The sequence below is a fragment of the Citrobacter freundii ATCC 8090 = MTCC 1658 = NBRC 12681 genome (genome assembly GCF_011064845.1).
GTDB classification, from domain to species: domain Bacteria; phylum Pseudomonadota; class Gammaproteobacteria; order Enterobacterales; family Enterobacteriaceae; genus Citrobacter; species Citrobacter freundii.
The window spans coordinates 1,317,227-2,239,972 of record NZ_CP049015.1; the positions used below are offsets into that span (position 1 = coordinate 1,317,227).

Genomic DNA, 922,746 nt, shown 5'->3' on the forward strand with positions numbered 1-922,746 from the left:
AGCGCAGCATCATTGCCAAGTATCAAAATCATGATTACCTGAACAGACCGGCTGATAAACGAAAACTTAGTGAGTTTATTGCGCTTTGGTGGCAGTTAATCGGACGGAATAAGAACTACGCAAACCGCAGGCTTAGTGCTGTTAACTGCATTTGCCAGGATATGGGGGATCCCATGATTTACCAGATTGATGCGCGGTGTCTTATTGACTACCGGGCATACAGACTGGAGCAGGGGATTAAGGCTTCAACGATAAATCATGATCTGTTTGCTCTTAGTGGCGTGTTTAAAGCTATGGCTGAAATTGATGAGTTTCACGGTGAAAATCCGGTAACAGCAATTTCAGCACTGAAAGAGCCTAAAACGGAAATGTCGTATTTCACTGAGTCGGAAGTAAACCGGTTGTTATCCCTGTGCTCTGGTGATTACTACCGTATTGCCGTTCTGCTACTTGCCACTGGTGCTCGGTGGGGGGAGGCCTACCAGCTTAAGGCTGAAAACATTGTCGGTAACAGGGTGATGTTTACGATCACTAAAAATGGAGATCGGAGAGTGGTTCCCATATCTGACGACATTGCAAAAATAGTGAAGCATCGGGAGTCAGGAAGGTTGTTCCGCGTGAGCTATAAAACCTTTCGTCTGCGCATGAAGGAAGCAAAGCCCAATCTTCCAGATGGGCAAGCTGCGCACGCGCTACGTCATACGTTCGCTACGCACTTCATGATCAAGGGCGGAAATATTATCGCGTTACAACGTATTCTTGGTCATTCCGACATATCACAGACAATGACTTACGCTCACTTCGCGCCGGACTATTTATTGGACGCTGTGAGTTACAATCCCCTCAGTGGAATGTCCACATTATGTCCACACTCTGGAGGCAATGCAGGGGTTTTGAGGGTTAGTTGAGTCTGTAATATACTGAATTAGCGCAGTGCCTTGCGGTGCTGCGCAGGTTGAAAACCTCCCAGCAAGGGGAAGGTCAAGGGTGTTTTTAGAAAAGATGAAAAAAGGGGCGAAGGGGAAAAAACGGGAACGTCACCTCAGAGCGTTCCCGGTCTGTTATTGATTGAGAACGATAAGCGGCGTTCGATGCTCCGGTTCATTTATGACCGTGAGATCGGCACCGTACAGCGCGTTCAGCGCCCGTTGCTTCAGGACATCCTGCGGATACCCGTTATCAACAATCCTGCCGCGTTCCATCAATACCACGCGGTCGGCATAACGCGCTGCGAGGTTGAGATCGTGCAGGACGCAGCAGACGCTAAACTGCCGTTCACGCACCAGGCGACGCAGCAGACGAAAAAGGTGCTGCTGGTGGTGAATATCCAGGGCGGAGGTAGGTTCATCGAGAAATAACCATTTGGGCCGAGGCTCGGGCTCCCAAAGCTGAACCAGCAGACGTGCCAGCTGTACCCGCTGTTGTTCTCCTCCCGACAGATGCCGATAATCACGCGCGGCCAGCGCCTGGCAGTCGCACAACGTCATGATGTGTTCCGTTTCATCGCCCGTATTGCGCGTGCGATACGGATGCCTGCCCATGCGAATAACCTCCTGCACGCTAAACGGGAAGGCCATATGACTGTTCTGGCGCATCACCGCACGGGTTTTTGCCAGCTCGGTGATTGACCATTCGTTCAGCGGCTTGCCGAATAAGCTACAGCGCCCACTGTGAGGTTGCAGATAACCCGTAAGCTGGCGTAGCAGCGTTGATTTCCCGGCGCCATTCGGGCCAAGAATCGCGATAATCTCTCCTTCAGGTAGCGTCAGGGAAACATCGTCGGTCAATCGTCTGCCCTGAATGTGGTAAACCAGATTTTCAGCAACGATCATGACACCCTCCGGCTACGCAGTATTAACCACAGAAAATACGGTCCTCCGATCAGGCTGGTTAACAGACCAACGGGCATTTCGGCAGGCTGCACCAGAGTGCGGGCCAGCGTATCGGCAATCAGGAGTAGACAGGCGCCCGCCAGCGTCGAGCAGGGAATCAACCAGCGATGATCGGCGCCGGTAGTCATTCTGATCAGATGTGGGATCACCAGGCCAATAAAACCAATTACGCCGCTGACGGAAACGGCAGCACCAACCAGTAGCGAGCTGAGCAACAGTAACTGCTGGCGCTTACGTTTGACGTTCACGCCGAGGTAATGCGCCTCTTCATCACCCAATTGCAGCAAATTAAGCGTGCCCGCCATACAGACGGTGACAGCAATGGCTGGAAGAACAAAGGTACTGGCAACCAGCAGCGTTGGCCACTGGGCCTGGCCGAGATTGCCCATCATCCACAGCGTAAGTTGACGTAGCTGTTGCTCATCGCCCACATAGCTCAGTACGCCAATAGCCGAACCGCACAAAGCATTGATAGCGATACCGGCTAACAGCAGTTGCATCATTCCGCCGTGGCTATGACGCTGGCTTATCAGGAAAATAATCGTGCAGACCACCATGCTGCCTGCGACGGCAAAAATCATCTGCTCATACAGCACCAGCACCACGGGAAACGAAAAGGGGATAACTATCGCGATACCGACCATCAGCGCGGAGCCGCTACTGACACCAAGCAGGCCAGGATCGGCCATCGGATTGCGAAAAAGCCCCTGCATAATGACCCCTGCCGTTGCCAGCGCAGCGCCTACCAGAACGGCCAGCAACACACGGGGCAAGCGGATGTTCAACCAGATGTCACGGTATTCGTCGTTGAACAGCGCGCTGAAGCTAATGTTCAGCGCCCCCTGGCTGGCTCCGAAGAGCATCAGAGCGACCAACAACAGAGAAAGACCCGTCAGAATGCTGACGGAAGAAAGCGAGTCCTTAAGCACGCAACGCTCCATAACGTCTTTGCGGCGCGAAGTTCCCGCGCCGCGAGGGGTTTACGCGGGTTTCAGTCCTGGCTCAACCAAACTGTAAATCTGGTTATTGAGTGACGGGGCTGTAGCCAGTTCGTGAATGTGCCTTGCAACATCTGCACGCATCACAAAACCATGGCACTCCTCGGCCTGTATCCGTTGCGCCTGACCTGTGGCTGCACCGTTCAGCAAACCGCCGGGGCGGAGAATGGCGTAGTCCAGTTGACTGGTTTGTAGCCAGCTTTCAGCCAACGATTTTTCGCGTACCGCCTGACCAAATGCGGCCCTGGCGCGTGGGGACAAAAAGGGCCAACTGTCGCCACAGCCAAGCGAAGTCACCAGAATCATGCGTTTGATCTCCGCTTTTTCTGCTTCATCAATGACGGTTCTGTGCGCCAGATAATCCTGGGCACCGCCCATGGAGGAGATCACCGTGGCATGTTGACCCGCTGCGCGACAGGCACAGGCGGTGACCTGGCTGTCGCAGGCGTCGCCAATGAAGACCTGCACACCTTTTTCCTGCAACCCGGCAGCGACCTGCGCGTTGCGAACGACGGCAATCACCGGACGTTGTTCCGCCAGTGCGAGTGCCAGTGTTTTCGCGCCGACGCCGCTACCACCTGCACCAAAAATGAGCCATGGAGCCATCAGGCATGTTCCTTTAAGGATGAAGACAGCGCGTGAAAGGCGCTGACCTGGTCGGCCAGTAGCTGACGATGCTCATCCCGACCGAGGAAAATTTTGAACATAGTGCTACCCGCCTGGTTAAAGAAGAGAATGGACGCGGTGTCCATGCCCATAAATTTGCGTTCAATCAGGGCGATATGTGTGCAGTTTTCTGCCTTGATATGACCGGTCATGCCTTTTTTGCCGCGCAGGTTGAAGTAACCGTGGCGGTGGAATCCTGAAGGTAATTCACCCGTGAATTCCAGTATGACATCAGCAGTATGGACCAGGGTGGTGACTTTGCCCCATTCGCTGACGGTTTCCCAGACGGTATCAAATTGATCGCCGGAAACCAGCGTCGGGGAGGGGAGGTTTTTCACCACCTCCAGCAGCGTGGTGTTGTACTGGGCTGCGATAGCTTCCAGCGTACCGTCCGGCTCAGTTTTCAAAAAATCCTGTAAAGAGACATGGCTCATACTTCACTCCTTTTATGGTTGCTCTACCGCAATGCGCGGCGCGTTAAGTGCCTGAATCAGTTCATCAAGAGACTGCAAAATATTGCTCGCCCAAAAACGCCCTTCATTGGTCAGGCGTACACAGGTGCTGGCATCTCGCGTCAGTCCTGCGTGATGCCACTGGGTCAGTAGCGGGGTCAGTTTTTGTGCATGAGGTGTCAGTTCATCCAGCGGGACGCGGGCCGTTTCAATACCGGCCTGGAGGGTGTGTCGCCACTGGAAACCACGCTCGGCGGTGCGCATCATCATCATGAGCGGTTTTTTTCCGGCGGCGATGGATTCATGCCATGTGGTCAGATTGCGCTCGACCATCCAGGAATAGCCATTGACTGACCCTCCTGCGCCAGAGCCGAATGCCAGACAGTCTGCGCCCTGTTTAATCAGCAGGTTGTACAGATTGCGTTCCCGTGTGGTGCGCGCCCAGTGGCTGTTGCTGATGCAGCGCCAGCCCGCGCTGTCCATAAAATCGCAGCCCTGAAGATAGAGGTCGCGACGTTCGGCAGGAGAGGGAACCGTTGTGCGCCCGGTTTCAACCGCTTTGCCAAGCGGTGTATTAGGGAGCAGGTTCAGAGCATAAAGATCTACGCCGTCGAGGCCGATGTCGCGGGCAATCGCCAGATCCTCGCTCCACACCTTTGCGTCCTGTCCTGGCAGACCAAACAGCAGATCGCAGACCACGGCGGCTCGATCCCGTTTTACCAACCCCTGCATAAAGGCCATCGCGGTCGGGCCGTCCGAAGTGCGCGCCATTTTCTTGCGGATCCGGCTGTTAAATGACTGAATGCCGATCGAAAATCGATTGGCGCCAGCGTCAAGGCAGGCATCTATTCGCGCATCGTCAAAATTGAGTACCCGCCCCTCAATGGTGATTTCGCAGTCCGGCGCCAGCGGTAGCTTGTCACGTAGTGCGGTGATGATTCTGGCCAGATCCCGTGCCGACAGCGCAGACGGTGTACCGCCGCCAAAATAGACGGCGTGAATCGGGGCCGACTGATGCAATGCGCTATCGGCTTCCATCTCTATTTCGCGTAATAGCGCGTTGGTGTAGCGGGCGCAGTGATCCTCTTCAAAGCGGTTTTGATAAAAACCGCAGAAAGTACAATGTGTTGCGCAGAAAGGGATATGCAAGTACACCAACCGTTTCCGCGGTGGGGTTGGCTGGCTGATGACCTCCTGCCAGGTTTGTGACAATAGCTCTTTGGCAACCGGGATCGCCCCACGCCAGGGCATCGTGGCGCGGCGATCCTTAAATGGCTGACTTCCCTCGAGCGCAAAATGCGCGGTGAGATCCAGCGAGTGTTCAGTTTTCATTGTTCTTTATAAATCCAGTTAGTGAGGCCAGAATTGCTGGTGCAGGGCTTCAACCGCATCGGCGACGCGCGGCCCCATACCCAGAATCAGCGCCTGGTCAATCGCCACAATGCGCTGGTTTTTCCAGGCCGCAGTGTGGGTAATCCCGGCAATCGCGCTCAGACGAGCCAGACCGCCATCCACCATTTGCGACGTCACCACGATCACCTCTGGGTTGGCGGCGATCAGCGATTCCGCGCTGTAGCTTTTATACTGCGCATGGGTGGCGACATTTTGTGCGCCTGCGAGGGTCATAATGGCATCGGCAACGCTGCCTTTTCCGGCGACCTGTGGCGCGCTGCCGCCAGCGGAGAGAATGAACATGGCTTTGACCGGCGCGTTTTTCGCTGCCACGTTGTGCTGAACGCGATCCAGACGTTGACGTATGCGATCGATCAACGTCTCACCTTGTTCGGGAATGCGCAGGGTTTGAGCCAGTTCCCGAATGTTGGCGTACATCTGTTCGACGGTGGCCGGTACGCGCGGCAACGTCACGACGTTAACTTTTTGCGCCCGCAACTGATCCAACACGATTTGAGGGCCAGCATCCTGCCAGGTGATAAAGCTGTCCGGATGCAGCGATAAAATGCCCTCGCTGCTTAACTGCTTCCAGTAGCCGATATGCGGGAGTGCGGCAGTTTCGGGTGGATACGAGGTGGTTTCATCAACGCCGACCACCCGGTTGCCGATGCCCATGGCGTATATTAGTTCGCTAAGAGAGCCGCCCGCCACCACCAGGCGGTCGGCGGACTGGGCACTGAAAACGCAGGCGAGGCTCAGTAAGCCAATCAAGAGTTTTTTCATCGTCAGAAATTCCACGCAAAGCCAACGGCGGCATTGAAACCAGCGTCTGGAATAGATTCATGCGCGGTTCTGTAACGCTTGTCGGTCAGGTTGTTGAGCGCGAGGTTGACCTGATACTGATCCTGCGGACCGAACTCGGTGTTGAATGCAAGGTTAAGCGTGGCCCAGCCTGGGTAGTTGATTTCCGTGGTGCCGGTATTATCTTTGGCGCTGGACGCCGCGCGGATAAAGACATCGGACGTCAGGTTAGCGGCGTTCATCAACCAGGTATGTTTCAGGCCGACGCGCCCGGTCAGAGTGGGTTCGCCGGTATCCCAGGTTTTAAGGGTATTGCCTTCGTACTGACGGCGAATGAAATTACCGCTCAGGTAAGGTGAAACTGCCCAGCCGTTGTATTCTGCGGTGAGTTCCATGCCCCAGGTTTTGGCCCGATCGATGTTGTCGTAGTAGTAATAGCCGCCCCGTGAAGAGGTGGTATTACCGCTGCATACGGGTTGACCTGAACAGGCCAGGCTGGCGATATAGTCTTTGGCTTCGGAGTAATAAATGGCGCCGTCAATCAGCCACATATTCCCTTTATACCGTGCACCCAGCTCATAGTTATTCGAGTGTTCCGCCTTCAGGTTTGGATTGCCGTAGGTTACGCTGCCGCCTGCGGACGTCTGCATAAACAGCTGAGTCAGCGTGGGGAAGACATAGCCCTGGGCATATGCAGCCCGGAGTTCAAGATCTTTAAAACCGGAATAGCGTAGGCTGGTTGAGGTCACCAGTTCATCATCGTGAACGGAATTTCCTCCGGTGGATTGCCAGGTGCTGCCGCTGCTTTGCAGGGTTTGCGTATCGTTGCGCTTGAGCTTCGAAGACAGCCAGTACTGGCGTGCGCCTACGGTCCACGTCCAGTCATCGGCAAAGCGCCAGTCGTTTTGCGCGAACAATGAGGTGTTGCTTTGCTCCGCTTCGTTGTATGACAGGGTACGTGTTTGCGTATCGAAGAAGCCGGTAGCTGCGGTCTGGCGCGTACTGCCGTCCGTGTCCTGTTTTATTTTGTCATGCTGATATTGAGTGCCAATCACCAGCTCGTTGTTAGCAGGCAGGGAGAAGTTGCTCTGTAGCGTTACCCCTTGGGTATACTGTTTGTCGTTGGTATTGGTCTGATTGCTGACCGTCAGCGCTTTAATCATCGGGCTGGGGATAACCTGGGTCGTTTTGACCCGGTTTTCAAATTTGCGCTCTATTGTCTGGCTGTATGCGTCAACATGGATGTTCTTCAGGTAATCCCCATCGGCCGCGTAGTCGTAGAAAAGACCGATTTTCTCGCGTTCCAGCTTAGGTATTTTGACGCTAAAGTCGTCGAACTGGCCCTCTGGATCGTCAAACCAGGTTTGAGTAGACAGTTTGTAACGATCGAGGGAGAGCCCAATTTTGTGGCGATCGAAGTTGTAACCCAGCCATACGCCCTGGCCATTATTACGGAAGTTGGTGTTGGGCAATCTTCCGTCAGGCGTATCGCGGTCCCCCTGGTCGGAATAGCTGCCATTGATGCGGTAGTCAAAGTTTCCGATGCTGCCCCGGGCCGCTGCCGACTCTTCCCATCCTGCCGTTGCGGAGTTATAAACAGCCTTAACGCTGCCGCCGAGAGGCTTATCACCGCCTTTTTTGGTAATAAAGTTTACGACACCGCCAATCGCCTGCGAACCGTAGAGGACAGAATAGGGGCCTTTGACCACTTCAATCCGTTCCAGCGCGGATTCGTCAATCAGCAAACCGGCTCCGTAGTTTTGTCCGGCACGTTGGTAACTGACGACCTGGCCGTCGATCAAAATCAGCACCCGCGAAGACGCTTCGCCACGGATACGAATTTGTTTCCGCCCTGCGAGGGCGTTATCGGTGACTTCGACGCCGGGAATATCTTGTAAATCATCAGCAATAGAAACGCTGGTGGAGTTTTGCAGCGTCTGGCGATCGATAACCTGTATGGTTGCCGGGCTATCCCAAAGGCTACTTTCTGTGCGGTTAGCCGTGACGATAACCGTGTCTTCGTCGGACGTAGAAGCGTGTGTTGGAGAGGTGGCGGCAAAAGCGGCGCCGGACATGCATAATGTCAGGGCTGAAAGAATAAATGGCCTTTGGTTATTCCGTGGCAACATAAGAGAACCTTTATTGAATGTAAATGATCATCATTATCATTCGCGTTTATATATAAAATTGTTTCCCTTTGTTCAAGATGAAAGATGTAGAACCAATATATCTTTTGATTTGAGTCAATTTCGTGCAGTCATTAAATGCATAAATGTGATCTGAATCGGATATAACAATGTGAATTAAAAGGATTTGTGCATTGCGGTGAGGGTGGAAAATGTGCAGGGTTCTCGGGTCAATCATTAGGATAATCTGGGCTATAATGGGCTCAGTACCAACAAGATCCGCGGGGGAAATGTGAATATTAGCGATGTTGCGAAAAGAACCGGTTTGACCAGCAAAGCGATACGCTTTTATGAAGAAAAAGGCTTAGTGACGCCGCCGCTGCGTAGCGAAAATGGCTATCGCACATACAACCAACAGCATCTGAATGAACTTACGCTGCTGCGCCAGGCACGCCAGGTGGGTTTTAATCTCGAAGAGTGCGGCGAACTGGTGAATCTGTTTAACGATCCGGCGCGTCATAGCGCAGATGTGAAAAAGCGTACCTTAGAAAAGGTCGCGGACATTGAGAGGCATATCAGCGAGCTGCAGGCCATGCGCTTGCATTTGCTGGCACTGGCGGAGAGTTGCCCTGGCGATGACAGCGCCGAATGCCCGATCATTGATAACCTCTCCGGCTGCTGCCACCATAAAGCGAAGGCTTAACGGCGAGGGGGATTAAGCATAAATACCACCGTCCCGCGGTACCACGGGGATTTCTCAAGCTGCGCTTCAGCCTGCGGGTCCCGGCTACCGTTTTGCACCAGCCCCAGCTTAAACGGAATGCGCAGACGACTGAGTGCGGGCAGATACGCCTGATAATTCGTTACCGTATGACGGCCCTGATAGCTCTGGACCACCAGTTCATCGACCGCCAGCGCATTCAGCGTGGCGACGTCGCCCGTTTTTGCCCAATCCAGCAGTCCAGTCACGCCAAGTGCAAACTCGGCCGGTAACTGTTGGCGTAATTGCTGCAGAAAGCGGGCGTAATCGGCAAGCTGATGGGTCGCCGCGTCAAAATCAACCTGCAGGCCGAGCACATGATTCCCGGCGGTCTGCCAGCGTTGCATCAATCTTATGATGCGAGCCGGGATCGCCTCCGGTACGTCGAGCGTGGTAAAGCGCACGGTCAGCCAGATCGAGGGAAAAGACAGGCGGCTGACCGGCAGCCCGAGACGCTGGAAAACCACGTTACCCGAACGAACCAGCACCTCACCCTGATGCAGATAGACCGTTTGCGCGTCTTTCAGTTCGTCACTGGCCTTCACGCCGGACCACAGCCAGAAGGCCGGATGCTCACGGGCGGCGACGATATCCGCCGCCTGCGGCTGGCCTGTCAGCAGCGCGGTTACCAGTAGTATTTGAGTTTTTGCGCCCACGGACTTCCCGGATACTGCGTTTTCAGTTGGGTGAACCAGCCTTTACGCTGCAGTTTATCCACTTCCTCACCGCCGCACTCGTTAGAGCCTGACGGCGCATAGCACATGATGGCGCGATACAGCGCGAAGCTCTTGTCTTCAACCTCTGCTTTCGGCGAAGTGATCACCTGCTGATAGTAGCGTTGCCTGTCGAACTGACCGAACGGCTCCTTGCGCGATATTGCTGATTCAAGAACGTCGTTGCCAGCACTGTTTTTCCACAAATCGACGTGGGTTTGCGTGGTGCGGAAGAATTCGCCTAAGCAGTTCAGCGCGTGGGCATCATCCGCTTTTTTGCTCAATACCGTTACCGTTTCATTGAGGCTGCGACAGGTGTAACCGCGCTCGGCAGCGTCGCCGTTCCAGTCGAAAATACTCAGATTAACGTCATCAAACGCGTCGCCAATAACCGGCGGAGTAATGGCGCTGGCCAGTTTTCTGTCATTCAACCAGTCGCCAAAGCGGTTTTCGGTAAGATCGCGTACCAGCAGCGTATGCAGGGCGATGGTACGCTCTTCATTGTTAGGTCCATGGATGGCCTGCTGGCGCAGCAGTTCAGGCGAGGCCTGTGTTTTCAGTATCTGCGAGCGAAAACGCAGGTTGGTTACTGCGCTTTCTGGGGCAAATACCGCCGCCACGTCGCCGCTATAAACCAGCGTTGCGGCGAGCTTAGCCTGTACATACTGCTGCTGTTCGTTGTCCTGGCTGAGTTTTAGCAACTGCAGCCAGAAATCACGCGCCGCGCTCCAGTTCTTCTGGCCCATCAGCGCTTCGCCGTACAGCACTTGTTCGCTGAAGGCGAGGGTATCGTGAATGGCGAGTTTCTGCGCTGGCGTAACTGCCTGAATAATCGCCGCGTAGTTCTCCGTCGCCAGCCACAGATTCAGTTGCAGATCGCGCCATAGCGGCAGTTTTTGGCTCTGCTCAAACACCGGTTTGCTGGCATCGAGCTGCGCCTGGGTCAGCGTGGGTTTACTGTTGTTATCCAGACGCAGCGCGCGCAGCAGTTCGATATAGCTGACAAGCGGCGCATCGGGGAATGCTTCCACCACGGACTGTTCGTAGAACGCCATACCGTAGACATTATCGTATTCGATGACTATTTCTCGCAGTTGCCGAGCGTCAGCCGACTGCTGGAGCGTCTGCTCATACAACCCGGCCAGCTGCGGCCACGCCTGTAAATACCAGTTGATGCGACGCAGCATACCGCGCGCGGAGTCGGCATACAGGCCTTGCGGGTAACGTTGCAGATAGGCTTGCGCCTGCGTCTGAGCCTGAGTCGCGTCCTCGCGGTTAATTTTTGCAATATCAAAATCGCCGTATTCGCCCACGCTGTTCTGGCTGCTCTTGTTCAACGCCGCACGCATCAGCATGTATTGCGCGGTCTCTGCCAGCCACGGGCGCTCACTTTTGGCAAGCTGAGTGAAATCCCGTTCGGCGCTGGCATAATCACCGGCATAGAAACTGGCAGCTGCGGCCAGATAATTTTTATAGGACTGAGCCGGTGAATCAGCCGGGAGGGTGGCAAGTGAAGACTCAATTTGCTCGCGGGTTGCCCCGGATAGCAGCCCCGTACGCGCCTGGGCTAAGGCCTGGCGCTGTTCCGCCGTTAACGTCGAGTCGGCCAGCAGTGCGGCAAAAAATGCGCTGACACTCTCGGTGTTATTCGAAACATGACGGTTCTCAAGCTCAGCGTCGTTGACGTTTATTTCGTCTGCGCTAATGTTCAGTTCGGCCATCTGTCGGGAGAGTGGGCTGTCTGCGGCGGATGCCGGAGCAGCGGCTGGCTGCGAGGTTGCCTCATCCCATTGCGGGTGATAGGCAAAATAGAAATCCCGGGAGCGGGTGATATCCGCTGGCATTGATTGCACCGGCAGAGCAAATGATTTTTCCTGGCTCAGCAGCCGCAGCAGGTTGTCGCGACTGTCGTTTTCAGGGTTGAAGGTCGGCGTGCCTTTCAGCAGGCAGCTGTCGTCGCTCCATTTGCAGTCTTCCATATCGAAAGAGGCGAATGCCTGCGGGGCGGCGGTCAGTAATGTGCAAAGGGCAAAGGCAAGGGGTGTCTTCCTGACCATAGTCTTATTTCCTGTCTTTTTAGTGTGATACCGCTTTAATAATCAGGGTTATCCCTTCAACGGCAATGACTTCAACCTGCGTTCCGGCGCTCAAATCGTCGCTGGCGCTAACGGGCCATGAGCTATCGCCGACGCGCATGTGTCCGCGACCATTGACCAGGGCGGTTTCCAGAATAAATCGTCGGCCAACCAGCTGCTGTCCGCGCTGGTTAAGATGGCTGTCGGCGGGTTTCTGCTCCTGAACGCGCCTTGCCAGCCATTTCCACCACAGCCACGCCGCCAGCAGGGTGAGGACGGCGAACATTGCCCCCTGCCACGCCCAGTCTAGCGGAACGAGCCAGACGACCAGACCGGTAATCACCGCTGCCACGCCGCTCCACAGCAGATAGCCGTTGCCGCCCAGCATCTCGGCGGCGAGTAGCAAACCGCCGAGGCTGAGCCAGAAGATGTGCGGGTGCACCAGAATCATCGCTATCATGATTTTTTCCGCTCGCTGGCGCTGTCCTTAACCAGTTCGGCGATCCCGGCAATAGAGCCCATCAGGCTGCTGGCATCCAGCGGCATCATCACCACTTTGCTGTTATTCGACGAGCCGATATGCTGCAGCGCTTCGGTGTATTTCTGTGCCACGAAGTAGTTCACTGCCTGAATATCCCCAGCAGCAATGGCCTCAGACACCATCTGCGTTGCGCGAGCTTCGGCTTCTGCTGAACGTTCACGCGCTTCAGCCTGTAAAAACGCGGACTGGCGTTCACCTTCCGCTTTAAGGATCTTCGACTGTTTCTCACCTTCGGCCTTGACGATTTCTGCCTGACGGATCCCCTCGGCCTCAAGAATGTAGGCACGCTTGGTACGTTCGGCTTTCATCTGCGCGTTCATCGCGTCGATAAGTTCTGCCGGAGGACGCACGTCGCGGATCTCGATACGGGTGATTTTGATGCCCCAGGGATTCGTGGCTTCATCAACAATATGCAGCAGGCGCGTGTTGATGTTGTCGCGTTGGGAAAGCATTTCATCGAGTTCCATCGAACCGAGAACGGTACGAATGTTGGTCATGGTCAGGTTGATAATCGCCAGTTCCAGGTTGCTGACTTCATAGGCCGCTTTCGGCGCGTCGATCACCTGAATAAAGCACACGGCATCAATTGCGACGTTGGCGTTATCTTTGGAGATGACTTCCTGAGAAGGGATATCAAGCACCTGTTCCATCATGTTGATCTTACGACCAATGCGGTCCATGAACGGCACAACAAGGCTTAAACCCGGTTGCAGGGTTTTGGTGTAACGGCCAAAACGCTCTACCGTCCACTGATATCCCTGCGGGACGATTTTGACGCCAGCGCCGACGATCACCAGCGCGACAAAAATAAGAATAGGAATAAAAATGAGCATTGATGAAACCTCCTGTTGTGCTGTCCTTTACTGCCTCATTAATCAAATTATACCCGATTTATCAAGGTGGGCTCCCTTATAATAAATTACAGGGATAGACTGTCTGCACGAAAGATGTAAAAAAGGAATGGGTAATGGAAGAAAGCAGTATTTTGCTTCAGTTAAAAAATGTCGCATGGCAGGCAGGTGAGACGCAGGTTCTCAATAACATCTGTTTTGATCTCCGCGCCGGAGAATTTAAGTTGATTACCGGCCAGTCCGGCTGTGGGAAAAGTACGTTACTCAAGATTGTGGCGTCATTAATGAGTCCGACTGCCGGTGAAATTCTCTTTGAAGGCAAGGAGATCAATACCCTCAAGCCGGAAACGTATCGCCAGCAGGTCTCCTATTGTGCGCAAACGCCTGCTTTGTTTGGTGACACCGTTTACGACAACCTCATTTTCCCCTGGCAAATCCGTAACAAACGTCCGGAGCCGGATGCGTTTCTGAGCGATCTGGCCCGTTTTGATCTCCCCGAGACGATCCTCAGAAAAAGCATCAATGAGCTGTCCGGTGGCGAGAAGCAGCGCGTCTCGCTAATTCGTAATTTGCAGTTTCTGCCCAAAATTCTGCTGCTTGATGAAATCACCAGCGCGCTGGATGAGGCTAATAAACGTAATGTGAACGAATTAATTCACCACTATGTTCGCGATAAGAATATTGCGGTGCTGTGGGTGACGCACGACAAAGATGAAATTACGCATGCGGATAATGTCATAACCCTTCAACCGCACGCCGGAGAAATGCAGGAAGCACGCAATGAACGAGCATAATATTACCAATGAGTCCCTGGCATTAGCGATGATGCTGGTGGTGGTGGCGATCCTGATTAGCCACAAAGAAAAACTGGCGCTGGAGAAAGATATTCTCTGGAGCGTTTGCCGGGCAGTGGTTCAGCTGATTATCGTCGGCTATGTGCTGAAATATATTTTTGGCGTTAACCACAGTATTCTGACCTTACTGATGGTGCTGTTTATCTGCTTTAACGCGGCTTATAACGCACAAAAGCGCAGTAAATATATTGATAAAGCTTTCCTCTCGTCGTTTATCGCTATCACGGTGGGGGCGGGGCTAACGCTGGCGGTGCTGGTTTTGTCTGGCTCTATCGAGTTCACGCCGATGCAGGTCATCCCGATCTCCGGCATGATTGCAGGCAATGCGATGGTGGCAGTGGGGCTGTGTTACAACAATCTGGGACAGCGGTTTAACAGCGAACAGCAGCAAATTCAGGAAAAACTTAGCCTCGGCGCGACGCCGAAAGTGGCCTCTGCGCCGCTGATTCGCGACAGCATTCGCGCCTCGTTGATCCCAACGATCGACTCTGCAAAAACGGTAGGGCTGGTGAGTTTACCGGGGATGATGTCCGGGTTGATCTTCGCGGGTATTGATCCAGTAAAAGCGATTAAGTATCAGATTATGGTGACGTTTATGCTGCTTTCTACCGCCAGCCTGTCGACCATTATTGCCTGCTACCTGACTTATCGGAAGTTCTATAATTCGCGCCACCAATTAGTCGTAACGCATTTGAAGAAGACGTGATGTGATGCCGGAGGGATCGGTATTGGTAGAATTTGTATGCCCGATAAGCGCAAGCGCCATCGGGCAAAATCAAACGGATTAGTACAACAGTGCGTACAGTTGGCGGCGGTATTTTGAGGCCAGCGCATCGCCGGTTCCGAGTGCGGCAAGGATCTCCTGGAAGGTCTTACGTGCCTGACCGTCGGCAGCAGTGAGATCTTTCTTCAGGTGGCTGAACAGCAGTTCCAGTGATTCCTCGTTACGTCCGACCTGATGTAACTGGATGGCTAGTTGAGTTGCCAGCGCCGCATCCTGCGGATTGCTGGCGACTTGCTGCTGCAGCTGTTGGATTTCCGGCGTATCCGCCGCCTGCTTCAGCAGTTCTATCTGCGCCACCAGTCCCTGATAGCGGGTATCCTGATCCTGCAACGGAATGGTTTTCAGCACCGCTTCGGCATCGTCAGAACGATTGAGGGCGATTTGCGTTTCCGCCAGCAGCAGGCCAATTTCGCTGCTCTGGTTGGAGATCTGCCAGGCTTCTTTCAGCAGCGGCAGTGCATCCGCGTGATTACCGGCTTCGATGAATTCGATAGCCTGACGCGCTTTCAGCTCTTCTTCGCTCGGCAACACTTTTTCCAGCAGTGCGCGGATAACCTCTTCCGGCTGCGGGCCCTGGAATCCGTCCACTGGCTGACCGTTCTGAAACATATAAACCGTAGGGATGGCGCGCAGGCCAAACTGAGAAGCGATCATCTGCTCGGCGTCGCAGTCGAGCTTGGCGAGAATAAACTGACCGTTGTACTGGGCGGCAAGGCTCTCCAGTACCGGCGTCAATTGCAGGCAGTGCTGGCTGCGCTCAGACCAAAAATAGAACAGGACCGGCGTGGTCATCGACTGTTCAAGGGTCTGCTGCAGGTTCGATTCGTTAATGTTAACAATATTCTGTGTGGACATGGAGTTACTCTCTTTTGTCGATTTCTTGTTACATGGGGGCTGACGCGCGTGCTTCAACTCAACCCTGTAAAATTTTGTCCATTATGCGGCCTGGCAACAGGCGTTTAAGTAGCATCACTGCCCAGGTCACCAGCGTAACCGGATAACGTAGCTTTGGTTTATCGCTCTCAAATGCATGACGTACTTTGGCGACAACCGCTTCTGGTCCCAGCGTAAAACGCGCGGCAATGCCGGGGTTTTCCACGGGAGCATCGCTCTGGGTCTGGTTGACGTTTTCGGTAAAGCGGGTACGGATGGGGCCGGGCTCAATCAGGCTGACCTTAATGCCGCTGTGGCGCAGTTCCATACGCAGCGCGTCGGACCAGGCTTCCAGCGCATATTTGCTGGCGGCATAGGCGCCGCGTCCCGGCGTTGAGATCAATCCCATCACCGATGAAGTCATCACGATACGTCCTTCGCCGTGAGGGAGCATAGCGGGCAACAGGCGCATGGTAAGCTGATGTGCGCCAAAGAAGTTGGCGGAAAATTGCTGTTCCATCTGTTCACGGCTGATGGTGGGCAGGGGACCATAGACACCGTATCCGGCGTTGTTAAAGATCCCATATAAACGATTATCGGTCAGGGCGATCACTTCATCGGCGGCACGATCCACGCTTTCGGGTGAATCCAGATCCAGCAATACGCCAGTGAATCCCATACTGTTCATACGCGCGACATCGTCAGGTTTGCGACAGCCTGCCAGAATTTGAAAACCCTGGCGCTTTAGTTCAAGCGCGCTTTCCAGACCGATTCCGCTGGAACATCCTGTTATTAAGACCGATTTTTGCATAACTTTACCTGTCAGGATCTCCGTTGTTTTATGAGTCGTGATTTACTAGAGGGGTGAGATGTTGCGCCATCCAGTCGGCAATAAACGGCTGAGCGTCACGGTTAGGATGAATACCATCATCCTGCATCCACTGGGGTTTCAGATAAACCTCTTCCATAAAAAATGGCAGCAGAGGAATATCAAACTCTTTGGCGAGCTTTGGATAAATCGCGCTAAAGGTTTCATTATAACGGCGACCATAGTTTGCTGGCAGACGAATTTGCATCAGCAGCGGTTCGGCATTTGCCGCTTTCACATCCTGCAGAATCGTGCGCAGGGTTTGTTCGGTTTGCGCAGGCGCAAAGCCGCGCAGGCCATCGTTACCGCCAAGTTCGACCAGCACCCAGCGCGGCTGGTGCTGCTTGAGTAATGCAGGCAGACGGGCCAGACCTTGCTGCGAGGTGTCGCCGCTAATGCTGGCATTCACCACTGGCGTTTTGGTTTGCCATTTATCATTAAGTAGCGCAGGCCACGCGGCGCTGGCGGACATACGGTATCCGGCGCTCAGGCTGTCACCCAGAATTAATAACGTGTCCGCAGCGGCGGCGCGGAAAGTTAACAGGACCAGGAACAGGAAAGGCCAATGCCAGCGGAAAACATTGTTGAAGTTCATCATCTTAAGAAATCCGTCGGTCAGGGTGATCAAGAGCTATCCATCCTTACCGGAGTTGAACTGGTTGTCAAACGCGCCGAGACCATTGCGTTGATTGGCGAGTCGGGATCGGGGAAATCCACGCTGCTGGCGATCCTCGCCGGGCTGGACGATGGCTCCAGCGGTGAAGTCAGCCTGGTGGGGCAGGCGCTGCACACTATGGACGAAGAAGCCCGGGCGCAGCTGCGGGCGCGGCACGTGGGTTTTGTCTTCCAGTCATTCATGTTAATTCCAACCCTCAACGCGCTGGAAAACGTCGAACTACCCGCGCTGCTACGCGGCGAAAATAGCGGAAAAAGTCGTGACGGGGCAAAAACGCTGCTGGAGCAACTGGGGTTGGGAAAACGTCTTGATCATCTTCCGGCCCAGCTTTCCGGCGGGGAGCAGCAACGCGTAGCGCTGGCACGGGCGTTTAACGGACGCCCTGACGTGCTGTTTGCCGATGAACCAACGGGCAATCTGGACCGCCAGACCGGAGACAAAATCGCCGACCTGCTGTTTTCTCTGAACCGGGAACACGGTACCACCCTGATTCTGGTGACCCATGACCCGCAGCTGGCGGCGCGTTGCGATAGGCGTTTACGCCTGGTGAACGGACAGTTGCAGGAGGAGGCATGATTGCACGCTGGTTCTGGCGCGAATGGCGCTCGCCTTCATTACTGATTGTCTGGCTGGCGTTAAGCCTGGCGGTGGCCTGTGTACTGGCGCTTGGCAATATCAGCGATCGCATGGAAAAAGGGTTGAGCCAGCAAAGTCGTGAGTTTATGGCGGGCGATCGGTCGCTGCAAAGTTCGCGCGCCGTACCGAAAGCGTGGATTGACGAGGCGCGACAGCGTGGTCTGAAGGTGGGTGAACAGCTCACCTTTGCCACCATGACCTTTGCCCGGGATACGCCGCAACTGGCGAACGTCAAAGCAGTGGATGATGTGTATCCGATGTACGGCACGCTGCAAACCAATCCGCCGGGGCTGAAACCGCAGCCGGGCTCAGTGCTGTTGGCCCCGCGTCTGATGGCGCTACTCAACTTAAAAATCGGTGATTCCATCGACGTTGGCGATGCCACCCTGCGCATCGCCGGAGAAGTGGTGCAGGAACCGGATTCCGGTTTTAATCCCTTCCAGATAGCGCCGCGCCTGATGATGAACATGGCGGATGTCGAAAAAACGGCGGCGGTCCAGCCGGGAAGCCGTGTGACCTGGCGCTATAAATTTGGCGGTACGCCACAGCAACTGGAAGCCTATGAAAAATGGCTGCTTCCGCAGTTAAAGCCGGAACAGCGTTGGTATGGGCTGGAGCAGGATGAAGGGGCGTTGGGGAAATCACTGGAGCGTTCGCAACAGTTCCTGCTGCTGTCGGCACTGTTAACGCTACTGCTGGCGGTTGCTGCCGTTGCCGTGGCGATGAATCATTACTGTCGCAGTCGTTACGATTTGGTGGCGATATTAAAAACGCTCGGCGCGGGCAGGGCGCAACTGCGCAAGCTGATTATCGGCCAGTGGCTGATGGTGCTGACGCTTTCTGGCGTGACCGGCGGGCTGTTCGGGCTGTTATTTGAGCGGGTGCTGGTTGTATTACTGAAGCCAGTTCTGCCCGGTGAGCTGCCGCCCGCCAGCCTGTGGCCGTGGCTGTGGGCACTCGGTACGATGACCGTCATTTCTCTGCTGGTGGGGCTACGCCCTTATCGCTTGCTGCTGGCGACGCAGCCGCTGCGGGTACTGCGTCGCGACGTGGTGGCAAACGTCTGGCCGCTTAAGGTCTATCTGCCCGTAGCAACGATAGTTGTGGTTGCGCTGCTGGCCGGATTGATGGGCGGAAGTATGCTGCTGTGGGCGGTACTGGCCGGGGCGGTGGTGCTGGCGCTGCTGTGCGGCGTGTTGGGCTGGATGTTGCTTAACCTGCTGCGTGGTCTGACGCTGACCTCGCTGCCGCTGCGTTTGGCGGTCAGCCGGCTGTTGCGCCAGCCGTGGTCAACGCTGAGCCAGCTGTCGGCATTTTCGCTGTCCTTTATGCTGCTGGCGCTGTTGCTGGTGCTGCGCGGCGATCTCCTCGATCGCTGGCAGCAGCAAATGCCGCCGGAAAGTCCAAACTATTTTCTGATCAACATTGCCACCGAGCAGGTGGCTCCGCTGAAGGTTTTCCTTGCTGAGCATCAGGTGATCCCTGAGTCGTTCTACCCGATAGTGCGGGCGCGTCTGACGGCGATCAATGAGAAATCGACCGAAGGCAATCAGGATGAAGCGCTGAACCGCGAGCTTAATCTGACCTGGCAGGATACCCGCCCGGATCATAACCCGATCGTTGCCGGGAGCTGGCCGCCAAAAGCGGGCGAAGTGTCGATGGAAGAGGGGCTGACGAAACGGCTGAACGTTAAGCTTGGCGATCGGGTGACCTTTATGGGGGATACCCAGGATTTCAGCGCCACGGTCAGCAGTCTGCGCAAAGTGGACTGGGAAAGCCTGCGACCAAACTTTTTCTTTATCTTCCCTTCCGGCGCGCTGGATGCTCAGCCACAAAGCTGGTTAACCAGCTTTCGCTGGGAGAACGGCAACGGCATGCTGACGCAGCTTAACCGCGAATTCCCGACTATCAGCCTGCTGGATATTGGCGCTATTCTCAAACAGGTGAGTCAGGTGCTGGAGCAGGTGAGCCGCGCGCTGGAGGTGATGGTAGTGCTGGTCACCGCTTGCGGTATGTTGCTGCTATTGGCGCAGGTGCAGGTCGGGATGCGTCAGCGTCATCAGGAACTGGTGGTCTGGCGCACGCTGGGCGCGGGCAAGAAGCTGCTGCGTACCACGCTGTGGTGCGAGTTCGCCATGCTCGGGATGGTCGCCGGACTGGTGGCGGCCATCGGGGCGGAAACTGCGCTGGCGGTGCTGCAAACCCGCGTGTTTGATTTCCCCTGGGAGCCAGACTGGCGGCTGTGGGTTGTGTTGCCGCTTTGTGGGGCATTGCTGCTCTCTCTCTGTGGCGGATGGCTCGGTTCACGTCTTTTTAAAGGCAAAGCGCTGTTCCGTCAGTTCAGCAGTTAATTCATATTCGTGATGATTACGCACCGGTTTTTTTAAATCGGTGCTTTTTTTTATCTATGTAGCACAAAATGATAACTCATTGATATTTAACAGCACAGAACAATAAAAACCCGACAACACTAGTGTATTAATAAACGTTAATATTTGTATGCTGAATAATTGGCAGGCTATCTATCAAGGTACAAATAATGACTATAAAAAAAACGGCGCTGGCGGTATCGATCGGCGCAGCAGTGGCATTAACGACTTTCGCCTCCCAGGCGGAAATCACGGTCCTGAAACAAGATCCGCAGGCGGGCAACCCGCTGAGCCGTCTTAATTTCACCGTCGGCGGGAGTATTCGTCCGCAGTTCCAGAATATGGCCGGTGACGATGGTAAGAATGGCTACAAACGTAATGGCTTCGACGGTGGAACGCGTTTCCGCTTCGCTGCTGACTACTATCTGTTTGATGACATCAGTTGGGTGAGCTATTACGAGCTGGGCGTTAACTTCCCGGCGATGTTCAACTGGGACAATCACTATGCTAACGGCGCCAACGATACTACGCGTCGTATGCTGTACACCGGTCTGAAGAGCGCGACCTGGGGTACGCTGACCTTCGGTCAACAGAACAGCATTTACTATGATGTGGTGGGCGCGAAAACGGATATCTGGGACTACGACATGATCGGCCAGGCGCCAGGTAACGGTATCAATGGCGACTACGACGGTTCCTATCGTACACGTAAGTCACTGAAGTATAAAAATACGGTAGGCGATGTTGATCTTTACGCGTCTTATCTGTTCAGCGATGACTACAACCCGAACAACGGTTTGCGCTACAAACGTAAAGGCGGCGGCTCCCTGGGTGTGGATTATCACATCACCGATGACCTGACCTGGGGTACGGCGTGGAACTACACCCGCGCGGAAATGCGTGGCAACACCAGCAAAACCTACGATCAAAACATCGTCGGTACTGCGCTGAGCTGGAAACCGGACAACTGGACTTTCTCGCTGGGCGGCGGTTGGTATCAAAACTTCATGACAACCAAAAAAGTCTCTGTTAATGACTATTTTGCCGGTGACGCCTGGGGTCTGGAATACTTTGCGGGATATACCTTCCCGGTTGGCCAGTATGCGCTGAAATCCGTGCAGCCATACTTTATGGGCGATCGTATTGAATACGTGAATGGCCGTAACTACCTGCGTACCGACAACGGTGTGGGTATCAGCTTCCAGCTGGATTACGGTTTCCGTGTGGATTACGAACACGTCTTCACCTCCAGCACCGACAATCTGGGCGACATGAACCTGGTGCGTCTGCGTTACGACTTCTAATCGAACGCCTGCCGCCCGATGCGCTTGCGCTTATCGGGCCTACGAGAGCAGGGGGATCGCGTTATTTGTAGGCCGGATAAGGCACTTGTGCCGACATCCGGCTTTTTCATGCCTTCTCACATTTAAAAACACACTCTGCAACATCATGAAATAATTTCAAGGACAGCAGGTTGTGATCTGTGTCATGTTAACAATCAGCCTGTTAACAGGCCAACAAGAACAACGCCGCAAGAACGGCGTGAGACATGACACCACAACGTTAAAATGGAGAGATTATGGGATTGCGTCAGAGTTTACGCGTCGCGACCGGGGCGCTGTTACTGGCCTGTGGATTACAATTTGCTCATGCGAACAGTGATCCGCACACCATCGTATTTGGCGTCGCACCTGGGCCGTACGGCGATATGGTAAAACAAGCCATTGCCCCTACGCTGAAAGAGAAAGGCTATAAGGTAGTAGTACGCGAATTCAGCGACTACGTGCAGCCTAACATGGCGCTCTCCAATGGCAGCATCGATGCTAACCTGTTCCAGCATTCACTCTACTTTGACAAATTCACCGCCGATAAAGGCCTGAAACTGAGCAAGCTGATTGTGGTCCCGACGGCCGGGATGGGTTTTTACTCACATAAAATCAAAAGCCTGGATGAATTGAAAAAAGGGGATGTGATCACGCTTTCCAACGATCCCACCAACCTGGCTCGCGGTCTGCGTTTCCTGCAGTCTATTGGCCTTATCACCATCAAAGATAACATCGATCCAACTAAAGCCTCCGAGCGCGATATTGCCAGCAACCCGAAAGGGCTGGTGTTTAAACCGCTGGAAGCGGCACAGCTGCCGCGTACGCTGGACGGTGTGACCGGTGCGCTGGTCAACGGCAACTTTGCCGTAGCGGCAAAACTGGATCTCGCCAGCGCCATCAAGCAGGAACACCTGGACGAAAATCTGAAAAATATCATCGCGGTACGCAGTGAAGATGCGGATAAACCATTTGCGAAAGATATTGTCGAGGCGGTGAAATCTCCGGCGTATCGTGCGGTGATCGACGATCCGCAAAATATCTACAGCGCCTTCCAGAAACCGGAATGGATGTCGGTAGCCCAATAATCGCTGCGCACAAGGGTTAACAGGGGCAGCGATGACTGCCCTTTTCGCATTTCTGAGGTGGCTATGATTGAGATTGAGAAAGTTTGCGTGGATTTTAGCGCAGGCCGTGGAGCATCAACCCGGGCGGTTGATGACGTTAGCTTGCGCATTGGCGCAGGTGAGATATTTGGCATTGTCGGGACCAGCGGCGCGGGAAAAAGTACGCTGCTGCGCACCCTGAACGCCTTAACGCGTCCGAGCCAGGGAAGCGTTAAGGTGAACGGCGTAGAAATTTCCGCACTGGAAGGCGCGCATCTACGTAAAGCCCGTCAGCGTATCGGGATGATTTTTCAACATTTTAATCTGATGCATACCCGTACCGTGGCGCAAAACGTCGCCTTTAGCCTGAAGGCTGCCGGATGGGAACGCAGTAAAATTGGCCCGCGCGTGAGCGAAATTCTGTCGCTGGTGGGGCTGTCAGACAAGGCGAACCGCTTTCCGGTTCAGCTCAGCGGTGGGCAAAAGCAGCGTGTGGGTATTGCCCGCGCAATTGCCAATCACCCGGATGTGCTGCTGTGTGATGAACCCACTTCCGCGCTGGATCTCGAAACCTCGGCCACGATTCTGGCGTTGCTTAAGCAGATCAACCAACAGTTGGGGATCACGATCGTGCTGATCACCCATGAGATGAACGTAATCAAATCGATTTGCGATCGCGTGGCGGTGATGTCCGGTGGCAAGGTGGTGGAGTCTGGTGAGGTGTTTGATGTTTTTGCTCACCCGCAGCACGCTTTCACTCAGCAACTGGTGTCGCATACCCTCAATCTGACGCTACCTGAGCGTCTGCGCCAGCATCTGCCCGGCCAGTTGCTGAAAATTCTTTTTATCGGCGATTCGGCAGAACAGCCGGTGTTGTCAGAAGTGGCGGTTAAATTTGGCGTGGCGGTGAACATTCTGCACGGCAAAATTGAATATATCGGCGAACGTGCGCTGGGGATTCTGGTGGTGCAACTGACCGCGCCGCATAACCCTTCTGCGGTGGATGTCGCCGTGGAACATATTCGTCAACGTACTGCACAGGTGGAGGTGATTCGTGGATGATTTATTGCCTGATTTGACGCTGGCGTTTAATGAAACCTTCCAGATGCTGAGCATCTCTACGCTGTTGGCGATTATTGGCGGTCTGCCGCTCGGTTTTCTTATTTTCGTTACCGACCGGCATTTATTCTGGCAGAACCGTTTTGTGTATCTGCTCAGCTCCGTGCTGGTGAATATTATCCGCTCGGTGCCGTTTGTGATCCTGCTGGTTCTGTTGTTGCCGCTAACCCAGTTTTTGCTCGGCAATACCATTGGACCCATCGCGGCATCGGTCCCACTTTCGGTAGCAGCAATTGCTTTCTATGCCCGTCTGGTTGATAGCGCGCTACGTGAAGTCGATAAAGGCATTATCGAGGCGGCGGAAGCGTTTGGCGCCAGCCCGATGCGCATCATCTGCACCGTTCTGTTACCGGAGGCGAGCGCGGGTCTGCTGCGTGGGCTGACGATAACGCTGGTGAGTCTGATCGGTTACTCCGCAATGGCCGGTATCGTTGGCGGCGGTGGAGTCGGCGACCTGGCGATTCGCTTTGGTTATTACCGCTACGAAACCCAGGTCATGATCGTCACCGTGGTGGCGCTGATTATTCTGGTGCAGGTCGTTCAGGTGCTGGGCGACTGGTTGGCGAAACGCGCAGACAAGCGCGACAGACATTGATTACTGTACGCTAAGCCAGTCAGCCACCTCCTGCCATGAGCCGCGAAAGACGATTTTCGCGGCTTTCTTTTCCAGCTGATAGCGATACATCGGGTCGTAATACTCGTTGAGCAACGGCACCAGCCAGCCCATATGCGCGTCGGTGCTGCCCGTTGCCTGCTGTTCGCGCAGAGCCACGTCGAGCAGGGTGGTCAGCTCGGCAAAACGTTGCAAACCCAGACGACGGCGGATAGCAAACAGACCGTGGTGCAGATACTCGCTGTACTCCTGCCAGCCCTGACTCTCGCCATAAGCGTGAGTGAAATCGTGGTGCATGCGCACAAAATACTCTTCGCGCAGTCGCTCCAGCCGTAGCTCAAAAGGATCGTCCACCACCGCAATAGCAGCCTGGCTCATGCGTTCGCGCAAACATTCGGGCAGATGATTAGCGCCGATCATGCGGCCTTCGTCTTCAAGTACCCACAGACGCAGATCCTGACGGCTGTCGGTTTTCAGCATTTCGACCGCCAGCAGGTTTTCAAAGCTTGCCTGGCTCAGCTGCGGCTCAACGGTGCGACCAAACGAGGAACCGCGATGGTGCGCCAGACCTTCGAGATCCACACCGTTTGGCTGCTGTTGCACTAGCTGCGTTTTACCGTTCCCGGTACAGCCGCCTATTAAGACGATCGGTTTTTGTACCAGCTCTTCAGTCAGTTGAATCGCCGCCTGACGCAATGCTTTATAACCGCCTTGTATTAGCGGGTAGTCAGTACCGGACTCGTGCAGCCATTGCTGCACAATGTGCGAACGCTGGCCGCCGCGCGCGCAGCATAAGTAGCCCGCAGGATTTTGACGACAGGCATTCAGCCAGGCCTTCATGCGTTGCTGGCGAGTCTCGCCACAGACCAGTTGATGGCCGAGCGCGAGGGCGGCCTCAGGCCCCTGACGTTTGTAACAGGTACCCACGGCAGCACGTTCGTCATCGTTCATTAAGGGAAGGTTTATTGCGCCCGGCATGGCGCCCTGCTGAAATTCGACGGGGGCGCGTACATCGATTAAAGGCGTACCAGCGAGCAGAATTGCGCGATAGTCCTGTACTGTTTGTGTGTCTTGCATAGTAAAAAACGAAACCTCAAATCATCCTGCGTACCATTTTACGCGTCAAATGAGAGGATGACTTGATTTTCAATCGCGTGAGTTGTTGAAAATTGCTAAAAACCCGGCAATTTCAGGCTTTCGCTGGGTAAACAGCGTCACGATATCTTCAACGGCCTTACCCGCGCCGAACTTATGCCAGGCAAGGCTTAAGGGGGAAGGAGGACGCATAGTGGGGATGATATTGCTGACCAGATGCCCGCTATCCAGTAAAGGTTGGCATATCGGTTGCGGAACGAATCCAATGCCCACTCCTGCAAGATGCGCTGCGAGCTTGGTTTCCATGTCCGGTACGATGATCTCTTTTTGACCGGGAAGGCGCCACGCGACACGTTTGCTCAGCGTCCGCGCGCTGTCCTCAATGTTAATCGCCGGAAAACGGCGCAGTTGGGCTTCTGTTAATGGACCGCTCGCGTCTGCCAGCGGATGATCTGCTGACATAACAAATCGCCACTGAACAGAACCCAAAGGATCGAGGGTAAAGGTGTTGGCCATCGGTTCCGTGCCGGTAACGCCGATAGCCAACGAGAATCCTTCATACAAGAGTGAATCCCACACGCCCATATAAATTTGCCGGGAAAAGTGAAACTGAGTAAAGGGATAGCGCGCGTTAAGCCAGGATAACAGACGAGCGACGGCTTCAGGGCTGTACAGTAGGTTGTTAACCACAATATTCACCTGGCGCTCTACGCCGTCGTTCACTTGCTGCAATTCGCTGGGCATGCTGTCCAGCCAGGCGAGCCAGTCTTTTGCCTGTGAAAGAAGGTGAGACCCTGCGGCGGTTAACGTCACGCTTCGGGTTGTACGAAAAAACAGCGCGACACCGGTGTTTTCTTCCAGAAGCTTAATACGATAGCTGATCGTGGCCGTGGTTTTACACAAGCGCTCCGCCGCCCTGGAGAAACTCCCCGTTTCGGCGACGCCGATAAAGGTACGCAGTGTTTCCGGGTCAAACATCGTCAGCTACTCCCTTAATGATCTTCTACAAGCATGATTTCTTTTTCTCTGATTTATAAGTATTTTTGCATAATGGCCTTGTTCAAATTGTGGTCTAAATCTAGTTTTGGAAAATTTTTCCAATTTTTGTGTTGATGTTAAATCACGAAGGTTTTAGATTGCATGGTATTGAAGCCGCTATGTGTTCTGGTCGCGGTTCAACGGAATTCAGTTACAAGGAAATAATGATGAAACTTGAGGTCTTACCGTTAAATCAGCACACGTTCAGCGCCTATGGTGATGTCATTGAGACGCATAAACGTGATTTTTTTCATATCAATGATGGGCTTGTTGAGCGTTATCACGATCTGGCCAATGTGGAGATCCTTAATCAGGATCGCACCCTCATCAGTATCAATCGCGCGCAACCGGCAGCAATGCCAATTGTTGTGCATGAGCTGGAGCGCCACCCGTTAGGCACCCAGGCATTTATGCCAATGAATGGCGAAGCGTTTGTGGTGATTGTCGCACTCGGTGAGGACAAACCTGACCTTTCCACCTTAAAAGCCTTTATCACCAATGGCCAACAAGGCGTGAATTATCATCGAAATGTCTGGCATCACCCGCTGTTTGCCTGGCAAACCGTCACCGATTTTCTGACGGTCGATCGCGGTGGCAGCGATAATTGTGATGTTGAAAGTATCCCGACGCATGAGCTCTGTTTTGCGTGACGCTTTCGGCCTTCTTGCTTAATATGCGCATATTGTTCATTGTTTATGCTCATATTTTGGGCCGGAGTAAACGTAGTGGAGACGGAAGTAAGACGGCGCGGCAGGCCTGGACAGGCGGAGCCGGTTGCGCAGAAAGGCGCTCAGGCGCTTGAGAGAGGCATTGCGATTTTGCAGTACCTCGAAAGAAGTGGAGGCAGTTCGTCAGTGAGCGATATTTCCGCCAGTCTGGATTTGCCGCTCTCTACGACCTTTCGCTTGTTGAAGGTTTTACAGGGTGCTGATTTTGTCTATCAGGACAGCCAGTTAGGCTGGTGGCACATCGGTTTAGGCGTATTTAACGTGGGCTCCGCGTATATTCATAATCGCGACGTCCTGTCGGTAGCCGGACCGTTTATGCACCGATTAATGCTGCTGTCAGGCGAAACGGTTAATGTCGCGATTCGCAATGGCACCGAAGCGGTGTTGATTGGTCAGAAGGAGTGCAAATCGATGGTCAGAATGTGCGCACCTTTAGGCAGTCGTATGCCGTTACATGCTTCCGGTGCGGGAAAAGCGCTGCTTTATCCGTTGATGGAAGAAGAGTTAATGGACATCGTCGTGAAAACGGGGTTACAGCAGTTTACGCCGAACACGTTGGTGGATTTTCCTACTCTGCTGCGCAATCTGGAACTGGCGCGTGACAATGGTTATATCGTCGATCACGAAGAGCATGTTATTGGTTTGAATTGCATCGCATCAGCTATCTATGACGATGCAGGCAGTGTCGTTGCTGCCATCTCTATTTCGGGGCCCGCATCCAGACTGACAGAAGATCGTTTTATCAGTCAGGGGGAGCTGGTACGGGATACTGCACGAGATATCAGTACGGCGCTGGGTTTAAAAGCCCCCGTAGCTTAAGTCGCAACCCGCTCAGAGGAGCGGGACTTTTTTGGATTTTTTCAAAGTTGGAAAATTTTTCCAATAAATAGAGGTAGAAAGAAAATGGCAAAAATGAGAGCCGTTGACGCGGCAATGTATGTGCTGGAAAAAGAAGGCATCACCACCGCATTTGGGGTTCCGGGGGCGGCAATTAACCCGTTCTATTCCGCAATGCGTAAGCACGGAGGCATCCGTCACATTCTGGCTCGTCACGTTGAAGGCGCTTCCCATATGGCGGAAGGCTATACGCGTGCGACGGCAGGAAACATTGGCGTCTGCCTTGGCACCTCTGGCCCGGCAGGCACTGACATGATCACTGCGCTGTATTCCGCTTCTGCCGATTCTATTCCTATTTTATGCATCACCGGCCAGGCGCCTCGCGCTCGCCTGCATAAGGAAGATTTTCAGGCTGTTGATATTGAATCTATTGCCAAACCGGTCAGTAAAATGGCGGTAACGGTGCGTGAAGCCGCGCTGCTTCCCCGGGTTTTGCAGCAGGCATTTCATGTCATGCGCTCTGGTCGTCCTGGTCCGGTATTGATCGATTTGCCTTTTGATATTCAGGTTGAAGAAATCGAATTCGATCCAGACATGTATGAACCGCTGCCCGTCTACAAGCCTGCGGCCAGCCGCAAACAGATTGAGAAAGCGCTGGAGATGCTGATTCAGGCTGAGCGCCCGGTCATCGTGGCTGGGGGCGGGGTGATTAATGCTGATGCCAGCGAACTGCTGCAACGCTTTGCTGAATTAACCCACGTACCGGTAATTCCTACGCTGATGGGCTGGGGATGCATCCCGGACGATCATGAGTTAATGGCCGGAATGGTGGGGTTGCAAACGGCGCATCGTTACGGCAACGCCACGCTGCTGGCCTCCGATATGGTGTTCGGTATTGGTAACCGTTTTGCTAACCGACACACCGGCTCCGTCGCGAAATATACCGAAGGTCGCAAGATCATTCACATCGATATTGAGCCGACGCAAATTGGCCGCGTCCTGTGTCCGGATTTAGGTATCGTTTCGGATGCCAAAGCCGCGCTGACTTTGTTGATTGACGTTGCTCTGGAGATGCAAAAAGCCGGCCGTTTACCTTGCCGGAATACCTGGGTTGATGAATGTCAGCAGCGTAAGCGGACGCTCCTGCGTAAAACCCACTTCGACAATGTCCCGGTTAAACCGCAGCGTGTGTATGAAGAGATGAATAAAGCCTTTGGCCGTGATGTCTGCTACGTCACGACTATTGGCTTATCGCAAATTGCCGCCGCGCAAATGCTGCACGTATTTAAAGATCGTCACTGGATCAACTGTGGTCAGGCAGGCCCACTGGGCTGGACGCTGCCGGCGGCATTAGGGGTTTGTGTGGCCGATCCGGCGCGTAATGTTGTTGGGATTTCCGGTGATTTTGACTTCCAGTTTCTGATCGAAGAGTTGGCGGTGGGCGCGCAGTTCAACATTCCTTACATCCATGTACTGGTCAACAACGCCTATCTCGGCCTGATTCGCCAGTCGCAACGCGCTTTTGATATGGATTACTGCGTCCAACTGGCGTTCGAAAACATTAACTCCAGCGAAGTAAACGGCTATGGCGTCGATCACGTCAAAGTGGCAGAAGGACTCGGCTGTAAAGCCATCCGCGTATTTAAACCTGAAGATCTTGCTCCGGCTTTTGAACAAGCCAAAGCACTGATGGCGCAGTACCGCGTGCCGGTTGTGGTCGAAGTGATCCTTGAGCGCGTGACCAACATCTCTATGGGCAGCGAGCTGGATAATGTCACCGAGTTTGAAGAGATTGCCGACGGTGCGATGGATGCGCCAACCGAAACCTGTTTTATGAAATACGAATAGAAGGGGTGACAGATGTTACGTTTCTCAGCCAATCTTTCCATGCTGTTTCTGGAATACAGTTTTCTTGAACGCTTCGATAAAGCGGCACAATCGGGGTTTCGTGGCGTAGAGTTTATGTTTCCCTACGATTACGACATTGATGTATTAAAGGAAAAACTGCAGACCAATCAGCTGGAGCATACGCTGCACAATCTCCCGGCAGGAGACTGGGCAGCGGGTGAACGCGGTATCGCCTGTATTCCGGGTCGCGAAGAAGAATTTCGCGATGGTGTCGCGGCAGCTGTTCGCTATGCGAAAGGGCTCGGTAATAAGAAGATCAATTGCCTGGTGGGTAAAACACCTGCGGGTTTTTCTGCCGAACAGATCCAGCAGACGCTGGTGGAAAACCTGCGCTATGCGGCAAATATGTTGGCGAAAGAAGATATTTTATTGCTGATTGAGCCGATCAACCATTTTGATATTCCTGGATTTCATCTCACCGGGACCCAGCAGGCGCTGGCTTTAATCGATAGCGTCGGTAGCAATAATATCAAGATACAGTACGATATTTACCATATGCAGCGTATGGAAGGGGAATTAACCCAGACCATGACCACATGGGCAAATAAAATAGGTCATTTGCAAATTGCCGATAACCCTCGTCGCGGAGAGCCGGGGACCGGTGAAATTAATTATGACTTTATTTTTAAGTTTATCGATAAATCAGGTTATGACGGATGGGTTGGCTGTGAATATAAACCACTGACCACCACCGAAGCGGGATTATCGTGGATTAATCAATATCGATAATTTGTAAGGAATTTCAGGCATCGCCATTTTTTCCACTTTGCTGGAAGGGGATGGTGTTGCCTGAATTCGGCAAAACCGACAGAAATATAAGAGGTTAAAAATGAAACTGGGATTTATTGGCCTGGGTATTATGGGTTCGCCAATGGCTGTCAATCTGGCTCGCGCCGGACATCAATTACATGTCACGACCATTGGTCCGGTTGCGGACGAATTGCTGTCATTGGGGGCCGTTAATGTTGAAACTGCGCGTCAGGTAACTGATTTTGCAGACATCATATTCATAATGGTTCCTGACACGCCGCAGGTAGAAGAAGTGCTTTTTGGCGAACAGGGTTGTGCCAAAACCGTATTGCAGGGAAAAACCATTGTCGATATGAGTTCTATCTCTCCTATCGAAACTAAACGTTTTGCGAAACAGGTTAATGAATTGGGCGGGGATTATCTCGATGCGCCCGTCTCTGGCGGGGAAATTGGCGCTCGCGAAGGTACCTTGTCCATTATGGTTGGCGGTGAGCCAGATGTATTTGCACGGGTCAAACCGCTGTTTGATATTTTGGGTAAAAACATCACGCTGGTCGGCGGTAATGGTGATGGTCAAACCTGTAAGGTGGCAAACCAAATTATCGTTGCCTTAAATATTGAAGCGGTTTCAGAGGCATTAGTCTTTGCTTCGAAAGCTGGCGCGGATCCTGTTCGTGTACGTCAGGCATTAATGGGCGGATTTGCCTCTTCCCGTATTCTGGAGGTTCATGGCGAGCGGATGATCAAGCGCACATTTGAGCCTGGTTTCAAAATTGCATTGCATCAAAAAGATCTCAATCTTGCATTACAAAGCGCCAAGGCACTGTCATTGAATTTGCCTAATACGGCAACCTGTCAGGAGTTATTTAATACCTGTGCCGCGAATGGAGGGAGCCAGTTGGATCACTCGGCTATGGTTCAGGCGTTGGAATTAATGGCAAATCATAAATTGTCATGATCATTGGTATCGCTGCAATTACTGCAGCGATACATTTTAATCAGACACACTTTGGAAAGGTGCATGTCATGAGTGAAAAGAAAACATCCGGTATTGAATACTGGAAGAAGATTGTCGTCGTAATGAGTCTGGGCTGGGTGGCAATATGGATATATCGCACCGTGCTCACGCCTATTTATCCTGAGATCCAGGCATCGCTGGGCAATGTCAGCAATGCTGAAATAGGTGCTATCGCCAGTTTCTATTTCTTCGCCTATTGCAGTATGCAAATTCCCTGTGGAATTCTGGTTGATAAGTTTGGCCAGAAAATTATGCTGATGTGTGGGTTTACGCTGTTTATTATTGGTACGCTGAGTATTGCAAAAGCCACTGGGCTGGTGATGATTTATGCGGGTTCGCTAATGGCGGGCGCGGGCTGCGCCTCGTTCTTTAGTTCTGCGTATTCACTCTCTTCGGCAAATGTCCCACAGGCTCGTCGGGCACTGGCTAACGCCATTATTAATAGCGGCTCAGCAATTGGGATGGGAATCGGGTTAATCGGTTCCAGCGTGCTGGTAAAAAGCATGAGCATGGCCTGGCAAAATGTGTTGTTCCTGGTTGCTGCTATTCTGGTGGTGATGCTGTGCGTATTCACTCTGGTTATCCGTGGTAAGGTAAAAAATGAAGTACCTGCTGCAGACCAGAAAATTCAAACGGTAACGGCGTCAGAAGAAAAGAGTCCGCCGCTGTTTTCAGGTCTGTTATGTAGCGTGTACTTCCTCTACTTCTGTACCTGCTATGGCTATTACCTGATCGTGACCTGGCTTCCGTCTTATCTGCAGACCGAAAGAGGATTTGATGGCGGCGCAATTGGGGTGGCCTCGGCGCTAGTCGCCGTGGTGGGTGTCCCGGGCGCATTGTTCTTTAGTCATCTGTCCGATAAGTTTCGCAACAGCAAAGTCAAAGTCATTCTTGGTCTGGAAATTATGGCCGCCGCAATGCTGGTATTTACGGTGCTATCGCCGAATACCACTATGCTGATGGTCAGCCTGACTCTGTACGGTTTACTGGGCAAAATGGCGGTCGATCCGATTCTGATCTCCTTTGTTTCTGAGCAAGCGTCGTCAAAAACGTTGGGCAGAGCATTTAGCCTGTTTAACTTCTTTGGCATGAGCTCAGCGGTTATTGCGCCAACATTAACCGGATTTATTTCTGATTTGACTGGTTCTAAAGAAATAAGCTTTGTGATCTCCGCTTGTCTGGTTGTTACCGGAACGCTTATTTTTGCGGCTGTTACGTTATATAAAAAGAAAGCAACGACAGTCATTGCTTCAGCATAAAAACATAATTAAAACTATTTAACTTATTTCTTTATTGTTTTTGTTCCGCATAGCTAAACCCATTACAACGTTATCCGATACGTGACAAGAGGGATTTATGGAACATCAAAGAGATCTATACCAACAACGTGGTTATAGTGACGATTTATTACCAAAAACGGCCGAGCAACGAAACTGGAAAACATTCAACTATTTTACATTATGGATGGGTTCTGTGCATAACGTACCTAATTACGTTATGGTTGGCGGATTCTTTATTCTTGGGCTTTCTACATTCAGCATTATGCTGGCTATTATTATTAGTGCATTGTTTATTGCGTTAGTTATGGTAATGAACGGTGCAGCCGGAAGTAAATACGGCGTACCTTTTGCCATGATTTTGCGGGGCTCGTATGGTGTCCGTGGAGCGCTATTCCCAGGATTATTAAGAGGGGGGATTGCCGCAATCATGTGGTTCGGTCTACAGTGTTACGCCGGATCGCTGGCCTTTCTTATTTTGATTGGCAAGATATGGCCAGGGTTTTTAACGTTGGGCGGTGACTTTACCTTATTGGGACTTTCTCTGCCGGGGCTGATAACATTTCTTATTTTTTGGCTCATTAACGTCGGTATTGGTTTTGGTGGTGGTAAGGTATTAAATAAATTTACCGCAATCCTCAACCCCTGTATTTATATTGTATTCGGCGGGATGGCTATCTGGGCGATATCACTGGTAGGAATTGGACCGATTCTGGACTACATTCCTGGTGGTGTACAAAAGGCGGGCAACAGCGGATTCCTGTTCCTGGTAGTGATTAATGCAGTCGTTGCAGTATGGGCCGCTCCGGCGGTGAGCGCATCCGACTTCACGCAAAATGCCCACTCATTTCGTGAACAAGCGTTGGGTCAGACGCTGGGGCTAATTGTCGCATACGTGCTATTTGCCATTGCCAGCGTGTGTATTATCGCCGGAGCCAGCATTCATTATGGCATGGATACGTGGAATGTTCTGGATATCGTCCAGCGTTGGGACAGCTTATTTGCTTCGTTTTTTGCGGTACTGGTTATTTTGATGACGACAATCTCTACGAATGCCACTGGTAATATTATTCCGGCTGGTTATCAGATTGCCGCTATTGCACCTACTAAATTAACGTATAAAAATGGTGTATTGATTGCCAGTATTATTAGTTTGCTGATTTGCCCGTGGAAGTTAATGGAAAATCAGAGCAGTATTTATCTGTTTCTGGATATCATTGGTGGGATGCTTGGTCCCGTTATTGGCGTTATGTTAGCGCATTATTTTGTCGTGATGCGCGGTAAAATTAATCTTGATGAATTATATACCGCCAGCGGTGATTACCAATATTATGAAAACGGATTTAATCTGACCGCCTTCTCCGTAACGTTAGTGGCAGTCATTCTTTCACTGGGGGGTAAATTTATTCCTCTCCTCGAACCGTTATCGCGAGTGTCGTGGTTTGTTGGCGTTATTGTCGCATTTATCGCCTATGCCTTGCTGAAGAAAAGAACGGTTGCTGAATCAGCCGGAGCGCAAAAAGCCACAGGGCAGATGTGATGAAATCAGTAAGCGCTTATTTAAGCGTGAGTTATTTATAAAAATTATCTGTATCCATACAAGGAGTTCGTTATGTCTTTTGATTTAATTATTAAGAACGGTACTGTTATTTTAGAAAATGAAGCTCGCATTGTTGATATTGCCGTCCAGGCTGGAAAAATCGCCGCCATTGGCGAGAATCTGGGGGAGGCGAAGCAGGTTATGGATGCGACGGGTCTGGTGGTTTCACCCGGCATGGTTGATGCGCATACCCATATCTCTGAGCCAGGTCGTACCCATTGGGAAGGGTATGAGACGGGGACGCGTGCCGCGGCAAAAGGCGGTATCACCACGATGATCGAAATGCCCCTCAACCAGCTGCCAGCAACGGTGGATCGTGAAACCATCGAACTGAAATTTGATGCGGCCAAAGGCAAGTTGACCATTGATGCCGCGCAGCTTGGCGGTCTGGTTTCTTACAACCTCGATCGTTTGCACGAACTGGATGACGTCGGTGTCGTTGGTTTTAAATGTTTTGTTGCCACCTGCGGTGACCGTGGTATCGATAATGATTTCCGCGACGTGAACGACTGGCAGTTCTACAAAGGCGCGCAGAAGCTGGCGGAAATGAATCAGACGGTACTGGTGCATTGCGAAAACGCGCTCATCTGTGACGAGCTTGGCGAGGAAGCTAAACGCGAAGGTCGCGTCACGGCGCATGACTATGTGGCCTCACGCCCGGTGTTTACCGAAGTGGAAGCGATTCGTCGCGTACTGTATCTGGCGAAAGTTGCTGGTTGTCGCCTGCATGTCTGCCATATCAGCAGTCCGGAAGGCGTGGAAGAAGTAACCCGCGCCCGTCAGGAAGGTCAAGATGTGACCTGCGAATCTTGCCCGCATTATTTCGTGCTGGATACCGATCAGTTTGAAGAGATTGGCACCCTGGCGAAATGTTCTCCACCGATCCGCGATCTGCAAAATCAGCAAGGTATGTGGGAAAAGCTGTTTAACGGTGAAATTGACTGCCTGGTTTCCGACCACTCTCCATGCCCGCCGGAAATGAAGGCCGGCAATATCATGCAGGCGTGGGGCGGCATCGCCGGACTGCAGAACTGCATGGACGTTATGTTTGATGAAGCCGTGCAAAAACGCGGTATGTCGTTGCCGCTGTTCGCGAAATTGATGGCAACCAATGCCGCCGATATTTTTGGTCTGAAGCAGAAGGGACGTATCGCCCCGGGTAAAGACGCCGACTTCGTCTTTATTCAACCTGACAGCAAATACGTTCTGAAGAACGAAGACCTGGAATATCGCCATAAAGTCAGCCCGTATGTAGGCCGTACAATTGGCGCGCGCATTACGAAAACCATTCTGCGTGGTGATGTTATTTATGACATTGAGCAGGGTTTCCCGGTATCGCCTAAAGGTCAATTTATCCTTAAACATCAACAATAATGTGATGTGAATTAATGCCCGTCATGTTGGCGGGCATTCTCTATTTTAAGGTATGAATATGCTTCCTGTTATTAACCGCGAAAGTTTGTTGTCCGGCTTTCAGTGGTTTTTCTTTATTTTTTGTAACACGGTCGTGGTCCCGCCAACGCTGGTTTCTGCTTTTCGTCTTCCTGTCAGCAATCTGCTAATGCTCACGCAGTACGCTTTTTTAACAACGTCGCTGGCCTGTCTGGCGCAGGTAATTTGTGGCCACCGCCGCGCCATTATGGAAGGGCCCACCGGTTTATGGTGGGGAACCATTCTGACGATTACCCTGGCTGAGGCATCACGTGGGACACCGCTCAATGATATTGCTACCAGCCTGTCCGTTGGCATTGTGATTTCCGCTGTACTGACGATGATTATCGGCTTTAGCGGCTTAGGGCATCGATTAGCCCGGTTTTTTACCCCAACAGTGATGGTTTTTTTTATGCTGCTGCTCGGTGCGCAGCTGACCACCATCTTTTTTAAGGGCATGTTGGGATTGCCCTTTGGTATTGCGGATACCAGCGTCAAAATTCAACTGGCTCCCTTTAGTCTGGCCGTTGCCGTGATGTGCTTCATCCTTGCGATGATCATCTTTTTACCACAGCGGATCTCGCGCTATGCCCTGTTGGTGGGGGCGATAGTGGGATGGGGGCTTTGGCGATTGTGTTTTCCATCAATGACCTTGCCGGCTGGTGATTCAAGTTGGCAATGGTTTCCACTAGGTAGCCACGGCAAACTGTTACCGGGCATTATTTTGACGGCCGTGATCACTGGTCTGGTGAATGTCAGTAATACCTATGGGGCAGTGCGCGGCACGGACGTCTTTTATGCGCAGCAAGGCTCCAGCAGTTCGCGTTATCGCCGCAGTTTTATTATTTCCGGTTTTATGACGTTGGTGACAGTCCCTTTTGCCGTTATTCCATTTTCACCTTTTGTCTCTTCTATTGGCTTGTTAACACAGACCGGCGACAGCTCGCGAAAATCATTTATTTGCGGCAGTGTATTATGTTTATTCGTGGCGATAGTGACGCCGTTAACCCGCTTATTTTGCGCTATTCCGCTGGCGATCAGCAGTGCCGTGATGCTGGTTTCTTATCTTCCGCTACTCTATTCCGGCCTGGTTTTTAGCCAACAAATCACATTTACCGCACGCAATATTTATCGACTGGCGCTCCCGCTATTTGTCGGCATTTTTTTGATGGGGTTGCCTCCAGTTTATTTACAAGATCTTCCGCTGACGATTCGGCCATTACTGAGCAATGGTTTGTTGGTGGGAATTTTACTGGCGGTGCTTATGGAAAATCTCATTCCATGGGAACGCATTAAATAACATGATGAAAAAGGATTGATGATGAAAATTGTAATTGCGCCAGATTCATTTAAAGAGAGCTTAAGCGCTGACCAATGCTGCAAGGCAATTAAAGCTGGATTTTCAGCCATATTCCCGGATGCAGAATATATTTGTTTGCCGGTTGCTGATGGCGGAGAGGGAACTGTAGATGCAATGGTGGCGGCGACAGGCGGAAAAGTTATCTCTGTGGAAGTCTGCGGGCCGATGGGGGAACAGGTTATGGGATTTTATGGCCTGACCGGGGATGGTAAGACCGCAATTATTGAAATGGCGGCGGCGAGTGGGCTGATGCTGGTCGAACCGCAGGCGCGCAATCCACTGCTGGCCTCAAGTTACGGCACTGGTGAACTGATTCGCCATGCGCTGGATACCGGTATTCGTCATATTATTCTTGGTATTGGCGGGAGTGCGACGGTTGATGGCGGTATGGGGATGGCCCAGGCGCTTGGCGTTCGTTTTCTGGATGCGCAAGGTGCGCCATTAAGCGCTGGGGGCGGGAGTTTGTCTCGCCTTGCGCGCATCGACCTGCAACACTGCGATCCGCGGCTGAAAGCGTGTCGCATTGACGTCGCCTGTGACGTTGATAATCCGCTGGTTGGCCCGCGCGGCGCGGCAAGAGTATTCGGCCCGCAGAAAGGGGCGACGGCGGAAATGGTTGAGAGGCTGGAAGAAGGGTTGCTCAACTATGCCCATGTGCTGCAAACGCTGACCGGCGAGGATGTTGCTCAGGTGGCGGGCGGCGGAGCGGCTGGAGGAATGGGGATTGCTGCGTTTATCTTCCTGCAGGCCAGCATGAAACCCGGGATCGAGATTGTGCTGCAGGCTGTACAGCTGGAGCAGGCAATCCAGGACGCGGCGCTGGTTATTACCGGCGAAGGGCGTATTGATTCGCAAACGGTCGGTGGCAAAGCGCCAATCGGTGTCGCGTCGGTAGCCATGCGGCATCATGTTCCCGTGATCGGCATCGCCGGGGTGTTGGGCGAAGGCGTAGAGGTGGTTCACGATCATGGTATCGATGCGGTGTTCAGTATTCTGCCGCGACTCGCGCCGTTAGCAGAAGTGCTGACAAACGGCGAAACCAATCTCTATCACTGTGCGCGTAATATCGCTTGTGCGATGAAATTGGGTCAGGTGGTGGCTCAGCGTTAAGCATAAAAAAAGCCACGGTATACACCGTGGCAAAACCCAACATAGCTAAATAAAAAAAGTATCAGGAGGGCTATACGCTGTTAGATCTCAACATCCCGGTTGCAATCTTTGGAATAGATGTAGCTGAATGCTTCGCCACGACCCACGCCGTATCCGGCCTGCAGGGAATAAGCTCCCATAAAGATGTAGTCGCCTTTTTTCACCGGGATCCACTGATTGTCGAGGTTATAAACGCCCTGGCCTGAAAGAATATACGCCCCGTGTTCCTGGACGTGCGTTTCGATATAACCGTGGCTAGCGCCCGGCTCGAACGACAGAATGTGCATATTCATATCGAAGCCCAATTCTTTAGGCAGGAAATCCAGCAGGATCACGTCATCCATGCCTTCATAATGAATACGTTCTAACTGGTTGGTGTTACCGGAAACCAGCCACGGCGAATGACCTGCTACTGGCGTATAACGACGTTTGTATAAAAACAGCTGGCTGTCTTCAGCCTGGGCATTACTAAAGGTGAGCAGCTCGCCGGGCGGGCAATAAAGGTATCCACCCTGAGTTAAAGCGAATGTTTTACCCTCTGCTTTTGCTTCAATTTTGCCGGAGATAACATAGACGAACGTTTCAACGCCTTCGCCGCCGAAACCGCTCTGGTTACCACCGCTTTGGTGAACCGTTACCAGATAATCAACAAACGACGCGCCTAGTTTCGGCGTTGAGAGGATGGTGACGTCACAGTTTTCAAAACCCGGAATGATGTTTTTAACCAGTCCGTCCGGGGTTAGCAGGGCGAAGTTACCGTGTTTTACAATTGCGCGATTAGCCAGTAAATCATCGCGATAACCCGTAACGTTATTCAGATATCCCATGGGTGACTCCTTATTTCTGCCAGGCAAGTTGATGAAGCATTAATGCCAGAGTTTTGACCCCTTCGGCAAGGTCGTTAATGTTTGTGCGTTCAGCGGGGTTGTGGCTGATACCGTTAATGCTGGGAATGAAAATCATGCAGGTCGGTACGCGAGGCGCGAAAATTTGCGCATCATGGCCCGCGCCGCTGTGCATCACACGGTAGTTCAGCTGTTCTTTTTCACACAGTTCGGTAAGGGTGGAGACCAGTTTACTGTCCATCGGGACCGGCGTTTCATCCATCCACAAATCGATATCAATACCGATATCCATTTCATCGCAGATGGCGCGCATGTCGTTTTCCAGTTGCTGAGTAAAATCACGTAATACATCGGCATCGGTATGACGGCAATCGATCGTGAAGGTCGTTTTTCCTGGCACCACGTTGACGGTGTTCGGCTGCGGCTCGACCTTACCAAAGGTCAGTACCAGAGGATCGCCATGTTTTTTGGCTTTCTCGATAGACTGGCTGCAGATGCGACTGAAAGCGTAAACGGTATCGCGACGGTAGCTCAGCGGCGTTGTACCCGCATGGTTGGATTCGCCGTTCAGCGTTACCGTGTAGCGACGTTGTCCGACAATCGCGCTGACGACGCCTATCGACTGGCCATTGCTTTCAAGCACGCAACCTTGTTCGATGTGTAATTCAACGAAGGCTTTGATGTCATTACGGGCATGAAGTGGTTCTGCGGGGAGGGTAAAGCCGCAGGCGTTCATTGCGTCAACAAAACGGGTGCCTTTCGCGTCCTGGATGTTACGGACGTCATCGGGATTGGCCAGCCCAAAAATGTTTTTGCTGCCCCAGAAGACATACGGGAAGCGGCTGCCTTCTTCTTCTGCCATCGAGACCACTTCGACCGTTTTCAGCGGTGCGCCGTAGGTGGTCTTAAGCCAGTCAATTGCTAACCACGCCGCCAGCGCGCCAAACTGGCCGTCAAGATTGCCGCCGTTGACGACGGTATCAATATGCGAGCCGCTTAAAATGACTTGTTCCGGGGATTCACTCCCGCGCAGGCGACCGTATAAATTACCTACTTCATCAAAGCGTGTTTCCAGGCCGCTGACATCCATACGCTTTTTAAATTGTTGTTGTGTTTCAAGCCATTCTGGCGAATACAGCAGGCGCGTCATCCCACCGGATGGATCTGCGCCAAAGGAAGAGAGCCAGGGAAGGGTTTCTTCTATTGCGTGACGAAAATGATTAATCATATGAAATTCCTGTTTCAATAATTATTGCGCAAAGGGGTTCTTTGTTTCGTATGACTTGATATAGAGAGCATCGGAAATCAGGTATTGATAAATATCATCAACAATGTCAATGCCATGAACGGCGGCATTACGTTGATTAATATCTTGATCCTGTCCGGGGTAATAAACCTGTTTAAAACCAGGCGCAGGAGTAACGGCATTCAACTCTTGCATGGTTTGACTGAGATGCTGACGAAATAATTGGCTGGAGGAGAAAAACTCGGGGTTAATCACCAAATGCAGTTGGCCTAAATTACGTCCAGCATGGAGATCTTCATACATAGAACTGACCTGACGACCAAACGGTAATCCCAGTAGAATCCCGGATAACACATCGATCATCATCATCAGACCATAGCCTTTCGGCCCGGCAGCGGGAAGCAACGCATTAACCGTAAAAGGATCGGTGGTCGGCGCGCCATTTTTATCGACAGCCCAGGTATCGGGGATTAGTTCATTGCGTGAGCGGGCATCCAGAACTTTGCCCCAGGCCTGCACCGTCGTCGCCATATCGAAGGTCATGATATCGTCGCCAGCCCCCGGCGCTGCGAAGGCTAACGGATTGGTTCCGTAGTAAATTTCTGCGCCGCCGAACGGTACGACCATCGGATCGGACTGGCAGACAGAGAGTCCAATCAGGCCTGCGCGGGCGGCTTGCTGCACAAAGTAAGAAATGGCTCCGCTGTGCCCCATTCGGCTAATGCCGACAACGGCGACGCCATTTTTTTCAGCAATTTCAATTGCATGCTCCATACCCATTTTTGCTGCGACTTGCCCGGCGGCATTATCGGCATGCAAAATCGCTGTGCAGGGACCGGTATCTTCAAAACGAAATGTGGGTTCGCGGTTGGTGCCGCCTTTTGAAATGCGCTCGGCATAGTATTCAACGCGTACAGCGCCATGAGAATGAATGCCTCTGGCATCGGCATAAACCAATACCTCGGCAACCGTTGCGGCGTGCTCACGTTTTAGTCCGGCCTTGCAAAGCTTATTCTCGATAAGCTGGTGGAGTGTTTCCCGACTGATTTTCATCTGTCTTCCTTTTTAACGACGGTGTGAAGCATGACTGCCGTTAACATACCGGGAAAATAAATCTAATATGTGATCCAGACAGGCAAAAAAATATAGTTAGAATTTATTTGATAATCAGCATTGGTTTGCCTTTTCTTTTTAAATAAATAATGTCGTTAGAAAATAACATGTAATCCTTAGGTGGTTATTAAAATTCTTTTGCTAATAAATCGTATGTGATATCAGTCACTCTATTTGCTATGCCAGATATATACCTTGAGTTCCACATTAACACTACTCGTGCAATTGCCATGGGTGCAATTATTAAGGGGTTGTTATGATCCACGCCTTTATTAAAAAAGGGTGTTTTCAGGACTCTGTCAGTTTAATGATTATTTCACGCAAGCTGAGTGAGTCCGAAAATGTAGACGATGTATCGGTGATGATGGGAACGCCAGCGAATAAATCATTGCTGGAAACAACCGGATTCTGGCATGACGATTTTAATCAGGCGACGCCGAATGATATTTGCGTGGCGATTCGTACTGAAGCGGCGGATGAAAGTATTACCCAGGCTATTTTGCAGCAACTGGATGAGTCGTTGCAGCAGTTGGCGCAGGCAACCGGGGGGAGCCAAACGCTATTGCAGGTCAGGCGCTGGGAAAGCGCGTGTCAGAAATTGCCTGAAGCGAATATGACGTTAATTTCTGTAGCGGGCGAATACGCGGCTGAACTGGCGAACCAGGCGCTGGATCGCAACCTGAACGTCATGATGTTCTCCGACAACGTCACGCTGGAAGATGAAATCAATCTGAAGCGGCGTGCACAAGATAAAGGCCTGCTGGTGATGGGACCCGATTGCGGAACCGCCATGATCGCTGGTACGCCGCTGGCATTTGCCAACGTGATGCCGGAAGGCAACATTGGCGTCATAGGCGCCTCAGGCACAGGGATCCAGGAGCTGTGTTCACAGATAGCACTGGCCGGGGAAGGCATCACTCACGCCATTGGTCTAGGTGGACGCGACCTGAGCGCTGAGGTGGGAGGAATTAGCGCACTTACCGCGCTGGATATGCTCGGCGCGGATGATAAAAGTCAGGTGTTGGCTTTTGTGTCTAAACCACCTGCGGAAGCCGTTCGCCAGCGGATTGTCACGGCGATGAAAGCCACGGGTAAACCCGTTGTGGCCCTGTTTTTAGGTTACACCAGCGCAGCGACCCGCGATGAGAACGTCTGGTTTGCCTCGACGCTGGATGATGCGGCCCGTCTCGCCTGTTTACTGGCACGCGTCACGGCGCGACGTAGCGCGCTTTCTGCCACGGGGGACGGCCTTATTCGGGGGCTCTATACCGGAGGAACGCTGGCTGCCGAAGCGGCGGGTCTGCTGGCCGCAAACCTTAATGTTGCAGCGGATGCACAACATCATCACGGCATGATGTTGGATGCCGCCGGGCATCAGATTATCGACCTCGGGGATGATTTTTACACCGTCGGGCGTCCGCATCCGATGATCGACCCTGCGTTACGCAATCAGCTTATTACGGACCTCGGCTCTCAGCCGCAGGTGCGGGTGTTATTGGTCGACGTCGTGATTGGTTACGGGGCGACGGCAGATCCAGCTGCATCACTGGTTGAGGCCTGGCAAAAGGCATGCGCTGTGCGTGACATCGACCAACCGCTGTTTGCGATCGCCACGGTGACCGGTACAGAACGCGATCCGCAGTGTCGTTCACTGCAAATCGCCACGCTGGAAGATGCCGGTATCGCCGTGGTGAGTTCACTGCCTGAGGCTACCTTGCTTGCCGCCGAACTGATTCGCCCATCTCAACCTTTATCTCATCAATCCTCACCTTCGCTACTGGAAAAAGTGGCGGTCATTAATGCCGGGTTACGCAGTTTTGCACTGGATTTACAGGCGGCAGAAAAGCCTGTGGTGCATTACCAGTGGGCGCCTGTCGCTGGCGGTAACAAAAAACTGGCTCGTTTATTAGAACGTTTGCAATAAGGGGTTCCAATGTTTACATCAGTGGCACAAGCCAATACTGCAGTAATCGAACAAATTCGTCGCGCGCGCCCGCACTGGCTGGATGTGCAACCCGCGTTCTCGTTAATCAGTGAACTTAATGAAGGAAAAACGCTGCTTCATGCGGGACCGCCAATGCGCTGGCAAGAGATGACCGGCCCGATGAAAGGGGCCTGCATTGGTGCGTGCCTGTTTGAAGGGTGGGCCAATGACGAAATGAGCGCGCTGGCATTACTGGAGCAGGGGAAAGTCAATTTTGTACCTTGCCATCACGTTAATGCCGTGGGGCCAATGGGCGGGATCACTTCTGCCAGCATGCCGATGTTGGTGGTGGAAAACATTACTGAAGGGAACCGCGCGTACTGCAATCTCAACGAAGGCATTGGCAAGGTGATGCGCTTCGGTGCGTACGGCGAGGATGTCCAGCAGCGCTTACGCTGGATGCGCGATGTTCTGATGCCGGTCTTAAGCGCCGCATTGGGGACGCTGGAACAGGGTATTGATCTGACCGCCATGATGGCACAGGGCATTACGATGGGCGACGAGTTCCATCAGCGCAACATTGCCTCTTCAGCCCTGCTGATGCGTACGCTGGCACCGCAAATTGCCCGTCTACAACATGATAAGCAGCAGATTGCTGAAGTGATGGATTTCCTCAGCGTAACCGACCAGTTCTTCCTCAACCTTGCGATGGCTTACTGTAAAGCGGCGATGGACGCCGGAGCGATGGTGCGTTCTGGCAGTATTGTGACGGCGATGACCCGTAATGGCGACATGTTCGGAATTAGGGTGAGTGGACTTGGCGATCGCTGGTTTACCGCACCGGTTAACACCCCGCAGGGACTGTTCTTTACTGGTTTTTCGCAGGAACAGGCTAACCCTGATATGGGTGATAGCGCCATCACCGAAACGTTTGGCATTGGCGGAGCAGCGATGATCGCCGCACCAGGCGTCACGCGTTTTGTCGGGGCTGGTGGAATGGAAGCGGCGAAATCTGTGTCCGAGGAGATGGCGGAAATCTATCTGGAGCGCAATATGCAGTTGCAGATCCCTGGCTGGGATTTCCAGGGGGCTTGTCTGGGACTCGATATTCGCCGCGTGGTCGAAACGGGGATTACGCCACTGATCAATACCGGTATTGCGCATAAAGAGGCCGGTATTGGTCAGATTGGCGCGGGAACCGTCCGTGCGCCGTTGGCCTGTTTTGAGCTGGCTCTCGAAGCGCTGGCTGAAAGCATGGGCATTAGCTAAAAGAGGCACGCATGATGATCATCCATCCTTTGCTGGCCAGCCAACAGTCCCCGGATTTCCGCCAGTCCTGGCAATTGTCTGGCGTCTGGCGACGCGCGATTAATCTCGTGGCCGAAGGGGGCGCACTGTTGACGTTGCACCGCCAGGGGAGCGGCTTTAGCCCGGCAGGATGGGTGATCCGTACGCATGATTTTGATGCGCTGCGTGCGGTGTTACGTGGAAACGAATCTCCTCAGGCTGTCCCTGGTGGGATCCAACTGGGGCCATTTTTACTGTGCCAGCCGCATCGCCGCTGTTCGTTGAGAATCACTTCCCGGCCACATTCCCCGCGCCTTGCACCTGCCTGGATGGATCGCGGTGAGGAAACGGGATTGTTCGGGCCGTTAATGTTGGCGGCAAACCTGCCTTTGTGCCCCGAACTACGCCAGTTCCGTCACTGCTTTTTCTCGGCGCTTGCGGGGTTGTCGACAGACTGGCGACAGTGGTTAGGCAAGGGGCCCGGGCTAACGCCCAGCCATGATGACACGTTGACCGGCATGCTGCTGGCAGCCTGGTATTTCGGTGCGCTGAATAAGGTTTCCGGCCAACATTTCTTTGCTGCTTCCGGCAACCTTGAACAGGCGACGACCGTGGTTAGCGTGAGCTACTTGCGTTACGCGGCTGCAGGTTACTTCGCTTCACCTTTACTCCACTTTACCCATGCATTGCGTCGTCAGGAAAGACTGGATGCGGCGATTCATTCGCTGCTGGCGCTTGGGCATACCTCCGGCGCAGACACTTTGTTGGGTTTCTGGATTGGACAACAAATCATAGAAGGATAGGGAATGAAAACGCTGGTTGTTGCTCTCGGTGGCAACGCATTATTGCAGCGCGGCGAGGCGCTGACTGCAGAAAATCAATACCGTAATATTGCCAGCGCCGTACCCGCCCTGGCGCGTCTGGCGCGCACATATCGCCTGGCTATTGTCCATGGCAATGGGCCGCAGGTTGGCCTGCTTTCGTTACAGAATCTCGCCTGGAAGGAGGTCGAGCCTTATCCATTAGATGTGCTGGTGGCCGAGACGCAGGGCATGATTGGTTATATGTTGGCCCAGAGCCTGACCGCTGAACCGGAAATGCCGCCAGTGACCACAGTGTTGACACGAATTGTTGTCTCAGAAGACGATCCTGCGTTTATGGCACCGGAAAAATTTATTGGTCCGGTCTATTCGCCAGAAGAACAAACGCAGCTGGAAGCGACCTACGGCTGGCATATGAAGCGTGACGGCAAATACCTGCGGCGCGTTGTCGCTTCGCCAGAACCTCGCCAGATCGTTGAAAGTGACGCCATTAAGCTCTTACTCAAGGAAGGGCATGTGGTGATTTGCAGCGGGGGTGGCGGTGTCCCGGTTACTGGCGAAGGATTAGGGTCTGAAGCGGTCATTGATAAGGACCTGGCGGCGGCGTTGCTGGCTGAACAGATTGATGCCGATGGTCTGGTTATTTTGACCGATGCTGATGCGGTCTATGAAAACTGGGGAACGCCGGAACAGCGCGCGATTCGTCAGGCCTCTCCGGATGAACTGGCGCCGTTTGCTAAAGCAGATGGTTCGATGGGACCAAAGGTCACCGCTGTCAGTGGATATGTGAAACGCCGTGGGAAACCAGCATGGATTGGCGCGCTGTCACGCATTGAAGATACGCTGGCGGGAAATGCTGGAACCTGTATCCGTCTGTAAAAAAACGGGGCGTGTGTATACCCGCCCCGCGTCTTCTTATTTCAGCTTTGACTGCGCCCAGATAATACCGCTGGCATATTCCGGCGGCAGCAGGGGGATAAGCGCTTCCAGTGTCGCGCTAAGGCGCGCGGTATCGCTGTCGCTCAGGTTCAGGTGACCCACCTTACGCCCTTCACGCACTTCTTTGTCATACCAGTGCAGGTGTACCAGCGGTAGCTTCAGCCAGTCGTAGTTCAGGTCGCTACCAATCAGGTTTACCATCACCGAAGGATTATTCACCACCGGCGTAGGTAACGGCAGGTTGGTAATGGCGCGCAGGTGCAGCTCAAACTGGCTGATGCTGGCGCCGTTTTGCGTCCAGTGTCCGCTATTGTGCACGCGCGGAGCCAGTTCGTTGATCAGCAGACCTTCCGGGGTGATGAAACACTCCATCGCCATCACGCCGACATAGCCCAGCTCCTGCATGATGGCGGAGAGCATCGCTTCAGCCTGTGCCTGCTGTCTGGCGTTAGCCTGCGGGAACACCACGCTGGTGCGCAGAATGCCGTCCTGATGCAGGTTATGAGTCAGCGGATAGAAAACGGTGCTGCCGTCATGCGCCCGAGCGCCAACCAGTGAGACTTCGCCAGAGAAGTTGATTCCCCGCTCGACGATGCACTCGCCATAGCAATCATCCGGCAGTTGTGCGGTTTCATTTGCGCGCAAACGCCACTGCCCACGACCGTCGTAGCCGCCGACGCGACGCTTGACGATCGCCAGCTCGCCGAGTTTGTCGAATACCGCAGACCATTCGCTTTTATCTGCCAGCAGTTGCCACGGCGCAGTCGCCAGACCGAGCTTGTCAAAAAGCTGCTTTTGCGTCAGACGGTCGGCAATAATCGGGAAGACGTCGCGGTTAACAAATGCCGGGTGGCGCGCCAGTTCGCGGGTGAGTGCCGTTTCCGGCCAGCGCTCAATCTCAGCGGTGATCACGCTTTGCTGAAAAGGGACAGCAGCCGGTTCAGCGTCCAGCCCGACGGGCCAGACCGCAATGCCCAGCGGCTCGCCGGCCTGACGCAGCATGCGTCCTAGCTGACCGTTACCGAGTACGCAGACCTGCTTCATGCCGCACCTCGCGGGTCCGGGTTTTCCAGCACTTCATCGGTTTGTGCTTTGCGCCAGTCGTCCAGACGCTGGTGTAATGCTTTGTCGTGTGTAGCCAGAATTTGCGCTGCCAGTAGGGCCGCATTGGCCGCACCCGCTTTGCCGATCGCCAGTGTTCCAACGGGAATACCGCGAGGCATTTGAACAATGGAGTAGAGGCTATCTACGCCGCTCAACGCTGCGCTTTGCACCGGAACGCCGAGAACTGGCACCAGCGTTTTCGCCGCAATCATGCCAGGCAAATGCGCTGCGCCACCGGCTCCGGCAATAATCACCTGATAACCGTTCTCTTCAGCGCTTTCGGCGAAGCTGAACAATTTGTCTGGGGTGCGGTGGGCGGAGACGACTTCAACATGATGCGGAACGTCCAGGATTTCGAAGATTTCGGCGGCGAACTGCATGGTAGCCCAGTCGCTTTTGGACCCCATCACGATGGCGACACGCGCCGGATTATTGCGGGAAGACATGCGTCTGAAAACTCCTGTGGTGCACTACACTCGACTTTTGAGGCCACAGAGAATAGCATAATTAACCTTCAAGGAAAACGATTGCGCGCTTTACACTTCACTCTTCAAGCTGCCTCTTTGTTGGCTGCATCTGCTCACCCTAGTCACTTACTTTTGTAAGCTCCCGGGGACTCACAGATTTGCCGCCTCGATGCAACTCGAATTGTTTTGTGTAAAGAGGAGCTGGATATCTGCAGAATTAAAACGGAAACGCGATTAGCTCAACGTCGCTGGGCGTGACTTTCACCATTGAGCCTTCGGTATGCCATGCGCCTAATACCACGCGGAAAGCGGGTTGCTCATTGGCCGTGAGTTCGTGGACAGCCGGACGGTGTGTATGTCCGTGAATTAACCACTGGACCTGATGTTTTTCCATCTCGTTAATCACGGCCTGCGGATTCACATCCATGATTTCCAGCGATTTACTGCTGTTGGCGGCTTTACTGTTGGCGCGCATTTTTGCGGCAATGCGCTGGCGAACAAACAGGGGCAGGGCGAGAAACAGCTTCTGTAGCCAGGGTTGATGTACTTTGGCGCGAAACGCCTGATAGCCTGCGTCGTCGGTGCATAAAGTGTCGCCATGCATGATCAGCACCTTGCGGCCATACAGATCGAGCACTTTTTCTTCGGGAAGCAAGGTCATGCCGCTCGCACGGGCAAAACGTTTGCCGAGCAGAAAATCACGGTTGCCGTGAATAAAAAAGCAGGGGACGCCGGAATCTGCCAGCGTTTTTATCGCTGCGGCCATTTCATGATGCAGCGGATTCGGGTCGTCATCGCCAATCCAGGCTTCAAACAGGTCGCCGAGAATGTATAGCGCATCGGCCTTGCGCGCATCGCCGGCTAAAAAACGCAGAAAACCGGCGGTGATCGCCGGTTCTTCTGTGCAGAGATGAAGATCTGCAATAAACAGTGTCGCCACGATTACTCGCTGACGGTCACGTTTTCGATGATAACGTCTTCTTTTGGCACATCCTGGTGCATACCGCTGCGACCGGTGGAAACGCCTTTGATTTTATCAACCACGTCCATGCCTTCAACAACTTCAGCGAACACGCAGTAACCCCAACCCTGCATGCTTTCACCGGAGAAGTTCAGGAAGTCGTTGTCAGCAACGTTGATGAAGAACTGTGCGGTTGCGGAGTGCGGAGCCTGAGTACGCGCCATTGCCAGCGTACCACGGGTGTTTTTCAGACCGTTGTTCGCTTCGTTTTTGATCGCTTCTTTCGTGGCTTTTTGCTTCATGCCTGGCTCGAAACCGCCGCCCTGGATCATGAAACCGTTAATAACACGGTGGAAAATGGTGTTGTTGTAAAAACCTTCGCGGCAGTAGTCCAGGAAGTTTTTAACTGTTTCAGGCGCTTTATCATCAAACGTTTTGATTACGATATCGCCGTGATTAGTGTGGAAAGTAACCATTTTTGCATCCTGTTCCGATAGATTGGTGCTTCGACCCCGTCAGGGGTCAGAGTTAGGGGTGTGTTATAGCATAACCGCAAGCTGTGATCACCTCGCAAAGTGTGCTGCTTCCGGTCTAAATTATGGGTATTATACAGACTTTACTATCCACACACGTCTACACGGAATCTTCGATGTTAAAAATCTTTAATACACTGACGCGCCAAAAAGAGGAATTCAAACCTATTCATGCCGGGGAAGTCGGCATGTACGTGTGTGGTATTACCGTTTACGATCTCTGTCATATTGGCCACGGACGTACCTTTGTTTCTTTCGACGTCGTCGCGCGCTACCTGCGTTTCCTCGGCTATAAGCTGAAGTATGTACGCAACATTACCGATATTGATGACAAAATCATCAAGCGCGCGAATGAAAACGGTGAAAGCTTTGTCGCATTGGTCGACAGAATGATCGCGGAAATGCATAGCGATTTCGATGCGCTGAATATTCTGCGCCCGGATCTGGAGCCGCGCGCTACGCACCATATCGCTGAAATTATCGAAATCACTGAGCAGCTGATGGCCAAAGGTCACGCTTACGTTGCTGATAACGGCGACGTGATGTTCGACGTGCCGACTGACCCGAACTACGGTCAGCTGTCACGCCAGGATCTGGATCAGCTGCAGGCGGGTGCTCGCGTTGACGTGGTTGATGTGAAGCGTAACCCGATGGACTTCGTGCTGTGGAAAATGTCCAAAGAAGGCGAGCCGAGCTGGCCGTCTCCATGGGGCGCTGGTCGTCCGGGCTGGCACATCGAATGTTCGGCGATGAACTGCAAACAACTGGGTAACCATTTCGATATTCACGGCGGCGGTTCGGACCTGATGTTCCCGCACCATGAAAACGAAATCGCGCAGTCCACCTGTGCGCATGACGGTGAGTACGTTAATTACTGGATGCACTCCGGGATGGTGATGGTTGACCGCGAGAAAATGTCTAAATCGCTGGGCAACTTCTTTACCGTGCGCGATGTGCTGAAATACTACGACGCCGAAACCATTCGCTACTTCCTGATGTCGGGTCACTATCGTAGCCAGCTCAACTACAGCGAAGAGAACCTGAAACAGGCGCGTTCTGCGCTGGAGCGTCTGTACACTGCACTGCGCGGTACCGACAAATCCGTTGCCCCTGCGGGTGGCGAGGCCTTTGAAGCACGTTTCATTGAAGCGATGGACGATGACTTCAACACGCCGGAAGCTTACTCCGTGCTGTTTGATATGGCGCGTGAAGTTAACCGCCTGAAGGGTGAAGATATGGCGGCGGCTAACGGTATGGCTGCGCATCTGCGCAAGCTCTCCAGCGTGCTGGGACTGCTGGAACAGGATCCGGAAGCGTTCCTGCAAAGCGGGGCGCAGGCGGATGACGGTGAAGTTGCTGAAATTGAAGCGTTAATCCAACAGCGTCTGGATGCGCGTAAAGCGAAAGACTGGGCGGCGGCTGATGCCGCGCGTGACCGTCTCAATGAGATGGGCATCGTGCTGGAAGACGGCCCGCAGGGCACCACCTGGCGTCGTAAGTAACTCTCTATATTGCCGGATGGCGGCTTACGCCTTATCCGGCCTACGATGGAATGATCGGTAGGCCTGATAAGCGTAGCGCCATCAGGCACTATTAATGACGTTTGTACCACCACAGCACACCCATCATCATAACGGCCGGCAGCCATACCCACATCAACTCCGAAGTTATTACCTGATGCCCATACGGTGTGGCGTAGCGTGATAGCGCAAACGGGGCGACTTTAATCACCTGCCACGGTGCAAAGAAGCGTTCATCCGACCACGGCCACAGCCAGCCGACGCCTTTGCCGCCTGTCGTAACGGAATCCAGCAGACTGTGTGACAGCAGTGAAACCGTCAGGAATAGCCAGCAGCGAATCAATCCCGCCTTAAACCATCGTCGGCCAATCAATACGCAGAGCAGCGGTACCACGAAGGCGAACAGCAGTGAGTGGGTAAATCCCCGGTGGCCAAACACATTGCCATAGGCGACACCGAACTTAAATGACAACACATCGGCATCTGGCAGCATAGCCAGAACGACGCCAGCAAACAGTAATCGTGGGGGGATGACTTTAAGTCCGAGACCTAACCCTAAACAGAGCGGAACGGCTGCGTGGGTAACAATAGTGGGCATGATGATCGCTTCGTGTGGAAAAACAACATGCTAACAGTTCACTGTGAAGCGGGGATGAAGTCATTATCTGAAAACGAGAGGGAGAAGTGGCCGGATACGGTGTTTACCTCATCCGGCACTTAGGGTCATGCCACGACGCTAATGCTGTGACCTTCAAAGCTCACGGTCTGTCCGGCAACGATTTTGCAGCGTTTACGCGTTTCAACAACACCATCGACCTTCACTAACCCTTCGCCAATAGCAATTTTTGCCTGGGCGCCGCTTTCGCTCCAGCCTTCCAGCTTCAGCAGATCGCAGAGTTCAACATGTGGGTGTTTACCCAGTGAAAATGTGGCCATCTTAAACGTCCTTTACATCATGATATTCAACACACGCCTGCAGCGTGTTTTCGATAAGTGTGGCGACCGTCATTGGGCCTACGCCGCCGGGGACCGGCGTGATATATGACGCGCGTGCGGCAGCATCTTCAAAGACCACATCGCCAACAACCTTACCATTCTCCAGACGGTTGATGCCGACATCAATCACAATCGCACCTTCTTTGATCCACTCGCCAGGAATAAAGCCCGGTTTACCGACGGCAACAATTAGCAGGTCAGCATGCTCAACGTGGCGACGCAGATCTTTGGTGAAGCGATGGGTGACGGTGGTGGTGCAGCCAGCCAGCAGCAGTTCCATGCTCATTGGGCGACCGACGATGTTTGAAGCGCCAATGACGACCGCATTCAGGCCGTAGGTGTCGATGTTGTAACGCTCAAGCAGGGTCACGATACCGCGCGGGGTACAAGGACGCAGGCGCGGCGCACGCTGACACAGGCGACCGACGTTATACGGATGAAAACCGTCAACGTCTTTATCCGGTGCAATACGCTCCAGCACTTTAACGTTGTCGATACCGGCAGGTAACGGCAGCTGTACCAGAATACCGTCAATGGTGGTATCTGCATTGAGCGTATCGATCAGCTCAAGAAGCTCCGCCTCGCTCGTGGTTTCGGGCAGGTCATAGGAGCGGGAGACGAACCCCACTTCGTCGCAGGCTTTGCGTTTACTCGCGACGTAAATTTGCGAAGCCGGATTGCTGCCTACCAGCACAACAGCCAGGCCTGGGGCGCGTAATCCAGCCGCTAAACGCGCCTGAACTTTTTGAGCAACCTCAGAGCGCACCTGCTGCGCAATCGTTTTACCGTCAATAATCTTTGCTGCCATCAGAGAGAGGATTCCGTCTGTTACGTTAAATCGAAGGGGATGCCACTATTTTGTCAGAAGCGGGACGTGCTGTCAGTTTTCGTTTGCGTTTTTATGTGCGCCAGGGCCGTCACGGGCTGCAAATGGTGTCAGCACAAAGGCTGAAGCCTTACGAATAAATAGTAAGCATGCTAATTAAAATTAACGTGAATGAAACATCTCATCACCCTGGGTTCTTTATGGGTAATGCTTCATAAACCAGACTGTTACGTACTATTACGGCGGCATTTAGGTAATATTAACCAAGACTTTTCTTAGATCCCATTAAGAATTAGCCAGGGCTATTAAAAGGATTTGCAGGTATTTTTCATTAATTGAAATGTTTAATTTATCGCTGTGACGAATAGTCATATTCGCGAAGGATAATTAGTAAATCAAATACTCAGGAGAGTCGGGGTAAAAGGTTAGCTAATTCTCTTGCGATATATATCTTTACAGGATGCAGAGATAATTAGCCTGACATTTAATGTCGATAATGAAAACGGATCCCGCAGGATGCTGGAGCCGGATGTGTGTAATTCAAGGGAAATCCATGAAACGTAAATTAATGACCTCTTCTGTTATTGCCAGCCTGATGTTAGTCGCAGGTGCTGCGGTTGCAGCCGATCCGGTAAGCGTGAGCGGCGGTACTGTGCATTTTGAAGGTGAACTGGTCAATGCAGCCTGTGCAGTCAGTACTCAGTCATCCGATCAGGTTGTTACCTTAGGCCAGTATCGTACTGCCAGTTTTGCCGCAGTAGGTGATACAACGGCACAAATTCCGTTCTCCATCGTGCTGAACGACTGTGACCCGAAAGTTGCCGCAACCGCAGCTGTGGCTTTCTCTGGTCAATCCGATATTACCAACAACAACCTGCTGGCTGTCACTTCTGCAGATAACGGTACCACTGCCAGCGGTGTCGGGATTGAAATTCTGGACAATACGTCCACCGCGCTGAAGCCAGATGGTGCCACCTTCTCTACCGCTCAGGCTCTGGTAGAAGGGACCAACACCCTGCGTTTCTCTGCGCGTTACAAAGCCACTGCCACCAGCGCTACGCCGGGTCAGGCAAATGCCGACGCGACGTTCATCATGAAGTACGAATAAGCCGTTTTGATTTGCGCAAGGATGACGTTCGCCTCACTGGATGAGGCAATTTCCGGGGATGATGAAGGATGCGGCAGATGATAGGGAAAGGCGTGGCGCTGGCGGGAATGCTGTGCGTACTGCCTGTGTTTGCACATACGGTAATACTGGAAAGTGGGCGCCTTCACTTACGGGGGCAGCTCGTCAATGGTGCCTGCACGGTCGCTACTGACAGCCAAAATTTGCGGGTGCAAATGGGGCAGTATCGCACCAATGCTTTCTCTGGGACGGGGAGCTTTGCCTCTACCAGCGTGCCGTTTTCACTGCGCTTAACGTCATGCAGCTCCGATGTTTATGACCACGTTGGGATTGCGTTTGCAGGCGTGACGCCAGCGGAAGATCCGCAGGTTTTCCTTGCCAGTGGAGATGCGTCTGCGGCTTCGGGGATCGGCCTGGAGTTATTTGACCAGCGCCAACGGCAAATTATTCCGAACGCGCTGCCGCTTCATTATGCGCCGATTATAACGCAAGAGATGACGTTTCATTTCACTGCTCGTTATCGGGCTGTCTCGGAAAATATAACGCCGGGAACGCTTCGTTCAGACGTGTGGTTTACGTTGGTTTATCCCTGATTTATTTCCCAACGATAATCACACCAAAGGTATTTGTAGCTATGTTTAATTATCTAAAATCAGGTTTTATCCTTTTACTGTTCTTATTTCCTGTTGCCAGTGTTCAGGCTGCCGGAGGCATTGCATTAGGCGCTACCCGTGTTATTTATCCAGCCGATGCCAAACAAACGTCACTGTCTATTAGCAATAGTGATACCAAAGAACGTTACCTGGTCAATTCATGGATTGAGAATAGCGCAGGTGTTAAAGAAAAATCGTTTGTGGTTACACCTCCGTTGTTTGTCAGCGAGCCCAAAAGCGAAAACACGTTGCGTATTATCTATGCAGGTGTTCCGTTGCCCAAAGATCGTGAGTCGCTGTTCTGGATGAACGTAAAAGCCATTCCGTCAGTCAATAAAAACAGCCTTGAGGGCAAAAACGTTCTGCAACTGGCGATTCTGTCCCGCATCAAGCTTTTCGTCCGTCCGAATAATTTGCCGCAAATCCCGGAAGATGCCCCGGGGATGCTGACGTTTTCCCGTTCAGGCAACCACCTGAAAATTAACAATCCGTCAGCGTATTACGTCACGTTGGTCAATCTCAACGTGGGGAAAACGAAGGTCGATAACGTGATGGTTGCACCGAAAAGTGATGCGCAGGTTCTGTTGCCAACAGGCGTGCAGGGCAACGTTACGTTCCAGACGGTCAATGATTATGGCGCTGTGACCCCGGCCCAAACGGTTAGCGTGCGTTGAGATAACGATGAATAAGACAACGTATTTTCCTGGCCTGTTACCGGGGGTTACGCCACCGCTGGCGGGGGTGGCGTTGTCCACGCTGGCGGCGCTCTTTCCCTCTTTAAGCCATGGTGAAAGCTATTTTAATCCGGCCTTTTTATCTGCGGATACGGCAACCGTGGCGGATTTATCACGTTTTGAAAAAGGTAATCACCAGCCTGAAGGTGTTTATCGCGTGGATATCTGGCGCAACGATGAGTTTGTGGCTACTCAGGATATTCGTTTTACGACCAGCGCGGGAAAATCCGGGGAGAAGTCCGGTGGGCTGATGCCGTGCTTTGGGCTCGACTGGGTGAAGCGCCTTGGCGTCAATATCGCCGCGTTTCCGGCACTCAGTAAGGATGCGAACGATACCTGCATCAATCTACCAGAGGCGATTCCAGGCAGCGAGATTGCGTTTGATTTTTCTACCCTGCGACTAAACGTCAGCCTGCCGCAGGCGTCGATGTTAAACAGCGCGCGTGGCTATATTCCACCGGAAGAGTGGGATGAAGGCATCCCGGCTGCGCTGGTTAACTACAGTTTCACCGGCAGCCGCGGGAGTGATACGGACAGCTATTTCTTAAGTATGCTCAGTGGCCTGAACTATGGCCCCTGGCGCTTGAGAAATAACGGCGCATGGAGCTATTCCAAAGGTGACGGATATCACTCACAAAGCTGGAAAAACATCGGCACATGGCTTCAGCGCGCGATTATCCCGCTGAAGGGCGAGCTGGTGATGGGTGACAGCAACACCGGCAACGACGTTTTTGACAGCGTCGGATTTCGCGGGGCGCGGCTCTATTCCTCAGACAGTATGTATCCCGACAGCTTACAGGGTTACGCGCCTACCGTTCGCGGTATTGCGCGAACAGCGGCAAAGCTAACCATTCGTCAGAATGGCTATGTGATTTATCAAAGCTATGTTTCACCGGGCGCTTTCTCGATAACCGATCTCAACCCGACGTCATCCAGCGGTGACCTTGAGGTGACGGTGGACGAAAAGGACGGCAGCCAACAGCGCTATACGGTGCCGTACTCCACGGTTCCCTTGTTACAACGAGAAGGGCGTTTCAAATATGACGTGGTCGCAGGGGATTTTCGCAGCGGCAATAGCCAACAATCTTCTCCATTCTTTTTCCAGGGAACATTAATTGCTGGGTTACCAGAAGGCTACACCGCTTACGGCGGTACGCAGTTGGCCTCACGCTACACGGCGGTGGTTTTAGGCACCGGCCGAAACCTGGGGGACTGGGGGGCGGTTTCTGTCGATCTGACCCATGCCCGCAGCCAACTGGCGGATGACAGTACGCACCAGGGGCAGTCATTGCGTTTTCTATATGCGAAATCGCTGAACAATTTTGGCACCAACTTTCAGTTGTTGGGATATCGCTACTCTACGCGTGGTTTCTATACCCTCGACGATGTGGCGTATCGCAGTATGGAAGGCTATGAGTACGAATACGACAGCGAGGGCAATCGCCACGATGTGCCCGATGTGAAGAGTTACCACAACCTGAGCTACAGCAAAAAGGGCCGTTTCCAGATAAACATTTCGCAGAATCTGGGGGATTACGGATCGCTGTATGTCTCGGGTAGTCAGCAAACGTACTGGAATACCTCAGACACCAATACCTGGTATCAACTGGGCTATGCCAGCGGCTGGCAAGGTATTAGCTATTCACTCTCCTGGTCGTGGAATGAATCGGTTGGCATCTCCGACACCGACCGTATTGTCGCGTTCAATATGTCAATACCGTTCAGCCTGCTGAGCGGACGGCGCTACTCGCGAGATAGCGCCTTCGATCGCACCTACGCCACCTTTAATGCTAACCGTAATAGCAATGGACAAAACAGTTGGCAGAGCGGGATCGGCGGTACGTTGCTGGATGGACGCAACCTGAGCTACAGCGTGAATCAGGGGCACAGCAGCACCAATGGCTACAGCGGAAACGCCAGTGCCAACTGGCAGGCGGCCTATGGCACGCTGGGCGTGGGATACAACTACGATCGCGATCAGCATGACTACAACTGGCAACTCTCTGGCGGCGTGGTAGGGCATGCGGATGGCATTACGCTCAGTCAGCCTCTGGGTGATACCAACGTGCTGATTAAAGCGCCTGGCGCACAGGGTGTGCGGATAGAAAACCAGACCGGCGTTCAAACCGACTGGCGTGGATACGCGGTGATGCCGTATGCCACCGTCTATCGCTATAACCGTGTCGCGTTAGACACCAATTCCATGAACAACAATACCGATGTGGAAAATAACGTCAGCAGCGTAGTACCAACGCAAGGGGCGCTGGTGCGAGCTGCGTTTGATACACGAATCGGTGTGCGGGCGCTGATTACCGCCAAACATGCCGGTAAACCCGTGCCGTTTGGCTCTATTGTGCGGGAAAACACCAGTGGCGTGACCAGTATGGTGGGCGAAGACGGGCAAATTTATCTCAGTGGTCTGCCGCTAAAAGGCGAGTTGCTGATCCAATGGGGGGAAGGCGCAAACGCTCGCTGCGTGGCGCGCTATGCCTTGCCTGAGGAGAGTCTGAAACAGGCGGTGACGCTCACGAACGTGACGTGCGAATCTCCAACGGCACGACAGGAATAATACGATGAAAAGACAAACGGGTTTGTTACTGGGAAGCGCTTTACTGCTGATGGCACATTCGTCATGGGCGACGGTCTGCCATAACTCGAATGGCACGCCAACGGATGTTTTTTACGATTTGTCGAATGTCTTTAACAGCAGCAACAACCAGCCGGGACAGGTTGTAACGTTACCGGAAAAATCGGGCTGGATTGGCGTGAATGCCACCTGTCCGGCCGGAACGTCGGTGAATTACACCTACCGAAGCTATGTCACTGAACTTCCGGTGCAAAGTACCGAGGGCGGTTTTCAGTATCTGAAGCTCAATGACTACCTGCTGGGAGCCATGAGCATCACCGACAGCTATGCCGGGTTGTTTTATCCTCCGCGTAATTATATCCGCATGGGGACTCACCCCAACGTATCGAAACAGCAGCCTTTTGGCGTAATGGATTCAAAGCTGGTGTTTAAACTCAAAGTGATCCGCTCGTTTATTAACATGGTTCCGATTCCGCGGCAGACGATGTTCAGCGTCTATGTCACGACCAGTACCGGAGATGCGCTAAGCACGCCGGTGTACACTATCAGCTACAGCGGTAAGGTGGAGGTTCCACAAAACTGTGAGGTGAACGCCGGGCAGATTGTTGAGTTTGATTTTGGCGATATCGGCGCATCGTTGTTTAGCAAGGCGGGGGCAGGAAACCGGCCCGAAGGCATTAATCCGCAGACAAAAACCGTGGCGATAAAATGCACCAACGTCGCCGCACAGGCCTACTTGACCATGCGTGTAGAGGCTGAGAAAGCCACCGGAAAAATGATGGTTTCTGACAACCCGGATTTAGGTTTTATCGTCGCCGATAGCAGTGGTAACCCGCTGACGCCTAACAATTTGTCCAGCAATATCCCATTTCAATTGGATGATAACGCCGCAGCCAGGGTCGGTATTCGGGCATGGCCGGTCAGCGTGACGGGGAATAAACCTACCGAAGGGCCTTTTACGGCTCGTGGTTATCTGCGAGTGGATTATGACTAACAAGCAAACGCCATTCGCAGGGGCGCTTCTGGCGATGGTGTCCCTGCTAACATTCAGTTCGTTGGGCCATGCCTCCTCGTCGCTGGGGGAAATCAATATTGAGCTGCGTGGCAACGTGGTGGACTTTACCTGTGCGGTGATTGCCAGCGACAGCAATAAGTCGGTGGAGTTGGGGACCTGGCCGACAAAGCAGCTTCAGACCAGCGGAGATACCACTCAACCGGTCGCGTTTACGCTGAAGCTTGAAGGTTGCCCGCCGGGATCCGCATCGATAACGTTTTCCGGTACTCCGGCTCCGGGCACGACGCTGTTGGCGCTTGATGATGCGGTCATGGCACAAAAGGTGGCGATTGAACTGCACGACAGCGATCGTACGCGATTACCGCTCGAACAGGCGAGCCAGGCCGTGGGGATTGATGAGAACGGCAATGCCACGCTGACCTTTTTCGCCAACTATATCGCGTTAGCCGATGGAGTTCAGCCTGGCGTCGCCAGGGCTGATGCCACGTTTATGATTAACTATAACTAATCAATAAGCTGATAAAATGCTCCCGAACGACATCTCGCCGGGAGTGTTATTACATTAACTCATGCATTTTTGCATAATCGATCAGCTCAACGATGGTGTGCAACCCGAGCTTGGAGTAGATATTCGCCTTGTGAGCGCTAATCGTTTTATTGCTGAGTAACAACTGTTCAGCAATTTCCTTATTGGACAGACCGTTTGCCAGATAACGCAAAACCGTAACCTCGCGGTTAGAGAGCGGCATGTCATTCAGCACACCTTTTTGTGCGTTTATATTGTTAATGAAATTAAGGGTGTCCGACGGGAAAAAAGAATATCCCGATAAAATCATTTTTACTGCATTGTAGATATCATTGAGATCCTTTCGTTTACTGACAAAACCATTTGCACCGGCCCGGATAGCACGCCCGGCATAAAAAGACTCCGATTTGGAAGAGAGAAACAGCACCCGAGTTTTCTCCTGCAGAGACTTTATTCTCTTGAGTAATGTAAATCCATCCGAACCAGGTAGTTCAATATCCAGGATGACAAGATCGACCGGGTATGTGCGCAGGTGTTCTATTGCCGTACGGCTGTCGTCGGTTTTCAATACTACCTGAATATTACTGTTTTTCTCGAGTAGTACTTCTATCGACATTCTGACAATAGGGTGTTCGTCCATAATGATAACGGATGCTGGTTTCATTGTTGTATGCCTCAAACTGTTTGCGTATCTTGCGAATTTGATAAAACATCAGGCGTTATAATATTGTCAAATAGCCAAGAATTGTTCTGCGGGAAAACCGAATAAATATTATTTCATCCTTGTTTATTCGGTTGTTCTTCTGCAGAACAATGAATTTGTGGAAAATCCATTTCACACCGGGAAAACTAACAATTAATCAGGAAACTGTGGGGATTATACCTGCTCTGTTCTTTCGGAAAAGACTTACAACATCCCGGTTGTTAATGTCAGTTAGGATATTCTGAAAGATCCAGATGTGTTAATGACTATTGGTATTATTTATCTGCAGTTCGAATTATGGCAGATTGAAAATTTTTTTTAAATAGTAAAAACGATACAATAAACCAATTGTTTAGGTTTTGTTAAGGCTGCAATTAGGCTTTTTTATATTGAAATGCACAGAATCAGTAAGGTTAAGTGTGACAGTGGCACCAGGCATAATACCAGGAATAGTTGTAAATATTAAATATTTGTAAAAATTAGATCTTTTTTCTTATTCAAGAATAAGTAGTTTCCTAAAAAATCTTATCGCACATAGGGTTATGGTGTTAAATTAAATGAAGAGAGGTAACGTTGAGGCGGTGTATCAGATGCAAAAAGCGTTGTCTGCTGGGTAACCCCAGGCGCGTAATCAATTGGTTCAGGCGATAGATGATACGGTGGTAAGGTTGTGTTTGTAACAATGCAATCTTTTTTAAGGAGTTACCTTGTAAAAGTAAGGCAATCATCTCCCAATCGAGCTGATTTATGCGTCTGGAATGAATATAGTCAGGAACCGGCGATAATAAGGCGTGACGCACCTCCGGAAGGCGTAAATTGCGTGATAGGATATAAAATGGACCGGATAGTGAAATAAAGGTAGTCAGGTCTTCATCACGACTTGAAAGCATTATGAAGATCTGGATGTCATTACGCTGCTTAATTAGCTGGCGCAAACGTTCAAGTATATCGAAATAGGGGAGTGTTAAGCTTTCTATGTCAATCACTAACTGGCTAATTACTGGTTCTTGCATGCTGGGTAAGGCCGACTCAACGCTCTGGAAGACCGCCGTACGTGTGCCTGAGAATAAATGTCGACTTAACGCATAGGCCAGGTAGTAGTCTGTTGTAATTATCGCCTGAGATATAGTGTCGTCCGGTAATGTGTATTCGAGTTTTTGCGCCAGATACTCGAGCCGGTCAAATACTTGTGAGGTACAGTGGGGATATTGCCAGGTACAGTTAGTGTTTCGTATGCGGCGATAGCGGTCCCGGCGTTTTGCGCTGTGCATCCTTTTCCATTCCATTTCTGTTGCGGCAGGTCTGGATAAATTGCTGACTATAAACATCCCTGACCCAAATTTTTGCCAGCGTAAAGGTCAATGTCCTTGTGCCGTTGGGTTTCAGTACTTCAACAATCATCAGACTGGCAATTGCGTATCCCATCAGAATAATCTGCCGGAAGTTTTCTGATGTCTTACTCAATGCCCAAAAGATCGTTTTATCCAGTTCAACCTCTCTCTGATATTAGATAAAATATTACCGGGTGTGTCTTTCTGTTACCCCGGAAATAGTATGGCTGGATTATTCTGGCAGTCTGCGGATAGGTACAGTAGGAGTCGATACTTAATCGAGGATGAGATATTTCTCAATAAAAATTAGGCAGAGATACCCCGTCTAATTTTGTAGAAAATTCAGATGGGCGCGGATGTATCTTAAGAATTGCTGATCGTTTTTCACATGCAGCTTTTTCATTATGCCGCGGCGGGTCGCTTTGGCTTGAAGATCGCTTATTGAGAGTAGGTGAGCCGTTTCGGCTAAGGTATATCCGCTGGCGAGAAACATTAAGAACTTGCGTTCGTCGACAGAAAAGTTGCGGGTAGTGCAGTAATGGCAGATAGTTGCAGGCACGTTGTTGCGCAGCGCACGTTTTTGCAGGATGGGGACTAATTTTTTAGTCATTTCCTCAACGTCATCTTCCCGATAGATCAGCGGCAACATGTACAGGCAGGGCCGGAACATCAGCTTATCTTTATCGTTTCTGTTGCAGATGACAACCCGGTGTTGGCGGCGGGTATGGATCGGAATCTGATAGCAATCGGCGCTGAGCCAATCTTCATCCAGGGAGATAAACGCGATGTCAGCGCGATCGATATTCTCGACAGGTAAAAAGCAGATCTCCTGATGCCACTGATTTGCCAGATGGGAGATGATGATTTTCAGTCCATGTTCGAAGTGACTGTTTTCTTCCTTGATGGCGATACTTAACATTAAAGAGTTCCTGAACCACTGGAGGGGTAAGGGAATGTTAAGCAAAATCATAAATATTCTAAATACATGTATCCTTAAATCTGGCGTTTCGTGGGCTGAGTTGTTACCAGGTGATTTCCTGGATACCCTTGAACAAGCAGAAAAAATCAACATTCGTACACTTCGCCAGCAACTGAAATAAAAGGCATTGACTCAGCAGGCGCTGACCGTATAATTCACGCGTTTCATCTGCATGAAGTAATTACTTCGCAATGCGCCCTTAGCTCAGTTGGATAGAGCAACGGCCTTCTAAGCCGTAGGTCGTAGGTTCGAATCCTACAGGGCGTACCATTCAAAGTTAGTCCCTATGCTCAGCTTCAACGTACCGTTACGCGCGGGACGGTTTTTCTGCTTCCAGCCAATGTTCTACCTCATAAAGACTTTGTTGGATCTCCTCTCTGAGTGAAAAATCACCCAACGGCTGCTGTTCAAGTGCTGCACACATCGTACTGGCTGAGTGCATTCCCATGCTGGCGCAGCTGCTTTTGAGCTGATGCGCCAGACGTTTTATCTGCTCGCGCTCATTTAAATCTCGCGCCGTGTCAATTTCATCTAATAAAGGAAGGGTGTGTTGCTTAAAGAGCGCTAACCATTCGTGCACCTTTTGCCATCCCATGACCTGGATATCCCCAGCCAATTGCTGAAAATCTAACCGTTTGTTGTCATTGTCTGATGCAAGCGGGAGAGACTCGTTGGCGTGCAGATAATGCGTAATAAGTCGACTGAGTTCATCCCGGGGAACCGGTTTTTGAATAATGCCGAGAAACAGGGTGCTGGTTCTTTGGTTTAGCGTTTCGTCGATGACGTGTGCGCTAAAGCCGATCAGGTTAAGTGCCGGATAGTCGTGGGCTAACTGCTGCGCCAGCGTGATCCCGTCGATATCAGGAAGATCGAAATCAACCAGAGCAGCATTAAAGCTGGCATCTTCCCGCAACAGGCTTAACGCCTCCTCGGCACAGTCGACAGCGGTGACCTGTGCGCCATTGAGAGTGAGCATTTCTGTGCTGATGCGCTGCGTAAGGGGATTATCCTCGATAAGCAATAAGCGTAAGCCCTGTAACGATATGGAGCGTTGTGCGGGTTTAATGACGGGCATCGTGGTTGCCCGCAATGGCAGACGCAGCTGAAAACAACTCCCGACGCCGGGTGTGCTGGTAACGCTTAGTTCTCCCTGCATTGCCTTGGCGAGACTGGCGCTGATGGTGAGTCCGAGCCCGGTTCCTCCGCGTTTACCGCTTACCTGAACGAACGGCTGAAAAATATCGTGCTGACGGGCAGGGTCAATTCCGCATCCTGTATCCTCAACCTCAACATACCAGTCCTGATCTTCACGCCGACTACGCAGGATAATGTGTCCTCGATCGGTAAAGCGTAGTGCGTTGTTTAATAAGTTAGTAATGATTTGCCGGATACGGCGCGGATCGCCACGCAGGGAAGCGGGAACGTCATCGGCAAAATCCGCAACCAGCACGACCGGGCGACCGCTAACGCGGCTGTTCATGAGTTGAAGCGTACTTTCCAGCAAGGGTTTGGGTTCAAAAGGCTCATCGCCTATCGCCACATTCTTTCCACCGGCTTCGATGGCGGAATAGTCGAGGATATCGTTGAGGATGGTCAGTAGAGACTCGCCCGAGTCGGTGATTGCGCGTAGATTTTCCCGATGCTGTGCCAGGGCGGGATTGTCTGAGAGCAACTGCGCAGTGCCGAGGATACCATACAACGGAGTGCGTATTTCATGACTCATGGCGGCAAGAAACGCCGATTTTGCCTGGTTAGCTTTTTCAGCTTCTGCACGGGCCTGCCGGTGTTCAGATACCATAGAATGCAGCTCGGCGGTGCGAGCTTTAACCTGTGCGGCCAGATGTTTGCGATGGTTATTGAGGGCGTGAACGCTACTGCGAAAGGCATCCATCAACCGCCCGATGGTATCCAGCTCGCGAACGCCTGCGGTTTCCGGAAAGGGGGAGTCAATATCCCCCTCAAGTAGACGCTGCAACGCCTGGGTTTGCTGTGCCAGTGGGCGTGTGACTGAGCGATAAACCACACGCCAAAGTATAAGAATCAGCAAACATAATGACACGCCACCTAACAGCAGCAGCAAGTGTTGCCCGCGCTGGCTGGCCTGTTTGAGATGCGCCAGTCCGCTTTGATTGCGTTGGCCGATGATTTCCACCAACTGGCTGACTTCGCTACTGAAACGGGTAAATTGTTCGATATTATTCTGCGATAAGATCTGCAATTGGGTCGTGATGTCATTATCCTGGCGATACAGGGACAGCAGCTCAATATAACGGCTAATCGTATTGACGGTGTCGGCCACCTGAGTGCGCACCACTGGATCTTCAATACGTATTTGTCGGCGGTGAAGCACTCTGACGGCGGCATTCAACTGGCTTTCCAGCGCAGCCAGGTTATTCTGCGCCTGGTTATTCCCCAGATTCATCACCATTTGCTGCACGCGTAGCGCGCTCAGGCGCAGCTCATTCATCTGGTTATAATATTCCAGATCGATATCGATGAGCCTGTCCAACGCGTGTTCAGCCGCTTGCCCCTGATGACTCTCAATTAAATCATAAATGCTTGCCTGCGTGGCGCCCGCCGAGGTAGCTGCATTGCTGGCCTGGCCGCGCGCCATTTCGGCAACGTCAGCGGTGGCCTCAATAATTTGCTGGCTAAGTTGTTGCTGTTGAGCGCGTAATTTCAGGCGTTCGCCAACCATCTCCCCCTGATGGCTTAACGACTGGGCGATCTCTTTTTCCTGTTGTTCTATGGCCGAAGTATCAAAGCCCTGTTCACGAAGAGTTTTGAGTAATGTGGTTATTTTCAGACTCTGGGCGGTTAGCATTCTCCCCTGAGCCAGCCACATATTTTCATTGTCTGCGGTGGTCAGATTTTGTGCGGAAAACAGTTCCCAGGCACTGGCCTCGCTGAGCTGGCGCGCCATATCCATGGTTGGAATTAGCGCCTGGGTATTGGCCTGCTCAACCTGGCTGACAAAACGCAGGTTATACCAGCCTGTCAGCGTACTGATAAGAGTCAGTGCCGCCATCAGCGCAAAGCCTATCCACAGTCGTTTGGTCAGAGATAAATTCACTGTCTGGTCGCCACAGATTAAAAAGGTTGAGTCCAAAAGAGGAAAGCAACTAGGATAAAGCCTTATCAATGTTGAGGCTATCATGCGCGTATTGGTTTTCCTGCTTATCACACTTTTTCCCGGCTTAAGTCACGCGGCCGGGTCTGCACTGCTGCGCTGGCAGGATACCCGGCAGTCAGTCTCGGTGCCGCTGACGGACGTTACTGCAAGCAAAGTCTGGAAACTGTGCGCGTTGTATCCCAGCCTGAAGGATTCTTACTGGCTTTCAGTGAATTACGGCATGCTTGAGGCGGCAAAAAAATATGGAGTAAGCCTGAAGGTGTTTGAGGCGGGAGGGTATCGTCAGTTCACCACGCAAAAAACACAAATCGCTCAGTGCCAGCAATGGGGCGCGGATGCCATTTTATTGGGCAGCAGCACAACGACTTTTCCGGATTTGCAGGCGCAGGTTGGTACGTTGCCGGTCATTGAGGTAGTGAATGCGATACACGATCCGACGGTGAAAGCACGGGTCGGAGTTCCATGGTTCCAGATGGGTTACCAGCCAGGCCACTATCTGGTTAAGTGGAGCGCGGGAAAACCGTTAAAGGTCTTATTATTGCCCGGACCTGATGACGCCGGAGGCAGCCGCGAAATGGTGGCAGGATTCCGTCAGGCGATTGCCGGTAGTCAGGTGCACATCGTGGATGTGGCGTTGGGGGATAATGATATTGAAGTTCAGCGCAACCTGTTACAAGAGATGCTTGAACGTCACCCGGATGTCGATGTGGTTGCCGGTACAGCAATTGCTGCGGAGGCAGCGATGGGAGAGAAGCGGAATCAGGGGACGCCGCTAACCGTTGTCTCTTTTTACCTGTCGCATCAGGTTTATCGCGGACTTAAACGCGAAAGAATCATTATGGCTGCCAGCGATCAAATGGTCTGGCAAGGTGAACTGGCGATTCAACAGGCTATCAGAGTATTACAAGGGCAACCGGTGCGGGAAAATATCAGTCCGCCGATCCTGGTGCTCACCCCGAAAAATGCCGACAGCCAGCATGTTCAGCGCTCACTTTCTCCTGGCGGGTTCCGTCCGGTTTATCTGTATCAGTACACGTCGGCTGCTAAAAAATAACCTTCGCCGTGCTGCGTCACCAGTAAATCAGCCCGTAGCTTATGGCGCAAACGGCGGATCAATACATCCACGGTGCGTAAGTCTGGATTGTCTACCCGTCGTGCCGAAAGCATACGCAGTAAACGTTCGCGGCTGAGAATTTCCCCCGGATTGGTGACAAAGGCGACCAGCATTTCATACTCGGCGCGGGTGAGTTTGATCGTCTCATCGCCCAACTCCAGGGTATGCCGGGAGACATTCAGACAGTATCCGGCAAACTGATAGCAGTTATCTTTGGTCTCCGGCTGTGCCTGGCGGGCAAGATCGATACGCCAGAGCAAATTTTTAACCCGAACCACCAGTTCACGTAGCTCCAGCGGCTTAGTGACATAATCATCAGCGCCCATTTCCAGGCCAACGATCCGGTCAATTTGATCGCTACGACCCGTCACCAGAATGATCCCTACCGTTGAGCGTTCGCGCAGGGCACGGGTCAGCATTAAGCCATTTTCGTCCGGGAGATTGATATCCAACAGAATAAGATCGACAGGATGTTGTGACATGATTTCACGTAGGCCTGTAGCGCTGGCGGTGACCGAGACGTGGTAACCCTCCTGTTCAAAGTATGCCTGTAACCTCGCCTGGGTGACGGGTTCATCTTCAACAATTACAATGTGATGCGACATCCTGATGGCGTGCTCTTTCTGTTCATATCTGTTCACATTGTGCCGTAAGTCATTCATCCTGACCAGTGTTGCTGTTCACATTTGAGAAATAAGATCCTCTGTAACTAAACCATAAAATTACAGGGGCTATTATGCGGAAACTATGGAGGGCGCTGCTCAGACCGAGCGCACGTTGGTCAGTGTTGGCGCTGGTCGTTATCGGGATTGTGGTCGGTATTGCGCTGATCGTCTTGCCGCACGTTGGTATTAAATTAACCAGTTCTACCGAGTTTTGCGTGAGCTGCCACAGTATGCAGCCGGTTTACGAAGAATATAAACAGTCTGCGCATTTTCAGAATGCCTCCGGGGTACGCGCAGAATGTCATGACTGCCACATTCCATCCGATATTCCAGGCATGGTGAAACGTAAGCTGGAGGCCAGCAACGATATTTACCAAACCTTTGTTGCCCACTCTATTGATACTCCAGAGAAATTCGAAGCCAAACGCGCTGAGCTGGCGGAGCGCGAATGGACGCGAATGAAGGAGAACAACTCCGCGACCTGTCGTTCTTGTCATGACTATGATGCGATGGACCACGCTAAACAGCATCCTGAAGCTGCGCGCCAGATGAAGATTGCGGCCAAGGACAACCAATCCTGTATCGACTGCCATAAAGGAATCGCCCACCAGCTTCCCGATATGAGTAGCGGTTTCCGTAAGCAGTTTGACCAGTTACGCGCCAATGCAAACGACGATGGCGAGACGCTCTACTCTCTGGACATCAAACCTATTTATGCCGCCAAAGGTGATAAAGAACCTGCAGGCTCACTGCTGCCCGCTTCTGAAGTGAAAGTGTTAAAGCGTGACGGTGACTGGCTGCAAATTGAAATTGTGGGCTGGACCGAGAGTAATGGGCGTCAGCGCGTGTTGGCGCAACTGCCGGGCAAGCGCATTTTTGTGGCTTCCATTCGTGGCGACATCCAGCAGCACGTGAAGACGCTGGAGCAAACCACCGTTGCGGAAACGAATACACCATGGAGTAAATTGCAGGCCACCGCCTGGATGCAGAAGGGCGATATGGTCAACGACATCAAACCTATCTGGGCTTATGCCGACTCGCTCTATAACGGAACCTGTAACCAATGCCACGGCGCGCCAGAGAAAGAACACTTTGATGCTAACGGTTGGATTGGCACGTTGAACGGCATGATTGGCTTTACCAGTCTAGATAAACGTGAAGAACGTACCTTACTGAAATATTTGCAGATGAATGCCTCTGACACTACGGATAAGCCGCATGGCGATAAGGGAGAAAGCAATGAAAAATAACGATCTCTTTCAGGCATCTCGCCGACGTTTTCTAATGCAGTTGGGGGGCTTGACCGTAGCTGGTATGTTAGGGCCTTCGCTGCTCACGCCGCGTAGCGCCAACGCCGCAGAAGTCCAGGGCACTGGCGTCAAAGAGGGGATTCTGACCGGTTCTCACTGGGGGGCTATCCGTGCCACCGTGGTTGATGGTTGTTTTATTGAGGCCAAACCGTTTGAGCATGATAAATACCCGTCAAAAATGATCGCCGGACTCCCGGATCACGTACACGGTGGGGCGCGTATTCGCTATCCGATGGTCCGCGTGGACTGGTTGCGTAAGCGCCATCAGAGCGATACCACTCAGCGCGGAGATAACCGTTTTGTACGCGTTTCGTGGGATGAAGCGCTGGACTTCTTCTACCAGGAGCTGGAACGCATTCAGAAGACCTATGGTCCGAGCGCGCTGCTGACTGCCAGCGGCTGGCAATCGACCGGGATGTTCCACAATGCTTCCGGGATGCTGGCACGTGCCATTGCGCTGCATGGCAACAGCGTGAGTACCGGGGGAGACTATTCCACCGGCGCCGCTCAGGTCATTCTGCCGCGCGTGGTAGGGTCAATGGAGGTATATGAACAGCAGACCTCCTGGCCGCTGGTACTAGAAAACAGCAAAACCATTGTGCTGTGGGGTTCCGACCTGATTAAAAACCAGCAGGCGAACTGGTGGTGTCCGGATCATGATGTCTACGAATACTACGAGCAACTGAAGGATAAAGTGGCGCGGGGTGAGATTTCGGTCATCAGCGTTGACCCGGTCGTCACCTCAACGCATGACTATCTGGGCCGCGACAAGGTTAAGCACATCGCCGTGAACCCGCAGGCTGATGTGCCGCTACAGCTGGCGTTGGCACACACGTTGTATACCGAGAAGCTCTACGATAAGCATTTCCTCGATAACTACTGCGTTGGGTTTGAGCAATTTCTGCCTTATCTGCTGGGCGAAAGTGACGGACAGCCTAAAGATGCCCAGTGGGCGGAAAAAATCTGCGGAATTGATGCAGATACGATTCGTGAACTGGCGCGGCAGATGGCGGGCGGCAGAACGCAAATTATTGCCGGCTGGTGCGTCCAGCGTATGCAGCATGGGGAACAGTGGGCGTGGATGATCGTGGTGCTGGCCTCGATGCTCGGTCAAATCGGTTTACCCGGCGGCGGCTTTGGCTTTGGCTGGCATTACAACGGTGCGGGCACCCCGGGGCGTAAAGGGATTATCCTGAGCGGTTTTTCTGGCTCCACCACCGTACCTCCTGTGCATGACAGCACCGATTATAAGGGCTACAGCAGTACTATTCCGATCGCGCGTTTTATCGATGCGATTCTGGAGCCGGGCAAAAACATTAACTGGAACGGCAAAACCGTTAAGTTACCGCCGTTGAAGATGTGTGTTTTTGCCGGGACCAACCCTTTCCATCGTCACCAGCAGATTAATCGCATTATTGAGGGATGGCGTAAGCTGGAAACCGTCATCGCCATCGATAATCAGTGGACGTCGACCTGTCGATTCGCCGACATCGTATTGCCGGCGACGACCCAGTTTGAACGTAACGATCTTGACCAATATGGCAACCACTCCAACCGCGGAATTATCGCCATGAAGCAGTTGGTGCAGCCGCAGTTTGAAGCGCGTAATGATTTCGATATTTTCCGCGATCTTTGCCGCCGCTTTAACCGTGAAGAAGCGTTCACTGAAGGGCTGGATGAGATGGGATGGTTGAAGCGCATCTGGCAGGAAGGAAGCCAGCAAGGGAAGGGACGCGGTGTTCATCTTCCGGCCTTCGACGTTTTCTGGAATCAGCAAGAGTACGTTGAATTCGAACATCCGCAGATGTTTGTTCGTCATCAGGCCTTCCGCGAAGATCCCGACCTTGAACCGTTGGGGACGCCAAGCGGTTTGATCGAGATATATTCGAAAACCATTGCCGATATGCAATATGACGATTGCCAGGGGCATCCGATGTGGTTCGAGAAAATCGAACGTTCACACGGTGGGCCAGGGTCGCAACGTTGGCCGCTGCATCTGCAATCCGTCCACCCGGATTTCCGTCTGCATTCACAGCTCTGCGAGTCCGAAGCGTTGCGTAAGCATTACGCGGTAGGTGGCAAAGAGCCGGTGTTTATTAACCCACAGGATGCCAACGCCAGGGGCATTCGCAACGGCGATATAGTTCGTGTATTTAACGCGCGTGGACAAGTGCTGGCCGGGGCGGTTGTCTCCGATCTCTACTCGCCGGGCGTGGCGCGCATCCATGAAGGTGCCTGGTACGACCCTGATAACGGTGGAGAAACCGGAGCGCTGTGTAAATACGGCAATCCGAACGTGTTAACGATAGATATCGGCACGTCTCAGCTGGCGCAGGCAACCAGCGCCCATACTACGCTGGTGGAAATTGAGAAGTATACCGGCAAGGTGGATAACGTGACGGCATTCAGTGGCCCGATAAAAATGGTGGCGCAGTGTGAATATGTCCCGGCTGAGCAGGTGAAGTCATGATGAAAGACACCTCCCTGACAAAAGAACAAATGGCCTGCGTGTACGCCTGGCTGGCGCAGTTATTTTCCCGGGAGCGTGACGATGAAAGCCTGGGGCTTTTGCAGTCCAGCGAAATGGCTGAGTGGTTCGCGGTGCTCAAAGGCGAGCCGCTGCTTGAGGCGCAGGTCCTTCTGCTGGAGGCGAAAATTGCCGCGCTCAAGGTGCGGGAAGACGCTACCCTGGAACTGGCGGCTGATTTTTGCAGCCTGTTCCTGATGTCGGATAAACATGCGGCGTTCCCCTATGCATCGGCTCATCTTGAAGGAGGGCCAAACTATGGGGTCATTAAACAACTATTATCTGATGCGGGCATGCAGGTAAGCGATACGTTTAGCGAGTCAGCCGATCATCTGGCAATTTTTATCGAACTGCTGAGCCATCTGCATTTTTCCCTGGCAGAGGCAGGACCGCGTCATCAGCAGGTTGATGCGTTGCGCAGAGAAACGCTGGCAGGGCTGTTACGCTGGTTGCCGGAGTTCACCACTAAATGCTGTCGGTATGATGACTTTGGTTTTTACGGCGCGCTAAGTCAGCTGTTGCTGGCTTTGGTCAGACTGGATAATCAGCGCTGAGAGCAGCACATCCGGTGGTAATGAATCTGTTGCCTCCGTCGTATTGCTACGTTCACCTTATGTTTTTCACTTCTCTGAAACGATACTGTCTGTGAACGTGTTAAGGGTACTATCGCCGTACCCTTAACAATCCCGGCTCCCGGCGGGAAAATTGTTGCTGCGCAATACTCTCCGCTTATTCCTTCAGGCTACCGGGCCGGGCGCGAGGCAACATCCCTGTAAAACGCGCCCTGAACCCGCATCCCTGCGGGGTCTCCCGGCCTTACGGAAACACGTCGGCAATTTTCAGCCGGACCAGTCCACACTTGACCTCCTGCGCTTTGATTTGAAAATCGCTGAACAGCAAAACAGATTTAACTGGAAATTAGGGCGTTGAAGCGATGACCTCGCTATGGTTGTTCCACTCCCAGTTATTTCCATGGTCTTTCATCTTCGTGAACTGAATGGCATTAGCACATTCGCTCCCGTTTTAACCCTATCACCGTACAACCAGCACCGGACATTTCGCGTGGCGTACCACGGCTGCTGCCGTTGAACCCAGCAGATAAGTGCTAAAACCGGGTTTATGTGAGGCGATGACAATAAGCTCGGCGTCTACTGATTCCGCCAGTTTGAGGATCTGATCCTTTGGCGGGCCGTAAACGACATGAGTTTGACTCCTGCCTGCAGGAATATTGAACTGCTTAATAATCTCTTCGAGTTTTTCGCTGGCCTTGGCCTGCAGACCACTTCTGTCCGGGAATTCGGTAGAGTAGGCCAGCCCCAGCGAGGCATAGAACGGAACGGTAGGAATAACGGCTAAAAAGTGAACCTTCGCGGTTTTGGCATGCGCCTGAACCTGTGGAACTACATGGCGAGTCAAATCGGTTTCAGAGATATCAATGGGCACCAGAATTGAGCGATACATATTCACTACCTCCTGTTTGTTTACCTCTACTCTGAGTGTAGCGAAAGTTGTCTTTGTATAATAAGTGACCAGATCAAGGTTACGTGCATAAATGTGCGTCAATGAAATGTGTGTGTCGCATGTCTGGCCGTATATGTATATGTGAGCAAAATTGTAAGACAGATATCTTCATTAATACGTGTAATCAAAAAACAGAAAAGGGTTCTTTTTTATGTGTTTTCATTATATATTTAATTATATAACGTTTGTCACCAAAGGATTAATTTCAACAGTTTTTAATCGTTATCAAACTTTTATTCTGATGTTTGTGTGATTAATAGTTAATCAAACTTTATGTTTGGTTTAAAATTCTAATTTTAAACGAAATTTGATATTTACATTTCGTTCTCATTAATTATGCGAGCCCCTTCAAACTTACCTATTGGCTGATTCTTATTTCTCTCTTCGCTTGATGAATATCAATAAGTAGCTGCTTTAGTATATTTATTGTCTACCTCTAAAAGGGTATTCGTCTGATGGAAATATAAGATGAGAAAAATAAATAAAACTATCATATGGACGATGCTGCTGTGCATTGTTCTTGGTGCAGTTATTGTTTTGGCAGGGCAATGGACATTGCACAAAACCTCGAGCACGGAATTTTGTTTGTCGTGCCATACGATGCAGGCACCTTACGAGGAATATACCGGCTCGGTTCACTTCCAGAATCAGAAAGGCATTCGTGCAGAGTGCGCGGACTGTCATATCCCGGAGGGCGGGCTGGATTATCTGGTGGCTAAGCTGCGGGCCTCAAAAGATGTTTATCACCAGTTCATAACCAAAAAAATCGATACCCCGGAAAAATTTGAAGAACATCGTCTGGAGATGGCGCAAACCGTCTGGGCACAGCTCAAGGCGAGTGATTCTGCGACCTGCCGTAGCTGCCACAGTATGGACGCCATGGATCTTGCTGCACAAAGCGCGGATGCCCAGAAGATGCACAAAATGGGCATCGCGGAAAAGCAAACCTGTATTGATTGCCATAAAGGCGTCGCCCATTTCCCACCTGAAATAAAAATGGATGACAGTGCGCTTAAAGGGCTTGAAGCGCAGTCAGCCTCTACTCCAGCCTCGGCAACTGAGCTTTATGCCGTAAGCAATACCGCGCTTGGCGATCTGGGAACTGTTTACCCGGCAACAAAAATGCAGGTTCTGAAAACAACGGACAACGCGCGACTGGTCGAGATTCGCGGTAGCCAGATGCAGGGAAGTGAACAGGTTATTTACTACGCAGCAGGGCAGCGTTTGATTCTTGCCAGCCTGAGTGAAAAAGGTCAGCAGTCGCTGAAGATCCTCTCCGACTGGAAAAAAGATGACTACGGCAATGCGTGGCGAGATGTCGTGCTGCAGGGCGAATGGAGCGGTTCCGCTCTCGCCAGCCGCGAACCCATGTGGGATTACGCACGCAAACTCGACAATGTGTACTGCGCGGGTTGTCATGCGCCAATTCCGGCGAATCATTTCACGCTCAACGCCTGGCCTTCTGTGGCAAAAGGGATGGGTGCTCGTACCAATATCAGTGAAAATGAACTGGATATCCTGAGCCGTTACTTCCAGTACAACGCGAAAGACATGAACAAATAAGCGATAAATCAGGAGAAATCATGAAACTCACAAGACGTGACTTTATCAAGACGGCTGGCGCGGCAACCGGGACAATGGCGATTTCTTCGGTGATCCCAATGCCGGCCTGGGCCGAAGGCCAGAATGGCGGGGCAATCCTGACGGCAGCACGTTGGGGTGCGGTATACGTGGAAGTAAAAGACGGCAAAGTGGTTTCCTCAAAAGGTGCGTTGCCGAAAACGGTGCCGAACTCATTACAGCAAACCGCGCCGGATCAGGTTCATACCAATATCCGCGTTAAGTATCCGATGGTGCGCAAAAGCTATCTGGAAAACCCGGGTAAAGCGGATGGTAAACGTGGTAACGATCCTTTCGTGCGTGTGAGTTGGGAACAAGCGCTGAAGCTCATTCACGAGCAGCATAGCCGGATCCGTAGCAGCTATGGCCCGTCCTCAATATTTGCCGGTTCCTATGGCTGGCGCTCCAGCGGCGTTCTGCATAAGGCGCAAACCCTACTGCAACGCTATATGAGCATGGCCGGTGGCTACGCCGGTCATACCGGAGATTATTCAACCGGGGCCGCGCAGGTGATCATGCCTTACGTTGTGGGATCGGTTGAAGTCTATGAGCAGCAAACCACCTGGCCGATGGTGCTAGAGCACAGTCAGGTCGTGGTGCTGTGGGGGATGAACCCGCTCAATACCCTCAAAATTGCCTGGAGCAGCACGGATGAACAGGGGATTGAATACTTTAATCTGCTGAAAAAATCAGGGAAAAGCGTCATCGCCATCGATCCGATGCGTTCTGAAACCATCGAGTTCTTTGGTGATAATGCGACCTGGATTGCGCCACATATGGGGACCGATGTGGCGATGATGTTAGGGATCGCCCACACGCTGGTGAAGAAAAATCTTCACGACAAAGCCTTCCTGGAAAAATACACCACCGGATATCCGCAGTTTGAAGAGTACCTGCTCGGCAAGAGCGACAAAATTGAGAAAACCGCCGAGTGGGCATCTGGCGTGTGTGGCGTGCCTGCTGAGCAACTGGAAAAGCTGGCGGAAATTTTCTCCAGCAACAAAACCATGCTCATGGCAGGCTGGGGGATTCAGCGTCAGCAATACGGTGAGCAAAAACACTGGATGCTGGTGACTCTGGCGGCGATGCTGGGGCAAATTGGTACCGAAGGCGGTGGTTTCGGGTTCTCTTATCACTATTCTAACGGCGGTAACCCAACACGCACCGGTGGGGTATTGCCAGCAATTTCCGCCAAAATTGAGGGGGGATCATCTGCGGGCAACGACTGGGCGGTTTCTGATGCGGTGACCAGCCTGCCGGTAGCGCGAATTGTCGAGGCGCTGGAAAACCCAGGCGGCAAATATCAGCATAACGGTAAAGAGCAAACCTTCCCGGATATCAAAATGGTCTGGTGGGCGGGTGGCGCTAACTTTACCCATCATCAGGATACCAACCGCTTAATCAAAGCCTGGCAGAAGCCTGAACTGGTTGTCATCTCTGAGTGTTACTGGACCGCAGCGGCCAAACACGCCGATATTGTTCTGCCAATCACCACCTCGTTTGAGCGTAACGATCTGACCATGACCGGTGATTACAGTAACCAGCATCTGGTGCCTATGAAGCAGGTCATCGCGCCGCAGTTTGAAGCGCGTAGTGATTTTGACGTATTTGCCGATCTGGCTGAGATGCTCAAGCCGGGTGGTAAGGCGGTCTACACCGAAGGCAAAGACGAAATGGCGTGGCTGAAGCAGTTCTATGACGTTGCGCAAAAAGCCGCCCGCGCCCAGCGTGTCGCCATGCCTCAGTTCAACGCGTTCTGGCAGCAGAATAAACTGATCGAAATGCGTGAGAATGAAAAGAATAACAAATATGTGCGCTACGCGGATTTCCGCAGCGATCCGGTGATGAATGCGCTGGGAACGCCGAGCGGCAAGATAGAAATCTACTCGAAAACGATTGAAGGCTATCAGTATAAAGACTGTCCGCCGCATGCGTCCTGGATTGAACCGGATGAATGGAAAGGAACTGCGGATAAAGATCAGCTGCAGCTACTGACGGCGCACCCGGCACATCGTCTGCATAGCCAGCTGAACTACGCGTCGCTGCGTAAAGAATACGCGATTGCCAATCGTGAACCGGTGACGATTCATCCGGATGACGCGAAAGCCAGAGGGATTGCCGAGGGCGATCTGGTTCGTGTATGGAATGCTCGCGGACAGGTTCTGGTGGGGGCGCACGTCAGCGACGGTATCAAACCGGGAATCATCTGTATCCATGAAGGCGCATGGCCGGATATTGAAAACGGTATCTGTAAAAATGGCGGCGCGAACGTGCTGACGGCGGATATCCCAACCTCACGGCTGGCGAATGGCTGTGCGGGGAATACCAGCCTGGTATATGCAGAAAAATTCACCGGTGAAGCGCCAAAACTCACCGTCTTTGATGAGCCAGCAATTGTCACCATGTAATGATGATGGCTGATAAACGGGGGCCGTAAGGCTCCCGTTTTTTATTACTGTTTGGGCAACGTTTTACTGTTGTTACTCAGCCAGCTCAATCACATCTCCCGTTGCCGGTGCGTCAGTTCCCGGAAGCCACAATCGCCCCCACGAACCGGTACAATGACAGCCGAGCAGTTTTTCGGGTTGCAGTTGCTTAATAAATTGTCGGGTCCGCCATAGCTTAGCGGGGGAGGCAGCACGTAAATGAAACCCACCGATCAGGGCATAAATTTGGTTAACCCCTGTGATTTTCTGGCAATGGCGTACGATGTTCTCTATTCCCCGATGCCCGCAACCAGTAATGATGACTAACCCGCGTTCAGATTTATAGATCAACACGCCTTCGTCACTGATGTAATCTGGTTGGAGTGTTTTTTCGCTAATCACACCATAGGATTGTGGCGTGGGGACGCTAATTTCCCCGGACCACAAAAAGCGATTGCTGATAGCCAGCGGCTCGCGGGTGTATTCCATGATGAATCGAGAGTAGTTGTTATCACGCGAGAGTTTTTTAAGTTTTCGTGGTGTTCCCGCAACAGTAACTGAGGCGTATCGTTCACAGGCTATTTGGGGATGGCAAATGATACGGCTGTTATCCGCAAGCCACGGCACGCCGCCGCAGTGATCGTAATGGCCGTGCGACAGCACCACGGCGGTTAAGTGCGTCAGGTCCACGCCCATTTGTGCAGCGTTATGCATGAAGCTGCCATCCGGCCCGGTATCAAACAATATTGTGGTCGTTTCATCCTGAACTAACAGACTTAATCCAGGCTTTGCCAGTAATGTTTTTCCAGCGCCAGCAGCACGTCGGTTTTCAAGCAGCACCGTGAGGGTCAAAGCCATGTCTGACTCCAGTATTAAAACGGCATACTGTAATGCATGGCTGTTGAGGGTGCTGTGATCGCAGCGCTCTTTAGCGGTATCTGTTATTCACGCACAATTTTGCCAGCGTTTCCTGCATCGCTGTCATTCCAGCTACCGCGACCATTTGTTTTAATGGTGTAAGTGGCATAACCGACGCGGAAGGTCATCGTATCCTTATAGGTATTTACGTCACGCACTTCCTTACCATTGACGTAAACGCCGGAATCTTCGACGTGAATATCAACGCTGCGTTGACCATTGGCAAATTTGGCCACGTAATTTCCGCTGAATTTGCCATCAATACCCGCATTATCGTGGTTATCCCGGCCTGTGGTATTTTGCTGCTCTTCACCATGGCGATGATGACGATTTTGCTGGCTGTTATCGCTCTCGATAAAGCCATGATCGTGGTTCCACTGATAGGATTTGTTCACATCACAACCATTGAGTTCGCTCATTTGCGTACAACCTGAACGTTCATATTTTTTCTGCATTGCCGGGGTAATTGCATATGCCGTTGTGGCCGTTGTCAGACCAAGGACCAGGAGGGTTAGCAGACGTTTATTCATTTTTCACTCACTATCATCATTAAGTTTATTTATAGGAACACGAGCTTTTTGGCTGTCATTTTTACGACGATGGCAGTCTCCCATTAAATATTAACGACGCATACCAGGGGGAATCCTAATTTATAATTAGGGTGAGGTGATAAATGTTGTGATACGCAACATAATAAGTAGTTGATTTACGATTTTCACACAATCTGAATAAAGACTTAAAAGGTTTTTACTTTTTAATGGGAGATTTAATGAATTATTAATATTGACATTAACGATGAACAAGGATGCAGGCTTGTATATAAACAGGCCTGCACGGGGAGAGTAGTCCACAATATTCAAACTTAGCGTATTTATGGATATTGTCGTCAATACAGCTCGTCTTTACCCTTGAGTTGAGATCTGTGCGCGGTGCTGCTCGGCCTGTATCTCATGAGCAAATGAATGGCCGTTATTTACTGATTGGTGAACAACCATTGCTTTTTCATGTTCATTCATTTGTGAAAATGATTGCGCATTGGTTGGTGTTGACGATGAATTATTTGCCTGCGAGGCATGTGCCTGCGCCATTTGTTGATGTGCAGAGGCATCACTGTTATTCATCATTTCATGAGCCATTGCGGCCTGTTGATGCACTTTAGGTGTTTCTGCCGCATTAACGCCAACTGAAATAAAAAACGCGATAGCTAAAAAAGAGGACATCTTATTCATCATATTTCTCCTGTTTGGGTTTACGGAAGAAAGTATAATTAATGGGGACTGTCAGTGGCGTGACAGGATTATGACGGTTGTGTCAGAGAATAGGTGATGACAGGTATAAGCGTCATCACCATAAATTACATCGCGTGCTTGGGAAGCGTCAGAATAAAGCGAGTGACATAAGGATCGGAAGTTACCGAGACTTTTCCGTGATGGGCAATCACAATCGATTTCACAATCGCCAGACCAATACCGCTGCCTTCGCCTTTACGCTGCCGTGAAGGGTCCACGCGATAAAAGCGGTCAAAGAGTCGCGGAAGATGTTGCGGGGGAATGGGGGGGCCGGGATTCTCAACGACTATCTGGACCAGACCATCCGCCTCTTTCACCCGCACGGTTACCGACTCACCTTTTGGCGTATAGCGCATGGCATTTGACAGCAGGTTACTCATTGCCCGGCGTAACATTAATGGGTCGCCTGAAACCCAGCATGCGCGTCCTTCAAACCGTAAACCAACCTCACGCTCCTCTGCCCAGGCTTCGAAAAAGTCGAACACTTTACCGACCTCATCAGCCAGATTGAGCGCTTTTTTTTCTGGGATCAGCTGATTGTTATCTGCCTGCGCCAGAAACAGCATATCACTCACCATTTTCGACATACGGCCAAACTCTTCGAGATTGGAATACAGCACATCTTCCAGTTCTTTTTGGGTGCGGGTCTGGCTGAGCGCAATTTCCGTTTGGGTGACGAGGTTAGTTATTGGCGTGCGGATCTCATGGGCAATATCCGCCGAGAAGTTCGACTGACGTTTAAATACGTCCTCGATGCGTTCGAGCATGTGATTAAACGAACTAACCAGTTGTTCCAGTTCAATAGGCACAGCCTGCGGATCGAGACGGACATCGAGATCTTTCGAGGTGATATTTTGGATGCGACGACTAACATTACGGATCGGTTCATGGCCTTTGTATACGGCGAACAGCACGATAAAAACAATCATGATGCTAATCAACGAAGCCGTCATAATTAACTTGTTTTTCAGATCGTTAATATAGTGCAGGTGAAAATCGATCGATAACGCCAGATACAGCGTATATGCTGGTTTTCCATCGGCAAGCTTTCCTACTGGCAGACGAATCATTCGCCAGTTAGACGATGTTTTCTGTCCGTGGATATGTCTGGAGGTTTGCAGTGTAGGGCCTGAGATAATAAAAACGTCGCTGGCATGAGCATTTTTATCCGGCCTTGCGCTGGCGATAAATTGCCGAAGATCCGGCGCATTGGGCGAATGAAAAATGGCCTTCTGGTTGCTATCTACCAGAGAAATAATGACGTTCGAGTAACCCGCCACCACATTTTTTAGCGTTTCCAGTCGGCGTGATTCTGGCTCGTTAGGTTGGTTAATAATCCGCTCCAGCGTGGTGCTAATCTCTTGTAAATCATTGATGTCCTGCTCGGCGAAGTGGACTTTCACGGAGTGGATCATTATCCATGCAAAGGCGAAAAATGACGCAATTGTCGCCAGACTGATAAAAAAGGTTAGTCGTGTCGCCAGTGAAAAAGGGCGCCGCCATCGTTTACTGGCCATCAGGAACCTCAAGCATATATCCCACGCCGCGCACGGTCTGAATCAGTTTCGGCTCATAATCGTTATCAATTTTGGCGCGCAGACGCTTAACGGCGACATCGATGGCATTAGTATCGCTGTCAAAATTCATATCCCAGACCTGGGAGGCGATCAGCGAGCGGGGTAAAACTTCCCCCTGATGGCGCAGGAAAAACTCAAGCAGCGTAAACTCTTTGCTGGTCAGAGTGATGCGCGTACCGCTGCGGTTAACTTTTCTGCTGACCAGATCGACCATTAAATCCGCGACCTGAAACTGGCTTTCGACAATCACCGCCGCGCCTCGACGCAACAGCGTTCTGACCCGTGCCAGCAGTTCGGCGAAGGCAAACGGTTTAACCAGGTAATCATCAGCACCCAATTCCAGACCTTTAACCCGATGTTCAATGGTACCCAGTGCGGTGAGGAGAAGAATGGGCATTCCTTTGTTGGCGGAACGCAGCATCCGCACGATATCCCAGCCGTTTACATCCGGCAGCATGATGTCGAGTATGAGCAGGTCGTAATCGCCGGTCATCGCCAGGTGATACCCGTTCAGGCCGTTATCCGCTAAATCCACGACAAAACCCGCTTCCGTCAGGCCTTTTGTCAGATATTCACCGGTTTTTTTCTCATCTTCGACTATCAAAACCTTCATCGCATTCTCCTTCACGCACGGGTTGTGCGGACTTTCAATTCTAGGGAAGCGGGATCGGATAGCAATCGGTTATTGGGAAAATGACAGTTTTGTCATTTTCCTGTCACCGGTTAAACAGAGTCACTTTAGTTAAAGTACAGCACTATAAATTCCTACACATTTTAGGGACATCAGTCCGGTCAGGACGAGAAGAACTATGAGCAAATTTAAGCTTCTTACTCTCAGCGCTATATTCGTGCTCGCCGGTTGTTCATTGGCGCCGGACTATCAGCGCCCGGCTTTGCCGGTGCCGCAGCAATTTTCTTTAAAACAGAATGCCCTGGTACCGGCTCCAGGTGAATATCAGGACACGGGCTGGCGGAGCTTCTTCGTTGACTCCCAGGTAAAGGCGCTGATTGGCGAGGCATTGGTTAATAACCGCGATTTACGTATGGCTGTGCTAAAAGTTCAGGAAGCGAGAGCGCAATATGGCGTCACGGACGCTGACCGCTACCCGCAACTCACGGCAGGCTCCAGTGGTACATACAGCGGTAAATTAAAAGGTGATAGCAGCACCGAACGTGAATTCGAAGCTGGACTCAATCTTAGTTTCGACCTGGATTTCTTTGGGCGGCTAAAAAATATGAGTGAAGCTGAGCGACAGAATTTCTTTGCCAGCGAAGAAGCGCGTCGGGCGGTGCACATCTCATTAATCTCCAACGTGTCGCAAAGTTATTTTAATCAGCGTCTGGCTTACGCGCAGTTGCAAGTTGCTGAAGAAACGCTGCAAAACTACCAGCGCTCTTACGCTTTTGTAGAGAAGCAACTGGTAACCGGTAGCACCAACGTACTGGCGTTGGAACAAGCGCGCGGTGTGATCGAAAGTACGCGTAGCGAAATTGCCAAGCGTAAAGGTGATCTGGCGCAGGCCAATAACGCGCTGCAGTTGTTGCTGGGTACATACGGGAAATTACCCGATGACCACGCGCGCAGCCGTGGGGATATTAAACCGGTAACGCTGCCGCCATCGCTCTCGTCGCAAATACTGTTGCAGCGCCCGGATATTATGGAAGCTGAGCACGGATTATTGGCGGCAAATGCCAATATCGGTGCTGCGCGGGCGGCATTTTTTCCGTCTATAACGTTAACCAGTTCCGTGTCCAGTAGCAGCAGCGATCTTTCCAGTTTATTTAATGCCGCCAGCGGCATGTGGAATTTTGTCCCCAAAATAGATATTCCAATATTTAACGCCGGACGTAATCAGTCCAATCTCGACCTGGCAGAAATTCGCCAGCAACAGTCGGTAGTGAATTACGAACAAAAAATTCAGAACGCGTTTAAAGAAGTGGCGGATGCACTGGTGTTGCGCCAAAGCATTGCCGATCAAATTAGCGGGCAGCAGCGTTATCTGGATTCATTGCAAATCACACTACAACGCGCCAGAGCGCTTTATCAGAATGGTGCAGTTAGCTATATCGAAGTATTAGACGCAGAACGTTCTTTATTCGCTACGCGGCAATCGCTGCTCGATCTTAATTACGCCCAACAGGTTAATGAAATTAAGCTGTTTGCTGCCTTAGGCGGCGGTTGGGTGGAGTAATCCTTAATATTAACCTTTCAGGAGCATCAATTATGAATACGACCGCCAAAGCTGTGCTGTTTAGTCTTTTCTCTATGATCATGTTTAACGCTCAGGCCAATGAGCATCAGCATGGTGAGATGATGAATATGCAGCCAGCGGCTCAACAGGAACAACTCATTAGCGCTACCGGGGTGATTGAAGCTGTTGATATGGGAAGTAAAAAGATTACGATCAAGCATGATCCTATTCCTGCGGTGAACTGGCCAGCCATGACGATGCGTTTTACACGGGTTGCCGATACGAAGGCTGATGATATTAAGCCAGGCGATAAGGTCGCGTTTACGTTTGTTCAGCAGGGAAATCTCTCTGTGTTACGCGATATTCACATCAGTAAATAACGTTCTCGTTGGTCTCTTTTATTCTTGCCCGGGTTTTTGCGAACGCGGGTGAGACTATCGCGCAATGGAAATCACTATGGCGTCTTTAAATATTAAAAATACCGCGCTTATTCTTGCTGGCATGATTGCCGGTGGGGTTATTTCTGTCGGTATTTATACTTATTATTCATCCGCAAAAGCAACGGCTGAAACCGGGCAGGCTTCGCCAAAAGAAGCCAGAAAAGTGTTGTTCTGGTACGACCCCATGTACCCAAACACGCGTTTTGATAAACCGGGTAAATCGCCATTTATGGATATGGATCTGATCCCGAAATATGCCGATGAAGAGACCGCGAACGCGTCATCACCAGGCGTGCGCATCGATCCTACACAGACCCAGAACTTGGGGCTGAAAACAGAGCCAGTGCGTCGTGGACCACTGCACTACGCGCAAACTTTCCCGGCCAACGTTAGTTATAACGAATACCAGTTTGTTATTGTCCAGGCACGCTCAGCGGGCTTTATCGAGAAGGTTTACCCACTGACCGTGGGGGACAAAATTAAGCAAGGCGCGCCGCTGATCGACCTGACTATCCCCGATTGGGTTGAGGCGCAGAGCGAATATTTATTGCTGCGAGAAACTGGCGGCAGCGCGACGCAGGTGGAAGGAATTCTGGAGAGATTACGTCTGGCTGGAATGCCTGAAGCGGATATTCAGCGTTTAAAATCGACGCGTAAAATTCAGACCCGCTTTACCCTGAAAGCGCCTATTGATGGGGTGATCACCGCATTCGATTTGCGTACTGGTATGAACATTTCCAAAGACAATGTGGTCGCGAAAATTCAGGGTATGGACCCGGTATGGGTCAGCGCGTCGGTCCCGGAATCTATCGCCTGGCTGATTAAAGATGCCTCGCAATTTACCATCACCGTGCCCGCCTGGCCGGATAAGCCTTTCACCATCAGCAAATGGAGTATCTTACCCAGCGTTGATGCTACCACGCGTACGCTCCAGCTCCGTTTACAGGTCGATAATCCTGACGAGGCGCTCAAGCCCGGGATGAATGCTTACCTGCAACTGAAAACACAAAGCGAGCCAATGCTGCTGATCCCGTCTAAAGCGCTAATTGATACGGGTACCGAGCAGCGGGTAATCACCGTTGATAACGAAGGCCGATTTGTGCCGAAACAGGTTGCGGTATTCCATGAATCTCAAGGACTGACGGCTATCCGCTCCGGCCTGACCGAAGGCGAAAAAGTGGTTTCCAGCGGTCTGTTCCTGATTGATTCCGAAGCGAATATCTCTGGCGCACTGGACCGTATGCGCGCCCAGAACAGTAAGACGCAAGACGCAGCCGCCATGCCAGCCCAGGCTACCCATTCACACTGAGGATATGATAAATGATTGAATGGATTATCCGCCGCTCGGTGGCAAACCGTTTTCTGGTGATGATGGGGGCGCTGTTTCTCAGTATTTGGGGAACCTGGACCATCATCAATACCCCGGTTGATGCGCTGCCCGATCTCTCTGATGTTCAGGTGATCGTCAAAACCAGCTATCCGGGTCAGGCGCCGCAAATTGTTGAAAATCAGGTGACCTACCCGCTGACCACCACCATGCTGTCGGTACCGGGCGCGAAAACTGTGCGTGGTTTCTCGCAGTTTGGTGATTCCTACGTGTACGTCATTTTCGAAGATGGTACCGATCCTTACTGGGCGCGCTCGCGCGTACTGGAGTACCTCAACCAGGTTCAGGGAAAATTGCCGGCTGGCGTTAGCGCGGAAATGGGACCGGACGCCACGGGTGTCGGCTGGATATTTGAGTACGCGCTGGTGGATCGCAGCGGGAAACACGATCTGGCGGAATTACGTTCTCTTCAGGACTGGTTTTTAAAGTATGAGTTAAAAACGATTCCCAACGTGGCGGAAGTCGCCTCGGTAGGCGGCGTGGTTAAACAGTATCAGGTCGTTATTGATCCGATGAAGCTGACGCAATATGGCATCAGTCTGGCGGACGTGAAATCAGCGCTGGATACGTCGAATCAGGAAGCGGGCGGCTCATCTGTTGAGATGGCTGAAGCGGAATATATGGTCCGCGCCAGTGGATATCTGCAAACGCTCGATGATTTCAATAACATCGTCCTGAAAACAGGGGCCGACGGTGTACCTGTTTACCTGCGCGATGTGGCGCGCGTACAGATTGGGCCGGAAATGCGCCGTGGGATCGCCGAACTGAATGGCGAAGGCGAAGTGGCGGGCGGGGTGGTTATTCTGCGGTCCGGTAAAAATGCGCGTGAGGTGATCTCCGCGGTTAAAGCCAAGCTCGATACGCTGAAAAGTAGCCTGCCGGAAGGCGTAGAAATAGTTACAACATACGATCGCAGTCAGCTCATTGACCGCGCCATTGATAACCTGAGCTACAAGCTGCTGGAAGAGTTTATCGTTGTTGCGCTGGTGTGTGCATTGTTCCTGTGGCATCTGCGTTCTGCGCTGGTGGCGATTATTTCCCTGCCGCTGGGGCTGTGTATCGCGTTCATCGTGATGCATTTCCAGGGGCTGAACGCCAATATCATGTCGCTGGGGGGCATTGCCATTGCCGTCGGGGCGATGGTCGATGCCGCCATCGTGATGATTGAAAACGCCCATAAGCGGCTGGAAGAGTGGGGGCATCAGCATCCGCATGAAAAGCTGGATAACGCAACGCGCTGGAAGGTCATTACTGACGCCTCGGTAGAAGTCGGCCCGGCATTGTTCATCAGCCTGCTGATTATCACATTGTCGTTTATCCCTATTTTCACGCTTGAGGGGCAAGAGGGGCGACTGTTCGGGCCGCTGGCGTTCACCAAAACGTATGCCATGGCAGGTGCGGCGTTTCTGGCCATCGTGGTTATTCCAATCCTGATGGGATTCTGGATCCGCGGAAAAATACCTGCAGAAAGCAGCAACCCGCTTAACCGTTTCCTGATCCGTATTTACCATCCGCTATTGCTGAAGGTATTGCACTGGCCCAAGACCACCATTCTGGTGGCGGTGCTTTCAATACTGACGGTTATCTACCCGCTGAATAAAGTCGGTGGTGAATTCCTACCGCAGATTAACGAAGGTGACCTGCTGTATATGCCTTCGACATTGCCGGGGATCTCAGCGGCACAGGCAGCGGACATGCTGCAAAAAACCGACAAGCTGATCATGACCGTTCCGGAAGTGGCGCGCGTGTTTGGTAAAACCGGTAAGGCAGAAACCGCAACAGACTCTGCACCGCTGGAAATGGTTGAAACGACGATCCAACTGAAGCCGCAGGACCAGTGGCGTCCGGGGATGACGATGGACAAAATCATTGCCGAGCTCGATAAAACCGTACGCTTGCCGGGACTGGCGAATCTGTGGGTTCCGCCGATTCGTAACCGTATCGACATGCTCTCTACGGGGATCAAAAGCCCAATTGGCATTAAGGTGTCAGGTAACGTTCTGGCAGATATCGACGCCACGGCGGAGCAAATTGAAGAGGTGGCCAGAACCGTGCCGGGCGTCTCTTCGGCGCTGGCTGAGCGCCTGGTCGGGGGGCGCTATATCAATGTGGATATTAATCGGGAGAAAGCGGCCCGGTACGGAATGACCGTCGGCGCGGTGCAACTGTTTGTCACCTCTGCGGTCGGAGGCGCAATGGTCGGCGAAACGGTGGAAGGGATTGCACGTTATCCGATTAACCTTCGCTATGCGCAGAGCTATCGTGATAGCCCGGAAGCGCTGCGTAATCTGCCCATTCTGACGCCCATGAAACAGCAAATCACGCTGGCGGATGTCGCCGACGTGACGGTGGTTTCGGGGCCTTCGATGCTGAAAACCGAAGATGCGCGACCAACCAGCTGGATTTACATCGACGCCCGCGATCGTGACATGGTCTCAGTGGTGAACGATCTGAAAAAAGCGATCGCTGAAAACGTACAGTTAAAGCCGGGGACCAGCGTGGCGTTTTCCGGGCAGTTCGAGCTGCTTGAGCGCGCCAGTCATAAGCTCAAACTGATGGTGCCGATGACGCTGATGATAATCTTCGTTCTGCTTTATCTGGCCTTCCGTCGCTTTGGTGAAGCGCTGCTGATTATCACCAGTGTGCCTTTTGCGCTGGTGGGCGGCATCTGGTTCCTTTACTGGATGGGGTTCCATATGTCGGTTGCAACCGGAACCGGATTTATCGCCCTGGCAGGTGTTGCTGCGGAGTTTGGCGTGGTGATGCTGATGTACTTGCGCCACGCTATTGAAGCCGAACCTGCGTTGGAAAATCCGCAAACCTTTACGGCGGATAAGCTGGATGAAGCGTTATATCACGGTGCTGTGCTGCGCGTGCGCCCGAAAGCGATGACCGTGGCGGTGATTATTGCAGGTCTGTTACCTATATTGTGGGGGACGGGAGCTGGCTCAGAAGTCATGAGCCGCATAGCCGCGCCGATGATTGGCGGCATGATCACCGCACCATTGCTCTCTCTGTTCATTATTCCGGCCGCTTATAAGCTGATGTGGCTGCACAGGCATCGCCACCAAAAGTAATGCCCTGAAGCGCTCGTCTGCCTCGGTTTTACTGCCGAAGCAGGCGTTGCGTTATACCGTCAACGCTTTCACGCGTTTGCGGTACTCGCCCGGCGTGCAGCCAAATTCCCGTAAAAAGACTTTATGAAACGACGATTCGCTGGCGTAACCCACCGACTCGGCAATAACGATTAACGGCTGTGTACCGCGCGATAGCATCTGGGCGGCGAACTGCAGGCGCAGCGCGGTTAACACCGCCAGCGGCGTGGAGTTTGATACTTCACGGAATAGCTGTGCGAAGCTGGCCCGCGACATATGTGCACGTTTTGCCAGTTCTTCGACGGTCCAGGCAAAAGCCGGTGACTCCAGCATCATGAATACAACGGCTCCAAGCCTGGGGTGCAGCAGTAAATTCAGCACATTTTTAGCGGGTGTCGACTGGGCGAGCCACTCGCGAACGGTTAACGCGAACAGCGTAGCGCATTGCTGGCTGCAAACGATGCTGGAGCCAGGCAGGTCGTTGATGTATTCCTCCTGCATTAGCGTAATCATGGCCTTCAGCCAATGGCTGACGGGGCTGTTCTCCTCAGGCGCCAGTAATAATACTTCCGGAAGCGCGGTTAAAAAATAGCGTGAAGATGCCTGTAATCGCAGGCTCCCGCAGACAATATGCGTTTGTTCTTCCCCTGTCTGGCACAGACGATGCGCGGAGTTTTGCGGCAGAATGACTATTGTTCCAGGGCGTAATGTGGAAGATGTTCCGTCAGGCATATCCAGTTGAGCGAATCCCTGGGTTACCGTATGCCAGCGAATAACGGACAGTTCACCCGCCGCATGCGGTAGTTGCCAGTCCCTGCTCAACAGGCAGTTTTGATCAATCGAGCCCTGCGGGTCGTTAAGCATAAGTAATCGGCTAAGTGCGTCCATGAAGACTCCTGGGCAGTTTTTGCTAATGCTAATTGAGATGAAAACAATGCTATTACACATAATTTTATTAATAATTTTATGGTATTAGTTTAATTACTCAATAAGTTGAGTGGAAGGGGAAGAGTGGTTTTTTAGACGATCTGACAGTAATTGGCGCGTTATGGATACATTGTTCGTGCATCGCTAAACCTATAATTCAGTTCAACAAACGAACAGTGACATGGCGGAGAGACAGCATGAATCAGTATCAGGCGATTGTTATCGGATTTGGTAAAGCGGGTAAAACGCTGGCGGCAACACTGGCCAAAACGGGTTGGCGGGTAGCGATTATTGAACAGTCAAACACCATGTATGGTGGGACATGCATCAATATCGGCTGCATTCCCACCAAAACCCTGGTACACGATGCTGAACTTCAGCATGACTTTGCCGCAGCGATGCAGCGCAAGACCTCCGTTGTCAGTTTTCTGCGCGATAAAAACTTCCACAATCTTGCCGATCTGGAAAACGTGGATGTGATTGAAGGTCGTGCTGAATTCATTGATAACCATACAGTGCGGGTCGTACAGCCAACAGGTGAGGTTGAACTGAGCGGCGAGAAAATCTTTATTAATACTGGCGCCCAGTCAACGATTCCGAACGTTGAGGGATTAACCACGACGCCTGGCGTATTTGACAGCACCGGGTTGTTGAATTTGACGCAACGTCCCGAGCGTCTGGGCATTTTGGGCGGTGGGTATATCGGCGTTGAATTCGCATCGATGTTTGCCAACTTTGGTAGCAAAGTCACTATTTATGAAGCAGCTCCGCAGTTTTTGCCTCGTGAAGACCGGGATATTGCTGACACTATCGCCAACATTTTACGCGACCAGGGCGTTGAGCTGATCCTCAATGCCAACGTGCAATCGGTCTCCTCTCACGATAGTGCAGTACAGTTGCACATGCCGGAAGGTACCCAGACGGTGGATGTGCTGCTGGTGGCATCGGGTCGCAAACCGGCGACTGAAAATCTGCAGCTGCAGAATGCGGGTGTAGATGTAAATGACCGTGGTGCCATTATTGTAAATAAATATCTACGTACCTCGGCAGATAACATATGGGCAATGGGCGATGTCACTGGTGGATTACAGTTTACCTATATCTCGCTGGATGACTTCCGTATTGTGCGCGACAACCTGCTAGGCGAGGGGGTACGTAACACGGGTGATCGTCAAAATGTACCATATTCCGTCTTTATGACGCCGCCGCTTTCCCGCGTCGGAATGACTGAAGAACAGGCTCGTGCCAGCGGTGCGGCGGTGCAGATCGTGACGTTGCCGGTAGCGGCTATCCCGCGTGCGCGGGTGATGAATGATACCCGTGGCGTACTTAAAGCGGTGGTGGATAGCGAAACGAAACAAATATTAGGTGTGTCGCTGCTGTGCGTGGATTCTCATGAAATGATTAATATCATCAAGACGGTTATGGATGCGGGGTTACCTTATACCACATTGCGTGACCAAATATTTACCCATCCAAGCATGAGCGAATCACTAAACGATCTCTTTTCGCTCATTAAATAATAATAGCGTAGTCTACATATTTGCCCCACCCGTGTGGGGCTTTTTTATTTGTTTTTATATTTCCTGATACTAATTGACAGTTATTTTGGCGTTACGGATGAAATAAAATAAAGTGACATGTTTTATTATATTTCCACTGAAATAACTTGTTAATGGGAATAGAAATGAACATGTTTAAAACTACGTTACTAATGACTGCATTACTGACTGCTCCGGTGACATTTTCCGTGTTAGCGCAAACCGAGGTTGCCCACGTGAGCGTATCGACTGTGTCTGGCACTCCTTCCGTGGTGGAAGATGCCATTGCGAAACTGGCACAGGAAAAGAAAGCGACTTCCTGGAAAATTACCTCAATGCGCATTGATAGCAGCACTCACGCAACGGCAATTTTGTACAAGTGAGGAGAGCCGGAATGGAAAAATATCTTCGTATATTGGGCAAAGGTGATAGGGTTGGATTAACCTTGATTCGCCTGAGTATCGCGATTGTTTTTATCTGGATTGGGTTATTAAAATTTGTACCTTACGAAGCCGACAGCATTACGCCGTTTGTCGCCAATAGTCCGGTAATGTCATTTTTTTATGAGCATCCAGAAGAATACAAACAACATTTAACCCACGAAGGTGAATTCAAACCGCAGGCTCGTGAATGGCAGACGGCGAATAACACGTATACGTTCTCAAATGGCCTGGGCGTAGTCGAAGTTCTTATCGCTTTGCTGGTGCTGGCTAATCCTGTTAGCCGTTGGCTGGGATTAATTGGCGGCGTTCTGGCATTTGCCACACCAATTGTAACTTTATCATTTTTAATAACCACACCAGAAGCATGGGTGATGCCGCTGGGTGATTTACACCACGGATTTCCGTACTTGTCAGGTGCTGGACGGTTGGTGTTAAAAGATACGTTAATGTTGGCGGGAGCGGTGATGATCATCGCGGATTCTTCCCGATCAATTATTAAGCAAAAGTATTGAATTTTTAACGTTGTACCCTCTGCAAGACAGTAAGCCACTATAGTTCGATTCGGTAATTACCGGGCCAGCAGGACGCTGGCCTTTTTTTCTGCCCTAAGGGAAATTTATGTTATACATGAAATACAATGATTCGCTTTGCCACAATAACCAGTCGGACTTATATTACTGATTAATAATATAGTTACGTAAGCATCTTCTTTCTTCTTTCGATAGCGCACCAGTTCGCATATTGCGTAGTTCCTCCATCAAAATCCATTCATTTTTCTCTGTTTTTTTCTGTGCAATTCTTGCTATTTGTTATCTCAAAATGACACTTTAAAAAAAATTGTTATGCACTTTTGTTATAATTAATCAACACGTTCGCATGGTTTTAGGCATGACTTCAGCTAGAATTAACTTTGATTAAATGTTTTTACGTATCAATAAATGGCTAAAGATAGTTAAAAACTTAATTTTTAACCAACTGTTCGACATGGAATCCACTATGGTAATTAAGCACCAGGGGTGGATGCTGATCTCGCGTTTTGTGAGTAACCAAACGCGAGACATATCTTAAATATGGAAATAAGGGTTTTAGAATGAGCTTTGGATTAGCAAAGGAAGATAAGTTTGAAATCATAGCTACCCTTCGTGAAGAGCTGCACAAGAAAACGAAACTGGAAGTGTTATGTGAAAACAGTAGCGTTATCACGCAGTTAGAGAAGGTTGATTTCGAGCGGTTTGTTATCTCCTGGCACGAAGACATTGCTCCTGAAAAGGTCCAATACTTTATCCTGCACAGCGAAAGCGGGATTGTGAAATTTAGTGCCAGATTCGAGCAAACCCCATCAGCAGGTGCAGAAGTAGGATTATCCTACCTCATACCGGATTTGATTTTCTTTGCCCAGCAGAGACAAAATCAGCGTTTTTCCTTCATGAAGGGGTATGACTTTTTCTGTTTTGGTCGTTACAAAAATGGAGAAAACTACTCTTTCAAGATTAAAAATATCTCGCAGGGTGGTTGTGCGTTAATCGTTAAAGATGTAAACGCCCGTTTTCTTTATAAAGATGCGGTGATTAAAAATGCATCTCTGGATTTCGATACATTTGGCAGTTTACAACTGGACTTAAAAGTGATCGATGTCGTCCTGATCAATGAGTTTGATGAGGATAACCAGTTGTATTCCTGTCATCAGATCTCGTGTGAGTTTGATTTTAAAAATCGTCGTGAAGAAACTGAAGTCGAGAAAATTATTATTAAATTTTTAATGAGTAACAAGATTAGAAGCTTATAAGGAACGGTGAACAGGATGTTGATGTGTGGCAGTGATAATTTTGTGGGCAATGGTATGTTTGCCTACCTCACCAGCAAACATGTACCGATACAAACATTCCAGTTTGAGGATATGTTGCATCAGTCATCATTATGCCAGCATCAAACCATGGTTTTTAATATCATCGATAATGAACATGCGTGTTCGGACATTGTTCAGTTTTTGAATAAAAACCGATTCAAATTTTATAATAACGTCGTGGTGATTGTTGCTGATAGTTTGGTGGCGAAATTATGCGTAGAGTTATTATATGTCGAAAAAATAATAGTTTTGACTGAAAAATCTTCATTGCGTGATTTTGGTCAATTGGCGACATTATCAGTCGGGAAATGGAACCCCCGACTGTATCGTTCGCAGAAAAGATTAACCGAAAGAGAGCAGCAGATCCTGAACTTACTGGTAAGTGGTTATACAGCCAAAGAAATTTCTGAGTTAGTTAGCCTGAACTATAAAACGATTCAGGCACATAAGATGAGAGTCGTCGCCAAGCTTGGCCTGACCAATACCTCTGATTTAAATAAGTTAATTGTCAGATTTACCCATCGTATGTCTTTTTTACCCTAACCTGACCATTCTTTTCTGATGTAATACACCTAATAGTAGATACAATTCGGGAGTGATTTTGACTGGTTTTTAATGTTATGATTTGTAGAGGGAGAGGGGAATGTTTAATTCCAGTGAGGTGCTAACCGCGCTTGAAAAGGCTTTGAATACCAGTCAACTTTATATGGTTTATCAGCCTATTTTCAATTTACATGCCCAGCGTATAAGCGGATTTGAAGCATTAATGCGTTGGAATAGTCCTCAGATGGGTATGATCTCTCCCGATGTTTTTATTACGTTACTGGAAGATAGCGGCAATATTATTTCAATTGAAGATATGGTTACTCACTCTCCGTGGGATGTTGCAACTTCCTGGCCTGACCCCATTGTATTATCCGTCAATATTTCCGCGCTTGAATTCTGCGATCCTCTGTTACCCCAACGCGTCAGACAAAATCTTACCACCTCCGGATTGCCGGTCCATCGATGCCAAATAGAGGTCACCGAAACGTCACCGCTGTACGACAGTCAGATTGCGGCTAAAAATATGACGGAATTAAAGGCGATAGGGGTCAAGCTTGCGCTTGATGATTTTGGAACCGGTCATGCTAATCTTAATTACCTGTTGAAATACCCTTTTGATACCTTAAAAATTGATAAAGAATTTGTCACTGGCATTGAACCCGACACCCGATCGACAAAGATTGTTGAGGGTATTATTTCACTGGCGCATAATTTTGGTATCGAAGTTCTTGCCGAAGGGGTGGAAACCCAGTCCCAGCTGGACCGGTTGATGCAGATTGGTTGTGACAAAATTCAAGGCTTTTTCATTTCGCCCCCGGTGCAGGCACAAGAGATCCCTTCACTCTTAGCGCAATATAATCGTTAATCCTTCCGTATTTACGTTTCCCAATCCCTTGATTGTTCCACGTTGCTGGTAAGTCTGTAGGCCTGATACGCGTCGCGCATCAGCCACCCCTGTAATACTATAAGCAAAAAAAAGCCCCCTGCTAAACAGGAGGCTGGCGAGTTTATGTCAGCTTAGAACGATTTCTTAAAGCCGATAGAGGCATTGACCGGCGCTTCGATCTGCGACTTACTGCCGCCGTTGCTGAATTGCGTACCCAGCTCACCGTAGACCTGCAGGTTTCTGTCGATAGACCATGACAGGCCGGCTGCAACTTCAGTGCTGGAGTACTGCTGTGAAGATTCCAGCGTAGTGGTGGCTACCGCATTGCTAAAGTGCGTTTTGTCTTTTGAACCCAGACCCTGCCAGACGTTAACCCTGCCGTACGGCTGGAATTTGCCATGGTTGGTGTCATAGTCAGCGACCAGACGCACGCCCAGACGCGCGGTAAAGGAGTCTGCGGTATCCATTTTCACTTTCGTTGGGGTCACACCATCCAGTGTGCTGTTATCAAAGTCGCTGTACTGGTAGATCAACTGAGCCTGAGGCTCCAGACTCCATGCGCTGGCGCCTAAACGGAACGATTTACCCACCTCTGTCGACGCCGTCAGCGTGTTGCCTCTGACGGTATACGAGCCATTGTTACCGGTCGCCGTCAGGCGGGATTTATGGTTACCGTACTGCAGGACGTTATCAACATACATACCGTCACCCGAGAACCAGGTCGCATAGCCACCGACGTAAAATGCGTTGTCGTCGATGTTACCGCCTTTGCCATCGCTGCCTGTCTTCGTGCCTTTCACGTTGCTGTCGATATCAAGGATGCTGGTATACATCCCGGCTTTCCAGCTTTCGTTAGCATACATATCAACGCCGACCTGGATACCCATGGTATGGGAGCTGGTTTGCGTACCGGCAGCATCATCCAGTTTGGTTTTACCGGAGTAGCCAATCATTCTTGCCCAGGCGCGATTGTCTTCATCAATGCCCGGTTTAACCTCGTCCCCCATACGTTGGTGCATGTTACCTAACAGGCTAATATCACCCTGACGTACTACGCTGGCGAGGCCAGAATACAGCATGGTTTCTGGACGGTATTCACTTCTCAGATACCAGTTTTCACCCTGGCCCTGAGCATTACCCGCATGTAGTTGGTACTCAAACGCACCTGCAGCCATACGATCGGCGGCAAGATGGAAGGCATCCCGTGAGGTTTGCGCGGTTGTGGTTGCGCCATTGAGCGCAGTCACCACTTCGATACCATCCCCAATGGTCGGCGCGCCAAGACCAGAACCATCGACATCCAGCAGTGTGCTACCGCTGGCTTTACCGCCATCGATAATCAGACGGTCGGCAATGCCTGCTCCGCTACCATTCTGGATAGCTGCCATGTTGATAGTCCCTTTTTCGCCGGTGTAATCCCCTTTGACGGTTAAGGTTGTGCCAGTCTGCTGACCGATGAGCGAGACATCGCCACCGTTGCTCAGGCCCGCTACCGTCTGGTTATAGCCCTGCGTGTTCAACGTGGTGTCTGCGACTACATAGTGGTGTGATGCGCTACTCAGGGTGTTGGTATTACCCGCTTGCAGCACGCCGTTGGCGATCAACGTAGCGCCGCTGTAGCTGTTTTCACCTTGCAGCTCGGTAATGCCGCTACCGGTCTGATGCAGCTGGCCTTTACCACTGATATTGCCGGTCAGCGCCAGGGTATCGCCACGATTGACGTTGAGTACGCCGTTATCAATGATATCCCCCTGAATGCTGCCAATATCACCGCCGTTACCCAGTTGTAAAACACCTTGTTCGATGGTGGTGCCACCGGTGTAGGTGTTATCCAGCGTCAGGGTGAGGGAGCCTTTACCGGTTTTGGTCAGTTGACCGTTACCTTCGACTTCCGTCAGCAGAGAAACGTCATGCCCGTTGGTGTCGAATGTCCCGCCGCCGGATTCCAGCGTCACCTGACGGGCAGTATCAAACGCTTCGCCATACTTCAGCGTACCGCCATTAAAGGTAATTCCCGTATCTGCCGCACCCAGGTTGGTATCACCCGCCACCTGCAGCGTCCCTGAGGTGATGGTGGTGCCACCGCTGTAAGTATTGTCGCCGGTGAGAATCAGCGTACCGAGATCGCCTTTATTCAGGCCGCCGGTACCACGGATAACGCTGTCGATAGTGGCGGTGTAACTGGCGCCGTCTACTGTGCCATCGCCGACACGAATCAGGGTGTTTGCCGTGTTGGTGGTAATGGCTTCTCCGCCCACACGATAACCATCGGTGGCGAACTGCGCGCCGCTGATGATGACATCGCCTTTGCTGTTATCGACGGTTACGTTGCCCGCTTCACCCTGGAAGACGGCGAATGCGGCATCGGTAAACGGTGCGTTCAACGCGCCTTCTGGCGTCGATTCATCGGTGGTCCAGTTGTCGTTACCCTGGCTGGATTGCCAGATACCGTCGCCGCCGTTAATGACGCCGTTATTTTTCAGCTCGCCATTCTCACCGCCGGTGCCGTCCCAGAAGCGCAGCGTCAGTCCGGCGTGGTTGACCAGGTTGACCTGATTTTTCACCGATGTCTGCACGTACAGGCTGTCAGCTGCTTCCGGTGCGTTAGCAATATCCATCACATTGTTGGTCAATGTGCCGGTGTAGTTGATGACGCGGTAAACGCCCACATCAAAGCTTCCGCCTGGTGAGGTTTCAATGTTGAGCTTACCGTCGAGCGTCAGATCGCCATTTACGTCAATCAAGTCGTTGAAGGCACCGCCCGGGGTATAAGCCTGACCAAACTGATAATCCAGTTGGGCGTTATCACTGAGCGTCAGAGAACCGGTAGTCAGTTTACCCACACTGTTGATAGCTGCACCTGCGGTAATATGCGCGTCGTCCAGCACATCAACAGCGCCGCCGATAATACCGTTACCGCCGAGCGTTGCCCCGGATTTCACCGTCACCTGGCCAGTAGCCGCAGACTGATTACCGTTGACCAGCAGCACGCCTTCATTGACGTCCGTGGTGCCGGTGTAAGTGTTATCGCCGGTCAGCGTCAACGTACCGTCACCGATTTTTACCAGGCTGCCGTCGTTGCCGCTGATAATACCGCTGATGGTGTCATCAAGATGCAGATTACCCAGCGACAGTTCTTTATTGCCCAGTTCGACATTACCCGCGCCGGACAACGAGCCGATAGACGTTGCGCTGTCGACTGCGCTGATATCGACCTTACCGCCCACCAGGTTTTTAACGACGGTGTTCTCTGCCATCGCATAGTCAGCAAAGGTCATCAGTCCGCTGTTATTCACGGTGGCATTGCCCCCGCTGGCATTTTCTTCCAGCGCCAGGGTACTGTCTTTTGACACGTTAACCGTCGCGTTGCCCGCACTGGCGTTGTTGGTTAACACCGCTTTCGCCGTGCCCGTCAGGTTCAGCATTGCGCTTGCGGCGGTGACGTTATCCGCCAGCGTTAACAGGCTGTCGGCGATGTTCATAGTCAGGGATTTCAGGCTGGTATCTGTCCCGCTGACATTGAGCGTCGCACCCTTATTGACGTTCACGGTGCTGCTTTCATTACTGCCAAAGGCTCCGGTTTTGCTGACGTTGACCGTCACATTGTTGGCGTTTCCGGTACCGGCAATTTCAGTGTCGCCTTTGTAGCTGTTTGCACGGTCGAGCGACAAGGTGCTGCCCGCATCACTAGAGCTGCTGGTGACTTTCAGTTTACCCTCGCCGGTAATCTCACCGGTTGGCGTGAAGTGGTGCGAATTAAGGTCAAACACCGCAGCATTCTCATTCGCTCCCAGCTCAATGGTGCGATTGCTGGTCAGGTCCGCGCCCAGTTGCAGCGTTGAACCGTTATTGATGGCCAGGTCAGTTCCGCTCTGGCCGAGATTGCTGTCGGAGGAGATCTGCAACGTGCCGCCATCAATGCGCGTGCCGCCGCGATACTCGTTGTCACCGCTGAGGATCAGACGGCCAAGGTCGGTTTTCACCAGCGTCAGCTTGTCAGCAGTACTGGCCTCGCGGATAACGGACTCAATGGTCGCGGTATAATTTTGCCCCGCGCCACCGGCGCCAACGCGCACCAGCAGTTCGCCAGTCCCCGGCGTCTGGCCTGCGTGGGTCGCGTTTTCCGTGGTGGCATACGCGTTAAGCGCATCGCCTTTAACGACATAGCCATCGGCATCAAACTGTGCTCCGGAGAAGTTAATTTCTCCCGCGGCGTTATCCACGGTAACGGTACCGCCTTTGGTGGTGAAGACGGCGAAGGACTTCTGTGCCCAAGGGGCGTTACCCTCACCGGTTGCGGTGGTCCAGTTGTTATCACCCTGACTGCCGATTGCCATCCATTTGCCATCGCCACCGTCAATTTTGCTGTCGCCTTCAATGCCGGACGCGCCGTGGCTCTGATTAACGGTTGCGCCGTCCCAGAACTGCAGGGTAACGCCGTTGGCATTCACCAGGTTGACCTGTTTGTCGATGGAGGTCTGAACAAAAATATTGCTCTTATCCTGGCTATTCGGTATCGCGCCTAATTCCAGCGTCTGGTTATCCAGCGTGCCACCGTAGTTATAGATACGGTACACGCCCGGTCCGAAGTTACCACCCTGTGAAGTGGTGACGTCCAGAGTCCCGTCCAGTTGCAGATCGCCTGCGACGTTAATCAGATCGTTTAGCGCGCCGCCTGGCGTATAGGCTTGACCCAGTTCGAAAGCGGAGGTCGTTTTGCTGCCAAGCTGCAGATTACCGTTAATGGATAACGTACCCGCACCGCCGTCACCGGCGCTGAGGGTAGAGGCATCGTTCATCAGCACGTCGCCGCCGATCACCCCGTTACCCCCCAGCGTCGCCGTACCGCTTACTTTGGTCACACCCGTCGCGGCACTCTGATTCCCTTTCACCAGTAGCGTACCGCTGGTGACGGTCGTGTCGCCGGTATAGGTGTTATTGCCCGTCAGGCGAGTAATACCGTTACCAATCTGCTGTAACGCACCGATCCCGGAGATTACGCCGCCAAGCAGCACATCATTGGCCCGATTAATCGCCAGTACGCCATTGTCGATGATGTCAGACACGGCGTTGACTCCGCCTGTATTTCCGCCGTCACCCAACTGCAGCGTACCGGTTTGATCAATAGTGGTAGAGCCGGTATAGGTGTTGTTGGCGGTAAAGACAGTGGTGCCGCCCGCCGCGCGTTCAAACTTCCCATCACCGCTGATGACGCCGTTATAGATCTGCGCAGCCGCCGTATCGCCCTGCGTGTCAAAGATGACCCGGCTGCCTGCACCCTGAGTCGTCACATTGTAGTCAGCGATGGTCGCGGCAGTGCTGGTGGACTCGCCGTGATCGCCGGTACGCAGCGTTGCGCCATTGGTAACCGCAATGGTTTTACTTGCCAGTTGCAGACGATCGACGATGCGCATATCTGCACTTGAACCGCTAATGGTCAGTGAGTCCCAACCCGTGCCGATGTTGGTACCGGTGGTCAGGTTATCGCTGCTCAGGCTGCCAATTTTCGCACTGTTACCGTGTGTATTGGTGAAGGTGAGGGCGTTGCCACTGCCGGCTTCGGTAGTGATATGGCGCGTTTTATCCAGCGTCACATTGCCGATGTTGGCTTTATTGTTGCCGCCGGTTCCGGCGAAATTCACCTCGCCCGCAAAGGTTCCGCTTTGCCAGTTAAAGGTGTCCTTGCCTTCTCCGGTGTTGATGACGCCACTGGTGATACCCTGGCTGATATCAATGGTGTCATTGCCCTTGCCAGATTGAATCGCCACTGCTGTATCGTTGATAGCCTGAAGGGTACCGGTATTGGTGATTTTTTTATTGCTGTCACCGCTGGCATCAATAACGGGTGCGGTGGTGCTGGCAGAGATAATTTTTCCGCTATTGGCTATTGCGCTAACATTTTTAGCGATGATTGCAGAACCACCTGCGCTGTCGTAGACGTTGATATTGGCATTGGTGGTGACCTTACCGTCCGTATTGGCGCGAATACCGCTGCCTTCGCTGTTATGCACCTCAACGGTATAGCCTTTGCCGATGGTCAGATTGCCTGTCACTGCGTCACCATTGCGCTGCTCAAAGGCGAAGCCGGTACCTTTACCGTTAACGTTCAGAATGTTATTCAGGCCATCTTTCATGTTTAACGCGACGCTGGTACGGATCCCCGGACCGTCGTTGGCATTGATAGTGACATCGTTGAGTGTGATATCGGTATTGTTGGCGTCGTTTTGAATGCCAGCACCAGTACCTTCGGCGCTAATAATCACCCCTTTGGCAGCCAGCTTACCGGCTCCTGTATCAAGACGAATACCATCGGCCGAACCATTAGTCGTGATGGCATCACCGGCATTACCGGTAATACTCAGGCTGGCACCGTTGGTCAGCAGAACCCCTGCGGTTCCATCATCAACTTGAATCTGACCCAATTTTTTAATCTGTGCGTTCGAACCCGAAGCTTGTACGCCAATGCCGTTACTCACATGTAAGGCAGCGGTCGCGTTATTGGTTAAACTCCCGCCTTGTTGCACGTTAACACCAATGCTGTCGGTGCTGGCAAGATCGATAATTGCCTGGGTATCGAGGATCAGGCTGCCCTGGTTCCTTGCCACATAGGCAATAACCTTGTTGCCGCTGGCTTCTGAAGTGATTTTTGCGTTTGAAGTGAGGATGGTCGGAGTGGCGCTACCTTCTGCGTTGCCATTCAACTGATGAGCCTGACCGTCCACTACCCCGGCAATGGTTCTTTCACCGGTTAAATTGATGGTGGTTTTATCGCTGATGTTACCTGTGGCACCGCCTTCAATCAGCAGCGCGGCGGAGTCGGTGCCCTGCACGGTGAACGTGGCTTCGCCGGTATCCACACTACTGCCTGTGCCCGTCGCTAATACGCCAACGGACTGTTCGCCGCTTAAGGTCAGGTCAAGGTTTGAGCTGGGCTGACCGTCAGGAGTGGTGGTGTTACCGGCCAGCATTGCACCATTGGCAATACGGAAAATGGTGGTGCGATCTTGCCCGTTGTCATTCATTACCGCCTGACCAATATTCGCAGTTGCGCCTTTACCATACAGGTAATAGCCAATCTGATCGGTGCTGTTGAATGCCGGGCTACTCAGACTGTCGACGTTAGCGACGGCGTTATCACGCACGTGTACGCCGATGTTCCCGGCTTTGTTTAGCGTGATGTTGGAATAGACGTTGACCACTGCCTTTCCATCTTTGCCACCTTCAGCCCAGACGGCATAGTTACGGTTACCGACACTACCTTCACCATCAACTACGATAGAGCCTGAAGCGCTGGTCGTGGCTTCGGCATTTTTGTTAGTTGCGCTGACGTGGATGCCGACGTTGTTGGTGCCGTTGACGTTAATCTTGCCGTCGTTGCGAATTTCCTGATTATTTTCCGCGCCGCTGTCACGCACGGTGATACCGTAGTTCCTGCTACTCCCCGCGCTGGAATCGCCATTGATCACGATATTACCGGTATTGATGACGTTGCCGGTCGCGTTACCAATCAGCATACCCGCGGCGTTACGTACGCCGGTTCCCAGCGTGATAAGGCCGTTGTTAATCACCTCTTTGGCGCTCTTGGTCATGATCCCGGCGCTCAGACTTGAACCGCCTGACATGGTGACATCTTTAGACGGATCACTTGCGTTACGGCCAAGATAAATAGAGGCACCTGCGCTGTTGGTAAAGGTGGCGTTGTCGGCGACTTCTACGCCATAGGCGATGCCGCTGCCGTAGGATGCACCGTTTTTGCGCCCGTCCACGACGTTGATATCGCCGTTGTTGACCCCTTGAGCATTGTCAGACAGTTGCATACCAATGGCCAGCGTCAGCTCGCCAGCGGGTTTGTCCTTACTCCAGGGATCGGCGGCAGAAGCGGTGCCGAAGTTATCGGTGGTGATCGCCTGGTTGATGGTACCTTCGTTGGTGATTTGACTGGCGCCTTGCCCCTGCATACCAAATGCGCCATAGCTGTTGACGTTTTGGTTGCCGTCTTTATCAATAAACAGCCCGGAGTTGATGATCCCGTTGTTGGTTGCCGTCGCGTCTTTTGCCAGCATGCCAATCGCCAGGCTTTGCCCGGTAGACGTGCGTAATGCGTTCAGCTCACCAAGGTTAGTGATAACCCCACCATTAATGGCTTTCATCACGCCATTAATACTGCCGTCAACGGCAATAATCGCGTCTTTGTTCAAGGTGCCGGAGGTGCCTGCGCCGTTGGCATAGATGGCATGTAACTCACCACGGCCAGCGGTCGCGTTGTTGGTATGTGACAAACCGTCGGTCCAGACGTCGTAATCCCAGCTGAGTATGTCAGCTGGCTTACCGGAGGTGAGCAGATTTTCAATCAGCTCGGCGTACTTTGTTTGTGCTGCGGTGACGGTTGTGACTTCCTCCGCATCTATCCACAGCTGGATTTGGCTGACTTTTTCACCATCAGGGTTTTGTGCCGCGTCGTCGCTTTTGCCCAACAGCCAGTCATTGAATTCGGCCAGTTCTTGTGTGTTGGTAATGGTAAATGTGCGCTCCCCGGTTTCGACGACCTTGCCATCCTCGTCATAGCCATAGGTCATCAGCGAAAATTCATCGCCAAACACGGAGGTTTGCGCTGAACCGGTGAACGTTTTTTCAGGGATCACCGGGGCTGCGTTAAATTTTATATAGTTATCTGACTGCCAGTTCACCTGGCTTGCAGTACCTTGCGCTTCCAGCAGCGAGGAATCTTTTGCCAGCAATTCGATGGTATTGGCTTTGTCACGCACATTGAGGGTGTCGTCGCCAATATTCAGATTCGCAATGGAGCCATTTGTCGCCAGGGCGATACCAAATTGCTTATAGATTTCTGATTTCTGAGCATCAAAGGTGTTTAATACCGCATCGCCGACTTGCGCTTCGGTAAGAAAACCATTTAACTCATTGGTATCAAAGACTTTGATGGTTGTTTTTTCGCCGGGAAACGCCGGATCGTTGATATCAAATTCTGTGCTCTGCGAAGGCGTCGACGACTGGTTGTAAGTCAAGTATTCCGCCAGTTCTTCAGAGTTGGTAATGGTTTTTACGCTCTGGTCAGGGCTGGTTGCCAGCAGGGTGATTTTGCCGCTTTCCAGCAGTTCCCGGATAGTGGTTGATTCAACAACGCCGCTTTGACCCGGGCTAAATGTTGGGATTGCACCACTGATATTCAGTGCCTGACCGGTGGTGTTATCTTCATATAAGAAGCCGTAGTCGTGGATACCCTCATAAACCCCAGCGGAAATACCTGTCTTGAAGTCTTCATGAATATCGTGTTCACCCGTTGCGGTAATCTGGGCTGCAGAAGCCAGCAATGAAGCACCGCTTAATGCGCCAGCTGCCAGTACGGCGACAGTTTTACGCGAGCTGCTTTTTTTCTTTCCTTTCGTTAATTCAGAAACGACCACCCAGATACCGAGCGCCGCGTTCCAAATAATGCTGTAAACTTTGTTCATATATAACCCTTGTCTACATTCCTGTTATGTATGTGTTAATACGTTGAGTTGTTGGCTATGGTTGGCACGCGGATGTGCTACCCGGTAATGGATTTTGGAAATAGGGTTTCCTTCCGTGCGATGCGGAATTAAAAAAGCGATCCGGAAGAAAACCTCTTTAAATAATAACCGTGATAATTGTCCTTAAATAAGTCAGTTACGGCTGGCTATAGTGGGAAATGGTGTACTTGAGCCGGGTGTTATTTTTGCCGAGTTTTCTGGCAATATTGCTTTTGTACGCCCCGATGGTTTTTTCACTTTTTTGTGATGCCCCGGCGATTTGTGTCAGTGACCATCCTCGGGCAAGCATCATCATTACGTTAAATTCGTTAGCTGTAATTTTTGTGTGTAGTTCTTTGATACTTTGTTGTTTTTTGTTTTGCGTGATACGTGTGACGGTCTGTAATAGCTGATCAAGGCTGGTGTCTTGATCGAGAAATTGCATGTTCTTCCCGCAAACGGTTTGAAAAATGGCAAAGGTAGCTTCATCTGCCAAAACAATAATTTTGGTGACAGGTCGCAAAGCCATGTTGCGGATAATCCTGGCATATTTTAAAAAATCTGATTTGTCAGGATTAATGATGATGCAATCCGTTTCATAAGGGAGCATTTTGACAGCAGAAAGTGTCTGGGAGGAGTAGTACGTGATATCAATAAATAATGATGAGCCACGTAGGATTTCTCGCATGCCTAGCCAAGGGTAAATTGAGTCACCCAAAAAAATAGCTTTTGACATAACGATCTCCTTGAAATTTTGGTGCAAGCAGTCGCCTCTTTTTTTAGGTTAAAAAAGAGTTTCTTGCGACGCGTGAAATGTTAATTAAATCTCGTATAACGTTCTGTGCTGTGAACGTATCCTTATTAATTCCAGATCAAACAGAAATTCTCTGTATTAATTAGAATCATTAACTATCCTTAAAGTGGATATTACACTTTGTTAAAATTTAAGATAAATCGTTTATTTCAGCTCTGCGTAAATGATTGATAGATTTCGCTTATGGATCGGGATAATAATAAGAAGGAGGTTTGTATAAAGGCAGTGTATTCCTAGGGTTAAAGAAAGGTATTTATATGTAATGGCTTTAATTTCAATAAGATACTCATTTTTCTTCATGGGATTAATTGAGGATAGGAGAATTCTTAATCCTGGCCAGGACGCAGGAAGTGGAAGGTTAGGAGAAGAGGGAAATATTGCCGAATTTACACCTATCGGCTAAAAATAGGATTATTCCAGATGATATTACTGCGTTAAAGCAAGTGATTAGTGTTTTATCCTTTTTTGGTCTTTTTGTGCCTAATGTTGAAATCTGGCTTGCAGGTGTCATTTTGTCTTAATGCGCTAGCGATAGCGCTTAGCCCGCCAACAGCTCCTGCTCAACCTGTTGCACCTGTTGTTCCAGCGTATTGCGGATTTCCGTAAGCGCCCGTTGTTGATCGGAGAAGTAGGCCTCTTTATCTGTCACGGAGGTGGCAAGCCGCCAGGCGTTCTCCGCTTCCAGTTCGGTAATCTCTTTCAGCAGCGCGTTAATGTGTTCTCTGAGCTGTTGTATTTTGCTGCGTAAATGCTGCAAATCGTTCAATCGGTCACTCGCCATCATCGGTTCGAGGCCGCTTTGCAATTGAGTTAGTAGCGCCCGGACGGCGGCAAGATCGGCATTTTGGCGTGCCTGGTTAAGCTGCACCATCATCTGATGCGCTTTCTCTTTCAGATCATCGGCTACCACGTCCGGGTGGCAAAGACGGCTGGCCTGACGCCACAGGCGTTTTAGCTCATTACGTTCATCAGAGGAAAGCCGCTGGTCACGACTAAAACGATGCTGCGCATCCTGCTGCTGCTCCTGATATTCATCATATTCATGGCTGGCCTCTTCCTGTGCCTGACGGGTTGCGCTGTCGTCCTGGCGAGAAAAGTCGTTTTCCAACTCACGAATCTCCGCCAGAAGGGCGGTAATCAGTTCCGTTTGTTGCTGAATACGTTGGCGTGTTTCCACCGATTCGCGCGAATCTGAATTCTGGTTCATCCAGTGCTGCTTGAGCCTTGCCAGTTGATCAACAGCCTGGGAAATATAGTGCTGGCAGGATTGATAGTCTTTTTCCCGGCGTTTTCGCTCCGCTTCCTGTTTGCGCTGGGCGCTGGCGGCGAGCTGTTTACGCAGTTCGAGAATGCGGCTCATCAGCGGTCCAAGACGAAGGTGATACAGATCGTTGAAATCATCGAGGATTTGAATGCGCGTGTTGCGCTTATCGATCAGGTCACGCAGCTGTGTTTCGAGCGCTTTGAGTTCCAGCTTACTGGCGGCAATGGCTGGATCCTGCCACGTAGAGACTGCCCGTTGAGATTGCAGCCAGGCCGAGATTTCACGCAGGGCATCACTAAAGCGTCGTTCTTCGATCGCCTGCACAATGGTGCCTGGCACGACGGATAACGGCTCATTTTTAAGATGCGCCACCTGCTGGAAAATAATTTCCTCATCTTCCAGTTCAATAGCGCTTTTGACGATTTCCAGTCGTTTGATGATCTTATTCATGACAGTCGTTGCCTGGCCTGACTCAAAAACGAGTGGCTGAAGTACAACAGGTTCACCCGTTTGAAAATGTTAGAAAAACAGTAAAGCGCATTCTGTGGCCTGTCATGCCTTTTCGTCCAGAATAATTCACCGTAATTATGAACAAACGCAATGCTACAGGCACGGCAGGTCCTTATTGCGCCTTGCGACAACCAGGTTGAAATGTTAAAAGAAGCCCCTTCAATAAAAACGACACAGGGGAAGGGCGTGAAAAACGCGTCAACTGCATCTGACACCAGCGTGTCTGATGCCGCGTCAACAAATGAGCCGACGCTTCAACGAGGGTTGCAAAACCGCCATATTCAGTTAATTGCACTGGGCGGTGCAATTGGTACGGGCCTGTTTTTGGGCATTGGCCCGGCTATTCAGATGGCGGGACCTGCGGTGTTACTGGGTTACGGTGTGGCCGGGATCATCGCTTTTTTGATCATGCGTCAACTGGGCGAAATGGTAGTGGAAGAACCCGTTTCCGGATCCTTTGCCCACTTTGCCTATAAATACTGGGGACCGTTCGCGGGTTTTCTGTCCGGTTGGAACTACTGGGTGATGTTTGTGCTGGTCGGTATGGCGGAACTGACAGCGGCCGGGATCTATATGCAGTACTGGCTGCCCGATGTCCCGACCTGGATTTGGGCCGCGGCATTCTTCGTGATCATCAACGCCGTCAATCTGGTCAACGTACGTCTGTATGGCGAAACGGAATTCTGGTTCGCACTGATTAAAGTGCTGGCCATTATCGGCATGATAGGTTTTGGCGTGTGGATGCTGTTTTCCGGTAACGGCGGGGAACATGCAAGCATCGATAACCTGTGGCGTTACAACGGCTTTTTTGCTACCGGCTGGAACGGATTAATTCTGTCGCTGGCAGTGATTATGTTCTCCTTTGGCGGGCTGGAGCTTATCGGGATTACCGCCGCGGAAGCGCAGGATCCGCAGAAAAGCATTCCAAAGGCGGTAAACCAGGTGGTGTACCGTATTCTGCTGTTTTACATCGGTTCTCTGGTGGTGCTGTTGGCGCTATACCCGTGGGTGGAAGTGAAATCCAACAGCAGCCCGTTTGTGATGATATTCCATAATCTTGATAGCAACGTGGTGGCTTCTGCGCTGAACTTTGTCATCCTGGTGGCTTCGCTGTCGGTGTATAACAGTGGCGTCTACTCTAACAGTCGTATGCTATTTGGTCTCTCGGTTCAGGGGAACGCGCCGAAGTTCTTAACCCGCGTCAGCCGTCGCGGCGTACCGGTGAATTCACTGATCCTTTCCGGTGCTATTACGTCGCTGGTGGTACTGATCAACTATGTGCTGCCGCAAAAGGCCTTTAGCCTGCTGATGGCGCTGGTGGTGGCGACGCTGCTGCTGAACTGGATTATGATCTGCCTGGCACATCTGCGATTCCGGGCGGCGATGCGTCGCAAGGGACGTGACACGCAGTTTAAAGCGCTGCTGTATCCAGCAGGGAACTACCTGTGTATTGCTTTCCTTGGCATGATCCTGGTGCTGATGTGTACGATGGATGAGATGCGCCTGTCAGCTATCCTGCTGCCAGTGTGGATCATTTTCTTGTTTGTGGCCTTCAAACTGCTGCGTCGTAAGTCCCGCTAAGTTTCTACCTATCTTGTTGCTACCGATCCCATCGTCAGGATGGGATCGGATCCTCCCTCAACGTTTATCGTGACCGTTCTCGCAATTTTGCTTTTGCTGACAGGATCTTTATTTTGTAATCGATTACTTTTCTATTGAATCTATTTTGTAATCGATTACTTTTTAAGGGTGGGGCAAAAATGGTGTCAACAACCGAAAGTAGTGGAAAACAGAGCGTACAGTACCGGCTGCTGGTGCCCCGGCTGTCGCTAATGATGTTCTTACAGTTCTTTATCTGGGGAAGTTGGTCCGTCACGCTGGGGCTGGTGATGAGCCAGCACAACATGTCACTATTGATTGGGGATGCGTTTTCAGCCGGGCCCATTGCTTCTATTCTGTCGCCGTTCGTCTTAGGGATGCTGGTAGATCGCTTCTTTGCCTCGCAAAAGGTGATGGCAGTGATGCACCTTGCTGGTGCGGCAATCCTGTGGTTTGTTCCGCAGGCATTGGTGGCGCAAAACGGCGCGCTGTTGATTGGTCTGCTGTTTGGCTACACGTTGTGCTATATGCCAACTCTGGCGCTTACTAACAACATTGCTTTTCATAGCCTGTCGGATAAGGACAAAACCTTCCCGGTGGTGCGGGTGTTTGGCACCATTGGCTGGATTGTTGCGGGGATCTTTATCGGTGTAACCGGAATTTCAGACACCACCGGCATCTTTACGCTGGCGGCGATTATCTCTGTGATTCTGGCACTCTACAGCCTGACGCTGCCCAACACACCAGCACCGGCGAAAGGACTGCCGGTAAAAGTTCGCGATCTGTTTTGTGCGGATGCTTTCGCCTTACTCAAGGTTCGTCACTTTTTTGTTTTCTCACTCTGCGCGACGCTCATCTCTGTGCCGTTGGGAACCTATTACGCATATACCGCGTCGTTTCTTGCTGATGCGGGCGTTGGCGACGTCAGTACGGCGATGTCATTTGGTCAGATGTCTGAAATTTTCTTCATGCTGGTAATCCCTTTCCTGTTCAGACGCCTGGGCGTGAAATACATGCTGTTAATCGGGATGTGCGCCTGGTTCGTGCGTTATGCCTTCTTTGCCCTCGGCATCAGCGAAGAGGGCAGATTCCTGCTGTATCTCGGCATTCTGCTGCACGGCGTGTGTTACGACTTCTTCTTCGTGGTCGGCTTTATTTACACCGATCGTATCGCCGGGGAAAAAGTAAAAGGTCAGGCGCAAAGCATGATCGTCATGTTTACCTATGGGATCGGGATGCTGCTGGGCTCGCAAATTTCAGGCGCACTTTACAACCGGCTGGTGGCGGGGCAAACCGTGCCTCAGGCATGGACCACATTCTGGTGGATCCCGGCAGTAGCTGCCGCAGTCATTGCCGTGATTTTCCTTTTCTCTTTCAAGTATGACGATAAAGAGCAGGCGTAATTTTTAGGAGGGGTTATGAAAACCATCAAAGGGCCTGGCATTTTTCTGGCGCAATTTATCGGGGAACGCCCGCCATTTAACACCCTGGAAGGCGTGGCAAAATGGGCAGCGGAGCTGGGCTATAAGGCATTACAAGTCCCGTGTAATCACAAGTCGCTGTTTGATGTCGAACAAGCTGCTGTAAGTCAGGCCTATTGTGATGATATTCGCGGGATGCTGGCCGGGCATGGGTTAGTGATTAGCGAATTATCGACCCATCTTGAAGGTCAACTGGTTGCAGTCCATCCGGCTTATGATGACGCTTTTGACGGATTTGCTCCGCCATCTGTACGCGCTAATCCGCAGGCCAGACAGGCGTGGGCCATCGAAACCTTACACCAGGCCGCTGCGGCTTCGCAAAGACTGGGGCTGACTGCGCATGCCACGTTTTCAGGTTCGCTCGCCTGGCCTTTCTTTTATCCATGGCCACCGCATAATCGTCAGCGTTTTGAAGAGGCCTTTCTGGAGCTGGCGCGGCGCTGGAGACCGATTCTCGATCGCTTTGATCATCATGGGGTGGATGTTTGCTTTGAGATCCATCCCGGCGAAGATCTGCACGATGGCGTGACGTTTGAGCGTTTTCTGGCGCTGGTTGATAATCATCCTCGCTGCAACATTCTCTATGATCCTAGCCATCTGTTATTGCAGCAGATGAATTATCTTGGATTTATCGATGTTTACCATTCCCGCATTAAAGCGTTTCACGTCAAGGACGCTGAGTACCACGCCAGTAGCCGTAGCGGTGCCTATGGCGGTTACCAGCCGTGGCTCGATCGTGCCGGGCGTTTCCGTTCCCTGGGGGACGGGCAGGTCGATTTCAAAACGATCTTCAGCAAGCTCACACAATATGATTTCCCTGGCTGGGCGGTGCTGGAATGGGAGTGTTGCCTGAAAGACGCGCAAACCGGGGCGCGTGAGGGGAGTGATTTTATACGCCGCCATATTATTCCGGTTTCTGCACGCGCATTTGATGATTTCGCCGCTGGCGATGAGGTACGCAAATGATACAGGTTGGCATTATTGGTAGCGGATTTATTGGACCTGCACATATTGAGGCATTGCGTCGACTCGGCGGTGTGAACGTGGTGGCGCTCTGTGATAGCTCGCTGGCGGTTGCCCAGGAACGTGCAGATGCTCTTCATATTCCTCATGCGTATGGCAGCGTTGAGGCGCTGCTGGCGCATCCCGGACTGCAGGTAGTGCATAACTGTACGCCGAATTATCTGCATGCCGACATCAATCGGCAGATTTTACGCGCGGGCCTGCATGTGTTTTCAGAAAAGCCGCTGTGTATGACGCCGGATGAGGCTCGTGAACTGGAAAGGCTGGCACAGCAGGTGGGAGTGGTGCACGGCGTGAGCTTTGTCTATCGTCAGTTTGCAATGGTGCAGCAGGCGGCCAGTATGGTCAGAAGCGGCAGCGTAGGCCGTCTGTTTGCCGTTCAGGGGAGCTATTTGCAGGACTGGATGCTGCTGGAGACTGACTACAACTGGCGGGTCGATGCTGTACAGGGCGGCAATTCGCGGGCGATAGCGGATATCGGTTCACACTGGTGTGACACGGTGCAATTCGTGACTGGAAAACGTATTGTCGAGGTGATGGCAGATTTGGCTATCGTCTGGCCGGTACGTAAAGCCAGCATTGCCAGTAACGCTACGTTTGGTCAGCAAATGGCTGATGTGCAATTTGAGGATAAAGCGGTTACGACGGAAGATCGTGGATCGGTGCTGGTACGTTTTGATGATGGCAGTAAAGGCTGCTTTAGCGTTTCGCAGGTGAGTGCAGGGCGCAAGAATCACCTGAGCTTTGAAATTAACGGTAGCCAGTGTTCACTGCACTGGGATCAGGAAACGCCGCAACAGCTTTGGGTTGGGCACCGTCAGCAGGCGAACCAGATCCTGACGGATGACCCTGGATTGATGAATGCGGATGTTGCTGCCAGTGCGCACTTTCCTGGCGGGCATATTGAGGGCTGGCCGGATGCGTTCAAGAATATGATGCAGCAGTTTTATCAGGCGGTGTCGGCAGGCAAAATGCCCGCGACGGCGGAGCGTCGATTTGCGTCATTTTCTGATGGCGCGGATGTGATGTATGTCATTGATGCAATTATAAAAAGCCATCAGCAGCAGCGTTGGATATCAGTACAGCGCTAAACACGCATCCGGTTCGCCAGGCGGCGATTTTATGGTAGCCTCAACGCAAAGCGTAAACCGCAGGATGTGTTGTCGTTATGTCTATTCAAAAAATCGCTCAGCTTGCCGGTGTGTCAGTGGCGACGGTATCGCGTGTGCTGAATCACAGCGATACCGTCAAAGCCAAAAATCGCGAGCGCGTGCTACAGGCTATTAAAGAAAGCAATTATCAGCCCAACCTGCTGGCGCGTCAGTTGCGTACGGCACGTAGTTCGATGATTCTGGTAATGGTTTCCAACATTGCCAACCCTTTTTGTGCAGAGGTTGTTAAAGGTATTGAAGAGGAGGCGGAGAAGAATGGCTATCGCATTTTGCTGTGTAATTCCGGCTCGGATACAGCCCGCTCAAAATCGGCGTTGAAGTTGCTGTCGGGGAAAATCGTCGATGGCATTATCACCATGGATGCATTCTCAAAATTACCGGAACTGACTACGCTGATTGGCGACGCGCCCTGGGTTCAGTGTGCGGAATACGCTGATAAAGGTGCGGTTTCCTGCGTCGGGATTAACGATGTTGACGCTGCACAGTCGGTAATATCTCACCTGGTGGAAAAGGGCTACCAACGCATTGCCTTAATCAACCATGATCTAAGTTATAAATACGCCCGGTTACGCGAACGCGGCTATAAAGCGGCGCTACATGCGCTGTCGCTTGAATATCAGGCCGTGGAATACGCCAGTGAATTAAGTTCCAGCGCAGGAATTGCGGCGATGAAAACATTCCTTGCCGCAGAGGTGAAACCCGACGCGGTGTTTGCCGTATCGGACACGTTAGCCGCTGGTGCGATGCGAGCTATTTTCGATGCCGGATTACAGATCCCGCAGGATATCGCCGTCGTTGGATTCGACGGTACGGAACTGGCAGAAATGGTTTCCCCTCAGCTTTCGACCATTGAGCAGCCCTCGCGGGATATAGGCCGCAAAGCGGTAGGATTGCTGCTGAATAAAATAGAAAATCCTGACGCGCAGACGGAAAGGGTGATGATGGACTGGCGCTATATTTCACGCGCCAGTACCTGAGCGTTATCGCTGAAACGCGCCAGACAGTGCGCGAATATCGTTTCCGGTAGGCGACTGATGAATGCGCAGGCCAAACTCTTCGACCACGGCAAAGATATGGTCGAAGATATCAGCCTGAATACTTTCATATTCCAGCCAGACCACCGTATTGGTAAAAGCATAAATTTCGATTGGTAATCCGTGATCGTCTGGCGCAAGCTGGCGCACCATTAACGTCATATCTTTGCGAATACGCGGGTGATGACGCAAATATTCGTTCAGATAAGCGCGGAAGGTGCCAATATTGGTCATTTGGCGGTGATTCAATACCGATTCAGGCGCATCTAATTGCTGATTCCACGCGTCGATTTCCTGGTGACGCGTGGTCAAATACGGTTTCAGCAGGTGTGCTTTATGCAGTCGCTGACGCTCATCCTCATCAAGAAAATGGATGCTGGTGGCATCAATGCTGATGCTGCGTTTAATTCTCCGACCGCCTGAAGCCGACATTCCGCTCCAGTTTTTAAAAGAGTCTGATACCAGTGACCAGGTGGGGATCGTGGTGATGGTGTTATCCCAGTTGCGTACTTTGACGGTGGTTAAACCAATATCGATAACAGCACCGTCTGCACCGTATTTCGGCATTTCCAGCCAGTCGCCAAGCTTAAGCATGTCGTTGGCCGAGAGCTGTATTCCGGCCACCAGACCGAGAATCGGGTCTTTAAATACCAGCATTAGCACGGCTGCCATGGCACCCAGGCCGCTTATCAGTATTGCCGGCGATTGACCTATCAGCAGGGAAATCATCAGGATCCCGACCAGGATGGCGGCGATCAGTTTAATACCCTGAAATATACCTTTTAAGGGTAATTGGGATGCGGCTGGGAGCTTTTGTGACAGGTTAAGAATAACGTCCAGCAGAGAAAACAGGGACAGCAGGGCGTACATCATGATCCACAGCTGTGCGCAAGTCACTAATATATCGGCCGCTTCACTGCCTTTTTGTAGCCAGAGCGTGGCCTGTATATTGACGATGATACCTTGCAGCGTAAACGCCAGGCGGTGGAATAATTTGTTCTGCGTGATAATTTGCAACCACAGACGGGAACTGGTGCTGGCGCGTTTTTCAAATGCGCGTAATACCACCCAGTGCAAAATAACGTGAACAATAATGGCGGTGATAAAAATAATGCCAAAAATCATCACCAGCGAAGTGGTGTGATTTATTTCAATGCCGAGTTCTTCTACCTGAGATATCAATTCCTGCATAACGTCTCCTTAATAAACAGCGGTCTATGATGACCGCTGTGCGGAGCTTATGCAAATGCGGGGACTAGACTTCCGTCAGCGTTGTTTCCAGCGGCAGGCGGGATTTCGGCAGCGCGGCGTTGAAATCTTCTACGCTGTGATGACCCACCGGGACCACCACTACGCTGGTGAAACCTTTTTCTTTCAGACCAAACTCTGCATCCATCACCGCCGCATCAAAGCCTTCGATCGGCACTGCATCCAGACCCATTGCTGCAACGCCCAGCAGGAAGTTACCAACGTTCAGGTACACCTGTTTTGCCATCCAGTGGTTGTCATCTTTCAGTTCTTTGCGATGCATATCAGCAAAGAAGGTACGACCTTTGTGGTTTGCAGCTTTAGCTTCAGGGGTGGCGAAGCGGCCATCGCTCTCTTCCTGATCCACCACGCGCTCCAGCCACGCGTCGTCCATCGCCGTTTTGGCGCAGAACACTACTACGTGGGAAGCATCCAGCATTTTACGTTCGTTGAACACAAAGCCGCCGGCTGCGGATTTGGCCACACGCGCTTTACCTTCATCAGTACTGGCAACGATAAAATGCCATGGCTGAGAGTTGGTGCTGGATGGGCTAAACTGCAGCAGCGTTTTTAATTTTTCGGCCTGCTCAGCGGTCAGTTTTTTAGTCGGATCGAATGCCTTAGTGGAGTAACGTTTTAAGGCGACAGAAACAATATCCATAACTACTCCTGGTGGTTTTTTATACCCTGCGGGTACGTTTTGTTTCAGCAGGGTACAGGGTTAGCAGGAAAAAGATAAGACAGGAAAATGCAAAAACACTTATCGGGGTTAACGATAAATCAGTCTGGACGCAGGCGTTTTTGATCCCGCTTCGGCAAGCCGTCAACGACGCGGTGCCAGGAATCATTCACCAGCTCTGCCAGTAATGACTCGGTAATGTCGTCGCCCGGATAGACCGAGATCCAGTGCTTTTTATTCATGTGATAGCCGGGTTTAATGCTGGGGTAGATCTGCTGGTTTAACAGTGATTTTTGCGGGTCTGATTTCAGGTTAACCAGCGGGCGTCCGCGTAGCTCTGAGACCAGCATAAAAATTTTTCCGCCAACCTTGAAAACATCGTATTCCGGGCCGAATGGCCAGCAGTGTTCGGTAAAAGGCAGTTCGAGCGCAAGGCGTTTCGCACAGGTATGCAGTGTCTGGCCGTCCATTATTGTTCCTCGCGGGTTAGTGCGCGCCACATCGCTTCAAATCCCATCGATATGTATTCCTTGGCCCGGGCAGAGTCGCGGGCTGCGAACTCCATGGTGGTTTCCGCCAAAGAGAGAAAAAGGCCATCGCCGAAAGCTCGATATTCGTCAGACATAAACTCAGGTCGCACGGAGCGATGACAAAGATCGCGCAGTTCCGGGAACATATCGTCGGCCTGCTGTTCTGTTTCTTTGCTGATTTTCTCGCTAACGGCTAACTGGCGAATCGTGCGATGCCCACAGGTATGGTTCAGGCCCCAGCTAATGTAGCTGTTCCAGATATAGTGAGTCATGGTTTTGGCATCGGTCACGGAGCGATCCAGATTTGCCATCATCGACTGACAGAGATCGTGCTTTAAAAAGAGGTAAAGCTCGTTGATTAAATCATCTTTGGTCGCGAAATAGCGAAACAACGTTCCCTCCGCAACACCTGCATTGCGGGCAATTACGGCGGTAGACGCCGCAATACCTGATTGTGCAAATGCTGTGGTTGCAGCTTCCAGTAATGCCAATTTTTTGTCTTCACTCTTCGGACGAGCCACTACACTTTACCCTTAAGTTGTAAAAAGCATGATTGAATCACGGCCTTTGCAGCACCGCAACGGTGAATGTCAAAGATTGAAAATCATCTTGACGGCGAACTTTCGATTTCTATAATGAGTGCTTACTCACTCATAATCAAGAGTCAGTCACGCAAACCAGCGGAAAGGGGGCGTGTTTAAGGTCAGGATATGAAGCGTCTCACAGTTTGTGTGGTTGTTATTATGCTCATTGGCGCAGCTGCAAGTTTACCGTTTTTACTCAATGCCGGGTTTGGTCAGGCACCGAAAGGGGCACAGCTGAGTCAGGTTGAACAGTCACCGCACTATCGTGATGGACAGTTTCATAACCAGGTACCAACACCGGGCTATACCGGCAACAAAAGTATGCTGGCTGCCTGGTGGGAGTTTTTGGTCGCTAAGCGCGAAAATGCGCGGCCAGCACATCCGTTGCCATTGGTGGCGACCGATCTCGCCGGGTTATCTCCAGAGCAGGACACGCTTGTCTGGCTGGGTCACTCTTCGTGGTATTTGCAGCTGGCGGGTCAACGTATCCTGATCGATCCCGTGTTTAGCAACTATGCCGCACCGCTTTCATTCCTGAACAAAGCCTTTGCCGGTGATTATCCGTGGTCCGCACAGACGATGCCGGAGATCGATCTGCTCATTATCTCGCACGATCACTATGACCATCTGGATCTCGCCACGATCAAGGCGTTAATGCCGAAAATTAAGCGGGTGATTACGCCGCTTGGCGTAGGGTCACATCTGCGTTATTGGGGAATGCGCGGCGAGATAATCGACGAGATGGACTGGAATCAATCCATCAGAGTAACGGATTCGCTGATCGTTCATGCGTTGCCAGCCCGTCATTTTTCGGGGAGAGGCATCAAGCGCAATCAGACGCTATGGGCGAGTTTCATGTTTGAAACGCCGGAGCAGAACGTTTATTACAGCGGCGATTCCGGCTATGGACCGCATTTTAAAGCCATCGGCGAGCAGTTTGGCTCGGTTGATTTGGCGATTATGGAGAACGGCCAGTATGACCATGACTGGAAGTTTATTCACATGATGCCGGAAGAGACGGCACAGGCTGCGGTCGATCTGCATGCGAAAGCCGTTCTACCAGGGCATGCAGGTCGTTTCGTTCTGGCGAAACATACCTGGGATGATCCTTACAAACGACTGGCGCTTGCCAGCCGTCGTTACGATTACCGATTGCTGACGCCAATGCTGGGTGAACCGGTAATACTGTCCGCACCGGACCAACTGTTTACGGCCTGGTGGCAACAGGTGACTCAATGAATACAGGGGAGAGCATGATGACGATTTCTGCTCAGGTAATTGATACGATTGTTGAATGGATTGATGATAATTTGAATCAACCATTGCGCATTGATGATATTGCACGCCATGCGGGATATTCAAAATGGCACCTGCAGCGTCTTTTTATGCAGTATAAAGGCGAAAGCCTCGGGCGTTACATTCGGGAACGCAAGCTGCTACTGGCCGCGCGCGATCTACGCGATACCGACCAGAAAGTGTACGACATCTGTTTGAAATACGGATTCGATTCGCAGCAGACCTTTACGCGTATTTTCACCCGTACGTTCAGCCAGCCGCCGGGCGCTTATCGCAAAGAAAATCATAGCCGAACGCATTAACAGCTAAGGGTTCTCGCGGGCCTAATCCGCCAGCGAGAACCAGCGCCGCCATATGAAGCGCAAAACGAAATACTCAATCACCCCCAGCAGTAAAAACCACAGACAAAACAGCAAAGTATAAAACTGGTTGAGATCCATCAAATGAAAGGTGGCCACGAATTTTTGCGCCAGTACCAGGCCAACTGATGGGGCGGGCAGCAGCAGACAGGACAAAAATGCCAGCAACAGGATCCCGGCGGCGGTCATCAGTGATTCAAGCGGGTGTTTCATGGTATTGTTAAACTTGAGTTAAAAAGCCATTGTCCGGGATCTCTGTGGGCAACGCAAACGCCACGTTTACAGCCCGGCCCAAATCTCACAATGTTTTTTCACCAGACCACTCAGTGACCCGCCTTCGGCGACGAAGTCACGCATGTTTTGTGCTTCATCATGATCATTTTTAACCTGCAGGTGTATAGCTTCAATCGCGCTGGCCGCGCCCACTTTATCCGCAGAGACCGCAACATTCTCCAGTAGTCGCAATGTGTCATCTGACAAGCGACAACCGTCGCCGGTATTGACGTCGGTGATGATTCCCGCCATACCAAAGCGACAGGCCTGAAAACGATTGAATTTATACAACAGGTAATCACGCTCCTGGTGCTTGAACGGCCGTTTGGTGAGTAACCAGTGGGCGGTAGCCTGAATAAGCCCTGCCATATTGACCGCATGATCAAGGGTCAGTGGCGTATCCATTACCCGAACCTCTACCGTGCCAAAGTGCGGGCTGGGACGGATATCCCAGTGTAAATCTTTAATACTATCAATCATGCTGGTGTAAGCCAGTCGACGGAATAGCCCCTCGAATTCCTGCCAGTTATTCACCCATGGCATCGGGCCATTATCGGGAAATCCGGAGAATATATTCAGTCGCGCGCAGGCAAACCGCGTGTCGGACGTCTGCATATAAGGTGAAGCGGCAGAGAGCGCAATAAAATGCGGAACAAATCGCGACAGGCCGTGCAGAAGGTATATGGCATCGTCGCCGTTTGCGCAGCCGATATGCACATGCTGGCCAAATACCGTCGCCTGCTGAATAAGATAACCGAAATTTTCCAGGTTACGCCGATAGCGTTCGTCATCGCAGACTTCCTGACGTTGCCATTTTTGAAATGGATGCGTACCCCCGCCACAAATGGCGAGGTGCTGCTCTGCAGCAACCCGCGTGATTATCTGCTGCATGGCGGATAATTCAGCACTCGCCTGGTCGATATTGCGACAAACTCCGGTCGCCATCTCCAGCATACTTTCCGTGATATCGTGCTTGACTTCTCCGGCGGTAAGCAGCGGCTTTACGGCGTCAATCAGCCGGGAAGAATCCTGGCTCAGGTCGTAGCCTGGAGGATTGACCACCTGCATTTCCAGTTCAATGCCTAACGTGAAAGGGTCAGAAACATGAAAATCGGGAAGTGGCATAAGACTCTCTTCAGCGTTGATTTTTAATCAGTATAGAAGGGCGGCTGATTTTCTGTTCGTTGTCAGATATTCCCTGGTGACGCTTTGAAGGTGAAATAGCTGGTGTTATAACTATTTTTTACTTCGCAACTGGGGTTGAATCGTGCCGGAAATAAATCTTTATGGGCAGACCGTCGGCGATGTTGTGCCGGACTGGAATGGCGCTGCCGTACTGCCACGGGAAACGCTTGTCGGTCAATATTGTCGACTGGTTCCTCTGGATGCCGACAGCCATGCCGCCGATCTGTTTGATGCCTACGCGCAGGCACCGGACGATCGCGACTGGACCTGGCTTGCAAGCTCTCGCCCCACAAGCGTTGAGGCTGCAGCTTGTTGGGTTGAGGGGAAATCCACTGATGCCTCTCTGGTTCCCTATGCCGTCATTGAGCAGCGTTTCGGACGTGCCGTCGGACTGGTGTGTTTTATGGCGATCGAACGAGAGCACGGTTCGGTCGAAATTGGTCATGTGACCTGGTCACCGCGCATGAAAAATACGGTACTTGGCACCGAAAGCATCTGGCTGCTGCTGCGCCAGGCGTTTGCGTTGGGTTATCGTCGCGTGGAGTGGAAATGCGATTCTTTGAACACCGCTTCTCGACGGGCAGCGGAGCGCCTTGGGTTTATCTTCGAAGGACGCTTTCGCCAGAAGATTGTGCGCAAGGGTCGCAATCGCGACAGCGACTGGTTATCGATGATTGACGGCGAATGGCCCCAGTGTGATGCCGTGTTACAGCGCTGGCTGGCGGCGGAGAACTTTGATGAACACGGGCGGCAACGCCGGTCAATGGCGGACTTTGTTACAAAGTCGCTTCACACAGAGTAATGATGTTTTCATCATGCTGAAACCAGCGAACATTAACTTCCTGTCCGGCGAGGTTTTGCGAAAATGACGGGGTGATTTGCACCGTTAAGTGTGTCGCTGTGAGTGCAACTATTTTGGCGCTGGCAAAACCCGGCAGCTCTGATGCCTGCGCGGAAAATGTTTTATACACGCTCTCTTTGGCGGAAAATGCCAAGGTTAAGGCGAGCGGAAAGGGAACCAAACTGAACTGTAAAAGCCGTTGTTCACAGTTATCGATAATGCCGCCAGTCAGATCAACTGCGGTTTGTGGTGTAAAAATAGCTTCTATATCCAGTCCGACGGGATGCGTCGATACCACCGCCAGCGCAGTTGACGTACTGTGGCTGATGCTGCCAAACAACTTTTGTGGCCACAGCGGTTGTCGCTGCCCGCCGATGCCAGGCACAGTTTTGATACCGTATTCACGTAATGCATGTACTGCGGCAATACGCCCCGCTAAGTGCTCAGCTTTACGCTTACGCCCACAGGATTGAAGCTGAGTATGGTGGGGGAGCCAGAGCAGGTCGTGCTCATGGAAGCTGTCGGGATCGAACTCGACAATGTGCAGCGTGTGCTCTGCGAAAGTGAGTGGTGTGTGCGTTGTGTGCATCGTCGTTATTGTTTCCCTCTCCCCGTAGCGAGGAGAGGGAGAAACGTTATCAGAAGTGCGTATTAACGCTCATGAACCACGTCCGGCCCGGTTCGTTATAGGTGTGCGCGCCAGCGCCCGCCATATAGTTCCCGGTTACAATATCGCCCGTGGTCTGGGCATTGCCTTCACGCCACAGACGTTTGTCGAAGACGTTATCCACGCCGCCAGTCAGGCTGACATTTTTCGTCACATCCCAGGTCGCGCTCAGGCCGACGATGCTGTACGGGCTGACTTCACTCGCCGAACTACCGGTTACCGGTTTACCCTGGTAATCGTATTTCTTCGGCTGCTGTTTACCGTACCAGGTGAAGGTTGACTGCAGCGATAAATCTTCACGCGCTTGCCAGCTCAGCGTTGAGTTCAGCGTGTATTCAGGAATAATCGACAAGCGCTCGCCGGTCTCTTTATTCTTACTTTGCAGCATGTAGGTAATGTTGTTGGTCCAGTTAACGGTTTCGCTAACCGGTACGTTCAACGTACCTTCCAGACCCTCAACCACTGCTTTAGGAATGTTTTCCCACTGATAGATATCAGTGTAAGTCGTCTTCCCTTTGCTGGTGATAGACGTTCTGTCGAACGGTACCGTACCCGCTTCAATCTTGTTGCGGTAATCGTTACGGAACCAGGTTACCCCGGCCAGCCAGCCGTCACGTTTGAACTCAAGACCAATCTCTTTGTTGATACTGGTTTCGGCCTTCAGGTCATCGTTGCCCATCATGTAGCAACCAATGCCCGTCGCGGAACCGGTGGCGTAGCAACCCTGGCCTTTGCTGTACAGAATGTAGTTCGGGTTGAGCTGGTACAGGCTTGGTGCTTTATAGGCTCGCGCAATCCCCATCTTCAGCGTGAAGTCATCACCCAGACCCTGGGACAGGTTCAGAGATGGGCTCCAGTTGTCACCAACGATGCTGTGGTGGTCGAAACGCAGACCCGGCGTCAACATGGTGCTGTCGGTCAGTTCCATGTTGTTTTCAGCAAACAGAGAGAAAATCTCCGCGTCTGAGTATGGGCTACGGTTGGTACTGCTCGAACCTGGAATATCACCGCCCATAAAGGTCTGTGAATTGGACAACATGTCCTTCATGCGTTGCTGGTTCCATTCGGTACCAAGCGTCAGGTTTTGGTTGACCAGCAGATCTAACGGAATGCTGACTTCACTGTGCAGCATGACGTCACTCAGGTCGGCGTCGAGATATTTTTGTGACGCATTCGGGTCGAAGATACCCTCAGTACCGCCCGCCAGACCTTCAGGCGTACGGGAGTTACGCGTATGTTCGTACTGTACCCAGTTGCTGGTGGTGACGCCGTTATCCCAGCCGCCATTCCAGGTCAGAGAATAGTTCTGACGGTAAAGACGGTTGGTCTCTTTCCCGTAGTTATCTTTCACCAGTTGGTTGGTGTTAGTGTTTTGAGTGTCGCCCGCATACAGGTTGCCCTGACGGCTATAACCGGCTTCCAGTTCCAGTGACTGGAGTGGGGCGAAATCCCAGCGAACCACACCGTTAATGTCTTTGTTGATCACCCCTTCACGACCGGCTGGTAAGGTATTTGAATATGTGCCGGTACGTTCTGACTGATGACCCTGGTTGATGTCCCATGCGTCGGCCTGGGTTTTATCGAGATTACCGTACAGGCGGAAGCTGAAATCCCCACCCATTGGACCATTCAGGCTAAAGTTGGTGCGCTTGGTCGATCCTTCGTCTTTGTGTTCCGGGGCGTTGAAATAGGTATCCCAGGAACCGTGCCATTCATTGCTGCCTTTTTTGGTGATGATATTCACCACGCCGCCAGCTGCGCCATTGCCATAGCGTGCCGCGGCAGGACCGCGCAGCACTTCAATACGCTCAATCATTTCCGGTGGAACCCAGGCGGTATCGCCGCGGGTATCACGCTCGCCGCGCCAGCCCTGGCGTACGGAGTTACGGCTGGTAACCGGTTTACCGTCGATCAAAATCAGGGTGTTTTCTGGCCCCATGCCGCGAATATCGATCTGGCGGTTGTTGCCGCGCTGACCGCTGGTTGAGTTACCGGTCAGGTTAACGCCAGGCATGGTACGGATGATTTCCGACACATCGCGAGCGGGAGGGTTCTTACGAATTTCATCAGCGGTAATGGTTGACACGCCCGGCGCCTGTAGGTTCTGCTGGGCGGCGGTAACGACGATGGTGTCTTCATGAGAGACAGCTACGCTATCGGTTTGATCTTCTGCCATTGCTGGCAGGGCTACCCCGTAAATCCCTAAATTGACCAATAAAGCCAGTGAATGAATCTTGTTGTTCATTGTATGTCCTGCTGTTCTTTTAGCCACGAGTACCAATGTGCCTCGGTGCGGCATTTGGTCTGATGTCGCCCGCATCTGCGTAAACTATCCATTCCAGAAAAAGTACGCAGCGCCAGGTCGGTTTATAAGTGGTGAAAAACTGTGCGCGCTTCCCACAGCGCGACAATACGCTATTGCAAATGCAAATAGTTATCAATAATATTATCAATATATTTCACGCTAAATCATAAAATTTCACAATAAACATGGGGTTATGGCGGTGACGACGTTAAAGATGGGAAGCGAGGCGTGGTGGCAGTCAAAAAAAGGCCCGGAGTGGGAGCGTGAAGACAACGGAAATTATCGGGTAACCTTCTGGTGGCGTGACCCGCAGGGAACGGAGAAAGAGTCAGCCATTCATCGCGTGTGGGTCTATATCACTGGCGTCACCGATCATCATCAAAACGCTACCCCTCAGTCGATGCAACGCATTGATGGAACAAATGTTTGGTGCTGGCGTGTTTCTCTCAGCGCCAACTGGCGCGGCAGCTACTGTTTTATCCCGACAACACGAAACGATATCTTTTCCTCGCTGGCGGTGGGCGCAGCGCCTGACCGAAGCGTACTGCGTGAAGGCTGGCGGCAATTGCTGCCGCAGGCCATTGCCGATCCCCTTAATCCGCAGAGCTGGCAGGGCGGTCGCGGCCATGCGGTGTCTGCGCTGGAAATGCCGGAGGCGCCCGTACAGCCCGGATGGGATCGACCTGAAGACCCCGATTCACCCGCAGTTTGCCTGCAATGGCGTAGCGCCAGGCTTGGTAATACGCGTCGCGTATGGGTATTTACCACCGGAGTGGCCCAAGCGGAATCTCGTCCGCTGGCTATCCTGCTGGATGGGCAGTTTTGGGCACAGAGTATGCCGGTCTGGCCTGCGCTAACTTCACTTACGCATCGTGGACACCTTCCTCCTGCCGTTTATCTCCTGATTGATGCCATCGACACGGCTCACCGTAGCCGCGAACTGCCGTGTAACGCGGATTTTTGGTTGGCGGTACAAGAGGAGCTGTTGCCGCTGGTGAAGACGACGACCGCATTCAGTGACGATCCGCAGCGTACTGTGGTCGCCGGACAAAGTTTTGGCGGGTTGTCATCGCTGTATGCCGGGCTGAACTGGCCCGCGCGCTTTGGCTGTGTTCTTAGCCAGTCGGGCTCTTACTGGTGGCCGCATCGTGGTGGTGGTCAGGACGGAGCGATCGTCGAGCAACTGAAGACCGGGACCATCAGCGCTCAGGGACTGCGTATTGTCCTGGAAGCGGGGATCCGCGAGCCTATTATTTATCGCGCTAATCAGGCGTTATATGCCCAGTTACCTTCTGCACCACAGTCTATTTTCTGGCGTCAGGTTGATGGTGGACACGATGCGCTTTGCTGGCGCGGCGGTCTGATGCAAGGGCTAATGACGCTCTGGCAACCGCTTACCGACACGATTTAACCGGACGACGTTCCACGACAGGAGTTGAGTATGGAATTCAGTAACCCCTTCGATAATCCGCAGGGCCAGTTTTACATTCTGCAAAATCCCCAACGTCAGTTTAGCCTTTGGCCGCAGCAGTGCTCACTTCCTGCTGGTTGGCAAATTGCTTGCGAGCCCCAATCCCAGGAAGCCTGCCAGCAATGGCTGGATGCAAACTGGACCACGCTGACGCCCGCGAACTATGTCGATGTGCAGGAGGCTCCATGACTCAGCGTTTACCGTTAGTGGCGGCTCAGCCGGGGATCTGGATGGCGGAAAAACTCTCCACATTGCCCTCGGCGTGGAGCGTGGCGCACTACGTAGAATTAACCGGCGAACTGGACGCGTTGTTGCTGGCGAAAGCGGTTGTGGCGGGCCTGGAGCAGGCCGATACATTGCGAATGCAGTTTAGCGAAGATAACGGCGAGGTCTGGCAATGGGTGGATCCTGCGCTCACTTTTGCGCAACCCGAAATCATCGATCTGCGCGAAAAATCCAACCCACATGAGGCGGCGCGTGCGTTGATGCAGGCAGACCTGCAGCAGGACATACGTGCTGACGGCAATAAGCCGCTGGTTTTTCACCAGCTTTTACAGGTGGGAGATAAACGTTGGTATTGGTATCAGCGTTACCATCATTTGCTGGTCGATGGCTTCAGCTTCCCGGCCATTACCCGCCAGATAGCCGCAATCTATCGCGCATGGCTAGATGGCGAGTCTACGCCAGACTCGCCTTTTACGCCGTTCGCCGAGGTGGTGGAAGAGTATCAACAGTACCGTCAAAGTGATGCCTGGCAACGCGACGGAGCCTTCTGGCGCGAGCAGCGAAAACAACTGCCACCACCGGCTTCACTGTCGAACAATCCGTTGCCGGGACGCTCGGCCAGCGCGGATATTATTCGCATGAAGTTAACCGCGCCTGAAGGAGCGTTTCGCCGGCTTGCGGCGCGCATGCCTGACGTTCAGCGTGCGGATCTGGCCCTCGCGCTGGTGGCATTGTGGCTGGGACGTTTATGCAGCCGAATGGATTATGCCGCCGGGTTTATCTTTATGCGGCGCATGGGCTCGGCGGCGTTGACGTCCACTGGACCGGTTTTAAACGTTCTGCCATTTGGTGTGAGGCTGGATGCGGCAGAAAACTTGCCTGCGCTTGCACAACGACTGGCCGGACAGTTGAAGAAAATGCGTCGGCATCAACGTTATGATGCCGAACAAATCGTTCGCGACAGCGGGCGTGCAGCCGGTGCAGAGCCGCTGTTTGGCCCGGTGCTGAACGTGAAAATATTCGACTATCATCTGAATATTCCCGGCGTTCAGGCGCAAACTCATACGCTGGCGACAGGACCGGTGAACGATCTTGAACTGGCGTTGTTCCCGGATGAAAACGGCGGGCTGAGTATTGAAATCCTGGCCAATAAACAGCGCTACGATGCAGAAACGCTGGCGCAGCATGCCTCGCGTTTAATCGGGCTTATCGAGCAGTTTGCTGACAATCCGTCGCTATGCTGCGGCGACGCCGGGATGCTGTTGCCTACAGAACATGAGCGGCTGGCGAAGATTAACGACACGACCGTGGAGATCCCGTTCACTACGCTTAGCGCACTGGTGACACAGCAGGCCGATAAAACGCCGGATGCCCCGGCGCTGGCCGATGCCCGTTATCAGTTTAGCTATCGCGAAATGCGCCAGCAGGTCGTGGCGCTGGCGAGCCTTCTGCGCGAACGCGGCGTCCGTCCTGGCGACAGCGTAGCTGTGGCATTACCGCGTTCTGTGTTCCTGACGCTGGCGCTGCACGGTATTGTGGAAGCCGGAGCTGCCTGGCTGCCGTTGGATACCGGATACCCGGACGATCGCCTGCGGATGATGCTCGAAGACGCGAAGCCAAAATTGTTGATAGCGACTGAAGAGCAACTGGCGCGTTTTAGCGATATCCCAGGGCTGGAAAGTCTCTGCTATGACTCGCCGCTGCCAGCAGAAGATTCTGCTCCGTTGGCGTTATCTCAACCCAATCATACGGCCTATATCATTTTTACTTCCGGTTCTACCGGTAGACCAAAAGGGGTGATGGTTGGGCAAACCGCCATCGTTAACCGTCTGCTGTGGATGCAAAATCACTATCCGCTGACCGCAGATGATGTGGTGGCGCAAAAAACGCCATGCAGTTTTGACGTCTCGGTATGGGAGTTTTTCTGGCCGTTTATTGCCGGGGCAAAACTGGTCATGGCAGAACCTGAAGCGCACCGCGATCCGCTGGCGATGCAGCAGTTCTTTGCCCGTTATAGGGTGACGACCACGCACTTTGTCCCCTCTATGTTGGCCGCTTTTGTCGCTTCACTGACGCCGGAAGCCGCGCGGGAGAGTTGTGCCTCTCTGAAACGGGTATTTTGCAGCGGCGAAGCCTTGCCAGCCGATTTATGCCGTGAGTGGGAGCAGTTGACTCATGCGCCACTGCACAATTTGTACGGACCAACGGAAGCTGCGGTCGATGTGAGCTGGTATCCGGCCTGGGGAGAAGATCTCGCTGCCGTAACCGGCAACAGCGTACCGATTGGCTATCCGGTTTGGAATACCGGTTTACGCATTCTGGATGCCATGATGCGCCCGGTGCCTTTCGGCGTAGCGGGCGACCTGTATCTGACGGGGATCCAACTGGCGCAAGGCTATCTGGGGCGTCCGGATCTGACGGCGAGCCGCTTTATCGCCGATCCGTTTAACGTCGGTGAACGTATGTACCGTACCGGAGATGTGGCGCGCTGGCTGGAAAATGGCGCGGTGGAATACCTCGGGCGCAGCGATGACCAGCTTAAAATTCGTGGACAGCGCATTGAGCTCGGCGAGATTGACCGGGTGATGCAGCAGTTGCCTGATGTCGAGCATGCCGTTGCCCATGCCTGCGTATTCAACCAGGCTGCGGCGACAGGCGGCGATGCGCGTCAACTTGTGGGGTATCTGGTGTCGCAATCGGGTTTGCCGCTGGATACGGCTGTGTTGCGGGAACGTCTGCGCGAAAAACTGCCTGCGCACATGGTTCCGACGGTATTGTTACAACTGGCGGAGTTGCCGCTTAGCGCGAACGGTAAACTGGATCGTAAAGCGCTACCGATGCCGCAGTTGACGTCGCGTGTTTCCGGGCGCGCACCGCGATCAGGGACTGAGACCACCATCGCGCAGTCTTTTGCGGCCTTGCTGGATTGTGAGGTGAATGATGTAGAGGCTGATTTCTTTGCGCTTGGTGGGCATTCGCTGCTGGCGATGAAGCTGGCAGCGCAGTTGAGCCGCATTTTTGAGCGTCAGGTGACGCCCGGGCAGATTATGGTGGCTTCCACCGTGGAACAACTGAGCGCATTGCTGGAGAGCAATGATGATGAACAGTCGCAGCGTCTGGGATTCGAGACGCTATTGCCACTGCGTGAAAGTCACGGCCCAACGTTGTTCTGCTTCCATCCGGCGTCGGGTTTTGCCTGGCAGTTTAGCGTGCTGTCGCGTTATCTCAGCCCTCAGTGGTCGATTATGGGTATTCAGTCGCCACGACCGGATGGCCCGATGCAAACGGCGGAAAATCTCGACTCGGTATGCGAACATCACCTGGCAACGCTGCTCAGTCAACAACCTCACGGACCTTACTATTTATTAGGTTATTCGCTGGGCGGCACGCTGGCACAGGGGATCGCCGCGCGCTTACATGCCAGAGGAGAGTCGGTTGCATTCCTCGGTCTGTTGGATACCTGGCCGCCAGAGACGCAAAACTGGCAAGAAAAAGAGGCCAATGGGCTGGATCCAGCGGTGCTGGCGGAGATCGAGCGTGAACGCGAAGCGTTTCTGGCGGCGCAGCAGGGGAATGCGTCAGAGGGCTTATTTAACGCTATAGAAGGCAACTACGCCGATGCGGTTCGCCTGCTCACCACGGCGCACAGCGTGCCGTTTGCAGGTCACGCCACGTTGTTCGTTGCTGAGCGTACCTTAGTGCCGGGTGTCAGCCCTGAACGTAGCTGGGCCCCGTGGATATCCAGTCTGGATGTTTACCGCCACGACTGCGCGCATGTTGATATTATTTCTCCCGTCTCGTTTGAGGTGATAGGGCCAATCATAAACACCCTGATCAATAAATCGGTATAACCAGACTTATTTCGTTATCGGAACGATCGAATAACTCCATAATGTAAATGATATGTTATGGAGTTGATCTTTCTTGGGGACAGAGGGCGATTAAAGGGGTGAATAAATTCCTAATATAATTTTTGGTAGGGCTTCCAGCACAAAGAGTGTTTCGGATTATTCTGACTAGCTGGTAGACTCCCCCCACAGAAATGTTTTTCTTTTGGGAAAGTTTTCAGGTCACGCAACATGTCATCATTAAATATTAAGCAAGATAGCGTTTCGGAATTTACTGGCTATCCTCAGCCAGCGGCAAACGCAAATGAAATCGATTTAGTGAACCTAATCGAAATCTTATGGCGAGCAAAAACGAAAATTATCGCGACCGTTTTCGCCTTTGCTTGTGTGGGTATTCTGGTATCTTTCCTGCTTCCGCAAAAATGGACCAGTCAGGCAATCGTGACCCCCGCAGAACCGATTCAGTGGCAGAGTCTCGAGAATACGTTGACCAAATTGCGCGTGCTGGATATGGATATTAGCGTTAGCCGTGGTGATGTGTTTAACCTGTTTATCAAAAAATTCCAGTCGCCTTCATTGTTAGAAGAATATCTGCGCTCTTCACCTTACGTGATGGATCAATTGAAAGGCGCTGATATCGACGAAATGGACCTGCACCGGGCAATCGTGAGGCTCAGTGAAAATATGAAAGCGACCGACAGCAATGCAGTAAAAAAGAATGAAACCTCGCTGTATACCGCATGGACTCTGAGTTTTACCGCGCCGCTAGCCGAAGAAGCCCAGTCTGTGCTGAAGGGCTATATCCAGTATATTTCTGATGTTGTAGTGAAAGAAACGCTGGAAGATATTCGCAATAAACTGTCCATCAAAACCAGCTTCGAGAAAGAAAGGCTGGAGATGGATCGCGTCAGGCTCAAGAACCAACTGGAAGCAAATATCCAGCGACTGAACTACTCGCTGGAGATTGCCAATGCCGCCGGGATTAAAAAGCCGGTCTACAGTAATGGCCAGGCGGTGAAGGATGACCCTGATTTCTCTATTTCACTGGGTGCTGACGGCATCGAACGTAAATTAGAAATAGAAAAATCAGTAACGGATGTTGCTGAAATTAACGGTGAATTACGTAATCGGCAGTATCACGTTGAGCAACTGTTAGCGATGAATGTGAGCGACGTAAAATTCACACCGTTTAAATATCAACTTACGCCTTCGCTGCCGGTGAAAAAAGATGGCCCGGCTAAATCAATGATCGTTATTCTGGCCGCATTACTGGGTGGAATGGTGGCGTGTGGTGGCGTTCTGCTGAACTATGCCATGGTGTCGCGTAAGCAAAAAATGACGTTTATTGATCAGCAACTGGTGTGATGAATTATCGTATGGCGGCAAGCCAGCCGCCTTACGATAACGCGTGTTATTTGCTGCGTCCAAGTGGCACTACTAACGGCGTTCCGGCAACTGGATCGTCGATAATCATACAGCGCAGTCCATAGATTTTTTCAATAAGCTGCGCGGTGACGATCTCCTTCGGTGCACCCTCGGCAATAATTTTTCCATCTCGCAGCGCAATCAGATGCGTCGCATAGCGACAGGCCTGATTCAGGTCGTGCAAAACGGCGGCCAGCGTGTAGCCTTTTTCCCGGTTTAACTCACTCAGCAGTTCCAGCAGATCGATCTGATGACTGATATCCAGCCAGGTGGTGGGTTCATCAAGCAGCATAATCGACGTTTCCTGCGCCAGCACCATCGCAATCCATGCACGTTGACGTTGTCCGCCGGAAAGGGTATCCACACTTTGTGATGCCAGGTGGGTGATACCCGTCGCCTGCATGGCGTTTGAGACCGCAATTTCATCCTCTTGCCGCCAGCGGGTAAACAGCGGCTGGTGCGGATAGCGCCCGCGGGCAACCAGCTCTTGTACCGTAATATCTCCCGGCGTGGTTGCGTTTTGCGCCAGCAAACCTATTCTTCGGGCGACTTCCTTGCTGGCATAGTGTTGAATATGTTCGCCGTCGAGCCAGACCTTGCCGTTCGCGGGCGTCATCAGGCGACTAAGCGTGCGCAGCAATGTCGATTTCCCGCAGCCATTTGGCCCGATAATCGCGGTGAAGTGACCGTCGGGAATCGACACATTGAGGTTTTCCGCCACGGTAAACTTGCCATAACCCAACGTTAACTGGTCGCCACGCAAACGGGCTACTGATTCGGTCATTTTTTGCGGGACTCCTGAATTAACAAGACGATAAGATAAATACCGCCGAGGCTTACGGTGACAACGCCCACCGGAAGCTGATAAGGCATAAACAGCTGTTGGGCGCATAAATCCGCCATCAACAGCAGCAACGCGCCGCACAGCGCTGACAGGGTTAATCCCCAGCGCGATGTGCCGCTTATACGTCGCGCGATATGCGGCGCGACAAGGGCAATAAACGAGATAGGACCCGCCAGCGCGGTGGCGGCAGCGGTCAGTACAACCGCAACCAGCATCATCATCAGACGCGAGCGCTCAACGCTGACACCAAGCGCACAGGCACTGTCATCACCCATTTCCAGTAAGCGCATCCGGCGTACCAGCAATGTGGCGCATACCAGCATGATGATAATCAGCGGGGCAGACGGCCAGGTTTTGGCCCAGGTCAGGCCATTGAGCGATCCAGCGTTCCACAGTCCAGCCGTTAGCGCGGTTTCTAATGATGCTTTCAGCAGTAGCCAGGTGTTGAACGCCACCAGCATGGCGCGTATGCCGATACCAATAATAATTAGCCGGAAGGTGTCGATCCCATTGCGCCAGGCGAGCGCCCAGACCACCAGAGAAGTCAGGATCCCACCGAGCATGGCTGCCAGTGCGATCGCGGTAAGATGCTGTCCGAACAGCACCATTGCCACCAGCACACCGCTCCAGGCCCCGGTATTGAAACCCATCACATCCGGGCTACCCAGCGGGTTACGCATCAGCGACTGAAATATTGCGCCGCTCACGCCGAGCGCTGCGCCAATCAATAGTGCCATGAGCACGCGTGGCAAACGCCATTCGGTCACCACCAGGGTAATACTGCGCGGCGCATCGCCGAGCAGGGCGGCAATAATTTGCTGGGTTTCCAGCGTAACAACGCCGCTACGCAGGCTCCATAAACCAATGACGAGACAACCTGCAACCAGCAGTAGGCTGCTGATTATCAGGCGGCGGGAGAGGTGCATCATGCGCCACCCCCGCGCGATTTACGGCGTACCAGAAAGATAAGCACCGGCGCGCCGATGAAAGCGCTGACCACCGACACGCGCAGCTCGCCGGGAACAATCAGGCGACCGATGATATCGGCAATCAGTAACAGAGAAGGGGTTGCCAACAGGGTGACGGGCAGTGACCAGCGGTGATCCGCCCCCACCAGCCAGCGCGCCATGTGAGGTATCATCAGGCCGATAAAGGCGATAGGACCGACAATCGCGGTCGCGCTGCCGCACAGTACAGTAATCACCAGCAGGCCAATAAACTGTGTGCGAGCGACTTTACTACCAAGCGCAGTAGCAGTGTCGCTCCCGAGGCTCAGGCTATTCAGGGCGCGACTGAGGAACAGCGCGACAGCCGCGGCAATCAGTACTGGTACCAATACAACCTTCAGCGTTTGCAGGCTGCGGATATCCAGTGAGCCAGCTTGCCAGAAACGCAACTGATCGTAAACGTCCGGGTTGAGCAGGGCGATGCCGGTGGATAATCCTTCCAGCACCGCGCCCAGGGCAACGCCCGCCAGCGTCAAACGTACCGGGCTTAACTGCCCACCGCCCTGACTACCGGTAAAAGCTACGATCAGTGACGCAGCCAGCGCACCGCAAAAGGCCATCAGCAGTTGCTCTTGCGCAGAGGAAAAGCCGAACAGCGCGGCGCCCAGCACAATAGCGAAGCTGGCACCGGAGTTGACGCCCAGAATGCCGGGATCGGCTAGAGGGTTACGCGTGAGCGTTTGCATTAATGCGCCAGCCAGGCCCAGCGCACCACCGGCGAGCAGCCCCGCCAGCGTGCGTGGGAGTCGCGCGTCAAGCACGATGGTGCAATCAGCGCTTTGACAACTGCCGGTGAGCGCATCCAGCACCACGGAGGCAGGTAGCGACTTGGCGCCAATAACCAGACTTAATACCGTGGTCAGAACAAGTAATAACAATAGTCCGGGCACGGCGAAGGCGCGTGTCGCGGAAACAGAGCATGACATATCAACTCCCCTGATAATGATAGTAATTATCGTTATCGATCTTATTTGGATATGTTAGCATGTGCAGCCATCGAATGGATATTGAAAAAGTACCTGGTAAGGCTCTGTAATGAATCGACAATCATGGCTGCTCAATCTCAGCCTGTTAAAGACCCACCCTGCATTTCGTGCAGTCTTCCTCGCCCGTTTTATTTCCATTGTCTCTCTGGGGCTACTCGGCGTCGCGGTTCCGGTACAAATCCAGATAATGACCCAGTCGACCTGGCAGGTCGGTTTGTCGGTGACGCTGACCGGCAGTGCAATGTTTATTGGTCTGATGGTGGGCGGTGTGCTGGCCGACCGCTATGAGCGTAAAAAAGTGATCCTGCTGGCGCGTGGTACCTGTGGCATTGGCTTTATTGGCCTGTGTTTGAATGCGTTACTTCCCGAACCGTCGTTACTGGCAATTTATCTGCTTGGCTTATGGGACGGTTTCTTTGCTTCGCTGGGTGTGACTGCTTTGCTGGCAGCGACGCCAGCGCTGGTCGGGCGGGAGAATCTGATGCAGGCCGGGGCGATTACCATGCTGACGGTGCGTCTGGGATCGGTAATTTCGCCGATGCTTGGCGGGGTGTTGCTCGCGACCGGCGGTGTGGCCTGGAACTACGGACTGGCGGCGGCGGGGACCTTCATTACCTTACTACCGTTGCTGAGTCTTCCCGCGTTGCCGCCTCCGCCGCAGCCGCGTGAGCATCCGCTGAAATCGCTGCTGGCAGCATTCCGCTTTCTGCTTGCCAGCCCGCTGATTGGCGGTATTGCACTGCTCGGTGGTCTGTTAACCATGGCGAGCGCCGTCCGCGTGCTGTATCCGGCGTTGGCGATTAACTGGCACATGTCGAGTGCGCAAATTGGCCTGCTGTATGCGGCTATTCCGCTGGGGGCAGCCGTGGGTGCATTGACCAGCGGACAACTGGCGCACAGTCTTCGTCCGGGACTGATCATGCTGGCATCGACCGTGGCTTCATTTCTGGCTATCGGTCTGTTTGGCTTGATGCCCATTTGGCAGCTTGGGGTTATTTGCCTGGCGCTGTTTGGCTGGCTAAGTGCGGTCAGTTCGTTGTTGCAGTACACCCTGTTACAGACGCAGACGCCGGAAGCGATGCTCGGGCGAATTAATGGTTTGTGGACCGCACAGAACGTCACCGGCGATGCGATTGGCGCGGCGTTGTTAGGTGGTCTGGGCGCGATGATGACGCCAGTTGCTTCGGCAAGCGTGAGTGGGTTTGGGCTGGTGATTGTCGGTCTTTTACTGCTGCTGTTGTTGGGAGAAGTGCGCCGATTCCGGCAAGTCCCCGTGAATGTCTGATCGCGTTGTGCTCTACGGATTGTAGGCCGGATAAGGCGTTAGCCGCATCCGGCGCTGGCAATTAAAACAGAGCCGACAGACGTTGCAGCAGCAGCATTGCGCTGTAGTAGTCGAGACGGAAGGTTTCCGTACCCAGGGCATAAACACGTTTATTTTGCACGGCTGGCAGATGCGCCAGAAGCGGATTAGCGTAAATAGCATCGGCATCTTTGCTGTCGCCAGCAAACAGGAACAGCGCTTCGCCGTTCAGGCCTGCCGCCAGGTTCTCACCGCCAAGCTGGATGATATCGTGGCGTTTGCCCTGACTCTGGCTGGTATGCAAGTTGGCAGGCAGCGTTGCCAGCGTGAACCCTAACTGCTCCATCAGCTTGCCTTGCGCTGACTCAGGCGTCCACAGGTTGGCGCTGTGCGCCGCGGCGGTATATACCAGCGCGCTGACCGGCTGTGGTGGCAGGGTAATACGTTGCTTAACTGCCTGTAGTTGCTTATCAAACTCGGCAATACGCGCAGCAGCCTGTTGCTCCTGACCGGTAATTTCACCTAACTGGGTCAGCAGCGACTGCCAGCTTTTATCGTCGTAATTAATGATGAGCGTTGGCGCAATGGTGGACAGCTGATCGTACAGCGCGAGGGCAGAATCGCCCCCGGTGGCGCTTACCAGAATCAAATCCGGCATTTGAGCTGCGACGGCCTCGGCGCTAGGTTCGCCGATATACAGGCGGCTCAGTTTGCGTTCTTTTGCCACTTCGCTCCACTGGCGTAAAAAGCCCTGCGCATCGCCGATGCGATTGTTCGGCGTAGTGGCACCGCTGGCGATGACCGGGGCATCAATCGCCAGCAGCGAACCGGTGAGGGTCACGCTGGTGGAGACAATTCGCTGCGGTTTATGCTCCAGCGTATGCGTGCCGCGGCTGTCAGTAACCTGACGCGGCCAGTCGGCGGCGTGACCTGAAGAAATTCCTGAAAGAGATAAACCTGCCAGTAAGAGCACGGTGCGGCAAAAAGAGGGGAGACTCACGAATCAGCTTCCTGTTATCAGTATAAGTAATGCTTCTCATTTTCATTGTTAGCGAGCAAGGATGCAAGCCAAAGTCGCACATTGTGCTACCACAAGAGTTGACATACCGCCGCTTTACTTTTAGGTTAGCGACCGAAAATATAAATGATAATCATTATTAGAGCCTTTATCATTTTTGGAGGATGATATGGATACGTCACTGGCCGAGGAAAAAACGCAGACTATGCCGACGCTCGCTCCCGACAGTTTTTTCTTTATGTCGCCGTACCGTAGTTTTACGACGTCAGGATGCTTCGCCCGCTATGCGGAACCGGCAATTGATGGCGATTCGCCAGACAGCCCTTTCCAACAAAAAATGAACGCACTGTTTGCTGATGCCAAATCACAGGGTATCGCGAATCCTGTCATGGTCGGGGCGATTCCCTTTGATACCCGCCAGCCATCATCGCTGTTTATTCCCCAATCGTGGCAGAACTTTTCTCGTACGGCGAAGCAACAATCATCACGTTACTTTACCGCGCATCAGTCGCTGAACGTCGTGGAACGTAAATCGATCCCGGAACAGGACTTTTTTGAAGATATGGTCGCCCGGGCGGCTGCGCTGACGTCTACTCCGGAAGTCGACAAAGTGGTGTTGTCACGCCTGATCGATATCACCACCGATGCCAACATTGACAGCGGTGCGCTGCTGGAGCGTCTGGTGGCGCAAAATCCAGCGAGCTACAACTTCCATGTGCCGATTGAAGACGGCGGCGTATTGATTGGTGCCAGCCCGGAATTGCTTCTGCGCAAAGAAGGCGAGCGTTTCAGTTCTCTGCCGCTGGCGGGCTCTGCACGTCGTCAGCCTGATGATGTGCTGGATCGCGAAGCAGGGATCCGCCTGCTGGCATCTGAGAAGGACCGCCATGAGCACGAACTGGTGACGCAAGCGATGAAAACGGTATTGCGCGATCGCAGCCGTGAACTGCAACTGCCTTCTTCTCCGCAGCTGGTTACTACGCCGACGCTCTGGCACCTCGGCACGCCGTTTGAAGGTAAAGCCAACGCGCAGGAAAACGCCCTGACGCTGGCGTGCCTGCTTCACCCGACACCTGCGCTGAGCGGCTTCCCACATCAGGTTGCGCGCAAGCTTATCGCCGAACTGGAGCCGTTCGATCGCGAACTGTTCGGCGGTATTGTCGGCTGGTGTGATGCCGAAGGTAACGGTGAGTGGGTAGTGACGATCCGCTGTGCGAAGCTGCTGCGCAATCAGGTGCGTTTCTTTGCCGGAGCAGGAATTGTTCCAGCCTCTTCCCCGGTTGCGGAATGGCGTGAAACGGGGGCCAAGCTCTCCACGATGTTGAATGTTTTTGGACTGCATTAAGAGCCTTGTGGACTGGTTTTAAGGAGCAATAATGAGTATTCCATTCACCCGCTGGCCGGAAGAGTTTGCCCGCAGGTATCGTGAAAAAGGTTACTGGCAGGATTTGCCGCTGACCGACATTCTGACCCGTCATGCCGACAGCGACCATACGGCGGTTATTGATGGTGAACGCCATCTGAGCTATCGCCAGCTGAAGCAGGCCGCTAACAATCTAGCCTGCAGTTTGCGTCGCCAAGGGATTAAACCCGGTGAAACCGCGCTGGTACAACTGGGCAATGTGGCTGAGCTGTATATCACCTTCTTTGCATTACTCAAGCTGGGCGTAGCTCCGGTGTTGGCCCTGTTCAGCCATCAGCGTAACGAACTCAACGCCTATGCCAAACAGATTGAACCGGCGCTGCTGATTGCCGATCGCCAGCATACGCTGTTTAGCGGGGACGATTTTCTAAACGCTTTTGTGGCCGAACACAATTCAGTGCGCGTGGTGCAACTGCACAACGACGAAGGTGAACACAATCTGCAAACGGCGATAAGCCAACCTGCGACTGATTTTACGGCTACACCGTCGCCCGCTGATGAGGTGGCGTACTTCCAGCTTTCCGGCGGGACGACCGGGACGCCAAAGCTGATTCCTCGCACTCATAACGATTACTACTACAGCGTGCGTCGCAGCAATGAGATTTGCCGCTTCACCGGGGAAACGCGTTATTTATGCGCAATCCCGGCGGCGCATAACTACGCCATGAGTTCGCCAGGCGCGCTGGGCGTGTTCCTTGCGGGTGGAACCGTCGTGCTGGCGGCCGACCCGAGCGCTACCCTGTGTTTCCCGCTGATTGAACAGCATCAGGTTAACGTCACGGCGCTGGTGCCACCTGCGGTGAGCCTGTGGTTGCAGGCGATTGCGGAGTGGGGCAGTAATGCGCAATTGGCTTCGCTGAAACTGCTACAGGTCGGTGGAGCGAGACTTTCCGCCACGCTTGCGGCGCGTATTCCGGCTGAGATTGGCTGCCAGTTGCAGCAGGTCTTCGGCATGGCGGAAGGGCTGGTGAACTACACCCGTCTGGACGACAGTCCTGAGCGCATCATCAATACCCAGGGGCGCCCGATGTGTCCTGATGATGAAGTCTGGGTAGCAGACGCTGACGGCAACCCCTTAGCCCAGGGAGAGACCGGACGCCTGATGACACGTGGTCCGTACACCTTCCGTGGTTATTTCAAAAGCCCTGAGCATAATGCCAGCGCCTTTGACGCCAACGGCTTTTACTGTTCCGGCGATCTGATCGCTATCGACCCGGATGGCTACATCACCGTTCAGGGACGCGAAAAGGATCAGATCAACCGCGGCGGGGAGAAGATCGCTGCTGAAGAGATTGAAAACCTGCTGCTGCGCCATCCAATGGTTATCCATGCCGCGCTGGTCAGTATGGATGACGAACTGATGGGCGAGAAAAGCTGTGCCTGGCTAGTGGTAAAAGAGCCGCTGCGCGCGGTTCAGGTGCGCCGTTTTCTGCGCGAACAGGGTGTGGCGGAATTCAAATTACCCGATCGTGTTGAGTGCGTTGAGTCATTACCGCTGACTCCAGTGGGGAAGGTAGATAAAAAACAATTACGTCAGTGGCTGGCATCACGTTCACTGGCCTGAAGGAGAAATAGAAATGGCAATTCCTAAACTGCAGGCTTATGCGCTACCAACGGCGCTCGATGTTCCGGTGAACAAAGTCGACTGGGCATTTGACCCTGAACGCGCCGCGCTGCTGATCCACGACATGCAGGATTATTTTATCAGCTTTTGGGGCGATAACTGTCCGATGATGGAGCAGGTCGTCGCGAACATCGCCGCGCTGCGCCAGTACTGCAAAGAGCATAATATTCCGGTGTATTACACCGCTCAACCGAAAGAGCAGAGTGATGAAGACCGCGCTCTGCTCAATGATATGTGGGGACCGGGCCTGACGCGTTCGCCGGAACAACAAAAGATTGTTGAGGCGCTGGCGCCGGATGAAGCGGATACCATTCTTGTGAAATGGCGTTATAGCGCATTCCATCGCTCCCCGCTGGAACAGATGCTCAAGGAAACCGGGCGTAATCAACTGATCATTACCGGGGTGTATGCACATATTGGTTGTATGACCACCGCAACGGACGCTTTCATGCGTGACATCAAGCCGTTTATGGTTGCCGATGCGCTGGCGGACTTTAGCCGTGACGAACACTTGATGTCGCTGAAATACGTGGCGGGACGTTCCGGGCGTGTGGTTATGACCCAGGAATTATTACCGACGCCGGTTCCGGCCAGTAAAGATGCGTTACGCAGCATTATTCTGCCGCTGCTGGATGAGTCCGAAGAGCCGATGGATGACGAAAACCTGATCGACTATGGGCTGGATTCCGTGCGCATGATGGCGCTGGCGGCGCGTTGGCGTAAGGTTCATGGTGATATTGATTTCGTGATGCTGGCGAAAAAACCGACCATTGACGCATGGTGGGCTCTGCTCTCCCGCGAGGTGAAGTAATGGCCGGATTTGATTTTGCCGGGAAAACCGTCTGGGTAACCGGGGCGGGAAAAGGGATTGGCTACACCACGGCGCTGGCGTTTGCGAATGCAGGTGCTGAGGTGACTGGATTCGATCGCGAATTTCCTCAGGATAACTACCCGTTTACGACCGAAGTGCTGGATGTGGCGAATGCTGGACAGGTAGCTGAGGTGTGCCAGCGCGTCCTCAAAGCGCGCGAGCGTTTGGATGTGTTGGTCAATGCCGCAGGTATTTTGCGTATGGGTGCCACCGATGCGCTAAGCGCTGAGGAGTGGCAGCAGACGTTTGCGGTTAACGTTGGCGGAGCGTTCAATCTGTTTCAGCAGACGATGGCGCAGTTTCGTCGCCAGCAGGGCGGGGCGATCGTGACCGTCGCGTCGGATGCGGCGCACACGCCGCGTATCGGCATGAGTGCTTACGGTGCGTCAAAGGCCGCGTTGAAAAGCCTGGCTCTGACCGTCGGACTTGAACTGGCAGGCAGCGGTGTGCGTTGTAACGTGGTTTCTCCGGGGTCGACCGATACCGACATGCAGCGTACGCTGTGGGTCAGCGATGACGCGGAGCAACAGCGCATTCGTGGATTTGGCGAGCAGTTTAAGCTTGGGATTCCGCTGGGGAAAATCGCCCGGCCGCAAGAGATCACCAACACTATTTTATTCCTCGCTTCCGATCTGGCCAGCCACATTACATTACAGGATATCGTGGTGGACGGCGGTTCCACGCTGGGGGCATGACGATGATCTGGAAACGTCATTTGACGCTGGATGAACTCAATGCCACCAGTCAGAACACGATGGTGGCGCATCTGGGAATGGTCTATACACGACTGGGTGATGATGTGCTGGAAGCCGAAATGCCGGTGGATAGCCGAACGCATCAGCCGTTTGGCCTGCTGCATGGCGGCGCGTCGGCGGCCCTGGCGGAAACGTTGGGTTCGATGGCGGGTTATCTGATGACGCGCGACGGGCAGTGTGTCGTGGGGACGGAACTAAACGCCACGCATCATCGGGCGGTATCGCAGGGGAAAGTACGCGGCGTTTGTCAGCCGTTGCATCTTGGGCGTCAAAATCAAAGCTGGGAAATCGTCATCTTTGATGAGCAGGGACGACGCTGCTGCACCTGCCGTTTAGGCACGGCGGTTATGGGGTGAGGTTACCCGGCAAAGTAAAATGAAATTGCAGAGTTAACAGGTAAATGAAGTGATCCAGTTAACAATGCAATGTAAATAGTCAGTGATGTCTCAGGTTTATGTGGTTGTCAGGTTGTTAAAATCAGGAAAGATGTTATAGAAACAAAATGTAACATCTTTCTGGATCACGCAAACGGACAACAACTATGAATAAATCAGGGAAATACCTCCTCTGGACATTGCTCTCCGTTATCGGAGCATTTGCCCTGGGATATATTGCGTTAAATCGTGGTGAACAGATCAACGCGTTGTGGATAGTCGTGGCGTCAGTCTGTGTCTACCTTATCGCTTACCGTTTCTACGGCCTGTACATCGCGAAAAATGTACTGGCGCTGGACCCGACGCGTATGACGCCAGCCGTGCGTCATAACGATGGTCTGGATTATGTACCCACCGATAAAAAAGTACTGTTTGGTCACCATTTTGCAGCGATTGCCGGAGCGGGTCCGTTAGTTGGACCGGTGCTGGCGGCGCAAATGGGCTATCTGCCGGGTATGATCTGGCTGCTCGCCGGGGTGGTACTGGCAGGGGCGGTGCAGGACTTCATGGTGCTGTTTGTTTCTACCCGTCGCGATGGTCGTTCCCTTGGCGAACTGGTGAAAGAAGAGATGGGCCCTACGGCGGGTGTTATTGCGCTGGTAGCCTGTTTTATGATCATGGTGATTATCCTCGCGGTACTGGCGATGATTGTCGTGAAAGCGCTGACCCACAGCCCGTGGGGAACTTACACCGTAGCGTTCACTATCCCGCTGGCGATTTTTATGGGGATTTACCTGCGCTATCTGCGCCCGGGCCGCATTGGTGAAGTGTCGGTTATTGGTCTGGTATTCCTGGTGTTTGCCATTATTTCCGGCGGCTGGGTAGCGGAAAACCCGACCTGGGCACCGTACTTTGACTTTACCGGCGTACAGCTGACCTGGATGCTGGTGGGCTACGGTTTTGTCGCCGCCGTGCTGCCAGTGTGGCTGCTGCTGGCCCCGCGTGATTACCTCTCTACCTTCCTGAAAATCGGAACCATTGTTGGCCTGGCGGTAGGGATTCTGATCATGCGTCCGACGCTGACCATGCCAGCTCTGACCAAGTTTGTTGACGGTACTGGCCCGGTCTGGACCGGTAACCTGTTCCCGTTCCTGTTTATCACCATTGCATGCGGTGCGGTATCTGGCTTTCATGCGCTGATCTCCTCCGGTACCACGCCGAAGATGCTGGCGAATGAAGGGCAGGCTTGCTTTATCGGCTACGGCGGAATGCTGATGGAATCCTTTGTCGCCATTATGGCGCTGGTTTCCGCGTGCATCATCGATCCGGGCGTGTACTTTGCGATGAACAGCCCGATGGCGGTGCTGGCTCCTGCGGGCACGGTTGATGTAGTGGCTTCTGCGGCACAGGTAGTCAGTAGTTGGGGCTTTGCTATTACGCCAGATACTCTGCACCAAATCGCCAATGAAGTGGGTGAGCAATCCATTATCTCCCGCGCAGGTGGTGCGCCGACGCTGGCCGTCGGGATGGCGTACATTCTGCATGGCGCACTGGGTGGCATGATGGATGTGGCGTTCTGGTATCACTTCGCCATTCTGTTTGAAGCTTTGTTTATTTTGACGGCGGTTGATGCCGGTACACGCGCTGCGCGCTTTATGCTGCAGGACTTGCTGGGCGTGGTGTCACCGGGCCTGAAACGAACCGATTCGTTGCCTGCGAACCTGCTGGCGACGGCGCTGTGCGTGCTGGCCTGGGGTTACTTCTTACACCAGGGTGTGGTGGATCCTCTGGGTGGTATTAATACCCTGTGGCCGCTGTTTGGTATTGCTAACCAGATGCTGGCCGGTATGGCGTTGATGCTCTGTGCTGTGGTGCTGTTCAAGATGAAACGCCAGCGCTACGCGTGGGTGGCACTGGTCCCAACCGCCTGGCTGCTGATTTGTACCCTGACCGCTGGCTGGCAGAAAGCGTTTAGCCCGGATGCAAAAATCGGCTTCCTGGCTATCGCCAACAAATTCCAGGCGATGATCGACAGCGGTAACATTCCGGCGCAGTACACCCAGTCGCAGCTGACGCAGCTGGTGTTTAACAACCGCCTGGATGCGGGTCTCACCATCTTCTTCATGGTAGTCGTTGTGGTGCTGGGTCTGTTCTCCATCAAAACTGCGCTGGCAGCATTGAAAGAGGACAAACCAACTTCGAAAGAGACGCCGTACGAGCCGATGCCTGAGAATATCGAAGAGATCGTGGCGCAGGCGAAAGGCGCGCACTAATATTCTCTTAACCAATGAGCCCTCTCCTGAACGGGGAGGGCGTTTGTACGACAGGGAATCACTATGTTTGAAACACTCGCCAAAGCCGGGAAGTATTTAGGTCAAACCGCCCGATTAATGATAGGTGTGCCGGATTACGACAACTATGTTGAACATATGCGCGTCACGCATCCGGACCAAACGCCAATGACCTACGAAGAATTTTTCCGCGAGCGCCAGGATGCGCGATATGGGGGGAAAGGCGGCGCGAAGTGCTGTTGATTTTTTGCCGGATGGCACTGACGCTTATCCGGCCTACAACATCGCATTTGCCGTTATAATTAGTCGTCGTAGGCCTGATAAGGCGAAGCCGCTATCAGGCATCCCATACCCTAATCATACCGTAAACGACTCTACCTTTTCGAATGCTGCGCGCAGTGTCTCCGGCGTTAACGTTACCGGCAGGGCGTGAATGGACTCCACCGGGCGCAGGGTGTGCGTAATCACTTTGTCGATTTCTGCGCGATTATTGATGTCCACGTCCAGTTGAGCTAATCGGGTGGGCAGATTGAAGCGCTGATAGGCGGTAATTAACTGCGCCAGCACGGCATCTTGTCCCAACAACGCACTCTGCACCAGGATGCCGTACGCGACTTTAGTGCCATGTAAAAACTTCTCTGTTTGTGGGAGGACGGTCAGGCCATTGTGAACAGAATGCGCCGCCGCCACGCGGGTGTAGCGCTCGCCCAGACCACCAACCATGCCGCCTCCGGCAATAATCGCATCCACTACATCGCAAAACGTGCGGCTTAACGAGCCTTGTTGTTTGTCTGTCAGCGCCTGCTCGCTGCTTTCCAGCAGGACGTCGCGGATCGTCTGCGCGGCATCGATACCCAGACGAACAGTTAATGGCAGGTTTTCCGGCTGAGGCGCAAGCACGACGGCCTCGTACCACTTCGCCAGCGTGTCGCCGATCCCCGCCAGTAGATATTCCTCTGGCGCATTGAGAACGATCTCGGGTTCGACCAGAACGAGGAAATTGGCATCAGGGAAAATTTCAAAATGCAGCGCCTGGCCTGCATCGTTATACCAGACGGAGAGCGGCGTCCAGGCGGCGCAGGTCGCCGCAATCGTAGGAATACCGACAAACGGCAGATCCAGACGACGGGCCAACGCTTTAGCGGTGTCGAGCAATGTTCCTCCGCCCACGCCAATCACGACGCTGCGATTATCTCCCGACTCTTTTGCCAGTTGAGCAACATCGGTTTCGCTGCAATGTCCCGTAAACAGCAGGCGCTTAGCCTCGGCGAGATGAAATGTCTCTGGCAGATAAGGGCGGGCCGCATCGATAGCGCGCTCACCATAAACCCACACGGCGCGTGAAAGTTGGTCGGTAGTGAAAAAATCGTTGAGTCTCGACAGGCTGCCGGGATGGGAAAAATAGTTGGCCGGGCCGGTGACGACGCGAATCTCTGTATTACTCATGTTGTGTTGTCCTTTGGCTGTCCTGTCCAGGCAGGTTATTTTTATATAGACGTCTGAACGTCTTGATTGCCAAATACTAGCATCGTGTTATAGTGGCTTCAACCACAACATCACACGCTGGGATAACAATAATGAGTAATAACCCGCTGATTCCGCAAAGCAAACTGCCTAACCTGGGCACTACTATCTTCACGCAAATGAGTGCGCTGGCGCAGCAGCATCAGGCCATTAATCTCTCGCAGGGATTTCCTGATTTTGACGGTCCGCTCTTTTTGCAGGAGCGTTTGGCGTATCACGTCGCGCACGGTGCAAACCAGTATGCACCGATGACGGGCGTGCAGCCGCTGCGCGAAGCCATCGCGGATAAAACGGCAGACCTGTACGGCTACAAACCCGACGCGAATAGTGAAGTGACCATCACGGCGGGGGCCACAGAAGCGCTGTATGCCGCGATCACTGCGCTGGTGCGCCCAGGTGATGAGGTGATTTGTTTTGACCCGAGCTACGACAGCTATGCGCCTGCGGTTGAATTATCCGGCGGGGTGGTTAAACGTATCGCGCTGCAACCACCGTCTTTTCGCGTCGACTGGCAGGCTTTTAGTGCCTTACTCAGCGACCGTACCCGATTGGTTATCCTGAACACGCCACATAATCCTTCTGCCACCGTGTGGCATCAGGCCGATTTTGACGCGCTGTGGCAAGCAATTAAAGAACGCGAGATCTTTGTCATCAGCGACGAAGTTTATGAGCATATCTGTTTCGCCAGGCAAGGGCATGCCAGTGTGCTGGCACATTCAGAGCTGCGGGAACGCGCTGTTGCTGTTTCATCGTTTGGTAAGACCTATCATATGACCGGCTGGAAGATTGGCTACTGCGTTGCGCCAGCAGCCATTAGCGCTGAGTTACGCAAGGTACACCAGTATCTGACGTTTTCTGTCAACACGCCGGCTCAGTTGGCACTGGCGGATATGCTACGAGAAGATCCTGCACACTATCGCGAGCTGCCTGCGTTTTATCAGAAAAAACGCGACGTGTTGGTGAACGCGCTGCGTGACAGCCGACTGGAAATTCTGCCGTGTGAAGGCACGTACTTTCTGCTGGTCGATTACAGCGCCGTTTCCACGCTTAACGACGTGGAATTTTGCCAGTGGCTGACCACTGAAGTGGGCGTTGCGGCGATACCGCTGTCTGTGTTCTGCGCCGATCCTTTCCCGCATAAACTGATTCGTCTCTGTTTTGCCAAGCAAGAATCGACGCTGTTAACAGCAGCTGAACGTCTGGTGTCGCTGTAGCTATTTCACCGTCCAGGCTTTGGAGAATCGACGGTCGGCGAACAACTCTTGCAGACCGTTGATTTGCTTCAGGCGTAACACCTCGTCGTCGTCCATGCCGAGATCCTTGCTAATTCTTTCTTCACTCCATCCCAGTTGCGATAGCTCGCGGACAATCTCGGACATGGCGTGGATTTGATGACGCCCACGGGCGCGGTTGTGGCGAATGGTCGCCGCCATACGCTCATGGCGTTCTCGTTCTAAACAGGCAACCGGCAGGTATCCTTTAAGCCTGGGCCTCAGTGAGGCTTTGGCTTTACCTAACTCGTGGCGGTGGAAACCGTCGACAATTTCGTATTCCTCTGCCGTTGAGTGAACCACCACAATGGGCTGTGTAAACCCGTCTGCTTCAAGGGACTTCAGCAGCAGCTTTTTCTCCGGTGGCGCAACGTTATTGGGGTTGTAGTCATTGGGTGAAATGTGATCATTTTTAACCCAAAGTACGCAATCTACGGGTTCCTCGCGAAAGGGACTGACGCTGTGTATCGCCCGCCTGAATTCATTGATGGCTTCAATTCGTTCTTCTTCTGACAGGCCAGAAAGAAAGCCGAGGAGTTCGTGAGTTAGTCGGTGTTGCATAAGATTCCCCATTCCTGGCGTTTTGTTTTCATACGTTCGTTATAGCGTTGGTAGTTTTTGGGTTTCGTTGGACTGAATGAAAGTGCCCGACACCAGTAATCATTATTCAACAGGACTTTGCAGATACGTCGCCATGAAGGAATATCTTTCGAACCAATATCGCCTTCCTGAGTTTGCGGGATATTATCCATGCCTTTTTTCTTATACCACTGCAAATAGACGGCGATTTTATTGCGGTAATGCTCTGCGGTAGTCTCCGGCATGCTGTTCAATAGCAGCATGGCATATTCCTGCCAGCTTAAATGCTCTGGTTTAAGTATTTTCCGATGACCGTAAAAATGGTTGTCATGACCGGCATAAATCCCCCCGCTTTTAACACCGCTGACACGGGCGCACATAGCCGCCCAGCGCTCGGGTTCAATGACATGATATAGCCATAATCCCTGACGCTGTTCCGGGCCAAAGGGTTCGCAAATTCGCATATATCGTGTCGGGACCCCGGCCTGGTACATCAGATTATACAGGGGGTTACACGGCAATTTTGACTTCGCAAACCACGTCCAGATGTCGGCTGTTTTCCAGTCATACAGCGGGTAAATATACCAGGTGTGTCCACCAGGTGCTGCAGTCGTCCACGGCTTGTCATCGGCAAAACGCTGCTTTTGCGAGTTGGCAATGGCAACAAAGCGGTTATATGACTCATCGGCGCGGATGCCCACCATCATGGCAGCCGGTCGTTTCTGCGAAAACCAGTCAGCGAACTCACGAACAAATTGTTCAAAGGTCATGCCGGGTTGATAGAAGGAGAAATATTCAGGATCGGTTATGGCATCTGCGGGCGGCTGGCGAACCCATTGCGTACCCGGCTCCCAACACTGCCATTCGGGTTGAAATTGTGACAGTGAATTCTGCGTCGTCAGCGGTAATGCCACCCAATAGAAATTTTCGATGACATCGGAATAACTCTCGCGCAGCGCCTGGATATAATCGATAGTGCAGGAAAACTGCGCCTCCCAGTCGATAAACAAGACGTTTATTTTTTTCTGTAACTGGCGGGCAATGGCGGCGGTTAGATGTAACATCAGCCCCGAATCTTTACCTCCAGAGAAAGAAACGCAAATGCGTGGCAGAGCCTCAAGCGTCCAGGCGATACGATCCTGTGCGGCTTCGAGAACGTTTTGATTCAATGGTATTTTATAAACAGACATATCAAGACCATATCAGAGATTTTTATTGTTTGTATTAATAAGAGATGCACATTATTACGATATGCCAATTTATATAGTATGCAATATTTAAATATATATTTAATTTATATGTGTTGCCTTGTTACATTCTGAAAATGAATTAAATGTACTGATGAGAAGTTGCAATACGATTTACAGACTTTCTGAGGAGATTTGATTTATATATGCAGCGAATGCTTTGTTGTTAAGCGACGCCCTGTTATACATTAAAAATAGCTGGACGCTGGGTAGATTAAAGTCAACACTAATCTCTTTGAGATTAAGTGCAGTCGCATAGTGATCGTACATTAATTTAGGAATCAGGCCAATAATATCCGTGCTGGAAATAATATTAACGATTGATGTCAGAGAATCGCTACTAAATCCAATCTTACGATTAACAAAAAAAGTATTGGCTTGTGATTGACATTCTTTAATACCTTTCTCTTCGGTGAGTAAGAAGGTGAATTGCTCTTGCATAATTTGTTGCAGGGTGCTTGAGTCATTCATTCTGGGATGGTCTTTTCTGCAAATCAAAACACTCTCGATAGTCTTAAAAGGGATGCAAACGACGGAACGGTTATGGACCGGCATCATCGTAACCACCATGTCGGCCTTGCGGTAAGCCAGTATGTTTTCAGCAGTTTCTGCCGACATTAAGATATCGTGATGTTCCACTTCAATATCTGAATCTTGTACCAGAGCATGAATTAATGTCGTCACATTTACAGTGGTTGTAAGTTGTGGGCTGTAAATAATGAATTTATTTTTCAGCTGGGCACCATGCATGATGCTTATTGTTTGCTCCAGGTGATTAAGGTTTTGCTCAAGATGATGATGAAGATTAATACCCGTCACCGTGGGCGTAATACCTTTGCCGGAGCGAATAAATAAAGGGTCGTTAAACTGCGTACGCAGTCGTTGCAATGACTGACTTACAGCTGATGGCGTGATGTACAGCGTTTCTGCAGCCTTGCTGATGCTCAAATGTTGATATATGCATTCAAATATAATCAACAGGTTGAGATCGAACTTTTTGAGGTCATAGAGGTTAGCCATGCGTACCTTCCTGTGATGGTAATGTAGTGAAAAATTCAATTGTGGAATAGTTTAAATGGTAGTTATTCTTGAAATTTATGTTTGTGTGCTTAATGAATAATTAACTTTAGCTAAAATAGCACAAGTTGCGTAATTTTCAGCAGGAAAGTTAATTTAAATGAGTGATTGATATGAGAACGATAACAATCACTCATCTTGTTACTTTTGTTTATTTCCCATGATAATGTTTAATTTTTCTTTATCCGGTAAGCCTACTTCCTGTTGTAACGTATCGTCTTTACTCATGTAATAGATAGCCGGCGTTACGTTGGCCCCCAAATCATCCATCAACTTTTGGTTGATATTCAGTAACTTCATTTGCTCCGCAGGGACCGAAGCCGGGATTTCCAGCTTCATTTTCCCACCGGATGCCTCATAGTCATGCCAGGTTTTGGCCGGATCTTTGGTTGCCAGAATTGCAGCGGCGGTGGCCGGACTTTCAGGTTTAATTACGCCAACCAATAATGTACGCAACTGAACTTTACCGGATTCTACCCACGGACGCGCCTGCTGCCAGAACTGTTTACAATAGGGACAGAAGGGATCGGCAAACACGTACACAATAACCGGTGCCTCTTTTTTCCCGTCCAGAATCCACGACGCTTTTTCCATTCGCTGCCACATTTCACGTCCGGCAGGGGCATAGATCTCTTTTTCTATGAGCGCATTACTGAGGTTTTCGCCTTTTTCATTATACATGTAGCCGGAGATGGCATGTTTACCGTCAGGCGTGACATAGATAGTGACCCCCATGTCCTGGTATTTTCCCAGATAGCCTTTCATTCCACCCAGTGCATCGAAAGGCTTCAGGATGGTAATGCCCTGTTTCTCAATAGCTTTAACGGGAGCAGGTAGTTCTTCGGCATGCACCACGGCAGGGAGCAGGGTTAAAAGTAAGGTACGTTTAAACATTGATTTTCCTTATAAAATCAGCAGGAAAGGGGGCTTAATTGCAAAACCTATCGCAGCCATAGGTAAGATCGACGGTCCGTCGATTGCCCTTTCTTGAGTTGGGTGATGTAATCCCAATCGCTGTTACGACCTTTGTTAAGGTAATGTAGAGCGCAACACATAGCCAGCCCTGCTGGCACTGACGTTACCTGCGGGTAGCTCGGGTAATGAGGCTCCCTGCATAGGGGGCCTTTTTTACTTTTGTCTTTTAGGTTCGATTGAGTAAGTTGTTAGTTAACGCTTATTGATTTGATAAAGGAAACGCATTAGCCCTGCTAAGAGATTTTCGTTAACTTATCTCTCAACGAAAACACGGAGGAAGTACAGATGTCTTTGATTAATACCAAAATTAAACCTTTCAAAAACCAGGCGTTCAAAAACGGTGAGTTCATCGAAGTAACCGAGAAAGATACCGAAGGTCGCTGGAGCGTCTTCTTCTTCTACCCGGCTGACTTTACTTTCGTATGCCCGACCGAACTGGGTGACGTTGCAGACCATTACGAAGAACTGCAGAAACTGGGCGTAGATGTGTATTCCGTATCTACTGACACCCACTTCACCCACAAAGCATGGCACAGCAGCTCTGAGACCATCGCTAAAATCAAATACGCGATGATCGGCGACCCGACTGGCGCCCTGACCCGTAACTTCGACAACATGCGTGAAGATGAAGGTCTGGCTGACCGCGCAACCTTCGTTGTTGACCCGCAGGGTATCATCCAGGCAATCGAAGTTACTGCTGAAGGTATCGGCCGTGATGCATCTGACCTGCTGCGTAAAATTAAAGCTGCACAGTATGTCGCTTCTCACCCTGGTGAAGTTTGCCCGGCGAAATGGAAAGAAGGTGAAGCAACCTTAGCTCCATCTCTGGACCTGGTTGGTAAGATTTAAGTCGCATAATTTGTAGGCCGGATAAACGTAGTGCATCCGGCATTCCACAGGCGCAAATCTGCGCCTGTTTTATTCCAGCACCATGACGCAAGTTGCATTAATGCAGTCCTGCAAAATCGGCTTGCATGATGATGTTTTCAGAGAGGGAAGAAGAATGCTCGACACAAATATGAAAACCCAGCTCAGGGCTTATCTTGAGAAACTGACCAAACCTGTTGAGCTGATTGCTACGCTGGATGACAGCGCTAAATCGGCAGAAATCAAGGAACTGCTGACTGAAATTGCTGAACTGTCAGAAAAAGTCACCTTTAAAGAAGACAATACTCTGGCGGTGCGTAAGCCATCGTTCCTGATTACCAATCCTGGTTCTCACCAGGGACCGCGTTTTGCCGGTTCTCCGCTGGGTCATGAGTTTACCTCTCTGGTGTTGGCTCTGCTGTGGACTGGTGGTCATCCGTCAAAAGAGGCGCAGGCGTTGCTGGAGCAGATCCGCGATCTCGACGGTGATTTTGAATTTGAAACCTATTATTCGCTCTCCTGCCACAACTGCCCGGACGTAGTGCAGGCGTTGAACCTTATGTCGGTACTGAACCCACGTATCAAACATACGGCGATTGACGGCGGTACATTCCAGAATGAAATCACCGATCGTAACGTGATGGGCGTTCCGGCGGTATTTATGAACGGCAAAGAGTTCGGCCAGGGTCGTATGACGCTGACTGAGATCGTGGCGAAAGTGGATACCGGCGCAGAAAAACGTGCAGCTGAAGAACTGAATAAGCGCGATGCTTATGACGTGTTGATTGTCGGTTCTGGTCCTGCGGGGGCGGCGGCAGCGGTGTACTCTGCACGTAAAGGCATTCGCACCGGTCTGATGGGCGAACGTTTTGGCGGTCAGGTTCTTGATACCGTTGATATTGAAAACTACATCTCAGTACCGAAAACTGAAGGTCAGAAACTGGCAGGTGCGCTGAAAGCACACGTTGATGATTATGATGTCGATGTGATCGACAGCCAGAGCGCAAGCAAACTGATCCCAGCAGCGCAGGAAGGCGGTTTGCATCAGATTGAAACAGCCTCCGGCGCGGTGCTGAAAGCACGTAGCATTATCATCGCCACCGGCGCGAAATGGCGCAACATGAACGTTCCGGGTGAAGATCAGTATCGCACCAAAGGTGTAACCTATTGCCCGCACTGTGATGGTCCGCTGTTTAAAGGTAAGCGTGTTGCGGTAATTGGCGGCGGTAACTCCGGCGTTGAAGCGGCTATCGACCTGGCAGGTATTGTTGAACATGTGACGCTGCTGGAGTTTGCTCCTGAAATGAAGGCAGACCAGGTGTTGCAGAATAAGCTTCGCAGCCTGAAAAATGTCGACATCATTCTGAACGCGCAAACGACAGAAGTGAAAGGCGATGGCAGCAAGGTCACTGGCCTGGAGTATCGTGACCGCGTGAGCGGGGATGTTCACAATGTGGAACTGGCCGGTATCTTTGTACAGATTGGTCTGCTGCCGAACACCAACTGGCTGGAAGGCGCCGTTGAACGTAATCGCATGGGTGAAATCATCATCGATGCCAAGTGCGAAACCAGCGTGAAAGGTGTTTTCGCTGCCGGTGACTGCACCACCGTACCGTATAAGCAGATTATCATCGCGACCGGTGAAGGCGCGAAGGCCTCGTTGAGTTCGTTTGATTATCTGATTCGCACGACAGTAGCATAAAAAGAGTAAGACTCACCTGCAATGCCAAAACCGCCAGTCATCCGCTGGCGGTTTTTTATTTCCATATACTCACATTGTCAATTCTTGAAACAATAAACCGTATAAAACATTCACTTAATTAGCCTGATCATTATTTTCATCAAAGAAAGCGAGGGCGTTATCTTTATTATATTAACCTGCATTGTTTTTTCATTTGTTGTGTGAATAAATGGTTGGTTAATTCATGGGTGAAATATATGAAACCCTGACGATCTTTGAATCGACAGGGTTATTGTTACGTGATTTTTTTATCTCTCACGATAGTTGCACGCTGAAAGCGGCTTATTCAGCTTTAGATACAAATGCCTCGGCGCTAACAGAGCAGGAGTGGTTGGAAGCGGAGTACGACTTCAATGCGCTGTTTGTCGGACCGCAGAAGCTAAAGGCCGCTCCGTTTGCCTCAGTTTATCTTGAAGAAGATACCCTTGTAATGGGTAAATCAACCCTTAGCATTCGGGAATTCATGGCAAATATAGGGTTATCTATAAGTGTCGTGAATAATATTCCTGATGATCATATTTCCTGTGTATTGGAATTGGCGGTTTTATTATCAGCTAATGCCAGAGCATCGTCAGAATACCAGGTGACCCTTAATCGATATGCATCTGAGTATGTCGCGGTGTGGGTGCCCGAGTATATAGAAAAAATAAATATAAATGCACAAACCGCCACGTTGAAAAACGTAGCTGGAAGATTGTCTTCTTGGCTTGATGAATTAAAAACGAGAGTATCAATATGAGTAATGAACCGGGAGTTCTGAACAGACGTTCATTTTTGAAAGGGTTGATTGCCCTTGGCACGGTCGCAGCCCTGCCAGGGGGATTGCTGACTTCACGCTGTGCATTGGCGCAACCGCCCATTCCATTTAACCCCAAAACCTACAAAATCTATCGTAACGCCTGTCCGCGTAACTGCTATGACACTTGTAGCCTGAAAACCTGGGTGAAGGATGACGTCATCACCTTTGTGGAGGGTGCGCCTGAGTCAACGTTTACGCATGGAACTCCGTGTGTGAAGGGACTGAGCTACCCGCGTCGGGTATACAGCCCGGATCGCATTAAATATCCGATGGTTCAGGATGTTCGCGGCAGTGGGAACTGGCGTCGTATTTCCTGGGACGAAGCAATGCAGCGCATTGCGACCAAGATGCTGGAGATCAAAAAGAAAGACGGTTCAATGCTGGGTCTGGCGATGACCAAATATTCCGGCAAATTTGGGGTATTGAACTATGCGGTTGAAGGGATGATGTCTTCGCTGGGTTACACCACGCGTTTTGCCGGAACACCTTGCTGGCCAGCCGGTATCGATGCCCAGAACTACGATATGGGTGATATGTGGTGTAACGACCCAGAAGATTTTGTGAAAGCAAAATACATCATTATCTGGGGCGCTAACCCGGCCTGGTGCTCTATGCACACCATGAAGTATATCTACCAGGCGCGGGAGAAAGGGGCGAAAGTGGTCGTTATCGATCCGCTGTTAACGCAGACCGCTGCGAAAGCCGATCTCTATTTACGCGTTCGTCCTGGTTCTGATGGTGCGCTGGCGCTGGGTATGGCACGTCATTTGGTGGATAAAGGTCTGGTGGACCAGGATTTCGTCAACAACTATTCCCATGGTTACCCGGAATTCGAAGCCTATCTGCGCAACAGCGTTACCGTAGAGTGGGCGTCTGAGATTTGCGGGCTGTCGGCGGATGTTATTCGCCAGTTGGCGGAAGAATTTACCGCGGTTAACCCTGCTACCGTGTGGATTGGCTACGGCATGCAGCGTCATGTTAACGGCGGCGCTAACGTACGGGCGATCGATGCCTTTGTGGCAATGACCGGCAATATTGGCATTGAAGGCGGCGGCGCTCGCTACGGTCATCTGCATACCTGGGGCTTTAACTACAACGCCATGCTGCAGAAGCCACCGGTAGGCTCCATCGGTATGCCAGGTGCGGCGGGAACTACCAGCGAGTTTGGTTCTGCGGGGGAAGTCGCACAGTATTCCGATCGCTCATTGAATATCAACCAGACCGCCAAGGGAATTCTGGAAGCCAACGAGCCGCCTGTCCGAATGCTTTGGGTTGCCTGTAAGAACCCGTTTGCTCAGGATTTTGATCGCAGCAAGATGGAAAAAGCATTCGAAAAACTGGAAATGGTGGTCTGTGCCGATCAGTTCTTTAACGAGACCGTCCAGCATGCCGATATCGTTTTGCCTGTCACCACGGCCTTTGAAGAGTGGAACGTAGACGCCTCATATTGGCACTACTGGCTCTCAATCAACCAGCCTGCAATTAAGCCAATGTACGAGGCAAAATGCGATCTGGAAATCGCCGTTTTACTTTCCCGCACAATCAACAAGCTGGAGCCGGGTTCTTGCACATTCCCGCAGGAGTTCAATCATAAGCGTTGGCTGGACCAGGAATTCAATGACGGAATGGCCAAAATGTTTGGCATTTCCTCCTGGGATGACTTACTGGATGGCCCGAAAAAAGCCATTTTGCCGAGTTCTGCGGCCTGGTATGACCGCAAATTTAAAACCCCCTCAGGAAAGTTTGAGTTCAGATCTGAGCTGTGTGAGAAAAATGGTCATACGGCGCTGCCGGAATACAAACCGGAGGCGAAAAGCACGCTGCCATTCCACTTGTTTACACCGCATGTGCAGTTCGGTATCCATTCCCAATTTATCAACCTTGACTGGATGCAGGTCTTCTATCCGGAGCCGTTTGTCTATATGCATCCGATTTCCGCAGAAAAAAGAGGCATTGCCGAAAACGACCTGGTGAAAGTGTTTAACACCGTAGGTGAAGTAGAACTGCGTGCGAAGGTGACCGCTAACGTTCCGGAAGATTTCCTGGTGATGTACGAGGCGTGGTTCCCGAAACGGAAATACAACGTTCAAAACGTGGTGGCGGATACCCCAGCCGATATGGGGTTGATGAAAACCGGTGCGCCAGGTGCGGCTATCCACAGTCAGTTTGCGGACATCATTTTGATCAGTAAAGGAGCAGCGGCATGAGACGCGCGTTTTTAGTTAATAGCGATAAATGCATCGGCTGCCGTGGCTGTGCAATGGCGTGTAAGAGTTTTAACCAGTTGGAACCTGAACGTTTCTGGCGCTATGTCTACCCGCTGGATAAAGAAATTTATCCGCATGAAGAGCGGGCGTTCTATTCGCTGGCCTGTAACCACTGCGAAAACCCGGCCTGTCTGGCGGCGTGTCCGGTAGAGGCGTACACCAAGCGTGAAGATGGTGTCGTGGTGCATAACCCGGAGCGCTGTATTGGATGCAAAAACTGTATCCGCAACTGCCCATACGGTGCGCCGCGTTTTAATGAGGAGACGAAGAAAGCGGAAAAATGCAGCATGTGCTACGAGCGCCTTGATGTTGGTATGCAACCGGCTTGCGTGAATGCCTGTCCGGTAGGTGCGCTGACGCTTATCGATCTGGATGCCGATCCTATACCTGACAATGCCGTACAGTATCCGCCGGGATTCCCGCGTATGCCGCAGCTTAATCCTGGCACGCGTTTTATCCTTGCGCGTCAGCCGAAGCAGCCGGAGGGCAAGTAATGGAAAAGTATGAACTTCCGCTGGTTATTTTTACCGTATTGAGCCAGATGTCGGTTGGGATCACGCTCATTCTGACGCTACGCACGCTGCAAGGAAAACTGGAAAGCAAACGCCTGTACTGGCTGGTAAGTGGGCTGGTTCTGGCGGTGGCGTCCGTTGCAGCGATCCTGCACCTTGCACATCCGGATCGCGCCTACGATGCCCTGATTAACCTGCAGCACGCCTGGCTGAGCCGTGAAATTCTTGGCGCAACCTTATACGGTGCGGCGGTCGGGGTGACGTTTTTGGCAAAAGGGCACAAAGTGCCAGCTGTTCTGGCCTCTGTTCTCGGTATCGCGCTGGTGGCGGTGCAGGGGATGACCTATGCTGCCCCGGCAATGGTGGCGATAGCCAACGGTCTGACAATGCTGTTGTTCTTTATCACGGTGTGGGTGATGGGGTGTGCGGCGATTCCACTGCTTAACCTTGCACCTGCCGTTGCCGCATTGCGCCAGGGGATTGTTGTGTGTATGGCGGTCATGATCGCCGCGCCCATTATCTGGCTAAGCGGCGGCACTATCATGCAGATGACGGCGCATGCCTGGCTGACGTCGCCGCTTTATCTGGCGAGTCTGCTGTGTCTGGCGGTGGCCTTTGTGCTAAGCCGTCAGGGAGAGCGTCGCGCAAAAGCGATTTTTGTCCTGCTGTTTGTTGGCATATTCCTGAGTCGTCTGACGTTCTTTGGCGATACGATCAGCACCATCGTGAATATCGGTCATTTGTATTGATCGTGAGGTAATAAAAACCCCTGTCAGGCGTTAACCTGGCAGGGGTTTTCTTTAGCGAATCAGTGGCTGTTAACGAACAACCAGCACTGGCAAAGTCGCGTGGCGGACAACGCTGGAAGCGTTTGAGCCGAGCAGATGGGTGCTGATTGATGGGTTACGCGACCCAATGACAACGACATCTGCATTCAACTCTTCACCCAACTCGTTGACCACGTCACGGACGCTGCCAAAGCGGACGTGTTGCTTAATACGGGAAGGATCGATGCTGAAGTGACCGACCATCGTTTGCAGACGGGTTTCCGCTTCGTGTTGCAGATGCTCTTCAAAACGACGAACGTCAGCGGCAAAGCGGTGCAGGCTTAAGCTCGCTGAGCCTGGCAGCACATGCAGCAGATGGATAACCCCTTTATCCTGGGCCAGAAATTCTGCATGGCGAATAGCCTTGTCGCTCAGTTCCATTTCGAATACATCAACAGGCATTATGATTGTGTTGTACATAAACATTCTCCTTGTCATTACATGAACACATAACAGCATAGTATTAAAAATGATTCTGTCAGTCACGACACAGATTTATGTTTTGCGAACATGAAAGAAAGCGAGGAGCAGGGAGATCTAACCGGAAAGAGGATGCGGATGCATCCCCTGTAAGATAAAGCGAGTGGCTTTGATAAGACAGAGTTAGCGCAGGTAGTCGCCTGCAGCTTCAGGCTGGTACTCAAGCTCAATAACTTCGAGGTGCGTTGAGGTCCCGCCTGGCAGTTCCCAGTGAATGGTATCACCAACGCGCAGCCCCAAAAGTGCAGCGCCGACAGGTGCCATTACCGAAAGCTGTGTGCTGCTGTCAGTCATAGTGGCCGGATACACCAGGGTACGCACACGGACTTCGCCATCACTCAGATTGCGGAATTTCACGCGGCTGTTCATGGTCACGACATCGTGCGGCATGGTTTCTGGAGAACACATTTGGGCACGATCCAGCTCGGCGTTAAGGGCGTCGGCAATCGGTAAACCAGCAAACGCAGGTTGCTCCAACAGGCGGTCAATGCGTTCCGCATCGAGGTCGTTAATGATGATAGTTGGTCTGGACATTTATTACTCCATGTCGTCGATACTGCGGGTGCGCAGGTAAATAATCCCAAAAGAAAACCCTCACCGTCAGGCGGCAAGGGTTTAGCTTTTATGATGATACTGAGACTTACCCCATGTTTGAAGTGATTTAGTTCACATTCAGGCAAATCATCAATATTGTCGCGTATGGTGTGATTTTAGCCGAAAAACGTGATCGTTCTCCAATTTGCATTATGCTTTTTAAGCGCTCGCTGCGGGCGCGTCAAACAACTCAGTGTTCCGCGACAGGAGATCTCATGAGCCAGTACGACAAACTTACCTTGAAAGACGGCAGCTATTTGCATTTTAAAGACTGGGGAAGTGGACAGCCCATTGTCTTCAGTCATGGTTGGCCGCTGACGGCAGATGCGTTTGAGGATCAGATGTTGTTCCTCGGGTCGAAAGGATTTCGTGTGATCGCCCATGACAGGCGTGGACATGGGCGTTCGGCCCAACCCTGGGATGGTCACAATATGGATCAGTATGCTGACGATCTGGCTGAACTTACCGCGCATCTCAATCTTAAAGATGCCGTCCATGTCGGACACTCTACCGGCGGTGGGGAAGTGGCTCGTTATATTGGCCGGCATGGGACGCAGCGGGTGGCAAAAGCGGTGTTAATTGGCGCGGTGACGCCCATCATGATCAAGACTGACTTTAATCCAAATGGCGTGCCGAAAGAGGTATTCGATGGCATCCGTGAGGGGGTTGTGAACGATCGCGCCGCCTTTTTCTATGAATTAACCGCTGCATTCTATGGCTACAACCGTCCTGGCGCAAAAGAGTCGAAAGCCGTCAGGGAAAGTTTTGTTGAACAGGGTTTACAAGGTTCCATCAAAGCGTTGTACGACTGTATCCACGCGTTTTCGGAAACAGATCTGCGTGAGGACCTCAAAAAGATGACCATCCCGACGCTGGTGATCCACGGTGATGACGATCAGATTGTCCCGTTTGAAACCTGCGGAAAGGTCGCGGCGGAAATACTACCTGATTCGCAGTTGAAGGTATATGTCGGCGGCTCGCATGGCATTTGCACCACCCATAAACAACAGATCAACGGTGACCTGCTCAACTTTATTCAGTCGTAATCGTTGGCAGATTGTTCTACGCTGATCTTCTTTTTCCAGGGGGATGAGCGAAGCATAATTTGTGCTGCGCTGACGTTAACTTCAACAGGGAACGCTATGTATTTCTATCAACCGTCACAGGGACACGGCTTACCGCATGACCCGCTAAATGCCATCATTGGACCGCGCCCGATTGGCTGGATTGCGTCGTGTGACGGCAATGGTCGGCACAATCTGGCACCATACAGTTTCTTTAACTGTTTTAACTATCATCCGCCGATTATCGGTTTCGCTAGCAGCGGCTGGAAAGACAGCGTGCAGAATATTATCGAAACCGGTGAATTTGTCTGGAACCTGACGACTCTTGAGCTGGCCACTGCGATGAACGAAACGTCAGCCAGCTTGCCGCACGGTGAGGACGAGTTTTTTGCCGCCGGGCTTAGTAAAGCAGATAGCCGGATAGTCAACGTGCCGCGCGTGGCGCAAAGCCCGGTCAATTTTGAGTGTCGCTTATCGCAAAGCCTGCAACTGACTACCGCTGATGGCTCACCGGTTGATACCTGGCTGGTATTGGGGGAAGTGGTGGGCATCCACATTGATGAAACACTCCTGGAAGACGGCATCTATCAGACGGCGAAAGCGAAGCCGGTACTGCGTGCAGGTGGGCCAACGGCGTATTATTCGATCAGTGAAACACACCGTTTTGATTTAGTTCGCCCGGATGCACGAGCAAAACGCTGAGCTTACGGACCGACGCCAGCTTGCAGCGTCGGTCGCAAGTTTCAATATCCCACTTTGTCGATAATAAACTGTTTACCGCAGCTACCCGGATGCGGTTGCGGTAAGAATGACTGTGCAGATAACGTCTGGTTGATGTTGTCGGCTTTCAGGGATAACTGGATCTCAGTGAGATACGCCGGATTGCCGTGGCAGCTTAGCTTCACAGCTTTGACGTTCTCTTTGCCCCAGCTTTTGGCAACTGCGGCGTCAAATGCGTTACGGCTGACAGTTTTGCCGTAGTTTTCCGCCAGGAATTTGCCCACCTCGCTGTTCTTAACCTCATTATTCAGCCGTACCATCGTGCCAAAGTACGCGTCGGGATCAAAACCGAAACACGCGCCATGTTTGGCATACTCGTAACGTTCCAGACAGGATCTCCCTCCAGCGCCGGGCATTACGGCGCTGAGTTTTGCTGCGCTTTCCAGCGACAGCCCGGTTTCGGGGGCCGCGCATTTACGGCTGGCACGTGCTTCAGGCAGGTTGGGAATAGGGCGAGTCGCGCAGCCAAAACGCATCCAGCGGCGGTTGTCGACTCCACGGGCGGCAATGGATTTAGGCAGGCTGGGCCATAAACCGTGAACGGTCAGGAAATCCGCTTTGTCTGCGCTCTCTTTTTGTAAACGACATTCGTCAGGCTCCTGACGATTACGCTCGTGTTGGCTCTGACAAAATCCGGTTTGCCAGGAGAGGGCTAGCACGTAGCTGTCAAAATCAGCGTACTGTTTTGCCTGAAGTTCATCGGCCTGAGCTGCAGAAACCGGCAGCAGGAGTGCTGCCAGCAACGAAGAATAACGCCATGTTGATGTCATGATGATTTCGGATACTTATATAAATTCTGAATATCATCTATTTAATCATAAAAAATGCCAGTCAGGTTTAGCTGACTGGCATCATTTTCATCAGGTGTGAACCGAAATGATTAGCTCCACATTGCCAGAATCGGCCAGCCGACCAGCAGAAGCATAGAGATGTAGATAACGCCGAAGATAGCACCCAGACGCCAGTAGTCTTTGGACTTCACATAACCACATCCGTAGATGATAACGCCAGGGCCTGTTGCATATGGAGTCAGACAGCCCATGATACCGATGGACAGTACCAGCAGGATACACAGATGTTCCATCGGCACGCCCGGGATACCTTTACCGACAGCCAGAATAACCGGCAGCATGGTGGCAGTGTGTGCAGAAAGGCTGGCAAACAGGTAGTGAGCAAAGTAGAACACCAGCACCAGAACGATCACGGTCGCGTTAGGCGAGAAGCCTTCCAGGTGCGTGCTCATGGTGTTGGCGAACCAGTCGATGAAGCCTGAACGGGTTAAACCATTCGCCATAACGACCAGCGTGGCGAGGTTAACCAGGGTGTTCCATGCGCTGTTATAGCGGGTAATGTCTTTCCACGGTACCACATGCAGCGCCAGCATCAGGGAGACAGCAAGCAAACCCACTGCGGTTGCATCAATCAGTTTACCACCGAAGACCCACAGGCCCAGGCTGAGCAGAACCAGACCGATCAGCGTTATCTCTTTACGGGTCAGTTTACCCATGCCTTTCAGTTCATCACCGGCCCATGCGGCAACTTCAGCACTGTGAGTGACTTCTGGTTTGTACAGAACGTATGACAACCACGGAGCAACGATCAGCAAAATAATACCGACCGGCAGGAAGCTGAGGAACCATTGCAGCCAGCTGATTTGAATACCGGCAATTTTGTTGACGAATTCCAGACCCAGTACGTTTGGCGCAGCGCCGGTCACGAACATAGAGGAGCTCAGGCTGGTACTGATTACCATCATCCACATCAGGTATCCGCCGATACGGCGCGCGGAAGGATCGTTCGGGAATGATTTAAACAGCGGCGGCAGGTTTTTGATAACCGGGAATACGGTACCACCGGTACGCGCGGTGTTAGACGGTGTAAACGGCGCCAGCAGAATGTCGATGATAACAATCGCATAGCCCAGCGTCAGGGTGCGTTTACCCATGAATTTCACCAGGAACAGCGCGATACGACGACCCAGACCGGTGACTTCATAACCCAGTGCGAAGATAAATGCACCAAACACCAACCACACGGTGGTGCTGGAGAAGCCCGCCAGACCCCATTTCAACGCTTGCTTACCCGCTTTAAATGCCGGGTCGGCCAGTTCTGAAGCATCAAACAGCAGATAGTTGCTGCCGATAACGCAGATCGTTACGGCGATAAAGCTGATCGCTGTTGCCGGAATTGGCTCGAGGATCATACCGACGATCATCGCCACAAACACGGCAAAGTAGTGCCAGGCCTGTGGAGGCATTCCATCAGGGACGGGGATAAGAAACATGACGCCCATTACGACCAATGGGGCCAGTAACTTCCATATTTTATCTTTTGCTAAAGACATGTGTGTGATTCTCCGGAAAGGATCTTTAATTGTGATAATGATGAACTTGTGAAATCTGAGCTAAGAACCAGGTGACGATCAGCAGATCGGCGCAGCCTCCGGGACTGAGGTTGCGTTCAATGCACTGTTGGTCGAACTGGTGTAGGTATTCGAGATCGGCAGGGGTACGAATCCCCCCTTGCTGCATCAGGGCAGTGGCCTGCTGCTGTAGCCAACGCAGACCTTCTGCGCCGCCACGTGAAGCCACGTTGGTGTCGCCGTTGATAGACATCAGCAGCAATAAAGTGTCGAGTAACGCCAGTTCAGGGTCGCGGCCCTGAGTCAGCAGTGCGCGGTAGTGCGGCAGGGCATGCTGGATGACTAGCGGGTATCCAGCTTCGGCTTCGCCCCGTGCGCCGGTTAATCCCAGTTGCTGATAAAGACGTTGGCCTGCCGTGAGTTGTTGATTGTTCTGGCGCAGTTCGCGCTCGGTCAGACCACGGCAAAATGTTGCTGCCGTAGAGCAAATGGTTTCAGCGGTAACAGTTAGTTGGAGCTGGTGCAGGCGGCCAATGGCGGCGCACAGCAGGCCCAGAGAAAATATGCTGCCTTTGTGGGTATTCACCCCAGCGGTGGCGCGAAACATATCAGCTTCGCAGGCCATGCCCAGCGGGCGCAGTCCTTTCAATACATCCTCAGGCGACAGCTGTGCGCTAAACGCCCCATATTCAATAAAACGTGGCAGCCAGGCCTGAATAGCCTCGGCGCTGCGATGAAAATCTTCCAGCGCCATATCTTTATGCGCGCCGTTGTTAATACGATCTACCAGACCGGGTTTGGGTGACAGGTTGACTTCAGTCAGCATGGCGCGCCACGCGAGCGTTGCGTAAGCATCAGGCAGATCCAGAGGAAGGACTGCATTATTGGTTGATGTTGCGGGAATCGGCATCATGCAGCAGTGCCTCCATCTGAGTGAGTAAGTCGGAAAGTGCGTGGGTTTTACCCCGCGCACAGTCGGCAGCACTTTGCTCGCACAGCAGACAGCGGCGGGCAGGGAGTGCGAAATGACGCCGGGACAGAATTTCCCCTTCAGGGGTCAGGACATCGATGTCCCATAGCCGTCCCAGCGGGTGTGAATGCTCAAGTTCAATCGTGGCGAGCTTGAGGTCGTGGGCCGGAGCCTCAATAGACAAAAGACCTTCTGGACCGCTGGCAGAAACCAGCGCTGTTTGCTCCCTGACAATCCAGGCTGATTGTTCCGCCAGCGCGAGCAAGGCGGTTACGCCGTGATTAAAGATGCGACGGGTTAATGCGCTGTCTTTAATCGGACCCGGTGCAACCACGGTGAACGAGACCAGCGGCGCAGAGTGACGTGTCAGCCAGTCCTGTTGTCTTGCTTGTCTCTCATCGCGGCTGGCGAGCAGCTCGGGAATCGAAACCGCGTGTTGGGTGGCGAGTTCAGGGAGCAGGTGCATGGCTTATTCCTTCACCTGATGCACAACGTCAATCACTGAACCGTCGCGATAACGCACAACGGCAATCACGCGGTCAGTGAATTCGATAGCGCGTGGCTGACCGGTGAGTTGCTGTGCACGTTCGCGCAGCCATCCAATGGACACCACTTTCATACCGGCTTCTTTCAGTCGTTCTGCCAGTTCCGGACGTGCAGGGTTGACGGCGATACCGTGGTCAGTGACCAGAATGTCAACGCTGGAGCCAGGGGTTACGCAGGTCAGCACGTTATCAACCAGCGTCGGGATGCGTCCGCGAACCAGCGGTGCGACGATGATGGAAAGCGCTGCGGCCACAGCCGTATCGCAGTGTCCGCCGGATGCGCCTCGCAGTACGCCGTCAGAACCGGTCAGTACGTTCACATTGAAGTTGGTGTCTACTTCTAATGCGCTCAGTACCACCACATCCAGACGGTCAACGGATGCGCCTTTTGAACCCCAGTTGGCATACTGGTTTGCACTGATTTCAATGTGGTTTGGGTTGCGGGCCAAGGACTCAGCCGCGTTACGGTCGAAGCTCTGCACGTCCAGCAGTTTGCGAATCAGGCCTTTTTCATGCAGATCCACGATGGTGGCGGTGATGCCGCCCAGCGCGAAGTCAGCACGGATATCGCGGCTGCGCATTTTGTCTTCCAGGAAACGCGTCACGGCCAGAGAAGCGCCGCCGGTGCCTGTCTGCAGTGAGAAGCCTTCATTGAAGTAGCCGGAGTTAGCAATGACCTCTGCCGCGCTACGGGCGATTAACAGTTCTCGCGGGTTAGTGGTCATGCGGGTCGCATCAGCACCGATTTTGTCCGCATCGCCGACCTGATCGATCTGCACTATCAGATCTACCTGATCCTGTGTAATGCTGGCCGGGTTATGTGGATAGGTCAGCAGTTGTTCAGTCAGCAGGACAACCTGTTTCGCGTTTTCGGCGTCTACGCGGGCATAGCCCAGTGAGCCGCAGCATGCTTTACCGGTATAACCGTTGGCGTTACCAAACTGGTCGCAGGACGGTACGCCGAGGAACGCCACATCAATGCTGAGTTCGCCGCTTTGTACCAAGTGTACACGTCCACCGTGGGAGTGAATCTGTACCGGTTCGGCCAGCAGGCCACGGGAGATCTCTTCCGCCAGCGGGCCACGCAACCCGGAGGTATAAATACGGCTGACCACGCCCTGACGGATGTGCTCAACCAGCGGAGCATGGCAATCGCTCAGAGAGCTGGAGGCCAGCGTCAGGTTTTTGAAACCCATACTGGCGATGGCATCCATCACCAGATTAATGGTCAGATCGCCACCGCGAAAAGCGTGGTGGAAAGAGATGGTCATGCCATCCTGTAAACCTGAACGACGAATGGCGTCTTCCAGGTTAGCGCACAGCTTTTTGTCGCGCGGTTTTTGCGCCTGTAGTTCTACTTTTGCGGTGCTCTGATAAGCGGAAAGCTCACTTTCTGCATGACGGCTCCAGGTCGCCACGCGATCCTGGCGTTGAGACTGTTCGATTTTCTGCGTCATTTTTTTGCCTTATTCTTCGCGAATGCCGGAAAGTTCTGCACGGGAGATAACCAGAAGGGCGCGCTCGATAACCGGGCTGTCGACCATTTTGCCGTTCAGGGAAACCACTCCACGACCTTCGCGGGCAGCGGCTTCAGCGGCTTCTACGACCAAACGGGCGTGAGCCAGCTCTTTGCGCGTCGGGGCGTACAGGTTATGCAGGAGTTCGATCTGGCGCGGGTTGATGAGCGACTTGCCGTCAAAACCCAACTGCTTGATGTGTGCGGCTTCGTGCAGGAAACCTGCTTCGTTGTTGGCATCGGAATACACGGTGTCGAACGCCTGAATACCGGCAGAACGTGCAGCCTGCAAAATAGAGCAGCGGGCAAACAGCAGTTCAGTACCCTCCGGCGAGCGTTCAGTGCGCAGGTTACGCACATAATCTTCCGCCCCCAGAGCAATACCGATCAGGCGCTCGGAAGCGTGGGCAATTTCTACCGCACGGGTAATGCCTAACGGCGACTCAATGGCGGCTAACAGGCCGGTGCTGCCGGGTTCACGGCCACAGGCGTTCTCGATGCGCAGAATTTCACTTTCGATGTCGATGACATCCTGCGCGGTATCGGTCTTCGGTAAACGTACGATGTCAGCACCGCCGCGTACCACTGCTTCAAGGTCGTTGATGCCCCATTCGGAGTCGAGGGCGTTTACACGCACGATGGTTTCAACGTCGTGATACAGCGGATGCTGCAGCGCGTGGTACACCATGCGGCGAGCGGTATCTTTTTCACGCAACGCGACGGAGTCTTCCAGGTCGAACATCAGTGCATCTGCCGGGTAGATGAACGAGTTGCTGACCATGGCGGCATTGGCACCCGGTACGAACAACATGCTGCGGCGAGTACGGGTTTTACGTTGTTGCAAAGATGCGGAAATCACTGGCAATCCTCCCATGGCAGTGCCGGAATACCGCCAGCGCGGGCCAGTAGTGCTTCCAGTCGCGCACGTAAAATGCAGTCCAGTGCGCCTTTATCATCAACATTTAATTGCACGCCGCGTACGTTGTAGCGGGACAGAACGTCCAGGATGGTGGTCCGGATGGCATCACCGAACTGTTTTTCGACGCTACTGTTAACCTGCAGGTCAATATCCTGCGAATCGAGTGGGGCGATGCGAATCATCACATCACCGGACTCGAGTGTGCCTGCGACGGCTGCCTGGTTTATTTTCATTTTTCACCTGTTGCTAATGCGGGGGTATTTTGGCGGACTGCCGCACCCGATGAGGCTCGTTCAACCATGCTTTGCAGATAGTGCAGCGTGGCGTCAGGGACCAGGGATGCGATAGCCGTGAGATCTTTTTTAACCAGCAGCTTGCGCACCCAGGAGGCGGAAATCGGCATCTCCTGGAAGCACAGCCGCTCAATTTCCACCAGTTCAATTGGTGGGGCGGGAAGCGTTGGGGTCTCCAGCCAGTAGCGCATATCGTTGTTGTACTGGGAGGTGACGGTGCAATACGGCTCGGTACCGACGAAACGATGTGTAACGCCGAGAGCCGGTGCCAGGTACTGGCGGAAGATTTTCAGGTCTATTTCGGTGTAGCAGTGGTTAATAACGCTCTGCTCTTTGATGAAGTAGCACGGGAACGTGGCGCGGGAAATGATGTATTCCGAACCGCGATGCACGGTTAAACGTGGAATATCTTTTGTCCCTTTAAGCACCAGATCCAACCGGTCTTCATACGGAAACCGTGAGGTATCCTCTTTGACCAAAAACAGATGCAGCCAGTCACATTGTGCGGCCGCCTGTTGGATCAGAAAACGATGTCCGTTGGTGAAGGGGTTGGCGTTCATGACGATACAACCAATTTTTTTCCCTTCACGACGCTGTTTTGCCAGAGATTCAGCGTAACGTTTCAGACGCGTGGTGCTGTTTTCCATCAGCACCATAATGCCGGGAACGCTGGTCAGCGTAGAAAAGCCACACTGTTTAAACAGCGATTCGTACTCGGTTTTGGTATAGATGAAGAGGTGCGTACAGTGGCGCTCATAGGCGAGGTTGATTAACTCGGTCGCTAGCGTCAACGCTAAGCCTTCGCCCCGTACGGATTCGCAGATGGCGACACACTTAATAATATTCCCAGCGATACCGCCGCAGGCAATCAGGCGGTCGTCACGGGTGACGGTGATAAATACTTCGACGGTGGTGTCAACGCTCAAATCATTCTCTTTCAGAAATTGCGTGATAGCCGCCATCTTTTTATTTTCTGAGCGTTTAACTTGCGTGAATATATTATTACCGAACATAGTGAATAGAGCCCCGATGCTATATTTGTTACTGGGTTTCTGTTTTTGTTGCTCTGCTTAGCAACCTGATAACGTTTTGTTTGCAATTGAAGGGAATGGTTTTTTATTACGGAGTATTTCTTTTTTTCCCTGCTGCATACATCGTAAGGGGTATTTTGGAGGTAATTTTTGATTTATTTCACAATAAGTTAGAAGGTTTTAATGTGTTTTATGGGTTTAAGTTTTTTAATTAATTTAACCTCGAAATAGCGTGTGGTTTTAATTTGTTTAATTGATTTAAAGTGGGGAATCTGCAACGATCTTGTTTTATACCGTAACGTGTAAATAAAACATTTCTATTACAACTACAATGAGAAATAAGTTTCGGGTAACGTGGATGAGGAAGATATATGGATGAGCAGAAAAATAAAACACGGTTTCCTTTTTTCCGCAGCCTGGCGTTTCCTTTACGCATCTTTCTGCTTATTTTGGTCGTTTCTGTTTTTATCATCGCCGCCCTGGCACAATACTTTACCGCCAGCTTTGAAGATTATCTGGCCGCGCATGTCCGCGATATGGCAATGAACCAGGCCAAAATCATCGCCTCTAACGAGAGTATCATCACGGCAGTTAAACATCGTGATTACAAGCGTTTGGCGACGATTGCCGACAAACTGCAGAGCGGAACTGACTTCGACTATGTGGTTATCGGGGATACCAACTCCATTCGTCTATATCATCCGAACCCGGAAAAGATTGGCTACCCGATGCAGTTCACCAAACCCGGTGCGCTGGAAAAAGGGGAAAGCTACTTTATTACCGGTAAAGGGTCCATCGGGATGGCAATGCGCGCTAAAACGCCCATCTTTGATGACGATGGCAAAATCATTGGCGTAGTCTCAATTGGTTATCTGATCAGCAAAATCGATAGCTGGCGATCGGATTTCTTACTCCCGATGGCCGGTGTGTTTATCTTGCTGTTGTTGGTACTTATGCTGCTCTCCTGGTTTTTCGCTGCCCATATTCGTCGGCAGATGTTGGGTATGGAACCGAAACAAATTGCGCGGGTAGTACGTCAGCAGGAAGCGTTGTTCAGCTCGGTATATGAAGGATTGATTGCCGTGGATCCTGATGGATATATCACCGCAATAAACCGCAGTGCGAGGAAAATGCTGGGGCTTTCTTCACCAGGCCGAAAGTGGCTTGGAAAACCGGTGAGTGAGGTGGTTCAGCCAGCGGACTTTTTCACCCAACAGATTGCGGAAAAACGACAGGATGCGATGGTAAACTTTAATGGCCTGAGCGTCATCGCCAACCGTGAAGCGATTCGCTCCGGTGACGAACTGCTTGGGGCAATCATCAGTTTTCGTAGTAAAGATGAAATTGCTACCCTTAATGCGCAATTAACGCAGATCAAACAGTATGTAGAGAGCCTGAGAACGCTGCGTCATGAGCACCTGAACTGGATGTCGACCATCAATGGCCTGCTGCAAATGAAAGAATATGACAAGGTTCTGGCCATGGTGCAGGGAGAATCCCAGGCGCAACAGCAACTGATTGACAGCCTGCGTGGCGCGTTTGCCGATCGTCAGGTCGCCGGTCTGTTGTTTGGCAAGGTGCAGCGCGCGCGGGAACTGGGCCTCACCATGACTATCGTTCCGGGGAGCCAACTGCATCAACTCCCCGAGGGGCTGGATAGCACAGAGTTTGCAGCAATTGTTGGCAATCTGCTTGATAATGCATTCGAAGCGAGCTTGCGCACCCAGCAAGGCAACAATGTCGTAGAGCTCTATTTGAGCGATGAAGGGGATGACGTGATCATCGAAGTTGCCGATCAGGGATGCGGTGTGCCGGAAGCATTGCGTGAGAAAATATTTGAACAGGGTGTGAGCACCCGTACCGATGAACCAGGTGAACATGGCATCGGTTTGTATCTAATTGCAAGTTATGTGAGGCGCTGTGACGGGGTGATTACGCTCGAAGATAACTCCCCTTGCGGTACCTTATTTTCTTTATTTCTTCCGAAAGTGAAAAAAAATAATGACGGAACCATTAACGCTGTTGATCGTTGAGGATGAAACGCTACTGGCGGAAATGCATGCTGAATATATCCGCCATATACCCGGTTTCAGCCAGATATGGCTGGCGGGTAATCTTGAGCAGGCGAGGATGATGATTGAGCGTTTTAAGCCCGGTCTGATACTGCTCGATAACTACTTGCCGGACGGCAAGGGAATTACGTTGCTGCATGAGCTGACCCAGGCGCGCTATCCGGGCGGCGTAGTGTTTACCACGGCGGCTAGCGATATGGAAACGGTCTCCGAGGCCGTGCGCAGCGGTGCGTTTGATTACCTGGTCAAACCCATTGCCTACGAGCGGCTGGGGCAGACCCTGACGCGTTATCAGCAACGTCGACGCATGTTGGCGGGGAATGACAGCGCCAGCCAAAAGCAGATTGATGAAATGTTTAATGCCTACGCGCGGGGCGAACCGAAAGGGGATTTACCGACCGGGATTGATGCGTTAACACTGAATGCAGTGTTGAAATTATTCGCCGACCCGACGGTACACCATACTGCGGAAACGATCGCCCAGGCGCTTACCATCAGCCGAACGACTTCCAGACGCTACCTGGAGTACTGTGCCAGCCGTCATTTGATTATTGCGGAGATTATTCACGGTAAGGTGGGTAGGCCGCAGCGTATTTATCATGGCGGCTAAATGCTGATTTCTGACGTAGGCCGGATAAGATGCTTTAGCATCGACATCCGGCAATGGTGCGGTTTAAATGCCGGATGCGGCGTAGATGCCTAATCCGGCCTACATTTCACTGAGTATCAGCCGCCAACGACGGCTGAAGAAGAACCTGGTACCATCACTTCAGTTGCGATAATCACCACCAGCAGTCCAACCAGAACCGGAACCGAAGTACGTTTCACCACTTCGAACGGAGAAATCTTTGCCATACCTGCTACAGCGACAACCACGCCGGAGACCGGGGAGATGGTGCGCCCAAGGTTTGACGCCTGTAGCATCGGGATAACAAGGTAAGCCGGGTTAATGCCGGAAGAATGCGCCAGCTTAGGGATCATCTCAACGAAGGCGTAGAACGGGGCGTTACCGGAACCCGTAGTCATTGCCGCCAACATAGTCAGGATCACCAGCACCATCATCAAGATAATGCTCGCTGAACCAAACGAGGTGGCGATAGAAATCAGACTCTGAATAAAGCCGATTGTGCTCAGACCCTGGGCAAAAACACCCGCAGCGACTAACAACATCACCACGTTAGCAAAGGCATCCGCCATGCCACGGTAAGCGACTTCCAGACCAGAGAAAACCTTTTGGGTGTTGAACCCACGTACGAACTCCAGAATAGCCGCGATGAGCATGCACAGAACCAGAATCGTAATGATGTGCAGCTGCGGGCCCCATTTACCATCAAAAATCAGGACGCCAACGATCGGGGTAAACGGCAGAATGGCGTAAAATGACGGGGCAGTCGTGGTGATTTCAGCCACATCTAACATTTCATGAGAAATGTTCTCTTTTTTATCCAGATAACGCTGCCAGAAAAAGTGGGCAATCGCCATAGCAATGATGGCGGCAATGGAAATTGGCAGCGTGGTTTTAAAGGCGAAATCGATCAGCGGCATTTCCGCAGCTTTTGCCGCCAGCACCACATCACCGGATGTTGGTGAAAGAATAATTGCAGCAGGGGAGGCACAAATAGCCGCTGCAGCGCCACGGCTGATTCCAACGTTAACCATGACCGGGAACAGTGTTGCCATCAGCAAAACGCCCAGACCGGTTGCTGAAGAAACCGCCAGTGACATCAGGCAGGCGACAAAATAGGCGGCAATCATTAGCAGGTAAGGAGAGTTGATGTATTGCAGGGGCTTGGAGGCCAGCTTAACGACCATATCGTTCGCGCCAATATGGGTCATATAGGCGGCAAAACCACACAGCATCATGATCATCATGCCGAGATCGCCACCACGGCTCATCAGCAAAATTTTAATATATTCAACAATGTCTGTTGCCGTATAGCCCGTCGATGCCGCGCTGGATGGCAACACTTTATGCCCCATCAGCGCACTGATAATCAGCAAAACCAGACCGCCAACAAACAGTACGCCTGTCGCGGAATAACCTTTAATGATGTAGCGCGCTACACCCACAATAACCACAACTCCAATAAGGAGTTCAATAAATGTCAACATCGTTTCCCCTGTCGCATTGCTGCCCAGAAAGTAAAAAAACTAAAAAAAGTAAAAAGTGGTGACAGAATGTGCCTAATAAACCGATAACTCTTGCTGATTAAAATCAATAAAAATACGGATTCAAGCGATGGCTTAGCCGTTTTTTCAGCATCGTGGTTAAAAAAAGAATCTCACAATAAAAAACTGTGAAGTGCAGCGACGGTGTGTGTGTTTTGTGGTGATGTTGATTCTTAATTGTTAATTTATTGTAATATTATTTAACTTTTCCCGGAGGAAAGAACAATTTATTGGCAATAAAGAGAAAATAGTTCCTATGAGATGGCTCAATAAATTAAGGGCTAATTATCTTAAAAATTACATGCTGAGGAATATTCTGATTTTTTAGCTGCGCATTTTTGTTAAGCTAACATTAAGGTTGGGTTTGCTACAATTAATAATAAATCCCAGGATGGTAATTAAGTTGTGATTGTCGCTAAACGATATTTTCTCATTTTTTCATTTCTTTTTATTCAGTTAGCTTTCATTCCCCAGGGCGCTGCTGAAGATAAAGGCTGGTTCGCTACTTTTAAAGACAACGTCAGTGAAACCTGGCAGCAGCCGGAACATTATGATTTGTATATACCGGCTATTACCTGGCATGCACGCTTTGCCTACGATAAAGAAAAAACGGATCGCTACAATGAACGCCCGTGGGGGGCAGGATTTGGTCAATCCCGTTGGGATGATAAAGGTAACTGGCACGGACTTTATATAATGGCCTTTAAGGATTCCTACAATAAATGGGAACCCATTGGTGGTTATGGCTGGGAAAAAACCTGGCGACCGCTGGCCGATGAAAATTTCCATACAGGTCTCGGTTTTACCGCCGGTTTTACCGCGCGTGATAACTGGAACTACATTCCGGTACCCGTGCTGTTACCGCTGGCATCGATAGGGTATGGTCCGGCAACGTTCCAGATGACCTACATTCCGGGAACGTACAACAACGGTAACGTCTACTTTGCGTGGATGCGTTTCCAGTTTTGATGGACTACCTGTATTGTCAGATGGATTATTAAAAAGTCTTTTTAAAACAGTGTGATATCAGCGTTAACTGAAAAATAACGCGACATTTATCACTTTTTGATAAAGTTCGACTGGACAAAGTGCACCACAATTGTTGTACTGATACCCGACACAGCATTTGTGTCTATTTTTCATGTAAAGGTAATTTTGATGTCTAAGATTAAAGGTAACGTTAAGTGGTTTAATGAGTCCAAAGGATTCGGTTTCATTACTCCGGAAGATGGCAGCAAAGACGTGTTCGTACACTTCTCTGCAATCCAGACCAATGGTTTTAAAACTCTGGCTGAAGGTCAGCGTGTAGAGTTCGAAATCACTAACGGTGCCAAAGGCCCTTCTGCTGCAAACGTAATCGCTCTGTAAGCATACGACAGCAAGCATTCAAAACCCGCTTAATTGCGGGTTTTTTTCGCCTCAGTGTGCGGGAGAGGCCGAAACCAGCCAGAATGCCAGGGCGGTCATCGCAAATGATCCCAGCAGATTCACCAGCACATTCACCATAGCCCAACCAAAGCGTCCTTCCTGTAGCAAAAACACCACCTCAGCCGAGAAAGTGGAAAATGTTGTTAGTCCCCCGCAAAAGCCAGTTGTAATCAGTACCTTCCACATTGGATCAATGTTTGTCATGCGATTAAACCATGCCAGACCCATACCAATGATAAATGCGCCAAGTAAGTTTGCAGCCAGCGTACCGAATGGAATGGCCTGATGTAGCGGGTTAAACCTCATGCTCAACATCCATCTTGCTACACTACCTGTACCACCACCGATAAAAACCGCTAAAAGGAGTTGTAACACTGCGTAATCCTGCTATTTGATTGTATATAGGATGAGTGTAACGCTGAATAATCGTGGTTGGCGAGCCTAACAACGTTTTCTGGAGGGAATATGTTCGTTGCAGCAGGGCAATTTGCCGTGGGACCTTCATGGGAAAAAAATGCAGAAACCTGCGTTTTACTGATGTCTCAGGCTACGGGAGAGGGGGCATCGTTACTGGTATTACCGGAAGCGCTTCTGGCCCGTGACGATCTGGACCCTGATCTGTCAGTGAAATCAGCTCAATTGCTGGAAGGCGGGTTTTTGACGCGCTTGCTGCGAGAAAGCGCGCAAAACGAGATGACGACAATCCTGACGATTCATGTTCCCTCTGTGCCTGGACGGGCGTTTAACATGCTGGTGGCGCTACGGGCAGGTCAGGTAGTTGCCCATTACGCTAAATTACATCTCTACGACGCCTTTTCGATTCAGGAGTCACGAAATGTGGATGCAGGGGACGCCATAGCGCCGCTGCTGGACGTAGGCGGGTTAAAAGTAGGGTTAATGACCTGTTATGATCTGCGCTTCCCTGAGCTGGCGCTGGCGCACGCATTGCAGGGAGCGGAAATTCTCGTATTACCCGCAGCCTGGGTACGGGGATCGCTTAAAGAGCATCACTGGTCTACGCTTTTAGCTGCAAGAGCGTTAGATGCAACGTGTTACCTGATTGCGGCGGGAGAGTGCGGTAATAAGAATATCGGCCAAAGCCGGGTCATCGACCCTTTTGGTGTGACCATTGCTGCTGCGGCGGAAACGCCTGCACTAATTATGGCCGAGGTTTCTGCAGAGCGGGTAAGGCAGGTCAGGGCACAACTTCCGGTGTTAAGTAACCGACGTTTTGCGCCACCGCAATTATTATGACGTTTTTTTAAACAAGGCTTGATTCACCTTGTTACAGATTGCTATTGTGTGCGCGCGTCGAAAGGCCGTTAATATTCTCAGGTTAATATGGCGCTTTATGCAGCCTGGTTTAAGTGAAGAAGGTATCTATGGGTGAGATTAGTATTACCAAACTGCTGGTGGTTGCCGCACTGGTTGTTCTGCTGTTTGGTACCAAGAAGTTACGTACACTGGGTGGAGACCTGGGAACGGCAATCAAGGGCTTCAAGAAAGCAATGAACGACGATAATGCCGATGCTAAGAAAGATGCTGATGGTAGCGTTCAGGCTGAGAAGCTTTCTCATAAAGAGTAATGTCAGGAGCATGATGCTCATACTGCATACTCTGCATGAAAAAAAACCGGCAATTTGCCGGTTTTTTTATTACTGATATGTAAGTGAGTATTACACGATTACTTCACTTCCAGCCCTTTGGCCTGCATGTCAGCATGGTATGAAGAGCGAACGAATGGACCGCAGGCTGCATGGGTAAAGCCCATGGCCATAGCTTCGGCTTTCATCTCATCGAACTCATCCGGGCTTACATAGCGTTGAACCGGCAGGTGGTGACGGCTTGGCTGTAAATACTGCCCCAGCGTCAGCATGGTCACGCCATGACTGCGCAGGTCACGCATGACCTCAATGATTTCTGCATTGGTTTCGCCCAGACCAACCATCAGACCTGATTTAGTCGGAATCTCCGGGTGCGCTTCCTTGAAACGTTCCAGAAGCTTCAGCGACCAGTTGTAGTCCGCCCCCGGACGTACATTGCGATAAATACGCGGTACGTTTTCGAGGTTGTGGTTAAACACGTCTGGCGGCGTGGCGGTGAGGATATCCAACGCGCGATCCATACGACCACGGAAGTCAGGCACCAGCGTTTCGATTTTAATCGACGGGCTTTTCTCACGAATAGCGGTGATACAGTCAGCAAAGTGCTGAGCGCCGCCGTCACGCAGATCGTCGCGGTCAACGGAGGTAATGACGACATAGCGCAGCGCCATGTCAGCAATCGTCTGAGCAAGTTTTAACGGCTCGTTAGCATCCGGAGCAACCGGACGGCCATGGGCAACGTCGCAGAATGGGCAACGGCGGGTACAGATTGCGCCGAGGATCATAAAGGTTGCGGTTCCGTGATTGAAACATTCAGCCAGGTTAGGGCAGGAAGCCTCTTCGCAGACAGAGTGCAGGCCATTTTTGCGCATTGCCGCTTTGATGCCCTGGATGCGAGTGGAGTCCGCTGGCAGTTTTATTTTCATCCATTCCGGTTTACGCAGCAGGGCTTCACGCTCTGTTGCCACATTTTTTACCGGGATAAGAGCCATCTTATCGGCATCGCGGTATTTAACACCGCGTTCCATCACAATGGGTTTACTCATAGCTTGCGTGTTCCAGTTGCGAATTACGAAGGAAAGCGTTTCAATTCAAGGGAATGTTGCATTTATCAACTATTTTTGAATTAGTGATACGCAGTATATCATTGAAACGGGCCAGAAAGCAGCCTGACAGGCTGGCAAAATGTAAAATAGTTGTTGTTTTGTGCCATTTGCCACAACATTTGCCGTGGCAAAGTATGACCGTATTTTCAGTCTGCAACGTACTCGTGCGGTGGGTTACCCAACAGCGCTAATATGTTGGCCAGCAGGCGTGGGCGAACGCTCTCGGTCGTGGCTGCGCTATCCCACAGCGATACTTTCGCCATCTCCATTCCGGCGTAACCACAAGGATTGATACGCAGGAAAGGCGACAAATCCATATCCACGTTGAGCGCTAAGCCGTGAAACGAACATCCTCTACGAATACGTAATCCCAAAGAGCAGATTTTCTTCTCCCCGACGTATACGCCAGGCGCATCGGCTCGCGGGTGGGCATCAATGCCGATTTCCGCAAGTGTATTGACGACGGTTTGTTCCAGCAGCGTAACCAGTTCACGAACGCCAAGTTTGCGACGCTTCAGGTTCAACAGCACATACATGACCTGCTGGCCCGGCCCGTGGTAGGTCACCTGGCCGCCACGATCGCTCTGGATCACCGGAATATCGCCCGGCATCAGTACGTGCTCTGCTTTACCTGCCTGACCCTGGGTAAAAACAGGATAATGCTCTACCAGCCAGATTTCGTCATAACTGTTTTCATCGCGGGTATCGGTGAATTCATGCATGGCCAGAGAAACTGGCTCGTAAGGTTGAAGACCGAGCTGGCGGACCAGAATTTTATCCTGATACAAAACGGCATCTCCGTAGATACTCACATAGAGTAGAGAATATAAAAGAGGGGGAAAAGTATATCACAGGAGGGAGGGGTTACCCGAGCGGGGATGCAGCGGGTAACCAACAGGTTTTTACAGTACCATGCGTACGATATCGATATTGCCTAATTCTTCGTACAGCGTTTCAACCTGCTCAATGTGTGTAGCAGTAATAGTGATTGAGACCGAGTGGTAGTTGCCTTTGCTGCTCGGTTTTACCGTCGGAGAGTAATCACCTGGCGCATGGCGCTGTACCACTTCAACCACCTGATCAACCAGCTCAGGCAACGCCTGCCCCATTACTTTGTAAGTAAATGGAGTAGGGAATTCAAGCAGTTCGTTAAGTTTGGTTTTCATGTCAGCTCCGGCGTTACATCAATAAATAATAACTCCCACAGCGTGTGGGAGTTATCTGGATACCTAGTATATGGGGACGTAAATCACACTTTCAAGTGTTCGATTTTTAGCCAAACCAGTGATGGAACATTAATTTAATGTAATCAATGATTTTCCCAAAGAAGTTGCCTTCAGGGATTTCCTGCAGGACTACCAGCGGGCGCTGTTCGATGGTTTTGCCATCCAACTGGAAGTTGATGGTGCCGACAACCTGGTTTTTCTGCAGCGGTGCATGCAGTTCTGTGGTGTTCAGCACATAGCTTGCTTTCAGATCTTTCATGCGGCCGCGCGGAATAGTCAGGTAGACATCTTTATCTACGCCTAACGATGCACGATCGGTGTTACCAAACCAGGCCGGTTCTGAAGCAAACTCTTTACCGACTTTCAGTGGATTCACGGTTTCAAAGAAACGGAAACCCCAGGTCAGCAGTTTTTTACTTTCGGTTTCGCGACCTTTATAGGTGCGGCCACCCATGACGGCAGAGATCAGACGCATCTGACCTTCGGTTGCGGATGCAACGAGGTTATAGCCAGCTTTGTCGGTATGACCGGTTTTGATACCGTCGACATTCAGGCTGTTATCCCACAGCAAGCCGTTGCGGTTTAACTGACGAATGCCGTTAAAGGTGAACTCTTTTTCTTTATAGATAGAGTATTCGTTAGGCACGTCACGAATCAGCGCCTGGCCAATCATCGCCATGTCGCGAGCCGAGCTGTACTGACCGTCAGCATCGAGACCATGAACGGTCTGGAAGTGGGTATTTTTCAGGCCCAGCGCGTTCACATAGCTGTTCATCAGACCGACGAAAGCATCCTGGCTACCGGCTGCGAAGTCCGCCATTGCCACACACGCGTCATTCCCGGATTGTAGGTTGATACCACGGATTAGCTGGGAAACAGGAACCTGCATTCCAGGTTTCAGGAACATCAACGATGAACCTTTAAACACCGGGTTACCTGTAGCCCAGGCGTCATTGCCGACAGTGACCAGATCGGTTTCTTTGAACTTGCCGGCTTTCATCGCCTGGCCGATGACGTAGCTGGTCATCATTTTGGTCAGACTGGCGGGGTCGCGGCGAGTGTCCGCATTCTGTTCTGCCAGAACTTTGCCTGAATTGTAATCAATCAGGATATATGACTCCGCATCGATCTGCGGAACACCCGGGATCATGGTTTTAATATTCAGGTCATCGGCATGGGCAGCAGAGAGAGAAGCTGCGCAGAGAGCCGCGGTGAGCGCCATACGCTGCACGAAACGAGCGGAAAAAGTGGTCTTCATGGTCTGAACTACGACGTCCGTGATGAAATTTAAAAAAGTGCCCTACTATAGCAAATGCAAAACGGGCAGGCATCTGACTTTCCGCGTGACTTTGTTAATGTCATTTACAGAAACTGACAGTTCAGATACCTGATTTACGTTATTACACGCCGGTGATGAAGGACTGTAATTGCGCCTCGGATTGAAGACGCTGCTGCAATGTGGAGGCTTCAGCTTTGCTGGCGAACGGCCCCATCTGGATACGCCAGACTGCGCCATTTTGTACCACCCGACCCGGGACGCCAAACTGCTGGCTTAAACGTTTTTGATACTGCTGCGCACGCGACTGCTCGCTGACTGCGCCAACCTGAACCACGTAACGTCCGTTGGCTACTGCCGCTGGAGCTGGTGCCGCGACGGCGGTTGATGTTGCTGCTGGTGCGGTTGGTGTTGCCGGTGCGGTGATGGTCGGTTGCGGAGCCGGAGTCGGCTCGCTACCTTCCAGCACGCCTGCGGCGAGGGTGGTTGGCGCACCGAGGAATCCACCGCTGTTCACTGGCGCACCAGTTGGATCATCGCTTTTCAGCGTGGAGTTGCTGATCGGACGAATATCGCCTTGCGGCTGACCCGCATCCGATGGCGAAGGCATACTTCCCATATTACCGCCACCGCTTAAATCAGGACGCGCGGGCAGGGCATAGGTTTGCTTTGCGACTGTCGTACACGTCATACCCGGACCGGACAATGAACCATCCTGGGCGACGATGATCGGGTCGATACGCACTTTGGTGTTGTTGGAGGTATTCAGACGGTCTGCTGCTGCACGTGAAAGTGAAATCACGCGATCATTGCCATAAGGGCCGCGATCATTTATGCGCACGACAATCATCCTGCCGTTTGCCAGGTTAGTTACTCTGGCATAGCTTGGGACTGGCAGCGTGGGATGCGCTGCGGTCAGTTGCATCGGGTCGAACGCTTCACCAGACGCGGTTAAGTTGCTTCCGGGTTCCGCATCATAGATAGCGGCAAGTCCTGCCTGGCTAAAGCGGGAAGGATCCTGGACGATTTTGTAGCTCTTACCATCACGTTGATAGTCCTGATTCGCCGTTGGGTTCAGGGGTTCAAAGCGCGGATCGGCCCCGCTGATTTCAACAATCGGACCATTGCACACCGCAGGCTGCGGCGCGACAGCACCCTGTTGCTGACCATCATCACTCGAACACGCCGCGAGCATTCCTGCTGCGATGCAGATACCAAGCCACTGCTTACGCATTGCGTACCCCTTACACGCTTTTCGACAACATTTTTCTATGGGTGTGGATCGACATAACAATCCCGAACCCGGCCATCAGCACGATAAGTGCCGAGCCTCCGTAACTGACCAGTGGGAGAGGAACGCCAACCACGGGCAGAATACCGCTCACCATACCAATATTTACGAAGACATAAACGAATAATATCAACATTAAACCACCTGCCATGACGCGACCAAAGGTGGTTTGCGCGTGGGCAGCGATCCATAATCCGCGCATAATCAGCAAAATGTACAGCGCAAGCAGAATTAAGATCCCTACCAGACCCAGCTCTTCTGCTAATACCGCGAAGATAAAGTCCGTGTGACGTTCGGGTAAAAACTCAAGCTGCGACTGTGTACCGTGCAGCCAGCCCTTGCCGCGTAGACCGCCGGAGCCAATAGCAATTTTAGACTGAATAATATGATAACCCGCACCCAGTGGATCGGTTTCCGGATCGAGCAACATCATGACGCGCTGACGCTGGTAATCATGCATCAGGAAGAACCACAGTATCGGGATAAACGCCGCAACCAGAACCACCGCAACACCGATTAAACGCCAGCTTAAACCAGAAAGGAACAGAACAAACAGACCGGAAAGGGCGACCAGTATTGAGGTACCGAGGTCAGGCTGAGCGGCCACCAGCAGGGTGGGCATAAATATCAGCACCAGTGCAATGGCGGTATTTTTTAGCGATGGCGGGCAAACATCACGGTTGATGAAGCGTGCGACCATCAGCGGCACGGCAATCTTGGCAATTTCGGAAGGCTGAAAACGCACAATACCCAAATCCAGCCAGCGCTGTGCCCCTTTGGATATCGCGCCGAAGGCATCTACCGCCACCAACAGGATGATGCAGAAAATATAGAGATAGGGTGCCCAGCCTTCATAAACCCGGGGCGGGATTTGCGCCATCACCACCATGATGACCAGGCCCATTGCGATCTGGCCGACCTTGCGCTCCATCATGCCGATATCCTGGCCGCTGGCACTCCAGATGACCAGCGAGCTGTAAACCAGCAGCGCCAGCAAAATAAGCAACATCGTGGGATCGATGTGGATTTTGTCCCAGAATGTTTTTTTGTTCGGATTATCCGTCACGATTATTGGTCCTCCGCTGCTGCAACCGCGGGGTTTTCTGCAGGCAGATTGGTGTTGTTGTCGCCCAACATAATGTGGTCAAGGATCTGGCGCATAATGGTACCCACAGCCGGGCCCGCGCCACCGTTTTCAAGGATTATGGCGACAGCAACCTGGGGCTTATCATAGGGTGCGAAGGCCGTCATCAGCTTGTGGTCACGTAAGCGCTCGGCGATCTTGTGCGCGTTATAGGTTTCATTGGCTTTCAGGCCAAAGACCTGGGCAGTACCGGATTTCGCCGCAATTTTGTAAGGTGCGCTAGCGAAATACTTGTGCGCAGTACCGTTAGGGCGGTTTGCTACACCGTACATGCCGTCTTTCGCGATTTCCCAGTATCCAGAATGAATATCACCAACGGGCGGTTCGTGCGGCTGAACCCACGGAACCTGCTTGCCATTTTCTGCCGTGCTCATCAACAAATGCGGAACTTTTATCAAACCGTCGTTGATAAGGATCATCAGCGCTTTACTCATCTGGATTGGGGTTGCAGTCCAGTAACCCTGACCGATGCCGACCGGAATGGTATCACCCTGGTACCATGGCTTTTTAAACCGTTTTTGCTTCCACTCGCGGGTTGGCATATTGCCGGAGCGTTCTTCAGCGAGATCGATACCCGTATATTTGCCGTAGCCGAATTTGCTCATCCACTCTGAAAGCCGGTCAATCCCCATATCATAGGCGATTTGATAGAAAAACGTATCCGCCGACTCTTCCAGAGAACGAGTGATGTTCAGATGACCGTGCCCCCATTTTTTCCAGTCACGGTAACGTTTTTCAGAGCCCGGTAATTGCCACCAACCTGGATCGAACAGACCAGTATTGCGGGTGATGACACCTGCACTTAATGCAGAAACCGCGACGTAAGGTTTAACTGTCGAAGCAGGGGGGTAAACACCCTGCGTGGCGCGGTTAACCAATGGGGTGTTCGGGTCATTGAGCAACCCGGAGTAATCTTTACTGGAGATACCATCGACAAACAGGTTCGGGTCGTAGCTCGGCATGGACACCAGCGCGAGAACGCCGCCAGTACGCGGGTCGGTAACCACCACGGCGGCGCGACTGCCCGCTAGCAGCGTTTCAATGTACTGCTGGAGTTTCAAATCGAGGGTGAGATAGATATCGTGCCCGGCCTGCGGCGCCACTTCTTTCAGCTGGCGAATGACGCGGCCGCGGTTGTTCACTTCAACCTCTTCATAACCGGTCTGGCCGTGAAGTACATCTTCGTAATAACGTTCAATACCCAGCTTGCCGATGTCGTGCGTCGCCGCGTAGTTAGCCAGTTTGCCGTCTTTGTCCAGGCGGTCTACGTCTTTATCGTTGATTTTTGATACGTAGCCAATGACATGGGTCAGCGCAGAGCCGTAGGGGTAGTAGCGGCGTTTATAACCTTTAACTTCGACGCCAGGAAAGCGATATTGATTAACGGCAAAGCGTGCGACCTGAACTTCACTCAGGTTAGTTTTTACCGGAATGGATGTGAAACGGTGTGAACGGGCGCGCTCTTTTTTAAAGGCGGCAATGTCATCGTCCGTCAGGTCTACGACGTTACGCAGCGCGTCGAGGGTATCCTGAACGTTGTCGACCTTTTCTGGCATCATTTCTATCTGATAAATGGTGCGGTTAAGGGCGAGCGGGATTCCGTTACGGTCATAAATAATGCCGCGACTGGGGGCGATAGGCACCAGTTTGATGCGGTTTTCGTTCGAGCGGGTCTGATAATCAGTAAAGCGAACGATTTGCAGATTATAAAGGTTGGCGATCAGCACGCCGGTGAGCAGCAAAATCCCCAAAAAAGCGACCAGCGCCCGGCGCACAAACAGCGCAGACTCAGCCGAATAGTCGCGAAAAGAATTCTGTAGTTTCATCCGCTGCTTAATCTACTCAAGAATCAATGATCACTCACGGTGATAAGGATGGTTGGTGGTAATGCTCCACGCCCTGTACAGACTCTCCGCAACCAGAACCCGAACAAGAGGGTGAGGAAGGGTTAACGCTGAGAGTGACCAGCTTTGTTCCGCTGCTGCTTTACAGGCAGGAGAAAGACCTTCCGGCCCACCAATCAACAAACTGACGTCACGACCGTCCAGTTTCCAGCGTTCCAGTTCGGTCGCCAGCTGCGGCGTGTCCCAGGGTTTGCCAGGGATATCAAGGGTGACGATGCGGTTTTTGCCTGCTGCAGCCAGCATCTGTTCACCCTCTTTGTCGAGAATGCGTTTAATATCCGCGTTCTTGCCGCGTTTTCCTGCCGGGATTTCGATCAGCTCAAAGGGCATATCTTTCGGAAACCGACGGAGATACTCCGTAAAACCGGTTTGCACCCAGTCAGGCATTTTCGTACCCACAGCGACAAGTTGCAGCTTCACGCATTAACTCCAGAGTTTTTCCAGTTCATACAGGCGACGGCTTTCTTCCTGCATCACGTGGACAATCACATCGCCGAGGTCAACGACGATCCAGTCTGCGACGTTCTCGCCTTCTACGCCGAGCGGCAGCAGACCAGCAGTGCGGGACTCCTGAACAACGTGGTCTGCGATAGACATTACATGACGGCTGGACGTGCCAGTACAGATAATCATGCAATCAGTGATGCTGGATTTGCCCTGAACGTCTAAGGCGATGATGTCTTGACCTTTCAGGTCATCAATTTTGTCGATTACAAAATCCTGAAGTGCTTTACCCTGCAAGTGTTCCCCCTGGGTGAAAAGAGTTAAAAACGTCTGTTAGTATACCTGAACCAGAGGCGATATCGGGACAAATGTCTCCGAAAGCGCTTGTGAAGTGCGCTATCATCCCACCCCACGCCGCAGAATGCATCGCCATTTTTGTAAAACAATTTCTGCAAAGCTCTGAAGGGCGGGAAAAGTCAGGTTGCGGAGAATAACAGCCTGTCATGGGGTGTCAATGGGAGAGAAGCCCTTCGGCAGAAAAAACAGTGCTTTCACTCTCCGTCGTACCATACAGCCCGGCTGTTAAGTACTTTCAGAACCGCAAAATCGTCGCAAAAATCAATCGCGCTCCAGCAACCTTGTTCGACGCGAAAATGCCACATTGCTGCTGCCGGCATGGACAACAAACGGGCGATCAACACGCTCAGTACACCCTGATGGCTCACCACCAGCAGGTTTTGGCAAATTTTGTAATCATCGAGTTGAGCAATGAAGCGTTCCACGCGCAGGGAAAATGCCTGAAAACCTTCGCCATTAGTGGGCGTCGCGTTCTGCCAGTCGTTACACCACACGGCGTAGTTTTCGGCGTCTTCGCGCGCCAGATCTCGATGGTGGCGCATTTCCCAGTCGCCAAAAAACATCTCATTGAGCTCAGGCATGTTACGCACAGGAATCTCGCGATCGGCTAAGATCAACTGCGTTGTATGGCGGGCGCGCTCCAGCTCGCTGCACAGAACGTTGTCGACAGGCACATTGCGTAACAGCGTACTCAGCGTTTGCGCCTGAGCTATTCCCCGTTCTGTTAGTGGTGTGGGAGCGTGGCCGCTATATAAACCCGCGACGTTGGCTTCGGTTTCGCCATGACGTACCAACCAGAGTCTCATTTTTTCCTCTCGGGGTTATTCGCACAAAACATGATGTTTGCCCTGATTGCGCAGAGATTTTTCACTAAAATACCTTTTTTTACGTGGAGCGGCACGATGTCTTTATTGAAGAGCGCGCATGGTGGTAATACCCGAGAAGCCGCCGAACTGTTGGGCGTCTCGCCTGAGCAATTGCTGGATTTTAGCGCGAATATTAATCCGCTGGGTATGCCAGCAGCTTTAAAACGCGCAATTATCGACAATATGGACTGCGCGGAGCGTTACCCGGATGTCGATTACGCGCAACTGCATGCAGCGCTGGCGGAGCATCATCAGATTCCTGCCTCGTGGATCCTGGCCGGAAACGGTGAGACCGAGTCTATTTTTACCCTGGTAGATGGCCTGAAGCCACGCCACGCGATGATCGTGACGCCTGGGTTTGCTGAATATCGTCGGGCGCTGCAATGGAGAGACTGTACGATCCATGAGTTTGCGCTGCGCGAAGGCGATGGCTGGCAGCTTACCGATGCGATCCTCGATGCGTTAACCTCAGAGCTGGACTGCCTGTTTCTCTGCACGCCCAACAACCCCACCGGGTTACTACCGGATAACCGCCTGCTACGTGAGATTGCCTCACGTTGTGAGCGGCTTGGGATCAATCTGATCCTTGATGAAGCGTTTATCGATTTTATTGCCGGGGAGCCGGGGTTTATTCCGCTACTTCGGGATAACCCGCATATTTGGGTACTGCGCTCGCTCACCAAGTTCTATGCGATACCGGGGCTGCGTCTGGGGTATCTGGTTAATAGTAACGAGCAGGCCGTTGTACATATGCGCAGCCGACAAATGCCGTGGTCAATTAATGCGTTTGCTGCTCTGGCCGGCGAGATTATTTTACGCGACAGCGCTTATCAGCAGGCGACGTGGAAATGGCTGGAACAAGAGGGTGCGCGGTTTGAGCAACAGCTACAAAACCTGCCTGGCCTGACGGTGTATCCCGGCCAGGCAAATTATCGTTTATTACGCTGCGATCGCGCGGATATTGATTTGCAACGGATGTTGCTGGAACAGCATGTCTTGATTCGCAGTTGTGCCAATTACCCTGGGTTGGACGCGCGTTATTACCGAGTTGCTGTTCGCAGTCAGGAAGAAAATGACCGCCTGCTGGCGGCATTAAACAACACGCTTAGCGGTACAACCCCTGCTGATTGATATAGTCAAGCACTGCGCCTGGCATCAGGTCGTCGCACGGCTCGCCTTTTTCCATGCGCTCGCGAATGAGCGTGGCGGAGATGTTGAACCACGGCGTTTCGGCCAGGTAGATTTTTCCGCAAGGCAGGTTGTGCAGGTCATCCGGCGAATGAGTCAGGTGATCCTCCAGCCATTGCTGGTGCTTTTCCTGCGTCATTTCGAGAGGATAACCTGGACGTCGGCACACGATGAGATGGGTATTATCCAGAATCGTGTGGTAGTCGTGCCAGGAAGGGAAGGTCAGCAGCGAATCCTGACCAATGATAAACGCTAACGGCACGTTCGGGCCTTGTTCCTCGCGCCACTCTTTTAGCGTTTGCGCGGTGTAGGAGGCCGTGTCGCGTTTCAGTTCGCGTTCATCCAGGGAAAACAGCGGTTTATCAGCAATGGCCAGTTCAACCATGCGCTTACGTTGCTCACCGGACGCTTCAGGCTGCGCACGATGCGGCGGGACATTATTGGGCATGATGATGACCCGGGAAAGACCAATCAGATTCGCCAGAATTTCAACCGGTTTAAGATGACCATAATGCACCGGATCAAAGGTGCCGCCGAACAGAGCCTGCAATGATTTCATATCAACCATCAATAAAAACATCGGCCAGTGATTTATGGCAGAGCAAAAGGGACAGACCCTCAAGTTCCGCCCACACTGACTGACCATAGTCTTGTTTAAGCGTAATTTCCGTACGCGTTAACAGCGTTACCGCCTGACGCAACTGTGCCGGGTTCAGCCGGTTTAGCGCATCACCCATCATGCCTCGGCGATTTTGCCACACCCGGTGTTTATCAAACAACGTGCGCAAGGGGGTATTCGCCGACTGCCGTTTTAGGTTGACCAGCAACAGCAATTCACGCTGTATCGTACGCAGCAAAATAACCGGCTCACTGCCTTCCAGACGTAGCTGTTGCAGAATGTGCAGCGCGCGTTTGCTTTTGCCCATCAGCAGCGCATCCACCCAGTGGAACGGGGTAAAGTGCGCTGCATCGTTAACGGCTTTCTCTACGCGAGGCAGCGTTAGTTTGCCATCAGGCCAAAGCAATGCTAACCGTTCCAGTGCTTGCGCCAGTGCTAACAGGTTACCTTCATAGCAATAGCACAATAGCTGATTGGCTGCGTCATCCAGTTGCAGGTTATTGAGTTTCGCCCTCGCGGCGACCCAACGCGGGAGCTGTGCTTGCTCCGGCGTCTGGCAACTGACCTGCACCGCATTATTGGCCAGTCCGGTATACCATGCGGCGTTTTCCTGCGCTTTAGTCAGCTTGTTGCCACGAACAATCAGCAGCAGGTCGTTATGTAGCAGTGTGACGAGTGAAGCGAGCTGTTCGTTAATGGCGGCATTGGGGCCATTTTCAGGCAGTTGCAGGAGCAGGGTTTGACGGTTGGCAAACAGGCTCATCGCCTGGCAGAGTGAAAAAATCTCTCCCCAGTCGGTGCTGTTGTCCAGAGTGAAGGCGTGGTGTTCTTCGAACCCTTGTGTGGCAGCAGCCTGACGGATGGCATCCTGGCTTTCCTGCAATAAGAGGGGATCGTTACCTAAGAGCAAATACGCCGCGCGCAGCCCTTCATTGAGCTGTGCGCGGAGTTGTTCAGGGTACAACTTGAGCATCAGTTACCCAGCGTGGTGGAGACACGCGCCGGAGATGACGCAGGCGTCGCGGCTTTATTTTCCGCCGGTTCAGCATCAACTCTGGATGACTGAACGTCCGCCAAATGTACGCTAGGCAGCTTACGAATCAACTGTTCAGCCGCTTTGTCATACATCTCTTTTACGATCATATCCTGCTCATTATCTTTCGCCAGCGCAGCCTGTGGGTTGTCAAAGAACGAACGATAAACTTTGGCGCTGATTGGATAGATATCATGACCTGGAATCAGCACGGTAGCACTCACAGACATCACCATCTGGTATTCAGCCGTTTGACCGTTCTGGAATACTGACGCGGTATCTGCGGAAATAGTGACCGCACCAAGACGTAAGGACGTCACGTCTTTACGCATTGTACCGTCTTCAAGCAGCGTCACGCCGTTCAGACGCAGCTGGTTACGGACCGCACGGCTTAACGGGCCGTTCGGATCGCCAGAGTTCAGGATCATGGTTTTCATTGAGGGTGGAACCTGCGTAGTACTACGCAAATGCCAGCCACACCCGGCGGTGACCAGCACCGCCAGAGATAACAACAATGTTGTCAGAAGTCGCACGCTTCCTCCCGCGCTTAGCCAACGACCAGATTGAGGAGTTTACCCGGTACATAAATCACTTTACGTACGGTAACGCCATCAAGATATTTTGCCACCAGATGCTCCTGGCCAGCACGTTCACGAACCTGCTCTTCAGTGGCATTTACCGGAACGGTAATTTTGCCACGGACTTTACCGTTCACCTGAACAACAACCAACGTCGAGTCTTCAACCATTGCTGCTTCGTCAGCTACCGGCCACGGCGCATTGTCGATATCGCCTTCGCCTTTCAGCGCCTGCCACATCGTGAAGCAAACGTGTGGGGTGAACGGGTTGAGCATGCGTACAACGGCCAGCAGCGCTTCCTGCATCAGGGCGCGGTCCTGCTCGTCTTCCTGTGGTGCTTTCGCCAGCTTGTTCATCAGCTCCATAATCGCCGCAATTGCGGTGTTAAAGGTCTGACGACGACCAATATCATCGGTCACTTTAGCAATGGTTTTATGCACGTCGCGACGCAACGCTTTTTGGTCTTCGCTCAACACATCAACGTTCAGTTCAGCTACATCACCTTTGGAGGTATGTTCGTAAACCAGCTTCCAGACACGTTTCAGGAAGCGGTTCGCCCCTTCAACGCCGGATTCCTGCCATTCCAGCGTCATATCAGCCGGAGAAGCGAACATCATGAACAGACGTACGGTGTCAGCGCCGTAACGTTCAACCATAACCTGCGGGTCGATACCGTTATTTTTCGACTTGGACATTTTGCTCATGCCGGTATACACCAGTTGATGGCCTTCTGCGTCCTGAGCTTTGACGATACGACCTTTCTCGTCGCGCTCAACGATGGCATCAACCGGAGAAACCCAGTTACGCTCACCGTTTGCACCAACGTAATAGAACGCATCGGCCAGCACCATACCCTGGCACAGCAGCTGTTTAGCCGGTTCGTCAGAGTTGACCATACCCGCATCGCGCATCAGCTTGTGGAAGAAGCGGAAGTAGAGCAGGTGCATGATGGCGTGTTCAATACCACCAATGTAGATATCAACCGGCAGCCAGTAGTTGGCAGCTTCTGGATCCAGCATCCCTTTGTTGTACTGCGGGCAGGTGTAGCGCGCGTAGTACCAGGAGGATTCCATAAAAGTATCGAAAGTGTCGGTTTCACGCAGTGCAGGCATGCCGTTAACGGTGGTTTTTGCCCACTCCGGATCGGCTTTGATTGGGCTGGTAATACCATCCATAACCACGTCTTCCGGCAGAATAACCGGCAACTGGTCTTCTGGCGTCGGCAGTACGGTACCGTCTTCCAATGTCACCATCGGAATCGGCGCGCCCCAGTAACGCTGACGGGAAACACCCCAGTCACGCAGACGGTAGTTCACTTTACGCTCACCCACGCCAAGAGACACCAGCTTGTCAGCAATGGCATTGAAGGCTGCTTCGAAGTCGAGGCCGTCAAACTCACCGGAGTTAAACAGCACCCCTTTTTCGGTCAGAGCTTGTTCGGACAGATCCGGCTCTGCGCCTTCAGCGGTCAGAATTACTGGCTTGATGGTCAGGCCATATTTAGTCGCAAACTCGTAATCGCGCTGATCGTGGCCCGGAACGGCCATGACTGCGCCCGTACCGTATTCCATCAGGACGAAGTTTGCTGCCCAAACCGGGATCTCTTCGCCAGTCAGCGGGTGAACGGCTTTAAAGCCCGTGTCGACGCCTTTCTTCTCCATGGTTGCCATTTCGGCTTCAGCAACCTTGGTGTTGCGGCATTCGTCAATGAAGGCGGCCAGTTCCGGGTTATTTGCAGCGGCTTTCTGCGCCAGCGGGTGACCTGCGGCAACGGCCAGATAGGTCGCACCCATAAAGGTGTCCGGGCGGGTTGTGTAAACGGTCAGCGTGTTGTCGTAATCGTTCACATCGAAGGTGATTTCTACGCCTTCAGAACGGCCAATCCAGTTGCGCTGCATCGTTTTCACGGTGTCAGGCCAGTGATCCAGGTTATCCAGGTCACGCAGCAGTTCGTCAGCGTAAGCGGTGATTTTGATGAACCACTGCGGGATCTCTTTACGCTCGACTTTGGTATCACAACGCCAGCAGCATCCGTCGATAACCTGTTCGTTCGCCAGTACGGTCTGGTCATTCGGGCACCAGTTGACAGCAGACGTTTTCTTGTACACCAGGCCTTTTTTGTATAGCTCGGTGAAGAATTTCTGTTCCCAACGGTAATATTCCGGGGTGCAGGTCGCCAGCTCACGGCTCCAGTCGTAACCGAAACCCAGCATTTTGAGCTGGTTTTTCATGTATGCGATGTTGTCGTACGTCCACGGTGCTGGTGCGGTGTTGTTTTTAACCGCAGCCCCTTCTGCTGGCAGACCGAACGCATCCCAGCCAATTGGCTGCAGTACGTTTTTGCCCAGCATGCGCTGGTAGCGGGCGATCACGTCACCGATGGTGTAGTTACGTACGTGGCCCATGTGTAGTCGACCAGAAGGATAGGGAAGCATAGACAGGCAGTAATACTTCTCTTTGCTCTCGTCTTCGGTAACTTCAAATGTGCGCTTCTCATCCCAGTGAAGCTGTACTTTGGATTCTATCTCTTCCGGGCGGTATTGCTCTTGCATGGCAGCCAGTGGTCCTGTTTTCAATACAGCTACAAACGTAGCTCTAGATGTGGTGTTTCAGATCCGCATAGCATAGCCCAAACGCCCGCGCCAAAACAGCCTTTCGCGCATTCAGCGTTGAATTCCCGCAAGGATAATTCTTGCACGAATTTACACACTCTGTGGACAGTCTTGCAAAGCGTAGCGTAAATAACGTCTATTATTATAGACAGTTAACGACCCAGGAGGCGAAGCGATGAACAAGGTTGCTCAATATTACCGTGAACTGGTAGCTTCACTGAGCGAACGTCTGCGTAATGGCGAACGCGATATCGATGCGTTGGTGGAGCAGGCGCGTCAACGAGTTATGCAGACCGGGGAGTTAACGCGAACCGAGGTGGAAGAGCTCACTCGGGCCGTCAGACGTGACCTGGAAGAGTTTGCTCTGAGCTATGAAGAAAGTCTCGATGAGGAGACAGACAGCGTCTTTATGCGGGTTATCAAGGAGAGTATCTGGCAGGAACTGGCCGATATTACCGATAAAACGCAGCTCGAATGGCGCGAAGTATTCCAGGACCTCAGTCATCACGGTGTTTATCACAGCGGCGAGGTGGTCGGATTAGGTAATCTGGTCTGCGAGAAGTGCCACTTCCATTTAGCGGTTTACACCCCGGATGTGCTGCCGCTGTGTCCGAAATGCGGACACGATCAGTTTCAGCGCCGACCGTTTGAACCGTAATCGCTTATCGCCGGATGGCGACGCGAAGCGTCTTATCCGGCCTACAATTAGCATGATTTTGTAGGTCGGATAAGCGTTAGCGCCATCCGGCGTGTATTAGGCGTAAAACTTCAGCCGTTCTGCCAGCAAATCGACAAACCCCTGGCGATCAACATCCACCATCACGGTGGCGTTTGGCTTATTGCCGCTCAGGAAGTAGTAGTCCACCACGGTCATTCCCTGGGTATATTTACCCTGAGTTTCCACGCCAACCCAGCGTTCAACGGTGGTAAACAGTTCAGGTTTCAGCAGCCAGGCAATGGTGCATGGGTCATGTAGCGGTGCACCGATGAATCCCCATTTTTCATCTTTGTGATATTCAAAGAAGAAATCGAGTAGTTCAGCAACGATCGTCGAAACAGGATTGCCGATAGCGCGGAACCGCTCGGTATCTTCACGATGTATTTGTGCTTTATGCGTGACGTCCAGCCCGGCCATCACCACCGGAATACCCGACTGGAATACGATCTCCGCGGCTTCGGGATCCACAAAGATGTTGAACTCGGCGGCGGGTGTCCAGTTTCCGAGGCCCATCGCACCACCCATAATCACGATACGGTCGATTTTGGCGTGCAGCTCAGGATGGCTATTCAGTAGCAATGCCACGTTAGTTTGCGGGCCGGTGGAGACAATTGTCATCTGTTCCGGGCTTTCACGCAGGGTTTTCGCCATCAGTTCCACAGCGGTACAGTCTTGTGGCGCAAAAGTGGGTTCCGGCAGCGCCGGACCATCCAGCCCACTCTCTCCATGGACGTTATCGGCGATAATCAGATCGCGCATCAGTGGTTTCACAGCGCCACCGGCGACGGGAATATCCGTACGCTTGAGCAACGTCAGCATGCGCAATACGTTACACAGCGTTTTGTCGGGAGTCTGATTCCCGGCTGACGAGGTTATCGCTTTCACATCCAGTTCAGGTGAGGCGAGGGCGAGAACAATTGCGATAGCGTCGTCATGACCTGGATCGCAATCAAACAGGATCGGAAGTGCCATTGTTGCTCCTTGTAAGTGGGACTTTGTGACAAGGTTAACGCTGGGCTGTATGTGTTTCGAGAGGCGAAGGGATAAAGCGTGAGGTGGCGCGCACATGGAGATGCGCGCCAGCAAGATTAGTGCAGGATTTTCGCGAGGAAGTCTTTGGCGCGGTCCGATTTCGGATTAGCGAAGAACTCTTCTTTCGGTGAGTCTTCAACAATTTTCCCTTCATCCATGAAGATCACCCGGTTCGCCACTTTACGCGCAAAGCCCATTTCATGGGTCACCACCATCATGGTCATCCCTTCATTGGCCAGTTCAACCATAACGTCCAGTACTTCGTTGATCATTTCAGGATCAAGCGCCGATGTCGGTTCGTCAAACAGCATGGCAATAGGATCCATACATAGTGCCCGGGCGATAGCGACACGCTGTTGCTGGCCCCCGGAGAGTTGGGCCGGGAACTTCTCGGCATGTGCCGACAGGCCAACGCGTTCCAGTAACTTTTGCGCTTTGTCGCGGGCCGGCTTTTTATCGCGCTTAAGCACTTTTACCTGCGCCAAAGTCAGGTTCTCAATGATCGACAGATGCGGGAACAGTTCAAAGTGCTGGAACACCATACCAACACGAGAGCGCAGTTTGGCCAGATCGGTTTTTTTATCATTCACCACGGTACCATCAACGGTGATGACGCCCTGTTGCACCGGCTCCAACCCGTTCACCGTTTTGATAAGCGTTGATTTACCTGAACCTGACGGACCGCAGACCACCACTACTTCACCTTTTTTCACTTCCGTGGAGCAGTCGGTCAGCACCTGAAAGTGACCATACCATTTAGAAACATTTTTCAGGGTAATCATTAAACTGTCCTTTTCTTCAAATAGCTGACCAACAACGATGCGCTCAGACTGAATACAAAATAAACGGCGCCAGCAAACAGGATCATTTCAACCTGTGTGCCGTCACGCTCGCCAATGGTGGAGGCGGTACGGAAGAAGTCTGCCAGACTCAATACATAGACCAGCGAGGTATCCTGGAACAGTACGATGCCCTGGGTCAGTAGCAGTGGTACCATCGCGCGGAATGCCTGTGGCAGAATGATCAGCTTCATCGACTGCCAGTGTGTCATCCCCAGCGCCAGCGCGGCGCTGGATTGCCCACGAGAAATACTCTGGATACCGGCACGGATAATCTCGGAATAGTACGCAGCTTCAAACATCGAAAACGCGACCATCGCTGAGATCAGGCGAATATCGGTTTTAGGCGACAGACCCAGTACGTTTTGCAAAAAGCCGGGCACAATCAGGTAGAACCACAGCAGCACCATGACCAGCGGAATAGAACGAAATACGTTGACGTAGCCTTTCGCAAACCAGGCAATCGGCGCGAAGCTGGACAGACGCATTACTGCAAGGATGGTTCCCCAGACAATACCAATGACGACCGCCGTAACGGTGATTTTCAGGGTGATGATCAGCCCGTCCAGCAGATACGGCAGGGAAGGGACGATAGAACTCCAGTCAAATTCGTACATTATTTGCCTCCCAAATTGCCAGGCAGGCGGATTTTGCGTTCGACAAGATTCATCACCAGCATGATGACGGCGTTAATCAGGACGTAGGCCAGCGTGATGGCGGTAAACGACTCCCATGCGTGGGCGGAGTAATCCAATAGTTTTCCCGCCTGCGCCGCCATATCGACCAGGCCGATGGTAGAGGCGATCGCGGAGTTCTTCACCAGGTTCATCATCTCTGAGGTCATTGGCGGAACAATCACGCGGTATGCGTTTGGCAGCAGCACATAGCGGTAGGCCTGCGGCAAAGTCAGCCCCATCGCCAGCGCGGCGTTTTTCTGCCCGCGAGGCAGGGACTGAATCGCTGCGCGAACCTGCTCACAGACGCGCGCGGCGGTAAACAGCCCCAGACAAAGCATGGATGAGAGGAAGAACTGAATGTTGGGATCCAGTTCCGACTTGAACCACATGCCAATGTTTTCCGGCAGCAGTTCAGGAATGACCAGATACCAGGTAAAGAACTGAACGATGAGCGGAACGTTACGAAACAGCTCAACGTATAGCGTGCCGATCCCGGAAAGGAAACGATTTGGGACGGTACGTAAGATGCCGAATAAAGAGCCTATGAGGAAAGCGATAATCCAGGCGGTGATAGATAACGCGACCGTGACCTGGAAACCACTCCAGAGCCAGCCGAGATAGGTGGTGTTGCCGAACGGGGCCTGTTGTAAAAAAATACCCCAGTTCCAGTCTATAGACATAAATCTACTCCAGAAAAAAAAGGGTAGCAGCGCTACCCTCGAAGATTGTTATTCGGCGTTTTGCGGTTTTCAGGCCTGATGGGGAACGACCATCAGGCTTATAGTCTGTCCGTGCCGAGTAGCAATCGAGAGGGAGGGGAAGCCTCCCATTTATTTTAGTTAGTTAAGCGCTTTATCATTCGGTTCTTTGAACAGGGCTTTCATCTCATCTGACAGTTCGAAATTCATGTTCAGGTTCTTCGGTGGAATTGGATTTTTAAACCACTTATCAAACCATTTCTCAGCTTCGCCTGAGGTCTGCGCCTTGGCGATAGTGTCGTCCATCAGCTTTTTGAACTCAGGGTCATCTTTGCGCAGCATGCAGCCGTAAGCTTCCTGAGACTGTGGCTTGCCAACGATCTCCCAGTTGTCTGGTTTCTTCGCTTTCGCGCGTTCGCCAGCCAGCAGGGCGTCATCCATCATAAAGGCAACGGCGCGACCGCTTTCCAGAGTACGGAAAGAGTCACCGTGGTCTTTCGCGCTGATAATGCGCATGTCCATTTTTTGTTCTTCGTTCAGCTTGTGCAGCAGCACTTCTGAGGTGGTACCTGAAGTCACGACCACGGCTTTGCCTTTCAGGTCAGCGAAATCTTTGACGTCGCCGCCTTTTTTCGCCAGCAGACGGGTACCGACAACGAAAATGGTGTCAGAGAAGGCTGCTTGTTTCTGACGCTCGACGTTGTTGGTGGTGGATCCACATTCAAAGTCGAAGGTGCCGTTTTGCAGCAGCGGGATACGGTTTTGTGAAGTAATCGGGATCAGTTTTACCTGCAGATCGGGCTTGTTCAGCTTTTTCTTCACCGCTTCAACGATCGCGTTGGAGTAATCCTGTGAATAACCGACCACTTTTTGCTGATTATCGTAGTAAGAAAACGGTACCGATGATTCACGGTGACCGACCACGATCACGCCATTTTTGGCGATCTTATCCAGCGTGCTGCCTGCCGCGGGTGCTGCGTCTTCTGCGTGCGCCAGACCGGCGGACATTCCCATGACCAGCATGGCAGTGGCGAGCTTACGTAATTGCATATCCAACTCCTTTATCGTCTGCGCCAGGGACGCATTGATACCCATTGTGATGTTGTTATTGTTTGCTACTAAAACGTGCAGTCTTGTATGTGTTTGTTAACATTTAGTTTGGATGAATGTAAAGAATTTGCTGTGTTATTGTTTATTTTTGCGAAGTGCGCCGCACCATTTGGGGGCAAAAATATCTTGTTGCACTTTTCAGGTGCTACCGGCGCTCAACTTTGGTGCGACCAGGTTGCACATTCAGCCAAAACAGCGTTTGCCTTGTAGAACAAAGCAATAGACGTGCCAGAATGGTCTTTTGGAGGGGAGTTGGCCTGATAAGCGTAGCGCCATCAGGCAAGATGCTGCACAACGGCCGGATGGCGGCGTACCGCCTTATCCGGCCTGAATTTGATGGGGCACTGTTTTATTTGCGACGTTGGCGCAGGCTCATTACCACCGCACCAAAGCCAAACAGTGCAGTCAGCAGCCAGAGCGGCCAGTTACCGGTACGGGCATAAGGGGTCAGGCCCGTGGTTGGCGTCACGCTGGTGGTCAGAACCTGACGGGTAAACTGCGGGATCATCGCTTGAATCTCACCCTGAGGACCAATCACCGCCGTAATACCATTGTTGGTGCTACGCAGCAGGGGGCGCGCCAGCTCAAGGGAACGCATCCGCGCCATCTGGAAGTGCTGCCACGGGCCAATGGACTTACCAAACCAGGCATCGTTGGAGATAGTCAGCAGGTAGTCCGTATCCGGACGGAAGTTATCCCGAACCTGTTCGCCAAGAATGATTTCGTAGCAAATGGCAGCCGTCAGCTTAAAGCCGTGCGCATGCAGCTGCGGCTGCACATAAGGCCCACGGCTGAACGAAGACATTGGCAGGTCAAAGAACGGCGCTAACGGTCGCAGGATTGATTCCAGAGGGACAAACTCGCCAAACGGTACCAGATGGTTTTTGTTGTAGCGGTTGCTGGAGTCGTAGCTGTATGGACTGTCTTTACCCAGTGTGATGATGGTGTTGTAGGTGTCGTAACGATTCTGTTTGTTCAGACGCGCGTCCACGATACCGGTAATCAGTGTGCTGTTTTTCGATTTCAGCAGGTCATCCATCATGCTCAGAAAACGCTGTTGGTTAATTTCCAGATCCGGAATAGCAGATTCTGGCCAGATGATTAGCTGTGATTTGCCCATCTCGGGTTGGGTGGCGTCGAGATAAATCTTCAGGGTGTTGAGTAACTGACCTTCATCCCATTTAAGCGACTGCGGAATGTCGCCCTGCACCATCGAGACCTGGGTGGTTTTTTCCGGCTCAAGCGTGTACCACTGGATATAGCGCAGTGGAAAAGGCAGAGCAAAGAGCACGAGTGCGGCAACCAGCGGCTTCCAGTTACGTCTCACCAGCGCCAGCGCCAACAGGCCGCTAACCATCATCAGCAGGAAGTTAATCGCCTCAACGCCCATTACCGGCGCCAGCCCCTTTAACGGACCGTCGATCTGGCTATAACCGAACTGCAACCACGGGAAGCCGGTCAGTACCCAACCGCGCAGGAATTCCGTGATTTGCCAGACTACCGGCGCGGCAATTGCCACCCGTAGCCAGGTGGTTTTCGGCCACAAGCGCGCTAACACGCCGGCAAACAGACCGGTGTAGAGGGAAAGGTATGCGGCAAGCAGAACCACGAGGAAAATGTTAACCGGGCCGGGCATACCGCCAAACTGCGCGATACTGACGTAAACCCAGTTGATGCCTGAGCCAAACAGTCCCAGTCCCCAGAAGTAGCCGATAGCGGCAGACTGGAGCGGACGGCGGTTGAAGGTGAGAGCCTGCAGGCCCATCAGCGAAACAATCGCAGCGGGCCAGATGTCATACGGTGAGAAAGCCAGTGTCCCGCAGGCACCGAATAATAACGCCAGCAGCAGGCGAATGCGCTGGCGTTCAATTAATGGGGCAAATGCCATGTAGTCTTAGATCCAGTTTCGGGTTTATTCGTCCAGTTTTGGCTGGGGTGAGTCGTCCGGAATTCTGACATGAACCTGAATAATACGGCGGCTGTCGGCCATTGCCACTTTAAACTGGTAACCATCAATGTCGATAGTTTCCCCACGCGCGGGCAGATGACCAAAGGCCTGCATGACCAGCCCGCCAATGGTATCGACTTCTTCGTCGCTAAAGTGGGTCCCAAAAGCTTCGTTGAAGTCTTCAATCGGCGCCAGCGCGCGAATAGTCCAGGTGTGGCGACTGAGCTGACGGAAATCAATATCGTCTTCTTCGTCGTACTCATCTTCAATTTCACCGACAATCAGTTCAAGGATGTCCTCAATGGTCACCAGACCTGAGACACCGCCAAACTCGTCGATGACGATAGCCATATGATAACGCTGGGAGCGGAACTCTTTCAGCATGCGGTCAACCCGCTTGCTTTCAGGTACGACAACCGCCTGGCGTAACACTTTCTCCATGCTGAAGGCTTCGGCATCGCTGCGCATAAACGGCAGCAAATCTTTGGCCATCAGAATCCCTTCAATGTGATCCTTGTCTTCACTAATTACCGGAAAACGCGAGTGAGCAGACTCGATAATGACATCGAGACATTCGTCCAGGGTCTGGTTGCGTTTCAGGGTAATCATCTGGGAGCGAGGGATCATGATGTCGCGCACGCGTTGGTCCGCAATATCCATTACCCCTTCGAGCATATCGCGCGTATCTTCATCGATAAGGTCGTTTTGCCCGGAATCACGGATCAGCTCCAACAGTTCGTCGCGGTTTTTCGGTTCACCGTGGAAAAGTTGGCTCAGTAACAGGGAAAAAAATCCCTTTTTGCTGTTTAAGGTGTCACTACTGTGTGAATTGTCGTCGCTCATGGCGTCGTATGGGTTCTCATGTTAGTTAATACAAAGCGCGTCATGCGTTTACTCAGCTGATGACGGCATATCTCTTCATTGCACTTCAAACCAGGTAGGCCTTATCAGGCCTACAAGATGTCGAAATGCTTACTCTTTCTCGGCAATGTACGGATCCTCATAGCCCAGAGCAAGCATAATCTCTGTTTCGAGGGATTCCATTTCTTCCGCTTCATCGTCTTCAATATGGTCGTAGCCGAGTAAATGCAAGCTTCCGTGCACCACCATGTGCGCCCAGTGGGCCTCAAGCGGCTTACCTTGTTCCTGCGCTTCTTTCTCGACGACCTGACGGCAGATGATCAAATCACCCAGCAGCGGCATCTCAATGCCCGGCGGGGCTTCAAACGGGAAAGAGAGCACGTTGGTGGATTTATCTTTCCCGCGATAGGTCAGGTTGAGCTCATGGCTTTCCGCGTCATCGACCAGACGAATGGTTACTTCAGACTCTTCCTGAAACTGCGGGATCACCGCATCCAGCCACCCCTGAAACTGACTTTCTGTGGGTAAACCGGATTCGTCTTCACATGCCAGCTGTAAATCGAGAATAACCTGACTCATTTTTGTTCCTGCTCCTGAGCTTCGCGCTTGCGTTCTGCAGCCTGCTCGGCTTTACGTTTCTGTTCTGCTTCTTCCCAGGCTTCATACGCCGTGACGATACGAGCCACCACCGGATGGCGAACCACGTCTTCGCTATGGAAGAAATTAAAACTAATCTCGTCGACCTCAGCCAGTACTTCAATGGCATGACGCAGACCGGACTTGGTACTACGCGGCAGGTCAATCTGGGTGATATCGCCGGTGATAACCGCTTTGGAGTTAAAGCCGATACGGGTCAGAAACATTTTCATCTGTTCGATGGTGGTGTTCTGGCTCTCATCAAGAATGATGAACGCATCGTTTAACGTACGGCCACGCATATAGGCCAGCGGCGCAACTTCAATGACGTTACGTTCAATCAGCTTTTCAACCTTCTCAAAACCGAGCATTTCGAACAGCGCGTCATACAGCGGTCGTAAATAGGGATCGACTTTCTGGCTGAGATCACCGGGCAGGAATCCCAGTTTTTCGCCCGCTTCCACTGCCGGACGGGTCAGCAGAATACGACGGATCTCCTGACGCTCAAGCGCATCAACCGCAGCGGCAACGGCGAGATACGTTTTACCCGTACCCGCAGGGCCAACGCCAAAGGTGATGTCGTGGTCGAGGATATTTGCAATGTACTGTGCCTGGTTCGGCGTACGCGGCTTAATTACTCCGCGCTTGGTCTTGATGTTCACCGCTTTGCCAAATTCAGGCACGCTGTCTGCGCTTTGCTCAAGCACACGCGCTTCTTTGATCGCCAGATGAATTTGTTCAGGCTCGATGTCCTGCGTCTGACCGCGCATTGGGGCGGTATCGACGTACAGACTACGTAAAATATCTGCCGCAGCGGTGACGCAAATTGGGCGGCCGGTCAGTTTAAAGTGGTTATCACGGCGGTTAATTTCGATGCCGAGGCGACGTTCCAGCTGTTTGATGTTGTCATCAAATGGGCCGCAAAGGCTCAACAGGCGGGCGTTGTCTGCGGGTTCAAGGGTGATTTCGCGAGTGTCTATGTTCAAACTGTTCCTCTTATGCATGTCTCGCCGGACGCTGAACATTTACCGGCATCTAAGGAAATTATTCACGCCATGGGGGAAAGGCGCAAGCATTGCAATAAATATGGGGATGCCAGGGCTGATTACAAGGCCCGCCGGGACAGCGAGCCCAGAAGTGTAGGCCCGATAAGTGTAGCGGTATCGGGCCTTTTTTACGTCTTTCAGCAGGATTAAGGCTGATAAATACCAACACCCAGATCGTTTTCTTTGCGGGTACGCGCAATGACCGATTCAGGGGATTCTGCGATGCGCAGGCCCATTTCGTCTTCGGTACGCACCACTTTTCCGCGCAGGGAGTTCGTCCAGACATCGGTAATTTCAACATCCACAAACTTACCGACCATATCCGGGGTACCTTCAAAGTTCACCACGCGGTTATTTTCGGTACGCCCTGACAGTTCCATAATGCTCTTACGCGATGTGCCTTCAACCAGGATGCGCTGGGTCGTACCAACCATACGACGGCTCCAGGCCATAGCTTGCTGGTTAATACGCTCCTGTAGAATGTACAGACGCTGTTTCTTCTCTTCTTCTGGTACGTCATCAACCATATCGGCGGCAGGGGTGCCAGGACGCGCAGAGAAGATAAAGCTGTAGCTCATGTCAAAATTGACGTCAGCGATTAGCTTCATGGTCTGCTCGAAATCCTGCGTGGTTTCACCTGGGAAGCCAACGATGAAGTCGGAGCTAATCTGGATATCCGGACGCGCAGCGCGCAGTTTGCGGATGATCGCTTTGTATTCCAGCGCCGTGTGGGTACGTCCCATCAGGTTCAGTACGCGGTCTGAGCCGCTCTGTACCGGCAGGTGCAGGAAGCTCACCAGCTCTGGCGTATCGCGATAAACTTCAACGATATCATCGGTGAATTCGATCGGATGGCTGGTGGTGAAGCGGATACGATCAATGCCGTCGATTGCTGCTACCAGACGCAGCAGATCGGCAAAGGATCCGATCGTGCCGTCGTAGTTTTCACCACGCCAGGCGTTCACGTTTTGCCCCAGCAGGTTCACTTCACGCACGCCTTGGGCTGCAAGCTGGGCGATTTCAAACAGAATATCATCCGCCGGACGGCTGACTTCCTCACCGCGGGTGTAGGGAACCACGCAGTAAGTACAATATTTATTACAACCTTCCATGATGGACACAAACGCGCTTGGACCTTCAGCACGAGGTTCCGGCAGGCGGTCGAACTTTTCGATCTCCGGGAAACTGATATCAACCACCGGGCTACGGGTCGTGCTTCCACGCACTTTGTTGATCATTTCCGGCAGGCGATGCAGCGTTTGCGGCCCAAAAATAATATCGACGTAATGCGCGCGCTGGCGAATATGATCGCCTTCCTGAGATGCAACACAGCCACCGACCCCAATGATGAGCTTGGGATTTTTCTCTTTTAACAGTTTCCAGCGGCCCAGTTGATGGAACACTTTTTCCTGAGCCTTCTCACGGATTGAGCAGGTATTCAGCAGCAGCACATCCGCTTCTTCCGCCACGTCAGTCAGTTGATACCCATGAGTGGCATCCAGCAGATCGGCCATCTTCGATGAATCGTATTCGTTCATCTGACAGCCCCAGGTTTTAATATGGAGTTTTTTGGTCATCGACTTGCTCTTGCGAAATTGTGGCTGAAATGCAGGGCGCATAGTGTACTGCTTTGGCGCGGTTGTGACCAGTATGACGGATGTCAGCCTCAAGGGGTAAAAAATCCTGTAAACTTACACAATACATGTAACTGGAAAATTGACCATGACAAATCAACCAACGGAAATTGCCATTGTCGGCGGGGGAATGGTCGGCGGCGCGCTGGCGCTGGGACTGGCGCAGCATGGATTTTCGGTAACGGTGATTGAACATGCCGCTCCTGCGCCGTTTGTTACTGGCGGACAGCCTGATGTCAGAATTTCGGCCATTAGCTCCGCCTCCGTGTCGTTGCTGAAAGGGCTGGGCGTCTGGGATACGGTTCAGGGAATGCGTAGCCATCCTTACCGTCGTCTGGAAACATGGGAATGGGAAAATGCCCATGTGATGTTTGATGCCGCCGAGCTTAAGCTGCCTTTGTTGGGCTATATGGTGGAGAACACGGTCCTGCAACAGGCGCTCTGGCAGGCGCTGGAAGTTCACCCTAAAGTTACGCTGCGCGTGCCGGCGTCGCTTCTCTCTTTGCATCAACATCACGATCGGCATGAACTTGAACTGGCAGACGGTGAAAAAATCAGCGCGAAGCTGGTTATCGGTGCGGATGGTGCAAATTCTCAGGTGCGGAAAATGGCTGGGATTGGCATTCATGCCTGGCAGTATGCGCAGTCCTGTATGTTGATTACCGTGCAATGCGAGCATTCGCCGGGAGACAGCACCTGGCAGCAATTTACCCCTGACGGTCCGCGCGCGTTTTTACCGTTGTTCGATAACTGGGCCTCGCTGGTGTGGTACGACTCACCAGCTCGCATCCGCCAATTGCAAGCGCTAAATATGCCGCAACTGCAGGCGGAGATCGCTAAACATTTCCCTTCAAGACTCGGTAACGTTACGCCTGTGGCGGCGGGGGCATTCCCACTTACGCGTCGTCATGCGCTGCAATATGTGCAACCGGGGCTGGCGCTGGTAGGTGATGCCGCGCATACCATTCACCCACTGGCGGGGCAGGGCGTTAATCTGGGTTTTCGTGATGTCGATGCGTTGATTGATGTGCTGGTGAATGCGCGCAGCTACGGTGAATCCTGGGCCAGTCAGCCGGTGCTCAAGCGTTATCAGAATCGCCGTATGACTGACAATTTCATCATGCAAAGCGGTATGGATCTGTTCTACGCCGGATTCAGCAATAACCTGCAGCCGCTGCGCATCATGCGTAATCTCGGGCTCATGGCCGCAGAGCGCGCTGGCGTACTGAAACGTCAGGCACTGAAGTATGCGTTAGGGTTGTAGTGCCGTTAAACCAGGCGCGAAAACAGAGTTTCTCTACCTTCCTTACCTGGAAAGAACCCCTGATACCAAACACTTCCGGTGTTGGTTGTCAGGGTTTCACATTGCCATTGATGAGTGGCAACGCAATACAAAGCTCTGGTGCTAATACCTGCGAAGATGAGCAGGCAAGCCAGCACAAACAGCGCCGCAACCGTATTTCCCCCATTGGCATAATCATGCGCCAGTATGGCAATACAGGCAATTTGCAGGCAGAGCTTGCCGCTAAACCCATAGATAAAAAACTGGCGAAGCCGTGCTTGTGAAAAGAAGCAGGGATTTTTCAGTACAGATCGCTGTTCCTGAGCGGGAAAGCCGTGGATATAGACCATCCACTGAGTATTCTCCGTCAGCGTTAAGGCCGTACCGGCTTCATTAAGTCGGTGAAGATGCATTGACACAATAACCGGGAATACGATGCCAATCAGAACGAAGTAGGTTATCAGTGACGAAATGCCGATAAAGCTGAGACCAACCGCGAGAAGAAAAAACAACAGGGCAGTTATTCGCATGAAAAACAGAGGGAAAATCTGATAATTCATCACAAGCTCCTTTTGTGCAAAAAAGGCATTCTAGCATTAAGCTTTTGGGCGCTTGTGCAGGAGAGGGTGTTTTTAGGATTTTATAAAAGCAAAAAGCTCGCCGAAGCGAGCTTTTTTAATATGGCTGGGGTACGAGGATTCGAACCTCGGAATGCTGGTATCAGAAACCAGAGCCTTACCGCTTGGCGATACCCCAACGGGTGCACCCACAAAGTGGACGACTTTTTGAAATTGGCTGGGGTACGAGGATTCGAACCTCGGAATGCTGGTATCAGAAACCAGAGCCTTACCGCTTGGCGATACCCCAACAATTTTTTGGATTTACCGAACGAGTCGATACGTCCTTAATATGGTGGCTACGACGGGATTCGAACCTGTGACCCCATCATTATGAGTGATGTGCTCTAACCAGCTGAGCTACGTAGCCAGATACTATCATATTCTTCGATGGCTGGGGTACCTGGATTCGAACCAGGGAATGCCGGTATCAAAAACCGGTGCCTTACCGCTTGGCGATACCCCAATGACCGTTGCAGTGAACCGCTATATCGAAGAAAAAATGGCTGGGGTACCTGGATTCGAACCAGGGAATGCCGGTATCAAAAACCGGTGCCTTACCGCTTGGCGATACCCCATCCGTGCAACGCTTACGGGTGAATGGTGCGGGAGGCGAGACTTGAACTCGCACACCTTGCGGCGCCAGAACCTAAATCTGGTGCGTCTACCAATTTCGCCACTCCCGCAAAAAAAGATGGTGGCTACGACGGGATTCGAACCTGTGACCCCATCATTATGAGTGATGTGCTCTAACCAGCTGAGCTACGTAGCCATCTTTTTTTTCGCGTAACCTTATCGGCGTTGCGGGGCGCATTATGCGTATTGAGCCTTGAAGCGTCAACCCCTTTTTCATTGAAAATAGCTGGAATGTGACTGTTTGGTTAGGTTGCGAACAGCATGACGCAATATTCGGCAATTATTAGTTATTAATTGTTTTTTTGCACAGAAAACAGACATAAAAAAAGAGCCCCGCAGGGCCCTTTTCTAAGGATTAACTTATTTATAAGCGGACTGGTGTACGCCAACCGCACGACCAGACGGATCGTTCATGGTTTTAAACGCTTCATCCCATTCGATCGCTTTAGCGGAAGAACAGGCTACAGATGGCCCGCCAGGCACACATTCCGCAGCGCTCGCAACCGGGAACAACTCTTCGAAAATCTCACGGTACAAATACGCTTCTTTAGATGATGGCGTGTTGTATGGGAAACGGAAGCTGGCGGTTTCCAGTTGTTGGTCAGAAACTTGTTCAGCAGCGACTTCTTTCAGTGTATCAATCCAGCTGTAACCGACACCGTCAGAGAACTGCTCTTTCTGACGCCACGCGACGCTTGCTGGCAGGTAGGACTCAAAACATTCGCGCAGAACGTGTTTTTCCATTTTGCCGTTGCCGCACATTTTGTCCTGCGGGTTGATGCGCATCGCCACATCAAGGAATTTCTTATCCAGAAACGGCACGCGTGCCTCCACGCCCCAGGCTGACATCGCTTTGTTGGCACGGGCGCAGTCGAACATATGCAGTGCCTGCAGCTTGCGCACGGTTTCTTCGTGCAGTTCTTTTGCATCTGGCGCTTTGTGGAAATAGAGATAACCGCCAAATACTTCGTCCGAACCTTCGCCCGACAGCACCATTTTAATGCCCATCGCTTTAATTTTACGCGACATTAAGTACATTGGCGTCGAGGCGCGAATCGTCGTGACATCGTAAGTTTCGATGTGATAAATCACGTCGCGGATAGCATCCAGACCTTCCTGCACGGTGAAGTGGATCTCGTGGTGCACGGTACCCAAATGGTTTGCCACCTCTTGCGCAGCTTTCAGATCCGGAGCGCCTTCCAGGCCGACGGCGAAGGAGTGCAGCTGTGGCCACCAGGCTTCGCTACGTTCCTGATCTTCAACACGGCGTGCCGCGTATTTTTTAGTGATCGCGGAAATGACGGATGAATCCAGACCGCCGGACAGCAGTACTCCATAAGGAACATCTGACATCAGGTGGCTTTTCACCGCATCTTCCAGCGCCTGGCGCAGCTCGTTTTTATCGGTAACGTTGTCTTTGACTGCATCGTATTCAAACCAGTCGCGCTGGTAGTACTGACGAATTTCGCCGTCTTTACTCCATAAATAACTACCGGCCGGGAATTCTTTGATTGTGCGGCAGACAGGAACCAGCGCTTTCATTTCAGACGCAACATAGAAGTTACCGTGTTCGTCGTAACCCATATACAGCGGGATGATCCCAATATGATCGCGACCGATCAGATAAGCGTCCTGCTCGCTGTCATACAGGGCAAAGGCAAACATGCCTTGCAGATCATCCAGAAACTCTGGGCCTTTTTCCTGATACAGCGCGAGGATAACTTCGCAGTCGGAACCGGTCTGGAACTGATAGCGATCGCCGTACTCAGCGCGCAGCGCCTGGTGGTTATAAATTTCACCGTTAACCGCCAGGATATGCGTTTTCTTCACGTTGTACAGCGGCTGAGCACCGGCGTTGACGTCGACGATGGACAGACGTTCGTGTGCCAGAATGGCGTTATCACTGGCGTAAATACCCGACCAGTCTGGGCCGCGATGGCGCATCAGACGAGACAATTCCAGGGCTTTTTTACGCAGTTCAACTGCGTCAGTTTTAATATCGAATACGCCAAAAATAGAACACATAACCTTCTCCGTTAACCTGTTGCGTGATGCTTTTTATGTTTGCTTGATAAAGAAAATGCCGCAAAGCGGGAGAGGGCGCAAGCGAATTGCGGGTCAGAAAATAAAAAATGCAATGGTCATTGTGGATTGGTGAAAAAAGATTACAGAATAGACGTGTTTATTGATGAATCGACAGTTTTATGGCGGTTTTATTGAATGGAGGGGCTTCGTGGGGCGGATAAGACGATGACGCCGCCATCCGGCAATAACGCTGCATAATTGCCGAATAAGACGAACTTATGTCTTATCCGGCCTGCGAATCAAATCACATCAATTTCAGCAACAGACGGGTAAATCCAGCTTGGTCTGAACGGCATGTTGTCAATATCATCGAGCTTGGATACGCCAGACAGTACCAGGATAGTTTCCAGACCCGCCTGAAAACCTGCCAAAATATCGGTGCGCAGGTTGTCGCCAACAATGACGGTTTCTTCTGAGTGCGCCTGCATTTTGTTGAGCGCCGCGCGAATAATCCACGGGCTTGGTTTGCCGACATAAAATGGTTTACGACCTGAGATCTTCTCAATACCGGCACAGAGTGCTCCACAGGCGGGATAAAAGCCGCGACCGTGGGTATCCGGGTTAGTGGCGATAAAACGAGCGCCGTTGGCGACAAAATACGCCGCTTTATGCATCATGTCCCAGTTATAGGAACGCGTCTCGCCAACAATCACAAAATCGGGGTTCACGTCGGTAATGGTAAATCCAGCTTTATACAGTTCGTGAATTAACGCGCCTTCACCAACCACATAGGCCTTTTTTCCTTCCTGGCGACGAAGAAAATCAGCGGTAGCCATCGCGGAAGTATAAAAGACGCTATCAGGGACATTCACACCTGCGGTGGCGAAGCGGTTTGCCAGATCTTGCCCGGTCTGCGAAGGGTAGTTAGTCAGCAGGACTAACGGCAGACCTTTTTCCAGGATCCCAGTCAGAAATTCTGCCGCACCCGGTACAGCAACATTGTCGTGCATCAGCACGCCGTCGATATCACAAATTACATTCTTAATGGCCATGGACAATCCGACATTAAAAAAAGAAGGCATTACTATACACAAAATACACTACATCATTCGAGTCGCATCAAGGCGGCAAGTCTGCGAACCTCCGGAGCTTACTGAAGTAAGTGACCGGGGTGAGCAGATGCAGCTAACGCAGAGGCAGCTTGAAGGATGACGTGTATTAGCTTTCCAGCAAACGTTGCAGCAAAGTCCCGTTAAGCATTGCGCGTTTCACCAGCGCAAAGGCGCCAATGGCGGAGCGGTGATCCAGCGTGGACCGAACCACCGGTAAATTATGGCGAAACGCCTTCAACGCCTGCGTGTTGATACAGCTTTCTATTGCAGGCAGCAGTACTTTATCAGCCTCGGTAATTTCGCCCGCAATGACGATTTTCTGCGGATTAAAGAGGTTGATGGCGATAGCGATGGTTTTACCCAGATGGCGGCCAACATGCTCGATGACTTCTGCTGCCAGATTATCGCCTTTATTCGCTGCCTTACAGATGGCTTTGATACTGCAATCATCCAGCGTGAGCCGGCTTGGATAGCCTTGCTTTAGCAAGTTTTGTACGCGGTGTTCGATAGAGGCGTTGGCCGCAATGGTTTCCAGACAGCCGAAATTACCGCAGTGACAGCGCTCACCCAGCGGCTCAACCTGAATATGACCAATCTCACCGACGTTGCCATTGCGACCGATGAAAATGCGGCCATTGGAAATAATTCCCGCGCCGGTTCCGCGGTGCACTCGCACCAAAATGGAGTCTTCGCAATCCTGGCTTGCCCCGAAATAGTGCTCAGCCAGAGCCAGGCTGCGAATATCGTGACCAACAAAGCAGGTAACTTTGAAGCGTTTTTCGAGCGCTTCGACCAGCCCCCAGTTTTCGACCTGAATGTGTGGCATATAGCGGATGACGCCGCTTTCAGGATCGACAAGGCCTGGCAGGATGACAGAAATTGCGATCAGCTCGCGGATTTTCCGCTGACAGCTCTCAATAAAGATGGCAATGGTGTTGAGCAGCGCATATTCCAGCGTTTCCTGGGTGCGCTCCGGGAGAGGGTAATGCTCTTCGGCGACCACTTTACTGCTCATATCATAGAGAGTGAGCGTCGTATCGTGGCGACCCAGGCGTACGCCAATTGCGTGGAAATTGCGGGTTTCTGTGACGATAGAGATAGCGCGGCGGCCCCCGGTGGAGGCCTGCTGATCGACTTCTTTGATCAGCCCGCGTTCGATCAACTGACGCGTAATTTTGGTTACGCTGGCGGGGGCAAGCTGGCTTTGCTCGGCAATTTGAATTCGCGAGATTGGCCCATGCTGGTCAATCAGGCGATAAACCGCCGCGCTGTTAAGCTGTTTTACGAGATCAACATTACCTATTTGAGCTTGTCCGCCTGGTGTCATTCTTTCTCTTACTCAGTAACGACCTCGTTGCCATTAACGATGGTCTTGATAATTTTAAAGTCGTGCGTGAACGCAGTCAGGTTGGCTACTTTGCCTGGCGCGATGCTGCCGAGTTGTTTGTCGACGCCAATGGCGCGAGCAGGGTAGAGCGTTGCCATGCGCAGGACTTCGTCGAGAGCGATATTCGCATGTTCGACCAGATTGCGTACACCTTCAATCATGGTTAATGATGAACCGCTCAATGTACCGTTCTCATCAACACACAGTCCATTGCGGTAGTATATTGTTTTACCAGCGAAAATGAACTGTTCAATGTTTGCACCTGCTGGCGCGGTCGCGTCAGTGACCAGGCACAGCTTGTCGCCTTTCAGGCGCTTAGCATTACGAATGTTAACGTAATCAACGTGCAGGCCATCGGCGATGATACCGCAGTAGATATCGGCTTCATCAAGAATTGCGCCCGCCAGACCTGGTTCACGACCGGTAATGTACGGCATCGCGTTGAACAAATGGGTCGCAAAGCTGATGCCTGCGCGGAAACCGATTTTGGCTTCTTTGACCGTTGCATTGGAGTGACCCGCAGAAACCACGATACCGGCATTAACCAGTTTGGTGATGACCTCTACCGGGACCATTTCTGGTGCCAGTGTGACTTTGGTGATCACATCCGCATTATCGCACAGGAAATCAACCAACGCAGCGTCCGGCTGACGGACAAATCCAGGATTATGGGTACCTTTTTTCACAAGGTTCAGCCACGGGCCTTCAAGATGAAGTCCTAATGCCTGATTCGGGTGTTTCGCCAGGTATTCACGCATCACGCGAACACCCTGTTTCATCAGGTCATCGCTGGTGGTGATAAGCGTTGGTAAATAGTTGGTGCAGCCAGATTTTTCATTGGCTTTCTGCATGATTTCCAGCGTTTCAACGGTCACGGCTTCTGCCGTATCGTTAAACTGTACACCGCCGCAGCCGTTTAGCTGTACATCAATAAAACCGGGGGAAACAATGGCCCCATTCAGTGAGCGCTGTTCAATTCCTGACGGTAACTCAGCCAGTGGGCAAACGCTGTCAATCAGGCCATTGGCGACAACAATCGCATGGTCATCAAGAATTTCGTGACCGGTAAAGATCCGGCCCTGGGTTAAAGCATACATTCCGACCCCCGATTTCAAAAAATGCCGCCCTGCAACTCATCGACAGGGCGGAGACATCAATTACAGACCTTTAATATTTTCCGCTTCTAACTCGTTGAAGTATTTCAGCGTCTTCACTTTCAGTTCCATGGTGGAAGGCTCATCGCAGACCACAACGGCTTTTGGATGCAACTGCAGGCAACTGATGGTCCACATGTGGTTAACGTTGCCTTCAACGGCGGCTTGCAGCGCCTGTGCTTTCTGGTGGCCCAGAACCAGGATCATCACCTCTTCGGCATCCAGCAGGGTACCCACGCCAACGGTCAGCGCATATTTAGGCACCTGGCTTACGTCGCCGTCAAAGAAGCGTGAGTTAGCAACACGTGTGTCGTGAGTCAACGTTTTGATACGGGTACGGGAAGCCAAAGAGGAAGCCGGTTCGTTGAACGCGATGTGACCATCGTTGCCTACACCGCCCATAAACAGGTGGATTTTACCGTAAGAACGGATTTTTTCTTCATACTGACGGCATTCTGCATCAATATCCGGCGCATTACCATTGAGGAGGTTGATGTTTTCTGCTGGAATATCAACGTGATCAAAGAAATTACGGTGCATAAAGCTGTGGTAGCTTTCCGGATGCTCTTTCGGCAGGCCAACATATTCGTCCATATTGAAAGTAACAACATGCTTGAAGCTCACCTGGCCCGCTTTGTGCATTTCAACCAATGCTTTATAAGCTGTCAGCGGAGTACCGCCAGTCGGCAGGCCCAGAACGAACGGACGATCTGCCGTTGGTTTGAACGCGTTAATACGGTTAACGATATGGCGAGCAGCCCATTTGCCGACTTGTTCAGCGGTATTCAGGGGGATCAGTCTCATTCTTCACCTCAAAAGTAAATGTAAGCAATTGGCGGATTGAGTCTCTGTGCAGTATTAAGCGTAACCTGGTTTTGCATCGGTAAGGATCAATCCGTTTCGATTTTTTGAATGATAAAATAAGTTTTCGTAGTTAGCCAGTGGAAGGGAGGGTTAATAACGATATTTGGTGACTGAAATCACAAAAAACACGCGTTTAATTTGCGATACGAATTAATTTTTCACACACTCTGAATGTAGATGAATGGTTAATATCGTTGTTCCAGAATCTTGCTGTCAGGAATGGTCACACAATAAAAACATGGCTTCAAAGAAGCCTAATCGGGGTCTCGTAGGGGGAATAAAATGAATATTTTAGGTTTTTTCCAGCGGCTGGGTAGGGCGTTACAGCTCCCCATCGCTGTGCTGCCAGTCGCGGCACTGCTGCTGCGATTCGGCCAACCAGATTTACTTAACGTACCCTTCATCGCGCAAGCGGGTGGGGCCATCTTTGATAACCTCGCGTTAATATTTGCGATCGGTGTTGCTTCCAGCTGGTCAAAAGACAGCGCAGGTGCAGCAGCGCTGGCAGGTGCGGTCGGTTATTTCATATTGACCAAAGCAATGGTTACCATTAACCCTGCAATCAATATGGGCGTGCTGGCTGGTATCATCACCGGTCTGGTCGGCGGTGCCGTGTATAACCGCTGGTCTGGTATCAAACTGCCTGACTTCCTGAGCTTCTTTGGCGGCAAACGCTTCGTGCCGATCGCCACTGGCTTCTTCTGTCTGGTGTTGGCTGCTATCTTCGGTTACGTATGGCCACCGGTACAGAATGCCATCCATGCGGGTGGTGAGTGGATCGTGGGCGCTGGCGCGCTGGGTTCCGGTATCTTTGGTTTCATCAACCGTCTGCTGATCCCAACCGGTCTGCATCAGGTGCTGAATACTATTGCCTGGTTCCAGATTGGCGAATTTACTAACGCTGCAGGTACCGTATTCCACGGTGACATCAACCGTTTCTACGCGGGTGACGGCACTGCGGGTATGTTCATGTCTGGCTTCTTCCCGATCATGATGTTTGGTCTGCCGGGTGCGGCGCTGGCGATGTACTTCGCGGCTCCGAAAGCACGTCGTCCGATGGTTGGCGGTATGCTGCTGTCCGTTGCGATCACCGCGTTCCTGACCGGTGTTACCGAGCCGCTGGAATTCCTGTTCATGTTCCTGGCTCCGCTGCTGTACCTCCTGCACGCACTGTTAACGGGTATCAGCCTGTTCGTTGCAACACTGCTGGGGATCCACGCAGGCTTCTCCTTCTCCGCAGGTGCTATCGACTACGTGTTGATGTACAACCTGCCGGCAGCAAGCCAGAACGTCTGGATGCTGGTGGTGATGGGTCTGGTGTTCTTCGTTATCTACTTTGTGTTGTTCAGCGCGGTTATTCGTATGTTTAACCTGAAAACGCCGGGCCGCGAAGATAAAGAAGACGATATCGTTACTGAAGAAGCCAACAGCAACACTGAAGAAGGTTTGGCTCAACTGGCAACCAGCTACATTGCAGCGGTTGGCGGCACTGATAACCTGAAAGCGATTGATGCCTGTATCACTCGTCTGCGTCTGACCGTTGCCGACTCCGGTCGCGTAAACGATGCGATGTGTAAACGTTTAGGAGCATCGGGTGTCGTTAAGCTGAATAAGCAAACAATTCAGGTCATCGTGGGTGCGAAAGCTGAATCCATCGGCGACGAAATGAAGAAAGTTGTCGCGCGTGGCCCGGTGGCAGCAGCGTCTGGTGAAAGTGCGCCAGCAGCAGCGGCTCCGGCAGCAAAACCGCAGGCTGTAGCGAATGCAGTCACCGTTGAAGCGCTGGTTTCTCCGATTACCGGTGACGTAGTTGCGCTGGAGCAGGTTCCTGATGAAGCCTTCGCCAGCAAAGCTGTAGGTGACGGCGTGGCGGTGAAACCAACGGATAAAATCGTGGTTGCTCCGGCTGCGGGCACCATCGTGAAAATCTTCAACACTAACCACGCGTTCTGCCTGGAAACTGTTAAAGGCGCGGAAATCGTGGTCCATATGGGCATCGACACCGTCGCGCTGGAAGGTAAAGGCTTTAAGCGTCTGGTTGAAGAAGGTGCGGAAGTTACTGCAGGTCAACCGATTCTGGAAATGGATCTGGAGTTCCTGAACGCTAATGCACGTTCTATGATAAGCCCGGTTGTGTGCAGCAACAGCGATGATTTCGGCGCTCTGGTCATTAAAGCCGAAGGTCATGTGGTTGCTGGTCAAACACCACTGTATGAGATTAAAGGTAAGTAACTGCTCCTGAGTAAAGTGAGTTAAGTGCCTTAAGCGGCGGGGGATAGTCCTCCGCCGCTTTTTTTTGCAGCAATCGGCCCCAATATTTTCGTTTGATACGTATTTTACGTAACTAAGGGTTGTCAGTCTGCCTGGCTTATAAGATCATACTCCGTTATACGTTGTTTACGCTTTGAGGAATCCACGATGAGTGAGGCTGAAGCCCGCCCGAGTAACTTTATTCGTCAGATCATCGATGAAGATCTGGCCAGTGGTAAGCACACCACTATCCATACCCGTTTTCCGCCGGAGCCAAATGGCTATCTGCACATTGGCCACGCGAAATCCATTTGTCTGAACTTTGGCATTGCGCAAGATTACCAGGGCCAGTGCAACCTGCGTTTTGATGATACGAACCCGGTTAAAGAAGATATCGAGTACGTTGAGTCGATTAAAAACGACGTTGAATGGTTAGGTTTCCACTGGACTGGCGACATTCGCTACTCTTCGGATTACTTCGATCAGCTTCACGCCTATGCGGTAGAGCTTATTAATAAAGGGCTGGCGTACGTTGACGAACTGTCAGCGGACGAAATCCGCGAATACCGTGGCACGCTGACTCAGCCAGGCAAAAACAGCCCGTACCGCGATCGTAGCGTTGAAGAGAACCTGGCGCTGTTCGAAAAAATGCGTACCGGTGGCTTTGAAGAAGGTAAGGCCTGCCTGCGTGCGAAAATCGATATGGCTTCGCCGTTTATCGTGATGCGCGATCCAGTGCTGTACCGCATTAAGTTCGCCGAACACCATCAGACCGGCAACAAGTGGTGCATCTACCCGATGTACGACTTTACCCACTGCATCAGCGATGCGCTGGAAGGCATTACGCATTCACTGTGTACGCTGGAGTTCCAGGATAACCGTCGTCTGTATGACTGGGTGCTGGACAACATCACCATTCCGGTTCATCCGCGCCAGTACGAATTCTCGCGCCTGAATCTGGAATACACCGTGATGTCCAAGCGCAAGCTGAACCTGCTGGTGACCGACAAGCATGTTGAAGGCTGGGACGATCCGCGTATGCCGACGATCTCTGGTCTGCGTCGTCGCGGTTACACCGCTGCCGCGATCCGTGAGTTCTGCAAACGCATTGGCGTGACCAAACAGGACAACACCATTGAGATCGCTTCTCTGGAATCCTGCATCCGCGAAGATCTGAACGAAAATGCTCCGCGCGCGATGGCGGTTATCGATCCGGTGAAACTGGTTATCGAAAACTACCCGCAGGGCGAAAGCGAGCTGGTCACTATGCCTAACCATCCGAATAAACCGGAAATGGGCAGCCGTGAAGTACCGTTTAGCGGTGAAATTTGGATCGATCGCGCAGACTTCCGCGAAGAAGCGAACAAGCAGTACAAGCGTCTGGTGATGGGCAAAGAAGTGCGTCTGCGTAATGCATACGTGATCAAGGCCGAACGTGTTGAGAAAGATGCAGAAGAGAAGATCACCACCATTTTCTGCACCTACGATGCTGACACCCTGAGCAAAGATCCGGCCGATGGTCGTAAAGTTAAAGGCGTTATTCACTGGGTGAGCGCGTCCCATGCGCTACCGATTGAAATCCGTCTGTACGACCGTCTGTTTAGCGTGCCAAACCCAGGTGCGGCGGAAGACTTCCTGTCCGTTATTAACCCAGAATCGCTGGTCATTAAGCAGGGTTACGGTGAGCCGTCGCTGCAGGCTGCGGTTGCAGGTAAAGCGTTCCAGTTTGAGCGTGAAGGTTACTTCTGCCTGGACAGCCGTTATGCAACGGCTGACAAGCTGGTGTTTAACCGTACCGTTGGTCTGCGTGATACGTGGGCTAAAGCGGGCGAATAAGTCGCAACACATCCTCTCTAAACGCCGCTTCATGCGGCGTTTTTTTTCGCAAAAAAACCGTTTGACAGGCTCCGTTTGCGCAGCGAATTAATTACATGTCTGTAATAATAAATCGGCTGAATGTTTTTACGTTTAAATAACTTACCTCAATGTGAAATGGGCTGAAACCGATTTCATCTCTATGGAAAACAAGCGATTTTTTCATTTTATCAACGCTTTTTTATCTCCCAATGAAAATGTAACAGAAAGCAATGAAATATGTGCGGTTGCTCATACTATTACATACTCGTTACAGAAAGAGATTGATAATTCGCGTCGCGAAAAATAGTCTATTCATTGTAGTCACTGAGGTTTTCTTGGCGCTACTTTTTTAATTTTTGTTTTTTCGCTGTCCGCTTATATCGGCAGCATTTTTATGTCAAAGAGGATTAACATATGCGTACGTTTAGTGGCAAACGTAGTACGCTGGCGCTGGCTATCGCCGGTATCACAGCAATGTCGGGTTTTGTTGTCGCTCCGCAGGTACACGCCGAAGGATTTATTGATGACTCAACCTTAACCGGCGGCATCTATTACTGGCAGCGTGAGCGTGACCGTAAAGATGTGACCGATCATGACAAATACAAAACCAACCTTTCTCACTCCACCTGGAACGCTAACCTCGACTTCCAGTCCGGTTATGCGGCCGATATGTTTGGTATTGATATCGCAGCATTTACCGCTATTGAAATGAACGAAAGTAGCGAAAGCGGCCATCCAAACGAAATCGCATTCTCTTCCAAAAATAAAGGCTATGACGAGGATTACTCCGGCGATAAGAGCGGGATTAGCCTTTATAAAGCAGCAGCTAAATTTAAATACGGCCCAACCTGGGCGCGTGCCGGTTACATTCAACCAACCGGGCAGACTTTGCTGGCACCGCACTGGAGCTTTATGCCAGGTACCTATCAGGGGGCTGAAGCCGGTGCCAACTTCGACTATGGTGATGCTGGCGCACTAAGCTTCTCCTATATGTGGGCTAACGAATATAAAGCGCCGTGGCACACCGAAGTCGATAAATTCTATCAGGCTGATAAAAAGACCAGCGTTGATTACCTGCATTCAATCGGCGCGAAATATGACTTCAAAAATAACCTGTTGCTGGAAGCGGCATTTGGTCAGTCTGAAGGCTACGTCGATCAGTACTTCGCCAAAGCCAGCTACAAATTCGATTTAGGCGGTAACCCGTTTACTACCAGCTATCAATTCTACGGCGCACGTGACAAAGTTGACGATCGCACCGTGAACGATATTTATGACGGCACGGCCTGGCTGCAGGCGCTGACCTTCGGTTATAAAGTAGCGGAAGTGGTTGACCTGCGTCTGGAAGGCACATGGGTTAAAGCAGATGGGCAGCAAGGCTACTTCCTGCAGCGTATGACCCCGACCTACGCCTCATCAAACGGTCGCCTGGACGTGTGGTGGGATAACCGTTCTGACTTCAACGCCAACGGCGAAAAGGCAGTCTTCTTCGGCGCAATGTATGACCTGAAGAACTGGAACCTGCCGGGCTGGGCAGTGGGCGCGTCCTACGTTTACGCATGGGATGCCAAACCCGCTACCTGGCAGCTCAACCCGGATGCGTACTACGACAAAAACCGCACTATCGAAGAATCTTCTTACAGCCTGGATGCGGTCTACACCCTGCAGGATGGTCGTGCGAAGGGCACTATGTTTAAACTGCACTTCACCCAGTACGACAACCATTCAGATATTCCGAGCTGGGGTGGTGGTTACGGCAACATCTTCCAGGATGAGCGTGACGTGAAATTCATCGTTATTGCTCCGTTCACTATCTTCTAATGCCAATAGCGGCAGGCCGTGCTCCTGCCGCCTCGTTGAGGAACGTGCTATGAAAAAACTGATACTCATCGCCGTTATGGCATCAGGGCTGGTGGCTTGTACGCAATCCCCTGCACCGAAAGAAGACAGCCGTCTGAAAGAAGCCTACAGCGCGTGTATTAATACTGCTCAAGGATCGCCGGAAAAAATAGAAGCCTGCCAAAGCGTGTTGAATGTACTGAAGAAAGAAAAACAGCACCAGCAGTTTGCCAATGAAGAAAGCGTACGCGTGCTGGATTATCAGCAGTGTATCCAGGCCACGCGCACGGGTAACGATCAGGCCGTTAATGCTGATTGCGATAAAGTCTGGCAGGAAATTCGCAGCAAGAATGCCGCACAGTAATTCAAAAAATGAAAAAGACAACGGGCGGAGAATTTTCCGCCCGTTTGCATTTCAGAGCTTATTTTCCACTGGTTGATAACCCCGACTTAGCCGGACAAACAGCATTGCCGTGGCGGCGAGTCCGCAAAGTGCCGCGCACATCAGCCACCATCCCGGTGAGCTTTTATCCCCGGTTAGCTGAACCAGTGCCGTGGATATGACCGGCGTTAGGCCGCCAAAAATCGCTGTGGCAAGACTGAATGCCAGTGAAAAGCCCACCGTACGCACATAGACCGGCATCACCTCGGTGAGTGCGGCTACCATTGCCCCGTTATACATACCAAAAAAGAATGAGAACCAAAGCAGGACCAATGTCATGCGAGTGAAATCTGGCGCGGCGGTGAGCCAGTGCATTACCGGCCAGGTGGTGATCAGAGCGAGTATGGTAATCCCCATTAACACCGGACGACGACCAATTCGGTCAGAAATTGCCCCGCCAATGGGCAGCCAGATAAAGTTAGAAATACCGACCAGCATGGTGACCACCAGGCTGTCGCGAGCGCTCAGGTGGAGTACAGCCCTGCCGTAGGTCGGGGTGTAGACGGTGATGAAGTAAAATGTCGTTGTGGTCATCGCCACCAGCAGCGTACCTGCAGCGATAAGACGCCAGTTTTTGACGATAGTGGTGAAAATTTCCCGAGTGTCGGGGCGGTGCGTGCGTTGTAAAAATGCGTCTGTTTCCTGCAGCGAGCGGCGGAGCACGAAGATCAAAGGAATAATCATGCAACCAATAAAGAAGGGAATGCGCCAGCCCCATTCCGAGATCTGATCGTGTCCCAGGGTAGCGTTCAGACAGTAACCAATCAGCGCCGCCACCACAATGGCGACCTGTTGACTGGCCGACTGCCAACTGGTGTAGAAGCCTTTATTGCCAGGCGTGGCGATTTCCGAAAGATAAACCGAGACACCGCCTAACTCTACGCCTGCAGAAAATCCCTGTAATAATCGTCCAAGTAATACCAGCACGGGAGCCAGCAGGCCAATACTGTGATAGCCAGGTACAAGGGCAATCAGCAGGGTACCGCAGCCCATAATCGCCAGCGTCACCATCAGGCCTTTACGACGACCAATTCTGTCGATATAAGCACCCAGCACAATGGCGCCAACGGGTCGCATTAAGAAACCCGAACCAAAAACAGCGAAAGTTAACATTAGCCCGGCAAATTCACTCTCCGCGGGAAAGAAGGTCTTTGCAATATAGGTGGCGTAAAACCCGAACAGAAAAAAGTCGAACTGTTCGAGAAAATTACCGCTGGTTACCCGCAGTATTGCGCCGAAAGTTCCGGCGCGCGATGGTTGTTGTGTCATTGGGTTTGCTCCACTGTCTTATCATAATATTTATAGAGGTAAGAGTGTGCGGGTTAGTTGTCTGTGACCCCCGCCTGTTTGCCGCGCCGTTTCTCAATCGCCCACTTGAGTAAGGCTGCGCAGCGGTAAAATCCATGGGCAAATTTTCCGTAAGGAATGGTCAGAAAGAGCGCCATGACCACGCCGAGGTGAATGGCGAGCAAAATAGCCATCCAGGACGAGTCTCTTCCTGCCAGCAGGGCTAAACCGGTCAGACTGGTCAGCAGCAGCAGCAAAATAAAACCGCGATCCATCGGTTTTTGCCGTGCGTCGCCATGTAGCGGTGAACGCTTGAGATTGAGCCATAGCAAGCCAGCCGGGCCGACAACCAGGCCAATGCCTCCCAACGTGCCCAGCATGACCGGAACGCTGAAGAACGGATAGGGTGCTTCTATACCTGCGAAATAGTGATAGCCCGTCGCCACCACGGTGGCGGCAAAGCAGAGCAGAAAACCGTAGAAAGTGAAGTGATGAAAACGGCGGCGCATCAGAGTGAAGGCATCATCTGCTTCATTACAACCTTTACCGTGCCCACCATCGAGATACTTTAGTGTCAGCGCATCGTGTGAAGCTTCAGCAATTTCGACGGAACGTGGCATACCGGGAGAAATCTCGCGCCAGAAGCGGATAACGCCCGCCATCAGCAGACCTATCGCCAGAATAAATACCGAACCAAACATCCAGGCCAGCAGGTTATGCGGGAAAATTTGGTAGAAATCTCCGGCCAACGGAGGATGGAGTAACGAGCCTTTTAACCCCATGGCGAGCAGTAAAAACAGGATCAGACCGAAAACCAGCGCCAGCGTCACGGTGACGCCTGCGCGACGATAAAGCGCGCCAAAGGCCGCGGGTTGCGCGTAGTGCTGATAGGTTTCAAGCCGGACTTCTGCCATCGCCTTCGGCACGTTGATGGCAAACTCATGAGGCGGGGCATACTGACAGGCGTGCAGGCAGGCACCGCAGTTATGGCACAAGTTTGCCAGATAATTGATATCCGCTTTACCGAATTCCAGGCGCTGCGTCATTGCCGGGAACACGGCGCAAAATCCTTCACAATAGCGACAGGCGTTGCAGACCTGCATCACGCGTTCAACTTCCGCTTCCGGTTCGGTGATAATTTGCGCGTCGATAATCAGTTTCTCAAGCTGCCTCATGACGAGTCTCCTTACGTGCGGCCAGCGCGGCTTCTTTTCCGGCAATACGGCCAAAAGTGGTACCGATTGACATGCCCACGCCTGCGGTGTAGCCCTTGCCCAGCACGTTGCCCGCCATCATCTCTCCGGCGACGAACAGGTTGCGGCTTGGCTGCCCGGCAAAGTGTACGGCAGCGCGTTCATTTACTTTTAACCCGAGATAGGTGAAGGTGATCCCTGGCCGCAGGGCATAGCCGTAGTAAGGCGGCTGGTCCAGTGGTCGCGCCCAGTGTGTCTTCGCGGGGGTTAACGCTTTTGTCGTGCAGTTATCCAGAATGGTATGGTTGAACTGGCCGGGCTGGCAGGCGTTGTTGTACTCCGTCACGGTGTGGGTAAAGTGTTCGCCATTCAGCCCCAACTGATGAGCCAGTTCCGCCAGCGTATTGGCCTGTGCGCCAGGAAAGACCGGAGGCATGAAGTGGCCGATGGCTTTACTGTCGATAATGGAGTAGCCAATCTGCCCGGGCTGTTGGGCGACCAGTCGTCCCCAAATGGCGTAGCGTTTGGGCCAGAAATCTTCGCCTTCATCATAAAAACGCTCAGCGTCACGGTTGACGACTATGCCGAGCGAAACACAGTCCACGCGGGTACAAATCCCGCCGTCATATAATGGCGCTCTGGCGTCAATGGCTACGCAGTGTGACTGGGAGGGTTCGCCGATGATGTCGGCTCCGGCATCGATCATAAATTTGAGCAGTACGCCCTGGTTAAAGCGCGTGCCGCGAATCAGAAAGTTATCTGCAGGCCATTCGCCGCGCTCGTTCTCTCCCCACGCTTCTCGCAGCCATTCGCGGTTTGACTCAAACCCGCCAGCGGCAAGCACGCAGGATTTCGCTGTAATGCGCTCTTCACCTGCCAGCGCCGCCACGAACTCGCCATTACGCAGTTCAAGCGCCTGAACAGGGGTGTTATAGCGGATCTGCACTCCCAGTTTTTCTGCGCTGCGATAATAGGCATTCACCAGGGCCTTGCCACCGCCCATAAAAAAGGCGTTGGTTCGCGCCACGTGTAAAGCGCCAGAGAGAGGAGGTTGAAAATTGACGCCGTGCTGGCGCATCCAGTCGCGGCATTGTGAAGAGGTGCGGATCACCAGACGTGCCAGGGCTTCGTTGGTATTTCCTTCCGTGACGCGCTGCAGATCTTGCCAATACTCCTCTTCCGGATAGCTTTCCACCAGCACATCCTGCGGTGCATCATGCATACAGCGCAGGTTACGCGTGTGTTGGGAATTTCCCCCACGCCATTCCCGGGGAGCCGCTTCGAGTAGTAAAACGGAAGCGCCTTGCTCCCGGGCGGTAAGGGCAGCGCATAAGGCAGCATTGCCACCGCCAATCACCAGAACATCAACCATCGTATACTCCATTACCATTTAACTAATTGTTAAATTTGTAATTAAAATGTATGCGAACGGCTTGTGCGGGCGCTATGACGTAGTGCTAAAGAGGGCTTTAGTTATTGTAAAGGATGGCGCCTGGCCAGCGTCCTGCTTCCACCAGTTGATGCATCACTTTCGTCAGCACCACGCGGGCTGCGAGGCCCGCCGGGGTGAGCTCATCGTCAGAGAGGCTCACCAGAAAGTTGGGGCGGCTAAGTATCGGATTATGGACGCCGATCACTCTTAGCGTCTCTTTATCGAGATGGGAAATCGCCGCTCCGGGTTGAAGAGTGGCGCCAATGCCACTGCGCACGGCGCGCATCAGCAGCGCCAGACCATCAATTTCTGTAGCGATCTCAATGTTCAGCGAGTGTTCCTGACAAATTGCTTCCAGCCTGCCGCGCAGACCGTGGCCTGGGCTGGGCATTATCAATGGAATACTCGCCAACTGGGCTGGGGCAATATTGTCATCGGTAATATCAGCCAGTAGGGCATGGGTCCCAATCAAAAACAGCCGTTCTTCGAGAATCGGTCTGGCACTCCAGCGCAGGATCTTTTCTTTTTGAAACACCACAGCCAGATCAATCTGGCGGGTATTAATCATCCGTTCCAGATTACCAGAGAGACTTTCCACCACATGCAGGCGAACATCGCTATAGCTTTCCCGCATGGCGTGAATAAAAGGCATACCGAGAACTGAAGCGGTACTGGGAGCCATGCCGACGCTGACGTGCCCGGAAAGCCGGGATTCACGCGCGGCGAGGATTGCATCGTCTGCGTGACGGAGCGCCAGCTGCGCCTGGGAGTAAAAAGCCAGTCCGGCGCTGGTGGGTGTCACGCCTCGCGAAGTGCGCTGCAGCAGGCGAATAGCGAGTTCGTTTTCCAGACGCGACATTTGCTGGCTGAGTGCCGAAACCCCGATATTGAGATCGAGCGCCGCGCTACCCATGCTGCCGGTTTCTACAATGCGCACAAAATAGCGTAGCTGGCGAAGTTCCATTTCGACTCTCCGGAAGGGGCAATTGATTTTTACATTAAAGCAACACAGGAGCGGAGGGAAGGGGAAAAGGGCAGGTAACGCCCATAAAAAAAGCCAACCGGATGGTTGGCTTTTCAGAAAGCATTACATTATTTGCCGTCGTGGGCGTGCTCATCTTCGCGGCAATCGCCTTCGGCACAGTGACCGTAAAGATAGAGGCTATGGTTAGTTAAGCGAATGCCATGTTTAGCCGCAATCTCACGTTGGCGGGCTTCGATGGAATCATCGCTGAACTCGACCACTTTGCCGCAGTCAAGGCAGATGAGGTGATCGTGATGATGCTGTTGAGTCAATTCGAAGACGGATTTACCACCTTCAAAATTATGGCGGGTCACGATACCGGCATCATCAAACTGGTTCAGCACGCGATACACGGTCGCCAGACCAATTTCTTCACCCATATCGATCAGGCGTTTGTATAAGTCTTCCGCACTGACGTGATGGTTATCCGGTTCCTGAAGAACTTCCAGAATTTTTAAACGAGGAAGCGTTACTTTCAGGCCAGCCTTCTTTAATGCGGTATTGTTGTCAGTCATGCGGAATCTGTCCTGTAGCTAAACGATTCACTTCATTAACAGAAGTGACAGAAATTGCACTTGAGATAATGCGATTCATTATAGAACTGCCATGGCTAAATGAAAACTGCAAGTCTCTGGCATATATTGTTAATCAAAACGTGGTATCGCCGACAAACACACTGTGCAACACCCGATTGGCATCCAGCCATTGTACAGGGTCAGACGAAAAAGTTACAAATTTGTAGCAATTATTTTGATTGGTTTTATCTATTGATGCGGCGCAGATGGAAATCTGCGCCACACGAAATCAGGCATTAATGATTTCGTCGAGGTGCAGCTCTTCAGAGATCTGCTTAACCCATTTTTCTACGCGTTCTGCGGTCAGTTCAGGTTGGCGATCTTCATCGATAGCCAGACCGACAAAATGGTCGTCGTCAGCCAGACCTTTGGACGCTTCAAAGTGATAACCCGCCGTTGGCCAGTGACCAACGATGGTTGCGCCGCGCGGTTCGATGATGTCGCGAATGGTCCCTAACGCATCGCAGAAATATTCTGCGTAATCTTCCTGGTCGCCACAGCCGAACAATGCAACCAGTTTGCCGTTAAAATCAATGTCTTCGAGGGTAGGGAAGAAGTCGTCCCAGTCGCACTGCGCTTCACCGTAGTACCAGGTTGGGATGCCGAGCAGCAGAATGTCATACCCTTCGAGGTCTTCTTTGCTGCTTTTTGCAATGTCATGAACATCGGCAACGTCTTTACCAAGCTGTTTTTGAATCATTTTTGCGATGTTTTCGGTATTACCGGTGTCGCTGCCGAAAAAGATGCCAGTGATTGCCATGAGTAAAATAACCTCTTGAAACTTATTGAAATGGTGGTGGCGCATTGCCCACGGATAAGGGCAATCATAGCAGAACAGTCAGGCATGCGGAAACAGCAAACACGCAGGACTGCACTCTGTGCTACACGATTTATGATTTAGAGCAGAAATTCAGACTATGCCTGACCGCGCAATGCGCTGAGTTGGTTCATCAGCATCTCTTCGATGAGTTCACTGCGACTCATGTTGCGTGCCTCAGCCAGCTCGTTCAGAGCGTCAACGGCATCAGCGTTCAGTTTCAGTTCGACACGCTTAAGCCCGCGAACTTTGTCACGCTTAAGCTGATTACGTTTATTAATACGTAACTGTTCATCACGCGAGAGCGGATTAGTTTTGGGTCGTCCCGGGCGACGCTCCTGCGCGAACAGATCTAATGTCGTACGGTCCGTTTGTTCTTTGGCCATGATCTTGGTGACTTCGGGGAAACAATCAGCCAGGCGTCTGCCCGGATGGATAGCGCGCCATAATACATCAGCAGGGGAGACACGCCAACGCCCGCGCGCGTAATCGCGCGCAGACGCTGAGTTTTTAATCAGTTAGCCTGCTCGCTCAGATAACGACGGATGGCGCGCAGCACCGCCTCCGGTTTTTCGGCATGCACCCAATGCCCGGCGCCTGCTATAACGTGCGCACGAGCTTGTGGGAATTGCGCCAGCAGTTGTTCGCGATACGCTTCGGTAACATACGGTGAGTTGCCGCCTGGGATAAACAGCGCCGGGTGCTCCCACGCAGGAATGGTTTCCCAACCGACGATATGCGGATATTGATCCCACAATACGGGAACGTTAAAGCGCCACTCGCCGTCAACAAAGGATTTCAGCAGAAACTGGATAACACCTTCCTCCTGCAGGTGCTGGCGCATGACGCTTGCCGCCTGCTGGCGTGAGGACGCTTGTGCATCGGTTACGGCATTGATTGCCGCAAAAATCTCATCGTGGCGGCGAACATGGTAGTCAACGGGAGCAATGTCGATGGCGACCAGCCGTTCGACACGTTCCGGAGCCAGAGCAGTCAGCGCCATGACGGCTTTTCCGCCCATCGAGTGGCCAATAAAGATCGCTTTTTCGATCTGCCGATCGTCCAGCGTATCCAGCAGATCTTGCGCCATGGCCGGATAATTCATCTCAGGTGAACGAGGGGAGAGGCCATGGTTTCGCATATCGACCTGGATGATGTCGTGGTCGGCTACTAGATCGCGTGCCAGGATCCCCAGGTTATCCAGGCTGCCAAACAAGCCGTGCACCAGGACGATGGGAGAATTATTGTGCAGGTTTTGCGCAGATTGCGCTCGGATATTCAATTTCATGGCAAAGTTCTTTTTTTCACACTCACGGGTTAGGGTATCATGTTGACCATTCTGCCACATGGCTGCAACAACTACGGTTACTCTGAGTTTTGCTGGCCACCAGGCTTGACGCTATCCGCTGTTGGGATTTGCCTTTACACTACGTGTGTTTACCCCGACAACTTGTATTCAGCTAAACACTGCACTGGATTAAGATGAAAACGATTGAAGTTGATGATGAACTCTATAGCTATATTGCCAGCCACACCAAGCATATTGGCGAGAGCGCATCCGACATTTTACGGCGTATGTTGAAATTTTCCGCCGCATCACAGCCTGTCACTCCGATAGTCAAAGAAGTCCGCGCTGTGCAACCTGTCGTGGAAGCCAAGCCGGTTAACCCCGTAAAAGATAAAGTGCGCGCGATGCGTGAACTGCTGCTGTCCGACGAATACGCGGAACAGAAGAAAGCAGTAAATCGCTTTATGCTGGTGCTGTCTACACTCTATTCACTGGATCAAAACGCGTTCGCCGAAGCAACGGAATCGTTGCATGGTCGTACGCGTGTTTATTTTGCAGCTGATGAACAGACGCTGCTGAAAAATGGTAATCAAACCAAACCGAAGCACGTGCCAGGCACGCCGTACTGGGTGATCACCAATACCAATACCGGCCGTAAATGCAGCATGGTTGAACACATCATGCAGTCAATGCAATTCCCTGCGGAATTGATTGAAAAGGTTTGCGGAACAATTTAATCCTTGCATTAGAAGGACCAGGCAATGGCAATCCACAATCGTGCAGGTCAACCTGCGCAACAGAGTGATTTGATTAACGTCGCCCAACTGACGGCACAATACTATGTACTGAAACCAACGGCAGGGAACGCTGAGCACGCTGTTAAGTTCGGTACGTCCGGACATCGCGGCAGTGCAGGTCGTCATAGTTTTAACGAGCCGCATATTCTGGCTATCGCCCAGGCGATTGCTGAAGAACGTGCGAAAAACGGGATTACTGGTCCGTGCTATGTGGGCAAGGATACCCACGCGCTGTCTGAACCGGCTTTTATCTCTGTACTGGAAGTGCTGGCGGCGAACGGCGTTGACGTCATCGTGCAGGAAAATAACGGCTTTACGCCAACCCCTGCTGTATCGAACGCTATCCTGGTCCACAACAAAAAAGGCGGCCCGCTGGCTGACGGCATTGTGATCACGCCGTCCCACAACCCGCCGGAAGATGGCGGCATTAAATACAACCCGCCAAATGGTGGTCCGGCAGACACTAATGTCACCAAAGTGGTGGAAGACAGAGCCAACGCGCTGCTGGCGGCCGGTCTGCAAGGCGTGAAGCGTATGTCGCTGGACGCTGCGCTGGCATCTGGTCATGTGAAAGAGCAGGATCTGGTTCAGCCGTTTGTTGAAGGACTGGCTGACATCGTAGACATGGCGGCGATCCAGAAAGCGGGTCTGACGCTGGGTGTCGATCCGCTGGGCGGTTCCGGTATCGAATACTGGAAGCGTATTGCTAAGCACTACAACCTGAACCTGACTATCGTTAACGATCACGTTGATCAGACTTTCCGCTTTATGCATCTCGACAAAGATGGCGCAATCCGCATGGACTGCTCCTCCGAGTGTGCGATGGCGGGGCTGTTGGCGCTGCGCGACAAGTTCGATCTGGCCTTTGCCAATGACCCAGACTACGACCGTCACGGTATCGTCACCCCGGCAGGGCTGATGAATCCGAACCACTATCTGGCGGTGGCGATCAACTACCTGTTCCAGCATCGTCCGCAGTGGGGCAAAGATGTTGCCGTCGGTAAGACGCTGGTGTCATCGGCGATGATTGACCGTGTAGTGAATGATTTAGGGCGTAAACTGGTTGAAGTGCCGGTTGGCTTTAAATGGTTTGTTGACGGTCTGTTTGACGGCAGTTTTGGCTTTGGTGGGGAAGAGAGCGCGGGGGCATCTTTCCTGCGTTTCGACGGTACACCGTGGTCAACCGACAAAGACGGCATCATCATGTGCCTGCTGGCGGCAGAAATTACCGCAGTGACCGGTAAGAACCCGCAGGAGCACTACAACGAACTGGCTGCTCGCTTTGGCGCACCGAGCTACAACCGCCTGCAGGCAAGCGCGACCTCCGCGCAGAAAGCGGCGCTGTCTAAGCTGTCTCCGGAAATGGTGAGCGCCAGTACGCTTGCGGGCGACCCGATCACCGCGCGTCTGACGGCTGCACCGGGCAACGGCGCTTCTATCGGCGGTCTGAAAGTGATGACTGACAACGGCTGGTTTGCCGCGCGTCCTTCTGGTACGGAAGACGCTTACAAGATCTACTGCGAAAGCTTCCTCGGTGAAGAACATCGCAAGCAGATCGAAAAAGAAGCGGTTGAGATCGTCAGCGAAGTGCTGAAGAACGCGTAAACCGTAGGCCGGATAAGACGCTAGCGTCGCTATTCGGCATGAATAATGAAAAAGCCGGACAGCAAATACGCTGGTCCGGCTTTTTATATTCAACTTAACGTCATGGCATGAACCGATAACCAATCCCGGTTTCGGTCAGAAAATGACGCGGACGTGCCGGGTCCAGTTCCAGTTTCTGGCGCAGGTGTCCCATGTAAATTCGCAGATAGTGGCTGTGTTCGACGGCGTTTGGTCCCCAAACCTGATTGAGCAACTGGCGCTGCGTCAGTACCTTTCCGGCATTATTCAGCAGTACCGCTAACAGGCGAAACTCAATCGGCGTCAAATGAATCTCTTCATCACCACGATGTACTAGCCGGGCGGCGATATCTACTTTTACGTTGGAAAAATGCACCACCGGCTCGGGAGACGTGCCGCTGGCGTGGCGACGCAATGCCACGCGCAATCGCGCCTGTAGCTCGCCAATACCAAAGGGTTTACTGAGATAGTCATCGGCACCGGCATCCAGGGCGGCAATTTTATCACTTTCTTCGCTGCGGGCTGAAAGCACAATTACCGGTATCGCGCTCCATTGTCGCAGGTCACGAATAAAATCAATGCCGTCACCGTCCGGCAGACCGAGATCGAGAATGATGAGATCGGGTTTTCGCGTGGCGGCTTCCAGCAGACCACGTTGCAGCGTTTCCGCTTCATATACACGCAGACCATCGGCTTCCAGCGCGGTGCGCAGAAAGCGACGGATAGCCTGTTCATCTTCAACAATCAGTACGTTCGTCACATATCCTCATGAAAATCTTCAAGTTCAGGGGGGATTTCCTGGGGCAGTGTAACACGGAAACATGCTCCTCCCTGTGCGCGATTGTGGACGGAAATTGTACCGCCGTGCACGTCCACAATGGCCTGGCAGATTGCCAGCCCCAGCCCAACGCCTGGTACAGATGACTCTTTGTTTCCCCGGGAGAACTTGTCAAAAACTCGTTGCTCCATTCCCGATGGAATGCCAGGGCCATTATCCCAGACGTCCAGTTGCAGATGTTCGCCATCGACGCTGGCATCAATACCGATTTGCGCCGCTGGACCTGCGTATTTAACAGCGTTTTCCAGCAGGTTAATCAGCACCCGTTCAAATAGCGGGCCATCGACGTGGATCAGCGTCAACGGCGCGGGTAGCGACAAATTAATAGGAGCAGAGAGTCCTGGCTCCAGCATCTGCAGGGCACTACCGACCACCTCTTCCAGCGTTAACCACTCTTTCTTAAGATTAAAGCCGCCAGACTGAATTCGCGCCATATCCAGTAGGTTATTAACCAGTCGGGTCGTATTCAGGACGTGCTGGCGAATTTCGCTGGCCTGGCGCGCGTGCGGCGATCCTTCGCTTGCCAGATCCAGCGTTAAGATCTCTGCCTGACCAAACAACACCGTCAGCGGCGTGCGCAAATCGTGGGAAAGGGCGGCGAGCAGGGCATTGCGAATGCTTTCACGCTCGCTGGCAAACCGGGCCTGCTCTTCGCTGGCGGTGAGCGTCAGGCGTTCCAGCGCACTGGCGACCAGTAAAGTGAAAGTTTCCAGCAGGCGCTGCTGTTCGGGGATCATCAGCTGGCGTAAATTTCCTGGTTCCACAACCAGCAACCCATGCGTTTTGTCGGCGCTTTTTAACGGTAAAATTTGATACGGCACACCCGGTAACGTGTCAGTGCCTGCGCCGGCCGGTTGCCCTTTATCAAAGCTCCATTGGGCAATGGCGTCATCCCACGGCGTCATGCCCTGTTGATGAGTGAGAGGGGCCAGCTTACCGTTCTCACCGGGCAGTAAAACCTGGCTGCGGGCCTGGAACGTTGAGGCAATAAACTGTTCGCTGGTGGCGGCGATATCCTGCTGGCTCCGTCCGACGGCCAGCGCTTTCGACATCTCATATAAATGACGCGTACGCTGTTCACGATAACGCGCTACCCGTGCCTGATAACGCACTCCAGCGGTGAGATTACCGATAACCAACCCTACCGTTAGCATCACGGCAAAGGTAAGCAGGTACTGGACGTCGGAAACGGCCAGCGTACCGCGTGGGGCAATAAAGAAGAGATCGAAGCTGGCAACGTTAATAAAGGTTGCCAGCACTGACGGCCAGCGTCCGTAAAAGAGGGCGATAACCACCACACCCAATAAATAGATCATCACCAGGTTGGCGGCGTCAAAGGCCATCAACCACTGCATGGCAATCAACGTAATGATGGCGCACAGCGCGACGGCAACCACGCAACCCTGAATTTGAACCCGCCACTTATCCTTAAAGGTGCGGCTATCTGCAGTTTGCAGCACAGGGCGCGAAGGTGGTTCGTCGAGCGCAACAATCATCAGGTCGAGATCCGGTGCGCGATGGGCCAGTTTGTCAGCAAAGGAATCACTGCGCCACCAGCGTCGCGTAGTCGGACGTCCGAGGACAATTTTTCCCAGATTATGCTCACGGGCGTAGCGGATTACTGCTTTGTCTTCAGCGGGATCGGAAAGGGTGGCGGTTTCTGCACCCAGCTCCTGGGCTAATCGCAGGGCGCTTAAAATTGCGCGGCGTTGTTTTTCGGGCAGTCGGTGCAGCGCTGGCGTTTCGACATACACTGCATGCCATACGCTGCCGAGGCGCGCTGCCAGACGCGCGGCGGCACGCACGAGCTTTTCGCTGCCGGTGTTGTGTCCAATACACAGCAATATGGCGTCGCGGGTATGCCAGACTTTCTCCTCTCCCGGACGTCCACGCCAGGCACGCATCTGATCGTCAACCCGATCGGCCGTGCGGCGCAGGGCCAGCTCACGTAGCGCGATCAAGTTACCTTTGCGAAAGAAATGCTCGATGGCTCTTTCCGCCTGACCGGCGATATAGACCTTGCCTTCGTTCAGGCGCTGGCGCAAATCGTCGGGGGGAAGATCGACCAGCACCACATCGTCAGCGGCATCGAAAAAAGGATCGGGGACGGTTTCGCGAACCTGAATGCCGGTGACGCCGCTGACCACATCATTGAGACTTTCCAGATGCTGCACGTTGACGGTAGTAAAAACGTCAATACCGGCTTCCAGCAGCTCTTCAATATCTTGCCAGCGTTTAGGGTGGCGTGAGCCTGGCGCATTACTGTGCGCCAGTTCATCCATCAAAATGAGTGCCGGGCGGCGGGCCAGCGCCGCGTCGAGATCGAATTCGCTGATATGACGACCATGGCGCGCCTGTCGCTTTAGCGGCAGGATGCTGAGACCGTCCAGCAGCGCGGCGGTCTCTTTGCGTCCGTGGGTTTCCACCACGCCAATCAGCACATCTAATCCCTGCGCCCGCAGCCGCTGGGCCTCTGCCAGCATGGCCCAGGTTTTACCGACGCCTGCACACGCGCCGAAGAAAATTTTTAGTTTTCCCCGGTGCGGAGCGGTGCTTTGCTCCAGCAGGCGATCGGGGTCGGGGCGTAAGGGTTCGTTATGCATGTCCTTTTTCTCAGTGCTTATCCAGCGCTAAATTAAGTTCCACCAGGTTCACCACCGGTTGGCCGATAAAACTGACCAACGGCTTTTGCGTGTATTGTGCAACCAGGCGTGTGACCTCTTCAACGCTGAGGTTGCGAGCCTGCGCCACGCGGGGGATTTGCCAGGCCACCGCAGCTGGCGTCAGGTTGTTATCCAGCCCGCTGGCGGAAGCTGTTACCAGCTCTACCGGAACGGCAGGATTTGCCTGCGGGTTAGCGGCACGCAGCGCGGCAATCCGGCTTTGCAGCTGTTTATCCAGTTCCGGGTTGCTGGCTGCCAGATTACTGCCGCCTGAAGCCATTGGATTATAGGGCATTTCCGCTGTGGCTGAGGGGCGTCCCTGAAAATAACCGGCAGCGGTAAACTGTTGCCCAATGAGCTCGGAGCCGCGAACAATCTGACCTTCGCGGAGAAGCGAACCGTTAGCCTGGTGGGGAAACCACCATTGCCCCAGCGCAGTGGTCAGCAGCGGGTATGCTCCGCCGGTGATAAGCATCAGGAAAATCAATGTTGATAATGCAGGACGTAATCCACTCATCTGAAACCTCACACCAGACCCAGCAGGGTCAGTAGTAAATCAATTGCTTTGATACCGATAAACGGCACAACCAAACCGCCCAGACCATAGATCCACAAATTGCGGCGCAACATCGCGGATGCGGACAACGGTTTATAGCTCACGCCTTTCAGCGCCAGTGGAATCAGAAAGACGATGACCAGCGCGTTAAAGATGACCGCGCTGAGGATCGCCGAGTCCGGCGAATGCAGCCCCATCACGTTCAGCGCATTGAGCTGCGGGTAGGTGGCGGCAAATGCGGCCGGGATAATGGCAAAATACTTCGCTACGTCGTTGGCGATACTGAAGGTGGTTAGCGAACCGCGCGTCATCAGCATCTGTTTACCAATGTGCACCACTTCAATCAGTTTGGTGGGGTTGGAGTCGAGATCCACCATGTTGCCCGCTTCTTTCGCTGCCTGGGTTCCGGAGTTCATCGCAACGGCAACATCGGCCTGCGCAAGGGCAGGTGCGTCGTTAGTTCCGTCTCCGGTCATCGCCACCAGACGACCTTCCGCCTGATACTGACGAATCAACGCCAGCTTGGCTTCCGGTGTGGCTTCGGCTAAGAAGTCATCCACTCCGGCTTCTGCGGCGATTGCGGCGGCGGTCAGACGGTTGTCACCGGTGATCATCACCGTTTTGATCCCCATTTTGCGCAGTTGAGCAAAACGTTCTTTAATCCCACCTTTTACGATATCTTTCAGGGCGATCACGCCCAGTACGTGGGAGCCTTCGGCCACCACCAGCGGCGTTGCGCCAAGGCGAGCGACGTTTTCGACCTTCTGCTCCACATCGGCAGGAAAGTGCCCGCCGTTGGCTTCAACATGACGACGAATGGCATCAACCGAGCCTTTGCGGATCATACGGTTGTCAATGTTGATGCCGCTCATCCGGCTTTGGGCGGTAAACGGTACAAAGGTGGCGTGCAGCGATTGCACGTCGCGTATACGCAGATTAAAGCGCTGTTTAGCCAGAATCACGATGCTGCGGCCTTCCGGCGTTTCATCGGCCAGGGATGAAAGCTGCGCGGCATCGGCCAGCGTTTTTTCGTCCACGCCGTGGGCGGGCAGAAAATCTGAAGCCTGGCGGTTACCTAGCGTAATGGTGCCGGTTTTATCCAGCAGCAGTACATCCACGTCACCCGCCGCTTCTACTGCACGTCCGCTGGTGGCAATGACGTTCGCACCCAACATGCGGCTCATCCCGGCGACGCCAATCGCGGAGAGCAGCCCGCCTATCGTCGTAGGGATTAAACACACCAGCAGCGCAACCAATACCGTGACGCTGACCGCGCTACCGCCCCAGGCGGAAAACGGCCACAGCGTGGCCGTAGCCAGTAGAAAGACGATGGTCAGGGCTATCAACAGGATCGTCAGGGCAATTTCATTGGGCGTTTTACGCCGCTGTGCACCTTCAACCATGGCGATCATCCGGTCGAGGAACGTTTCACCAGGGTTTACGCTGCATTCGATAACCAGCCAGTCGGAGAGGATGCGAGTCCCGCCGGTGACGGAGGCGAAATCACCACCGGATTCACGAATCACCGGCGCGGATTCACCGGTAATGGCGCTTTCATCTACCGACGCGCCGCCTTCGATCACCTCGCCGTCACACGGGATAATATCGCCAGCTTCCACCAGCACGATATCGCCTTTACGTAAATCATCGGCAGGGACGTGATCCATTGCCGCGCCGTATTTCGGTTCGCGAAGCTTGCGGGCAAAGACGGTTTTTTTGACGCCTTTTAGGCTGTTGGCCTGAGCTTTACTGCGTCCTTCCGCCAGCGCTTCAGCAAAGTTGGCGAACAGAACGGTAATCCACAGCCACAGACTTATCGCGCCGGTAAACCAAGGATTACCCGGCATATGGCCTGTTGCCATCGCCACGGTTAACAGGGTCGTTAACAGACTGCCCAACCAGACGATAAACATCACCGGATTACGCCACTGGGTATGTGGGCTTAATTTTTTCACGGCGTCCATCAGCGCCTGTGCGACCAGAGAGGGTTCGAACAGCGCCAGTTGCTTGCGACTCATAGTAATGTGCTCCGCATCACTCAGTGTAATGACAGGTATTCTGCGACCGGGCCAAGCGCCAGGGCAGGAACAAAGGTGAGAGCGCCAACCAGTAACACCGTACCGATCAACAACCCGACAAACAGCGCTCCGTGGGTAGGTAGCGTACCGGAGCTGGCTGGCTGGATCTTTTTACTGACCAGCGATCCGGCAATCGCCATCACGGGAATGATCACGCCGAAGCGACCGAAGAACATGCATAAGGCCAGCAGGCAGTTCCAGAACGGGCTGTTGGCGCTTAACCCGGCGAAGGCGCTACCGTTGTTGTTCGAGGCGGACGACACGGCATACAGCACTTCGCTAAACCCGTGTGGACCCGGGTTTAGCATGGCGCTGCGGCCAGCTTCGGTCATCATGGCGATCGCTGTGCCGATCAGGACCAGCGCAGGGGTGACCAGAATCGCCAACGCGGTCATTTTCATTTCGCGCACGTCGATTTTCTTACCCAGATACTCTGGTGTGCGGCCAATCATTAACCCGGCGATAAATACCGCCAGCAGCACGAACAGCAGCATGCCGTACAGACCTGAACCCACGCCGCCGAAGACCACTTCACCAATCTGCATTAACCACATTGGCACCATGCCGCCCAGCGCAGTAAAGGAGTCATGCATCGCATCAACAGCACCGCAGGATGCAGCTGTCGTGACGACGGCAAACAGACTCGTGGCCAGCACGCCAAAGCGGCTCTCTTTGCCTTCCATGTTGATATTACTGTCTGCGCCGAATGCCATCAGGTGTGGGTTGCCCTGAACTTCAGCCCACATCACGACGGCCACGCAGACCACAAAAATCAGTGACATGGCCCACAGCAGAGTCCGCCCCTGGCGACGATCGCCCACCACATCACCAAAGGCAAAACACAGCGCGGTAGGAATTAAGAAAATAGCCAGCATCTGTACCAGATTGGTCAACGCGGTAGGGTTTTCAAACGGATGTGATGAGTTAGCGTTAAAGAAACCGCCCCCGTTAGTGCCAAGCATCTTAATCGCTTCCTGTGAGGCGACGGGCCCCATCGGCAGCAGTTGTTTAACCCCTTCAAGGGTGGTGATGGGCTGATAGGGCAACACGTTTTGCAGCACACCTTGCTGAATGAAAAACAGCGCAATGAGCAATGCAATGGGGAGCAAGATCCACAGCGTAATGCGAATCAGATCGACCCAGGCGTTGCCCAAGGTGTTCATACTCTGGCGCGTGAAGGCGCGGGTCAGGGCAAAAATCACCGCAATCCCGGTTGCCGCTGACAGGAAGTTTTGTACGGTCAGCCCGACCATCTGGCTGAAGTAGCTTAAGGTGGTTTCACCAGCATAGGATTGCCAGTTGGTATTAGTGACAAAACTCACCGCGGTGTTAAGCGCCAGATCCCACGAAAGCCCTGGCAGTTGCTGGGGATTTAACGGCAGCAGGTTTTGCGCCATCAGCATCGAAAACAGGACCAGCAGGCCCAGTACATTGAGCACGAGGATCGCCAACAGATACTGCCGCCAGTTCATCTCCTGCTGTGAGATGCCCAGACCACGCCAGAGCAAACTCTCCACGCCAGTCAGGCCCGGCAGGGACGTATTATTGATCAGTCGAGCCAGCCCAAAGCCCAGCGGTCTGGCGATGACAAACAGCACCAGCAAGAAACTGGCAATGAGTAAAAATCCTTGGGCCGCCATCAGAACGCCTCCGCATTAATCAGGGCATACACCAGATAACCTAATAATAAAAAGACCAGCACAATGCCGGTTATCACGCCTGCACTCACGGTGCACCTCCAGTGGCATAAATGTGATAACCAGAGCGTAGATTTTTGCTTGCAAAGATTTCGCAAAAATCAGTGGGTGGGGTGTAAAAAAAGTATAAAAATGGCAAAGACCACTATTTAACTAATGATTAGTATTAATTTAACTTTTATGTAACTTAATTACAGTTTTTAGCTAAACGGAGCATCAATAGATAAAAATAAGTGGTCGGATGAGTAGCAAAATTACACACAAGGCGGTATTATTTTCATCAGTTAACCAAGTTTATTTTTCCGGTGCGATTCACCGAACAGATATATGGGAGAGGATTATGGACTTTTATAAAGAATATCCAGCACACATTGTTTTCTTGCGCCGTACCTTTGCCGTTGTGGCGGGCGTGCTGGCGCTGCCGGTCATGTTGTTCTGGAAAGACCGCGCCCGTTTTTACAGCTACCTGCACCGCGTCTGGTCTAAAACCAGTGATAAACCGGTGTGGATGGAGCAGGCTGAAAAAGCCACCTGCGATTTCTACTGATAGCTAATAAATCCCCAAAAGCCGCTGATATCAGCGGCTTTTTTGTTCATGATAGCTACACTTATCTCAGGAATGAGAAAGGAGCGATCATGAGCGAGAAAATCCCTGTTGGTATAAGTGCCTGTCTGTTGGGGGAGGCGGTTCGCTATGATGGTGGGCACAAGCGGCTGGCCTTTGCTGTGGAAGAACTGTCGCCGTGGGTCGCTTTCGAACCCGTATGCCCTGAAATGGGTATCGGGTTACCGGTCCCGAGACCTGCGCTGCATCTGGTCAAAGAGGGCGAGGCTGTCTCCCTGCGTTTTAGTGATAAACGCGAGGGTGATTTGACAGACGTAATGACGGCTTTTAGTCAGCGACAAAGCAATCGTCTGGAGCATTTGTGTGGCTATATTGTCTGTGCAAAATCCCCCAGTTGCGGTATGGAACGGGTGCGGGTCTACGACGTGGAAGGCAAAAACAACCGTAAAGCGGGACGAGGGATCTTTACGTCCGTGCTGATGTCGACGTTACCCTGGCTTCCCGTGGAAGAGGACGGGCGTTTGCACGACCCGCAGATTCGGGAAAATTTTGTTGAGCGCATTTATGCCTTGCACGAGCTCAACGGTATCCGTCAGCAAGGGTTAACGCGCGGCGCACTAATCGATTATCACAGCCGTTACAAGCTATTACTGTTGGCCCATTCCCAGCCGGACTATCGCGAACTCGGGCGTTTTGTCGCGGCGATCGGCGAATGGCAAGATTTGCAGGCTTATTTTGTCGAGTATCGCTTAAGGCTGATGAGTTTGCTGGCGCATCTTCCCTCGCGGCGCAACCATACCAACGTGCTGATGCATGTCCAGGGCTATTTCCGTACGCAATTAAATTCTCGTCAGCGGCAGGAGCTGGCCTCTCTCATTGACGGGTATCGACGTTCGACTCAACCGCTGCTTGCGCCAATAACATTACTCAAACACTATATGGCGGAATATCCGGATGCTTATCTCTCCGGGCAGCGCTATTTCAATCCCTGGCCAGAGGCTCTGCGTTTGCGCTACGGGCGTTAAGTTTGTTCTTCAGGAGTGTTATGACCACCCATTTGGTCTGGTTTCGGCGTGATTTACGCCTGCACGACAACCTCGCGCTGGCGGCGGCTTGTCGGGATCGTTCTGCGCAGGTGCTGGCGTTATATATCGCTACCCCCGAGCAGTGGAAGGCTCACGATATGGCTCCGCGCCAGGCGGCATTTACCTGCGCGCAGTTGAATGCGTTACAAACAGCGCTGGCAGAAAAAGGCATCCCTTTACTGTTTTACGAAGTGGCTGATTTTGCGGCCAGCGTGGACACCATCAAAAGTGTCTGCCTGCAGCATGACGTCAGTCGATTATTTTATAACTATCAATATGAAATAAACGAACGCCAGCGTGATGCCGCCGTCGAAAAGTCCTTACCTCAGGTGGTGTGCGAAGGGTTTGACGACAGCGTGATCCTGCCCCCGGGGGCGGTGATGACCGGCAATCATGAGATGTATAAAGTGTTCACGCCGTTTAAAAATGCCTGGCTGAAGCGGATTAAAGACGGTATTCCAGAATGCGTTAGCGCGCCGAAAATGAGGCACAGCGGCGCACTCAGCACGTCGTTAAGCGCAATAACGCTGAGCTATCCGCAGCAATATTTTGATGCGCAGAGGTTTGTGGCAGATGAAAAATTGGCCATCGCGCAATTACGCCATTTTTGCCAGCAGGCTGCGGGAGAATACGAGCAGCAGCGTGATTTTCCAGCGATTGACGGGACCAGTCGATTATCCGCGAGCCTGGCGACTGGAGGACTATCACCGCGCCAGTGCCTGAATCGACTGCTCGCGGAGCAGCCGCAGGCGCTTGAGGGCGGCAGGGGTAGCGTCTGGCTGAACGAGCTTATCTGGCGTGAATTTTATCGTCATCTGATGACTTACCATCCGGCGCTGTGTCGGTATCAACCCTTTATCCGCTGGACCGATCGCGTGCAATGGCAGAATAATCCGACGCATTTGCAGGCCTGGAAAACGGGTAGTACGGGTTACCCTATTGTGGATGCGGCGATGCGTCAGCTCAACGCCACGGGCTGGATGCATAATCGATTACGCATGATTACCGCCAGTTTTTTGGTGAAGGACCTGCTGATTGACTGGCGTAAAGGCGAACAATATTTCATGTCGCAACTGATTGATGGTGACCTCGCGGCCAATAACGGCGGCTGGCAGTGGGCAGCCTCAACCGGAACCGACGCCGCACCGTATTTCCGTATCTTTAACCCCACGACGCAGGGCGAAAAATTCGACCGTGACGGTGAGTTTATCCGCCAGTGGGTACCGGAACTGCGCGACGTACCGGGTAAAGCCATTCATGACCCGTGGTCGTGGGCAGAAAAAGCGCAGGTAACACTAAGTTATCCTCGCCCGATTGTGGATCATAAACAGGCAAGGCTGGCGACGCTGGCGGCATATGAGGCGGCGCGTAAGGGATAGCGCTGCTGGAATTAATGCAAAAACATATCCGTCAGCGGGATTTGATGGGGCTGGTAGAGCAACTGACCACGCTACTACTTACCGGATGCGCTAATGACACGCAACTGCAGGCGATGCTTAATTACATCCTACGATCCGGCGATTAATCTCGCTTTAATGAGTTTATGCAAGAGATGGCACAACGGATCCCCCAACACAGGAGAAGTTGCATTACGTATAGCGCAAACTATGTTGGAGCAGGGAATGGATCGCGACATTGTGCTAATGGTTACAGGTCTTTCTGAAGAGGAACTCGCTGCAAGTTATACGTAATTACCCGAAAAAACAGGCCCGAATAGTATTACATCATCGGGCCCTTACACTCAGGATTCTACCGCCAGCGGACGGTTTCTGAACTTAAGCGACTGATATAGCCAAATCAGCAGCACCAACACCACGCAGGCCAGCGCACCCCAGGTAATTTCGCTAAAGACATCAATATACGCATTGATGGAGTAGTTGATAGCGCCTGCAGCATCAAACGAGCCTTGCGACGTCTGATCGGCGATAACGCCTGCCAGATAGTTGGCGATGGCGCCGGACAGCAGCATATAAATGCCTGTTAATACGCCAGTCACCCCAGGGATCTCAATACGCGTAATTTGCGACATCGCCACCGGGTCGATAAACAGTTCGGCAAAGCCCATGACCGCCAGCCCCAATACCATCAGCGGCATAGAAGAGTGGCCGTAAGCTGCGGACCAGCGGGCGCTTAAGGTCAGAATGCAGAACCCTGCGCTCATTAAACCGAGGCCAAGGGCGAATTTACCCCAAATACGTACGGTACGATTGCCGCCAACGCTTTCTTTGACTACCCAGGCCAGCACGATACCGCACAGCATAACGGCAAAGGCGTTAACCGACTGGAACATCGCGGTCGGGACGGAATACCCCAAAATATCGCGATTTACGAAGCGGTCAATATACAGGCTAATCGAGCTGCCGCCCTGTTGAGCAAAGGCCCAGAACAGCAAGCTGAAGAAGGTCAGCGTGACGATAAGCCCCAATTCTTTGCGCTGCTTTTGGGTTTGCGCCTGACGGTAAATCTTCGCCAGAACCGCCAGACCAATAACCGTGGCAACGATCAGTGCGTAAACGGACCACTCTTTCCAGAACAGGACGGTAATCAGTAACGGTGCTGCAACCAGCAGAACTAACAGCCAGGCCCAGTTTGGCAGCATATACTTTTTCGCACACAGCACAGCCTTGTTGACGCCAGTGGTATGAGCGAAATGGCGATTACCGCATAAGAAAATCACCAACCCTGCCAGCATGCCAATCGCAGCCAGCGCAAAGCCCATCGCCCAGCTGTACTCTTCCTGCACGTATCCGCAGGCAATCGGTGCGATGATCGAACCGATGTTACCGGCTGCGTAGAGCAGAGAGAATCCACCGTCGCGACGCGGATCTTCAGGCTGATATAACTCGCCCAGCAGGCAACTAATGTTGGATTTAAACAGACCGTAGCCGCAGACAATGATCGCCAGCGACAAATAAAGGAACGCCGGAGCCATTTCGCTTGCGCCCAATACCAGATGTCCCACCGCCATTAAAAATGCGCCGATCATCACCGCCATTCGATTCCCGAGCACTTTATCTGCCAGGTATCCCCCGAGAATGGGGGTGACGTAGACCAGTGAACAGTAGGCGCTGAACAGTTCATATGCGTGATTATCGTCGTACTTGAGCTGGTTAGTGAGATACAGGATCAGCAGCGCACGCATGCCGTAAAAACTGAAATATTCCCAGATTTGTAGCGCGACGACGTAATAAATCGCCCGTGGTTGAGATGCTTGTTTATTCATTATTTTCTCGAAGTAAATGCCTCGCGACAGGCTGAGCGTACTGCGCGAGCGTGTTTCCTTAAAGTTGTAACTTTGATACAGATCTGATTATTTTTGCAATATGCTGTCTGATTGCATAAATATACATGAATTGGATCGCGTAGTGGTAAGCAAATCATGTTCAAAGCGGGTGTGATTGTTTCTTGATGTGTCAGTGAAATGGCTATCGACGAACGCAGGCGAGGACGCTATTTTAACCTAAGCTGTGTTGCTGATTAGGCAGGCAGAATTAATGACTACGAGGACGATGATGAAAAACACCGAACTGGAACAACTGATCAACGACAAACTGAACAGCGCCGCCATTAGCGACTATGCGCCGAATGGTTTGCAGGTTGAGGGCAAAGAGACGGTGCATAAAATCGTGACCGGCGTGACCGCAAGTCAGGCGCTGCTGGATGAGGCGGTGCGCCTGCAGGCCGATGCGGTTATCGTTCATCACGGTTATTTCTGGAAAGGCGAATCTCCGGTAATTCGCGGCATGAAGCGCCATCGTCTGAAAACGCTGTTGGAAAACGATATCAACCTGTATGGCTGGCACCTGCCGCTGGATGCTCACCCGGAACTGGGGAATAACGCGCAGTTGGCCGCGCTGTTGGGGATTACCGTGATGGGTGAGATCGAACCGCTGGTACCATGGGGAGAACTCTCCATGCCGGTTCCGGGACTGGAATTGGCATCATGGATTGAAGCGCGTTTAGGCCGTAAACCGTTATGGTGTGGTGATACCGGTCCGGAAAAAGTTCAGCGCGTCGCCTGGTGTACTGGGGGCGGTCAAAGTTTTATTGATAGCGCAGCCCGATTTGGCGTCGACGCTTTTATCACTGGTGAAGTTTCAGAGCAAACCATTCACTCAGCCCGCGAGCAGGGGCTGCATTTTTATGCTGCCGGTCACCATGCGACCGAACGCGGCGGCATTCGCGCATTAAGCGATTGGCTTAATGAAAATACCGATCTGGACGTGACTTTTATCGATATTCCTAATCCAGCGTAATAAAGAGGGACGAAAGTGCAGCGAGCGCGTTGTTATCTGTTAGGTGAAACGGCAGTGGTTCTTGAACTGGAACCGCCCATTACGCTGGCGACTCAGAAACGCATCTGGCGTCTGGCCCAGCGTCTGGTTGATGCCCCGAATGTACTGGAAGCTATTCCAGGCATGAACAATATCACGGTGACCTTGCGCGACCCGCAAACGCTGGCGCTGGATGCGATTGAGCGCCTACAACGCTGGTGGGAAGAGAGCGAAGCACTGGAGCCGGATTCGCGCTTTATTGAAATTCCTGTTACCTATGGCGGTGAGGCCGGCCCCGATCTGGCAGAGGTCGCCCGGCACAGCGGATTAAGTGACAAGCAGGTTGTGGAACTTCATGCGTCGGTTGATTACGTGGTGTGGTTTATCGGTTTTCAGCCGGGATTCCCCTATCTCGGGAGCTTACCTGAACAACTCCATACCCCAAGACGTGCGGAACCGCGTTTGCTTGTTCCGGCAGGTTCTGTCGGTATCGGTGGATCTCAAACGGGGATCTACCCGCTTTCCACGCCTGGCGGGTGGCAATTGATTGGGCGTACCTCCGTTTCGTTATTTGATCCAAAACGGGAGGAGCCGATTCTGTTACGGGCTGGCGATACCGTGCGTTTTGTCCCGCAGAAGGAGGGGATATGTTAAACATCATCCGCGCTGGCATGTACACCTCAGTACAGGACGGGGGACGTCATAGTTTTCGTCAATCCGGAATCAGTCACTGTGGGGCGCTGGATAAACCGGCGCTGAACGTGGCTAACCTGCTGGTGGGTAATGATGCGAATGCCGCAGCGCTGGAAATCACGCTGGGGCAACTGGTGGTGGAGTTTGAAGCCGATGGCTGGTTTGCCCTGACCGGTGCCGGATGCGAAGCACAGCTGGATCGTACGCCCGTGTGGAGCGGATGGCGGTTACCGGTAAAAGCCGGGCAGCGCCTGACGCTAAAACGTCCGCTTCATGGCATGCGCAGTTATCTGGCGGTAGCGGGCGGTATTGATGTTCCTGAAGTGATGGGCTCGCGTAGTACCGATCTGAAAGTGGGCATTGGTGGGTTTGAAGGGCGTCTACTGCGTGATGGCGATCGACTGGCGATTGGCGTATCTACCCGGAAATTCAGCGAGCCGCAAGGTGTTAAGCAACTGATGTGGGGTAATCTCATTCGCGCGTTGCCCGGACCTGAATATCAGGAGTTTGATGAGGTATCGCAGGCTTCGTTCTGGCGCTCACCGTGGCAACTTAGCCCACAAAGTAACCGTATGGGGTATCGTCTTCAGGGGCAGCCGCTGACGCGCACGACCGATCGCGAGCTGCTGTCGCATGGCTTGCTCCCCGGTGTGGTGCAGGTTCCACATAATGGCCAACCCATTGTGCTGATGAACGATGCTCAGACGACGGGCGGCTATCCGCGCATCGCCTGTATTATTGAGGCAGATATGTATCATCTGGCGCAGATCCCGCTCGGTCAACCGATTCATTTTGTGCAGTGTTCGCTGGAGGAAGCGCTGAAGGCGCGGTACGACCAGCAGCGTTACCTGGAACAGTTAGCATGGCGGCTTAACAATGAAAATTGATCTCAATGCAGACCTCGGTGAGGGATGTGCGAACGATGCAGCGTTGCTGCAATTGGTGTCATCGGCCAACATCGCCTGTGGGTTTCACGCAGGCGATGCGCAAACCATGCTCTCAAGCGTGCGCGAAGCGCTAAAAAATGGCGTAGCGATAGGTGCGCATCCCAGCTTTCCGGATCGGGAAAATTTTGGCCGTAGCGCCATGACCCTGCCTGCGCAAACGGTGTATGCGCAGACGCTGTATCAAATTGGCGCGCTGGCTGCCATCACGCGGGCGGAGGGCGGTGTGATGCATCATGTCAAACCGCATGGCATGCTCTATAACCAGGCAGCGAAAGATCCTCAACTGGCTGATGCGATTGCGAAAGCGGTTCATGCCTGCGATCCGTCGCTGATTTTAGTGGGACTGGCGGGAAGCGAACTGATTCGTGCTGGAGAACACTATGGCCTGGTAACGCGTCAGGAGGTGTTTGCCGATCGGGGTTATCAGGCCGATGGCAGCCTGGTGCCGCGTAGTCAGCCGGGCGCACTGATTGAGGATGAAGAGCAGGCGTTGGCGCAAACGTTAGAAATGGTGCAATCCGGCAGAGTAAAAAGCCAAAGTGGGACATGGGCGAGCGTGACTGCCCAGACGGTATGCATTCATGGGGATGGCGAGCACGCACTCGCTTTTGCTCGTCGCTTGCGTAGCGCCTTTGAAGCATGCAATATTCAAATTAGCGCATAAATTTATTCATACAAAACAATAAGATATTACACAACAACATAAGGGATTTAATTATGGGAGAGGCTATTTCTCTCTGGCCATTGACGGGGATCGCCGTCATCGTGGTCGGATTTCTTTTACGTTTTAACCCGGTATTGGTGGTTATTATTGCCGGGATTGTCACGGGGCTGGCGGCGCATATGCCTATCGCCACTATTCTCGAGAAACTGGGTGAAGGTTTTCTCAACACCCGTAACCTGCCATTTATCTTATTGATCCCACTGGCGGTAATCGGTCTGCTGGAACGTCACGGTCTGAAAGAGCGTGCGCAGGCGTGGATTGCAAAAATCCGCAGCGCTACCAGCGGCCGCCTGCTGATTGTCTATCTGTTCATTCGCGAAGCGACCGCTGCATTAGGACTCACCAGTCTGGGGGGGCATCCGCAAATGGTGCGTCCGCTGCTGGCGCCGATGGCGGAAGGGGCCGCTGAGAAAAATCACGGCGAGATACCTGGGGCGGTACGCTATCGACTGCGCGCAATGTCAGCGGCGACCGATAACGTCGGGCTGTTTTTCGGTGAAGATATCTTTGTTGCTTTCGGCGCCATCATCTTCATGCATAACTTTATGCTGGAGTCTGGTGGGATCCAGACCGAACCGCTGCATATCGCCCTATGGGGGATCCCAACAGCAATTTGTGCTTTCCTGATCCACGGCACACGTTTGTGGCGTCTGGATAGCTATTTGCAACGTGAGGTGGCGAAAGCGAATGCCGCAGCGAAAGGGGAAGCGCAATGAATTTTCAACAAAGCTATCTCTACTGGCTGGCGGGCGCGGTATTACTGATTGTGGCTGTCATGTCCTGGCAGGATAAAGCGAACCCGCGTCGTTTCACCACTGGCCTGTTTTGGGGCATATACGGCGTACTGTTTCTGCTTGGCGACTGGACATTCTCGCTGTTTGGCGACAAGCGCGCGGTGCATATTGCCGTCGGTATTGCGGTGGTCGTCCTGGCGCTGATCGCCGGTTTTGGCGGCGTGAAGCTGGGAAGTTACCATCAACGGACGCAGCAACAACGCGAAGAAAGTGCCAGTCGCTTGGGCAACCGCCTTTTTTTCCCGGCGCTGGCGATCCCGGTGGTAACGGTTATTGGCGTGCTGATGTTCAACCATATTCCGGGCTTACAGGATGCGCTGTTTGGGCCGGGTAATCACGCCACGCTGGTGACGCTTTTTTCCATGACCGCAGGTTCGTTGATTGGCCTGTCGATGGCAATAAAAATGACCCATGAGCGGGTGCATCAACCGATCCAGGAGGCGCGCCGTCTGCTGGACTCCATCGGCTGGGCGTTCATCCTGCCACAGATTCTGGCTACGCTCGGGCTGTTGTTTACGGCAGCGGGCGTAGGCAGCGGCATTTCATATCTGACGCAGGAATATCTGGCGGTAGACAGTCGCTTTATCGCAGTGGCGGTGTACACCATCGGCATGGCATTGCTGACTATGGTGATGGGTAATGCGTTTGCTGCTTTCCCGATCGTGACCGCTGGGATTGGTATTCCGATTCTTGTTCTGCAACACGGCGGTAATCCGGCGGTAATGGCGGCGATTGGTATGTTCTCCGGTTATTGCGGGACACTGATGACGCCGATGGCGGCGAACTTTAACATTGTCCCTGCTGCGCTGCTGGAACTACCGGACAAAAATGCGGTGATTAAAGCGCAGGTGCCAACCGGTATACTGCTGCTGCTGGTCAACGTGTTCCTGATGTATTTCCTGATGTTCTTGTAAGGTGACAGGATGAAAACAGTACTCATCACGGGATTTGAACCCTTTGGCGGCGAGTCAGTTAACCCTTCCTGGGAAGTGGTCTCGGGACTCGATAATGCTATCATCGGTGGATGCCGCGTCGTTGCCCGCCAACTGCCGTGCGTCTTTGGCGAGTCTCTTGCCGTACTCAATGGCGCGATTGATGCGCTGTCGCCATCGCTGGTTCTGGCGGTGGGGCAGGCGGGTGGCCGCACGGATATCACCGTGGAACGCGTGGCGATTAACGTTGACGATGCGCGTATTGCGGATAATCAGGGGCAACAGCCGGTAGATGTGCCGGTTGTAGCCGATGGTCCAGCGGCATGGTTTAGCACGTTGCCGATCAAAGCGATGGTTATGGCTATGCGCAACGCGGGAATTCCGGCTTCGGTTTCCCAGACCGCTGGCACTTTCGTGTGTAACCACGTGATGTATGGCCTGCTGCATAAACTACGCGACGCATCGGCGGTGAAGGGCGGCTTTATTCACATCCCTTATTTGCCGCAACAGGCCGCACAGCATCCCGGGGCGCCAAGTATGGCGGCTGAAACAGTACGCCGGGCGCTGGAAGTCGCAATTGCCACCGCCTTGCAGGTGGAAAGCGATATCGCAGTGACGGGCGGCGCAACACATTAACAAAGGACAGTATTATGCCTGAAGGCCCGGAGATCCGCCGCGCGGCGGATAACCTGGAGGCGGCAGTCAAAGGCAAACCCCTGACGGAAGTCTGGTTTGCCTTTGAGCAGTTAAAACCGTATGAATCTCAACTAATTGGGCAGAGTGTTACCCGGCTTGAAACGCGAGGGAAAGCATTACTGACCCATTTTTCCAATGGCCTGACGCTGTACAGTCACAATCAGCTCTATGGCGTGTGGCGCGTGGTGGATACGGGCAACATCCCGCAGACCTCGCGGGTACTCCGTGTCAGATTGCAAACGCAAGACAAAACTATCCTGCTGTATAGCGCGTCTGATATCGAAATGCTGACGCCAGAACAGCTCGCCACCCACCCGTTCCTGCAACGGGTAGGGCCGGATGTACTGGATTTACGTTTAACGCCCGATGACGTTAAAGCGCGTCTGTTATCTCCGCGTTTTTGCAATCGCCAGTTTTCTGGTCTGCTACTGGACCAGGCTTTTCTGGCGGGATTAGGTAACTACTTGCGGGTAGAGATCCTTTGGCAGGTAGGGTTGACCGGACAGCATAAAGCGTCGCAGCTTGCCGATGAACAGTTGGATGCACTGGCGCATGCGCTGCTTGATATTCCGCGCCTGTCTTATAATACCCGCGGGCTGGCCGATGAGAATAAGCATCACGGTGCGTTGTTTCGCTTCAAGGTCTTTCATCGGGACGGCGAAGCCTGTGAGCGTTGTGGTGGGACTATCGAGAAAACGATGCTCTCCTCGCGACCTTTTTACTGGTGTCCGGGATGTCAGCACTAAGCGGGCCGTTTTGGAGCGTGCACCGAAATAAACCGCGCGACTGCGGGGCCAGTTAACAAAATGCTGAACAGTCGCAGGGTTTGCATCGCCATGATGAGCGCCATATCAGCGTGGCTTCCTGCGGCGATCACCGCAACAGAATCCACTCCTCCAGGACTGGTCGCCAGATAGGCAGTGAGAAAATCTATCTGCATGTAATGCGCCAGTCCCCAAGCCATACCGGCGCAGATCGCCATTAGTGAAAAAATGGACAACAGGATCTGCGGCAGTGGTCGTAATGCCATTAGAAAGATCTGTTTGTCAAAGCCAAGGCCGATTTGCCAGCCGATGGCCATATAGGCTATCGCCAGTAGCCATTCCGGCAGTTCAATCACCATCACTCCGCTTGCATTCAGCAAGGCACCCACCAGCATCGGCAATAGCATGACGCCAGAGGGAATACGCAGTAAGCGTCCAGCCGTGCCGGCAACGGCGGCCAGCATCAGAGTGCTGAAAAGATTGCCGCTTAGCGGCGGAAACCAGATGATTTGTTCACTGACCGCCAGCGCCTGGTCGCCCATCACCAGCCGGGTGACCATCGCTGCCGCGCCGACCACCAACAGTACACGCAGATACTGCATAAACGCCACCAGTCGGATGTCGGCACCATAATCCTGGGCCATTGCAACCATTGCCGCTGCGCCGCCTGGTGACGAGCCCCATGCGCCGGTGTTCCCCGGTAGCGTACTGTAGCGAACCAGCAGCCAGCCGATTATCGCGCTGCTGATAAGGGTTGCCAGCAGGATAACAATCACCATCGGCCAGTGGGCTGCAAGGGTTGTGAAGATTGAACCGGTCAGATTTTGGGCAATCATGCAGCCGAGAATCGCCTGCGCGCCAAGAAATGTGCAGCGGGGAGGATGCAGAGTGATGCCGCGCAGACTGAAGATGATGCCGACGATCATCGAACCGAGCAGCAAGGGTCCTGGAAGATGGATAAACAGAAAGAGCAGGGAAAGCAGGAGCGATAGCACAAACAACAGGCTCCACTGCAAAACAGGCATCCCATGCTCCTGAGTAAAATGTGAGAAATCTCAGTAAATCATAGAGAAAGCACGATAAGAATAAAATAATGTGGATCAAATAAAAACAGGCCGGATACAGGCATTACCGCCTTGTCCAGCCTGGGAGCGTTTATAACTGCAAGCCGGACAGACGCTGGCGCCATCCGGCAGACAATTAACGCTTAATATCAGATTTAAAATCGCGCTTGTCGTAGCCGGTGTACAGCTGACGCGGACGGGCGATTTTCATGCCGTCGGTGTGCATTTCGTTCCAGTGTGCAATCCAGCCAACGGTACGCGCCATGGCGAAGATAACGGTGAACATGGAGGACGGAATACCCATCGCTTTCAGGATTATGCCGGAGTAGAAGTCTACGTTCGGGTAGAGTTTCTTCTCGATGAAGTATGGGTCGTTGAGCGCAATGTGCTCAAGTTCCATCGCCACTTCCAGCAGATCATCTTTGGTGCCCAGTTCTTTCAGCACTTCGTGGCAGGTTTCACGCATCACGGTAGCGCGCGGGTCATAGTTTTTATAAACACGGTGACCAAAGCCCATCAGGCGGAAGGAATCATTCTTGTCTTTCGCGCGGCGAACAAATTCCGGAATGTGTTTAACAGAGCTGATTTCTTCCAGCATTTTCAGCGCAGCTTCGTTTGCGCCGCCGTGTGCCGGTCCCCACAGGGAAGCGATACCAGCCGCGATGCAGGCAAATGGGTTAGCACCAGAAGAGCCCGCGGTACGTACGGTAGAGGTTGAGGCGTTCTGTTCGTGGTCAGCGTGCAGGATTAAGATACGGTCCATTGCGCGTTCCAGAATCGGATTCACTTCGTATTTTTCGCACGGCGTTGAGAACATCATGTTCAGGAAGTTACCGGCGTAGGAGAGATCGTTACGCGGGTACACGAACGGCTGCCCGATGGAATACTTGTAGCACATCGCTGCCATGGTTGGCATTTTGGACAGTAGGCGGAAGGCGGCGATTTCACGGTGACGCGCGTTGTTTACATCCAGCGAGTCATGATAAAACGCTGCCAGCGCTCCGGTGACACCGCACATAACGGCCATCGGGTGAGAGTCGCGGCGGAAACCGTGGAACAGACGCGTGATCTGCTCGTGGATCATGGTATGGCGAGTGACTGTGGTTTTGAACTCGTCGTACTCTTCCTGCGTCGGTTTTTCGCCGTACAGCAGGATATAACACACTTCCAGATAGTTGGACTCGGTCGCCAACTGGTCAATCGGGAAGCCGCGATGCAGCAAAACACCTTCGTCACCGTCGATGAAAGTAATTTTGGATTCGCAGGATGCGGTAGAGGTAAAACCTGGGTCAAAAGTAAACATCCCTTTTGAGCCAAGGCTACGAATATCAATAACGTCCTGACCGAGCGTACCTTTCAGCACATCCAGTTCAATAGCAGTATCACCATTTAGAGTGAGTTTTGCTTTAGTATCAGCCATTTACGGTCTCCTTAGCGCCTTATTGCTTAAGACTGCCGGAACTCAAATTTGCCTTCGTGCATCAATAAACCGTTACCAGTTTGTTATTTGGCTCGCCGCTCTGCGAAAGAGGGGATGACCTGGGTACAGAGCTATGGGCGCTTGCAGGTAAAACGGTCTTTTTATGGCGAATAAACTGCAAATCAAGAACTTAGCAATCCGAATTATTTAACCTGTCTATCACTAATAACTGTCCTGAAGGTATTGGTCAATACTTCCACACTGTTACATAACTAAATCTCCGGTGAAAGAGTGACCCCATAACTTTTACGCATTATATGCTTTTTCTGGTGTCGTTTGTAACAACTTTGTTTAATGATTGTCAAATCAGATGATTAAAAATTAAAATAATGTTGTTATCGTGACCTATGTCACTGTTCGGGATAAAACCCGACAAACTATATGTAGGTTAATTGTAATGATTTTGTGAACGTCCTATACTGCCGCCAGGTCTCCGGAATACCCTGCAATCCCGAGCCAACCAGCGTTGTAACGTGTCGTTTTAGCATCTGGAAGCAGTGTTTTATATGACGCGTAGTTATAGTAAGGACGCTGTCTGACCCGCACGCAGACCGGAGGAAGGAAATCCCGTCGTCTTTCAGGCTACAGGTGTCTTCATCTTCTGTACCCGAAGTCTAAAGGGAATAATAAGAACAGCATGTGGGCGTTATTCATGATAAGAAATGTGAAAAAACAAAGACCTGTCAATCTGGATCTGCAAACGATCCGGTTCCCAATCACGGCGATAGCGTCCATTCTCCATCGCGTATCCGGAGTGATCACCTTCGTGGCGGTCGGGATTCTGTTGTGGTTATTGGGTACCAGCCTTTCCTCCCCTGAAGGTTTCCTCACCGCGTCATCCATTATGAATAACTTCTTTGTGGAGTTAATTCTGTGGGGGATCCTGATTGCGCTGGCATATCACGCCGTAATGGGCATTCGCCATCTGTTGATGGATTTTGGCTATATCGAAGAAACCCTCGAAGCAGGGACACGCTCCGCCAAAATTTGTTTCGTTATCATTGTCGTGCTTTCACTTCTCGCAGGAGTCCTCGTATGGTAAGCAACGCCTCCGCATTAGGACGCAACGGCGTACATGACTTCATTCTGGTCCGTGCTACCGCTATCGTTCTGACGTTATACATCATCTTTATGGTCGGTTTCTTCGCCATCAGCGGCGAGCTGACGTATGAAGTCTGGACCGGTTTCTTCTCATCGGCATTCACCAAAGTCTTTACCCTGCTGGCACTTTTCTCCATCTTGATTCATGCCTGGATCGGCATGTGGCAGGTGTTGACCGACTACGTTAAACCTCTGGCTGTGCGCCTGATTCTGCAACTGGCTATCGTTGTTGCGCTGGTGGTTTACGTCATTTATGGATTTGTTGTGGTGTGGGGTGTGTAATGAAACTGCCAGTCAGAGAATTTGATGCTGTTGTGATTGGTGCCGGCGGCGCAGGTATGCGCGCGGCGCTGCAAATTTCCCAGAGCGGGCAGACTTGTGCGCTGCTCTCTAAAGTGTTCCCAACTCGTTCCCATACCGTATCCGCGCAGGGTGGCATCACCGTTGCGCTCGGTAATACCCATGAAGATAACTGGGAATGGCACATGTACGACACCGTTAAAGGGTCGGACTACATTGGTGACCAGGACGCTATTGAATATATGTGTAAAACCGGTCCGGAAGCGATTCTGGAACTGGACCACATGGGGCTGCCGTTCTCTCGCCTCGACAATGGCACAATTTATCAACGTCCGTTTGGCGGCCAGTCGAAGAACTTCGGCGGTGAGCAAGCGGCACGTACTGCGGCAGCGGCGGACCGTACTGGTCATGCGCTGTTGCACACGCTGTATCAGCAGAACCTGAAAAACCATACCACCATCTTCTCAGAATGGTATGCGCTGGACCTGGTGAAAAACGCCGATGGCGCGATTGTCGGTTGTACCGCGTTGTGTATCGAAACCGGTGAAGTGGTTTACTTCAAAGCTCGCGCAACCGTGCTGGCGACCGGCGGTGCAGGCCGTATTTATCAGTCCACCACCAATGCCCACATCAATACTGGTGACGGTGTTGGTATGGCTATCCGCGCCGGTGTTCCGGTGCAGGATATGGAGATGTGGCAGTTCCACCCAACCGGTATCGCCGGTGCGGGCGTTCTGGTCACAGAAGGCTGCCGTGGTGAAGGTGGCTACCTGCTGAACAAACACGGTGAGCGCTTCATGGAGCGTTATGCCCCGAATGCGAAAGACCTTGCGGGTCGTGACGTGGTGGCGCGTTCCATCATGATCGAAATCCGTGAAGGTCGCGGCTGCGACGGCCCGTGGGGTCCGCACGCTAAGCTGAAACTCGACCACCTGGGTAAAGAAGTGCTGGAATCCCGTCTGCCGGGCATTCTCGAACTGTCCCGTACCTTTGCTCACGTTGACCCGGTTAAAGAGCCGATTCCGGTTATCCCAACCTGCCACTATATGATGGGCGGTATTCCGACCAAAGTTACTGGCCAGGCGCTGACTGTGAATGAGCAGGGCGAAGATGTGGTGATCCCGGGACTGTTTGCGGTAGGCGAAATCGCCTGCGTATCGGTTCACGGCGCCAACCGTCTCGGCGGCAACTCGCTGCTGGACCTGGTGGTGTTTGGTCGTGCGGTGGGTCTGCATCTGCAGGAATCTATCGCTGAGCAGGGTGACCTGCTGGATGCGACCGAAGATGAAATCGATGCTTCTCTGGCACGACTGAACCGCTGGAACGGTAACCGTAACGGTGAAGACCCGGTGGCGATTCGCAAAGCGCTGCAAGAATGTATGCAGCATAACTTCTCGGTTTTCCGCGAAGGCGATGCGATGGCGAAAGGTCTGGAAGAGCTGAAAGCGATTCGCGAACGCCTGAAAAATGCCCGTCTGGACGATACCTCCAGCGAGTTCAACACCCAGCGCGTTGAGTGTCTGGAGTTGGATAACCTGATGGAGACCGCGTACGCCACTGCAGTATCTGCAAACTTCCGTACCGAAAGCCGTGGCGCGCATAGCCGCTTCGACTTCCCGGAACGTGATGATGAAAACTGGCTGTGCCATTCCCTGTACCTGCCAGAGTCGGAATCCATGACGCGACGTCAAGTCAATATGGAACCGAAGCTGCGCCCGGCATTCCCGCCGAAGATTCGTACTTATTAATGCGGAGACAGGACAATGAAACTCGAGTTTTCAGTTTATCGCTATAACCCGGATGTTGACGACGCTCCGCGTATGCAGGATTACACCCTGGAGGCGGAAGAAGGGCGCGACATGATGCTGCTGGATGCATTGATGCAGCTGAAAGAAAAAGATCCGTCTCTGTCGTTCCGCCGTTCCTGCCGTGAAGGGGTCTGCGGCTCCGACGGTCTGAATATGAACGGCAAAAATGGACTGGCCTGTATCACACCTATTTCTGCGCTGAATCAGCCGGGCAAGAAAATTGTCATTCGCCCGCTGCCGGGTTTACCGGTTGTGCGCGATTTGGTGGTAGACATGGGGCAATTCTACGCACAGTATGAGAAGATTAAGCCTTACTTGTTGAATAATGGGAAAAATCCGCCGGCTCGTGAGCATTTACAAATGCCTGAGCAGCGTGAGAAGCTCGATGGGCTGTATGAATGTATTTTGTGTGCATGCTGCTCAACGTCCTGCCCATCATTCTGGTGGAATCCGGACAAGTTTATTGGCCCGGCAGGCCTGCTGGCCGCGTATCGCTTCTTAATTGATAGCCGCGATACCGAGACCGACAGCCGCCTGGAAGGTTTAAGTGACGCTTTCAGCGTATTCCGCTGCCATAGCATCATGAACTGCGTCAGCGTATGTCCTAAAGGACTGAACCCGACGCGCGCCATCGGCCATATTAAGTCGATGCTGCTCAAACGTAGTGCGTAAGTTTTTGTAGTCGTTGCCGGGGAAGTGATTCCCCGGTAGTACAGGAAACCTCTAAAAACTGCCATATGAGTAGTAATAATCGAGATGTTCAGAGCGAGACAAGGCCGCAACGCAGTCGTAGCCTGAACAGCGAAGATTATTAGACAGTTTTTAAAGGTTCCTTAGCGGACGCAGATGACACGACAGTCCGCAACAAGTGAACCCCGGCACGCACATCGGTGTGCGTGGTAGTATCCACGGCGAAATACTCGTCATAGTTCACGTTGCATGTGCGTTGGCTGCACTTGCTCACCCTGGTCACTTACTGGATGTAAGCTCCCTGGGATTCGCAAGCTTGCCACCTTCCTGAAACGCGATCTATTTAGAGTATTAAATAAGCAGAAAAGATGCTTAAGGGATCACGATGCAGAACAGCGCTTTGAAAGCCTGGTTGGACTCTTCTTACCTCTCTGGTTCTAACCAGAGCTGGATAGAACAGCTCTATGAAGACTTCTTAACCGACCCTGACTCGGTAGATGCTAACTGGCGTTCGACGTTCCAGCAGTTACCTGGTACCGGAGTCAAACCGGATCAACTCCACTCAAAAACACGTGATTATTTCCGTCGGCAGGCGTTGATTACTCCACGTTACTCTTCTTCTATCTCCGACCCTGATGCCAATGTGAAGCAGGTTAAAGTCCTGCAGCTCATTAACGCCTACCGTTTCCGCGGTCATCAGCATGCGAATCTTGATCCGCTGGGACTGTGGCAGCAAGAAAATGTGGCCGATCTGGACCCGTCTTTCCACGATCTGACCGATGCGGATTTCCAGGAAAGCTTTAACGTAGGTTCTTTTGCCGGCGGCAAAGACACCATGAAGCTGAGCGACCTGGTTGTTGCGCTGAAACAAACCTACTGCGGCCCAATTGGCGCCGAGTATATGCACATCACCAGCACCGAAGAAAAACGCTGGCTTCAACAGCGTATCGAGTCTGGCCGTGCCGCATTCAGTAGCGAAGAGAAGAAACGCTTCCTGAGCGAACTGACCGCAGCAGAAGGTCTGGAACGCTACCTGGGCGCTAAGTTCCCGGGCGCGAAACGCTTCTCGCTGGAAGGCGGTGATGCGTTAATCCCAATGCTCAAAGAGATGATCCGCCACGCTGGTAACAGCGGTACCCGTGAAGTGGTGCTGGGTATGGCGCACCGTGGTCGTCTGAACGTTCTGGTTAACGTACTGGGCAAACGCCCGCAGGAACTGTTCGACGAATTTGCGGGCAAACATAAAGAACACCTCGGCACCGGTGACGTGAAGTACCACATGGGCTTCTCGTCTGATATCGAAACCGAAGGCGGTCTGGTACACCTGGCGCTGGCGTTTAACCCGTCGCACCTGGAAATCGTTAGCCCGGTGGTTATCGGCTCCGTACGTGCACGCCTGGATCGTCTGGACGAGCCGAGCAGCAATAAAGTACTGCCAATCACCATCCACGGCGATGCGGCGGTAACCGGGCAGGGCGTGGTTCAGGAAACCCTGAACATGTCGAAAGCGCGTGGTTACGAAGTGGGCGGTACCGTGCGTATCGTCATTAACAACCAGGTTGGCTTTACTACCTCTAACCCGTTGGATGCGCGTTCTACGCCGTACTGCACCGACATCGGTAAGATGGTTCAGGCGCCAATCTTCCACGTTAACGCGGATGACCCGGAAGCGGTCGCTTTCGTGACGCGTCTGGCGCTGGACTTCCGTAATACCTTCAAACGTGATGTGTTCATCGATCTGGTGTGCTACCGCCGTCACGGCCACAACGAAGCCGACGAGCCGAGCGCAACCCAGCCGCTGATGTATCAGAAAATCAAAAAGCATCCGACCCCGCGTAAAATCTACGCTGACAAGCTGGAAGCGGACAAAGTCGCCACGCTGGAAGATGCGACCGAAATGGTCAATCTGTACCGTGATGCGCTGGATGCTGGTGAATGCGTGGTGAAAGAGTGGCGTCCAATGAACATGCACTCCTTCACCTGGTCGCCGTACCTCAACCACGAGTGGGACGAAAGCTACCCGAACAAGGTTGAGATGAAGCGTCTGCAGGAGCTGGCAAAACGTATCAGCACCGTGCCTGAAGCCGTTGAAATGCAGTCGCGTGTTGCCAAAATTTACGGCGACCGTCAGGCCATGGCCGCAGGCGAGAAGCTATTCGACTGGGGTGGGGCAGAGAATCTGGCTTACGCCACGCTGGTGGACGAAGGCATTCCGGTTCGTCTGTCGGGTGAAGACTCCGGTCGCGGAACCTTCTTCCACCGTCACGCGGTCATTCATAATCAGGCGAACGGTTCAACCTACACGCCGCTGCAGCATGTGCATAACGGCCAGGGCACGTTCCGCGTATGGGACTCCGTGCTGTCTGAAGAAGCGGTACTGGCGTTCGAGTATGGTTATGCCACGGCAGAACCGCGCACGCTGACCATCTGGGAAGCGCAGTTCGGCGACTTCGCCAACGGTGCGCAGGTGGTTATCGACCAGTTCATCTCTTCCGGCGAGCAGAAATGGGGCCGTATGTGCGGTCTGGTGATGCTGCTGCCGCACGGCTACGAAGGTCAGGGTCCGGAGCACTCCTCCGCGCGTCTGGAACGTTATCTGCAACTTTGCGCTGAGCAAAACATGCAGGTTTGCGTCCCGTCTACCCCGGCACAGGTCTACCACATGCTGCGTCGTCAGGCGCTGCGCGGTATGCGCCGTCCGCTGGTGGTGATGTCACCGAAGTCGCTGCTGCGTCATCCGTTGGCGGTGTCTACGCTGGACGAACTGGCAAATGGCACCTTCCTGCCAGCCATTGGCGAAGTCGATGAACTTGATCCGAAAGGCGTGAAGCGTGTCGTGATGTGTTCTGGTAAGGTTTATTACGACCTGCTGGAGCAACGCCGCAAGAACGACCAAAAAGATGTTGCCATTGTGCGCATCGAACAGCTCTATCCGTTCCCGCATAAAGCGGTGCAGGAAGCGCTGAAACCGTTTGCTCATGTACATGATTTTGTCTGGTGCCAGGAAGAGCCGCTCAACCAGGGCGCATGGTACTGCAGCCAGCATCATTTCCGTGAAGTAATTCCATTTGGGTCAGCTCTGCGTTATGCAGGTCGCCCGGCCTCTGCCTCTCCGGCAGTAGGGTATATGTCCGTTCACCAGAAGCAGCAACAAGATCTGGTAAATGACGCGCTGAACGTCGATTAAATAAAGGATAAATAATGAGTAGCGTAGATATTCTTGTTCCCGACCTGCCTGAATCCGTAGCGGATGCAACGGTTGCAACCTGGCACAAAAAACCGGGCGATGCAGTACGTCGTGATGAAGTACTGGTAGAAATCGAAACTGACAAAGTGGTACTGGAAGTACCGGCATCAGCGGACGGTATTCTTGATGCGGTTCTGGAAGATGAAGGGACAACCGTCACTTCTCGCCAGATCCTTGGTCGCCTGCGTGAAGGCAACAGCACCGGTAAAGAAACCAGCGCTAAGTCTGAAGAGAAAGATTCTACTCCGGCACAGCGCCAGCAGGCGTCTCTTGCTGAGCAGAACAACGATGCCCTGAGCCCGGCGATCCGTCGCCTGCTGGGTGAGCATAACCTCGAAGCCAGCGCTATCAACGGCACCGGTGTCGGCGGTCGTATCACGCGTGAAGATGTTGAAAAACATCTGGCGAAAGCCCCGGCTGCGAAAGCCGAAGCAAAAGCGCCGGCAGCAGCACCTGCACCACAGGCTCAACTGGGCGCGCGTGGCGAAAAACGTGTTCCGATGACCCGTCTGCGCAAACGCGTAGCCGAGCGTCTGCTGGAAGCGAAAAATTCCACCGCCATGCTGACCACCTTCAACGAAGTCAACATGAAGCCAATCATGGACCTGCGTAAGCAATACGGTGATGCGTTCGAGAAACGCCACGGTATCCGTCTGGGCTTTATGTCTTTCTACGTGAAAGCGGTAGTTGAAGCGCTGAAACGCTATCCGGAAGTGAACGCGTCCATCGACGGCGATGACGTGGTTTATCACAACTACTTTGATGTCAGCATGGCGGTCTCCACGCCGCGTGGCCTGGTCACGCCGGTCCTGCGTGATGTGGATCTGCTGGGTATGGCAGACATCGAGAAGAACATTAAAGAACTGGCAGTTAAAGGTCGCGACGGCAAGTTGACGGTTGAAGATCTGACGGGCGGTAACTTCACCATCACTAACGGTGGTGTGTTCGGTTCCCTGATGTCCACGCCGATCATCAACCCACCGCAGAGCGCCATCCTGGGTATGCATGCCATCAAAGATCGTCCGATGGCGGTAGACGGCAAGGTTGAAATCCTGCCGATGATGTATCTGGCGCTGTCTTATGACCACCGTCTGATCGATGGTCGTGAGTCAGTAGGCTTCCTGGTAACCATTAAAGAGTTGCTGGAAGATCCAACGCGTCTGCTGCTGGACGTGTAGTTAATAAGAGTATCACCTGCCCCGTAGGTCTGGATGCTTATCAGACCTACGGGTAAAAGATAACGATTACCTGAAGGATGGACAGAACACATGAACTTACATGAATATCAGGCAAAACAACTTTTTGCCCGCTATGGCTTACCGGCACCGGTGGGTTATGCCTGTACTACTCCGCGTGAAGCAGAAGAAGCCGCTTCAAAAATCGGCGCTGGCCCGTGGGTAGTGAAATGTCAGGTTCACGCTGGTGGCCGCGGTAAAGCGGGCGGTGTGAAGGTTGTGAACAGCAAAGAAGACATTCGCGCTTTTGCTGAACACTGGTTGGGTAAACGTCTGGTCACCTACCAGACAGACGCTCATGGCCAACCGGTAAATCAGATTCTGGTTGAAGCCGCGACCGACATTGGTAAAGAACTTTACCTCGGCGCAGTTGTTGACCGTAGCTCCCGTCGCGTGGTCTTCATGGCCTCTACCGAAGGCGGCGTGGAAATCGAAAAAGTAGCGGAAGAAACCCCGCACCTGATCCACAAAGTGGCGCTCGATCCGCTGGCAGGCCCGATGCCTTACCAGGGTCGCGAGCTGGCGTTCAAACTGGGTCTGGAAGGTAAACAGGTTCAGCAGTTCACCAAGATCTTCATGGGTCTGGCGACTATCTTCCTGGAGCGCGACCTGGCGCTGATCGAAATCAACCCGCTGGTCGTGACCAAGCAGGGTGACCTGATCTGCCTCGACGGCAAACTGGGTGCTGACGGCAACGCGCTGTTCCGCCAGGCTGACCTGCGCGAAATGCGCGACCAGTCTCAGGAAGATCCGCGTGAAGCGCAGGCTGCGCAGTGGGAACTGAACTACGTTGCGCTCGATGGCAACATCGGTTGTATGGTTAACGGTGCGGGCCTGGCAATGGGCACCATGGACATCGTTAAGCTTCACGGCGGCGAACCGGCTAACTTCCTCGACGTTGGTGGCGGTGCGACCAAAGAGCGTGTAACCGAAGCGTTCAAAATTATCCTCTCTGATGACAATGTTAAAGCCGTACTGGTTAACATCTTCGGCGGTATCGTACGTTGCGACCTGATCGCCGACGGTATCATCGGCGCGGTAGCAGAAGTAGGTGTAAACGTTCCGGTCGTGGTACGTCTGGAAGGTAATAACGCTGAACTCGGCGCGAAAAAACTGGCTGATAGTGGCCTGAATATTATTGCAGCGAAAAGTCTGACGGATGCAGCTCAGCAGGTTGTTGCCGCAGTGGAGGGGAAATAATGTCAGTTTTAATTAATAAAGATACCAAGGTTATCTGCCAGGGCTTCACCGGTAGCCAGGGGACATTCCACTCCGAACAAGCGATTGCTTACGGTACTCAGATGGTTGGCGGCGTAACGCCAGGTAAAGGCGGCACCACGCACCTGGGCCTGCCGGTGTTCAACACCGTGCGTGAAGCTGTAGAAGCGACTGGCGCTACAGCCACCGTTATCTACGTTCCGGCACCGTTCTGCAAAGACTCCATACTGGAAGCGATTGATGCTGGTATCAAACTGATTATCACCATCACCGAAGGCATCCCGACGCTGGATATGCTGACCGTGAAGGTGAAGCTGGATGAAGCTGGCGTGCGCATGATCGGCCCGAACTGCCCAGGTGTGATCACCCCGGGCGAGTGCAAAATCGGCATCATGCCGGGCCACATTCACAAGCCGGGTAAAGTGGGTATCGTTTCCCGTTCAGGTACCCTGACCTATGAAGCGGTTAAGCAGACTACCGACTACGGTTTCGGCCAGTCCACCTGTGTGGGCATCGGTGGTGACCCGATCCCAGGCTCTAACTTCATCGACATCCTGAAGCTGTTCCAGGAAGATCCGCAGACCGAAGCGATCGTCATGATCGGTGAGATCGGCGGTAGCGCTGAAGAAGAAGCGGCGGCATACATTAAAGATCATGTAACCAAGCCGGTTGTGGGTTACATCGCGGGTGTGACTGCGCCGAAAGGTAAGCGTATGGGTCACGCGGGTGCGATCATCGCAGGTGGGAAAGGTACGGCGGATGAGAAATTCGCTGCGCTGGAAGCTGCAGGCGTGAAAACTGTTCGTAGTCTGGCCGATATCGGCGAAGCGCTGAAAACCGTTATTAAGTAATAAATAAAAAACAGCCCTGACTCTCTGCGTAGTCAAGGGCTGGTCCCGTTTCGACATGGTTGGCCATCTGATGATGGCCTTTTTTTATTTTTAGTTATCTGAATCTTGCAAATTACTCATAATCATCTGCATAAATGAGATTATTTTTTGCGGTGAACATCATTCTTTCTCTTGATTAAATTCTGCATATTACCGGCTTTAATTTCATTAATGCCGGAGGATACCGTGTCGTTGAAAATTCAGGATGATTACCTACAACGTTTTTTCTCAATAGCAAAGGTATTTTCCAGTGCGACTGGATTAGCCACCGTCGTGGTTGATGTTACCGGAAAAATTCTCTCGGATTGTCATAATTTTAATTCGTTCTGCACATTAATGCGGGCGGATGAACGCTATTGTGTGAGTTGCCAAAAGTGTGACAAGTATTGTGCTTTTGAAGGATTAAAACACCTTAAACCCAGAATACTCAGCTGTCATGCAGGGCTAAGTCTGTTTTCTATGCCATTAATTCGCGAGGGGCATCTGTACGGTTTTATGCTCTGTGGGCAGGTGCGGGCAAAATATCAGGAATATAAAACAATCATTATTGATAATGAATACTCATGGATGGATGAACCAAAAATAAAAACTGAATGGAGTAAGGTGGCGGTAGTCGATAATAATACGCTGGTGGCATCAGCAAATTTATTGAATTTTATTATTGATAATTTTGAGACAGAACAACAATCTGATGAGATTGTTATCCCAGCGACCAGTTACATGCGTCATTATTTTACAGAACCTTCCCGACACGAGAAAAAGCTACTGGCAGCGTTGCGTTATATCGATGAGAATTTGTATGGTGAATTATCCCTTGAATCCGTAGCAGCTCACGTCTGCTTAAGCGCAAACTATTTCAGCCGTTTTTTTAAGAAACGGCAGGGCGTTAACTTTAAAACCTGGGTGAATCAGAAAAAAATGCAAAAAGCGGGGGAGTTATTGCACGATCCCGTTCATTCCATAGACAGCATTGCCCGGAAACTCCAATACGCACAAACCAGCTACTTTTGCCGCGTTTTCCGGGCGGCGCATCAAACGTCGCCCCAGTCTTTTCGTCATGCCAGACTGTCACAGTAAAGGTTTTCTGGCAGCTTGAAGGCTTCAGGGATAAAAGAGAGCCGATCGCTCAGGGTAACCACATCACCAATCACTATCAGTGCAGGGGGAAGGATGTTAGCTTCCTGCGCCTTGCTCAGTAGTGAACCGAGCGTACAGGTCAGTCGGCGCTGATTATCGCGGGTGGCAGACATAATTAGCGCTGCAGGCGTATCTGCTGATTTTCCACCCATCAATAATTCCTCACAGATAAACGCCAGATTGGCGATGCCCATGACGATAACCAGCGTACCATTCAGTTTTGCCAGTTGACGCCAGTCCTGCTGTTGGTTGCCCTCCCGTGTATGGCCGGTAACTACGTGAAACCCCGAGGCGAAATCGCGGTGTGTTACCGGAATCCCGGCATAGGTCAGGCCACCAATGGTTGAGCTGATACCCGGCACCACTTCAAACGGGATGCCCGTCTCGACGAGATCCTCAACTTCTTCAGCCCCGCGTCCAAAAACATACGGATCGCCACCTTTCAGACGTACAATATTATTGTGAGTTTGGGCATACTGGACAAGCAGCGCATTGATTTCATCCTGGGGTACACAATGGAAGCCTGGGTTTTTGCCGACATTGATAAGCAGGCAATCTGGTAATGCCCATTCCAAAATTTTAGGATTGACCAGCCGATCATAAATAATGACATCAGCCTGTTTAATGCACATCATTGCTTTGAGGGTGAGCAATGAAATATCACCGGGACCTGCACCAACGAGCCAGACCTTTCCGAAAGTTTTCACATTGTGTCCTTTATCACATCGATCAAAAAAAGGCAGAAACTACATCAAGGAATGATAAAAAGCAGTCGTTTGCCCGTAAGTTATAACGTGAAATTATCCAAAATTATCGCATTGATAATATTGATTAATCTCGCAAAGTTTTTTCTGCAATAAACAAGATGACTTGAAAAATTATTAAGAACTTATTGGCACTATTTGCTTAAGTTTAACCTTATTTAAATTGTGTTTATTGTTTCCCTTAAGTATTATTGGTTAATATTTACCCGTCATCAGTGTGAGTAAATCATGGATTGGATCAATGACATCAATGGATAAAATAAAATATAACTCTCGATGCTTATCTGGGTGTCTTGAATTATTTTTTATAAATTAAACTATTTTTGTACGCTGCAAATGGAAGAGGTTATGAGAGGAAAAATACCCAAGACGGAGTTGCTGGTAACTTTTGAAGTGGTTGCGCGTCACGAAAGTTATACCCGGGCAGCTGAAGAGCTGGCTTTAACACAAAGTGCTGTTTTCCGCCAGGTAAATGCACTGGAGGATTTTCTCAATACCGCGCTATTTAATCACGCCAAAAAACGCATTTTTTTAAATGCGGCTGGCAAACACTATTTAAGCATCGTTAAAGAAACGTTAAATAAGCTTGAACGAGATACGACGACGATAATGACCTGGCAGCCGACGGTACAGGTTATTGAGCTGGCGGTGAATCCGACGTTCAGCACGCACTGGCTGATCCCAAACCTGCGGGAATTTAACAAACTTAATCCTGATATTATCGTGAACATTCATTCCCTGGCGAATATTGGTGATTTTCTCAATCGAGAGTATGACGCGGCAATCATGCGCGAAGACTTTTATTCGCCATGGTCAGGGGTTGAGTACCTGTTTGAAGAGGAGATTCTGCCGGTATGCAGTCGCTGTTTGCTGGCCGAACCGGAACGAAAACTGGCGGTAAACGAATTACTAAACGAATTCCCGCTATTGCACCAAAGCACGCGTATCAAAGGTTGGCAGGAATGGTTTGCGCTGTCAGATGTCAGCAGTCCGCTGGTGAATAAAGGTCCGAGATTTGATTTGTTATCGATGCTGATCGCGGCGGTCCGCTCTAATCTGGGCGTTGCGCTGCTCCCGCGTTTTGCCATTCAGCACGATCTGGACAGTGGCGATATGGTCATTCCTTGCGATGTTCCGATGCGTACCGGAAATCGATTTATTATGACATGGCGTGAAGAAAAATCGGAATCCGAGCATTTACAGATTTTCCGCAACTGGTTGCTCAGTAAGTCCGTAGTATCGGCTGCCTGAGGGTGGCTTATGCCTTATCAGGCCTACAACGATGGGTAGGCCGGATAAGACGCGTTAGCATCGTTATCCGGCAAAAGAACGGCTACCAGTCGATCCCAATCTGTGCCTGAATACCGCGGTCAAACGCGTGTTTGACCGGGCGTATTTCACTGACCGTATCGGCCAGTTCCAGTAACAGCGTATGGCATCCGCGTCCTGTGACGATAACGCTCTGACCGACAGGACGATTTTCGATGGCGTTGATAACCTCTTGCGTATCCAGATAGTGGTAAGCCAGCATGTAGGTGAGTTCATCCAGCACCACTAGATCGTAATGCGCATCAGCCAGCATGCGCTTACTTTCCTGCCAGACAACCGTTGCCGCTTCGATATCTGCTTGCCGATTTTGGGTTTCCCAGGTAAATCCGGTACCCATAATATGGAATTCGACGCCGAGCGGTTGCAGTGTGTTGTACTCACCATTATCCCACTGACCTTTAATAAACTGCGCGATGCCAACGGTTTTTCCGTGACCCACTGCGCGCGTTGCCGTGCCAAAGGCTGCGGTGGATTTTCCTTTTCCATTGCCGGTGAAGACAATCAGGATCCCTTTCTTCTCCGTTGCAGCCGCTACGCGGGTATCAACCTGCTCTTTTAGCTTCTGCTGACGCTGACGGTGTCTGTCGTTATTGGCGCGCGCTTCCATGGAAACTCCTTAATGCCCTGCCGGACAAGTTGCGCAGCGATGCTGCTGCTCGAACTGGCTGAAGAAGTTATTACCTTTGTCATCCACTAATACGAAGGCGGGCATATTTTTAACTTCCATCATCCACACCGCTTCCATTCCCAGTTCTGGATATTCAAGACACTGCAGACTCTTCACGTACTGTTGCGCCAGTAGGGCGGCGGCACCGCCAATGCTGCCGAGGCTAAATCCACCGTGTTTGTGACAGGCATCAGTGACCTGCTGGCTGCGGTTACCTTTGGTGAGCATAATGAGGCTGCCGCCTTGTGCCTGGAAAGCATCGACATACCCATCCATGCGCCCGCCGGTGGTGGGTCCCATTGAGCCACAGGCCTGATTTTCCGGGGTTTTGGCTGGACCAGCATAGTAAACGATATGCTTTTTCATGTATTCCGGCATCGGTTCACCGTTATCCAGTCGCGCTTTGATGTTCGCGTGAGCGATATCGCGAGCCACAACAATCGGGCCGCTTAACGACAGACGTGTACCAATGGGCAAGGCGGAGAGATCATGCAGGATCTCGCGCAGCGGACGGTTCAGATCCAGTTGTACGGTCTGGGCGCCGTTTTCTACCCGGTGAGAATCGGGGATAAATTTGCCCGGATTATGCTCGAGTTTTTCCAGCCAGATACCGTGTTTATTAATTTTGGCTTTAATGTTGCGGTCGGCAGAGCAGGAGAGGGCCATCGCGATTGGGCAGGAGCCGCCGTGGCGCGGTAAGCGAATTACGCGAATATCGTGGGCAAAGTATTTACCGCCAAACTGCGCCCCGATGCCAAACTCACGGCTGGCATTGAGCAACTCGGCTTCCAGCGCCGTATCACGGAACGCCTGGCCCAGCTCGTTCCCGCTGGTGGGCAGATTATCGTAATATTTGGTTGAAGCCAGTTTGGCGACTTTCAGCGTCTGGTCGGCGGATAAGCCCCCAACCACAAAAGCGATGTGATACGGCGGACAAGCGGCTGTACCCAGTGATTTCATTTTTTCGATCAGGAACGCGGTGAGCTTTTCCGGCTGCAGAATGGATTTGGTTTCCTGGAATAACGCCGCCTTATTGGCAGAACCGCCGCCTTTGTTGACGAACAGGAATTTATATTCATTGCCCGGCGTGGCGCTGATGTCGATTTGCGCCGGCAGGTTTGTCTGAGTATTGACCTCGGTATACATGTCCAGCGGGGCATTTTGCGAGTAACGCAGATTGTTTTCGGTGAAGGTGGTATACACGCCTTTGCTTAAGGCTTCGGCGTCATCGCCGCCGGTCCAGACATGTTGCCCTTTGCTGGCCACAATGGTTGCCGTCCCGGTGTCCTGGCAGTTAGGCAGTACACCTTTAGCTGAAACCTCTGCATTGCGCAGCAGCTGCAATGCGACGTACTTATCGTTACCGCTGGCCTGTGGGTCGTGCAAAATGCTGGCAATCTGTTTTAAATGTCCGGCGCGCAGGAAAAATGAAGCCTCATAAAACGCCTGCTGTGCTAACAAGGTTAACGCTTCCGGTGCAACCTTGATCACTTCCTCTCCGTCTAACTCCGTTACCGTAACGTGCTGGTTACTGAGTAATTCATATTCGGTACTATCTTTACTCTGAACAAAGAGTTCCTGCCAGACAAATGGTTTAGACATGTTTACTTCTCACCTCTTCGTATTGTTTGCCGGATAAGCAATGTGCCATCCGGCGTAAAGTTATTTGGCTAAAAAGACGTTGGCTTTTGTCGCTTCGGCGACATATTCGATAGTTTTTTGGGCACGAACGCTGTTTCCGGCTTCATCAAGCGGCGGAGAATAGACCGCAATCGCATATTCGCCTGGGACGACGGCAACCATGCCGCCGCCGACGCCGCTTTTCGCCGGAATGCCAACGGTGTACAGCCATTTACCGCTGCCGTCGTACAGTCCGGCAATTGCCATTTCTGCCAGTACTTGTGGAACATATTTCTCATTCAGCAACTGTTTGCCGTTGAACGGAGATTTGCCTTTGTTCGCCAGTACGGCACCCATTTTGGCCAGTTGCTCAACGGTGATATCCACCGAGCACTGGCGGGTATAAATTTCAACGGCTTCGTCAGTGTTGCCATAGAAGCTGTTATAGGATTCCATCAGTTTGGCCAGCGCCTGATTGTGCTGGTTGGTTTCCATTTCAGATTTGAAAACCGGTTCGTTTACGGTGAGAGTGGCATCGGCCCAGACGTTCAGGTTGTCGAGGATTTTGTTCCAACGATCGGTTTTGTCTTTGGCTTCAATCAGGCTAACGGTGCTCATGGCCCCGGCGTTTACCAGTGGGTTTTCAGGCGCGCCTTTGGTCAGTTCAACGGCCAAACCTGAGTTGAACGGCATGCCGGTGGCATTGGCGCCAAGTTTATCCAGCACTACCTGTGGACCGTGCTGCTCCATGGCGAGCGCCATGGTGAACACTTTACTCAGGGATTCCATTGGGAAAGGTTTGTTAACATCGCCAACCTGGTAGATCTTGCCGTCCACCGTCGCAATGGTGATGGCAAAATTTTTCGGGCTATAGGTCGCCAGAGCAGGGATGTAGTCGGCGACTTTTCCATCGTTATTACTTTTGTACTTCTGATGAGCCTGTTCTATCAGCTTGGCGTAGTCGGGCGTGGTTTGCGCGAATGTGGTTGCGCTAAACAAGACGCTGAAAGAAAAGAGACTCACGCCGATAATTGTTTTATTCATTGTGCGTTCCTGTTGGTGTGCTCATCTTGATGCCGGATGGCGGCGTACCGCCTAATCCGGCCTACGGATAGTTAAACGTTATGTAGGCCGGATAAGCGCAAGCGCCATCCGGCAATAACGTAGTATCAGGACAAAGCGACTTCCGTTTCGGTAACCGGGCGTTCCTGTTCCGGTGACTTCACTGGCGCAGTTCCACGGCAACCTTGGCCGAAGTGCTCGCCTTCCCAACGGCCCACAATGGCAGCGCCCATGGCGTTACTCATGACGTTGGTAGCGGAACGACCCATATCGAGGAACGGATCGACACCCATAAGCAGGATCAAACCCGCTTCCGGAATGTTGAATTGGTTCAGTGTGGCGGCGATAACGACCATCGAGGCACGCGGTACACCCGCCATCCCTTTAGAGGTCAGCATCAGAATTAACAACATGGTAATTTGCTCGCCCATGCTCAGTTCGATGTTGCACGCCTGAGCAATAAAGACAGTGGCAAAGGAGCAATAAGCCATGGAGCCGACCAGGTTAAAGGAGTAACCGATAGGCAGAACGAAGCTGGCAATTTTTGAGGAAACGCCGAATTTTTCCAGCTTGTCCAGCGTACCCGGGAAGGCGGCTTCAGAGCTTGAAGTGGTAAAGGCCAGCAAAGCGGGTTCGAGGATTGATTTAGTTAACCGTGCGATGCAAGGCCCGACGATCATAGTAGACAGGCCAATCAGGATCGCCCACAGCATACCCAGCGTCAGGTAGAACTCACCCATGAAGATCCCGGCGCTAACCATCACACCCAGACCACGTTCGGCAATCAGACCTGAAATAGCGGCAAAAACGGTCAGTGGCGCAAACAGCATGACGTAACCCGTCAGCTTCAGCATCACGTGCACCAGTGAATCCAGCACTTTCACAATAGGGTCGGCTTTTTCACCAATCGCAGCGAGGCTGCAACCAAGGAAGATGGAGAACACGACGATCTGCAGAATTTCGTTACGCGCCATCGCATCGACAATACTGGTCGGTACCGCGTGTGAGATGAACACTTTCAGCGTGAATGGCTCTGACTTAACGGCGGCAACAGCGCCGACATCATGTGGCACAAAGTTGATACCTGCGCCTGGCTGGAAGATATTTACGATAACCAGACCCAGCGCGATTGACAGCAATGACGCGCAAATAAACAGGAAGAAGGTTTTCGAAAATATACGTCCCAGCGTTTTAGCATCGCCCATTTTGGCAATACCCACAACCAGAGTTGAAATAACCAATGGTGCGATAATCATTTTCACCATACGTAAGAATATAGTGGTAAAAATGGAAATGTCTGCTGCATAAGATTTTGCTGTTTCAGCCGCGGCCATATTATTTATGGCCACCCCGGCAATCATGCCGAGTATCAGGCCTAATATGATCATCTTCGTTAAACTTATTTTCTTCATGTGTACTCCATCGGATAAAGGTTGGTAATTGGAATTGTGTAGGGTGGCGTGCGCCTGAGCCTGGACAGCAGCTTAGACGCACGCCTGTTGTGACCAACCGCATGAATAATTCGAAGCACTGTGATACAGCTGAATTCTGTGCCCCAATGGTTGTTATTGTGTTTTTTGTTACAAGTCGAACTCAATACTTAATAATGGTGCGTGTTGCTGTGCACCATAAACATCATTGTCACCGACGTTGCCGGAAATAATATCGCGCGGTATGACGATTTTTACGGCATTCGCCGGATCGAACCATACAATATTGTGAATAAAGTCAGGTTTAACGTTATATAAACCGGCAATAAGCTGCGGTGTTAATTGCTCTGAGCGTTTTACGCGCTGATAATCTTCCCGGGTTTTAAATAAAATATCTAAAACCAGTTCGTACGGTCCGGCGTTTTTCGAGCGAATAACTTGTGCCAGTGAACAAATTGAGTGTTTCATGCCTGAACTCCTTCTGGCGTCACCTGTTCAATGTGGAAATCAAAACGCAGCGCATCGCTCGCTTCAATCAGGTGATAGATCGAGAACTCATACACCGGTCCACTCTGAATATCAGATGGCGAGAACGGGAAGGCGAGGTTGCCCGCAGTCGCAATGCGATTTTCATAGCCGTAGTGCAGCAGGGTAGAGCGCACCAGCGAGCAAACGCTGTTGGCGATGTCCTGCGTCGGCGCAACGACATCCAGTAAAATTCCCAGTTCATGGCCCGCTGTTTTCATCGGCTCATGGTTGCCCATCACACCGTTCTTACCGTACAAGTGGAACGTCATGCGGATACTGTCGTCATTCAGGGAGAGGTTACGTGCAACGCTTGCCTGTACCTCTTCAAGAATCGTGTCAATCCCGGCAATCATAATCGGGTCGCGTGTTCCGGCGATGGTCAGGCAACGGAAGCCAACCTGGCGTGCACCTTCCAGTTTCAACGCATACGGTGTTTCTTCATGGCGTGAACCGCTGACATACACTTCACCCTCGTTAACCTGGGTGAAAGTGCACGCTTTCAGGTTCAGCACACCGCCTGGCCCTGGCAGGAAGTAAGGATCTGACTTCTCGTACAGGGTGTGCGCCGCAGCAGAAGTTTCAGTGAACTTACGCTTGGGATTGAACGCCTTCAGCGTAAAGCCGTTGTCGTCGATAATCCCCATCGCACAATCGGAGCCGGAGCCAGGGGTGGCGGCAATGGCAGCACACTCAAGGATCTTACCGCAATGAAGCGCCAGACCTTCATCAAAGCCCTGCATAATCGGCAGCGCGGCGAAGCAGGCCGGATCGTAGGCTCGTCCGCCCAGGACCACCTGTGCACCGGCTTTCAGCGCACGCTGGAAAGGCTCGACGCCCATCTGCGCGACAATGTAGGTGCTCTCTTCAATGGCCTCGTGAGTCAGTTCAGGCACAAAATCGAGCGCGGTGATTTTGCCGTTATCCAGTGCCTGATGAACGATTTCTTTGTCGACATCAGACGGAATTAGCGCCATTGAGAAAGACAGTTTTTCTTCCTGCGCGATCTCATGGATTATTTGGCGACACCACTCCAGATGCGGAGCTGCGCCAGAACCACCGGCTGTGCCGATCACTACCGGGATGTTGTTCTTAACGCCTGCCATAATCATATAGCGCAGATCGCGTTTCACACCGGCCCTGTCGGTAAAGGGTTTACCTGCCCCCAGGTAGTGGGGGCCAGGATCGGAGGAACCTGCGTCAACAGCAATAAGATCCGGTGACTCTTCCATGGCTTTACGAAAACTTTCTTCCGGGAAGCCATAACCCAGGATAGCCGTAGGCGATAAGATCTTAAATGTGCGTGCCATCTCTTAATCCTTAGTTTGCAACAGCGCGATGGTGCGGTTCATTTCGTTAAACACGATGTTGAGACCTTCATCGAAACCCATACCCGGTTTGATCAGCATGCGCATTGGACGCGCGGCCAGCGCGACGTGTACGCAGGTACGAGCACTGATTTCCGTTTCGTTACAGGTACCGCCCTGATAGGCTTCCATTCCGTGTTTGTTGCAATACAGCACTGCATCAACGATGTTGTGAATACCGCCCAGATCCGGGGTTTTAATCTGCACCATGTGGCAGCTGCCCGCGTCGGTGAAGTCCACGATGTCCTGATAGGTGTTACACCATTCATCCGCAACGATTTTCACGCCGGAACCCAGACGAGTCAGCTCCTGAGTGATCTCGGTTAACATGCGGATCTGATCCGGCTTGTTACCGGCATCAACCGGGCCTTCAATGTACAGCGGTAGACCTTGAGCTTCGGCTTCCAGGCTGGCGATGTATTCGGCGCAACGCACTGGATCCATATCGAAGATCAGACCAATGGTGCCGTAGACATCAATATGCAGTGTCGGGTGATAGCTTTCGTTGGTGCGCAGGCTCAGGATGCGGTTAGACAACCAGCGGACGTACTCACGCAGTTTTTCACCTTTAAAGCCCAGCTTCTCTTCAACGTTATTGATCAGGGCATGCGGCAGGACATCCACACCTTTTAGGATCATCTTGTCGACGGCGATATAACGGTCGTCGCCGCTCTGACCAAATAACGGAATGGCTTCCGGAACGCATGGCAGTTGCCATTCATCACAAACCACTTCGGCTTTCAGACGACCGGTAGCCAGTGCCGCCGCGTCGAGCAGTGCCTGAGACAGACCATAACGTACGGCGGTATGCAGCAGATGGCCGTCAATACGCAATTCATCAAAGAAACGGGCGTTGGTCAGGAACGAATCAACGTCACGACCTTCCAGCAACGGCTTGATGTGGTCGTTGAGGAACGGAATGAAGTTTTCAGCCAGGAACAGCGGGTCACGACCGCCTGCACCTGAATATTGCACCGCTGCGCAATCGCCCACAGCTACCGCACCGTTTTCCAGAATCAGTTGTACGGAAACACATTCACCCGCCTGACGAACAGAGGTAAATCCAGGCGTGACCGGATCGCCGGTGTAGATAAACCCGTCATGACCGGCGCCATTTTTGATGGCCTGCTGATCGTCAAAATAAAATGAGGAGTAGCCAGCGGTGAAAAGGGCCTTTTTGATTTTCATTATGGTCTTCCTATTAATTTACTGTGGGATACGGCGTTGATGTCATCAATGACCATCTGGAAAGAAGGCTTGCGGCCTTCAAAATGTGCGCGCTCTGCGACATAGTCGTGGTGCAGGGCGAGAATATCTTTCGGCAGCGGCACGGCACCGGCTTCAAGAATACGGATTGCGCCTGTGTTATCGCGAACAGGCAGGATCTTACCGGCGTTACAGGCGGCAGGAGCGAAAGGTACATCCAGCACGCCAGCTTCAAAGGCCAGCACCGTACCGCGCGCAATGTCGCCATTGCCCAGTTCGAAGACTTTCTTCAACACCGCGCGGACTTCGCTCTTAATCAGGTCAACTTCCTGCTCCACGGCAGCGCACTGCGGGAATTTCTGGTCGCTGACCATGTTGAGCATCTGGCGTGACGCTTTCAGACCCTGGGCGTTAGCTGCCGCAGTTGGGATACCGAACGCTTCGTGCGGGCTTTTGGTGATCACTTTTGTGGCACCCGACATACCAGCAACCGCTGCACCCCAGGCGATAACGGAGAAGGCTTTCGCTTCATCTTCCGGGAATCCGCCCATCCACTGGTGGAAAACGGTGCTCAGTTCGTAATCGTCGAAGCCATGGTTATGGAAGTATTCGTGGGACAGTTCACGCAGCGCCTGAATAGCGGCGATATCCTGCGTCAGGCTACCGACCTGGCCGTAGCCGACGGTAATGGATTTCACGCCTTGTTCCAGCGCCAGCAGACCTTCAATAATCGCCACCGAGTGGGACATAAACGGCGGGATCAGGGTACCGGTCAGCGGGCCAAACGGCTCACGGTTGATGCGAATGCCGTTCTCTTCGTACAGACCCATCAGACGGTCGCAGTACTGCCAGTCGCGAATGGATTTTTCCAGGGTGACGCGTTTGGCGTAAGGGATGTTGTAGGAGATACCGCCGCCTTCGTAGCTGGTGAAGCCACTGGCCATGGCGATTTCTGCCAGCAGGCGCGCATCCGGCGTACCGTGGCGAACCTGGATCGGTTTTTCCAGCGATTCAGTCATCCGGCGGCAGGCAGCAACCCCGTGATTGACGACTGGTAAACCATTCAGCTTGGAAGTACCTGCTTCGATGGATTTCTGGATCCCGACAGCGGCTTCTTCATAGCGGTTCAGACGGGTATAGGCATCGATAGTACTCGGCAGGAGGTCGCACTCTTCCTGCAATGTTTTGAGCAGCGCAATATGCTCATCCATTAATGCTACGCCTGCACGTGGCTGGCTCAGGGTTTTACCTTCCTGATCGGCTTTCAGCAGGGCAAGGGAGAAGCGTTTTTTATCTGGAATTGATTGCTGGTACTTCACGCCATCTTCGAAGTTCTCAACGTCTTTGCCGGTTTCCCAGGTTTGTAATACCTGATGCCTTTCGGTCATGAATTCGTCATGGGTCAATTTTTTATTTCGAAGTTCCATTCGTAGCTGCCTTAAGTTTTATAGGGTTAAACACTGAATGCTGGTGCGAGCAGCGGCTTGCGGGTACAGCCTGGCGACGTTTGCCAGAAGCGGGAGCAGGCCATTTGAATCGCGGTAATACTCAAACTGATTCGGTAACAGAATTCTTTTCCCCTGGTCGTCCAGCTCCCGGTATTTGAGCCAGTTATGGATATCGAACTGGCTGGCGCGAGAGAGCCATCCCCCTGAACCGACGACTTTGCGTACGGTGGTGAGATCGCGACCCATCTGTAAATCCACGTTACCCACGCAGGTGCAAACCTGCTTTTTAGTGCCCGCGTGGCGCTCAGCGGCATAGCCCACGCATAAACCTGCCAGCAGGGTGTCGTAATATTTCTCTTCCTCACTGAGTGGCAGGTAATCCGGTTGCCCTACCAGATGGCGCAGGTAGCGATAAAACGCTTCCTCGCGCTGTGGTTGTTGGGCGAAGATGACTTTCACCATATCCTGCGTGCTTTCCCCCACCACGACGGCGGAAACGCGCATGCCCAGGTCGCCTTCTACGGTACGTTTGACGAACGGTTCAGGAACACCATGCAGGACGGTATCGGGGGAGAGGGTATTCGCGCTGGCCGAATAGACATCCGTGGTGGCTCCGCCCATATCAATCAGCATGAATTCCTTCCATGCGCTGTCGTAATCGCTAATGGCTTTCACTAACTCATAGACCGTCCATGGCGTCGGCATTGGCTCTTCGCCTGTTTCGCCAACAATGACGTCCAGACCTTTGCCTTTGACAATGCGTGACAAGAACACATCACAAATCGCCTGGCGTGCGGCAAACGGATTCGGGTGATCGAGGTCAGGCAGAATGTTGTCTACCGTGGTCAAATCCTTATGTCCCAGAATCGTTTGTATTTCGTCCTGAATGTCCCGGTTTCCGGCGTAGATAATGGCGCAATCAAGCTTTGAGCCTGCCAGCGCATGCGCATTCGCCAGGCCGTAACTTTCTTCGCCACCATCTGTACCGCCGGTAAACAGCAGAATATCTGGAGGGGATGACTCCAGCTCCTGGATGTCATGACGGTTCAGCTTGTACGAATAATATTGCGCGATTTTCGCTCCTGCCGAATGGGCGGTAACTTTTGCCGATTCCAGCGTAATGGAAGGCACCAGCCCCATTGCTGCAACGGCAAGCCCACCTTTCGCTGAGGAGGAGTATTTCAACTGCACTTCACCACTTTTCAGTAACGGGCGAGCATCGGCAACATTCAGCACCTGATTCAGGCTGGCAAAAAAACCGTCTGCCAGATGATGTGTGGTGGTTGGGGTCAGGACATGGTTTATCAGGGTTAAATCCTCGCCTTCATGGGCGAAGAGGGCTGCCTTGGTCCATGTCGAGCCGATATCGACAGAAACTGTTTGCATCAGATGGCCTCTTCCAGGCAACGCTGTTCGAGGCCATTGTGTTGGTGAATATCATTAGTGATAAGCGCGCAAACATCTTCCAGATCGTGACTGGGGGCGAAGACCCGGTTAAAGCCCATCTCTTTAAACTTCACTTCCACATCGGCGAAGTCATGTTTACCGACGACCAGGTTGCCGCCGACGTACAGCAGAATGTCGCCAAGGCCGCGTTCGATGCAGCGCTCACGTAATCCGAGGCAATCAATGTCGCCATGACCGTAGATAGAGGACACCACGATGGCATCGGCGCCTGTTTCAATCGCAGCATCAATATATTCATCCTGGCTCACCATCACCCCAAGGTTGATTACGTGAAAATCATGAGCGGTAAAAACGCGATCCAGAACTTTATTACCTACTGCATGGCAGTCAGCACCGATGACGCCAATAACAAGTGTAGATTTCTTCATGGGTAATCCTCTGTAGGGCTGATGGTCAATAAGTGAAATTATTTTCTAATATTTAGAACATGGATTGTGACAACCTCTTAATAGGGTTGGAGTTTCTGTGGAAGCGAAAAAGGAAGCAATTGATCTATTTTCAAAATATCCTGAGAAAAATGATTGTTATATTTAGTCGTTATAAAAATCTTTTATAATCAGCGAGATATATCATTTTTTCTTGGCCGGCTTTAATTTATTAGGAAATTGAGTAATAAATTACTTGCCATGTTTGTGATCGAAATCTTATTTTGTTATGCGCGCCATTTATGTCGTGTTTTTAATAATTTCAAAAATCACAATTACCAATTAACTTGTGAACGACGTAACGGTTTTTTATTTTTTAATCTTATATGTCACAATTCATTTTTGTTAATTTTAGGATAAAAATGATAATGAAATGTTTGTGGCATATTTAATCTTTGCCACATAAGTGCAGAGTGGGCGTTAAAGATAACTTTCAGTGATGATTTAAGCGAAACGCCAGCGTTCTCTCGCAGAACACCAAACGCAATGCATCGGTCAATGTGGAACGTTTTCTCTTCCAGCTGAGATAGTTACATCTCGGTGTTAATTATAAGTAAAATTTAAATGAATAATTTGTATGAAATAACAAGTCCATGACTTGCTAAACAAAAAACTGTGAGCTACCTAGCATTAGTGATTCTTTATCTGCTATCAATTTTGTCAGCCGGGCTGGTTAAAAGATCGTGTACATTTAAATAAATATCCTATCATTTGTAGTAACGGCAATTACTCATTGAAAAACATGTTGTTAACATCGCATTCACTAGTCATGCGAGTGTTAAACACTATTAACATTAAATTTGAAAATTGATTTAAATCAATGTTTAAAACTTGGAAAACAGCATCAAAAGAGGTTAAATTGCTGCAGATCAAATTGGTCTGAAAGTGGTAAATTAGCTATAAATTGATCACTATCGAAAAATGCAAATTTGTCTCGATAAAAACCTGTTTATTGTAAGGATTTTACGGCGTAATATAATTGCGGGATCAATTTGAGTGTTTTATTAACATGTTTGTAACCTTTCTCCATTGTCCTTTCTTCACAAGAGAAGAAAGAGTAGCGGCGTAAGGAAGCAGATAAATTTGTATTGGGGCATGCGTGTGACCCTTTCTAACGGGGTTCACTCTCGGAGTCTTCATGCGATGAGCAAGGAGTCATGATGTTAGATATAGTCGAACTGTCGCGCTTACAGTTTGCCTTGACCGCGATGTACCACTTCCTGTTTGTGCCACTGACGCTCGGTATGGCGTTCTTGCTGGCCATTATGGAAACGGTCTACGTCCTTTCCGGCAAACAGATTTATAAAGATATGACCAAGTTCTGGGGCAAGTTGTTTGGTATCAACTTCGCTCTGGGTGTGGCTACCGGTCTGACCATGGAGTTCCAGTTCGGGACTAACTGGTCTTACTACTCCCACTATGTAGGGGATATTTTCGGTGCGCCGCTGGCGATCGAAGGTTTGATGGCCTTCTTCCTCGAATCCACCTTTGTAGGTCTGTTCTTCTTCGGCTGGGACCGTTTGGGTAAAGTCCAGCATATGTGTGTCACCTGGCTGGTGGCCCTGGGTTCTAACCTGTCCGCGCTGTGGATTCTGGTTGCGAACGGCTGGATGCAGAACCCAATCGCAGCGGATTTCAACTTCGAAACCATGCGTATGGAGATGCTGAGCTTCTCTGAACTGGTGCTCAACCCGGTAGCACAGGTGAAATTTGTTCACACTGTGGCATCTGGTTATGTATGCGGCGCGATGTTCGTTCTGGGTATCAGCTCCTACTATATGCTGCGCGGTCGTGACTTCGCGTTTGCTAAACGTTCTTTTGCCATCGCTGCCAGCTTTGGTATGGCTGCCATTCTGTCTGTTATCGTTCTGGGTGATGAATCTGGTTACGAAATGGGCGACGTGCAGAAAACCAAACTCGCAGCGATTGAAGCAGAATGGGAAACTCAGCCTGCACCGGCTTCCTTTACGCTGTTCGGTATTCCGGACCAGGATGCGCAGGAAAACCATTTTGCGATTCAAATTCCTTATGCGCTGGGCATCATCGCCACCCGCTCTGTTGATACACCGGTCATTGGTCTGAAAGACCTGATGGTGCAGCACGAAGAGCGTATCCGTAACGGGATGAAAGCGTATCAATTGCTGGAAGAACTGCGTGCTGGTACTACCGACCAGGCCGTTCGCGACCAGTTCAACAGCATGAAGAAAGACCTGGGTTATGGTCTGCTGCTGAAACGCTATACGGATAACGTCACCGACGCGACCGAAGCGCAAATTCAGCAGGCAACGAAAGATTCTATCCCTCGCGTTGCGCCGCTGTACTTCGCTTTCCGTATCATGGTGGCATGCGGCATTCTGATGCTGGCAATTATCGCGGTGTCCTTCTGGACTGTGCTTCGTAACCGTATCGGTGAGAAAAAATGGCTGCTGCGCACTGCGCTGTACGCGATTCCTCTGCCGTGGATTGCTATTGAATCCGGTTGGTTTGTCGCAGAGTACGGTCGTCAACCGTGGGCGATTGGTGAAGTGTTACCAACAGCCGTAGCGAACTCTTCGCTGACTGCTGGCGACCTCATCTTCTCGATGCTGTTGATTTGCGGCCTGTATACCCTGTTCCTGGTGGCTGAACTGTATCTGATGTTCAAGTTCGCACGCCTTGGGCCGAGTAGCCTGAAAACCGGTCGTTATCACTACGAGCAGTCCACTGTGACTTCTCAGCCGGCACGCTAAGACAGGAGTCGTCAAATGATCGATTATGAAGTATTGCGTTTTATCTGGTGGCTGCTGGTTGGCATTCTGCTGATTGGTTTCGCGGTCACTGATGGCTTCGACATGGGGGTGGGCATGCTCACCCGTTTCCTCGGTCGTAATGATACCGAGCGTCGAATTATGATTAACTCCATCGCCCCGCACTGGGACGGTAACCAGGTTTGGCTTATCACCGCGGGTGGCGCACTGTTCGCTGCCTGGCCGATGGTGTATGCCGCTGCGTTCTCCGGTTTCTATGTGGCGATGATCCTGGTACTGGCGTCTTTGTTCTTCCGTCCGGTCGGTTTTGATTACCGCTCCAAGATTGAAGACATGCGCTGGCGCAACATGTGGGACTGGGGCATCTTCATTGGTAGCTTCGTGCCACCGCTGGTGATTGGCGTGGCGTTCGGCAACCTGCTGCAAGGGGTTCCGTTCCACGTAGATGACTACATGCGTTTGTACTACACCGGTAACTTCTTCCAGTTGCTGAATCCGTTTGGTCTGCTGGCAGGTGTCGTGAGCGTTGGGATGATCATCACCCAGGGTGCGACCTATCTGCAGATGCGTACGGTAGGTGAACTGCATCTGCGTGCTCGTGCAACTTCACAGGTTGCGGCGCTGGTGACTCTGGTCTGCTTCGCGCTGGCCGGTGTATGGGTGATTTACGGTATTGACGGTTATGTTGTGACCTCAGCTCTGGATCATCATGCCGCCTCCAACCCGCTGACCAAAGAAGTGGCTCGCGTGGCTGGCGCATGGATGGTGAACTTTAACAATGCACCTATCCTGTGGCTGGTTCCTGCACTGGGCGTGGTTCTGCCGCTGTTGACCATTCTGACTTCTCGTATGGAGAAAGGGGCCTGGGCATTCGTCTTCTCTTCACTGACGTTAGCCTGCATCATCTTGACTGCCGGTATCGCAATGTTCCCGTTTGTGATGCCATCCAGCACCATGATGAACGCAAGTTTGACCATGTGGGATGCAACGTCCAGCCAGCTGACGCTGAATCTGATGACGTATGTAGCTTGTGTGTTTGTACCGATCATTCTGCTGTACACCGGCTGGTGTTACTGGAAGATGTTTGGTCGCATCACTAAAGAAGATATTGAAAGCAACACCCACTCTCTGTACTAAGTAAGGAGCTTAAAATGTGGTATTTCGCATGGATTTTGGGAACGCTTCTTGCCTGTGCATTTGGGATAATCACAGCGCTGGCGCTTGAGCACGTTGAATCAGGCAAAGCCGGACAAGAAGATAGCTAATGACCAATATTATCGCGATGTTATACAACGCGATGGACAAGCGCCCCTTGCGGGCGCTTTCATTTGTGCTGGCAATCGTATTGGCCGGCTGCATATTCTGGGATCCGTCACGTTTCGCGGCTAAAACCAGTGAGCTTGAAATCTGGCATGGTTTTCTGCTGATGTGGGCGGTCTGCGCAGGCATCATTCACGGCGTTGGCTTTCGTCCTCGTGCCGTACACTGGCAGGGTATCTTCTGCCCGCTGATCGCGGATATCGTCCTCGTTGTTGGTCTGTTTTTCTTCTTCTTTTGAATAAGAAACATCCTTAAATATTTATGGGCTTGCATAAGCCCATAATTTTTTACTCTCCGTTTACTTTCCCCCATTCCAAAGCACCATTCCCGCGCGTATAGTAGCGAAGTTTGAAAGCACTAACCTTTTGTTGCATTACCGGGATGTAAAGTGAATACAACGCTGTTTCGATGGCCGGTTCGTGTCTACTATGAAGATACCGATGCCGGTGGGGTGGTTTACCACGCCAGCTACGTCGCTTTTTATGAAAGAGCGCGCACAGAGATGCTGCGTCATCATCACTTCAGTCAGCAGGTCCTGTTGGCTGAACGTGTAGCCTTTGTGGTGCGCAAGATGACCCTCGAGTATTTTGCGCCTGCCCGGCTCGACGATATGCTCGAAGTTCAAACCGAAATTACGTCAATGCGTGGCACCTCTTTGGTTTTCACGCAACGCATTGTCAACGCAGAGAACACCGTGCTGAATGAAGCCGAAGTTCTGATTGTTTGCGTTGATCCACTCAAAATGAAGCCTCGTGCGCTTCCCAAGTCTATTGTCGCGGAGTTTAAGCAGTGACTGACATGAATATCCTTGATTTGTTCCTGAAGGCAAGCCTTCTGGTTAAACTTATCATGTTGATTTTGATTGGTTTCTCAATCGCATCCTGGGCCATTATTATCCAGCGGACCCGTATTCTTAATGCTGCTTCACGTGAAGCCGAAGCATTTGAAGACAAGTTCTGGTCTGGCATTGAATTGTCGCGCCTGTACCAGGAAAGCCAGGGGCGTCGTGATAATTTGGCTGGCTCAGAACAAATTTTCTACAGCGGGTTCAAAGAATTTGCCCGTTTGCATCGGGCAAATAGCCACGCGCCGGAAGCGGTCGTTGAGGGGGCTTCCCGTGCGATGCGTATCTCGATGAACCGTGAGCTGGAAACGCTGGAAACGCATATTCCATTCCTCGGAACCGTTGGCTCCATCAGCCCGTATATCGGTCTGTTCGGTACCGTTTGGGGGATCATGCACGCATTTATCGCGCTGGGCGCGGTAAAACAGGCGACACTGCAAATGGTTGCACCGGGTATCGCGGAAGCGTTGATTGCAACGGCTATCGGTCTGTTTGCGGCAATCCCGGCGGTTATGGCCTACAACCGTCTGAACCAGCGCGTGAACAAACTGGAACTGAATTACGACAACTTTATGGAAGAGTTCACCGCGATTCTGCACCGCCAGGCGTTTACCGTTAGCGAGAGCAACAAGGGGTAAGCCATGGCCAGAACGCGTGGACGAGGTCGTCGCGAACTCAAGTCCGAAATCAATATTGTACCGCTGCTCGACGTACTGCTGGTGCTGTTGCTGATCTTTATGGCAACCGCACCGATCATTACGCAGAGTGTGGAAGTCGACCTGCCGGATGCGACCGAATCGCAAGCCGTCAGCAGTAACGACGAACCCCCGGTCATTATTGAAGTTTCCGGTATTGGGCAATACAGCGTGGTGGTTGAGAAAGATCGTATGGATCAACTGCCGCCGGAGCAGGTTATCGCGGAAGCGAAAAGTCGCCTGCAGACCAATCCGAAAACGGTCTTTTTAATCGGTGGTGCGAAAGACGTGCCTTATGATGAAATAATTAAAGCGCTGAACTTGTTACACAGTGCAGGCGTAAAATCGGTTGGCTTGATGACGCAGCCAATCTGATGACGGCGTTTTGCTGGCTTGAAAGATAGCACGTAACAGGCGAACAGTTTTTTGGGAACCGAGAGTGTCAAAGGCAACCGAACAAAACGACAAGCTCAAAAGGGCGATAATTATTTCAGCGGTGCTGCATGTCATTTTATTTGCAGCGCTGATCTGGAGTTCGTTCGATGAGCACATTGATGCTTCAGCCGGCGGCGGTGGCGGTTCGTCCATCGACGCCGTTATGGTCGATCCTGGAGCCGTTGTGCAACAGTACGACAGGCAGCAGCAACAGCAGGCAAGCGCGAAACGTGCTGAAGAGCAGCGTGAAAAGCAGGCGCAGCAGCAAGCTGAAGAACTTCGCGAGAAACAGGCAGCTGAGCAAGAGCGACTGAAGCAGCTGGAAAAAGAACGCTTAGCCGCGCAGGAAAAAGTGCGCGAACAGGCGGAACAGCAGAAGCAAGCTGAAGCCGCCGCCGCGAAAGCGCAAGAGCAACAGAAACAGGCTGAAGAAGCTGCGGCGAAGGCTGCTGCAGACGCGAAGGCTAAAGCTGATGCACAGGCGAAACAAGCGGCAGATGCCGCGAAGAAAGCCGCTGCGGACGCACAGAAAAAAGCTGAGGCGGAAGCTGCTAAAGCCGCTGCTGATGCGAAGAAAGTTGCCGAAGCACAAGCTGCTAAAGCTGCCGCGGACGCTGCGAAGAAAGCACAGGCTGAAGCCGCTAAGCAAGCAGCAGCCGAGAAAGCTGCCGCTGAGAAAGCAGAAAAAGCCGCCGCCGCGAAAGCGGCCGCTGCTGAAAAAGCGGCGGCTGATAAGAAAGCCGCAGCGGAAAAAGCAGCAGCAGACAAAAAAGCTGCAGCCGAGAAAGCCGCTGCCGATAAGAAAGCTGCGGCAGATAAAGCAGCTGCTGCTAAAAAGGCTGCGGCCGAGAAAGCCGCTGCCGATAAGAAAGCTGCGGCAGATAAAGCAGCTGCTGCTAAAAAGGCTGCGGCCGAAAAAGCCGCTGCAGCCTCTGGCGTTGACGACTTGTTGGGTGACCTGAGCTCCGGTAAGAATGCACCGGAATCGGGCGGTGGAGCGAAAGGAAACGGCCAACCGGCGAAAGATAGTGGTACAAGTGGTGCCAATGGCGGTGCATCTGGTGCTGATATCAGTGCTTACGCATCTCAAATTCGTAATGCGATCCAGAGCCGTCTGTATGGTGCAGATTTGTATGCAGGTAAATCTTGCGTATTACATATCAAGTTAGCACCCGATGGTCTGTTACTGGATGTGACCGAAGAGGGTGGGGATCCAGCATTGTGTCAGGCTGCGCTGACGGCTGCGAAAACTGCCAGAATTCCTAAACCGCCTAGCCAGGCAGTTTATGAAAAAGTAAAAGATGCCAAACTGGACTTCAAACTGTAATAACGACCCCTGAGAAATCAGGGGAAACGGTCTAAGGTTGATACTGAGTTGTGGTAGTTTTGTGTATTTGAGTTTGTTAACATTCTGCTAAATTATCGTGGGCTTTCCGTCCAGATAAGGGAGATATGATGAAGCAGGCATTACGAGTAGCATTTGGTTTTCTGATGCTGTGGGCAGCGGTGCTGCACGCAGAAGTACGTATCGAGATCACCCAGGGGGTGGACTCGGCGCGCCCGATTGGTGTTGTCCCCTTCCAGTGGACAGGACCGGGTGCTGCACCTGAAGATATCGGTGGTATCGTAGGTGCTGACCTGCGTAACAGCGGTAAATTTAACCCGTTAGACCGTTCTCGTCTGCCTCAGCAGCCTGGTACCGCGCAGGAAGTTCAACCTGCCGCTTGGTCTGCGCTGGGCATTGATGCCGTAGTCGTTGGCCAGGTTACGCCGAACCCGGATGGTTCTTACAGCGTTGCCTATCAGCTGGTTGACACCGGTGGCGCACCGGGTACCGTACTGGCACAGAACACTTATAAAGTGAACAAGCAGTGGCTGCGTTACGCGGGGCATACTGCAAGTGACGAAGTGTTTGAAAAACTGACCGGCATTAAAGGTGCATTCCGTACCCGTATCGCTTATGTTGTTCAGACCAACGGTGGTCAGTTCCCGTACGAATTACGTGTGTCCGACTACGATGGTTACAACCAGTTCGTGGTACACCGTTCTCCGCAGCCGCTGATGTCTCCGGCGTGGTCTCCGGACGGTTCAAAACTGGCGTACGTAACCTTCGAGAGTGGTCGTTCTGCACTGGTTATTCAGACGTTGTCAAATGGCGCGGTTCGTCAGGTAGCGTCGTTCCCACGTCACAACGGTGCGCCTGCGTTTTCTCCGGATGGCAGCAAACTGGCGTTTGCCCTGTCTAAAACCGGCAGCCTGAACCTGTATGTCATGGACATTGGTTCCGGTCAGATCCGTCAGGTGACGGATGGTCGTAGCAACAACACGGAACCGACCTGGTTCCCGGACAGCCAAAACCTGGCCTTTACATCTGATCAGGCTGGTCGTCCGCAGGTATATAAAGTTAACGTCAACGGCGGTGCTCCGCAGCGCATTACCTGGGAAGGTTCGCAAAACCAGGATGCGGATGTGAGCAGCGACGGTAAATTTATGGTAATGGTAAGTTCGGCCAACGGTCAGCAGCACATTGCCAAACAAGATCTGGTAGCGGGTGGCGTACAAGTTCTGTCGTCAACGTTCCTGGACGAAACGCCAAGTCTGGCACCTAACGGCACTATGGTAATCTACAGCTCTTCTCAGGGGATGGGATCCGTGCTGAATTTGGTTTCTACAGATGGGCGTTTCAAAGCGCGTCTTCCGGCAACTGATGGACAGGTTAAATTCCCTGCCTGGTCGCCGTATCTGTGATAATAAATAATTGATTAATAAAGGAATCATTGAAATGCAACTGAACAAAGTGCTGAAAGGGCTGATGATTGCTCTGCCTGTTATGGCTATTGCAGCGTGTTCTTCTAACAAGAACGCCAGCAATGACGGCAGCGAAGGCATGCTGGGTGCCGGCACTGGTATGGATGCAAACGGCAGCGGCAACATGTCTTCTGAAGAGCAAGCGCGTCTTCAGATGCAACAGCTGCAGCAGAACAACATCGTTTACTTCGATCTGGACAAGTACGATATCCGTTCTGATTTCGCTGCAATGCTGGATGCTCACGCTAACTTCCTGCGTAGCAACCCGTCTTACAAAGTCACCGTAGAAGGTCATGCGGACGAACGTGGTACTCCTGAGTACAACATCTCCCTGGGTGAGCGTCGTGCGAACGCCGTTAAGATGTACCTGCAGGGTAAAGGCGTTTCTGCTGACCAGATCTCCATCGTTTCTTACGGTAAAGAAAAACCTGCAGTACTGGGTCATGACGAAGCGGCTTACGCCAAAAACCGTCGCGCCGTACTGGTTTACTAAGAGAATTGCATGAGCAGTAACTTCAGACATCATCTGTTGAGTCTGTCGTTACTGGTTGGCATAGCGGCCCCTTGGGCCGCTTTTGCTCAGGCGCCAATCAGTAGTGTCGGCTCAGGCTCGGTCGAAGACCGTGTCACTCAACTCGAGCGTATTTCTAACGCTCACAGTCAGCTTTTAACCCAACTCCAGCAACAACTCTCCGATAATCAGTCCGATATTGATTCCCTGCGTGGTCAAATTCAGGAAAATCAGTATCAGTTGAACCAGGTTGTTGAACGCCAGAAGCAAATATTGTTGCAGATTAATAATCTTGGCAGCGGTAGTGCGCCTGCGGCGCAGTCTGCAGGTAGCGATCAGAGTGGGGCAGCAGCAACCCCTACGCCTGATGCGGGCGCAGCGGCAGCGTCAGGAACCCCGGCGCAGACTGGCGATGCGAACACTGATTACAATGCGGCCATTGCTCTGGTGCAGGATAAATCCCGCCAGGATGATGCGATTGAAGCATTTCAGAACTTCATCAAAAAGTACCCAGACTCGACTTACCTGCCAAATGCGAATTACTGGCTGGGTCAGTTGAATTACAACAAGGGGAAAAAAGATGATGCAGCGTTCTATTTTGCTTCAGTAGTTAAAAACTTCCCTAAATCACCAAAGGCTGCAGACGCGATGTATAAAGTCGGCGTCATCATGCAGGACAAAGGTGACACAGCAAAAGCTAAAGCCGTTTATCAGCAGGTTATCACTAAATACCCTGGCACTGATGGCGCGAAACAAGCGCAAAAACGCCTTGGCGCGATGTAATGAACACCATGCGACCAGAAATCGTGTTAATTCTGGTCGCGTCGTGTGATTCCTAAGCAGTTGAGTTATTTACATCGAAATTTTTGTTGCGCTAAAATCTGAAATCAGTAATATATGCCGCCGTTGCCAAGGGATATCAAACAGCCCGAAAGCGGCAAAAAAAGTGGGTCGTTAGCTCAGTTGGTAGAGCAGTTGACTTTTAATCAATTGGTCGCAGGTTCGAATCCTGCACGACCCACCAATCGCTAAGGTGGAATGCGATTGTAAAACGTGAAGGATAACGTTGCGTAAGCAACGGCCCGTAGGGCGAGACGAAGTCGAGTCATCCTGCACGACCCACCACTAACTCAGTTAGTAAGTAGTATCCAGCGTAGTATCGGGTGATTAGCTCAGCTGGGAGAGCACCTCCCTTACAAGGAGGGGGTCGGCGGTTCGATCCCGTCATCACCCACCACTCGGGGCGTTAGCTCAGTTGGTAGAGCAGTTGACTTTTAATCAATTGGTCGCAGGTTCGAATCCTGCACGCCCCACCAATTTATTGGTGGTACCGAGTAAAAATTTTCAGGTTATACCCGAGCGGGTCGTTAGCTCAGTTGGTAGAGCAGTTGACTTTTAATCAATTGGTCGCAGGTTCGAATCCTGCACGACCCACCAATCGCTAAGGTGGAACGCGATTGTAAAACGTGAAGGATAACGTTGCGTGAGCAACGGCCCGTAGGGCGAGGCAAAGCCGAGTCATCCTGCACGACCCACCATCCTGAAAGTATAAAGAAGTAAACCCCATAAGGGGGCGTTAGCTCAGTTGGTAGAGCAGTTGACTTTTAATCAATTGGTCGCAGGTTCGAATCCTGCACGCCCCACCAGTGTAAAAAAGCGCCCTAAAGGCGCTTTTTTGCTATGCGCAGAATCAACGATTCGAACCTGCTTGCCTGATGCGCTTCGCTTATCAGTCCTACAGATGACACTATTCACGTAGGCCGGATAGGACGTCAGTCGCCATCCGGCATTCATCACACGCAATTATTGTGACTTTCTTACGCCAATCCGCTATCTTGTTTAGCATATAAAACAAATCTAACCGAATACGGCGTGCGTCACGCTTTTAATCGGTTATTTCGTTAAGCTAGTAAAACGAGAAAGCAAGATGAGCGTGATGTTTGATCCAGAAGCAGCAATTTATCCGTTTCCGCCGAAGCCAGCCCCGCTGAGTGTGGATGAAAAGCAATTTTATCGTGAAAAAATCAAGCGCCTGTTGAAAGAGCGTGATGCCGTTATGGTCGCGCACTATTACACCGATCCTGAAATTCAGCAATTGGCCGAAGAGACCGGTGGCTGTATTTCTGATTCTCTGGAGATGGCGCGGTTCGGCTCAAAACATTCTGCCTCTACGCTGTTGGTTGCAGGAGTGAGGTTTATGGGGGAAACCGCCAAAATCCTCAGCCCGGAAAAGACCATCCTGATGCCGACCTTACAGGCGGAATGTTCATTAGATCTGGGTTGCCCGATTGATGCTTTCAGCGCGTTTTGCGATGCGCATCCTGATCGTACTGTGGTGGTTTACGCCAATACCTCCGCTGCCGTTAAAGCACGTGCGGACTGGGTCGTCACGTCCAGTATCGCGGTAGAACTTATTGAGCATCTTGATAGTTTAGGTGAAAAAATCATCTGGGCTCCGGACAGACATCTGGGCAACTACGTGCAAAAACAGACCGGTGCAGACGTTCTTTGTTGGCAGGGGGCCTGTATCGTCCACGACGAATTTAAAACTCAGGCTTTAACACGCATGAAGGGGCTTTACCCTGATGCTGCGGTGTTGGTGCACCCGGAGTCCCCTCAGTCTATCGTTGATATGGCCGATGCGGTTGGCTCAACCAGCCAGTTAATCAACGCAGCTAAATCGTTACCGCATCAACAGCTGATTGTGGCGACTGACCGGGGCATTTTTTACAAAATGCAGCAGGCCGTTCCGGATAAAGAATTGCTTGAAGCGCCGACGGCTGGCGAGGGGGCAACCTGTCGCAGCTGTGCGCATTGTCCGTGGATGGCGATGAACGGCCTCAAGGCGATTGCTGAGGGCCTGGAACAAGGCGGAGCGGCTCATGAGATACATGTTGATGCTGCGCTGCGAGAAGGGGCGTTGTTGCCGTTAAACCGCATGTTGGAATTTGCGGCTACACTTCGAGCTTAATTAATTTTTTTGCTCTGGGGGAAAGATGGACTTTTTTAGCACGCAGAACATTCTGGTACATATTCCGATCGGCGCTGGCGGTTACGATCTGTCGTGGATCGAAGCTGTGGGGACGATCGCCGGGTTGCTGTGTATTGGTCTGGCGAGCCTTGAGAAAATAAGCAATTACTTCTTCGGCCTGATAAACGTCACGCTGTTTGCGATTATCTTCTTTCAGATCCAGCTCTATGCAAGCCTGTTGCTGCAAGTTTTCTTCTTTGCTGCCAACATCTACGGCTGGTATGCCTGGTCCAGGCAAACTAACCAGCATGAAGCGGAACTGAAAATTCGCTGGCTGCCGTTACCAAAAGCGATCGGCTGGCTGGCGGCTTGCGTGGTAGCGATCGGCCTGATGTCGGTCTATATCGATCCGGTCTTTGCATTCCTGACCCGCATTGCGGTGAACATTATGCAGGCATTAGGATTACAGGTTGTTGTGCCTGAGTTGCAACCCGATGCATTCCCGTTCTGGGACTCCAGCATGATGGTGTTGTCGATTGCGGCGATGATCCTGATGACGCGCAAATACGTCGAAAACTGGCTGCTGTGGGTGATCATTAACGTAATAAGCGTAGTGATTTTCGCCCTACAAGGCGTATATGCCATGTCGCTGGAGTATATGATCCTGACGGTTATCGCCCTGAATGGTAGCAGGATGTGGATTAACAGCGCGCGTGAGCGGGGTTCCCGCGCGCTGTCCCATTAATGGTGATGATGTGAATGGCCGGACACGCCTTGGTACAGGTGGCAGTCCGGCCCATTGCACGGCTGATACTCCATCTGGATCGTCGCGTGTTCAATCTGGTAGTGATGGATAAGGAAATGCTGAATACGTTCCAGCAGGGCGTCATGATCGTGCGGCGGGATCACTTGCACATGCAGCGTCATTACCGGTTTTTCACCCACCATCCAGACATGGACATGGTGCACATTGCGGACTTCGGGGATATCCCGGCTGAGATGGCGCTGCAGTGCGGCAATATCCAGCGTCAGCGGGGCACCTTCCAGTAATTCGTTAACGCTATCCTTTAACAGTCGCCAGGCGCTGCGCAGTACCAGCACGGAAACCAGAATCGAGAGAATCGGGTCCGCAGGCGTCCAGCCCGTCCAGATAATAATGAGCGCAGCGATGATCGCTCCGACCGAGCCGAGTAAATCGCCCATCACATGTAGTGCCGCGGCGCGGACGTTCAGGTTTTTCTCCTCACTGCCGCGGTGTAGAACCCAAAAAGCCAGCACGTTGGCGAGTAAACCTGCGACGGCTATAACCATCATCATACCGCCTGCCACGGGGCGGGGCGTATGAAAGCGCTCAATGGCTTCCCAGACGATTAAAATAGTGATCACGACCAATGCGATGGCATTAACAAACGCGGCCAGTGTCGTGAGCCTCAGCCAGCCGAAGGTGTGTCGTATTGTGGGCGGTCGATGGGAAAACCGGACGGCCAGCAGCGCGAAAAGGAGCGCTGCGGCATCAGTGAGCATATGCCCGGCATCAGCCAACAAGGCCAGTGAACCTGAAAGTATTCCACCTACCACTTCAACCAACATAAATCCGGCTGTAATGCAGAATGCAAACATCAAGCGGCGGGCATTATTGTCCTTGGGTTGCTCAGAGGAATTATGAGTATGCGAGTGCGCCATTATGCCATCCCTTTGTTATTCTCATCTTTACTGTATGCCATCATACCGTTTTTGGGATGATAAAATTAAAAAGGAGAGCTATTGCTCTCCCGTTATTAGCTTTATTTTCAGCGTTACTGCGTAGTGCCATCAGTTTTTGTCTCGGCATCATTATTAATGCCGTTTCCGGTCTCAACCTTCTTATTCACATCAGGGCAGCGACCGTCCTTACACATGGTGTTTTTGTGCATCTCGTCTTTGGTCATCCCTTCATGGTTCATTGATGAACCGTTCGGGTGCAGCATTGTGCCACCCGAATTCACGTTACTGTTGTCGATGTTATTTGGTGCCACGTTTTCGCGTGCGTCTGGGGCGACCTGACCGGCATCCGCCGAGGAATTTGCCTGGCCGTTATTGGACTGCGTATTGGTTTCAGCAGCCAGCGCCGCGCCGCTGGCGAGGCTGAGTGTAGCGGTAAGAAAGAGTGAAGCCAGCTTTGTCATATGCATAATATGCTCCTGTTATGGTCGATATGTCGGATAACGTCTTCCAACAGTGCATGTGCCAGTTACATCATTAATATGTGGTTAATAGTTTTGTCTGAGAAATCAAACCCAGCATAGAATCTTGAAATTTATGAAAATTAAAGCTGTTACAGTTATAAATTGTAGGTTGGATCTCGTTTTTCGCTACTTTATTGCGTTTTTTTGGCCAATTCCAGGATTAATCCGTCCAAAGTGTAAAACCCCGTTTACACTTTATGACTGAAGATATAGATTGGAGGGATTGCATTCATTTATATAAGTATGGCAACGCTGGAATAATCATGAATTATCAGAACGACGATTTACGCATTAAAGAGATCAACGAGTTATTACCGCCAGTCGCATTGCTGGAAAAATTCCCCGCTACTGAAAATGCCGCAAACACGGTGGCTCATGCCCGTAAGGCGATTCATAAAATTCTGAAAGGGAGCGATGATCGCCTGTTAGTGGTGATTGGGCCGTGCTCTATTCATGATCCGGCAGCCGCTAAAGAGTACGCCGCCCGCCTGCTGGCGCTGCGCGAAGAGTTAAAAGGCGAGCTTGAAATTGTCATGCGCGTCTATTTTGAAAAACCGCGAACCACCGTCGGCTGGAAAGGGCTTATCAACGATCCGCACATGGACAACAGCTTCCAAATCAACGATGGGCTGCGCATTGCACGTAAATTGCTGCTGGATATCAACGATAGCGGATTGCCGGCTGCGGGTGAGTTCCTCGATATGATCACGCCGCAATACCTCGCCGACTTGATGAGTTGGGGCGCGATTGGGGCTCGTACCACGGAGTCTCAAGTACACCGCGAGCTGGCATCAGGTCTGTCTTGCCCGGTTGGTTTTAAAAACGGTACCGATGGCACGATCAAAGTTGCGATTGATGCAATCAACGCAGCAGGGGCGCCACACTGCTTCCTGTCTGTGACCAAATGGGGTCATTCAGCGATCGTGAATACCAGCGGTAACGGCGATTGCCATATTATTTTGCGCGGCGGCAAAGAACCTAACTACAGCGCTCAGCACGTTGCCGACGTGAAAGAAGGTCTGATCAAAGCAGGGCTCTCTGCACAAGTGATGATCGACTTTAGCCATGCCAACTCCTGCAAGCAGTTCAAAAAGCAGATGGATGTTGCGAAAGACGTTTGCGGACAAGTCGCTGGTGGAGAAAAAGCGATTATTGGCGTGATGATCGAAAGCCATCTGGTCGAGGGTAATCAGAACCCGGATAGCGGCGAGCCGCTGACCTACGGTAAGAGCATCACCGACGCCTGCATTGGCTGGGAAGACACCGATGCGGTGCTGCGCCAGTTGGCGGATGCGGTAAAAGCGCGTCGCGGTTAAAACGTTAGCCTTCCAGAAAAATAAAAAAGCGCGGATAATCCGCGCTTTTTTATGTGTCGCGAAGAAATTACTTCGCTTTACCCTGGTTCGCAACGGCTGCCGCTTTTGCTGCGATCTCGTCAGCGTTACCCAGATAGTAGTGTTTGATCGGTTTGAAGTTTTCGTCGAACTCATATACCAGCGGTACGCCGGTCGGAATGTTCAGTTCAAGGATCTCATCTTCGCCCATGTTATCCAGGTATTTAACCAGCGCACGCAGAGAGTTACCGTGAGCGGCGATAATCACACGCTCACCGCTTTTCATGCGCGGCAGAATGGTTTCGTTCCAGTAGGGGATAACGCGATCGATGGTCAGCGCCAGGCTTTCGGTAACCGGTAACTCTTTGTCGGTCAGCTTCGCATAACGCGGATCGTGACCCGGATAACGCTCGTCATCTTTGGTCAGTTCCGGTGGCGTTACCGCAAAGCCGCGACGCCATTGTTTAACCTGCTCGTCACCGTATTTTTCAGCGGTTTCAGCTTTGTTCAGACCCTGCAGCGCGCCGTAATGACGTTCGTTCAGTTTCCAGGATTTCTCAACCGGCAGCCAGGCCTGATCCAGTTCGTCCAGTACGTTCCACAGGGTGTGAATGGCACGTTTCAGCACAGAGGTATAAGCAAAATCGAAGCTGTAGCCTTCCTCTTTCAGCAGTTTACCTGCCGCTTTTGCTTCGCCCACACCTTTCTCGGACAGATCAACGTCATACCAACCGGTAAAACGGTTCTCGTTGTTCCACTGACTTTCACCGTGACGTACCAGAACCAGCTTAGTTACAGCCATACACTCACTCCTATAAATCATATTTAATGATAATAATTCTCATTATATTGCCGTAATGCGTCAGCGGCAATCCTTACGCATAACCATAGCGAAAATAGCGCCACAGTGTAAGGTTCTTGTGAACTCAAGGTTGCGATTTTGTCTTTGAACGGTGGGGATTTGAGCGGTTCTACTGTGATAAACAAGCAACAGGCCCGATACGTTACGTCATCGGGCCTGGGAGTGGGAACGATTAGGCTGGAATAAACCGGTATTCCGTCACGCTGGCATACTCTTCGCCAGGACGCAGGAAGCAGTCTGGCTGCGGCCATTCCGGATGGTTCGGGCTGTCCGGCAGGAACTCGCTTTCCAGTGCCAGACCTTGCCAGTCGGCGTAGGCATCAGGACCACGGGATGGCGTACCGTCGAGGAAATTCCCGGAATAAAACTGTAATGCCGGGGCGGAGGTGTAGACCTCCATCTGCAGTTTTTCATCCTGGGACCACAGTCGAGCGACCGGCGTATGCGTATTGCCCTGTGCCTGGAGCAGGAAGGCGTGATCGTAACCTTTTACCTTGCGCTGATCGTCATCGGCAAGAAATTCACTGCTGATGATCTTAGGCGTACGGAAATCGAAAGTGCTACCAGCGACGGATTTCAGTCCGTCGTGCGGGATGCCCATTTCATCAACCGGCAAGTACTCGTCGGCGAGGATTTGCAGCTTGTGTTGGCGCACATCCGTTTTGTCACCGTCGAGGTTGAAATAAACGTGATTCGTCAGATTCACCGGGCAGGGCTTATCGACCGTGGCGCGGTAGGTTATCGAAATACGATTATCGTCAGTCAGGCGATACTGCACGGTAGCGCAAAGATGGCCAGGGAAGCCCTGATCGCCATCGTCAGACGTTAAGGCGAACAGCACCTGGCGGTCATTTTGATTGACTATCTGCCAGCGACGTTTGTCAAAACCGTCCGGCCCGCCGTGCAGCTGGTTGTCGCCCTGACTTGGTATTAATTCAACGGTTTCGCCAGCAAATGTATAGCGGCTGTTGGCGATACGGTTAGCGTAGCGACCAATCGAGGCCCCCAGAAATGCAGCCTGTCCCGGGTATTGTTCCGGGCTGGCACAACCGAGTAATGCTTCGCGCACGCTATCATCGCTGAGCGGAATACGCGCAGAGAGTAGGGTCGCGCCCCAGTCCATCAGCGTGACCACCATCCCTGCGTCATTGCGCAGGGTGAGCAGGCGAAACGGCTGACCGTCCGGAGCCTGCACGGGGATTTCGTTTAACATTGTCCGGCTCCTTGAGAAGGTTTGCAGACGTAGAATGTTTCTTTAATTCCAGTTTTTGCTTCGTACTGCTCAGCTACAGCTTGCTGTACGGCTGGCACCAAATCTTGCGGGATCAGCGCCACTATACAGCCGCCGAAGCCGCCGCCGGTCATGCGTACACCGCCTTTATCGCCAATGGTCGCTTTGACAATCTCAACCAGCGTATCAATTTGCGGCACGGTAATTTCAAAGTCATCGCGCATTGAGGTGTGAGATTCCGCCATCAGTTGGCCCATACGCAGCAGGTCGCCTTTTTCCAGCGCCTGTGCTGCTTCAACAGTACGCGCATTTTCCGTGATCACGTGGCGAACGCGTTTGGCGACGATCGGATCCAATTCGTGGGCGACGGCGTTAAACGCTTCTAGGTTAACATCACGCAGCGCTGGCTGCTGGAAGAAACGAGCGCCGGTTTCACACTGTTCGCGACGGGTGTTGTATTCGCTACCGACCAGCGTACGTTTAAAGTTACTGTTGATGATCACCACCGCTACGCCCTCAGGCATAGAAACTGCTTTGGTGCCAAGCGTTCGGCAGTCGATCAGTAGCGCATGATCTTTCTTACCAAGTGCCGAGATCAACTGATCCATAATGCCGCAGTTACAGCCGACAAACTGGTTTTCAGCTTCCTGACCGTTCAGGGCAATCTGCGCGCCGTCGAGCGGCAGATGATAGAGCTGCTGGAATACCGTACCCACAGCGACTTCCAGCGAGGCAGAAGAACTTAACCCCGCGCCCTGTGGGACGTTACCGCTGATCACCAGATCAGCGCCGCCAAAGGCGTTATTGCGCTTTTGCAGATGTTTCACTACGCCACGCACGTAGTTTGACCACTGCTGGCTGTCGTGGGCGATAATCGGCGCATCAAGCGAGAACTCATCAATCTGATTGTCGTAATCAGCGGCGATCACGCGGACTTTTCGATCGTCGCGTGCCGCACAACTGATAACGGTTTGATAGTCGATGGCGCAAGGCAGAACGAAGCCGTCGTTATAATCGGTATGTTCGCCGATCAGGTTTACACGACCCGGTGCCTGAATAGTATGGGTGGCAGGGTAGCCAAATGTTTCTGCAAACAGAGATTGTGTTTTTTCTTTCAGACTCATTATTTAAACTCCGGATTCGCGAAAATGGATGTCGCTGACCGCACGCAGTCGTTCAGCCGCTTGTTCTGCCGTCAGGTCGCGCTGGGTTTCTGCCAGCATTTCATATCCGACCATAAATTTACGCACAGTCGCGGAACGCAGCAGCGGCGGATAAAAGTGTGCATGCAACTGCCAGTGTTGGTTTTCTTCACCGTTAAACGGTGCGCCGTGCCAGCCCATGGAGTAGGGGAATGAACACTGGAACAGATTGTCGTAACGACTGGTCAGTTTTTTCAACGCCAGCGCCAGGTCAGCACGCTGTTCGTCGCTCAAATCGGTAATACGCAGCACATGCGCTTTCGGCAGCAGCAGCGTTTCGAACGGCCACGCGGCCCAGTAAGGCACAACCGCCAGCCAGTGCTCGGTTTCTACGACCGTACGACTGCCGTCCGCCAGTTCTCTCTGGACGTAATCAACGAGCATTGGCGCGCCTTGTTCGGCGAAGTACGCTTTCTGCAGGCGATCTTCACGTTCGGCTTCGTTAGGCAAAAAGCTGTTGGCCCAAATTTGTCCGTGTGGGTGCGGGTTCGAGCACCCCATCGCTGCGCCTTTATTCTCAAATACCTGCACCCAGGGATAGGTTTTCCCTAAGTCTTCGGTCTGCTCCTGCCACGTTTTTACGATTTCTGTCAGTGCAGGGACGCTGAGTTCCGGCAACGTTTTGCTGTGATCGGGTGAGAAGCAAATCACGCGGCTGGTACCGCGCGCGCTCTGGCAGCGCATCAACGGATCGTGACTGTCCGGCGCGTCGGGGGTATCGGACATCAGCGCCGCAAAGTCATTGGTAAAGACATAGGTCCCGGTGTAATCCGGGTTTTTGTCGCCGGTAACGCGCGTATTGCCAGCGCACAGGAAGCAGTCCGGGTCATGTGCAGGTAGTACCTGCTTAGACGGAGTTTCCTGTGCCCCTTGCCACGGGCGTTTGGCGCGATGCGGTGATACGAGGATCCACTGCCCGGTGAGCGGGTTAAAACGGCGGTGTGGATGATCGACAGGATTGAATTGCGTCATGATTGGTCCTTAATCCGAATATCCCTGTGGGTGGCGTGACTGCCAGTGCCAGGTATCTTGTGCCATTTCATCCAATGTGCGGGTCACGCGCCAGTTGAGCTCGCGATCGGCTTTGCTGGCATCAGCCCAGTAGGCTGGAAGATCGCCTTCACGGCGCGGGGCGAAGTGGTAATTCACCGGTTTACCACAGGCTTTGCTGAAGGCGTGGACCACGTCCAGCACGCTGCTGCCGATGCCTGCACCGAGGTTATAAATATGCACACCCTGAATGCCTGCCAGTTTTTCCATGGCGGCAACGTGGCCGTCGGCGAGATCCATCACATGGATGTAGTCGCGTACGCCGGTGCCATCTTCAGTAGGGTAGTCATTGCCAAATATGGCAAGAGACTCGCGGCGGCCAACGGCAACCTGCGCGATGTAAGGCATCAGGTTGTTTGGAATACCTTGCGGATCTTCCCCCATATCTCCTGACGGATGAGCGCCAACAGGGTTAAAGTAGCGCAGCAGGGCAATGCTCCAGTCGGGCTGAGCTTTTTGCAGATCGGTCAGGATCTGTTCCACCATCAGCTTGCTTTTGCCGTACGGACTTTGTGGCGTGCCGGTGGGGAAGCTTTCAACGTAAGGAATTTGCGGCTGATCGCCATAGACGGTCGCGGAGGAGCTGAAAATGAAGTTTTTCACGTTGGCTGCGCGCATTGCATTCACCAGACGCAGAGTGCCGTTGACGTTGTTGTCATAGTACTCCAGCGGCTTGGCAACGGATTCTCCAACGGCTTTTAAACCGGCAAAATGGATGACCGTATCAATGGCATGATCGTGCAGAATTTCGGTTATCAGCGCTTCGTTACGGATGTCTCCTTCCACGAAGGTCGGATGCTTGCCGCCTAAACGCTCAATGACGGGCAGTACGCTGCGCTTGCTGTTGCAGAGATTATCCAGGATCACCACCTCGTGACCGTTTTTCAGCAACTGCACGCAAGTGTGGCTTCCAATGTAACCGCTACCACCTGTAACCAATACTCTCATAATTCGCTCCGTTAAGCCTATGGTATGCAATAACCATAGCATAACAAAGATGCGAAAAGTGTGACACGGAATAAATTAGTGGAATCGTTTACACTCCAGGGTTTTCACTCGACGCTGCTAGTTAATTTATTATAAATCATTATGTTAGATTGTTATTACAGCGATTGTCTGAAAAAAAAGCAGAAAAAAGGGCGTGATAAACGCCCTGGCATGAAAATTAACGCAGAGAAGTTTGTCGATAGCCGTAGATATCTCCCTCGGGTACAAACTCTAGCCGATGGGTAATGCAGGCCGGGGCATCTTCGGCGTGATGAGAGACGAACAAAAGCTGAGTTTCGCCTTCACCGATCAGGACATCCACAAACCGACGGATCAGTTGGCGGTTGAGCGGATCTAATCCTTGCAAGGGTTCATCGAGGATCAGCAATGTAGGATGTTTCACCAGAGCACGAACAATCAATGCCAGCCGCTGTTGTCCCCAGGAAAGACTATGAAATGGCGCATCCGCGGTACGTTTATCGATGCCAAGAATATCCAGCCACTGCTGTACCAGCTTGTGCTGCCTGTCGGAGACGGCCTGATAAATGCCGATTGAATCGAAATAACCGGAGAGAATAACGTTGCGAACTGTTGTACTTACCCGGTAATCCAAATGCAGGCTGCTGCTGACATAGCCAATGTGTTTTTTGATATCCCAGATAGTTTCACCGCTGCCCCGGCGTCGGCCAAACAGGGTCAGGTCGTTGCTATATCCCTGGGGATGATCGCCGGTGATTAAACTGAGCAGGGTTGATTTCCCCGCACCGTTGGGGCCGACGATTTGCCAGTGTTCCCCCGGATTTACCCGCCAGCTCAGATGATGCAGGATAGGGCGATCGTTATACGAGACAGTGCCATCTTTAAGCACAATGCGCGGCTCGTTATCTGACAATGTGTGGCGTACTGAAGGCTCATCCGGCTCGGGTAACTGGATGCCTTCCAGCCGCTCGCTATGGGCAAGCTGAGCGATTAATGCTTGTTGCAGAAGGTCGATTTTTGCGCCGGTTTCCGTCAGTGTGCAATCGGCAAGCACGCCGGCAAACTGCACGAATTCGGGAATTTCATCAAAGCGATTAAGCACCAGTACCAGCGTTAAACCGGCCTGGTGCAGCTCATCGAGCAGTTCTGCTAACTGGCGGCGGGACGCGACGTCCAGCCCGTCAAAGGGTTCATCAAGGATCAGCAAATCTGGCGTGGACATTAATGCCTGGCAGAGCAGAGTTTTGCGTGTTTCACCGGTGGAAAGGTATTTGAAACGCCTGTTGAGTAGGGCTGAAATGCCAAACTGCTGCGCCAGCGCAGCGCAGCGGGCGGGATCGTTGACCTCATCCTGAATGATTTCTGCGGTGGTGCGCCCTGTGTCGTCTTCACCGGGACTAAGAAGATCGGTGTTGTTCCGCTGCCACTCGTCGCTGACCAGCTTTTGGAGCTGCTCAAAGGAGAGTCGGGTAATACGTGTGAACTGGCAGCGGCGTTCGCCTTTCAGGAGCGGCAACTCGCCCGCCAGCGCGCGGGCCAGCGCAGATTTCCCGCTACCATTAGAGCCAACAAACGCCCAGCTATCACCCGCGTTTAACGTCAACGCATCTAACTGGAGCGTTTTTGTGTCGCTAAGACGAAACATGCCTTGCGAAATTTGCAACGATGACATTTTGTATCCCATTATTTGCAGCGATGAATAACAGGGATACGTGTTCTTCAGGCTGATGTCAATTAACTCAGCACAGTGTGGCAATAATCACTCTGTCCGCATTAAAATATGCTGTGACGTTAGCGCCTTCAGTTAATGTGTGGGTCTGAACTATCGGCAACGTCGCGCAGAGCGTCTGGCCGTCTGGCAACGTCATCAGCACTTCACACTGTTCCGCACCGCGTTCAATATGGCTAATCGTGCCCTGCAACTGGTTATCGGCAGCCTGAGCGATGGCGTCGTCCTGAGTGATTCCCACCCACGGCGCTTTCAGCAGAATCAGTACTTCTTTGCCTTCCTCAAGACCCAGACGCTCGCCGCTTTGCGCAGTGATTGCCACTTTCAGGCGCGTTTCGCCATCGGCCAGCAGGACGTCAACATGCTGCTGGACCTGATCGTGGTCGCGAGCGGTAATAGTGCCAAACCACTGGTTACGGGCGCTGGTTTGCAGTGAAAAACGCGAGATAGCTGCCAGCAGGCTGTTGAGCGGTAGCGCATCGTCATCGCTCAAAACATCAAAAGCTTTTTGTTGGATTTGCGCCAGTAAATCATATAACTGGATTAAACGTTGGCCATAGCGCGTTAACACCGCGCCACCGCCGCCTTTACCGCCTGTGGCACGTTCAACCAGCGTCTGCTCGCTGAGTTGGTTCATTTCGTTAATCGCATCCCAGGCGCTTTTGTAGCTGATACCTGCATCCTTAGCACCCTGACTGATGGAACCGGAAAGCGCAATGTGCTTAAGCAGAGAAATGCGACGGGGATCAGCAAACAGTTTTTGCTGAAGTTTCAGCGTAAGAAGGATTTCGGCCTGCATCACAAGCTCCTGGCAAAAAAAGGGTATTGTGACGGAAAACCGTGCCTGAGCAAAGCCGACCGCACAAAAGGGGAGTGCTTTTCTGCGTTATGTGGTTAGAATACAACTAAGGACTATATCTGGAGTTGACCATGTTAGAGTTATTGAAAAGTCTGGTATTCGCCGTAATCATGGTACCTGTGGTAATGGCCATCATTCTGGGTCTGATTTACGGACTGGGTGAAGTGTTCAACATTTTCTCCGGTATCGGTCAAAAAGACCAGTCCAGACAGAATCATTGATTCCCCAAACGCCCGCTCAGTCGGGCGTTTATATTTTTTGCCTTCCTACTCGTTTTCTCTCGCTACAGTTTCTCAAGATCCTACTTTCCCTGCCGATATTTTCTTTGTGTAACCTCTAATTGGTATCAATAACCACTGGGAAAATCCTGGTTTAATCGTTATATTTGCGCCTACATAACGAAACGCAAAGGAGTTACAGATGGCACGTACATGGTTACGCTTGTTTGCAGGGGCAACACTTTCTCTTACTGTTGCCGGACATGCGCTGGCGGATGAAGGAAAGATTACCGTTTTCGCAGCGGCTTCGCTGACCAACGCGATGCAGGACATTGCAACGCAATATAAAAAAGAGAAGAACGTTGATGTTGTCTCCTCTTTTGCTTCTTCTTCCACACTGGCGCGTCAGATTGAAGCAGGCGCACCGGCCGATCTGTTTATTTCTGCCGATCAGAAATGGATGGACTACGCGGTAGACAAGAAGTCGATTGATAACGCAACGCGTGAAACGCTGTTGGGTAACAGCCTGGTGGTGGTTGCGCCGAAAGCCAGCGCACAGAAAGACTTCACCATCGACAGCAAAACCAACTGGACCAGTCTGTTGAACGGTGGGCGCCTGGCTGTTGGCGATCCGGAACATGTTCCGGCAGGCATTTATGCCAAAGAAGCGCTGCAAAAACTGGGTGCATGGGATACCCTGGCCCCGAAACTGGCTCCTGCTGAAGACGTGCGCGGTGCGCTGGCGCTGGTAGAGCGTAACGAAGCGCCGCTGGGGATCGTCTATGGTTCTGATGCCGTCGCCAGCAAGGGCGTAAAAGTTGTGGCGACTTTCCCGGAAGATTCGCACAAAAAAGTGGAATACCCTATCGCGATTGTTGATGGGCACAAAAACGCAACGGTTAGCGCGTTCTATGATTACCTGAAAGGACCGCAGGCTGCTGAAATCTTTAAACGTTATGGATTTACGACCAAGTAATGATACTGACCGATCCTGAATGGCAGGCCGTTATACTGAGCCTGAAAGTTTCTTCCCTGGCCGTGTTGTTTAGTCTGCCATTTGGGATCTTCTTTGCCTGGCTACTGGTGCGATGCAAGTTCCCAGGCAAAGCGCTGCTCGACAGCGTACTGCATTTGCCGCTGGTTCTGCCGCCTGTGGTGGTGGGGTATCTGCTGTTGGTCTCTATGGGACGGCGCGGATTCATTGGCGAATGGCTGTACGACTGGTTTGGCATCACTTTTGCCTTTAGCTGGCGTGGGGCGGTGCTGGCCGCTGCGGTAATGTCCTTCCCGCTCATGGTGCGGGCTATTCGTTTGGCGCTGGAAGGTGTCGACGTCAAGCTGGAGCAGGCGGCCCGCACACTGGGAGCCGGACGCTGGCGCGTCTTTATGACCATTACGTTACCGCTGATGCTGCCCGGCATTATTGTTGGTACGGTGCTGGCGTTTGCGCGTTCCCTTGGGGAATTTGGTGCAACCATTACCTTTGTTTCCAATATTCCTGGTGAAACCCGCACCATTCCTTCGGCGATGTATACCCTGATCCAAACTCCCGGCGGCGAAAGCGCGGCGGCGAGGTTATGTATCATTTCAATTGTGTTGGCGCTGATTTCGCTGCTGATTTCTGAATGGCTGGCGCGTATTAACCGTGAGCGGACGGGGCGATAATCATGCTTGAACTTAATTTCTCCCAGACGCTGGGGACGCATTGTCTGACGCTCAACGAAACGCTGCCAGCGAGCGGCATCACCGCTATTTTTGGCGTTTCCGGTGCGGGCAAAACCTCACTGATTAACGCCATCAGTGGTCTGACGCAGCCGCAGTCCGGGCGCATCGTGCTCAACGGTCGGGTCTTAAACGACGTCGAGAACGGTATCTGTTTAACGCCGGAAAAACGCCGGGTGGGCTATGTTTTCCAGGATGCGCGCCTGTTCCCGCACTATAAAGTGCGCGGCAACCTGCGTTACGGAATGGCGAAAAGCATGGCCGGACAGTTTGATAAGCTGGTGGCGTTGTTGGGCATTGAACCGCTGCTTGACCGTCTGCCAGGCGGTCTTTCTGGCGGTGAAAAGCAGCGTGTCGCCATCGGTCGGGCGCTGCTGACCGCGCCTGAGTTATTGCTGCTTGATGAGCCGTTAGCCTCTCTGGATATACCGCGTAAACGCGAACTGCTGCCTTATCTGCAACGCCTGGCGCGGGAAATTAATATTCCGATGCTGTACGTCAGCCACTCGCTTGATGAGATTTTGCACCTGGCAGATAAAGTGATGGTGCTGGAAAACGGGCAGGTCAAAGCGTTTGGTTCGTTGGAAGATGTCTGGGGCAGCAGCGTGATGCACCCCTGGCTGCCTAAGGAACAGCAAAGCAGTATTCTGAAAGTCAGCGTGCTGGAACATCATCCACACTACGCGATGACCGCGCTGGCGCTTGGCGATCAGCATCTGTGGGTCAACAAGCTGGAGCAACCGCTGCAAACCGCGCTGCGTATTCGTATTCAGGCCTCTGATGTTTCATTGGTACTGCAACCGCCGCAACAGACCAGTATTCGTAATGTTCTCCGGGCAAAAGTCGCGCAATGCTATGACGACAACGGTCAGGTGGAAGTTCAGCTTGAGGTGGGCGGTAAGACGCTGTGGGCGAAGATCAGCCCATGGGCCAGGGATGAACTGGGTATCAAACCTGGCCTGTGGCTGTACGCGCAAATTAAGAGCGTATCGATTACCGCCTGATTACAGCAGGTGAGAGTAGATAAATTTCGCGATGCTGTCGGTGGTGTTATCACCAATCACGATGTTGGCGCGTGCTTTGACCGCGTCATCCGCGTTGCCCATGGCTACGCCGGTGCCTGCGGCTTCCAGCATGCTGATATCGTTAAAGTTATCGCCAAAGGCAATCACGTTTTCCATTGACCCGCCCTGTGCTTCTATCCACTGGGTCAAGCGTCGTCCTTTACTGTTGCCTTTACGGGCAATGTCGACCTGATCGTGCCAGGACCATTCACACTCCAGCCCCAGATGTTGCTCGACATACCGGTCAAACTGCTGCAGTTTCGGAATATCTTCGTCGGTCAGAGCAAATTTCCAGACGGCGTTAACGTCATGCGCCGCCTGCGCCAGCGAAGGAACCTGGGTGAAGGTCGGGCGCTGTTCCGGCGGCAGCGTTTGTGCCCAGTTAGCAGTACGCACTACATGCCCGGTAGGGCGCTCATACAGCATGGCCTCATCCACATACATCAGCCCGTGGATCTGATGTTCATCCAGCATTTCGATCAGCTGTAATGCCTGGTCTACCGGAAGGGGATCGGATTCCAGCACCTTTTTTGCTTGATAATCATACAAATAGGTACCGTTACAGCAAATTGCAGGTGTATCCAGCGCCAGTGCCTGATAAAAAGGATGAATAGCAACGTGATGGCGACCTGTGACAATGATAAGTTGGTAGCCTGCTTCTCTGGCGCGCGAGAGCGCTTCGAGAGAGGATGGCAGCAAGGTTTTTTTCGGGGTCAAGAGGGTACCGTCTAAATCCAGGGCAATCACGCGTGCGGTCATAGGTTTATCCAGATTAAGGTTGAGAATTATGTCTGTTGGAATGGTACACCGAGATGGGAGCCGGACAAAATTCTGAGCCTTAATTAAGCATTCACCGTTAAAAGCGTCTACCTTAGGCGTGTGTCAGGCAATTGCAGCCACCTGCCAAAAAGCAAAGGAGTATTCATGAAGCAAACCGTTTATACCGCCAGCCCTGAAAGTCAGCAAATCCACGTCTGGAGCCTGAATCACGATGGTTCTCTGACGCTGACACAGGTGGTTGATGTGCCGGGTCAGGTACAGCCGATGGTCGTCAGCCCGGATAAGCGTTACCTCTATGTTGGCGTGCGCCCGGAGTTTCGCGTGTTGGCTTATCGTATTGCGCCTGATGACGGTGCGCTGACCTTCGCGGCAGAGTCTGCGCTGCCGGGTAGCCCGACGCATATTTCTACCGATCATCAGGGACGTTTCGTGTTCGTGGGTTCTTATAACGCTGGCAGCGTGAGCGTCACGCGTCTGGAAGATGGTCTGCCGGTGGAACTGGTTGACGTGGTTGAGGGTCTGGATGGTTGCCACTCAGCCAACATCTCTCCGGATAACCGTACCCTGTGGGTTCCGGCGTTGAAACAGGATCGTATCTGCCTGTTTGACGTAAGCGATGATGGCCATCTGGTCGCGCAGGAACCGGCTGAAGTGACTACCGTGGAAGGCGCGGGCCCGCGTCATATGGCGTTCCATCCGAATAAGCAATATGCCTACTGTGTGAACGAACTGAACAGCTCTGTTGATGTCTGGGAGCTGAAAGATCCGTACGGCAAAATTGAGTGTGTGCAGACGCTGGATATGATGCCTGCAGATTTTGCTGATACCCGTTGGGCAGCAGATATTCATATCACACCTGATGGGCGTCATCTGTATGCCTGTGATCGCACCGCCAGCCTGATTACGGTCTTTAGCGTGTCTGAAGACGGTAGCGTACTGACTAAAGAGGGTTTCCAGCCTACCGAAACTCAGCCACGTGGTTTTAATATCGATCACAGCGGAAAATATCTGATTGCCGCCGGGCAAAAATCGCACCATATTGCGGTGTATAAGATTGCAGGCGAACAAGGACTGTTGACAGAGAACGGTCGTTACGCGGTAGGACAAGGCCCGATGTGGGTGGTGGTTAACGCCTACTAAAACGTCAGGTGTTACAAACGATCCGCAATCTTGTGAAGATTGCGGATTTTTTTATATTCATTCAACAAGCGGTAGATTTTCATGACGTTCAGCAACGGATGTCCAAAGACAGTCTTTGTCATCTGCCCATAAATTAAGCAGAAGAGAGAAGAAACGTTCAGCGGGAGGTGAGAGAATAGCGTCTTTACGCCGAATAACTCCCAGCGTGCGTCTAATAACAGGCTCAACCAGTGGGATACTTGTCAGGGTGGGATGCGGCGTTTGCGGCATTGCTAACACTGGTAACGCGGAAACGCCCAATCCAGCTTCAACCAGACCCAGCGAAGTGGACAGATGACGAACCTCGTAAAACCAGTTCAACTTCCACGGTTTATCGGCCAAATGTTGTTCAATCAATAATCGGTTACCGCTTGAGGAGCGAACGCCTATCAATTTGTAATTCAGCAATTCCTGCCACTCCACCAACTGTTTATTGGCGAGTGGATGATCGCGCCGACAGGCCAGAACAAACGGTTCATTAACCAGTGGAGTGAACTCGATAGAGGAATTTGTGATGTTGTTCATATTTATTCCAAAATCAGCCTCATTGCAAAGTACGGATTCCATACAATTATTCGTACCTTGTTCAATAATTCGCACTTTGATATTGGGATACCGCTCATTAAATTTTCCTATTGCCAACGGCAAGAAATAGAAAACTGCGGTAGGAATACAGGATAATGTCACTATGCCATGATGATGAACATTCACATCGCTAATATTAAAAATAGTTTCATCTAATGCCCTGATTAATTCTCTGGCTTCAGGTAAAAGCATTTTTCCCGCTTTTGTTAATGTGACTTTGCGAGTTGTTCTTTCAAAGAGTTGAGTGTGTAAATACTCTTCCATCTTTTTAATCCTGCGTGTTAATGCAGGTTGCGTAATATTAAGTAACTTGGCGGCATTGTTAAAAGAATCGGACTCTGCCAGTGTGACAAACGCCTTCATGCTTGATAATTCGTGTTTCATTCTGACTCCGGACTAAATCGGGGAAGCCCCTGTCTAAGATGAAAGTGTTCAGTGTATCTGCAATTCATAACTTTTAATTAATAAAAATAAATCACTAATCACGAAAATGAAGTCATTAGTCACCCTAATCATGACATGCAACCATGTACATAGTGAAAATAATATCGAGAGCATAATCATGAAAAAAATACCTTGCGTTATGATGCGCGGAGGAACTTCAAGGGGCGCATTTTTATTAGCACAAGATCTACCACAAGAAGAAAAACTGCGTGATGAAGTATTGATTAAAATTATGGGTTCTGGCAATGCGCTGGAAATAGACGGCATTGGTGGTGGCAATCCGTTAACCAGCAAAGTAGCGATCATTAGTCGTTCAAACGACCCGAAAGCTGATATCGATTATTTATTTGCTCAGGTATTGGTGCATGAGCAACGGGTCGATACCACGCCGAACTGCGGCAATATGCTTTCCGCCGTTGGCGCGTTTGCTATCGAAAAGGGATTAATTAATGCCGCAACGCCGACCACCCGCGTTCGTATTCGCAATGTAAACACCAACACGTTTATCGAAGCTGATATACAGACACCAAACGGCGTTGTTGAGTATGAAGGAACAGCAAGAATTGACGGTGTCCCGGGAACATCGGCCCCGATTGCATTGACATTCCTGAATGCCGCAGGTTCTAAAACCGGGCATATTTTTCCAACGGGCCAACACATCGATTATATCAACACCGTTCCCGTGACCTGTATGGATATGGCGACACCTGTCGTAATTATTCCTGCCGAATACCTGGGGAAAACGGGTTATGAATCCGCGCAAGATTTAGATGCAGACCGCGAATTATTGGCGCGCATCGAGTCTATTCGTTTACAGGCCGGTGAAGCTATGGGCCTGGGAAATGTCAGTAATAAGGTTATCCCTAAACCTATTCTCATCTCGGCACCTCAGCACGATGGCGCAATTAATGTTCGCTATTTTATGCCGCATTCTTGCCATAAAGCACTGGCAATTACCGGGGCGATAGCGATCGCCAGCAGTTGCGCCATTAACGGTACCGTTACGCGTCAGGTAACGGCAGGCGCGCATTACGGGAATATCACTATCGAACATCCAGGCGGCGCTCTTGATATTTATTTAACCAATGAAGGGGATGAGCCTGAAACTATCAGAGCTTCGGTTATTCGCACCGCCAGAAAAATATTCGCCGGTGATGTTTATCTTCCCTGACAGCATTGGCCACATGTTGCTGTGATTATGGAAAATCGAAAAACATTCTGTATTGCTTGTACAGATTATTCAGGACCCCAAAATGAACGTTAAATCATTATGGAAGCTAATATTAATATTGGCCATCCCTTGCATTATAGGACTTATGCCAGCACCGGCAGGATTAAGTGAACTGGCCTGGGTGCTATTTGGTATTTATCTCGCAGCCATTGTCGGGCTGGTGATCAAACCGTTTCCTGAACCGGTGGTATTATTGATTGCTGTTGCCGCTTCAATGGTGGTTGTCGGAAATTTAGGCAGCGGCGTACTTAAAACCAGCAGCGTGCTGAGTGGCTATGCTTCCGGTACGACATGGCTGGTGTTCTCTGCGTTTACTTTAAGCGCTGATTTTGTGACGACGGGACTGGGCAAGCGAATTGCCTATATTCTGATTGGTAAAATAGGTAACACCACGCTTGGCCTGGGCTACGTGACCGTATTTCTTGACCTGGTATTAGCCCCGGCAACACCGTCAAATACGGCGCGTGCGGGAGGCATTGTCTTGCCCATCATCAATAGCGTGGCGGTGGCGTTAGGCTCTGAGCCGGACAAGAGCCCCCGACGCGTCGGCCACTACCTGATGATGACGGTGTATATGGTCACTAAAACGACCAGCTATATGTTTTTTACTGCGATGGCAGGAAACATTCTGGCATTGAAGATGATCAACGATATCTGTCATTTACAACTAAGCTGGGGAGGATGGGCTCTTGCAGCAGCTGTGCCTGGACTGGTTATGCTGTTGGTAACGCCTTTAGTCATCTATTTTATGTATCCACCTGAAATTAAAAAGGTTGATAACAAAACTATCGCCAAAGCCGGGCTTCAGGATTTAGGGCCAATGAAAGGGCGCGAAAAAATGCTGCTGGGCATTTTCGTCCTCGCGCTATTAGGATGGATCTTTAGTAAAACTCTCGGCGTTGATGAATCAACGGTTGCCATTGTAGTAATGGGTACGATGCTTTTGTTTGGCGTAGTCACCTGGGATGATGTGGTTAAAAATAAGGGCGGCTGGAATACCTTAATCTGGTACGGCGGTATTATCGGTTTGAGTTCGCTGTTATCGAAAGTGAAATTCTTCGATTGGTTAGCCGAACTTTTCAAGAATAACCTCGACTTTGGTAACCACGGCAACGTTGCGTTCTTTGTTATTCTCTTTTTGAGCATTATTGTTCGTTATTTCTTTGCCTCTGGCAGCGCCTATATTGTGGCAATGATGCCGGTATTTGCCATGCTGGCGAACGTTTCTGGTGCACCACTGATGTTAACTGCATTGGCATTACTCTTTTCTAACTCTTACGGCGGCATGGTTACCCATTATGGCGGCGCCGCGGGACCGGTTATTTTTGGCGTTGGATATAACGACATCAAATCGTGGTGGCTGGTTGGCGCAATGCTGACGTTCTTGACGTTCCTCGTCCATATTACGCTGGGTCTTTGGTGGTGGAATATGTTGATTGGCTGGAACATGCTCTAACTATACCCGTCATACTTCAAGTTGCATGTGCGTTGGCTGCGCTCGCTCACCCCAGTCACTTACTGGAGTAAGCTCTTGGGGATTCGCTCCCTTGCCGCCTTCCTGCAACTCGAATTATTTAGGGTATAAATTACATCGTTCATTGGTTGTCTGTGCTCTGGTTGGAGCACAGCAATGTGGAGTATCTAATGATTAAATTATATGAGAAAGGGATTTACCTCTCCGGTAATAATGAAATTATCGCTGAGGATGAGGTGTCTGAACCAATCTGTAAAGAAGAGGCGAAGAAAGGAACTATCGCGTGGTCGATTCTCTCAGCGCATAATACGTCCGGTGACATGAATAAGCTAAAAATTAAGTTTGATTCATTAGCCTCACACGATATTACCTTTGTCGGTATTATTCAGACCGCTAAAGCATCAGGAATGGAGCGCTTTCCTTTACCGTACGTTCTGACGAACTGCCATAACTCATTATGCGCGGTAGGGGGAACCATTAACGGTGACGATCATATGTTTGGTCTGTCTGCGGCACAGCGTTACGGCGGAATCTTTGTGCCGCCACATATTGCCGTCATCCATCAGTACATGCGTGAAATGATGGCCGGGAGCGGCAAAATGATCCTCGGCTCAGACAGCCACACGCGTTACGGCGCATTAGGCACGATGGCGGTAGGAGAAGGGGGCGGTGAGCTGGTCAAGCAGCTGTTAAACGATACCTGGGATATTGATTATCCTGGCGTTGTTGCCGTTTATCTGACCGGCAAGCCTGTTGCGGGCATCGGCCCGCAGGATGTGGCTTTGGCTATCATTGGCGCAGTGTTTAAAAATGGCTACGTCAAAAATAAGGTCATGGAGTTTGTCGGCCCTGGCATTCGCCATCTCTCAACGGATTTTCGCAACAGCGTTGATGTAATGACCACCGAAACCACCTGCCTGAGCTCTGTCTGGCAAACGGATGATGAAACTCGCAGTTGGCTGGCATTACATGGTCGCGAACAGGATTATCGCCCGCTCAACCCGCAGCCGATGGCCTGGTACGATGGGTGTATTCATGTTGATTTGAGTGCGGTTAAGCCGATGATTGCGCTGCCATTCCATCCAAGTAATGTCTATGAGATTGCTACACTCAATGAAAATCTGACGGATATTCTCCGGGAGATTGAAGTTGAATCTTCGCGAATCGCGCAAGGTAAAGCCAGCCTCTCGTTGTTGGATAAAGTGGAGAACGGACGCTTAAAAGTACAGCAGGGGATCATTGCTGGATGCTCGGGCGGCAACTTTGAAAACGTGATTGCTGCGGCGCAGGCATTACGTGGTCAATCCTGCGGTAATGATGCTTTCTCGCTGGCTGTCTACCCCTCGTCACAGCCGGTGTTTATGGATTTAGCGCAGAAAGGTGTCGTTGCGGATTTACTGGGAGCGGGGGCCGTCATCAGAACCGCATTCTGTGGACCATGCTTTGGTGCGGGCGATACGCCAATCAACAATGCTCTTAGCATCCGCCATACCACGCGCAACTTCCCTAACCGTGAAGGCTCGAAACCGGGCAATGGTCAAATGTCAGCCGTTGCGCTGATGGATGCGCGATCAATTGCGGCTACGGCAGCAAATGGAGGATTCCTCACTGCCGCGACGGATCTGGACTGCTGGGAGGCTGTACCTGACTATGCGTTTAATCCTGCGCCATATAAGAGCCGCGTATACCAGGGGTTTGTTAAAGGGGCCACGCAACAGCCGCTCATTTACGGCCCGAATATTAAAGACTGGCCGGAACTGGGCGCGTTAACAGAAAATATTCTGCTGAAAGTGGCCTCAAAAATACTTGATGATGTGACAACGACGGATGAGCTTATCCCGTCCGGAGAAACCTCTTCGTATCGTTCCAATCCTTTGGGGCTGGCGGAATTTACCCTTTCCCGACGCGATCCCGGCTATGTTGGCAGAAGCAAGGCGGTCGCTGAACGGGAAAAACAACGTCAGGCGGGTGACGTTAGCGAACTGGCGTCCGTTTTCGCACGCATCCAGCAGATTACCGGTCAGGAAAACACGCAACCACTGGAGACTGAGATTGGCAGCATGATTTATGCCGTCAAGCCTGGTGATGGTTCTGCGCGCGAGCAGGCGGCAAGCTGTCAGCGAGTGATCGGTGGGCTGGCAAACATCGCCGAGGAATATGCTACCAAGCGTTACCGTTCCAATGTCATTAACTGGGGAATGTTACCGCTACAAATGGCTGAGAAACCCTCTTTTGAGGTCGGGGACTATATCTATATTCCCGGTATTCGCCGTGCGCTGGATGAGTGCAGTGGCGAGATAAAAGCGTACGTTCTTCATGCTGATGGCGCGATGAGTGAAATCAGCTTGTATATGGAAAGCCTGACCGCCGAGGAGCGTGAGATTATTAAAGCGGGGAGTTTGATTAACTTTAATAAATCGCGTTTAGTGTAACGCCATAAAAAAGGTCGCCAGCGTAAATATGGCGACCTTTTTTACTCTGGGATTACTGCTTCGGCTCGGCAACCACTTTGCTACCGATACCGCGGTTGTTGTATTCCCACATGCGGTTGAAGTTGGTGTCGTTCAGGTTGCGCTGGATTTCACCTTTGTCATCTTCCGCACCGGTATTACCGGCAAACGGGCGTTTTGCGATAACGCTGTCAGCCCATGGTTTTGCCATGTTAAAGCCTTCGTTAATCACGCTGTCACGGATAACGACCTGACCGTTAGTGTTGGAATCGACATCCAGCGATCGGCCTAACTGCGCCACGCCATCGCCGCTTGCCGTGAAGCGGCTATTAATCGCCAGGAAACCGTAGTAGATGTTTGACAGAGTAGCCGGTGCGAACACGTAACCTTCCTGCTGCGTACGGGAATTCACAACACGGAAATCGGTGTTCTCGAACACCACGGCGCCACGACCAGAAACGATATCCACATCACCTTCAATGTAACTGTTGGTTACCAGCGTGCGAGGCTGACGATCGTTTTCCAGACGGTTTTGTACGCCGCTGTTGGTTACAAAGAACGTATTCTGACGACCCAGAATATTGACCTTGTTGATCTGCACTTTATCACCATCGGTACGCAGCGCAACGGCCGGGTGGTTGCCTGCATCAACGCTATCACCCAGGTTGTTTTCGATGGTCAGGTTCTGCAATTGCAGACCGTTGTTTTGCGACCAGACGACGGCAGAACACATCACACCAATATTTGTGCCACGTTTGTTCTGGCAATTATCAAACATATACCACGCAGGTTTACCCGGCATATATTTACCGCCTGGGTTCACCGTACGACGCCAGTCTGCGGTGCTCATGTCACCGTCAATGGCCTGGCCAATTTTTACATCCAGCGGTTTTTCGCCCATACCGTACAGCGTCAGGCTACCCGTTGCTGCCGGGATGTATACCGTGCCCTGATACTCGCCCGGCATAATCGCGATGTACTGACGTTTGTTCGTACGTTTGATAATTGCCGCATCCACCGCAGCCTGAATGCTGGTATGGGTTACGCCCTGAGTGCCTGCCGGGCCAACGACGAAGTCAGGTTGTGCAGGCAGAGAAATTGAAGAAGGGCTCCATGGCGCGGTGTTTGGCGTCAGCGCGGAAAAATAGTGCGCAGCAACGAAGTTTTTCGCTTCATTGGCCGACAAGATCGGGCGCGAAGAGGTACCTGGCGCGGTCTGATCGGAAGGAATTTGATCGGGCGGCGTAGAGCTACAGGCGGTCAGCGTCACGCCAAAAGCCATTGCCAGCGCCAGACGGGAAACTGATGATATATTCACAGGTTGCTCCGGGCTTTGAAAGTTATCCATTAAAGCCTGCTTTTTTATACTAAGTTGAGCGAAACGGGAAGGCGAAAAGGTAAAAAGTTGTTTTTTATCGCAGCAATGTCTGGCGCGGAGAGTCTTTATATCACAAATAGATAACAATTATGGCTCTTCAGGTTGACAACATCCCTATAATAAAAAATAAATGTCTATACAACCTATGACAAGTGGTGAGTCGAATGCAGCAATTCTTCCCTGATGATGTTATCTGGCGCAATGTTCGTCTGGCGACTATGGATCCTGAACGTGGTACACCATATGGGCTGGTGGATGGTCATGCGCTGATCGTCCGCCAGGGCAAGATTCGCGATATCGTCCCGGAATCATCGTTATATCTCACACATGACAATACTTTTGATATGCAGGGCCGGCTGATTACTCCTGGCCTGATTGATTGCCATACGCATCTCGTCTTTGGCGGAAACCGCGCAGGTGAATGGGAGCAGCGGTTAAATGGTGTCTCCTACCAGCAGATAAGCGCTCAGGGTGGGGGGATCAATGCCACCGTATCGGCGACCCGCAGCGCCACGGATGAACAACTCTTACACGTAGCCCATCAGCGGATGAAACAGCTGATCAAAGAAGGTGTTACGCTGTTGGAAATAAAATCCGGCTACGGCCTGGATTTGCCGACAGAAGAGAAAATATTGCGCGTGGTGGCAGCGCTGGCGGCAGAGAATATCGTTGAAATCAGCCCGACGCTGTTGGCTGCGCATGCGACGCCAACGGAATTCAGAGATGATCCTGACGGCTATATTACGCTGGTGTGCGAGACCATTTTGCCGCAGCTGTGGGAACAAGGGCTGTTTGAGACCGTTGATCTGTTCTGTGAAAGCGTTGGTTTTTCGTTGGCGCAGAGTGAGCGGGTGTTTCAGGCTGCGCAGGCGCTGGGCATCCCGATTAAAGGCCATGTCGAACAACTGTCATTGCTTGGCGGCGCGCAGTTGGTAAGCCGCTACCACGGACTATCCGCCGATCATATTGAATACCTCGATGAAGCGGGCGTGGCGGCAATGAGCCAAAGCGGTACGGTCGGCGTGCTGCTGCCCGGCGCATTCTATTTCCTCAAAGAGCAGCAGCGCCCACCGGTAGCGTTGCTGCGTCAATATCAGGTACCGATGGCGGTAGCGACAGATTTTAACCCCGGTACCAGCCCGTTTATCAGCCTGCACTGGGCGATGAATATGGCCTGCGTTCAGTTTGGCTTAACGCCGGAAGAAGCATGGGCGGGCGTAACCCGTCATGCGGCCCGGGCGCTGGGGCGTCACGCCACCCACGGTCAATTGAAGGCCGGGTTTGTGGCCGATTTTGTGGTGTGGGATGCAACACTTCCTGTTGAGATCCTGTATGAACCCGGGCGCAACCCGCTCTACCAACGCGTATTCAAAGGACAAATAGCATGACTCACTGGCAACCTGCTTCACCTGCGCTATGGCAGGGACGTGATGACCGGGCCGAATCGCCGAATGCGCTGCGCCTGTTTCAGACTATCACCCAGAGCCCGACGTTTAGCCCAGAAATGTATCGCGAGCAGATAGCGTTGCTCGGGTTTGCTTGCGACGAAGGTGTTAAACGTAATCAGGGGCGCACGGGAGCTGCCGGAGCGCCCGATGTGCTGCGCAAGGCGCTGGCGAATTTAGCCAGCCACGATGGGCATCATCGACTGGTGGATCTGGGAAATATTGTGGCGCAGGCCCCCGATCTTGAGGGCGCGCAGCAGGCGCTACACAATGCGGTACAGCGTTGCCAGCAGGAAAATATGCGCACCTTTGTTCTGGGGGGCGGACACGAAACCGCATATGCCCATGGCGCAGGTGTGCTGGACGCGTTCCCGCAGGCGAAAGTGGGGATAGTCAACTTCGATGCGCATCTCGATTTGCGCCATGCCGGGCAGGCTACATCCGGTACGCCGTTTCGCCAGCTGGCGCAGCTTTGCGATGAACAACAGCGTGAATTTCACTATGCCTGTATCGGCGTCAGCCGGGCGGCAAACACCCAGGCGCTTTGGGATGAGGCCCAGCGGCTCGGTGTGACCGTAGTGGAGGATCTGCATTGTGATACGGCGCAGGCGCAGTTAGCGCAGTTCATTGCCAATCTGGATGTCATCTATCTGACAATCGACCTCGACGTGCTGCCGGTGTGGGAAATGCCCGGTGTGTCGGCCCCCGCCGCGCTTGGCGTACCGTTGGCGACGCTGCTGAGACTGATTGAGCCTCTGTGTCGTAGCGGTAAACTACAGGCGGTGGATATGGTTGAATTTAATCCACGCTTTGACGATGATGGCAGGGCGGCGCGGGTTGCGGCGCGATTAGGCTGGCAAATCGCCCACTGGTGGCACTGACATACCTGATGGCGTTGCGCTTATCAGGTTCGGGTAATGCCTGTAAACTGTACCCACTCACATTTTCAGCTTAAGGAAGGCTCACGCATGCTCCCATCCCGTTCTGCTCCGGCTCCTTTTTACGAAAAGGTCAAACAGGAGATCAGCGAAAAAATTGCCAGCGGAATCTGGCAGCCTCACGATCGCATTCCGTCTGAGGCAGAGCTGGTGGCGCAGTATGGTTTCAGCCGCATGACCATCAACCGGGCGCTGCGTGAGTTAACGGATGAAGGTTTACTGGTGCGTTTGCAGGGCGTGGGGACGTTTGTCGCCGAGCCAAAAGGTCAGTCCGCGCTGTTTGAAATTCGCAGCATCGCGGATGAAATCAACGCCCGTCAGCATCAGCACCGGTGCGAAGTGCTGACGCTGGAAAGAACCCGGGCAAACGCGCAGCAGGCTTTGGTATTAAACGTCAAAGAAGGCACCTCTATTTTTCACTCTGTCATGGTGCACTACGAGAACGATCTGCCGGTACAGATTGAAGATCGCTGCGTGAATGCCGAAATTGTGCCCGAGTATCTGGGGCAGGATTACAGCCAGACCACGCCGCACGCATACCTTTCACTGATAGCCCCCTTGACCGAAGGTGAGCATATTGTTGAGGCCGTTCGCGCCAGCGCCGAAGAGTGCGCGCTGCTGAACATCAAAGAACACGATCCCTGCCTGCTGATCCGCCGCAAGACCTGGTCCGCGTCATCCATTGTCTCTCATGCCCGTTTGCTGTTCCCTGGTTCCCGCTATCGACTGCAAGGGCGGTTTATGTCCTGATACAGGAGATGAAAACCGTGATTGCTGACGCAATATAATAAAAATGTATCTTAATTGTTAAAATCATCCTTGCAGTGACTTGTATAGACAAGTATATGTTACTTATCTATCCGACGTTCGCGAGGAGTTTTCTGTCATGTCCCATAGCAAATATCGTCAGCAGGATATTCGTGCCCCACGCGGCACCACCTTAACGGCCAAAAGCTGGCTGACCGAAGCGCCGCTGCGCATGTTAATGAATAATCTGGATCCCGATGTGGCGGAAAATCCACATGAGCTGGTGGTTTACGGCGGGATTGGCCGCGCCGCACGGGACTGGGAATGCTATGACGCCATCGTCAACGCGCTGACCAAACTGGAGACCGATGAGACGCTGCTGGTCCAGTCCGGAAAACCGGTAGGCGTATTCAAAACTCACGACAACGCACCGCGCGTGCTGATTGCCAACTCCAACCTGGTGCCACATTGGGCTACCTGGGAACACTTCAACGAACTGGACGCCAAAGGGCTGGCGATGTACGGCCAGATGACCGCCGGGAGCTGGATCTACATCGGCAGCCAGGGCATCGTGCAGGGGACTTATGAAACCTTCGTTGAGGCCGGGCGTCAGCATTATCAGGGTAACCTGAGCGGGCGCTGGGTACTGACCGCCGGACTGGGCGGTATGGGCGGGGCGCAGCCGTTAGCCGCTACGCTTGCGGGGGCGTGTTCGCTGAACATTGAATGCCAGCAAAGCCGAATCGATTTCCGTCTGCGTACCCGTTACGTGGACGAGCAGGCGACATCGCTTGACGATGCGCTGGCGCGTATCGACAAATACACTCGCGAGGGTAAAGCGGTCTCCATTGCGCTGTGTGCGAACGCCGCCGACGTTGTGCCGGAACTGGTGAAGCGCGGTGTGCGCCCGGATATGGTCACCGACCAGACCAGCGCCCACGATCCGCTGCATGGTTATCTGCCGTCTGGCTGGAGCTGGGAAGAGTATCAGGCAAAAGCGGTGTCCGATCCGCAGGGCACGGTGCAGGCGGCGAAACGTTCAATGGCAACGCACGTTGAGGCGATGCTGGCGTTTAGCAAAATGGGCGTGCCAACGTTTGATTACGGCAACAACATTCGCCAGATGGCCAAAGAGATGGGCGTGGAAAATGCCTTTGATTTCCCCGGCTTCGTACCTGCTTATATTCGACCGTTGTTCTGTCGCGGCATTGGCCCGTTCCGTTGGGTGGCGCTGTCCGGCGATCCGCAGGATATTTATAAAACAGATGCCAAAGTGAAAGAGATCGTGGCAGATGATAAGCACCTTCATCACTGGCTGGATATGGCGCGTGAGCGGATTAATTTTCAGGGTTTACCGGCGCGTATCTGCTGGGTCGGCCTGGAGTGGCGTCAGAAACTAGGGCTGGCGTTTAATGAAATGGTGCGCAGCGGTGAAGTATCCGCGCCGATTGTTATTGGCCGTGACCATCTGGACTCCGGTTCTGTTGCCAGCCCGAACCGCGAAACTGAAGCTATGCGCGACGGTTCAGACGCCGTATCCGACTGGCCGCTGCTGAACGCGCTGCTTAACACCGCCAGCGGCGCGACCTGGGTGTCGCTGCATCACGGTGGCGGGGTCGGTATGGGCTTCTCTCAGCATGCCGGGATGGTGATTGTTTGCGATGGCACCGATGAAGCCGCGGCGCGTATCGCCCGGGTCTTACATAACGATCCGGCGACCGGGGTGATGCGTCACGCCGACGCCGGATATGACATTGCGGTGGAATGCGCCGTCGAAGAAGGGCTGAATTTGCCGATGGTTGCCGCGACGCAGGAGAAACGCTGATATGAACACCATGACACTCACGCCGGGCCATCTGAGTTTTATCCAGCTACGTGAAATCTGGCAGCAGCCGGTCAAACTGAGTCTGGATGCCGGGGCGATCGATGCTATTAACGCCAGCGTCGCCTGCGTCAATAATATTGTCGCTGAAGGCCGTACGGCGTATGGCATTAATACCGGCTTTGGCCTGCTGGCCCAGACCCGTATCGCCACGGAAGATTTGCAGAATTTGCAGCGTTCGCTGGTGCTTTCCCATGCGGCAGGTGTCGGCGAGGCGCTGGACGACGCGATGGTGCGTCTGATTATGGTGCTGAAAATCAACAGCCTGGCGCGCGGTTTTTCCGGTATTCGCCTGAGCGTGATTGAAGCGCTGATTGCGCTGGTGAATGCCGAGGTGTATCCGCTGATCCCGGCGAAAGGCTCCGTGGGGGCATCGGGTGACCTGGCGCCGCTGGCGCATATGTCTTTGACGCTGTTGGGAGAAGGGAAGGCGCGCTGGCAGGGTGAATGGCTCCCGGCGACCGAAGCGCTGAAAAAGGCCGGGCTGGAGCCGATAACGCTGGAGGCAAAAGAAGGGCTGGCGTTGCTCAACGGTACCCAGGCTTCGACGGCCTTTGCGCTGCGTGGGCTAATTGAAGCTCAGGAACTGTTTGCGTCTGCAACGGTGTGCGGGGCGCTGACCACCGAAGCCGTGCTGGGTTCCCGTCGTCCGTTTGATGCCCGTATTCACGCCGCGCGAGGGCAGCGTGGGCAGATTGATGCCGCAACGCTGTATCGTCACGTATTGACCGACACCAGCGCGCTTTCGCAGTCGCATCATAACTGTGAGAAAGTGCAGGATCCGTATTCTCTGCGCTGTCAGCCACAGGTGATGGGGGCATGTCTGACGCAAATGCGCCAGGTGATGGATGTTCTGCTGGTGGAAGCCAATGCGGTTTCCGACAACCCGCTGGTATTTGCCGAAGAGGGGGATGTCATTTCTGGCGGCAACTTCCATGCTGAACCGGTGGCGATGGCGGCAGATAATCTGGCGCTGGCGATTGCGGAAATCGGCTCGTTATCGGAGCGACGCATTGCGTTAATGATGGATAAACACATGTCGCAACTGCCGCCGTTTTTGGTGAAAAACGGTGGGGTGAACTCCGGCTTTATGATTGCTCAAGTCACGGCTGCCGCGCTGGCGAGTGAGAACAAAGCGCTGGCGCATCCGCATAGCGTAGACAGTTTACCGACGTCCGCCAACCAGGAAGATCACGTATCTATGGCTCCGGCGGCGGGGCGCAGACTGTGGGAGATGGCAGCAAATACGCGCGGCGTGATTGCCGTAGAGTGGCTGGCGGCGTGTCAGGGGATTGACCTGCGTGAAGGGTTAACCTCAAGCCCGCTGCTGGAGCAGGCGCGCCAGGCTTTACGCGAGCAGGTTGCCCATTACACGCAGGATCGCTTTTTCGCCCCGGATATCGAGTGCGCGACTGAACTGTTAGCGCAAGGAACGTTGCTGAAATTGCTGCCTGAATTTCTGTAGAAAATTGCCTGATGACGACGCTGACGCGTCTTATCAGGCTTACGGTCTGCTTTGTAGGCCGGATGAGGCTAAGCCGACATCCGGCACAACAGAACTTAGCTAAATATTGCGGTAATAGAAGCGCTGGCGAGCGAGTGGAAATGGACGTTAAATCCAACCATCGCGCCGCTGGCGTCCTCATTGACATCAATACGCTCCACATTCAGTGCGTGAACTGTAAAGATATAGCGGTGGTTTTCCCCCTTCGGCGGCGCAGCGCCACCATAACCGGCTTTACCAAAATCCGTGCGTGTTTGCAGCACGCCTTCCGGCAACGCAACCAGCCCCGAGCCGTAACCTTGTGGTAAAACCCGGGTATCTGCAGGCAGGTTAACCACCACCCAGTGCCACCAGCCGGAGCCGGTTGGCGCATCAGGATCGTAACAGGTCACGACAAAGCTTTTAGTCCCGGCGGGCACATCATCCCATGCCAGGTGCGGGGAAATATTATCCCCGTCATATCCCATGCCGTTAAAGACGTGGCGATGAGGAAGCTTTTCGCCATCGCGCAGATCGTTACTGATTAGTTTCATGCTGACCCCTCTCGTTAGCCAAAAAGTGTAGCCAGAAACCGTAGAGCTTACCGCTGATTAATCGCTAAAAAATGTTGCATTGCGCACAGCCTCGTTGACGGCCTGCGTCAGGCTGCGCAGTTGTTCGGGCTTGATGATGTACGGCGGCATCAGATAAATGAGCTTACCAAACGGTCTTACCCACACGCCCTGTTCGACAAAGAACTTCTGTAACGCGGCCATATTCACCGGATGCGTGGTTTCTATCACGCCGATGGCACCAAGCACGCGCACGTCGGCAACCCAACGGGAATCTGCCGCTGGGGCGAGTTCTTCACGCAACTGCGCTTCAATGGCCGCGACCTGCGAGCGCCATTCGCCGGTTTCGAGCAGCGACAGGCTGGCAGAGGCGACGGCGCAGGCCAGTGGATTACCCATGAAAGTCGGGCCGTGCATAAAACATCCGGCTTCACCGTTGCTGATGGTTTCCGCAACCAGGCGCGTGGTCAGGGTGGCGGAAAGGGTCATCGTTCCGCCGGTTAACGCTTTGCCAAGGCACAAAATGTCCGGAGTGATATCGGCATGCTCACACGCAAACAGCTTGCCCGTGCGACCAAATCCGGTGGCGATTTCATCGGCAATCAACAAAATGCCTTCCCGGTCACACATCTTACGGATGCGCTTTAACCACTCAGGATGATACATGCGCATGCCGCCAGCGCCCTGCACAATCGGCTCAAGGATCACCGCCGCAATTTCGTGGCGATGTGCGGCCATCAGACGGGCAAAAGGCACCATATCCAGTTCGTCCCATTCGCCGCCCATCCGGCTTTGCGGAGCGGGCGCAAACAGGTTATCAGGCAGATAACCCTTCCACAGACTGTGCATCGAGTTGTCAGGATCGCAGACCGACATCGCGCCGAAAGTATCGCCGTGATAACCGTTACGAAATGTCAGGAAACGCTGACGGGATTCACCTTTGGCCTGCCAGTATTGCAGCGCCATTTTCATCGCGACTTCCACGGCGACCGAACCAGAATCAGCGAGAAAAACGCACTCCAGCGCCTCGGGCGTCATCGCCACCAACTGGCGACACAGCGCAATAGCCGGGGCATGGGTAATGCCGCCAAACATCACGTGCGACATGGCATCAATCTGCGTTTTCATCGCGGCATTCAGCTGCGGGTGATTGTAACCGTGGATCGCCGCCCACCAGGATGACATGCCGTCAACCAGCTTCTCACCGCTGGCTAATATCAGTTCACAACCTTCGGCACTGGCCACCGGATAAACCGGTAGCGGGGAGGTCATGGAGGTGTAAGGGTGCCAGATATGGCGTTGGTCAAACGCAAGATCGTCCGTTGTCATAATCGACTTGTAAACCAAATTAAAAAGATTTAGGTTTACGAGTCTACACCAAACTAACAACGAAACGTATACCAATATGGCTCATTCTTCTCGCTGGACAATGTCGCAAGTCACCGAATTATTTGAAAAACCGCTGCTGGATCTGTTGTTTGAAGCGCAGCAGGTTCATCGTCAGCATTTCGATCCGCGGCAGGTACAAGTTAGTACGCTGCTGTCGATAAAGACCGGTGCTTGCCCGGAAGACTGCAAATACTGCCCGCAAAGTTCCCGCTATAAAACCGGACTGGAAACGGAACGTTTGATGGAAGTTGAACAGGTTCTGGACTCTGCACGTAAGGCGAAACAAGCCGGTTCAACGCGGTTTTGCATGGGCGCGGCGTGGAAGAACCCTCACGAACGCGATATGCCGTACCTGGAACAAATGGTTCAGGGTGTGAAAGAACTGGGGCTGGAAGCCTGTATGACGCTGGGCACGCTGGACGAATCTCAGGCCCAGCGCCTGGCCAATGCGGGTCTGGACTACTACAACCACAACCTCGACACCTCGCCGGAATTTTACGGCAATATCATTACCACCCGTTCGTATCAGGAGCGCCTGGATACGCTGGATAAAGTGCGTGAGGCGGGCATTAAAGTTTGCTCCGGCGGGATTGTGGGGTTGGGTGAAACGGTGACCGACCGCGCGGGTCTGCTGCTGCAATTAGCGAATCTGCCGACGCCGCCGGAAAGCGTGCCGATCAACATGCTGGTGAAAGTGAAGGGCACGCCGCTTGCCGATAACGACGACGTAGATGCTTTTGATTTTATTCGTACTATCGCCGTCGCGCGCATCATGATGCCGACCTCATACGTACGTCTTTCTGCCGGGCGCGAGCAGATGAACGAACAAACCCAGGCAATGTGCTTTATGGCCGGGGCCAACTCGATTTTCTACGGCTGCAAACTGCTGACCACGCCGAACCCGAACGAAGATAAAGATTTATTGTTGTTCCGTAAGCTGGGTCTTAACCCGCAGCAAACGGCGGTACTGGCGGGTGATAACGAACAGCAACAACGTCTGGAGCAGGCGCTGCGTACCCCGGATACCGACGATTACTACAACGCGGCAACCGTATGACCTGGCAGCAAAAAATCGACGATGCGCTAACGGCGCGTCGTCGTGCTGATGCGTGGCGTCGGCGCTATGCAGTGACACAGGGTGCTGGTCGCTTGTTACAGGCTGGCGGTCGTCAGTATCTGAATTTCTCCAGCAACGACTATCTCGGCTTAAGCCACCATCCGCAAATTATCTGCGCGTGGCAGCAGGGCGCTGAGCGTTTTGGCGTCGGCAGTGGCGGCTCGGGCCATGTCAGCGGTTATTCCGTTGCGCATCAGGCGCTGGAAGAAGAGCTGGCGCAGTGGCTCGGCTATTCCCGGGCGCTGTTGTTCATCTCCGGTTTTGCCGCTAATCAGGCAGTGATAGCCGCATTGATGGAAAAAGACGATCGCATTGTCGCCGACAGGCTTAGCCATGCCTCGCTGTTGGAGGCTGCCAGCCTTAGCCCTGCTGTTTTACGTCGCTTTACCCATAACGATCCGCAACACCTGGAGCGTCTGCTGACTTCCCCCTGTCCGGGGCAGCAGCTGGTGGTCACTGAAGGTGTATTCAGCATGGATGGCGATAGTGCGCCGCTGGCAGAAATCCACGCGGTGGCGAAACGGCAGGGCGCGTGGCTGCTGGTGGATGATGCGCATGGGATTGGCGTAAGCGGTGAGGAAGGGCGTGGTTCGTGCTCTCGACAGCAGGTGAAACCTGAGCTGCTCGTAGTGACGTTTGGCAAAGGGTTTGGCGTCAGCGGTGCGGCGATCCTGTGTTCTGATAGCGTGGCCGACTATCTGTTGCAGTTTGCCCGCCATCTGATCTACAGCACCAGTATGCCTCCGGCGCAGGCGCAGGCCTTACGCGCCGCGCTGGCGGTGATCCGCAGCCGTGAAGGCGATGAACGCAGGGAAAAGTTAGCGATGCTGATCCAGCGTTTTCGCGCTGGGGTGAATACTACGGATTTGACGCTGGCGCATTCAGACAGCGCTATTCAACCGCTGATCGTTGGCGACAATCATAAAGCCCTGCAACTGGCACAGACATTACGGCAACAGGGATGCTGGGTGACGGCGATTCGCCCACCAACGGTGCCCACCGGTACGGCCAGATTACGGCTGACGCTGACCCAAGCGCATGAGGTGCAGGATATCGATCGTCTACTGGAGGTGTTGCATGGCACAGGTCAATAAACAGGCGATTGCCGCCGCGTTTGGCCGCGCTGCCACCCACTATGAGCAACACGCAGAGCTACAACGTCAGAGTGCCGATGCGTTACTGGCACAACTCGATGGCCGGGCGTTCTCAAGGGTTTTGGACGCGGGCTGTGGGCCTGGGCGTATGAGTCGCTACTGGCGGGAGCAGGGGAGCGAGGTCTGCGCGCTGGATCTGTCGGCGCAAATGCTGGCTGAAGCGCAGCGTCACGATGTTGCCCATCACTATCTGCTGGCGGATATCGAAGCCATTCCGCAGGCCGCTGCCACTTTCGACCTGGCCTGGAGCAATCTGGCCGTGCAGTGGTGCAGCGACCTACGCGGTGCGTTAAGCGAGCTATACCGGGTGGTGCGTCCTGGCGGAACGGTGGCGTTTAGTACCTTGGCGCAAGGTTCGATGCCGGAACTTCGTCAGGCGTGGCGAACAGTTGATGACCGGGAGCATGCCAACCGTTTTTTGCCCGTGGAGCAACTGGAAAACGCGCTGTGCGGCTGGGACGTTGAATACCAGTCTCATGCCGTCACGCTGTGGTTTGACGATGCGCTGAGCGCCATGCGCTCGTTGAAGGGTATTGGCGCGACGCATTTGCATGATGGACGCGAGCAGCGTGTGCTGACCCGCTCGCAACTGCGTCAGCTACAGCTCGCCTGGCCCTGTCAGCAGGGGAAATATCCGCTGACCTATCATCTTTTTTTGGGAGTGATTCAACGTGACTAACACGTATTTTGTCACCGGGACGGACACTGAAGTAGGTAAAACTATCGCCAGCTGTGCGTTGCTTCAGGCGGCGAGACAGTTGGGGTTGCGAACCGTCGGCTATAAGCCGGTGGCGTCAGGCAGTGAAATGACGGATGAAGGTCTGCGAAACAGTGATGCGCTGGCGCTACAGCGCAACAGCGTTGTAGCCGTGGATTATGCAGCCATCAATCCGTATACCTTCGCGGAACCTACCTCACCGCATATCATCAGTGCTGACGAAGGGCGCCCCATTCAGGCCTCCGTGATGTCTGCGGGTTTACGACTGCTTGAAGAACAGGCTGACTGGGTATTGGTGGAAGGTGCAGGCGGATGGTTTACGCCGCTTTCGCCAACGCTGAGTTTTTCTGACTGGGTAAAAGAGGAACAACTGCCGGTGATTCTGGTGGTTGGCGTTAAGCTCGGTTGTATCAATCATGCCATTTTGACCGCCCTGGCGGTGCAGCAGGCCGGGCTGACGCTCGCCGGATGGGTTGCCAATGATGTGACGCCACCCGGCAAGCGTCATGCTGAATATATGGCGACGCTAAAGCGTGCGCTTGCGGCTCCGCTGCTGGGGGAAATTCCCTGGCTGGCAGAAGAGCCGGAGCAAGCATCGACAGGTCGTTATATCGATCTTAGCGTTTTGTCTCTGGCATCCACCAGTCGTTGATTAGCGGGTCGCTGAATTGTGTTATTTGCCCTTGAGCCACGTTGCGGCCACGATGTAACAAGCAATAGCAGTCGGCGACCCGACGAATGAACGGCAGGCTCTGCTCCGCGAGCATAATGGTGATGCCAAGCTCCTGGCTTAGCCTTACAATCAGATTCCCCAGTTTGTGGATATACGCCTGGCCTGTTCCTCGTGTGGGCTCATCGAGGATCAGCAGACGCGGGCGAGTGACCAACGCACTGGCGAGTGCAAGCTGGTGCTGATTTTCCTCCGACAATGCCACTCCTTTGGCCTGACGCAGTACAAACAGCTGTGGAAACAGGCGGTAAATATCGCTGCTGTTCATTGCTTCGCTTTCCTCAACCGCCTGGCGCGCAATGTGCAGATTTTCCTCTACCGTCAGTTGCGAAAAAATTCGCCGCTCCTGTGATACACAGTTAATACCTAGTGCAATGCGCTTTGCCGCCGGAATCTGAAGCAGATCGCAAGGTGGTGCGCCAGCCTGATGCCAGAACATGGTTCCGCTCTCAATCGGTAAATTGCCGATGATGCAATTGGCAAGCGTAGTCTTTCCCATCCCTGGAAGACCCAGTACGGCGGTACATTTACCGGGCAACAGGTCGAGATCGACATCCCAAAGCGAGTGTTGATTACCGTAATAGTGATTCACTGCACGAAGACTCAACATAGATTTCTCCCTCATGATGATATCCGCCTCGCGGAATGGTGGTCGGGAGAAAACTGCAAATCTCTTGCCAGAAGCGGAATTGGGGAAAAATACAGCAGGATGGCGTGCAACGCTGGCGATAAATTCTTACTGACCGCATTCCTGACGTTCTTTTGTGCACATTGGCAGTGCCTGGTGGTGTCGTGATGGTGCAGGCAGGAAAATGATGAAAATGCGAGCAAGATCTCGGCCATCCGAGGTCGCTTCGTTAGCTGATAAATATCAAAAAATAGCGATAATTTTTTTTTATCCCACCAGAAAAGACCATCAGGACGTTTTTGCCAGGCTACAGTCCATACGGGCTGGAGGCAGTTATCCACTATTCCTGTGGATAACCTTGTGTATTAGGGTTAGAAAACACAATGTAAGCGAGAGAAGACGCGGCCTGCGACTAAATTGATGCGAAAGACGGCTCGAGATAATAATCATTAAATTACAGGATGTTAGATAAATGCAATGGCTGTCGCAGAAGTGTCATGCGTTGCCACAAAACTTTCATCGAGTAGCTTGACAAATGTTAAAAAAGTCATTGGTTTGGGGATAACACATTTTTGCTGGTGTTTTATCTTGCCTGCGGACAAATTTTAGCCTGTAGTCACGGCCATTTTGCTGGGGTAACAGAAATATTCTGGCGCGTTACTGTTTTTTCATCCAGTATATTTTACTGGCAAAATATACTGCTGCGAGTAAAATTACACACCTGCCCGCCCATTGCTTCAGGTAGCTGCTCATGAGTAAACCGTTCAAACTAAATTCCGCTTTTAAACCCTCTGGCGATCAGCCTGAGGCGATTCGTCGCCTGGAAGAAGGTCTGGAGGATGGTCTGGCGCATCAGACGCTACTGGGGGTGACAGGGTCGGGGAAAACATTCACCATCGCTAACGTGATTGCGGACTTGCAGCGTCCTACCATGGTGCTGGCCCCCAATAAGACACTTGCTGCTCAGCTGTACGGTGAGATGAAAGAGTTCTTCCCGGATAATGCGGTGGAGTATTTTGTCTCTTACTACGACTATTATCAGCCGGAAGCCTACGTACCCAGTTCTGACACCTTCATCGAGAAAGATGCTTCGGTCAACGAACATATTGAGCAGATGCGCCTGTCGGCAACCAAAGCGCTGCTGGAACGTCGCGATGTCGTTGTCGTGGCGTCGGTTTCCGCGATTTATGGTCTGGGTGACCCGGATTTGTACCTGAAAATGATGCTGCACCTGACGGTGGGGATGATTATCGACCAGCGTGCGATCCTGCGTCGTCTGGCGGAGCTGCAATATACCCGCAACGATCAGGCATTCCAGCGCGGGACCTTCCGCGTGCGCGGTGAAGTGATCGACATTTTCCCGGCAGAATCCGACGACATCGCGCTGCGCGTGGAACTGTTTGATGAAGAGGTCGAACGTTTATCGCTGTTTGACCCGCTGACCGGACAGGTCGAATCCACAATTTCGCGCTACACCATCTATCCTAAAACGCACTACGTGACGCCGCGAGAACGTATCGTGCAGGCGATGGAAGAAATCAAAGTTGAGCTGGCAGAGCGGCGTAAAGTCCTGTTGGCAAATAACAAACTGCTGGAAGAACAGCGCTTAAGTCAGCGTACCCAGTTCGATTTGGAAATGATGAATGAGCTGGGTTACTGCTCGGGGATTGAAAACTACTCCCGCTATCTGTCCGGGCGCGGCCCCGGCGAGCCGCCGCCGACGCTGTTTGATTACCTGCCTGCCGATGGCCTGCTGGTGGTGGATGAATCCCACGTGACTATCCCGCAAATTGGCGGCATGTATCGCGGCGATCGGGCGCGTAAAGAAACCCTGGTTGAATACGGATTCCGTCTGCCGTCGGCGCTGGATAACCGTCCGCTCAAATTTGAAGAGTTCGAGGCGCTGGCTCCGCAAACTATCTACGTTTCGGCGACGCCGGGCAACTATGAGCTGGAGAAATCCGGTGATGAAGTGGTCGATCAGGTGGTACGACCGACCGGCCTGCTGGATCCGGTCATTGAGGTGCGTCCGGTGGCGACGCAGGTTGACGATCTGCTGTCGGAGATCCGCACCCGTGCGGCGATTAACGAACGTGTGCTGGTCACCACGCTGACCAAACGGATGGCAGAAGACCTCACAGAATACCTCGAAGAACATGGCGAGCGGGTGCGTTATCTGCACTCTGACATCGATACTGTGGAACGCATGGAAATCATTCGTGACCTGCGTCTGGGCGAGTTTGACGTGCTGGTGGGTATCAACCTTTTACGTGAAGGTCTGGACATGCCTGAGGTCTCCCTGGTGGCGATTCTGGACGCAGACAAAGAAGGATTCCTGCGTTCTGAACGTTCGCTTATCCAGACCATCGGTCGTGCGGCGCGAAACATCAACGGTAAGGCTATTCTCTACGGCGATAAAATTACCGCCTCAATGGCTAAAGCGATTGGTGAAACCGAACGTCGTCGTGAGAAACAGCAACTCTACAACGAAGAGCACGGTATTACGCCGCAGGGCCTGAATAAGAAAGTAGTCGATATTCTGGCGCTGGGTCAGAATATTGCGAAGACCAAGGCGAAAGGCAAAGGGAAGTCACGCGCAGGCGCGAAGTCTGAAGTTGTGGAACTGGATATGACGCCAAAAGCGCTGCAGCAGAAGATTCACGAGCTGGAAGGGCAGATGATGCAGCATGCGCAGAATCTTGAATTTGAAGAGGCAGCGACGATCCGCGACCAGTTGCATCAACTGCGCGAGTTGTTTATCGCAGCATCGTAAGAGTGTGCCGGATGCGGGGTAAACCCCTTATCCGGCCTACGGCAAAGATCGCGTCCGTAGGTCGGATGTCGGAGCGGAGCGTTTGGTAGGCCTGATAAGCGCCGCGCATCAGGTAAATCCGTTTAGCCTAGCGCCTGCACCGCTTTCTCCAGCGCACTATGCAATAGCTGGCGGTCATGGCGGTAGGGAATATCGCTGGCTTCCAGCACTTCCTGAATGACAACGCGGTCGGTAACGACGGAAGCATCCACTTTCGGACCCACTACTACCGCATCAATCACTTTCTTCCCGACGTACTGTTCAATAATGGCCAGCTTATCGCTAAGCGTCAGGCTGGCTGCTGGCAGGCTTAATTCGCGCCCCAGATTGCCTATATAGACCATCGGGGCCGGTGTGCGACGTAACGCCTGCGCCAGCTCGTCTAGCAACAGGATCGGCATCAGGCTGGTGTAAAAACTGCCTGGTCCTATCAGAATCAAATCCGCTTCGGCGATAGCCTCTACTGCTTCCCGCGTGGTGGGGACTTTTGGCGATAGCATTAGCTCCTGAGGCGGGATAGTAAGCTGATCGATATTCACTTCGCCATAGACTTCATGCCCCTGATCGTCGATAGCCATCAAATCCACCGGCAGCTCCGACATCGGAATTAAATGCGCATCTACCTTCAACAGGCTTCGAATTAAATTGATGGCTTCCAGAGGCCGCACGCTGAGGTGATCGAGCGCTTTTAACATCAGATTTCCGAGGTTATGCCCGGAAAGTTCGCCATTCCCGCCAAAACGGTACTCAAACATCGCGGATGCGACGCTGGGCTGGGTAATTAACTGGTTCAGACAGTTACGCATGTCTCCCCAGGCTATCCCGCCTTCAGAGCGACGAATACGACCTGTCGAGCCGCCGTTATCCGTGGTGGTGACGATACCCGTCAGGCGTGAGCCTAGAGGGGAAAGTGAGGAGAGAACGCGTCCTAATCCATGCCCTCCGCCGAGAGCGACAACGCGGTCCAGATCTGCCAGCGTGCGAGTGCGCATATATTTTCCTGATATCAATTGATCGGCGTTACAGTAACGTAAATAGCGTGTTTTCAGCAATTATCCAGTCGGCATCTGCCGTAATTTTTTTCTGCGGTCTACTCCTTTCTGGCGAGATCCACCTGATGGCAAGATGATGTATATCAATGCAAAACTGTGATTTTTGCTTATTCTGTAGCGAAATTGCACGATCATGTCGTTATGTATGTATTTATATAGCGAAAGTGTACATGGCAAAAGCGTCATTTACACGCTAGTATCGGCATAACCACTAAGTACTCTTAATAATTTGAGTTGCCGGAAGCCAACGCATCTGCAACACGAAGTATGACGAGTATAAACACTCTAGCCTCTGCACCTGGGTCAAATGATACGGTGCTTTGGCCGTGACAAGACTTGAAAAAGTTTGTCACCAGGGCGCAGGAAGAAATGACTACGTCTCCCGTATTTGGAAAGGTGTACATGGGCTCTCAACTTACCGATGCTTTCGCACGTAAGTTTTACTACTTACGTTTGTCGATTACCGATGTGTGTAACTTTCGTTGCACCTACTGCCTGCCGGATGGCTATAAGCCCGGTGGGGTCACCAATAACGGCTTTCTGACCGTTGATGAAATTCGCCGTGTCACGCACGCGTTCGCCAGTCTGGGAACGGAAAAAGTGCGTCTGACAGGGGGCGAACCTTCACTGCGTCGCGACTTTACGGACATTATCGCCGCCGTGCGCGAAAACGACGCCATCCGTCAGATTGCGGTAACCACCAATGGTTATCGTCTGGCGCGCGATGCTGCTGCCTGGCGCGATGCCGGACTGACCGCGCTCAACGTCAGCGTCGACAGCCTGGATGCCCGTCAGTTTCATGCCATTACCGGGCAGGACAAGTTTCAACAGGTGATGGCAGGCATTGACGCCGCCTTTGATGCGGGTTTTGAAAAAGTGAAAGTCAACACCGTGCTGATGCGCGACGTAAACCATCATCAACTGGACACCTTCCTTGCGTGGATCCAACCTCGGCCAATCCAACTGCGTTTTATTGAACTGATGGAAACGGGCGAGGGCAGCTCTCTCTTCCGTAAACACCATATCTCCGGACAGGTACTTCGCGATGAGCTATTGCGTCGCGGCTGGATCCACCAGATCCGACAGCGCAGCGACGGCCCAGCTCAGGTTTTCTGTCATCCTGATTATGTTGGTGAAATTGGTCTGATCATGCCTTATGAGAAAGACTTCTGCGCCACCTGTAATCGTCTGCGCGTTTCCTCTGTTGGCAAGCTTCATCTGTGTTTATTTGGTGAAGGCGGCGTAAGCCTGCGTGATTTGCTGGAAGATGACGCTCAGCAGCCGGCGCTGGAAGAACGTATTTCAGCCGCGCTGCTGGAGAAAAAGCAGACCCATTTCCTGCATCAGAACAATACCGGTATTACGCAAAACTTATCTTACATTGGCGGCTGATCGCTAAAAGGAGTTTTTCATGAGTCAGGTAAGCGCTGAATTTATCCCGACACGCATTGCTATTCTTACTGTTTCCAACCGTCGCGGCGAAGAAGATGACACCTCCGGCCATTATCTGCGTGACTCGGCGCAAGAAGCGGGTCATCAGATTGTCGATAAGGCGATTGTCAAAGAAAACCGTTACGCCATCCGCGCCCAGGTTTCTGCCTGGATTGCCAGTGATGATGTACAGGTAGTGCTCATTACCGGCGGTACCGGGTTAACCGAAGGGGACCAGGCGCCGGAAGCGCTGCAACCGCTGTTTGACAGAGAAGTTGAAGGGTTTGGCGAAGTCTTCCGTATGCTGTCGTTTGAAGAGATTGGCACCGCGACGCTGCAATCCCGCGCGATTGCCGGAGTGGCCAATAAAACGCTGATTTTCGCCATGCCGGGTTCGACCAAAGCGTGTCGTACCGCCTGGGAAAATATCATTGCGCCGCAGCTTGATGCCCGTACGCGTCCGTGTAATTTCCACCCACATTTGAAGAAATAAGTATGTCGCAACTGACTCATATTAACGCCGCTGGCGAAGCGCATATGGTGGATGTCTCCGCCAAAGCGGAAACTGTACGCGAGGCGCGTGCTGAAGCATTCGTGACTATGCGTAGCGAAACGCTGGCGATGATTATCGATGGCAGCCACCATAAAGGTGATGTATTCGCCACGGCGCGTATTGCGGGTATTCAGGCCGCCAAACGTACCTGGGATCTTATCCCGCTGTGCCATCCGCTGATGCTGAGTAAGGTGGAAGTCAATCTTCACGCTGAACCGGAGCACAACCGCGTACGGATTGAAACGCTGTGTCGCCTGACCGGTAAAACCGGCGTTGAAATGGAAGCGTTAACGGCGGCCTCCGTGGCGGCGTTGACCATCTACGATATGTGCAAAGCGGTGCAAAAGGATATGGTGATTGGTCCGGTGCGTCTGCTGGCAAAAAGCGGCGGCAAGTCCGGAGATTTTAAGGTAGATGCGCATGATTAAGGTTCTCTTCTTTGCTCAGGTACGCGAACTGGTAAACACCGATGCGTTAGAGGTTGCCGCCGAGTTTGCAACGGTAGAAGCGCTGCGCAAGCATCTTGCGGCAAAAAGCGATCGCTGGGCGTTGGCGCTGGAAGACGGCAAGCTGCTGGCGGCGGTAAACCAGACGCTGGTCGATTTTGACCATCCCCTTAACTCAGGTGACGAAGTTGCTTTCTTCCCACCGGTAACCGGAGGCTAAGATGGCGGAAACGCGAATTGTTGTTGGCCCTGCGCCGTTTCGCGTCGGGGATGAGTATCCCTGGCTGGCAGAGCGTGATGAAGACGGCGCGGTAGTCACTTTCACCGGTAAAGTGCGCAATCACAATCTCGGTGACAGCGTTAAGGCGTTAACGCTGGAACACTATCCGGGAATGACCGAAAAAGCGCTGGCGGAGATTGTCGACGAAGCGCGTTTGCGCTGGCCGCTGGGTCGGGTGACGGTTATTCATCGCATTGGCGAACTGTGGCCGGGTGACGAAATCGTGTTTGTTGGCGTGACCAGTGCGCATCGCAGCAGCGCGTTTGATGCCGGGCAGTTCATTATGGATTACCTGAAAACCCGCGCGCCGTTCTGGAAGCGCGAGGCCACGCCGGAAGGTGAGCGCTGGGTTGATGCCCGCGACAGCGATAAGCTAGCAGCAAAACGCTGGTAGAGTACAATTGTTGTAGGCTCATACTGATTCAGGAGATTGTCATGGACCGATTCCCACGATCCGATTCTATTGTACAGGCCCGTTCCGGCCTGCAAACGTATATGGCGCAGGTATACGGCTGGATGACCTGCGGACTGTTGCTGACGGCGTTTATCGCCTGGTATGCGGCAAATACGCCCGCGGTGATGATGTTTGTCTTCTCCAGCAAAATCACCTTCTTTGGCCTGATCATCGCTCAACTGGCGCTGGTGTTCGTCCTGTCCGGCATGGTGCAAAGGCTGAGCGCGGGTATGGCGACCACGCTGTTTATGCTCTACTCGGCATTAACCGGGCTGACGCTATCAAGCATTTTTATCGTCTATACCTACTCGTCTATCGCCAGCACCTTTGTGGTTACCGGAGGGATGTTCGGGATCATGAGTTTGTATGGCTACACCACCAAACGTGATCTGAGCGGCTTCGGCAATATGCTGTTTATGGCGCTGATCGGTATTGTACTGGCCTCACTGGTTAACTTTTGGCTGAAGAGCGAAGCGCTGATGTGGGCGGTGACCTATATCGGGGTGATTGTGTTTGTTGGTCTGACCGCCTATGACACGCAGAAGTTGAAAAATATCGGTGAGCAGATTGACCTGCGCGACAGCTCCAATCTGCGTAAATACGCGATTCTTGGGGCCTTAACGCTGTATCTGGACTTCATCAACCTGTTCCTGATGCTGCTGCGTATTTTCGGTAATCGTCGTTAATTCTCTGTTGCCGGATGGCGCTTCGCTTATCCGGCCTACCGCTTGGTATCGAAAGTAGGCCGGATAAGGCGTTACGCCGCAGCCGGCACTATAAACACCATCATTTCGCCATCGCCTTCTCGTTTTTTACCCGCAACTTTTTTGCCCGACTCTCCAGCAGCAAATAACACACCAGTGCCAGAAGCAGCGGAATAAAATAGTACAACACGCGATACGCGAGCAGGGCAGCAATGATCGTTCCCTGAGACGAGTCCTCTCCTGCCAGCAGCGCCATAAACACCGCTTCCAGCACGCCGATCCCCGCCGGAATATGCACGATTACGCCGGCAATACTGCTCACCAGCAGCACGCCCAGCACGAAGAAATAATCGATATTCTGACCGAGCAACAACCAGATAATCGCCCCCATTACCATCCAGTTCGCACTGGATATCGTCATTTGCGCGAGGGCAAATTTCCAGGAGGGCAGCACCAGTTTTTGGCCCTTGATGGTGATATGACGATGTTTAGAGAAGGCGCAAAACCACAGATAAACAACAATAATCAGCAGCAGCGCAATGCCTAAGATGCGCAATGTGCCTTCATCGATATACCAGTGTGCGGGCAGTTCGACGACGCCGAAGGTAAATATAAAACCGCCCAGCAGAATATAGCCCAGCCAGTTAGTGGTAATACTCAGCGAAAAAATCCGCGTTATTGTGCCCCCCGGCAATCCGAGGCGCGAGTAAAGGCGATAACGCATCCCTATACCACCCACCCAGGTGCTCAATGTCAGGTTGAAGGCGTAACAGATAAACGACACCAGCATGACCTGGCGTTTTGCCAGTTTGTGGCCGCAGTAGTAGCGCCCGAGCAGATCATAACAGCCGTAAAGTAAATAACTGACGATCACCAACCCCACGGCGCTGAGCAGGGCGATCCGATTGTAATCGCGAATTACCGTCCACACTTCCTGCCAGTTGACCTTGCTGGCATAAACAACCAGCAGCACGATCACCGCAATAAAAAACAGCCATGTGAGGATCTTTTTCGCTAACCGCCAGCGTCGGTGGCTTTTTGCCATCAGGTTTTCCCTCCTGCATCCTCTGTTTGTATACGGTCCTGAGTTTCCAGAGCGGGCTGCGCGGGCGGCTCTACCTCGGCCAGATGCGGGGTATGCGCCGGCAGCCAGCCGACCAGCGCCGGGAAGTGGCGTAAAAAGTGGAAGGCCAGTACGCTCTTGGTCAGGTTCCACCAGGTGCGTTTTGGCAGCATGGATTCATCAACCCGCTTGCAGTCCTGCGCAATAATAGGGTTCAGGTTGTCACGCAGGGTCTGATTAAACGTGCGGTCATGAATAATCAGATTTGCCTCCAGATTCAGTGACAGGCTCAGTGGATCAAGATTGCTGGAGCCCACCGTCGCCCAGTGATCGTCCATCAGCGCCACTTTGCCATGCAGAGGTTTACGGCGGTATTCATAGACATGGACGCCGCCTTTTACCAGATAGTTGTACAGCAGGCGGGCGCCCACTTTCACAATCGGCATATCCGGTTCACCCTGCACGATGAGTTTTACCCGCACGCCCCGTCGGGCCGCTTTACGCAGGGCATGCAGAAAGCGATAGCCGGGAAAGAAGTAGGCATTGGCGATGATCACTTCCCGCCGTGCCTGGGTCAGCATTTTCAGATAGTGGCGTTCAATATCATCACGATGTTCTTCGTTATCGCGCCAGACGAACAGCGCCTGCGCTTCGCCGGGGCGATGATTGTCGATTGCCCGGTGATGACGTCGCCACCAGCGTCGTACAGCACTCTGTCCGGGCAAGTTTTCCAGCACGAATTTCAGAATGTCAGCAACGACTGGACCTTCAACGCGCACGGCGTAATCCTGCTTGGCCTCCGGACCGTAATCAGACATGTGCTCAGCGGAGTAATTGATGCCGCCAACAAAGGCAACACGATCATCAATGACCACAATTTTGCGATGCATACGGCGAAAGAGATTAGTGCGCATCCCGAACAGACGCGGACGCGGATCGTAGTAGCGGAAAACAACGCCGGCTACGGTGAGCTCTTCGACAAAACTGTCGCTAAGATCCGGCGAGCCGTAGCCATCCAGCAGCACCTCTGCTTTGATTCCTCGCCGGGCGGCTTCGAGCAACGCGGCATGCAGCTGTTTTCCTACCGCATCTTCAAACCAGATAAAGGTCTCGAGGATTATTTTTTGCTGCGCCTGTTCAATGGCGTCAAAGACGGCGGGGTAGAATTGATCGCCGTTTTCCAGTAGTTGAATTTGATTGCCTTCACGCCAGCCATATTTCATAAATGAATCTCCGCACTCAGAGGGGCATGATCGGACAAATGTCGCCAGTGACGCAGCGCCAGCGTCGTTGGGGTACTGGCATTCGCGTTTTTCACATAGATCCTGTCCAGACGCAGCAGGGGAAACTGCACCGGAAATGTTCGCGCCGGGCGGCCGTGGGCGCGGGTAAAAATCTCGTCAAGGCCAGCTTTGGCTTTCAACGGGCGATTGGCCGTTTGCCGCCAGTCGTTAAAATCCCCGGCAATCACCACCGGCTCCGCGTCGGGCAGGGCGTTAACCCAGTCTGCCAGCATCGCGAGCTGGGCCTGGCGGTGAGCTTCACGCAGGCCGAGGTGCACACACATCACATGGATGGGGTGGGAGAGCATTGGCGGTACGATTCGGCAGTAAAGGACTCCGCGCTTTTCACTCGCGCCGACCGACACATCACGATTTTCATAATGCTCAATGGGATACCGCGACAGCACAGCATTACCGTGATGTCCCTGCGGGTACACGGCGTTACGCCCGTAGGCGAAGTCGCTCCACATCGTGTCCGCCAGAAATTCGTAGTGGCTGGTATCCGGCCAGTTCTCAATGTGCAGCGAATGAGCTTCGTGCTCACCCATCACTTCCTGCAGGCATACAATGTCTGCACCGACCGTTCTGACGGCCTCCCTTAGCTCAGGTAAAATAAAACGCCGGTTGAAGGCGGTGAACCCTTTGTGAGTATTAATGGTGAGCACATTGAATGAAAATTGAACTCCCGATCCGCTCATGAGCCTCCCGTTGGCGTCACTTCCTAAATAAAATAGTGTAGTCATCGTCACAAAAAGATGCAGTGTTGCGGAATTTTCCGTAAAGTCCGGTACTCTGAACAATTAGTTGAAAATCCTTCAGGAGAAAAGCCATGAGGTGGCAACAACGTGTTCGTGTCGCAACGGGTCTAAGTTGCTGGCAGATTGTGTTGCATTTACTGGTAGTGGCGTTGCTGGTAATGGGCTGGATGAGCGGCACGCTGGTGCGCGTCGGCCTGGGATTATGCGTCGTTTACGGCGTAACGGTTTTATTAATGCTGGCCTTGCAACGTCACCATGAACAACGCTGGCGTGACGTCGCTGATGTGCTGGAAGAGCTGACTACCACGTGGTATTTCGGTGCCGCAATGATCGTGCTGTGGTTGCTGTCGCGCGTGCTGCAAAACAACGTCTTGCTGGCACTGGCGGGTCTGGTGATCCTGGCCGGACCCGCCGTGGTCTCGCTGCTGGCGAAAGACAAAAAGCTACATCACCTTACGTCGAAACATCGCATACGCCGCTGAGCCGGTTGTGGCCGCTATCACCAACAGCGGCCACAAACTTCCCCAGACAATCTGCAGACTCGCATCCTTCAGGTAAATCTGTTTCGTGATGTCCGTAAAATGGCGGATCGGGTTTATCCACGTCAGATTCTGCAACCAGACCGGCATGTTTTCGACCGGTGAGACGTAGCCCGAGAGTAAAATCGCCGGCATCATAAACACAAATACGCCGATAAACGCTTGCTGCTGGGTGGCGCACAGCGATGAAATCAGCAGACCAAAGCCGACCAGCGACAGCCCGTAAATTACCATTGTGAAATAGAACAACCCCAGTGAACCAGCAAATGGAATGTCATAAGCCCAGATACCAATTGCCAGCACAATGGTGGCCTGAAAAGTAGCCACAATCAGCGCGGGCACAGCTTTACCGATGAAAATCTGCCAGGTGGTAAGCGGGGAGACCAGCAGCTGATCCAGCGTACCTTGCTCGCGCTCGCGAGCAACCGAAAGCGAGGTGACGATCATTACGCCGATAGTGGTGATCATGGCGATCAGCGACGGCACCACGAACCATTTATAATCCAGATTCGGGTTGTACCAGTTACGCACGACCAGCTCGCTGTTATTCGGTTTCGGCTTGCCGTCCATCAGCTCCTGCTGATACGTCTTAACAATTTGCTGCAGGTAATTGGCGGCAATTTGCGCGCTGTTGGAGTTACGCCCGTCGAGGATAATCTGCATGGGAGCTTGCTGGAAGGTGTCCAGGTTGCGCGAAAAATTGGCCGGGAAGCGCACCAGCAGCAGGGCTTTTTGCGTATCGATGGTAGGTTTAATCTCCTGCGGGCTTTTCAGCAGCAGAACATGCGTAAAAGCGCTGGCGCGGGCGAAGCGCTGGGTAAGCTCAACCGAATGTTTACCGTTGTCTTCGTTATAGATAGCGATCGTGGCGTTGGTGACTTCCAGCGTTGCCGCGAACGGGAACAGGATCACCTGAATCAGCACCGGTAAAATCAGAATGGCTCGCGTCTGCGGTTCGCGTAATAGCGATTGCAGCTCTTTGCGAATTAATGTCCATAAGCGATGAAACATGCCCGTCCTCTCAGTCCAGTTTGTAGGCCTGATAAGCCAAGCGCATCAGGCATAATGCCGGATGGCGGCGCGAACGCCTTATCCGGCCTACGGCTACAATTATCCATACACATATTTAATCCAGCCGACGTTTGGTTTTAAGCCACGTCAGGCCAATAAACATCACCGCCGAAGCGATTAAAAACAGCACGTTAATAATCAGCACCACCGGAATATTTCCCGCCAGAAACAGGCTTTGCAGGGTACTGACGAAATAACGCGCCGGAATAATGTAGGTTACCGCCCGGATAATCGCGGGCATGCTGTCTATCTGGAAGATAAAACCTGACAGCATAATCGAGGGCAGGAAAGCGGCGTTCAGCGCGACCTGCGCGGCGTTAAACTGGTTGCGGGTGATGGTGGAAATAAGCAACCCCATGCCAAGCGTACTGAGCAGAAACAGGCTGGTAATGAAAAACAGGATCAGCAACGAGCCGCGATAGGGCACGCCAAGAATAAATACCGACACCAGCATACACAGCAGCATCGCCAGCATGCCGAGGAAATAATAGGGGATCAGTTTACACAGCAGTAATTCGACGCGGGTAACTTCGGTAGAAAGCAGTGCCTCCATGGTTCCGCGTTCCCATTCGCGCGCCACCACTAATGAGGTGAGGATCGCGCCAATCACCGTCATGATGATGGTTACCGCCCCGGGAATAATAAAGTGCTGGCTGATGGCCGCCGGGTTAAACCAGTAGCGTGTTTGCACGTCGATCAAAGGCTCGAACGATTCCCCACGATCTTCCGCCCGCTGTTGCTGCCAAATCTGCCAGATGCCTTCGACATAACCCTGCACAAAGTTGGCGGTATTGGGTTCGCTGCCATCGGTGATCACCTGGATCGGTGCCACGTCATTAGGTCGCGCCATCTGCTGGGCAAAATCCACAGGGATCACCACCAGCCCACGAATGCGCCCGGCCTGCATTTTCTCAATCAATTCCTGCCGGTTATCGCTGATGGTGGCGTCAATATACGGCGAACCGGTCATAGTATGGGTAAAATCCAGCGCCTCTTCGCTTTGCTGTTCGAGCAAAATCCCGACCCGAAGCTTGCTGGAGTCGAGGTTTATCCCGTAGCCGAAGATAAACAGCAGCAGCAGCGGGATCACCACCGCAATCAGCCAACTGCTGGGATCGCGAACGATCTGGCGCGTCTCTTTAACGCACAGCGCACGTACGCGACGCCAGGAGAGAGCGGAGTTACTCATGCGTATGCTCCTTATCCCAGTCATTGATTAGCGTAATGAATGCTTGCTCCATGGTCGGGTCCGGAGTGTCGCTGTCGGCAGCCTGAGCTTTCAGGTCGTCCGGTGTTCCGCTGGCAATCAATTTGCCGCGATACACCAACCCGATGCGATCGCAGTATTCCGCCTCGTCCATAAAGTGGGTGGTCACCATCACCGTGACGCCTTTTTCCACCATGCTGTTGATATGCAACCAGAACTCACGACGGGTGAGGGGATCGACCCCGGAAGTGGGTTCATCAAGGAACAGAATGTCGGGTTCATGCATCAGCGAGCAGGCCAGCGCCAGACGCTGCTTAAACCCCAGCGGCAGTTCGTCGGTGGCGTGGGAAGCGATACTCTTCAGGCCAAATGCCTCGCTCATTCGATCGATTTTCTCCTTCTGCGCCCGACCACGCAGGCCGTAGACGCCGGAGAAAAAGCGCAGATTTTGTTCAACCGTCAGGTTACCGTACAGGGAGAATTTCTGCGCCATATAACCCAGATGCTGACGCGCTTTGCCGGAGCTGACTTTCAGGTCCATATCCAGCACCAGCGCTTTGCCGGAAGTGGGGACCAGCAGGCCGCACATCATTTTAAAGGTGGTGGATTTGCCGGCACCGTTGGGTCCTAACAGACCAAAAATCTCGCCGCGCTGTACGGAAAAGTCTACGTGGTCGGTCGCGGCAAAATCGCCAAACTTCTTGGTCAGAGCTTTGGCTTCGATCACCGTTTCGCCAGGCGTGCCTTCTACGGTATGCAGGATAGCGCCCAGCGGGGATTCCGATGTTCCGGCTCCGCCGAGTAAATCGATAAAGGCATCTTCGAAGCGGGGTGCAGTTTCATTGATGGTTATCTGCGGCATGCCGTCAGCGTTTTGGATCTGCTGAGCTGTCGCCTCTTTTTTCAGGATTAAACGGACGGATTTCCCCTGAATCATTCCGTCGCTGACCAGCGGTAGTTTTAACGCGCGTTGCAGCAGTCGGCGGTTATTTTCCTGCGGACTGCTCATCAGGAAGCTGCGACCAGCCATGGTTTGCGTAAGCTGAGTAGGATCGCCCTGGTATAACAATTCGCCTTCGTTCATCAGCAGCACATCACGGCATTGCTCTGCTTCATCCAGATACGACGTACTCCAGAGGATCAGCATGCCGTCTCCGGCCAGTTCGTGGACCATTTGCCACAGTTCGCGACGGGAAATTGGGTCGACACCCACACCTGGCTCATCCAGCAGCAACACTTTGGGTTCGCCGACCAGCGTACAGGCTAGCCCGAGCTTCTGCTTCATGCCGCCGGAAAGTTTGCCGGCCAGTCGTCCGGTAAATGGCCCCAGCGAGGTAAACTCCAGTAGTCGGGCAAAGGTTTTTTCTCGCGCCTCACCGGTGACGCTGCGCAAATCGGCATAGAGATTGAGGTTCTCCATGACGGTCAAATCTTCATACAGACCAAATTTCTGCGGCATATAGCCCAGCACCGCGTGCAGCGCGCTGTCGTCTTTGATGGGATCAAAACCAATCACCGCAGCACTTCCGGTATCAGGTTTTAATAATCCCGCCAGCATGCGCATCAGCGTGGTTTTGCCCGCGCCGTCCGGCCCGACAAGCCCGGTCACGTAGCCCGCATGCACGATACAGTCGAGCGGGGCGACGGCCGGTTTTTCCATTCCAGCAAAGTTTTTCGTCAGCCCTTTAAGCGTAATGACGGCGTCATTCATGCCGTGCCTCATCGCCAAATTTTATCGTTACCGGCATTCCCTGGCGCAGCGCATCGTCCGCGTCGGTTACGACAATTCGCAGGCGATACACCAGATCGGTGCGCAGATCAGGAGTCTCTACCGTTTTCGGCGTAAATTCGGCGGTTGGTGACACAAAGCCGATTTTGCCGTGATACGGTTTGTCCGGGCGACCGTCGGTATAGAGCAGGATCTCACGTCCTGGCTGCGCCTGGCTCAGATTGCGTTCGTCAACGTAGGCGCGGACCCATACCGGACGCGTGAGCGACAGCGTCAGTACCGTGCTCCCTTCGTTCAGCATGCTGCCGGGTTCAACCGCGCGGGTGAGAAGCGTGCCGTCAGACGGCGAGGTCAGCGTGGTGTCATGCAAATTAAGCTCTGCCTGTGCCAGCTCTGCCTGAGCTTGTTCGAGCGTGGCTTTTGCCTGTTCGATGTCCTGCACACGATTACCGCTGCGATATTGCGTGAGTTTATCCTGTGCGGATTTCAATGAAGCTAACGCCTGATCGCGAGATGAACGCGCGTTTTCCAGATCGTTGGCAGAAATGGTACGGCTTTTCCACAATCCTACCTGCCGATTGTAAAAATTCTGCGCGTAATCATAGGCGGCCTGCGCCTGTTTGACTGCCGCCGCGGTTTGCGCGATCTCTTCTTCGCGATACCCTGCCAGCATCAGATCGTATTGCGCCTGCGCGGCGGCAACGTTGGCTTTTGCCTGCATCAATGCGTTTTCATACGGTGCGCGGTCCAGTTCGCCCAGCACCTGACCGGCGGTAATCGCATCGCCTTCATCAACCGTCAGCGAGGCCAGTCTGCCGCCGACGCGAAAACTCAGGTTGACGCTACGTATATCGACATTGCCGTATAGCGTCAGGCTGTTATCTTGCCGACTCTGATACCACCACGTTCCACCGGCAATCACGGCAACGAGGGCCGCGATAACCAGCCCGAGAACGACAGGTTTTTTCATGACTCCAGACTCCTTTGCGTTAAACCTTGCAGAATAAGATCGATGTGACAGGTGATCGTTTGGTCAATCAGCGCGGTTTTATCCTCATCAAATTGTGACCAGCCCGTACGCAACAGAATGGTTTCTTTCCCCAGACGAAAAGCCAGCACCTCGCCGAGTATGGCGTGGGTATGCAGAATCATTTGGGTATCGTTGGCATCGCCGCCGGTATAGGCGGCAATCAGGCGCGTCAGGTGTGTATGCAGCGGATTGATAACCTGGTCGTGCACCAGTTGATAAGCCGCAGTGGGGGAAAGCTGTTCACGCGAGATAAATTTGCTCAGGTTAACGGTGTCGTCCTGGGTTAACAGCATGATCATATTTTTGCAGGCGCGCAGGATCAGTTCACGCATCGCGCCACGATCCGGTTCTGGCTGAGCGAATAAACGCTCGGCCTCTGCAGCGTGCGGACGAAACTGTGAGCCGATAAAATCTGCAATCCACTGGGCGCAGGCGAGATATAAATCCTCTTTTGAGCCAAAATAGTAGGTGATAGCCGCAATGTTTTGCCCGGCCTGTGCAGCGATATCGCGCGTCGTGGCGTGCAGACCATACTCGCCGAATTGTGCCAATGCGGCGGCAATGAGCTGGTTCTTCGCCTGTTCACCTTTGGTTGTCATGGTGGGTGTATTCATGGCACGACTCTGATCTTAATCAATCGATTGATTAAGATTATGACTGATGTGCAGCCTTGTCCAGTCCGGACGGTTATTTTCCAGTGAAGGGATAATTTATGCGGCACATCACAAAAACTGCTACACTCCGCCCCTTCATGACATTGTGGTTTTTGTCATCTCTATTGTATGTATCTCCCTGAAAACGACACCGGTAACGGTCAGGGCGGTTCGGAGTTGTTATGTCTTTTGATTCCCTTGGTTTAAACCCTGAAATTTTACGTGCCGTTGCCGAGCAGGGTTACCGTGAACCTACCCCTATTCAGCAGCAGGCTATTCCTGCCGTGCTGGAAGGCCGCGATCTGATGGCCAGCGCCCAGACCGGTACGGGGAAAACGGCAGGTTTTACCCTGCCGCTGTTGCAGCACCTGATTACCAATCAGCCGCATGGTAAAAGCCGTCGTCCGGTTCGTGCGCTGATCCTCACGCCAACCCGTGAACTGGCGGCTCAGATTGGCGAAAACGTCCGTGATTATAGTAAGTATCTGAATATTCGCTCGCTGGTGGTCTTCGGCGGCGTCAGCATTAACCCGCAGATGATGAAACTGCGTGGCGGTGTGGATGTACTGATTGCCACCCCAGGTCGTTTGCTCGATCTGGAGCATCAGAATGCGGTAAAACTGGATCAGGTGGAGATCCTGGTACTGGATGAAGCTGACCGCATGCTGGATATGGGTTTTATTCACGATATTCGTCGCGTTCTGGCAAAACTGCCGGCAAAACGTCAGAACCTGCTGTTCTCGGCAACGTTCTCTGATGACATTAAGTCGCTGGCCGAAAAACTGCTGCATAACCCGCTGGAAATCGAAGTGGCACGTCGTAATACCGCGTCCGAGCAGGTAACTCAGCACGTTCATTTCGTCGATAAAAAACGTAAACGCGAACTGTTGTCACAGATGATTGGTCAGGGCAACTGGCAGCAGGTGCTGGTGTTTACCCGTACCAAACATGGCGCGAACCATCTGGCAGAACAGCTGAATAAAGACGGCATCCGCAGTGCGGCAATCCACGGCAATAAATCTCAGGGGGCGCGTACACGTGCGCTGGCTGATTTTAAATCCGGTGATATTCGCGTGCTGGTAGCGACCGATATTGCCGCGCGTGGTCTGGACATTGAAGAGTTACCGCACGTGGTGAACTACGAGCTGCCAAACGTCCCAGAAGATTATGTGCACCGTATTGGTCGTACCGGGCGTGCCGCCGCTACTGGCGAAGCGTTGTCTCTGGTGTGCGTCGATGAACACAAGCTGCTGCGTGACATCGAGAAGCTGCTGAAAAAAGAGATCCCGCGTATTGCAACGCCAGGCTATGAGCCAGATCCCTCCATTAAAGCTGAGCCGATCCAGAATGGTCGCCAGCAGCGTGGCGGCGGTGGTGGTCGCGGGCAGGGCGGAGCAGGGCGTGGCCAGCAGCCGCGTCGTCAGGATGGCGGTGCGCCAAAAGCGAAGCCGCGTAATGGCGAAGGCAAACCGGCAGGCGATAAGCCTCGTCCGCCGCGCCGTCCGCGCAAACCGTCTTCCGCCCAGTAATTCACCTTGCTGTCTGGCAGTATAAACACGCTATCCGGTCTACACAGGGTGTAGGCCGGACAGGTCAATCACTCCCCCGAACTTTGCGATTTCAGCACGATTGAGCAGGTATATCGTCCTGCCGGGTGAATCGAAATCGTCGTCTCAAATACTTTCCCGTCCCTGTCCAGATAACGACGCACAATTCTCATCGCTGGCGAATCAGGCGCTACGTTGAGGATCTTTGCCACCTTTTTGGGCACACCGACAGCCGTAATAGTCTGATGCACCTCATGGCTTTTGATGCCGTAATGCGTTTCGATCAAGTCGCTGATTAATGAGTGTGGATCGTCACGGATGTAGGTGCGCAGTTTAGCGTAATCCGTGCTGGCATAGCTGTCCGTCCAGCAGATCGGTGCGTCGGGGTTGTGCGCATCTTCGCGAGTACTGGCAATGTGCAGCCAGCGGGAACCTGGCGGGCAGCCAATCATCTGGGACAGCTCGATGTCCGCCACAATCTCATCGATTTTCTTGATGACGCGCAGATTGTTTTTGGCCAGCAGCAACAGATCCTCAAGATGCGATAGCGGGTGATTGACACCGTTAGCCTTAGGTTCGCAAACGCGAGTTCCCGCGCCTTTACGCCGTGAAATCAGACCTTGCTCTGTTAATTCCCTCAACGCCTCACGCATGGTGTGGCGGCTGACCTGCCATGTTTCGCACAGTTCCATTTCCGTTGGAAACAGCGATCCGGGGGCAAAGGTCCCCACCGAAATTTGCTGCGCCAGTTCACGTGCTATTCGCTTGTACAGAGATTCTTTCATCGCGGTTTCATCAAAATATTAGTGATCTTTATCACGAAAATTTGTACGGACTATTCCCTACATTTCTTATGAATACTATAAATGTCCGTACATTCAAATGTACGGACATTTAATTATGTCTGGACATTGTGTCGGCGTTTGAATATCTAAAAAACGACCGTAAACACGCATCTTATCACTATCAGATTTTCCAGGGGGATTTATGGCTTCGAATGTACTTGATTCTGTTCTGTTCAGGGATTCTTTCGGCACACCGGCGATGCGCGCGGTGTTTGACGATCGCGAGCTGGTACGCAAATACGTGGAAGTGGAAGTGGCATTAGCTAAAGCCCAGGCACGCTGCGGTGTGATACCTGAGGCTGCGGCGCAGGAAATTGCTGAAAAATGTAATGCCGATACGCTCGATTTTGATTTATTACGCCATGAAACCGAAATCGTGGGTTATCCGATCCTACCGCTGGTGCACCAGATTTCTAAACAGGCTGGCGAGTCCGGCGGCTATGTGCACTGGGGGGCAACCACTCAGGACATTATGGACACTGCTGTAGTCCTGCAAATTCGTGATGCTTTTGCGCTCATTGAGTCCGATATGGACAAACTTCGTGCAACGCTGGCCGATCTCTCACGCCGTTATCGTGATACGCCGATGGCCGGGAGAACCCATTTGCAGCAGGCTCTGCCAGTGACCTTCGGTTATAAAACAGCCATCTGGCTAGATATGTTTGAACGTCACGCGGAACGTCTGACTCAGGCGCGTCCTCGTGTATTGGTCGGCGAGTTTGCGGGTGCCGCCGGTACGCTGGCATCGCTGGGGGATAAAGGGCTGGCGGTACAAAAAGCGATGATGGAAGAGCTTGGGCTGAATATCCCAACGTCCACATGGCATGTTGCGCGTGATGGTTTCGCCGAGGCGGTGAATCTGTTAGCGGTGATTACCGGGTCGCTGGGCAAGATTGCCTACGACGTAATGCTGCTGGCAGCAAACGAGTTTGGTGAGCTGTATGAGCCGTTTGTTAAAGGACGCGGTGCCAGCAGTACTATGCCGCAGAAACGCAACCCTATTTCCAGCGAGTTAATGCTGGCCTGTGCCAAAGGCGTTCGCCAACAGGCAGGGCTGATGCTTGATGCAATGGTGCAAGATCTGGAGCGTGCAACCGGGCCGTGGCATGCCGAATGGATTGCTATCCCGGAGAGTTTCGTTCTCAGCGCGGGGGCATTGCATCAGGCTAACTTTATGCTGGCGGGGCTGGTGGTCGATGAAGCGGCGATGAAACGTAACCTCGGTATGACCAACGGATTGATTGTGGCTGAAGCGGTCATGATGGGGTTGGCTCCGTACATTGGTCGTCAGGATGCGCATGATGTGGTGTACGACGCTTGCCGCATCGTCAACGAACAAGGCGGGCGATTAGCGGACGTGCTGAATGCGATGCCATCTGTCTCGGAACGACTTGACCCGCAGTTGATTGAAGAACTGACCGACCCGGCAAATTACCTTGGAATGGCGCCAGCAATGGTGGATCAGGTATTAGCGAGATATATGTCGCGGAAATGAACGCTCTTGGGCTAACGGAATAAGGATATTTTTATGTCAAAAAATTCTGCCACGGGAAAATCCATTCTCTCGTTCCTGATACCGCTGGCGATAGGCGCGATCATTTGGTTTTATCCCGTACCTGCTGGTCTGACGCCTCAGGCCTGGCATATGTTCGCGATATTTGCCGCGACCATAGCCGCGATTCTTACCCAGCCGCTCCCTTCGGGGGCGGTGATGTTGATTGCACTTTGCGTGGTAATTTTCACCAAAACGTTGCCAGAGGCAAAAGCATTGTCAGGTTTTGCATCCGGTACAGTATGGCTCATTTTCTGTGCCTACGTCTTGTCTCTGGGTTTTGTAACCTCGGGATTGGGGAAACGTATTGCGTATAAAATGTTATCGCTCTTTGGTGGCAGCAGCCTGGGTATCGCTTACTCACTGGGGGTTTCCGATCTGATTATGGCCCCGGCAATGCCATCAGTAACCGCGCGTTCCGGGGGGATTATTTTCCCTATCACTCGTTCCATCAATGATGTATTGGGCTCAGCGCCGGGGGCAACGGGCAAGCGTATCGGCGATTTCTTAACCATGGTGTGCTTCCAGTTTACGCCGATTACCGGGGCAATATTTCTCACCGGGATGGCGGCGAATCCGCTGGTAGCGAGTCTGGCGAAATCGTCATTAGGAATAGAGATAACCTGGGGCGGATGGTTTATTTCCGCAGTGGTTCCTGCGATGGTCTGTTTCTGCCTGATGCCGCTATTGGTTTATAAATTATTGGATCCCGAGCTTAAGCGTACGCCGGAGGCGAAAGCGATGGGCAAACAGGCCCTCGGTGAGCTCGGTTCGATGAGCAGCAATGAGAAAAAGGTCGCGTTTGGTTTTGTGCTGGCATTGGTTGGTTGGGGGACCAGCTTGATTACGGGATTGTCTGCCACATCTGTCGGGCTGGGATTGGCTGCGTATCTGTTTGCCTCGGGCGCTGTTAGCTGGAAAAGTTTGCTTAATGACCACGCCGCCTGGGATACGGTGATCTGGTTTAGCGTCATTATTAGTCTGGCGACAGGGCTTGCCGATCTGGGTTTTATTAAATGGATGACCATAAAGTTAGGCAGCGGTATTCAGGGTTTTGGCGCGATCGAGTCCTTTATTGTGTTGGGGATCCTTTACATTTACGTCCATTATCTCTTCGCTACGGCGACCGGGCATGTGGCTGCGCTGTATGCCCCTTTCGCGGCCACGGCGATCGCTGCGGGAGCACCGCCGATGATGGTGGCTATTTGCTTCGGTATCTTTAGTAACCTGATGTGGGGGAATACCGAGTATGGTGGTGGACCTGGCCCCATTTATTTTGCCCAGGGCTATTTTGAACGACCGCGCTTTTACAAAATTAACCTCTGTGTGGTGACGGCAAATGTGATCATCATTTTTGCCGTGGGCATGCTGTGGTGGAAGCTGTTGGGATACTATTAAACGTCAGTGAATTATTGGCCGGACAGGACTCGAACAGCCGTCCGGCCAGGAAAAATGAATTGCGAAACGCTTTCCAGAATGGGGGAAAAAGGTACATCCAGGGCCTGAAATGTGCCACAATAGTGGCTGTTTATACAGTATTTCAGGTTTTCTCATGGCACTAACGGCCGCGTTAAAAGCGCAAATCGCCGCCTGGTATAAGGCGCTTCAGGAACAGATCCCCGACTTTATCCCCCGTGCGCCGCAGCGGCAGATGATTGCTGACGTCGCGAAAACGCTGGCAGGTGAAGAAGGGCGGCATCTGGCGATTGAAGCGCCGACCGGGGTGGGGAAAACTCTGTCGTATCTGATTCCCGGTATTGCCATTGCGCGTGAAGAGCAAAAAACGCTGGTGGTCAGCACCGCCAACGTCGCTTTGCAGGATCAGATCTACAGCAAAGATTTACCGCTGCTGCGCAAAATTATCCCTGACCTGCGTTTTACCGCCGCGTTTGGTCGCGGACGCTATGTCTGCCCGCGTAACTTAGCGGCGCTGGCCAGTACTGAACCCAATCAGCAGGATCTGCTGGCTTTTCTCGACGATGACCTAACGCCCAACAACCAGGAAGAACAAAAGCGCTGCGCCAGGTTAAAAGGCGATCTCGACAGCTACAAGTGGGACGGGCTGCGCGATCACACCGATATCGCCATTGACGACGGACTCTGGCAGCGTCTGAGCACCGATAAAGCTAGCTGTCTGAATCGCAACTGTCACTACTACCGTGAGTGCCCTTTTTTTGTCGCCCGTCGGGAGATTCAGGAAGCTGAAGTGGTGGTGGCTAATCATGCGCTGGTGATGGCGGCGATGGAAAGCGAAGCCGTTTTGCCGGAGCCGAAAAACTTGTTGCTGGTACTTGATGAAGGCCACCATTTGCCGGATGTCGCGCGCGATGCGCTGGAGATGAGCGCGGAAATCAGCGCCCCCTGGTATCGGCTCCAGTTGGATCTGTTTTGCAAATTAGTGGCGACCTGTCTGGAACAGTTTCGCCCGAAAACCACGCCGCCGCTGGCGAATGCCGAGCGTCTGAACGGTCACTGTGAAGAGCTGTATGAACTGATTTCATCGCTCAATAACATTCTTAATCTGTATATGCCTGCTACTCAGGAGGCGGAACACCGCTTTGCGATGGGCGAACTGCCTGCAGAAGTGATGGAGATTTGTCAGCGTCTGGCAAAGCTTACGGAAATGCTACGCGGGCTGGCGGAACTGTTCCTCAACGATCTCAGCGAAAAAACCGGCACTCACGATATTGTGCGTCTGCATCGGGTTATTTTGCAGATGAACCGGGCGCTGGGCATGTTTGAGGCGCAAAGCAAACTGTGGCGGCTGGCATCGCTCGCGCAGTCGTCAGGCGCGCCGGTGAGTAAATGGGCGACGCGCGAGGTGCGTGACGGGCAAATCCACATCTGGTTCCACTGCGTGGGGATCCGTGTGAGCGATCAGCTCGAACGACTGCTGTGGCGTAGCGTCCCGCATATTATTGTCACTTCCGCAACGCTGCGCTCGCTCAACAGCTTCTCGCGTTTGCAGGAGATGAGTGGTCTGAAGGAAAAAGCAGGGGATCGGTTTGTTGCGCTGGATTCACCGTTTAATCACGTTGAACAGGGAAAAATCGTCATTCCGCAGATGCGCTACGAACCGTTAATTGATAACGAAGAGCAGCATATCGCGGAAATGGCCGCCTATTTTCGCGAACAACTGGAAAGCAAAAAGCATCAGGGGATGCTGGTACTCTTTGCCAGCGGTCGGGCGATGCAGCGTTTTCTTGAGCATGTTACCGATCTGCGCCTGCTGTTGTTGGTGCAGGGCGATCAGCCGCGCTATCGTCTGGTAGAGTTGCACCGCAAACGGGTGACCAACGGCGAGCGCAGCGTACTGGTTGGGCTGCAATCTTTCGCTGAAGGTCTGGACTTGAAAGGCGACCTGCTGACCCAGGTGCATATTCACAAAATTGCTTTTCCACCGATCGACAGCCCGGTGGTGATCACCGAGGGCGAGTGGTTGAAAAGCCTGAACCGCTACCCCTTCGAGGTGCAGAGCCTGCCCGCGGCGTCGTTCAATTTGATCCAGCAGGTTGGGCGACTCATCCGTAGCCATGGCTGCTGGGGAGAAGTGGTTATTTATGACAAACGTTTATTGACCAAAAACTATGGCAAGCGTTTACTGAACGCGTTACCCATATTTCCGATAGAGCAACCTGCTGTGCCAGACGTTATAGTAAAACCAAAAGAAAAAGCGAAACCCACGCGCCGCCGTCGGCGTTAACGATGCGAGCAACAGGCAAGGAGTTATCGATGGATTACCGCAAAATCATTAAAGAGATTGGGCGAGGAAAAAATCACGCGCGTGACCTGGACAAGGATACTGCTCGCGGACTGTATACCCATATGATGAACGGCGACGTACCTGACCTTGAGATGGGCGGGGTGCTGATTGCGCTACGTATTAAAGGCGAAGGCGAAGCGGAGATGCTGGGCTTTTACGAAGCGATGCAAAACCACACCATTCGCCTGACTCCGCCAGTAGCCAAACCCATGCCGATTGTCATTCCCAGCTACAATGGTGCACGCAAGCAGGCGAATTTGACGCCGCTGCTGGCGATTTTACTGCATAAGCTCGGTTTCCCGGTAGTAGTGCACGGCGTCAGCGAGGATCCAACCCGCGTGCTGACAGAAACCATTTTTGAACTGATGGGGATTTCGCCAACGCTGCATGCCGGGCAGGCGCAGGCAAAGCTGGATGGTCATCAGCCGGTGTTTATCCCGGTGAGCGCGCTGTGCCCTCCGCTGGAGAAACAGCTGGCGATGCGCTGGCGCATGGGCGTGCGTAACAGTGCGCACACGCTGGCTAAATTAGCCACGCCGTTTGCTGAAGATGCGGCGCTGCGTCTTTCCAGCGTGTCCCACCCGGAATACGTCTCGCGTGTGGCGAAGTTCTTCGGCGATATCGGTGGGCGCGGCCTGTTGATGCATGGTACCGAGGGCGAAGTGTATGCCAACCCGCAGCGCTGCCCGCAGATAAGCCTGATAGATTCATCCGGTGTGCGAGTGTTACAGGACCGACAGAGCGAGATGCCTGACGAGCCAGTACCGCTGCCGGTGGCAAAAGATCCGGAAACCACCGCGCGCTGGATTGAGCGTTGTCTGGCTGGCAGTGAGCCGGTCCCGGCATCGTTGAAAATTCAGATGGCCTGCTGCCTGGTGGCAACCGGTGAATCCGCCTCGCTGGCCGAAGGACTTGCCCGCGTCGAGCAAAGTTTCTGATTCATTTGTTATCCCGACGGGCCTTTTACCTGGTCTGTCGGTTTTCTCTTTTCGGCAACGTGAAATTTTTGCACGTTTATTGACCTCCTGAGCGCCGTGGCGCAGCATAGTTTGTTGAAAAATAAGAAACACAACAAACTCGCGACACAACAGGAGATAACAATGAACAGTGGACATCGCTTCCATGTGCCAACGCTGCACGCTTTTATCCAGGCCGTTTTTCATCAGATGGGAAGCAATGATCAGGAGGCGCGGCTGGTGGCCGATCATCTGATAGCCTCTAACCTCGCCGGTCACGACTCCCACGGCATCGGTATGATCCCAAGCTATATTCGTTCATTCTCGCTGGGGCATCTACAAATCAACCGTCATGCCAAAGTGGTAAAAGATGCAGGGGCGGTGATTACGCTTGATGGCGATTGTGCCTTTGGTCAGGTGGCGGCTCACGAAGCCATCACGCTGGGGATTGAAAAAGCTCGCCAGCACGGTATCGCCGCCGTGGCATTACATAATTCGCATCATATCGGACGTATTGGCTACTGGGCGGAGCAATGCGCGGCGGCAGGTTTTGTCTCAGTGCATTTTGTGAGCGTGGTCGGGATCCCGATGGTTGCACCGTTTCATGGCCGCGATAGTCGTTTTGGCACTAACCCCTTCTGCGTTGTTTTTCCGCGTAAAAATACCTTCCCGCTATTGCTGGACTATGCAACCAGCGCCATCGCGTTTGGTAAAACCCGTGTGGCATGGCATAAGGGCGAGCCGGTAGCTCCTGGATGTCTGATTGATGTGGCGGGGGTGCCTACAACGGATCCTGCGGTAATGCAGGTTTCTCCGCTGGGGTCGTTGCTCACCTTTGCCCAACACAAAGGTTATGCGCTGGCGGCGATGTGCGAAATTATGGGTGGTGCGCTTTCAGGGGGTAAAACCACACATGAAGAGAGCCTGCAGACCAGCCCGGACGCCATCATCAACTGTATGACCACTATTATTATGAATCCGGAACTGTTCGGCGCGCCGGACTGCGACAACCAGGTCGCAGCATTTGCTGAGTGGGTGAAAGCGTCCCCGCATGCTGAAGATGCCCCGATCCTGTTGCCAGGTGAGTGGGAAGTGAATACTCGCGAGGAACGGCTGGAACACGGTATTCCGCTAGATGCCGGAAGCTGGCAGGCGATTTGCGTGGCGGCGCTGCAAATAGGCATGCCGGACGCCGTGTTGCAGGAATTCCGTCAACGACTTGAACACTAAGCAAAAAAAAGCCCGTCCAGTGGCGGACGGGCAAACAAAGGGTAACAAACAGGGTCAATGAGGGTTGGAGCATTGGGTCGTACAGGTAATCTTTCGGTTATTTATAGATAACCGCGGTGCCGCTCATTTTGTCTTTACCGACAGCGGAAGTGATGCTGTAACCAGTTGCGCCAGCAGCAGCCGCTTTCTCAGCCAGTTTGGCTTCCAGGCCATCCAGTGTGGTGGCGCCATCAGCAGAAACTACACCAATTTTATTCATGCTTTGTGCCTGAGTGGAGGAAACCGGCTCGGCAGCGAAAACGCCAAATGACAGGGTAGACAGGGCGATGGCAGCAACAGCAAATTTGATATTTTTCATGATTAATCTCTCGCAGGGTTGTTCTGTTAGTAGTCAGTGTTCTTTAAGAAGACGTTGTTCCGTCGATGTGATAAGTATCACGTTTTTTTTGGTGAGAGAAAATCGAATAGAATTGACGACATCAATCAAAAAAATTGAATGACAAATAACTTATTGAATATTAATAAATTCAGGCGAGGGATTTACAGTTCTTGTCATTGCGCTTTACAGAGAAACCAACAACGGCACATTTTGCCACACAGAGTGCGAAAAAGCGTGCTCGTAAAGGAAATCGTATGCGCTGAAACTTTTGGTAAAGATGAGTCAACGTAGCTGGCTATCTTTCGAACCTCTGCGATTATATCCTGAAAATGCCGCGCTATGTGAATCTTTATCCTGTTGGCAAGTGATGCACAAGCGTACCCCAGGTACGGCCTCACGTCTGGCCTGAGGGATAGGATTGCCACATTCTTCGCATTCATACAGACTTTCCCCCGTCGGTAACTCACCGCGGGCACGGGCAACAGCATCTTCAATAGTATTGTTGATCTGTTCGTTTACAGCGTCGTCATTTGCCCATCCGGATGCCATGTGTACCTCCTGCAGATGTCTACAGACTAAGTATAGCGAAGATGATGGCTGAAAAACGACCATGCGCCAGCAGTATCAGATTTCAGACCATTCGCGCAGCAGGTTATGGTAGAGATTGAGTAATGACAGGATCTCGTTGCTCTCTCCATGACGAGCCTTCAGGGATTGAATGTTTTTATCCAGTTCAAAAAGCATGGCGCGATTTTTGTCGTCACGGATCATCGATTGTACCCACATAAAGGACGCCACACGAACGCCATGGGTTACTGGCGTGACGCAGTGCAGGCTGCTGGAAGGGTAAAGCACCAGATCGCCTGCCGGAAGCTTCACCGCATGCTGGCCGTAGGTGTCATTAACCAGCAGCTCTCCGCCTTCATAATCATCCGGATTACTCAGGAATAAGGTTGCGGAAAGGTCTGTGCGCATCCAGCCGTTCTCCGGATGGCTACGCACCGCGCCGTCAACGTGAAAACCATAGGTCTCGTTGTCCTGGTAGCGATTAAACAGCGGTGTGGAGAGCGTTTTCGGTAGTGCTGCGGCGAAGAAAAGCGCGCTGTTATTTACCGCAGTCTGTACCGCCTGTTGTAAAACGCCGTAGCGTTCACTTTGCGTATTTACCTGCTGGTTGTTTTTAACCTGCGCTCCCTGAGCGCCGGTGGTTGCGCGACCATCAACCCAGTCGGCAGCGTCCAGTTGCTCGCGAAACCAGGCTACATCCTGCGCCGACAGAACGCCGGGAATGTGGTACATCATCAGTGTTTCTCCTGAAAGTGGGGCTTTCGCCCCACGCGATGGATCAGAAATGCATATTGGCGGTGAGCAGGAAGGTTCTTGGCTCGCCTGGATGATAACGGTATCCACTCTTGTTTATGGAGGATACATAATCGGTGTCGAACAGGTTATAGACGTTTAGCTGGAAATCGAGATTGCGATTCACGCGATAGCCCAGTTTGGCGTCGGCGACCCAGTAACCTTCAGTGTAGGATGGCGTACCCACGGCGCCGTCCGAACCGCGATGCATACTGCCCACGTAGCGAGCGCCTGCGCCAACGGAAACATCGTCGGTTGCTTGATACTGGCTCCACAGCGTGAACGCATGTTCCGGCGTATAGGGCAGGGAAGAAGAACCATCCTGAGCAACGTTTTTGCCGCTGTGGATGGTGGCGCGTTGCTGGGTGTAACCCCCAATAATCTGCCATGCGGGGGTGATGTTGCCTGCTACCGAGAGCTCGTAGCCTTCAACGCGTTTCTCCCCGTACTGGGAATAGGTACCGTCGTCGTTCTGCTCAACTTCATTCTCAATATCCGTGCGGAAAATTGCGGCGGTTAGCAGCAGGCGCTTATCCAGCACCTCCCATTTGGTGCCAATCTCGCTAGTTTTCGCTTTCTGCGGTTTGAAGTCGGTACGGTTTGCGCTGTTACCGCTTCCGCCCTGAGCAAGGGCAAAGTTGCTGCCGCCCGGCGGTTGCTGAGAAACGGCATAGTTAATGTAGACATTGCCGTTATCGGTCAGGTGATACAGCGCGCCCGCTTTCCAGTTCACCAGATTGCCTGATTTGGCAGTATCCACAGTGGTGACCGGGGAACCTTTGGCGACGCCTGTCGGACATGCCACTGCACCACGGCCAGAAGCGCCGCAAGCGGTGGCGCTGTCATATTCAGTGCGGTAATTGTCGAGGCGAATACCACCGTTCAGCTCAAACTCACGGGTAATTTGTAGCGTATCAAAAGCGTATACGCCAAAGGTATCGGTTTGCCCGTTAGCGTTGGCGCCGTTACGCGATAATCCGCCGATATTCACGTCGCTGTTGGGATGATAAATATTAACCGGCGGCGGGGTAATCGGGGTGACGCCATAGTTGGTTTGTGTTTCGCGCGTCAACTCCACGCCAGTGCTGATGTCGTGACCGATGGATCCCGTGTAAAACTTTGAGGTCAGGTTGGTCTGGTTGGTCAGGATTTTGTTACTGACATCTTTGGTATTTGCCAGGCGTGACCAGGTCCAGGTGTCGGTGCTGCTGGTGGGTTGCGTAATATTAGACGCACCGCCCATCACCGCCGTCATCAGATAATCCTGTTTAATACGCGACCAGCGAGTGGTGTTGCGAATCGTGGTGCTGTCGCTCAGGTCATGTTCAAAACGCATCGTCGCGGTATCGGTCGTCGAATCGTCGTAATCCGAGTTGGTGCCGTAGAAGTTATGCGTATCAACTTTTCCTGAATGATTCAGTGCAGACGTCCCTGCGGAAGGCGCGGAGTAACCCGGCAGGCCGATGGTGGGAATACCCCCATCCGGTGTGTTGTGTTGAGTAACGTGCAGATAGTTCAGATACAGTCGGTTCTCGGTGCCTAAGCCAAAAGCAAGTGAGGGGGCCACGCCGTAACGTTCATTCTTAACATTATCGCGACCGGCATCATGTGTTTTTTCACCCATCAGGTTTAAACGTGCGGCGGTGGTCTCGCCGATAACCTGGTTAATGTCCAGCGTACCACGGCGGAACCAGGCGCTACCGACGCTGGCCGACGCATCGATTCCTGAGTCGGTACGCGGCTGTTTGCTGATCATATTGATAGAGCCAGTCGGTGCGCTACGTCCATAGTCGGTACCGGAAGGACCTTTAATCACTTCGACCTGTTCGGTATTGAAGGTATCGCGCGTGACGCTGCCGATATCACGAACACCGTCGATATAAATACTGTTCGAAGTATCCGCGCCACGCATATAAACCGCATCACCGGTAGTGGAGTTGCCGTTTTCACCAGCGAAAAACGCGCCAACGCCCGGTACGTTTTTCAGCGCATCGGTCAAATTTGTTGCGCCTTGATCCTTAATCACCTGCTCAGAAATCACCGTCATGGTGCGGGTGGTATCCGCCACCGGGCGGGAGAATTTAGGGTCGGCAGACTGTGTTGGGGCGTACAGCGAAGGTTTGGCCGCTTCAACGACCAACGTATCTTCTTGTTTTTTATCCTGATCGCCTGCTGCGACAGCCTGGGCTACCGGAGACAGGCCAATGCACAGACCGGCAAAAAAAGTCAGTGAATGAAAACTACTGGACGGCAAGTTGCGATTTTTATCCATTTTAATTAATGACTTATTATTTTTTGAGTAGACGGTTTCACTCACGCGAAGGGACATCTCTGTGGATGTTGTACCCTGCAGGTCTCGCGAAAATGAATGTGTAATTGATAATGATTTTAATAATCATTTCTAATCAGTGCGACGTTTTAACATTCATTAATTCAAAAATAAATACATTTATTTACATTGGATTCAAAATGCCAACACATTGATTACAAATTGAGCTGCAATGAAGTGAACAGCGCGCACATAACTGCATTCGGGATGAATGCAGTTAGGCTAAGGAAGGGGAGTTATTTATAGATAGTTGCGGTGCCGTACATCTGATTTTTACCGCCAGCAGAATTAACGACAAAGCCTTTTGCCCCTTGCTCTTTCGCTTTCTCTGCCAGCTTGTCTTCGAGATCGCTCAGGTTAGTTGCACCGGTAGCAGATACTGTGCCGGAAGCTTGTAGCTGACCGGTAGCTGGGCTGGTGTATGGCTGTGCAGCAAAGGAGGCAAATGTCATGCCGGTAAGTACGGTAGCGGCAAGTAATGTGAGGCATTTCTTCATGGTGATATCCTCTGAAAAACAACAGGTGTGCCTGATAAGTTTAGGTCGTCAGCGGATGACATTTACCGCAAAAAACTGGTGATGAACTGTCTGTTTTTCGAACAATCAGCAAAGCGTCAAACAGGCGTAAAAAATCAAATTTCCTTGTTGTGTGTGTTTACCGCGTGGCGTTATGCGGGTATCTTACGCCGCTGTTAAAAGGAGAATGCTATGTCCGCCCAGAAACCGGGATTACACCCACGCAACCGCCACAATGGCCGTTATGATCTTGCGACTTTATGCCAGGTTACCCCAGAGCTGACGCAATTTCTCACCCTCACGCCCGGCGGGGAGCAGAGTGTTGATTTCGCCAATCCGCAGGCAGTAAAGGCGCTCAATAAAGCACTGCTGGCGCATTTTTATGCGGTGAAAAACTGGGATATTCCGGACGGTTTTCTGTGCCCGCCGGTGCCTGGTCGTGCTGACTACATTCACCACCTGGCCGACCTGTTGGGGGAAACCAGCGGAACCATTCCGGCAAATGCGAGCATCCTGGACATAGGCGTAGGGGCAAACTGTATTCATCCGCTGATCGGCGTGCATGAATACGGCTGGCGATTCACGGGCAGTGAGAGCAGTAGCGAAGCGTTTAACAGCGCTCAGGCGATCATAAACGGCAATCCGGGGTTAACCCGTGCTATTCGTCTGCGTCGTCAGAAAGATGCTTCAGCAATCTTCAACGGTATCATTCACAAAAATGAGCAGTATGAAGCCACATTGTGTAACCCGCCATTCCATGATTCTGCGGCCTCAGCCCGCGCAGGAAGCGAGCGTAAACGTCGTAATCTGGGGCAAGATAAAGATGATGCGCTGAACTTTGGCGGACAACAGCAGGAGCTGTGGTGTGAAGGCGGCGAAGTAGCGTTCATCAAAAAAATGATCGTCGAAAGCCAGGCTTTTGGCCGTCAGGTTATGTGGTTTACCACGCTGGTTTCTCGCGGCGAGAACTTGCCTCCGCTGTACCACGCATTAACGGATGCGGGCGCGGTGAAAGTGGTCAAGAAAGAGATGGCCCAGGGGCAAAAGCAGAGTCGCTTTATTGCCTGGACCTTTATGGATAACGATCAGCGTCGTCGTTTTATGGCGCGTAAACGCTAAAGTGTTGGCTCGGTTGGCGGCAGCGGTTCGCTTGCCGCAGATGTTGGGCCATTCCCTGGTGCAGGCAACACTTGATAGGTCTGTACCGGGGCGCGTATGTTGGCCAGATCGAAGTATTTCTTCACCTGGCTGTCGAGCGCAAAACGTACCGTCCACTGCTTCAGCGGCAAGGTGGTAAACGAGACCCGTAGTGTGAATGCTGTATTGGTTAATCCTACAATCCCGGCAAACGACGGCTCGCCAATAATCAGCCCGCGAATATCATCTTTTTCCATCACCGCAGCAACCGCATCTTTCAACGCTTGATTCGCTTTATCCGCATCCTCATGGCGGTCTACGTCGTAATTGGCGACGACTGAGCCAATGCCACGCACAAAGTTGGCGAAGGTCGTTATCGATGACCAGGGAATAATATGGTATGCCCCGGTGTCCTGACGCACGCCCACAGAACGGATGGACATCCGTTCAACCGTACCGGTGAGTGGGCCAATGGTCACCAGGTCGCCGGTGTTCATGCCATTCTCAAACTGAATAAAAATCCCGGTAATAATATCTTTTACCAGCGTTTGCGAGCCGAAAGAGATAGCCAGCCCCAGCGCCCCGGCCCCGGCCAGTAAGGGGGCGATATTGACGCCGATTTCCGACAACACAATCATGATGGTGATCGTGCTGATGATCACCGCCAGTGCGTTACGAAACAGTGTCAGTAGGGTGCGGGTACGAGCGCTGGGCAGCGGACGACCGTGGATATCGGAAGCCAGACGATTTTCAATCAGGCTGGCGAGAATCGTCCAGCCGATGGCGGAGAAGAATAAAATCAGCGCGATACGGATCAGGATATCCACTGTTTTTTCTCCTGCGCCGTAATGCAGCCAGTTCCAGAAGTCGAACAGTCCCCAGGCATTCAGTAGCAGCATCACCGCAACGCACACCGTCAGGATCCTGGCTACGCTTAACGCCGTCGACAGCCAGCCATTCAGCCGCTTTTGTAGTTCCGGATAGCTGCGCTGAGTGTGTGGCGAAAGGGTAATAGTTTTGGCAATCCAGCGGGAAAACATGCCGGAAACAAAGGCGGCAATTCCAATGATTACCAGGCTGCGCAGCGTAGCGCCCATCATGAATTTCAGGCTGTTGCCCGGATCAAACAGCGAAAAGAAAAACAGCACAATGAAATAGGCGCTGGCCAGCCAATGCCATACCAACGCAAAAGCACGAATAAACAGACTGAAAAAAGCGAGGGATCTTTCCGCCAGATTCAGCAAATGCTGCGTTATCTCTTTCTTGTTTCTGAAAATCAGGTACAGCGCCCATAGCGTGATACACAACATGATGATGACGTTGGCCATCGCGCCGACCTGCACATTGACCTGATTCGAAATAATGGGCACGGCAACGATAAGCCCATAGCCAATCAGGCTGCTCAATGAACTCAAACGGCGATTCCAGTAGCGTGCGCCAGCATCCTGAATGTTAAACGGGCGCAGCTCGGCCACCGTTGGGCAAAATATCAGGCGCAAAATGGCCTTGAAGAATTCAATCAGGGCGAAGGCATTGAGAAACAGGCTTTGCTGAAAGGCGATCGTGCGGCTGCCAGCGTTCATTTTGTCGCTCAGTATCTGTCCGACAAATAATGTCAGCGCCAGCAGAAGCAAATCAATAATGAATGCGCCAACGATCATCGCCGGAAGCTGAAGCCAGTTGCTGCGTTCGCGGTTTTTGCGTCGTGCCCATTGTCCCATTTTGCGATACAGCGGCAGCGCGCACAGGCGAATCAGCCAGAAAAAACCGAACACTGACACCGCCAGCATTAAAAAATGCGTCAGAGCATTGGTGAACGTTTGCGGATTAAAGGTCTTATGCGGGGCATCGGTAATATTGCGATAAAGCTGGGCAAAGCGGCTGGAGAGCGCCTCACCGTAGTGGCGGGTGACGTCCGTGACGTTTTCCAGTACCGTTTTTTCTTCCGTTAACGTGGGCGGGACAATGGTCGGCACCGGCTCGGCAGGAGGGGCAGTGGCCACTTTGCGTAACTGACCGATCAGCTCCTGACGCGAGGCGTCATTTTCCAACACATCGGCCAGTGCGCCGTAAGCCGCTTTTTTCTGTTCAATATCCGGCTCTTTCGCCGCTGTGGTTTGCGCGTTGGTTGATGTTGGCGTGGTGACGCCAGGTATCGTCACCGCCTGAGTCGGGAAACTCAACAGACAAACAAAAATGAACAGGATCCCGCGCATGACTCCTCCCATGAGAAAATAAATTCAAAAGGATAAGTATAGATGTCAGGGCGGGAGAGAATTGAAATGAGAGGATTCTGGTGAAAAACCTCCCTTCGGGCGAAGGGAGGCAGAGCTATCAGGATACGTGCTGCAAGAATTCCTGTAAGCGTTGGCTGGGCGGATTTTCAATCAGGGCCTGCGGATTACCGTCTTCGGCAATTCTTCCCTTATCAATGAAAATCAGGCGTGAAGCCACTTTTTCGGCAAAACCGATTTCGTGGGTCACAATCACCATGGTCATCCCTTCTTCCGCCAGATCCTGCATAACTTTCAGAACTTCGTGGCGCAGTTCTGGATCCAGCGCTGAGGTTGGCTCATCAAACAGCATCATTTTCGGCTTCACCGCCAGCGCACGGGCGATAGCCACACGCTGTTGTTGACCGCCGGACAGCTCAGAAGGGTAGTGATGGGCGCGCTCGGCCAGACCCACTTTCGCCAGCAGTTCTTTCGCCAGTTTCTCGGCCTGTTCTTTATTCGCCCCGCGTACGCGCTGCGGCCCGAACATGACGTTTTCCAGCGCCGTCAGATGCGGGAACAGATAGAACTGCTGAAACACCATCCCGGCTTCCTGGCGGATTAACCGTTCGTCTACCTTCGGATCGTTCACTTTCAGACCGTCGACGATCAGATCGCCAGAGGTTATCTCTTCCAGTTTGTTAATGCAGCGTAGCAGGGTAGATTTACCGGATCCTGACGGCCCGATAATCACCACTACTTCACCCTGTTGAATGTTCAGGTCAATATTGTGCAGCACCTGGGTTGGACCAAAGTGCTTAGAAACGTTTTTAAATTCAATCACAGGATTTTCATCCTTCTTTCCAGACGACGCAGAATGAAGCTCAGCACCAGCGTAATGATCAGATAGAACACCGCAACGGCGCTCCAGATTTCCAGTGCGCGGAAGTTACCGGCAATGATTTCCTGGCCCTGACGGGTCAGTTCAGCGACGCCAATGACAATAAACAGCGAGGTATCTTTAATGCTGATGATCCACTGGTTTCCCAGCGGCGGCAGCATACGACGCAGCGCGAGAGGCAAAATAACGTGGCGAATAGTCTCTGTGCGTGAAAGTCCAAGGGCCAGTCCGGCTTCGCTGAATCCTTTATGGATTGAGAGCACCGCACCGCGAGTGATTTCCGCAATATAGGCACCGGAGTTGATCATGATGGTGACAACGGCGGCGCTAAAAGGGTCAATGCGTAAATCGTTAAATGCCATTGGTAGAGCGAAGTAAATAAACATTACCTGCACAACGATTGGCGTACCGCGAATGACTTCGATAAACACCAGCGCTACGTGGTTGGCGATCCAACCGCCGAAAGTGCGCGCAAACCCTGCTGCAAGTCCGATTATCAGACCGCCAGCCAGACCGAGGACCGAGATCCACAGGGTCATTTTGGCGCCTTCAATCAAAAGCGGGATGGCGGGCCAGATGGCACTCCAGTCAAACTGCATATGTCGTTCCTGTTACCGTGGTGTAAATATTCAAATGCCCGTTTTGCCGGATGCGCTGGGCTTATCCGGCTTACAGGTCTCAAAAATCCAGGCGTAGGCCCGGTAAGCATCACGCCACCGGGCAACGCTACCGGTTATTATTTAGGTTCAGTACCGAACCATTTTTTGTAGATTTCGTTGTAAGTACCGTTCTCTTTCAGCGTTTTCAGCGCGCCGTTCACTTTCTCACGCAGGTCGTCGCTGCCTTTCGGGAAGGCGATGCCGTACTGCTGGGCTTCCAGTGATTCGCCTACAGCTTTGAACTGGCCATTGCCAGCTGTTTTGATGAAGTAAAGAATGTTTGGTGTGTCGTGCAGCACGGCGTCTGCGCGGTTGGTGCCCAGTTCCATATAGGCGTTATCGATGTTCGGGAACTGACGCAGGTCCTTGGTTTTGATATTCGCTTTCGCGTAATCAACGGAACCGGTACCGCTCTTAACTGCAACGACTTTACCATCCAGATCTTTTACGCTTTTGACGTCGTTGTTATTTGCTTTCACCATCACTAATAGACCGCTTTTGTAGTAGCCATCGGAGAAGTCGATCGCTTTTTTACGCTCATCGGTGATGGTGATACCCGCCAGCGCCAGGTCTACGTTTTTGGTTTGCAGAGCCGGGATGATGCCGCTGAAATCCATTGGTTTCAGTTCATAATCCAGTTTCAATTCTTTGGCAACGGCAGCCCACAGATCCACATCAAAACCAACGTATTTGTCACCCTGTTTGAATTCAAACGGTACAAACGCGGTGTCGGTTGCGACAACCAGTTTCTTGTCTGCGGCATGGGAGGACACCGCAAAAGCCAGGGTAAGTGCAGCCAGTGAAACTTTTAATACAGACTTCATAGGATTTCCTTTTATATCCACGGGGCGATCCCCTGCGAGAACATATGGCTTAATGAAAGAATCGTGCCAATTTTGCAACTCATTGTTTTAACAAGAGGGTATCTCGTTTCTCTGCACAATAAGTAGGGCAAAGCGAGTAATTTGCACTGTTTTGGGGCACTCATTTGGTGCGAACCAGCCACGGTGCAAACGGTATGACTATTTAGCGTAAAAATTGTTGATAAAACAATCTTTCGTTAACGATTGTGTGAGGTGATTATTACAAATAATTTACTTTGGAGTGACGAACGATCAATGTTATGCACCATAGATGTGCAAAACCCCCGCCGGAGCGAGGGTTATATAGGTAATTCTTATGTCTGCTGTTACTCAATGTTGGCTTCGATAAACCACAGGAATTTATCGAGGTCGCGAGAAGCTGCGGTAAAGATATCTGCGGTATCTTCGTCTTTTGCTTCGCTAATAGCCTTACGTACGCTGTTTGCAACTACGGCATAACGTTCAGCCAGTTCTTTTAAGTGGTCCTGTACGCTATGGATATCCAGCGGGTAACTTTTCAGAGGCGTTTTGCTATTAATAACCTGAGTTGTGCCCAGTGCCACACCGCCCAACTGTACGGCGCGTTCAGCCATTGTGTCGAGGTGATCGGTCAGGGCTGTACGGAAGCCATCCAGCATTTCATGTACCGCAATGAAGTTTGCGCCGCGCATGTTCCAGTGAGCCTGTTTGGTGATCAATGACAGGTCAATAAACTGGATTACTTGCTGATTCAGCAGTTCTACGGTCGCTTTCTTTTCACTATCAGACACATCGTTGCGGGTATAAAGGAGAGCGGATGCTTTTGTTTTTACCAGTTTCGCGGTACTCATATTTTCATATCCTCTTGATAGTTATGTCCCAACTCTTCAACGGAATTAAGTATAGCGCTAAATTTGGATTTTTTTTTCCGGTGTTGCCTATTACTTTAATAGCGAAGAAAGGATAAATATAAATTACCTAGTAAAATCAATGCATTGATTGTTGTGTTTCTTGCGTGGTGTTATTTTTATGTTAATTTTGAGATTAAATGAAATATGCGGATGAGAAAATTATATTTTTTAGAATTATTATCACGCAGATTTACAATTGGATATTCTGCATGATTATGCAAACCATGCAGAATATTACGTGGTTAATTCACGTCGACTTGTTTTATTTGTGGCTCTTTACGAATAGTGAGCGTAGAGCCCATTGATGCGACGATAATGGCACCCAGAGCGAGTGTCTGGATAAGCGTCAGCGTTTCACCGAGGAAGATCATTCCGGAAACCGCTGCCAGGGCAGGTTCCATACTCATCAATGTACCGAAAGTACGCGTCGGCAGGCGCGTCAATGCAATCATCTCCAGTGAATAGGGAAGTGCAGTAGAGAGGACTGCAATGGCCAGGCCTAACGGCAGAATGGACCAATGCCACAGGGCATCACCAGCCTGGATCGCGCCGATTGGCACAAATACCAGTGCTGCAATTAATGACCCTACTGCGACGGTTGCCGGACCGTGTTCCGCCCCGGCTCGCTGCCCGGTAAGAATATAGATGGCCCAGCAGGCACCAGCCCCCAGCGCTAGCGCAGCACCGGTTAAATCGACGTGAGAAACGTCCTGACCTAATGGCAGCAGGAACCACAGTCCGAGTACAGCCAGTGCAACCCAAATGAAATCCACCGGGCGCCGGGATGAAAACAGCGCTACCGCCAGCGGGCCGGTAAATTCCAGCGCCACGGCAATTCCCAGTGGCACGGTCTGGATTGACAGATAGAAGAGATAGTTCATCCCGCCCAGAGACAGGCCATAAAACAGAAGGGGCAGGCGCTGTTCTTTGGCGAATCGCAAACGCCAGGGTTTAAAGAAGGCGATAAGGATGAGGGTGCCCAACGCAAGGCGCAACGCGGTAACGCCCGGCGCGCCGACGAGCGGGAACAGCGATTTCGCCAGAGATGCTCCGCTTTGAATGGAGGACATAGCAATTAGCAAAACCAAAATAGGCAACCAGACTGGCGCTTTACGTGACGACCCCGGCATCCTTTCTCCTGTCAAATTATGTCAATAGAAGTAAAACAGCGAGTGTAATGGAAATACACACATGCGGTTGAGTATTCGTTGAAAAAAAAATTGCTCAGTTCCGTACAATGGCATGAAACTGATGGATTAATAATCTGCGTGATTAGGAATAATCTGGATGAATGTGCCATATTGTGCGCGCAATAATGGCATTTTACTTTAGAAAAGTGATGTTAATTGAAAGAGATAGCGGATTCCTGAAATGTTCTGTTACATGAAAGACCCCGTTAGACATCGCTAATCGCAAAGAGTTTCCCATCAATTTTTGGTATATTTAAAACTTAAGATTTACTTGAAGCACATTTGAGGTGGTTATGAAAAAAATTGCATGTCTTTCAGCACTGGCCGCTGTTCTGGCTTTCTCCGCAGGTACTGCTGTAGCTGCTACTTCTACCGTTACCGGTGGTTACGCTCAGAGCGATGCTCAGGGCGCAGCGAACAAAATGAACGGTTTCAACCTGAAGTATCGCTACGAGCAGGACAACAACCCGCTGGGTGTTATCGGTTCCTTCACTTACACTGAAAAAGATCGTACCGATGCTTCTGGCGACTACAACAAAACTCAGTACTACGGCATCACTGCTGGTCCGGCTTACCGTCTGAACGACTGGGCAAGCATCTACGGTGTAGTGGGTGTTGGTTACGGTAAATTCCAGAACGCAGCATCCCCGGCTGACAACCACACCACCAGCGACTACGGTTTCTCTTACGGTGCTGGTCTGCAGTTCAACCCGATCGAAAACGTTGCTCTGGACTTCTCCTACGAGCAGAGCCGTATTCGTAGCGTTGACGTTGGCACCTGGATCGCTGGCGTGGGTTACCGCTTCTAATCACTTCGGTGATATGAAAAATCCGCCTCTCGGGGCGGATTTTTTTTGCCTGCAATATGAGCTGTTAACGAGATTTGGTCTCGAAGATGTCGGTACCAAGGTGGTTGTAGTCCACCTTCTGCAGCTTAAAGTTGGTGATGTACACAGGCCCGGCTTTTTTCTCTGAGATAAAGCGGTAGCTGTTGGTTATTTCTTTTGCGCTAATCCCTGTCCACTGCGAGAAAAAGCTGAGGAAATCATTGGCGGATCGACGGGCCTTAATCACCCGATGCGCTTTATCATCGCTCGACAGCACCATGAAAGGTACCTGGAAATTTTGCTGGAACTGATCATCATGCGCCAGGTACTGCACCTCTTTTCCCCGTTCTTTAAACGCGAGGCCATGATCGGAGAAATAGACCATCGAGAAGCTGCTACCGCTATTACGTAACTGATCGTATAGCTGGCGCAGTAGGTCATCCGTTTGCGTCATGGTGTACAGGTAGCAAGACGTCTCTTTTGACTGGACGAAAGTCTCGTACTTACCCTGCGTACGGTCGCAGGCCTGCGGATGTGAGCCCATTAAATGCAGTACAATAAGCTGCGGCTGAGTGCGCTCGGTTGCCAGCACCTGAGCGGTCATCTTCAACAGCGCTTCGTCACGGGTATTTTTATCCGCTTCGAAGTCACCGTTCTTGAGGAACTGAACTTCATCAGCGCGTTTTGCAATGCTGGCGATGGCCGTGTCGTATTCACCAATTTGTCCCTGATTGGAGAACCACCATGTCTGGAAACCCGCGCGGTTGGCCAGGGTGACAAAGTTATCCTGGAACTGGGGCTTATTGTCGACCACCCGATTCAGCGTCAGGCCGAGTGATTTTTGCGTTGAACCGCTGGCAGCAATGTAATCCGCAAAGATGTAGCCGTTAACGGAGCTGGCAAACGGGGTGTTATCCCAGTGGCCGCCAAACGCGCCTAACGCATCGCGGCGGGCGCTTTCGCCGATCACCACGACGTAGGTGTGATACTTCGGCTTCACGGCGGTTACGGTCCAACTGTCTTTCACGCTCGACAGCTTCGCCATACGCTCTTGTTCGTCGAGCACTTCGTTGTTATTGACGATCACGTCCTTGGCAAACCGGAAAACCGGATAGCCAGTGTCTTTCAGCTTGAACACGCCGCCCCAGGCCAGGTTTTGTACCGGGGTAACAAAGAATGCGACAATGCTGAACAGCAAACAAACGCTGTCGAACTTGTTCCAGCCACGCTTTTGTTCATCTTTTTTACGACGTACGGCGATAACGCCGAGGGCGAAAATAAACACCCCAACCAGATAACTGTACCAGGGGAAGATGGTCAGGATTTCGGTGGACTCTTCCATATTGGTTGAGTGCAGCGCCAGCAAGGTATTGAAGTTCGGTGAGCCGTAAGCCTGGCCGAACGGAAAATACATTGCCGCAATCAGCGAGCAAATGCCAATCAGCACTTTCTGCGCGCGTGGCGCGCTGCGCCACATCAGCATTAATATACAGGTGAAAGCAACGCTATAGAGCAGGCTAAGCGGATAGCCCAGCGCAAGATTGATCAGCAGAGACTGTAAGAAATAGAGGCCAGTCCACGGACTAATCGCCCGGCTGCGAGCAATGATTGAATCTTTGAGGGTTAAATTCATATGCCACTGTTACAAAAACGCCATGTGCTTACCCTGGCGCTAAGGGTCATTGCCTGCCTGAGAGAGCGAGAAGAGGGATAGGGTCCGCATCCGCGAGCCGCAATATATGCAGGGCTGCGAAAAGATAGAGTGTGCGCAAGAGAAGGTCAACTACTACAAAGAAATTGTTTTGCGAGGGACGTGGCAAAACTGACAAAAAGAAGGGTTATTGGGACGAAAACCACCACCGTACCCGGATGACGGCAGGAAAAAGAAGCGGCGTACCGCAACGCCGCATTAATTTTCTGAAGGTTTATCCTTCTCAGGTTTGCTGTTAATCATGTCACACAGCATAGAGATCAGCATCAACCGTACTTTAAAGGGAGAGTGGCTAAACACGCGTATACACCTCTTAAATTCATTCATGTAAACCTCCTGACTTCACGATCCCATCAGTCCTTGAGGGATGTCTTTATTATATACAGATATAGCACAGGCTATATTATATAGCTATTGCTAAAACGTTAATTTTTTGTGCCCGCGCAACTCTGGTTTACAATGAGTGCTCTCTAATCAGATGCCGTTAACGCGTCACAGTAACGAGGAAGCAGAATGAGTCGTCGCGCAGGTACGCCAACAACAAAAAAAGTGACGCAATTGGTGAATGTCGAAGAACACGTTGAAGGGTTTCGTCAGGTTCGGGAGGCGCATCGCCGTGAGCTGATTGATGACTACGTAGAGCTGATTTCCGATCTCATTATTGAGGTAGGTGAAGCGCGCCAGGTGGATATGGCCGCACGGCTTGGGGTTTCCCAGCCGACGGTTGCTAAAATGCTTAAGCGTCTTGCTTCAGTCGGATTGATTGAAATGATCCCCTGGCGAGGCGTGTTTTTAACCGCAGAAGGTGAACGACTGGCTCAGGAAAGTCGGGAGCGTCATCAGATTGTGGAGAATTTCCTGTTGATGTTAGGTATCAGTCCGGAAATTGCCCGTCGCGACGCGGAGGGGATGGAGCATCACGTCAGTAAGGAAACGCTGGAGGCTTTTAGCCGGTTTACGCAACAGCAAGGAACAGGCTCTGAATGAGTTTTTCTTTATTACGCGCCTTACAGCGCGATCGTTTTTTCCAGCTGTTAATCATCGTTGGGGTTGTACTGAGCCTGTTCACGCCATTTACACCCCGGTCGTGGCCGGGAGCAATTGACTGGCACACAATTATCACGCTTAGTGGCCTGATGTTACTGACCAAAGGCGTGGAGCTAAGCGGTTACTTCGATGTGTTAGGGCGCAAGATGACCCGCCGTTTCAAAACAGAGCGTCAGCTGGCGATATTTATGGTGCTGGCAGCGGCGTTGTTGTCGACGTTTCTGACCAACGATGTTGCGCTGTTTATTGTTGTTCCGCTGACCATCACTCTGAAAAAATTGTGCGCTATTCCGGTGAATCGCCTGATTATCTTTGAGGCGCTGGCGGTTAACGCCGGATCGTTGCTCACGCCAATAGGCAATCCACAAAACATTCTGATGTGGGGACGCTCAGGCTTATCGTTTACCGCGTTTACCTGGCAAATGGCGCCGCTTGCGGGGGCCATGATGCTGACGCTGGTGGTGCTGTGCTGGTTTAGTTTCCCGAATAAAGCATTGCATTATCACACCGGTACGCGCGCACCTGACTGGCAACCGCGTCTGGTGTGGGGCTGTCTGGTGTTGTATATCATCTTCCTTGCAGCACTGGAGTTAAAACAAGAGCTGTGGGGTCTGGCGATTGTGGCGGCAGGGTTCATGGTGCTGGCTCGCCGCGTGATCCTCAGCGTAGACTGGACGCTGCTGTTGGTGTTTATGGCGATGTTCATTGATGTGCACTTGCTGACGCAGCTTCCGGCCCTGCAGGGGATAACCCACCAGATTGGCGCGCTTTCAGCGCCGGGACTTTGGCTGACCGCCATTGGCCTGTCGCAGTTTATCAGTAATGTGCCCAGTACGATTTTGCTGCTGAACTACGTCCCGCCAACGCTGCTTCTGGCCTGGGCGGTCAATGTGGGCGGCTTTGGGCTGTTGCCAGGATCGCTGGCGAATCTCATTGCGTTACGGATGGCAAACGACCGCCGGATCTGGTGGCGTTTTCATTGGTATTCGGTACCGATGCTGATATGGGCGGCGCTGGTGGGTTATGGTTTGTTGCTGATGATGTAATTGATGTGGTGTGCCGGATGGCGGCTGGCGCCTAATCCGGCCTACAGTGTTGGTAGGCCCGATAAGCGTAGCGCCATCGGGCATGTATAGCTGATTAGTTCAGGCGAACCGGCATACCAGAACGGTTCTGTACTGCCTGCTCAACGACGGCCTGATCGACGTCAGGCTGACCGGTGATGCTGGTAATGCTCTTGGTCAGGGTAATCGGTACAATTTCCCCGCCTTCGAACTGTGCTTCAGTCGTAGACAGCGGGTTATGTACTTCGATGTAACGGCTACCGTCTGGTTCGGTAGTGGCTTTTACCGGCTCATCAATAAACTGTACACGGGTGCCGACCGGCACATTTTCAAACAAGAATTTGATGTCGTCGTTACGCAGACGTACGCAACCGTGGCTGACACGTAAGCCGACGCCGAAGTTAGCATTGGTACCGTGGATAGCATACAGGCGACCGATATACAGCGCGTACAGTCCCATCGGGTTATCCGGACCAGCCGGAACAACGGCTGGCAGCGGCTCGCCTGCAGCGCGGTATTCCGCATGCATTTTCGCCGTTGGCGTCCAGGTTGGGCCTGCTTTTTTACGTTCTACTTTGGTGGTCCATTTGATTGGCGTGTCTTTGCCCAACTGGCCGATACCGATCGGCAGAACAATGACGGTGTTGGTGCCTTTCGGGTAGTAGTACAGACGCATTTCAGCGCTGTTGATAACAATACCTTCATGCACGGTATCCGGCAGGATTAACTGCTGAGGAATGTTCAGCACGGTGCCGCCTTTCGGCAGGAAGGTATCCACGCCCGGGTTGGCTTCCAGCATGTTAGACAGACCCATCTGATACTCTGCCGCAAAATACTCCAGCGGTTGGGTGTTGCCTTCAGGAATAGTAATGACCTGGTTTTGGCCAATCAAACGGCTACCATCGGTCGGCAGCGGGTACGTGACGGCTGAAGCGGTATTACAAAAACCAACTATTGCGAGTGCCGCCGCGAAAAGCGTTGTTAATTTCATATTCATATTCATGTATGCGAGATTCAGTGCCAGGCAGGCTAGTGGGTTGAGATTTATGTAGTGTTGGGCACGCATTATATGTGCAATCTGAGCAACAAGGAATTCGGATGTGTACTAAATCACATTTTTTTCCTTTTGGTTTCACTTTATCCCTTCCGCATGAAGACGCGATCTTCTTGCAGACTTATGGCATAATAAGCGGTTTGTCACATATTTCTTTCTCTTTCAGGATACGCCAGTGTTAGTTTCCAGCAACGTCACCATGCAGTTCGGCAGTAAGCCGCTGTTTGAAAATATTTCCGTCAAATTTGGCGGCGGCAACCGTTACGGCCTGATTGGCGCGAACGGTAGCGGTAAATCCACTTTTATGAAAATTCTCGGCGGCGACCTCGAACCGACGCTGGGTAACGTTTCCCTCGATCCTAACGAGCGTATCGGTAAGCTGCGCCAGGATCAATTCGCCTTTGAAGAATTCACCGTGCTTGACACCGTGATCATGGGTCACGCTGAACTGTGGGAAGTGAAGCAGGAGCGCGATCGCATTTACGCCCTGGCTGAGATGAGCGAAGAAGACGGCTATAAAGTTGCTGATCTCGAAGTTCAGTATGGCGAAATGGACGGCTACTCTGCGGAAGCGCGTGCGGGTGAACTGCTGCTGGGCGTAGGCATTCCGGTAGAACAGCATTACGGCCCGATGAGCGAAGTCGCGCCCGGCTGGAAGCTGCGTGTGCTTCTGGCGCAGGCGCTGTTCTCTAACCCGGACATTCTGCTGCTCGACGAACCAACGAACAACCTGGATATCGACACCATTCGCTGGCTGGAGCAGACGCTGAACGAGCGTGACAGCACCATGATCATCATTTCGCACGACCGTCACTTCCTGAACATGGTCTGTACACACATGGCGGATCTGGACTATGGCGAACTGCGTGTTTATCCGGGTAACTACGACGAATACATGACGGCGGCAACCCAGGCGCGTGAACGTCTGCTGGCCGATAACGCCAAGAAGAAAGCACAGATTGCCGATCTGCAATCCTTCGTCAGCCGCTTTAGCGCCAACGCGTCTAAATCTCGACAGGCGACCTCTCGTGCGCGTCAGATTGATAAGATCAAGCTCGACGAAGTGAAAGCGTCCAGCCGTCAGAACCCGTTCATCCGCTTCGAACAGGATAAGAAACTGTTCCGTAACGCGCTGGAAGTGGAAGCGCTGGCGAAAGGTTTTGATGAAGGTCCGCTGTTTAAAAACTTCAACCTGCTGCTGGAAGTAGGGGAGAAGGTTGCCATCATTGGTGCCAACGGCGTGGGTAAATCCACCATGCTGAAAACGTTGGTTGGCGATTTGCAGCCGGACAACGGTACCGTTAAGTGGTCTGAAAACGCCCAGGTGGGTTACTACGCGCAGGATCATGAATACGAGTTTGAAAACGATCTGACCGTCTTCGAATGGATGAGCCAGTGGAAACAAGAAGGCGATGATGAGCAGGTTGTGCGCAGCTTCCTTGGCCGTCTGCTGTTCAGCCAGGACGATATCAAGAAACCTGCAAAAGTGCTCTCCGGTGGTGAAAAAGGACGCATGCTTTTCGGTAAGCTGATGATGCAGAAACCGAATATCCTGGTCATGGATGAACCGACCAACCACCTGGATATGGAATCTATCGAGTCGCTGAACATGGCGCTGGAAATGTATCAGGGCACGTTGATCTTTGTTTCTCACGACCGTGAGTTCGTCAGTTCCCTGGCGACCCGCGTGATTGAGATTACGCCGGAGCGCGTGATCGACTTCACCGGCAACTACGAAGATTACCTGCGTAGTAAAGGTATTGACGGTTAATTTACCCGTCGTCTTTCGTGTTACAGGTGTGTTGGCTGCACCTGTTCACCCCGGTCACTTACTTATGTAAGCTCCCGGGGATTTACAGGCTGGTCGCCTTCCTGTAACGCGAAATACCTAGGGAAAATTATGTAAGCTACATATTAAATAATCCCCAGCGCGCGTTTACCGTGGATATTCAAATCCTCCAGCGTGAAGCGTCCTTCCCAGTTAGTTTCATAATCCTCTCGCGGGAAATCACCCGGCGATGCGCCTTTTTCCAGCGCAGCTTTCACTTTGTGGGCGTAGGCCAGATTTTTTTCGCACATCGGGGCGGCAGGGATATACATTACGTTACCCCAGCCCTGCTGATTTTCGACAGGCGCGACGGAGTGAATCACATCGCAATGCCACCACACAGAGTCTCCGGCGTCCAGTTGTGGGATGCTGGTTAACGCTTCAATCAGCAGCGGATGCCATTGTGCGGAAATAGGCAGGACTCTGCCGGGCGCTACGCCGCAAAGCTCATCTTCCGGCACATCGTCAAGCAATGGGCGTAACAGCACATACGCCATCGCTTCAGGAATCGGAACCACGTGCAACAATCCCTGACCTGGCAGCATATCGGACAACGCAGTCCAGCCCTGGAAGGTGCGAAATACTGAACATTTGGTGGTGTTATCCACCGTGTACTCTTCTACTTCGGTGCGATGCGCAGCCTGCCACGGATCGTAATCTGCCAGCTTGCCATTGAAAACATGAGCAAATACCTGCTGATACGCAGGCAGCAGCCAGCGTTCCAGCGCGCCGGAATCCGTATGCGCGCCCAGCCCTTTGGAGGTGGTTCCCGGCGGACGGCGGCGTATACGGTCAGGGTAGATAACGCTGACATCCGGGTTAAACCATTGTTTACCTTCGCTTGAAAATGTCCAAAGACGATTGAGGAACGACTGCGCATTGGCCATTTCTTCACTTTGGCGGGCCTGCATCTGCGCCTGGGACCAGTAAATGGGGTAGATTTCAGGTCGCGATGCGCTCAGGGTGCCGAAGAAGTTATCGCCTGGCCCTTTGTAGACGTCATCAAAATGGTTGCGATCCAGGTAATCAAGCATCGACTGATCCCATGCCAGCGCCTGTTCGCGGGGGAAATGCCCTTTAATGACTGCGCATCCGCGACGCTTAATTTCTTCACGCTGCTCTGCACTCACGCGACCCGCTTTGATATCCGCATAGGACAACACAGGCCATACCGGGGAACCTTGCGCTTTGAGAGCGTTGATTTCCGCCACGCGGGTGGCAATGGCATCGCTCAGCTGATTGAAGATCAACTGAACATCCCCAAGCTGTGCCCGCAGTTGCTGTTTCATCTGACGGATTGCCGCTTTGTGATCGGCGGGCAACGTGTCGCTGGTAAAAGTAAAAGCCATAACCACCTCGCATTAACTTTCATTCGAAACTAAATTTGATTGCAAGTGACAATATAAGTTAAAAATTGGTTAATGCAAGTTTAAAAACCTGCTGGTGTGAGCAAAATAGAAAAAGAGTGAAAACCGGGATGAGGGATACCCCGGTTGGCAGGATCAGACGTTAAAAGGTGAAGTGTTATCCAGCACTGCCTGAATTACGTTCAGCGCGCCTTGATGGTTATTGTCATCGGTCTGATAGCGGGCAATCGCTTTGATGCTCTCTGCCGCATTGGCCATGGCGAAAGAGTAGTGCGCCATCTTCAGCATTTCCGCGTCATTGCCACTGTCGCCAATGGCGACCACGTTTTGCGGTGACAGGTTCCAGCGTTTTAGCAGACGGCTGATCCCGTTGGCTTTATGTAAGCCTGGAATGATCAGGTCGATAAACCCAAAGCCGCTGGTGACGGGCTTCATAATGCCGTCGAGAGCAGAATGAAGGTGATCGATAACCAGCGGGATCTGTTGGTCCGGTAAATTCAGCGAGAACTTGAACAGCACATCGTCGATATCCTGATAATCCTTGACGGGTTTCAGGCGGTGGTAGTGTTTTGACATCAAACCGACAAAGGACTCTGGGGCATTTTCGCTCACGTAGGCGCTTTGCAGTCCACAGGCCACAAAGTTGAGTTGCTTATCTTTGAGCAGTTCGCCAATGACAATGCGTGATTCGTGGCGCGTAAGCTCGCCGTGAAACAGCTGTTTGCCATGTTCAAACACCAGCGCCCCGTTCTCGGCGACAAAAGAGATCTCATCTTTGAGCTGCGGGAAAAAGGAGATCAACTGGTAATACTGGTTGCCGCTTGCCACGACAAATTCAATATCTCGTTTCTTCAGTTCCTGATACTGCGCCATAAAGCGTGCACGATCGTATTGCTTGGCGTCGTCGAGAAAAGTTCCGTCCATGTCGGTGACGATAACTTTGATGGTCATATATGCTCCTGGCTCATAACTGCGACCAGAAACATTTTAATAACAATGTGAGCTAAAGCACAAATTTAATTTCGAATGAAAGTAAAACGCCAGGTGGCAACTTCGCCTTACCTGGCTAAAGGGGAGTATGTAAGCCCGGTAAGCGTAGCGCCACCGGGCGGGAGGGTTACAGCATATGTTCAGTGCGCGCGATGATATCGTCCTGTGCATCCGGAGACAGTGCGGTGAAGAAGGCGGAATAACCCGCTACACGCACCACCAGATCACGGTACTGATCCGGGTGTTTTTTGGCTTCCAGCAGCGTTTCACGAGAAACGATGTTGTACTGAATATGCCAACCTTTGTGCTCTTCAAAGAAGGTACGCAGCAGAATCATCAGCTTTTGTTTGTCAGACTCATTTTCCAGCGTGGCCGGGTTCAGCTTCTGATTTAACAGCACGCCACCGAGAATCGAACCGGTCGGCAGTTTACCCACCGAGCCAATTACCGCAGTTGGGCCGAGATGGTCCGTACCGGAAGCCGGGCTTGCGCCTTCTGCCAGTGGAGTGTGTGCTTTACGGCCATCCGGCGTTGCCATCGTTGCCGCGCCAAACGGCACGTTTGCAGAAATAGACGAGGTCCCGGCGTAGTAATTGCCGCCAACCGGACCACGCCCGTAACGCGGATTATGATACTGTTTCAGTGCATCGATATAAGTCTGATAAGCGCGGGCCAGCAGCGTATCAACGCTATCGTCATCGTTGCCGTATTTTGGTGCGCCGTTGATTAGCCGTTGGCGTAACTGCTCATGGGTCAGACCGTCAAAATCATCGGCCAGCGCGGCGGCCAGTTGTTGTTGACCGATAGCGCCCTGTTCAAAGACCAGTTTCTTCACTGCTGCCAGGCTGTTGCCGAGGTTGGCGATACCCACCTGCAAACCTGATACCCAGTCATATTTCGCGCCGCCTTGCTTAATGCTTTTCGCGCGTTCGATACAGTCGTCTACCAGCGCGGAGCACAGAATATCGTGTACGTTCTCTTCCAGCATGGTGTCAACGACATACTCGATTTCAATGGATTTACGCGTGTAGTAGCGAATCTGTGTATCCCAGGCATCCATCACTTCATCGAAATTGTTGAAGTTGCCAGCTGAGAGCGCTTTTTCCTGCGGCAGGAAGACTTTGCCGCTGGTGGCATCGCGTCCGCCTTCCAGCGCCGCCAGCATCACGCGGGCAAAGTTAATAAAGCTCATGCCGGTGCAGCGGTAGCCCCATTTGCCGCCAACGGCGGTTTCGATGCAACCAATAGCTGCATAGTCATAGGCGTCTTGCGGTTCAATGCCCAGCTTAATGAATTCCGGAATGACGATTTCATCGTTGTTAAAGGCTGGCATCCCGAAGCCGCAGCGGATCACCTGCACGCAGGCATCAAGGAAGTCATTACTCATCCCCGCGTGATAACGCACGCTCAGGTTCGGCTGAGTAGAACGCAGGCGGCCACATGATTCCAGAATGGCGTAGGAGAGCGGGTTGACGGCATCCATCGCCTGACCGCTAACCAGGTTCTGGCCACCTATGGTTACGTTCTGATACAGCGGGCTGCCCGCTGAGGCTTTCGAATGGGAGCCAGAACGGATTTTGTTCACTTCCAGCAGTTTCAGCCAGCAGCTGTGCAACAGCTCAATGGCGTGCTCACGATCGAGGCTCTGATTCAGTTCTACGTCGCGACGGTAGAACGGGTAGAGGTACTGATCCATACGGCCAAACGACACTGAGTGACCGTTAGATTCAATTTGCAGAATCAACTGGATGAAATAGCACAACTGCAACGCCTGCCAGAATGTTTTTGGTGGCTCATGGGCAATCACATCACAGTTTTCCGCCATGGTCAGCAGTTCATCGCGACGGCTGGTGCGCGTTTCTGTGGACGCCATTTTACGCGCCAGCGCGGCAAAGCGCTCAATGTGCAGGCTGACGGCCTCCAGCACGATATCAATCGCTTTCAGGAACTGCTCGCCGTGGAGATCGTCCAGACACGTCAGATTGATGCGGGAGCGACGTTCATCGACCTTGTGGCGCAGGCCGTCGAGACCTTTTTCCAGTAGTAGCGGGAAGTTCACCGCCAGGTGTGCGTCGCCGGAGGTCATATTACCTTCGGCTTTGATAATGCCGGTTTCCAGCAGCCCTTTCTGCTCGTCAGTGAACATCCCGTAGCAGCGATCCTGCACGGTCTGACCACGCCACCACGGACACACCTCGTGTAAGACGCGTTTATTCTCTTCGCTTACCGCAAAGCCTGCGCCCGGTCTGTCGGCGAGGTCGTCGATCTCTTTTTCAATCCAGGAGACGGTGTATTCCGGGAAGATCGGCGCGGCGCGCACTTCGCTTGCCTGGTTACCGATAATCAGTTCGTCATGCTTGATCCAGATGGTGCGTTCCGCCAGATGATGGGCCAGCGCCAGCGCGCGGCGTACCGGGATCGGCTTATCCAGGTGTTGCTGATACATCTCGGTATAGTGCTGGGCGCGCTCGGTACAAACCGGCGGTTTCACGATGTGGATCAGGGCTGTTTTATGCGCTTTGATACGATCGCTGAGTGTGTCCAGTTTCAGAGTGGTCATGGCGATTATCCTCGTAGGGTCGCGGTTAAACCTTTAAGGCTGGCATACTGCTGGGCAAATTCGAGCAGTGCAGGCGCATCAAGCGGTTTATCCGGTGCGTTGTAGGGTTGACTGAGTAAGTGGTATTTGTTGATACCAAGGGTGTGGTAGGGCAAAAAATGAATCTCCCCGACGTGAAGCTCGTCGGCAGCAAAATCGGTAATAGCCTGGATGGCGGCTTCGTCAGCGTTGAATCCCTGAATCAGCGGTACGCGGATAATCATTTTTTTACCAGCTGCGGCCAGTTTTTTTAGATTTTCCAGCACACGAGAGGCGCAGCCATCGGTCCACTGTTTAAACGGCGCATCCGCCACGTGTTTTAGATCGGCCAGAAACAGATCGACGTCAGATAATGATGGTTCAATATACTTCCACGGGACATGCAGGCAGGTTTCCACTGCGGTATGAATGCCGGCGTCGTGGCTGGCTTTGAGCAAAGAAGCCGCCAGCTCTGGCTGCATAAACGGTTCCCCACCGGACAGGGTGAGTCCCCCTCCGCTGCGATCGTAAAACGGTTTATCACGCAATACGGTCGCCATGATTTCGTCCACGCTTTTTATCTCTCCACAGACGGTTAGCGCCTGCGTTGGACAGCAGTGGGTCAGCGCTGCGAGAACGTCATCGGTCAGTTTTTCGCGATGAATCAGCAAACCGCTTAGTGCCCGCTCAATTACTTCGGGTGCTGCCTGAGCACAAAGATCGCAACCATCAAGGCACAGGCGTGCGTCATAGAGCAGATCCTGCGTACGGGCGCGACTTTCCGGATTCTGGCACCACCGACAGCCCAGGGAGCATCCCTTAAGGAACACCACAGTACGGATCCCGGGACCATCATGCGTGGAATAGCGCTGGATATTGAAAATCATAAGCGACCTCTTTTCTTTCGTATAAAGATTAAATTACTTTCGAATGAAAGTTATATTGACGTGCGTCAACTAACCGTGAGGTTTCGCCGTGTTACCTTTTATTCATGCTAATTATTCGTTTGAGGAAAGGTTATGGAACTCTATTTAGATACGTCTGATGTTGATGCGGTAAAAGCTCTGGCGCGCATTTTCCCGCTGGCAGGGGTGACCACTAACCCGAGCATTGTGGCGGCGGGGAACCAGACGCTGGAAGTACTACTGCCGCAACTGCAGGAAGCGATGGGAGGACAAGGCCGTCTGTTTGCTCAGGTGATGGCGACCACTGCCGAAGGGATGGTTAGCGATGCGCGTAAGCTGCGGGCAATCATTGCTGATATCGTGGTCAAAGTGCCGGTAACAGCAGAAGGTCTGGCGGCTATAAAATTGCTGAAAGAAGAAGGGATCCCGACGTTGGGTACTGCGGTATACGGTGCAGCTCAAGGGTTATTGGCTGCACTGGCAGGTGCGGAATATGTTGCGCCATACGTTAACCGCGTGGATGCACAAGGAGGGGATGGCATTCAGACGGTGACCGACCTGCAGACGTTACTGAAAATGCATGCCCCGCACGCCAAAGTACTGGCAGCCAGTTTTAAAACGCCGCGTCAGGCGCTGGATTGCCTGCTGGCAGGCTGCGAGTCCATCACGCTACCGCTGGACGTTGCTCAGCAGATGATTAGCTCTCCGGCAGTTGATGCTGCCGTCGCGAAGTTTGAGCACGACTGGCAGAGCGCATTCGGTCGCACGTCGATCTGATGCTGTTGCCGGGTGGCGCTAACGCTTGCCCGGCCTACGTTCGAGCCGTTGTAGGTCGGGTAAGGCGAAGCCGCCACCCGACTTTTTTACCGACTACAAACCTCGCACCCCGGATTACGCATCAGCTTCATTTCGCGAAACTGGCAGGTCATGGCATCGTACATGACGATTTTTCCGGATGCCGGTTTACCGTAGTTTGCCAGCAGCTTAATGGCTTCCATCGCCTGTAACGAGCCGATCACGCCGATTAGCGGGGCCATCACTCCGGCTTCTACGCAGGTCAGGGCGTTTTCACCGAACAAACGGCTCAGGCAACGGTAGCAGGGCTCGCCTTCCTGATACGTAAAGACGGTAATTTGCCCTTCCATGCGAATTGCTGCACCGGAAACCAGCGGAACTCTGGCGGCAAAGCATCCGGCATTCAGCTGATTGCGGATGCTGACGTTATCCGTACAGTCCAGCACCAAATCGTGTTCGGCAATAAGCGCGTGAATCTCGCTATCGTCCAGCAGCGCATTCAACGGCGTAATGGCGATATAAGGGTTAATCCGCGTTAGCGCGTCACGAGCGGATATCACTTTTGGTTGCCCTACGGTTGCATCGCTGTGCAGCGTCTGGCGTTGGAGGTTCGACACGGAGACCGTGTCAAAGTCGAGCAGGGTTAAATGCCCGACGCCAGCACCAGCAAGGTACTGGGTTGCAGCACATCCCAGCCCCCCCAGACCAACGACCAGTACCCGCGCATCTTTGAGCGCTTCCTGACCTTCGAAATCGAAGCCGCGCAGAATGATTTGCCGGTTATAGCGCATCATCTCCTGGTCGCTGAGTTCTGCCATTACAGGCCTCCAAACAGTGCGTTAAATGGCTCAACTTCAACCCATTCTCCGGCCTCAACGTTACCGCGATCGCGCTCCAGCACGATAAAGCAGTTGCCCTGGCTAAAGGAGCTAAAAATATGCGAGCCCTGGTGCCCGGTGGTAGTGACTTCCAGTTCGCCTTCCGCGGTACGCTGCAATACACCACGCTGAAAATCCAGACGCCCTGGCGTTTTCTTCAGGCGTGAAGCGGTGCGCACGCGCTGGCGCGGAGGCAACCCACAGGCGGTGTTGCCGCTGAGTTTCGCCAGCAGCGGTTGTACCAGTTGATAAAAGGTGAGGGCAGCAGACACCGGGTTACCCGGCAGGCCGCAAAACCAGCTGTTGCTCAGTTTGCCAAAGGCGAACGGTTTACCGGGTTTGATGGCCAGCTTCCAGAAGGCAATTTCTCCCAGTTCTTCCAGAATGGTTTTGGTGTAATCCGCTTCGCCTACCGAAACGCCACCAGAGCTGATGACGACGTCGGCCTGGCTGTCAGCTTCGATAAATGCGGCCCGCAGCGCGTTGGGATCGTCGCGAATAATTCCTAAGTTGATCACCTCGCAGCCCAACTGCTGCAGCATCAGGTGAACGGTCAGACGGTTTGTGTCATAAATCTGCCCGTCACCCAGCGGCTGACCCGGCAATTGCAGCTCATCACCGGTGGAGAACAACGCCACGCGGACTTTACGCACAACGGGGACCTCGGCAATACCGAGCGAAGCCAGCACGGGAAGCTCGGCGGTTGTCAGACGAGTTCCTGTGGGGAATACCACCGCGCCGTTTGCAATATCTTCACCGCGCAAACGAATATTTTGTCCGCTGCGGACGTCGGCGGTAAAACGCACACCGTCGTCAGTTTGTTCCGTTTGCTCCTGCATTACCACGGCTTCACAACCGGCAGGCACCGGGGCTCCGGTCATAATACGGATGCAGGTTCCCGCAGGCCACTCGCCGTGGAATGGCTGTCCAGCAAAGGCTTTGCCAGCCACCGCAAGAGGCTGGTCTGATTGTAAATCGGCTAATCGCACCGCATAGCCATCCATTGCCGAGTTATCGAATCCCGGCACATCAATCGGGGAGACGACGTCGGTGGCCAGAATGCGGCCAAAGCATTGAACCAGCGGCAGCGTTTCGACGGCGGTGAGTGGGGTAATACGCGAAAGCATCTGAGAAAGAGCCGTTTCAAGCGGCATCAGTCCGGCGGTAAATTCCATGAGAAGACTCCTGCGGGGCAAAATCGAATCCGCTCATTATGTCAGAAAATGGACGCGGACAGTATGCTACCTCAGGCTTAGGATCAGATCTGATACAGGTTTTCTGCCAGAGATTAGCGCTACAGGAAAAATGCAGTATAGACTCATGATTTCTGCTTTTTCTCCAGGAGGCTAAATGTCTGCGACTATCCCGGATTCAATTCGACGACAGGTGAATGCCGCCAGTGCACTGATTGCGCGGATTATCGAGGGCGACCTGGTTGCTGTTCATTTGTATGGCTCTGCTGTTGAAGGTGGCTTAAAGCCCCAAAGCGATATCGATTTACTGGTTACCATTAGGCAGCCACTTAATACCCGGCAAAGAAAAGATCTGATGCAGGGTTTTCTGGAAATATCAGCCCCGCCTGGTAGCGTTGATAGATATCGGGCGCTGGAAGTGACCATCGTGATCTATTCACAACTTGTACCCTGGCAATTCCCACCGTCAAGAGAAATGCAATTTGGCGAATGGTTGCGTGACGATATTCGCGCGGGAATTGTTGAACCGACACAGGTGGATCCTGATCTTTCCATCCTGCTGACCCAGACCAGGCGCGCCAGCGTAGCGTTGTTCGGTGAAGCCGCTGAGACGTTATTCAACGTCATTCCTTTTAGCGATGTCGTGCAAACATTTCGGCATATTCTTGATATGTGGCAGAAAACGGGCGATTTAGAGGGTGACGAGCGAAATATCATCCTTACTCTGGCACGTATTTGGTACAGCCTGGTTACGGGCAATATTGTCGCTAAAGATGAAGCCGCCGCCTGGCTTATACCGCAATTACCCGTTGAGTATGCTGACACGCTGCAAGCCGCGCGTGCGGAATACCTGGGGTTAACCAAAAAGAACTGGGCTGCGTCTATGCCGTCTGTTGAACGCTTTGTGTTTTATGCAAAAAAACAGATTGCCGATCGGCTTGAATAATATATTCAACGATGTTGGAAGATCCCCTTTCTGATTAACTCATCTAAATAACCTGATGGGATGGGGGGTGAGGTACGGGCCTTAACCTTTACATGACGTCTGCATCTTTCTATATTCAAAAATCGAATCAATAAGTCACAGAAATTCTGATATTTATAACCCCGGTACCTGCCACCTAATGGACGAAAAAAATGGGTAAAGCAGTCATTGCAATTCACGGCGGCGCAGGGGCTATTACCCGTTCGCAGCTGAGCCAGGAGCAAGAGTTGCGTTATATACAGGCGCTGTCGGATATCGTTGAAACCGGCCAGCGGATGCTTGAAGACGGTCGTAGCGCACTGGATGTCGTTACCGAGGCCGTGCGCCTGCTGGAAGAGTGTCCATTGTTTAATGCCGGAATTGGCGCGGTGTATACCCGTGATGAAACCCATGAGCTGGACGCCTGTGTGATGGACGGTAATACGCTGAACGCAGGCGCCGTCGCCGGGGTAAGCCATCTGCGAAACCCGATTCTCGCGGCACGGCTGGTAATGGAACACAGCCCACATGTCATGATGATAGGTGAAGGGGCTGAAAACTTTGCCATTGCGCAGGGTATGGAGCGCGTATCAGCGGATATTTTCTCGACGCCAGAACGCTACGCTCAACTTCTGGCGGCGCGAACAGCGGGTGAAACGGTGCTGGACCATAGCGCGAGCCCGCTGGATGAAAACAACAAAATGGGTACCGTGGGTGCGGTCGCGTTAGATATGTTTGGCAATCTGGCGGCAGCAACATCGACCGGCGGGATGACCAATAAATTACCGGGGCGGGTGGGTGACAGTCCGTTGGTTGGCGCAGGCTGTTATGCCAATAATGCAAGTGTGGCAGTCTCCTGCACCGGAACCGGAGAAGTCTTTATTCGTGCTTTGGCGGCCTATGACATTGCGGCGTTGATGGACTACGGCGGTCTGAGTTTATCCGAAGCGTGTGAACGCGTAGTGATGGAAAAATTACCGGCGCTTGGCGGCAGCGGCGGTTTAATTGCTATCGATCATGAGGGCAATGTCGCTTTGCCGTTTAACAGCGAAGGCATGTACCGCGCCTGGGGATATGCAGGTGATACGCCAACCACCGGTATTTATCGGGAAAAAGGAGATAGCGTTGCCACACAGTGATGAGCTTGATGCCAGCGATGTGCTGGCAGTCAGCAATCTGAATATTGCCTTTGAACAGGAGCAGCAGCGTGTCAGCGCAGTGCGCAATCTGTCATTTCGCCTGAAGCGTGGCGAAACGCTGGCGATAGTCGGCGAGTCTGGTTCTGGTAAGTCGGTGACCGCCTTGTCGCTGATGCGTCTGATTGAACAGTCCGGCGGCGAGGTGAGCTGCGATGAAATGCTCCTCCGACGCCGTAATCGACAGGTTATTGAGCTGGGTGAACAGAGCGCATCACAAATGCGTCACGTGCGCGGTGCGGATATCGCGATGATCTTCCAGGAGCCTATGACATCGCTTAATCCGGTGTTTACCGTGGGCGAGCAAATTGCCGAGTCTATCCGCTTGCACCAGGGTGCCAGTCACGAAGAGGCGATGGTAGAAGCGAAGCGAATGCTCGATCAGGTGCGTATCCCCGAGGCGAAGGCGATTTTATCGCGTTATCCACACCAGCTTTCCGGCGGTATGCGCCAGCGGGTGATGATCGCCATGGCACTGTCGTGTCGCCCTGCGGTTTTAATTGCTGATGAGCCGACAACCGCGCTGGATGTCACCATTCAGGCGCAGATCCTGCAACTGATAAAAGTGTTGCAGCAGGATATGTCGATGGGAGTGATCTTTATTACCCACGATATGGGCGTTGTGGCGGATATTGCCGACCGCGTGCTGGTGATGTATCAGGGCGAGGCGGTAGAAACCGGCAGCGTTGAGCAGATTTTTCACGCTCCCCAGCATCCTTATACTAAAGCGCTGCTGGCAGCCGTGCCGCAGCTTGGGGCAATGAACGGGCATGAACTTCCGCGCCGTTTCCCGCTTATTTCATTACACGATCCCAGCCATGTAGAGCCACAGACCGAACAGGATACCGTGGTTGAAGGCGAGCCAATTTTGCAGGTACGTAACCTGGTGACGCGTTTTCCTCTGCGTAGCGGCATTCTAAATCGCGTAACTCGCGAGGTGCATGCAGTGGAAAACGTCAGCTTTGACCTGTGGCCGGGAGAAACGCTATCGCTGGTGGGGGAGTCGGGCTGTGGGAAATCCACCACCGGGCGGGCGCTGTTGCGCCTGGTTGAGTCTCAGCGTGGGGAAATCATTTTCAACGGACAGCGTATTGATACCCTTGCTGCCAGCAAGTTGCAGCCGCTGCGTCGGGATATTCAGTTTATCTTCCAGGATCCGTATGCCTCGCTCGATCCACGTCAGACGGTGGGATATTCCATTCTGGAGCCGCTACGGGTGCATGGGTTATTGCAGGGGGATGCGGGGTCAAAACGAGTTGCATGGCTGCTGGAACGCGTAGGATTGCTGCCTGAGCATGCCTGGCGCTATCCGCACGAGTTTTCCGGCGGTCAGCGTCAGCGTATCTGTATTGCACGGGCATTGGCACTCAATCCCAAAGTGATTATTGCCGATGAATCTGTCTCGGCGCTGGATGTTTCAATTCGTGGGCAAATTATCAACCTGTTGCTCGACCTGCAGCGGGAAATGGGAATTGCATACCTGTTTATTTCCCACGATATGGCGGTGGTGGAACGGATCAGTCACCGTGTGGCGGTGATGTATCTCGGGCAAATCGTTGAGATTGGCCCCCGACGCGCGGTGTTTGAAAATCCGCAACATCCGTATACGCGCAAACTGATGGCGGCAGTACCAGTTGCCGATCCATCGCATCACCGACCACAGCGTGTGCTGTTGTCGGATGATATCCCCAGCAATATCCGCAAGCGCGGCGAAGAGATTTCCCCCGTGTCGTTACAGTTAGTTGGCCCGGGGCATTATGTTGCGCGTGGGCAACCAGAAAATGCGCTTTCGCGTTTATAACAGGCAGGCAGGGTTTAAGGAGAATAACATGACAAAAATTGTTGCTCGGAAATGGCTGGTTGCTGTGGGAGTGGCCTCTGCGCTGGCCGCATCGCCTGGCTGGGCCGCCAAAGACGTGGTGGTGGCGGTAGGATCCAATTTCACCACACTTGACCCCTATGACGCGAATGACACGTTGTCGCAGGCGGTAGCGAAGTCGTTTTATCAGGGACTGTTTGGCCTTGATAAAGAGATGAAGCTGAAAAATGTGCTGGCAGAGAGCTATACGGTTTCTGATGACGGCCTGACTTACACTCTTAAGCTGCGTCAGGGCGTGAAATTTCAGGATGGCACCGACTTCAACGCCGATGCGGTTAAAGCCAACCTCGACCGCGCCAGCAATCCGGAAAACCGTCTGAAACGCTACAACCTGTATAAGAATATCGATAAAACCGAAGTCGTCGATCCGTCGACGGTGAAGATTACGCTGAAACAGCCGTTCTCTGCCTTTATCAATATTCTGGCGCATCCGGCAACGGCAATGATTTCTCCCGCCGCGCTGGAGAAATACGGTAAGGAGATCGGTTTCCACCCTGTGGGGACCGGGCCGTACCAGCTTGATACCTGGAATCAGACAGATTTTGTGAAGGTTAAGAAGTTCGCGGGTTACTGGCAGCAAGGGCTGCCAAAGCTGGATACGATTACCTGGCGTCCGGTGACCGACAACAACACGCGTGCGGCCATGCTGCAGACCGGGGAAGCGCAGTTTGCCTTCCCGATCCCTTACGAGCAGGCTGCGTTACTGGCGAAGAATAAAAACCTGGAACTGGTGGCCAGTCCGTCTATTATGCAACGTTATATCAGCATGAACGTCACGCAAAAACCATTCGACAACCCGAAGGTGCGTGAAGCGCTGAATTATGCCATCAACCGCCAGGCGCTGGTGAAAGTGGCGTTTGCGGGTTATGCCACGCCAGCAACGGGCGTTCTTCCTCCGTCGATAGCCTATGCGCAAAGCTATACGCCATGGCCATACGACCCGGCGAAAGCGCGCGAACTGCTGAAAGAAGCAGGTTATCCGAACGGTTTTACCACCACGCTATGGTCTTCGCATAATCACAGTACCGCGCAGAAAGTGCTGCAATTTACCCAGCAGCAGCTGGCGCAGGTGGGAGTTAAGGCTCAGGTAACAGCGATGGATGCCGGTCAGCGCGCGGCGGAAGTAGAGGGTAAAGCGCAGAAAGAGAGCGGGGTGCGGATGTTCTACACGGGCTGGTCTGCCTCTACGGGGGAAGCTGACTGGGCGCTGTCACCGCTATTTGCATCACAAAACTGGCCGCCAACACTGTTTAATACGGCGTTCTATAGCAATAAGCAGGTGGACAGTGATTTAGCGGCAGCGTTGCAAACCAACGATCCGGCGCAGAAAGCGAAGCTGTACAAGGATGCGCAGGATATTATCTGGAAAGAGTCGCCGTGGATCCCACTGGTAGTGGAAAAACTGATTTCGGCGCACAGCACCAGATTGACCGGGTTCTGGATTATGCCGGATACCGGATTTAGCTTTGATGATGCGGATTTAAAATAAGCTATTCATTCGGCCCCGCTAACCAGGGGGCCGGCGAAGGGAGCGTGATGCTTAACTATGTTTTCAAGCGCCTGCTGGGGTTGATTCCAACTCTGTTGATTGTTGCGGTGCTGGTGTTTTTATTTGTTCACCTGTTACCCGGCGATCCGGCCCGGCTGATTGCCGGACCGGAAGCTGACGCCGAGGTGATTGAACTGGTACGCAAGCAGTTGGGGCTGGACCAACCGCTGCATATTCAGTTCTGGCATTACATGACCAACGTGTTGCAAGGCGATTTTGGCACGTCGATGGTTTCTCGTCGCCCGGTTTCCGAAGAGATAGCCAGCCGTTTTATGCCGTCGTTATGGCTGACAATTGCGAGTATGGCATGGGCTGTGTTATTTGGTATGACGGCGGGGATCATTGCAGCCGTATGGCGCAATCGCTGGCCGGACAGGTTGAGTATGACGCTGGCGGTCACCGGGATCTCGTTCCCGGCGTTTGCGCTTGGCATGCTGCTCATGCAGATATTCTCCGTTGAGCTCGGTTGGTTACCCACCGTTGGCGCTGACACCTGGCTGCACTATATCCTCCCGTCTATTACGCTGGGCGCGGCGGTGGCTGCGGTGCTGGCCCGGTTTACCCGCGCTTCGTTCGTCGATGTGCTCAGCGAAGACTATATGCGCACCGCGCGGGCTAAAGGGGTGAGTGAGACCTGGGTGGTGTTAAAACATGGTCTGCGTAACGCGATGATCCCGGTGGTCACCATGATGGGACTACAGTTTGGCTTTTTGCTTGGTGGATCAATCGTGGTTGAGAAGGTGTTCAACTGGCCTGGGCTTGGGCGACTGCTGGTGGACTCCGTCGAAATGCGCGACTACCCGGTGATTCAGGCCGAGGTACTGTTGTTTTCTCTGGAGTTTATTCTTATCAACTTAGTGGTGGATGTGCTTTACGCCGCCATTAATCCGGCTATCAGGTACAAGTAAGGATGCGATTTTTTAACTGGCGCCGACAGGCGATTTTGAATGCAATGCCCCTTGTTAAGCCAGAGCAGATACGCACACCGTGGCATGAGTTCTGGCGTCGTTTCCGTCGACAGCACATGGCGATGTTCGCTGGGCTGTTTGTATTGCTCCTGATCATGGTGGCGATTTTTGCCCGCTGGCTGACGCCATTTGATGCCGAGAATTACTTCGATTATGACCGTTTGAATGATGGGCCGTCGATGCTGCACTGGTTTGGTGTCGATTCTCTGGGACGAGATATCTTTAGCCGCGTGTTGGTTGGCGCCCAAATCTCGCTGGCGGCAGGAGTCTTTGCCGTGTTTATTGGCGCGGCGATTGGCACAGTGCTGGGTCTGCTGGCGGGATACTACGAAGGTTGGTGGGATCGGCTGATTATGCGTATCTGCGATGTGCTGTTCGCCTTTCCCGGCATTCTGCTGGCGATAGCCGTGGTCGCCGTGCTGGGCAGCGGCATTGCGAACGTGATTATCGCCGTGGCCATTTTCTCCATTCCTGCTTTCGCGCGCCTGGTGCGCGGAAATACACTGGTGCTGAAGCAACAGACGTTTATTGAGTCTGCGCGCAGTATTGGTGCCAGCGATACGACCATCATTTTTAACCATATCCTGCCGGGTACGGTTTCATCGATCGTGGTCTTTTTTACCATGCGAATTGGCACGTCGATCATCTCTGCCGCGAGCCTGTCATTTCTGGGATTAGGCGCACAGCCGCCGACGCCGGAGTGGGGGGCAATGCTTAATGAAGCGCGTGCTGACATGGTGATCGCGCCGCACGTGGCGATTTTCCCGGCGGTAGCGATATTCCTGACGGTGCTGGCGTTTAACTTACTGGGAGATGGTCTGCGCGACGCGCTGGACCCGAAGATAAAAGGATAAATTACAGGCCGGATAAGACGTAACGCTTATCCGGCCTACGGTTGAGTTACGCTTATTAAACGCGTGAACCCCACAGATCGTATTCATCTGCGTTTTCGACCTTCACGCGGATGATATCACCAGGTTTCACCTTGGTTTCACCATTCAGGTATACCGCGCCGTCGATTTCCGGAGCATCAGCCATGCTACGACCAATTGCGCCTTCTTCGTCAACTTCATCAACGATAACCAGAATCTCGCGGCCCACTTTCTCTTGCAAACGTTCAGCAGAGATCTGCTGTTGCAATTGCATAAAGCGGTTCCAGCGTTCTTCTTTTATCTCTTCCGGGATTTGATCCGGCAGGTCATTAGCGCCAGCGCCTTCTACCGGGCTGTATTTAAAGCAGCCCACGCGATCCAGACGTGCTTCCTTCAGGAAGTCGAGCAACATCTGGAAGTCTTCTTCCGTTTCACCCGGGAAACCAACAATGAAGGTGGAGCGCAGCGTCAGTTCAGGGCAGATTTCACGCCACTGCTTGATGCGCGCCAGCTGTCTGTCTACGGAGCCTGGGCGTTTCATCAGTTTAAGAATACGCGGGCTGGCATGCTGTAACGGGATGTCCAGATACGGCAGGATTTTCCCTTCTGCCATCAGCGGGATCACGTCATCAACGTGCGGGTAGGGGTAGACGTAATGCAGGCGCGTCCAGATCCCCAGTTTTGATAACTGTTCGCACAGATCAACCATGCTGGTTTTGACCGGCTCGCCGTTATGGAAACCGGTACGATGCTTCACATCCACACCGTACGCAGAGGTATCCTGAGAGATTACCAGAATCTCTTTCACGCCCGCATCGACCAGACGTTTGGCTTCGCTGAGGACGTCGCCAATCGGACGGCTCACCAGATCGCCGCGCATGGATGGAATAATGCAGAACGTACAGCGGTGGTTACAGCCTTCAGAAATCTTCAGATAGGCGTAGTGGCGCGGAGTCAGCTTGACACCCTGCTCAGGAACCAGGCTCAGGAACGGATTATGCTTTGGTTTGGGTACGTAATGATGAACGTGCTCCAGAACCTGCTCGTAGCTATGCGGCCCGGTGATTTCCAGCACCTTCGGGTGGACTTCACGGATTTGATCGACTTTCGCGCCCAGACAACCGGTGACGATCACCTTGCCGTTTTCGTTCAGCGCTTCGCCGATTGCTTCCAGGGATTCCTGAACCGCACTGTCGATAAAGCCGCAGGTATTAACGATAACCATATCCGCGTCGTCGTAGCTTGGCACGACATCATAGCCTTCGGTACGAAGTTCGGTCAGGATGCGCTCAGAATCGACGAGGTTTTTCGGGCAGCCGAGGGAGACAAAGCCGATTTTCGGCTGGTGGGTTACATTGCTCATAGCGTAAAAAGTGTTCAGTTATTGGAATATTCAGGGCAGGGATTCTACAGAGTTCTGAACAAAAATTGTATCGCAATCTCATACCATCAGCGGCCTGCCGGGCGCGGAATTAAAGATTATTTGTAAATTATGTTAATTTTAAGTGATGGATTGATCCTGGACACGACTTTGTTCAAAAAACAACCATACTATTAAGTTGCACCATAGTTGGAAAGAGGAGGAACAAAGTATGGTTGTTGACATACTGAGAACCGATCTTCTCAACAAATTGATAAACGCCCGTATCGAACTTGCCGCTTATCTGCTGTTGAGAAAAGCGAAAGGCTACATGTCAGTCAGCGAGAGCGATCGTCTGCGTGATAATTTTTTTGCACTGAATCGCGAATTGCACGAACAATCACAGCTTCACGGTATGCATCTTGATCAGGAAGAGTGGAATGCCCTTCATCGTGCTGAAGGGGCGTTAGCCGCCGCCGCTGTTTGTCTTATGAGTGGACACCATGATTGTCCAACGTTTATCGCCGTTAACGCAGAGAAACTGGAAAACTGCCTGACAACGCTGACGCTGAGTATCCAGAGTTTGCAATCTTACCCAACGCTGGAACACGTCTGAATCAGGGGGAGGGCGCTCCCCCTTTTCGTTAAGATTATGTAAATATGACGGGGTGATTCCCCTTGCTGGCTACGCTTTATGCAGAGCCATTAAGGAGGTGTTATGCGTCGACTCTTTCTCTGTGCTATCCCACTTGCGCTATTTTCCTCTTATGCCGTCGCGGTAAAAGTGGAAGTGCTGCAAACCAAACTCGATCACCCATGGTCACTGGCTTTTTTACCCGATAACCGCGGTATGCTCATTACGCTCAAAGGTGGACAGCTTCGACTCTGGCAGCCTGATAAAGGGCTTTCCGACCCGCTAACCGGCGTACCAAAAGTCTGGGCGAATGGTCAGGGCGGATTGCTTGATGTGGTGTTAGCTCCGGACTTTGAACGATCCCGTCGGGTGTGGCTAAGCTTCGCTGAAACCGACCGCGAAGGCAAAGCGGGCACCGCGGTAGGCTACGGGCGATTGAGTGACGATCTCAAACACCTGCAAGGATTTCAGACCGTTTTTCGCCAACAGCCAAAGCTCTCTACCGGAAACCATTTTGGTGGACGTCTGGTATTTGATGGCAACGGCTATCTGTTTATTGGCCTGGGGGAGAATAATCAACGCGCTACCGCCCAGGATCTGGATAAGCTGCAGGGCAAGGTCGTACGGCTGACCGATGAGGGCAAAATTCCACCGGATAATCCGTTTGTGAACATGGCGGGAGCGCGGGCAGAGATTTGGTCGTATGGCATCCGCAACCCGCAGGGTATGGCGATGAATCCGTGGAGTGATGTGTTGTGGCTCAATGAGCATGGTCCACGCGGAGGCGATGAAATTAATATCCCCGAGAAAGGGAAAAACTACGGTTGGCCTGTCGCGACCTGGGGTGTTAACTACAGTGGTTTGAAAATTCCCGAAGCAAAAGGTCAAATTGTTGCTGGCACGGAACAACCCATCTTTTACTGGGAAAAGTCGCCAGCGGTCAGCGGAATGGCTTTTTATAATAGCGATACCTTTCCACAGTGGCGGCAGAAGTTGTTCATCGGCGCGTTGAAAGATAAAGAAGTGATCGTACTGAGCGTTAAAGGGAATACGGTCACTGAGGATGGTCGTCTGTTGCAGGAAAGGGGGCAACGGATCCGTGATGTGCGCGTCGGACCAGACGGTTATTTGTATGTACTAACCGACGAGTCCGACGGGGAATTACTGAAAGTGAGTCCCTGATTGAATTAGCTGACCGGGATCATCACGATTTTTTGAAACGCCGGGCGCTCGGTCAGTTGTTGATACCAGCGCTCCAGATGAGGGCGCGGGGTCCAGCTCAGGCCAACGTTGAACAGGTTATAGATGAACGGCGCAACGGCGATATCGGCAGTGCCAAATTCAGCGCCGGAGAACCATGGCTGGTCCGCCAGCGCGTTATCCAGAATGGCAAACAGGTTATCGCAAACTTGCTTACTGGCCTCAATGGCCGCTAGATCGCGCTGATCGGCAGGTGTTCTGACCAGGCCAAATAAGATAACCCGATGCGCGGGGCTTAGCGTCTGATTTGCCCAGTCCATCCATTTTTCGCCGACGGCGCGCGCGGCCGGAGCGTCAATCCACAAACGTTTTTGTCCGTACTGAGCGGCCAGATAGCGGACAATGGTATTGGATTCCCACAGAACAACGTCCGTTTCATCATCGCGTAGCAACGGGACCAGTCCGTTCGGGTTTAGTGCCAGATAGTCGGCATCGCGGTTACCGCCATGCTGTCCGCCCGCCAGAATTTGGTTATACGGCAGTTCCAGTTCCTCGAGCGTCCACAATACTTTTTTTACGTTGGTCGAGTTATTGCGACCCCACAGTGTAATCATAGTAACCCCGCAAATTAATTGAGCAGCTTTATGGCTGCAGATGCCATCTGACTAGCTCACATGGTGGGGTAAACCTAATATTTACGCAACAAAGTCTAAAAAAATCGTGCCAGGAGCAGCGCAGCGCGGCGTTATTGCATAAACTTTAAAAACTTTACCAACTTACGGTTTCTTTAAGCTCGTTAGTGCGTTATTACTCACCGCACTTATTTTACACGTCATCCATCAGACTTTTTCTGCATGGGTTGGTCGAGGTCGCTTGGCCGGTTTTGTGTAAACACGGTGTGGTATGACGTGGTTTTTTGGAATGGATACTCGGGTGGCATTTATGACGCAATACTTCTCTTCACTTCGCAGCTTTGCTGCAGGTTCTGCACTCTTAATCCTTTTGGCGCCGACCGTACAGGCGGCGGAGCAACCGACGGCCCCGCCGAGCGTGGACGCGCGCGCGTGGATTCTGATGGATTACGCCAGTGGCAAGGTGCTGGCGGAAGGTAATGCTGATGAGAAACTGGATCCTGCCAGTCTGACCAAAATCATGACCAGCTATGTGGTTGGGCAGGCGCTGAAGGCCGGAAAAATTAACCTCAACGACATGGTCACCGTGGGCAAAGACGCCTGGGCGACCGGTAATCCAGCCCTGCGCGGTTCGTCGGTCATGTTCCTCAAGCCCGGCGATCAGGTTGCGGTGTCAGATCTGAATAAAGGCGTTATCATTCAGTCAGGTAACGATGCCTGTATTGCACTCGCTGATTACGTTGCCGGCAGCCAGGAATCCTTTATTGGTCTGATGAACGGCTATGCGAAAAAACTGGGGCTGACCAACACTACTTTCCAGACGGTGCACGGCCTGGATGCGGCAGGACAGTTCAGTACCGCACGTGATATGGCGCTGCTCGGGAAGGCGTTAATTCATGATGTGCCGGAAGAGTATGCTATTCACAAAGAGAAAGAATTTACCTTCAATAAAATTCGTCAACCGAACCGCAACCGTCTGCTGTGGAGCACCAACCTTAACGTGGACGGAATGAAAACTGGGACGACTGCCGGGGCGGGATACAACCTGGTGGCTTCCGCGACCCAGGGCGATATGCGCCTGATCTCCGTGGTGCTGGGGGCGAAAACCGATCGCATTCGTTTTAATGAGTCAGAAAAGCTGCTGACCTGGGGCTTCCGCTTCTTTGAAACCGTTACGCCGATCAAGCCGGATGCGACTTTCGTTACTCAGCGCGTATGGTTTGGCGATAAGAGTGAAGTGAATTTGGGTGCCGGAGAAGGTGGTTCTGTGACCATCCCGCGTGGCCAGCTCAAAAACCTGAAGGCCAGCTTTACCCTGACTGAACCACAGCTAACAGCACCGCTGAAGAAAGGTCAGGTTGTGGGCACTATCGACTTTCAGTTGAACGGAAAATCCATTGAGCAACGTCCGTTGATGGTGATGGAGGATGTGCAAGAGGGTGGTTTCTTTAGCCGCATGTGGGACTTTGTGATGATGAAATTCCACCAGTGGTTTGGTGGTTGGTTCTCTTAACCTTACCTATGCCGGATGGCGCAATCGCCGTCCGGCAGTATCTCTTAATACTTCAGCGTGATACGTTGCGCTTTAGCGTACTCAACAAACTCATCGTCAGGGCGGTTATCACTGATGATGGTATCAAAGCGTTTTAATTCCCCCATCCTCGCAGGCCGCACCTTGCCAAACTTGCTGTGATCGACCACCAAAACGTGATGCTGCGCCATCGACATTGCCCAGTGCTTCACCGGCAGTTCTTCCAGATTAAAACAGGTCGCGCCTTTCTCGATATGAACGCCTGCCGCGGAATAAAAGGCGATATCCGGACACAGATTGTTCAGCGTTTCCTGGAAGTCGAGCGGTTTAAAAATCGCGTTACTGGCATGGAATTCGCCACCACACAGAATGACGCGGCACTGCGGTTTTTCCTGCAGCACCAGAAACGTATTCAACGAGTAGCAGATTGCGGTGAAGGGCAGTTCATTGTCGATCGCTTCAATGATCCACGGTGTGGTAGTACCGCAATCGAAAAAGATGGTCTGATGTGCCTGCACGAGACTCGCCGCCAGCTGGGCGGCGCGACGTTTTTCATCAACCAGACGGGATTTTTGATCGCTGATTAAATAATGGTTAGCGCTGCGGGGTTCCAGAACAATATAGCCCCCGAGCAGTACGACGGGAGCATCATGATTATTCAGGTCGCGACGAATGGTCATCTCAGACACGCCCAGCAACGTTGCGGCTTCTTTGAGGTGTAATTTATCGCTGCGTTTCAGCGCCTGCAGTAATTGACCAATACGCTCGTCGCGTCGAGTTTCCATAGTTCCCCTGGAGAATAGAATAAGTGCTCAGTTTCGCGCTTAATACTACTCTTTTTACCGTGGGTTAGTCACGTACCCAACCTTTACGGATGGGGAGGGCGAAGCAGGCGCGATAGCAAGTTTGCAAGCCGAGGTACAGGGTCGCGCCAAAGCGCTGCCAGATCATCTGGGCGCTCAGACAGCCGATCAACCCAGCTAGTAATCCGCCCAGCATATCCAGCGGCCAGTGTACGCCAAGGTAAACCCGCGACCAGGCAATCGCCACGGCAACGACCATCAGCAGAGCGCCCGTCCACAGGCGATGCCAGAACAGGAAGGCCAGTGCAAAGGTAAAGATAACCGTACCGTGGTCACTCGGGAAAGAATCATCTGCCGCATGATGCAGGAAGTTGTAACCGATGTGGTTTACAAACGGGCGATCGTGAGGGAACAGATGTCCCATCAGCCAGGAAATCGTCAGACCAACTATCAACGCAATGGCCATTTTGATGACCAACTGGCGCTGGAGCGTAACCTGACCACGCGGTCCCCAAAGCCAGAGCACAACGGCTAACAGCGGCACAATGCTGATCAGATCTTTGGCAATGAAAATGGCGAGCGAAATTGCCCATTGCGCAGAGTCGGGTGTTGCATTGATCAGGTAAAAAAGTGAGTTGTTCAGATTTTCCAGCATAACGTCCAGACTCAGTGTAATCGTTAAAAAGGCCCATGGGAGTGAGAGCATAAAATTGCTTTCACGGGATAAAAAGCGGTCTTGTCTTATTTGTCTGCTAAATGACTATTTTTAAGACAATTAATGAGACTTATTGAGCATGATAGCGGTCTCAACTTAAATTAACCTTAAAGCAAAATCTTCTTGAGCAAATGAATGTAAAAATGTGCGCATTTTGCTTTCAAATCACATAATTCACTATCACCAGTACGGCGCATTTATTACACTTTGCGCGATTTTTCTATAGCTAAGAGACTGCATGCAGAACCGTTTATCTTCAGGCGCCCGTTTGGGGCGTCAGGCATTACTTTTCCCTCTCTGTCTGGTGCTTTACGAATTCTCTACTTATATCGGCAACGATATGATCCAGCCTGGAATGTTGGCGGTGGTGGAGCAATACAATGCCGGATTAGATTGGGTACCCACATCCATGACCGCCTATCTGGCTGGCGGCATGTTTTTACAGTGGTTGTTAGGACCGCTATCGGATCGTGTTGGGCGTCGTCCGGTGATGTTAACCGGCGTGCTCTGGTTCATCGTGACCTGCCTTGCGACCCTGCTTGCACAGAATATTGAGCAATTTACTTTCCTGCGTTTTTTGCAGGGGATAAGCCTGTGCTTTATTGGTGCGGTGGGTTACGCCGCCATTCAGGAATCCTTTGAAGAAGCGGTCTGCATAAAAATTACCGCGCTGATGGCAAACGTGGCGCTGATTGCGCCGCTGCTGGGTCCGTTGGTAGGCGCAGCCTGGGTACATGTTCTGCCGTGGGAAGGGATGTTTATCCTGTTTGCTGCTCTGGCGGCCATCTCCTTTTTTGGTCTGCAACGCGCGATGCCGGAAACGGCAACCCGGCTGGGTGAAAAGCTGTCCATTAAAGAGCTGGGCAAGGATTATAAGTTGGTGCTAAGGAACGTGCGTTTCGTTGCAGGCGCACTGGCGTTGGGTTTTGTCAGCCTGCCGTTACTGGCGTGGATTGCGCAATCTCCGATTATTATCATCAGCGGAGAACATCTCAGTAGTTACGAATATGGCCTGTTGCAGGTGCCGATTTTTGGTGCGCTGATTGCCGGTAACCTGGTGCTGGCGCGTCTGACTTCGCGAAAAACCGTGCGTTCGCTGATTATCATGGGCGGCTGGCCAATCGCCGTTGGCCTGATTATTGCCGCTGCGGCCACGGTGGTGTCATCTCATGCATATCTATGGATGACGGCGGGTTTGAGTATCTATGCGTTTGGCATTGGCGTGGCGAATGCGGGGCTGGTGCGCCTGACGCTGTTTGCCAGTGAAATGAGTAAAGGTACGGTTTCTGCCGCAATGGGTATGTTGCAGATGCTGATTTTTACCGTTGGTATCGAGCTGAGTAAACACGCTTATCTGCTGGGAGGCAACGGCTTGTTCAGCTTGTTCAATCTGGCCAGCGGGGTGCTGTGGCTGATTCTTATGGTGATCTTCCTGAAAGATAAACGGGTAGGGGATTCCCGGGAAGGCTAAAGCCCGGTTGCCCGGGCCTGGCAGAAGCTTAGTGGTGATCGTCAATCTGATGTTCGATGATCATGCCTTCACCGACGCTGGCAACATGTCGCGCATAAGGATGTGCGCGATAAACAGGAGCCGGGGCAGGAGTCGGGGCAACATACACCGTTTGTGGCGCGGTAGTCACGTTGACCGCCTGCGGCACGCTGACGGAAGAGGGCACGATCACCACTTTATAACCGCTTGGTACATCAACGGTAACGCTTTGCGCAAATACTGACCCTGCAAAACCCAGCAACAATGTCGCCATCAGTACACTTTTCTTCATAATCCGCTCACCTGAAATATTCACTGGAAGTAATAATCCAGTGGGTTAATTTGAGGCGGATTATGAATAGATCATGCCATCATTTTGTTGCCGTCTGTGCTGAGGCGTTAATGCGTAAACGGTGCTTCATTCTTTAACACGCGGTCGATAATATCCAGGACGCCCTCTTCGTTGTTCGATCCCGCGCGATATTTCGCCGCCTTGATAACCGGCTCATGGGCGTTGGCCATTGCAAAACTAAATCCCGCCTGGCGCAGCATTTCAATATCATTTCCACCATCGCCAAACACAACAACCTCATCGTCGTTAATATTCCAGCGTTGTTGCAGCAACCGCAGACCATTTGCCTTATGCACGCCAGGAATAATCAAATCGATGCTCCCGTAGCCGGTATGCACCGGCACCATAATGTCGCCAATCGCCTCGTGGAGATCGGCCTGCACCTGTGGGATTCTGTCGTCGGAAATATTCAGCCCGAACTTGAAGAAAACGTCGTTAAGATTGTCAAAATTATCTACAAATTCGAGACGATGATAATACATGGCAGAAACAGCTTTATGTTCATCGCTGTACTGCTTCAGCGTGTAGGCGCTGCTTTTACCACAGGCAATGATATCAATGTCTGTACGGGTCAGCAGATGTTCAACGATGGCCTGGAAATCATCCTTTGCCAGTTCGCCGTTAAAAACATCTTCACCTTCACTGACTACCCAACCGCCGTTTTCGGCAACAAATGAGATCTCACTGGCCAGTTCGGGGAAAAAGGAAATCAACTGATAATATTGATTGCCGCTGGCGACCACAAAGCGGATCCCTTGTTCTTTCATCTGGCGGTATTGCGCCATAAAGCGCTCACGGTTATAGGTTTTTTGGTCACTTAAAAATGTGCCATCCATGTCGACCGCAATTAATTTGATGCTCATTAGCTGTTCTCCATCACCGTGGTATTTTTGAGATCCGGTTTCGCCACCGCTTTCGCGACGATGGCGGCGACAAGCACCAGCGCCAGCACCACCAGCATAGCGCTGCGCAGGCCGTAGTGTTCACCCAGGTAGCCCAGCAGCGGCGGTCCAACCAGGAACGCCAGATAGCCGGTTGTTGCGACAACGCTGACGCGGGTTGGTGCATCGGGGCCGGTGTCGCTGGCGGCTGAAATGGTCAGCGGGAAGCCGAGTGATGCACCGAGTCCCCACAAAATAACGGAAACACCCGCTACCCAAGAGCTGTCGACAAAAATAATCAGGCTAATCCCGAGAGCGCCCATCAGCGCACTGGCGCGCACCACCGTTACGCGGCTGTAGCGGTCGATGAACCAGCCGCCAGTAAAGCGGCCAACGGTCATGCCCAGCGTAAATCCGGCATAAATCAGAGAGCCTGATGTTGGGCTAAACCCATGACCGTCCACCATCAGCAGCGGAAGCCAGTCGTTGGCGGAACCTTCAGCAAATGCCATTGCGAGCACCACGACGCCAATCAGCAATAACTGGATATCGCGATAAAAAGGCAGTCCTTTTTCACCGGAGGGAGAACCATCAGCGGCATTTTTACCCGTGCCGTCAGGAATTGCTTTGATGGCGATAAAGATAGGAGTGATAGCTACCAGCGCCGCCAGCAGAATATGCGCGTTTGCCGGGACGCTGAAGGCGGTAAGCATCATCCCGACTCCTGCGCCCGCCAGCGTTCCCAGGCTGTAAAAACCATGCATCATCGGCAGCACGGTTTTATTCATTTCGCGTTCAACCGCCGCACCTTCGACGTTGATGGCCACTTCTGCTGCGCCAAAACTGGCGCCAAACACGGCCAGACCAAATGCGAAAAGCCAGGCGGAATGTAGCCAGAGCGCCACGCTGAGGATAGCCATCCCAATGACCGCACATGACATGGTAGTGCGGATCACTTTGCGCGTGCCAAATCGTTTCACCAGCCAGGCCGAACAAAGAATGCCACTCATCGAACCAATAGAGAGTCCAAACAGCACCGCGCCCATTTCGGCGGTAGAGATGGAGAGAATATCTCTGATGGCAGGGGTACGCGTTGCCCAGGAGGCCATTAATAATCCTGGTAAAAAGAAGAACGTGAACAGCGCCCAGGTGCGACGTCTTAAGGCTTTGCGTGATGAGATGCCAGTCATGAATTCGAGCCAAAGAAAAGAGGAAAGAAGACAACATTAGCAAGGTTGTGTACATTTGTACACAAATGCAAGAAGAGGAAATGCAGTGCGACGTGCAAACGATCCGCAGCGGCGGGAAAAAATAGTTCAGGCCACCCTTAAGGCGATAGTAATCCATGGTATTCATGGGGTTACACACCGTAAAATCGCTATGATTGCCGAGGTGCCACTGGGCTCAATGACCTATTATTTTGCAGGAATAGATGATCTGCTGTTGGAGGCATTCAGCTGTTTTACGCATACTATGTCTCAGCAGTACCAGGATTTTTTTGCCGACGTTGCTGATGCGCAGGCGGCCTGCCATGCGATTACCGATATGATTTACGGCTCCCAGGTCACAACGCCTGATAATATGGAGCTTATGTATCAGCTGTATGCTTTCGCCAGCCGTAATCCAGCGTTGAAAACGGTGATGCAGAACTGGATGCTACGCAGCCAACAAACGTTAGAGCAGTGGTTTGATCCGGTTACGGCGCGGGCGCTGGATGCGTTTATTGAAGGAATGACGCTGCATTTTGTCACGGATAAAAAACCGCTGCAGCGAGAAGATATTCTGATGATGGTGGAGCGTATTGCCGAATTGCCGCAGAGATAAAATCCTCAAAATGGTTTGTCGAGGCGGGTAACGGCCTGACGTAAAAAATCAATGACTTTTACCGCCTCTGGCGTCAACGGTCGGGCGGCTATTTTTACCGTCCCGACATCCATATAAGTAATAAAATCATCAATCGTTCTGTGCATGACGCGCAGACCATCCAGTGACCACGGGCGATACACCAGGTCGGATAAAATCGTTATCCCTCTACCTTTTGCAACCAGACTTCTTATTGCTTCAAAAGAGTTGCTGCGAAAACTGATATTGGGCGTATAGCCACGCTGCTGCCAGTAATCGATGATTACGTCAGGGTACTTATCGGTTTCCAGCAGTAAAAATGGTAGTTTCTCGACGTCTATTAAACGGATCGATGCCTGGCTCTGTAGCGGATGCCCAATAGACGTCCACAGGCGGCGCTGTGAACGAATAAATGTTTCGATCTCCAGGTCGTTATCATGGTTGATATTTGAGGTCAGAAGCAGGCAAAAATCGACCTTTTGTTCCCGTAGCGCCTGTACCAGTTCCGGTGCGGTAGCTTCATAAAACACGATCTCCAGCAAAGGGAAACGTCGTTCAATATCGTTGAGTATATCCGGGATAAGATAGGCAGAGAGCGTTTCGGCAATGCCTATGCGCACCGTGCCGGTGAGAATTTCGCTCCTGTCATGCAGGGCGTCAATAGCCGAGTGGCTACTATTGATGATGTTGCAGGCATGTGCCAGAAAGCGCTCGCCCTCAGCGGTGAGCTTCACACCTTTGGGATAACGTACAAATAGCTGCACGTCTAATGCTTCTTCCAGGTTCCGCATGGCAATGGTCATTGATGACTGAGAAATATGACAGCGTGCAGCAGCTTTGGAAATTTGTAATGTTTCTGCAAGCGCGATGTAAAACTCAAGTTGCCTTAGCGTAAATTTCATAGTTTTAATCTATGCAGATGGATAAAAACGTTATATTAGCATTCATTCTCACGCCGCCGTAGCCTTGTGGTCATACCGTACAACTGACAATAAGGCGCAAATATGCCCTATCTTTTACTCAGTCTGGCTGCCTGTTTTTGGGGTGGAAATTATGTGATTGGTCATCTCTTGGTCGCTGAAGTTAATCCCATCGTTTTATCAGCGGCACGCTGGGTATTTACCGCGTTATTATTGATGACGCTCTATTTTCGTCAGGTCACAGAGCAATGGCCGGTGATGAAAAAATCCTTTGGTACTATCGTCTTCCTTGCGCTTTGTGGTCAGGTTCTTTTCCCCTTAACGTTGTATATCGGCTTGCAATATACAACCTCGCTTAATGCCGCGATTTATATGTCCACCACCCCGGCGCTCGTACTGTTAATCAATAAATTCTTTTTTAAAGAGCGGATTTCTGCGCGAAATATAGCTGGTGTGATCCTGAGTACTGTTGGTGTTATATGGCTGGTGTCGCAGGGTGATATGATAAATGCGCGGGTATTTGCGCATCTGAATCAGGGCGATTTCTGGACCATGGGGTCAGCGTTAAGTTGGGCCGTCTATTGTGCTTTTTTACGCATTAAACCGCGTGAGGTAAAGGGAAACGCCTTTGTCGCAGTGAGCGCGCTGTTAGGTGCGATTGTACTTATTCCGGTACTGGCTTTGGAGTTGATACGCAATGGTATGCCGGGATGGAATAGCTATGCCAATACAGGCTTTGTGACTGGGCTGGCATATCTTGTTATTTTTCCTTCGTGGCTGTCATATCTATTATGGAACAAAGGGATTAGCGCCATTGGCGCAACGCGTGGAGAGATCTATTCACACTTGATCCCATTGAGTGGCGGATTATTTAGTGTGATGTTTTTGCACGTCACTCTGCATTCATATCATCTGGTGAGCGCGTTGGTTATTATGTGCGGTATAGCATTGTGTTCCCGTCCGAGTGCAAAAAAAGGCTCGCAGCAGCGCGTGGCGTGAAAAGCGGGTAAATTAGCTTATGGTGGCGCCCCCGGTAATATTTACCACTGTGGCGGTCATGGCGCTGGCATGGTCTGAAGCGAGAAAGGTTGTAACCTCAGCGATTTGTGCAAGCGTAGGCAGGCGCGCGAGCATGGTACTTTGCGCCGTCCCCCCTAACCATTGATCGACGGTTAAACCCATTGACTGTGCTTTAGCGGTGAAAATTTCTCCGGTATAGGAGCCAGCCGCTACAGCATCCACAATCGCATGCGACCGCACGCCGACGACACGAATGTTTATTGGTCCCGTCTCGCTGGCGAGCGCCTTAATAAAAGCCTCTGTTCCTGCACAGCCGACGATATGGCCGAGATGCCCGGGCATCGCCATCGGGGCTGCGGGCGCAACGATGGTGAGAATAACGCCTGCTCGATTGCCGCCCATGTGCGGCGTTACGGCTTTTGCGATATTGAACTGCGCCGCAAGAAAAGGGGTGATACCGCTCATAAACTCAGAGAGGGATAATGCATCGATGCGCTTGCCCTGTTCGTGCATAAATCCCGTTGCGTTAACCACCACATCTATTCCACCGGTTTGCTGTACAAGGCGGGTAACTTCCTTCGATGCGTTGTGCTCGTCGAGTACATCGGTGATAAAGGTTTCGACTGTACCTCCCGCCGTTCGGATGCCACTGGCGGTCCAATCCAGCTTTTCCTGACGGCGCGCGCCCAGATACACATGGGCCCCTTCGCGCGCCATAGTATGCGCAACTGCACTACCAATAGCGCCGCTGCCACCGAAGATCATTGCGACTTTGCCTGAGAGTAACATAGCAACCCCATCACCATTTAGCACCGAGTAAAGTATGTGCCATAACGGGCATGCTGCAAATTTGAGAAAGCGTTTCCGGGGAACCTCACTCAGCGATGAAAAATCAGGTTATGTCGGGGACATTGCTGCTATAGATCTTATAGCAGCAATGTCTATCAGCTCATTTTAACGTCGATCAGTTACTGTAAGTGTTTGATATTTCTTTAACATGTATATCATTATCAAAATTATCAAAAGCAAGTACATCATCCAGATGCTGGTATTTAGCTCAATTAAAAAACTACCGACACCTCCGATAACTGACGGAATAACCAGCGAGGCAGCTCCCATCAACGCAGAGGTCGCTCCCAGGTTGGTGCGCTGGCTGGACATGGTCAGGTAGGTATAGAGTGATTCGAACATCCCTCCAGCAAACATCAGGATAATAAAGAAGAATATAAAAATATTGACGTGATAACTAAGTATTATTAATGGAATACACAGTACAATAAATGAGGCGATGATTTTCAGCCACGAATTCAAAATTTGCGGCGCAGATCTTTTCTTAAGAAGTTTACCTGATAATGCAGCCCCCAGCAGTAGGAAGCCTCCAATAATTGATGAAAGCACACCAAATTGCGTTGATGAGTATCCAAACGTAACCATAAAAATAAATGGGGAGGCTGTGACATAGCAATAAATCAGCGAAAATGACAGACCAAGAGACAGACAAGGTAGATAAAATCGAGGTTGTTTGCTGATCTCTTTATACGTATTAAATGATGATTCTAATGAATAGGCAACCCTTCTCTCATGGCTGAGTGTTTCAGGGAAGTTAAAATAAACGTATATTAACGTTATAATAGCATAGCCACATATCATTAAAAAAATTGCGCGCCATCCCCATAAGTCATTAATTACCCCTCCCAGCAGGGGCGAAGCAATGGGAACGACACCTTCGATAGTGATGATGATGGCATACAGCGTCGCGGCCACTGAACCACGAGTTACATCTCGAACTGCGCTGATTGCTGTAACCAGCGTTATTGATATAGAAAGACCTTGTATGACACGGATCGCCAGAAACATAACCAGACCGGTTGAGAGCGTGAGACAATATGTTGTCACGCCATAAATAACCGCACCTGTAAGCATAATTTTTCGCCGGCCAATAGCATCAGATAATGGACCAAAAATTAGCTGTCCAAAACCAATGCATAGGGTATAAACCATAATCGACAACTGCGTGGTTGAGACATTTTTTTCAAATTCTTTTGCGATGTCGGGAATTGAAGGTAAATAAGTGTCCACTCCCAGAATTCCCATTATCGTCAACATGGCCAGGCCGACAGTAAAGTAAATTATGTTCTTTCTATGAATAACAGTTTGCAGCTTCATTACTTATCACCATGAGTAAATTAAAAGCATGAAAAAGTTCACTATTTAAATAGAGATGTTGTGGATAATTATCGTGTAGGCAATAAAACAGAGTTGAAATGAACTGTCAAACTTTTGACTCAAAAAATTGAGATATGAGTCACAGGTATATAGCCATAATTTTCGATGGTAGGGTTCCAGTTAAATTTAATTGTGTTTGATTGCCAGGCAGCACGAGGAACCATAAGTACACTGACTTCGAATACGGGCATACTGCTGGTGTTGGTGTTGGTGTTGGTGTTGGTGTTGGTGTACGTGATTGATTTTTTCAGTAGTAAATTTCAGGCAACAAAAAACCCATCAACCTTGAACCAAAACGGCGGGGTTGATGGGCTCCACAAATTGGGGACATCAAAGAAAAGCAGTGGCAATAGTTATGACTGACGCCTTGAAGAAAAGTTCTGCTTACCTGCAAAAAATTTTCGTTTAAGGGTAAATTTCAGCGCTAACCAAGGCCAGGCCAGACAATGACGATGAGTGTCCCCGCTAATGTCAGCAGAACGTTGGCTATCGCGTAGGTCCCGGCATAACCTAACGCAGGGATGTTGCTGCGTGCGGTGTCGCTGATGATTTCCATTGCCGGAGCACAGGTACGTGCGCCCATCATGGCGCCAAACAGCAGGGCGCGGTTCATGCGCAATACGTAAGCACCAAACAAGAAACAGATAACAACCGGAACCAGGCTGACTACCAGACCGGCAATCAACATTTGACCACCGACGGCCCCCAGCCCATTACCAATGCCACTGCCTGCGCTTAAACCGACGCCAGCCATGAATACCATCAGGCCAAATTCTTTCACCATGTTCAGCGCACCCTGTGGGATGTAGCCAAACGTTGGATGGTTGGCTCGCAGGAAGCCCAGCATGATACCGGCGAACAGCAGTCCAGCCGCATTCCCGATGCCGAAGCTGAAATTACTGAACTGGAAGGTGATCATCCCGATCATCAGACCGATGATAAAGAAGGCGCAGAAGGCCAGCAGATCGGTCACCTGACTGTGAATCGAAATGAAGCCGATACGATCGGCAATGGTTTTCACGCGGCGAGCATCACCGCTGACCTGCAATACGTCACCTTTGTTGAGCACGACGTTGTCATCAATAGGCATTTCAATCTGGCTGCGGATCACGCGGTTCAGGAAACAACCGTGGTCGGTCAGTTTCAACTGAGCCAGGCGACGACCAACGGCATTGTGGTTTTTCACTACAATTTCTTCAGTGACGATGCGCATATCGAGCAGATCGCGATCGAACACCTCTTTACCGTTACGGAAGCTGGGATCGAGGCGGGCATGGGCGTCTGGATAACCCACCAGGGCTATCTCATCGCCCATTTGCAGCACCGCGTCACCATCCGGGTTGGCAAGAATGCCGTTGCGACGGATACGTTCAATGTAACAACCGGTCTGACGATAAATACCCAGTTCGCGCAGATTTTTACCATCGGCCCATGCCACCAGCTCCGGGCCAACGCGATAGGCGCGAATCACCGGGAGGTAAACTTTACGATTGGCATCAGTATCCAGGCCCCGTTCACGCGCGATTTGTTGGGCGCTGGTTTGCAGATCCTGATGCTGAAGTTTCGGCAAATAGCGCGCACCAACAATCAGACTGACCAGACCAATCAAATAGGTGAGGGCGTAACCCAAGCTCAGGTTATCGAGAGCGCTTGAAAGTTGTGTTCCTGACATTCCTGAATGGCGCAAGGTGTCACCTGCGCCGACCAGCACCGGCGTTGAGGTCATCGAGCCAGCCAGCATACCCGCCGTCAGGCCGATGTCCCAGCCAAATAGCTTACCCAGCCCCAGGGCGATCAGCATTGCGCTACCGACCATCACCAGGGCAAGCATTAGATAATTTTTCCCATCGCGAAAAAAAATCGAAAAAAAGTTGGGGCCGGCTTCGACGCCGACGCAAAAAATAAACAGCATAAAGCCGAGATTTAATGCATCGGTGTTAATACTAAAGTGCTGCTGACCTAATAATAGGGAGACCACTAAAACGCCAATGGAATTACCGAGTTGGACTGAACCCAGACGTAATTTGCCCAGACACAGGCCCAGAGCCAGGACCACAAATAATAACAGGATGTAATTCCCATTTAACAAATCTGCGACGTTTATATTCACGGAGACTAACTTCTTGTTTACTAGTAAGCTATTGAAAGAAATGGCAATTTACGCTAATGTTTTTGCCAGAAATTAAGGGGCGATAGCATCGTACACAGCCCCGAATAATGCAGCATAACAATATATGCGGCTAGTTTAATCTCATTACGTATCAACGGCTATAAGAATCGTGTGGGTGTGTTTTTGGCATGGAATGCCGAGTTACTTTATCTGACTGGACGCCTGCGGGCGAAAAGAGTGTTCGATAGAGAATGTGTCAGGAGGAACGATTGAAACATAAGCAAAGTTGGGCGAGTGCGGTCTGCTGCTTTGTGCTCTTTATTGTGGTGTGTCTTTCATTAACGCTGAACGTGAAAGGGGCATTCAGAGCAGCAGGGCATCCTGAGGTCGGATTGTTGTTTTTTATCTTACCAGGTGCTGCAGCAAGCTTTTTTTCCCATCGTAGGGAAGTACTCAAACCCCTTCTTGGTGCAATGTTGGCGGCGCCGTGCTGCCTGTTACTGATGCGGTTCGTTTTTATGCCGACGCGTTCATTGTGGCAAGAGCTGGCGTGGTTGTTTAGTGCGGTGTTTTGGTGCGCGCTTGGCGCATTATGTTTTTTATTTATCAGTAGCTTATTCAATCAGCATCAACGGCGGAAAAAGAACTGATGACGCCCTCAAGCTGAGGGCGTAGAAACAGCTATCAGGCGAACAGATTCATATTCTCTTTTGCCCAGGCTTCAAAATCCGTGCAACCGCCGATGTGTTTTTGATCGACGAAAATCTGCGGAACGGTTTCAACTGGCTTACCTACTGTTTTTTCCAGATCTGCTTTGGTAATTCCTTCAGCATGGATATCAATGTAGCGGAAGTTAAAATCGTCATGCTCACTGCTTAATTTTTCTGCTAATTCTTTTGCGCGCACGCAATACGGGCACCCTGGGCGACCAAAAATAACGGCAAACATCTCTTTCTCCTCGAACTTATCAGGCCGGATGGCAATACTTGTTATGATGCCGCGATTTGTGACGGATGGAAAGCAGGTTCAGCCTGTTGCTTTGATATCCTCAAGCTATATCTGTTAAACACGGCAAGCCGGAACGTTTTATAATGAAAGCCATTTCGCCGGGAGGCCGCGTATGCGCACAATTGGTGTATTACCCAAAAGCGTATTGATGCTGGAAATAGTTGGGATGGTTTTGTTATCGCTGGCGCTGCTATCGCTTAACGATTACCTCACCTTGCCCGCACCGCTTAACAGCCCGTTAGCCTGCGTGGTGATGATATTTCTGGGCGTACTGCTGATGCTCCCTGCTGCGGTGGCGTTGATGTGGCGTATTGCGCAACTGCTGGCACCGCAACTGATGTCACGCGCACCCGGTGATTCAACTGATTTAGACAGAGACAAAAGAGATGACACCAACCATTGATTTACTCCGCAGCCACCGTTCCATTCGCCATTTTACCGATGATGCTATCTCGGATGCACAGCGTGAGGCGATTATTGCCGCCGCTCAGGGAACGTCAAGCTCCAGTTTTCTACAGTGCACGACGATCGTTCGTATAACGGATAAATCTCTGCGTGAATCGCTGGCTACCTTATCTGGCGGCCAAAAGCATGTGGCGCAGGCCGCTGAGTTCTGGGTGTTTTGCGCTGATTTTAATCGTCATTTGCAGATTTGCCCTGATGCGCAACTTGGGCTGGCGGAACAGCTGCTGCTGGGCGTGGTTGATACTGCAATGATGGCGCAAAATGCGTTGACGGCGGCAGAGTCGCTGGGACTTGGCGGCGTATTCATTGGCGGTCTGCGTAACAATATTGAGCCGGTCACCGAACTGCTGAAGCTGCCGCAGCACGTTCTGCCGCTGTTTGGTTTGTGCCTTGGCTGGCCTGCGGATAACCCGGATATCAAGCCGCGCCTGCCTGCGTCGCTTGTTGTGCACGAAAACCAGTATCAGCCGCTCGATACAGACGTTTTGTCGCAGTATGACGAACAGCTTGCGCAGTACTATCTGACCCGCGGCAGCAATACGCGTCGTGACACCTGGAGCGATCACATTCGCCGTACCATCATTAAAGAAAGTCGCCCCTTTATCCTGGAATATTTGCATAAACAGGGATGGGCCACGCGCTAAAGATTTTAACCCAGTGTATGATACGCCAGCTTTTACCAGGTCATTCAGAGAGGTGCAGGGTGAAAATTGCCATTTTGTCCCGGGACGGAACGCTCTATTCTTGTAAACGCCTACGTGAAGCGGCGATGCAGCGCGGTCACCTGGTTGAAGTTATCGATCCCCTTTCTTGCTATATGAACATCAGTCCGGCGGCATCTTCTATTCATTATAAGGGCCGTCAGCTTCCCCATTTCGACGCGGTGATCCCGCGGATTGGTTCCGCGATTACCTTTTATGGGACGGCGGCGCTGCGCCAGTTTGAGATGCTGGGTAGCTATCCGTTGAATGAGTCGGTAGCGATTACACGAGCGCGCGATAAGCTGCGTTCGCTACAACTGCTGGCGCGTCAGGGAATTGATTTACCCATCACCGGGATAGCCCACTCTCCCGACGATACCAGCGACATGATTGACATGGTTGGCGGTGCGCCGTTGGTGGTGAAACTGGTTGAAGGCACCCAGGGTATTGGCGTGGTGTTGGCGGAAACGCGGCAGGCTGCAGAAAGCGTGGTAGATGCCTTTCGTGGGCTGAATGCCCATATCCTGGTTCAGGAATATATCAAAGAAGCGAAGGGGCGCGATATCCGCTGTTTCGTGGTGGGCGACGAAGTAGTGGCCGCCATTGAACGACGGGCTAAAGAGGGCGATTTTCGTTCTAATCTCCATCGCGGTGGTGTGGCGACTATTGCGAGTATCACGCCGCGCGAAAGAGAAATTGCGCTCAAAGCCGCCCGGACTATGGGCCTGGACGTTGCAGGCGTTGATATTCTGCGCGCTGATCGAGGGCCACTGGTCATGGAGGTCAACGCGTCTCCGGGGCTGGAAGGAGTGGAGAAAACCACCGGGATAGACATAGCTGGCAAGATGATCCAGTGGATCGAACGTCACGCTACGCCTGAATTTTGCCTTAAAATCGGCGGCTAAGCGCAATATCGATTGCGATCGTGGTATGACACGCTCTTTTTGCGTAAGCTGTGCCGGTATTTTTTTCATCAATAGAGGTCGCACATTATTATGACATCACTGGTCGTTCCCACTCTGGATACGTTGCGTCAATGGCTCGACGACCTGGGCATGAGTTTTTTTGAATGCGATACCTGTCAGGCGCTGCATTTGCCGCACATGCAGAATTTTGACGGCATCTTTGATGCAAAAGTTGATTTGGTCGATAACGTCATTCTGTTTTCCGCGATGGCAGAAGTCAGACCTTCTGCACTGCTGCCGCTGGCCGCCGATCTGTCCGCGATCAATGCCAGCTCACTGACGGTGAAAGCTTTTCTGGATATGCAGGATGATAATCTGCCAAAACTGGTGGTTTGCCAGTCTTTATCCGTTATGCCGGGCGTGACGTTCGAGCAGTTTGAATGTTTTGTTCGCCAGAGCGAAGAGCAGATATCGATGGTGATCCTTGAAGCCGGTGCGCATCAGCTGTTATTTAATGCTGAAGAAGATGCGCAGAATAGCACCGCTGAAATTCATTTCCTCCATTAATTTTTCCTGAATCTGGACATATATTGCGCAGCCGCTGCCAGAGCGGTTGCGTATTGCCCGTTTTTATTCTGTATTTAACCTTTCATTAAAGAATTATTCACCTCTATTCAGCGCCTTCCGCTTTACGTCATAGACAATTCCTGCATAAAAAATTGATAAAAGACGTTTTTTAATCTGGGCTATATCCACAATTCCTGGCTAAAGTTATTCTTGCGAAGCTTACCAACGTCATCATTTAAACAGCCCCTTGTGACCTGTTCTACGGCCACAATGTATGTTGAATGCCTGGACGGATGCCAGCGAGCAATAGCGGCGTGAGGAGAGGTCTCTCTTTACATCGGTGCCGCATGAAAGAATATGCACGTTTCTTGCATATCATTAGAGTGTGACATTTTTGTTCGTTTGTTAACGAACTTTCAGAAGGAAAGAGATTATGACCGCCTTAAATAAAAAATGGTTATCAGGCCTGGTTGCGGGTGCTCTGATGGCCGTCTCTGCCGGCACGCTCGCTGCTGAACAAAAAACGCTGCATATATATAACTGGTCTGATTATATTGCCCCGGACACGGTGGCTAATTTTGAAAAAGAGACCGGAATTAAAGTCATCTATGACGTATTTGATTCCAATGAAGTGCTGGAAGGTAAGCTCATGGCTGGCAGTACCGGCTTTGACCTTGTCGTTCCATCCGCCAGCTTCCTTGAGCGTCAACTGACCGCGGGCGTATTCCAACCGCTGGATAAGAGCAAATTGCCGGGCTGGAAAAACCTTGATCCTGAACTGCTGAAGCTGGTGGGCAAACACGATCCGGACAACAAGTTTGCGATGCCGTATATGTGGGCTACGACCGGTATTGGTTACAACGTGGATAAAGTTAAAGCTGTGCTGGGGCCGGATGCGCCGGTTGACAGCTGGGATTTGATCCTCAAGCCAGAAAATCTGGAAAAACTCAAAAGTTGCGGCGTCTCTTTCCTTGATGCCCCCGAAGAGGTGTTCGCCACGGTGCTGAACTATTTGGGTAAAGATCCAAACAGTACCAAAGCGGATGATTACACCGGACCGGCAACGGATCTGTTGTTGAAACTGCGACCGAATATTCGCTATTTCCACTCTTCGCAGTACATCAACGACCTGGCAAACGGTGATACCTGCGTTGCAATCGGCTGGGCTGGGGACGTATGGCAGGCAGCAAACCGTGCGAAAGAAGCGAAAAATGGCGTCAATATTTCCTTCTCAATTCCTAAAGAAGGTGCAATGGCGTTCTTTGACGTATTCGCGATGCCTGCCGATGCGAAAAACAAAGACGAAGCCTATCAGTTCCTCAACTACCTGCTGCGCCCTGATGTGATTGCGCATATCTCCGACCACGTTTTTTATGCCAATGCCAACAAAGAAGCGACGGCTCTGGTCAGCCCTGAAGTTCGTGACAACCCGGGTATTTACCCGCCTGCGGATGTGCGAGCTAAGTTGTTCACACTGAAAGTACAGGATCCGAAGATCGATCGTGTACGTACCCGCGCATGGACGAAGGTAAAAAGCGGGAAATAAACCGATGTTTGGGACATGACCCGGCAGGATTTGTGCCTGCCGGGCAGCGTTGAGCCCGGACACATATAACCCGGCAATACGCACCGTTATGGTGCGTTATTTGCACCGTTTCTTTGTTTTATGCCGGAGAGCACCTGAGTGAATGATGCAACCCCACGCCCACAAGCGAAAATCCGCAAGGCGCTGACCCCGCTGCTTGAAATTCGCAATCTGACCAAGTCATTTGACGGTCAGCACGCCGTTGATGACGTCAATCTTACTATCTACAAAGGTGAAATATTTGCTCTGCTCGGCGCGTCCGGCTGTGGCAAATCGACACTGCTGCGGATGCTGGCGGGATTTGAACTGCCGACTACCGGGCAAATCATGCTTGATGGCGTCGATTTAGCGCATGTCCCGCCTTGTCTGCGTCCAATTAATATGATGTTTCAGTCCTACGCCTTGTTTCCGCATATGACTGTCGAGCAGAACATTGCCTTTGGTCTCAAGCAGGACAAACTGCCGAAGGCTGAAATTGCCAGTCGGGTGAATGAGATGCTGGGACTCGTGCATATGCAGGAGTTCGCTAAACGCAAACCACATCAGCTTTCTGGCGGCCAGCGTCAGCGCGTGGCATTGGCGCGCAGCCTGGCAAAACGTCCAAAACTGCTGCTGCTGGATGAACCAATGGGGGCGCTGGATAAAAAACTCCGAGACCGCATGCAACTGGAGGTAGTGGATATCCTGGAACGCGTCGGTGTGACCTGCGTGATGGTGACGCACGATCAGGAAGAAGCCATGACGATGGCGGGTCGTATTGCGATCATGAATCGTGGAAAATTTGTCCAGATTGGTGAGCCAGAAGAGATCTACGAGCATCCGACCACGCGTTACAGCGCAGAGTTTATCGGTTCGGTAAACGTTTTTGAGGGACTGCTGAAAGAACGTCGGGAAGATGGTCTGGTGATTGAGTCTCCAGGACTGGTGCATCCGCTGAAAGTGGACGCCGATGCGTCTGTTGTCGATAACGTCCCGGTGTATGTTGCGCTGCGTCCGGAAAAAATCATGCTCTGCGAATCGCCTCCGCCAGAGGGTTATAACTTCGCGGTAGGCGAAGTGGTGCACATTGCCTATCTGGGCGATTTGTCGGTGTACCACGTACGTTTGAAAAGCGGTCAGATGTTGAGCGCTCAGCTACAAAATGAACATCGTTACCGCAAGGGATTACCCACCTGGGGTGACGAGGTCCGTTTGTGCTGGGATGCAGACAGTTGTGTGGTGTTGACGGTTTAAGGAGCGAAGATGAGTACACTTGAACCTGCGGCACGCGTGGATAACGCGGGGCGATTCAGGCTGTTTATGTCGCGACTGCAAATGAAGCACGGGCGCAAGCTGGTGATCGCGCTGCCGTATGTGTGGCTGCTGCTTCTGTTTCTGCTGCCGTTTCTGATCGTCTTCAAAATCAGTTTGGCGGAAATGGCGCGCGCTATTCCACCCTATACCGACCTCGTTTCATGGGCTGACGATCAGTTATCCATCACGCTCAACTTAGGCAACTTCCTGCAACTGACGGACGATCCGCTCTATTTCGATGCCTACCTGCAATCGTTACAGGTGGCGGGAATTTCGACAATCTGTTGTCTGCTGCTGGGATACCCGCTGGCATGGGCAGTCGCGCACAGTAAACCCTCAACGCGTAATATTCTGCTGTTGCTGGTGATCCTACCGTCCTGGACCTCGTTTTTAATTCGCGTGTATGCCTGGATGGGGATCCTGAAAAACAACGGCGTCCTGAACAACTTTCTGATGTGGCTGGGTGTCATCGACCAACCGTTGACTATTTTGCACACCAATCTGGCGGTCTATATCGGCATTGTTTACGCCTATTTGCCCTTTATGGTGCTGCCGATTTATACCGCGCTGACCCGTATTGATTACTCGCTGGTGGAAGCGGCGCTGGATTTAGGTGCCCGACCACTGAAGACTTTCTTTAGCGTGATTGTGCCATTGACCAAGGGCGGGATTATTGCCGGGTCAATGCTGGTGTTTATTCCGGCTGTTGGCGAGTTTGTGATCCCTGAGCTGCTGGGCGGCCCGGACAGCATCATGATTGGCCGTGTGCTTTGGCAGGAGTTTTTCAATAACCGCGACTGGCCGGTGGCTTCTGCTGTCGCCATTATTATGCTGCTGTTACTGATTGTGCCGATCATGTGGTTCCACAAATATCAGCAAAAAAGCGTGGGGGAACACGGATGAATAACTTACCGGTCGTTCGCTCGCCGTGGCGTATTTTTATCCTGGTAGTTGGCTTTACCTTCCTGTACGCGCCGATGCTGATGTTGGTTATCTATTCGTTTAACAGCTCGAAGCTGGTGACGGTTTGGGCAGGGTGGTCAACGCGTTGGTATGGCGAGCTTTTTCACGATACCGCGATGATAAGCGCCGTAGGCATGAGCCTAACGATTGCCGCGGGCGCTGCGACGATGGCGGCAATCCTTGGTACCATCGCCGCCGTGGTAATGGTGCGCTTTGGTCGTTTTCGTGGTTCGAATGGTTTCGCCTTTATGATCACCGCGCCGCTGGTTATGCCAGATGTCATTACCGGTTTGTCGCTGCTGCTGCTGTTCGTAGCGTTGGCTCACGCCATCGGCTGGCCGGCTGATCGCGGAATGCTGACCATCTGGCTGGCGCACGTCACCTTCTGTACAGCGTACGTAGCGGTGGTGATTTCTTCACGTTTGCGCGAACTGGATCATTCCATTGAGGAAGCTGCGATGGATCTTGGCGCCACGCCGCTGAAGGTCTTTTTCGTCATCACGCTGCCGATGATTATGCCGGCGGTGATTTCCGGTTGGCTATTAGCCTTCACGCTGTCACTCGATGATCTGGTTATTGCCAGCTTTGTCTCTGGTCCTGGCGCCACAACGTTACCGATGCTGGTGTTCTCCAGCGTACGTATGGGGGTGAACCCGGAGATCAACGCGCTGGCAACGCTGATTCTTGGTGTGGTAGGAATTATCGGATTTATCGCGTGGTATCTGATGGCGCGAACAGAAAAACAACGGATCCGCGATATCCAACGTGCAAGACGCGGCTGAAAAAACTAAAATCTGCCAACCTGTCTATACGGCGCAGCTGTGGTGGTTGCGCCGTTTTCATGGAAGACGACGCGTTGGGATTTTTTAAGAAATCATCCACATCACATGCTCGCTTAAACGTCCCTGCTTTGGTGCAGGTGGCGGCGCTGGCTATTATTATGATCCGCTGTCTCGATCTGTTGATGATTTTTAATACGCTTGGGTTTCGTGGAACCAGTGAGTTTATTCATCGCAGTGTGCAGACCTGGAATTTGACGCTGGTGTTTCTGGGCAGTCTGGTGCTGCTATTTATCGAAATTTACTGTGCATTTTCGCTGGTAAAAGGACGGAACTGGGCACGCTGGATCTATCTGTTGACCCAGATTATCGCCAGCGTCTATCTGTGGGCTGCTTCGCTGGGCTACGGATATCCCGAACTGTTCAGTATTGCGGGGGAGTCCAGACGCGAAATCCTGCATACGCTGGTGATGCAAAAACTGCCGGATATGCTGGTATTGCTGCTACTGTTTGTTCCTGCGTCCAGCAGGCGGTTCTTCCGTTTGCAATAACGTGTATAATCTTGGCCCCCGGTTAATTTGTAGGTCTTTGTATGCAGTGCGCACTTTATGACGCCGAACGCTGTCGCTCCTGTCAGTGGATAACACAGCCTGTCGCCGATCAACTCTTCGCTAAAACAGCCGATCTGCAGAATCTGCTGGCCGATTATCCGGTCGGAGAATGGTGCGCGCCGGTCAGTGGTCCGGAAAGCGCGTTTCGCAATAAAGCCAAAATGGTGGTCAGCGGCAGCGTGGAAAAACCGTTGCTGGGGATGTTGCATCGTGACGGTACGCCGGAGGATTTGTGCGACTGTCCGCTCTACCCTGAGTCTTTTGCGCCCGTATTTTCCGTTCTTAAGCCGTTTATCGCCCGAGCAGGATTAACACCCTATAACGTTGCGCGTAAACGCGGGGAACTGAAATATTTGCTGTTAACGGAAAGCCGGTTCGATGGCGGCATGATGCTGCGTTTTGTCCTGCGTTCTGAAGCAAAACTGGCACAGCTGCGCGCGGCGCTGCCCTGGCTGCAGGCACAACTCCCACAGTTAAAAGTGATCACTGCCAATATTCAGCCGGTGCATATGGCGATTATGGAAGGGGAGACAGAAATCTTCCTGACGGAACAACAGGCGCTGGCGGAACGCTTTAACGATGTACCGTTGTGGATCCGCCCACAGAGCTTCTTCCAGACTAACCCGGTGGTGGCGGGGCAGTTGTATGCCACGGCGCGCGACTGGGTGCGTCAGCTTCCGGTTAATCACATGTGGGATCTGTTTTGCGGCGTTGGGGGTTTTGGTCTGCACTGCGCTACACCGCAAATGAAACTGACGGGGATTGAAATCGCGCCAGATGCGATTACCTGCGCGAAGCAGTCGGCGCAGGAACTTGGATTGCAGAATCTGCATTTTCAGGCGTTGGATTCAACTCAGTTTGCTACCGCTCAGGACGAAGTTCCGGATCTGGTGCTGGTGAATCCGCCGCGTCGCGGGATTGGGAAACCGCTGTGCGATTTTCTTTCCCACATGGCACCGCGTTTTATTGTTTATTCCAGCTGTAATGCGCAAACCATGGCGAAGGATATTCGTGAGTTGCCTGGGTATCGCATTGAACGCGTTCAGCTTTTCGATATGTTCCCGCACACCTCGCATTATGAAGTGTTAACGCTGCTCAGCCGACAATAACTGCTATGCCTGATGGCGCTTCGCTTATCAGGCCTACAGGTTGTTCGTCATTCGTAGGCCGGATAAGGTGCTTGTACCGCATCCGGCAAATCAATATGCGAAAAAAAAGCCCGTACTTGCGTACGAGCTCTTCTTTAAATATGGCGGTGAGGCGGGGATTGACTCGCTTCGCTCGCCCTGCGGGCAGCCTGTTCGCTGCGCTCTCAGTCTGTCCAACTGGCTGCGCCAGTAGTCGAACCCCGGTCCGGGCTTCTCATCCCCGCCAGGCTATGCAATATGCTAAAAAAAAGCCCGTACTTGCGTACGAGCTCTTCTTTAAATATGGCGGTGAGGCGGGGATTGACTCGCTTCGCTCGCCCTGCGGGCAGTCTGTTCGCTGCGCTCTCAGTCTGTCCAACTGGCTGCGCCAGTAGTCGAACCCCGGTCCGGGCTTCTCATCCCCGCCAGGCTGTGCAACATGCGAAAAAAAAGCCCGTACTTGCGTACGGGCTCTTCTTAAAATATGGCGGTGAGGCGGGGATTCGAACCCCGGATACGTTGCCGTATACACACTTTCCAGGCGTGCTCCTTCAGCCACTCGGACACCTCACCATATTGTATTGCTGCCTGACCGCTTGGGGGGCAACGGGGCGCTACTATAGGGAGTTGCGCTAAAACGGTCAAGCAGAATTTACGTGTTAACTCTCGTTTGGTTACGCAATATACATATTCCTCCGCCCAGGCAGGCGCGGAGGATAGGATTAGCGCTGAGAGTCCAGTTTTTCGCCGTTGGTCACGACTTCCTGGGCTTTACTGTAGCTCTCGATCAGCAACTGATAAGCCGGGAAGACTTTGGTATACACTTCTGCCCATTCGGCGGCGTCTTCACGGTTCCATGTGCCCTGAATTTCAGACGCGACGGCGGCGGTATCCATCGGCACGACGCCAGCCTGAACAACGCGAGCCAGGGTGATTTCCTGCGCCATTTTGCTGTAAGTACCGGAAGCGTCGATCACTGCGAAGACCTTATAACCTTCTGCAACCGCGCTGATAGCCGGGAAAGCCATGCACACGCTGGTAATCGTACCGGCGATAATCAGCGTCTTACGACCTGTTGCTTTGACCGCTTTCACGAAGTCTTCGTTATCCCAGGCGTTGATTTCGCCTTTACGCGCCACGTATTGGGCATGTGGCGCATTAGCGTGGATCTCAGGGATCAGCGGGCCGTTAGGTCCCTGCGGTACGGATGCCGTGGTAATCACAGGTATCTTCGCCAGGGTCGCCATTTTAGCCAGCGCGGCGGCACGCGCACGCAGTTCTGGCATTGGCATGTCGCCGACGGTCTGGAACAACCCGCTCTGATGATCGATAAGCAGCATGACGGAATCATTTACATCGATGACCGGACGTGAACCATTAAAGTTTGCAGGACTGGACATATTCTTCTCCTTCGATTCAGATTTGGCCAAAGCGGCCGGAGTTAAAATCGCGTACGGCTTCAGCGATTTCTTGTTTCGTGTTCATTACAAACGGACCGTAACCTACAATCGGCTCGTTCAACGGTTCTCCAGAAAGCAGTAGCACGCTGGCGTCGCTGGAGGCTTCAATATGCAGCGTTTTCCCTTGCTGGCTCAGCACCACCAGTTGCGCTTCGCTGGCAGACGTAGTGCCGTTTACGGTGATATTCCCTTTCAATACCACCAGCGCAGTGCTCCATCCTTCCGGCTGGGACAACGTGAGCTGATGATTACGTTGTAAACGCATATCCCAAACGTTCAGCGGCGAGAAGGTATGTGCCGGGCCTTTTGTATCCTGATAGCTGCCCGCAATCACCCGAACGCTTCCTGCTTCATCAGGCAGGGCGACAGAGGGGATCGCATCGCTGCTGATGCCCTGGTAACCCGGAACGGCCATTTTGTCCTTTGCTGGCAGATTGACCCACAGCTGTACCATTTCCAGTTCGCCACCCTGACGGGTAAATTCTGGTGAATGGAACTCTTCATGTAATATTCCTGCACCCGCGGTCATCCACTGCACGTCGCCGGGGCCGATAATGCCGCCGCGACCGGTTGAATCACGGTGTTCAACTTCGCCGCTGTAAACGATGGTCACCGTCTCAAAACCACGGTGAGGGTGCTCGCCTACGCCGCGTTTTTCGTTACCCGGCGTAAACGTATGTGGACCGGCGTAATCCAGCAGCAGGAACGGACTTAGTTGCTCAGCATGAGACTGGTAAGAAAACATCGAGCGAACCGGAAATCCATCGCCAACCCAGTGCGGGCGAGGTGCGGTGTAGACGCCTGTTACGTGTTTCATTTGTGTCTCCTCAGTGGCGTTATCTTGATGTGAATAAGCTTATATTCATGACAGCGAGCTGAGTAGTAGATAAAATAGCTCTCACTGTCTCATAAATAGGACAATTAGATGACGAAGCCAGATCTCAATGATTTTGCATGGTTTGTGCATGTTGTAGAGGAAGGAGGATTCGCGGCGGCGGGGCGGGCGCTTGATGAACCGAAATCAAAACTAAGCCGACGGATAGCGCAACTGGAAGAGAGGCTGGGGGTTCGACTGATTCAGCGAACCACCCGCCAGTTTAACGTGACGGAAGTGGGGCAAACCTTTTACGAACACTGTAAGGCGATGCTGGTTGAAGCGCAGGCGGCGCAGGATGCCATTGCCGCGTTACAGGTTGAACCGCGTGGCGTGGTGAAGTTGACGTGCCCGGTCACGTTGCTGCATGTGCATATCGGGCCAATGCTTGCTCGTTTTATGGCGCGTTATCCTGACGTATCAGTGCAACTGGAGGCGACAAATCGTCGTGTTGACGTCGTTGGAGAAGGTCTGGACGTGGCGATTCGCGTCAGGCCCAGACCATTTGAGGATAGCGACCTGGTGATGCGCGTGCTGGCGGACAGGGGGCATCGTTTGTATGCCAGCCCGCAGTTAATCGAGCAAATGGGGGCGCTACACTCTCCGGCAGAGCTGACACGCTGCCCTGGTTTGAGTCTCGCCTCGGGCAAACATGTACATCGTTGGGAGTTATTTGGCCCGCAGGGCGCACGGGCAGAGGTGCATTTCACGCCGCGAATGATTACCACCGATATGCTGGCGCTACGTGAAGCCGCAGTTGCCGGTGTGGGGGTGGTGCAACTTCCGCAACTGATGGTAAAAGATCAATTAGCCGCGGGTGAACTGGTGGCGTTGCTCGACGGTTGGGAACCGAAGCGAGAAATTATTCACGCAGTCTTTCCATCACGCAGGGGATTATTGCCTTCAGTGCGCGCTTTAGTAGATTTCTTAACGGAAGAATATGCGCGGATGATTGAGGATTAAATACATATCCTCAGCCCACAAAAAAGGCCGGTTAAACCGACCTTTTATTATCTGGACGCCATTCGGGCGTTAAAAACAATCAGCGACTACGGAAGACAATGCGGCCTTTGCTCAGGTCGTACGGGGTCAGCTCAACAGTCACTTTGTCGCCCGTCAGGATGCGGATATAGTTTTTGCGCATTTTACCGGAGATGTGTGCAGTAACCACGTGACCGTTTTCTAACTCTACGCGGAACATGGTATTAGGTAACGTATCGAGAACGGTACCCTGCATTTCAATATTGTCTTCTTTGGCCATCTAATCCTCTGGGGTATCACTACCGTAATTTGAACCGGCAAGATAATGCCGAAGTTCTTTTAATAAGTAAAGATTTGTGCGTTTAAAACACAGCAAATCGGGTTTGGCGCATTACTCTAACCACACACGGCAAAGCCGCACTTAAAGCGCAACGTGTAAGGGAACGAGGAGATAAACGATAGGCGTTGCCTGACGCGAACTGTTCCTTAACGGCGGCGGGGTAATGGGCTAAACCAACTCTGCGCGACAATTATAACACCCCGACAAAAAATGTGCCGAAAACATTCACCCCTGAGGCGAAAATAACGTCCTGGGAACCCAGAAATGGCTCGGTAGCCGCTGCTGGCGCAGTCTGCTCAGGTGTTCAAGGTACTCCCGACGAGGGGTTTCGACGGCGCCCAGCGAAGCTGTGTGGCTATTTAATACCTGGCAGTCGATTAATTTCCCGCCCTGACGGATAAATTCAGCGCAAAAAACAAGCAGTGCGGTTTTGGACGCATTTTCCTGACGGCTGAACATTGATTCGCCACAAAATAGTGTACCTTGCGCCACGCCATACATACCGCCCACTAATTCATTTTTTCGCCACACTTCAATGGAGTGCGCATGGCCCAGTTCGTGCAGGCGATGGTAGGCGTCCACTACATCATGCGTTATCCAGGTGCCTTCTTCCCGGTCGTTCGCGCAGCCTTCAATCACCTGACCGAACGCGTAATTGAGCGTCACGCGATAAGGCGAGTTTTTATGAAAGCGTTTCATGCTGCGGCTGAGATGAAATTTCTCGGGCCAAAGAATGGCGCGTGGATCGGGCGACCACCAAAGGATGGGGTCGCCAGGCGAAAACCACGGGAAAATTCCGCGCTGATAGGCCATTAACAGTCGGGCTGGGCTGAGATCGCCGCCAAGCGCCAACAAACCGTTAGGCTCGCGTAAAGCGCCTTCCGGTGAAGGGAAGGCTATAGAATGGCGGGACAATTGCACCAGGCGCATGACTGCGAAACTCCACTACGCGAGTTTGATCGTTCAATAATAGCTTACAGACGTTGCTTAAACTGGTAATAACGTCCCTGCCGGGCTAACAAATCTGCGTGATTACCTTGCTCAATAATGTGTCCGTTGTCCATCACTATTATTTGATCAAAACGTGACAAGCCGCGCAGACGATGTGTCACCATCAATACGGTTTTATCACGCATGGCATCGCCAATTAATTCAAGCATTTGGCTTTCTGTTGTTGCATCAAGCCCTTCGGTCGGTTCGTCCAGCAGCATCAGTGGGGCATCGTGCAATAAGGCACGAGCGATAGCCAGACGACGAAGTTCGCCACCAGAAAGCTGTCGACCCCCTTCGCCTAACCAGGCGTTGAGTCCATCACCCTCAAGCAGTTTGTCCAGACCGACGCGGCACAGCATCGCGGATAATGTGTCATCACTGGCGTGCGGTGCCGCTAGTAGAAGATTGTCGCGAAGCGTCGCGCTGAACAGGTGCACGCGCTGTGGCACGACGCTGATGCTCTGGCGCAGCGTGGTTTCACTGAGGGCTGAAATCGGCTGCTCATTAATCAGAATTTCGCCGTGCTGCGGATCCCATGCGCGGGTGAGCAATTGCAGTAACGTTGACTTACCGCATCCGGTGCGACCGAGAATCGCAATATGCTCACCGGGCTGAGCCTGCAGGGAAAGGGTGTCGAGCGCTTTTTGTGCTTGTCCCGGATAACTGAATGATACATCGCGTAGTGTGAGAGTGACCTGCTCAGAAACCGGGGAACCGGCATCCGGGAAGGTGACTTCTGGCTGCTGTTCAGTCAGTTCGGTGATGCGCAGCGCAGAGGCAATAACCTGTCCGAGATGCTGAAACGCGCCGGTGACGGGTGCTAATGCTTCAAATGCGGCCAGCGCACAGAAGACAAACAGCGCGATCAGCGCACCAGGCTGGGTATTGCCACCTACGCCACCTGAGGCCATCCATAACATCACAACCACTGCCAGTGCGCCGACTAACAGCATGACCGCCTGTGATAGCGCCGTTAATTCAGACTGACGTCGTTGAGCTTCATGCCACTGCAACTCGGTGGCTTCCATTTGGGCGCGGTAACGTTCACTGGCACCAAAGATGGTCAGTTCAGCCTGGCCCTGCAGCCAGGATGTTAACTGCTGACGATACTGCCCACGTAAATGCGTCAAGCTTTGCCCGGCGCTTTTACCTGCCTGATAAAAGAGTGGGGGCAAGATAAATAAGGTCAGCAGCATAATACCGCCGAGAGTAATAGCCAGCGTGAAATCGAGAACGCTTAGCCCCAGCGTGACCACCATGATGACGACAAAAGCGCCTACAAGCGGGGAGAGCACGCGTAAATAGAGATGATCGAGCGTGTCGACATCCGCCACCACACGATTAAGCAATTCACCTTGTCCATAACGGGACAGGCCAGCAGGAGAGAGCGGCAGCAGTTTGCTGAAGGTATATATACGCAAATGTTGCAGCACGCGGAACGTCGCGTCGTGGCTGACCAGTCGCTCGAAATAGCGGCCCGCGGTGCGGGTGATTGCCGCACCGCGTACCCCGGCGGCAGGGAGCATATAGTTAAAACTGTAAATCCCGGTGACACCCACCACAGCAGAAGCCGACAGGAACCAACCGGAAAGCGTCAGCAAACCAATACTTGCCAACAGTGTGACGATCGCCAGAACGATCCCCAAGGTTAACATCCATTTGTGACGTTTATACAGCGTCAGATAAGGTAGCAAAGCGCGCATTTAGATGTCCTCCTGACGATGAGCCAGTAATGTCGCAAACGCCCCGTTGGCTGCGCTAAGTTCGGCATAAGTGCCTTGTTCAACGATCTGTCCTTCCTGCATCACCCAGATAGCATCCCAGTCGGCAAGGTCTTCAAGTTGGTGTGTCACCATCAGCGTAGTCTGGCGGCGTGACGCTGCGTTCAACGCTTGCATCACGCGTTGTTCGCTGTGTGCATCCAGGCTGGCGGCGGGTTCATCCAGCAGCAGCAACTGACACGGATTGAGTAAGGCGCGAGCCACGGCAACGCGCTGCGCTTGTCCGACAGAAAGTCGAGCCGCCTGATCGCCTACTGGTGTATCTACACCCTGCGGCAGTAGCGGTAAAAACTCACTGACCCAGGCGCTGTCGAGTGCGGCCTGCAGCTGTTCTTCGCTGGCATCGGGGCGAGCAAGCAGCACGTTATCGCGTAACGTGGCGGCAGGAAGCTGCGGATTTTGTCCAACCCAGGACAGCTGTTTGCGCCAGCAATCAGGCGACAGGTCGCGTAGTTCAAAGCCGTTAATTCGCAGCGATCCCTGATAAGAGAGAAATCCGGACAGGACATTGAGCAACGAACTTTTTCCGGAGCCGCTGCGGCCAACCAGCACCGCGCGTTGGCCCGCTGGCAGGGTAAAGTTGAGCGGGCCTGCAAGCACTTTACCTTCCGGCGAGGTGATGACCAGATCTCGTGCTTCGATTGACACGGCGTCTTTTGTCGCCAGCTCAATGTCGCCACGCTCAGGATGTGCAAGCGGGGTTTCCATGAAGGTTTTCAGACTGTCTGCTGCACCAACGGCTTGTGCTTTGGCGTGATAAAACGTGCCCAGATCGCGCAGGGGCTGGAAAAATTCCGGCGCCAGAATGAGCGCGAGGAAGCCGGCAGCTAATGTGACACCTGTGCCGTAGTGTCCAAAATCGAGTTCGCCAAGGTAGGAAAAACCGAAGTAAACCGCGACCAGTGCGATGGACAGGGAGGTAAAGAACTCAAGGACACCGGATGACAGGAAAGCCAGGCGCAGGACTTCCATAGTGCGCTGGCGGAAATCCTGTGACGCAGCGCGGATGCTTTCCGTTTCGGCTTCACCGCGACCAAAGATTCTTAGCGTCTCCATGCCACGCAGGCGGTCGAGGAAATGGCCGCTGAGGCGAGCAAGAGCCTGAAAATTGCGGCGGTTAGCGTCGGCAGCACCCATACCAACCATCGCCATAAACAACGGGATCAGCGGGGCAGTTCCAAGCAGAATAAGGGCGGCCACCCAGTTTGACGGGAATACCGCCGCCACGATCAATAAGGGGACGCATACGGCCAACGCCATTTGCGGCAGATAACGTGCATAGTAATCATGCATATCGTCAATCTGCTCCAGGATCAACGTGGCCCAACTCCCGGCCGGTTTGCCTTGTATCCAGGCCGGACCTGCCTGTTGCAGACGGTCAAGCACCTGGCGGCGAATTTCAAAGCGAATATGCTGCCCTGCGTGAAACCCGACCCGTTCGCGTAACCAGACGACCCATGCCCGCAGGATGAAAATCAATACCAGCACGATGAAAGGAAGCAGAAGCGCCTCTCGGGGAATATTGGCCATGATCATATGGTCCAGAATTCGGGCCATGAGCCAGGCCTGAGCGACAATTAACAGGCCGCTCACGAACCCCAACAGGCGCGAAATGTTCAGCCATCGTTGGGAAATTACACTTTGCTGTTTTAACCAGCGGGTCAGCTCTTTTTGACGGGTTTTATTCATTGCACGCTTAGCAGGTGAGTTATTGGAATTTTTGGGCAGGGCAATGTTACAACGAGGCAAAAATAAAGGCGACTTATAGTCGCCTTTTTTACTTTTGTTACTGATTTGTAAAACTTATTTGCAAGCGTCCGCCAGACCGTCGAGATAACGTTCTGCATCAAGCGCGGCCATACAGCCCGTGCCCGCAGAGGTAATCGCCTGGCGATAAATATGGTCCATCACGTCACCGGCTGCGAAGACACCCGGAATGCTGGTTTGAGTGGCATTGCCGTGAATACCGGACTGAACTTTGATGTAGCCGTTTTCCAGTTCCAACTGACCGTCGAAAATAGCGGTATTCGGGCTGTGACCGATAGCGACAAATAACCCGGCAACGTCCAGTGATTCCACGTTGTCAGTGTTTTGCGTATCGCGCAGACGCAGTCCGGTTACGCCCATTTGATCGCCGGTCACTTCTTCCAGCGTGCGGTGGGTGTGAAGCACGATGTTGCCGTTTTCAACTTTATCCATCAAACGTTTGATGAGAATTTTCTCCGCGCGGAAGCTGTCGCGACGGTGAATCAAATGCACTTCAGATGCGATATTCGCCAGATATAGCGCTTCTTCAACAGCGGTGTTGCCGCCGCCGATCACCGCAACTTTTTGGTTACGGTAGAAGAAACCGTCGCAGGTCGCGCAGGCGGAAACGCCACGGCCTTTGAATGCTTCTTCTGAAGGCAGACCCAGGTAACGTGCTGAAGCGCCGGTGGCGATGATCAGTGCGTCACAGGTGTATTCACCGCTGTCGCCGGTCAGACGGAAAGGACGGTTTTGCAGATCAACTTTGCTGATGTGATCAAAAATGATTTCAGTGTCAAATTTGGATGCATGTTCGTGCATACGCTCCATCAGCAGCGGGCCAGTAAGATCGTGCGGATCGCCAGGCCAGTTTTCCACTTCTGTTGTTGTGGTCAACTGACCACCTTTTTCCATACCGGTAATCAGTACCGGTTGCAGGTTCGCGCGTGCAGCGTAGACCGCAGCGGTATATCCCGCAGGGCCTGAGCCCAGAATAAGAAGTTTACTGTGTTTGGTTGCGCCCATGAGATCCCCATAGTTGTTGGCAGGCAATGAGCAGGATTGTAGGGAATTTACAGACGTAAAAAAAGAGTATGGCGATTTTGTTAACAATATGTGTAATAGCAGAAACCGATGAACGGGGTGATCAGCCGTAATACTATAACGATTTCTACTTAAAATCGGTCAGTTATAAGGTGATAAAATGACGATTTTCCATCACTGCGAATGAATAACTGGCATGTTGTACTAAAAATCGATGTTTTGCTTTGACAATCCCCTGCTGTTTTGCGAAAACATTCAAGGAAGAAAAAAACTGTGTCATGTATGTGCTGCATAATCATGCATGTAGATACCATGTTTACCGTGTTAGCGAAATCTACGCATGGTGTGGACAGATGCCATTCGTGATGTCGATAGCCGCCGACAGGCAACGGTCTTCTCACCATAAACCCAGACATTGCGAACCGAAAATCCCTCTGGGTTGCGGTTTATTTTGATGGGTAGCGACTCTGAACAGTGATGTTGGTAGAGTCAGGCAGGAGTAGGGAAGGAATACAGAGAGACAATAATAATGGTAGATAGTAAGAAGCGCCCTGGCAAAGATCTCGACCGTATCGATCGTAACATTCTTAATGAGCTGCAAAAGGATGGGCGTATTTCTAACGTCGAGCTTTCTAAACGTGTGGGACTTTCACCAACGCCCTGCCTTGAGCGTGTGCGTCGGTTGGAAAGACAGGGTTTTATTCAGGGCTATACAGCGCTGTTAAACCCGCATTATCTGGATGCATCACTTCTGGTTTTTGTTGAGATTACTCTGAATCGTGGCGCCCCGGATGTGTTTGAACAATTCAACTCTGCAGTACAAAAACTTGAAGAAATTCAAGAGTGTCATTTGGTTTCCGGTGATTTCGACTATTTGCTGAAAACACGCGTACCGGATATGTCGGCATACCGTAAGCTGTTGGGGGAAACCCTGCTGCGTCTGCCTGGCGTGAATGACACACGTACTTATGTAGTCATGGAAGAAGTCAAACAGAGCAATCGTCTGGTAATTAAGACGCGCTAACACGGAACAGGTGCAAAATCGACGCAGTTTGATTACACTCCTGTTAATCCATACAGCAACAGTGCCGGGGTAACCCGGTGCTGTTGTCCGTTTTAGCATCGGGCAGGAAAAGCCTGAAACCTGGAGAGCCGTTTTTGAGCCAGGAATACACTGAAGACAAAGACGTCACATTGACGAAGTTAAGCAGCGGGCGCCGACTTCTGGAAGCGCTACTGATCCTTATTGCCCTTTTTGCCGTCTGGTTGATGGCTGCCTTACTCAGCTTTAACCCTTCGGATCCCAGTTGGTCACAAACCGCATGGCATGAACCTATCCATAATCTGGGGGGAATACCCGGAGCATGGTTGGCGGACACGCTGTTCTTTATTTTTGGCGTCATGGCCTACACCATTCCCGTCATCATTGTTGGCGGTTGTTGGTTTGCCTGGCGACACCAGGCCAGCGACGAATACGTCGATTATTTTGCCGTCTCGCTGCGCATTATTGGCGTTCTGGCGCTGATTCTCACTTCCTGCGGGCTGGCCGCAATTAACGCCGATGACATCTGGTATTTCGCCTCTGGCGGCGTGATCGGCAGTCTGCTCAGCACTACGCTACAACCCTTACTGCACAGCAGCGGCGGCACGTTGACGTTGTTGTGCATTTGGGCGGCGGGATTAACGCTTTTCACCGGTTGGTCATGGGTGAGCATTGCGGAAAAACTGGGCGGCTGGTTACTCAATATCCTGACGTTTGCCAGCAACCGTACCCGCCGCGACGATACCTGGGTCGATGACGAAGAATATGAAGATGAAGAAGAGTCTGTCGATGCCGCTGATGGCAAACCCCATGAATCGCGTCGGGCTCGTATTCTGCGCGGTGCGTTAGCGCGCCGTAAGCGTCTGGCAGAGAAATTTACCAACCCGCTTGGTCGTCATACCGATGCGGCGCTGTTCTCCGGCAAACGCATGAATGATGAAGACGAAATTGAATACAGCGCCCGTGGCGTGGTTGCCGATCCTAACGATGTGCTGTTTTCCGGCAATCGCGCGACGCTGCCTGAATATGACGAGCTTGACCCACTGCTTAACGGCCATTCGGTGACCGAGCCTGTGGCTGCAGCAGCTGCAGCTACAACGGCCGCTCAGGCCTGGAGCGCGCCGGTAGATCCGTTGCTGCAAACCTCGCCCGTGACCAACACTGTTATGGAGCAACCGGCCCCAGCCGTAGCCTGGCAATCCGTACCAGGCCCGCAAACCGGTGATGCCGCGATTGCACCAACGCCTGAAGGTTATCCGCAACCAGCCCAGTACGCGCAACCTCCGGTGCAGCAGCCGTATGAGCCATGGCAACAGCCGGTTGTGGAGGAGAGTCCGCAGCCGCAATATTACGCACCGCAGCCGGAACCTGTTTATCAGCCAGAGCCTGTGCTGCAGCCTGTCTATCAACAGGATCCGACCTCTCAACAGAACGCCACATTCCAGCAGCCTGCTTATCAGCCGGAGCCTGCGCCGCAACCTGTTTATCAGCAGGAATCAATCCCTCAACAGAGCACTACGTTCCAGCAGCCTGTGGTTGAACAACCGCTTGTGGTGGAACCTGAGCCCGTGGTTGAAGAAGTTAAACCGACTCGTCCGCCGCTCTATTACTTTGAAGAAGTCGAAGAGAAACGTGCGCGTGAGCGTGAGCAACTGGCCGCATGGTATCAGCCGATTCCAGAACCTGCTCAGGAGCCTGAGCGTATTAAACCGTCTACGCCATCTATGCCGACGACTGCATCCATACCGCCCGTTGAGTCTGTTGCTGCTGTTGCACCGCTGGCTGCCGGTGTAAAAAGCGCCGCTTTAGGGGCGGGTGCAGCAGCAGCTGCACCTGTCTTTAGCCTTGCGGGCAGCGGTGCGCCGCGTCCGCAGGTGAAAGAGGGGATTGGCCCGCAGTTACCGCGCCCAAATCGTGTGCGCGTGCCTACTCGCCGGGAATTGGCGTCGTATGGCATCAAACTGCCGTCACAGCGTATGGCTGAAGAGAAAGCGCGCGAAGAGCAGCTTGATACAGATGCGTACAATGACGATGAAATGGATGCAATGCAGCAGGACGAGCTGGCACGCCAGTTCGCTCAGTCGCAGCAGCATCGTTATGGCGAAGAGTATCAGGACGATACCCACCAGACTGATGACGAAGATTCAGCCGCAGAAGCGGAACTGGCTCGCCAGTTTGCTTCTTCTCAGCAGCAGCGTTATTCCGGTGAACAGCCTGCCGGAGCGAATCCGTTCTCGCTCGATGACTTTGAATTTTCGCCAATGAAAACGCTGGTAGATGAGGGGCCGCATGAGCCACTGTTTACGCCTGGCGTGATGCCGGAGCCTGCGCCGCAGTACCAGGAACCTGTTGCACCGCAGCAGCATTATCAGCAACCGGCGCAGCCTGTTGCACCGCAGCAGCATTATCAGCAACCGGCGCAGCCTGTCGCACCGCAGCAGCATTATCAGCAACCGGCGCAGCCTGTCGCACCGCAGCAGCATTATCAGCAGCCGGCGCAGCCTGTTGCACCGCAGCAGCATTATCAGCAGCCAGCGCAGCCTGTTACACCGCCGCCGCAGGATAGTCTGATCCATCCGCTGCTGATGCGTAATGGCGACAGCCGTCCGGCGCACCGTCCAAGCACGCCGCTGCCATCGTTAGATCTGCTTACACCGCCGCCGAGCGAGGTTGAGCCGATAGATACGTTCGCGCTGGAGCAAATGGCACGTCTGGTGGAAGCGCGTCTGGCGGATTTCCGCATTAAAGCCGATGTAGTGAACTACTCTCCAGGCCCGGTGATTACCCGCTTTGAGCTTAATCTGGCTCCTGGGGTTAAAGCGGCGCGTATTTCCAACCTGTCGCGAGATCTGGCGCGTTCATTGTCGACCGCAGCGGTACGTGTGGTTGAGGTTATTCCAGGCAAACCGTATGTCGGACTGGAGTTACCGAATAAAAAACGTCAAACCGTTTATCTGCGTGAAGTGCTGGATAACGCTAAATTCCGTGATAACTCATCTCCGCTGACTGTGGTGCTGGGTAAAGATATTGCGGGCGAACCGGTGGTGGCCGATCTGGCAAAAATGCCGCACCTGCTGGTAGCAGGGACAACCGGATCCGGTAAGTCTGTTGGGGTGAACGCCATGATCCTCAGCATGCTCTACAAGGCGCAGCCGGAAGACGTTCGCTTTATCATGATTGACCCGAAAATGCTGGAACTGTCGGTTTATGAAGGCATTCCGCATCTGCTGACCGAAGTCGTGACCGACATGAAAGATGCTGCTAACGCCTTGCGCTGGAGCGTCAATGAAATGGAACGTCGCTACAAGCTGATGTCGGCGCTTGGCGTGCGTAACCTTGCCGGTTATAACGAGAAAATCGCCGAAGCCGCCCGCATGGGGCGTCCGATTCCGGACCCTTACTGGAAGCCGGGTGACAGTATGGATGTTCAGCATCCGGTGCTGGAAAAACTGCCGTATATTGTTGTGCTGGTGGATGAATTCGCCGACCTGATGATGACGGTTGGCAAAAAGGTGGAAGAACTGATTGCTCGTCTGGCGCAAAAAGCGCGTGCGGCAGGGATCCACCTGGTGCTGGCAACCCAGCGACCGTCGGTTGACGTTATCACCGGACTGATTAAAGCGAACATTCCAACGCGTATCGCCTTTACCGTGTCCAGTAAAATTGACTCGCGTACCATCCTTGACCAGGGCGGAGCGGAATCGCTGTTAGGTATGGGTGACATGCTCTATTCCGCACCGAACTCGACGATCCCTGTGCGTGTTCACGGCGCCTTTGTCCGCGACGAAGAAGTTCACGCAGTGGTACAGGACTGGAAAGCGCGCGGTCGTCCACAATACGTCGACGGCATTACTTCTGACAGCGAAAGCGAAGGAGGCGGTGGCGGTTTTGATGGTGGCGAAGAGTTGGATCCGCTGTTCGATCAGGCGGTAAACTTTGTGACCCAGAAACGCAAAGCCTCAATCTCCGGCGTCCAGCGTCAGTTCCGCATCGGCTACAACCGAGCGGCGCGCATCATCGAGCAGATGGAAGCGCAGGGTATTGTCAGCGAACAAGGGCATAATGGTAATCGTGAAGTGCTGGCTCCGCCGCCCTTCGAATGATTGCAAAGTTAAGTAATTCAGTATTTTCTACTTTCCTCATGCTGATTTTTGGCCTGAAATGGATAGCAGAGGGATCTCCCCGTTGGGAGTGACGTATTTTGAGGAATAACGATGAAAAGAATCGCAATCACCTGTGCATTACTGTCGAGCTTTGTGGTGAGCAGCGTCTGGGCTGACGCTGCCAGCGACCTGAAAAGCCGTCTGGATAAAGTCAGTAGCTTCCATGCCAGCTTTACTCAGAAGGTCACGGACGGCAGCGGCGCATCGGTGCAGGAAGGTCAGGGTGATTTATGGGTTAAACGTCCTAATCTGTTTAACTGGCATATGACTCAGCCTGATGAGAGCATCCTGGTTTCCGATGGGAAAACGCTGTGGTTCTTTAACCCGTTTGTTGAACAGGCGACCGCGACCTGGCTGAAAGACGCCACGGGCAATACGCCGTTCATGCTGATCGCGCGTAACCAGGCCAGTGACTGGCAGCAGTACAACATTAAGCAAAACGGCGATGATTTCGTGCTGACGCCAAAAACCAGCAGCGGTAACCTGAAGCAGTTTACGATCAATGTTGGGCGTGACGGGACGATCCATCAGTTTAGCGCCGTTGAGCAAGACGATCAGCGCAGCAGCTATCAGCTGAAATCTCAGCAGAATGGTGCGATTGAACCTTCCAAATTCACCTTTACCCCGCCGCAAGGTGTAACGGTTGACGATCAACGTAAGTAGAGGCGTGTGAGTGAGCAATCTGTCGCTCGACTTTTCTGATAATACCTTTCAGCCACTGGCCGCACGTATGCGGCCAGAAAATTTAGCGCAGTATATCGGCCAGCAGCATTTGCTGGCTGCGGGTAAACCCTTGCCGCGCGCTATCGAGGCGGGGCACCTGCACTCCATGATTTTATGGGGGCCGCCGGGGACGGGAAAAACTACGCTTGCCGAAGTCATTGCCCGTTACGCCAACGCCGATGTCGAACGCATTTCGGCGGTTACGTCTGGTGTAAAAGAGATTCGTGAAGCGATTGAGCGTGCGCGTCAGAACCGTAACGCTGGTCGGCGTACGATCCTGTTTGTTGACGAAGTTCACCGTTTTAATAAAAGCCAGCAGGATGCGTTTTTACCGCATATTGAAGACGGTACCATCACGTTTATTGGCGCCACCACCGAAAACCCCTCGTTTGAACTGAACTCGGCGCTGCTGTCACGCGCACGCGTTTACTTACTGAAATCGTTAACCACCGACGATATTGAACAGGTGCTGGACCAGGCGATGTCAGATAAAGCGCGGGGTTACGGCGGCCAGGATATCGTACTGCCGCCAGAGACGCGTCGGGCTATTGCCGAACTGGTTAATGGTGACGCGCGCCGGGCGCTGAATACGCTGGAAATGATGGCCGATATGGCCGAAGTTGATGATTCTGGCAAGCGTGTATTGAAACCAGAATTGCTCACTGAAATTGCCGGTGAGCGCAGCGCACGCTTCGATAATAAAGGCGATCGTTTTTACGATCTCATCTCCGCATTACATAAGTCGGTTCGCGGCAGTGCACCGGATGCAGCGCTTTATTGGTATGCGCGCATCATTAGTGCAGGCGGTGACCCGCTGTATGTTGCTCGTCGCTGCCTGGCAATTGCCTCTGAAGATGTGGGCAATGCCGATCCTCGCGCCATGCAGGTGGCAATTTCCGCATGGGACTGCTTTACCCGTGTGGGACCAGCGGAAGGCGAACGTGCGATTGCTCAGGCGATTGTTTATCTGGCCTGCGCGCCGAAAAGTAATGCAGTTTACACCGCCTTCAAAGCTGCGCTGGCTGATGCACGTGAACGTCCGGATTACGACGTGCCGGTTCACCTGCGCAATGCGCCGACGAAGCTGATGAAGGAGATGGGCTACGGTCAGGAGTATCGTTACGCCCATGATGAACCAAATGCCTATGCTGCCGGAGAAGAGTACTTCCCGCAGGAAATGGCACAAACGCGCTATTATCACCCCACAAACAGAGGTCTTGAAGGCAAGATTGGCGAAAAGCTCGCCTGGCTCGCCGGACAGGATCAAAATAGCCCTATAAAACGCTACCGTTAGTGTTATCGTTGCGGTAATGTTGTCTCTGTATCCCTGTGACCGCAGGCTGTGGTCACTTTCTCCTATTTTAATTCGATAAGCACAGGATAAGCATGCTCGATCCCAATCTGCTGCGTAATGAGCCAGACGCAGTCGCAGAAAAACTGGCAAGCCGGGGCTTTAAGCTGGATGTAGATAAGCTGCGCGCTCTTGAAGAGCGTCGTAAAGTTCTGCAGGTACAAACTGAAAACCTGCAGGCAGAGCGTAACTCTCGATCGAAATCCATCGGCCAGGCAAAAGCGCGCGGGGAAGATATCGAGTCTTTACGTCTGGAAGTGAACAAACTGGGCGAAGAGCTGGATGCCGCGAAAGCTGAACTTGATACCTTACAGGCCGAGATCCGCGATATTGCGCTGACCATTCCTAACCTGCCAGCGGACGAAGTTCCGGTGGGTAAAGATGAAAATGACAACGTCGAAGTCAGCCGCTGGGGTACACCACGTGAGTTTGATTTCGAAGTGCGCGATCACGTTACTCTGGGTGAAATGCACACGGGTCTTGATTTCGCCGCGGCGGTTAAGCTGACTGGCTCTCGTTTCGTTGTTATGAAAGGCCAGATCGCACGCATGCACCGTGCGCTGTCTCAGTTTATGCTGGATCTGCATACCGAACAGCATGGTTACAGCGAAAACTACGTTCCGTATCTGGTTAACCATGACACGCTGTACGGAACAGGCCAACTGCCGAAATTTGCTGGCGATCTGTTCCACACCCGTCCGCTGGATGAAGAAGCTGACAGCAGCAACTATGCGCTGATCCCAACGGCAGAAGTGCCGCTGACCAACCTGGTACGTGACGAAATCATCGACGAAGATGCGCTGCCGATCAAAATGACTGCGCATACGCCGTGCTTCCGTTCTGAAGCAGGTTCTTACGGTCGTGATACCCGTGGTCTGATCCGTATGCACCAGTTCGATAAAGTTGAGATGGTGCAGATCGTTCGCCCGGAAGACTCTATGGACGCGCTGGAAGAGATGACCGGTCATGCTGAGAAGGTCCTGCAACTGTTGGGTCTGCCGTATCGCAAGATCATCCTGTGCACTGGCGACATGGGCTTCGGCGCATGCAAAACCTACGATCTGGAAGTGTGGATCCCGGCGCAGAACACCTATCGTGAAATCTCCTCTTGCTCCAACGTGTGGGATTTCCAGGCTCGTCGTATGCAGGCGCGTTGCCGCAGTAAATCCGACAAAAAGACCCGTTTAGTACATACGCTGAATGGTTCTGGTCTGGCGGTAGGACGTACGCTGGTTGCGGTAATGGAAAACTATCAGCAGGCTGATGGCCGCATTCAGGTTCCGGAAGTGTTGCGTCCGTACATGAATGGCCTGGAATTCATCGGCTAAGCTACCTTTCCCTGCTAAAAAAGCGCCTCCGGGCGCTTTTTTTATGCCTGTTTGACGCTGGACAATAACATCTACCTCCATAGGAGTAATACTGCCTTCAAATGAAAGTCAGTATTTATCTCTGTCTTTTCGCAAATTCAGTATCTACCAGTCTTTATATCGATAGTAACGCTATATAAAAATCTATACAACGGATATTTGCCTTTTGTTTATTGTGAGCAGCAGAGTGAGCCACTATGAAAACTAAGATCCCCGATGCCATGCTGGCAGCTGAGGTTAGTCGCCGAGGTTTGGTGAAAACGACGGCGATAGGCGGACTGGCGGTGGCCAGTAGCGCGTTTACCCTGCCATTTACCCGTATTGCAAATGCTGCAGAAGCCCTTAATCCAACACAGGCCAGTGAGAAAGTCATCTGGAGCGCGTGTACGGTGAACTGTGGTAGCCGCTGTCCTCTGCGTATGCACGTGGTAGATGGTGAAATAAAGTATGTTGAAACCGACAACACCGGTGATGACAACTACGACGGTTTGCATCAGGTACGCGCCTGTCTGCGAGGTCGCTCCATGCGTCGTCGCGTCTATAATCCCGATCGTCTGAAATACCCGATGAAACGCGTCGGCAAGCGTGGCGAAGGTAAATTTGAGCGTATCAGCTGGGATGAAGCCTACGACATCATTGCCAGCAATATGCAGCGTCTTATCAAAGACTACGGCAACGAGTCTATCTACCTGAACTACGGCACAGGTACGCTGGGCGGCACCCTGACACGCTCCTGGCCACCGGGCAAAACGCTGGTAGCACGTCTGATGAACTGCTGTGGTGGCTACCTGAACCACTACGGTGACTACTCTTCAGCGCAAATCGCTGCCGGGTTGAACTACACCTACGGCGGCTGGGCAGACGGTAACAGCCCGTCAGACATTGAAAACAGCAAGCTGGTGGTTCTGTTCGGGAATAACCCAGGTGAAACCCGTATGAGCGGGGGTGGGGTAACCTATTACCTTGAACAGGCGCGACAGAAATCCAATGCCCGCATGATCATTATCGATCCTCGCTACACGGATACTGGTGCGGGTCGTGAAGATGAGTGGATCCCCATCCGTCCTGGTACGGATGCCGCGCTGGTAAATGGGCTGGCGTATGTTCTGATCACCGAAAACATGGTTGATCAACCGTTCCTTGACAAATATTGCGTAGGTTACGACGAGAAAACCTTACCGGCAGATGCACCGAAAAACGGTCACTATAAGGCGTATATTCTTGGGCAGGGCAAAGACGGTATTGCCAAGACCCCGGAATGGGCAGCGCAAATTACCGGGATTCCTGCTGAACGAATCGTCAAACTGGCACGTGAAATCGGTAGCGCTAAACCGGCATACATCAGCCAGGGGTGGGGACCGCAGCGTCATGCTAATGGTGAAATAGCGACCCGCGCCATTTCTATGCTGGCTATTCTGACCGGTAACGTTGGGATTAACGGCGGCAACAGCGGGGCGCGTGAGGGCTCATACAGTTTGCCGTTTGAACGTATGCCTACGCTGGAAAACCCTGTAGAAACCAGTATCTCGATGTTTATGTGGACGGACGCCATTGAGCGAGGTCCGGAGATGACGGCGCTGCGTGACGGTGTTCGTGGTAAAGATAAGCTCGATGTTCCGATTAAGATGATCTGGAACTATGCGGGTAACTGCCTGATTAACCAGCACTCCGACATCAACCGCACACACGAAATCCTACAGGATGATAAGAAGTGCGAGATGATCGTTGTCATCGACTGCCATATGACCTCCTCGGCGAAATACGCGGATATTTTGCTGCCGGACTGTACCGCTTCGGAGCAGATGGACTTCGCACTGGATGCCTCCTGCGGGAATATGTCGTATGTGATTTTCACCGATCAGGCGATCAAACCACGCTTCGAATGCAAGACTATCTACCAGATGACCAGCGAGCTTGCGAAACGCCTTGGCGTTGAGCAGCAGTTTACAGAAGGTCGCACTCAGGAAGAGTGGATGCGTCATCTGTACGAGCAGTCGCGCAAAGCGATTCCTGAACTGCCAACGTTTGAAGAATTCCGCAAGCAGGGGATCTTTAAACAGCGTGACCCACAGGGGCATCACGTGGCGTACAAGGCGTTCCGTGAGGATCCTGACGCCAATCCGCTGACTACTCCGTCAGGTAAGATCGAAATTTATTCGCAGCAACTTGCCGAGATCGCGGCGACCTGGGAACTGCCGGAAGGTGATGTGATTGATCCACTGCCGATTTATACCCCAGGATTTGAAAGCATAAACGATCCTCTGGTGGAGAAATTCCCTCTGCAATTGACCGGCTTCCACTACAAATCTCGCGTCCACTCTACCTATGGCAACGTTGATGTTCTGAAAGCATCCTGCCGTCAGGAAATGTGGATCAACCCGATGGATGCGCAGAGACGCGGCATTAACAACGGCGACAAGGTGCGCATCTTTAACGATCGTGGTGAAGTGCACATCGAGGCGAAAGTAACGCCGCGTATGATGCCTGGCGTGGTGGCACTAGGCGAAGGGGCGTGGTATGACCCGGACGCAAAACGCGTGGACCAGGGCGGTTGTATTAACGTCCTGACGACCCAGCGTCCGTCTCCTCTCGCGAAGGGGAACCCATCGCACACGAACCTTGTTCAGGTTGAAAAGGTGTAAGGAGTAACCGATGACAACCCAGTATGGATTTTTTATTGATTCCAGCCGTTGCACCGGTTGCAAAACCTGCGAACTGGCCTGCAAAGACTTCAAAAATTTAACCCCGGAAGTCAGCTTCCGCCGCATTTATGAATACGCGGGCGGTGACTGGCAGGAGGATAACGGCGTCTGGCATCAGAACGTCTTTGCCTATTACCTCTCCATTGCGTGTAACCACTGCGAAGACCCAGCCTGTACCAAGGTGTGTCCGAGTGGCGCCATGCACAAACGTGAAGATGGCTTTGTCGTTGTCGATGAGGACGTGTGCATTGGCTGTCGGTATTGCCACATGGCCTGTCCTTACGGCGCGCCGCAGTACAATGCTGAAAAAGGGCATATGACTAAATGCGATGGCTGCCATGAGCGCGTCGCTGAAGGTAAGAAACCTATCTGCGTCGAGTCCTGTCCACTGCGTGCGCTGGATTTTGGCCCAATTGATGAACTGCGCAAAAAACACGGTGCTTTGGCTGCGGTTGCACCACTACCGGGCGCGCACTTTACCAAACCGAGTATTGTCATCAAACCTAACGCCAATAGCCGCCCGACCGGGGATACCACAGGTTATCTGGCCAATCCGAAGGAGGTGTAAGATGGGAAGTGGATGGCATGAATGGCCGCTGATGATCTTCACGGTCTTCGGACAGTGTGTGGTTGGTGGCTTTATCGTTCTGGCGCTGGCGTTGATGAAAGGTGACTTACGTCCAGAATCGCAGCAGCGCGTGATTGCCTGCATGTTTGGGCTGTGGGTATTAATGGGCATTGGCTTCATTGCTTCTATGCTCCACCTGGGCTCACCGATGCGCGCCTTTAACTCGCTCAATCGCGTAGGGTCTTCGGCGTTGAGTAACGAAATTGCCAGCGGTTCAATCTTCTTTGCCGTTGGTGGTATCGGCTGGCTGCTGGCCACGTTGAAAAAAATGTCGCCCGCATTACGCAATCTGTGGTTAGTTGTCACCATGGTGCTGGGGGTGGTTTTTGTCTGGATGATGGTACGCGTTTATAACACCATTGATACTGTGCCGACCTGGTACAGCGTCTGGACTCCGCTGGGCTTCTTCCTGACGATGTTTATGGGCGGTCCGCTGCTGGGGTATCTGTTACTGAGAATTGCTGGCGTGGATGGTTGGGCGATGCGCCTGCTGCCGGCAATTTCAGTGCTTGCTCTGGTCGTAAGCGCCATTATGTCTGTCATGCAGGGGGCTGAACTGGCGACGATCCACAGTTCGATTCAGCAGGCGTCTGCGCTGGTTCCGGATTACGGCTCGCTGATGGCGTGGCGGATTGTGGCGCTGGCATTAGCGTTGTGCTGCTGGATTGTACCGCAAGTGAAGGGTTACCAGCCTGCCGTTCCGCTGCTTTCCGTGGCGTTTATTTTGCTGTTAGTCGGCGAGCTGATTGGTCGTGGCGTGTTCTACGGGCTGCATATGACAGTCGGTATGGCGGTGGCGAGTTAATCCAAACTATGCCGGATGGTAGCTTGCGTCTTATCAGGCCTACAGATCCGTAGGCCTTAAAGCTGCGCGTCATCAGGCAATATGTCAGGCCAGGGTTTTCGCCCTGGTTTTACTTCTGCTTAGTTAACGTGTCGTAGCTGGTCATCAGATTGCGGTAGTCCGGAATGTGATTCGAGAACAGCGTTGCCAGACCTTCGATATCGTTGCGCCAGTCGCGGTGCAGCTCGCACGCTACTCCGAACCATGTCATCAACTGAGCGCCTGCTTGAGACATCCGATCCCAAGCTGAATGACGGGTAATTTCATTAAATGTGCCTGAAGCATCGGTTACCACAAAGACGTCAAAGCCTTCTTCAATAGCTGAGAGCGCAGGGAAGGCGACGCAAACTTCCGTCACGACACCGGCGATAATCAGCTGCTTTTTGCCGGTCGCTTTCACTGCCTTCACGAAATCTTCGTTATCCCATGCGTTAATGTTTCCTGGGCGAGCAATATAGGGCGCATCGGGAAATTGCGCTTTCAGTTCCGGTACCAGCGGCCCGTTTGGTCCTGTCTCAAAACTGGTTGTCAGAATGGTTGGGAGGTTGAAGTATTTTGCTAAGTCACCTAGGGCTAGCACGTTGTTTTTAAATTTATCGGGATCGATATCCCGAACCAGAGAGAGCAGGCCAGCCTGATGGTCGACCAGCAGTACTGCCGCATTATCTTTATCAAGTCTTACGTAAGGTTTAGTCATGATATTTCTCCTGTTCAGCATCAGTGGGGGAAATTTGATGAGTTTAAGTCTACGAAAAGAACGATATCTGGAGTAGATGCCTAAATAAGAACTCACTGTTCTATTTTGAAGACAATGCAGCTCAGCATCCCGCATTGAGTTTAGTAAGAAATAAAAGTAAGGGTAATCCATGAAATTTTTCGACTGAACGTAACGCGAGATTTTTGTTTTAGATCAATAAAAACAAGCAGATGTGATTTTGTATTTTTTATCTATTCACATTAAGAATCAGTAATGCAAATCGATCGACCAGAAAGCGCCTCAGCCCTTTGATTACGCCGATTGACAATGTTTTTAGCAGTGGCATGATGCGCATGAAATTTGAACTTCCTCACGGTTTTTATTCATGTCCACCTATACCCGTCCCGTCATGCTATTGCTGTGCGGGCTACTTCTGTTGACCCTGGCGATCGCCGTGTTAAACACGCTCGTCCCGCTTTGGCTCGCCCATGAAAATCTGCCCACCTGGCAGGTAGGTGTGGTGAGCTCGTCTTACTTTACCGGTAATCTGGTAGGGACGTTGTTGACAGGGTATTTAATAAAACATCTGGGTTTTAACCGCAGCTATTATATCGCCTCGCTTATTTTTGCCGCGGGCTGTGTCGGGCTGGGGATTATGGTGGGATTCTGGAGCTGGATGACCTGGCGTTTTATCGCTGGTGTTGGCTGCGCCATGATTTGGGTGGTGGTGGAAAGCGCGCTGATGTGCAGCGGGACTTCGCGTAATCGCGGACGTTTGCTTGCCGCCTATATGATGATCTATTACGTGGGGACGTTTTTAGGCCAACTGCTGGTGAGTAAAGTATCCACGGAATTGATGAACGTCCTGCCGTGGGTGACGGGTACTATCCTGGCGGGTGTTTTGCCACTGCTGTTTACGCGCATTGCCAATCAGCAGGGTGATGAGCAGCAGTCTACGCCTATTGTTTCCATGCTGAAACTCCGCCAGGCGCGTCTGGGCGTGAATGGCTGTATTATTTCCGGGATTGTGCTGGGGTCTTTGTATGGCCTGATGCCGCTGTATCTCAATCATCAGGGGGTGAGTAACGCCAGCATTGGTTTCTGGATGGCGGTCCTGGTAAGTGCAGGTATTCTGGGGCAATGGCCGATTGGCCGTCTGGCGGACAAGCTGGGACGTCTGTTGGTTTTACGCGTCCAGGTCTTCGTGGTGATCGTCGGGAGTATCGCCATGCTGAATCAGGCGGCGATGGCGCCCGCGTTGTTTATGTTGGGTGCGGCAGGCTTTACCCTCTACCCGGTCGCGATGGCCTGGGCCTGTGAAAAGGTGGAACATCATCAGCTGGTCGCCATGAATCAGGCATTGTTATTGAGCTATACCGTGGGCAGTCTGCTGGGTCCTTCATTTACTGCGATGCTGATGCAGAATTATTCAGATAGCTTGCTGTTTATCATGATCGCCAGCGTATCGTTTATTTATTTACTGATGCTGTTGCGTAAAACGGGCCATACACCCAATTCTATTGCGCACATTTGACCTGATTTAACAGAATATGAACAGGTTCCCATACATACTGTTTATGTATGCTTTATGGGAACCTGCATTATTTAATCACACACTTCTTTCCTGAAAATAAAGTGTGCAGAAGGTTATAGTTTTACATCCTGCCGTTTCCGCTCGCTCATTTTACCGCGCATAATCCCACGCCTCATTTATTTATAATCATAAAGCTTCCACGAAGGATTGCGTATGGCTGGTGTGCAGGAAAAACAATTGCGATGGTACAACATTGCATTGATGTCTTTTATTACCGTTTGGGGTTTTGGCAACGTCGTTAACAACTATGCCAATCAGGGATTAGTTGTTGTCTCCTCTTGGATCTTTATTTTCGCGCTCTATTTTATACCTTATGCGTTGATCGTCGGGCAGCTTGGCTCAACTTTTAAAGAGGGTAAAGGCGGCGTCAGTACCTGGATTAAACATACCATGGGGCCAGGGCTGGCCTATCTTGCTGCATGGACCTATTGGGTTGTGCATATTCCTTATCTGGCGCAAAAACCGCAGGCTATTCTGATTGCGCTGGGATGGGCGCTGAAGGGCGATGGTTCGTTGATTAAAGAGTACACCGTCGTGGCGTTGCAGGGGCTGACACTGGCGCTGTTTGTCTTTTTCATGTGGGTTGCGTCCCGTGGCATGAAATCGCTGAAAATTGTTGGGTCAGTTGCAGGCATCGCGATGTTTGTGATGTCCATTTTGTATGTCGTGATGGCGGTAACTGCGCCTGCAATTACGGATGTGCAGATAGCGACAACTAATATCACCTGGGAATCGTTTATCCCGCACATTGATTTTACCTACATTACCACGATCTCCATGCTGGTCTTTGCCGTGGGCGGCGCGGAGAAAATTTCGCCATACGTTAATCAGACACGTAATCCGGGCAAAGAATTTCCGAAAGGGATGCTCGTTCTGGCTGTTATGGTGGCGGTATGTGCGATTCTCGGGTCGCTGGCTATGGGAATGATGTTTGACTCCCGGCATATTCCAGATGACCTGATGACGAATGGTCAATATTACGCCTTCCAGAAACTGGGTGAGTATTATGGTATGGGTAATTCGCTGATGGTTATTTACGCGATTGCCAATACGCTGGGACAGATTGCGGCATTGGTATTTTCTATTGATGCACCGCTTAAAGTTCTGCTGGGTGATGCTGATCGTAAATATATTCCCGAGAGCCTGTGTAAAACCAACGCTTCCGGTACGCCGGTAAATGGTTATATTCTGACGCTGGTGCTGGTGGCGATTCTGATTATGTTGCCAACACTGGGAATTGGCGACATGAACAATCTGTATAAATGGCTATTGAATCTTAACTCTGTCGTGATGCCATTGCGTTATTTATGGGTGTTTGTGGCATTCATTGCCGTTATTCGTCTGGCGCAAAAATATAAATCAGAATATGTCTTTATTCGCAACCGATCGCTTGCGATGACCGTGGGGATCTGGTGCTTTGCCTTTACCGCATTTGCCTGTCTGACCGGGATTTTCCCGAAAATGGAAGCCTTCACCCCTGAGTGGACATTCCAGCTCACGCTGAATATTGTGACGCCATTTGTGCTGGTTGGACTGGGATTGATTTTCCCGTTACTGGCGAGAAGAGGGCGTTAAGGCAGAGTCAGGTGGGTAACGTATCTGTTACCCACCATAAAACTCAATACATCACTTTATGTCCATATTGCTCGAGAATACCCTTCACGCGCTCCATGGTCTCTTTCTTCGGCGGCTTAACGCCGTCGAGTTTGTACTCTTCGCCCATTGCCACCCATTTGTGTTTGCCCAGCTCGTGGTAAGGCAGCAGCTCGATTTTTTCAACGTTGCCCATATCGCGGGTAAATTCGCCAAGGCGGTGTGCGGAGTCGTCATCGTCAGACCAGCCAGGTACGACAACATAGCGGATCCACACTTTGATGTCTTTGTTGGACAGGTAACGCGCGAACTCGAGTGTACGATGATTAGACACACCCACCAGATTCTGATGGATTTCATCGTTCATTTGTTTGAGATCGAGCATGACCAGGTCGGTGACTTCCAGCAACTCATCGATCACCGGATCGTAGCGGCGAACAAAACCGTTAGTATCCAGACAAGTATGAATACCTTCTTTTTTACAGGCCCGGAACCAGTCACGTACGAATTCAGCTTGCAAGATAGCTTCGCCGCCAGACGCTGTCACGCCGCCTCCGGAGGCGTTCATAAAGTGGCGGTAGGTCACCACCTCTTTCATTAATTCGTCAACGGTAACTTCTTTACCGCCGTGCGTATCCCACGTGTCGCGGTTATGGCAATACAGGCAGCGCATCAGGCAGCCCTGAAAGAAGGTAATAAAACGGATGCCCGGGCCATCAACAGTGCCACAGGATTCAAAGGAGTGAATGCGACCAATAACTGACATTGCGGTGTTTCTCCAGGTGTGGCCCATCCGGGGCCAGTGTTAGTGCACAGTTATTAACTGTGTCGAGTCTGTTTTGGCTGCTATCCATAAGTATAGATGGCTGACAAAGCAGGCTATTAAAAAGGCCCCACTTACGTGGAGCCTTTATTGTACGCTTTTTAAAGTACGATTTCAGTCAAAACCAATTACATGGTCTGAGTGAAGGTACGAGTGATAACGTCCTGCTGCTGTTCTTTAGTCAGGGAGTTAAAACGTACTGCGTAGCCAGAAACGCGGATGGTCAGCTGCGGATATTTTTCCGGATGTTCCATCGCATCCAGCAGCATTTCACGGTTCATGACGTTCACGTTCAGGTGCTGACCACCTTCGATGGACGCTTCGTGGTGGAAGTAACCATCCATCAGACCCGCCAGGTTGGTCTTACGAACTTCGTCGTCTTTACCCAGAGCGTTCGGAACGATAGAGAAGGTGTAAGAGATACCATCTTTAGCGTAAGCAAACGGCAGTTTAGCAACGGAGGTCAGAGAGGCAACAGCACCTTTCTGGTCACGGCCGTGCATTGGGTTAGCACCCGGTCCGAACGGCGCGCCAGCACGACGACCATCTGGGGTGTTACCAGTTTTCTTACCATAAACCACGTTAGAGGTGATGGTCAGAACAGACTGAGTCGGGATAGCGTTACGATAAGTAGTCAGTTTCTGAATTTTCTTCATGAAACGTTCTACCAGGTCAACCGCCATGTCATCAACGCGAGAGTCGTTGTTACCAAACTGCGGGTATTCGCCTTCGATTTCGAAGTCGATAGCCAGACCGTCTTCGTCACGAATCGGTTTAACTTTCGCATATTTGATTGCAGACAGGGAGTCAGCAGCAACGGACAGACCAGCGATACCACACGCCATGGTGCGGATAACGTCACGGTCGTGCAGCGCCATCAGAGAGGCTTCGTAGCTGTACTTGTCGTGCATGTAGTGAATAACGTTCAGTGCAGTGACGTACTGTTTAGCCAGCCAATCCATGAAGTGATCCATGCGGTCCATAACTTCGTCGAAGTTCAGAACGTCGCCTTTGATCGGTTCAGATTTAGGACCAACCTGCATTTTCAGTTTTTCATCAACGCCACCGTTGATTGCGTACAGCATGGTTTTCGCCAGGTTTGCACGCGCACCGAAGAACTGCATTTGTTTACCAACAACCATCGGGCTTACGCAGCAAGCGATAGCGTAGTCGTCGTTGTTGAAGTCCGGACGCATCAGGTCATCGTTCTCGTACTGCAGAGAAGAGGTGTCGATGGACACTTTAGCGGCGAATTTCTTGAAGTTCAGAGGCAGTTTTTCAGACCACAGAACAGTGATGTTCGGCTCCGGAGAAGGACCCATGGTGTACAGGGTGTTCAGGAAGCGGAAGCTGTTTTTGGTAACCAGAGTACGGCCATCAACGCCCATACCACCGATAGATTCAGTTGCCCAAATCGGGTCACCGGAGAACAGTTCATCATATTCAGGAGTACGCAGGAAGCGAACCATACGCAGTTTCATGACCAGGTGGTCGATCATTTCCTGTGCGTCTTGCTCGGTGATTTTGCCTGCTTTCAGGTCACGTTCGATGTAAGCATCCAGGAAGGTGGATACGCGACCGAAGGACATTGCTGCACCGTTCTGAGATTTAACAGCGGCCAGGTAGCCGAAGTAAGTCCACTGGATAGCTTCCTGAGCATTGGTAGCCGGACCAGAGATATCGCAGCCATATTTAGCAGCCATTTCTTTGATCTGACCCAGAGCGCGGTGCTGTTCAGCAATTTCTTCACGCAGACGGATAGTTGCTTCCAGGTTTACGCCGTTTTCCAGATCGGACTGCAGAGAGACGAACTGAGCGTATTTGTCTTTCATCAGGTAGTCGATACCGTACAGCGCAACGCGACGGTAGTCACCGATGATACGGCCACGGCCATACGCATCTGGCAGACCAGTCAGAACACCGGATTTACGGCAGTTCAGAATGTCTTTGGTGTAAACATCGAATACGCCCTGGTTGTGGGTTTTGCGGTATTCGGTGAAGATTTTTTTCAGCATCGGGTCCAGTTCGCGATTGTACGCTTTGCAGGAACCTTCAACCATTTTGATGCCGCCAAACGGAATGATCGCACGTTTCAGCGGAGCTTCAGTCTGCAGACCAACAATCTTCTCGAGCGCTTTGTTGATGTAGCCTGCGTCGTGAGAAGTGATGGTAGAAGCAACGGAGGTGTCAAAGTCAACAGGCGCGTGAGTGCGGTTTTCCTGTTTAACGCCTTCCATCACGCTGTCCCACAGTGCAGTGGTCGCATCAGTTGCGCCAGCCAGGAAGGACTCGTCACCCTCATATGGAGTGTAGTTTTTCTGAATGAAGTCACGTACGTTTACTTCATTCTGCCAGTCACCTTTGGTAAAACCTTCCCAGGCTGTGGCTAACTTTTCATTAAGCTCGGACATGTAACACCTACCTTCTTAAGTGGATTTTTTATTTACTGCGTGTAATGGACATCATCAGATTAATGATGATCGTTACCACGCAGATAAATGACCCAGTATGTCAACCCGACCAACAAACCGCCGCCGATAATGTTACCGATCGTAACCGGAATCAGGTTATCGGTGATGAAATTCATCACGGTCAGGTGAGAAAAATTCTCCGGAGAAGACCCAACTGCGGTCCAGAATTCCGGGGTGGCGAAATCGCGTATTACAATACCCATAGGGATCATAAACATGTTTGCGATACTGTGCTCAAAACCGCTGGCAACAAACATTGCGACCGGTAATACCATGATAAACGCTTTGTCCATTAGGCTGCGGCCCGAGTAGCTCATCCATACGGCCAGACACACCATCAGGTTAGCCAGGATGCCAAGACTTACCGCCTCAACAAAAGTATGGTGCACTTTGTGGTCGGCTGTTTGTAGGACGTTGAGCCCCCACGCGCCGTTGGCGGTCATGTATTCGCCGGAAAGCCACATCAATAGCACGAAGAGCAAGCAACCCACCAGGTTACCGACATAAACGTTAAGCCAGTTTTTAGCCAATTGGCCCCAGGTAATACGACCACTGGCTTTTGCTACGACAATCAATACGGTTGAGGTGAAGAGGTCTGCGCCGCAGACAACACAAAGAATCAGCCCCAGGGAAAAGCAGATACCACCTACTAATTTTGCCATGCCGAAAGGCATAGTTCCGGTACCGGTTGTGGCGGTGATATAGAAAACAAAGGCAATTGAAATGAATACACCGGCAGTAATTGCCAGATAGAACGTCTTAAGCGGATGTTTCGTTGCTTTATAGACGCCTGCTTCTTCGGCAACTTTGGCCATTGCAGCAGGTAGAATAAGATCAAAAGGGTTGTCAGCTTTCACACTAACTCTCTCTTTATTAAGTCGGCGACGAGATACTAACAAAGCATTATAGATGAGAATTTGATATAGATCATATCTCGCCTGGCTTATAGGCCCGCAAGACGCATGGTTTTTATGCGATTACGGAGTAACTTGTTGATTATCCATATAAAAATAAATTTTAAAAATTATAAAGTGAGTTGAATTTTTTCTTTTTATCTCCTGTCAGACGGTTAATTAAAATGGAGTAATTGAGATAAAAAACCACATTAATATGCTAATTTTTTTAATATCAACTACTAATATTTAACCTTGTTTTTACATTTATTTTCCGATTTGAACAAAATAAAAAACAGGGCGCTTAAAGCGCCCCGTAATATATCCCAGACAATACTTTTAGCCTACTTAGCGCAGGCTGACTGTCATTATTTTGACCAATGTGCCGCTTTCGCGCGCTGCAGTTTTTCATAGGCTTTCAGCAGAGACTGATGCGCCGGGAAAGCTTGCAGATCGTTATCAACGGTTTGCAACCCGTAGAATGGCGCTTCGCCACTCAATGCCGCACTTGCCGCTTCAACCGCCTCGGCACCGTACATGCGGACAAACGCATTCAGATATTGCAGCGGCTGACGGTCTTCTTCCTGAGACAGCAGCAACAATGTTTGCAGGCAGCGATAGTAGTTTGCACGTTCCGCGCTAAAGACGGAGGCGTTAAATTCCATCGTCCATTCTGTCCACACCAGCGCCTGCTCCAGATCGCCACCGGCTAGCGCCAGCATCACTTTAAGCTCGCCAATACGCAGGGTGTACCAACCGTTATCCGCACCGGTCGCCAGACCGAGTAGCTCGCGTACGCGGGTGAAGTCGTCAAAGCCTTCTTCATCCAGTTGTTCGATCAGATTGAGATAGTCTTCTTTATCCCATTCGCTGCCCGGCAGAGAGAGAATGGTGTCACGCAGATGGGCGCCCATAGCGTTGTTAGCTAACCACAGATCTTCTGCCGGATAGATGTCAGACATTCCCGGAACAATAATGCGGCACGCGTAAACGCTCAGGTGTTCATAGTCAGCGATATACACTTCTTTATCTTCAGCATTGAAGATGGCCATCAGGGTGGCGAACTCTTCTTCCGTGGTGCCAGAGAAATTCCAGTCAACGAACGGATAGTCGGCATCCTGCTTGAACAGATCCCATGAGATCAAACCGCTGGAATCAATGAAATGGGTTTCAAGGTTAGTGTGTTCAGCCACTTCTTCGTCGTCAAAGGTCGGTGGGGTGAAGACATCAAGATCTTTCAGACCACGACCCTGCAGCAGTTCAGTGACGGTACGTTCCAGCGCCACGCCGAAATCCGGGTGTGCGCCGAAGGAAGCGAAGCAGGTACCGTTGGTCGGGTTGAACAGGACAACGCAAATCACCGGATACTTGCCACCCAGCGAGCCATCGTAGGCGAAAATTGGGAAACCTTCAGCTTCCAGTGTGGCGATGGACTCCACCACTGCCGGATAGCGCGCCATGACTTCGGCCGGGATTTCCGGCAGGCTGATGCTTTCCGCAATAATGCGGTTCTTCACATGACGCTCAAAGACTTCAGACAGGCCCTGAACGCGCGCTTCGTTAGGCGTGTTACCCGCGGACATGCCGTTAGAAACATACAGGTTGCCGATAATATTCATCGGAATATAGACAATCTGGTTATCCGACTGACGGGTAAACGGCAGGCCGCAGACGCCACGTTCTTCATTACCAGACTGCAGATCGATAAGCATGCTGCCAGTCAGTTCGTTATCTGGATCGTAAAACGCTCGCAGACGTGCATCCAGTAAACCTTCTGGTACATCGTCTTCTTCTGTCAGCGGGAACCATTTTTCGTTCGGATAATGCACGAACGGGCCATTGGCGATAGTTTCGCCCAACCAGAAATCCGCAAAGAAATAGTTAGTCGACAGACGCTCAAAGTATTCGCCCAGCGCGGAAGCCAACGCCGCTTTTTTCGTCGCGCCTTTACCGTTGGTGAAGCACAGCGCGCATTCTTTGTCGCGAATATGTACAGACCAGACGTTAGGGACGGGATTCAACCACGAGGCTTCTTCAATTTGAAAACCGAGGTCGAGCAATTTTTGCTGGAAGCGAGCGATGGAGTCTTCCAGAGCGGCATCTTTGCCGGGGATAAATGTTTGCGTCATGAAAATCACTTTTGTCGTACGGAAAGCGCGCAATGATACGGGTTTTCAATGAACGGCGCTATCGCCGCCGGAGCTCAGGCGTAAATAAAAGCATTGGCTATGCTTTCTTACAACCAACCACGTTTAGAGCATATTAATGAAAGCTTTCGATTTGCACCGTATGGCGCTTGATAAGGTGCCCATGGATTTTCTGGGGGAAGTTGCGTTACGCAGCCTCTACACCTTTATATTGGTTTTTCTGTTTTTAAAAATCACCGGACGTCGCGGCGTACGCCAGATGTCGCTTTTTGAAGTGCTGATCATCCTTACGCTGGGTTCTGCAGCGGGAGACGTGGCATTCTATGACGATGTCCCGATGCTGCCAGTGCTGGTGGTTTTTATTACTCTTGCTGTGCTGTATCGGTTGGTGATGTGGCTAATGGCGCATAGTGAAAAAATGGAGGACCTGCTGGAGGGCAAACCCGTCGTGATCATTGAAGATGGCGAGCTGGCATGGTCAAAGCTCAATAGTGCCAATATGACGGAATTTGAATTCTTTATGGAACTGCGTTTGAACGGCGTGGAGCAATTGGGACAGGTAAAACTGGCTATTCTGGAGACGAATGGACAAATCAGCGTCTACTTCTTTGCCGATGAAGACGTAAAGCCGGGGCTCAGTATTTTACCTAGGCACTGTACGCAACGATTTAAAGTAATGCCTGAAGCAGGGGACTATGCCTGTATACGTTGTAGCGAAGTGGTGCAAATGAACGCCGGAGATCATCAATTATGTCCACGCTGTGCAAATCCAGAATGGTCGAAGGCCAGTCAGGCAAAACGGGTTACCTGACAGCAAAAATCTCGGTTTTTACCCGTCAATCCGATAGATTCTGTTGTGTGACCAATGACACATTTTTACCCTGGTCAGTTTTACCCATTGCGGCGCGTGTCACTGAATGATAAAACCGATATCCACAGGAATAACTTATACCAATGTCTGTCACCGGATTATCGTCAATGACAGGATGTGGATTGGACAACAACACAACGTGGTGAGGGGAAATGGCTCAGGTCTTTAATTTTAGTTCAGGTCCGGCAATGCTACCGGCAGAAGTACTTAAACTGGCTCAACAGGATCTTCGCGACTGGAACGGTCTTGGCACGTCGGTGATGGAAATTAGCCACCGTGGCAAAGAATTCATCCAGGTCGCCGAGGAAGCGGAGCAGGATTTTCGCGATCTTCTTAGCATCCCCTCCAACTATAAAGTGTTGTTCTGCCATGGCGGTGGTCGTGGGCAGTTCGCGGGTATCCCGTTAAATATTCTGGGTGATAAAACCACCGCGGATTACGTCGATGCCGGTTATTGGGCCGCCAGTGCAATTAAAGAAGCGAAAAAATACTGCACGCCAAACGTTATTGATGCCAAAGTCAGCGTTGACGGCCTGCGTGCTGTTAAGCCGATGAGTGAATGGCAGCTTTCTGATAACGCGGCGTACCTGCACTATTGTCCGAACGAAACTATCGATGGCATTGCGATCGATGAAACACCGAATTTTGCCAGCAACGTTGTGGTCACGGCTGATCTGTCCTCTACCATTCTTTCCGCACCGCTTGACGTTAGCCGTTACGGCGTAATTTATGCCGGGGCACAGAAAAACATCGGCCCGGCCGGCCTGACGATTGTCATCGTCCGTGAAGATTTGCTGGGTAAAGCTCATGTATCATGCCCGTCAATCCTCGACTATACCGTGCTGAATGACAACGACTCCATGTTCAATACACCGCCAACCTTTGCCTGGTATCTGTCTGGCCTGGTCTTTAAATGGCTGAAAAAGCAGGGTGGTGTTAATGCAATGGATAAGATTAACCAGCAAAAATCGGAACTGCTGTACGGCGTAATTGATAACAGCGATTTCTACCGTAACGATGTGGCGAAATCCAACCGTTCACGCATGAACGTACCGTTCCAGTTGGCTGACAGCGCACTGGATAAACTGTTCCTGGAAGAGTCTTTTGCTGCGGGCCTGCACGCGCTGAAAGGGCATCGTGTGGTCGGCGGTATGCGTGCGTCCATCTACAATGCAATGCCGCTTGAAGGTGTAAAAGCACTGACCGATTTCATGGTCGATTTTGAACGCCGTCGCGGCTAATCTGCTGTACTTTTCATCCCCACAGCCCGTCTGTGGGGTTTTTATGTCTGTTTTTGAGAGTCGAGTTTCATGGAATCCCTGACGTTACAACCCATTGCGCGGGTGGATGGCACAATCAATCTGCCTGGATCCAAAAGTGTTTCTAACCGCGCTTTGCTGCTGGCCGCATTAGCCAATGGCACCACTGTCCTGACCAACCTGCTGGACAGCGATGATGTTCGCCATATGCTTAATGCTCTGAATGTGTTAGGGATTAGCTATACCCTTTCTGCTGATCGTACCCGCTGCGAGATTATTGGCAATGGTGGTGCATTACATGCGCAAGGCTCAGTGGAACTGTTCCTTGGTAATGCCGGAACCGCAATGCGCCCGCTGGCCGCAGCGCTATGTCTGGGCAGCAATGACATCGTGCTGACGGGCGAACCGCGCATGAAAGAGCGCCCGATAGGCCATCTGGTTGATGCGCTGCGCCAGGGCGGAGCCAAAATTGACTATCTGGAGCAGGAAAACTATCCACCTTTACGTCTGCGCGGTGGCTTTACCGGTGGCCAGGTTGAGGTAGACGGTAGCGTTTCCAGCCAGTTCCTCACTGCGCTGCTGATGACTGCGCCGCTTGCGCCGCAGGATACGACGATTGCAATTAAAGGTGACTTGGTATCCAAACCTTACATTGATATCACACTGAACCTGATGAAAACGTTTGGTGTTGAAATTGAAAATCAAAACTACCAGCGCTTTGTCGTGAAGGGGCAGCAGCAGTACCAGTCACCGGGTGCATACCTGGTTGAAGGCGATGCTTCTTCCGCTTCCTATTTCCTCGCGGCGGGTGCCATTAAAGGCGGTACGGTAAAAGTTACCGGGATTGGCCGTAACAGCATGCAGGGTGATATTCGTTTTGCCGATGTACTGGAAAAAATGGGTGCTACCATTACATGGGGCGACGATTTTATTGCCTGTACTCGCGGCGAGTTGAACGCAGTGGATATGGATATGAACCATATTCCTGATGCGGCGATGACCATTGCAACGGCGGCGCTGTTTGCGAAAGGCACCACAACATTACGTAATATCTACAACTGGCGCGTCAAAGAGACCGATCGTCTGTTCGCGATGGCGACGGAGTTACGCAAAGTGGGCGCGGAAGTGGAAGAGGGGCATGACTTTATCCGCATCACCCCGCCTGCAACATTGCAATTTGCGGACATCGCGACCTATAACGATCACCGCATGGCGATGTGTTTCTCGCTGGTGGCGCTGTCTGATACGCCTGTGACCATTCTTGATCCAAAATGTACCGCCAAAACTTTCCCGGATTATTTCGAACAGCTGGCGCGTATTAGTACATCTGCCTGATCCTCACGAAACGTCGGTCCTCGGACTGGCGTTTCTGTGTCCGTAACCGCACTGTTTTTACGCTTACAACTAATGCTAACTTGTGGATGATTTAACTTATTTATTTGTTTTTATTATAAATATCATCGGAAGATTAGCATGAAAAATAAATCACTCTTTTTGGCGTTGGCGGTTTCCGCTACGTTGCTGGCAGGTTGTAAAAATGGCGTAAATGGCGACCTTGTTGCCAGTTCTGGTATGGCAGCTTATAAAGCTGCGACGCTTACCGACGCTGATGTCAAATCCCTCTCTAACAGCTCATGTAAGCAGATGGATAGTGAAAACCAGCTGGCGGGCGCAAAAAGCAAATACACTAAGCGTCTGAATAAAATTGCGAAAGCGTTGGGTAATAACATTGATGGAACGCCGGTCAACTATAAAGTTTATATGACCAGTGATATCAATGCCTGGGCAATGGCGAATGGATGTGTACGTGTTTATTCGGGCTTGATGGACCTGATGACCGACAATGAAATTGAAGGCGTGCTGGGTCATGAGTTGGGCCATGTTTCTTTAGGGCACTCACGTAAAGCAATGCAGACCGCGTATGCCACACTTGCTGCGCGCGATGCTATTTCTGCGACCAGCGGCGTCGCTTCTCAGCTTTCCCAGTCTCAGTTGGGCGATCTGGCGGAAGGTGTGATTAACTCAGCCTTCTCCCGTAGCCAGGAATCGGATGCGGATGACTTTTCCTATGATTTGCTGAAAAAACGCGGTATTGACCGTCAGGGGTTAGTGACTGCGTTTGATAAGTTTGCCACGATGGACGCAGGCCATGCAAAATCACTGATGGATTCTCATCCGGCATCTGACGATCGCGCTCAGCATATGCGTGAACGTATCGCAGCAGATAAAAAGTAAAACAGTGCCATCTTCCGGGCTGGTTTCTCGCCAGCCCGCTATAATTGCGCAATTCTTCCACATATCGTTACAGACTAATCGGGTTTTTACACTCTGTATTAACGATCATTAGCGTTGGCGCGTATAATGCGCGGCGTTCACGTTAATGTACGCCCGTTTAAGGAGAAAAAGATGACGGCAATTGCCCCGGTTATTACCATTGATGGCCCAAGCGGTGCAGGAAAAGGCACCTTGTGCAAGGCAATGGCGGAAGCATTGCAGTGGCATCTGTTAGATTCAGGCGCGATCTACCGCGTACTGGCGCTCGCAGCGTTACATCACCATGTTGATGTCACTTCTGAAGATGCTCTGGTACCGCTTGCCTCACACCTGGATGTGCGTTTTATCTCAACAGACGGCAACCTTGAAGTCATTCTTGAAGGTGAGGATGTCAGCGGTGAAATCCGTACCCAGGAAGTGGCGAATGCCGCCTCTCAGGTCGCGGCGTTTCCTCGCGTGCGTGAAGCGCTTTTACGTCGTCAACGCGCATTTCGCGAAACCCCAGGTCTGATTGCTGATGGACGTGATATGGGGACCGTGGTGTTCCCGGATGCGCCGGTGAAAATTTTTCTGGACGCCTCCTCGCAAGAACGTGCGCATAGACGTATGCTACAGTTGCAGGAGAAGGGCTTTAGTGTTAACTTTGAACGCCTTTTGGCCGAGATCGAAGAACGCGATTATCGCGATCGTAACCGTGCTGTAGCGCCGCTGGTTCCTGCTGCTGATGCTTTAGTTTTGGATTCAACCCGATTAAGCATTGAGCAAGTGATTGAAAAAGCGTTACAATACGCGCGCCAAAAACTGGCTCTCGCTTAAGTGCGACCGAATTTGCAGTACCCCCGTTGCAATGGATTGACAGCGGGTATGTTAAACAACCCCATCCGGCATGGAGCCAGGTGGACGTTAAATATGAAACCTGAAGATTAAACATGACTGAATCTTTTGCTCAACTGTTTGAAGAATCCTTAAAAGAAATCGAAACCCGTCCGGGTTCCATCGTTCGTGGTGTTGTTGTTGCTATCGACAAAGACGTAGTACTGGTTGACGCTGGTCTGAAATCTGAGTCCGCCATTCCGGCAGAGCAGTTCAAAAACGCCCAGGGCGAGCTGGAAATCCAGGTTGGTGACGAAGTTGACGTTGCTCTGGATGCAGTAGAAGACGGCTTCGGTGAAACCCTGCTGTCCCGTGAAAAAGCTAAACGTCACGAAGCTTGGATCACGCTGGAAAAAGCTTACGAAGAAGCTGCAACCGTTACTGGTGTTATCAATGGCAAAGTCAAGGGTGGCTTCACTGTTGAGCTGAATGGTATTCGCGCGTTCCTGCCGGGTTCCCTGGTAGACGTTCGTCCGGTCCGCGACACGCTGCACCTGGAAGGCAAAGAGCTTGAATTCAAAGTAATCAAGCTGGATCAGAAGCGTAACAACGTTGTTGTTTCCCGTCGTGCCGTTATCGAATCCGAAAACAGCGCAGAACGCGATCAGCTGCTGGAAAACCTGCAGGAAGGCATGGAAGTTAAAGGTATCGTTAAGAACCTCACTGACTACGGTGCATTCGTTGATCTGGGTGGCGTTGACGGCCTGCTGCACATCACCGACATGGCATGGAAACGCGTTAAGCATCCGAGCGAAATCGTAAACGTTGGCGACGAAATCACTGTTAAAGTGCTGAAGTTCGACCGCGAGCGTACTCGTGTATCTCTGGGCCTGAAACAGCTGGGCGAAGATCCATGGGTAGCTATCGCTAAGCGTTATCCAGAAGGTACCAAACTGACTGGCCGCGTGACCAACCTGACCGACTACGGCTGCTTCGTTGAAATCGAAGAAGGCGTTGAAGGCCTGGTTCACGTTTCCGAAATGGATTGGACCAACAAAAACATCCACCCGTCCAAAGTTGTTAACGTTGGCGACGTAGTGGAAGTTATGGTTCTGGATATCGACGAAGAACGTCGTCGTATCTCCCTGGGTCTGAAACAGTGCAAAAACAACCCATGGCAGCAGTTCGCGGAAACCCACAACAAGGGCGACCGTGTTGAAGGTAAAATCAAGTCTATCACTGACTTCGGTATCTTCATCGGCCTGGACGGCGGCATCGACGGCCTGGTTCACCTGTCTGACATCTCCTGGAACGTTGCAGGCGAAGAAGCAGTTCGTGAATACAAAAAAGGCGACGAAATCGCAGCAGTTGTTCTGCAGGTTGACGCAGAGCGTGAGCGTATCTCTCTGGGCGTTAAACAGCTCGCAGAAGATCCGTTCAACAACTGGGTTGCACTGAACAAGAAAGGCGCAATCGTAAACGGTAAAGTCACTGCAGTTGACGCTAAAGGCGCAACCGTAGAACTGGCTGACGGCGTTGAAGGTTACCTGCGCGCTTCTGAAGCTTCACGTGACCGCGTTGAAGATGCAACTCTGGTTCTGAGCGTAGGCGACGACGTCGAAGCTAAATTCACCGGCGTTGATCGTAAGAACCGTGCAATCAGCCTGTCTGTTCGTGCTAAAGACGAAGCTGATGAGAAAGATGCAATCGCAACTGTTAACAAACAGGAAGATGCTAACTTCTCTAACAACGCAATGGCTGAAGCTTTCAAAGCAGCTAAAGGCGAGTAATATCGAGTGCTCTAAATCCTTTGTGCTGTTAACGGCACAAAGGATGACGAGTAGCTTGACAGATTACAGGATTCGTCCTGTAATCAATGACAAAGGGCGGCTACGGCCGCCCTTAATCAATGCAGCAGCTAATTATGCCTTTAAGGAACCGGAGGAATCATGACCAAGTCAGAATTGATTGAAAGACTTGCAACCCAGCAACCTCATATTCCCGCGAAAGCGGTTGAAGATGCAGTTAAAGAGATGCTGGAACATATGGCCTCGACTCTTGCGCAGGGCGAGCGTATTGAAATCCGCGGTTTCGGCAGCTTCTCTTTGCATTACCGCGCACCACGCACCGGACGTAATCCGAAGACCGGCGATAAAGTGGATCTGGAAGGGAAATACGTTCCGCACTTTAAACCAGGTAAAGAACTGCGCGACCGCGCCAATATTTACGGTTAAGTTTTTAGCGAGACTTAACGCCGAGAAAAGCACCCACATGGGTGCTTTTTTCATTTCTGTGCGCCTATCCTGGAATCCTCATCCCAGTTAATTTGTACGTTACAACCCCCACTAAATGTCTGCGGAACTCAGGTCGTATAACGATAAATTGATGCCAGACAATCGTCGAAGAGTACTGCACACTCCCTGTAACAGGGAGGTTATTGATGAAAATAACAACGGTGAGTACGTGTGCATTATTCGGCATTCTCCCACTCATGCTATTACCTACGCTGCCAGGCATGTTGTGTATCGGCATTGTATTTTGTTTGGCATGTCTGCTCTGTTTTCTCCCCCACAAATATATACGTTCCGCCGGACTAACCCTGCTGTTTTTTCTTTGGGGAATCCTGGCTGCGAAAGAGGCTCTGTGGGCCGGTAATACGCTGCCTGCGAAAACCCAGCAAGCCATTGTGCAGATAACCGGAACTGACAATATGACAACGCACTACGGCCAAATCACTCACCTTCAGGGGAGACGAATCTTTCCTGCACAAGGAATCGTCTTGTACGGACAGTATTTACCCGGTGATGTTTGTGCGGGTCAGACATGGGCGATGACATTGAAAGTCCGCGCCGTACACGGTCAATTAAACGAAGGCGGATTTGATAGCCAGCGTTACGCATTGGCGCAGCATCAACCGTTGACGGGGCGATTCTTACAGGCTTCGGTTATCACACCACAATGCAGTTTGCGTTCGCGATTTCTCGACTCATTGAAAACGGTACTCGCCGACTATCCCTGGCAGCAGGTCATACTGGGTCTGGGAATGGGTGAGCGCTTGTCCGTGTCACAAGAGGTGAAAACGATTATGCGTGATACCGGCACGGCTCATTTGATGGCTATCTCCGGGCTGCATATTGCGTTTGCTGCACTTCTGGCTGGCGGAATAATTCGCGCGGGACAATTTTTTATGCCCGCCAGATGGATTTGTTGGCAGGTTCCATTAGTGGGTGGGATTGTCTGCGCCACATTATATGCCTGGCTGACGGGGCTGCAACCCCCGGCATTACGAACGGTTGTTGCGCTGCTAGTCTGGGGGGCGCTAAGACTTAGCAGCAGGCAGTGGAGCGGATGGTCGGTATGGATCTGCTGTCTGGCAGCCATTCTGGTGGTGGATCCTGTTGCCGTTCTTTCGCAAAGTCTATGGTTGTCTGCATCCGCCGTTGCGGCACTGCTGTTCTGGTACCAATGGGTACCGCTCCCGGACTGGCCGCTGTCGCGTGCTGGTCGTCAATTTCTGGCTCTGGCTCATCTGCAATTGGGTATTACGCTTCTGCTTCTTCCCGTACAAATCGCATTGTTTCACGGTTTTAGTCTGACCTCGTTTCCGGCTAATTTGTTTGCCGTCCCTTTGGTCACGTTTGTTTCCGTACCCTTGATATTAGCAGGCATGATCGTGCATTTAGCCGGACTGGTGATGATTGAATCGAATCTGTGGTATTTAGCGGATCGTTCTCTGGCGCTACTATTTTGGGGGCTCAGGAGCCTGCCTGAAGGGTGGATCAATATTGATGCACGCTGGCAATGGCTCGCATTTTTACCCGGAATGATGATTATCGCATGGCGACTAAATATCTTGCGTACGCTACCGGTGGTCTGTTTCTCTGCGCTACTTTTGCTGAGTGGGCCGCTTTGGCGTGCACCGCGTACAGATGTGTGGCAAGTGCATATGCTGGATGTCGGGCAGGGGCTGGCGATGGTGATTGTGCGTAATGGAAAAGCGCTGCTTTACGATACCGGTCTGGCATGGCCTGAAGGCGATAGCGCGCAACAGCTGATTATTCCCTGGTTGCGTTGGCATAATCTGGAGCCGGAAGGGGTCATTTTAAGTCATGAACATATGGATCACCGGGGAGGGTTGCACTCCTTACAACAAGCCTGGCCATCACTATGGATAAGAAGTCCGCTAGGCTGGAAAGGACACCTCCCGTGTTTTCGCGGAGAACGTTGGCAATGGCAAGGGTTAACCTTCAGTGCGCACTGGCCTGTGCGTGGAAGTACAGGGCAGGGGAATAACCACTCCTGCGTGGTTAAAGTTGATGATGGGTATCAGAGTGTTCTGCTGACCGGTGATATTGAGTCTCCCGCTGAACAAAAAATGCTAAGTCACTACTGGCAGCATCTGCAGTCTACGGTGATGCAGGTTCCGCATCATGGCAGCAATACTTCATCATCATTGGCACTCATTCAGCGAGTTGACGGGCAGGCCGCATTAGCCTCTTCATCCCGTTACAACGCCTGGCGTCTGCCATCCTGGAAAGTGAAGCAACGTTATCGGAAACAAAATTATCAATGGCTGGATACACCACATCAGGGGCAGATTACGCTGGATTTTTACCAAAAAAACTGGCGAATACACAGCTTGCGGGATCAGATTTTACCTCGTTGGTATCATCAGTGGTTTGGCGTGTCGGAGGATAACGGGTAGAATATGCGGCTATTCTAACAAATGCTGGTTTTTTGAATGCATAACGATAAAGATCTCTCTACGTGGCAGACGTTTCGCCGACTATGGCCAACCATAGCGCCTTTTAAATCGGGTCTGATCGTGGCGGGTATAGCGTTAGTCCTTAACGCGGCCAGCGATACCTTCATGTTATCGCTCCTTAAACCATTACTGGATGATGGTTTTGGTAAAACGGATCGTTCGGTGCTGCTGTGGATGCCGCTGGTGGTCATTGGGCTGATGATAGTTCGTGGCTTAACCAGTTATGTCTCCAGCTACTGTATCTCATGGGTGTCAGGCAAAGTGGTCATGACCATGCGTCGCCGCCTGTTTGGTCATATGATGGGCATGCCAGTCTCCTTTTTTGATAAACAGTCTACAGGTACGCTGTTGTCACGTATTACCTATGATTCAGAGCAGGTCGCGTCATCGTCTTCCGGCGCGCTGATCACCGTGGTACGTGAAGGGGCATCAATCATTGGTCTGTTTATCATGATGTTCTATTACAGCTGGCAGCTGTCACTGATCCTGATTGTACTGGCGCCAATTGTGTCAGTGGCGATCCGTGTGGTTTCCAAGCGCTTTCGTAGCATCAGTAAAAACATGCAAAACACTATGGGGCAGGTTACGACCAGTGCGGAGCAGATGCTGAAAGGCCACAAAGAAGTTCTGATTTTTGGTGGTCAGGAAGTCGAAACCAAGCGCTTTGATAAGGTCAGCAACAAGATGCGTTTGCAGGGTATGAAGATGGTTTCCGCTTCTTCTATCTCTGACCCTATCATCCAGTTGATTGCGTCTCTGGCTCTGGCCTTCGTGTTATATGCGGCCAGCTTCCCAAGCGTAATGGAAAACCTGACGGCAGGGACAATTACTGTTGTCTTCTCCTCAATGATCGCGCTGATGCGTCCGTTGAAATCGCTGACCAACGTCAACGCGCAGTTCCAGCGCGGTATGGCGGCGTGCCAGACCTTGTTTACTATTCTGGATAGCGAACAGGAGAAAGATGAAGGTAAACGTGTTATCGAGCGTGCTACCGGCGATCTCGAGTTCCGCAACGTGACTTTCACCTATCCGGGGCGTGAAGTACCGGCTCTGCGTAACATCAACCTGAATATTCCCGCGGGTAAAACCGTTGCTCTGGTTGGCCGTTCGGGCTCAGGGAAATCCACCATCGCCAGCCTGATTACGCGCTTCTACGATATTGATGAAGGGCAGATTCTGATGGATGGACACGATCTGCGCGAATATACCCTGGCATCCCTGCGCGATCAGGTTGCGTTGGTTTCGCAGAATGTGCACTTGTTTAACGATACGGTTGCCAACAACATCGCCTACGCGCGTACCGATATGTACAGCCGTGAGCAGATCGAAAAAGCGGCACAGATGGCCTACGCCATGGATTTCATCAACAAGATGGATAATGGTCTGGATACGGTGATTGGTGAAAACGGCGTCCTGCTTTCCGGCGGACAACGTCAGCGTATCGCTATCGCCCGTGCCTTGTTGCGTGACAGCCCAATTCTGATCCTTGATGAAGCAACATCAGCTCTTGATACCGAATCTGAACGTGCGATTCAGTCTGCGCTGGATGAGCTACAGAAAAACCGTACTTCTCTGGTCATTGCTCACCGTCTTTCAACCATTGAACAAGCCGACGAAATCATCGTGGTGGAGGATGGTCTGATTGTCGAGCGCGGAACCCATAGCGACCTGATTGAGCAGCGCGGGGTCTATGCGCAATTACACAAAATGCAATTCGGTCAATGATCGCACGTATCTGGTCTGGTGAATCGCCGCTGTGGCGATTGTTACTTCCACTCTCCTGGCTTTATGGCCTGGTGAGTGGCGGGATCCGCCTATGCTACAAGCTTGGGCTGAAACGCGCTTGGCGCGCGCCAGTACCGGTTGTGGTGGTCGGAAACCTTACAGCCGGCGGCAATGGCAAAACACCGGTGGTGATTTGGCTGGTTGAACAACTGCAGCAACGCGGGATTCGCGTGGGCGTGGTGTCGCGTGGTTACGGCGGGAAAGCGGCTGCTTACCCGTTGTTATTGACCGCAGAGACCACTACCGCAGAAGCGGGTGATGAACCTGTGCTGATCGCCCAACGTACCGGCGTGCCGGTAGCGGTATCCCCGGTAAGATCGGATGCGGTAAAAGCCATTTTGGCCCAACATGACGTGCAGATTATTGTGACCGACGATGGGCTACAGCACTATCGTCTGGCGCGAGATGTTGAAATCGTGGTTATTGACGGCGAACGTCGGTTTGGCAACGGCTGGTGGCTTCCCGCTGGTCCAATGCGGGAACGCGCAGGTCGCTTAAAATCGGTGGATGCGACTATTGTTAACGGTGGCGTTGCGCAACCAGGTGAAATCCCTATGCGACTTGAACCGGGGCTGGCCGTTAATTTACGTACAGGCGAACGCCGTGATGTAGCGCAATTGCCCAATATTGTCGCCATGGCGGGCATTGGTCACCCTCCGCGTTTTTTTGCCACGCTGAAAGCATGCGGTGCCAGCGTGCAAAAAAGCATTGCGCTGGCAGACCATCAGTCTCTGACCTACAGTGACGTCAGTGCGTTTGTAAACGCCGGGCAAACGCTGGTGATGACGGAAAAAGATGCGGTTAAGTGCCGGGCATTTGCCGATGAAAACTGGTGGTATTTACCTGTTGACGCACATTTGTCAGGCGATCGGCCTGACGTGTTGCTGGATAGCTTAATCTCGCTGACTCGCTAACTGATTCACGCTGCGGCAGCGAATCATTTATGAGGCCATAGATGTCGTTGCCGCACCTTTCTCTGACGGATGCCCGTCATCTTCACCTTGCCGCTCAAGGTCTGCTGAAAAAAACACGCCGTCGGGCAACCCCGGCAGATATTCTCGCGACTATTTCGCGCATGTCGTTACTGCAAATCGATACCATCAATATTGTGGCGCGAAGTCCTTACCTGGTGCTGTTTAGTCGTTTAGGCGATTATTCACCCCAATGGCTGGACGACTCGTTACAGCAGGGCGAACTGATGGAATACTGGGCGCACGAGGCCTGCTTTTTGCCGCGCAGCGATTTTATGCTGATACGTCACCGCATGCTGGCCCCGGAGAATATGGGCTGGAAGTATAAAGCGGCGTGGATGAAAGAACATGCTCATGAAATTGAGCAACTGCTCCAGCACATCCAGCATAACGGACCGGTACGATCTGCTGATTTTGAGCATCCACGCAAGGGGAGCAGCGGCTGGTGGGAATGGAAACCGCAAAAGCGTCATCTTGAAGGGCTGTTCACTGCCGGGAAAGTGATGGTGGTGGAACGGCGTAATTTCCAGCGCGTGTATGATTTAACCCATCGCGTCATGCCACACTGGGACGATGAACGCGACCCACTTTCACAGGAAGATGCTGAAAGCGTCATGCTGGATAACAGCGCCCGTAGTCTGGGGATTTTCCGCGAACAATGGCTGGCAGACTACTATCGCCTGAAGCGCCCGGCGCTAAAAAACTGGTGCAACGAACGGGCGGAACAGCAACAGATTATTCCTGTCGACGTTGAAGGGCTGGGAACGCTGTGGCTGCATAGCCACCTTCAGCCGCTACTCGAACAGGCGCTGGCGGGCAAATTAACGGCGACCCACAGCGCAGTGTTATCGCCTTTTGATCCGGTGGTTTGGGATCGTAAACGGGCAGAGCAGCTATTCGATTTTAGCTACCGGCTGGAGTGTTACACGCCAGCACCAAAACGTCAGTACGGTTATTTCGTCTTGCCGTTGCTGCACCGCGGGCAGTTGGTTGGGCGAATGGATGCCAAAATGCACCGTAAAACGGGCGTGCTGGACGTGATTTCGCTGTGGTTACAGGATGGGGTTAAGCCTGGGGTGACTTTGCAAAAAGGATTGTTTCAGGCGATTGACGATTTTGCCCGCTGGCAACTGGCAACACGCGTGACGCTGGGACGTTATCCTGAAGGTTTATTTGCTGATGCACGCCGTGGTTGGGAAATAGACCCAGCCCATTAAGCGATTATGTTAATATTTACGGATTCACAATCCGGTCCATCTGGAGGAACTATGGATCATCGTCTGCTTGAAATCATTGCCTGCCCGGTATGCAATGGCAAACTCTGGTTTAACCAGGAAAAACAGGAACTGATTTGTAAACTGGATAACCTTGCTTTCCCACTGCGTGATGGCATTCCTGTGTTACTGGAAACCGAAGCCCGCGTTCTGACTGCTGATGAGAGTAAATCATGAGTTTTGTGGTCATTATTCCTGCGCGTTATGCGTCCACTCGTCTGCCGGGCAAGCCGCTACTGGATATCAACGGCAAGCCTATGATCGTGCATGTCCTGGAGCGTGCGCGTGAATCTGGCGCTGAACGTATCATCGTGGCCACCGATCACGAGGATGTTGCTCGCGCGGTAGAAGCGGTGGGGGGGGAAGTGTGCATGACCCGCGCCGATCACCAGTCTGGTACGGAGCGCCTGGCGGAAGTCGTCGAGAAATGTGGTTTTAGCGATGATACCGTTATTGTGAACGTACAGGGTGATGAGCCGATGATTCCGGCGGTCATTATTCGCCAGGTGGCTGAGAATCTGGCGCAACGTCAGGTCGGCATGGCGACTCTTGCGGCTCCGATTCACAGTGCGGAAGAGGCATTTAATCCGAATGCGGTAAAAGTCGTTTTGGACGCTGAAGGATATGCGCTCTATTTTTCACGCGCGACCATCCCATGGGATCGCGATCGTTTCGCCAAAAGTCTGGAAACGGTGGGGGACACCTTCCTGCGCCATCTGGGCATTTACGGCTATCGCGCCGGTTTTATTCGCCGCTATGTTAACTGGCAGCCTAGCCCGCTTGAGCATATCGAAATGCTGGAGCAGCTGCGAGTGCTGTGGTACGGCGAAAAAATTCACGTTGCCGTCGCAAAAGAAGTCCCGGGTACCGGCGTAGACACTACCGAAGATCTCGAGCGCGTTCGCGCCGAAATGCCTTAGTTTTTCTCACGGCACTCCCCCATATTGATGCGTATTTTTGGGAGGAGTGTCGTATCGTTGCGCTTTCCCTCAACTTTTCTTTTCATCAATTGATCTCATCCGGGTGACATCTGTCTGCCCGACGCTCATTATGAAAGCAGTAGCATTTATGAGGGCAATCTGAAATGGAACAGTTGCGTGCCGAACTCAGCCACCTGCTGGGCGAAAAACTCAGTCGTATAGAATGCGTGAATGAAAAAGTGGATACGGCCCTGTGGTCACTGTACGACAGCCAGGGAAATCCGATGCCGCTGATGGCGAGAAGTTTCACCACGCCAGGTATGGCGCAGCAACTGGCATGGAAAACCTCCATGTTAGCGCGCAGCGGTACGGTGCGTATGCCCGTCATTTACGGGGTCTTAACCCACGAAGAGCATCCCGGCCCCGATGTGTTACTGCTTGAGCGTTTACGGGGTGTGCCGGTGGAAGCGCCAGCCCGAACGCCCGAACGCTGGGAACATTTAAAAGATCAGATCGTAGAAGGTCTGCTGTCATGGCATCGGCAGGATAGCCGTGGCTGCGTGGGAATGGTGGATAACACGCAAGAGAATATCTGGCCATCCTGGTATCGCCAGCGTGTTGAGGTGCTGTGGACCACGTTAAATCAGTTCAACAATACTGGCTTGACGATGCAGGATAAGCGGATCCTGTTTCGTACCCGTGAGTGTTTACCCGCTTTATTTGAAGGATTCAATGATAACTGCGTACTGATCCACGGTAATTTCAGTTTACGTAGCATGCTCAAAGACGCCCGTAGCGATCAGCTACTGGCCATGGTGGGACCGGGGTTGATGCTGTGGGCGCCCAGAGAGTATGAATTGTTCCGTTTAATGGATAACGCGCTGGCGGAAAGCCTGCTTTGGCAATACCTGCAACGCGCGCCCGTGGCGGAGTCCTTCATCTGGCGGCGCTGGCTGTATGTGTTATGGGATGAGGTGGCGCAACTGGTCAACACCGGACGTTTTAATCGCACCAACTTTGACCTGGCAACGAAATCACTGCTGCCGTGGCTCGCCTGACTATCCCGTTACGGCATTGCCGGATGGCGGCGTGAGCGCCTTATCCGGCCTACAATTCTGCGCTGAACGCCTGGGGCTGATAAGCCGCGTTAGCGTCGCCGTCAGGCAATATTTCTGTCAGTGCTCCGATCCCTTTAACCACTGCCAGATGCGACCCAATGTTTCGTAACCAACACGATCGCTATGCATCAACCAGACGGGAGAGGGGATCGCGCGCTCCCACGGATTTAGCGGTGAATCAATTGCTAACTGATTAGCCGGCGCGGGCAACGGGTGTAGTCCAGCTTGTTGGAAGAAAATCATTGCTCGTGGTAAGTGCGATGCGGAGGTCACCAGCAGGAACGGCGCGCTGCCGATGGCCTGCTTAACTGCTGCGGCTTCTTCTTCAGTATCTTTAGGTTTATCCAGCGTGATGATATCACCGGGTGGCACACCCAGTGACTGCGCTACGCGGGCTCCCGCTTCTGCAGTACTGACGTTATTGCTCTTTGCCGCAGCACCGGTAAAGATAAGCTTCGATCCCGGATTAGCACGCCAGAGGCGAATACCTTCATTCAGACGCGGAAGACTGTTGCTGATTAGGTTTGAACTTGGTGCCCACTGAGGATTCCAGGTATACCCTCCGCCCAGCACCACAATGTATTCCACTTTTTGTGTATCCTGCCAGGTTGGATAGCTGTCCTCAATCGGTTTCAGTAGGCTATCAGCGACGGGTTGCAAGCTAAGAAGTAACAGCGCCAGCCAACTCAGGCTAATGCACACTTTCCCTGTTTTTTGAAAGCGGCTAAACCAGAGCAGCGCCAGGCCTATACCCATGATAATGAGCATTAGCGGAAGTGGCAGCATCATACCGCCAATCACTTTCTTCAGCGTAAAAAGCATCCTTTTTGGTTCCTTTTTTAACCATACAGCAGGGGATCTGCAGCGATATTACACCAGGAAGGTTCATTCTCGGCGTGGGTGTGACAAAATAGCGGTTTTACTTAGTCACCCTAAAGCCAGCATGTGGAGAGCCTGATGCGGGATCGCAATTTTGATGACATTGCAGAGAAGTTTTCCCGTAACATTTACGGCACCACTAAAGGTCAGCTTCGCCAGACGATCCTCTGGCAGGATCTGGACAAACTTCTTGCCGACTACGCGGGCAAGACATTGCGTGTGCTTGATGCGGGTGGCGGAGAAGGGCAGACAGCCATTCTGATGGCGCAGCGGGGCCATCACGTTACCTTGTGCGATCTTTCTGCTGAGATGGTGGCGCGAGCGCAACGGGCGGCAGAAGAGCAAGGTGTGAGCGACAACATGCATTTTATACATTGTGCCGCTCAGGATATCCCACAGCATTTGGATTCTCAGGTTGATCTGATATTGTTTCATGCTGTGCTGGAATGGGTGGCCGATCCACAAGCCGTCTTAAAAACATTGTGGTCGATGTTACGCCCGGGCGGTGCTTTATCGCTGATGTTCTACAATGCAAATGGCCTGTTGATGCGTAATGTGTTGGTCGGTAATTTCGGCTATGTACAGCAGGGAATGTATAAAAAGAAACGGCGCACGTTGTCTCCCGATTTCCCGCGCGACCCTCAGCAGGTCTATGGCTGGCTGGAGGAGATTGGCTGGGAGATAACCGGTAAAACGGGCGTGAGGGTGTTTCATGATTATCTGCGTGATAAACAAAAACAGCATGACTGTTTTGATGCTTTAACAGAAATAGAAACGCGCTATTGCCGCCAGGAACCGTATATCAGCCTTGGGCGCTATATTCATGTCACCGCGATTAAACGTCCGGCCCGAGCCGCAGATGCAAGGATAACCTATGAGTGAATTTTCCCAGACAGTCCCCGAACTGGTTGCCTGGGCCAGAAAAAATGACTTCTCCATCTCTCTGCCGGTAGACAGACTTTCGTTCCTGCTGGCGGTCGCCACATTGAACGGTGAGCGACTTGACGGTGAGATGAGTGAAGGTGAACTGGTGGATGCGTTCCGCCATGTGAGTGATGCGTTTGAGCAAACCAGCGAAACCATCGGCGTCCGCGCCAACAACGCGATCAACGATATGGTGCGTCAACGTCTGCTGAACCGCTTTACCAGCGAGCAGGCTGAAGGCAACGCCATTTACCGTTTAACGCCGCTCGGGATTGGCATCACAGATTACTATATTCGTCAGCGCGAGTTCTCTACGCTGCGTCTTTCCATGCAACTGTCGATTGTTGCAGGCGAACTGAAGCGCGCGGCGGATGCGGCAGCGGAAGGTGGCGATGAGTTCCACTGGCACCGCAACGTCTATGCGCCATTGAAATACTCGGTGGCGGAGATTTTCGACAGTATCGATCTGACCCAGCGCATCATGGATGAACAGCAGCAGCAGGTAAAAGACGACATCGCACAGTTGCTAAACAAAGACTGGCGGGCGGCGATTTCCAGCTGTGAACTGTTGCTTTCTGAAACGTCTGGTACGCTGCGTGAACTGCAGGATACGCTGGAGGCGGCGGGGGATAAGCTACAGGCTAACCTGTTACGCATCCAGGACGCCACAATGACGCATGATGATTTGCATTTTGTTGATCGGCTGGTGTTTGATTTACAAAGCAAGCTCGACCGCATTATTAGCTGGGGTCAGCAGTCCATTGACTTGTGGATCGGCTACGATCGTCATGTGCATAAATTTATCCGTACCGCGATCGATATGGATAAAAACCGCGTCTTCGCCCAGCGTCTGCGTCAGTCCGTGCAGACCTACTTTGACGACCCATGGGCGCTGACCTATGCCAACGCCGATCGTCTGCTGGATATGCGTGACGAGGAGATGGTGCTGCGTGACGAAGAGGTCACCGGTGAACTTCCGGAAGATCTGGAATATGAAGAATTTAACGAGATCCGTGAACAACTGGCGGCGATCATCGAAGAACAGCTGGCTATCTACAAATCCAGACAAACACCACTGGATCTCGGTTTGGTAGTGCGCGAGTATCTGGCGCAATACCCACGTGCGCGTCATTTCGACGTCGCGCGTATTGTTATCGATCAGGCGGTACGCCTTGGCGTAGCGCAAGCAGACTTCACCGGACTGCCAGCCAAATGGCAGCCGATTAATGATTACGGAGCCAAGGTACAGGCGCATGTCATTGACAAATATTGAACAAGTGATGCCGGTAAAGCTGGCGCAGGCGCTGGCGAATCCGTTATTTCCGGCGCTGGATAGCGCCTTACGTTCGGGCCGCCATATCGGTCTGGATGAACTGGATAATCATGCCTTCCTGATGGATTTTCAGGAATATTTTGAAGAGTTTTACAGCCGCTACAACGTGGAATTGATCCGTGCGCCGGAAGGGTTCTTTTACCTTCGTCCGCGTTCAACGACGCTCATTCCGCGTTCGGTCCTGTCTGAACTGGACATGATGGTGGGTAAAATTCTGTGCTATCTCTATCTCAGCCCGGAACGCCTGGCGAACGAAGGGATTTTTACTCAGCAAGAGCTGTATGACGAGCTGTTAACGCTGGCGGATGAAGCCAAACTGCTGAAGCTGGTAAACAACCGTTCAACCGGTTCTGACGTTGACCGCCAGAAGCTACAGGAAAAAGTGCGTTCTTCGCTCAACCGCTTGCGCCGCTTAGGCATGGTGTGGTTTCTGGGCCACGACAGCAGCAAGTTCCGTATTACAGAATCTGTCTTCCGCTTTGGCGCGGATGTGCGTAGCGGTGACGATCCGCGTGAAGCACAGCGTCGCTTAATTCGTGATGGTGAAGCGATGGCGGTCGAGAACCGTCTGCAGCTCAACGATGAGCCCGAAGAGAATCAGCCGGACAGTGGAGAAGAAGAATAATGATTGAACGCGGTAAATTTCGCTCACTTACGCTGATTAACTGGAATGGTTTTTTTGCCCGTACGTTTGATCTCGATGAGCTGGTCACCACGCTGTCCGGTGGTAACGGTGCGGGTAAATCCACCACCATGGCGGCATTTGTTACGGCGCTCATTCCGGACTTAACCCTGCTGCATTTCCGTAACACCACCGAAGCTGGTGCAACCAGCGGTTCACGTGATAAAGGTCTGCACGGTAAGCTGAAAGCAGGGGTCTGTTACTCAATGCTCGACGTCCTCAACTCGCGTCATCAGCGCGTGGTCGTGGGTGTGCGTCTGCAACAGGTTGCGGGTCGTGATCGCAAAGTGGATATCAAACCGTTTGCCATTCAGGGGCTGCCGATGTCGGTACAGCCAACCCAACTGGTGACGGAAACGCTGAACGAACGCCAGGCGCGCGTACTGTCTCTACCTGAGCTGAAAGAGAAGCTTGATGAGATGGAAGGTGTGCAGTTTAAGCAGTTCAACTCAATAACCGATTATCATTCGCTGATGTTCGATCTGGGCATCATTGCTCGCCGTCTGCGCTCCGCGTCTGATCGTAGTAAATTCTACCGTTTGATTGAAGCCTCGCTGTACGGTGGGATCTCCAGCGCCATTACCCGTTCACTGCGTGACTACCTGCTGCCGGAAAACGGCGGCGTCCGTAAAGCGTTCCAGGATATGGAAGCCGCGCTGCGTGAAAACCGCATGACGCTGGAAGCGATTCGCGTAACTCAGTCTGACCGCGACCTGTTTAAGCATTTGATCAGCGAAGCGACCAACTATGTGGCTGCGGATTATATGCGCCATGCCAACGAACGTCGTATCCATCTGGATAAAGCACTGGAATATCGTCGTGAACTGTATACTTCACGTAAGCAGCTGGCGGCAGAGCAGTACAAGCACGTGGATATGGCGCGTGAACTAGGCGAGCATAACGGCGCCGAAGGCGATCTGGAAGCCGATTATCAGGCCGCGAGCGATCACCTGAATCTGGTGCAAACCGCGCTGCGTCAGCAGGAAAAAATTGAACGCTACGAAGCGGATCTCGAAGAACTGCAGATCCGTCTTGAAGAACAAAATGAGGTGGTTGCGGAAGCCGTTGACCGCCAGGATGAAAACGAAGCCCGCGCGGAAGCCGCCGAACTGGAAGTGGATGAGCTGAAAAGCCAGCTTGCCGATTACCAGCAGGCGCTGGACGTCCAGCAGACGCGAGCCATCCAGTATACCCAGGCGATTCAGGCCCTAAATCGGGCGAAAGAGCTCTGCCACCTACCAGATCTGACAGCCGACAGCGCCGCAGAATGGCTGGAGACTTTCCAGGCCAAAGAGCAGGAAGCCACTGAAAAGCTGCTAACGCTTGAACAAAAAATGAGCGTGGCGCAAACCGCGCATAGCCAGTTCGAACAGGCTTATCAGCTGGTGGCGGCTATCAACGGCCCGCTGGCACGTAGTGAAGCCTGGAGCGTGGCGCGTGAACTGCTGCGCGAAGGCGTTGAACAGCGCCACCTGGCGGAACAGGTTCAGCCATTGCGTATGCGACTGAGCGAACTGGAGCAGCGTCTGCGCGAACAGCAGGATGCCGAGCGTCTGCTGGCCGAATTCTGCAAGCGTCAGGGTAAACAGTTTGATATCGATGAGCTGGAAGCGCTGCACCAGGAACTGGAAGCGCGCATCGCCGCCTTGTCGGACAGCGTCTCGTCTGCCAGCGAACAGCGTATGACGCTGCGTCAGGAACAGGAACAGCTACAATCCCGTATTCAGTATTTAATGAAGCGGGCACCTGTCTGGCTGGCTGCGCAAAATAGCCTGAATCAGCTTAGCGAGCAGTGTGGCGAAGAGTTTACCTCCAGCCAGGATGTGACCGAGTATCTGCAACAATTGCTGGAGCGCGAGCGTGAGGCCATTGTTGAGCGTGATGAAGTCGGTGCACGTAAAAATGCGGTTGATGAAGAGATTGAACGTTTAAGTCAGCCGGGCGGTGCGGAAGATCAGCGTCTGAACGCGCTGGCTGAACGCTTTGGCGGCGTGCTGCTGTCAGAAATTTATGATGACGTTAGCCTTGAAGATGCCCCGTACTTCTCTGCGCTGTACGGTCCTTCGCGCCATGCCATCGTGGTACCAGATCTATCACTAATTACCGAACAGCTTGAAGGGCTGACGGATTGCCCGGAAGATCTCTATTTCATCGAAGGGGATCCGCAGTCGTTTGATGATAGCGTCTTCAGCGTTGATGAACTGGAAAATGCGGTGGTGGTGAAAACCGCCGAGCGTCAATGGCGTTATTCCCGCTTCCCGAAGGTGCCTATTTTTGGTCGTGCCGCGCGCGAAAGCCGTATCGAAACCCTGCATGCCGAGCGTGAAGGGCTGTCTGAACGTTTCGCCACGCTCTCCTTTGATGTACAGAAAACCCAGCGTCTGCATCAGGCGTTCAGCCGCTTTATCGGCAGCCATCTGTCGGTGGCGTTTGAAGCCGATCCAGAAGCGGAAATTCGCCAACTGAATAGCCGTCGCGTTGAACTGGAACGTGCGCTGACCAATCATGAAAATGATAATCAGCAAAGCCGTATGCAGTTTGAACAGGCGAAAGAGGGCGTCTCCGCGCTGAACCGCCTGCTGCCGCGCTTGAATCTGCTGGCAGATGACACGCTGGCCGATCGCGTGGACGAAATTCGCGAGCGTCTGGATGAAGCTCAGGAAGCCGCGCGTTTTGTACAGCAACATGGTAATCAGTTGGCGAAACTGGAACCTATCGTTTCAGTTCTGCAAAATGACCCTGAGCAGTTTGAACAGCTGAAGGAAGACTATACGTATTCCCAGCAGATGCAGCGCGACGCACGTCAGCAGGCTTTTGCGCTGACTGAAGTCGTACAGCGTCGGGCGCACTTTAGTTATTCCGACTCAGCCGAAATGCTGAGCGGTAATAGCGATCTGAACGAAAAATTGCGTGAACGCCTGGAACAGGCGGAAGCCGAACGTACCCGCGCTCGTGAAGCGCTGCGTAGTCATGCTGCACAGTTAAGCCAGTACAACCAGGTCATGGCATCGCTAAAAAGCTCTTATGACACCAAAAAAGAGCTGCTTAATGATTTACAACGTGAACTGCAGGATATTGGCGTTCGTGCGGACAGCGGTGCCGAAGAGCGCGCGCGTATCCGTCGTGACGAACTGCATGCGCAGCTCAGCAACAACCGTGCACGCCGCAACCAACTTGAGAAAGCACTGACCTTCTGCGAAGCGGAGATGGAAAACCTGACCCGCAGACTGCGCAAGCTGGAACGTGATTATCATGAAATGCGTGAGCAGGTAGTCACCGCCAAAGCCGGCTGGTGTGCAGTCATGCGGATGGTGAAAGATAACGGTGTGGAACGTCGCCTGCACCGTCGCGAGTTGGCCTATCTTTCCGGTGACGAACTGCGTTCGATGTCGGATAAGGCGCTCGGTGCGCTACGTCTGGCGGTTGCGGATAACGAACACCTGCGCGATGTGTTGCGTATGTCTGAAGATCCAAAACGCCCAGAGCGCAAAATCCAGTTCTTCGTCGCGGTTTACCAGCATCTGCGTGAACGTATTCGCCAGGATATTATCCGTACCGACGATCCGGTTGAAGCCATCGAACAGATGGAGATTGAGCTGAGCCGTCTGACGGAAGAGCTAACCTCTCGTGAACAGAAACTGGCGATCAGCTCACGCAGCGTGGCGAACATTATTCGTAAGACCATTCAGCGTGAACAGAACCGTATTCGCATGCTGAACCAGGGGCTGCAAAGTGTGTCGTTTGGCCAGGTTAACAGCGTTCGCCTGAACGTCAATGTGCGTGAAACGCATGCTACCTTGCTGGACGTACTTTCAGAGCAGCATGAGCAGCATCAGGATCTGTTTAACAGCAATCGTCTGACCTTCTCTGAAGCGCTGGCGAAGCTGTATCAACGTCTGAATCCGCAGATTGACATGGGACAGCGTACGCCGCAAACCATAGGTGAAGAGCTGTTGGACTACCGTAACTATCTGGAGATGGAAGTTGAGGTTAACCGTGGCTCTGACGGCTGGCTGCGTGCTGAATCTGGCGCGCTGTCAACGGGTGAAGCGATCGGGACCGGGATGTCTATTCTGGTGATGGTGGTGCAAAGCTGGGAAGATGAAGGTCGCAGATTGCGCGGGAAAGACATCTCTCCTTGCCGCCTGCTGTTCCTTGATGAAGCAGCACGACTCGATGCGCGTTCTATTGCGACTCTGTTTGAGCTGTGTGAGCGTTTGCAGATGCAGCTGATTATCGCTGCCCCGGAAAACATCAGCCCAGAGAAAGGCACGACCTACAAACTGGTGCGTAAAGTCTTCCAGAACACCGAGCACGTTCATGTGGTGGGGCTGCGCGGATTTGCGCCTCAGTTACCGGAACCACTGCCGGGGACTGAAGATGCCTCCTCGCAGGCAAGCTAAATAGAAAGGCGGTCATTTGACCGCCTTTCTTCTTTTCCGAAAAGTCTCAATTGCAGGTGCAATTTCTTTTAACTTCTTTACATTATACCAGGTAAAACATTGGCGAAGTTTATATACTGAAGATAAGCCTGACGGGTATGCAGGCTTACTCGTCATACTTCAGTTGTATTGGCGTCTACAGGCGTTGCACACCCGATTTATGGTGCCTGGCTATAGAGTATGATAAAGAAAACAGGGGGCAAGGGATGTTGCTTAATAAAATGTGTGGTCGTCGGCTGTCGGCAATCAGTTTGTGCCTGGCCGTAACATTCGCTCCACTGTTCAATGCGCAGGCCGATGAGCCTGAAATGATCCCTGGCGATAGCTCCGCGAGCGTCAGTGAACAGCCAACAGCATTATCGCAGCCGCAGGTACAATCTTCCGCGACGGCTATTATGGCGGGGATTCAACCGTTACCGCAGGGCGTGTCAGTTGATCAAGCCCGCGCCGAATTACAATCTCAACTTCCAGCGGGCTTCACGCCAGTGTATATGAGCCAGCTGGAATTGCTGTATGCCGCACGTGAAATGAAGCCGATGTGGGAAAATCGTGATGCGGTAAAGGCCTTTCAACAACAGTTGGCCGAGGTCGCGATTGCTGGCTTTCAGCCGCAGTTTACTACCTGGGTTGCACTTCTGACTGATCCGGCAGTAACCGGTCAGGCGAGAGACATTGTGCTCTCGGATGCGATGATGGGGTATCTGCACTTTATCGCTAATATCCCTGTCAAAGGTAATCGCTGGCTTTACAGCGGTAAGCCCTATGCGCTAACGACGCCGCCGATTTCTGTCATCAACCAGTGGCAGGTCGCACTGGATAACGGTCAACTAACTTCGTTTGTTGCCAGCCTGGCACCGCAGCATCCGCAGTACGCCGCAATGCATGAATCGCTGCTCAAGCTGGTAGGTGATACACGTCCCTGGCCGCAGCTAACCGGTACCGCGACGCTACGTCCGGGGGAGTGGAGTAATGACATCCCTGCGCTGCGTGAAATTTTGCGTCGTACGGGAATGCTGGAGTCCACCGTCAGTACATCTGCTAAAGAAGGACGTAGCGCTTACGATCGTGAACTTGTCGATGCGGTAAAGCGTTTTCAGACGTGGCAAGGGCTTGGGGCTGATGGCGCGATTGGCCCTGCCACGCGTGACTGGCTGAACGTAACGCCTGCTCAGCGTGCGGGCGTGCTGGCGTTAAATATTCAGCGCTTGCGCCTGCTGCCGAGTGAGCTGTCTACCGGTATCATGGTGAACATTCCTGCCTATTCGCTGGTTTATTATCAGAATGGCAATCAGGTGCTGGCCTCGCGCGTTATTGTCGGGCGTCCAGATCGCAAAACGCCGATGATGAGTAGTGCGCTGAATAACGTGGTCGTTAACCCACCGTGGAACGTTCCGCCGACGCTGGCCCGAAAAGATATTCTGCCTAAGTTATGGAATGATCCGGGATATCTTGAACGTCACGGCTATACCGTAATGCGCGGCTGGAACAGTAAAGAGACGATAGATCCGTGGCAGGTTGACTGGGCCACCATCACTGCGTCCAATCTGCCGTTCCGCTTTCAGCAGGCTCCGGGCGCACGCAACTCGCTCGGACGCTATAAATTCAATATGCCGAGTTCGGACGCTATTTATCTGCACGATACGCCGAACCACAATCTGTTCCAGAAAGATACGCGGGCGTTAAGTTCCGGCTGTGTGCGTGTGAATAAGGCATCTGAGCTGGCGAATATGCTGCTACAGGACGCGGGTTGGAATGATACCCGCATCTCGGATGCCCTGAAGCAAGGGGATACGCGGTACGTGAATATTCGCCAGAATATTCCGGTCAACCTCTACTATCTGACCGCATTTGTTGGCCCGGATGGTCGCACGCAGTATCGTACAGATATTTACAATTACGATCTGACAGCGCGATCCAGCGCACAAATTGTGTCAAAAGCCGAGCAATTAATCAGATAAATGAAGCAGTTCGAGGAAAATGATTGTCGTAAGTTATGCTGGAAACGGGGCAAAATGGCTGTGAGCCCCGTATTTCCTGGGGTTGGGAGCCTTGACGTGGACTACTTAGCCAGATAAGGTTTCCCGCGTGCGCTAGAGCATACATACGATAACATTGACCTTGTAGACCTTAATACCATGGACAAATTTGACGCTAATCGCCGCAAACTGCTGGCGCTTGGTGGTATTGCCCTCGGCGCTGCCATCCTGCCTACGCCTGCGTTTGCAACACTCTCTACCCCACGTCCGCGTATATTGACTCTGAATAACCTGCATACCGGTGAGTCAATAAAAGCAGAGTTTTTTGATGGCAGGGGCTATATTCAGGACGAATTAGCAAAACTTAACCACTTTTTCCGTGATTTTCGGGCCAATAAAGTGAAATCCATTGACCCCGGACTGTTTGATCAACTCTTCCGTCTGCAGGGCCTGCTGGGTACGCGTAAACCCGTACAGCTGATCTCCGGTTATCGTTCCGTCGATACCAATAATGAACTACGTGCGCGCAGTCGCGGTGTGGCCAAGAAAAGCTACCACACCAAAGGGCAGGCCATGGATTTCCATATTGAAGGCATCGCATTAAGTAATATTCGCAAAGCTGCGTTATCTATGCGCGCAGGTGGTGTAGGATACTACCCCAGCAGTAACTTTGTGCATATTGACACCGGCCCTGCACGGCACTGGTGATCCATAAGCTTAATGAAACAGGAGCTGTATGAACTATCGTATTATTCCGGTCACTGCATTCGCCCAGAACTGCTCGCTAATCTGGTGTGAGCAGACTCGTCTGGCCGCGTTGGTCGATCCCGGCGGCGATGCCGAGAAAATCAAACAGGAAGTGGATGCCAGCGGTCTGACGCTAATGCAGATCCTGCTTACTCACGGTCATCTTGATCATGTTGGGGCGGCAGCTGAACTGGCACAGCATTATGGTGTACCGGTTATTGGTCCGGAAAAAGAAGATGAGTTCTGGCTACAGGGTCTCCCTGCGCAGAGCCGCATGTTTGGTCTGGGCGATTGTGAGCCGCTGACGCCCGATCGCTGGTTGAACGAAGGTGATCGGGTCAGCGTTGGCAACGTGACGTTGCAGGTGTTGCATTGTCCGGGTCATACACCGGGACATGTGGTCTTCTTTGATGAGCAATCAAAGTTACTGATTTCGGGTGACGTGATTTTCAAAGGTGGCGTAGGGCGCAGCGATTTTCCGCGCGGAGATCACAGCCAACTGATCGATTCGATTAAAGGTAAACTGTTGCCGCTGGGCGATGACGTGACGTTTATTCCGGGTCACGGCCCACTTTCTACGCTGGGTAACGAACGGCTTCATAACCCGTTCCTGCAGGACGAAATGCCTGTCTGGTAATACCGCAGATAAATAAAAAGGCCGCTATTGCGGCCTTTTCTGTACGCGATAGATTACAGTACTGCGACAATCGCTTCGCACAGCGGCGCCATGTTATCTGGCGTCATTCCAGCTACGTTTACACGTCCGGAAGCGACAGCGTAGACACCAAACTCTTCACGCAGACGCAGAACCTGCTCTTTTGTCAGGCCGCTGAATGAGAACATGCCGTTCTGTTTGATGATAAAGCTGAAGTCGCGGTTCGCACCTTTCTCCTGCAGCGTATTCACGAACAGTAAACGCATGCGCTGAATGCGTTGGCGCATATCGGTCAGTTCCTGTTCCCAGATGGCACGCAGCGCGTCATTGCTCAGAATCGTGGCAACTACGGATGCGCCGTGTGCTGGCGGGTTGGAATAGTTAGCGCGAATGGCTGATTTCATCTGACTAAACGCACGGTCGACGGTTTCAGCATCAGCAGCAACCAGCGTACAGGCACCTACGCGCTCATTGTACAGACCAAAGTTCTTGGAGTAGGAACTGGCAACGATCAGCTCTTTGTGCAGCGCGGCGAATGCGCGCAGACCTTCTGCATCTTCTTCCAGACCGCGGGCAAAGCCCTGGTATGCGAAGTCAAACAGCGGCAACCATCCTTTCTCGACAGAAAGCTGAGCCAGCGTTTGCCACTGCTCAAGCGTAGGATCGATACCGGTTGGGTTATGACAGCAGCCGTGGAACAGTACCACATCGCCAGCCTGAGCTTCGCTGAGGCTGGCCAGCAGCGCATCAAAGTCTAATGAGTGGTTCGCCGCATCGTAATAGTTGTATTCACGAACTTCCAGACCGGCAGAGTTAAAGACGCTCTTATGGTTCGGCCAGCTTGGGTTGCTCACCCATACGCGTTTAGCCGACGTATTTCTTGCGAGAAAATCAGCTGCCACGCGCAGTGCGCCAGTGCCACCAGGGGTCTGTGCTGTACGTGCGCGTTTATCGTTGATAAGCGAACTCGTTTTACCAAACAGTAATTCCTGAGTACAACGACCAAACTCTGGAATACCGTCAATGCCAAGATAGTTTTTGGTGGTTTCATTTTCCAGTATATATTGCTCGGCTTTTTTAACGCTGGTCAGCACCGGCGTTTTGCCTGTCTCATCTTTATATACACCGATCCCGAGGTTTATTTTTCCAGGGCGGTCATCGGCACGAAACAAATCAGCCAGACCCAAAATGGGGTCGGCAGGAGCGGCGGTAATGTTCTCAAACATGACGAGGTTCCATAGTGATTACAGAAGAGAAGTCCGCTATCAGGTTAACGGTAGATTTACAAAATGCCAACCGTTACTGACGAAAAGCTGAGGTGTTTTTTTAAGACGCAAGAATCCGCTGGCAGATATAAAAAAACAGGACCGAAGTCCTGTTTTTAAGGCATTTAACAAAGAGGTCTGCTATTAGAACTGGTAAACGATACCAACTGCAACGATGTCGTCAGAGTTCACGCCCAGTTTGTTGTCAGAATCGATTTGGTTAATCTTGTAGTCAACATAGGTGGACATGTTTTTGTTGAAGTAGTAGGTCGCACCTACTTCGAAGTAATCGACCAGATCCACATCACCGATACCTTCTACGTCTTTCGCTTTAGACTTGTTGTAGGAGAGGGACGGACGCAGGCCGAAATCGAACTGGTACTGAGCAACGACGAATACGTCTTCAGTTTTGTTCGCAAAACCGCTGTTACCAGCACCTGAGATGCGGGTCGCGTTACGGGTTTCACCGTAGTTCGCTGCCAGGTAGATGTTGTTAGCATCGTATTTCACGCCGGTCGCCCACTGCTCAGCTTTTTTACCGCCATTGCCGTAGAAAGAGTTTTCCTGCGCGTTGGTGCGGTCAGCTGCGCCGTAAGCACCCACGATACCGAAACCATCCATTTCGTAGCTTACAGAACCGCCAACGCCGTCGCCGTTAGAGCGACCGGTATTGCCATCACGTTCGTTTTTACCCAGATACTGGATACCGAAGTTCAGACCGTCAACCAGACCGAAGAAGTTGGAGTTACGGTAGGTTGCAACACCACCAACACGACCAACGAAGAAGTTGTCGCTGTATGCGGTATCACCACCAAATTCTGGCAGCATATCGGTGTAACCCAGAGCATCGTAAACGATACCGTAGTTACGACCGTAGTCGAAAGAACCCAGATCGGCATATTTCAGACCAGCAAATGCCAGACGGGTTTTGTTGCCGTTCTGAGCGTCACTGCCGCCTTCAGAGTTGTTACCGGCAAAGTTGTATTCCCACTGACCGTAACCGGACAGCTCGGAGTTAATCTGAGTTTCCCCTTTGAAACCAAGACGAGCATAAGTCTGATCGCCATCGTCAGCAGCACTGTCAGAAAAATAATGCAGACCAACGGTTTTACCGTAGATATCCAGCTTGTTACCATCTTTGTTGTAAACTTCTGCAGCGTTAGCTGCCCCGGCTACCAGCAGAGCAGGGATAACCACTGCCAGAATATTGCGCTTCATCATTATTTATTACCCTCATCGGTTTTTATATGACACCTGCCACTGCCGCCAATAAATTCCGTCAATGAAAATTTACGGAACTATTGATGAGAGTTTGGTGTCTTTATGTGTCTGACAGGCATCTTTCCATTCAAACTACCGTTTCGCTACCGTCAAAGTGCTACAAATATAAAAATTTGGTTTCAAAAAGAAAAAATGTGTAACAAAATGTTATTTTTGTGCAACTTTGTGAACAGCGTCAAACTTCGGATACCCCTGCGCTGAAAATTCTCGTTTTTATTTCTATTTATATGATTTTCTTATATTTAATTTTGATAAGGTTATTTTTTCTCCGTAATACCGGAAAGTTCGGATTTTACAGGTAACGATTTTTGGACGTCTGGAGTGCCGTGCAAAAGGCTAAAAAATGTACTATTTAATCAGAAAATGCTAATCCACAATAAAATTACTGGTTATTTTTTGTGCAAATGTATTGCGATGAAATATTACGTAACAGGTGGAGGGGGGTGAATGGTTGTGTTTAACGTGAGATGGGTATCCAGATAATATGAAAAGGGTATAAAAAAGGCCAGCAATGCTGGCCTTTGAAACAATAACGCACGTTTAGAAGGTGGCGTTACGCGGAGTACGCGGGAACGGAATAACATCACGGACGTTTTGCACGCCGGTGACGTAAGCGATCAGACGCTCGAAGCCCAATCCGAAGCCGGAATGCGGAACGGTACCGTAGCGACGCAGGTCGCGATACCACCAGTAATCCTCTTTGTTCAGACCCATTTCCAGCATACGGGCATCCAGCACGTCCAGACGCTCTTCACGCTGAGAACCACCGATGATTTCGCCGATTCCAGGAGCCAGAACGTCCATTGCAGCAACGGTTTTACCGTCTTCGTTAAGGCGCATATAAAACGCTTTGATATCTTTCGGGTAGTTTTTCACCACCACCGGCGCTTTAAAGTGCTCTTCAGCAAGATAACGTTCATGCTCGGAAGACAGATCCACACCCCAGTAAACCGGGTTTTCAAACTGTTTGCCGCATTTTTCCAGAATGCTTACCGCGTCGGTGTAATCCACCTGCGCGAAGTCAGCGTCAATGAAACGTTCCAGGCGTGAAATCGCGTCCTTGTCGACACGTTCAGCGAAGAATTTCATATCATCCGCACGCTCTGCCAGTACGGCTTTGAACGCGTATTTCAGCATCGCTTCAGCCAGGCCTGCAACATCGTTCAGGTCAGCGAACGCCACTTCTGGTTCCAGCATCCAGAACTCTGCCAGGTGACGACTGGTGTTAGAGTTTTCTGCACGGAACGTCGGGCCAAAGGTATAAATTTTGGACAGAGCGCAGGCGTAGGTTTCACCGTTCAACTGACCGGAAACGGTCAGGAACGCTTCCTTACCAAAGAAGTCTTTATCGAAATCGACTTTACCCTGATCGTTACGCGGCAGGTTTTCCAGATCCAGTGTAGAAACACGGAACATTTCACCGGCACCTTCCGTATCGGAAGCGGTGATCAGCGGAGTCGATACCCAAAAGAAACCCTGCTCGTGGAAGAAGCGATGCAGCGCTTGCGCCAGCGTATGACGTACGCGCGCTACCGCACCAATCATATTGGTGCGCGGACGCATATGCGCCACTTCACGCAGATACTCGATGCTGTGACGCTTAGCCGCCATTGGGTAGGTATCAGGATCTTCAACCCAGCCCGCGACTTCAACTTCAGTGGCCTGAATTTCAAAGCTCTGTCCTTGTCCAGGTGATGCAACGACTTTACCCGTTACGATAACTGAACAACCCGTCGTCAGGTGCAGTACGTCCTGATTGTAATTGGGCAGAGAATTATTGATGACGGCCTGTACAGGATCAAAGCAGGAACCGTCATAAACGGCGAGGAAGGAGATGCCAGCTTTTGAATCTCGGCGGGTACGCACCCATCCGCGCACGGTGACTTCGCTGTCAACGGCTACGCGGCCCTGGAGTACGTCGGCTACAGGCACAACGCTCATAATATTCTCTCTGTTAATAGTCGGATATATAAACACATGTCCACCCATAATGGGGGGGATACCTATGTTACCTGGCATCTGCAATCAGACAAGCAGAATTCGTAGCTGGAGTGAAAGATTTCGGAAATAAACGCGAATAAGGGAGCCAAAATGGCTCCCTGGAAGGATTAACTGGCTTTTTTAATATGCGGGAGATCGAAGGCTTTGCGCAGTGCACGAACAAATGCTTTATCGTGGCAGATGGTTTTACCCGGGCTGTCAGATAACTTCGCCACTGGTTTGCCGTTACATTCCACCAGCTTAATTACGATATTAAGCGGCTTAACCTGTGGAATGTCGCATGTTAGCCGTGTCCCAATACCAAAACTCAACTGTACGCGGGAAGAGAAGTGGCGGTAGAGTTCAATCGCTTTTTTCAGATCGAGGTTATCTGAAAAGACCAGCGTTTTGCTCAGCGGATCAATACCCAGTTTTTCATAATGGGCGATGGCTTTTTCACCCCATTCCACCGGATCGCCTGAGTCATGGCGTAATCCCTGGTAGCGGGTCGCAAACTCAACGCCAAAGTCGCGTAAAAATGCGTCCATGGTGATGCAATCGGTCAATGCAATGCCGAGTTGATCAGGATACTCATTTAACCAGGCGGCCAGGGCTACACGTTGGCTGGTGGCAAGTTCAGGACTGATTTGCTGATGAGCCTGGAACCACTCATGCGCCTGCGTACCCATTGGGGTTAATGACAGGCGGCGGGCCAGATCGTAGTTACTGGTGCCGACAAACCAGGGCTCTTGCTGCAGGCGTTTAACGATAGCCTGCTGTACTTCGCGCGAAAAACGACGACGCGTACCGAAATCCATCAAATGGAAGCGGGACATATCGACATCTTTTGTTAAAGCAGAGAATTCTACTAGTTTGCTTTCCAGCTCATCGAGTGCCTGCGGGACGCCTGATTCAGGTGAGCGGTAACGGTGTACCAGTTCGCTAATCACCGCTAACAGCGGGACTTCCCACATGATCACTTCACGCCACGGACCGGTTAAGCGGATGTTTAGCTTACCGTTATCATTGGTGACGCAAACCTGTTCCGGGTTATAGCGGAAATCACGTAACCAGGTGAGGTAATCAGCTTTAAAGAAAGGCAGGCCGGAGAGCCACTGGTACTCATCCTCCTGCAGTCGCAGGTGCTGCATAGCATTCACCTGCTCACGAATAGAATCGGCATAAATACCGAGCAGGTCATCGCCACGGCAACGAAATTCAGCCGCTACTTGTACGTCATAGTAGTGGTGAAAAACGGCTTGCTGCATATGCAACTTATAAGCGTCTGTATCCAGCAGCGAGTGCAGAACAGGAGAAGCGAATTGTGTCATAGGTGCGCAGTAGCATCCTCTCACGGGAGCGTTTAGTACAATAAACAACTAAGAAAACCGCTGGAGTATACCCTGTTTAGCGATTTATTGAACCCCGATCACACCATAAGCTCTCTTTCTGGTCGAGGGCAATTCGTGCCACGTGTTATAAAAATGTAGCAAAAAGGGTGTTTGTGCCTGAAAAGATGAACATTCTGCGTAGCGCGATTTACGCAACAGGAATAGACTGAAGCCGAGACTCTATTAAAGATGCTAAAGGTTTTTTTATGACACAACAGCCACAAGCCAAATACCGTCACGACTATCGTGCGCCGGATTACCAGATTACTGATATTGATTTGACCTTTGACCTGGATGCTGAAAAAACCGTGGTCACCGCAGTGAGCCAGGTTGTCCGTCATGGCGCGTCCGACGCGCCCCTGCGCTTGAATGGCGAAGATCTGACCCTGGTGTCGATCCACGTAAACGACGAGCTGTGGACAGAGTATAGAGAAGAAGAGGGCGCTCTGGTCATCAATCAACTGCCGGAACGTTTTACGCTGCGTATCGTGAATGAAATTAGCCCAGCGGCGAATACCGCGCTGGAAGGGCTGTACAAGTCAGGCGATGCGCTGTGTACTCAGTGCGAAGCAGAAGGTTTCCGCCATATTACCTGGTATCTTGATCGCCCGGACGTGCTGGCGCGTTTTACTACCAAAATAATCGCCGATAAAACGCAATATCCGTTCCTGCTCTCCAACGGTAACCGCGTGGCGCAGGGTGAACTGGAAAATGGTCGTCACTGGGTACAGTGGCAGGATCCATTCCCGAAACCGTGCTATTTATTTGCGCTGGTAGCCGGTGATTTTGACGTCCTGCGCGATACTTTTACTACCCGCTCAGGGCGTGAAGTGGCACTGGAACTGTACGTCGATCGCGGTAACCTGGACCGCGCGCCATGGGCGATGACCTCGCTGAAAAACTCCATGAAATGGGATGAAGAGCGCTTTGGCCTCGAGTATGACCTCGACATCTATATGATTGTCGCTGTGGATTTCTTCAACATGGGCGCGATGGAGAATAAAGGTCTGAACATCTTTAACTCCAAATACGTGCTGGCGCGTACCGATACCGCCACCGACAAAGATTACCTCGATATTGAGCGCGTCATCGGTCACGAATATTTCCATAACTGGACCGGCAACCGCGTGACCTGTCGCGACTGGTTCCAGCTGAGCCTGAAAGAGGGTTTAACTGTGTTCCGCGATCAGGAGTTCAGTTCCGATCTCGGCTCACGTGCGGTAAACCGCATCAGCAATGTGCGTACCATGCGCGGCCTGCAGTTTGCTGAGGACGCCAGCCCGATGGCGCATCCTATCCGCCCGGATATGGTCATCGAAATGAACAACTTTTATACCCTGACCGTGTACGAGAAGGGGGCGGAAGTGATTCGTATGATCCACACCCTGCTGGGTGAGGCTAACTTCCAGAAAGGGATGCAGCTGTACTTTGAGCGTCACGACGGTAGCGCTGCAACCTGTGATGATTTTGTGCAGGCGATGGAAGATGCGTCTAACGTTGATCTCTCCCATTTCCGCCGCTGGTACAGTCAGTCCGGTACGCCGATTCTGACCGTGCGTGATGACTATAACCCATCAACTGAACAGTACACGCTGACCATTAGCCAGCGCACGCCGGCCACGCCGGATCAGGCTGAAAAACAACCGCTGCATATTCCATTCGCTCTCGAGTTGTATGACAACGAAGGGAAAGTGATCCCGCTACAAAAAGGCGGGCACCCGGTGAATTCCGTACTCAACGTCACCCAGGCAGAGCAGACGTTTGTCTTTGATAACGTCTACTTCCAGCCGGTTCCGGCGCTGCTGTGCGAATTCTCCGCGCCGGTAAAACTGGAATATAAATGGAGCGATCAGCAACTGACTTTCCTGATGCGTCACGCGCGTAATGATTTCTCTCGTTGGGACGCGGCGCAAAGCCTGCTGGCGACCTACATTAAGCTCAACGTTGCCCGCCATCAGCAGGGACAGCCGCTGTCGCTGCCGGTACACGTGGCCGATGCATTCCGCGCAGTTTTGCTGGATGAGAAAATCGATCCGGCGCTGGCGGCAGAGATCCTGACGCTGCCTTCAGTAAATGAAATTGCCGAACTGTTCGACATCATTGATCCGGTGGCGATAACCGAAGTACGCGAAGCGTTAACCCGCACGTTGGCGGCCGAGCTGGCGGATGAATTCCTCGCCATCTATAACGCTAATCATCTTGATGAGTACCGCGTTGAGCATGCCGATATTGGCAAGCGTACGCTGCGTAACGCCTGCCTGCGATTCCTGGCCTTTGGCGAAACCCATCTGGCTGACACGCTGGTAAGCAAGCAGTACCGTGAAGCGAACAATATGACCGATGCGCTGGCGGCGCTATCCGCGGCAGTCGCTGCGCAGCTTCCTTGTCGTGATGCGTTGATGCAGGAGTATGACAATAAGTGGCACCATGACGGTCTGGTGATGGATAAATGGTTTATCCTGCAATCCACCAGCCCGGCTAGAAACGTACTGGAAACGGTACGCGGCCTGTTGAAGCATCGCTCTTTTAGCATGAGTAACCCAAACCGCATCCGTTCTCTGATCGGTGCCTTCGCGGGCAGCAACCCGGCAGCATTCCATGCGGAAGATGGTAGCGGTTATCAGTTCCTGGTTGACATGCTGACTGAGCTCAACAGCCGTAACCCGCAGGTGGCGTCACGCCTGATTGAGCCGCTGATTCGCTTAAAACGTTATGATGCAAAACGTCAGGCGAAGATGCGTGCGGCGCTGGAACAGCTGAAAGGTCTGGAGAATCTGTCAGGCGATCTGTTCGAAAAGATCTCTAAAGCGTTAGCCTGATAATATTGCCGGATGGGTCCGGCCTACCATTCACGCGTAGGCCGGATAAGCGGTAGCGCCATCCGGCATTTTTAACCTTGCTTGCGTAGCTGAACTTCATTGTCGCCACGCTGCATCACCCGGTTCAACACCTCGGCTTCCAGTTCTGTCAAACGCACGGAACCAATCCGGCGAGGTCGTGCAATATCCACCGTTAAATCCAGCCCGATTTTTCCGTCCTCAATCAGCAAAACGCGATCGGCCATTGCTACCGCTTCGCTGACGTCATGGGTGACCAACAGTACGGTAAAGCCGTGCTCTTGCCATAAAGAGACGATCAGCTCCTGCATTTCAAGGCGGGTTAAGGCATCCAGTGCGCCGAGGGGTTCATCCAGCAGCAGCAGACCAGGGCGATGAATTAATGCCCGGGCCAGGGCCACGCGCTGTTTTTGTCCGCCAGAAAGCGCTGCGGGCCACTCCTGAGCACGATTCTCCAGTCCAACGGCGGCCAGCGCATCTCGGGCCGCATTGTGCCAGTGACCTTTCAGACCCAGACCGACGTTATCGATAACCGTCTTCCATGGTAGCAGACGCGCATCCTGAAACATCATACGCGTATCATCCTGAATTTCCGCCAGTGGGGTGGTTCCGGCAAGTAATGCGCCTGAGGTGGGCGACTCCAACCCTGCCAGCAGACGCAGCAACGTGCTTTTACCACCACCGCTGCGGCCAACCACGGCAACGAACTGCCCGGCCTGTATATGCAAATCTAACTGATTGAGCACCGTATTAGCGGCGTATTGTTTTGTCACGGCGCTCAGCAACAGCGGCGTACCCTGGTTCAAGCGAGCGGTATTCATACGGTAGCCTCCTTTATGTGGTAAGCCGGGTGCCAGCGCAGCCAGACTCGCTCCAGCAATTGGGCGCTGACGTCGGCAAGTTTGCCGAGTAAGGCGTAGAGAATAATGGCCACCACGACCACATCGGTTTGCAGAAATTCGCGGGCGTTCATCGCCAGGTAGCCAATACCGGCATTGGCTGAAATGGTTTCTGCGACGATAAGCGTCAGCCACATCAGCCCGAGAGCGAAACGCACACCGACCATAATTGAGGGCAGGGCGCCAGGGAGGATGACATGAACAAACAGTGAAAAGCCGGACAACCCATAGCTACGCGCCATTTCTACCAGCCCACGATCGATATTACGGATCCCATGCCAGGTGTTGATGTAAATCGGGAACAGCGTGCCCAACGCAACGAGAAAGATCTTGGCGGATTCATCAATGCCGAACCACAAAATCACCAGCGGGATCAGCGCCAGATGCGGTACGTTACGCAGCATCTGCACCGAGGTATCCAGCAGGCGTTCTCCCCAACGCGAAAGACCGCTGATCAGTCCCAGCGTCAGGCCAATCGATCCACCGATGGAGAATCCGATCAGCGCGCGCCAGGAACTGATGGCCAGATGCTGCCAAAGCTCGCCGCTGGCGGAAAGCGTCCAGAAGGCTTCGATAACACCCTCCGGAGAGGGCAGTATGCGGTTGGACAGCCAGCCCATTGATGATGCGAGCTGCCAGAGCGCCACCAGACCTACCGGTAAAAACCAGGGCGCGAGGCGCAATAACCATCTGTTTTTCGTCGTTGCCATTAGCCGCTCCTTAGCTTTGTGCGACTTTGCGCGGGATGAATTCGTTTGCAACCGCTTCTCCTTGCTGTTGCAGGCGCTGCGGTTGCGGAATTTCTGGTATCGCGACATCCAGATGCGGGAACAGCAGCTCACCAATCTTGTACGCTTCTTCCAGATGCGGATAGCCGGACAGCACAAAGCTGTCGATTCCCAGCGCGGCATACTCGTTAATACGTGCTGCGACCGTAGGACCATCTCCAACCAGTGCGGTCCCTGCGCCACCGCGTACCAGTCCTACCCCTGCCCACAGATTCGGGCTAATTTCCAGTTTGTCGCGTTTACCGTTGTGCAGTGCAGCCATTCGCTGCTGACCAACCGAATCCGTTTTTGAGAAGGCGGCCTGGGCTTTGGCGATGGTGTCGTCATCCAGATGGGCTATCAGACGATCCGCTGCCTGCCATGCCTCGTGCGTTGTCTCTCGTACGATCACATGCAGACGAATGCCGAAGCGGATCTTACGCCCGAGCGCCGCTGCTTTGGTCCGCACCTGTTCAATCTTCGCTTTCACCTGTTCGGGCGGCTCGCCCCAGGTCAGGTAGAGATCAACCTGTTCTGCAGCAAGATCTTGTGCGGCATCAGACGAGCCGCCGAAATAAAGCGGTGGTCGGGGTTGTTGTACGGGAGGGAAAAACAGCTTCGCGCCGCGGACGTGAATATGTTTGCCGTTGAAATCCACCGTTTCACCTTGCAGCAAGCGCCGCCAGACCTGAGTAAATTCAGCAGAGGCTTCATAGCGCTCGGTGTGATCGAGGAACACGCCGTCGCCTGCCAGTTCCTGTGGATCGCTGCCGGTCACCAGGTTAAATAACGCCCGGCCATTTGAGAGTCTGTCGAGCGTTGCAGCCTGACGTGCGGCAACCGTTGGCGAGGTAACGCTTGGACGCAGCGCGACCAGAAACTTTAATCGCTGGGTGACCGGGATCATCGAGGCGGCGACCAGCCAGGCATCTTCGCAAGAGCGACCAGTTGGGATCAGAACGCCGGTAAACCCAAGACGATCGGCCGTTTGCGCGATTTGTTGCAGATAACCGTGATCGACAGGGCGCGAACCCTCTTCCGTTCCAAGATAATGACCGTCACCATGGGTGGGTAAAAACCAAAACATGTTCAGACTCATAATTTTTCTCCTGCCTGCTGAGTGGGTTGCCAGATACGCTGGCGAATATCGATTTTTTTCGGCACCAGACGGTTGTCATAAAACAGATCGGCGGTTTGTTGTTGCAGGGCTGCAACAGAGGCGTTGACTGGCACAATGGTGGTTGGCGGACGGTGATCCAGATAAGACGCAATCACCGGTTCTGGCAGTCCCATGGTTTTGGCCAGCAGGGTAATACTTTGCTGGCGCTGGCTGAGGGTTAACGCATCGGCCTGGCTAAAGGTATCCAGTACGCCAAGAACAAATGCGCCATTTTTCTCGGCATAGGGACGGGCGGCGAGATAAAACGAACCGGTTTGCTTGAGGTCTGAGCCGTCTTTTAGCACGCGTACATCACCTTGCAGTAACGCGGCGGAATAATAGGGGTCCCAGATAGCCCATGCATCAACGTTTCCTTGCTGAAAGGCTGCTCGCGCGTCGGCGGGAGTCAGATAGGTCGGTTGAATATCGGTAAGTTTCAGTCCAGCCTGTTGCAGCGCCCGGAGCAGTAAATTGTGGGCGCTGGACCCTTTCTGGAAGGCGACTTTATGTCCTTTAAGCTGCGCGACGCTCTGGATCGGGCTATTTTTCGGCACCAGAATCACTTCGGCTTTCGGCTTGGGCGGCTCGACGCCCACGTAAACCAGATCGGCTCCGGCAGCCTGGGCGAAAATTGGCGGAATATCACCGGTGCTGCCGAGATCGATACTGCCGATGTTGAGCGCTTCCAGCATTTGCGGCCCAGCCGGGAATTCGACCCACGAGATTTTAGTCTGCGGATAGCGTTTCTCCAGTAGCTGATGGCTTTTGGCCAGCACCATACTGACGCTTCCTTTCTGGTAACCAATACGCAGGGCATCGGGGGCCGATTCTGCGGCATGCCCCAGAGTTGACAACGACAACAACCCACTCAGTGCCAGCCATGACGTGTGACGCTTGAGAAGATCAAGCATGGGCGGCACCTCGCAGGGTGTTCAGTTGAGGAAGTTGGACGTCGCGACGATGCAACGCCAGCCAGAAGGTATCAAGCGCACTGTCCAGACGCTGCTGAAGGTTAGGCGTAAACTGAGGTTTATGTTGATAATCAATTACCTGCGAATCATCGGCAAACACACCGTGCAGGATCTCCTGGGCCTTTAATGCGCTCAGTACCGGTTTCAGCGCGTAATCGACGGCAAGCAAATGCGCCACGCTGCCGCCGGTAGCCAACGGCAAAACTACTTTCCCTTCCAGCGCTCGCTCGGGGAGCAGATCGAGCAGGGTTTTCAGGGCGCCAGAGTAAGCGGCTTTATAGACCGGCGTGGCGACAATCAGCCCGTCTGCATCCTGCAATTGTTCGCTAAATGTCTTCAACGCCGGACTGTCAAAACGGGCATAGATTAGGTCTTCCGGGGCAAAGTTATGCAGGTTCCAGTGAAAGACTTCGACATCATGACCGTTTAGTTTTTCTCGGGCATATTCCAGTAACGCGCTGGAGCGAGAGGGAAAGCGTGGGCTTCCCGCCAGAGTAATGACGCGCATAATTTTAATCTCCCCTTATAACTAATTGTTTGCTTTTGCTTAACATTGATAACAATTTATGCAGTCTGGCAGAGAGATTTTGTTTATCGAAATGATTTATACGGGATAGAAAAGTCGAAAAATAAATATACCCGTCATACTTCAAGTTGCATGTGCGTTGGCTTTCCTCGCTCACCCCAGTCACGTACTGGTGTACGTTCCTGGGGATTTGCTGCGTCGCCGCCTTCCTGCAATTCGAATTATTTAGGGTGTAAAAAGCAGGGGCGAGGAAAACGATTGCTATTTATTGCCGCAGGTCAATTCCCTTTTTGCTCGCGATCGCACATAATACGCCCCCGGTTTGCACACCGGGAATCCAGGAGAGTTCATGTACTACCCCTTCGTTCGTAAAGCCCTTTTTCAGCTCGATCCAGAGCGCGCTCATGAATTGACATTCCAGCAATTACGTCGCATTACCGGCACACCGCTTGAAGCGCTTGTGCGCCAGAAAGTACCGGCAAAACCGGTTACCTGTATGGGGTTGACGTTTAAGAATCCGCTCGGGCTTGCTGCCGGACTGGATAAAGACGGGGAGTGCATTGATGCGCTCGGCGCGATGGGATTTGGTTCCATTGAGATTGGTACCGTGACGCCACGCCCTCAGCCGGGTAACGATAAACCGCGTCTGTTCCGTCTGGTCGATGCAGAAGGTTTGATCAACCGTATGGGGTTTAATAACCACGGGGTTGATAACCTGGTTGAGAACGTTAAAAAATCGCATTTTGACGGTATTCTGGGGATTAATATTGGTAAGAATAAAGATACCCCAGTAGAGAACGGCAAAGATGACTATCTGATTTGTATGGAAAAAGTCTATGCTTATGCGGGTTATATCGCGATTAATATCTCTTCACCGAATACGCCGGGATTACGTACGCTGCAATACGGCGAGGCGCTAGACGATCTTCTGACGGCAATTAAAAATAAGCAAAATGATCTGCAAGCGATCCACCATAAATATGTTCCAGTGGCGGTAAAGATCGCGCCGGATCTTTCTGTGGAAGAACTGATCCAGGTTGCTGACAGTTTAGTTCGTCATAATATTGATGGCGTAATTGCGACTAACACCACGCTCGATCGTTCTCTCGTTCAAGGAATGAAAAATTGCGATCAAATGGGTGGCCTGAGCGGTCGACCGTTACAATTAAAAAGTACAGAAATTATTCGCCAGTTGTCTCAGGAATTAAAAGGCCAACTGCCGATTATTGGTGTTGGTGGTATCGACTCGGTGATTGCTGCACGTGAGAAAATAGCTGCTGGTGCAACCCTCGTACAGATTTATTCGGGCTTTATTTTTAAAGGTCCGCCGTTGATAAAAGAAATCGTCAGCAATATCTGAATGCTACCTTAATCACAAACCAGGGCTTTATTTCTAGCCCTGGTTGTTTTATATTCCTTTACTGTTGCTTATTTAAACATTCTGAGCTTTTATTATTAGGGCAATAAACGAAGCGGCAAAAGGATACTGTCGTAACGGTGATGATTAAGGAAAGGAGAGAAACTGATGCGAATTAAACCCGACGATAACTGGCGCTGGTATTATGATGAAGAGCACGATCGTATGATGCTCGATTTAGCCAATGGCATGTTATTCCGCTCGCGTTTTGCTCGTAAAATGCTCACTCCTGATGCATTTTCTCCGTCAGGTTTTTGTGTTGATGACGCCGCGCTTTATTTTTCCTTTGAAGAAAAATGTCGCTACCTGGATTTAGCCAAAGAACAAAAAGCGGAACTGGTGCTCAATGCGCTGGTGGCGATTCGTTATCTCAAACCGCAAATGCCGAAAAGCTGGCACTTTGTTGCACACGGTATTAACTGGTCGCCGGTCGTGGGTGACGCTGCCTGTGTTGATTTAAGCGATACCGATGAACAGGTAAACCTGTTAGTGGTTGAGCCGGGTGAAAACGCCGCGCTTTGTCTGCTTGCGCAACCTGGTGTGGTTATCGCCGGGCGTACGATGCAGCTTGGCGATGCGATTAAAATAATGAATGACAGACTGAAACCGCAGGCCGTTGTTGACAGTTTCAGCCTTGAGCAGGCGGTTTAGCTCTCCAGCCTGATTGCCGTTTTGGGAACACAACTGCAGCACAGAATCGTTCCGTCGTCCCCTATCGCTGATTTCTTCAACGGGCTAACTTCGCCATCTACCAGTCGAATTCGACAGCATCCGCAAATGCCTGCCCGGCATGAATAGGGAACCCGGATACCCTGGTTTTCCAGCTGTTCAAGCAATACCTGCTGATTATTTCCGCGAAAGGTCTGTCCCTGCCAGTCAATAAGCACCGTGGCATCAGGTTGTTGTTCGGGTGCAGTGTCGTCTAATTCCGCTGCGCCGTACGCCCTGGCGGGGCCGGTTGCCAAAATCTCTACCTCATCGCCGACGCGAATAACGCCACTGTTGCGTGCGATAAGATTCTGGCCGAAATCGACATCGCCGTTATCTACCGCAGTACGGAAGGTTTGCAGTGTTGCGAGCGGTTCGCCGGATGGATGTTTCTGGCCTTTTTCCGGGCTAACGGTAGTGAAAATACAGCGGCTACAGGGTTTTGCAACATCAAAAATGACGTCGCCAATACGAATCACTTTCCAGGTATCTTCTTCCCAGGCGCCAGCTCCCGAAACCACCAGATTGGGGCGGAACTGTTCCATTTTGACGCTTGCCGGACAGCGCTGTTGCACATCGCGCAGGGATGCTTCGTTGGCCAGCAGATAGGGATAACCATCAGCGAAGGATAAAGGAACATCAACATGTCGTTTTACACGGCGCGTCAGCTGCGGACCGACCCAGCGTAGCTGCACGTCACGGGAGAAAAAACTGCTAAGCCACTGGTTAATAGCCACTGGCGCAATGCGCGCGGTAAAATGATTTCCCCATACTTCAGTTGGCGCATCCTGGGTGGCGAAGTCGGCAAATCGTACGAGCGCACTGCTGCCGTCTGGAGCCGTAAGATGCAGCCCATCGTGGAATGGGGACGGCGTAAAACGGACCATTTGTGGGAACTGGCGGGCGGTTATGAACGTTCCATCAGGTTCAGTGATCATAAATATGCGATCAAAGGCGAGACCGCTAATATCTGCCAGGGCATGCGTAAGCCCAATGCCGCGCATTGATTTAACCGGATGAATAAAAAGTCGGGTTAACGTGACCACTGTACAGCCCCTCGAATGAAAATAAGCCTTCAACTTTATGACATACAGCCCATATTAGCTATAATGCGCAGCAATTTTCTCGGAGTAAAAGTGACATTATGAATTCTCTGTTTGCCAGTACGGCCCGCGGGCTGGAAGAGCTGTTAAAAACTGAACTGGAAAACCTCGGCGCGCTGGAGTGTCAGGTCGTTCAGGGTGGGGTCCATTTTAAGGGCGACACGCGGCTTGTTTACCAGAGCCTGATGTGGAGTCGCCTGGCCTCGCGCATTATCCTGCCGATGGGAGAGTGCAAGGTCTACAGCGATCTTGATCTGTACCTCGGCGTTCAGGCAATCGACTGGACAGAGATATTTAACCCTGGTGCTACGTTTGCCGTTCATTTTAGCGGCCTGAACGAAACCATTCGTAACAGCCAGTACGGCGCGCTAAAGGTCAAGGATGCGATTGTCGATGCATTTACCCGTAAAAATATGCCGCGTCCGAATGTGGATCGTGAATCTCCGGATCTGCGCATCAACGTCTGGTTGAATAAAGATACCGCCAGCATTGCGCTCGATCTGAGCGGTGATGGTTTGCACCAGCGTGGCTATCGCGATCGCGCGGGTCAGGCACCGATTAAAGAAACGCTGGCCGCCGCTATTGTTATGCGTTCTGGCTGGCAGCCGGGAACCCCGTTACTCGATCCGATGTGTGGTTCCGGCACACTGCTGATTGAAGCTGCGATGTGGGCAACCGATCGCGCGCCGGGCCTGCACCGCGGGTACTGGGGCTTCAGCGGTTGGGCGCAGCACGACGAAGCCGTCTGGCAAGAAGTTAAAGCCGAAGCGCAGGTGCGTGCGCGTAAGGGACTGGCTGACTATACCTCGCATTTTTATGGATCCGACAGCGATGCGCGCGTGATTGAAAAAGCGCGCAGTAACGCTCGCCGCGCCGGTATCGCCGATCTGATGACGTTTGAGGTTAAAGATGTCGCCAAACTGAGCAATCCGTTGCCGAAAGGACCGTATGGGACGGTTATCAGTAACCCGCCTTACGGCGAACGTCTGGATAGCGAACCGGCGCTGATTGCCCTGCACAGCCTGCTGGGCCGTACGATGAAAAACCAGTTTGGCGGCTGGAATTTGTCGCTGTTCAGCGCCTCTCCGGATCTGCTCAGCAGCCTGCAATTACGTGCCGACAAGCAGTTCAAGGCGAAAAACGGCCCGCTGGATTGTGTGCAGAAAAACTATCACGTTGCAGAGACCACCGCGGACAGCAAGCCTGCCACGGTCGCGGAAGATTATGCTAACCGCCTGCGCAAGAACATCAAGAAACTGGAAAAATGGGCGCGCCAGGAAGGCATTGAATGTTATCGCCTGTATGACGCTGATCTGCCGGAATACAACGTTGCTGTAGATCGTTACGGTGAGTGGGTCGTGGTTCAGGAATATGCCCCACCGAAGACAGTTGATGCGCAAAAAGCGCGCCAACGCCTGTTTGACATTATTGCCGCAACGCTGTCAGTACTGGAAATCGCGCCCAATAAACTGGTGCTGAAAACCCGTGAACGGCAGAAAGGCAAGAATCAGTATCAGAAGATGAATGAGAAGGGTGAATTCATTGAGGTAAGCGAGTACAACGCGCGCCTGTGGGTGAACCTGACTGACTACCTTGATACGGGTTTATTCCTCGATCACCGTATTGCGCGCCGTATGCTGGGGCAGATGAGTAAAGGTAAGGACTTCCTTAACCTGTTCTCCTACACCGGCAGCGCCAGCGTACATGCAGGATTGGGCGGTGCGCGTAGCACCACGACGGTTGATATGTCGCGTACCTATCTGGAATGGGCGGAACGCAACCTGCGTCTGAACGGCCTGAGCGGTCGCGCTCACCGTTTAATTCAGGCCGATTGCCTGGGCTGGTTGCGTGATGCCAATGAACAGTTTGATCTGATTTTCATCGATCCGCCGACGTTCTCTAACTCAAAACGTATGGAAGACTCGTTTGATGTGCAGCGCGATCATTTGGCGCTGATGAAAGATCTGAAACGTCTGCTGCGTAAAGACGGCACGATCATGTTCTCCAACAACAAACGTGGGTTCCGTATGGATCTCGACGGTTTGGCTGAACTGGGATTGAAAGCACAAGAAATCACCCAAAAAACGCTTTCCCAGGACTTTGCCCGTAACCGTCAGATCCACAATTGCTGGCTGATTACCGCAGCCTGAAAGGAAAATTAAATGTCATTAATCAGTATGCATGGTGCATGGCTGTCGTTCAGCGATGCGCCGCTTCTTGATAATGCTGAACTGCATATCGAAGATAACGAGCGGGTCTGTCTGGTTGGCCGTAATGGCGCGGGCAAATCGACGCTGATGAAGATCCTGAACCGTGAACAGGGTCTTGACGATGGGCGTATTATTTATGAGCAGGATCTGGTTGTGGCGCGTCTGCAGCAGGATCCGCCGCGCAACGTGCAGGGTAGCGTCTACGATTTTGTCGCCGAAGGGATTGCAGAACAGGCGGTTTACCTCAAGCGTTATCACGATATCTCGCATCTGGTGATCGCCGATCCGAGTGATAAAAACCTCCAGGAACTGGCGAAGGTTCAGGAACAGCTGGATCACCACAATCTGTGGCAGCTGGAAAACCGTATTAATGAAGTACTGGAACAGCTTGGCCTGGAAGCAGACATGGAGCTGGCATCGCTTTCCGGCGGCTGGCTACGTAAGGCGGCGCTGGGCCGCGCGTTAGTGAGCAACCCGCGCGTGCTGCTGCTGGATGAACCGACGAACCACCTGGATATTGAAACCATCGACTGGCTGGAAGGGTTCCTGAAAACCTTCAATGGGACAATCATTTTCATTTCCCATGACCGTTCATTTATCCGCAATATGGCGACGCGTATTGTCGATCTTGACCGCGGCAAGCTGGTGACCTATCCGGGGAGCTACGATCAGTATCTGCTGGATAAAGAAGAAGCGTTGCGCGTAGAAGAGTTACAAAACGCGGAATTTGACCGCAAATTGGCGCAGGAAGAAGTCTGGATCCGTCAGGGTATCAAAGCGCGTCGTACGCGTAACGAAGGTCGCGTGCGCGCACTGAAAGCCATGCGTCGCGAGCGTGGCGAACGTCGCGAAGTGATGGGCACAGCGAAGATGCAGGTCGAAGAGGCTAGCCGTTCAGGCAAGATTGTTTTCGAAATGGAGAATGTGGATTACCAGGTTGACGGAAAGCAGCTGGTGAAAGATTTCTCCGCGCAGGTGCAGCGTAGCGACAAGATCGCGCTAATCGGACCTAACGGCTGCGGCAAAACAACGCTGCTGAAGTTGATGTTAGGTCAGCTTCAGGCTGACAGCGGACGCATTCACGTCGGTACCAAGCTGGAAGTGGCCTATTTCGATCAGCACCGCGCCGAACTGGATCCCGATAAAACCGTGATGGACAACCTGGCTGAAGGTAAGCAAGAGGTGATGGTTAACGGTAAACCTCGCCATGTGCTGGGTTACTTGCAGGACTTCCTGTTCCATCCGAAACGTGCGATGACGCCAGTACGTGCGCTCTCTGGCGGAGAACGTAATCGCCTGTTATTGGCGCGTTTGTTCCTGAAACCCAGCAATCTTTTGATTCTCGATGAACCAACGAACGATCTTGACGTCGAAACGCTGGAACTGCTCGAAGAGTTGATTGATAGCTACCAGGGCACCGTGCTGCTGGTGAGCCACGACCGTCAGTTTGTCGATAATACCGTGACCGAATGCTGGATCTTCGAAGGCGGCGGTAAAATTGGTCGTTATGTCGGCGGTTATCATGATGCGCGCAGTCAGCAATCGCAGTATGTGGCGTTTAAGCAGCCAGTTGCGAAAAAAACAGAGGAACCTGCTGCCCCTAAAGCAGAAATTGTCAAACGCGGCACCAGCAAACTAAGCTATAAACTGCAGCGCGAACTGGAGCAGCTCCCCGCGTTGCTTGAAGAACTGGAAGCTAAGCTGGAAGCCTTACAGGCTCAGGTTGCTGACGCCGCGTTTTTCAGTCAGCCTCACGAGCAAACGCAACAGGTGTTAGCTAATTTGAACGAAGCGGAACAAGAACTTGAGCAAGCCTTTGAGCGCTGGGAGTATCTTGAGTCTTTGAAGAATGGCGCATAATTAAAGGAGCACCTATGTGCGAACATCACCATGCCGCGAAGCATATTTTGTGCTCGCAGTGTGACATGCTGGTGGCGTTACCTCGCCTTGAGCATGGTCAGAAAGCGGCATGTCCACGATGTGGCACTACGTTAACCGTTGAGTGGGACGCGCCCCGGCAGCGTCCCACTGCCTATGTTTTAGCCGCACTATTTATGCTGCTGCTGTCAAACCTCTTTCCCTTTGTGAATATGAACGTCGCAGGGGTGAGTAGTGAAGTGACGTTGCTGCAAATTCCCAGCGTGCTCTTTTCTGAAGATTACGCCAGTCTCGGCACCTTCTTTATCTTATTCGTTCAGCTGGTTCCGGCCTTTTGCCTGCTGACGATCCTGCTACTGGTAAACCGGGTTCAGATGCCCGAGCGGCTTAAAGCATGGCTGGCGCGCATTTTGTTTCAGTTAAAAAGCTGGGGAATGGCAGAAATCTTCCTCGCCGGCGTGCTGGTGAGCTTTGTTAAGCTGATGGCCTACGGCGATATCGGCGTGGGCAGCAGCTTTATTCCGTGGTGCTTCTTTTGCGTTTTACAGTTGCGTGCATTTCAGTGCGTTGACCGTCGCTGGCTATGGGATGATATTGCGCCAATGCCTGTCATAAAGCAGGCCTTAAAACCTGGCGTGCCTGGTATTCGACAGGGACTGCGTTCCTGCTCTTGCTGCACTGCAATACTTCCCGCTGATGAACGGGTGTGCCCACGTTGTCAGACGAAAGGTTATGTGCGGCGTAAAAACAGTCTGCAATGGACGTTGGCATTACTGTTTACGTCAATCATGCTTTATCTTCCTGCCAATATTCTGCCGATTATGATTACCGATTTGCTCGGGTCAAAGCTGCCGTCAACCATACTTGAGGGGGTGGTTTTAATCTGGAGCGAAGGCTCGTATCCGGTGGCTGCGGTTATCTTTATCGCCAGTATTATGGTGCCGACGTTGAAAATGATCGCCATTGCCTGGCTATGCTGGGACGCCAAAGGGCACGGCAAACGCGACAGTGAACGTATGCACCTGATTTATGAAGTTGTGGAATTTGTCGGTCGCTGGTCAATGATCGACGTATTTGTGATTGCGGTACTCTCTGCGCTGGTGCGCATGGGAGGGTTAATGAACATTTATCCTGCAATGGGTGCTTTGATGTTTGCTTTAGTCGTCATTATGACAATGTTTTCTGCGATGACATTTGATCCGCGTCTGTCGTGGGATCGTGAACCAGAACCAGGCCATGAGGAGTCCTGACAGCATGGAATCTAAAAGTGGGGAAGCCAAAGTGCAAAAGGTAAAAAACTGGTCGCCCGTGTGGATATTTCCTATCGTCACTGCACTCATTGGCGCGTGGGTTCTGTTTTATCACTACAGTCATCAGGGGCCACAGGTCACGCTTATTACCACCAATGCCGAAGGTATTGAAGGGGGCAAAACGACGATTAAGAGCCGCAGTGTGGACGTCGGCATCGTTGAGAGCGCAACCCTGACGGATGATCTGACCCATGTGGAGATTAAAGCGCGTCTTAACTCCGGAATGGAAAAGCTGCTGCATAAAGATTCTGTCTTTTGGGTGGTGAAGCCGCAGGTTGGACGTGAAGGTATAAGTGGGCTCGGCACGCTATTGTCCGGGGCTTATATTGAACTGCAGCCTGGCAATAAAGGCAGTAAGCTGGAAAATTACCAACTGCTGGATTCACCGCCACTGGCCCCGCCAGATGCAAAAGGGATCCGTGTGATTCTGGACAGCAAAAAAGCCGGTCAGTTGAGTCCGGGCGATCCGGTGCTTTTTCGCGGCTATCGTGTAGGTTCGGTTGAAACCAGCACATTTGATGCGCAAAAGCGTACGATCAGCTATCAGCTTTTCATTAATGCGCCTAACGATCGTCTGGTGACCAGTAATGTGCGTTTCTGGAAAGACAGCGGGATCGCCGTAGATCTTACCTCAGCAGGTATGCGCGTAGAAATGGGTTCGCTCTCCACGCTGTTTGGCGGTGGTGTAAGTTTTGATGTGCCAGAAGGTTTAGAGCAGGGCGAGCCGGTCGCACAACAGTCAGCGTTTAATCTTTATGACGATCAAAAAAGTATTCAGGATTCACTGTATACCGATCATATCGATTATCTGATGTTCTTTAAAGATTCGATTCGTGGCCTGCAGCCTGGTGCGCCGCTGGAATTCCGTGGCATCCGCTTGGGTACGGTGAGTAAAGTACCTTTCTTCTCACCGAATATGCGCCAGGTGTTCAACAATGATTACCGCATTCCGGTGCTGGTACGCATCGAACCAGAACGTCTGAAGGCGCAGCTGGGCGAAGATACTGATGTTGGTGCTCATCTGGCGGAATTGCTTAAACGCGGATTACGGGCATCGCTCAAAACCGGGAACCTGGTGACCGGCGCGCTGTATGTCGATCTCGACTTCTACCCGAAAGAGCCGCCGATTACTGGTGTGCGTGAATTTAATGGTTATCAAATTATTCCGACCGTGAGCGGTGGTCTGGCGCAGATCCAACAGCGTCTGATGGAAGCGTTGGATAAGATAAATAATCTGCCGCTGAACCCGATGATTGAGCAGGCAACCAATACGCTGTCGGAAAGCCAGCGCACGATGAAGCATCTGCAAACCACGCTGGATAACATGAACAAGATCACGTCCAGCCAGTCGATGCAGGATCTTCCGGCGGATATGCAGAATACGCTGCGTGAACTAAATCGTAGCATGCAGGGCTTCCAGCCTGGTTCTGCGGCCTACAACAAGATGGTGGCAGATATGCAGCGTCTTGATCAGGTGCTACGTGAACTGCAACCGGTACTGAAAACGCTGAACGATAAGAGTAATGCGCTGGTATTTGAAGCGAAGGACAAAAAAGATCCAGAGCCGAAGAGGGCGAAACAATGAAAAAGTGGCTAGTGGTGATGATGGCGGTCTGGCTGACGTCATGCAGCTCCAGCGGAGAGAATAAAAGCTATTACCAGCTCCCTATCGCACAAGGCGGTGTGCAGAGCTCCGCCAATCAGGGAAACCGTCTGCTTTGGGTTGAACAGATTGCGGTACCTGATTATCTGGCCGGTAATGGGGTGGTTTACCAGACCAGCGATGTGCAATATGTTATAGCCAATAATAATCTCTGGGCCAGCCCATTAGATCAGCAATTGCGCAATACGCTGGTTGCTAACCTCAGCATGCAGTTGCCTGGCTGGGTTGTTGCTTCGCAGCCGCTGGGAAGCACTCAGGACACGCTGAACGTCACCGTAACCGGCTTCCACGGTCGTTACGATGGTAAGGTTATCGTGAGTGGAGAATGGTTGCTGAATCATCAGGGACAACTGATCAAACGTCCATTCCACATCGAAGCTGTACAGACTAAAGACGGCTACGATGAGATGGTGAAGGTTCTTGCCAACGCCTGGAGTCAGGAAGCGACGGCTATTGCTCAAGAGCTGAAACGCATCCCATAAGCTTAAATAATTGTAAATTATGCCGCCCCTGGCTCACTGCCCGGGGCGGTTTTTTTATTTTTTTAGCCGTGGAGATAGCTGTTCTGACTGACTATTTTTGTACAAATGATTTAGAGGCTAGCTCACAAATATGACACTGGCGTGAATTTTGCGCATTGACGAGCCTAATGTTTAGGGGTATTCGTTTAGTGTGATTGCACACTTAGTAATCACTGTTTTCTTTTCCACCAGACCAAAAAATGAGGGAAACGAGGCATGAAGAGACAAAAACGAGATCGCCTGGAACGGGCACATCAACGTGGATATCAGGCCGGCATTGCCGGACGCTCAAAAGAAATGTGTCCCTATCAGACGCTGAATCAGAGGTCATACTGGCTGGGAGGCTGGCGAGAAGCCATGGGGGATAGGGTTTTAATGGCCTGATTCTGTCTCTTTAGATAAAAGAAACCTCCGCAGAGCGGAGGTTTCGCCTTTTTGCACACCAGATAAAACGGAGAAACGTTAATGTCTGGCTGCTACGCAGTCCTGGATTAGAACGCGGAAGTGTCCTGGAACAGACCCACTTTCAGATCGTTTGCGGTGTAGATCAAACGACCATCAACCAGCACTTCACCATCAGCCAGGCCCATGATCAGGCGGCGGTTAACGATACGTTTGAAGTGAATGCGGTAAGTGACTTTCTTCGCAGTCGGCAGAACCTGGCCGGTGAATTTAACTTCACCTACGCCCAGCGCACGGCCTTTACCTTCGCCGCCCAGCCAGCCGAGATAGAATCCAACCAGCTGCCACATGGCGTCGAGACCCAGACAGCCCGGCATCACCGGATCGCCGATAAAGTGACAACCGAAGAACCACAGGTCTGGGTTGATATCCAGTTCAGCTTCAACATAACCTTTGTCAAAGTTGCCACCGGTTTCGGTCATCTTGATGACACGGTCCATCATCAGCATGCTTGGTGCTGGCAGTTGTGGCCCTTTTGCGCCAAACAGTTCACCGCGACCAGAGGCAAGAAGGTCTTCTTTCGTATAGGATTCGCGTTTATCTACCATGTTCTCTGTAAGCCTTATTTTATTGAAGCACGCAGGATAGCTAACACGTGTACGCTGAACAAGTCCGATCAGTTCGGAATAATCCAGTTCAGCCAACGTAGCGGCCATGGAAAACGGTGACGACCTTCCTGTTGCGTAGCCGTGGCAATACGCTCCTGAATGGTTTGCATCAGCGTTGTCTGGCCTTCGCCATCCCACACCAGATTTAACAACAGTGGCAGCGCATCAGTTACGTCGTCCACCGCCCAGATAGTGAATTTTTCTTCTTCTATGGCCTGCAGCAGCGCGGGATGCAGGCTGAGGTGTCTGACGTTAGCCGAAGGAATGATAACGCCCTGCGTGCCCGTCAGCTCACGCTGCTGGCAGATGGCGAAGAAACCTTCAATTTTCTCATTCAGACCACCGACCGGTTGCGCCCGACCAAACTGATCGACAGAACCGGTAATGGCGATACTTTGATTAACAGGCACGTCGGCGAGGGCGCTGATCAATGCGCACAGTTCTGCCATAGACGCGCTGTCACCGTCCACTTCGCTGTAAGATTGCTCAAAGGTCAGCGAGGCAGAGAAGGGGATTTGCTGCTCAAGCTGGAGTTCCGACATCAGGAACGCCTGCATAATCATCATACCCTTGGCATGAATATTTCCGCCGAGCTCGGCTTTGCGCTCAATGTCCGTAAACTCGCCGTCGCCAATATGCACGACGCAACTGATACGAGAAGGCTCGCCAAATGCGCGTGGGTGGCCTGGAAACTCAATCACCGACAAGGCGTTGATCTGGCCAATACGCTCGCCTTCTGTCTCGATAAGGATCTGCTCTTGCAGAATTTCGTCCTGCATGCGTTCGGCCAGGAATCCCTCACGCCATTCGCGCTGAGCCAGCATCAGGCTGAACTGCTCAGCGTTGCAGGTTTCGCTCTCGCATAACGGGGCCACCTCTTTGAACTGTCTGGTGATCCACAGCGGGTTAAGCGGCAATGTATCCTGTTCACCGGTATAGCGAACGGCTTCACGGATCAAAACCTGCCAGGCATCAGGAGCGGGGTAAGGCAAATTATTGCGCATGGCAGTATGCGTGACCCACTGACACCACTGCGTCATGGTTTCGGCATCCACGATCTGCAGATTATCTTCAAACTCGCTGTAAATGGCCTGTTCAGCCAACTCTGGTTCCATGTCCTGGAAATCCGCCAGCGATTCACGCTCGCCCACCAAAATCACTTTCAGTTTAAGCGGCATAGGCGGAACAGAGACAGGCAGCGGGCGAGACTCATCAAAAGCCACCCAATCAAAACGCTCGTGGCTGACAATGGCTTTCAGACGCATCCACAACAGAGGTTGGGCCAACAGCGTGCGCAATGAGATAACCAGCACACCCCCATTGGCCTGATGTACCAGACCTGGCTGCAGCGTAATTTCGCCATTGAACTGACGTAGACAGCCAAACAGTTGTTCAGCTTCGGCCCAGTCAGCGCTGACCACCTGCGTCAACGTCGCAAAATTGTCTTCCGCTTTTTCAGCTGTACGATAACGAATAGTGTGACCGGAGATGTCGTAATGACCGCCAGTCAGGCTTCCTGCATCCGTGTGCAGGGGACGTGCAGCTTTTGCAATAAGGTTGAGATACTCAAGCTCCTCCGGTGCTTTCACCAACATGAACGAGGATGTTGTCCAGTGCTGAAGAAGCTGCTCTAGCGCGAATTGTAAACGTGGCTGAGTATCACTAAGTAAGGTGTCGGTGTCGTCAGTGACGTGCGGCTGTGCAAATACTTCCTGATAACTGTCGGTATCAGGAACCAGATCACGCCATGCAAGTTTCGTAATGGTCAAAGTTGATGTTTTTTAGTCTGTTGTAAAAAACGAGATTATACCGTAACCCTCACCACTAAACACCTGGAAAGCGCCGCGAAACGGTTGTGATGACGCGCGGCAGTTCACAGGCTGGATATTCTTTTCTTCAGATGCCGAAAAAGCTGATATTCTGATAAGAGTTACACGGTAACATTGAGATCGCAATGAAATATCAACAACTTGAAAATCTTGAAAGCGGATGGAAATGGAAGTACCTGGTGAAGAAGCATCGCGAGGGGGAGTTGATTACCCGCTATGTGGAAGCCAGCGCTGCCAAAGAAGCCGTTGATTTGTTGCTAACCCTCGAAAATGAACCGGTTCGGGTCAACGCCTGGATTGAAGAATACATGAACCCTGCACTGCTCAATCGTATGAAGCAAACGATCCGGGCGAGGCGTAAGCGGCACTTTAATGCAGAACATCAACATACGCGTAAGAAATCTATCGATCTGGAGTTTATGGTCTGGCAGCGTCTGGCAGGTCTTGCGCAGCGGCGCGGAAAAACGCTTTCTGAAACTATAGTGCAGCTGATTGAAGACGCAGAGCATAAAGAGAAGTACGCGAACAAAATGTCGACATTGAAACAGGATTTACAGGCGTTGCTGGGAAAAGACTAGCGGTTGGCTGGTGTAACAAGAGGCTTGTTTTGAGTGGAAACAGATGAAAAAAACCCCGCATAGCGGGGTTTTTTATAAGACGATAACTTAAGCCTGAGGCTGAGTTACAACGTCTTTGATGCCTTTAACTTCGATCTCAACACGACGATCCGGAGCCAGGCAGTCGATTAGTGCAGCGCGAGCTTTCACGTTGTCACAGGTGTTGCCAGTAACTGGGTTGGATTCACCCATGCCACGTGCAGAGATTTTGTCAGAAGGAATACCTTTAGAGATCAGGTAATCAACAACGGACTGAGCACGTTTCTCGGACAGACCCTGGTTGTAAGCGTCAGAACCGATGCGGTCAGTGAAGCCCAGAACCACTACGGAACCGTCTTTCGGATCCAGGTTGCTCAGCTGGCTGTACATCTGGTCCAGAGCCTGCTGGCCTTCTGGTTTCAGAGTTGCTTTGTTGAAGTTGAACAGAACGTCAGACTTCAGAGTGAAGTGCTTGGTCTGTACTTCTGGAGCCGGAGCCGGAGCAACAACTACTGGAGCTGCTTCTTCCTGCTGGCCGAAACGGTAAGAAACACCAACGCTCAACAGGCCGTTATCCGGACGACCACCAACGGTGTTCGCGTCACCGATGTTGTTGGTCCACTGGTATTCCAGACGGGTAGCGATTTCAGGAGTAATTGCATACTCTACGCCACCAGCGAATACTGGGGATACACCAGTGTCGTGGTCTTTGAAGCCTTCGTTGTTTTTAGCGTCTGCACGCCAAACCATACCACCCAGACGGGTATAAACGTCCAGATCGTCAGTGATTGGGTAACCCAGTTTAGCGGTCAGCTGAACGCCCTGAGCTTTGAAAGCGCCGTTTTGATGAGTCTGGTCGGTGTAGCCTTTGTACGGCATACGGCCTAACCAGTCGTAACCCATTTCAAAACCAACGTACGGGTTAACCTGATAACCACCGAACGCACCGGCACCCAGTTGGCTTTCGTGGGTCGGACCGGCGTTGTTGATCTGGTTGTTGCCAATATCATGGTACTGAGACCAGCCCATTTTAGCACCAGCGTACCAGGTGTTATCTTTCGGAGCGGCCTGCGCCACGGTAGCGAAACCAGCCAGTGCCACTGCAATTGCGATAGCTGTCTTTTTCATTTTTTGCGCCTCGTTATCATCCAAAATTCGCCATGAATATCTCCGAAGAGAGATAACACGGTTAAATCCTTCACCCGGGGACCAGTTCAATAGTTGCTCTACCGATATCTGCGGCTTACGCCGAGCACCCCTGGCGATGTAAAGTCTACAACGTAGTTGAAAACTTACAAGTGTGAAGTCCGTCAGGCATATGAAAAAAAAAGGCTTGTATACATAATATTTAACATTTATTGATGACTAAATGCACTGAGGATTTCCTGAAAACCGCTTGAGACAGGCGTTCGGACGAAAAACGCGTTAAAGCTCAAAGGCAAATTGAAGCATGAAAAAAAATTCCAGGATAAATCCTAATTTTACTCAATGATACAAATTCGAGTGAATTTTTAGCCCGGAATGCTGTCTCCCCGCAAGTGACTGTGCGCAAACAGGACGCATGATAAAACCCATCGCATTTCCTTCATTAGCCGCTTTTACTAGCTCGGCATGTTCATCTTCCGTTAATTCTTCTGCCAGCCAGCCGATAACGACACTGTAATTACCTGTGCGCAGCGCACGGATCATCGATTCCAGCGTATTGCAGGGGGAGAGTTGGCTAATCTGCATTACTTTTGTCAATGGAAGTCCGGCTGACTGCACCCACTCCCGGCTTAATTTTTGCTGAGGCGTCAGCCACAGCTGCCAGCGTGATTGCTGCCCTAACTGTTGCAGCAGAGGAAGCAGCAGTAGTTGCGTCATCATGGGCTGGTCCTCGCGATAGACTACTTCACTGATAAGCCCAGCGGTTGCGTTCTCTGATGAAACGCGCGCAATGCTGCTTGATGCGGAAGAGAACGACGAAGAACGATTTGCATAGCCTGAAGTGTACATAATCAATCCAGCCCTGTGAGTTACTGTATGGATATACAGTAACCCTGCTATCAACAAAGATCAACCTTATTTTCGGAAACAGGTTCGCAATTTTTAGTCGTCGTCACGGGAAAAATAAAATTCATCTTGCCCCATACGCATAAGTTGCCTATTTTCGTCATTAACGGATCCGCTACTGAAAATCATTTGCTTACGTTATGATTTAAAAAGGATTTTTATGAAAGAGCTTTCTTATGCAAGGATCTATAAATCGCAGGAATATCTGGCTTCTCTGGGGACAATTCACTATCGCTCACTGTTTGGTGGCTACAGTCTGACGGTTGGCGATACGGTCTTTGCCATGGTCGCCAATGGTGAGTTGTATCTTCGCGCCTGTGAGCAGAGCGCCCAGTATTGTGTACAAAATTCTCCTGTCTGGCTGACATTTATTAAGCGAGGACGTCCTCTTGTACTTAATTATTACCAGGTGAATGATGCCCTGTGGCAAAACCAGCAGCAACTGGTGTCGTTATCGCGATATTCGTTGGATGCAGCGGTTAAGGAAAAACAGAGTCGCTTTACCCAGCATCGTCTGCGGGAATTGCCGAATATGACGTTTCATCTGGAGACTCTGCTGAATGAAGTTGGAATTAAAGATGAGGGGACAATGCGGTCGTTGGGAGCACAAATGTGCTGGCTGAAACTTCGGCAAAATAACCCGGCTCTGACGGTAAAAGTACTCTATGCCCTTGAAGGCGCGGTAGGGGGGATACATGAAGCCGCGCTCCCGGCGACGCGTCGCCAGGAGCTGGTGGAGTGGGTAAGTTCTCTTACGCCGGAACCGGGGTATTAGAAGGTAGTACGGCAATTTGCTGCTGTAATCGCCGGATTTCCGGGAGCAGAGCGATCAATAACCCAACTTGCTGAACGACCAGAGGCTCTTTACTGTCCGGGCGTGGTTCCAGGTGTTGAATTCGCTGCTTCAGCCCTTCTAACGCCTGGTATACGCGTTGCTCGTCAGCGGGTTGATGGTGAAGGGCATCATCAACATAGCAAACCGCGTCATCCAGCAATGCCAGAACGTCTGGATTGGTCAACTGTTCGCGATGTGCGCCAAGCGCAGAAATATAGCTGGTAAACGTATGGTTGAGACACAGTAAACGGAACGCCGTTTCGCGGGTTTGGGCCGTCACATCCGGCTCGCTCGACATGTTTGACACCACGGAGGCGAGTTCAGCATCACGGTTATGCGCGTCACGGCGAGCGATACGGTAGGCCAGACGATTATCACGACCCTGATGGTATTGTTCGAGAATTGCATCAAGGTAGCGGCAGTTAGCGTCAGTCGCCCGCTCAATTACCCGTGGTAGATTACGAAAACGCCAGTCTGGCCAGATGAAACTGACAGCCGCCCAGGCGATAGCACAGCCAATTAGCGTATCGATGACACGCGGCAGCGCAACCTCAAAGCCTTCGCCGAGCAGGTTAAAGCACAGTAATACCAGCAGCGTGATAAACATGGTGGCGTGCGCATACTGGACGTTGCGAAAGGCAAAAAACAGTACACCAGTGATCACTAAAAGTATTAGCTGCCCTTCTAAAGAGGGCACAAACCACAGGATCGGTAAACCGATGGCAATACCAACCAACGTGCCGATAATCCTGAGCGCCAGGCGATGTCGGGTGGCATTGTAGTTTGGTTGACAGACAAACAGGCTGGTCAGCAAGATCCAGTATCCGTGATTCATGCCGGTTACCTGGATAATGGCATAACCAACACAGAGCACTAACGACATGCGGACGGCATGGCGGAACAGTGCGGACTCTGGGGTGAAATTACGGCTCAGGCGTAACCAGATATCACTGAATCCATGGGGACTGTCATCAGCAAGCTGATTTTCAGACTCATTGCGCGAGAGCACCTGAGCCTGTTCAGACTCAATGGTGGCCAGTTGCGCATCGATAGCCCGCAGGTTCGATAGTAAGAATCCCAGCGTATTGAGCAGATCTGCAGGCTCACCACTGGCACGCATGCGCTCAAGTGCGGCATCTATATGGGTGAAGACGCGCTCAAAGTGCGGATCGTGCTGGTAAGGCGTGCGCAATAAAATACAACGAGACAATTGTGAGCAGGCTTGTCCTTGCATCGACATCAACCGCTGGAAGCGGAACATCACATCGCTGTGACGGAAATGATCGCGTAGCGTTTGATACTGAATATGTGAGGAGCTTGCGCGTTCATGAATATCCTGCGCCACAAAATAGTAATGTAGCGTGCGACGTGTTCCCCGTTGTCCACGGTCACCGCGCAGGCGAGTCAGCAGCGACACTTTGGTCTGGTTTAGCGTTGCCATCAGTTGCCCATTAGCGAGGGCTAAATCATACAACGGCGCCTGGCTTTCATCTTCTATGTCGGGATCAAAAAGACGCGACTTCAGTTCCAGGTAGTGCGCTAATTGTTCGTAGCTGCGGGCCAGATTGTCCTGTAAGGGGCGGATGGGGAACAGAAGATGTCCGGTGAGCGTCAGCAGGTTATACCAGATAGCGCCCGCGAGCAGCAGGATTGGTTGTTGATACCACTGATCGTAAAGCGAGGTGCCCAGCATCGTGTAAATGGCGATGAGCAACGCGCCAAAAGCGATGGTTGCATAGCGCTGGCCTAATCCTCCCAGCAGAATAAAACCGCTGGTGGAAAGCGTTAACCCAATAGCAAACAGCCAGGGCCATGGGAAGAGCAGTTCAACGGAGGCTGAGGCAATAAAAAAGCACACCAGCGTGATGATTAAATTGCGCAGTCGGCCCGCGAGACGATCATCGAGATCGGTAAGTGCGGCAGCGACCATACCCAGCGTGAGTGGGATGGTCAGCTTGACGTCACCCAGCCACCAGGGCAGCGCCGTTGTGCCGCATAGCGCGATAAAAATCCGCACGTAGTACAGCCAGGTGCTGTTCCAGGTATAGCGTTTGAGCAGAGGACTTAACATAAAGGCCATTGGTCCTGATTATTCAAAGCGACGACGTGCATTGGCTTCACGCGCTGCACGGGCAACTTCTACTGAAACTACCCGGCGACCCACCGGCCAGAGCGCAATGGCAGCGATTTTAAAGTTCGCAATGCCAACCGGAATACCAATAATCGTTATGCACTGAGCAATACCAGAGACAATGTGCATCAGACACAACCACCAGCCGAAGAAAATCAGCCAGAAAATATTGAGCACGGTGCCGCCGGTATTCAACAGGACGCTTTTACCGGCCGGATTCAGTTCATCGACATGTATTGCTTCGTTGCCATAGGGAAACAGCGAAAGTCGGGTTATCTCCCAGCATGAACGGGTCAAGGGTAAAGTAAAAATAAGCACGATACTGACCAGCGTTGCCAGTAACCAGGCCAGGGTGGTGGCGAACCCCCCAAGCACAAAATTTAAAATATTCAGAACAGTACGCATAAACCCTCGGTTAACTCTGGTTTTCTGTGAATTCGGCAATTGTAACGTTTTTTTGGGCTGGAGCACGTTTTCTCTGGCGGTTACACTGATAAGCAAACCTCTTCGTGTGGATCCGCTTGAGTCTTATGGAACTGAAAGCTACTTCTCTTGGAAAACGTCTGGCACAACACCCTTACGATCGGGCCGTTATTCTCAATGCCGGGATTAAAGTTTCCGGCGATCGTCACGAGTATCTTATTCCCTTCAATCAGTTACTGGCTATTCATTGCAAACGTGGTCTGGTGTGGGGCGAGCTGGAGTTTGTACTCCCGGATGAGAAGGTGGTCCGTCTTCACGGTACAGAGTGGGCGGAAACCCAGCGCTTCCATCATCATTTGAATGCACTCTGGCAACAGTGGAGCCAGGAAATGAGTGACGTTGCTGCGGGGGTTTTACAGCAGCAGTTGGATGCGATAGCGGCCCGTACTAGTGAAAGTAAATGGCTGACGCGCGAACAAACGTCAGGGCTGCAGCAGCAGATTCGCCGTGCCTTTGCCGCGTTACCGCTCCCGGTTAATCGGCTGGAAGAATTTGAAAATTGCCGGGAGGCGTTACGTCAATGCCAGGCATGGTTGAAGGACATTGAAGCCTGCCGCTTACAGCACAATCAGGCGTACACCGAGGCAATGCTGGAAGAGTATGCTGAGTTTTTCCAGCATATTGAATCTTCGCCGTTGAACCCTGCTCAGGCGCGCGCGGTAGTGAACGGTGAGCAATCATTGTTGGTACTTGCAGGGGCTGGAAGCGGTAAAACATCTGTGTTGGTTGCCCGGGCTGGTTGGTTGCTTGCGCGAGGAGAGGCGGCGGCTGAACAGATCCTGTTGCTGGCGTTTGGACGCAAAGCAGCCCAGGAGATGGATGACCGCATTCGTGAGCGTCTGCATACGGACGAAGTCACTGCACGGACATTCCATTCACTGGCGTTGTTCATTATTTCGCAAGGTAGCAAAAAAGTTCCAACAGTGAGCAAGCTGGAAAATGATGCCGCCGCTCGCAGTAAACTCTTTATAACGACCTGGCGTCAGCAGTGCAGTGAGAAAAAGGCTCAGGCTAAAGGCTGGCGACAATGGTTAGAAGAAGAAATGCTGTGGTCTGTACCCGAAGGTAACTTCTGGGATGACGAAAAATTACAGCACCGTCTGGCCTCCCGGTTGGATCGCTGGGTTAGTTTGATGCGGATGCATGGTGGAGCACAGGCGGAGATGATTGCTAATGCTCCGGAGGAGATCCGCGATCTGTTCAGTAAACGCATAAAGCTAATGGCGCCGCTGCTCAAGGCCTGGAAGAGTGCCCTGAAGGATGAGAATGCCGTCGATTTCTCCGGGTTGATCCATCAGGCTATTGTCATTCTGGAGAAGGGGCGGTTTATCAGTCCGTGGAAACATATTCTGGTCGATGAATTTCAGGATATTTCCCCTCAGCGCGCCGCCCTGTTAGCCGCCTTGCGAAAGCAAAACTCGCAGACCACGCTGTTTGCCGTGGGAGATGACTGGCAGGCCATTTACCGGTTCAGCGGAGCACAGCTTTCTCTGACGACCGCATTCCAGCAAAATTTTGGTGAGGGCGATAGCTGTAATCTGGATACGACTTACCGTTTTAATAGCCGGATTGGCGAAGTCGCAAACCAGTTTATCCAGCAAAACCCACATCAGCTCACGAAACCGCTGAACAGTCTGACGACCGGTGATAAAAAAGCTGTCACGTTGCTCGATGAAAGTCAGTTAGATCTGTTGCTGGATAAGCTGTCGGGTTTTGTGAAAGCTGAAGAGAGAATTCTGGTGCTGGCGCGGTACCATCATCTGAAGCCAGCCAGCCTGGACAAAGCGGCCACCCGCTGGCCCAAGCTGCAGTTGGATTTTATGACTATTCATGCCAGCAAAGGGCAGCAGGCGGATTACGTCATTGTTATGGGGCTTCATGACGGGAATGACGGTTTTCCGGCCCCGGCTCGCGAGTCGATTATGGAAGAGGCGTTACTCCCGGCTGTTGAAGATTTTCCTGATGCTGAAGAGAGGCGGTTGCTGTATGTGGCGCTAACGCGTGCACGGCATCGGGTATGGCTACTGTTTAGCAAAGACGCGGCATCATGTTTTGTTGATGAGCTTAAGCAATTAGACGTTCCGGTGACCCGGAAACCCTGAAAAGCAGGCGGCAGTTGCCGCCTGCTTAGCGTTTATTTGAGGCGTTCTGCAAGATAACGGGCGTAATCCGGGATCAAGATATCCGTTGCGTCGTTGAAGTTTGGCGACTGGATAATAAAATCAGCCGTTGACACGTTGGTGGCGACCGGAATGTTCCAGACTGTGGCCAGGCGTAGCAGGGCTTTGACATCAGGATCGTGGGGAACGGCGTTGAGCGGATCCCAGAAGAAAATCAGCACATCAATTTTCCCTTCTGAAATTAGCGCACCCACCTGCTGGTCACCCCCCATCGGGCCGCTCAGCATGGCGTTGACGTCCATTCCTGTCGCGCGTTGAATTAAATTTCCAGTTGTTCCTGTAGCATACAGAACGTGTTTTTCCAGTAATGGCTGGTGGCGTTCAACCCAGCTCATCAACATCTTTTTGCAGTGATCGTGTGCGACCAACGCAATATGTTTCTGCGCTGGTAATGTGCGAGTCGTTAATTCCATAGTACAGCTCCCAAGTTAACCTTGTTACAGAGTACTGGAAGCACTTGACGCTGCAAGAGAAAGACAAAAAAAATGCGTATACGAACATAAATGTCACGATGGGGGCTGTTTCTCAGCCCATTGTAAGAAGTTACTCCGCGTTTGTGCGTCAGCCTGTTGAAACCAATATTTTAAGCGCTGCTCAGTCAGCGTTTGTGACTGAGGCGGCACGCGGTCCAGTTCAGATACCCCGGAAAGCAGCGAACTGTCATCGGCCATCATCGTGGCAAATTGCGGTAAAGACGCATGCTTAGCCGCTTTGTTATAGCGCTCTGTTTCCATTTCATAATCTACGATTTTTGCGGTGGATGTGATTGACAGAATATCCAGCTTAACCGGTATAGGCATGGAATCCCCATCCAGCAGTTCTACGCGTGGGGCATCATCAAAATGCGTTGCATCTCGCTCGTTGCTCAGACGTGGCAGGTGAAAATTAACCTGACTGACGAGTTGGGTATCAAAGCTGATGACCAGCGGGGGCGAAATATACAGACGTTCTTCGTGGCTGGACAGGCGAATGGTTTTTTCTACGCGAAACACGAGCTGGTGCCGACCATTTTCCAGCTCAATACTTTCGGCACCACGCAGTAATGAGCTGGAGACTTTTTTTCCGTCCAGCACCAGAAGGTCAATATCATTAGACAGACGTAGAGAGGTAGCAAAAACGGTTACCGGCAAACACAGGGCAATTAAGGCTGTCACAATGCCGGCTTTCATAGGTTTCTCCTGTCCAGAAAATATCTGTATAAGATGTATCTAAATTTTTCGATAATCATGTTTACTAACATATAGACATATTTTTGAGTTTAGCTCTCATGCTCCAGTATGGGATGAATGGTCGCAAAGTCAGGTTTGTCGTACACTTTGCTAAACAGCCTGGAGGAAAACGATGAAAGAGACCGATATTGCTGGCATTTTGACAACGACCCGCACGATTGCACTGGTGGGTGCAAGCGATAAACCCGATCGCCCAAGCTATCGGGTTATGAAATATTTACTCGATCAGGGCTATCACGTTATTCCTGTTTCACCGAAAGTTGCCGGAAAAACACTGCTGGGGCAGCAGGGCTATGCGACGCTGGCAGATGTACCAGAGAAAGTGGATATGGTAGATGTCTTCCGTAATTCCGAAGCGGCGTGGGGTGTTGCTCAGGAGGCAATTGCCATCGGCGCGAAGACCCTATGGATGCAGCTCGGCGTGATTAACGAGCAAGCAGCCGTACTGGCTCGTGATGCAGGGTTGACGGTGGTGATGGATCGTTGCCCGGCGATTGAGATCCCGCGGCTGGGACTGGCTAAGTAAGGTTGATCTGTAGCCGAACAAAACGCACAGACCCGATTAGCTAATCGGGTCTGTGTTTGCATCAATTGCGCAGGCGCGGGGCCTGAAGCTGTTTTCGAATTGTTCGCGCCAGTTCATCCATCGACGGTTGCTCCGGATGTTCTTCCTGTAGCTCGCTACTCAGTTGTGCTTCGGCCAGATACGTATGTACTGGCAGACCATTATCGTCTTCCATCACCACGTGATACCAGGGAGCGGCGCGAAGTTCGTCGTTAACCGCCAACTCATCGGCTGACGGTTGATCAAGCGAATATTCCGGGTCGATATCCACGACCACTCCGAGGTAACCTAACAGGGAATGGCGGACCTGCTGGCCGATACCGAATTTGCTGGCAATCATAGTCACCTCCCGGGAAATAGATACCCTCTATGTAAGGGTAATATTCCACTTTTCAAGTTACATGATGCGACAGGCAAACCCTTTCAGATACAGCCCTTCCGGGTAGGTAGCGATCACCGGGTGATCGGCGGCCTGACGGAACTGCTCTATAAATTGTACATCACGACCAGCATCTATTACGGCATCAGCGATGATTTTCTGAAATAAATCGGTGGTCATAAGCCCAGAGCAGGAGAAAGTCAGCAGTACGCCGCCCGGATTGAGCAACTGAATAGCCAGCATATTGATGTCCTTATAGCCGCGGCAGGCGCCCATCAACTGGCTTTTGTTTTCGACAAATTTCGGCGGATCCATCACGATGACGTCGAATTTCTCACCACGATCGCGATAAGCTCGCAGAAGTTTGAACACATCATCACGCACGAACTCAGCTTTGCTCAGATCCAGCTTGTTCAGTTCCACGTTCTGGCGGGCAATATCGAGCGCTTCCTGAGAGGTGTCAACGCTGACGACCTGACGGCATCCACCCATTAATGCTGAAACCGCAAATCCACCGGTATAAGAGAAACAGTTCAGCACACGCTGATTTTCCACATAACGACGCGTGGCCAGGCGGCTATCGCGTTGATCGAGGTAGTAGCCGGTTTTGTGACCATGCTGAATATCAACCAGCAGCTTCATGCCGTGCTCTTCAATTGGCAGCAGTGCTGGCGGAAGCTCGCCCGTTACTGGCCCTTGAGTCAGCTCCATACCTTCTTTTTTACGCACCGCAACATCGCTACGGTCATAAATGGCGCAGTCCGGGAAAACAATTTGCAGAGCGCTAATCAGCGCGGCGCGTTGGTATTCAGCCCCCGCACTGAGCAACTGCAACACCAGGAAGTTGCCGAAGCGGTCAATGGTGACACCCGGCAGACCATCGGATTCGCCGGCGATCAGACGGTAGCTGTCCAGACCGTCTTTTTTCGCCAGCCAGTCACGCCATGTCTGCGCCTGCTGCAGACGACGGGTGAAGAAATCAATATCGATGGACTCAGACTTGTCAAATGTCCAGACGCGTGCACGGATCTGCGACGCGGGTGAGTACGCGCCGCGTGCTAACCATTTACCCTGATGGTCAACAATATCGATGGTTTCACCGAGGTTGGCTTTACCTTCCATACGTGCGACAGCACCGGAAAATACCCACGGATGGCGGCGCAGTAATGATTTTTCGCGCCCTTTGGCTAACACTAAACGTACACTCATAATTTACTATTCTGTCAATTCAAAGAAATGGGCGCCATTGTCCTGAGTTTTACGCATATTTGCAACGCGCGCTGTGATGATAAGGAGAACCGCAATGTCGAAAGTCTGCATAATCGCCTGGGTCTATGGCCGGGTTCAGGGGGTAGGATTTCGCTACACCACCCAGCATGAAGCACAACGGCTGGGATTGACCGGATACGCGAAGAATATGGATGACGGCAGCGTAGAGGTTGTCGCCTGCGGTGAAGGTGACCGGGTGGAACAACTGATGAAGTGGTTGAAAGCCGGGGGGCCGCGAAGCGCCAGGGTAGACAGAGTTCTCAGCGAACCCCATCGTCCTGGCGACGAACTAAAGGGATTTAGTATCCGTTATTAAATACATTTCACCGGTTTCGGCAGGCCGGCAATTTTAGTCGCCTGCTTGGCCGGACCTTTTGGGAACAGGCGGTAGAGATAACGGCTGTTGCCTTTCTCTTCGCCAAACTTGTTGGCCATCGCTTTTACCAGCATGCGGATAGCGGGGGAGGTATTAAATTCCAGATAAAAATCGCGGACAAAACGCACCACTTCCCAGTGTTCTGCGGAGAGCGTAATGCCTTCGTTTTCGGCGATTTTCTCCGCCAGCGGCTCGCTCCACAGCGTGGTATCTTTCAGATAGCCTTCGCTATCGGTACTGATTTCTTTACCTTCAAAGATCAACATAATTCGTCACTACGTTAGTCAAACTGGCGGCAGTTTACCAAAAAAGAAAGCCCCGCATAAGCGGGGCTGGATAGTGCGAGTTGACAACTTAGTCGCGGCTGGCGAAGCCCAGAATGCTCAGCAGGCTGACGAAGATGTTGTACAGCGAAACATACAGGCTGACCGTTGCACGGATGTAGTTGGTTTCACCGCCACGGATGATATTGCTGGTTTCAAACAGGATAGCGCCTGAAGAAATCAGAATAAACACCGCGCTGATGGCCAGATGCAGAGCTGGCAGTTGCAGGAAGATATTCGCAACCATACCAATCAGCACCACCACGATACCTGCCATCAGCATACCGCCGAGGAAGGACATGTCTTTACGGGTGGTCAGCACATAGGCAGAACAGCTGAAGAAGACCAGAGCAGTGCCGCCCAGCGCCATACCGATAACATCACCCATGCCTGCAGACAGGTAGGTGTTCAGAATCGGTCCCAGAATGTAGCCCAGGAAGCCGGTGAATGCGAAAGCAGACAGAATTCCGACCGGCTTATCCGCAGTTTTATATGTCAGGAACATCAGACCATACATACCCACCAGCGTCAGGATTAGACCCGGGGATGGCAGCATCAGCACGGTGCTTGCCGTTGCGGTGATGGCAGAAAACGCCAGCGTCAGGCTGAGCAGAAAATAGGTATTGCGCAGCACTTTATGCGTGCTGAGTAGCGATGTACGGTCGCGCGAAGAACTAATAATACGATCCATGAGTCACTCTCTTATGACAGATGTAATTAATGATGGAGGATAATGAAATCAAGGGGAATGACACAGCGGTTTTACCCATCTTTACGCATTTTAACCCGCCAGACTTAAGCATATTATTTCAGCAAAAGTGTCTAAATTAGATGTTACCACTTATTGTTTGAAAATGTCAGATCGACATCTTATAGGTCACTGAAAAATATTGCGTTATTTACTGCATCCCTTTATGAGTGATTGCGGTGTCATCACAAAACAGAACAATAAGGTGCAGGGAATGACTCAACACAAATCGAAGGTATTTACGTTTACGCTGTTGGCCGCCTGTGTGATATCAATAAACGGCGCGGCATGGGCAGCTCATGTTCCCGCAGGAACAGCATTGGCTGAAAAGCAGGAACTGGTGAGAAATAATGGCAGTGAGCCGGCATCGCTGGATCCGCATAAAGTCGAAAGCAACGTTGAGTTTAATTTAATCAGCGATATGTTCGACGGTCTGGTTGCTGTCAATCAGGATGGGTCTATCGAGCCCCGCCTTGCGGCGTCCTGGGAGAATAAAGACAATACTATCTGGACCTTTCATTTACGTCCGGGCATTACCTGGTCTGATGGCTCTGCGATTACCGCACAGGATGTTGTCTGGAGTTGGCAGCGTCTGGTCTCGCCGCAAACGGCTTCACCTTATGCTTCGTATCTGGGCAATATGCATGTTGCGAACGCGGTTGATATTGCCCAAGGGAATAAAGATCCCGCTACACTAGGGGTCAAAGCCCTGGATGATACCACGCTGGAAATTACCCTGACGCAACCGACGGCGGCGTTTCTGGCGATGCTGGCGCATCCATCGCTGGTGCCGCTGGATAAAGTTCTGATTGGGCGTTTTGGCGACAAGTGGACCCGACCAGAACATTTTGTCAGCAGTGGGCCGTACAAACTATCGCAATGGGTGGTCAATGAGCGCATCGTTGCCGAGCGTAACCCACATTACTGGGACGATCAGCATACGGTTATTAATAAAGTTACTTATTTGCCCATCAGCTCAGAGTCGGCTGACGTAAACCGCTATAAGGCCGGTGAAATCGACATTGTTTATAGCGTACCGGTCAATCAGTTCGCCCAACTGAAAAAAACGATGGGCGATGAACTGCATGTCTCTCCCCAGCTTTCAACGTATTACTATCAGTTCAATACAACCCGCGCGCCGTTTAATGATCCGCGCGTGCGCCGGGCGCTGAATATGGCGTTGGATAAAGACATCATTGCGCAAAAGGTGATGGGGCAGGGGCAGCGAGCAGCGTGGGTTATCAGCCAGCCGGAAATAGGTGGGGTGAAACTGCATGCCCCGGAGTATGCGTCATGGCCGCTCGAAAAACGTATTGCTGAAGCCAAAAAACTGCTTGCTGAAGCCGGTTTTGGTCCTGAGCATCCGCTTAGCTTGAATTTGCTCTACAACACCTTCGAAACGCACCAGCGTATTGCGATTGCCGTATCGTCGATGTGGAAGAAAAACCTTGGCGTCGAGGCGAAGCTGCAAAACCAGGAATGGAAAACCATGCTAGACACTATGCACACCGGTAATTTTGACGTCGTGCGCTATGCGTGGATAGCCGATTATGATGATGCTTCAAGTTTCCTCAATATTTTCCGTACCGGTGATAGCGAGAATACTACCAAGTACAGCAACCCCGCCTTTGATGAAGCGATGCGTAATGCGGCGAAAGCAAATTCACTGGAAGAACGAGGCAAATACTATCAGCAGGCTGAAGATCTTTTAGGTGATGATGTCCCTGCGATTCCGGTTTACCACTATGTCCGCACGCATCTGGTGAAGCCGTGGGTGGGGGGATTTGCGCCGGATAACCGGGGAAATTACTACACCAAAGATATGTACATCAAAAAACATTAAGCGTTGTAGCCGGTATTTGTGCTGATTAAATGGTCAATCTGTTGTTATTTCAGTCGATTAACAACATTTTGGCTGTTTTTCAGGCAAACGAACACATTGGTGCTTTACAGGTCCGTTCGGGATGTTTATAGTGCGCCTCATTGGAAGCGTGGCCGAGCGGTTGAAGGCACCGGTCTTGAAAACCGGCGACCCGAAAGGGTTCTAGAGTTCGAATCTCTACGCTTCCGCCAAACATAAACCCCAAGCTATCAAATAGCTTGGGGTTTTTTCGTTTTGCTCGGTTTATATTTTGTCTTTCTTTACTCGTCTTAGTCGCGCAAGGGCAACAGTGCTGCTGACCGGTTGAATACTGGTGAAATGAGTAATCACCCCGCCTCGCAAAAGCTACATGAGCGAACGTCTCTTCATTCGTCGTAATATCCATAGCAGCCCCAGCATAATAGCCAGATAGCCCATAACGTAATTCCCTTGCTGTTTTCGTTCAGAGAGCGCCGGATCGGCTGCCCATGCCAGAAAGGCGGTAACATCCCTGGCGTATTGCTCCTCAGTTTCAGCTTTCTGTGACGCCGGACTCCATTGGATCTCTCCGCTATTCAGCGGTTTCGGCATGTTAATCACGCCGCCCGGAAAATAGCGGTTAGCCTTCAGTTCGGGATCGTCAGGCAGATAACCGGTGAGTAACGCGTAGACGTAATCAGCTCCCTGGTCCGTGTAGGGCAGAAAAGCATCTAACAGGAATTGCGGAAATCCACGATCGTATGAGCGGGCGCGGACGATATAGCTCAGGTCAACAGGTTCTGCGCCATTATTAAGGTATCGAGCTTCCCGCTCGTTTAAATATGGCGATATAAAGCTGTCATTTAGCGTCCCGTCCCGCTCACCCATCTGGCCGTCATCCTGAATCTCAGGAAACTGATAGCCGTTAGCGATACTTCTTGCTTCTTCTTCCGTGAGTTCCGGGCCGCCGGATCTGGTCAAGGTTCGAAAGGTAAGGTGCTTCATGCCGTGACAAGCGCGACACTTCTCTTCATAAACCTGCAGACCACGCCGAAGCTGCTCTTTATCATACTGGCCATTGATGCCGCTGAAACTCCATTCCTGTCGTTCAGGCGTGGCTTCTTGCGCATAGGTGGAGCCCAGTCCCAATAGAGAAAAACACAGAACACTGAATTTCAATAGTCGTTTCATCATCAGTCCTGTTTTTCCAGAAAACGACGGCAAGGTAATACGATTAAAAACCAGGCAAACCAAATCAGCGTCGAAAGCTGGGACGCGGCACGTATCCAACCTTCTTCGTTACGAAAACCGTCAAGAAGGTCGGGGCCAACCAGCGCTTTCGATCCTAACCAGCCTAAAAAGCAGGCATTGATGACCCACAGCCAGAATCCGCATTTGACCAGCTTGCTGTAATGGCGAAAACGAGCCCGGGAGGTATCAAGCCAGGGAAGAAAATAGAAAATCAGTATCGAACCGCACATCGCGGCTAGTCCTACGAATTCATTCGGGAAGCAGCGCAAGATGGAGAAGAAGGGAAGGAAATACCATTCTGGCGCAACAATTGCCGGTGTAATCGTTGGGTCTGCGGGAATAAAGTTATCGGCGCTGCTCAGATAGTGCGGAGCAAAGAATAAAAACCAGGCGAAGAGCATCAAAAAAAGGGTGATTTTGATGGCATCGAGATCGGTAATTTTGTAATCGAACAACAGGCTCCTGGACTCTTTCTCGCTGAACTTCTTTTTCATCGCTTGGGCAAACGCTGACTGTACGGTTCGTATATGAAAAACCGTTGCCACGACAATCACAAAAGGAAGAATAAAGTGGATAACAAAAAAGCGGCCAAGCATCGGTGTTCCCGGCGTATGGCTACCGACTAAATATGCGTATAACGTATCACCCACTAGCGGAATGGCCTGGGCAAAGCGAGTAATGACCGTTGCCGCCCAGTAGCTTTTTTGCCCCCAAATAAGACTATAACCAAGAAATGCGGTTATCATCAGGAGGATATACAGCGTGACGCTAATCAACCACATTGTTGTCCAGGGCTTGCGGTACACGTTGTAGTACATACCGCGAAAAATATGCAGATAACAGGCAAAGAAAAAGAGCGATGCGCCAATAGCATGCATATTGCGTATCAGTTCTCCGTGGCGAACCGCCCGCATAATATGAATAATGGAGTCAAATGCCAGCCCGGCTGTCGGGACGTAAAACATCGCCAGTACGATACCTGTCAGGATCTGCACGCCGAGCATAACCAGCAGGATTGCGCCGATAGCGAACAGCCAGAGTCCGGTAATCGAGCGAGGAAAAGGAATTCGCCAGCGAAGCGAATAGACGCGCTCACTCATCATGTCAGGCTTCCTTAGTGCCGATACGCACGATCTGACCATCAGAATGAAAGGCGTAATCCGGGATTGCCAGGTTGGTCGTTGCGGGGCCGCGCGTCACGCGCCCGGAGGTATCAAATTCCGAGCCGTGGCACGGACAAATCCAGCCCAGCCCTCCCGGCTGGGCGTTGGGGACACATCCGGCATGTGGACAGTACCCTTGAACCACCAGCCATTGGGGATGAACCGCAGAGACCCTCTCGCTGTCAGACTGTGGATCAATAAGCGTATGCCAGTCGGCATTTCTGGCGGCGACAATCTCTTCCTGCGTGCGGTGGTGAATAAGAATCAGCTTTCCCTGCCATATGCGCCTGATGGTTTGTCCAGCAGCAACACCCGCAAGAGAAACATCAATCGGTTCATTTTCCCCTAGCGTTTTCTCATCCGGGCTTAAGGCCGAAACCAGCGGCCACACAGCAGCCGCGATGCCCGCCGCGCCGACAAATTTCGTCAGTTTACACAGGCATTCCCGACGCTGTTCCTGGATTTCGCCATCTGCAAGTTTTTTATCTGCCACCTTGTATTTCTCCCAGAGCAATGCGGATTATTGTTTGTCGATACGCGCATAAATTTCCTGAAAGCGCTTATCAGCAATACCCGGCGCTTTGAATGCCCGATAGCTGTCCGGTAACGTGGTATCGCCAACCTTAATCATCATCACCATGCCCTGAGCGTAATGCGGTGAACATTTGATGCCGTAAAATCCAGGGTTGTCATAAGTCACCTCGATCTCTTCATCTATTTTTCCCATGAAACCGTGATAGTCAGCTGGAGACAATTCAGCAATTGAAGCCGCGTTGTGGCTCTTATGCTTACGGATAAACTTCACCGTATCACCGGGTTGGATCTCCAGATAATCCGGCTCGTAGACCATCGGCCCCGCAGACCCACGATTCTTCATCAACACTTCGTGAGTTTGCGCGAAGGCTGAAGAGGCGAGGGCGAGTAAACACAAAACTTTCAGACTCTGTTTGAGGTATTTCATCGATTCTTCCTTAAAATTCATCAGGTCTTTGATAACGAATAAAACAGTTTTCACTACCCGCTTCATGTTCGACAATGGCGTCGATACCAAACCAGGCATGGAGATTTTCGTGGGTAAAAACGGTGCAAGGTTTACCCTGCATCGCCATATGTCCGGAGGTCATTACGATGATGCGATCGCAGAACATCGCGGCATGATTAAGGTCGTGCAGAGCAGCAATCACCGTGAGTTTTTCATGTTTAACCAGACTCAGCAGGCCAATCTGATGTTGAATGTCGAGATGGTTGGTGGGTTCATCCATAAGCAACAATTGCGGCTGCTGCGCCAGCGCCCGTGCGATATGCAGGCGCTGTTTTTCTCCCCCGGAAAAGGTATGCCAGCAGCGGTGCTGTAATTCACTGAGATCGACCTTCTCCAGCATCGTTTGTACGATATCGTCATCTTTGGCAGACCAGGGGGTGAGCAGGCTAAGCCAGGGGGTCCGTCCCAGAGAAACGGCTTGTAAAGCGGTAAGCCGCTCGCTGGTTTCAGCCTGTTGTTCGACCAGCGCCACCTGTTGCGCAAGATGACGCCGCGAATAGTGCTGGAGCGCTTTTTGCCGCAGAGTGATGTGCCCGGAAGTCGGCTTCAGCAAACCGGCCAGCAGTGAAATCAGTGACGTTTTGCCCGAGCCGTTGGGACCGATGATACCGACAAACTCGCCGGGAGTTACGCGAAGAGAAATATCATCAACAATCGTCTTACCCTTTACCTTCCAACGCAGATTGCAGGCTTCAATAACGGCTTGCGCAGAGGTAACAAGTGGCTGTACGAGGTTTACCGTCATTTGTTCTGGTTTCCTCTTATCAGAATGATTGAAAACGCAGGCGCGCCGACTAAAGCCGTGATCACCCCAATTGGCAGTACCTGACCGGGTAGTAACGTGCGGGAAATAACATCGGCGACAATGAGGAAAATGGCGCCGGTAAGCGCACTAACCGGCAGCAGTCGATGATGCTGGTTGCCGACCAGCAAACGAGCGGCATGAGGGATCACCAGACCGACAAAGCCGATCGCACCAACAATGGAGACCATAATCGCTGTCATGCCGGTGACAGCAGCAATCAGTACTGCGCGGGTACGTTTGACCGGAATGCCCAACGATGCCGCGGATTCAGCGCCAAAGGAGAACGCATCAAGGTGGCGGGCATAACAGAAGCACAGCGCAATACCGACCAGAGCGGTAGGAATAGCTAAGACAACATCGGGCCAGCGTACACCGCTCAAATTGCCTAACAACCAGAACATAATTCCGCGTGCTTGCTCGGCGTTTGCTGAGCGGGTGATGATAAGCGACGTAATCGCATTGAACAGTTGCGAACTGGCGATCCCGGCAAGAATGATTTGGGTTGTAATCCCGCCGCCTTGTTTACCGCCAGCGGCCATCGCCAATAGCGCAACGAACAGAAATGCCGTCAGCGCACCAATGAACGCCCCTAAAGACATACTGATGATGCCAGCCCCCAGTCCCGTGAGCGCAATCAGCACCGCACCGGTAGATGCTCCGGCAGAAATCCCCAGTAGATAAGGTTCGGCGAGCGCATTGCGCAGCAACGACTGCAACACTACGCCGGAAACAGCCAGGCAGGCGCCGCAGCTGGCTGAGACCAGTGCTCGGGTCAGGCGGTAGTTCCAGACGATCCCGGCATCCAGTGCATCGACAGGATAGTGGGTATCGAAAAGATGATTTGCCAACGTGCTGAGTACGTGCCGCCAGGGGATAAACGTTTCGCCGATGGAAATCCCCGCCAGTAGTACGCAACACATCAGCGCACTGACCCAAACGGCATGACCACCGACTCTCACCGCAAGCTGACCAACAGCGCGACGCATCCTGCGAGAATCACTCATGATTATCTGCGTTCCTGAGTAACGGAGATGCGCTATACCGTGCCGTGATATAGCGCAAAATGTAGATTAATGAGCAGCCTGCGGATGCGCTAAGCCATATTCAACCAGAGCGTCAGCCAGTTTTTCCACCCCATCAATAGTTCTGATCCCGGCATTCATTGTCTGTACGTCAATGGCCGGCAGATGGTTTTCTTTGACGGCAGGAATCAGTTTGGTGACAGGATCGGACTGGAGGTATTCCATCTTGATCTTCCAGTCATCTGCCGGGAAGCGTCGGCGGCTCATCTCACCGAGCACAATGACAGAAGGGTTAGCTTTAGCGATGGTTTCCCAGCCCACCGTTGGCCACTCTTCAGCAGAATCAATGACATTTTTCACACCCAGCGTTTGGGCTATCCATGCTGCTGGGCCAAACTTCCCGGCAACGTAAGGATCGAGCTGTAAATCGGCGCTTGAGAACCAGAACACGGCAGAAACATTCTTATCCATGCCGGTAATTTTATTTTTTGCTGCTGATTCACGCGCTTTAAGGCTGGCAATCAGCGCTTCGCCTTTATCCTGAACATCAAAAATTTTTGCCAGATCGGCGACTTCCTGATACACCATAGCAATATCAAACATGCCCTTACGAACACCATCACCCCCATCTTCGTTATCCTTAGCACAGTCAGCTGGCGCGGTGTAAACGGGCACCTTCAGTTCACTAAACTGTTCGTATGAGGCAACTGTGCCAGCAGGGCCGATTTGCCATTCAAACTGGCTGGCGACCAGATCTGGTTTTTTAGCCACAATTCCTTCAAAGCTGGGAATATTTTGCGCAATGACGGCAACTTTTTCATTTGCTGCTTTGTAAGCATCCAGTACCGGGCCAAACCACAACGAAGTACCCACGACGCGATCGGCCAGCCCCAGTGAATAGAGAATCTCGGTACTGTTCTGACCCACGGTTGCCACGCGCGTTGGTGCCTGATTAAAGGTAATATCGCGTCCACAGTTTTTAATCGTCAGAGGATATTCGGTTTTTGCCGCGTTAGAAAAACCGGAAGTCAACAGTACAGTGGTTCCAACAATAGCCAGAAGCGTTTTTTTAGAAGAGAAAAATGTAGAATTAGCGTGCATTATCATCGTCCCGTTGATGCCAGAATCTTAAAGTCTGGTCATGGCTCATTTCATTCCATATATCGGGAGGAGACATGAAGATAGATGACATTAAATCGTGAATTTTAAGAATGAAGATATGCAACAAATGCAAATAAGCCTTACTTAGCCAAAATCTTATTCATAAATACACTACTGCTTACGTCAAATAATTCATCCCATGGACCATCCCGTCCACTTAATGGTATACATCGTTGACAGCAGGTCTCCTGACTCACGGTAATCAGAATATCGGCCTTCCCATAAAGACGAGCTTTACAGTGACCTGTGGCTTATTAACCACACAAGGATATTCTGCATCCGCCTACAGTTGCGGGGGCAGTTATGGAATTGAATTGAATAATTCTCACCATATTCCTATTCATATACAAAAATGTAATGAAATGCTGTCAAAAGCGACTCTAACGGCAATTGTTAACGAGGTCAACCGTATGAATAAACAGGGAAAACCTCACACCTTTGGTAAAATTGTTATGTTTTACAGTTGGTTATGCTTAAATCCTTTATCTCGGATGTATACATGAAAATAACAATAAAAAGCTAAATGAGAATTGATTGATATTGATCAAACTATAAACACGGTTTTATTTTTTCAATTTAATCATATTGATCGTTATCAATAACGCAGTTAATTAGCGTTGGGTTAATTTAATAATGTGATCTCTGCATATGTACCAATTGCCATTCATCCTGCATATCCATAACGACGCTAAAATCTTTACGCAACCAAAAATGATACCCTCCAGGCAAGAAATGATGAGTATGAAGATATAAGGTTTTATATTTTTGCTGCTGGCAGAAAATTTGAGCTAAAGCAAACAACCGGCTTCCGATTCCCTGTCTGCGGTAGCGCGCATCCACGTAGCAACGACAAATTTCTGCCGTTTCAGGCAAATTATAGTGCCCACGTAGCTCAGTGATACGATCATCATATTGACATACCGCAAGTGTAGCGATGAGCTCTTGTTTTTCACTCCATGCGCAAAGTAATAGATTTCTTTCTTGCAAAATATACTGCTGCTTGAGATCGAAGATATCTTCTTCAGCAGCAGGCATGACTCTCCCGGCATTGAAGAACAAATTAAGATGCTTAATAAGGAACGACTGAACAGCAGGTATATCGGCGTGAGTCATCTCACTAAACCTTAATCGGGTCATGGCAGGCATCCAAGCTTAGAGTGGAATACGATAATAACAATAAGACCACTTTCAAAACAATATTGACGCTGCTATGGCTACTCGCGCCAACGCGGTAGTCACCAGCGATTGCGCAATGTCATTAAGAGCGCGGGGCGGACAATAAAAGGGCCAGCACCATGCTGGCCCTGACACACTAAGGATGGCTGATAAAACGAGACAATCGCTGGCGCAGCAGGCGATTTTCCTGACGTAACTGAGCGTTCTCTTCCAGCAACGTCAATGCAACGGCAATCCCTGGCCAGTCAAGTTCCAGCTCCTGACGCAGGCGCATCGCGCGACGCATTACGGTCAGCGCATGATCGTCAAACGTCTCGTCTTCATGGGGTTCTATCACCCCTAAGCCGACAACCTCATGCAGTTCTTCTTCTGACACACCGGTGTACAGACAAAATTCGGTAATGGTAAAAGTGACGGTAACGTTAGCCATTATGCTTTCCCCCACTCTTTGCGCGGATCAAAGGTCTTTTGTGCATCCGCCAGTTGTTGCCACAGGGCGGCACTGGTGTCGTCAGGTTTCGGTGGCATGACGATCTTGATCACCGCATACAAATCGCCGGTATGTTTTTTACTTACCAGACCCTTGCCTTTAATGCGTAACCGCTGACCGGCCTGGCTGCCTGCAGGAATGGTCAGCAGGATGCTCTCTTTCAGCGTCGGAACGGTTACTTTCGCACCCAGCGCAGCTTCCCACGGCGCCAGAGGAACGACAACTTCCAGATCCTGATTAACGATATCGAACAGCGGATGCGGCGCAATATGAATCACCAGCCACAAATCACCGTTCGGCCCACCGTTTTCGCCGGGCGTACCCTGACCTTTCAGACGGATACGCTGGCCGTTACCGACGCCAGCCGGAATTTTCACGTTCAGTGTTTTGGGAATTTCACGTTCTACCATGCCGAATGCGTTGTAGACCGGCAGGTTGTAACTGATAGTGCGGCTATGCTCAGTAAGCGTTTCTTCCAGGAACACCGCAACTTCAATTTCAATATCGTGTCCGCGGCTGGCATGACGCTGGCGCGACTGGTGTGCATGCTGACCAAAAATGGAGGAGAAGATATCGTCGAAATCTTCGGCGCTGTAGCTTTGCCCCTCTCCTTGCTGGAATTGACGGCTGAACTGAGGGTCGTTGCGATGCTGCCACAGTTGGTCGTACTCGGCACGTCGCTGTTCATCACTCAGGACTTCCCAGGCTTCAGCAACCTCTTTAAACCGGGCCTCAGCGTCAGTCTCTTTGCTGACATCAGGATGGTATTTACGGGCGAGTCGACGATAGGCGGTCTTGATTGTCTTGAGATCGTCTGTCGGTTTCACGCCCATAATGGCGTAATAATCCTTTAATTCCATAGCGTTCTCTCGTGTAAATCAACACTTGAAGAAGGTGTACCCCGACAACAGGTAACACCGCTAAGTTTAGGGTAATCCTGATAACGGCGAATGCCAACCGGGAAGAAAGGATATTGGTCTAAATGATGTGATTGCGCACCACCAACAGCGCTTTTGACTGTTGTGTGGTGCGAAAAGTGAGATTAGCGAAATGTCAGGATTTGGTGATCAGATAGCGAACCGTATCCGCGTAGCTCTTCACAAAAGAGTTTAGGTCGTCAGATTTCAGTCCTTTTGGATTGATCATATATTTACCGTTGATAAAAATGGCGGGCACACCGGTTAAATCTACCGCTTTAGCCATTTCTTGTTGTTTTGCGGTCAGGGATTTCACGGCAAAACTGTTCCAGGCGGCATCATAATCACTGGCGCTGACGCCCGCGCTGATAAATACGTTACGAATATCATCCGCTGTTTTAACGGTTTGTTTTTTCTGAACGGCATCAAAAAGCAACGGTTTAACTTTATCTTGTACGTTTAACAGCATGGCGACGGACCAGGCGTGCGTCATGTCTTGCCCCAGCGGACCTAAAAAGTCGACGTGGTATTCGGTGAGTTTGACATCAGCAGGCAGTACTTTTTTCACGTTATCCGTGATTTCAAAAACTTCATCGTACTGATAACAGGAAGGACAGTAAAATGAGAAAAACTTCAGCGCAGCTGGGGCGGAAGCGACGGGTTTTTCCAGGGTGATATACTCTTTACCGTCGGTAAATGATGCTGCCTGAGCGCTAACTGTAAAAAGTAACCCAATCAGGGGTAATAAATATTTTTTCATTTTCATATACTCTAAATAACATTTGATAAACAAATTATCTGCTAATGAATACGTTATTCATTGCGTCTGGATATAATAAGGAAATCCCCTGAAAATGCGCTGACCCTTACTTTCATTTACGCATCAGTACGTAGCGGGCATTATTTGTGTGCTGACATTGAAATATTCTCTGGCATTCTTCGTAAATAGTGAATGATAACTTCCGTGATATTTTCGGTGGTGTTTTTAGCAATGTTATAGTGTAATAAACAAAGACGAAAATATGATTAATTATCATTTCGCCTTAAAGCGTGAATGGCATGGTATTGCGCTAAGTATTTGCAAATACCCCTGTAGATTGTCTTTTTCTTGTCGCGCGTGAATGAATAGGGTAAGTGTCAGAGATGAGCAACCCAAATGGATATCACTATGATCGACCACCTGGATCACCTGGTACTAACCACCAATCATGAAGAGGCTTGCGTTCGTTTTTATGTCGAGCTTTTAGGCATGAGGTTGGAAACTTTCGCACAAGGTCGGAAAGCCTTCGTCTATGGCAATCAGAAAATCAATCTCCATATTCGGGGAAAAGAGTTTGAACCTAAAGCCTACGCGCCAACGCCGGGGGCGCTGGATTTGTGTTTTATCACCACGCGTACACTGGAAGAGGTGACAGAGACGTTTCAAACCCACGGAGTCGAGATTATTGAAGGGCCCGTTGCACGAACCGGTGCGACAGGACCGATTCGCTCGGTTTATGTCAGGGATCCCGATCTCAATCTGATTGAAATCGCGGTATATCCAGCAGATGCCAGGACATAACTTTACAGCGCAAAGGTTGCCAAAAACCGGCGAGTGGTTAAGATAACTCGCATCAATGAGTGAGGGTATAATGGCGAAACGTCAACGGATGGGATGGTGGTTCCTCTGTCTGGCATGTGTTGTGGTGATGGTTTGCACCGCACAACGCATGGCGGGTCTGCACGCGTTGCAGATGGATACCGCCGTTACAAGCGTTGTCGCCAGCGCACAAGTGCAGGCCGATGAGGCCTCACCCGTTACCCCTTGTGAACTGAGCGCGAAGTCATTACTGGCTGCGCCACCCGTACTGTTTGAAGGTGCTATTCTGGTGCTGTGCCTGCTGCTGTCGTTGCTGGCGCCAGTGCGGGCGTTTCGTCTACCTTTTTTCCCACCGCGAGCCATCTCGCCGCCCACTCTCCGGGTGCATCTCCGATTTTGCGTCTTCCGTGAATGACAGAACAGCCGTTGCTGACTGTTAGATAATTATTCACGGAGAAAAACTATGATGACTGTTTTCAGGCAGACACTGCTCTGTCTGTTATTGCTATGGCTGCCCGTATCCTGGGCGGCTGAACCCGGCTGGCTGCGTTCACCCGATAACGATCACGCCAGCGTGCGGTTACGCGCTGATACGTCCGCTGGCGGTGAAACCCGTCTGTTGTTGGATGTCAAACTGGAGGACGGCTGGAAAACCTACTGGCGTTCTCCGGGCGAGGGGGGCGTTACGCCTGCTATCGCCTGGAAAGAGGAAATGCCTGCGGTCGACTGGTTCTGGCCAACCCCAGCTCGTTTTGAGGTCGCCAATATCACTACCCAGGGGTATCACGATAAGGTGACGTTCCCGATGGTGGTGCGAGGTAGAGCGCCCGCCACGCTCAGCGGCGTTTTGACGCTATCCACCTGTAGCAACGTTTGCCTGTTGACGGATTTTCCTTTTTCCGTAACGCCCACAGCCCAGGACCCGACTTTTGCACATGACTATGCTCAGGCGATGGGACAGATCCCACTTGCCAGCGGCCTGACCGATGCTCTGAGCGCCGGCGCACGGGCGGGAGAGTTAGTCGTCGAGGCTCACCGTGCGGGAGGCTGGACTGCACCAGGGCTGTATCTGGATGCTGTTGATGATGCGGATTTTGGCATGCCGCAAATCCAGGTTGAGGGGGAGACATTACGCGCCACGGTACCTGTACATGACGGTTGGGGAGAAGGCGCGCCGGATCTGCGTGGTAAGTCAGTCACCCTGGTGCTGGCAGATAACGGTGTTGCCCAGGAAAGTCGTCTTGCGATTGGCGAAGCCCCGGTTGTTGAGAACGCCTCACTCCCACTGTGGCAAGTGGTGCTAATGGCGCTGCTGGGCGGTTTGATCCTCAATCTGATGCCCTGTGTGTTACCGGTTCTGGGCATGAAGCTGGGCTCGATTTTGCTGGTCGAGGAAAAAAGTCGTCGCCAGGTCCGTCGTCAGTTCCTCGCATCGGTAGCCGGAATACTTGTCTCATTTATGGCTCTGGCTCTATTGATGACGGTGCTGCGTTTAACCAATCAGGCGCTTGGCTGGGGGATCCAGTTTCAGAATCCATGGTTCATTGGCGTGATGGTACTGGTGATGCTGACGTTCAGCGCCAGCCTGTTCGGGTGGTTTGAATTCCGACTCCCTTCTGCGATGACTACCACGCTGGCGACTCACGGCGGCAACGGTCTGTCGGGACATTTCTGGCAAGGCGCATTTGCGACGCTGCTTGCTACGCCGTGCAGTGCCCCGTTCCTTGGAACGGCGGTGGCGGTGGCATTGACCGCTTCGCTGCCGACATTGTGGGGATTGTTTATCGCACTTGGGCTGGGAATGAGCTTACCGTGGCTGCTGGTGGCTCTGCGTCCCGGTCTGGCGCTGCGTTTGCCGCGGCCAGGACGCTGGATGAATATGTTGCGGCGTCTGCTCGGCGTGATGATGCTGGGTTCCGCTATCTGGCTTGCGACGTTGCTGCTCCCGCATTTCGGGTTCGTAGGGCAAAGCACCGGCAAAGAGAGCGTGAACTGGCAACCGCTAAGCGAGCAAGCTATTGAGGATGCGCTGGCGCAACATAAGCGTGTGTTCATTGACGTCACAGCAGACTGGTGCATCACCTGTAAGGTAAACAAGTTCAACGTCTTGCATAAAGATGACGTACAGGCCGCATTGCAACAGCCGGATGTGGTGGCGCTGCGTGGCGACTGGACACTCCCTTCTGAAGCCATTACCGAATTTCTAAAAAAACGCGGCCAGGTTGCTGTGCCGTATAACCAAATTTATGGCCCTGGTCTGCCGGAAGGCCAGGTGTTACCCACGTTGTTAACTCGCGATGCGGTACTGCAAACGTTGAACGATGCCAAAGGAGTTACCCCATGAAGATGATGATTGTTCTGCTGTTAACCCTGTTTTCTGCCGTCAGTATCGCGAAAGAACCTGCGCCGTTTACCCCGGAACAGGAAAAGCAAATTGAAGCATTAATTCAGGAAGCCCTGTTTAACGATCCCAACAGCCCGCGGATTGGCGCAAAGCAGGCAAAACTGACCCTGATAAACTTCACCGATTACAACTGCCCATACTGCAAGCAGTTGGATCCAATGCTGGAAAAAATTGTGCAGAAATATCCTGACGTGGCGGTAGTGATCAAACCGTTGCCGTTTAAAGGTGAAAGCTCGGAACTGGCGGCGCGGACCGTGCTGACGACATGGCATCAGCATCCGCAGCAGTTTCTGGCGCTACATGAAAAACTGATGCAGAAGAAGGGCTACCATACCGATGTCAGTATCAAACAGGCGCAGGAAAAAGCGGGGGCCAGTCCGGTGACGCTGGACGCCCAAAGTGCTGAAACGCTGAGCACTAACCTGCAACTGGCGCGACTGGTGGGTGTACAGGGAACCCCCGCAACGATCATTGGCGATGAACTTATTCCCGGTGCGGTGCCGTGGGAAACGCTTGAGGAAGTGGTAAAAGAAAAACTGGCGGCGGCCAATGCTCAGTAAACTGCGCCGCTGGCTGCGCGAAGGGCTGATCTTACTGGCTCTGTTGGCGGGGGCGATGCTGCTGATGGATGCCTGGCGCGCGCCGCAGCTCCCTGCCTCTTTTGACAGTACGCCTTTACAAACGTTGGATGGTGAAACCGTCACGCTGGCGGCGCTCAGCAAAGACGAGCCAGTGTTGCTTTATTTCTGGGCGAGCTGGTGCGGCGTATGCCGCTTCACAACGCCGGAAGTCGCCAGGCTGCGCTCGGAAGGGGAAAATGTGATGACCATTGCGTTACGCTCCGGAAATGAAGCTGAGGTATCTCGCTGGCTGTTGCGTAAAGGCGTGGAATTTCCGGTCATCAATGATGCGAATGGGGCTATTTCCCACAGTTGGGCGATTAGCGTCACGCCCACGTTGGTGGTGATGTCAGAAGGTCGGGTGGTATCAACCACCAGCGGCTGGACCAGCTACTGGGGCATGAAACTTCGGCTGTGGTGGGCGAAAATATTCTGATATTTGTGCCGGGGGAACCCGGCATTTTTTTACGATAAAAAGGTAAGAAAAACATGTTGTTCTGATATTTGATCCTAAAGCTACACACTAATAGTTATATATTTTTGATTTTTTTCTGTAGTTGCAAATTCACAAGGATAATGGCATATCTGATGATGTTTTAAATATCTTATTTCTCGCAGGGATTATAGAATAATGCGCAAGGGTAAAGTTATTGTTATATCAATGATGTTTTTTTGTATCCTTATTTTTATTGCTGCTATTGTCTGGTTTATGATGTATCAGGGGGAACTCACTGAACCTACCAGTGAAGAGAAATATGCCGCCATTCTGCATGCTTCAGGCCTGTTGAAATCAGATGAGCACGATAAAAAAACAATTAAAAATTTGTATCAACGTTATATTTTAGCGCGTAAGGTTAATCTGGATTCCGGTGAATGGGTAGCTGATGACGTCCAGACGCAGGGATGTAAAAAACTCGCTCCGGAACATGATCCCGCGAAGATCCATCAGCGCTGTACTATTGCAGATGTATATCTTGTAAAAGATAAAAGTAATAAAATTCAACAAATTATACTCCCTGTTTTCGGTGAGGGTGCGAAGTCAATGATGTATGCCTTTCTGGCTCTTGACCCAGACGGACGTACGGTTAAAAACCTGTATTACTATCAGCAGCGGGAAACTCCTTTTTTGGGAGCCAGAGTGGAAGATGAAAGTTGGCGCAAGCAATGGCCGGGTAAAAAAGTGGTTGATAATAACTTGATGCCAGCGCTAAGAATAACTCAGGAGAAACCAGAGAATATCGATGAATATACAGTGGATGGTATTTCTGGCGCGACCCTGACATCGAATGGGGTTGAGAGAAGCATCAACTACTGGACAGGCGAACAGGGTTACGGCCGTTTTTTGCAACGGATTACTCGTGGTCCTGATATAATAGTTCCCTGATCACTTTTGTCTTAAATAACGTTTATCTTCATACTCACTGTTGGCCTCATTTGCGTCAGTGAGTATGGGGCAACTCTATTCCATATCACCGATAAATTCTCCTGTATTGACGGCATCACTAATCAATCCCAAATGTCTCAGTTTCGTATTCATCACATTTTCATGAGATAAATTTACATAACTTGTTACCCGTTGACATTTTTATGATCCAGGTCATGTACAACGCAAGCTAAAATCGATAATGATAATAATTATCATTTGTATTTTACGGGATGCGTACCGTGCGTAAGTTCTGTGTTTTCCTGCTGACCACTTTGTGTAGCTTGCTTGTAAGCCTTCATGTATGGGCCGCAACAAACTATGCTCCATTCATTGAGGATATTGAGCAACGTCTTGATAAAACAGCAGAACTTTACTCTCAGCAACAAACTGATGAAGCGCGGCGAACGGTGCAAATGGCCTACTTTGAGGTATTTGAAAACCTTGAAGGTCCTATTCGAATCAACATTTCCGCCAGCAAAAGTTATGAGATGGAAAGCGCTTTTGGTGAGATCCGTCGCATGATTGGCGCAAAAAAATCGCTCTCTGACGTGCAGTCTAAAATCGACTGGCTCAAAGCCTCGCTGCGCGAAGTTGAACCTGTGTTAGATGGCGGACATCGCCTGGTTGCCGAAGAGCAGCACAATGCGTTTTCTAGGACAGATATCGCCGTACACTGGCAAGAGAGTTTTCGTGTTATCGACGATTTGTTGGCCCAGGCAGTAAATAACTATCAGGCCGGGAATTTAAGCGTAGCCAGCCAAAACGTTCAACAAGCGCACTATCAGGGTTTTAAAAACTCAGAGATGGAAATGTCGGTCAGACAGAATCGATCGGCAAAAGACGCTGCTGCGATTAACCAGCAATTTTCTGCGTTGATTGCGCTCACCGCAGAGCCAGATCGCCTTAATGATGTCTCTTATCAGGTCACTACGTTGTTACAGGATATTGAGGATCTTCTGCCTGGTTTGCCTACTACCCGTGACGAACAGCAGGTCACGGCGGTGCAAAATACGGCGAATACGCCCACGGCACAGGATGATATAGCCCGCGCAGACTGGGCTGCCGTCTCGTTGGGTATCCACCAAAGTATTCAGAAAGCGATTGCCCGTTACCAGGAGGGCGATGCGAAGAATGCCATTCTGGATGTGCAAGACAGTTATTTTGACCGCTTTGAAGCTAGCGGTATGGAAAACAAAATCGGTTCTCGCGATTCGGCGTTTAAAACCTCGCTGGAGGCTTACTTCACGCGTCTGGTTAGTCTGATGAAAGCGGGTCAGCCAGTGGAAAGACTCAACGCCGAAGCCAGCGCACTGGAGCAGGATTTACAAAAAGCGGTGGTGATGTTGGGAGAAGGAGTAGAAACCCAGTGGAGCCTGCTGCTCTACAGCCTGATGATCATTGTCCGCGAAGGACTGGAGGCCCTGCTTATTGTGGCGGCCATCGTGGCTTATATGGTGAAAAACAATCACCAGGATAAGCTTCCGTTAATTCGCCAGTCGGTGATTGTTGCATTATTCGCCAGCGTCATTACCGCTGTGATATTCCAACTCCTGTTCACGAATTCCGGCGCCAGCCGAGAACTGCTGGAAGGCGTAACGATGCTGATTGCCGTCGTCATGCTGTTCTTCATGAGCTACTGGTTACTGTCTAAAGTCGAGGCTCGCCACTGGAAAGCATGGCTGGAAGGGAAACTGTCCCACTCACTTTCCCGTGGTTCACTGGTTGGACTGTGGCTTACCAGTTTCCTGGCGGTTTACCGCGAAGGGGCGGAGACCGTGCTGTTTTACTACGCCCTGATCGGGGATGCGAATGATATTTCTGGGCATATGGCGATTGCGGCAGGTTTTGTTATCGGCTGTGTTGTTCTGCTGGTCGCCTGGCTCATTATGCGCTACTCGGTTGTACGCCTGCCTTTGAAGCCGTTCTTTATGTTTACCGGCAGTTTTATGTACCTGATGGCCTTTGTATTTGCGGGCAAAGGGGTTCTGGAACTGGTGGAAGGTAAGCTGTTCCAGCCAACGTTGATTAACGGCTTCCCCGAAATCAGTTGGTTGGGAATTTATCCCTACGTGGAAACGTTATTACCGCAGGCCATATTGCTACTTGCGGCGCTGGCGGCGCTGTGGGTGATGCGGAGGAAAAGCACTGTTCCTGGGGAAACGATAAAAACTAATCTATAGCTGTTATTTGAGACGAGAGGATATGTCTGATGACCATGAAGAAAACCCTGATTGCCAGTGCAGTGATGGCCGGTATTTTCACTGCTCCGGCAGCGTTTGCCTTTAAGGAGTATCCGGCAGGTGAGCCTGTCACCATGAATGAGATGGAACTGGCCGCTGTTTACCTGCAGCCAATCGATATGGAACCGCGTGGCATGGGATTACCGGCAGCAAAAGCCGATATTCACCTTGAGGCGGATATTCATGCCGTGGAAGGCAGTAAAAATGGTTTTGGCGCAGGCGAGTGGATCCCTTATCTGACTATCAGTTACACCTTGATTAACAGTGATACGGGTGAAAAACAAGAAGGTACGTTCATGCCGATGGTTGCCAGCGATGGCCCTCATTACGGTGCGAACATCAAAATGATGGGGGTGGGTAACTATAAAGTGACCTATCACATCGAACCGCCGTCAAAAGCAGGTATGCACCGTCATACAGACAGTGAGACCGGTGTTGGTCGTTGGTGGAAACCATTTGACGTGAGTTATGAATTTAAATACGTCGGCCTGAACTAAGCGCTTTTCCATCAGGCTGCTTGATTTGCCATTTTGGACCGGGCAGTGCTCACAATCTTACGTACGAAGTGTACCCACGATTTGTTTTGCGCTGCTCATGTCTTAACTGACCGCGAACTTATCCCCCTGATGGGCTGGCTCTAAATTATCGATGTACCTGGATAGTTACATCATTCAATCCGCCGTACAGAGTCGATGTTATGAGTTATTTTTTTGTCACGACGCTACAGGTTTTTTTCTGCATTGCGCTGCTCTCCGGGGTTCTCTGGAGTCGCATCGATCCCCCTTCTTTGCGCCCACTCGTCTGGACCTTACTCACAGGTTTAATCGTTGGCGTGCTGGTGGGACTTACCCTCCGTGGCTCGCAGCCAGTGCAATTGTTGCTGGTTGGCACAGAAGTGATGATTACGCTGCTGTTTGTGTTGAGCTTCTGGTGGGTATCAAAGCGCATTCGCTACCTGTGGCAGGCGATTTTGGTGTTTGGCGCAGCCCGACATTGGGCTTTGGATCCCAATCTCGGCGGATTAACCAGCACCCATGTGCTAAATACCGATCTGCTGTTGAATCTGACGGCAATGCTATTGGCATTTGCGATCCTCTGCCTGGTTGGGGTACTGAGCGCCATGCTGTTGCGTCGTATTCGTGGACTCTACTGGCCGTTGACGCTGATTCTGATGGTCATGATTTGGCTGCCATTAAGCGGTAATTTGTTGCTACTGCTAATGAAACTGCAGGTGCTACCGCTGGCGAAATCGCTATTGAGTTTCGTGGCCAAAGTGACAAACAACGCGGCGATGTATAACTGGTTGGGGGCCGCCCTATTACTTGCTCTGGCACTGTGCTGGGTACCGGCGTTGTTATGCGCGTTCCGCCAGACGCGTAAAGCCGATGAGCCGATTGCTTATCGACTGGCGCTGGCGCATCGTCGAAATGCGTTTCGTCTTTGGCTGGTCACGCTAGGTTGTGCGGTGGTGGTGATCGCCGGACAACTGTGGTGGGAAAAAGTCGCCTCTCAACCGCCGCAGTTGTCAGAAGCCATTCCGGTACAACTTGCCAGTGATGGCATGGTTCATCTGCCAATAGAACGACTCCGTGATGGCAAGCTGCACCGCTTTGTTTGGGTGGCTGATGATGGTAAAGCGGTACGTTTTTTCGTGATTAACCGTTATCCCGACAAGTTGCGTTTGGGGGTAGTTTTTGATGCCTGTCTACTGTGCGGCGATCAGGGTTACGTGATGGAAGGTAATCAGGTTATCTGCGTGGCATGCGGGGTACACATTTTCATTCCTTCGATTGGTAAACCTGGTGGTTGCAATCCTGTGCCAATTGAAAACTGGCGTAATGATGAGAAAGAGCTGGTGATCCCAGGTAAAGAGCTGGCTGCTGGCGTGAATTACTTCTCGACGGTCATGACCATCAAGGTGACCGACCCGGTTGATGGTTCCACATTGACCAATACTTCTGCTGACTACAAATACAGCTATGGTGGCAAAACCTGGTTTTTCTCGTCCGAGGCCAATTACGATCGCTTCCGTAAAACCCCGGAACAGTTCGTCCCTGCTGAATTGAGGGAGGAGTAACAATGCTGTGGAGAATGTTACGACAATCCTGGGGGCGTAATCTCCGACGCAAGGGGCTGGCTATTATGACCGTCTTTCTTGCGTCCAGCCTTATCTCCGCCTTGCTGGCGGTGTCGATTGATATTGGCGATAAAATGTCCAGAGAATTGAAGTCCTATGGTGCCAATATTTTGATTGAACCTGCCGGACAGGCGGCGCTTCCTGCACTTTTCAGTGAAAACAGTAATCCACTATCAGGACAGGATTTCCTTGATGAAGCGGAACTCCCCAACATTAAGGATATCTTCTGGCGCAACAACATTGTCGGCTTTGCCCCTATGCTTGGCGGTGATGTCGACGTTAACGGCAAAGAAGTACGTATTCTCGGCACCTTCTTCAGCCAACCGGTAGATATTCCAGATGAAGAAGGGTTTGAGACGGGGCAAAAAACGGTAAGCCCGTTCTGGCAAGTGACAGGCCACTGGCCGCAAGAGCCTGCTGGTGATGCTCCTCAAACACTGGTAGGGCATGCGTTGGCACGACAAACGGGCTGGAAGCCAGGCGATAAACTGGTGATCCGTACCAGCAATACAACGTTGAATGTGGCCGTCAGCGGCATTCTCTCCAGCGGCGGGGACGAGGATAACCAACTGGTTATGCCGTTGAGCACGGCGCAAACGTTGCTGGATTTACCCGGCAAAGTACAGGCCATTCGTGTCTCAGCGCTGACGGTGCCGGAAAATGAATTGTCGCGTCGGGCGCGTGAAAATCTCGATGCACTGAATGCTGAAGAGTACGACCTTTGGTACTGCACTGCCTATGTCTCGTCCATTGCTCATCAACTGGAGGAGGCTATTTCCGGTGCAGAAGTTCGCCCTGTGTGGCAGGTTGCTGCATCTGAGGGGGTTGTAATCGATAAAATTCAGTTGCTGATGGCCGTAGTGACGGTCGCAGCACTGGCAGCTTCGGCTATGGGAATTGCGTCACTTATGACCAGCACCATTATGGAACGCGCTAAAGAGATCGGCCTGATGAAGGCGCTTGGCGCGCATCAGTGGCAAATCATGCTGTTGTTCTATCTTGAAGCCGCGTCCAGTGGACTGGCCGGAGGGGCATTGGGATGTGTTGCTGGATGGGGAATGGCGAAAGCGATTGGCCTGATGCTATTTGATGCGCCATTGAATTTTGCCTGGATTGTGGTGCCATGTGTATTGGTTATTGCGGTCCTGATTGCCCTGATTGGCACCTGGTTCCCGGCCCGCCGTATTGCCCGCCTGTATCCTGTGGAGGTGCTGTATGGCCGCTAAACGTACGATGCTCTGGTTGCTGGTATGGCGGGCACTGCGTCTGCGTTTTCAGCGAGTTAGCGTAGTATTTGCCGCATTGATGGTCGGGGCGACCATTGTGACCGCGCTATCTGCGGTGTGGTTCGACATCAATACCAAAATGAGTGAAGAATTGCGGACCTTTGGCGCAAATTTCTACATCGGGCCAGGCCATGGCTCCGGCATGCCGCAGCAAGCGTTGCAGACTATTTTAGATCAGGCACCGCAAGGCCTGGTTCACGGAGCCAGTCCTTGGCTTTACGGTATGGCGCGTACCGAGCTGGAGAAGGTGGTGATTGTCGGCGTGTGGTTTGAATCCTTGCAAAAGCTGGTGCCGTACTGGCAGGTTCAGGGGAATTGGATTGGTGTCAGCTTTGACGATCGCAATGCGATGATTGGCATCAAATTGGCTGAGCGTCTTAACGTCCAACCGGGCGATAACATCATCCTGGTGGATCACAATCAGCGCAAAAACTTACAGATAAAAGGCATTGTTGAAGCCGGTGATGCGACAGATAACATGCTAATTGTGAGTCTTGAAGTGGCGCAGGCGTGGTTGCATCAGCCCGATAAAATCAGCCATGGGCTGCTGAGTGTCAGTAACGATGTCGGTCAGGTGGAAAACTATGCCAGCCGATTGCAGGCTCAATACCCGGATCTGGAGATCCGTCCAATACGGAAAGTCTCCGCATCAGAAGGACAGGTACTGGATAAAATAAAAGGGTTAATGGGGCTGGTATCGGTTGTGATCCTTGCGCTGTCATCTTTGTGTGTGAATACCACGTTGATGGCCATTGTGGGTGAGCGGGCAAGGGAATTTGCGCTGCAAAAAGCGTTGGGGGCCAGCAACGGTGATATTGTCCGGCAAATTCTCCTTGAAACCTGCATTATCGCGCTGGCTGCAGTGGTTTGTGGGTGGATCTTAGGGTACATGTTGGCCCAACTACTGGGACTGACTGTATTCAATGCCGCAATATCGCTACGCTGGCCAGTGCTGCCCATCACCCTGACATTATCTTTACTGGTCGCCATTCTGGCGGCGATTGTTCCGGTCCGTCGCGCGGTTAGCATCGAACCCGCAAAAGTGTTGAAAGGAGAGTAACGCCATGTCCGTTGTGCAGACCCCATCAATGGCGATTGAAACCCGCCATTTATATAAACGGTTCGGCGATGTTACCGCCTTAGATGACATCAACCTGCAAATAGTGCAGGGGGAGTTTGTCGCGATTATGGGCGCTTCTGGTTCGGGTAAAACGACACTGATGAATATTCTGACCTGCCTGGACACCGCGACAGAAGGTCAGGTGTTTTTAGATGGGATTGATGCTGCCGCACTGGATGAAGAGGGGCGTCGCCGTTTTCGCGCTGAGAAAATAGGGTTGGTATTCCAGCAGTTTCATCTGATCCCGTTTTTAACCGCGCTGGAGAATATCATGCTGGCGCAACACTACCATAGCGTGGTAGATGAAGCGGCGGCCAGGAAGGTTCTGGAACAAGTCGGTCTTGGGCATCGAGTAACGCACCTGCCGAGTCAACTTTCTGGGGGAGAGCAGCAACGGGTGTGCATTGCCCGGGCGCTGGTCAATGAGCCGCCGGTGATTTTTGCCGATGAACCTACGGGTAACCTCGATGAAGAGAATGAACAGCGGGTGTTGGATCTACTCACTGACCTGCATCGGCAGGGGCGCACGATTGTGATGGTGACGCATAATCCGGCGCTGGGGTTATTTGCCGATCGTATTATCCGTTTGCAGCATGGCAAATATCACGGTGAGGAGGCTAATCAACATGCGCTGGATTAACGTATTAACTTTCGCCATTTTGGTTCTGATTAGTGGATGTAAAGAAGAGAAGTTGGTGGTTGGGCAGCAAGCCCCGGCGCTGGCAACATTCGACCTGCAGGGGGGGAAGGCTGGGCTTGAGCGCTGGCGTGGAAAGGCTATTTATCTAAACTTTTGGTCGGCGGGATGCGGTGGCTGTCTTGCCGAAATGGACGCGCTGGAAGCGCTAAGTAAAAAGTGGGGCGATAACGTTGTGGTCGTGGCTGTGAATACCGATCCGGCAACGGTTAACATAGATGACTTACTGACGAAACATCAGGTTTCTTACCCGGTACTCCGCGATCAGCTTAAGATTTCCCAGGAACGCTATCAGGTCATCGGCACGCCAACCTCTGTGTTAATTGACAGGGATGGTCGTGTACTGGAATTACACCAGGGGATGCGGAAACCGCCTGAGTTAGATGCAACGTTTGCGCGACTGGCCGCCCGATGAACGCGATACAAAGAGAAACACTATATGGCATTCAGGTGGAATAAAGAGAGTCTGGCCGTCCTGCGTGAAAACGCAGGCGTTCTCACGACGGAGCAGATTGCGGGGATGCTTCACACTAATATTACGGTTGTGCGCAATATGGCGTATCGACTGAAACTCAGCCTGCGGGTATCCGCCTACAATCAAAAACGTATTGAACAGGTACAAACACTCTATACGTCTTCTGAACCACTAAATCTGAAAGAGATTGCTGCAAAAACTGGACTGACATTCAGTACGGTGCAATACATTGTGTATGTGAAATTAAAAAGTAAACCATATACCAAACGGGAATACGTTTCCTTTGAAACTGATGATGCGGTTCATTATCGGATACAACGAGAGTTCATTGATACTGAGCGTTCCCTTTTACACAACATCCCAGATAACACGCGCTTTCATCAATTGTATTTGACAGATGGAACCTTATATTGTGCACGCAATATCCGCAGCGAAGTGATTATCTGCGAATAATTGAATGGCATATTTCGTCAACCGACGAAGCAAGTATTCATAGTTGCGTTTAATCTGGCTTATCTTTTTTTGTGGGAAAATAAAGAATGGCCAATGTATACGCATTTGAATCCTCCCTGGTGATGATGATTGCCGCCACATTTGTCCTCGCCGGGATGGTGAAAGGCGTTACGGGTATGGGGTTACCTACCGTGGCAATGGGGATCCTCGGATCGCTTATTTCACCGGTTGCGGCGGCGGCCATGCTGCTGTTGCCTTCGCTGATCAGTAATCTGTTTCAGTTTGGCGCAGGCGGAAATACGCGTCAATTGCTCAAACGACTGTGGCCAATGCTGCTGACAGTGGTAGTGGCGACTCTGCTTGCCAGCGCCTGGATTACCGGGGGTGACACCACCCGAACTCAGTTTGCACTCGGCGTGGCGCTGGTGGCCTACGCTATCTGGACGCTGGCGGGAAAGAAAATTGCGGTGGCCCCGCAGCGTGAAAAACCGTACTCCCTCGTTATTGGATTTGTGACCGGTTTATTGACCGGCGGAACCGGGGTGTTTGTGATGCCCGCCGTACCCTGGATCCAGTCCCTGGGCTTTGAGAAAGATGAACTGGTACAGGCGCTCGGGATCTCTTTTACCTTTTCGACCCTGGCATTGGCGCTGGGTCTGTGGTGGCATAACGCGCTGCCCGTACAATCCCTAAGCTTGTCGGCTTTGGCCATTGTTCCTGCACTTATTGGCCAGTGGATAGGAACCCGTGTGCGAAGGGTTATTTCTCCGCTCGTGTTTAAACGCTGTTTTCTGTTTTGTCTGGTCGGGTTGGGTACAGAGATGATGCTGCGTGCTATGTGACCGGTTCGGTGACTTTGCGCGACTTTCATGGCATCGTTAATTCAGAGATTCAGGGGCAATGAGGTCGTTATGGCATCCGTGATGTTACATGAAGAAGAGGGCGATCTGGAGTCGAGAATGGCGCTTACTGCGGCGGCAATGGCCGATAAGTCGCGCTCGCGTATGCTGTGCGCCCTGATGGATGGCCGTGCCTGGACCGCGACCGAGCTCAGCGCTGTGGCGGATGTGTCTGCGTCGACCGCCAGCGCGCATCTGGCGCGTCTGTGCGAACAACGCTTTGTTGTGGCGTTGGCGCAGGGCAGGCATCGTTATTTTCGCCTTGCGAGTCCCGATATCGCCGAACTGCTGGAGCGCCTGATGGGCGTGGCGTGGTGCACATCCGTACCACGAAAAATTACTACGCCGCTAAGCTTGCGGCATGCCCGCACCTGCTACGACCATCTCGCCGGAGAGGTGGCGGTAAGGCTGTTCGATACGCTGGTTTCCCGCCAGTGGTTAACGCCGGATGGCGAAACGCTGACGTCACTTGGACGGGAAAAGCTGGCGCTGATGGGGATTGTCCTCACTGCTGGCTCATCCCGGCGGAAGTTAACCTGCGGTTGTCTGGACTGGAGCGAGCGACGTTATCATCCTGGTGGTGTGCTTGGCGCAACGCTGCTGCGCTGGTTCAGTGAACAGCGATGGATAAGAACCGAACAGGGCAGCCGCCACGTCATCTTCACACCTCTTGGCATTCGTAAACTCGAAACCGAGTTTGGTGTTAAAACGACACGCTAGATGGTCTGTTTTGCGAAAGCGTTCCCGGAAATATGTCATATTTCTGTCACACTCTGTTGTGATTGATAACAACAAGAGGTCGTAGGGATGAATAAATCGTTAATCGCCGCAGCCGTGGCAGGGGCTGTATTATTGTCAACCGCCGCGCAGGCGCAGACCGCGCCGGAAGGGTATCAGCTTCAACAAGTATTGATGATGAGTCGGCATAACTTACGTGCACCTTTAGCCAATAATGGCAGCGTTCTTGAACAGTCCACCCCCAAGCAATGGCCAGAGTGGGATGTCCCCGGCGGACAACTCACCACCAAAGGCGGTGTGCTGGAAATCTATATGGGTCACTACATGCGAGAGTGGCTGGCAGAGCAGGGGATGGTGAAATCGGGCGAATGTCCGGCACCGGATACGGTTTATACCTATGCTAACAGCCTGCAGCGCACTGTTGCTACGGCGCAGTTCTTTGTCACCGGCGCTTTCCCTGGTTGCGATGTTCCGGTCCATCATCAGGAAAAAATGGGCACCATGGATCCTACCTTTAATCCGGTGATCACCGATGATTCCGCCACCTTCAGCCAGCAGGCCGTTCAGGCCATGGAGAAAGAGCGTAGTAAAATGCAGCTCAACGATAGCTATCAGTTGCTTGAGCAAATGACCGACTACAAAGACTCTCCATCCTGTAAAGAAAAACAGCAGTGTTCCCTGACCGATGCCAAAGATACGTTCAGCGCGAAATATCAGCAGGAGCCAGGCGTATCGGGGCCGCTGAAGGTGGGGAATTCGCTGGTCGATGCCTTCACGCTGCAGTATTACGAAGGCTTCCCGATGGACAAGGTTGCCTGGGGCGAGATTAAATCGGATCAGCAGTGGAAGGTTCTGTCGAAGCTGAAAAATGGCTATCAGGACAGCCTGTTCACCTCCCCGGAAGTGGCGCAGAACGTCGCCAAACCTCTGGTGAAATATATTGATAATGCGCTGGTTACTGAACGCGCGAAAGCACCGAAAATAACCGTGCTGGTGGGACATGACTCAAACATCGCTTCGCTGCTCACCGCGCTGGATTTCAAACCATACCAGCTTCACGATCAGAACGAGCGTACACCGATTGGCGGGAAGATTGTCTTTCAGCGCTGGCATGACAGCAACGCAAATCGTGATCTGATGAAAATCGAGTATGTGTATCAGAGCTCGCTGCAGTTGCGTAATGCAGACGTTCTGACGCTGAAATCCCCGGCGCAGCGCGTAACGCTTGAGCTGAAAGGATGTCCGATAGATGCGGATGGTTTTTGCCCGATAGATAAGTTCGACAGCGTGCTGAATGAGGCGGCTAAATAAAAGAAAAACTCCCCCGTGTTCGCGGGGGAGTCTGAGCGCTAGACGTTTTTACGTTCGATAGTCTGTTCACCCCAAAAGAGCGAATCTTTGTCTGTTTTTTCAAAGGCTTTGATGAGTACCTCATCGCTACCTTCTTCCCAAATTTTTTCCGCCAGTTTCTCGTCATAATGTGCGACTTCAAAAATGGCTTCGGCTATTTCCGGCGATGTATTGCGCAGACTTGCCCATTCGCCGACGCGATGGGCTTTCGCTTCTTGAGTTGGCATTCGAATCCTCCTGTTGAAGATTAGCCGTTGAGTTTTACTGCCAGACCTGCGACATATTCACCCTGATAGCGGGCGATAGATAATTCTTCCTGACTTGGCTGGCGGGAGCCGTCGCCTCCGGCAATGGTGGTTGCACCGTAAGGGGTACCGCCGCGAACTTGAGAGACATCAAACAGCTCTTGCGCCGCGTAACCGATAGGCACAATCACCATCCCATGGTGGGCAAGCGTAGTCCAGGTTGAGGTAATGGTTTGTTCCTGACCGCCGCCGGTTCCCGTTGAGCTGAATACACTGGCGAGTTTGCCGTACAGACCACCAGAGGCCCACAGCCCGCCAGTCTGGTCGAGGAAGGTACGCATCTGACCGGACATATTGCCAAAGCGCGTGGGGGTTCCAAAAATGATGGCGTCGTAATCAGCCAGTTCTTGCGGGGTTGCGACTGGTGCGTTTTGTGTTTTGCCGCCAGCCTTAAGGAAAATCTCAGGCTGCATGGTCTCTGGTACGCGCTTAATAATCACTTCCGCGCCATCTACCTTATTTGCGCCTTCTGCGACTGCATGGGCCATAGTTTCAATGTGTCCGTACATGGAATAATAAAGCACCAGAACTTTTGCCATTTTACACTACTCCTCGAGTTAACCGTGTCCGTAGCGACTCGCTACCTACCTTTAAAGATATGACGTACTGTCAGGAGTGCAAATTTCACAATCACTTCTTTGATTTATAACAATTTTTATAACAACCTGCTTTGTAGCAAAATGATACATATTTAACTGGGTTGAATTCGGTAGTCATAAGAAAGACTTATTGATTTCTTAAGGTGATTATTTCTTTGGCACTCCTGATCCTGTTGCAGGATATTACAGTTAGCGTCTGCCCAGTCCACGCTTCACTATGCTTAATCCCACGCAGTTATTTTCAGGGCCTCGCCCGTAACGCTGCGTGAGGTATCACTCCTCAGTACCTATGCAATATGATGTCTAATCAATGACGGAGGTCAGTAATGGCAAACCATCGGGGCGGTTCCGGCAACTTTGCGGAAGACCGCGAAAGAGCATCAGAAGCAGGTCGAAAAGGTGGCCAGCACAGCGGGGGCAACTTTAAGAATGACCCGCAACGCGCTTCAGAGGCAGGCAAAAAAGGGGGCAAAAATAGCCACGGCAACAACAAATCGTAATTGTCGGGCTATCTGTCAGATATGTCGTGACGCCTGAGCGTCAGAGACAGACGTTACGTAGCCACCGCCGCCGGATCCTTCCGGCGGTTTTTTTTGTCTGCAAGGTTGAACTGTAACAAAACGCAACGCAGACTAATGACATTCAGTTAATCGGGTGTCTCATGTCATTACTCTCTCGTTATTCCTTTTCTGTTAAACCTCAGGAAGCGATCCTCATTGTGATCACTATGTTATGGGGTGGCACGTTTCTGGCTGTGCAATATGCCGTTACCCTGAGCGGGCCTTTTTTCTTTGTCGGTGTGCGTTTTGCCACTGCCGCGCTGGCGGTCGCGATTTTGTCGTTACACACACTGCATAAGCTGACATGGCTGGAAGTCAAAGCAGGGGTTGCAATCGGTATCGCCATTGCGCTGGGCTATAGCCTGCAAACCTGGGGGCTACAGTTTATTCCCAGCAGTAAATCGGCGTTTATTACCGCGATGTACGTTCCGTTGGTACCGCTTTTACAATGGCTGTGTCTGGGGCGCATGCCTGGACTGATGCCGTGCGTCGGTATTGTACTGGCCTTTATCGGATTGATTTTTCTTGCCGGACCGGGAGGCAATTTACTGGCTTTAGGCGAAGGCGAGTGGATCACGCTCGCCGGTGCGGTGGCGATTGCGGCAGAAATTATCCTGATTAGTGCGTGGGCGGGAAAAGTGGATGTACGGCGGGTAACGGTAGTGCAACTGGCAACGGCTTCGATAGTGGCGTTTATTGCGATGGGACCAGCCGGAGAGACCGTGCCGCCAATGTCTACCGGATTGCTGGTGGTGGCGCTGGGGCTGGGGATTTTCAGCGCGATTATTCAGGTCACTATGAACTGGGCGCAGCGTAGCGTTTCGCCGACGCGCGCGACGGTTATTTATACCGGTGAGCCAGTGTGGGCGGGGATCTTTGGCCGTCTGGCGGGTGAACGCTTACCGCTACTTGCATTGCTTGGTGCGGCATTCATTATTGTTGGCGTGCTGGTCAGCGAGCTGAAGTTCAAAAAGAAAAAAGCGCAGCCGCAAGAGGCGCCTCCGGAATCGCTTTAATTTAACCATTCACCGCGTGATTTGGTATGCTGACGCCCTCACAAGAAGGAGAGGGCGCATGGTCCAACGCGCAGAGAAAAAAACAGGTAAGCGTTCGCAGGCCGTCAGTGCAAAACGCCAGGCCATATTAACCGCGGCATTAAATATCTTCTCCCAATATGGGATCCACGGCACGCGCCTGGAACAGGTGGCAGAGCAGGCGGGCGTGTCAAAAACCAATTTACTTTATTACTACCCGTCAAAAGAGGTGCTTTATATCGCCGTTTTACGGCAGATCCTCGACATCTGGCTGGCTCCATTGAAAGCTTTTCGCGAAGACTTTGCGCCGCTGGTGGCCATTAAAGAATACATTCGCCTTAAGCTGGAAGTGTCGCGCGATTACCCTCAGGCATCACGGCTGTTTTGTATGGAGATGCTGGCCGGAGCGCCTTTATTGATGGCAGAATTGGAGGGGGATCTCAAAACGCTAATTGATGAGAAATCCGCGCTGATTGCCGGTTGGATCAAAAGCGGAAAACTGGCTCCTGTCGATCCGCATCATCTGATTTTTATGATTTGGGCTTCAACTCAGCACTACGCCGACTTTGCCCCACAGGTAGAGGCGGTGACAGGCGCAACGCTGCGTGATGAAGCCTTTTTTAACCAAACGGTCGAGAGCGTACAGCGGATGATTATTGAAGGGATCCGCGTGCGTTAACTGGCCGGTGGTAGTGGGCAGCTTAAATCGCCTTCTTCACACTGCAAGAGCGAGGCGAGAAACGCTTCGCGCTCGTTGGTCTTATCCGTCAGGCACTGGCTGGTAATCATCGCCTGAACGCTACCGCCTTCGGTGCCAGAACTGAGTAATGCACAGTCCGCATCGCGCAAAGTTATCCAGGATATTTGCGCTTTTTTCAGTAAATCGCGCTGGGTTGGAGCGGCGCGCTTCAGCGCATTCTGATAAGTTTCATTAAGTTTGGCGTCGGCCGCCTTATACTGCTCTGCCGCACAGGTGTTCATCTCAATCTGCGTGTTCGCGTTGGCGCAGTCATCCGCCAGCGCCTGGCCGCTCAGCAGCAGCGCTGCACATGTCAGTACGATTCGTTTCATGCTTCCCTCTGGCTTCATAAAAAAAGGCCCCGTTACCGGAGCCTTAATTAACCACAACCTTAGCCGATTGTCATCAGGCTGGCGTTCCCGCCAGCTGCGGCGGTATTGACGCTCAGGGAGCGTTCAATGTACAGCCTCTCCAGCAGAATATTGCTCTCGCCACGGGCAAAGCCCTGGACCGACACAATCGCCCCTTCGCGGGCCGCCACTGCTTCACACAGTGCGCGAAGCTGATCGGAATCGCCGTGGAAAATAACAGCATCAAACGGCTGCGTGGCGATGTTGTCCGCTTTGGCAAACTGAATGCGCCCGGAGACCGCGGCTGGCAGGCGTTTTGCCAGGTCGCGATGGAACGTATCATCTGGCCACAGGATTAAGCTACCAACGGAAGTTACAGCGGCAACCTGTACTAGTGCGTCCTGTTCATCATCGGCGATACATAGAACGCGTTCGCGCGGCAACAGCGTCCAGGTATTGCGCTCGCCGGTGGGTCCTGGCAGCAGGCGTTGCGTTCCGGCCTGCGCCAGTTCGCCAAACTGCTGGCAGAGCGTACGCAGTGCTGGACGGTCGGTTGCCCATTCGCTGAGCGTTTCCAGAGGTTGAACGAGTGCTGCTTTAAGCTGCGCATCGACCGGGTAGTCTGCATCCTGGCGGGCAAGGGTAATGCCTAACGCATTTTCCGGACGGTTTGCCAGCAGGCGGTACAGATACAGCGGCCCACCCGCTTTTGGCCCGGTTCCTGACAAGCCTTCGCCACCGAATGGCTGCACTCCGACGACGGCGCCGACCATATTGCGGTTAACATACAGGTTCCCCACATGTGCTGAGCCCGTGACCTGGGCAATGGTTTCGTCGATACGGGTGTGTACGCCCAGCGTCAGACCGTAGCCGGAGGCATTAATTTGCTCAATCAGGCTGCCCAGATTATTACGGGTGTAACGCACGACGTGCAGTACCGGACCAAACACCTCTTTTTGTAATTCATCGAAGCTTTCCAGCTCAATAAGCGTCGGGGCGATAAAGGTACCGGTTTGCCATTCCCGCGCATCGTCGCTATTTTCGCGCACGGCCTGGAACACCGGACGCCCTTTGGCGCGCATGGCCTGAATATGGCGCTCAATATTGGCTTTGGCTTCTTCATCGATAACCGGTCCAATATCGGTGGTCAGGCGGCCCGGGTTACCCATGCGGCATTCCGCCATCGCGCCGCGCAGCATTTTCAGCGTATGGTCGGCTACATCGTCCTGCAGACACAGGACGCGAAGCGCAGAGCAGCGCTGCCCGGCGCTGTCAAAGGCAGAAGCCAGGACGTCGACCACCACCTGTTCCGTCAGCGCGGAGGAGTCGACGATCATGGCGTTCATCCCGCCGGTTTCGGCGATAAGCGGGATTGGACGTCCCTGAGCATCCAGGCGGGTCGCGATATTGCGTTGCAACAGCGTGGCAACTTCCGTTGAGCCAGTAAACATGACGCCGCGTACGCGCTCATCGGAAGTGAGCTGCGCCCCGACCGTTTCGCCCTGACCAGGCAACAGTTGCACCACGCCTGGCGGTACACCTGCTTCGAGTAAAATGGCAATACCCTGGGCGGCAATCAGCGGGGTTTGTTCCGCGGGTTTTGCCAGCACGCTGTTGCCCGCCGCCAGCGCGGCGGCAATCTGCCCTGAGAAAATAGCCAGCGGGAAGTTCCAGGGGCTGATACAGACTACCGGCCCTAACGGACGATGGGTTTCATTATCGAAGTCATCGCGGACCTGACCGGCATAATAGTGCAGGAAATCTACCGCTTCGCGCACTTCCGCAATGGCGTTACTGAAGGTTTTACCTGCTTCGCGCACCAGAATGCCAATCAATTGCTGCATCTGGCCTTCCATCAGAACGGCGGCGCGATGCAAAATAGCGGCACGCTCTTGCGGCGGTGTGGCGAACCAGATCGGCGCGTTATTTACCGCATTCTGCAATGCCTGTTCCACTTCGCTGTGAGTCGCTTCTCGCACGTAACCGACAATGTCTTTCGGTTCGGCCGGGTTGACGACTGGCGTCATTTCACCGTCAGCAACGGGATGTTCGAGTATTGGCTTAGCGTGCCATTTTTGCAGCGCGCTGTTGAGCAGGGCGGAGGAAAGTGAGGCCAGACGATGTTCGTTAGCTAAATCCAGCCCGCCTGAGTTTTCGCGGCCTTTACCGTACAGGTCACGCGGCAGGGCAATCTTCGGATGTGGCAGACCAGCCTGGCCTTCCTGCTGCGCCAGTTTTTCAACGGCTTCGACCGGGCAGGCTACCAGTTCATCCAGCGGCAGGGTAGTGTCTGCAATGCGGTTGACGAATGAAGTGTTGGCGCCGTTTTCCAGCAGACGACGCACCAGATACGCAAGCAGCGTTTCATGCGTGCCTACCGGTGCATAAATGCGGCATGGACGGTTCAGTTTGCCATCGGCAACTTTACCGGTGACCTGCTCATATAGCGGTTCGCCCATACCGTGCAGGCACTGGAACTCGTACTGACCCGGATAGTAGTTTTGACCGGCTAACTGATAAATCGCCGCCAACGTATGGGCGTTGTGGGTGGCGAACTGCGGGTAGATCAGATTCGGTACCGCAAGCAGTTTTTTCGCACAGGCCAGATAGGAAACGTCGGTGTACACCTTACGGGTATAGACCGGATAACCTTCCAGACCGTCCATTTGCGCACGTTTGATTTCGCTATCCCAGTAGGCGCCCTTAACCAGGCGGATCATCAGGCGACGGCGGCTGCGTGTAGCCAGATCAATGAGATAATCAATGACATACGGACAGCGCTTCTGGTAGGCCTGGATTACAAAGCCGATACCGTTCCAGCCCGCCAGTTCAGGTTCAAAACACAGTTTTTCCAGCAGATCGAGGGAGATCTCCAGTCGGTCTGCCTCTTCAGCATCGATATTGATACCGATGTCGTACTGGCGGGCCAGCAGAGTAAGCGACTTCAGGCGCGGATAGAGTTCATCCATCACGCGGTCATACTGCGCGCGGCTATAACGCGGATGCAACGCCGACAGCTTGATAGAAATGCCCGGCCCTTCATAGATGCCGCGACCATTTGAGGCTTTACCAATGGCGTGGATTGCCTGTTGGTACGAAACCATATAAGCCTGGGCATCAGCGGCGGTTAGAGCCGCTTCACCCAGCATGTCATAAGAGTAGCGGAAACCTTTTTCTTCCAGTTTACGCGCGTTAGCCAGCGCTTCGGCGATAGTCTCTCCGGTGACGAACTGCTCGCCCATCAAGCGCATTGCCATGTCGACGCCTTTACGCACCAGTGGTTCACCGCTCTTGCCGATAATACGGTTGAGTGAGCGTGAAAGGCTGGCTTCATTATGCGTAGAAACCAGACGACCGGTAAACAACAGCCCCCAGGTCGCCGCGTTGACGAAAAGTGACGGACTGCGTCCAATGTGCGACTGCCAGTTGCCGTTGCTGATTTTGTCGCGGATTAACGCATCGCGGGTTGCCTTATCAGGAATACGCAGCAAGGCTTCCGCCAGACACATCAGTGCGACGCCTTCCTGTGAAGAAAGGGAGAATTCCTGCAATAAACCTTGTACCATCCCGGCGCGGCCGCTGGCGGTCTTCTGGTTACGCAGTTTGTCGGCCAGGCTGTACGCCAGCTTGTGCGCTTGCTCAGCGATGGGTTGCGGCAGACGAGCCTGCTCCATCAGCATCGGCACTGCATCGGTTTCGGCGCGGCGGTACGCGGCGGTGATTGCTGCGCGGGAAACTGACTGCGGCAGGATCTGTTCGGCAAATTCCAGGAAAGGCTGATGCGCTTCATTCTGCGGCGTGGTTGACTCCTCCCCCTCATTCGCGGCACCCGCCAGCAGGGCCGGTAGTTCAGGAAGCGCGTCGTCATTTTCCAGTCTTTCGAGATAATTAAAGATGGCTTGTTTGATCAGCCAATGTGGCGTGCGATCGATTCGTGATGCTGCTGTTTTAATACGCTCGCGAGTGGCGTCATCCAGCTTAACCCCCATCGTGGTGGTTCCCATGCCGTTTACTCCTGTTGTACTGAAATACGGGTCTGATAGTTACCGAGAAATATCCACTATGTTGCAACTTTGTGCAACCGTGTTAAATGTGACTTGGTTTGCAAGCTTGGAAATGAATGAAATGTTAATAAATATGAGTCTTATGATGTGGGCTGTAAAAATTACAGAATCTTTTTCTCTGCGGTAGTTAACACTTTTAAAAGGTGCAACCGAAAAAAATGTGAGAGAGTGCAACCTACAGAAAAATGCTATCTACTCTGGATCAAATTTGATGTAAATGGTGTGTTAAATCGATTGTGAATAACCATCGCTTCCGGCAGGATACGGTCGCCCTGGTCAACATAGATATCTTTGCCACGTTCCGGCAGGGTAATAAAACGGCAAGCCACGGCATTGCTGATACATAATTTTGGAGAGTTTTGATGGCTATTAGCACACCGATGTTAGTGACATTCTGTGTCTATATTTTCGGCATGATATTGATAGGGTTTATTGCATGGCGTTCAACCAAAAACTTTGACGATTACATTCTGGGGGGACGCAGTCTGGGTCCGTTCGTGACCGCGTTATCCGCTGGGGCATCTGACATGAGCGGCTGGTTGCTGATGGGTCTGCCTGGCGCAATTTTCCTGTCGGGCATTTCAGAAAGCTGGATCGCCATCGGCCTTATTTTGGGCGCCTGGATCAACTGGAAGCTGGTGGCCGGACGTTTACGCGTACACACCGAATATAATAACAATGCGCTGACGTTACCGGATTACTTTACCGGTCGCTTTGAAGATAAAAGTCGAATTCTGCGTATTATCTCCGCGCTGGTTATTCTGCTGTTTTTCACCATCTATTGTGCTTCAGGGATTGTGGCAGGGGCGCGTCTGTTTGAAAGTACCTTTGGCATGAGCTACGAAACAGCACTTTGGGCGGGCGCGGCCGCGACGATCATTTACACCTTTATCGGTGGTTTCCTGGCAGTAAGCTGGACCGATACCGTCCAGGCCAGCCTGATGATCTTCGCCCTGATCCTGACGCCGGTGATGGTTATTATTGGTGTGGGTGGGTTCGAGGATTCGCTGGAAGTGATTAAACAAAAGAGCATTGAGAACGTGGACATGTTCAAAGGGCTGAATTTTGTTGCCATCATTTCCCTGATGGGCTGGGGTCTGGGCTACTTTGGTCAGCCGCATATTCTGGCGCGCTTTATGGCTGCAGATTCCCACCATAGCATTGCTCATGCTCGCCGCATCAGTATGACCTGGATGATCCTCTGTCTGGCGGGTGCCGTGGCTGTGGGCTTCTTTGGTATTGCTTACTTTAACAACAACCCGCAGCTTGCCGGTGCCGTTAACCAGAACGCCGAGCGTGTGTTTATTGAACTGGCGCAAATCCTGTTTAACCCGTGGATTGCCGGTATTCTGCTGTCTGCGATCCTCGCTGCGGTTATGTCGACCCTGAGCTGCCAGCTGCTGGTGTGCTCCAGCGCAATCACCGAAGACTTGTACAAAGCATTCCTGCGTAAAAATGCCAGCCAGAAAGAGCTGGTATGGATTGGCCGCATCATGGTGCTGGTCGTGGCGCTGGTGTCCATCGCGCTGGCGGCGAACCCGGAGAACCGCGTGCTGGGTCTGGTAAGCTACGCCTGGGCGGGCTTCGGCGCGGCGTTTGGCCCTGTGGTTCTGTTCTCGGTAATGTGGTCGCGTATGACCCGCAACGGCGCGCTGGCAGGGATGATCATCGGTGCGGTGACGGTAATCGTCTGGAAGCAGTTCGCCTGGCTGGGTCTGTATGAAATTATCCCGGGCTTTGTTTTCGGCAGCATCGGTATTGTGGTCTTCAGCCTGTTGGGTAAAGCACCTTCAACTGCTATGCAGCAACGTTTTGCCGAGGCTGACGCGCATTATCACTCAGCTCCGCCATCGCGTTTACAGGCAGAATAATTTATCTCCTGTCCCTGAAGCCCGCCGTGTGCGGGCTTTTTATTGCGCCCCCGCAAACCTGCATAACCATTACCCGCCTAACTGTTTACATTAAGTCATCATTCTCAAAACATTCTGCTTGAGTTTTTCTTTGCTGTAATGATAATCACTATCACTGTAATTTACTTTTCTTTTCATCAATTGACCGAGAATAACGTTTAAGGGTTCTTCGCATGTTTGTTCCATTTCTAATTATGTTGCGCGAAGGGTTAGAGGCCGCGCTGATTGTCAGCCTGATTGCCAGCTACCTGAAACGGACTCAGCGTGGTCGATGGATTGGTGTGATGTGGATTGGTGTTCTGCTGGCGGCGGCGTTATGCCTGGCGTTAGGGATTTTCATCAACGAAACCACCGGTGAATTTCCGCAAAAAGAACAGGAGCTGTTTGAAGGCATCGTGGCGGTCATTGCCGTGGTGATCCTCACCTGGATGGTGTTCTGGATGCGTAAAGTTTCCCGCAACGTCAAAGTCCAGCTTGAACAGGCTGTCGATAACGCGTTGCAACGCGGTAATCATCACGGCTGGGCGCTGGTGATGATGGTCTTTTTTGCTGTTGCGCGAGAAGGGCTGGAATCGGTGTTCTTCCTGCTGGCGGCATTCCAGCAGGATGTAGGCATCTGGCCGCCGTTAGGCGCGATGCTGGGACTGGCTACCGCAGTGGTACTGGGATACCTGATTTACCTCGGCGGCATTCGCCTCAACCTCGGGGCATTCTTTAAATGGACCAGCCTGTTCATTTTGCTGGTAGCTGCCGGTCTTGCCGCTGGGGCGATCCGCGCTTTCCACGAAGCCGGGTTGTGGAATCATTTTCAGGATGTGGCGTTTGACCTGAGCAGTGTGCTGTCGACGCATTCGCTGTTTGGCACATTGATGGAAGGCATTTTCGGCTATCAGGAAGCGCCAAGCGTCAGTGAAGTCGCTGTCTGGTTTATCTACCTGATTCCGGCGTTGATTATGTTTGCACTACCGCCGCGTTCAGGCACTACGGCATCGCGTACCGCACCTTGATAAAAACGCGATGCAGAATACTTTTTAGTTACAACATACTTATTTATAGGGATAGGTTATGACGTTTAATTTTCGCCGTAGTGCGCTGCAGTTGGGTATTGCCGCGCTGTTTGCATCCGCTTTTTCTGCACAAGCCGCCGATATTCCGCAGGTGAAAGTCACGGTTAACGACAAACAGTGTGAACCGATGACGATTACGGTTAACGCCGGGAAAACGCAGTTCATCATCCAGAACCACAGCCAGAAAGCGTTGGAGTGGGAAATTCTTAAAGGCGTTATGGTGGTTGAAGAGCGCGAAAACATTGCACCAGGTTTTAGCCAGAAAATGACCGCTAACCTGCAGCCTGGCGAATATGATATGACCTGCGGTCTGTTGACTAACCCGAAAGGCAAACTGATCGTAAAAGGCAGCGCAACGGCGGATGCCGCACAGAGCGATGCTCTGCTGAGTCTGAGCGGCGCGATTACCGAATATAAAGCCTACGTGACGGCTGAAACCGCGCAACTGGTGGCGGGCACTAAAGCCTTCACCGATGCAATTAAAGCCGGTGATGTGGAAAAAGCGAAATCCCTGTATGCGCCAACGCGTCAGCACTACGAGCGTATTGAACCGATTGCCGAACTGTTCTCCGATCTCGACGGCAGCATCGATGCGCGTGAAGATGATTATGAGCAAAAAGCCGCCGATCCTAAATTCACCGGCTTCCACCGCCTGGAGAAAGCGCTGTTTGGCGACAATACCACCAAAGGTATGGATCAGTACGCCGACCAATTAAATAGCGATGTTCTTGACCTACAAACGCGTATCAGCGAGCTGGCTTTCCCACCGTCTAAAGTTGTTGGCGGGGCAGCAGGACTGATTGAAGAAGTTGCTGCCAGCAAAATCAGTGGGGAAGAAGATCGCTACAGCCATACCGATCTGTGGGATTTCCAGGCCAACGTCGATGGCGCGCAGAAAATTGTCGATCTCCTGCGTCCTCAGTTGCAAAAATCCAATGCTGAGCTGCTGGTAAAGGTGGATGCGAACTTCAAAAAGGTTGATACCATTCTGAGCAAGTACCGTACCAAAGACGGTTTTGAGACCTATGACAAACTGACTGATGCCGATCGTAATGCGCTGAAAGGGCCAATCACGACGCTGGCGGAAGACTTGTCGCAATTACGCGGTGTTCTGGGTCTGGATTAAGCACTATGCAGCAAGATAATGAAAACGGCGTGAGCGAACCGTCACGCCGACGTTTACTGAAAGGGATGGGCGCCCTGGGTGGGGCGCTGGCGCTGGCGGGTGGGTGTCCGGTTGCCCACGCGCAAAAACCACAAAGCGCGCCGGGAACGCTGTCTCCGGATGCGCGTAGTGAAACGCAGCCGTTTTATGGTCAGCATCAGGCGGGGATCCTGACGCCGCAGCAGGCATCAATGATGCTGGTGGCATTCGATGTTCTCGCCAGCGATAAGGCCGATCTTGAGCGTTTATTCCGGTTGTTGACTAGCCGATTTGCGTTTCTGACCACCGGTGGACCTGCACCGGATACGCCCAATCCGCGTCTCCCTCCTATGGATTCAGGTATCCTCGGCGCATACATTGCGCCAGACAACCTGACGATGACGTTGTCGGTTGGTTCATCGTTGTTCGATGAACGTTATGGCCTGAAATCGCAGATGCCGAAAAAGCTGCAAAAAATGACCCGCTTCCCGAATGATTCGCTGGATGCGGCGCTGTGCCATGGCGATTTGCTGCTGCAGATTTGTGCCAACACCCAGGACACGGTCATCCACGCGTTGCGCGATATCATTAAACATACGCCCGATCTCCTCAGCGTGCGCTGGAAACGTGAAGGGTTTATTTCTGACCACGCCGCGCGCAGCAAAGGCAAAGAGACCCCGGTCAACCTGCTTGGCTTTAAAGACGGCACCGCGAATCCGGACGCTACGGATGCGAAGTTGATGCAAGACGTGGTGTGGGTGACGGATGGGCAGGGCGAACCTGCCTGGGCGCAAGGTGGCAGTTATCAGGCCGTCAGGCTCATTCAGTTCCGCGTTGAGTTCTGGGATCGTACGCCGCTGAAAGAGCAGCAAACGATTTTTGGTCGTGATAAACACACCGGCGCGCCGCTGGGCATGCAGCATGAGCATGATGTACCTGACTATGCCAGTGATCCTGAAGGTGAGGTGATTGCGCTCGACAGTCATATCCGCCTGGCAAACCCGCGCACGAAAGAGACCGACTCGAGCCTGATGATGCGTCGTGGCTACAGTTATTCGCTCGGTGTGACTAATTCTGGTCAACTGGATATGGGGCTGTTGTTTGTTTGCTATCAACACGATCTGGAAAAAGGATTTTTGGCGGTGCAGAAACGTCTGAATGGTGAAGCGCTCGAAGAGTATGTCAAACCGATTGGTGGGGGATATTTCTTTGCTTTGCCGGGTGTTAAAACTGCAGACAATTATCTGGGACAGTCTCTGCTCGAAGCCTGATGATTATGCCCCGCAGTACAGCGGGGTTTTTCCTGATATCTTGATGAAGGAACAAATTATTTTTTATGATCGGTATGCGACTGAAATAATTCTGTCATCTCTCTGCAAGAGACTGTCTCTGGTGATAAGATAGAATTTAAGTTAACAATAAGTAAAAATATTGTTGCATTAGCGAAAGGTTATGATGTAATTATAAGTAATAGCGGTAGTTCCCGGCGGTGATAGTCTTTCACTATGGAGATCGCGAATGGAAAAGTCCTGTACTGGACACATTTTTCACAGTAACAGCAGTACCTTACGCGGACGTTTCTCTTCCGGTAGCCACCTCGTCACCGCTAAATCTCTCTCTCATTCACTTCTTATCCTTGTTACTGACGCCCTGTACGGTGCGCGTAGCCGTGTGTGGCGTCTTATCCGAAAGCAAGCAATGGCTTACAAGGAAGCCAACCCTCAGATGTTCGTGCGCATAATCGTGCCGCCAACGGCGCGTGTGATGTATACCTACAACTCAAGGTGCTATCCATGGGAAGACAAAAAGCAGTGATCAAAGCTCGTCGTGAAGCAAAACGTGTGCTGAGGCGGGATTCGCGTAGTCATAAGCAACGTGAAGATGAATCGGTCACCTCGCTTGTGCAGATGGGCGGCGTAGAAGCGATCGGTATGGCGCGTGACAGTCGCGACGCCACGCCAATCACGGCGCGGAATGAAGCTCAGGCGCACTACCTGAATGCTATCGAGAGTAAACAGCTGATCTTCGCCACCGGTGAAGCCGGGTGTGGTAAAACCTGGATCAGCGCGGCAAAAGCTGCAGAGGCTCTGATCCACAAAGACGTGGACCGGATCATTGTAACCCGTCCAGTTCTGCAAGCTGATGAAGACCTCGGCTTCTTACCTGGAGATGTTTCCGAGAAGTTCGCTCCTTATTTTCGCCCCGTGTATGACGTGCTGGTGAAACGGCTGGGAGCCTCCTTCATGCAATATTGCCTGCGACCTGAGATTGGTAAGGTGGAAATCGCGCCGTTCGCCTATATGCGTGGACGTACATTTGAAAATGCAGTGGTGATTCTTGACGAGGCTCAGAACGTCACTGCTGCGCAAATGAAGATGTTTTTAACCCGCCTCGGGGAGAATGTGACGGTGATTGTGAATGGGGATGTGACCCAGTGCGATCTACCTGCGCACGTTCGCTCAGGGCTAAGTGATGCGCTGGCCCGTTTCGAAGAAGATGATATGGTTGGGATTGTTCGTTTCAATAAAGACGATTGCGTCCGCTCGGCGCTCTGTCAGCGGACGCTCAACGCTTACAACTGATAAGTACCCCGTCTTCAAGGCCCGGGAAACCGGGCTTTGTTATTTGTGTGTTATTAAGTAAATTTTAGAAATTGAAATAGTATGCTCTGATGAAATAGAACATCGAAAACGAGTAGAAACCAGGATATCTGAAGTCGAGGGGGAACCTTGCCTGACTTGAGATATGTCAAAAGCTTGATTTATGAACTGTGGAATAGAGAACACCTTATTTTAGACTCATGCGTTTATCCAGTGATGAATGCGTCTCGCGGATCAGCGACCCGTTGAGCTCACAGCACTCAGCGGACGTTCGTGTAATGGTTCGCCAACGCGGAACGATAGCTACGCTTTTATCGAGATGTCGCATTCATCAGCCAGTTTCTGAGCTGAGTTACGACATTATGTTACATCTGATTTTGCAGAAGAATCATGATTTCCTCATTAATATGATCCAACAGGTCATACCGTCTCCGGTATTCCGCGCGTTTTTTACTGGCAAGCTCATTAAATGACTTACGCTCTACATAAATTGGCAACTTATACCAATTACCGTATGGACGACCAGCAACTGATTCCCAAAAATCACTGTACAGGGCAACAAAGTATTTACGTTTCTTGTACCGGTATCGCCATTGCCTGAAAACATGGCTCTGTTCACTAACTGCTAAAATATTAGTGATATCACAGCAACGCATCAATGAACAAAGAACCTCAAAAACGATCCGCTTAGGGAATAGTCCATAGCAGGCTTTAGTAGCGTCACGAATAATGTCTGGGCCAATATTTTTTGGTGCCCCCTGCAGACCGCCAATAAATGCACAATGTCCTTTTTTTGACGGGATAACCGAGAAGGACAATCGGGCCACCGGGGTATTGTTAAAACTCAGAGATAACATCAGTTCTCCTTCACGATCAAAACCGCCTGAAGAACAGTGAATATCAAAATCCTCACCATTTTTTCCGGTGAAATGGACCAATAGCACATCTCTGTCGGGTAATAATAACGCCTGGTGTTTCACTGGTAAACTCTGGACAAAACGGTAGTGACCAATAATGTTTTTCCTTCGATTCCATGCCAGCCCTCCTTTATGTAAATAGGGACGATGAATTTTGGCTGGTAACGTAGGTTGCATCTCCAGAATCTTATCAATTGATTTAAGGGAATGTAATTCTTGATAATACCGAATACTGGAGACAGGACTTATCATAGATCGTAAAAGATACATGAGTCGAAATTTTTTGTTCTTCCATTTGCTATGCAAAGGGCCACGTGCCAATAGAATTTGGTTAAAGAAACTTAGATATGATGTATTTTTCATAAGTATCATTATTAATTCAGGGTGTTTAAATTTATTTACGTGCAAGGTGTAAATACTGGAATCTCTGACGCTGTTTTGTTAATGCGAAACATTTTGAAAATAAATTCATGTCTGACATGCCAGTTTTGTTGATAACCATTAGGCGCTCTCTCGTTCGCATATCCTGATGAAAACAAATTTTTTTTCATTCTACAGAGAAGAACATATATATTTGTTAAACAAAGTATACTTTACAAACATACCGATGTTCATTGAGTAAACTGGTAGGTTGACTTGTCAACCACATAACGAAGTAAATCATGTGATTCAGCGAGCCATGGGTGTTTGGAAAACGCACGACTTTGAACGTCAGGACAAATTTTGAACGATGACAGCTATCACAATTGGCTGTATTCCCGCGCAATACGCCGGTTTTCGTGGATTATTGTCAAATTGAATAACTTAAATTGGGATATACACATTCCTGACTTTCTTTCCGGATATAATGCCCAGTATATTTTTGGTAACCTTTTGTACTGAAAAGGAGTTTGCATTGTATGGTTATGAAACAGGCCCGCAAAACAATACCAAGGGGAACCTGATTCGCTGGCTGACGCACGAATAGGGTACTGCCGTTAAGAATATTTCCGGATACAGAGACTTTACCGATCGGCCGCAACATTCTCTGGTCACTCACGTTCTCAGAGAAATGCACTAGCTCGATGCCTGGTTGCAGTGCGGCAGTGTTCCGGGGGATTCACCGGTGATGAACAGCGCCAATCTGTATAAAGGTATCGGAAAAATTTTTTTGTCCGGCTTTAACCATGAACATGCAGTCAACTGTCCTGTGTACCTAAATGACGTGGTAATCTTGAATAAATAAACTCGAGTTGTTTACTCATTCATACCTGAGCGCGTGTTCCAGGGAAACGAATAAGCGTACTGAGTTTTATATTCTGCATGTACATCACCGTAAAGTGCCTGCAGGATGATTACTTTCAGACCGTGGAGGATTACGTCGGTAATGATAGTAAAGACTCTCAAATATACATAGCAACAATCCAAACCATACCGCTGAAAAACAAAATAGCTCGGAGTAATTAATAACTTCTCCAAATATAAGTATGGCAATGAGAAATTGCAAAGATGGTTCTATATACTGAGCAAGACCTGTCACAATAAGAGATGTACGATTTAGCGCTACTGCAAATAACACTAACGGAATTACTGTAACGGGAGCGGTTAATATATAAAGGAACAGAGAGATGTCAGATGATGTAGTTATACTCGAGCCAGTATAGATAAAGATGAAAAGAGCAACAGGTAGAGCCCAGAATGTTTCAAGCGTGATTGAGGTTATTGCATCGTAATGGATAAATTTTCGCGCCAGTCCGTACAATGCAAATGAAAACCCCATGATTAACGCTAGTGAAGGAAAACTGTTTGCGGAAATAATCTGATAGCCAAGACCACATACGCCGGATATTACTGCTATAAGTTGAAATAATGATGGTTTTTCTTTAAGAAAAATACAGCCAAGGCAAATGACAATAAGTGGGTTGATAAAATATCCCAGACTGGCGTCGAGTACCTTATGATTTGTTAATGCATAAATAAAAGCTGACCACGAAATTACCATTAGCAAGCCTGCTATCATGCAGGATATGAAGGAGGTTTTATCTTTCAGTAAATCGCGAAAAAACGTTCTCTTACGAAATAATAATCTTATTGGCAGTAATAGAGGTATAGACCAGAAAACTCTGTACATCAAAATTTCAGCGAGGGCTCCGCCAGATAGATATTGATAAAACAATGGGATCAGGCCCCATAATATAAATGCCAGAACAACAACTGCGGGTCCATTTCGCAGAAACTTTACCATTTATGTGTATCCTTGCTTGCCATACCGACATGTTCTTCTGAAGAGCATTGTCAACCCTTCACTCTGGCATGTACCTGCTCTTAAGAGAAACGTGTGCTGTTACAGTACTCAATCTCATTTACAGTCAGGGTGATATAAAAAACAAGGTGAAATTTATCATAATCGTATCTATAAAATGATGATAAAAATCAAGGGGAAGACTACTGATTTGTATTGCGGGCTGGATCATCTTTCAGACGTCTGACGGGGAGTATTTGCCTTTCCCTGATTTCCTCGTCAATATCAAATAAGCACTCGTCGCAGAATTCTGTATCGAGTGAGAGCCACTGTTCAAAGACGCTCCTTTTCTTATTACACCGTGCGCATCTCTTCATCACATCATCCTTTATGCTATTTCCCTGCCGAGCTTCCAGGACAAAAGGTGTTCGCTCCTAAATAAGACAGGAATTAGATTTATAAACAATCAGTTAAATTCGTTTTAGATATTGTGGCACAGGGACAATCATGCGGGATAATTCATTTTGCAGATCAATTTTTACGTAATCGATCGACGAAATCGATCGATGCTTACACCCCTGTATTACACACCATTCGTGATGCTGCCGGACTCACAACACCTGGCCAGCATTCCTTGCTTAAGCGCATCATTACCGGGTGCAATGCCGCGCTGGAATAAATTAAAGCGATGCTCCACCAGCTTGCTGATATCTCAGCACAACCGGGAGTATTGGCGGGCAAACTGCGCAGGACTAGGCAATGGATGATGGCTTCCGCTGCTGGTTGCTTGAGAAAGAGTAAACCGCTATGAAGGTCATTACCTGCAATCTGGACCGGAGGATCTGGCGTGATTTGTTGAAGATATCCGGCATGATAAGTCTCATGCATGCCGCTACCAGCGATAAGTGGAGCAGAAACCTTGAGCGGGGCGATATCCCCGCCAGGCTGTGCAATATGCGAAAAAAAAGCCCGTACTTGCGTACGAGCTCTTCTTAAAATATGGCGGTGAGGCGGGGATTGACTCGCTTCGCTCGCCCTGCGGGCAGCCTGTTCGCTATGCTCTCAGTCTGTCCAACTGGCTGCGCCGCTACTCGGCCCATCCCTGGGCCTCGCCCCTACGGGGCCAGCGCAGGCGCTGTTCAAAATTGCTCCTGGCAATTTTGTGTCGAACCCCGGTCGGGGCTTCTCATACCCGCCATGCTGTGCAACATACGAAAAAAAAGCCCGTACTTGCGTACGAGCTCTTTTTTAAATATGGCGGTGAGGCGGGGATTGACTCGCTTCGCTCGCCCTGCGGGCAGCCTGTTCGCTGCGCTCTCAGTCTGTCCAACTGGCTGCGCCAGTAGTCGAACCCCGGTCCGGGCTTCTCATCCCCGCCAGGCTGTGCAATATGCGAAAAAAAAGCCCGTACTTGCGTACGAGCTCTTCTTAAAATATGGCGGTGAGGCGGGGATTCGAACCCCGGATACGTTGCCGTATACACACTTTCCAGGCGTGCTCCTTCAGCCACTCGGACACCTCACCATATTGTTGTTCCTGTGCTACCGGAACGGGCGCTAATGTAGGGGAAACACCGCCCCGTCGTCAATCAACTTTTTGAAAAAAATGTGCATTTACACAAACTTCAAGCAACATGGAGCATAAATAAGCGGGAATTGTTTTTTTTGCCAGCATCCTAAAATTTGCTACTCTGATGTTCCCTCGGAAAATGATGATAATAAGTGCGAGAAAGTTCCGCACAACAATGTTCAGGAGATAATGTGGATATAATTTTCTATCACCCAACATTCGATACGACCTGGTGGATTAATGCGTTGGCAAAGGCAATACCTGGTGCAAACGTACGTGAGTGGAAAGCGGGTGATAATGCACATGCTGACTATGCGCTGGTCTGGCATCCGCCGGTTGAAATGCTCGCAGGACGAAAATTAAAAGCCGTATTTGCGCTGGGCGCGGGCGTCGATTCTATTCTCAGTAAACTCAATGCTCATCCGGAAATGTTGGATGCGTCGATCCCGCTTTTCCGTCTGGAAGATACGGGTATGGGCCTGCAAATGCAGGAATATGCGGTTAGTCAGGTGCTGCACTGGTTTCGTCGCTTTGATGATTATCAGGCATTGAAAAATCAGGCGAAATGGCAACCGTTGCCAGAATATACTCGTGAGGAGTTTACCGTCGGGATCATGGGGGCAGGTGTATTGGGCGCAAAAGTTGCCGAAAGCCTGCAAGCATGGGGATTCCCACTGCGCTGCTGGAGCCGTTCGCGTAAATCCTGGTCTGGCGTGGAAAGCTTCGCCGGTACTGAGGAACTGGGCGCGTTTTTGAGCCAAACTCGTGTGCTTATCAACCTCCTGCCTAATACGGCAGAAACCGTAGGTATTATTAACGCTGATTTACTTAGCCAATTGCTGGATGGCGCCTACGTGCTGAACCTGGCGCGTGGTGTTCATCTCAATGAAGACGATCTTCTGGCATCGCTGGACAGCGGCAAGGTGAAAGGTGCCATGCTGGATGTCTATAGCCGTGAACCGCTGCCGGAAACCAGTCCTCTGTGGAAACATCCGCGTGTGGCAATGACGCCGCATATTGCCGCGGTAACGCGACCAGCAGAGGCAGTGGACTATATTTCCCGCACGATTTTGGACCTGGAGAATGGGAAATCCGTAACGGGTCAGGTCGATCGCGTTCGGGGATACTAATGCTAACCCGGCGGATGCCGGGTTTCAGCTAATAAATAGCGGCGATACCTGCTATCCTTGACGAAAAATGACTACAGGAGAGAGTTATGTATCCCGTTGACCTGCATATGCATACCGTCGCCAGCACCCACGCCTACAGCACCTTAAGTGATTACATCGCTGAAGCCCGTCGCAAAGGCATCAAGCTGTTTGCTATTACCGATCATGGACCGGACATGGCGGACGCGCCTCACCACTGGCACTTTATCAATATGCGTATTTGGCCACGTGTTGTAGATGGCGTAGGGATCCTGCGCGGCATTGAGGCGAATATTAAGAATATTGAAGGCGAAATTGACTGTTCAGGTCCGATGTTTACCTCTCTGGACCTCATTATTGCGGGCTTCCATGAGCCAGTTTTTGCACCTCACGATAAAGAAACCAATACCCAGGCAATGATAGCCACGATGGCCAGCGGTAATGTGCACATCATTAGCCATCCGGGAAATCCCAAGTATCCGGTTGATATTACTGCAATTGCCCAAGCGGCGGCAAAGTACCAGGTTGCACTGGAAATCAATAACTCTTCGTTTTTGCATTCGCGTAAGGGCAGTGAGGATAATTGTCGTGCGGTTGCTGCGGCTGTGCGCGATGCTGGCGGCTGGGTGGCGTTAGGGTCGGATTCACATACTGCTTTCACGCTGGGAGAATTTGGCGAATGCCGTAAAATCCTGGATGATGTTAATTTCCCTGAAGACAGAATTTTAAACGTCACACCTAAACGCCTGTTGGCGTTTCTGGAATCGCGAGGCATGGAGCCGATCGCGGAATTTGCTGAACTGTAATTGTTACTAACTGGAATATATCAATGAACGAGTTTTCTATCCTGTGTCGTGTACTGGGCTCGCTGTTTTATCGCCAACCGCAGGACCCTTTACTGGTTCCCCTGTTTACCTTAATTAGTGAAGGTAAACTGTCCGCCAACTGGCCGCTGGAACAGGACGAACTGCTCACTCGTCTGCAGAAGAGCTGCGATATGCCCCAACTGGCTGCAGATTACAACGCGCTGTTTGTCGGTGAAGAGTGTGCTGTGCCGCCTTATCGTAGCGCCTGGGTAGAAGGGGCGAAAGAATCGGATGTTCGTGCATTTCTTTCTGCCCGCGGCATGCCGCTGGCAGATACGCCGGCAGATCACATTGGTACGCTGTTGCTGGCGGCTTCATGGCTTGAAGACCAGTCTGCGGAAGATGAAAGTGAGGCGCTTGAAACCTTGTTTGTAGACTACCTGCTGCCCTGGTGTGGTACGTTCCTTGGCAAAGTTGAGGCGCACGCAAACACGCCGTTCTGGCGTACCATGGCGCCGCTAACACGTGATGCTATTAGTGCAATGTGGGACGAATTGCAGGAAGATACTGACGAATAAATGTGATTTAAATCACTTTAAACTGCAACGCAAATTATATGCTTGCATAAATTGTGTGCACGATCTCATTCCTATGTCGTTTTTCTGCTAAGATACGCGGCATGAACATACTTCTCTCAATTGCAATCACAACGGGCATTCTCTCTGGGATCTGGGGATGGGTGGCCGTTTCTCTTGGCTTACTCAGTTGGGCTGGCTTTCTGGGGTGCACGGCCTATTTCGCCTGCCCGCAAGGTGGGCTAAAAGGACTGTGGATCTCGGCGTGTACGCTGCTAAGCGGTGTGGTGTGGGCGTTGGTGATTATTAACGGTAGCGCGCTTGCCCCGCATATGGACATTATTGGTTATGTCATGACGGGAATTGTCGCGTTTCTGATGTGTATCCAGGCAAAGCAATGGTTGCTTTCATTTGTACCGGGCACGTTTATTGGCGCATGTGCAACATTTGCAGGGCAGGGCGACTGGCGACTGGTTGTACCTTCACTGGTACTGGGCCTGGTATTCGGCTATGCGATGAAAAACAGTGGCCTGTGGCTGGCGTCTCGCCGTGAAAATCGAATATCGCCGACGCTGACCAGTAAATAAAAAAGCGTGAGGGTTTTCCTCACGCTTTTTATGCAGTAAAGATCCATCAGGATTCTGGCGGTACCGACATATGGCGGTATTTAACCAGAATGTCATTATCAACTTGTTTCTTATCCTGCAAATCCCACAATCCGCGATCGATGCCGTCATTAATTAAGAAGATAACGCCTGTTTCAATCGCTGACATCAGACAAAGCATAACCGGTTCGTTAGAGGTGTAGCCAATTTCACCTTCCAACAGACGCTGGTAGTCAATAAAGCGGAACACTCCAGCCTGTACTTCATAAGACAAAATGGTTTTACTGGTGTTCACTGACGACAGGATCTCACCGGTGCTGACGTTAACTACGCGCAGGTTTACCGCTATCTGGTCGAGCTGGTATTGCGTATCGGCGCCAATACCGAAATAACGCGCACCGACACCACCCGATTTAACGTTGCTTTCATAACCGATAATTGACCCTTCCACCATGACGTTTGCCGCGATCAGGGACTGTAGCGGGATCCGGTTATTAATCGCAACCGTACCGTTTTCCTGAGCCGCACGAATGATTTTACGTTCGTTCAGCAAGTTCTGTAGCCCCTGACGTTCCAGAGGGACGAACCAACGAGAATCTTTCAATGCGGTGACAAGCATAGCCGTGGCGCTTTGCGGGACGGCGGTAGAGAAGTTACTTGCCGGGTAAGGTTTAAATTGGCCAGTCTCATCCTGAATGTTGTATACCGACACAAAGATCTTACCTGTAGGCATAGGCAGATGTGTCAAATCTTTATAGCTTTGGGCCCGGGGCATTAATGTCGGCTTAGCGGCTTCTTGAGGCGGAGCTGTTAAACATCCGCTGAGTAAAATTACTGCCACCATGATAAGTAAGCGCTGCATGATTTTTTCCTTTCGTGGCTATAATTTAGAAATCGGTCGACTGATTTTGTAAACCCGACACTTCAATAGTCGACGTTCTCCCCGTTTTCCTGTCCGTGACATTCAGTTGCAGTTGCCCATCCCGGTTGGCGATATCAACGATAAAATCGCTGGTTACCATCCTCCCCGGTTTACCGGTATTGATATTGGTGAGCAAGCCACCGAGTATTTGCGACTGTATTGCCTGGGTAAAGTTATCCAGTGCTGATGGGGTTTCAATCCCGTAATCGCCAGCACTCGGATCCTTATACGAGTTTTGCGCCTGAGCGCTGTTCAGTAAAAAAGAGCCGTTGTTTGGGTTGCCACCAAAGTTAGGGTTGCGGAACTGGAACGTCATATTTCCGGCCCAACTTAATGGTGAAATCAGCATGAGCAAAACCACTGCATGTTTGACACGCATGAAAGCCTCCGGACTAAATCATGTTTTAGAATTCATCGCGCGCTAAATCGCTCGTACTTAATAGCGTTTGATCTATTTGCCGACGATTTAATGCTTCCTCAGTTTCTGCCAATGCGAAGACCACAATTTTGTCGAAGTCTCTTTTCGTCGGGAATAAAAAAGTCTGGAAGATAACGTCCTGATTGACAGTTATGGTGATCCAACTTCCCCAACGTGCACTGGGCCTTTCATTAATGGTTAAGTTTCCTGTGTACTTACTTTCCCACTTGTCACTAAAGGCACGATAAAAATCATGGCCAATGGAAGAGACAGTGTGGTCAGTCAACAGTCCGGGAACCTCCACCTCTACAGCAGCGTGTAGATTCCCGGCAGCAAGGAACAAATTTGCTGCCACAATCCAGGACAAATAGCTTTTCATGGCTTTATCGCCTGAGGTTATCATTGGCCCACGAGACCGCCTGCGTACGATTTTTGACAGCTATCTTTTTGAAAAGATTATAAAGATGTGTTTTAACCGTATTTTCACTAATAAATAGTGAACGCGCGATTTCAATATTTGAGGCGCCAATACGCAGTTTATTAAGGATCTCTTTTTCACGGTGCGTAAGTAATGCCGACTCCGTGCTGTTATAGCGGTAGTTCCCGGAATGCGTGATCAGGTAGCTGGCGAGCTTTTGTGAAAAGTAGCATTCGCCACGCAACACACCTTGCAATCCGCTGACGACACGCTGCTCATCTTCCGTTGCGTAGAATACGCCATTGATATGCGGCCAGTTTTCAATATCCCGATAAGGATAATCATCTGGGGTATTCAACAATAACGTCTTTATATTGTTGTTTTTTCTGCTCAAATTATCTTGCCAGTAATGGATCAGTTTTTTGTCTGCCTCCATCATGTCCAGTAGAACAATGCAGCTGGAGGAAATATCATCCAGAGAACGTTGAATATTATGTAGTTTTCCGGTTAACGCCAGCGATTGTTTTAAATGCTGTAATAACGCAGTTGCCTGCAGGGATGGTTTAGTGATCAACAATAATGTATGACCATGAATACTATGGACTTCATTAAACATGATGAAACTCCACTTTTTTAGTCGCACACCTGACAGCTGTCTCTACTAAAATAGAGGCACCAGAAGTACTGACAGATGTTGCACTGCTGTGTAGAAATAAAATATCGACCCAACGGGGTGAAAATATTAAAACAAATGGACTTCAACTGATTTCAATCTAGCTATTACAAATCTTAAAGCAAGTGTTAAACATGTTACAGAATGTAAATTTATATATTAAAATGTGATTTTTGGGTTTTTTAGAAGTTTAGATTTGATAGTAAAGTTGTACATTTTGGCGATACTGCATAGATTTAAAAAATCATACAAATTATAATATGGTATTGATTATTAAGAGTTAAATTTATGCTTAGATGGTTTTTGATTTCTAATAAATTCCGATCTTTTCGTCTTACTTTAAGTTGGACAATTTTAGATAGAAAAAAATGACGCTTGTCACGACTTGTACTGCTAACTATCGAAGTACCTCGCTACGAGGCCCAGAAAACGCGGAAAACGCGTTTTTTTGTTACTGCATAGAAATTCATTCACTGGGTTAAAAAAGAAATGAAATCCAGAGCTGTAACGGTATTGTTCGCTGTTAATTAGTACTTTGGGGTGAATCTGAATATAAAAATACAACTGGCGGGTGAGTTATTTAAAATGTTTCCGCAGACATACTCTTCATCGTAACGTGGCGTTAACAAATGTAAGTCATGTTAACAACAATTTGAGTGGTAATTAATTTAACTTCATGTACGACCAGGTCCAGGGTGACAACATGAAAAACAAGTTGTTATTTATGATGTTTACAATGCTGGGTGTGCCTGGGATTGCAGCCGCGACTACAAGTTATGATTTAGCTAATTCAGAATATAACTTTGCGGTAAATGAATTAAGTAAGTCTTCATTTAATCAGGCAGCCATTATTGGTCAGGTTGGCACTGCGAACAGTGCAAATACCCGCCAGGGGGGCTCGAAGTTATTGTCAGTCATTTCGCAAGAAGGTTCTGGTAATCGAGCGAAAACAGACCAGACGGGATCATATAACTTTGCATATATTGATCAAACGGGTAGTTCCAATGATGCGAGTATTAAACAAGGTTCATACGGTAATACGGCGGTAATTATCCAGAAAGGCTCTGGTAATAAAGCCAATATTACCCAGTACGGTACACAAAAAACAGCAGTTGTGGTGCAGAGACAGTCGCAAATGGCAATTCGCGTGACTCAACGCTAATCCATTAACGACGTTTAAATCAATCCGATGGGGGTTTACCATGAAACTTTTAAAAGTGGCAGCATTCGCAGCAATCGTAGTTTCTGGCAGTGCTCTGGCTGGTGTTGTTCCGCAATGGGGCGGAAATCATCATGGTGGTGGCAGTAATTATGGCCCAGACTCTTCACTGAGTATCTACCAATATGGGTCAAACAACTCTGCAAATGCTCTGCAAAGTGATGCGCGTAAATCAGATGTCACCATCACACAACACGGGCGTGGCAACGGAGCTGTTGTTGGCCAGGGTGCTGATGACAGTACCATTAGCCTGAAACAGACCGGCTTCCAGAACAGTGCCACTATCGATCAGTGGAATGCAAAAAATGCTGATATTAGCGTGACCCAGTTCGGTGGCCGCAACGGTGCGTTGGTTAATCAGACAGCCTCTGACTCCAATGTGCTGATTCAGCAGGTTGGCTTTGGTAACAACGCTACAGCTAACCAACACTAATTCAGTTTTCTGACTGATAATAAACAGGGCGTGAGCCCTGTTTTTTTTCGGGAGAATATGATGCATACGCTATTACTCATTGCCGCGCTGGCAAATCAAATAACATTCAATACAACTCAGCAAGGTGATATGTACACCATTATTCCTCAGGTGACGTTAACTCAACCGTGCGTATGTGAGGTACAAGTCCTTGCCATACGTAAAGGGCCCGGGGGACAAAGCCAATCGCAGCAGAAAACAAGCCTTTCGGTCCCCGCTAATCGGCCGATTGAATTAACTAAACTGAGTTTTAATATTTCACCTGAGGATTCGGTCAAAATTATCGTTACCGTTTCGGATGGGCAGTCTCTGCATCTGTCTCAGCAATGGCCAGATTCAAACGGTCACCCGTGATTTTTTTGCTGTATTTGCATTAAGGGTGTGGCTGGGAATGCACTGCTGTTCTATGAATATAGAGACGTTTGAACGTTTTAATTTGATCGTTAATCACAGCGGCGAAGGATCATTTCGATCCCTCAAGGATGGCTAATCATTGAGGAACCCTTATGTGTACATTATTAAAGCGTTTTTTAAGTATCAGCTTGTGCAGCATTTCTCTTTTTACCCTCCCCGCAATGGCGCAACAAATCTCAACCGGCGGGGTTATTCATTTTCGCGGTGCAATAGTTGAATCACCTTGCGATGTTAACGCTCGGCAGCAGCAAATTGAATTGTCATGTATGCGCGACGGCACCACCCGTAATAGTCTCTACAATCAGCAACAGGTCGCGACTGCCCCTCAAAATGTGCAGCAAATTGCCACAGTCAAAATGCACTATCTCAATGAACAGAAAAACATGGCAATTCTTAACATTGAATATAAATGAATCATTCCGGCGTACATATGCACACGTTTGGTTAAAAAGTGAGATTTCGGGGAAAACCCTGCTGTACACTTAACAAATAGTGTTTGGTCAGGGGGAACTTATGCAATCACGTGTTCATGTGTTACATGGCGATATTACGACGATCGCTGTTGATGTGATTGTCAATGCGGCGAATCCATCGCTATTGGGCGGAGGTGGCGTCGATGGAGCGATTCATCGCGCTGCAGGGCCTGCGTTGCTGGCGGCCTGCAAACAGGTTATCCAGCAACAGGGCGAATGCCCAACCGGTCATGCGGTTATCACCCTGGCGGGAAACTTACCCGCCAGGGCAGTAATCCACACTGTGGGGCCCGTATGGCAGGGTGGCGATCATCATGAAGCTGAACGCCTCGAAGAGGCTTACTTTAATAGCTTGCAATTGGCCTTAGCCAATGGCTATCAGTCCATTGCTTTTCCAGCAATAAGCACCGGTGCTTATGGTTACCCCCGCGCTGCAGCGGCAGAGATCGCGGTGAAAACGGTGTTGAAATTTATCACCCGACGTACGCTTCCCGATCAAATATACTTCGTGTGCTTTGATGAAGAAAACGCTCGGCTATACAAGAGATTACTTACCCAGCAAGGCGATGAACGCACGGACTAATATGACGCGACTTGAGCGTGCCATCACGCCACTTTGTGAAAACCACCCGGGAGAATGCGGCATTCTGACGTTGGATGACAGCCTGGATGCATTTGCTGCTCGCTATCGGTTGACGGAAATGGCGGAACGTACCCTGGATGTTCAGTATTACATCTGGGAAAGCGACATGTCCGGGCTATTGCTATTTTCCGTTTTGCTGGCCGCGGCGAAGCGGGGCGTCCGGGTGCGTTTGTTGCTGGATGATAACAACACGCCAGGTCTGGATGATACGCTGCGTTTGCTGGACAATCACCCTAATATAGAAATCCGTCTGTTTAATCCCTTTTCCTTTCGTATCCTGCGTGCACTAGGCTATTTAACCGATTTTGCCCGGTTGAATCGACGTATGCACAATAAAAGTTATACCGCTGACGGCGTCGTAACTCTCGTGGGCGGGCGAAATATCGGCGATGCCTATTTTGGCACAGGCGAACAACCGCTGTTTTCCGATCTGGATGTTATGGCTATCGGGCCGGTGGTCCAGGATGTTGCTGACGACTTTGAGCGTTACTGGCACTGCCGCTCGGTTTCAACATTGCAAAATGTACTTGAGGTGGCTGAGCCAGCTTCAACGCAAAAAATCGAACTTCCAGAATCCTGGTATAACGATGACATCACGCGTCGCTATCTACATAAGCTGGAAACCAGCCAGTTTATGACCCACCTCGATCAGAGATCACTACCGCTGATTTGGGCGAGAACTCGCTTGCTGAGTGATGATCCCGCAAAAGGAGAGGGGAAAGCGCCGCGCCACTCACTATTACCGCAGCGTTTGTTTGACGTGATGGGATCTCCCACCGAGCGTATTGATATTATTTCCGCCTATTTTGTACCAACTCGCGCCGGTGTGGCGCAGCTCCTGAGACTGGTGAGAAAAGGCGTTAAGATCGCGATTTTAACTAATTCTCTGGCGGCGAATGATGTCGCAGTAGTTCACGCAGGCTATGCACGCTGGCGAAAAAAGCTCTTGTGCTACGGTGTGGAGTTATACGAGCTCAAACCAACCCGCGATCGCGTTTCAGCAGTACATGACCGGGGATTAACCGGTAATTCAGGCTCCAGCCTGCATGCGAAAACCTTCAGTATTGACGGTCGTAAAGTGTTTATCGGCTCGCTTAATTTTGATCCCCGTTCAACGCTGCTCAATACGGAAATGGGGTTTGTGATTGAGAGTGAAGTACTGGCCGAGTTGATTCATAAACGTTTTATGCAAAGCCAGCGTGAAATGGCCTGGCAACTACGTCTTGATCGGTGGGGAAGAATCAATTGGGTCGACAGACTTTCTGGCAGTGAACAGGTACTGAAAAAAGAACCCGCCACAGGATTCTGGAAGCGGGTTCTGGTAAAGCTGGCGTCCGTGTTACCCATTGAGTGGTTGCTCTGAACCACACAATGATTGACGGAAAACTAACCGGCCACGGCCTTGTTTTTATCCTGCCTGACGGGTGGTTTACCCGAAAAGAGAAACTTCAGCACCGGGATCCGTAAATGGATTTCGTACAGTATTACCGCAATCCCGACTACAAACAGTAGACCGCAGAGAAAACCCAGCAAATTCGACTTGATATGCGGTGTGATGTAAGCGCCAAAAAACAGCGTTAACGGATGATGCACCAGATAGATAAACAGAGATGCGTTGACAAAATAGGTTACGCGGGCTGACTGGAAATTCAGCAAACGGTGACCAAGTGAAAAGACGACGTTCACCATCCACAGGCCCATGACCATGGTAATAACATATTCGGTTTCATACATCCAGGCATCGCCGTTGCCGTAACGTTGATTGAGCAGGTATGCGACAAATGCGCATGCGGCGCCCAGCGTGCAGCCGCGCGATGGCGTGGTAAACAGCGCTTTCAGATTAGGATTGATAAACGCCAGCGCACCGAGCATAAAGAAAGGCACATAAAACAACGTTTGCATAACGATAAAATTAAACATGCCATCGCTGAGAATCGAAGGGTAGAGGATGAAAATCGTTCTTCTGACGGCGGCATAACCGAAACCCAGCACTGCAAAAATCAGCGTTAACTTCGTCATTGACACCGCAGGCGCGCTGCCGACGTCTCTTTGCGTCAATCTGTGTTTCATCTGGGTAAACACCCACATGCTCAGGGTCGTTAACACCACGAGAACCAGTAAAAACCACAGATGGGAAATCAGCTCCCAGGCCAGCGCGTTGTATTTATCGTAGCCGCTGAGGGTATGCCAGCTGTCTGCTTTCCCTTTCACGTATTGCAGCATGATAAATTGCGGCAGCGTAAGCAGTGGAATCGCGGTCAGCATAGGGATCCCCACGCGTTCTACACGCACTTTCCACCAGCGCTTTAACGGATAGCGTAGAAATAGCATGTAGGAAAAATAACCCGAAATGACAAAGAAGACTTGCATGCGAAAAGCATGGATAAAGTCATTGAACAAGGTCAACCACCACGATGGTTCTGCGCTGTTCACGTGCCATATGTGGGTGGAGTAGATCAATGAAATATGAAACGGGATCCCTAACAACATTAGCCAGGCACGGATGGAGTCAAGAAAATATTCGCGTGGTGGTGATACAGAGCTCATAGACAGTTATGTATTCTCAGACTTTTCGTCTTATCCCTAAGACGAATAATGGTTACATTCGAGGGCAACCCTACACGAAGTCTAACAACCTGTCTCCAGGATAAGCACGCAAAGTGAAAACAGGCAGACGAACCTGCTTAAACCATGAGCCAGCGCGCGAACAATACAGGGATTCAGTTGTCGGAATACCCGATTATCCATTAAAATGGATCGGATCAATATAAGCACACAAAGGGGGAAGTGCTTACTAATTATGAAACATAAACTACAAATGATGAAAATGCGTTGGTTGGGTGCAGCAGTCATGTTAACGCTGTACACATCATCAAGCTGGGCATTCAGCATTGATGATGTTGCAAAACAAGCTCAATCCTTAGCCGATAAAGGCTATGAGGCGCCAAAAAGTAACTTGCCCTCCGTTTTCCGCGACATGAAATATGCGGATTATCAGCAGATCCAGTTTAATCGCGATAAAGCCTACTGGAGCAATCTCAAGACCCCATTTAAGCTCGAGTTCTACCACCAGGGTATGTACTTCGACACGCCGGTCAAAATCAACGAAGTGACCGCTACTGCGGTGAAAAGAATCAAATACAGCCCGGATTACTTTAATTTCGGCGATGTTCAGCATGATAAAGACACGGTAAAAGATCTCGGTTTCGCCGGGTTCAAAGTGCTGTATCCGATCAACAGCAAAGATAAAAACGACGAAATCGTCAGCATGCTCGGTGCCAGCTATTTCCGTGTTCTGGGTGCAGGCCAGGTCTACGGCCTTTCTGCGCGCGGTCTCGCGATTGATACCGCTCTGCCTTCTGGTGAAGAATTTCCCCGCTTTCGTGAGTTTTGGATCGAGCGTCCGAAACCAACTGATAAACGTCTAACTATTTATGCCTTACTGGATTCTCCGCGTGCTACAGGAGCGTATCGCTTTGTCATCATTCCTGGTCGTGACACGGTAGTCGATGTTCAGTCCAAAGTTTATCTGCGCGACAAAGTAGGCAAACTTGGCGTGGCACCGTTAACCAGTATGTTCCTGTATGGACCGAACCAGCCTTCTCCGACGACTAACTATCGTCCAGAACTGCATGACTCTAACGGTTTGTCCATCCACGCTGGTAACGGCGAATGGATTTGGCGTCCGCTGAATAACCCGAAACATCTCGCGGTGAGCAGCTTTGCTATGGAAAATCCGCAAGGTTTCGGTCTGTTGCAGCGTGGCCGTCAGTTCTCGCGTTTTGAAGACATCGACGATCGTTACGATCTGCGCCCGAGCGCCTGGATCACGCCAAAAGGCGATTGGGGCAAAGGTAAGATTGAGTTAGTTGAAATTCCAACTAACGATGAAACGAACGATAACATCGTTGCGTACTGGACCCCGGATCAGCTGCCTGAAGCCGGTAAAGAAATGAACTTTAAATATACCCTGACGTTCACGCGTGATGAAGACAAGCTTCATGCGCCTGATAACGCCTGGGTACAGCAGACACGTCGTTCTACCGGTGATGTTAAACAGTCCAATCTCATTCGTCAGCCTGACGGTACCATCGCGTTTGTGGTGGACTTTTCCGGCACCGATATGAAAAAGCTGCCGCAGGATACGCCGGTTACTGCACAAACCAGTATTGGTGACAACGGTGAAATCGTTGAAAACACCGTGCGCTACAACCCGGTCACTAAAGGTTGGCGTTTGGTATTGCGCGTGAAAGTGAAAGACGTGAAGAAAACCACTGAAATGCGTGCTGCCCTGGTCAATGCAGATCAGACGCTGAGTGAAACCTGGAGCTACCAGTTACCTGCCAATGAATAAGACAACTGAGTATATTGACGCAATGCCGCTTTCGGATATCGAAAAAGCGGCACTGCCGAAAACTGACATCCGCGCCGTTCATCAGGCGCTGGATGCTGAGCATCGTACGTACTCGCGCGAAGATGATTCACCGCAGGGTTCTGTAAAAGCTCGTCTTGAGCAAGCATGGCCGGATTCTCTGGCTAAAGAGCAGTTGGTTAAGGACGATGAGGGGCGCGATCAGTTACAGGCGATGCCAAAAGCAACACGTACCTCTATGTTCCCCGATCCCTGGCGTACCAACCCGGTTGGGCGTTTTTGGGATCGTCTGCGTGGGCGTGATGTGACACCGCGTTATCTTTCGCGTTTGACGAAAGAAGAACAAGAGAGCGAGCAAAAATGGCGTACCGTAGGCACCATCCGCCGCTATACGCTGTTGATCTTAACGCTGGCGCAAACGGTCGTTGCAACCTGGTATATGAAGACGATCCTTCCTTATCAGGGGTGGGCATTCATTAATCCTGCAGACATGATGGGGCAGGATTTGTGGGTCTCCTTTATGCAACTGCTGCCCTACATGCTCCAGACCGGCATTCTTATTTTGTTTGCCGTACTTTTCTGTTGGGTATCAGCGGGGTTCTGGACCGCGCTGATGGGCTTCCTGCAATTGCTGATTGGACGGGATAAGTACAGTATCTCGGCCTCAACGGTCGGGGATGAACCGTTGAATCCTGAACACCGTACGGCGTTGATTATGCCTATCTGTAACGAGGACGTTGATCGCGTATTCGCGGGACTTCGCGCCACGTGGGAGTCGGTCAAAGCAACGGGCAACGCTGAGCATTTCGATGTTTACATTCTGAGCGACAGCTACAATCCTGATATCTGCGTGGCAGAACAAAAAGCGTGGATGGAGCTGATTGCCGAAGTGCAGGGCGAAGGACAGATTTTCTACCGCCGTCGTCGTCGTCGCGTGAAGCGTAAAAGCGGCAACATTGATGACTTCTGCCGTCGCTGGGGAAATCAGTACAGCTACATGGTTGTGCTGGATGCGGATTCAGTGATGAGCGGTGACTGTCTGAGCGGCCTGGTGCGCCTGATGGAAGCGAATCCGAATGCCGGGATTATCCAGTCTTCACCGAAGGCTTCCGGTATGGATACGCTGTATGCGCGCTGCCAACAGTTTGCGACCCGTGTTTATGGGCCGCTGTTTACTGCCGGGCTTCACTTCTGGCAGTTAGGCGAATCACACTACTGGGGCCATAACGCGATTATTCGCGTGAAGCCGTTTATCGAGCACTGTGCGCTCGCGCCGTTACCGGGCGAAGGTTCGTTTGCGGGATCGATTCTCTCCCATGACTTCGTGGAAGCGGCCTTGATGCGTCGCGCTGGCTGGGGCGTGTGGATTGCTTACGATCTCCCGGGCTCTTATGAAGAGCTACCGCCGAACCTGCTGGATGAACTCAAGCGTGACCGTCGCTGGTGCCACGGCAACTTGATGAACTTCCGTCTGTTCCTGGTTAAGGGGATGCACCCGGTTCACCGTGCGGTGTTCCTGACTGGTGTGATGTCCTATCTGTCCGCGCCGCTGTGGTTTATGTTCCTCGCGCTCTCTACCGCATTGCAGGTGGTACATGCGTTGACGGAACCGCAGTACTTCCTGCAACCGCGTCAGCTATTCCCGGTATGGCCGCAATGGCGACCTGAACTGGCGATCGCGCTGTTTGCTTCAACGATGGTGCTGTTGTTCCTGCCGAAGTTGCTGAGTATTTTGCTCATCTGGTGTAAAGGGACGAAAGAGTACGGCGGGTTTATCCGCGTTACGCTGTCGCTGCTGCTGGAGGTTCTGTTCTCCGTGCTGCTGGCACCGGTGCGCATGCTGTTCCATACCGTCTTCGTCGTGAGCGCTTTCCTCGGTTGGGAAGTGGTGTGGAATTCGCCGCAGCGCGATGACGATTCCACCCCATGGGGTGAAGCGTTTATGCGTCACGGTTCTCAGTTACTGTTGGGGCTGGTGTGGGCTGTGGGTATGGCCTGGCTGGATCTGCGTTTCCTGTTCTGGCTGGCACCGATTGTCTTCTCGCTGATCCTGTCGCCGTTTGTTTCAGTGATTTCCAGCCGTTCCACGGTGGGGTTACGTACCAAGCGCTGGAAGCTGTTCCTGATCCCGGAAGAGTATTCCCCGCCGCAGGTGCTGGTGGATACCGATACTTATCTGGTGATGAACCGTAAACGTACGCTGGACGATGGCTTTATGCATGCGGTGTTTAACCCGTCGTTTAACGCACTGGCCACGGCCATGGCGACTGCACGCCACCGCGCCAGCAACGTGCTGGAGATTGCACGCGATCGTCATGTGGAACAGGCGCTGAACGAAACGCCGGAGAAACTGAATCGCGATCGCCGCCTTGTATTGTTGAGCGATCCGGTGACCATGGCACGTTTACATTATCGCGTCTGGAATTCACCTGATAAGTATTCTTCGTGGGTGAACTACTATCAGGGATTGACTCTGAACCCGTTGGCGCTCAGGAAAAAATAAGCGTTCTGTAACGTGAAAATACCGGCCTGGTGCCGGTATTTTTTTATATTGAATAGAATGAGTCGTGAGGTAGCAGGTGCGAATATTGGCTGTAGGAATAATGATCTTCTTCCTGAGCGGATGCGGCAGCATTATTAGTCGTACCATCCCAGGGCAAGGACACGGAAATCAATACTATCCTGGCGTGCAATGGGATGTTCGGGACTCGGCATGGCGCTACGTCACTATCCTCGATCTGCCTTTTTCGCTAGTGTTTGATACGTTGCTGCTCCCGCTCGATATTCATCATGGACCTTACGAGTAACTATCGCTCATCCCATTCATCGGCTGCGGTCTGCCCCTCTTCGGTATCAAGGGGAGGTTCCAACTGGAATTCACCTTCATCCCATTCGTGAAGCGTATTTTCTTCCTGCCACTCCTGGCGAATTTCAATTTCATCATAGTCGCCATCAAAAACGCTCTGAGCCGCTTCTCCGTTCAGCATTGGTAGACATTCACCATCTACATCATCCTCGTCAGCAAAGAATTCCGCCTGCCACATAATGTCGCCATCCTGTAGCACGTATTTTTGGATGCTTAGCTGTTGAACGCTGGCATCGTCTGACTCAAGGTCAGGGTTATCAGCCAGAAACACTTCACGAGCCGCATCAATAGCCTCTTCCAACGTGGCATAAAAATTCATGTCATTCTTTGCCATATTTCTTCTCCTAAGGCGAACAATAAAGGGGGATGATTCAATCTATAGACGGCGATCCGCAGAGCGTCAAACCCGTTAGCTGCGTGGCTAACTCAATCAGATGATTACTGCCTGCAATGCCAACGAGAGCAGGTGAAAGTAACTTCGGTAGTTTATGAAAAAATTTACATTGGCAGATACTGAAGCCTACGTAATATCAGGAAAAAAATTCAAGAAAAAAGAGTAATGTATGTGGTTTGCAATGCAGTAATGAAAATCAAATAAATAAAATCTGGCGTTATATTAGAAAATCTTCAGTTTTAAACACTATTTTTTATGTGTTTTAGAGGGGGAATGCGAGCGCTTATGAATTAATATTGCATAACTCAATCAAAGTAAAGGAGAAAATTAATGCCCAATACGGAAGTGTTGCAGAGGTAATCAATGAAAGTGGCTAAACTTAGTGGTGTCTCTGGAAGTGACAAAGTGTCTTTTGTGTATAGAGGTTGTGAATGGTGTGAGTGATACTAAAATAGTATACATAATAAAATATTATTAATGACAAAGGTTATAAATCTATAAGAAACCATTAAATAAGAAATGAATTAATGTTATTGAAATTGTGCGGGTATAATAGTTTGCAAAATCTTATGCTTTATTATATAAAATGCAAAATTAAGAATTACCTTAAGGTTGTTATGGATAACTATAATTCAAATAATGGAAGGTTAATGGCTTTCTATATAATCTGTTTGGCTAGCTATGTTCTTGGTGGTTTGTGTCTTACACAATTTAAATTAACGATGCAAAGTGTCCCACAAACTGTATATCTGATTATAATTGTAGGGTTGTTCTTTTTATATGGAATAATTTTCCTGTTTATGTTATTTCAGTATCTTTGTAGAAAAGATCTCACCTGCCTTATGATATTAGGCATGGCGTTTCTTGGCAATAACATATTTTTCGTCGAGACTATCTACATCGTTCAGGACTTGATTAATGATCATGCATCAATCGAAAAAAGAACTAACGATATAGCTATATTCTATTACTTTCGGCAGATTAGTTTCATCGCTCTGCTATTTGTTTCATTGAAATCTTATAAAATATCATCGACAGTTATTGAAACCAAAGAAAGAGAACCTTGCTATATCGTTCTGTCATTTTTAATTATGCTAGTGATCGCGGTGATGGCGCACACTCTGGCCAGTTACAACCCTAATTTTACACTCGAGATAACAAGCCTGAAGCCTGATAATGTCACGGTGCACTGGCATATTGGGTACATTTATTCGCTTATTGTATCCTGGGGACTGGTCCTGTTGTATTTAATCATTAAAACCAAAACGCACAACATCTTGTGGAAAAGTATAGGGCTACTGTGTTGCTCAGCAATATTGACCAATGTACTACTTCTGAGCCTGGATGAATATAGCATGTATATTTGGTATGTTAGCCGGGGGATTGAGGTGATAAGTGCCCTGTGTATAATCTCAATACTGATGTACAACACCTTCATCATCTTAAAAAAAGAAAGGGACTCAGCTATTAAAGACGCAATGACTAAAATATATAATCGTAAATTATTCTATAAGTCATTAAAATCATCCTTAGCAAAAGGTGAAGTGTGTGTAATGGTTCTGGATATTGATAAATTCAAGCGGATTAACGATACCTACGGTCATCAGGAAGGTGACAGAGTAATAATCAGCATTGTCGATATTATCAATAAATCAATCAGAGATACGGATATTTTTGCCAGAGTAGGTGGCGAAGAATTTGCGATCCTTCTTAAGTGTAACGATCAAGATGAGGCAATTGTTGTTGCAGAACGAATTAGGCGAAATGTCGAGAATGGTACGACAATACCAAATTCATATGATTTAAAAGAAAAAATGACGATAAGTATCGGTGTATATTGCAGTAAAATTGATGATGAATCAGCGGATAAAGTTGTTTCATATGCTGATGCCGCTTTGTATGAAGCCAAAAATTCTGGCAGAAATAAGGTGTGTTACTATTATCATTAAGACTGAAATATATGTCATGTGAGATAATTTTTTATTCTGAACCTGCGAATATAAATATATAAATCATCCCGCGACCTCTGTACTCCGACGACGGCGCAGGCTATTCCACGAGTACAGGGCGTTGAACAGTACAACTCCTGCGGTCACACAGAATACAGCACGAAAACCGTAGTTGGCGGATATCGCTGCCCCCATTAGAGGCCCTGTTACGTTACCAATGTCGCGAAATGACTGGTTATAACTGAAAATACGTCCAGCTATTTGATTAGTCGAGTTATAGACCAGCAGCGTTTGTACCGCAGGGAGCAGGGCGCCGTCGGCCGCCCCCAATAAAAAGCGCAGAATACCAAGCTGCCAGGGCGTCTGGACAAATGACATTGGAATTAGCAGTAACACGGAAACGATCAGCGCGACGATCAGGATCTTCTCCGGGCCAATCCGATCGCCTAATTTGCCAAGTTTAGGGGCGCTGATTAATGCCGCAACGCCGGGGACTGAGGCTATCATCCCACTGATAAACGCAATATTGCTGACGTTACCAGCCAACTCTCGAACGTACAGTGTCAGTATTGGCGCGATAGAACCGGTGGCTACCTGAATGATCAAAGTGGTGACAAACAGGCTCAGCACCAGTTTGGGGTTCCTTAAAGAGGCCACGACTTCACGAATGTGCAGCATTTCCTTCTTGCTCACCGGCTGGAAACGCTCGCGGATAAAAAATAGCGTCAGGATGAAGCAGACCAACAGCACGCTGGCGGTGATGAAAAATACGGGACGCAGTCCGTACTGATCCGCGAGGAGGCCGCCCGCTAGCGGCCCGAGCAGTGCGCCACTAACGCCACCGGTGGAAAGCGTTCCCAGTGCCCAGCCGCTTTTATTGCGTGGAACCTGGGTGGCGATCAGTGCATTCGCATTGGGGATGAATCCACCAAGCAGCCCCAACAAGGCGCGCAGGATCAAGAACTGCCAGATATTTTGCGCCAGTCCCATCAGCAGCATCACAACAGCCATACCCAACGCAGAGCGTAGCAGCATGATTTTTCGCCCCTTGCGATCGGCAAGGCCACCCCAGAAAGGAGAGGCGATGGCGGAAAAAAGAAAGGTGATGCTGAAGACCAGGCCTGACCACATATTCAGTGCGCTATGTCCCGTGACGCCGAGACTCTCGACGTAAAGTGGCAAAAAGGGCATGACCAGGCTAAATGCTGAGCCGGTTAAAAAACAACCTAACCAGGCAACAGTGAGGTTGCGTTTCCAGTTTATGGGAGCATCTGAGGGTGACATAGCGTTCCGCAGTGTGGCGCGCTGTTTGCGCTATCGATTGAATATAAGTAAGCAGGCTAATTATGCGCCTGGTTGATAGTTGCTGCAATGCGGATAGCAGTTAAACCTAAAGCAGGCAGGGAAGGTGTTGCAGCCCACAGGGCTGCAACAGTGTTTTAGTACAGGGAAGGAGAACCTTCAGGGCGCGTCTTGAAGCGACGATGCAGCCACATATACTGCTCTGGCGCCATCATGATGCATTGCTCAACAATTTTGTTCATCCACGCGGCAGTGGTCTCTGCGTCATCCAAAGGCGGTGAACACTCCGGAGGCAGCATAATCAATTGATACCCTTTACCGTCAGGTTTGCGGCGAGGAACAAACGGTACCAGGCAGGCATTGGACATGCGCGAAAGCATCCAGGTCCCAGAGGTTGTTGCGGCTTGTTCAACGGCAAAAAGTGGTACAAACACACTGGCACGAGGGCCGTAATCGTGATCCGGCGCGTACCAGACCACTTCGCCCTTTTTCAACGCTTTAATCATCCCTTTCAGGTCTTTACGATCGAGCATTGATTTATTCGAGCGCATACGGCCCCAGGTTTGTAGCCAGTCGAGAAGCGGGTTGTCGTTAGGGCGATACACACCAATACCCGGTTCCTGCAAACCAAACTGACGCGCACCCAGTTCCAGAGTCAGAAAGTGCAGACCCACTAACAAGATCCCGCGTTTTTGCGCCTGAACGTCACGGATATGTTCCATCCCGATCACTTCAGTCCAGCGTGAAATACGCTTATCGGACCAAAACCAGGCCATTCCGGTTTCCATTACGCCCATGCCCACGGATTCGAAGTTCTTGACGACCATCTGCTGGCGTTCCTGCTCACTCATCTGCGGGAAGCACAGTTCCAGATTTCGGGAAACAATTTTTGCCCGACGTTTCATCAAACGTAGCGCCAGTCGACCTAATGCACAGCCCAACTTAAAGAGGATGGGGTAGGGTAACTGCACGATTAACCAAAGGATGCCAATACCCAGCCAGGTTAACCAATAACGTGGATGCAGTAACGCAGCCGAAAACTTGGGTAAATTCGTCATGTCTATCCTGTCTTCAAACGACCAATTCCCTGTATTGTCGCATTTTTTCGCGCGTATCAAAAATTTGTGACGGGAGAACGGTGATTAATTCCGCAATTGTTGTTGCAACTTTATAGTGAAGTATGAAATGTAGCGTAAAATGTGTGGATGTAAATTGGCGATGTTTGCTTTATTATGCCGCCGATTTTCATTTATTCCCTATTTGCAGGATACGTACACCATGCCAGTGTTACACAACCGCATTTCGAACGACGCCCTCAAAGCCAAAATGCTGGCCGAGACCGAGCCGCGTACGACGATCTCATTCTATAAATATTTCACCATTGCCAATCCTCAGCACACGCGTGATGCACTGTACCAGATGTTCACCGCATTGAACGTCTTCGGGCGAGTATATCTTGCCCATGAAGGAATTAATGCGCAAATCAGCGTACCGCAAAGCAACGTCGAGACATTTCGCCAGCAACTCTATGCGTTTGATCCTGCATTGAACGATTTACGTCTGAATATTGCGCTGGATGATGACGGTAAATCGTTCTGGGTACTGCGTATGAAAGTCCGTGAACGTATCGTGGCGGATGGTATTGACGATCCAGACTTTGACGCCAGCAACGTGGGGGATTATCTCAAGGCAGCAGAGGTGAATGCCATGCTTGACGATCCTGAAGCGGTATTCATTGATATGCGCAACCATTATGAATATGAGGTGGGTCACTTCGAGAATGCGCTGGAGATCCCGGCAGACACGTTTCGCGATCAGTTGCCGAAAGCGGTTGAAATGATGCAGGCGCATAAAGATAAAAAAATCGTGATGTACTGCACGGGTGGGATCCGCTGTGAGAAAGCTAGCGCCTGGATGAAACACAATGGATTTAGCAAAGTCTGGCACATTGAGGGCGGTATTATTGAGTATGCCCGCAAGGCGCGTGAGCAGGGACTTCCGGTGCGTTTTATCGGTAAAAACTTTGTCTTTGATGAGCGCATGGGCGAAAGGATCTCTGAAGATGTTATCGCACATTGCCATCAGTGCGGCACGGCGTGCGATAGCCATACTAATTGCAAAAATGATGGCTGCCATCTGTTGTTTATTCAGTGCCCGGCTTGTGCGCAGAAATATAAAGGCTGCTGTAGCGAGCTGTGTAGCGAAGAGAGTGAGTTGCCGGAAGAGGAACAACGGCGTCGTCGCGCTGGGCGTGAAAATGGCAATAAAATCTTTAATAAATCACGTGGTCACCTGAATACCAAACTGGGTATTCCAGACCCTGCGCAATAACATGATTCCGGATGAGGGGCAGAACCTCATCCGGCAATTCATGCGTTACTTCTGTTGAACACCTTCCACTGAGATGATCAAATCGACTTCCTGCGACGCCGGACCGAGATCGGTGGTAATGTTGAAATCCTTCAGCTTAATCTTACCTTGCGCTTCAAAACCAGCGCGCGTACCGCCCCAAGGATCGCCGCCCTGACCGATGAGCTTCGCGTCCAGCGTAACCGGTTTGGTAACGCCGTTCAGGGTTAAATTACCGGTGATATCCAGGTCATTACCTTCTTTCTTCACGCTGGTGGAGCTGAAGGTCGCCTGCGGGAATTTTGCTACGTTAAGGAAATCTGCGCTGCGCAGATGCTTGTCACGTTCGGCGTGATTAGTGTCAACACTGTTGGTGTTGATGGTTACGTTAACCTTATCGGCTGCGGGATTTTTCTCATCAAAGGTAAACGTACCGTCGAAATCTTTAAATGTGCCGTACAGCCAGCTGTAACCCAGATGCTGAATACGGAAATTAACAAAGGCATGCTGTCCTTCCTTGTCAATTTTGTAATCTGCCGCCACGGCCGACCCGGTGGTGAATAACAGAGAGGCGAGTGTAAGTCCCAGCAGGTTTTTTTTCATTTTAAGCTCCATAGTCAGATGACGATTTTCCCAACATGCGATTGAGGGTATCGTCGTTATCGATAAAGTGATGTTTCAGGGCCATCAGTCCGTGCAGTAGGGATAAAATCACCACGGTCCACGCAAGCCACAGGTGCAAGCTACCGGCGAGGTCGGCCTGAGCACCTGCGTTGGCAACGGTGGCTGGAATGTCGAACCAATCAAAGACGCTTATCGCTTTGCCATCAGCGGTGGAAATTAGATATCCGCTGATGACAATTGAAAAGAGCAGCAAATAAAGAGCGAGGTGACCCATTGCCGCTGCGATGCGGGTTAAACGGGAGTAGCTTGCCAACGCAGCAGGTGGAGGAGAGAACAACCGCCAGACAACGCGGATAACCAGTCCCATCATGAGAAGGATGCCGATGCTTTTATGCAGTTCAGGGGCCTGGTGATACCAGCCGTCATAGTAACTAAGCGTGACCATCCATAAGCCCAACGCGAACATGCCATATACAGCAATCGCAACCAGCCAATGTAATGTGGCTGACACTACGCCATAGCGCTGTGAACTATTTTTGAATTGCATAAGCACACCGATTGATATTTCAGAAGTGAATGAAAATGGCGTGTAAAAGACATTAATGCAACTAATAAATAACAATGGTGATGATATTTATTTTTTGTTCAGTAAAGTTGACTGATTATTGAATTAATCATCAAGGGATTAGTGTGAGAGTAGGTGATAATGCTTGGTTTATGGGTGGTTATGATTTTTATTATTGTTCAGTTTATTGCAATGAAAATTAAGATAATTTCAATTTTTGTCAATTATTGTCAGCGCGCAGGAATCAGAAAAACATAATATATATTACATCCATAATGGCCAGCAGCGACCATAAAATAATGTAGAGCATAAGATGCTCGCGAATATTATTAACCAGATAGTGAAAGATACGGCGCATTAACGTTATTCCTGTCATTAAAAATGGCCTCATCATCGAGGCCATTCATTTATTATCACTTAAAACGGCTTAGCCTGAAGGGGGTCAGGTCAAAGTCAGACGGTTTGTCCTGAGCGAAGTTTGCCGCAATCTCTCCCAGAACAGAGGCAAACTTAAAGCCATGTCCGCTCAGCCCGGTAATGATTAGCGTGTTGTCGTGCGCTGGCAGAGTATCGATAATAAAGTCTTCATCCGGTGAATTATCGTAAGTGCAGGACGCGCCATGCAGGCAGCAGCCAACGCCCGGCAGAATTGTGCGCAGGAATGGGAAGGCTTCAGAACCATCGCTGGCTACAGCGGCAAATGGCTTACGCTCATCAGCAGAGTGAATGACTTGTCCGCCGTTGTGCTTACCAATTTTCAGCTCGTCGTTTTCTGCCGGGAAACCGTAGTATTGATCACCATTTGGCAGCTCGCCGGTGAAGGCTGGGAAGTTATTTTTAACGCTGTAGCGCCCATCGGCCTGATACCAGGCGAACACTTTGCGCACCGGTTGTATCGGTAGTTCAGGGACTAAAGCCTGCACCCAGGTACCGGCGCTGATCACTGCTTTTTTCGCGTGGTAGTCACCGTCAGCCGTTTCTACCGTGATGCCATCATCACCGTGATGAATTGCGCTGACCGGGCATTTAAACAGTTGCGCACAGCCTGCTTCTTCCGCCAGACGGATCCAGGTTTTAATTGCTAACTCACTGCGTAAAAAACCGGACTCCGCTTCAAACAGACCGATATAGTTGTCAGGTACACGAATCTCCGGCCAGCGCGCCATGATGGCTGCCGCATCCAGTTGTTCAACGTTGAGTTGCCATTGTTTGGCGCTTTGCGCTGCAGTCGCTAAGAAGGTTGACTCTGCTGGACCGAGGTTGATAACACCGGAGCGAACAAAAATCGGTTCTTCATTATGGGTGGACAGTTCATCCCACAATGTTTGCGCACGTAGTACCAGCGGAACGTATTTTTCACCTTCGCCATAAGCATGACGAATTAATCGAGTGTCGCCGTGGTGGCTGCCCTGCTGATGAGGAGGCATATGTGCATCGATCATCAGAACCTTCAGACCGGCACGAGTGGCATAGTATCCAGCTGCGGCGCCTACTGAACCGCTGCCAATAATGATTAAGTCGTATTTCATCCGCTTCTCTCTGCAATCGCGATAGTAGCAGGTTAAATAACTGACCCGGAATATTCAACCTGGAAATAAGAAAGGCACCGTTAAGGTGCCTTTTGATGGTTGGATGTATCAGGTTTAATGTCGCTGATACTCATTTACCTGGTAATCGCCAGATTCAATTTTGGCGATTCCTGCTTCTAATATCGAAATAAATTGCCTGGCAACATCAGTGGTTAACCAGAGCGTTTGACCAACTTCAGTCCCATCCGGGTCAGGGCGATTCGGGGTCTGGTAGTGCAAACGCAGCATCAGCGCATCGTAGCTATCAACAGTGCTGATGTCCCACCCTACAAGCGGATGAGTCTGAATGACTTCATTATTCTTTTCCATCATGCCCCCTAATTCGTGTTACTAGACAACGGTTTTCGAGGTTCAATGCGTTTTTTTCTGAAGCAACTTCAGTATATCAATAAATAAGGGTATTCATTGAAAATTTAAAGAGGGAAGGGCATAAATTTTTTGTTTTCAGCGTTATCTGACTAAGAAACCAACATGTTATTCATTTTTTTTTAGTATGTTGCACAATTATTTTGTTGTATTGGTTAAAAGATAATCGGTGAGTTAATATTAAATTAAAAACTCGTCAGAAGAAATGCGCGATTGATTACAGGATAGTGTGTATAAAAAAGCCGGGGCGACCCGGCAAACAAACATCACTGCATATCATTATTTATTCGTTGATGAACCAGTCATCCGCGCTTTCCCAGGTTTCCTGTAGGATCTCGCTGATGCGTTCTTTGTCCTCTTTAGTCGCGCCAATAACCGACAAATTGTTTGCGCCGGCATAACGGACGGTAACGTTACCTTCGTTATCCGGAAAATGGTGCTGAATACGGCGGGAGAGTTCACCTGCCAGTGCGTCAATTGCACCGGCAGGTAAAGGTGAAGTTTTGGCAATAGTGACTTCAATACGCATAGTAGCCCCCTGTGGAATATACTGTTTATTTATACAGTTATTCGCATCAATTGGCTACACTTTTTTTAGCTTTTTACTGACCAGCGTACCGTTTCGCCACCCAGGAAAGGCACCAGCGTATCGTCTTCCAGTGCAATGCTCTCAGGAACCAGGTGCTCCACGCGTTCCAGCTCAATAAAGGTCTCATTTACCGGCAAGCCATAGAACTGTGGGCCGTTGAGTGAGCAGAAGGCTTCGAAATGGTCGAGCGCATTCATCTCTTCAAACACGGTGGCATAGCTGCCCAGCGCGGTCGGTGCATTAAAACAGCCCGCACAGCCACAGCTTGACTCTTTGCGATGACGAGCGTGTGGCGCTGAGTCGGTACCGAGGAATGCGCGCTTAAACCCGCTGGCAACCAGTTCACGCAGCGCCTGTTGGTGGACGTTACGTTTGAGGATTGGCAGGCAATACAGGTGAGGGCGAATCCCACCAACCAGCATGTGGTTGCGGTTAAACATCAGGTGCTGTGGCGTAATCGTCGCAGCCAAAAGTTCGTTACCGTCGCGAACGTATTCGGCAGCATCTTTGGTGGTGATATGCTCGAACACCACTTTCAGCGAGGTCAAACGCTGACGCAGCGGCTCCATCACCGTTTCAATAAAGCGCGCTTCGCGATCGAAAATATCGATATCTGCATGGGTGACTTCGCCGTGCACCAGCAGTGGCATACCCAATTTTTCCATCCGCTCCAGCACCGGCATGATGGCGTCAATAGAGGTTACGCCATGCGTCGAGTTGGTGGTGGCATTGGCTGGATAGAGTTTTGCCGCGGTGAATACGCCTTCGTTGAATCCACGTTCCAGCTCGTTGGGATCCAGCGTATCCGTTAAGTAGCAGGTCATTAATGGCGTGAAGTCGTGTCCGGCAGGTACCGCGTCAAGAATGCGCTGGCGATAAGCGATAGCCGCGTCAACCGTGGTGACGGGCGGTACCAGGTTCGGCATGACAATGGCGCGGCCATAAACTTCACTGGTATAGGGCACGACAGTTTTTAACATGTCGCCATCGCGAAAGTGAAGATGCCAGTCGTCTGGGCGGCGGATCTTTAAAACCTGGGATGGTGCAGTCATCAATATGCTCCGGCTGAGGATGGTCTTTTTTGCCGGAAACAAAGGATAAGCGGAAACGTTTTCGTTTGCACGAAAAAAAAGGGCGCATCAGCGCCCTCAGTTTTATTAGTCGGTGAACGGGATGATGATTTCACCCGGTTTGACCTCAATACCTTTCGCCAGTTTTTTCGCCAGCGCTTCACCCTGGCTGCTGTCTTCCTTCAGAATGTACGCTGGTTGCTGGTTGAAATAGTTACGCAGCGACTGATTTAAATAAGGCATCAGGGTTTGCAGTACTGACTGCATTTTCTCTGGCGTGACGGTGGCGTCGACGACTTCCATCTCTTGCAGATAAATCGCGCCTTTTTCTTTATTGAAAACCGGTAAGGCTTTCAGCTTCAGCTTCATGGTCGCTTTCTGACTGCCAAACAGGGAGTTCATGTCCAGGTTGGCATCGCCGGTCAGGGTTACTTTGTTTGGCTCTTCACGACCAATCTGGCTGGCGAGATTATTCAGTACGATATGTGCTTCAGCAACGCCGGGCAAACCGATGTCTTTTGAAAAGTTATTATGCTTTGCCAGGGCTTGATTAATTTCTTGCTCGCTAACCGTGTATTGCGTGAGTTGATTACAACCAACCAACAGGCCGCTGACAATCAGTGCAGCGGCAAAAAAAAACTTTTTCATGGGGTTCCTCAACATGATGCATGTGGCGTAATCGTGACACAAAGCATCATCGAGTACCAGCGCCCCGGACGCCAGCAGAAAAAACTGAAAAGTGCCCGGGCGCGGGTTCGGCTATCAGGCGTCTGGTTCCAGCATACCTCGCGTTGGGCGTTTGAGACTGAATTGCCAGCCCAGCGCCAGGAAGGTGATGAAGCCAATAATACCGAGCATCATCCAGGGCAGCTCAGGCTGTGCCAGGGCCTTGCCCATGTCAAACAGCCAGCCGCCGCCGACATAGCCAATTGCGCCACCGATGGCGAGTCCCAGTCGGCTGAAGCCCATATAGCTTCCTCTGGCCCGCGCATTCGCCAGCGAGGCGCTCAGAGTTTCACGCGCCGGTTCGGCGATGATCGAGCCAATATAGAACGTGCAGATCAGGGTGAACAACTGCTGTAAATTCCCGACCAGGCCAATTGGCATCATGCTCAGAGACATCACCAGCAGGCCCGCCATCAGGCGATGTTCAAGGCGAAAGCGTTTTTCACTCCAGCGGGCAATCGGGTACAGCAGCGTTAAAGAGAGACATGCCTCAATGGCATACATCCATTTCACGGCGGCTGGTGAGCCAGCGATGTCGTTCACCATGATGGGCAGCATCAGCATCACCTGTACCGCCAGCATGTAATAGCCCGCCAGCGTCAGCACATAGGTGACAAAGCGCTTGTCATGCATCACATGGCTCATCCCTTCACGCACCGGAATTTTCACCGTCGACAGCTTCCATGCCGGGAGCAGCCAGGCGTTAAACGCCGCGCACAGAACGAACAAAATTGCGCCGGTGGCACATACCAGACGGAAATCGTATTGCAATAACCAACTGCCGAGTAACGCGCCGACCACGGCCCCGGCGCTATCCTGCATCATCAGAATAGAGAAAAAACGCCCGCGCTTTTCCGGGCGGATCAGCTTGACTACCAGCGCCGAACGGGGAGGATCAAACAGCGTGCCACCCAGCCCGGAAAGAAAGCAGGAAAACCACAGCAGCCACGGTTCATGCGCAATGCCCATGGTGGCGAACCCGGCTGCGCGCATCAGCATGCCGGTGACGATCATCGGTTTGGCGCCGAAACGGTCAGCAATAGCACCACCGAAAATACCCAACCCCTGCTGGATAAATTGACGTAATCCAAGCGCGATACCGACCATCACGGCGGCCCAGCCCATTTGGTCGACGAAACGAATTGAGATCAGCGGGAAAACGACGAAGAAACCCAGCACGACCAGCATATTATCGATGAGAAGGAAGTATTTACCCAGGTTCCTTGCCTGCGAGACTTGCGACATTTCCCCTCCAGGGAAAAACTCGTCACTCTGGATAGAGTTTAAAAGATAAGCACCTTCTATTCTGCGGTGTCGTCATCGCTTTTCCCACCCTTCGCGGGACAATATTTTTTTATCAAAAGTCCGTCTTGATAGAGAGTTTTCATCAAAATGTGTGAATAATTCAAAAAATGGCATTTTGCTCTTTTCACAGGGTGTATTCGCACAGGTATAGTAATGCGAATAGCGTATTGAAGACGTTACGGGAAGGAGTAGGTATAGAATGTTTGGCTATCGCAGTAACGTGCCAAAAGTGCGCTTAACCACGGACCGCCTGGTCGTGCGTTTAGTGCATGAGCGTGATGCCTGGCGTCTGGCAGATTATTACGCAGAAAATCGTCATTTCTTAAAACCCTGGGAACCTATTCGCGATGAAAGCCACTGCTATCCGTCCGGCTGGCAGGCGCGTCTCAGCATGATCTCTGAGTTTCATAAACAGGGCACCGCTTATTATTTTGCGCTGCTCGATCCGGACGAAAAAGAGATTATCGGCGTTGCGAACTTCTCAAACGTAGTGCGGGGATCCTTCCATGCCTGTTATCTCGGCTACTCCATTGCGCAGAAATGGCAGGGGCAGGGGCTAATGTATGAAGCCTTAACTTCGGCCATCCGTTATATGCAGCGCACGCAGCATATTCACCGCATTATGGCTAACTACATGCCACATAATAAGCGCAGCGGTGACCTGTTGGCGCGACTGGGTTTTGAAAAAGAAGGGTATGCCAAAGACTACCTGCTGATTGACGGGCAGTGGCGCGATCACGTGCTGACGGCGTTGACCACATCAGAATGGACCCCCGGCCGCTAAGTTTCAGATGCAGCCATGATTAATGGAGAAGACGATGAAATACGAATTAACCGCCACCGAAGCACGAGTGATTGGCTGTTTATTAGAAAAACAAGTGACAACGCCGGAACAGTACCCACTCTCCGTTAATGGAGTCGTAACAGCCTGCAATCAAAAAACGAATCGTGAACCGGTGATGAACCTGTCGGAATCGGACGTGCAGGAGCAATTAGATAACCTGGTTAAGCGACATTTTCTGCGCACGGTGAGCGGCTTTGGCAATCGCGTTACGAAATATGAGCAGCGTTTCTGCAACTCTGAATTTGGCAATCTGAAGCTCAGTGCCGCAGAGGTGGCCGTAATCACTACACTGCTGCTGAGGGGCGCTCAGACGCCTGGTGAATTGCGTAGTCGCGCATCCCGTATGTACGAATTCAGCGATATGGCCGAAGTGGAATCGACACTGGAAAATCTGGCAACCCGGGAAGATGGGCCTTATGTGATCCGCCTGGCGCGCGAGCCGGGCAAACGTGAAAGTCGCTATATGCACCTGTTTTGCGGTGAGGTTGATGAAGCCATTGCCGCGGCAGATCAACTCCCTGCAGCCTCCGGTGATCTGCAGGCTCGCGTGGAAATGCTGGAAACGGAGGTCGCAGAACTTAAGCAGCGACTTGATTCATTGCTGGCGCACCTGGGAGACTGACGTGAATAAATTACGTATCGGCGTTGTCGGCCTTGGCGGTATTGCACAAAAGGCCTGGCTACCCGTGCTGGGCACCTCCGCAGACTGGACGCTGCAAGGCGCCTTTTCACCTTCGCGCGATAAAGCACAGCGTATCTGTGATACCTGGCGGATACCCTACGTGGATTCACTGATGAATCTGGCGCAAACCTGCGACGCGGTTTTCGTCCATTCCAGCACCGCGACGCACTATGCGGTCGTCAGTGAATTGCTGAATGCCGGAGTTCACGTGTGTGTGGATAAACCGCTGGCGGAAAACCTGCGTGAGGCTGAGCAACTGGTGGAGCTGGCCGCGCGGAAAAAACTCACGCTGATGGTCGGGTTTAACCGCCGGTTTGCACCGCTGTACCAGGATCTCAAAACCCAGTTGAGCACCGCAGCGTCTGTACGTATGGATAAGCACCGTACGGATAGCGTTGGGCCGTACGATCTGCGTTTCACTTTGCTGGACGACTATCTGCACGTAGTCGATACCGCACTGTGGCTGGCGGGAGGGCAGGCGCAGTTAAATAACGGCACGCTGCTGACCAATGAATCTGGTGCGATGCTTTACGCCGAGCACCATTTTTCTACCGGTCAAATGCAGATAACGACCAGTATGCATCGCCGTGCCGGTAGCCAGCGTGAGAGCGTGCAGGCGGTGACGGACGGTGGCCTGATTGACGTAACTGATATGCGGGAATGGCGGGAAGAGCGTGGGCAAGGTGTTGTTCATAAGCCGATAGCGGGCTGGCAAACGACCTTAGAACAGCGTGGTTTTGCCGGATGTGCGCGTCATTTCATTGAGTGCGTGCAAAATCAGACGGTTCCCCAGACGGCAGGCGAGCAGGCGCTACTGGCCCAGCGTGTTGTTGAAAAGCTGTGGCGGGAGGCGATGGCTGAATAACCCCCTGTAACATCTGGCGGTAGTAATTCATTGTAATCCAGGTACTATATGCCCACTCAAAATAACACCTCTTTTCAACCATAGGCTGATTTGTCGGCCTGATAAGGCGCTACGGTGTCGCCATCAGGCGCAGCAAAAGTGTCGGATGGCGGCGAGAATGCCTTATCCGACCTACGGGCAGGTTTGTCGGGGTTTTGCCTCAGAGTCTGGAATACAACATAGATGAATTTATTAAAGTCGCTGGCAGCCGTCAGCTCGATGACGATGTTTTCACGAGTGCTGGGTTTTGCGCGTGATGCGATTGTCGCCAGAATCTTTGGTGCAGGGATGGCGACAGATGCCTTTTTTGTGGCATTCAAACTTCCTAACCTGCTACGCCGAATTTTTGCCGAAGGCGCATTTTCGCAGGCGTTTGTGCCGATTCTTGCTGAGTACAAAAGCAAGCAGGGGGAAGATGCTACCCGCGTGTTTGTTGCCTACGTTTCCGGACTGTTGACGCTGGCGCTGGCTGTGGTGACGGTAGCCGGGATGTTGGCTGCGCCATGGGTGATTTTAGTTACCGCGCCGGGGTTTGCCGACACAGCGGATAAATTTGCGCTGACTACTCAACTGCTGCGGATCACTTTTCCCTATATTCTACTGATTTCACTGGCCTCACTGGTTGGTGCGATCCTTAACACCTGGAACCGCTTTTCTATTCCTGCGTTTGCCCCGACTTTTCTGAATATCAGCATGATCGGTTTCGCGTTGTTTGCGGCCCCTTATTTTCATCCGCCAGTGCTGGCGCTGGCGTGGGCCGTTACCGTGGGTGGCGTGCTACAGCTGATTTACCAGCTTCCGCATCTGAAGAAAATTGGCATGCTGGTACTGCCGCGTGTGAACTTCCGCGATGCGGGGGCGATGCGCGTCGTCAAGCAGATGGGCCCGGCGATCCTTGGGGTATCAGTCAGCCAGATTTCACTGATTATCAATACGATTTTCGCCTCGTTTTTGGCCTCTGGCTCAGTTTCGTGGATGTACTATGCCGACCGTCTGATGGAGTTTCCGTCTGGTGTGCTTGGCGTAGCGCTGGGGACTATCCTGCTGCCATCGCTGTCCAAAAGCTTTTCCAGCGGTAATCATGATGAGTATTGTCGCCTGATGGACTGGGGCCTGCGTTTGTGTTTCCTGTTGGCATTACCGAGTGCCGTAGCGTTGGGTATTCTGGCCAAACCGCTGACGGTGTCTCTGTTCCAGTACGGTAAATTTACCGCCTTTGATGCCGCGATGACCCAGCGTGCGCTGGTGGCGTATTCGGTAGGTTTGATTGGCTTGATCGTAGTGAAAGTGTTGGCTCCGGGCTTTTACTCGCGCCAGGATATAAAAACGCCAGTGAAGATTGCCATTGTGACGCTGATTATGACCCAGGTGATGAACCTGGCCTTTATCGGGCCGTTAAAGCATGCCGGGCTGTCGCTGTCGATTGGTCTGGCGGCGTGTCTGAACGCTTCACTGCTGTACTGGCAATTGCGTAAGCAGAAAATCTTTACTCCACAGCCGGGTTGGGCCTGGTTCCTGGCGCGACTGGTGATTTCCGTGCTGGTGATGTCGGCGGCACTGGTAGGGATGCTTTACATCATGCCAGATTGGTCGCAGGGAACGATGTTGTGGCGCCTGCTGCGTCTGATGGCGGTCGTGGTGGCAGGTATTGCTGCTTACTTCGCAGCACTCGCTGTGCTGGGCTTTAAAGTAAAAGAGTTTGTGCGCCGGACGGCATAAAGAATCAATGCCGGATGGCGGCATAACGCCGTATCCGGCCTACAAAAAGTGTAGGCCTGATAAGCAAAACGTTATCAGGCTTGCATCAGATAGAGAATTTTTTCCCGCCGCGGTGCGCAGCTGAAGTTTGACCGTTTGCGCCATACAACGCCGGTTCCTGGTGCGGTTTCAGCACTTGTATTGCTTGTTGATTACGCTCGATCTGCCCTTCCAGCAGCCAACCATTGTGCTGGTTGAGGTCGCGTAAGTGCTGTGTTTTCTTGGTGATAGTCTGCCAGCGTTCAGCAATCTCATCATTGGCGCTGCGCGTGGCGTCATGCTCCAGGCGGCGCTGTTGCTCAAGATAATCAAGGGTTGCCAGCAGCGAGCTTTTTTCTTCTGTAATACGCTGTAGCTGGCTGCCATTGATATGCCCTGCGGAAAGCTGCTGCTGTTCAGCATCCATTACCGTTTTCAGGTCATTGAGGACAGTCGTCATCTGGTCAAGTATTTCTGACAAACGAGTCATACTTTATTTACTCTGTAGGTAGCTCTGCGCCTCGCGAATCAGCGAGTCGGCAATTTTTCCGGTATCCATTTTCAATTCACCGTTACGGATTGCGGTTTTCAGTGCTTCCACGCGTTCCATATTGATGTCATTGGTGCCGGGCTGCATCAGTTTGGCTTGGGCGTCGCTCAGCATGACGCTGGTGCTGGTGGTCGCGGTGGTTTTTTCCTTCTGCGCTTTTTGTACCGGCGCATCGCTGGTTTCACGCGGCTGAACGGTGCTTACTGGCTTCAATGGTGAGGTACGATCAATGCTCATTTTATTTTTCCTCATCGAGGGGTTACGCTATAGCGGCCCGCTGTAATCATTGGTTGTTTATCTATCGGCACACGCTAAAAAATCTTTAACCTATTATAGGTTAATAAGAATATTCCCATCAGAATCGACGACGCCGCTCACCACCTGGCCTGAAATCATCCGCACTCGCGCATTCTGTGCGACAGCGGCGTTGTTCAGCGCTTTACCTTCGGCGTTAACCCGAAAGCCATCTCCGTTGGCAATAACCAGCACGCGCTGACCGGCCTTGATCCGCCATGCCTGGCGCAACATCGAAAGCTGTATCGGTTGACCAGGGACCAGATCGCGCAGGCTCACAGCATCCTGCACCTGACTCATATCCAGCACCGCGCGCGGCGGTAGTTGGTCCAGTCGACCACGTTTCAGCGTTACGCTGGCTGGGGTCAGGGTGCTACCTCGCGCTACAGGCGCGGCGGCTACTACGTAGTTTCCCGTCGCCTGGACGTTCACCTGCAGATAACGTTTTTCGTTGGCACAGCGAGCCAGCACATTCACATTACCCCACAGTTTCGCGCTACCTGACACGCTTAATGCCGGTTGCTCACAGCTCGGCAATAAGTTTGGCGACGTTCGGATAGTGACCACCACCTCATCGCTAAATCCGGTCAGGCGCTGGGAAAACCATGCCGTTAGCTGCGAATTCAGGTCTTGCGCCAGCGTCATAGGGCTGAACAGCAGTGCTGCCACGACTATTCCACGTTTAAACGTTTGCATCAAAACCTCGCGCTTTTTCAGGTAGTGGCAGGATTTTACCTGTGTGACGCAGTCATCAACGCAACAAATAGCGACGCATTTTGCGTTTATTCCGGCGATAACGCGCGCGTAATGGGATTTAAGCTGTCGGCTGAATTTTGTCATTTGCGGAGGAGATATGCTCGATAAGCTCGACGCCGCCTTACGTTTTCAACAGGAAGCGCTGAATTTGCGCGCCCAACGCCAGGAAATTTTGGCGGCCAACATTGCCAATGCCGACACGCCGGGGTACCAGGCGCGCGACCTGGATTTCGCCAGTGAATTAAAAAAAGTCATGGTGCGAGGACGGGAACAAACCGGTGGCGTTTCGTTGACGCTGACCTCTGCACAACACATTCCGGCCCAGACCGTTTCTTCGCCGTCTACGGAGCTGCTCTACCGTATTCCTGACCAGCCATCTCTTGATGGCAACACGGTGGATATGGACCGGGAGCGCACGCAATTTGCAGACAACAGCCTCAAGTATCAAATGGGGCTGACCGCGTTGGGTGGGCAAATCAAAGGCATGATGAACGTGCTGCAAGGAGGGAACTAATTCGTGGCGCTGTTAAATATTTTTGATATCGCAGGTTCTGCGCTGACGGCTCAGTCTAAACGCCTGAACGTCGCGGCCAGTAACATGGCGAATGCGGATAGCGTCAGCGGGCCCGACGGTCAGCCGTATCGCGCGAAACAGGTTGTTTTTCAGGTAGATGCTGCGCCAGGTGCGGCAACTGGTGGCGTAAAAGTTGCTGACGTCATTGAAAGTCAGGCACCGGATAAGCTGGTTTATGAACCCGGTAATCCGCTGGCCGATGCGAATGGCTACGTAAAAATGCCGAATGTGGACGTCGTTGGTGAGATGGTCAACACCATGTCAGCCTCGCGTAGCTACCAGGCAAACGTCGAAGTGCTCAACACCGTGAAAAGCCTGATGCTCAAAACGCTTACGTTAGGCCAGTAAAGGAGGCGCATATGTCTATTGCTGTAACCATGAATGACCCGAGCAATGCAGGCGTTAAAGCTGCCACCGGGAATAGCTCCCTGACGGGCAGCAATGCCGCTGACCTGCAAAGCAGTTTTCTGACGCTGCTGGTCGCACAACTGAAAAACCAGGATCCTACCAACCCGCTGCAAAACAACGAACTGACTACCCAGTTGGCGCAAATCAGTACCGTGAGCGGGATTGAGAAACTGAACACCACGTTAGGGTCGATCTCCGGGCAGATCGACAACAGTCAGTCGCTGCAGGCCAGTACGCTGATTGGCCACGGGGTCATGATCCCGGGTACCACCATCCTGACCGGTAAAGGGACGGAAGAGGGTGCCAAAACCACGACAACACCATTTGGCGTTGAGCTGCAGCAACCGGCAGATAAGGTTACCGCAACCATTACCGATAAAGACGGCAAAGTGGTACGCACCATTGACATTGGTGGATTGAAAGCGGGCGTTCATACCTTTACCTGGGACGGCACCATGACCGATGGCACGGATGCACCAAGCGGTTCTTACAACGTGTCAATTGCTGCCAGCAATGGTGGAACGCAACTGGTGGCACAGCCGCTTCAGTTTGCGCTGGTGCAGGGCGTTATTCGCAGTAACGGCGGTAATACGCTGGATCTTGGCACCTATGGAACCACCACCCTCGACGAAGTACGGCAGATAATTTAAGCCTTCACACTTATCAGGAGTAAGTCATGGCCTTTTCTCAAGCGGTCAGCGGTCTGAACGCTGCAGCGACCAACCTCGATGTCATTGGTAACAACATCGCCAACTCCGCCACCTACGGTTTTAAATCCGGTACGGCATCTTTTGCCGATATGTTTGCCGGTTCGAAAGTCGGTTTGGGCGTTAAAGTTGCGGGTATTACTCAGGACTTTACCGACGGTACTACCACCAACACCGGACGTGGTCTGGATGTTGCTATCAGCCAGAACGGTTTTTTCCGCATGGTAGACAGTAACGGTTCTGTTTTCTTCAGCCGTAACGGTCAGTTCAAACTCGATGAAAACCGCAATATCGTTAATATGCAGGGGCTGCAACTGACGGGCTATCCGGCTACCGGTACACCACCGACAGTTCAGCAGGGTGCAAACCCGGGGCCGATTACGATCCCCAACACATTGATGGCGGCACAGGCAACCAGCAAGGCCTCAATGCAGATCAACCTCAACTCATCGGATAAAATCCCGACAACGACAAAGTTTGATCCGAAAGATGCTGACAGCTATAACAAAAAAGGCCCCGTCACCGTTTATGACAGTCTGGGAAATGCCCACGAAGTTAACGCCTATTTTGTAAAACAGCCTGATAACAAATGGGCTGTCTATACCGTTGATAGCAGTGATCCTAAGGCTGCTGTACCAACCGCACCGACGTCCACGCTGGAATTTGATACTAATGGAGCGCTAATCGGCGGCGGTACATTCAATATCACCACAGCTGCGCTCAATGGCGCACCGGCTGTCACCTTCGCAATGAGTTTCCAGAACTCCATGCAGCAGAACACCGGTGCCAACAACATTGTTGCCACTAAACAGGACGGCTACAAACCAGGCGATCTGGTGAGCTACCAGATTAACAATGACGGTACCGTAGTCGGCAACTACTCCAACGAACAGCAACAGGTTCTAGGACAGATCGTGCTGGCAAACTTTGCCAACAACGAAGGTCTGGCGTCTCAGGGCAACAACGTCTGGGCGGCCACTCAGGCCTCCGGTGTGGCGCTGCTGGGTACCGCGGGTACGGGTAACTTCGGCAAGCTGACCAACGGTGCGCTTGAAGCGTCAAACGTGGATTTGAGTAAAGAACTGGTGAATATGATTGTCGCCCAGCGTAACTATCAGTCGAACGCGCAGACCATCAAAACCCAGGATCAAATCCTCAACACGCTGGTCAACCTGCGCTAAGCGCCTGACGGGATGGCTTAATGGATCACGCAATTTATACCGCCATGGGCGCGGCCAGTCAGACGCTGAATCAACAGGCGGTGACGGCGAGCAACCTGGCAAACGCCTCCACGCCAGGGTTTCGTGCGCAGCTCAATGCACTGCGCGCGGTTCCTGTAGAAGGATTGTCTTTACCGACGCGTACGCTGGTCGTGGCCTCCACACCGGGGGCCGACATGACGCCGGGTCAGATGGACTATACCTCCCGCCCGCTGGATGTGGCGCTGCAACAGGATGGCTGGTTGGCTGTGCAGACCGCGGATGGTAGCGAAGGATATACCCGTAACGGCGCTATTCAGGTAAGCCCAACGGGTGAACTGACAATTCAGGGACACCCGGTAATTGGCGAAGCCGGACCGATAGCCGTACCGGAAGGTTCAGAAGTCACCATTGCGGCGGACGGGACAATTTCTGCACTTAACCCTGGCGATCCGGCGAATACCGTAGCGCCAGTGGGGCGGCTGAAGCTGGTGAAGGCTACAGGGATCGAAGTGCAACGTGGCGATGACGGTATGTTCCGTCTGACCCAGGCCGCACAGGCTACCCGTGGTGCGACGTTACAGGCCGACCCCAGTATCCGTGTGATGTCGGGCGTGCTGGAAGGCAGTAACGTTAAACCGGTTGCTGCGATGAGCGACATGATCGCCAACGCCCGCCGCTTTGAAATGCAGATGAAAATTATCAGTAGCGTGGATGATAACGCGGGCCGCGCCAACCAACTGCTGTCGATGAGTTAATACAGGACATTTTATGATCAGTTCATTATGGATCGCCAAAACCGGCCTGGATGCGCAGCAAACCAACATGGATGTGATTGCCAACAACTTGGCAAACGTCAGCACCAACGGATTTAAGCGCCAACGCGCCGTGTTTGAAGATCTGTTGTACCAGACGATTCGTCAGCCTGGCGCACAGTCTTCTGAACAAACCACGCTGCCGTCTGGTTTGCAGATTGGTACCGGTGTACGTCCGGTTGCAACCGAGCGTTTACACAGCCAGGGTAACCTGTCGCAGACCAACAACAGTAAAGATGTGGCGATTAAAGGCCAGGGCTTTTTCCAGGTCATGTTGCCCGATGGTACGTCCGCTTATACCCGCGACGGTTCTTTCCAGGTGGATCAGAACGGCCAGTTGGTGACGGCGGGTGGTTTTCAGGTTCAGCCTGCCATCACCATTCCGGCTAACTCGCTCAGTATCACCATTGGACGCGACGGTATTGTCAGCGTGACCCAGCAGGGACAGGCGGCGCCTGTTCAGGTCGGGCAGCTTAACCTGACAACATTTATGAACGATACCGGTCTGGAAAGCATTGGTGAGAATCTGTACACCGAAACGCAGTCATCCGGTGCGCCGAACGAGAGCACGCCGGGGTTGAACGGCGCGGGTCTGCTGTATCAGGGCTATGTTGAAACCTCTAACGTCAACGTGGCGGAAGAGCTGGTAAACATGATCCAGGTTCAGCGCGCTTACGAAATCAACAGTAAAGCGGTATCGACCACCGATCAGATGCTGCAAAAACTGACGCAACTCTAAAGTGGAGTCCGGTGGGGTGAAAACCTCACCGGCACACTGATTTTGAAGATGACCGCAATGCGAAAATACGCGCTTCACCCATACCCTATTTTAGCCCTGCTGGTGGTTTCACTAACAGGATGTGCCTGGATCCCGGCCACGCCCCTCGTGCAGGGTGCGACGACTGCCCAGCCCGTTCCAGGTCCAACGCCGGTGGCGAATGGCTCAATCTTCCAGTCGGCACAACCGATTAACTATGGTTATCAGCCACTCTTTGAAGACCGTCGTCCACGCAATATTGGCGATACGCTGACCATCGTATTGCAGGAAAACGTCAGCGCGAGCAAAAGCTCTTCGGCGAACGCCAGCCGCGACGGCAAGACAAACTTTGGCTTTGATACCGTACCGCGCTATCTGCAAGGTCTGTTCGGTAACGAACGTGCCGACGTAGAAGCCTCAGGCGGTAACTCCTTTAACGGTAAAGGCGGCGCGAACGCCAGAAATACCTTCAGCGGTACGCTGACCGTAACGGTCGATCAGGTACTGGTGAATGGCAACTTACATGTCGTGGGTGAAAAACAGATCGCCATAAATCAGGGCACTGAATTCATTCGCTTCTCCGGGGTCGTTAACCCGCGCACCATCAGTGGCAGCAACTCCGTACCGTCAACCCAGGTTGCGGACGCGCGTATTGAGTACGTCGGAAACGGCTACATCAATGAAGCGCAAAATATGGGCTGGTTGCAGCGTTTCTTCCTTAACTTGTCGCCGATGTAAGCGAGGTACCCCGTGTTTAAATTTTTTGTTGGAATGGCACTGGTGCTGGTAACCGCCTTCGCGCATGCCGACCGTATTCGTGACCTGACCAGCGTGCAAGGCGTGCGGGAAAACTCGCTGATTGGTTATGGGCTAGTGGTCGGTCTGGATGGTACAGGCGACCAGACCACCCAGACGCCGTTTACCACGCAAACGCTCAACAACATGCTGTCGCAGTTGGGGATCACCGTGCCCACCGGCACCAATATGCAGTTGAAAAACGTGGCAGCGGTAATGGTCACCGCGCAGTTCCCGGCCTTTGGTCGTCAGGGGCAAACTATTGACGTTGTAGTCTCTTCCATGGGTAACGCTAAAAGCCTGCGCGGCGGAACGCTGCTGATGACCCCGCTGAAAGGGGTCGATAGCCAGGTATATGCGTTGGCGCAGGGGAATATTCTGGTTGGCGGTGCGGGCGCAGCTGCGGGTGGCAGCAGCGTGCAGGTAAACCAGCTCAATGGCGGACGCATTACCAACGGCGCGACCATCGAACGTGAATTACCCAGCCAGTTCGGCGGCGGTAACACCATTAATCTGCAACTGAATAATGAAGATTTCACGATGGCGCAGCAAATTACCGACACTATTAACCGCTCGCGTGGTTTTGGCAGCGCAACGGCGTTGGATGCCCGCACTATTCAGGTGCGCGTGCCAAGCGGCAACAGCTCGCAGGTGCGTTTCCTTGCTGATATCCAGAATATGGAGGTGAACGTCACGCCGCAGGATGCGAAAGTGATTATCAACTCGCGCACCGGATCTGTCGTCATGAACCGCGAAGTAACGCTGGATAGCTGTGCCGTGGCACAAGGCAACTTGTCGATCACGGTGAACCGCCAGGCGAACGTCAGCCAGCCGGACACACCGTTTGGCGGTGGACAAACCGTAGTGACGCCACAAACTCAGATTGACCTGCGCCAAAGTGGTGGTTCGCTGCAAAGCGTGCGTTCCAGCGCCAACCTGAACAATGTTGTGCGTGCGCTGAATGCGCTGGGAGCAACGCCGATGGATTTGATGTCCATTCTGCAATCGATGCAGAGCGCGGGTTGCTTACGCGCCAAACTGGAAATCATCTAATGATTGGTGACAGCAAACTGCTGACCAGTGCCGCCTGGGATGCGCAATCTCTGAACGAACTGAAAGCGAAAGCGGGTCAGGACCCGGCGGCGAATATCCGCCCGGTCGCCCGTCAGGTTGAAGGGATGTTCGTGCAAATGATGTTGAAAAGCATGCGTGAAGCGTTACCGAAAGATGGCGTGTTTAGCAGCGATTCAACGCGCTTGTATACCAGCATGTATGACCAACAAATTGCGCAGCAGATGACCGCAGGCAAAGGTCTGGGGCTGGCTGAAATGATGGTCAAGCAGATGACTGAAGGGCAAGCGCAACCTGCGGATGACGCGCCGCAGGTGCCGATGAAGTTTTCACTGGAAACGGTGACCAGCTATCAAAATCAGGCACTGACGCAACTGGTCCGCAAAGCCATCCCCCGGGCGACAGAAAGTAATGATCAGCCGCTGTCAGGTGACAGCAAAGACTTCCTCGCCCAGCTGTCACTGCCGGCTAAGCTGGCCAGTCAGCAGAGCGGGGTCCCGCATCATCTGATTTTGGCGCAGGCGGCGCTGGAGTCCGGATGGGGGCAGCGACAAATTCGTCGCGAGAATGGCGAACCGAGTTTCAACATTTTTGGTGTGAAGGCTTCGGGAAGCTGGAAAGGTCCAACCACTGAAATCACCACCACTGAATATGAGAACGGTGAGGCGAAAAAGGTGAAAGCCAGATTCCGTGTCTATAGCTCTTACCTTGAGGCGTTGTCGGATTATGTCGGTCTGATATCCCGTAACCCGCGCTATGCGGCGGTGACCGCTGCCGCGACCGCCGAACAGGGGGCGCAGGCATTGCAAAATGCGGGTTACGCCACAGACCCTAACTATGCACGTAAATTAACCAGCATGATCCAGCAGTTGAAATCGATGAGCGAAAAGGTGAGTAAAACCTACAGCACGAATCTCGATAATCTCTTTTAAATAGCTCAAGTCTACCGACCTGCTGCCGATAATAACGAGTATTGAAGGATTACAAGGAACCTCCATGTCCAGCTTGATTAATAACGCGATGAGTGGACTCAGCGCAGCGCAGGCCGCGTTGAATACTGCCAGTAATAACATCTCCAGCTATAACGTTGCCGGATATACCCGACAAACAACAATTATGGCGCAAGCGAACAGCACGCTGGGTGCGGGGGGCTGGGTAGGCAATGGCGTCTATGTTTCTGGTGTACAACGTGAATATGACTCCTTTATCACTAACCAGTTGAGAGCAGCGCAGAACCAGAGCAGCGGTCTGACAACGCGCTATGAGCAAATGTCAAAAATCGATAATTTGCTCTCCAGCAAAACCAGCTCTATTTCGACCTCAATGCAGGGTTTTTTTACCAGCCTGCAGACGCTGGTCAGTAACGCCGAAGATCCGGCGGCGCGCCAGGCGCTGATCGGTAAAGCTGATGGGTTGGTAAATCAGTTTAAAACGACCGATCAGTATCTGCGCGATCAGGACAAGCAGGTAAACACGGCGATTAAGGCCAGCGTTGACCAGATCAACAATTACTCGAAACAGATTGCCAACCTTAACGACCAGATTTCCCGTATGACGGGCGTCGGCGCGGGGGCATCGCCGAACGATTTACTCGACCAGCGCGACCAGTTGGTGAGTGAACTGAACCAAATTGTCGGCGTGGAAGTCAGCGTGCAGGACGGCGGGACTTACAACGTGACCATGGCGAATGGCTATTCGCTGGTGCAGGGCAGCAACGCTCGCCAACTGGCGGCAGTCCCTTCCAGCGACGATCCCTCTCGCACGACTGTCGCTTATGTTGACGGCGTGGCCGGAGAAGTTGCCATCCCGGAAAAGCTGATCACGACCGGTTCGCTGGGCGGGCTGTTGACGTTCCGTTCGCAGGAACTCGACCAAACGCGTAATACCCTTGGTCAGTTGGCCCTCGCTTTTGCTGATGCGTTTAACACGCAGCACAAAGAAGGTTTTGATGCCAACGGCGACCCGGGCAAAAACTTTTTCGATATTGGTGGCCCGGCAGTCCTTAGCAATACGACGAATAAAGGGACCGGTGCGCTTGATGTTAAAATAACGGATAGTTCGTCGGTGCAAGCCACAGACTATAAAATTACGTTTGATGGTACTGACTGGCAGGTAACCCGTCTGGCTGACAATACCAGCTTTAAGCCGACCGTCACTGGCGGAAAAATGTCGTTTGATGGGCTGGAAATCACTGTCAAAAATGGTGCGCTGGCAAATGACAGCTTTACGGTGAAACCCGTGGGTGACGCCATTATCAATATGAAAGTGGCGGTGACCGATGAGTCGAAAATCGCCATGGCAGAAGTATCCAAAAACGACCTTGATCCGAATGTTGATAAAGGCAAAAGCGATAACCGTAACGGTCAAAAGCTGCTGGATCTGCAAACCAAGTCTACCGTCGGTGATAAAACGTTTAATGATGCCTACGCTACGCTGGTGAGCGATGTCGGGAACAAAACGGCGACGCTGAAAACCAGCGCCACCACTCAGAACAACGTGGTAACGCAGCTTTATAAGCAGCAGCAGTCTATTTCCGGGGTTAACCTCGATGAAGAGTACGGAAATTTGCAGCGTTATCAACAATATTACCTGGCTAATGCGCAAGTTCTGCAAACTGCGAATGCGCTGTTTGATGCACTGATCAATATTCGCTAAGGGAGAGGGAGACTATGCGTATTAGCACCCAGATGATGTACCAGCAGAATATGCGCGGCATCACTAACTCTCAGGCGGAATGGATGAAGTTCGGCGAGCAGATGTCGACGGGTAAACGCGTGATCAATCCATCTGACGATCCGATTGCCGCCTCGCAGGCCGTAGTACTTTCGCAGGCTCAGGCGCAGAACAGCCAATACACACTGGCGCGCTCATTCGCGACGCAAAAAGTATCGCTGGAAGAGAACGTGCTGAATCAGGTGACGACGGCGATCCAGACCGCGCAGGAAAAAATCGTTAGTGCGGGAAACGGTACGTTAAGTGATGATGACCGTGCATCGTTGGCCACCGACCTGCAGGGGATCCGCGATCAACTGATGAACCTGGCGAACAGCACCGACGGTAATGGGCGCTACATTTTTGGCGGATATAAAACAGAATCTGCACCGTTTGCCCAAGCTGATGGCGCTTACAGCGGCGGTACGACAAACGTCACCCAGCAGGTTGATGCCTCCCGGACCATGGTGATTGGTCATACCGGTGATAAAGTCTTCGCCAGTCTGACCAGCAACGCTGTGCCGGAGCCAGGCGGCGGTACCCAGGAAAAGAATGTGTTCAAAATGTTGGATACTGCTATTGATGCGCTTAAGACACCGGTTGAGGGCAATGATGCGGCAAAAGCTACTGCCACTGCAGCCATCGATAAAACCAGCCGAGGTCTTAAAAACTCGCTGAATAATGTGCTGTCCGTGCGTGCAGAATTAGGCACGCAGCTTAGCGAATTGAGCTCGCTGGATTCACTGGGCGCCGATCGTGCATTGGGGCAAACTCAGCAGATGAGTAATCTGGTGGATGTCGACTGGAACGCCGCGATTTCGTCTTACGTGATGCAACAAGCCGCACTACAGGCATCGTATAAAACGTTTACTGATATGCAGGGAATGTCGCTGTTCCAGCTTAACCGGTAACGATCCATTTTGAACATATCTTGAAACTGGGTATGTTTGACTGCCCGCTCCTTTAACACCCCGGAGCGGGCATTTTTTCAGGCAACCGACGGCTTACTAAGCGACGGGTTCCCCGTCAGTCTTATGACCAACGCGATCGCACTGCTGAATGTTGCCAGCGTCACCACTCCTTCCCAGTTGGCAAGCGCATAGACCTGACTCCCGAGAACGGAACCCAGCGCCATACCGATAAACACCATCGTAAACAGCAGAGCGTTCAATCGTCCTCGTGCCTGAGGCTCCAGGCTATAGACCAGGTTTTGGTGGGCAACCAGGCTGGATTGCAATCCGAGATCAAAACCTACCGCCGAAAGGGCGATAAGCAGCCACTGCCCCTGAACGGGAAGGGCGGGTAACAAAAACATCAGTGCGAAAGATACCGTTACCAGCAAAGCACCCAATTGCGTCACTTTTGCTGCACCCACTTTATCGGCAAGATGGCCCGCCATCGGTGCAGCAAGCGCTCCGGCTGCTCCCGCGATACCAAAAGCACCCGCTATAGCGCTACCCAGGTGGTAATGCTCAGATAACATCACCGCCAGCGTAGACCAGAAGGCGCTAAAAGCAATGGACAGAAAGCCTTGTGCCAGTGCTGCGCGGCGCAAGGGGGAATATCGTTGCCAAAGTTGCACCATCGAGAGCATTAATGATGGATAGCTCAACGTGGAATGGACCGTAAAACGAGGCAGTGCTTTCCACATAATCGCGGTAATTACGGCAATACTGACGGCAGCAAGTTGGTACATCTCACGCCAGCCAAACGCCTCACCGACCAGCCCACTGACGGTACGTGAGAGTAAAATTCCCAGCAGAAGGCCCGTCATTACGGTGCCCACCGTTTTTCCCTGTTTGCCTTCGGGCGCCAGTATTGCCGCCGCAGGCACAATATCTTGTGCCATGGTTGCCGCCATGCCCATCAACAGACTCACTATTAACAGTGAATGCAACTGCCCGGTAAAGCTGCATGCCAGAAGCAGCACAGCAAGAGAGATACTTTTCAGCAGGATTAATGTCCTGCGGTCATAACGATCGCCCAATGGCAATAAAAACAAAATACCCAGCGCGTATCCCGCCTGGGTCAGCGTCGGGACCAACCCCATGCCGGTAATACTTAAGTTCAGATCCTGACCCATTAAAGGCAGAAGGGGTTGAGCATAGTAGATAGCAGCGACACTGAATCCGGCACCTACTGCCAGAACGAAAGTGACCCAACGGGAAAGTGCGGTAAATGTGTTCACAGATGATTCCTCAATCACAGGATGTGCGGCTATTTTTATCCTTCAGCGAGTGGCGTGGTAGCGAGCGCAGTGGTAAAACAGTTATACGTCAGACGTATGATGAAACTGAAAATGATAAAAAATGAGCGTATAGACAGGGTGGAGCTGATGCGTACGTTTGTACGTATTGTCGAAGCAGGATCGCTTTCGGCAGCGGCAAAACAGATGGGGACAACGCAAGCGACCGTAAGCCGACGGTTGCAATCCCTGGAAACTCTGCTGGGTGTGAAACTGATCATGCGTACCACGCATGCGATGAAATTGACCGACGACGGCGAAAGAGGCTACCAGCATGCCAAGAAGATTATTGATGCCTGGCTGGCGCTGGAAGATGGACTTAATGTCACAGAAGATGAACCGGTGGGGACGTTGCGAGTCCGTGCACCGCATGCGTTCGGGCAACAACAACTGCTTGAGCCGCTTTTGCAGTTTCTTTCGCGCTATCCCCATGTAGCAGTAGAGTGGATGCTCAACGATAAAACCGTTGATTTTCTGAGCGATAATATTGACTGCGCTATCAGGGTTGGTGCGGAGGTGGATCCGGCCACGGTTGCCGTTTTACTGGCTGAAGTTCCCCGTAGTATGGTGGCGAGCCCTGGGCTGCTGGAACAATACGGCGAGCTTTCTCATCCTGAGCAGTTATCAGCGCTGCCCTGGATTGCCGTGAATACGTTTTATCAACATAGCGTTTCGTTGTTGCACCAATTGCGTAATGAGCCAGTCACGTTGAATATTTCACCCAGATTAAGTACCGACAGTATTTATGTCGCAAGGAATGCCGCGCTGGCGGGGTTGGGAGTGACTATTGTTTCAAGTTGGATGGTGGCGGAGGATATTGCCAACGGACGTCTGGTTGCGTTGCTACCTGAGTGGCATGCGGCGCCGTTGCCTGTACATTTGGTTTATCCGTGGGCGCGTTACTATCCGATTCGCTTACGCAAGTTTCTGGCCTTAATGAAGGATGTTATGCCGCAGCTGACGGGGATGAAAGGCGTAGATCAGATATAAAAAAGCCGACCCGAAGGCCGGCTTTGATATTGATTATGGCTTACTCGACAGGCTGAGGACGTGTTGCTGGCGCAGTCGCTTGATGCGTTGCACTGTGTCCACCTGCGGCACCTTTGCCTTCAAAGGCGAATGCCGGACGCTGCCAGTCGCTATGACGCGGCGCTTCTGGCACATATTCCGGTGCCGGGGCGCGGGTCATCGGTGCGGTCGCATGGCTGTGAAGGTGTTCAGCATCAACACTGGCTGCGACAACTTCAGGCTTAACGACAGTCGCTTCTACAATTGGCGCTGCAACAACTTCCTGCGGCGCAGCAATCTCTTCAGCAACTGGCGCTGTTTCCACAACTTCGGCAATCTCTTCAACCACTTCTGGCTGGGAAATAACAACCTCTGCAGGCTCTTCAACAACCGGCGCAGTCACAACGTCAGCCATAGGTTCGGCTTCAGCGGCGATTTCTTCTGCAACGGGCGCATCAGATGCAGCGATAATTTGCGGTTGTTCCTCGACCGGGGTCGCAATGACTTCCGGATGCGTGGTTTCAACCTGTGTGGTTTCAACAACGGCGGCCTGAGGCTCAGCTACGACAATCTCTGGCTGCACGGCTTCAACTGGCGCAGGGGCATCCACAATGTGTTCCACGGCAGCTGCAGCAACCTGAGGCTCTACGGCGACAGGTGCGGCTTGTTGCTGGACCATTTCTTGTTCGCGCTGTTCTTCAACCTGCTGATCCTGAGGACGTGCGACAGGGTAGCGGATCCAAACTTTACCGGACGCTAATTCAGGAGATGCACAGGCGACCGTTAACGGCATTGGTGACTGAACCGGATAACGCTCGTCACGGTAACGACGACGACGCTGTCCACTGACGCGCAGATGGCGAGGGGAGCGACGGGAACGACGCGGCATACCATTGGAGTCACGCGCGTCGCTGTTGTCTTCCTGCTCAGTCGCAACGACGGCTGGCAGATCAACTTTCGCCAGTTCGGTGCGTTGTGCTGGTGCAGGCTGTTCTGTTGGCTGAGCGGCAGAGGTTTCAGCAACTACTGCGGCAGTTGCCACTTCGGTTTCAACCGCCGGGCTGTCAGTGAAACGCACTTTCTGAGTCAATTGACGCTGTTTACGGCGAGTCTGAGGCTGACGTACGCGCTCTTCCTGCTCGGCATCCTGCACAGGTTGTTCAGCCTGGTTCAGCTCTTTAACTTCCTGCTGAGCCTGACGCTTGTCATCGTTACGACGGCGGTTGCGTTCGCGACGCGGAGCCTGCTGCTCATCGCCAGATTTCGCTTTGTCTGCAACGTCAGTAGTTTGCTGGCGGTTATCGCGAGCTTCCGCATTTTGCTGCTGTGACTGACGACGGTTACGGCGGTTATCTTCACGGTTTTCGCCGTTTTCTGAACGTTCGTTACGGTTGTCACGGTCACCGCGATTATCCCGGTTATCACGACGATCGTTACGGTCGCGACGATTGTTCTGACGCGGTTTACGACGATCCTGCTGGCGTTCGGTTTTCTCTTCAGCTTTCGGCGCAGGTTGTTCAACCGGCTTCACTTCTTCGCTACCACCGAAGATGGACTTCAGTGCGCCAAAGAAACGGCTAATCAAACCGGGCTGTTCGGCAACGGCTGCGGTCGCTGCCGCAGCTTTAGGCGCGGCGGCTTTCGCGGCAGGTTCCTGCAGAGCAGGAGCTGGCGGAACGTCTGGCATGGCGAAGGTGGCCAGCGCCGGTTGCTCAGGCTGTTTACGCTCGACGTACTCTTCTTCCGTCGGCAATGCCATTGCCTCTTCATGCAGTTTCGGCAGTAGATAGCTCAGGGTCGGGGTTTCTTCCCCTTTACGTACGCGCAGCACAGAATAGTGCGGGGTTTCCATCTGATCGTTTGGCACGATCACACAGCGCACGCCATTCTGACGCGTCTCGATTGCATTTACCGCGGTACGCTTTTCGTTGAGCAGGTAGGAAGCGATCGGCACAGGAACAATAGCGTGTACTTCCTGCGTATTTTCTTTCAGTGCTTCTTCTTCGATCAGACGCAGAATAGACAGCGACAGTGATTCGTTATCACGTACGGTACCGGTGCCGGAGCAGCGCGGGCACACGTGATGGCTGGATTCACCCAGTGACGGGCTCAGACGCTGACGGGACATTTCCAGCAGACCGAAGCGAGAAATATGGCTGATCTGAATACGCGCTCTGTCCTGGCGTACGGCCTCGCGCAGACGGTTTTCAACCGCGCGCTGGTGACGAACCGGTGTCATATCAATGAAGTCGATTACAATCAGACCGCCGAGATCGCGCAGACGCAGCTGACGTGCAATTTCATCGGCTGCTTCAAGGTTGGTGTTGAACGCTGTTTCTTCGATGTCGCCGCCGCGGGTTGCGCGTGCGGAGTTGATATCGATAGCGGTCAGTGCTTCAGTGCTGTCGATAACGATTGAGCCGCCGGACGGCAGACGCACTTCGCGTTGGAACGCGGACTCAATCTGAGACTCGATCTGATAGTGGCTGAACAGCGGGATTTCGCCGGTGTACAGTTTGATTTTGCTGCTGAAATCCGGACGACCCAGCGCGGCGATGTGCTGACGCGCCATCTCCATGACTTTTGGGTTGTCGATGAGGATTTCGCCGATGTCCTGGCGCAGATAGTCGCGGAAGGCACGCACGATAACGTTGCTTTCCTGATGGATCAGGAACGGAGCAGGGCGGCTGTCAGCGGCTTTTTGAATCGCTTCCCAGTGCTTCAGGCGGAAGCTTAGATCCCACTGCAGCGCTTCGGCGGATTTGCCTACACCTGCGGTACGCACGATAAGCCCCATGCCATCAGGCAGTTCCAGGCTTGCCAGCGCTTCTTTTAATTCGGTACGGTCGTCGCCTTCAATGCGACGGGAGATGCCGCCCGCGCGCGGGTTGTTCGGCATCAGAACCAGATAACTACCCGCCAAGCTGATAAAGGTAGTCAGCGCAGCGCCTTTGTTGCCGCGTTCTTCTTTATCGATCTGAACGATGACTTCCTGACCTTCACGCAACACGTCTTTAATGTTGGGACGACCATGGGAGTTGTAGTTAGCGGGAAAGTATTCGCGGGCAATTTCTTTTAACGGGAGGAAACCGTGACGTTCAGCGCCGTAATCAACAAAAGCAGCTTCCAGACTCGGTTCAATACGGGTAATTTTGCCTTTATAGATGTTGGCTTTTTTCTGTTCGTGTCCAGGACTTTCGATATCCAGATCGTACAGACGTTGCCCATCTACAAGGGCGACACGCAACTCTTCCTGCTGAGTCGCGTTAATTAACATTCTTTTCATCGTAACTTACTCATTATTCTTACATTGACGACTAAGCTGCGGGCAGAGTAATGCCTTTCCGGGTGTGAACCGATGGCCTCGTGTCTATTCGCGTCGCCAACCTCACGGTTATCGTCAGCTCAAAGAGGCGCAGAGTGTCGGTTGCCTGTATTTCATACGGAAACACAGCGCAATTATCAGGGGAACAGTCTGGGTGTTACTCTCCAGAGAAGCTTCCATTGTGCTTGTCGTCTTTCACGCTGTCGGTGCGTTGGCTTTATCTTCTCACCCTGGTCGCTTACAGGAGTAAGAACCTGGGGGTATCCAGACTTGCCGCCTTCCTACAATGTGAAATCCATAGAGCACTTACCGGTAAGGACTGCAACCCGCAGCCCGCTAACTGCCTGAAAGATCAATACGTCTTACGCCATTGCTGCGTTGATGATCGGTCGGGCAAAATTGGGTCATTCCGGAAAAGTTCTTGTTTTAACAAGATTCAACACGGAAACAACCGCATTATTCCACTGCTAACCTTGTTATAGCAAGATGACTTTTGCCATTTATCGCCCGGTTACTCACAGTTTTTTCACTTCCGCGTAGTGATTGCTTTAATAACCACCAAATCGGCTATGTCAAACTTAAGTAATAAGGTATAGCAGTTAATATAAGCATAGAAAAATGTGTGGCGCGAATCTTGATGGCTATTTAAAATCGGCCCCCATGAAAACAGAGACTCCAGCCGTAAAAACAGTTGCCATTACTGCCGACGAAGCAGGGCAACGCATCGACAACTTTTTGCGCACCCAGCTTAAGGGTGTGCCGAAAAGTATGATTTATCGCATTTTGCGTAAAGGCGAAGTGCGGGTGAATAAAAAACGCATTAAACCCGAGTACAAACTCGAAGATGGGGATATTGTGCGTATTCCACCTGTGCGTGTCGCTGAACGTGAAGAAGAGGCCATTTCGCCAAACCTGCAGAAGGTTGCGGCGCTGACCGATGTCATTTTATATGAAGATGACCACATTCTGGTGCTGAACAAACCTTCAGGTACGGCCGTGCATGGCGGAAGCGGGTTAAGCTTTGGCGTCATTGAAGGATTACGTGCGTTGCGTCCGGAAGCGCGTTTCCTTGAGCTGGTGCATCGCCTCGACCGGGATACCTCCGGTGTGCTGCTGGTTGCCAAAAAACGCTCAGCCTTGCGTTCATTGCATGAACAACTGCGTGAAAAAGGCATGCAGAAAGATTACCTCGCGCTGGTTCGAGGCCAATGGCAGTCGCATGTCAAAACCGTGCAGGCGCCGCTGTTAAAGAACATTCTGCAAAGCGGCGAGCGTATCGTGCGGGTGAATCAGGAAGGCAAACCGTCAGAAACACGTTTTAAAGTGGAAGAGCGCTATGCGTTTGCCACGCTTGTGCGCTGTAGCCCGGTGACCGGACGTACGCACCAGATCCGTGTGCATACCCAGTATGCCGGTCATCCAATTGCTTTTGACGATCGCTACGGTGACCGTGAGTTCGATAAGCAACTGGCGGATACGGGGTTGAACCGACTTTTCCTGCATGCCGCAGCGTTGAAGTTTACTCATCCGGGTACGGGGGAAGTGATGCGTATTGAAGCGCCAATGGATAAACAGTTGAAGCGCTGCCTCGAGGTATTACGCAGCAAAGCCTGATGCGCGTTGCTTATCAGGCCTACAATCGTGTGATGGACCGTAGGCCTGATAAGACGCATCGCGTCGACATCAGGCAGATTAATCAGGCGTTCAACGGGTTCATTTCTTCCCGCCGCAGCATTTGACACAACGCGATCAGCGGCAAACCTACCAAGGTATTTGGGTCACGACCCTCCAGGCGTTCAAAGAGTGCAATACCTAACCCTTCACTTTTGAAACTACCTGCACAATGGAGCGGACGCTCTTTGCGCAGATAATCATCAATTTCCGCCTCGCTTAAATGACGGAAATGGACGTCAAAAGGTTCTACTTCAGTTTGTAAATGTCCGGTCGCAGAATTATACAGCGCCAGTCCGGTGTAAAATGTCACAATATTGCCACGGGCTTTGAGTAATTGCTGGCGCGCATTTTCTTCTGTTAATGGTTTGCCGGTTATTTCACCATCAAGAACACAAATTTGATCGGAGCCAATAATCAGATGCGAGGGATAACGGTGGGCGAGTGATTGCGCTTTTTGCTGCGCCAGTCGCAACACCAGATGACGTGGCGCCTCGCCTGGTAATGGTGTTTCATCAACCTCTGGTGCTGCGCATTCGAACGGAATTGCCAGTTTTTCGAGTAAAGCGCGACGCCAGGGAGAGGTGGAAGCAAGAATAAGTTGAGGCATATTTTTTCCCTCGCATATAGCGTATTGATGAGAGCCATTTTAAACTATGGACTTCGACCTACAAGCTGGCTGTAGTGGCTTGTCTTGAGCGATTTTAAGTCGATGACCCGCAATGTGTGCGAATTATTGGCAAAAGGCAACCACAGGCTGCCTTTTTCTTTGACTATATGACGTTACAAAGTTAATATGCGCGCCCTATGCAAAAGGTAAAATTACCCCTGACTCTTGATCCGGTTCGTACGGCTCAAAAACGCCTCGATTATGAAGGTATCTATACTTCTGATCTGGTTGAGCGCGTCGCCGATTCTGTAGTCAGTGTGGACAGTGATGTGGAATGCTCCATGTCGTTCGCTATCGATAACCAGCGTCTCGCCGTTATAACCGGTGATGCGAAGGTATCGGTTACGCTCGAATGTCAGCGTTGCGGGAAACCGTTCCCACTTCATGTTCACACAACATATTGTTTTAGTCCTGTCCGTTCTGACGAGCAGGCTGAAGCACTCCCGGAAGCGTATGAGCCGATTGAGGTTAACGAATTCGGTGAAATCGATCTGCTTGCAATGGTTGAAGATGAGATTATCCTCTCCTTGCCGGTAGTTCCGGTGCATGATTCTGAACACTGTGAAGTGTCCGAGGCGGACATGGTCTTTGGCGAATTGCCTGATGAAGCGCAAAAACCAAACCCATTTGCCGTATTAGCCAGCTTAAAGCGTAAGTAATTGAGGAGTAAGGTCCATGGCCGTACAACAGAATAAACCAACCCGTTCCAAACGTGGCATGCGTCGTTCTCATGACGCTCTGACCGCAGTCACCAGCCTGTCTGTAGACAAAACTTCTGGTGAACAACACCTGCGTCACCACATCACTGCCGACGGTTTCTACCGTGGCCGTAAGGTAATCGCTAAGTAATCACGCATGACTCAATGGCTTTCCACCCCTGGTGAGAAAGACAAAGAGTGAACGCGTGATGAAGCTTAGTGAGGCTTTCCCCGGGTAACTGGGGAAACACCTAACCGGGCAGCGACGATACCTTGACACGTCTAACCCTGGCGTTAGATGTCATGGGGGGAGATTTTGGCCCTACCGTGACAGTGCCTGCAGCATTGCAGGCACTGAATTCTAATTCGCAACTCACACTTCTTTTAGTCGGGGATCCCGATACAATCACGCCATTACTTGCCAAAGCTGACTTCGAACAACGTTCGCGTCTGCAGATTATCCCTGCTCAGTCAGTTATTGCCAGTGATGCCCGGCCCTCGCAAGCTATTCGCGCCAGTCGTGGAAGCTCAATGCGTGTTGCCCTGGAGCTCGTGAAAGAAGGTCAGGCACAAGCTTGTGTCAGCGCCGGTAATACGGGCGCACTTATGGGACTTGCGAAGTTATTGCTCAAACCCCTTGATGGGATTGAGCGTCCGGCGTTGGTGACGGTTTTACCGCATCAGCAAAAGGGCAAAACGGTGGTGCTGGATTTGGGCGCCAACGTAGATTGTGATAGCACTATGTTGGTGCAATTTGCCGTCATGGGTTCCGTGCTGGCAGAAGAGGTTGTTGGCATTGCCAATCCTCGCGTAGCGTTACTCAACATCGGCGAAGAAGAAACGAAAGGTCTCGACAGTATTCGAGATGCTTCAGCTGTGCTAAAAACAATCCCTTCCATTAATTATATCGGCTATCTTGAAGCCAATGAGTTACTGACTGGCAAAACCGATGTGTTGGTCTGTGACGGTTTTACAGGTAATGTCACATTAAAGACGATGGAAGGTGTTGTCAGAATGTTCCTTTCACTGCTGAAATCTCAGGGTGAGGGCAAAAAACGGTCGTGGTGGCTTCTGTTATTAAAACGTTGGTTACAAAAAAGCCTGACAAGGCGATTTAGTCACCTCAACCCCGACCAGTATAATGGCGCCTGTCTGTTAGGATTGCGCGGCACGGTGATTAAGAGTCATGGTGCGGCCAATCAGCGAGCATTTGAAGTCGCGATTGAACAGGCAGTGCAGGCGGTGCAGCGACAAGTTCCTCAGCGAATTGCCGCTCGCCTGGAATCTGTATACCCAGCTGGATTCGAACTGCTGGACGGTGGCGAAAGCGCAACCTCACGAGCACACAGATAAACGGTGCGTTTGTGAATGTAGCCAACGTATCAGCGATTTGCTCGTGGCGGTATATAACCAAAAAGTGACTGAGCGTACATGTATACGAAGATTATTGGTACTGGCAGCTATCTGCCTGAACAAGTGCGTACTAACGCCGATTTGGAAAAAATGGTTGAGACATCTGATGAGTGGATCGTCACTCGTACAGGTATCCGTGAACGCCATATTGCAGAGCCAAATGAAACAGTTGCGACGATGGGCTTTGCCGCCGCAAACCGTGCGATTGAAATGGCGGGCATCGACAAAGAACAAATTGGTCTGATTGTGGTTGCTACCACATCATCCACTCACGCATTTCCAAGCGCGGCGTGCCAGATCCAAAGTATGCTGGGGATCAAAGGCTGTCCGGCGTTTGACGTTGCGGCCGCTTGCGCTGGTTTCACTTACGCCCTGAGCGTTGCCGACCAGTATGTTAAATCTGGCGCAGTTAAGCATGCTCTGGTCGTTGGCTCTGATGTTCTGGCGCGCACCTGTGATCCAACCGATCGCGGAACGATCATCATTTTCGGTGATGGGGCGGGCGCGGTTGTACTGAGCGCATCAGAAGAGCCAGGCATTCTCTCCACGCATCTGCACGCTGACGGTCGCTATGGCGAACTGTTGACGCTGCCTAACGCCGATCGCGTGAACCCAGAAAACCCGATTCATCTGACGATGGCGGGTAACGAAGTATTTAAAGTCGCGGTGACCGAGCTTGCGCACATCGTTGATGAAACGCTGGAAGCCAATAATCTCGACCGTTCTGCGCTGGACTGGCTGGTACCGCATCAGGCTAACCTGCGCATTATCAGCGCGACGGCGAAAAAGCTGGGTATGTCGATGGATAATGTTGTCGTGACGCTCGACAGACATGGTAATACCTCTGCTGCCTCCGTACCGTGCGCGCTGGACGAAGCCGTCCGCGACGGGCGTATTAAAGCTGGGCAGTTGATATTGCTTGAAGCCTTCGGGGGTGGATTCACCTGGGGCTCCGCGCTGGTTCGTTTCTAGTATAAGGATTTAAACATGACGCAATTTGCATTTGTGTTTCCGGGGCAGGGTTCCCAGACCGTTGGGATGTTGTCTGAAATCGCAGCAAGCTACCCGATTGTTGAAGAAACATTTGCTGAAGCATCAGCTGCGCTGGGCTATGATCTGTGGGCGTTGACTCAGCAGGGTCCGGCCGAAGAACTGAATAAAACCTGGCAGACGCAGCCAGCGCTGTTGACCGCATCTGTCGCGCTTTACCGCGTATGGCAGCAGCAGGGCGGTAAAACACCTGCGCTGATGGCGGGTCACAGCCTGGGCGAATATTCTGCGCTGGTCTGCGCAGGCGTGATCGCATTTGCTGATGCCGTACGTCTGGTTGAACTGCGCGGTAAGTTCATGCAGGAAGCTGTACCAGAAGGCACAGGCGGCATGTCTGCGATTATCGGTCTTGATGATGCGTCTATCGCTAAAGCATGTGAAGAGTCAGCAGAAGGCCAGGTTGTTTCTCCGGTCAACTTCAACTCGCCAGGTCAGGTGGTTATCGCGGGTCATAAAGAAGCGGTTGAACGTGCGGGCGCTGCCTGTAAAGCTGCGGGTGCGAAACGTGCTCTGCCACTGCCAGTTAGCGTGCCGTCTCACTGTGCGCTGATGAAGCCTGCTGCTGAGAAACTGGCCGTTGAGCTGCAGAAAATCACCTTTAACGCACCGACGGTTCCGGTCGTGAACAACGTCGATGTGAAGTGTGAAACCACGGCAGACGCTATTCGCGATGCGTTGGTTCGTCAGCTGTATAGCCCGGTTCAGTGGACTAAAACCGTTGAATTTATGGCGTCCCAGGGCGTAGAGCACCTGTATGAAGTCGGTCCGGGTAAAGTTCTGACCGGTTTGACGAAACGTATTGTTGACACCCTGACTGCTTCGGCACTGAATGAGCCGGCGGCACTGTCTGCGGCGCTAGAGCAATAAAAGAGGAAGACCATGAGTTTTGAAGGAAAAATCGCGCTGGTTACCGGTGCAAGCCGTGGCATTGGCCGCGCAATTGCTGAGACACTCGTTGCCCGTGGCGCGAAAGTTATCGGTACTGCTACCAGCGAAAGCGGCGCGCAGGCCATTAGTGATTATTTAGGTGCAAATGGTAAAGGTCTGATGTTGAATGTGACCGATCCTGCATCTATCGAATCTGTTCTGGAAAATATTCGCGCAGAATTTGGTGAAGTCGATATCCTGGTCAATAATGCCGGGATTACTCGTGATAACCTGTTAATGCGCATGAAAGATGACGAGTGGAACGATATCATCGAAACCAACCTGTCATCTGTTTTCCGTCTGTCAAAAGCGGTAATGCGAGCTATGATGAAAAAGCGTCATGGGCGTATTATCACTATCGGTTCTGTGGTTGGTACCATGGGAAATGCGGGTCAGGCTAACTACGCTGCGGCGAAAGCGGGTCTGATCGGCTTCAGTAAATCACTGGCGCGCGAAGTTGCGTCTCGTGGCATTACTGTAAACGTTGTTGCTCCGGGCTTTATTGAAACGGACATGACGCGTGCGCTGTCTGATGATCAGCGTGCGGGTATTCTGGCGCAGGTTCCTGCGGGTCGCCTTGGCGGCGCTCAGGAAATCGCCAGTGCGGTTGCATTTTTAGCTTCTGACGAAGCAAGTTACATCACAGGTGAGACTTTGCACGTCAACGGCGGGATGTACATGGTTTAACCACGATTGAAAAATATTTGCGTTATTAGGGTGAATGGCCTCAAAATAGCGCAAAATCGTGGTAAGACCTGCCGGGATTTAGTTGCAAATTTTTCAACATTTTATACACTACGAAAACCATCGCGAAAGCGAGTTTTGATAGGAAATTTAAGAGTATGAGCACTATCGAAGAACGCGTTAAGAAAATTATCGGCGAACAGCTGGGCGTTAAGCAGGAAGAAGTAACCAACAATGCTTCCTTCGTTGAAGACCTGGGCGCAGATTCTCTTGACACCGTTGAGCTGGTAATGGCTCTGGAAGAAGAGTTTGATACTGAGATTCCGGACGAAGAAGCTGAGAAAATCACTACCGTTCAGGCTGCCATTGATTACATCAACGGCCACCAGGCGTAAGTGAACATCTCCAGGCGGTCATTCGACCGCCTGAGTTTTATCTTTTTATCCCACTTGAATTATTTTCCCTCCCTGGAGGACAACCGTGTCTAAGCGTCGTGTAGTTGTGACCGGACTGGGCATGTTGTCTCCTGTCGGCAATACCGTAGAGTCTACCTGGAAAGCTCTCCTTGCCGGTCAGAGTGGCATCAGCCTGATCGACCATTTCGATACTAGCGCCTATGCAACGAAATTTGCTGGCTTAGTAAAGGATTTTAACTGTGAAGACATTATCTCGCGCAAAGAACAGCGCAAGATGGATGCTTTCATTCAATATGGAATTGTCGCTGGCGTTCAGGCCATGCAGGATTCTGGCCTCGAAATAACGGAAGAGAACGCCCACCGTATTGGCGCCGCTATCGGCTCTGGTATTGGCGGTCTCGGTCTTATCGAAGAAAACCATACCTCTCTGGTAAATGGTGGACCGCGTAAGATCAGCCCGTTCTTTGTTCCGTCGACGATTGTTAACATGGTGGCAGGTCACCTGACCATCATGTACGGCCTGCAAGGGCCAAGCATCTCCATCGCGACCGCCTGTACTTCAGGCGTGCATAACATCGGTCATGCTGCACGTATCATTGCATACGGCGATGCGGACGCGATGGTTGCGGGTGGTGCAGAAAAAGCCAGTACGCCGCTGGGCGTTGGTGGTTTTGGCGCGGCACGTGCGCTGTCTACGCGTAATGATAACCCGCAAGCGGCAAGCCGTCCGTGGGACAAAGAACGTGATGGCTTTGTGCTGGGCGACGGCGCAGGCATGGTTGTACTGGAAGAGTACGAACATGCGAAAGCGCGCGGTGCAAAAATCTATGCTGAAGTCGTTGGCTTCGGTATGAGCAGTGATGCTTACCACATGACGTCACCACCGGAAAACGGTGCAGGCGCTGCGCTGGCAATGGTCAACGCGCTGCGTGATGCGGCTATCGAAGCGGGTCAGATTGGCTATGTCAACGCGCATGGTACGTCTACGCCTGCAGGCGATAAAGCAGAAACCCAGGCAGTGAAATCTGTCTTTGGTGATGCGGCAAGCCGTGTAATGGTAAGCTCCACCAAATCTATGACCGGACACCTGTTGGGTGCGGCGGGCGCGGTAGAGTCTATTTTCTCTATCCTGGCGCTGCGCGATCAGGCTATTCCGCCAACCATCAACCTGGATAACCCGGATGAAGGTTGTGATCTGGACTTCGTACCTCACGAAGCGCGTCAGGTTAGTGGTCTGGAGTATGCGCTGTGTAACTCCTTTGGCTTCGGTGGTACCAACGGCTCTTTGATCTTTAAAAAGATTTAAGCCCGTTAGGTGATGCGCTAGCATCGATAGCAAATTGAAAAGGTCCGCTTGTCGGGCCTTTTTTTATTCGGTTTTCCGCCCTTGTCCTGTGTTACTCATCCTGCCAAACTAGCGGACCAGAAATAAGGAGCCACCATGTTCTTAATTAATGGCTGCGAGCAGAATATGCTGGCAGCAAGCGATCGAGCGACCCAATTTGGTGATGGCTGTTTTACCACTGCCTGTATTATCGACGGCGAAATCCCTCTCTTTGCAGCGCATCTTGAGCGTTTACAAGACGCTTGCCAAAAACTGCTGATCTCTTTTGAAAATTGGTCCGAGCTGCAAAATGAAATGAAAATGCTGGCGAAAGGGCACGTACGCGGGGTGTTGAAAGTGATTATCAGCCGTGGCAGTGGAGGCCGGGGCTACAGTGGCAAAAATTGTCACAGCGCCACACGCATCCTCTCCGTTTCAGCCTGGCCCGTTCATTACGATCGTTGGCGGCAAGATGGCATTATGCTGGCGCTAAGCCCAGTACGTCTGGGACGTAATCCACTGCTTGCCGGGCTTAAACATCTGAATCGACTGGAGCAGGTGTTGATTCGCTCTCATCTTGAACAGACGGACGCAGATGAAGCACTGGTTCTTGACAGCGAGGGATGGGTTACGGAATGCTGTGCGGCTAATTTGTTCTGGCGTAAAGGTGATGTGGTTTACACGCCCCGCCTGGATCAGGCCGGAGTAAACGGCATTATGCGACAATTCTGTATCCGGATGCTGGCACAATCGCCATTCAGTATTGTCGAAGTGTATGCCGGGTTGGAGGAGGTTATGCAGGCTGATGAAATCGTCGTCTGTAACGCGTTAATGCCCATTATTCCCGTGCGTGCCTGTGGCGACACATTGCTGTCTTCACGTTTGTTATTCGATTTTTTAGCCCCACTTTGTGAGCACCCGAATTAGTCATGAAAAAACTGTTACTCGTTGTCCTGTTATTGCTGGTTGTGGTGGGCATTGCCGCGGGAGTGGGAATGTGGAAAGTTCGCCATCTGGCGGACAGTAAATTATTGATTAAAGAAGAGACGATTTTTACGCTGAAAGCGGGGACGGGCCGCCTGGCCCTTGGCGAACAGCTGTATGCGGACAAGGTTATTAACCGTCCGCGCGTGTTCCAATGGCTGCTGCGTGTGGAACCCGAACTGTCGCATTTTAAGGCCGGAACCTACCGTTTTACACCCGACATGACGGTTCGGGATATGCTGCAACTGCTGGAAAGCGGAAAAGAGGCGCAGTTCCCGTTACGTCTGGTTGAAGGGATGCGCCTAAGCGATTACCTGAAACAGCTGCGCGATGCCCCGTATATCAAACATACGTTAAGCGACGATAGCTATGAGACCGTGGCCCAGGCGCTGAAACTGGAAAACCCGCAATGGGTGGAAGGTTGGTTCTGGCCAGATACCTGGATGTATACCGCCAATACGACTGACGTAGCGTTGCTAAAACGCGCGCATCAGAAAATGGTTAAAGCGGTGGATACTGTCTGGGAAGGGCGCGCTGACGGCCTGCCTTATCAGGACAAAAATCAGCTGGTAACCATGGCTTCTATTATTGAAAAAGAGACTGCGGTTGCCAGCGAGCGTGACCAGGTGGCTTCGGTGTTTATTAACCGTTTACGTATCGGTATGCGTTTACAAACCGATCCGACGGTGATTTACGGTATGGGGTCACGGTATAATGGCAAATTGTCGCGCGTGGATTTAGACACCCCGACCGCTTATAACACCTATACCATTACAGGACTGCCACCTGGCCCGATTGCCATGCCGGGAGAGGCATCGTTGCAGGCCGCGGCACATCCGGCAAAAACGCCGTATCTTTATTTTGTGGCTGACGGTAAAGGTGGCCACACGTTTAACACCAATCTTGCCAGCCACAACCGGTCCGTGCAGGATTACCTGAAAGTGCTTAAGGAAAAAAATGGGCAGTAACTATATCGTCATCGAGGGCCTGGAAGGCGCCGGAAAAACCACCGCGCGTAACGTAGTGGTAGAGACACTTGAGCAACTCGGTATTCGTGACATGGTTTTCACCCGCGAACCTGGCGGCACGCAACTGGCTGAGAAACTAAGAAGCCTGGTGCTGGACATTAAGTCGGTGGGTGACGAGGTTATCACCGACAAAGCCGAAGTTCTGATGTTTTACGCCGCGCGCGTACAACTGGTCGAAACCGTTATTAAACCTGCGCTGGCGAAAGGCGCGTGGGTAATTGGTGATCGTCACGATCTGTCTACCCAGGCGTATCAGGGTGGTGGACGTGGTATCGATCAAAACATGCTGGCAACCCTGCGCGATGCAGTGCTCGGCGATTTTCGCCCGGATCTGACTATCTATCTGGATGTGACGCCAGAAGTCGGGTTGAAGCGTGCCCGTGCACGCGGCGAGCTGGATCGTATTGAGCAGGAATCTTTCGATTTCTTTAATCGTACCCGCGCGCGCTATCTTGAGCTGGCTGCCAAAGACGCCAGCATTCGCACTATAGACGCTACGCAGCCGCTGGAGGCTGTGATGGCTGATATTCGCAATACCATCACCCAGTGGGTGAAGGAGCAGGGCGCATGAAATGGTACCCATGGTTACGACCGGATTTTGAAAAACTGGTGGCCAGCTACCAGGCGGGTCGTGGTCACCATGCGTTACTGATTCAGGCGTTACCCGGAATGGGCGACGAGGCGCTTATTTACGCCCTCAGCCGCTATTTAATGTGCCAGCAGCCGGAAGGACATAAAAGCTGCGGACAGTGCCGTGGCTGTCAGCTGATGCAGGCGGGGACGCACCCTGACTACTATTCGCTGCTGCCAGAAAAAGGCAAAAGCACGCTGGGGGTTGATGCTGTACGCGAAGTCAGTGAAAAGCTGTACGAGCATTCGCGTCTCGGTGGTGCGAAGGTTGTATGGATCCCTGATGCCGCCCAGTTAACCGATGCTGCCGCCAATGCCCTGTTGAAAACGCTGGAAGAACCCCCGGCACAGACCTGGTTTTTCCTCGCCAGCACAGAGCCAGCTCGTTTGCTGGCGACATTACGCAGCCGTTGTCGGTTACATCATCTTGCGCCACCTCCGGAGTCGTATGCTATCTCTTGGCTTGCTCGTGAAGTGACTGCGTCGTCAGAAGCGCTGCTTAGCGCGTTACGTCTAAGTGCCGGTTCGCCAGGCGCGGCACTCACGCTGTTACAGGCTGAAAGCTGGGCGCACCGTACAGATTTTTGTGCGGCACTGGTAAATACATTAAATGCCGGTGATTGGTATATCTTGCTCGCGGCGTTAAACCACGATCAGGCTGCCGCCCGTTTACACTGGCTGGCAACGTTGTTTACGGATGCGTTGAAACGTCCGTATGGGGTTGCCCATTTAACCAATCCTGATGCCCTGGACCTGATATCTTCCATCGCAGAACGGTTATCCGTTGCCCAGATACAGGCGATACTCGGTGACGTTTGCCATTGCCGTCAGCAGTTGCTGAACGTGACGGGCGTAAACCGCGAGCTGGTATTAACCGATCTTATTCTTCGTATTGAGCATTACCTGCAACCAGGCACCGTACTGCCTGTTCCCCATCTTTGAGAGAGACATTATGTTTTTAGTCGACTCACACTGCCATCTTGATGGCCTGGATTATCAATCTCTGCATAAGGACGTGGACGACGTGCTGGCGAAAGCGGCCGCACGCGATGTGAAATTCTGTCTTGCCGTTGCAACCACCTTGCCAGGATACCGCAGTATGCGTGAACTGGTTGGTGAGCGCGACAATGTGGTTTTTTCCTGCGGCGTGCATCCGTTAAATCAGGATGAAACCTATGATGTTGAGGAGCTGCGTCGTTTTGCCGCCGAAGAGGGGGTTGTGGCGATGGGAGAAACCGGGCTGGACTATTTTTACACGCCGGAAACAAAGGTGCGCCAGCAGGAATCTTTTATCCACCATATTCAGATTGGCCGTGAGTTACAGAAGCCAGTTATCGTGCATACCCGCGATGCGCGAGCCGACACGCTGTCTATTCTGCGCGAAGAAAAAGTGACGGATTGTGGCGGCGTACTACACTGTTTTACAGAGGACAGAGAAACGGCGGGCAAATTACTGGACCTTGGATTCTATATCTCGTTTTCCGGCATCGTCACGTTCCGAAATGCAGAGCAGCTCCGTGATGCTGCCCGCTATGTTCCTCTGGACCGGTTATTGGTCGAGACGGATTCTCCTTACCTTGCGCCTGTACCGCATCGTGGAAAAGAGAACCAGCCCGCCATGACTCGTGACGTTGCAGAGTACATGGCCGTAGTGAAAGGTGTTGCCGTTGAAGAACTGGCGCAGGCAACCACTGATAACTTTGCCCGCCTGTTTCACATCGACGCTTCTCGCCTGCAATCTGTTCGTTAACTGACTTTTTTTAAAGCTCGTAATTAATCACTAATGCGAGTAAAGTTCACCGCCACAAAATGGGCGGTGAATAACCAGCTTGACACATTCAGAAACGTATTTTATCGGAATGTGCGGATTTTGCGGCCATTCACGACTGAACTGTGATAGCCGTCAAACAAAAACAAACTGAATTATTTTACTCTGTGTAATAAATAAAGGGTACTTAGATGCCCTGTACACGGCGAGGTTCTCCCCCCTCGCTAATGCGTGAGAACGTAGAAAAGCACAAATACTCAGGAGCACTCCTAATTATGTTTAAGAATGCATTTGCTAACCTGCAAAAGGTCGGTAAATCGCTGATGCTGCCGGTATCCGTACTCCCAATTGCAGGTATCCTGCTGGGCGTCGGTTCCGCTAACTTCAGCTGGCTGCCAGCCGTTGTATCGCACGTAATGGCAGAAGCGGGCGGTTCTGTTTTTGCGAACATGCCGCTGATTTTTGCTATCGGTGTTGCGTTAGGCTTCACTAATAATGACGGTGTATCTGCACTGGCATCCGTTGTTGCTTACGGCATCATGGTTAAGACCATGGCTGTAGTTGCGCCGCTGGTTCTGCATTTACCTGCTGAAGAGATCGCAGCTAAACACCTTGCTGATACGGGTGTTCTCGGGGGGATTATCTCCGGTGCGATTGCAGCGTATATGTTCAACCGCTTCTACCGTATTAAATTGCCTGAGTATCTTGGCTTCTTTGCGGGTAAGCGCTTCGTTCCTATCATTTCTGGTCTGGCTGCTATCTTCACAGGTGTGGTTCTGTCCTTCATTTGGCCGCCAATCGGTACTGCTATTCAGACGTTCTCCCAGTGGGCTGCATACCAGAACCCGGTCGTGGCGTTCGGTATCTATGGCTTCATTGAACGCTGCCTGGTGCCGTTTGGTCTGCACCATATCTGGAACGTTCCATTCCAGATGCAGATCGGTGAATACACCAACGCTGCAGGTCAGGTGTTCCACGGCGACATCCCTCGCTATATGGCGGGTGACCCGACTGCGGGCAAACTGTCCGGTGGCTTCCTGTTCAAAATGTACGGTCTGCCGGCTGCTGCTATCGCTATCTGGCACTCTGCTAAACCAGAAAACCGCGCGAAAGTGGGCGGTATCATGATCTCCGCTGCGCTGACCTCGTTCCTGACCGGTATTACCGAGCCGATCGAGTTCTCCTTCATGTTCGTGGCGCCGATCCTGTACATCATCCACGCGATTCTGGCTGGTCTGGCATTCCCGATCTGTATCCTGCTGGGTATGCGTGACGGTACGTCGTTCTCCCACGGTCTGATCGACTTTATCGTTCTGTCCGGTAACAGCAGCAAGCTGTGGCTGTTCCCGATTGTTGGTATCGGTTATGCGATCGTTTACTACACCATCTTCCGTGTGCTGATTAAAGCGCTGGACCTGAAAACTCCGGGTCGTGAAGATGCTACTGAAGACAGCAAAGCAGGTGCGACCGGTGAAATGGCTCCGGCTCTGGTTGCTGCATTCGGCGGTAAAGAAAACATCACTAACCTCGATGCGTGCATCACTCGTCTGCGTGTCAGCGTGGCTGACGTTGCTAAAGTGGATCAGGCTGGCCTGAAGAAACTGGGTGCGGCAGGCGTTGTGGTAGCTGGTTCCGGTGTTCAGGCTATCTTCGGGACTAAGTCCGATAACCTGAAAACTGAAATGGATGAGTACATCCGTAACAGCTAAGCAGTAAGAAGTTGGGGAGAACTAAGGCAGCCTGCGGGCTGCCTTTTTTATTGCATTAATTAGCCTGAACGCGAATTGGTGCGGTGGCAGCGAACAGCCAGGGACGTGCCTCTGCGTTCACGCGCGGGGATAACGTCTCTCTGACCTGCTGGTGGTAATCATCAATCCACTGCTTTTCAGCTTCACTCAGCAGATGAAGTTCAACCAGATTCAAATCAATCGGTACCAGCGTCAGCGTTGAGAAACGGCAGAAGCCTGGACGACTGTTGATAATCTCCACCTGGTTTTCAATGCGGATCCCATATTGTCCGGCCAGATAATAACCCGGTTCGATGGTGATGATATTGCCTGCGACCAGTGGCCAGGGGTTTACTTTCTTGGCAATGCGATGGGGTTGTTCATGGATAAGCAACTGGTGGCCTACGCCGTGTCCTGTTCCATGATCAAAATCCAGTCCCAGCTCCCACAGTGCCCGACGGCTAAAGGCATCCAGTTGATGGCCCTGAGTGCCGCTGGGAAATTGCAATGATATAAGCGACAAAAAGCCTTTCAGCACGGCGGTGTAATGCAGACGACGTTGCGGATCCTGTGGACCAAACGCGAAGGTACGTGTCGTATCCGTCGTACCATTGTGGTACTGGCCGCCGGAATCATTCAGATACATGGCCTGCGAGGTAATTGGCGTATTGGTTTTTTCACTGGAGTGGTAATGACACATCGCCGCATTGCTGGCAGAGGCCGATATCGTGCTGAAGCTTTGCTCAATAAATCCCGGCTGCTGCTGGCGAAATTCCAGTTGCTTCGCCTGGGCTTCCAGTTCGGTGACCGGATTGCCAGCCGCTTCGCGCAAAGGGACTTCATGGGCCAGCCAGGCAAGGAAGTTTACCCAGGCTGCGCCATCTTGTTCATGGCATTCCCGATAGCCCGCCAGTTCAACGTCATTTTTGTGGGCTTTCATCAAGGTGATGGGATCAGGGGCCCATAAGACGTTGCCACCGTGTTCTTCAATGGCAAAACGCAACGCAACCGGGGCGTAGTCTTTATCGACCAGAAAGCGTTTCCCACTGGCCAGTTGCTGGCAACGTACCAGGAAACTCTCTTGCGGGGCCAGTGTGAGCGTGTTTAGCAGTGATACGGGGAGTTGCTGCGTTTTGTTGCTATCCACAAACCATTCCAGCTCACCGCTGCGATGGAGCAGGGCAAACGAAAACGGTACTGGCACCATAGCCAGATCTGAACCGCGTACATTCAACAGCCAGGCAATGTTATCCGGCAGGGTAATTGCCAGTACGTCAGTCTCATGTTGAGCGAGTTGTTCCACGACGCGGGCACGCTTTTGCGTGCTGCTTTCCCCGCTGATTTCAATGGGCATTTCACGAATGATGCCGCAGGGGGCTGCCGGTCGGTCAAGCCACACCAGGTCAAAAGGATCTTGCTCAAGAGGTACCAGCTCGCAATGAGTTGCCGACAAGGCTTCAAACTGGCTGTTGACCATCAGCAGTGGTTCAAAGCCGATACGTGCACCCGCTGCAACGTGAGACTGCAAATAGTCGGCCAGCGGTTCATCGTGTAAATGATGAATTTCAAAATCATCCAGCGAGACTTCATTGCGTACCTGGACCTGATAGCGTCCATCGACAAACATTAACGCGCGATCCCGAAGGACCAACGCGAGGCCGGCAGAACCGCTAAATCCGGTCAGCCAGGCCAGTTTATTGTCATGCGGCGTACAATCTTCGCTTTGATGAGCGTCGGCGCGCGGAACAATCATGCCATCCAGCCCCTGCGCTATCAGCAGGTTGCGCAGGGCGGAAAGAGGAGTTGAGATGTGCATAGTTAACCTTCAGGTCTTAACGGAACGGCGGTTCGTTGAATGTACGTAATTTACGGGAGTGCAGTCGGTCGCCTTCAGCACGCAGACGATCGATAGCCCGGATACCTATTTGCAGATGCTCAGAAATAGCACCTTCATAAAAACGGTTGGCCTGACCAGGCAGTTTGATCTCACCGTGCAGCGGCTTGTCGGAAACGCACAGCAGCGTGCCGTACGGAACGCGGAAACGGTATCCCTGAGCGGCGATGGTGGCGCTTTCCATATCGATAGCCACCGCGCGACTGAGGTTGAAACGCAGCGCAGAAGCGGAATAGCGTAGCTCCCAGTTACGATCGTCGGTGGTGACGACAGTACCGGTACGCAAGCGCTGTTTAACTTCTTCACCGGGCATACCGCTGACTTCTTTGGTGGCGTCATACAGGGCGCGTTGTACTTCCGCAATGCTCGGAATCGGAATATCCGGCGGTAGTACGGCATCCAACACGTGGTCGTCACGCAGATAAGCATGGGCCAGAACATAGTCGCCAATCGCCTGACTTTCACGCAGACCACCGCAGTGACCAATCATCAGCCAGACGTCAGGACGCAGTACGGCCAGATGATCGCAAATGGTTTTGGCGTTAGACGGGCCAACGCCGATATTGACCAGCGTGATCCCCTGACCGTCAGCCGTGATTAAATGCCAGGCGGGCATCTGGTGTTTCTTCCAGGCGAGATCGGAGATGGCTTCTTCTGGCGCTTCGGTTTCGGCGGTGATCCAGATCCCGCCCGCACAAGAAAGCGCGATATATGGGCTGTCCGGGTCGAGGATCTGGCTGCAACCCCAACGCACAAACTCATCGACGTAGCGGGTGTAGTTAGTGAACAGCACAAAAGGTTGAAAATGTTCAACCGGCGTTCCCGTGTAATGACGTAGTCGCGCCAGCGAAAAATCCACGCGTCGGGCATCGAAGTGAGACAGCGGAGAAAATTCCGCCGGATGAAAAATCCCGTCTGCCGTTTCGTCACCAATCTGCGACAATTCAGTGGTGGGGAAATGGCGCGTTAATCCGGCGCTCATCGAGCGATCCAGCGTCAGTTCTGAACCGTCAATCACATAGGGATAGGGGATTTCATGCTGCGACGGCTCGACGGAGATATGCGCATCATAATCCTGATACAGCAGCGTGAGCTGTTCTTCAAGATACGGACGAAAAAGCGACGGACGGGTAATCGTAGTGGTGTAGCTGCCCGCATGGGTAAAACGACCATAGGCTCGGGTTTTCGGGGGATTGGTGGCGATGCCATCCCAGGTGACACACAGTGATGGGTAAACAAAAAGACCGTTATGGCGGGCGATTACATCAGGGAGCGTCCCTGTTTCAATATACTTACCAATGGCGCTACGCAGTGCTTTAACCGACTGCTCGTACAGCGCGTCCAGTTTATCCAGTGCCTGAGTTGGGGTCAGGCTGGAGCCCTTATTGTTCATGTCTGTCTCCTTGTTCCACAGATGTACTGCTCTCCCGATAGTATGTCACAGGAATGTGAAACAAAAGTCAGACGTTGAGGAAGATTGTGCGAAGACCGGACGGCCTCCGCACCCGGGCTTAACCGTGCTGCTTATCCCGCATCAGCAATGCTGTAGTCGCGGAAATAAGACAACCCGCCATCAGATAAATGGCTACACTGTGCCAGTCTCCGCCGGAGAATGTTACCAGTGCAGCAGCAATGAAGGGGGTAAAACCGCCGCCAACTACGCTTGCTACCTGATAACCAACGCCTGCGCCGCTGTAGCGATAGCTTGCGCCAAACAAACCGGTAAACATAGGCTGCTGTACGCAGACCACCATATCGTGTGCAATGTTGGCCAACATAATCGCGAAGAACACGATCCAGAAAATGGATTGCGCTTCTAACGCCATAAAGAACGGGAATGTGCTAAGCGTCCCGACCAGTGCGCCAGTAATGTAAACGCGCCGGCGACCAAAGCGGTCGGCGAGCCAGGCAAAGCAGGGGATGGTCAGACAGCTCAGTCCACCAACTAACAACCCGATATTCAGAAACAGTTCGCGAGGTAAGCCCAGATTCTGCGTGGAGTAATTAAGGGCAAACGCGGTGACGATATACATCGTCAGCAGTTCACACAGGCGCAGAGCGATAATTTTCAAAAACGCCCCTGGATGACGGATTAATGCCTCGACTACCGGTAGTCTCTTTTTCTCTGGTTGCGGTACCTGCTGCTGCTGTTCGAATTCGGCCGATTCATCCATTCGGTTACGCATCCACAACGCGCCCAATACCAGCACGATGCTGAACAGGAATGGAATACGCCAGCCCCAACTCAGGAACTGCTCATCGGTGGTTTGCGAGCTAATCAGCGAGACCAGACCGGTAGAAAGTAACAGTCCGACGCCGTAACCAACCTGAACGCCGCTGCTGTAGAAGGCTTTTTTATTTTTCGGCGCGCTTTCGACCGAGAGCAACGCTGCGCCGCCCCATTCACCGCCAACGGCGAATCCCTGAATAGCACGCAGCGTCACCAGCAGAACGGGAGCCCACCAGCCAATGGTGTCAAAAGAGGGAATAATCCCGATCAGCGCAGTGGCAATACCCATCATCCAGACGGTAAGCATCAGCATACGTTTACGGCCCAGACGATCGCCGAAGTGGCCGAAGATCACCCCGCCTAACGGACGGAACAAAAATCCGACGCCAAAGGTAGCAAATGCGGCAAGTGTCCCCATCGCTGGGCTGACTTGCGGGAAGAACTCGCGGTTAAAGACCAGTGCGGCAGTAATGCCATAAAGCAGAAAATCATACCAGTCGACCACGGCACCCGCGAAGCTGCCAAGCGCAGCGCGTCGGGCGCGGTTAAGCGAAGAGGCGTCCTGTTGGGGACCCGTGGAGGTGAGGGTGGAATCCATAGTTATCCTGTCTGTACTGTTTTTTAGTTATTAGTATTTGAGTTGGGTTACACACATTGCAGTCGCAATATTAACGACCGTTATGAGATTACCGCGACAGACGGGAAGTGAAAACGATTATCTCCCTCATCTGATGGCAACATGAAAAATAAGATGAATGAAAAATCTGAATCTGGTGGAATCGTGGCCTGTCAGGAGTGTTCTGATTTCAGGCGGAGCATTAGGAGTACTGTATTTGGGGAAGCTATAAACCCACTTTCATAATGGCATACGGAGATTCAGTGAAACCACATCGCTCATAAGCACGAATCGCACGCCCGTTATCTCCGTAGACATATAAGCGAAGCTCCAGTGCCTTTTGTTCAAAGTGTGCGCGGTAGATGCGGTAGCCCAGCGCATTGAGCAATATCGCGTCGGCCGGTGTGGCGTCACGGATTTGCAATGTCATGAATGATTCCCGTCCTGGTAATAAATTGACGATTACTGAATTATATCAAAACTGTCAGTGATACAGTGGGATGCGAATATATCAGAGGCTTGTCAGTATGAAGATTGTTTTTATCCCTGCGTTGATCGTAGTCCTGATTGATAAAGAACAGGACATAGGACGGGAATTGACCCGCGATGAGGTTGAGTCCATTCGCGATGGCGCTACAGCCATCCGCCTGCCGGCCGAAGCAGCCGAGGATATAATCAGAGAGCGTGGCTACCGCGATATTGATCCTGAGAATGTCTGGCGCGAGTGGCAGGCGTATAAAGCTGACTGAACGTCGATGGGAACACACTGCTTTAGTGGCACATGAAAATTGTGCACTTACACGGATGCGTTTACTCAACACCTGGTGTGGAGCTGAGGGGCAACTTTGAGCGAGGAGCGGACGTTAAGGCCTCAATAACCGGAGCAGCTTATTGACTTTTTAAATGCTATATCTGCCGACACACGAATCGACAAAGCCTCGGCCAAAGCCTGTAAAACTATATTGCCCGCTTTTATAAGAAACTCTATCTAGATGCGAATTGATACTGCATATTTCTTTTACTTTCTCTGATGAGAAAATTCTTTCATGCTCTTCCTTTGGGAAAGAAGTTCCTGATGTTGGAGTTAGCAGGCCCAACCGTTTTAAGTTGGAGAAATACATAACTGAGTTTTCGGGGTTATCGCAACCAGCATCTTCACAAATTAGGTTTACTTCCAGTCTAGTTGATGTGATTGTTAAGTTACTATCCTCCAAATCTTGTTGGACTATATCAATCGTTGGTGCATGACCTTTTCTATGGTTTTCTTTATTAAACATAAACCGAAGGATCTTGGCTTCATCCGGCTGGAGCTGCTTGATTATTTCGATGTACGCCGGATGAGCAAGCTTCGAAGTTTCTTTGTCCAGGCTTGCCGATATAAGATTTGAAAAAAGGCGCTGTATTTCATCTTCATTTATTGCAAATTTTGCCTCATTCAGAGCCTGAAGAGCAACTCTTGGCTGATCGAATGAAATTTGCTTGGGCGGTAATAATGCCAGATTCTCAGCTGTCATCCGCAAGACGCTTGTCACCGCATGAACACTGTCTTCTACCAGGAAAACTCCCGAATTTACCATTCTGGCAATAGAGACTAATCCCTTTGATAATTCTTTAGCAAAAGGGCTCAGAGCATCTTCATAAACCGGAACAGCGAGCTTTTCGACTATCGCTTTCGCGCTCTCATCTACCATCTTGTCTCCATTGTATAATGCCTGATTTCACCTGTATTGGATATGCTGCCTGTGTTTGCTGCAGCTAAAATGGCTGCATATCAAATGTCCCGCGCAACGATTCGTTGAGCACCACACACTATAACCCCAAGAATTTGAGACGTCTTGATCAGACGGAGATTCTGCAGCAATCGATTCTTTCATGTCTGCTCCTGGCACTCAGCGGACGTTGGTATGAAACAACCCGGCGCCCGTTAATATTAAGCGGAAAGATGAATTAACGCGTCTCCCCGTTTCTCCATCCTCTTCGCTTTTTCCTTTATCCTGCCTCTCTTGCTGTGCATACAGCGACGTGTTATCACTCGGTAAATGCAAAAATTACCGAAGTTACGAAAACTTGCATCAGCCACGGGTAATCAGCGTACCGAAACCTGCATTTCACGGGTTGCTATGGTGCTGAGAGTAATCCCTGAACACCGCCTGTCTGCAGTTTATGAACCGATGATTAACATGGTTTTGACTGGTCCTAAACGCATGATGATTGATGACAGAACGCTGCAATATTATTCAGCTCAGAACAGTTGAAATGTTACCTGGGCAGAGTGAAGTCATCACAGCGCGAGTGATATGACGGCGACCTGTTGAGACCATGGTACCATTACAGCCTGTGTCATCTATCTCACTACACACATCGGCCTACCAGATACTGGTTCGGGGTGTATTTCCGTATCCACGTTGAATACGGTTCTCAGCAATCCAGGGTTCATCACCGCTTCTGGAGTGCCTTGCGCCATAATATGCCCGTTCTCCATTACCACCAGATGATCGCAGTACCGACTGGCCTGATTAAGGTCGTGCAGCACTGCGACCACCGTTTTCCCCTGAGCCCGGAGTTCGCCCATCAACCGCATCAGTTCCACCTGGTGATTGATATCGAGATAGGTGGTTGGCTCATCGAGTAGTATGACGGGTGTATTCTGGGCCAGGACCATCGCCAGAAAGGCGCGCTGGCGCTGACCGCCGGAAAGATCGGTTAACCGTCGGTCGGCAAGATGTTGGATCCGGGTCTGGTGCATAGCATCTTGGACCCGCGCATTGTCTTCAACGGAGAGGCGCCCCCAGAGTGACAACCACGGGTTGCGACCGTACGAAACAAGCTCCTGGACGGTGATCCCCTCTGGCGTTAAATGGTGCTGGGGCAGCAGCGCCAGCCTGCGGGCTAGCTGGCGTGATGAGAGCGTGTTGATGGCATTATCGCCGAGAAATACGCCACCGGATTGCGGCGTTAACAGCCGTGAAAAACAGTTTAGCAACGTCGATTTCCCGCAGCCGTTAGGGCCGAGCAGGGCGGTTGTCTTCCCCGCTGGTAGGGCGAGTGAAACGCCATCAAGGACCTTGTTTGTACCGTAACAGACCGTCAGATTTTCAGTTCGTAATGTCATTTATCGCATTCTCACAAGCAGCCAGACAAACCACGGTGCACCGATAATGGCGGTCAGTACGCCAGCCGGAAGCTCCAGCGGGGGATGAGTAATTCGCGCCAGCAGGTCGGCAGCCGCCAGCAGCAACGCACCTGTCAGCGCCGAAACGGGCAGCAGCCAGCGGTGACGCCCACCGGTAATACTGCGCACCATATGCGGCACCACGAGACCAATAAAGCTGATCGGGCCGCAGACGGCCACGCCGGTAGATGTCATGGCGACGGCCAGTAGCAAAGCCAGGAGCCGGATACGCGGCACCGACACCCCGAGCGTGGTGGCGCGCGCATCGCCCAGTGCCAGAAGGTCGAGATCGCGGCAAAAACCCAGGCTCAGCGGCAGAAACAACATCAGTAGCGGGACGGCAATCTTCACAAAGCTCCAGTCACGGCCCCATAAGCTGCCGGTCAGCCACAGCAGGGCGCTGTTCACATCCTGCGGGCGCGAAAGCATCAGCCAGTCCGTCAGGCTGGCCCAGCAGGCAGAAAGCGCAACACCCGTGAGCGCGAGCTTCATCGGCTGGCTGGTATTCACCAGCATTCTCAGCAGGATCAGGCCCACCATGCCACCGGCAAAGGCCAGCAGCGGCAGAGCAATCACCGGCAGTGACGGTACGAGAAGCAGTGCGCCTACAGAGGCAAGGCTGGCGGCATGGTTTACGCCGAGAATATCCGGCGATGCCAGAGGGTTACGCACAATCCCTTGTACCAGAACGCCTGCCACCGCGAGGGCTGCACCAACAAACAGCGCCAGCAGCAGTCGCGGCAGGCGGTACGCCGTTAACACGTAATGATACTCACGCCCGGCCTGCCAGTCGGTCAGTAGGGCGCGCCAGGGAACGGAGATCACCCCCATTTGCAGCGACAGCAGCGAAAATCCTGCCAGTGCGAGGGCGATAAAAATGACTAGCGTAACTTTCATCCACGCCTCCTGACCAGCCAGACAAAGCAGGGCGCACCAATCAGAGCAACCACAGCCCCCGCGGGTAATTCGCCAGGGAAGGCCAGCGCGCGGGCCAGAACATCCGCCACTAGCATCAGCGTGGCGCCCATCAGTATGCTCATCGGCAGGACCTTGCGCTGGTCGAATCCTACCCAGAAGCGAGCCAGATGCGGCATCAACAGACCGATAAAAGCCACCGGGCCAGCCACGCTGACGCAGGCACCGACCAGAAGCAGCACCAGAATGTTGATGATTAAACGCAGCTTCGGCAGATTCACCCCCAGCGTACGGGCGGTGCTGTCGCTGACGTTAAGCAGATTCAGTTGATTGGCCAGCAGCAACACCACCGGTATAGCAACTGCCACCACCGGGAAAAGCTGCCAGAACTCCTGCCAGCGTACGTGGGATACGCCTCCCGCGAGCCAGTAAAAAATGCCGTAGGCGTGATCTTCCGTCAGCAGCAGGGTGATGCGGGTCAGGGCCATGCAAAACGCCGAGAACGCGAGACCCGCGAGGATCAGTTTGTTTCTGTCCTGGGTATGGCGAAATCCGCCGCCTGCGGTCATCACCAGCAGCCAGCTTACGCCGCCGCCACAGGCGGCGATAAAGGCGATGGAGTAACCCGCGACGGGCACGGGGCTGAGCGCGCTGGTCAGTGCCATCGCCAGCGCCGCGCCGCTGTTAATACCGAGCAGCGAAGGAGATGCCATTGAATTATGCGTCAAAGTCTGCAGCAGCGTTCCCGCGAGAGCCAGGCTTGCGCCGATCAGAATGGCGACCAGGCTTCGCGGCAGACGTAGGTTTTGCACCAGCGTTTGTGGAAGCGTCGGCGCGTGGCCCGGCAGCAGGGCGCGAATGGCGTCAACGCCAGAAACAGGAATGGCCGAGTAGCAAAACAGACTCAGCCAGAAAACTGCGATAAGCGCGGCAAGGGGTAGCCCCCATTGCAACGCCGGATGTCTGAGAACTGTCATTTCACATCGGATAAAGGCTGGTGATGGAAGATTTTTACCGTGTCGCTGGCAATACGTTCGGCCGCAAAAATGCCGCGCATCCGCGCCCAGGCGTTACTGTCGACCGACGCCGTCTGCTGTTTTTGCGCAGCCGTTAACATCTGCCACAGCGGGTCCTGCTGCCAGCGTTTGACGATGCTCTCTTCGCGATAATGTGCGACCAGCAGCCATGCAGGATTGAGCGCCAGCAGCTGTTCCAGGCCGATGGACGGCATAGACGCACCAGCCATCGCCGCAGGTACCTTCAGCCCCAGAGAGGTCAGGACGCCCCCGGTCCAGGTCCCCTGCGTATGAAGGTTAAACTGCTGCTCCCGGGACGTACCAAATAACACCAGCGTGCCTTTTGGCAACTGGCTGGCCCACGCTGACATCTGTTGTTGGTGTTGCACCAGACGTGATTGCATCTGTGCCTTTTTTCCCACGACTTCGCCGATGATGGCCGCAGATTGTAGATTTTCAGCGTAGGTTTCATTGCGGGACTTAAGCAGCAGCACCGGTGCAATTTGTTGTAAGGCGCTGAAAATACCCGCATGACGGCTGCTGTCGGCAATGATCAGATCCGGTTTCAGCGCGCTGATGGCTTCTAAACTCGGCTGCGCACGCGTGCCGACAGACTGCCAGGGTTTAAGATGGGCGCGAACTTCGGGAAGAATGCGCGTGGCATCGTTATCGTCGGCAATGCCGACCGGACTAACATCGACGGCAGCCAGCGCGTCCGCGAACGACAGCTCCAGTACCACTATCCGCTGTGGCGTTTTATCAAGCGTAAAGGTGCCATGTTCGTCCTGAACCGTGGCGGCAAAAGCGTGGCTGGTGACCAGCAGCAGAGCGGCGAAAAGTGTGCGGATAAATGTGAACATCGGTGCTCCTGAAAGCCGGGTGGCGCTGCGCTTACCCGGCCAACGAAATCGGTGTGAATTAGAACTTCAACGACCCCTGCATATACAGCGTGCGCGGCTGGCCTGCGTAGATGCCTTTGTTGTTGTCGTCATAAGAGCGGGTGAAGTACGCCTGGTCGAAGATATTCTTCACGCCGAACGCCAGGTTCAGGTCTGCCATTTGCGGACCAAAATCATAAGCTACGCGTGCGCCCCAGAGCATAAAGCCAGGGATGCGACCAGTACTGCCGTCGGCGCTCTCTTTCACGGTGTTGGCGTTATCCGCAAACTGGCTGGACTGGAAATCGCTATTCAGGTTGAACGTCCAGCTACCCGGTTTATAGTCCACGCCCAATGTGCCTTTGTGTTTCGGGGAGAACGGCACCTGGTTGCCGTAGGTGTCGCCTTTCTCGCGGATCTCGGCGTTCACATACGCATAGCTTGCGTAGACCGAAACGTTGTCGAGCGTTGACGTCAGCGTGCCGAGGTCATAGCGGGCCTGGGTTTCCAGCCCGGTATGGCGCGTTTTACCCCGTGCGGTTACGGTGTCGTTGGTCTGGTTGGAGTCGTACTGATTATTAAAGTTAATCAGGAACAGCCCCATTTCCGCGGTCAGCGCGCCATCGTCGTATCGGGTTCCGAGCTCCCAGGTTCGCGCTTTTTCCGGTTCCACATTGCCGCTTTGCACAGCCTTGCCAATTTGGCTGTACTGTACGGTGCCGAATGAGCCTTCAGTGTTTGCATAAAGATTCCAGCTATCAGTCAGGTGATAAAGCACGTTTAGCGCCGGAAGTGGGGCGTTGTAACTCACTTCTTCATGTGTGCCTTTGATGGCGTTGTTCTGGTATGACTCGATATGTTCAAAGCGCATACCCGGTGTGATAGTCCAGTTGCCAATGTCGATTTTGTCATCCAGATACCAGGCGTGCGCTTCGGTGCCGGAACGGGTGTCGCGATCGTATGGGCTAGCGCTGGACGGGAGTTGTCCGCTGCTGGTGGCGGTGTAGTAACGCATTTCATGCGTCGACTCGCTCACATAGCGGTATCCCACGCCCACTTCGTGCGCGGAAGGACCCACCATAAAGCTCTGACTGTAGCGCGGTTCAATGCCGCGTACCCAGTAGTTACGCGGTGAAAGGGTGAGGCGTTTGCCCTGTTCCAGGTAGCCGCTACGCAGGGTTTCGGTGTAGAAGCCCTGAATATTGAATTTATGCTGGCTGTCCGGCTGAAACTGATAGCCGAGGCTTGCCAGCTTGCGGCGCCCCCAGAAGCGATCGTAAGGGCGCGTGGACTGCCAGCGGTCGGCGTTGTAATCCGCGCGCGACAGGCCGCCGGGCATGTCGGCTTCACCGTCGTAGTATTGCAGCAGGCTGTTGAAAGTATGCACGTCGTTCGGCGCATATTTGCTTTTCAGCATCAGGTCGTCGATGCGCGTCGCGCTGTGCTCGCGCCAGTCGCTGCCGCGGGTGCCGGAGTAAAGCAGGGCGGTACCAAAACCGTTATCCGCCGTGCCGCCCACCATCAGATTGTGTGTCTCTTTTGGGTTATTTTGTGAGGACGTTGGGCTGAGCTGGCCTTCCATGCCGGCTTCGATACCGAAGTCTTGCGGAATGGCGCGGGTGACAAAGTTCACCACGCCGCCCACGCTCTGAGGTCCGTAACGTACGGCACCGCCGCCGCGCACCACATCGATGGCGTCCATATTTCCGAGCGAAACAGGTGCCAGGGAAAGCTGCGGCTGGCCGTAAGGGGCAAACGGCACCGGAATACCGTCCATCAGTACCGTTGAACGGCTGGCCAGGCGCGGGTTCAGGCCGCGAATACCAAAGTTCATCGCCAGATCGTGGCTACCGGTACCGTTGTTTTCTGGGGCGGTAACGCCAGGAATGCGGTTCAGCACCTCGCGCATGGTCGTCGCGCCGGTTTTGGCGAAATCTTCACGGCGGATAACGTCACGCGCGCCGGCATGTTCGAATACGTCGTTTTCGCGCGCATCGCCCAGCCAGTCGCCCACCACGGTCAGGGAATCTTCTTGCGGTGTTGGTGCGTGCTCCAGTGTCCAGCTGTTATTACCTAGTGGTTTCACCTGCAGGCCGCTACCGTTCAGCAGCTGCTGCAAACCACTCTCAACATCGTAGTCACCGTGAAGACCGTTACTCTGTTTGCCGCGCGTCAGGCTGGCGTCAACAGACAGGGTAATTCCGCTGCGTGCGGCATATTGGTTTAGCGCTTTATCGAGTGAGCCTGGTGCAATATCAATCTGCGCTGCGAAAGCGGATAACGAGAGCCCAGCCAGCGGCAGCAGGCTCAGGCGAATGGCGTTAACCAAAGGTGTTGTTTTGCGAAAAACGCGTAAAGGCGTCATACCTTCTCCATCATCATTTTTGTTGTGTTCATCTATGAGTCGAATGAGAAGGGGAAAAAGGACAATCGAAATGAGAATTATTTTTCTTACAATGCTGAGATATTTACCCAGTATCGCGTAACCGACTGAATTTTCACTGGAAGAGTCTGGGCAATAATATCCAGAATCACATCGGTATTTTTCAGCGGGAAAGTGCCACTCAGGCGCAGCCCGGCCACCGCCGGATCGCAACGCAGCACGCCGTTGCGATAACGGCTCAGCGTGGCAATCACTTCACCCAGAGGTTTATCGCTAAAGCTCAGAATGCCCTGCGTCCAGGCGGCGCTTTCATCATCCGCTGAGGTAATTGCACTAAATTCAGACGCGCTAAACTGCAGGCTCTCGCCAGCGCTGACGATGCGTTTTTCCTGCGGACGGTTTGCCAGTAAGACTTCAACCGCGTGTTGTTGAACGGTAACGCGTGTTACGTTGTCCTGCTGGTAGACGGTAAATTCTGTGCCTAACGCGGTGAGCTGGCCCTGGCGGGTCACAACGTGGAAAGGTCTCTGCTGCGCGTCTTTTGCGGTAGTAATAGCAATTTCGCCGTACCAGAGATGGACAGCGCGTTGACGCGTATCAAAACGAACGTCCGCGGCGCTTTGCGTGTTGAGCGTCAGCAGCGAGCCATCGTCCAGCCGCTGATGGCTGACAGCCCCTTTGGCGGTGCGGTAGTCTGCGCGCAGACCTTCTCCGGCTTCAGATTGCCAGAGCTGCCAGCCGCCGCCCACGCCGAGCAGCAGCAGTAGCCCTTTCATGACATGACGACGGGTAAGACGCGTATCGTGCAGCGCCCGGCTGGCGATATCGCCCGGAACGCTGCTGAGCTGGCTGCGCAGGTTTTCAACCTGTTGCCAGGCCCACTGATGATCTTTGTCCTCTTCATACCATTGTTGCCAGCGTGCTTCCTGCTGTGGGCTGACACGCTCGCCGCTCAATACAGCATACCAGTGTGATGCCGAGCGCAAAGCCTGACGGCGAGAATCGGTGATAGAAGCGTTCACAGACCGTGCTCCAGACGAAACAGCAGACAATGTTCGATAGCCTTTGCCATATATTTTTTCACTGAACTGACCGAAACACCGAGCTTTAGCGCTATTTCGCTGTAGGTCAGACCATCCAGCTGCGAAAGGAGAAACGCTTCGCGTGTTTTTCCGCTCAGCCCGTCAAGCATGCTGTCGATGAGTTGCAGGGTTTCGAGCTGACTCTCGCGTTCCTCGGGCGAAGGCGCGAGATTTTCCGGCATAAGCGCCAGCATCTCCAGATAGGCTTTTTCCAGCGCGTTTCGGCGAAATAGGTCGACCATCACCCGTTTGGCGAGAGTGCACAGAAAGGAACGCGGATCGCGGATCGTCGAGAGCGACCCGCAGCCCATTACCCGTAGAAAAGTGTCCTGGGCAATGTCATCTGCATCAAAGGCGGACTGGAGTTTGCGCGTCAGCCAGCTTTTCAGCCAGCCGTGATGTGCGCCATAAAGCGACTCGAGCGTAAAGGAAGCAGTGGTAGTGGCGTGGTCAGACATGCGGAATGTATCAAAAGTTAATTATCACGCGATTATGGTAATATGAGAATGGTTATCATTACAATTGGAAATATAATTGTATTACGTTGGACGTATTAACGCATTGTTTTTTATAAAAATATTATGATGTGGATATTGGATGGGAAAAGGAGTCTGCTTTTGGCATGTGATGGTTGGAATGACATCTGACCATGTCTGTTGCGAGCGTGGAGCAAACATTGAGTTTGAGAACATCTTCGATGATGAATAATTTATAAGTGACAAAGTTAATCACAGTGATTCATACATCTAGTCTTTCGGTAATATTTTATATAGAGGAAGGGCATTACACTAACAAGAATGACGCTACAAGCCGGCTTATAACATTAATGTTTTCATGACTGACCCCTTTTACTCTTTTTTAGAGTAAAAGGGGTATCTTAAAAGCCAGCTTTGGCTAAGATTAGTGTGAAAATAATCAAAGATTGATACTTGGCCGGCTATTATTTTATTCATTACTCCAGTTTGACCACCCAGCGGATTGTTCAAAGGCCAGTTTTATTGCAGCCGTAGCCAGGCCAACGGCAGTTAGTTCAGCAGCCTTACCGGAAAGGCATCCAGTAAAAGTGGCAGATGCGCCTGCGTATGCCGCAGCAACTCGGGCAGTTGGTTCTGGTGATGGTGTAGCCCAAAGTGCGGCAACTGCAACAGCGGAGGAGAGACCAACGCACGTAGCTACTATGTTTTCCACTACGCTGCGCGCGGCTTCTGAAAGATCTGTGGGACCAATTCCATTCATATATACTTCTACCTGCATTGTCCGGTAATCAGTTGCCCACTGGTTGCAGGTACGCCATTCTCCTCCCCATGGCCAGTTACCCCATGCTTCACCTATACATCTTGTTCTTGTTTGCGGTGGTGTCAGAGGATCACCCCATTGTGCAATTTTTTTCCTTCCATACTGGCCACCAGAACTTAAAGCAGACCCAAGGTCTTTCTTATCAAAATTAGGGAATCCTTTTGAATCGTATCCATCTACCTTTAAATCATTATTAGGCACCTGTGCAGCAATACCAGATAGTGGCATACTAATTAAAAATAGGAATGGTAATAATTTCATTATAATCACCCTTTTATTGAACATACGGTAGGATCAAAAACAGCATTGGGAACTGGGCCATAAAGGCATGCAGAACCTATTTTATCTTTTTCTGTTAAATTAAGGGACCAGTCACCCAGTCCATTACATTGAGGGTAATGCATTACTGAAAACCCATCATATGAAGTTAAAGGTTTCCAGTCCTTATCCTCGAAACATTTGCCTGCTTCAGGGCGAGTTTGCTCATGCCTAAATGAAAGCGTATGTCCTAGTTCATGTCTGAGTATGCCGGTCAAGGTTAACTTTCCAGGTGAAAGATTCAGCGCTGATTTATCGATAAGAACATTTCGTTGTAATCTTTCGTATCTTGGGAAAAACGCACGTGCAAGGTATTGCCCATTGACATCTACAGGCCGAACATCAAATATGACATCAGTTGTATTCTCATTGCAAAGTGGGTCAAGCCATGAAGAATGTATAAATCTTACATCACTTGCATCTGACCATGCTTTAGCTGCATCAAGCATTGCTGCTACGACGGTGTCATATTTCTCTCCAAACGAGGTACTTACACAATAGGTGAGATTCCTTTTTGTTACGTTGTCCCATTTACTTATATTCCCTTGTGGGGCATCAACAATAAGCAATGTGTTTTCATTTATATTAAAACCGAATAAAACACTTTTCCAACTGGCTGCAAGTTCTCTTTCATAAAACTCTCGCAAGTCAGATTCATTAGCAATAGGGGTATCACCATTAACAATATAAACACCACCAGGAAATGGTTCTTTATAGACCGTTTTTTTAAACTCCTCAAAGCCATTTCTTACAACCTTATGGCTAAGTTTTACATCATTAATATCACTTATTACCTTTGCCTGTTCAATTAGTTCGTCAGTGGGTTTTATTGTCGCAGAGGTTACTGATGCAATAGGTATGACAGTTAAGTATGTAACTAAGAGAAAGTTAAGTGTTTTCATCATTTTCTCCTTAATATTAATGGACATAATGATGTTAATGGAAAAATATGGCGAAAATTATAAATTCACCATATACCATTAACTAGAATAGATTGTCCTGGCAGGTATTCAATGTTGAAATTATGATAAGGTATTAATTAAGATGGGCTATTGTATAATTCGAAGGTGGATATATATGCAATATACATATCATCGTCAATAATACAGAAGCATTATGGTTGCTTTGTCGGGTTTACAGTTTGTTAAGTGAATCGCCACAGGTTTAACAGACACCTCGGAGTCATTTATGGACTGACCCCACGACAGTGGACAAATTCTGTCCTCACGACGAGGTCTGTTCGAAGGCCTCCGGACTGACGCCGCCGAGATGACTGTGGCGCCGGGCCCGGTTGTAGAACACTTCAATGTAATCGAAGATATCCGCCCGGGCCAGATCCCGGGTTTTGTATATTCTCTTCCTGATACGTTCTTTTTTCAGTGAACTGAAAAACGATTCGGCCACCGCATTATCCCAGCAGTTGCCACGCCGGCTCATACTCGGAGCCAGGTTATTGACCCGGCAGAAGCGCTGCCAGTCGTCACTTCCATACTGGCTACCTTGACCGCTATGTACGATGACCTCGCCGTCCGGTTTTCGACGCCAGACGGCCATCATCAGCGCATCCAGCGCCAGTTCGCGTGAGAGAGGGCTTCATCGACCAGCCGACCACGTTACGGGCGAAGAGATCGATAACCACCGCCAGATACAACCATCCCTGCCAGGTGCGGATGTAAGTAATATCGGTGACCCAGACCTGATTGGCCCGGACAACGGTAAACTGCCGCTGCACGCGATTAGGAGCGACCACTGAAGGTCTGCCGACGATACGACGTGGCGCTTTATAGCCGCGTACCGCTTTAATCCGGTTCAGTTGCATGATGCGGCCCACCCGGGGTTTTTACCGCAGGTTTCCCCGATTTCGTTCAGATCGCCATGAACCCGCCGGTAACCGTAAACGCCTCCGCTCAGTGAATAGGCGTCGCGGATAAGCATCAGCAGATACTGGTTATATTTATCACGCGCCGAGACCGGGTTGTGCAGCCACGCATAGACCCCGGCCCGGGCGACATTCAGTACCAGACACATCGTCATCACACCCCATACAGTGCGGTGTTCATTGATAAAGCGGTACTTCAGTCGGGCTCCCTTGCAAAGTACCGCGCGGCCTTTTTCAGGATATCCCGTTCTTCTTCGGTACGTTTTAGCTGCGCGCGTGGTTTCAGGATTTCGCTTTTGGCTTCCAGTAAATCCCGGGCATGTTGTTCGCTGTTATCAGGCTTGATAGCCCGTAGCCACTTGTAGAGGCTGTGCGCAGAAATGCCCAGACGGTCAGATCCTTCGGCAACGGAATAACCGCGTTCCGTTATCTGACGGACGACTTCTTCCTTAAATTCAGGCGTAAATCGTGGTGTGCCCATATGCTCCCCCTATGCCCAAACTATAGGGCAGGATCGTCTACCGGGGTGGGGTCAGTCCACATCCAGCTGAACCTGACATTCCTTCCATCGACGCACAAGCGTAGCCACACAGGGATTGCCCGCTAGTTGATTCATTCTGACCCAATCAACATCAACTAGTCCGGCAAGAAGTTCGGAATTAAGTTCACCCTGCAATGCATGCCATTGGCGAATACTGGGTTGTCGTTGAATAATGGGTTGAGGGGATGAAAGACTGCCAACAATGACGTAATTTTGCTCTGGATCATGCCAGAGTCGTGTAATACCTGGTACGTTCTTGAGCCAGTTGCGAGGATCGCCTAAAGGTAAATCGAAGACACGAGATAATAATTTATTCCATGATGCTATTAATGATGTACTGGCTCTTTTTACTGATTTTTTAGCGACTGCCACCATAAGCGCATTTTTCTTTTCAGGCCATTGGGAAAAAACATAATTTTTTAAAACATCATAAGTGACATTGAATTCATTGTCGGAATAATATTTTCTTAAAGCACATTTCCATAAGTCACACAACAACTCTAGTTCACGAAGTAACGTATTTTTATTTGTATCGGATAATTCACCTTCTTCAGTAAGTTGGTCTATATGAAATATTAGTTCATCCATTTCAGGTAATAACCATTTATTAAGAGGGAGTTGTTGCCGTTGAGAATCCAGAATAGTCATTAAATCGTTTAATCTCTCCGGAAGCATATGAGGTGCTCCATATTGTGGATCCTGAAGGAGGATAGTCACTTCTTCCGTTTTGTGAATTATCACCGTCAACCGATTAATAAATCGGGTCAACTTCTCTGCTTCATTCCAAATCCCTTGTGTAATATCTTGGGGGCGATAATGGTAAGGCCACTTTTCGTTAAGCAAAGCGAGTAGTGCTGTTACAGAGGTATCAAATGAACAGAGTATATTATCACAGGCTGAAACAGCATCCGGCATAGCTGGGTGGAAAGGTAATATTATTGGGCGGTCTTGTTTAACAGTAAACAAACAGCCATTAGTGATTACAGCGAGACTGCTAGTGAGTAGATCCTTCTGCTGCGGAAGCGTCACACTAATTTTGGTCTCATTGCATAGCAGTAAATGCTTCAGGGCTAATTCTTTATATACAATTTCAACATTACGTGCCAAAGATTCTTGAACCGCTTTTTTCTCAAAATCACTGATACTATAATCATAGTAACGAGAATCTGTGGCAGGAATAAGCCTCGTGTCACCGTCAGGGGTAGACTGTTCTATGAGTAAGTTATCCGTAATTGGGTCGCCTGTGAGATCAAAAGGATTAACATTAATATGCTGGCAGGCAGCTTTTGTTCTTAACATTTGTGTCAATGGATAGCGGTCGTCAATGATACCCGGAGTCTGATCCAGCAAAACAAGTAGACACTGTGATCCATCAATTTCTATGTTCACAATCTGATCCGGTTCTATATCAGGTAGTAATGACATGCGTGCATCAGGATATTTTTCATTCAGCAGCGACTGAATGTTATTAACAATGTATTGTGGGGATACATTTTTCGAAAAACGTAGATCAAGAATCTTTATCTCTCTGTCAAGCTGTACACTTGGGAATTTAGCCTTGTCAGCTGTTTTGAATTTTGTTTTAAGCGGTAAAGGGCTTAACTTAAGTACTATTGGAGATAATCCGAAGCCAAATTTTCTTGCTTGCTCAATAAATTCATTTTGAACGGGTTGAAGGATCCAAGGCCAGCTATTTTTGAGTGAGGTTGAAGACGAAAGGTCGAGAAAAGGGCGTAGCTTGCGTTTATCTTTATTTTTGGCTACCTCCCGGTAAATTTGAGATTTAGGTTTTGTCGTTTCTTCCGCTTTCCAGCGGGCAAGAACATTATTTTTATCATAAATCCATAATGGTTGATGAATCTTAAATAATTCGTCTTTTATATCGACTGGACGTAGTGGAACATTTTTATGAAATAATATAACCTCAGTGATATTTTTATCGCTTCTTTGTTGAGTGCGACAGTCCAGACTAATTGCATTGATACCGCAACTATTCTTACTTTTCCAAACGTCGGTCTGTAGTAATGGGCATCCCAGTGTATGGCTACCTTTGCAATGTGAACCAAAGGCGGAGACTTTACGCATGATAAGTCGGATCCATACTGGATTCAGCATAGCCTCGTAATGGACACGCATTGGCTCAACAATAATCCCATCACCATTTTTTATTATTGGTGGCTTGTCTTGCTCTGAGTCCAAAGCAACGTATAGTCCAAATTGATCCTTATGAGATTTCATCAAATAAGGATAATAACGACTGCCTAACTCATCATCAATTCGGCTTTGCCATTCATTCCAGCGATAGTTTTTACTTAACGGATAATGATAGACAACTAGTTTTTCAGCTTTCTCCCGATCGATCTCGTTGTCCCGGTAAATCATGTGTGAAAGAGGGAGAGAACGGATTATTTCGTCATTACGTTTCGCCATGATGTTATGCTCTTTCCATAATGTTTTGATTGATGATTTTTTTTAGTTGCCCGAATCCGGGTGTTTCCACTGAAATGGTGTCTGGGGTCACGCATCCGCCGAGAATCAGAATGTCCGCCTCATAAGGATTTTGAATAGGGGTTAATTGGTGAGAGAAACCCAGTAATTAACTATCAGCATGTGGAGCAACAAAGTTGGCGATAACCAATTTGGTTTTATTACCCTCGATAGCGCGAATTTGTGCCAGTTTTTTACTCAGACCCAGAGGGGTATGCTCTTGATTTGCGCCAGATGCCAACCATTGTTGATATTCTTCATCTGCCTTATCAAGAGTATCTTGTCTCCAAAACTTAGCATCCACACGATAATCAGAATTTTTTATGCTGAAATCATACTGCTCAAAAAGCCGGTGATTGCTCACTTGGCTGGTGGTAATGATGCTCTCTGAATAAAGAAGTGCACGGATAGCTTCTTCTCCCAGACGTCCCATCAGTAGGCGTTGTATAACTAGTGGATGGAATGCGTAACGCTCTTCCAAATCGTTCGCGAAGGGCATAATAGACGTTCTGTAACCCTTACGGTTGAACCAGTCAGTAATGACAGGATGACGTTGAATATACTGATACAGTTTCTGAGGGTTGTATTGGCGCAGCCCCTCTGCTGTTTTGTCAAAAAACTGCCATGTCTGTGGGGAGTACCAGATTTTGCCGTCAGTATTAGCTAATTTCGGTTTTTCAAAGCAAGCCCATTTATATAATTCAAGATCAATATCGAAAGCGTTTTTTCCCGGTTTCCAGGCTAAATCATGTTGAAGTACTGCTTTACCGAGTTGTCGCCAGAGTAATGGGATGTCATCTCTTGGTGTTGACTGTTCCCGTAACAACCGAATAGCCGGAACTAGTCGCTGATCGATATAATCCACTGCTAGTTTTCCAGGCTGTGTCGGCGTCATGAGCTGGCTGAAGAAATTATTCTGTGTCAGTTCATCACGCTCCCGAAGTGTATCCAGTAATTGACGATTGAGTGCCGAAAGCTGTCGACGATTTGATGTATAGATAGGTAATGAAGCAAAGCGGGACAGGTCTTTTGCTAGTTCAGCATCAAGGTGAATCTCAGCGTTGGGTACTTCGCACCAGGCTCTCTCAATACGACCAACCTGCTGTTGAACATTGGCTGCCGTATTTTTTATATAATCGCTGGTTCTCTTATACTCTCCGTTTAACCGGGAGATTTCGTTCTTCCTGTTCAACATCAGTGGCAGGATAAAGCGCTGATGCTGTTTACGTGAAATTTCCCCTGCTCGTAGTAGTTTTTCCAGATTGCGTAACTGGAAGCCTGCATGTGCCATATCATCATTGCTATCTGCACTAGTCTGGAAAGCGGAAAAGTAAAAATGCCGTGATTCCAGTAAATATAAACAGGTCAAATCCATATTTTTGCCGGATTCAGGTAGGCTGAAATCCAGATTTATACCGTTGGTGGCAGAGGCTGTTTGTGTCAGCACAATAACAATACGTCGGGAAGCAAATGCAGCCTGATAGGCATCACTGAAGCCCTTTTTTTTCTGACATTCTGCGGTTAACAGACAGATTAGTGCGGGCTCGTTATGTATAGTCAACGGGATAAATACATCAGTAAAATTCTTTAGCAGAAGATTGTCGGATAAAGGCGGATCCAGCTTTAACCATGTGAGGCAATCTCTGCTTTGTGTCGCTATTGCAGTGGTTAGCCATTTTCTTAAATAAGATATGGAATTAACAAAAGCCAGATGCCCTCGGTGCTGAGGCCTTTTTCCTGCTAGATCCAGCACATCAAGTAGTTTAAGTAGAATATTCTGGCGATACTCTGATTCGAAATCTGTTGAAGGTTCATCATCATTCTGGAAAAAATCGGGGGGCAGAGAAGCGAGAAGATCGGCTGAATGCGGGCTGTTCTTTGTTCTATTAAAATCATGGATCTCAGTATTCAGTTGTGTCTTTCTGATGCTTTCCTTGCTGCTATTGATTTCTTCAATCGCGGTATTTTGTAACTGAAGGTCATCATCGGTCTGAACGTAGGGAATCGGTTCTTTAAACCAGGAATCAGGTCGGTTTTCAAAAGTAGTTCCAAGAAAGCTTTCCGTAACTGTAGGGTTACGTGCTTCTGCAATATAGCGTAAGGCTGAGTTTATCCACCGGACATCAAAGTGGTTGCAGGCTCTTTCAATATATGATGTGGCCGACAGTGCAAAAACGAGATTACGGCTGGCTAGTGACAGTAGTAAACCTTCTGCTGTTGTTGGCAAGAACGCACGCTTGATCTGTATTCGTAATGGATCGATATCGGTATCCACAACATTTTGTTTCAGCAACCAGTTAGTTAACCCAAAAATACTGGCATGTGTATTGGGCAAAATATTACTTTTTCTTAGTTCCCGCAGTTCAGGCAGATCGGTACGTGGTAACAAAAACCGAGACATATTTGGCAGGGTTGAACCATAATATGACGGTCTGTAGTCATTAACCGGGTCGAACAGAAGTCGGGTTAACTTTTTGATGTATTCATACGTTTCATCTTCGCTGGCTGTCAGGTCCGTTAACATCAGACTGAACTTTCGAATAAACTTTTCCATCAGGCGCAAAAAATCACTGATGTCGATAGCCTGATCGTTATCCTGAAATGAGAAATCTGGTCTGATAATTTCGTAGCCATGTTCAGCCTGGCGCATGATAAGGCGCTCACTGGTTACCAGTTGATCGGAGCGAAATAAATAATGTTCACCGAAGGGTTTATTATCCAGATATCTTTGCAGAGGAATTACTAGCGATCTGGCATGTGTTAAATCAATTTTTTTTCCTTTTAAGGCGTTATCTAGTTCGTTAAGAAATGTCCCAAGACGTTCACGGATCATCGGTGCAGGTGCTGTTTCAACATATTGCATTCGTTGCAGTAATCTGCGTCCCCCCTCGAGTAACTGCCCCAAGCATTCAGGCGGTTCCTGAACCCATTGAGCTTGCGCCAGATATTCCTGTAGTACCTCAGCCTGATAATCAAATTCATCAATAAAAATGACATAATTGCGCAGCTCTTTGCTGGACATTCGTACTTTGCGCCGCCCATCGTAAAATGATGAAACGAGCTTTTGGGTTGTCATAATCAGCAGGTGTTGTTTTTCGTCGCGCCAGGCGATGGCGGGCAGAATGCGTCTGACCCAGGCATGACGACGGAAGTCATCAACTCGTTGCTTGGCGATCTGTAAGAGTTCATGTTCTTCACCATATTTTTCTTTTTGTTCCCTGGCTTCTTTTTCCAGCAATTTGATATTTTGAATTATCGATATCTCAACTGCCGCACATGATTTTATTAACGCCTCTTTTTCACTGGCGATAGCTACACGTAAATGTGCCGGGTATACTTTCAATGATTTATTGATATATAGGATATTCCTGCAATTCTTACGCAGTTTGTCTGCAATATCTGGGGCGACAAATAAGTTTTTTTCCTCAAGTTCGTTGATTGAATTAAAGGGATCCGGAAGTGAATCTGCGGAAATATCTTTCTCATGAGGTAGCGGAGTAACCTCGATTGCAGAAACAATTTGTTCATCCTGCGCGTAAAGCACACTAACGTTAAATGGTTTTCCATTGCTGTCTTCATGCGAAGCTGTTTTTTCGTAAATGTCGTGGAGTATATTCCAGCGATGGGTAACCAGAATGGCCTGAGAGCCTGATTTTTTTATTGTCTCTAACGCCGGAGGGGTGTTATCTGCGAAGCTAGAACGGTAGAGAGCGCTAGTTTTTCCACTGCCCGTGGGCCCCTGTAACTGACAAAAACCGGCAATGTGTTTCGTGGTTCTGGATCTTTTTGCTTGGGATAACGTATGTTCGATAACGGCATTATAGGAACGCAGTAAAGGGGGATTCACATATCACCTCATCTATTATCTCGACTTTTCGACGACTAATATTTCAACAATTCATGTTACGCTGCTCGGATGACATTGCAATAGATGTGGCTAATTTTTCTTTATAAATCAATGAACATGATATATTTTGTGACGTTATGATTAGTCTTGATGTCATATTGCTACTTTAGGTCATATGTTCTCTGTAAACGCGTTTTCGTCCTTTTTTCTCTTGCCTAATTGCCGGGTGTCACATCTGAACTAATTTGGCCTTTGCGCTATCGCTGATACTTCTCCGGAGAAGGTCCGAGCCGGAAGCTGTGCCGCATTTCTTTTATCTGAACCGTCATAATCCTTTGAATCGCAAAACAGTTTTCTATTATCGGCCTTCTTACCACGAACTAAGCTCCCGCCTGCACGAAATGCTTCATGACCTGAAAGAAGCGCCTGATGTATCAGGAGGGTAGCCGTTTTACCGGTAATGCAGCCTTTGAAAACTGCCGGATCTGTCTTCGGACGGATTAAGGCCTTCTTCACGCTTAGCCACGCTGAGGAAATCACAATGAATCTGACTAAAAATTGCGCACCACCCACCATTGATGTTATATTAAAATATAATATTCGGAGGTGTTCTATGTATACCACTCGCCTGAAAAAGGTCGGCGGATCCATCATGCTGGCGGTTCCTCCTGCCGTGCTGAAAACGCTGGAGCTGTCGACGGACAGCGAAGTGGGTATGACCATTGATAATGGCTGCCTGATTATTGAACCCCAGAAACGACCTCGTTATTCGCTTGAGGAACTGCTGGCGCAGTGCGATCCGCACGCCGAAATGAGCGATGAGGATAGGGAATGGATTGATGCGCCTGCAGTGGGTAAGGAGATCCTGTAAATGGACAGAGGGGAAATCTGGCTCGTCTCACTGGATCCTACAGCCGGACATGAGCAAAGCGGAAAACGTCCGGTGCTTATCGTTTCTCCAGCATCATTTAATAAGTTCACCCGGCTACCTGTTGTCGTTCCCGTCACTAGCGGCGGAAACTTTGCCCGCGCAGCCGGTTTTACCGTCTCCCTGGACGGTGCGGGAACAAAAACAACGGGTGTTATTCGCTGCGACCAACCCAGAACGATTGATATGGGGGCTCGGAACGGTAAGTGTCTGGAACGTATACCCGAAGCTGTTGTAAATGAAGTGCTGGCCCGACTGGAAGCCATTCTGAGCTGAGGCTTTCGGTGTGATTAACAAACGTAGAAAAGCAAAAAGCCTGCTTAGTTTCCTGAGCAGGCTTCTTAAATATGGCTCCTCTGACTGGACTCGAACCAGTGACATACGGATTAACAGTCCGCCGTTCTACCGACTGAACTACAGAGGAATCGTTTGAACGAGGCGCATATTAGCGAGGGTGGTGAGGGTTGTCAAAGGGGTAAATACATTTGTGTGTTCGTTTGCTGACAAAATCAGCAAAGCGGCGATCTTTCCGTCTTTTTATGCTTTTGCCCCATTCTGGTGCGTGTCTACCTCTTCCAGGGCAGCCTGAATGAGATATTTCGGTGTGCAGAATGATCTTCCTTCGCTTTTACTCCTGACTTTGTGCGGCTTTAACCATAAAACACCGTTTTAGACGAAAGTGGCAAGTATCTTGCATACCTGAATTCAATGACTGCCAGCACGGGTTCTGGTATTCCGACAGGAGGCAAAATGAACTTTAGACGACTGAAATATTTCGTGAAAATCGTCGATATTGGTAGCCTGACCCAGGCAGCGGAAGTATTGCACATTGCGCAACCCGCGCTGAGCCAGCAGGTCGCTACGCTGGAAGGTGAGTTTGATCAGCAATTGCTGATTCGTACCAAGCGTGGCGTCACGCCGACGGAAGCAGGAAAAGTGTTATATACCCACGCCCGGACGATTTTACGTCAGTGTGAACAGGCGCAACTTGCGGTTAATAACGTGGGACAGACCTTGACAGGCCAGGTCTCTATCGGCCTTGCGCCGGGGACAGCAGCGTCATCCATTACCATGCCGTTATTACAGACGCTACGTGCCGAACTGCCCGATGTGCAGGTTTATCTGCATGAAAATAGTGGGGCAGTGCTGAATGACAAGCTGCTCAGCGGGCAATTAGATATGGCAGTGCTCTATGAGCGTTCACCCGTGGCGGGCATCAGCAGTCAACCGTTGCTTAAAGAGGATCTGTATCTGGTCGGCACGCGTGAGTGCCCGGGGCAAAGCGTCGATTTAGCCGCGGTGGCGCAGATGAATTTGTTCTTGCCACGGGATTACAGCGCGGTTCGCCTGCGCGTGGATGAAGCTTTTTCGCTACGTCGCTTAACGGCTAAAGTGATTGGCGAAATTGAATCTATCTCCACCCTGACGGCCGCCATTGCCAGTGGTATGGGCGTCACAGTGTTGCCCGAGTCGGCCGCCCGTTCATTATGCAATGCAGCGAACGGCTGGATGGCGCGCATCACAACCCCATCGATGAATCTGCCATTATCGTTGAACGTATCAGCCAGAGGGAGCTTATCGCCCCAGGCGCAGGCAGTGAAGGAGATCCTGCTATCGCTGGTTAGCCGTCCGGCGCTGGAAAATCGCGAACTGCAGCTGGTCAGCTAAACCTTATTCCCGCGAGGAATAAGATGCAGGTTTTTATTATTTGTTATGCCGGGCATCAGACTTTAACAATAGCGTAATGTCTGATGTGCCCGGAGTGAAACGTGAATTTCCAGCAACTCAAAATAATCCGCGAGGCGGCCCGTCAGGATTACAACCTGACGGAGGTCGCGAATATACTGTACACCTCGCAGTCGGGCGTCAGCCGACACATTCGTGAACTTGAAGATGAACTTGGCATCGAAATTTTTATCCGTCGCGGCAAACGCCTGTTGGGCATGACTGAACCGGGTAAAGCCTTGCTGATCATTGCCGAGCGTATTCTGAATGAGGCCAGCAATGTTCGTCGACTGGCGGATCTGTTTACCAATGACACGTCCGGCGTTCTGACGATTGCCACCACGCATACCCAGGCACGCTATAGCTTGCCTGCGGTGATAAAAGCCTTTCGTGAGCTGTTCCCTGAGGTGCGTCTGGAACTTATTCAGGGCACGCCACAGGAGATTGATGTCCTGCTACAAAATGGCGGGGCAGATATCGGAATTGCCAGTGAGCGGCTGAGCAGCGATCCATTGTTGGTGGCTTTTCCCTGGTTTCGTTGGCACCACAGCCTGCTTGTTCCTCAGGACCATCCATTAGTGAAGGCTTCTCCGCTAACGCTGGAGTCCATCGCTCACTGGCCGTTAATTACCTATCGTCAGGGGATTACAGGGCGTTCCCGTATTGATGAGGCGTTTGCTCGCAAGGGGCTGATACCTGATATTATTCTCAGCGCCCAGGACTCGGATGTGATTAAAACTTACGTGTCACTGGGATTGGGGATTGGGCTGGTGGCAGAGCAATCCAGCGGCGAGCAGGAAGAGGGGACGTTAACCCGTCTGGATACCCGGCATTTGTTTGATGCAAATACCGTTTGGCTAGGGCTTAAACGCGGACAACTGCAGCGCAACTACGTCTGGCGATTCATCGAGCTATGCAACGCAGGGTTATCCGTCGATGAAATTAAGCGTCAGGCGATGGAGCCAGATGACTCCGTGATTGACTATCAAATTTAAGGATAACGTTATATCTATCTAATGAATTGATAAACCAATGGCTCAGGTTATAAGTGCGGTTTTGTTATGGCGATTTTCGGCTGTAACATGTCGCGCTTCAACAAGACTCTAACGCATTGTTTAACCTGAGCTCCGGTATGATTGTCATTCAGTTTTTGATTTGGAATATAACAGACTGAGCTGTTCGGGAAGGCTGATGACTTCTGTTAAAATACCACGTGAAAGATGGATGTAGCCTTCGGTTATGAGTATTGCCAGGAGCCGCATTATCCTGCTGCGCGAGAGAAATGAGTGATTCATGATATAATTGGCAGCGGTAATATTGTTCCTGATGGACTCAGGCTCATCTATTAACTCAAGAAGGTGAATGCGTATAATCTCATAGGAAGATAGTTGTGATACTGCCAGACAATGAGAGTAGACTTTAGTAGCAGAATAATCTTGCAGCGCAGCAAATGACTTCCAGAGGTTTAATCTGTGACTATTTCGTATAATTCAGTCTGTGGAATAAGCAGCAGTGTCGATGTTTCTTTTGCTTTGGCATAAAGATGGCGTGAATAGGATAACTGAATGTTAGCGCCAAAGATAAATGGTGCATTTTCTGAGTTGAGCACCATTCCGTCACTGACTCTACAAAGAGATATGCTGCCCTTAAGTAAAATTACGCAATACCGCTCATTGTTTTGAGTCAGGCTAATGTGTCGTCTTTTAATGATACTAATTGTGTTACCACGGTGATCAATTGCTTGAAGTAAAATCTCTATATCTTTCGTGGGTTTAACTAATTTTATTAATACATCATCCTTGACGCGATTTCTGTTGTTCATAGATTTTCCATTTTTAAAATAAGGCTGTGACGTAGTGTTGTAATAAATGTATGAAGCGTGATTTTAAAAATAATTTCAAATATAGACAAATTTAAACTTGCAAGATGTTTTTCGATATACTAAATTTCATCCGGTTAGTGCCCGCGGTTTAAATAGGATGAGTTAATGTAACGCGTTATTTGATTGTTAGCAATTATATTTGAATATATTTGGTGATGGTTTCTAATTGATTGAGAGAATAATTTATATATTAAATATCTATTCACTGAGTGAATGAGTGGGTCTGTACTATATAATTAAATTCAAATTTTTATTGAGCAAAAGTGAGTGTTCTATGAACAGAGTATAGAATGCCAGATTATCCCAGTATCTCCAGCCTGAGTTCCTGAATGGTCGATCGTGACAATATCGAACAAGATACAGCCCGCCCGAATCCGCATAGATAAACTTAAAGCCATTTTTCACTGAAAGAATATCTCTATTGTTAAACGTATAGAATTCATTACTCCGGCTACGCCTGGCATCTGCAATATGACTACCCCTGGACCTAACCAAATCCCAGACTCAAGAACAGACTTAGTATTTCAGAGGCTATAGGCGAAGCTAATTCATCCATCAGCCCGTACTGAGAGGCTTGTCAGGTTAAATACTGACGAATATCAGAAGGCGCATAGTTTTGCTCCCATAACGCCCTCATCATCAACATATAGGGTTCAACATAAGTAAAAAAAGCCTGATAACTTTCACAAAAATAATTAAGTTGCGGAACACCGCATCGGGAAAGTGCTACGCGATCTTTTGCACAACCACCGTGGCAGGCGAATTCTACTTTGCAACTCGCACATTCTTCTACCAGTGTCGGTTTGGATGGTTCTACGCTCTGATTCGTCGAGTTTTGCTGCATCGCGGTTGCAATAGGTTGATTGCAGTCACGCATAAAATATTTCGAATTAACAACGCGTTCGCAATGATAATTACCATCGTTTATTTTCAGCGCTAAGGGGCTATCATTACATGAAGCATAAACACATGTTGGCACAGATAATCCGCACCACGCAGCAAACGCATGCTCAAAGATGGGGATTCTAATCGTGCCGATATCCAGACGTACCCAGGTATAAAAAATCGTTTTCAAAAAAATTCCCAGTGCAGCTGGCCCAAGGCTTTGCGCATCCACACCGCCTTGTACAAGCGGTCTAAATAAGGGAATAAACTGCATATGGCGGCTACCCAGATTTTTTAAATAATGGTAGATGCGCAGCGGATGGTGGCTATTTTCGGTGTTAACGACCGTCAGTGTGCTAAATTCAATATCATATTTTTGCAATAATTTCGCAGCGTTTTCAACCTGATAGTTTGTTGATTTACCAGAAATCATATCACGGGCATTGTCATGTAATACAACATCGCTATCCACTGAAATGCAAATCATAAACTGGTTTTTCTTGAAGAACTCACACCATTCATCATCTAAAAGAATTCCGTTGGTTTGAAATATATTAATAATATTTTTACTTTGCGCATATTGCTGTTGTAGCTCTATGACGCGTTCAAAGAAATGAAGTCCGCCAGGCATTGATTCACCGTCCTGCCAGGTAAAAACCACATCACTCGCTTCCTCAGTATCAATTTTTCGACGAATAAATAGCTGAAGTGTCGTATCGTCCATACAGTGCGTATTGCATTCTGGGGAATGTTCCGTGTTATTGATGCAAAAGCAACTCTTACAATGTAAATGACATAATGGACTTGAAATTTTCATCATCACATGGCAACTTTTCATTATCGATTACCCTCATAAAATTATTATGTTATTTGCTTTGTAATATGTGAAGAACAGGTGATGCTATCTATATAATAAACAGCGTCACCTGGGGTTAATTATTTTTTACTCACTTCAACACGCATTTCGTTAACTTCCTGGGGAACGATTTTGTGTCCCGATTTAAGATAATCAATCACGACATCAGACATATTATTCCCGGCGCGGACTTGTACATTTTTCCCTTCTTTAAATGCCAGAAAACCATCGCCTCCCAAAGCAAGGAAGGTCGTGGTCGCAACATGGTAAGTCTGCGTATCTTCAATCGCTTTGCCATTGATTGTGAACGATACTATGCGCTGCCCGAGCGGATTCTGCGGCATGTAACGCACTTCAGCACCTTTTGACATTTGCAGTATGCCATTGGTGAGAGATGCCCCATGTTCCATGAGATTGCGCAGCTCCTTACCGCTAAGATCCATCTCAGTAAGCTCATTCTTAAAGGGGAAAGTACTGGTAATGTCACCAAAGGTAATGGGACCTGCGTTGAGATCAGCACGTAAACTACCGGAGTTAATCAGTGCGATCTGTGCATCCGGTGCAGCGACGAGCATTGCATCTGTAAATAAGTTGCCTAGTTGCGATGATTCGCCATAGGCACGGGTTAACATGATCGGGGATTCACCGACTGGCTGACGCACAATATCCGCGAGTTTTTTATTCCAGCCATCGATAACTTTTTGTGTTGTTGGATCAGGTTTCCACTCATCAGCAAAAATTGTTTTCAGCTCGAAGCTTTTTACTTTTTTTGTATTCGCCCCTGGTTCAACATCAAGTATCAATTTACCTACATCGATACCACCACTGTCAGTAGAAAGGATTAGCGTATTCCCCACTTTGATAGGTTCCGGTGTTCCAACATGAGCGTGTCCGGTGATGAGAATATCAAGCCCATTAACCTGACTAGCAGTTTGAATATCTTTATCCAGTGCACGTCTAACGTCCGTACTACCGATACTGGACTGACGAGCCGGAACGCCTTCGTGAACGAGCGCAACGGTGACGTCAACTTTACCCCGCAACTCATCCAGATAATGCTGCAGATATTTCACCTCATCGCGAGCTTCGATTCCCTGGTTCTTGAGGGCTGCGGCTGATTTATCAAAGCGGTTACTTTTATCATTATCGAGCCCCTGGATCGAGAGTTCTGAAATGGTGTCATTGAATGCATACACACCGTGCAGCCCAATAACGCCAATTTTTACGCCATCCTTTTCCAGGATGGTATACGGTTTGTTCCAGAATGGTATCTCGCTGTCTTTGTGGAAAACATTCCCCAACAGAACAGGGAAGTTAGCTTTGCTCAACTGCCGCAAGAGATTATCCCAGCCATGGTCGAATTCATGATTACCTATTGATACTGCATCAAAGGGCATAGTATTCATGATGTCAATGATGGCCTGACCCTTAGTCAGGCTGCTGATATACGGACCGGTAAAATAGTCACCTGCGTCAAAATAAAATGTGGCTTTATTTTTGGATTTTTCCTGCTTGACTAAAGTGCTTATATTAGCGAATCCACCAATTTCACGTTTACCGTCTGCTACATAGGGGACTTTATAAGTATCAACATGAGCATGGAGATCATTGGTATAAAAAATGGTGACATCTTTGGCGCAGGCCCAGAATGGCAATGTCAACAGAATACCTGCTGTAATCGTTTTTACCTTCATAGCTAATTCCTTGCAGATTGTTTAAAAAGCGTAACCAACAGTTAAATAGTATGCCCACCCCGTTGAGTCTATAGAGGTGATGTCTCCGTCGCTGTTAAATGTTTTACTACCTTCTTCAAATTGTCCACCATGATAGAAATAACGCAGGGTGGCGCCAAAGTTCCAGTGAGGATAAACCAGACTGAGTACATTTGTTGCAACTATTGAGCTATCTGTTCGGGAGTAAAATTGCTGCTCGCCACCTGATTTTTCTTTTAGGTCTGAACCAAAGTCAAAGTTGGTAAAACCGACGTAATTTAGGTTTCCACCAAATAATGTGGTGATAGGAATGACATATTTTACTTTAAAGCGATAACCATCCCATTCGTTTTCGTTGGCTGCATTGTAATTGTTTCCTTGATATTTGGCATAGATATTTGCAGATAACGTCATCGGTAGTCCCGTTTCAATATCTGTCCCTATCCCCATATACCATGTGCTCTGACGTTGTCCTGCATTGGTTCCTGCATCATAGATATAGTTGTGGGCAAAATACCATTCTTTAAATGGACCAAAGCTTAGGTCGACCCCTGTTAGTTTGTCGATGCTAAAGCGCGGTTCTATCTCCATGAAAAACGGAGAACCGTTGTCCCAAATGCCGATATCATTATCATTGCCTATACCAAAAAACTTAGGTAAGTCAGCATAGCCATAGAAATCAAACCAATCCACATGTGCCCATGCACGATACTCGGGATATAAGTCGGCTCTTTTTAGTGGCCCAAAACGAGTGGAGTTGCTCCCAACTATATTAATACTTTGATGCCACCAGTCTGATACGTATTCATTATTCGCTGAGGCTGCCATTGTTAGCGTAGGGAAAAGCATAAATGCGCCGGATAATATTTGTGTTATTTTTTGCATACGTAGGGGTACCTTCCGCAGAGATTTGTTAATAAAGATGGTTCATGTAATGGAAAATATATTCGTGAACCTATTTTGCCGTGCTTACATCGACTACTCTCATTTCAAGATCGGGTTTCAAAGGATTATGAGTCTTGACATAATCAATGATTGACTCAGCAGAGGTAGTACTATTGATAGTTTTGATATTGGTTCCTTTTAAGAACGCTTCGAATCCATCTCCACCCGTCGCGCAAAATGAGTGTGTAACAACCCGATATGTTTTGGTTGGATCCACAGGTTTATTATTAATAGTGAAACTTATGATTCGCTCACCCAAAGGTTTTTTACTGTCATACTCAACATGAATGCTTTTTGAAACTTGCAAAACCCCATTAGTAAGATTAGTTGCGTGGATCATTAAATTGATAAGATCCTTACCGGTGAGATCCATTTCAACAAGTTCGTTATTAAATGGGAAGGTAGTAATTACATCACCATATCGTAAATTTCCTTGTGGTAAATCAGCACGTAATCCTCCACTATTCTGTAATCCCACGACAGCGTCCGGCGCCTTGGCCATCATGGCGTCAATAACTAAATTACCAACAGGTGATGATTTACCATAAGAGCGGGTGAAGGGGGCGGTTGTTGACCCAATGATTTGATCGGTGATATTTTTCAGCTTAGCATTCCATTCATCAATCTTGGCTTGAACTATAGGGTCTGGTTTATATTCGTCTGCAAATACAGTGATTAATTTACCGTCATAGCCGTCAATTTTTTTAGTCTGCGGGTTAAAATCCAATACTAATTTACCGATATCAGTACCATACGCATCTGTGGAAACAATGAGCGTGTCATTGACTTTAATTGGCTCAGGTGTGCCCACATGAGCATGTCCTGTAATTAACACATCAATACCCTCAAATTTCTTTGCGGTATCAATATCGGCTTGCAACATTCTGGCCACGTCTTTATTGCCATAACTTGATTGACGCGCTGGCGTACCTTCATGGATAAGCAGCACAGTGATATCTACTTTACCTTTTAATGCATCAAGCCCTTTTTGAATATAAGGTGCTTCATCACGGGCCTCTGAACCCGCATAAGCCTTAGCGGCAACGGTGTCATAAAACGCAAATTTTTGATGTATACCAATTACGCCAATTTTTATGCCATCTTTTTCGATAATCGTCCAGGGTTTGTTCCAGACGGGTTTGTCACTGTTAGTATAAAAAACGTTACCCAGCAAAACAGGAAATTTTGCTTTTGATAACTGCTTAACCATATTATCAACGCCATGGTCAAATTCGTGGTTCCCCACGGATACAGCATCAAACGGCATGGTATTCATGATGTCGATAATTGCTTCACCTTTTGTCAAGGTGCTTATATAGGGACCGGTGAAATAATCTCCGGCGTCGAAGAAAAATACATCTTTGTTTCTTTTCTTCGCATCATTAACGATGGTTGCTATATTCGCAAAACCTCCTACCAGACGTTCTTTATCGACAGCCGGAATTTTTCCTGGAGATACATGAGCATGTAAATCGTTAGTGTAATAGATCGTCACATCCTTTGCGTTAACTGATGCGGCTAACGTTGCGGACAGGCACAATGTAATAAAATTAAGCTTTGTTCTTATCTTCATAGCCAAACCCTTTCAGCTTTATGAGTAATTATTATATTTCAATCAAGATCTCATGCAGATGTTTGCATGTTTTTATTACTTTTCAGTAATGCTTCCATATTCGACTTTAAAGATAAGAAATAGCCAATAAAGCCGAATATTTTCAACTAATGACACCGATTAGAAATTATTAAGGCAATAATATTTATTTTTTCACGTCAGCAACGCGCATACCGTTAAGTTGTTCATCGGTGATGGTGTTACCTGCTTTAAAGTAATCGATCACTGCGTTGTAAACGTAATACCCACCTGTTGTGTTACGCGCTTTACCCTCGGTAAATGTGGTGAAGCCGTCACCACCATCAGCAAGGAAGTTTTGGGTAGCAATGTGATAAACCGTCGCATCTTCAATTGCCTTACCATTAAGTGTAAGTTCCAGGACCCGCTGCCCTACGGGTTTACTGCTGTCGTATTTCATTTCCAGGCCTTTTGAGACCTGCAACACGCCATTACTTAAACTTGCGCCATGTTCCATCAGACTACGTAATTGTTTACCGGTAAGATCCATCGTGACCAGTTCGTTAGGGAATGGGAATGTACTAATGACACCGCCCATCGTAATCGCGCCAGACGGGATCTCACTGCGGATACCGCCAGAGTTGGTTAAGGCCAACTGTGCGTTTTTACCCGCAGCGGCCAGCAAAGCATCCGCAGCCAGGTTGCCCAGCGAAGCTGATTCACCATATGCACGTGTTAATTCAACCGGGGACTGCGCCACCGTCTGTCCTACCACTTCGTCAAGTTTTTTATTCCAGCGGTCAATCACCTGCTTTGTTTGCGGATCGGGCTTCCACTCATCTGCGTAAATGGTTTTAAGTTCGAAATTTTTCATCGTGAAGCTGTGTGGCTTATCTTTGTAGTCCAGTACCAGTTTCCCTACATCGATACCACCGCTGTCTGTCGAGAGGATCAGCGTATTGCCTACTTTAATGGGTTCCGGCGTACCGACATGCGCATGTCCGGTAATCAGAATATCCAGACCTTTCACCTGGCTTGCCGTCTGAATATCCTTATCCAGCGCACGACGTACATCGGTACTTCCTATACTGGACTGACGGGCAGGCGTGCCTTCATGAACCAGTAATACGGTCAAATCCACTTTATCCTTAAGTTCATCAATATAACGCTGTAACCATTTAATCTCATCCCGTGCTTCAATGCCTTCGCGCATTGCAGCAGAAACGGTATCATTGAAGGCAAATACGCCGTGCAAACCTATAACGCCAATTTTCACGCCATCTTTTTCAATAATGGTATATGGCTTATCCCAAAACGCTTTATCACTGTTCTGATAAAAAATATTGCCCTGCACAATAGGGAAGTTCGCCTGGCTTAGCTGGAGTAACGTATTATCCCAGCCATCATCAAATTCATGATTGCCCATGGTGACAGCATCAAATGGCATGGTATTCATAATATCAATGATCGCCTTGCCCTTCGTTAAGCTGCTGATATAAGGACCGGTAAAATAGTCACCTGCATCAAAAAACCATGTGGCTTTGTTTTTGCTTTTCTCTTTTTTTACCAAAGTGGTGATATTCGCCCAGCCGCCGATATCACGCTTACCATCAGCAATCCACGGCACTTTATAAGGTTCCACATGTGCATGGAGATCGTTGGTATAAATAATGGTGACATCCTTGGCACAGGCCCAGAATGGTAATGTCAACAAAATACCCGCAGCAATCACTTTTAATTTCATAAACTGTTCCTCTATTCACATTTATTCGGGGTATTTTACATTCCGAAAGACATTGATATGTGCGTCTGTTCACACAATCAAATCGAGGTTATAGTTCAAAATCAGCGACCTTTGGAAATCGTTGGTGGCTCATGTCGACTTTATTTACAATTAATACCTGCAAGACGTTTGGGTGTCGCAATTTAGGGTTAGCTACATCTGAAGATTACAGCTGGCCGAACTATAGGTTGGGTTATCCGGCATTGCACTGTCGGGCATGTGGGAGTTATCCCCCACTATTTGAAGCACAACAATTTAATGAATGGGTGACTGTTTACTTAAGCGCATACGCCTCTGAAAGTGGCCATTTTTGTCCCGTATGTTATGGCAAGAAAACTATTTGTTATGGTTATAATCCGCAAAGAACACAGCGCGTTCAGTGCTGCGCCTGCAAAAAAGTCTGGACACCTAAGCGGCAATTACCAAGAGAAGTAATATCACCAGAACGGATTGAAACGGTTCCTTTAATTGTACCGTTCCAGGGGGCGGAAGCAGATCAGAAACTCTATGTCCTGCTCAGTTTCGATGCTATCCGAGGTAATATTCTTCATCTATCTACTAATTTTACTCAGCACCCGGTCGGGGAAACCTTACGTTATCTCTGGAGAGGCAATATCGAGCCTGATTTGGATCGCAGTGATATCGTAAAACACGTTGATATGCGTGAGATGCAGTTTTTACAACGCAGTCAGTTCGATGAGATTCAGTATGGAAGTGCGGTACTCAAACGTAACGCCAATGGTTCTATTCTGCGTCCGGTTATATCAGCTCATGGGCATTTTCGGCTGTTGAAGACCCTCTTTCCTGAGATAAAGACACATGTTATTTCTCACGAATGTTTTCTTCGCGGAGCGGTTATTACTGTTTGGGCAGAACTGTTTCGCCAACAACAAGCTGAGCTTTGGTTTATAGAGGAGGATATAAGTGACAGTGATACAAATACTCCCTGGTATTTTCAGGGCAAAACGCGGCATGGCTGGTGGCAAAGTCAGTGGTCGCTTTGGATACAGGAAAAAAACCGTAAGATGGTTTGCCCATTAACCGGCGGGGATGGCAACAATGCCAGGACAATTTCTTTAACGGCCAGTCGGCGCTATATTCGCTGGCTATACAAACAAACTAATTTTACTCGCAGTACCCAATTATCCGCAGGAAGCGTAACGCAAATACTAATTTCCCTCGCGCATGAATATAACGGTAAACTTTAATAGCGGCTCCTGATGATGAGTCTCGGGTAAATCTTCCCTGTCATGATGTTATGACCTCCTTTTTTGATTGATATCATAAAGGGTTCATGTAGGTACATGAACCCTTGAAATATATGTAATTTAATCGATTACTCGTGCTTTTTAAAAATACATCTCTTTATTAATTTACAGTAATTGAGGCTGTAGTGATTAATGCAGACAGTTCTGTTTCGGCAAATAATCTTGCACGGTAACCCTCTCCAGGGTATTGAGGTGCACCATCAGAATCACTCATGTCGAATTCAAAAATGACATTACCGAGGATGTCAATTTTGAAAAAACGACGACCGTACCACGGTATATCTTCATTGCTACCCATATAGATGTAATCATTGTGAATTCTTAACAAAATAGCATTTATCGATCGATTCGTGAGTAATGATATCTGTGTGTTATTGATGTTGATAATTCTATTTATTAGTGGAATGCATAAGAGGAGCTAGCGGGAGAGGGCGTAATCCATTAGCAAAACGACTACCGGGTTTAAGTGGGGAACTCAGGTAATCTCGTGCGCCACATTATCTGCGGCTGGATGAATACGGATACTCATTTGGCACAATTCGGGATTCTTTTTGATTACGCGATAGTTGAGATACTGAAGGCGTGCACCCAGCTGGGTTGGCAGGAGGCTGGGTGGCTGCAGCTCATGAAAATCAGGAAGATTTTTCATGCTAACTTCTTGAAACCTGATTATATCAGTATTCATAAGTAAGTCTGAAAGCAAAAAGCCTGCTTAGTTTCCTAAGCAGGCTTCTTAAATATGGCTCCTCTGACTGGGATCGCCTTTGCCATTAACTGGCTGATTGGTAAGCTAAACCTAAAAATTGGGGTTGTCAAGACCACCAGAATGACCACCTATTTTTTCTGGTTTTTTCTTTCTGTACACAAGTCGAGTACTATGGCTTGTACACCACCTCATCTATGCTTTTCTTCAAACCAGATAAAGCGCAAAAAAGCTGTGCGGTAGATCGCCAAGGATTACTACATAACATCAGGAGCCAGATAAATGATGGAAGGTAAACTAATTTTCTGCTCGGACTCAATACTACGCTTTCGTTCTGACTATGATGAAACGACGGCCCTTCCGTTACTCTCAATACAGAAAGCCATTTCAGATACCGATCCCTTTTTTCTTCTCAGGTTCTTTCGTCATACAGTGGTGATCGAAGAAGGAACAACGCTGGCGAATATCTTTTTTGCGATTGAGCCGTGGAAGGAATTGCTAACCGCTTACTTGGATCGGGATGTTGGGGCCTATATTGTCGAAGTAAGAAAACCATCTAAACCGACCACATGGGATCTTGAGTGGATTGGCATTGATCGCCGCAGCTCTGTTTACCGCGCATATCAGCATCAGGATATGGGAGACGGTGAGGATTTTACAGCCTGGTTCAATCGTGATCGGATCCCTACTGAAGAATTTGATATTGAAAGTAGCTGCGATGCTTCTGGTTTTATCAAAGGTGATAAGGAACACTGGAGCCTTAGCGAAAATGTCCACGAAATTAAAAACCTGCCAGTGATCCTCTACAACAAGCAAACGCTGATGACCTTGCAGAAGGATGAGTTGCTAAGAGAAAGTGCCTCTGGGGTAAGTAGTACCGATCGTGGTCGTTTTGTGTATGGGGATACCTCTTTTTCCTTCTATGAAGTAATGGAAGCGATCTTTATTAGTGGTTTGTTTTTCCATACCCCAAGTGCTGCGACAAACTGCTTTGACGGGTTAAAAAACAGTCTTGATGGACTGCAAAACGAGGCGCCGAAGGAGCCTGAATCTGATCTTACCGGCAGTGAAGAAGAGAAACCGCTAAAAGTAGAAGTTGCTGAGGGGGCTTTTGATTCCCTGATTACCCACATGGAGTTTGAAACCGAAAACTGGCAGCTGCTCAAGAAACAATGCCAAAAAGAGGGTTCTTTACCAGTCAGGATTGGGGTTATTACACCTGCAAAGCCGCCGGAGTTGCGATTGTGCGGAGAGATTTTTAAAGGCTGATTGGGATTGACTGCGTCAGATTAGGATTTATTGTCCTATTCGGAAGAAAAACCAAACATTGCATTGCGTAAGACCATATTAATTTAAGGTTGATGAATTCCGTAAGCAATGGAGGGGAATTAGTTCGCTAGTACATCCACATGATGGTCTTAGAAACCGCTAAGTGAGGTTTTTATCACACGATAAAATTCCATACTCTATTGGAAAGAGTTTCTTGAAAGGTGTATTATAGAAAAGCATTTAATATCAGGAGATTAGTATGGATTATCCAGGTCTTTATGATTTTTCAGACGAAAAGTCTTCAAAATACCAAGCCTGCTTTTTTAGATTATTGCTTGTTGAGTATTTTTTGTTACTACTAGTGTCTGTTGTTGGTTTATTAAAAAAAGACCATATTATTGAAGTAACTTATGCAGTAATTTTTTGTATGCTTTTAATAATAATGCTATATAGGAACCATATCAAACATGAGCAAAAGTGGTACAAATATCGGGCGCTGGCAGAATCTATCAAAACAATAAGTTGGCGTTATTGTATGAAAACCCCACCTTTTAACTCTGGAGAGAAGGAATCAGTCGATAAATTTATTGCTACAGTCGGAGAGTTGGTTAGCGATAATAATTACATTTCAGATGAAATTGATGAAAAGTATGCTAAAAAAGATAAAATAACAATAGATATGCATATGCTTAGAACACACTCTTACGATGAGCGCAAGCAATATTACTATGATAATCGGATAGTCGAACAAAGAGAGTGGTATTTAAGAAAAGCCACTTATAATAAGAAGATTAGTCGAAGATGGACATGTCTAATTGGAAGTATATATGGAATTTCTGTAATTATTGTGATATTAAATGCAATGAATATTGAAGGAATTCCTGATTTTCCCGTTGATCCTGTAACAACATTAGCGGCATCTATTATTGGCTGGTCTCAAATTAAAAAATATAATGAATTGGCTGTATCTTACTTTTTAACAGCCCATGAAATTGGTGATATAAAAGAGCAGTTTAATTATGTTGCGTCTGAGGCCGATTTTTTGGAGTTTGTCAATGATGCTGAGAAAGCTTTTTCTAGAGAGCATACTCAGTGGTTAGCAAGAAGATAAATAAAACCCCTGTATTTAGACAGGGGCCATCTTTATACAGCATAGGTTCTTATTGCTGTTATTATACTTTCAGTGTTCCAGCGGATTATGGTGGACGCTCGACTAGAAACCATAGTTGATATTCTTTCGTTACCTCTTGGGACTAATCCAATTATTCTTTTACCTAATGCTTGGGCTGTGTCTAGTTCCCATTCCATCCATTCACTGTGAGAAGCATAGATTCCTGCTAAGGCTATAATGACGTCAGATGATTGTAATTTTTCTCTCAATCGTGTTTTGATATAAGTTGCATTCAATGAATTAATTGGTTCGTCTCTTGATACTTCACTATAACTAGCATGAAAATAAGCGCGTAAGTTGATCAAGTTACGTAATGCTTCAAGGTCGCTATGATGACTCCATGAATGGCTAATGAATACGTTATAGTTACGTGCCATTATAAGTTCCTTAATATTATAATCAACGAAGAGTATCTGAAAGATTAGACCAAGATACAGTTTGAATTTTCCCGTCCTTTAACCATGATGGCGTTGTACCGGAGAATTTAGCTCCTGCATGAACTGCGATAACTTTCTTACCTAACTCGAGACTTCTTGCTACCTCCCACGTCACCCATTTGCTTTGTGCTGTATTTTCAGATAGGTAGACAACGGTAACTGAGGTACGAGCAATACGTTCAGAGATTTTCCGTTTAATATACTCTGCCTGTTCGCTATCATAAGGCTCTCTGACTGAATGATCATTGAATTCAATATCATTTTTTTCATTCTTCGCTTGGGCTCTTAGTAGATTAACCTCATCCATATCTTCGGTTGCGAAACTGATGAAAACATTACGTTTTCCACTCTGAAGAGCGGCTTTAGCTTTTTCTTCAAGCGCCCGGACATCACCTAATCGGCTCCAACTTCCACTGCTACTACCGCCCATTATTATGCTCCTTAAACTTAAATTCGTTACAAGCAATACATTTTCCGCAAGCCTTTTCATTGCCTTCGTGACATGAATAGGTTCCAGTAATCCCTTTTTCGGTAGCCAAAATCACTACATCGGCTTTGGTAAAGATTGATAGAGGGGCTAATACCTTAATTGTTCTTCCCATACATAGAGTGATCATCTGCTCTGCTTCTTTTAGAAATTCAGCCGTTTGATCTGGGAATAAGCTGGTTTTTTCGTGAAGAAGTCCGATAGAAATAGCATCGGCTCCAACTTGATGAGCATATGCAGCAGCTATAAGAATAAAAAGCATATTCCGACCCGGCGTGAAAGCATTTTCAATTATGTTCTGCGCTGGATCTGTGAGGCCAGAACGAATCAGTTTTCCAAATCCTGAAAGTTCAGCAATTTTAGGTTCGGGTAAACCTAATTTCTTCATCGAATTTTTACACGATTCTAATTCACGTATTCTGGCTCGTTGTCCGTAGTCGATAAAAAGCGGGTGAATTGTAATACCTTCTTCTTGGGCTAGTTTGACAACCAGTGTTGAATCCAGCCCTCCAGAAACAAGTGCAACGATACTCATGTCAAAATGCCTCCTGATCTTTGTTCGCTACACGCATGACGATCCAAATAGCCCAGTCAAGTAGCCCCACTGGACAATCCATTTCTGAAGCATGATCGCGAAGTGTATTCTCAAGTTTGCCATATTTAACTAATCCAGTAACCGATGACTGGCTTCCTGAATATATCCCTAAGGTAGACATGTAATTGAGTACATGGCGATCTAATATAGCCATGTCGTATGTGAAACCACAATTGCGTAGAAACATACTTGCTTGCTTAGGGCCAATGCCAGATGCGTGCGCAACTAGCCATGTGCGGGCTTCTTCTGCGTGACTAAATTTCCTCATTAATGAATTGAGAGACCTTTCTGCCTCAAAGACAGCAGCATGAGTTGTAGCAATTTGATATGATCGTGCTTTGGGGAAACGGTAAGCGCGTAGCTTTCCTTCAACGCTAAGCGGTCTGCTGAGAAGGTGGTAGATGCGATCTTCTACACTGGTTGAATGTTGATCTTTAGAATACAAGCAGCCAGATTCATCGATTGCATCTGCTGCTGCAATTGCCAGAGAGTAAGGCACCTGGCTACTCAAGATGCAACATGACAATTCCCACCAAAGGTGACGCTCATCCGAGACAGACTCGTTTTCTATCCGGGCCTGGATATCCGGGCAGACAGCAGCAACGGCCTTGGTCAAGATTTCTGGAGGATACATCACGAAAAAATCCCCGGAAAAATTGTTCTTATTTCATTACTTTTCATTCCCGTGACTCCTAGTACAAACGCTTCTTCACTGCCTGTTAGGAACATTTTACGCATTAAATCTCCAAGCAGCTGATAATATTCAAGATTATGAAATGCAACTCGAGCTGCATACTCTATTTGCGTATCAGCATTCACTATATCAAGGAATGTAGAAGATAGGCTGCTCTTACCTTTGAAAAAATCGAAATGTTGGAAATGGTGAAGGCGTGACCTGCCCCCAGGATTAGATACAACCGTCAGTTAGTAAGGTCGGTTTGTTTACCTTCACATTTTCCATTTCGCCACCGTGCTGCAAACTCTGATGGCGTCTGATAATTCAGTGCTGAATGTGGACGACACTCGTTATAATCCTGCCGCCAGTCATTAATGATTTTCCTTGCGTGAACGATATCGCTGAACCAGTGCTCATTCAGGCATTCATCGCGAAATCGTCCGTTAAAGCTCTCAATAAATCCGTTCTGCGTTGGCTTGCCCGGCTGGATTAAGCGCAACTCAACACCATGCTCAAAGGCCCATTGATCCAGTGCACGGCAAGTGAACTCCGGCCCCTGGTCAGTTCTTATCGTCGCCGGATAGCCTCGAAACAGTGCAATGCTGTCCAGAATACGCGAGACCTGAACGCCTGAAATCCCAAAGGCAACAGTGACCGTCAGGCATTCCTTTGTGAAATCATCGACGCAGGTAAGACACTTGATCCTGCGACCGGTGGAAAGTGCGTCCATGACGAAATCCATCGACCAGGTCAGATTGGGCGCCGCCGGACGGAGCAGCGGCAGACGTTCTGTTGCCAGCCCTTTACGACGTCTTCTGCGTTTTACGCCCAGGCCACTGAGGTGATAAAGCCGGTACACGCGCTTATGATTAACATGAAGCCCTTCACGGCGCAGCAACTGCCAAATACGACGGTAGCCAAAACGCCTGCGCTCCAGTGCCAGCTCAGTGATGCGCCCTGATAAATGCGCATCAGCAGCCGGACGGTGAGCCTCATAGCGGCAGGTCGACAGGGATAAACCTGTAAGCCTGCAGGCACGACGTTGCGACAGACCGGTCGCATCACACATCAACATCACGGCTTCCCGCTTCTGGTCTGTCGTCAGTACTTTCGCCCAAGAGCCACCTGAAGCGCCTCTTTATCCAGCATGGCTTCGGCAAGCAGCTTCTTGAGTCTGGCGTTCTCTTCCTCAAGCGACTTCAGGCGCTTAACTTCAGGCACCTCCATACCGCCATACTTCTTACGCCAGGTGTAAAACGTGGCATCGGAAATGGCATGCTTGCGGCAGAGTTCACGGGCGGGTACCCCAGCTTCGGCTTCGCGGAGAATACTGATGATCTGTTCGTCGGAAAAACGCTTCTTCATGGGGATGTCCTCATGTGGCTTATGAAGACATTACTAACATCGGGGTATACTAATCAACGGGGAGCAGGTCAGGCGCTCTTTATCAGGATCAACAGAAAAACGGCACCATTCCAGACCGTCGAAGGTATCCGCACCTGCTGCTGCAAGTATGGCGATACTCCAAGGATGACCTGTTCCTAACAAATGGATCGGTTGATAATAAGATAGTTTATTCAATTCAGCTCTTATTGCCTTGACTGTTTTTACTCGATTTGCTAAACCAGCTCCTAGTTCTCTTTCAGGGATGGCAATTACGGGGGGAAGCAAGTATTCGGATACTCTACGCACAATCTGGGGTAGGTTTTTTATGCCTTCATCATTTGGTTTTACATGGACAATGGGTAAGACAGGTGCAGTGGTAAATTTTGAATTCCGCTCTACTGCATTTATAATTTCTCTAACGACTCTATCGGGGTTGCTGTTTGGTTTTATTCTATCAAAACAAAATGCCCAATCGTGTGGTGTTTCGAATAATGCCTGTTTCAGATTAGAATCTTTCCAATCTTTATCATTTAACCTAAATGCTTCATAATGCCCAGAGTCTATGAGGACAAAGCCACCTTGCTTACGATAACTCTTGATCTGAGAAATCATCTTTTTTCGATTTTTTGATTTTATCAGGTCATATGCTGATACCAAGATTGCAGGAGTTTTGTGAATTTTTAAGGCGGTAAGTGCATCTACTGGGCTAAATTGAGTCTCATGTGATGACACGGACATAAAAATACTAGGAAGTGGGACCTTCTTATCTGCAATCTGTTCTGGTCTGGATGGTGTTCCTTTTGGGGCAACAACACTACCAATCCTTCGTTGTAATTGTTGAAACCCAGGGTGGTCATGTTCACCTTGCCATGTACGAAAGTCAATGCTGCTATAGGCTCCAAAAGGGTATGGAGGAGCGCTGTTATCAAGAGTTAGAGGAATGATGTTCTGAGTGAATGTTTCCCCCATTTTTAATTCTTCTGTAACTGTTGGCTTATCTGCAAATGAAGAAAAGAGGGCAATAATGCATTTTGTTTCAGCTATATTCTTTTTTATCTCAGAATTATAACGGCCAACAATTTGGTCATCCCACCAAACATCCCAGCGAAGCGAAAGAAGTTGATACAAATGCCTAGCAGTATCATGATTTTCTTGCGCGTAAACTAAATACACATCCGCCATGAAATAATTAAACCTCAATTGTTATTTGTCGATCTTTTATAATTAAAGAGAAGTTTTATTTTGTCCATGTCTAAAATCTCCCCCGGCAGCCCAAGCGGCATGATATAGCGCTGTAGTAAAATCAGTAGTATCCAGATAACTATTTTGTAAAATTTTAGGTGTATCTGATAATTCACTAAGAACTACAATGGGGAGCCCCCTGTCATGTGTATGTTTTATCCTGTGGATAATGCTATTTCTAAGCCCGTGGGCTATTACAAGTACGGATTTTATATCAGTGTATTCGGCTCCAGAATTCAGTTCTGGGCAATTGACTTTTATTCCTAATTCACTTAATGCAAAACGAGCTTCTTCCATTACATAACGCTGGCCAAGTGAATCGGCGCAACCTTCGAGTAGGATGTGTCCATAGGATTTAGATGAAATAGGTACGCGAGAAGATAATGAACTCTCTTGAAAGCTAAATTTCTGAGTTTCACTATATGCAGATACGGATTGGGAAGCCCAGACAGCGGCTTCGGCAGCCGATAGTTTACGTTCTGCCCAATGAAATGCGAAAATAGCACTGAAAATATCTCCTGTACCAATTTTGAATATTTGAGTTGATAGATAAGCTGGTATCTGTGACATTTTTCCGGTTTTTTCGAAAACCGTTGCACCTCGAATCCCTCCTTTTACCACTACAACTGCTGCATTTTGAGTTTTCATTAAGAGTTCTGCGGCCTGTTTGATATCTTTCTGGCCTGTTGCAGATTGTAATTCTAATTCATTCAAAACAATGGCTAACTCATTAGCTGTTGAACCATTCGCTAAAAAAGGTTCAGGATCTCGCCATGTCTGTGGGTCATAAACCGCGCGATTAGCGTTAACAATGGCTTCACCTTCTAAAAAACCAAACCTCAATACAGCATCACCATCTACTTCAATCGGTGGTAGGCGTTCGACGCCAAGCATATCTGGCTGAATGTAGGGGTGTGATAATGGATGAAAATAGGCGAAAACTATAGAGGATGGACGAGAACAAACGGATGTCTTAAGCCCTGATTGTTGAAGAAATTCAAGGGCCAGTTTATCTTCAGACGCGGCATAGGTATGGAGGTGGCTGCCTGGCGATAAAGTCGCTATGGCTCTGGCTGCTCGTCCCCCGGATCCTAAGGTTGCATCCCAGAATGGTACTTCACACAACTCACGGTACAATCCACCCGCTATATGCATTCCATGTCTCCGTATTAACCGCTGGTGATAAAACGCAGGATGCTAATCTGACGAATAATTGTGACTAAATAATTATTCTCATAAATACACTAAACTGTGTATCATCAATACCATAGCGTTTGAATCCTCATTTGTCTGAGGTCTTTTTCTAAAAATATTAACTTCGTCATAAAATAGTGAAATATCGTCATCACGAAGCGAAATAACATAATTGTTCCTACCATAAGACTTACTTGCCGTTTTTGACTGAAAGCGGTATCTTTTACCCGCACCTGCAAAATCAGGTGCCGGGATTGGAACCCTGAAGAATGTTACAGGCGACATACGACGCGCCCCGCGTCTTTTTTATGTCGTGCGCTCGGTTATACCTCAATGGTGGGCTGGGCGGGGGCACCGAAAGGTGCGCCGGTTGCCTGTAACGCCGGTAGTTCCAACCCCGTTCAGTCCACCACCATGAGATTGGAACCTCTGGTGGTGGGTTTTTAACCCGTTACAGGAGGATGCCTTTATGGCTACGATCCCCACTCAGACACACCCGTCACTTGCTGTTCCTTTCAGTGCCACTACGGATTTCACCATACTCGCTAGTCACTGCGAAACCTTTGCCGAAACCCTGATTGAAAGCAACGATCCCGCGTTGAAAATGGCGCTCTGCGGCAGAATCAACACCTGTCTGACGCTGCTGCAACCCACACTGTTAGAGCCTGTTCCTCCCCATCTGGTTGAAAGCCTGACCGTTGACACGCTGCCTGCCAGTTCTCCGCGTTTCGATCCTGAATGTACGGAGCTTTGTCGTTACTGCCTTTCTATCACGCAAACCCTGTCGGGGCTGGGATTTGCCTCTGAAACGGAGAAGTACCTTAGCTGGCTGCTGTACGACCTGATTAACTACTTCGCTGCGGAAATGAAAGCCCCGCGTTGGTTGCGTACCGCCGGCGGCGTGAAGTTTATTGACGGTGTGGAGATCAAAGCATGATGCAGTCTGACTGGCATCCCGCCGACATTATCGCCGGACTGAAAAAACGTGGCACTTCGCTGTCAGCGCTTTCGCGTCAGGCAGGGCTGGCATCCTCCACGCTGGCAAATGCGCTTACCCGCCGCTGGCCTAAAGGCGAAAGATTGATTGCTGAAGCGTTAGATGTTGCGCCTGAAAAAATCTGGCCTTCACGCTACCGTAAACCAGAATACCGATAAGAAAAACGGCTCTCCCGATCTTTTTCCTGCCCTTGCAGATGAGAGATCGGGAGAATGCCAGTGACGTGCGGCAACTCAGCATTTAACCAAATCAGCGGGAAATGTTTTTCAGGCAAAAACAGTTTCCTCTTTCGGCACCCGTCACATTCGCATTATTTTCTCTCTGCAACAAATGGCCCTTCGGGGCGCCCTTATACGCTTCACGACCTGCAAGAAGCGGCCTGATTTCAGGCTGGTCGTCCCTTTACCGACAATACCTTTGAAAATGTCGGACTGCGTTGCAGTTAAGGTCACTCTTCACATTGCGTCAATATCTGAACTGGTTTTTCGGTACAGATCGTAAAACGGTGAATGCTATGCATGCCATTCACTGAAATACCCGAATGCGTCTTCAGCTTTGCAGCAACGACGCATGAATCCCTCATTCCATCGTTTCATAATCATCTTTATAGCTTTACACCTATATAATTTTTAACCTATATTATTCAGGAGGTCCCGTGTGGACGATTAAAACAACGGATATGTTTGATCACTGGTTTTCCTCGCTCAATGATACCGATCGGGCCAGCGTGCTTGCAGCGCTGTTGGTCCTGCGTGAAAAGGGGCCGGGTTTGTCCAGACCTTATGCCGATACGCTCAGAGGCTCCCGCTTTAGCAACATGAAAGAGTTGCGTATTCAAAGTCGGGGTGATCCGATACGGGCATTTTTCGCTTTTGATCCGACCCGTACCGGCATTGTACTTTGTGCCGGAAATAAGGTCGGCAATGAAAAACGTTTTTACGATGAGATGCTCCCGGTTGCAGATCGGGAATTCACGAACTGGCTGAACACAATAAAAGAGAAGGAGTAACGCGATGGGCAGAACGCTGGAACAGCTTATTGCGGATGAAAAACCTGAAGTCGTGGCCGAAGCTCAGGCGATGGCGACGGACATCCTGCTCAACATCCACCTTGCCGAACTGCGCGAGAAAGTACAGAAAACGCAGGTCGAAATGGCGCAGGTGCTGGGCATCAGACAACCTACTGTTGCCGGTATGGAAAAACCGGGGCGCGACCTGAAACTGTCCACGCTGAAACGTTACGTTGAGGCGACCGGCGGCAAGCTACGCCTTGATATTGAACTGCCGGATGGCTCTCACTACGGATTTGTACTGTAAACACTGACGCTCCCTGAGCCGGAGCGTCAGCCCCCTCTGTATAACGGGCTGCTGCCTGCATTGCCGACAGGCTTTGCTGCCGCGTGACCGTAAAACTGCACCAGCCTGTGATTTTAAAAACACTGCACCAGTCCAGTGCGTCACTTTAACCGCGCAGAGCGGGAAAGTGACGCACGCAGCCCTTTCGACCTGCACCAGATAACTCAACTGCGCCAGCCACTGGCTGGATTCTGACACCGCCTTTTCAGGCCATTTTAATCATAAGGAGAACATGAACCGATACCGGGGCGGATCTGGACGATCCGGGGGATAACCCGCGCAAGCGGGCGGCTGCTCTGAGAGCACAACCGAAGCCCTATCACACCTCAACGGCTGCCGCCCCGGCGCTCAGGTATCGTTCGCAGCCCCAAAAAACAGGGGCTATCGGCCTGTGCGCCGGGGAAAGCTGTATCAGTGTTGGTTTTTGGGATGAGTTTGCGGCAATCATGAAAAGGGGAATATATGGGAATACTGGAGCAGGAAATGAAGCGGCTGGCGCAGCAGGCGGGCGGCAGTCATAAAACGGTTCACGACCGCATGGCGCTGGCGCAGCGGTTTTGCGAACGTCTGGTGCTGGCGCAAAATGTGCAGATCCGCCGGGTGGAGCAGCTAAAAGCACGGCATATCGAGGGCTATATTCGTGAACGACTGGCGCAGGGGATCACAAAGCGTTCCCTGCAAAACGAGATGGCGGCGGTGCGCTGCATCCTTAAACAGGCCGGGCGTGTAAAACTGGCAGACGGTGACCGGATAAACAACCGTTCACTGGGGTTGTCCGGCGCATCCCGTAGCGGCACGAAACAGGCCATCACGCCGGAGCATTATCGTCAGGTGCTGGAAACCGCCAGAGTCAGAGATCCGGGGCTGGCGGTAGCTCTGGAACTCTCAAGGCTGATGGGGTTGCGCTCGCAGGAGGCGGTGCAGAGTGCGCAGTCGCTGAAAACGTGGAAACAGGCGCTGGAGCGGGGGGCGTCCCGTTTAACCGTGGTGTTCGGCACCAAAGGTGGTCGCCCGCGTGAGACGATTATTCTTGATGTTGGCACAGTCAGAAAAGCGCTGGATAATGCGCTGGCTGTGGCGGAAGATCGCCACGGCAGGCTGATCGATAAGCCGGACCTGAAAAGTGCAATGAAATACTGGCACAGCCAGGCGTCGGGGTTTGGCTTAACTGGCGCATTCTCCCCGCACTCGTTGCGCTATGCGTGGGCGCAGGATGCCATTTGTCATTATCTGGCGCAGGGATTCAGCGAGAAAGAGGCGCTGGCAATGACAGCGATGGATTTGGGCCACGGCGACGGGCGCGGACGGTATGTGGCGCAGGTGTACGGGCGGAGAGATGAGGCAAATTGATAGCTTTGAGCTTGCAATATGATTGTTATTCATCGTTTTTCACCTGATGATATTTGAGGTCAAATATCATCAGGCTATTTCCGATTGATTTCGGGTTATCAATAGGTTTTCGCACAAAATTATTTGCCCCAAATAATTTGAGGTGGTTTCCTATTAATCTCAGGTTATCAATCGGTTTTCATACAAAAAATTTTGGGTCCAAAATTTTTTGTATGCTTTTCTATCAACATTGGCAAGATCAATAACTATCGGCTATTAAATTGGTTATTATATTTATTGATCAATGTGTTACATGAAGTTAAGTGCGTTTTTATAGCTATAATCTTATAACATGCCTTCTATCCATCGTTATCCACCGAAAAAATTTCTACGTAGAAATTTTTTGTACGATTTCCTCTCAATAACAACATATCCGAGAGGCATGGCCGATTAAAATCTGTGTGGCTATTTTTTTGACCTGAATTATTTGAAGCCAAATATTTTGGGGTGATTTTTGTACAAAGTTCTGGTGCAGCATCAGGATGTTGCCACCCCAACCTGCGCCAGCCAAAGGAAAAAGGTCGAAAAGGGTAAGAGGCGGCTAAGGGTAACAGCGCCAGACCGGAAAGGGCCAAAGGGCTTAAAAGGCTATGACTGGCGCAGATCGATATTTATCCGACGATATCTGGTGCAGTTCTGTAACGCCACGATGAGCGGGACGCTGGTGCAATCTCCCCGTGATCTAATGACTGGTGCAGATATTCAGTGCAAAAAAGAAAAGCAGATCCGGATTCAATCAGGATCTGCTTTTTATTACTCACAAATTATTCCCCCACAGGGTCAGGCCGCCTTATGCTGCCGCGCATAAATATACGGCGCAACATACCCTTCGCGACTCGAATCCAGATAGTCAGACCACCACTGCATCATGGCTTTACGGGCGTCAAGATGCTCGGCGCGATGGATATACGCCGCCCGCACGCTGTTGCGCTCCTGATGGCTCATCTGTCGCTCCACAGCATCCCGCGACCAGAGTTCAGATTCAACCAGCGCACTACAGGCCATTGCCCGGAAGCCGTGACCGCAGACATCGGTTTTAGTATTGTAGCCCATCAGACGCAACGCCCGGTTGACGGTGTTTTCACTCATCGGTTTATACGGGTTATGGTCACCGGGAAATACCAGTTCCAGATGGCCGGAAATTTCGTGTATTTGTTTCAGAATGGCAATGGCCTGCCGGGATAGTGGGACAATATGTGGGGTACGCATTTTTGCGCCACGACCGGAGAAGCGGACTTTCTCAATCGTTTCCCGTGTGGCGGGAATGGTCCAGAGTTTGTTTCTGAAATCAATCTCGCTCCAGCGGGCGAAGCGCAGTTCACTGGAGCGAATAAACAGATGGAGAGTCAGCACCACCGCCAGCCTTGTTAACTGCCGTCCCTGCTGATAATCCCCAATACGCTCAAACAATTCGGGCAACCGCTCCAGTGGCAGGGCGGGATAGTGATTTTTAACCGGCGGCGCGGTGACGCCTTCCAGATGCTGCGCCGGGTTGTTTTCGGTGAGTCCCTGCTGTATGGCGTAACGCATGATGTTGCAAAGCTGCTGCCGGGTTCGGGACGCGACTTCGAGAAAGCCTTTATCCTCGATAACCCGCAGTAATGCGGTGAAATGCTGTGTTTTCAGCGTGGTGACGGGCTGATGGCCGATGGCAGGAAAGATATGATTTTCCATACTGGCGAGGATACGCGCGGCATAATCAGCCGACCACTTTTTGTTGGTTTTGTGCCATGCCAGCGCCACCGCTTTAAAGCACTTTTCTGGTGAAGAGGCTGCTTTGCCAGCCATGCGCTGTTGGGCAGGGTTGATATTCTGCGCCAGCAGTTTGCGGATATCGTCACGTTTCTGTCTTGCCTCAGAGAGCGAAACGAGGGGATAAGCACCGAGACTGACGCGGGATTCTTTGCCACTGAAACGATACTTGAGATACCAGATGCGCGAGCCGCCGGTATTAACCAGCAGATACAGACCGTGTGAATCGGAGAGTTTTACAGGACGGGAAGAGGGTTTTAAGTTGCGGATTTTAGAATCGTTTAAAGACATTTGGGGGTCACTCCAGAATCGAACCAATCTGACCCCAAATCTGACCACCAAATTAACCGGATGCGGAGGGAAAACCAGATACGCATCGGGAAAGATTTTTACTCTAACCTATTGAATCTAAATTAAATAAAGACCTATAGGGAAGTGTAAGAATCGGAATTTGGCTCCTCTGACTGGACTCGAACCAGTGACATACGGATTAACAGTCCGCCGTTCTACCGACTGAACTACAGAGGAATCGTTGTGGAGGCTTATCTTAGCGGCGAAAAAATTTTTGTCAAACCTCATTTCTTCGAATGCGAATCAATTGATGCTTCTCTCGACAGTTTGTTGCATTTACAGACATTTTAAATAGAAAAAACTTTGCAGCTTTTTTGATTCTCCCTCATCATTTGAAATGAGGTTTCAACTTTCTTCGTTAAGGTCCACTTTGAACGTCTCCGCTGCCTTACGCCAGGTCGCTTCCCGCACGCCCTGGTATGCCAAACGCAAGAGTTATAAGGTTCTCTTTTGGCGCGAAATCACTCCGCTGGCTGTCCCCATTTTCCTGGAAAACACCTGTGTGCTATTGATGGGTGTTCTGAGTACCTTCCTGGTAAGTTGGTTGGGAAAAGAAGCAATGGCCGGTGTCGGACTCGCCGACAGTTTTAATATGGTCATCATGGCATTTTTCGCCGCCATCGATCTGGGTACCACCGTAGTTGTAGCATTTAGCCTCGGGAAACGAGATCGTCGACGGGCCAGAGCCGCAGCCAGACAATCGCTGGTGATCATGACAATTTTTGCTACCGTGCTGGCAGCGGTCATTCACTATTTTGGTCAACAGATTATTGACGTTGTTGCAGGTGAAGCAACGCCAGACGTTAAAGCTTTGGCACTTACCTATCTGGAGCTGACGGTGCTCAGCTACCCGGCGGCAGCCATTGCGCTGATCGGCAGTGGCGCACTACGTGGAGCCGGAAATACTAAAATACCGTTGTTGATAAACGGCGGTATGAACATCCTGAATATCATCATCAGTAGCATCCTGATTTACGGAATCTTTTCCTGGCAAGGTCTGGGATTTGTGGGAGCAGGCCTGGGACTGACCATTTCGCGCTACATCGGGGCGATTGCCATCATCTGGGTACTGATGATTGGTTTTAACCCCGCGCTGCGAATTCCCTTCAAAAGCTATTTTAAGCCACTCAATCTCGCCATTATATGGGAGGTGATGGGGATCGGCATTCCGGCAAGTATCGAGTCAGTGCTGTTCAATGGCGGTAAACTTTTGACGCAGATGTTTGTTTCAGGCATGGGAACCAGCGTTATCGCCGGGAACTTTATTGCATTTTCTATCGCCGCGCTTATCAATTTACCGGGGAATGCTTTAGGTTCCGCGTCGACAATCATTACCGGCAGGCGTCTGGGAAATGGCCAGATTGCCCAGGCTGAAATCCAGCTACGGCATGTGTTCTGGCTGTCGACGATTGGCCTAACGGCAATTGCCTGGCTAACCGCACCTTTCGCCGGGGTGATGGCCTCATTTTATACCCACGATCAGGATGTAAAAGAGGTCATAGTCATCCTGATTTGGCTCAACGCAGCATTTATGCCGATATGGGCAGCCTCCTGGGTGTTACCAGCGGGCTTTAAAGGTGCGCGAGATGCACGTTTTGCTATGTGGGTATCGATGCTGGGCATGTGGGGCTGCCGCGTAGTCGCGGGCTACACTCTGGGTATCGTATTAGGATGGGGAGTTGTCGGCGTTTGGTTAGGTATGTTCTTCGACTGGGCCGTGCGCGCCGCGTTATTTTACTGGCGTATGGTCACAGGCCGCTGGTTGTGGAAATACCCACGTCCCGAACGCGAAAAGTGCATAAAACAACCGGTTTCGTCTGAATAATCGGCGAAATGGGGAATATTTCAGCAAACGATCGCATTTATCCATTCAGGCTTTGACAACGCTGAGCGGCATCGCTAATATTTGCCTCGTTAAAACGATTCCTCTGTAGTTCAGTCGGTAGAACGGCGGACTGTTAATCCGTATGTCACTGGTTCGAGTCCAGTCAGAGGAGCCATATTTAAGAAGCCTGCTTAGGAAACTAAGCAGGCTTTTTGTTCTCAACGCGTCAAATTGGCATCAAATTTGACGCTGGCCTTTACCCTAATCAGGGGAGCAAGCAGCATAATCATGCCCAACATGGCGGCCATCCCGGTATATACAGCAGGAAAACCTGTGATTTCAGCCACCAGGCCTATAGGTGCAGGGGCCAGTAGCGTACCCAGATAACCGATCGTGGTGACGATGCTCATTCCCGTGTTGGTCGAGATATCAGGCTGGTTTCCCGCAGCGGAAAAAGCAATCGGTACCAGATTGGCTATGCCAATACCGGCAATAGCGAAGGCAACGGTGGCTTGCCAGGGATGACTAGCCATTGCGGCTGCCAGCAGCCCAATCCCAGCTAACAGACTGGATGAGCGCATCACGAGAATGGCATTAAAGCGGTTACGAATGAAGTCTCCCATGAAGCGAAAGATTGCCATTGTTCCCGCAAAGCAGGCAAAGGAAAGGCTTGCCGTTTCTGTAGTCGCATTGAGATTTTTCAATAAATAACGTGACGACCAGTCCACAACAGCACATTCCGGGATCATGGCGAGCAGGGCAATAACGCCTATAAAGTAGATCGTGCATGAGCGATGTGGCTGCTTTCCTTTGATTAACCGTTTTATTTTTATCGATTTATCTTTGATGATATGTGGATATACCGACAGCGTGATCGCTAAGGAAATAGCACTAATTAAAAACAGGTGCATGAGAAAGCCGAATTGCTTAACCAGATACCCCCCAATAAGACCTGAAATGAAAAGCCCAATGCTCCAGAAACAGTGACATGAAGATAACACCGTGCGTGACAGTGCTTTTTCGACTGCCACGGCATTCGAGTTCATTGCGACGTTCATTGCTCCAATCATAGCACCCAGCAAAAATAGCACTGGTGCTAACCAGTAGATATCAGGTGCGAATCCAACAGGAATAAGGGCGACGGATGCCGCAATGGAAAAAATGCGCACGACACGCTGTGAGCCGTATTTTTCCATGGCCATGCCGGACATCGGCATCATAAATAATGCGCCAAGCCCGAAAATCAATATCAGGTGGCCAATTACTTTATCAGTAATGTGAAAGCGTGAAACCAGTTGGGCAATTTGTACTGCCCAGGCACCGGTTACAAACCCATTCACTAAAAATAATGTTGTAACAGCCCAGCGCCCTTTTTGCGCGACTTCCATTAGTGATCCTTTTAATTCTACTCTGATGCCTGAGACATATCTTTTTTATCGATGATCAAAATGTGGTCCGGACAAAATGAAATCGCGGTGTTTCCGTCCAGTCGTGATATGACCTCAACACCGGTAAAGTCTGAAATAGCAAGTCTGGCACCACATGGAATCAATTCAACGCCACCGATGCCAACGCAAAACGCGCCAGCGGCAACTGCGGACGTTACGCCACTTTTAGAATCTTCAAAGACGATTGTTTTCTCCGCAGGAAGATCAAGACGTTCGGCTGCGAGAAGATACGGGTCAGGGAAGGGTTTTCCCCGGGAGACGTCATCGCGTTCAACAATAACGGAAATGCAAGACTGAACCTGAAGCATCGCCGTCACACGGTCGATTTTCTCGCGCCAGCCACTGGTTACAATACCAACCCGGACGCCTGCTGCATCCAGCGCAGTGATAAGCTCAGAGACACCGGGAATAGGGTTGTAGGAAGCCGTGTTTTCGACATGAATAATATGAGCCTGAACTTTTTGCTGATCCACGAGCGGTAGGTCACTGAACAGTGCCCGAATAGTATGTGGACCAGGTTGCCCGTGGATATGTTTGATAATCTCGTCTTCAGATATTGTCTTACCATACATATCTGCTGCTTCGCGCCAGGCTCTTTCTATAACCTCATTTGAATCAATAAGCACACCGTCCATGTCAAATAACACGGCGGCAGCTGTGTTGGTGATATTATGCATACTCGGTTTCCTTATTATTAGTTTGACTCGTTTGACTTAGTCTGGACGCGACGGCAATTTGTCCTAAAGAGATCCCTCCATCATTAGTGGGTACAAGTTGATGGCAGTAAGCTTCAAATCCTGCCGCGTGTAATCGGTCAAGAGCATTGATGAGAAGAAACTCATTACAAAAAACCCCGCCGCTTAATACCACTTGCCGTGTTTTTGCGTGCACAGACAAACGGATGCAGACCGCGGTAATAATCTCTACGATGGTCGAATGAAAGCGTCGGCTTAACTCAGGTAAATCGAGAGGCCGTGTTGTCAGTGCTGAAATCAATTCGTGGACCAACGGGCGATAATCCACTTCGAGATGGCCTTCTGATTCCACAATCGAGAAGGCAAAAGGTTGCGCCATATGAAGAGCGCATTGCAACAACGCTTCTAATTCAATGGCGGCCTGCGCTTCGTATTCAATATGCGTACAAATACCCATTAATGCGGAGATGCCATCGAAAAGTCGACCGATGCTGCTGGTTACAGGCGTGTTGATCCTGCGCATAGCCATTTTGGCGAAGACGTCACGCTGTTGAGCCGGCAACGTGCTTAGACCTGGAATTGAGGATTCAGGAATATGCTCGCCGAAAATTTCTGTTAATAGCGAAATAGCGATCCGGATGGGTTCTTTAACCGCGCTGTCACCGCCTGGTAAAGCGATGTGGCGCAGATGTGCTGCACGTTCAACGCTTCTGGTATCCCCCACAAGAAATTCGCCACCCCAGATTGCGCCATCAGTGCCGTAACCCGTACCGTCGAATACTACGCCAATCGTTTTTCCTCTGAGTCCGTTCTCGGCCATACACGCAGCCATATGCGCATGATGATGCTGTACCTGAATAACCCGCAGCTGCGATTGCTCCAGCGCATTGCGCGTTGAGCGAAACGCCGGATGAAGGTCACAGGCCACAATCGTTGGCTCAATATCGAGGAGCTTTTGCAGGTGATTGACGCACGCAAGGTGTGATTTAAACGTAAGGTCATTTTTGAGATCGCCAATGTGTTGACTCATAAACTGTAGTGGTCAACTAAAACTGGCCACGGCTTTAGAGTTTTTCCAGTATCGGTTTTCCGATTCGTTTGGGGGCAACCCACCGTTATAGTCATGCGGCCTTAGCGAGCTGTAATACCCGACGATATAGTCTGTGATCGCATGAGCAGCATCGCTAAAGTTTATATAACCTGTCACTGGCACCCACTCGTTTTTCAGACTACGGAAGAAGCGTTCCATCGGGCTGTTGTCCCAACAGTTTCCACGTCGGCTCATACTCTGCCTGATCTGGCAACGCCACAGTAACTGCCGGAACTGCCTGCTTGTATAGTGGCTACCCTGGTCACTGTGGAACATCACTCCGACTGGTTTACCGCGAGCTTCCCACGCCATTTCCAGCGCTCTGATGGTCAGCTTGCTATCCGGCGAGAATGACATTGCCCAGCCCACTGGTTTCCTTGCGAACAGATCGAGAACAACTGCAAGGTAAGCCCAACGCTTGCCTGTCCAGATGTACGTCACATCGCCGCACCACACCTGGTTAGGTTCTGTCACTGCGAACTGTCGCTCAAGGCGATTCGGGATAGCGATGTGTTCATGACCAACACGTTTATACCGGTGGGTAGGCTGCTGACAACTCACCAGCCCCAGTTCTTTCATGAGCCTGCCAGCAAGCCAGCGTCCCATTCTGAAGCCTCTCAGGGTTGCCATAATGGCGATACTTCTTGCGCCAGCAGAGCCATGGCTGATGTTATGCAGCTCCCGAACCTGGCTGCGTAACACAGCTCGCCAGCCGTCTGGCTTTTCGGCGCTTTTCTCCCAGTATTTGTAGCTACTGCGATGAACCCCGAACACGTGGCAGAGTGTGACCACAGGATACTGCGCTCTGAGTTTCCCGATTAACGAGAATTGTTCAGGGAGTCTGACATCAAGAGCGCGGTAGCCTTTTTTAATATGTCGTTTTCCATTTCAATGCGTTGTAGCTTTTTCTTCAGCTCACGTATTTCAATCTGTTCCGGGGTTATAGGGGAGGCTTTAGGTATTTTGCCCTGTCGTTCATCCCGCAACTGCTTTACCCATCGCGTCATGGTAGAAAGACCCACATCCATAGCACTGGCCGCAGCTGCAACGGTGTAGTTCTGATCAAGGACCAGTTGAGCGGATTCACGTTTAAACTCTGCGCTGAAATTTCTTTTTTTCATTGAGGCACCTGTAATGTTCTGAGGTGAGCATATCACCTCTGTTCAGGTGGCCAAATTCAGTAAACCACTACAAACACCTTATTACCTTTAGCAATGCTAACGGTGGTTTTCAGTTCCGCCCCGAGAGCGATGATCGGATCAACGTTGAAAGGAAGGTGGACAGGGTAGGGGGCATAACCTCGTGAACGTCGCAGGAATGAAAGGTGGTTACGATGAGCCATAACGCGGACCACTGAATCATCGATACGCGTGTGAATATCACGATCGTTAAGAATAAAATAGTCCGCGATTTCGCCCAACTGCGCAATTGCACTCACATTATCAAATACGATAGGGTGGCCTGAAAGATTGCCGCTGGTCATCACCAGCGCTGGCATTGTGGCATCTTCTAGCATTAAATACTGAAGCGGCGTTGATGGCAGCATGACGCCAATATTCGGATTATGCGGTGCGATGATTTCCGGCATCGTACTGCGGCGTTTACGCAGCAGTACGATGGGGCGCTCTACACTTTCCAGGTGTTTTCTTTCCTGAGCGTTGACGTGGACTATTTGTGCCGCGTTGTCCGCGTCCCTTACCATAATGGCAAAAGGTTTTGCATCTCTACGTTTGCGTTGCCTCAGTTGCGAAACCGCATCTTCATTACTCGCATCAACAACCAGATGAAAACCGCCAAGGCTTTTAATCGCAATAATCGCCCCTTCGTGTAGTCTTGCTATGGCAAATTTGACGATATCATCTGTTATTACGGTCTCGCCATTACGTGACCTCAGATCCAGTTTTGGTCCGCATGCGGGGCAGGCATTGGGTTGCGCGTGATAACGACGATTATCGAGATCGTCATACTCATGCTGACAGGCCGGGCACATTGCAAAGGCTTGCATTGTTGTTTGTGAACGGTCATAGGGCATTGCCTGGATAATTGAATATCGCGGCCCGCAGTTTGTGCAATTAATAAAAGCGTACCGATAGCGCGGGTTCTGCGGATCAAACATTTCGTTCAGACAATCCTGACAGACGTTTGAGTCTGGCGGGATAATGGTATCCATCTTCGCAAGCTGACGGCTTTTACGGATACTAAACTCTGCGTAACGTTGATCCGAATTTTCTCGCGGTACCTCCACAATACCATTGATGCGGGCCATTGGCGGCGGGTTAGATGCCAGCTCATCAATAAGCTGCGCGATATTGTCTGATGTAGCCTGTAGTTCCAGTAACACGCCTTCGGAATCATTGAGAACCCAGCCGGTCGCGGCAAAGGTGCGAGCCAGTCGATGGACGAAAGGACGAAACCCGACTCCCTGGACAATTCCGCAAATGCGGTAACGTCGGGTTTCCAGAGCGCCGCCTTGCTCAGCAGAGTCGTGGCAATTCTGCACCATAGAGCTCCTCTATTATTGTCGATACGGTTCCATCCTGCTCAAGCATGCTGACTCTCACTTCTGGCGTTGCTAATACCTCGCCAATAATGGCGGCTTTTTGGCCAAGTGGGTGCGTCTTTAATAGTCTGAGCACGTCTTCTGCGCTGTCTGGTTCGACAAACAGGCAAAGGCATCCCTCGTTTGCAAGATTGATGACATCGACGCCCAGCATATTTGCCGCCATCGCCGTTTCAGGCTGGATGGGTAAAGATTGCCGTTCGCAGCGCATTTCATGCTTTGCTGCACGGGCATGTTCATGGAGTACCGCGGAAAGTCCACCGCGAGTGACATCTCTCATCGAGGCAATTTTCCCGGCAGGAACGGCATCGATAAGCTGGTGAATCATCGCGTTGAGAGGGGCGCAGTCGCTGAGAATATTTCGTTCAAACCCCAGACCTTCACGCAGAGATAACAAATGAATGGAGTGATTCCCAATAAAACCACTGAGGATGATTTTTTGTCCTGGGCGCACGTTTTTGATTGAAACGGGGGCGCGCTCAATAACGCCGACGCCTGCTGTATTGATGAACAAGCGATCTGCCTCACCCTTGCCGACAACTTTCGTGTCTCCGGCAACAATTTTGACGTCTGCAGCAATGGCTGTATCGCGAACTGACTCAATAATGGCGCTCAGTTCAGATATGGGCATACCGTCTTCAATAATGAGACTCAGCGTCAGATACAGCGGACGTGCGCCACTTACCGCAAGATCGTTAACGGTACCGCATACGGCAATTTTACCGATATCCCCATTGCCAAAGATCAGCGGAGTGACAACAAAAGAATCTGTAGTAAATGCAATTTGTCGGGACGGTAACTCCAGTAACGCGCTGTCTTCCATGGTTCCCAGATAAGTATCGCCCAAAATTTCCGCAATTAATTCGACCAGTTCCCTGCTCAGGCGAGCGCCCGTGCCATGGTCCAGAACGACGGTATCTGTTGGTTTCATTGCTTGTGTTAATGGACTTTTCATGCGGTTTTCCTTTCGTTGCGCTCAGGAAGATCGTCATGTTTTGCTAGCAGCGATAAAATCTCAGCCGAGGGGGCAACGGTTGCGCAATAGCTGGCAAGCCACTCTAAGGCGCGAGTGGTATCATCGGCAGAAGGGGCAAATACGCAATCTTCCGGCACCCAAACATTGTATCCGCGGAAAAATGCATCTGCGGCCGTGGTTTGTACGCAAACATGCGTTTGTAAGCCGGTCACGATGACCGTTTTTACACCCAGTTTTTGCAGTGTTTCATCAAGATTATTATTAAAGAAACCGCTATCTCTGCCTTTTACTACGATGAGATCGGAGGGGGCGCAAATACTGTCGATTATTCGATTTTCAGGTCGTCCTGCGAGGGCGGGAATACCTGCATCGCGATTTTTATAGCGCCGTTGTACTGCGGGATCGGCAGGATCATTTATTAACTGCAAATGGATGACTGCCTGGTTTTGATTTCTGATGCCGTCAAGAAACTGATTAAATGCAGTCAATTTTTGTTCTAATTCCTGAGTCGAATAGGTTATTTTATATGTAAATTCATATTGCAGATCATTTGTTAACACAGCTACATTTGGCATATTTATATTCTTTTATCATTAAAATAATGGGCGTAATTTTTTTTGCGATTTCTCTATGGAGAGTTATGTTTATTTATTGCCATGCTTTGCTATCATGTGCTTATTATAGGTATTTGTATAATTCCATTTTTTTCAAGGTTCGATAAATGAAAGGAATAGATATGAAATTGCTGCGTGCCTTTGTTACGTTGGCGATAAAAGGAAGTTATAGCAATGCTGCAAAGGAACTTTTCCTGACTCAGCCAGCACTGTCAAAGCAGATACAAACGCTGGAGCATTTGACCGGTGGTGAGCTTTTTTTGCGCGGACGCCATGGCGCGAGTTTGACAGTATTTGGTCAACAGATTTTTTCAAAAGCCAATGAACTTTTACAATCCCATATTGAATTTCTAAACTATGCGAAAGAAATAAATACCAGAAATCGTGAAAAGTTATTTATGGGATTTGGTCTTTCCTCTTTTCAGCAAGTACCCAAGTGGATAAATCAATTCCATCAGCAATTTTCCGAGTGTGAAGTGGTTATTAATCATCTTCCCTCCAGCGCTCAGATGAAAATGTTGTTGGAAGGACGCTTGCATATCGGTTTTGTCCGGATGCCGGTCAGTAAAGGCCTGGCTTCATATATTTTTTATGAGGAAACGCTGGCTCTTGCTGTTCCGATGGAGGGTTATATGGAAAGCATGACTATTCAGAGTGCGCTATCGGCATATCCCTTACTCCAGTTGGATCCATCAACCAGCCCATGTCTTGCGGAACAAACCTCACTCTTTCTACAAAGCATCCAACTTAGCGCTGAACCGGTCTCTGTAACAAATGACATGACTACGCTATTGGCATTGGTTGCCGGGGGGAACGGAGTCGCCTTTTTACCCACAAGTGTCCGGCATTTTTTGCCTGCCGAAGCGAGACTATTGATGCTCGCTGAAAAACAAATTCGCTGGAACATTGGTGTGGCATGGAACCCCAAAATTAAAAACCATCGGCGGGACGATTTCTTGCGCCTGGTGGTGGCCGGGGAGGCCGATATCGTCATGTAGCCGTTATACGCCCTGACGAGAAGGTAACGGCCACGCATTGATGCCTGACGTGTAAACCGCTTTGGGCATAAATGAAATAGGATTTCAGTACTATGCTTAAGCAATAGCGCAGGGAAATGGTTATAAGAGCAGCACTGACTGGGGTTTTCGCTTAAAAAATCGAGGGTTAAAGTTGAAAGAGCGTGAGTAACTCGCTCATACTCTATACTCGCAGAGTTACCCGGCGTAGCATGGCAAAACGCTTGGGCTGTTAATGAAAAAGGAAAACGTCGTGGCAGAAGAAACTATATTCAGCAAAATTATCCGTCGTGAAATTCCGTCGGATATCGTATACCAGGATGAACTGGTCACTGCGTTTCGTGATATTTCCCCTCAGGCACCTACGCATATTCTGATCATTCCTAACATCCTGATCCCAACCGTCAACGATGTGACGGCTGAACATGAACAGGCATTGGGCCGCATGATCACCGTTGCAGCGAAAATTGCTGAGCAGGAAGGCATTGCTGCAGATGGGTACCGCTTAATCATGAACACCAACCGCCACGGGGGTCAGGAGGTGTATCACATTCATATGCATCTGCTGGGTGGCCGTGCGCTTGGCCCAATGCTCGCGCATAAAGGTCTGTAGGCATGATCAGAGGATGCATTGCACTTTCACTGGGCTTGCTGCTACTGGCGGGTTGTCGAACACACCCAGAAATTCCGGTAAGTGATGAACAGTCGCTGGTGATGGAGTCAACGATTCTGGCGGCAGGTATAACAGCAGAACAGCCCACGTTAACCACGTCTGATATTCAGGCCTCGGCATCCTCGCGACTCTATAACGAAAGACAAGAATCCGTCACCGTTCATTATCGGTTTTACTGGTATGACGCCAGAGGACTGGAAATGCATCCTCTGGAAGCGCCGCGCAGCGTGACTATTCCGGCGCATTCGTCGGTGACGCTGTACGGCAGCGCCAATTTTCTGGGGGCGCACAAGGTTAGACTTTATCTTTATTTGTAAGGGGTGAATCTTGATGATCAAAATGAATCGCTACGCACTGGTTGCCGCGCTGGCGATGTTTCTCTCTGGCTGTGTGGTGCAACGAGAGCCCGCACCGGTAGAGGAAGTCAAGCCAGTGCCGGAACAGCCTGTGCAGCCGCAACAGCCGGTGCCGGTAGTGCCAACGGTGCCAACCATACCGCAGCAGCCGGGTCCGATTGAGCACGAGGACCAAACGGCGCAGCCGACGCCACGTCAACGTCATTATGACTGGAACGGGGCTATGCAGCCGATGGTCGGAAAAATGCTGCAGGCTGACGGCGTAAAAGCGGGCGGCGTTCTGCTGGTTGATAGCGTGAATAACCGCACCAACGGCTCGTTAAACGCGGGTGAAGCCACCGAAACCTTACGTAATGCTCTGGCGAATAACGGTAAGTTTACTCTGGTTTCCGCTCAGCAACTGGCAGTCGCCAAGCAGCAGTTAGGTCTGTCGCCGAACGATAGCCTGGGAACGCGCAGTAAAGCGATTGGTATCGCCCGTAACGTTGGCGCGCAGTATGTGCTTTATTCCAGTGCATCCGGCAACGTCAATTCGCCTGCGCTGCAAATGCAATTAATGCTGGTACAAACTGGCGAGATAATCTGGTCAGGTAAAGGTGCCGTTCAGCAACAATAACAGACTCACGCGCGGCGAAGTGTTGTCGCGCTATTTCCCGCAGTATCATCCCGTCGCAGCCAGCCAAACTGGCCTGAGCGGCGGGAGCTGCATCATTGAGCATCATTCTCACCGGCTGGTACTGCGTTGTCATCACGACCCTGATGCGCCGGAATCGCATTTCTTACGCCAATATCATGCGTTAAAACACCTGCCAGAAAACCTTGCGCCACGTCCTCATTTTTATACGCGTGGGTGGATGGCCGTCGAGTTTTTTCACGGTAAGGTAGAATCCAGATTACCGGACGCCGACGAACTCGCAGGCTTACTGTATCATCTGCACCAGCAACCCCGATTGGGCTGGCGAATCAGCCTGCTGCCGCTACTTGAACAGTACTGGCAGTGTGGCGATCCGGCGCGTCGTACACCATGCTGGCTGCGCGCGCTGAAGCGGCTGAGGAAACGAGGTGAGCCTCGACCTTTGCGTCTGGGGCCGCTGCATATGGATGTTCACGGTGACAACATCGTACGCACAGCCTCAGGGCTGCGGCTGATTGACTGGGAATACGCCGGAGACGGTGATATTGCCCTGGAGCTGGCGGCGGTATGGGTCAGCGATGAATCCCAGCACCAACAGCTGGTTAGCACCTACGCTCAACGAGCGCACATTGAGCCAGACGTTTTGTGGCGACAAGTCAGACAATGGCAACCCTGGATAATGATGTTGAAGGCGGGGTGGTTTGAGTATCGCTGGCGGCAAACCGGTGATAGACAATTTATCAGGCTGGCCGATGAAACCTGGCGGCAGCTAACAATGAAAGGATAAGGAGAGCAGTGTGGGCCCAGTAATGTTGGATGTCGAAGGGTATGAGCTGGACGCAGAAGAGCGTGAGATTCTGGCGCATCCGCTGGTAGGTGGGTTGATCCTCTTTACCCGAAATTATCATGACCCGGAACAGCTGCGTGAATTAGTGCGACAAATCCGGACTGCGTCACGTAACCATCTGGTGGTGGCGGTAGATCAGGAAGGCGGACGCGTACAGCGTTTTCGAGAAGGCTTTACTCGCCTGCCTGCGGCTCAATCGTTTGCTGCGCTGCACGGTCTGGAAGAGGGCGGCAAACTGGCTCAGGACGCCGGATGGTTGATGGCCAGCGAAATGATCGCGATGGACATTGATATCAGCTTTGCACCGGTACTGGATGTGGGCCATATCAGCGCCGCAATCGGCGAGCGTTCTTACCACGCCGATCCGCTAAAAGCATTGGCGATGGCGACCCGCTTCATTGATGGTATGCATGCTGCAGGTATGAAAACGACCGGTAAACATTTCCCTGGTCATGGGGCCGTGACGGCGGATTCACACAAAGAAACCCCAACCGATCCTCGCTCAGAAGCCGAGATTCGTGCGAAAGATATGTCCGTGTTCCAGACGTTGATTACTGAGAACAAACTGGATGCCATTATGCCTGCGCACGTTATCTACAGTGATGTAGATCCGCGTCCGGCGAGTGGCTCACCTCACTGGCTGAAAACGGTGCTGCGCCAGGAGCTTGGCTTCGATGGTGTCATTTTCTCCGACGATTTGTCGATGGAAGGGGCGGCGATTATGGGAAGCTATGCCCAGCGTGGACAGGCATCGCTGGATGCAGGTTGCGATATGATCCTGGTCTGCAATAATCGTAAGGGAGCGGTCAGTGTGTTAGATAATCTGTCGCCGATCAATGCAGAACGTGTTACACGTTTGTATCATAAAGGTTCATTTTCACGTCAGGAACTGATGGATTCGGCACGCTGGAAGACGGTAAGCGCTCAGCTAAACCAGCTTCATGAGCGCTGGCAGGAAGAGAAAGCAGGTCATTAACGCAAGTTTGGCGAGGATGCGATGATTATCTATTTACACGGTTTTGACTCTAACAGCCCGGGCAACCATGAGAAGGTGTTGCAGCTGCAATTCATCGACCCGGATGTCAGGCTGATTAGCTACAGTACGCGGCATCCCAAACATGATATGCAGCATCTGCTAAAAGAAGTGGACAAAATGCTACAGCTGAATGTGGATGACCGTCCGCTGATTTGTGGTGTGGGGCTCGGGGGATATTGGGCTGAACGGATTGGTTTTCTGTGTGATATTCGTCAGGTAGTGTTTAATCCTAACCTGTTTCCGTATGAGAACATGGAAGGCAAAATTGACAGACCTGAGGAGTATGCAGACATCGCAACAAAATGCGTGACCAATTTCCGCGAAAAGAATCGCGATCGCTGTCTGGTTATCCTGTCGCGTCATGATGAAGCGCTCAATAGCCAGCGTTCGTCGGAAGAACTGCATCACTTTTACGAGATAGTCTGGGACGAAGAGCAGACGCATAAGTTTAAGAATATCTCTCCGCATTTGCAGCGCATCAAAGCGTTCAAGACGTTAGGTTAATCCTTATTGAGTGCGTAAAAAACCAGCCATCGGGCTGGTTTTTTTGTTCTTAAAGTTCCGGTTGTCTATCTTTTCAGCATCAAAACTTGATACACATCAATTTTGGTATGACCAATGCACCGTTCGTGTTATTCTCACTCTCGAAGAACATTTTCATTACTGTAACTTGTTGTTAATTAAGAGCTATATCAATAACTTTTAATTAACAATTGGTTAATAAATTTGAGGGGGTCACGTTGACTACACCATTGAAAAGGATCGTGATTGTCGGCGGCGGTGCTGGCGGACTGGAAATGGCGACGCAGTTGGGTAAAAAACTCGGGCGTAAGAAAAAGGCCAAAATCACACTGGTAGACAGAAACCACAGTCACTTGTGGAAACCGTTACTGCATGAAGTGGCGACGGGTTCACTGGATGAAGGCGTGGATGCGCTGAGCTATCTGGCACATGCCCGTAACCATGGCTTCCAGTTTCAGTTAGGTTCGGTGATAGATATCGATCGTGAAGCGAAGACCATTACTCTCGCTGAGCTGCGCGATGAGAAGGGGGATCTGCTGGTTCCTGAGCGTAAAGTGCCGTATGACACGCTGGTGATGGCGTTGGGAAGTACCTCCAACGATTTCAACACTCCTGGCGTGAAAGAAAACTGCATTTTCCTCGATAACCCGCATCAGGCGCGTCGTTTCCACCAGGAGATGCTGAATCTGTTCCTGAAGTATTCCGCGAATCTGGGCGCTAACGGAAAAGTGAATATCGCCATTGTGGGCGGTGGTGCGACGGGGGTTGAGCTCTCCGCTGAGCTGCACAATGCGGTAAAACAGCTGCACAGCTATGGTTACAAAGGGCTGACCAACGATGCGCTGAACGTTACGCTGGTGGAAGCTGGCGAGCGCATTCTGCCTGCGTTGCCGCCGCGTATTTCCGGTGCTGCGCATAATGAGTTAACCAAACTGGGCGTACGCGTACTGACCCAGACGATGGTTACCAGCGCTGACGAAGGCGGACTGCACACCAAAGATGGCGAATACATTAAAGCCGACCTGATGGTGTGGGCGGCGGGTATCAAAGCGCCAGACTTTATGAAAGACATTGGCGGTCTGGAAACGAACCGTATTAACCAACTGGTGGTTGAGCCAACTCTGCAGAGCACGCGCGATCCTGACGTGTACGCGATTGGTGACTGCGCTTCCTGCGCTCGCCCGGAAGGGGGTTTTGTGCCTCCGCGCGCTCAGGCAGCACACCAGATGGCGACCTGTGCGATGAACAATATTCTGGCACAGATGAACGGCAAGCCACTGAAAGCGTATCAGTACAAAGATCACGGCTCTCTGGTCTCGCTCTCTAACTTTTCTACCGTGGGTAGCCTGATGGGCAACCTGACTCGTGGTTCGATGATGGTGGAAGGGCGTATTGCGCGCTTTGTATACATCTCACTGTACCGCATGCACCAGATTGCTTTACACGGCTACTTCAAAACCGGCCTGATGATGCTGGTCGGCAGTATCAACCGGGTGATTCGCCCGCGTCTGAAACTGCATTAATATCGACTTGTGGCGCCGGATGATTTTACGCATCCGGCGTCTTCCTTCAGAGTTCTCCGAATCATCCTGCGTTCGTGCCTCATCCTGCTATTTTCATCCGTAATCTGATTGGCATTCCTTACCTTCTGTTGCAAAGTTGTTGCTAATAGCAAAAAAGGAGGAAGTCCCGTGAATAAATCAATGTTGGCGGGTATAGGGATTGGCGTAGCTGCTGCGCTGGGTGTTGCAGCAGTGGCCAGTCTGAACGTTTTCGAGCGTGGCCCACAGTATGCGCAAGTTGTCTCTGCAACACCGATTAAAGAGTCGGTAAAAACACCGCGTCAGGAGTGCCGGAACGTAACTGTCACGCACCGTAAGCCGGTACAAGATGAAAACCGTATTGCGGGTTCCGTATTGGGGGCGGTTGCGGGTGGCGTTATTGGCCATCAGTTTGGCGGCGGACGTGGTAAAGATATTGCCACCGTGGCCGGGGCTTTAGGCGGCGGCTATGCAGGTAATCAGATTCAGGGGTCGATGCAGGAAAACGATACTTACACCACCACGCAGCAGCGTTGTAAAACGGTGTATGACAAATCTGAAAAGATGCTGGGCTACGACGTGACGTACAAAATTGGCGATCAGCAGGGGAAAATCCGTATGGATAAGGACCCCGGCGCGCAAATTCCGTTGGATAACAACGGACAGTTGGTACTGAATAACAAAGCGTAAAATAGCATTATCCTGAACATTAGCCCCCCATTCGCTCAGGCTGGGGGGCTTTTTTTATCAGAAGGTTAAGGCATAGTTCAGACCAAAGGTGCGGCCCCGGCCCTTGTACTCATACAGTGACGGACTGCCGTAGGTTGGGCTGTACAGCAGTGGCGCACGTTGTCCCCACAGCGTGGTGTACTCTTCATTCAGCAGGTTTTCCACGCTAAAGGTCAGCTTACCCAACGGGAGCTGATAGCTGCCGATAAAGTCCATGGTGTTATAGCCATCCAGCTTATTGCCGCTGGCGTCGGTCAGATCAAATGTTTGCTGGCTCTGTACGCGTAAGGTCCACGGTTCTGGTGCCCAGCCGACCCATGCGGTTGCTTTCGACGGTGAGGCCAGAGTCACATCCCATTTTTGCCATTTACCGTTCTGTTTCACTTCCGATTTAATAACATTGAAGTTGCCGCCCAGGCTCCAGTCCGTATCCGCAATGAAATAATCCACCGCGCCTTCAAGGCCATAAATGCGGCGATCGTCGGGTTGAACGTTAATGGTCATATCGCTGCGGTTGATAACGATCGATTTATCCGAAGTCGAGTAGTAAGCGGCCAGTTGCGTGCGCAGACTATCGCCGGTGTAGCGCCATCCCAGTTCGTACGAGTTAACTTTAATCCCTTCCAGACGTGAATCCGCCACGTTGACGCTGCGCTGGAGCTGGTAATGATCGCCAACCAGCGAATAGGTGCCGTTACCGTAATATTTCCCTGGATCCGGAAGCTCCACGCCCTGAGAGAAATTAAACCACGTTTGCTGACGGTCAGTCAGATGGGCGAGGATACCGGCGTTGAACAGGAAATTATCGTAATCGGTTTTGCCGCCCGGAATGGTATCGGCAGAGTTCGCAAGCCCGGTCGCGATTCCCTGCTGTTGAGCATAGCCAACGAAATCATCAACCTTGTTTTCGGTCCATTGATAGCGCACGCCGCCGCTGAGGGTAAAGATGTCGTTAATGTCATAGCTGTTTTGCAGGAAAGGCGCAAAGTTCGTGATGCTGTAACCGGGGTAACGCCCGGTGGTATAAGCGGTGCGGTTATCCATGCCGCCGGAGGGCAGGGACCAGGCCAGATCGAAGAATTTCTGATTGGAATCGAAGGTCTCGTGATCGGCATCGATACCCCACGTCAGCTCCCAGTTATCCATCAACTGGCTGTTGAGGGTAATTTTGGCGCCAAACTGGTCTGTGTCCTGCTGTGATGCGGAGAAACTGGTGACCTTACCTTTGCTGAGCGTCGGGAAAGGATAGAATTTCAGCGATTCGTCGCGGTAATAGATTTGGCTGACCAGGTTCTGGCCGAAAAAATCCGCATCTGAATATTGCAGGCTGATCAGATGACGTTCGGTTCCGGGAATACGATCGGAATTCAGTCCGCTGCTGGTATAAGCTTTACCGTTTCCGGTTACGGCGGACATGTTCTCGCCGAGATCCAGCCCGTAATCATCATCCCCCTGGCTCTTGTAATACTGTGTAACCAGTTGCAACTGACGGTCGTCGTCAAGTTCAATCGTCCCGGTGCCCATCACGTCCAGACGATCGGAGTGCTGTAGCCCGGTTTGGGTGTTATCCAGCAGCAGGGCATCGTGATTACCGTCATACCAGCCGCCAAATCGTTGATACGCGACGGACATACGCCCGGAAGCGCGATCTGTTCCTCCACTCACCGCCGCGGCAACGCGTTCATCATGATCGTTACTGTTGTTGAAGCCACTTTTGCTCCCCAGTTCGAGTTCTACTTCACGCTCCGGCTGGCCTTTTTTGGTGACGATGTTGATTAATCCGCCGGTACTGCCACCGCCATAAAGTGAGGTTGCGCCTGAAATGACTTCAATGTGCGCAATGTTAAACGGGTCAATGGAGTCAAGCTGACGGCTGTCGGTTCGCGAGGAGTTCAGACGGACACCGTCAATGAGCACGACAATGGCGCGACCACGCATGTTCATGCCGTAGTTTGTACGCCCCTGGCTACTGACATCGATTCCTGGGATTAACTGAGCAAGAACATCCTTGAACTCTTTCCCCCCCTGAACCTGTTGTTCAATCTCGCTTCCTTCAATAACCCAGGTCGTTTGCGGCATTTCTGCCACGGTGCGTTGGCTACGGTTGGCGCTGACGATGAGGTTCTCTTCCTCAGCCGCAATGGCCGGGAGGGTTAAAGACAACAGGAGAGGATTGAGCACCCAGAGACGCTTATTCATTTGTATTCCTTTTAAAAAGAGTCGATCTGTTTTTGTTATGGCGGTAGAGAAACCGATGGTTACATTGTGAAACAGGCATTAAAACAAATGCGAATATTGCTGATAACAATTGTCGTTATCAATACCCTTTACAAAAAATGATCGGATAACACGATGAAAACAATGAGAAATGTAGGGACAATGGAACGGGAATCTAACCGGGGGCTTTATCAGCTCCCGGGGGTGTTAGTACAGCGGGGGAATTGCGGGAAAGGGTTAAGCTTTGACGAGTTCGGGCCACAGCCGCAGGGTGGTACGTGCGATCTGCATCAGTTTTTCAAACGTTGCACCTTCACGGGCGCTGATCGACATACCTTGTAAAATACAGTTCAGGTATTCAGCCAGTTTTTGCACGTCACAGTAGGCGGGGATTTCACCTCGTTGCTGACGTTGATGAAGAAACTGAGTAAGCGTCTGTTCCTGCATTGCATGGCGGGATTTCACCGTGTGCGCAATATCACGGGAAGAGGCTGCCAGCGTCGCAGAAGTGTTAATCATGAAACATCCCGCCGGGGTGTCCTTGCTGGTAAAGCAGGTCGCTATGGCGGTGAAATAGTCTTCCAGTGCGGACTCAAGGCTTTTTTCTTCACAAAACAGTTGGGCTTCGTGTTTCGCCGCAAAGCGGGTGATGTAGCGGTCCAGTACGGCACGGAACAACCCTTCTTTATTGGTGAACTCCGCATACAGCGTGGGCGCTTTTGCGCCGGTAGCTTCTACGAGATCGGCGAGCGAGGTCGCTTCATATCCGTGCTGCCAGAAGAGTGTCATGGCCTTATCAAGCGCGGCTTCCCTGTCGAACACTTTTGGTCGGCCACGGCTTTTTTTTGCACAACCTGTCGTTTCAGTTGTCATGGCGCCGATGTACCTTTGTTGGGTTTATTGAACAACCATTATAAAAATATTCGACTGCACACTCCAGCGGATTCACGATAAAAATAAATTATATCTATTGTCATGAAAAATAAGACCTTTATATTTTATATAACGATCATTATAAAAAAGTATTGACGTGTGACCTGGATCACATCTATGATTTACCTATCGATCGTTAAGTTAATCTTTCCGACACCCATTCATCTGCTAAAGGTCACTATCATGAAAAACGTAAAAACCCTGTTTGTTGCTGCTGTTCTTAGCTCACTGTCATTTGCAAGCTTCGCCGCTGTTGAAGTTCAGTCCACACCTGCGGGTCAAGAGAAAGTCGGTACTATTTCTGCGAATGCGGGGACTAACTTAGGTTCACTGGAAGACCAACTGGCGCAGAAAGCCGATGAGATGGGTGCGAAGTCTTTCCGTATTACTTCCGTTACCGGTCCTAACACCCTTCATGGGACTGCTGTTATCTACAAATAAGATTTAACCCATCGCAATGCCACTGCGAGTTAAATAAAAAACCCCCGCGGAATAAAATCCAGCGGGGGTTTTTTAATACGCTACGTTTACAGCGGTTGTTGAGCAACGTCGTGATGACGGGTCACATCGACCGGCATGCCTGAGCGAATCTCCATCGCATGATCCATGACGGCGGTATCTGTTTGCGCCGCATTTTTAAATGTCTGCATGGACGCGTTCAACACGATTGGCAACAGTTGCGGATCGTCATTGATTTTTTCGGACAGCGGCTGATGTACTTCTACTAGCCGCACGCCGTTAGGCTCAACGGATGCTTTGATCGGCGTATTGATAATATTGACCTTAGTTCCGGGCGTTACCTGACGGAACAGGGTTTCGATATCACCGTCGCGCAGACGAATACAGCCGGAACTGACGCGCATGCCGATGCCAAAGTCAGCATTGGTGCCGTGCAGCAGATAAACGCCGCCGTATGCCGCTAAGCGAATTGCATGATGGCCCATCGGGTTATCCGGACCGGCAGGTACAACGGCAGGCAGGTCAATTCCGTTTGCTTTGTATCGCGCGCGGATATTTGCCGTCGGCGTCCAGGTGGGGTTGGCGCGTTTATCAGAAATGGTGGTTACCATCGTAGGCGTCAGCGTGTCACCACCTAACTGGCCAATACCAATAGGATAAACGGTCACCGAATTGGTCCCCGGCTGGTAATAATAAAGACGCAGTTCGGCGAGGTTGATAACAATACCTTCGCGCGGGGCGTCAGGTAGCAGAGTTTGTAACGGTATAGTCAGCACGCTGCCCGGACGTGGTACGTAAGGGTCAACGCCGGGGTTGGCCTGCAGCAGCGCTAAAAAGCCGACATTATATTTTTTCGCAATCGCCTCCAGAGAACCGCCATTGTCTTCAACAACGTGAACGGTATTCTGGCCCACCAGACGGCTTCCCGGCGGTGGCAGCGGCCAGGTGTTTGCCTGAGCCGGAAGTGCTAACGCGAAGGTCGCTGCCAGCGTAAAAAACGCGAGCCAGCGAGAGAGTCGTTTATTGTTTAACATCACCATAAATCCATTGTTTTTACGTGGTTTTTATTATGTAAAAGTAAACGCGAATTATGGCGGTTTGCTGTGTCTGGAAGTGCAGGGAAGTGCAAAGAGTTTGTAAATTCATCAGGCCGGGTGAGTGGTGTGCTCACCCGGCCTGTTCACTATGCTACGGCGTTTTCTTCAAGCTGACGCATAAACTGGCGGACCCAGTCGATCCGCGTTTTACGCTCGCCCAGATCCTGCATAAATTTCAGTCGGGTTGGGCCGTCCAGACGGAAGTGTTGCGGTTGTTTTTGCAGTAAACCAATCAGCCAGACCGGGTTGACGTGGTTTTTCTCGGCAAATTCGATGGTACCGCCTTTGTCATGACCTTCGAGCTTTCTGATCCCCAGTTTCTGCGCCTGCTGGCGTAAACGAGCGATATCCAGCAACGTACGGGCCGGGTCGGGCAGCAGGCCAAAACGATCTATCAGCTCGACCTTAATCTCTTCCAGTTCGTTTTCGCCTTTCGCGCTGGCAATGCGCTTGTAGAACGATAGTCGGGTGTTAACATCCGGTATATAGTTATCCGGCAGCAGAGACGGCATACGCAATTCAACTTCGGTTTGCTGGCTGGTGAGATCTTCCAGTGACGGTTCGCGTCCCTCCTTGAGCGCATCGACAGCATTTTCCAGCAGCTCCATATACAACGAGAAGCCGATGCTTTCCATGGAACCACTTTGATCTTCACCCAGCAGTTCCCCGGCGCCGCGAATTTCAAGGTCGTGGGTCGCCAGCGCAAATCCTGCACCCAAATCTTCCAGCGAAGCGATGGCTTCCAGACGCTTTTGCGCGTCGGTGGTCATTGCTTTTGGATGCGGCGTCAGCAGCCAGGCGTACGCCTGATGGTGTGAGCGTCCCACACGACCGCGTAGCTGGTGCAATTGCGCTAAACCAAAGTGATCGGCACGTTCGATGATAATGGTGTTGGCGGTCGGAATGTCGATCCCGGTTTCGATAATGGTGGTACACACCAGCACGTTAAAACGCTGATGGTGGAAATCGTTCATCACGCGTTCCAGCTCGCGCTCGCGCATTTGCCCGTGGCCGATGCCAATACGCGCTTCCGGCACCAGTTCCGCTAATCTGTTAGCGGTTTTCTGGATATTTTCGACGTCGTTAAACAGATAATAAACTTGTCCCCCGCGCAGAACTTCACGCAGGATCGCCTCGCGTACCACCAGGCTGTCGTATTCGCGCACGAAGGTTTTGACCGCCAGACGACGAGCGGGCGGCGTGGCGATGATCGACAGATCGCGCATGCCGCTCATCGCCATATTGAGCGTACGCGGAATAGGCGTTGCCGTCAGGGTCAGAATATCGACATCCGCGCGCATCGCCTTAATGCGTTCTTTGTGGCGAACGCCGAAACGGTGCTCTTCATCGACAATTAGCAGACCCAGATCTTTTAGCTTCACATCCGCTTGCAGCAGTTTGTGCGTACCGATGAGAATATCAATTTTCCCCTCGGCAACCTGTTCCAGAATCTGCGCTTGCTCTTTGGCGCTACGGAAACGGGACAACATCTCAATGCGTACCGGCCAGTTGGCAAAACGATCGCGGAAGTTGTCGAAGTGCTGCTGTGCGAGCAGGGTAGTCGGAACCAGCACGGCAACCTGTTTGTGGTTCTCTACGGCAAGGAAAGCGGCGCGCATCGCGACTTCGGTTTTACCAAAACCGACGTCACCGCACACCAGGCGGTCCATGGCCAGAGGTTGGCACATATCGCTGAGTACAGCGTTGATCGCCTGCGCCTGGTCAGGCGTGGTTTCAAACGGGAAGCTGTCGCAAAACAGCTGATACTGTTCACGGTCATGCTTAAAGGCAAAGCCTTCTTTCGCCGCGCGCTGGGCATAAATATCCAGCAGCTCTGCCGCGACATCGCGCACCTTCTCAGCGGCTTTCTGTCGGGCGCGTGACCAGGCATCGCCGCCCAGTTTATGCAGCGGTGCATTCTCTTCTGCACCGCCTGCATAGCGGCTGATCAGATGCAGTGACGACACCGGCACGTACAGTTTGGCATCGTTGGCATAGGTGAGCATCAGATATTCACCGGTGATACCGCCCGCTTCCAGCGTGGTCATCCCGGCATAGCGACCCACGCCGTGTTCCAGATGCACTACCGGCTGACCGGGATGCAGCTCTGCAAGGTTACGAATTAATGTATCCGGGTTGATGGTGCGACGCGAATCCTGGCGGCGACGCGCCACGCGTTCCCCAAGCAGATCGCTTTCACAAATCAGTGCCAGATTGCGGTTGCTATCGATGAAGCCGTGCTCAGCTGCGCCAATCATCAGATAACGACCGTTATCTACGGCTTCATCGAGTCGCAATATCCGCTTCGGTGCCACTTTGATACGAGCGAGCAACTCGCCAAGCGCTTCACGTCGGCCTTCACTTTCGACCGAGAAAATCACCGGGCCGGTAAAGCCCTCAAGGAATTTACGTAACGCATCTAACGGTGATTTTTGCTGTGCCTGCACGGCGATGTCCGGCAGCTTCTGGAACCCGAGGTTGGTATTCGCAGCTTTGTTCGCCAGACTCTCGGTTTTCAGTTGAACGCGCGGCCAGCGTTTAAGTTCAGAAAACAGCTCATCAACCCGCAGCCACAGCGATTCCGGCGGCAGAAGCGGGCGCATTGGATCAACACCGCGATTTTCAAAGCGTGACAGGGTATCGGCCTGGAAGCGTTCTGCGCTGGTCTCGATATCACCGGTATTGACCAATAACGTATTGGCAGGGAAGTAGCTGAACAGCGGCGGCAGCGGCTCGCTGAAAAACAGCGGTTGCCAGTATTCAATACCCGCAGGTAACGTGCCTTTGCTGACCTGCTGATAAATATGTTCGGCGTCGCGTTTAACCTCAAAGGTATCGCGCCACTGACTACGGAATAGCTCGATGGCCGTTTTGTCAGTCGGGAATTCGTGCGCGGGAAGCAAATTAATGGCATCGACTTCTTCCAGCGTGCGCTGGGTGTCGGTATCAAACAGACGCAGGCTGTCGATTTCGTCATCAAAGAAATCCAGACGATAAGGCAACTCGCTGCCCATCGGGAACAGATCCAACAACGCGCCGCGCGTGGCGTATTCGCCGTGTTCCATGACCTGATCAACATGGCGATAGCCAGCGCTATCCAGCTGTTCGCGCAGGGCGTCGCGCGAAAGCCGCTGACCTTTTTTCATGACCAGCGCATGCCCGTGCAGATAGCTGTGCGGACAGACACGCTGCATCAGGGTATTTACCGGAACGATCAGCACGCCTCGCTGCATGGCAGGCAGTTGATACAGCGTAGAGAGACGCGAAGAGATAATCTCCTGATGGGGAGAAAAACTGTCATAGGGCAGCGTTTCCCAGTCGGCCAGGTTCATCACCATCTGGTCGGTAAACTGACGAATTTCATCATGCAGGCGCAAAGCATTTTGCATGTCCGGCGCGATCAGCACCACTGGACCGGCGTGATGTTCGGCGATTTCGGCGACCAGCGTTGCGCAGGCGGCACCGGTAAGCTCACCCAACTGGCGCTGATCGCCAGCTTTCGCTGGGAGCGTGTAACGATGTTGTTCAGGCATTCGGTTGTCAGGTTCTCGTTTAGATATACATCTGATAAGCAATGTTCTTTATTATCCGTGATCGTTTCTCATAAGCAAATTGATTCGCCCCCTGATGGGGGCAAAAAGCGCGTTGGGGTTAGCGCGAAACGACCGATAATGAAGGCGGGGAAAAAAGCAGGTCGGCCACTGTTTTTTGTGAAATTTTACGCACCAACAGGCCAAACAAGGTGCACAGCAGCAGGCAGGCGAATGGATACACCAGCAGCAGGGCCAGCTCTGCATATGCAGGCCAGGCGGCATGATTAATGTTGGGGATTAGCGTTAGGCTGAATAGCTCAACCAGAATTCGGTGGGTGGTGTAGATGGCGATGGTATTGGCACCAATCACGCTTAACGGGCCGGACTCGCGCATACCAAAGCGCAGCTCAAATTGATAAAACAGCTTCATGATCAGCACAATGGAAAGAAGAGAAAGTAATAGTGAGACATTTGCCAGCCACGCGACGATGGCGGCGATTGCGCTAACCAGAACAATGAGCGCATGGCGGCGCAGGGGCACCTCCTTAATCCATACCATCAGCGTTGCGCCAAACCATGCACCGAGGCTGTACCAGGGCAGATTGCGAATCACGCTGTTCATTCCCCACCACGGCGTCGGGACAAAGTTGATCGTCACGCTCAGCGCCACAAATAACGCCAACAGCGGCACTGCCCAACGGCTGAAAATTTTACACAGAACAAAATAGACAATCAGCGCGTACAGATACCACAAGCTGGTACTGGCGGTCAGCATCCCGTGGGTAAAATCTGCGATCGAACCAGCATAAGCGGCGTTGGCAGCATGGCTCAGATCGCGCTGTGGGGCCAGCCAGTTATTGAGCGTCACTAACGCCAGCCATTGCACCACACCCCAGAGTATCAGCACCCAGGCAATACTCCAGATCCGTTTATCCACGCAGGTGGTCCACGGGACGCTATCAATGTAGCGACGGATCAGATATCCCGAAATAAAGAAAAAGACCGGCATGCGAAACGGCGCCAGGTACAAATTGAGGTAAATCCAGCATTTGCTCAGCAGCTCTGAAAGCGGATGCTGAAAAGTAGTGAGGTGCGGGTAAAATGTGATTACCGAGTGGTAAATCACCACCAGGCAGATACATAACCCTTTGATTTGATTAATCCATGGTTCTTTTTTATTCATCGAGACGGCGTATCCATATTGTTGGTTATAGCCTGCCATCCTGCGCAACCTGCTGTGCGCTGTAATGCGTAACTGTCTGCATTTTGATTTTTTAAGATAAAGATCAGGGTCCAGGATGGAAGGGAAGAGGGACAGCTTTAGCGAATTGATTTATTTATACTTTTAGGAATAGTGCTGACGAACACTTACGGTTCAGTCATTTACCCATTCCGCTTTCGCTTATATACTCGTGACTTTGCTAACAGCAACCAGACGGATTTCATGTACCAACCTGTCGCTCTATTCATCGGCCTGCGTTATATGCGTGGGCGTGCAGCAGATCGCTTCGGTCGCTTCGTTTCCTGGCTCTCCACCATTGGCATTACCCTCGGGGTGATGGCGCTGGTCACGGTGTTGTCGGTGATGAACGGTTTTGAGCGCGAGCTGCAAAACAATATTCTTGGCCTGATGCCTCAGGCCGTCCTCTCGTCTGAACAGGGTTCCCTCAACCCGCAACAACTGCCGGAAAAAGCGGTGGTGTTGAACGGCGTCAACCGAGTTGCACCCATAACTACGGGAGATGTGGTGCTGCAAAGCGCGCGTAGCGTGGCGGTCGGCGTGATGCTCGGTATCGATCCGGCGCAAAAAGATCCGTTAACGCCGTATCTGGTCAATGTGAAGCAAACAGATCTGCAACCGGGTAAGTATAATGTCATCCTCGGCGAGCAGCTTGCCGGGCAGTTGGGCGTGAACCGTGGCGATCAAATTCGCGTGATGGTGCCTTCGGCCAGCCAGTTTACGCCGATGGGACGTTTGCCGAGCCAGCGTCTGTTTACGGTGATTGGCACCTTCGCCGCCAACAGCGAAGTAGACGGCTACCAGATGCTAACCAACATTCAGGATGCTTCCCGCCTGATGCGCTATCCGGTGGGCAATATTACCGGCTGGCGTCTGTGGCTGAACGAACCGTTAAAAGTTGATACGCTGAGCCAGCAAACGCTGCCGCAGGGCACCAAATGGCAGGACTGGCGCGAGCGCAAAGGGGAACTGTTCCAGGCCGTGCGCATGGAGAAGAACATGATGGGGCTACTGCTTAGCCTGATCGTGGCTGTGGCGGCTTTTAATATTATTACCTCGCTGGGTCTGATGGTAATGGAGAAGCAAGGGGAAGTGGCGATTCTACAAACGCAGGGGCTAACGCCGCGGCAGATAATGATGGTGTTTATGGTTCAGGGGGCCAGTGCCGGGATTATCGGCGCGCTGCTTGGCGCGGTGCTGGGCGCATTGCTCGCCAGCCAACTGAACAATTTGATGCCAATTATTGGTGTGCTGCTGGATGGTGCGGCGCTGCCGGTCGCTATTGAGCCGCTGCAGGTTATCGTCATTGCGCTGGTGGCGATGGCCATCGCGTTGCTGTCTACGCTTTATCCTTCCTGGCGCGCTGCCGCCACTCAACCCGCTGAGGCTTTACGTTATGAATAAGATCCTGTTGCAATGCGACAACCTGTGCAAACGCTATCAGGAAGGCACTGTGCAGACCGATGTCCTGCACGATGTCAGTTTTAGCGTCGGCGAAGGTGAGATGATGGCGATTGTCGGCAGCTCTGGCTCCGGCAAGAGTACGCTGCTGCATCTGTTAGGCGGGTTGGATACCCCGACTTCCGGCGACGTCATTTTTAGCGGTCAGCCAATGAGCAAGCTCTCGTCGGCGGCGAAAGCGGAACTGCGTAATCAGAAGCTGGGCTTTATTTACCAGTTCCACCATTTACTGCCGGACTTTACCGCGCTGGAAAACGTAGCGATGCCGCTGCTGATAGGCAAGAAAAAACCGGCTGAAATAACCGAGCGTGCACGGGATATGCTGAAAGCCGTAGGACTGGATCATCGTGCCAGTCATCGCCCGTCTGAACTGTCTGGCGGCGAACGCCAGCGTGTGGCCATCGCTCGTGCGCTGGTGAATAACCCGCGTCTGGTCCTGGCGGATGAGCCAACGGGTAACCTGGATGCGCGTAACGCGGATAGCATTTTCGAGCTTCTGGGCGAGCTGAACCGCTCTCAGGGCACGGCATTTCTGGTGGTGACGCACGATCTGCAACTGGCGAAGCGGATGAGCCGCCAGCTTGAAATGCGCGATGGTCGCCTGACGGCTGAACTGAGCCTGATGGGAGCTGAGTAATGGCTTCGCCTTTATCGTTATTGATTGGTCTGCGCTTTAGCCGTGGTCGGCGGCGCGGCGGTATGGTTTCGCTGATATCTGTGATTTCCACCGTTGGCATCGCGTTGGGTGTGGCGGTGTTGATCGTTGGTTTAAGTGCCATGAACGGATTTGAGCGTGAGCTGAACAACCGTATTCTGGCCGTAGTCCCACACGGAGAGATTGAAGCCGTAAATCAGCCGTGGAATAACTGGCAGGAAGCGCTCGACAAAGTACAAAAAGTGCCGGGTATTGTCGCCGCGGCGCCTTATATCAACTTTACCGGACTGGTAGAGAGCGGGGCGAACTTACGCGCGGTGCAGGTGAAGGGCGTTGACCCGAAACAGGAACAGCGTTTAAGCGCACTGCCATCCTTCGTGCAAAACCACGCCTGGGATAATTTTAAAGCCGGTGAACAACAAATCATCATTGGTAAGGGGATTGCCGATGCGCTGAAGGTGAAGCAGGGCGACTGGGTGTCGATTATGATCCCTAACGCCAGCGCGGATCATAAATTACAGCAGCCTAAACGCGTGCGTTTGCACGTAACGGGAATTCTGCAGCTGAGCGGTCAGCTCGATCACAGCTTTGCCATGATCCCAATGGAAGATGCGCAGCAATATCTGGATATGGGAACCAGCGTTTCCGGGATTGCGCTGAAGGTTAACGACGTGTTTAACGCCAATAAGCTGGTGCGGGACGCGGGTGAAGTCACCAATAACTATGTTTATATTAAGAGCTGGATCGGTACTTACGGCTATATGTATCGCGATATCCAGATGATTCGCGCCATTATGTATCTGGCGATGGTGCTGGTGATTGGTGTGGCCTGCTTTAATATCGTTTCCACGTTAGTGATGGCGGTAAAAGACAAAAGCGGCGATATTGCGGTATTAAGAACCCTCGGGGCGAAAGATGGGTTGATCCGTGCCATTTTTGTCTGGTACGGCCTGCTGGCGGGTCTGTTCGGTAGCCTGATAGGCGTCGTCATCGGGGTGGTTGTCTCGTTGCAACTGACGCCGATCATCAACGGAATCGAGGCGCTTATCGGTCATCAGTTCCTGTCCGGCGATATCTATTTCATTGACTTCCTGCCATCGGAATTACACTGGCTGGATGTGATTTACGTGCTGGTGACAGCACTCGTGCTGAGTCTTTTGGCAAGTTGGTATCCGGCGCGTCGCGCCAGCAATATTGATCCTGCGAGAGTACTTAGCGGCCAATAACAACAATAATACACGACAGCATTCATGCTGCATCAAGGCGTAGCCAACGCAGAGGCATCTTGAAGGATGACGTGTATCAAGGAGCGGTGATGTATTACGGATTTGACATCGGCGGGACCAAAATTGCGCTGGGCGTGTTTGATAAGCAACGTCGTCTGCAATGGGAAACTCGCGTCCCTACACCTCGCGACAGCTACGACGCTTTCCTTGATGCGGTCTGCAATCTGGTGACGGAAGCTGACCAGCGTTTTGGTATCAAAGGTTCGGTCGGTATCGGGATTCCTGGCATGCCGGAAACGGAAGACGGCACGTTGTACGCGGCCAACGTTCCTGCCGCTAGTGGCAAACCGCTCCGCGCAGATCTTAGCGCTCGCCTTGACCGCGATGTTCGTCTGGATAACGATGCGAACTGTTTTGCTCTCTCCGAAGCCTGGGATGACGAGTTTACCCAATATCCGCTGGTGATGGGGTTGATCCTCGGTACGGGCGTTGGCGGCGGCCTGGTGCTTAACGGGAAATCCATCACCGGACGCAGCTATATCACCGGCGAGTTTGGTCATATTCGTTTGCCGGTTGATGCGCTGACGCTGATGGGCTTTGATTTCCCGCTGCGCCGCTGCGGATGCGGCCAACTGGGATGCATCGAAAGCTATCTTTCCGGCGGTGGATTTGCGTGGTTGTATCAGCATTACTACCATCAACCGCTGGATGCCCGTGAAATTATCGCGTTGTGGGAGCAGGGCGATGAACATGCGCGTGCACACGTAGAACGCTATCTGGATTTGCTGGCGGTGTGTCTTGGGAATATCCTGACTATCGTCGATCCTGATTTGGTGGTGATTGGCGGAGGCTTATCGAATTTTACCGCTATTACGACGCAACTGACGGACCGACTGCCACGTCATCTGTTGCCGGTTGCCCGGGTACCGCGTATTGAGCAGGCACGGCACGGTGATGCCGGCGGGATGCGCGGGGCTGCTTTCCTACATCTTACCGATTAATACAAAGAGGTTGTTATGCTGTCGCGTCGGGGTCATCGGTTAAGCCGCTTTCGTAAAAATAAACGCCATTTGCGCGATCGCCTGCGTCAACGAATCTTTTTCAGAGACAGAGTGGTGCCGGAATTGATGGAAAAACCAAGAGTGCTGGTACTGACGGGAGCGGGAATCTCCGCTGAGTCAGGAATTCGAACCTTCCGCGCGGCGGATGGTCTCTGGGAAGAACATCGGGTTGAGGACGTTGCGACTCCGGAAGGATTTAGTCGAAACCCGGAACTGGTTCAGTCGTTTTATAACGCCCGTCGCCATCAATTGCAACAGCCAGAAATCCAGCCCAACGCGGCGCATATCGCACTGGCAAAACTCGAAGCCGAACTGGGCGACCGTTTTTTACTGGTGACGCAGAACATTGATAACCTGCATGAGCGTGCGGGCAGCCAGAACGTTATCCATATGCACGGCGAACTGCTCAAGGTTCGCTGCTCGCAAAGCGGGCAGATTCTGGAATGGAAGGACGATGTGACCCCGGAAGATAAATGTCACTGCTGTCAATTTCCGGCACCGCTGCGACCACACGTGGTGTGGTTTGGTGAAATGCCGCTGGGCATGGATGAAATTTACATGGCGCTGGCAATGGCGGATGTATTCATTGCGATTGGCACATCGGGACATGTTTATCCGGCTGCGGGTTTTGTGCATGAGGCGCGACTGCATGGGGCACATACGGTAGAACTAAATCTCGAACCGAGCCAGGTTGGCAGCGAGTTTGAAGAGAAGTATTACGGTCCGGCAAGCCAGGTGGTGCCAGAGTTTGTTGAGAAGTTATTGAAAGGTCTGTGAACACGGATGGCGTAGGCCCGATAAGCGCAGCGCCATCGGGCAGTGATGATGCGCCGGATGCGACGCTGGCGCGTCTTATCCGGCCTAAGAGGAGGGCAATTAGCGTCCTGCTTTCAGCTTCTGATAATACTCTTCATAGATAGCGCTGGCGGAACCGACGTCGTTCTGCCATTCCCCTTTGTTGATGGTTTCTGCGTCAGGGTACAGGGTTTTATCATTTGCGACTTCAGGGCTTAACAGCTTACGTGCTGCCAGGTTTGGCGTCGGATAACCAATAGTTTCCGCAACTTCTTTCGCCACGTCCGGGCGCAGCAGGAAGTTAATCAGCTTCAGCGCACCTTCTTTGTTTTTCGCGTTAGCCGGAATAGACAGGCTATCCATCCAGAAAATGCCACCTTCTTTAGGCCATACCACTTCCAGCGGTGTACCTGCCTGACGCGCAACATACGCGGAGCCGTTCCATACCATCCCCAGATTGACTTCACCTTCCATATACGGGTTGGCCGGGTTGTCAGAGTTAAACGCCGCGACGTTAGGCATCAGCTTCTTCAGCTCGTTATAGGCGGCTTCAATCTCTTTCGGGTCGGTAGTATTGCCGGAGTATCCCAGCTTGCGCAGCGCCATCTGGAACACTTCACGCGCATCATCCGTTAACAGCAGACTGCCTTTGTACTCCGGTTTCCATAGATCGGCCCAACTGGTGACGGTTTTCGGATCGATAGCATCGCTGTTTACGCCAATGGCCGTCGCACCCCAGATATACGGGATGGAGTAGTCATTGTTCGGGTCAAACGGCTTGTTGAGCATTTCCGGATCGAGGTTGTGGAAGTTGGTCAACGTCGACTTGTCGATCTTCTGGATCATGCCTTCTTTACGCATTTTATCGACGTAATAGGTGGACGGAACCACCAGATCATATGCGCCGTCTTTATAGGTTTTGAGCTTGGCGTACATGGTTTCGTTCGACTCGTAGGTCGAATAGATAACCTTAATGCCGGTCTCTTTGGTGAACTGTTCCAGCAGTCCTGGCGGGACATACTCGGTCCAGTTATAGAAATAGAGCGTGTTGTTGTCATTCGCGTGAGCGGCGCTCATGCCCAGTGCCAGAGCACCCGCCGCGAGCAGGTGGCGTGACCATTTTTTCATCATTTAACGTCCCCTGAATTAAGGGCCTCAGCGGCCCTTGGTTTTATCACGTGCAATAAGCTGGCTGGCGATCACCATAACCAGCGACAGAACCAACAAAATGGTCGCCAGCGCGTTCACCTCTGGTGATACGCCGACTTTGACCATTGAGTAGATTTTTAATGGCAAAATTTCATAACCCGGTCCGGTAACGAAGGACGAAACGACGACATCATCCATCGACAGCGTAAAGCTCAGCAACCAACCCGCAGCCACCGCAGGCATAGCCAGTGGCAGTATAATCTTGCGCAGAATAGTTACTTCGCTGGCACCCAAATCTTTAGCAGCCTCAAGCATGCGTACATCAAAACCTTTCAGGCGTGAGTAAACTGTCACCACCACAAAAGGCAGACAAAAAGTGATATGTGAGAACAACAGCGACCAGAAACCCAGTTGAATGCCGATCAGCATAAACAGCACCAGCAGAGATATTGCCATCACAATATCTGGCGACATCATCACCACGAACAGCATGCCACTGACGAACGGTTTACCGCGAAAACGGTAGCGGTACAGCGCAACCGCAGTGAGTGAGCCGATCAAGGTGGCAAACGTGGCGGATAGCACCGCCATCGTCAGCGAGTGCTGCGCCGCCTGCAACAGGCTGTCGTTATTCATCAGCAGGCCGTACCATTTGGTAGTAAAACCCTGCCAGTTGATGCCGAAGCGCGAGCTGTTAAAGGAGTTCACAATCAGAATGATGATTGGAATATACAGATACGCGTAGATAGCGGTCATAAAACCGCCGCGGAGCAGTCGACCGATCATTCGAGTTCCACCTTCTTGTTCAGCAAGCGCGAGGCACGCCAGTAGATCAGCAGCATCAGACCCATCACGATGGTCAGCGTAATGCTGGTGGCTGCACCAAACGGCCAGTCACGGATGTTCAGGAACTGAACTTTAATCACGTTGCCAATCAGCAGGTTTTTCGCGCCGCCCATTAAGTCGGAAACGTAAAACAGCCCCATTGCGGGCAGCATGACCAGCAGGCATCCGGCGATAATCCCCGGCATCGTCAACGGAATAATGATGCGGGTGAAGGTCTGAAGTTTACTGGCACCTAAATCGCGTGCGGCTTCCAGCAGCGGTTTATCGAGCTTTTCAATGCTGGAATAGAGCGGCATCACCATAAACGGTAGCAGGATGTAAACGAGGCCGATAATCACCGCGCTGGGGGTAAACATGATGCGAATGGGTGTATCGATAACCCCGAGCCATAACAGAAACTCGTTGAGATAGCCTTTGGTACTGAGGAAAATTTTGAGTCCGTAGATGCGAATAAGTGAATTGGTCCAGAACGGAACAATCAGCAGGAACAGCAGCAGCGGGCGCACTTTTTCCGGCAGTTTCACCAAAAACCAGGCAAACGGGTAGCCGAGTACCAGACAGGCGAGCGTGGCAATCAGCGCCATATTGAGGGAGTGAACTAGCACCTCAAAATAGAGCGGATCGAGCAGGCGCGTATAGTTCTCCAGCGTAAAGACCATTTTGACGAAATTGGCATCGTCGCGGGTCAAAAAGCTGGTACCGATGATCATCAGGTTGGGCAGAAAGACAAATAACACAAGCCAACCGACAATGGTGACGATCACCACACTCTGGAATTTACTTGTGTTCTTCATCAGCCAGTACGACCTCCCAGCTTTCTACCCAGTTAATCGCCATTTTCTGGTCGAGAGAGTGGTCAAAGTCAGGATCGTCTTCATTGAAGAATTCGCTGACCATCACCATCTTGCCATTTTCCAGTTCCACAACCGACTCCAGCGTCATGCCTTTGTAGTTGCGTTCGCGCACGTAGCCGATCAGGCCTTCGATATGATTATCATCGTTGATTTCATCTACGCGCAAATCTTCAGGACGTAACAGGACGTGCAGCTTTTGTCCGGGAACCACCGCGAAGTTGACATAAATATTGCACTCGCGGCCTTCAACGTTAGCACGAACACGCTGTTCATCCAGACGTTCAATCACTGTGGCGTTAAACATATTGATCTCGCCGATAAACCCGGCGACGAACAGATTCTTGGGCTCTTCGTAGATTTCGCGCGGTGTACCGTCCTGCTCAATCTTACCATCGCGCATCACCACGATGCGGTCAGACATTGTCAGCGCTTCTTCCTGATCGTGTGTGACAAAGACAAAAGTGATACCAAGCTTACGCTGCAGAGCTTTCAGTTCATTCTGCATCTGCTTACGCAGTTTGTAGTCCAGCGCAGAGAGGGATTCATCTAACAAGAGTAAGCGGGGTTTGTTGACCACAGCTCGGGCAATCGCTACGCGCTGCTGCTGGCCGCCGGAAAGTTGATGCGGTTTTCGCTGGGCGAACTCTTCCAGTTGCACCATGCGCAGGGCTTCGGTAACGCGGGGAGAAATGTCGGCTGCGGGAGTTTTTTGCATGCGTAAACCAAAGGCCACATTCTCAAATACGGTCATGTGGGGGAATAACGCATAGCTTTGGAAGACGGTATTCACGTAGCGGTTTTCCGCTGGAACGTGAGTAATGTCCTCGTTGTCCAACATAATATGACCGGAATCAACCGTTTCCAGACCGGCAATCAGGCGAAGAACGGTTGTTTTACCGCAGCCAGAGGGGCCAAGCAGCGTAAGAAACTCGCCATTATTGATGGTCAAATCCAGGCTGGAAATCACCTCTTTGCCATCGAAACTTTTGCGAATTCCCGCTAATTGCACCAGTGGAGAAAGCGAACGCGGTTGTTTATTCAATTTTTTACTCTGTCCCATGTAAACGCAACGGATGGCTGACCGATGCGGGGTTTGTGGTTAACCACCTTGATGACTCTTAATGAGGGCCGTTATTCTACGGCAAACCATTGTAATCGCCAATCCTTGTTGCGAATTACTGACTTAGCCCTATAGTCAGAGGGGATGTCAGGGCGAAATATTCTCACTTGCGGGGATAAAAGTGACCTGACGCAATATTTGTCTTTTGTTGCTTATTGATAATGTTGTCACAAAAAGTGAGGGTGACTGCATGGATAAACTACTTGAGCGTTTTTTACACTACGTGTCGCTGGACACCCAATCAAAATCGGGCGTGCGGCAGGTACCCAGCACCGAAGGACAGTGGAAATTATTACAACTGCTCAAACAACAGCTCGAAGAGATGGGGCTGGTTAATATTTCACTGAGCGATAAAGGCACGCTGATGGCAACGTTACCCGCTAACGTTGCTGGCAATATTCCTGCGATCGGCTTTATTTCCCATGTGGATACCTCACCGGATTTCAGTGGTAAAAATGTCAATCCGCAAATTGTTGAAAACTATCGCGGTGGCGATATTGCGTTAGGCATTGGTGATGAAGTTTTATCGCCAGTGATGTTCCCGGTGCTGCATCAACTTCTGGGTCAGACGCTGATCACCACAGACGGTAAAACGTTGCTGGGCGCGGATGATAAAGCAGGCGTGGCGGAAATCATGACCGCACTGGCTGTGCTTATCCAAAAAGATATTCCGCACGGTGATATCCGCGTGGCCTTTACGCCGGACGAAGAGGTGGGTAAAGGGGCGAAGCATTTTGACGTTGCGGCATTCAATGCGCAGTGGGCCTATACCGTTGACGGTGGTGGCGTAGGTGAGTTGGAGTTTGAAAACTTCAACGCCGCGTCGGTTAATATTAAAATTGTTGGCAACAATGTGCATCCCGGCACCGCAAAAGGAGTGATGGTGAATGCGCTGTCGCTGGCGGCGCGTATTCATGCAGAGGTTCCGGCAGATGAAAGCCCGGAAAAGACGGAAGGCTACGAAGGCTTTTATCATCTGGCGAGCATGAAAGGGACGGTCGATCGGGCGGATATGCACTACATTATTCGTGATTTTGACCGTAAGCAGTTTGAAGCGCGTAAACGCAAGATCATGGATATCGCCAAGAAGGTCGGTAAAGGGTTACACCCCGACTGCTATATCGAACTGGTGATTGAAGACAGTTACTACAATATGCGCGAAAAAGTGATTGAGCATCCGCACGTACTGGATATCGCCCAGCAGGCGATGCGCGATTGCGATATTGAGCCGGTGCTGAAACCGATCCGTGGCGGCACTGACGGCGCGCAGCTGTCGTTTATGGGATTACCGTGTCCGAATCTGTTCACCGGCGGCTACAACTATCATGGTAAACATGAGTTTGTAACCCTGGAAGGAATGGAAAAAGCGGTACAAGTGATTGTGCGTATTGCTGAACTGGCCGCGCAACAAAAATGAAGTATGTGTAGTTGCCGGATGGCGCTTCGCTTATCCGGCCTACATTATTACACTCCAGTAGGCCTGATAAGACGCGTAGCGTCGCATCAGGCACACTTCGCATTATCCTTCGAAGAACCAGTACCCGCTGTTGACCAGCGCGGCAAGCATGGCAAGGAAAGAAGGATCTTCCAGCGCATCCTCAAAGTTCTCAGCCGTCAACACAATATGACTGGCCAGCGCTTCCAGGGCAGGACGATGCGGTGAATCAATTTTCTCACCGTTAGCGTAGACGTCGTCGCCAATACGCAATACACGCAATCCGCCCAGACGCACTAACACGTCACCTTGCTTCAGGGCATCGTAAATTTCGTCTGGCTGATACGGTGGCTCCGGCGGGGCAATATCCAGTTCATGACGAGACTGAGAAATAAACTCGCCAAACCACTGCTGGAAATGTTCTGGTTGATTAATCAGCCCGAGCATCATTTCGCGCAGCTTATCCATCTCCTGCGGCAGAACGTCGGCCGGATGATCGCGCGGCGGCAGGTCCGGATCGCTGTAATAGGTGCTACCCAGTTCGCGTTGCAAAACGTAATCGGCGAACCCGCTGATCAGCTCGCGAGTGTTTGGCGCACGGAAACCGACCGAATAGTTCATCGCGTTTTCCAGCGCATAACCTTCGTGCGGGAATCCCGGTGGAATGTACAGGATATCGCCGGGTTCCAGCTCTTCATCGATAATAGCTTCGAACGGGTCGACCTGAAGGAGATCCGGGTGAGGGCAGTGTTGTTTCAACTGCAGTTTTTCACCTACGCGCCAGCGACGACGACCTGTTCCCTGAATGATAAATACATCGTACTGATCCAGGTGCGGGCCAACGCCGCCGCCGGGGACAGAGAAAGAAATCATCAGGTCGTCGATGCGCCAGTCCGGTAATTCACGGAACGGGCGCATCAGCGCGGCAGTTGGCTCGTGCCAGTGGTTGACCGCCTGCACCAGCAAAGACCAGTTGTTCTCGCCAAGATGGTCGTAGCTTTCGAAGGGACCGTGGCTAACCTGCCATTTTCCGTCCTGGTGGCTGACGAGTCGGCTGTCGACTTCGCTTTCCATTGCCAGTCCAGCCAGTTCGTCAGGAGAGAGAGGATCAATAAAATTGTTAAACCCGCGTTTTAAGACCACCGGGCGTTTCTGCCAGTGGCGTTCAAGAAAATCGGGCCAGTTAAGTGTGAGTTGGTATTCCATAATGAGCATCCCGCAGGCTGGTATCTGCAACCGATTATAACGGATACTTAACCTCAAGCGTGAAGTCAGTACATATTTATTACATGCGACGATTACTCGTCTTTCTGGCCCGGCTGCTGGCGGCCAAAAATAACTTCCATGCGCGCGCCACCCAGCAGGCTATCACCGGCAATAATCTGCCCGTCATACTGTTCGGTGATTTCTCGCGCCACCGCCAGACCGACGCCTTGTCCTGGACGTAGCGTATCTACGCGCTGTCCACGGTCAAACACTACTTCCCGTTTGCTTTGCGGAATACCAGGACCATCATCTTCAACCAGAATATGCAGCTGATCCTCAGACAGTTGCGCTGAAATCTCGACAAACTCCAGACAATATTTACAGGCGTTATCCAGTACGTTGCCCAACACCTCGACAAAATCATTCTGTTCGCCCACAAAGCTGATTTCAGGTGAGATATCGAGATTAATGTTGACGCCTTTACGCTGATACACCTTATTCAGTGCCGAGGTCAGTTTATCCAGCAACGGCGCGATCGGGTGCAGTTCGCGGCTGAGCAGGGCACTGCTGCCACGCATGCTGGCGCGATGCAGGTAATAGCCTATCTGTTGGGAAATACGGCTGATTTGTTCCAGCATGATAGGCTCTGCGTCGCTGACGCTCATCTTTTCATTACGCATTGAGCGCAGAGTACTCTGCAATACCGCCAGTGGTGTTTTCAGACTATGGGTGAGGTCTGTTAACGTGGTGCGGTATTTGTCATAACGCTCACGTTCGCTTTTTAACAGCCGATTGAGATTACGAACCAGGCTGGTCAATTCGCGTGTGGTGGCGGGGTTTAGCATCTCACGATGATGTTCCTCAAGCTCACGGACTTCACGCGCCAGCGATTCAATCGGCCGCAGGCTCCACCACGCGGCCACCCATAACAGCGGAATGACCAGCAACAGATTGGCGACCAGCACATAAATAAACCAGCTCCAGACCATATACGAGCGCTTTAGCTCTATTGGAATGGTATCGACAACCACAATGGTCAGTTGCGGCATTCTGGCAGTAGCAGGGTAGACGTTTACCGCCACGGAGTGGGTCATTTCGGCGTCGTCGTCATCTTCTCTGACTTCTTTTAACTGCTGCTGCGCGGAGTGATCTTCGCCCAGTAGGGTGCTGGTAGCGTCTACGTTGGCTTCAATCTCATGAAATCCGTTGGTTTTTAGCCAGTCCGGTTGGATACTTTTCGTCAGCCAGGGAACATTGCGCTGCGCCCACAGAAGTTCACCCGCTTCATTGTAAATCAGCGACATTGTTGGGCTTTGCATGTCGAGGTTCTCGGGCAGCTCGATGTTAATCTTGCCGTTTTCCCATTTCGCCAGGGTATAAAACAGATTACTTTCGCCCCGCAGCAGGCGGAACGTTGTCTTATCAAAACTGACGCTGTAGCCCACCAGGGCAACCATGCCGTAGGCCAGCGACAGCACCAACACCACGCCCGCGGTGGCCAGTAAAAAGCGTAACCGCAGCGATAACGGGAAAAAATGACGCAATAGTTTATTCATTAGCGCAGTTCGAAAAGATAGCCTTGTCCACGTACGGTAGTGATCACCTCATGCGGATATTGCGCCTGAATTTTTTTACGTAGACGCCCCATCAGGACATCAATAGTGTGACTTTCGCGCAGCTCGGCATCCGGATAAAGCTGCAACATGAGCGAATCTTTACTGACCACTTTGCCATTATTACGGATGAGAGTTTCCATAATGGTATATTCAAACGCCGTGAGCTTGATAACCTCATCATTGACGGATAACTCGCGTCGGGAGAGGTCCACCTGAAAAGGCGGAAGGGAGATAATTTGCGATGCCAGACCGCTGTTTCGACGCATCAGTGCCTGCATGCGTGCAGCCACTTCTTCGATGTGAAATGGTTTGGTGACATAATCGTCAGCGCCTGCACTGAGGACTTCCACTTTGTCCTGCCAGCCTTCGCGCGCGGTTAATACCAGAATTGGCAGCGAAACCTCATTACTGCGCCAGCGGCGGATTAGCGACAAACCATCTTCATCGGGGAGCCCTAAATCAACGATCGCGATATCCGGCAGATGCTCATTCAGATAATAGTCCGCTTCCTTCGCATCTTCTGCATCATCCACCTGATGCCCTAAATCCTGTAACTGAACCTTGAGGTGGTGGCGTAATAAAGCATTATCCTCGACAACCAGTACGCGCATCATCGTTTCTCCCTAAAATAATGGTATGAATAGTTTAACGCTGATTATGTGGATTGAAAGCAGCGCTATGAAATTAAATAACTTTTCTCATGCTCCCCTGCCCGTGGGGGCGTCCTGGGGGCAGTGCTGTTGGCATCTGATTGTTCAGCATGTTGACCTGATCCTGGTTCATGTCGCCAATCCACTTGGAGTAAACCTCGTACACCATGCGTGCATCTTCATGTCCCATCTGACTCGCTATGAATGACGGGTTCGCTCCGGCCATCAACGTCCAGCATGCGTAGGTATGCCGTGACTGATAAGGATTCCTTTCGCGGATATTTGCAAGTTTAGTGCCTCGCTTCCAGCCATAGGCAATCGAGTTCTTGGAGAAGTAACTGCCTTTTTTTGACGAATATGCTGTCGGTGAAAAAACGTAGCGAAGAGATTGCTGCTCAGTTTTTCCGATCTCCCGATAGTGAAATCGAATTTCTTGCTTCGGATTAGCGCCGGTGACTTCGTATTGTTCCTTCAGTGCATCCAGAGCAGGTTTAAGCAACGTTATCGTCCTTATTCCGGCATCTGTCTTAGGGGATACAAATACTCGCTTATTCGTCAAACTTCTGGATACGTGGATTTCACCTTTTACCAAATCAATGTCTTCCCATGCCAGGGCGCATATCTCGCCCGGCCTCATCCCCGTATGAACGGCAACAATGATGATTAATGCCTGGCTACGGGGAAGGGCGGCTATCAGTGCCTGGTACTCATGAAGTAAAAGTGGGTCGGGATCATTTTTAGATAACTTGAGTCGCGACACTCCTTCATAAGGAGCATGCAATATAAACTGGCTTCGGTTTGCGAGCTTAAGCATTTCTGATAAAACTGCCATCTGTTTATTGACTGTTGAGGGCGCGCGGCCCTGCCTGGCCAGATTCGGCATTGCCGGGTTAATAATTGTCCCGGTTAATAACTCCTTTCGGTAATGCAAAATGTCGGCATGCTCAATATCTACCAGACGGGTATTTTCTCCGATTACACGCAGTAACGTATTTACGACCAAAGTAAGCGATAGCAGTGTTGCACCAGATACCTCTAAGGCTTTGGCGTCTGTAAAAAAATTACTTAGCTCTTTAAACGTGGTGATTTTTTTGGTTGTGATGAACTTCTTAAGCGCTTTGGATTCCGGGAAACGTTCCGCATAGTCGAACTTACCGAGCTGTATTTCGCTTGTTATGAGCGCGCGAAGATTGCCTGAATACACCTAAAACCATATGGGATGGGTATGGGTGGACTGGAATGCCCTTATGATCATTACCGAGTAAATCATCACGGAGAGTTCGCCAATTGAGGAAAGGTGACACGGATTTACAGATCAACAACCCCTGGCGTTATAACAACGCAGGGGTTGAATATTTTACTGCATACTTTCCAGGTCTTTTGCTATATCGCGATGGCGTCCCTGGTCGGCAATCTCACGCCCCTGGCGAGCCGGCGCTTTAAGAGCCTTTTCCAGATAGCGTTTCCCTTCGCCAGTCTTTTTCTCTTTCAGCAAAAAGTCACCATAAAAATAGTTTGGATCGATGCCATCAGGATTGATCGCCAGTGCTTTTTTCAGCATTTCTTCGGCTTTGTTTTTATCACCAAACCCAATCGGCCAGCCGGGAACCTGATAATATAGCGCCCCAAGGCTGGTCCAGGCTGATCCTTGTAAAGCATTGGGGTCGATGCTGATCGCTTTTTCCAGATCGCTACGGGCCTGTTTGACCAGACTCAATGCACCCAGCCCTCCTTTAGCCCCCGCCCAGCTACTGTCGATAATCGCCGACCAAATAAGCAATGCTGCGTCAGCATTATTTTTTGCCTGACTCGCACTATGGGCCCGCTGACTTAGTGTGGTAAAGCAGCTCTCTTTTTTTGCTTCAAGGGTCTGATACTGACAAACGGACCAGTCGTGCTGGAGGTTTTCCAGCGTGGTAGTCGCCATGGCAGAGGCGGGAAAAGCTGCTGTCAGGAGCAACGTTTTCATAATTTTCATTTGTCTTCACCTTTGAATGTGCCCTGGGTATAGGACTGGATCACTGCTAATTTTTTACCCAGCGCTTTGTCTACCATACCGGGAAACCAGGCATTGATTTTAACGAACAAACGTTCCATCGCGCCGAAGCGGTAGCGTTTCTGCTCTGTCTCAAGGAGATGTACCAGACGTACGGCGACAAATTGTGGGGAGTCACTGCTGTTGCCCAGTTTGCGGTTAAGCGCGTAAACCTCGTCACTGTTGAGCGCCGTTTCGGTAGCACGCGGCGCGGCATACAGTACGCTGATACCATTCCCCTTTAATTCGCGCCCCAGCGCTTCCGACAAACGGTGCGTGGCCGCTTTGGTGGCGCTATACACGCTCCAGGCAGGGTGGCCAATCTCACCAAATATCGAACCAATGTTTAGGATGATGCCCTGTGGATTAAACTTATCCAGCATGGCGCGGGTCAACAGAGTGGGGATTTCGATATTGGTTCTAATCTGTTCCCGAATATCGTCAAAAGACTGTTGTTCAAACAGTGCAAAACGGCTGGTTCCGGCATTGTTGATCAGGATATCCAGTTTGTTCTCATCTTTGAATCTGCTGGCCAGCGCGACGATTTCGTCATCGGTATAACTGCTCATTAGCACAATATGATGCCGTTCCGGATAGGGAAGCATCTCTTTCAGAAGCGTCATCGCCTGTGCATTTCGTCCAACCAGGCAGAGTCTGGCTCCTTTGTGCGCCAGCCTTTGCGCCAGCTCTTGTCCGATACCACCGCTGGCGCCAGTCAGCAGAACGGTTTTATCATGCAGGTTCATACGTGGTCTGCCCCAGTTGGTTAAGCATCTCTGTGTACAGGTGATAGACGCGACGAGCGGCATAGATAATGGCTGCCTGATCGGCCTCGTCAGTCACGGTATCCATAAGTGAGGCGAAAAATTTAAGATGTCCTTGATCAAGTTCACCGTGTGAACGCAGGTAGGTTGTCGCCTGTTCTGGCAACCCCAGTGTCCGTTCCACCTGGGCTGCAATCGCGGTAGCAATAGATACGCTGGTTCCCTCCAGAACCTGTACCATGCCAAAAATACTCATAGGGTTGACCCGTTCAATGCGGTAGTAGAGCCAGGCCACCATCATTTCTATCGGTATCCCTGGGGTGCCATTGCGAACGCTTTCCGCATCACCGCCGCAAGCCTGAATATCGTTCAGGATCCATTCCTGATGCCCGTACTCTTCGTCAATATATTCAGCAATTGCGCCCCGAATGGCTTCATGTGAGGCTGGCAAACGGCTGCCAGCACTCATCAACAGGGGGACGGTATGGCTGACGTGATAGTAAGCCTGTGTCAGAAAAGCGATATACAGGTCGCGCGAGATGTCACCAGTCTGGCAGCGCGCGATGACAGGCGAGGAGAGTAAACTCCGGCGTTCGGCCTCAGTCTGTTGTTGTAATTTGTTATAAAAGCTCATGATGACTCCTCTTCACTACAGGTGAGAATGTGTTGCCAGAGGGATTGCCGGATGAGTTCCCGGCGTGGGCGGCCATTTGCAGTGAGCATGCCAGGCTCTGATATAGCTGAAGTGAATAACAGGCGATGGAACTGCGCATAATCAGGCAGGCGAGCTGAAAGGGCCAGCAGCTGCTCGCGGGCCTGCATCTGTTGCCCGTCGAAGACATCGACGAGTGCAACGTTATGCCTTAAGCCTTCTCCAAAAATCACTATCCGGCGTACAGCTGGACAGGTCATGGCCTCTGCCTCAGGCCATTCAGGTGAAAAATTACGACCAAAAGCGTTTATCTGGACATTCTTCAGGCGCCCCTGAATACGAACAAACCCGTGTTCATCAACACTGCCAAGATCGCCGGTGGCAACTGTTGGGGAGGCTGGTGCGGATCCCAGATATCCCAAAGCGTTAGCCGGGCTGGTGACACACAATTGTTGCTGGTCATCAACATTGATCTGGATACCTGGCAATGGCCGACCGACGCTGTTCTCTTTTATAGCGTCGGGCAGATTGAGGGCAACGACAGAGCCACATTCTGAGAGACCGTATCCTTCATATACAGGTAAGCCACTCGTTATCGCCATTGTCAGCAATGAAGCCGGAACCTTGCCACCGCCTGCGGCGACAAACCGTAAAGATTGCGTACTGCCTGGTACCTGCTTGTGTAGATGCAGTAACACACGTAGCAACTCTGGTACCAGCACCAGACTTTGTGGGCACCAGGTGGTCAGCGCCTGAAGAAACTGGGCTGGATTAAAGCGGCTGGAACCTTCAAACCCAATCCGGGAGGGTGGGAGAATCACCGTCTCAGCGCCAAGTAGCAGAGGGATGTAAACGCCGCACAGATTTTCCAGCAGAATACTGAGGGGCAGTGTCACCAGGTGTTTTTCCAGTTTCAGGGGGTGCAATGCGGCCGCTAACGTTTGAGCCATCCATACCATACCATCCAGACTCAGACAGACGCCTTTTGGCTCTCCGGTTGTACCGGAGGTATACGTTATCTTTGCCGTTCCTGCCGGCAGAGTCACGGGGTCCTCTACTGCACGGATTTGCAGTCTCCCCAGTACAAAATCGTGTTCCTGCCAATCCGCCAGGATTTCTCCACCGATTTGTGCATCCACAGAGGCTGATGATCGTACCCAGGCTTTCTGTTGCCTGCTGAAAAAGGAGGGGACAGGGATGATCACCACTCCCCTTATCAGGCATGCGAGATCGATGATGGCCCATTCAGGGCTGTTATCCATTTCAAGTGCCAGCCGTTTTACCTTGAGGGCAGATAATTGTTCGGCCACTGCTTTAACGGCATCATGGTATTGCTGCCAGCTCCACGAGCGAGAATCGCCCTGCAGGGCGATGGCATTTGGCTGAAGCGCAGCCTGTTTCTCAAGCGTGTTCAGAAGCATAAGATCCTCCGGAAGGGGTTATCCAGGGAGCAGAAGGCGGATCAGCAAACATTCCCAGCAACAGGCTGGTCTGACTCAGTGTGGTTTGCCCACCATGTAACTCCCCCGCCATAATTTGCGGGTCATGTTCGTAATAGCTCCCCCATTCACGCGCAGCTTCGCCAAGCCTTGTCGAGTCAGCGGGCATCAATGTGACTGGTTGCAGATTCAGGCGGAAAAAGGTATTGCGTATTTTTTTAGTTCCGGTAAAGACAATCCACGAATAGCAGTATTGATTGAGAAGCAGGCATAGAGCCGCATACATTATTCGGGCGCTTGCCCCATCGCTCGCGGCAAAATTACCAATTTCAACAATCGAGTCGCGTGAAACGGGATGTGACAATCGTGCAGACAGCACGACTTCAACCGGGACATCAAGATAGTGTTCGAGGTATATCTTGCCCATTGAGGCCGGCTGGACGCCACAGGCTGCTTTTAATTCTCCGTTGGCATCGAACATTCCAAGTAACCATGGCATGCAGCGAGGAAGAGAAGCATGATAAAACTGAGAATAACTTTCACGAATAAACTCTGAAATATCATTTTGCTCACGTTCACCTGGAAGCCAGCGCAACGTATAAGGAGATAAGATTCGCATAGTAAGACCTCTTTTAGCGTCTTATCAGTATGGCGAGTCAACATTATGTCAACATTAAGTTGAGCATGAGCCAGGTAATTTAAATCCAATGTCGCGACAAAATGTGTAGGACCCGAAAAAACGGAATATCTGATGTGTAAATACATTACGTAAAAAAATTAATAAGTTGCGCTCTTAAATCGTTGATCATTTCTGCTTACAGGGGTGCTGTATAAAAAACAGTGTATACATCGGAGGTAATTATGAGAGTTGAATTAGCCATTGATCGCACTAAAGAACTACCAAAAGGCGCGATACCAATTCTCCAGGATTACAGCAGGCATTCACTGAGTGCCTGCTGTAATGTTAAACATTAAAATTTGTATTTATTTCTTATCGTTACAGTCAGGGATCATTCTCAAAAGAGTATTATCTTTCTGGACGTAGTGATGAAATAACGCTGCACCTGCATGCGCTGCGATTAAAAAGTATCCGACGTTTGCCAGTGTTTCGTGAATATCTTTAATAAGTGATTTTGTTTCCCCGTCAGGAGTAACGAAAGGTGAAATGTTAAAACTTAAGAAGCTCCAGTCCTTCCCACCGTAAGCCATAATTGCAATACCTAATAATGGCAGAGCCAAAAAAGAAATGTATAGCAGGATATGCATTATTTTAGCAGCCATCATCTGCCAGGTCGGTGGGGGCGGAGTGATGGCTGGGTCATGAAACTTATGTTTAATAATTAATCGTATTATCATTAAAAACCAGACAAATACCCCGGCATTGTAATGTGTTTCTTTCATGAGCAGGTAGGTGTTGCTGCCTTTAGGAAACCAGCCGCGTAGCTCCATAGCTGCATAGGTTATCGCTATTAACATCAGAGCCAGCCAGTGTAAGCGAATCTGAAGTTTTGAGAATTTCATCATTATTGTTTCCTCAAAGGGTGTGTTGCATCGACCATAAAGTATGAAGCTTAACAAATCCTTATTTTCGTTGAGAGATTAAGAAATTGTTATTCCAATGACCGCACGTGAATGTTTTGATAATTATTATCACTTACGGGTCCTTTCCGGCAGTCCGGGCTGTTTCTTGTTGCCTTCATTTTTCCATTCGTAGCAACCATCAGCAAAGAAAATTGCGCGGCCATGCTGCCAGAGTGGTTTAAACATTCTGCGGGTGGCTACAGTTTCAGATCGTGCATAAATTAGTAGCAGCTTAGACCACCATAGATTGTTACTTTTTTGGGGCAAATTTGGGGGGGGGGAAGGGATAATGTAGCGGGTGATAAAAAGCCGGAATCGCTTACGCTTATCCGGCTTCTGTTCAGCATCTGGGGAGTTGCTGATTACTTCAGTTCATCAACCATAGTGATGGCGCGACCAATATAATTGGCAGGCGTCATTGCTTTCAGGCGAGTTTTCTCTTCTTCCGGCAGTGCCAGACCATCGATAAACTGTTTCATACCTTCGGCGTCAACGCGCTTGCCGCGGGTCAGTTCTTTCAACTTCTCGTACGGCTTCTCAATACCGTAGCGACGCATCACGGTCTGAATCGGCTCTGCCAGAACTTCCCAGTTATGATCCAGTTCATCCAGCAGATGATCGCGGTTCACTTCCAGTTTGCTCACGCCCTTCAGCGTGGACTGATAGGCGATCAACGCATAGCCAATACCTACGCCCAGGTTACGCAGAACGGTAGAATCAGTCAGGTCACGCTGCCAGCGGGAGACCGGCAGTTTGCTCGCCAGGTGCTGCAGAACCGCGTTAGATAGGCCCAGGTTACCCTCGGAGTTTTCGAAATCGATGGGGTTAACTTTATGCGGCATGGTGGAAGAGCCGATTTCACCCGCGATAGTTTTCTGTTTGAAATGGTTCAGTGCCACGTAGCCCCAGACATCACGGTCAAAGTCGATCAGGATGGTGTTGAAACGGGCGATGCAGTCGAACAGCTCGGCAATGTAGTCGTGCGGCTCAATCTGCGTGGTGTACGGGTTCCACTGGATGCCCAGCGAGGTGACAAATTCTTCGCTGAACTGATGCCAGTCAACTTCCGGGTAAGCGGCGATATGGGCGTTATAGTTACCGACTGCACCGTTGATCTTACCAAGAATTTCAACCTGATTGAGTTGGCGATACTGACGCTCCATACGGTAGGCCACGTTAGCCATTTCTTTGCCCAGCGTAGACGGAGTGGCTGGCTGACCGTGGGTACGGGAGAGCAGAGGAATATCGCGATACTGTACAGACAGATCTTTCACCGCGTCGATAAGCTGGCGCCAGTACGGCAGAACCACTTCGTCGCGTGCGGTTTTCAGCATCAGCGCGTGAGACAGGTTGTTGATGTCTTCTGAGGTACACGCAAAGTGGATAAATTCGGAAACGGCGTGCAGTTCCGGGATATCCGCTACTTTCTCTTTCAGGAAATACTCAACTGCCTTCACATCATGGTTGGTCGTACGTTCAATGGTTTTGATGCGCGCAGCATCTTCTTCATTGAAGTTAGCGACAATCGCATCAAGGAAACCGATTGCGTCGGCAGCAAAAGCAGGAACTTCCTTGATCGCTGCGTGCGCGGCCAGTTTTTGCAGCCAGCGTACTTCAACCTGTACGCGGAATTTCAGCAAACCGTATTCGCTGAAAATCCCGCGCAGCGCGCTGACTTTATCGCCGTAGCGTCCATCGACAGGGGAAACGGCGGTCAGTGAGGATAATTCCATAGATCACAACTCCGGGGTTAAATGAGCAAGAATTTGTTTTGCCTGAGTCGTCAGGCGATTACGAGAAAACATGAGTTGCAGACGGCCTCCACCAACCTGATGCCAGAGCACGGCAGCACGGATGCCAGCCAGCAGCGAAGCGCGTACTTTAGCCTGTACCTGTGGGCTCTGAAGGATGGCCGGGGAACCCGTGACCTGAATACGCGGGCCGAGTGGGCTGATGACGTCAACATAAATGCCAGCCATCGCACTCATCAACGTTTCTGACTGCAAATCAAAATGGTCCAGCTGGCGCTGCAAGCCGCTGATACGGTCTCCCAGCGTGTCCATAGCGCCCTTGGCCGCTGACAGCTTACGCTCCAGCACCATCAGGCTTAGCGTGTAACGAGTGAGTTCAGCGTTCAGTCCCTGGCGACTGCTGGCGTTCAGTACGCCGAGCATTGTTTCCAGCCCCAAACGCAGGTTGGCCTCGCTGCCGCCAAACACGCCCAGCGTAGAGCTGGGATTCATGTCGATGACACTGTTCAGTGAAACGTGTAATGCATCGGCATCACAATGCCCCTGGTGCGCCAGTTCCTGCACCAGGCGTGCCGACTGGCAAATGCCTGCCAGGGCGAGGGTGATGTCATAATAATTCTTTGCCACGTTCACTGCTTCCTTGTATCAAATGTGTAAGTAATTATACCGGCAGAGGCAATCGTTGTTCGATAATGCCGCCGCCGAGGCACACTTCGCCATTGTAAAAGACAGCCGACTGACCCGGCGTAACCGCCGCGACTGGCTCGTCGAAAATGACTTCTATACGCTCAGCATCCAGTGCCTTAACGGTGCACGGAATGTCGGTCTGACGATAGCGGGTTTTCACCGTACAGCGCATGGTACCAGTGAACGGTTCGCGATCGACCCAATGCAGCTGTTGCGCCACCAGGCCAACAGACATCAGACGTGGATGTTCATGACCCTGAGCGACAACCAGAATGTTGTTCTCTACGTCTTTATCCACTACATACCATGGATCTTCTGTCCCTTCTTTCGTTCCGCCAATACCCAGACCTTTACGCTGACCCAGAGTGTGGTACATCAGCCCCTGATGCTGGCCAATCTCTTCACCATCAACGGTGATGATTTTGCCTGGCTGAGCCGGCAGGTAGCGACCAAGAAATTCGCGGAACTTACGTTCGCCAATGAAGCAGATGCCGGTGGAGTCTTTTTTCTTGGCCGTAATCAGACCAAGGTCTTCGGCAATTTTACGCACCTGCGGTTTTTCCAGTTCACCGACCGGGAACAGGCTTTGCGCGATTTGCTCATGGCCGAGCGTATAGAGGAAATAACTTTGGTCTTTATTACCATCGAGCCCACGCAGCAGGCGACTTTTGCCGTCGACATCTGCGCGACGCACATAGTGACCGGTGGCGATGTAATCGGCACCTAAATCTTCGGCGGCAAACTCAAGGAAGGCTTTAAACTTAATTTCTTTATTACACAGAATATCCGGGTTCGGCGTACGGCCCGCTTTGTACTCTTCAAGGAACAGTTCAAAGACGTTGTCCCAGTATTCTGCGGCAAAGTTGACGGTATGCAGTTCAATGCCGAGTTTGTCACAGACAGCCTGTGCATCCGCAAGGTCGGCTGCCGCTGTGCAGTATTCCTCGCCATCGTCCTCTTCCCAGTTCTTCATGAACAGGCCTTCTACCTGATAGCCCTGTTGTTGTAACAGCCAGGCAGAAACGGAGGAATCGACACCGCCGGACATGCCGACGATCACTTTTTTTGGGCTTTCAGACATAGGAATACTCACAACATTGAACTTCAAGGCGGCATATTCTAGCACGCAGCCCTTTACTTGACACCCTCTGTAAACGGCCAGTTAAATTCACCGATCATGGCCAGCGGGTAGCGCTGGCCGCTCTGATAACAGCGAATACTCTCTGCAACCAACGGCGAACGCAGGTTTGGCGCAGAGAAAATCTCTTCTGCGCTGACCCAACGACAGCAATCAATATCGCTGTCATGGGGTTCAGTAGCGCACATATTGGCAAGTTCGATAGAGAAAAGAAAACGCAAGAAGGGCGTTCTGTCCGGTGCAATCCATTGATGCATACGAACAAAATGCTGTGGCTGTGCTTTAATGCCCGTTTCTTCCCATAGTTCGCGTGCTGCGGCTTGCACCAGCGTTTCGTCGGCTTCCAGGTGTCCTGCGGGTTGATTCCACAAGGCCTTGCCATTGATCGTTTCTTCAACGACTAAGAATTTATCTTCTGCATGCACAATGCAGGCAACGGTGACGTGCGGTTTAAACATGTTTCCCCCTTATTCCTCAGCAAAACCTTCGGCAACATCTGGCCAACTAATTTCACCGCTGGTCTTGTCGATACTGATATAAGCCACAGGAGGCGATGTTTGTGGGTCGGCTCCTCCGCGACACAATGCAGTTTGATGATCCTCGCGTACGATAATCTCAATGGCCTTTTTAGCATTCCAGCTTTCATAAAAAATACATTGATAGTCCGGGCGTAGGCTGAGGGTCGCGACTCGTGTAGCTTCGTCTGTCGATAATGGATTGATATCATAGCGGTAGTTATCACCGCTGTTTAAAGACTGGAGTTGTGACTTTTTCAACCAGCCGCGTACGATATGGCGATCGGCGGTGTAATAAACCGCTTCAATAAAGTCATCTTTTGACTGCTCTTGTGTGGAAATAATGTCGCCGGGAACCAAAAAAACGGACTGGCTGCGGCACTGTTCCGTTGGCATGGTATAAAACCAGGCGCGATCGTTGCCTGTAACCTGATAATGATTATCAGCAACGGGGGGCATTCTTTCGCGTTGCGGCATCTCTTTGTGCGCCCATTTCTTACAGGCCGGATTTACGGATAAGGGAGTCGTCAGAGGTACCAGACCTTCAGCCGCGACCCAGCCTGTGGCGAACATGCCTTTGGCATCACGGTATCGAACATAGCGAAAAGTATGAACGGGAGCGTCTGCTGATTGGGCCGATCGCGCTTCTCTTAACACCTCTACCGTATTGCCGTTGACCAGGAAAGCAGGGAGCTGACATTCAACATCTGGTGCGGAGTTGAAGTGTAGTCGGGAGGTTGTTTTTACCTTAGCGGTTTCATAGAGATAATCAGCCGCGCCTGCCGCGATACCTGCTGTCGCTTCACAATTCTGCGCGGCATAACCCAATGGCGATACGGCACACAGAATGAGTGGCGCGATGAGTCGTTTGTCCATTTCTTTCATTCTTCCTTGTTAATGGCGCTGTAAAGGCCTGATGCTAGAGCTCCCGCCACTCGCCGTTGGCGAGATTATCCAGCGTGTAATCCCCCATAGCATAGCGAATGAGACGCAGCGTAGGATATCCAACATGTGCTGTCATACGGCGAACCTGGCGGTTGCGGCCTTCATATAAGGTGACTTTCAGCCAGGTGGTGGGGATATTTTTCCGCTCCCGAATCGGCGGATTTCTCGGCCACAGCCATACGGGTTCCTCTACTACCTCAATGCCTGCGGGTAGCGTGGGGCCATCATTGAGCGTTACTCCGGTACGCAGGGCGTCCAGCGCTTCTGCTGTCGGCTCGCCTTCAACCTGGACGTAATAAATTTTCCCGGTACGCTTACCGGGTTGCGTTAACCGCGCCTGCAGTGCGCCGTCATTGGTCAGCACCAAAAGCCCTTCGCTGTCCCGGTCGAGTCGGCCCGCCGCATAAATTCCCGGCAAGGGAATAAAATCTTTTAACGTGCTTCTGCCAGCCTCGTCAGTAAATTGTGGCAAAACATCGTAGGGTTTATTGAACAAAACCACGCGTTTTGGCTGGTTTTCTTTACGCTGCTTAGTGACTTGTCGTGAGCTGAATCGCTCAACCCGGTGATTTCTAAAAGAAGTTTTTTGCATGGTATTTTCAGATTATATCAATTGCCGCATTATAGCCTAAGAACGAGTGTCTTTCATGGCGGCGAACATTAGGGTAGTATTGACATGCTCATTACAAAACATTAACAAAAAATTGCTCTAACGCATTCGTGCAGCAGGACGCAAACGCACATGCAGCGCGATGACAGACGAGCAGAACCAGAAGCGCTCGAAGGAGAGGTGAATGGAAAGCAAAGTAGTTGTTCCGGCGGAAGGTAAGAAGATCACCCTGCAAAACGGCAAACTCAACGTTCCTGAAAATCCGATTATCCCGTTCATTGAAGGCGACGGTATCGGCGTTGATGTAACCCCACCGATGATCAAAGTTGTCGATGCTGCTGTCGAGAAAGCCTATAAAGGCGAGCGTAAAATCTCCTGGATGGAAATCTACACCGGTGAGAAATCCACTCAGGTTTATGGCCAGGACGTCTGGCTGCCTGCTGAAACCTTAGATCTGATTCGTGAATATCGTGTTGCCATTAAAGGCCCTCTGACCACTCCTGTTGGCGGCGGTATTCGCTCTCTGAACGTAGCTCTGCGTCAGGAACTTGACCTGTATGTCTGCCTGCGTCCGGTGCGTTATTATCAGGGTACACCAAGCCCGGTTAAACACCCTGAACTGACCGATATGGTCATCTTCCGTGAAAACTCCGAAGATATCTACGCGGGTATCGAGTGGAAAGCTGACTCTGCCGATGCTGAGAAAGTGATTAAATTCCTGCGCGAAGAGATGGGTGTGAAGAAAATACGCTTCCCGGAACATTGCGGTATTGGTATCAAACCGTGTTCTGAAGAAGGGACTAAACGTCTGGTACGTGCAGCGATTGAATACGCCATCGCCAACGATCGTGATTCAGTTACCCTGGTACACAAAGGCAACATCATGAAGTTCACCGAAGGCGCGTTCAAAGACTGGGGTTATCAGTTAGCGCGTGAAGAATTTGGTGGCGAACTGATCGATGGCGGTCCATGGGTGAAAATCAAGAACCCGAAAACCGGTAAAGAGATCGTAGTTAAGGATGTTATCGCCGATGCGTTCCTGCAACAGATCCTGCTGCGCCCGGCTGAGTATGACGTGATTGCCTGTATGAACCTGAACGGTGACTACATCTCCGATGCGCTGGCCGCACAGGTTGGAGGTATTGGTATCGCGCCGGGTGCAAACATTGGTGACGAATGCGCACTGTTCGAAGCAACCCACGGTACTGCACCGAAGTATGCAGGTCAGGATAAAGTGAACCCAGGTTCTATCATTCTGTCTGCAGAAATGATGCTGCGCCACATGGGTTGGACCGAAGCGGCTGATTTAATTGTTAAAGGTATGGAAGGCGCTATCAACGCGAAAACCGTAACCTATGACTTCGAACGTCTGATGGACGGCGCTAAGCTGCTGAAATGTTCAGAGTTTGGTGACGCGATCATCGAAAATATGTAATCCACATTCTGGGTTGTATGAGAACGGGAGCCGAGTGGTTCCCGTTTTTTATTATGAGTATCCGAACGGTTATCAAAATTTTATCAAAACAAGTTATCAAAACGAAATCCCGGTGCCTGATGTTTTAGTAAGCGTGTTGCAGCATAAGGTGTTCCTGTCTAACCAAGGAAATGGTCAATAGTCGTTTTCAAAAACAGTGGATAACTTTTAATCAGCACTACAACTTTGTTATGACGATTTCTACATATGTAACCTTCGCGCAATGCGATCTAAGTAAAAAAGAAGCTGACGAAGCATGCATTCAAGTTTGTAAATAGACTGTTTAAAATGATGGAATAGCATTATACTGTTCATGCATACAGATATTGTTGCTGATCAAATTTACATATAACTATTCTGACTCTACATTGATATGATATTGAGATAATGGATAAAAATCTCAGAGAAGTAATAAGTTTTATTCTTTCTCTAACGAAAGTAGAACATTTAATAATGTACATATCTCATAAAAAAGAGCAGTTCCAGGTTGGATATTTAAAAGCGTTAGCTTCATGTGCTGGGTTTGATACTGGAAGATGGGATGTTGATAATGACTGTATAGATGTAACATTAAAAGGTGTCGGATATCCAAAACCAGGTAGACGAAACCCTTGCATCGATATCCAAATGAAGGCTACACAGCGTTTTGAGGAGCAAGGAGATTTTTATCTCTATGATCTAAACGTCAGGAACTATGATCACTTACGTGATGAGTGTGTGTCTTCTCCCCAATACCTTATGGTTTTGCACCTGCCTGAGTTGGTCAGTGACTGGATTAATGAAGCAGGAAGTGGAATTACTCTTAATAATAAATGCTACTGGTTATCATTAAGGGGATTACCAGAGTCTTCGAATTCAGCTACTGTAAGAGTTAAAATACCTAAAGATCAAAAGGTTACAGTTTCATTACTTCAGTATTTGATGGAACAAGCAAGTATTATGGGGCTTAAAGCATGAAGATTGAAAACGAGAAATTCATTGCTACGGCTCATTTTGGGAAATATTTATCTATCAATGGTTGGTCTTTGACAAGTAGTAGGGATAGTGTTTTTAACATATGGGAGTCAGATGACCATCCAGATTATGAGGTATTACAACCACTCAATCCGATAGCCTCAGATTTCAAGAGAAGAGTCCTTGATTTGATTGATGTGTTATCTATAACACAAAGTAAAAGTACGGATAGTATAATTTCTGAGTTAAACGAAGCCAGTGATGACATAATTCGGATTAGGGTTATACATGAGGATGTGGTAGACGGTTCCATACCATTCAATGATGGTGTGGAATTATTCATTAAAACTAAGGAACTTTTAATTTCATCTGCCAGATCACTAATTAAAGCTCAGAAAGGTATTTATGGTGGTAAAGCACCCAAAATAGTTAGTGAGTATTTTGATAGTTTAAAACTATCACAGACTGAAATTGGTAGTTATGTGTTAAAAATTGAATCGCCAATTTTTTTCACCACGAGTGATCAGGAAGACCACTGTTCAATACCCTTTGGTCGGAGTGTGTCAGAACGTGTAGTACATAGCGTTTCTAAGTTAGAACAAGCCGTTAATTTGTTCAAGGATAATAATAATTACAGACACTTTGAAGAGGTTGTTAAATATGGAGTAAATGCATCATTATGCGCTGCAATTATTGGTCTGAGCGGTTCTAATCACAATCGTTCTATTGAGATATCTATTCAGCCTTCTCCCTTTGCAAATATGGAAAATTTGCGCACTAAATCCATAAAAATATGTGCGTCTGACATTCCGTTTATTGAGAGAGCTAGGGGGTATTATTCAAATCAATACTCAATCCCGAATTATACTTTAATCGGGAAAGTTATTAAGTTAGCTAGGGATAATGATTTTGGTCATGGTATCGCAACTATATATGAGCGTAGAAATGGGCGTAATTTTAAAAGGCGAACTGTTGAGTGTTCTCTTGATGAAGTTTCATATAATAAAGCAATCGATGCTCATAGCAGATCCCTATCGATTCATCTTACTGGTATGTTGATAATTTCAGGCAGGAAAACACGTTTGATGAATGCTCGTTTATTAAAGAGAAGCGAGAAACTTATTTTAGATTAACCCGCTTTAGCGGGTTTTATTCTATTTGCGTTACGCTTATAAATAAGCTATCAAGTTTGATTATTACTCAAACCACTTTAATCCAATTTTTTCCGCGATCATCATGATAACGATCAGTTTGCTGTTGTGTTTTATGACCAAGCAGTTTTTGCGTATCTAATCCTTGCTTTTTATAAAGACGTTCAGATAAAGATCGTTGTTCATGGAATGTTGCGGGTGAGCCATCCCCCCAGTCAATCCCTGCTAAATCCCTTGCTTTACTGAAATTCATCGTCAACGTATTGGATTTAACCTGTGCTCCACGTTCAGCCTGTGAAGTCGTACGAAAAAAATGTACAAGGTATGGGCTGACTGCATAGTCACGACAACGAGCAACAACATCGCGCAGGCTCCAGTTGATTTCAATCAAACGCAGGGAAAGAGGAATAGCTATTTTGCTGCCGGTTTTTTCCTGTTCGATATGCAGATGATCATCCCAGATATCGCTAAATTTCATTTTGGATATGTCCCCAAGACGTTGCCCGGTCACAAGGGCAAGCAGCATCGCATTCCCCATATACTGATGTTTCTTATCTGCGATATCGAAAATCTTCTGCCACTCTTCGAGACTAAGGCGTTGCCGGGTAATTTTTCGTCTGGGCTGTTTAGTCGCAAGGGCAGGGTTGTGACCTGGCGGAACTTCGCCGTAGTGCTGGGCCTCTTTGAATACATCGATCAGAACTGAGCGAACAACTTGTGCCATTCTTGGTTGGCCTGCAGATAGATACTCTTCAAGAATTTGAGCAATATCCCTGACATCAACGGAAGATATTAGCTTCATTCCCGCACGTTCTTTGAGAAGTGCAATAGGCTTGGCTTTTTGTTTATATGTATTCTCCTTGATATCACCTGAAGCGAATCTTTCCTCCTGAATTTTCCAGTATCGCTCAAGCCAGGTAATAGTCGTAATTGCTTTACCCTTGCTGGTAGCGATTCGATCGCTAATAGCCAGTACCTGTCTTGAACGCTGCTCAGCAAGCCTTGCGTTTGCCTCAGTAGCAATTGCTCTAGCCTCAGCTTCATCAGTACCCAGGCTATGAAATTTCCCAGTCACAGGGTGCTTGTACCGCCAATAAACTTTATTGACCTTACGACTGTAAAGAGGATAGAGGTTAGGTATTGATACATTATTTTTACGTGGTCTCGCAGCCATCGCTGAGGATCCTTTGCAATTTTAGTGAATCAGATTTCTTGATAACCGGCGCAGCAAGTTCACCAACCAATTCAGCATCCTCCCTAACTCTCCAGAGCCTACCTTGTTTCATTGCAGGTGGAGAAAAGAGATTTTGCTTAGCGTAACGGCGCAATGTCGAGACGCTAGGTGGATTACTTCTGTATTTATCGGTTGCCCACTCTTCAAGAGTTAACATCTGAATCATGCGTTATTCTCCATAGAACCCAGCTGCACCCGGGTTTTAACATCAAAGATTCGTACGGTTCTCCGCTGCCGTGTATACCGCTACTTTCAGCAGATTAAATCAGTTAACTTTTCCTACGACCCACGGCTTAGAAGTCCGTTGCTCTCTTTAAGCTAACATCGCAACTGGAAGCGCGCTCCGGTAGTTTTGGATTAACGACTGACCATAAAGGTTAAGGGACAGAACGCGCTTTCATGTTGAGCCCTTAAAAAGGCTGGCGGTTACCGGACAAACGGGAAAACACCGGACCGCCAGAACAGGGATGTAATTCTTATTGCTTTGGCCTGCTTTTAACCACATCAGGCGCGGTGGATCCTGCTATTCCCCAACAACAAGGATTCGGTTAATCTGGATATCTTCTAAAAAATAGATATGGTGCAAACAGTGAAAAAGGATAAAACTAAAAATATTCCGCATGAAGGAAATGAAATTTACTATGCCGGTCTCCGCTCAATTCTTAGCGGCACCGTTTACTCTATGCTAGGTACATATGTTACTGCACTGATGACTAACAAAATTAGTCTTGTTGATTTTATACAGTTTCCTTTGGTTCTGATTCATACTCTTCCCGCGGTGTGTTTGATTTTATGGTGGAGTTCATATAGAAGGCCAAATATGGTGTTTTGGTCGATTGGTCCAATCATTTATTTTCCAAAAATTGCTAAAATAATATTGGTGCTTATGTACATCTTAATAGGTGTTATGTGCTCGCTTATATTTGATGCTATGTCTAACCCTTACTTAGCTTTTGACACGCTTATCTATAGTTATATTTCTCTAATAGTCTATTGGTTATTGCTAGTCTGTTTTTCATCTGTGTCGATTAAGAAATTTTCTGCAGAGTAATTACTAAGAAGTAAGGTAAGTTAGTGTAGTTTACCTATTACTGAAGATATCCAGATTGTTAAAGAGCGAAGCATCCTACGGGGCGCTTTTTTGTTACCTCAGGTATCTTTGGGCGGGGGCCAGTGACTAGCTGGCATCCCTACGGTACTTTTCACCGACAACCGCGGGTTAGACGGTTCCGTTTCGTCGGATAGAGCTGCCGATGCTGGTAGTCACTCCAGCCCGTAACCCCTCCCGAAGACACCTGTTAGCGAATCATCCGGTTATTCATATGCCACCGACGGCTACTTCGTGGGCGTCCTGCTGTAAGTAGCCCGCATAATCGTGCCATTCACATTTAGAGATCATCCGGCATAATCAATCTGCCAACGAAGGAGATCGCTATGCGTAAAGCCCGTTTTACTGAGCATCAGATTATCGCTGTGATTAAGTCGGTTGAAACCGGACGAACTGTTAAAGATGTCTGCCGGGAGGCCGGTATTTCTGAAGCCACCTACTACAACTGGAAGTCCAGATACGGCGGCATGGAGGCTTCTGATATTAAAAAGATCAAAGATCTTGAGGACGAGAACCGACGTCTCAAACAGATGTTTGCCGACCTGAGCCTTGAGAACCGGGCGCTGAAAGACGTTATCGAAAAAAAGCTTTAAAACCAGCCTTTAAGCGTGAGCTGGTCACTCATCTGGTAACGACATTCGGACTCAGTATCCGTCAGGCCTGCCGGAGTCTGAACCTGAGCAGAACGGTTTACCATTACCGCCCGGATCCCACGCGTGACGAACCCGTTATTGTCGCGTTACAGGCAGTGGCAGAGCGATACCCACGATACGGTTTTCCAAAACTTTTCCAGGTGTTGCGGCGGCAGGGACACCCGTGGAATCACAAAAGGATCCATCGTATTTATTGTCTGCTGAAGCTGAATTTTCGCCGAAAGGGCAAACAGCGGTTGCCGGTGCGTAATCCTTCGCCACTGGCCACGCCGGAAGCACTGAACCAGAGCTGGTCTGTTGATTTTATGCATGATGCCCTGGTCTGTGGCCGTCGTTTTCGCACGTTCAATGTCGTTGATGACTTTAACCGTGAGGCGTTGTCGATTGAAATCGATCTGAATCTGCCAGCTCTGCGCGTGGTCCGTGTACTCGACAGGATTGCGGCAAATCGCGGCTATCCGGTCATGCTACGTATGGATAACGGTCCGGAATTTATCTCACTGGCACTGGCTGAATGGGCAGAGAAACATGCAGTAAAACTGGAGTTTATCCAGCCGGGTAAGCCGACGCAGAACGCTTTTATTGAGCGCTTTAACCGAACATACCGTACAGAAATACTCGATTTTTATCTGTTCAGAACGCTGAATGAAGTGCGGGAAATCACGGAAAGATGGGTGTCAGAATATAACTGTGAACGCCCTCATGAATCACTGAACAATATGACGCCGGAGGAATATCGGCAACACAATCATTTGGCCGGGATCTCAAAAAATGCATGGAACTAAAACGGGTCTATTTACAGGTGGTTCCCGTTTTTTATGCCCTCGAAAATTCTTCCCCAAAACTCTTCCCCAAAACCTCCCTCGTTTTACCCTGTTTTCACTCCAACAACGACCCAGTCTTTTCCTCGATCGTCATTGTATTTATCAGTCATTTTTCTGGACTTGTGCCCCAGCAGTTTCTGAGTATCCAGACCTTGTTCACGATATAGTCGCTCCGATAAAGAACGTTGTTCAGCTGGCCAAATTCAGTGTGCCACTACAACGTAACGAGAGGGGCAGATACGCCAGTGGTGACCCTATAGATATTCCTTCCGACCAGTTCGTTTCCGTACGTGTGGATATGCTGGAACACAACATCTAGCACGAGAAACAGAAGGAGACTCCGCAGTCGATGGAAAAGTTGGTAGCCAGAGAGGAAAAGAACAAAAAATTACTCAGGATTGAAAGGATAATGATTACATGAATAATAAGCAGTGAACCGATAAAACAATGACAGAAAGATTGACAGATTTTGAGTGAAAAGTGTGTTTAATCTCTTTTTTATCCTGTACTTTAGCGGAATTCGATACCTTAAGTGAACCAGATGTTGTTGAATGACAACACTAGTAACATTAAATTAAAATGTTGAATTAAGCTAATAGAATTATAATTTAAATATGCTTGTTTTCCAATGATAGTCGTTGTTCTGTAAATTTCTACTTACAGAGGCTGAGATTACTTAGTAATGTCATGATTACATTGCATAACCATGACAAATTTATAGGTATAATCTTGTTATGTTACTGGTATCTTACTTTTAGAGATTTATGAGAAAGAGACTTTCCGATCTTCATGCTTGGTCTTTCAATAAAGATACAAGAAATAAAACCAACAACGATGCTTATTGATATACAGAGAAATTGATTCATGTGTAATCCCAAGTTTGGCATGTAAAAATATACAACTTGTTGTATTAAGAAACCCCATAAGTAAACGCCATAAGAGATATCATATTTTATGTTTAATTTGCAGATAAAAGTCAGTGATGCCAAGTATAACATAGTAATACATATGGAAAAATAAAAAAGCATCAGCCTGGCAAGCTCATTTGAAATGAAGAAATATAGAGAAATCATGCCAAGTGGGAGATGAGGCGATACTCTTATTGTATCTTTATTAATTGCGAGTAATGCACCGAGAGCGAAACATGGAGCCATTAAAAAAATATCAGGGTTATCTGAATTAATAAATAAAATCTTATTCCACCCCATTAATGGAGTTACTATTATAAAAATACACAGTATAGATGATGTTTTTTTATTTCCAGATCCAAAAATCATAAAACATGAAAGCAAAAATAAGTAAGACGCAGCCTCATAATAAATTGTCCACAGGGAACCATTAACGGAATATTTATATATGTTGTTTTCAAACACATCAGGTAATAAGAAAGCTATTTGAAGTAAAGCATTATCTTTAATGTAATGAATCGTTGCTTTATCAGAAAAATAACTTGAAGGATCTAGTTTGGTGACGATTGGGCCGACAACAATTGCTGCGAATACGACAACAAAAATAAATGCAGGGTATATTCTAAAAAATCTTGATATTAAAAAATGCAGGGTGCTTTTATTTGTAATTAAACTATTTGTCACTAACAATCCACTTATAAAAAAGAATATTTTTACTGCAACCGAACCCATGTTTGTGAATGGAAGAAGTGTTTCCAATGGGTCTTTTAATCCATTAGAATTAGAAAGGAGGTAGCTATGAGAAAATATAACCATAATTGCGCATAAAATGCGCAATAGATCAAAGTTATTATTGTTCCTTTTCAAAACATCAGAAATAAATTTCATCTTATACCCATAAAAATTAAATTCAGAAAGCAATTATAGAGTAGATTGTAAACTTAAAAAACTAGCTAGAATCATGGTATGGTAGCAGAGATAAGCAGTTACTTGTTCATAAATACAGAATTTTAGTATAAACCTTACGTTCCCCGTAGACCAGTCAGCAGTGTTTACTTAACTTCAGTGGCCTGACTGATGTCCACTATCATAAGAGGGCCACGAGGGGCAGATCTAGGGAGAATTGATTGAGAACACTTGAGGAACGGGGGAGATGTGTCGATTGATAAAAAGTGGTATGAACTATAAGCAGACAGCGAACATATACGATGTTGGGGCTTCAAGGCAGTGAAAGTAATTTCAAGCAGATGAATAATGACTTATCTACAGCACTTTTTGAAAATCATGTCATAACGGGCATAACTTTATTCCCTGACTAACCAGAACTCCGCCTCTTCAAACATTTCCTGAACAGTACGGCTTATCTGTTCTTTCTCATGCTTGCTGGCGTCAGTGTTGATCGCCGGCAGTGTCATCATCGGTTTAACCCGAACATCAGCATCGGGGAAGATCCGGTGAACCCTCTTGGTCAATTCGCCCAGAATGATATCTTTTGCACCGGGCAGACCATCAAAATTCCTTTTGTCATAAACGAGTTCCACGAACATTGAATATTGCTCCTTTACTGGATGGATATACAGTATTTATACTGTGTTTTTATCCGGTGTTCAAGAGGGGTTAAATGATGCCACGACGTAGCGATATTGAAATAGCCTGGTATGCTTCGATACAGCAAGAACCGAATGGCCGGAAGACTGTCACCACACAGCGATTTGTACAGGAACTGAGCAAGGTTAACTGGAACTGGACGATGAAGCAGGCCAACGAATGGATCGAGTGGTATGTGACAACATTCCGCGATGTATCAATGCTGGAAGGAGAGAACCGTACTTTTCAGTTGTTCAATCCAAACGGAGGACTGTAGCCATGGGCTTCCCTTCACCTGCCAGTGATTACGTTGAAAAAAGGATTTCGCTTGATCAGCAGCTGATCAGCCAGCCATCAGCGACTTACTTTATGCGCGCTTCGCGTTCACATTTCAGGGAAGGGATAATTCAGGGGGCGCTGCTTGTTGTGGATGCTTCGCTTTCAGCCTGTGATGGCTCACTGCTGATATGTGCGATAGACGGAGAATTCAGGATCAAGCGATACAGAGCTCACCCTCAGCCTCACCTGATAAATCTGGAAAACGGAAGAAGAGAGGCGCTGCCAGTGGATGATGATGCTTACAGTTCTGCACCCGCTATATTCGGGGTGATTACGTACATCATCAATGATGCCAGGAATGCGGAGTTTGATGACTGCCCGGTGATGTGAATAGTTGAAACTTTACGGTAGAGTTGATGTTTTGTGTCGGGGTTTTTCCCCTATTATTCCCCGTAGCTTCCCCATTCAGAAAACAGGCATAAAAAAACCAGCCGTAACAGGCTGGTTTTTAGAGGATTTTTGGTCGCACGAGAGGATTTGAACCTCCGACCCCCGACACCCCATTACGGTGCGCAACCATTTCAATGGCAGCTATGTGCCAGGAGCGGACGTGGAGAACAACAGTCTTAGTTGGTCAACGAGGAGCAGGTTAGCGGTTGTTGTCAAAGCCAGGCTTGATAGGTTTAAATATTGCATTCACAATGGTAGGGATTCTACACATGAAAAAACAATTGTTACTGCTTATATTGCTCATCACTTCCCAATCGTGGGCAAATCAACCCTCCCCAGGGGAGCAAGCTAAACAAATGGCTGAAGCAGCATGCCTATACCAATACAATGTCATCTACTCTCGCTTTACTTTGGGTTTTTCTGAGGAAAAAGCAATTCAGGAATCGTCTAAAATATTGACTAATTATTTGGAGAGTCATAAAGAAAATGCAGGGGATTTTTTTCTCTCCTCGATTCGTAGAAGCACAATTGCACAATTACGGGAGTTAGAAGTAAATAAAGCGGCAGTTCAGCAACTAAGAACTCCCCCACCAGATTTTAAAGATAAGTTTTTATCCTCTTGTAATGAAATGAAAAAAGAGCAATTGGAAGCTATGCATGTTTTTGGTTAAATTCAGCATACATACATACATACATACATACATACATACATACATACATACTGATGTGCTTATTTTTCGGCCATCGCATTTATTACTTTTGACCGTCGCTCGTAGCGGATCTCGCGGCGCTTCAGGCGGTCCGATTCGTGCCAGGAGCGGAAGTTTGCAACATGGTTTGTGCCCATTGAGTAGAGGAATTTCGCGCATATTTAAGCTGAATACTGGGCGTTACAAACACCCTCGCTGTGATTTTCTCAGATGAGGATATAAGTGGTTTAAATGCAAAATCCCTAGCCCTTGAATGTCATTAACGATCTATTTGTAATAAAGAAGTGGTATATTCCTTAAAGCTTGAAATTATTTTATTAATTTCGATTTTTTCTATAGTTATATCTTCTATAACAGGGTGCTTTATATCTTGCCAAACGCGTCTCTCACCATGTGAGACTAATTCAGATACCTTACCACCTAAGATTCTAACGAAATTTTTGTTCGAAACGGCAAAAAAACATGCTCCAGATTCTAAAATGATCGTGGGTGAAGCATTGAACTTACAAATTCCATCAGGATATTCATCCTCTGACGTGGGCTGTGGGTAAGCCATTTTATACAGATATTCAAAAGCTTTATCCGTAGATGCATTAAATATTTCATCATCACATGGCATAGCTATAAGAGCATTTTCAGAATCAATAACATCATCATAATCAACGAATAAGGTCGATGTGCGGATATCATTAGGATACATACTCCCGTTCAAAAAGAAATAAAAAAAACCATTCTTTATAGAATCGCCCCACTGCGGAACGTATTCAATCCAGATTGCAAAGCGATAGGGATCACCAAAAATCATAATATTCCTTTACCGAATAGTTGATCGATTTAGAGAAGTTCTGTTCGAAGCACATCAATGCTCTTAAGAATTTATGGTCTTTTTATATAGTAACCACTCATCCCAGGCATTTTTCGCATCAATATCGGGATAGCCTCGGCTTTCGATCATGTCCTTGGCAATCTCAGCAGGTAACTCAATAGCAGTAGCATCATCACGGATTGACTCAACATCCTCTCGTGTCAATTCTCGTCCTAAGTCCTTCTCTTTGGCTTCAAGCAGCACAACAAGGGCAGGAATAAACACAATAGCCATGATTTGCAATACTCCGTAAATGATTAAATTTAATTCATTTTGGCATAGATATCATGTCAATACATACCTTATAGCCACTGCATAACTGGAAAAATTTTATGTTTGAGTTCGTTCGTGAGGTGTAAACGTCCGCTCCTCGCTCATAGCGGACATTCGCACCTGTAAATTCTTCACCATTGAGATGGTCCATTAGTTATAACCTTTTGAATATTAATGGGTGACAACATTAAGTTATTGGCGAAAAGATGATGTAACGTATTGATAAAGCATGATAAAACGCATGATTTAAAATCCCTTGTGGTATGCAAATACTCTTCCCCAAAACCAAAATCAAAGTACAGATAATCAATGAGTTGTATAAGGTAGTTATTGACTGTTTTTGAAAGTAGAAAGCATGATAATTTCAATTTTATCAAATGGTTGCTATGATTTTAGCAATGTAATGCTGCGCCACATGGGGTGGACTGAAGCGGCTGACCTGATTGTTAAAGGTATGGAAGGCGCGATCAACGCGAAAACCGTAACCTATGACTTCGAACGTCTGATGGATGGCGCTAAACTGCTGAAATGTTCAGAGTTTGGTGACGCGATTATCGAAAATATGTAATCCACATTCTGGGTTGTATGAGAACGGGAGCCGATTGGTTCCCGTTTTTTTGTGCCTGATAAATTCTTTCCCTGTCTTTTTATCCGCCCAGTACCAGGGGGGATCAGGGCTTGTTGTGGTCTATTTCTGTTTGGTTTAGCTAAAAAAAGGCAAAACGAGACTAAAGCCTCCGACATAAAGCGCTGACCAGGTCGCCGCAGAGATCAGACTGACTGCATACACTTTCACTGGATGAAGATGCAACATTCCAGCAACTAATGGCACAATGTAACGCAGCACGGCAATAAAGCGCGAAGTAAAAAGTATCGGTACAGAACTGTTTTGCAACCGGCGTCGAACCCGTACTACTGTATCGGCATGACGCGACATGATGCGTGCCAGCCAGGGTAGATGTCCCATCATCATTCCAAGGTGATAATTAACAATTGTCCCGCACCATGCGCCAATCATTACAGCAATTCCCGCTTCCCATGGCGCAATAGTCGCCTTGCCGACGGAAATTACAGCAACCAACATAACAGATGCTGGCGGTAATACAGCTGAAATGAGGAACGTAGATTTTGCGAATGCTATTCCAAAAAGCAGGCCCCACAGGCTGAAAGGATGAAGCGCGAAATGGCTCATCAACGCGTTTACCCACTCCATCAATGCTTCTCCAGTTAAGGTTCCTTGGCTATTTAACCGCGATACGGCTTAATCAGGCCTCAACACAGATGAATTACTGACTGCTGCACTTAATCCCGGCTGTGACAGCTGTCTGCGTATAGCAGCAGAATACAGTTGAGCGGGATAGGGTAAAGGAAGATGAATCGAACGCACTTAATCTGAAACCAGCCACATATCAGCCTCTTCAAACATTTCCTGGACAGTACGGCTTATCTGTTCCTTCTCGTGCTTGCTGGCGTCAGTGTTGATCGCCGGCAATGTCATCATCGGTTTAACCCGGACATCAGCGTCGGGGAAAATCCGGTGAACCCTCTTGGTCAATTCGCCCAGAATGATATCTTTTGCACCGGGTAGACCATCAAAATTCCTTTTGTCATAAACGAGTTCCACGAACATTGCTTATCGCCTTTTTGCTGGATGGATATACAGTACTTATATTGTGTTTTTATCCGGTATTCAAGAGAGGGCATAAACATGGGCTTTCCTTCACCTGCGGCAGATTATGTTGAAACACGAATCTCCCTCGATCAGCAACTAATCAGCCAGCCCGCAGCGACTTATTTCATGCGGGCATCGCGTTCACATTTCAGGGAAGGAATACTTCAGGGGGCGCTGTTTGTTGTGGATGCTTCACTTACTGCCTGCGATGGCTCATTGCTGATATGTGCAACCTACTCCCTATTAATTAAGACTTAGCGATGTCGCTAATGCCTGGCGGACTTCCGCTTCTAGCTAATAGCGAATTTCAGCGACTGTAAAAGCTTCACCATTAAGGTTTGTCATTGGTCGCAACATGTTGAATGTGCTGGCGTGAAAAACTTGGATTCTTGGCGAAAACTCTTCCCCAAAACTAAAACCAAAGTTTAGATAATCAATGAGTTTAAAATGGTAGCTACTGGCTGATTTGAAAGTAGAGAGGATGATAATTTCAACTTTATCAAATGGTTGCTATGATTGTAGCAATGAAATGTTGCGCCACATAGGGTGGACCGAAGCGACTGACTTAATTGTTAAAGGCATGGAAGGTGCGATCAACGCCAGGACCGTAACCTATGATTTCGAACGTCTGATGGACGGCGCTAAGTTGCTGAAATGTTCAGAGTTTGGTGACGCGATCATCGAAAACATGTAATCCAGATTCTGGGTTGTATAAGAATGGGAGCCGATTGGTTCCCGTTTTTTTACCTGCAAAGTGCTTTCCTGGAACTTAGACTATTAAACTCATTTTAATAGCACTAAAGATTTAATTTTTATCTTTGTCATTACAATTCTATTTATTGATAAAAGCTATCCATATCTTTCAATATTTATTTAAATATATTCGGGCATGAGAGCTAACTATAATTGAGTGGTGTTTGTATATTGTTGATTTTTAGATGTAAAACAGTCGTTTTAAAAACAAAAAATATTGGGGGGATATTAAATGTGGTGGCGTTTTAATGCTATTTTACTCTAATCTTAAATCCATTTTTATCAGCATGTTATGACAATTTATTATTCTGAGCGCTAATAATGTCCAAAAAAGAACATTTTTCCCGATTTATTTTTTATTACCTTCTGTTTTTATCTTGGCGACATGCTTGAGAAATGAAATTCAAAGCATGACTCCTTATTATGTGTGTTGCTTACTATTAGTTGATGATGAAAATGGTTATTAAAATGCTAAGTTTAAAAACGGGTTTAGTGGCTGTTACATTATGCTTTGCTATGACAGTTTATGCAGGAGAAAGCGTAGTCACCGGCGGTTATGTACATACCCGGACAGATGGACAGAACCTTAACGGTCTTAACGCTAAATATGGTTATACCCCAGATGAAAGTGATTTAGGCGTTATAACATCCTTAACTATTTCAGCAAATGACGAAAATGATATAGATCGTGGTTATGGTTCTGCATTAGTCGGTGCAAGTTATAAAGTAAATGATGTGATAAAACCTTATGTAATGGTGGGTATTGGGAGAGGTGCGATCAAAGCGAATGGTGAAACTGATACTTCTACAGGTTTTGCCTATGGTGCAGGTATTCAATTTACCCCCATTGCAGCTTTCACTGTTGATGCAGGCTATGAAGGTTCTAAGGTCTTTGGCGCGCAAGCTAATAGTATTGTAGTCGGCGCCGGCTGGAAATTCTAAGGTTATTTATATGAATAAATTAATGATAATACTGGTTGAATTTTCTACTGTTTCTTTGATGTCTGGTTGCGTATCAGAAGAACAACGCTTAGCTAAGTGCGAAGCGAAGGGAATTAGCCGTGATGTTTGTTATCACGAAGAAAAAGAATATTGGAATAATTACAGTGCTAACATGAGTCGACTGCAGGCTGCTAATACACAAGCAGATGCTTTTAAAGAGTCTATGAGTGATCGCAAGAAGCATAAGCATTATGATGACGATTAATATTTTAGACCACGTACATACTGTCTTGAGTGCTTATGTTCTTAACATTATAATCATTTATTAATTATTCCAATGCTTATGCTCAGGAATCACTCTCAAAAGCGTATTTTTTTCTGTATATAGTGATGAAATAATGCAGCGCCAGCATGGACTGCAATCAGAAGTAACAGATATTGGCGAGTTGACTCCCCCCAAGGCCAGAGGTATTTATGATAACAATGGCCTTACTTTGGTTTGAGAAAAACGCTTCGCCTGCTGTATGCAATCATTCTTTTGATGAAAGTTTGTACGGGAATACGTGCAGGGCATTGGCTGCAATGGGGTAAACACCAAGGCCTTCTGTTCGAGCTTTAATTTCCTCGAATGAGAGTGAAGGGGAAGGTTCTCGTCCTCCCCACAGATTAATACCTTCAGGAACATCGTCCCGACTGTACTCCTCGGCGATCTCAATAGTTCCGCCGCTATTCAATTCGATCACGACGCTTTTTCCGTCAACAGGAATGAGATTCCCTTCATTGTCAGTGATAAAGATTTTCATTTGCTTACCTCTTATTAGTACATTCATATGATAGCAAAATTGGAAGGAGGGATGTCATTATCGTTATGATCTTTCCAGGGATTATTTTTTATTTCTTATGTTGTAGCTTTGGAAGTGTGACTGGGCGCATGGCGACTTTTGATTCTATCTACCATGCTCTGTAGAGATAAATTAGAACACGTCAATGCTCATCGCAACGACTGATCAGTTTTCACCACGGGACATGAGAATGCGCAAAGTACTTTTACCGGTAACCGCTGCGGTGTGTCTTTTTTTGATAGGTGTTTTTATTCTTAATATGCAGCTGTGGTATTCCTCTTCGACAGAAATCCTTGGAGGAGCCAGATATGCCGCGAAAAATATGGATAACATACTGGATGAAGCTTTCCAGGCAACTCGAACCGCTATGCACATCGCCGAAAAAAAATGCGATCTGGAGGGTCAATACCAACTTGGAACTGAAGCTGCACTTCGCCCTCATTTGCGAACGCTGATCATTATCCGACAGGGGAAGCTTTGGTGTACGTCACTGCCAGGTAATCGGATCTTGCTTAAGCAAATTCCGGTGATTACTGATACAAATTTGCTGCTTACTCCCGCAAGAAATACGGAAAATGAGATACCCGTTCTGCTGTATCAAACTCGTTTTCAAACCAACCACATCATTGTCACTATTAGCGGGGTGCATATCCGTGGAGCATTGAATGTTCCGTTAAAGGGGGTGACATATTCACTACTCGTAGGTGACGAAGTGCTTGGTTTATTGGGTGATGTGAAAACCGTTACAGCAAGCTCACAGATGTCTGGTCAGGTGAATTCCGCAAAGTATCCGTTCAGCATTATTTATAATGAACCGCCATTGTTTAGTGCAAAAAGGCTGGTTACACAAGGTTCAGGGATTCTGGTTTTTATCCTGTTAATATCTTTCGCAGCCGCTTATGCCATTGATAAATATCTAAATAAGAACGATACCCCAGAAGAAACGTTGCGCAGAGCGATAGTAAAAGGAGAGATCGTGCCTTTTTATCAACCTATCGTAAATGGTCGTGAGGGGACGTTACGTGGTGTTGAAGTGCTGGCCCGATGGAAACATCCAACAGCCGGATATATCTCTCCTGCCTCCTTCATTCCCGTCGCCGAAAAATCAGGCACTGATAGTGCCACTAACTCAAAGTCTGATGAGGCAGGTTGCGGCGAATATGAACGCCATTGCCAGCAAACTGCCATCTGGATTCCATGTCGGTATTAACTTCAGCGCATCCCATATCACTACCCCTACATTTGTTGAAGAGTGTCTGAAATTCAAAGATAGCTTCAGCCGCCATGATCTCAACCTGGTGATTGAAGTTACTGAGCGTGAGCCATTACATATAGATGAAGAACTTGTGCAGAGGCTTAATATCCTGCATGAAATTGGCTTTGTGATTGCGCTTGATGATTTTGGTACGGGCTATTCCGGGCTTTCTTATTTGCATGACCTGCACATTGATTACATTAAAATCGATCAGAGCTTTGTGGGAAGGGTTAATGATCTTCCCGATTCAACCCGAATTTTGGATTGTGTTCTCGATCTGGCGCGCAAGCTATCTTTAAGCATCGTTGCAGAAGGAGTTGAAACGAAGGCCCAGCTCGATTATCTCAACAAAAACAACATTGTTTTCCTGCAAGGGTACTATTTCTATAAACCAGTAACCTTCACTGAGTTTGTCATTATTCTGCTGGCAAAGCCTAAAGTGAAGGTTTTTGTCGAATAAATACAGGATAACCTTATTGATGAAAAGGGGGCATGAAATCTGCTTCGGGAGTAAAAATCCGATGATTATCTTTATTGTGAGACAAATCTCAGATTATGTTATTTAAAATCTATACCCTTATCGATGTAGTGGTTATTTGTGTTTTCATATACAGCAACTGGATAATGGCATGGCAGATATAACATTCGCGATGGAGCGTGATTCAAGTCACAGTGCAGCGAAAAAAGAGTTGGATGTACGAAACAATACGAAGTACACAAACCGCAACCAGCTTGTGATTGCCGCAGCACTGTTTTTAGGTGGTATCGTCGGGGTTATTGTTTTGGCATTGTATCTAATGGTGCATGAAGGGGTGTTTCTGTATTAATCATTTAAATATTCTTATCGTTGGTGTATTGCTAGTAGGAGGTGGAACAAGCTACTTCTTCTGTATTGATGAACGGAATAACATCGTAGGGAATAGCTGTTTGTGGAGAAAGATTGTAGATCTTACCGTCATAGTGGCTACTTACATAAGAAAATGATCTTAATATAAAGCTAAGATCAGCGGGTAGAGTCGTGGGTTGAGCGTTAACTTCATTGTAAAACCGTTTACAGCTACCTTTCAAATCTAAACCTGAAAAAATTATTCTTTCAAATTTTAGACTAATGGCTATTTGTAACGCGCTAAATGCGACCGTAGCACTACCAAAATGACCATGTGCTACATCAGTTGAAAATGCAATTGTTTTCACTTTTCTGAATGCAGAGCATTTAATTCGAAGATTCCTGTTAGTCATTGTTTTTATTTTATAGCGAATCTTTCTACCGATACCACCTCTGGATTTGCAAATGTCCTTTAACAGAAAACATGTGTTGAGCAAGCTCTCTGCCTCTGTTGAATTAGCTCTTTTAATAACATCTTCACTAATAAAGGTATGCTGAGCATAGGCGGAATACTTATAAAATAAGTCTTTATTGTTTTCATAAAAAGAACCGTCACAAACAACATAAAGAAATACAGGGATATTGTTGTTAATTAAATAGCCTGCGCTACCATTTACGCAAATGCAGCTTTTACTACGCATTATCTCAAGGGGCGTATCTAATGATGAAGGTCCAGACAAGTAAATAATACAATCATCGGAAACTCTTTCACCCATTATTCCATTAAGTATTTCGTGTGTGATGAGCATGGCGGTTACCGTGGATGTTATTTTTGAAATAATAACATTGAGTATCCGTTCCAAATCAAAGAAGATGTTTCTTTTTGTTTTTTAAACTTGAAGAATTGATTATGTGAATGTATTTTTATTATTATTTTGATAAATGTTTTTTGAGAGTAAGGTCTGGTAACTCAGAAAAATATGATGATGTTGGCTTTTGTTTTTCGGTTTTTAAAATCTAGGCATTTGTTGTGTGAATAAATCTGATTCTGGTGTTCTTGCCTGGTAAGAATTTAACATGAAAATTAGTTACTTTTAGTTACAGGTGGCTGAGAGTGTTTTAATCATATCCTTATAAAGAGTGCGATTTTATAACATCATCCGCCTGTTATTTGATGTAACATAATTCCTGACGGGCTATCAATTCCAGTCCGTCAGGAAGGGAAAACAACATTAGAACTGATAGTTTAACGATACCCAGTAGTTACGGCCCGGGTTTACGTATCCGGTAGTGGATTGTGCAGTCTGATAATAATCACCTGCGTAGGTGCTATTACGGCCCACCTGGTAAAGTTTAACCTCGCTAAAGTCTTTATCCAGCACGTTATTAACTGCCGTATTAAGTGTCAGATCTTTGGTCAGTTTGTAAGACATTCCCATGTCCAGGACGGTCCAGGCTTTTAAATTAGCACCTTTATCGTCATAGACGGCTTTTTGTACTGCGCTGAGATTGTCGTAATTTTCCGTGAAGCGTGGGGCCTTACCGCGATAACGTGCGCTCAGCCAGGCGTTCATATCTTCCGTTGCCTGCCAGTTCAGACGGGCGTTAGCCATATGCTTTGGTGTATAGCTTAACGGCGCGCCTTTATTGTCACCATCTTTTTGCTTGCTCTGAGTGTAGGTGTAGTTGAGAGATAAGGTCAGCACATCCGACCATAGAGGGAAGGTGCTGGCAAATTCAACGCCATCGGTCCTCGCCTTGCCGCTGTTGGTATAACTGTTGGTATTATCATCGATAGAATACGAGACAATTTTATTTTTGTATTCAGTATAGAAGCCGGTAATGTTGGCGTTAAGCCCGGCGTTGTTCTCGTAATACAGCCCGGTTTCGTAGCTGATGCTTTCCTCAGGTTTGAGGTCCGGGTTACCGACTGTATTCACCGTTCCCTGCGCGGTTACACCGCTGATCCCGTTATGTAACTGGCTCAGTGATGGTGCTTTATAACCTGTCGTTACGCCGCCTTTGAGGGTCCATTCATCAGATACGTCCCAGACCATATACGCACGTGGGCTGAGATGACCGCCAAAGACATCGTTATGCTCATAGCGTGTTCCTGCGGTTAAGGCCAGCGAATCGAGAATATGCCATTCATCTTCGGCATAGGCTGCCCACGTTTTTTGGTGGAACGTCTCGCCGGTATTGGCCAGCACCACACCATCTTTCATCCGTGCATCCCAATATTCCCCGCCGAGGGTTAACAGATGCGAATCACCTAGTGGTGTCAGCAGCACGGAGTCCAGAATGACGTTGGTGTTCTTCAGTTCACGCGCGTCACCGGCCCGACCTGCGTTCTCTGGCGTGAGTGCGGAGGAGACTAGTTGTCGGCCCTTGTTCTCGGTTTCATTCCAGCCGAGGGAGGATTTCCAGGTGCCGAACGTTAAGGCGGTATCGTGGCCGAGGGTCACTTTGTTACGCTCATAGCGCAGCGTTTTATCATAACCTCCCGTCAGGTTACCCAACTGACCGTCATCGTTATCATAACGCTGTCTGGCGGAGTCGAGATCCAGCCACAGCGTATTGCTTTCATTGGCTGTCCAGTCGAATCGCGTACCAATATTGTAGTTTTCCGACTCGGTTGGATAAGGTACGCGGGTGGAAGAGGTATCGCTCAGCGAAGTGACGCTGGAACCCTGACGCTGAGTTGTGCTCCCCCGAACCTGCATATCCAGTACGCCCGCGATTAACGGGCCGCTTGACCAAAAGTTGGCGACCGTACTGTTACCCCATTTATTGCTCTCTTGCAGGTTAACGCCGGTATTGATGGAAGTGCTCCATTTATCGGTGCTTTTTTTGGTGATGATATTCACCACGCCACCGATTGCGTCGGAGCCATAAAGCGTCGACATCGGGCCGCGGATAACCTCAATATGATCGATTGCCGCCAGCGGGGGCATAAAGCTGGTATTCATGGCAGAGAAGCCGTTTGGCGTCACGTCGCTGCTGCCGTTTTGACGAATACCGTCAATCAGGATCAAGGTATAGCTGGCGGGCATGCCACGGATGCTGATCTCCAGACCGCCAGTTTTACCGGTGCTGCTTTCAACATCTACCCCTTCAACAGAACGCAGGGCTTCACCTAAGTCATTATATTTATTGGTTTGTAACTCTTGCTGCGAAATAACAGAGACGCTGGCGGCGGCATTGGTGATTTTCTTTTCGTAACCGGAAGCGGTTACCACCATGACATCTTCAGCAAATACCAGGGGGCTGGAAAATCCTAAACAGGACAGAACGACAGAGGCAACGGGTTTTAAACGCATAGTCAAACTTCCTTTGTTAAAAATCAAAGGCAGTAAGATAAGTGATCGTAATGATAATACAAATAATTATCATTACAAATTTACATAACTTGTCACTTCTGGTGTTTTTTTTGAATAAATATACATAAATTGTCATTAATTTTAGATAAGGAAATGGCAGGAAGGGTAAATAGTCAGCATGAGTAATTATTAGATAGGGATTAATATTCCTTTGAATAAATGGCGAGGGATTAATCTATATTTTGAGATTCACATCGTACTCATAACGGAGTATCAGAAAAAAGTATGATAATTTTAGAAAATCGTCATACTTTTCTGCGCCGCATCATTTTTTTCGTCATTTCTGTCCGCCATAATCCCTTCCCCAGGAGACTGCTTAACGACTGTAAATCGTTATGCAGCATAAAAATAACGTAAATCTGGATAACATAATGATCAAAGGCAAGCTGGCACTGCTTACGTGCGCATTGACTCTCGCATTAACCTCACCACTTCTCGCCGCGCAAAATGCGAGCGAAGGGCAGACGTTAAAACTGGCAATTGGACCGGAGCCAACGGAAGGTTTTGACCCGATGTTGGGCTGGAGTCATGGCAGCTATCTGCTTTTGCATGCACCATTATTAAAACAAAATGCAGATATGAGCTGGGGAAACCTGCTGACGGAAAAAGTAGAGACCAGCTCAGACGGCAAAACCTGGACGTTGACGTTAAAACCTGACCTTAAATTCTCTGATGGTTCGCCGCTAACCGCTGAAGATGTGGTGTTCACCTATAACAAAGCAGCAAAAAGCGGCGGCAAAATCGACATGGGAAACTTCACCCATGCCAGTCTGAAAGATAACCGCACGGTAGAAATTACGTTGCGTAGCCCGCAAAGTACCTTTGTGAACGTGCTGGGTTCATTAGGAATTGTTCCGCAAAAACGGTATGACGAAAAAACATTCGCTAAAAATCCGATTGGCGCGGGTCCGTATCGACTGGTGAGTTTTCAGCCGGGGCAGCAGTTGATCGTTGAGGCTAACCCCTGGTATGCCGGTAAGAAAAATGATTTCAGTAAGCTGGTGTTTGTCTTCCTTGATGAAGATAACGCTTATGCCGCAGCGCGCAGCGGCCAACTGGGACTCGTACGTATCGCGCCGTCGATGGCGGTCGCTCCTCAGCAGAAAAATTTGAAACTTTGGGTACGCGACAGCGTGGAAAACCGGGGCATTGTGTTCCCGATGGTTCCTGCAGGTAAAAAAGACGCCAATGGCTATCCGATTGGGAACGATATCACTGCCGATGTTGCCATCAGGCGCGCCATCAACTACGCCATCGACCGTAAGCAGCTTGCCGATCAGGTCATGGAAGGTCATGCGATTCCGGCGTATAGCGCGGTTCAGGGTCTGCCATGGCAGGGACAATCAGTTGCGTTCAAAGATGGCGATAGCGAAAAAGCGCGAACGATTCTGGAAGAAGCCGGCTGGAAGGTGGGTAAAGATGGCGTACGTGTGAAGGACGGTAAAGAGGCTCGCTTAACGTTGTGGTACGCCAGCGGTGACAGTACACGCCGGGATTTAGCCGAAGCCGTACGTGCGATGCTGGAGCCAGTGGGTATTCAGATTTCTCTGCAATCCGGGAGCTGGGAAACTGTTGAGCGGCATATGCATGCCAACCCGACGCTGTTTGGCTGGGGAAGTCTGGATCCGATGGAGCTTTTCCATCACTACAGTAATCAGGCTGCGGGCGTGGAATATTACAATCCAGGCTATTACAGCAATCCTGTCGTTGAGCAGCATCTTAAACAGGCAATTGACGCTCCGGACTGGCAAAAAGCGTTGCCGTTCTGGCAGCAAGTTGAGTGGGATGGCAAGCAAGGGGCTGGCGTGCAGGGCGATGCTGCCTGGGCATGGCTGCTGAATATTCAGCATACCTACCTGGCAAATCCGTGTATTGACTTAGGTAAAGGCGCACCGGAGATTCACGGTAGCTGGTCACTGCTCAATAATCTGGATGAATGGACCTGGACCTGCCGTTGATGAAGTCTGTTGTGGGCCATTTTCTACGGCTGATAGTGTTATTAGTGCTGGTTGCGGCTGGCACTTTTGTGCTGCTCAGCTTTTCTCCGGTCGATCCGATTCGGGCTTATATCGGCAACGATCTCCTGCATGTGCCGCCGGAGCAATATGCGCGTATCGCGGCTCGCTGGGGATTGGACCAACCGCTATGGGAGCGTTTTGGTCACTGGTTTGGCCGTGTATTACAGGGCGATCTCGGCTACTCAATGTTGTTTAACGCGCCGGTTGCCAGCGTGATCAAGGAGCGCTTTGCGACTTCGTTTGCGCTGCTTGGTGGCGCGTGGCTACTCTCTGGCATATTGGGAACGGCAATGGGGTTTGTCGCGGGTCGCTACCTGAATCGCTGGCCGGATAAAGCAATCTGTCGCCTCAGTTATCTGCTTTCTTCGCTGCCGACCTTCTGGATTGGCATGCTGTTGCTGGCATTATTTGCCGTGCGCTGGCCGGTATTTCCGGTCTGCTGCGCGTGGGAGCCGGGCAATAGCGGCGATATGGCGACGCTGTCTGAGCGTCTGCGCCATCTGGTGCTTCCCGTTTGCGCGCTCAGTTTGCTGGGACTGGGACAAATTACGCTTCATACACGGGAAAGCATCGCCAGCGTGATGAAAAGCGATTTTGTCCGTTTTGCGCGTTCTCAGGGAGATAAAGGCTGGTCACTGTTACGCCATCAGGTTCTGCGTCATGCAATTACGCCTGCGCTGTGTTTGCAGTTTGCCTCGCTGGGGGAGTTGTTGGGAGGCGCATTATTGGCCGAAAAAGTCTTTGCTTACCCGGGACTGGGGCAGGCCACTATTGATGCCGGATTACGTGGAGATCTGCCGTTACTGATGGGAATTGTATTGTTCAGTACCGTATTGGTGTTTATTGGTAACTCGCTGTCTACCTGGCTTGTCCGTATGTTGAACCGTGCTCTGGAACGACCTGATGCTCTATAACCCGACGCCGACGCTGATTCGTCTTTTGCTCTCTTTTAGCTGCCTGTTATTCATTGCAGTGTATGGTGCCGCAATGCTGGATAACCCGTTGAGCGTTAATCTGCTCGCCCGGCATTTACCGCCTGATGCGCTGTACTGGTTTGGCACCGACAACCTTGGTCGCGACCTGTGGATCCGTTGTTTTCAGGGTGCACTAACCAGTCTGCAAATTGGTATTGGTGCGGCGTTGTGTAGCGGTTTCATCGCGTTAGTGATGGCGGCGGTTTCGCGCATACATCCGCGTCTGGATGTGCTTATGCGCCTGATTACCGATGCCATGCTGTCGATGCCGCATCTGCTGTTGCTCATTTTGATCTGTTTTACGCTGGGCGGTGGGAAAAACGGCGTGATTATGGCGGTTGCGCTGACCCACTGGCCGCGTTTGGCGCTAATCCTGCGTGCTGAAGCGCAGCGCGTGGCCCACAGTGACTACTTGACGCTGACCTGGCGTCTGGGGCACGGCCATTTTTACTGCTGGCGACATCACTATCTACCCGCCTTATTACCTCAATGGCTAACGGGAACACTACTGATGTTTCCCCACGCGGTGTTGCACAGTGCGGCGTTAAGCTTCCTCGGTTTTGGGCTGGCACCGCATGAACCGTCACTGGGACTGCTGCTGGCGGATGCGCTGAGATTTATCAGTCATGGCGATTGGTGGTTGGTGCTGTTTCCAGGACTGATGCTGTTCAGTCTGGTGATGTTATTCGATCAGCTCGCAAGGGCGGTACATCGTTTATGGTTACGAGGTGACGCATGTTGAGTTTAAGACAGGTCTCGCTGGAGGTGGCGCGTTATCGCTGGTATGGCGCGAGAAACTGGTCTTCGCTGTTGCAGGATATCTCTTTCGACGTGGCACCGGGTCAAATGGTGGCGTTAGTGGGAGGAAGCGGGGAGGGTAAGAGCCTGCTGCTGCAATGCCTGCTCGATCTCTTACCAGAGAATTTGCGCTTCCAGGGCACTATCACGCTGGAGGGAAAAACGCTGAACAGCGATGATATTCGCAAATGTCGTGGCAATACCTTCAGCTATGTCCCGCAAGGCGTTCAGGCGCTTAACCCGCTGCTCTCGATTGAAAAGCATCTGCGCAGGGCATGCCAGCTTTCTGGCCAACAATGGAATGCCGGAAAAATTGAACGATTGCTCCAGCGTAGCCGACTGGAAAGTCGCGTATTAGATGCTTTTCCGCGCCAGCTTTCAGGCGGTATGGCGAAACGTGTCCTGGCCTGTCATGCGTCTCTGAGTCAGGCTCGCTATATTCTGGCGGATGAAATTACCGCCTGGCTTGATGCACCTCTGGCTAATCAACTCCTTGAACAGTTGCGTGAGCAATGTGAGCAAGGGGCTGGCGTTTTATGGGTAACGCATGACCTCACGCTGGCGGCCCGCCATGCGGATCGTATTGTCGCGCTGCATCAGGGAAGGGTGTCGGATAACGTCAGCCGGGAACAGCTGTTACGCGGAGAGATTAGCGAACATCTGCAACGACAATGGCGGGCGCTGCCTGAAAGAAATCAACTTTTTGGAGAGCGCGATGTTGTGCTGTCGTGATGTAACAATCCGTCAGGGAGAAAAGGTTCTGTGGCAAAATCTGACCTTCTCTCTACACCCTGGAGAACGTATTGGGATTTGTGCGCCAAGTGGGACGGGCAAAACGACGCTGGGACGCGTGCTGGCGGGCTGGCAGAAACCAACTTCGGGTGACATTCTGGTTGATGAACAACCGTTGCCGATGCACCAGTATTGCCCGGTGCAACTGGTGCCACAGCATCCGGAATTAACTTTTAACCCCCGACGCAGCACCGGTGATGCGGTTCATGATGCCTGGCGACCGGATGCTGAAATGCTTACCCGTCTTCACATCAACCCAGAGTGGTTAACTCGCCGCCCCGGACAACTTTCTGGCGGTGAACTGGCGCGAATTGCTTTACTTCGTGCGCTGGACCCGCGGACACGTTTTCTTATTGCTGATGAAATTACCGCCCAGCTCGATCCTTCCATTCAACGGGATATCTGGGCGCTGCTGCTTGAAGAATGCCAGCATCGGCCATTGGCTATGCTGATTATCAGCCATCAACAGGCCCTGCTTGAGCAGCTTTGTTCCAGCAAACTCCTTGTAACGTGAAATGAGATAAGGCTTGTAGCTGATCTATTGATTAAATTGATATGTTATATTATAACATTCACTCGCAAATGATTTGAGGGTGAAATTTTGGCTATTTGTATTAAAAAACTGACAATTGCTCTGGGGATGCTTGTAGTCAGTGGTTCGGTTATGGCGCACGGTCATCATTCCCATGGTGCGCCGATGAGCGAAGCAGAACAAAAGGCGTCGGAAGGGGTTTTTGATGATAACCAGGTGCAAAATAGGGCGCTGACCGACTGGGATGGCATGTGGCAATCTGTCTATCCGTATCTGGTCAGCGGCGAGCTTGATCCGGTCTTCAAAAAGAAAGCGGAGAAAGACAAAAGCAAAACGGCAGAACAAATTAAAGATTACTACCGTAAAGGTTATGCAACCAACGTAGACACCATCGGCATCGAAAATGACGTAATGGAATTTCACACCGGTAATCAGGTTGCATCATGTAAATACGACTACGCCGGTTATAAAATTCTGCACTATAAGTCAGGCAAGAAAGGTGTACGTTATCTGTTTGAGTGTAAAGACGCTAACAGCAAAGCACCTAAATACGTGCAATTCAGCGATCATATTATCGCGCCGCGTAAATCGAGCCACTTCCATATTTTTATGGGAAATACCTCGCAGGCAGCCTTGCTTGAAGAGATGGAAAACTGGCCTACCTACTACCCTTACCAGTTGAAGGGAGAAGAGGTTGTGGATGAGATGCTGCACCATTAATCCGGGCTAACCTTATCTGTACACACCCGTCACCAGTGGCGGGTTTTTTAATTCATAACCTTCTCTTTCCATCACCCGATGCATTCGTTAGCATATTGTCTCGCAGCAAGTGCATGTGTTTTTTCAGGAAGAGGTTAACGTGTTCGCAGAGTATGGAGTTCTGAATTACTGGACGTATCTGGTGGGGGCTATTTTTATCGTGCTGGTACCGGGGCCAAATACGATATTTGTGTTGAAGAACAGCGTTGGTCGGGGAGTGAAGGGCGGTTATCTCGCCGCAAGCGGTGTGTTTATTGGCGATGCCGTGTTAATGTTTTTGGCCTATGCCGGAGTTGCCGCATTGATCAAAACAACGCCCGTTTTGTTCAACATCGTTCGCTATCTTGGCGCGTTTTATCTGCTGTACCTCGGTGCGAAGATCCTGTATGCAACACTGAAATCGAAAGCTGGCGATGCCGCGCCTGAAGAAGTCCCGTTTGGCGCTATTTTTAAACGTGCGTTAATTCTGAGCCTGACGAATCCTAAAGCTATTTTGTTTTATGTGTCGTTCTTCGTGCAGTTTATTGATGTCAATGCGCCGCACTCAGGGCTGTCATTCTTTATTTTGGCTATTACGCTTGAGATAGTGAGCTTTTTCTATCTGAGCTTTCTTATTTTCTCCGGCGCGTTCGTGACGCAGTATATCCGTACGAAGAAAAAACTGGCCAAAGTGGGTAATTCCCTTATTGGTCTGATTTTTGTTGGTTTTGCCGCTCGTCTGGCCACGCTTCAGTCGTGACGCCATTGGCCCGTTGGTTACGGCGGGCCTTCAATATTACACCCTGCAATTCATTTATAATTGTATTGTTATAACCAATAAATGGTATTTTAAATGTATATTATGAGGCGTACCCTGTGTACAGCAGCGGTTCAGTAAGAACTCGCTGGTTGTCGACTGGAAAAGGGAAGAAAAATGCTTCAAATTCCACAGAACCATATCCATACACGCTCTACTCCATTCTGGAACAAAGAAACGGCACCTGCCGGAATTTTCGAACGCCACCTTGATAAAGGAACCCGTGCCGGGGTTTATCCTCGACTTTCGGTTATGCAGGGGGCGGTCAAATATCTCGGATACGCAGATGAACATAGCCCGGAGCCCGTAGAGGTGATGGTTATTGAAGCCGGTCAGTTTGGCGTTTTTCCACCGGAAAAATGGCATAACATCGAAGTGATGACCGACGACACTTACTTTAATATCGATTTTTTCGTTGCCCCGGAAGTTCTGATGGAGAGCGCGAATCAACGAAAAGTCGTGCGCACCGGCAAGGAGTAAATCATGGGCAAAGCAACCTATACCGTAACAGTGACCAATAACAGCAACGGCGTGTCAGTCGATTATGAAACTGAAGCGCCGATGACGCTGTTGATTCCGGATGTGGCCGCTGAAGTGGTTAAAGACCTGGTCAATACGGTACGTTCATACGATACCGAGAATGAGCACGACGTCTGCGGCTGGTAGATGTTAGCCTCTGCCTCTGATTGCATATTTTCGTTTTTGATTTATAAACCGCACTGCGTTTCTCTGGCGCAGAGCGGTTTTTTTATCCGTGTTAAACCTGGAAATATCCGGAAAAAGATTTCTTAAGAATACCTTAAGAAATCCGCATTGATTGCTAATGTTGGATCATTCACAGGGGTTATGATCGTGAAACAGTCACAATACAGAACCTCGCTTATGAAACTGAATACCCGACTAACATTACCCACTTTCATTCTTGGGCTGATCATCGTAGCGATCCCGTTCACTGCGAACTGGAATCTACCTTTGCTCAACGGTACTGTCGTCAGATGGATTGAGAATGGCCAGGCGTTATGGCTGCTGTTTGGAGCGCTTTTTACTCTCAGCTACATCCGGCCTTTATCACGTCCTGAAGGCGAGAAACAATTTTGGCTTTGGGCGGCTGTGTGGTGGTTGGTGTTGCTGGGTCGCAGTACCAGTTGGGGCCGTGATTATTTCCCCGAGCACCCTAAACTTCTGTTCAGAGTTATCTCAGTGGTATTGATTGCAATGATTATTCTGCCTGTCCTGATATCAAAACGCTTACGCCAGGATATTGCCCGTCGCTTACGCAATGAACCGCTGCCGCTATGGCTGTTAGCGATCACCACCTGTGCATTTTTGATCTCCGATACGGTAGAGCATCATCGTCTGCTGGCCCCTGTCTTTTTGCACAACGCGCAGTACGGCGATCTCATTGAAGAGCTGTATGAACTCCCGTTTATGGTAGGATTGTTCCTGATGAACCTCGGTTTTATGCAGCGGGATAAGCAGGAAGAATCTGCTGCTATTCGCTTTAGTGAACCACAGCTGGCGAAGTAACGAGAAAATACCTGAGTCTGGATGACCAGACTCAGGCGGTTAGCGAGGTGACTTACGCAATGGCCTCGCACAAGCGTGATTTCATGTCGCTATACGTCTGTGCGGCATACTTTTCAGCCCATCCCTGATCGCTAATGTGCTCAATACTTACGGCGCAATATTTGGTTTCCGGCGTTTTCGAAATAGGATCGAGGTTATCCTGGGTTAACTCGTTACACGCACCAATCCACCATTGGTAGGTCATATACACCGTTCCGGCATTGATACGCTCGGATACATCGGCGCGGCTGATGACCTTACCACGACGCGAGCTGACCCATACCAGGTCACGATGACGAATACCCAGTTTTTCTGCATCATGAGTATTGATTTGCACGTACCCAGGCTCATCTGCCAGGGCTTGCAGCGCTGCGCAGTTGCCGGTCATTGAACGACAGGAGTAGTGCCCAACTTCACGCACGGTACACAGGACCAGCGGATACTTTTCATCAGGAACCTCTGCGGGTGCTCGCCATTGTGCGGCAAACAGTTTGCCTTTGCCATTGGCGGTATCAAACTGGCTGTTCGCGTAAAGGTAAGGTGTGCCGGGGTGATCGAGCTCCGGACATGGCCACTGAACATGCCCCATTTCACCCATTTTCTCATAGGTTACGCCGTAGAACAGCGGGCACAGCTCGCGCATCTCATCCCAGATTTGCTGGTTACTTTGATACCGCATGGGATAGCCCATTTCACTGGCCAGCAGGCTGATGATCTCCCAGTCACGCTTGACATCACCTGAGGGTTCAATCGCTTTTTCAAAACGCTGGAATCCACGATCGGCGCAGGTAAAGACGCCGCCGTGTTCGCCCCAGGAGGTGGCCGGCAGGAGGACGTCGGCCATTTCCGCTGTCTTGGTCATGAAGATATCCTGCACGACAATAAAATCGAGCGCGTTAAACCCTTCGCGGACCAGACCTAAATCGGCCTCGGTTTGCAACGGATCCTCCCCCATGATGTAGTAGGCTTTAATTTTGCCTTCAATAGCCAGATGCGGAACTTCGGTGATGCGCGTCCCAACCTTGTCATCCATCTGATTGACGTCAATGCCCCAGGCGTTGGCGAATTTCTCCCTGACGGTGAAATCGGTCACGTCCTGATACCCAGGGAACTGGTTAGGCAGTACCCCCATATCGCACGCGCCTTGCACGTTATTCTGCCCACGCACCGGCCCAACGCCGACGTTAGGACGTCCCAGATTGCCGGTCAGCAACGCCAGGCTCGACAAACCACGAACCACGTCAACGGCCTGGCCAAACTGGGTGACGCCCATTCCCCACATCACGGTTGCCGATGGCGCTGCGGCAAATGTACGCATCGCCTGACGAACCTGCTGTGCGGGAACACCCGTTAAATGTTCAACGGCTTCAGGTGCATAGTCCTTCACGGTTTCCCAGTATGTTTCCAGTCCTTCCGCATGCTTTTGTACATACTCGCGATCGTAGAGTTGCTCTTCGATGAGGACATGGCCAAAGGCGTTAACCAGTGCCATATTACAACCGTTTTTTAACTGCAAATGTTGGTCAGCTATACGAGCAGTTTCAATACGACGTGGGTCGCAGACAATGATTTTTGCGCCGTTCTGGCGAGCTTTAATTACCCGGCGAGCCACGATCGGGTGCGAGTCGGCGCAGTTATAGCCAAAGATCAGCAGGCATTTTGAGTTTTCAATGTCGCTGATGGAATTGCTCATGGCGCCATTGCCTAATGTTTCCTGTAACCCGGCAACGGAAGGGCCGTGACAGACACGGGCGCAGCAATCGACATTATTGGTATGGAGAACGCCACGTGCGAATTTTTGCATCACGTAGTTGGTTTCATTCCCTGTTCCACGTGAAGACCCGGTGGTCATAATGGCGCGGGGGCCATAGGTATTTTTGATTTCAGATAAGCGTTTTGCGGTGTAACGAATGGCTTCATCCCAGCTAACGGGAGTGAATTTTCCACCTTTTTCATAACGGATCATCGGGCGAGTCAGACGGGGAGTCAGAAGGCGAGTGTCGTTAAGAAAATCCCAACCATAGTAGCCTTTCAGGCATAACTGATTTTGGTTCGTTACACCCTCTGCGGCCTCGGCGCGGATGATTTTGTTATTCTCAACAACAAGCTTGAGCTTGCACCCGGCCCCACAGTATGGGCATACACTGGTGATTTTTTTCATCAATAACAGACCTGTTAAATGCTGAAATAGCGCGAATTGTAAACGGAGCCGCGCGATACGCATCGCGGACTACGATTTGTCATAGTGACCGGTTGTTTAAGCATAAATCGTGCCAGAAGTGAAAACCCAGTAATTGCAGGGACTGAGGGCGAATGAGTAAAGCAGAATGACTGACGATTCGACATTAATGACGAGCTACGTCAGGGAAAATGTCGCATCGAATGGTTTAACCTTATGAAAGATCAGAAAAAGATGAAAATAGCAGGTGATACCGATCACAAATTTTAATTTTTCAGCGCTATGCTATGCTTTTATACAACGAGCGAATCGTTAACTTAAAAACATAAGTGAGGGATATTATGGGCATTATTTCATGGGTGATTTTCGGTCTTATCGCTGGGATTTTGGCAAAATGGATTATGCCGGGTAAAGATGGCGGCGGATTCTTTATGACCATCATCTTAGGGGTTGTCGGTGCGGTAGTGGGTGGCTGGATCAGTACCTTCTTTGGTTTTGGTAAAGTTGATGGTTTCAATTTTGGCAGTTTTGTCGTAGCGGTTATCGGTGCGATTGTGGTGCTGTTTATCTATAGAAAAGTCAAAAGTTAAGTAAACATGCAGACAATAGAGGCCACTGATAAGTGGCCTTTTTCTTTGGTTACCACCACCCCAGTTCCGTGCCCAGAACCACGATGATAGCCACGCCAATCATAATAAGCGTTGTTTTTTTCATCGTTATGCTCCAGGCGCAGCGTAACCGCCAATAAAAAACCAGGATAAGAAAACGACAGCGGAAATGAAAATAATGACAGGGAAAATAATACCGAGTCGCATACGATTATCTACCAGAGTTATTTAAAGACGAGTCAGCATAGCAGGGGTTAATGTACGACAAAAGCGGTTTTATCCTGACGTTTTTTATCCTTGTACATTGCGCTGTCTGCGAGGTGAAGCGCACAGTTTACATCAGTCTCCAGCGGATCAATTTCCACCACGCCCAGACTGGCGCCAGGATAAAACAGATGAATATCGCCCAGGTGGTAGTCGCCGCAAATTTGCTGCTGCAACTGATGTTTCACCTGCTGCAGACGAACGCGTTGCTCCCTGTCATCATCCGGCGACAGGCGAGCGACTAAAAATTCGTCACCGCCCAGTCGACCGAGAATGTCATTATCACTACATTTACGCAGCAGGCGGTGCCCAATCTGGATCAGGAACTGGTCGCCAACCTCGTGGCCAAAGCGGTCATTGATCAATTTGAAATCATCCAAATCGATATAGGCGACAACTATCTTCTGCCTGAGGTGGCGGGCGAGCGAAAAAAGGGTCTCTACATTTTCAAAAATTGCGCGCCGATTCGGTAATCCGGTCAGGGCATCGGTGTAGGAGTGAGCAATCAGCGCAGCGTTCGCTTCACGTAACTGAGCAACCAGCGACTCTTTTTGAATAGACTGGGCGATTAGTCCGGCAAACAGATGCAACACCTGTTCACCACGTTCGCTTAACGCATGCTGGCGGCGACTGGTGGCGCAGAGCGTACCGTAAAACGTTCCGTCCGGAAGATGAACGGGAGTACTCAGAAAAGTGGTGATGTCCAGTGCGCGAGCGGTGGTACATTCCGGCCATCGTACGGGCACGTTGTCGCTGTACAGACAGTTTTCCTCAATAGCGCGTTTGCACAGCGTCTCATCCCACGGTACGGACAGCCCTTCGGGGATCTGCATTTGGCAGCTATTACGCGCATACAGAATATGCTGCAGACGGGCATCCAGATCGACCTTGGTCAAGTATGTAGATTCCATCTCAGTCACTACTTCCAGCATTTCCAGAAGTTGGCGTACCAGACTCTCAACTGACTGCTCCGTGGCTAAGGATTGTGAGACTCTGGCAAGGATCATGTCCGACATGAGGTGTAAATACTCCTGAGTGATGACAAGGCTGGCGTGGGCGCATGATAGAACATCAGGGAGCAAGATGAAACACGTGTTTCTGGCTGAAATGTAATCATAAAATTGAAATTAGAACGTAAAACATGGAGATAGAAGGGAAGTCGGGGTAACCTGCCGGAATAATGCTTTTAAACAGGAGTAGAGATGAAACTAGCGTCTATTATTTTGCCCGGCTTGCTGGTGCTGGCGGGGTGTACAACGCAGCCTGATGCCCCTAAACCACCAAAAATCGGCATGGCGAATCCGGCATCGGTGTATTGCGAACAAAAGGGCGGTACGCTGGTTGCGGTGCAGACTCCGCAAGGCGTAAGGTCAGACTGCAAACTACCCGGAGGGGAAGTGATTGATGAATGGGCGCTCTGGCGTAGAGATCATCCGACAGCGGGCAAGTGATACGCGGTCAGCATTGACGTAGCCACTCAGCGAGCACCAGCGCGTGGTTTTGCTGGGTATTTTTCGCCGCATACAGTAGCGTTAAGGTTTGCTGTCGGGCAATCTCTGCGAGGCGCTTTCCTTCTTGCTGCTGTTGAGCCAGTTCAGCGCGATATTGCTCAGAAAAATGCGAGAAATCAATCAACTCTGCGTGGAATGCCTTACGTAAATCAGATGACGGGGTAAGTGCTTTATTCCATTCGTTGAAAATAAGATCGCTCTTTTTCACCCCGCGAGGCCATAACCGGTCGACCAACACGCGGTAACCATCGCTTTTTTCTGCCGGGTCATACACACGTTTGCACTGAATATTCATCTCTTCATCCGCTCCATTAAGCTATCGCTATTACGGTTAAATAAGATCGTAAAACGTGACCATTATAGCATTCCGCCAGCCCTGACTCCCAATTTAAGGGATTGTGATACCAACAAAAAATCGGTAGGCTGAGGCTCCTTATAGTGTCCCTCATTGTCTGGACATAAGGAAAGTTTAATGGAAATTTCCCCGATTAAAGATACGCTTCGCATTGCGCTGGTGGGCGATTACAACCCCGATATTGTGGCGCATCAGGCTATTCCTCTTGCCATTGATGATGCCGCTGCCGTCCTGGAATTAGTGGCTGATTATGACTGGCTAACCACATCTGATATCAGCAGCAGTGAGGACCTGGTAGGTTATGATGCCATTTGGGTCGTTCCAGGCAGTCCTTATCGCCACCTGGAAGGGGCGCTGATCGCGATAAGCTATGCGCGTGAAAACAGCATCCCATTCCTGGGTACCTGTGGCGGCTTTCAACATGCCATTCTGGAGTATGCCCGCAACGTGCTGGGCTGGATCGACGCCGCCCACGCGGAGACGGACACCACGGGTCGGATGGTGATAGCACCGTTGACCTGCTCGCTGGTAGAAAAAACGGATGATATTGAGCTTCGGGCCAATACGCTGATTGCCAAAGCCTACGGACGGGATGTTATCTCGGAGGGATATCACTGCAACTACGGCGTATCGGAAGATTTTGCCGCTGAGCTGGAGCGTGGCGATCTCCGTGTGACCGGTTGGGATGAGGCTGGTGATATTCGTGCCATTGAGCTGGTGACACATCCATTTTATGTCGGCACGCTCTTTCAGCATGAACGCGGAGCGCTGGCGGGAAAACCCGTACCTCTGGTTCAGGCGATGCTGCGCGCCGCGCGCGGATAAATATTGGGCAGGTTGTCCGCGAACCTGCCCTCTGCATTATGCGCTCGCGATCTCCCGATTGCGCCCCGCGCACAAACCAAACACCGCCATCAGCATCGCTAACACGGCGACACCCGTTAATGGAATCAGCCAACTACCGTTGAGGTCGTGAATTTTCCCCATCAGCGGTGGCCCACAGGCGGCCAGTAAATATCCGACAGACTGTGCCATGCCGGAGAGAGCGGCAGCCTGATGCGCTGAGCTTGCGCGCAGGCCAATAAAGGTTAAGCCAAGGATCATCGTCGCGCCTGAGCCAAAGCCAAACAGGATGGTCCATAGCAATGCCTGGTCGGGCATTATGGCGAATCCCGCCGCGCCGACGGCGCACATTAACGAAACCAGAGCGGCGATGGCGCGCTGATCCTTAAATCTGTTCAGGACGAGAGGGATCAATATTCCCGGCGCGGCAGTCGCCAGCTGCAGTAAACCATGCAACGAACCGGCCTGAGATTCACTGTAGCCATGGCTAATTAAAATGGCGGGTAGCCAGCCGATGATGACGTAATAGACAAGGGAGTTGATCCCCAGAAACAGCGTCACTTGCCAGGCTAGGCCAGAGCGCCAGATCGCGCGGGAATGCAAGGCGCGCGAGTTACTCAGGCTGGCATGAGCAGTCTGGCGGCATTGGGGCAACCAGATAATCAGCGCCAGCAGCGGGAAGGCCATCAGCACCATCAACGCACCGCGCCAGCCAAATCCATTTAGTGCCAATGGAACCACAATTGCCGAGCCTAGTGCCGCCGCCGCGCCCATGGTCAGCGAGTATGCGCCAGTGAGTTTCGCCACATGCTGGGAAAAATCTCGCTTAATCAATCCGGGTAACAGCACATTTCCCAACGCGATTCCGCAACCAATGATGGCGGTACCGCTAAACAGGAACCCTGAGGAAGGCAGCGAACGAATCGCAATACCTACGCAAATCAACAGCATCGCGGCAAACAGGCTACGTTCGATGCCCCAGCGGCGCGCAACGGCGGCAGCCAGGGGTGATACCAGCGCGAAGGCCAGCAGCGGCAGGGTAGTCAGAAGTCCAGTCTGGGCGGTACTCAAACCGTAGTCGGCGCGAATGGCATCCAGCAACGGGGCTGCGCCGGTAAAGGTGACGCGCAGTGTGGTGGCAATCATCAGGATCCCCGCGATCAGCAACGCTGCATTTTTGCCACGGGAGGAAGGTGTAGTAATCATTTTTTTCTCATATCGTCAGGCGAGGCGATACTTTAGCGTTTTTACACTATGGATGAATCAAGCTAAAATGACAGATTATCGCTAAAATAGGACATTCTTATGTTGGGGCTGAGACTGGATGGATATGAGCCCGATTTGCACCACGATGCGGCGGTCGCATTTTGTATTCAGGCTCGGGAAGATGAACTTTTCAGTCCGCTGCATCAGCATCGTAAGGGACAGTTGATCCTGGCGCTGCATGGTGCGATCACCTGTGAAGTTGAAAATGCTATGTGGATGGTGCCTCCGCAATATGCTGTGTGGATCCCTGGCGAAATTCCACACAGCAACCACGTTACCGTAGGCGCGCAATTGTGTTTTCTGTTTATTGAGCCGCAGGCTGTCGTGATGCCTGAACGTTGCTGCACGCTGAAAATCGCCCCGTTATGTCGGGAACTCATTCTGGCGCTGGCGTCCAAATCGGATGCTCAGCGACTGGAGCCGGCAACCCAGCGGCTGACGCAAGTGTTGTTTGATGAACTCCCGCAGCAACCACAGGAGCAGATGCAGTTACCGGTTTCCGATCACCCGAAAATTCGCAGAATGGTCGCAACGATGGCGAAAGAGCCAGCACAATGGCAGACGTTGGGACAATGGGCCAGCGTATTTGCGATGAGTGAACGTAACCTTGCTCGTCTGGTCGTCAAAGAAACGGGGTTGAGTTTTCGCCGTTGGCGTCACCAGCTCCAGCTGATTCTGGCGCTGCAGGCGTTGATCGATGGCCGCAATGTACAACAGGTCGCGCAAATGCTCGGGTACGATTCGACCACGGCATTTATCACTATGTTCAAAAAAGGCCTGGGGCAGACGCCAGGCCGTTATCTGAACGGGCTGGCTACTGCTTCCCAACAATCAACGAGACCAGGCCTGCCGCAATAAGCGGCCCCACCGGCACACCGCGAAACAGCGCCACGCCCAGTACCGTGCCCACCAGTAATCCGGCAACAAGCTGGGGCTGACTGCCCATGAGCGTAACGCCGCGTCCGCCGAGCCATGAGACAAATACCCCGACGGCAATAGCGACCAGTGATTTCCAGTTTACAAAGGAGTGGATGAGCGTGGAGGGCGGTAGCGTTCCGCTGGCGATCGGTGCCATGACGCCAATGGTCAGAATGATAATCCCGACGGTCAGGCCCTGTTTTTCAATCCAGGGGAAGAAAGTATTCAGAGGGGTAACACGGACAATGATCAGCACCAGAATTGAAACAGCGACAGTGGTGTTGTGGCTGACAAAGCCCAGAGCTGCCAGTCCGAGGAGGATCAGCAGAGTGACATCAAACATCGTAGTTTCCTTGCCAAAAGAAAAAATAAGCCTGCTTACTGTACGCGTAAATGCGTGACGGAACAGGCTTTTTTTAATGATTATGATTTTTTTTGGGCTAACGCACGATGCGACGTTTTTTACTGCTAACGCAGACCATTATTGTTCGCGGCGGAAAGGGATTAATTCAGGTTGCGCGATACGCAGGTAATCTGCGGTATCCATGATCACGGATTTTTCCAGCAACCCGGCATTAAACGCAATTTCATGAAAACGCTCAAACAGTAGCGGATCAGCGACCAGCTTTAGATTAGGATGAAAACTGAACGGTGGGATAGCGCCAAATACGCAGCCAGTCAGTTCATCTACCTCCGCCGGGCTGGCAAGAGACGCTCTCAACCCACCAATATGGCTGGCTAACAGGCTCAGGTCGGCCTGCTGATCGGCAGAGAGGATCGCCAGAACATGCTGATTGACGCCGTTGCCTTTTACTTTGCAGACCAGCGCTTTTGCTCCCTGGCCCAGTGCGGTACCACGAATTTCAGAAACTGCCTCACATTTGCCGACGGCTTCATGGCTTACCACGCGGTACGTTGCGCCTTGCTCTGACAACAGCGAGATTAAACGCTGATGCGTTGCGTTACCTTTGTTCACTTCCGTCATGACTTACTCCTGGTACAACAATGAAAATCCTGCAGAAAAATAATCACGCACCGGCGTGTTTTTTCTGTTTGTTCAGATAGAGCTGTGCATCAGATGCTTTGTAAGCATCATCAATAGTGTCGTTCGGCTGCATATTGTAAACCCCGGCAGAGAAGCTGATGGATATATCATGCGCAATAATTTGTAAGTTATAGCGAATTCTCTCCAGCAGGCGGGGCGTTAAATCACTGGGGTGGTCGATGAGGATAATACAAAACTCATCGCCGCCGAGGCGGATGGCGTAGTCGCTTTTGCGAATAGAGCTTTGAATGGCTTTGGCCAGATGGGTGATAATCCGATCGCCTTCTTTATGCCCTAACGTGTCATTGATGACTTTCAGTTTATCGCAGTCGATGGCGATAAAGGTGACGAGCGTTCCCGTGTTCACCAACTGTTGCAAACGCTGCTCAAGCGCCGGCGTTAAAATTTTACGGTTGTATAGCCCGGTCATCGCATCACTGACATTTTCCCGCGTGACGTTGTGATACAACCGAAAATGCGTTCTGACCATATTCAGCAGTAATATCGTTGCCAGTAAATAGAATGCAAATATCTTCCAGGACGAGACAATAAAATACATAACATCGAGTGAGAGTGTGATGCGTATACCACCGGGTATGTCCTTCTCATAGTCAACATAGCGGAACAGATCGGTTTCACTTTTATGAACGAGAATCTCTTTACCGGAGCTGGTATCCGAGACCGTTACGTTAAGATAGCGCCAGACGAGAGGGCGGTCGCTGGTATAGAAAATATTCTGTAAATTCTCTTTATTAATATCTACCATCACCACACCTTTTAACTTACCGGTGTAGTAGACCGGTGTTAAAAAGCTCATCACTTTTTTCTCGGTCAGGTTATCTTCATAAATACTGGAAATCACCGTGCGGCCGGTGAAAATACCATCAATATCATTCTGGTCGATTCCCAGCGTACCTTTTTGCAAAAACGACCAGTTGTGTATCGCAAATTTCCGCGAGTCGATCAAATCATAGAAATAGACGTAGTTATTTTTGAGATCGACGTAATATCGAAATTTATACTCTAACGTCCCTAATCCCTGACCGTAATCTTTCTGCTGACGATTAACATTGACCGCCCGGTCAAAAGAAGGCAGCAGAAAAATGTCATCAAGCTGTTCACTACATTTTGTTGAGGTGGTCTGCAACGTACCGTGCAATGGCAGATAGTTGTGCTTAGTAAGGTTGAGCCCATGAGCGCCGTTAACGCTGTCGAAAGCGGTGCAAAGTGCTTTTTGCTGTTCGAGAGAGGCTGGCTCATGGGGGGACGAAAATGTGCGCATCAGATGGGCTGCGATGCTTTGATTTGTGTACTTATCATAGAGAAACGATGAGTCGGCTTTCTCATTGATATAGCGCATGTACGCATTCATTGCTTTATCGCTGGCAATGAGCTCATAAACCAAAAAAGAAGACGTCAAAACAATTACGCTGACGGAGATAAAGAGCCTGAGCGCTTTATGATGCAATTTCATAATGATTTACAGCCCTGTAAGTCTGATAGTTCAGTCTATCACACGGCATACATCCGCTCTAACGCTACGGGCAAGGACATTTTGTAATAAAAATCATTCGCGCGCTTCACCTTTAACTCTTAATGTTGTATTTATAATGCAGCTTATAAAAGGAGACAGGCCAATGAGCGCGACTGAAAAAGCGGGTCATACATTTTTAGCCAGCCTGGGCAAAACACGTCTGCGTCCGGGCGGCGTTGAAGCAACAGAATGGTTGTTTAGCCAATCACAGCTGACGCCCGGCAGCCAGGTGCTTGAAGTGGCGTGCAACATGGCCACGACGGCGATAGAGTTAGTTCAACGCTTTGGTTGTACGGTCTACGCTATCGATATGGATAAAACCGCGCTGTCTAATGCCAGAAATAATGTGGCAGCAAATGGGCTGGAAAATCACATTCATGTGATGGCTGCGAATGCCAGTACCCTGCCTTTTGCGGATAACAGTTTCGATGTTGTGATTAACGAAGCCATGCTGACAATGTATGCCGATAAAGCGAAGGCGAAGTTAATAGCCGAATATTATCGCGTGTTGAAGCCCGGTGGGCGCCTGCTCACCCACGATATTATGTTCACCGCCCAAAAACTGGGCGCGGGCGAACAGGGCCAGCTTGTCGATGTGGTGAAATCAAACGTTAGCCCAATGACCAGACAAGGCTGGCGTGATTTGTTTCTTAACTCCGGGTTCGAACAGGTCTTGCAGCAGAATGGCAACATGTCGCTGATGTCACCGCGCGGATTAATTCGTGATGAAGGGCTTACAGGGGCAGTTAAAATTGTGTTTAACGGCTTACGCACGAGCGAAAATCGTCGTCGGTTCCTGAAAATGTTTCGCTTCTTCCGTTCGCAACGTCATCAGCTAAACTACATTGCCTGCTGCTCTGTTAAGGGAAAATAAAAACAGGATGGGGCACTATTTATAAAATCAGTCAGCACATCTACGCGCTGACTGATTTGTTTAGATTAATTGTTACTGGTCGTACTTTGCTTATGAAACAGTTCGCGAAATACCGGGTAAATATCATCCTGGTCGCGGATATGCTGCATCGCAAAGTTATCAAAGGTTGATTGCAGATGTTCGTATTCACGCCATAAGGTTTGGTGGGCGCGGCGAGTGATTTCGATATAGCTGTAATAGCGTACCACTGGCAGTAGCTTTTTCGCCAAAATCTCATGACACAGCGGTGAATCATCTGCCCAGTTATCACCGTCCGATGCCTGTGCAGCATAGATGTTCCACTGGGCAGGGTTGTAGCGATCTTTCACCACTTCATCCATTAACTTCAGCGCACTGGAGACAATGGTTCCCCCGGTTTCCTGAGAGTAGAAGAACTCATGTTCATCCACTTCTTTCGCCTGGGTATGGTGGCGAATATAAACCACCTCCACGTTCTTATAGGTCCGGCTTAAGAACAGATACAGCAGGATATAAAAACGTTTAGCCATATCTTTGGTCGACTGATCCATCGAACCAGAGACGTCCATCAGGCAGAACATCACCGCCTGGCTGGAAGGGTCGGGGCGTTTTTCATAATTTTTGTAGCGTAAATCAAAGGTGTCGATAAATGGCACGCGTTCGATTTTTGCCCGCAGTTCGGCAATCTCTTTGCGTAACCGTTCCTCTTCCAGCAACTGCGCTGGTTCGCTTTTCGCGATGGTTTCCAGATCCGCTTCGAGAGCATGCAGTTCGCGACGCTTACCCGCTGTCATCGCCGTACGGCGCGCCAGTGAGTTTTGCAGGGATCGCACCACGCTAATGTTGGCAGGCACACCGTTAGAGGTAAAACCTGCCCGGTGTGTTTTATACTCCGTTAACTGACGCTGCTGATTCTGCTTCAGGTTAGGAAGTGCTAAATCTTCGAACAACAGATCAAGATATTCATCTTTAGAGATCTGAAAGACGAACTCATCCTGACCCTCACCATCCTGGCTGGCCTGGCCTTGTCCACTTCCTGAGCCGCCACCGCCGCCTTGTGGGCGTTCAATGCGGTCATTCTGCACAAAATGGTCGTTACCCGGATGTACGCGATGGCGCAGGCCACCACGTCCCTGATGAAACATTGGTTCGCTAATATCATCAGTCGGAATAGAGACAGATTCGCCGCTATCCACATCAGTCACCGAACGCTTGTTAATGGCCTCGGAGATCGACTGTTTAATTTGCGATTTATAACGGCGTAAGAAGCGCTGGCGGTTTACCGTGCTCTTGTTTTTGCCGTTAAGACGCCGGTCAATAAACCAGGTCATAAGCCCCCCGTACTGCCAACTGTTCGCCATGTCTGTAAGTGCCGGATGGCGCTGTCGCTATCCGGCCTACGGAACATTGTTTTGCAAGCCCGGTAAGCGCATGCGCCACCGGGCACTTATGTTAAGACGATTTACGTACGCGCAAATACCATTCGCACAGTAAACGCACTTGTTTACGCGTGTAGCCTTTTTCCATCATACGGTCGACAAAATCGTCGTGTTTTTTCTGCTCGTCAGTCGAGGTTTTAGCATTGAACGAAATGACCGGCAGCAGCTCCTCGGTATTGGAGAACATTTTCTTCTCAATAACCGTGCGTAGTTTTTCGTAACTGGTCCAGTTTGGATTGCGACCGCTGTTATTCGCTCTGGCACGCAGAACAAAGTTGACGATCTCGTTACGGAAATCTTTCGGGTTACTGATACCCGCCGGCTTCTCAATTTTCTCCAGTTCTGAGTTCAGTGACTCGCGATCAAACAGCTGCCCGGTATCTGGATCGCGATACTCCTGATCCTGAATCCAGAAATCCGCATAAGTGACATAACGGTCGAAAATGTTCTGTCCGTATTCGGAATAGGATTCGAGATAAGCTGTCTGGATCTCCTTGCCGATGAATTCAGCATATTTCGGGATCAGATAGCCTTTCAGGAACTCAAGATAACGCTCAGCTTGCTCCTGCGGGAACTGTTCACGCTCGATTTGCTGCTCCAGTACGTAGAACAGATGAACCGGGTTAGCTGCCACTTCAGCATGGTCAAAGTTAAATACGCGAGAGAGGATCTTAAACGCGAAACGCGTGGACAGACCGTTCATTCCCTCATCAACCCCGGCGTAATCACGATACTCCTGATAGGATTTCGCTTTTGGATCGGTATCTTTCAGGCTTTCGCCATCGTAAACGCGCATCTTCGAGTAAATGCTCGAGTTCTCAGGTTCTTTCAGGCGAGAAAGAATGGTAAAGCGAGAGAGCGTTTCCAACGTGCCCGGTGCGCAAGGCGCATGGGTCAGCTCACTGTGGTTAAGCAGTTTTTCGTAAATTTTGATCTCTTCAGAGATCCGCAGGCAATAAGGCACTTTGACGATGTAAACACGGTCAAGGAACGCCTCATTGTTTTTGTTATTACGGAACGTTACCCATTCAGACTCGTTCGAGTGGGCAAGAATAATCCCGTTAAACGGCAGGGCGGAGATACCTTCTGTCCCGTTGTAGTTTCCTTCCTGGGTGGCGGTCAGCAGAGGATGCAGCACTTTAATCGGTGCTTTAAACATCTCAACGAACTCCATAATCCCCTGGTTTGAGCGGCACAGTGCGCCCGAATAACCGTAGGCATCAGGATCGTTCTGGGCGTGGTGTTCGAGTTTACGAATATCCACTTTCCCGACCAGCGCAGAAATATCCTGGTTGTTTTCATCACCAGGCTCCGTTTTAGCGATAGCGATCTGCTCCAGAATAGACGGCCAGACTTTGACGACGCGGAATTTTGTAATGTCCCCGCCAAAATCATGCAGACGTTTAGCAGCCCACGGCGACATGATCGTACCGAGATAACGACGCGGGATCCCATACTCTTTTTCCAGGATCTGCGCGTCTTCCTGCGGATTAAACAGGCATAACGGATGATCGTTGACCGGGCTACGTTCGCCATTGGCGCTCAGGACATAAATCGGTACTCGTTGCATCAGCGACTTCAGCCGCTCAGCAAGAGATGATTTCCCCCCTCCCACAGGCCCCAGCAGATACAGAATCTGCTTCTTCTCTTCCAGACCTTGAGCCGCATGCTTCAAATAAGAAACAATCTGCTCAATGGCGTCTTCCATGCCGTAAAACTCTTCAAAAGCGGGATAGCGTGCAATTACCCGATTCGAAAAGAGTCGAGAAAGTCGAGGTTCATGGGCAGTGTCAACCATGACAGGCTCACCAATAGCCATTAATAGCCGCTCTGCCGCGTTGGCATAAGCACTGCGATCTTGCCGACAAGTGGTAAGAAACTCCTGCAGCGTGAACTCTTCGTCCTTGGCAGCTTCATAACGCTGGCGATAGTGATCGAATATATTCATGGTATGCCGTCCTTTCGTTTTTTAGCACATGTTAAGAGCCGTTCATATGAATAGTAGAGGCCCCTGAAGAGGTAAACTGAACGACGTCGCTGCTGAAGAAATAAGCAACTCTCATGCCATTTTAGTGGTCAGGAGATCAACGTATTCGGTGATACACCTTCTAAAATTAAGCGTAGATGGCATTTGCAAAACTTGCCTGTGTGCGCAAATGAATTTCAATGGCATATCAATAACTCATCAGCAAAAAAAGCACATCTTATGTAAAGAATTGGAGCGGGATTCATGCGGTGTTCACCGTGCTGCAAGCAAAATGTCATCACTCGCTGAGAAATTAGGGGGTTACATTCTGGGGTGAATACGTAAAATAGTTGGGCTGAAGCGTATTGGCGGTTACACTTTGACCGCTACACATTTGAATAAGGAATTATGGATTGTGACCAAACTCAAACTTCTGGCACTTGGCGTCCTTGCCGCAACCGCAGTTAGCACCGCACAGGCGGAAAGTCAGTGGACTGTTGGCGCGGGTGTTGGTGTGATTAACAGCCCGTACAAACAGTATGACCGCGATGTTTACCCTGTTCCGGTTGTCACCTATGAAGGCGATAATGTGTGGTTCCGCGGCTTGGGTGGCGGTTACTATTTGTGGAATGATACGGCAGATAAGCTTTCCATCATGGCGTACTATGATCCGACGCATTTCAAGCCGGGTGATAGCGATAGCCATGCTTTACGCCAACTCGACAAGCGTAAAAGCAGCTTGATGGCTGGTCTATCATATGTACATAACACCCAGTATGGTTTCCTGCGTACCGCACTGGCGGGTGATACCCTGGATAACAGCAACGGCTTTATCTGGGATCTGGCCTGGCTCTACCGTTACACCAATGGTGGTCTGACCCTGACGCCGGGTATCGGTGTGCAGTACAGCAGCGAAAACTACAACGACTACTATTATGGTGTGTCCAATCACGAGTCTCGCCGCAGTGGTCTGAATAGCTACAACGCTGACGATGGATGGGATCCGTACCTGGAGTTGACCGCGAGCTATAACTTCCTTGGCAACTGGAACGTGTACGGCACTGGCCGTTATGTGCGTTTGAGTGATGAAGTTAAAGACAGCCCGATGGTCGATAAGTCCTGGTCTGGCATCTTCTCGGTGGGTGTGACCTACAAGTTCTGATACTACTCGGTGTCAAACACTAGCCCGCATCTCTGCGGGCTTTTTTACGTCATTAAATTTAAGACAACCCCCAGATCATGATGGTGCAATTTGTGCACCCTAACAGGACACATGCACGTTGTTTTGCTTTACTGTGGTGCATTAACACAGGAGGGTGCGATGACAGCGAAACAGGTGACGTTTACAAACCAGGTATCGCTTCCTGCTATTGGGCAGGGAACATGGTACATGGGCGAGGATCCAAGCCGACGCCGGGATGAAGTGTCTGCGCTGCAGGCCGGACTGGATCTCGGCCTGCGATTGATTGATACCGCAGAAATGTACGCTGATGGTGCAGCGGAAGAGGTGGTGGGTGAAGCATTAACGGGACGGCGTGATAGCGCTTTTTTAGTCTCGAAAGTTTACCCATGGAATGCCGGTGGAGAGAAAGCCATTGCCGCCTGCGAAGCCAGCCTGCGTCGACTGAAAACTGATTATCTGGATCTCTATTTGCTGCACTGGATGGGCGATTTTTCATTTGCAGAGACCGTCGATGCCATGGAAACACTGATTGCGCAAGGGAAAATCCGCCGTTGGGGCGTCTCAAATCTCGATTATGATGATATGCAGGCGTTATGGCAGGTACCCGGTGGACGGGAGTGTGCGACTAACCAGGTGCTTTATCATTTAGCCTCGCGCGGTATTGAATATGATTTACTGCCGTGGTGCCAGCAGCAGCAGATGCCGGTTATTGCATACAGTCCGCTGGCCCAGGCGGGACGCCTGCGTGGCGATTTGCTTTCTAATTCCGTGGTGAATGACATTGCGCGCGTGCACAATGTTAGTGCTGCGCAGATTTTGCTGGCGTGGGTGATTCGTCAGTCGGGTGTAATAGCAATTCCGAAAGCCGCAAGCGTAGCGCATGTCGAACAAAATGCCGCCGCGCTGCAGATAACGCTCTCTGTAGATGAGCTGAAGCAGTTAGATAAGGCGTATCCGGCGCCAAAAGGTAAAACAGCGCTGGATATGGCCTGATTTGCCAAATGACGATGCTCACGCAGCTTATCAGGCCAACGGCTGCGTGTGGTTTGCATGCCGGATAAGGCGTTAGCCGCATCCGGCATGTTGTGCAGAGTTGTCTTAGCGTTTAGCAACACGAATAGTCTGCGCGAGGCGAGATGGTTTTTCTTCGGTGGTTTTCTGCGGAGCGGTCGCGTAAGCCGTTTCTACACAAACAAACGTTTTGTAGCCATCATCCGGCATGTCGCCCATACTGACGGACAGCGCTGGGCCAGGGTTCCAGCCCACGACATTCAGGTGGTGGTGGTGGACAACGTCGATATTGCGATTCAACGCATCATCATGAATCACGCTGCACGCTTCCGGATTCAGATAGACACGATCGGTGCGGTCCGGGAAGGTCTGGATACCATCAGCCAGCACATCTTCTTTAGCATCATTCACTTTATCGATCAGGCGATCGCCGAGACCACTAACTTTCACTGCCGCAATGTCACCAACGTTGAAATAGGTATGCAGTGCCGAGGTGGTTTCAAACTCACCGTGAGCTTCCAGCTCCATCTCACAGGTGGCTCCCACTTTGAAACGGGCCAGCAGGCAAAACTCGTGCGGCCAAAGCTGATGCGTTTCGGCATTGCTCTGCAGTTCAAACGTCAACACCACGCCATTGTCGTCTTCGTTGTGCGCTTTCAGCGTCCATGGCAAGTTACGGGCAAAACCATGCGAAGGCAGGCCCTGCTGAGCAGCCGGACCAAACCACGGCCAGCAAATGGGTACGCCGCCACGCAGCGCTACGCCGGTTTTAAACGGGGTATTGTTGCTTAACCACAGGACTTCCTCTTCGCCGTTTGGTTTCCAGGAAAGAAGATGTGCGCCCTGTAGCGCGAAAGACGCTTTAACCTGGGGGTGATCGACAACAAGAACCTCAAGCTCATCAAGCTGACGGCGGGAGAGGACAGGGGTAAGCTGTTCAATGACCGGGAGAGCGAAAATTTTGTTAATCATGATGCAATCCTTGGTATGTGAATATTTTGGTCATAAAAAAAGGCGACCGAAGTCGCCTTTTTGGATCAGATACTCATCTCAACTTATTTGGAGATGTGAGCAATCAGGTCCAGAACTTTGTTAGAGTAGCCGGTTTCGTTGTCGTACCAGGATACCAGTTTCACGAAGTTGTCGTTCAGTGCGATACCAGCTTTAGCATCGAACACGGAAGTGCAAACTTCACCGTTGAAATCGGTAGATACTACGTCGTCTTCGGTGTAACCCAGAACGCCTTTCATCGGGCCTTCGGAAGCAGCTTTGATTGCTTTCTTAATTTCTTCGTAAGAAGCAGCTTTTTCCAGACGAACGGTCAGGTCAACAACGGATACGTTCGGGGTAGGAACGCGGAACGCCATACCAGTCAGTTTGCCGTTCAGTTCTGGCAGTACTTTACCTACAGCTTTAGCAGCACCGGTAGAGGACGGGATGATGTTCTGGGATGCGCCGCGGCCGCCGCGCCAGTCTTTGTGAGACGGGCCATCAACGGTTTTCTGAGTAGCGGTGGTCGCGTGAACAGTAGTCATCAGACCTTCGATGATGCCGAAGTTGTCGTTGATAACTTTAGCCAGCGGAGCCAGGCAGTTAGTGGTGCAGGATGCGTTAGAAACGATGTCCTGACCTTCGTATTTGTCAAAGTTAGCGCCTTTAACAAACATCGGAGTGTTATCTTTGGACGGACCAGTCAGAACCACTTTTTTCGCGCCAGCAGTGATGTGCTTACGAGCGGTTTCATCTGTCAGGAACAGGCCAGTAGCTTCAGCTACTACGTCAACACCAACTTCGTCCCATTTCAGGTTAGCCGGATCACGTTCAGCGGTAACACGGATTTTTTTACCGTTTACGATCAGATGACCGTCTTTCACTTCAACGGTACCGTTGAAACGGCCGTGAGTGGAGTCATATTTCAGCATGTAAGCCATGTAGTCAGCGTCTAACAGGTCGTTGATTGCAACGATCTCGATGTCAGAGCGTTCTTGAGCAGCACGGAAAACAATGCGACCGATACGGCCAAAACCGTTGATACCTACTTTGATAGTCATATATTCCACCAGCTATTTGTTAGTGAATAAAAGGTTGCCTGTAAAATTACAAAAACCTTACGCAGCGTCAAGCGGAATCGTGTCAATCATTGCGACAAATCAATCTGCTGCCTAAGCTTTGCGCAACTGACTCGCCTCACTCTTCCTTTGGGCTTGAAACCACATGGGGTCGGCGGCCCGAATTTTAAAGGGCAATCAAGATAAAAACGTGATTCTGATCACGAATTGCAGGCTGCCATTTCGCAAGGATCAAGTTTAGAACAAAAGTTCGCACTCCGGTGTTAATGTTTTGTTAGAATCTGTCTCGCGATGTGAGTTTAGATAAAGCGAGATGTGAGCAAATGGCTAATCAACCTTCTCCAGAAGAACTGAAAAAAAATTTAACCGAAATGCAGTTCTACGTGACGCAGAATCACGGGACAGAACCGCCATTTACCGGGCGTTTGCTGCATAACAAGCGTGACGGCATCTACCACTGTCTGATCTGCGATAAACCGCTATTTCGTTCCGAGACAAAATATGACTCTGGCTGCGGCTGGCCCAGCTTTTACGAGCCTGTCAGCGATGAGGCTATCCATTACATAAAAGATACGTCACACGGCATGCAGCGCATAGAAATCCGCTGCGGAAACTGTGATGCGCACCTGGGACACGTCTTCCCGGATGGTCCGAAACCTACCGGTGAACGGTACTGCGTTAACTCAGCGTCTTTGAACTTCACCGATAGTGAAAACGGTGAGCAAACCAAGGGTTGAAGAAACGATTCAGCAAATTATTCTACGGAGAGTGGATTTAACATGAATCTTGATGAGATGATCAACAGTATGACGCCGGAAGTTTATCAGCGCTTATCGACTGCCGTTGAGCTCGGAAAATGGCCGGATGGGGTAGCGCTAACAGCAGAACAAAAAGAGAATAGCTTACAGTTGGTGATGTTATGGCAGGCGCGTAACAATATTGACGCGCAGCATATGACGATTGATACCAACGGTGAGATGGTGATGAAGAGCAAGCAGCAGTTGAAGGTTGAGTTTGGTATTACGCCCGAACCGATTGCGACGTTTAAATCCTGATTACCCAGGCCCGGCAGACATCGATGTCGGGCCTGCAGTTGATGTTATTTCTTATTCATCATCGCTTTCAGATCGGCGAACGGGTTGTATTTCGCTTCGCCTACGGCCTTTTGCGCATCTTCTCCTGCAACCACCGTTGAACCATACTGGTCCGCTTCCGTATATTTGGAATGCTCGTGATCGTGGCAGTACAGGCACAACATTTCCCAGTTGCTACCATCTTCTGGGTTATTCGAGTGATCGTGATCGATATGGTGTACCGTCAACTCGCGCAAATTTGAATACACGAACTCACGGGAACAGCGTCCACAGACCCAGGGAAAGAGTTTAAGCGCCTTTTCCCGGTAACCGACTTCCAGACGGGCGTAATTTTTAGGGATAAAAGCCATAAAGCTCATGCCTCCAGTAGAAAATGAAGAGCTGCGCCAAAAGCTGGCGCAGCAGAATGTGCTAATCATAACCTATTGTGTCAGGCGTTGGGATCAGTGTTTGATGCCTAACGAATCGGCTAACTGCTTCGCCAACTGATTATTGTCATCTGCGCCGTACTCCCAGAACATGGCGCCTCCCAACCCTTTGCTTTTGATGTAGTCGGCTTTGATCGCCACCGAACGCGGATTTTCATAGGAGAGGGCAAAGAGTGTTTTTCCATCTGCAGACTGCACCGACAGCCACGGCACTTTCGCTTCATCATCCCAATGTTGGCTAAAGCGTTTTTGCGGATCGTTGATCAACTTCGCCACGATATCGTTGTACTTCACGTAGGTATCTTTGCTCAGGTCGACGCCCAGTGATTTGAACAACTCAATTTGAGCTGACTCGAAATAGGGCTGGGTAGCCGGGTTTTTCTGCGCGTCAGGTTTGCTCCAGTCAATACCTGGCTCAACGGCGCGTTTTGGTACGCGTCCATAAAAGCCAATGCCCAGATTCATTTGGCTCGGTTTCAGACCGGCTGCGAGATAGTTACTGACCACAAAATCGGCGCTGTACTTATCCGCCGCGGCGACCGTCGGCCATTGCGTCGAATCATACAGGTTCGAGTTAAAATACTGGGTGCCGTAAGCCATGTCATAGGTCATCAGGTTGATGTAGTCGAGCGATGGTGCAATGGCTTTTACATCTACCCAGCTTTTCGGACTTTCTGCATTTGCGCCCACGGCGATGGTCAGCAGCTTTTTATGCCCCAATGCGGCCCGCAGTTCTGTTAGCAGCGCGGTAAAGTTAGCGCGGTCAGCCGGTTGGCTTTCGACCAGTCCCCAGGCGCCGTTAACCGGATATTCCCAGTCGAGATCGATGCCATCCAGACCATATTTCGCAATTATCTCTTGCGCAGACTGAATAAACACTGCGCGCGTATCCTTCGTTGCCGCCGCACCAGAGAATCCACGCGCTCCCCAGCCGCCGACGGAAAGTAACACTTTCAGGTTTGGATTTTGTTTACGCAGCTGTGGGATTTTCAGCAAATCATCCTGCACTTTCTGTGAAAGCCAAATTTGATGCAGTTTGCTGGCGTCTTTTAAGGCGTCATTGGTCTCGTCTTTTTCGTTGTTGTAGACAAGGCCAAACGAATAGTTGAGATGGGTTATCTGGCGAACATCCAGTTTATTGATGTCGCCGCCAGGACCGGCAGTGACGTCGCCACCGCCATTAAAGTAGCCAACTGACATCAGTGAACTGGCGGAAACAACGCTGGCGCAGAGCAGGGGTAATGCTGCCAACAAAGGCAATAGTTTCATCGGTGTTCCTCTTTGACATTTAAACAAGTAAACACGCCACGGAAATGGCGTGGCGAAAAAAAAAGCATCCGCAGGTTAACAGTTTCATAACAGGAAAAATGCGAAGGGGTTCACGCCATTTTAGCGAAGCGGCTGCCAGGTTCACTTGGTTTTCAATTCATCTTTGCATTTATTTGTGATCTTGGTTGTGAAATGCAGATAATAATCTGTGTTTTAAAGATTTGATGTTGACCTCAAAAATTATATGGATAAGTATGATTGTCACTGATGCAAAACTGAACACAAAGGAAAATTCAATGAAAGCACTGGCAAGATTTGGCAAGGCCTTTGGCGGCTATAAGATGATTGATGTACCGGAACCAGTTTGTGGCCCGGATGACATCGTGATTGAAATCAAAGCGGCGGCTATCTGCGGCGCGGACATGAAACACTACAATGTTGATAGCGGATCTGATCAATTTAACTCCATCCGCGGCCATGAGTTCGCCGGTAAAATTGTCCGCGTTGGCGACAAAGTTAAGGACTGGAAAGTCGGTCAGCGGGTGGTTTCTGACAATAGTGGACATGTATGCGGTGTTTGCCCGGCCTGCGAACAAGGCGATTTTCTGTGTTGTACAGAAAAAGTGAACTTAGGTCTCGACAACAACACATGGGGCGGAGGGTTCTCTAAATATTGCCTGGTGCCGGGGGAAATCCTCAAAATTCACCGCCATGCGCTGTGGGAAATCCCACAAGGCGTTGATTATGAAGAAGCGGCGGTGCTGGATCCTATCTGTAACGCCTACAAATCTATTGCTCAGCAATCCAAATTCCTTCCCGGCCAGGACGTCGTGGTTTTCGGCACCGGCCCATTAGGGCTCTTTTCCGTGCAAATGGCGCGCATCATGGGGGCCGTAAATATCGTAATGGTCGGGCTGGAAGAGGACGTTGCCGTACGCTTCCCGATCGCCAAAGAGCTGGGGGCGACAGCTGTCGTTAACGGTTCGACCGAAGATGTGGTTGCACGCTGCCAGGAAATCTGCGGTAAAGACAATCTGGGGCTAGTCATTGAATGCTCTGGTGCCAATATAGCTCTGAAACAATCGATCGAAATGCTGCGCCCGAATGGTGAAGTCGTTCGCGTCGGCATGGGCTTTAAACCTCTCGATTTCTCCATCAACGACATCACCGCGTGGAACAAAAGCATCATTGGCCATATGGCCTACGATTCTACATCCTGGCGCAACGCCATACGCCTGCTGGCCAGCGGAGCGATCAAGGTCAAACCGATGATCACTCACCGTATCGGCCTGTCGCAATGGCGCGAAGGATTTGACGCCATGGTCAATAAAACCGCGATTAAAGTCATCATGACTTACGACTTTGATGAATAACATGTTTATTAAAAGGACGTTATCGCATGGAACAAATAGCAAAACCGCACTGCGGCGCCAGACTGGACAGGCTACCTGACTGTCGCTGGCATACGTCAATGTTTGCGATGGTTGCCTTCGGATTACTGGTTTGCTGGAGTAATGCCGTCGGCGGATTAATTCTCGCGCAGTTAAAAGAACTTGGCTGGACTGATAATTCCACCACCGCCACGTTCTCTGCCATTACGACGGCTGGAATGTTTCTCGGCGCGCTCGGTGGGGGAATTATTGGCGATAAAATCGGGCGTAAAAACGCATTTATTCTATATGAAGCGATTCATATTATTTCTATGATCGTGGGTGCGTTTTCACCCAATATGACCTTTCTGATCGCCTGCCGTTTTGTAATGGGAGTTGGATTAGGCGCGCTGTTAGTGACCTTATTTGCCGGGTTTACCGAATATATGCCTGGCAGAAATCGTGGTACATGGTCGAGTCGGGTCTCGTTTATCGGCAACTGGTCTTATCCACTCTGTTCGCTGATTGCGATGGGGCTGACGCCACTTATCAGCGCGGAATGGAACTGGCGTGTACAGTTGTTGATTCCTGCGGTGCTGTCGCTCATAGCAACGGTTATTGCCTGGCGCAGTTTCCCTGAGTCGCCTCGCTGGCTGGAGTCTCGCGGGCGCTACCAGGAAGCCGAAAAGGTGATGCGGGCAATTGAGGAAGGTGTCATTCGACAGACCGGTAAGCCGCTGCCACCAGTCGTAATAGATGATGATGGCAAACAACCGTGTTCTGTTCCGTACTCCGCATTATTAACAGGGGTGTTACTGAAGCGGGTTATTTTGGGTTCCTTTGTTCTGATTGCCATGAACGTCGTCCAGTACACCTTAATTAATTGGCTACCGACAATATTTATGACACAGGGCATTAATCTGAAAGACTCCATTGTCTTAAATACCATGAGTATGTTCGGCGCGCCGTTTGGGATTTTTATCGCCATGCTGGTAATGGATAAAATTCCGAGAAAGACCATGGGTGTGGGGTTATTAGTGTTAATTGCCGTGCTGGGATATATCTATTCACTGCAAACCAGCATGCTGCTGATTACGCTAATTGGTTTCTTCCTGATTACTTTTGTCTATATGTACGTTTGCTACGCCTCGGCAGTCTATGTTCCGGAAATATGGCCAACCGAAGCGAAACTCCGCGGTTCTGGTCTGGCGAATGCGGTAGGACGTATCAGTGGTATCGCTGCGCCTTATGCGGTCGCGGTATTGCTTAATGGTTATGGAGTGACGGGTGTATTTGTACTGCTGGGTGCGGTCTCCATTATTGTCGCTGTCGCCATTGCTACCATCGGAATTGAAACCAAAGGCGTCTCTGTCGAAAGTCTCGGTATTGATGCAGTTACCAGCAAATAATATTGATGGGAAATAAAATGAAAAATTCAAAAGCGATATTAAAAACGCCGGGCACGATGAAAATTATTGCCGCCGATATCCCGGTGCCAAAAGAGCACGAAGTGCTGATTAAAGTGGAATACGTTGGAATTTGTGGATCAGATGTTCATGGTTTTGAATCAGGTCCTTTTATTCCGCCGAAAGATCCCAATCAGGAAATTGGTCTGGGGCATGAATGCGCCGGTACGGTGGTGGCAGTAGGGAACCGTGTGACTAAATTTAAACCCGGCGACCAGGTGAATATCGAACCGGGCGTGCCGTGCGGTCACTGCCGCTACTGTCTGGAAGGGAAATACAACATCTGCCCTGATGTTGACTTTATGGCCACGCAACCTAATTATCGCGGCGCGCTAACCCACTATCTGTGCCATCCGGAGAGCTTCACTTACAAGTTGCCCGATAATATGGACACCATGGAAGGCGCGCTGGTAGAGCCCGCGGCGGTAGGGATGCATGCCGCAATGCTGGCGGACGTTAAACCGGGCAAGAAAATCGTCATTCTGGGGGCGGGCTGTATTGGTTTAATGACCCTGCAAGCCTGTAAATGTTTGGGTGCTACCGACATTGCGGTGGTTGATGTCCTGGAAAAGCGTCTGACCATGGCCGAGCAACTTGGCGCGACGACCGTGATCAACGGGGCGAAAGAGGACACCGTTGTCCGCTGCCAGCAGTTCTCCGGAGATATGGGGGCCGATATTGTTTTTGAAACCGCAGGTTCAGCGATCACTGTTAAGCAGGCTCCATATCTGGTAATGCGCGGCGGGAAAATCATGATCGTGGGTACTGTACCTGGTGATTCAGCGATTAATTTCCTCAAAATTAACCGTGAAGTGTCTATTCAGACCGTTTTCCGTTATGCCAACCGCTACCCGGTCACGATTGAAGCCATCTCCTCAGGGCGTTTTGATGTGAAGTCGATGGTGACGCATATTTACGATTATGAAGATGTTCAGCGCGCGTTTGATGAATCCGTTAATAACAAATGTGAAATTATCAAAGGCGTTATTAAAGTAAATTATTAATCTATTGAAAAGGGAGAAATAACCATGCTGGCAGATATTAAATATTGGGAAAATGATGCTCAAAATAAACATTATGCAATTGCCCACTTTAACGTGTGGAATGCGGAAATGTTAATGGGAGTGATTGATGCGGCGGAAGAATCTAAATCGCCGGTAATTATCTCCTTCGGTACCGGCTTTGTGGGTAATACCTCGTTTGAAGATTTTTCGCATATGATGGTTTCTATGGCGAAAAAAGCCTCGGTGCCGGTTATTACCCACTGGGATCACGGACGCAGCATGGAGATAATCCATAACGCATGGGCCCACGGCATGAATTCACTGATGCGTGATGCTTCCGCTTTTGATTTCGAGGAGAATATTCGCCTGACCAAAGAGGCGGTCGATTTCTTCCACCCGCTGGGTATTCCGGTCGAAGCAGAGCTGGGCCATGTGGGTAATGAAACGGTCTACGAAGAGGCGCTGGCGGGTTATCACTACACTGACCCAAGCCAGGCGGCTGAGTTTGTCGAGCGTACCGGCTGTGACTCGCTGGCGGTAGCGATTGGTAACCAGCACGGCGTCTACACCTCCGAACCGAAACTGAACTTTGACGTGGTTAAACGAGTGCGTCAGGCGGTATCCGTTCCGCTGGTGCTGCACGGCGCGTCCGGCATTAGCGACGCGGATATCAAAAAAGCCATTTCATTAGGCATTTCGAAAATCAATATTCACACCGAACTGTGCCAGGCCGCAATGGTGGCGGTGCAGGAGAACCAGGACCAGCCGTTCCTGCACGTTGAACGTGAAGTACGTAAAGCCGTAAAAGCGCGCGCGCTGGAGAAAATCAAATTGTTTGGTTCAGACGGTAAAGCGGAATGACAATATGGATAATATCGAGGTTATTTGTATAGGGGCGGCAATTGTTGATATTCCCTTGCAACCAGTGAGTAAAAATATCTTTGATGTTGACTCTTATCCATTAGAACGAATAGCTATGACCACGGGAGGTGACGCTATTAATGAGGCGACGATTATTTCTCGCCTCGGCCATCGCACGGCGTTAATAGGCCGGATAGGTGACGATGCTGCGGGGCATTTTATTGTCGACCACTGCCGTCGGGAGAATATTGATATTAAAAGCCTGAAGCAGGATGCTGATATTGATACTTCCATTAACGTGGGTTTAGTCACCGCTGATGGTGAACGCACCTTTGTGACTAACCGTAACGGCAGCTTATGGAAACTGAATATAAACGATGTTGATTTTGACCGTTTCTCTCAAGCAAAGCTGCTGTCGCTGGCGAGTATTTTTAATAGCCCGTTGTTGGATGGTGATGCACTGACGGCAATTTTCACTCAGGCGAAAGCGCATAAGCTCATTATCTGCGCGGATATGATTAAACCGCGACTGAATGAAACGCTGGACGATATCCGTGAAGCGCTGAGCTACGTGGATTATCTGTTTCCCAATTTTGAAGAGGCAAAACTGCTCACTGGGAAAGAGACGCTGGATGAGATTGCCGACAGTTTTCTGAACTGTGGCGTGAAAACCGTCGTGATTAAGACCGGCAAGAGAGGCTGTTTTATCAAGCGTGTTGACATGAAAATGGAGGTCCCGGCGGTGTCAGGAATTACCGCCATCGACACCATCGGCGCGGGGGATAACTTTGCTTCAGGATTTATCTCCGCGCTGCTAGAAGGCAAACCGCTTCGCGACTGCGCGCTGTTTGCTAATGCAACGGCGGCAATATCGGTACTGAGCGTGGGTGCCACGACGGGTGTGAAGAACAGAAAGCTGGTTGAACAACTTCTTGACGAATACGAAGGGTAATAGCGGCAGATGAAAATGATTCCTTTAGGAAGTACGGATATTACGCTTTCCCGCATGGGATTAGGCACATGGGCTATTGGCGGTGGTCCGGCATGGAATGGCGATCTCGATCTGCAGATTTGTATCGATACCATTGTTGAGGCGCATCGCTGCGGTATCAATCTGATTGATACCGCGCCAGGCTACAACTTTGGCAACAGTGAAGTGATTGTCGGTCAGGCGCTGAAAAAGCTGCCGCGCAGCGAGGTAGTGGTTGAAACCAAATGCGGCATCGTCTGGGAGCGAACAGGCAGCCTGTTTAACAAAGTGGGCGATCGCCAGCTGTATAAAAACCTCACGCCTGGGTCTATTCGCGAAGAGGTTGATGCCAGCCTGCAAAGATTGGGTATCGACAGTATTGATATCTATATGACCCACTGGCAGTCGGTCGAACCCTGTTTTACGCCGATTGCGGAAACCGTAGACACGCTGAACGCACTGAAAAAAGAGGGGAAAATCCGTTCGATTGGTGCGGCGAACGTCAATGCCGGGCATATCAGGGAGTATCTCAAACACGGTGAGCTGGATATTATCCAGGCCAAGTACAGCATTCTTGACCGGGCGCTGGAAGCTGAACTGCTGCCGCTATGTCAGCAGAATGGCATCATCGTGCAGGTATATTCACCGCTTGAGCAGGGGTTGTTGACCGGTACTATCGCCCGAGATTATGTTCCTGGCGGCGCGCGGGCTAACAAGGTCTGGTTTCAGCGGGAAAATATGTTGCGGGTGATTGATATGCTTGGGCAGTGGCAGCCGCTTTGTGAAAAATACCGCTGCACAATTCCCGCACTAGCTCTGGCGTGGATTTTAAAGCAAAGCGATTTGATCACCTTACTGAGTGGCGCAACCGCACCTGAACAGGTTCGCGAGAATGTCGAGGCGTTAACCATTCCCCTGACAGATGATGATTCATTATTGATGAGGCGAATGGCGGAAGCGTTGGATATAAATTAATTCAGATAGGATTGACCTCTGTTTCTGTGTAAAAGAGTATTAAAATCTGTGATTCAGACATGTTCTTTTGAAAATAAATATAGCCTGTGAGATACTAGGGTCTTATTATTACTTTGCAGGAAACAGAGGTATCATCGTGGCGGCAAAAGACAGGATTCAGGCCATTAAGCAAATGGTGGCTAACGATAAGAAAGTGGTGGTATCTAATTTAAGTTCAATCTTTCAGGTGACTGAGGAAACGATTCGCCGCGATCTTGAAAAACTGGAAGATGAAGGTTTTTTGACCCGAACATATGGCGGTGCAGTGCTCAATACCACCGCGTTGTCCGACAATATTCATTTTTATAAGCGTGCAAAATCTTTCTTCGAAGAAAAGCAGATCATTGCACGTAATGCATTACCGTTTATTAAAAATAAGACCACAATGGCTGCCGACTCCAGCAGTACCGCGATGGAATTATTAAAGCTGTTGAAGGAAAGAAACGATCTGACGTTGCTTACCAATTCGGCTGAAGCATTTCATGAGCTGGCGCAGTCAGAAATTAACGTGGTCTCTACTGGCGGTGAGCTGAATAAGAATACGCTGTCGCTGCAGGGAAGAATCACCAAGGAGATTATCAGCCGCTATCATGTTGATATCATGGTGATGAGCTGCAAAGGTTTGGATATGCAGAGTGGGGCGCTTGATTCTAATGAAGCGGAAGCGGAAATCAAAAAAACCATGATCCGCCAGGCGACTGAGGTGGCATTGTTAGTTGATCACTCAAAGTTTGATCGTAAAGCTTTCGTTCAGCTAGTGGACTTTAGCCATATTAATTACCTAATAACCAATAAGGCACCGGGTGCAGAGTGGATTGCATTTTGCAAAGAGAATAATATTCAACTCGTTTATTAACTATAGCGAGGGTTGTGTCGATATTATTTTAGTTTGCACCTGGGAAATGCCATAAGAATCTAATGATGATGGATGGCGCGGCAAAATTGCTTCTGCCGCGATCGCCATACTTTCTATTTAGCTGAATTTGAGGCATCCAGATGGAACAATGTGACCCTATCGGCGCAAGATTAGATCGCTTACCTTTATCTCGATTTCATTTTCGTATTTTCGGCATTATTAGTTTTAGTTTGTTAATAACCGGTTTTCTCAGCTATTCCGGGAATGTGGTATTAGCAAAATTAGTCAACACTGGCTGGTCAAACAATTATCTAAATGCCGCGTTTACCTCAGCGCTGATGTTCGGCTACTTTATCGGTTCACTAGCCGGCGGCTTTATTGGTGATTATCTCGGTCGACGCAAAGCGTTCCGTATCAATTTGTTAATCGTCGGGGCCTCAGCCTGCGCTGCAACGTTTGTGCCCAACATGTACTGGCTTATCTTCTTCCGCTGTCTGATGGGGATTGGAATGGGGGCGCTAATTATGGTGGGCTATGCCTCATTTACAGAATTCATTCCACCCGCGGTACGTGGGAAATGGTCTGCCCGTCTGTCATTTGTCGGCAACTGGGCACCAATGCTATCTGCGGCAATTGGCGTCGTGATCATTGCACTTTTAAGCTGGCGGGTGATGTTTCTGCTCGGTGGCATGGCAATGCTGTTGGCCTGGTATCTGTCAGGAAAATACTATATTGAATCCCCACGTTGGCTGGCTGGTAAAGGGAAGAGAAGCGAAGCTGAAAAACATCTTATGCAGGTTGAATCGCAAATTGAGCTAGAAAAAAACATCACTTTACCATCCTGCCGGAACGAATGCCCGTCGGCGGATTTAAGCACGGCAAGTGGTTCATTTTGGCTATTGTTTAAGGGGCCAATGTTGCGCTGTACACTGGTGGCGATCACGGTGCTTATCGCAATGAATATTTCGCTCTACACCATTACGGTATGGATCCCGACTATATTTGTTAATTCGGGAATCGATGTAACGAAATCCATATTTATGACTGCGATAATTATGATTGGCGCGCCAGTTGGGATATTTATTGCCGCGTTAATTATCGATCGCTTTCCACGGCGATTGTTTGGCTCATTCTTGTTGATTATTATCGCATTGCTCGGGTATTTCTATTCACTTCAAACTGAAGAGTGGGCCATTCTGAGCTACGGGCTGGTGATGATTTTTTTTCTGTATATGTATGTCTGCTTTGCCTCTGCAGTTTATGTCCCAGAACTATGGCCCACGCACCTAAGATTGAGAGGATCAGGTTTTGTTAATGCGGTGGGAAGGATTGTCGCTGTGTTTACGCCCTATGGCGTCGCTATTTTGTTGACCCGCTATGGCTCCGTTACGGTCTTTATCGTGTTAGGAGTAATGTTGGTTCTATGCGCGCTGATTCTTTTTTGTTTTGGCATCGAAACACGCAAAGTATCGCTGGAAGAGATTTCAGCGCTGGCCTGAGATAACGCGCCGACAGGAGTGACCCTGTCGGCATCGCTTACGGTTGGGTTTCCAGCCAGTCGTCCAACGTATACAGCGTTGCACCCGCCGCCGCCATTTCTATAAAGGCGTTTGCACTGTCCTGGGGTTGAATATTAACCCCACGGCAGCCGTCGGTAATAACGCTGACGGTGTAGCCAAGATCGAGCGCATCCAGTACGGTGAATTTAACGCAATAGTCGGTTGCCAGACCCATGATGATGAGCTCGGCAATGCGGCGTTCGAGTAACCATGCATTCAGCGCGGTAGCCTGACGACGACCGTTATCAAAAAACGCACTATAGCTGTCGACCAGCGGGTTCTCACCTTTAGTGAACGTTTGAGTTATCGCACGCTGGTTCAGCAGCGGATGCAGGGCTGCACCTGCGCTGTTTTGTACGCAATGATCGGGCCAGAATGTCTGCGCCAGTCCATCGAGTTGTCCCTGGCTGTAGGGCTCGACCTGATGCTGGCTGGCAAAACTGCCGTGATTAGCCGGGTGCCAGTCCAGACTGGCAACGACCATGTCGCCGCGTAAGGCACACCAGTCAATCAGACGGTTGGCAATATCGATTGTGCTGTCACCTTGTGGGACCGCGAGGGCACCACCGGCACAAAAGTCATTTTGTAAATCGACCAACAGTAAGGCTCGGGCCATGGGCATAGACTCCTTTAATCGTCAGGCGTGAGCTCACCACGCAGATTTTGCGTCATCGCTTCACGGATCGTCTGCGTATCCAGTCCCTGACTCAGCAAATAGTGCAGTTTGGTGAGTGTGGCTTCGACGGTCATATCCGCGCCGCCAATCACGCCAGCATGCGCCAGCGCATTGCCTGTCGCGTAGCCCCCCATGTTCACCTTGCCGGACATACACTGCGTAAGGTTCACCACCACAATGCCACGCGAACTCGCATCTTCAAGTTCTTTCAGGAACTCTTTATTCTGCGGCGCATTCCCCACGCCGTAGGAGCGCAAAATTAATGCTTTTACAGGTTGGCGCAGGAAGTTGCGTACTACATCAGCGGAGATCCCAGGATAAATGGTGACCACGCCAATCGGTTGCGGAGTGATAGGATGCACAATCAACTCACCTGTACCGTGAGGTGCGGGCGGAGTTCCCAGCCGACGAATGTGGATCCCGGCTTCCAGCAGTGGTGCAAGGTTGGGTGAGGCAAACGCGTCAAAACCATCAGCATGCGCTTTAGTGGTCCGGTTGCCGCGAAACAATCGATTGTTGAAAAACAGGGTAACTTCATTGATCGGGTAATTTGCTGCAACGTACAACGCATTCAGCAAATTGATTTGTCCGTCAGAACGTAGTTCTGCTAATGGGATTTGTGACCCTGTCACAATGACCGGCTTGCCCAGATTCTCCAGCATAAAAGAGAGTGCCGAAGCCGTAAACGCCATGGTGTCTGTGCCGTGCAGAATGACAAAACCATCGTAATCGTCGTAGTGCGCTTTAATGTCTTCCGCAATATGCTGCCAGTCTTCCGGCGTCATATCGGAGGAATCCATCAGCGGGGCGTATTCGTGGATGGTGAAGTCTGGCATCTCCGGACGGTGGAATTCAGGCATCAATGCCAGCTGGCGCTGGAGATGACCGGAAACGGGAATATAACCCTGTTCTGAGCGCTGCATACCAATGGTACCGCCGGTATAGGCAACGTAAATTGATTTTTTCTGCATGACTTTTCTTCTGTCTCAAAGAAAACCCCTCTTCATCCCGAAGAGGGGTCAATAGTTAGCGAACGTTGGCGCAGGTCAGGCAAAACGCATAGCGGTTTTGCGGATCGTTGAATGCGGCCAGCTTATCGCTTTCGGCTTTTACTGCACTGGCCGCAGAGGCCAGCGGTGGTGGGAGCATAGCCTGAATGGCGTCAGGTAGCATGGCACGAACGGAGCCTGACATGCTGTCCATCACCATATCAACGAATGTCGGTTCGTCCTGATAATACGCAATGTGCCATTGTTTCAGTTTGGCCAGCTCAGCCGCTTTCGCCACGGCGTCATCAAAATCACCCAGACTGTCTACCAGACCGTTGGCTTTTGCATCCTGTCCGGTCCAGACGTGGCCCTGCGCGATTTTGTCAATCTGCTCAGGTGTTGTTTTACGCGCATCTGCGACCAGCGTGATAAAACGCTTATAGCCGTTCTCGATGCTAAGTTGCATCATTTGCTGCACTTCTGGTGGTAACGCTTTGGTGATGGAGATATCCGCCAGTGGGGATGTCGCCACGCCGTCGGTGTGTACGCCAATGGAATCCAGACTGTTTTCCACGGTGTTGATCACGCCAAAGATGCCGATTGAACCGGTCAGCGTGCTGGGGTTCGCCACAATGTAGCTTGCTGGGGTGGAGATCCAGTACCCACCGGAGGCTGCCATGCCGCCCATGGACACCACAACCGGTTTACCCGCCGCTTTTGCCGCAGCCAGCTCAGCACGAATGACTTCGGAGGCACTGACGCTGCCGCCAGGGCTGTTCACGCGCAGAACAATTGCTTTCACTTTCGGATCAAGACGGGCTTCGCGGATCTGCGCGGCAGTCGTGTCACCGCCCACATTCCCAGGAGTTTCTTCACCGTCCATAATCGCGCCATTGGCGAAGATAACACCAATGCTGTCTCCAGTATCCGCTGGCGTTTTCAGTGAGTAATCGTAATAGCTGACAGCGCGATAATTTTTATCCGCTTTGCTCCAACCAAACTGTTTGGTCAGCATTTTTTCGACTTCGGCGCTGGAGGCCAGTGCATCCACCAGTTTGTTGTCGAGCGCATATTTCGCGGTATCACCATCGACTTTTGTCAAACCGTCCAGCATGGCCTGTGCGCCAGGGAACACCTGCTGAGCAGGGATCTGGCGATTGGCAGCAACCGTGTCGAGATAGTTCTGCCACAGCTCGCCGATCCAGCGGCTGTCAGCTTCACGCGCGGCAGGAGACATATCATCACGGATAAACGGTTCTACGGCAGACTTATAAGTCCCGACACGGAACACGTGTGTGGAAACTTTCAGCTTGTCGAGCAGGGATTTGTAGTACAAACCGTTGGTGGCAAAGCCGTGCAGATCAACGGAACCCTGTGGAGAAAGATAAATTTTATTGGCGAAACTGGCGAGGTAGTACTGCCCCTGGCTGAAGTTATCGCCTACGGCAAAGACCGGTTTGCCGCTGTCGCGGAATTCCCGCAGCGCTTTACCGATATACTGCATGGAAGGCTGGTCGGCCCCGGCAAAATTTTTCAGATCCATCACAATGCCGGTGATGTTGCGATCATCTTTTGCCTGGCGAATAGTATTCACGATATCGAACAGGGAGTTTTCCTGCAGGCGATCGGAACTGGCACCAAACAGCTGACGACCAATAACGCTTAAGCGACTGGTGCTCGACGGCTTATCGACAATCACCCCCGAGATATCCAGCAGCAGTGCGCCTCGCTCAGCGTGTTCACTGGTATTGCTGCTGCTGACCTGCATCCAGATACCCACGCCCACCAGCACCAAGAAGATGAAGAACAGGTTAAGCACAAATTCACGGACGAAATTAAGTAATCGCCATGTCCATTTAAAAAATCCGGCAATAAATCGCCACAGGGTTCGCATGTATTCTCCCTACCGATTAACAACACGCCATCCCGAAATCCCGGAGAAAGGCGATAAGATGAGGCTATCGTAATGACCAGACAGGCACTTGTCAGCAGGAATCACCGCCTGTGCTGTAACAAAATCCGCTCACGTGTTAATTTTGTGAACAAATCTCATTGTTGGAGTTAAGCAAATGGATGCACTCGAATTACTTATCACCCGTCGTAGCGCTTCTCGTCTTGTCGAGCCGGCCCCGGCCGGAGAGCAACTGCAAAACATTCTGCGGGCGGGAATGCGCGCACCGGACCATAAAACGCTGCAACCGTGGCAATTCTATGTCATTGAGGGTGAAGGGCGTGAACGCTTTAGCACCGTACTTGAGAAAGGCGCGATTGCCGCAGGTAGCGATGAGAAAGCTCAGGAAAAAGCGCGCAACGCACCGTTTCGCGCGCCGCTGATTATTACCGTGGTGGCGAAATGTGAAGAAAACGACAAGGTTCCTCTGTGGGAACAAGAAATGTCTGCCGGTTGTGCGGTGATGGCTATGCAGATGGCCGCAATTGCCCAGGGCTTTGGCGGTATCTGGCGCAGTGGTGCATTAACCGAAAGTGCGGTCGTACGTGAAGCATTCGACTGTCGCCCGCAAGATAAAATCGTCGGTTTCCTCTATCTGGGCACACCGCAGCTAAAAGCATCCACGACGATCAACCTTGCCGATCCGAGCGCATTCGTCCGTTATTTCTGATATCAACGGCAAAACTGTCTGGATTCTGAGCAAAGACACTCGAATTCAGACAGTCACTCTTACCACATCATGGAATGAGCGCTACCATATCCGGATTGCAATGACAGGAGATGTCCATGAGCGAGCAAGCTATTCGTTTAACGCAATACAGCCACGGAGCCGGTTGCGGTTGTAAAATTTCCCCAAAAGTGCTGGAAACCATCCTGCACAGCGAGCAGGCGAAGTTTGTTGATCCGAACTTACTGGTGGGTAATGAAACTCGCGACGACGCGGCCGTATACGATTTGGGAAACGGCACCAGCGTTATCAGCACCACCGATTTCTTTATGCCGATTGTCGATAATCCGTTTGATTTTGGCCGCATCGCCGCGACTAACGCCATCAGCGATATATTCGCTATGGGCGGCAAACCGATTATGGCAATTGCTATTCTGGGCTGGCCGCTGGATAAGCTGGCGCCGGAAATCGCCCGCGAAGTCACCGAAGGCGGACGTTTTGCCTGCCGTCAGGCGGGTATTGCGCTGGCGGGCGGCCACTCTATCGATGCCCCAGAGCCTATCTTTGGCCTTGCGGTAACCGGCGTTGTGCCGACCGAACGCGTGAAGAAAAACAGCACCGCAGAGGCAGGGTGTAAGTTATTCCTGACCAAGCCTCTGGGGATTGGCGTTCTGACGACAGCAGAGAAAAAATCACTACTGAAGGAAGAACACAAAGGACTGGCGACAGAAGTGATGTGTCGGATGAACATTGCCGGTGCGGCATTCGCCGATATCGACGGCGTGAAAGCCATGACCGACGTTACCGGTTTTGGTCTGCTGGGGCATCTGAGTGAAATGTGTCAGGGCGCAGGCGTTCAGGCGCAAATTATCTACCAGGATATTCCTAAGCTGCCTGGCGTTGAAGAATACATCGCGCAGGGTGCAGTACCCGGCGGTACCCAACGTAACTTTGCCAGCTACGGACACCTGATGGGTGAAATGCCGCAATCGGTACGCGATCTGTTGTGCGATCCGCAAACTTCCGGTGGCCTACTGCTGGCGGTAACGCCGGAAGCTGAAGCCGAAGTGAAAGCGGCAGCGGCGCAGTTCGGTATCGATCTCACCGCCATTGGTGAGTTAGTGGAAGCTCGTGGCGGTCGCGCCATGGTTGAGATTCGTTAACTCGATGCGGTTGTTTATTGCCGAAAAACCAAGTCTGGCGCGTGCTATCGCCGATGTGTTGCCAAAGCCGCATCGCAAAGGCGATGGTTTTATCGAATGCGGAAATGGACAAGTGGTGACCTGGTGTATTGGTCACCTGCTTGAACAGGCGCAGCCGGATGCCTACGACAGTCGTTATGCTCGCTGGAGCCTGGTCGATCTGCCGATTGTCCCGGAAAAGTGGCAACTGCAACCGCGCCCCTCGGTGACCAAACAGCTCAACGTCATTAAGCGCTTTTTGCATGAGGCCAGCGAAGTTATTCACGCCGGTGACCCCGATCGTGAAGGGCAACTGCTGGTGGATGAAGTGCTGGATTACCTGCAACTGGCGCCTGAAAAGCGCCAGAAGGTGCAGCGTTGCCTGATTAACGACCTCAACCCGCAGGCCGTTGAGCGGGCTATTGAGCGGCTGCGCGCCAACAGTGAGTTTATTCCGCTGTGCGTGTCGGCACTGGCGCGAGCGCGTGCGGACTGGTTGTACGGTATCAATATGACGCGCGCTTACACCATTCTCGGACGTAACGCAGGCTATCAGGGCGTACTTTCGGTCGGGCGCGTACAAACGCCGGTGCTCGGGCTGGTTGTGCGTCGTGATGAAGAGATTGAGAACTTCGTCGCCAAAGACTTCTTCGAAGTGAAAGCGCATATCGTAACGCCCGCCGATGAGCGGTTTACCGCTATCTGGCAGCCGAGCGAAGCGTGTGAGCCGTATCAGGATGAAGAAGGGCGCTTGCTGAATCGCACGCTGGCTGAACACGTGGTGAACCGAATTAACGGTCAACCGGCGATAGTCACCAGCTATAACGATAAACGGGAATCAGAATCCGCGCCGTTACCGTTCTCGCTGTCGGCGTTGCAGATTGAAGCGGCGAAGCGCTTCGGTTTAAGTGCGCAAAACGTTCTGGATATCTGCCAGAAGTTGTATGAAACCCATAAGTTGATTACCTATCCGCGTTCGGATAGCCGTTATCTGCCGGAAGAGCACTTTGCCGGACGTCATGCGGTACTGAACGCGATTAGCGTCCATGCACCGGATCTGCTCCCGCAACCGGCGGTCAATCCCGATACGCGAAATCGCTGTTGGGACGACAAAAAAGTGGATGCGCACCACGCCATCATTCCTACCGCGCGCAGTTCGTCCATCAATCTGAATGACAACGAAGCGAAAATTTACAACCTGATTGCCCGTCAGTATCTGATGCAATTTTGCGCAGATGCGGTATTCAGGAAGTGCGTTATTGAGCTGGATATTGCCAAAGGCAAGTTTGTCGCTAAAGCGCGTTTTCTGGCGGAAGCCGGATGGCGCACGCTGCTTGGCAATAAAGAGCGCGACGAAGATAATGACGGGACGCCGCTGCCGGTGGTGGCAAAAGATGACGAACTGCTGTGCGAAAAAGGTGAAGTGGTTGAACGTCAGACTCAACCACCACGTCACTTTACCGATGCCACGCTGCTGTCAGCGATGACCGGGATTGCGCGATTCGTGCAGGATAAAGATCTGAAAAAGATCCTGCGCGCAACGGATGGTTTAGGTACGGAAGCGACGCGCGCCGGTATTATCGAACTGCTGTTTAAGCGCGGGTTCCTGGTGAAAAAAGGGCGGTATATTCATTCGACCGACGCAGGAAAAGCGCTGTTCCACTCGTTGCCAGAAATGGCGACGCGCCCGGACATGACCGCGCACTGGGAATCTATACTGACCCAAATCAGCGAAAAGCAATGTCGCTATCAGGATTTCATGCAGCCGCTGGTGGGGACGCTGTATCAGCTTATCGATCAGGCGCGCAGCACACCGGTACGACGCTTTCGTGGAATTGCTGCACCTGGCGGCAGTGGTGGCGATAAGAAAAAGAGTGCGCCGCGTAAACGTCCGGCGAAAAAAAGCCCGCCATCTGAAGAGGCGGGTCTGTAAGTTTGTAGGCCTGATAAGCATAGCGCATCAGGCTTAGCCGGATACGGCACCCGTGCCTTATCCGGCCTACGGGCCTGCAGAGACAATATTAAATCACACCCTGACCCAACATCGCGTCGGCAACCTTTACGAAGCCTGCGATGTTGGCGCCACGTACGTAGTTGGTCTGCTTGCTTTCGCCGCCGTATTCAACGCAGGCATGGTGAATATCCAGCATGATGTGGTGCAGGCGCGCATCCACTTTCTCCGCTTTCCAGCCCAGACGAGCGGCGTTTTGCGCCATTTCCAGACCGGATGTCGCTACACCACCGGCGTTAGCGGCTTTACCCGGTGCGAACAGTACACCTGCCTCGAGGAACAGATCGGTGGCCTCGATAGTGGTCGGCATGTTTGCCCCTTCGGCGACAGCTTTCACGCCGTTGGCGATCAATACGCGTGCTGCATCGACATCCAGCTCATTCTGCGTGGCACACGGCAGGGCGATATCGACCGGAACCGACCACGGCTGTTTGCCTTCCAGATAGGTCAGGCCAAATTCACGGGCATAATCTGCTACACGACCGTCGCGGCTGTCTTTGATTGCGCACAGGCGCGCCAGTTTTTCTTTGGTAAATCCACTTTCGTCAACTACGGTACCGCTGGAATCGGAGGCGGTAACCACCCGCGCGCCAAACTCCATGGCTTTCTCAATGGCGAATTGCGCCACGTTACCGGAGCCAGAAACCGCCACGCGCATGCCTTCAAAGCCCAGACCATGGCGTTTGAGCATCGCTTCGGTGAAATACACCAGACCGTAGCCGGTGGCTTCCGGGCGGATTAGGCTACCGCCGAAAGAGAGACCTTTACCGGTAAAGACGCAGGCGCTGTTATTGGAGAGTTTTTTCATCATCCCGGCCATAAAGCCGACTTCACGGCCGCCCACACCGATATCGCCCGCCGGAACGTCGGTATCGGGACCTAAATGGCGGAACAGTTCGGTCATCAGCGCCTGGCAGAAACGCATGATTTCGCCTTCGCTTTTCCCTTTCGGATCGAAATCGCTCCCGCCTTTACCCCCGCCCATTGGCAGGGTGGTGAGGGCATTTTTAAACGTCTGCTCGAAGCCAAGGAATTTCAGGATCGACAGGTTCACGGAAGGGTGGAAACGCATACCGCCTTTGTATGGGCCAATGGCAGAGCTAAACTGCACGCGCCATGCGCGGTTGACCTGCACCTGATTGCGATCGTCCAGCCATACTACGCGGAACTGGATCACGCGCTCCGGTTCAACCAGACGTTCCAGCAATGACATCTGGCGATAACGCGGGTTTTGCTCAAGGAAAGGCCACAGCGTGGTCATTACCTCACGAACGGCTTGCGCGAACTCGGTTTGATTCGGGTCGCGCTTTTGCACATGGTTAAGGAATGACTCCAGAGAACATGTCTGATCCATAGATATAAGAACCTCTTATGTATTGATATGGTTATATTTTTGATTTTTGTGTTAAGTGTTGTGCAGTTTTTGACTATACCATCAGCACTGTGACGCGACGCAAGAAAAAATTAACCCCGCTAAGTAAATTAATATTGCGTCGTGGGTCATAACCAAAAACGATGATCGAAGAGGCTAAAGTTTCTGCCGATTTATACCGTTATACTGAGCATAATTGTCAGTTAAAAAGGAAAGAGTATGCGCCGTTTAATCGTGGCAGGCGTGTTGGCCCTGGTGTCCAGCGCGACGCTGGCAAATCAGCCTTATCGCCCGGATGTGCAGGTTAACGTACCGCCGGAAGTGTTCAGTTCCAGCGGTCAGCGGGCGCAGCCCTGTAGCCAGTGCTGTATTTATCAGGATCAAAACTATTCAGAAGGGGCAGTGATTAAAGCTGACGGCGTCTTGCTTCAGTGCCAACGCGATGAGAAAACGATCAGCACAAATCCGCTTGTCTGGCGTCGCGTAAAAGAATAAACGCTTCCAGTAGTGGAATATCGGCAGGCGCCAGCGGATAACGCAGCGCCTCTTCGGGTGAACACCAGACGATATCCTGATGTTCATACGCCTTCAGTTCCCCCTGATATGACGGTACATGCCAGGCATGTAAGTGAATCAGTCGGCCCGAAACCTCGCGTTGATGGCTGGCAATGTAGCGCCCCACGACTGCCTCAATGCCCAACTCTTCACGCAGTTCACGGAACAGCGCCTCGGGCTGACTTTCGCCCGATTCAACCTTACCGCCGGCAAACTCCCACATGCCTGACTGATCCGCATGTAGCGGACGCTGAGCCAGTAAAATTTTGCCATCACGTTCAATGATAGCGGCGACCACGTCGAGGGTTTTCATTATATTCATCAAGATCTAACAGCAGAAAATGACATACTATCGTTATCTTTGTTTTATCTAAAGTATTCAGGAGCCACCGTTGAACGAACCTCAGTCGTGGGTAAAGCCGTTAACGCGTATCCCTTCCAGTCTAAAACCGCTCGTTGCTACGCAGAAAAAACATTATGGCGATGTGCTGCATCCCACGCGCTGGTGGGGGCGGATGCCGTTTCTGTTCTGGCTGGTGGCGCTGTTTGTCGGGTTTCTGGAGCGTAAAAAGGCGCGTTTAACGCCGGTGATGCGCGCGCTGTTGATGACCCGCGTTTCTCAGGTGTGCCACTGCGCTTTCTGCGTTGATGCCAACAGTTTACGGTTGGCTGAACGCTGTGGCGCGCTGGATAAAGTCTTACAGGTTGCCAACTGGCAAGAATCGGCGTTATTTAGCGCAGAAGAGCGAGTTGCGCTGGCCTATGCCGATGCGGTGACCGCAACGCCCCCACAGGTTGACGATGCGCTGAAAGCGCAGGTGAAGCAGCATTTTACCGATGATGCCATTACGGAAATGACCGCGTTGATTGCGTTTCAAAATCTCTCGGCGCGTTTTAATGCTGCTCTCGATATTCCTTCCCAGGGGCTGTGCGACAGCTTTAAAGGATGCCCGCATGCTTGATCGTCATATTCATCCGCGATTAAAACCGATTTTGCATCGCTGCGTAAGCATTATTGATAAACCGGCGATTACCCCGGACGGGCTTACGCTGGTCGGTTTTGCCATTGGCGTGTTGGCCTTGCCATTTCTGGCGTTAGGCTGGTATCTGGCAGCGCTGGTGGCCATTGTGCTCAATCGGCTTTTTGATGGGTTGGATGGGGCGCTGGCGCGGCGCAGAGGGCTAACCGACGCAGGCGGATTTCTTGATATCTCGCTCGATTTTCTGTTTTACGCCTTAGTGCCATTCGGTTTTATGCTCGCCGATCCGGCGGCTAACTCGCTGGCTGGCGGCTGGCTGCTGTTCGCCTTTATGGGAACCGGCAGCAGCTTTCTGGCCTTTGCCGCGCTGGCGGCGAAACATCAAATTGATAACCCGGGCTACGCGCATAAATCGTTTTATTATCTGGGGGGACTGACCGAAGGTACTGAGACGATTTTGCTATTTGTGTTGGGTTGTCTGTTCCCGGAATATTTTGCCGTGATGGCGTGGGTCTTTGGCGCGCTGTGCTGGATGACGACATTTACCCGGATCTGGAGCGGATACCTGACACTGAAAGCGGTCCAGCGTCAGGCGTAGCGTATTGCGTTGCCGGATACGCTTATCCGGCAATAATGACAATCTTACTTACTGGCGTCCGGGCCCCGTTCACCGCTGGCAACCGGATTTTTTGGATTGCTGCTCCACTCATACCAGCCGCCGTCGTAGACGGAGACGTTTTTCCAGCCCATCGCGCGGGCATACATAAACGTTTCTGAAGCGCGCCAGCCGGTACCGCAATAGAAAGAGACCTGTTGATTCGGCAGGATATTCCATTGCTTCCACATGGCGGCGATGTCATCCGCGCTGCGCATGGTGCCATCCGGGTTATGAAAATCTTCCATATGCGTGGAGTCGCTGCCTGCGTGGCCCCAACGTGCACCTGCAATCTCACCTTTTGGCTTAATGTAGCTATAGCCGCTGGTGGTACCGACAAATTCTGGCCATGAACGAATGCTCACCAAAGACGCATCCTGGCGATGCAGCAGACCGCGAGCCTGTTCCATATCGAGCATCAGCTGCGGCTGGGCAGGGATTTTCACGCCGAAATCAGGTTCTGGTTTCACCGTTGGCGGAGTGCCGCGTTCGACCGGTAAACCTGAGTCGGACCAGGTTTGCCAACCGCCGTCGAGAAGACGAACATCTTTCACGCCTGCATACAGCATAATTTGCGCCACGCGAGCGGCGGCATAGACATCGCGACCGTATAAAATCACCGTGGTGTCGTGGCGGATACCGTGTTTCGCCAGCATCGCTTTGAGCTGCGCGTCGGAAACTTTATTCCACAGCGGTTCGCTTTCAACTTCGTTGGTATCAATGTAGCCCGCACCAGGGATGTGGCTGAGCAGATACAACTTCGGCGCGCCCCAGGCGGCCTCAATCACTTTCCAGTCACCCGCCGGTTTAGCGGTTACGTTTTTACCCTGCTGCAGGTCGTGCAGCCACTGCGGGTACACCAGCTGTTCGAAGTGCGGCAGACGTTGCAGGCGGGCTGGGTCCGTAAGCGCATCGCTGAGGGTGGAGATATGGTTAACGCCAACTTTTTGCAGGCGGGCTTTGACAGCCTGTATGTCGTTATCGCTACCATACAGCGCTACTGGCGCATCAGTTTTCAACTGATGTGACTGAACCCAGGCGCTGAGTTGTTCATCATTCATCTTGTCGAGCCAGGCGGCAGACAGGTTCAGTGCGGAAGGTTCGTGTCCTGAAGGACCATTAAGCGACTGCGGCCAGCCGTTGTAAAAAGCGCTCTGACGGGTATCGATCGCCGCGCCTTGCTTTTGCTGTAACTGGTCGAGGGTGAGCGTCTGTGCTGTTTCAGTAGCCCAGGAAGAAGCGCAAGCGAGCCCTAAAGCCAGTGCCAGCGCGGTCATTTGAGAAACACGTTTCATCGAATAGCCCGACGTTGAAAAAAAGAGGACGACATTCTGTGCCGCCGGTTAAGTAAAAACCTTGCGTTAACGCAGCATATCGCCACATTCACGCCCAGTTTTCCATCTGAAGTACGCGGCCTGCAGGCGGAATGTCCTGCGCGTCATGGGTCACCTGTACTACCGGGATCCCTAGCTTACGCACCTCGGTGAAGACCCATTGGCGAAAGGTGTCGCGTAGCGACGCATCCAGCCGACTAAAGGGTTCATCAAGTAACAGTGCCTGGGGCTGCGCCAGTAGCGCGCGGAGCAGGGCGACACGCGAGCGTTGTCCGCCGGAGAGCGACGCCGGATCGCGCGAATAAAAACCGGCCAGGTCAGCGCGTGCGAGAGCACTTTCCACCGCATGGCGTCTGGCGGGACCCTGCAGGCTGGCAGGTAGGGCCAGCAGTAAATTCTGCCCAACGCTGAAATGGTCAAACAACAACGCATCCTGGAACAGAATGCCAATCTGGCGCTGCGCCGTAGGCAGCGCGTCAACGCGTCGTTCGTTGAGCCACAGCTCGCCTGATGCCTGAAACTGAGGCGACAACGCCCCGACCATCCACGAAAACAACGAAGACTTTCCGCTGCCGGAAGACCCCATAATCGTGACAATGTCACTTTTGTCCACCTGAAAGGTAACGTTCTTCAGCAGCGCAGTCGCACCCTGGTACAACGAAACGTTTTGCACAATGAGCATTAGCGGAGTCCTTGTCGAAAGCGGCCAATCCACGCGGCGAGAATGGCTGCGAGTGCGAAAACGAGCAGTGGTAGAAGAAGCTGCCACAACGCTTGTGTTGCCAGAATCTCGCTGCTACCGCCGCTGCTTAATGCCACCGCTTCAGTGGTTAGCGTGGGATAGCGTCCGGCACCTAGCCACAGCGTCGGCATATACTGGGCGATACTGACCGAGAAGCCAACCGCGAAGGCAATCAATGCCGGGCGCACCAGCTGCGGGCATTTCACCAGCCAGAATATCCGCCCCTGCGACCAGCCCAGCGTTTGTGCAATCAAAATTAATCGCGGGTCAATGCGCTGCCAGGCCGGTTTAAGCACAAATAGCATCCAGGGCATCACCCACAGCAGGTGGCCCCAGATAATGGTCGTCATCAGTCCATCCTGTCCGGCATATAACGCCAGCAGATATTGTCCGGTTACCAGTGGTAGCGCAGGCAAAATGAGCGGTAGCCAGACCCAGCGGTGCCCGGTTTGTGGACCCCATTCCAGCCAGACAAAAAGTATCAGTAGCGCTAACACGCTGGAAAGGAGCCCTAGCTGCAGGCTATTGCTGAGCGCCTCGTAGTTTAGCGAGGAATAGCTGGCGATAAGCGCCAGTACAAGCGCGCATACCACACCGCTGACGGGCAAGATCTGTACCAGCGGGCGTGCGATTGTAATAGGTGAAAAATGCAGGCGTTCACCATTTACTGCCGGGATAGTACGTCGCCAGGCGCGCCACAACAGATAACTCACCAGCGCGATAATGAGGAGTAACAGCACCAGCAACAGGCTGGCGAGTGCGCCTTTCGCCTGCTGTTCGACATCGCCCTGACTGAGCCATTGCCAGCTCAATACGGCCAGTGTTGGCGGATTTCCGGGGCCGAGGACGATTGCCACATCCACAACGGAGAGTGACCAGGCAACAATCGCCAGCATAGCTTTGCCTAATGCCGGGCCGATAGCGGGCAGTACCAGCCAGTTCAGGCATTGCAGTCGGCTGTAACCCAGCGAATCCAGCACGATAACCTGCTGCGAAAGTTGTTTTTCACTCAGTAGAGCCGAGAGGATCCATAACAAAAAAGCGCTCTCTTTCACCGCCAGCGTCACGCCAAGCCCAATGCCGTAACGGTCTGGCTGTGGGCTGAGGAACGGAAGCCATTGCCAGATTTTACCGCCTTCGGCAAAAACCAACAGCACGCTGGTGGCGAAGGCAACATGCGGGATCGCCAGCAGCCACGGAAGACGGGTGCTTAGTCGCGCCCAGCCTGCACCGGGCCATAAAGCGAGGATCGCCAGCAGCGCGATGATTAGTGCGCCGCCGGCAGCCAGTCCTGTGGAAACAAGCGTCGCCAGTAACGCCTGCGGAAGTTGAGGGTCGGCAAAGAGAGCCAGCCAATGGGTTAGGCTAAGGGCTGGCGCTATCAGAGAGAAAGCCGCTGGCACCAACGGCAGATAAACTGCCGCCATGATGGCCCAGAGTAGCAAAATTAATGCGTACCGTAGCGGCGTAGCCATTCTTGTTCCAGAGCGTTTACCCAGGCAGCATGCGGTTCCGGCAGAACGACAGGGAGTCCTTGTGGGATCCGTGCCAGCAGCGCATCACGCTGTTCGACAGGTAATTTTTGTGGATCAAGCACCGAAGGATCTCCCCAGACAGTTGAGTCGGCTTTACGCAGTTGTGCTTCGGGCGAAAGCAGGAAGTTTGCCACGACTTTTGCTCCGGCGCTGGCGCGGGCATTCGCCGGAATGGCAACAAAGTGCACGTTGCCGAGCATGCCCTGTGAGAAACCAAAACTGTAGCTGCTTTTAGGCAATTCGCCGCTGACTACTTTTTGCTGCGCGTGGGCAGGGTTAAAGGTCAATGACAAACGCAGGGTGCCGCTATTGAGCAGTACATCCATTCGTGCTGGCGTGGGCGGAAAATCTTTGCCTTCACGCCAAAGTACAGGGTGCAAGGTATCAAGATAATGCCACAATGGCGCGGTAACGTCGGCGAATGTCGCTGTATCAGGCGCGATTTTAAGTGCTTGTGATTTGGTGGTGAGCGAAATTAACAACTGTTCCAGAAACGCCGTGCCGGTAAAGTCTGGCGGGCGCGGATAGGTCACCGTGCCAGGGTGCGCCTGCGCAAATTCAAGCAATGCCTGCGGAGATTGCGGCGGCTGTGCGGTGAGATCGCGCCGGGCAATAAAGGTGAGTTGGGCACCGCCCCACGGTGATTCAGCCCCCTCCGTTGGAACGGAGAAATCTTCGGTCACCGGTTTCTGGGTATCAACATAGCGCCAGTTAGGCAGCGTTTGCGCCCACTGAGTTTGCAGAAGCCCGGCTTCTTTCAGGGTGCGGAAGTTTTCGCCGTTAACCCACAATAAATCGACAGAACCCCCGGTTTTTCGCCCGGATGCTGCTTCTGTCTGGATACGTTTTACCGCGTCGGCGGCATCTGCGAGACGTACGATTTTCAGGTTAATTGCATAGTGCGTTTTCATCTCGCCGCTAACCCAATCGAGATACTGGTTAACTGCATTGTCGCCACCCCAGGCGTTGAACCACACCGTCTGACCGCGGGCATCATTTTTGATTTGTTGCCAGCCGTCGTCCTGGGCAAACGTCGCCAGCGGACAGAGCATTAAACTCAGGCACAATAAGCAGTAACGCATAGTATCTCCATGGCTAAAAATGGGGGAAGTCTCAGGTTTTTTTTCGCTGACGTTCAAGATAAATGCTTCTCGCCACTGAAATTATTACGCTCAGAGCGAACAGGATGAACAGGCCGGTTACAAACCAAAATGTACCGCCGGTTAACAAGCTACCCGCCCATGAATAGACGATAGTGGCGGGTAACTGACCGATGCCGGTGGCGATGAAAAAATGGCGAAACCGAATCGCGGTCAGGCCTGCTGCGTAGCTTACCGGATCGAACGGTACAAAAGGTAACAGGCGACAGACCAGAATGGTGTGCTTGCCATAGCGCTCGAAAAAAGCGTCCATGTTGTTCAACACCGTTTTTCCGGTCAGTTTCTCCACCGCGCCACGGCCTAAAACGCGGGCAATAAAAAAGCACAGCGCCGCGCCTGCCATTGCGCTGCACCAGGACAATATGCCGCCCCAAAATGCACCAAACAGCGAGGCGTTGGCAAAGGTGATCACAAAAGCGGGAAGCGGGGCGACGATGGCCTGCAAGATCATCAGGAAGAATGAAACGACCGCCGCCTGAGTTCCGTAAGAACGAATAAAATTCTCAATTGCATGCTGATCGAGCGTGGCAAATGCCGCCAGGCTGGCGTGGAGAAAATCGCTCACGCCAGGTATCCACGCCCACGCTATCAGCGCGAGCAGCAGCAGGATTATCACTCCTGCGCGGTAGTAATGGATGCGTCGTTTTATCATTTATCTGCGCACTCGTGAGGAGCTGATGGATCGACATGCTTATAACGGGCCCAGGCTTTGGTTGCCTGTACGAGGGCGAATAACGCCAGCCCCGCCACGCTGAGCTTACCGATAAATGCCCAGCTAATTCCTTCGCTGGCCAGTTCGTGCGACATCAGCGTATAAATAAAAATGCCTGGTAAAGTGGTTGCCGCAGATATCACGGTAAATGACCAGAACGGAATGGCCGTCAGCCCATAGGCGTAATTTTGAATATTATAAGGGAACAGCGGCACGAGCCGGGTGAGGATCAGAAAGTCAACTCCGCTATGGGCAATGCCTTTTTCGATAGTCTGAAACATTGTCGTATGCCCAACGTATTTCAGGAGCAGATCCCGCCCAAGCCAGCGAGCCAGCAAAAACGACAGCGCCGAGGCCACGGTTGCTGCCACTAACGAGATAAGCGTCCCTGCCACGGGGCCAAACAGCACACCGCCGACGATCACCAGGATGCTGCCGGGGATCAGACACAGCGCAGCAACAATAAACAGCAGGATATAAAGCGTATAGCCGAACATACCGCTTTGGCGGATGACGTCTTGTAAATGATGGAAATTGGTTATCAGGTCGGTCAGACCATAATGATGGAAAACCCCCGCCAGAACGCAGAACAGGACCGCGACAATCAGCAGCCGGTATTCTGCTTTATGCGAACTTCTTTTTCATGGGGGTTCTCCTGTAAAACCGAGTGCAATGGAGCATTTTCGTCAGCGAAAAGTGCGCGCGAAGATATAATAAATTCCCGGCCGCAACAATGTATTACCGTCGCTTTATTGATTTTGCACAGAATAAACAGACTCTCCAGGCCGGGCCCGGAGAGTAACAAAACATAGAAGATCAGACGCGGAATTTAGCCCATACCGGCGCATGGTCGGACGGTTTTTCCATACTGCGAATTTCATAGTCGATGCCGGTTTCTTCGCAGCGTTCCGCCAATGGGTTGCTCGCCAGCAACAGATCGATACGCAGGCCACGGTTATCGTCAAAGCCTTTTGAGCGGTAATCAAACCACGAGAACTGGTCATTCTTTTCAGGATTTGCGTGACGGTAGGTATCCACCAGACCCCAGCCCAGCAGGCGTTCCATCCACTCACGCTCCTCCGGCAGGAAGGAACATTTTCCGGTACGCAGCCAGCGTTTACGGTTCTCTTCGCCAATGCCGATATCGAGATCGGTTGGGCTAATATTCATATCGCCCATGATCAATACCGGATTGTCGTGCTTCAACTCTGTCTCAAGATAGTTTTGCAGGTTCTGGTAAAACGCGGCTTTGGCCGGGAATTTAGTTTCATGGTCGCGGCTTTCGCCCTGCGGGAAATAGCCGTTGATCACAGTGATGCTGCCCAGAGGGGACGGAATTTCTGCCATGATAATACGACGCTGCGCTTCTTCGTCATCGCCCGGGAAGCCACGACGTACCGCAATTGGTGTTTCTTTCGTTAACAACGCGACGCCGTAATGGCCTTTCTGGCCGTGATAAAAGACGTTGTAACCGAGCTTTGCTACCTCTTCGAGAGGGAACATATCGTCGTGGACTTTTGTCTCCTGTAAGCCAATAACATCCGGTTGGTGTTTTTCGACAATGGCTGCCAGTTGATGGGGACGGGCACGCAGGCCGTTGATATTAAAAGAGACAAATTTCATAGTCACTGCCACTTTGCAAGATGAATAGTGCAAGGATGGTAGCAGAATTTCTGCAGACTGACTGCTTCTTGTCACCTGATTCCAACAATGATTGCTAATGGTGTTAACGATGGAGCAAAAACTGCACCGTTTTGGCGCGAAGCGCGCCGGAATGGAGCAATAATTTCCGAAAAATTTCGTATACGATCACAATTCCAGAATTATATTTGGCGACTGAATAAAACTGCGTTTTTTCCTCTGTTTAGTCACCTGATGCGCAAACATATTCACTTTATATGCACGTATAGTGAATATCGTCACGTTGTAACCTGTTGATATTCCGTCCTCGACCTCCGTTTATGCACTTTTTTCGCTGGCTGGCACGAACCCTGCAATCTACATTTACACCGCAAACACTATATTTATTAACATATAAATAACCTTTTATTTACCGTTGAGGTCGCTATGTCTCTGTCAATTACGCGTGAAAATTTTGATGAATGGATGATGCCTGTATACGCTCCGGCCCCTTTTATTCCGGTGCGGGGTGAAGGTTCACGTCTGTGGGATCAGCAGGGTAAAGAGTATATCGATTTCGCGGGAGGCATTGCGGTTAACGCGCTGGGTCACGCCCATCCGGCATTGCGCGAGGCATTAAACGACCAGGCGAGCAAATTCTGGCATACCGGAAATGGCTACACCAACGAGCCGGTATTGCGTCTGGCGAAAAAGCTGATTGACGCCACCTTCGCCGAGCGCATTTTCTTCTGTAACTCCGGCGCAGAAGCCAACGAAGCGGCACTAAAACTGGCGCGTAAATATGCCCACGATCGTTTTGGCAGCCAGAAGAGCGGGATTGTGGCGTTTAAAAATGCCTTCCATGGCCGCACGCTGTTTACCGTCAGCGCCGGTGGTCAGCCCGCCTATTCACAGGATTTCGCGCCGCTGCCGCCGGATATCCGCCATGCCGTGTATAACGATCTCGATTCTGCCAGCCAACTGATTGATGACACGACCTGTGCGGTCATCGTCGAGCCTGTCCAGGGCGAAGGCGGCGTGGTGCCGGCAACAAACGCGTTTTTGCAGGGGTTGCGTGAATTATGCGATCGCCATAATGCGCTGCTGATTTTTGATGAGGTTCAGACCGGGGTTGGCCGTACTGGCGAGCTGTATGCCTATATGCATTACGGCGTTACGCCGGACCTGCTGACGACAGCTAAAGCGCTGGGCGGTGGTTTCCCCATCGGCGCACTGCTGGCGACAGAGCATTGCGCCAGTGTGATGACGGTGGGTACGCACGGTACAACGTACGGCGGCAACCCGCTGGCGACGGCGGTGGCGGGTAAACTGCTGGAAATTGTTAACACGCCGGAAGTTCTCAACGGAGTAAAACAGCGCCACGACTGGTTTGTGGAGCGTATTAACGCCATTAACGAACGTTTTGGACTGTTTAGTGAAATTCGAGGACTCGGGCTGCTGATCGGCTGCGTGCTGAACGCGGAATTTGCCGGGAAAGCGAAACTCATCTCGCAAGAAGCGGCTGTTGCCGGGGTGATGGTACTGATTGCTGGCGCTAACGTGGTGCGTTTTGCGCCAGCGCTCAATGTCAGCGAAGAAGAAGTCGCCACCGGACTGGATCGCTTTGCGCTGGCCTGCGAACGCATTAAAGCAGGAGGTTCATCATGATGGTGATTCGTCCCATTGAACGTGCTGATATCACCGCGTTGATGCAGCTTGCCGGTAAGACCGGCGGCGGATTGACCTCGCTACCGGCGAATGAAGCGACGCTAATGGCGCGTATCGAACGTTCGCTACAAACCTGGCGCGGTGAGTTGCCCAAAAGTGAGCAGGGATATGTGTTTGTGCTGGAAGACAGCGCCAGCGGAACTGTGGCCGGGATTTGCGCCATTGAGGTGGCGGTAGGACTTAACGATCCCTGGTACAACTATCGGGTCGGCACACTGGTCCACGCCTCGAAAGAGCTGAATGTGTATAACGCGCTGCCGACGTTGTTTCTGAGTAACGATCACACGGGTAGCAGCGAGCTTTGTACGCTGTTTCTCGATCCGGACTGGCGAAAAGAAGGCAACGGCTATTTGTTGTCAAAATCGCGCTTTATGTTTATGGCCGCGTTTCGTGACAAGTTTAATGAGAAGGTCGTGGCTGAGATGCGCGGCGTGATCGATGAACACGGTTACTCGCCGTTTTGGCAAAGCCTCGGCAAACGTTTTTTTTCAATGGAATTCAGCCGGGCGGATTTTCTCTGCGGAACAGGGCAAAAAGCGTTTATTGCTGAATTAATGCCCAAGCATCCTATTTACACCGATTTCCTGTCTGATGAAGCACAAAGCGTGATTGGTCAGGTTCATCCGCAAACGGCGCCCGCGCGGGCGGTGCTGGAGAAAGAGGGCTTTCGCTATCGCAACTATGTCGATATTTTCGACGGCGGGCCGACGCTGGAATGCGATATTGACCGGGTGCGGGCGATTCGTAAAAGCAGGCTGGTGGAAGTGGCGGAAGGTCAGCCAGCAACCGGCGATTATCCGGCCTGTCTGGTTGCCAATGAAAACTATCAAAACTTCCGCGTCATGCTGGTTCGCGCAGACCCGGATACCCAACGTCTGGTACTGACGGCGGCACAACTGGATGCCCTGAAATGCCACGCGGGCGACCATGTACGTTTTGTGCGTCTTTGTGCAGAGGAGAAAACAGCATGACACTATGGATAAACGGTGACTGGGTGACGGGACTGGGCGAGCGTCGGGTGAAAACCAACCCAGTAGGTGGTGATGTGCTGTGGCACGGCAATGATGCCGATGCCACGCAGGTGACGCAAGCGTGCCAGGCTGCGCGTGCAGCTTTTGCCGGTTGGGCTAAACAGCCCTTCAGTGAACGCCAGGCGATTGTTGAAAAGTTTGCTTCATTGCTGGAAAGCAATAAGTCCGAGCTAACCCAGATTATCGCCAGGGAAACCGGCAAACCACGCTGGGAAGCCGCGACTGAACTGACGGCGATGATCAATAAAATCGCCATCTCCGTCAAAGCTTACCATGCCCGTACCGGAGAGCAGTACAGCGAACTACCGGATGGCGCGGCAACGTTGCGCCATCGCCCACACGGCGTGCTGGCGGTTTTTGGTCCGTATAACTTCCCTGGTCATTTACCCAATGGCCATATTGTTCCGGCATTACTGGCAGGCAATACGTTGATTTTCAAACCCAGCGAGTTGACGCCGTGGACCGGTGAAGCAGTAACAAAGCTGTGGGAACAGGCGGGATTGCCGCCGGGTGTGCTGAACCTGGTGCAGGGCGGACGTGAAACAGGGCAGGCGCTGAGTGCACTGGAAGACCTCGATGGTCTGCTGTTTACCGGCAGTGCTAATACCGGTTATCAGTTGCATCGGCAGTTATCCGGTCAACCGGAAAAAATCCTCGCCCTCGAGATGGGGGGTAATAACCCGCTGATTATTGAGAATCCGGAGGATATTGATGCCGCGGTACATCTGACCATTCAGTCCGCATTTGTCACCGCCGGACAGCGCTGTACCTGTGCCCGCCGCCTGTTAGTTAAAAAAGGCGCGCAGGGTGATGCGTTCCTGACGCGTCTGGTGGAGGTTAGTCAGCGTTTAATGCCCGGCAACTGGGATGCGGAACCGCAGCCGTTTATGGGCGGACTGATTTCCGAACAGGCCGCGCAGCATGTCTATGATGCCTGGCAGCGTCTGGCGTCGTTGGGGGGACGTACGCTGTTGGCGCCACGTCTGGTGAAAGCGGGAACGTCACTGCTGACCCCTGGAATCATTGAACTGACCGGGGCGGCGAACGTACCTGATGAAGAGGTTTTTGGGCCGCTGCTTGGCGTATGGCGTTATGACAGTTTTGATGAGGCGATTCGTGTGGCGAACAACACCCGCTTTGGACTGTCGTGTGGGTTAGTTTCGCCCGATCGCGGCCAGTTTGAACAGCTACTGCTGGAGGCACGAGCAGGGATCGTCAACTGGAATAAGCCGTTAACCGGCGCTGCGAGTACCGCACCGTTTGGCGGCGTTGGCGCTTCCGGGAACCATCGCGCCAGCGCGTGGTATGCCGCAGATTATTGCGCCTGGCCGATGGCAAGTCTGGAATCACCGGTCTTAACGCTGCCAACGGCGCTTAGCCCCGGGCTGGATTTTTCTCGCGAGGATAATCTATGAAAGCCCGTGAGGTAAATTTTGATGGTCTGGTGGGATTGACTCACCACTATGCAGGATTGTCATTTGGTAATGAGGCCTCAACCAAACATCGATTTCAGGTGTCGAACCCGCGTCTGGCGGCGAAGCAAGGTCTGCTAAAGATGAAAGCGTTGGCGGATGCGGGTTTTCCTCAGGCGGTGATCCCCCCCCACGAGCGGCCTTATATTCCGGTTCTGCGTCAGTTGGGTTTTAGCGGCAGTGACGAACAGGTGCTGGAGAAAGTGGCGCGTCAGGCACCTCACTGGCTCTCCAGTGCCAGCTCCGCATCGCCTATGTGGGTAGCGAATGCGGCAACGGTTTGCCCTTCAGCAGATTCGCTGGACGGGAAAGTGCATCTGACGGTGGCGAATCTGAATAATAAGTTCCACCGTTCGCTGGAAGCGCCTACTACCGAAGCGTTGCTACGGGCGATTTTCCGTGATGAGAATAGTTTTGCTGTCCACGGTGCGTTACCCCAGGTTGCGCTTTTCGGTGATGAAGGGGCGGCAAACCATAACCGCCTCGGTGGAGATTACGGCGATCCCGGTGTACAGCTATTTGTTTACGGTCGTGAAGAAGGCAATGCATCCCAGCCGAAGCGCTATCCGGCAAGGCAATCCCGTGAGGCCAGTGAGGCGGTCGCACGACTGAATCAGGTTAACCCGCATCAGTGTATTTTTGCTCAGCAAAATCCGGATGTCATCGATCTTGGTGTGTTTCATAACGATGTGATTGCGGTGTCGAATCGCCAGGTGTTGTTTTGTCATCAGCAGGCGTTTGTCAGACAGCAGGCGTTATTAGAGCAGTTGCGTAGTCAGGTGGCAGGTTTTACCCCGCTGGAAGTCCCGACTGCGGAAGTTTCGGTGCAGGATGCGGTGACTACCTATCTGTTTAACAGTCAGTTGCTGAGTCGTGACGACGGTTCGATGATGCTGGTCCTGCCGCAGGAGTGCCGGGAGCATACTGGCGTGTGGCGGTATCTGAACCGTCTTCTCGAGGAAGACAATCCGATCGATGACCTGCGGGTATTCGATCTGCGTGAAAGTATGTCCAACGGCGGCGGTCCGGCATGCTTGCGCCTGAGAGTGGTGCTCACCTTGCAGGAACAGCAGGCGGTGAATCCGGCGGTTATCATGAACGATATGCTGTTTAACACGTTGAATAACTGGGTTGACCGTTACTATCGCGATCGTCTTACCGCTGCCGACCTTGCCGACCCACAGCTGTTGCGCGAGGGGCGTGAAGCGCTGGATACGCTGACGCAATTGCTTAACCTCGGCTCTGTGTATCCTTTCCAGTTGGAGGGGATGCGCCATGGATAACTTTCTGGCTATCACGCTCGCAGGTGCCACTCCGGAGGAAACGCAAGGAACCATTCATGGTTTTGACTGGCAGTGGATCGGTCACGGAATTCTGGAACTGACGCCGCTTGCACCCGTTGAACATTCTCTGGTGCTGTCTGCGGGGATCCATGGCAATGAAACCGCGCCGGTAGAGATTCTCGACTCATTGTTGTCCCGGTTATTTAGCGGCGAGCTGGCATTAACATGGCGGCTACTGGTGATTCTGGGAAACCCGCAGGCGCTTGCTGCGGGAAAACGGTATTGTCATAGCGACCTGAATCGTATGTTTGGCGGCCGGTGGCAGATTTTTACCGCGAGTGAAGAAACGCGCCGAGCCCATGAGCTTGAGCTGTATCTGGAAGATTTTTATTCGCGGGCGAAAGAGCCAACACGCTGGCATCTGGATCTGCACACCGCGATTCGCGGTTCACTGCATCTGCGCTTTGGCGTGTTGCCACAACGCAACGTTGCCTGGGATGAGGGTTTTCTTGAATGGCTGGGAGATGCGGGACTGGAGGCGCTGGTTTTTCATCAGACGCCTGGCGGTACCTTCACCCATTTTAGCGGGGAACATTTTGGCGCACTGGCCTGTACGCTGGAACTCGGTAAAGCGCTGCCGTTTGGACAAAACGATCTGTCCCAGTTTGCGCAAACGGCAGACGCACTGGCGCAGTTGCTGCGAGGCGAGCGAGTATCGACGGGAGAAACATCTCCGCTGCGCTACCGCGTAGTGTCGCAAATCACGCGACGTAGCGATGATTTTATTCTCCATATGGATAACCAGACGCTCAACTTTACCCCTTTTAAAGAGGGAACCTTGCTGGCGCAGGACGGTGATGAACGTTTTATTGTCACCCATGATGTTGAATACGTTCTCTTTCCGAATCCCAACGTGGCCTGCGGTTTACGTGCCGGGCTGATGCTCCAAAAAATGTGATAAATATATATGCCTTGCAGGTTTATCCTTCAGGGCTTATTTTTGCGTGCTGTTTTTATTTATTACGGATTATTCCTGGTGAATTGCTTTCTTAATAATCAGGTTTCAGGTATAGTTCTTCATAATCCTTTCAAAATCATCCTGTTGTAATTTTTTATTGCAACTCTGCGCAATTTATTCTTTTTTTCTTCATAATTGATGAAAATTTGTTTTTTATACTTTCACTGTTTTACCATTGCTCTGATTAATTGACGCTTAAGCCGGTAAAGTTAATCTCGTCAACACGACATCACATTGCATAAGAGTCGCATGAGTGTCGTAAAAATAACTGAAAGAAAGGATAGAAATTATGCGTAAACTGACTGCTCTGTTTGTTGCCTCTACTCTGGCCCTGGGTGCTGCCAACCTGGCTCACGCCGCTGACACGACAACAGCTGCGCCAGCTGATGCCAAACCGATGATGCACCACAACGGTAAATTCGCCCCGCATCACGACATGATGTTCAAAGACCTGAACCTGACCGATGCTCAGAAACAGCAGATTCGCGAGATCATGAAAGGTCAACGCGACCAGATGAAACGTCCGCCGCTGGAAGAGCGTCGCGCGATGCACGACATTATTGCCAGCGATAGTTTCGATAAAGCGAAAGCCGAAGCGCAGATTGCGAAGATGGAAGAACAGCGCAAAGCCAACATGCTGGCGCATATGGAAACTCAGAACAAGATTTACAACATTCTGACCCCGGAACAGAAAAAGCAGTTTAATGCCAATTTTGAGAAGCGTCTGACAGAACGTGCAGCGCAGAAAGGTAAAATGCCACAAGCTGCCGAGTAATCGATCAGCGTCTACACTAAATCATTCATGCTGTGTTGCACTGATTGCCGCACAGCGTGAAACCAAACTCAAGACCGCCGCTCTTGTCCACAACACGTTTAACGATGTGGGCAGGATCGGCGGTTTTTTCTTTCCTGCCTATTGCACCGGACACACGACACGCTATTCTCCTGAAGCCCGTGAAAATTCTACCTGGATCAGCGCGTTATTCTTTTTTGCAAAATACCGGGTTCATCGCTAAGGCAAATCAACTCTGCTGCCGATAACAATAATCTGCAGGGTAAACATACCAATGATGATTTATGGCTGCCTGTTTACGGCGGGTTGCCGTGCTGCGTCTTTCTGGAGGGATGATGGAATACTTTGATATCCGCAAAATGCCGGTCAATCTGTGGCGAAATGGTGCGGGAGAAACCCGTGAGATTTGCTGTTTTCCGCCAGCAACACGAGATTTTCACTGGCGGGCGAGTATCGCCTCCATTGCAGCCAACGGAGAGTTTTCTCTCTTTCCCGGCGTAGAACGCGTGATTACTCTACTGGAAGGTGGAGAAGTGACCCTGGAAGAGTCAAACACCTTCACACATACTCTGAAACAGCATCAGCCTTTTACCTTTGCCGGTGACAAGGTGGTAAAAGCGAAGCTGACAGAAGGGCAGATGTCGATGGATTTCAATATCATGACCCGACGGGATGTCTGCCAGGCGAAAGTCAGAGTTGCCGACCGCACGTTTACGACTTTTGGTTCGCGCGGCGGCGTGGTATTTGTTATCAGCGGTGCCTGGCAACTGGGCGATAAGCTACTGACTGCCGATCAGGGTGCAAGCTGGCACGACGGTAAACACACCTTACGACTGCTGGAGCGCGAGGGAAAACTGCTGTTCAGCGAGATTAACTGGATGCCGGGCCATTCTCCGGACGCAGTTCAATAATGTCATATTGACCAGACAGAACAGGTCGGCAGAGAATTTTGTAGCCATCATGGTCAAAGCCGGCCGGCATACGCGCCAGGGTAGCCGCTTCATCCAGCGTTGAAACGGCTCCCAGCCACAGCCAGTTGTTGATGATATGGTACTGTGTCATTTCAGCGCGGGTTTCCTGCAGCGCAATGGCATTGCTCCATGGCCAGCAAATCACTCTCACTCTTTCCAGCGCCTCTAACAGACGCAAATGATGGGCTTCATGACTCTCTTTCCCGCAGCACGCTCCGGCGCATCGCTTAAGCGCGGAGCGAAAACAGGCGCGCCCGCGACTCAGGGGTTCCAGCGCCAACAGGCCGTAGCACAGCTGCTGTTCATCCGCGAGGCTTTGCAACGCTTGTAGCGCTGCGCGACGATTGGCAAACAGGCCAAACAGATTGGGGGCATGGGAGAAATCAATATCTCGTGCGTAGACAACCTGAACAGTTCGGTCGGTAAGCTGCAAGGCGCAAAGCTGACGATTGCGCCGCAGTCGTTTATTAAACAACGGCTGCTGTTCTTTGATCAATCGCGCTTCCAGCAGCAGGGCACCAATTTCTCCCGCGGTACAAATCCAGCTAATGCGTTTGGCCTGACGCAGCATTGCTGCTTCGTTTGCGGTACGCAGGTGTGCCATCACGCGGCTGCGAATATTGACGCTTTTACCAATATAGAGCGGCATAGTGTCACTTTCACTGTGAAACAGATAGACGCCTGGCACGGCGGGAAGCGCACTCAAAAATGGACGCAGGTGCTCAGGATATTCATAGATTGCCGCTGCCTCAAATGTCAGGCGCGGGGCTGATTGACGCCGTACCACTTCTCACTCCGGATGCTGGTTATCCATCCAGTATAACAGTTTGGAACCGATTAAAAAAGCGGCATCAGATCAGGAAAAGGGACCGGACAGCGGTGATCTCAGTGCTATCCGGCAATATGTGACTAAAAGAATTACGCTTTTTTCCAGAAGTCATCAAACACCGTAATCGGTGTGCGACGTTTGTGCTCGGTCTTCAGATACCAACCTTCAATTTTTTTCGCGATGTCGGCAGTCAGCGTTTTTCCTTCCAGATAATCGTCGATGTTGTCATAGGTGACGCCTAATGCGGCTTCATCCGGCAGAGAAGGACGATCGTCTTCGAGGTCGGCGGTTGGTGCTTTCTTATATAAATGTTCCGGGCAACCCAGCGCGGCAAGCAGCTGCTTACCCTGACGCTTGTTCAAACGGAAAATAGGGTTAATGTCAGTACCGCCATCGCCGTATTTGGTGAAAAATCCGGTGATGGCTTCTGCTGCATGATCGGTTCCCACGACAACGCCGCTGGTCATACCGGCGATACTGTACTGAGCCTTCATACGTTCACGGGCTTTTTCATTGCCACGGACAAAATCGCTCAGTTCAATACCCGCTTCACGCAGGGCCTGTTCACTGGCCAGTACCGCACCCTTAATATTGACGGTGAGTACGCGGTCCGGTTGGATAAAGGCGATGGCATCCTGACAGTCCTGTTCATCAGCCTGAACGCCATATGGCAGACGTACGGCAATAAACTGTAGCGCGTCATTCCCCGTTTCTTCGCGAAGCTCGGAAATAGCCATCTGGCATAGTTTTCCCGCGAGCGTTGAGTCCTGCCCGCCGCTAATCCCTAATACCAGTGATTTCAGAAAGGGGTAGGTCTGCAGATAAGATTTAAGGAAATCCACGCTGCGGCGAATTTCTTCTTCTGCATTGATGTGCGGTTTTGCGCCAAGCGCCTGGATTATCTCTTGCTGCAGAGTCATTTAACCCCCTATGGAAAATAAAATGATCAAAAAATGATGTGTTAAAATTATCGCGTTGAGGCCCAAACGACAAGGGATGCGAGCATCATTTTGTTTTAATAGAATTTTCCGAAACCGCCTAAGTATCATCTGATTGCTTGAAAAATGCGTTGTTGTGCTCCAGGCTTATATAACACGCTGAAATACAAGAGGACGGAATATGAACAAGAACCTAACAGGAATTCTGAGTGCAGCGGCTGTTTTGACTATGCTGGCAGGGTGTACGGCTTACGATCGTACCAAAGACCAATTTGTTCAGCCCGTGGTGAAAGATGTGAAGAAAGGGATGAGCCGGGCGCAGGTGGCGCAGATTGCCGGTAAACCTTCTTCTGAAGTCAGCATGATTCATGCGCGAGGGACATGCCAGACCTACATCCTGGGTCAACGAGATGGTAAAGCTGAAACCTATTTTGTTGCTTTAGATGACACCGGACATGTGATTAACTCCGGTTACCAGACCTGCGCAGAGTACGACACCGACCCGCAGGCGGCGAAGAAGTAACAACTGCTTATTGCCTGAGCATTCAGACGAACCGGCCATCGTGCCGGTTTTTTTGTGCCGAACGATCTTATTTATTGCCGCGAATTATTTGCCCGAAATGTGAGGGGGGTCATAACGACAGGTCAAGGAGAGACAATTTAGTTGGTCAAGGAAATACCATCCACTGGTGCAATCCCGTATACTCATTTCAGCCACCTAAAAAAGTAATTTAGCTGACGCAAGTTACCCAGAGCATGGATGCAGGTTATGGCTTGCGGAGTGTCTGGTTGACAGATAATCGCATATGAGGATCGTTTTAATGGAAAAGAAACACATTTATCTGTTTTGTTCTGCGGGCATGTCGACTTCATTGTTGGTTTCGAAGATGCGTGCTCAGGCCGAAAAATACGAAGTGCCGGTTATTATTGAAGCGTTTCCTGAAACGCTGGCCGGAGAAAAAGGTCCAACGGCCGATGTCGTGTTATTAGGTCCACAAATTGCTTATATGTTGCCCGAAATTCAGCGTTTGTTACCCAACAAGCCTGTGGAAGTGATTGACTCGCTGCTGTATGGCAAAGTCGATGGTTTAGGCGTGCTTAAGGCTGCTGTTGCAGCAATTAAAAAAGCCGCAGCAAATTAATTATTTTATTTTAATTTTTCCCGTCAAAGAGTTATTTCATTAACATTCACCGCAATTTTTAATTGCGGTATTTAAGGGTATTTTTCTATGAGTAACGCTATTGCTTCACTTGAAAAGGTACTCCTTCCTTTTGCTGTAAAAATTGGAAAGCAGCCACACGTTAATGCAATCAAGAACGGTTTTATTCGTTTAATGCCGTTAACCCTCGCAGGGGCCATGTTTGTATTAATCAATAACGTTTTCCTGAGCTTTGGGGAGGGGTCGTTTTTTTATTCAATGGGCATTCGACTTGATGCTTCAACTATTGAAACGCTGAATAGCTTGAAAGGCATTGGTGGAAACGTCTATAACGGTACGCTGGGTATCATGTCATTGATGGCACCGTTCTTTATCGGCATGGCGCTGGCAGAAGAACGTAAAGTCGACTCACTGGCTGCCGGGCTGTTATCTGTCGCCGCGTTTATGACCGTAACGCCTTATAGCGTGGGTGAAGCCTATGCCGTTGGCGCGAACTGGCTCGGCGGCGCCAATATTATTTCCGGTATCATTATCGGCCTCGCGGTCGCGGAAATGTTCACCTTTGTGGTTCGTCGCAATTGGGTCATTAAATTACCTGATAGCGTACCGACATCTGTATCGCGCTCATTCTCTGCGCTGATTCCTGGCTTCCTTATCCTCTCCATTATGGGGATCATCGCCTGGGCATTGAACACCTGGGGTACGAACTTCCACCAGATCATTATGGATTCCATTTCAACTCCGCTGGCGTCGTTGGGCAGCGTGGTGGGCTGGGCCTACGTGATTTTTGTTCCGCTGCTGTGGTTCTTTGGTATTCACGGTTCACTGGCGCTGACTGCGCTGGACAGCGGTATCATGACGCCATGGGCGCTGGAAAACATCTCTATCTACCAACAGTTTGGTTCCGTAGATGCCGCGCTGGAAGCCGGTAAGACGTTCCACGTCTGGGCGAAACCGATGCTCGACTCCTATATTTTCCTTGGGGGTAGCGGGGCAACGCTGGGTCTGATTATCGCTATCTTCCTGGCATCGCGTCGTCCTGACTATCGTCAGGTTGCTAAACTGGCACTGCCATCAGGTCTGTTCCAGATTAACGAACCCATCCTGTTCGGTCTGCCGATCATCATGAACCCGGTGATGTTTATCCCGTTCATCCTGGTTCAGCCGATTCTGGCGGCGATTACGCTGGCAGCTTATTACTCAGGCATTATTCCACCGATTACCAACATTGCACCGTGGACCATGCCAACCGGTTTGGGCGCGTTCTTTAACACCAACGGTAGTGTCGCTGCTCTGCTGGTCGCGCTGTTCAACCTCGGTATTGCAACGCTGGTTTACCTGCCGTTCGTGGTGGTAGCCAACAAAGCGCAGAATGTTATTGACCAAGAAGAAAGCGAAGAAGATATCGCTAACGCATTGAAATTCTAAATTTAATCCGGCATGGCTTCACGGTCATGCCGGACTGAACCAGAGGAAAAAAGTATGTTGGATATCGAGAATATCGTCGACACGCAGTCCGAAGCAGAAGAACTTGAAGAAGTGGTGATGGGCCTCATCATCAACTCCGGTCAGGCGCGTAGCCTGGCGTACGGCGCACTTAAAATGGCCAAGCAAGGCGATTTCGAGTCGGCCAAGGCGATGATGGACCAGTCTCGTCTGGCGCTGAACGAAGCGCACCTCGTGCAAACGAAACTGATTGAAGGCGATCAGGGTGAAGGTAAAATGAAAGTTAGCCTGGTGCTGGTCCACGCGCAGGACCACCTGATGACATCAATGCTGGCGCGTGAGCTGGTGACTGAACTGATTGAACTTCACGAAAAGCTGAAATAGCGAGGAGTGCATAATGCAGCTACAGATTAACGCACCGGAAATCAAAACCGTTTATGAACAGCAGCTGTTTAATGGCAAAAATTTCCATGTGTTCATCTATAACAAAACTGAGAGCATCAGCGGGCTGCATCAGCATGACTACTATGAATTTACCCTGGTTTTAACCGGGCGCTATTATCAGGAAATCAACGGTAAACGCGTACTGCTCGAACGTGGAGACTTTGTCTTTATCCCGTTGGGATCGCACCACCAAAGTTTTTATGATTTTGGTGCGACAAGGATCCTTAACGTCGGCATCAGTAAACGTTTTTTTGAACAGCACTATCACCCGCTACTGCCATTTTGTTTCGTTGCATCGCAGGTCTATCGGGCGAATAACTCGTTTCTTACCTATATTGAAACGGTTATTGCATCACTTAACTTTCGCGAGAGCGGACTGGATGAATTTGTAGAAGTGGTCACCTTCTATATTATTAATCGGTTACGTCATCATCGCGAAGAGCAGGTGTTGGATGATATTCCGCAGTGGCTTAAAACCACCGTTGAGACCATGCATGACAAACGTCAGTTTAGCGAGAATGCGCTGGAAAATATGGTACAACTGTCCGCGAAATCCCAGGAGTACCTGACCCGCGCAACCCAGCGTTATTACAGCAAAACGCCGATGCAGATTATTAATGAAATCCGCATTAACTTTGCTAAAAAACAGCTGGAAATGACGAACTATTCTGTAACGGATATTGCTTACGAGTCTGGCTACAGTAGTCCAAGCCTGTTTATTAAAACGTTTAAAAAGCTGACGTCGTTTACACCGAATAGCTACCGTAAGAAATTAACTGAATTTAATCAGTAGATATTATTTGCCAATAACCCATTTTTTATAGCTTGCCCAAAATAGCGTCGGGACAGCCACGCTATACCTGACATACGGGTTGAGCATAATACACGTCAGTGTTTTGACACTGAAGGGAGAAAGTATGAGCCAGAAATTAAAAGTCGTCACTATCGGTGGCGGGAGCAGCTACACCCCTGAATTACTTGAAGGCTTTATTAAGCGCTATCATGAATTACCGGTTTCTGAGTTGTGGCTGGTTGATGTCGACGGTGGAAAAGAGAAACTGGACATTATTTTTGACCTATGCCAGCGCATGATCGATAAAGCCGGCGTGCCGATGAAGTTGTTTAAAACGCTGGATCGCCGTGAAGCACTGAAAGATGCTGATTTCGTTACCACCCAGCTGCGTGTAGGGCAGCTGCAAGCCCGTGAAAAGGATGAACGCATTCCGCTGAGCCACGGGTATCTGGGGCAGGAAACCAACGGCGCTGGCGGGTTGTTCAAAGGCCTGCGTACCATTCCGGTTATCTTTGATATTGTTAAAGATGTGGAAGAACTGTGCCCGAATGCGTGGGTGATCAACTTCACTAACCCAGCCGGGATGGTGACTGAGGCGGTTTATCGCCATACGAATTTCAAGAAATTCATCGGCGTATGTAATATTCCGATCGGCATGAAAATGTTCATCAGCGACGTGCTGGCGCTGAAAGAGAGCGATGACTTATCTATCGACCTGTTTGGTCTGAACCATATGGTCTTCATTAAGGATGTTCTGGTCAACGGTGTGTCACGCTTTGATGAACTGCTTGACGGCGTTGCTTCGGGTCAGTTGAAAGCCTCTGGCGTGAAGAACATCTTCGACCTGCCGTTCAGCGAAGGATTGATTCGTTCGCTGAAGCTGCTGCCGTGCTCGTATCTGCTGTACTACTTCAAGCCAAAAGAGATGCTGGCGATCGAAATGGGCGAGTACTATAAGGGTGGCGCACGTGCTCAGGTAGTACAAAAAGTTGAAAAACAACTGTTTGAGCTCTACAAAAATCCTGAGCTAAACGTTAAACCGAAAGAACTGGAGCAGCGCGGCGGGGCCTATTACTCCGATGCGGCCTGTGAAGTGATCAATGCCATCTACAATGACAAACAGACCGAGCACTATGTCAACGTTCCTCACCATGGGCATGTTGATAACATTCCTGCGGACTGGGCGGTTGAGATGACCTGCACGCTGGGACGTAACGGTGCTACGCCGCATCCTCGGATCACCCATTTTGATGAGAAAGTGCTCGGCCTTATCTACACCATTAAAGGCTTTGAGGTTGCGGCGAGCAACGCGGCATTGAGCGGCGAGCTGAATGATGTGCTGCTGGCGTTAAACCTGAGTCCGCTGGTGCATTCTGACAGCGATGCCGAGATTCTGGCGCGTGAGCTAATTCTGGCACATGAAAAATGGCTGCCAAACTTCGCCGGGTGCATTGAGAAACTCAAAAGCGAACAACACTAACTGAGGTCGGCTATGGAACGCGTACTGATTGTGAATGCGGATGATTTTGGCCTGAGTAAAGGACAAAACTACGGCATTGTTGAAGCTTGTCGCAATGGTGTTGTCACCTCGACCACGGCGCTGGTTAACGGTGCGGCAATTGACCATGCGGTACAGCTGAGTCGCGACATACCTGAACTTGCCGTCGGAATGCACTTTGTTCTGACACTGGGCAGGCCGTTGACGGCAATGCCAGGCCTTACTCGTGACGGGGTACTGGGGAAATGGATCTGGCAGATGGCGGAGGAAGACACTCTGCCGCTGGATGAAATTTCTCAGGAACTGGCCGCACAGTATCAGCGTTTTATTGACCTGTTCGGGCGGGAGCCGACGCATCTGGATAGCCATCACCATGTGCATATGTTCCCGCAAATTTTCCCTATCGTAGCAAGGTTTGCTGCCCAGAAGGGGATTGCGTTGCGTATCGATCGTCAGGCGGTATTCCAGGCGTCTGACTTACCGGAAACCTTACGGACTTCCCAGGGATTCAGCAGCGAGTTTTACGGTGAAGCGATTTCTGAAGCTCTGTTTTTGCAGACGCTTGATGCGTCAGCCGATCGGGGAGAATCCTCGCTGGAAGTGATGTGTCATCCGGCTTTTATCGATGACATTATTCGTCAAAGTGCCTACTGTTACCCCCGCTTAACTGAGCTCGACGTGCTGACGTCTTCGTCACTGAAATATGCTATTGCGGAGCGCGGTTATCGTCTTGGCAGTTTTCTAAACGTGTAATTCCTGAGTTTGCGGCGCTTGATGCGCCGCATTTTTTTAGGCCGGAATCGTGTCTATTTTTCCGGCGCGTGACCAGACGCGGTGCGCGGTCATCAGCGTCAGCAGGGTATCCATGAACTGTGTGTCTGCACTGTCCGCTTCCACCACGCCTTCTTCTCCTTCCTTTTTGATATTCAACGTTGCTTTAAACCGACGAGCATCGCCAGCCAGGGCGATAGGTTTTAAGTGTTTATACGCTTCGAGTAAGTAATATCGGGCATCTCCGTTCATTGCGATATCCGCAATATTCCCACATGGAACAATGACTGCATCGACCGTCAGGGATGGCGAACCCGCAAAGGTACCGGCGATTGTCAGAACGGAGCCATCGTCGGCAACCACATTCCCCATTCGGGAATAGAGCAGTTTGGCATGAACACCTTCGGCCTGTAGGGCTTGCATGATGGCGAGCAGATCGGCCGATTTCACCTGGTCATTAAGTAAAATGGCGACCACACGGCCCTTAATCTCACCTTGCGCACCTGCATATAAACTGAGTGACGGCGCATTTTTCAAACCGTTGACGTTGGCCGGCGGTATAATTTTGGTTTGTTCCTCAGTGAGTTCAAAACCCAGATTCCTGGCAACCGCCGTGGCGAGGGCAGTATCAATATGAGCTAACTGTTCGACCACTCTTTCTCTGATATAGGGGCGCGTAACTTTGCTAAGTTCGAAACTGAATCCGCCGATAATATGCTGCTGTTCAATTGGCGTCTGACTTAGCCAGAACAGACGAGGCTGCGCATAGTATTCGCCGAAAGAGGGGCTGCGTTCGCGGATTTTGTTTCCTTCAATCCGTTCCTGATACGACTCAAATCCACCGCGTTTTGGCCCCGGAGGTGTTTCACGCGGCCAGTTATCATTGATGGAATTCGGTTCATAGTTGGCTGGGTTGGTATCGATGTCCATGCGATGCATGCCGTCACGCTGGAAATTATGATACGGACAGGTTGGGCGATTAATTGGGATTTCATGGAAGTTGGGCCCGCCCAGACGACTGATCTGGGTATCGGTATAGGAGAACAAGCGGCCCTGCAACAAGGGATCGTTAGTAAAATCGATGCCCGGGACGATGTGTCCGGGATGAAAAGCCACTTGCTCATTTTCGGCGAAAAAATTGTCCGGATTGCGGTTTAGCACCATTTTACCGACGAGTTGTACCGGGACCAGTTCTTCAGGTATCAATTTCGTTGGATCGAGCAGGTCAAAATCGAACTTGAATTCGTCCTCTTCAGGAATGAGCTGTAGCCCCAGTTCATATTCCGGATAATCGCCCGCTTCAATCGCCTCCCACAGATCGCGGCGATGAAAGTCGGGATCCCGACCGGTAAGTTTTTGCGCTTCATCCCATACCAGCGAAGCTTTGCCTGCCAGCGGTTTCCAGTGGAAACGGACAAAGGTGGCTTTCCCTTGCGCATTAATCAACCGAAATGTGTGAATACCAAAGCCTTCCATCGTGCGATAGCTGCGCGGAATACCCCGATCGGACATTGCCCATATGACGTTGTGCAACGTTTCAGGCTGTAATGAGACATAATCCCAGAAGGTGTCATGGGCGCTTTGGCCCTGCGGGATAGCCCAATGCGGCTCCGGTTTAACCGCATGGACGAAATCTGGGAATTTATGGGCATCCTGAATAAAGAAGATGGGAGTATTGTTTCCCACCAGGTCGAAAATGCCCTCTTCAGTGTAAAACTTGGTCGCAAATCCCCGTATATCTCTGACCGTATCCGCAGAGCCTGCGCCGCCCTGAACCGTAGAGAATCGGACAAAAACCGGGGTGATTTTATTTTCATCACTCAGAAAGTCCGCTTTCGTCGTCGCGCTGAGACTGGCATAGGGCTGAAAGTAACCGTGAGCGGCAGAACCTCGGGCATGTACGATCCTCTCCGGGATGCGTTCATGATCAAAATGGGTGATTTTTTCCCGCAGGATGAAGTCTTCCAGCAGAGTTGGCCCACGGTTTCCGGCGCGCAGAGAGTTTTGATCGTCCGCAATGCGCACGCCCTGATTGGTGGTCAGGGCAAAATCCTCGCTTCCTTTGCGAAAACTGTCCAGCGCGTTGAGTTTGTCACTTGTGACGTCAGGCGCTTTTAAGCTGCCGGATGTGGTGGGTTGCATGCCTGGTGGCGTGGGTTCAGGCGCTGGCTGATGTGAACCGTCTGCTGGCGCCAGTGAGTCAAGTCCTGGCTGGGATTCGCTGGCATCATGAACCGGCGCTGAGTGATGGAGTGGGTGCTTATCGTTCTGTGACATTAAACTCGTCTCCTGTTTTCATCGCTGAAAGGGTCGTTGTTGCTGTCAAAAACTTTAACTATAGACCACTCATTCAGCGGCGCAGGTACAGGCCGATGACGTAAAGCGCGATGAACCAGGCAAACAGCGCACGCAAGGCAGGACGTCAGGAGGCAAAATCGGCTAAGATAGCGGTTTTCTGATTTTTAGAATTTGTCTTTAGTGAAGCAACTGATTATGAAACCTCTTCGCCAACAAAATCGTCCGGTTATCAGCTATGTTCCTCGCGTGGAGCCCGCTCCACCAGAGCATGCGATTAAAATGGATGCGTTTCGTGACGTATGGATACTGCGCGGAAAATATGTCGCTTTTGTCTTAATGGGGGAGTCGTTTCAACGTTCGCCTGCATTTACGGTCCCGGAATCAGCGCAGCGCTGGGCTAATCAGGTTCGTCAGGAAAATGAACTGAGCGATTAATGGATATAAAAAAACCGCCGGAGCATGATACTCCGGCGGTTTTTTGTTTTTTAGCTGACAGACTTAGCGATGCGCCAGTTCGGCGTTATCGTCGCTGTCCAGAATAGTTTTATCGGTCTGCTTCAGCCATTGACTGGTCAGCGTACCGGCAGTCATGGAACCGCTTACGTTCAACGCAGTACGACCCATGTCGATCAGCGGTTCAACGGAGATCAACAGCGCAACCAGCGTGACCGGCAGACCCATAGCAGGCAGAACGATCAGAGCGGCAAACGTTGCACCGCCACCGACACCCGCAACCCCTGCGGAACTCACGGTCACGATACCAACCAGCGTGGCAATCCACATTGGGTCCAGCGGGTTGATTCCAACGGTCGGCGCGACCATTACTGCCAGCATTGCCGGGTACAGACCCGCACAACCATTCTGGCCAATCGTGGCGCCAAAAGAGGCGGCGAAAGAGGCGATGGATTCAGGCACGCCCAGACGACGGGTTTGCGCTTCAACGTTCAGCGGAATTGAGGCTGCGCTGGAACGGCTGGTGAAGGCGAAAGTCAGCACCGGCCATACCTTACGGAAGTATTTCAGCGGGCTAACGCCGTTAATACCCAAGAGGATCCCGTGAACCACGAACATAATGCCCAGACCGAGATAAGAGGCCACGACGAAGCTACCCAGCTTAATGATGTCCTGAAGGTTGGAACCGGCAACCACTTTGGTCATCAGTGCCAGAACACCGTACGGCGTCAACTGCATCACCAGACGAACCAGCTTCATCACCCAGCTTTGTAGGGTATCGATAGCCGCCAGAACGCGCTCGCCTTTTGGTGCATCATCTTTCAGCAGTTTCAGTGCGGCTACACCCAGGAATGCTGCGAAGATAACTACGCTGATAATCGACGTCGGGTTGGCGCCAGTCAGATCGGCAAACGGGTTTTTCGGAATAAACGACAGCACCAGTTGCGGAACGCTGAGGTCAGCCACTTTGCCAACATAGTTGGTTTCAATCGCGTTCAGACGGGCCGTCTCGGCACCACCTTGCACCAGACCTTCGGCGGTCAGGCCGAACAGGTTGGTCACCAGAACCCCAACCAGTGCGGCAATCAGCGTGGTAAACAGTAGCGTTCCGATGGTCAGGAAGCTGATTTTACCTAACTGAGAGGCATTGTGCAGACGCGCAACGGCGCTGAGAATAGATGCAAATACCAGCGGCATAACAATCATCTGCAGCAACTGGACATAACCGTTGCCGACAATGTTGAACCACTGTACGGAATCTTTAAGAACCTGGCTGTCGGAACCATAAATGGTGTGCAGGGCAAGGCCGAACACGACACCCATGACCAGACCGACCAGTACTTTTTTGGCCAGACTCCACTGTTTGTGCCGGGCTTGCGCCAGCACGAACAGCAGCACTATGAACACGATAATGTTCGCGATTAAAGGAAAGTTCATCCCCGTTCTCCTGATCTTATTATGCGTATCACCGTTTAAAGGTGATTCTGTTGGCGCAAGATTAGCAGAACTGTGACATGCCTCTTATATTCAAATGGAATTGTTTATACCGAAAATGACTTTTTGGCTGATTTATTAGTCAATCTGATGCGTTATGAAACGATTGAACTGCATTTGTAGCGTATTAATCATCTGCGAAGACCAGCGTACAGCGCTGTTCTCTTGTACGGTCTGCGGCATCCAGATTGCCCATGCGAACAGTGCCATGCACAGAAACCGCTCCAGTTGGTTGCCTTTTTGCGGCACGAGAATGGGCAGACGAAAACGCCAGCGGCAGGGCCAAAGCAGGGGAACGCCCGCTGGGGTCAGCATATCGGCCAGAATATGGCTGAGATAACCGAGAACCATACCTTGTAAGGCATCAGCCGGTATTATCCAGGTGTCCGGGACTTTCAGGTAAAACGTGGTCAGCAGGGCAAAGACTGCAAGCAGGCTATGCGTAAACCCGCGATGACCAAATGCCCGGGCAATGGGTTTTGATATCCACTTCAGACGCTGCCCCAGCAGGGATTTGGGATGATCAATATCCGGCAGCAGGCACGTTAAAATGGCGGAAGGAACAATATGCCACCAGTCACCCTGCGCAAGAATGGGCGTTAGCTCGGCATTCTTGGCAAATACCGCACAGGCAATAGAAAAAAGAAGGTGGCCTTCCGCCGTCATGATAAAACCCAATAAACTGTCGATTCATACAGTATAGGGGTTTTATACAGTAGGCGGAAGAGGTGACGTTGTAACCCTTTGTCACAAGTGCGCCATTACCGCGCCAGCCAACCGCCATCCACGGCTAGCGTATAGCCATGAATATAGTCAGAGGCGGAACTTGCGAGGAATACGACCGGGCCTTTCAGATCATTTGGCGTGCCCCAGCGCCCTGCGGGAATACGATCGATAATCTCCTGATTGCGCTCGCTGTCTGCGCGCAGCTGCTGGGTATTATTGGTCGCCATATAGCCGGGTGCGATAGCATTGACATTAATTCCTTTGGCCGCCCATTCATTGGCGAGCAGGCGAGTGATGCCCAGTACGCCGCTTTTTGATGCTGTATAGGAAGGGACGCGGATTCCGCCCTGAAAAGAGAGCATCGAGGCAATGTTAATAATTTTTCCGCCATTGCCCTGAGCCAGAAACTGGCGCGCCACGGCCTGTGACAGAAAGAAAACAGATTTGAGATTCAGATTCATCACGTCATCCCAATCCTTTTCACTGAAGTCCAGCGCATCCTGACGGCGTATGGTTCCCGCATTGTTGACCAGAATATCGATCCGGCCAAACGCCGACACCGATTGTGTCACGATGCTGGTGAGAGCATCTTGTTGGCTGAGGTCGGCCTGAATAGCCATAAAACGTCGACCGAGGGCGTTAATTTTCTCTGCGGTTTCATGTGGTATTTTACGATTCACGCCGACTACATCGCAGCCCGCTTCAGCCAGCGCCACTGCCATACCCTGCCCAAGGCCGGTGTCACATCCAGTGACGATGGCTACTTTACCTTCGAGACGAAAAGCTTCCTGAATCATGTTTACCTCAACTATTTATGTCATTAACGCTTGCTCTATAGGGCAAGGATAGGAGAGGTTAAACAGAAACACAATTAAAAATGAAACGATGTTTTAAAAATAAAAAATCTGAGAGGGCGGGCAATACGATCATTGCCCGTTACAGGATTAGCCGCGCAGATGAACGGCAGTAAGTTCGGTGAGCGAGGTTAGTTTAACGTCGGCAAGAACGAAGCGGGGATCGTCCTGATTCTCATGCGCTGGTACGACGATGGAACGCATACGGGCGGCTTTCGAAGCAATCATGCCGTTTACCGAATCTTCCAGTGCTACGCAGTTTAACGGGTCAATGCCCAGTTTTGTGGCGCAATCGAGATAAACCTGCGGGTGCGGTTTGCTGTAGGGCAGTTTTTCTGCAGAAGCCAACGCGTCGAAGCTGCTGCGCAGATCAAACATGGTCAGCACTTTTTCCAGCATATGCAGCGGCGAGGCGGATGCCAGTCCTACTTTGATTCCCTGAGATTTGCACAACGCCACGGCTTCACGCACACCCGGCAGCAGTGGTTTTGTTTCTTCCACTAACGCAATGGCCCGGGTGATGATGCGCTCGGTGACCTCCTGACGTGAGGGACCGTTCCACGGTTGCTGCGCAAACCACAAATCGACCACCATATCGATGCGTAAGCCAAGAGTATCGGGAAGTTCATGGCGGCGGGAGATATCAACGCCTAAACTTGCTATCACATCCAGTTCAGCCTGATCCCAAAGCGGTTCAGAATCGACCAGTAACCCATCCATATCGAAAATTGCAGCAAGAATTTGACGCGGGGTTGACATTACAACCTCTCCTTTACGGTGATAAAAGGGATTAAGAGCCAGTAATAACAGGCTCTGAGCGTTCATTATGGCTAATTCAGCAGTATACCGCCTTTAAAGATCAGGCGAAAATGGTTATCAGCGGGTAAACTTAGGCCAAAATGACACGTCTTTATCAAGGGGAACTCATGACGTATCAACAAGCTGGACGCATTGCCGTCTTGAAAAGGCTGGCGGGATGGGTAATTTTCATTCCCGCGCTGATTTCAACACTGGTTTCTGTACTGAAGTTTATGTATGCGCACAGCGAAAAGCAGGAGGGAATTAACGCGGTCATGCTCGATTTTGCTCACGTGATGATCGATATGATGCGGGTTAATACACCTTTTCTTAACGTGTTCTGGTATAACTCGCCAACGCCCGATTTTCAAAGTGGACTGAATCTCGTTTTTTGGCTGATATTCATCCTGATTTTTATCGGTCTGGCGTTGCAGGATTCAGGCGCCAGAATGAGCCGCCAGGCACGTTTCTTACGCGAAGGCGTTGAGGATCAGCTGATTCTGGAACAGGCAAAAGGCAGTGAAGGATTATCCCGCGAGCAACTTGAGTCGCGAATTGTGGTACCGCACCATACGATCTTCTTACAAATTTTCCCGCTTTATATTTTGCCGGTGATCGTTATCGTGATCGGCTACTTCTTCTTCTCATTGCTGGGCTTTTTGTAAGTGCCGCTCTATCGGGCCTGCCATGTTGCGAAACGGCAGGCCTGATAAGCAACGCGGTACGTAGTTAAGCAGCGAGTAATCTATCCAGCGCTTTCTGCGCCACAACCAGATGCTGTCCTCCGAACAGAATTGCTCGATTCAGCAGCGTATAGAGCTGGTAGATTGGCTGCCTGTCGAGAAAGTCCAGCGGTAGTGGTGAGACAGACTGGTAACCGTCATAAATTTGCGGCGGCTGATCGATATGTAACGGCAGCATTGCCAGGTCGCACTCTCTGTCCCCCCAGTAGCAGGCAGGGTCAAAGATGTACGGACCGTTAGGACCGAGGGCGCAGTTCCCGGACCACAAATCACCGTGCAGGAGAGACGGCTGCGGCTGATGAGAAGAGAGACGTTGCTGGACATGTTCGACGATGGCATCAATATTGCCAAACGCAATGCCTTTTTCAGCGGCGAGTTCCAGTTGCCAGCCTATACGCTGCTCGGCGAAAAAGGTTGACCAGCGACGTTGCCAGGTATTGGGCTGCGGTGTGGTAGAGAGCGCGTTATCGAAGTCGAGACCAAACTGAGGCTGGTCGCTCCATTCGTGCAAATGCGCAAGCTGTTGACCGAGGATAAACGCGTTATGCGCATCAAGCGGACGGGGAGGGAGGAAATCCATCACCAGAAAGCTGTAATCTCTGTCTGCGCCTACTGCCCAGACTTTCGGTACCGATACAGTTTGACTGCGGGAAAGTAGCTCCAGCTGATCGGCTTCTGCCGTAAAGCCGGTTAACAGCTCTCTTTCATCGCATTTGACGAAAAAATCTCGCCCCGCATAGCGTAAATGCCATGCGGCGTGAATCTCTCCGCCGGGCAGTTCATTACGCAGTTCGATTTCGCCTTCACCTAATTGCTCGCTTAAAAGACGACTGATAGCCTGCCACATGATGTCTCTCCCCATGTTGTCTGCCAGATCATAAGGTTAGCGCAAGAATGCGGTTAAAAAACACGAACTGACGCACACCACGGACGCGTCATCGCTGGAAAGGCACTTAATGTTTGTCGCTCTTTTTCACCCCGTACCGTTGTGGAGACGTCTGACTGCACATGATTCACTTCTTTGTAATCACGTGATTTTTTATCATAGTCGCATAACACCCATGCTGACAGTTTTACGCGAGAATCCCCCTTTCTCTTCAAAAGAGGGACGGTGTCATTACTGAGTGAGATACGAATAAATTTTTTGCGTGTCGTCCAAAGAGCACAGGCGCGTACCCTGATTTAGCGTTGCAGCGCTACCTGCGGCGACGCCGTAACGGACAATATCCTCAAAAGGTGCATTCTCAGCCAGTTTAAGCGTCATGGCCCCGACCATACTGTCGCCCGCGCCTACGGTGCTTTGACTTTTCACCGGTGGCGGAACCACCTGAACGCAGGTATCTCGATCTACGCCCAGCGCCCCTTGCGGCCCAAGCGAGACCACAACGCGGTGCGCTTTTCCACTATGTACGATTTCCTGTGCGGCCTTGCGCACATCATCGGGCTGTGTCAGTTCTCGATTTACCAGCGCACTCAGTTCTTTGAGGTTAGGTTTGACCAGTTCGATATTGCCGATGGCTAACGCCGCCGTCAGTGCTTCACCTGAACTGTCGACAATACAGCGGATCCCCTGTTTTTGTGCGGTGGTAATCAGTCGGGTCAACTTCTCAAGCTGTACGCCGGGCGGCAAACTACCGCTGATGACCAGCAATGCACCAGATTCAATTTCCAGCACCTGATCCTGAAGTTGGTAGAACTCGTCATCGGTCAGCGCAGCGCCAGGCATGACAAAACGATACTGTTCGCCGCTGGACTCAACGTGGACATGAAGATTTTGTCGGGTCCAATCTTTGGCTTCGACGGTGGATACGGGAACATTTTCGTCGGCGAGCAATGCAACAAGATGCTCTCCGGTTGCACCCCCCGCGGGGAAAACCGCCGTTGCGGTTCCGCCAAGATGAGCAATTGCGCGAGCAACGTTGATGCCGCCGCCGCCGGGTTCAAAAACTGGCGAGGTACAACGAAGCTTACCTTCCGGGTAAATTTGCGGGGTGATTGTTGCGCTATCGAGAGAGGGCGCAAGTGTTAACGTATAGATACGTACCATCTTTACCTCCTGTTAGGCTGTCCTCAGTCTGGCACTTAACCTCCCGAAAGTGAAGTAATTAACAACATGATTTTTCATATCTTTATTTAAAATTATCGTCATAAAGTTATATAAATAAAATAAAGGTTTAGGAACGCTCTTATTCAAAAAATGAAATAAGAATTTATTGCTATGTTATTCGAGTCTTTTTATAATTTGTTACCTTTCAAGGGTCTTTTGTCATTGATCCATATGAAAGTTTCCGAGACCGTAATGGTCTCTTTTTTTGTTGTACGGACTCTTAATAAATGAAGCTTTTGAAGACAGTGCCCGCAGCATTACTGCTGACGGGAGGCCTGCTTGCGTCAATGCATGCTGCCGCCGATGATTCCGTTTTTACTGTCATGGATGACCCTTCCAGCGCGAAAAAACCCTTTGAAGGTAACCTGAACGCGGGATATCTCGCCCAGTCAGGCAACACAAAAAGTTCTTCTTTAACCGCAGATACCACCATGACCTGGTACGGCCAAACGACCGCATGGTCTCTGTGGGGAAATGCCAGTAATACCTCCTCAAATGATGAGCGTTCATCGGAGAAATATGCCGTAGGTGGCCGTAGTCGTTACAACATGACCGACTATGACTATCTCTTTGGACAGGCCAGCTGGTTGACCGACCGCTACAACGGCTACCGCGAGCGTGACGTGCTGACTGCGGGTTATGGTCGTCAGTTCCTCAACGGGCCTGTGCACAGCTTCCGTTTCGAATTCGGTCCTGGCGTGCGCTATGACGAGCACACGGATGGCACCACCGAAACACAGCCGCTGGGCTATGCGTCCGGGGCCTATGCATGGCAGATGACGGACAATACCAAGTTTACTCAGGGTGTGTCGGTATTCGGCGCTGACGATACCACACTCAACTCTGAAACTGCCCTGAACGTTGCTATCAACGAACACTTTGGGTTAAAGGTGGCTTACAACGTGACCTGGAACTCTGAACCACCGGCAACAGCGCCGGAGCATACCGATCGCCGCACGACAGTTTCCCTCGGCTATCGGATGTAGTGACAAGCCGGGTCAAATAAATGGCCTGGCTTTTCTAAATTAAAGTTAAGTTTATTTAATATTTAATTTGCGTTTTATTTTTCTACCTGGCCATAACGCGTTATTTTCAGACGAATTCGATTAATCGATAAATAAACGAAATCGGAACAGCGGGTGAGCGTCATTTAGCCCCAGATCATCGCAGCCCAGCGCAGCATCAACATGGCCGCACAAATAACGAGCAGAATCACAACCATCTTCCAGTGTTTCTTCGCAAAGCGATTTGTGGGCATTGTTTTTTTCCTGCACAGATTAGATGACTTGAATCGCCACGGGTTTAACAGACACCTCGGAGTCATTTAAAATGACTTAAAGAGAGGTGCACATGAGCAGTAAGCGTTATCCTGAAGAGTTTAAAATTGAAGCAGTCAAACAGGTTGTTGATCGTGGCCATTCTGTTTCCGGTGTCGCAACACGTCTCGATATCACTACCCACAGTCTTTATGCCTGGATAAAGAAATACGGGCCGGACTCTTCCACCAACACCTGTTGTTGGCCTGTTCGTCTACTCTGCCGGGTTCTGAATGTTCATCCGAGTGGGGTTTTACACCTGGCTTCAGCAGCCGCATTCACTACGGCTTCAGGCGGATCTCAGACTGACAGGACAAATCAAACAGTTCTGGCTGGAGTCCGGTTGCGTTTATGGCTATCGCAAAATCCATCTCGACCTGCGAGATAGCGGGCACAATGTGGGATTAACCGGGTCTGGCGACTGATGAAGCGTGCCGGGATAAAGGCTCAGGTCGGATATCGAAGCCCACGAGCGCGTAAAGGTGAAGTCAGTATCGTGACACCCAACAGGCTCCAGCGACAGTTCAACCCGGAAGCTCCGGATGAACGTTGGGTAACGGACATAACTTACATCCGAACCCACGAAGGCTGGCTGTATCTGGCCGTAGTTGTTGACCTGTTCTCGCGCAAAGTTATCGGCTGGTCAATGCAACCCCGGATGACAAAAGATATTGTTCTGAATGCGCTTTTGATGGCCGTGTGGCGACGTACTCCTCAAAAACAGGTGCTGGTTCATTCTGAACAGGGTAGTCATGTAAATAGACCCGTTTTAGTTCCATGCATTTTTTGAGATCCCGGCCAAATGATTGTGTTGCCGATATTCCTCCGGCGTCATATTGTTCAGTGATTCATGAGGGCGTTCACAGTTATATTCTGACACCCATCTTTCCGTGATTTCCCGCACTTCATTCAGCGTTCTGAACAGATAAAAATCGAGTATTTCTGTACGGTATGTTCGGTTAAAGCGCTCAATAAAAGCGTTCTGCGTCGGCTTACCCGGCTGGATAAACTCCAGTTTTACTGCATGTTTCTCTGCCCATTCAGCCAGTGCCAGTGAGATAAATTCCGGACCGTTATCCATACGTAGCATGACCGGATAGCCGCGATTTGCCGCAATCCTGTCGAGTACACGGACCACGCGCAGAGCTGGCAGATTCAGATCGATTTCAATCGACAACGCCTCACGGTTAAAGTCATCAACGACATTGAACGTGCGAAAACGACGGCCACAGACCAGGGCATCATGCATAAAATCAACAGACCAGCTCTGGTTCAGTGCTTCCGGCGTGGCCAGTGGCGAAGGATTACGCACCGGCAACCGCTGTTTGCCCTTTCGGCGAAAATTCAGCTTCAGCAGACAATAAATACGATGGATCCTTTTGTGATTCCACGGGTGTCCCTGCCGCCGCAACACCTGGAAAAGTTTTGGAAAACCGTATCGTGGGTATCGCTCTGCCACTGCCTGTAACGCGACAATAACGGGTTCGTCACGCGTGGGATCCGGGCGGTAATGGTAAACCGTTCTGCTCAGGTTCAGACTCCGGCAGGCCTGACGGATACTGAGTCCGAATGTCGTTACCAGATGAGTGACCAGCTCACGCTTAAAGGCTGGTTTTAAAGCTTTTTTTCGATAACGTCTTTCAGCGCCCGGTTCTCAAGGCTCAGGTCGGCAAACATCTGTTTGAGACGTCGGTTCTCGTCCTCAAGATCTTTGATCTTTTTAATATCAGAAGCCTCCATGCCGCCGTATCTGGACTTCCAGTTGTAGTAGGTGGCTTCAGAAATACCGGCCTCCCGGCAGACATCTTTAACAGTTCGTCCGGTTTCAACCGACTTAATCACAGCGATAATCTGATGCTCAGTAAAACGGGCTTTACGCATAGCGATCTCCTTCGTTGGCAGATTGATTATGCCGGATGATCTCTAAATGTGAATGGCACGATTATGCGGGCTACTTACAGTCAGTACACAGTCGTTCCTGAAATCACACGGTCTGGAGGGCAGTATGAGCCGTCGTGGTAACTGTCACGACAACGCAGTTGCAGAATGCTTTTTCCAGCTACTGAAGCGTGAACGGATAAAGAAAAAGATCTACGGAACACGGGAAGAAGCACGCAGCGATATTTTTGATTACATCGAAATGTTTTATAACAGTAAGCGTCGGCTTGGTTCGAGTGATCAGATGCCACCGACGGAATATGAAAAACAATATTATCAACGGCTCGGAAGTGTCTAGATTATCCGTGGCGATTCAGTTTGCTGGTAGAGATGGTGAAAAAATAACATTCTATAAGCAAGGATCCTCTAACACCAACCTGATATCAACTGAAAGCATTGATGGGCAATCAACTGTGGCGCTAACTGCTGGGATGATAATAACCATTCAATTCTTACAGAGTATTGGCCAGTGAGGTTGCGTATCAAAGCAGACTTAACATTATCATTATTACTAAGCAACCAGTATGACTCATTCTGGTTGCTTAGTATTTTTAAACAAAATTCTTTAATAAAGGTATTTTCTTTAAAGCTGCACAAATGCAAAATGATATTATAAGAGTTAATGGTGGTATTAAAATTAAATACCAAACATAACCATCACCTTCTTTATGTATGTATGTAGTATATATGAGAGACAATCTTGAATAGATAAACATGTGAATGCAATAAATTCCTAGCGAAACCGTTGATATCAATCCAATTAACTGTGATGTGTTACTTTTCACTTTAGTCTTGTAGCGCATCAAGATAACACAAAAAAATGATATTGCTGATGCTGCAACCAAAGGCGACGTGTAACTATAAAACTCTTGGTATGTGAATCCAGATAGTTTGCTATTTGATATGGTAAACAATGTCGTTGCTACAGTAGACAATATAAAAATAATTGAATATTGATATGTTTTTATTTTTATACTATCAATGTGTCTTAATCCAACGCCTACTATAGCGTATCCTGCAATTCCAACTATCTGTGATATATTATATGATGTTGTTATTGGGGTGCTGAACCCTAATATAGCTGATAGCCATGGTAGTGTTGATCCAAATACAAGCCAAATAAAAAACAGAATCAACATTCCTTCTTTCCCATAGCATTCATTAAAAGAAGATATCAACGGTATTAATAAGTAAATGCCTATTATTGCATACAAGTACCATAGATGAAACATAGTTGGCCCAGATATAATGTCTAGCGCAAATGAAATGCTGAAAATATCTTTGTTATTAAGGTAACCATAGAAATATGACCATGCAATAATTGGTGGTAATATTTTCACAATTCTTTTCTTAACAAACTCCATGTAGCTTTTGTACTTTCGGGCCATTAAGTATGCGGAAATTATTATAAATACTGGAACTGCTATTCTGGATATAGAGTTCATAACAACAGATAAATACCAATCAGGATCAAGGCTATATGGTATATTGCCAGCTACATGAATAATAATTACAAATATACATGATATTGCTCTCATTAATTCAATTTGTTGGTTTTTATTGTTTTCCATTTTGAAATGCTCATATGAAATCTAATTCAAGTTTATCTTAGCGTAGTAGTTTAACACTAAAAGATAATTGCATTGCTACTTGATCGCGAACTGAATACAAAATATTTTTAGCTTCTATGTTTCCATGCAAGACGGACAAGTCCACTCAGGTGGGCTTTTTGATAGGCCTGGTGAGACAAAAACGGGACACACAAAGCTTTGCGTCGGTTTGCAGGGCTTTGTGCTGCTCTCACTTAGTCGATCGCATCCATTGTTGCAAGACAATTTGAATCAATGTGAAACAGAGTGATGCAATCACCACTTTTTTAGTGTTACCATCGTTTTACCGGGTGGGGGACTGAGGATGTCAGTTTTTCATTTGTGTACCAGATTGTGTACCAATTTAGCGATTGTTGGTTAGATGGTTGCACAACTTACTGTAAACAAATAAATTTTCTCTTTGTATGTGATCTTACGTGTGGGTCACCACTGCAAATAAGGATATAACATGCCTGTTATTACTCTTCCTGATGGCAGCCAACGCCATTACGACCACGCTGTAAGCCCCATGGATGTTGCGCTGGACATCGGTCCAGGCCTGGCGAAAGCCACTATTGCTGGCCGTGTTGACGGTGAGCTGGTAGATGCTTCCGATCTGATTGAGCATGATGCGAAGCTCTCCATCATCACCGCGAAGGATGAAGAAGGTCTGGAGATCATTCGTCACTCCTGTGCGCACCTGTTAGGGCACGCGATCAAACAACTCTGGCCGCACACCAAAATGGCGATCGGACCGGTTGTTGATAACGGTTTTTACTACGATATCGATCTTGACCGTACGTTAACCCAGGAAGACGTCGACGCGCTTGAGAAGCGGATGCACGAGCTCGCTGAGAAAAACTACGATGTCATTAAGAAGAAAGTCAGCTGGTACGAAGCTCGTGAAACCTTCGTGAAGCGTGGCGAGACCTATAAAGTCTCCATTCTTGATGAAAACATTGCCCATGATGACAAGCCTGGCTTGTACCATCATGAAGAATATGTCGATATGTGCCGTGGCCCGCACGTGCCGAATATGCGTTTCTGCCATCACTTCAAACTGATGAAGACCGCTGGGGCATACTGGCGTGGCGACAGCAATAACAAGATGCTGCAGCGTATTTATGGTACTGCATGGGCAGATAAAAAAGCCCTGAATGCCTACCTGCAACGTCTGGAAGAAGCGGCCAAACGCGACCACCGTAAAATCGGCAAGCAGCTTGACCTGTATCACATGCAGGAAGAAGCGCCGGGTATGGTGTTCTGGCACAACGATGGCTGGACTATCTTCCGTGAACTGGAAGTCTTTGTTCGCTCAAAACTGAAAGAATACCAGTATCAGGAAGTGAAAGGTCCGTTCATGATGGACCGCGTGCTGTGGGAAAAAACAGGTCACTGGGACAACTACAAAGATGCGATGTTCACCACCTCTTCTGAGAACCGTGAATACTGCATTAAGCCAATGAACTGCCCTGGCCACGTACAGATCTTTAATCAGGGTCTGAAATCCTATCGAGATCTGCCGCTGCGTATGGCTGAGTTTGGTAGCTGCCACCGTAATGAACCGTCAGGTGCGCTGCATGGCCTGATGCGTGTTCGTGGCTTCACTCAAGATGATGCGCATATCTTCTGTACTGAAGAGCAGATTCGTGATGAAGTTAACGCGTGCATTCGTATGGTCTACGATATGTACAGCACCTTTGGCTTCGAGAAAATCGTCGTCAAACTGTCCACTCGCCCCGAAAAACGTATCGGTAGCGATGAAATGTGGGACCGTGCTGAAGCTGACCTGGCCGTTGCGCTGGAAGAAAACAACATCCCGTTTGAGTTCCAACTGGGTGAGGGCGCGTTCTACGGTCCGAAAATTGAATTTACCCTGTATGACTGCCTCGATCGTGCATGGCAGTGCGGTACTGTACAGCTGGACTTCTCCCTGCCGTCCCGTTTAAGCGCCTCTTACGTTGGCGAAAACAACGAACGTCAGGTGCCGGTTATGATTCACCGTGCAATTCTTGGGTCGATGGAACGTTTCATCGGTATCCTGACTGAAGAGTTCGCTGGCTTCTTCCCGACCTGGCTTGCGCCGGTTCAGGTTGTGGTCATGAACATCACCGATTCTCAGTCTGAATACGTTAACGAATTAACGCAGAAACTACAAAATGCGGGTATTCGTGTAAAAGCAGACTTGAGAAATGAGAAGATTGGCTTTAAAATCCGCGAGCACACTTTACGTCGTGTCCCTTACATGTTGGTCTGTGGCGACAAAGAGGTAGAAGCAGGCAAAGTTGCCGTGCGCACCCGTCGTGGCAAAGACTTGGGCAGCCTGGACGTAAATGAAGTGATTGAGAAGCTGCAACAAGAGATTCGCAGCCGCAGTCTTCAACAACTGGAGGAATAAGGTATTAAAGGCGGAAAACGAGTTCAAACGGCACGTCCGAATCGTATCAATGGCGAGATTCGCGCCCTGGAAGTTCGCTTAACAGGTCTGGAAGGCGAAGCTTTGGGTATTGTGAGTCTGAGAGAAGCGATCGAAAAAGCTGAAGAAGCTGGAGTAGATTTAGTTGAAATCAGCCCTAACGCCGAACCGCCAGTTTGTCGTATTATGGACTACGGCAAGTTCCTTTATGAAAAGAGTAAGTCTTCTAAGGAACAGAAGAAAAAGCAAAAAGTTATCCAGGTTAAGGAAATTAAATTCCGTCCTGGCACCGACGATGGCGATTACCAGGTAAAACTCCGCAGCCTGGTACGCTTTCTGGAAGATGGCGATAAGGCTAAGATCACGCTGCGTTTTCGCGGTCGTGAGATGGCCCACCAACAGATCGGTATGGAAGTGCTCAACCGCGTCCGTGACGATCTGAGTGAACTGGCAGTAGTCGAATCCTTCCCTACGAAGATCGAAGGCCGCCAGATGATCATGGTGCTCGCTCCTAAGAAGAAACAGTAAGGCCTTCAAGTAGCAATGTCTGTGGAGCCTACGGGTTCCACAGCCGTTGTTCGCCTACGTTTCGTTTATTAACAATGCGAAGTGGAAGTTATTAAAATGCCAAAAATTAAGACCGTACGCGGTGCTGCTAAGCGTTTCAAAAAAACCGGTGGTGGTGGATTTAAGCGTAAGCACGCAAACCTGCGTCATATTCTGACCAAAAAATCTACTAAGCGTAAACGTCACCTGCGTCCAAAAGGCCTCGTGTCTAAAGGCGATCTGGGTCTGGTTATCGCGTGCCTGCCGTACGCATAAGCCGTTAACGTTTAATTCATTTTTTTACTAAGAATATAGATACAGGAGAGCACATATGGCTCGCGTAAAACGTGGTGTAGTTGCCCGTGCACGTCACAAGAAAATTTTGAAACAAGCTAAAGGCTACTACGGTGCGCGTTCTCGCGTATACCGCGTTGCCTTCCAGGCTGTTATCAAAGCTGGTCAGTACGCTTATCGTGACCGTCGTCAGAAAAAGCGTCAGTTCCGTCAACTGTGGATTGCGCGTATCAACGCAGCAGCACGTCAGAACGGTATTTCTTACAGCAAATTCATCAACGGCCTGAAAAAAGCCTCTGTTGAAATCGACCGTAAGATCCTGGCTGACATCGCAGTATTCGACAAAGTAGCGTTCACCGCTCTGGTCGAAAAAGCGAAAGCAGCTCTGGCATAAGCCGGTGAAAAGAGGGAGCCTGGCTCCCTCTCTTTTATTTGCAGTACAATCAATTAGTTGACAATTTATCCGTAAGCCTTTTCAATAAAGGTTGTCCGGTTTTTACCACACAAGGTAACGCAAGCATGAATGCTGCTATTTTCCGCTTCTTCTTTTACTTTAGCACCTGAAATCAGGAGGCTTGCGCGTGAAAGAAGAAACGGAAAACAGCGCCTAAAAGCCTCCCTGGTGGAGGCTTTTTTTATACGCGTCATCCTTCAAGTTGTCTCTGTATTGGCTGCATTCGCTCTTTTGCTGCGTTGATACAACTTGAATGATTTTGCGTATATATGAGCGACTAGTGAATATCGCAACATAACGAGGAAAACCATGTCACATCTCGCAGAGCTGGTTGCCAGTGCAACGGCCGCCATTAACCAGGCTTCAGATGTTGCCGCGTTAGACAATGTCCGCGTCGAATATTTGGGCAAGAAAGGGCACCTGACCCTTCAGATGACAACCCTGCGCGAACTGCCGCCAGAAGAGCGCCCGGCAGCAGGTGCGGTGATAAACGAAGCCAAAGAGCAGGTGCAGCAAGCGCTGAACGCGCGTAAGGCCGAATTAGAAAGTGCTGCCCTGAATGCTCGTCTGGCAGAAGAAACTATCGATATCTCCCTGCCAGGGCGTCGTATCGAAAACGGCGGTCTGCATCCTGTAACGCGTACAATTGACAGGATTGAAAGTTTCTTTGGTGAGCTGGGCTTTACCGTGGCGACTGGTCCGGAAATCGAAGATGACTATCATAACTTCGATGCGCTGAACATTCCTGGCCATCATCCGGCGCGCGCTGACCACGACACTTTCTGGTTTGACGCGACGCGTTTGCTGCGTACGCAGACTTCCGGCGTGCAGATCCGCACCATGAAGGAAAAACAGCCGCCGATCCGTATTATCGCCCCGGGCCGTGTATATCGTAACGATTACGATCAGACTCACACCCCGATGTTCCATCAGATGGAAGGGCTGATTGTTGATACCAACATCAACTTCACCAACCTGAAAGGCACGCTGCACGATTTCCTGCGCAACTTCTTTGAAGAAGACTTGCAGGTTCGTTTCCGTCCTTCCTACTTCCCGTTCACTGAACCTTCTGCGGAAGTAGACGTGATGGGCAAAAACGGTAAGTGGCTGGAAGTACTGGGTTGCGGGATGGTTCACCCGAACGTGCTGCGTAATGTTGGCATCGATCCGGAAATCTACTCGGGCTTTGCATTTGGTATGGGGATGGAGCGTCTGACCATGCTGCGTTACGGTGTTACCGATCTGCGTTCTTTCTTCGAAAACGATCTGCGTTTCCTCAAACAGTTTAAATAAAGGCAGGATAAAACAATGAAATTCAGTGAACTGTGGTTACGCGAATGGGTAAACCCGGCGATTGATAGCGATGCTCTGTCAAACCAAATCACAATGGCGGGTCTGGAAGTTGACGGTGTGGAACCTGTTTCCGGTGTGTTCAACGGCGTTGTGGTGGGTGAAGTGGTTGAATGTGGCCAGCACCCGAACGCTGACAAACTGCGTGTCACCAAAGTGAATGTAGGCGGCGACCGTCTGCTGGATATCGTCTGCGGTGCGCCAAACTGCCGTCAGGGGTTGAAAGTGGCTGTGGCAACCGTTGGTGCCGTTCTGCCGGGCGATTTCAAAATCAAAGCCGCGAAACTGCGCGGTGAGCCGTCTGAAGGTATGCTGTGCTCATTCTCTGAGCTGGGTATTTCCGACGATCATAACGGGATTATCGAACTGCCGGCCGATGCGCCAATTGGCACCGATATCCGTGAATACCTGAAGCTTGACGACAACACTATCGAAATCAGCGTCACGCCGAACCGCGCCGACTGCTTAGGCATTATCGGTGTCGCACGTGATGTTGCTGTGCTGAACAAAGCTCCGCTGGTTGAGCCGGAAATCGCGCCTGTAGCGGCAACCATTAGCGACGTCCTGCCGATTCAGGTTGAAGCCGTGGAAGCCTGTCCACGCTATCTGGGCCGCGTGGTTAAAGGCATCAATGTTAAAGCGCCGACCCCGCTGTGGATGAAAGAAAAACTGCGTCGTTGCGGTATTCGTTCAATCGATGCCGTGGTTGACGTGACTAACTATGTGCTGCTCGAACTGGGCCAGCCGATGCACGCATTCGACAAAGACCGCATTGAAGGCGGAATTGTTGTCCGTATGGCAAAAGAGGGTGAGACCCTGGTATTGCTTGATGGCAGCGAAGCGAAGCTGAATGCGGATACGCTGGTGATTGCGGACCATAACAAAGCGCTGGCGATGGGCGGCATCTTTGGTGGCGAACATTCAGGCGTGAATGATGAAACGCAAAACGTCCTGCTGGAATGTGCATTCTTCAGCCCGCTGTCTATTACCGGTCGCGCACGTCGTCACGGTCTGCACACCGATGCTTCTCACCGCTATGAGCGTGGTGTTGATCCGGCTCTGCAACATAAGGCCATGGAACGTGCAACGCGCCTGCTGATCGATATCTGCGGCGGCGAAGCGGGTCCAGTCATTGACGTGACGAACGAAGACACGCTGCCAAAACGCGCAACCATTACGCTTCGTCGTAGCAAACTGGATCGTCTGATCGGACACCATATTGCGGATGAGCAGGTGAGCGACATTCTGCGTCGTCTGGGTTGTGACGTGACGGAAGGGCAGGATGAGTGGAAAGCGGTCGCGCCGAGCTGGCGTTTCGATATGGAAATCGAAGAAGACCTGGTCGAAGAAGTCGCCCGCGTATACGGTTATGACAATATCCCGAACACGCCGATTCAGGCGGGTCTTATCATGGGTACGCATCGTGAAGCGGATTTGTCGCTGAAACGTGTAAAAACCATGCTGAATGACAAAGGCTACCAGGAAGTAATTACCTACAGCTTCGTCGACCCGAAAGTCCAGTCGCTGCTGCACCCGGGTGAAGAAGCGCTGCTGTTGCCAAGCCCAATTTCTATTGATATGTCGGCTATGCGTTTGTCCCTGTGGACCGGCTTGCTGTCTACGGTAGTGTATAACCAGAACCGTCAGCAGAACCGCGTACGTATTTTTGAAACGGGTTTACGTTTCGTACCGGATACACAGGCCAATCTCGGGATCCGTCAGGATCTGATGCTGGCGGGCGTGATCTGCGGTAACCGTCATGATGAACACTGGAATCTGGCAAAAGAGACCGTTGATTTCTATGATCTGAAAGGCGATCTGGAAGCGGTTCTCGACCTGACCGGCAAACTGGCAGACATTCAGTTCAAAGCTGAAGCGAATCCAGCACTGCATCCGGGTCAGTCTGCGGCGATTTATCTGAAAGGTGAACGTATTGGTTTCATTGGGGTTGTTCATCCTGAACTGGAACGTAAACTGGATCTGAACGGTCGCACTCTGGTGTTTGAACTGGAGTGGAATAAGCTCGCAGACCGCGTGGTGCCTCAGGCGCGTGAAGTTTCTCGCTTCCCGGCGAACCGTCGCGACATCGCGGTTGTTGTGGCCGAAAACGTTCCCGCTGCGGATATTTTATCCGAGTGTAAGAAAGTTGGCGTAAATCAGGTAGTTGGCGTAAACTTATTTGACGTGTACCGCGGTAAGGGTGTTGCGGAGGGTTATAAGAGCCTCGCTATCAGCCTGATCCTTCAGGATACCAGCCGTACACTTGAAGAAGAGGAGATTGCCGCTACCGTCGCCAAATGTGTAGAGGCATTAAAAGAGCGATTCCAGGCATCATTGAGGGATTGAACCTATGGCGCTTACAAAAGCTGAAATGTCAGAATATCTGTTTGATAAGCTTGGGCTTAGCAAGCGGGATGCCAAAGAACTGGTCGAGCTGTTTTTCGAAGAGATCCGTCGTGCTCTGGAAAATGGTGAGCAGGTAAAACTCTCTGGTTTTGGTAACTTCGATCTGCGTGATAAGAATCAACGTCCGGGCCGTAACCCGAAAACGGGCGAAGATATTCCCATTACAGCACGGCGCGTGGTGACCTTCAGACCCGGACAGAAGTTAAAAAGCCGGGTCGAAAACGCAACGCCCAAAGAAGAGTGATTTAACGATCCGTTAAGTCACTTGCTCTGCCATCAAAGCGGCAGCGCAAACCATGATATATAACTAAAAAGGCCGCTCTGCGGCCTTTTTCCTTTTCACTACCGAATCAGCACCGTAGAATCACCTTCATCTCTTTTCAGCAGAATGGAAAACATGCTGACTTTCGCCCATCAACAGCAGCGTCGAAATGTGCGCTGGATACTGTCACTGTCAGTACTTATGCTACTGGCAACGATTCTAAGCTTGTGCGCAGGAGAACAATGGATCGCTCCCGGCGACTGGTTCAGCGCCCGCGGCGATCTGTTCGTCTGGCAAATCCGACTTCCCCGTACCCTTGCCGTTTTGCTGGTAGGCGCTGCGTTGGCCTTATCAGGCGCAGTGATGCAAGCTCTCTTTGAAAATCCGCTCGCCGAGCCGGGATTATTAGGCGTGTCTAACGGCGCGGGAGTCGGGCTCATCGCGGCGGTGCTGCTGGGGCAGGGGCAACTTCCCGGCTGGGCATTGGGCCTTTGCGCCATTGCCGGGGCGCTGATTATCACGCTCATACTGCTACGTTTCGCCCGCCGTCATTTGTCTACCAGCCGTCTGCTGCTGGCAGGGGTGGCGCTGGGGATTATCTGTAGCGCGCTGATGACATGGGCCATCTACTTCTCCACTTCATTTGACTTACGACAGCTGATGTACTGGATGATGGGGGGCTTCGGTGGCGTAGACTGGCATCAGGCCTGGCTCATGGTGGCGTTGATTCCGGTACTGGTGTGGATCTGCTGTCAGTCGCAGCCGATGAATATGCTGGCATTAGGAGAGACGTCTGCTCGTCAGCTGGGGCTGCCACTATGGTTCTGGCGCAACCTGCTGGTGGTCGCCACGGGCTGGATGGTCGGCGTGAGCGTGGCTCTGGCAGGGGCGATTGGTTTTATTGGGCTTGTGATACCGCATATTTTGCGACTGTGCGGCCTCACCGATCACCGTGTTTTATTGCCAGGTTGTGCGTTGGCTGGTGCAATCGCATTACTGTTTGCTGATGTTGTCGCGCGTCTGGTGCTGGCCTCGGCTGAGTTACCTATCGGCGTGGTGACGGCCACCATGGGCGCACCGGTATTTATCTGGCTATTGTTAAAAGCCGCGCGCTAGAACGCGTTGGTTCGGTCTATGATTAAAAACTGAAAATCCACCTGTTGTTCTGGAGATGCTATGCAAAACACTATCCTTGATACAGAAGTGACGACCATCGACGGCGAGGTTACCTCACTGCAGCCGTATTCCGGAAATGTGCTGTTAATCGTCAACGTTGCTTCAAAATGTGGACTGACGCCGCAGTACGAGCAACTGGAGAATCTGCAGAAAACCTGGCACCAACAGGGCTTCAGCGTTCTTGGTTTCCCTTGCAATCAGTTTCTGGGCCAGGAGCCGGGCAGCGAAGAGGAAATAAAAACGTACTGCAGTACCACCTGGGGCGTAACTTTCCCGATGTTCAGCAAAATTGACGTCAACGGCGAGGGACGCCATCCGCTGTATCAGAAGCTGATTGATGCCGCACCAACGGCCGTTGCACCTGCGGACAGTGGGTTCTATGAGCGAATGGCGAGCAAAGGTCGTGCGCCGCTCTACCCGGACGATATTCTGTGGAATTTCGAGAAGTTTTTAGTGGGTCGCGATGGAAAAGTGCTGCAACGATTCTCACCGGATATGACGCCTGAGGATCCCATTCTGGTGCAAACCATCAAGCAGGCGCTGGCAAACTAATGTCTCGATTGATGCAGCTACAGGACGTCGCGGAATCGACCCGTCTTGGCCCGCTTTCTGGTGAGATAAAAGCAGGAGAGATCCTGCATTTAGTGGGACCAAACGGTGCCGGAAAAAGTACGCTGTTGGCGCGTATAGCGGGTCTGACGAACGGAGAGGGCAGCATCACTTTTGGTGATATGCCGTTGGAGGAATGGCCGGCTGCCAGACTGGCGCAATATCGTGCCTATCTTGCGCAACAGCAAAATCCGCCGTTTGCGATGCCGGTCTGGCATTTTCTGACGCTGCATCAACCCGACAAAGCACGTACCGATCTGTTACAGGAGGTCGCCGATGCGCTCGGCCTGGGAGATAAACTGGGGCGCGGCGTGAACCAACTCTCCGGCGGTGAGTGGCAGCGTGTGCGCCTGGCTGCGGTTATCCTGCAGATTTGCCCACAAGCGAATCCATTAGGTCAGCTTTTACTCCTGGATGAGCCGATGAACAGTCTGGACGTCGCGCAACAAAACGCACTGGATCGATTGTTGAGTCAGCTGTGTTTGCAGGGCATAGCGATTGTGATGAGTAGTCACGACCTTAATCACACCTTACGCCATGCGCATAAAGCCTGGCTACTCAAACGTGGGAAACTGCTTGCCAGTGGTTCTCGAGATGCGGTACTGACGCCGGCCAATCTGTCTGCGGCCTATGGTGTCAACTTCCGACGTTTGGATATTGAAGGGCATAGAATGCTCATATCAACCACTTAAGTTAAATGGGTTCTTGAAAATCATATAATTTCCACGCTAAATTGGTATAAAAATAAAATTCAGAGGATTCGTACTGAATGCGCTTTTGGCTCCTTTTAATCACAGCATTGTTTTTGGCGGGCTGCAGCAGCCATCGTGCGCCTGCGCCAAATGCCCGCTTGTCGGATTCAATCGCCGTTATCGCCGGTCTTAATGATCAGCTACAAACCTGGCATGGCACACCCTATCGTTATGGTGGTATGAGTCGTAGCGGGGTGGATTGTTCTGGATTTGTTTTGATGACGATGCGCGATAAATTCGATCTGCAACTCCCACGCGATACGCGTACGCAATCAAAGATTGGTACCGAAATTGATAAAGACGATTTGCTGCCCGGTGATCTGGTTTTCTTTAAAACCGGGTCTGGGGAAAGCGGTCTGCATGTCGGTATTTACGATACCAATAATCAATTTATTCATGCTTCAACCAGCCGTGGAGTGATGCGCTCGTCTCTGGATAACGTTTACTGGCGTAAAAACTTTTGGCAGGCGCGACGTATTTAATCCTCACAACTCCGAGGCTGCCATCGAGTGGCAGCCTCGACATCACCGTTTGAAAGTTAACTTTTATTTCTGCTTTTGGTTAGACAATACCCATGAACATTAAGAGCGTATCTTGCTAAAAATATGATTTATTCCGAGATATTAAAAAGTGCAAAGCTGGATATTCGCTTATAATCAGGATAAGCTAAAAAAAAGGATTCGATTTACCGGCTAAAAAGGGAAAAATGAAAGGGCCTCTACTTGCATCAGCAGTAACGTATTTCTTCATCCTTTGCTACAGGATGCCGGATAACACCCATGCAGCGGGGCTGGCACGATGATTGTTTCACTGGATAATCTTTACCATTCTGAGTTCTCTTTTCTTCCTGCGAGAAGCGAAAAAGGCGATCTTGAATTCGTCGACATCATCACCAATTTCGCCAGTGCACATGGGGATGTGCGTATACCCACCGAGCTGGTCCTACCTCGGATGTCAGACGACGAACAATGTCGTTTATTTGTAGAAAAACTAGAATTAATCGAAACGTGCCAACATTTTTTTATTCAGCGAAAAGTATTTGCCTGGATTAATTTAACGCCAGCAATTGCTAATACTTTATTATCAGATACTGAACTTGCTTCACAAGTTGAACGATTTTCATTTCTGGAGCTGACTATTAATGAAAGCTATCCGGAGTTAAACAAAGGTAAAGATAATCCAACATTGGCCGCACTTGCTGCGCGATTTCCATTAGTCCTGACAAACTATGGTGCTGGCGGTATATCAACCCGGGCAATTTTTGACGGTCTGTTCAAACGCGTCGTTCTGGATAAAAACTTTGTTCAACAAAGGATTGCACATATTTCGTTTGAACCGTTTATGCGGGCTATTCTGGCGCAACTATCTCCCAGTTGTGAGTCAATAATCATTAGCGGAATTGATACACAAGAGATGCTGGAGCGTGTTTTGCCTGTGGGATTCAGTGCCATGCAGGGAGGATTGTGGCCTGCAGTGCCTCCTGCGCAGATAATTTCGCTTGCTAAGATATAACCCTTTTATTTGCTGGTGTTTAACAGGCTATTAACAGTCTACACTAGAGGCAGGAGGCCCTATGACCCTGTCTTTTACCACTCGCTGGCGTGATGAACTACCAGCAACTTATACCGCGCTTTCACCCACCCCTTTGAAAAATGCGCGCCTTATCTGGCATAACGATGCGCTGGCGGAGCAATTAGCTATTCCTGCGGCGCTATTTGATATTTCAACTGGTGCGGGCGTTTGGGGAGGCGAATCGCTGCTTCCCGGGATGTCGCCTTTAGCCCAGGTTTATAGTGGGCATCAGTTCGGCGTCTGGGCAGGTCAGCTTGGCGACGGACGTGGGATCCTGCTGGGCGAACAACAGCTCGCGGATGGTTCAACGTTTGACTGGCACCTGAAAGGTGCCGGACTCACGCGGTATTCCCGCATGGGTGATGGGCGCGCCGTGCTGCGCTCGACCATTCGCGAAAGCCTGGCCAGTGAAGCGATGCACTACTTGGGAATACCGACCACGCGGGCATTGTCGATTGTCACCAGCGACACGCCGGTGTATCGCGAAACGGTCGAAGCGGGGGCGATGCTTATCCGCGTGGCGCAAAGCCATATGCGGTTTGGCCATTTTGAGCATTTTTACTATCGCCGGGAGCCGGAAAAAGTGCGCCAGTTGGCTGACTTTGCGATTCGCCATTACTGGCCGCAATGGCAGGAAGACGCCGATAAATATCAGCTGTGGTTTAACGATGTTGTCACGCGTACTGCGACGTTAATCGCTGACTGGCAGGCGGTAGGATTTGCGCATGGTGTTATGAACACGGACAACATGTCGATTCTGGGTCTGACGATGGATTACGGTCCATTCGGTTTTCTTGATGATTACGTGCCCGATTATATCTGCAATCACTCTGACAACCAGGGGCGATACAGTTTCGATAATCAACCGGCCGCCGCGTTGTGGAACCTGCAACGTCTGGCGCAAACCCTGTCGCCGTTTATCCCGGTCGAGGCGCTCAATGATGCGCTGGACAGTTACCAGATGGCGCTGTTAACTCGCTACGGTCAGCGGATGCGGCAAAAGCTCGGCTTCTTTAGCGAGCAGAAAGACGATAACGAACTGCTTAGCGAGCTGTTTAGTCTGATGTCGCGGGAAAGAAGCGACTATACGCGAACGTTTCGCATGCTCAGCCAAACGGAACAACACAGTGCGCAATCTCCGTTGCGCGATGAGTTTATCGACCGCGCAGCGTTTGACGACTGGTTCACGCGATATCGCTCGCGCCTTCAGCAAGACAATATTGCCGATGCTGCCAGGCAAACACAGATGAAGGCGGCTAACCCGGCGATGGTATTACGTAACTGGCTGGCGCAACGGGCGATTAGTCAGGCAGAGCAGGGGGATTACGCCGAGCTGCATCGGTTGCACCAGGCGTTGCGTACCCCGTTTGCCGATCGTGATGATGACTATGTCAGCCGTCCACCTGACTGGGGAAAACGGCTGGAAGTGAGTTGTTCAAGCTAAGGGGCCAGAAATACCTGCGGGGAGGCGTTGGCCGGATGCTGGCCAACGTGTACCTGAGCACCGTACCAGCGCTTCAGGTCATCGGCCTGTAACACAGTTTCCGGTGTTCCCTGCGATACCAGCCTGCCGTTGTGCAGCAGCACTATTCTGTCTGCCCACAGTGCGGCGAGGTTCAGATCGTGAAGCACAATGCACACATGCAGCTCTCCCGAAGAGGTAAGCGTTTTTAGCATGCGCAACAGATGCTGCTGGTGGTAAAGATCCAGCGCGGAGGTCGGTTCATCAAGGAATAACCAACCACGAGGCGCACCGTCGCACCAGAGTTGTGCCAGCGCACGGGCTAACTGTACTCGCTGTTGCTCGCCGCCGGAAAGCGCGGCGTATTGCCGACCCGCCAAAGGTGTGCATCCGGTCATTTCCATCACCTGAGCGATAAGCCGGGGCTCCTGCTGTTGGGTCCACGGCGCGCGGCCCATCGCGATGACGGCCTCTACCGGCCAGTCGAATCCCAACTGTGTTTGCTGGCGCATCACTGCCCGATGCCGCGACAGGGTCTGGGTAGACCATTCATGCAGCGGTTTGCCCGCCAGCACGCAACGCCCGGTTGCTGGTTTGAGAAAACCGGTCAGCAGGCGCAGCAGGGTGGATTTCCCCGCACCGTTTGGGCCGATGAGCGCAACCAGTTCACCTTTTGTAAGGGCGAGCGATACGTCGTCAATCACCGCTCTGCCAGCTACGTGATAGTGAAGCCCTTCAGCGATGAAATGTTCAGCCATGCGCTCCTCGCTGACGAAAAATAAGCCATAAAAACCACGGTGCGCCGAGAAGACTGGTCAACAGACCGACCGGCATCTCCGCAGGCGCAACCGCAGTACGGGCCAGGGTGTCGGCAATCAGCAATAAAAACGCGCCCGCCAGCACGGAACCCGGAATAACGGCCCGATGGTCTGAGCCGAGCCACATACGTATTAAATGTGGGATTACCAACCCGATAAAGCCAATCACCCCGCTTACCGCCACGGCTGAGGCAACCAGTAATGCGCTACAAAGCAGCAAAATACGCTGGATTGTACGTACATCAACGCCGAGATAATGCGCCTCTTCCTCACCCAGTTGCAGAAGATTCAGCGCCGGAGCAAGTCGCCAGATGATCAGCACTGTCGGGATTGTCAGTGAAGTGACAGCCAACAGCGTGGACCACTGTGCGGCCCCCAGACTTCCCATTCCCCATAGCGACAGCTGGCGCAGTTGCGCATCGTTACTGACCCACGACAGTACGCCAACCGCCGCCCCGCAGAGCGCGTTGATGGCAATGCCGACCAGCAGCAGGCGGGAGAGCGAACCGTCGCGCTGTTGGCTGAGGATAAAAATCACTACTGTTGCCGCTAGCGCGCCGAAAAAAGCGGCCAGCATTGGAGCATACAACATCATCAGCGCGGGCAAAGAGACAGGCAGCACCACCCACAGGGCCACAGCGCAGGCGGCGCCGCTGCTTATTCCCAGTAATCCTGGGTCTGCAAGCGGATTGCGAAACAGTCCCTGCATCACGCAGCCAGCGAGCGCCAGAGAGGCGCCAATCACCAGCGCCAGCAGGACGCGGGGAAGGCGAATCGTGATCCAGATTTGACGCAGTGCCTCATCGCCATCACGCCAGAGCAGACTTACCGGCAGGCGCAACGCGCCAAAACCGGTAGCCAGAACCGTCATTGCAACCAGCATCAATGCCAACATCCACAACGAACAGGTGATCCGCCGGGACATCAGGGCAATTGCTCCGCTTTAGCACGAAGCTGCAAAATAGCCTGTGGCGTGCGAACGCTGAAGCCCAACAGCGCCATATCGTCAACCTGCAATACCTGTTTATTCCTTCCGGCAGGTGTTTGCGCAAGTCCCGGTAGCGCCCACAGGTTATCTTCGCCACCCATCGCCTTAACGCCGTCCTGCGAAATCACCACCAGATCGGGCTGGCTGGCAATGACGCCTTCTTGTGACAGCGGCTGATAGCGATTAACGCCCTGCATCGCGTTGCGTAGACCTGCGGCACGAATCGCCGCATCGGCTCCGGTTTGCTGGCCCGCCGCCATCGCGGTCATCCCGCCATGATTGAGAATAAACAGCACACGTTTATTAAGTTCAGACGACGGGAGCGTCGCCAGTTCCTGACGTAACGTTGCGCGCAGAGTTTCTCCGTCGGCCTCCCGATGAGTAGCCTCAGCGATAACCCGAACTTTTTCATCAATCGCGTTAAGATCGTTGCTTGCTGGGATCGTGACAACCCTGACGTTGCTCTGCTCAATCTGTTTTAGCGCTAAAGAGGGCTGTGCCTGCGCGCTGGCAAGGACCAGCGTAGGGCGGGTAGCCAGGATCCCTTCGGCGTTGAGCTGGCGCAAATAACCAACATCAGGTAACGCGGTTGCCGCAACAGGCCACTGGCTGGTGCTGTCTCTCGCCACAAGGGAGGGTTGTGCTCCCAGTGCGTAGACAATCTCGGTGACATCGCCACCGAGCGCAACAACCCGTTCCTCGGGCGCAGCCAGCGCCGCGAAGGGCAGCAGCGCGATCAGGGCCAGCAGTTTTTTCATGCGGCCAGTCCTTTCGGCGTCAGTGCGTCAATCTGTGCGCGCCATTGTGTCTGCTCCGGCTCGCCTTCCGTACGTTGACCATACAGCTGGGCGATTTGCGTGCCGTCGGCAGCAAACAGCTCCAGACTGGTGACGTGACCATCGGCGGTCGGTTTACGCGTCACCCACGTTTCTGCCACGCTCTCTTCCAGTAGATGCAGGGTAAAGGTTGGGTTGAAGATGTTCAGCCAGCCTTTCATCGGTACCAGTTTTTCAATCACGCCGGTAAATATCTGTACACAGCCGCGATTACCCACAAAAACCATAATTTCGTTGCCATCCTGACGCGCGGTGTCGAGTAATTGCGCCAGTGCGCTATTAGAAACCTTACAGGCCAGATCGTCGCCAACCAGATTAAACGCCTGTTGGCGGGTGAGAGCGTGGCGTTTCAGCAGACCGAAGAACTGATGGACATCAGTCATCGCTCGCCACTCTTGATCAACGGTCTGTGCGTCGACAGTGACGGCGGCAGGCACAGAATTGTTGACGGGTTGCAGCACCAGCGGCGGGTTTTCTGCAAAGATGAAACGGGTCAGCAACGCCGCCCATTCCTCAACGAGGGTATTTTGTGTGGTATAGACCTTCAGCAGTGCGTCTCCCTGATGGTCAAAGAATTGAATGCTCTGACGCTCGCCGTGGGCGGTGGTCTCACTGATATGAAAAGCGCTTGCCCACTGATTTAAGAACAGACGCAGGTCGAGTGCACGCGGATTAAGAACCAGCCCGGCATGGCCGTTCAGGTGCTGATTGGTAAAAGCGCCAACCTGTTCATGCACCGCATATTCGTTGCGGCAAATGCATTTGGTTTCACCAACCGCTTCCAGTGCGCCGAGGATTTCGCGGACTTCGCCACGTAAGCGCCAGGCGTCATGGCCGACGCGCGCAAAGGTCAGTTCGGCTTCACTAATATTCATCAACCCTGCAATGTCGCGTGCGTATTTGCCGGGATTTTCTTTCTTCAGTTCCAGCCAGCGTGTGTAATGATTCATTGTCTCTTCCTTCCAGATTGCGGCCCCGGCGAACCGGGGAAAAGTGATTACCACTGATAACTCACGAAAATTTTGCCATTACGACCATCCTGCGGAATGCCTTGCGGCGACCAGTACTCTTTGTCGAAGGCGTTGCCCAGTACCAGCGTGGTGGTCATGCCTTTCAGTGCTTGTTGGCCCTGATAGCTCACGTAAAAATCGTTTACCGCATAGCCAGGCTGTTTAGCGTAGGTGCTGCTGATATGCGTTGAACGGTCAGCAAATGTCCCAATCCAGCCTACGGAGAAACCGCTGTGCGCAACCGGCACATTCAGTTTGCTGGTGACGGTGTCGGGGTTAATGCTGGAAATGTATTCACCTGTGTCAGTATCTTTGCCGCGTGTGCGGTTATAGGCCATGTCGAGGCTGAACAGGTCGGCGGTATATTTCGCCATCACGTCCCAACCCCAGATTTTGGCATTGGGAACGTTATAGGACATGGTTGTCGCAGCGGCGAAGTCGACGCTGGTGGAGATGTAATCTTTTGCTTTGGTGTCGAAATAGCTGGCTTTAAATTCGAACGCATCGCTCGCCATCAGCAGATCGTCAAAGCGCAGGCCAAATCCGTATTCCTGGGTTTCGTTGGTTTCCGGGCGCAGGTTAGGGTTTGGCACCCAGTAGTTAGTGTAGAAACGACCAATCGAGAAGTGTTTCGCATCGTTATACATCTCGCCCATGGTTGGCGCACGAAAGGCCTGAGCGTATGAACCGAACAGCATCAGCCAGTCGGCTGGCGTAACGGTGAGTCCGGCGCGGGACGACCATTTGTCAGCATCAACATCTTCATAGCCGTCGCTGCTGCCGCGATAAGAGTCATAACGGGTACCGCCCAGCAGCGTAACCGGCAGGTCGCGCAGGGTGATTTCATCCTGTAGCCAGCCGGAGCTGAAATCGATCTTTGCCTCCGGGAAACCGGTTGTTGAACCACCCGGTTGTTGTTCCTGGCGATAGTATTCACCGCCGTAGGTCAACAGGTGAGATGCAAAAGAGTCGGTAAACAGGCGGCTGCGGTTGTCGATCTTCCCGCCTTTGGTGGTTTGGTTGCGAAATTCGCCAGTGTTATCTGCGTTCTGAGCATTAATGCGCGCTTCGGACCAGTAGATACGGGCATCCGCGTTCAGCCAGTCATTGTCTGCCGGAGCGAGCGAGTAGGTCAGTTGCGCATCACGCTGGATCGTTGAACGGTTGGTCATCGGGTTGCTGGCATCCGCCGCACTGGTCTGCGGGTTTTTAGGTTCCCGGGCGTCATTGTTGTAGTATCGCAGCGAGCCGGCCAACGTCTGGGCGCTGTCAATTTTCCAGCTACCTTTCGCCAGCATATTGTTGATCGCTTCATCGTTTGGCGCTGTAGTACCGTCGCTTTGGCGCAAATCACCGCGATCGCGACTCGACCATGCAAGCAGTCCGTCCAGCGTATCGGTGCGCCCAAATGCGCTGGCGCCCATACCGAGGCTGTGATCGCCGGTTGCCGCGGTACCGAACACGCGGTAACCGCTGTTTTGTCCGGCTTCCAGCAGATCTTTGGCATCCGCAGTGTCATAGGCGATCACGCCGCCCAGCGCGCCGCTACCGTACAGTAGTGCGGAAGGGCCACGAACGACTTCGATACGTTTGATAAGCGCCGGGTCGAGGAAGGTGCTGTTCAGGTGTCCGGTGTCAGTTCCCTGACGAACGCCGTCAACCAGTACCAGAACGCCACGTCGATCGTAGCCGCGCAGATTCACGTCCTGGCCGTTGGTACGACCCGTTCCATCGAGGGTTAGACCCGGAACCGTCCGCAACAGATCGGCTGCCGAACTGGCGGTCTGGTTTTCCGGGGCGGTGGCATCAATCACGCTGACCATCATCGGCGCTTCAAAGGCACTACGGGCATTGCCGGTGGCGGTGACGGTCATATCCTCGACCGCCGCATAGGCTACGGTGGGCAGGTTACTGACAATCGCCAGCGCCAACAGCGATGGGCGCAGGGAAGCGGTGTGCAGGTAAGGCATAGCAACTCTCCATTAGGAAATCGAAAAGCGCTGGCTGCCTGGGTATGACCTGGGTGGCTGGCGAAATGTGTTGTTTATTTAGTCAGAATGAGTTTTCCGGCTTGCGTCTGGCGCAGCAGGTAGTGCTGACCATCATGTTCTATGATCACGCGTCCTTCGTTACCCAGCAGGGTTTTACTGTCAATTCGTCGCTCGTTTGGCGCGACGGAAGGCGGTGTTGTGTCTTTTGTAGGCGTAGCCGTTGTGTTATCCATACGTGACATAGTGTTTAAAAATAACAATCAATGTAACAATGATAATCATTATCATCAAACTGCAAATTTGCGGCAAGCGTTTTTGTGAAATAATTGTGACGAGAACGTTTTTTGCACAACAAGCGGGGAAAAACAAAGGATTAGCACCGGGCAAAGTGATATTGCCCGGCGAACAGCATTAAAAACGGCTATCAACCGCAGAGGCGAGTTTTTCAACCAACAGTTCAGTATCTTCCCAGTTCAGGCACGGGTCGGTAATGGACTGACCGTAAACCAACGGCTGGCCGCTAACGATTTTTTGAGTACCTTCACGCAGGAAACTCTCCGCCATGATCCCGGCAATTGCCGTTGAACCGTTACGAATTTGCTGGCACACATCATCACAAACGTCCAACTGACGACGATGCTGCTTCTGGCAATTGCCGTGGCTAAAATCGACCACCAGATGCTCAGGCAGGGAAAATTCGTGCAGGGTATCGCAGGCTGCGGCAATATCTTCAGCATAATAATTCGGCTTTTTACCGCCACGCATGATGATATGCCCGTAAGGGTTACCGCTGGTCTGATAAATGGTCATCTGACCGGTTTTATCCGGCGAGAGGAACATGTGACTGGCGCGGGAGGCGCGAATCGCATCGACGGCGATGCGCGTGTTGCCATCCGTTCCGTTCTTAAAACCGACCGGGCAGGAGAGCGCGGAGGCCATTTCACGATGGATCTGACTTTCGGTGGTGCGCGCGCCAATAGCTCCCCAACTGATTAAATCGGCAATAAACTGGCCGGTCACCATGTCGAGGAATTCAGTCGCCGTGGGGACGCCCAGTTCGTTGACCTGCAACAGCAGTTTTCGCGCCAGTTCAATACCGTGGTTTACACGATAACTGCCGTTCAAATCCGGGTCGGAAATCAGGCCTTTCCAGCCCACGACGGTGCGTGGCTTTTCAAAATAGGTACGCATCACGATTTCCAGACGCGCCTGGTGCTTTGTGCGCAGCGCATGTAATCGTGTCGCGTATTCCATCGCGGCATCAAGATCGTGAATCGAGCAGGGACCTACGATCACCAGTAAACGGGGATCTTCACCATTTAAAATTTTTTCTATCCGACGTCGGGAGTCCGTAACATGACGGGCGACGGAGGATGAAACAGGATGCCGTTGCGCAAGCTCTGCTGGAGTGACCAGGTTGTCAATACGCGCAGTACGGAGTTCATCGGTTCTGTTCATTACTTGTCTCAGAAATTTGTTGCTTCAACGGCAGGACTACCGGGAAGTGATGTACATCACAATATCACACTCATCCTGCCTGGTGGCGAGCATAATAACAAAAAATCGAACCAATGCACTAGCATTCTAGTACATGCGGCGATTCAGTCCCATGATATCGAGGATCTTGGTAGCAATCTCTTCTACCGAATAATTGGTACTGTTCAGCCAGGGGATCTGGTTTTTCCGGTACAGCGCTTCTACCTCAGCAACTTCCATTCGGCATTGGCGCAGCGAAGCGTACCGGCTGTTCTCACGGCGCTCTTCGCGGATGGCCGCCAGGCGCTCAGGGTCGATAGTCAGACCGAACAGCTTATGCTGCAACGGCTTCAGGGAGGCGGGAAGCACCAAATTATCCATATCATCGGCAATAAAGGGGTAGTTGGCGGCGCGGATACCAAACTGCATGGCCAGATACAAACTGGTTGGGGTTTTGCCGCAACGAGAAACGCCGAGCAGGATCACCTGGGCCTGATCGAGGTTGCGCAACGAAATACCGTCGTCGTGGGCGAGGGTGTAGTCAATGGCGGCAATGCGCGCGTCGTACTTGTTGAGGTTACCGGGATTCAGACCGTGCGTGCGATGGGCGATAGGTGTAGGGTCGAGCTTCATCTCGTGTTGTAGTGGGGCAACCAGCGCCTGCACAATATCCTGACAAAATCCCTCACTTTGCAGAATGATTGAGCGAATTTCTGGCAGGACGATGGAGTAAAACACCAAAGGGCGCACGCCAGTTTGTTGGTAGATCGCGTCAATCTGGTCTTTAACCGCGCGCGCACGACTCTCATTTTCCACAAACGGCAGCGTAATGCTGCTGATCGTGACCGGAAATTGCGACATCACCGCGTGACCCAAGACCTCGGCGGTGATGGCCGTACCATCAGAAATATAAAATACGTGACGATCAACAGCATTATCCATTTTGCTCATCCTGGGCAGACATAATTCTCTGAAAGCATAAATTAAAATTCGCCAGAAGCGAATATTGCTGCATCTTTTTTATAAAATGAAACGGTATTTTTATAATTAATGAAAAGTACATTTCATTTTTCGGAACAAATGTTTATACCGGTAGTTTTTGTGGAGATCCCCTGTGGCTCGCGGGTTTGCGCAAATGCGGAAACAATCTGAAAAAATAAAAAATAAAGTTGCTTGAACGATTCACCGTTTTTTTCGCTGGAGTAAATATGCAAAGATAATTACGCAAAATTGAGTTTCCTAACCTCGTTCAAATATAAGGATTGTTCGATGTCCAACAATGGCTCGTCACCGCTGGTGCTTTGGTATAACCAACTCGGCATGAATGATGTAGACAGAGTTGGGGGCAAAAATGCCTCCCTGGGTGAAATGATTACTAACCTTTCAGGTATGGGTGTTTCCGTACCGAATGGTTTTGCAACGACCGCCGACGCGTTTAACCAGTTTCTGGACCAGAGCGGTGTAAACCAGCGCATTTATGAGCTGCTGGATAAAACGGATATTGACGATGTCACCGAGCTTGCAAAAGCCGGCGCGCAGATCCGCCAGTGGATTATCGACACTCCTTTCCAGCCGGAGCTGGAAAATGCCGTCCGCGATGCCTACGCGCAGCTGTCAGCGGACGATGCCCATGCCTCTTTTGCTGTGCGATCTTCCGCAACCGCAGAAGATATGCCAGATGCGTCATTTGCCGGTCAGCAGGAAACCTTCCTCAACGTCCAGGGATTTGATGCCGTGCTGGTTGCCATCAAACACGTATTTGCTTCGCTGTTTAACGACCGCGCGATCTCTTATCGTGTCCACCAGGGTTATGACCATCGTGGCGTAGCGCTCTCTGCGGGTGTGCAGCGGATGGTGCGTTCTGACCTCGCGTCTTCCGGCGTCATGTTCTCCATCGATACCGAATCCGGTTTCGATCAGGTGGTGTTTATCACCTCTGCATGGGGCCTGGGCGAGATGGTCGTGCAGGGGGCCGTTAACCCGGATGAATTCTACGTGCATAAACCGACGCTGGCGGCTAACCGTCCGGCTATCGTTCGTCGCACCATGGGTTCGAAAAAAATCCGCATGATCTACGCGCCGACCCAGGAACACGGTAAGCAGGTAACGATCGAAGATGTGCCGCAGGAACAACGCGACATTTTCTCCCTGACTAACGAAGAAGTGCAGGAACTGGCCAAGCAGGCGGTGCAGATCGAGAAGCACTACGGTCGTCCGATGGATATCGAATGGGCGAAAGACGGTCATACCGGCAAGCTGTTCATTGTGCAGGCGCGCCCGGAAACCGTGCGTTCTCGTGGCCAGGTGATGGAGCGTTATACGCTGCATGCGCAGGGTAAAATTATTGCTGAAGGTCGTGCTATCGGTCACCGCATTGGCGCGGGTTCGGTCAAAGTCATCCAGGACATCAGCGAAATGAACCGTATCGAACCAGGCGACGTACTGGTTACCGACATGACCGATCCGGACTGGGAACCGATCATGAAGAAAGCAGCGGCGATTGTCACCAACCGTGGCGGTCGTACCTGTCACGCGGCAATCATTGCCCGTGAGCTGGGGATCCCTGCCGTGGTGGGCTGTGGCGATGCGACCGAGCGCATGAAAGATGGTGAGAAGGTTACTGTCTCTTGTGCCGAAGGCGACACCGGTTATGTTTACGCTGACATGCTCGATTTTAGCGTGAAGAGTTCCAGCGTGGAGACCATGCCGGATCTGCCGTTGAAGGTGATGATGAACGTCGGTAACCCGGACCGCGCTTTCGACTTCGCCTGCCTGCCAAACGAAGGTGTTGGTCTGGCGCGTCTGGAATTTATCATCAACCGTATGATTGGCGTACACCCGCGTGCACTGCTGGAGTTTGATGACCAGACGCCTGAGCTACAAAATGAAATCCGCGCCATGATGAAAGGTTTCGATTCTCCGCGTGAATTCTACGTTGGTCGTCTGACGGAAGGGATCGCGACGCTGGGAGCGGCGTTTTATCCTAAACGCGTCATCGTGCGTATGTCTGACTTTAAGTCCAACGAATATGCCAACCTGGTCGGCGGTGAGCGTTATGAACCGCATGAAGAGAACCCGATGCTGGGCTTCCGTGGGGCGGGCCGTTATGTTGCCGATAGCTTCCGCGACTGCTTCGCGCTGGAATGTGACGCAGTAAAACGTGTCCGTAACGACATGGGCCTGACTAACGTTGAAGTGATGGTACCGTTTGTACGTACCGTTGCCCAGGCGAAAGCGGTGGTGGAAGAGCTGGCACGCCAGGGGCTGAAACGCGGTGAGAACGGACTGAAGATCATCATGATGTGTGAGATCCCGTCTAACGCCTTGCTGGCCGAGCAGTTCCTCGAGTACTTCGACGGCTTCTCCATCGGCTCAAACGACATGACGCAGTTGGCGCTGGGGCTGGATCGTGACTCTGGTGTGGTTTCTGAACTGTTTGATGAGCGTAACGACGCGGTGAAAGCGCTGCTGTCAATGGCGATTCGTGCAGCCAAGAAACAGGGCAAATACGTGGGTATTTGCGGTCAGGGCCCATCTGACCATGAAGACTTTGCGGCCTGGCTGATGGAAGAGGGGATCGACAGCCTGTCGCTGAACCCGGACACTGTCGTACAGACCTGGCTAAGTCTGGCTGAACTGAACAAGTAACATCATGCCTTATCCGGCCTATTCAACGTAGGCCGGATAAGATACGCTAGCGTCGCCATCCGGCACTTTATCCTGCAACACTCTCCACGCTCAAACGCTGAATAATATCCTGACGCAGTTGGTATTTTTGTACTTTACCGGACGCTGTGCGTGGTAATTTCTCCACGATCACAATGTGCTCAGGGTATTTGTACTTTGCCACCCGCTTGCGACTAAAAAAGGCTACCACTGACTCCAGTGACAGCGAATGATGCGGCGGTTTTAGCACCACATAAGCACATGACCTTTCACCTAAGCGTTCGTCCGGCATCGCGACAACGCAGGCATCGTGAATGCGGGGGTGCTGCAATAAAATATCCTCAACTTCGCGGCTGCTGATGTTTTCTCCACCGCGGACAATGATATCTTTTTTCCGTCCGGTGATTTTGATGTACCCCGCATCGTCCATTCGGCATAAGTCGCCGCTGTAATACCAGCCGTCTTGATCCAGCGCACGGGCGGTGAGTTCGGGTTCATCGAGATAGCCCATAAACACATTGGGACCGCGTGAGGCTTCTTCGCCTTCTACACCCGCAGGCAACGTATTGCGTGCTTCATCCACCACTTTAATTTCGACGCCTGCAGCAGCATATCCGTCGGTATCCATCATGCGAGAAAGCGAATCATCGAGATTGACCAGCGCATGCGGGGAACTCTCTGTCGAGCCATAAATGCTTAATAATTTTATGCCGAGCTGCTGGCAGTCACGGGCAATCTTCTGTGGAATGGTTGTGCCCCCACATAAGAAAAAGCGTAGCGATGAGAGATCGCTTGGCCGTTTATCCATGCTACACAACATGTCGTAGACGAAGGGCGTTGCGCCGAGCACACAGGTACAGCGTTGTTGTTCCAGCAGTTCAAGACAGGCGGCTGGGGTGAAAATATCTAACAATACGCTGCGTGCGCCGATTAAAAACGGTGCGGTAACGCCATGCAGAAAACCGGTAGCGTGTCCCAGTGGTGCTGGCATTAAAAACACATCCTGCCAGGTGAGATTAAGACGGGCACAGTAGGCGCGCTCGCTGGCAAGGATGTTGTTGTGGGTCAGCATTACGCCTTTTGGCATTCCCTCGGTACCGGAGGTAAACAACACCGCCGCCAGTTCATCGGCGTGAACATTAATCGTTTGGGTTAATGGCGGAGCTAAAAGCAGTTGGCTGAGCGCTAGCGAGGTCGTTGCCGGAGCCAGTTTATCCACGGCAACGATCTGTTGCAGATGTGGCAACTGGTTTTGTAAGGGCAGGATCAGATCGACCGGTCGGGTCTGTTTAAACAGCGTCGGTGCGAAAAAAATCTTCGCCTTGCACTTATTCAACACCCATACCATCTCTGCTTCACGCCACGCTGGCAGCAGCGGTACAGAAACGGCCCCGGTTTTCAGGCAGGCCAGGTAGATAATCGTAAACTCGCACCAGCCCGGTAGCTGGAAGGCAATGCGATCGCCAGGTTGAATACCGCAGGCTAAAAACCAGGTTGCCAGATTGCTGGCCGCGCTATCGAGTGCAGCATAGGTGTATGAAGCGCCATGGTTATCAACCACCGCGATTTTATCTGGCATGGCTCTGGCAGTTTGGTTCCAGTAATCGCCAAGCGAAGCATCTCCCCATAAACCCTGTTGCCGCCAGACTTCGCGACGTTCGGCGTTAAACGTTAGTGTGATACTCATGAAGTTATTCCCTGGATGATTTCGGCATACATCTGACCGGATGGCCGGCGTGGCCGAACCGGTGTACTACAGGTAAAATCCGTTAGCCGTAGCGAAAATCAATGCCAAATGTTCCGACCGGATATTCCCATTGGTCGAGGATCGTGTCGCCGCACAGTACTCGACACGTTCCGCACTCCAGGCAACCAGCAGAATCAAAATGAATGTTTCCACTCTCGTCCTGCTTATAGAGCCCGGCGGGGCAGGCTTTCAGCAGCTTGCGAAATTCATTAAGGTCTGGATGTTCGGCCAGGATGATGTGCGGGTGGCCTTCATCGACATTGAATTTATTGACGCCCAGTTTGACGTCAACGTTAACAGTATTGTCCTGACTCATAGTGCAGTTGCCCCCTTGATACCGTCTTTCAGTAAGTTCATCAGTCCGATTTGTTTGGCATGGGACATAATCATCTTGCGAACCGGTTGATTTGGACGTCCGTCAACGGTGAACATATCGCTCATGATGTCGGCCACCATACGCGGATACTGGGTGAACAAACGTGGGTTTTCCATCAACGCCGGGATCTTGCGAAAATGTTGTAAATCACGCATCACACAGCCTTGTTCAAGCGCGCGTTTGTAGTCCATCAGGCTGCTGGCAGAGAAATCCTGTCGTTCTTTTGCTGCAATGGCTGTTTGGGCAGCGGCTTCTGCGGAAGCGATGGCCAAATCCATACCTCGCACCGTGAAACCCAGGTTCAAACAGAAACCGGCGGCATCACCGACGATCATCACACCGTCATCGACCAGCTTTGGAACCATTGCCAGACCGCCTTCCGGCACCATATGCGCGGAATATTCCAGTAATTCACCACCGGCAATCAATGGTCGAATAGTTGGATGTTGCTTAAAGTCTTCCAGCATTTGTGGAATACTTTTTGTGGCATGGGCAATATCCCCCAGACCACACACCAGCCCCAGAGAGATGGAGTCCTGGTTGGTATACAAAAAACCTCCTCCCATCAATCCATCAGACGGTGAGCCTGCAAACAGCCAGGCCGCGCCCTCATTACCTGAAAGGTTGAAGCGATCTGCAATGACTGCTGGAGGTAAGCCGATCAGCTCTTTTACGCCAACGGCATAGTGATGTGCAGAAGAGGGAGGAACCATCCCCAGGGACCGCCCCAGCATAGAGTTGACGCCATCGGCCAGGATGACAATATTGGCTTCCAGGATATCGTCACCGGCCTGGACTCCGGTGACCTTATTACCTTCGCGGATCAGAGCATCGACGCGCACACCGGGGATGAACTGCACGCCAGCTTGTTCCGCTTTTTCCATTAGCCATGGGTCAAGTCTGTTGCGCAAAACGGTATACGAATCCTGCGTTGGTGCGTCAGCTTTTTCACGATGGAAATCGAGAGTGACGGCGCTTTCTTCGGTCAGAAAGGAGATTTTTTCGCGGGTGACTTTACGCTCGAGCGGCGCCTCCTGCGCGAACCCTGGCATGATGCGCTCAAGGCTATGCGCGTAGAGTCTTCCGCCGGTCATATTTTTACTGCCTGCACTGTTTCCGCGCTCAATGACCAGCACGTCCAGTCCGGACAGAGCCATAACGTAGCCTGCAACCGTACCCGCCACGCCAGCACCGACCACAATGGCATCAAATTTTTCATCTGACATGCTTTATGCTCCCTTCCCGCTGCAAGGGCAGCGGGAGATGTGCGTTAAATGGGGGGATTAGCGGCTGAGATGTTCGATAAGGGCCGGAACAACTTTGTAGATGTCGCCTACCAGGCCGTAATCGGCATAATTGAAAATAGGGGCTTTCTTGTCTTTGTTGATAGCAACAATGACTTTCGCGCCGTTACCACCGACCATATGCTGAATTTGTCCTGAAATGCCCAACGTCAGATAAAGGTCTGACTTCAGTAACACACCAGAAACGCCAATGTAGCGTTCGCGCTCCATCCAGTTTTCGCCTTCGGCGATCGGGCGCGAGCAGCCCACTTCTGCCCCCAGTACCGATGCCAACTGATGCACCATCTCCAGATCGTGTTGCGCAACCAGGCCGCGACCCACGCCAACCACACGTTTGGCTTTACTGAGGTCCACGCTGCTCACGGATTTAGCGCGACGTTCCTGGCACATAATTTCATGAAGCGGTGCGATGTAAGCTGCTGGGACAACAGGGCAGTTGTGCGAGGCGTTTTCCGCTACAGGTTCAAGCAGGCCAGGGGCAAGAGTGATAATTGCCAGCGCGCTTTTGATTTTTTCTTTGCCGAATGCCAGCCCACCATACATTCGGTGCTCTGCGAACACTGTGCCATCCTCAAGAGTCACCGATATTGCGTCGTTCACCATCGCGGCATTGAGTTGGATGCTTAACCGTGCCCCAAGTGATTTCGCGCGCTTTGTGGCTGACATCAACAGCATTCCGGCGTGTTCTTGCATCAGCGCCGCGATGGTTTCGGCGTAATTTTCTACACGCTGTAAACCGGAGGGGGCTTCGAGCACGATTATTTCATCGGCACCCAGAGGTTTAACCTGATTAGCCTGTTCGCTGCCTTGTACAATAAGATGGACATGCTCACCCCACTGACGTGCGCCGGTCATTAATTCTGCGTAGCGTTCTACGTTATCGCTGAACACCCATACGTTAGCTAATTTACTCATGACAATTTCTCTCCGTTGAGCTTAGTTCAGGGCTTTTTTAAGGTGTTCAGCCAGTTCGGCAATGGCTTCAGCCGAGTCATTTTCCAGAATGATGTGCTTACGTTCTGTTTGTGGCGGTACAGTGAGGCTTACCAGTTCCGCTAACGGTGACGCAGGCGTCCAGCCAATATTGCTGGCTTGCCATGGTGTGACGGGCTTTTTACCCGCGCCGAGAATGGCTTTCATTGAGGGAATACGCGGCGTGTTGATATCCGAGGTTACGCAGAGTACGGCGGGGAGCGGCAGGTCGATCACTTCAACCTCGTCTTCCAGCACGCGCTCAACCACAATGCGGTCGCCGTTACGTTGGATGTTGCTGACGGCGTTAATCACCGGGAGTTGCAACTGTTCGCCAACCAGTAAGCCAACCTGTTGGGCATAGATATCCCCCGATCCTTCTCCGAACAGCATCAGGTCGAAATTCATATTTTTGGCCGCGCAGGCCAGCGCTTGAGCGGTGTCGCGGGGCAATGAATGCTCCAATTGCGGATCCTGCACCATGAACAAACTGTCCGGTCCACGTGACAGCACGTCTTTACGCACTTTGGAATTTTGCAGTAGCGATCCGCCCACGGTTAAAGCGACGATTTCATCACCCTCCGCACTCAGTTGCGCCGCGGCCTCAATCGCATTCAGATCAAACTGGCTGATTTTGGCATCGGCCCGGTCAAAGTTAAGCGAATGCTGTGGGGTAACAACAATGTCCTGTTCTTCAGGCACCAACTTAAAGCAGGTTATTATTTTCATGGCATCTCCAGTCATCCACAGTAGGGAAAATTAACTGAAAATAGTTTGCGGCAGAGAGGGGACAGTTTTCGACGGGGCAATCTGTTTTCATTCCCAACAATCTTGCAAAAAAAAGTGCTGCGGGAATGCTTGTTTTATAAACGAGAGCTCGGCCTTGTGTACTGAAGAGAAAAAAGAGCAAACAAACCAGGGAAGGATAATTGCGAAATGCATCATGTTTTTTATCGTTTTTACGCTTAAATTGTTTCTGATATGTAAATTGTTAATGTTGAATTAATAACATTTATTCTTTTCGTTTTTTATCAAACGGAAATAAACGTGGAAAACAACGCAATGAGGCAGGAGGTATCATCTTGCAGTCGACGCAAATAATTTTGTTTCGCCAGCAAGGAATAACGTTGTATAACGTTATTATCGTTTTCACTTTTCGATATTCATTATTCACAAAATTACTGCCTTTAGGTGGAGGTTGTCATGTATCAACGCTGCTTTGATAATGCCATTGAGACCCTTTTTGAGCAGGGGAAAACGCCGAGATTTTCCCGATTCGTCATTAGCGATGATCCTAACTGGGAGTCCGGACATCATGTTCATGATAATGAAACGGAGCTTATCTATGTTAAAAAGGGGGTTGCAAGATTAATCATCGACTCTTCGCTGTATGTCGCGCATGCCGGGGACATTGTGGTGATTGAGCAAGGGCGATTGCATGCGGTTGCATCTGATAGCAGCGCACCTGCTACCACTTACACCTGCGCACTCTACGGTTTCCGGTTTAACAGTTGGCAGGACAATCAGCTATTGCAGATGCACTCGTGTCCGGTCATTAGCGTCAGCCAGGGTAAAGAGGTTATTAAGAGTATTTTTAATGAGCTGGGGGTGATGCTCCCGCAGAGCAAGAACAACCTGACGTCTTCCGCTTATGACGCATTCGCGTATGCATTAACCGTGTTATATTACGAAAACTTTAAAAATGCTTACCGCTCTGAACAGGGATATATTAAAAAAGATGTCTTAATTAAAGATGTATTGGTCTATTTAAATAACAACTTCCGCGAAAAAATTACTCTCGAACAGTTATCTAAAAAATTCCGCGCCAGCGTGAGCTATATCTGCCATGAATTTACCCGCGAGTATCGTATATCACCCATCAATTATGTTATTCAACGGCGAATGACAGAAGCGAAATTTTCCCTGACCAATACGGAGGCCTCGTTGGCGGAAATTTCGTGGCGGGTAGGGTATGAAAACGTCGATCATTTTGCCAAACTTTTTCAGCGGCATGTGGGGTGTACGCCCAGCGATTATCGTAAGCAGTTTAAAAATAACCTTGCTGAGCAGGAATGCTTGATGCCTGAAGTTTGATTCTCCCGCACCGTCCCGGATAGCGTATCTGCGCTATCCGGTCAGTTATACCGCTTACTTATTCTGATAATCCTTTAGGATTTGGCGACCGGCGACGTAAATCATGATTTCATCGGTACCACCGCCAATGCGCTCACAGCGGACATCGCGCCAGAATCGGGATACGCGTGCTTCATCGGTGTAACCCAGTCCGCCCATGATCTGAATTGCGTCGTCAATCACTTCCATTGCCGTACGTGCACAATACAGTTTTGCCAGTGCCGCACTGGTTCGCAGCGACTGTTCCTGATCGGCCTGCCAGGCGACCTTCAGCACCATATTGCGCATGTTTTCAATTTTGATTGCCATCAGCGCCAGTTTTTCCTGGATCATCTGGTTATGACCGATCGGCTTACCAAATGCGATGCGCTGGTTAGCGTAGCGGGCGGCATCTTCGAAGGCGCATTCGGCAAAACCCGTGCTGCGCGCGGCGTTGATCAGGCGTTCCATTTCGAAGTTGTACATTACGTTGAGGAAGCCCATGCCTTCTTCGCCGACCATATCGCTTTCGTCCACTTCAACGTCATCAAGATAGACTTCGCAGGTGCTTAACATGTGCCAGCCGATTTTATGCAGCGGGTTAACCTTAATGCCCGGTTTCTTAGAATCCACCCACCACAACGTAAAGGCTTTCTTCGGATCTTTCGGCTCCGGGTCGCGAGCCAGTACCAGCATGTATGGATACTCTTTAGCTCCAGTGATAAACGTTTTTTGCCCGTTGAGATACACCTTGCCATTTTTGCGGGTGTAGCTGGTGGTGGCACTATTATTATCGGAGCCTGCTCCCGGCTCGGTTAATGCCAGCGCATACGCCGGATCGCCCGTTTCCATGGTGCTTTCTGCTGTTTTACGCAGCTGCTCGGCGGAGCCAAAACGTCGCATGCTGTGGATGCACTGACCGTTAGTGATCAAAAAAGCGGGCGCGCCACATTTTGACACTTCCATCAGCGCCAGCATCTGGGTGACGTAATCAGCCGGTATGCCGCCAAACTCTTCCGGAACGCCCAGCATCGAAATGCCGTTGTCCGCAAGGGCTCGCATAAATTCCTTCGGATAAGTCGCCGTCTGATCGCAGGTACGGAAATACTCCTCCGGGAAATTGCTGGTAATCAGCTCACGAATGCTGGCAAGCAACAGTTCTTGTTCTTCAGTTAATGAAAAGTCCATCAGGGTACTCCTTTTAATTGGCTGCGTCGGGTAATACAAAGCCCATCGAGGCATCGATAAATAATCTTTCGTCCATCAATTTCAGGTCTGGGGAAATAATCGGTGTGAAATCCATTTTGTCCAGGATGTCTTCCTGTAAAGAGACTCCCGGTGCAATTTCGATTAAATGAAGACCATCTGCTTTTAACGTAAATACAGCGCGTTCAGTGATGTAACGCACATCAAGTCCACGTTCGAGGGCAATTTTTCCGCTGAAAGTCACTTCAGGTAATTCATTAACGAATTTTTTCACCCGACCTTCCTGCACGATATTTAACTTACCGTCCGCAACTTCCGTTTTCAGACTTCCGGCAGTTAACGTGCCGCAGAAAATAATTTTTTTGGAAGTGGCGCTAATATCGATAAAACCGCCGGTACCCATGATTTTGCCATTGAATTTGTGTACGCCGACGTTGCCGTGGCGATCCACTTCGGCAAAACTTAAATAGCACACATCCAGCCCGCCACCGTGATAGAAGTCAAACTGGGACGTCATATCCAGAATGGCGCGAGTGTTGACGTTGGCACCGAAAGCAATGCCTTGAGAGGTGATGCCGCCAATCGGACCCGTTTCGACTGTCAGAATAAAATCGTCAGCACAGCCTTCTTCGCGCGCGACGAGACCAATGCCATCGGCAATACCTACGCCAACGTTGCCGACCGCACCTTTGCGCATTTCAAACAGGGCGCGTCGGGCCACCAGTTTACGCTGATTGAGCGGCAGGGCAGTTTGTTGGCTGTCATCGAGCACAAAATCGCCAGAGATAAAGCGGTTAACCGGCGCACCACCGTACAGTTGCGTTTGGTCGGGGTCGATGACCACAATATCGACCAGATAGCCGGGAATACGTACCGACTTCGGATGCAAAGTGGCTTTCTTCACCATTTTTTGCACCTGCATCATAACGATGCCGCCGTTATTGTGTACGGCCTGGGCAATCACCAGCGCATCAAGATACATAACTTCATCTTCAAAGGTGGCATAGCCTTCGCTGTCACAGGTGGTGGCGCGAATAAAGGCGATGTTTGGCGCAATGGCTTTGTAATACAGGTACTCTTTGTTATCAATTTCCACCAATTTGATCAGATCTTCGGTGGTCACTTCATTCAGCTTACCGCCCTGTTGGCGAGGGTCAACAAATGTACCGATGCCGATATCACTGAGGATCCCAGGCTGGTGGGCTGCCGATGCACGCAGGGTTTGGGTTAATACGCCCTGAGGATAGTTATAGGCGGCAATTTTATTTTGTTCCGCCAAGTCGGAGATTCGTGGTGATTGTCCCCAGTGTCCGCATAATGCCCATTTGACTAAGCCTTCCTGTGCCAGCGGGCTAATTCCCCGGTCGGCACGGTCACCCAGACCTGTAGGGCTAATCAACGCTAGATTTCGTGGTGACTGAGAGTTTTTATATTTTTCAGCCAGCGCGTTAATTAATGTTGTTGCTTCGAGAATACCGCCACCTGCACCTAATACACAAAGAGTTGCTTCATCAGGAATATAATTAACTGCATCTGCTGCGGATAATACGGGTACCCGACCATCTATACGATTTGGTATTGAAAATTTCATGTGAACTCCAGATTATATGCGTGCGACTACCTGTCGCTATATTCGACAATAATATTGTGAGTTATTTAATAACGTTTAATCATCGGCCAGATATCCGTGGTTAGACGAATATCTGGGGTAGGGCATTACTGATATTAATATGGATATATCTGTAATTAAGCCTGATGCAATATTGTCAATACAGTACGCAGGTCGGTGACCGAAATTTGTCCTGGGGCGGAGGCTTTTTTTACTGCCCCAAAGGTTGCCGCTGAACCGAAAACTTCACCAGACAGACGTGAAATCACCCCTGTTTTAGCCATCGACATGGTGATTATCGGGCGATCGGCATAGCGTTCTTGCATTTCCAGCGTGGCGCTAAGCAGCGTCAGAACATCCGCTTTATTTTGCGGCATCAAGGCAATTTTGGGGATGTCTGCGCCTAGTTCCTGCATTTTACGCAGGCGCTGGACAATCTCTTCTGCAGCTGGTGTCTTATGAAAATCGTGATTGGACATAATCACAAAGACATTTTTCGCGTGCGCATGCTCGACGGTCGCTTTGACCAGTTCGTCTCCGGTAAACAGTTCCAGATCGATCATATCCACCAGACCGCTGTCTACCGCCGCGCGGTTAAGTGCAATATAGTTTTCGACAGACAGTGCCTGTTCACCGCCTTCTTTGGCGCTGCGGAAGGTGAAAAGTAGCGGTTTGTCCGCTATCACATCGCGGATGGCGCGAGCCGCTTCCAGCACGGCATCTGTGGAAGAGACATCGCCGAAATGGTCAACGCGCCATTCCAGAATGTCGAAATCCGCTTCGCGATAGGCCAGCGCTTCGCTTTTTACCGTTGCGATGTCTATACCCATCAGCGACACAATGATCTTCGGCGCACCATCGCCAATAACGAGATTTCTTACGGTTACGGTTTTCATTGATTACCCTTTAACTATTCTACAAATGCTTGCCCGTCAGGCGGCAAAACCCATAACCTGTTTCACATACTCCAGCGGGAAATCTTTCCCGGTCCAGAGCTTGAACTGTTCAGCCCCTTGCCATAACAACATGCCGTAACCATCAATTGTTTTGCAACCAGCACTTTGTGCCTGCTGCAATAATTTGGTCATATGCGGGTTGTAGACGCATTCGGTTACCAGCAGTTCCGGACGTAGCAGGGAAGCGTCGGTCACGAGAGATTCATTTTCCAGCGGCTTCATGCCGACTTTTGTTCCGTTGGTTAAAATATCCGCGCTGGCAAGTGCGTCAGCAAAAGCCTGACGATCGGCGAGATCGATAACAGTGACCACGCAGTCGGTGTTTTCATTGACGCGTTTGGCAAACTCCTGCGCTTTGGCAAAAAACTCATCCTGGCGGTTAAAGAGTTTAATTTCTTTGATGCCTTCAATCGCTGCCTGTGCACCAATGGCTGTCGACGCACCGCCTGCGCCCAACAGTACCATGGTTTTACCTTTGATATCGAAACCACTTTCCTTAATTGCACGAATATGACCCGTGCCATCGGTATTGTAACCACGCAGGTAACCATCATCATTGACGATAGTATTAATTGCACCGACCAGTTTGGCGGCAGGTGTTAATTCATCAACATATTCACATGCTAGCTGCTTGTTGGGCATTGAGACCCCTGTACCACGCATCTTTAAGGCCTTCAGCCCGGCAATTGCATTAGCAAACGTTGAGTTATCGACTTCAAATGCCATATAAGTGAATGGCAATCCCGCTTTTTCTAATGCCTTATTTTGCATTTCAGGCGACAGACTGTGTCTGATAGGGTAGGCCATCAATCCAATTAGTTCATATTTAGCAGTTACGTCCATTTGATACTCCTTCTAAACAATTTATTGAAAATAACGTTCGCCCAACCGCACATCATTTTTGGGGATATCAAATACGCGGTAGTAACGAATAAAGACGATGATGGCGGTGATGAAGGCCAGCAGAGCAAATGCAAAGTCCAGCAAAATGATGTACTGCAGACCAATGTTAGAGAGGTATCCGGTGATTAATGGGATAATAAAGTTGGCTACGCCACCCATCATCATATAAATACTGGTGACTTTGGCTTTGCTCTTGGGAAAGAATTCAGACATCACCGAGACACCGAGCTGTAAAATACCGCCAGCGGCAGAGAATCCAATGAGAAATGAACCGACGTTACACACCAGCGGAGAGGGATATAAGTAGATGACGGCTGCGGTGATGGTTGCCAGCCCGGCGTTAAACACATTTGCCCAAATAGGCCGAACCCATTTTTTTAACAGAGCGGCAAAAATAAATACGCAGACCAATGATCCCATACTGTAGTAAGAGATTGTCTTCAGTGCGTCAGATTCTGCCATGCCGGCAAAGGCCATCGCATATTTTGGCATCCAGACCACGATGACGTAAAAAGTCGAAAAGGCAGCAACACCAAACATGACGGATGCCACACCTTCCAGCCAGACCAACGGTTTACTGTTCATCTGTGGCAGATCTTTCGCGATGCCAGCATCCACCATCTGGCCAGGGAAGCGACTTCTTAGCAGCATCAAGGTAATGACGACAAACAACGCACCCGGGATAATGACCGCATAACCGTACCAGATATGGTTGAGCAGCATGGTGCTGACGACGATGGGGTAGATCATCTGCCCAAACGAGACCATAGCTTTCACCAGGATAACGGCTGAGCCAGAGGCTTTAGGGAAGCATTCCATTAACGCCGGGTACCCGCCGGTATCCAGTGCCGAGTTTGCCACGCCAACGCAAACGGCCAGAATAAAGGCAATCATCAGATTAGGGCTGGCGGGAATACCGAAGAAGAACAGTATATAAAGAATAGCGCCTAACAGAATGATAGCCCGACGACCAAATTTATCTGAGAGCACGCCAAAGAATAAGATGCTCACCAGTCGCCCCAGACCAATGCCTGAAATCAAATAGGCAATTCCTGCATTGTCGGTGGAAAACTTTTCTGCAAGAGAGGTCATATTTTGCGCCAGTGTAATGACGCTAATGCCGTGTAGGAAATAACTTAAATAAATACAGATTATCGCCAAAAGAAATGGCGTATTAAAGGTCTTGCTTTGAGACATTTTCACAACTCCTTGCGGATTTTAAAATTGTTCTGTGCTCGTCGATATTGTTTAAATTGCGGCGACCTTGTAATTAATATACTGGGCGGCAGCCACAGAACCTACATAGCATGGCGTTTAAGTTACCAGGTATATTGCATAACACACTGTGAAATCGAACTCTGCCGGCCGGTGTTTTGCTGATGTTTTAAAACTGAAGTCAATTATTTTGCAGAAGAGGGGAACAATATTGCATCCACGCTTATTTTACGGCTTGTATCATCTTTAGCTGATGTTTTGACGTGATGTGGCTGCGATAACCAATAAACAACGCCAACAGGAATCCAACAGCGGCTATGCCAGTATCAAACCACATGATGTGAGCAATACTGGTTTCAGAGAGTTTTGCTGTTATCAATGGAATGGTGAAGGTCGCAATGCTGCCCGCGCTGTAGTAAATACCGGTCGCTTTGCCCTTCGCATGCGGAAAGCGTGCGGCCATCAGCGTTAAACCGATTTGCACAACGCCCCCTGCGGAAGAAAAACCGATGACAAACGCAAAGATAATGACAACGATAGGTGTCGGATGCAGACAAACCATCAGCAGTGCGACAAATGAGATAAACGTATACAGCATCAGCATCGATGTCGCGCGTTCTGCTTTTCGCGCCAGCGGGGCGGTGATCAGCACGCACAGTAGAGAGCCGCAGGTATAAATGCTTAACAGTTTGATAGATAACGTATAGGGCATTCCGGCGACAAACTGTCCGTATTGCGCCAGCCACTGGCTTACCAGGTAAAATGTCGCCATTGCGATGTAGCCGTACAGGGTGTAACTGGCAAGGTCGAGCAGGGAGCAACGATGTTCAGGTTGTCCGGTTTCCCGTTCAGCCGGTTGAGCCCGGATGACGGTATGAGGCCCGGGATGTGGCGGAAACCGACAGCGAAATAAAAACACACCGTTGAGTATCATAACGGCTGCCGCCAGCAGGAAGGACCAGCCAAACCAAAGTTCGGCCCATACCAGCAGACTGATAATCATTGGCAGCAGGAACTGACCGCTGGAGACGAAGGCTTTTATCAAAATATTGGCCGTGCTGGGTGAGCGGGGGAATGCCTCCATCAGGCTGGGATAGGTTCCGGCATCGAGAAAACTGTTTGCCATTCCCGCTAAAAAACCAAAAGCATAGGCAAGAAAAATACTGTGAGTATTTATGATGCCAATAAAGAAAATCAGGTAGCAGGTCATACCAAGGATAATAAATGGTCTGCGACCATAGCTATCGGAAAGCATCCCTGCTACTAATAAAACGCTTAAGCGGCCGATACCGAGTGAGGAAATAACAATCGAGACGCCCGCGGTATTGGTTTGCCACTGTTGTTCCAGTGAAGACATATTGAGGCTCATCAGAATGACCCCCATGCCGTGCACCAGGTAATTTAGGTACAGCCCTATCGCAGTGGAGAAATAGGTGTTTTTCATAATGTGTTACTCAGCGAAGAGGCTAAATAGGTATGGCGTTGCGATCTCTTAACACATACGCTCGAGATCGTGAGCATAGAGTTCAACAGCTGCCGACTGATAGATTTTCCAGTCGAGAAAACCATCGTGGTGATAAACCGCCTGAAAAGCGTTCAGATCGGGGAAAAAACGCATGGTGTTATTACCAATGCGGTTATTTATTTTGTCGATAATTGCATTAATTCTTAACTTCCTCTTGGCTTTCATTTCTGAACAAATGCGGACAATGTCGTCTGGAATTTCTCTTTCACCCTTTTCCCATTGTTGCCAGGCGACAACATTGTCATCGCGCGCGATATACCTGGCGCTTTCTTCCACCGTCATAGCAAAAATATGGCGGATCGCCTGTAGCTCTAATGCGTTCATTATTTGGTCGCTTCATAAAAGACGGTGGAATAGTAATAACATTGCTGTGGATATTTCGGCTTGAAGAGAGTCACAGTATTTTGTGCAATATTATTTGGTCCTTGACGGGGAAGATAATGTGTTGGTGCGTTAAGGTTGGTGGAGTGGCGCGCGAAGGACAAAAAAAAGCCCATCGTGGGAGATGGGCAAAGACTACACACAGCAATTCGTTGTTTCACTCAGGGGATTTCCATGCTTATAAATCAATGTGTTGATCTAAAGCCATGGGCTAATAGTAGGCATACTGATTTTTTACGTCGATCAGATTCATCTCAATAGTTTAAAAACTGTAAAGAATTTGCGACACAAATGAGTATTGAAAGAGGGAAGAAGTTGGTTCTAATCCCGTAAGAGGGAGGGATTGATTAGTATTGTTAAACAATCAGGCGGCGTTGCCGCCTGATGTTGGATTACTTATTGCGTTCGATTTCAGCAATTTCTTCGAGGATTTCATCCGGATTGGTACCTGGCGCAGGGGCTTCGTTTACCCAGGCGGAGAACAGACGCCAGGAAACGGCCAGTACTACTGGACCGATAAACAGACCAATCATGCCGAAGGCAATCAATCCGCCGATGACTCCGGAGAGAATCAGGAGCAGTGGCAAATCGGCACCCATGCGAATCAGCATCGGTCGAATCACGTTATCCAGTGTTCCGACCACGCCGCTCCACACCAGCAGCACGGTGCCCCAGGTTGAATCCCCCGTCCAGTATAGCCAGATAATGGCCGGAATCAGTACCGGTAGCGGCCCCAGTTGCACCAGACATGACAGGATCATCAATACCGCCAGCAGTGTGGCATACGGCACACCGGTTACCGCCAGACCAATACCCCCGAGCACTGCCTGTACCAGAGCGGTGACCACAACGCCTAATGCGACGGCGCGAATGGCTTGTGCTGCCAGCAGAATGGCAGCATCTCCACGTTTTGAGGCAAGACGGCAGGCGAAGTGACGAATACCTAATGCGACTTGTTCACCGCGCCAGTACAACAGGGCACTGAACAGCAGCATCAGGCCACAGTGCATCATAAAGCGGCCGATATGCGCGGCCTGACCGACGAACCAGGTGGTGGTGGTGCCGATATAAGGACGAACCTTGGCCATAATCGCCGAACCGCCCATATCCAGTAAGCTGTGCCATGCGCCATACATTTTGGCACCCACCAGTGGAATGCTGTTCAACCATGCCAGATCCGGTAGTGTCATATCACCTGCGGTTACGGCATGGATCAGCGGCCCACTGCCATCGACGATGCTGTTAACCAGCAGCGCGATGGGGATGATGAACAACAGCACCAGCAACAGTGTCATCACCAGTACGGCAAGTGAACGGCGTCCCCAGAGCAATTTTTGTAAGCGTAGCAGGATAGGCCAGGTTGCAATGACAATCGTGCCTGCCCAGGCAAAACCGAGGATAAAGGGCTGAACAATCCAGAGGCAGGCCACAATCAGGATGGCTAAAAACAGCACCGATAGCAGCACTTGTGCAATATCCCTGGGCTGACGGAAATTTACCATAAATACTTTTCACCTTTGTCTTTGCGCCAGAACGTTGACGCGACGTGAATACTTAAATCACACCCTGTAATGATGAGCAATTTCAGCGGTTTTGAACAGGCGGATTCTGCCTGTAAATCTGCTGAGCGTATTAGAAAAAAATGTGATACAACAAACAAAGCAACACGCAAACGATTAAATTCACAACACAGACCGCAGGAAAGGGTCACTATAATGATTCCACAAATTTCTCAGGCACCAGGTGTCGTTCAACTGGTGCTCAACTTTTTGCAGGCGCTGGAGCAGCAAGGATTTACGGGCGATACGGCAACGAGCTATGCCGATCGTCTGACAATGTCGACGGATAACAGTATTTATCAGCTGCTACCTGATGCTGTCGTTTTCCCTCGTTCAACCGCAGATGTGGCGCTAATCGCCCGTCTGGCGGCAGAACCGCTTTTCTCGTCGTTGATTTTTACCCCGCGCGGCGGCGGCACCGGGACCAACGGTCAGGCGCTGAACCAGGGCATTATTGTTGATATGTCCCGCTATATGAGCCGCATTATTGAAATCAACCCGCAAGAAGGTTGGGTGCGGGTAGAAGCCGGGGTGATAAAAGATCAGCTCAACCAGTTTCTGAAGCCTTACGGCTATTTCTTTGCCCCGGAATTATCCACCAGTAACCGGGCAACGCTCGGCGGGATGATCAACACCGATGCGTCCGGGCAAGGATCGTTGGTTTACGGTAAAACTTCCGATCATGTGTTGGGCATCCGTGCGGTGCTGATGGGCGGCGATATTCTTGATACTCAGCCAATGCCGATCGAGCTTGCCGAAATGCTGGGGAAAAGCAATACCACCATTGGCCGCATCTATAAGACCGTTTATGAACGTTGTCGTGATAACCGACAGCTGATCATGGATAAATTCCCGAAACTTAATCGCTTCCTGACCGGGTACGATCTACGGCACGTCTTTAACGATGAGATGACCGAATTTGATTTAACCCGCATTCTCACCGGCTCTGAAGGTACGCTGGCGTTTATCACCGAAGCCCGTCTGGATATCACGCCGCTGCCAAAAGTCAGACAACTGGTTAACGTCAAGTACGACTCTTTCGACTCGGCGTTGCGTAATGCGCCGGTGATGGTGGAAGCACGCGCATTGTCGGTAGAAACTGTTGACTCCAAAGTACTCAATCTGGCGCGGGAAGATATCGTCTGGCACTCGGTAAGTGAATTGATTACCGATGTACCTGATAAAGAGATGCTGGGTCTGAACATTGTAGAGTTTGCCGGTGACGACGAAGTATTGATTAATTCGCAGGTCAGCGCACTGTGTGAACGTCTGGATGGCTTAATCGCTCGTCAGGAAGCGGGTGTCATTGGCTGGCAGCTGTGTACCGAACTGGCGGGAGTCGAACGAATTTACGCCATGCGCAAAAAGGCAGTCGGTCTGCTGGGCAATGCAAAAGGTTCCGCGAAGCCAATTCCGTTCGCCGAGGATACCTGCGTTCCGCCGGAGCATCTGGCGGACTATATTGCCGAGTTCCGCGCGCTACTCGACAGCCACGCCCTGAGTTACGGCATGTTTGGTCACGTAGACGCAGGCGTGCTGCATGTCAGACCGGCGTTGGATATGTGTGACCCGCAGCAGGAAGTGCTGATGAAACGCATTTCTGATGATGTTGTGGCGCTGACGGCGAAATATGGCGGTTTGCTGTGGGGCGAGCATGGGAAAGGTTTTCGTGCAGAATATAGCCCGGCGTTCTTCGGCGAGGAGCTGTATCGCGAACTGCGCAAAGTGAAATCGGTGTTTGATCCGCAAAACCGGCTGAATCCTGGGAAAATCTGTCCACCGGAAGACGTAGATGCGCCGATGATGAAAGTGGACGCGGTGAAACGCGGAACGTATGACCGTCAGATCCCTCTGGCCGTACGCCAGGAGTGGCGCGGGGCAATGGAGTGTAACGGCAACGGGTTATGCTTTAACTTCGATGCGAAAAGCCCTATGTGTCCGTCGATGAAAATCAGCCTCAACCGTATTCATTCGCCAAAAGGGCGAGCCACGTTAGTGCGTGAATGGCTGCGTTTGTTAGCGGATCGCGGGATTGACCCAATACAGCTGGAAAAAGAGCTACCGGAAAAACGCGCCAGTTTACGTTCGCTGATTGCCCGTACCCGCAACAGCTGGCATGCGCGCAAGGGTGAATACGATTTCTCACACGAAGTAAAAGAGGCGATGTCAGGTTGCCTGGCGTGTAAAGCCTGTTCCACCCAGTGTCCAATTAAAATTGATGTACCGGAGTTCCGTTCGCGCTTCCTCCAGCTGTACCACACGCGTTATCTGCGCCCGTTGCGCGATCACATGGTGGCGACCGTTGAGAGCTATGCGCCGTTAATGGCACGAGCGCCCAAAACGTTTAACTTCTTCATCAACCAGCCGCTGGTGCGAAACCTGGCTAAAAAGCACATTGGAATGGTTGATTTACCTCTGTTGTCTGCACCGTCGCTGCAACGCCAACTGGTGGGGCATCGCTCCGCCAATATGACGTTGGAACAGCTCGAATTACTCAGCCTTGAGCAAAAAGCCCGTACGGTGCTGGTGGTGCAGGACCCTTTCACCAGCTATTACGATGCGCAGGTGGTTGCTGACTTTATACGTCTGGTAGAGAAGCTGGGCATGCAGCCGGTACTGCTGCCGTTTTCGCCAAACGGCAAGGCGCAGCACATTAAAGGCTTCTTAAACCGTTTTGCCAAAACGGCGAAAAAGACATCCGAGTTTCTTAACCGGGTAGCGAAGCTGAATATTCCGATGGTGGGTGTTGATCCGGCGCTGGTGCTTTGTTATCGCGATGAATACAAGATGGTGCTGGGTGAACAACGGGGGGATTTCCATGTGTTGCTAGCCAACGAATGGTTATCGAAAGCTGTGGAAGCACAGCAGCCAGTCGCTGTTGGCGGTGAACCGTGGTATTTCTTTGGTCACTGTACCGAAGTGACGGCCTTGCCGGGCGCGCCTGCACAGTGGGCGGCTATTTTTGCTCGCTTTGGCGCAAAGCTGGAGAACGTCAGCGTGGGATGCTGTGGTATGGCTGGCACCTACGGCCACGAAGTGAAGAATCACCAAAACTCATTGGGGATCTATGAGTTATCATGGCACCAGGCAATGCAACGATTGCCACGTAACCGTTGTCTGGCTACCGGGTACTCCTGTCGCAGTCAGGTTAAACGCGTTGAAGGTACGGGCGTTCGCCACCCATTACAGGCACTGCTGGAGATTATAGGATGATCTGGAAACGTGAAGTCACACTCGAGGCGCTCAATGCCATGGGTGAAGGAAATATGGTTGGGTTGCTAGATATTCGTTTTGTGCACATTGGTGACGATACGCTGGAAGCTACAATGCCGGTGGACCATCGCACCAAACAACCCTTTGGGTTGCTGCACGGCGGCGCATCCGTGGTGCTGGCGGAAAGTATTGGTTCGGTAGCGGGATACCTGTGTACTCAGGGTGAGCAGAAAGTGGTGGGCCTGGAGATCAACGCCAACCATATCCGTTCTGCGCGGGAAGGGCACGTCAGGGGCGTATGTCGCGCGTTACATACCGGCTCTCGTCACCAGGTTTGGCAAATAGAGATCTTCGATGAGCAGGGACGATTGTGCTGTACTTCGCGTCTGACGACCGCAATTTTGTGATGCATATTGCTTTTGGTCATTATCTGCACAGGGAATGGTGTTATACTGTGCAGGTTTTGAACACAAGCGAGGATGATATGTCTACCCAATTAGACCCTGCCCAACTGGCAATAGAATTTTTACGTCGTGATAAAACCGATCTTTCACCGGCTCAGTACCTGAAAAGGCTGAAACAGCTCGAACTGGAGTTTGCTGATTTACTGGCGCTCTCCTCGATGGAACTGAAAGAAGAGATCTATTTTGCCTGGCGCATGGGCGTTCATTGATTCCGGTATGCTTATCGTAACGAAACCCCGACACGTGTTCGGGGTTATTTTTGCCTTAAATCTTCATTACCACTTCATCTCACCGCTGTTAACCTTCGCACTTAGTTCCAGCGAGCTTGCGTCCGCCAGACCTGGCCATGCTGCCGTCATGGTTTTAATCACATAATCCGATCCTTTCTTCGCCCCTAACACCTGCTCAAACGACTGCAAATAGTCCTGGGTGAAGCGAATAGCTTTATCGCCGGTTGGGCGTTCGCCAATGTAATGACCCGGGACCACTTGAGTGGGCTGTAAGCTCTGCATTTCGCTCAGTACGTTACGCCATGTACTACGCTGTTCTTCAGATTGTGTATCCGCCGTCCAGACGTGAATACCTGAAGCCACGCCTGTGCCGCCAATAATGGCCCGATTCGCCGGGATCCAGATATACGCTGCATAATCGTTGGAGTGACGCAGTTCCAGCGGTTCACCATCAACCGTGAACTGCGTTTGCGTCGTCGCCTGCGGAACAGTGAGCGATGTTGGCGCGCCGTCCTTCATTTGCGGGCCCCAGAATTGCAGTTTGGCCTCTTTGGTGGCGCGGATATGGTCTACCACCTGCGGTGTTGCCAGAACTTTTACCTGTGGGAAAGCGTTGACGATGGGTTGCAGACCGAAATAGAAATCCGGATCGCCGGAAGTGATCACGATAGCCTTCAGCGTTTTACCGCTGGCGCGAATCATCTGCACCAGCTGTTCGCCATCTTTGGTGCTGAACTGGGCGTCAAACAAAATCGCCTCTTTGGGGCCAGACACCAGCGTCGAAGAGACCGGGAAAATACCCTTCTCCTGCGGATTATAGACGTCCAGCTGTAGCGGTGCGGCGAAAGCTGAAGACGAAAACAGAGGTAACAGCAGGGCCAGAGATTTAACTTTCATACCAGGTAACCTTATGCAGGGAATTGTCTTTTGATAGTTCCCGTATTTTAAGCATATTCGTATCTGTTAGAATTCCCTCATTAGGACATGCTGAGTTTCATAAAACGATCGGATGGGATGCAATGGACAGAGTGATGGCGGCAACGGTATTTAACCATATCTGTGATTTGGGCAGTCTGAGCGCCGCTGCACGTGCATTGGGGCTTTCCCGTCCGATGGTCAGTCGCTACCTCGACGAGATGGAAAAATGGGCAGGCGTAAGGCTTATCCATCGCTCATCGCGTCGCTTGACGATCACGCCGGCGGGTGAAGAGGCATTACTGAAAACGCGTTCTCTGGCGCAACTTTCGCTGGATATTGGTGCCGCCAGTGGCGCGCAAATTCCCTCCGGCACGCTACGTGTGGCCTGCGCCCATTTTACCGCCATGCATATTCTTGCTCCGGTTCTGCCGGCGTTTATGGAGCAATATCCGCAATTACGTATTGAGGTGGAGATCAATAATCAACCGGTAAGCCTTGTGGGGGAACGCATCGATGTGGCGATCCGCATAACGGATAATCCCGAGCCAGGAACCATCGCCCGTCGGTTGGGCGACTGTAAATCGGTACTTTGCGCGTCCGCAGATTATCTGCATCAACATGGCACGCCTGAGACAGTCGACGATCTCACTCGGCACAATTGCCTGTACTACAGCGGTTTTGCCGGACAATCCTGGCACTTTTTGGATGCCCAGGGGCAGTCTGTCTCCGTTGCAATCAAAGGGAATTTGAGTGCAGGGATCTCTTCGCTGCTCTGCGAGTCGGCGGTGGCAGGAATGGGAATCGCGTTGGTGCCAGAACTGGAAGCGCAGGAAGGGCTGGCGCAGGGAGCGTTAATTCGATTACTGCCAGAACTTCAACCTAAATGCTTACCAATTTATGGCTTATACCTTTCTCGGGAGCATCAGCCTGCGGGGCTACGTTTGCTGCTGGATGCGCTTAGTGGGGCGGCGCAATGCTAAAAAGGTAGCTAAACGTGCTCACAAAATAGTCAAACCGCAAGTTGTGTTAAAAAAAACTTAACGGTGTATGAGATTATTCTTATCGCCCCTTCAAGAGCTAAGCCATCGTGAGTGCCGGAGATAAGCGCCGGATGGGGCCGGAACCCTTAAGCCTGCCAGCAAGCAGACTTAAGGGTTTTTTGTCATTAGCATATTATTTGAATAGTTGTTTTCCCTGTTTTTATCCCTACCTATCCCTTAAATAGACATTATCTATACATCTTTTAATCTTTGACCTGCCTGAACGATTAGATTTCTATAATCCATTATTAATCAATGCATTGAACAAATAATTCCATTCCTGTAAACCCTCGCTGCAGGGTCTATGCTTAGTAAAAGTAGTCAAAAAGGGCGGTTAACCCGAATGCCCCTGCTGTTGAGGGGTTGAAGTGATAATCATTATCACTAACATGTTGTTATAGCTTAAAAGCTAGTGACTCGAGGTAACCCTATGGAATTGCATTCAGGAACATTTAACCCGGACGATTTTGCCTGGCGTGGACTGACGTTAACACCTGCGGCTGCGGCGCATATCCGTGAACTGGTGGCAAAGCAACCCGACATGTTGGGCGTGCGCCTGGGCGTGAAGCAAACGGGATGCGCGGGATTCGGCTACGTGCTGGATACCGTGCGCGAGGCCCAAAAAGACGATCTCCTGTTTGAAACGGATGGCGCCAGACTGTATGTGCCTTTACAGGCGATGCCGTTCATCGACGGCACAGAAGTCGATTTCGTTCGCGAAGGATTAAATCAGTTATTTAAATTTCATAACCCGAAAGCCCAGAACGAATGCGGCTGTGGCGAAAGTTTTGGGGTATAGGCGGTACTATGTCTCGTAATACTGAAGCAACTGACGATGTCAACACCTGGGCTGGCGGGCACCTTAATTACAAAGAGGGCTTCTTCACCCAACTGCAAACCGATGAGCTGGCGAAAGGGATCAACGAAGAGGTCGTGCGCGCGATTTCGGCAAAACGTAATGAACCCGACTGGATGCTGGAATTCCGCCTGAATGCCTTTCGGGCATGGCTGACGATGGAAGAGCCGCACTGGCTAAAAGCGCACTACGACAAGCTGAATTATCAGGAGTACAGCTATTATTCCGCACCGTCCTGCGGTAACTGCGATGAAACCTGCGCGTCTGAGCCGGGAGCGGTGCAGCAAACGGGGGCGAATGCGTTTTTAAGCAAAGAGGTTGAGGATGCCTTTGAACAGCTTGGCGTACCGGTCCGTGAAGGCAAAGAGGTGGCGGTTGATGCTATTTTTGACTCGGTATCGGTGGCGACCACCTATCGCGACAAACTGGCGGAACAGGGCATTATTTTCTGTTCGTTCGGTGAGGCGATTCACGATCATCCTGAGCTGGTAAAACAATATCTGGGCACCGTGGTTCCAGGTAATGACAACTTCTTTGCCGCGCTGAATGCAGCGGTGGCATCTGACGGCACGTTTATTTATGTACCGAAAGGCGTGCGTTGCCCCATGGAACTGTCGACCTATTTCCGTATCAATGCGGAAAAAACCGGGCAGTTTGAACGCACCATTCTGGTCGCGGATGAGGGCAGCTACGTCAGCTATATCGAGGGCTGTTCGGCTCCGGTGCGCGACAGCTACCAGCTGCATGCCGCGGTGGTAGAAGTCATCATCCACAAAGATGCCGAAGTGAAATACTCGACGGTGCAAAACTGGTTCCCCGGGGATGGTAACACCGGCGGCATTTTGAACTTCGTCACCAAGCGCGCTCTGTGCGAAGGTGAAAACAGCAAAATGTCGTGGACGCAGTCGGAAACCGGCTCGGCCATTACCTGGAAATACCCAAGCTGCATTTTGCGTGGCGACAACTCTATCGGCGAATTCTACTCCGTGGCCCTGACAAGTGGTCATCAGCAGGCCGATACAGGCACCAAGATGATCCACATCGGTAAAAACACCAAATCGACCATTATCTCGAAAGGGATCTCCGCCGGACACAGCCAGAACAGCTATCGCGGTTTAGTGAAAATCATGCCGACCGCCACCAACGCCCGCAACTATACCCAATGTGACTCGATGCTGATCGGGGCGGATTGCGGAGCGCACACATTCCCATATGTGGAGTGTCGTAACAACAGCGCCCAGCTCGAGCACGAAGCCACGACGTCGCGCATTGGCGAAGATCAGCTGTTTTACTGCCTGCAGCGCGGTATCAGCGAAGAGGATGCCATTTCGATGATCGTGAATGGTTTCTGTAAAGACGTGTTCTCTGAACTGCCGCTGGAATTTGCTGTGGAAGCGCAAAAACTTCTCGCCATAAGTCTTGAACACAGCGTCGGTTAAAATTTAAGGAAAGCACATGTTAAGCATCAAAGATTTACAGGTCAGTGTGGAAGATAAGGCGATCCTGCGTGGGCTGAGTCTTGAAATTCGCCCCGGAGAAGTGCACGCCATTATGGGGCCAAATGGTTCCGGGAAAAGTACGCTTTCCGCCACCCTGGCCGGACGTGATGACTATGAAGTCACCGGCGGGACGGTAGAATTCAACGGTAAGGATTTACTGGAACTGTCACCGGAAGACCGGGCCGGCGAAGGGATCTTTATGGCATTCCAGTATCCGGTGGAAATCCCCGGCGTCAGTAATCAGTTTTTCCTGCAAACGGCACTGAATGCGGTGCGCACCTACCGTGGTGAAGAGTCGCTGGACAGGTTTGACTTCCAGGATCTGATGGAAGAAAAAATTGCGTTGCTGAAGATGCCGGAAGATTTGCTCACGCGTTCGGTCAACGTTGGTTTCTCCGGCGGTGAGAAAAAGCGTAATGACATATTGCAAATGGCGGTGCTGGAGCCTCAGTTGTGCATTCTGGATGAGTCGGACTCCGGGCTGGATATCGATGCGCTGAAAATCGTCGCAGACGGCGTGAACTCACTACGCGACGGGCAACGTTCATTCATTATCGTCACCCATTATCAACGCATCCTGGACTATATCAAACCCGATTATGTTCACGTTCTCTACCAGGGGCGAATAGTGAAGTCCGGTGATTTTACGCTGGTCAAACAACTTGAGGAGCAAGGTTATGGCTGGCTTAGCGAACAGCAGTAACGTGCTGCAACAGTGGCACCATCTGTTTGAAACGCAAGGTGAGACGCGCTCGCAACATGCCCAGCAGCATCTGCAGCAGATGCTGCGTCTGGGGCTGCCAACGCGTAAGCATGAGGACTGGAAATACACGCCGCTGGAGGGGTTAACCAATAGCCAGTTTGTCAGTCATGTCACTGAGATAACGTCAGCCCAGTGTGAAGCGTTAGCGCCGGCAATTGATGCCATACGACTGGTATTTGTCGACGGGCAATTCTCTCCAACGCTGAGCGACAGAGCGGAAGGTAGTGGTTTTGACATTACCATTGACGATGCGCGCCAGATGCTGCCAGCGGCTATCCAACCGGAAGTGTTTCTGCACCTGACCGAAAGCCTGTCGCGTAGCGTCACTCACATTCAGGTGAAGCGTAACCAGCGCCCAGCGAAACCGCTGCTGCTACTGCACATTACCCAGGGGCTGGCGGGCGATGAGGTGAACACGGCGCACTATCGCCACCATCTGGAGCTGGCGGAAGGCGCAGAAGCCACCGTTATTGAACACTATGTCAGCCTCAGCGAGCTTCGCCATTTCACTGGCGCACGTTTAACCATGAATGTCGCGGCGAATGCGCACTTGCGCCACATCAAACTGGCGTTTGAGAACCCACAGAGCCACCATTTCGCGCACAATGACATTCAATTGGGGGCGGATGCCACGGCCGCCAGCCACAGTTTTTTACTCGGTGATGCGGTGCTGCGTCATAACACCAGCACCCAGCTTAACGGCGAAAACACCACGCTTCGGCTCAACAGCCTGGCAATGCCGGTGAAAAATGAAGTCTGCGACACCCGCACCTGGCTTGAGCATAACAAAGGATATTGCAACAGCCGCCAGCTGCATAAAACGATCGTCAGCGATAAGGGGCGGGCGGTATTCAATGGCCTGATCAACGTCGCTCAGCACGCTATTAAAACTGATGGCCAGATGACCAACAATAATTTGCTGCTCGGTAAACTGGCGGAAGTGGATACCAAGCCGCAGCTTGAAATCTATGCCGACGACGTGAAATGCAGTCACGGGGCGACGGTAGGGCGGATCGACGACGAGCAGATGTTCTATTTGCGTTCGCGCGGGATCGGCCAGCAAGATGCCCAACAAATGATTCTCTATGCGTTTGCCGCTGAGCTAACGGAAGCCCTGGGCGAGGAAACGCTGAAACAACAGGTACTGGCACGGATCGCCCAACGCTTGCCGGGAGGCGTAGCATGACATTTCCCATTGAAAAAGTGCGGGCCGATTTTCCGGTTCTGACGCGTGAAGTGAATGGTTTACCGTTGGCGTATCTGGATAGCGCGGCCAGCGCGCAAAAGCCGAACCAGGTGATTGATGCCGAAGCCGAGTTCTACCGTCACGGCTATGCGGCGGTCCACCGCGGTATCCATACGCTGAGCGCTCAGGCTACGGAAAAAATGGAGAATGTGCGCAAGCTCGTTTCGCTGTTTATTAACGCCCGCTCCGCCGAAGAGCTGGTGTTTGTTCGCGGTACGACGGAGGGCATCAATCTGGTGGCGAACAGCTGGGGCAGCAGCAATGTGCGGGCGGGCGATAACATTATCATCAGCGAAATGGAGCACCATGCCAATATTGTGCCCTGGCAGATGCTGTGTGCCCGCGTAGGTGCAGAACTGCGCGTTATCCCGCTCAATGCCGATGGTACGTTGCAGCTGGAAACGCTGCCGACGCTGTTTGACGATCGCACGAAGCTGCTGGCGATTACCCACGTATCTAACGTGCTGGGCACGGAAAACCCGTTGGGTGAGATGATCGCGCTGGCGCATCAATACGGCGCGATAGTGCTGGTAGATGGTGCGCAGGCGGTGATGCATCATCAGGTGGATGTGCAGGCGCTGGATTGCGATTTTTATGTTTTCTCCGGGCATAAACTTTACGGTCCAACCGGTATTGGCGTTCTGTATGCCAGAGAGTCGCTGCTGCAGGAGATGCCGCCGTGGGAAGGCGGTGGTTCAATGATTGCGACGGTGAGTTTGAGTCAGGGAACGACGTGGGCCAAAGCGCCCTGGCGGTTTGAAGCCGGAACGCCAAACACCGGGGGCATTATCGGACTAGGCGCGGCTATTGAATATGTTTCAGCGCTGGGGCTGACTGAAATCAGCGAATATGAACAGTTCATGATGCGCTATGCGTTGGAACAGCTGGCGGATGTGCCGGATTTAACAATCTACGGACCGGATAACCGTCTGGGTGTGATTGCGTTTAACCTCGGCAAGCATCACGCCTATGACGTCGGGAGTTTTCTCGATAACTATGGCATCGCCGTGCGGACGGGGCATCACTGCGCAATGCCGCTGATGGCCTTTTATAACGTTCCCGCGATGTGCCGGGCGTCGATTGCAATGTATAACACCCATGAAGAAGTGGATCGCCTGGTAACGGGCCTCAAGCGTATTCACCATTTACTGGGCTAACAGGGAGGCGTTATGGCTGCGCTACCGGATAAAGAAAAGTTGTTGCGTAATTTTCTGCGTTGCGCTAATTGGGAAGAGAAATACCTGTACATTATTGAACTGGGTCAGCGTTTGCCGGAACTAAACGATGACTTACGCTGCCCGGAAAATAGCATTCAGGGATGCCAAAGCCAGGTATGGATTGTTATGCGTCAGAATGGTGAAGGGATTATTGAATTACAGGGCGACAGTGATGCGGCAATTGTGAAAGGGCTTATTGCCGTGGTATTCATTTTGTATGATCGCATGACGGCTCAGGATATTGTGAATTTTGATGTGCGCCCGTGGTTTGAAAAAATGGCGCTCGCACAGCATCTCACACCGTCTCGTTCACAAGGGCTGGAGGCGATGATTCGGGCTATTCGCGCCAAAGCCGCAACTCTTAGCTAAACTGATAAAACACGTCAACTTTCAGACCGACTTGAAAGCGTTCGTGTAAGGCAACGCAGTGACTCGTAGGCCGGATCGGGCGCTCGCCGCCGTCCGGCAAGAACGCCAGGGGGGTGAGTGAGTATGAAACGCGCGTCTGTTATTACGTTAATGCTAATCGGCGCCTACAGCGCTATTCAGGCCGCATGGGCGGTCGATTATCCTTTGCCCCAGGCGAACAGCCGCCTTGTTGGGCAAAACCAAACCTACACCGTGCAGGAAGGCGATAAAAACCTACAGGCGATAGCCCGTAAGTTTGATACCGCTGCAATGCTGATCCTTGAAGCCAACAATACTATTGCCCCCGTACCTAAACCCGGAACGCTGATCACTATTCCCTCACAATTACTGCTACCGGATGCACCACGCGAAGGCATTATTGTGAATCTGGCGGAACTGCGTCTGTATTACTTCCCGCCGGGAGAGAATATTGTTCAGGTATTCCCGATTGGTATCGGTTTGCAGGGGCTGGAAACGCCGGTAATGGAAACCCGGGTTGGGCAGAAAATCCCGAATCCAACCTGGACCCCTACACCAGGCATCCGTAAACGCTCTCTGGAGCGTGGCATCACATTACCGCCTGTTGTACCTGCCGGACCAAATAACCCGTTAGGACGCTTTGCACTGCGTCTGGCGCATGGAAACGGTGAATATCTGATTCATGGCACCAGCGCGCCGGACAGCGTGGGCCTGCGAGTGAGTTCTGGGTGTATTCGCATGAACGCGCCGGATATCAAAGCGTTGTTTGCTCAGGTCCGCACAGGCACGCCGGTCAGGGTGATTAATGAGCCGATAAAATATTCGATAGAGCCGAACGGCATGAGGTATGTCGAAGTGCATCGACCGCTGTCGCCTGAAGAGGAACAAAACGTCCAGACCATGCCGTATGTGTTACCAGCCGGCTTTACCCAGTTTAAAGACAATAAAGCGGTGGATAACAGTCTGGTGGAAAGGGCGTTGTATCGTCGTGCAGGTTATCCGGTCACCGTCACTGCCGGGCAAGCATCGGTCGCGAGCAATGGGCCAGAAGTGAAGTCTGCGCAAAATGGTGTGCCAGGAGAAGATGCTGAGGTGCGCGCTACGCAATAACAGGGAAGGGGAATTCAGAGCAAAAAAAATGGCGCACAATGTGCGCCATTTTTATTACACAGATACTATTACTTGCGGTATTTAGTAGCTGCGTTGTCCAGACGCTGGTTAGCGCGAGCTGCGTCATCTTTAGCAGCCTGAACGTCGGAACGCATTGCGTTCACGTCGTTGCTCAGCTGGTCAACTTTAGCGTTCAGAGTCTGAACGTCAGAAGACAGCTGATCGATTTTAGCGTTGCTGGAGCAACCTGCCAGCAGAGTAGAACCCAGGATTACCGCGCCCAGTACCAGTTTAGTACGATTCATTATTAATACCCTCTAGATTGAGTTAATCTCCATGTAGCGTTACAAGTATTACACAAAGTTTTTTATGTTGAGAATATTTTTTTGATGGGAATGCACTTATTTTTGATCGTTCGCTCAAAGAAGCATCGAATTGTGCAAAAACGGCTAAAAAACCGAGTGAAAACAGAAAGCTTCCATCGGATTCATCTTAGATAATCACGGATTAGATAGTGAAATCCGATTTGATTTTTTATTAATTGTAGCTATCGATTAAATAAAAAAAGCGCCACCAGGGCGCTTTTTTAAGCAAATTAATTCGCGATGGAATTATTACAGCACGTGAACGGATGCGGTGTTGGTGGTGCCGCTCGGAACCAGTGCACCAGAAACCATAACCACAACGTCACCTTTCTGAGCCAGACCGCTTTCCAGAGCGACTTCTTTACCCAGGCGATAGAAATCATCGGTAGAGCTGATTTCTTTAACCACCTGTGCAACAACGCCTTTGCTCAGCACCAGCTGACGCGCGGTAGTTTCATTGGTGGTCAGCGCCAGAATGGTGGCATCCGGGAAGTATTTACGTACTGCGCGAGCAGATTTACCACCCTGGGTTGCGACGACGATCAGCGGCGCGTCCAGTTTTTCAGCAGTTTCAACCGCGCCACGGCAAACGGCTTCGGTGATGCGCAGTTTGCGGCTGTCGTTGTTGAAGTCCAGACGGCTGGTCATCACACGGTCAGTACGCTCACAGATGGTCGCCATGATGGTAACGGCTTCCAGCGGGTATTTACCTTTTGCTGATTCGCCAGACAGCATTACTGCGTCGGTACCGTCGAGGATGGCGTTCGCTACGTCACCGGCTTCTGCACGGGTCGGACGCGGGTTTTTGATCATGGAGTCCAGCATCTGGGTCGCAGTGATAACGACTTTACGTGCACGGATACATTTTTCGATGATCATCTTCTGCGCGAAGATAACTTCTTCAACCGGGATCTCAACGCCCATATCGCCACGTGCAACCATGATGCCGTCAGACGCTTCGAGGATTTCGTCGAAGTTGTTCAGGCCTTCCTGGTTTTCGATTTTGGAGATGATCTGGATGTTTTCGCCGCCGTGCGCTTTCAGGTGCTCACGGATTTCAACGACGTCAGAACGTTTACGGATAAAGGACGCTGCAACGAAGTCAACGCCTTGCTCGCAACCGAAGATCAGGTCTTGTTTGTCTTTTTCAGCCAGTGCTGGCAGTGCGATGGAAACGCCCGGCAGGTTAACACCTTTGTTTTCGCCCAGGTCGCCGTTGTTCAGCACTTTACAGATAACTTTGTTACCTTCGATGGCGGTAACTTCCATGCCGATCAGACCATCGTCAACCAAAACGGTGTTGCCGACGGACAGATCTTTCGTGAAGCCTTCATAAGTAACAGCAACGATTTCGTTGTTGCCTACGACAGATTTGTCGGTGGTGAAGGTGAAGGTCTGGCCCGCTTTCAGGGAAACGTCGTTACCGCCTTCCAGTTTGATGGTACGGATTTCCGGACCTTTGGTGTCGAGCAGGATTGCTGCTTTCTTGCCGGTTTTGCTCATGACGTTGCGCAAATTCTTGATGCGCTGACCGTGTTCTGCGTAATCACCGTGAGAGAAGTTCAGACGCATGACGTTCATGCCCGCGTCCAGCATTTTGGTTAACATCTCTTCGGATTCGGTTTTCGGACCGATGGTGCAAACAATTTTCGTCTTTTTCATGACAGTCTTAGTCTTTAAGTTGAGAAGGATATGGAAATCTGGCTCCCGCCGCGCACGGACGGGAAGCTAAACCTGAGTTACGAAAGTTGTGATGCCTCGCTCTAAGGATAGGTGACATCGAAAGAGCGTGCAGAGGAATGTGTGCTTGTGTTTCAGCCCAACGGGATGGTGATTTTTGTAGTCGTTGAGTTTTACAGGTCAATGTGCTGAAACCATTCAAGAGACAATTGGCGCGCATTATACGCTGAAAATTATCAAAAAGGAAAATGGAAACAGCGTTTCAAAACACTTCTGTGCACTTTTACAAAGAATCAGCATTAAATTGTTTCGGGTTGGTTAACAAAACACCGCCCAACTTCAGACGGTGTTGCGCAACAAGAAAAAAATAACGTGTTGCAAACTCAGCATTCAGCCTTAGTCGAGCAGCTTTCGCCCCTCAAGATCGATATGGATGTCCTGCTTATGCGCTTTCCGATACCACAGAACCGCCAGACCGATTACAGACCAGATAACCCCGAGCGTCAGCGCGTGAATGTTCATATTCATACAGACATAACCAATGACGACCATCCCCAGCACAGGAGAAATCACATGAGGGACAAAACGACGATGCTCTTTCATCTTTACGTTGTAGAGCACGAAGACACTCAGGTTCACCATAAAGAATGCGAAAAGCGCACCGAAGTTGACAAGGGTGGATATGGATTCAATTTTCCCGGAAAACAAGTAACTAAGGAATAGTGTCACAGCCCCGGTGAACAGAATTGCATAGTCAGGTGTTTTTCTTTTACTGTGCACATGCGCCAGAAATGTGGGTAACATTTTATCTCGCCCCATAGAGAACAGGACGCGCGATACGGCGGTTTGCGCCGTAATGATATTCCCGACTGCGCAAACGAACGCTACGATGATAGAAAATGCAACTTTAAGCCAGATGCCGCCAACATCGCCTGCAATCGTGAAAAAAGCCTCGTTAGTTTCTGTACCTTCCGCAAAACTGTCGATTTTACCCGTAGCGAATGCGGCAAAGGTCACCACAATAATAAACAGCACGGTGGCCAGGATAAGGGCGAGAAGGGTTGCCTTACTGACTGCTTTCCCGCCGCCTTCGCTTTCTTCACTTAGGGTACTAATGGCATCAAATCCGAGGAAATTGAGCGCCGCAACAGAGATCGCGGTAGCAATTAAGCCAGGGGTAAACCACTGAGAATCAAAAAAAGGTTTGAAAGAAAATGACACGTGGCTGCTATCAAGCATCAGCAGTCGCAAAATCAGCACCACAAAAATGGCCAGAATACCGAGTTGAATAAAGACCAGCAGTTTGTCGAATTTAGCCGTTTGTTGTATTCCCAAATAATTTATGCCCGTTCCGATAGCCACATAAATTAACGGCCATACCCAAATCGGTATTTGCGGAAGTATTGCATGAACAGCAACACCGCCCAGGACGGCAACCAGCGTAGGGAATAACAGATAATCCAGCAACAAAATCCATCCGGTGAGAAAACCCACAGCGGGGTTGATGCACACGCCTGCATAGGTATAAGCCGACCCGGAGGATGAGATGTGCTTTGATAATGTTGAATAGCTGTGGGCGGTAAAAAACATCGCGATAGCGCCAATAATATACACGAGCGCGACCATGCCATGAGATAAATTATATACGACGCCATAGAGAGAAACCGGCGCGATCGGCACCATAAATACCAGCCCGTACAGCACCAAATCTGTGAGAGATAACTTTTTTATTTTACTCATAGTAAACACCTCAATTCGTGTTAATCAAGGCCTCGTAAAAACTCACGGACAGCAGTGAGGCAAGGCTCGGTATTTTCTTCATGTGGGTTATGGCTGCTGTCAGGAATCGTGACACCCCGACAGTGGGTTATATGGGTAATAAGCGGTTGAACGACCTGTGATGTCGCCTGATCATACTCACCATGAAGGACTAATCCTGGGCATCGAATCTTGTGCAATGAACGGGTGATGTCCCACTGCGCCAGCAAGCCATTCACCGCAAGTTCATTCGCGCCCCATAGCACATGGTAGGCGGTGGGATCGGCGGCAAATTGCGCATCAGAACGCTGAATATGCAGCGGTTCTTGCGCCAGGGAATAAACATGTTTTTTGTAGTAGGCAATAAGTTGTTCAGGCGGATGCTGATAGATTTTTGCCTGCATAATGGCATCGTCTGACATTGCATCAGCGCCAGTCGTGAGTTCTTTAAACAATCGCAGTACTTCGCTTTGCCAAAGTGGGATGCTGGCGGGAGCGCTGGCATATATCACACCACTCAACCCTTCCGGTTGCGTGCAGGCGTGCTCTGCTGCCAGCATACCTCCCCAGGAATGTCCGAGTAATGAATATCGCTGACCAATATTCAGATGACTGATTAATTGGCGAAGTTGCTGAAGATAACGTTCTATTGTCCAGAATGAGGCATCCGCCAGCGGAAAATGCGTCGAACGACCACAGCCATATTGATCGTAAAATATCACCATGCGTCCATCATCAGACAGCTCATGATAATTTAATAGATAATCAAAACCGCCTGATGGACCGCCGTGTAAGATAATTAATGGCATTAATTGAGATGCCGGGTCGCCATAAATACGATAGCTGGTTAATATGCTATCGCAAAACATTTCACCATATTTGTAGTGACTTTGCATATTTTTAACCGATACGGAGGGAAAAGGGCAGGTGATTCAATAATCACCTGCAGATTGGCGTTTATTTTTTAATTGCTTGCAGAACGTTACACCAGAATGACTTGTAATGTTCCCATTGCATAAATTGCGGACTTCCCCAGTGCGGTGCGCAATCACTGGCAAAACAGCCGACTTTGCCTTTATTGTACTCACCGAGAACTAATAGTGGGTCGTCATTTATTTTGACCAACGTGATGCTGTTTACCTTGGCACGCAATTTGTTATAACCGAGCAAGGGGGGCCACTGTGTCAGGTCTTGCGTAATGACATGCTGTTCCTCCGTGTTGATTGGGCAGCATCCTTCCGGAATTTCAACGCGATCATCATGCTCCAGCATTTCGACAGGCAAAACTTCGGCCAGCAGGGTGTTTTTATAATTTGCTTTCGCTTCAATGCCGGTGAAGGAAAGGTATCCGCCAATCATTAACAGACCGCCGCCATTTGAGACATATTCTTTAATCAGCGCTAACGCATTCGGGATGATATTCATCTGATAAAAAGTTTTGTTTTGCAACAAAAAGGTATTGCTGCCTATATCGCTAATCACGATAGCATCGTATATATCAAGTTCCTCTACCGTTTGCGGGAAGCGGGTTTGTACAATATGCGCTGGCATGTAGTCGATAGTGATATTTTGCTGGCGCAGACAGGATAATAGATAGTCAGCGCCTTCTTCGTATTTACTGGATGTGAAGCTGTCATATCCCTTAGAATGAATCATATGAATATGCCATGACTCACCGATAAATAAAATTTTCATACTGAGATCCTATTATTTGATATTAATAATATCATGCGATTGAGTGCGCATCCGGTGTAGTACCAGCTCATGCTGCGGCATGCTCGATGCGCCTTCTTGTTCAACTGCCAGTGAAGCAAAGGCAGAGGCATACTGAATGGCTGATACAAGGTTTGATTTACGGGCAAGTGAAGCGGCCAGTGCGCCATTAAATGCATCACCCGCGCCCGCAGCATCTTTGACGACGGCACTCCAGGCTGGGATAAACAAAGTACGGTGGCGTTCGCACAGTAATGATCCTTGTGCGCCGAGAGTGATAATGACCTTCTCAACGCCTGATTGCAGAATGATATTCCCTGCTTTTTGAGCATCATCAATATTTAATATTGTAATACCCGATAAAAATGATGCTTCTGTTTCGTTAGGTGTTAAAATATCTATTGAAGGTAATAAACGGCTAACATTTTTGGTATAAGGTGCCGGATTCAAAATAATTGTCTTGTTTGCTAATTTACCTAAGCGAACAAATTCTTCAATAGCATCGATATTAGTCTCCAGTTGCATTAGCAAAACGTTAGCTTCAGATATATGACCCTGCTGTTCATTAATTTCGTGCCTGGTTAGCATCATATTGGCACCAGGATAGATAGCAATGATATTATCACCATCCTGCTCTGAAACATAAATTAATGCACTTCCGGTGGGTGCATCATCAGTCTGATAAGCACAATATGAATTTATACCAGATTGGATAATATGATTGAGGGCAAAAGAGCTAAACTGATCTTTACCTACTTTAAAAATAAAGTGGACGTCGGTGCCAGCATTATTTGCGGCCAATGCCTGATTAGCACCTTTACCTCCTGGATAAAAACCGAACTGGCTTGCGAGGATTGATTCACCGCTTTGCGGAAGCCAGGGGACGGTAGCCGATACATCAATATTAAATGAACCTAATATACAAACTTTTCCCGACATTTTCGTGCCTTCTCTATGTAATCGAAAATCTTTGTTTGCCGGAGTTGAAATTGTGCCGGAGATATCAATTTTATTTTCTGTTATCAACTTGCTTAATGCCTGGCGGTTAACAATACCACCACCGTAACAACGCAAAAGCATTCCTGTTTTCTGAAAATAACAAAGATCTGAACGTATAGTCTCCTGGCTAACATTAAAAAGAACGGCGAGTTTTCTCACGCTGACACTATGATCTTTGATGAGTAAGTTAAGAATAGATGTACGCCTTTCTTCTTTAAACATTAAAGCCTCCGTGTATTTTGCTGAATTGTATTTATAGTAATGTTGCCATGTGGTGAAATGAATCACAGATCATGCTGTAAACCGGAAGCAAAACCAAATTATTGAGAATAATAAAAAGTGGATTACACGTTCTTTATTTTTATATGTTTACAATTAACGCAAGATATCTTGTGAGCACAGTCATGTATTAGTTTTGCAATTTCCTATGTCTCATTTAAAAGATGCTGGCTTGCTCGATTCAGTTATAAATTGAGATGGGTTGAGATAAAAAAAACAGTGAACAAAAATGTCAGGAGTTTTTCCATCATCGTGGCTGGGATAGAACGAATATCTGTTCAGTGTTCGCGACATATATATCTAAATGTTATATCAAATACTTTTTAATTCATTTTAAAAGACAATTCCGCTGATTACACTCGTTTGGACATCCATACTGCTAAACAGCCAAAAGCGATAGCAGAAGAACAATAAGCAGCAGCGGATACCCAAACGACATGATTGTCCTGAAAAATATTTCGAAAGTGTTTACGCCAGGAAGGCTTGCCATCACCGCTGTCGATAACGTCAACCTAACGGTTGAACAGGGACAGATTTACGGCATTATTGGTTACAGCGGGGCAGGTAAAAGCACCTTAATTCGTTTGCTCAATGGGCTGGAAAAACCGACCTCCGGCAGCGTGATGATTAACGGCCACGATATCTCTGCCGCCCGTGGGGAATCGTTACGCCAGGCACGACTGAAAATCAGCATGGTGTTTCAACACTTCAATTTGCTGTGGTCACGGACCGTTAGCGAAAATATTGCTTTCTCTATGCAAATCGCTGGCGCGTCCAAAGCGTCAATCAAACAGCGGGTTGCTGAACTGATTACGCTGGTTGGGCTGAGCGGTCGTGAAAATGCGTATCCGTCACAGCTAAGCGGCGGGCAAAAACAGCGTGTAGGAATTGCCCGCGCGCTGGCGAACAATCCGGATGTCCTGCTGTGTGACGAAGCCACCTCGGCGCTGGATCCGCAAACTACCGATCAGATCCTCGATTTACTCCTCGATATTAATCGTCGCTTCAAATTGACCATTGTGCTGATCACTCATGAAATGCACGTGGTACGCAAAATCTGCGATCGCGTGGCGGTAATGGAAAATGGCAAAGTTGTTGAGGAAGGCGACGTACTCAGCGTCTTTACCCATCCACAGCAGCCGATCACCCGACAGTTCGTTCGTCAGGTGAGCCAGTACACCGAGGAAGACGAGTTTAATCCGCAGTTGGCAAGCGAGCTTGGCGGCGTAGTTATCAAGCTTACGTTTACCGGGCAACACACGCACCGGCCTGTGGTTGGCGAGTTGACCCTGCGCTATGGCCTGCCATTCAATATCTTACACGGCAAAATGACGCAAACCGCACACGGTGTGTTTGGTCAACTTTGGGTGCACGTGGTGGCCTCTGAGGAACAATTGAACAATATTTTGGCCGACCTGCGCCAGAGCGACATTGAAGGCGAGGTGATTCAACATGGCTGAAGAACTTTTTCCCCATCTGAAGTGGGAGCAACTGTTAGCGGCAACCCAGGAAACGCTGTATATGACAGCTCTTTCGGGTGCTGCGACCTTTATTCTGGGCATCGCGCTTGGTCTGGCATTGTTCCTGACCGCGCGCGGCGGATTGTTCCCCAACCGAGCGGTATATAGCGCTATTTCGCTGGTGGTGAATATCTTTCGTTCAATCCCATTCATCATTTTGATCGTGCTGCTGATCCCGTTTACCAAAGCGATGGTAGGCACCATTCTCGGCGCCAATGCCGCGTTGCCTGCGCTGATCGTCGGTGCTGCGCCGTTTTATGCACGTCTGGTCGAAATCGCTCTGCGTGAAGTGGATAAAGGCGTTATTGAAGCGACACGTTCGATGGGCGCACGGCTGAGCACGCTTATTTTTCGGGTTTTACTGCCGGAATCCTCTCCTGCTCTGGTGTCCGGGATCACCGTGACGCTAATTGCGCTGGTTAGCTACAGCGCGATGGCAGGGGTAATTGGTGCCGGTGGTTTAGGGAATTTGGCCTATCTGGAAGGATTCCAGCGCAACCACAGCGACGTCACGCTGGTGGCGACGGTGACGATTTTGCTCATTGTCTTCATCATCCAGCTTTGCGGCGATGTGATCACCTCTCTGTTAGATAAACGCTAATAAAATACGGAAACCATTATCATGAAAAAATCACTGACGTTACTCGCCGCAACAACCTTAAGCGCTCTGAGCTTCGCCTCCTGGGCAGACACTCTGACCGTTGGTGCATCTAACGTGCCGCACGCGGAGATCCTTGAACAGGCCAAACCGATTCTGGCGAAACAGGGGATCGATCTGGAGATTAAACCGTTCCAGGATTACATTCTGCCGAACACCGCGCTGGCTGGTCGTGAGATTGACGCTAACTACTTCCAGCATATTCCGTACCTGAACAGTGTGATTAAAGATCATGCGGGCGATAAAACGTATGACTTCGTCAGCGCCGGAGCAATTCACATTGAGCCAATTGGTATCTATTCGAAAAAAGTGAAATCGCTTAAAGAACTACCGGAAGGCGGCAAAGTCATCATGCGCGATGCGGTATCTGAGGAAGGCCGTATTCTGTCGATTTTCGAAAAAGAGGGTGTTATTAAGCTGAAGCCGGGCGTGGATAAAGTAACCGCGCGCATTAGCGATATCGTCGAAAACCCGAAAAAGCTGAAGTTCCTGCCAAACGTGGAAGCCGCGCTGTTACCGCAGATGTATAACAACGACGAAGGCGATGCGGTGGTGATTAACGCCAACTACGCCATCGACGCCGGGCTGGATCCGGTGAAAGATCCGATTGCCGTTGAAAGCGGTGAAAACAACCCGTACGCCAACATCATTACCGTGCATCGTGGCGACGAGAAGAAGAAGGATATCGTCGCATTGGTCGATGTCCTGCACTCCAAAGAAATCCAGGACTGGATCCGTACTAAATATAAAGGCGCGGTGATCCCGGTTAATAACTGATCCGCTTTTTGCTGAGTGGCGTATGAACGGTAACGCATCGATGCCGTCAACGTCCGGTGTGTTAACCATTTCAGAAACCTATAGTCATACAGGATGGACCGGAACGTTGACGTCAATCGATCCGGTTAACCATATGGCTGGATAGTTGTTCAAACATATGGCACATTGAAATAAAAGTTAAAAAGGGACTCCACCGGAGTCCCTGTTTTTAAACAATAAACTCTATTAGCATAAAAGCCATCGCTAATACTAACTCAGCAAGCCATAGGGCTGCTTCTATTTTAAACCCGGTAGTCAAATGACCTGGAAGGTTTCTAATATAATTATAAGATTCAATACTCATATCATGATTGATTACTCTATTATATGGGAATATAAGGCTCCCCATAATAAAATCTATTTTTGCGAAATATGCCGCAGGAGTGCCAATCAAACTCGCCCCTCTTGCCAGTCGTGCTGTTTGAGGAAGCAAACCAAATTTATTCTCATATGCTTTTGCAATTATCTTGTAATTATAACCATTAATAACATAAGATATAAAGATTATTGCTAGCATTAAAAACATAAAACTTATTCCTATCAAACCTTGTAAATTAGCGTAATTTTCTATCAAATAACTTTTCATATATAAGGATTCCTGATTCTTCCATAAATGTCTCGGGCGAGTAGGTAAGCTTTTCTGGACTATTAATTATAATTTCCCCCACATACTCTCCTGCTTTTTCTCCATATTTTTCAGCACCTTTACCTGCTAAGATTCCAGCACCAGTGCCGATCGCTAAACATAATGCAGCACCAGCGCCTGCAAATTCTGCGCTAGCAAAACCCATTGCCCACATGCAAACAGCTCTGGAAGCTGTGCCAGCAGCACCACTGGCAAACATACTTGCAGTTTGTTTACCACCAAACTTACTATATTCAGAGATAGCGGCTTTTCTACATTCACTTTCACGGCCTTTTGCGCAAGCATCGTATACATTTGTAGTGTAACTAGCAAAATCGAGGCCGACACCAACATAACCTACGGTTTTCATTATTTTAAATAACTTTGCGGATTTTTCTATATAACTTGCATACCCTTCAATATCATTTATACCAGTTTGATCCCATTTATGTATAATTGATTTTGTTGATAGTCCTAGTGCCTGTTTTATATTATTATATTGTTTTAGATCTAATTGCTCTTTTGATAATCTATTCATAATAGCATCAAGCTCTTTAAACAACCGCTTTCGCTGACCAAAAAATTCCTCACCAGAAATACGACCAGCATTTTCGCTATAAGTTCTTTGGTATAGACCCTGAATTTGATTTAATTTTTTATTAATTTCTTTATAATAGTCTCCTCCTGCATCCTTTATATAACCCAAAATATCGCCACTTGTTCCTAGCGCATTACTGTATAAATTTGATGCGAATATATCTACCGGGGTTCTGTTTTCAAATAGAATTTTAGCCTCTTCATTTGTTAATGGTGCTAAAGCCAGATCAATTTTATCTCTGGCAACTTTAATATGATTTATTTTATCGGTATCAATTTTTTCAGGATCAGCAACAATCAATATTGAACCTGGTTTTTTTCCTCTTTCTGGATTTAGTTGGCGGTATAACTCTCTTACTCCCGATGGTGGATTGACTATTAACTCACACTCATATTTCTTAGGTGATGTTTGATCTGGCACGACACAAAAACCGGGTTCAACCGATTGTCTTGCTTCAGAGGGGTGTTGATGCCGTACAGGTGGTGTCTCCGGTTTTGAATTACTGGTGTTATTTACTGACTGAAAACTGGACAAAAGATATTCATCATATCTGTATGTTAAATTAAAACGTGGTGTAAACCTGCAATGACATTTGCATGAACCTCTACTGTGTGCGGAACCTGCAAGGAGACATATTATTTCTGTTTCATAACCTGATAAATCTTTCCCCATCCTTGCGTAAGTATCAAATAAATGCCTGGAAATCCGTGTTCGAAAACCCGTGCTGAAATTTGAAGTTAAGAATTTATTGTCCTTATCTCCAGAAATGATTGTTTTTCGCCCTGATATTATACCTCCTGCAGAACCAATAAAATCATCATGTTCAAATCTTTCATTGAGGTCTCTAAGTGAATCATATGAACATCTTTGTAAACCTGATTCCTCCTGCATTTTCCTCAGTCTCTCTGAGGCTGGTGTTATTTTTCGACCTTCATAATCGATGTCATCATCAAAGGTATTCTTGAAGGTATTTCTAATTAAATTTCTACCTGCCTCTATATATGAACCATTTGGTACGCCGCCTTCAATTTTATATCGTTGACCATCAAGGCCGCATATATATTCATCTCCTTCGCATGCTATGTTAATTCCTCTGATACGAGGGAGACCAGTATTTTCCAAAATATAACCACCGCAACTTGTTCTATCTCCAGGAGATAATAAAAAGCCTTGCTTATCTTCATCCCAGAAGTTCATAGATTAAGTCCCTATTTTAAATATCCAGACTAATGGGTATATGATATCAAACTATTTCACATTTAATTAATGTGACTATGTTCTCAAATTACACAAAAAAACCTAAATTCCGCATGTGAAATTTAGGTTTTAAATATTCAAGGGTTTATCTATTTATCGGATAAATGAATTATAAAATTCGGCTTGTATCAATAATTAACTCTATTTCACCAACTCTGCCATTTGATACTGAATCGCCTAATGAATCATTATCAGCAACCAAACCGTAAGCGAAGACAGCATGTGATTTGTTCCTTACTTTATTAGTTTGTGCCAGAAAACCTCTTTTGACCCAACTTTGCCGTCATTGAGTAACTTCTGTTGGAGTTATCTCTATAGCCAATGACTTTGAACGTCATAGGCCGGATAAATCGCGTTAGCGTTGTCATCCGGCGCTAAAGTTATATACGCTCAATTCTCGCTGGCAACCCCTGACGCACCGACGCACCCGACACCCAGTCAAGCCAGGTATTGGCAACCTGCCGGGTAGGATCCGCAAAGCCCAAATCATTGAGATTAATCCCTGACTTTATCTGTGCATCAAATGCCATTGGCTTGCCGTCGAGCGTATGCTGAGCTGCGCCCATCTCTTTATGCCCGTAACCGTGTTCAATGGCGATGACACCCGGCATGACGCCATGCAGCAGACTTATCTGCGCTTGCGCCTGACCGCCAGGGGTGGTGATACGCACGATATCGCCGTGTGCTAAACCATACCGCTGACCATCCTGCGGATTGAGCGCCACCAGATTAACCGGTTTCAGATGATGAAGGCGCGGGATAACCGCCGTGGCGCTGGACATGGTATTGGATTTAAAGGAAATCAGTTTCAACGGCCACTCTTGTTCCGGGAACAACTCCTCGACCGCACGTCCATCAGACAGACGTGAAGGATACCAGGTCGGGCAGCCGCTGTAGCGCTCGCCGGTAATTGCATGACGGTGCGCGGCGACGTTCGCATTCCAGATTTGGAGCGGTTTTTCCCAGGCATTGCCGACGCGGTTATCAACTCGCCCGCTGATGTCCGGCGCAAAGCGCCCGCCGCGGGAGTAGATAAACGCAACTCGGCTGATTTCATCGGGTTTCAGCGTTTGGGTTATCACAGGCATGATCCGCTGTACTCCGGTCAGCGCTATGTCTTCCGGCTGTGCCTCTGCAACCGGGGCTTTGCCCATAAACGCAATATTGGCGGCGAGGCGCAGGTAGTAATCTTCCGCACGATTCAACGGATAGTGATTACCTTGCGGATCGGTAATCGCATTGTCGCCGAATCCGGGTAGCCCAATGCGCTTTGCCACTGCGATACAGAAAGATTCCATCGAGGCCGGTTGACCGTCAGCCGTGAGGCTGGTCGCAGGTCTGACGACAGGCCAACGCGCGGTGGTGGCTTTGCTGGCCACACCTGCCCACGGAGCGCTAAATCCCCAGCTTTCGAAGTTGTGGGTATCCGGCACGATGTAATCTGCCAGCGCCGTGGTTTCGTTCATAAAGGCGTCAATCGCGATAAACAGCGGCAAGCGAGCAGGATCCTTGAGCTTTTCTTCCGCCACGCCACGTAATCCCGCAATGCCGTAAAACGGGTTGGTCATGTTTGAGATCCAGGCTTTCAGCGGATAAGGGTAACCTTCAAGCGCTGAGACGAGGAGTTCGGTAAGCTGACCTGCGACAAACGGATACCACGGGGCCTTAGCCGGGAAGGGGGATTGTCCGGCAGCTACCTTATTGCGGTACTCTTCGGAAGACTCATAAGCGGTTTTACTGCGCGCGATGCTTAACCCTTTCGGCTTTACCTTCCCGGCGAAGCTGTCCATGTTGTAGCGCGGACCGTCGGTGGCACCATTGAATTTGCCGCCACCAACAAACACACCGCCTTCAAGACTGAGGTTGCCAATCAGCGCATTGAGCATCATTACCGACCAGGCGTTATAAAATCCATTGCCTGCCATCATTCCGCCGTGCGTAATTACTGCCGCTTTACGTCCGTGGCGGGTGAATGCGTCGGCCAGAGCGCCAATGTCTGCTTCTGACACCCCACACTGCTGGCTGTACTGCGTTAGCGACAGTTTCTCTGCGGACTCTCGCAGACACTGGAAGCTGCTTTTTACCGTTACCGTCTGCCCGTCAGCCAGCGTCACCTCGCGGGTAACAAACAGTTGCGCACGCGGGCAACTGTTGGCGGCGACAATCTCACCGGCCTCGTTGACGACCACCGGCTCCTGGACGGCGTTTGTGCTCAGATGGGCGAGGGTCAGGTGTTGTCCGGCAAGCGTTGGAATTTCATCGGTAATCACAAGATGAGTGGCGTTAGTCCAGCTTTTTTCTCCTGCCTGCTGCATGGCCTGCACGCCGGGAATGGCGAGATAATCAGCGTTATAGCGTTGTTTATCGATAATCCAGCTTATCATCCCCATCGCCAGCGCGGAGTCGCTTCCCGGTCGTACGGGCTGCCAGTGGCCGCGATCGTCAGCCAGCACCGTGGTTAATGGCAGGGCGGGCGCTACCACAACATAGCGGAAGTCGTCACGTAAACGGGCGCTGGCCAACTGGCGGGCCTGGCGCTTAAACGGGTTGCCGGATTGCGCCGGAGAGGTGCCCATAAACAGCGCGAATTCGACGTTATCCCAGTCGGGTTTCACGTGGGTATTTTTATCCAAATCGCCCATTAACGCGCCGGAACCGGCCCGATAGGCCAGACCGCAGTAAGCGCCATGAGCACCGAAATTTTTACTGCCGAAACTGTTCAGTGCGAAGCGACGTAAAAAGGTATCACGTCCTTCATCGCTGGTATTAGTGACCAGCAGTTGATTGGATTTTGGGCCAAAACCGGGATGTTTCGCATCAAGCGGTGTAGCGGGATCGTGGATGGCTCTCAGACCATCAACGTGGCCTTCACCAAACAGATCTCCGCCTTCCACCACCTCTTTGATCAGCTGTTCGAAGCTGATGCGCTGCCATTTTCCCTCACCGCGCTTACCGACGCGCTTCATGGGCTCCAGAATACGTAACGGGCTGTACAGACCTTCGAGTAAAGTTGCACCACGGGCGCAGGCGGTGGAACGTGCGTCAAGACCTGACTCCCCGGCCAACTGTTCCATTGCCGTGGTAAAGGGGACGGAGGCGTCTATATGGTGCTCGTGCGACAACGGATGATAAGGGTTGCCCGCAATGCGCAGCACCTTGCCTTGCTCAGTGTCAACGCGAACCCGCACGCCACACTGCGTCCAGCAACCAAAACACTGTGTCATTGAGATCACCTGCTGCGGGTTTTGCTGCCAGTGCGGCCGGGCGTTGGCTTCAGGGATGAGCGCGTTTGCAAAGATGCGGTCACGGGTAATTTTGCCCGAGGTTCCGTCCAGCAAACCGTCTATCGCGCGCTTTGCCACATCCCGATAACTCAGGCCAAAAGTCACCATGCCACCTACGGCAAGGCCCACTTTAAGCCACTGACGACGGGTTAAATTAGCCATGTTGCATTCTCCTTGCGATCGCGTTCAGGGCTTCACGAACAATAATAATCAGTGCTATCCACAGGCCGAAGGTACCCACAATGGCCAGCCAGCCATCGGTGCCGCCGGGCAGGGTGTAGGGATTAAACTGCGCGTTAAATTTCGGTATGGTTTGCACCTGGATGAGTAACGTCCAGCGCATTAGCCAGCACAGCGCCATGGCGCTAAAAGCGAGTAATACGCGCAGCGGTAGCGACAAGGGGTAACGTACAACCAACCCGCAAAGAACAAGTGAAACAAGCCATAACGCAACCCAACCGATAGCGTAGTGTTGTGCTGAAGAAGCCACATCCAGCCATTGGCGGATAGCCGAACCGGAAAGCGTATTACCGCTCGCCCAGATCAACACCACGATAGCCAGTGCGATCAACGTGACCATTTGCCCCCACGCTAGCTTACGCGGCAGTACGTCCTTGTTATTTGTCGTGGCAATAAGCAGGGCAAGAAACGTTTGCAGCGCGCTGAGGAACATCGCAACCGGAAATGCGTAACTGAACCAGATGGGACGCGCCTGCACCACCGACACTTCACGGCCGGTGTAAACCAGCAATCCGATGGCGGACAGTGCGCTACCAAGTGCTAACCATTTTGTGACGTTGTAACTTTTTAGCGTTAGCCGTTTAACGTGCTGCGCCAGAAACCACAGACCTAAAAAACCGGTAAACAGCGGTAAGAACAGTGCGCCCCACGGCATCCAGGACCACGGCGTCGGATACGCATAGAAATGCCAGACGCGGGCGGTTTGGTGTAGATCAGCGGTCAGCGCCAGCGGTGCGGTAATCGCGCAGGTCAGGGCGATTAACAGCGTCAGATTCTCCAGATCTGCCGTTTCTTTTTTGCGCCAGTGGAGAACGCAGGCGAACAGTGCGGCGCAGGCGGCAATGCCGATGAAAAAGAAATATTGTACGGCCCAGGGTAACCAGCTTACGTCCTGGGGATGGGCCAGAACCTCGTCGATAATTAGTGAATGGTTCATTTAAACCTCCTGCCAGAGAGCGGGTTGAGCACGTCCAATCAATGGGGTGACAAACGCCTCATCCAGTCCCAGATAGAACACGTGAGGAGACGTACCGCTTTCCGGCTTCAGGACTTTGATGGTGTCATGGTGTTCATGCAGCATTTGTGAAATGCGGCTGTGTGGATCTTTAATATCACCAATGATGCGCGCGCCGCCGACGCAGGATTCTACACAGGCCGGAAGCAGCCCCGCTTCGAGGCGGTGAACGCAGAAGGTACATTTATCGGCGGTTTGCGTTTCATGGTTGATGAATCGCGCATCATAAGGGCAGGCCTGCACGCAATAGGCGCAGCCAACGCAGCGTGTGTTGTCGACCACCACGATGCCGTCTTCGCGTTGGAAAGTGGCCTGTACCGGGCAAACGGGCACGCAAGGGGGATTATCACAATGGTTGCATAGTCGCGGCAGCAGGACGTTGGTGACGCTTTGCTGACCTTCAATCTGTACTTGATACTGGTTGACGAGGGTACGAAATTCGCCCTGTGGCGTCTGGTTTTCAATGGCGCAACTGACGGTACAGGCCTGGCAGCCAATACAGCGTCGCAGGTCAACCAGCATGGCGTAGCGATGCTGAAGTGAGCCTTCATGGCGTTCAGGCGAAAAGGGAAATTTCGCCTGAGCCAGCGGAACCAGTGATGCGCCAGCGGTCAGGACGCCCAGTTGCTGGAGAAACTGCCGTTTACTGCTGTCCATATTTTCTCCCGTCACGATGCAACAACGAAACATTGGTCACGCCGTTGATTTGCGTGTGATGAATAAAGAATCTCAATGATTTACAGTGTAAAAATCGTGACGGGGTATACTCTATTGTGGTTAACCACATACCCGGCTTGTTGTTGATCTAAAACAACATAATTGACAGGGACAATTGAGTGGGACGCAACGTAGTAAGATGTCTGACAGTGCTGGCGTCGCTGTGGATGCTAAGCGGCGCGGTCAGGGCGCAGACATGGAACATTGGCGTTTTGGCGATGCGCGGGGAGGTTTCTACACGTAATCACTGGCAGCCGCTGGAAACATTGTTGAATCAGCAAATCCCCGGCGAACAGTTTCATATTCAACCGCTGGATCTGCACCAGATGCAGGAGGCGGTGAATCGTGGAACGGTGCAGTTTGTTGTTACTAATCCGGCGCAGTTTGTTCAGCTAAACAGCCGTTCTGCGCTGCGCTGGCTGGCTTCGCTACGCTCCACCCGTGGTGGGAAAGCCACCAGTAACGTGATCGGCAGCGCGATCCTCGTCAGACGCGACAGCGGGATAACCTCCCCACACGATCTGATCGGCAAAACGGTTGGCGCCATTGATGCTCAGGCTTTTGGCGGCTATTTGCTGGGATATAAAGCGCTCAGTGATGCCGGTCTGCGCCCTGAACGCGATTTACGTCTGACGTTTACCGGATTTCCCGCCGATGCCTTACTCTATTTATTACGTGAAAAAGCCGTGCAGGCGGTGATCGTGCCGGTGTGCCTGCTGGAAAAAATGGATGAAGAAGGCCTCATTCGTAAAACCGATTTTATGACCGTGTTGAACCATCCGACCTCAATTCCCTGTCTGACCAGTACACCGCTCTATCCTGACTGGTCATTTGCCGCACTACCTGCAGTGAGTGACGAGCTGGCCGATCGCGTCACGCGGGTGCTGTTCAATGCACCGCAAAACGCGACATTTCGCTGGGGAGCGCCCGCCTCGACCCGCGAGGTGGAAGCGTTGTTGCGTGATGTCCGCCAGCATCCGCAGCAGCGTCAGCTGTGGCTGGATGTCAAAAGCTGGTTTATTCAACATCGGCTGGCGATGGGAGCGGCGGCCATCGTGCTGTTGTTGCTGACGCTCAACTACATCTGGGTGATGTTGTTGGTTCGCCGACGTGGCAGGCAACTGGAACGAAACAACGTGTTGTTGCACAAACAGGAACAGGCGCTGGAGACTGCCCGACAAATGAGCGTGCTGGGGGAGATGACCTCCGGTTTTGCCCATGAGCTCAATCAGCCGTTGTCAGCTATCCGCCATTATGCCCAAGGCTGTCTGATTCGCCTGCGCGGTCAGGATGAGCAGCATCCGTTGCTGCCCGTGCTTGAGCACATCGACACCCAGGCACAAAGGGGGGCCGATACGCTGCGCAATCTCCGGCAGTGGGTCAGCCAGGCACAGGGCAATCCGGTACTTCCCGATGACTGGCAAGCCATCAACGTTCACGATGCTATCCATCACGTCTGGCAATTACTGCGCATGCTCCAGCAATTCCCGGCGGTAACGCTGCACACACAGGTCAGCAAGGCGTTAACATTGACGCTGCCAAGCGTTCTTCTTGAGCAGGTGCTGGCCAATCTGGTACTCAATGCCGCCCAGGCAGGGGCTACCACAGTTTGGTTTAGCGCCCTGCATAAGGATGGTGGTGTGAGTATTCAGGTGCAGGATAATGCCGGAGGCATTGACGAGACGCAGTTGTATCAGGCGTTTCAGCCGTTTATGACCACGCGTAAAGAAGGCATGGGACTAGGACTGGTCATTTGTCAGCGACTGGTGCGCTACGCAAACGGAGATATTGAGATCAACAATCAGCAGGCCCCGGACGGAAAAGCGGGGGCGAGAGTGACATTATATTTTAAACCAAATCGGGAAGGAGGCCGTAGTGGCGATAATTCATCTGCTGGATGACGACATTGCCGTCACCCAGGCCTGCGCGTTTTTATTGGAAAGTCTGGGATATGAAGTGTCTTGCTGGGAGCAAGGTGAGAAATTCCTCGCTGAGGCAAATCTGCACCAGGTGGGTGTACTGCTGCTGGATATGCGTATGCCGGTACTGGATGGGCACGCGGTGCATGAAATCATGCGTCAGAAAGCAAGCACCCTGGCGGTGGTCTTTCTCACCGGGCATGGCGATGTGCCGATGGCGGTTGAGCAAATGAAACGTGGCGCGGTCGATTTTTTGCAAAAACCGGTGTCAGCCGTGCCGCTTCAGGCAGCATTAGAACATGCCTTGCAGGTCTCGGCAGCGGCGTTCTCGCGACAAGAGATCATCTGCTGCTATCAACAGCTTACGCCAAAAGAACGGGAACTGGCGCATCTGGTAGCAAAAGGATTAATGAATCGGGAAATTGCTGATGCCATGAATATTGCCGTGCGTACGGTTGAAGTGCACCGGGCGCGGGTGATGGAAAAAATGCAGGCGGGAAGTCTTGCTGAGCTTGTAAATCGACTTCAGAGAGTTCAGTAGAATGATGACATTTCTTTGATTTTCATTGAATTTTGTCTAAATACTCAGAGTGATATATGCTGTTGGTTTGAGTTAATGACGAGCGGGCAAAAATGGGAAATCAGACGAAAGACGACGAGTTGTACCGTGAAATGTGCAGAGTAGTCGGTAAAGTAGTGCTGGAAATGCGCGATCTGGGACAAGAGCCTAAGCATATCGTCATTGCGGGAGTACTGAGAACCACCCTTGCGAACCAGCGTGTGAAGCGCAGTGAGTTAGAAAAACAGGCTATTGAGACCGTAATTAAAGCATTGGCCGGATAATCCGCAAAAAGAGGGCGGTAGTTTCTCTCGCCGTCCTCTTATTCTCATTACGTTAATCTATCAATAATTATAATTTAGCGTTGCAATTAATGCTATCAAACTCGCTATATATTTAATTGTATATCGGATAATATATAAAAATATATATGAGAGTGGAGTCACAAATATTTGCAATACATATGAAGTGCTATTTCAATTTATCTTAATGATAATAAATCTCACTCCGCATTAATTATATCCCTTCCGTTTTTTAATTGATGACGATCAAGACTATGCATGCTGAATAACCACATTATTTCTGTGCCTAACCCTAAAGGATTAGATTCATTCAGTTTAACCACCGTCATTTATGCGATCAGGTTAGGGCAAAAATTTACGTGTTGTTGGCAACATTAACCGCCCGATATGGCTTGACCTGCGCTGGTTTAAATTAGCCTGAAGGTGTTGCTACCACAGCATTTGCGAAGAGGATGCGAAATAAATGAACCAGGTTGATCGTCCATTTTTAGATTGTGGTTTAACGCGACTAGAATTTCTGCGGATATCAGGAAAAGGACTGGCGGGATTAACGATTGCTCCCGCGCTGTTATCCCTTTTTGGTTGTAAGCAGGAAGATGTCGATAGTGGGACTGTTGGGCTTATCAATACGCCTAAAGGGGTTTTGGTGACCCAGCGAGCTCGCTGTACGGGCTGTCACCGCTGCGAAATTTCCTGTACCAATTATAACGATGGTGCGGTGGGTACCTTCTTTTCCCGGATAAAAATCCATCGCAATTTCTTCTTTGGCGATGATGGTGTCGGGTCCGGTGGTGGGCTGTATGGCGATTTAAACTATACCGCTGATACCTGCCGGCAATGCAAAGATCCGCAGTGTATGAAGGTCTGCCCGATAGGTGCAATTACCTGGAAGCAGGAAGACGGTTGTATTGCGGTGGACCACAAACGCTGTATTGGCTGTAGCGCGTGTACCACAGCCTGCCCGTGGATGATGGCGACCGTAAATACCGAAACGAAAAAGTCCTCAAAATGTGTGTTATGCGGGGAATGCGCCAATGCTTGTCCGACTGGGGCATTAAAAATTATCGAGTGGAAAGATATTACTGTTTGATAGATAGCAGGCATACCTGATTCGCGCCATTAATTGCCAAAAATACCGCAGTTTTGGATAAAAAAGCTGCCTGAAGAATGGCGGGTATATCTATTAAACCTTCTTGCAAAGGAAAACATGATGGCTAATGGTTGGACAGGTACTATTTTACGGGTCAATCTCACCACGGGTAATATCACCCTTGAAGATTCCAGTAAATTTAAAAAATTTGTCGGTGGGATGGGCTTTGGTTATAAAATTATGTACGACGAAGTCCCGCCAGGCACCATGCCTTTTGATGAAGGGAATAAGTTGGTTTTTGCCACCGGACCATTAACGGGTTCTGGCGCTCCCTGTAGCTCCCGCGTCAATATCACCTCCTTATCGACTTTTACCAAAGGCAATTTAGTCGTGGATGCTCATATGGGCGGTTTCTTTGCTGCACAAATGAAATTCGCCGGTTACGACGCCATTATTATTGAAGGCAAGTCCGCATCGCCGGTCTGGATCAACATTAAAGACGATAAGGTTAGCATCGAAAAAGCCGATTTCCTGTGGGGTAAGGGGACGCGAGCCACAACTGAAGAAATTTGTCGCATCACCAGCCCGGAAACCTGCGTCGCCGCGATTGGCCAGGCGGGGGAAAATCTGGTGCCGCTCTCCTGCATGATCAACAGTCGCAACCACAGCGGCGGAGCTGGTACTGGCGCAGTAATGGGCTCGAAAAACCTGAAGGCTATTGCGGTAGAAGGGACCAAAGGCGTCAATATTGCCGATCGCAAAGAGATGAAGCGGCTCAATGACTACATGATGACCGAGCTCATCGGCGCTAACAACAACCACGTTGTGCCAAGCACCCCGCAGGCCTGGGCAGAATACTCTTCGCCAAACTCGCGCTGGACGGCGCGTAAAGGGCTGTTCTGGGGCGCAGCAGAAGGCGGACCAATCGAAACCGGGGAAATCCCGCCGGGCAACCAAAATACGGTAGGTTTCCGTACCTATAAATCGGTGTTCGATCTGGGGCCAGCCGCAGAAAAATACACGGTCAAAATGAGCGGCTGTCATTCATGCCCTATTCGTTGTATGTCGCAGCTCAATGTTCCGCGGGTGAAAGATTTTGGCGTGCCGAGTACCGGCGGCAACACTTGTGTGGCGAACTTTGTACACACCACCATTTTCCCCAATGGCCCGAAAGATTTTGACGATAAAGACGATGGGCGCGTGGTGGGAAACCTGATTGGTCTGAACCTGTTTGACGATTACGGTATCTGGTGTAACTACGGCCAGTTGCACCGTGATTTTACTTATTGCTATTCGAAAGGCGTCTTTAAGCGCGTACTGCCGGCTGAAGAGTATGCGGAAATCCGCTGGGATCAGTTGGAAGCGGGTGATCCTAATTTTATTAAAGACTTCTACTATCGGTTGGCGCATCGCGTGGGGGAACTCAGTCACCTTGCGGACGGCTCGTATGCCATTGCTGAACGCTGGGATTTGGGCGAAGAGTACTGGGGTTATGCCAAAAATAAACTGTGGTCGCCGTTCGGTTTTCCTGTTCACCATGCGAACGAGGCTTCAGCGCAGGTGGGGGCGATCACCAACTGTATGTTTAACCGTGACTGCATGGCGCACACCCATATCAACTTCATCGGCTCCGGTTTGCCGTTGAAATTGCAGCGCGAAGTAGCGGGCGAGCTGTTTGGTTCACAGGATGCCTACGATGAAACCAAAAACTACACCCCGATCAATGCTGCCAAGATCAAATATGCCAAATGGACGCTGCTGAAAGTCTGTCTGCATAACGCGGTTACGTTGTGTAACTGGGTTTGGCCGATGACGGTTTCACCACTCAAGAGCCGTAACTATCGCGGAGACTTGGATCTGGAGGCGAAGTTCTTCCAGGCAGTCACCGGTGATGAAACCACGCAGGCGAGTCTGGACCTGGCCGCTGAACGCATCTTTACCCTGCATCGCGCTTATACGGTCAAACTGATGCAAACCAAGGATATGCGCAATGAGCACGATCTCATCTGCTCCTGGGTATTCGATAAAGATCCGAAGATCCCGGTCTTCACTGAAGGAACCGACAAGATGGACAGGGAGGATATGCGTCAGTCATTGACGATGTTCTATCAGGAAATGGGCTGGGATCCAGAGCTGGGTTGCCCAACGCGTGAAACCCTGAACCGACTCGGACTTGAAGACGTGGCAGCTGATTTGGCGGCGCAAGATCTGTTGCCAGCGTAAGGAACGTGAGATGACTAACGTGAGCAACGTTCTGGCACCCGTAGAGGCGCTTCCTGACGAGGTTGATAGTCAAAAGAGACACTGGCTGCAGGCGTTTCACCCGTCGGTAGAGCAGGTGACTGCGCCGCAGGTTCAGGATCCTGCCAGCCCGGAGTCGATTGTGGCAGATTTTATCCGCCAGCATTCGGCATCGGGGCAATTGGTGGGGCGCAGCGTGTTTCTGCAGCCACCTTATTCCGTCCCTGAAACCGATCTATCCGTGCTGCTGGATGTGCTGTGTCAGGACGCAATTAACGCGGATATCACCCGTGTGCAGGGCGCGGAAGATGTCTATTTCTACTCAACGCAAACCATGACGGCAAACTACGCCGACATGTGCGTGCAGGTGGTGGAAAACGACATCTGCCGTGCGATTGCCGAGGCGGTACGCTTCGACGGCCGCACGTATCCTCGCCCCTATAAGGTCGCCATGTTGACGCAACCGCCGTATAGCTTTGAATCTCAGCAGATTACAGCGGCGCTAACGGCTATGGAAACGCATCCCGATTACGCAGATATACGTACTGTGGAATCGTCAAATGCGGAACCTTATCTGTTTAGCGAACGTTTTATGAGTTATGGCAAAGCGTACGGCCTGTGTGAATGGCTTGAGGTTGAGCAGTATCAGAACCCCTGAATTATTCAGGTTGATGTCATGGAACGTGTGGACGACCACTGTCACAGTTTAGAGGATAACCCGATGTCCTTCACCCGACGAAAATTTGTCATTGGCATGGGGACGGTGATTTTTTTCACCGGCCCAGGTCAAAATCTGTTAGCGAGTACCAGGAGCCCTAAAGCCGTTCGTTACGTCATGATTCACGACGAATCACTGTGTAACGGATGTAATATCTGCGCGCGGGCCTGCAGGAAAACCAACCATGTTCCTGCCCAGGGCAGCCGTTTGTCGATAGCGCATATTCCAGTCTCGGACAACGACAACGAAACGCTGTATCACTACTTCCGTCAATCCTGCCAGCATTGTGATGATGCGCCTTGTATTGAGGTGTGTCCGACCGGTGCCTCCTGGCGGGATGAGAACGGTATTGTGCGAGTAGATACGTCTTCCTGTATCGGCTGCAGTTACTGTATTGGTGCGTGTCCTTATCAGGTTCGTTATCTCAACCCGCATACCAAAGTGGCGGATAAATGCGACTTTTGCGCTGAATCACGCCTGGCGAAAGGTTTTCCACCGATCTGTGTTAACGCTTGCCCGGAACATGCGCTGATTTTTGGCCGTGAAGATAGCCCGGAAATTCAGACCTGGTTGCGAGAAAACAAGTATTACGAATATCAACTTGCAGGCGCCGGGAAACCCCATCTGTATCGTCGGTTCGGTCAACATTTGATTAAAAAGGAAAATGTATGAACGCGTCGCAAAATGCCGAACAGTTTCACGCCCAGCTTGCGCAGTATGTTCCCCTGTTTTCACCGGACTACTGGCCCGTGTGGTTAGTCGTTGCCGGGTTAATGCTGGTGGGAATGTGGCTGGTGCTGGCGCTTCACGCCATGCTGCGCTTTCGGGCGGCACATAAAACGTCGGCAGGGCACGGTGAGAAGGTCTATTTATATTCGAAGGCTGTTCGTTTGTGGCACTGGTCGAATGCGCTGCTGTTTTTGCTACTTCTGGTCAGTGGCCTGGTCAATCACTTCTCTGCCGTCAGCGCACCGGTAATGAAAAGCCTGCTTACCGTTCATGAGGTTTGCGGCTTTTTGCTACTCGCCTGCTGGGTTGGTTTTGTGCTGATCAACCTGATTGGCGGCAACGGACATCACTATATTATTCAACGTCAGGGCTGGATCGCTCGCGCGCAAAGACAAACACGTTTTTACCTGTTTGGCATTATGCAGGGCGAGTCACACCCATTCCCGGCATCACCGCGTTCTAAATTCAATCCGCTACAGCAGGCGGCCTACGTTGGCGTGATGTATGGGTTGCTGCCACTACTGCTGATTTCTGGGTTGTTATCGCTTTACCCGACGGTCGTCGGAGATCTGTTTCCTGGTGTGCGTTACTGGCTGCTTCAGGCGCACTTTGCGCTGGCAATTGTCAGTCTGTTTTTCATTTTTGGGCATCTTTATCTTTGCACTACGGGCCGCACGCCGGGCGAAACCTTCAAGTGTATGGTGGATGGCTACCACCGGCATTAAGCGATGATGATTACACGAAGTGACTTACGGGCCTGGCGTGTTGGGCCCGTCATGTATCGCTGGTTTCTACGCGCGTTTCCCGCAGGAGGAAGCTATGCCGATGTTCATCGTGCGCTCCAGCGGGAAGGGTATACTGATTGGGCAAATAGCCTGGTGGAATACGGCTGGTCGAAATGGCGGGAAGAGGCGAGTTTTGCTCAGCAGGATATTGACGCAATGGGGAATATTTCCTGTGAGCAAGCCGCGGAGGAAACCAGTCGTCCGTTGGCGAGTGCGGAAGATTATGCCCGATTTAGCAGTGCGGGTGACAACGTTAAAATTGCCAGCGCCGGGTATGCCGCACAGATCGCCAGTGCCGGTTACAGCGCACGGATTGGCAGTGTAGGCTATAACACGCATATCGGCAGTTCAGGCGATCGTGGGCGAATAGCGATTGCGGGAAATTCGGCGCGTATCAGCAGTGTGGGCGACGGAACGCGTATCGCCAGTACCGGCATGCGCGTACGCATCAGTTCGCTTGGCGACCGAAACCGGGTTGCCAGTAGCGGTGATTTAACCCAGGTAGCCTGTTTTGGCGCAGAGGCAAAAATCGCTAACTGCGCGGACAATATCCACATTATTGCCAGCGGAGAGAACGCCGTTGTTGCCAGTACCGGTACTGTAGATTCGATAACGCTCGGTCCCGGCGGATGTGCGGCGCTGGCTTATCACGATGGCGAGAGAATGCGCTTTGCGCTTGCCGTTGAAGGGGAAAAAAACATTCGGGCGGGCGTGAAATATCGGCTCAACGAAGACCATCAGTTTGTGGAATGTTGAGCCGAGAGGTCATTTTAGTGCGAAGCGGCGCTGGGTGATTTTCTCCAGGCTAAAGCACAGCAGGTAATAGACCAGTCCGGTAAAGATAAAAATGGCTGTCGGGTAGATTTGCACCCGGCTGTTAACCTGACCGGCAACCGTCGTGAGTTCCGGTACGTTAACGATAAATGCCAGTGACGTGTCCTTCAGTAGCCCAATGAAAATCCCCGTCAACGACGGCAGTACGTTACGCAGCACCTGTGGCAGCAAGATAAGACACAGGGCCTGATCCGGGCGAAACCCCTGAACGACTGCCGCTTCATATTGCCCACCAGGCAGTGCGCTAATTCCAGCATACACCGAGTGCATCACCGAAGCGGCGGTGAACCATGCCAGCGCCAGCGTCACGGTAACGGCACCGGGCAGATCGCTTCCGGTCAGCATGGGTAGCAAATACCACATCCAGAAAATCACAAAGATGAGCGGAATGCCGCGAATAAATTCCGCCCAGATAAACAACCCGTTGCGAACTGCGCCTGGAAATCGCCAGGCGCTGCAGGCAAGAACGATCCCGCCAGGCAGCGCCAGCAAAGCCGCACCGATAGCCATCAGCAAAGTGAGCAGTACACCGCCGGGTTGCCCCTCAGCTACACGTCCCCACAGGAGATAGTCAAGATTGTCGGTAATGACCGAAATATTAGCGATCATGCAGTATGCTCCTGACGCTGAAGATGCGCATTCTTACCTTTGACGATTTACCCGCCGCCGGCCGCGGGCCAAGACGCGTAAGCAACATACCCAGCACGATGCCGGTAAACAGATAGAGTGCGGTGCCAACGGCAAAGGCTTCCAGCGCGTGCGCGTTGTAGCTCTCAATTTGCCGTACCTGGTAGGTGAGCTCAGCAAATCCAATACCGCTGGCAAGCGAGGAAAGCTTCATCAGGTTGAGATATTGCCCAACAATGGGTTGCCAGGCGTTTGCCAGTCCCTGAGGCAGTAGAATGTGACGAAATATCGCCCAGGATGAAAACCCCTGCGCCACGGCAGCCTCGCGTTGTCCGGCAGAAACTGCCTGTAAACCTGAGGCGATCTCTTCGACCAAAAATGCTGAGGTAAATACGCCCAGTCCCCATGCTGAACAGATAAACTCCGGCGTTAACCACCAGACATCACCCGGCAGAATTGACCATGGATGATCAGCATTGATGAAGCTAATGACGTCACGGGGAAACCAGTTCCATGCGGCAAAATACCAGAACATCAGTTGCACCAGTAAAGGTGTATTGCGAAACACCGAGATCCACACCCCGACCATCGTTTTAGCGAGAAGATTGCCCGTCAGTCGCAGGCTGAGCAGTGAGATGGCAATGAGCGTGGCGAGCACGATACCTGCCAGCGTCACCCAAAGCGTGGTAAGAAAACCAGAAATTATCCATTGCAGGGGTTGCCCGCTCAGCACTCCCTGCCAGTCCATTGCATGCATTATGATGATGACTCCTGGTGTAACGGGTCGAGCACTTTTTTCAGGAAACGCTGGGTTCTCGGGTGCTGTGGTTGGACGAAAAAATCCTCCGGCGGGGCCACTTCAAGAATATCGCCACCATCGATGAAAACCACACGATCGGCAATCTCGCGGGCGAAATGCATTTCGTGGGTCACGACGATCATGGTGATACCGCTGTGGGCGAGATTTTTCATCACCTGCAATACCTCGCCGATCATTTCAGGATCCAGCGCGGAGGTGGGCTCATCAAACAGAATAATTTGCGGTGATGAAGCCAGCGCGCGGGCGATGGCCACGCGCTGCTGCTGTCCTCCGGACAACTGTGCGGCATAGGCATTGGCTTTTTCCGCCAGTCCCACCTTTTCCAGCAACTCAAGTGCCCGACGATCTGCTTCCGTCTTATTCCAGCCGTGAACATATTCCAGCGCCAGCGCGATGTTTTGCAGTGCAGTCAGATGCGAATAGAGATTGAATTGCTGAAATACGAAACCGATACGGCTGCGTAGCTGGCGTAATGCCGCCCCGCGCAACTGGCTAATCGGTTTACCATCAATGAAGATTTCGCCATCGCTGAGCGACTCCAACTGGTTGATAAGACGTATAAGAGTGGACTTTCCAGAACCGGAAGGTCCCAGAATGGTCACCACTTCACCGGGCTCAACTGCCAGGTTGACGCCGTTAAGTACAGTTTGAGCGCCATACTCTTTAACCACATTGCGTAGTTCGACGCTCGCCTGACGCAAATGGGTAAAATCCGCAGCCGAAGCTGCGGATCGATGAAAAAGGGCTGAGAGCATATTATTTGGCTTCTATTTTAAAGGCGCGGGCTTGTGGATTTTTGGTTTCAGGACCAAACCAGACATCATAAATTTTGGCCGCCTGCCCGGTAGATTCCAGCTTCAAAAGTTCATCGTTGACGGCTTTTAACAACGCTGGCTCACCTTTTTTCACCCCCACGCCAATCTCTTCTTTGCTCAACAGGTCCGGTAGAATTTTGAAATCTGCTTTATCCGGCGCACCGCCTAATAAACCGGCCAGAATCGTACTGTCCTGGGTGATGGCCTGAACATTGCCGTTGCGCAGTGCGGTTAACGCCAGCGGGATATCGTCATAGGCCAGTACGCGCGACTGCGGGAAGCGCTGATGCAGTGCCTGTTCACCAGTAGTGCCTTTTACCGCGCCGATGCGTGCTTTGCTGTATTGATCGAGCTTATCCGGAGATTTTGCTGGCACAAGGAACT

At 51.2% G+C, this 922,746-nt stretch carries 854 protein-coding genes, 19 tRNA genes, 4 other RNA genes, 15 pseudogenes, 2 riboswitches and 1 other annotated feature (2 of these 895 only partly in view); of the genes and pseudogenes, 456 read left to right on the forward strand and 436 right to left on the reverse strand.

Annotated elements, in window-relative coordinates; genetic code table 11:
* Positions 1 to 908, forward strand: the 3' portion of a protein-coding gene (locus G4551_RS06330; protein WP_003835817.1) for a phage integrase. Its footprint begins 115 nt before the window's first position; only the last 908 of its 1,023 coding nucleotides appear in the window; the start codon falls outside the window, past its left edge; it ends in the stop codon at positions 906 to 908.
* Between the two features lie 153 nt (positions 909 to 1,061).
* Here G4551_RS06330 and G4551_RS06335 read toward each other — a convergent pair whose 3' ends face one another.
* From G4551_RS06335 to G4551_RS06365, 7 genes are read right to left on the reverse strand one after another with little or no spacing between them, the layout of a single operon-like run.
* Complete coding sequence (locus G4551_RS06335; RefSeq protein ID WP_003835815.1) at positions 1,062 to 1,832, reverse strand: heme ABC transporter ATP-binding protein; 771 nt, start codon at positions 1,830 to 1,832, stop codon at positions 1,062 to 1,064.
* On the reverse strand, positions 1,829 to 2,821 hold the full coding sequence (locus G4551_RS06340) for a FecCD family ABC transporter permease (protein WP_003021806.1): 993 nt from the start codon (positions 2,819 to 2,821) through the stop codon (positions 1,829 to 1,831). The genes G4551_RS06335 and G4551_RS06340 overlap by 4 nt, the downstream gene beginning before the upstream one ends.
* Positions 2,822 to 2,872: 51 nt before the next feature.
* Positions 2,873 to 3,496, reverse strand: a complete 624-nt coding sequence (gene chuY, locus G4551_RS06345; RefSeq protein ID WP_003021809.1) for an anaerobilin reductase — start codon at positions 3,494 to 3,496, stop codon at positions 2,873 to 2,875.
* Positions 3,496 to 3,990 (reverse strand): heme utilization cystosolic carrier protein HutX, encoded by a 495-nt coding sequence (gene hutX, locus G4551_RS06350; protein ID WP_003835812.1) that lies wholly within the window; start codon positions 3,988 to 3,990, stop codon positions 3,496 to 3,498. Before hutX ends, chuY begins: the two co-directional genes overlap by 1 nt.
* 12 nt (positions 3,991 to 4,002) lie before the next feature.
* Entirely contained in the window at positions 4,003 to 5,340 is a 1,338-nt protein-coding gene (gene hutW / locus G4551_RS06355; protein ID WP_003835810.1) for a heme anaerobic degradation radical SAM methyltransferase ChuW/HutW, read from the reverse strand.
* Positions 5,341 to 5,358: 18 nt separating this feature from the next.
* Positions 5,359 to 6,183 carry a heme/hemin ABC transporter substrate-binding protein gene (locus tag G4551_RS06360; protein WP_003835809.1) on the reverse strand — a complete coding sequence of 275 codons (825 nt, stop codon included), beginning with the start codon at positions 6,181 to 6,183 and terminating at the stop codon, positions 5,359 to 5,361.
* A gap of 2 nt (positions 6,184 to 6,185) precedes the next feature.
* Positions 6,186 to 8,330, reverse strand: a complete 2,145-nt coding sequence (locus tag G4551_RS06365) for a TonB-dependent receptor plug domain-containing protein (protein ID WP_003835807.1) — start codon at positions 8,328 to 8,330, stop codon at positions 6,186 to 6,188.
* A 289-nt stretch (positions 8,331 to 8,619) separates the two neighbouring features.
* On the opposite strand from G4551_RS06365, the gene cueR reads away from it, so the two are divergent.
* The gene (gene cueR, locus G4551_RS06370; protein WP_003021822.1) at positions 8,620 to 9,030 is read left to right on the forward strand and encodes a Cu(I)-responsive transcriptional regulator; all 411 of its coding nucleotides are present in this window, start codon (positions 8,620 to 8,622) and stop codon (positions 9,028 to 9,030) included.
* Here the strand turns inward: cueR and G4551_RS06375 are convergent.
* From G4551_RS06375 to G4551_RS06390, 4 genes are read right to left on the reverse strand one after another with little or no spacing between them, the layout of a single operon-like run.
* Entirely contained in the window at positions 9,027 to 9,743 is a 717-nt protein-coding gene (locus tag G4551_RS06375) for a DUF3142 domain-containing protein (RefSeq protein WP_003835804.1), read from the reverse strand. The genes cueR and G4551_RS06375 overlap by 4 nt on opposite strands.
* Positions 9,713 to 11,857, reverse strand: a complete 2,145-nt coding sequence (locus G4551_RS06380; protein ID WP_003835801.1) for a hypothetical protein — start codon at positions 11,855 to 11,857, stop codon at positions 9,713 to 9,715. The genes G4551_RS06375 and G4551_RS06380 overlap by 31 nt, the downstream gene beginning before the upstream one ends.
* A 19-nt stretch (positions 11,858 to 11,876) precedes the next feature.
* Positions 11,877 to 12,335: an NfeD family protein gene (locus G4551_RS06385; RefSeq protein ID WP_003021832.1), complete on the reverse strand. Its 459-nt coding sequence runs from the start codon at positions 12,333 to 12,335 to the stop codon at positions 11,877 to 11,879.
* A complete protein-coding gene (locus G4551_RS06390) occupies positions 12,332 to 13,249 on the reverse strand; it encodes an SPFH domain-containing protein (protein ID WP_003021835.1) in 918 nt (305 codons plus the stop codon). Before G4551_RS06390 ends, G4551_RS06385 begins: the two co-directional genes overlap by 4 nt.
* Before the next feature lie 134 nt (positions 13,250 to 13,383).
* Between G4551_RS06390 and fetA the strand changes: the two genes are divergently transcribed.
* Together fetA and fetB are read left to right on the forward strand one after the other, a co-directional pair.
* Positions 13,384 to 14,061: an iron efflux ABC transporter ATP-binding subunit FetA gene (gene fetA, locus G4551_RS06395; protein WP_003835797.1), complete on the forward strand. Its 678-nt coding sequence runs from the start codon at positions 13,384 to 13,386 to the stop codon at positions 14,059 to 14,061.
* On the forward strand, positions 14,048 to 14,827 hold the full coding sequence (gene fetB, locus G4551_RS06400) for an iron efflux ABC transporter permease subunit FetB (RefSeq protein WP_003835795.1): 780 nt from the start codon (positions 14,048 to 14,050) through the stop codon (positions 14,825 to 14,827). The genes fetA and fetB overlap by 14 nt, the downstream gene beginning before the upstream one ends.
* A gap of 78 nt (positions 14,828 to 14,905) precedes the next feature.
* On the opposite strand, the gene G4551_RS06405 is transcribed toward fetB, so the two are convergent.
* Genes G4551_RS06405 through tesA form a run of 3 tightly spaced genes read right to left on the reverse strand, consistent with a single transcriptional unit; the run spans position 14,906 to position 17,244 of the window.
* Positions 14,906 to 15,760 carry a co-chaperone YbbN gene (locus G4551_RS06405; RefSeq protein WP_003835793.1) on the reverse strand — a complete coding sequence of 285 codons (855 nt, stop codon included), beginning with the start codon at positions 15,758 to 15,760 and terminating at the stop codon, positions 14,906 to 14,908.
* A gap of 58 nt (positions 15,761 to 15,818) precedes the next feature.
* The gene (locus G4551_RS06410) at positions 15,819 to 16,589 is read right to left on the reverse strand and encodes an SDR family oxidoreductase (RefSeq protein ID WP_003835790.1); all 771 of its coding nucleotides are present in this window, start codon (positions 16,587 to 16,589) and stop codon (positions 15,819 to 15,821) included.
* A 28-nt stretch (positions 16,590 to 16,617) separates the two neighbouring features.
* Positions 16,618 to 17,244 carry a multifunctional acyl-CoA thioesterase I/protease I/lysophospholipase L1 gene (gene tesA / locus G4551_RS06415; protein WP_003021850.1) on the reverse strand — a complete coding sequence of 209 codons (627 nt, stop codon included), beginning with the start codon at positions 17,242 to 17,244 and terminating at the stop codon, positions 16,618 to 16,620.
* Here tesA and ybbA point away from each other — a divergent pair.
* The 6 genes from ybbA (at position 17,212) to G4551_RS06445 (ending at position 24,469) form a co-directional block, all read left to right on the forward strand.
* Entirely contained in the window at positions 17,212 to 17,898 is a 687-nt protein-coding gene (gene ybbA, locus G4551_RS06420; RefSeq protein ID WP_003021853.1) for a putative ABC transporter ATP-binding protein YbbA, read from the forward strand. The genes tesA and ybbA overlap by 33 nt on opposite strands.
* On the forward strand, positions 17,895 to 20,309 hold the full coding sequence (gene ybbP / locus G4551_RS06425) for a putative ABC transporter permease subunit YbbP (protein ID WP_003835788.1): 2,415 nt from the start codon (positions 17,895 to 17,897) through the stop codon (positions 20,307 to 20,309). The genes ybbA and ybbP overlap by 4 nt, the downstream gene beginning before the upstream one ends.
* Positions 20,310 to 20,497: 188 nt before the next feature.
* Complete coding sequence (locus G4551_RS06430; RefSeq protein ID WP_003021860.1) at positions 20,498 to 21,631, forward strand: porin; 1,134 nt, start codon at positions 20,498 to 20,500, stop codon at positions 21,629 to 21,631.
* Positions 21,632 to 21,906: 275 nt separating this feature from the next.
* The gene (locus G4551_RS06435) at positions 21,907 to 22,737 is read left to right on the forward strand and encodes a MetQ/NlpA family ABC transporter substrate-binding protein (RefSeq protein ID WP_003835785.1); all 831 of its coding nucleotides are present in this window, start codon (positions 21,907 to 21,909) and stop codon (positions 22,735 to 22,737) included.
* A gap of 63 nt (positions 22,738 to 22,800) precedes the next feature.
* On the forward strand, positions 22,801 to 23,817 hold the full coding sequence (gene sfbB / locus G4551_RS06440; protein WP_003835783.1) for a virulence-associated ABC transporter ATP-binding protein SfbB: 1,017 nt from the start codon (positions 22,801 to 22,803) through the stop codon (positions 23,815 to 23,817).
* Positions 23,810 to 24,469: a methionine ABC transporter permease gene (locus G4551_RS06445; protein ID WP_003021866.1), complete on the forward strand. Its 660-nt coding sequence runs from the start codon at positions 23,810 to 23,812 to the stop codon at positions 24,467 to 24,469. Before sfbB ends, G4551_RS06445 begins: the two co-directional genes overlap by 8 nt.
* Here the strand turns inward: G4551_RS06445 and mnmH are convergent, their stop codons facing one another.
* Both mnmH and allS read right to left on the reverse strand, forming a co-directional pair.
* Positions 24,470 to 25,564, reverse strand: coding sequence for a tRNA 2-selenouridine(34) synthase MnmH (gene mnmH / locus G4551_RS06450; protein WP_003835781.1), 1,095 nt, complete (start codon positions 25,562 to 25,564; stop codon positions 24,470 to 24,472). It abuts the gene before it with no gap.
* 69 nt (positions 25,565 to 25,633) lie between these two features.
* Positions 25,634 to 26,560: an HTH-type transcriptional activator AllS gene (allS, locus tag G4551_RS06455; RefSeq protein WP_003835779.1), complete on the reverse strand. Its 927-nt coding sequence runs from the start codon at positions 26,558 to 26,560 to the stop codon at positions 25,634 to 25,636.
* 227 nt (positions 26,561 to 26,787) lie between these two features.
* On the opposite strand from allS, the gene allA reads away from it, so the two are divergent.
* The 10 genes from allA to glxK all read left to right on the forward strand — a co-directional run bounded on the left by allA (position 26,788) and on the right by glxK (position 38,639).
* A complete protein-coding gene (gene allA / locus G4551_RS06460; protein WP_003835778.1) occupies positions 26,788 to 27,270 on the forward strand; it encodes an ureidoglycolate lyase in 483 nt (160 codons plus the stop codon).
* Positions 27,271 to 27,315: 45 nt separating this feature from the next.
* Positions 27,316 to 28,167, forward strand: a complete 852-nt coding sequence (gene allR, locus G4551_RS06465) for an HTH-type transcriptional repressor AllR (RefSeq protein WP_042269079.1) — start codon at positions 27,316 to 27,318, stop codon at positions 28,165 to 28,167.
* Positions 28,168 to 28,251: 84 nt separating this feature from the next.
* Complete coding sequence (gcl, locus tag G4551_RS06470; RefSeq protein WP_003835776.1) at positions 28,252 to 30,033, forward strand: glyoxylate carboligase; 1,782 nt, start codon at positions 28,252 to 28,254, stop codon at positions 30,031 to 30,033.
* 12 nt (positions 30,034 to 30,045) lie between these two features.
* On the forward strand, positions 30,046 to 30,822 hold the full coding sequence (gene hyi / locus G4551_RS06475) for a hydroxypyruvate isomerase (protein WP_003835775.1): 777 nt from the start codon (positions 30,046 to 30,048) through the stop codon (positions 30,820 to 30,822).
* 100 nt (positions 30,823 to 30,922) lie between these two features.
* Positions 30,923 to 31,801 carry a 2-hydroxy-3-oxopropionate reductase gene (gene glxR, locus G4551_RS06480; RefSeq protein WP_003835774.1) on the forward strand — a complete coding sequence of 293 codons (879 nt, stop codon included), beginning with the start codon at positions 30,923 to 30,925 and terminating at the stop codon, positions 31,799 to 31,801.
* A 68-nt stretch (positions 31,802 to 31,869) separates the two neighbouring features.
* A complete protein-coding gene (locus G4551_RS06485; RefSeq protein ID WP_003835773.1) occupies positions 31,870 to 33,120 on the forward strand; it encodes an MFS transporter in 1,251 nt (416 codons plus the stop codon).
* Between the two features lie 97 nt (positions 33,121 to 33,217).
* The gene (locus G4551_RS06490; protein ID WP_003835772.1) at positions 33,218 to 34,678 is read left to right on the forward strand and encodes an allantoin transporter; all 1,461 of its coding nucleotides are present in this window, start codon (positions 33,218 to 33,220) and stop codon (positions 34,676 to 34,678) included.
* A gap of 72 nt (positions 34,679 to 34,750) precedes the next feature.
* Positions 34,751 to 36,112 carry an allantoinase AllB gene (allB, locus tag G4551_RS06495; RefSeq protein ID WP_003835771.1) on the forward strand — a complete coding sequence of 454 codons (1,362 nt, stop codon included), beginning with the start codon at positions 34,751 to 34,753 and terminating at the stop codon, positions 36,110 to 36,112.
* 58 nt (positions 36,113 to 36,170) lie between these two features.
* On the forward strand, positions 36,171 to 37,469 hold the full coding sequence (locus G4551_RS06500; RefSeq protein ID WP_032941214.1) for a uracil/xanthine transporter: 1,299 nt from the start codon (positions 36,171 to 36,173) through the stop codon (positions 37,467 to 37,469).
* Between the two features lie 21 nt (positions 37,470 to 37,490).
* Positions 37,491 to 38,639, forward strand: coding sequence for a glycerate 3-kinase (gene glxK, locus G4551_RS06505; protein ID WP_003835770.1), 1,149 nt, complete (start codon positions 37,491 to 37,493; stop codon positions 38,637 to 38,639).
* An 80-nt stretch (positions 38,640 to 38,719) separates the two neighbouring features.
* On the opposite strand, the gene allE is transcribed toward glxK, so the two are convergent.
* From allE to allD, 3 genes are read right to left on the reverse strand one after another with little or no spacing between them, the layout of a single operon-like run.
* Positions 38,720 to 39,505 (reverse strand): (S)-ureidoglycine aminohydrolase, encoded by a 786-nt coding sequence (gene allE / locus G4551_RS06510; protein WP_003835769.1) that lies wholly within the window; start codon positions 39,503 to 39,505, stop codon positions 38,720 to 38,722.
* A gap of 10 nt (positions 39,506 to 39,515) precedes the next feature.
* A complete protein-coding gene (gene allC / locus G4551_RS06515; protein ID WP_003835768.1) occupies positions 39,516 to 40,751 on the reverse strand; it encodes an allantoate deiminase in 1,236 nt (411 codons plus the stop codon).
* A 21-nt stretch (positions 40,752 to 40,772) separates the two neighbouring features.
* Entirely contained in the window at positions 40,773 to 41,822 is a 1,050-nt protein-coding gene (allD, locus tag G4551_RS06520; RefSeq protein WP_003835766.1) for an ureidoglycolate dehydrogenase, read from the reverse strand.
* Between the two features lie 316 nt (positions 41,823 to 42,138).
* Here allD and G4551_RS06525 point away from each other — a divergent pair, with 316 nt between their 5' ends.
* The 4 genes from G4551_RS06525 to G4551_RS06540 are packed head-to-tail and all read left to right on the forward strand — an operon-like array spanning position 42,139 to position 46,793.
* A complete protein-coding gene (locus G4551_RS06525; RefSeq protein ID WP_003835765.1) occupies positions 42,139 to 43,806 on the forward strand; it encodes an acyl-CoA synthetase FdrA in 1,668 nt (555 codons plus the stop codon).
* A gap of 9 nt (positions 43,807 to 43,815) precedes the next feature.
* A complete protein-coding gene (locus G4551_RS06530; RefSeq protein ID WP_003835761.1) occupies positions 43,816 to 45,075 on the forward strand; it encodes a YlbE family protein in 1,260 nt (419 codons plus the stop codon).
* Between the two features lie 11 nt (positions 45,076 to 45,086).
* Positions 45,087 to 45,896: an oxamate carbamoyltransferase subunit AllH family protein gene (locus tag G4551_RS06535; RefSeq protein WP_003835759.1), complete on the forward strand. Its 810-nt coding sequence runs from the start codon at positions 45,087 to 45,089 to the stop codon at positions 45,894 to 45,896.
* 3 nt (positions 45,897 to 45,899) lie between these two features.
* Entirely contained in the window at positions 45,900 to 46,793 is an 894-nt protein-coding gene (locus tag G4551_RS06540; RefSeq protein ID WP_003835758.1) for a carbamate kinase, read from the forward strand.
* 36 nt (positions 46,794 to 46,829) lie between these two features.
* On the opposite strand, the gene purK is transcribed toward G4551_RS06540, so the two are convergent.
* From purK to ppiB, 4 genes are all read right to left on the reverse strand, one after another.
* Positions 46,830 to 47,897, reverse strand: a complete 1,068-nt coding sequence (gene purK / locus G4551_RS06545; protein WP_003835757.1) for a 5-(carboxyamino)imidazole ribonucleotide synthase — start codon at positions 47,895 to 47,897, stop codon at positions 46,830 to 46,832.
* On the reverse strand, positions 47,894 to 48,403 hold the full coding sequence (purE, locus tag G4551_RS06550) for a 5-(carboxyamino)imidazole ribonucleotide mutase (protein ID WP_003835756.1): 510 nt from the start codon (positions 48,401 to 48,403) through the stop codon (positions 47,894 to 47,896). Before purE ends, purK begins: the two co-directional genes overlap by 4 nt.
* Positions 48,404 to 48,641: 238 nt before the next feature.
* The gene (lpxH, locus tag G4551_RS06555) at positions 48,642 to 49,364 is read right to left on the reverse strand and encodes a UDP-2,3-diacylglucosamine diphosphatase (RefSeq protein WP_003835755.1); all 723 of its coding nucleotides are present in this window, start codon (positions 49,362 to 49,364) and stop codon (positions 48,642 to 48,644) included.
* Between the two features lie 2 nt (positions 49,365 to 49,366).
* Positions 49,367 to 49,861 carry a peptidylprolyl isomerase B gene (gene ppiB, locus G4551_RS06560; protein ID WP_003021875.1) on the reverse strand — a complete coding sequence of 165 codons (495 nt, stop codon included), beginning with the start codon at positions 49,859 to 49,861 and terminating at the stop codon, positions 49,367 to 49,369.
* Positions 49,862 to 50,034: 173 nt separating this feature from the next.
* Between ppiB and cysS the strand changes: the two genes are divergently transcribed.
* A complete protein-coding gene (cysS, locus tag G4551_RS06565) occupies positions 50,035 to 51,420 on the forward strand; it encodes a cysteine--tRNA ligase (protein WP_003835754.1) in 1,386 nt (461 codons plus the stop codon).
* Between the two features lie 91 nt (positions 51,421 to 51,511).
* Here the strand turns inward: cysS and G4551_RS06570 are convergent, their stop codons facing one another.
* The 3 genes from G4551_RS06570 to folD form a co-directional block, all read right to left on the reverse strand.
* The gene (locus G4551_RS06570; RefSeq protein ID WP_003835753.1) at positions 51,512 to 52,036 is read right to left on the reverse strand and encodes a metal-dependent hydrolase; all 525 of its coding nucleotides are present in this window, start codon (positions 52,034 to 52,036) and stop codon (positions 51,512 to 51,514) included.
* Positions 52,037 to 52,161: 125 nt separating this feature from the next.
* On the reverse strand, positions 52,162 to 52,374 hold the full coding sequence (gene ybcJ, locus G4551_RS06575; RefSeq protein ID WP_003021885.1) for a ribosome-associated protein YbcJ: 213 nt from the start codon (positions 52,372 to 52,374) through the stop codon (positions 52,162 to 52,164).
* Between the two features lies 1 nt (position 52,375).
* On the reverse strand, positions 52,376 to 53,242 hold the full coding sequence (folD, locus tag G4551_RS06580) for a bifunctional methylenetetrahydrofolate dehydrogenase/methenyltetrahydrofolate cyclohydrolase FolD (RefSeq protein WP_003021887.1): 867 nt from the start codon (positions 53,240 to 53,242) through the stop codon (positions 52,376 to 52,378).
* A gap of 571 nt (positions 53,243 to 53,813) precedes the next feature.
* Between folD and fimA the strand changes: the two genes are divergently transcribed.
* The 6 genes from fimA (at position 53,814) to sfmF (ending at position 59,883) form a co-directional block, all read left to right on the forward strand.
* The gene (gene fimA, locus G4551_RS06585) at positions 53,814 to 54,368 is read left to right on the forward strand and encodes a type 1 fimbrial major subunit FimA (protein ID WP_003835752.1); all 555 of its coding nucleotides are present in this window, start codon (positions 53,814 to 53,816) and stop codon (positions 54,366 to 54,368) included.
* 77 nt (positions 54,369 to 54,445) lie between these two features.
* On the forward strand, positions 54,446 to 54,979 hold the full coding sequence (gene fimI, locus G4551_RS06590) for a type 1 fimbrial protein subunit FimI (protein ID WP_003835751.1): 534 nt from the start codon (positions 54,446 to 54,448) through the stop codon (positions 54,977 to 54,979).
* Positions 54,980 to 55,020: 41 nt separating this feature from the next.
* The gene (gene fimC / locus G4551_RS06595) at positions 55,021 to 55,713 is read left to right on the forward strand and encodes a type 1 fimbria chaperone FimC (protein WP_003835750.1); all 693 of its coding nucleotides are present in this window, start codon (positions 55,021 to 55,023) and stop codon (positions 55,711 to 55,713) included.
* A 7-nt stretch (positions 55,714 to 55,720) separates the two neighbouring features.
* Positions 55,721 to 58,342 carry a fimbrial biogenesis usher protein gene (locus tag G4551_RS06600; RefSeq protein WP_003835749.1) on the forward strand — a complete coding sequence of 874 codons (2,622 nt, stop codon included), beginning with the start codon at positions 55,721 to 55,723 and terminating at the stop codon, positions 58,340 to 58,342.
* Between the two features lie 4 nt (positions 58,343 to 58,346).
* Positions 58,347 to 59,354 (forward strand): type 1 fimbria D-mannose specific adhesin FimH, encoded by a 1,008-nt coding sequence (gene fimH, locus G4551_RS06605; protein WP_003835747.1) that lies wholly within the window; start codon positions 58,347 to 58,349, stop codon positions 59,352 to 59,354.
* Positions 59,355 to 59,388: 34 nt separating this feature from the next.
* Positions 59,389 to 59,883: a fimbria assembly protein gene (gene sfmF / locus G4551_RS06610; RefSeq protein WP_085951539.1), complete on the forward strand. Its 495-nt coding sequence runs from the start codon at positions 59,389 to 59,391 to the stop codon at positions 59,881 to 59,883.
* 49 nt (positions 59,884 to 59,932) lie between these two features.
* Here the strand turns inward: sfmF and fimZ are convergent, their stop codons facing one another.
* The 3 genes from fimZ to fimW all read right to left on the reverse strand — a co-directional run bounded on the left by fimZ (position 59,933) and on the right by fimW (position 62,854).
* Positions 59,933 to 60,565: a fimbria biosynthesis transcriptional regulator FimZ gene (gene fimZ, locus G4551_RS06615; RefSeq protein ID WP_003021902.1), complete on the reverse strand. Its 633-nt coding sequence runs from the start codon at positions 60,563 to 60,565 to the stop codon at positions 59,933 to 59,935.
* A gap of 587 nt (positions 60,566 to 61,152) precedes the next feature.
* Positions 61,153 to 61,875, reverse strand: coding sequence for a fimbria biosynthesis regulator FimY (fimY, locus tag G4551_RS06620; protein WP_003021904.1), 723 nt, complete (start codon positions 61,873 to 61,875; stop codon positions 61,153 to 61,155).
* 385 nt (positions 61,876 to 62,260) lie between these two features.
* Complete coding sequence (gene fimW, locus G4551_RS06625) at positions 62,261 to 62,854, reverse strand: fimbria biosynthesis transcriptional regulator FimW (RefSeq protein ID WP_003021906.1); 594 nt, start codon at positions 62,852 to 62,854, stop codon at positions 62,261 to 62,263.
* Positions 62,855 to 63,107: 253 nt separating this feature from the next.
* On the opposite strand from fimW, the gene G4551_RS06630 reads away from it, so the two are divergent.
* Positions 63,108 to 63,184: transfer RNA gene (locus G4551_RS06630), tRNA-Arg, on the forward strand.
* Positions 63,185 to 63,221: 37 nt separating this feature from the next.
* Here the strand turns inward: G4551_RS06630 and torS are convergent.
* A complete protein-coding gene (gene torS / locus G4551_RS06635; RefSeq protein WP_071524257.1) occupies positions 63,222 to 65,987 on the reverse strand; it encodes a TMAO reductase system sensor histidine kinase/response regulator TorS in 2,766 nt (921 codons plus the stop codon).
* 82 nt (positions 65,988 to 66,069) lie between these two features.
* Between torS and torT the strand changes: the two genes are divergently transcribed.
* The gene (gene torT, locus G4551_RS06640) at positions 66,070 to 67,101 is read left to right on the forward strand and encodes a TMAO reductase system periplasmic protein TorT (protein ID WP_003835739.1); all 1,032 of its coding nucleotides are present in this window, start codon (positions 66,070 to 66,072) and stop codon (positions 67,099 to 67,101) included.
* Here torT and torR read toward each other — a convergent pair.
* Positions 67,074 to 67,766, reverse strand: a complete 693-nt coding sequence (gene torR, locus G4551_RS06645; protein WP_003021912.1) for a two-component system response regulator TorR — start codon at positions 67,764 to 67,766, stop codon at positions 67,074 to 67,076. The two genes, torT and torR, sit on opposite strands and share 28 nt — an antisense overlap.
* 131 nt (positions 67,767 to 67,897) lie before the next feature.
* Between torR and torC the strand changes: the two genes are divergently transcribed.
* From torC to torD, 3 genes are read left to right on the forward strand one after another with little or no spacing between them, the layout of a single operon-like run.
* Complete coding sequence (torC, locus tag G4551_RS06650) at positions 67,898 to 69,076, forward strand: pentaheme c-type cytochrome TorC (RefSeq protein ID WP_003835737.1); 1,179 nt, start codon at positions 67,898 to 67,900, stop codon at positions 69,074 to 69,076.
* Entirely contained in the window at positions 69,066 to 71,606 is a 2,541-nt protein-coding gene (torA, locus tag G4551_RS06655) for a trimethylamine-N-oxide reductase TorA (RefSeq protein ID WP_003835735.1), read from the forward strand. Before torC ends, torA begins: the two co-directional genes overlap by 11 nt.
* Positions 71,603 to 72,217, forward strand: a complete 615-nt coding sequence (torD, locus tag G4551_RS06660) for a molecular chaperone TorD (RefSeq protein ID WP_032941213.1) — start codon at positions 71,603 to 71,605, stop codon at positions 72,215 to 72,217. The genes torA and torD overlap by 4 nt, the downstream gene beginning before the upstream one ends.
* 478 nt (positions 72,218 to 72,695) lie before the next feature.
* Here torD and uspF read toward each other — a convergent pair whose 3' ends face one another.
* Positions 72,696 to 73,124 carry a universal stress protein UspF gene (gene uspF, locus G4551_RS06665; protein ID WP_003835732.1) on the reverse strand — a complete coding sequence of 143 codons (429 nt, stop codon included), beginning with the start codon at positions 73,122 to 73,124 and terminating at the stop codon, positions 72,696 to 72,698.
* 528 nt (positions 73,125 to 73,652) lie between these two features.
* On the opposite strand from uspF, the gene G4551_RS06670 reads away from it, so the two are divergent.
* Together G4551_RS06670 and G4551_RS06675 are read left to right on the forward strand one after the other, a co-directional pair.
* Positions 73,653 to 74,747: a NapC/NirT family cytochrome c gene (locus tag G4551_RS06670; RefSeq protein WP_003835730.1), complete on the forward strand. Its 1,095-nt coding sequence runs from the start codon at positions 73,653 to 73,655 to the stop codon at positions 74,745 to 74,747.
* A gap of 20 nt (positions 74,748 to 74,767) precedes the next feature.
* Positions 74,768 to 77,212 carry a trimethylamine-N-oxide reductase 2 gene (locus G4551_RS06675; RefSeq protein ID WP_003835728.1) on the forward strand — a complete coding sequence of 815 codons (2,445 nt, stop codon included), beginning with the start codon at positions 74,768 to 74,770 and terminating at the stop codon, positions 77,210 to 77,212.
* 72 nt (positions 77,213 to 77,284) lie between these two features.
* On the opposite strand, the gene G4551_RS06680 is transcribed toward G4551_RS06675, so the two are convergent.
* The 5 genes from G4551_RS06680 to cusR form a co-directional block, all read right to left on the reverse strand.
* The gene (locus tag G4551_RS06680; protein ID WP_003835726.1) at positions 77,285 to 78,088 is read right to left on the reverse strand and encodes an MBL fold metallo-hydrolase; all 804 of its coding nucleotides are present in this window, start codon (positions 78,086 to 78,088) and stop codon (positions 77,285 to 77,287) included.
* 83 nt (positions 78,089 to 78,171) lie between these two features.
* Positions 78,172 to 78,678 carry a hypothetical protein gene (locus G4551_RS06685; RefSeq protein WP_016149744.1) on the reverse strand — a complete coding sequence of 169 codons (507 nt, stop codon included), beginning with the start codon at positions 78,676 to 78,678 and terminating at the stop codon, positions 78,172 to 78,174.
* 372 nt (positions 78,679 to 79,050) lie between these two features.
* Positions 79,051 to 79,377, reverse strand: coding sequence for a hypothetical protein (locus G4551_RS06690; protein ID WP_003835724.1), 327 nt, complete (start codon positions 79,375 to 79,377; stop codon positions 79,051 to 79,053).
* Between the two features lie 125 nt (positions 79,378 to 79,502).
* Positions 79,503 to 80,954, reverse strand: coding sequence for a Cu(+)/Ag(+) sensor histidine kinase (locus G4551_RS06695; protein ID WP_003835722.1), 1,452 nt, complete (start codon positions 80,952 to 80,954; stop codon positions 79,503 to 79,505).
* The gene (gene cusR, locus G4551_RS06700; RefSeq protein WP_003835719.1) at positions 80,944 to 81,627 is read right to left on the reverse strand and encodes a copper response regulator transcription factor CusR; all 684 of its coding nucleotides are present in this window, start codon (positions 81,625 to 81,627) and stop codon (positions 80,944 to 80,946) included. The genes G4551_RS06695 and cusR overlap by 11 nt, the downstream gene beginning before the upstream one ends.
* Before the next feature lie 196 nt (positions 81,628 to 81,823).
* Between cusR and G4551_RS06705 the strand changes: the two genes are divergently transcribed.
* The 4 genes from G4551_RS06705 to G4551_RS06720 all read left to right on the forward strand — a co-directional run bounded on the left by G4551_RS06705 (position 81,824) and on the right by G4551_RS06720 (position 88,110).
* The gene (locus G4551_RS06705) at positions 81,824 to 83,206 is read left to right on the forward strand and encodes an efflux transporter outer membrane subunit (RefSeq protein WP_003835717.1); all 1,383 of its coding nucleotides are present in this window, start codon (positions 81,824 to 81,826) and stop codon (positions 83,204 to 83,206) included.
* Between the two features lie 32 nt (positions 83,207 to 83,238).
* On the forward strand, positions 83,239 to 83,586 hold the full coding sequence (gene cusF, locus G4551_RS06710; protein WP_003835715.1) for a cation efflux system protein CusF: 348 nt from the start codon (positions 83,239 to 83,241) through the stop codon (positions 83,584 to 83,586).
* Between the two features lie 76 nt (positions 83,587 to 83,662).
* Entirely contained in the window at positions 83,663 to 84,955 is a 1,293-nt protein-coding gene (locus tag G4551_RS06715) for an efflux RND transporter periplasmic adaptor subunit (protein ID WP_003021947.1), read from the forward strand.
* Positions 84,956 to 84,966: 11 nt separating this feature from the next.
* The gene (locus tag G4551_RS06720) at positions 84,967 to 88,110 is read left to right on the forward strand and encodes a CusA/CzcA family heavy metal efflux RND transporter (RefSeq protein WP_003835712.1); all 3,144 of its coding nucleotides are present in this window, start codon (positions 84,967 to 84,969) and stop codon (positions 88,108 to 88,110) included.
* A gap of 51 nt (positions 88,111 to 88,161) precedes the next feature.
* Here G4551_RS06720 and rclR read toward each other — a convergent pair whose 3' ends face one another.
* Complete coding sequence (rclR, locus tag G4551_RS06725) at positions 88,162 to 89,016, reverse strand: reactive chlorine-specific transcriptional regulator RclR (protein ID WP_003835710.1); 855 nt, start codon at positions 89,014 to 89,016, stop codon at positions 88,162 to 88,164.
* A gap of 236 nt (positions 89,017 to 89,252) precedes the next feature.
* Here rclR and rclA point away from each other — a divergent pair, with 236 nt between their 5' ends.
* The 6 genes from rclA to G4551_RS06755 all read left to right on the forward strand — a co-directional run bounded on the left by rclA (position 89,253) and on the right by G4551_RS06755 (position 94,296).
* Positions 89,253 to 90,578, forward strand: coding sequence for a reactive chlorine resistance oxidoreductase RclA (gene rclA, locus G4551_RS06730; protein WP_003835708.1), 1,326 nt, complete (start codon positions 89,253 to 89,255; stop codon positions 90,576 to 90,578).
* A 170-nt stretch (positions 90,579 to 90,748) separates the two neighbouring features.
* Positions 90,749 to 90,979 carry a reactive chlorine resistance periplasmic protein RclB gene (gene rclB, locus G4551_RS06735; protein ID WP_003835706.1) on the forward strand — a complete coding sequence of 77 codons (231 nt, stop codon included), beginning with the start codon at positions 90,749 to 90,751 and terminating at the stop codon, positions 90,977 to 90,979.
* 11 nt (positions 90,980 to 90,990) lie between these two features.
* Positions 90,991 to 91,551, forward strand: coding sequence for a reactive chlorine resistance membrane protein RclC (gene rclC / locus G4551_RS06740; RefSeq protein ID WP_003021961.1), 561 nt, complete (start codon positions 90,991 to 90,993; stop codon positions 91,549 to 91,551).
* A gap of 578 nt (positions 91,552 to 92,129) precedes the next feature.
* Positions 92,130 to 92,825, forward strand: coding sequence for a flagellar brake protein (locus tag G4551_RS06745; RefSeq protein ID WP_003835703.1), 696 nt, complete (start codon positions 92,130 to 92,132; stop codon positions 92,823 to 92,825).
* A gap of 21 nt (positions 92,826 to 92,846) precedes the next feature.
* Positions 92,847 to 93,428, forward strand: a complete 582-nt coding sequence (locus tag G4551_RS06750; protein ID WP_008319941.1) for a helix-turn-helix domain-containing protein — start codon at positions 92,847 to 92,849, stop codon at positions 93,426 to 93,428.
* 100 nt (positions 93,429 to 93,528) lie between these two features.
* On the forward strand, positions 93,529 to 94,296 hold the full coding sequence (locus G4551_RS06755) for a putative bifunctional diguanylate cyclase/phosphodiesterase (protein ID WP_003835700.1): 768 nt from the start codon (positions 93,529 to 93,531) through the stop codon (positions 94,294 to 94,296).
* Between the two features lie 152 nt (positions 94,297 to 94,448).
* Here G4551_RS06755 and G4551_RS06760 read toward each other — a convergent pair whose 3' ends face one another.
* The 3 genes from G4551_RS06760 to G4551_RS06770 form a co-directional block, all read right to left on the reverse strand.
* Positions 94,449 to 103,787: an autotransporter outer membrane beta-barrel domain-containing protein gene (locus G4551_RS06760; RefSeq protein WP_003835698.1), complete on the reverse strand. Its 9,339-nt coding sequence runs from the start codon at positions 103,785 to 103,787 to the stop codon at positions 94,449 to 94,451.
* Between the two features lie 196 nt (positions 103,788 to 103,983).
* Positions 103,984 to 104,562 carry a LuxR C-terminal-related transcriptional regulator gene (locus G4551_RS06765; protein ID WP_003835695.1) on the reverse strand — a complete coding sequence of 193 codons (579 nt, stop codon included), beginning with the start codon at positions 104,560 to 104,562 and terminating at the stop codon, positions 103,984 to 103,986.
* Between the two features lie 616 nt (positions 104,563 to 105,178).
* Positions 105,179 to 106,354: a coiled-coil domain-containing protein gene (locus G4551_RS06770; RefSeq protein ID WP_003021972.1), complete on the reverse strand. Its 1,176-nt coding sequence runs from the start codon at positions 106,352 to 106,354 to the stop codon at positions 105,179 to 105,181.
* 246 nt (positions 106,355 to 106,600) lie between these two features.
* Here G4551_RS06770 and pheP point away from each other — a divergent pair, with 246 nt between their 5' ends.
* The 5 genes from pheP (at position 106,601) to G4551_RS06795 (ending at position 112,666) form a co-directional block, all read left to right on the forward strand.
* Complete coding sequence (pheP, locus tag G4551_RS06775) at positions 106,601 to 107,995, forward strand: phenylalanine transporter (protein ID WP_003021979.1); 1,395 nt, start codon at positions 106,601 to 106,603, stop codon at positions 107,993 to 107,995.
* A gap of 179 nt (positions 107,996 to 108,174) precedes the next feature.
* On the forward strand, positions 108,175 to 109,416 hold the full coding sequence (locus G4551_RS06780; protein ID WP_003835691.1) for an MFS transporter: 1,242 nt from the start codon (positions 108,175 to 108,177) through the stop codon (positions 109,414 to 109,416).
* A gap of 15 nt (positions 109,417 to 109,431) precedes the next feature.
* Positions 109,432 to 110,460 (forward strand): sugar phosphate isomerase/epimerase family protein, encoded by a 1,029-nt coding sequence (locus G4551_RS06785; protein WP_003835689.1) that lies wholly within the window; start codon positions 109,432 to 109,434, stop codon positions 110,458 to 110,460.
* The gene (locus G4551_RS06790; protein WP_003835687.1) at positions 110,457 to 111,608 is read left to right on the forward strand and encodes a Gfo/Idh/MocA family protein; all 1,152 of its coding nucleotides are present in this window, start codon (positions 110,457 to 110,459) and stop codon (positions 111,606 to 111,608) included. Before G4551_RS06785 ends, G4551_RS06790 begins: the two co-directional genes overlap by 4 nt.
* A 77-nt stretch (positions 111,609 to 111,685) precedes the next feature.
* The gene (locus G4551_RS06795) at positions 111,686 to 112,666 is read left to right on the forward strand and encodes a LacI family DNA-binding transcriptional regulator (RefSeq protein ID WP_003835685.1); all 981 of its coding nucleotides are present in this window, start codon (positions 111,686 to 111,688) and stop codon (positions 112,664 to 112,666) included.
* A gap of 3 nt (positions 112,667 to 112,669) precedes the next feature.
* Here the strand turns inward: G4551_RS06795 and G4551_RS06800 are convergent, their stop codons facing one another.
* From G4551_RS06800 to G4551_RS06815, 4 genes are all read right to left on the reverse strand, one after another.
* Positions 112,670 to 113,914, reverse strand: a complete 1,245-nt coding sequence (locus tag G4551_RS06800) for a mechanosensitive ion channel family protein (RefSeq protein ID WP_003835682.1) — start codon at positions 113,912 to 113,914, stop codon at positions 112,670 to 112,672.
* Positions 113,915 to 113,978: 64 nt separating this feature from the next.
* A complete protein-coding gene (gene nfsB / locus G4551_RS06805; protein WP_003021982.1) occupies positions 113,979 to 114,632 on the reverse strand; it encodes an oxygen-insensitive NAD(P)H nitroreductase in 654 nt (217 codons plus the stop codon).
* A gap of 119 nt (positions 114,633 to 114,751) precedes the next feature.
* Positions 114,752 to 115,120, reverse strand: coding sequence for an MmcQ/YjbR family DNA-binding protein (locus G4551_RS06810; RefSeq protein WP_003835679.1), 369 nt, complete (start codon positions 115,118 to 115,120; stop codon positions 114,752 to 114,754).
* Complete coding sequence (locus G4551_RS06815; RefSeq protein WP_003835677.1) at positions 115,120 to 115,701, reverse strand: TetR/AcrR family transcriptional regulator; 582 nt, start codon at positions 115,699 to 115,701, stop codon at positions 115,120 to 115,122. The genes G4551_RS06810 and G4551_RS06815 overlap by 1 nt, the downstream gene beginning before the upstream one ends.
* A 189-nt stretch (positions 115,702 to 115,890) precedes the next feature.
* Here G4551_RS06815 and G4551_RS06820 point away from each other — a divergent pair, with 189 nt between their 5' ends.
* The gene (locus tag G4551_RS06820; RefSeq protein WP_003835671.1) at positions 115,891 to 117,003 is read left to right on the forward strand and encodes an MBL fold metallo-hydrolase; all 1,113 of its coding nucleotides are present in this window, start codon (positions 115,891 to 115,893) and stop codon (positions 117,001 to 117,003) included.
* 17 nt (positions 117,004 to 117,020) lie between these two features.
* Positions 117,021 to 117,362, forward strand: a complete 342-nt coding sequence (locus G4551_RS06825; protein ID WP_003021996.1) for a RamA family antibiotic efflux transcriptional regulator — start codon at positions 117,021 to 117,023, stop codon at positions 117,360 to 117,362.
* Positions 117,363 to 117,383: 21 nt separating this feature from the next.
* Here the strand turns inward: G4551_RS06825 and G4551_RS06830 are convergent, their stop codons facing one another.
* Both G4551_RS06830 and G4551_RS06835 read right to left on the reverse strand, forming a co-directional pair.
* Complete coding sequence (locus G4551_RS06830) at positions 117,384 to 117,632, reverse strand: DUF1158 domain-containing protein (RefSeq protein WP_003835669.1); 249 nt, start codon at positions 117,630 to 117,632, stop codon at positions 117,384 to 117,386.
* Positions 117,633 to 117,698: 66 nt separating this feature from the next.
* Entirely contained in the window at positions 117,699 to 118,817 is a 1,119-nt protein-coding gene (locus G4551_RS06835) for a YbdK family carboxylate-amine ligase (protein ID WP_003835665.1), read from the reverse strand.
* A gap of 142 nt (positions 118,818 to 118,959) precedes the next feature.
* Here G4551_RS06835 and G4551_RS06840 point away from each other — a divergent pair, with 142 nt between their 5' ends.
* Complete coding sequence (locus G4551_RS06840; RefSeq protein WP_003835662.1) at positions 118,960 to 119,679, forward strand: GNAT family N-acetyltransferase; 720 nt, start codon at positions 118,960 to 118,962, stop codon at positions 119,677 to 119,679.
* Here the strand turns inward: G4551_RS06840 and entD are convergent.
* Both entD and G4551_RS06850 read right to left on the reverse strand, forming a co-directional pair.
* The gene (entD, locus tag G4551_RS06845; protein ID WP_003835660.1) at positions 119,654 to 120,307 is read right to left on the reverse strand and encodes an enterobactin synthase subunit EntD; all 654 of its coding nucleotides are present in this window, start codon (positions 120,305 to 120,307) and stop codon (positions 119,654 to 119,656) included. The genes G4551_RS06840 and entD overlap by 26 nt on opposite strands.
* A gap of 49 nt (positions 120,308 to 120,356) precedes the next feature.
* Positions 120,357 to 122,630 (reverse strand): TonB-dependent siderophore receptor, encoded by a 2,274-nt coding sequence (locus tag G4551_RS06850; protein ID WP_003835658.1) that lies wholly within the window; start codon positions 122,628 to 122,630, stop codon positions 120,357 to 120,359.
* Between the two features lie 253 nt (positions 122,631 to 122,883).
* On the opposite strand from G4551_RS06850, the gene fes reads away from it, so the two are divergent.
* From fes to wzz(fepE), 4 genes are all read left to right on the forward strand, one after another.
* A complete protein-coding gene (gene fes, locus G4551_RS06855; protein ID WP_003835656.1) occupies positions 122,884 to 124,101 on the forward strand; it encodes an enterochelin esterase in 1,218 nt (405 codons plus the stop codon).
* Between the two features lie 30 nt (positions 124,102 to 124,131).
* On the forward strand, positions 124,132 to 124,350 hold the full coding sequence (locus G4551_RS06860; RefSeq protein WP_003835654.1) for an MbtH family protein: 219 nt from the start codon (positions 124,132 to 124,134) through the stop codon (positions 124,348 to 124,350).
* Complete coding sequence (gene entF, locus G4551_RS06865; protein WP_003835653.1) at positions 124,347 to 128,237, forward strand: enterobactin non-ribosomal peptide synthetase EntF; 3,891 nt, start codon at positions 124,347 to 124,349, stop codon at positions 128,235 to 128,237. The genes G4551_RS06860 and entF overlap by 4 nt, the downstream gene beginning before the upstream one ends.
* A gap of 228 nt (positions 128,238 to 128,465) precedes the next feature.
* Complete coding sequence (gene wzz(fepE), locus G4551_RS06870) at positions 128,466 to 129,599, forward strand: LPS O-antigen length regulator Wzz(fepE) (protein ID WP_003835650.1); 1,134 nt, start codon at positions 128,466 to 128,468, stop codon at positions 129,597 to 129,599.
* A gap of 46 nt (positions 129,600 to 129,645) precedes the next feature.
* Here the strand turns inward: wzz(fepE) and fepC are convergent, their stop codons facing one another.
* From fepC to fepD, 3 genes are read right to left on the reverse strand one after another with little or no spacing between them, the layout of a single operon-like run.
* Positions 129,646 to 130,443, reverse strand: coding sequence for an iron-enterobactin ABC transporter ATP-binding protein (gene fepC / locus G4551_RS06875; RefSeq protein ID WP_003022023.1), 798 nt, complete (start codon positions 130,441 to 130,443; stop codon positions 129,646 to 129,648).
* Positions 130,440 to 131,432, reverse strand: coding sequence for an iron-enterobactin ABC transporter permease (fepG, locus tag G4551_RS06880; protein WP_003022026.1), 993 nt, complete (start codon positions 131,430 to 131,432; stop codon positions 130,440 to 130,442). The genes fepC and fepG overlap by 4 nt, the downstream gene beginning before the upstream one ends.
* A complete protein-coding gene (fepD, locus tag G4551_RS06885) occupies positions 131,429 to 132,436 on the reverse strand; it encodes a Fe(3+)-siderophore ABC transporter permease (RefSeq protein WP_003835646.1) in 1,008 nt (335 codons plus the stop codon). Before fepD ends, fepG begins: the two co-directional genes overlap by 4 nt.
* A gap of 109 nt (positions 132,437 to 132,545) precedes the next feature.
* Between fepD and entS the strand changes: the two genes are divergently transcribed.
* On the forward strand, positions 132,546 to 133,781 hold the full coding sequence (gene entS / locus G4551_RS06890) for an enterobactin transporter EntS (RefSeq protein WP_003835645.1): 1,236 nt from the start codon (positions 132,546 to 132,548) through the stop codon (positions 133,779 to 133,781).
* A gap of 61 nt (positions 133,782 to 133,842) precedes the next feature.
* Here entS and fepB read toward each other — a convergent pair whose 3' ends face one another.
* Positions 133,843 to 134,799 (reverse strand): Fe2+-enterobactin ABC transporter substrate-binding protein, encoded by a 957-nt coding sequence (gene fepB, locus G4551_RS06895; protein WP_003835643.1) that lies wholly within the window; start codon positions 134,797 to 134,799, stop codon positions 133,843 to 133,845.
* Positions 134,800 to 134,986: 187 nt separating this feature from the next.
* On the opposite strand from fepB, the gene entC reads away from it, so the two are divergent.
* From entC to G4551_RS06930, 7 genes are all read left to right on the forward strand, one after another.
* Positions 134,987 to 136,162: an isochorismate synthase EntC gene (entC, locus tag G4551_RS06900; RefSeq protein WP_003835641.1), complete on the forward strand. Its 1,176-nt coding sequence runs from the start codon at positions 134,987 to 134,989 to the stop codon at positions 136,160 to 136,162.
* A gap of 31 nt (positions 136,163 to 136,193) precedes the next feature.
* A complete protein-coding gene (gene entE / locus G4551_RS06905) occupies positions 136,194 to 137,804 on the forward strand; it encodes a (2,3-dihydroxybenzoyl)adenylate synthase EntE (RefSeq protein ID WP_003835639.1) in 1,611 nt (536 codons plus the stop codon).
* Between the two features lie 13 nt (positions 137,805 to 137,817).
* Positions 137,818 to 138,675 carry an isochorismatase gene (locus G4551_RS06910; protein WP_003835637.1) on the forward strand — a complete coding sequence of 286 codons (858 nt, stop codon included), beginning with the start codon at positions 137,818 to 137,820 and terminating at the stop codon, positions 138,673 to 138,675.
* Entirely contained in the window at positions 138,675 to 139,430 is a 756-nt protein-coding gene (gene entA / locus G4551_RS06915; protein ID WP_003022049.1) for a 2,3-dihydro-2,3-dihydroxybenzoate dehydrogenase EntA, read from the forward strand. Before G4551_RS06910 ends, entA begins: the two co-directional genes overlap by 1 nt.
* 2 nt (positions 139,431 to 139,432) lie before the next feature.
* Positions 139,433 to 139,846 (forward strand): proofreading thioesterase EntH, encoded by a 414-nt coding sequence (entH, locus tag G4551_RS06920; RefSeq protein ID WP_003022055.1) that lies wholly within the window; start codon positions 139,433 to 139,435, stop codon positions 139,844 to 139,846.
* Between the two features lie 185 nt (positions 139,847 to 140,031).
* Positions 140,032 to 142,137, forward strand: a complete 2,106-nt coding sequence (cstA, locus tag G4551_RS06925; RefSeq protein WP_003835633.1) for a pyruvate/proton symporter CstA — start codon at positions 140,032 to 140,034, stop codon at positions 142,135 to 142,137.
* 63 nt (positions 142,138 to 142,200) lie between these two features.
* On the forward strand, positions 142,201 to 142,398 hold the full coding sequence (locus G4551_RS06930; RefSeq protein WP_003022064.1) for a YbdD/YjiX family protein: 198 nt from the start codon (positions 142,201 to 142,203) through the stop codon (positions 142,396 to 142,398).
* Positions 142,399 to 142,512: 114 nt separating this feature from the next.
* Here the strand turns inward: G4551_RS06930 and G4551_RS06935 are convergent, their stop codons facing one another.
* The gene (locus tag G4551_RS06935; RefSeq protein WP_003835631.1) at positions 142,513 to 143,601 is read right to left on the reverse strand and encodes an oxidoreductase; all 1,089 of its coding nucleotides are present in this window, start codon (positions 143,599 to 143,601) and stop codon (positions 142,513 to 142,515) included.
* Between the two features lie 131 nt (positions 143,602 to 143,732).
* Between G4551_RS06935 and G4551_RS06940 the strand changes: the two genes are divergently transcribed.
* Positions 143,733 to 144,893: a pyridoxal phosphate-dependent aminotransferase gene (locus G4551_RS06940; RefSeq protein ID WP_003835629.1), complete on the forward strand. Its 1,161-nt coding sequence runs from the start codon at positions 143,733 to 143,735 to the stop codon at positions 144,891 to 144,893.
* Here G4551_RS06940 and G4551_RS06945 read toward each other — a convergent pair whose 3' ends face one another.
* The 4 genes from G4551_RS06945 to dsbG form a co-directional block, all read right to left on the reverse strand.
* Entirely contained in the window at positions 144,894 to 145,511 is a 618-nt protein-coding gene (locus G4551_RS06945) for an IbrB-like domain-containing protein (protein WP_003835627.1), read from the reverse strand. It abuts the gene before it with no gap.
* Positions 145,496 to 146,719 carry a phosphoadenosine phosphosulfate reductase gene (locus tag G4551_RS06950; RefSeq protein WP_003835626.1) on the reverse strand — a complete coding sequence of 408 codons (1,224 nt, stop codon included), beginning with the start codon at positions 146,717 to 146,719 and terminating at the stop codon, positions 145,496 to 145,498. The genes G4551_RS06945 and G4551_RS06950 overlap by 16 nt, the downstream gene beginning before the upstream one ends.
* A 171-nt stretch (positions 146,720 to 146,890) precedes the next feature.
* Complete coding sequence (gene citR, locus G4551_RS06955; RefSeq protein WP_003835623.1) at positions 146,891 to 147,796, reverse strand: DNA-binding transcriptional repressor CitR; 906 nt, start codon at positions 147,794 to 147,796, stop codon at positions 146,891 to 146,893.
* A 198-nt stretch (positions 147,797 to 147,994) separates the two neighbouring features.
* Complete coding sequence (gene dsbG, locus G4551_RS06960) at positions 147,995 to 148,747, reverse strand: thiol:disulfide interchange protein DsbG (RefSeq protein WP_003835621.1); 753 nt, start codon at positions 148,745 to 148,747, stop codon at positions 147,995 to 147,997.
* 366 nt (positions 148,748 to 149,113) lie between these two features.
* Here dsbG and ahpC point away from each other — a divergent pair, with 366 nt between their 5' ends.
* From ahpC to G4551_RS06990, 6 genes are all read left to right on the forward strand, one after another.
* The gene (ahpC, locus tag G4551_RS06965; protein ID WP_002894394.1) at positions 149,114 to 149,677 is read left to right on the forward strand and encodes an alkyl hydroperoxide reductase subunit C; all 564 of its coding nucleotides are present in this window, start codon (positions 149,114 to 149,116) and stop codon (positions 149,675 to 149,677) included.
* 154 nt (positions 149,678 to 149,831) lie between these two features.
* Positions 149,832 to 151,397: an alkyl hydroperoxide reductase subunit F gene (gene ahpF, locus G4551_RS06970; RefSeq protein WP_003835619.1), complete on the forward strand. Its 1,566-nt coding sequence runs from the start codon at positions 149,832 to 149,834 to the stop codon at positions 151,395 to 151,397.
* A 223-nt stretch (positions 151,398 to 151,620) separates the two neighbouring features.
* Complete coding sequence (locus tag G4551_RS06975) at positions 151,621 to 152,175, forward strand: TorD/DmsD family molecular chaperone (protein ID WP_003835617.1); 555 nt, start codon at positions 151,621 to 151,623, stop codon at positions 152,173 to 152,175.
* Entirely contained in the window at positions 152,172 to 154,442 is a 2,271-nt protein-coding gene (locus G4551_RS06980; RefSeq protein WP_003835615.1) for a molybdopterin-dependent oxidoreductase, read from the forward strand. The genes G4551_RS06975 and G4551_RS06980 overlap by 4 nt, the downstream gene beginning before the upstream one ends.
* The gene (locus G4551_RS06985) at positions 154,439 to 154,996 is read left to right on the forward strand and encodes a 4Fe-4S dicluster domain-containing protein (RefSeq protein ID WP_003022094.1); all 558 of its coding nucleotides are present in this window, start codon (positions 154,439 to 154,441) and stop codon (positions 154,994 to 154,996) included. The genes G4551_RS06980 and G4551_RS06985 overlap by 4 nt, the downstream gene beginning before the upstream one ends.
* On the forward strand, positions 154,996 to 155,763 hold the full coding sequence (locus tag G4551_RS06990; protein ID WP_003835612.1) for a dimethyl sulfoxide reductase anchor subunit family protein: 768 nt from the start codon (positions 154,996 to 154,998) through the stop codon (positions 155,761 to 155,763). Before G4551_RS06985 ends, G4551_RS06990 begins: the two co-directional genes overlap by 1 nt.
* Before the next feature lie 69 nt (positions 155,764 to 155,832).
* Here G4551_RS06990 and uspG read toward each other — a convergent pair whose 3' ends face one another.
* Together uspG and rnk are read right to left on the reverse strand one after the other, a co-directional pair.
* Complete coding sequence (gene uspG / locus G4551_RS06995; protein ID WP_003022101.1) at positions 155,833 to 156,261, reverse strand: universal stress protein UspG; 429 nt, start codon at positions 156,259 to 156,261, stop codon at positions 155,833 to 155,835.
* A 183-nt stretch (positions 156,262 to 156,444) separates the two neighbouring features.
* A complete protein-coding gene (gene rnk, locus G4551_RS07000) occupies positions 156,445 to 156,855 on the reverse strand; it encodes a nucleoside diphosphate kinase regulator (protein WP_003022104.1) in 411 nt (136 codons plus the stop codon).
* A gap of 275 nt (positions 156,856 to 157,130) precedes the next feature.
* Between rnk and G4551_RS07005 the strand changes: the two genes are divergently transcribed.
* Positions 157,131 to 157,961 carry an alpha/beta fold hydrolase gene (locus G4551_RS07005; protein WP_003022107.1) on the forward strand — a complete coding sequence of 277 codons (831 nt, stop codon included), beginning with the start codon at positions 157,131 to 157,133 and terminating at the stop codon, positions 157,959 to 157,961.
* A gap of 96 nt (positions 157,962 to 158,057) precedes the next feature.
* Positions 158,058 to 158,681: a flavin reductase family protein gene (locus G4551_RS07010; protein ID WP_003835608.1), complete on the forward strand. Its 624-nt coding sequence runs from the start codon at positions 158,058 to 158,060 to the stop codon at positions 158,679 to 158,681.
* Positions 158,682 to 158,722: 41 nt separating this feature from the next.
* Here G4551_RS07010 and rna read toward each other — a convergent pair whose 3' ends face one another.
* The 8 genes from rna to citC all read right to left on the reverse strand — a co-directional run bounded on the left by rna (position 158,723) and on the right by citC (position 166,377).
* Entirely contained in the window at positions 158,723 to 159,529 is an 807-nt protein-coding gene (rna, locus tag G4551_RS07015; RefSeq protein ID WP_003835606.1) for a ribonuclease I, read from the reverse strand.
* A gap of 110 nt (positions 159,530 to 159,639) precedes the next feature.
* On the reverse strand, positions 159,640 to 161,103 hold the full coding sequence (citT, locus tag G4551_RS07020) for a citrate/succinate antiporter CitT (RefSeq protein WP_003022114.1): 1,464 nt from the start codon (positions 161,101 to 161,103) through the stop codon (positions 159,640 to 159,642).
* 25 nt (positions 161,104 to 161,128) lie between these two features.
* On the reverse strand, positions 161,129 to 162,034 hold the full coding sequence (citG, locus tag G4551_RS07025; protein ID WP_003835603.1) for a triphosphoribosyl-dephospho-CoA synthase CitG: 906 nt from the start codon (positions 162,032 to 162,034) through the stop codon (positions 161,129 to 161,131).
* Complete coding sequence (gene citX, locus G4551_RS07030; RefSeq protein ID WP_003835601.1) at positions 162,003 to 162,557, reverse strand: citrate lyase holo-[acyl-carrier protein] synthase; 555 nt, start codon at positions 162,555 to 162,557, stop codon at positions 162,003 to 162,005. The genes citG and citX overlap by 32 nt, the downstream gene beginning before the upstream one ends.
* A 3-nt stretch (positions 162,558 to 162,560) precedes the next feature.
* Positions 162,561 to 164,093, reverse strand: coding sequence for a citrate lyase subunit alpha (gene citF / locus G4551_RS07035; protein WP_003835599.1), 1,533 nt, complete (start codon positions 164,091 to 164,093; stop codon positions 162,561 to 162,563).
* A gap of 9 nt (positions 164,094 to 164,102) precedes the next feature.
* Positions 164,103 to 165,011 carry an aldolase/citrate lyase family protein gene (locus tag G4551_RS07040; RefSeq protein WP_003022123.1) on the reverse strand — a complete coding sequence of 303 codons (909 nt, stop codon included), beginning with the start codon at positions 165,009 to 165,011 and terminating at the stop codon, positions 164,103 to 164,105.
* The gene (gene citD, locus G4551_RS07045) at positions 165,008 to 165,304 is read right to left on the reverse strand and encodes a citrate lyase acyl carrier protein (RefSeq protein WP_003022125.1); all 297 of its coding nucleotides are present in this window, start codon (positions 165,302 to 165,304) and stop codon (positions 165,008 to 165,010) included. Before citD ends, G4551_RS07040 begins: the two co-directional genes overlap by 4 nt.
* Positions 165,301 to 166,377 carry a [citrate (pro-3S)-lyase] ligase gene (gene citC / locus G4551_RS07050; protein ID WP_003022129.1) on the reverse strand — a complete coding sequence of 359 codons (1,077 nt, stop codon included), beginning with the start codon at positions 166,375 to 166,377 and terminating at the stop codon, positions 165,301 to 165,303. The genes citD and citC overlap by 4 nt, the downstream gene beginning before the upstream one ends.
* Positions 166,378 to 166,766: 389 nt before the next feature.
* Here citC and dpiB point away from each other — a divergent pair, with 389 nt between their 5' ends.
* Together dpiB and dpiA are read left to right on the forward strand one after the other, a co-directional pair.
* Positions 166,767 to 168,428, forward strand: coding sequence for a sensor histidine kinase DpiB (dpiB, locus tag G4551_RS07055; protein ID WP_003835594.1), 1,662 nt, complete (start codon positions 166,767 to 166,769; stop codon positions 168,426 to 168,428).
* Positions 168,397 to 169,077 (forward strand): two-component response regulator DpiA, encoded by a 681-nt coding sequence (gene dpiA, locus G4551_RS07060; RefSeq protein WP_003022133.1) that lies wholly within the window; start codon positions 168,397 to 168,399, stop codon positions 169,075 to 169,077. The genes dpiB and dpiA overlap by 32 nt, the downstream gene beginning before the upstream one ends.
* 116 nt (positions 169,078 to 169,193) lie before the next feature.
* Here the strand turns inward: dpiA and dcuC are convergent, their stop codons facing one another.
* The gene (gene dcuC / locus G4551_RS07065) at positions 169,194 to 170,579 is read right to left on the reverse strand and encodes an anaerobic C4-dicarboxylate transporter DcuC (RefSeq protein WP_003835592.1); all 1,386 of its coding nucleotides are present in this window, start codon (positions 170,577 to 170,579) and stop codon (positions 169,194 to 169,196) included.
* 462 nt (positions 170,580 to 171,041) lie between these two features.
* Here dcuC and pagP point away from each other — a divergent pair, with 462 nt between their 5' ends.
* Positions 171,042 to 171,605 (forward strand): lipid IV(A) palmitoyltransferase PagP, encoded by a 564-nt coding sequence (gene pagP, locus G4551_RS07070; protein ID WP_003835590.1) that lies wholly within the window; start codon positions 171,042 to 171,044, stop codon positions 171,603 to 171,605.
* 189 nt (positions 171,606 to 171,794) lie between these two features.
* Positions 171,795 to 172,004, forward strand: coding sequence for a transcription antiterminator/RNA stability regulator CspE (cspE, locus tag G4551_RS07075; RefSeq protein WP_000034825.1), 210 nt, complete (start codon positions 171,795 to 171,797; stop codon positions 172,002 to 172,004).
* A 51-nt stretch (positions 172,005 to 172,055) separates the two neighbouring features.
* On the opposite strand, the gene crcB is transcribed toward cspE, so the two are convergent.
* Positions 172,056 to 172,439, reverse strand: coding sequence for a fluoride efflux transporter CrcB (crcB, locus tag G4551_RS07080; RefSeq protein WP_003831281.1), 384 nt, complete (start codon positions 172,437 to 172,439; stop codon positions 172,056 to 172,058).
* 90 nt (positions 172,440 to 172,529) lie between these two features.
* Between crcB and G4551_RS07085 the strand changes: the two genes are divergently transcribed.
* Both G4551_RS07085 and tatE read left to right on the forward strand, forming a co-directional pair.
* The gene (locus G4551_RS07085) at positions 172,530 to 173,318 is read left to right on the forward strand and encodes a deaminated glutathione amidase (RefSeq protein WP_003835587.1); all 789 of its coding nucleotides are present in this window, start codon (positions 172,530 to 172,532) and stop codon (positions 173,316 to 173,318) included.
* Positions 173,319 to 173,446: 128 nt separating this feature from the next.
* A complete protein-coding gene (gene tatE, locus G4551_RS07090) occupies positions 173,447 to 173,650 on the forward strand; it encodes a twin-arginine translocase subunit TatE (protein ID WP_003022699.1) in 204 nt (67 codons plus the stop codon).
* A 98-nt stretch (positions 173,651 to 173,748) separates the two neighbouring features.
* Here the strand turns inward: tatE and lipA are convergent, their stop codons facing one another.
* The 10 genes from lipA to G4551_RS07140 form a co-directional block, all read right to left on the reverse strand.
* Positions 173,749 to 174,714 (reverse strand): lipoyl synthase, encoded by a 966-nt coding sequence (gene lipA, locus G4551_RS07095; RefSeq protein ID WP_003022702.1) that lies wholly within the window; start codon positions 174,712 to 174,714, stop codon positions 173,749 to 173,751.
* Positions 174,715 to 174,920: 206 nt separating this feature from the next.
* Positions 174,921 to 175,562 carry a lipoyl(octanoyl) transferase LipB gene (lipB, locus tag G4551_RS07100; RefSeq protein ID WP_003835583.1) on the reverse strand — a complete coding sequence of 214 codons (642 nt, stop codon included), beginning with the start codon at positions 175,560 to 175,562 and terminating at the stop codon, positions 174,921 to 174,923.
* Positions 175,563 to 175,676: 114 nt separating this feature from the next.
* Entirely contained in the window at positions 175,677 to 175,940 is a 264-nt protein-coding gene (gene ybeD / locus G4551_RS07105) for a DUF493 family protein YbeD (protein WP_003022706.1), read from the reverse strand.
* A gap of 106 nt (positions 175,941 to 176,046) precedes the next feature.
* Positions 176,047 to 177,258: a D-alanyl-D-alanine carboxypeptidase DacA gene (dacA, locus tag G4551_RS07110; RefSeq protein ID WP_003022711.1), complete on the reverse strand. Its 1,212-nt coding sequence runs from the start codon at positions 177,256 to 177,258 to the stop codon at positions 176,047 to 176,049.
* 142 nt (positions 177,259 to 177,400) lie between these two features.
* Positions 177,401 to 178,510, reverse strand: coding sequence for an endolytic peptidoglycan transglycosylase RlpA (gene rlpA, locus G4551_RS07115; RefSeq protein ID WP_003835581.1), 1,110 nt, complete (start codon positions 178,508 to 178,510; stop codon positions 177,401 to 177,403).
* A 10-nt stretch (positions 178,511 to 178,520) separates the two neighbouring features.
* Positions 178,521 to 179,633, reverse strand: coding sequence for a peptidoglycan glycosyltransferase MrdB (mrdB, locus tag G4551_RS07120; RefSeq protein WP_003022718.1), 1,113 nt, complete (start codon positions 179,631 to 179,633; stop codon positions 178,521 to 178,523).
* A gap of 2 nt (positions 179,634 to 179,635) precedes the next feature.
* Positions 179,636 to 181,537, reverse strand: a complete 1,902-nt coding sequence (gene mrdA, locus G4551_RS07125) for a peptidoglycan DD-transpeptidase MrdA (protein ID WP_003022722.1) — start codon at positions 181,535 to 181,537, stop codon at positions 179,636 to 179,638.
* Between the two features lie 30 nt (positions 181,538 to 181,567).
* Complete coding sequence (rlmH, locus tag G4551_RS07130) at positions 181,568 to 182,035, reverse strand: 23S rRNA (pseudouridine(1915)-N(3))-methyltransferase RlmH (RefSeq protein WP_003022725.1); 468 nt, start codon at positions 182,033 to 182,035, stop codon at positions 181,568 to 181,570.
* A 3-nt stretch (positions 182,036 to 182,038) separates the two neighbouring features.
* On the reverse strand, positions 182,039 to 182,356 hold the full coding sequence (rsfS, locus tag G4551_RS07135; RefSeq protein WP_003022728.1) for a ribosome silencing factor: 318 nt from the start codon (positions 182,354 to 182,356) through the stop codon (positions 182,039 to 182,041).
* Between the two features lie 254 nt (positions 182,357 to 182,610).
* Positions 182,611 to 183,222, reverse strand: a complete 612-nt coding sequence (locus tag G4551_RS07140; RefSeq protein ID WP_003835579.1) for an adenosylcobalamin/alpha-ribazole phosphatase — start codon at positions 183,220 to 183,222, stop codon at positions 182,611 to 182,613.
* A gap of 96 nt (positions 183,223 to 183,318) precedes the next feature.
* Here G4551_RS07140 and cobD point away from each other — a divergent pair, with 96 nt between their 5' ends.
* Complete coding sequence (cobD, locus tag G4551_RS07145; RefSeq protein ID WP_003835577.1) at positions 183,319 to 184,413, forward strand: threonine-phosphate decarboxylase CobD; 1,095 nt, start codon at positions 183,319 to 183,321, stop codon at positions 184,411 to 184,413.
* On the opposite strand, the gene nadD is transcribed toward cobD, so the two are convergent.
* From nadD to leuS, 4 genes are read right to left on the reverse strand one after another with little or no spacing between them, the layout of a single operon-like run.
* The gene (nadD, locus tag G4551_RS07150; RefSeq protein ID WP_003835575.1) at positions 184,388 to 185,029 is read right to left on the reverse strand and encodes a nicotinate-nucleotide adenylyltransferase; all 642 of its coding nucleotides are present in this window, start codon (positions 185,027 to 185,029) and stop codon (positions 184,388 to 184,390) included. The two genes, cobD and nadD, sit on opposite strands and share 26 nt — an antisense overlap.
* A 1-nt stretch (position 185,030) precedes the next feature.
* Positions 185,031 to 186,062, reverse strand: a complete 1,032-nt coding sequence (gene holA / locus G4551_RS07155; RefSeq protein ID WP_003022740.1) for a DNA polymerase III subunit delta — start codon at positions 186,060 to 186,062, stop codon at positions 185,031 to 185,033.
* A complete protein-coding gene (gene lptE / locus G4551_RS07160; RefSeq protein WP_003835572.1) occupies positions 186,062 to 186,655 on the reverse strand; it encodes an LPS assembly lipoprotein LptE in 594 nt (197 codons plus the stop codon). Before lptE ends, holA begins: the two co-directional genes overlap by 1 nt.
* A 14-nt stretch (positions 186,656 to 186,669) precedes the next feature.
* On the reverse strand, positions 186,670 to 189,252 hold the full coding sequence (gene leuS / locus G4551_RS07165; RefSeq protein WP_003835570.1) for a leucine--tRNA ligase: 2,583 nt from the start codon (positions 189,250 to 189,252) through the stop codon (positions 186,670 to 186,672).
* A 235-nt stretch (positions 189,253 to 189,487) separates the two neighbouring features.
* Between leuS and G4551_RS07170 the strand changes: the two genes are divergently transcribed.
* The gene (locus tag G4551_RS07170; RefSeq protein ID WP_003022748.1) at positions 189,488 to 189,970 is read left to right on the forward strand and encodes a zinc ribbon-containing protein; all 483 of its coding nucleotides are present in this window, start codon (positions 189,488 to 189,490) and stop codon (positions 189,968 to 189,970) included.
* Positions 189,971 to 190,066: 96 nt separating this feature from the next.
* Here G4551_RS07170 and rihA read toward each other — a convergent pair whose 3' ends face one another.
* The 10 genes from rihA to miaB all read right to left on the reverse strand — a co-directional run bounded on the left by rihA (position 190,067) and on the right by miaB (position 200,454).
* Positions 190,067 to 191,002, reverse strand: coding sequence for a pyrimidine-specific ribonucleoside hydrolase RihA (rihA, locus tag G4551_RS07175; RefSeq protein WP_003835568.1), 936 nt, complete (start codon positions 191,000 to 191,002; stop codon positions 190,067 to 190,069).
* A gap of 116 nt (positions 191,003 to 191,118) precedes the next feature.
* Positions 191,119 to 191,844 carry a glutamate/aspartate ABC transporter ATP-binding protein GltL gene (gene gltL / locus G4551_RS07180; RefSeq protein WP_003022754.1) on the reverse strand — a complete coding sequence of 242 codons (726 nt, stop codon included), beginning with the start codon at positions 191,842 to 191,844 and terminating at the stop codon, positions 191,119 to 191,121.
* On the reverse strand, positions 191,844 to 192,518 hold the full coding sequence (gene gltK / locus G4551_RS07185) for a glutamate/aspartate ABC transporter permease GltK (RefSeq protein WP_003022757.1): 675 nt from the start codon (positions 192,516 to 192,518) through the stop codon (positions 191,844 to 191,846). Before gltK ends, gltL begins: the two co-directional genes overlap by 1 nt.
* Complete coding sequence (gltJ, locus tag G4551_RS07190) at positions 192,518 to 193,258, reverse strand: glutamate/aspartate ABC transporter permease GltJ (RefSeq protein WP_003022759.1); 741 nt, start codon at positions 193,256 to 193,258, stop codon at positions 192,518 to 192,520. Before gltJ ends, gltK begins: the two co-directional genes overlap by 1 nt.
* A gap of 159 nt (positions 193,259 to 193,417) precedes the next feature.
* Positions 193,418 to 194,326 carry a glutamate/aspartate ABC transporter substrate-binding protein GltI gene (gltI, locus tag G4551_RS07195; RefSeq protein ID WP_003022762.1) on the reverse strand — a complete coding sequence of 303 codons (909 nt, stop codon included), beginning with the start codon at positions 194,324 to 194,326 and terminating at the stop codon, positions 193,418 to 193,420.
* A 409-nt stretch (positions 194,327 to 194,735) separates the two neighbouring features.
* Entirely contained in the window at positions 194,736 to 196,274 is a 1,539-nt protein-coding gene (gene lnt, locus G4551_RS07200; protein WP_003835561.1) for an apolipoprotein N-acyltransferase, read from the reverse strand.
* A gap of 24 nt (positions 196,275 to 196,298) precedes the next feature.
* Positions 196,299 to 197,177, reverse strand: a complete 879-nt coding sequence (gene corC, locus G4551_RS07205) for a CNNM family magnesium/cobalt transport protein CorC (protein WP_003022770.1) — start codon at positions 197,175 to 197,177, stop codon at positions 196,299 to 196,301.
* A 129-nt stretch (positions 197,178 to 197,306) separates the two neighbouring features.
* Positions 197,307 to 197,774: an rRNA maturation RNase YbeY gene (gene ybeY, locus G4551_RS07210; protein ID WP_003835559.1), complete on the reverse strand. Its 468-nt coding sequence runs from the start codon at positions 197,772 to 197,774 to the stop codon at positions 197,307 to 197,309.
* Positions 197,771 to 198,817, reverse strand: coding sequence for a PhoH family protein (locus G4551_RS07215; protein WP_003022776.1), 1,047 nt, complete (start codon positions 198,815 to 198,817; stop codon positions 197,771 to 197,773). Before G4551_RS07215 ends, ybeY begins: the two co-directional genes overlap by 4 nt.
* A 206-nt stretch (positions 198,818 to 199,023) precedes the next feature.
* Positions 199,024 to 200,454, reverse strand: coding sequence for a tRNA (N6-isopentenyl adenosine(37)-C2)-methylthiotransferase MiaB (gene miaB / locus G4551_RS07220; protein WP_003022779.1), 1,431 nt, complete (start codon positions 200,452 to 200,454; stop codon positions 199,024 to 199,026).
* A 145-nt stretch (positions 200,455 to 200,599) separates the two neighbouring features.
* Between miaB and ubiF the strand changes: the two genes are divergently transcribed.
* The gene (gene ubiF / locus G4551_RS07225) at positions 200,600 to 201,775 is read left to right on the forward strand and encodes a 3-demethoxyubiquinol 3-hydroxylase (protein WP_003835556.1); all 1,176 of its coding nucleotides are present in this window, start codon (positions 200,600 to 200,602) and stop codon (positions 201,773 to 201,775) included.
* A 5-nt stretch (positions 201,776 to 201,780) separates the two neighbouring features.
* Here the strand turns inward: ubiF and G4551_RS07230 are convergent, their stop codons facing one another.
* From G4551_RS07230 to nagB, 13 genes are all read right to left on the reverse strand, one after another.
* Positions 201,781 to 202,353, reverse strand: coding sequence for a hypothetical protein (locus G4551_RS07230; RefSeq protein ID WP_003835554.1), 573 nt, complete (start codon positions 202,351 to 202,353; stop codon positions 201,781 to 201,783).
* A 121-nt stretch (positions 202,354 to 202,474) separates the two neighbouring features.
* Positions 202,475 to 202,549, reverse strand: a tRNA-Gln gene (locus G4551_RS07235).
* Positions 202,550 to 202,585: 36 nt separating this feature from the next.
* Positions 202,586 to 202,660 (reverse strand) — tRNA-Gln (locus G4551_RS07240).
* Positions 202,661 to 202,703: 43 nt separating this feature from the next.
* Positions 202,704 to 202,780 (reverse strand) — tRNA-Met (locus G4551_RS07245).
* 21 nt (positions 202,781 to 202,801) lie between these two features.
* Positions 202,802 to 202,876: transfer RNA gene (locus G4551_RS07250), tRNA-Gln, on the reverse strand.
* Between the two features lie 37 nt (positions 202,877 to 202,913).
* A tRNA-Gln gene (locus tag G4551_RS07255) sits at positions 202,914 to 202,988 on the reverse strand.
* A 23-nt stretch (positions 202,989 to 203,011) separates the two neighbouring features.
* Positions 203,012 to 203,096 (reverse strand) — tRNA-Leu (locus tag G4551_RS07260).
* A gap of 9 nt (positions 203,097 to 203,105) precedes the next feature.
* Positions 203,106 to 203,182 (reverse strand) — tRNA-Met (locus G4551_RS07265).
* A gap of 224 nt (positions 203,183 to 203,406) precedes the next feature.
* Positions 203,407 to 205,071 carry an asparagine synthase B gene (gene asnB, locus G4551_RS07270; RefSeq protein ID WP_003835552.1) on the reverse strand — a complete coding sequence of 555 codons (1,665 nt, stop codon included), beginning with the start codon at positions 205,069 to 205,071 and terminating at the stop codon, positions 203,407 to 203,409.
* Positions 205,072 to 205,370: 299 nt separating this feature from the next.
* Positions 205,371 to 206,123, reverse strand: coding sequence for a ribonucleotide monophosphatase NagD (gene nagD / locus G4551_RS07275; protein ID WP_003022792.1), 753 nt, complete (start codon positions 206,121 to 206,123; stop codon positions 205,371 to 205,373).
* 166 nt (positions 206,124 to 206,289) lie between these two features.
* Positions 206,290 to 207,510: a DNA-binding transcriptional regulator NagC gene (nagC, locus tag G4551_RS07280; protein WP_003022796.1), complete on the reverse strand. Its 1,221-nt coding sequence runs from the start codon at positions 207,508 to 207,510 to the stop codon at positions 206,290 to 206,292.
* A gap of 8 nt (positions 207,511 to 207,518) precedes the next feature.
* Entirely contained in the window at positions 207,519 to 208,667 is a 1,149-nt protein-coding gene (nagA, locus tag G4551_RS07285) for an N-acetylglucosamine-6-phosphate deacetylase (RefSeq protein WP_003022800.1), read from the reverse strand.
* A 60-nt stretch (positions 208,668 to 208,727) separates the two neighbouring features.
* The gene (gene nagB, locus G4551_RS07290) at positions 208,728 to 209,528 is read right to left on the reverse strand and encodes a glucosamine-6-phosphate deaminase (protein ID WP_003022803.1); all 801 of its coding nucleotides are present in this window, start codon (positions 209,526 to 209,528) and stop codon (positions 208,728 to 208,730) included.
* A gap of 342 nt (positions 209,529 to 209,870) precedes the next feature.
* Here nagB and nagE point away from each other — a divergent pair, with 342 nt between their 5' ends.
* The 4 genes from nagE to G4551_RS07310 all read left to right on the forward strand — a co-directional run bounded on the left by nagE (position 209,871) and on the right by G4551_RS07310 (position 215,898).
* Entirely contained in the window at positions 209,871 to 211,820 is a 1,950-nt protein-coding gene (gene nagE / locus G4551_RS07295; RefSeq protein ID WP_003835548.1) for a PTS N-acetyl glucosamine transporter subunit IIABC, read from the forward strand.
* Between the two features lie 186 nt (positions 211,821 to 212,006).
* Complete coding sequence (gene glnS / locus G4551_RS07300) at positions 212,007 to 213,674, forward strand: glutamine--tRNA ligase (protein WP_003835546.1); 1,668 nt, start codon at positions 212,007 to 212,009, stop codon at positions 213,672 to 213,674.
* 435 nt (positions 213,675 to 214,109) lie between these two features.
* Positions 214,110 to 215,516: a chitoporin ChiP gene (chiP, locus tag G4551_RS07305; RefSeq protein ID WP_003835544.1), complete on the forward strand. Its 1,407-nt coding sequence runs from the start codon at positions 214,110 to 214,112 to the stop codon at positions 215,514 to 215,516.
* A gap of 49 nt (positions 215,517 to 215,565) precedes the next feature.
* On the forward strand, positions 215,566 to 215,898 hold the full coding sequence (locus G4551_RS07310) for a ChiQ/YbfN family lipoprotein (protein WP_003022817.1): 333 nt from the start codon (positions 215,566 to 215,568) through the stop codon (positions 215,896 to 215,898).
* Positions 215,899 to 215,949: 51 nt separating this feature from the next.
* On the opposite strand, the gene tcuC is transcribed toward G4551_RS07310, so the two are convergent.
* The 9 genes from tcuC to ybfF all read right to left on the reverse strand — a co-directional run bounded on the left by tcuC (position 215,950) and on the right by ybfF (position 223,592).
* Complete coding sequence (gene tcuC, locus G4551_RS07315; protein ID WP_003835542.1) at positions 215,950 to 217,245, reverse strand: MFS transporter; 1,296 nt, start codon at positions 217,243 to 217,245, stop codon at positions 215,950 to 215,952.
* Positions 217,246 to 217,298: 53 nt separating this feature from the next.
* On the reverse strand, positions 217,299 to 218,438 hold the full coding sequence (tcuB, locus tag G4551_RS07320) for a tricarballylate utilization 4Fe-4S protein TcuB (protein WP_003835540.1): 1,140 nt from the start codon (positions 218,436 to 218,438) through the stop codon (positions 217,299 to 217,301).
* On the reverse strand, positions 218,425 to 219,828 hold the full coding sequence (gene tcuA / locus G4551_RS07325; protein ID WP_003835539.1) for an FAD-dependent tricarballylate dehydrogenase TcuA: 1,404 nt from the start codon (positions 219,826 to 219,828) through the stop codon (positions 218,425 to 218,427). Before tcuA ends, tcuB begins: the two co-directional genes overlap by 14 nt.
* Before the next feature lie 97 nt (positions 219,829 to 219,925).
* On the reverse strand, positions 219,926 to 220,852 hold the full coding sequence (gene tcuR / locus G4551_RS07330) for a tricarballylate utilization LysR family transcriptional regulator TcuR (protein ID WP_003835537.1): 927 nt from the start codon (positions 220,850 to 220,852) through the stop codon (positions 219,926 to 219,928).
* A 128-nt stretch (positions 220,853 to 220,980) separates the two neighbouring features.
* Positions 220,981 to 221,427, reverse strand: a complete 447-nt coding sequence (gene fur, locus G4551_RS07335) for a ferric iron uptake transcriptional regulator (protein ID WP_003022836.1) — start codon at positions 221,425 to 221,427, stop codon at positions 220,981 to 220,983.
* The gene (locus tag G4551_RS07340) at positions 221,420 to 221,506 is read right to left on the reverse strand and encodes a ryhB-regulated fur leader peptide (RefSeq protein WP_049259739.1); all 87 of its coding nucleotides are present in this window, start codon (positions 221,504 to 221,506) and stop codon (positions 221,420 to 221,422) included. The genes fur and G4551_RS07340 overlap by 8 nt, the downstream gene beginning before the upstream one ends.
* Before the next feature lie 210 nt (positions 221,507 to 221,716).
* On the reverse strand, positions 221,717 to 222,247 hold the full coding sequence (gene fldA, locus G4551_RS07345) for a flavodoxin FldA (RefSeq protein ID WP_003022839.1): 531 nt from the start codon (positions 222,245 to 222,247) through the stop codon (positions 221,717 to 221,719).
* 155 nt (positions 222,248 to 222,402) lie between these two features.
* Positions 222,403 to 222,690 carry a LexA regulated protein gene (gene ybfE / locus G4551_RS07350; protein ID WP_003022842.1) on the reverse strand — a complete coding sequence of 96 codons (288 nt, stop codon included), beginning with the start codon at positions 222,688 to 222,690 and terminating at the stop codon, positions 222,403 to 222,405.
* Between the two features lie 128 nt (positions 222,691 to 222,818).
* Positions 222,819 to 223,592 (reverse strand): esterase, encoded by a 774-nt coding sequence (gene ybfF / locus G4551_RS07355; RefSeq protein WP_003022844.1) that lies wholly within the window; start codon positions 223,590 to 223,592, stop codon positions 222,819 to 222,821.
* Positions 223,593 to 223,786: 194 nt separating this feature from the next.
* Here ybfF and seqA point away from each other — a divergent pair, with 194 nt between their 5' ends.
* Positions 223,787 to 224,329: a replication initiation negative regulator SeqA gene (seqA, locus tag G4551_RS07360; RefSeq protein WP_003022848.1), complete on the forward strand. Its 543-nt coding sequence runs from the start codon at positions 223,787 to 223,789 to the stop codon at positions 224,327 to 224,329.
* Between the two features lie 24 nt (positions 224,330 to 224,353).
* Positions 224,354 to 225,994, forward strand: coding sequence for a phosphoglucomutase (alpha-D-glucose-1,6-bisphosphate-dependent) (gene pgm, locus G4551_RS07365; RefSeq protein ID WP_003022854.1), 1,641 nt, complete (start codon positions 224,354 to 224,356; stop codon positions 225,992 to 225,994).
* A gap of 100 nt (positions 225,995 to 226,094) precedes the next feature.
* Here pgm and kdpE read toward each other — a convergent pair whose 3' ends face one another.
* Genes kdpE through kdpF form a run of 6 tightly spaced genes read right to left on the reverse strand, consistent with a single transcriptional unit; the run spans position 226,095 to position 233,876 of the window.
* The gene (gene kdpE / locus G4551_RS07370; RefSeq protein WP_003022856.1) at positions 226,095 to 226,772 is read right to left on the reverse strand and encodes a two-component system response regulator KdpE; all 678 of its coding nucleotides are present in this window, start codon (positions 226,770 to 226,772) and stop codon (positions 226,095 to 226,097) included.
* A complete protein-coding gene (kdpD, locus tag G4551_RS07375; RefSeq protein ID WP_003835532.1) occupies positions 226,769 to 229,453 on the reverse strand; it encodes a two-component system sensor histidine kinase KdpD in 2,685 nt (894 codons plus the stop codon). Before kdpD ends, kdpE begins: the two co-directional genes overlap by 4 nt.
* 10 nt (positions 229,454 to 229,463) lie before the next feature.
* Positions 229,464 to 230,030 carry a potassium-transporting ATPase subunit KdpC gene (gene kdpC, locus G4551_RS07380; RefSeq protein WP_003835531.1) on the reverse strand — a complete coding sequence of 189 codons (567 nt, stop codon included), beginning with the start codon at positions 230,028 to 230,030 and terminating at the stop codon, positions 229,464 to 229,466.
* An 8-nt stretch (positions 230,031 to 230,038) separates the two neighbouring features.
* Positions 230,039 to 232,087: a potassium-transporting ATPase subunit KdpB gene (kdpB, locus tag G4551_RS07385; RefSeq protein ID WP_003835530.1), complete on the reverse strand. Its 2,049-nt coding sequence runs from the start codon at positions 232,085 to 232,087 to the stop codon at positions 230,039 to 230,041.
* A 20-nt stretch (positions 232,088 to 232,107) separates the two neighbouring features.
* A complete protein-coding gene (kdpA, locus tag G4551_RS07390) occupies positions 232,108 to 233,787 on the reverse strand; it encodes a potassium-transporting ATPase subunit KdpA (protein ID WP_003835529.1) in 1,680 nt (559 codons plus the stop codon).
* Positions 233,787 to 233,876 (reverse strand): K(+)-transporting ATPase subunit F, encoded by a 90-nt coding sequence (gene kdpF / locus G4551_RS07395; protein ID WP_001670793.1) that lies wholly within the window; start codon positions 233,874 to 233,876, stop codon positions 233,787 to 233,789. The genes kdpA and kdpF overlap by 1 nt, the downstream gene beginning before the upstream one ends.
* 308 nt (positions 233,877 to 234,184) lie before the next feature.
* Between kdpF and G4551_RS07400 the strand changes: the two genes are divergently transcribed.
* From G4551_RS07400 to G4551_RS07415, 4 genes and pseudogenes are all read left to right on the forward strand, one after another.
* Positions 234,185 to 234,391, forward strand: a complete 207-nt coding sequence (locus G4551_RS07400; protein WP_003022870.1) for a YbfA family protein — start codon at positions 234,185 to 234,187, stop codon at positions 234,389 to 234,391.
* Between the two features lie 89 nt (positions 234,392 to 234,480).
* The gene (locus G4551_RS07405; protein ID WP_003835465.1) at positions 234,481 to 235,434 is read left to right on the forward strand and encodes a YbgA family protein; all 954 of its coding nucleotides are present in this window, start codon (positions 234,481 to 234,483) and stop codon (positions 235,432 to 235,434) included.
* 20 nt (positions 235,435 to 235,454) lie between these two features.
* Positions 235,455 to 236,873: a deoxyribodipyrimidine photo-lyase gene (gene phrB, locus G4551_RS07410; protein WP_003835463.1), complete on the forward strand. Its 1,419-nt coding sequence runs from the start codon at positions 235,455 to 235,457 to the stop codon at positions 236,871 to 236,873.
* A pseudogene (locus tag G4551_RS07415) lies at positions 236,870 to 237,185 on the forward strand (ISNCY family transposase); the annotation flags it as partial. The gene phrB and the pseudogene G4551_RS07415, both read left to right, overlap by 4 nt.
* Positions 237,186 to 237,235: 50 nt before the next feature.
* On the opposite strand, the gene dtpD reads toward G4551_RS07415, so the two are convergent.
* Complete coding sequence (gene dtpD, locus G4551_RS07420; RefSeq protein ID WP_003835460.1) at positions 237,236 to 238,717, reverse strand: dipeptide permease DtpD; 1,482 nt, start codon at positions 238,715 to 238,717, stop codon at positions 237,236 to 237,238.
* Positions 238,718 to 239,006: 289 nt separating this feature from the next.
* Here dtpD and ybgI point away from each other — a divergent pair, with 289 nt between their 5' ends.
* Genes ybgI through nei form a run of 8 tightly spaced genes read left to right on the forward strand, consistent with a single transcriptional unit; the run spans position 239,007 to position 245,300 of the window.
* Entirely contained in the window at positions 239,007 to 239,750 is a 744-nt protein-coding gene (gene ybgI, locus G4551_RS07425) for a radiation resistance protein YbgI (protein ID WP_003022887.1), read from the forward strand.
* 15 nt (positions 239,751 to 239,765) lie between these two features.
* Positions 239,766 to 240,422, forward strand: coding sequence for a 5-oxoprolinase subunit PxpB (gene pxpB / locus G4551_RS07430; protein ID WP_003835457.1), 657 nt, complete (start codon positions 239,766 to 239,768; stop codon positions 240,420 to 240,422).
* Positions 240,416 to 241,348 carry a 5-oxoprolinase subunit PxpC gene (gene pxpC, locus G4551_RS07435; protein ID WP_003835453.1) on the forward strand — a complete coding sequence of 311 codons (933 nt, stop codon included), beginning with the start codon at positions 240,416 to 240,418 and terminating at the stop codon, positions 241,346 to 241,348. Before pxpB ends, pxpC begins: the two co-directional genes overlap by 7 nt.
* Positions 241,338 to 242,072: a 5-oxoprolinase subunit PxpA gene (gene pxpA / locus G4551_RS07440; protein ID WP_003835451.1), complete on the forward strand. Its 735-nt coding sequence runs from the start codon at positions 241,338 to 241,340 to the stop codon at positions 242,070 to 242,072. Before pxpC ends, pxpA begins: the two co-directional genes overlap by 11 nt.
* A 53-nt stretch (positions 242,073 to 242,125) precedes the next feature.
* On the forward strand, positions 242,126 to 242,848 hold the full coding sequence (locus G4551_RS07445; protein ID WP_003835449.1) for a DUF969 domain-containing protein: 723 nt from the start codon (positions 242,126 to 242,128) through the stop codon (positions 242,846 to 242,848).
* Positions 242,845 to 243,840, forward strand: coding sequence for a DUF979 domain-containing protein (locus tag G4551_RS07450; protein ID WP_003835448.1), 996 nt, complete (start codon positions 242,845 to 242,847; stop codon positions 243,838 to 243,840). The genes G4551_RS07445 and G4551_RS07450 overlap by 4 nt, the downstream gene beginning before the upstream one ends.
* Positions 243,841 to 243,849: 9 nt before the next feature.
* Positions 243,850 to 244,494, forward strand: a complete 645-nt coding sequence (gene pcp / locus G4551_RS07455) for a pyroglutamyl-peptidase I (RefSeq protein ID WP_003835446.1) — start codon at positions 243,850 to 243,852, stop codon at positions 244,492 to 244,494.
* A gap of 14 nt (positions 244,495 to 244,508) precedes the next feature.
* Positions 244,509 to 245,300, forward strand: a complete 792-nt coding sequence (nei, locus tag G4551_RS07460; protein ID WP_003835444.1) for an endonuclease VIII — start codon at positions 244,509 to 244,511, stop codon at positions 245,298 to 245,300.
* On the opposite strand, the gene G4551_RS07465 is transcribed toward nei, so the two are convergent.
* The 3 genes and pseudogenes from G4551_RS07465 to G4551_RS23750 all read right to left on the reverse strand — a co-directional run bounded on the left by G4551_RS07465 (position 245,297) and on the right by G4551_RS23750 (position 248,116).
* Positions 245,297 to 246,343 (reverse strand): AbrB family transcriptional regulator, encoded by a 1,047-nt coding sequence (locus tag G4551_RS07465; RefSeq protein ID WP_003835442.1) that lies wholly within the window; start codon positions 246,341 to 246,343, stop codon positions 245,297 to 245,299. The two genes, nei and G4551_RS07465, sit on opposite strands and share 4 nt — an antisense overlap.
* Positions 246,344 to 246,518: 175 nt before the next feature.
* Positions 246,519 to 247,802 (reverse strand): citrate synthase, encoded by a 1,284-nt coding sequence (locus tag G4551_RS07470; RefSeq protein WP_003835440.1) that lies wholly within the window; start codon positions 247,800 to 247,802, stop codon positions 246,519 to 246,521.
* 203 nt (positions 247,803 to 248,005) lie between these two features.
* A pseudogene (locus G4551_RS23750) lies at positions 248,006 to 248,116 on the reverse strand (hypothetical protein).
* Between the two features lie 383 nt (positions 248,117 to 248,499).
* Here G4551_RS23750 and sdhC point away from each other — a divergent pair.
* The 9 genes from sdhC (at position 248,500) to G4551_RS07515 (ending at position 259,428) form a co-directional block, all read left to right on the forward strand.
* On the forward strand, positions 248,500 to 248,904 hold the full coding sequence (sdhC, locus tag G4551_RS07475; protein WP_003831406.1) for a succinate dehydrogenase cytochrome b556 subunit: 405 nt from the start codon (positions 248,500 to 248,502) through the stop codon (positions 248,902 to 248,904).
* Positions 248,898 to 249,245 (forward strand): succinate dehydrogenase membrane anchor subunit, encoded by a 348-nt coding sequence (gene sdhD / locus G4551_RS07480; protein ID WP_003835437.1) that lies wholly within the window; start codon positions 248,898 to 248,900, stop codon positions 249,243 to 249,245. Before sdhC ends, sdhD begins: the two co-directional genes overlap by 7 nt.
* Positions 249,245 to 251,011: a succinate dehydrogenase flavoprotein subunit gene (gene sdhA, locus G4551_RS07485; protein WP_003022919.1), complete on the forward strand. Its 1,767-nt coding sequence runs from the start codon at positions 249,245 to 249,247 to the stop codon at positions 251,009 to 251,011. Before sdhD ends, sdhA begins: the two co-directional genes overlap by 1 nt.
* Before the next feature lie 15 nt (positions 251,012 to 251,026).
* Entirely contained in the window at positions 251,027 to 251,743 is a 717-nt protein-coding gene (sdhB, locus tag G4551_RS07490) for a succinate dehydrogenase iron-sulfur subunit SdhB (RefSeq protein WP_003022921.1), read from the forward strand.
* 403 nt (positions 251,744 to 252,146) lie between these two features.
* Positions 252,147 to 254,948, forward strand: coding sequence for a 2-oxoglutarate dehydrogenase E1 component (gene sucA, locus G4551_RS07495; RefSeq protein WP_003022923.1), 2,802 nt, complete (start codon positions 252,147 to 252,149; stop codon positions 254,946 to 254,948).
* Positions 254,949 to 254,962: 14 nt separating this feature from the next.
* Positions 254,963 to 256,186 carry a 2-oxoglutarate dehydrogenase complex dihydrolipoyllysine-residue succinyltransferase gene (gene odhB / locus G4551_RS07500; protein WP_003022925.1) on the forward strand — a complete coding sequence of 408 codons (1,224 nt, stop codon included), beginning with the start codon at positions 254,963 to 254,965 and terminating at the stop codon, positions 256,184 to 256,186.
* Between the two features lie 90 nt (positions 256,187 to 256,276).
* Positions 256,277 to 257,443 (forward strand): ADP-forming succinate--CoA ligase subunit beta, encoded by a 1,167-nt coding sequence (gene sucC, locus G4551_RS07505; RefSeq protein ID WP_003022927.1) that lies wholly within the window; start codon positions 256,277 to 256,279, stop codon positions 257,441 to 257,443.
* Positions 257,443 to 258,312 carry a succinate--CoA ligase subunit alpha gene (gene sucD, locus G4551_RS07510; RefSeq protein WP_003022929.1) on the forward strand — a complete coding sequence of 290 codons (870 nt, stop codon included), beginning with the start codon at positions 257,443 to 257,445 and terminating at the stop codon, positions 258,310 to 258,312. The genes sucC and sucD overlap by 1 nt, the downstream gene beginning before the upstream one ends.
* Before the next feature lie 225 nt (positions 258,313 to 258,537).
* Positions 258,538 to 259,428: a PocR ligand-binding domain-containing protein gene (locus G4551_RS07515; RefSeq protein WP_032939278.1), complete on the forward strand. Its 891-nt coding sequence runs from the start codon at positions 258,538 to 258,540 to the stop codon at positions 259,426 to 259,428.
* Here G4551_RS07515 and cobA read toward each other — a convergent pair.
* Positions 259,407 to 260,195, reverse strand: a complete 789-nt coding sequence (cobA, locus tag G4551_RS07520; RefSeq protein ID WP_003835432.1) for a uroporphyrinogen-III C-methyltransferase — start codon at positions 260,193 to 260,195, stop codon at positions 259,407 to 259,409. The two genes, G4551_RS07515 and cobA, sit on opposite strands and share 22 nt — an antisense overlap.
* A gap of 405 nt (positions 260,196 to 260,600) precedes the next feature.
* Here cobA and G4551_RS07525 point away from each other — a divergent pair, with 405 nt between their 5' ends.
* The gene (locus G4551_RS07525) at positions 260,601 to 261,503 is read left to right on the forward strand and encodes a LysR substrate-binding domain-containing protein (protein ID WP_003022936.1); all 903 of its coding nucleotides are present in this window, start codon (positions 260,601 to 260,603) and stop codon (positions 261,501 to 261,503) included.
* 82 nt (positions 261,504 to 261,585) lie between these two features.
* Here the strand turns inward: G4551_RS07525 and cobO are convergent, their stop codons facing one another.
* The 10 genes from cobO to glmS all read right to left on the reverse strand — a co-directional run bounded on the left by cobO (position 261,586) and on the right by glmS (position 272,741).
* A complete protein-coding gene (gene cobO, locus G4551_RS07530; RefSeq protein ID WP_003835430.1) occupies positions 261,586 to 262,188 on the reverse strand; it encodes a cob(I)yrinic acid a,c-diamide adenosyltransferase in 603 nt (200 codons plus the stop codon).
* 9 nt (positions 262,189 to 262,197) lie between these two features.
* Positions 262,198 to 263,850: a class I fumarate hydratase gene (locus G4551_RS07535; protein WP_003835428.1), complete on the reverse strand. Its 1,653-nt coding sequence runs from the start codon at positions 263,848 to 263,850 to the stop codon at positions 262,198 to 262,200.
* A gap of 60 nt (positions 263,851 to 263,910) precedes the next feature.
* Positions 263,911 to 264,912: a glutaminase A gene (gene glsA, locus G4551_RS07540; protein ID WP_003022944.1), complete on the reverse strand. Its 1,002-nt coding sequence runs from the start codon at positions 264,910 to 264,912 to the stop codon at positions 263,911 to 263,913.
* 125 nt (positions 264,913 to 265,037) lie between these two features.
* Positions 265,038 to 266,342: a dicarboxylate/amino acid:cation symporter gene (locus tag G4551_RS07545; RefSeq protein ID WP_003022946.1), complete on the reverse strand. Its 1,305-nt coding sequence runs from the start codon at positions 266,340 to 266,342 to the stop codon at positions 265,038 to 265,040.
* A 168-nt stretch (positions 266,343 to 266,510) separates the two neighbouring features.
* Positions 266,511 to 266,828 (reverse strand): DUF4387 domain-containing protein, encoded by a 318-nt coding sequence (locus G4551_RS07550; protein WP_003835424.1) that lies wholly within the window; start codon positions 266,826 to 266,828, stop codon positions 266,511 to 266,513.
* The gene (locus tag G4551_RS07555) at positions 266,825 to 268,195 is read right to left on the reverse strand and encodes an acyclic terpene utilization AtuA family protein (RefSeq protein ID WP_003835421.1); all 1,371 of its coding nucleotides are present in this window, start codon (positions 268,193 to 268,195) and stop codon (positions 266,825 to 266,827) included. The genes G4551_RS07550 and G4551_RS07555 overlap by 4 nt, the downstream gene beginning before the upstream one ends.
* Before the next feature lie 3 nt (positions 268,196 to 268,198).
* A complete protein-coding gene (locus tag G4551_RS07560) occupies positions 268,199 to 269,440 on the reverse strand; it encodes a methylaspartate ammonia-lyase (protein ID WP_003022953.1) in 1,242 nt (413 codons plus the stop codon).
* Positions 269,440 to 270,885: a methylaspartate mutase subunit E gene (locus G4551_RS07565; RefSeq protein WP_003022957.1), complete on the reverse strand. Its 1,446-nt coding sequence runs from the start codon at positions 270,883 to 270,885 to the stop codon at positions 269,440 to 269,442. Before G4551_RS07565 ends, G4551_RS07560 begins: the two co-directional genes overlap by 1 nt.
* 18 nt (positions 270,886 to 270,903) lie before the next feature.
* On the reverse strand, positions 270,904 to 272,292 hold the full coding sequence (gene glmL / locus G4551_RS07570) for a methylaspartate mutase accessory protein GlmL (protein ID WP_003835417.1): 1,389 nt from the start codon (positions 272,290 to 272,292) through the stop codon (positions 270,904 to 270,906).
* Positions 272,292 to 272,741, reverse strand: a complete 450-nt coding sequence (gene glmS, locus G4551_RS07575; RefSeq protein WP_003022963.1) for a methylaspartate mutase subunit S — start codon at positions 272,739 to 272,741, stop codon at positions 272,292 to 272,294. Before glmS ends, glmL begins: the two co-directional genes overlap by 1 nt.
* A gap of 1,217 nt (positions 272,742 to 273,958) precedes the next feature.
* Between glmS and cydA the strand changes: the two genes are divergently transcribed.
* The 18 genes from cydA to pnuC all read left to right on the forward strand — a co-directional run bounded on the left by cydA (position 273,959) and on the right by pnuC (position 285,874).
* Positions 273,959 to 275,527 carry a cytochrome ubiquinol oxidase subunit I gene (gene cydA, locus G4551_RS07580; RefSeq protein WP_003022965.1) on the forward strand — a complete coding sequence of 523 codons (1,569 nt, stop codon included), beginning with the start codon at positions 273,959 to 273,961 and terminating at the stop codon, positions 275,525 to 275,527.
* Between the two features lie 15 nt (positions 275,528 to 275,542).
* On the forward strand, positions 275,543 to 276,682 hold the full coding sequence (gene cydB / locus G4551_RS07585) for a cytochrome d ubiquinol oxidase subunit II (protein WP_003022968.1): 1,140 nt from the start codon (positions 275,543 to 275,545) through the stop codon (positions 276,680 to 276,682).
* A 14-nt stretch (positions 276,683 to 276,696) separates the two neighbouring features.
* Positions 276,697 to 276,810, forward strand: a complete 114-nt coding sequence (gene cydX / locus G4551_RS07590) for a cytochrome bd-I oxidase subunit CydX (protein ID WP_003022970.1) — start codon at positions 276,697 to 276,699, stop codon at positions 276,808 to 276,810.
* A complete protein-coding gene (ybgE, locus tag G4551_RS07595; protein WP_003022971.1) occupies positions 276,810 to 277,103 on the forward strand; it encodes a cyd operon protein YbgE in 294 nt (97 codons plus the stop codon). Before cydX ends, ybgE begins: the two co-directional genes overlap by 1 nt.
* Positions 277,104 to 277,253: 150 nt before the next feature.
* Positions 277,254 to 277,658 (forward strand): tol-pal system-associated acyl-CoA thioesterase, encoded by a 405-nt coding sequence (gene ybgC, locus G4551_RS07600; protein WP_003835413.1) that lies wholly within the window; start codon positions 277,254 to 277,256, stop codon positions 277,656 to 277,658.
* Positions 277,655 to 278,347: a Tol-Pal system protein TolQ gene (gene tolQ / locus G4551_RS07605; protein ID WP_003022976.1), complete on the forward strand. Its 693-nt coding sequence runs from the start codon at positions 277,655 to 277,657 to the stop codon at positions 278,345 to 278,347. Before ybgC ends, tolQ begins: the two co-directional genes overlap by 4 nt.
* A 3-nt stretch (positions 278,348 to 278,350) precedes the next feature.
* Positions 278,351 to 278,779, forward strand: coding sequence for a colicin uptake protein TolR (gene tolR, locus G4551_RS07610; RefSeq protein ID WP_003022978.1), 429 nt, complete (start codon positions 278,351 to 278,353; stop codon positions 278,777 to 278,779).
* 64 nt (positions 278,780 to 278,843) lie between these two features.
* Positions 278,844 to 280,166 (forward strand): cell envelope integrity protein TolA, encoded by a 1,323-nt coding sequence (gene tolA, locus G4551_RS07615; protein WP_003835411.1) that lies wholly within the window; start codon positions 278,844 to 278,846, stop codon positions 280,164 to 280,166.
* A 128-nt stretch (positions 280,167 to 280,294) separates the two neighbouring features.
* On the forward strand, positions 280,295 to 281,587 hold the full coding sequence (gene tolB / locus G4551_RS07620; protein ID WP_003835409.1) for a Tol-Pal system beta propeller repeat protein TolB: 1,293 nt from the start codon (positions 280,295 to 280,297) through the stop codon (positions 281,585 to 281,587).
* Positions 281,588 to 281,621: 34 nt separating this feature from the next.
* Positions 281,622 to 282,140, forward strand: coding sequence for a peptidoglycan-associated lipoprotein Pal (pal, locus tag G4551_RS07625; protein ID WP_003022983.1), 519 nt, complete (start codon positions 281,622 to 281,624; stop codon positions 282,138 to 282,140).
* Positions 282,141 to 282,149: 9 nt separating this feature from the next.
* Complete coding sequence (gene cpoB / locus G4551_RS07630) at positions 282,150 to 282,941, forward strand: cell division protein CpoB (protein WP_003022984.1); 792 nt, start codon at positions 282,150 to 282,152, stop codon at positions 282,939 to 282,941.
* A gap of 165 nt (positions 282,942 to 283,106) precedes the next feature.
* A tRNA-Lys gene (locus G4551_RS07635) sits at positions 283,107 to 283,182 on the forward strand.
* 137 nt (positions 283,183 to 283,319) lie between these two features.
* Positions 283,320 to 283,395, forward strand: a tRNA-Val gene (locus G4551_RS07640).
* 3 nt (positions 283,396 to 283,398) lie between these two features.
* Positions 283,399 to 283,474 (forward strand) — tRNA-Lys (locus G4551_RS07645).
* Positions 283,475 to 283,519: 45 nt separating this feature from the next.
* Positions 283,520 to 283,595, forward strand: a tRNA-Lys gene (locus G4551_RS07650).
* A 133-nt stretch (positions 283,596 to 283,728) separates the two neighbouring features.
* Positions 283,729 to 283,804, forward strand: a tRNA-Lys gene (locus G4551_RS07655).
* 281 nt (positions 283,805 to 284,085) lie between these two features.
* Positions 284,086 to 285,129, forward strand: coding sequence for a quinolinate synthase NadA (gene nadA / locus G4551_RS07660; protein WP_003837113.1), 1,044 nt, complete (start codon positions 284,086 to 284,088; stop codon positions 285,127 to 285,129).
* Between the two features lie 25 nt (positions 285,130 to 285,154).
* Positions 285,155 to 285,874 (forward strand): nicotinamide riboside transporter PnuC, encoded by a 720-nt coding sequence (gene pnuC / locus G4551_RS07665; protein ID WP_003837112.1) that lies wholly within the window; start codon positions 285,155 to 285,157, stop codon positions 285,872 to 285,874.
* Here the strand turns inward: pnuC and zitB are convergent.
* Positions 285,871 to 286,812, reverse strand: a complete 942-nt coding sequence (gene zitB, locus G4551_RS07670; RefSeq protein ID WP_003022992.1) for a CDF family zinc transporter ZitB — start codon at positions 286,810 to 286,812, stop codon at positions 285,871 to 285,873. The two genes, pnuC and zitB, sit on opposite strands and share 4 nt — an antisense overlap.
* Positions 286,813 to 286,925: 113 nt before the next feature.
* Positions 286,926 to 287,300, reverse strand: coding sequence for a YbgS-like family protein (locus tag G4551_RS07675; protein WP_003837110.1), 375 nt, complete (start codon positions 287,298 to 287,300; stop codon positions 286,926 to 286,928).
* Between the two features lie 317 nt (positions 287,301 to 287,617).
* Between G4551_RS07675 and aroG the strand changes: the two genes are divergently transcribed.
* Entirely contained in the window at positions 287,618 to 288,670 is a 1,053-nt protein-coding gene (gene aroG / locus G4551_RS07680; protein ID WP_003837108.1) for a 3-deoxy-7-phosphoheptulonate synthase AroG, read from the forward strand.
* Between the two features lie 67 nt (positions 288,671 to 288,737).
* On the opposite strand, the gene gpmA is transcribed toward aroG, so the two are convergent.
* From gpmA to modE, 7 genes are all read right to left on the reverse strand, one after another.
* Entirely contained in the window at positions 288,738 to 289,490 is a 753-nt protein-coding gene (gene gpmA, locus G4551_RS07685) for a 2,3-diphosphoglycerate-dependent phosphoglycerate mutase (protein WP_003022999.1), read from the reverse strand.
* A gap of 232 nt (positions 289,491 to 289,722) precedes the next feature.
* Positions 289,723 to 290,763: a galactose-1-epimerase gene (gene galM / locus G4551_RS07690; RefSeq protein ID WP_003837106.1), complete on the reverse strand. Its 1,041-nt coding sequence runs from the start codon at positions 290,761 to 290,763 to the stop codon at positions 289,723 to 289,725.
* On the reverse strand, positions 290,757 to 291,905 hold the full coding sequence (galK, locus tag G4551_RS07695) for a galactokinase (RefSeq protein ID WP_003837103.1): 1,149 nt from the start codon (positions 291,903 to 291,905) through the stop codon (positions 290,757 to 290,759). The genes galM and galK overlap by 7 nt, the downstream gene beginning before the upstream one ends.
* A gap of 3 nt (positions 291,906 to 291,908) precedes the next feature.
* Positions 291,909 to 292,955, reverse strand: coding sequence for a galactose-1-phosphate uridylyltransferase (gene galT / locus G4551_RS07700; RefSeq protein WP_003837102.1), 1,047 nt, complete (start codon positions 292,953 to 292,955; stop codon positions 291,909 to 291,911).
* A gap of 9 nt (positions 292,956 to 292,964) precedes the next feature.
* A complete protein-coding gene (gene galE / locus G4551_RS07705) occupies positions 292,965 to 293,981 on the reverse strand; it encodes a UDP-glucose 4-epimerase GalE (RefSeq protein ID WP_003837100.1) in 1,017 nt (338 codons plus the stop codon).
* 217 nt (positions 293,982 to 294,198) lie between these two features.
* Positions 294,199 to 295,671 carry a molybdate ABC transporter ATP-binding protein ModF gene (gene modF / locus G4551_RS07710; RefSeq protein WP_003837099.1) on the reverse strand — a complete coding sequence of 491 codons (1,473 nt, stop codon included), beginning with the start codon at positions 295,669 to 295,671 and terminating at the stop codon, positions 294,199 to 294,201.
* A gap of 67 nt (positions 295,672 to 295,738) precedes the next feature.
* Positions 295,739 to 296,527: a molybdenum-dependent transcriptional regulator gene (gene modE, locus G4551_RS07715; RefSeq protein ID WP_003837097.1), complete on the reverse strand. Its 789-nt coding sequence runs from the start codon at positions 296,525 to 296,527 to the stop codon at positions 295,739 to 295,741.
* Positions 296,528 to 296,658: 131 nt separating this feature from the next.
* On the opposite strand from modE, the gene G4551_RS07720 reads away from it, so the two are divergent.
* The 4 genes from G4551_RS07720 to modC all read left to right on the forward strand — a co-directional run bounded on the left by G4551_RS07720 (position 296,659) and on the right by modC (position 299,531).
* Positions 296,659 to 296,808 (forward strand): AcrZ family multidrug efflux pump-associated protein, encoded by a 150-nt coding sequence (locus tag G4551_RS07720; protein WP_003023026.1) that lies wholly within the window; start codon positions 296,659 to 296,661, stop codon positions 296,806 to 296,808.
* A gap of 199 nt (positions 296,809 to 297,007) precedes the next feature.
* Complete coding sequence (gene modA, locus G4551_RS07725; protein ID WP_003837095.1) at positions 297,008 to 297,781, forward strand: molybdate ABC transporter substrate-binding protein; 774 nt, start codon at positions 297,008 to 297,010, stop codon at positions 297,779 to 297,781.
* Positions 297,781 to 298,470, forward strand: a complete 690-nt coding sequence (gene modB, locus G4551_RS07730) for a molybdate ABC transporter permease subunit (protein ID WP_003837093.1) — start codon at positions 297,781 to 297,783, stop codon at positions 298,468 to 298,470. The genes modA and modB overlap by 1 nt, the downstream gene beginning before the upstream one ends.
* A gap of 2 nt (positions 298,471 to 298,472) precedes the next feature.
* Complete coding sequence (modC, locus tag G4551_RS07735) at positions 298,473 to 299,531, forward strand: molybdenum ABC transporter ATP-binding protein ModC (protein ID WP_003837092.1); 1,059 nt, start codon at positions 298,473 to 298,475, stop codon at positions 299,529 to 299,531.
* Here modC and G4551_RS07740 read toward each other — a convergent pair whose 3' ends face one another.
* Positions 299,532 to 300,350 (reverse strand): pyridoxal phosphatase, encoded by an 819-nt coding sequence (locus G4551_RS07740; protein WP_003837089.1) that lies wholly within the window; start codon positions 300,348 to 300,350, stop codon positions 299,532 to 299,534. It lies immediately after the preceding gene.
* Positions 300,351 to 300,515: 165 nt separating this feature from the next.
* On the opposite strand from G4551_RS07740, the gene pgl reads away from it, so the two are divergent.
* Positions 300,516 to 301,511, forward strand: coding sequence for a 6-phosphogluconolactonase (gene pgl, locus G4551_RS07745; protein WP_003023041.1), 996 nt, complete (start codon positions 300,516 to 300,518; stop codon positions 301,509 to 301,511).
* Positions 301,512 to 301,568: 57 nt separating this feature from the next.
* On the opposite strand, the gene G4551_RS07750 is transcribed toward pgl, so the two are convergent.
* Positions 301,569 to 302,519, reverse strand: a complete 951-nt coding sequence (locus tag G4551_RS07750; RefSeq protein ID WP_003837085.1) for a LysR family transcriptional regulator — start codon at positions 302,517 to 302,519, stop codon at positions 301,569 to 301,571.
* 178 nt (positions 302,520 to 302,697) lie between these two features.
* Between G4551_RS07750 and G4551_RS07755 the strand changes: the two genes are divergently transcribed.
* From G4551_RS07755 to G4551_RS07765, 3 genes are all read left to right on the forward strand, one after another.
* Entirely contained in the window at positions 302,698 to 303,750 is a 1,053-nt protein-coding gene (locus tag G4551_RS07755) for a 4-oxalomesaconate tautomerase (protein WP_003837082.1), read from the forward strand.
* An 82-nt stretch (positions 303,751 to 303,832) separates the two neighbouring features.
* Positions 303,833 to 305,266 (forward strand): anion permease, encoded by a 1,434-nt coding sequence (locus tag G4551_RS07760; RefSeq protein WP_003837081.1) that lies wholly within the window; start codon positions 303,833 to 303,835, stop codon positions 305,264 to 305,266.
* A 188-nt stretch (positions 305,267 to 305,454) separates the two neighbouring features.
* A complete protein-coding gene (locus G4551_RS07765) occupies positions 305,455 to 307,716 on the forward strand; it encodes a hydratase (protein ID WP_003837079.1) in 2,262 nt (753 codons plus the stop codon).
* A gap of 52 nt (positions 307,717 to 307,768) precedes the next feature.
* Here G4551_RS07765 and G4551_RS07770 read toward each other — a convergent pair whose 3' ends face one another.
* Entirely contained in the window at positions 307,769 to 309,052 is a 1,284-nt protein-coding gene (locus tag G4551_RS07770; protein ID WP_003837077.1) for a putative acyl-CoA thioester hydrolase, read from the reverse strand.
* 224 nt (positions 309,053 to 309,276) lie between these two features.
* Here G4551_RS07770 and hutI point away from each other — a divergent pair, with 224 nt between their 5' ends.
* The 5 genes from hutI (at position 309,277) to hutH (ending at position 315,589) form a co-directional block, all read left to right on the forward strand.
* Positions 309,277 to 310,500 carry an imidazolonepropionase gene (gene hutI, locus G4551_RS07775; RefSeq protein ID WP_003837076.1) on the forward strand — a complete coding sequence of 408 codons (1,224 nt, stop codon included), beginning with the start codon at positions 309,277 to 309,279 and terminating at the stop codon, positions 310,498 to 310,500.
* Positions 310,497 to 311,438: a formimidoylglutamase gene (gene hutG / locus G4551_RS07780; RefSeq protein WP_003837074.1), complete on the forward strand. Its 942-nt coding sequence runs from the start codon at positions 310,497 to 310,499 to the stop codon at positions 311,436 to 311,438. The genes hutI and hutG overlap by 4 nt, the downstream gene beginning before the upstream one ends.
* 87 nt (positions 311,439 to 311,525) lie before the next feature.
* Positions 311,526 to 312,245 carry a histidine utilization repressor gene (locus tag G4551_RS07785; RefSeq protein ID WP_003837073.1) on the forward strand — a complete coding sequence of 240 codons (720 nt, stop codon included), beginning with the start codon at positions 311,526 to 311,528 and terminating at the stop codon, positions 312,243 to 312,245.
* A 136-nt stretch (positions 312,246 to 312,381) separates the two neighbouring features.
* A complete protein-coding gene (hutU, locus tag G4551_RS07790) occupies positions 312,382 to 314,067 on the forward strand; it encodes a urocanate hydratase (RefSeq protein ID WP_003837071.1) in 1,686 nt (561 codons plus the stop codon).
* A 1-nt stretch (position 314,068) separates the two neighbouring features.
* Entirely contained in the window at positions 314,069 to 315,589 is a 1,521-nt protein-coding gene (gene hutH / locus G4551_RS07795; protein WP_003837068.1) for a histidine ammonia-lyase, read from the forward strand.
* A gap of 95 nt (positions 315,590 to 315,684) precedes the next feature.
* Here hutH and G4551_RS07800 read toward each other — a convergent pair whose 3' ends face one another.
* On the reverse strand, positions 315,685 to 316,161 hold the full coding sequence (locus G4551_RS07800; RefSeq protein ID WP_003837066.1) for a kinase inhibitor: 477 nt from the start codon (positions 316,159 to 316,161) through the stop codon (positions 315,685 to 315,687).
* Between the two features lie 57 nt (positions 316,162 to 316,218).
* On the reverse strand, positions 316,219 to 317,508 hold the full coding sequence (bioA, locus tag G4551_RS07805; protein ID WP_003837064.1) for an adenosylmethionine--8-amino-7-oxononanoate transaminase: 1,290 nt from the start codon (positions 317,506 to 317,508) through the stop codon (positions 316,219 to 316,221).
* Positions 317,509 to 317,584: 76 nt separating this feature from the next.
* On the opposite strand from bioA, the gene bioB reads away from it, so the two are divergent.
* From bioB to bioD, 4 genes are read left to right on the forward strand one after another with little or no spacing between them, the layout of a single operon-like run.
* Positions 317,585 to 318,625 carry a biotin synthase BioB gene (gene bioB / locus G4551_RS07810; protein ID WP_003837062.1) on the forward strand — a complete coding sequence of 347 codons (1,041 nt, stop codon included), beginning with the start codon at positions 317,585 to 317,587 and terminating at the stop codon, positions 318,623 to 318,625.
* Complete coding sequence (bioF, locus tag G4551_RS07815; protein WP_003837060.1) at positions 318,622 to 319,779, forward strand: 8-amino-7-oxononanoate synthase; 1,158 nt, start codon at positions 318,622 to 318,624, stop codon at positions 319,777 to 319,779. The genes bioB and bioF overlap by 4 nt, the downstream gene beginning before the upstream one ends.
* The gene (gene bioC, locus G4551_RS07820) at positions 319,763 to 320,518 is read left to right on the forward strand and encodes a malonyl-ACP O-methyltransferase BioC (protein ID WP_003035177.1); all 756 of its coding nucleotides are present in this window, start codon (positions 319,763 to 319,765) and stop codon (positions 320,516 to 320,518) included. Before bioF ends, bioC begins: the two co-directional genes overlap by 17 nt.
* Positions 320,511 to 321,209: a dethiobiotin synthase gene (gene bioD / locus G4551_RS07825; RefSeq protein ID WP_003837057.1), complete on the forward strand. Its 699-nt coding sequence runs from the start codon at positions 320,511 to 320,513 to the stop codon at positions 321,207 to 321,209. The genes bioC and bioD overlap by 8 nt, the downstream gene beginning before the upstream one ends.
* Here bioD and G4551_RS07830 read toward each other — a convergent pair.
* On the reverse strand, positions 321,175 to 321,897 hold the full coding sequence (locus G4551_RS07830; protein WP_003035181.1) for an ABC transporter ATP-binding protein: 723 nt from the start codon (positions 321,895 to 321,897) through the stop codon (positions 321,175 to 321,177). The genes bioD and G4551_RS07830 overlap by 35 nt on opposite strands.
* A 769-nt stretch (positions 321,898 to 322,666) precedes the next feature.
* Between G4551_RS07830 and uvrB the strand changes: the two genes are divergently transcribed.
* A complete protein-coding gene (gene uvrB, locus G4551_RS07835; protein ID WP_003837055.1) occupies positions 322,667 to 324,688 on the forward strand; it encodes an excinuclease ABC subunit UvrB in 2,022 nt (673 codons plus the stop codon).
* 122 nt (positions 324,689 to 324,810) lie between these two features.
* Here uvrB and yvcK read toward each other — a convergent pair whose 3' ends face one another.
* Positions 324,811 to 325,719, reverse strand: coding sequence for a uridine diphosphate-N-acetylglucosamine-binding protein YvcK (gene yvcK, locus G4551_RS07840; RefSeq protein ID WP_003837052.1), 909 nt, complete (start codon positions 325,717 to 325,719; stop codon positions 324,811 to 324,813).
* 329 nt (positions 325,720 to 326,048) lie between these two features.
* A riboswitch (molybdenum cofactor riboswitch) is annotated at positions 326,049 to 326,194 on the forward strand.
* Here yvcK and moaA point away from each other — a divergent pair.
* The 6 genes from moaA (at position 326,182) to G4551_RS07870 (ending at position 329,629) form a co-directional block, all read left to right on the forward strand.
* Positions 326,182 to 327,171, forward strand: coding sequence for a GTP 3',8-cyclase MoaA (moaA, locus tag G4551_RS07845; protein WP_003837050.1), 990 nt, complete (start codon positions 326,182 to 326,184; stop codon positions 327,169 to 327,171). It overlaps the preceding riboswitch by 13 nt.
* Before the next feature lie 19 nt (positions 327,172 to 327,190).
* Positions 327,191 to 327,703: a molybdenum cofactor biosynthesis protein B gene (moaB, locus tag G4551_RS07850; RefSeq protein ID WP_003035187.1), complete on the forward strand. Its 513-nt coding sequence runs from the start codon at positions 327,191 to 327,193 to the stop codon at positions 327,701 to 327,703.
* A 2-nt stretch (positions 327,704 to 327,705) separates the two neighbouring features.
* Positions 327,706 to 328,191 (forward strand): cyclic pyranopterin monophosphate synthase MoaC, encoded by a 486-nt coding sequence (gene moaC, locus G4551_RS07855; RefSeq protein WP_003035188.1) that lies wholly within the window; start codon positions 327,706 to 327,708, stop codon positions 328,189 to 328,191.
* Entirely contained in the window at positions 328,184 to 328,429 is a 246-nt protein-coding gene (gene moaD, locus G4551_RS07860; protein ID WP_003837047.1) for a molybdopterin synthase sulfur carrier subunit, read from the forward strand. Before moaC ends, moaD begins: the two co-directional genes overlap by 8 nt.
* A 1-nt stretch (position 328,430) precedes the next feature.
* On the forward strand, positions 328,431 to 328,883 hold the full coding sequence (moaE, locus tag G4551_RS07865; protein ID WP_003035193.1) for a molybdopterin synthase catalytic subunit MoaE: 453 nt from the start codon (positions 328,431 to 328,433) through the stop codon (positions 328,881 to 328,883).
* A 41-nt stretch (positions 328,884 to 328,924) separates the two neighbouring features.
* Complete coding sequence (locus G4551_RS07870) at positions 328,925 to 329,629, forward strand: Bax inhibitor-1/YccA family protein (RefSeq protein ID WP_003831536.1); 705 nt, start codon at positions 328,925 to 328,927, stop codon at positions 329,627 to 329,629.
* A gap of 100 nt (positions 329,630 to 329,729) precedes the next feature.
* Here G4551_RS07870 and G4551_RS07875 read toward each other — a convergent pair whose 3' ends face one another.
* The 3 genes from G4551_RS07875 to G4551_RS07885 are packed head-to-tail and all read right to left on the reverse strand — an operon-like array spanning position 329,730 to position 332,691.
* The gene (locus tag G4551_RS07875) at positions 329,730 to 330,692 is read right to left on the reverse strand and encodes a lysylphosphatidylglycerol synthase domain-containing protein (RefSeq protein ID WP_003837042.1); all 963 of its coding nucleotides are present in this window, start codon (positions 330,690 to 330,692) and stop codon (positions 329,730 to 329,732) included.
* The gene (gene clsB / locus G4551_RS07880; protein ID WP_003837040.1) at positions 330,692 to 331,933 is read right to left on the reverse strand and encodes a cardiolipin synthase ClsB; all 1,242 of its coding nucleotides are present in this window, start codon (positions 331,931 to 331,933) and stop codon (positions 330,692 to 330,694) included. Before clsB ends, G4551_RS07875 begins: the two co-directional genes overlap by 1 nt.
* On the reverse strand, positions 331,930 to 332,691 hold the full coding sequence (locus G4551_RS07885; RefSeq protein WP_003837036.1) for an endonuclease/exonuclease/phosphatase family protein: 762 nt from the start codon (positions 332,689 to 332,691) through the stop codon (positions 331,930 to 331,932). The genes clsB and G4551_RS07885 overlap by 4 nt, the downstream gene beginning before the upstream one ends.
* A 131-nt stretch (positions 332,692 to 332,822) precedes the next feature.
* Here G4551_RS07885 and G4551_RS07890 point away from each other — a divergent pair, with 131 nt between their 5' ends.
* Entirely contained in the window at positions 332,823 to 333,233 is a 411-nt protein-coding gene (locus G4551_RS07890; RefSeq protein ID WP_003035203.1) for a YbhQ family protein, read from the forward strand.
* On the opposite strand, the gene G4551_RS07895 is transcribed toward G4551_RS07890, so the two are convergent.
* The 5 genes from G4551_RS07895 to cecR form a co-directional block, all read right to left on the reverse strand.
* Positions 333,195 to 334,301: an ABC transporter permease gene (locus tag G4551_RS07895; protein WP_003837035.1), complete on the reverse strand. Its 1,107-nt coding sequence runs from the start codon at positions 334,299 to 334,301 to the stop codon at positions 333,195 to 333,197. The two genes, G4551_RS07890 and G4551_RS07895, sit on opposite strands and share 39 nt — an antisense overlap.
* 115 nt (positions 334,302 to 334,416) lie before the next feature.
* Complete coding sequence (locus G4551_RS07900; RefSeq protein ID WP_003035208.1) at positions 334,417 to 335,550, reverse strand: ABC transporter permease; 1,134 nt, start codon at positions 335,548 to 335,550, stop codon at positions 334,417 to 334,419.
* Positions 335,543 to 337,279, reverse strand: a complete 1,737-nt coding sequence (locus G4551_RS07905) for an ATP-binding cassette domain-containing protein (RefSeq protein ID WP_003837032.1) — start codon at positions 337,277 to 337,279, stop codon at positions 335,543 to 335,545. The genes G4551_RS07900 and G4551_RS07905 overlap by 8 nt, the downstream gene beginning before the upstream one ends.
* A complete protein-coding gene (gene hlyD, locus G4551_RS07910) occupies positions 337,272 to 338,267 on the reverse strand; it encodes a secretion protein HlyD (protein ID WP_003837029.1) in 996 nt (331 codons plus the stop codon). Before hlyD ends, G4551_RS07905 begins: the two co-directional genes overlap by 8 nt.
* Entirely contained in the window at positions 338,264 to 338,941 is a 678-nt protein-coding gene (gene cecR / locus G4551_RS07915; RefSeq protein WP_003837027.1) for a transcriptional regulator CecR, read from the reverse strand. The genes hlyD and cecR overlap by 4 nt, the downstream gene beginning before the upstream one ends.
* Positions 338,942 to 339,162: 221 nt before the next feature.
* Here cecR and rhlE point away from each other — a divergent pair, with 221 nt between their 5' ends.
* A complete protein-coding gene (gene rhlE, locus G4551_RS07920; RefSeq protein WP_003035219.1) occupies positions 339,163 to 340,509 on the forward strand; it encodes an ATP-dependent RNA helicase RhlE in 1,347 nt (448 codons plus the stop codon).
* A gap of 68 nt (positions 340,510 to 340,577) precedes the next feature.
* On the opposite strand, the gene G4551_RS07925 is transcribed toward rhlE, so the two are convergent.
* A complete protein-coding gene (locus G4551_RS07925) occupies positions 340,578 to 341,312 on the reverse strand; it encodes a GntR family transcriptional regulator (protein WP_003837025.1) in 735 nt (244 codons plus the stop codon).
* 202 nt (positions 341,313 to 341,514) lie between these two features.
* Here G4551_RS07925 and G4551_RS07930 point away from each other — a divergent pair, with 202 nt between their 5' ends.
* From G4551_RS07930 to G4551_RS07950, 5 genes are all read left to right on the forward strand, one after another.
* On the forward strand, positions 341,515 to 342,867 hold the full coding sequence (locus G4551_RS07930) for a class-II fumarase/aspartase family protein (protein WP_003837024.1): 1,353 nt from the start codon (positions 341,515 to 341,517) through the stop codon (positions 342,865 to 342,867).
* 33 nt (positions 342,868 to 342,900) lie between these two features.
* On the forward strand, positions 342,901 to 344,322 hold the full coding sequence (locus G4551_RS07935) for a DASS family sodium-coupled anion symporter (protein WP_003837022.1): 1,422 nt from the start codon (positions 342,901 to 342,903) through the stop codon (positions 344,320 to 344,322).
* Between the two features lie 154 nt (positions 344,323 to 344,476).
* Positions 344,477 to 346,627 carry an ATP-dependent DNA helicase DinG gene (gene dinG / locus G4551_RS07940; protein ID WP_003837021.1) on the forward strand — a complete coding sequence of 717 codons (2,151 nt, stop codon included), beginning with the start codon at positions 344,477 to 344,479 and terminating at the stop codon, positions 346,625 to 346,627.
* A gap of 29 nt (positions 346,628 to 346,656) precedes the next feature.
* Positions 346,657 to 347,625 carry a DNA-binding protein YbiB gene (gene ybiB / locus G4551_RS07945; protein WP_003837019.1) on the forward strand — a complete coding sequence of 323 codons (969 nt, stop codon included), beginning with the start codon at positions 346,657 to 346,659 and terminating at the stop codon, positions 347,623 to 347,625.
* 162 nt (positions 347,626 to 347,787) lie between these two features.
* Positions 347,788 to 348,873, forward strand: coding sequence for a malate/lactate/ureidoglycolate dehydrogenase (locus tag G4551_RS07950; RefSeq protein WP_003837017.1), 1,086 nt, complete (start codon positions 347,788 to 347,790; stop codon positions 348,871 to 348,873).
* Between the two features lie 97 nt (positions 348,874 to 348,970).
* On the opposite strand, the gene ybiJ is transcribed toward G4551_RS07950, so the two are convergent.
* From ybiJ to mcbA, 5 genes are all read right to left on the reverse strand, one after another.
* Complete coding sequence (gene ybiJ, locus G4551_RS07955; RefSeq protein ID WP_003035231.1) at positions 348,971 to 349,231, reverse strand: DUF1471 family protein YbiJ; 261 nt, start codon at positions 349,229 to 349,231, stop codon at positions 348,971 to 348,973.
* A 303-nt stretch (positions 349,232 to 349,534) separates the two neighbouring features.
* Positions 349,535 to 349,801 (reverse strand): DksA/TraR family C4-type zinc finger protein, encoded by a 267-nt coding sequence (locus G4551_RS07960; RefSeq protein WP_003035233.1) that lies wholly within the window; start codon positions 349,799 to 349,801, stop codon positions 349,535 to 349,537.
* 75 nt (positions 349,802 to 349,876) lie between these two features.
* Positions 349,877 to 350,554 carry a PKHD-type hydroxylase YbiX gene (gene ybiX, locus G4551_RS07965; protein ID WP_003837014.1) on the reverse strand — a complete coding sequence of 226 codons (678 nt, stop codon included), beginning with the start codon at positions 350,552 to 350,554 and terminating at the stop codon, positions 349,877 to 349,879.
* A 43-nt stretch (positions 350,555 to 350,597) separates the two neighbouring features.
* Complete coding sequence (locus tag G4551_RS07970) at positions 350,598 to 352,883, reverse strand: catecholate siderophore receptor Fiu (RefSeq protein ID WP_003837011.1); 2,286 nt, start codon at positions 352,881 to 352,883, stop codon at positions 350,598 to 350,600.
* A gap of 293 nt (positions 352,884 to 353,176) precedes the next feature.
* Positions 353,177 to 353,437, reverse strand: a complete 261-nt coding sequence (mcbA, locus tag G4551_RS07975) for a DUF1471 family periplasmic protein McbA (protein WP_003837009.1) — start codon at positions 353,435 to 353,437, stop codon at positions 353,177 to 353,179.
* Positions 353,438 to 353,647: 210 nt separating this feature from the next.
* Here mcbA and rlmF point away from each other — a divergent pair, with 210 nt between their 5' ends.
* A complete protein-coding gene (gene rlmF / locus G4551_RS07980) occupies positions 353,648 to 354,574 on the forward strand; it encodes a 23S rRNA (adenine(1618)-N(6))-methyltransferase RlmF (protein ID WP_003837007.1) in 927 nt (308 codons plus the stop codon).
* Here the strand turns inward: rlmF and ybiO are convergent.
* The 6 genes from ybiO to rhtA form a co-directional block, all read right to left on the reverse strand.
* Entirely contained in the window at positions 354,571 to 356,808 is a 2,238-nt protein-coding gene (gene ybiO, locus G4551_RS07985; protein ID WP_003837004.1) for a mechanosensitive channel protein, read from the reverse strand. The two genes, rlmF and ybiO, sit on opposite strands and share 4 nt — an antisense overlap.
* 118 nt (positions 356,809 to 356,926) lie before the next feature.
* Positions 356,927 to 357,649 carry a glutamine ABC transporter ATP-binding protein GlnQ gene (gene glnQ, locus G4551_RS07990; RefSeq protein WP_003035246.1) on the reverse strand — a complete coding sequence of 241 codons (723 nt, stop codon included), beginning with the start codon at positions 357,647 to 357,649 and terminating at the stop codon, positions 356,927 to 356,929.
* A complete protein-coding gene (glnP, locus tag G4551_RS07995) occupies positions 357,646 to 358,305 on the reverse strand; it encodes a glutamine ABC transporter permease GlnP (RefSeq protein ID WP_003035248.1) in 660 nt (219 codons plus the stop codon). Before glnP ends, glnQ begins: the two co-directional genes overlap by 4 nt.
* 137 nt (positions 358,306 to 358,442) lie before the next feature.
* Entirely contained in the window at positions 358,443 to 359,189 is a 747-nt protein-coding gene (gene glnH / locus G4551_RS08000) for a glutamine ABC transporter substrate-binding protein GlnH (RefSeq protein ID WP_003837002.1), read from the reverse strand.
* A 365-nt stretch (positions 359,190 to 359,554) separates the two neighbouring features.
* Positions 359,555 to 360,058: a DNA starvation/stationary phase protection protein Dps gene (dps, locus tag G4551_RS08005; RefSeq protein WP_003035253.1), complete on the reverse strand. Its 504-nt coding sequence runs from the start codon at positions 360,056 to 360,058 to the stop codon at positions 359,555 to 359,557.
* Positions 360,059 to 360,360: 302 nt separating this feature from the next.
* Positions 360,361 to 361,248, reverse strand: coding sequence for a threonine/homoserine exporter RhtA (gene rhtA / locus G4551_RS08010; protein WP_003035255.1), 888 nt, complete (start codon positions 361,246 to 361,248; stop codon positions 360,361 to 360,363).
* 353 nt (positions 361,249 to 361,601) lie between these two features.
* Between rhtA and ompX the strand changes: the two genes are divergently transcribed.
* A complete protein-coding gene (gene ompX, locus G4551_RS08015; protein WP_003035257.1) occupies positions 361,602 to 362,117 on the forward strand; it encodes an outer membrane protein OmpX in 516 nt (171 codons plus the stop codon).
* A 64-nt stretch (positions 362,118 to 362,181) separates the two neighbouring features.
* Here ompX and G4551_RS08020 read toward each other — a convergent pair whose 3' ends face one another.
* Together G4551_RS08020 and mntS are read right to left on the reverse strand one after the other, a co-directional pair.
* On the reverse strand, positions 362,182 to 363,768 hold the full coding sequence (locus tag G4551_RS08020; protein ID WP_003836999.1) for a phosphoethanolamine transferase: 1,587 nt from the start codon (positions 363,766 to 363,768) through the stop codon (positions 362,182 to 362,184).
* A gap of 276 nt (positions 363,769 to 364,044) precedes the next feature.
* Entirely contained in the window at positions 364,045 to 364,173 is a 129-nt protein-coding gene (mntS, locus tag G4551_RS08025) for a manganase accumulation protein MntS (RefSeq protein ID WP_003836996.1), read from the reverse strand.
* Positions 364,174 to 364,359: 186 nt separating this feature from the next.
* Between mntS and mntR the strand changes: the two genes are divergently transcribed.
* Both mntR and G4551_RS08035 read left to right on the forward strand, forming a co-directional pair.
* Positions 364,360 to 364,833 carry a manganese-binding transcriptional regulator MntR gene (gene mntR, locus G4551_RS08030; protein WP_003035264.1) on the forward strand — a complete coding sequence of 158 codons (474 nt, stop codon included), beginning with the start codon at positions 364,360 to 364,362 and terminating at the stop codon, positions 364,831 to 364,833.
* Positions 364,830 to 365,939, forward strand: a complete 1,110-nt coding sequence (locus G4551_RS08035) for an anion transporter (protein ID WP_003836994.1) — start codon at positions 364,830 to 364,832, stop codon at positions 365,937 to 365,939. The genes mntR and G4551_RS08035 overlap by 4 nt, the downstream gene beginning before the upstream one ends.
* Before the next feature lie 94 nt (positions 365,940 to 366,033).
* On the opposite strand, the gene ldtB is transcribed toward G4551_RS08035, so the two are convergent.
* Complete coding sequence (gene ldtB / locus G4551_RS08040; RefSeq protein ID WP_003836993.1) at positions 366,034 to 366,954, reverse strand: L,D-transpeptidase; 921 nt, start codon at positions 366,952 to 366,954, stop codon at positions 366,034 to 366,036.
* A gap of 232 nt (positions 366,955 to 367,186) precedes the next feature.
* Here ldtB and G4551_RS08045 point away from each other — a divergent pair, with 232 nt between their 5' ends.
* Positions 367,187 to 368,782 (forward strand): ABC-F family ATPase, encoded by a 1,596-nt coding sequence (locus G4551_RS08045; RefSeq protein ID WP_003035269.1) that lies wholly within the window; start codon positions 367,187 to 367,189, stop codon positions 368,780 to 368,782.
* Between the two features lie 143 nt (positions 368,783 to 368,925).
* On the opposite strand, the gene G4551_RS08050 is transcribed toward G4551_RS08045, so the two are convergent.
* The 4 genes from G4551_RS08050 to G4551_RS08065 form a co-directional block, all read right to left on the reverse strand.
* Positions 368,926 to 370,188, reverse strand: coding sequence for a DUF1479 domain-containing protein (locus G4551_RS08050; RefSeq protein ID WP_003035273.1), 1,263 nt, complete (start codon positions 370,186 to 370,188; stop codon positions 368,926 to 368,928).
* Positions 370,189 to 370,341: 153 nt separating this feature from the next.
* Entirely contained in the window at positions 370,342 to 371,157 is an 816-nt protein-coding gene (locus tag G4551_RS08055) for a Cof-type HAD-IIB family hydrolase (protein WP_003836989.1), read from the reverse strand.
* A gap of 166 nt (positions 371,158 to 371,323) precedes the next feature.
* Positions 371,324 to 373,756 (reverse strand): glycyl radical protein, encoded by a 2,433-nt coding sequence (locus tag G4551_RS08060; RefSeq protein ID WP_003836986.1) that lies wholly within the window; start codon positions 373,754 to 373,756, stop codon positions 371,324 to 371,326.
* Positions 373,757 to 373,761: 5 nt separating this feature from the next.
* Entirely contained in the window at positions 373,762 to 374,661 is a 900-nt protein-coding gene (locus G4551_RS08065) for a glycyl-radical enzyme activating protein (protein WP_003836984.1), read from the reverse strand.
* Positions 374,662 to 374,793: 132 nt separating this feature from the next.
* On the opposite strand from G4551_RS08065, the gene fsa reads away from it, so the two are divergent.
* Entirely contained in the window at positions 374,794 to 375,456 is a 663-nt protein-coding gene (gene fsa / locus G4551_RS08070) for a fructose-6-phosphate aldolase (protein ID WP_003836983.1), read from the forward strand.
* A gap of 86 nt (positions 375,457 to 375,542) precedes the next feature.
* Here the strand turns inward: fsa and moeB are convergent, their stop codons facing one another.
* Complete coding sequence (gene moeB / locus G4551_RS08075; RefSeq protein WP_003836980.1) at positions 375,543 to 376,292, reverse strand: molybdopterin-synthase adenylyltransferase MoeB; 750 nt, start codon at positions 376,290 to 376,292, stop codon at positions 375,543 to 375,545.
* Positions 376,292 to 377,527 (reverse strand): molybdopterin molybdotransferase MoeA, encoded by a 1,236-nt coding sequence (gene moeA / locus G4551_RS08080; protein ID WP_003836978.1) that lies wholly within the window; start codon positions 377,525 to 377,527, stop codon positions 376,292 to 376,294. Before moeA ends, moeB begins: the two co-directional genes overlap by 1 nt.
* Before the next feature lie 175 nt (positions 377,528 to 377,702).
* Here moeA and G4551_RS08085 point away from each other — a divergent pair, with 175 nt between their 5' ends.
* The 6 genes from G4551_RS08085 to gsiD all read left to right on the forward strand — a co-directional run bounded on the left by G4551_RS08085 (position 377,703) and on the right by gsiD (position 384,955).
* Positions 377,703 to 378,491 (forward strand): aminoglycoside nucleotidyltransferase ANT9, encoded by a 789-nt coding sequence (locus G4551_RS08085; RefSeq protein WP_003836976.1) that lies wholly within the window; start codon positions 377,703 to 377,705, stop codon positions 378,489 to 378,491.
* 191 nt (positions 378,492 to 378,682) lie between these two features.
* Positions 378,683 to 379,648: a beta-aspartyl-peptidase gene (iaaA, locus tag G4551_RS08090; protein ID WP_003836974.1), complete on the forward strand. Its 966-nt coding sequence runs from the start codon at positions 378,683 to 378,685 to the stop codon at positions 379,646 to 379,648.
* Positions 379,635 to 381,506: a glutathione ABC transporter ATP-binding protein GsiA gene (gene gsiA, locus G4551_RS08095; RefSeq protein ID WP_003836972.1), complete on the forward strand. Its 1,872-nt coding sequence runs from the start codon at positions 379,635 to 379,637 to the stop codon at positions 381,504 to 381,506. Before iaaA ends, gsiA begins: the two co-directional genes overlap by 14 nt.
* 28 nt (positions 381,507 to 381,534) lie before the next feature.
* Positions 381,535 to 383,073 (forward strand): glutathione ABC transporter substrate-binding protein GsiB, encoded by a 1,539-nt coding sequence (gene gsiB, locus G4551_RS08100; RefSeq protein WP_003035297.1) that lies wholly within the window; start codon positions 381,535 to 381,537, stop codon positions 383,071 to 383,073.
* Between the two features lie 47 nt (positions 383,074 to 383,120).
* Complete coding sequence (gene gsiC / locus G4551_RS08105) at positions 383,121 to 384,041, forward strand: glutathione ABC transporter permease GsiC (RefSeq protein ID WP_003836970.1); 921 nt, start codon at positions 383,121 to 383,123, stop codon at positions 384,039 to 384,041.
* 2 nt (positions 384,042 to 384,043) lie between these two features.
* The gene (gsiD, locus tag G4551_RS08110; RefSeq protein WP_003035302.1) at positions 384,044 to 384,955 is read left to right on the forward strand and encodes a glutathione ABC transporter permease GsiD; all 912 of its coding nucleotides are present in this window, start codon (positions 384,044 to 384,046) and stop codon (positions 384,953 to 384,955) included.
* A gap of 55 nt (positions 384,956 to 385,010) precedes the next feature.
* On the opposite strand, the gene rimO is transcribed toward gsiD, so the two are convergent.
* On the reverse strand, positions 385,011 to 386,336 hold the full coding sequence (gene rimO / locus G4551_RS08115; protein WP_003836967.1) for a 30S ribosomal protein S12 methylthiotransferase RimO: 1,326 nt from the start codon (positions 386,334 to 386,336) through the stop codon (positions 385,011 to 385,013).
* 229 nt (positions 386,337 to 386,565) lie between these two features.
* On the opposite strand from rimO, the gene bssR reads away from it, so the two are divergent.
* Both bssR and G4551_RS08125 read left to right on the forward strand, forming a co-directional pair.
* Complete coding sequence (bssR, locus tag G4551_RS08120; RefSeq protein ID WP_003836965.1) at positions 386,566 to 386,949, forward strand: biofilm formation regulator BssR; 384 nt, start codon at positions 386,566 to 386,568, stop codon at positions 386,947 to 386,949.
* 102 nt (positions 386,950 to 387,051) lie between these two features.
* Positions 387,052 to 388,149, forward strand: a complete 1,098-nt coding sequence (locus G4551_RS08125) for a PQQ-dependent sugar dehydrogenase (RefSeq protein WP_003836963.1) — start codon at positions 387,052 to 387,054, stop codon at positions 388,147 to 388,149.
* Positions 388,150 to 388,154: 5 nt separating this feature from the next.
* Here G4551_RS08125 and G4551_RS08130 read toward each other — a convergent pair whose 3' ends face one another.
* Positions 388,155 to 388,781 carry a glutathione S-transferase family protein gene (locus tag G4551_RS08130; protein ID WP_003836961.1) on the reverse strand — a complete coding sequence of 209 codons (627 nt, stop codon included), beginning with the start codon at positions 388,779 to 388,781 and terminating at the stop codon, positions 388,155 to 388,157.
* 328 nt (positions 388,782 to 389,109) lie between these two features.
* Here G4551_RS08130 and dacC point away from each other — a divergent pair, with 328 nt between their 5' ends.
* On the forward strand, positions 389,110 to 390,312 hold the full coding sequence (gene dacC / locus G4551_RS08135) for a serine-type D-Ala-D-Ala carboxypeptidase (RefSeq protein ID WP_003035316.1): 1,203 nt from the start codon (positions 389,110 to 389,112) through the stop codon (positions 390,310 to 390,312).
* A gap of 44 nt (positions 390,313 to 390,356) precedes the next feature.
* On the opposite strand, the gene deoR is transcribed toward dacC, so the two are convergent.
* Complete coding sequence (gene deoR, locus G4551_RS08140) at positions 390,357 to 391,115, reverse strand: DNA-binding transcriptional repressor DeoR (protein WP_003836960.1); 759 nt, start codon at positions 391,113 to 391,115, stop codon at positions 390,357 to 390,359.
* A gap of 64 nt (positions 391,116 to 391,179) precedes the next feature.
* Positions 391,180 to 391,788 (reverse strand): undecaprenyl-diphosphate phosphatase, encoded by a 609-nt coding sequence (gene ybjG / locus G4551_RS08145; RefSeq protein ID WP_003836958.1) that lies wholly within the window; start codon positions 391,786 to 391,788, stop codon positions 391,180 to 391,182.
* A 298-nt stretch (positions 391,789 to 392,086) separates the two neighbouring features.
* Here ybjG and G4551_RS08150 point away from each other — a divergent pair, with 298 nt between their 5' ends.
* The gene (locus tag G4551_RS08150) at positions 392,087 to 393,319 is read left to right on the forward strand and encodes an MFS transporter (protein WP_003836956.1); all 1,233 of its coding nucleotides are present in this window, start codon (positions 392,087 to 392,089) and stop codon (positions 393,317 to 393,319) included.
* A gap of 28 nt (positions 393,320 to 393,347) precedes the next feature.
* On the opposite strand, the gene G4551_RS08155 is transcribed toward G4551_RS08150, so the two are convergent.
* The 3 genes from G4551_RS08155 to G4551_RS08165 form a co-directional block, all read right to left on the reverse strand.
* Entirely contained in the window at positions 393,348 to 393,629 is a 282-nt protein-coding gene (locus G4551_RS08155; RefSeq protein ID WP_003836954.1) for a hypothetical protein, read from the reverse strand.
* Positions 393,630 to 393,736: 107 nt separating this feature from the next.
* On the reverse strand, positions 393,737 to 394,552 hold the full coding sequence (locus G4551_RS08160; protein WP_003035335.1) for a Cof-type HAD-IIB family hydrolase: 816 nt from the start codon (positions 394,550 to 394,552) through the stop codon (positions 393,737 to 393,739).
* Positions 394,552 to 395,760 carry an MFS transporter gene (locus tag G4551_RS08165; RefSeq protein ID WP_003836950.1) on the reverse strand — a complete coding sequence of 403 codons (1,209 nt, stop codon included), beginning with the start codon at positions 395,758 to 395,760 and terminating at the stop codon, positions 394,552 to 394,554. The genes G4551_RS08160 and G4551_RS08165 overlap by 1 nt, the downstream gene beginning before the upstream one ends.
* A gap of 85 nt (positions 395,761 to 395,845) precedes the next feature.
* Between G4551_RS08165 and G4551_RS08170 the strand changes: the two genes are divergently transcribed.
* The gene (locus G4551_RS08170) at positions 395,846 to 396,394 is read left to right on the forward strand and encodes a TetR/AcrR family transcriptional regulator (RefSeq protein ID WP_032936378.1); all 549 of its coding nucleotides are present in this window, start codon (positions 395,846 to 395,848) and stop codon (positions 396,392 to 396,394) included.
* 5 nt (positions 396,395 to 396,399) lie between these two features.
* On the opposite strand, the gene G4551_RS08175 is transcribed toward G4551_RS08170, so the two are convergent.
* Positions 396,400 to 397,314: a LysR family transcriptional regulator gene (locus G4551_RS08175; protein WP_003836947.1), complete on the reverse strand. Its 915-nt coding sequence runs from the start codon at positions 397,312 to 397,314 to the stop codon at positions 396,400 to 396,402.
* A gap of 102 nt (positions 397,315 to 397,416) precedes the next feature.
* Between G4551_RS08175 and G4551_RS08180 the strand changes: the two genes are divergently transcribed.
* Positions 397,417 to 398,331, forward strand: a complete 915-nt coding sequence (locus tag G4551_RS08180) for a DMT family transporter (protein ID WP_003836945.1) — start codon at positions 397,417 to 397,419, stop codon at positions 398,329 to 398,331.
* Between the two features lie 12 nt (positions 398,332 to 398,343).
* On the opposite strand, the gene G4551_RS08185 is transcribed toward G4551_RS08180, so the two are convergent.
* From G4551_RS08185 to G4551_RS08200, 3 genes are all read right to left on the reverse strand, one after another.
* Complete coding sequence (locus G4551_RS08185; protein WP_032941206.1) at positions 398,344 to 399,141, reverse strand: SDR family NAD(P)-dependent oxidoreductase; 798 nt, start codon at positions 399,139 to 399,141, stop codon at positions 398,344 to 398,346.
* Between the two features lie 165 nt (positions 399,142 to 399,306).
* Entirely contained in the window at positions 399,307 to 400,518 is a 1,212-nt protein-coding gene (locus G4551_RS08190) for a multidrug effflux MFS transporter (protein ID WP_003836941.1), read from the reverse strand.
* A gap of 484 nt (positions 400,519 to 401,002) precedes the next feature.
* Complete coding sequence (locus tag G4551_RS08200; RefSeq protein ID WP_003035354.1) at positions 401,003 to 402,688, reverse strand: aspartate:alanine antiporter; 1,686 nt, start codon at positions 402,686 to 402,688, stop codon at positions 401,003 to 401,005.
* A gap of 269 nt (positions 402,689 to 402,957) precedes the next feature.
* Here G4551_RS08200 and G4551_RS08205 point away from each other — a divergent pair, with 269 nt between their 5' ends.
* On the forward strand, positions 402,958 to 403,338 hold the full coding sequence (locus G4551_RS08205) for an inner membrane protein YbjM (RefSeq protein ID WP_003035356.1): 381 nt from the start codon (positions 402,958 to 402,960) through the stop codon (positions 403,336 to 403,338).
* Between the two features lie 34 nt (positions 403,339 to 403,372).
* On the opposite strand, the gene G4551_RS08210 is transcribed toward G4551_RS08205, so the two are convergent.
* Complete coding sequence (locus G4551_RS08210) at positions 403,373 to 403,636, reverse strand: GrxA family glutaredoxin (RefSeq protein ID WP_003035358.1); 264 nt, start codon at positions 403,634 to 403,636, stop codon at positions 403,373 to 403,375.
* A gap of 172 nt (positions 403,637 to 403,808) precedes the next feature.
* Here G4551_RS08210 and G4551_RS08215 point away from each other — a divergent pair, with 172 nt between their 5' ends.
* From G4551_RS08215 to rlmC, 10 genes are all read left to right on the forward strand, one after another.
* Positions 403,809 to 404,099: a YbjC family protein gene (locus G4551_RS08215; RefSeq protein ID WP_003035362.1), complete on the forward strand. Its 291-nt coding sequence runs from the start codon at positions 403,809 to 403,811 to the stop codon at positions 404,097 to 404,099.
* Positions 404,083 to 404,805, forward strand: coding sequence for a nitroreductase NfsA (nfsA, locus tag G4551_RS08220; protein ID WP_003836934.1), 723 nt, complete (start codon positions 404,083 to 404,085; stop codon positions 404,803 to 404,805). Before G4551_RS08215 ends, nfsA begins: the two co-directional genes overlap by 17 nt.
* A gap of 59 nt (positions 404,806 to 404,864) precedes the next feature.
* Positions 404,865 to 405,767 (forward strand): 30S ribosomal protein S6--L-glutamate ligase, encoded by a 903-nt coding sequence (gene rimK / locus G4551_RS08225; protein WP_003836932.1) that lies wholly within the window; start codon positions 404,865 to 404,867, stop codon positions 405,765 to 405,767.
* A gap of 90 nt (positions 405,768 to 405,857) precedes the next feature.
* Entirely contained in the window at positions 405,858 to 406,334 is a 477-nt protein-coding gene (locus G4551_RS08230) for a type III secretion system chaperone family protein (protein WP_003035368.1), read from the forward strand.
* Positions 406,335 to 406,767: 433 nt separating this feature from the next.
* A complete protein-coding gene (gene potF / locus G4551_RS08235; protein ID WP_003035370.1) occupies positions 406,768 to 407,880 on the forward strand; it encodes a spermidine/putrescine ABC transporter substrate-binding protein PotF in 1,113 nt (370 codons plus the stop codon).
* A gap of 138 nt (positions 407,881 to 408,018) precedes the next feature.
* Positions 408,019 to 409,152, forward strand: a complete 1,134-nt coding sequence (gene potG, locus G4551_RS08240; RefSeq protein ID WP_003836930.1) for a putrescine ABC transporter ATP-binding subunit PotG — start codon at positions 408,019 to 408,021, stop codon at positions 409,150 to 409,152.
* A 9-nt stretch (positions 409,153 to 409,161) separates the two neighbouring features.
* Positions 409,162 to 410,115, forward strand: a complete 954-nt coding sequence (gene potH, locus G4551_RS08245; RefSeq protein ID WP_003035374.1) for a putrescine ABC transporter permease PotH — start codon at positions 409,162 to 409,164, stop codon at positions 410,113 to 410,115.
* Entirely contained in the window at positions 410,112 to 410,957 is an 846-nt protein-coding gene (potI, locus tag G4551_RS08250) for a putrescine ABC transporter permease PotI (RefSeq protein ID WP_003035376.1), read from the forward strand. The genes potH and potI overlap by 4 nt, the downstream gene beginning before the upstream one ends.
* A gap of 59 nt (positions 410,958 to 411,016) precedes the next feature.
* Positions 411,017 to 411,505, forward strand: coding sequence for a YbjO family protein (locus G4551_RS08255; protein WP_003035378.1), 489 nt, complete (start codon positions 411,017 to 411,019; stop codon positions 411,503 to 411,505).
* Positions 411,506 to 411,546: 41 nt separating this feature from the next.
* Positions 411,547 to 412,674: a 23S rRNA (uracil(747)-C(5))-methyltransferase RlmC gene (gene rlmC, locus G4551_RS08260; protein ID WP_003836926.1), complete on the forward strand. Its 1,128-nt coding sequence runs from the start codon at positions 411,547 to 411,549 to the stop codon at positions 412,672 to 412,674.
* 141 nt (positions 412,675 to 412,815) lie between these two features.
* Here the strand turns inward: rlmC and G4551_RS08265 are convergent.
* The 5 genes from G4551_RS08265 to G4551_RS08285 all read right to left on the reverse strand — a co-directional run bounded on the left by G4551_RS08265 (position 412,816) and on the right by G4551_RS08285 (position 414,969).
* Positions 412,816 to 412,952, reverse strand: a non-coding RNA gene (locus G4551_RS08265) — RtT sRNA.
* 44 nt (positions 412,953 to 412,996) lie between these two features.
* Positions 412,997 to 413,133: non-coding RNA, RtT sRNA (locus tag G4551_RS08270), on the reverse strand.
* 44 nt (positions 413,134 to 413,177) lie between these two features.
* Positions 413,178 to 413,265, reverse strand: a tRNA-Ser gene (locus G4551_RS08275).
* Positions 413,266 to 413,414: 149 nt separating this feature from the next.
* The gene (locus G4551_RS08280) at positions 413,415 to 414,092 is read right to left on the reverse strand and encodes an isochorismatase family protein (RefSeq protein ID WP_003035382.1); all 678 of its coding nucleotides are present in this window, start codon (positions 414,090 to 414,092) and stop codon (positions 413,415 to 413,417) included.
* 16 nt (positions 414,093 to 414,108) lie between these two features.
* Positions 414,109 to 414,969: a pirin family protein gene (locus G4551_RS08285; protein WP_003836923.1), complete on the reverse strand. Its 861-nt coding sequence runs from the start codon at positions 414,967 to 414,969 to the stop codon at positions 414,109 to 414,111.
* A 108-nt stretch (positions 414,970 to 415,077) separates the two neighbouring features.
* On the opposite strand from G4551_RS08285, the gene G4551_RS08290 reads away from it, so the two are divergent.
* The gene (locus G4551_RS08290) at positions 415,078 to 415,989 is read left to right on the forward strand and encodes a LysR family transcriptional regulator (protein ID WP_003836921.1); all 912 of its coding nucleotides are present in this window, start codon (positions 415,078 to 415,080) and stop codon (positions 415,987 to 415,989) included.
* Between the two features lie 79 nt (positions 415,990 to 416,068).
* Here G4551_RS08290 and infA read toward each other — a convergent pair whose 3' ends face one another.
* The 5 genes from infA to trxB all read right to left on the reverse strand — a co-directional run bounded on the left by infA (position 416,069) and on the right by trxB (position 421,893).
* Positions 416,069 to 416,287 carry a translation initiation factor IF-1 gene (gene infA / locus G4551_RS08295; protein WP_002211347.1) on the reverse strand — a complete coding sequence of 73 codons (219 nt, stop codon included), beginning with the start codon at positions 416,285 to 416,287 and terminating at the stop codon, positions 416,069 to 416,071.
* A gap of 285 nt (positions 416,288 to 416,572) precedes the next feature.
* Complete coding sequence (gene aat, locus G4551_RS08305) at positions 416,573 to 417,277, reverse strand: leucyl/phenylalanyl-tRNA--protein transferase (RefSeq protein WP_003035721.1); 705 nt, start codon at positions 417,275 to 417,277, stop codon at positions 416,573 to 416,575.
* Positions 417,278 to 417,321: 44 nt separating this feature from the next.
* Positions 417,322 to 419,043, reverse strand: coding sequence for a heme ABC transporter ATP-binding protein/permease CydC (gene cydC / locus G4551_RS08310; protein WP_003836919.1), 1,722 nt, complete (start codon positions 419,041 to 419,043; stop codon positions 417,322 to 417,324).
* Positions 419,044 to 420,810, reverse strand: a complete 1,767-nt coding sequence (gene cydD, locus G4551_RS08315; protein WP_003836917.1) for a heme ABC transporter permease/ATP-binding protein CydD — start codon at positions 420,808 to 420,810, stop codon at positions 419,044 to 419,046.
* A gap of 114 nt (positions 420,811 to 420,924) precedes the next feature.
* Positions 420,925 to 421,893 (reverse strand): thioredoxin-disulfide reductase, encoded by a 969-nt coding sequence (gene trxB / locus G4551_RS08320; RefSeq protein ID WP_003035727.1) that lies wholly within the window; start codon positions 421,891 to 421,893, stop codon positions 420,925 to 420,927.
* Between the two features lie 547 nt (positions 421,894 to 422,440).
* On the opposite strand from trxB, the gene lrp reads away from it, so the two are divergent.
* The 8 genes from lrp (at position 422,441) to G4551_RS08360 (ending at position 434,692) form a co-directional block, all read left to right on the forward strand.
* Positions 422,441 to 422,935 carry a leucine-responsive transcriptional regulator Lrp gene (lrp, locus tag G4551_RS08325; RefSeq protein WP_002439523.1) on the forward strand — a complete coding sequence of 165 codons (495 nt, stop codon included), beginning with the start codon at positions 422,441 to 422,443 and terminating at the stop codon, positions 422,933 to 422,935.
* 134 nt (positions 422,936 to 423,069) lie between these two features.
* Positions 423,070 to 427,056 carry a DNA translocase FtsK gene (gene ftsK / locus G4551_RS08330; RefSeq protein WP_003836914.1) on the forward strand — a complete coding sequence of 1,329 codons (3,987 nt, stop codon included), beginning with the start codon at positions 423,070 to 423,072 and terminating at the stop codon, positions 427,054 to 427,056.
* 111 nt (positions 427,057 to 427,167) lie between these two features.
* Positions 427,168 to 427,779, forward strand: a complete 612-nt coding sequence (gene lolA / locus G4551_RS08335) for an outer membrane lipoprotein periplasmic chaperone LolA (RefSeq protein WP_003836912.1) — start codon at positions 427,168 to 427,170, stop codon at positions 427,777 to 427,779.
* A gap of 10 nt (positions 427,780 to 427,789) precedes the next feature.
* Positions 427,790 to 429,133 (forward strand): replication-associated recombination protein RarA, encoded by a 1,344-nt coding sequence (rarA, locus tag G4551_RS08340; RefSeq protein ID WP_003836910.1) that lies wholly within the window; start codon positions 427,790 to 427,792, stop codon positions 429,131 to 429,133.
* Between the two features lie 92 nt (positions 429,134 to 429,225).
* Positions 429,226 to 430,518, forward strand: coding sequence for a serine--tRNA ligase (serS, locus tag G4551_RS08345; protein ID WP_003836908.1), 1,293 nt, complete (start codon positions 429,226 to 429,228; stop codon positions 430,516 to 430,518).
* Positions 430,519 to 430,754: 236 nt separating this feature from the next.
* A complete protein-coding gene (gene dmsA / locus G4551_RS08350) occupies positions 430,755 to 433,199 on the forward strand; it encodes a dimethylsulfoxide reductase subunit A (protein ID WP_003836906.1) in 2,445 nt (814 codons plus the stop codon).
* A gap of 10 nt (positions 433,200 to 433,209) precedes the next feature.
* Entirely contained in the window at positions 433,210 to 433,827 is a 618-nt protein-coding gene (dmsB, locus tag G4551_RS08355) for a dimethylsulfoxide reductase iron-sulfur subunit DmsB (RefSeq protein ID WP_003836904.1), read from the forward strand.
* A 1-nt stretch (position 433,828) separates the two neighbouring features.
* Positions 433,829 to 434,692: a dimethyl sulfoxide reductase anchor subunit family protein gene (locus G4551_RS08360; protein WP_003035744.1), complete on the forward strand. Its 864-nt coding sequence runs from the start codon at positions 433,829 to 433,831 to the stop codon at positions 434,690 to 434,692.
* Positions 434,693 to 434,801: 109 nt separating this feature from the next.
* Here the strand turns inward: G4551_RS08360 and ycaC are convergent, their stop codons facing one another.
* A complete protein-coding gene (gene ycaC, locus G4551_RS08365) occupies positions 434,802 to 435,428 on the reverse strand; it encodes an isochorismate family cysteine hydrolase YcaC (protein ID WP_003035746.1) in 627 nt (208 codons plus the stop codon).
* A 385-nt stretch (positions 435,429 to 435,813) separates the two neighbouring features.
* Here ycaC and G4551_RS08370 point away from each other — a divergent pair, with 385 nt between their 5' ends.
* Together G4551_RS08370 and G4551_RS08375 are read left to right on the forward strand one after the other, a co-directional pair.
* Positions 435,814 to 436,962, forward strand: coding sequence for an MFS transporter (locus G4551_RS08370; RefSeq protein WP_003836902.1), 1,149 nt, complete (start codon positions 435,814 to 435,816; stop codon positions 436,960 to 436,962).
* 213 nt (positions 436,963 to 437,175) lie between these two features.
* The gene (locus G4551_RS08375) at positions 437,176 to 438,597 is read left to right on the forward strand and encodes an amino acid permease (protein WP_003035749.1); all 1,422 of its coding nucleotides are present in this window, start codon (positions 437,176 to 437,178) and stop codon (positions 438,595 to 438,597) included.
* A 43-nt stretch (positions 438,598 to 438,640) separates the two neighbouring features.
* On the opposite strand, the gene pflA is transcribed toward G4551_RS08375, so the two are convergent.
* From pflA to ycaO, 4 genes are all read right to left on the reverse strand, one after another.
* Positions 438,641 to 439,381 carry a pyruvate formate lyase 1-activating protein gene (gene pflA, locus G4551_RS08380; protein WP_003035751.1) on the reverse strand — a complete coding sequence of 247 codons (741 nt, stop codon included), beginning with the start codon at positions 439,379 to 439,381 and terminating at the stop codon, positions 438,641 to 438,643.
* A gap of 185 nt (positions 439,382 to 439,566) precedes the next feature.
* On the reverse strand, positions 439,567 to 441,849 hold the full coding sequence (gene pflB / locus G4551_RS08385; RefSeq protein ID WP_003035753.1) for a formate C-acetyltransferase: 2,283 nt from the start codon (positions 441,847 to 441,849) through the stop codon (positions 439,567 to 439,569).
* Between the two features lie 59 nt (positions 441,850 to 441,908).
* A complete protein-coding gene (gene focA / locus G4551_RS08390; protein WP_003035756.1) occupies positions 441,909 to 442,766 on the reverse strand; it encodes a formate transporter FocA in 858 nt (285 codons plus the stop codon).
* 404 nt (positions 442,767 to 443,170) lie between these two features.
* Positions 443,171 to 444,931 carry a 30S ribosomal protein S12 methylthiotransferase accessory factor YcaO gene (gene ycaO / locus G4551_RS08395; protein ID WP_003836899.1) on the reverse strand — a complete coding sequence of 587 codons (1,761 nt, stop codon included), beginning with the start codon at positions 444,929 to 444,931 and terminating at the stop codon, positions 443,171 to 443,173.
* A gap of 136 nt (positions 444,932 to 445,067) precedes the next feature.
* On the opposite strand from ycaO, the gene G4551_RS08400 reads away from it, so the two are divergent.
* The 14 genes from G4551_RS08400 to G4551_RS08465 all read left to right on the forward strand — a co-directional run bounded on the left by G4551_RS08400 (position 445,068) and on the right by G4551_RS08465 (position 460,939).
* Positions 445,068 to 445,760, forward strand: coding sequence for a DUF421 domain-containing protein (locus G4551_RS08400; protein ID WP_003836897.1), 693 nt, complete (start codon positions 445,068 to 445,070; stop codon positions 445,758 to 445,760).
* A gap of 212 nt (positions 445,761 to 445,972) precedes the next feature.
* Positions 445,973 to 447,061 (forward strand): 3-phosphoserine/phosphohydroxythreonine transaminase, encoded by a 1,089-nt coding sequence (gene serC, locus G4551_RS08405; RefSeq protein ID WP_003836895.1) that lies wholly within the window; start codon positions 445,973 to 445,975, stop codon positions 447,059 to 447,061.
* Between the two features lie 69 nt (positions 447,062 to 447,130).
* The gene (aroA, locus tag G4551_RS08410; RefSeq protein ID WP_003836893.1) at positions 447,131 to 448,414 is read left to right on the forward strand and encodes a 3-phosphoshikimate 1-carboxyvinyltransferase; all 1,284 of its coding nucleotides are present in this window, start codon (positions 447,131 to 447,133) and stop codon (positions 448,412 to 448,414) included.
* Positions 448,415 to 448,552: 138 nt separating this feature from the next.
* Positions 448,553 to 449,314: a metalloprotease LoiP gene (gene loiP / locus G4551_RS08415; RefSeq protein WP_003836891.1), complete on the forward strand. Its 762-nt coding sequence runs from the start codon at positions 448,553 to 448,555 to the stop codon at positions 449,312 to 449,314.
* Positions 449,315 to 449,485: 171 nt separating this feature from the next.
* Positions 449,486 to 450,169: a (d)CMP kinase gene (gene cmk / locus G4551_RS08420; RefSeq protein WP_003035772.1), complete on the forward strand. Its 684-nt coding sequence runs from the start codon at positions 449,486 to 449,488 to the stop codon at positions 450,167 to 450,169.
* Positions 450,170 to 450,282: 113 nt separating this feature from the next.
* Positions 450,283 to 451,956 (forward strand): 30S ribosomal protein S1, encoded by a 1,674-nt coding sequence (gene rpsA / locus G4551_RS08425; protein ID WP_003035776.1) that lies wholly within the window; start codon positions 450,283 to 450,285, stop codon positions 451,954 to 451,956.
* A gap of 159 nt (positions 451,957 to 452,115) precedes the next feature.
* The gene (ihfB, locus tag G4551_RS08430) at positions 452,116 to 452,400 is read left to right on the forward strand and encodes an integration host factor subunit beta (RefSeq protein ID WP_003035780.1); all 285 of its coding nucleotides are present in this window, start codon (positions 452,116 to 452,118) and stop codon (positions 452,398 to 452,400) included.
* Positions 452,401 to 452,606: 206 nt separating this feature from the next.
* Positions 452,607 to 454,871, forward strand: a complete 2,265-nt coding sequence (locus G4551_RS08435; protein ID WP_003836889.1) for a ComEC family protein — start codon at positions 452,607 to 452,609, stop codon at positions 454,869 to 454,871.
* A gap of 36 nt (positions 454,872 to 454,907) precedes the next feature.
* Positions 454,908 to 456,656 (forward strand): lipid A ABC transporter ATP-binding protein/permease MsbA, encoded by a 1,749-nt coding sequence (gene msbA / locus G4551_RS08440; protein WP_003035784.1) that lies wholly within the window; start codon positions 454,908 to 454,910, stop codon positions 456,654 to 456,656.
* Entirely contained in the window at positions 456,653 to 457,630 is a 978-nt protein-coding gene (gene lpxK, locus G4551_RS08445) for a tetraacyldisaccharide 4'-kinase (RefSeq protein WP_003836886.1), read from the forward strand. Before msbA ends, lpxK begins: the two co-directional genes overlap by 4 nt.
* Before the next feature lie 41 nt (positions 457,631 to 457,671).
* A complete protein-coding gene (locus G4551_RS08450) occupies positions 457,672 to 458,904 on the forward strand; it encodes a winged helix-turn-helix domain-containing protein (protein ID WP_003836884.1) in 1,233 nt (410 codons plus the stop codon).
* 51 nt (positions 458,905 to 458,955) lie between these two features.
* Positions 458,956 to 459,138, forward strand: coding sequence for a protein YcaR (gene ycaR / locus G4551_RS08455; RefSeq protein ID WP_003035793.1), 183 nt, complete (start codon positions 458,956 to 458,958; stop codon positions 459,136 to 459,138).
* Positions 459,135 to 459,881, forward strand: coding sequence for a 3-deoxy-manno-octulosonate cytidylyltransferase (kdsB, locus tag G4551_RS08460; protein WP_003035796.1), 747 nt, complete (start codon positions 459,135 to 459,137; stop codon positions 459,879 to 459,881). Before ycaR ends, kdsB begins: the two co-directional genes overlap by 4 nt.
* A 164-nt stretch (positions 459,882 to 460,045) precedes the next feature.
* The gene (locus tag G4551_RS08465) at positions 460,046 to 460,939 is read left to right on the forward strand and encodes a YcbJ family phosphotransferase (RefSeq protein WP_003035798.1); all 894 of its coding nucleotides are present in this window, start codon (positions 460,046 to 460,048) and stop codon (positions 460,937 to 460,939) included.
* 117 nt (positions 460,940 to 461,056) lie between these two features.
* On the opposite strand, the gene elyC is transcribed toward G4551_RS08465, so the two are convergent.
* Entirely contained in the window at positions 461,057 to 461,821 is a 765-nt protein-coding gene (gene elyC / locus G4551_RS08470; protein WP_003836882.1) for an envelope biogenesis factor ElyC, read from the reverse strand.
* 135 nt (positions 461,822 to 461,956) lie between these two features.
* Between elyC and cmoM the strand changes: the two genes are divergently transcribed.
* The 7 genes from cmoM (at position 461,957) to G4551_RS08505 (ending at position 472,619) form a co-directional block, all read left to right on the forward strand.
* A complete protein-coding gene (gene cmoM, locus G4551_RS08475; protein WP_003836880.1) occupies positions 461,957 to 462,760 on the forward strand; it encodes a tRNA uridine 5-oxyacetic acid(34) methyltransferase CmoM in 804 nt (267 codons plus the stop codon).
* Complete coding sequence (gene mukF, locus G4551_RS08480) at positions 462,753 to 464,075, forward strand: chromosome partition protein MukF (protein WP_003836877.1); 1,323 nt, start codon at positions 462,753 to 462,755, stop codon at positions 464,073 to 464,075. Before cmoM ends, mukF begins: the two co-directional genes overlap by 8 nt.
* Positions 464,056 to 464,760: a chromosome partition protein MukE gene (gene mukE, locus G4551_RS08485; RefSeq protein ID WP_003035809.1), complete on the forward strand. Its 705-nt coding sequence runs from the start codon at positions 464,056 to 464,058 to the stop codon at positions 464,758 to 464,760. The genes mukF and mukE overlap by 20 nt, the downstream gene beginning before the upstream one ends.
* On the forward strand, positions 464,760 to 469,220 hold the full coding sequence (gene mukB, locus G4551_RS08490; RefSeq protein ID WP_003836875.1) for a chromosome partition protein MukB: 4,461 nt from the start codon (positions 464,760 to 464,762) through the stop codon (positions 469,218 to 469,220). The genes mukE and mukB overlap by 1 nt, the downstream gene beginning before the upstream one ends.
* 245 nt (positions 469,221 to 469,465) lie before the next feature.
* Positions 469,466 to 471,217: a L,D-transpeptidase gene (gene ldtD / locus G4551_RS08495; protein ID WP_003836872.1), complete on the forward strand. Its 1,752-nt coding sequence runs from the start codon at positions 469,466 to 469,468 to the stop codon at positions 471,215 to 471,217.
* 177 nt (positions 471,218 to 471,394) lie between these two features.
* Positions 471,395 to 471,943, forward strand: coding sequence for a YcbK family protein (locus G4551_RS08500; RefSeq protein ID WP_003035820.1), 549 nt, complete (start codon positions 471,395 to 471,397; stop codon positions 471,941 to 471,943).
* 28 nt (positions 471,944 to 471,971) lie between these two features.
* Positions 471,972 to 472,619 (forward strand): MBL fold metallo-hydrolase, encoded by a 648-nt coding sequence (locus tag G4551_RS08505; RefSeq protein WP_003836868.1) that lies wholly within the window; start codon positions 471,972 to 471,974, stop codon positions 472,617 to 472,619.
* Between the two features lie 53 nt (positions 472,620 to 472,672).
* Here G4551_RS08505 and aspC read toward each other — a convergent pair whose 3' ends face one another.
* From aspC to pncB, 4 genes are all read right to left on the reverse strand, one after another.
* Positions 472,673 to 473,863 carry an aspartate transaminase gene (gene aspC, locus G4551_RS08510; RefSeq protein ID WP_003035825.1) on the reverse strand — a complete coding sequence of 397 codons (1,191 nt, stop codon included), beginning with the start codon at positions 473,861 to 473,863 and terminating at the stop codon, positions 472,673 to 472,675.
* Between the two features lie 183 nt (positions 473,864 to 474,046).
* Positions 474,047 to 475,123 (reverse strand): porin OmpF, encoded by a 1,077-nt coding sequence (gene ompF / locus G4551_RS08515; RefSeq protein ID WP_016149871.1) that lies wholly within the window; start codon positions 475,121 to 475,123, stop codon positions 474,047 to 474,049.
* 600 nt (positions 475,124 to 475,723) lie between these two features.
* On the reverse strand, positions 475,724 to 477,124 hold the full coding sequence (gene asnS / locus G4551_RS08520) for an asparagine--tRNA ligase (protein ID WP_032936329.1): 1,401 nt from the start codon (positions 477,122 to 477,124) through the stop codon (positions 475,724 to 475,726).
* A gap of 167 nt (positions 477,125 to 477,291) precedes the next feature.
* Entirely contained in the window at positions 477,292 to 478,494 is a 1,203-nt protein-coding gene (gene pncB / locus G4551_RS08525) for a nicotinate phosphoribosyltransferase (protein ID WP_003836860.1), read from the reverse strand.
* A gap of 266 nt (positions 478,495 to 478,760) precedes the next feature.
* On the opposite strand from pncB, the gene pepN reads away from it, so the two are divergent.
* On the forward strand, positions 478,761 to 481,373 hold the full coding sequence (gene pepN / locus G4551_RS08530) for an aminopeptidase N (RefSeq protein WP_003035838.1): 2,613 nt from the start codon (positions 478,761 to 478,763) through the stop codon (positions 481,371 to 481,373).
* 71 nt (positions 481,374 to 481,444) lie between these two features.
* On the opposite strand, the gene ssuB is transcribed toward pepN, so the two are convergent.
* The 5 genes from ssuB to ssuE are packed head-to-tail and all read right to left on the reverse strand — an operon-like array spanning position 481,445 to position 485,695.
* Positions 481,445 to 482,212, reverse strand: a complete 768-nt coding sequence (ssuB, locus tag G4551_RS08535; RefSeq protein ID WP_003035840.1) for an aliphatic sulfonates ABC transporter ATP-binding protein — start codon at positions 482,210 to 482,212, stop codon at positions 481,445 to 481,447.
* Positions 482,209 to 483,000, reverse strand: a complete 792-nt coding sequence (gene ssuC / locus G4551_RS08540; protein WP_003035843.1) for an aliphatic sulfonate ABC transporter permease SsuC — start codon at positions 482,998 to 483,000, stop codon at positions 482,209 to 482,211. The genes ssuB and ssuC overlap by 4 nt, the downstream gene beginning before the upstream one ends.
* Positions 483,001 to 483,010: 10 nt before the next feature.
* Complete coding sequence (gene ssuD, locus G4551_RS08545; protein ID WP_003836856.1) at positions 483,011 to 484,156, reverse strand: FMNH2-dependent alkanesulfonate monooxygenase; 1,146 nt, start codon at positions 484,154 to 484,156, stop codon at positions 483,011 to 483,013.
* The gene (locus tag G4551_RS08550; RefSeq protein ID WP_003836853.1) at positions 484,153 to 485,127 is read right to left on the reverse strand and encodes a sulfonate ABC transporter substrate-binding protein; all 975 of its coding nucleotides are present in this window, start codon (positions 485,125 to 485,127) and stop codon (positions 484,153 to 484,155) included. The genes ssuD and G4551_RS08550 overlap by 4 nt, the downstream gene beginning before the upstream one ends.
* Positions 485,120 to 485,695, reverse strand: coding sequence for an NADPH-dependent FMN reductase (gene ssuE / locus G4551_RS08555; protein ID WP_003035849.1), 576 nt, complete (start codon positions 485,693 to 485,695; stop codon positions 485,120 to 485,122). Before ssuE ends, G4551_RS08550 begins: the two co-directional genes overlap by 8 nt.
* A 367-nt stretch (positions 485,696 to 486,062) precedes the next feature.
* Here ssuE and pyrD point away from each other — a divergent pair, with 367 nt between their 5' ends.
* On the forward strand, positions 486,063 to 487,073 hold the full coding sequence (pyrD, locus tag G4551_RS08560) for a quinone-dependent dihydroorotate dehydrogenase (protein WP_003831973.1): 1,011 nt from the start codon (positions 486,063 to 486,065) through the stop codon (positions 487,071 to 487,073).
* A gap of 165 nt (positions 487,074 to 487,238) precedes the next feature.
* The gene (gene zapC / locus G4551_RS08565; protein WP_003035852.1) at positions 487,239 to 487,781 is read left to right on the forward strand and encodes a cell division protein ZapC; all 543 of its coding nucleotides are present in this window, start codon (positions 487,239 to 487,241) and stop codon (positions 487,779 to 487,781) included.
* Here the strand turns inward: zapC and G4551_RS08570 are convergent.
* Complete coding sequence (locus G4551_RS08570) at positions 487,778 to 488,884, reverse strand: YcbX family protein (protein ID WP_003836850.1); 1,107 nt, start codon at positions 488,882 to 488,884, stop codon at positions 487,778 to 487,780. The genes zapC and G4551_RS08570 overlap by 4 nt on opposite strands.
* A gap of 98 nt (positions 488,885 to 488,982) precedes the next feature.
* On the opposite strand from G4551_RS08570, the gene rlmKL reads away from it, so the two are divergent.
* The 6 genes from rlmKL (at position 488,983) to rmf (ending at position 496,907) form a co-directional block, all read left to right on the forward strand.
* On the forward strand, positions 488,983 to 491,091 hold the full coding sequence (gene rlmKL / locus G4551_RS08575) for a bifunctional 23S rRNA (guanine(2069)-N(7))-methyltransferase RlmK/23S rRNA (guanine(2445)-N(2))-methyltransferase RlmL (RefSeq protein ID WP_003836848.1): 2,109 nt from the start codon (positions 488,983 to 488,985) through the stop codon (positions 491,089 to 491,091).
* A 12-nt stretch (positions 491,092 to 491,103) separates the two neighbouring features.
* Positions 491,104 to 493,011 (forward strand): ABC transporter ATP-binding protein, encoded by a 1,908-nt coding sequence (locus G4551_RS08580; RefSeq protein ID WP_003836846.1) that lies wholly within the window; start codon positions 491,104 to 491,106, stop codon positions 493,009 to 493,011.
* Positions 493,012 to 493,025: 14 nt separating this feature from the next.
* Positions 493,026 to 494,279, forward strand: coding sequence for a membrane integrity-associated transporter subunit PqiA (pqiA, locus tag G4551_RS08585; protein ID WP_003035862.1), 1,254 nt, complete (start codon positions 493,026 to 493,028; stop codon positions 494,277 to 494,279).
* 4 nt (positions 494,280 to 494,283) lie between these two features.
* Complete coding sequence (pqiB, locus tag G4551_RS08590; RefSeq protein ID WP_003836843.1) at positions 494,284 to 495,924, forward strand: intermembrane transport protein PqiB; 1,641 nt, start codon at positions 494,284 to 494,286, stop codon at positions 495,922 to 495,924.
* A complete protein-coding gene (gene pqiC, locus G4551_RS08595; protein WP_003035868.1) occupies positions 495,921 to 496,484 on the forward strand; it encodes a membrane integrity-associated transporter subunit PqiC in 564 nt (187 codons plus the stop codon). The genes pqiB and pqiC overlap by 4 nt, the downstream gene beginning before the upstream one ends.
* Positions 496,485 to 496,739: 255 nt before the next feature.
* Positions 496,740 to 496,907, forward strand: coding sequence for a ribosome modulation factor (gene rmf / locus G4551_RS08600; protein WP_003035871.1), 168 nt, complete (start codon positions 496,740 to 496,742; stop codon positions 496,905 to 496,907).
* A 107-nt stretch (positions 496,908 to 497,014) separates the two neighbouring features.
* Here the strand turns inward: rmf and fabA are convergent, their stop codons facing one another.
* Together fabA and G4551_RS08610 are read right to left on the reverse strand one after the other, a co-directional pair.
* Positions 497,015 to 497,533 (reverse strand): bifunctional 3-hydroxydecanoyl-ACP dehydratase/trans-2-decenoyl-ACP isomerase, encoded by a 519-nt coding sequence (fabA, locus tag G4551_RS08605; RefSeq protein WP_003035875.1) that lies wholly within the window; start codon positions 497,531 to 497,533, stop codon positions 497,015 to 497,017.
* A gap of 68 nt (positions 497,534 to 497,601) precedes the next feature.
* On the reverse strand, positions 497,602 to 499,362 hold the full coding sequence (locus tag G4551_RS08610; RefSeq protein ID WP_003035878.1) for an AAA family ATPase: 1,761 nt from the start codon (positions 499,360 to 499,362) through the stop codon (positions 497,602 to 497,604).
* Positions 499,363 to 499,547: 185 nt separating this feature from the next.
* On the opposite strand from G4551_RS08610, the gene matP reads away from it, so the two are divergent.
* The gene (gene matP, locus G4551_RS08615; protein WP_003035881.1) at positions 499,548 to 500,000 is read left to right on the forward strand and encodes a macrodomain Ter protein MatP; all 453 of its coding nucleotides are present in this window, start codon (positions 499,548 to 499,550) and stop codon (positions 499,998 to 500,000) included.
* An 87-nt stretch (positions 500,001 to 500,087) separates the two neighbouring features.
* On the opposite strand, the gene ompA is transcribed toward matP, so the two are convergent.
* Both ompA and sulA read right to left on the reverse strand, forming a co-directional pair.
* Entirely contained in the window at positions 500,088 to 501,146 is a 1,059-nt protein-coding gene (ompA, locus tag G4551_RS08620; RefSeq protein WP_003836839.1) for a porin OmpA, read from the reverse strand.
* A 357-nt stretch (positions 501,147 to 501,503) separates the two neighbouring features.
* Positions 501,504 to 502,013, reverse strand: a complete 510-nt coding sequence (sulA, locus tag G4551_RS08625; protein ID WP_003836838.1) for an SOS-induced cell division inhibitor SulA — start codon at positions 502,011 to 502,013, stop codon at positions 501,504 to 501,506.
* A gap of 217 nt (positions 502,014 to 502,230) precedes the next feature.
* Between sulA and G4551_RS08630 the strand changes: the two genes are divergently transcribed.
* Positions 502,231 to 502,845 (forward strand): TfoX/Sxy family DNA transformation protein, encoded by a 615-nt coding sequence (locus tag G4551_RS08630; RefSeq protein WP_003035889.1) that lies wholly within the window; start codon positions 502,231 to 502,233, stop codon positions 502,843 to 502,845.
* On the opposite strand, the gene yccS is transcribed toward G4551_RS08630, so the two are convergent.
* Positions 502,823 to 504,976, reverse strand: coding sequence for a YccS family putative transporter (yccS, locus tag G4551_RS08635; RefSeq protein WP_032941200.1), 2,154 nt, complete (start codon positions 504,974 to 504,976; stop codon positions 502,823 to 502,825). The two genes, G4551_RS08630 and yccS, sit on opposite strands and share 23 nt — an antisense overlap.
* 18 nt (positions 504,977 to 504,994) lie before the next feature.
* Positions 504,995 to 505,441, reverse strand: coding sequence for a YccF domain-containing protein (locus G4551_RS08640; protein WP_003035892.1), 447 nt, complete (start codon positions 505,439 to 505,441; stop codon positions 504,995 to 504,997).
* A 125-nt stretch (positions 505,442 to 505,566) separates the two neighbouring features.
* Between G4551_RS08640 and helD the strand changes: the two genes are divergently transcribed.
* Positions 505,567 to 507,621, forward strand: a complete 2,055-nt coding sequence (gene helD / locus G4551_RS08645) for a DNA helicase IV (RefSeq protein ID WP_003836836.1) — start codon at positions 505,567 to 505,569, stop codon at positions 507,619 to 507,621.
* A 32-nt stretch (positions 507,622 to 507,653) separates the two neighbouring features.
* On the opposite strand, the gene mgsA is transcribed toward helD, so the two are convergent.
* Together mgsA and csgI are read right to left on the reverse strand one after the other, a co-directional pair.
* Positions 507,654 to 508,112, reverse strand: coding sequence for a methylglyoxal synthase (gene mgsA / locus G4551_RS08650; RefSeq protein WP_003035897.1), 459 nt, complete (start codon positions 508,110 to 508,112; stop codon positions 507,654 to 507,656).
* Between the two features lie 93 nt (positions 508,113 to 508,205).
* The gene (csgI, locus tag G4551_RS08655) at positions 508,206 to 508,868 is read right to left on the reverse strand and encodes a curli synthesis inhibitor (RefSeq protein ID WP_003836835.1); all 663 of its coding nucleotides are present in this window, start codon (positions 508,866 to 508,868) and stop codon (positions 508,206 to 508,208) included.
* A gap of 172 nt (positions 508,869 to 509,040) precedes the next feature.
* Between csgI and G4551_RS08660 the strand changes: the two genes are divergently transcribed.
* Entirely contained in the window at positions 509,041 to 509,454 is a 414-nt protein-coding gene (locus tag G4551_RS08660; RefSeq protein ID WP_003035903.1) for a CoA-binding protein, read from the forward strand.
* 61 nt (positions 509,455 to 509,515) lie between these two features.
* Here G4551_RS08660 and hspQ read toward each other — a convergent pair whose 3' ends face one another.
* Together hspQ and rlmI are read right to left on the reverse strand one after the other, a co-directional pair.
* Positions 509,516 to 509,833: a heat shock protein HspQ gene (gene hspQ, locus G4551_RS08665; RefSeq protein ID WP_003035905.1), complete on the reverse strand. Its 318-nt coding sequence runs from the start codon at positions 509,831 to 509,833 to the stop codon at positions 509,516 to 509,518.
* Between the two features lie 57 nt (positions 509,834 to 509,890).
* Complete coding sequence (rlmI, locus tag G4551_RS08670; RefSeq protein ID WP_003836834.1) at positions 509,891 to 511,081, reverse strand: 23S rRNA (cytosine(1962)-C(5))-methyltransferase RlmI; 1,191 nt, start codon at positions 511,079 to 511,081, stop codon at positions 509,891 to 509,893.
* Between the two features lie 94 nt (positions 511,082 to 511,175).
* On the opposite strand from rlmI, the gene yccX reads away from it, so the two are divergent.
* Positions 511,176 to 511,457: an acylphosphatase gene (gene yccX / locus G4551_RS08675; protein WP_003836833.1), complete on the forward strand. Its 282-nt coding sequence runs from the start codon at positions 511,176 to 511,178 to the stop codon at positions 511,455 to 511,457.
* On the opposite strand, the gene tusE is transcribed toward yccX, so the two are convergent.
* Complete coding sequence (gene tusE, locus G4551_RS08680; protein WP_003035914.1) at positions 511,454 to 511,783, reverse strand: sulfurtransferase TusE; 330 nt, start codon at positions 511,781 to 511,783, stop codon at positions 511,454 to 511,456. The two genes, yccX and tusE, sit on opposite strands and share 4 nt — an antisense overlap.
* Before the next feature lie 88 nt (positions 511,784 to 511,871).
* Complete coding sequence (yccA, locus tag G4551_RS08685) at positions 511,872 to 512,531, reverse strand: FtsH protease modulator YccA (RefSeq protein ID WP_003035917.1); 660 nt, start codon at positions 512,529 to 512,531, stop codon at positions 511,872 to 511,874.
* Between the two features lie 271 nt (positions 512,532 to 512,802).
* Between yccA and G4551_RS08690 the strand changes: the two genes are divergently transcribed.
* Together G4551_RS08690 and G4551_RS08695 are read left to right on the forward strand one after the other, a co-directional pair.
* Positions 512,803 to 514,431 (forward strand): ABC transporter substrate-binding protein, encoded by a 1,629-nt coding sequence (locus tag G4551_RS08690; RefSeq protein ID WP_003836832.1) that lies wholly within the window; start codon positions 512,803 to 512,805, stop codon positions 514,429 to 514,431.
* Between the two features lie 142 nt (positions 514,432 to 514,573).
* Positions 514,574 to 514,661 (forward strand) — tRNA-Ser (locus G4551_RS08695).
* A 154-nt stretch (positions 514,662 to 514,815) separates the two neighbouring features.
* Here the strand turns inward: G4551_RS08695 and G4551_RS08700 are convergent.
* The 11 genes from G4551_RS08700 to dsbA form a co-directional block, all read right to left on the reverse strand.
* Positions 514,816 to 515,619: a cytochrome c1 gene (locus G4551_RS08700; RefSeq protein ID WP_016149885.1), complete on the reverse strand. Its 804-nt coding sequence runs from the start codon at positions 515,617 to 515,619 to the stop codon at positions 514,816 to 514,818.
* A 2-nt stretch (positions 515,620 to 515,621) separates the two neighbouring features.
* Entirely contained in the window at positions 515,622 to 516,782 is a 1,161-nt protein-coding gene (locus tag G4551_RS08705) for a cytochrome b (protein WP_008320242.1), read from the reverse strand.
* 1 nt (position 516,783) lies between these two features.
* Entirely contained in the window at positions 516,784 to 517,335 is a 552-nt protein-coding gene (petA, locus tag G4551_RS08710; RefSeq protein ID WP_003035923.1) for a ubiquinol-cytochrome c reductase iron-sulfur subunit, read from the reverse strand.
* Between the two features lie 27 nt (positions 517,336 to 517,362).
* Positions 517,363 to 517,803 carry a pseudoazurin gene (locus tag G4551_RS08715; protein WP_003836831.1) on the reverse strand — a complete coding sequence of 147 codons (441 nt, stop codon included), beginning with the start codon at positions 517,801 to 517,803 and terminating at the stop codon, positions 517,363 to 517,365.
* 10 nt (positions 517,804 to 517,813) lie between these two features.
* Positions 517,814 to 518,629 (reverse strand): ABC transporter ATP-binding protein, encoded by an 816-nt coding sequence (locus tag G4551_RS08720; RefSeq protein WP_003836830.1) that lies wholly within the window; start codon positions 518,627 to 518,629, stop codon positions 517,814 to 517,816.
* The gene (locus G4551_RS08725; protein ID WP_003836829.1) at positions 518,626 to 519,693 is read right to left on the reverse strand and encodes a FecCD family ABC transporter permease; all 1,068 of its coding nucleotides are present in this window, start codon (positions 519,691 to 519,693) and stop codon (positions 518,626 to 518,628) included. Before G4551_RS08725 ends, G4551_RS08720 begins: the two co-directional genes overlap by 4 nt.
* 66 nt (positions 519,694 to 519,759) lie before the next feature.
* A complete protein-coding gene (locus tag G4551_RS08730; RefSeq protein WP_003035934.1) occupies positions 519,760 to 520,812 on the reverse strand; it encodes an ABC transporter substrate-binding protein in 1,053 nt (350 codons plus the stop codon).
* A 221-nt stretch (positions 520,813 to 521,033) separates the two neighbouring features.
* A riboswitch (cobalamin riboswitch) is annotated at positions 521,034 to 521,257 on the reverse strand.
* Between the two features lie 242 nt (positions 521,258 to 521,499).
* Positions 521,500 to 522,009 carry a GNAT family N-acetyltransferase gene (locus G4551_RS08735; RefSeq protein ID WP_174435670.1) on the reverse strand — a complete coding sequence of 170 codons (510 nt, stop codon included), beginning with the start codon at positions 522,007 to 522,009 and terminating at the stop codon, positions 521,500 to 521,502.
* A 175-nt stretch (positions 522,010 to 522,184) separates the two neighbouring features.
* On the reverse strand, positions 522,185 to 522,478 hold the full coding sequence (gene cbpM / locus G4551_RS08740; protein WP_003836827.1) for a chaperone modulator CbpM: 294 nt from the start codon (positions 522,476 to 522,478) through the stop codon (positions 522,185 to 522,187).
* The gene (cbpA, locus tag G4551_RS08745; RefSeq protein WP_003836826.1) at positions 522,478 to 523,398 is read right to left on the reverse strand and encodes a curved DNA-binding protein; all 921 of its coding nucleotides are present in this window, start codon (positions 523,396 to 523,398) and stop codon (positions 522,478 to 522,480) included. The genes cbpM and cbpA overlap by 1 nt, the downstream gene beginning before the upstream one ends.
* Positions 523,399 to 523,591: 193 nt before the next feature.
* Positions 523,592 to 524,215 (reverse strand): thiol:disulfide interchange protein DsbA, encoded by a 624-nt coding sequence (gene dsbA / locus G4551_RS08750; protein WP_003035960.1) that lies wholly within the window; start codon positions 524,213 to 524,215, stop codon positions 523,592 to 523,594.
* A gap of 396 nt (positions 524,216 to 524,611) precedes the next feature.
* Here dsbA and G4551_RS08755 point away from each other — a divergent pair, with 396 nt between their 5' ends.
* The 17 genes from G4551_RS08755 (at position 524,612) to agp (ending at position 540,840) form a co-directional block, all read left to right on the forward strand.
* Complete coding sequence (locus tag G4551_RS08755) at positions 524,612 to 525,016, forward strand: VOC family protein (protein WP_003836825.1); 405 nt, start codon at positions 524,612 to 524,614, stop codon at positions 525,014 to 525,016.
* A 70-nt stretch (positions 525,017 to 525,086) separates the two neighbouring features.
* On the forward strand, positions 525,087 to 525,449 hold the full coding sequence (locus G4551_RS08760) for a hypothetical protein (RefSeq protein WP_003836824.1): 363 nt from the start codon (positions 525,087 to 525,089) through the stop codon (positions 525,447 to 525,449).
* A gap of 48 nt (positions 525,450 to 525,497) precedes the next feature.
* Complete coding sequence (locus G4551_RS08765; protein WP_003836823.1) at positions 525,498 to 527,378, forward strand: protein-disulfide reductase DsbD family protein; 1,881 nt, start codon at positions 525,498 to 525,500, stop codon at positions 527,376 to 527,378.
* Positions 527,375 to 527,998, forward strand: a complete 624-nt coding sequence (locus tag G4551_RS08770; protein ID WP_003035975.1) for a DsbA family protein — start codon at positions 527,375 to 527,377, stop codon at positions 527,996 to 527,998. Before G4551_RS08765 ends, G4551_RS08770 begins: the two co-directional genes overlap by 4 nt.
* The gene (locus tag G4551_RS08775; RefSeq protein WP_003035978.1) at positions 527,988 to 528,494 is read left to right on the forward strand and encodes a protein disulfide oxidoreductase; all 507 of its coding nucleotides are present in this window, start codon (positions 527,988 to 527,990) and stop codon (positions 528,492 to 528,494) included. Before G4551_RS08770 ends, G4551_RS08775 begins: the two co-directional genes overlap by 11 nt.
* 195 nt (positions 528,495 to 528,689) lie before the next feature.
* Entirely contained in the window at positions 528,690 to 529,442 is a 753-nt protein-coding gene (nqrC, locus tag G4551_RS08780) for an NADH:ubiquinone reductase (Na(+)-transporting) subunit C (protein ID WP_003836822.1), read from the forward strand.
* A gap of 272 nt (positions 529,443 to 529,714) precedes the next feature.
* Positions 529,715 to 531,664: an FTR1 family iron permease gene (locus G4551_RS08785; protein ID WP_032941193.1), complete on the forward strand. Its 1,950-nt coding sequence runs from the start codon at positions 529,715 to 529,717 to the stop codon at positions 531,662 to 531,664.
* Between the two features lie 29 nt (positions 531,665 to 531,693).
* Positions 531,694 to 532,221, forward strand: coding sequence for an iron transporter (locus G4551_RS08790; RefSeq protein WP_003035987.1), 528 nt, complete (start codon positions 531,694 to 531,696; stop codon positions 532,219 to 532,221).
* A gap of 200 nt (positions 532,222 to 532,421) precedes the next feature.
* Positions 532,422 to 533,801, forward strand: coding sequence for a Fe-S-containing protein (locus tag G4551_RS08795; RefSeq protein ID WP_003836820.1), 1,380 nt, complete (start codon positions 532,422 to 532,424; stop codon positions 533,799 to 533,801).
* A gap of 2 nt (positions 533,802 to 533,803) precedes the next feature.
* Positions 533,804 to 535,087: an ABC transporter permease gene (locus tag G4551_RS08800; RefSeq protein WP_003836819.1), complete on the forward strand. Its 1,284-nt coding sequence runs from the start codon at positions 533,804 to 533,806 to the stop codon at positions 535,085 to 535,087.
* Entirely contained in the window at positions 535,077 to 536,207 is a 1,131-nt protein-coding gene (locus G4551_RS08805; protein ID WP_003836818.1) for an ABC transporter permease, read from the forward strand. Before G4551_RS08800 ends, G4551_RS08805 begins: the two co-directional genes overlap by 11 nt.
* 4 nt (positions 536,208 to 536,211) lie before the next feature.
* Positions 536,212 to 536,907 carry an ABC transporter ATP-binding protein gene (locus tag G4551_RS08810; RefSeq protein ID WP_003836817.1) on the forward strand — a complete coding sequence of 232 codons (696 nt, stop codon included), beginning with the start codon at positions 536,212 to 536,214 and terminating at the stop codon, positions 536,905 to 536,907.
* Positions 536,894 to 537,379: a TlpA family protein disulfide reductase gene (locus tag G4551_RS08815; protein ID WP_003836816.1), complete on the forward strand. Its 486-nt coding sequence runs from the start codon at positions 536,894 to 536,896 to the stop codon at positions 537,377 to 537,379. The genes G4551_RS08810 and G4551_RS08815 overlap by 14 nt, the downstream gene beginning before the upstream one ends.
* Positions 537,380 to 537,403: 24 nt before the next feature.
* Complete coding sequence (locus tag G4551_RS08820) at positions 537,404 to 537,892, forward strand: hypothetical protein (protein WP_003036005.1); 489 nt, start codon at positions 537,404 to 537,406, stop codon at positions 537,890 to 537,892.
* Positions 537,893 to 537,978: 86 nt separating this feature from the next.
* Positions 537,979 to 538,734 carry a sulfite exporter TauE/SafE family protein gene (locus G4551_RS08825; RefSeq protein ID WP_003836815.1) on the forward strand — a complete coding sequence of 252 codons (756 nt, stop codon included), beginning with the start codon at positions 537,979 to 537,981 and terminating at the stop codon, positions 538,732 to 538,734.
* A gap of 69 nt (positions 538,735 to 538,803) precedes the next feature.
* Positions 538,804 to 539,511, forward strand: coding sequence for an ArsR/SmtB family transcription factor (locus G4551_RS08830; protein WP_003836814.1), 708 nt, complete (start codon positions 538,804 to 538,806; stop codon positions 539,509 to 539,511).
* An 87-nt stretch (positions 539,512 to 539,598) separates the two neighbouring features.
* The gene (gene agp, locus G4551_RS08835) at positions 539,599 to 540,840 is read left to right on the forward strand and encodes a bifunctional glucose-1-phosphatase/inositol phosphatase (RefSeq protein ID WP_003836813.1); all 1,242 of its coding nucleotides are present in this window, start codon (positions 539,599 to 539,601) and stop codon (positions 540,838 to 540,840) included.
* A gap of 38 nt (positions 540,841 to 540,878) precedes the next feature.
* Here agp and G4551_RS08840 read toward each other — a convergent pair whose 3' ends face one another.
* Together G4551_RS08840 and wrbA are read right to left on the reverse strand one after the other, a co-directional pair.
* Positions 540,879 to 541,106: a YccJ family protein gene (locus G4551_RS08840; RefSeq protein ID WP_003036015.1), complete on the reverse strand. Its 228-nt coding sequence runs from the start codon at positions 541,104 to 541,106 to the stop codon at positions 540,879 to 540,881.
* Positions 541,107 to 541,126: 20 nt separating this feature from the next.
* Complete coding sequence (gene wrbA, locus G4551_RS08845) at positions 541,127 to 541,723, reverse strand: NAD(P)H:quinone oxidoreductase (RefSeq protein ID WP_003832057.1); 597 nt, start codon at positions 541,721 to 541,723, stop codon at positions 541,127 to 541,129.
* Between the two features lie 386 nt (positions 541,724 to 542,109).
* Between wrbA and G4551_RS08850 the strand changes: the two genes are divergently transcribed.
* The 3 genes from G4551_RS08850 (at position 542,110) to rutR (ending at position 544,056) form a co-directional block, all read left to right on the forward strand.
* Complete coding sequence (locus G4551_RS08850) at positions 542,110 to 542,283, forward strand: con-10 family general stress protein (RefSeq protein ID WP_003036022.1); 174 nt, start codon at positions 542,110 to 542,112, stop codon at positions 542,281 to 542,283.
* Positions 542,284 to 542,444: 161 nt separating this feature from the next.
* A complete protein-coding gene (locus tag G4551_RS08855) occupies positions 542,445 to 543,359 on the forward strand; it encodes a DMT family transporter (RefSeq protein ID WP_032941192.1) in 915 nt (304 codons plus the stop codon).
* Between the two features lie 58 nt (positions 543,360 to 543,417).
* Entirely contained in the window at positions 543,418 to 544,056 is a 639-nt protein-coding gene (rutR, locus tag G4551_RS08860; RefSeq protein ID WP_003036026.1) for an HTH-type transcriptional regulator RutR, read from the forward strand.
* On the opposite strand, the gene G4551_RS08865 is transcribed toward rutR, so the two are convergent.
* Positions 544,053 to 544,448: a lysozyme inhibitor LprI family protein gene (locus tag G4551_RS08865; protein WP_003836811.1), complete on the reverse strand. Its 396-nt coding sequence runs from the start codon at positions 544,446 to 544,448 to the stop codon at positions 544,053 to 544,055. The two genes, rutR and G4551_RS08865, sit on opposite strands and share 4 nt — an antisense overlap.
* Before the next feature lie 59 nt (positions 544,449 to 544,507).
* The gene (putA, locus tag G4551_RS08870; RefSeq protein ID WP_003836810.1) at positions 544,508 to 548,470 is read right to left on the reverse strand and encodes a trifunctional transcriptional regulator/proline dehydrogenase/L-glutamate gamma-semialdehyde dehydrogenase; all 3,963 of its coding nucleotides are present in this window, start codon (positions 548,468 to 548,470) and stop codon (positions 544,508 to 544,510) included.
* Between the two features lie 422 nt (positions 548,471 to 548,892).
* Here putA and putP point away from each other — a divergent pair, with 422 nt between their 5' ends.
* From putP to phoH, 6 genes are all read left to right on the forward strand, one after another.
* Positions 548,893 to 550,401 (forward strand): sodium/proline symporter PutP, encoded by a 1,509-nt coding sequence (putP, locus tag G4551_RS08875; protein ID WP_003836809.1) that lies wholly within the window; start codon positions 548,893 to 548,895, stop codon positions 550,399 to 550,401.
* Positions 550,402 to 550,613: 212 nt separating this feature from the next.
* Entirely contained in the window at positions 550,614 to 551,447 is an 834-nt protein-coding gene (gene efeU / locus G4551_RS08880; RefSeq protein ID WP_003036041.1) for an iron uptake transporter permease EfeU, read from the forward strand.
* 58 nt (positions 551,448 to 551,505) lie between these two features.
* Positions 551,506 to 552,633, forward strand: coding sequence for an iron uptake system protein EfeO (gene efeO, locus G4551_RS08885; RefSeq protein ID WP_003836808.1), 1,128 nt, complete (start codon positions 551,506 to 551,508; stop codon positions 552,631 to 552,633).
* A gap of 5 nt (positions 552,634 to 552,638) precedes the next feature.
* Positions 552,639 to 553,922 carry an iron uptake transporter deferrochelatase/peroxidase subunit gene (gene efeB / locus G4551_RS08890; protein ID WP_003836807.1) on the forward strand — a complete coding sequence of 428 codons (1,284 nt, stop codon included), beginning with the start codon at positions 552,639 to 552,641 and terminating at the stop codon, positions 553,920 to 553,922.
* 247 nt (positions 553,923 to 554,169) lie between these two features.
* Positions 554,170 to 554,466: a hypothetical protein gene (locus G4551_RS23755; protein WP_016149907.1), complete on the forward strand. Its 297-nt coding sequence runs from the start codon at positions 554,170 to 554,172 to the stop codon at positions 554,464 to 554,466.
* Positions 554,445 to 555,233, forward strand: a complete 789-nt coding sequence (gene phoH / locus G4551_RS08895) for a phosphate starvation-inducible protein PhoH (RefSeq protein WP_003036052.1) — start codon at positions 554,445 to 554,447, stop codon at positions 555,231 to 555,233. Before G4551_RS23755 ends, phoH begins: the two co-directional genes overlap by 22 nt.
* Before the next feature lie 383 nt (positions 555,234 to 555,616).
* On the opposite strand, the gene G4551_RS08900 is transcribed toward phoH, so the two are convergent.
* The 3 genes from G4551_RS08900 to G4551_RS08910 form a co-directional block, all read right to left on the reverse strand.
* Positions 555,617 to 556,540 carry a VirK/YbjX family protein gene (locus tag G4551_RS08900; RefSeq protein ID WP_003036056.1) on the reverse strand — a complete coding sequence of 308 codons (924 nt, stop codon included), beginning with the start codon at positions 556,538 to 556,540 and terminating at the stop codon, positions 555,617 to 555,619.
* Positions 556,541 to 557,477: 937 nt separating this feature from the next.
* Complete coding sequence (rarD, locus tag G4551_RS08905; RefSeq protein ID WP_003036060.1) at positions 557,478 to 558,392, reverse strand: EamA family transporter RarD; 915 nt, start codon at positions 558,390 to 558,392, stop codon at positions 557,478 to 557,480.
* 567 nt (positions 558,393 to 558,959) lie between these two features.
* Positions 558,960 to 559,277 carry a hypothetical protein gene (locus tag G4551_RS08910; protein ID WP_127674221.1) on the reverse strand — a complete coding sequence of 106 codons (318 nt, stop codon included), beginning with the start codon at positions 559,275 to 559,277 and terminating at the stop codon, positions 558,960 to 558,962.
* Here G4551_RS08910 and G4551_RS23975 point away from each other — a divergent pair.
* Positions 559,260 to 559,385: a hypothetical protein gene (locus G4551_RS23975; protein WP_232727526.1), complete on the forward strand. Its 126-nt coding sequence runs from the start codon at positions 559,260 to 559,262 to the stop codon at positions 559,383 to 559,385. The genes G4551_RS08910 and G4551_RS23975 overlap by 18 nt on opposite strands.
* Positions 559,386 to 559,644: 259 nt before the next feature.
* On the opposite strand, the gene G4551_RS08915 is transcribed toward G4551_RS23975, so the two are convergent.
* Positions 559,645 to 559,781: non-coding RNA, RtT sRNA (locus G4551_RS08915), on the reverse strand.
* Between the two features lie 44 nt (positions 559,782 to 559,825).
* Positions 559,826 to 559,913 (reverse strand) — tRNA-Ser (locus G4551_RS08920).
* Positions 559,914 to 560,149: 236 nt separating this feature from the next.
* Between G4551_RS08920 and ghrA the strand changes: the two genes are divergently transcribed.
* From ghrA to G4551_RS08940, 4 genes are all read left to right on the forward strand, one after another.
* Positions 560,150 to 561,088, forward strand: a complete 939-nt coding sequence (ghrA, locus tag G4551_RS08925) for a glyoxylate/hydroxypyruvate reductase GhrA (protein ID WP_003836802.1) — start codon at positions 560,150 to 560,152, stop codon at positions 561,086 to 561,088.
* Between the two features lie 86 nt (positions 561,089 to 561,174).
* Complete coding sequence (locus G4551_RS08930; RefSeq protein WP_003836800.1) at positions 561,175 to 561,912, forward strand: phosphatase; 738 nt, start codon at positions 561,175 to 561,177, stop codon at positions 561,910 to 561,912.
* 23 nt (positions 561,913 to 561,935) lie between these two features.
* Positions 561,936 to 562,490: a TorD/DmsD family molecular chaperone gene (locus G4551_RS08935; RefSeq protein WP_003836798.1), complete on the forward strand. Its 555-nt coding sequence runs from the start codon at positions 561,936 to 561,938 to the stop codon at positions 562,488 to 562,490.
* Between the two features lie 101 nt (positions 562,491 to 562,591).
* Entirely contained in the window at positions 562,592 to 563,074 is a 483-nt protein-coding gene (locus tag G4551_RS08940) for a DUF1097 domain-containing protein (RefSeq protein WP_008320293.1), read from the forward strand.
* Positions 563,075 to 563,120: 46 nt separating this feature from the next.
* On the opposite strand, the gene csgG is transcribed toward G4551_RS08940, so the two are convergent.
* From csgG to csgD, 4 genes are read right to left on the reverse strand one after another with little or no spacing between them, the layout of a single operon-like run.
* Complete coding sequence (gene csgG, locus G4551_RS08945) at positions 563,121 to 563,954, reverse strand: curli production assembly/transport protein CsgG (RefSeq protein WP_003836796.1); 834 nt, start codon at positions 563,952 to 563,954, stop codon at positions 563,121 to 563,123.
* A 25-nt stretch (positions 563,955 to 563,979) separates the two neighbouring features.
* On the reverse strand, positions 563,980 to 564,393 hold the full coding sequence (csgF, locus tag G4551_RS08950; protein ID WP_003036084.1) for a curli production assembly/transport protein CsgF: 414 nt from the start codon (positions 564,391 to 564,393) through the stop codon (positions 563,980 to 563,982).
* Between the two features lie 25 nt (positions 564,394 to 564,418).
* The gene (gene csgE / locus G4551_RS08955; protein ID WP_003036087.1) at positions 564,419 to 564,811 is read right to left on the reverse strand and encodes a curli production assembly/transport protein CsgE; all 393 of its coding nucleotides are present in this window, start codon (positions 564,809 to 564,811) and stop codon (positions 564,419 to 564,421) included.
* Positions 564,812 to 564,815: 4 nt separating this feature from the next.
* Positions 564,816 to 565,466: a biofilm master transcriptional regulator CsgD gene (gene csgD / locus G4551_RS08960; protein ID WP_003036091.1), complete on the reverse strand. Its 651-nt coding sequence runs from the start codon at positions 565,464 to 565,466 to the stop codon at positions 564,816 to 564,818.
* A gap of 760 nt (positions 565,467 to 566,226) precedes the next feature.
* Between csgD and csgB the strand changes: the two genes are divergently transcribed.
* The 6 genes from csgB (at position 566,227) to G4551_RS08990 (ending at position 570,107) form a co-directional block, all read left to right on the forward strand.
* Positions 566,227 to 566,685: a curli minor subunit CsgB gene (gene csgB / locus G4551_RS08965; RefSeq protein WP_003036094.1), complete on the forward strand. Its 459-nt coding sequence runs from the start codon at positions 566,227 to 566,229 to the stop codon at positions 566,683 to 566,685.
* A 40-nt stretch (positions 566,686 to 566,725) separates the two neighbouring features.
* Positions 566,726 to 567,175, forward strand: coding sequence for a curli major subunit CsgA (gene csgA, locus G4551_RS08970; RefSeq protein ID WP_003036098.1), 450 nt, complete (start codon positions 566,726 to 566,728; stop codon positions 567,173 to 567,175).
* 60 nt (positions 567,176 to 567,235) lie between these two features.
* A complete protein-coding gene (gene csgC, locus G4551_RS08975) occupies positions 567,236 to 567,568 on the forward strand; it encodes a curli assembly chaperone CsgC (RefSeq protein ID WP_003836794.1) in 333 nt (110 codons plus the stop codon).
* 152 nt (positions 567,569 to 567,720) lie between these two features.
* Positions 567,721 to 568,041, forward strand: coding sequence for a type 1 fimbrial protein (locus G4551_RS08980; RefSeq protein WP_003836793.1), 321 nt, complete (start codon positions 567,721 to 567,723; stop codon positions 568,039 to 568,041).
* A 100-nt stretch (positions 568,042 to 568,141) separates the two neighbouring features.
* Positions 568,142 to 568,684 (forward strand): O-acetyl-ADP-ribose deacetylase, encoded by a 543-nt coding sequence (gene ymdB, locus G4551_RS08985; RefSeq protein ID WP_003036110.1) that lies wholly within the window; start codon positions 568,142 to 568,144, stop codon positions 568,682 to 568,684.
* Positions 568,620 to 570,107, forward strand: a complete 1,488-nt coding sequence (locus tag G4551_RS08990; RefSeq protein WP_085951550.1) for a phospholipase D family protein — start codon at positions 568,620 to 568,622, stop codon at positions 570,105 to 570,107. Before ymdB ends, G4551_RS08990 begins: the two co-directional genes overlap by 65 nt.
* Before the next feature lie 23 nt (positions 570,108 to 570,130).
* Here the strand turns inward: G4551_RS08990 and mdoC are convergent, their stop codons facing one another.
* Positions 570,131 to 571,291 carry a glucans biosynthesis protein MdoC gene (gene mdoC, locus G4551_RS08995; RefSeq protein ID WP_003836791.1) on the reverse strand — a complete coding sequence of 387 codons (1,161 nt, stop codon included), beginning with the start codon at positions 571,289 to 571,291 and terminating at the stop codon, positions 570,131 to 570,133.
* 271 nt (positions 571,292 to 571,562) lie between these two features.
* Between mdoC and mdoG the strand changes: the two genes are divergently transcribed.
* From mdoG to G4551_RS09010, 3 genes are all read left to right on the forward strand, one after another.
* Positions 571,563 to 573,098, forward strand: a complete 1,536-nt coding sequence (mdoG, locus tag G4551_RS09000; RefSeq protein WP_003836790.1) for a glucans biosynthesis protein MdoG — start codon at positions 571,563 to 571,565, stop codon at positions 573,096 to 573,098.
* Positions 573,091 to 575,619 carry a glucans biosynthesis glucosyltransferase MdoH gene (gene mdoH, locus G4551_RS09005; RefSeq protein ID WP_003036122.1) on the forward strand — a complete coding sequence of 843 codons (2,529 nt, stop codon included), beginning with the start codon at positions 573,091 to 573,093 and terminating at the stop codon, positions 575,617 to 575,619. The genes mdoG and mdoH overlap by 8 nt, the downstream gene beginning before the upstream one ends.
* Positions 575,620 to 575,719: 100 nt before the next feature.
* Positions 575,720 to 575,923, forward strand: coding sequence for a YceK/YidQ family lipoprotein (locus G4551_RS09010; RefSeq protein WP_003036125.1), 204 nt, complete (start codon positions 575,720 to 575,722; stop codon positions 575,921 to 575,923).
* On the opposite strand, the gene G4551_RS09015 is transcribed toward G4551_RS09010, so the two are convergent.
* Positions 575,924 to 576,301, reverse strand: coding sequence for a MysB family protein (locus tag G4551_RS09015; RefSeq protein WP_003836789.1), 378 nt, complete (start codon positions 576,299 to 576,301; stop codon positions 575,924 to 575,926).
* A gap of 692 nt (positions 576,302 to 576,993) precedes the next feature.
* On the opposite strand from G4551_RS09015, the gene G4551_RS09020 reads away from it, so the two are divergent.
* Positions 576,994 to 578,325 carry a sensor domain-containing diguanylate cyclase gene (locus tag G4551_RS09020; protein ID WP_174435668.1) on the forward strand — a complete coding sequence of 444 codons (1,332 nt, stop codon included), beginning with the start codon at positions 576,994 to 576,996 and terminating at the stop codon, positions 578,323 to 578,325.
* Between the two features lie 63 nt (positions 578,326 to 578,388).
* On the opposite strand, the gene mdtG is transcribed toward G4551_RS09020, so the two are convergent.
* Positions 578,389 to 579,609 carry a multidrug efflux MFS transporter MdtG gene (gene mdtG / locus G4551_RS09025; protein ID WP_032941191.1) on the reverse strand — a complete coding sequence of 407 codons (1,221 nt, stop codon included), beginning with the start codon at positions 579,607 to 579,609 and terminating at the stop codon, positions 578,389 to 578,391.
* Positions 579,610 to 579,764: 155 nt separating this feature from the next.
* Positions 579,765 to 580,685: a Kdo(2)-lipid IV(A) acyltransferase gene (locus G4551_RS09030; RefSeq protein WP_003036136.1), complete on the reverse strand. Its 921-nt coding sequence runs from the start codon at positions 580,683 to 580,685 to the stop codon at positions 579,765 to 579,767.
* Between the two features lie 220 nt (positions 580,686 to 580,905).
* Between G4551_RS09030 and trhO the strand changes: the two genes are divergently transcribed.
* The gene (gene trhO, locus G4551_RS09035) at positions 580,906 to 581,958 is read left to right on the forward strand and encodes an oxygen-dependent tRNA uridine(34) hydroxylase TrhO (protein WP_003836784.1); all 1,053 of its coding nucleotides are present in this window, start codon (positions 580,906 to 580,908) and stop codon (positions 581,956 to 581,958) included.
* Between the two features lie 45 nt (positions 581,959 to 582,003).
* Here trhO and G4551_RS09040 read toward each other — a convergent pair whose 3' ends face one another.
* The 9 genes from G4551_RS09040 to mdtH all read right to left on the reverse strand — a co-directional run bounded on the left by G4551_RS09040 (position 582,004) and on the right by mdtH (position 588,750).
* Positions 582,004 to 582,579 (reverse strand): YceI family protein, encoded by a 576-nt coding sequence (locus tag G4551_RS09040; protein ID WP_003832130.1) that lies wholly within the window; start codon positions 582,577 to 582,579, stop codon positions 582,004 to 582,006.
* 1 nt (position 582,580) lies between these two features.
* Entirely contained in the window at positions 582,581 to 583,147 is a 567-nt protein-coding gene (locus G4551_RS09045) for a cytochrome b (RefSeq protein ID WP_003836781.1), read from the reverse strand.
* A gap of 262 nt (positions 583,148 to 583,409) precedes the next feature.
* Positions 583,410 to 583,523, reverse strand: a complete 114-nt coding sequence (locus tag G4551_RS09050) for a YceO family protein (RefSeq protein WP_003036148.1) — start codon at positions 583,521 to 583,523, stop codon at positions 583,410 to 583,412.
* Positions 583,524 to 583,578: 55 nt separating this feature from the next.
* Positions 583,579 to 584,694 carry an N-methyl-L-tryptophan oxidase gene (gene solA, locus G4551_RS09055; RefSeq protein WP_003836779.1) on the reverse strand — a complete coding sequence of 372 codons (1,116 nt, stop codon included), beginning with the start codon at positions 584,692 to 584,694 and terminating at the stop codon, positions 583,579 to 583,581.
* A gap of 114 nt (positions 584,695 to 584,808) precedes the next feature.
* Positions 584,809 to 585,063 (reverse strand): biofilm formation regulator BssS, encoded by a 255-nt coding sequence (gene bssS, locus G4551_RS09060; RefSeq protein WP_003036154.1) that lies wholly within the window; start codon positions 585,061 to 585,063, stop codon positions 584,809 to 584,811.
* Positions 585,064 to 585,403: 340 nt separating this feature from the next.
* The gene (dinI, locus tag G4551_RS09065; protein WP_003036157.1) at positions 585,404 to 585,649 is read right to left on the reverse strand and encodes a DNA damage-inducible protein I; all 246 of its coding nucleotides are present in this window, start codon (positions 585,647 to 585,649) and stop codon (positions 585,404 to 585,406) included.
* A gap of 65 nt (positions 585,650 to 585,714) precedes the next feature.
* Positions 585,715 to 586,761 carry a dihydroorotase gene (gene pyrC, locus G4551_RS09070; protein WP_003836776.1) on the reverse strand — a complete coding sequence of 349 codons (1,047 nt, stop codon included), beginning with the start codon at positions 586,759 to 586,761 and terminating at the stop codon, positions 585,715 to 585,717.
* Positions 586,762 to 586,866: 105 nt separating this feature from the next.
* The gene (locus tag G4551_RS09075) at positions 586,867 to 587,427 is read right to left on the reverse strand and encodes a lipoprotein (RefSeq protein WP_003836774.1); all 561 of its coding nucleotides are present in this window, start codon (positions 587,425 to 587,427) and stop codon (positions 586,867 to 586,869) included.
* Between the two features lie 114 nt (positions 587,428 to 587,541).
* Positions 587,542 to 588,750, reverse strand: a complete 1,209-nt coding sequence (mdtH, locus tag G4551_RS09080; protein ID WP_003036166.1) for a multidrug efflux MFS transporter MdtH — start codon at positions 588,748 to 588,750, stop codon at positions 587,542 to 587,544.
* 259 nt (positions 588,751 to 589,009) lie between these two features.
* Here mdtH and rimJ point away from each other — a divergent pair, with 259 nt between their 5' ends.
* The 4 genes from rimJ to murJ all read left to right on the forward strand — a co-directional run bounded on the left by rimJ (position 589,010) and on the right by murJ (position 592,959).
* Positions 589,010 to 589,594, forward strand: a complete 585-nt coding sequence (gene rimJ, locus G4551_RS09085) for a ribosomal protein S5-alanine N-acetyltransferase (RefSeq protein ID WP_003832145.1) — start codon at positions 589,010 to 589,012, stop codon at positions 589,592 to 589,594.
* Between the two features lie 34 nt (positions 589,595 to 589,628).
* Complete coding sequence (locus G4551_RS09090) at positions 589,629 to 590,276, forward strand: YceH family protein (protein ID WP_003836771.1); 648 nt, start codon at positions 589,629 to 589,631, stop codon at positions 590,274 to 590,276.
* Position 590,277: 1 nt separating this feature from the next.
* Positions 590,278 to 591,201 carry a Gfo/Idh/MocA family protein gene (locus G4551_RS09095; RefSeq protein ID WP_003836769.1) on the forward strand — a complete coding sequence of 308 codons (924 nt, stop codon included), beginning with the start codon at positions 590,278 to 590,280 and terminating at the stop codon, positions 591,199 to 591,201.
* Between the two features lie 222 nt (positions 591,202 to 591,423).
* The gene (gene murJ, locus G4551_RS09100; protein WP_003836768.1) at positions 591,424 to 592,959 is read left to right on the forward strand and encodes a murein biosynthesis integral membrane protein MurJ; all 1,536 of its coding nucleotides are present in this window, start codon (positions 591,424 to 591,426) and stop codon (positions 592,957 to 592,959) included.
* 85 nt (positions 592,960 to 593,044) lie between these two features.
* On the opposite strand, the gene flgN is transcribed toward murJ, so the two are convergent.
* The 3 genes from flgN to flgA all read right to left on the reverse strand — a co-directional run bounded on the left by flgN (position 593,045) and on the right by flgA (position 594,517).
* On the reverse strand, positions 593,045 to 593,467 hold the full coding sequence (gene flgN, locus G4551_RS09105; RefSeq protein WP_003036178.1) for a flagella biosynthesis chaperone FlgN: 423 nt from the start codon (positions 593,465 to 593,467) through the stop codon (positions 593,045 to 593,047).
* Between the two features lie 3 nt (positions 593,468 to 593,470).
* A complete protein-coding gene (gene flgM / locus G4551_RS09110; protein WP_003036183.1) occupies positions 593,471 to 593,764 on the reverse strand; it encodes a flagellar biosynthesis anti-sigma factor FlgM in 294 nt (97 codons plus the stop codon).
* 93 nt (positions 593,765 to 593,857) lie between these two features.
* Positions 593,858 to 594,517 carry a flagellar basal body P-ring formation chaperone FlgA gene (gene flgA / locus G4551_RS09115; protein WP_003836766.1) on the reverse strand — a complete coding sequence of 220 codons (660 nt, stop codon included), beginning with the start codon at positions 594,515 to 594,517 and terminating at the stop codon, positions 593,858 to 593,860.
* Positions 594,518 to 594,674: 157 nt separating this feature from the next.
* Between flgA and flgB the strand changes: the two genes are divergently transcribed.
* The 11 genes from flgB to flgL all read left to right on the forward strand — a co-directional run bounded on the left by flgB (position 594,675) and on the right by flgL (position 604,526).
* Positions 594,675 to 595,091 (forward strand): flagellar basal body rod protein FlgB, encoded by a 417-nt coding sequence (gene flgB / locus G4551_RS09120; protein WP_003836763.1) that lies wholly within the window; start codon positions 594,675 to 594,677, stop codon positions 595,089 to 595,091.
* 3 nt (positions 595,092 to 595,094) lie between these two features.
* Complete coding sequence (gene flgC / locus G4551_RS09125; RefSeq protein ID WP_003036191.1) at positions 595,095 to 595,499, forward strand: flagellar basal body rod protein FlgC; 405 nt, start codon at positions 595,095 to 595,097, stop codon at positions 595,497 to 595,499.
* A gap of 11 nt (positions 595,500 to 595,510) precedes the next feature.
* Positions 595,511 to 596,209 carry a flagellar hook assembly protein FlgD gene (flgD, locus tag G4551_RS09130; protein ID WP_003836761.1) on the forward strand — a complete coding sequence of 233 codons (699 nt, stop codon included), beginning with the start codon at positions 595,511 to 595,513 and terminating at the stop codon, positions 596,207 to 596,209.
* A 26-nt stretch (positions 596,210 to 596,235) separates the two neighbouring features.
* Entirely contained in the window at positions 596,236 to 597,447 is a 1,212-nt protein-coding gene (gene flgE, locus G4551_RS09135) for a flagellar hook protein FlgE (protein ID WP_003836758.1), read from the forward strand.
* Positions 597,448 to 597,467: 20 nt separating this feature from the next.
* Positions 597,468 to 598,223 (forward strand): flagellar basal body rod protein FlgF, encoded by a 756-nt coding sequence (locus tag G4551_RS09140; protein WP_003036200.1) that lies wholly within the window; start codon positions 597,468 to 597,470, stop codon positions 598,221 to 598,223.
* Between the two features lie 13 nt (positions 598,224 to 598,236).
* On the forward strand, positions 598,237 to 599,019 hold the full coding sequence (gene flgG / locus G4551_RS09145; protein WP_003036202.1) for a flagellar basal-body rod protein FlgG: 783 nt from the start codon (positions 598,237 to 598,239) through the stop codon (positions 599,017 to 599,019).
* Positions 599,020 to 599,076: 57 nt separating this feature from the next.
* Positions 599,077 to 599,775 carry a flagellar basal body L-ring protein FlgH gene (flgH, locus tag G4551_RS09150; protein WP_003836756.1) on the forward strand — a complete coding sequence of 233 codons (699 nt, stop codon included), beginning with the start codon at positions 599,077 to 599,079 and terminating at the stop codon, positions 599,773 to 599,775.
* A 33-nt stretch (positions 599,776 to 599,808) separates the two neighbouring features.
* Positions 599,809 to 600,885, forward strand: a complete 1,077-nt coding sequence (locus G4551_RS09155) for a flagellar basal body P-ring protein FlgI (protein ID WP_057063917.1) — start codon at positions 599,809 to 599,811, stop codon at positions 600,883 to 600,885.
* Positions 600,885 to 601,835, forward strand: coding sequence for a flagellar assembly peptidoglycan hydrolase FlgJ (gene flgJ, locus G4551_RS09160; protein WP_003836755.1), 951 nt, complete (start codon positions 600,885 to 600,887; stop codon positions 601,833 to 601,835). The genes G4551_RS09155 and flgJ overlap by 1 nt, the downstream gene beginning before the upstream one ends.
* 64 nt (positions 601,836 to 601,899) lie before the next feature.
* On the forward strand, positions 601,900 to 603,558 hold the full coding sequence (gene flgK / locus G4551_RS09165) for a flagellar hook-associated protein FlgK (RefSeq protein ID WP_003836752.1): 1,659 nt from the start codon (positions 601,900 to 601,902) through the stop codon (positions 603,556 to 603,558).
* 14 nt (positions 603,559 to 603,572) lie between these two features.
* Positions 603,573 to 604,526, forward strand: a complete 954-nt coding sequence (gene flgL, locus G4551_RS09170; protein WP_003836751.1) for a flagellar hook-associated protein FlgL — start codon at positions 603,573 to 603,575, stop codon at positions 604,524 to 604,526.
* A gap of 77 nt (positions 604,527 to 604,603) precedes the next feature.
* On the opposite strand, the gene G4551_RS09175 is transcribed toward flgL, so the two are convergent.
* Positions 604,604 to 605,803 carry an MFS transporter gene (locus tag G4551_RS09175; protein ID WP_003836749.1) on the reverse strand — a complete coding sequence of 400 codons (1,200 nt, stop codon included), beginning with the start codon at positions 605,801 to 605,803 and terminating at the stop codon, positions 604,604 to 604,606.
* A gap of 21 nt (positions 605,804 to 605,824) precedes the next feature.
* On the opposite strand from G4551_RS09175, the gene G4551_RS09180 reads away from it, so the two are divergent.
* The gene (locus G4551_RS09180; RefSeq protein ID WP_003836746.1) at positions 605,825 to 606,850 is read left to right on the forward strand and encodes a LysR family transcriptional regulator; all 1,026 of its coding nucleotides are present in this window, start codon (positions 605,825 to 605,827) and stop codon (positions 606,848 to 606,850) included.
* A gap of 40 nt (positions 606,851 to 606,890) precedes the next feature.
* Here G4551_RS09180 and rne read toward each other — a convergent pair whose 3' ends face one another.
* Complete coding sequence (rne, locus tag G4551_RS09185) at positions 606,891 to 610,154, reverse strand: ribonuclease E (RefSeq protein ID WP_003836745.1); 3,264 nt, start codon at positions 610,152 to 610,154, stop codon at positions 606,891 to 606,893.
* A 699-nt stretch (positions 610,155 to 610,853) separates the two neighbouring features.
* Here rne and rluC point away from each other — a divergent pair.
* Complete coding sequence (gene rluC / locus G4551_RS09190; RefSeq protein WP_003036228.1) at positions 610,854 to 611,807, forward strand: 23S rRNA pseudouridine(955/2504/2580) synthase RluC; 954 nt, start codon at positions 610,854 to 610,856, stop codon at positions 611,805 to 611,807.
* An 82-nt stretch (positions 611,808 to 611,889) separates the two neighbouring features.
* Here rluC and G4551_RS09195 read toward each other — a convergent pair whose 3' ends face one another.
* Entirely contained in the window at positions 611,890 to 612,474 is a 585-nt protein-coding gene (locus G4551_RS09195) for a Maf family protein (protein WP_003836743.1), read from the reverse strand.
* A 197-nt stretch (positions 612,475 to 612,671) separates the two neighbouring features.
* Here G4551_RS09195 and yceD point away from each other — a divergent pair, with 197 nt between their 5' ends.
* The 14 genes from yceD to ptsG all read left to right on the forward strand — a co-directional run bounded on the left by yceD (position 612,672) and on the right by ptsG (position 625,165).
* Entirely contained in the window at positions 612,672 to 613,193 is a 522-nt protein-coding gene (yceD, locus tag G4551_RS09200; RefSeq protein WP_003036239.1) for a 23S rRNA accumulation protein YceD, read from the forward strand.
* A 16-nt stretch (positions 613,194 to 613,209) separates the two neighbouring features.
* Complete coding sequence (gene rpmF, locus G4551_RS09205; protein ID WP_003036242.1) at positions 613,210 to 613,383, forward strand: 50S ribosomal protein L32; 174 nt, start codon at positions 613,210 to 613,212, stop codon at positions 613,381 to 613,383.
* Between the two features lie 122 nt (positions 613,384 to 613,505).
* On the forward strand, positions 613,506 to 614,585 hold the full coding sequence (gene plsX, locus G4551_RS09210; RefSeq protein WP_003836738.1) for a phosphate acyltransferase PlsX: 1,080 nt from the start codon (positions 613,506 to 613,508) through the stop codon (positions 614,583 to 614,585).
* A 78-nt stretch (positions 614,586 to 614,663) separates the two neighbouring features.
* Positions 614,664 to 615,617 carry a beta-ketoacyl-ACP synthase III gene (gene fabH / locus G4551_RS09215; RefSeq protein ID WP_003836736.1) on the forward strand — a complete coding sequence of 318 codons (954 nt, stop codon included), beginning with the start codon at positions 614,664 to 614,666 and terminating at the stop codon, positions 615,615 to 615,617.
* Between the two features lie 15 nt (positions 615,618 to 615,632).
* Positions 615,633 to 616,562 (forward strand): ACP S-malonyltransferase, encoded by a 930-nt coding sequence (fabD, locus tag G4551_RS09220; protein WP_003836734.1) that lies wholly within the window; start codon positions 615,633 to 615,635, stop codon positions 616,560 to 616,562.
* A 12-nt stretch (positions 616,563 to 616,574) separates the two neighbouring features.
* The gene (gene fabG / locus G4551_RS09225) at positions 616,575 to 617,309 is read left to right on the forward strand and encodes a 3-oxoacyl-ACP reductase FabG (protein ID WP_003036255.1); all 735 of its coding nucleotides are present in this window, start codon (positions 616,575 to 616,577) and stop codon (positions 617,307 to 617,309) included.
* Between the two features lie 155 nt (positions 617,310 to 617,464).
* Positions 617,465 to 617,701, forward strand: a complete 237-nt coding sequence (acpP, locus tag G4551_RS09230) for an acyl carrier protein (RefSeq protein WP_000103754.1) — start codon at positions 617,465 to 617,467, stop codon at positions 617,699 to 617,701.
* A gap of 85 nt (positions 617,702 to 617,786) precedes the next feature.
* The gene (gene fabF, locus G4551_RS09235) at positions 617,787 to 619,028 is read left to right on the forward strand and encodes a beta-ketoacyl-ACP synthase II (protein ID WP_003036260.1); all 1,242 of its coding nucleotides are present in this window, start codon (positions 617,787 to 617,789) and stop codon (positions 619,026 to 619,028) included.
* Positions 619,029 to 619,163: 135 nt separating this feature from the next.
* A complete protein-coding gene (pabC, locus tag G4551_RS09240) occupies positions 619,164 to 619,973 on the forward strand; it encodes an aminodeoxychorismate lyase (protein WP_003036263.1) in 810 nt (269 codons plus the stop codon).
* A 2-nt stretch (positions 619,974 to 619,975) separates the two neighbouring features.
* Complete coding sequence (gene yceG, locus G4551_RS09245) at positions 619,976 to 620,998, forward strand: cell division protein YceG (protein ID WP_003836729.1); 1,023 nt, start codon at positions 619,976 to 619,978, stop codon at positions 620,996 to 620,998.
* A complete protein-coding gene (gene tmk, locus G4551_RS09250; RefSeq protein WP_003036268.1) occupies positions 620,988 to 621,629 on the forward strand; it encodes a dTMP kinase in 642 nt (213 codons plus the stop codon). The genes yceG and tmk overlap by 11 nt, the downstream gene beginning before the upstream one ends.
* Positions 621,626 to 622,630 carry a DNA polymerase III subunit delta' gene (holB, locus tag G4551_RS09255; RefSeq protein ID WP_003836727.1) on the forward strand — a complete coding sequence of 335 codons (1,005 nt, stop codon included), beginning with the start codon at positions 621,626 to 621,628 and terminating at the stop codon, positions 622,628 to 622,630. Before tmk ends, holB begins: the two co-directional genes overlap by 4 nt.
* A 10-nt stretch (positions 622,631 to 622,640) precedes the next feature.
* The gene (locus tag G4551_RS09260) at positions 622,641 to 623,438 is read left to right on the forward strand and encodes a metal-dependent hydrolase (protein WP_003036276.1); all 798 of its coding nucleotides are present in this window, start codon (positions 622,641 to 622,643) and stop codon (positions 623,436 to 623,438) included.
* Positions 623,439 to 623,731: 293 nt separating this feature from the next.
* Positions 623,732 to 625,165, forward strand: a complete 1,434-nt coding sequence (gene ptsG, locus G4551_RS09265; protein ID WP_003836725.1) for a PTS glucose transporter subunit IIBC — start codon at positions 623,732 to 623,734, stop codon at positions 625,163 to 625,165.
* A 55-nt stretch (positions 625,166 to 625,220) separates the two neighbouring features.
* Here ptsG and G4551_RS09270 read toward each other — a convergent pair whose 3' ends face one another.
* From G4551_RS09270 to G4551_RS09285, 4 genes are all read right to left on the reverse strand, one after another.
* Positions 625,221 to 626,999, reverse strand: coding sequence for an aminopeptidase P family protein (locus G4551_RS09270; RefSeq protein WP_003836723.1), 1,779 nt, complete (start codon positions 626,997 to 626,999; stop codon positions 625,221 to 625,223).
* A gap of 16 nt (positions 627,000 to 627,015) precedes the next feature.
* Positions 627,016 to 628,470 carry an AMP nucleosidase gene (locus G4551_RS09275; protein ID WP_003836722.1) on the reverse strand — a complete coding sequence of 485 codons (1,455 nt, stop codon included), beginning with the start codon at positions 628,468 to 628,470 and terminating at the stop codon, positions 627,016 to 627,018.
* Between the two features lie 118 nt (positions 628,471 to 628,588).
* Positions 628,589 to 629,905: a shikimate transporter gene (shiA, locus tag G4551_RS09280; protein WP_003836720.1), complete on the reverse strand. Its 1,317-nt coding sequence runs from the start codon at positions 629,903 to 629,905 to the stop codon at positions 628,589 to 628,591.
* A gap of 244 nt (positions 629,906 to 630,149) precedes the next feature.
* Positions 630,150 to 630,353 (reverse strand): hypothetical protein, encoded by a 204-nt coding sequence (locus G4551_RS09285; protein ID WP_003836718.1) that lies wholly within the window; start codon positions 630,351 to 630,353, stop codon positions 630,150 to 630,152.
* Positions 630,354 to 630,450: 97 nt separating this feature from the next.
* Here G4551_RS09285 and G4551_RS09290 point away from each other — a divergent pair, with 97 nt between their 5' ends.
* Positions 630,451 to 630,672, forward strand: coding sequence for a hypothetical protein (locus G4551_RS09290; protein ID WP_003036289.1), 222 nt, complete (start codon positions 630,451 to 630,453; stop codon positions 630,670 to 630,672).
* Between the two features lie 150 nt (positions 630,673 to 630,822).
* Here G4551_RS09290 and G4551_RS09295 read toward each other — a convergent pair whose 3' ends face one another.
* Positions 630,823 to 631,614, reverse strand: a complete 792-nt coding sequence (locus G4551_RS09295; protein WP_003836714.1) for a DUF4393 domain-containing protein — start codon at positions 631,612 to 631,614, stop codon at positions 630,823 to 630,825.
* Positions 631,615 to 632,043: 429 nt separating this feature from the next.
* Between G4551_RS09295 and G4551_RS23980 the strand changes: the two genes are divergently transcribed.
* Positions 632,044 to 632,178, forward strand: a complete 135-nt coding sequence (locus tag G4551_RS23980) for an AraC family transcriptional regulator N-terminal domain-containing protein (protein WP_226791653.1) — start codon at positions 632,044 to 632,046, stop codon at positions 632,176 to 632,178.
* 89 nt (positions 632,179 to 632,267) lie between these two features.
* Here the strand turns inward: G4551_RS23980 and fecE are convergent, their stop codons facing one another.
* From fecE to G4551_RS09365, 12 genes and pseudogenes are all read right to left on the reverse strand, one after another.
* The gene (gene fecE / locus G4551_RS09305) at positions 632,268 to 633,035 is read right to left on the reverse strand and encodes a Fe(3+) dicitrate ABC transporter ATP-binding protein FecE (RefSeq protein ID WP_003836711.1); all 768 of its coding nucleotides are present in this window, start codon (positions 633,033 to 633,035) and stop codon (positions 632,268 to 632,270) included.
* The gene (fecD, locus tag G4551_RS09310) at positions 633,036 to 633,992 is read right to left on the reverse strand and encodes a Fe(3+) dicitrate ABC transporter permease subunit FecD (protein ID WP_003836709.1); all 957 of its coding nucleotides are present in this window, start codon (positions 633,990 to 633,992) and stop codon (positions 633,036 to 633,038) included. It abuts the gene before it with no gap.
* Positions 633,989 to 634,987 carry an iron-dicitrate ABC transporter permease FecC gene (gene fecC, locus G4551_RS09315; protein WP_003836708.1) on the reverse strand — a complete coding sequence of 333 codons (999 nt, stop codon included), beginning with the start codon at positions 634,985 to 634,987 and terminating at the stop codon, positions 633,989 to 633,991. Before fecC ends, fecD begins: the two co-directional genes overlap by 4 nt.
* The gene (locus G4551_RS09320; RefSeq protein WP_003836706.1) at positions 634,984 to 635,886 is read right to left on the reverse strand and encodes a Fe(3+) dicitrate ABC transporter substrate-binding protein FecB; all 903 of its coding nucleotides are present in this window, start codon (positions 635,884 to 635,886) and stop codon (positions 634,984 to 634,986) included. Before G4551_RS09320 ends, fecC begins: the two co-directional genes overlap by 4 nt.
* A 58-nt stretch (positions 635,887 to 635,944) precedes the next feature.
* Positions 635,945 to 638,269, reverse strand: a complete 2,325-nt coding sequence (fecA, locus tag G4551_RS09325; RefSeq protein ID WP_003836705.1) for a TonB-dependent Fe(3+) dicitrate receptor FecA — start codon at positions 638,267 to 638,269, stop codon at positions 635,945 to 635,947.
* Between the two features lie 86 nt (positions 638,270 to 638,355).
* Positions 638,356 to 639,309 (reverse strand): ferric citrate uptake sigma factor regulator FecR, encoded by a 954-nt coding sequence (gene fecR / locus G4551_RS09330; RefSeq protein WP_003836704.1) that lies wholly within the window; start codon positions 639,307 to 639,309, stop codon positions 638,356 to 638,358.
* Positions 639,306 to 639,827 (reverse strand): ferric citrate uptake sigma factor FecI, encoded by a 522-nt coding sequence (gene fecI / locus G4551_RS09335; protein ID WP_003836703.1) that lies wholly within the window; start codon positions 639,825 to 639,827, stop codon positions 639,306 to 639,308. Before fecI ends, fecR begins: the two co-directional genes overlap by 4 nt.
* Before the next feature lie 487 nt (positions 639,828 to 640,314).
* Positions 640,315 to 640,926, reverse strand: a complete 612-nt coding sequence (locus G4551_RS09340; protein ID WP_003836702.1) for a hypothetical protein — start codon at positions 640,924 to 640,926, stop codon at positions 640,315 to 640,317.
* Positions 640,927 to 640,931: 5 nt separating this feature from the next.
* The gene (locus tag G4551_RS09345; protein WP_231501070.1) at positions 640,932 to 641,888 is read right to left on the reverse strand and encodes a matrixin family metalloprotease; all 957 of its coding nucleotides are present in this window, start codon (positions 641,886 to 641,888) and stop codon (positions 640,932 to 640,934) included.
* Positions 641,889 to 642,207: 319 nt separating this feature from the next.
* Positions 642,208 to 643,343: pseudogene (locus tag G4551_RS09350) on the reverse strand (IS3 family transposase).
* A 51-nt stretch (positions 643,344 to 643,394) separates the two neighbouring features.
* Complete coding sequence (locus G4551_RS09360; protein ID WP_003836698.1) at positions 643,395 to 645,833, reverse strand: hypothetical protein; 2,439 nt, start codon at positions 645,831 to 645,833, stop codon at positions 643,395 to 643,397.
* Between the two features lie 166 nt (positions 645,834 to 645,999).
* On the reverse strand, positions 646,000 to 649,737 hold the full coding sequence (locus G4551_RS09365; protein WP_231501069.1) for a hypothetical protein: 3,738 nt from the start codon (positions 649,735 to 649,737) through the stop codon (positions 646,000 to 646,002).
* A gap of 613 nt (positions 649,738 to 650,350) precedes the next feature.
* Here G4551_RS09365 and G4551_RS09375 point away from each other — a divergent pair.
* Both G4551_RS09375 and G4551_RS09380 read left to right on the forward strand, forming a co-directional pair.
* Positions 650,351 to 650,608: an AbrB/MazE/SpoVT family DNA-binding domain-containing protein gene (locus G4551_RS09375; RefSeq protein WP_003836694.1), complete on the forward strand. Its 258-nt coding sequence runs from the start codon at positions 650,351 to 650,353 to the stop codon at positions 650,606 to 650,608.
* Positions 650,609 to 650,941, forward strand: coding sequence for a type II toxin-antitoxin system PemK/MazF family toxin (locus tag G4551_RS09380; protein WP_003836692.1), 333 nt, complete (start codon positions 650,609 to 650,611; stop codon positions 650,939 to 650,941).
* Between the two features lie 72 nt (positions 650,942 to 651,013).
* On the opposite strand, the gene G4551_RS09385 is transcribed toward G4551_RS09380, so the two are convergent.
* Positions 651,014 to 651,089: transfer RNA gene (locus G4551_RS09385), tRNA-Asn, on the reverse strand.
* A gap of 326 nt (positions 651,090 to 651,415) precedes the next feature.
* Here G4551_RS09385 and nac point away from each other — a divergent pair.
* Both nac and cbl read left to right on the forward strand, forming a co-directional pair.
* Positions 651,416 to 652,333, forward strand: a complete 918-nt coding sequence (gene nac / locus G4551_RS09390; RefSeq protein ID WP_003836689.1) for a nitrogen assimilation transcriptional regulator NAC — start codon at positions 651,416 to 651,418, stop codon at positions 652,331 to 652,333.
* Between the two features lie 101 nt (positions 652,334 to 652,434).
* Positions 652,435 to 653,385, forward strand: coding sequence for an HTH-type transcriptional regulator Cbl (gene cbl / locus G4551_RS09395; RefSeq protein WP_003836688.1), 951 nt, complete (start codon positions 652,435 to 652,437; stop codon positions 653,383 to 653,385).
* Between the two features lie 144 nt (positions 653,386 to 653,529).
* Here cbl and G4551_RS23985 read toward each other — a convergent pair whose 3' ends face one another.
* The 7 genes from G4551_RS23985 to G4551_RS09425 all read right to left on the reverse strand — a co-directional run bounded on the left by G4551_RS23985 (position 653,530) and on the right by G4551_RS09425 (position 661,984).
* Positions 653,530 to 653,880 carry a helix-turn-helix domain-containing protein gene (locus tag G4551_RS23985; RefSeq protein ID WP_318240443.1) on the reverse strand — a complete coding sequence of 117 codons (351 nt, stop codon included), beginning with the start codon at positions 653,878 to 653,880 and terminating at the stop codon, positions 653,530 to 653,532.
* Complete coding sequence (locus G4551_RS23825) at positions 653,856 to 654,212, reverse strand: hypothetical protein (RefSeq protein WP_003836685.1); 357 nt, start codon at positions 654,210 to 654,212, stop codon at positions 653,856 to 653,858. The genes G4551_RS23985 and G4551_RS23825 overlap by 25 nt, the downstream gene beginning before the upstream one ends.
* Positions 654,213 to 654,849: 637 nt before the next feature.
* A complete protein-coding gene (locus G4551_RS09405; RefSeq protein ID WP_032941189.1) occupies positions 654,850 to 655,995 on the reverse strand; it encodes a radical SAM/SPASM domain-containing protein in 1,146 nt (381 codons plus the stop codon).
* Between the two features lie 98 nt (positions 655,996 to 656,093).
* A complete protein-coding gene (locus G4551_RS09410) occupies positions 656,094 to 657,707 on the reverse strand; it encodes a bifunctional metallophosphatase/5'-nucleotidase (protein ID WP_003836680.1) in 1,614 nt (537 codons plus the stop codon).
* A gap of 21 nt (positions 657,708 to 657,728) precedes the next feature.
* Entirely contained in the window at positions 657,729 to 658,610 is an 882-nt protein-coding gene (locus G4551_RS09415; protein WP_003836678.1) for a nucleoside-specific channel-forming protein Tsx, read from the reverse strand.
* 70 nt (positions 658,611 to 658,680) lie between these two features.
* Positions 658,681 to 660,243 (reverse strand): bifunctional metallophosphatase/5'-nucleotidase, encoded by a 1,563-nt coding sequence (locus tag G4551_RS09420; RefSeq protein ID WP_003836676.1) that lies wholly within the window; start codon positions 660,241 to 660,243, stop codon positions 658,681 to 658,683.
* 184 nt (positions 660,244 to 660,427) lie between these two features.
* Entirely contained in the window at positions 660,428 to 661,984 is a 1,557-nt protein-coding gene (locus tag G4551_RS09425; protein ID WP_003836674.1) for a bifunctional metallophosphatase/5'-nucleotidase, read from the reverse strand.
* Between the two features lie 131 nt (positions 661,985 to 662,115).
* On the opposite strand from G4551_RS09425, the gene G4551_RS09430 reads away from it, so the two are divergent.
* On the forward strand, positions 662,116 to 663,231 hold the full coding sequence (locus G4551_RS09430; protein WP_032941188.1) for a hypothetical protein: 1,116 nt from the start codon (positions 662,116 to 662,118) through the stop codon (positions 663,229 to 663,231).
* 160 nt (positions 663,232 to 663,391) lie between these two features.
* Here the strand turns inward: G4551_RS09430 and G4551_RS09435 are convergent, their stop codons facing one another.
* Both G4551_RS09435 and G4551_RS09440 read right to left on the reverse strand, forming a co-directional pair.
* Positions 663,392 to 663,589, reverse strand: a complete 198-nt coding sequence (locus G4551_RS09435; RefSeq protein ID WP_003836670.1) for a hypothetical protein — start codon at positions 663,587 to 663,589, stop codon at positions 663,392 to 663,394.
* A 177-nt stretch (positions 663,590 to 663,766) separates the two neighbouring features.
* Complete coding sequence (locus G4551_RS09440) at positions 663,767 to 663,940, reverse strand: hypothetical protein (RefSeq protein ID WP_155267875.1); 174 nt, start codon at positions 663,938 to 663,940, stop codon at positions 663,767 to 663,769.
* Between the two features lie 339 nt (positions 663,941 to 664,279).
* Between G4551_RS09440 and G4551_RS09445 the strand changes: the two genes are divergently transcribed.
* Together G4551_RS09445 and G4551_RS09450 are read left to right on the forward strand one after the other, a co-directional pair.
* Positions 664,280 to 665,263, forward strand: coding sequence for a hypothetical protein (locus tag G4551_RS09445; RefSeq protein WP_032941199.1), 984 nt, complete (start codon positions 664,280 to 664,282; stop codon positions 665,261 to 665,263).
* Between the two features lie 259 nt (positions 665,264 to 665,522).
* Positions 665,523 to 666,374, forward strand: coding sequence for a DUF4231 domain-containing protein (locus tag G4551_RS09450; protein WP_003836667.1), 852 nt, complete (start codon positions 665,523 to 665,525; stop codon positions 666,372 to 666,374).
* A gap of 32 nt (positions 666,375 to 666,406) precedes the next feature.
* Here G4551_RS09450 and G4551_RS09455 read toward each other — a convergent pair whose 3' ends face one another.
* The 8 genes from G4551_RS09455 to G4551_RS09490 all read right to left on the reverse strand — a co-directional run bounded on the left by G4551_RS09455 (position 666,407) and on the right by G4551_RS09490 (position 672,736).
* Complete coding sequence (locus G4551_RS09455) at positions 666,407 to 666,811, reverse strand: TIR domain-containing protein (RefSeq protein ID WP_003836665.1); 405 nt, start codon at positions 666,809 to 666,811, stop codon at positions 666,407 to 666,409.
* 22 nt (positions 666,812 to 666,833) lie between these two features.
* A complete protein-coding gene (locus G4551_RS09460) occupies positions 666,834 to 667,301 on the reverse strand; it encodes a TIR domain-containing protein (RefSeq protein WP_003836664.1) in 468 nt (155 codons plus the stop codon).
* Positions 667,291 to 667,893: a 7-cyano-7-deazaguanine synthase gene (locus G4551_RS09465; protein WP_003836662.1), complete on the reverse strand. Its 603-nt coding sequence runs from the start codon at positions 667,891 to 667,893 to the stop codon at positions 667,291 to 667,293. The genes G4551_RS09460 and G4551_RS09465 overlap by 11 nt, the downstream gene beginning before the upstream one ends.
* 1 nt (position 667,894) lies before the next feature.
* On the reverse strand, positions 667,895 to 668,587 hold the full coding sequence (locus G4551_RS09470; protein ID WP_003836661.1) for an 8-oxoguanine DNA glycosylase: 693 nt from the start codon (positions 668,585 to 668,587) through the stop codon (positions 667,895 to 667,897).
* Positions 668,588 to 668,873: 286 nt separating this feature from the next.
* Positions 668,874 to 669,994 (reverse strand): IS3 family transposase gene (locus G4551_RS09475; protein WP_088765928.1). Its coding sequence is split into 2 segments (ribosomal slippage): positions 668,874 to 669,736 and positions 669,736 to 669,994, totalling 1,122 coding nucleotides; the frame shifts between segments, so codons are not numbered across the junction.
* Between the two features lie 33 nt (positions 669,995 to 670,027).
* Positions 670,028 to 671,197: a toll/interleukin-1 receptor domain-containing protein gene (locus tag G4551_RS09480; RefSeq protein WP_003842111.1), complete on the reverse strand. Its 1,170-nt coding sequence runs from the start codon at positions 671,195 to 671,197 to the stop codon at positions 670,028 to 670,030.
* 42 nt (positions 671,198 to 671,239) lie between these two features.
* A complete protein-coding gene (locus G4551_RS09485) occupies positions 671,240 to 672,412 on the reverse strand; it encodes a PfkB family carbohydrate kinase (RefSeq protein WP_003842115.1) in 1,173 nt (390 codons plus the stop codon).
* 78 nt (positions 672,413 to 672,490) lie between these two features.
* Positions 672,491 to 672,736 (reverse strand): hypothetical protein, encoded by a 246-nt coding sequence (locus G4551_RS09490; protein WP_162138605.1) that lies wholly within the window; start codon positions 672,734 to 672,736, stop codon positions 672,491 to 672,493.
* 48 nt (positions 672,737 to 672,784) lie between these two features.
* On the opposite strand from G4551_RS09490, the gene G4551_RS24040 reads away from it, so the two are divergent.
* From G4551_RS24040 to G4551_RS09515, 6 genes are all read left to right on the forward strand, one after another.
* Positions 672,785 to 672,898, forward strand: a complete 114-nt coding sequence (locus G4551_RS24040) for an ash family protein (protein WP_003842117.1) — start codon at positions 672,785 to 672,787, stop codon at positions 672,896 to 672,898.
* A gap of 22 nt (positions 672,899 to 672,920) precedes the next feature.
* Entirely contained in the window at positions 672,921 to 673,388 is a 468-nt protein-coding gene (locus tag G4551_RS09495) for a hypothetical protein (protein WP_003842119.1), read from the forward strand.
* Positions 673,385 to 673,606, forward strand: a complete 222-nt coding sequence (locus G4551_RS09500) for a helix-turn-helix domain-containing protein (protein WP_003842122.1) — start codon at positions 673,385 to 673,387, stop codon at positions 673,604 to 673,606. The genes G4551_RS09495 and G4551_RS09500 overlap by 4 nt, the downstream gene beginning before the upstream one ends.
* Positions 673,607 to 674,103: 497 nt before the next feature.
* Positions 674,104 to 674,457 (forward strand): type II toxin-antitoxin system RelE/ParE family toxin, encoded by a 354-nt coding sequence (locus tag G4551_RS09505; RefSeq protein WP_003842123.1) that lies wholly within the window; start codon positions 674,104 to 674,106, stop codon positions 674,455 to 674,457.
* Positions 674,458 to 674,461: 4 nt separating this feature from the next.
* Complete coding sequence (locus G4551_RS09510) at positions 674,462 to 674,764, forward strand: helix-turn-helix domain-containing protein (protein ID WP_003842125.1); 303 nt, start codon at positions 674,462 to 674,464, stop codon at positions 674,762 to 674,764.
* A gap of 501 nt (positions 674,765 to 675,265) precedes the next feature.
* On the forward strand, positions 675,266 to 676,153 hold the full coding sequence (locus G4551_RS09515) for an integrase domain-containing protein (RefSeq protein ID WP_003842126.1): 888 nt from the start codon (positions 675,266 to 675,268) through the stop codon (positions 676,151 to 676,153).
* Positions 676,154 to 676,972: 819 nt separating this feature from the next.
* On the opposite strand, the gene G4551_RS09520 is transcribed toward G4551_RS09515, so the two are convergent.
* Positions 676,973 to 678,235 carry a tyrosine-type recombinase/integrase gene (locus G4551_RS09520; protein WP_003842128.1) on the reverse strand — a complete coding sequence of 421 codons (1,263 nt, stop codon included), beginning with the start codon at positions 678,233 to 678,235 and terminating at the stop codon, positions 676,973 to 676,975.
* 161 nt (positions 678,236 to 678,396) lie between these two features.
* Positions 678,397 to 678,472: transfer RNA gene (locus G4551_RS09525), tRNA-Asn, on the reverse strand.
* A gap of 6 nt (positions 678,473 to 678,478) precedes the next feature.
* Between G4551_RS09525 and G4551_RS24045 the strand changes: the two genes are divergently transcribed.
* From G4551_RS24045 to G4551_RS09535, 3 genes are all read left to right on the forward strand, one after another.
* Positions 678,479 to 678,586, forward strand: coding sequence for a DUF5951 family protein (locus tag G4551_RS24045; protein WP_219339467.1), 108 nt, complete (start codon positions 678,479 to 678,481; stop codon positions 678,584 to 678,586).
* 46 nt (positions 678,587 to 678,632) lie between these two features.
* On the forward strand, positions 678,633 to 680,120 hold the full coding sequence (locus G4551_RS09530; protein WP_134855934.1) for an EmmdR/YeeO family multidrug/toxin efflux MATE transporter: 1,488 nt from the start codon (positions 678,633 to 678,635) through the stop codon (positions 680,118 to 680,120).
* Between the two features lie 99 nt (positions 680,121 to 680,219).
* A tRNA-Asn gene (locus G4551_RS09535) sits at positions 680,220 to 680,295 on the forward strand.
* 43 nt (positions 680,296 to 680,338) lie between these two features.
* Here the strand turns inward: G4551_RS09535 and G4551_RS09540 are convergent.
* The 7 genes from G4551_RS09540 to G4551_RS09570 all read right to left on the reverse strand — a co-directional run bounded on the left by G4551_RS09540 (position 680,339) and on the right by G4551_RS09570 (position 687,464).
* The gene (locus tag G4551_RS09540) at positions 680,339 to 681,508 is read right to left on the reverse strand and encodes an MFS transporter (protein WP_003842132.1); all 1,170 of its coding nucleotides are present in this window, start codon (positions 681,506 to 681,508) and stop codon (positions 680,339 to 680,341) included.
* A 17-nt stretch (positions 681,509 to 681,525) separates the two neighbouring features.
* Positions 681,526 to 682,245: an HAD family hydrolase gene (locus G4551_RS09545; protein WP_003842135.1), complete on the reverse strand. Its 720-nt coding sequence runs from the start codon at positions 682,243 to 682,245 to the stop codon at positions 681,526 to 681,528.
* Positions 682,238 to 683,293 (reverse strand): Kae1-like domain-containing protein, encoded by a 1,056-nt coding sequence (locus tag G4551_RS09550; RefSeq protein WP_231501068.1) that lies wholly within the window; start codon positions 683,291 to 683,293, stop codon positions 682,238 to 682,240. The genes G4551_RS09545 and G4551_RS09550 overlap by 8 nt, the downstream gene beginning before the upstream one ends.
* A 12-nt stretch (positions 683,294 to 683,305) precedes the next feature.
* Positions 683,306 to 684,474 (reverse strand): IS3 family transposase gene (locus tag G4551_RS09555; RefSeq protein ID WP_085951607.1). Its coding sequence is split into 2 segments (ribosomal slippage): positions 683,306 to 684,225 and positions 684,225 to 684,474, totalling 1,170 coding nucleotides; the frame shifts between segments, so codons are not numbered across the junction.
* A gap of 56 nt (positions 684,475 to 684,530) precedes the next feature.
* On the reverse strand, positions 684,531 to 685,856 hold the full coding sequence (gene hypF, locus G4551_RS09560) for a carbamoyltransferase HypF (RefSeq protein WP_231501076.1): 1,326 nt from the start codon (positions 685,854 to 685,856) through the stop codon (positions 684,531 to 684,533).
* Positions 685,828 to 686,868 carry a hydrogenase expression/formation protein HypE gene (gene hypE, locus G4551_RS09565; RefSeq protein ID WP_003841838.1) on the reverse strand — a complete coding sequence of 347 codons (1,041 nt, stop codon included), beginning with the start codon at positions 686,866 to 686,868 and terminating at the stop codon, positions 685,828 to 685,830. The genes hypF and hypE overlap by 29 nt, the downstream gene beginning before the upstream one ends.
* The gene (locus G4551_RS09570) at positions 686,865 to 687,464 is read right to left on the reverse strand and encodes a cysteine hydrolase family protein (RefSeq protein WP_003841840.1); all 600 of its coding nucleotides are present in this window, start codon (positions 687,462 to 687,464) and stop codon (positions 686,865 to 686,867) included. Before G4551_RS09570 ends, hypE begins: the two co-directional genes overlap by 4 nt.
* 146 nt (positions 687,465 to 687,610) lie before the next feature.
* On the opposite strand from G4551_RS09570, the gene G4551_RS09575 reads away from it, so the two are divergent.
* From G4551_RS09575 to G4551_RS09615, 9 genes are all read left to right on the forward strand, one after another.
* Complete coding sequence (locus G4551_RS09575; protein WP_003841843.1) at positions 687,611 to 688,501, forward strand: LysR family transcriptional regulator; 891 nt, start codon at positions 687,611 to 687,613, stop codon at positions 688,499 to 688,501.
* Positions 688,502 to 688,772: 271 nt separating this feature from the next.
* Positions 688,773 to 689,132, forward strand: a complete 360-nt coding sequence (gene hinT, locus G4551_RS09580; protein WP_003030826.1) for a purine nucleoside phosphoramidase — start codon at positions 688,773 to 688,775, stop codon at positions 689,130 to 689,132.
* A 2-nt stretch (positions 689,133 to 689,134) separates the two neighbouring features.
* Positions 689,135 to 689,509, forward strand: coding sequence for a YcfL family protein (locus G4551_RS09585; RefSeq protein WP_003841845.1), 375 nt, complete (start codon positions 689,135 to 689,137; stop codon positions 689,507 to 689,509).
* 13 nt (positions 689,510 to 689,522) lie between these two features.
* A complete protein-coding gene (lpoB, locus tag G4551_RS09590; protein WP_003030820.1) occupies positions 689,523 to 690,164 on the forward strand; it encodes a penicillin-binding protein activator LpoB in 642 nt (213 codons plus the stop codon).
* Positions 690,145 to 690,969 carry a thiamine kinase gene (gene thiK, locus G4551_RS09595; protein ID WP_003841846.1) on the forward strand — a complete coding sequence of 275 codons (825 nt, stop codon included), beginning with the start codon at positions 690,145 to 690,147 and terminating at the stop codon, positions 690,967 to 690,969. Before lpoB ends, thiK begins: the two co-directional genes overlap by 20 nt.
* Positions 690,970 to 690,979: 10 nt before the next feature.
* Positions 690,980 to 692,005 carry a beta-N-acetylhexosaminidase gene (gene nagZ / locus G4551_RS09600; RefSeq protein ID WP_003841848.1) on the forward strand — a complete coding sequence of 342 codons (1,026 nt, stop codon included), beginning with the start codon at positions 690,980 to 690,982 and terminating at the stop codon, positions 692,003 to 692,005.
* Positions 692,006 to 692,026: 21 nt separating this feature from the next.
* The gene (gene ycfP, locus G4551_RS09605) at positions 692,027 to 692,569 is read left to right on the forward strand and encodes an alpha/beta hydrolase YcfP (RefSeq protein ID WP_003030817.1); all 543 of its coding nucleotides are present in this window, start codon (positions 692,027 to 692,029) and stop codon (positions 692,567 to 692,569) included.
* 236 nt (positions 692,570 to 692,805) lie between these two features.
* A complete protein-coding gene (ndh, locus tag G4551_RS09610; protein ID WP_003030815.1) occupies positions 692,806 to 694,110 on the forward strand; it encodes an NADH-quinone dehydrogenase in 1,305 nt (434 codons plus the stop codon).
* A 168-nt stretch (positions 694,111 to 694,278) separates the two neighbouring features.
* Positions 694,279 to 694,818 carry a glycine zipper 2TM domain-containing protein gene (locus G4551_RS09615; protein WP_003030814.1) on the forward strand — a complete coding sequence of 180 codons (540 nt, stop codon included), beginning with the start codon at positions 694,279 to 694,281 and terminating at the stop codon, positions 694,816 to 694,818.
* Between the two features lie 57 nt (positions 694,819 to 694,875).
* On the opposite strand, the gene G4551_RS09620 is transcribed toward G4551_RS09615, so the two are convergent.
* Positions 694,876 to 697,056, reverse strand: coding sequence for a TonB-dependent siderophore receptor (locus G4551_RS09620; RefSeq protein ID WP_003841852.1), 2,181 nt, complete (start codon positions 697,054 to 697,056; stop codon positions 694,876 to 694,878).
* A 255-nt stretch (positions 697,057 to 697,311) separates the two neighbouring features.
* On the reverse strand, positions 697,312 to 697,947 hold the full coding sequence (gene comR, locus G4551_RS09625; protein ID WP_003030812.1) for a TetR family copper-responsive transcriptional repressor ComR: 636 nt from the start codon (positions 697,945 to 697,947) through the stop codon (positions 697,312 to 697,314).
* Positions 697,948 to 698,190: 243 nt separating this feature from the next.
* Between comR and bhsA the strand changes: the two genes are divergently transcribed.
* Entirely contained in the window at positions 698,191 to 698,448 is a 258-nt protein-coding gene (gene bhsA / locus G4551_RS09630) for a multiple stress resistance protein BhsA (RefSeq protein WP_003030810.1), read from the forward strand.
* Between the two features lie 86 nt (positions 698,449 to 698,534).
* Here bhsA and ldtC read toward each other — a convergent pair whose 3' ends face one another.
* The 3 genes from ldtC to G4551_RS09645 form a co-directional block, all read right to left on the reverse strand.
* Entirely contained in the window at positions 698,535 to 699,500 is a 966-nt protein-coding gene (gene ldtC / locus G4551_RS09635) for a L,D-transpeptidase LdtC (protein WP_003841853.1), read from the reverse strand.
* 149 nt (positions 699,501 to 699,649) lie between these two features.
* The gene (gene mfd, locus G4551_RS09640; protein ID WP_003841855.1) at positions 699,650 to 703,096 is read right to left on the reverse strand and encodes a transcription-repair coupling factor; all 3,447 of its coding nucleotides are present in this window, start codon (positions 703,094 to 703,096) and stop codon (positions 699,650 to 699,652) included.
* A gap of 118 nt (positions 703,097 to 703,214) precedes the next feature.
* Positions 703,215 to 704,279, reverse strand: a complete 1,065-nt coding sequence (locus G4551_RS09645) for an acyltransferase family protein (protein ID WP_032941296.1) — start codon at positions 704,277 to 704,279, stop codon at positions 703,215 to 703,217.
* A gap of 261 nt (positions 704,280 to 704,540) precedes the next feature.
* On the opposite strand from G4551_RS09645, the gene lolC reads away from it, so the two are divergent.
* The 5 genes from lolC to cobB all read left to right on the forward strand — a co-directional run bounded on the left by lolC (position 704,541) and on the right by cobB (position 709,516).
* Positions 704,541 to 705,740, forward strand: coding sequence for a lipoprotein-releasing ABC transporter permease subunit LolC (gene lolC / locus G4551_RS09650; protein ID WP_003030806.1), 1,200 nt, complete (start codon positions 704,541 to 704,543; stop codon positions 705,738 to 705,740).
* On the forward strand, positions 705,733 to 706,434 hold the full coding sequence (gene lolD, locus G4551_RS09655; RefSeq protein ID WP_003030805.1) for a lipoprotein-releasing ABC transporter ATP-binding protein LolD: 702 nt from the start codon (positions 705,733 to 705,735) through the stop codon (positions 706,432 to 706,434). The genes lolC and lolD overlap by 8 nt, the downstream gene beginning before the upstream one ends.
* Positions 706,434 to 707,678 carry a lipoprotein-releasing ABC transporter permease subunit LolE gene (gene lolE, locus G4551_RS09660; RefSeq protein WP_003030804.1) on the forward strand — a complete coding sequence of 415 codons (1,245 nt, stop codon included), beginning with the start codon at positions 706,434 to 706,436 and terminating at the stop codon, positions 707,676 to 707,678. Before lolD ends, lolE begins: the two co-directional genes overlap by 1 nt.
* A gap of 89 nt (positions 707,679 to 707,767) precedes the next feature.
* Positions 707,768 to 708,679 (forward strand): N-acetylglucosamine kinase, encoded by a 912-nt coding sequence (gene nagK / locus G4551_RS09665; RefSeq protein ID WP_003030802.1) that lies wholly within the window; start codon positions 707,768 to 707,770, stop codon positions 708,677 to 708,679.
* A 15-nt stretch (positions 708,680 to 708,694) separates the two neighbouring features.
* A complete protein-coding gene (gene cobB / locus G4551_RS09670) occupies positions 708,695 to 709,516 on the forward strand; it encodes a Sir2 family NAD+-dependent deacetylase (protein ID WP_003030799.1) in 822 nt (273 codons plus the stop codon).
* 99 nt (positions 709,517 to 709,615) lie between these two features.
* On the opposite strand, the gene potD is transcribed toward cobB, so the two are convergent.
* The 4 genes from potD to potA are packed head-to-tail and all read right to left on the reverse strand — an operon-like array spanning position 709,616 to position 713,443.
* The gene (gene potD, locus G4551_RS09675; RefSeq protein WP_003030797.1) at positions 709,616 to 710,662 is read right to left on the reverse strand and encodes a spermidine/putrescine ABC transporter substrate-binding protein PotD; all 1,047 of its coding nucleotides are present in this window, start codon (positions 710,660 to 710,662) and stop codon (positions 709,616 to 709,618) included.
* A gap of 27 nt (positions 710,663 to 710,689) precedes the next feature.
* Entirely contained in the window at positions 710,690 to 711,469 is a 780-nt protein-coding gene (gene potC / locus G4551_RS09680; RefSeq protein WP_003030794.1) for a spermidine/putrescine ABC transporter permease PotC, read from the reverse strand.
* Entirely contained in the window at positions 711,466 to 712,323 is an 858-nt protein-coding gene (potB, locus tag G4551_RS09685; RefSeq protein WP_003030793.1) for a spermidine/putrescine ABC transporter permease PotB, read from the reverse strand. The genes potC and potB overlap by 4 nt, the downstream gene beginning before the upstream one ends.
* Complete coding sequence (gene potA, locus G4551_RS09690) at positions 712,307 to 713,443, reverse strand: spermidine/putrescine ABC transporter ATP-binding protein PotA (protein ID WP_003030791.1); 1,137 nt, start codon at positions 713,441 to 713,443, stop codon at positions 712,307 to 712,309. Before potA ends, potB begins: the two co-directional genes overlap by 17 nt.
* Before the next feature lie 250 nt (positions 713,444 to 713,693).
* Between potA and pepT the strand changes: the two genes are divergently transcribed.
* Positions 713,694 to 714,920, forward strand: coding sequence for a peptidase T (pepT, locus tag G4551_RS09695; RefSeq protein ID WP_003841866.1), 1,227 nt, complete (start codon positions 713,694 to 713,696; stop codon positions 714,918 to 714,920).
* 102 nt (positions 714,921 to 715,022) lie between these two features.
* Here pepT and roxA read toward each other — a convergent pair whose 3' ends face one another.
* The 17 genes and pseudogenes from roxA to rluE form a co-directional block, all read right to left on the reverse strand.
* On the reverse strand, positions 715,023 to 716,144 hold the full coding sequence (gene roxA, locus G4551_RS09700; RefSeq protein ID WP_003030786.1) for a [50S ribosomal protein L16]-arginine 3-hydroxylase: 1,122 nt from the start codon (positions 716,142 to 716,144) through the stop codon (positions 715,023 to 715,025).
* A gap of 92 nt (positions 716,145 to 716,236) precedes the next feature.
* Positions 716,237 to 717,700, reverse strand: a complete 1,464-nt coding sequence (gene phoQ / locus G4551_RS09705; RefSeq protein ID WP_003841868.1) for a two-component system sensor histidine kinase PhoQ — start codon at positions 717,698 to 717,700, stop codon at positions 716,237 to 716,239.
* Complete coding sequence (phoP, locus tag G4551_RS09710; RefSeq protein ID WP_003030783.1) at positions 717,700 to 718,371, reverse strand: two-component system response regulator PhoP; 672 nt, start codon at positions 718,369 to 718,371, stop codon at positions 717,700 to 717,702. The genes phoQ and phoP overlap by 1 nt, the downstream gene beginning before the upstream one ends.
* 73 nt (positions 718,372 to 718,444) lie before the next feature.
* Positions 718,445 to 719,614: a tyrosine-type recombinase/integrase gene (locus G4551_RS09715; RefSeq protein WP_003841871.1), complete on the reverse strand. Its 1,170-nt coding sequence runs from the start codon at positions 719,612 to 719,614 to the stop codon at positions 718,445 to 718,447.
* Between the two features lie 153 nt (positions 719,615 to 719,767).
* Positions 719,768 to 720,388 (reverse strand): hypothetical protein, encoded by a 621-nt coding sequence (locus tag G4551_RS09720; RefSeq protein WP_003841873.1) that lies wholly within the window; start codon positions 720,386 to 720,388, stop codon positions 719,768 to 719,770.
* Positions 720,385 to 721,191 carry an SDR family oxidoreductase gene (locus tag G4551_RS09725; RefSeq protein ID WP_003841874.1) on the reverse strand — a complete coding sequence of 269 codons (807 nt, stop codon included), beginning with the start codon at positions 721,189 to 721,191 and terminating at the stop codon, positions 720,385 to 720,387. The genes G4551_RS09720 and G4551_RS09725 overlap by 4 nt, the downstream gene beginning before the upstream one ends.
* Positions 721,178 to 721,843, reverse strand: a complete 666-nt coding sequence (locus tag G4551_RS09730) for a TenA family transcriptional regulator (RefSeq protein WP_003841877.1) — start codon at positions 721,841 to 721,843, stop codon at positions 721,178 to 721,180. The genes G4551_RS09725 and G4551_RS09730 overlap by 14 nt, the downstream gene beginning before the upstream one ends.
* The gene (locus tag G4551_RS09735; RefSeq protein ID WP_003841879.1) at positions 721,840 to 723,282 is read right to left on the reverse strand and encodes an AMP-dependent synthetase/ligase; all 1,443 of its coding nucleotides are present in this window, start codon (positions 723,280 to 723,282) and stop codon (positions 721,840 to 721,842) included. Before G4551_RS09735 ends, G4551_RS09730 begins: the two co-directional genes overlap by 4 nt.
* Positions 723,263 to 723,919, reverse strand: a complete 657-nt coding sequence (locus G4551_RS09740) for a thermostable hemolysin (RefSeq protein ID WP_003841881.1) — start codon at positions 723,917 to 723,919, stop codon at positions 723,263 to 723,265. The genes G4551_RS09735 and G4551_RS09740 overlap by 20 nt, the downstream gene beginning before the upstream one ends.
* Before the next feature lie 365 nt (positions 723,920 to 724,284).
* On the reverse strand, positions 724,285 to 724,824 hold the full coding sequence (locus G4551_RS09745; protein WP_003841882.1) for a cytochrome b: 540 nt from the start codon (positions 724,822 to 724,824) through the stop codon (positions 724,285 to 724,287).
* 153 nt (positions 724,825 to 724,977) lie between these two features.
* Positions 724,978 to 725,124: pseudogene (locus tag G4551_RS23830) on the reverse strand (SOS response-associated peptidase family protein); the annotation flags it as partial.
* Positions 725,125 to 725,243: 119 nt separating this feature from the next.
* Positions 725,244 to 726,614, reverse strand: coding sequence for an adenylosuccinate lyase (purB, locus tag G4551_RS09755; protein WP_003841884.1), 1,371 nt, complete (start codon positions 726,612 to 726,614; stop codon positions 725,244 to 725,246).
* Between the two features lie 3 nt (positions 726,615 to 726,617).
* On the reverse strand, positions 726,618 to 727,259 hold the full coding sequence (gene hflD / locus G4551_RS09760; protein ID WP_003841885.1) for a high frequency lysogenization protein HflD: 642 nt from the start codon (positions 727,257 to 727,259) through the stop codon (positions 726,618 to 726,620).
* Positions 727,260 to 727,293: 34 nt separating this feature from the next.
* A complete protein-coding gene (gene mnmA / locus G4551_RS09765; protein WP_003832402.1) occupies positions 727,294 to 728,400 on the reverse strand; it encodes a tRNA 2-thiouridine(34) synthase MnmA in 1,107 nt (368 codons plus the stop codon).
* A 53-nt stretch (positions 728,401 to 728,453) separates the two neighbouring features.
* Complete coding sequence (locus G4551_RS09770) at positions 728,454 to 728,915, reverse strand: NUDIX hydrolase (protein ID WP_003841887.1); 462 nt, start codon at positions 728,913 to 728,915, stop codon at positions 728,454 to 728,456.
* Positions 728,916 to 728,924: 9 nt separating this feature from the next.
* On the reverse strand, positions 728,925 to 729,857 hold the full coding sequence (locus G4551_RS09775; RefSeq protein ID WP_003841888.1) for a hypothetical protein: 933 nt from the start codon (positions 729,855 to 729,857) through the stop codon (positions 728,925 to 728,927).
* Between the two features lie 34 nt (positions 729,858 to 729,891).
* Complete coding sequence (gene rluE / locus G4551_RS09780) at positions 729,892 to 730,509, reverse strand: 23S rRNA pseudouridine(2457) synthase RluE (protein WP_003841891.1); 618 nt, start codon at positions 730,507 to 730,509, stop codon at positions 729,892 to 729,894.
* A gap of 202 nt (positions 730,510 to 730,711) precedes the next feature.
* Here rluE and icd point away from each other — a divergent pair, with 202 nt between their 5' ends.
* From icd to G4551_RS09795, 3 genes are all read left to right on the forward strand, one after another.
* On the forward strand, positions 730,712 to 731,962 hold the full coding sequence (gene icd / locus G4551_RS09785; RefSeq protein WP_003841892.1) for an NADP-dependent isocitrate dehydrogenase: 1,251 nt from the start codon (positions 730,712 to 730,714) through the stop codon (positions 731,960 to 731,962).
* A 426-nt stretch (positions 731,963 to 732,388) separates the two neighbouring features.
* Positions 732,389 to 732,958 carry a DUF4365 domain-containing protein gene (locus G4551_RS09790; protein ID WP_003841894.1) on the forward strand — a complete coding sequence of 190 codons (570 nt, stop codon included), beginning with the start codon at positions 732,389 to 732,391 and terminating at the stop codon, positions 732,956 to 732,958.
* Entirely contained in the window at positions 732,955 to 734,088 is a 1,134-nt protein-coding gene (locus G4551_RS09795; protein ID WP_003841895.1) for a type 2 periplasmic-binding domain-containing protein, read from the forward strand. The genes G4551_RS09790 and G4551_RS09795 overlap by 4 nt, the downstream gene beginning before the upstream one ends.
* A gap of 67 nt (positions 734,089 to 734,155) precedes the next feature.
* Here G4551_RS09795 and G4551_RS09800 read toward each other — a convergent pair whose 3' ends face one another.
* Positions 734,156 to 735,280: a site-specific integrase gene (locus G4551_RS09800; protein WP_003841898.1), complete on the reverse strand. Its 1,125-nt coding sequence runs from the start codon at positions 735,278 to 735,280 to the stop codon at positions 734,156 to 734,158.
* Positions 735,261 to 735,506, reverse strand: coding sequence for an excisionase (locus tag G4551_RS09805; RefSeq protein ID WP_003841900.1), 246 nt, complete (start codon positions 735,504 to 735,506; stop codon positions 735,261 to 735,263). The genes G4551_RS09800 and G4551_RS09805 overlap by 20 nt, the downstream gene beginning before the upstream one ends.
* Positions 735,507 to 735,929: 423 nt before the next feature.
* On the opposite strand from G4551_RS09805, the gene G4551_RS09810 reads away from it, so the two are divergent.
* Positions 735,930 to 736,391, forward strand: coding sequence for a hypothetical protein (locus G4551_RS09810; RefSeq protein WP_152025445.1), 462 nt, complete (start codon positions 735,930 to 735,932; stop codon positions 736,389 to 736,391).
* A gap of 383 nt (positions 736,392 to 736,774) precedes the next feature.
* Positions 736,775 to 737,886 (forward strand): IS3 family transposase gene (locus G4551_RS09815; protein ID WP_085951609.1). Its coding sequence is split into 2 segments (ribosomal slippage): positions 736,775 to 737,036 and positions 737,036 to 737,886, totalling 1,113 coding nucleotides; the frame shifts between segments, so codons are not numbered across the junction.
* 83 nt (positions 737,887 to 737,969) lie between these two features.
* Here G4551_RS09815 and G4551_RS09820 read toward each other — a convergent pair.
* A pseudogene (locus G4551_RS09820) lies at positions 737,970 to 738,116 on the reverse strand (integrase); the annotation flags it as partial.
* A 17-nt stretch (positions 738,117 to 738,133) separates the two neighbouring features.
* Between G4551_RS09820 and G4551_RS24090 the strand changes: the two are divergent.
* Positions 738,134 to 738,244, forward strand: a complete 111-nt coding sequence (locus G4551_RS24090) for a phage tail fiber protein (protein WP_446483114.1) — start codon at positions 738,134 to 738,136, stop codon at positions 738,242 to 738,244.
* 418 nt (positions 738,245 to 738,662) lie between these two features.
* On the opposite strand, the gene G4551_RS09825 is transcribed toward G4551_RS24090, so the two are convergent.
* Both G4551_RS09825 and G4551_RS24050 read right to left on the reverse strand, forming a co-directional pair.
* The gene (locus tag G4551_RS09825; protein WP_032941327.1) at positions 738,663 to 739,721 is read right to left on the reverse strand and encodes an acyltransferase family protein; all 1,059 of its coding nucleotides are present in this window, start codon (positions 739,719 to 739,721) and stop codon (positions 738,663 to 738,665) included.
* A gap of 416 nt (positions 739,722 to 740,137) precedes the next feature.
* A pseudogene (locus G4551_RS24050) lies at positions 740,138 to 740,553 on the reverse strand (DinI family protein).
* On the opposite strand from G4551_RS24050, the gene G4551_RS24095 reads away from it, so the two are divergent.
* The 3 genes from G4551_RS24095 to G4551_RS09845 all read left to right on the forward strand — a co-directional run bounded on the left by G4551_RS24095 (position 740,500) and on the right by G4551_RS09845 (position 741,820).
* Positions 740,500 to 740,697: a DNA polymerase V gene (locus tag G4551_RS24095; protein WP_438501585.1), complete on the forward strand. Its 198-nt coding sequence runs from the start codon at positions 740,500 to 740,502 to the stop codon at positions 740,695 to 740,697. The pseudogene G4551_RS24050 and the gene G4551_RS24095 overlap by 54 nt on opposite strands.
* 2 nt (positions 740,698 to 740,699) lie before the next feature.
* On the forward strand, positions 740,700 to 741,089 hold the full coding sequence (locus G4551_RS09840; protein ID WP_016150075.1) for a HumD family translesion DNA polymerase: 390 nt from the start codon (positions 740,700 to 740,702) through the stop codon (positions 741,087 to 741,089).
* Positions 741,090 to 741,418: 329 nt separating this feature from the next.
* The gene (locus G4551_RS09845) at positions 741,419 to 741,820 is read left to right on the forward strand and encodes a hypothetical protein (RefSeq protein ID WP_003840846.1); all 402 of its coding nucleotides are present in this window, start codon (positions 741,419 to 741,421) and stop codon (positions 741,818 to 741,820) included.
* A gap of 298 nt (positions 741,821 to 742,118) precedes the next feature.
* Here G4551_RS09845 and G4551_RS09850 read toward each other — a convergent pair whose 3' ends face one another.
* Both G4551_RS09850 and G4551_RS09855 read right to left on the reverse strand, forming a co-directional pair.
* Entirely contained in the window at positions 742,119 to 742,664 is a 546-nt protein-coding gene (locus G4551_RS09850; protein ID WP_003840847.1) for an Imm42 family immunity protein, read from the reverse strand.
* A gap of 63 nt (positions 742,665 to 742,727) precedes the next feature.
* On the reverse strand, positions 742,728 to 742,958 hold the full coding sequence (locus G4551_RS09855) for a hypothetical protein (RefSeq protein ID WP_003840848.1): 231 nt from the start codon (positions 742,956 to 742,958) through the stop codon (positions 742,728 to 742,730).
* 433 nt (positions 742,959 to 743,391) lie between these two features.
* Here G4551_RS09855 and G4551_RS09860 point away from each other — a divergent pair.
* Positions 743,392 to 743,565: pseudogene (locus tag G4551_RS09860) on the forward strand (isocitrate/isopropylmalate family dehydrogenase); the annotation flags it as partial.
* Between the two features lie 135 nt (positions 743,566 to 743,700).
* On the opposite strand, the gene G4551_RS09865 reads toward G4551_RS09860, so the two are convergent.
* Together G4551_RS09865 and G4551_RS09870 are read right to left on the reverse strand one after the other, a co-directional pair.
* A complete protein-coding gene (locus G4551_RS09865) occupies positions 743,701 to 744,210 on the reverse strand; it encodes a DedA family protein (RefSeq protein ID WP_003030767.1) in 510 nt (169 codons plus the stop codon).
* 174 nt (positions 744,211 to 744,384) lie between these two features.
* Positions 744,385 to 744,627, reverse strand: coding sequence for a DinI family protein (locus tag G4551_RS09870; protein WP_003840850.1), 243 nt, complete (start codon positions 744,625 to 744,627; stop codon positions 744,385 to 744,387).
* Positions 744,628 to 744,705: 78 nt separating this feature from the next.
* On the opposite strand from G4551_RS09870, the pseudogene G4551_RS09875 reads away from it, so the two are divergent.
* The 4 genes and pseudogenes from G4551_RS09875 to G4551_RS09890 form a co-directional block, all read left to right on the forward strand.
* Positions 744,706 to 744,900, forward strand: a pseudogene (locus G4551_RS09875) (S24/S26 family peptidase); the annotation flags it as partial.
* Positions 744,901 to 745,198: 298 nt separating this feature from the next.
* Positions 745,199 to 745,363: pseudogene (locus G4551_RS09880) on the forward strand (isocitrate/isopropylmalate family dehydrogenase); the annotation flags it as partial.
* Between the two features lie 527 nt (positions 745,364 to 745,890).
* Complete coding sequence (locus G4551_RS09885; protein WP_231501077.1) at positions 745,891 to 746,364, forward strand: Ail/Lom family outer membrane beta-barrel protein; 474 nt, start codon at positions 745,891 to 745,893, stop codon at positions 746,362 to 746,364.
* A 10-nt stretch (positions 746,365 to 746,374) separates the two neighbouring features.
* Complete coding sequence (locus G4551_RS09890; RefSeq protein WP_003840853.1) at positions 746,375 to 746,629, forward strand: hypothetical protein; 255 nt, start codon at positions 746,375 to 746,377, stop codon at positions 746,627 to 746,629.
* A gap of 60 nt (positions 746,630 to 746,689) precedes the next feature.
* Here G4551_RS09890 and G4551_RS24055 read toward each other — a convergent pair.
* Positions 746,690 to 746,790 (reverse strand): annotated as a pseudogene (locus G4551_RS24055) (cytochrome b); the annotation flags it as partial.
* A 104-nt stretch (positions 746,791 to 746,894) separates the two neighbouring features.
* Positions 746,895 to 747,167 carry a hypothetical protein gene (locus tag G4551_RS09895; RefSeq protein WP_003030757.1) on the reverse strand — a complete coding sequence of 91 codons (273 nt, stop codon included), beginning with the start codon at positions 747,165 to 747,167 and terminating at the stop codon, positions 746,895 to 746,897.
* 229 nt (positions 747,168 to 747,396) lie between these two features.
* Here G4551_RS09895 and G4551_RS09900 point away from each other — a divergent pair.
* Positions 747,397 to 748,921: pseudogene (locus G4551_RS09900) on the forward strand (EAL domain-containing protein).
* 169 nt (positions 748,922 to 749,090) lie between these two features.
* Positions 749,091 to 749,288 (forward strand): hypothetical protein, encoded by a 198-nt coding sequence (locus tag G4551_RS09905; RefSeq protein ID WP_003840854.1) that lies wholly within the window; start codon positions 749,091 to 749,093, stop codon positions 749,286 to 749,288.
* 31 nt (positions 749,289 to 749,319) lie between these two features.
* Here the strand turns inward: G4551_RS09905 and waaZ are convergent, their stop codons facing one another.
* Both waaZ and G4551_RS09915 read right to left on the reverse strand, forming a co-directional pair.
* Positions 749,320 to 750,096: a 3-deoxy-D-manno-oct-2-ulosonate III transferase WaaZ gene (gene waaZ, locus G4551_RS09910; protein WP_003840855.1), complete on the reverse strand. Its 777-nt coding sequence runs from the start codon at positions 750,094 to 750,096 to the stop codon at positions 749,320 to 749,322.
* A 423-nt stretch (positions 750,097 to 750,519) separates the two neighbouring features.
* Positions 750,520 to 752,607 carry a TonB-dependent receptor gene (locus G4551_RS09915; protein ID WP_003840856.1) on the reverse strand — a complete coding sequence of 696 codons (2,088 nt, stop codon included), beginning with the start codon at positions 752,605 to 752,607 and terminating at the stop codon, positions 750,520 to 750,522.
* Between the two features lie 395 nt (positions 752,608 to 753,002).
* Here G4551_RS09915 and G4551_RS09920 point away from each other — a divergent pair, with 395 nt between their 5' ends.
* From G4551_RS09920 to G4551_RS09965, 10 genes are all read left to right on the forward strand, one after another.
* The gene (locus tag G4551_RS09920) at positions 753,003 to 754,625 is read left to right on the forward strand and encodes an ABC transporter substrate-binding protein (protein ID WP_003840857.1); all 1,623 of its coding nucleotides are present in this window, start codon (positions 753,003 to 753,005) and stop codon (positions 754,623 to 754,625) included.
* Complete coding sequence (locus tag G4551_RS09925) at positions 754,625 to 755,599, forward strand: ABC transporter permease (RefSeq protein WP_003840858.1); 975 nt, start codon at positions 754,625 to 754,627, stop codon at positions 755,597 to 755,599. The genes G4551_RS09920 and G4551_RS09925 overlap by 1 nt, the downstream gene beginning before the upstream one ends.
* Entirely contained in the window at positions 755,589 to 756,401 is an 813-nt protein-coding gene (locus tag G4551_RS09930; RefSeq protein WP_003030742.1) for an ABC transporter permease, read from the forward strand. The genes G4551_RS09925 and G4551_RS09930 overlap by 11 nt, the downstream gene beginning before the upstream one ends.
* The gene (locus G4551_RS09935; protein ID WP_003840859.1) at positions 756,395 to 757,189 is read left to right on the forward strand and encodes an ATP-binding cassette domain-containing protein; all 795 of its coding nucleotides are present in this window, start codon (positions 756,395 to 756,397) and stop codon (positions 757,187 to 757,189) included. The genes G4551_RS09930 and G4551_RS09935 overlap by 7 nt, the downstream gene beginning before the upstream one ends.
* Positions 757,173 to 757,763, forward strand: coding sequence for an ATP-binding cassette domain-containing protein (locus G4551_RS09940; RefSeq protein WP_003840860.1), 591 nt, complete (start codon positions 757,173 to 757,175; stop codon positions 757,761 to 757,763). Before G4551_RS09935 ends, G4551_RS09940 begins: the two co-directional genes overlap by 17 nt.
* An 87-nt stretch (positions 757,764 to 757,850) precedes the next feature.
* The gene (gene zinT / locus G4551_RS09945) at positions 757,851 to 758,501 is read left to right on the forward strand and encodes a metal-binding protein ZinT (protein ID WP_003840861.1); all 651 of its coding nucleotides are present in this window, start codon (positions 757,851 to 757,853) and stop codon (positions 758,499 to 758,501) included.
* Positions 758,502 to 758,640: 139 nt separating this feature from the next.
* Positions 758,641 to 759,279: a leucine efflux protein LeuE gene (leuE, locus tag G4551_RS09950; protein WP_003840862.1), complete on the forward strand. Its 639-nt coding sequence runs from the start codon at positions 758,641 to 758,643 to the stop codon at positions 759,277 to 759,279.
* Positions 759,280 to 759,453: 174 nt separating this feature from the next.
* Positions 759,454 to 759,816 (forward strand): DUF1971 domain-containing protein YeaR, encoded by a 363-nt coding sequence (gene yeaR / locus G4551_RS09955; RefSeq protein ID WP_003030735.1) that lies wholly within the window; start codon positions 759,454 to 759,456, stop codon positions 759,814 to 759,816.
* 3 nt (positions 759,817 to 759,819) lie between these two features.
* Entirely contained in the window at positions 759,820 to 760,002 is a 183-nt protein-coding gene (locus G4551_RS09960) for a DUF1869 domain-containing protein (protein ID WP_003840863.1), read from the forward strand.
* Between the two features lie 216 nt (positions 760,003 to 760,218).
* Positions 760,219 to 760,863 carry a hypothetical protein gene (locus G4551_RS09965; RefSeq protein WP_003840864.1) on the forward strand — a complete coding sequence of 215 codons (645 nt, stop codon included), beginning with the start codon at positions 760,219 to 760,221 and terminating at the stop codon, positions 760,861 to 760,863.
* A 52-nt stretch (positions 760,864 to 760,915) separates the two neighbouring features.
* On the opposite strand, the gene fdhF is transcribed toward G4551_RS09965, so the two are convergent.
* Positions 760,916 to 763,063, reverse strand: a complete 2,148-nt coding sequence (fdhF, locus tag G4551_RS09970; protein WP_003030731.1) for a formate dehydrogenase subunit alpha — start codon at positions 763,061 to 763,063, stop codon at positions 760,916 to 760,918.
* 359 nt (positions 763,064 to 763,422) lie between these two features.
* Between fdhF and G4551_RS09975 the strand changes: the two genes are divergently transcribed.
* Positions 763,423 to 763,671, forward strand: a complete 249-nt coding sequence (locus G4551_RS09975) for a GlsB/YeaQ/YmgE family stress response membrane protein (RefSeq protein WP_003030729.1) — start codon at positions 763,423 to 763,425, stop codon at positions 763,669 to 763,671.
* A gap of 49 nt (positions 763,672 to 763,720) precedes the next feature.
* Here G4551_RS09975 and yoaJ read toward each other — a convergent pair whose 3' ends face one another.
* From yoaJ to G4551_RS09990, 3 genes are read right to left on the reverse strand one after another with little or no spacing between them, the layout of a single operon-like run.
* On the reverse strand, positions 763,721 to 763,795 hold the full coding sequence (yoaJ, locus tag G4551_RS09980) for a protein YoaJ (protein WP_099530266.1): 75 nt from the start codon (positions 763,793 to 763,795) through the stop codon (positions 763,721 to 763,723).
* Between the two features lie 2 nt (positions 763,796 to 763,797).
* Positions 763,798 to 763,896, reverse strand: a complete 99-nt coding sequence (locus G4551_RS09985) for a YoaK family small membrane protein (protein WP_032941789.1) — start codon at positions 763,894 to 763,896, stop codon at positions 763,798 to 763,800.
* A 47-nt stretch (positions 763,897 to 763,943) separates the two neighbouring features.
* Positions 763,944 to 764,969 (reverse strand): sensor domain-containing diguanylate cyclase, encoded by a 1,026-nt coding sequence (locus G4551_RS09990; RefSeq protein ID WP_003840865.1) that lies wholly within the window; start codon positions 764,967 to 764,969, stop codon positions 763,944 to 763,946.
* Between the two features lie 186 nt (positions 764,970 to 765,155).
* On the opposite strand from G4551_RS09990, the gene G4551_RS09995 reads away from it, so the two are divergent.
* Positions 765,156 to 765,404 carry a putative hemolysin gene (locus G4551_RS09995; RefSeq protein ID WP_003840866.1) on the forward strand — a complete coding sequence of 83 codons (249 nt, stop codon included), beginning with the start codon at positions 765,156 to 765,158 and terminating at the stop codon, positions 765,402 to 765,404.
* A gap of 7 nt (positions 765,405 to 765,411) precedes the next feature.
* On the opposite strand, the gene G4551_RS10000 is transcribed toward G4551_RS09995, so the two are convergent.
* Positions 765,412 to 765,759 (reverse strand): DUF488 domain-containing protein, encoded by a 348-nt coding sequence (locus tag G4551_RS10000; protein ID WP_003030722.1) that lies wholly within the window; start codon positions 765,757 to 765,759, stop codon positions 765,412 to 765,414.
* A 177-nt stretch (positions 765,760 to 765,936) separates the two neighbouring features.
* Here G4551_RS10000 and G4551_RS10005 point away from each other — a divergent pair, with 177 nt between their 5' ends.
* A complete protein-coding gene (locus G4551_RS10005) occupies positions 765,937 to 766,644 on the forward strand; it encodes a CTP synthase C-terminal region-related (seleno)protein (protein WP_003840867.1) in 708 nt (235 codons plus the stop codon).
* Positions 766,645 to 766,680: 36 nt separating this feature from the next.
* On the opposite strand, the gene G4551_RS10010 is transcribed toward G4551_RS10005, so the two are convergent.
* Positions 766,681 to 767,868 (reverse strand): CynX/NimT family MFS transporter, encoded by a 1,188-nt coding sequence (locus G4551_RS10010; RefSeq protein WP_003030718.1) that lies wholly within the window; start codon positions 767,866 to 767,868, stop codon positions 766,681 to 766,683.
* A 99-nt stretch (positions 767,869 to 767,967) separates the two neighbouring features.
* Between G4551_RS10010 and G4551_RS10015 the strand changes: the two are divergent.
* Positions 767,968 to 768,760 (forward strand): annotated as a pseudogene (locus G4551_RS10015) (AraC family transcriptional regulator); the annotation flags it as partial.
* On the opposite strand, the gene G4551_RS10020 reads toward G4551_RS10015, so the two are convergent.
* The 3 genes from G4551_RS10020 to dgcJ form a co-directional block, all read right to left on the reverse strand.
* Positions 768,743 to 769,189 (reverse strand): DUF441 domain-containing protein, encoded by a 447-nt coding sequence (locus G4551_RS10020; protein ID WP_003832453.1) that lies wholly within the window; start codon positions 769,187 to 769,189, stop codon positions 768,743 to 768,745. The pseudogene G4551_RS10015 and the gene G4551_RS10020 overlap by 18 nt on opposite strands.
* Positions 769,190 to 769,327: 138 nt before the next feature.
* Positions 769,328 to 769,831, reverse strand: coding sequence for a YbaK/prolyl-tRNA synthetase associated domain-containing protein (locus G4551_RS10025; RefSeq protein WP_003840868.1), 504 nt, complete (start codon positions 769,829 to 769,831; stop codon positions 769,328 to 769,330).
* A gap of 43 nt (positions 769,832 to 769,874) precedes the next feature.
* On the reverse strand, positions 769,875 to 771,365 hold the full coding sequence (gene dgcJ, locus G4551_RS10030; protein ID WP_003840869.1) for a diguanylate cyclase DgcJ: 1,491 nt from the start codon (positions 771,363 to 771,365) through the stop codon (positions 769,875 to 769,877).
* 163 nt (positions 771,366 to 771,528) lie between these two features.
* Here dgcJ and G4551_RS10035 point away from each other — a divergent pair, with 163 nt between their 5' ends.
* On the forward strand, positions 771,529 to 772,299 hold the full coding sequence (locus G4551_RS10035) for a class I SAM-dependent methyltransferase (RefSeq protein WP_003840870.1): 771 nt from the start codon (positions 771,529 to 771,531) through the stop codon (positions 772,297 to 772,299).
* 65 nt (positions 772,300 to 772,364) lie between these two features.
* On the opposite strand, the gene G4551_RS10040 is transcribed toward G4551_RS10035, so the two are convergent.
* Complete coding sequence (locus G4551_RS10040) at positions 772,365 to 773,648, reverse strand: YeaH/YhbH family protein (protein WP_003030708.1); 1,284 nt, start codon at positions 773,646 to 773,648, stop codon at positions 772,365 to 772,367.
* Positions 773,649 to 773,769: 121 nt separating this feature from the next.
* Complete coding sequence (gene yeaG, locus G4551_RS10045) at positions 773,770 to 775,704, reverse strand: protein kinase YeaG (protein WP_003030707.1); 1,935 nt, start codon at positions 775,702 to 775,704, stop codon at positions 773,770 to 773,772.
* Positions 775,705 to 776,137: 433 nt separating this feature from the next.
* Between yeaG and G4551_RS10050 the strand changes: the two genes are divergently transcribed.
* Positions 776,138 to 776,884 (forward strand): MipA/OmpV family protein, encoded by a 747-nt coding sequence (locus G4551_RS10050; protein WP_003030706.1) that lies wholly within the window; start codon positions 776,138 to 776,140, stop codon positions 776,882 to 776,884.
* 159 nt (positions 776,885 to 777,043) lie between these two features.
* Positions 777,044 to 777,898 carry an aldo/keto reductase gene (locus tag G4551_RS10055; RefSeq protein WP_003840871.1) on the forward strand — a complete coding sequence of 285 codons (855 nt, stop codon included), beginning with the start codon at positions 777,044 to 777,046 and terminating at the stop codon, positions 777,896 to 777,898.
* A gap of 105 nt (positions 777,899 to 778,003) precedes the next feature.
* On the opposite strand, the gene G4551_RS10060 is transcribed toward G4551_RS10055, so the two are convergent.
* Positions 778,004 to 778,888, reverse strand: coding sequence for a D-hexose-6-phosphate mutarotase (locus G4551_RS10060; RefSeq protein ID WP_003840872.1), 885 nt, complete (start codon positions 778,886 to 778,888; stop codon positions 778,004 to 778,006).
* Positions 778,889 to 778,971: 83 nt separating this feature from the next.
* Entirely contained in the window at positions 778,972 to 779,967 is a 996-nt protein-coding gene (gene gapA, locus G4551_RS10065) for a glyceraldehyde-3-phosphate dehydrogenase (protein WP_003030697.1), read from the reverse strand.
* Between the two features lie 341 nt (positions 779,968 to 780,308).
* On the opposite strand from gapA, the gene msrB reads away from it, so the two are divergent.
* Together msrB and G4551_RS10075 are read left to right on the forward strand one after the other, a co-directional pair.
* Positions 780,309 to 780,722, forward strand: coding sequence for a peptide-methionine (R)-S-oxide reductase MsrB (gene msrB / locus G4551_RS10070; RefSeq protein ID WP_003030695.1), 414 nt, complete (start codon positions 780,309 to 780,311; stop codon positions 780,720 to 780,722).
* Positions 780,723 to 780,764: 42 nt separating this feature from the next.
* Positions 780,765 to 781,040, forward strand: a complete 276-nt coding sequence (locus tag G4551_RS10075; protein ID WP_003030693.1) for a YeaC family protein — start codon at positions 780,765 to 780,767, stop codon at positions 781,038 to 781,040.
* Between the two features lie 44 nt (positions 781,041 to 781,084).
* On the opposite strand, the gene yajD is transcribed toward G4551_RS10075, so the two are convergent.
* Together yajD and chiD are read right to left on the reverse strand one after the other, a co-directional pair.
* Complete coding sequence (gene yajD / locus G4551_RS10080) at positions 781,085 to 781,429, reverse strand: HNH nuclease YajD (protein WP_003832478.1); 345 nt, start codon at positions 781,427 to 781,429, stop codon at positions 781,085 to 781,087.
* A gap of 93 nt (positions 781,430 to 781,522) precedes the next feature.
* On the reverse strand, positions 781,523 to 782,776 hold the full coding sequence (chiD, locus tag G4551_RS10085; RefSeq protein ID WP_003840873.1) for a chitinase ChiD: 1,254 nt from the start codon (positions 782,774 to 782,776) through the stop codon (positions 781,523 to 781,525).
* A gap of 296 nt (positions 782,777 to 783,072) precedes the next feature.
* Here chiD and G4551_RS10090 point away from each other — a divergent pair, with 296 nt between their 5' ends.
* From G4551_RS10090 to G4551_RS10125, 8 genes are all read left to right on the forward strand, one after another.
* Entirely contained in the window at positions 783,073 to 784,149 is a 1,077-nt protein-coding gene (locus G4551_RS10090; protein ID WP_003030686.1) for a zinc-binding dehydrogenase, read from the forward strand.
* Between the two features lie 26 nt (positions 784,150 to 784,175).
* A complete protein-coding gene (locus tag G4551_RS10095) occupies positions 784,176 to 785,555 on the forward strand; it encodes an MFS transporter (RefSeq protein ID WP_003840874.1) in 1,380 nt (459 codons plus the stop codon).
* Between the two features lie 17 nt (positions 785,556 to 785,572).
* The gene (locus G4551_RS10100) at positions 785,573 to 786,616 is read left to right on the forward strand and encodes an NAD(P)-dependent alcohol dehydrogenase (RefSeq protein WP_003840875.1); all 1,044 of its coding nucleotides are present in this window, start codon (positions 785,573 to 785,575) and stop codon (positions 786,614 to 786,616) included.
* Positions 786,617 to 786,640: 24 nt separating this feature from the next.
* The gene (locus tag G4551_RS10105; RefSeq protein WP_003840876.1) at positions 786,641 to 787,477 is read left to right on the forward strand and encodes a ketose-bisphosphate aldolase; all 837 of its coding nucleotides are present in this window, start codon (positions 786,641 to 786,643) and stop codon (positions 787,475 to 787,477) included.
* A gap of 4 nt (positions 787,478 to 787,481) precedes the next feature.
* Positions 787,482 to 788,429, forward strand: coding sequence for a carbohydrate kinase family protein (locus tag G4551_RS10110; protein WP_003840877.1), 948 nt, complete (start codon positions 787,482 to 787,484; stop codon positions 788,427 to 788,429).
* A 9-nt stretch (positions 788,430 to 788,438) separates the two neighbouring features.
* Positions 788,439 to 789,422: an NADH-dependent methylglyoxal reductase gene (gene ydjG, locus G4551_RS10115; RefSeq protein WP_003840878.1), complete on the forward strand. Its 984-nt coding sequence runs from the start codon at positions 788,439 to 788,441 to the stop codon at positions 789,420 to 789,422.
* A 136-nt stretch (positions 789,423 to 789,558) separates the two neighbouring features.
* Positions 789,559 to 790,317: a DeoR/GlpR family DNA-binding transcription regulator gene (locus G4551_RS10120; RefSeq protein ID WP_003030679.1), complete on the forward strand. Its 759-nt coding sequence runs from the start codon at positions 789,559 to 789,561 to the stop codon at positions 790,315 to 790,317.
* A 140-nt stretch (positions 790,318 to 790,457) separates the two neighbouring features.
* A complete protein-coding gene (locus G4551_RS10125; RefSeq protein WP_003840879.1) occupies positions 790,458 to 791,816 on the forward strand; it encodes an MFS transporter in 1,359 nt (452 codons plus the stop codon).
* A gap of 37 nt (positions 791,817 to 791,853) precedes the next feature.
* On the opposite strand, the gene pncA is transcribed toward G4551_RS10125, so the two are convergent.
* The 3 genes from pncA to sppA are packed head-to-tail and all read right to left on the reverse strand — an operon-like array spanning position 791,854 to position 795,435.
* Positions 791,854 to 792,492 (reverse strand): bifunctional nicotinamidase/pyrazinamidase, encoded by a 639-nt coding sequence (pncA, locus tag G4551_RS10130; RefSeq protein WP_003840880.1) that lies wholly within the window; start codon positions 792,490 to 792,492, stop codon positions 791,854 to 791,856.
* Between the two features lie 14 nt (positions 792,493 to 792,506).
* Positions 792,507 to 793,523: an asparaginase gene (gene ansA, locus G4551_RS10135; protein WP_003030673.1), complete on the reverse strand. Its 1,017-nt coding sequence runs from the start codon at positions 793,521 to 793,523 to the stop codon at positions 792,507 to 792,509.
* Positions 793,524 to 793,578: 55 nt separating this feature from the next.
* Positions 793,579 to 795,435, reverse strand: coding sequence for a signal peptide peptidase SppA (gene sppA / locus G4551_RS10140; protein ID WP_003840881.1), 1,857 nt, complete (start codon positions 795,433 to 795,435; stop codon positions 793,579 to 793,581).
* 175 nt (positions 795,436 to 795,610) lie between these two features.
* Between sppA and G4551_RS10145 the strand changes: the two genes are divergently transcribed.
* From G4551_RS10145 to G4551_RS10155, 3 genes are all read left to right on the forward strand, one after another.
* A complete protein-coding gene (locus G4551_RS10145; protein WP_003030670.1) occupies positions 795,611 to 796,162 on the forward strand; it encodes an NAD(P)H nitroreductase in 552 nt (183 codons plus the stop codon).
* A 116-nt stretch (positions 796,163 to 796,278) separates the two neighbouring features.
* Positions 796,279 to 797,322 (forward strand): selenide, water dikinase SelD, encoded by a 1,044-nt coding sequence (gene selD / locus G4551_RS10150; protein ID WP_003840882.1) that lies wholly within the window; start codon positions 796,279 to 796,281, stop codon positions 797,320 to 797,322.
* Positions 797,323 to 797,326: 4 nt separating this feature from the next.
* Positions 797,327 to 799,273, forward strand: a complete 1,947-nt coding sequence (locus G4551_RS10155) for a DNA topoisomerase III (RefSeq protein ID WP_003030667.1) — start codon at positions 797,327 to 797,329, stop codon at positions 799,271 to 799,273.
* An 88-nt stretch (positions 799,274 to 799,361) separates the two neighbouring features.
* Here G4551_RS10155 and gdhA read toward each other — a convergent pair whose 3' ends face one another.
* Entirely contained in the window at positions 799,362 to 800,705 is a 1,344-nt protein-coding gene (gene gdhA, locus G4551_RS10160) for an NADP-specific glutamate dehydrogenase (protein WP_003832501.1), read from the reverse strand.
* Between the two features lie 237 nt (positions 800,706 to 800,942).
* Between gdhA and G4551_RS10165 the strand changes: the two genes are divergently transcribed.
* Complete coding sequence (locus G4551_RS10165) at positions 800,943 to 801,218, forward strand: YnjH family protein (protein WP_003840883.1); 276 nt, start codon at positions 800,943 to 800,945, stop codon at positions 801,216 to 801,218.
* Here the strand turns inward: G4551_RS10165 and G4551_RS10170 are convergent.
* Positions 801,178 to 801,591, reverse strand: a complete 414-nt coding sequence (locus tag G4551_RS10170) for a pyrimidine (deoxy)nucleoside triphosphate diphosphatase (protein ID WP_003840884.1) — start codon at positions 801,589 to 801,591, stop codon at positions 801,178 to 801,180. The two genes, G4551_RS10165 and G4551_RS10170, sit on opposite strands and share 41 nt — an antisense overlap.
* A gap of 79 nt (positions 801,592 to 801,670) precedes the next feature.
* On the opposite strand from G4551_RS10170, the gene G4551_RS10175 reads away from it, so the two are divergent.
* Together G4551_RS10175 and G4551_RS10180 are read left to right on the forward strand one after the other, a co-directional pair.
* Positions 801,671 to 802,240, forward strand: a complete 570-nt coding sequence (locus tag G4551_RS10175; protein ID WP_003840885.1) for a carboxymuconolactone decarboxylase family protein — start codon at positions 801,671 to 801,673, stop codon at positions 802,238 to 802,240.
* Positions 802,233 to 802,856 (forward strand): CDP-alcohol phosphatidyltransferase family protein, encoded by a 624-nt coding sequence (locus G4551_RS10180; RefSeq protein WP_003840886.1) that lies wholly within the window; start codon positions 802,233 to 802,235, stop codon positions 802,854 to 802,856. Before G4551_RS10175 ends, G4551_RS10180 begins: the two co-directional genes overlap by 8 nt.
* A gap of 44 nt (positions 802,857 to 802,900) precedes the next feature.
* Here G4551_RS10180 and G4551_RS10185 read toward each other — a convergent pair whose 3' ends face one another.
* From G4551_RS10185 to xthA, 7 genes are all read right to left on the reverse strand, one after another.
* Positions 802,901 to 804,208 carry a sulfurtransferase gene (locus G4551_RS10185; RefSeq protein ID WP_003840887.1) on the reverse strand — a complete coding sequence of 436 codons (1,308 nt, stop codon included), beginning with the start codon at positions 804,206 to 804,208 and terminating at the stop codon, positions 802,901 to 802,903.
* A gap of 88 nt (positions 804,209 to 804,296) precedes the next feature.
* A complete protein-coding gene (locus tag G4551_RS10190) occupies positions 804,297 to 804,929 on the reverse strand; it encodes an ATP-binding cassette domain-containing protein (RefSeq protein ID WP_003840888.1) in 633 nt (210 codons plus the stop codon).
* Positions 804,929 to 806,464 carry an ABC transporter permease family protein gene (locus tag G4551_RS10195; protein WP_003840889.1) on the reverse strand — a complete coding sequence of 512 codons (1,536 nt, stop codon included), beginning with the start codon at positions 806,462 to 806,464 and terminating at the stop codon, positions 804,929 to 804,931. Before G4551_RS10195 ends, G4551_RS10190 begins: the two co-directional genes overlap by 1 nt.
* The gene (locus G4551_RS10200; protein WP_003840890.1) at positions 806,437 to 807,606 is read right to left on the reverse strand and encodes an ABC transporter substrate-binding protein; all 1,170 of its coding nucleotides are present in this window, start codon (positions 807,604 to 807,606) and stop codon (positions 806,437 to 806,439) included. Before G4551_RS10200 ends, G4551_RS10195 begins: the two co-directional genes overlap by 28 nt.
* Before the next feature lie 31 nt (positions 807,607 to 807,637).
* Positions 807,638 to 808,336, reverse strand: a complete 699-nt coding sequence (locus G4551_RS10205) for a TVP38/TMEM64 family protein (RefSeq protein ID WP_003840891.1) — start codon at positions 808,334 to 808,336, stop codon at positions 807,638 to 807,640.
* Positions 808,333 to 808,989, reverse strand: coding sequence for a TVP38/TMEM64 family protein (locus G4551_RS10210; RefSeq protein ID WP_168150124.1), 657 nt, complete (start codon positions 808,987 to 808,989; stop codon positions 808,333 to 808,335). Before G4551_RS10210 ends, G4551_RS10205 begins: the two co-directional genes overlap by 4 nt.
* Positions 808,990 to 809,212: 223 nt before the next feature.
* Positions 809,213 to 810,019, reverse strand: coding sequence for an exodeoxyribonuclease III (gene xthA, locus G4551_RS10215; RefSeq protein WP_003840893.1), 807 nt, complete (start codon positions 810,017 to 810,019; stop codon positions 809,213 to 809,215).
* A 444-nt stretch (positions 810,020 to 810,463) separates the two neighbouring features.
* On the opposite strand from xthA, the gene astC reads away from it, so the two are divergent.
* The 7 genes from astC to ves all read left to right on the forward strand — a co-directional run bounded on the left by astC (position 810,464) and on the right by ves (position 818,252).
* A complete protein-coding gene (gene astC / locus G4551_RS10220; protein WP_003840894.1) occupies positions 810,464 to 811,684 on the forward strand; it encodes a succinylornithine/acetylornithine transaminase in 1,221 nt (406 codons plus the stop codon).
* Positions 811,681 to 812,715 carry an arginine N-succinyltransferase gene (gene astA / locus G4551_RS10225; RefSeq protein WP_003030637.1) on the forward strand — a complete coding sequence of 345 codons (1,035 nt, stop codon included), beginning with the start codon at positions 811,681 to 811,683 and terminating at the stop codon, positions 812,713 to 812,715. The genes astC and astA overlap by 4 nt, the downstream gene beginning before the upstream one ends.
* Positions 812,712 to 814,190 carry a succinylglutamate-semialdehyde dehydrogenase gene (astD, locus tag G4551_RS10230; protein ID WP_003840895.1) on the forward strand — a complete coding sequence of 493 codons (1,479 nt, stop codon included), beginning with the start codon at positions 812,712 to 812,714 and terminating at the stop codon, positions 814,188 to 814,190. Before astA ends, astD begins: the two co-directional genes overlap by 4 nt.
* On the forward strand, positions 814,187 to 815,530 hold the full coding sequence (gene astB / locus G4551_RS10235; RefSeq protein ID WP_003840896.1) for an N-succinylarginine dihydrolase: 1,344 nt from the start codon (positions 814,187 to 814,189) through the stop codon (positions 815,528 to 815,530). Before astD ends, astB begins: the two co-directional genes overlap by 4 nt.
* On the forward strand, positions 815,523 to 816,488 hold the full coding sequence (gene astE / locus G4551_RS10240) for a succinylglutamate desuccinylase (RefSeq protein ID WP_003840897.1): 966 nt from the start codon (positions 815,523 to 815,525) through the stop codon (positions 816,486 to 816,488). The genes astB and astE overlap by 8 nt, the downstream gene beginning before the upstream one ends.
* 349 nt (positions 816,489 to 816,837) lie before the next feature.
* Positions 816,838 to 817,323, forward strand: a complete 486-nt coding sequence (gene spy / locus G4551_RS10245; RefSeq protein WP_003030629.1) for an ATP-independent periplasmic protein-refolding chaperone Spy — start codon at positions 816,838 to 816,840, stop codon at positions 817,321 to 817,323.
* A gap of 353 nt (positions 817,324 to 817,676) precedes the next feature.
* Complete coding sequence (ves, locus tag G4551_RS10250; protein WP_003030626.1) at positions 817,677 to 818,252, forward strand: environmental stress-induced protein Ves; 576 nt, start codon at positions 817,677 to 817,679, stop codon at positions 818,250 to 818,252.
* Here the strand turns inward: ves and cho are convergent.
* Both cho and nadE read right to left on the reverse strand, forming a co-directional pair.
* Positions 818,212 to 819,099, reverse strand: a complete 888-nt coding sequence (gene cho / locus G4551_RS10255; protein ID WP_003840898.1) for an excinuclease Cho — start codon at positions 819,097 to 819,099, stop codon at positions 818,212 to 818,214. The genes ves and cho overlap by 41 nt on opposite strands.
* A 131-nt stretch (positions 819,100 to 819,230) precedes the next feature.
* On the reverse strand, positions 819,231 to 820,061 hold the full coding sequence (nadE, locus tag G4551_RS10260) for an ammonia-dependent NAD(+) synthetase (protein WP_003840899.1): 831 nt from the start codon (positions 820,059 to 820,061) through the stop codon (positions 819,231 to 819,233).
* 199 nt (positions 820,062 to 820,260) lie between these two features.
* On the opposite strand from nadE, the gene osmE reads away from it, so the two are divergent.
* From osmE to chbG, 7 genes are all read left to right on the forward strand, one after another.
* Positions 820,261 to 820,602: an osmotically-inducible lipoprotein OsmE gene (gene osmE / locus G4551_RS10265; RefSeq protein WP_003030621.1), complete on the forward strand. Its 342-nt coding sequence runs from the start codon at positions 820,261 to 820,263 to the stop codon at positions 820,600 to 820,602.
* 298 nt (positions 820,603 to 820,900) lie between these two features.
* Complete coding sequence (chbB, locus tag G4551_RS10270; RefSeq protein ID WP_003840900.1) at positions 820,901 to 821,221, forward strand: PTS N,N'-diacetylchitobiose transporter subunit IIB; 321 nt, start codon at positions 820,901 to 820,903, stop codon at positions 821,219 to 821,221.
* Positions 821,222 to 821,308: 87 nt separating this feature from the next.
* Positions 821,309 to 822,667, forward strand: coding sequence for a PTS N,N'-diacetylchitobiose transporter subunit IIC (chbC, locus tag G4551_RS10275; RefSeq protein WP_003030619.1), 1,359 nt, complete (start codon positions 821,309 to 821,311; stop codon positions 822,665 to 822,667).
* A gap of 54 nt (positions 822,668 to 822,721) precedes the next feature.
* Positions 822,722 to 823,069 carry a PTS N,N'-diacetylchitobiose transporter subunit IIA gene (gene chbA, locus G4551_RS10280; protein ID WP_003030618.1) on the forward strand — a complete coding sequence of 116 codons (348 nt, stop codon included), beginning with the start codon at positions 822,722 to 822,724 and terminating at the stop codon, positions 823,067 to 823,069.
* A 10-nt stretch (positions 823,070 to 823,079) separates the two neighbouring features.
* A complete protein-coding gene (gene chbR / locus G4551_RS10285) occupies positions 823,080 to 823,922 on the forward strand; it encodes a transcriptional regulator ChbR (protein WP_085951594.1) in 843 nt (280 codons plus the stop codon).
* Between the two features lie 124 nt (positions 823,923 to 824,046).
* Positions 824,047 to 825,402 (forward strand): 6-phospho-beta-glucosidase, encoded by a 1,356-nt coding sequence (locus tag G4551_RS10290; RefSeq protein WP_003840902.1) that lies wholly within the window; start codon positions 824,047 to 824,049, stop codon positions 825,400 to 825,402.
* Positions 825,403 to 825,414: 12 nt separating this feature from the next.
* On the forward strand, positions 825,415 to 826,173 hold the full coding sequence (gene chbG, locus G4551_RS10295; protein WP_003840903.1) for a chitin disaccharide deacetylase: 759 nt from the start codon (positions 825,415 to 825,417) through the stop codon (positions 826,171 to 826,173).
* A gap of 36 nt (positions 826,174 to 826,209) precedes the next feature.
* Here the strand turns inward: chbG and katE are convergent, their stop codons facing one another.
* Positions 826,210 to 828,468, reverse strand: a complete 2,259-nt coding sequence (gene katE, locus G4551_RS10300) for a catalase HPII (RefSeq protein WP_003840904.1) — start codon at positions 828,466 to 828,468, stop codon at positions 826,210 to 826,212.
* 213 nt (positions 828,469 to 828,681) lie between these two features.
* On the opposite strand from katE, the gene cedA reads away from it, so the two are divergent.
* On the forward strand, positions 828,682 to 828,924 hold the full coding sequence (gene cedA / locus G4551_RS10305; protein WP_229235686.1) for a cell division activator CedA: 243 nt from the start codon (positions 828,682 to 828,684) through the stop codon (positions 828,922 to 828,924).
* A gap of 63 nt (positions 828,925 to 828,987) precedes the next feature.
* Here cedA and tcyP read toward each other — a convergent pair whose 3' ends face one another.
* The 4 genes from tcyP to hxpB all read right to left on the reverse strand — a co-directional run bounded on the left by tcyP (position 828,988) and on the right by hxpB (position 832,775).
* A complete protein-coding gene (tcyP, locus tag G4551_RS10310) occupies positions 828,988 to 830,379 on the reverse strand; it encodes a cystine/sulfocysteine:cation symporter (protein WP_003840905.1) in 1,392 nt (463 codons plus the stop codon).
* A 135-nt stretch (positions 830,380 to 830,514) separates the two neighbouring features.
* Positions 830,515 to 831,114, reverse strand: coding sequence for a metal-dependent hydrolase (locus G4551_RS10315; protein ID WP_085951595.1), 600 nt, complete (start codon positions 831,112 to 831,114; stop codon positions 830,515 to 830,517).
* 83 nt (positions 831,115 to 831,197) lie between these two features.
* A complete protein-coding gene (gene kduD / locus G4551_RS10320; RefSeq protein WP_003840907.1) occupies positions 831,198 to 831,959 on the reverse strand; it encodes a 2-dehydro-3-deoxy-D-gluconate 5-dehydrogenase KduD in 762 nt (253 codons plus the stop codon).
* A gap of 147 nt (positions 831,960 to 832,106) precedes the next feature.
* Positions 832,107 to 832,775, reverse strand: a complete 669-nt coding sequence (gene hxpB, locus G4551_RS10325; RefSeq protein ID WP_003840908.1) for a hexitol phosphatase HxpB — start codon at positions 832,773 to 832,775, stop codon at positions 832,107 to 832,109.
* Positions 832,776 to 832,942: 167 nt separating this feature from the next.
* Here hxpB and G4551_RS10330 point away from each other — a divergent pair, with 167 nt between their 5' ends.
* Positions 832,943 to 833,479, forward strand: a complete 537-nt coding sequence (locus G4551_RS10330) for a YniB family protein (protein ID WP_003030600.1) — start codon at positions 832,943 to 832,945, stop codon at positions 833,477 to 833,479.
* 64 nt (positions 833,480 to 833,543) lie between these two features.
* Here the strand turns inward: G4551_RS10330 and G4551_RS10335 are convergent, their stop codons facing one another.
* Positions 833,544 to 834,404 carry a fructosamine kinase family protein gene (locus G4551_RS10335; RefSeq protein ID WP_003840909.1) on the reverse strand — a complete coding sequence of 287 codons (861 nt, stop codon included), beginning with the start codon at positions 834,402 to 834,404 and terminating at the stop codon, positions 833,544 to 833,546.
* A gap of 270 nt (positions 834,405 to 834,674) precedes the next feature.
* Positions 834,675 to 835,604, reverse strand: a complete 930-nt coding sequence (gene pfkB / locus G4551_RS10340; RefSeq protein WP_003840910.1) for a 6-phosphofructokinase II — start codon at positions 835,602 to 835,604, stop codon at positions 834,675 to 834,677.
* A gap of 287 nt (positions 835,605 to 835,891) precedes the next feature.
* Here pfkB and G4551_RS10345 point away from each other — a divergent pair, with 287 nt between their 5' ends.
* Entirely contained in the window at positions 835,892 to 836,650 is a 759-nt protein-coding gene (locus tag G4551_RS10345) for a DUF481 domain-containing protein (protein ID WP_003840911.1), read from the forward strand.
* Positions 836,651 to 836,814: 164 nt separating this feature from the next.
* Here the strand turns inward: G4551_RS10345 and yniD are convergent, their stop codons facing one another.
* Positions 836,815 to 836,922 carry a small membrane protein YniD gene (yniD, locus tag G4551_RS10350; RefSeq protein WP_003030590.1) on the reverse strand — a complete coding sequence of 36 codons (108 nt, stop codon included), beginning with the start codon at positions 836,920 to 836,922 and terminating at the stop codon, positions 836,815 to 836,817.
* 92 nt (positions 836,923 to 837,014) lie between these two features.
* Between yniD and G4551_RS10355 the strand changes: the two are divergent.
* Positions 837,015 to 837,731, forward strand: a pseudogene (locus G4551_RS10355) (IS3 family transposase); the annotation flags it as partial.
* Between the two features lie 18 nt (positions 837,732 to 837,749).
* Here the strand turns inward: G4551_RS10355 and G4551_RS10360 are convergent.
* Positions 837,750 to 838,861 (reverse strand): IS3 family transposase gene (locus tag G4551_RS10360; protein ID WP_085951609.1). Its coding sequence is split into 2 segments (ribosomal slippage): positions 837,750 to 838,600 and positions 838,600 to 838,861, totalling 1,113 coding nucleotides; the frame shifts between segments, so codons are not numbered across the junction.
* Positions 838,862 to 838,949: 88 nt separating this feature from the next.
* Between G4551_RS10360 and G4551_RS10365 the strand changes: the two are divergent.
* Positions 838,950 to 839,216 (forward strand): annotated as a pseudogene (locus G4551_RS10365) (IS3 family transposase); the annotation flags it as partial.
* Positions 839,217 to 839,469: 253 nt separating this feature from the next.
* On the opposite strand, the gene G4551_RS10370 reads toward G4551_RS10365, so the two are convergent.
* Positions 839,470 to 840,489 carry an acyltransferase gene (locus G4551_RS10370; protein ID WP_071995081.1) on the reverse strand — a complete coding sequence of 340 codons (1,020 nt, stop codon included), beginning with the start codon at positions 840,487 to 840,489 and terminating at the stop codon, positions 839,470 to 839,472.
* Between the two features lie 487 nt (positions 840,490 to 840,976).
* Between G4551_RS10370 and thrS the strand changes: the two genes are divergently transcribed.
* The 14 genes from thrS (at position 840,977) to selO (ending at position 853,788) form a co-directional block, all read left to right on the forward strand.
* A complete protein-coding gene (gene thrS / locus G4551_RS10375) occupies positions 840,977 to 842,905 on the forward strand; it encodes a threonine--tRNA ligase (protein ID WP_003832572.1) in 1,929 nt (642 codons plus the stop codon).
* Positions 842,906 to 842,908: 3 nt separating this feature from the next.
* On the forward strand, positions 842,909 to 843,451 hold the full coding sequence (gene infC, locus G4551_RS10380; protein ID WP_048997935.1) for a translation initiation factor IF-3: 543 nt from the start codon (positions 842,909 to 842,911) through the stop codon (positions 843,449 to 843,451).
* 96 nt (positions 843,452 to 843,547) lie between these two features.
* On the forward strand, positions 843,548 to 843,745 hold the full coding sequence (rpmI, locus tag G4551_RS10385) for a 50S ribosomal protein L35 (protein ID WP_003030583.1): 198 nt from the start codon (positions 843,548 to 843,550) through the stop codon (positions 843,743 to 843,745).
* A 55-nt stretch (positions 843,746 to 843,800) separates the two neighbouring features.
* The gene (rplT, locus tag G4551_RS10390; protein ID WP_003030578.1) at positions 843,801 to 844,157 is read left to right on the forward strand and encodes a 50S ribosomal protein L20; all 357 of its coding nucleotides are present in this window, start codon (positions 843,801 to 843,803) and stop codon (positions 844,155 to 844,157) included.
* Between the two features lie 120 nt (positions 844,158 to 844,277).
* Positions 844,278 to 844,402 (forward strand) — a sequence feature (Phe leader region).
* Complete coding sequence (gene pheM, locus G4551_RS23760; RefSeq protein ID WP_001386830.1) at positions 844,283 to 844,327, forward strand: pheST operon leader peptide PheM; 45 nt, start codon at positions 844,283 to 844,285, stop codon at positions 844,325 to 844,327. It overlaps the preceding feature by 45 nt.
* Before the next feature lie 124 nt (positions 844,403 to 844,526).
* Complete coding sequence (gene pheS / locus G4551_RS10400) at positions 844,527 to 845,510, forward strand: phenylalanine--tRNA ligase subunit alpha (protein WP_003832580.1); 984 nt, start codon at positions 844,527 to 844,529, stop codon at positions 845,508 to 845,510.
* A 15-nt stretch (positions 845,511 to 845,525) separates the two neighbouring features.
* Positions 845,526 to 847,913 carry a phenylalanine--tRNA ligase subunit beta gene (gene pheT, locus G4551_RS10405; RefSeq protein WP_003836646.1) on the forward strand — a complete coding sequence of 796 codons (2,388 nt, stop codon included), beginning with the start codon at positions 845,526 to 845,528 and terminating at the stop codon, positions 847,911 to 847,913.
* Between the two features lie 4 nt (positions 847,914 to 847,917).
* Positions 847,918 to 848,217: an integration host factor subunit alpha gene (gene ihfA, locus G4551_RS10410; protein WP_003030571.1), complete on the forward strand. Its 300-nt coding sequence runs from the start codon at positions 847,918 to 847,920 to the stop codon at positions 848,215 to 848,217.
* 153 nt (positions 848,218 to 848,370) lie between these two features.
* On the forward strand, positions 848,371 to 849,351 hold the full coding sequence (gene btuC / locus G4551_RS10415; protein ID WP_003832584.1) for a vitamin B12 ABC transporter permease BtuC: 981 nt from the start codon (positions 848,371 to 848,373) through the stop codon (positions 849,349 to 849,351).
* Positions 849,352 to 849,411: 60 nt separating this feature from the next.
* Complete coding sequence (locus G4551_RS10420; protein WP_003030569.1) at positions 849,412 to 849,963, forward strand: glutathione peroxidase; 552 nt, start codon at positions 849,412 to 849,414, stop codon at positions 849,961 to 849,963.
* Positions 849,963 to 850,712, forward strand: a complete 750-nt coding sequence (gene btuD, locus G4551_RS10425) for a vitamin B12 ABC transporter ATP-binding protein BtuD (RefSeq protein WP_003836645.1) — start codon at positions 849,963 to 849,965, stop codon at positions 850,710 to 850,712. The genes G4551_RS10420 and btuD overlap by 1 nt, the downstream gene beginning before the upstream one ends.
* Positions 850,713 to 850,789: 77 nt before the next feature.
* Entirely contained in the window at positions 850,790 to 851,254 is a 465-nt protein-coding gene (locus G4551_RS10430; protein WP_003836644.1) for an NlpC/P60 family protein, read from the forward strand.
* A 316-nt stretch (positions 851,255 to 851,570) separates the two neighbouring features.
* Complete coding sequence (locus G4551_RS10435) at positions 851,571 to 852,284, forward strand: EAL domain-containing protein (protein WP_003836643.1); 714 nt, start codon at positions 851,571 to 851,573, stop codon at positions 852,282 to 852,284.
* A gap of 61 nt (positions 852,285 to 852,345) precedes the next feature.
* Positions 852,346 to 853,788, forward strand: coding sequence for a protein adenylyltransferase SelO (selO, locus tag G4551_RS10440; protein WP_003836642.1), 1,443 nt, complete (start codon positions 852,346 to 852,348; stop codon positions 853,786 to 853,788).
* Here selO and G4551_RS10445 read toward each other — a convergent pair.
* The 8 genes from G4551_RS10445 to ppsR form a co-directional block, all read right to left on the reverse strand.
* Positions 853,785 to 854,564, reverse strand: a complete 780-nt coding sequence (locus G4551_RS10445) for a heme ABC transporter ATP-binding protein (RefSeq protein WP_003836641.1) — start codon at positions 854,562 to 854,564, stop codon at positions 853,785 to 853,787. The genes selO and G4551_RS10445 overlap by 4 nt on opposite strands.
* Complete coding sequence (locus G4551_RS10450; RefSeq protein ID WP_003836640.1) at positions 854,557 to 855,549, reverse strand: FecCD family ABC transporter permease; 993 nt, start codon at positions 855,547 to 855,549, stop codon at positions 854,557 to 854,559. Before G4551_RS10450 ends, G4551_RS10445 begins: the two co-directional genes overlap by 8 nt.
* Positions 855,549 to 856,370: a heme/hemin ABC transporter substrate-binding protein gene (locus G4551_RS10455; protein WP_003836639.1), complete on the reverse strand. Its 822-nt coding sequence runs from the start codon at positions 856,368 to 856,370 to the stop codon at positions 855,549 to 855,551. The genes G4551_RS10450 and G4551_RS10455 overlap by 1 nt, the downstream gene beginning before the upstream one ends.
* Positions 856,367 to 857,398: a hematinate-forming heme oxygenase ChuS gene (chuS, locus tag G4551_RS10460; RefSeq protein WP_003836637.1), complete on the reverse strand. Its 1,032-nt coding sequence runs from the start codon at positions 857,396 to 857,398 to the stop codon at positions 856,367 to 856,369. Before chuS ends, G4551_RS10455 begins: the two co-directional genes overlap by 4 nt.
* A gap of 47 nt (positions 857,399 to 857,445) precedes the next feature.
* Positions 857,446 to 859,428: a TonB-dependent hemoglobin/transferrin/lactoferrin family receptor gene (locus tag G4551_RS10465; RefSeq protein ID WP_003836634.1), complete on the reverse strand. Its 1,983-nt coding sequence runs from the start codon at positions 859,426 to 859,428 to the stop codon at positions 857,446 to 857,448.
* A gap of 74 nt (positions 859,429 to 859,502) precedes the next feature.
* Positions 859,503 to 859,691 carry a hemin uptake protein HemP gene (hemP, locus tag G4551_RS10470; protein WP_003030556.1) on the reverse strand — a complete coding sequence of 63 codons (189 nt, stop codon included), beginning with the start codon at positions 859,689 to 859,691 and terminating at the stop codon, positions 859,503 to 859,505.
* Between the two features lie 169 nt (positions 859,692 to 859,860).
* Positions 859,861 to 860,907: a 3-deoxy-7-phosphoheptulonate synthase AroH gene (aroH, locus tag G4551_RS10475; protein ID WP_003836629.1), complete on the reverse strand. Its 1,047-nt coding sequence runs from the start codon at positions 860,905 to 860,907 to the stop codon at positions 859,861 to 859,863.
* A gap of 126 nt (positions 860,908 to 861,033) precedes the next feature.
* Positions 861,034 to 861,867 (reverse strand): posphoenolpyruvate synthetase regulatory kinase/phosphorylase PpsR, encoded by an 834-nt coding sequence (gene ppsR, locus G4551_RS10480; RefSeq protein WP_003030553.1) that lies wholly within the window; start codon positions 861,865 to 861,867, stop codon positions 861,034 to 861,036.
* Between the two features lie 327 nt (positions 861,868 to 862,194).
* Here ppsR and ppsA point away from each other — a divergent pair, with 327 nt between their 5' ends.
* Positions 862,195 to 864,573: a phosphoenolpyruvate synthase gene (gene ppsA, locus G4551_RS10485; RefSeq protein WP_003836625.1), complete on the forward strand. Its 2,379-nt coding sequence runs from the start codon at positions 862,195 to 862,197 to the stop codon at positions 864,571 to 864,573.
* 67 nt (positions 864,574 to 864,640) lie between these two features.
* Here ppsA and fadK read toward each other — a convergent pair whose 3' ends face one another.
* The 5 genes from fadK to G4551_RS10510 all read right to left on the reverse strand — a co-directional run bounded on the left by fadK (position 864,641) and on the right by G4551_RS10510 (position 869,719).
* Positions 864,641 to 866,278, reverse strand: coding sequence for a medium-chain fatty-acid--CoA ligase (gene fadK, locus G4551_RS10490; protein WP_003836623.1), 1,638 nt, complete (start codon positions 866,276 to 866,278; stop codon positions 864,641 to 864,643).
* An 82-nt stretch (positions 866,279 to 866,360) separates the two neighbouring features.
* Entirely contained in the window at positions 866,361 to 866,654 is a 294-nt protein-coding gene (locus tag G4551_RS10495; protein ID WP_003836621.1) for a ferredoxin family protein, read from the reverse strand.
* Positions 866,651 to 867,940 (reverse strand): FAD-dependent oxidoreductase, encoded by a 1,290-nt coding sequence (locus tag G4551_RS10500; RefSeq protein WP_003836619.1) that lies wholly within the window; start codon positions 867,938 to 867,940, stop codon positions 866,651 to 866,653. Before G4551_RS10500 ends, G4551_RS10495 begins: the two co-directional genes overlap by 4 nt.
* Positions 867,941 to 867,997: 57 nt before the next feature.
* Complete coding sequence (locus tag G4551_RS10505; protein ID WP_003836617.1) at positions 867,998 to 868,933, reverse strand: electron transfer flavoprotein subunit alpha; 936 nt, start codon at positions 868,931 to 868,933, stop codon at positions 867,998 to 868,000.
* A 21-nt stretch (positions 868,934 to 868,954) separates the two neighbouring features.
* On the reverse strand, positions 868,955 to 869,719 hold the full coding sequence (locus G4551_RS10510; RefSeq protein ID WP_003836614.1) for an electron transfer flavoprotein: 765 nt from the start codon (positions 869,717 to 869,719) through the stop codon (positions 868,955 to 868,957).
* A gap of 474 nt (positions 869,720 to 870,193) precedes the next feature.
* Between G4551_RS10510 and G4551_RS10515 the strand changes: the two genes are divergently transcribed.
* The gene (locus tag G4551_RS10515; RefSeq protein ID WP_003836612.1) at positions 870,194 to 871,084 is read left to right on the forward strand and encodes an AraC family transcriptional regulator; all 891 of its coding nucleotides are present in this window, start codon (positions 870,194 to 870,196) and stop codon (positions 871,082 to 871,084) included.
* Positions 871,085 to 871,138: 54 nt separating this feature from the next.
* Here G4551_RS10515 and G4551_RS10520 read toward each other — a convergent pair whose 3' ends face one another.
* The 9 genes from G4551_RS10520 to ydiK all read right to left on the reverse strand — a co-directional run bounded on the left by G4551_RS10520 (position 871,139) and on the right by ydiK (position 880,399).
* Positions 871,139 to 872,290 carry an acyl-CoA dehydrogenase gene (locus G4551_RS10520; protein ID WP_003836610.1) on the reverse strand — a complete coding sequence of 384 codons (1,152 nt, stop codon included), beginning with the start codon at positions 872,288 to 872,290 and terminating at the stop codon, positions 871,139 to 871,141.
* Between the two features lie 13 nt (positions 872,291 to 872,303).
* On the reverse strand, positions 872,304 to 873,899 hold the full coding sequence (locus G4551_RS10525; RefSeq protein ID WP_003836608.1) for an acyl CoA:acetate/3-ketoacid CoA transferase: 1,596 nt from the start codon (positions 873,897 to 873,899) through the stop codon (positions 872,304 to 872,306).
* Between the two features lie 155 nt (positions 873,900 to 874,054).
* Positions 874,055 to 874,813, reverse strand: a complete 759-nt coding sequence (gene aroD / locus G4551_RS10530) for a type I 3-dehydroquinate dehydratase (RefSeq protein ID WP_003836605.1) — start codon at positions 874,811 to 874,813, stop codon at positions 874,055 to 874,057.
* A 36-nt stretch (positions 874,814 to 874,849) separates the two neighbouring features.
* Positions 874,850 to 875,716 (reverse strand): quinate/shikimate dehydrogenase, encoded by an 867-nt coding sequence (gene ydiB, locus G4551_RS10535; protein WP_003836604.1) that lies wholly within the window; start codon positions 875,714 to 875,716, stop codon positions 874,850 to 874,852.
* 21 nt (positions 875,717 to 875,737) lie between these two features.
* Positions 875,738 to 876,973 carry an MFS transporter gene (locus G4551_RS10540; RefSeq protein WP_003836601.1) on the reverse strand — a complete coding sequence of 412 codons (1,236 nt, stop codon included), beginning with the start codon at positions 876,971 to 876,973 and terminating at the stop codon, positions 875,738 to 875,740.
* Positions 876,974 to 877,214: 241 nt separating this feature from the next.
* Positions 877,215 to 878,435: an MFS transporter gene (locus tag G4551_RS10545; RefSeq protein ID WP_003836599.1), complete on the reverse strand. Its 1,221-nt coding sequence runs from the start codon at positions 878,433 to 878,435 to the stop codon at positions 877,215 to 877,217.
* A 48-nt stretch (positions 878,436 to 878,483) separates the two neighbouring features.
* Positions 878,484 to 878,840: a YdiL family protein gene (locus tag G4551_RS10550; RefSeq protein ID WP_003836596.1), complete on the reverse strand. Its 357-nt coding sequence runs from the start codon at positions 878,838 to 878,840 to the stop codon at positions 878,484 to 878,486.
* 157 nt (positions 878,841 to 878,997) lie between these two features.
* Positions 878,998 to 879,105, reverse strand: an RNA gene (gene rprA, locus G4551_RS10555) — antisense sRNA RprA.
* A 184-nt stretch (positions 879,106 to 879,289) separates the two neighbouring features.
* Positions 879,290 to 880,399, reverse strand: coding sequence for an AI-2E family transporter YdiK (gene ydiK, locus G4551_RS10560; protein WP_003030544.1), 1,110 nt, complete (start codon positions 880,397 to 880,399; stop codon positions 879,290 to 879,292).
* Between the two features lie 213 nt (positions 880,400 to 880,612).
* Between ydiK and ydiJ the strand changes: the two genes are divergently transcribed.
* From ydiJ to G4551_RS10575, 3 genes are all read left to right on the forward strand, one after another.
* Complete coding sequence (gene ydiJ, locus G4551_RS10565; protein ID WP_003836595.1) at positions 880,613 to 883,669, forward strand: D-2-hydroxyglutarate dehydrogenase YdiJ; 3,057 nt, start codon at positions 880,613 to 880,615, stop codon at positions 883,667 to 883,669.
* Complete coding sequence (menI, locus tag G4551_RS10570; protein ID WP_003030541.1) at positions 883,666 to 884,076, forward strand: 1,4-dihydroxy-2-naphthoyl-CoA hydrolase; 411 nt, start codon at positions 883,666 to 883,668, stop codon at positions 884,074 to 884,076. The genes ydiJ and menI overlap by 4 nt, the downstream gene beginning before the upstream one ends.
* Positions 884,077 to 884,153: 77 nt before the next feature.
* Positions 884,154 to 884,342 (forward strand): YdiH family protein, encoded by a 189-nt coding sequence (locus G4551_RS10575; protein WP_003836591.1) that lies wholly within the window; start codon positions 884,154 to 884,156, stop codon positions 884,340 to 884,342.
* A gap of 66 nt (positions 884,343 to 884,408) precedes the next feature.
* On the opposite strand, the gene G4551_RS10580 is transcribed toward G4551_RS10575, so the two are convergent.
* A complete protein-coding gene (locus G4551_RS10580) occupies positions 884,409 to 885,260 on the reverse strand; it encodes a Vmh family MBL fold metallo-hydrolase (protein WP_003836590.1) in 852 nt (283 codons plus the stop codon).
* Positions 885,261 to 885,382: 122 nt separating this feature from the next.
* Here G4551_RS10580 and G4551_RS10585 point away from each other — a divergent pair, with 122 nt between their 5' ends.
* The 8 genes from G4551_RS10585 (at position 885,383) to ldtE (ending at position 893,399) form a co-directional block, all read left to right on the forward strand.
* Positions 885,383 to 886,261, forward strand: a complete 879-nt coding sequence (locus G4551_RS10585) for a LysR family transcriptional regulator (protein WP_032939088.1) — start codon at positions 885,383 to 885,385, stop codon at positions 886,259 to 886,261.
* 490 nt (positions 886,262 to 886,751) lie between these two features.
* Positions 886,752 to 887,120: a Fe-S cluster assembly scaffold SufA gene (sufA, locus tag G4551_RS10590; RefSeq protein WP_003029385.1), complete on the forward strand. Its 369-nt coding sequence runs from the start codon at positions 886,752 to 886,754 to the stop codon at positions 887,118 to 887,120.
* An 8-nt stretch (positions 887,121 to 887,128) separates the two neighbouring features.
* On the forward strand, positions 887,129 to 888,616 hold the full coding sequence (sufB, locus tag G4551_RS10595) for a Fe-S cluster assembly protein SufB (protein WP_003836585.1): 1,488 nt from the start codon (positions 887,129 to 887,131) through the stop codon (positions 888,614 to 888,616).
* A gap of 16 nt (positions 888,617 to 888,632) precedes the next feature.
* A complete protein-coding gene (gene sufC, locus G4551_RS10600) occupies positions 888,633 to 889,379 on the forward strand; it encodes a Fe-S cluster assembly ATPase SufC (protein ID WP_003029383.1) in 747 nt (248 codons plus the stop codon).
* The gene (sufD, locus tag G4551_RS10605) at positions 889,354 to 890,625 is read left to right on the forward strand and encodes a Fe-S cluster assembly protein SufD (protein WP_003836582.1); all 1,272 of its coding nucleotides are present in this window, start codon (positions 889,354 to 889,356) and stop codon (positions 890,623 to 890,625) included. The genes sufC and sufD overlap by 26 nt, the downstream gene beginning before the upstream one ends.
* Positions 890,622 to 891,842, forward strand: coding sequence for a cysteine desulfurase SufS (gene sufS / locus G4551_RS10610; protein ID WP_003836580.1), 1,221 nt, complete (start codon positions 890,622 to 890,624; stop codon positions 891,840 to 891,842). Before sufD ends, sufS begins: the two co-directional genes overlap by 4 nt.
* 12 nt (positions 891,843 to 891,854) lie before the next feature.
* On the forward strand, positions 891,855 to 892,271 hold the full coding sequence (gene sufE, locus G4551_RS10615; RefSeq protein ID WP_003029378.1) for a cysteine desulfuration protein SufE: 417 nt from the start codon (positions 891,855 to 891,857) through the stop codon (positions 892,269 to 892,271).
* A gap of 123 nt (positions 892,272 to 892,394) precedes the next feature.
* Positions 892,395 to 893,399 carry a L,D-transpeptidase LdtE gene (gene ldtE, locus G4551_RS10620; protein ID WP_003029376.1) on the forward strand — a complete coding sequence of 335 codons (1,005 nt, stop codon included), beginning with the start codon at positions 892,395 to 892,397 and terminating at the stop codon, positions 893,397 to 893,399.
* 68 nt (positions 893,400 to 893,467) lie between these two features.
* Here ldtE and lpp read toward each other — a convergent pair whose 3' ends face one another.
* From lpp to G4551_RS10650, 7 genes are all read right to left on the reverse strand, one after another.
* Positions 893,468 to 893,704: a murein lipoprotein Lpp gene (gene lpp, locus G4551_RS10625; RefSeq protein WP_003029373.1), complete on the reverse strand. Its 237-nt coding sequence runs from the start codon at positions 893,702 to 893,704 to the stop codon at positions 893,468 to 893,470.
* Between the two features lie 309 nt (positions 893,705 to 894,013).
* Positions 894,014 to 895,426, reverse strand: coding sequence for a pyruvate kinase PykF (gene pykF, locus G4551_RS10630; RefSeq protein ID WP_003029366.1), 1,413 nt, complete (start codon positions 895,424 to 895,426; stop codon positions 894,014 to 894,016).
* Positions 895,427 to 895,433: 7 nt separating this feature from the next.
* A complete protein-coding gene (ynhH, locus tag G4551_RS24100; protein WP_418219450.1) occupies positions 895,434 to 895,664 on the reverse strand; it encodes a protein YnhH in 231 nt (76 codons plus the stop codon).
* A gap of 176 nt (positions 895,665 to 895,840) precedes the next feature.
* Positions 895,841 to 897,184, reverse strand: coding sequence for an APC family permease (locus G4551_RS10635; RefSeq protein ID WP_003836577.1), 1,344 nt, complete (start codon positions 897,182 to 897,184; stop codon positions 895,841 to 895,843).
* A 20-nt stretch (positions 897,185 to 897,204) separates the two neighbouring features.
* Positions 897,205 to 898,098, reverse strand: a complete 894-nt coding sequence (locus tag G4551_RS10640) for a proline iminopeptidase-family hydrolase (RefSeq protein ID WP_003836575.1) — start codon at positions 898,096 to 898,098, stop codon at positions 897,205 to 897,207.
* Positions 898,099 to 898,159: 61 nt separating this feature from the next.
* The gene (locus G4551_RS10645) at positions 898,160 to 898,897 is read right to left on the reverse strand and encodes a glutamine amidotransferase (protein ID WP_003836572.1); all 738 of its coding nucleotides are present in this window, start codon (positions 898,895 to 898,897) and stop codon (positions 898,160 to 898,162) included.
* Positions 898,898 to 898,909: 12 nt separating this feature from the next.
* Positions 898,910 to 900,136, reverse strand: a complete 1,227-nt coding sequence (locus G4551_RS10650) for a PfkB family carbohydrate kinase (protein ID WP_003836570.1) — start codon at positions 900,134 to 900,136, stop codon at positions 898,910 to 898,912.
* 494 nt (positions 900,137 to 900,630) lie between these two features.
* Here G4551_RS10650 and G4551_RS10655 point away from each other — a divergent pair, with 494 nt between their 5' ends.
* From G4551_RS10655 to G4551_RS23835, 4 genes and pseudogenes are all read left to right on the forward strand, one after another.
* Positions 900,631 to 901,653 (forward strand): methionine ABC transporter ATP-binding protein, encoded by a 1,023-nt coding sequence (locus G4551_RS10655; protein WP_003836568.1) that lies wholly within the window; start codon positions 900,631 to 900,633, stop codon positions 901,651 to 901,653.
* Positions 901,646 to 902,314 carry a methionine ABC transporter permease gene (locus tag G4551_RS10660; RefSeq protein WP_003029361.1) on the forward strand — a complete coding sequence of 223 codons (669 nt, stop codon included), beginning with the start codon at positions 901,646 to 901,648 and terminating at the stop codon, positions 902,312 to 902,314. Before G4551_RS10655 ends, G4551_RS10660 begins: the two co-directional genes overlap by 8 nt.
* Positions 902,315 to 902,335: 21 nt before the next feature.
* On the forward strand, positions 902,336 to 903,148 hold the full coding sequence (locus tag G4551_RS10665; RefSeq protein WP_003836561.1) for a MetQ/NlpA family ABC transporter substrate-binding protein: 813 nt from the start codon (positions 902,336 to 902,338) through the stop codon (positions 903,146 to 903,148).
* Between the two features lie 16 nt (positions 903,149 to 903,164).
* Positions 903,165 to 903,287: pseudogene (locus G4551_RS23835) on the forward strand (hypothetical protein); the annotation flags it as partial.
* Between the two features lie 69 nt (positions 903,288 to 903,356).
* Here the strand turns inward: G4551_RS23835 and G4551_RS10670 are convergent.
* The 5 genes from G4551_RS10670 to ttrB form a co-directional block, all read right to left on the reverse strand.
* Positions 903,357 to 903,773 (reverse strand): hypothetical protein, encoded by a 417-nt coding sequence (locus G4551_RS10670; RefSeq protein ID WP_003836560.1) that lies wholly within the window; start codon positions 903,771 to 903,773, stop codon positions 903,357 to 903,359.
* The gene (locus G4551_RS23840; protein ID WP_050499150.1) at positions 903,742 to 905,607 is read right to left on the reverse strand and encodes a PAAR domain-containing protein; all 1,866 of its coding nucleotides are present in this window, start codon (positions 905,605 to 905,607) and stop codon (positions 903,742 to 903,744) included. The genes G4551_RS10670 and G4551_RS23840 overlap by 32 nt, the downstream gene beginning before the upstream one ends.
* A gap of 440 nt (positions 905,608 to 906,047) precedes the next feature.
* Positions 906,048 to 909,113 carry a tetrathionate reductase subunit TtrA gene (gene ttrA, locus G4551_RS10680; protein ID WP_003836556.1) on the reverse strand — a complete coding sequence of 1,022 codons (3,066 nt, stop codon included), beginning with the start codon at positions 909,111 to 909,113 and terminating at the stop codon, positions 906,048 to 906,050.
* The gene (gene ttrC / locus G4551_RS10685; RefSeq protein WP_003836554.1) at positions 909,106 to 910,128 is read right to left on the reverse strand and encodes a tetrathionate reductase subunit TtrC; all 1,023 of its coding nucleotides are present in this window, start codon (positions 910,126 to 910,128) and stop codon (positions 909,106 to 909,108) included. The genes ttrA and ttrC overlap by 8 nt, the downstream gene beginning before the upstream one ends.
* A complete protein-coding gene (ttrB, locus tag G4551_RS10690) occupies positions 910,129 to 910,863 on the reverse strand; it encodes a tetrathionate reductase subunit TtrB (protein WP_003836551.1) in 735 nt (244 codons plus the stop codon).
* A 227-nt stretch (positions 910,864 to 911,090) separates the two neighbouring features.
* Between ttrB and ttrS the strand changes: the two genes are divergently transcribed.
* From ttrS to ydhT, 9 genes are all read left to right on the forward strand, one after another.
* The gene (gene ttrS, locus G4551_RS10695) at positions 911,091 to 912,824 is read left to right on the forward strand and encodes a tetrathionate respiration histidine kinase TtrS (RefSeq protein WP_085951547.1); all 1,734 of its coding nucleotides are present in this window, start codon (positions 911,091 to 911,093) and stop codon (positions 912,822 to 912,824) included.
* On the forward strand, positions 912,799 to 913,383 hold the full coding sequence (gene ttrR / locus G4551_RS10700; protein WP_003836549.1) for a tetrathionate respiration response regulator TtrR: 585 nt from the start codon (positions 912,799 to 912,801) through the stop codon (positions 913,381 to 913,383). The genes ttrS and ttrR overlap by 26 nt, the downstream gene beginning before the upstream one ends.
* A 92-nt stretch (positions 913,384 to 913,475) precedes the next feature.
* The gene (gene fumD, locus G4551_RS10705) at positions 913,476 to 913,685 is read left to right on the forward strand and encodes a fumarate hydratase FumD (RefSeq protein ID WP_003029345.1); all 210 of its coding nucleotides are present in this window, start codon (positions 913,476 to 913,478) and stop codon (positions 913,683 to 913,685) included.
* Between the two features lie 481 nt (positions 913,686 to 914,166).
* Positions 914,167 to 914,793, forward strand: a complete 627-nt coding sequence (locus tag G4551_RS10710) for a ferredoxin-like protein (RefSeq protein ID WP_003029338.1) — start codon at positions 914,167 to 914,169, stop codon at positions 914,791 to 914,793.
* 120 nt (positions 914,794 to 914,913) lie between these two features.
* Positions 914,914 to 917,016 (forward strand): aldehyde ferredoxin oxidoreductase, encoded by a 2,103-nt coding sequence (locus G4551_RS10715; RefSeq protein WP_003029336.1) that lies wholly within the window; start codon positions 914,914 to 914,916, stop codon positions 917,014 to 917,016.
* A gap of 10 nt (positions 917,017 to 917,026) precedes the next feature.
* The gene (locus tag G4551_RS10720; RefSeq protein WP_003836542.1) at positions 917,027 to 917,692 is read left to right on the forward strand and encodes a YdhW family putative oxidoreductase system protein; all 666 of its coding nucleotides are present in this window, start codon (positions 917,027 to 917,029) and stop codon (positions 917,690 to 917,692) included.
* Between the two features lie 63 nt (positions 917,693 to 917,755).
* Positions 917,756 to 918,424 (forward strand): 4Fe-4S dicluster domain-containing protein, encoded by a 669-nt coding sequence (locus G4551_RS10725; RefSeq protein WP_003029332.1) that lies wholly within the window; start codon positions 917,756 to 917,758, stop codon positions 918,422 to 918,424.
* Positions 918,421 to 919,206, forward strand: a complete 786-nt coding sequence (gene phsC / locus G4551_RS10730) for a thiosulfate reductase cytochrome B subunit (RefSeq protein ID WP_003029330.1) — start codon at positions 918,421 to 918,423, stop codon at positions 919,204 to 919,206. The genes G4551_RS10725 and phsC overlap by 4 nt, the downstream gene beginning before the upstream one ends.
* A 51-nt stretch (positions 919,207 to 919,257) precedes the next feature.
* A complete protein-coding gene (gene ydhT / locus G4551_RS10735) occupies positions 919,258 to 920,022 on the forward strand; it encodes a protein YdhT (RefSeq protein ID WP_369700982.1) in 765 nt (254 codons plus the stop codon).
* A 9-nt stretch (positions 920,023 to 920,031) separates the two neighbouring features.
* Here ydhT and G4551_RS10740 read toward each other — a convergent pair whose 3' ends face one another.
* The 4 genes in view from G4551_RS10740 to G4551_RS10755 are tightly spaced (at most 1 nt apart) and all read right to left on the reverse strand, a layout consistent with a single transcriptional unit that may run on beyond the window.
* The gene (locus tag G4551_RS10740; protein WP_003836538.1) at positions 920,032 to 920,709 is read right to left on the reverse strand and encodes an amino acid ABC transporter permease; all 678 of its coding nucleotides are present in this window, start codon (positions 920,707 to 920,709) and stop codon (positions 920,032 to 920,034) included.
* Complete coding sequence (locus G4551_RS10745; RefSeq protein WP_003836537.1) at positions 920,699 to 921,484, reverse strand: amino acid ABC transporter permease; 786 nt, start codon at positions 921,482 to 921,484, stop codon at positions 920,699 to 920,701. Before G4551_RS10745 ends, G4551_RS10740 begins: the two co-directional genes overlap by 11 nt.
* Positions 921,484 to 922,302, reverse strand: coding sequence for an amino acid ABC transporter ATP-binding protein (locus G4551_RS10750; protein WP_003029322.1), 819 nt, complete (start codon positions 922,300 to 922,302; stop codon positions 921,484 to 921,486). Before G4551_RS10750 ends, G4551_RS10745 begins: the two co-directional genes overlap by 1 nt.
* 1 nt (position 922,303) lies before the next feature.
* Positions 922,304 to 922,746, reverse strand: partial view of an ABC transporter substrate-binding protein gene (locus tag G4551_RS10755; protein ID WP_003836534.1) — the 3' portion only. The gene runs 391 nt beyond the window's last position; the window shows 443 of its 834 coding nt (coding positions 392-834); its start codon lies off the right edge, out of view — the gene reads right to left on this strand; it ends in the stop codon at positions 922,304 to 922,306.

What these genes read in the sequence shown, in the direction of transcription:
- gdhA (WP_003832501.1), bottom strand. Translation starts at nt 800,705, where the DNA reads ATGGATCAGACATGTTCTCTGGAGTCATTCCTTAACCATGTGCAAAAG.
- G4551_RS07900 (WP_003035208.1), bottom strand. Translation starts at nt 335,550, where the DNA reads ATGAGTAACTCCGCTCTCTCCTGGCGTCGCGTACGTGCGCTGTGCGTT.
- ptsG (WP_003836725.1), top strand. Translation starts at nt 623,732, where the DNA reads ATGTTTAAGAATGCATTTGCTAACCTGCAAAAGGTCGGTAAATCGCTG.
- cydD (WP_003836917.1), bottom strand. Translation starts at nt 420,810, where the DNA reads ATGAATAAAACCCGTCAAAAAGAGCTGACCCGCTGGTTAAAACAGCAA.
- rluC (WP_003036228.1), top strand. Translation starts at nt 610,854, where the DNA reads ATGAAAACAGAGACTCCAGCCGTAAAAACAGTTGCCATTACTGCCGAC.
- astB (WP_003840896.1), top strand. Translation starts at nt 814,187, where the DNA reads ATGAAAGCCCGTGAGGTAAATTTTGATGGTCTGGTGGGATTGACTCAC.
- fldA (WP_003022839.1), bottom strand. Translation starts at nt 222,247, where the DNA reads ATGGCAATCACTGGCATCTTTTTCGGCAGCGACACCGGTAATACCGAA.
- G4551_RS08725 (WP_003836829.1), bottom strand. Translation starts at nt 519,693, where the DNA reads ATGAGTGATTCTCGCAGGATGCGTCGCGCTGTTGGTCAGCTTGCGGTG.
- sufS (WP_003836580.1), top strand. Translation starts at nt 890,622, where the DNA reads ATGACATTTCCCATTGAAAAAGTGCGGGCCGATTTTCCGGTTCTGACG.
- ves (WP_003030626.1), top strand. Translation starts at nt 817,677, where the DNA reads ATGGAATACTTTGATATCCGCAAAATGCCGGTCAATCTGTGGCGAAAT.
- mcbA (WP_003837009.1), bottom strand. Translation starts at nt 353,437, where the DNA reads ATGAAGAAATGCCTCACATTACTTGCCGCTACCGTACTTACCGGCATG.
- G4551_RS09775 (WP_003841888.1), bottom strand. Translation starts at nt 729,857, where the DNA reads ATGAAAGAAATGGACAAACGACTCATCGCGCCACTCATTCTGTGTGCC.
- G4551_RS10190 (WP_003840888.1), bottom strand. Translation starts at nt 804,929, where the DNA reads ATGCTCATTGTGCAAAACGTTTCGTTGTACCAGGGTGCGACTGCGCTG.
- ttrC (WP_003836554.1), bottom strand. Translation starts at nt 910,128, where the DNA reads ATGAACCATTCACTAATTATCGACGAGGTTCTGGCCCATCCCCAGGAC.
- G4551_RS06950 (WP_003835626.1), bottom strand. Translation starts at nt 146,719, where the DNA reads ATGTCTGTTTATAAAATACCATTGAATCAAAACGTTCTCGAAGCCGCA.
- mgsA (WP_003035897.1), bottom strand. Translation starts at nt 508,112, where the DNA reads ATGGAATTAACGACTCGCACATTACCAGCGCAGAAACATATTGCGTTG.
- G4551_RS08775 (WP_003035978.1), top strand. Translation starts at nt 527,988, where the DNA reads ATGCTCAGTAAACTGCGCCGCTGGCTGCGCGAAGGGCTGATCTTACTG.
- G4551_RS08815 (WP_003836816.1), top strand. Translation starts at nt 536,894, where the DNA reads ATGCGCTGGATTAACGTATTAACTTTCGCCATTTTGGTTCTGATTAGT.
- G4551_RS09480 (WP_003842111.1), bottom strand. Translation starts at nt 671,197, where the DNA reads ATGGCGGATGTGTATTTAGTTTACGCGCAAGAAAATCATGATACTGCT.
- rclC (WP_003021961.1), top strand. Translation starts at nt 90,991, where the DNA reads ATGGAAAAATATCTTCGTATATTGGGCAAAGGTGATAGGGTTGGATTA.
- lnt (WP_003835561.1), bottom strand. Translation starts at nt 196,274, where the DNA reads ATGGCATTTGCCCCATTAATTGAACGCCAGCGCATTCGCCTGCTGCTG.
- citF (WP_003835599.1), bottom strand. Translation starts at nt 164,093, where the DNA reads ATGACGCAGAAAATCGAACAGTCTCAACGCCAGGATCGCGTGGCGACC.
- fetA (WP_003835797.1), top strand. Translation starts at nt 13,384, where the DNA reads ATGGAAGAAAGCAGTATTTTGCTTCAGTTAAAAAATGTCGCATGGCAG.
- G4551_RS10665 (WP_003836561.1), top strand. Translation starts at nt 902,336, where the DNA reads ATGAAAAAATCACTGACGTTACTCGCCGCAACAACCTTAAGCGCTCTG.
- efeO (WP_003836808.1), top strand. Translation starts at nt 551,506, where the DNA reads ATGACGTTTAATTTTCGCCGTAGTGCGCTGCAGTTGGGTATTGCCGCG.
- nqrC (WP_003836822.1), top strand. Translation starts at nt 528,690, where the DNA reads ATGCGCAAGGGTAAAGTTATTGTTATATCAATGATGTTTTTTTGTATC.
- G4551_RS09515 (WP_003842126.1), top strand. Translation starts at nt 675,266, where the DNA reads ATGGGAATACTGGAGCAGGAAATGAAGCGGCTGGCGCAGCAGGCGGGC.
- G4551_RS06985 (WP_003022094.1), top strand. Translation starts at nt 154,439, where the DNA reads ATGAGACGCGCGTTTTTAGTTAATAGCGATAAATGCATCGGCTGCCGT.
- tatE (WP_003022699.1), top strand. Translation starts at nt 173,447, where the DNA reads ATGGGTGAGATTAGTATTACCAAACTGCTGGTGGTTGCCGCACTGGTT.
- yvcK (WP_003837052.1), bottom strand. Translation starts at nt 325,719, where the DNA reads ATGCGCACTCGCACGCTGGCAGATCTGGACCGCGTTGTCGCTCTCGGC.
- aat (WP_003035721.1), bottom strand. Translation starts at nt 417,277, where the DNA reads ATGCGCCTGGTGCAATTGTCCCGCCATTCTATAGCCTTCCCTTCACCG.
- lipA (WP_003022702.1), bottom strand. Translation starts at nt 174,714, where the DNA reads ATGAGTAAACCCATTGTGATGGAACGCGGTGTTAAATACCGCGATGCC.
- G4551_RS06860 (WP_003835654.1), top strand. Translation starts at nt 124,132, where the DNA reads ATGGAATTCAGTAACCCCTTCGATAATCCGCAGGGCCAGTTTTACATT.
- G4551_RS08935 (WP_003836798.1), top strand. Translation starts at nt 561,936, where the DNA reads ATGAACGAGTTTTCTATCCTGTGTCGTGTACTGGGCTCGCTGTTTTAT.
- hutH (WP_003837068.1), top strand. Translation starts at nt 314,069, where the DNA reads ATGAACACCATGACACTCACGCCGGGCCATCTGAGTTTTATCCAGCTA.
- G4551_RS09890 (WP_003840853.1), top strand. Translation starts at nt 746,375, where the DNA reads ATGAATAAATTAATGATAATACTGGTTGAATTTTCTACTGTTTCTTTG.
- G4551_RS09805 (WP_003841900.1), bottom strand. Translation starts at nt 735,506, where the DNA reads ATGATTCAGATGTTAACTCTTGAAGAGTGGGCAACCGATAAATACAGA.
- hutX (WP_003835812.1), bottom strand. Translation starts at nt 3,990, where the DNA reads ATGAGCCATGTCTCTTTACAGGATTTTTTGAAAACTGAGCCGGACGGT.
- ybfE (WP_003022842.1), bottom strand. Translation starts at nt 222,690, where the DNA reads ATGGCCAAAGAACAAACGGACCGTACGACATTAGATCTGTTCGCGCAG.
- G4551_RS06685 (WP_016149744.1), bottom strand. Translation starts at nt 78,678, where the DNA reads ATGAATAAACGTCTGCTAACCCTCCTGGTCCTTGGTCTGACAACGGCC.
- putP (WP_003836809.1), top strand. Translation starts at nt 548,893, where the DNA reads ATGGCTATTAGCACACCGATGTTAGTGACATTCTGTGTCTATATTTTC.
- bioF (WP_003837060.1), top strand. Translation starts at nt 318,622, where the DNA reads ATGACCTGGCAGCAAAAAATCGACGATGCGCTAACGGCGCGTCGTCGT.
- G4551_RS07895 (WP_003837035.1), bottom strand. Translation starts at nt 334,301, where the DNA reads ATGTTTCATCGCTTATGGACATTAATTCGCAAAGAGCTGCAATCGCTA.
- G4551_RS06705 (WP_003835717.1), top strand. Translation starts at nt 81,824, where the DNA reads ATGAGCAAATTTAAGCTTCTTACTCTCAGCGCTATATTCGTGCTCGCC.
- G4551_RS09795 (WP_003841895.1), top strand. Translation starts at nt 732,955, where the DNA reads ATGAAGATTGAAAACGAGAAATTCATTGCTACGGCTCATTTTGGGAAA.
- G4551_RS08990 (WP_085951550.1), top strand. Translation starts at nt 568,620, where the DNA reads ATGAAGAAAACGCTCGGCTATACAAGAGATTACTTACCCAGCAAGGCG.
- potF (WP_003035370.1), top strand. Translation starts at nt 406,768, where the DNA reads ATGACCGCCTTAAATAAAAAATGGTTATCAGGCCTGGTTGCGGGTGCT.
- G4551_RS10640 (WP_003836575.1), bottom strand. Translation starts at nt 898,098, where the DNA reads ATGCAAAGTCACTACAAATATGGTGAAATGTTTTGCGATAGCATATTA.
- G4551_RS09845 (WP_003840846.1), top strand. Translation starts at nt 741,419, where the DNA reads ATGAAAAAACAATTGTTACTGCTTATATTGCTCATCACTTCCCAATCG.
- G4551_RS08720 (WP_003836830.1), bottom strand. Translation starts at nt 518,629, where the DNA reads ATGACGGTAAACCTCGTACAGCCACTTGTTACCTCTGCGCAAGCCGTT.
- G4551_RS08085 (WP_003836976.1), top strand. Translation starts at nt 377,703, where the DNA reads ATGTCTGCGACTATCCCGGATTCAATTCGACGACAGGTGAATGCCGCC.
- G4551_RS06745 (WP_003835703.1), top strand. Translation starts at nt 92,130, where the DNA reads ATGAGCTTTGGATTAGCAAAGGAAGATAAGTTTGAAATCATAGCTACC.
- G4551_RS08155 (WP_003836954.1), bottom strand. Translation starts at nt 393,629, where the DNA reads ATGAAGAAAAGTGTACTGATGGCGACATTGTTGCTGGGTTTTGCAGGG.
- G4551_RS08705 (WP_008320242.1), bottom strand. Translation starts at nt 516,782, where the DNA reads ATGATGAGTGAGCGCGTCTATTCGCTTCGCTGGCGAATTCCTTTTCCT.
- G4551_RS09620 (WP_003841852.1), bottom strand. Translation starts at nt 697,056, where the DNA reads ATGAATAAGCGTCTCTGGGTGCTCAATCCTCTCCTGTTGTCTTTAACC.
- G4551_RS09720 (WP_003841873.1), bottom strand. Translation starts at nt 720,388, where the DNA reads ATGAAAATTATGAAAACGTTGCTCCTGACAGCAGCTTTTCCCGCCTCT.
- tcyP (WP_003840905.1), bottom strand. Translation starts at nt 830,379, where the DNA reads ATGAACTTTCCTTTAATCGCGAACATTATCGTGTTCATAGTGCTGCTG.
- G4551_RS09320 (WP_003836706.1), bottom strand. Translation starts at nt 635,886, where the DNA reads ATGTTCACATTTATCCGCACACTTTTCGCCGCTCTGCTGCTGGTCACC.
- citR (WP_003835623.1), bottom strand. Translation starts at nt 147,796, where the DNA reads ATGGCTAACCTCTATGACCTCAAAAAGTTCGATCTCAACCTGTTGATT.
- G4551_RS10145 (WP_003030670.1), top strand. Translation starts at nt 795,611, where the DNA reads ATGGATGCACTCGAATTACTTATCACCCGTCGTAGCGCTTCTCGTCTT.
- pheS (WP_003832580.1), top strand. Translation starts at nt 844,527, where the DNA reads ATGTCACATCTCGCAGAGCTGGTTGCCAGTGCAACGGCCGCCATTAAC.
- G4551_RS10510 (WP_003836614.1), bottom strand. Translation starts at nt 869,719, where the DNA reads ATGAAAATAATAACCTGCTTTAAGTTGGTGCCTGAAGAACAGGACATT.
- G4551_RS10420 (WP_003030569.1), top strand. Translation starts at nt 849,412, where the DNA reads ATGCAAAACACTATCCTTGATACAGAAGTGACGACCATCGACGGCGAG.
- G4551_RS07010 (WP_003835608.1), top strand. Translation starts at nt 158,058, where the DNA reads ATGTATTTCTATCAACCGTCACAGGGACACGGCTTACCGCATGACCCG.
- G4551_RS23755 (WP_016149907.1), top strand. Translation starts at nt 554,170, where the DNA reads ATGGAAAAGTCCTGTACTGGACACATTTTTCACAGTAACAGCAGTACC.
- astE (WP_003840897.1), top strand. Translation starts at nt 815,523, where the DNA reads ATGGATAACTTTCTGGCTATCACGCTCGCAGGTGCCACTCCGGAGGAA.
- sppA (WP_003840881.1), bottom strand. Translation starts at nt 795,435, where the DNA reads ATGCGAACCCTGTGGCGATTTATTGCCGGATTTTTTAAATGGACATGG.
- chbG (WP_003840903.1), top strand. Translation starts at nt 825,415, where the DNA reads ATGGAACGCGTACTGATTGTGAATGCGGATGATTTTGGCCTGAGTAAA.
- G4551_RS09735 (WP_003841879.1), bottom strand. Translation starts at nt 723,282, where the DNA reads ATGCTTCTGAACACGCTTGAGAAACAGGCTGCGCTTCAGCCAAATGCC.
- G4551_RS10505 (WP_003836617.1), bottom strand. Translation starts at nt 868,933, where the DNA reads ATGAGTAAATTAGCTAACGTATGGGTGTTCAGCGATAACGTAGAACGC.
- G4551_RS10090 (WP_003030686.1), top strand. Translation starts at nt 783,073, where the DNA reads ATGAAAGCACTGGCAAGATTTGGCAAGGCCTTTGGCGGCTATAAGATG.
- citC (WP_003022129.1), bottom strand. Translation starts at nt 166,377, where the DNA reads ATGTTCGGTAATAATATATTCACGCAAGTTAAACGCTCAGAAAATAAA.
- nagB (WP_003022803.1), bottom strand. Translation starts at nt 209,528, where the DNA reads ATGAGACTGATCCCCCTGAATACCGCTGAACAAGTCGGCAAATGGGCT.
- potH (WP_003035374.1), top strand. Translation starts at nt 409,162, where the DNA reads ATGAGTACACTTGAACCTGCGGCACGCGTGGATAACGCGGGGCGATTC.
- pncA (WP_003840880.1), bottom strand. Translation starts at nt 792,492, where the DNA reads ATGGCCCGAGCCTTACTGTTGGTCGATTTACAAAATGACTTTTGTGCC.
- G4551_RS10335 (WP_003840909.1), bottom strand. Translation starts at nt 834,404, where the DNA reads ATGTGGCAGGCTATCAGTCGTCTTTTAAGCGAGCAATTAGGTGAAGGC.
- potC (WP_003030794.1), bottom strand. Translation starts at nt 711,469, where the DNA reads ATGATCGGTCGACTGCTCCGCGGCGGTTTTATGACCGCTATCTACGCG.
- G4551_RS07870 (WP_003831536.1), top strand. Translation starts at nt 328,925, where the DNA reads ATGGACCGATTCCCACGATCCGATTCTATTGTACAGGCCCGTTCCGGC.
- aroD (WP_003836605.1), bottom strand. Translation starts at nt 874,813, where the DNA reads ATGAAAACCGTAACCGTAAGAAATCTCGTTATTGGCGATGGTGCGCCG.
- G4551_RS09925 (WP_003840858.1), top strand. Translation starts at nt 754,625, where the DNA reads ATGAAGTCTGTTGTGGGCCATTTTCTACGGCTGATAGTGTTATTAGTG.
- G4551_RS09340 (WP_003836702.1), bottom strand. Translation starts at nt 640,926, where the DNA reads ATGAAATTATTACCATTCCTATTTTTAATTAGTATGCCACTATCTGGT.
- G4551_RS07800 (WP_003837066.1), bottom strand. Translation starts at nt 316,161, where the DNA reads ATGAAACTAATCAGTAACGATCTGCGCGATGGCGAAAAGCTTCCTCAT.
- G4551_RS07960 (WP_003035233.1), bottom strand. Translation starts at nt 349,801, where the DNA reads ATGGCATCCGGATGGGCAAATGACGACGCTGTAAACGAACAGATCAAC.
- clsB (WP_003837040.1), bottom strand. Translation starts at nt 331,933, where the DNA reads ATGAAATATGGCTGGCGTGAAGGCAATCAAATTCAACTACTGGAAAAC.
- uvrB (WP_003837055.1), top strand. Translation starts at nt 322,667, where the DNA reads ATGAGTAAACCGTTCAAACTAAATTCCGCTTTTAAACCCTCTGGCGAT.
- flgD (WP_003836761.1), top strand. Translation starts at nt 595,511, where the DNA reads ATGTCTATTGCTGTAACCATGAATGACCCGAGCAATGCAGGCGTTAAA.
- ycaR (WP_003035793.1), top strand. Translation starts at nt 458,956, where the DNA reads ATGGATCATCGTCTGCTTGAAATCATTGCCTGCCCGGTATGCAATGGC.
- G4551_RS10435 (WP_003836643.1), top strand. Translation starts at nt 851,571, where the DNA reads ATGATTGTTTCACTGGATAATCTTTACCATTCTGAGTTCTCTTTTCTT.
- G4551_RS10465 (WP_003836634.1), bottom strand. Translation starts at nt 859,428, where the DNA reads ATGCCTTACCTGCACACCGCTTCCCTGCGCCCATCGCTGTTGGCGCTG.
- mnmA (WP_003832402.1), bottom strand. Translation starts at nt 728,400, where the DNA reads ATGTCTGAAAGCCCAAAAAAAGTGATCGTCGGCATGTCCGGCGGTGTC.
- G4551_RS06780 (WP_003835691.1), top strand. Translation starts at nt 108,175, where the DNA reads ATGGTGTCAACAACCGAAAGTAGTGGAAAACAGAGCGTACAGTACCGG.
- hspQ (WP_003035905.1), bottom strand. Translation starts at nt 509,833, where the DNA reads ATGATTGCCAGCAAATTCGGTATCGGCCAGCAGGTCCGCCATTCCCTG.
- holB (WP_003836727.1), top strand. Translation starts at nt 621,626, where the DNA reads ATGAAATGGTACCCATGGTTACGACCGGATTTTGAAAAACTGGTGGCC.
- lolD (WP_003030805.1), top strand. Translation starts at nt 705,733, where the DNA reads ATGAATAAGATCCTGTTGCAATGCGACAACCTGTGCAAACGCTATCAG.
- G4551_RS09730 (WP_003841877.1), bottom strand. Translation starts at nt 721,843, where the DNA reads ATGAGCTTTTATAACAAATTACAACAACAGACTGAGGCCGAACGCCGG.
- gapA (WP_003030697.1), bottom strand. Translation starts at nt 779,967, where the DNA reads ATGACTATCAAAGTAGGTATCAACGGTTTTGGCCGTATCGGTCGCATT.
- G4551_RS10020 (WP_003832453.1), bottom strand. Translation starts at nt 769,189, where the DNA reads ATGTTTGATGTCACTCTGCTGATCCTCCTCGGACTGGCAGCTCTGGGC.
- yccX (WP_003836833.1), top strand. Translation starts at nt 511,176, where the DNA reads ATGTCGAAAGTCTGCATAATCGCCTGGGTCTATGGCCGGGTTCAGGGG.
- G4551_RS08820 (WP_003036005.1), top strand. Translation starts at nt 537,404, where the DNA reads ATGGCATTCAGGTGGAATAAAGAGAGTCTGGCCGTCCTGCGTGAAAAC.
- G4551_RS06760 (WP_003835698.1), bottom strand. Translation starts at nt 103,787, where the DNA reads ATGAACAAAGTTTACAGCATTATTTGGAACGCGGCGCTCGGTATCTGG.
- fimW (WP_003021906.1), bottom strand. Translation starts at nt 62,854, where the DNA reads ATGTTAAGTATCGCCATCAAGGAAGAAAACAGTCACTTCGAACATGGA.
- cobO (WP_003835430.1), bottom strand. Translation starts at nt 262,188, where the DNA reads ATGGAAGCGCGCGCCAATAACGACAGACACCGTCAGCGTCAGCAGAAG.
- fdhF (WP_003030731.1), bottom strand. Translation starts at nt 763,063, where the DNA reads ATGAAAAAAATCACCAGTGTATGCCCATACTGTGGGGCCGGGTGCAAG.
- G4551_RS06535 (WP_003835759.1), top strand. Translation starts at nt 45,087, where the DNA reads ATGATGATCATCCATCCTTTGCTGGCCAGCCAACAGTCCCCGGATTTC.
- rhlE (WP_003035219.1), top strand. Translation starts at nt 339,163, where the DNA reads ATGTCTTTTGATTCCCTTGGTTTAAACCCTGAAATTTTACGTGCCGTT.
- G4551_RS09960 (WP_003840863.1), top strand. Translation starts at nt 759,820, where the DNA reads ATGGGCAAAGCAACCTATACCGTAACAGTGACCAATAACAGCAACGGC.
- cobB (WP_003030799.1), top strand. Translation starts at nt 708,695, where the DNA reads ATGCTGTCGCGTCGGGGTCATCGGTTAAGCCGCTTTCGTAAAAATAAA.
- G4551_RS10450 (WP_003836640.1), bottom strand. Translation starts at nt 855,549, where the DNA reads ATGTCCCGGCGGATCACCTGTTCGTTGTGGATGTTGGCATTGATGCTG.
- G4551_RS10500 (WP_003836619.1), bottom strand. Translation starts at nt 867,940, where the DNA reads ATGTCAGATGAAAAATTTGATGCCATTGTGGTCGGTGCTGGCGTGGCG.
- ydiK (WP_003030544.1), bottom strand. Translation starts at nt 880,399, where the DNA reads ATGGTAAATTTCCGTCAGCCCAGGGATATTGCACAAGTGCTGCTATCG.
- ompA (WP_003836839.1), bottom strand. Translation starts at nt 501,146, where the DNA reads ATGAAAAAGACAGCTATCGCAATTGCAGTGGCACTGGCTGGTTTCGCT.
- G4551_RS10060 (WP_003840872.1), bottom strand. Translation starts at nt 778,888, where the DNA reads ATGATTAACAAAATTTTCGCTCTCCCGGTCATTGAACAGCTTACCCCT.
- G4551_RS09935 (WP_003840859.1), top strand. Translation starts at nt 756,395, where the DNA reads ATGTTGAGTTTAAGACAGGTCTCGCTGGAGGTGGCGCGTTATCGCTGG.
- csgF (WP_003036084.1), bottom strand. Translation starts at nt 564,393, where the DNA reads ATGCGTGTCAAACATGCAGTGGTTTTGCTCATGCTGATTTCACCATTA.
- astA (WP_003030637.1), top strand. Translation starts at nt 811,681, where the DNA reads ATGATGGTGATTCGTCCCATTGAACGTGCTGATATCACCGCGTTGATG.
- ybiO (WP_003837004.1), bottom strand. Translation starts at nt 356,808, where the DNA reads ATGCGCGGGATCCTGTTCATTTTTGTTTGTCTGTTGAGTTTCCCGACT.
- G4551_RS09445 (WP_032941199.1), top strand. Translation starts at nt 664,280, where the DNA reads ATGGAAGGTAAACTAATTTTCTGCTCGGACTCAATACTACGCTTTCGT.
- rlpA (WP_003835581.1), bottom strand. Translation starts at nt 178,510, where the DNA reads ATGCGTAAGCAGTGGCTTGGTATCTGCATCGCAGCAGGAATGCTCGCG.
- fabA (WP_003035875.1), bottom strand. Translation starts at nt 497,533, where the DNA reads ATGGTAGATAAACGCGAATCCTATACGAAAGAAGACCTTCTTGCCTCT.
- G4551_RS10125 (WP_003840879.1), top strand. Translation starts at nt 790,458, where the DNA reads ATGGAACAATGTGACCCTATCGGCGCAAGATTAGATCGCTTACCTTTA.
- sufC (WP_003029383.1), top strand. Translation starts at nt 888,633, where the DNA reads ATGTTAAGCATCAAAGATTTACAGGTCAGTGTGGAAGATAAGGCGATC.
- seqA (WP_003022848.1), top strand. Translation starts at nt 223,787, where the DNA reads ATGAAAACGATTGAAGTTGATGATGAACTCTATAGCTATATTGCCAGC.
- allE (WP_003835769.1), bottom strand. Translation starts at nt 39,505, where the DNA reads ATGGGATATCTGAATAACGTTACGGGTTATCGCGATGATTTACTGGCT.
- kdpA (WP_003835529.1), bottom strand. Translation starts at nt 233,787, where the DNA reads ATGGCGGCCCAAGGATTTTTACTCATTGCCAGTTTCTTGCTGGTGCTG.
- G4551_RS10330 (WP_003030600.1), top strand. Translation starts at nt 832,943, where the DNA reads ATGACGTATCAACAAGCTGGACGCATTGCCGTCTTGAAAAGGCTGGCG.
- G4551_RS10575 (WP_003836591.1), top strand. Translation starts at nt 884,154, where the DNA reads ATGTCTACCCAATTAGACCCTGCCCAACTGGCAATAGAATTTTTACGT.
- G4551_RS09405 (WP_032941189.1), bottom strand. Translation starts at nt 655,995, where the DNA reads ATGAAAAGTTGCCATGTGATGATGAAAATTTCAAGTCCATTATGTCAT.
- G4551_RS09435 (WP_003836670.1), bottom strand. Translation starts at nt 663,589, where the DNA reads ATGGGTAGCAATGAAGATATACCGTGGTACGGTCGTCGTTTTTTCAAA.
- G4551_RS08210 (WP_003035358.1), bottom strand. Translation starts at nt 403,636, where the DNA reads ATGTTTGCCGTTATTTTTGGTCGCCCAGGGTGCCCGTATTGCGTGCGC.
- fimC (WP_003835750.1), top strand. Translation starts at nt 55,021, where the DNA reads ATGTTTAATTATCTAAAATCAGGTTTTATCCTTTTACTGTTCTTATTT.
- potA (WP_003030791.1), bottom strand. Translation starts at nt 713,443, where the DNA reads ATGGGACAGAGTAAAAAATTGAATAAACAACCGCGTTCGCTTTCTCCA.
- G4551_RS08900 (WP_003036056.1), bottom strand. Translation starts at nt 556,540, where the DNA reads ATGATACTTATGAAAAATACATCATATCTAAGTTTCTTTAACCAAATT.
- G4551_RS06385 (WP_003021832.1), bottom strand. Translation starts at nt 12,335, where the DNA reads ATGATAGCGATGATTCTGGTGCACCCGCACATCTTCTGGCTCAGCCTC.
- csgB (WP_003036094.1), top strand. Translation starts at nt 566,227, where the DNA reads ATGAAAAACAAGTTGTTATTTATGATGTTTACAATGCTGGGTGTGCCT.
- odhB (WP_003022925.1), top strand. Translation starts at nt 254,963, where the DNA reads ATGAGTAGCGTAGATATTCTTGTTCCCGACCTGCCTGAATCCGTAGCG.
- efeU (WP_003036041.1), top strand. Translation starts at nt 550,614, where the DNA reads ATGTTTGTTCCATTTCTAATTATGTTGCGCGAAGGGTTAGAGGCCGCG.
- yceD (WP_003036239.1), top strand. Translation starts at nt 612,672, where the DNA reads ATGCAAAAGGTAAAATTACCCCTGACTCTTGATCCGGTTCGTACGGCT.
- phoH (WP_003036052.1), top strand. Translation starts at nt 554,445, where the DNA reads ATGGGAAGACAAAAAGCAGTGATCAAAGCTCGTCGTGAAGCAAAACGT.
- G4551_RS08760 (WP_003836824.1), top strand. Translation starts at nt 525,087, where the DNA reads ATGGCGAAACGTCAACGGATGGGATGGTGGTTCCTCTGTCTGGCATGT.
- G4551_RS07525 (WP_003022936.1), top strand. Translation starts at nt 260,601, where the DNA reads ATGAGAGGAAAAATACCCAAGACGGAGTTGCTGGTAACTTTTGAAGTG.
- G4551_RS10370 (WP_071995081.1), bottom strand. Translation starts at nt 840,489, where the DNA reads ATGGAAAACAATAAAAACCAACAAATTGAATTAATGAGAGCAATATCA.
- G4551_RS09460 (WP_003836664.1), bottom strand. Translation starts at nt 667,301, where the DNA reads ATGGGCGGTAGTAGCAGTGGAAGTTGGAGCCGATTAGGTGATGTCCGG.
- yceG (WP_003836729.1), top strand. Translation starts at nt 619,976, where the DNA reads ATGAAAAAACTGTTACTCGTTGTCCTGTTATTGCTGGTTGTGGTGGGC.
- G4551_RS10100 (WP_003840875.1), top strand. Translation starts at nt 785,573, where the DNA reads ATGAAAAATTCAAAAGCGATATTAAAAACGCCGGGCACGATGAAAATT.
- flgH (WP_003836756.1), top strand. Translation starts at nt 599,077, where the DNA reads ATGCGAAAATACGCGCTTCACCCATACCCTATTTTAGCCCTGCTGGTG.
- G4551_RS08465 (WP_003035798.1), top strand. Translation starts at nt 460,046, where the DNA reads ATGGAACAGTTGCGTGCCGAACTCAGCCACCTGCTGGGCGAAAAACTC.
- nadD (WP_003835575.1), bottom strand. Translation starts at nt 185,029, where the DNA reads ATGAAATCATTGCAGGCTCTGTTCGGCGGCACCTTTGATCCGGTGCAT.
- hyi (WP_003835775.1), top strand. Translation starts at nt 30,046, where the DNA reads ATGTTACGTTTCTCAGCCAATCTTTCCATGCTGTTTCTGGAATACAGT.
- fabH (WP_003836736.1), top strand. Translation starts at nt 614,664, where the DNA reads ATGTATACGAAGATTATTGGTACTGGCAGCTATCTGCCTGAACAAGTG.
- miaB (WP_003022779.1), bottom strand. Translation starts at nt 200,454, where the DNA reads ATGACCAAAAAACTCCATATTAAAACCTGGGGCTGTCAGATGAACGAA.
- sufD (WP_003836582.1), top strand. Translation starts at nt 889,354, where the DNA reads ATGGCTGGCTTAGCGAACAGCAGTAACGTGCTGCAACAGTGGCACCAT.
- glnP (WP_003035248.1), bottom strand. Translation starts at nt 358,305, where the DNA reads ATGCAGTTTGACTGGAGTGCCATCTGGCCCGCCATCCCGCTTTTGATT.
- fepD (WP_003835646.1), bottom strand. Translation starts at nt 132,436, where the DNA reads ATGTCATGCTCTGTTTCCGCGACACGCGCCTTCGCCGTGCCCGGACTA.
- ybiB (WP_003837019.1), top strand. Translation starts at nt 346,657, where the DNA reads ATGGATTACCGCAAAATCATTAAAGAGATTGGGCGAGGAAAAAATCAC.
- mfd (WP_003841855.1), bottom strand. Translation starts at nt 703,096, where the DNA reads ATGCCTGAACAACATCGTTACACGCTCCCAGCGAAAGCTGGCGATCAG.
- ppiB (WP_003021875.1), bottom strand. Translation starts at nt 49,861, where the DNA reads ATGGTTACTTTCCACACTAATCACGGCGATATCGTAATCAAAACGTTT.
- G4551_RS08375 (WP_003035749.1), top strand. Translation starts at nt 437,176, where the DNA reads ATGGCTGGTGTGCAGGAAAAACAATTGCGATGGTACAACATTGCATTG.
- entS (WP_003835645.1), top strand. Translation starts at nt 132,546, where the DNA reads ATGAATCGACAATCATGGCTGCTCAATCTCAGCCTGTTAAAGACCCAC.
- potD (WP_003030797.1), bottom strand. Translation starts at nt 710,662, where the DNA reads ATGAAAAAATGGTCACGCCACCTGCTCGCGGCGGGTGCTCTGGCACTG.
- dinG (WP_003837021.1), top strand. Translation starts at nt 344,477, where the DNA reads ATGGCACTAACGGCCGCGTTAAAAGCGCAAATCGCCGCCTGGTATAAG.
- yeaR (WP_003030735.1), top strand. Translation starts at nt 759,454, where the DNA reads ATGCTTCAAATTCCACAGAACCATATCCATACACGCTCTACTCCATTC.
- G4551_RS08770 (WP_003035975.1), top strand. Translation starts at nt 527,375, where the DNA reads ATGAAGATGATGATTGTTCTGCTGTTAACCCTGTTTTCTGCCGTCAGT.
- bioC (WP_003035177.1), top strand. Translation starts at nt 319,763, where the DNA reads ATGGCACAGGTCAATAAACAGGCGATTGCCGCCGCGTTTGGCCGCGCT.
- pheT (WP_003836646.1), top strand. Translation starts at nt 845,526, where the DNA reads ATGAAATTCAGTGAACTGTGGTTACGCGAATGGGTAAACCCGGCGATT.
- corC (WP_003022770.1), bottom strand. Translation starts at nt 197,177, where the DNA reads ATGAGCGACGACAATTCACACAGTAGTGACACCTTAAACAGCAAAAAG.
- G4551_RS08940 (WP_008320293.1), top strand. Translation starts at nt 562,592, where the DNA reads ATGAACATACTTCTCTCAATTGCAATCACAACGGGCATTCTCTCTGGG.
- kdpB (WP_003835530.1), bottom strand. Translation starts at nt 232,087, where the DNA reads ATGAGTCGCAAGCAACTGGCGCTGTTCGAACCCTCTCTGGTCGCACAG.
- G4551_RS10455 (WP_003836639.1), bottom strand. Translation starts at nt 856,370, where the DNA reads ATGAAAAAACTGCTGGCCCTGATCGCGCTGCTGCCCTTCGCGGCGCTG.
- ldtC (WP_003841853.1), bottom strand. Translation starts at nt 699,500, where the DNA reads ATGTTAAACAATAAACGACTCTCTCGCTGGCTCGCGTTTTTTACGCTG.
- G4551_RS07535 (WP_003835428.1), bottom strand. Translation starts at nt 263,850, where the DNA reads ATGTCTAAACCATTTGTCTGGCAGGAACTCTTTGTTCAGAGTAAAGAT.
- pepT (WP_003841866.1), top strand. Translation starts at nt 713,694, where the DNA reads ATGGATAAACTACTTGAGCGTTTTTTACACTACGTGTCGCTGGACACC.
- G4551_RS10715 (WP_003029336.1), top strand. Translation starts at nt 914,914, where the DNA reads ATGGCTAATGGTTGGACAGGTACTATTTTACGGGTCAATCTCACCACG.
- nadA (WP_003837113.1), top strand. Translation starts at nt 284,086, where the DNA reads ATGAGCGTGATGTTTGATCCAGAAGCAGCAATTTATCCGTTTCCGCCG.
- ynhH (WP_418219450.1), bottom strand. Translation starts at nt 895,664, where the DNA reads ATGCGCGCCAATTGTCTCTTGAATGGTTTCAGCACATTGACCTGTAAA.
- dtpD (WP_003835460.1), bottom strand. Translation starts at nt 238,717, where the DNA reads ATGAATAAACAAGCATCTCAACCACGGGCGATTTATTACGTCGTCGCG.
- G4551_RS08050 (WP_003035273.1), bottom strand. Translation starts at nt 370,188, where the DNA reads ATGGCTTTTACTTTTACCAGCGACACGTTGCCCGCCGATCACAAAGCG.
- trhO (WP_003836784.1), top strand. Translation starts at nt 580,906, where the DNA reads ATGCCAGTGTTACACAACCGCATTTCGAACGACGCCCTCAAAGCCAAA.
- allD (WP_003835766.1), bottom strand. Translation starts at nt 41,822, where the DNA reads ATGAAAATCAGTCGGGAAACACTCCACCAGCTTATCGAGAATAAGCTT.
- G4551_RS09725 (WP_003841874.1), bottom strand. Translation starts at nt 721,191, where the DNA reads ATGAACCTGCATGATAAAACCGTTCTGCTGACTGGCGCCAGCGGTGGT.
- G4551_RS09440 (WP_155267875.1), bottom strand. Translation starts at nt 663,940, where the DNA reads ATGAAAAATCTTCCTGATTTTCATGAGCTGCAGCCACCCAGCCTCCTG.
- G4551_RS08400 (WP_003836897.1), top strand. Translation starts at nt 445,068, where the DNA reads ATGAAAGCTTTCGATTTGCACCGTATGGCGCTTGATAAGGTGCCCATG.
- yajD (WP_003832478.1), bottom strand. Translation starts at nt 781,429, where the DNA reads ATGGCTTTTATCCCTAAAAATTACGCCCGTCTGGAAGTCGGTTACCGG.
- mdoH (WP_003036122.1), top strand. Translation starts at nt 573,091, where the DNA reads ATGAATAAGACAACTGAGTATATTGACGCAATGCCGCTTTCGGATATC.
- ybiJ (WP_003035231.1), bottom strand. Translation starts at nt 349,231, where the DNA reads ATGAAAAATATCAAATTTGCTGTTGCTGCCATCGCCCTGTCTACCCTG.
- G4551_RS09420 (WP_003836676.1), bottom strand. Translation starts at nt 660,243, where the DNA reads ATGAAGATAAGAACAAAGCTTAATTTTATTACATTGTGCCTGTCCGCA.
- glnS (WP_003835546.1), top strand. Translation starts at nt 212,007, where the DNA reads ATGAGTGAGGCTGAAGCCCGCCCGAGTAACTTTATTCGTCAGATCATC.
- G4551_RS10170 (WP_003840884.1), bottom strand. Translation starts at nt 801,591, where the DNA reads ATGAAAACCCTCGACGTGGTCGCCGCTATCATTGAACGTGATGGCAAA.
- hypE (WP_003841838.1), bottom strand. Translation starts at nt 686,868, where the DNA reads ATGAAAAGTCCATTAACACAAGCAATGAAACCAACAGATACCGTCGTT.
- G4551_RS08065 (WP_003836984.1), bottom strand. Translation starts at nt 374,661, where the DNA reads ATGATTTTCAATATCCAGCGCTATTCCACGCATGATGGTCCCGGGATC.
- G4551_RS09030 (WP_003036136.1), bottom strand. Translation starts at nt 580,685, where the DNA reads ATGACGAATTTACCCAAGTTTTCGGCTGCGTTACTGCATCCACGTTAT.
- G4551_RS08690 (WP_003836832.1), top strand. Translation starts at nt 512,803, where the DNA reads ATGACTCAACACAAATCGAAGGTATTTACGTTTACGCTGTTGGCCGCC.
- G4551_RS10445 (WP_003836641.1), bottom strand. Translation starts at nt 854,564, where the DNA reads ATGGCTGAACATTTCATCGCTGAAGGGCTTCACTATCACGTAGCTGGC.
- G4551_RS10200 (WP_003840890.1), bottom strand. Translation starts at nt 807,606, where the DNA reads ATGCGTTACTGCTTATTGTGCCTGAGTTTAATGCTCTGTCCGCTGGCG.
- spy (WP_003030629.1), top strand. Translation starts at nt 816,838, where the DNA reads ATGCGTAAACTGACTGCTCTGTTTGTTGCCTCTACTCTGGCCCTGGGT.
- G4551_RS09470 (WP_003836661.1), bottom strand. Translation starts at nt 668,587, where the DNA reads ATGTATCCTCCAGAAATCTTGACCAAGGCCGTTGCTGCTGTCTGCCCG.
- sdhC (WP_003831406.1), top strand. Translation starts at nt 248,500, where the DNA reads ATGTGGGCGTTATTCATGATAAGAAATGTGAAAAAACAAAGACCTGTC.
- sdhD (WP_003835437.1), top strand. Translation starts at nt 248,898, where the DNA reads ATGGTAAGCAACGCCTCCGCATTAGGACGCAACGGCGTACATGACTTC.
- G4551_RS09410 (WP_003836680.1), bottom strand. Translation starts at nt 657,707, where the DNA reads ATGAAGGTAAAAACGATTACAGCAGGTATTCTGTTGACATTGCCATTC.
- G4551_RS09995 (WP_003840866.1), top strand. Translation starts at nt 765,156, where the DNA reads ATGAAACTAGCGTCTATTATTTTGCCCGGCTTGCTGGTGCTGGCGGGG.
- G4551_RS06530 (WP_003835761.1), top strand. Translation starts at nt 43,816, where the DNA reads ATGTTTACATCAGTGGCACAAGCCAATACTGCAGTAATCGAACAAATT.
- hlyD (WP_003837029.1), bottom strand. Translation starts at nt 338,267, where the DNA reads ATGAAAAAACCTGTCGTTCTCGGGCTGGTTATCGCGGCCCTCGTTGCC.
- G4551_RS09285 (WP_003836718.1), bottom strand. Translation starts at nt 630,353, where the DNA reads ATGACATTGCAAATCCGTGACGCCACACCGGCCGACGCGATATTGCTC.
- G4551_RS06485 (WP_003835773.1), top strand. Translation starts at nt 31,870, where the DNA reads ATGAGTGAAAAGAAAACATCCGGTATTGAATACTGGAAGAAGATTGTC.
- fecD (WP_003836709.1), bottom strand. Translation starts at nt 633,992, where the DNA reads ATGAAAGTTACGCTAGTCATTTTTATCGCCCTCGCACTGGCAGGATTT.
- shiA (WP_003836720.1), bottom strand. Translation starts at nt 629,905, where the DNA reads ATGGATTCCACCCTCACCTCCACGGGTCCCCAACAGGACGCCTCTTCG.
- G4551_RS07785 (WP_003837073.1), top strand. Translation starts at nt 311,526, where the DNA reads ATGCTCCCATCCCGTTCTGCTCCGGCTCCTTTTTACGAAAAGGTCAAA.
- pflB (WP_003035753.1), bottom strand. Translation starts at nt 441,849, where the DNA reads ATGTCCGAGCTTAATGAAAAGTTAGCCACAGCCTGGGAAGGTTTTACC.
- ycaO (WP_003836899.1), bottom strand. Translation starts at nt 444,931, where the DNA reads ATGACGCAAACATTTATCCCCGGCAAAGATGCCGCTCTGGAAGACTCC.
- G4551_RS06935 (WP_003835631.1), bottom strand. Translation starts at nt 143,601, where the DNA reads ATGAGTAATACAGAGATTCGCGTCGTCACCGGCCCGGCCAACTATTTT.
- nadE (WP_003840899.1), bottom strand. Translation starts at nt 820,061, where the DNA reads ATGACTCTGCAGCAAGAGATAATCCAGGCGCTTGGCGCAAAACCGCAC.
- ppsA (WP_003836625.1), top strand. Translation starts at nt 862,195, where the DNA reads ATGTCCAACAATGGCTCGTCACCGCTGGTGCTTTGGTATAACCAACTC.
- bioB (WP_003837062.1), top strand. Translation starts at nt 317,585, where the DNA reads ATGGCTCATTCTTCTCGCTGGACAATGTCGCAAGTCACCGAATTATTT.
- G4551_RS10430 (WP_003836644.1), top strand. Translation starts at nt 850,790, where the DNA reads ATGCGCTTTTGGCTCCTTTTAATCACAGCATTGTTTTTGGCGGGCTGC.
- G4551_RS09450 (WP_003836667.1), top strand. Translation starts at nt 665,523, where the DNA reads ATGGATTATCCAGGTCTTTATGATTTTTCAGACGAAAAGTCTTCAAAA.
- G4551_RS07170 (WP_003022748.1), top strand. Translation starts at nt 189,488, where the DNA reads ATGAACAAGGTTGCTCAATATTACCGTGAACTGGTAGCTTCACTGAGC.
- gltJ (WP_003022759.1), bottom strand. Translation starts at nt 193,258, where the DNA reads ATGTCTATAGACTGGAACTGGGGTATTTTTTTACAACAGGCCCCGTTC.
- G4551_RS08580 (WP_003836846.1), top strand. Translation starts at nt 491,104, where the DNA reads ATGTCATTAATCAGTATGCATGGTGCATGGCTGTCGTTCAGCGATGCG.
- rne (WP_003836745.1), bottom strand. Translation starts at nt 610,154, where the DNA reads ATGAAAAGAATGTTAATTAACGCGACTCAGCAGGAAGAGTTGCGTGTC.
- aroH (WP_003836629.1), bottom strand. Translation starts at nt 860,907, where the DNA reads ATGAACAGAACCGATGAACTCCGTACTGCGCGTATTGACAACCTGGTC.
- rarD (WP_003036060.1), bottom strand. Translation starts at nt 558,392, where the DNA reads ATGGTAAAGTTTCTGCGAAATGGACCCGCAGTTGTTGTTCTGGCATTT.
- cydC (WP_003836919.1), bottom strand. Translation starts at nt 419,043, where the DNA reads ATGCGCGCTTTGCTACCTTATCTGACGCTGTATAAACGTCACAAATGG.
- G4551_RS10105 (WP_003840876.1), top strand. Translation starts at nt 786,641, where the DNA reads ATGCTGGCAGATATTAAATATTGGGAAAATGATGCTCAAAATAAACAT.
- G4551_RS08830 (WP_003836814.1), top strand. Translation starts at nt 538,804, where the DNA reads ATGGCATCCGTGATGTTACATGAAGAAGAGGGCGATCTGGAGTCGAGA.
- hutW (WP_003835810.1), bottom strand. Translation starts at nt 5,340, where the DNA reads ATGAAAACTGAACACTCGCTGGATCTCACCGCGCATTTTGCGCTCGAG.
- loiP (WP_003836891.1), top strand. Translation starts at nt 448,553, where the DNA reads ATGAAAAATAAATCACTCTTTTTGGCGTTGGCGGTTTCCGCTACGTTG.
- G4551_RS07720 (WP_003023026.1), top strand. Translation starts at nt 296,659, where the DNA reads ATGTTAGAGTTATTGAAAAGTCTGGTATTCGCCGTAATCATGGTACCT.
- osmE (WP_003030621.1), top strand. Translation starts at nt 820,261, where the DNA reads ATGAACAAGAACCTAACAGGAATTCTGAGTGCAGCGGCTGTTTTGACT.
- rluE (WP_003841891.1), bottom strand. Translation starts at nt 730,509, where the DNA reads ATGCAAAAAACTTCTTTTAGAAATCACCGGGTTGAGCGATTCAGCTCA.
- G4551_RS06945 (WP_003835627.1), bottom strand. Translation starts at nt 145,511, where the DNA reads ATGCAACACCGACTAACTCACGAACTCCTCGGCTTTCTTTCTGGCCTG.
- G4551_RS10110 (WP_003840877.1), top strand. Translation starts at nt 787,482, where the DNA reads ATGGATAATATCGAGGTTATTTGTATAGGGGCGGCAATTGTTGATATT.
- G4551_RS10710 (WP_003029338.1), top strand. Translation starts at nt 914,167, where the DNA reads ATGAACCAGGTTGATCGTCCATTTTTAGATTGTGGTTTAACGCGACTA.
- G4551_RS08785 (WP_032941193.1), top strand. Translation starts at nt 529,715, where the DNA reads ATGCGTACCGTGCGTAAGTTCTGTGTTTTCCTGCTGACCACTTTGTGT.
- G4551_RS09915 (WP_003840856.1), bottom strand. Translation starts at nt 752,607, where the DNA reads ATGCGTTTAAAACCCGTTGCCTCTGTCGTTCTGTCCTGTTTAGGATTT.
- G4551_RS07405 (WP_003835465.1), top strand. Translation starts at nt 234,481, where the DNA reads ATGAGCGAGAAAATCCCTGTTGGTATAAGTGCCTGTCTGTTGGGGGAG.
- nagD (WP_003022792.1), bottom strand. Translation starts at nt 206,123, where the DNA reads ATGGCCATTAAGAATGTAATTTGTGATATCGACGGCGTGCTGATGCAC.
- G4551_RS06540 (WP_003835758.1), top strand. Translation starts at nt 45,900, where the DNA reads ATGAAAACGCTGGTTGTTGCTCTCGGTGGCAACGCATTATTGCAGCGC.
- pepN (WP_003035838.1), top strand. Translation starts at nt 478,761, where the DNA reads ATGACACAACAGCCACAAGCCAAATACCGTCACGACTATCGTGCGCCG.
- pfkB (WP_003840910.1), bottom strand. Translation starts at nt 835,604, where the DNA reads ATGGTACGTATCTATACGTTAACACTTGCGCCCTCTCTCGATAGCGCA.
- gltK (WP_003022757.1), bottom strand. Translation starts at nt 192,518, where the DNA reads ATGTACGAATTTGACTGGAGTTCTATCGTCCCTTCCCTGCCGTATCTG.
- G4551_RS07545 (WP_003022946.1), bottom strand. Translation starts at nt 266,342, where the DNA reads ATGAAGAAAATAAGTTTAACGAAGATGATCATATTAGGCCTGATACTC.
- G4551_RS09270 (WP_003836723.1), bottom strand. Translation starts at nt 626,999, where the DNA reads ATGCACATCTCAACTCCTCTTTCCGCCCTGCGCAACCTGCTGATAGCG.
- G4551_RS08755 (WP_003836825.1), top strand. Translation starts at nt 524,612, where the DNA reads ATGGATATCACTATGATCGACCACCTGGATCACCTGGTACTAACCACC.
- mdtG (WP_032941191.1), bottom strand. Translation starts at nt 579,609, where the DNA reads ATGTCACCCTCAGATGCTCCCATAAACTGGAAACGCAACCTCACTGTT.
- murJ (WP_003836768.1), top strand. Translation starts at nt 591,424, where the DNA reads ATGAATTTATTAAAGTCGCTGGCAGCCGTCAGCTCGATGACGATGTTT.
- G4551_RS06830 (WP_003835669.1), bottom strand. Translation starts at nt 117,632, where the DNA reads ATGAAACACCCGCTTGAATCACTGATGACCGCCGCCGGGATCCTGTTG.
- asnB (WP_003835552.1), bottom strand. Translation starts at nt 205,071, where the DNA reads ATGTGTTCTATTTTTGGCGTATTCGATATTAAAACTGACGCAGTTGAA.
- G4551_RS24040 (WP_003842117.1), top strand. Translation starts at nt 672,785, where the DNA reads ATGGTGGGCTGGGCGGGGGCACCGAAAGGTGCGCCGGTTGCCTGTAAC.
- lpp (WP_003029373.1), bottom strand. Translation starts at nt 893,704, where the DNA reads ATGAATCGTACTAAACTGGTACTGGGCGCGGTAATCCTGGGTTCTACT.
- torT (WP_003835739.1), top strand. Translation starts at nt 66,070, where the DNA reads ATGCGCGTATTGGTTTTCCTGCTTATCACACTTTTTCCCGGCTTAAGT.
- G4551_RS06720 (WP_003835712.1), top strand. Translation starts at nt 84,967, where the DNA reads ATGATTGAATGGATTATCCGCCGCTCGGTGGCAAACCGTTTTCTGGTG.
- G4551_RS09885 (WP_231501077.1), top strand. Translation starts at nt 745,891, where the DNA reads ATGCTAAGTTTAAAAACGGGTTTAGTGGCTGTTACATTATGCTTTGCT.
- G4551_RS06790 (WP_003835687.1), top strand. Translation starts at nt 110,457, where the DNA reads ATGATACAGGTTGGCATTATTGGTAGCGGATTTATTGGACCTGCACAT.
- ybbA (WP_003021853.1), top strand. Translation starts at nt 17,212, where the DNA reads ATGCCAGCGGAAAACATTGTTGAAGTTCATCATCTTAAGAAATCCGTC.
- ycaC (WP_003035746.1), bottom strand. Translation starts at nt 435,428, where the DNA reads ATGACTAAACCTTACGTAAGACTTGATAAAGATAATGCGGCAGTACTG.
- G4551_RS07400 (WP_003022870.1), top strand. Translation starts at nt 234,185, where the DNA reads ATGGACTTTTATAAAGAATATCCAGCACACATTGTTTTCTTGCGCCGT.
- acpP (WP_000103754.1), top strand. Translation starts at nt 617,465, where the DNA reads ATGAGCACTATCGAAGAACGCGTTAAGAAAATTATCGGCGAACAGCTG.
- G4551_RS09530 (WP_134855934.1), top strand. Translation starts at nt 678,633, where the DNA reads ATGAGGTTTCAACTTTCTTCGTTAAGGTCCACTTTGAACGTCTCCGCT.
- trxB (WP_003035727.1), bottom strand. Translation starts at nt 421,893, where the DNA reads ATGGGCGCAACCAAACACAGTAAACTTCTTATTCTGGGCTCAGGCCCT.
- kduD (WP_003840907.1), bottom strand. Translation starts at nt 831,959, where the DNA reads ATGATTCAGGAAGCTTTTCGTCTCGAAGGTAAAGTAGCCATCGTCACT.
- G4551_RS07310 (WP_003022817.1), top strand. Translation starts at nt 215,566, where the DNA reads ATGAAAAAACTGATACTCATCGCCGTTATGGCATCAGGGCTGGTGGCT.
- G4551_RS09375 (WP_003836694.1), top strand. Translation starts at nt 650,351, where the DNA reads ATGTATACCACTCGCCTGAAAAAGGTCGGCGGATCCATCATGCTGGCG.
- citT (WP_003022114.1), bottom strand. Translation starts at nt 161,103, where the DNA reads ATGTCTTTAGCAAAAGATAAAATATGGAAGTTACTGGCCCCATTGGTC.
- G4551_RS07875 (WP_003837042.1), bottom strand. Translation starts at nt 330,692, where the DNA reads ATGGCAAAAAGCCACCGACGCTGGCGGTTAGCGAAAAAGATCCTCACA.
- G4551_RS06980 (WP_003835615.1), top strand. Translation starts at nt 152,172, where the DNA reads ATGAGTAATGAACCGGGAGTTCTGAACAGACGTTCATTTTTGAAAGGG.
- G4551_RS10745 (WP_003836537.1), bottom strand. Translation starts at nt 921,484, where the DNA reads ATGCATGCAATGGACTGGCAGGGAGTGCTGAGCGGGCAACCCCTGCAA.
- G4551_RS10290 (WP_003840902.1), top strand. Translation starts at nt 824,047, where the DNA reads ATGAGCCAGAAATTAAAAGTCGTCACTATCGGTGGCGGGAGCAGCTAC.
- ybiX (WP_003837014.1), bottom strand. Translation starts at nt 350,554, where the DNA reads ATGATGTACCACATTCCCGGCGTTCTGTCGGCGCAGGATGTAGCCTGG.
- G4551_RS09075 (WP_003836774.1), bottom strand. Translation starts at nt 587,427, where the DNA reads ATGAAAAAGTTTTTTTTTGCCGCTGCACTGATTGTCAGCGGCCTGTTG.
- G4551_RS10525 (WP_003836608.1), bottom strand. Translation starts at nt 873,899, where the DNA reads ATGAAATTTTCAATACCAAATCGTATAGATGGTCGGGTACCCGTATTA.
- flgA (WP_003836766.1), bottom strand. Translation starts at nt 594,517, where the DNA reads ATGCAAACGTTTAAACGTGGAATAGTCGTGGCAGCACTGCTGTTCAGC.
- fsa (WP_003836983.1), top strand. Translation starts at nt 374,794, where the DNA reads ATGGAACTCTATTTAGATACGTCTGATGTTGATGCGGTAAAAGCTCTG.
- G4551_RS09575 (WP_003841843.1), top strand. Translation starts at nt 687,611, where the DNA reads ATGAAAGGAATAGATATGAAATTGCTGCGTGCCTTTGTTACGTTGGCG.
- G4551_RS09180 (WP_003836746.1), top strand. Translation starts at nt 605,825, where the DNA reads ATGTGCGGCTATTTTTATCCTTCAGCGAGTGGCGTGGTAGCGAGCGCA.
- msrB (WP_003030695.1), top strand. Translation starts at nt 780,309, where the DNA reads ATGGCTAATCAACCTTCTCCAGAAGAACTGAAAAAAAATTTAACCGAA.
- G4551_RS08790 (WP_003035987.1), top strand. Translation starts at nt 531,694, where the DNA reads ATGACCATGAAGAAAACCCTGATTGCCAGTGCAGTGATGGCCGGTATT.
- ssuD (WP_003836856.1), bottom strand. Translation starts at nt 484,156, where the DNA reads ATGAGTCTGAACATGTTTTGGTTTTTACCCACCCATGGTGACGGTCAT.
- aroG (WP_003837108.1), top strand. Translation starts at nt 287,618, where the DNA reads ATGAATTATCAGAACGACGATTTACGCATTAAAGAGATCAACGAGTTA.
- G4551_RS09090 (WP_003836771.1), top strand. Translation starts at nt 589,629, where the DNA reads ATGAAATACGAATTAACCGCCACCGAAGCACGAGTGATTGGCTGTTTA.
- G4551_RS08800 (WP_003836819.1), top strand. Translation starts at nt 533,804, where the DNA reads ATGCTGTGGAGAATGTTACGACAATCCTGGGGGCGTAATCTCCGACGC.
- tesA (WP_003021850.1), bottom strand. Translation starts at nt 17,244, where the DNA reads ATGATGAACTTCAACAATGTTTTCCGCTGGCATTGGCCTTTCCTGTTC.
- dsbA (WP_003035960.1), bottom strand. Translation starts at nt 524,215, where the DNA reads ATGAAAAAATATTTATTACCCCTGATTGGGTTACTTTTTACAGTTAGC.
- cusR (WP_003835719.1), bottom strand. Translation starts at nt 81,627, where the DNA reads ATGAAGGTTTTGATAGTCGAAGATGAGAAAAAAACCGGTGAATATCTG.
- cecR (WP_003837027.1), bottom strand. Translation starts at nt 338,941, where the DNA reads ATGAATACACCCACCATGACAACCAAAGGTGAACAGGCGAAGAACCAG.
- torR (WP_003021912.1), bottom strand. Translation starts at nt 67,766, where the DNA reads ATGTCGCATCACATTGTAATTGTTGAAGATGAACCCGTCACCCAGGCG.
- allA (WP_003835778.1), top strand. Translation starts at nt 26,788, where the DNA reads ATGAAACTTGAGGTCTTACCGTTAAATCAGCACACGTTCAGCGCCTAT.
- G4551_RS10025 (WP_003840868.1), bottom strand. Translation starts at nt 769,831, where the DNA reads ATGACGGAAGTGAACAAAGGTAACGCAACGCATCAGCGTTTAATCTCG.
- yccA (WP_003035917.1), bottom strand. Translation starts at nt 512,531, where the DNA reads ATGGATCGTATTATTAGTTCTTCGCGCGACCGTACATCGCTACTCAGC.
- G4551_RS08370 (WP_003836902.1), top strand. Translation starts at nt 435,814, where the DNA reads ATGTCCACCTATACCCGTCCCGTCATGCTATTGCTGTGCGGGCTACTT.
- allB (WP_003835771.1), top strand. Translation starts at nt 34,751, where the DNA reads ATGTCTTTTGATTTAATTATTAAGAACGGTACTGTTATTTTAGAAAAT.
- pxpC (WP_003835453.1), top strand. Translation starts at nt 240,416, where the DNA reads ATGTTAAACATCATCCGCGCTGGCATGTACACCTCAGTACAGGACGGG.
- G4551_RS10750 (WP_003029322.1), bottom strand. Translation starts at nt 922,302, where the DNA reads ATGCTCTCAGCCCTTTTTCATCGATCCGCAGCTTCGGCTGCGGATTTT.
- pflA (WP_003035751.1), bottom strand. Translation starts at nt 439,381, where the DNA reads ATGTCAGTTATTGGTCGCATTCACTCCTTTGAATCCTGTGGCACTGTT.
- moaC (WP_003035188.1), top strand. Translation starts at nt 327,706, where the DNA reads ATGTCGCAACTGACTCATATTAACGCCGCTGGCGAAGCGCATATGGTG.
- flgJ (WP_003836755.1), top strand. Translation starts at nt 600,885, where the DNA reads ATGATTGGTGACAGCAAACTGCTGACCAGTGCCGCCTGGGATGCGCAA.
- G4551_RS08850 (WP_003036022.1), top strand. Translation starts at nt 542,110, where the DNA reads ATGGCAAACCATCGGGGCGGTTCCGGCAACTTTGCGGAAGACCGCGAA.
- yniD (WP_003030590.1), bottom strand. Translation starts at nt 836,922, where the DNA reads ATGCCCACAAATCGCTTTGCGAAGAAACACTGGAAGATGGTTGTGATT.
- G4551_RS07765 (WP_003837079.1), top strand. Translation starts at nt 305,455, where the DNA reads ATGATTAAATTATATGAGAAAGGGATTTACCTCTCCGGTAATAATGAA.
- rihA (WP_003835568.1), bottom strand. Translation starts at nt 191,002, where the DNA reads ATGGCACTTCCGATCCTGTTTGATTGCGATCCAGGTCATGACGACGCT.
- hutU (WP_003837071.1), top strand. Translation starts at nt 312,382, where the DNA reads ATGTCCCATAGCAAATATCGTCAGCAGGATATTCGTGCCCCACGCGGC.
- G4551_RS06410 (WP_003835790.1), bottom strand. Translation starts at nt 16,589, where the DNA reads ATGCAAAAATCGGTCTTAATAACAGGATGTTCCAGCGGAATCGGTCTG.
- G4551_RS08450 (WP_003836884.1), top strand. Translation starts at nt 457,672, where the DNA reads ATGTCGTTGCCGCACCTTTCTCTGACGGATGCCCGTCATCTTCACCTT.
- ihfB (WP_003035780.1), top strand. Translation starts at nt 452,116, where the DNA reads ATGACCAAGTCAGAATTGATTGAAAGACTTGCAACCCAGCAACCTCAT.
- G4551_RS07885 (WP_003837036.1), bottom strand. Translation starts at nt 332,691, where the DNA reads ATGAGCGGATCGGGAGTTCAATTTTCATTCAATGTGCTCACCATTAAT.
- nac (WP_003836689.1), top strand. Translation starts at nt 651,416, where the DNA reads ATGAACTTTAGACGACTGAAATATTTCGTGAAAATCGTCGATATTGGT.
- gpmA (WP_003022999.1), bottom strand. Translation starts at nt 289,490, where the DNA reads ATGGCTGTAACTAAGCTGGTTCTGGTACGTCACGGTGAAAGTCAGTGG.
- dpiB (WP_003835594.1), top strand. Translation starts at nt 166,767, where the DNA reads ATGGATGAGCAGAAAAATAAAACACGGTTTCCTTTTTTCCGCAGCCTG.
- G4551_RS10740 (WP_003836538.1), bottom strand. Translation starts at nt 920,709, where the DNA reads ATGATCGCTAATATTTCGGTCATTACCGACAATCTTGACTATCTCCTG.
- G4551_RS08035 (WP_003836994.1), top strand. Translation starts at nt 364,830, where the DNA reads ATGAGTTTTTCTTTATTACGCGCCTTACAGCGCGATCGTTTTTTCCAG.
- G4551_RS06795 (WP_003835685.1), top strand. Translation starts at nt 111,686, where the DNA reads ATGTCTATTCAAAAAATCGCTCAGCTTGCCGGTGTGTCAGTGGCGACG.
- G4551_RS09520 (WP_003842128.1), bottom strand. Translation starts at nt 678,235, where the DNA reads ATGTCTTTAAACGATTCTAAAATCCGCAACTTAAAACCCTCTTCCCGT.
- mdoC (WP_003836791.1), bottom strand. Translation starts at nt 571,291, where the DNA reads ATGAGCTCTGTATCACCACCACGCGAATATTTTCTTGACTCCATCCGT.
- tusE (WP_003035914.1), bottom strand. Translation starts at nt 511,783, where the DNA reads ATGTTGATCTTTGAAGGTAAAGAAATCAGTACCGATAGCGAAGGCTAT.
- G4551_RS07740 (WP_003837089.1), bottom strand. Translation starts at nt 300,350, where the DNA reads ATGACCGCACGCGTGATTGCCCTGGATTTAGACGGTACCCTCTTGACC.
- G4551_RS06690 (WP_003835724.1), bottom strand. Translation starts at nt 79,377, where the DNA reads ATGAATAAGATGTCCTCTTTTTTAGCTATCGCGTTTTTTATTTCAGTT.
- G4551_RS10655 (WP_003836568.1), top strand. Translation starts at nt 900,631, where the DNA reads ATGATTGTCCTGAAAAATATTTCGAAAGTGTTTACGCCAGGAAGGCTT.
- citG (WP_003835603.1), bottom strand. Translation starts at nt 162,034, where the DNA reads ATGATGCCGATTCCCGCAACATCAACCAATAATGCAGTCCTTCCTCTG.
- fumD (WP_003029345.1), top strand. Translation starts at nt 913,476, where the DNA reads ATGGGAAATCAGACGAAAGACGACGAGTTGTACCGTGAAATGTGCAGA.
- agp (WP_003836813.1), top strand. Translation starts at nt 539,599, where the DNA reads ATGAATAAATCGTTAATCGCCGCAGCCGTGGCAGGGGCTGTATTATTG.
- btuD (WP_003836645.1), top strand. Translation starts at nt 849,963, where the DNA reads ATGTCTCGATTGATGCAGCTACAGGACGTCGCGGAATCGACCCGTCTT.
- rmf (WP_003035871.1), top strand. Translation starts at nt 496,740, where the DNA reads ATGAAGAGACAAAAACGAGATCGCCTGGAACGGGCACATCAACGTGGA.
- cydB (WP_003022968.1), top strand. Translation starts at nt 275,543, where the DNA reads ATGATCGATTATGAAGTATTGCGTTTTATCTGGTGGCTGCTGGTTGGC.
- rclR (WP_003835710.1), bottom strand. Translation starts at nt 89,016, where the DNA reads ATGGACGCACTTAGCCGATTACTTATGCTTAACGACCCGCAGGGCTCG.
- sufB (WP_003836585.1), top strand. Translation starts at nt 887,129, where the DNA reads ATGTCTCGTAATACTGAAGCAACTGACGATGTCAACACCTGGGCTGGC.
- cysS (WP_003835754.1), top strand. Translation starts at nt 50,035, where the DNA reads ATGTTAAAAATCTTTAATACACTGACGCGCCAAAAAGAGGAATTCAAA.
- leuS (WP_003835570.1), bottom strand. Translation starts at nt 189,252, where the DNA reads ATGCAAGAGCAATACCGCCCGGAAGAGATAGAATCCAAAGTACAGCTT.
- zapC (WP_003035852.1), top strand. Translation starts at nt 487,239, where the DNA reads ATGCGAATTAAACCCGACGATAACTGGCGCTGGTATTATGATGAAGAG.
- modE (WP_003837097.1), bottom strand. Translation starts at nt 296,527, where the DNA reads ATGCAGGCCGAAATCCTTCTTACGCTGAAACTTCAGCAAAAACTGTTT.
- moeA (WP_003836978.1), bottom strand. Translation starts at nt 377,527, where the DNA reads ATGGAATTTACCGCCGGACTGATGCCGCTTGAAACGGCTCTTTCTCAG.
- G4551_RS08215 (WP_003035362.1), top strand. Translation starts at nt 403,809, where the DNA reads ATGCGCACAATTGGTGTATTACCCAAAAGCGTATTGATGCTGGAAATA.
- G4551_RS07340 (WP_049259739.1), bottom strand. Translation starts at nt 221,506, where the DNA reads ATGAATCGCATTATCTCAAGTGCAATTTCTGTCACTTCTGTTAATGAA.
- G4551_RS09895 (WP_003030757.1), bottom strand. Translation starts at nt 747,167, where the DNA reads ATGAAAATCTTTATCACTGACAATGAAGGGAATCTCATTCCTGTTGAC.
- G4551_RS06675 (WP_003835728.1), top strand. Translation starts at nt 74,768, where the DNA reads ATGAAACTCACAAGACGTGACTTTATCAAGACGGCTGGCGCGGCAACC.
- torA (WP_003835735.1), top strand. Translation starts at nt 69,066, where the DNA reads ATGAAAAATAACGATCTCTTTCAGGCATCTCGCCGACGTTTTCTAATG.
- putA (WP_003836810.1), bottom strand. Translation starts at nt 548,470, where the DNA reads ATGGGAACCACCACGATGGGGGTTAAGCTGGATGACGCCACTCGCGAG.
- serS (WP_003836908.1), top strand. Translation starts at nt 429,226, where the DNA reads ATGCTCGATCCCAATCTGCTGCGTAATGAGCCAGACGCAGTCGCAGAA.
- glmS (WP_003022963.1), bottom strand. Translation starts at nt 272,741, where the DNA reads ATGAAGAAATCTACACTTGTTATTGGCGTCATCGGTGCTGACTGCCAT.
- G4551_RS06670 (WP_003835730.1), top strand. Translation starts at nt 73,653, where the DNA reads ATGAGAAAAATAAATAAAACTATCATATGGACGATGCTGCTGTGCATT.
- G4551_RS10040 (WP_003030708.1), bottom strand. Translation starts at nt 773,648, where the DNA reads ATGACCTGGTTTATTGACCGGCGTCTTAACGGCAAAAACAAGAGCACG.
- rimO (WP_003836967.1), bottom strand. Translation starts at nt 386,336, where the DNA reads ATGAGCAATGTAACCCACCAGCCGAAAATCGGCTTTGTCTCCCTCGGC.
- G4551_RS08730 (WP_003035934.1), bottom strand. Translation starts at nt 520,812, where the DNA reads ATGCACGCTAATTCTACATTTTTCTCTTCTAAAAAAACGCTTCTGGCT.
- G4551_RS07550 (WP_003835424.1), bottom strand. Translation starts at nt 266,828, where the DNA reads ATGAAACACTCAATTTGTTCACTGGCACAAGTTATTCGCTCGAAAAAC.
- G4551_RS06940 (WP_003835629.1), top strand. Translation starts at nt 143,733, where the DNA reads ATGAGTAATAACCCGCTGATTCCGCAAAGCAAACTGCCTAACCTGGGC.
- icd (WP_003841892.1), top strand. Translation starts at nt 730,712, where the DNA reads ATGGAAAGCAAAGTAGTTGTTCCGGCGGAAGGTAAGAAGATCACCCTG.
- lrp (WP_002439523.1), top strand. Translation starts at nt 422,441, where the DNA reads ATGGTAGATAGTAAGAAGCGCCCTGGCAAAGATCTCGACCGTATCGAT.
- infA (WP_002211347.1), bottom strand. Translation starts at nt 416,287, where the DNA reads ATGGCCAAAGAAGACAATATTGAAATGCAGGGTACCGTTCTCGATACG.
- kdpC (WP_003835531.1), bottom strand. Translation starts at nt 230,030, where the DNA reads ATGAGTGGATTACGTCCTGCATTATCAACATTGATTTTCCTGATGCTT.
- katE (WP_003840904.1), bottom strand. Translation starts at nt 828,468, where the DNA reads ATGTCACAGAACGATAAGCACCCACTCCATCACTCAGCGCCGGTTCAT.
- G4551_RS06990 (WP_003835612.1), top strand. Translation starts at nt 154,996, where the DNA reads ATGGAAAAGTATGAACTTCCGCTGGTTATTTTTACCGTATTGAGCCAG.
- G4551_RS23840 (WP_050499150.1), bottom strand. Translation starts at nt 905,607, where the DNA reads ATGAACTTCTGGGATGAAGATAAGCAAGGCTTTTTATTATCTCCTGGA.
- uspF (WP_003835732.1), bottom strand. Translation starts at nt 73,124, where the DNA reads ATGTATCGCTCAATTCTGGTGCCCATTGATATCTCTGAAACCGATTTG.
- nagC (WP_003022796.1), bottom strand. Translation starts at nt 207,510, where the DNA reads ATGACACCAGGCGGACAAGCTCAAATAGGTAATGTTGATCTCGTAAAA.
- potB (WP_003030793.1), bottom strand. Translation starts at nt 712,323, where the DNA reads ATGAAGAACACAAGTAAATTCCAGAGTGTGGTGATCGTCACCATTGTC.
- galM (WP_003837106.1), bottom strand. Translation starts at nt 290,763, where the DNA reads ATGTTAAACGAAATCCCCGTGCAGGCTCCGGACGGTCAGCCGTTTCGC.
- G4551_RS08185 (WP_032941206.1), bottom strand. Translation starts at nt 399,141, where the DNA reads ATGTTACTCTCAGGCAAAGTCGCAATGATCTTCGGTGGCAGCGGCGCT.
- flgN (WP_003036178.1), bottom strand. Translation starts at nt 593,467, where the DNA reads ATGACTCGTTTGTCAGAAATACTTGACCAGATGACGACTGTCCTCAAT.
- csgE (WP_003036087.1), bottom strand. Translation starts at nt 564,811, where the DNA reads ATGAAAAGCTATTTGTCCTGGATTGTGGCAGCAAATTTGTTCCTTGCT.
- G4551_RS08285 (WP_003836923.1), bottom strand. Translation starts at nt 414,969, where the DNA reads ATGAAACACGTAACAGGCGTCTACACCGCACCTCGCCCGCACTGGGTT.
- cbpA (WP_003836826.1), bottom strand. Translation starts at nt 523,398, where the DNA reads ATGGAATTAAAGGATTATTACGCCATTATGGGCGTGAAACCGACAGAC.
- ymdB (WP_003036110.1), top strand. Translation starts at nt 568,142, where the DNA reads ATGCAATCACGTGTTCATGTGTTACATGGCGATATTACGACGATCGCT.
- chbB (WP_003840900.1), top strand. Translation starts at nt 820,901, where the DNA reads ATGGAAAAGAAACACATTTATCTGTTTTGTTCTGCGGGCATGTCGACT.
- fepC (WP_003022023.1), bottom strand. Translation starts at nt 130,443, where the DNA reads ATGACCGAATCAGTAGCCCGTTTGCGTGGCGACCAGTTAACGTTGGGT.
- roxA (WP_003030786.1), bottom strand. Translation starts at nt 716,144, where the DNA reads ATGGAATACCAACTCACACTTAACTGGCCCGATTTTCTTGAACGCCAC.
- flgB (WP_003836763.1), top strand. Translation starts at nt 594,675, where the DNA reads ATGCTCGATAAGCTCGACGCCGCCTTACGTTTTCAACAGGAAGCGCTG.
- rlmI (WP_003836834.1), bottom strand. Translation starts at nt 511,081, where the DNA reads ATGAGTGTACGTTTAGTGTTAGCCAAAGGGCGCGAAAAATCATTACTG.
- G4551_RS08165 (WP_003836950.1), bottom strand. Translation starts at nt 395,760, where the DNA reads ATGACTGGCATCTCATCACGCAAAGCCTTAAGACGTCGCACCTGGGCG.
- G4551_RS07005 (WP_003022107.1), top strand. Translation starts at nt 157,131, where the DNA reads ATGAGCCAGTACGACAAACTTACCTTGAAAGACGGCAGCTATTTGCAT.
- glxK (WP_003835770.1), top strand. Translation starts at nt 37,491, where the DNA reads ATGAAAATTGTAATTGCGCCAGATTCATTTAAAGAGAGCTTAAGCGCT.
- galK (WP_003837103.1), bottom strand. Translation starts at nt 291,905, where the DNA reads ATGAGTCTGAAAGAAAAAACACAATCTCTGTTTGCAGAAACATTTGGC.
- waaZ (WP_003840855.1), bottom strand. Translation starts at nt 750,096, where the DNA reads ATGCTCATCACACACGAAATACTTAATGGAATAATGGGTGAAAGAGTT.
- sucC (WP_003022927.1), top strand. Translation starts at nt 256,277, where the DNA reads ATGAACTTACATGAATATCAGGCAAAACAACTTTTTGCCCGCTATGGC.
- G4551_RS06365 (WP_003835807.1), bottom strand. Translation starts at nt 8,330, where the DNA reads ATGTTGCCACGGAATAACCAAAGGCCATTTATTCTTTCAGCCCTGACA.
- G4551_RS06850 (WP_003835658.1), bottom strand. Translation starts at nt 122,630, where the DNA reads ATGAACAACAAGATTCATTCACTGGCTTTATTGGTCAATTTAGGGATT.
- sdhA (WP_003022919.1), top strand. Translation starts at nt 249,245, where the DNA reads ATGAAACTGCCAGTCAGAGAATTTGATGCTGTTGTGATTGGTGCCGGC.
- G4551_RS08060 (WP_003836986.1), bottom strand. Translation starts at nt 373,756, where the DNA reads ATGACCACTCTGAAACTGGACACACTCAGCGATCGTATCAAAGCGCAT.
- ssuE (WP_003035849.1), bottom strand. Translation starts at nt 485,695, where the DNA reads ATGCGCGTCATTACTCTGGCGGGAAGCCCACGCTTTCCCTCTCGCTCC.
- yccS (WP_032941200.1), bottom strand. Translation starts at nt 504,976, where the DNA reads ATGTTAAGTCCTCTGCTCAAACGCTATACCTGGAACAGCACCTGGCTG.
- msbA (WP_003035784.1), top strand. Translation starts at nt 454,908, where the DNA reads ATGCATAACGATAAAGATCTCTCTACGTGGCAGACGTTTCGCCGACTA.
- serC (WP_003836895.1), top strand. Translation starts at nt 445,973, where the DNA reads ATGGCTCAGGTCTTTAATTTTAGTTCAGGTCCGGCAATGCTACCGGCA.
- rna (WP_003835606.1), bottom strand. Translation starts at nt 159,529, where the DNA reads ATGACATCAACATGGCGTTATTCTTCGTTGCTGGCAGCACTCCTGCTG.
- G4551_RS08810 (WP_003836817.1), top strand. Translation starts at nt 536,212, where the DNA reads ATGTCCGTTGTGCAGACCCCATCAATGGCGATTGAAACCCGCCATTTA.
- G4551_RS08020 (WP_003836999.1), bottom strand. Translation starts at nt 363,768, where the DNA reads ATGAATTTAACCCTCAAAGATTCAATCATTGCTCGCAGCCGGGCGATT.
- G4551_RS06435 (WP_003835785.1), top strand. Translation starts at nt 21,907, where the DNA reads ATGGGATTGCGTCAGAGTTTACGCGTCGCGACCGGGGCGCTGTTACTG.
- nagA (WP_003022800.1), bottom strand. Translation starts at nt 208,667, where the DNA reads ATGTATGCTTTAACCCAGGGCCGGATCTTTACCGGTCACGAAATTCTT.
- G4551_RS09360 (WP_003836698.1), bottom strand. Translation starts at nt 645,833, where the DNA reads ATGGCGAAACGTAATGACGAAATAATCCGTTCTCTCCCTCTTTCACAC.
- G4551_RS08175 (WP_003836947.1), bottom strand. Translation starts at nt 397,314, where the DNA reads ATGAAATTTACGCTAAGGCAACTTGAGTTTTACATCGCGCTTGCAGAA.
- G4551_RS08805 (WP_003836818.1), top strand. Translation starts at nt 535,077, where the DNA reads ATGGCCGCTAAACGTACGATGCTCTGGTTGCTGGTATGGCGGGCACTG.
- bssS (WP_003036154.1), bottom strand. Translation starts at nt 585,063, where the DNA reads ATGGAAAAGAATAATGAAGTCATTCAGACTCATCCGCTTGTAGGGTGG.
- hutI (WP_003837076.1), top strand. Translation starts at nt 309,277, where the DNA reads ATGCAGCAATTCTTCCCTGATGATGTTATCTGGCGCAATGTTCGTCTG.
- csgG (WP_003836796.1), bottom strand. Translation starts at nt 563,954, where the DNA reads ATGCAGCGCTTACTTATCATGGTGGCAGTAATTTTACTCAGCGGATGT.
- G4551_RS07935 (WP_003837022.1), top strand. Translation starts at nt 342,901, where the DNA reads ATGTCAAAAAATTCTGCCACGGGAAAATCCATTCTCTCGTTCCTGATA.
- mdtH (WP_003036166.1), bottom strand. Translation starts at nt 588,750, where the DNA reads ATGTCGCAAGTCTCGCAGGCAAGGAACCTGGGTAAATACTTCCTTCTC.
- entF (WP_003835653.1), top strand. Translation starts at nt 124,347, where the DNA reads ATGACTCAGCGTTTACCGTTAGTGGCGGCTCAGCCGGGGATCTGGATG.
- G4551_RS09740 (WP_003841881.1), bottom strand. Translation starts at nt 723,919, where the DNA reads ATGCGAATCTTATCTCCTTATACGTTGCGCTGGCTTCCAGGTGAACGT.
- ubiF (WP_003835556.1), top strand. Translation starts at nt 200,600, where the DNA reads ATGACAAATCAACCAACGGAAATTGCCATTGTCGGCGGGGGAATGGTC.
- G4551_RS08160 (WP_003035335.1), bottom strand. Translation starts at nt 394,552, where the DNA reads ATGAGCATCAAATTAATTGCGGTCGACATGGATGGCACATTTTTAAGT.
- G4551_RS09855 (WP_003840848.1), bottom strand. Translation starts at nt 742,958, where the DNA reads ATGGCTATTGTGTTTATTCCTGCCCTTGTTGTGCTGCTTGAAGCCAAA.
- G4551_RS06810 (WP_003835679.1), bottom strand. Translation starts at nt 115,120, where the DNA reads ATGGACGGCCAGACACTGCATACCTGTGCGAAACGCCTTGCGCTCGAA.
- G4551_RS09050 (WP_003036148.1), bottom strand. Translation starts at nt 583,523, where the DNA reads ATGCGCCGTATCTTTCACTATCTGGTTAATAATATTCGCGAGCATCTT.
- tolB (WP_003835409.1), top strand. Translation starts at nt 280,295, where the DNA reads ATGAAGCAGGCATTACGAGTAGCATTTGGTTTTCTGATGCTGTGGGCA.
- G4551_RS10520 (WP_003836610.1), bottom strand. Translation starts at nt 872,290, where the DNA reads ATGGACTTTTCATTAACTGAAGAACAAGAACTGTTGCTTGCCAGCATT.
- ybcJ (WP_003021885.1), bottom strand. Translation starts at nt 52,374, where the DNA reads ATGGCCACATTTTCACTGGGTAAACACCCACATGTTGAACTCTGCGAT.
- G4551_RS09260 (WP_003036276.1), top strand. Translation starts at nt 622,641, where the DNA reads ATGTTTTTAGTCGACTCACACTGCCATCTTGATGGCCTGGATTATCAA.
- G4551_RS10495 (WP_003836621.1), bottom strand. Translation starts at nt 866,654, where the DNA reads ATGAGTCAGGACAATACTGTTAACGTTGACGTCAAACTGGGCGTCAAT.
- cmk (WP_003035772.1), top strand. Translation starts at nt 449,486, where the DNA reads ATGACGGCAATTGCCCCGGTTATTACCATTGATGGCCCAAGCGGTGCA.
- modB (WP_003837093.1), top strand. Translation starts at nt 297,781, where the DNA reads ATGATACTGACCGATCCTGAATGGCAGGCCGTTATACTGAGCCTGAAA.
- G4551_RS08825 (WP_003836815.1), top strand. Translation starts at nt 537,979, where the DNA reads ATGGCCAATGTATACGCATTTGAATCCTCCCTGGTGATGATGATTGCC.
- G4551_RS09985 (WP_032941789.1), bottom strand. Translation starts at nt 763,896, where the DNA reads ATGCGACTCGGTATTATTTTCCCTGTCATTATTTTCATTTCCGCTGTC.
- G4551_RS08980 (WP_003836793.1), top strand. Translation starts at nt 567,721, where the DNA reads ATGTGTACATTATTAAAGCGTTTTTTAAGTATCAGCTTGTGCAGCATT.
- modF (WP_003837099.1), bottom strand. Translation starts at nt 295,671, where the DNA reads ATGTCATCGTTGCAAATTTCGCAAGGCATGTTTCGTCTTAGCGACACA.
- gsiB (WP_003035297.1), top strand. Translation starts at nt 381,535, where the DNA reads ATGACAAAAATTGTTGCTCGGAAATGGCTGGTTGCTGTGGGAGTGGCC.
- lpxK (WP_003836886.1), top strand. Translation starts at nt 456,653, where the DNA reads ATGATCGCACGTATCTGGTCTGGTGAATCGCCGCTGTGGCGATTGTTA.
- asnS (WP_032936329.1), bottom strand. Translation starts at nt 477,124, where the DNA reads ATGAGCGTTGTGCCTGTAGCCGACGTACTCCAGGGCCGCGTAGCCGTT.
- galE (WP_003837100.1), bottom strand. Translation starts at nt 293,981, where the DNA reads ATGAGAGTATTGGTTACAGGTGGTAGCGGTTACATTGGAAGCCACACT.
- hemP (WP_003030556.1), bottom strand. Translation starts at nt 859,691, where the DNA reads ATGTCACGTATGGATAACACAACGGCTACGCCTACAAAAGACACAACA.
- G4551_RS06785 (WP_003835689.1), top strand. Translation starts at nt 109,432, where the DNA reads ATGAAAACCATCAAAGGGCCTGGCATTTTTCTGGCGCAATTTATCGGG.
- rpmF (WP_003036242.1), top strand. Translation starts at nt 613,210, where the DNA reads ATGGCCGTACAACAGAATAAACCAACCCGTTCCAAACGTGGCATGCGT.
- G4551_RS09275 (WP_003836722.1), bottom strand. Translation starts at nt 628,470, where the DNA reads ATGAACAATAAGGGCTCCAGCCTGACCCCAACTCAGGCACTGGATAAA.
- tcuB (WP_003835540.1), bottom strand. Translation starts at nt 218,438, where the DNA reads ATGAGGCAGCTTGAGAAACTGATTATCGACGCGCAAATTATCACCGAA.
- sufE (WP_003029378.1), top strand. Translation starts at nt 891,855, where the DNA reads ATGGCTGCGCTACCGGATAAAGAAAAGTTGTTGCGTAATTTTCTGCGT.
- sucD (WP_003022929.1), top strand. Translation starts at nt 257,443, where the DNA reads ATGTCAGTTTTAATTAATAAAGATACCAAGGTTATCTGCCAGGGCTTC.
- ydjG (WP_003840878.1), top strand. Translation starts at nt 788,439, where the DNA reads ATGAAAATGATTCCTTTAGGAAGTACGGATATTACGCTTTCCCGCATG.
- ybgI (WP_003022887.1), top strand. Translation starts at nt 239,007, where the DNA reads ATGAAAAACACCGAACTGGAACAACTGATCAACGACAAACTGAACAGC.
- mnmH (WP_003835781.1), bottom strand. Translation starts at nt 25,564, where the DNA reads ATGCAAGACACACAAACAGTACAGGACTATCGCGCAATTCTGCTCGCT.
- fimZ (WP_003021902.1), bottom strand. Translation starts at nt 60,565, where the DNA reads ATGAAACCAGCATCCGTTATCATTATGGACGAACACCCTATTGTCAGA.
- rnk (WP_003022104.1), bottom strand. Translation starts at nt 156,855, where the DNA reads ATGTCCAGACCAACTATCATCATTAACGACCTCGATGCGGAACGCATT.
- G4551_RS08150 (WP_003836956.1), top strand. Translation starts at nt 392,087, where the DNA reads ATGCAGAACCGTTTATCTTCAGGCGCCCGTTTGGGGCGTCAGGCATTA.
- G4551_RS09745 (WP_003841882.1), bottom strand. Translation starts at nt 724,824, where the DNA reads ATGATGAAATTCTCAAAACTTCAGATTCGCTTACACTGGCTGGCTCTG.
- sfmF (WP_085951539.1), top strand. Translation starts at nt 59,389, where the DNA reads ATGGTGTCCCTGCTAACATTCAGTTCGTTGGGCCATGCCTCCTCGTCG.
- entD (WP_003835660.1), bottom strand. Translation starts at nt 120,307, where the DNA reads ATGCACACAACGCACACACCACTCACTTTCGCAGAGCACACGCTGCAC.
- G4551_RS09825 (WP_032941327.1), bottom strand. Translation starts at nt 739,721, where the DNA reads ATGAAATTTATTTCTGATGTTTTGAAAAGGAACAATAATAACTTTGAT.
- rlmKL (WP_003836848.1), top strand. Translation starts at nt 488,983, where the DNA reads ATGAATTCTCTGTTTGCCAGTACGGCCCGCGGGCTGGAAGAGCTGTTA.
- G4551_RS09645 (WP_032941296.1), bottom strand. Translation starts at nt 704,279, where the DNA reads ATGAATAAAAAAGAACCATGGATTAATCAAATCAAAGGGTTATGTATC.
- G4551_RS09550 (WP_231501068.1), bottom strand. Translation starts at nt 683,293, where the DNA reads ATGAGTCAACACATTGGCGATCTCAAAAATGACCTTACGTTTAAATCA.
- sucA (WP_003022923.1), top strand. Translation starts at nt 252,147, where the DNA reads ATGCAGAACAGCGCTTTGAAAGCCTGGTTGGACTCTTCTTACCTCTCT.
- G4551_RS09510 (WP_003842125.1), top strand. Translation starts at nt 674,462, where the DNA reads ATGGGCAGAACGCTGGAACAGCTTATTGCGGATGAAAAACCTGAAGTC.
- G4551_RS06910 (WP_003835637.1), top strand. Translation starts at nt 137,818, where the DNA reads ATGGCAATTCCTAAACTGCAGGCTTATGCGCTACCAACGGCGCTCGAT.
- G4551_RS07760 (WP_003837081.1), top strand. Translation starts at nt 303,833, where the DNA reads ATGAACGTTAAATCATTATGGAAGCTAATATTAATATTGGCCATCCCT.
- fecE (WP_003836711.1), bottom strand. Translation starts at nt 633,035, where the DNA reads ATGACATTACGAACTGAAAATCTGACGGTCTGTTACGGTACAAACAAG.
- cobD (WP_003835577.1), top strand. Translation starts at nt 183,319, where the DNA reads ATGTCTTTATTGAAGAGCGCGCATGGTGGTAATACCCGAGAAGCCGCC.
- G4551_RS09425 (WP_003836674.1), bottom strand. Translation starts at nt 661,984, where the DNA reads ATGAAATTAAAAGTGATTGCTGCGGGTATTTTGTTGACATTACCATTC.
- rimJ (WP_003832145.1), top strand. Translation starts at nt 589,010, where the DNA reads ATGTTTGGCTATCGCAGTAACGTGCCAAAAGTGCGCTTAACCACGGAC.
- G4551_RS23975 (WP_232727526.1), top strand. Translation starts at nt 559,260, where the DNA reads ATGATAAGTCTCATGCATGCCGCTACCAGCGATAAGTGGAGCAGAAAC.
- pqiA (WP_003035862.1), top strand. Translation starts at nt 493,026, where the DNA reads ATGTGCGAACATCACCATGCCGCGAAGCATATTTTGTGCTCGCAGTGT.
- G4551_RS10185 (WP_003840887.1), bottom strand. Translation starts at nt 804,208, where the DNA reads ATGAAACGTGTTTCTCAAATGACCGCGCTGGCACTGGCTTTAGGGCTC.
- csgC (WP_003836794.1), top strand. Translation starts at nt 567,236, where the DNA reads ATGCATACGCTATTACTCATTGCCGCGCTGGCAAATCAAATAACATTC.
- rplT (WP_003030578.1), top strand. Translation starts at nt 843,801, where the DNA reads ATGGCTCGCGTAAAACGTGGTGTAGTTGCCCGTGCACGTCACAAGAAA.
- G4551_RS07890 (WP_003035203.1), top strand. Translation starts at nt 332,823, where the DNA reads ATGAGGTGGCAACAACGTGTTCGTGTCGCAACGGGTCTAAGTTGCTGG.
- fimH (WP_003835747.1), top strand. Translation starts at nt 58,347, where the DNA reads ATGAAAAGACAAACGGGTTTGTTACTGGGAAGCGCTTTACTGCTGATG.
- rpsA (WP_003035776.1), top strand. Translation starts at nt 450,283, where the DNA reads ATGACTGAATCTTTTGCTCAACTGTTTGAAGAATCCTTAAAAGAAATC.
- pykF (WP_003029366.1), bottom strand. Translation starts at nt 895,426, where the DNA reads ATGAAAAAGACGAAAATTGTTTGCACCATCGGTCCGAAAACCGAATCC.
- G4551_RS07470 (WP_003835440.1), bottom strand. Translation starts at nt 247,802, where the DNA reads ATGGCTGATACTAAAGCAAAACTCACTCTAAATGGTGATACTGCTATT.
- G4551_RS10545 (WP_003836599.1), bottom strand. Translation starts at nt 878,435, where the DNA reads ATGAAAAACACCTATTTCTCCACTGCGATAGGGCTGTACCTAAATTAC.
- chiP (WP_003835544.1), top strand. Translation starts at nt 214,110, where the DNA reads ATGCGTACGTTTAGTGGCAAACGTAGTACGCTGGCGCTGGCTATCGCC.
- zitB (WP_003022992.1), bottom strand. Translation starts at nt 286,812, where the DNA reads ATGGCGCACTCGCATACTCATAATTCCTCTGAGCAACCCAAGGACAAT.
- G4551_RS06930 (WP_003022064.1), top strand. Translation starts at nt 142,201, where the DNA reads ATGTTTGAAACACTCGCCAAAGCCGGGAAGTATTTAGGTCAAACCGCC.
- G4551_RS09020 (WP_174435668.1), top strand. Translation starts at nt 576,994, where the DNA reads ATGGATAACTATAATTCAAATAATGGAAGGTTAATGGCTTTCTATATA.
- fabD (WP_003836734.1), top strand. Translation starts at nt 615,633, where the DNA reads ATGACGCAATTTGCATTTGTGTTTCCGGGGCAGGGTTCCCAGACCGTT.
- G4551_RS10035 (WP_003840870.1), top strand. Translation starts at nt 771,529, where the DNA reads ATGAGCGCGACTGAAAAAGCGGGTCATACATTTTTAGCCAGCCTGGGC.
- ssuB (WP_003035840.1), bottom strand. Translation starts at nt 482,212, where the DNA reads ATGAATACCGCTCGCTTGAACCAGGGTACGCCGCTGTTGCTGAGCGCC.
- kdpD (WP_003835532.1), bottom strand. Translation starts at nt 229,453, where the DNA reads ATGCATAACGAACCCTTACGCCCCGACCCCGATCGCCTGCTGGAGCAA.
- G4551_RS06570 (WP_003835753.1), bottom strand. Translation starts at nt 52,036, where the DNA reads ATGCCCACTATTGTTACCCACGCAGCCGTTCCGCTCTGTTTAGGGTTA.
- G4551_RS10660 (WP_003029361.1), top strand. Translation starts at nt 901,646, where the DNA reads ATGGCTGAAGAACTTTTTCCCCATCTGAAGTGGGAGCAACTGTTAGCG.
- ybbP (WP_003835788.1), top strand. Translation starts at nt 17,895, where the DNA reads ATGATTGCACGCTGGTTCTGGCGCGAATGGCGCTCGCCTTCATTACTG.
- rutR (WP_003036026.1), top strand. Translation starts at nt 543,418, where the DNA reads ATGGTCCAACGCGCAGAGAAAAAAACAGGTAAGCGTTCGCAGGCCGTC.
- G4551_RS09045 (WP_003836781.1), bottom strand. Translation starts at nt 583,147, where the DNA reads ATGCAATTCAAAAATAGTTCACAGCGCTATGGCGTAGTGTCAGCCACA.
- G4551_RS07755 (WP_003837082.1), top strand. Translation starts at nt 302,698, where the DNA reads ATGAAAAAAATACCTTGCGTTATGATGCGCGGAGGAACTTCAAGGGGC.
- G4551_RS08435 (WP_003836889.1), top strand. Translation starts at nt 452,607, where the DNA reads ATGAAAATAACAACGGTGAGTACGTGTGCATTATTCGGCATTCTCCCA.
- rlmF (WP_003837007.1), top strand. Translation starts at nt 353,648, where the DNA reads ATGTCCGCCCAGAAACCGGGATTACACCCACGCAACCGCCACAATGGC.
- entH (WP_003022055.1), top strand. Translation starts at nt 139,433, where the DNA reads ATGATCTGGAAACGTCATTTGACGCTGGATGAACTCAATGCCACCAGT.
- cusF (WP_003835715.1), top strand. Translation starts at nt 83,239, where the DNA reads ATGAATACGACCGCCAAAGCTGTGCTGTTTAGTCTTTTCTCTATGATC.
- G4551_RS06490 (WP_003835772.1), top strand. Translation starts at nt 33,218, where the DNA reads ATGGAACATCAAAGAGATCTATACCAACAACGTGGTTATAGTGACGAT.
- G4551_RS10075 (WP_003030693.1), top strand. Translation starts at nt 780,765, where the DNA reads ATGAATCTTGATGAGATGATCAACAGTATGACGCCGGAAGTTTATCAG.
- gsiD (WP_003035302.1), top strand. Translation starts at nt 384,044, where the DNA reads ATGCGATTTTTTAACTGGCGCCGACAGGCGATTTTGAATGCAATGCCC.
- gltI (WP_003022762.1), bottom strand. Translation starts at nt 194,326, where the DNA reads ATGCAATTACGTAAGCTCGCCACTGCCATGCTGGTCATGGGAATGTCC.
- pnuC (WP_003837112.1), top strand. Translation starts at nt 285,155, where the DNA reads ATGGACTTTTTTAGCACGCAGAACATTCTGGTACATATTCCGATCGGC.
- G4551_RS10725 (WP_003029332.1), top strand. Translation starts at nt 917,756, where the DNA reads ATGTCCTTCACCCGACGAAAATTTGTCATTGGCATGGGGACGGTGATT.
- yeaG (WP_003030707.1), bottom strand. Translation starts at nt 775,704, where the DNA reads ATGAATATATTCGATCACTATCGCCAGCGTTATGAAGCTGCCAAGGAC.
- flgG (WP_003036202.1), top strand. Translation starts at nt 598,237, where the DNA reads ATGATCAGTTCATTATGGATCGCCAAAACCGGCCTGGATGCGCAGCAA.
- moeB (WP_003836980.1), bottom strand. Translation starts at nt 376,292, where the DNA reads ATGGCAGAACTCAGCGACCAGGAGATGATGCGCTATAACCGGCAAATC.
- cydA (WP_003022965.1), top strand. Translation starts at nt 273,959, where the DNA reads ATGTTAGATATAGTCGAACTGTCGCGCTTACAGTTTGCCTTGACCGCG.
- G4551_RS09545 (WP_003842135.1), bottom strand. Translation starts at nt 682,245, where the DNA reads ATGCATAATATCACCAACACAGCTGCCGCCGTGTTATTTGACATGGAC.
- tcuC (WP_003835542.1), bottom strand. Translation starts at nt 217,245, where the DNA reads ATGACACAACAACCATCGCGCGCCGGAACTTTCGGCGCAATACTGCGG.
- G4551_RS08280 (WP_003035382.1), bottom strand. Translation starts at nt 414,092, where the DNA reads ATGTCCAGTCCTGCAAACTTTAATGGTTCACGTCCGGTCATCGATGTA.
- chiD (WP_003840873.1), bottom strand. Translation starts at nt 782,776, where the DNA reads ATGAAACTATTGCCTTTGTTGGCAGCATTACCCCTGCTCTGCGCCAGC.
- cspE (WP_000034825.1), top strand. Translation starts at nt 171,795, where the DNA reads ATGTCTAAGATTAAAGGTAACGTTAAGTGGTTTAATGAGTCCAAAGGA.
- sdhB (WP_003022921.1), top strand. Translation starts at nt 251,027, where the DNA reads ATGAAACTCGAGTTTTCAGTTTATCGCTATAACCCGGATGTTGACGAC.
- matP (WP_003035881.1), top strand. Translation starts at nt 499,548, where the DNA reads ATGAAATATCAACAACTTGAAAATCTTGAAAGCGGATGGAAATGGAAG.
- G4551_RS10635 (WP_003836577.1), bottom strand. Translation starts at nt 897,184, where the DNA reads ATGAGTAAAATAAAAAAGTTATCTCTCACAGATTTGGTGCTGTACGGG.
- G4551_RS08735 (WP_174435670.1), bottom strand. Translation starts at nt 522,009, where the DNA reads ATGACCCGATTAAGGTTTAGTGAGATGACTCACGCCGATATACCTGCT.
- G4551_RS06755 (WP_003835700.1), top strand. Translation starts at nt 93,529, where the DNA reads ATGTTTAATTCCAGTGAGGTGCTAACCGCGCTTGAAAAGGCTTTGAAT.
- elyC (WP_003836882.1), bottom strand. Translation starts at nt 461,821, where the DNA reads ATGCTTTTTACGCTGAAGAAAGTGATTGGCGGTATGATGCTGCCACTT.
- fetB (WP_003835795.1), top strand. Translation starts at nt 14,048, where the DNA reads ATGAACGAGCATAATATTACCAATGAGTCCCTGGCATTAGCGATGATG.
- dgcJ (WP_003840869.1), bottom strand. Translation starts at nt 771,365, where the DNA reads ATGAAATTGCATCATAAAGCGCTCAGGCTCTTTATCTCCGTCAGCGTA.
- G4551_RS10645 (WP_003836572.1), bottom strand. Translation starts at nt 898,897, where the DNA reads ATGAAAATTTTATTTATCGGTGAGTCATGGCATATTCATATGATTCAT.
- fecC (WP_003836708.1), bottom strand. Translation starts at nt 634,987, where the DNA reads ATGACAGTTCTCAGACATCCGGCGTTGCAATGGGGGCTACCCCTTGCC.
- G4551_RS09415 (WP_003836678.1), bottom strand. Translation starts at nt 658,610, where the DNA reads ATGCAAAAAATAACACAAATATTATCCGGCGCATTTATGCTTTTCCCT.
- csgD (WP_003036091.1), bottom strand. Translation starts at nt 565,466, where the DNA reads ATGTTTAATGAAGTCCATAGTATTCATGGTCATACATTATTGTTGATC.
- efeB (WP_003836807.1), top strand. Translation starts at nt 552,639, where the DNA reads ATGCAGCAAGATAATGAAAACGGCGTGAGCGAACCGTCACGCCGACGT.
- moaB (WP_003035187.1), top strand. Translation starts at nt 327,191, where the DNA reads ATGAGTCAGGTAAGCGCTGAATTTATCCCGACACGCATTGCTATTCTT.
- dps (WP_003035253.1), bottom strand. Translation starts at nt 360,058, where the DNA reads ATGAGTACCGCGAAACTGGTAAAAACAAAAGCATCCGCTCTCCTTTAT.
- ydiB (WP_003836604.1), bottom strand. Translation starts at nt 875,716, where the DNA reads ATGGACGTAACTGCTAAATATGAACTAATTGGATTGATGGCCTACCCT.
- csgI (WP_003836835.1), bottom strand. Translation starts at nt 508,868, where the DNA reads ATGAAAGCCGGCATTGTGACAGCCTTAATTGCCCTGTGTTTGCCGGTA.
- G4551_RS09195 (WP_003836743.1), bottom strand. Translation starts at nt 612,474, where the DNA reads ATGCCTCAACTTATTCTTGCTTCCACCTCTCCCTGGCGTCGCGCTTTA.
- fimY (WP_003021904.1), bottom strand. Translation starts at nt 61,875, where the DNA reads ATGCACAGCGCAAAACGCCGGGACCGCTATCGCCGCATACGAAACACT.
- G4551_RS08505 (WP_003836868.1), top strand. Translation starts at nt 471,972, where the DNA reads ATGAACTATCGTATTATTCCGGTCACTGCATTCGCCCAGAACTGCTCG.
- G4551_RS10345 (WP_003840911.1), top strand. Translation starts at nt 835,892, where the DNA reads ATGAAGCTTTTGAAGACAGTGCCCGCAGCATTACTGCTGACGGGAGGC.
- hxpB (WP_003840908.1), bottom strand. Translation starts at nt 832,775, where the DNA reads ATGTCAACCCCGCGTCAAATTCTTGCTGCAATTTTCGATATGGATGGG.
- rhtA (WP_003035255.1), bottom strand. Translation starts at nt 361,248, where the DNA reads ATGCCGGGGTCGTCACGTAAAGCGCCAGTCTGGTTGCCTATTTTGGTT.
- G4551_RS10005 (WP_003840867.1), top strand. Translation starts at nt 765,937, where the DNA reads ATGGAAATTTCCCCGATTAAAGATACGCTTCGCATTGCGCTGGTGGGC.
- G4551_RS09290 (WP_003036289.1), top strand. Translation starts at nt 630,451, where the DNA reads ATGAAGATTGTTTTTATCCCTGCGTTGATCGTAGTCCTGATTGATAAA.
- fimA (WP_003835752.1), top strand. Translation starts at nt 53,814, where the DNA reads ATGAAACGTAAATTAATGACCTCTTCTGTTATTGCCAGCCTGATGTTA.
- G4551_RS09905 (WP_003840854.1), top strand. Translation starts at nt 749,091, where the DNA reads ATGGCAGATATAACATTCGCGATGGAGCGTGATTCAAGTCACAGTGCA.
- G4551_RS09790 (WP_003841894.1), top strand. Translation starts at nt 732,389, where the DNA reads ATGGATAAAAATCTCAGAGAAGTAATAAGTTTTATTCTTTCTCTAACG.
- G4551_RS09495 (WP_003842119.1), top strand. Translation starts at nt 672,921, where the DNA reads ATGGCTACGATCCCCACTCAGACACACCCGTCACTTGCTGTTCCTTTC.
- G4551_RS08055 (WP_003836989.1), bottom strand. Translation starts at nt 371,157, where the DNA reads ATGACCATCAAAGTTATCGTCACCGACATGGACGGAACTTTTCTCGAC.
- entA (WP_003022049.1), top strand. Translation starts at nt 138,675, where the DNA reads ATGGCCGGATTTGATTTTGCCGGGAAAACCGTCTGGGTAACCGGGGCG.
- entE (WP_003835639.1), top strand. Translation starts at nt 136,194, where the DNA reads ATGAGTATTCCATTCACCCGCTGGCCGGAAGAGTTTGCCCGCAGGTAT.
- G4551_RS09465 (WP_003836662.1), bottom strand. Translation starts at nt 667,893, where the DNA reads ATGAGTATCGTTGCACTTGTTTCTGGAGGGCTGGATTCAACACTGGTT.
- gcl (WP_003835776.1), top strand. Translation starts at nt 28,252, where the DNA reads ATGGCAAAAATGAGAGCCGTTGACGCGGCAATGTATGTGCTGGAAAAA.
- fecA (WP_003836705.1), bottom strand. Translation starts at nt 638,269, where the DNA reads ATGACGCCTTTACGCGTTTTTCGCAAAACAACACCTTTGGTTAACGCC.
- purB (WP_003841884.1), bottom strand. Translation starts at nt 726,614, where the DNA reads ATGGAATTATCCTCACTGACCGCCGTTTCCCCTGTCGATGGACGCTAC.
- mukB (WP_003836875.1), top strand. Translation starts at nt 464,760, where the DNA reads ATGATTGAACGCGGTAAATTTCGCTCACTTACGCTGATTAACTGGAAT.
- chuS (WP_003836637.1), bottom strand. Translation starts at nt 857,398, where the DNA reads ATGAATCATTACACACGCTGGCTGGAACTGAAGAAAGAAAATCCCGGC.
- mukF (WP_003836877.1), top strand. Translation starts at nt 462,753, where the DNA reads ATGAGTGAATTTTCCCAGACAGTCCCCGAACTGGTTGCCTGGGCCAGA.
- bssR (WP_003836965.1), top strand. Translation starts at nt 386,566, where the DNA reads ATGGTTGTTGACATACTGAGAACCGATCTTCTCAACAAATTGATAAAC.
- G4551_RS09865 (WP_003030767.1), bottom strand. Translation starts at nt 744,210, where the DNA reads ATGGAGTGGGTAAACGCGTTGATGAGCCATTTCGCGCTTCATCCTTTC.
- fepG (WP_003022026.1), bottom strand. Translation starts at nt 131,432, where the DNA reads ATGATGCACCTCTCCCGCCGCCTGATAATCAGCAGCCTACTGCTGGTT.
- wrbA (WP_003832057.1), bottom strand. Translation starts at nt 541,723, where the DNA reads ATGGCAAAAGTTCTGGTGCTTTATTATTCCATGTACGGACACATTGAA.
- G4551_RS09295 (WP_003836714.1), bottom strand. Translation starts at nt 631,614, where the DNA reads ATGGTAGATGAGAGCGCGAAAGCGATAGTCGAAAAGCTCGCTGTTCCG.
- deoR (WP_003836960.1), bottom strand. Translation starts at nt 391,115, where the DNA reads ATGGAAACTCGACGCGACGAGCGTATTGGTCAATTACTGCAGGCGCTG.
- moaD (WP_003837047.1), top strand. Translation starts at nt 328,184, where the DNA reads ATGATTAAGGTTCTCTTCTTTGCTCAGGTACGCGAACTGGTAAACACC.
- G4551_RS10580 (WP_003836590.1), bottom strand. Translation starts at nt 885,260, where the DNA reads ATGAAAGTTAAATCTCTGGCCCTGCTGTTACCTCTGTTTTCGTCTTCA.
- G4551_RS06765 (WP_003835695.1), bottom strand. Translation starts at nt 104,562, where the DNA reads ATGTCAAAAGCTATTTTTTTGGGTGACTCAATTTACCCTTGGCTAGGC.
- ldtD (WP_003836872.1), top strand. Translation starts at nt 469,466, where the DNA reads ATGTTGCTTAATAAAATGTGTGGTCGTCGGCTGTCGGCAATCAGTTTG.
- tmk (WP_003036268.1), top strand. Translation starts at nt 620,988, where the DNA reads ATGGGCAGTAACTATATCGTCATCGAGGGCCTGGAAGGCGCCGGAAAA.
- G4551_RS08190 (WP_003836941.1), bottom strand. Translation starts at nt 400,518, where the DNA reads ATGAAGCTGCAAACTGTTATTCATAGAAAGAACATAATTTACTTTACT.
- G4551_RS06770 (WP_003021972.1), bottom strand. Translation starts at nt 106,354, where the DNA reads ATGAATAAGATCATCAAACGACTGGAAATCGTCAAAAGCGCTATTGAA.
- G4551_RS08765 (WP_003836823.1), top strand. Translation starts at nt 525,498, where the DNA reads ATGATGACTGTTTTCAGGCAGACACTGCTCTGTCTGTTATTGCTATGG.
- G4551_RS08855 (WP_032941192.1), top strand. Translation starts at nt 542,445, where the DNA reads ATGTCATTACTCTCTCGTTATTCCTTTTCTGTTAAACCTCAGGAAGCG.
- glxR (WP_003835774.1), top strand. Translation starts at nt 30,923, where the DNA reads ATGAAACTGGGATTTATTGGCCTGGGTATTATGGGTTCGCCAATGGCT.
- dinI (WP_003036157.1), bottom strand. Translation starts at nt 585,649, where the DNA reads ATGCGTATTGAAGTCACTATTGCCAAAACTTCACCTTTACCTGCCGGT.
- flgM (WP_003036183.1), bottom strand. Translation starts at nt 593,764, where the DNA reads ATGAGCATTGATCGTACCTCACCATTGAAGCCAGTAAGCACCGTTCAG.
- ompF (WP_016149871.1), bottom strand. Translation starts at nt 475,123, where the DNA reads ATGATGAAGCGCAATATTCTGGCAGTGGTTATCCCTGCTCTGCTGGTA.
- ybfF (WP_003022844.1), bottom strand. Translation starts at nt 223,592, where the DNA reads ATGAAATTGAATATCCGAGCGCAATCTGCGCAAAACCTGCACAATAAT.
- lolE (WP_003030804.1), top strand. Translation starts at nt 706,434, where the DNA reads ATGGCTTCGCCTTTATCGTTATTGATTGGTCTGCGCTTTAGCCGTGGT.
- G4551_RS08660 (WP_003035903.1), top strand. Translation starts at nt 509,041, where the DNA reads ATGAAAGAGACCGATATTGCTGGCATTTTGACAACGACCCGCACGATT.
- thrS (WP_003832572.1), top strand. Translation starts at nt 840,977, where the DNA reads ATGCCTGTTATTACTCTTCCTGATGGCAGCCAACGCCATTACGACCAC.
- pyrD (WP_003831973.1), top strand. Translation starts at nt 486,063, where the DNA reads ATGTACTACCCCTTCGTTCGTAAAGCCCTTTTTCAGCTCGATCCAGAG.
- mntR (WP_003035264.1), top strand. Translation starts at nt 364,360, where the DNA reads ATGAGTCGTCGCGCAGGTACGCCAACAACAAAAAAAGTGACGCAATTG.
- flgE (WP_003836758.1), top strand. Translation starts at nt 596,236, where the DNA reads ATGGCCTTTTCTCAAGCGGTCAGCGGTCTGAACGCTGCAGCGACCAAC.
- fur (WP_003022836.1), bottom strand. Translation starts at nt 221,427, where the DNA reads ATGACTGACAACAATACCGCATTAAAGAAGGCTGGCCTGAAAGTAACG.
- bioA (WP_003837064.1), bottom strand. Translation starts at nt 317,508, where the DNA reads ATGACAACGGACGATCTTGCGTTTGACCAACGCCATATCTGGCACCCT.
- G4551_RS06750 (WP_008319941.1), top strand. Translation starts at nt 92,847, where the DNA reads ATGTGTGGCAGTGATAATTTTGTGGGCAATGGTATGTTTGCCTACCTC.
- iaaA (WP_003836974.1), top strand. Translation starts at nt 378,683, where the DNA reads ATGGGTAAAGCAGTCATTGCAATTCACGGCGGCGCAGGGGCTATTACC.
- pqiC (WP_003035868.1), top strand. Translation starts at nt 495,921, where the DNA reads ATGAAAAAGTGGCTAGTGGTGATGATGGCGGTCTGGCTGACGTCATGC.
- holA (WP_003022740.1), bottom strand. Translation starts at nt 186,062, where the DNA reads ATGCTCAAGTTGTACCCTGAACAACTCCGCGCACAGCTCAATGAAGGG.
- sulA (WP_003836838.1), bottom strand. Translation starts at nt 502,013, where the DNA reads ATGTACACTTCAGGCTATGCAAATCGTTCTTCGTCGTTCTCTTCCGCA.
- bhsA (WP_003030810.1), top strand. Translation starts at nt 698,191, where the DNA reads ATGAAAAACGTAAAAACCCTGTTTGTTGCTGCTGTTCTTAGCTCACTG.
- rlmC (WP_003836926.1), top strand. Translation starts at nt 411,547, where the DNA reads ATGCAGTGCGCACTTTATGACGCCGAACGCTGTCGCTCCTGTCAGTGG.
- G4551_RS06800 (WP_003835682.1), bottom strand. Translation starts at nt 113,914, where the DNA reads ATGCAGGAATTGATATCTCAGGTAGAAGAACTCGGCATTGAAATAAAT.
- ihfA (WP_003030571.1), top strand. Translation starts at nt 847,918, where the DNA reads ATGGCGCTTACAAAAGCTGAAATGTCAGAATATCTGTTTGATAAGCTT.
- ldtB (WP_003836993.1), bottom strand. Translation starts at nt 366,954, where the DNA reads ATGAATATGAAATTAACAACGCTTTTCGCGGCGGCACTCGCAATAGTT.
- allC (WP_003835768.1), bottom strand. Translation starts at nt 40,751, where the DNA reads ATGATTAATCATTTTCGTCACGCAATAGAAGAAACCCTTCCCTGGCTC.
- sfbB (WP_003835783.1), top strand. Translation starts at nt 22,801, where the DNA reads ATGATTGAGATTGAGAAAGTTTGCGTGGATTTTAGCGCAGGCCGTGGA.
- nagK (WP_003030802.1), top strand. Translation starts at nt 707,768, where the DNA reads ATGTATTACGGATTTGACATCGGCGGGACCAAAATTGCGCTGGGCGTG.
- G4551_RS08640 (WP_003035892.1), bottom strand. Translation starts at nt 505,441, where the DNA reads ATGCGTACTGTTCTGAATATTTTAAATTTTGTGCTTGGGGGGTTCGCC.
- cpoB (WP_003022984.1), top strand. Translation starts at nt 282,150, where the DNA reads ATGAGCAGTAACTTCAGACATCATCTGTTGAGTCTGTCGTTACTGGTT.
- G4551_RS06835 (WP_003835665.1), bottom strand. Translation starts at nt 118,817, where the DNA reads ATGCCACTTCCCGATTTTCATGTTTCTGACCCTTTCACGTTAGGCATT.
- flgK (WP_003836752.1), top strand. Translation starts at nt 601,900, where the DNA reads ATGTCCAGCTTGATTAATAACGCGATGAGTGGACTCAGCGCAGCGCAG.
- btuC (WP_003832584.1), top strand. Translation starts at nt 848,371, where the DNA reads ATGCTGACTTTCGCCCATCAACAGCAGCGTCGAAATGTGCGCTGGATA.
- modA (WP_003837095.1), top strand. Translation starts at nt 297,008, where the DNA reads ATGGCACGTACATGGTTACGCTTGTTTGCAGGGGCAACACTTTCTCTT.
- G4551_RS06975 (WP_003835617.1), top strand. Translation starts at nt 151,621, where the DNA reads ATGGGTGAAATATATGAAACCCTGACGATCTTTGAATCGACAGGGTTA.
- G4551_RS08795 (WP_003836820.1), top strand. Translation starts at nt 532,422, where the DNA reads ATGAGTTATTTTTTTGTCACGACGCTACAGGTTTTTTTCTGCATTGCG.
- G4551_RS09345 (WP_231501070.1), bottom strand. Translation starts at nt 641,888, where the DNA reads ATGATGAAAACACTTAACTTTCTCTTAGTTACATACTTAACTGTCATA.
- tolR (WP_003022978.1), top strand. Translation starts at nt 278,351, where the DNA reads ATGGCCAGAACGCGTGGACGAGGTCGTCGCGAACTCAAGTCCGAAATC.
- mrdA (WP_003022722.1), bottom strand. Translation starts at nt 181,537, where the DNA reads ATGAAACTACAGAATTCTTTTCGCGACTATTCGGCTGAGTCTGCGCTG.
- chuY (WP_003021809.1), bottom strand. Translation starts at nt 3,496, where the DNA reads ATGGCTCCATGGCTCATTTTTGGTGCAGGTGGTAGCGGCGTCGGCGCG.
- lolC (WP_003030806.1), top strand. Translation starts at nt 704,541, where the DNA reads ATGTACCAACCTGTCGCTCTATTCATCGGCCTGCGTTATATGCGTGGG.
- G4551_RS09930 (WP_003030742.1), top strand. Translation starts at nt 755,589, where the DNA reads ATGCTCTATAACCCGACGCCGACGCTGATTCGTCTTTTGCTCTCTTTT.
- potI (WP_003035376.1), top strand. Translation starts at nt 410,112, where the DNA reads ATGAATAACTTACCGGTCGTTCGCTCGCCGTGGCGTATTTTTATCCTG.
- ahpC (WP_002894394.1), top strand. Translation starts at nt 149,114, where the DNA reads ATGTCTTTGATTAATACCAAAATTAAACCTTTCAAAAACCAGGCGTTC.
- glmL (WP_003835417.1), bottom strand. Translation starts at nt 272,292, where the DNA reads ATGCAAACAGTTTCTGTCGATATCGGCTCGACATGGACCAAGGCAGCC.
- G4551_RS07950 (WP_003837017.1), top strand. Translation starts at nt 347,788, where the DNA reads ATGAACAGTGGACATCGCTTCCATGTGCCAACGCTGCACGCTTTTATC.
- dpiA (WP_003022133.1), top strand. Translation starts at nt 168,397, where the DNA reads ATGACGGAACCATTAACGCTGTTGATCGTTGAGGATGAAACGCTACTG.
- moaA (WP_003837050.1), top strand. Translation starts at nt 326,182, where the DNA reads ATGGGCTCTCAACTTACCGATGCTTTCGCACGTAAGTTTTACTACTTA.
- pcp (WP_003835446.1), top strand. Translation starts at nt 243,850, where the DNA reads ATGAAAACAGTACTCATCACGGGATTTGAACCCTTTGGCGGCGAGTCA.
- fadK (WP_003836623.1), bottom strand. Translation starts at nt 866,278, where the DNA reads ATGAGTATCACACTAACGTTTAACGCCGAACGTCGCGAAGTCTGGCGG.
- dmsA (WP_003836906.1), top strand. Translation starts at nt 430,755, where the DNA reads ATGAAAACTAAGATCCCCGATGCCATGCTGGCAGCTGAGGTTAGTCGC.
- selD (WP_003840882.1), top strand. Translation starts at nt 796,279, where the DNA reads ATGAGCGAGCAAGCTATTCGTTTAACGCAATACAGCCACGGAGCCGGT.
- chbC (WP_003030619.1), top strand. Translation starts at nt 821,309, where the DNA reads ATGAGTAACGCTATTGCTTCACTTGAAAAGGTACTCCTTCCTTTTGCT.
- G4551_RS10180 (WP_003840886.1), top strand. Translation starts at nt 802,233, where the DNA reads ATGCTTGATCGTCATATTCATCCGCGATTAAAACCGATTTTGCATCGC.
- gsiC (WP_003836970.1), top strand. Translation starts at nt 383,121, where the DNA reads ATGCTTAACTATGTTTTCAAGCGCCTGCTGGGGTTGATTCCAACTCTG.
- G4551_RS09430 (WP_032941188.1), top strand. Translation starts at nt 662,116, where the DNA reads ATGTCGACTTTATTTACAATTAATACCTGCAAGACGTTTGGGTGTCGC.
- menI (WP_003030541.1), top strand. Translation starts at nt 883,666, where the DNA reads ATGATCTGGAAACGTGAAGTCACACTCGAGGCGCTCAATGCCATGGGT.
- ansA (WP_003030673.1), bottom strand. Translation starts at nt 793,523, where the DNA reads ATGCAGAAAAAATCAATTTACGTTGCCTATACCGGCGGTACCATTGGT.
- G4551_RS07140 (WP_003835579.1), bottom strand. Translation starts at nt 183,222, where the DNA reads ATGAGACTCTGGTTGGTACGTCATGGCGAAACCGAAGCCAACGTCGCG.
- purE (WP_003835756.1), bottom strand. Translation starts at nt 48,403, where the DNA reads ATGTCTTCCCGCAATAATCCGGCGCGTGTCGCCATCGTGATGGGGTCC.
- dmsB (WP_003836904.1), top strand. Translation starts at nt 433,210, where the DNA reads ATGACAACCCAGTATGGATTTTTTATTGATTCCAGCCGTTGCACCGGT.
- G4551_RS07230 (WP_003835554.1), bottom strand. Translation starts at nt 202,353, where the DNA reads ATGAATTATCAGATTTTCCCTCTGTTTTTCATGCGAATAACTGCCCTG.
- G4551_RS10155 (WP_003030667.1), top strand. Translation starts at nt 797,327, where the DNA reads ATGCGGTTGTTTATTGCCGAAAAACCAAGTCTGGCGCGTGCTATCGCC.
- G4551_RS09490 (WP_162138605.1), bottom strand. Translation starts at nt 672,736, where the DNA reads ATGTCGCCTGTAACATTCTTCAGGGTTCCAATCCCGGCACCTGATTTT.
- entC (WP_003835641.1), top strand. Translation starts at nt 134,987, where the DNA reads ATGGATACGTCACTGGCCGAGGAAAAAACGCAGACTATGCCGACGCTC.
- G4551_RS06715 (WP_003021947.1), top strand. Translation starts at nt 83,663, where the DNA reads ATGGCGTCTTTAAATATTAAAAATACCGCGCTTATTCTTGCTGGCATG.
- G4551_RS09800 (WP_003841898.1), bottom strand. Translation starts at nt 735,280, where the DNA reads ATGGCTGCGAGACCACGTAAAAATAATGTATCAATACCTAACCTCTAT.
- galT (WP_003837102.1), bottom strand. Translation starts at nt 292,955, where the DNA reads ATGACGCAATTCAATCCTGTCGATCATCCACACCGCCGTTTTAACCCG.
- G4551_RS09040 (WP_003832130.1), bottom strand. Translation starts at nt 582,579, where the DNA reads ATGAAAAAAAACCTGCTGGGACTTACACTCGCCTCTCTGTTATTCACC.
- ssuC (WP_003035843.1), bottom strand. Translation starts at nt 483,000, where the DNA reads ATGGCAACGACGAAAAACAGATGGTTATTGCGCCTCGCGCCCTGGTTT.
- xthA (WP_003840893.1), bottom strand. Translation starts at nt 810,019, where the DNA reads ATGAAATTTGTCTCTTTTAATATCAACGGCCTGCGTGCCCGTCCCCAT.
- cydX (WP_003022970.1), top strand. Translation starts at nt 276,697, where the DNA reads ATGTGGTATTTCGCATGGATTTTGGGAACGCTTCTTGCCTGTGCATTT.
- G4551_RS07560 (WP_003022953.1), bottom strand. Translation starts at nt 269,440, where the DNA reads ATGAAAATCAAAAAGGCCCTTTTCACCGCTGGCTACTCCTCATTTTAT.
- G4551_RS08700 (WP_016149885.1), bottom strand. Translation starts at nt 515,619, where the DNA reads ATGAAACGACTATTGAAATTCAGTGTTCTGTGTTTTTCTCTATTGGGA.
- fes (WP_003835656.1), top strand. Translation starts at nt 122,884, where the DNA reads ATGGCGGTGACGACGTTAAAGATGGGAAGCGAGGCGTGGTGGCAGTCA.
- G4551_RS08930 (WP_003836800.1), top strand. Translation starts at nt 561,175, where the DNA reads ATGTATCCCGTTGACCTGCATATGCATACCGTCGCCAGCACCCACGCC.
- helD (WP_003836836.1), top strand. Translation starts at nt 505,567, where the DNA reads ATGGAACTGAAAGCTACTTCTCTTGGAAAACGTCTGGCACAACACCCT.
- G4551_RS08130 (WP_003836961.1), bottom strand. Translation starts at nt 388,781, where the DNA reads ATGATTACACTGTGGGGTCGCAATAACTCGACCAACGTAAAAAAAGTA.
- G4551_RS06390 (WP_003021835.1), bottom strand. Translation starts at nt 13,249, where the DNA reads ATGCTCATTTTTATTCCTATTCTTATTTTTGTCGCGCTGGTGATCGTC.
- moaE (WP_003035193.1), top strand. Translation starts at nt 328,431, where the DNA reads ATGGCGGAAACGCGAATTGTTGTTGGCCCTGCGCCGTTTCGCGTCGGG.
- G4551_RS08840 (WP_003036015.1), bottom strand. Translation starts at nt 541,106, where the DNA reads ATGCCAACTCAAGAAGCGAAAGCCCATCGCGTCGGCGAATGGGCAAGT.
- ydiJ (WP_003836595.1), top strand. Translation starts at nt 880,613, where the DNA reads ATGATTCCACAAATTTCTCAGGCACCAGGTGTCGTTCAACTGGTGCTC.
- pqiB (WP_003836843.1), top strand. Translation starts at nt 494,284, where the DNA reads ATGGAATCTAAAAGTGGGGAAGCCAAAGTGCAAAAGGTAAAAAACTGG.
- flgL (WP_003836751.1), top strand. Translation starts at nt 603,573, where the DNA reads ATGCGTATTAGCACCCAGATGATGTACCAGCAGAATATGCGCGGCATC.
- G4551_RS10585 (WP_032939088.1), top strand. Translation starts at nt 885,383, where the DNA reads ATGGACAGAGTGATGGCGGCAACGGTATTTAACCATATCTGTGATTTG.
- G4551_RS06680 (WP_003835726.1), bottom strand. Translation starts at nt 78,088, where the DNA reads ATGGCTTTGACCCTCACGGTGCTGCTTGAAAACCGACGTGCTGCTGGC.
- aspC (WP_003035825.1), bottom strand. Translation starts at nt 473,863, where the DNA reads ATGTTTGAGAACATTACCGCCGCTCCTGCCGACCCCATTTTGGGTCTG.
- G4551_RS06360 (WP_003835809.1), bottom strand. Translation starts at nt 6,183, where the DNA reads ATGAAAAAACTCTTGATTGGCTTACTGAGCCTCGCCTGCGTTTTCAGT.
- G4551_RS08550 (WP_003836853.1), bottom strand. Translation starts at nt 485,127, where the DNA reads ATGCTTGATCTTCTCAAGCGTCACACGTCATGGCTGGCACTGAGTGGG.
- ttrS (WP_085951547.1), top strand. Translation starts at nt 911,091, where the DNA reads ATGCTAAGCGGCGCGGTCAGGGCGCAGACATGGAACATTGGCGTTTTG.
- phsC (WP_003029330.1), top strand. Translation starts at nt 918,421, where the DNA reads ATGAACGCGTCGCAAAATGCCGAACAGTTTCACGCCCAGCTTGCGCAG.
- G4551_RS07830 (WP_003035181.1), bottom strand. Translation starts at nt 321,897, where the DNA reads ATGTTGAGTCTTCGTGCAGTGAATCACTATTACGGTAATCAACACTCG.
- G4551_RS10165 (WP_003840883.1), top strand. Translation starts at nt 800,943, where the DNA reads ATGCGCCGTTTAATCGTGGCAGGCGTGTTGGCCCTGGTGTCCAGCGCG.
- G4551_RS06695 (WP_003835722.1), bottom strand. Translation starts at nt 80,954, where the DNA reads ATGGCCAGTAAACGATGGCGGCGCCCTTTTTCACTGGCGACACGACTA.
- G4551_RS07970 (WP_003837011.1), bottom strand. Translation starts at nt 352,883, where the DNA reads ATGGATAAAAATCGCAACTTGCCGTCCAGTAGTTTTCATTCACTGACT.
- G4551_RS08230 (WP_003035368.1), top strand. Translation starts at nt 405,858, where the DNA reads ATGACATCACTGGTCGTTCCCACTCTGGATACGTTGCGTCAATGGCTC.
- G4551_RS07565 (WP_003022957.1), bottom strand. Translation starts at nt 270,885, where the DNA reads ATGGAACTTCGAAATAAAAAATTGACCCATGACGAATTCATGACCGAA.
- selO (WP_003836642.1), top strand. Translation starts at nt 852,346, where the DNA reads ATGACCCTGTCTTTTACCACTCGCTGGCGTGATGAACTACCAGCAACT.
- G4551_RS09990 (WP_003840865.1), bottom strand. Translation starts at nt 764,969, where the DNA reads ATGTCGGACATGATCCTTGCCAGAGTCTCACAATCCTTAGCCACGGAG.
- G4551_RS09015 (WP_003836789.1), bottom strand. Translation starts at nt 576,301, where the DNA reads ATGAATTTTTATGCCACGTTGGAAGAGGCTATTGATGCGGCTCGTGAA.
- nfsB (WP_003021982.1), bottom strand. Translation starts at nt 114,632, where the DNA reads ATGGATATTGTTTCTGTCGCCTTAAAACGTTACTCCACTAAGGCATTC.
- tcuA (WP_003835539.1), bottom strand. Translation starts at nt 219,828, where the DNA reads ATGGTTGATGTTCTGGTGATTGGCGGTGGCAATGCTGCCTTATGCGCT.
- G4551_RS07445 (WP_003835449.1), top strand. Translation starts at nt 242,126, where the DNA reads ATGGGAGAGGCTATTTCTCTCTGGCCATTGACGGGGATCGCCGTCATC.
- G4551_RS07925 (WP_003837025.1), bottom strand. Translation starts at nt 341,312, where the DNA reads ATGAAAGAATCTCTGTACAAGCGAATAGCACGTGAACTGGCGCAGCAA.
- dcuC (WP_003835592.1), bottom strand. Translation starts at nt 170,579, where the DNA reads ATGTTGACATTTATTGAACTCCTTATTGGAGTTGTGGTTATTGTGGGT.
- dacA (WP_003022711.1), bottom strand. Translation starts at nt 177,258, where the DNA reads ATGAAGACCACTTTTTCCGCTCGTTTCGTGCAGCGTATGGCGCTCACC.
- G4551_RS08715 (WP_003836831.1), bottom strand. Translation starts at nt 517,803, where the DNA reads ATGAAATACCTCAAACAGAGTCTGAAAGTTTTGTGTTTACTCGCCCTC.
- lolA (WP_003836912.1), top strand. Translation starts at nt 427,168, where the DNA reads ATGAAAAGAATCGCAATCACCTGTGCATTACTGTCGAGCTTTGTGGTG.
- citD (WP_003022125.1), bottom strand. Translation starts at nt 165,304, where the DNA reads ATGAAAATAAACCAGGCAGCCGTCGCAGGCACACTCGAGTCCGGTGAT.
- rclA (WP_003835708.1), top strand. Translation starts at nt 89,253, where the DNA reads ATGAATCAGTATCAGGCGATTGTTATCGGATTTGGTAAAGCGGGTAAA.
- nagE (WP_003835548.1), top strand. Translation starts at nt 209,871, where the DNA reads ATGAATATTTTAGGTTTTTTCCAGCGGCTGGGTAGGGCGTTACAGCTC.
- fimI (WP_003835751.1), top strand. Translation starts at nt 54,446, where the DNA reads ATGATAGGGAAAGGCGTGGCGCTGGCGGGAATGCTGTGCGTACTGCCT.
- G4551_RS10550 (WP_003836596.1), bottom strand. Translation starts at nt 878,840, where the DNA reads ATGAACGCATTAGAGCTACAGGCGATCCGCCATATTTTTGCTATGACG.
- G4551_RS07465 (WP_003835442.1), bottom strand. Translation starts at nt 246,343, where the DNA reads ATGCCTGTTTTGCAGTGGAGCCTGTTGTTTGTGCTATCGCTCCTGCTT.
- G4551_RS09010 (WP_003036125.1), top strand. Translation starts at nt 575,720, where the DNA reads ATGATCTTCTTCCTGAGCGGATGCGGCAGCATTATTAGTCGTACCATC.
- chbA (WP_003030618.1), top strand. Translation starts at nt 822,722, where the DNA reads ATGTTGGATATCGAGAATATCGTCGACACGCAGTCCGAAGCAGAAGAA.
- cmoM (WP_003836880.1), top strand. Translation starts at nt 461,957, where the DNA reads ATGCGGGATCGCAATTTTGATGACATTGCAGAGAAGTTTTCCCGTAAC.
- torD (WP_032941213.1), top strand. Translation starts at nt 71,603, where the DNA reads ATGATGAAAGACACCTCCCTGACAAAAGAACAAATGGCCTGCGTGTAC.
- G4551_RS09455 (WP_003836665.1), bottom strand. Translation starts at nt 666,811, where the DNA reads ATGGCACGTAACTATAACGTATTCATTAGCCATTCATGGAGTCATCAT.
- dsbG (WP_003835621.1), bottom strand. Translation starts at nt 148,747, where the DNA reads ATGTTTAAACGTACCTTACTTTTAACCCTGCTCCCTGCCGTGGTGCAT.
- G4551_RS07905 (WP_003837032.1), bottom strand. Translation starts at nt 337,279, where the DNA reads ATGAATGACGCCGTCATTACGCTTAAAGGGCTGACGAAAAACTTTGCT.
- ybgE (WP_003022971.1), top strand. Translation starts at nt 276,810, where the DNA reads ATGACCAATATTATCGCGATGTTATACAACGCGATGGACAAGCGCCCC.
- pal (WP_003022983.1), top strand. Translation starts at nt 281,622, where the DNA reads ATGCAACTGAACAAAGTGCTGAAAGGGCTGATGATTGCTCTGCCTGTT.
- comR (WP_003030812.1), bottom strand. Translation starts at nt 697,947, where the DNA reads ATGACAACTGAAACGACAGGTTGTGCAAAAAAAAGCCGTGGCCGACCA.
- G4551_RS08865 (WP_003836811.1), bottom strand. Translation starts at nt 544,448, where the DNA reads ATGAAACGAATCGTACTGACATGTGCAGCGCTGCTGCTGAGCGGCCAG.
- G4551_RS07750 (WP_003837085.1), bottom strand. Translation starts at nt 302,519, where the DNA reads ATGAAACACGAATTATCAAGCATGAAGGCGTTTGTCACACTGGCAGAG.
- solA (WP_003836779.1), bottom strand. Translation starts at nt 584,694, where the DNA reads ATGAAATACGACTTAATCATTATTGGCAGCGGTTCAGTAGGCGCCGCA.
- G4551_RS09770 (WP_003841887.1), bottom strand. Translation starts at nt 728,915, where the DNA reads ATGTTTAAACCGCACGTCACCGTTGCCTGCATTGTGCATGCAGAAGAT.
- G4551_RS10515 (WP_003836612.1), top strand. Translation starts at nt 870,194, where the DNA reads ATGTATCAACGCTGCTTTGATAATGCCATTGAGACCCTTTTTGAGCAG.
- ybjG (WP_003836958.1), bottom strand. Translation starts at nt 391,788, where the DNA reads ATGCTGGAAAATCTGAACAACTCACTTTTTTACCTGATCAATGCAACA.
- lpoB (WP_003030820.1), top strand. Translation starts at nt 689,523, where the DNA reads ATGATCAAAATGAATCGCTACGCACTGGTTGCCGCGCTGGCGATGTTT.
- ybeD (WP_003022706.1), bottom strand. Translation starts at nt 175,940, where the DNA reads ATGAAAACCAAACTTAACGAACTGCTTGAATTCCCTACTCCATTTACT.
- ybeY (WP_003835559.1), bottom strand. Translation starts at nt 197,774, where the DNA reads ATGAGTCAGGTTATTCTCGATTTACAGCTGGCATGTGAAGACGAATCC.
- G4551_RS10670 (WP_003836560.1), bottom strand. Translation starts at nt 903,773, where the DNA reads ATGAAAAGTTATTTGATAGAAAATTACGCTAATTTACAAGGTTTGATA.
- rpmI (WP_003030583.1), top strand. Translation starts at nt 843,548, where the DNA reads ATGCCAAAAATTAAGACCGTACGCGGTGCTGCTAAGCGTTTCAAAAAA.
- pxpA (WP_003835451.1), top strand. Translation starts at nt 241,338, where the DNA reads ATGAAAATTGATCTCAATGCAGACCTCGGTGAGGGATGTGCGAACGAT.
- G4551_RS10195 (WP_003840889.1), bottom strand. Translation starts at nt 806,464, where the DNA reads ATGGCTACGCCGCTACGGTACGCATTAATTTTGCTACTCTGGGCCATC.
- G4551_RS10055 (WP_003840871.1), top strand. Translation starts at nt 777,044, where the DNA reads ATGACAGCGAAACAGGTGACGTTTACAAACCAGGTATCGCTTCCTGCT.
- pgm (WP_003022854.1), top strand. Translation starts at nt 224,354, where the DNA reads ATGGCAATCCACAATCGTGCAGGTCAACCTGCGCAACAGAGTGATTTG.
- sufA (WP_003029385.1), top strand. Translation starts at nt 886,752, where the DNA reads ATGGAATTGCATTCAGGAACATTTAACCCGGACGATTTTGCCTGGCGT.
- G4551_RS06380 (WP_003835801.1), bottom strand. Translation starts at nt 11,857, where the DNA reads ATGGTCAGGAAGACACCCCTTGCCTTTGCCCTTTGCACATTACTGACC.
- dacC (WP_003035316.1), top strand. Translation starts at nt 389,110, where the DNA reads ATGACGCAATACTTCTCTTCACTTCGCAGCTTTGCTGCAGGTTCTGCA.
- G4551_RS08360 (WP_003035744.1), top strand. Translation starts at nt 433,829, where the DNA reads ATGGGAAGTGGATGGCATGAATGGCCGCTGATGATCTTCACGGTCTTC.
- G4551_RS09380 (WP_003836692.1), top strand. Translation starts at nt 650,609, where the DNA reads ATGGACAGAGGGGAAATCTGGCTCGTCTCACTGGATCCTACAGCCGGA.
- phoP (WP_003030783.1), bottom strand. Translation starts at nt 718,371, where the DNA reads ATGCGCGTACTGGTTGTCGAGGATAATGCTTTATTACGCCACCACCTC.
- mntS (WP_003836996.1), bottom strand. Translation starts at nt 364,173, where the DNA reads ATGAATGAATTTAAGAGGTGTATACGCGTGTTTAGCCACTCTCCCTTT.
- cstA (WP_003835633.1), top strand. Translation starts at nt 140,032, where the DNA reads ATGAATAAATCAGGGAAATACCTCCTCTGGACATTGCTCTCCGTTATC.
- G4551_RS10010 (WP_003030718.1), bottom strand. Translation starts at nt 767,868, where the DNA reads ATGATTACTACACCTTCCTCCCGTGGCAAAAATGCAGCGTTGCTGATC.
- G4551_RS08255 (WP_003035378.1), top strand. Translation starts at nt 411,017, where the DNA reads ATGGAAGACGACGCGTTGGGATTTTTTAAGAAATCATCCACATCACAT.
- G4551_RS10205 (WP_003840891.1), bottom strand. Translation starts at nt 808,336, where the DNA reads ATGATAAAACGACGCATCCATTACTACCGCGCAGGAGTGATAATCCTG.
- kdsB (WP_003035796.1), top strand. Translation starts at nt 459,135, where the DNA reads ATGAGTTTTGTGGTCATTATTCCTGCGCGTTATGCGTCCACTCGTCTG.
- allS (WP_003835779.1), bottom strand. Translation starts at nt 26,560, where the DNA reads ATGTTTGACCCGGAAACACTGCGTACCTTTATCGGCGTCGCCGAAACG.
- folD (WP_003021887.1), bottom strand. Translation starts at nt 53,242, where the DNA reads ATGGCAGCAAAGATTATTGACGGTAAAACGATTGCGCAGCAGGTGCGC.
- G4551_RS06405 (WP_003835793.1), bottom strand. Translation starts at nt 15,760, where the DNA reads ATGTCCACACAGAATATTGTTAACATTAACGAATCGAACCTGCAGCAG.
- allR (WP_042269079.1), top strand. Translation starts at nt 27,316, where the DNA reads ATGCTCATATTTTGGGCCGGAGTAAACGTAGTGGAGACGGAAGTAAGA.
- G4551_RS08125 (WP_003836963.1), top strand. Translation starts at nt 387,052, where the DNA reads ATGCGTCGACTCTTTCTCTGTGCTATCCCACTTGCGCTATTTTCCTCT.
- rclB (WP_003835706.1), top strand. Translation starts at nt 90,749, where the DNA reads ATGTTTAAAACTACGTTACTAATGACTGCATTACTGACTGCTCCGGTG.
- G4551_RS09500 (WP_003842122.1), top strand. Translation starts at nt 673,385, where the DNA reads ATGATGCAGTCTGACTGGCATCCCGCCGACATTATCGCCGGACTGAAA.
- mukE (WP_003035809.1), top strand. Translation starts at nt 464,056, where the DNA reads ATGTCATTGACAAATATTGAACAAGTGATGCCGGTAAAGCTGGCGCAG.
- uspG (WP_003022101.1), bottom strand. Translation starts at nt 156,261, where the DNA reads ATGTACAACACAATCATAATGCCTGTTGATGTATTCGAAATGGAACTG.
- G4551_RS07555 (WP_003835421.1), bottom strand. Translation starts at nt 268,195, where the DNA reads ATGGCACGCACATTTAAGATCTTATCGCCTACGGCTATCCTGGGTTAT.
- phoQ (WP_003841868.1), bottom strand. Translation starts at nt 717,700, where the DNA reads ATGAATAAACTATTGCGTCATTTTTTCCCGTTATCGCTGCGGTTACGC.
- G4551_RS09485 (WP_003842115.1), bottom strand. Translation starts at nt 672,412, where the DNA reads ATGCATATAGCGGGTGGATTGTACCGTGAGTTGTGTGAAGTACCATTC.
- G4551_RS08500 (WP_003035820.1), top strand. Translation starts at nt 471,395, where the DNA reads ATGGACAAATTTGACGCTAATCGCCGCAAACTGCTGGCGCTTGGTGGT.
- citX (WP_003835601.1), bottom strand. Translation starts at nt 162,557, where the DNA reads ATGCACCTGCTCCCTGAACTCGCCACCCAACACGCGGTTTCGATTCCC.
- G4551_RS08630 (WP_003035889.1), top strand. Translation starts at nt 502,231, where the DNA reads ATGAAAGAGCTTTCTTATGCAAGGATCTATAAATCGCAGGAATATCTG.
- G4551_RS08290 (WP_003836921.1), top strand. Translation starts at nt 415,078, where the DNA reads ATGACGAAGCCAGATCTCAATGATTTTGCATGGTTTGTGCATGTTGTA.
- G4551_RS23980 (WP_226791653.1), top strand. Translation starts at nt 632,044, where the DNA reads ATGGTGCTGAGAGTAATCCCTGAACACCGCCTGTCTGCAGTTTATGAA.
- G4551_RS09540 (WP_003842132.1), bottom strand. Translation starts at nt 681,508, where the DNA reads ATGGAAGTCGCGCAAAAAGGGCGCTGGGCTGTTACAACATTATTTTTA.
- phrB (WP_003835463.1), top strand. Translation starts at nt 235,455, where the DNA reads ATGACCACCCATTTGGTCTGGTTTCGGCGTGATTTACGCCTGCACGAC.
- G4551_RS09940 (WP_003840860.1), top strand. Translation starts at nt 757,173, where the DNA reads ATGTTGTGCTGTCGTGATGTAACAATCCGTCAGGGAGAAAAGGTTCTG.
- G4551_RS10095 (WP_003840874.1), top strand. Translation starts at nt 784,176, where the DNA reads ATGGAACAAATAGCAAAACCGCACTGCGGCGCCAGACTGGACAGGCTA.
- ahpF (WP_003835619.1), top strand. Translation starts at nt 149,832, where the DNA reads ATGCTCGACACAAATATGAAAACCCAGCTCAGGGCTTATCTTGAGAAA.
- hypF (WP_231501076.1), bottom strand. Translation starts at nt 685,856, where the DNA reads ATGGTGCAGAATTGCCACGACTCTGCTGAGCAAGGCGGCGCTCTGGAA.
- pyrC (WP_003836776.1), bottom strand. Translation starts at nt 586,761, where the DNA reads ATGACTGCACCATCCCAGGTTTTAAAGATCCGCCGCCCAGACGACTGG.
- G4551_RS06500 (WP_032941214.1), top strand. Translation starts at nt 36,171, where the DNA reads ATGCTTCCTGTTATTAACCGCGAAAGTTTGTTGTCCGGCTTTCAGTGG.
- fecI (WP_003836703.1), bottom strand. Translation starts at nt 639,827, where the DNA reads ATGTCTGACCACGCCACTACCACTGCTTCCTTTACGCTCGAGTCGCTT.
- G4551_RS10000 (WP_003030722.1), bottom strand. Translation starts at nt 765,759, where the DNA reads ATGAATATTCAGTGCAAACGTGTGTATGACCCGGCAGAAAAAAGCGAT.
- G4551_RS06825 (WP_003021996.1), top strand. Translation starts at nt 117,021, where the DNA reads ATGACGATTTCTGCTCAGGTAATTGATACGATTGTTGAATGGATTGAT.
- mdoG (WP_003836790.1), top strand. Translation starts at nt 571,563, where the DNA reads ATGATGAAAATGCGTTGGTTGGGTGCAGCAGTCATGTTAACGCTGTAC.
- gltL (WP_003022754.1), bottom strand. Translation starts at nt 191,844, where the DNA reads ATGATTACCCTGAAAAATGTTTCTAAATGGTATGGTCACTTTCAGGTG.
- cbpM (WP_003836827.1), bottom strand. Translation starts at nt 522,478, where the DNA reads ATGGCTAACGTTACCGTCACTTTTACCATTACCGAATTTTGTCTGTAC.
- astC (WP_003840894.1), top strand. Translation starts at nt 810,464, where the DNA reads ATGTCTCTGTCAATTACGCGTGAAAATTTTGATGAATGGATGATGCCT.
- G4551_RS06430 (WP_003021860.1), top strand. Translation starts at nt 20,498, where the DNA reads ATGACTATAAAAAAAACGGCGCTGGCGGTATCGATCGGCGCAGCAGTG.
- G4551_RS09140 (WP_003036200.1), top strand. Translation starts at nt 597,468, where the DNA reads ATGGATCACGCAATTTATACCGCCATGGGCGCGGCCAGTCAGACGCTG.
- G4551_RS09975 (WP_003030729.1), top strand. Translation starts at nt 763,423, where the DNA reads ATGGGCATTATTTCATGGGTGATTTTCGGTCTTATCGCTGGGATTTTG.
- G4551_RS08910 (WP_127674221.1), bottom strand. Translation starts at nt 559,277, where the DNA reads ATGCATGAGACTTATCATGCCGGATATCTTCAACAAATCACGCCAGAT.
- ppsR (WP_003030553.1), bottom strand. Translation starts at nt 861,867, where the DNA reads ATGGATAATGCTGTTGATCGTCACGTATTTTATATTTCTGATGGTACG.
- ttrA (WP_003836556.1), bottom strand. Translation starts at nt 909,113, where the DNA reads ATGGCTAATTTAACCCGTCGTCAGTGGCTTAAAGTGGGCCTTGCCGTA.
- G4551_RS10720 (WP_003836542.1), top strand. Translation starts at nt 917,027, where the DNA reads ATGACTAACGTGAGCAACGTTCTGGCACCCGTAGAGGCGCTTCCTGAC.
- ompX (WP_003035257.1), top strand. Translation starts at nt 361,602, where the DNA reads ATGAAAAAAATTGCATGTCTTTCAGCACTGGCCGCTGTTCTGGCTTTC.
- G4551_RS09570 (WP_003841840.1), bottom strand. Translation starts at nt 687,464, where the DNA reads ATGCCAAATGTAGCTGTGTTAACAAATGATCTGCAATATGAATTTACA.
- nfsA (WP_003836934.1), top strand. Translation starts at nt 404,083, where the DNA reads ATGACACCAACCATTGATTTACTCCGCAGCCACCGTTCCATTCGCCAT.
- csgA (WP_003036098.1), top strand. Translation starts at nt 566,726, where the DNA reads ATGAAACTTTTAAAAGTGGCAGCATTCGCAGCAATCGTAGTTTCTGGC.
- ydhT (WP_369700982.1), top strand. Translation starts at nt 919,258, where the DNA reads ATGTATCGCTGGTTTCTACGCGCGTTTCCCGCAGGAGGAAGCTATGCC.
- G4551_RS09850 (WP_003840847.1), bottom strand. Translation starts at nt 742,664, where the DNA reads ATGATTTTTGGTGATCCCTATCGCTTTGCAATCTGGATTGAATACGTT.
- G4551_RS06820 (WP_003835671.1), top strand. Translation starts at nt 115,891, where the DNA reads ATGAAGCGTCTCACAGTTTGTGTGGTTGTTATTATGCTCATTGGCGCA.
- G4551_RS09585 (WP_003841845.1), top strand. Translation starts at nt 689,135, where the DNA reads ATGATCAGAGGATGCATTGCACTTTCACTGGGCTTGCTGCTACTGGCG.
- tcuR (WP_003835537.1), bottom strand. Translation starts at nt 220,852, where the DNA reads ATGGAACTTCGCCAGCTACGCTATTTTGTGCGCATTGTAGAAACCGGC.
- glnH (WP_003837002.1), bottom strand. Translation starts at nt 359,189, where the DNA reads ATGAAGTCTGTATTAAAAGTTTCACTGGCTGCACTTACCCTGGCTTTT.
- aroA (WP_003836893.1), top strand. Translation starts at nt 447,131, where the DNA reads ATGGAATCCCTGACGTTACAACCCATTGCGCGGGTGGATGGCACAATC.
- ldtE (WP_003029376.1), top strand. Translation starts at nt 892,395, where the DNA reads ATGAAACGCGCGTCTGTTATTACGTTAATGCTAATCGGCGCCTACAGC.
- G4551_RS09155 (WP_057063917.1), top strand. Translation starts at nt 599,809, where the DNA reads ATGGCACTGGTGCTGGTAACCGCCTTCGCGCATGCCGACCGTATTCGT.
- G4551_RS09870 (WP_003840850.1), bottom strand. Translation starts at nt 744,627, where the DNA reads ATGTTCGTGGAACTCGTTTATGACAAAAGGAATTTTGATGGTCTACCC.
- G4551_RS23825 (WP_003836685.1), bottom strand. Translation starts at nt 654,212, where the DNA reads ATGAACAACAGAAATCGCGTCAAGGATGATGTATTAATAAAATTAGTT.
- purK (WP_003835757.1), bottom strand. Translation starts at nt 47,897, where the DNA reads ATGAAGCAGGTCTGCGTACTCGGTAACGGTCAGCTAGGACGCATGCTG.
- pabC (WP_003036263.1), top strand. Translation starts at nt 619,164, where the DNA reads ATGTTCTTAATTAATGGCTGCGAGCAGAATATGCTGGCAGCAAGCGAT.
- hutG (WP_003837074.1), top strand. Translation starts at nt 310,497, where the DNA reads ATGACTCACTGGCAACCTGCTTCACCTGCGCTATGGCAGGGACGTGAT.
- fabG (WP_003036255.1), top strand. Translation starts at nt 616,575, where the DNA reads ATGAGTTTTGAAGGAAAAATCGCGCTGGTTACCGGTGCAAGCCGTGGC.
- pgl (WP_003023041.1), top strand. Translation starts at nt 300,516, where the DNA reads ATGAAGCAAACCGTTTATACCGCCAGCCCTGAAAGTCAGCAAATCCAC.
- G4551_RS09965 (WP_003840864.1), top strand. Translation starts at nt 760,219, where the DNA reads ATGAAACTGAATACCCGACTAACATTACCCACTTTCATTCTTGGGCTG.
- G4551_RS06335 (WP_003835815.1), bottom strand. Translation starts at nt 1,832, where the DNA reads ATGATCGTTGCTGAAAATCTGGTTTACCACATTCAGGGCAGACGATTG.
- G4551_RS07675 (WP_003837110.1), bottom strand. Translation starts at nt 287,300, where the DNA reads ATGCATATGACAAAGCTGGCTTCACTCTTTCTTACCGCTACACTCAGC.
- G4551_RS09920 (WP_003840857.1), top strand. Translation starts at nt 753,003, where the DNA reads ATGCAGCATAAAAATAACGTAAATCTGGATAACATAATGATCAAAGGC.
- modC (WP_003837092.1), top strand. Translation starts at nt 298,473, where the DNA reads ATGCTTGAACTTAATTTCTCCCAGACGCTGGGGACGCATTGTCTGACG.
- astD (WP_003840895.1), top strand. Translation starts at nt 812,712, where the DNA reads ATGACACTATGGATAAACGGTGACTGGGTGACGGGACTGGGCGAGCGT.
- G4551_RS09840 (WP_016150075.1), top strand. Translation starts at nt 740,700, where the DNA reads ATGGGCTTCCCTTCACCTGCCAGTGATTACGTTGAAAAAAGGATTTCG.
- torC (WP_003835737.1), top strand. Translation starts at nt 67,898, where the DNA reads ATGCGGAAACTATGGAGGGCGCTGCTCAGACCGAGCGCACGTTGGTCA.
- G4551_RS07930 (WP_003837024.1), top strand. Translation starts at nt 341,515, where the DNA reads ATGGCTTCGAATGTACTTGATTCTGTTCTGTTCAGGGATTCTTTCGGC.
- G4551_RS06525 (WP_003835765.1), top strand. Translation starts at nt 42,139, where the DNA reads ATGATCCACGCCTTTATTAAAAAAGGGTGTTTTCAGGACTCTGTCAGT.
- pncB (WP_003836860.1), bottom strand. Translation starts at nt 478,494, where the DNA reads ATGACACAATTCGCTTCTCCTGTTCTGCACTCGCTGCTGGATACAGAC.
- G4551_RS07085 (WP_003835587.1), top strand. Translation starts at nt 172,530, where the DNA reads ATGTTCGTTGCAGCAGGGCAATTTGCCGTGGGACCTTCATGGGAAAAA.
- G4551_RS08180 (WP_003836945.1), top strand. Translation starts at nt 397,417, where the DNA reads ATGCCCTATCTTTTACTCAGTCTGGCTGCCTGTTTTTGGGGTGGAAAT.
- G4551_RS07450 (WP_003835448.1), top strand. Translation starts at nt 242,845, where the DNA reads ATGAATTTTCAACAAAGCTATCTCTACTGGCTGGCGGGCGCGGTATTA.
- G4551_RS06600 (WP_003835749.1), top strand. Translation starts at nt 55,721, where the DNA reads ATGAATAAGACAACGTATTTTCCTGGCCTGTTACCGGGGGTTACGCCA.
- G4551_RS10650 (WP_003836570.1), bottom strand. Translation starts at nt 900,136, where the DNA reads ATGTTTAAAGAAGAAAGGCGTACATCTATTCTTAACTTACTCATCAAA.
- glsA (WP_003022944.1), bottom strand. Translation starts at nt 264,912, where the DNA reads ATGAATAAAACAATTATCGGCGTGAGTCTCTTTTCTTTCAGCGTCTTG.
- G4551_RS10540 (WP_003836601.1), bottom strand. Translation starts at nt 876,973, where the DNA reads ATGTCTCAAAGCAAGACCTTTAATACGCCATTTCTTTTGGCGATAATC.
- ttrB (WP_003836551.1), bottom strand. Translation starts at nt 910,863, where the DNA reads ATGGACAGCAGTAAACGGCAGTTTCTCCAGCAACTGGGCGTCCTGACC.
- nei (WP_003835444.1), top strand. Translation starts at nt 244,509, where the DNA reads ATGCCTGAAGGCCCGGAGATCCGCCGCGCGGCGGATAACCTGGAGGCG.
- ycfP (WP_003030817.1), top strand. Translation starts at nt 692,027, where the DNA reads ATGATTATCTATTTACACGGTTTTGACTCTAACAGCCCGGGCAACCAT.